Origin of the sequence: Archangium violaceum (genome assembly GCF_016859125.1) — a bacterium.
Classification (GTDB): domain Bacteria; phylum Myxococcota; class Myxococcia; order Myxococcales; family Myxococcaceae; genus Archangium; species Archangium violaceum_A.
The window spans coordinates 1362608-2263582 of the sequence record NZ_CP069338.1 but is presented as its reverse complement, the minus strand read 5'-3'; the positions used below and the strand labels follow the sequence as shown (position 1 = coordinate 2263582).

The 900975-nt window shown below is 68.5% G+C and carries 780 protein-coding genes, 5 tRNA genes, 14 pseudogenes and 1 riboswitch (2 of these 800 only partly in view); of the genes and pseudogenes, 444 read left to right on the top strand and 355 right to left on the bottom strand.

Annotated elements, in window-relative coordinates:
- A protein-coding gene (locus JQX13_RS09745; protein WP_203408763.1) for an SRPBCC family protein crosses the window boundary here: on the top strand, positions 1-157 show its 3' end. The gene continues 476 nt to the left of window position 1, outside the view; only the last 157 of its 633 coding nucleotides appear in the window; its start codon lies off the left edge, out of view; it ends in the stop codon at positions 155-157.
- On the opposite strand, the gene JQX13_RS09740 is transcribed toward JQX13_RS09745, so the two are convergent.
- Positions 154-966, bottom strand: coding sequence for a YwiC-like family protein (locus JQX13_RS09740; protein ID WP_203408762.1), 813 nt, complete (start codon positions 964-966; stop codon positions 154-156). The genes JQX13_RS09745 and JQX13_RS09740 overlap by 4 nt on opposite strands.
- Positions 967-1179: 213 nt before the next feature.
- Between JQX13_RS09740 and JQX13_RS09735 the strand changes: the two genes are divergently transcribed.
- Complete coding sequence (locus JQX13_RS09735; protein WP_239014652.1) at positions 1180-1524, top strand: TraR/DksA family transcriptional regulator; 345 nt, start codon at positions 1180-1182, stop codon at positions 1522-1524.
- 228 nt (positions 1525-1752) lie between these two features.
- On the opposite strand, the gene JQX13_RS09730 is transcribed toward JQX13_RS09735, so the two are convergent.
- Together JQX13_RS09730 and JQX13_RS09725 are read right to left on the bottom strand one after the other, a co-directional pair.
- Positions 1753-2661, bottom strand: coding sequence for a DUF3396 domain-containing protein (locus JQX13_RS09730; RefSeq protein ID WP_203408761.1), 909 nt, complete (start codon positions 2659-2661; stop codon positions 1753-1755).
- Positions 2658-3449 (bottom strand): hypothetical protein, encoded by a 792-nt coding sequence (locus JQX13_RS09725; RefSeq protein WP_203408760.1) that lies wholly within the window; start codon positions 3447-3449, stop codon positions 2658-2660. Before JQX13_RS09725 ends, JQX13_RS09730 begins: the two co-directional genes overlap by 4 nt.
- 157 nt (positions 3450-3606) lie before the next feature.
- Between JQX13_RS09725 and map the strand changes: the two genes are divergently transcribed.
- Complete coding sequence (map, locus tag JQX13_RS09720; protein ID WP_203408759.1) at positions 3607-4605, top strand: type I methionyl aminopeptidase; 999 nt, start codon at positions 3607-3609, stop codon at positions 4603-4605.
- A gap of 5 nt (positions 4606-4610) precedes the next feature.
- On the opposite strand, the gene JQX13_RS09715 is transcribed toward map, so the two are convergent.
- Positions 4611-5750, bottom strand: coding sequence for an EamA family transporter (locus JQX13_RS09715; RefSeq protein ID WP_203408758.1), 1140 nt, complete (start codon positions 5748-5750; stop codon positions 4611-4613).
- A gap of 189 nt (positions 5751-5939) precedes the next feature.
- Between JQX13_RS09715 and JQX13_RS09710 the strand changes: the two genes are divergently transcribed.
- Together JQX13_RS09710 and JQX13_RS09705 are read left to right on the top strand one after the other, a co-directional pair.
- Positions 5940-7379: a PLP-dependent aminotransferase family protein gene (locus tag JQX13_RS09710; RefSeq protein ID WP_203408757.1), complete on the top strand. Its 1440-nt coding sequence runs from the start codon at positions 5940-5942 to the stop codon at positions 7377-7379.
- Positions 7380-7412: 33 nt separating this feature from the next.
- Positions 7413-7865 carry a hypothetical protein gene (locus JQX13_RS09705; protein WP_203408756.1) on the top strand — a complete coding sequence of 151 codons (453 nt, stop codon included), beginning with the start codon at positions 7413-7415 and terminating at the stop codon, positions 7863-7865.
- Positions 7866-7871: 6 nt separating this feature from the next.
- Here JQX13_RS09705 and JQX13_RS09700 read toward each other — a convergent pair whose 3' ends face one another.
- Together JQX13_RS09700 and JQX13_RS09695 are read right to left on the bottom strand one after the other, a co-directional pair.
- Positions 7872-8975: an MBL fold metallo-hydrolase gene (locus JQX13_RS09700; protein WP_203408755.1), complete on the bottom strand. Its 1104-nt coding sequence runs from the start codon at positions 8973-8975 to the stop codon at positions 7872-7874.
- A 143-nt stretch (positions 8976-9118) separates the two neighbouring features.
- Complete coding sequence (locus JQX13_RS09695; protein WP_203408754.1) at positions 9119-9793, bottom strand: energy transducer TonB; 675 nt, start codon at positions 9791-9793, stop codon at positions 9119-9121.
- Between the two features lie 126 nt (positions 9794-9919).
- Between JQX13_RS09695 and JQX13_RS09690 the strand changes: the two genes are divergently transcribed.
- The gene (locus JQX13_RS09690) at positions 9920-10381 is read left to right on the top strand and encodes a hypothetical protein (protein ID WP_203408753.1); all 462 of its coding nucleotides are present in this window, start codon (positions 9920-9922) and stop codon (positions 10379-10381) included.
- Here the strand turns inward: JQX13_RS09690 and JQX13_RS09685 are convergent.
- A complete protein-coding gene (locus JQX13_RS09685; RefSeq protein WP_203411951.1) occupies positions 10370-12091 on the bottom strand; it encodes a metallophosphoesterase family protein in 1722 nt (573 codons plus the stop codon). The genes JQX13_RS09690 and JQX13_RS09685 overlap by 12 nt on opposite strands.
- Before the next feature lie 267 nt (positions 12092-12358).
- On the opposite strand from JQX13_RS09685, the gene JQX13_RS09680 reads away from it, so the two are divergent.
- Positions 12359-12793, top strand: a complete 435-nt coding sequence (locus tag JQX13_RS09680) for an acyl-CoA thioesterase (RefSeq protein ID WP_203408752.1) — start codon at positions 12359-12361, stop codon at positions 12791-12793.
- Between the two features lie 122 nt (positions 12794-12915).
- Here JQX13_RS09680 and JQX13_RS09675 read toward each other — a convergent pair whose 3' ends face one another.
- Positions 12916-13980 carry a hypothetical protein gene (locus JQX13_RS09675; protein WP_203408751.1) on the bottom strand — a complete coding sequence of 355 codons (1065 nt, stop codon included), beginning with the start codon at positions 13978-13980 and terminating at the stop codon, positions 12916-12918.
- Between the two features lie 108 nt (positions 13981-14088).
- Here JQX13_RS09675 and JQX13_RS09670 point away from each other — a divergent pair, with 108 nt between their 5' ends.
- Positions 14089-14490, top strand: a complete 402-nt coding sequence (locus tag JQX13_RS09670; RefSeq protein ID WP_203408750.1) for a DUF962 domain-containing protein — start codon at positions 14089-14091, stop codon at positions 14488-14490.
- A 138-nt stretch (positions 14491-14628) separates the two neighbouring features.
- Positions 14629-16263 (top strand): Sapep family Mn(2+)-dependent dipeptidase, encoded by a 1635-nt coding sequence (locus JQX13_RS09665; protein ID WP_203408749.1) that lies wholly within the window; start codon positions 14629-14631, stop codon positions 16261-16263.
- On the opposite strand, the gene JQX13_RS09660 is transcribed toward JQX13_RS09665, so the two are convergent.
- The gene (locus JQX13_RS09660; RefSeq protein ID WP_203408748.1) at positions 16241-18367 is read right to left on the bottom strand and encodes an ATP-binding protein; all 2127 of its coding nucleotides are present in this window, start codon (positions 18365-18367) and stop codon (positions 16241-16243) included. The two genes, JQX13_RS09665 and JQX13_RS09660, sit on opposite strands and share 23 nt — an antisense overlap.
- A 195-nt stretch (positions 18368-18562) precedes the next feature.
- Here JQX13_RS09660 and JQX13_RS09655 point away from each other — a divergent pair, with 195 nt between their 5' ends.
- On the top strand, positions 18563-19525 hold the full coding sequence (locus JQX13_RS09655) for an ornithine cyclodeaminase family protein (protein WP_203408747.1): 963 nt from the start codon (positions 18563-18565) through the stop codon (positions 19523-19525).
- Positions 19526-19545: 20 nt separating this feature from the next.
- Here the strand turns inward: JQX13_RS09655 and JQX13_RS09650 are convergent, their stop codons facing one another.
- Positions 19546-19803 (bottom strand): hypothetical protein, encoded by a 258-nt coding sequence (locus tag JQX13_RS09650; protein WP_203408746.1) that lies wholly within the window; start codon positions 19801-19803, stop codon positions 19546-19548.
- A gap of 212 nt (positions 19804-20015) precedes the next feature.
- On the opposite strand from JQX13_RS09650, the gene JQX13_RS09645 reads away from it, so the two are divergent.
- Positions 20016-20291 (top strand): YgaP-like transmembrane domain, encoded by a 276-nt coding sequence (locus tag JQX13_RS09645; protein WP_239014651.1) that lies wholly within the window; start codon positions 20016-20018, stop codon positions 20289-20291.
- Here the strand turns inward: JQX13_RS09645 and JQX13_RS09640 are convergent.
- The 5 genes from JQX13_RS09640 to JQX13_RS09620 all read right to left on the bottom strand — a co-directional run bounded on the left by JQX13_RS09640 (position 20288) and on the right by JQX13_RS09620 (position 23739).
- Positions 20288-21019 carry a hypothetical protein gene (locus JQX13_RS09640; protein ID WP_203408744.1) on the bottom strand — a complete coding sequence of 244 codons (732 nt, stop codon included), beginning with the start codon at positions 21017-21019 and terminating at the stop codon, positions 20288-20290. The two genes, JQX13_RS09645 and JQX13_RS09640, sit on opposite strands and share 4 nt — an antisense overlap.
- 77 nt (positions 21020-21096) lie before the next feature.
- Complete coding sequence (locus JQX13_RS09635; protein WP_203408743.1) at positions 21097-22014, bottom strand: NmrA/HSCARG family protein; 918 nt, start codon at positions 22012-22014, stop codon at positions 21097-21099.
- 74 nt (positions 22015-22088) lie between these two features.
- Positions 22089-22607, bottom strand: coding sequence for a hypothetical protein (locus JQX13_RS09630; RefSeq protein WP_203408742.1), 519 nt, complete (start codon positions 22605-22607; stop codon positions 22089-22091).
- A 145-nt stretch (positions 22608-22752) separates the two neighbouring features.
- Complete coding sequence (locus JQX13_RS09625) at positions 22753-23160, bottom strand: DUF2203 domain-containing protein (protein ID WP_203408741.1); 408 nt, start codon at positions 23158-23160, stop codon at positions 22753-22755.
- Between the two features lie 45 nt (positions 23161-23205).
- Positions 23206-23739, bottom strand: coding sequence for a hypothetical protein (locus JQX13_RS09620; RefSeq protein ID WP_203408740.1), 534 nt, complete (start codon positions 23737-23739; stop codon positions 23206-23208).
- A 542-nt stretch (positions 23740-24281) separates the two neighbouring features.
- On the opposite strand from JQX13_RS09620, the gene JQX13_RS09615 reads away from it, so the two are divergent.
- Entirely contained in the window at positions 24282-25199 is a 918-nt protein-coding gene (locus tag JQX13_RS09615; protein WP_203408739.1) for a terpene synthase family protein, read from the top strand.
- Between the two features lie 18 nt (positions 25200-25217).
- On the opposite strand, the gene JQX13_RS09610 is transcribed toward JQX13_RS09615, so the two are convergent.
- The 5 genes from JQX13_RS09610 to JQX13_RS09590 form a co-directional block, all read right to left on the bottom strand.
- Entirely contained in the window at positions 25218-25832 is a 615-nt protein-coding gene (locus JQX13_RS09610) for a TIGR02265 family protein (RefSeq protein ID WP_203408738.1), read from the bottom strand.
- A 161-nt stretch (positions 25833-25993) separates the two neighbouring features.
- A complete protein-coding gene (locus JQX13_RS09605) occupies positions 25994-26689 on the bottom strand; it encodes a c-type cytochrome (RefSeq protein WP_203408737.1) in 696 nt (231 codons plus the stop codon).
- On the bottom strand, positions 26686-27891 hold the full coding sequence (locus JQX13_RS09600; RefSeq protein ID WP_430384202.1) for a YncE family protein: 1206 nt from the start codon (positions 27889-27891) through the stop codon (positions 26686-26688). The genes JQX13_RS09605 and JQX13_RS09600 overlap by 4 nt, the downstream gene beginning before the upstream one ends.
- 8 nt (positions 27892-27899) lie before the next feature.
- Positions 27900-28520, bottom strand: a complete 621-nt coding sequence (locus JQX13_RS09595; protein ID WP_203408735.1) for a hypothetical protein — start codon at positions 28518-28520, stop codon at positions 27900-27902.
- 4 nt (positions 28521-28524) lie between these two features.
- Entirely contained in the window at positions 28525-29913 is a 1389-nt protein-coding gene (locus JQX13_RS09590; RefSeq protein WP_203408734.1) for a WD40/YVTN/BNR-like repeat-containing protein, read from the bottom strand.
- A 272-nt stretch (positions 29914-30185) separates the two neighbouring features.
- Here JQX13_RS09590 and JQX13_RS09585 point away from each other — a divergent pair, with 272 nt between their 5' ends.
- Both JQX13_RS09585 and JQX13_RS09580 read left to right on the top strand, forming a co-directional pair.
- Positions 30186-31664, top strand: a complete 1479-nt coding sequence (locus JQX13_RS09585) for an LVIVD repeat-containing protein (RefSeq protein WP_239014650.1) — start codon at positions 30186-30188, stop codon at positions 31662-31664.
- A gap of 152 nt (positions 31665-31816) precedes the next feature.
- Positions 31817-32533 carry a class I SAM-dependent methyltransferase gene (locus JQX13_RS09580; protein WP_203408733.1) on the top strand — a complete coding sequence of 239 codons (717 nt, stop codon included), beginning with the start codon at positions 31817-31819 and terminating at the stop codon, positions 32531-32533.
- 9 nt (positions 32534-32542) lie between these two features.
- Here the strand turns inward: JQX13_RS09580 and JQX13_RS09575 are convergent, their stop codons facing one another.
- Both JQX13_RS09575 and JQX13_RS09570 read right to left on the bottom strand, forming a co-directional pair.
- Complete coding sequence (locus tag JQX13_RS09575; protein WP_203408732.1) at positions 32543-33823, bottom strand: YecA family protein; 1281 nt, start codon at positions 33821-33823, stop codon at positions 32543-32545.
- 54 nt (positions 33824-33877) lie between these two features.
- Positions 33878-35086, bottom strand: a complete 1209-nt coding sequence (locus tag JQX13_RS09570; RefSeq protein ID WP_203408731.1) for an OmpP1/FadL family transporter — start codon at positions 35084-35086, stop codon at positions 33878-33880.
- Between the two features lie 154 nt (positions 35087-35240).
- On the opposite strand from JQX13_RS09570, the gene JQX13_RS09565 reads away from it, so the two are divergent.
- The 5 genes from JQX13_RS09565 (at position 35241) to JQX13_RS09545 (ending at position 41858) form a co-directional block, all read left to right on the top strand.
- A complete protein-coding gene (locus JQX13_RS09565) occupies positions 35241-35819 on the top strand; it encodes a hypothetical protein (RefSeq protein WP_239014649.1) in 579 nt (192 codons plus the stop codon).
- Between the two features lie 271 nt (positions 35820-36090).
- Positions 36091-38085: a Hint domain-containing protein gene (locus tag JQX13_RS09560; protein WP_203408730.1), complete on the top strand. Its 1995-nt coding sequence runs from the start codon at positions 36091-36093 to the stop codon at positions 38083-38085.
- Positions 38086-38294: 209 nt separating this feature from the next.
- Positions 38295-40292, top strand: a complete 1998-nt coding sequence (locus tag JQX13_RS09555; RefSeq protein ID WP_203408729.1) for a Hint domain-containing protein — start codon at positions 38295-38297, stop codon at positions 40290-40292.
- A gap of 152 nt (positions 40293-40444) precedes the next feature.
- Positions 40445-40783: a CBS domain-containing protein gene (locus JQX13_RS09550; RefSeq protein WP_239014648.1), complete on the top strand. Its 339-nt coding sequence runs from the start codon at positions 40445-40447 to the stop codon at positions 40781-40783.
- A 385-nt stretch (positions 40784-41168) separates the two neighbouring features.
- Positions 41169-41858, top strand: coding sequence for a nucleotidyltransferase family protein (locus JQX13_RS09545; RefSeq protein ID WP_203408728.1), 690 nt, complete (start codon positions 41169-41171; stop codon positions 41856-41858).
- 60 nt (positions 41859-41918) lie between these two features.
- Here the strand turns inward: JQX13_RS09545 and JQX13_RS09540 are convergent, their stop codons facing one another.
- The 4 genes from JQX13_RS09540 to JQX13_RS09525 form a co-directional block, all read right to left on the bottom strand.
- Positions 41919-42884, bottom strand: coding sequence for a hypothetical protein (locus JQX13_RS09540; RefSeq protein ID WP_203408727.1), 966 nt, complete (start codon positions 42882-42884; stop codon positions 41919-41921).
- A gap of 95 nt (positions 42885-42979) precedes the next feature.
- Complete coding sequence (locus JQX13_RS09535; RefSeq protein ID WP_203408726.1) at positions 42980-43822, bottom strand: OmpA family protein; 843 nt, start codon at positions 43820-43822, stop codon at positions 42980-42982.
- A 99-nt stretch (positions 43823-43921) separates the two neighbouring features.
- Entirely contained in the window at positions 43922-44509 is a 588-nt protein-coding gene (locus JQX13_RS09530; RefSeq protein WP_203408725.1) for a hypothetical protein, read from the bottom strand.
- On the bottom strand, positions 44506-45192 hold the full coding sequence (locus JQX13_RS09525) for a TetR/AcrR family transcriptional regulator (protein WP_203408724.1): 687 nt from the start codon (positions 45190-45192) through the stop codon (positions 44506-44508). Before JQX13_RS09525 ends, JQX13_RS09530 begins: the two co-directional genes overlap by 4 nt.
- Positions 45193-45669: 477 nt before the next feature.
- Between JQX13_RS09525 and JQX13_RS09520 the strand changes: the two genes are divergently transcribed.
- Positions 45670-46524, top strand: a complete 855-nt coding sequence (locus tag JQX13_RS09520) for an HAD family hydrolase (protein WP_203408723.1) — start codon at positions 45670-45672, stop codon at positions 46522-46524.
- 6 nt (positions 46525-46530) lie between these two features.
- On the opposite strand, the gene JQX13_RS09515 is transcribed toward JQX13_RS09520, so the two are convergent.
- Positions 46531-48159, bottom strand: coding sequence for a sigma 54-interacting transcriptional regulator (locus JQX13_RS09515; RefSeq protein WP_203408722.1), 1629 nt, complete (start codon positions 48157-48159; stop codon positions 46531-46533).
- A gap of 114 nt (positions 48160-48273) precedes the next feature.
- On the opposite strand from JQX13_RS09515, the gene JQX13_RS09510 reads away from it, so the two are divergent.
- Genes JQX13_RS09510 through JQX13_RS09500 form a run of 3 tightly spaced genes read left to right on the top strand, consistent with a single transcriptional unit; the run spans position 48274 to position 49749 of the window.
- Entirely contained in the window at positions 48274-48444 is a 171-nt protein-coding gene (locus tag JQX13_RS09510) for a hypothetical protein (protein ID WP_203408721.1), read from the top strand.
- A 38-nt stretch (positions 48445-48482) separates the two neighbouring features.
- Positions 48483-49418 (top strand): hypothetical protein, encoded by a 936-nt coding sequence (locus JQX13_RS09505; protein ID WP_203408720.1) that lies wholly within the window; start codon positions 48483-48485, stop codon positions 49416-49418.
- A gap of 4 nt (positions 49419-49422) precedes the next feature.
- Positions 49423-49749 carry a hypothetical protein gene (locus tag JQX13_RS09500; RefSeq protein ID WP_203408719.1) on the top strand — a complete coding sequence of 109 codons (327 nt, stop codon included), beginning with the start codon at positions 49423-49425 and terminating at the stop codon, positions 49747-49749.
- Positions 49750-49821: 72 nt separating this feature from the next.
- Here JQX13_RS09500 and atpA read toward each other — a convergent pair whose 3' ends face one another.
- The 3 genes from atpA to atpH form a co-directional block, all read right to left on the bottom strand.
- Positions 49822-51369 (bottom strand): F0F1 ATP synthase subunit alpha, encoded by a 1548-nt coding sequence (atpA, locus tag JQX13_RS09495; RefSeq protein ID WP_203408718.1) that lies wholly within the window; start codon positions 51367-51369, stop codon positions 49822-49824.
- Between the two features lie 164 nt (positions 51370-51533).
- A complete protein-coding gene (locus JQX13_RS09490) occupies positions 51534-53015 on the bottom strand; it encodes a PAS domain-containing sensor histidine kinase (RefSeq protein ID WP_203408717.1) in 1482 nt (493 codons plus the stop codon).
- A gap of 135 nt (positions 53016-53150) precedes the next feature.
- Positions 53151-53696: an ATP synthase F1 subunit delta gene (gene atpH / locus JQX13_RS09485; protein ID WP_203408716.1), complete on the bottom strand. Its 546-nt coding sequence runs from the start codon at positions 53694-53696 to the stop codon at positions 53151-53153.
- A gap of 193 nt (positions 53697-53889) precedes the next feature.
- On the opposite strand from atpH, the gene JQX13_RS09480 reads away from it, so the two are divergent.
- From JQX13_RS09480 to JQX13_RS09470, 3 genes are all read left to right on the top strand, one after another.
- Positions 53890-55704 carry an Hsp70 family protein gene (locus tag JQX13_RS09480; RefSeq protein ID WP_203408715.1) on the top strand — a complete coding sequence of 605 codons (1815 nt, stop codon included), beginning with the start codon at positions 53890-53892 and terminating at the stop codon, positions 55702-55704.
- A 170-nt stretch (positions 55705-55874) separates the two neighbouring features.
- The gene (locus JQX13_RS09475) at positions 55875-57953 is read left to right on the top strand and encodes a beta-propeller domain-containing protein (protein WP_203408714.1); all 2079 of its coding nucleotides are present in this window, start codon (positions 55875-55877) and stop codon (positions 57951-57953) included.
- 158 nt (positions 57954-58111) lie between these two features.
- Positions 58112-59488 carry an MATE family efflux transporter gene (locus JQX13_RS09470; RefSeq protein WP_203408713.1) on the top strand — a complete coding sequence of 459 codons (1377 nt, stop codon included), beginning with the start codon at positions 58112-58114 and terminating at the stop codon, positions 59486-59488.
- 82 nt (positions 59489-59570) lie between these two features.
- Here the strand turns inward: JQX13_RS09470 and JQX13_RS09465 are convergent, their stop codons facing one another.
- From JQX13_RS09465 to JQX13_RS09455, 3 genes are all read right to left on the bottom strand, one after another.
- Positions 59571-59834 carry a hypothetical protein gene (locus tag JQX13_RS09465; RefSeq protein ID WP_203408712.1) on the bottom strand — a complete coding sequence of 88 codons (264 nt, stop codon included), beginning with the start codon at positions 59832-59834 and terminating at the stop codon, positions 59571-59573.
- 82 nt (positions 59835-59916) lie between these two features.
- On the bottom strand, positions 59917-60630 hold the full coding sequence (locus JQX13_RS09460; RefSeq protein ID WP_203408711.1) for an esterase family protein: 714 nt from the start codon (positions 60628-60630) through the stop codon (positions 59917-59919).
- 97 nt (positions 60631-60727) lie between these two features.
- A complete protein-coding gene (locus JQX13_RS09455) occupies positions 60728-61309 on the bottom strand; it encodes a hypothetical protein (RefSeq protein WP_203408710.1) in 582 nt (193 codons plus the stop codon).
- Between the two features lie 199 nt (positions 61310-61508).
- Between JQX13_RS09455 and JQX13_RS09450 the strand changes: the two genes are divergently transcribed.
- Entirely contained in the window at positions 61509-61769 is a 261-nt protein-coding gene (locus JQX13_RS09450; protein WP_203408709.1) for a hypothetical protein, read from the top strand.
- Here JQX13_RS09450 and JQX13_RS09445 read toward each other — a convergent pair.
- Positions 61766-62140 carry a response regulator gene (locus JQX13_RS09445; RefSeq protein ID WP_239014647.1) on the bottom strand — a complete coding sequence of 125 codons (375 nt, stop codon included), beginning with the start codon at positions 62138-62140 and terminating at the stop codon, positions 61766-61768. The genes JQX13_RS09450 and JQX13_RS09445 overlap by 4 nt on opposite strands.
- A gap of 466 nt (positions 62141-62606) precedes the next feature.
- Here JQX13_RS09445 and JQX13_RS09440 point away from each other — a divergent pair, with 466 nt between their 5' ends.
- The 13 genes from JQX13_RS09440 to JQX13_RS09385 all read left to right on the top strand — a co-directional run bounded on the left by JQX13_RS09440 (position 62607) and on the right by JQX13_RS09385 (position 78639).
- Positions 62607-62987 (top strand): helix-turn-helix domain-containing protein, encoded by a 381-nt coding sequence (locus JQX13_RS09440; RefSeq protein ID WP_203408708.1) that lies wholly within the window; start codon positions 62607-62609, stop codon positions 62985-62987.
- Between the two features lie 92 nt (positions 62988-63079).
- Entirely contained in the window at positions 63080-65989 is a 2910-nt protein-coding gene (locus JQX13_RS09435) for a TonB family protein (protein ID WP_203408707.1), read from the top strand.
- Positions 65990-66433: 444 nt separating this feature from the next.
- A complete protein-coding gene (locus JQX13_RS53860; RefSeq protein ID WP_239014646.1) occupies positions 66434-66628 on the top strand; it encodes a hypothetical protein in 195 nt (64 codons plus the stop codon).
- 69 nt (positions 66629-66697) lie between these two features.
- On the top strand, positions 66698-67111 hold the full coding sequence (locus JQX13_RS09425; protein ID WP_239014645.1) for a hypothetical protein: 414 nt from the start codon (positions 66698-66700) through the stop codon (positions 67109-67111).
- A gap of 179 nt (positions 67112-67290) precedes the next feature.
- On the top strand, positions 67291-69201 hold the full coding sequence (locus tag JQX13_RS09420; RefSeq protein ID WP_203408705.1) for a sensor histidine kinase: 1911 nt from the start codon (positions 67291-67293) through the stop codon (positions 69199-69201).
- Positions 69202-69317: 116 nt separating this feature from the next.
- A complete protein-coding gene (locus JQX13_RS09415) occupies positions 69318-69770 on the top strand; it encodes a DoxX family protein (protein ID WP_203408704.1) in 453 nt (150 codons plus the stop codon).
- A gap of 445 nt (positions 69771-70215) precedes the next feature.
- Positions 70216-72474 carry a diguanylate cyclase gene (locus JQX13_RS56190; RefSeq protein WP_430384164.1) on the top strand — a complete coding sequence of 753 codons (2259 nt, stop codon included), beginning with the start codon at positions 70216-70218 and terminating at the stop codon, positions 72472-72474.
- A gap of 233 nt (positions 72475-72707) precedes the next feature.
- Positions 72708-73466 (top strand): SIR2 family NAD-dependent protein deacylase, encoded by a 759-nt coding sequence (locus tag JQX13_RS09405; RefSeq protein WP_203408703.1) that lies wholly within the window; start codon positions 72708-72710, stop codon positions 73464-73466.
- A gap of 16 nt (positions 73467-73482) precedes the next feature.
- On the top strand, positions 73483-75108 hold the full coding sequence (sitA5, locus tag JQX13_RS09400) for a SitA5 family polymorphic toxin (RefSeq protein ID WP_430384163.1): 1626 nt from the start codon (positions 73483-73485) through the stop codon (positions 75106-75108).
- 26 nt (positions 75109-75134) lie between these two features.
- Positions 75135-75758, top strand: a complete 624-nt coding sequence (locus tag JQX13_RS09395; RefSeq protein WP_203408701.1) for a hypothetical protein — start codon at positions 75135-75137, stop codon at positions 75756-75758.
- Between the two features lie 145 nt (positions 75759-75903).
- Entirely contained in the window at positions 75904-77586 is a 1683-nt protein-coding gene (locus JQX13_RS53855; RefSeq protein ID WP_430384162.1) for a DEAD/DEAH box helicase, read from the top strand.
- Between the two features lie 253 nt (positions 77587-77839).
- The gene (locus tag JQX13_RS53850; RefSeq protein ID WP_239014644.1) at positions 77840-78268 is read left to right on the top strand and encodes a hypothetical protein; all 429 of its coding nucleotides are present in this window, start codon (positions 77840-77842) and stop codon (positions 78266-78268) included.
- Positions 78232-78639 carry a sensor histidine kinase gene (locus JQX13_RS09385; protein WP_239014643.1) on the top strand — a complete coding sequence of 136 codons (408 nt, stop codon included), beginning with the start codon at positions 78232-78234 and terminating at the stop codon, positions 78637-78639. Before JQX13_RS53850 ends, JQX13_RS09385 begins: the two co-directional genes overlap by 37 nt.
- On the opposite strand, the gene JQX13_RS09380 is transcribed toward JQX13_RS09385, so the two are convergent.
- The 4 genes from JQX13_RS09380 to JQX13_RS09365 all read right to left on the bottom strand — a co-directional run bounded on the left by JQX13_RS09380 (position 78633) and on the right by JQX13_RS09365 (position 82683).
- Complete coding sequence (locus JQX13_RS09380) at positions 78633-79544, bottom strand: metallophosphoesterase (RefSeq protein ID WP_203408698.1); 912 nt, start codon at positions 79542-79544, stop codon at positions 78633-78635. The two genes, JQX13_RS09385 and JQX13_RS09380, sit on opposite strands and share 7 nt — an antisense overlap.
- Before the next feature lie 277 nt (positions 79545-79821).
- On the bottom strand, positions 79822-81312 hold the full coding sequence (locus tag JQX13_RS09375) for a hypothetical protein (RefSeq protein WP_239014642.1): 1491 nt from the start codon (positions 81310-81312) through the stop codon (positions 79822-79824).
- 268 nt (positions 81313-81580) lie between these two features.
- Positions 81581-82081: a hypothetical protein gene (locus tag JQX13_RS09370; RefSeq protein ID WP_203408697.1), complete on the bottom strand. Its 501-nt coding sequence runs from the start codon at positions 82079-82081 to the stop codon at positions 81581-81583.
- Positions 82082-82233: 152 nt separating this feature from the next.
- Entirely contained in the window at positions 82234-82683 is a 450-nt protein-coding gene (locus JQX13_RS09365) for a Fur family transcriptional regulator (RefSeq protein ID WP_203411945.1), read from the bottom strand.
- Between the two features lie 372 nt (positions 82684-83055).
- Between JQX13_RS09365 and JQX13_RS09360 the strand changes: the two genes are divergently transcribed.
- The 3 genes from JQX13_RS09360 (at position 83056) to JQX13_RS09350 (ending at position 84838) form a co-directional block, all read left to right on the top strand.
- Positions 83056-83433 (top strand): response regulator, encoded by a 378-nt coding sequence (locus JQX13_RS09360; protein WP_239014641.1) that lies wholly within the window; start codon positions 83056-83058, stop codon positions 83431-83433.
- 13 nt (positions 83434-83446) lie between these two features.
- Positions 83447-84310 carry a hypothetical protein gene (locus JQX13_RS09355; protein WP_239014640.1) on the top strand — a complete coding sequence of 288 codons (864 nt, stop codon included), beginning with the start codon at positions 83447-83449 and terminating at the stop codon, positions 84308-84310.
- 69 nt (positions 84311-84379) lie between these two features.
- A complete protein-coding gene (locus tag JQX13_RS09350; RefSeq protein WP_203408695.1) occupies positions 84380-84838 on the top strand; it encodes a DUF6496 domain-containing protein in 459 nt (152 codons plus the stop codon).
- Between the two features lie 24 nt (positions 84839-84862).
- On the opposite strand, the gene JQX13_RS09345 is transcribed toward JQX13_RS09350, so the two are convergent.
- On the bottom strand, positions 84863-85843 hold the full coding sequence (locus JQX13_RS09345; RefSeq protein WP_203408694.1) for a TerC/Alx family metal homeostasis membrane protein: 981 nt from the start codon (positions 85841-85843) through the stop codon (positions 84863-84865).
- A gap of 236 nt (positions 85844-86079) precedes the next feature.
- On the opposite strand from JQX13_RS09345, the gene JQX13_RS09340 reads away from it, so the two are divergent.
- Entirely contained in the window at positions 86080-86502 is a 423-nt protein-coding gene (locus JQX13_RS09340) for a GAF domain-containing protein (protein WP_239014639.1), read from the top strand.
- Between the two features lie 24 nt (positions 86503-86526).
- Here the strand turns inward: JQX13_RS09340 and JQX13_RS09335 are convergent, their stop codons facing one another.
- Positions 86527-88530 (bottom strand): S9 family peptidase, encoded by a 2004-nt coding sequence (locus tag JQX13_RS09335; protein ID WP_203408693.1) that lies wholly within the window; start codon positions 88528-88530, stop codon positions 86527-86529.
- Positions 88531-88668: 138 nt separating this feature from the next.
- On the bottom strand, positions 88669-88995 hold the full coding sequence (gene cutA, locus JQX13_RS09330; RefSeq protein ID WP_203408692.1) for a divalent-cation tolerance protein CutA: 327 nt from the start codon (positions 88993-88995) through the stop codon (positions 88669-88671).
- Positions 88996-89541: 546 nt separating this feature from the next.
- On the opposite strand from cutA, the gene JQX13_RS09325 reads away from it, so the two are divergent.
- Genes JQX13_RS09325 through JQX13_RS09290 form a run of 8 tightly spaced genes read left to right on the top strand, consistent with a single transcriptional unit; the run spans position 89542 to position 98271 of the window.
- Complete coding sequence (locus JQX13_RS09325; RefSeq protein ID WP_203408691.1) at positions 89542-90705, top strand: response regulator; 1164 nt, start codon at positions 89542-89544, stop codon at positions 90703-90705.
- A 44-nt stretch (positions 90706-90749) separates the two neighbouring features.
- The gene (locus tag JQX13_RS09320) at positions 90750-91133 is read left to right on the top strand and encodes a response regulator (RefSeq protein WP_203408690.1); all 384 of its coding nucleotides are present in this window, start codon (positions 90750-90752) and stop codon (positions 91131-91133) included.
- Positions 91130-91765: a GAF domain-containing protein gene (locus JQX13_RS09315; protein WP_203408689.1), complete on the top strand. Its 636-nt coding sequence runs from the start codon at positions 91130-91132 to the stop codon at positions 91763-91765. The genes JQX13_RS09320 and JQX13_RS09315 overlap by 4 nt, the downstream gene beginning before the upstream one ends.
- A 38-nt stretch (positions 91766-91803) precedes the next feature.
- Entirely contained in the window at positions 91804-93414 is a 1611-nt protein-coding gene (locus JQX13_RS09310; RefSeq protein WP_239014638.1) for a chemotaxis protein CheA, read from the top strand.
- Positions 93415-93456: 42 nt separating this feature from the next.
- Complete coding sequence (locus JQX13_RS55310; RefSeq protein ID WP_203408687.1) at positions 93457-95163, top strand: methyl-accepting chemotaxis protein; 1707 nt, start codon at positions 93457-93459, stop codon at positions 95161-95163.
- A 9-nt stretch (positions 95164-95172) separates the two neighbouring features.
- Complete coding sequence (locus tag JQX13_RS55305; RefSeq protein WP_275424989.1) at positions 95173-96831, top strand: methyl-accepting chemotaxis protein; 1659 nt, start codon at positions 95173-95175, stop codon at positions 96829-96831.
- 19 nt (positions 96832-96850) lie between these two features.
- On the top strand, positions 96851-97363 hold the full coding sequence (locus JQX13_RS09295) for a chemotaxis protein CheW (protein ID WP_203408686.1): 513 nt from the start codon (positions 96851-96853) through the stop codon (positions 97361-97363).
- Between the two features lie 26 nt (positions 97364-97389).
- The gene (locus JQX13_RS09290; RefSeq protein ID WP_203408685.1) at positions 97390-98271 is read left to right on the top strand and encodes a CheR family methyltransferase; all 882 of its coding nucleotides are present in this window, start codon (positions 97390-97392) and stop codon (positions 98269-98271) included.
- Here JQX13_RS09290 and JQX13_RS09285 read toward each other — a convergent pair.
- From JQX13_RS09285 to JQX13_RS09235, 11 genes are all read right to left on the bottom strand, one after another.
- Positions 98264-98749 (bottom strand): PilZ domain-containing protein, encoded by a 486-nt coding sequence (locus JQX13_RS09285; protein ID WP_203408684.1) that lies wholly within the window; start codon positions 98747-98749, stop codon positions 98264-98266. The genes JQX13_RS09290 and JQX13_RS09285 overlap by 8 nt on opposite strands.
- Before the next feature lie 37 nt (positions 98750-98786).
- Positions 98787-99278, bottom strand: coding sequence for a PilZ domain-containing protein (locus JQX13_RS09280; RefSeq protein WP_203408683.1), 492 nt, complete (start codon positions 99276-99278; stop codon positions 98787-98789).
- Between the two features lie 50 nt (positions 99279-99328).
- A complete protein-coding gene (locus JQX13_RS09275; RefSeq protein ID WP_203408682.1) occupies positions 99329-100735 on the bottom strand; it encodes a glycoside hydrolase family 1 protein in 1407 nt (468 codons plus the stop codon).
- Positions 100732-101403 (bottom strand): hypothetical protein, encoded by a 672-nt coding sequence (locus JQX13_RS09270; RefSeq protein WP_203408681.1) that lies wholly within the window; start codon positions 101401-101403, stop codon positions 100732-100734. The genes JQX13_RS09275 and JQX13_RS09270 overlap by 4 nt, the downstream gene beginning before the upstream one ends.
- Before the next feature lie 697 nt (positions 101404-102100).
- Positions 102101-103780 (bottom strand): ATP-binding protein, encoded by a 1680-nt coding sequence (locus JQX13_RS09265; RefSeq protein ID WP_203408680.1) that lies wholly within the window; start codon positions 103778-103780, stop codon positions 102101-102103.
- Between the two features lie 144 nt (positions 103781-103924).
- Positions 103925-104983: a chemotaxis-specific protein-glutamate methyltransferase CheB gene (gene cheB, locus JQX13_RS09260; protein ID WP_203408679.1), complete on the bottom strand. Its 1059-nt coding sequence runs from the start codon at positions 104981-104983 to the stop codon at positions 103925-103927.
- Complete coding sequence (locus JQX13_RS09255) at positions 104980-107127, bottom strand: hybrid sensor histidine kinase/response regulator (RefSeq protein ID WP_203411941.1); 2148 nt, start codon at positions 107125-107127, stop codon at positions 104980-104982. The genes cheB and JQX13_RS09255 overlap by 4 nt, the downstream gene beginning before the upstream one ends.
- A gap of 2 nt (positions 107128-107129) precedes the next feature.
- Entirely contained in the window at positions 107130-108779 is a 1650-nt protein-coding gene (locus JQX13_RS09250) for a methyl-accepting chemotaxis protein (RefSeq protein WP_203408678.1), read from the bottom strand.
- Positions 108776-109405 (bottom strand): chemotaxis protein CheW, encoded by a 630-nt coding sequence (locus tag JQX13_RS09245; RefSeq protein ID WP_203408677.1) that lies wholly within the window; start codon positions 109403-109405, stop codon positions 108776-108778. The genes JQX13_RS09250 and JQX13_RS09245 overlap by 4 nt, the downstream gene beginning before the upstream one ends.
- Positions 109402-110883, bottom strand: a complete 1482-nt coding sequence (locus JQX13_RS09240; RefSeq protein ID WP_239014637.1) for a CheR family methyltransferase — start codon at positions 110881-110883, stop codon at positions 109402-109404. Before JQX13_RS09240 ends, JQX13_RS09245 begins: the two co-directional genes overlap by 4 nt.
- The gene (locus tag JQX13_RS09235) at positions 110880-111356 is read right to left on the bottom strand and encodes a chemotaxis protein CheW (protein ID WP_203408676.1); all 477 of its coding nucleotides are present in this window, start codon (positions 111354-111356) and stop codon (positions 110880-110882) included. The genes JQX13_RS09240 and JQX13_RS09235 overlap by 4 nt, the downstream gene beginning before the upstream one ends.
- Before the next feature lie 215 nt (positions 111357-111571).
- On the opposite strand from JQX13_RS09235, the gene JQX13_RS09230 reads away from it, so the two are divergent.
- Positions 111572-114193 carry a GAF domain-containing protein gene (locus tag JQX13_RS09230; protein ID WP_203408675.1) on the top strand — a complete coding sequence of 874 codons (2622 nt, stop codon included), beginning with the start codon at positions 111572-111574 and terminating at the stop codon, positions 114191-114193.
- A gap of 8 nt (positions 114194-114201) precedes the next feature.
- Here the strand turns inward: JQX13_RS09230 and JQX13_RS09225 are convergent, their stop codons facing one another.
- Together JQX13_RS09225 and JQX13_RS09220 are read right to left on the bottom strand one after the other, a co-directional pair.
- Positions 114202-114816, bottom strand: coding sequence for a hypothetical protein (locus tag JQX13_RS09225; RefSeq protein WP_203408674.1), 615 nt, complete (start codon positions 114814-114816; stop codon positions 114202-114204).
- Between the two features lie 216 nt (positions 114817-115032).
- Positions 115033-115467, bottom strand: a complete 435-nt coding sequence (locus JQX13_RS09220) for a hypothetical protein (protein ID WP_203408673.1) — start codon at positions 115465-115467, stop codon at positions 115033-115035.
- A 218-nt stretch (positions 115468-115685) separates the two neighbouring features.
- Between JQX13_RS09220 and JQX13_RS09215 the strand changes: the two genes are divergently transcribed.
- Positions 115686-117260, top strand: a complete 1575-nt coding sequence (locus JQX13_RS09215; protein ID WP_203408672.1) for a phytoene desaturase family protein — start codon at positions 115686-115688, stop codon at positions 117258-117260.
- Between the two features lie 50 nt (positions 117261-117310).
- Positions 117311-118639 (top strand): RIO1 family regulatory kinase/ATPase, encoded by a 1329-nt coding sequence (locus JQX13_RS09210; RefSeq protein ID WP_203408671.1) that lies wholly within the window; start codon positions 117311-117313, stop codon positions 118637-118639.
- On the opposite strand, the gene JQX13_RS09205 is transcribed toward JQX13_RS09210, so the two are convergent.
- Positions 118636-118800 carry a hypothetical protein gene (locus JQX13_RS09205; protein WP_203408670.1) on the bottom strand — a complete coding sequence of 55 codons (165 nt, stop codon included), beginning with the start codon at positions 118798-118800 and terminating at the stop codon, positions 118636-118638. The two genes, JQX13_RS09210 and JQX13_RS09205, sit on opposite strands and share 4 nt — an antisense overlap.
- A 259-nt stretch (positions 118801-119059) precedes the next feature.
- Between JQX13_RS09205 and JQX13_RS09200 the strand changes: the two genes are divergently transcribed.
- From JQX13_RS09200 to JQX13_RS09190, 3 genes are all read left to right on the top strand, one after another.
- Positions 119060-119296, top strand: coding sequence for a hypothetical protein (locus tag JQX13_RS09200; RefSeq protein ID WP_203408669.1), 237 nt, complete (start codon positions 119060-119062; stop codon positions 119294-119296).
- A gap of 152 nt (positions 119297-119448) precedes the next feature.
- A complete protein-coding gene (locus tag JQX13_RS09195; RefSeq protein WP_203408668.1) occupies positions 119449-122922 on the top strand; it encodes a hypothetical protein in 3474 nt (1157 codons plus the stop codon).
- 105 nt (positions 122923-123027) lie between these two features.
- Positions 123028-124002 carry a hypothetical protein gene (locus JQX13_RS09190; protein ID WP_203408667.1) on the top strand — a complete coding sequence of 325 codons (975 nt, stop codon included), beginning with the start codon at positions 123028-123030 and terminating at the stop codon, positions 124000-124002.
- On the opposite strand, the gene JQX13_RS09185 is transcribed toward JQX13_RS09190, so the two are convergent.
- Both JQX13_RS09185 and JQX13_RS09180 read right to left on the bottom strand, forming a co-directional pair.
- Positions 123999-124967: an aldo/keto reductase gene (locus tag JQX13_RS09185; RefSeq protein ID WP_203408666.1), complete on the bottom strand. Its 969-nt coding sequence runs from the start codon at positions 124965-124967 to the stop codon at positions 123999-124001. The two genes, JQX13_RS09190 and JQX13_RS09185, sit on opposite strands and share 4 nt — an antisense overlap.
- A gap of 92 nt (positions 124968-125059) precedes the next feature.
- Positions 125060-125572, bottom strand: a complete 513-nt coding sequence (locus JQX13_RS09180) for a hypothetical protein (protein WP_203408665.1) — start codon at positions 125570-125572, stop codon at positions 125060-125062.
- Between the two features lie 113 nt (positions 125573-125685).
- Between JQX13_RS09180 and JQX13_RS09175 the strand changes: the two genes are divergently transcribed.
- Positions 125686-127545 (top strand): ABC transporter ATP-binding protein, encoded by a 1860-nt coding sequence (locus tag JQX13_RS09175; RefSeq protein ID WP_203408664.1) that lies wholly within the window; start codon positions 125686-125688, stop codon positions 127543-127545.
- Positions 127546-127549: 4 nt separating this feature from the next.
- On the opposite strand, the gene JQX13_RS09170 is transcribed toward JQX13_RS09175, so the two are convergent.
- From JQX13_RS09170 to JQX13_RS09130, 9 genes are all read right to left on the bottom strand, one after another.
- The gene (locus tag JQX13_RS09170; protein WP_203408663.1) at positions 127550-128185 is read right to left on the bottom strand and encodes a vWA domain-containing protein; all 636 of its coding nucleotides are present in this window, start codon (positions 128183-128185) and stop codon (positions 127550-127552) included.
- Positions 128186-128210: 25 nt separating this feature from the next.
- Entirely contained in the window at positions 128211-131309 is a 3099-nt protein-coding gene (locus JQX13_RS09165) for a M36 family metallopeptidase (protein WP_203408662.1), read from the bottom strand.
- A 114-nt stretch (positions 131310-131423) separates the two neighbouring features.
- Positions 131424-132434 (bottom strand): hypothetical protein, encoded by a 1011-nt coding sequence (locus JQX13_RS09160; RefSeq protein WP_239014636.1) that lies wholly within the window; start codon positions 132432-132434, stop codon positions 131424-131426.
- A gap of 35 nt (positions 132435-132469) precedes the next feature.
- The gene (locus JQX13_RS09155; protein ID WP_203408660.1) at positions 132470-133471 is read right to left on the bottom strand and encodes a VWA domain-containing protein; all 1002 of its coding nucleotides are present in this window, start codon (positions 133469-133471) and stop codon (positions 132470-132472) included.
- Positions 133472-133477: 6 nt separating this feature from the next.
- Complete coding sequence (locus tag JQX13_RS09150; protein WP_239014635.1) at positions 133478-135691, bottom strand: RCC1 domain-containing protein; 2214 nt, start codon at positions 135689-135691, stop codon at positions 133478-133480.
- 56 nt (positions 135692-135747) lie between these two features.
- Positions 135748-136896, bottom strand: coding sequence for a hypothetical protein (locus JQX13_RS09145; protein WP_203408658.1), 1149 nt, complete (start codon positions 136894-136896; stop codon positions 135748-135750).
- Positions 136893-137171, bottom strand: coding sequence for a hypothetical protein (locus tag JQX13_RS09140; protein WP_203408657.1), 279 nt, complete (start codon positions 137169-137171; stop codon positions 136893-136895). Before JQX13_RS09140 ends, JQX13_RS09145 begins: the two co-directional genes overlap by 4 nt.
- Before the next feature lie 120 nt (positions 137172-137291).
- Complete coding sequence (locus JQX13_RS09135) at positions 137292-138116, bottom strand: hypothetical protein (RefSeq protein WP_239014634.1); 825 nt, start codon at positions 138114-138116, stop codon at positions 137292-137294.
- 86 nt (positions 138117-138202) lie between these two features.
- A complete protein-coding gene (locus JQX13_RS09130) occupies positions 138203-139489 on the bottom strand; it encodes a hypothetical protein (protein WP_203408656.1) in 1287 nt (428 codons plus the stop codon).
- Between the two features lie 504 nt (positions 139490-139993).
- On the opposite strand from JQX13_RS09130, the gene JQX13_RS09125 reads away from it, so the two are divergent.
- Complete coding sequence (locus JQX13_RS09125; protein WP_203408655.1) at positions 139994-140482, top strand: NUDIX hydrolase; 489 nt, start codon at positions 139994-139996, stop codon at positions 140480-140482.
- A 24-nt stretch (positions 140483-140506) separates the two neighbouring features.
- Here JQX13_RS09125 and ypfJ read toward each other — a convergent pair whose 3' ends face one another.
- Complete coding sequence (gene ypfJ / locus JQX13_RS09120; RefSeq protein WP_203408654.1) at positions 140507-141373, bottom strand: KPN_02809 family neutral zinc metallopeptidase; 867 nt, start codon at positions 141371-141373, stop codon at positions 140507-140509.
- 130 nt (positions 141374-141503) lie between these two features.
- Positions 141504-141776, bottom strand: a complete 273-nt coding sequence (locus JQX13_RS09115; RefSeq protein ID WP_203408653.1) for a hypothetical protein — start codon at positions 141774-141776, stop codon at positions 141504-141506.
- A 33-nt stretch (positions 141777-141809) separates the two neighbouring features.
- Here JQX13_RS09115 and JQX13_RS09110 point away from each other — a divergent pair, with 33 nt between their 5' ends.
- Positions 141810-143672, top strand: a complete 1863-nt coding sequence (locus tag JQX13_RS09110; RefSeq protein WP_203408652.1) for an OPT/YSL family transporter — start codon at positions 141810-141812, stop codon at positions 143670-143672.
- A gap of 10 nt (positions 143673-143682) precedes the next feature.
- Here the strand turns inward: JQX13_RS09110 and JQX13_RS09105 are convergent, their stop codons facing one another.
- Both JQX13_RS09105 and JQX13_RS09100 read right to left on the bottom strand, forming a co-directional pair.
- A complete protein-coding gene (locus JQX13_RS09105; protein WP_203408651.1) occupies positions 143683-145299 on the bottom strand; it encodes an NADP-dependent glyceraldehyde-3-phosphate dehydrogenase in 1617 nt (538 codons plus the stop codon).
- Positions 145300-145580: 281 nt separating this feature from the next.
- Entirely contained in the window at positions 145581-146501 is a 921-nt protein-coding gene (locus JQX13_RS09100; protein WP_203408650.1) for a LysR family transcriptional regulator, read from the bottom strand.
- A 151-nt stretch (positions 146502-146652) separates the two neighbouring features.
- On the opposite strand from JQX13_RS09100, the gene JQX13_RS09095 reads away from it, so the two are divergent.
- On the top strand, positions 146653-147513 hold the full coding sequence (locus JQX13_RS09095) for a haloalkane dehalogenase (RefSeq protein ID WP_203408649.1): 861 nt from the start codon (positions 146653-146655) through the stop codon (positions 147511-147513).
- 34 nt (positions 147514-147547) lie between these two features.
- Here the strand turns inward: JQX13_RS09095 and JQX13_RS09090 are convergent, their stop codons facing one another.
- Both JQX13_RS09090 and JQX13_RS09085 read right to left on the bottom strand, forming a co-directional pair.
- A complete protein-coding gene (locus tag JQX13_RS09090) occupies positions 147548-147835 on the bottom strand; it encodes a hypothetical protein (RefSeq protein WP_203408648.1) in 288 nt (95 codons plus the stop codon).
- Positions 147836-148111: 276 nt separating this feature from the next.
- Positions 148112-149233 carry an aldo/keto reductase gene (locus tag JQX13_RS09085; protein WP_203408647.1) on the bottom strand — a complete coding sequence of 374 codons (1122 nt, stop codon included), beginning with the start codon at positions 149231-149233 and terminating at the stop codon, positions 148112-148114.
- 91 nt (positions 149234-149324) lie between these two features.
- Between JQX13_RS09085 and JQX13_RS09080 the strand changes: the two genes are divergently transcribed.
- Positions 149325-150227 (top strand): LysR family transcriptional regulator, encoded by a 903-nt coding sequence (locus JQX13_RS09080; RefSeq protein WP_203408646.1) that lies wholly within the window; start codon positions 149325-149327, stop codon positions 150225-150227.
- Positions 150228-150279: 52 nt separating this feature from the next.
- Positions 150280-150609, top strand: coding sequence for a hypothetical protein (locus JQX13_RS09075; protein WP_203408645.1), 330 nt, complete (start codon positions 150280-150282; stop codon positions 150607-150609).
- A 75-nt stretch (positions 150610-150684) separates the two neighbouring features.
- Here the strand turns inward: JQX13_RS09075 and JQX13_RS09070 are convergent, their stop codons facing one another.
- The 5 genes from JQX13_RS09070 to JQX13_RS09050 all read right to left on the bottom strand — a co-directional run bounded on the left by JQX13_RS09070 (position 150685) and on the right by JQX13_RS09050 (position 155678).
- Entirely contained in the window at positions 150685-151692 is a 1008-nt protein-coding gene (locus JQX13_RS09070; protein ID WP_203408644.1) for a hypothetical protein, read from the bottom strand.
- Between the two features lie 451 nt (positions 151693-152143).
- A complete protein-coding gene (locus tag JQX13_RS09065) occupies positions 152144-152863 on the bottom strand; it encodes an immunity 52 family protein (RefSeq protein ID WP_203408643.1) in 720 nt (239 codons plus the stop codon).
- Positions 152864-152875: 12 nt separating this feature from the next.
- Complete coding sequence (locus tag JQX13_RS09060; RefSeq protein WP_239014633.1) at positions 152876-154054, bottom strand: Tox-REase-5 domain-containing protein; 1179 nt, start codon at positions 154052-154054, stop codon at positions 152876-152878.
- Between the two features lie 325 nt (positions 154055-154379).
- Positions 154380-154991: a 2,3-bisphosphoglycerate-dependent phosphoglycerate mutase gene (locus tag JQX13_RS09055; RefSeq protein WP_203408642.1), complete on the bottom strand. Its 612-nt coding sequence runs from the start codon at positions 154989-154991 to the stop codon at positions 154380-154382.
- A 51-nt stretch (positions 154992-155042) separates the two neighbouring features.
- Positions 155043-155678: a YfbK domain-containing protein gene (locus JQX13_RS09050; protein WP_239014632.1), complete on the bottom strand. Its 636-nt coding sequence runs from the start codon at positions 155676-155678 to the stop codon at positions 155043-155045.
- A 437-nt stretch (positions 155679-156115) separates the two neighbouring features.
- Here JQX13_RS09050 and JQX13_RS09045 point away from each other — a divergent pair, with 437 nt between their 5' ends.
- Both JQX13_RS09045 and JQX13_RS09040 read left to right on the top strand, forming a co-directional pair.
- Entirely contained in the window at positions 156116-156907 is a 792-nt protein-coding gene (locus JQX13_RS09045; protein ID WP_203408641.1) for a hypothetical protein, read from the top strand.
- Positions 156908-156982: 75 nt separating this feature from the next.
- Complete coding sequence (locus JQX13_RS09040; protein ID WP_203408640.1) at positions 156983-157558, top strand: CDP-alcohol phosphatidyltransferase family protein; 576 nt, start codon at positions 156983-156985, stop codon at positions 157556-157558.
- A 13-nt stretch (positions 157559-157571) separates the two neighbouring features.
- On the opposite strand, the gene JQX13_RS53815 is transcribed toward JQX13_RS09040, so the two are convergent.
- From JQX13_RS53815 to JQX13_RS09020, 4 genes are all read right to left on the bottom strand, one after another.
- Positions 157572-157928: a phosphoribosylanthranilate isomerase gene (locus JQX13_RS53815; RefSeq protein WP_239014631.1), complete on the bottom strand. Its 357-nt coding sequence runs from the start codon at positions 157926-157928 to the stop codon at positions 157572-157574.
- A 42-nt stretch (positions 157929-157970) separates the two neighbouring features.
- Complete coding sequence (locus tag JQX13_RS53810; RefSeq protein WP_239014630.1) at positions 157971-158129, bottom strand: hypothetical protein; 159 nt, start codon at positions 158127-158129, stop codon at positions 157971-157973.
- A gap of 151 nt (positions 158130-158280) precedes the next feature.
- Positions 158281-158868 carry a DUF2378 family protein gene (locus tag JQX13_RS09025; RefSeq protein WP_203408638.1) on the bottom strand — a complete coding sequence of 196 codons (588 nt, stop codon included), beginning with the start codon at positions 158866-158868 and terminating at the stop codon, positions 158281-158283.
- 33 nt (positions 158869-158901) lie between these two features.
- Positions 158902-160887, bottom strand: coding sequence for a M3 family metallopeptidase (locus tag JQX13_RS09020; protein ID WP_203411936.1), 1986 nt, complete (start codon positions 160885-160887; stop codon positions 158902-158904).
- A 205-nt stretch (positions 160888-161092) separates the two neighbouring features.
- Here JQX13_RS09020 and JQX13_RS09015 point away from each other — a divergent pair, with 205 nt between their 5' ends.
- Complete coding sequence (locus tag JQX13_RS09015; protein WP_239014628.1) at positions 161093-162115, top strand: Gfo/Idh/MocA family protein; 1023 nt, start codon at positions 161093-161095, stop codon at positions 162113-162115.
- Between the two features lie 7 nt (positions 162116-162122).
- On the opposite strand, the gene JQX13_RS09010 is transcribed toward JQX13_RS09015, so the two are convergent.
- Complete coding sequence (locus JQX13_RS09010; RefSeq protein ID WP_203408637.1) at positions 162123-162791, bottom strand: HAD family hydrolase; 669 nt, start codon at positions 162789-162791, stop codon at positions 162123-162125.
- 390 nt (positions 162792-163181) lie between these two features.
- Between JQX13_RS09010 and JQX13_RS09005 the strand changes: the two genes are divergently transcribed.
- A complete protein-coding gene (locus JQX13_RS09005) occupies positions 163182-164141 on the top strand; it encodes a terpene synthase family protein (protein WP_203408636.1) in 960 nt (319 codons plus the stop codon).
- Positions 164142-164144: 3 nt separating this feature from the next.
- Here the strand turns inward: JQX13_RS09005 and JQX13_RS09000 are convergent, their stop codons facing one another.
- The 3 genes from JQX13_RS09000 to JQX13_RS08990 form a co-directional block, all read right to left on the bottom strand.
- On the bottom strand, positions 164145-164489 hold the full coding sequence (locus tag JQX13_RS09000; protein WP_203408635.1) for a thioredoxin family protein: 345 nt from the start codon (positions 164487-164489) through the stop codon (positions 164145-164147).
- 60 nt (positions 164490-164549) lie between these two features.
- A complete protein-coding gene (locus JQX13_RS08995; RefSeq protein WP_203408634.1) occupies positions 164550-165284 on the bottom strand; it encodes a DUF4142 domain-containing protein in 735 nt (244 codons plus the stop codon).
- 127 nt (positions 165285-165411) lie between these two features.
- Positions 165412-165945 (bottom strand): hypothetical protein, encoded by a 534-nt coding sequence (locus JQX13_RS08990; protein ID WP_203408633.1) that lies wholly within the window; start codon positions 165943-165945, stop codon positions 165412-165414.
- 182 nt (positions 165946-166127) lie between these two features.
- Here JQX13_RS08990 and JQX13_RS08985 point away from each other — a divergent pair, with 182 nt between their 5' ends.
- Positions 166128-167897, top strand: coding sequence for an SMI1/KNR4 family protein (locus JQX13_RS08985; protein WP_203408632.1), 1770 nt, complete (start codon positions 166128-166130; stop codon positions 167895-167897).
- A gap of 44 nt (positions 167898-167941) precedes the next feature.
- On the opposite strand, the gene JQX13_RS08980 is transcribed toward JQX13_RS08985, so the two are convergent.
- From JQX13_RS08980 to JQX13_RS08965, 4 genes are all read right to left on the bottom strand, one after another.
- On the bottom strand, positions 167942-169078 hold the full coding sequence (locus JQX13_RS08980; protein WP_239014627.1) for an AI-2E family transporter: 1137 nt from the start codon (positions 169076-169078) through the stop codon (positions 167942-167944).
- Between the two features lie 17 nt (positions 169079-169095).
- Complete coding sequence (locus JQX13_RS08975; protein WP_203408631.1) at positions 169096-169368, bottom strand: hypothetical protein; 273 nt, start codon at positions 169366-169368, stop codon at positions 169096-169098.
- Between the two features lie 100 nt (positions 169369-169468).
- Positions 169469-170098, bottom strand: coding sequence for a SanA/YdcF family protein (locus JQX13_RS08970; protein WP_239014626.1), 630 nt, complete (start codon positions 170096-170098; stop codon positions 169469-169471).
- 106 nt (positions 170099-170204) lie between these two features.
- Positions 170205-170627 carry a response regulator gene (locus tag JQX13_RS08965; protein WP_203408629.1) on the bottom strand — a complete coding sequence of 141 codons (423 nt, stop codon included), beginning with the start codon at positions 170625-170627 and terminating at the stop codon, positions 170205-170207.
- 241 nt (positions 170628-170868) lie between these two features.
- On the opposite strand from JQX13_RS08965, the gene atpG reads away from it, so the two are divergent.
- The 15 genes from atpG to JQX13_RS08890 all read left to right on the top strand — a co-directional run bounded on the left by atpG (position 170869) and on the right by JQX13_RS08890 (position 184932).
- The gene (gene atpG / locus JQX13_RS08960; protein ID WP_203408628.1) at positions 170869-171777 is read left to right on the top strand and encodes an ATP synthase F1 subunit gamma; all 909 of its coding nucleotides are present in this window, start codon (positions 170869-170871) and stop codon (positions 171775-171777) included.
- Between the two features lie 114 nt (positions 171778-171891).
- Positions 171892-173340, top strand: coding sequence for a F0F1 ATP synthase subunit beta (atpD, locus tag JQX13_RS08955; RefSeq protein ID WP_203408627.1), 1449 nt, complete (start codon positions 171892-171894; stop codon positions 173338-173340).
- A gap of 30 nt (positions 173341-173370) precedes the next feature.
- On the top strand, positions 173371-173916 hold the full coding sequence (locus JQX13_RS08950; protein WP_203408626.1) for a hypothetical protein: 546 nt from the start codon (positions 173371-173373) through the stop codon (positions 173914-173916).
- 31 nt (positions 173917-173947) lie between these two features.
- Entirely contained in the window at positions 173948-174352 is a 405-nt protein-coding gene (locus JQX13_RS08945; RefSeq protein ID WP_203408625.1) for a F0F1 ATP synthase subunit epsilon, read from the top strand.
- Positions 174353-174651: 299 nt separating this feature from the next.
- Entirely contained in the window at positions 174652-175041 is a 390-nt protein-coding gene (locus JQX13_RS08940; RefSeq protein ID WP_203408624.1) for a group I truncated hemoglobin, read from the top strand.
- A 20-nt stretch (positions 175042-175061) separates the two neighbouring features.
- Entirely contained in the window at positions 175062-176078 is a 1017-nt protein-coding gene (locus tag JQX13_RS08935) for a 2Fe-2S iron-sulfur cluster-binding protein (protein WP_203408623.1), read from the top strand.
- Positions 176056-176517: an RrF2 family transcriptional regulator gene (locus JQX13_RS08930; protein WP_203408622.1), complete on the top strand. Its 462-nt coding sequence runs from the start codon at positions 176056-176058 to the stop codon at positions 176515-176517. The genes JQX13_RS08935 and JQX13_RS08930 overlap by 23 nt, the downstream gene beginning before the upstream one ends.
- 11 nt (positions 176518-176528) lie before the next feature.
- Entirely contained in the window at positions 176529-176786 is a 258-nt protein-coding gene (locus JQX13_RS08925; protein WP_203408621.1) for a hypothetical protein, read from the top strand.
- A gap of 182 nt (positions 176787-176968) precedes the next feature.
- The gene (locus JQX13_RS08920; protein WP_203408620.1) at positions 176969-178012 is read left to right on the top strand and encodes an ADP-ribosylglycohydrolase family protein; all 1044 of its coding nucleotides are present in this window, start codon (positions 176969-176971) and stop codon (positions 178010-178012) included.
- Positions 178013-178185: 173 nt separating this feature from the next.
- Positions 178186-178590: a phage holin family protein gene (locus tag JQX13_RS08915; RefSeq protein ID WP_203408619.1), complete on the top strand. Its 405-nt coding sequence runs from the start codon at positions 178186-178188 to the stop codon at positions 178588-178590.
- Complete coding sequence (locus JQX13_RS08910; protein ID WP_203408618.1) at positions 178587-179117, top strand: hypothetical protein; 531 nt, start codon at positions 178587-178589, stop codon at positions 179115-179117. The genes JQX13_RS08915 and JQX13_RS08910 overlap by 4 nt, the downstream gene beginning before the upstream one ends.
- A gap of 127 nt (positions 179118-179244) precedes the next feature.
- Positions 179245-180573, top strand: coding sequence for a cytochrome ubiquinol oxidase subunit I (locus JQX13_RS08905; protein WP_203408617.1), 1329 nt, complete (start codon positions 179245-179247; stop codon positions 180571-180573).
- Positions 180563-181573 (top strand): cytochrome d ubiquinol oxidase subunit II, encoded by a 1011-nt coding sequence (locus JQX13_RS08900; protein ID WP_203408616.1) that lies wholly within the window; start codon positions 180563-180565, stop codon positions 181571-181573. The genes JQX13_RS08905 and JQX13_RS08900 overlap by 11 nt, the downstream gene beginning before the upstream one ends.
- A 42-nt stretch (positions 181574-181615) precedes the next feature.
- Entirely contained in the window at positions 181616-183031 is a 1416-nt protein-coding gene (locus JQX13_RS08895) for an MATE family efflux transporter (protein WP_203408615.1), read from the top strand.
- Positions 183032-183114: 83 nt separating this feature from the next.
- Positions 183115-184932 carry an AMP-dependent synthetase/ligase gene (locus JQX13_RS08890; protein WP_203408614.1) on the top strand — a complete coding sequence of 606 codons (1818 nt, stop codon included), beginning with the start codon at positions 183115-183117 and terminating at the stop codon, positions 184930-184932.
- A gap of 150 nt (positions 184933-185082) precedes the next feature.
- Here JQX13_RS08890 and JQX13_RS08885 read toward each other — a convergent pair whose 3' ends face one another.
- The 4 genes from JQX13_RS08885 to JQX13_RS08870 form a co-directional block, all read right to left on the bottom strand.
- A complete protein-coding gene (locus JQX13_RS08885) occupies positions 185083-187227 on the bottom strand; it encodes a prolyl oligopeptidase family serine peptidase (RefSeq protein WP_239015259.1) in 2145 nt (714 codons plus the stop codon).
- Positions 187228-187384: 157 nt separating this feature from the next.
- Entirely contained in the window at positions 187385-187780 is a 396-nt protein-coding gene (locus tag JQX13_RS08880) for an HIT family protein (protein ID WP_203408613.1), read from the bottom strand.
- 93 nt (positions 187781-187873) lie between these two features.
- Positions 187874-188314 carry a TfoX/Sxy family protein gene (locus tag JQX13_RS08875; RefSeq protein ID WP_203408612.1) on the bottom strand — a complete coding sequence of 147 codons (441 nt, stop codon included), beginning with the start codon at positions 188312-188314 and terminating at the stop codon, positions 187874-187876.
- Between the two features lie 23 nt (positions 188315-188337).
- Positions 188338-188658, bottom strand: coding sequence for a DUF3237 family protein (locus tag JQX13_RS08870; protein ID WP_203408611.1), 321 nt, complete (start codon positions 188656-188658; stop codon positions 188338-188340).
- A 265-nt stretch (positions 188659-188923) separates the two neighbouring features.
- Here JQX13_RS08870 and JQX13_RS08865 point away from each other — a divergent pair, with 265 nt between their 5' ends.
- Positions 188924-189691, top strand: a complete 768-nt coding sequence (locus JQX13_RS08865; RefSeq protein WP_203408610.1) for a M23 family metallopeptidase — start codon at positions 188924-188926, stop codon at positions 189689-189691.
- A gap of 6 nt (positions 189692-189697) precedes the next feature.
- On the opposite strand, the gene JQX13_RS08860 is transcribed toward JQX13_RS08865, so the two are convergent.
- Complete coding sequence (locus tag JQX13_RS08860; protein WP_430384161.1) at positions 189698-191455, bottom strand: GTPase; 1758 nt, start codon at positions 191453-191455, stop codon at positions 189698-189700.
- Between the two features lie 116 nt (positions 191456-191571).
- Here JQX13_RS08860 and JQX13_RS08855 point away from each other — a divergent pair, with 116 nt between their 5' ends.
- The 9 genes from JQX13_RS08855 to JQX13_RS08815 all read left to right on the top strand — a co-directional run bounded on the left by JQX13_RS08855 (position 191572) and on the right by JQX13_RS08815 (position 203328).
- On the top strand, positions 191572-193050 hold the full coding sequence (locus JQX13_RS08855; RefSeq protein WP_203408609.1) for a potassium/proton antiporter: 1479 nt from the start codon (positions 191572-191574) through the stop codon (positions 193048-193050).
- A gap of 106 nt (positions 193051-193156) precedes the next feature.
- Positions 193157-194317, top strand: a complete 1161-nt coding sequence (locus JQX13_RS08850; protein WP_203408608.1) for a two-component system sensor histidine kinase NtrB — start codon at positions 193157-193159, stop codon at positions 194315-194317.
- Complete coding sequence (locus tag JQX13_RS08845) at positions 194296-195702, top strand: sigma-54-dependent transcriptional regulator (protein WP_239014625.1); 1407 nt, start codon at positions 194296-194298, stop codon at positions 195700-195702. The genes JQX13_RS08850 and JQX13_RS08845 overlap by 22 nt, the downstream gene beginning before the upstream one ends.
- 114 nt (positions 195703-195816) lie before the next feature.
- Positions 195817-197457, top strand: a complete 1641-nt coding sequence (locus JQX13_RS08840; RefSeq protein WP_203408607.1) for a chemotaxis protein CheA — start codon at positions 195817-195819, stop codon at positions 197455-197457.
- Positions 197458-197484: 27 nt separating this feature from the next.
- On the top strand, positions 197485-199203 hold the full coding sequence (locus JQX13_RS08835; protein WP_203408606.1) for a methyl-accepting chemotaxis protein: 1719 nt from the start codon (positions 197485-197487) through the stop codon (positions 199201-199203).
- 9 nt (positions 199204-199212) lie between these two features.
- Positions 199213-199767 carry a chemotaxis protein CheW gene (locus tag JQX13_RS08830; protein WP_203408605.1) on the top strand — a complete coding sequence of 185 codons (555 nt, stop codon included), beginning with the start codon at positions 199213-199215 and terminating at the stop codon, positions 199765-199767.
- Positions 199768-199789: 22 nt separating this feature from the next.
- On the top strand, positions 199790-201373 hold the full coding sequence (locus tag JQX13_RS08825; protein ID WP_203408604.1) for a methyl-accepting chemotaxis protein: 1584 nt from the start codon (positions 199790-199792) through the stop codon (positions 201371-201373).
- A complete protein-coding gene (locus JQX13_RS08820; protein WP_203408603.1) occupies positions 201370-202248 on the top strand; it encodes a CheR family methyltransferase in 879 nt (292 codons plus the stop codon). The genes JQX13_RS08825 and JQX13_RS08820 overlap by 4 nt, the downstream gene beginning before the upstream one ends.
- 12 nt (positions 202249-202260) lie before the next feature.
- Positions 202261-203328: a protein-glutamate methylesterase/protein-glutamine glutaminase gene (locus JQX13_RS08815; protein ID WP_275425014.1), complete on the top strand. Its 1068-nt coding sequence runs from the start codon at positions 202261-202263 to the stop codon at positions 203326-203328.
- Here JQX13_RS08815 and JQX13_RS08810 read toward each other — a convergent pair.
- The 3 genes from JQX13_RS08810 to JQX13_RS08800 all read right to left on the bottom strand — a co-directional run bounded on the left by JQX13_RS08810 (position 203307) and on the right by JQX13_RS08800 (position 205901).
- A complete protein-coding gene (locus JQX13_RS08810) occupies positions 203307-203864 on the bottom strand; it encodes a response regulator transcription factor (protein ID WP_203408602.1) in 558 nt (185 codons plus the stop codon). The genes JQX13_RS08815 and JQX13_RS08810 overlap by 22 nt on opposite strands.
- The gene (locus JQX13_RS08805) at positions 203861-204898 is read right to left on the bottom strand and encodes a sensor histidine kinase (protein WP_203408601.1); all 1038 of its coding nucleotides are present in this window, start codon (positions 204896-204898) and stop codon (positions 203861-203863) included. Before JQX13_RS08805 ends, JQX13_RS08810 begins: the two co-directional genes overlap by 4 nt.
- A 142-nt stretch (positions 204899-205040) precedes the next feature.
- A complete protein-coding gene (locus JQX13_RS08800) occupies positions 205041-205901 on the bottom strand; it encodes an SDR family oxidoreductase (protein WP_203408600.1) in 861 nt (286 codons plus the stop codon).
- An 83-nt stretch (positions 205902-205984) separates the two neighbouring features.
- Here JQX13_RS08800 and JQX13_RS08795 point away from each other — a divergent pair, with 83 nt between their 5' ends.
- On the top strand, positions 205985-206347 hold the full coding sequence (locus tag JQX13_RS08795; protein WP_203408599.1) for a hypothetical protein: 363 nt from the start codon (positions 205985-205987) through the stop codon (positions 206345-206347).
- A 67-nt stretch (positions 206348-206414) separates the two neighbouring features.
- Positions 206415-207686, top strand: coding sequence for a hypothetical protein (locus tag JQX13_RS08790; RefSeq protein WP_203408598.1), 1272 nt, complete (start codon positions 206415-206417; stop codon positions 207684-207686).
- A 79-nt stretch (positions 207687-207765) separates the two neighbouring features.
- Here JQX13_RS08790 and JQX13_RS08785 read toward each other — a convergent pair whose 3' ends face one another.
- Positions 207766-208419 (bottom strand): MBL fold metallo-hydrolase, encoded by a 654-nt coding sequence (locus JQX13_RS08785; protein WP_203408597.1) that lies wholly within the window; start codon positions 208417-208419, stop codon positions 207766-207768.
- Between the two features lie 132 nt (positions 208420-208551).
- On the opposite strand from JQX13_RS08785, the gene JQX13_RS08780 reads away from it, so the two are divergent.
- Positions 208552-210162, top strand: coding sequence for a lipase maturation factor family protein (locus JQX13_RS08780; RefSeq protein ID WP_203408596.1), 1611 nt, complete (start codon positions 208552-208554; stop codon positions 210160-210162).
- Between the two features lie 4 nt (positions 210163-210166).
- On the opposite strand, the gene JQX13_RS08775 is transcribed toward JQX13_RS08780, so the two are convergent.
- A complete protein-coding gene (locus JQX13_RS08775) occupies positions 210167-210943 on the bottom strand; it encodes a lysophospholipid acyltransferase family protein (protein WP_203408595.1) in 777 nt (258 codons plus the stop codon).
- A gap of 227 nt (positions 210944-211170) precedes the next feature.
- On the opposite strand from JQX13_RS08775, the gene JQX13_RS08770 reads away from it, so the two are divergent.
- Positions 211171-212013 carry an Ig-like domain-containing protein gene (locus JQX13_RS08770; RefSeq protein ID WP_203408594.1) on the top strand — a complete coding sequence of 281 codons (843 nt, stop codon included), beginning with the start codon at positions 211171-211173 and terminating at the stop codon, positions 212011-212013.
- A 63-nt stretch (positions 212014-212076) separates the two neighbouring features.
- Here JQX13_RS08770 and traB read toward each other — a convergent pair whose 3' ends face one another.
- From traB to JQX13_RS53805, 5 genes are all read right to left on the bottom strand, one after another.
- Complete coding sequence (gene traB / locus JQX13_RS08765; RefSeq protein ID WP_203408593.1) at positions 212077-213723, bottom strand: outer membrane exchange protein TraB; 1647 nt, start codon at positions 213721-213723, stop codon at positions 212077-212079.
- Entirely contained in the window at positions 213720-215726 is a 2007-nt protein-coding gene (traA, locus tag JQX13_RS08760) for an outer membrane exchange protein TraA (RefSeq protein ID WP_203408592.1), read from the bottom strand. The genes traB and traA overlap by 4 nt, the downstream gene beginning before the upstream one ends.
- Before the next feature lie 149 nt (positions 215727-215875).
- The gene (locus tag JQX13_RS08755; protein ID WP_203408591.1) at positions 215876-216238 is read right to left on the bottom strand and encodes a helix-turn-helix domain-containing protein; all 363 of its coding nucleotides are present in this window, start codon (positions 216236-216238) and stop codon (positions 215876-215878) included.
- 272 nt (positions 216239-216510) lie between these two features.
- On the bottom strand, positions 216511-218253 hold the full coding sequence (locus tag JQX13_RS08750; RefSeq protein WP_203408590.1) for a GTPase: 1743 nt from the start codon (positions 218251-218253) through the stop codon (positions 216511-216513).
- A gap of 455 nt (positions 218254-218708) precedes the next feature.
- A complete protein-coding gene (locus JQX13_RS53805) occupies positions 218709-218969 on the bottom strand; it encodes a hypothetical protein (RefSeq protein ID WP_239014624.1) in 261 nt (86 codons plus the stop codon).
- Between the two features lie 193 nt (positions 218970-219162).
- Here JQX13_RS53805 and JQX13_RS08740 point away from each other — a divergent pair, with 193 nt between their 5' ends.
- On the top strand, positions 219163-220512 hold the full coding sequence (locus JQX13_RS08740; protein ID WP_203408588.1) for a thioredoxin family protein: 1350 nt from the start codon (positions 219163-219165) through the stop codon (positions 220510-220512).
- A gap of 15 nt (positions 220513-220527) precedes the next feature.
- Here JQX13_RS08740 and JQX13_RS08735 read toward each other — a convergent pair whose 3' ends face one another.
- The 4 genes from JQX13_RS08735 to JQX13_RS08720 all read right to left on the bottom strand — a co-directional run bounded on the left by JQX13_RS08735 (position 220528) and on the right by JQX13_RS08720 (position 224960).
- A complete protein-coding gene (locus tag JQX13_RS08735; RefSeq protein ID WP_203408587.1) occupies positions 220528-221871 on the bottom strand; it encodes a hypothetical protein in 1344 nt (447 codons plus the stop codon).
- Positions 221868-223046: a metallophosphoesterase gene (locus tag JQX13_RS08730; protein ID WP_203408586.1), complete on the bottom strand. Its 1179-nt coding sequence runs from the start codon at positions 223044-223046 to the stop codon at positions 221868-221870. Before JQX13_RS08730 ends, JQX13_RS08735 begins: the two co-directional genes overlap by 4 nt.
- Before the next feature lie 83 nt (positions 223047-223129).
- Positions 223130-224173, bottom strand: a complete 1044-nt coding sequence (locus tag JQX13_RS08725; RefSeq protein ID WP_239014623.1) for a helix-turn-helix transcriptional regulator — start codon at positions 224171-224173, stop codon at positions 223130-223132.
- A 241-nt stretch (positions 224174-224414) separates the two neighbouring features.
- On the bottom strand, positions 224415-224960 hold the full coding sequence (locus JQX13_RS08720) for a hypothetical protein (protein WP_203408584.1): 546 nt from the start codon (positions 224958-224960) through the stop codon (positions 224415-224417).
- A gap of 203 nt (positions 224961-225163) precedes the next feature.
- On the opposite strand from JQX13_RS08720, the gene JQX13_RS08715 reads away from it, so the two are divergent.
- Positions 225164-225541, top strand: a complete 378-nt coding sequence (locus JQX13_RS08715; RefSeq protein WP_203408583.1) for a hypothetical protein — start codon at positions 225164-225166, stop codon at positions 225539-225541.
- A 56-nt stretch (positions 225542-225597) separates the two neighbouring features.
- A complete protein-coding gene (locus JQX13_RS08710; protein WP_203408582.1) occupies positions 225598-228108 on the top strand; it encodes a putative metal-binding motif-containing protein in 2511 nt (836 codons plus the stop codon).
- Here JQX13_RS08710 and JQX13_RS08705 read toward each other — a convergent pair.
- Positions 228071-228322, bottom strand: a complete 252-nt coding sequence (locus JQX13_RS08705) for a dienelactone hydrolase family protein (protein WP_203408581.1) — start codon at positions 228320-228322, stop codon at positions 228071-228073. The genes JQX13_RS08710 and JQX13_RS08705 overlap by 38 nt on opposite strands.
- Before the next feature lie 436 nt (positions 228323-228758).
- Between JQX13_RS08705 and JQX13_RS08700 the strand changes: the two genes are divergently transcribed.
- Both JQX13_RS08700 and JQX13_RS08695 read left to right on the top strand, forming a co-directional pair.
- Positions 228759-230735 carry a PAS domain S-box protein gene (locus tag JQX13_RS08700; RefSeq protein ID WP_203408580.1) on the top strand — a complete coding sequence of 659 codons (1977 nt, stop codon included), beginning with the start codon at positions 228759-228761 and terminating at the stop codon, positions 230733-230735.
- Complete coding sequence (locus JQX13_RS08695) at positions 230725-232644, top strand: sensor histidine kinase (protein WP_203408579.1); 1920 nt, start codon at positions 230725-230727, stop codon at positions 232642-232644. Before JQX13_RS08700 ends, JQX13_RS08695 begins: the two co-directional genes overlap by 11 nt.
- Before the next feature lie 70 nt (positions 232645-232714).
- Here JQX13_RS08695 and JQX13_RS08690 read toward each other — a convergent pair whose 3' ends face one another.
- Positions 232715-233521 (bottom strand): general secretion pathway protein GspE, encoded by an 807-nt coding sequence (locus JQX13_RS08690; protein ID WP_203408578.1) that lies wholly within the window; start codon positions 233519-233521, stop codon positions 232715-232717.
- Between the two features lie 300 nt (positions 233522-233821).
- On the opposite strand from JQX13_RS08690, the gene JQX13_RS08685 reads away from it, so the two are divergent.
- The 4 genes from JQX13_RS08685 to JQX13_RS08670 all read left to right on the top strand — a co-directional run bounded on the left by JQX13_RS08685 (position 233822) and on the right by JQX13_RS08670 (position 236526).
- The gene (locus JQX13_RS08685; RefSeq protein ID WP_203408577.1) at positions 233822-234565 is read left to right on the top strand and encodes a MotA/TolQ/ExbB proton channel family protein; all 744 of its coding nucleotides are present in this window, start codon (positions 233822-233824) and stop codon (positions 234563-234565) included.
- A gap of 102 nt (positions 234566-234667) precedes the next feature.
- Positions 234668-235153: an ExbD/TolR family protein gene (locus tag JQX13_RS08680; RefSeq protein WP_203408576.1), complete on the top strand. Its 486-nt coding sequence runs from the start codon at positions 234668-234670 to the stop codon at positions 235151-235153.
- A 15-nt stretch (positions 235154-235168) separates the two neighbouring features.
- Positions 235169-235756 carry an ExbD/TolR family protein gene (locus tag JQX13_RS08675; RefSeq protein ID WP_203408575.1) on the top strand — a complete coding sequence of 196 codons (588 nt, stop codon included), beginning with the start codon at positions 235169-235171 and terminating at the stop codon, positions 235754-235756.
- Positions 235757-235851: 95 nt separating this feature from the next.
- Positions 235852-236526 (top strand): HAD family hydrolase, encoded by a 675-nt coding sequence (locus tag JQX13_RS08670; protein ID WP_203408574.1) that lies wholly within the window; start codon positions 235852-235854, stop codon positions 236524-236526.
- Here JQX13_RS08670 and JQX13_RS08665 read toward each other — a convergent pair.
- Complete coding sequence (locus JQX13_RS08665; RefSeq protein ID WP_203408573.1) at positions 236513-236743, bottom strand: hypothetical protein; 231 nt, start codon at positions 236741-236743, stop codon at positions 236513-236515. The two genes, JQX13_RS08670 and JQX13_RS08665, sit on opposite strands and share 14 nt — an antisense overlap.
- Positions 236744-237003: 260 nt before the next feature.
- On the opposite strand from JQX13_RS08665, the gene JQX13_RS08660 reads away from it, so the two are divergent.
- Positions 237004-239358 (top strand): MASE1 domain-containing protein, encoded by a 2355-nt coding sequence (locus tag JQX13_RS08660; protein ID WP_239014622.1) that lies wholly within the window; start codon positions 237004-237006, stop codon positions 239356-239358.
- A 19-nt stretch (positions 239359-239377) separates the two neighbouring features.
- Here JQX13_RS08660 and JQX13_RS08655 read toward each other — a convergent pair whose 3' ends face one another.
- Positions 239378-239944: a YqaA family protein gene (locus JQX13_RS08655; protein ID WP_203408571.1), complete on the bottom strand. Its 567-nt coding sequence runs from the start codon at positions 239942-239944 to the stop codon at positions 239378-239380.
- A gap of 129 nt (positions 239945-240073) precedes the next feature.
- On the opposite strand from JQX13_RS08655, the gene JQX13_RS08650 reads away from it, so the two are divergent.
- From JQX13_RS08650 to JQX13_RS08615, 8 genes are all read left to right on the top strand, one after another.
- On the top strand, positions 240074-240733 hold the full coding sequence (locus tag JQX13_RS08650; protein ID WP_203408570.1) for an LON peptidase substrate-binding domain-containing protein: 660 nt from the start codon (positions 240074-240076) through the stop codon (positions 240731-240733).
- 96 nt (positions 240734-240829) lie between these two features.
- A complete protein-coding gene (gene nadE / locus JQX13_RS08645; RefSeq protein ID WP_203408569.1) occupies positions 240830-242719 on the top strand; it encodes an NAD(+) synthase in 1890 nt (629 codons plus the stop codon).
- 525 nt (positions 242720-243244) lie between these two features.
- Complete coding sequence (locus JQX13_RS08640) at positions 243245-244282, top strand: hypothetical protein (RefSeq protein ID WP_203408568.1); 1038 nt, start codon at positions 243245-243247, stop codon at positions 244280-244282.
- Between the two features lie 139 nt (positions 244283-244421).
- Positions 244422-244745 (top strand): FKBP-type peptidyl-prolyl cis-trans isomerase, encoded by a 324-nt coding sequence (locus tag JQX13_RS08635; RefSeq protein ID WP_203408567.1) that lies wholly within the window; start codon positions 244422-244424, stop codon positions 244743-244745.
- Positions 244746-244754: 9 nt separating this feature from the next.
- Positions 244755-245135 carry a thioredoxin gene (gene trxA, locus JQX13_RS08630; RefSeq protein ID WP_203408566.1) on the top strand — a complete coding sequence of 127 codons (381 nt, stop codon included), beginning with the start codon at positions 244755-244757 and terminating at the stop codon, positions 245133-245135.
- Positions 245135-245755 carry an HAD family hydrolase gene (locus tag JQX13_RS08625; protein ID WP_239014621.1) on the top strand — a complete coding sequence of 207 codons (621 nt, stop codon included), beginning with the start codon at positions 245135-245137 and terminating at the stop codon, positions 245753-245755. The genes trxA and JQX13_RS08625 overlap by 1 nt, the downstream gene beginning before the upstream one ends.
- Positions 245756-245860: 105 nt before the next feature.
- Entirely contained in the window at positions 245861-246442 is a 582-nt protein-coding gene (locus tag JQX13_RS08620; protein WP_203408565.1) for a Uma2 family endonuclease, read from the top strand.
- A gap of 94 nt (positions 246443-246536) precedes the next feature.
- Positions 246537-248738 carry a patatin-like phospholipase family protein gene (locus JQX13_RS08615; protein WP_203408564.1) on the top strand — a complete coding sequence of 734 codons (2202 nt, stop codon included), beginning with the start codon at positions 246537-246539 and terminating at the stop codon, positions 248736-248738.
- 25 nt (positions 248739-248763) lie between these two features.
- Here JQX13_RS08615 and JQX13_RS08610 read toward each other — a convergent pair whose 3' ends face one another.
- Complete coding sequence (locus JQX13_RS08610) at positions 248764-250161, bottom strand: FHA domain-containing protein (protein ID WP_203408563.1); 1398 nt, start codon at positions 250159-250161, stop codon at positions 248764-248766.
- Positions 250162-250367: 206 nt separating this feature from the next.
- Between JQX13_RS08610 and JQX13_RS08605 the strand changes: the two genes are divergently transcribed.
- Positions 250368-251936 (top strand): sigma-54-dependent Fis family transcriptional regulator, encoded by a 1569-nt coding sequence (locus tag JQX13_RS08605; RefSeq protein WP_203408562.1) that lies wholly within the window; start codon positions 250368-250370, stop codon positions 251934-251936.
- Positions 251937-251940: 4 nt separating this feature from the next.
- On the opposite strand, the gene JQX13_RS08600 is transcribed toward JQX13_RS08605, so the two are convergent.
- The 5 genes from JQX13_RS08600 to JQX13_RS08580 all read right to left on the bottom strand — a co-directional run bounded on the left by JQX13_RS08600 (position 251941) and on the right by JQX13_RS08580 (position 254989).
- Positions 251941-252441: a GGDEF domain-containing protein gene (locus JQX13_RS08600; RefSeq protein WP_203408561.1), complete on the bottom strand. Its 501-nt coding sequence runs from the start codon at positions 252439-252441 to the stop codon at positions 251941-251943.
- 22 nt (positions 252442-252463) lie between these two features.
- Positions 252464-253081 carry an EcsC family protein gene (locus tag JQX13_RS08595; protein ID WP_203408560.1) on the bottom strand — a complete coding sequence of 206 codons (618 nt, stop codon included), beginning with the start codon at positions 253079-253081 and terminating at the stop codon, positions 252464-252466.
- A 15-nt stretch (positions 253082-253096) separates the two neighbouring features.
- Positions 253097-253540 carry a hypothetical protein gene (locus tag JQX13_RS08590; protein ID WP_203408559.1) on the bottom strand — a complete coding sequence of 148 codons (444 nt, stop codon included), beginning with the start codon at positions 253538-253540 and terminating at the stop codon, positions 253097-253099.
- A gap of 110 nt (positions 253541-253650) precedes the next feature.
- Entirely contained in the window at positions 253651-254043 is a 393-nt protein-coding gene (panD, locus tag JQX13_RS08585; RefSeq protein ID WP_203408558.1) for an aspartate 1-decarboxylase, read from the bottom strand.
- Positions 254044-254143: 100 nt separating this feature from the next.
- Positions 254144-254989, bottom strand: coding sequence for an LEA type 2 family protein (locus tag JQX13_RS08580; protein WP_203408557.1), 846 nt, complete (start codon positions 254987-254989; stop codon positions 254144-254146).
- 113 nt (positions 254990-255102) lie between these two features.
- Between JQX13_RS08580 and JQX13_RS08575 the strand changes: the two genes are divergently transcribed.
- The 7 genes from JQX13_RS08575 to JQX13_RS08545 all read left to right on the top strand — a co-directional run bounded on the left by JQX13_RS08575 (position 255103) and on the right by JQX13_RS08545 (position 265572).
- On the top strand, positions 255103-256581 hold the full coding sequence (locus JQX13_RS08575) for an alpha/beta hydrolase (RefSeq protein WP_203408556.1): 1479 nt from the start codon (positions 255103-255105) through the stop codon (positions 256579-256581).
- Between the two features lies 1 nt (position 256582).
- Positions 256583-257317: an ATP-binding cassette domain-containing protein gene (locus JQX13_RS08570; RefSeq protein WP_203408555.1), complete on the top strand. Its 735-nt coding sequence runs from the start codon at positions 256583-256585 to the stop codon at positions 257315-257317.
- Positions 257314-258486, top strand: a complete 1173-nt coding sequence (locus JQX13_RS08565) for an ABC transporter permease (RefSeq protein ID WP_203408554.1) — start codon at positions 257314-257316, stop codon at positions 258484-258486. The genes JQX13_RS08570 and JQX13_RS08565 overlap by 4 nt, the downstream gene beginning before the upstream one ends.
- A 115-nt stretch (positions 258487-258601) precedes the next feature.
- Entirely contained in the window at positions 258602-259669 is a 1068-nt protein-coding gene (locus tag JQX13_RS08560) for a DUF2804 domain-containing protein (RefSeq protein WP_203408553.1), read from the top strand.
- Positions 259670-259684: 15 nt separating this feature from the next.
- Positions 259685-261265, top strand: a complete 1581-nt coding sequence (locus tag JQX13_RS08555; RefSeq protein WP_203408552.1) for a serine/threonine-protein kinase — start codon at positions 259685-259687, stop codon at positions 261263-261265.
- Positions 261266-261352: 87 nt separating this feature from the next.
- Positions 261353-264460: an Ig-like domain-containing protein gene (locus JQX13_RS08550; protein ID WP_203408551.1), complete on the top strand. Its 3108-nt coding sequence runs from the start codon at positions 261353-261355 to the stop codon at positions 264458-264460.
- Between the two features lie 131 nt (positions 264461-264591).
- Positions 264592-265572 carry a hypothetical protein gene (locus tag JQX13_RS08545; RefSeq protein WP_203408550.1) on the top strand — a complete coding sequence of 327 codons (981 nt, stop codon included), beginning with the start codon at positions 264592-264594 and terminating at the stop codon, positions 265570-265572.
- Between the two features lie 653 nt (positions 265573-266225).
- Here the strand turns inward: JQX13_RS08545 and JQX13_RS08540 are convergent.
- Positions 266226-268781, bottom strand: coding sequence for a M1 family metallopeptidase (locus tag JQX13_RS08540; RefSeq protein WP_203408549.1), 2556 nt, complete (start codon positions 268779-268781; stop codon positions 266226-266228).
- A gap of 315 nt (positions 268782-269096) precedes the next feature.
- On the opposite strand from JQX13_RS08540, the gene JQX13_RS08535 reads away from it, so the two are divergent.
- From JQX13_RS08535 to JQX13_RS08515, 5 genes are all read left to right on the top strand, one after another.
- Positions 269097-271088 (top strand): hypothetical protein, encoded by a 1992-nt coding sequence (locus JQX13_RS08535; RefSeq protein WP_203408548.1) that lies wholly within the window; start codon positions 269097-269099, stop codon positions 271086-271088.
- 406 nt (positions 271089-271494) lie between these two features.
- Positions 271495-271947 (top strand): hypothetical protein, encoded by a 453-nt coding sequence (locus tag JQX13_RS08530; protein WP_239014620.1) that lies wholly within the window; start codon positions 271495-271497, stop codon positions 271945-271947.
- Between the two features lie 36 nt (positions 271948-271983).
- Positions 271984-272391 (top strand): hypothetical protein, encoded by a 408-nt coding sequence (locus JQX13_RS08525; protein ID WP_203408546.1) that lies wholly within the window; start codon positions 271984-271986, stop codon positions 272389-272391.
- 355 nt (positions 272392-272746) lie between these two features.
- Positions 272747-273877: a HEAT repeat domain-containing protein gene (locus tag JQX13_RS08520; protein ID WP_239014619.1), complete on the top strand. Its 1131-nt coding sequence runs from the start codon at positions 272747-272749 to the stop codon at positions 273875-273877.
- A gap of 1289 nt (positions 273878-275166) precedes the next feature.
- Entirely contained in the window at positions 275167-276183 is a 1017-nt protein-coding gene (locus JQX13_RS08515) for a hypothetical protein (RefSeq protein ID WP_203408545.1), read from the top strand.
- A gap of 548 nt (positions 276184-276731) precedes the next feature.
- Here JQX13_RS08515 and JQX13_RS08510 read toward each other — a convergent pair.
- The 3 genes from JQX13_RS08510 to JQX13_RS08500 form a co-directional block, all read right to left on the bottom strand.
- The gene (locus JQX13_RS08510) at positions 276732-276959 is read right to left on the bottom strand and encodes a transposase (RefSeq protein ID WP_203408544.1); all 228 of its coding nucleotides are present in this window, start codon (positions 276957-276959) and stop codon (positions 276732-276734) included.
- Positions 276956-277639 carry a transposase gene (locus JQX13_RS08505; RefSeq protein WP_203408543.1) on the bottom strand — a complete coding sequence of 228 codons (684 nt, stop codon included), beginning with the start codon at positions 277637-277639 and terminating at the stop codon, positions 276956-276958. The genes JQX13_RS08510 and JQX13_RS08505 overlap by 4 nt, the downstream gene beginning before the upstream one ends.
- 302 nt (positions 277640-277941) lie before the next feature.
- The gene (locus tag JQX13_RS08500) at positions 277942-278358 is read right to left on the bottom strand and encodes a hypothetical protein (protein ID WP_203408542.1); all 417 of its coding nucleotides are present in this window, start codon (positions 278356-278358) and stop codon (positions 277942-277944) included.
- Between the two features lie 261 nt (positions 278359-278619).
- On the opposite strand from JQX13_RS08500, the gene JQX13_RS08495 reads away from it, so the two are divergent.
- From JQX13_RS08495 to JQX13_RS08480, 4 genes are all read left to right on the top strand, one after another.
- On the top strand, positions 278620-278907 hold the full coding sequence (locus JQX13_RS08495; RefSeq protein WP_239014618.1) for a hypothetical protein: 288 nt from the start codon (positions 278620-278622) through the stop codon (positions 278905-278907).
- Positions 278908-279312: 405 nt separating this feature from the next.
- Positions 279313-280455, top strand: coding sequence for a pentapeptide repeat-containing protein (locus JQX13_RS08490; protein WP_203408541.1), 1143 nt, complete (start codon positions 279313-279315; stop codon positions 280453-280455).
- Positions 280456-281061: 606 nt separating this feature from the next.
- Positions 281062-281352: a hypothetical protein gene (locus tag JQX13_RS08485; RefSeq protein WP_203408540.1), complete on the top strand. Its 291-nt coding sequence runs from the start codon at positions 281062-281064 to the stop codon at positions 281350-281352.
- Between the two features lie 192 nt (positions 281353-281544).
- Entirely contained in the window at positions 281545-282435 is an 891-nt protein-coding gene (locus JQX13_RS08480; protein WP_203408539.1) for an alpha/beta fold hydrolase, read from the top strand.
- A 440-nt stretch (positions 282436-282875) separates the two neighbouring features.
- Here the strand turns inward: JQX13_RS08480 and JQX13_RS08475 are convergent, their stop codons facing one another.
- From JQX13_RS08475 to JQX13_RS08465, 3 genes are all read right to left on the bottom strand, one after another.
- The gene (locus tag JQX13_RS08475) at positions 282876-283703 is read right to left on the bottom strand and encodes a hypothetical protein (protein WP_239014617.1); all 828 of its coding nucleotides are present in this window, start codon (positions 283701-283703) and stop codon (positions 282876-282878) included.
- Positions 283700-284212: a hypothetical protein gene (locus tag JQX13_RS53800; protein ID WP_239014616.1), complete on the bottom strand. Its 513-nt coding sequence runs from the start codon at positions 284210-284212 to the stop codon at positions 283700-283702. Before JQX13_RS53800 ends, JQX13_RS08475 begins: the two co-directional genes overlap by 4 nt.
- A gap of 219 nt (positions 284213-284431) precedes the next feature.
- Positions 284432-284854, bottom strand: coding sequence for a c-type cytochrome (locus JQX13_RS08465; protein WP_203408538.1), 423 nt, complete (start codon positions 284852-284854; stop codon positions 284432-284434).
- A gap of 1274 nt (positions 284855-286128) precedes the next feature.
- Between JQX13_RS08465 and JQX13_RS08460 the strand changes: the two genes are divergently transcribed.
- From JQX13_RS08460 to JQX13_RS08430, 7 genes are all read left to right on the top strand, one after another.
- The gene (locus tag JQX13_RS08460; RefSeq protein WP_203408537.1) at positions 286129-286377 is read left to right on the top strand and encodes a hypothetical protein; all 249 of its coding nucleotides are present in this window, start codon (positions 286129-286131) and stop codon (positions 286375-286377) included.
- A 128-nt stretch (positions 286378-286505) separates the two neighbouring features.
- Positions 286506-287705: a radical SAM/SPASM domain-containing protein gene (locus JQX13_RS08455; RefSeq protein ID WP_203408536.1), complete on the top strand. Its 1200-nt coding sequence runs from the start codon at positions 286506-286508 to the stop codon at positions 287703-287705.
- A complete protein-coding gene (locus JQX13_RS08450; RefSeq protein ID WP_203408535.1) occupies positions 287702-288184 on the top strand; it encodes a GNAT family N-acetyltransferase in 483 nt (160 codons plus the stop codon). Before JQX13_RS08455 ends, JQX13_RS08450 begins: the two co-directional genes overlap by 4 nt.
- 7 nt (positions 288185-288191) lie before the next feature.
- Entirely contained in the window at positions 288192-289121 is a 930-nt protein-coding gene (locus JQX13_RS08445; protein ID WP_203408534.1) for an aldo/keto reductase, read from the top strand.
- A gap of 92 nt (positions 289122-289213) precedes the next feature.
- Positions 289214-291244 carry a lysine-2,3-aminomutase-like protein gene (locus JQX13_RS08440; protein ID WP_239014615.1) on the top strand — a complete coding sequence of 677 codons (2031 nt, stop codon included), beginning with the start codon at positions 289214-289216 and terminating at the stop codon, positions 291242-291244.
- Between the two features lie 10 nt (positions 291245-291254).
- Positions 291255-292604 carry a peptide ligase PGM1-related protein gene (locus tag JQX13_RS08435; protein WP_203408532.1) on the top strand — a complete coding sequence of 450 codons (1350 nt, stop codon included), beginning with the start codon at positions 291255-291257 and terminating at the stop codon, positions 292602-292604.
- Between the two features lie 23 nt (positions 292605-292627).
- On the top strand, positions 292628-293359 hold the full coding sequence (locus JQX13_RS08430; RefSeq protein WP_203408531.1) for a hypothetical protein: 732 nt from the start codon (positions 292628-292630) through the stop codon (positions 293357-293359).
- A gap of 29 nt (positions 293360-293388) precedes the next feature.
- On the opposite strand, the gene JQX13_RS08425 is transcribed toward JQX13_RS08430, so the two are convergent.
- From JQX13_RS08425 to JQX13_RS08415, 3 genes are all read right to left on the bottom strand, one after another.
- On the bottom strand, positions 293389-294360 hold the full coding sequence (locus JQX13_RS08425) for a histone deacetylase family protein (protein WP_203408530.1): 972 nt from the start codon (positions 294358-294360) through the stop codon (positions 293389-293391).
- The gene (locus JQX13_RS08420; protein ID WP_203408529.1) at positions 294361-295980 is read right to left on the bottom strand and encodes a gamma-glutamyltransferase family protein; all 1620 of its coding nucleotides are present in this window, start codon (positions 295978-295980) and stop codon (positions 294361-294363) included.
- 104 nt (positions 295981-296084) lie between these two features.
- Positions 296085-296618, bottom strand: a complete 534-nt coding sequence (locus JQX13_RS08415; protein ID WP_203408528.1) for a GNAT family N-acetyltransferase — start codon at positions 296616-296618, stop codon at positions 296085-296087.
- Positions 296619-297350: 732 nt separating this feature from the next.
- Here JQX13_RS08415 and JQX13_RS08410 point away from each other — a divergent pair.
- A complete protein-coding gene (locus JQX13_RS08410; RefSeq protein ID WP_203408527.1) occupies positions 297351-297719 on the top strand; it encodes a hypothetical protein in 369 nt (122 codons plus the stop codon).
- A 608-nt stretch (positions 297720-298327) separates the two neighbouring features.
- On the opposite strand, the gene JQX13_RS08405 is transcribed toward JQX13_RS08410, so the two are convergent.
- A protein-coding gene (locus tag JQX13_RS08405) for an IS3 family transposase (RefSeq protein ID WP_203403970.1) occupies positions 298328-299499 on the bottom strand; the annotation gives its coding sequence in 2 pieces (ribosomal slippage) (positions 298328-299244 and positions 299244-299499; 1173 coding nt in all).
- A gap of 774 nt (positions 299500-300273) precedes the next feature.
- A complete protein-coding gene (locus tag JQX13_RS08400; protein ID WP_203408526.1) occupies positions 300274-301023 on the bottom strand; it encodes a TetR/AcrR family transcriptional regulator in 750 nt (249 codons plus the stop codon).
- A gap of 77 nt (positions 301024-301100) precedes the next feature.
- On the opposite strand from JQX13_RS08400, the gene JQX13_RS08395 reads away from it, so the two are divergent.
- Positions 301101-302204 carry an alpha/beta fold hydrolase gene (locus JQX13_RS08395; protein WP_203408525.1) on the top strand — a complete coding sequence of 368 codons (1104 nt, stop codon included), beginning with the start codon at positions 301101-301103 and terminating at the stop codon, positions 302202-302204.
- Here the strand turns inward: JQX13_RS08395 and JQX13_RS08390 are convergent.
- A complete protein-coding gene (locus JQX13_RS08390) occupies positions 302140-302667 on the bottom strand; it encodes a hypothetical protein (protein WP_203408524.1) in 528 nt (175 codons plus the stop codon). The genes JQX13_RS08395 and JQX13_RS08390 overlap by 65 nt on opposite strands.
- Before the next feature lie 178 nt (positions 302668-302845).
- Positions 302846-303106, bottom strand: a complete 261-nt coding sequence (locus JQX13_RS08385) for a hypothetical protein (RefSeq protein WP_203408523.1) — start codon at positions 303104-303106, stop codon at positions 302846-302848.
- A gap of 362 nt (positions 303107-303468) precedes the next feature.
- Here JQX13_RS08385 and JQX13_RS08380 point away from each other — a divergent pair, with 362 nt between their 5' ends.
- Positions 303469-304362: an aminoglycoside phosphotransferase family protein gene (locus JQX13_RS08380; protein WP_203408522.1), complete on the top strand. Its 894-nt coding sequence runs from the start codon at positions 303469-303471 to the stop codon at positions 304360-304362.
- Between the two features lie 606 nt (positions 304363-304968).
- Here the strand turns inward: JQX13_RS08380 and JQX13_RS08375 are convergent.
- Positions 304969-306534 carry an alpha/beta hydrolase gene (locus JQX13_RS08375; protein ID WP_203408521.1) on the bottom strand — a complete coding sequence of 522 codons (1566 nt, stop codon included), beginning with the start codon at positions 306532-306534 and terminating at the stop codon, positions 304969-304971.
- 218 nt (positions 306535-306752) lie between these two features.
- On the opposite strand from JQX13_RS08375, the gene JQX13_RS55850 reads away from it, so the two are divergent.
- Positions 306753-306872, top strand: a complete 120-nt coding sequence (locus tag JQX13_RS55850; protein WP_203408520.1) for an SDR family oxidoreductase — start codon at positions 306753-306755, stop codon at positions 306870-306872.
- A gap of 38 nt (positions 306873-306910) precedes the next feature.
- On the opposite strand, the gene JQX13_RS08365 is transcribed toward JQX13_RS55850, so the two are convergent.
- On the bottom strand, positions 306911-307804 hold the full coding sequence (locus tag JQX13_RS08365) for a LysR family transcriptional regulator (RefSeq protein ID WP_203408519.1): 894 nt from the start codon (positions 307802-307804) through the stop codon (positions 306911-306913).
- A gap of 121 nt (positions 307805-307925) precedes the next feature.
- Here JQX13_RS08365 and JQX13_RS08360 point away from each other — a divergent pair, with 121 nt between their 5' ends.
- The 4 genes from JQX13_RS08360 to JQX13_RS08345 all read left to right on the top strand — a co-directional run bounded on the left by JQX13_RS08360 (position 307926) and on the right by JQX13_RS08345 (position 311078).
- On the top strand, positions 307926-308795 hold the full coding sequence (locus JQX13_RS08360) for an SDR family oxidoreductase (protein WP_203408518.1): 870 nt from the start codon (positions 307926-307928) through the stop codon (positions 308793-308795).
- 42 nt (positions 308796-308837) lie between these two features.
- Positions 308838-309311, top strand: a complete 474-nt coding sequence (locus JQX13_RS08355; RefSeq protein ID WP_203408517.1) for an AtaL-like protein — start codon at positions 308838-308840, stop codon at positions 309309-309311.
- Positions 309312-309378: 67 nt separating this feature from the next.
- Positions 309379-310047, top strand: a complete 669-nt coding sequence (locus JQX13_RS08350; protein WP_203408516.1) for an NAD(P)-dependent oxidoreductase — start codon at positions 309379-309381, stop codon at positions 310045-310047.
- Between the two features lie 98 nt (positions 310048-310145).
- Complete coding sequence (locus tag JQX13_RS08345; protein WP_203408515.1) at positions 310146-311078, top strand: alpha/beta hydrolase; 933 nt, start codon at positions 310146-310148, stop codon at positions 311076-311078.
- Between the two features lie 464 nt (positions 311079-311542).
- Here JQX13_RS08345 and JQX13_RS08340 read toward each other — a convergent pair whose 3' ends face one another.
- Complete coding sequence (locus JQX13_RS08340; protein WP_203408514.1) at positions 311543-312451, bottom strand: LysR family transcriptional regulator; 909 nt, start codon at positions 312449-312451, stop codon at positions 311543-311545.
- 79 nt (positions 312452-312530) lie between these two features.
- On the opposite strand from JQX13_RS08340, the gene JQX13_RS08335 reads away from it, so the two are divergent.
- The gene (locus JQX13_RS08335) at positions 312531-313136 is read left to right on the top strand and encodes a malonic semialdehyde reductase (RefSeq protein WP_203408513.1); all 606 of its coding nucleotides are present in this window, start codon (positions 312531-312533) and stop codon (positions 313134-313136) included.
- 240 nt (positions 313137-313376) lie between these two features.
- On the opposite strand, the gene hflX is transcribed toward JQX13_RS08335, so the two are convergent.
- From hflX to JQX13_RS08315, 4 genes are all read right to left on the bottom strand, one after another.
- Positions 313377-314663 carry a GTPase HflX gene (hflX, locus tag JQX13_RS08330; RefSeq protein WP_203408512.1) on the bottom strand — a complete coding sequence of 429 codons (1287 nt, stop codon included), beginning with the start codon at positions 314661-314663 and terminating at the stop codon, positions 313377-313379.
- 288 nt (positions 314664-314951) lie between these two features.
- Positions 314952-315299: a hemolysin III family protein gene (locus JQX13_RS08325; protein ID WP_239014614.1), complete on the bottom strand. Its 348-nt coding sequence runs from the start codon at positions 315297-315299 to the stop codon at positions 314952-314954.
- Between the two features lie 427 nt (positions 315300-315726).
- On the bottom strand, positions 315727-315954 hold the full coding sequence (locus JQX13_RS08320) for a hypothetical protein (RefSeq protein ID WP_203408511.1): 228 nt from the start codon (positions 315952-315954) through the stop codon (positions 315727-315729).
- Between the two features lie 104 nt (positions 315955-316058).
- Positions 316059-316253 carry a hypothetical protein gene (locus JQX13_RS08315; RefSeq protein ID WP_203408510.1) on the bottom strand — a complete coding sequence of 65 codons (195 nt, stop codon included), beginning with the start codon at positions 316251-316253 and terminating at the stop codon, positions 316059-316061.
- A 186-nt stretch (positions 316254-316439) separates the two neighbouring features.
- On the opposite strand from JQX13_RS08315, the pseudogene JQX13_RS08310 reads away from it, so the two are divergent.
- The 3 genes and pseudogenes from JQX13_RS08310 to JQX13_RS08300 all read left to right on the top strand — a co-directional run.
- Positions 316440-316718 (top strand): annotated as a pseudogene (locus JQX13_RS08310) (hypothetical protein); the annotation flags it as partial.
- Between the two features lie 104 nt (positions 316719-316822).
- Entirely contained in the window at positions 316823-316972 is a 150-nt protein-coding gene (locus JQX13_RS08305) for a hypothetical protein (RefSeq protein WP_203408509.1), read from the top strand.
- Between the two features lie 60 nt (positions 316973-317032).
- Positions 317033-317257 (top strand): annotated as a pseudogene (locus JQX13_RS08300) (M57 family metalloprotease); the annotation flags it as partial.
- Between the two features lie 215 nt (positions 317258-317472).
- On the opposite strand, the gene JQX13_RS08295 reads toward JQX13_RS08300, so the two are convergent.
- From JQX13_RS08295 to JQX13_RS08275, 5 genes are all read right to left on the bottom strand, one after another.
- Positions 317473-317718 (bottom strand): hypothetical protein, encoded by a 246-nt coding sequence (locus tag JQX13_RS08295; RefSeq protein ID WP_203408507.1) that lies wholly within the window; start codon positions 317716-317718, stop codon positions 317473-317475.
- A gap of 459 nt (positions 317719-318177) precedes the next feature.
- Complete coding sequence (locus tag JQX13_RS08290; protein WP_239014613.1) at positions 318178-318630, bottom strand: DUF1801 domain-containing protein; 453 nt, start codon at positions 318628-318630, stop codon at positions 318178-318180.
- A 126-nt stretch (positions 318631-318756) separates the two neighbouring features.
- Positions 318757-319131, bottom strand: a complete 375-nt coding sequence (locus JQX13_RS08285; RefSeq protein ID WP_203408505.1) for a DoxX family protein — start codon at positions 319129-319131, stop codon at positions 318757-318759.
- 17 nt (positions 319132-319148) lie between these two features.
- Positions 319149-319613 (bottom strand): SRPBCC family protein, encoded by a 465-nt coding sequence (locus JQX13_RS08280; protein ID WP_203408504.1) that lies wholly within the window; start codon positions 319611-319613, stop codon positions 319149-319151.
- Positions 319610-319933 (bottom strand): ArsR/SmtB family transcription factor, encoded by a 324-nt coding sequence (locus tag JQX13_RS08275; RefSeq protein ID WP_203408503.1) that lies wholly within the window; start codon positions 319931-319933, stop codon positions 319610-319612. Before JQX13_RS08275 ends, JQX13_RS08280 begins: the two co-directional genes overlap by 4 nt.
- Positions 319934-321295: 1362 nt before the next feature.
- Here JQX13_RS08275 and JQX13_RS08270 point away from each other — a divergent pair.
- Both JQX13_RS08270 and JQX13_RS08265 read left to right on the top strand, forming a co-directional pair.
- A complete protein-coding gene (locus JQX13_RS08270) occupies positions 321296-322318 on the top strand; it encodes an MFS transporter (protein ID WP_203408502.1) in 1023 nt (340 codons plus the stop codon).
- Between the two features lie 27 nt (positions 322319-322345).
- Entirely contained in the window at positions 322346-323392 is a 1047-nt protein-coding gene (locus JQX13_RS08265) for a zinc-dependent alcohol dehydrogenase (protein WP_203408501.1), read from the top strand.
- A 19-nt stretch (positions 323393-323411) separates the two neighbouring features.
- On the opposite strand, the gene JQX13_RS08260 is transcribed toward JQX13_RS08265, so the two are convergent.
- The 11 genes from JQX13_RS08260 to JQX13_RS08210 all read right to left on the bottom strand — a co-directional run bounded on the left by JQX13_RS08260 (position 323412) and on the right by JQX13_RS08210 (position 333690).
- Entirely contained in the window at positions 323412-324392 is a 981-nt protein-coding gene (locus JQX13_RS08260) for an NAD-dependent epimerase/dehydratase family protein (RefSeq protein WP_203408500.1), read from the bottom strand.
- The gene (locus JQX13_RS08255; RefSeq protein ID WP_203408499.1) at positions 324389-325123 is read right to left on the bottom strand and encodes an HAD family hydrolase; all 735 of its coding nucleotides are present in this window, start codon (positions 325121-325123) and stop codon (positions 324389-324391) included. The genes JQX13_RS08260 and JQX13_RS08255 overlap by 4 nt, the downstream gene beginning before the upstream one ends.
- 22 nt (positions 325124-325145) lie before the next feature.
- Positions 325146-325949: a sugar phosphate isomerase/epimerase family protein gene (locus JQX13_RS08250; RefSeq protein WP_239015255.1), complete on the bottom strand. Its 804-nt coding sequence runs from the start codon at positions 325947-325949 to the stop codon at positions 325146-325148.
- Complete coding sequence (locus JQX13_RS08245; RefSeq protein WP_203408497.1) at positions 325949-327250, bottom strand: glycosyltransferase; 1302 nt, start codon at positions 327248-327250, stop codon at positions 325949-325951. Before JQX13_RS08245 ends, JQX13_RS08250 begins: the two co-directional genes overlap by 1 nt.
- A 4-nt stretch (positions 327251-327254) precedes the next feature.
- Entirely contained in the window at positions 327255-328097 is an 843-nt protein-coding gene (locus JQX13_RS08240) for an SDR family NAD(P)-dependent oxidoreductase (RefSeq protein ID WP_203408496.1), read from the bottom strand.
- Positions 328094-329275: a zinc-dependent alcohol dehydrogenase gene (locus JQX13_RS08235; RefSeq protein ID WP_203408495.1), complete on the bottom strand. Its 1182-nt coding sequence runs from the start codon at positions 329273-329275 to the stop codon at positions 328094-328096. The genes JQX13_RS08240 and JQX13_RS08235 overlap by 4 nt, the downstream gene beginning before the upstream one ends.
- A complete protein-coding gene (locus JQX13_RS08230; RefSeq protein ID WP_203408494.1) occupies positions 329272-330348 on the bottom strand; it encodes an ROK family protein in 1077 nt (358 codons plus the stop codon). Before JQX13_RS08230 ends, JQX13_RS08235 begins: the two co-directional genes overlap by 4 nt.
- An 11-nt stretch (positions 330349-330359) precedes the next feature.
- On the bottom strand, positions 330360-331547 hold the full coding sequence (locus tag JQX13_RS08225; protein ID WP_203408493.1) for a sedoheptulose 7-phosphate cyclase: 1188 nt from the start codon (positions 331545-331547) through the stop codon (positions 330360-330362).
- A gap of 323 nt (positions 331548-331870) precedes the next feature.
- A complete protein-coding gene (locus tag JQX13_RS08220) occupies positions 331871-332440 on the bottom strand; it encodes an NUDIX domain-containing protein (protein WP_203408492.1) in 570 nt (189 codons plus the stop codon).
- 127 nt (positions 332441-332567) lie between these two features.
- Positions 332568-332852: a hypothetical protein gene (locus JQX13_RS08215; protein WP_203408491.1), complete on the bottom strand. Its 285-nt coding sequence runs from the start codon at positions 332850-332852 to the stop codon at positions 332568-332570.
- Between the two features lie 307 nt (positions 332853-333159).
- Positions 333160-333690, bottom strand: coding sequence for a hypothetical protein (locus tag JQX13_RS08210; RefSeq protein WP_203408490.1), 531 nt, complete (start codon positions 333688-333690; stop codon positions 333160-333162).
- A 626-nt stretch (positions 333691-334316) separates the two neighbouring features.
- Between JQX13_RS08210 and JQX13_RS08205 the strand changes: the two genes are divergently transcribed.
- The 3 genes from JQX13_RS08205 (at position 334317) to JQX13_RS08195 (ending at position 336657) form a co-directional block, all read left to right on the top strand.
- Entirely contained in the window at positions 334317-334589 is a 273-nt protein-coding gene (locus tag JQX13_RS08205; protein ID WP_203408489.1) for a hypothetical protein, read from the top strand.
- A 326-nt stretch (positions 334590-334915) separates the two neighbouring features.
- Entirely contained in the window at positions 334916-335266 is a 351-nt protein-coding gene (locus tag JQX13_RS08200) for a helix-turn-helix domain-containing protein (protein WP_239014612.1), read from the top strand.
- A 101-nt stretch (positions 335267-335367) separates the two neighbouring features.
- Positions 335368-336657 carry an MFS transporter gene (locus JQX13_RS08195; protein WP_203408488.1) on the top strand — a complete coding sequence of 430 codons (1290 nt, stop codon included), beginning with the start codon at positions 335368-335370 and terminating at the stop codon, positions 336655-336657.
- A 30-nt stretch (positions 336658-336687) separates the two neighbouring features.
- On the opposite strand, the gene JQX13_RS08190 is transcribed toward JQX13_RS08195, so the two are convergent.
- Complete coding sequence (locus JQX13_RS08190; protein ID WP_203408487.1) at positions 336688-338367, bottom strand: trehalase family glycosidase; 1680 nt, start codon at positions 338365-338367, stop codon at positions 336688-336690.
- A 118-nt stretch (positions 338368-338485) separates the two neighbouring features.
- Here JQX13_RS08190 and JQX13_RS08185 point away from each other — a divergent pair, with 118 nt between their 5' ends.
- Complete coding sequence (locus JQX13_RS08185; protein WP_203408486.1) at positions 338486-339073, top strand: HutD/Ves family protein; 588 nt, start codon at positions 338486-338488, stop codon at positions 339071-339073.
- Positions 339074-339128: 55 nt separating this feature from the next.
- On the opposite strand, the gene JQX13_RS55300 is transcribed toward JQX13_RS08185, so the two are convergent.
- Positions 339129-339260 (bottom strand): hypothetical protein, encoded by a 132-nt coding sequence (locus JQX13_RS55300; RefSeq protein ID WP_275424988.1) that lies wholly within the window; start codon positions 339258-339260, stop codon positions 339129-339131.
- On the opposite strand from JQX13_RS55300, the gene JQX13_RS08180 reads away from it, so the two are divergent.
- Positions 339259-340290 carry a mannosyltransferase family protein gene (locus JQX13_RS08180; protein WP_239015253.1) on the top strand — a complete coding sequence of 344 codons (1032 nt, stop codon included), beginning with the start codon at positions 339259-339261 and terminating at the stop codon, positions 340288-340290. The genes JQX13_RS55300 and JQX13_RS08180 overlap by 2 nt on opposite strands.
- A 31-nt stretch (positions 340291-340321) precedes the next feature.
- Positions 340322-340987, top strand: a complete 666-nt coding sequence (locus JQX13_RS08175; protein ID WP_203408484.1) for a hypothetical protein — start codon at positions 340322-340324, stop codon at positions 340985-340987.
- On the opposite strand, the gene JQX13_RS08170 is transcribed toward JQX13_RS08175, so the two are convergent.
- The 3 genes from JQX13_RS08170 to JQX13_RS08160 all read right to left on the bottom strand — a co-directional run bounded on the left by JQX13_RS08170 (position 340962) and on the right by JQX13_RS08160 (position 343213).
- Complete coding sequence (locus tag JQX13_RS08170; RefSeq protein ID WP_203408483.1) at positions 340962-341753, bottom strand: hypothetical protein; 792 nt, start codon at positions 341751-341753, stop codon at positions 340962-340964. The two genes, JQX13_RS08175 and JQX13_RS08170, sit on opposite strands and share 26 nt — an antisense overlap.
- Before the next feature lie 156 nt (positions 341754-341909).
- Complete coding sequence (locus JQX13_RS08165; RefSeq protein WP_203408482.1) at positions 341910-342485, bottom strand: hypothetical protein; 576 nt, start codon at positions 342483-342485, stop codon at positions 341910-341912.
- Positions 342482-343213 (bottom strand): hypothetical protein, encoded by a 732-nt coding sequence (locus JQX13_RS08160; RefSeq protein ID WP_239014611.1) that lies wholly within the window; start codon positions 343211-343213, stop codon positions 342482-342484. Before JQX13_RS08160 ends, JQX13_RS08165 begins: the two co-directional genes overlap by 4 nt.
- A 176-nt stretch (positions 343214-343389) precedes the next feature.
- Between JQX13_RS08160 and JQX13_RS08155 the strand changes: the two genes are divergently transcribed.
- Positions 343390-344781: a DUF2156 domain-containing protein gene (locus JQX13_RS08155; RefSeq protein WP_203408481.1), complete on the top strand. Its 1392-nt coding sequence runs from the start codon at positions 343390-343392 to the stop codon at positions 344779-344781.
- Between the two features lie 22 nt (positions 344782-344803).
- Here JQX13_RS08155 and JQX13_RS08150 read toward each other — a convergent pair whose 3' ends face one another.
- A complete protein-coding gene (locus tag JQX13_RS08150) occupies positions 344804-345022 on the bottom strand; it encodes a DUF2171 domain-containing protein (RefSeq protein ID WP_203408480.1) in 219 nt (72 codons plus the stop codon).
- Positions 345023-345243: 221 nt separating this feature from the next.
- Here JQX13_RS08150 and JQX13_RS08145 point away from each other — a divergent pair, with 221 nt between their 5' ends.
- The 4 genes from JQX13_RS08145 to JQX13_RS08130 are packed head-to-tail and all read left to right on the top strand — an operon-like array spanning position 345244 to position 349483.
- Entirely contained in the window at positions 345244-346473 is a 1230-nt protein-coding gene (locus JQX13_RS08145; protein WP_203408479.1) for an efflux RND transporter periplasmic adaptor subunit, read from the top strand.
- Positions 346470-347165, top strand: a complete 696-nt coding sequence (locus JQX13_RS08140) for an ABC transporter ATP-binding protein (RefSeq protein WP_203408478.1) — start codon at positions 346470-346472, stop codon at positions 347163-347165. The genes JQX13_RS08145 and JQX13_RS08140 overlap by 4 nt, the downstream gene beginning before the upstream one ends.
- Entirely contained in the window at positions 347162-348322 is a 1161-nt protein-coding gene (locus JQX13_RS08135) for an ABC transporter permease (RefSeq protein ID WP_203408477.1), read from the top strand. The genes JQX13_RS08140 and JQX13_RS08135 overlap by 4 nt, the downstream gene beginning before the upstream one ends.
- Before the next feature lie 3 nt (positions 348323-348325).
- On the top strand, positions 348326-349483 hold the full coding sequence (locus tag JQX13_RS08130) for an ABC transporter permease (RefSeq protein ID WP_203408476.1): 1158 nt from the start codon (positions 348326-348328) through the stop codon (positions 349481-349483).
- A gap of 43 nt (positions 349484-349526) precedes the next feature.
- On the opposite strand, the gene JQX13_RS08125 is transcribed toward JQX13_RS08130, so the two are convergent.
- The 4 genes from JQX13_RS08125 to JQX13_RS08110 form a co-directional block, all read right to left on the bottom strand.
- On the bottom strand, positions 349527-350561 hold the full coding sequence (locus JQX13_RS08125; RefSeq protein WP_002621977.1) for a rod shape-determining protein: 1035 nt from the start codon (positions 350559-350561) through the stop codon (positions 349527-349529).
- 380 nt (positions 350562-350941) lie between these two features.
- Positions 350942-351307 (bottom strand): putative ABC transporter permease, encoded by a 366-nt coding sequence (locus JQX13_RS08120; protein ID WP_239014610.1) that lies wholly within the window; start codon positions 351305-351307, stop codon positions 350942-350944.
- Between the two features lie 189 nt (positions 351308-351496).
- Positions 351497-352216 (bottom strand): glycosyltransferase family 2 protein, encoded by a 720-nt coding sequence (locus tag JQX13_RS08115; protein WP_203408474.1) that lies wholly within the window; start codon positions 352214-352216, stop codon positions 351497-351499.
- A gap of 77 nt (positions 352217-352293) precedes the next feature.
- Positions 352294-353730 carry a pyridoxal phosphate-dependent decarboxylase family protein gene (locus JQX13_RS08110; RefSeq protein WP_203408473.1) on the bottom strand — a complete coding sequence of 479 codons (1437 nt, stop codon included), beginning with the start codon at positions 353728-353730 and terminating at the stop codon, positions 352294-352296.
- A 222-nt stretch (positions 353731-353952) separates the two neighbouring features.
- On the opposite strand from JQX13_RS08110, the gene JQX13_RS08105 reads away from it, so the two are divergent.
- The 7 genes from JQX13_RS08105 (at position 353953) to JQX13_RS08075 (ending at position 359569) form a co-directional block, all read left to right on the top strand.
- Entirely contained in the window at positions 353953-354135 is a 183-nt protein-coding gene (locus JQX13_RS08105) for an Rdx family protein (protein ID WP_239014609.1), read from the top strand.
- Positions 354136-354231: 96 nt separating this feature from the next.
- The gene (locus JQX13_RS08100) at positions 354232-354564 is read left to right on the top strand and encodes a PRC-barrel domain containing protein (RefSeq protein WP_203408472.1); all 333 of its coding nucleotides are present in this window, start codon (positions 354232-354234) and stop codon (positions 354562-354564) included.
- A 42-nt stretch (positions 354565-354606) separates the two neighbouring features.
- Entirely contained in the window at positions 354607-355431 is an 825-nt protein-coding gene (locus JQX13_RS08095) for a 2,3,4,5-tetrahydropyridine-2,6-dicarboxylate N-succinyltransferase (protein WP_203408471.1), read from the top strand.
- Between the two features lie 652 nt (positions 355432-356083).
- Positions 356084-357325 carry a hypothetical protein gene (locus JQX13_RS08090; protein WP_203408470.1) on the top strand — a complete coding sequence of 414 codons (1242 nt, stop codon included), beginning with the start codon at positions 356084-356086 and terminating at the stop codon, positions 357323-357325.
- A 29-nt stretch (positions 357326-357354) separates the two neighbouring features.
- Entirely contained in the window at positions 357355-358356 is a 1002-nt protein-coding gene (locus JQX13_RS08085; RefSeq protein WP_203408469.1) for a thymidylate synthase, read from the top strand.
- Positions 358353-359108 carry a class I SAM-dependent methyltransferase gene (locus tag JQX13_RS08080; protein ID WP_203408468.1) on the top strand — a complete coding sequence of 252 codons (756 nt, stop codon included), beginning with the start codon at positions 358353-358355 and terminating at the stop codon, positions 359106-359108. Before JQX13_RS08085 ends, JQX13_RS08080 begins: the two co-directional genes overlap by 4 nt.
- Positions 359105-359569 (top strand): nucleoside 2-deoxyribosyltransferase, encoded by a 465-nt coding sequence (locus JQX13_RS08075; protein WP_203408467.1) that lies wholly within the window; start codon positions 359105-359107, stop codon positions 359567-359569. Before JQX13_RS08080 ends, JQX13_RS08075 begins: the two co-directional genes overlap by 4 nt.
- Before the next feature lie 6 nt (positions 359570-359575).
- Here the strand turns inward: JQX13_RS08075 and surE are convergent, their stop codons facing one another.
- A complete protein-coding gene (surE, locus tag JQX13_RS08070; RefSeq protein WP_203408466.1) occupies positions 359576-360367 on the bottom strand; it encodes a 5'/3'-nucleotidase SurE in 792 nt (263 codons plus the stop codon).
- 212 nt (positions 360368-360579) lie between these two features.
- Here surE and JQX13_RS08065 point away from each other — a divergent pair, with 212 nt between their 5' ends.
- Genes JQX13_RS08065 through JQX13_RS08035 form a run of 7 tightly spaced genes read left to right on the top strand, consistent with a single transcriptional unit; the run spans position 360580 to position 366499 of the window.
- Positions 360580-361740: an amidohydrolase gene (locus tag JQX13_RS08065; RefSeq protein WP_239014608.1), complete on the top strand. Its 1161-nt coding sequence runs from the start codon at positions 360580-360582 to the stop codon at positions 361738-361740.
- Between the two features lie 5 nt (positions 361741-361745).
- Positions 361746-362477 (top strand): ABC transporter ATP-binding protein, encoded by a 732-nt coding sequence (locus JQX13_RS08060; RefSeq protein ID WP_203408464.1) that lies wholly within the window; start codon positions 361746-361748, stop codon positions 362475-362477.
- The gene (locus JQX13_RS08055; protein WP_203408463.1) at positions 362471-363226 is read left to right on the top strand and encodes an ABC transporter permease; all 756 of its coding nucleotides are present in this window, start codon (positions 362471-362473) and stop codon (positions 363224-363226) included. Before JQX13_RS08060 ends, JQX13_RS08055 begins: the two co-directional genes overlap by 7 nt.
- An 18-nt stretch (positions 363227-363244) precedes the next feature.
- On the top strand, positions 363245-364258 hold the full coding sequence (locus JQX13_RS08050) for an ABC transporter substrate-binding protein (RefSeq protein WP_203408462.1): 1014 nt from the start codon (positions 363245-363247) through the stop codon (positions 364256-364258).
- A 34-nt stretch (positions 364259-364292) separates the two neighbouring features.
- On the top strand, positions 364293-365093 hold the full coding sequence (thiD, locus tag JQX13_RS08045; RefSeq protein ID WP_203408461.1) for a bifunctional hydroxymethylpyrimidine kinase/phosphomethylpyrimidine kinase: 801 nt from the start codon (positions 364293-364295) through the stop codon (positions 365091-365093).
- 20 nt (positions 365094-365113) lie between these two features.
- Positions 365114-366190, top strand: coding sequence for a succinyl-diaminopimelate desuccinylase (dapE, locus tag JQX13_RS08040; protein ID WP_203408460.1), 1077 nt, complete (start codon positions 365114-365116; stop codon positions 366188-366190).
- Positions 366191-366220: 30 nt separating this feature from the next.
- On the top strand, positions 366221-366499 hold the full coding sequence (locus JQX13_RS08035; RefSeq protein WP_203408459.1) for a hypothetical protein: 279 nt from the start codon (positions 366221-366223) through the stop codon (positions 366497-366499).
- A gap of 9 nt (positions 366500-366508) precedes the next feature.
- On the opposite strand, the gene JQX13_RS08030 is transcribed toward JQX13_RS08035, so the two are convergent.
- Genes JQX13_RS08030 through glpK form a run of 3 tightly spaced genes read right to left on the bottom strand, consistent with a single transcriptional unit; the run spans position 366509 to position 369580 of the window.
- The gene (locus JQX13_RS08030; protein ID WP_203408458.1) at positions 366509-367747 is read right to left on the bottom strand and encodes a hypothetical protein; all 1239 of its coding nucleotides are present in this window, start codon (positions 367745-367747) and stop codon (positions 366509-366511) included.
- On the bottom strand, positions 367747-368058 hold the full coding sequence (locus JQX13_RS08025; protein WP_203408457.1) for a 4a-hydroxytetrahydrobiopterin dehydratase: 312 nt from the start codon (positions 368056-368058) through the stop codon (positions 367747-367749). The genes JQX13_RS08030 and JQX13_RS08025 overlap by 1 nt, the downstream gene beginning before the upstream one ends.
- Positions 368059-368095: 37 nt before the next feature.
- Positions 368096-369580 carry a glycerol kinase GlpK gene (glpK, locus tag JQX13_RS08020; RefSeq protein WP_203408456.1) on the bottom strand — a complete coding sequence of 495 codons (1485 nt, stop codon included), beginning with the start codon at positions 369578-369580 and terminating at the stop codon, positions 368096-368098.
- A 98-nt stretch (positions 369581-369678) separates the two neighbouring features.
- Here glpK and JQX13_RS08015 point away from each other — a divergent pair, with 98 nt between their 5' ends.
- The gene (locus JQX13_RS08015; protein WP_203408455.1) at positions 369679-370212 is read left to right on the top strand and encodes an FHA domain-containing protein; all 534 of its coding nucleotides are present in this window, start codon (positions 369679-369681) and stop codon (positions 370210-370212) included.
- 46 nt (positions 370213-370258) lie between these two features.
- Positions 370259-370774: an OsmC family protein gene (locus tag JQX13_RS08010; RefSeq protein ID WP_239014607.1), complete on the top strand. Its 516-nt coding sequence runs from the start codon at positions 370259-370261 to the stop codon at positions 370772-370774.
- Positions 370775-370957: 183 nt separating this feature from the next.
- Here the strand turns inward: JQX13_RS08010 and JQX13_RS08005 are convergent, their stop codons facing one another.
- A complete protein-coding gene (locus tag JQX13_RS08005; protein WP_203408454.1) occupies positions 370958-371755 on the bottom strand; it encodes a hypothetical protein in 798 nt (265 codons plus the stop codon).
- Between the two features lie 336 nt (positions 371756-372091).
- The gene (locus JQX13_RS08000; RefSeq protein ID WP_203408453.1) at positions 372092-372310 is read right to left on the bottom strand and encodes a hypothetical protein; all 219 of its coding nucleotides are present in this window, start codon (positions 372308-372310) and stop codon (positions 372092-372094) included.
- 258 nt (positions 372311-372568) lie between these two features.
- Between JQX13_RS08000 and JQX13_RS07995 the strand changes: the two genes are divergently transcribed.
- Positions 372569-373276, top strand: coding sequence for an MBL fold metallo-hydrolase (locus tag JQX13_RS07995; RefSeq protein ID WP_203408452.1), 708 nt, complete (start codon positions 372569-372571; stop codon positions 373274-373276).
- A 55-nt stretch (positions 373277-373331) separates the two neighbouring features.
- Here the strand turns inward: JQX13_RS07995 and JQX13_RS07990 are convergent, their stop codons facing one another.
- From JQX13_RS07990 to JQX13_RS07965, 6 genes are all read right to left on the bottom strand, one after another.
- Positions 373332-373763, bottom strand: a complete 432-nt coding sequence (locus JQX13_RS07990) for a hypothetical protein (protein WP_203408451.1) — start codon at positions 373761-373763, stop codon at positions 373332-373334.
- Between the two features lie 15 nt (positions 373764-373778).
- Positions 373779-374195, bottom strand: coding sequence for a hypothetical protein (locus tag JQX13_RS07985; protein WP_203408450.1), 417 nt, complete (start codon positions 374193-374195; stop codon positions 373779-373781).
- A 69-nt stretch (positions 374196-374264) separates the two neighbouring features.
- Positions 374265-374678, bottom strand: coding sequence for a hypothetical protein (locus tag JQX13_RS07980; RefSeq protein ID WP_203408449.1), 414 nt, complete (start codon positions 374676-374678; stop codon positions 374265-374267).
- A 42-nt stretch (positions 374679-374720) separates the two neighbouring features.
- Complete coding sequence (locus JQX13_RS07975; RefSeq protein ID WP_203408448.1) at positions 374721-375899, bottom strand: lipocalin-like domain-containing protein; 1179 nt, start codon at positions 375897-375899, stop codon at positions 374721-374723.
- A gap of 4 nt (positions 375900-375903) precedes the next feature.
- The gene (locus JQX13_RS07970) at positions 375904-378456 is read right to left on the bottom strand and encodes an ABC transporter permease (RefSeq protein WP_203408447.1); all 2553 of its coding nucleotides are present in this window, start codon (positions 378454-378456) and stop codon (positions 375904-375906) included.
- On the bottom strand, positions 378453-379151 hold the full coding sequence (locus JQX13_RS07965) for an ABC transporter ATP-binding protein (protein WP_203408446.1): 699 nt from the start codon (positions 379149-379151) through the stop codon (positions 378453-378455). The genes JQX13_RS07970 and JQX13_RS07965 overlap by 4 nt, the downstream gene beginning before the upstream one ends.
- 531 nt (positions 379152-379682) lie before the next feature.
- Between JQX13_RS07965 and JQX13_RS07960 the strand changes: the two genes are divergently transcribed.
- Positions 379683-381053 carry an MEDS domain-containing protein gene (locus JQX13_RS07960; protein WP_203408445.1) on the top strand — a complete coding sequence of 457 codons (1371 nt, stop codon included), beginning with the start codon at positions 379683-379685 and terminating at the stop codon, positions 381051-381053.
- Here JQX13_RS07960 and JQX13_RS07955 read toward each other — a convergent pair.
- On the bottom strand, positions 381025-381846 hold the full coding sequence (locus JQX13_RS07955) for an alpha/beta hydrolase (protein WP_203408444.1): 822 nt from the start codon (positions 381844-381846) through the stop codon (positions 381025-381027). The genes JQX13_RS07960 and JQX13_RS07955 overlap by 29 nt on opposite strands.
- A 64-nt stretch (positions 381847-381910) precedes the next feature.
- Here JQX13_RS07955 and JQX13_RS07950 point away from each other — a divergent pair, with 64 nt between their 5' ends.
- The gene (locus tag JQX13_RS07950; protein WP_203408443.1) at positions 381911-382204 is read left to right on the top strand and encodes a DUF3467 domain-containing protein; all 294 of its coding nucleotides are present in this window, start codon (positions 381911-381913) and stop codon (positions 382202-382204) included.
- 57 nt (positions 382205-382261) lie between these two features.
- Here the strand turns inward: JQX13_RS07950 and JQX13_RS07945 are convergent, their stop codons facing one another.
- Positions 382262-383218, bottom strand: a complete 957-nt coding sequence (locus tag JQX13_RS07945) for an endonuclease/exonuclease/phosphatase family protein (protein WP_203408442.1) — start codon at positions 383216-383218, stop codon at positions 382262-382264.
- Between the two features lie 161 nt (positions 383219-383379).
- Between JQX13_RS07945 and JQX13_RS07940 the strand changes: the two genes are divergently transcribed.
- From JQX13_RS07940 to JQX13_RS07910, 7 genes are all read left to right on the top strand, one after another.
- Entirely contained in the window at positions 383380-384135 is a 756-nt protein-coding gene (locus JQX13_RS07940; protein WP_203408441.1) for a hypothetical protein, read from the top strand.
- Entirely contained in the window at positions 384132-385034 is a 903-nt protein-coding gene (hemF, locus tag JQX13_RS07935; protein ID WP_203408440.1) for an oxygen-dependent coproporphyrinogen oxidase, read from the top strand. The genes JQX13_RS07940 and hemF overlap by 4 nt, the downstream gene beginning before the upstream one ends.
- A gap of 18 nt (positions 385035-385052) precedes the next feature.
- Positions 385053-385556, top strand: a complete 504-nt coding sequence (locus tag JQX13_RS07930) for a hypothetical protein (protein ID WP_239014606.1) — start codon at positions 385053-385055, stop codon at positions 385554-385556.
- Between the two features lie 50 nt (positions 385557-385606).
- Entirely contained in the window at positions 385607-386944 is a 1338-nt protein-coding gene (locus JQX13_RS07925; RefSeq protein ID WP_203408439.1) for a hypothetical protein, read from the top strand.
- Between the two features lie 78 nt (positions 386945-387022).
- Positions 387023-387640 (top strand): RNA polymerase sigma factor, encoded by a 618-nt coding sequence (locus tag JQX13_RS07920; protein ID WP_203408438.1) that lies wholly within the window; start codon positions 387023-387025, stop codon positions 387638-387640.
- 69 nt (positions 387641-387709) lie between these two features.
- On the top strand, positions 387710-388360 hold the full coding sequence (locus JQX13_RS07915; RefSeq protein WP_203408437.1) for an anti-sigma factor family protein: 651 nt from the start codon (positions 387710-387712) through the stop codon (positions 388358-388360).
- Between the two features lie 2 nt (positions 388361-388362).
- Positions 388363-388818: a hypothetical protein gene (locus JQX13_RS07910; RefSeq protein WP_203408436.1), complete on the top strand. Its 456-nt coding sequence runs from the start codon at positions 388363-388365 to the stop codon at positions 388816-388818.
- A gap of 9 nt (positions 388819-388827) precedes the next feature.
- Here JQX13_RS07910 and JQX13_RS07905 read toward each other — a convergent pair whose 3' ends face one another.
- Positions 388828-389376 (bottom strand): hypothetical protein, encoded by a 549-nt coding sequence (locus JQX13_RS07905; RefSeq protein ID WP_239014605.1) that lies wholly within the window; start codon positions 389374-389376, stop codon positions 388828-388830.
- A gap of 355 nt (positions 389377-389731) precedes the next feature.
- Here JQX13_RS07905 and JQX13_RS07900 point away from each other — a divergent pair, with 355 nt between their 5' ends.
- The 6 genes and pseudogenes from JQX13_RS07900 to JQX13_RS07875 all read left to right on the top strand — a co-directional run bounded on the left by JQX13_RS07900 (position 389732) and on the right by JQX13_RS07875 (position 393874).
- Entirely contained in the window at positions 389732-389974 is a 243-nt protein-coding gene (locus JQX13_RS07900; RefSeq protein WP_203408435.1) for a chaperonin, read from the top strand.
- A 228-nt stretch (positions 389975-390202) separates the two neighbouring features.
- Positions 390203-391534, top strand: coding sequence for a hypothetical protein (locus tag JQX13_RS07895; RefSeq protein ID WP_203408434.1), 1332 nt, complete (start codon positions 390203-390205; stop codon positions 391532-391534).
- A 56-nt stretch (positions 391535-391590) separates the two neighbouring features.
- Positions 391591-391728 (top strand): annotated as a pseudogene (locus JQX13_RS56185) (hypothetical protein); the annotation flags it as partial.
- An 88-nt stretch (positions 391729-391816) separates the two neighbouring features.
- Positions 391817-392137, top strand: a complete 321-nt coding sequence (locus JQX13_RS07885) for a cation:proton antiporter (protein WP_203408433.1) — start codon at positions 391817-391819, stop codon at positions 392135-392137.
- A gap of 161 nt (positions 392138-392298) precedes the next feature.
- On the top strand, positions 392299-392676 hold the full coding sequence (locus tag JQX13_RS55845) for a UBP-type zinc finger domain-containing protein (RefSeq protein WP_343211072.1): 378 nt from the start codon (positions 392299-392301) through the stop codon (positions 392674-392676).
- Positions 392677-392776: 100 nt separating this feature from the next.
- Positions 392777-393874 (top strand): methyltransferase, encoded by a 1098-nt coding sequence (locus JQX13_RS07875; RefSeq protein WP_203408432.1) that lies wholly within the window; start codon positions 392777-392779, stop codon positions 393872-393874.
- Here the strand turns inward: JQX13_RS07875 and JQX13_RS07870 are convergent.
- From JQX13_RS07870 to JQX13_RS07845, 6 genes are all read right to left on the bottom strand, one after another.
- Positions 393843-396668 carry a transglutaminase-like domain-containing protein gene (locus tag JQX13_RS07870; protein ID WP_203408431.1) on the bottom strand — a complete coding sequence of 942 codons (2826 nt, stop codon included), beginning with the start codon at positions 396666-396668 and terminating at the stop codon, positions 393843-393845. The two genes, JQX13_RS07875 and JQX13_RS07870, sit on opposite strands and share 32 nt — an antisense overlap.
- Before the next feature lie 25 nt (positions 396669-396693).
- On the bottom strand, positions 396694-397227 hold the full coding sequence (locus tag JQX13_RS07865) for a DUF6714 family protein (protein ID WP_203408430.1): 534 nt from the start codon (positions 397225-397227) through the stop codon (positions 396694-396696).
- A 3-nt stretch (positions 397228-397230) separates the two neighbouring features.
- Entirely contained in the window at positions 397231-397641 is a 411-nt protein-coding gene (locus tag JQX13_RS07860) for a hypothetical protein (RefSeq protein ID WP_203408429.1), read from the bottom strand.
- A gap of 47 nt (positions 397642-397688) precedes the next feature.
- Positions 397689-401603: a prenyltransferase/squalene oxidase repeat-containing protein gene (locus JQX13_RS07855; RefSeq protein ID WP_203408428.1), complete on the bottom strand. Its 3915-nt coding sequence runs from the start codon at positions 401601-401603 to the stop codon at positions 397689-397691.
- 277 nt (positions 401604-401880) lie between these two features.
- Complete coding sequence (locus JQX13_RS07850) at positions 401881-403014, bottom strand: NAD-binding protein (protein ID WP_203408427.1); 1134 nt, start codon at positions 403012-403014, stop codon at positions 401881-401883.
- A complete protein-coding gene (locus JQX13_RS07845) occupies positions 403011-404603 on the bottom strand; it encodes a cation:proton antiporter (RefSeq protein WP_203408426.1) in 1593 nt (530 codons plus the stop codon). The genes JQX13_RS07850 and JQX13_RS07845 overlap by 4 nt, the downstream gene beginning before the upstream one ends.
- 145 nt (positions 404604-404748) lie before the next feature.
- Between JQX13_RS07845 and JQX13_RS07840 the strand changes: the two genes are divergently transcribed.
- Both JQX13_RS07840 and JQX13_RS07835 read left to right on the top strand, forming a co-directional pair.
- Positions 404749-405270 carry a type 1 glutamine amidotransferase domain-containing protein gene (locus tag JQX13_RS07840; RefSeq protein WP_203408425.1) on the top strand — a complete coding sequence of 174 codons (522 nt, stop codon included), beginning with the start codon at positions 404749-404751 and terminating at the stop codon, positions 405268-405270.
- Positions 405271-405386: 116 nt separating this feature from the next.
- Entirely contained in the window at positions 405387-407180 is a 1794-nt protein-coding gene (locus JQX13_RS07835) for a hypothetical protein (protein ID WP_239014604.1), read from the top strand.
- Between the two features lie 46 nt (positions 407181-407226).
- Here the strand turns inward: JQX13_RS07835 and JQX13_RS07830 are convergent, their stop codons facing one another.
- Positions 407227-408384, bottom strand: a complete 1158-nt coding sequence (locus JQX13_RS07830; RefSeq protein ID WP_203408424.1) for a PQQ-dependent sugar dehydrogenase — start codon at positions 408382-408384, stop codon at positions 407227-407229.
- 118 nt (positions 408385-408502) lie between these two features.
- On the opposite strand from JQX13_RS07830, the gene JQX13_RS07825 reads away from it, so the two are divergent.
- The 4 genes from JQX13_RS07825 to JQX13_RS07810 all read left to right on the top strand — a co-directional run bounded on the left by JQX13_RS07825 (position 408503) and on the right by JQX13_RS07810 (position 410759).
- Positions 408503-408970: a hypothetical protein gene (locus JQX13_RS07825; RefSeq protein ID WP_203408423.1), complete on the top strand. Its 468-nt coding sequence runs from the start codon at positions 408503-408505 to the stop codon at positions 408968-408970.
- Between the two features lie 36 nt (positions 408971-409006).
- The gene (locus JQX13_RS07820) at positions 409007-409594 is read left to right on the top strand and encodes a hypothetical protein (RefSeq protein ID WP_203408422.1); all 588 of its coding nucleotides are present in this window, start codon (positions 409007-409009) and stop codon (positions 409592-409594) included.
- Between the two features lie 73 nt (positions 409595-409667).
- Complete coding sequence (locus JQX13_RS07815; protein ID WP_203408421.1) at positions 409668-410141, top strand: hypothetical protein; 474 nt, start codon at positions 409668-409670, stop codon at positions 410139-410141.
- Positions 410142-410171: 30 nt separating this feature from the next.
- A complete protein-coding gene (locus JQX13_RS07810; RefSeq protein ID WP_203408420.1) occupies positions 410172-410759 on the top strand; it encodes a hypothetical protein in 588 nt (195 codons plus the stop codon).
- A 232-nt stretch (positions 410760-410991) separates the two neighbouring features.
- Here the strand turns inward: JQX13_RS07810 and JQX13_RS07805 are convergent, their stop codons facing one another.
- Entirely contained in the window at positions 410992-412359 is a 1368-nt protein-coding gene (locus JQX13_RS07805; protein WP_203408419.1) for a DUF2314 domain-containing protein, read from the bottom strand.
- Between the two features lie 127 nt (positions 412360-412486).
- On the opposite strand from JQX13_RS07805, the gene JQX13_RS07800 reads away from it, so the two are divergent.
- The gene (locus JQX13_RS07800) at positions 412487-412957 is read left to right on the top strand and encodes a hypothetical protein (RefSeq protein WP_203408418.1); all 471 of its coding nucleotides are present in this window, start codon (positions 412487-412489) and stop codon (positions 412955-412957) included.
- Positions 412958-413011: 54 nt separating this feature from the next.
- Here the strand turns inward: JQX13_RS07800 and glnA are convergent, their stop codons facing one another.
- Together glnA and yedA are read right to left on the bottom strand one after the other, a co-directional pair.
- Positions 413012-414433, bottom strand: coding sequence for a type I glutamate--ammonia ligase (gene glnA / locus JQX13_RS07795; protein ID WP_203408417.1), 1422 nt, complete (start codon positions 414431-414433; stop codon positions 413012-413014).
- 189 nt (positions 414434-414622) lie between these two features.
- A complete protein-coding gene (gene yedA / locus JQX13_RS07790) occupies positions 414623-415543 on the bottom strand; it encodes a drug/metabolite exporter YedA (RefSeq protein ID WP_203408416.1) in 921 nt (306 codons plus the stop codon).
- A gap of 540 nt (positions 415544-416083) precedes the next feature.
- Between yedA and hrcA the strand changes: the two genes are divergently transcribed.
- The 3 genes from hrcA (at position 416084) to JQX13_RS07775 (ending at position 418687) form a co-directional block, all read left to right on the top strand.
- A complete protein-coding gene (gene hrcA, locus JQX13_RS07785; RefSeq protein WP_203408415.1) occupies positions 416084-417115 on the top strand; it encodes a heat-inducible transcriptional repressor HrcA in 1032 nt (343 codons plus the stop codon).
- 169 nt (positions 417116-417284) lie between these two features.
- The gene (locus tag JQX13_RS07780) at positions 417285-418343 is read left to right on the top strand and encodes a transposase (RefSeq protein ID WP_203408414.1); all 1059 of its coding nucleotides are present in this window, start codon (positions 417285-417287) and stop codon (positions 418341-418343) included.
- A 17-nt stretch (positions 418344-418360) separates the two neighbouring features.
- Entirely contained in the window at positions 418361-418687 is a 327-nt protein-coding gene (locus tag JQX13_RS07775; RefSeq protein ID WP_203408413.1) for a transposase, read from the top strand.
- A gap of 215 nt (positions 418688-418902) precedes the next feature.
- Here JQX13_RS07775 and JQX13_RS07770 read toward each other — a convergent pair whose 3' ends face one another.
- From JQX13_RS07770 to JQX13_RS07750, 5 genes are all read right to left on the bottom strand, one after another.
- On the bottom strand, positions 418903-421530 hold the full coding sequence (locus JQX13_RS07770) for a carboxypeptidase regulatory-like domain-containing protein (RefSeq protein WP_203408412.1): 2628 nt from the start codon (positions 421528-421530) through the stop codon (positions 418903-418905).
- Between the two features lie 83 nt (positions 421531-421613).
- Positions 421614-422519 (bottom strand): lipid kinase, encoded by a 906-nt coding sequence (locus JQX13_RS07765; protein ID WP_239014603.1) that lies wholly within the window; start codon positions 422517-422519, stop codon positions 421614-421616.
- 210 nt (positions 422520-422729) lie between these two features.
- On the bottom strand, positions 422730-423443 hold the full coding sequence (locus JQX13_RS07760; protein ID WP_203411918.1) for an HAD family hydrolase: 714 nt from the start codon (positions 423441-423443) through the stop codon (positions 422730-422732).
- A gap of 75 nt (positions 423444-423518) precedes the next feature.
- Positions 423519-424286 carry a hypothetical protein gene (locus JQX13_RS07755; protein ID WP_203408410.1) on the bottom strand — a complete coding sequence of 256 codons (768 nt, stop codon included), beginning with the start codon at positions 424284-424286 and terminating at the stop codon, positions 423519-423521.
- Positions 424287-424359: 73 nt separating this feature from the next.
- Positions 424360-424710 carry a hypothetical protein gene (locus JQX13_RS07750; RefSeq protein ID WP_203408409.1) on the bottom strand — a complete coding sequence of 117 codons (351 nt, stop codon included), beginning with the start codon at positions 424708-424710 and terminating at the stop codon, positions 424360-424362.
- Between the two features lie 208 nt (positions 424711-424918).
- Between JQX13_RS07750 and JQX13_RS55295 the strand changes: the two genes are divergently transcribed.
- The 4 genes from JQX13_RS55295 to JQX13_RS07730 are packed head-to-tail and all read left to right on the top strand — an operon-like array spanning position 424919 to position 428819.
- Positions 424919-425899, top strand: coding sequence for a site-2 protease family protein (locus tag JQX13_RS55295; RefSeq protein WP_203408408.1), 981 nt, complete (start codon positions 424919-424921; stop codon positions 425897-425899).
- Complete coding sequence (locus JQX13_RS07740) at positions 425896-426930, top strand: hypothetical protein (protein ID WP_203408407.1); 1035 nt, start codon at positions 425896-425898, stop codon at positions 426928-426930. Before JQX13_RS55295 ends, JQX13_RS07740 begins: the two co-directional genes overlap by 4 nt.
- Positions 426931-426933: 3 nt before the next feature.
- On the top strand, positions 426934-428268 hold the full coding sequence (locus tag JQX13_RS07735; protein ID WP_203408406.1) for an ATP-binding protein: 1335 nt from the start codon (positions 426934-426936) through the stop codon (positions 428266-428268).
- Positions 428265-428819, top strand: coding sequence for a response regulator transcription factor (locus JQX13_RS07730; RefSeq protein ID WP_203408405.1), 555 nt, complete (start codon positions 428265-428267; stop codon positions 428817-428819). Before JQX13_RS07735 ends, JQX13_RS07730 begins: the two co-directional genes overlap by 4 nt.
- A 9-nt stretch (positions 428820-428828) precedes the next feature.
- Here JQX13_RS07730 and JQX13_RS07725 read toward each other — a convergent pair whose 3' ends face one another.
- Entirely contained in the window at positions 428829-429251 is a 423-nt protein-coding gene (locus tag JQX13_RS07725; protein ID WP_203408404.1) for a hypothetical protein, read from the bottom strand.
- A gap of 240 nt (positions 429252-429491) precedes the next feature.
- Between JQX13_RS07725 and JQX13_RS07720 the strand changes: the two genes are divergently transcribed.
- Both JQX13_RS07720 and JQX13_RS07715 read left to right on the top strand, forming a co-directional pair.
- Positions 429492-431480 (top strand): ATP-dependent DNA helicase, encoded by a 1989-nt coding sequence (locus tag JQX13_RS07720; RefSeq protein ID WP_203411917.1) that lies wholly within the window; start codon positions 429492-429494, stop codon positions 431478-431480.
- Between the two features lie 144 nt (positions 431481-431624).
- Positions 431625-431846, top strand: a complete 222-nt coding sequence (locus tag JQX13_RS07715) for a hypothetical protein (protein ID WP_203408403.1) — start codon at positions 431625-431627, stop codon at positions 431844-431846.
- A 30-nt stretch (positions 431847-431876) separates the two neighbouring features.
- Here the strand turns inward: JQX13_RS07715 and JQX13_RS07710 are convergent, their stop codons facing one another.
- The 3 genes from JQX13_RS07710 to JQX13_RS07700 form a co-directional block, all read right to left on the bottom strand.
- Positions 431877-433001 carry a type IV pilus twitching motility protein PilT gene (locus JQX13_RS07710; protein WP_203408402.1) on the bottom strand — a complete coding sequence of 375 codons (1125 nt, stop codon included), beginning with the start codon at positions 432999-433001 and terminating at the stop codon, positions 431877-431879.
- A gap of 2 nt (positions 433002-433003) precedes the next feature.
- The gene (locus JQX13_RS07705; RefSeq protein WP_203408401.1) at positions 433004-434722 is read right to left on the bottom strand and encodes a type IV pilus twitching motility protein PilT; all 1719 of its coding nucleotides are present in this window, start codon (positions 434720-434722) and stop codon (positions 433004-433006) included.
- 262 nt (positions 434723-434984) lie between these two features.
- Positions 434985-435521, bottom strand: coding sequence for a GNAT family N-acetyltransferase (locus JQX13_RS07700; RefSeq protein ID WP_203408400.1), 537 nt, complete (start codon positions 435519-435521; stop codon positions 434985-434987).
- A gap of 289 nt (positions 435522-435810) precedes the next feature.
- Between JQX13_RS07700 and JQX13_RS07695 the strand changes: the two genes are divergently transcribed.
- The 17 genes from JQX13_RS07695 to JQX13_RS07615 all read left to right on the top strand — a co-directional run bounded on the left by JQX13_RS07695 (position 435811) and on the right by JQX13_RS07615 (position 456134).
- On the top strand, positions 435811-436515 hold the full coding sequence (locus tag JQX13_RS07695) for a GTP-binding protein (protein WP_203408399.1): 705 nt from the start codon (positions 435811-435813) through the stop codon (positions 436513-436515).
- The gene (locus tag JQX13_RS07690; protein WP_203408398.1) at positions 436512-438014 is read left to right on the top strand and encodes an ATP-binding protein; all 1503 of its coding nucleotides are present in this window, start codon (positions 436512-436514) and stop codon (positions 438012-438014) included. Before JQX13_RS07695 ends, JQX13_RS07690 begins: the two co-directional genes overlap by 4 nt.
- A 9-nt stretch (positions 438015-438023) precedes the next feature.
- Positions 438024-439004 carry a thiamine-phosphate kinase gene (thiL, locus tag JQX13_RS07685; RefSeq protein ID WP_203408397.1) on the top strand — a complete coding sequence of 327 codons (981 nt, stop codon included), beginning with the start codon at positions 438024-438026 and terminating at the stop codon, positions 439002-439004.
- A 104-nt stretch (positions 439005-439108) separates the two neighbouring features.
- On the top strand, positions 439109-440419 hold the full coding sequence (locus JQX13_RS07680) for a methyl-accepting chemotaxis protein (protein WP_430384160.1): 1311 nt from the start codon (positions 439109-439111) through the stop codon (positions 440417-440419).
- A gap of 103 nt (positions 440420-440522) precedes the next feature.
- Positions 440523-440951, top strand: a complete 429-nt coding sequence (locus JQX13_RS07675) for a chemotaxis protein CheW (protein WP_203408395.1) — start codon at positions 440523-440525, stop codon at positions 440949-440951.
- Between the two features lie 72 nt (positions 440952-441023).
- On the top strand, positions 441024-441392 hold the full coding sequence (locus tag JQX13_RS07670) for a response regulator (protein WP_108067310.1): 369 nt from the start codon (positions 441024-441026) through the stop codon (positions 441390-441392).
- A 34-nt stretch (positions 441393-441426) separates the two neighbouring features.
- On the top strand, positions 441427-443562 hold the full coding sequence (locus JQX13_RS07665; RefSeq protein ID WP_203408394.1) for a chemotaxis protein CheA: 2136 nt from the start codon (positions 441427-441429) through the stop codon (positions 443560-443562).
- The gene (locus tag JQX13_RS07660) at positions 443559-444155 is read left to right on the top strand and encodes a chemotaxis protein CheC (RefSeq protein WP_203408393.1); all 597 of its coding nucleotides are present in this window, start codon (positions 443559-443561) and stop codon (positions 444153-444155) included. The genes JQX13_RS07665 and JQX13_RS07660 overlap by 4 nt, the downstream gene beginning before the upstream one ends.
- Positions 444156-444266: 111 nt before the next feature.
- A complete protein-coding gene (locus tag JQX13_RS07655; protein WP_203408392.1) occupies positions 444267-444680 on the top strand; it encodes a hypothetical protein in 414 nt (137 codons plus the stop codon).
- A gap of 387 nt (positions 444681-445067) precedes the next feature.
- Positions 445068-446471 (top strand): alpha-amylase family glycosyl hydrolase, encoded by a 1404-nt coding sequence (locus tag JQX13_RS07650; protein ID WP_239014602.1) that lies wholly within the window; start codon positions 445068-445070, stop codon positions 446469-446471.
- A 33-nt stretch (positions 446472-446504) separates the two neighbouring features.
- On the top strand, positions 446505-447602 hold the full coding sequence (locus tag JQX13_RS07645; RefSeq protein ID WP_203408390.1) for an ABC transporter ATP-binding protein: 1098 nt from the start codon (positions 446505-446507) through the stop codon (positions 447600-447602).
- Positions 447603-447637: 35 nt separating this feature from the next.
- Positions 447638-448861: an extracellular solute-binding protein gene (locus tag JQX13_RS07640; protein ID WP_203408389.1), complete on the top strand. Its 1224-nt coding sequence runs from the start codon at positions 447638-447640 to the stop codon at positions 448859-448861.
- A gap of 149 nt (positions 448862-449010) precedes the next feature.
- Positions 449011-450933 (top strand): carbohydrate ABC transporter permease, encoded by a 1923-nt coding sequence (locus JQX13_RS07635; RefSeq protein ID WP_203408388.1) that lies wholly within the window; start codon positions 449011-449013, stop codon positions 450931-450933.
- Positions 450933-451811 carry a sugar ABC transporter permease gene (locus JQX13_RS07630; RefSeq protein ID WP_203408387.1) on the top strand — a complete coding sequence of 293 codons (879 nt, stop codon included), beginning with the start codon at positions 450933-450935 and terminating at the stop codon, positions 451809-451811. The genes JQX13_RS07635 and JQX13_RS07630 overlap by 1 nt, the downstream gene beginning before the upstream one ends.
- A gap of 36 nt (positions 451812-451847) precedes the next feature.
- A complete protein-coding gene (locus JQX13_RS07625) occupies positions 451848-452690 on the top strand; it encodes a glucodextranase DOMON-like domain-containing protein (RefSeq protein ID WP_203408386.1) in 843 nt (280 codons plus the stop codon).
- A 126-nt stretch (positions 452691-452816) separates the two neighbouring features.
- Entirely contained in the window at positions 452817-455015 is a 2199-nt protein-coding gene (locus JQX13_RS07620) for a hypothetical protein (RefSeq protein ID WP_203408385.1), read from the top strand.
- Between the two features lie 90 nt (positions 455016-455105).
- Entirely contained in the window at positions 455106-456134 is a 1029-nt protein-coding gene (locus tag JQX13_RS07615) for a glucodextranase DOMON-like domain-containing protein (protein ID WP_203408384.1), read from the top strand.
- Here JQX13_RS07615 and JQX13_RS07610 read toward each other — a convergent pair.
- On the bottom strand, positions 456060-457721 hold the full coding sequence (locus JQX13_RS07610) for an alpha-amylase family glycosyl hydrolase (protein WP_203408383.1): 1662 nt from the start codon (positions 457719-457721) through the stop codon (positions 456060-456062). The genes JQX13_RS07615 and JQX13_RS07610 overlap by 75 nt on opposite strands.
- A gap of 230 nt (positions 457722-457951) precedes the next feature.
- On the opposite strand from JQX13_RS07610, the gene pulA reads away from it, so the two are divergent.
- From pulA to JQX13_RS07575, 7 genes are all read left to right on the top strand, one after another.
- Positions 457952-461473, top strand: a complete 3522-nt coding sequence (pulA, locus tag JQX13_RS07605; protein WP_203408382.1) for a pullulanase-type alpha-1,6-glucosidase — start codon at positions 457952-457954, stop codon at positions 461471-461473.
- Between the two features lie 109 nt (positions 461474-461582).
- Complete coding sequence (larB, locus tag JQX13_RS07600) at positions 461583-462335, top strand: nickel pincer cofactor biosynthesis protein LarB (RefSeq protein ID WP_203408381.1); 753 nt, start codon at positions 461583-461585, stop codon at positions 462333-462335.
- Between the two features lie 68 nt (positions 462336-462403).
- Positions 462404-463585 (top strand): nickel pincer cofactor biosynthesis protein LarC, encoded by a 1182-nt coding sequence (gene larC / locus JQX13_RS07595; RefSeq protein ID WP_203408380.1) that lies wholly within the window; start codon positions 462404-462406, stop codon positions 463583-463585.
- Positions 463582-464079 (top strand): MarR family winged helix-turn-helix transcriptional regulator, encoded by a 498-nt coding sequence (locus JQX13_RS07590; RefSeq protein WP_203408379.1) that lies wholly within the window; start codon positions 463582-463584, stop codon positions 464077-464079. The genes larC and JQX13_RS07590 overlap by 4 nt, the downstream gene beginning before the upstream one ends.
- Before the next feature lie 131 nt (positions 464080-464210).
- Positions 464211-465332, top strand: a complete 1122-nt coding sequence (locus JQX13_RS07585; RefSeq protein WP_203408378.1) for an MBL fold metallo-hydrolase — start codon at positions 464211-464213, stop codon at positions 465330-465332.
- Between the two features lie 203 nt (positions 465333-465535).
- Positions 465536-467194, top strand: coding sequence for a glycoside hydrolase family 5 protein (locus JQX13_RS07580; RefSeq protein WP_203408377.1), 1659 nt, complete (start codon positions 465536-465538; stop codon positions 467192-467194).
- A gap of 123 nt (positions 467195-467317) precedes the next feature.
- The gene (locus JQX13_RS07575) at positions 467318-469054 is read left to right on the top strand and encodes a DUF3616 domain-containing protein (RefSeq protein ID WP_203408376.1); all 1737 of its coding nucleotides are present in this window, start codon (positions 467318-467320) and stop codon (positions 469052-469054) included.
- A gap of 12 nt (positions 469055-469066) precedes the next feature.
- Here the strand turns inward: JQX13_RS07575 and JQX13_RS07570 are convergent, their stop codons facing one another.
- A complete protein-coding gene (locus tag JQX13_RS07570; RefSeq protein WP_203408375.1) occupies positions 469067-469495 on the bottom strand; it encodes a cereblon family protein in 429 nt (142 codons plus the stop codon).
- 101 nt (positions 469496-469596) lie between these two features.
- Between JQX13_RS07570 and JQX13_RS07565 the strand changes: the two genes are divergently transcribed.
- From JQX13_RS07565 to JQX13_RS07550, 4 genes are all read left to right on the top strand, one after another.
- Positions 469597-470523 carry an ABC transporter ATP-binding protein gene (locus JQX13_RS07565; protein WP_203408374.1) on the top strand — a complete coding sequence of 309 codons (927 nt, stop codon included), beginning with the start codon at positions 469597-469599 and terminating at the stop codon, positions 470521-470523.
- Positions 470510-471262, top strand: a complete 753-nt coding sequence (locus tag JQX13_RS07560) for an ABC transporter permease (RefSeq protein WP_203408373.1) — start codon at positions 470510-470512, stop codon at positions 471260-471262. The genes JQX13_RS07565 and JQX13_RS07560 overlap by 14 nt, the downstream gene beginning before the upstream one ends.
- 18 nt (positions 471263-471280) lie before the next feature.
- Positions 471281-472357: a dipeptide epimerase gene (locus JQX13_RS07555; protein ID WP_203408372.1), complete on the top strand. Its 1077-nt coding sequence runs from the start codon at positions 471281-471283 to the stop codon at positions 472355-472357.
- 77 nt (positions 472358-472434) lie between these two features.
- The gene (locus JQX13_RS07550) at positions 472435-474114 is read left to right on the top strand and encodes an FAD-dependent monooxygenase (RefSeq protein WP_203408371.1); all 1680 of its coding nucleotides are present in this window, start codon (positions 472435-472437) and stop codon (positions 474112-474114) included.
- 9 nt (positions 474115-474123) lie between these two features.
- Here the strand turns inward: JQX13_RS07550 and JQX13_RS53780 are convergent, their stop codons facing one another.
- The 5 genes from JQX13_RS53780 to JQX13_RS07525 form a co-directional block, all read right to left on the bottom strand.
- Complete coding sequence (locus JQX13_RS53780) at positions 474124-474792, bottom strand: alpha/beta hydrolase family protein (protein WP_239014601.1); 669 nt, start codon at positions 474790-474792, stop codon at positions 474124-474126.
- Positions 474793-474849: 57 nt separating this feature from the next.
- Positions 474850-475716, bottom strand: a complete 867-nt coding sequence (locus tag JQX13_RS07540; protein WP_203408370.1) for a DMT family transporter — start codon at positions 475714-475716, stop codon at positions 474850-474852.
- 76 nt (positions 475717-475792) lie between these two features.
- On the bottom strand, positions 475793-476662 hold the full coding sequence (locus JQX13_RS07535; protein ID WP_203408369.1) for a DUF1206 domain-containing protein: 870 nt from the start codon (positions 476660-476662) through the stop codon (positions 475793-475795).
- A gap of 140 nt (positions 476663-476802) precedes the next feature.
- Positions 476803-478263 carry a putative Ig domain-containing protein gene (locus JQX13_RS07530; RefSeq protein WP_203408368.1) on the bottom strand — a complete coding sequence of 487 codons (1461 nt, stop codon included), beginning with the start codon at positions 478261-478263 and terminating at the stop codon, positions 476803-476805.
- A gap of 18 nt (positions 478264-478281) precedes the next feature.
- Entirely contained in the window at positions 478282-478923 is a 642-nt protein-coding gene (locus tag JQX13_RS07525; RefSeq protein ID WP_203408367.1) for a DUF4476 domain-containing protein, read from the bottom strand.
- A 183-nt stretch (positions 478924-479106) separates the two neighbouring features.
- Between JQX13_RS07525 and JQX13_RS07520 the strand changes: the two genes are divergently transcribed.
- From JQX13_RS07520 to JQX13_RS07505, 4 genes are all read left to right on the top strand, one after another.
- On the top strand, positions 479107-479619 hold the full coding sequence (locus tag JQX13_RS07520; RefSeq protein WP_203408366.1) for a transcriptional regulator: 513 nt from the start codon (positions 479107-479109) through the stop codon (positions 479617-479619).
- A 105-nt stretch (positions 479620-479724) separates the two neighbouring features.
- A complete protein-coding gene (gene grpE / locus JQX13_RS07515; RefSeq protein ID WP_203408365.1) occupies positions 479725-480585 on the top strand; it encodes a nucleotide exchange factor GrpE in 861 nt (286 codons plus the stop codon).
- Between the two features lie 6 nt (positions 480586-480591).
- On the top strand, positions 480592-482424 hold the full coding sequence (dnaK, locus tag JQX13_RS07510) for a molecular chaperone DnaK (RefSeq protein WP_203408364.1): 1833 nt from the start codon (positions 480592-480594) through the stop codon (positions 482422-482424).
- A 45-nt stretch (positions 482425-482469) separates the two neighbouring features.
- Positions 482470-483984 carry a serine/threonine-protein kinase gene (locus tag JQX13_RS07505; protein ID WP_203408363.1) on the top strand — a complete coding sequence of 505 codons (1515 nt, stop codon included), beginning with the start codon at positions 482470-482472 and terminating at the stop codon, positions 483982-483984.
- Here the strand turns inward: JQX13_RS07505 and JQX13_RS07500 are convergent.
- A complete protein-coding gene (locus JQX13_RS07500) occupies positions 483981-484673 on the bottom strand; it encodes a hypothetical protein (RefSeq protein ID WP_203408362.1) in 693 nt (230 codons plus the stop codon). The genes JQX13_RS07505 and JQX13_RS07500 overlap by 4 nt on opposite strands.
- 258 nt (positions 484674-484931) lie before the next feature.
- Here JQX13_RS07500 and JQX13_RS07495 point away from each other — a divergent pair, with 258 nt between their 5' ends.
- The 7 genes from JQX13_RS07495 (at position 484932) to JQX13_RS07465 (ending at position 492629) form a co-directional block, all read left to right on the top strand.
- Positions 484932-486128, top strand: coding sequence for an ABC transporter substrate-binding protein (locus JQX13_RS07495; protein WP_203408361.1), 1197 nt, complete (start codon positions 484932-484934; stop codon positions 486126-486128).
- A complete protein-coding gene (locus JQX13_RS07490; protein ID WP_203408360.1) occupies positions 486128-487057 on the top strand; it encodes a branched-chain amino acid ABC transporter permease in 930 nt (309 codons plus the stop codon). Before JQX13_RS07495 ends, JQX13_RS07490 begins: the two co-directional genes overlap by 1 nt.
- Positions 487058-487065: 8 nt before the next feature.
- Positions 487066-488136 carry a branched-chain amino acid ABC transporter permease gene (locus JQX13_RS07485; protein ID WP_203408359.1) on the top strand — a complete coding sequence of 357 codons (1071 nt, stop codon included), beginning with the start codon at positions 487066-487068 and terminating at the stop codon, positions 488134-488136.
- A complete protein-coding gene (locus JQX13_RS07480) occupies positions 488136-488987 on the top strand; it encodes an ABC transporter ATP-binding protein (RefSeq protein ID WP_203408358.1) in 852 nt (283 codons plus the stop codon). Before JQX13_RS07485 ends, JQX13_RS07480 begins: the two co-directional genes overlap by 1 nt.
- Positions 488984-489739, top strand: coding sequence for an ABC transporter ATP-binding protein (locus JQX13_RS07475; RefSeq protein ID WP_203408357.1), 756 nt, complete (start codon positions 488984-488986; stop codon positions 489737-489739). The genes JQX13_RS07480 and JQX13_RS07475 overlap by 4 nt, the downstream gene beginning before the upstream one ends.
- A gap of 140 nt (positions 489740-489879) precedes the next feature.
- Positions 489880-490731 carry a DUF2381 family protein gene (locus JQX13_RS07470; RefSeq protein ID WP_203408356.1) on the top strand — a complete coding sequence of 284 codons (852 nt, stop codon included), beginning with the start codon at positions 489880-489882 and terminating at the stop codon, positions 490729-490731.
- Positions 490716-492629 carry a serine/threonine protein kinase gene (locus JQX13_RS07465; protein ID WP_343211070.1) on the top strand — a complete coding sequence of 638 codons (1914 nt, stop codon included), beginning with the start codon at positions 490716-490718 and terminating at the stop codon, positions 492627-492629. Before JQX13_RS07470 ends, JQX13_RS07465 begins: the two co-directional genes overlap by 16 nt.
- A gap of 18 nt (positions 492630-492647) precedes the next feature.
- Here the strand turns inward: JQX13_RS07465 and JQX13_RS07460 are convergent, their stop codons facing one another.
- Positions 492648-493670, bottom strand: coding sequence for a hypothetical protein (locus tag JQX13_RS07460; RefSeq protein ID WP_203408354.1), 1023 nt, complete (start codon positions 493668-493670; stop codon positions 492648-492650).
- Between the two features lie 137 nt (positions 493671-493807).
- On the opposite strand from JQX13_RS07460, the gene JQX13_RS07455 reads away from it, so the two are divergent.
- The 3 genes from JQX13_RS07455 (at position 493808) to JQX13_RS07445 (ending at position 497759) form a co-directional block, all read left to right on the top strand.
- The gene (locus JQX13_RS07455) at positions 493808-495928 is read left to right on the top strand and encodes a PQQ-like beta-propeller repeat protein (protein WP_203412653.1); all 2121 of its coding nucleotides are present in this window, start codon (positions 493808-493810) and stop codon (positions 495926-495928) included.
- Between the two features lie 134 nt (positions 495929-496062).
- On the top strand, positions 496063-496830 hold the full coding sequence (locus JQX13_RS07450; RefSeq protein ID WP_203408353.1) for a hypothetical protein: 768 nt from the start codon (positions 496063-496065) through the stop codon (positions 496828-496830).
- 155 nt (positions 496831-496985) lie between these two features.
- Positions 496986-497759 (top strand): methyltransferase domain-containing protein, encoded by a 774-nt coding sequence (locus JQX13_RS07445; RefSeq protein ID WP_203408352.1) that lies wholly within the window; start codon positions 496986-496988, stop codon positions 497757-497759.
- A 10-nt stretch (positions 497760-497769) separates the two neighbouring features.
- Here the strand turns inward: JQX13_RS07445 and JQX13_RS07440 are convergent, their stop codons facing one another.
- The 6 genes from JQX13_RS07440 to JQX13_RS07415 all read right to left on the bottom strand — a co-directional run bounded on the left by JQX13_RS07440 (position 497770) and on the right by JQX13_RS07415 (position 504973).
- Positions 497770-500079 (bottom strand): MopE-related protein, encoded by a 2310-nt coding sequence (locus JQX13_RS07440; RefSeq protein WP_203408351.1) that lies wholly within the window; start codon positions 500077-500079, stop codon positions 497770-497772.
- Positions 500080-500108: 29 nt separating this feature from the next.
- Complete coding sequence (locus JQX13_RS07435; RefSeq protein WP_203408350.1) at positions 500109-500729, bottom strand: YiiX/YebB-like N1pC/P60 family cysteine hydrolase; 621 nt, start codon at positions 500727-500729, stop codon at positions 500109-500111.
- 45 nt (positions 500730-500774) lie between these two features.
- Positions 500775-501332 (bottom strand): RNA 2',3'-cyclic phosphodiesterase, encoded by a 558-nt coding sequence (thpR, locus tag JQX13_RS07430; RefSeq protein ID WP_203408349.1) that lies wholly within the window; start codon positions 501330-501332, stop codon positions 500775-500777.
- A 6-nt stretch (positions 501333-501338) separates the two neighbouring features.
- On the bottom strand, positions 501339-501863 hold the full coding sequence (locus JQX13_RS07425) for a metal-dependent hydrolase (RefSeq protein WP_203408348.1): 525 nt from the start codon (positions 501861-501863) through the stop codon (positions 501339-501341).
- A gap of 89 nt (positions 501864-501952) precedes the next feature.
- The gene (locus JQX13_RS07420; RefSeq protein WP_203408347.1) at positions 501953-502789 is read right to left on the bottom strand and encodes a transposase; all 837 of its coding nucleotides are present in this window, start codon (positions 502787-502789) and stop codon (positions 501953-501955) included.
- A gap of 42 nt (positions 502790-502831) precedes the next feature.
- Complete coding sequence (locus JQX13_RS07415) at positions 502832-504973, bottom strand: fibronectin type III domain-containing protein (RefSeq protein ID WP_239014599.1); 2142 nt, start codon at positions 504971-504973, stop codon at positions 502832-502834.
- Between the two features lie 832 nt (positions 504974-505805).
- Between JQX13_RS07415 and JQX13_RS07410 the strand changes: the two genes are divergently transcribed.
- Both JQX13_RS07410 and JQX13_RS07400 read left to right on the top strand, forming a co-directional pair.
- A complete protein-coding gene (locus JQX13_RS07410; RefSeq protein WP_203408346.1) occupies positions 505806-507041 on the top strand; it encodes an ISL3 family transposase in 1236 nt (411 codons plus the stop codon).
- A gap of 702 nt (positions 507042-507743) precedes the next feature.
- A complete protein-coding gene (locus tag JQX13_RS07400) occupies positions 507744-508931 on the top strand; it encodes a hypothetical protein (protein WP_203408344.1) in 1188 nt (395 codons plus the stop codon).
- 501 nt (positions 508932-509432) lie between these two features.
- Here the strand turns inward: JQX13_RS07400 and JQX13_RS07395 are convergent.
- The gene (locus JQX13_RS07395; RefSeq protein WP_203405779.1) at positions 509433-510746 is read right to left on the bottom strand and encodes an ISAs1 family transposase; all 1314 of its coding nucleotides are present in this window, start codon (positions 510744-510746) and stop codon (positions 509433-509435) included.
- A 106-nt stretch (positions 510747-510852) separates the two neighbouring features.
- Positions 510853-511311 carry a hypothetical protein gene (locus JQX13_RS07390; protein WP_203408343.1) on the bottom strand — a complete coding sequence of 153 codons (459 nt, stop codon included), beginning with the start codon at positions 511309-511311 and terminating at the stop codon, positions 510853-510855.
- A 77-nt stretch (positions 511312-511388) separates the two neighbouring features.
- On the opposite strand from JQX13_RS07390, the gene JQX13_RS07385 reads away from it, so the two are divergent.
- The 9 genes from JQX13_RS07385 (at position 511389) to JQX13_RS07345 (ending at position 524784) form a co-directional block, all read left to right on the top strand.
- On the top strand, positions 511389-511607 hold the full coding sequence (locus JQX13_RS07385; protein ID WP_203408342.1) for a hypothetical protein: 219 nt from the start codon (positions 511389-511391) through the stop codon (positions 511605-511607).
- Between the two features lie 197 nt (positions 511608-511804).
- On the top strand, positions 511805-514255 hold the full coding sequence (locus tag JQX13_RS07380; RefSeq protein WP_203408341.1) for an acylase: 2451 nt from the start codon (positions 511805-511807) through the stop codon (positions 514253-514255).
- Positions 514256-514923: 668 nt separating this feature from the next.
- Entirely contained in the window at positions 514924-516168 is a 1245-nt protein-coding gene (locus JQX13_RS07375; RefSeq protein ID WP_203408340.1) for an MFS transporter, read from the top strand.
- 174 nt (positions 516169-516342) lie between these two features.
- On the top strand, positions 516343-517050 hold the full coding sequence (locus JQX13_RS07370; protein WP_203408339.1) for a hypothetical protein: 708 nt from the start codon (positions 516343-516345) through the stop codon (positions 517048-517050).
- A 516-nt stretch (positions 517051-517566) separates the two neighbouring features.
- Complete coding sequence (locus JQX13_RS07365) at positions 517567-518418, top strand: endonuclease/exonuclease/phosphatase family protein (RefSeq protein ID WP_203408338.1); 852 nt, start codon at positions 517567-517569, stop codon at positions 518416-518418.
- Positions 518419-518657: 239 nt separating this feature from the next.
- The gene (locus JQX13_RS07360) at positions 518658-519131 is read left to right on the top strand and encodes a hypothetical protein (RefSeq protein WP_239014598.1); all 474 of its coding nucleotides are present in this window, start codon (positions 518658-518660) and stop codon (positions 519129-519131) included.
- A gap of 694 nt (positions 519132-519825) precedes the next feature.
- The gene (locus JQX13_RS07355; RefSeq protein ID WP_203408337.1) at positions 519826-521298 is read left to right on the top strand and encodes a SulP family inorganic anion transporter; all 1473 of its coding nucleotides are present in this window, start codon (positions 519826-519828) and stop codon (positions 521296-521298) included.
- 70 nt (positions 521299-521368) lie between these two features.
- The gene (locus JQX13_RS07350) at positions 521369-522817 is read left to right on the top strand and encodes an MFS transporter (RefSeq protein ID WP_203408336.1); all 1449 of its coding nucleotides are present in this window, start codon (positions 521369-521371) and stop codon (positions 522815-522817) included.
- Between the two features lie 554 nt (positions 522818-523371).
- Positions 523372-524784 (top strand): hypothetical protein, encoded by a 1413-nt coding sequence (locus tag JQX13_RS07345; RefSeq protein ID WP_203408335.1) that lies wholly within the window; start codon positions 523372-523374, stop codon positions 524782-524784.
- Between the two features lie 137 nt (positions 524785-524921).
- Here the strand turns inward: JQX13_RS07345 and JQX13_RS07340 are convergent, their stop codons facing one another.
- A complete protein-coding gene (locus JQX13_RS07340; protein WP_203408334.1) occupies positions 524922-525818 on the bottom strand; it encodes an RluA family pseudouridine synthase in 897 nt (298 codons plus the stop codon).
- A 127-nt stretch (positions 525819-525945) separates the two neighbouring features.
- Between JQX13_RS07340 and JQX13_RS07335 the strand changes: the two genes are divergently transcribed.
- The 3 genes and pseudogenes from JQX13_RS07335 (at position 525946) to JQX13_RS07330 (ending at position 528441) form a co-directional block, all read left to right on the top strand.
- On the top strand, positions 525946-526794 hold the full coding sequence (locus JQX13_RS07335) for an MFS transporter (protein ID WP_203412652.1): 849 nt from the start codon (positions 525946-525948) through the stop codon (positions 526792-526794).
- Positions 526795-526916: 122 nt separating this feature from the next.
- Positions 526917-527648 (top strand): annotated as a pseudogene (gene sitA5, locus JQX13_RS56180) (SitA5 family polymorphic toxin); the annotation flags it as partial.
- Positions 527649-527718: 70 nt separating this feature from the next.
- A complete protein-coding gene (locus JQX13_RS07330; protein ID WP_203408333.1) occupies positions 527719-528441 on the top strand; it encodes an immunity 52 family protein in 723 nt (240 codons plus the stop codon).
- A 69-nt stretch (positions 528442-528510) separates the two neighbouring features.
- Here the strand turns inward: JQX13_RS07330 and JQX13_RS56175 are convergent.
- A pseudogene (locus JQX13_RS56175) lies at positions 528511-528648 on the bottom strand (hypothetical protein); the annotation flags it as partial.
- Positions 528649-528701: 53 nt separating this feature from the next.
- Here JQX13_RS56175 and JQX13_RS07320 point away from each other — a divergent pair.
- From JQX13_RS07320 to JQX13_RS07305, 4 genes are all read left to right on the top strand, one after another.
- On the top strand, positions 528702-529094 hold the full coding sequence (locus JQX13_RS07320; RefSeq protein WP_203408332.1) for a transposase domain-containing protein: 393 nt from the start codon (positions 528702-528704) through the stop codon (positions 529092-529094).
- Between the two features lie 208 nt (positions 529095-529302).
- The gene (sitA6, locus tag JQX13_RS07315) at positions 529303-530007 is read left to right on the top strand and encodes a SitA6 family polymorphic toxin lipoprotein (RefSeq protein ID WP_203408331.1); all 705 of its coding nucleotides are present in this window, start codon (positions 529303-529305) and stop codon (positions 530005-530007) included.
- Positions 530008-530031: 24 nt separating this feature from the next.
- A complete protein-coding gene (gene sitI6, locus JQX13_RS07310) occupies positions 530032-530757 on the top strand; it encodes a SitI6 family double-CXXCG motif immunity protein (protein ID WP_203408330.1) in 726 nt (241 codons plus the stop codon).
- A 235-nt stretch (positions 530758-530992) separates the two neighbouring features.
- Positions 530993-531757: a hypothetical protein gene (locus JQX13_RS07305; RefSeq protein ID WP_203408329.1), complete on the top strand. Its 765-nt coding sequence runs from the start codon at positions 530993-530995 to the stop codon at positions 531755-531757.
- Between the two features lie 116 nt (positions 531758-531873).
- On the opposite strand, the gene JQX13_RS07300 is transcribed toward JQX13_RS07305, so the two are convergent.
- Both JQX13_RS07300 and JQX13_RS07295 read right to left on the bottom strand, forming a co-directional pair.
- Positions 531874-532446 carry an imm11 family protein gene (locus JQX13_RS07300; protein ID WP_239014597.1) on the bottom strand — a complete coding sequence of 191 codons (573 nt, stop codon included), beginning with the start codon at positions 532444-532446 and terminating at the stop codon, positions 531874-531876.
- A pseudogene (locus JQX13_RS07295) lies at positions 532443-533471 on the bottom strand (AHH domain-containing protein); the annotation flags it as partial. The gene JQX13_RS07300 and the pseudogene JQX13_RS07295, both read right to left, overlap by 4 nt.
- 502 nt (positions 533472-533973) lie before the next feature.
- Here JQX13_RS07295 and JQX13_RS07290 point away from each other — a divergent pair.
- From JQX13_RS07290 to JQX13_RS07275, 4 genes are all read left to right on the top strand, one after another.
- Positions 533974-534906 (top strand): DUF2381 family protein, encoded by a 933-nt coding sequence (locus tag JQX13_RS07290; protein ID WP_203408327.1) that lies wholly within the window; start codon positions 533974-533976, stop codon positions 534904-534906.
- Positions 534907-534917: 11 nt separating this feature from the next.
- Complete coding sequence (locus tag JQX13_RS07285; RefSeq protein WP_203408326.1) at positions 534918-535409, top strand: serine/threonine protein kinase; 492 nt, start codon at positions 534918-534920, stop codon at positions 535407-535409.
- Positions 535410-535691: 282 nt separating this feature from the next.
- Complete coding sequence (locus JQX13_RS07280; RefSeq protein ID WP_203408325.1) at positions 535692-536453, top strand: hypothetical protein; 762 nt, start codon at positions 535692-535694, stop codon at positions 536451-536453.
- A gap of 732 nt (positions 536454-537185) precedes the next feature.
- Complete coding sequence (locus tag JQX13_RS07275; protein ID WP_203405739.1) at positions 537186-538400, top strand: ISAzo13 family transposase; 1215 nt, start codon at positions 537186-537188, stop codon at positions 538398-538400.
- Between the two features lie 540 nt (positions 538401-538940).
- Here the strand turns inward: JQX13_RS07275 and JQX13_RS07270 are convergent.
- The 12 genes from JQX13_RS07270 to JQX13_RS07215 all read right to left on the bottom strand — a co-directional run bounded on the left by JQX13_RS07270 (position 538941) and on the right by JQX13_RS07215 (position 557464).
- Complete coding sequence (locus JQX13_RS07270; protein ID WP_203408324.1) at positions 538941-540980, bottom strand: hypothetical protein; 2040 nt, start codon at positions 540978-540980, stop codon at positions 538941-538943.
- The gene (locus JQX13_RS07265) at positions 540977-542965 is read right to left on the bottom strand and encodes an ATP-binding protein (protein WP_203408323.1); all 1989 of its coding nucleotides are present in this window, start codon (positions 542963-542965) and stop codon (positions 540977-540979) included. The genes JQX13_RS07270 and JQX13_RS07265 overlap by 4 nt, the downstream gene beginning before the upstream one ends.
- The gene (locus JQX13_RS07260; protein ID WP_203408322.1) at positions 542962-543621 is read right to left on the bottom strand and encodes a hypothetical protein; all 660 of its coding nucleotides are present in this window, start codon (positions 543619-543621) and stop codon (positions 542962-542964) included. The genes JQX13_RS07265 and JQX13_RS07260 overlap by 4 nt, the downstream gene beginning before the upstream one ends.
- Positions 543622-544389: 768 nt before the next feature.
- A complete protein-coding gene (gene proS, locus JQX13_RS07255; RefSeq protein WP_203408321.1) occupies positions 544390-545823 on the bottom strand; it encodes a proline--tRNA ligase in 1434 nt (477 codons plus the stop codon).
- A 74-nt stretch (positions 545824-545897) separates the two neighbouring features.
- Entirely contained in the window at positions 545898-550151 is a 4254-nt protein-coding gene (locus JQX13_RS07250) for a pilus assembly protein PilY (RefSeq protein ID WP_203408320.1), read from the bottom strand.
- A 23-nt stretch (positions 550152-550174) separates the two neighbouring features.
- On the bottom strand, positions 550175-550693 hold the full coding sequence (locus JQX13_RS07245) for a hypothetical protein (RefSeq protein WP_203408319.1): 519 nt from the start codon (positions 550691-550693) through the stop codon (positions 550175-550177).
- A gap of 4 nt (positions 550694-550697) precedes the next feature.
- The gene (locus tag JQX13_RS07240) at positions 550698-551921 is read right to left on the bottom strand and encodes a PilW family protein (protein ID WP_203408318.1); all 1224 of its coding nucleotides are present in this window, start codon (positions 551919-551921) and stop codon (positions 550698-550700) included.
- A gap of 2 nt (positions 551922-551923) precedes the next feature.
- Positions 551924-552475 (bottom strand): type IV pilus modification PilV family protein, encoded by a 552-nt coding sequence (locus tag JQX13_RS07235; protein WP_203408317.1) that lies wholly within the window; start codon positions 552473-552475, stop codon positions 551924-551926.
- 14 nt (positions 552476-552489) lie between these two features.
- On the bottom strand, positions 552490-553149 hold the full coding sequence (locus tag JQX13_RS07230; protein WP_203408316.1) for a pilus assembly FimT family protein: 660 nt from the start codon (positions 553147-553149) through the stop codon (positions 552490-552492).
- Between the two features lie 203 nt (positions 553150-553352).
- Positions 553353-556169 (bottom strand): type 2 lanthipeptide synthetase LanM family protein, encoded by a 2817-nt coding sequence (locus JQX13_RS07225; protein WP_203408315.1) that lies wholly within the window; start codon positions 556167-556169, stop codon positions 553353-553355.
- 85 nt (positions 556170-556254) lie between these two features.
- Entirely contained in the window at positions 556255-556449 is a 195-nt protein-coding gene (locus JQX13_RS07220; protein WP_203408314.1) for a DUF6229 family protein, read from the bottom strand.
- 73 nt (positions 556450-556522) lie between these two features.
- The gene (locus tag JQX13_RS07215; RefSeq protein ID WP_203408313.1) at positions 556523-557464 is read right to left on the bottom strand and encodes a sulfotransferase domain-containing protein; all 942 of its coding nucleotides are present in this window, start codon (positions 557462-557464) and stop codon (positions 556523-556525) included.
- 161 nt (positions 557465-557625) lie between these two features.
- Between JQX13_RS07215 and JQX13_RS07210 the strand changes: the two genes are divergently transcribed.
- Together JQX13_RS07210 and JQX13_RS07205 are read left to right on the top strand one after the other, a co-directional pair.
- A complete protein-coding gene (locus JQX13_RS07210; RefSeq protein ID WP_203408312.1) occupies positions 557626-558300 on the top strand; it encodes a DUF4336 domain-containing protein in 675 nt (224 codons plus the stop codon).
- Between the two features lie 63 nt (positions 558301-558363).
- Positions 558364-559299, top strand: coding sequence for an endonuclease/exonuclease/phosphatase family protein (locus tag JQX13_RS07205; RefSeq protein WP_430384159.1), 936 nt, complete (start codon positions 558364-558366; stop codon positions 559297-559299).
- Positions 559300-559320: 21 nt separating this feature from the next.
- On the opposite strand, the gene JQX13_RS07200 is transcribed toward JQX13_RS07205, so the two are convergent.
- Positions 559321-559698 carry a hypothetical protein gene (locus JQX13_RS07200; RefSeq protein WP_203408310.1) on the bottom strand — a complete coding sequence of 126 codons (378 nt, stop codon included), beginning with the start codon at positions 559696-559698 and terminating at the stop codon, positions 559321-559323.
- Between the two features lie 100 nt (positions 559699-559798).
- Positions 559799-560278 (bottom strand): MarR family winged helix-turn-helix transcriptional regulator, encoded by a 480-nt coding sequence (locus tag JQX13_RS07195; RefSeq protein ID WP_239014595.1) that lies wholly within the window; start codon positions 560276-560278, stop codon positions 559799-559801.
- 313 nt (positions 560279-560591) lie between these two features.
- On the opposite strand from JQX13_RS07195, the gene JQX13_RS07190 reads away from it, so the two are divergent.
- Positions 560592-561083 (top strand): hemerythrin domain-containing protein, encoded by a 492-nt coding sequence (locus tag JQX13_RS07190; protein ID WP_203408309.1) that lies wholly within the window; start codon positions 560592-560594, stop codon positions 561081-561083.
- Positions 561084-561265: 182 nt separating this feature from the next.
- Complete coding sequence (locus tag JQX13_RS07185) at positions 561266-561418, top strand: hypothetical protein (protein ID WP_203408308.1); 153 nt, start codon at positions 561266-561268, stop codon at positions 561416-561418.
- Here the strand turns inward: JQX13_RS07185 and JQX13_RS07180 are convergent.
- Positions 561405-562049, bottom strand: coding sequence for a CHAP domain-containing protein (locus JQX13_RS07180; protein WP_203408307.1), 645 nt, complete (start codon positions 562047-562049; stop codon positions 561405-561407). The two genes, JQX13_RS07185 and JQX13_RS07180, sit on opposite strands and share 14 nt — an antisense overlap.
- A 347-nt stretch (positions 562050-562396) precedes the next feature.
- Between JQX13_RS07180 and JQX13_RS07175 the strand changes: the two genes are divergently transcribed.
- From JQX13_RS07175 to JQX13_RS07155, 5 genes are read left to right on the top strand one after another with little or no spacing between them, the layout of a single operon-like run.
- On the top strand, positions 562397-563482 hold the full coding sequence (locus JQX13_RS07175; protein WP_203408306.1) for a type III polyketide synthase: 1086 nt from the start codon (positions 562397-562399) through the stop codon (positions 563480-563482).
- The gene (locus JQX13_RS07170) at positions 563476-564048 is read left to right on the top strand and encodes an isoprenylcysteine carboxyl methyltransferase family protein (RefSeq protein ID WP_203408305.1); all 573 of its coding nucleotides are present in this window, start codon (positions 563476-563478) and stop codon (positions 564046-564048) included. The genes JQX13_RS07175 and JQX13_RS07170 overlap by 7 nt, the downstream gene beginning before the upstream one ends.
- Positions 564041-564322, top strand: coding sequence for an acyl carrier protein (locus tag JQX13_RS07165; protein ID WP_203408304.1), 282 nt, complete (start codon positions 564041-564043; stop codon positions 564320-564322). The genes JQX13_RS07170 and JQX13_RS07165 overlap by 8 nt, the downstream gene beginning before the upstream one ends.
- Positions 564319-566076: a fatty acyl-AMP ligase gene (locus tag JQX13_RS07160; RefSeq protein WP_203408303.1), complete on the top strand. Its 1758-nt coding sequence runs from the start codon at positions 564319-564321 to the stop codon at positions 566074-566076. The genes JQX13_RS07165 and JQX13_RS07160 overlap by 4 nt, the downstream gene beginning before the upstream one ends.
- Entirely contained in the window at positions 566073-567167 is a 1095-nt protein-coding gene (locus JQX13_RS07155; protein WP_203408302.1) for an NAD(P)/FAD-dependent oxidoreductase, read from the top strand. The genes JQX13_RS07160 and JQX13_RS07155 overlap by 4 nt, the downstream gene beginning before the upstream one ends.
- 4 nt (positions 567168-567171) lie before the next feature.
- Here JQX13_RS07155 and JQX13_RS07150 read toward each other — a convergent pair whose 3' ends face one another.
- A complete protein-coding gene (locus tag JQX13_RS07150) occupies positions 567172-568290 on the bottom strand; it encodes a 5'-nucleotidase (RefSeq protein ID WP_239014594.1) in 1119 nt (372 codons plus the stop codon).
- 347 nt (positions 568291-568637) lie between these two features.
- Between JQX13_RS07150 and JQX13_RS07145 the strand changes: the two genes are divergently transcribed.
- Positions 568638-569330: a zinc metalloprotease gene (locus JQX13_RS07145; RefSeq protein WP_239014593.1), complete on the top strand. Its 693-nt coding sequence runs from the start codon at positions 568638-568640 to the stop codon at positions 569328-569330.
- A 76-nt stretch (positions 569331-569406) separates the two neighbouring features.
- Here the strand turns inward: JQX13_RS07145 and JQX13_RS07140 are convergent, their stop codons facing one another.
- Together JQX13_RS07140 and JQX13_RS07135 are read right to left on the bottom strand one after the other, a co-directional pair.
- Positions 569407-570300: an RNA polymerase subunit sigma-70 gene (locus JQX13_RS07140; protein ID WP_203408301.1), complete on the bottom strand. Its 894-nt coding sequence runs from the start codon at positions 570298-570300 to the stop codon at positions 569407-569409.
- Entirely contained in the window at positions 570297-573401 is a 3105-nt protein-coding gene (locus tag JQX13_RS07135) for a tetratricopeptide repeat protein (protein WP_203408300.1), read from the bottom strand. Before JQX13_RS07135 ends, JQX13_RS07140 begins: the two co-directional genes overlap by 4 nt.
- Before the next feature lie 608 nt (positions 573402-574009).
- Between JQX13_RS07135 and JQX13_RS07130 the strand changes: the two genes are divergently transcribed.
- Entirely contained in the window at positions 574010-578875 is a 4866-nt protein-coding gene (locus JQX13_RS07130) for a hypothetical protein (RefSeq protein ID WP_203408299.1), read from the top strand.
- 68 nt (positions 578876-578943) lie between these two features.
- Here the strand turns inward: JQX13_RS07130 and JQX13_RS55290 are convergent, their stop codons facing one another.
- Positions 578944-579066, bottom strand: a complete 123-nt coding sequence (locus JQX13_RS55290) for a hypothetical protein (RefSeq protein ID WP_275424987.1) — start codon at positions 579064-579066, stop codon at positions 578944-578946.
- A gap of 106 nt (positions 579067-579172) precedes the next feature.
- Here JQX13_RS55290 and JQX13_RS55285 point away from each other — a divergent pair, with 106 nt between their 5' ends.
- The 9 genes and pseudogenes from JQX13_RS55285 (at position 579173) to JQX13_RS07090 (ending at position 586058) form a co-directional block, all read left to right on the top strand.
- Positions 579173-580045 (top strand): lytic transglycosylase domain-containing protein, encoded by an 873-nt coding sequence (locus tag JQX13_RS55285; protein ID WP_275424986.1) that lies wholly within the window; start codon positions 579173-579175, stop codon positions 580043-580045.
- 114 nt (positions 580046-580159) lie between these two features.
- A complete protein-coding gene (locus JQX13_RS07120; RefSeq protein WP_203408298.1) occupies positions 580160-580471 on the top strand; it encodes a hypothetical protein in 312 nt (103 codons plus the stop codon).
- 18 nt (positions 580472-580489) lie between these two features.
- Positions 580490-580639 (top strand): annotated as a pseudogene (locus tag JQX13_RS56170) (hypothetical protein); the annotation flags it as partial.
- Between the two features lie 3 nt (positions 580640-580642).
- Positions 580643-580777: a hypothetical protein gene (locus JQX13_RS55280; protein WP_275424985.1), complete on the top strand. Its 135-nt coding sequence runs from the start codon at positions 580643-580645 to the stop codon at positions 580775-580777.
- A 204-nt stretch (positions 580778-580981) separates the two neighbouring features.
- Positions 580982-581503: a hypothetical protein gene (locus JQX13_RS07110; protein ID WP_203408297.1), complete on the top strand. Its 522-nt coding sequence runs from the start codon at positions 580982-580984 to the stop codon at positions 581501-581503.
- 11 nt (positions 581504-581514) lie between these two features.
- Positions 581515-584229 carry a serine/threonine-protein kinase gene (locus tag JQX13_RS07105; RefSeq protein WP_203408296.1) on the top strand — a complete coding sequence of 905 codons (2715 nt, stop codon included), beginning with the start codon at positions 581515-581517 and terminating at the stop codon, positions 584227-584229.
- 5 nt (positions 584230-584234) lie between these two features.
- Positions 584235-584510, top strand: coding sequence for a hypothetical protein (locus JQX13_RS07100; RefSeq protein ID WP_203408295.1), 276 nt, complete (start codon positions 584235-584237; stop codon positions 584508-584510).
- A 250-nt stretch (positions 584511-584760) separates the two neighbouring features.
- Positions 584761-585390 carry a hypothetical protein gene (locus tag JQX13_RS07095; protein WP_203408294.1) on the top strand — a complete coding sequence of 210 codons (630 nt, stop codon included), beginning with the start codon at positions 584761-584763 and terminating at the stop codon, positions 585388-585390.
- 113 nt (positions 585391-585503) lie between these two features.
- Positions 585504-586058: a hypothetical protein gene (locus JQX13_RS07090; RefSeq protein WP_203408293.1), complete on the top strand. Its 555-nt coding sequence runs from the start codon at positions 585504-585506 to the stop codon at positions 586056-586058.
- Here the strand turns inward: JQX13_RS07090 and JQX13_RS53770 are convergent.
- Positions 586009-586275, bottom strand: a pseudogene (locus tag JQX13_RS53770) (hypothetical protein); the annotation flags it as partial. The gene JQX13_RS07090 and the pseudogene JQX13_RS53770 sit on opposite strands and share 50 nt — an antisense overlap.
- Positions 586276-586423: 148 nt before the next feature.
- Here JQX13_RS53770 and JQX13_RS07085 point away from each other — a divergent pair.
- Together JQX13_RS07085 and JQX13_RS07080 are read left to right on the top strand one after the other, a co-directional pair.
- Entirely contained in the window at positions 586424-586876 is a 453-nt protein-coding gene (locus JQX13_RS07085; protein WP_203408292.1) for a hypothetical protein, read from the top strand.
- A 5-nt stretch (positions 586877-586881) separates the two neighbouring features.
- Complete coding sequence (locus tag JQX13_RS07080) at positions 586882-588159, top strand: glycosyltransferase (protein ID WP_203408291.1); 1278 nt, start codon at positions 586882-586884, stop codon at positions 588157-588159.
- Positions 588160-588337: 178 nt separating this feature from the next.
- Here JQX13_RS07080 and JQX13_RS07075 read toward each other — a convergent pair whose 3' ends face one another.
- From JQX13_RS07075 to JQX13_RS07030, 10 genes are all read right to left on the bottom strand, one after another.
- Complete coding sequence (locus JQX13_RS07075) at positions 588338-589225, bottom strand: zinc metalloprotease (RefSeq protein WP_203408290.1); 888 nt, start codon at positions 589223-589225, stop codon at positions 588338-588340.
- Between the two features lie 198 nt (positions 589226-589423).
- Entirely contained in the window at positions 589424-591268 is a 1845-nt protein-coding gene (locus tag JQX13_RS07070; protein ID WP_203408289.1) for a fatty acyl-AMP ligase, read from the bottom strand.
- A gap of 27 nt (positions 591269-591295) precedes the next feature.
- The gene (locus JQX13_RS07065) at positions 591296-592354 is read right to left on the bottom strand and encodes a type III polyketide synthase (RefSeq protein WP_203408288.1); all 1059 of its coding nucleotides are present in this window, start codon (positions 592352-592354) and stop codon (positions 591296-591298) included.
- A complete protein-coding gene (locus JQX13_RS07060; protein ID WP_203408287.1) occupies positions 592351-592695 on the bottom strand; it encodes an acyl carrier protein in 345 nt (114 codons plus the stop codon). The genes JQX13_RS07065 and JQX13_RS07060 overlap by 4 nt, the downstream gene beginning before the upstream one ends.
- Before the next feature lie 268 nt (positions 592696-592963).
- Entirely contained in the window at positions 592964-594763 is a 1800-nt protein-coding gene (locus JQX13_RS07055) for a methyl-accepting chemotaxis protein (RefSeq protein ID WP_203408286.1), read from the bottom strand.
- A gap of 207 nt (positions 594764-594970) precedes the next feature.
- A complete protein-coding gene (locus tag JQX13_RS07050; protein WP_203411909.1) occupies positions 594971-595708 on the bottom strand; it encodes an SDR family oxidoreductase in 738 nt (245 codons plus the stop codon).
- A gap of 12 nt (positions 595709-595720) precedes the next feature.
- On the bottom strand, positions 595721-597049 hold the full coding sequence (locus JQX13_RS07045) for an FAD-binding oxidoreductase (protein WP_203408285.1): 1329 nt from the start codon (positions 597047-597049) through the stop codon (positions 595721-595723).
- Between the two features lie 19 nt (positions 597050-597068).
- A complete protein-coding gene (locus JQX13_RS07040; protein WP_203408284.1) occupies positions 597069-598364 on the bottom strand; it encodes a UbiA family prenyltransferase in 1296 nt (431 codons plus the stop codon).
- A 102-nt stretch (positions 598365-598466) separates the two neighbouring features.
- Entirely contained in the window at positions 598467-599507 is a 1041-nt protein-coding gene (locus JQX13_RS07035) for a class I SAM-dependent methyltransferase (protein ID WP_203408283.1), read from the bottom strand.
- Positions 599504-599884 (bottom strand): MXAN_6627.5 family MYXO-CTERM protein, encoded by a 381-nt coding sequence (locus JQX13_RS07030; RefSeq protein ID WP_203408282.1) that lies wholly within the window; start codon positions 599882-599884, stop codon positions 599504-599506. The genes JQX13_RS07035 and JQX13_RS07030 overlap by 4 nt, the downstream gene beginning before the upstream one ends.
- A 96-nt stretch (positions 599885-599980) precedes the next feature.
- Between JQX13_RS07030 and JQX13_RS07025 the strand changes: the two genes are divergently transcribed.
- On the top strand, positions 599981-601306 hold the full coding sequence (locus tag JQX13_RS07025) for a response regulator (RefSeq protein WP_203408281.1): 1326 nt from the start codon (positions 599981-599983) through the stop codon (positions 601304-601306).
- Positions 601307-601346: 40 nt separating this feature from the next.
- Here the strand turns inward: JQX13_RS07025 and JQX13_RS07020 are convergent, their stop codons facing one another.
- Positions 601347-602003 (bottom strand): hypothetical protein, encoded by a 657-nt coding sequence (locus JQX13_RS07020; protein WP_203408280.1) that lies wholly within the window; start codon positions 602001-602003, stop codon positions 601347-601349.
- 52 nt (positions 602004-602055) lie between these two features.
- On the opposite strand from JQX13_RS07020, the gene JQX13_RS07015 reads away from it, so the two are divergent.
- From JQX13_RS07015 to JQX13_RS06995, 5 genes are all read left to right on the top strand, one after another.
- On the top strand, positions 602056-602427 hold the full coding sequence (locus JQX13_RS07015) for a hypothetical protein (RefSeq protein ID WP_203408279.1): 372 nt from the start codon (positions 602056-602058) through the stop codon (positions 602425-602427).
- Between the two features lie 53 nt (positions 602428-602480).
- Positions 602481-603083, top strand: coding sequence for a thioredoxin-dependent thiol peroxidase (bcp, locus tag JQX13_RS07010; protein WP_203408278.1), 603 nt, complete (start codon positions 602481-602483; stop codon positions 603081-603083).
- 155 nt (positions 603084-603238) lie between these two features.
- Entirely contained in the window at positions 603239-603793 is a 555-nt protein-coding gene (locus JQX13_RS07005) for a hypothetical protein (protein ID WP_203408277.1), read from the top strand.
- A gap of 172 nt (positions 603794-603965) precedes the next feature.
- Positions 603966-604394, top strand: a complete 429-nt coding sequence (locus JQX13_RS07000; protein WP_203408276.1) for a hypothetical protein — start codon at positions 603966-603968, stop codon at positions 604392-604394.
- A 149-nt stretch (positions 604395-604543) separates the two neighbouring features.
- Complete coding sequence (locus JQX13_RS06995; protein ID WP_203408275.1) at positions 604544-604951, top strand: hypothetical protein; 408 nt, start codon at positions 604544-604546, stop codon at positions 604949-604951.
- 17 nt (positions 604952-604968) lie between these two features.
- On the opposite strand, the gene nagZ is transcribed toward JQX13_RS06995, so the two are convergent.
- On the bottom strand, positions 604969-606078 hold the full coding sequence (nagZ, locus tag JQX13_RS06990) for a beta-N-acetylhexosaminidase (RefSeq protein ID WP_203408274.1): 1110 nt from the start codon (positions 606076-606078) through the stop codon (positions 604969-604971).
- A gap of 170 nt (positions 606079-606248) precedes the next feature.
- Positions 606249-607886: a CocE/NonD family hydrolase gene (locus JQX13_RS06985; RefSeq protein WP_203408273.1), complete on the bottom strand. Its 1638-nt coding sequence runs from the start codon at positions 607884-607886 to the stop codon at positions 606249-606251.
- A 108-nt stretch (positions 607887-607994) separates the two neighbouring features.
- Here JQX13_RS06985 and JQX13_RS06980 point away from each other — a divergent pair, with 108 nt between their 5' ends.
- The 3 genes from JQX13_RS06980 to JQX13_RS06970 all read left to right on the top strand — a co-directional run bounded on the left by JQX13_RS06980 (position 607995) and on the right by JQX13_RS06970 (position 609536).
- Complete coding sequence (locus JQX13_RS06980; RefSeq protein WP_239015251.1) at positions 607995-608387, top strand: response regulator; 393 nt, start codon at positions 607995-607997, stop codon at positions 608385-608387.
- Between the two features lie 97 nt (positions 608388-608484).
- On the top strand, positions 608485-608913 hold the full coding sequence (locus JQX13_RS06975; RefSeq protein WP_203408271.1) for a hypothetical protein: 429 nt from the start codon (positions 608485-608487) through the stop codon (positions 608911-608913).
- 17 nt (positions 608914-608930) lie between these two features.
- Positions 608931-609536, top strand: a complete 606-nt coding sequence (locus tag JQX13_RS06970) for a hypothetical protein (protein WP_203408270.1) — start codon at positions 608931-608933, stop codon at positions 609534-609536.
- 12 nt (positions 609537-609548) lie between these two features.
- Here JQX13_RS06970 and sitI6 (JQX13_RS06965) read toward each other — a convergent pair.
- From sitI6 (JQX13_RS06965) to JQX13_RS06945, 5 genes and pseudogenes are all read right to left on the bottom strand, one after another.
- Positions 609549-610273: pseudogene (sitI6, locus tag JQX13_RS06965) on the bottom strand (SitI6 family double-CXXCG motif immunity protein).
- Between the two features lie 13 nt (positions 610274-610286).
- The gene (gene sitA6 / locus JQX13_RS06960) at positions 610287-611009 is read right to left on the bottom strand and encodes a SitA6 family polymorphic toxin lipoprotein (RefSeq protein WP_203408269.1); all 723 of its coding nucleotides are present in this window, start codon (positions 611007-611009) and stop codon (positions 610287-610289) included.
- A gap of 79 nt (positions 611010-611088) precedes the next feature.
- Entirely contained in the window at positions 611089-613191 is a 2103-nt protein-coding gene (locus JQX13_RS06955) for a BatA domain-containing protein (RefSeq protein ID WP_203408268.1), read from the bottom strand.
- Positions 613188-614066, bottom strand: coding sequence for a DUF58 domain-containing protein (locus JQX13_RS06950; RefSeq protein WP_203408267.1), 879 nt, complete (start codon positions 614064-614066; stop codon positions 613188-613190). The genes JQX13_RS06955 and JQX13_RS06950 overlap by 4 nt, the downstream gene beginning before the upstream one ends.
- A gap of 9 nt (positions 614067-614075) precedes the next feature.
- Positions 614076-615107 (bottom strand): AAA family ATPase, encoded by a 1032-nt coding sequence (locus tag JQX13_RS06945; protein ID WP_203408266.1) that lies wholly within the window; start codon positions 615105-615107, stop codon positions 614076-614078.
- Positions 615108-615379: 272 nt separating this feature from the next.
- Here JQX13_RS06945 and JQX13_RS06940 point away from each other — a divergent pair, with 272 nt between their 5' ends.
- The 5 genes from JQX13_RS06940 to JQX13_RS06920 all read left to right on the top strand — a co-directional run bounded on the left by JQX13_RS06940 (position 615380) and on the right by JQX13_RS06920 (position 625079).
- Positions 615380-616735, top strand: a complete 1356-nt coding sequence (locus JQX13_RS06940) for an SBBP repeat-containing protein (RefSeq protein WP_203408265.1) — start codon at positions 615380-615382, stop codon at positions 616733-616735.
- Between the two features lie 179 nt (positions 616736-616914).
- Positions 616915-619584, top strand: a complete 2670-nt coding sequence (locus JQX13_RS06935) for a TIGR02266 family protein (RefSeq protein ID WP_203408264.1) — start codon at positions 616915-616917, stop codon at positions 619582-619584.
- Positions 619585-619600: 16 nt separating this feature from the next.
- On the top strand, positions 619601-620899 hold the full coding sequence (locus tag JQX13_RS06930) for a cation:proton antiporter (protein ID WP_203408263.1): 1299 nt from the start codon (positions 619601-619603) through the stop codon (positions 620897-620899).
- 178 nt (positions 620900-621077) lie between these two features.
- On the top strand, positions 621078-623549 hold the full coding sequence (locus JQX13_RS06925; RefSeq protein ID WP_203408262.1) for a type VI secretion system Vgr family protein: 2472 nt from the start codon (positions 621078-621080) through the stop codon (positions 623547-623549).
- A 45-nt stretch (positions 623550-623594) separates the two neighbouring features.
- Entirely contained in the window at positions 623595-625079 is a 1485-nt protein-coding gene (locus tag JQX13_RS06920; RefSeq protein ID WP_203408261.1) for a hypothetical protein, read from the top strand.
- Here the strand turns inward: JQX13_RS06920 and JQX13_RS06915 are convergent.
- A complete protein-coding gene (locus JQX13_RS06915) occupies positions 625060-626274 on the bottom strand; it encodes an ISAzo13 family transposase (RefSeq protein WP_203408064.1) in 1215 nt (404 codons plus the stop codon). The genes JQX13_RS06920 and JQX13_RS06915 overlap by 20 nt on opposite strands.
- Before the next feature lie 162 nt (positions 626275-626436).
- On the opposite strand from JQX13_RS06915, the gene JQX13_RS06910 reads away from it, so the two are divergent.
- The 3 genes from JQX13_RS06910 (at position 626437) to JQX13_RS06900 (ending at position 628464) form a co-directional block, all read left to right on the top strand.
- Entirely contained in the window at positions 626437-627444 is a 1008-nt protein-coding gene (locus JQX13_RS06910; protein WP_203408260.1) for a hypothetical protein, read from the top strand.
- A gap of 68 nt (positions 627445-627512) precedes the next feature.
- A complete protein-coding gene (locus JQX13_RS06905) occupies positions 627513-628316 on the top strand; it encodes a hypothetical protein (RefSeq protein WP_203408259.1) in 804 nt (267 codons plus the stop codon).
- The gene (locus JQX13_RS06900) at positions 628306-628464 is read left to right on the top strand and encodes a hypothetical protein (RefSeq protein WP_203408258.1); all 159 of its coding nucleotides are present in this window, start codon (positions 628306-628308) and stop codon (positions 628462-628464) included. The genes JQX13_RS06905 and JQX13_RS06900 overlap by 11 nt, the downstream gene beginning before the upstream one ends.
- A 446-nt stretch (positions 628465-628910) precedes the next feature.
- Here the strand turns inward: JQX13_RS06900 and JQX13_RS06895 are convergent, their stop codons facing one another.
- Both JQX13_RS06895 and JQX13_RS06890 read right to left on the bottom strand, forming a co-directional pair.
- Positions 628911-629354, bottom strand: a complete 444-nt coding sequence (locus tag JQX13_RS06895) for a DUF1622 domain-containing protein (protein ID WP_203408257.1) — start codon at positions 629352-629354, stop codon at positions 628911-628913.
- Between the two features lie 9 nt (positions 629355-629363).
- Complete coding sequence (locus JQX13_RS06890; RefSeq protein WP_203408256.1) at positions 629364-630665, bottom strand: inositol-3-phosphate synthase; 1302 nt, start codon at positions 630663-630665, stop codon at positions 629364-629366.
- Between the two features lie 322 nt (positions 630666-630987).
- Here JQX13_RS06890 and JQX13_RS06885 point away from each other — a divergent pair, with 322 nt between their 5' ends.
- Entirely contained in the window at positions 630988-631770 is a 783-nt protein-coding gene (locus JQX13_RS06885) for a TIGR04290 family methyltransferase (protein ID WP_203408255.1), read from the top strand.
- On the top strand, positions 631767-632654 hold the full coding sequence (locus JQX13_RS06880) for a glycosyl hydrolase (protein ID WP_203408254.1): 888 nt from the start codon (positions 631767-631769) through the stop codon (positions 632652-632654). The genes JQX13_RS06885 and JQX13_RS06880 overlap by 4 nt, the downstream gene beginning before the upstream one ends.
- Here JQX13_RS06880 and JQX13_RS06875 read toward each other — a convergent pair.
- Positions 632642-634429 carry a hypothetical protein gene (locus JQX13_RS06875; RefSeq protein ID WP_203408253.1) on the bottom strand — a complete coding sequence of 596 codons (1788 nt, stop codon included), beginning with the start codon at positions 634427-634429 and terminating at the stop codon, positions 632642-632644. The two genes, JQX13_RS06880 and JQX13_RS06875, sit on opposite strands and share 13 nt — an antisense overlap.
- 219 nt (positions 634430-634648) lie before the next feature.
- Here JQX13_RS06875 and JQX13_RS06870 point away from each other — a divergent pair, with 219 nt between their 5' ends.
- Positions 634649-636364 (top strand): cellulase family glycosylhydrolase, encoded by a 1716-nt coding sequence (locus tag JQX13_RS06870; RefSeq protein ID WP_203408252.1) that lies wholly within the window; start codon positions 634649-634651, stop codon positions 636362-636364.
- A gap of 9 nt (positions 636365-636373) precedes the next feature.
- Here the strand turns inward: JQX13_RS06870 and JQX13_RS06865 are convergent, their stop codons facing one another.
- Positions 636374-637381 (bottom strand): UDP-glucuronic acid decarboxylase family protein, encoded by a 1008-nt coding sequence (locus JQX13_RS06865; protein ID WP_203408251.1) that lies wholly within the window; start codon positions 637379-637381, stop codon positions 636374-636376.
- A gap of 245 nt (positions 637382-637626) precedes the next feature.
- On the opposite strand from JQX13_RS06865, the gene JQX13_RS06860 reads away from it, so the two are divergent.
- Positions 637627-638595: an MDR/zinc-dependent alcohol dehydrogenase-like family protein gene (locus JQX13_RS06860; RefSeq protein ID WP_239014591.1), complete on the top strand. Its 969-nt coding sequence runs from the start codon at positions 637627-637629 to the stop codon at positions 638593-638595.
- The gene (locus JQX13_RS06855; protein ID WP_203408249.1) at positions 638592-639602 is read left to right on the top strand and encodes a Gfo/Idh/MocA family protein; all 1011 of its coding nucleotides are present in this window, start codon (positions 638592-638594) and stop codon (positions 639600-639602) included. Before JQX13_RS06860 ends, JQX13_RS06855 begins: the two co-directional genes overlap by 4 nt.
- 31 nt (positions 639603-639633) lie before the next feature.
- Here JQX13_RS06855 and JQX13_RS06850 read toward each other — a convergent pair.
- From JQX13_RS06850 to JQX13_RS06825, 5 genes and pseudogenes are all read right to left on the bottom strand, one after another.
- Positions 639634-639789, bottom strand: a pseudogene (locus tag JQX13_RS06850) (Imm52 family immunity protein); the annotation flags it as partial.
- A 98-nt stretch (positions 639790-639887) separates the two neighbouring features.
- Positions 639888-641879, bottom strand: coding sequence for a PAAR-like domain-containing protein (locus JQX13_RS53765; RefSeq protein ID WP_239014590.1), 1992 nt, complete (start codon positions 641877-641879; stop codon positions 639888-639890).
- On the bottom strand, positions 641876-642961 hold the full coding sequence (locus JQX13_RS06835; RefSeq protein ID WP_203408248.1) for a hypothetical protein: 1086 nt from the start codon (positions 642959-642961) through the stop codon (positions 641876-641878). Before JQX13_RS06835 ends, JQX13_RS53765 begins: the two co-directional genes overlap by 4 nt.
- 1 nt (position 642962) lies before the next feature.
- Positions 642963-643967 (bottom strand): DUF2169 family type VI secretion system accessory protein, encoded by a 1005-nt coding sequence (locus JQX13_RS06830; RefSeq protein WP_203408247.1) that lies wholly within the window; start codon positions 643965-643967, stop codon positions 642963-642965.
- 33 nt (positions 643968-644000) lie between these two features.
- Positions 644001-645299 carry a TIGR02270 family protein gene (locus JQX13_RS06825; RefSeq protein WP_203408246.1) on the bottom strand — a complete coding sequence of 433 codons (1299 nt, stop codon included), beginning with the start codon at positions 645297-645299 and terminating at the stop codon, positions 644001-644003.
- Positions 645300-645713: 414 nt separating this feature from the next.
- Between JQX13_RS06825 and JQX13_RS06820 the strand changes: the two genes are divergently transcribed.
- Entirely contained in the window at positions 645714-646142 is a 429-nt protein-coding gene (locus JQX13_RS06820) for a Gfo/Idh/MocA family protein (protein WP_239014589.1), read from the top strand.
- Positions 646143-646173: 31 nt separating this feature from the next.
- Here the strand turns inward: JQX13_RS06820 and JQX13_RS06815 are convergent.
- The 5 genes and pseudogenes from JQX13_RS06815 to JQX13_RS06795 form a co-directional block, all read right to left on the bottom strand.
- Positions 646174-646329 (bottom strand): annotated as a pseudogene (locus tag JQX13_RS06815) (Imm52 family immunity protein); the annotation flags it as partial.
- A 98-nt stretch (positions 646330-646427) separates the two neighbouring features.
- A complete protein-coding gene (locus tag JQX13_RS53760) occupies positions 646428-647156 on the bottom strand; it encodes an SMI1/KNR4 family protein (protein WP_239014588.1) in 729 nt (242 codons plus the stop codon).
- A gap of 15 nt (positions 647157-647171) precedes the next feature.
- Entirely contained in the window at positions 647172-648425 is a 1254-nt protein-coding gene (locus JQX13_RS06805) for a DUF4150 domain-containing protein (RefSeq protein ID WP_203408244.1), read from the bottom strand.
- The gene (locus tag JQX13_RS06800; protein WP_239014587.1) at positions 648422-649486 is read right to left on the bottom strand and encodes a hypothetical protein; all 1065 of its coding nucleotides are present in this window, start codon (positions 649484-649486) and stop codon (positions 648422-648424) included. Before JQX13_RS06800 ends, JQX13_RS06805 begins: the two co-directional genes overlap by 4 nt.
- Positions 649487-649499: 13 nt before the next feature.
- The gene (locus tag JQX13_RS06795; RefSeq protein ID WP_239014586.1) at positions 649500-650093 is read right to left on the bottom strand and encodes a hypothetical protein; all 594 of its coding nucleotides are present in this window, start codon (positions 650091-650093) and stop codon (positions 649500-649502) included.
- Positions 650094-650573: 480 nt separating this feature from the next.
- Between JQX13_RS06795 and JQX13_RS06790 the strand changes: the two genes are divergently transcribed.
- The 8 genes from JQX13_RS06790 (at position 650574) to JQX13_RS06755 (ending at position 660788) form a co-directional block, all read left to right on the top strand.
- Positions 650574-652343: an ABC transporter ATP-binding protein gene (locus tag JQX13_RS06790; RefSeq protein ID WP_239014585.1), complete on the top strand. Its 1770-nt coding sequence runs from the start codon at positions 650574-650576 to the stop codon at positions 652341-652343.
- Between the two features lie 341 nt (positions 652344-652684).
- Entirely contained in the window at positions 652685-653806 is a 1122-nt protein-coding gene (locus JQX13_RS06785) for an NAD-dependent epimerase/dehydratase family protein (protein WP_203408241.1), read from the top strand.
- Positions 653803-654915 (top strand): NAD-dependent epimerase/dehydratase family protein, encoded by a 1113-nt coding sequence (locus JQX13_RS06780; RefSeq protein ID WP_203408240.1) that lies wholly within the window; start codon positions 653803-653805, stop codon positions 654913-654915. Before JQX13_RS06785 ends, JQX13_RS06780 begins: the two co-directional genes overlap by 4 nt.
- Positions 654896-656053 carry a glycosyltransferase family 4 protein gene (locus JQX13_RS06775; protein ID WP_430384158.1) on the top strand — a complete coding sequence of 386 codons (1158 nt, stop codon included), beginning with the start codon at positions 654896-654898 and terminating at the stop codon, positions 656051-656053. The genes JQX13_RS06780 and JQX13_RS06775 overlap by 20 nt, the downstream gene beginning before the upstream one ends.
- 18 nt (positions 656054-656071) lie before the next feature.
- Entirely contained in the window at positions 656072-657211 is a 1140-nt protein-coding gene (locus JQX13_RS06770) for a CgeB family protein (protein ID WP_203408239.1), read from the top strand.
- Positions 657208-658314, top strand: coding sequence for a CgeB family protein (locus tag JQX13_RS06765; protein ID WP_203408238.1), 1107 nt, complete (start codon positions 657208-657210; stop codon positions 658312-658314). The genes JQX13_RS06770 and JQX13_RS06765 overlap by 4 nt, the downstream gene beginning before the upstream one ends.
- Positions 658315-658317: 3 nt before the next feature.
- On the top strand, positions 658318-659412 hold the full coding sequence (locus JQX13_RS06760; protein ID WP_239014584.1) for a CgeB family protein: 1095 nt from the start codon (positions 658318-658320) through the stop codon (positions 659410-659412).
- Between the two features lie 74 nt (positions 659413-659486).
- Complete coding sequence (locus JQX13_RS06755) at positions 659487-660788, top strand: UDP-glucose dehydrogenase family protein (RefSeq protein WP_203408237.1); 1302 nt, start codon at positions 659487-659489, stop codon at positions 660786-660788.
- Positions 660789-660797: 9 nt separating this feature from the next.
- Here JQX13_RS06755 and JQX13_RS06750 read toward each other — a convergent pair whose 3' ends face one another.
- The 4 genes from JQX13_RS06750 to JQX13_RS06735 all read right to left on the bottom strand — a co-directional run bounded on the left by JQX13_RS06750 (position 660798) and on the right by JQX13_RS06735 (position 667347).
- Complete coding sequence (locus JQX13_RS06750) at positions 660798-661607, bottom strand: hypothetical protein (protein ID WP_203408236.1); 810 nt, start codon at positions 661605-661607, stop codon at positions 660798-660800.
- Between the two features lie 95 nt (positions 661608-661702).
- On the bottom strand, positions 661703-663439 hold the full coding sequence (locus tag JQX13_RS06745; RefSeq protein WP_203411905.1) for a peptidase MA family metallohydrolase: 1737 nt from the start codon (positions 663437-663439) through the stop codon (positions 661703-661705).
- The gene (locus JQX13_RS06740; protein WP_203408235.1) at positions 663439-666588 is read right to left on the bottom strand and encodes a DUF4175 family protein; all 3150 of its coding nucleotides are present in this window, start codon (positions 666586-666588) and stop codon (positions 663439-663441) included. The genes JQX13_RS06745 and JQX13_RS06740 overlap by 1 nt, the downstream gene beginning before the upstream one ends.
- Positions 666589-666756: 168 nt before the next feature.
- Positions 666757-667347, bottom strand: a complete 591-nt coding sequence (locus JQX13_RS06735; RefSeq protein ID WP_203408234.1) for a MarR family winged helix-turn-helix transcriptional regulator — start codon at positions 667345-667347, stop codon at positions 666757-666759.
- A gap of 275 nt (positions 667348-667622) precedes the next feature.
- Between JQX13_RS06735 and JQX13_RS06730 the strand changes: the two genes are divergently transcribed.
- From JQX13_RS06730 to JQX13_RS06720, 3 genes are all read left to right on the top strand, one after another.
- On the top strand, positions 667623-667940 hold the full coding sequence (locus JQX13_RS06730) for a DUF3817 domain-containing protein (protein ID WP_203408233.1): 318 nt from the start codon (positions 667623-667625) through the stop codon (positions 667938-667940).
- A 393-nt stretch (positions 667941-668333) separates the two neighbouring features.
- Positions 668334-668960 (top strand): histidine phosphatase family protein, encoded by a 627-nt coding sequence (locus JQX13_RS06725; RefSeq protein ID WP_239014583.1) that lies wholly within the window; start codon positions 668334-668336, stop codon positions 668958-668960.
- A 131-nt stretch (positions 668961-669091) separates the two neighbouring features.
- The gene (locus JQX13_RS06720; RefSeq protein WP_203408232.1) at positions 669092-670726 is read left to right on the top strand and encodes a serine/threonine-protein kinase; all 1635 of its coding nucleotides are present in this window, start codon (positions 669092-669094) and stop codon (positions 670724-670726) included.
- A 60-nt stretch (positions 670727-670786) separates the two neighbouring features.
- On the opposite strand, the gene JQX13_RS06715 is transcribed toward JQX13_RS06720, so the two are convergent.
- Positions 670787-671167: a ComEA family DNA-binding protein gene (locus JQX13_RS06715; RefSeq protein WP_239014582.1), complete on the bottom strand. Its 381-nt coding sequence runs from the start codon at positions 671165-671167 to the stop codon at positions 670787-670789.
- On the bottom strand, positions 671164-671418 hold the full coding sequence (locus tag JQX13_RS06710; protein ID WP_203408231.1) for a hypothetical protein: 255 nt from the start codon (positions 671416-671418) through the stop codon (positions 671164-671166). Before JQX13_RS06710 ends, JQX13_RS06715 begins: the two co-directional genes overlap by 4 nt.
- Before the next feature lie 257 nt (positions 671419-671675).
- On the opposite strand from JQX13_RS06710, the gene JQX13_RS06705 reads away from it, so the two are divergent.
- The 15 genes from JQX13_RS06705 (at position 671676) to JQX13_RS06635 (ending at position 686993) form a co-directional block, all read left to right on the top strand.
- Positions 671676-672329 carry a hypothetical protein gene (locus JQX13_RS06705; protein WP_203408230.1) on the top strand — a complete coding sequence of 218 codons (654 nt, stop codon included), beginning with the start codon at positions 671676-671678 and terminating at the stop codon, positions 672327-672329.
- Positions 672330-672404: 75 nt separating this feature from the next.
- Positions 672405-672965, top strand: a complete 561-nt coding sequence (locus tag JQX13_RS06700; RefSeq protein WP_203408229.1) for an FHA domain-containing protein — start codon at positions 672405-672407, stop codon at positions 672963-672965.
- Between the two features lie 6 nt (positions 672966-672971).
- Positions 672972-673128: riboswitch (cobalamin riboswitch) on the top strand.
- 51 nt (positions 673129-673179) lie between these two features.
- The gene (locus JQX13_RS06695) at positions 673180-675171 is read left to right on the top strand and encodes a TonB-dependent receptor plug domain-containing protein (protein WP_203408228.1); all 1992 of its coding nucleotides are present in this window, start codon (positions 673180-673182) and stop codon (positions 675169-675171) included.
- Complete coding sequence (locus tag JQX13_RS06690; protein WP_203408227.1) at positions 675168-676760, top strand: MXAN_6577-like cysteine-rich protein; 1593 nt, start codon at positions 675168-675170, stop codon at positions 676758-676760. Before JQX13_RS06695 ends, JQX13_RS06690 begins: the two co-directional genes overlap by 4 nt.
- Before the next feature lie 9 nt (positions 676761-676769).
- Positions 676770-677642 (top strand): ABC transporter substrate-binding protein, encoded by an 873-nt coding sequence (locus JQX13_RS06685; protein WP_203408226.1) that lies wholly within the window; start codon positions 676770-676772, stop codon positions 677640-677642.
- A 2-nt stretch (positions 677643-677644) separates the two neighbouring features.
- Positions 677645-678703, top strand: a complete 1059-nt coding sequence (locus JQX13_RS06680; protein WP_203408225.1) for a FecCD family ABC transporter permease — start codon at positions 677645-677647, stop codon at positions 678701-678703.
- A 59-nt stretch (positions 678704-678762) separates the two neighbouring features.
- Complete coding sequence (locus JQX13_RS06675; RefSeq protein WP_203408224.1) at positions 678763-678915, top strand: hypothetical protein; 153 nt, start codon at positions 678763-678765, stop codon at positions 678913-678915.
- A 72-nt stretch (positions 678916-678987) separates the two neighbouring features.
- Positions 678988-679060: transfer RNA gene (locus tag JQX13_RS06670), tRNA-Glu, on the top strand.
- A gap of 41 nt (positions 679061-679101) precedes the next feature.
- Positions 679102-679176: transfer RNA gene (locus JQX13_RS06665), tRNA-Leu, on the top strand.
- A gap of 18 nt (positions 679177-679194) precedes the next feature.
- A tRNA-Leu gene (locus tag JQX13_RS06660) sits at positions 679195-679269 on the top strand.
- Between the two features lie 133 nt (positions 679270-679402).
- On the top strand, positions 679403-680692 hold the full coding sequence (locus JQX13_RS06655) for a hypothetical protein (RefSeq protein WP_203408223.1): 1290 nt from the start codon (positions 679403-679405) through the stop codon (positions 680690-680692).
- Positions 680693-680694: 2 nt separating this feature from the next.
- Positions 680695-681378, top strand: coding sequence for a cell surface protein (locus JQX13_RS06650; RefSeq protein ID WP_203408222.1), 684 nt, complete (start codon positions 680695-680697; stop codon positions 681376-681378).
- Between the two features lie 153 nt (positions 681379-681531).
- Positions 681532-683226: an FHA domain-containing protein gene (locus JQX13_RS06645; protein WP_203408221.1), complete on the top strand. Its 1695-nt coding sequence runs from the start codon at positions 681532-681534 to the stop codon at positions 683224-683226.
- Positions 683227-683424: 198 nt separating this feature from the next.
- A complete protein-coding gene (locus JQX13_RS06640) occupies positions 683425-686205 on the top strand; it encodes a protein kinase domain-containing protein (RefSeq protein WP_430384201.1) in 2781 nt (926 codons plus the stop codon).
- Positions 686206-686252: 47 nt separating this feature from the next.
- The gene (locus JQX13_RS06635; protein ID WP_239014581.1) at positions 686253-686993 is read left to right on the top strand and encodes an ABC transporter ATP-binding protein; all 741 of its coding nucleotides are present in this window, start codon (positions 686253-686255) and stop codon (positions 686991-686993) included.
- Here the strand turns inward: JQX13_RS06635 and JQX13_RS06630 are convergent.
- The gene (locus JQX13_RS06630; RefSeq protein ID WP_203408219.1) at positions 686990-687385 is read right to left on the bottom strand and encodes a hypothetical protein; all 396 of its coding nucleotides are present in this window, start codon (positions 687383-687385) and stop codon (positions 686990-686992) included. The genes JQX13_RS06635 and JQX13_RS06630 overlap by 4 nt on opposite strands.
- Positions 687386-687533: 148 nt before the next feature.
- On the opposite strand from JQX13_RS06630, the gene JQX13_RS06625 reads away from it, so the two are divergent.
- From JQX13_RS06625 to JQX13_RS06615, 3 genes are all read left to right on the top strand, one after another.
- Positions 687534-689720 (top strand): fused MFS/spermidine synthase, encoded by a 2187-nt coding sequence (locus JQX13_RS06625; RefSeq protein WP_203408218.1) that lies wholly within the window; start codon positions 687534-687536, stop codon positions 689718-689720.
- Between the two features lie 102 nt (positions 689721-689822).
- A complete protein-coding gene (locus tag JQX13_RS06620) occupies positions 689823-691862 on the top strand; it encodes a chloride channel protein (protein ID WP_203408217.1) in 2040 nt (679 codons plus the stop codon).
- 85 nt (positions 691863-691947) lie between these two features.
- Positions 691948-692181, top strand: a complete 234-nt coding sequence (locus JQX13_RS06615; protein ID WP_203408216.1) for a hypothetical protein — start codon at positions 691948-691950, stop codon at positions 692179-692181.
- Positions 692182-693078: 897 nt separating this feature from the next.
- Here JQX13_RS06615 and JQX13_RS06610 read toward each other — a convergent pair.
- From JQX13_RS06610 to JQX13_RS06600, 3 genes are all read right to left on the bottom strand, one after another.
- Positions 693079-693843, bottom strand: coding sequence for a YoaK family protein (locus tag JQX13_RS06610; protein ID WP_203408215.1), 765 nt, complete (start codon positions 693841-693843; stop codon positions 693079-693081).
- Positions 693844-693973: 130 nt separating this feature from the next.
- Positions 693974-694318 (bottom strand): histidine triad nucleotide-binding protein, encoded by a 345-nt coding sequence (locus JQX13_RS06605; RefSeq protein WP_203408214.1) that lies wholly within the window; start codon positions 694316-694318, stop codon positions 693974-693976.
- A gap of 61 nt (positions 694319-694379) precedes the next feature.
- Entirely contained in the window at positions 694380-695846 is a 1467-nt protein-coding gene (locus tag JQX13_RS06600) for a hypothetical protein (RefSeq protein WP_203408213.1), read from the bottom strand.
- Positions 695847-695895: 49 nt separating this feature from the next.
- On the opposite strand from JQX13_RS06600, the gene hprK reads away from it, so the two are divergent.
- Together hprK and rapZ are read left to right on the top strand one after the other, a co-directional pair.
- Positions 695896-696861 (top strand): HPr(Ser) kinase/phosphatase, encoded by a 966-nt coding sequence (gene hprK / locus JQX13_RS06595; protein ID WP_203411901.1) that lies wholly within the window; start codon positions 695896-695898, stop codon positions 696859-696861.
- 38 nt (positions 696862-696899) lie between these two features.
- Complete coding sequence (rapZ, locus tag JQX13_RS06590; RefSeq protein ID WP_239015249.1) at positions 696900-697724, top strand: RNase adapter RapZ; 825 nt, start codon at positions 696900-696902, stop codon at positions 697722-697724.
- Between the two features lie 326 nt (positions 697725-698050).
- Here the strand turns inward: rapZ and JQX13_RS55275 are convergent, their stop codons facing one another.
- The 5 genes from JQX13_RS55275 to JQX13_RS06565 all read right to left on the bottom strand — a co-directional run bounded on the left by JQX13_RS55275 (position 698051) and on the right by JQX13_RS06565 (position 707308).
- On the bottom strand, positions 698051-698185 hold the full coding sequence (locus JQX13_RS55275; RefSeq protein ID WP_275424983.1) for a hypothetical protein: 135 nt from the start codon (positions 698183-698185) through the stop codon (positions 698051-698053).
- A gap of 339 nt (positions 698186-698524) precedes the next feature.
- Positions 698525-699247, bottom strand: coding sequence for a hypothetical protein (locus tag JQX13_RS06580; protein ID WP_203408210.1), 723 nt, complete (start codon positions 699245-699247; stop codon positions 698525-698527).
- Positions 699248-699337: 90 nt separating this feature from the next.
- The gene (locus tag JQX13_RS06575; protein ID WP_203408209.1) at positions 699338-703537 is read right to left on the bottom strand and encodes an RHS repeat-associated core domain-containing protein; all 4200 of its coding nucleotides are present in this window, start codon (positions 703535-703537) and stop codon (positions 699338-699340) included.
- Entirely contained in the window at positions 703534-704844 is a 1311-nt protein-coding gene (locus tag JQX13_RS06570; protein ID WP_203408208.1) for a hypothetical protein, read from the bottom strand. The genes JQX13_RS06575 and JQX13_RS06570 overlap by 4 nt, the downstream gene beginning before the upstream one ends.
- Before the next feature lie 10 nt (positions 704845-704854).
- On the bottom strand, positions 704855-707308 hold the full coding sequence (locus JQX13_RS06565; RefSeq protein ID WP_203408207.1) for a type VI secretion system Vgr family protein: 2454 nt from the start codon (positions 707306-707308) through the stop codon (positions 704855-704857).
- Between the two features lie 338 nt (positions 707309-707646).
- Here JQX13_RS06565 and JQX13_RS06560 point away from each other — a divergent pair, with 338 nt between their 5' ends.
- The 7 genes from JQX13_RS06560 to ptsP all read left to right on the top strand — a co-directional run bounded on the left by JQX13_RS06560 (position 707647) and on the right by ptsP (position 715062).
- Positions 707647-710178 (top strand): DUF5916 domain-containing protein, encoded by a 2532-nt coding sequence (locus JQX13_RS06560; RefSeq protein ID WP_203408206.1) that lies wholly within the window; start codon positions 707647-707649, stop codon positions 710176-710178.
- A 325-nt stretch (positions 710179-710503) separates the two neighbouring features.
- A complete protein-coding gene (locus tag JQX13_RS06555; protein WP_203408205.1) occupies positions 710504-710950 on the top strand; it encodes a PTS sugar transporter subunit IIA in 447 nt (148 codons plus the stop codon).
- A 33-nt stretch (positions 710951-710983) separates the two neighbouring features.
- Positions 710984-711469, top strand: coding sequence for a PTS system mannose/fructose/N-acetylgalactosamine-transporter subunit IIB (locus tag JQX13_RS06550; protein ID WP_203408204.1), 486 nt, complete (start codon positions 710984-710986; stop codon positions 711467-711469).
- A gap of 4 nt (positions 711470-711473) precedes the next feature.
- Positions 711474-712190 (top strand): PTS sugar transporter subunit IIC, encoded by a 717-nt coding sequence (locus JQX13_RS06545; protein ID WP_203408203.1) that lies wholly within the window; start codon positions 711474-711476, stop codon positions 712188-712190.
- Positions 712187-712954 carry a PTS system mannose/fructose/sorbose family transporter subunit IID gene (locus tag JQX13_RS55270; protein ID WP_203408202.1) on the top strand — a complete coding sequence of 256 codons (768 nt, stop codon included), beginning with the start codon at positions 712187-712189 and terminating at the stop codon, positions 712952-712954. The genes JQX13_RS06545 and JQX13_RS55270 overlap by 4 nt, the downstream gene beginning before the upstream one ends.
- Positions 712955-712978: 24 nt before the next feature.
- The gene (locus tag JQX13_RS06535) at positions 712979-713257 is read left to right on the top strand and encodes an HPr family phosphocarrier protein (protein WP_203408201.1); all 279 of its coding nucleotides are present in this window, start codon (positions 712979-712981) and stop codon (positions 713255-713257) included.
- A gap of 41 nt (positions 713258-713298) precedes the next feature.
- Positions 713299-715062, top strand: coding sequence for a phosphoenolpyruvate--protein phosphotransferase (gene ptsP, locus JQX13_RS06530; protein WP_203408200.1), 1764 nt, complete (start codon positions 713299-713301; stop codon positions 715060-715062).
- Positions 715063-715104: 42 nt separating this feature from the next.
- Here the strand turns inward: ptsP and JQX13_RS06525 are convergent, their stop codons facing one another.
- The 7 genes from JQX13_RS06525 to JQX13_RS06495 all read right to left on the bottom strand — a co-directional run bounded on the left by JQX13_RS06525 (position 715105) and on the right by JQX13_RS06495 (position 721707).
- Positions 715105-715641, bottom strand: a complete 537-nt coding sequence (locus tag JQX13_RS06525; protein WP_203408199.1) for an MgtC/SapB family protein — start codon at positions 715639-715641, stop codon at positions 715105-715107.
- Positions 715642-715647: 6 nt separating this feature from the next.
- Entirely contained in the window at positions 715648-716241 is a 594-nt protein-coding gene (locus JQX13_RS06520; protein ID WP_203408198.1) for an MXAN_6521/LA_1396 family lipoprotein, read from the bottom strand.
- Between the two features lie 99 nt (positions 716242-716340).
- Entirely contained in the window at positions 716341-717366 is a 1026-nt protein-coding gene (locus tag JQX13_RS06515; RefSeq protein ID WP_203408197.1) for an inorganic phosphate transporter, read from the bottom strand.
- On the bottom strand, positions 717366-717992 hold the full coding sequence (locus tag JQX13_RS06510; protein WP_203408196.1) for a DUF47 domain-containing protein: 627 nt from the start codon (positions 717990-717992) through the stop codon (positions 717366-717368). Before JQX13_RS06510 ends, JQX13_RS06515 begins: the two co-directional genes overlap by 1 nt.
- A gap of 56 nt (positions 717993-718048) precedes the next feature.
- Complete coding sequence (locus JQX13_RS06505; protein ID WP_203408195.1) at positions 718049-718456, bottom strand: response regulator transcription factor; 408 nt, start codon at positions 718454-718456, stop codon at positions 718049-718051.
- Between the two features lie 70 nt (positions 718457-718526).
- The gene (locus JQX13_RS06500) at positions 718527-720053 is read right to left on the bottom strand and encodes a pyridoxal phosphate-dependent decarboxylase family protein (protein WP_203408194.1); all 1527 of its coding nucleotides are present in this window, start codon (positions 720051-720053) and stop codon (positions 718527-718529) included.
- A gap of 52 nt (positions 720054-720105) precedes the next feature.
- A complete protein-coding gene (locus tag JQX13_RS06495; protein ID WP_203408193.1) occupies positions 720106-721707 on the bottom strand; it encodes a xylulokinase in 1602 nt (533 codons plus the stop codon).
- Positions 721708-722086: 379 nt separating this feature from the next.
- Here JQX13_RS06495 and JQX13_RS06490 point away from each other — a divergent pair, with 379 nt between their 5' ends.
- The 7 genes from JQX13_RS06490 (at position 722087) to ureG (ending at position 729283) form a co-directional block, all read left to right on the top strand.
- On the top strand, positions 722087-723499 hold the full coding sequence (locus JQX13_RS06490) for a sensor histidine kinase (RefSeq protein ID WP_203408192.1): 1413 nt from the start codon (positions 722087-722089) through the stop codon (positions 723497-723499).
- Positions 723496-724428, top strand: a complete 933-nt coding sequence (locus JQX13_RS06485; RefSeq protein ID WP_203408191.1) for a response regulator — start codon at positions 723496-723498, stop codon at positions 724426-724428. The genes JQX13_RS06490 and JQX13_RS06485 overlap by 4 nt, the downstream gene beginning before the upstream one ends.
- 20 nt (positions 724429-724448) lie before the next feature.
- Positions 724449-725300, top strand: coding sequence for an urease accessory protein UreD (locus JQX13_RS06480; RefSeq protein ID WP_203408190.1), 852 nt, complete (start codon positions 724449-724451; stop codon positions 725298-725300).
- Between the two features lie 91 nt (positions 725301-725391).
- Entirely contained in the window at positions 725392-726159 is a 768-nt protein-coding gene (gene ureA, locus JQX13_RS06475; RefSeq protein WP_203408189.1) for an urease subunit gamma, read from the top strand.
- Positions 726156-727871, top strand: a complete 1716-nt coding sequence (gene ureC, locus JQX13_RS06470) for an urease subunit alpha (protein ID WP_203408188.1) — start codon at positions 726156-726158, stop codon at positions 727869-727871. Before ureA ends, ureC begins: the two co-directional genes overlap by 4 nt.
- A 12-nt stretch (positions 727872-727883) precedes the next feature.
- Positions 727884-728546, top strand: coding sequence for an urease accessory protein UreF (locus JQX13_RS06465; protein ID WP_203408187.1), 663 nt, complete (start codon positions 727884-727886; stop codon positions 728544-728546).
- A gap of 8 nt (positions 728547-728554) precedes the next feature.
- Complete coding sequence (gene ureG / locus JQX13_RS06460; protein WP_203408186.1) at positions 728555-729283, top strand: urease accessory protein UreG; 729 nt, start codon at positions 728555-728557, stop codon at positions 729281-729283.
- A gap of 30 nt (positions 729284-729313) precedes the next feature.
- Here ureG and JQX13_RS06455 read toward each other — a convergent pair whose 3' ends face one another.
- The 3 genes from JQX13_RS06455 to JQX13_RS06445 all read right to left on the bottom strand — a co-directional run bounded on the left by JQX13_RS06455 (position 729314) and on the right by JQX13_RS06445 (position 734829).
- Positions 729314-731968, bottom strand: coding sequence for an efflux RND transporter permease subunit (locus JQX13_RS06455; protein ID WP_203408185.1), 2655 nt, complete (start codon positions 731966-731968; stop codon positions 729314-729316).
- 100 nt (positions 731969-732068) lie between these two features.
- Complete coding sequence (locus tag JQX13_RS06450; protein WP_203408184.1) at positions 732069-734165, bottom strand: site-specific recombinase; 2097 nt, start codon at positions 734163-734165, stop codon at positions 732069-732071.
- A gap of 88 nt (positions 734166-734253) precedes the next feature.
- Positions 734254-734829 carry an ABC transporter substrate-binding protein gene (locus JQX13_RS06445; RefSeq protein ID WP_203408183.1) on the bottom strand — a complete coding sequence of 192 codons (576 nt, stop codon included), beginning with the start codon at positions 734827-734829 and terminating at the stop codon, positions 734254-734256.
- Positions 734830-735056: 227 nt separating this feature from the next.
- Here JQX13_RS06445 and metK point away from each other — a divergent pair, with 227 nt between their 5' ends.
- The gene (gene metK / locus JQX13_RS06440; RefSeq protein ID WP_203408182.1) at positions 735057-736238 is read left to right on the top strand and encodes a methionine adenosyltransferase; all 1182 of its coding nucleotides are present in this window, start codon (positions 735057-735059) and stop codon (positions 736236-736238) included.
- Positions 736239-736286: 48 nt separating this feature from the next.
- On the opposite strand, the gene sthA is transcribed toward metK, so the two are convergent.
- On the bottom strand, positions 736287-737693 hold the full coding sequence (gene sthA / locus JQX13_RS06435; protein ID WP_203408181.1) for a Si-specific NAD(P)(+) transhydrogenase: 1407 nt from the start codon (positions 737691-737693) through the stop codon (positions 736287-736289).
- A 153-nt stretch (positions 737694-737846) separates the two neighbouring features.
- Between sthA and JQX13_RS06430 the strand changes: the two genes are divergently transcribed.
- A complete protein-coding gene (locus JQX13_RS06430; RefSeq protein WP_203408180.1) occupies positions 737847-738356 on the top strand; it encodes a hypothetical protein in 510 nt (169 codons plus the stop codon).
- 85 nt (positions 738357-738441) lie between these two features.
- Here the strand turns inward: JQX13_RS06430 and JQX13_RS06425 are convergent, their stop codons facing one another.
- Together JQX13_RS06425 and JQX13_RS06420 are read right to left on the bottom strand one after the other, a co-directional pair.
- Complete coding sequence (locus JQX13_RS06425; RefSeq protein WP_203408179.1) at positions 738442-738831, bottom strand: VOC family protein; 390 nt, start codon at positions 738829-738831, stop codon at positions 738442-738444.
- Between the two features lie 88 nt (positions 738832-738919).
- Positions 738920-739717, bottom strand: coding sequence for an AraC family transcriptional regulator (locus tag JQX13_RS06420; protein ID WP_203408178.1), 798 nt, complete (start codon positions 739715-739717; stop codon positions 738920-738922).
- Positions 739718-739841: 124 nt separating this feature from the next.
- Between JQX13_RS06420 and JQX13_RS06415 the strand changes: the two genes are divergently transcribed.
- A tRNA-Ala gene (locus tag JQX13_RS06415) sits at positions 739842-739913 on the top strand.
- A 36-nt stretch (positions 739914-739949) separates the two neighbouring features.
- A tRNA-Val gene (locus tag JQX13_RS06410) sits at positions 739950-740022 on the top strand.
- 30 nt (positions 740023-740052) lie between these two features.
- Here the strand turns inward: JQX13_RS06410 and JQX13_RS06405 are convergent.
- Positions 740053-740892, bottom strand: a complete 840-nt coding sequence (locus tag JQX13_RS06405; RefSeq protein ID WP_203408177.1) for a penicillin-binding transpeptidase domain-containing protein — start codon at positions 740890-740892, stop codon at positions 740053-740055.
- Positions 740893-741085: 193 nt separating this feature from the next.
- Between JQX13_RS06405 and JQX13_RS06400 the strand changes: the two genes are divergently transcribed.
- The 5 genes from JQX13_RS06400 (at position 741086) to JQX13_RS06380 (ending at position 748947) form a co-directional block, all read left to right on the top strand.
- Entirely contained in the window at positions 741086-743281 is a 2196-nt protein-coding gene (locus JQX13_RS06400; RefSeq protein WP_203408176.1) for a mucoidy inhibitor MuiA family protein, read from the top strand.
- A 12-nt stretch (positions 743282-743293) separates the two neighbouring features.
- Positions 743294-744862, top strand: coding sequence for a mucoidy inhibitor MuiA family protein (locus JQX13_RS06395; RefSeq protein WP_203408175.1), 1569 nt, complete (start codon positions 743294-743296; stop codon positions 744860-744862).
- Between the two features lie 259 nt (positions 744863-745121).
- On the top strand, positions 745122-746747 hold the full coding sequence (locus tag JQX13_RS06390; RefSeq protein WP_203408174.1) for a Do family serine endopeptidase: 1626 nt from the start codon (positions 745122-745124) through the stop codon (positions 746745-746747).
- Positions 746748-746944: 197 nt separating this feature from the next.
- Positions 746945-747712: an alpha/beta fold hydrolase gene (locus JQX13_RS06385; protein WP_275424982.1), complete on the top strand. Its 768-nt coding sequence runs from the start codon at positions 746945-746947 to the stop codon at positions 747710-747712.
- Between the two features lie 5 nt (positions 747713-747717).
- Positions 747718-748947, top strand: coding sequence for a sensor histidine kinase (locus JQX13_RS06380; protein WP_203408172.1), 1230 nt, complete (start codon positions 747718-747720; stop codon positions 748945-748947).
- Here the strand turns inward: JQX13_RS06380 and JQX13_RS06375 are convergent.
- A complete protein-coding gene (locus JQX13_RS06375; RefSeq protein ID WP_203408171.1) occupies positions 748919-749410 on the bottom strand; it encodes a YchJ family protein in 492 nt (163 codons plus the stop codon). The two genes, JQX13_RS06380 and JQX13_RS06375, sit on opposite strands and share 29 nt — an antisense overlap.
- An 80-nt stretch (positions 749411-749490) precedes the next feature.
- Between JQX13_RS06375 and JQX13_RS06370 the strand changes: the two genes are divergently transcribed.
- From JQX13_RS06370 to JQX13_RS06345, 6 genes are all read left to right on the top strand, one after another.
- Positions 749491-750384, top strand: a complete 894-nt coding sequence (locus tag JQX13_RS06370) for an undecaprenyl-diphosphate phosphatase (RefSeq protein WP_203408170.1) — start codon at positions 749491-749493, stop codon at positions 750382-750384.
- 2 nt (positions 750385-750386) lie between these two features.
- Positions 750387-750962, top strand: coding sequence for a CoA pyrophosphatase (locus JQX13_RS06365; protein ID WP_203408169.1), 576 nt, complete (start codon positions 750387-750389; stop codon positions 750960-750962).
- Between the two features lie 265 nt (positions 750963-751227).
- Complete coding sequence (locus JQX13_RS06360) at positions 751228-751605, top strand: response regulator (RefSeq protein ID WP_203408168.1); 378 nt, start codon at positions 751228-751230, stop codon at positions 751603-751605.
- Positions 751606-751625: 20 nt separating this feature from the next.
- Positions 751626-752960, top strand: coding sequence for a sensor histidine kinase (locus tag JQX13_RS06355; RefSeq protein WP_203408167.1), 1335 nt, complete (start codon positions 751626-751628; stop codon positions 752958-752960).
- A gap of 171 nt (positions 752961-753131) precedes the next feature.
- A complete protein-coding gene (locus JQX13_RS06350; protein ID WP_203408166.1) occupies positions 753132-755984 on the top strand; it encodes a kelch repeat-containing protein in 2853 nt (950 codons plus the stop codon).
- Between the two features lie 227 nt (positions 755985-756211).
- Positions 756212-757465, top strand: a complete 1254-nt coding sequence (locus JQX13_RS06345) for a hypothetical protein (protein WP_203408165.1) — start codon at positions 756212-756214, stop codon at positions 757463-757465.
- A gap of 1 nt (position 757466) precedes the next feature.
- Here JQX13_RS06345 and JQX13_RS06340 read toward each other — a convergent pair whose 3' ends face one another.
- Entirely contained in the window at positions 757467-758891 is a 1425-nt protein-coding gene (locus JQX13_RS06340) for an MBOAT family O-acyltransferase (protein ID WP_203408164.1), read from the bottom strand.
- A 1-nt stretch (position 758892) separates the two neighbouring features.
- The gene (locus JQX13_RS06335; protein ID WP_239015247.1) at positions 758893-761622 is read right to left on the bottom strand and encodes a GDSL-type esterase/lipase family protein; all 2730 of its coding nucleotides are present in this window, start codon (positions 761620-761622) and stop codon (positions 758893-758895) included.
- A 145-nt stretch (positions 761623-761767) separates the two neighbouring features.
- Here JQX13_RS06335 and JQX13_RS06330 point away from each other — a divergent pair, with 145 nt between their 5' ends.
- From JQX13_RS06330 to JQX13_RS06285, 11 genes are all read left to right on the top strand, one after another.
- Complete coding sequence (locus JQX13_RS06330; protein ID WP_203408163.1) at positions 761768-762832, top strand: mannose-1-phosphate guanylyltransferase; 1065 nt, start codon at positions 761768-761770, stop codon at positions 762830-762832.
- Positions 762833-762841: 9 nt separating this feature from the next.
- Positions 762842-764362, top strand: coding sequence for a pre-toxin TG domain-containing protein (locus JQX13_RS06325; protein ID WP_203408162.1), 1521 nt, complete (start codon positions 762842-762844; stop codon positions 764360-764362).
- A gap of 9 nt (positions 764363-764371) precedes the next feature.
- Entirely contained in the window at positions 764372-765166 is a 795-nt protein-coding gene (locus JQX13_RS06320) for a hypothetical protein (RefSeq protein ID WP_203408161.1), read from the top strand.
- Positions 765167-765545: 379 nt separating this feature from the next.
- Positions 765546-767279, top strand: a complete 1734-nt coding sequence (locus JQX13_RS06315) for a serine/threonine-protein kinase (protein WP_239014580.1) — start codon at positions 765546-765548, stop codon at positions 767277-767279.
- A gap of 130 nt (positions 767280-767409) precedes the next feature.
- Positions 767410-769308: a CotH kinase family protein gene (locus JQX13_RS06310; RefSeq protein ID WP_203408159.1), complete on the top strand. Its 1899-nt coding sequence runs from the start codon at positions 767410-767412 to the stop codon at positions 769306-769308.
- A gap of 40 nt (positions 769309-769348) precedes the next feature.
- Positions 769349-769726: a Uma2 family endonuclease gene (locus JQX13_RS06305; protein ID WP_430384157.1), complete on the top strand. Its 378-nt coding sequence runs from the start codon at positions 769349-769351 to the stop codon at positions 769724-769726.
- Complete coding sequence (locus JQX13_RS56165; RefSeq protein WP_430384156.1) at positions 769723-769887, top strand: hypothetical protein; 165 nt, start codon at positions 769723-769725, stop codon at positions 769885-769887. Before JQX13_RS06305 ends, JQX13_RS56165 begins: the two co-directional genes overlap by 4 nt.
- A gap of 41 nt (positions 769888-769928) precedes the next feature.
- Entirely contained in the window at positions 769929-771089 is a 1161-nt protein-coding gene (locus tag JQX13_RS06300) for an LOG family protein (protein ID WP_203408158.1), read from the top strand.
- A 209-nt stretch (positions 771090-771298) separates the two neighbouring features.
- Positions 771299-772669, top strand: coding sequence for a phosphomannomutase/phosphoglucomutase (locus JQX13_RS06295; RefSeq protein ID WP_203408157.1), 1371 nt, complete (start codon positions 771299-771301; stop codon positions 772667-772669).
- A gap of 49 nt (positions 772670-772718) precedes the next feature.
- Entirely contained in the window at positions 772719-773648 is a 930-nt protein-coding gene (locus JQX13_RS06290) for an ROK family protein (RefSeq protein WP_203408156.1), read from the top strand.
- A 48-nt stretch (positions 773649-773696) separates the two neighbouring features.
- Entirely contained in the window at positions 773697-774902 is a 1206-nt protein-coding gene (locus JQX13_RS06285; RefSeq protein ID WP_203408155.1) for a BMP family lipoprotein, read from the top strand.
- 57 nt (positions 774903-774959) lie between these two features.
- On the opposite strand, the gene JQX13_RS06280 is transcribed toward JQX13_RS06285, so the two are convergent.
- Together JQX13_RS06280 and JQX13_RS06275 are read right to left on the bottom strand one after the other, a co-directional pair.
- Positions 774960-776099: an OmpA family protein gene (locus tag JQX13_RS06280; RefSeq protein ID WP_239014579.1), complete on the bottom strand. Its 1140-nt coding sequence runs from the start codon at positions 776097-776099 to the stop codon at positions 774960-774962.
- Between the two features lie 9 nt (positions 776100-776108).
- Complete coding sequence (locus JQX13_RS06275) at positions 776109-776474, bottom strand: DUF4398 domain-containing protein (RefSeq protein WP_203408154.1); 366 nt, start codon at positions 776472-776474, stop codon at positions 776109-776111.
- Between the two features lie 276 nt (positions 776475-776750).
- Between JQX13_RS06275 and JQX13_RS06270 the strand changes: the two genes are divergently transcribed.
- From JQX13_RS06270 to JQX13_RS06250, 5 genes are all read left to right on the top strand, one after another.
- Positions 776751-777989, top strand: coding sequence for an LLM class flavin-dependent oxidoreductase (locus JQX13_RS06270; RefSeq protein ID WP_203408153.1), 1239 nt, complete (start codon positions 776751-776753; stop codon positions 777987-777989).
- Positions 777986-778777, top strand: coding sequence for an alpha/beta fold hydrolase (locus JQX13_RS06265; protein WP_203408152.1), 792 nt, complete (start codon positions 777986-777988; stop codon positions 778775-778777). Before JQX13_RS06270 ends, JQX13_RS06265 begins: the two co-directional genes overlap by 4 nt.
- A gap of 37 nt (positions 778778-778814) precedes the next feature.
- Complete coding sequence (locus JQX13_RS06260; protein ID WP_203408151.1) at positions 778815-780155, top strand: cytochrome P450; 1341 nt, start codon at positions 778815-778817, stop codon at positions 780153-780155.
- A 43-nt stretch (positions 780156-780198) separates the two neighbouring features.
- Positions 780199-780456, top strand: a complete 258-nt coding sequence (locus tag JQX13_RS06255; protein ID WP_203408150.1) for a hypothetical protein — start codon at positions 780199-780201, stop codon at positions 780454-780456.
- A gap of 121 nt (positions 780457-780577) precedes the next feature.
- Positions 780578-780997: a hypothetical protein gene (locus JQX13_RS06250; RefSeq protein ID WP_203408149.1), complete on the top strand. Its 420-nt coding sequence runs from the start codon at positions 780578-780580 to the stop codon at positions 780995-780997.
- Positions 780998-781016: 19 nt separating this feature from the next.
- Here JQX13_RS06250 and JQX13_RS06245 read toward each other — a convergent pair whose 3' ends face one another.
- The 4 genes from JQX13_RS06245 to JQX13_RS06230 form a co-directional block, all read right to left on the bottom strand.
- On the bottom strand, positions 781017-781355 hold the full coding sequence (locus JQX13_RS06245; protein WP_203408148.1) for a TerB family tellurite resistance protein: 339 nt from the start codon (positions 781353-781355) through the stop codon (positions 781017-781019).
- Positions 781356-781467: 112 nt separating this feature from the next.
- Positions 781468-782271 (bottom strand): energy transducer TonB, encoded by an 804-nt coding sequence (locus JQX13_RS06240; protein WP_203408147.1) that lies wholly within the window; start codon positions 782269-782271, stop codon positions 781468-781470.
- Positions 782272-782287: 16 nt separating this feature from the next.
- Positions 782288-782722, bottom strand: coding sequence for an ExbD/TolR family protein (locus JQX13_RS06235; RefSeq protein WP_203408146.1), 435 nt, complete (start codon positions 782720-782722; stop codon positions 782288-782290).
- Positions 782723-782725: 3 nt separating this feature from the next.
- Entirely contained in the window at positions 782726-783439 is a 714-nt protein-coding gene (locus tag JQX13_RS06230) for a MotA/TolQ/ExbB proton channel family protein (RefSeq protein WP_203408145.1), read from the bottom strand.
- A gap of 426 nt (positions 783440-783865) precedes the next feature.
- Here JQX13_RS06230 and JQX13_RS06225 point away from each other — a divergent pair, with 426 nt between their 5' ends.
- Entirely contained in the window at positions 783866-786124 is a 2259-nt protein-coding gene (locus tag JQX13_RS06225; RefSeq protein WP_203408144.1) for a M4 family metallopeptidase, read from the top strand.
- Between the two features lie 285 nt (positions 786125-786409).
- Here JQX13_RS06225 and JQX13_RS06220 read toward each other — a convergent pair whose 3' ends face one another.
- From JQX13_RS06220 to JQX13_RS06200, 5 genes are all read right to left on the bottom strand, one after another.
- Complete coding sequence (locus JQX13_RS06220) at positions 786410-789331, bottom strand: DUF4215 domain-containing protein (protein WP_203408143.1); 2922 nt, start codon at positions 789329-789331, stop codon at positions 786410-786412.
- A gap of 8 nt (positions 789332-789339) precedes the next feature.
- Positions 789340-790521 (bottom strand): PEGA domain-containing protein, encoded by a 1182-nt coding sequence (locus JQX13_RS06215; protein WP_239014578.1) that lies wholly within the window; start codon positions 790519-790521, stop codon positions 789340-789342.
- Positions 790522-790526: 5 nt separating this feature from the next.
- Positions 790527-793535: a serine/threonine protein kinase gene (locus JQX13_RS06210; RefSeq protein WP_203408142.1), complete on the bottom strand. Its 3009-nt coding sequence runs from the start codon at positions 793533-793535 to the stop codon at positions 790527-790529.
- Positions 793536-793771: 236 nt separating this feature from the next.
- Positions 793772-795433 carry a hypothetical protein gene (locus tag JQX13_RS06205; RefSeq protein ID WP_203408141.1) on the bottom strand — a complete coding sequence of 554 codons (1662 nt, stop codon included), beginning with the start codon at positions 795431-795433 and terminating at the stop codon, positions 793772-793774.
- Between the two features lie 54 nt (positions 795434-795487).
- Positions 795488-795910: an SET domain-containing protein-lysine N-methyltransferase gene (locus JQX13_RS06200; protein WP_203408140.1), complete on the bottom strand. Its 423-nt coding sequence runs from the start codon at positions 795908-795910 to the stop codon at positions 795488-795490.
- 304 nt (positions 795911-796214) lie between these two features.
- On the opposite strand from JQX13_RS06200, the gene JQX13_RS06195 reads away from it, so the two are divergent.
- Positions 796215-798011 carry a M20/M25/M40 family metallo-hydrolase gene (locus JQX13_RS06195; protein ID WP_203408139.1) on the top strand — a complete coding sequence of 599 codons (1797 nt, stop codon included), beginning with the start codon at positions 796215-796217 and terminating at the stop codon, positions 798009-798011.
- A gap of 89 nt (positions 798012-798100) precedes the next feature.
- Here JQX13_RS06195 and JQX13_RS06190 read toward each other — a convergent pair whose 3' ends face one another.
- From JQX13_RS06190 to JQX13_RS06175, 4 genes are all read right to left on the bottom strand, one after another.
- Positions 798101-799636 carry an Hsp70 family protein gene (locus JQX13_RS06190; RefSeq protein WP_203408138.1) on the bottom strand — a complete coding sequence of 512 codons (1536 nt, stop codon included), beginning with the start codon at positions 799634-799636 and terminating at the stop codon, positions 798101-798103.
- Between the two features lie 84 nt (positions 799637-799720).
- A complete protein-coding gene (locus tag JQX13_RS06185; RefSeq protein WP_203408137.1) occupies positions 799721-801076 on the bottom strand; it encodes a RagB/SusD family nutrient uptake outer membrane protein in 1356 nt (451 codons plus the stop codon).
- Between the two features lie 19 nt (positions 801077-801095).
- Positions 801096-804098: a SusC/RagA family TonB-linked outer membrane protein gene (locus JQX13_RS06180; protein ID WP_203408136.1), complete on the bottom strand. Its 3003-nt coding sequence runs from the start codon at positions 804096-804098 to the stop codon at positions 801096-801098.
- Positions 804099-804614: 516 nt separating this feature from the next.
- Positions 804615-804872 carry a hypothetical protein gene (locus tag JQX13_RS06175; RefSeq protein WP_203408135.1) on the bottom strand — a complete coding sequence of 86 codons (258 nt, stop codon included), beginning with the start codon at positions 804870-804872 and terminating at the stop codon, positions 804615-804617.
- Between the two features lie 82 nt (positions 804873-804954).
- On the opposite strand from JQX13_RS06175, the gene JQX13_RS06170 reads away from it, so the two are divergent.
- The 7 genes from JQX13_RS06170 to JQX13_RS06140 are packed head-to-tail and all read left to right on the top strand — an operon-like array spanning position 804955 to position 814289.
- The gene (locus tag JQX13_RS06170; RefSeq protein ID WP_203408134.1) at positions 804955-806343 is read left to right on the top strand and encodes a hypothetical protein; all 1389 of its coding nucleotides are present in this window, start codon (positions 804955-804957) and stop codon (positions 806341-806343) included.
- 14 nt (positions 806344-806357) lie between these two features.
- Positions 806358-807353 (top strand): AAA family ATPase, encoded by a 996-nt coding sequence (locus JQX13_RS06165; protein ID WP_203408133.1) that lies wholly within the window; start codon positions 806358-806360, stop codon positions 807351-807353.
- Positions 807346-809211, top strand: a complete 1866-nt coding sequence (locus JQX13_RS06160) for a hypothetical protein (RefSeq protein WP_203408132.1) — start codon at positions 807346-807348, stop codon at positions 809209-809211. The genes JQX13_RS06165 and JQX13_RS06160 overlap by 8 nt, the downstream gene beginning before the upstream one ends.
- Positions 809208-810194: an ABC transporter ATP-binding protein gene (locus tag JQX13_RS06155; protein WP_203408131.1), complete on the top strand. Its 987-nt coding sequence runs from the start codon at positions 809208-809210 to the stop codon at positions 810192-810194. The genes JQX13_RS06160 and JQX13_RS06155 overlap by 4 nt, the downstream gene beginning before the upstream one ends.
- Positions 810191-811696 (top strand): ABC transporter permease, encoded by a 1506-nt coding sequence (locus JQX13_RS06150; RefSeq protein ID WP_239014577.1) that lies wholly within the window; start codon positions 810191-810193, stop codon positions 811694-811696. Before JQX13_RS06155 ends, JQX13_RS06150 begins: the two co-directional genes overlap by 4 nt.
- Positions 811693-812559, top strand: coding sequence for a DUF58 domain-containing protein (locus JQX13_RS06145; RefSeq protein ID WP_203408130.1), 867 nt, complete (start codon positions 811693-811695; stop codon positions 812557-812559). The genes JQX13_RS06150 and JQX13_RS06145 overlap by 4 nt, the downstream gene beginning before the upstream one ends.
- On the top strand, positions 812556-814289 hold the full coding sequence (locus tag JQX13_RS06140) for a vWA domain-containing protein (RefSeq protein WP_203408129.1): 1734 nt from the start codon (positions 812556-812558) through the stop codon (positions 814287-814289). Before JQX13_RS06145 ends, JQX13_RS06140 begins: the two co-directional genes overlap by 4 nt.
- 91 nt (positions 814290-814380) lie before the next feature.
- Here the strand turns inward: JQX13_RS06140 and JQX13_RS06135 are convergent, their stop codons facing one another.
- Positions 814381-815547: a trypsin-like serine protease gene (locus tag JQX13_RS06135; RefSeq protein ID WP_203408128.1), complete on the bottom strand. Its 1167-nt coding sequence runs from the start codon at positions 815545-815547 to the stop codon at positions 814381-814383.
- Positions 815548-815900: 353 nt separating this feature from the next.
- On the opposite strand from JQX13_RS06135, the gene JQX13_RS06130 reads away from it, so the two are divergent.
- Positions 815901-816716: a dioxygenase gene (locus tag JQX13_RS06130; protein ID WP_203408127.1), complete on the top strand. Its 816-nt coding sequence runs from the start codon at positions 815901-815903 to the stop codon at positions 816714-816716.
- A 74-nt stretch (positions 816717-816790) separates the two neighbouring features.
- Here the strand turns inward: JQX13_RS06130 and JQX13_RS56160 are convergent.
- A pseudogene (locus tag JQX13_RS56160) lies at positions 816791-817504 on the bottom strand (RCC1 domain-containing protein).
- 370 nt (positions 817505-817874) lie between these two features.
- Between JQX13_RS56160 and JQX13_RS06120 the strand changes: the two are divergent.
- The 8 genes from JQX13_RS06120 to JQX13_RS06085 all read left to right on the top strand — a co-directional run bounded on the left by JQX13_RS06120 (position 817875) and on the right by JQX13_RS06085 (position 826083).
- The gene (locus JQX13_RS06120; protein ID WP_203408126.1) at positions 817875-818717 is read left to right on the top strand and encodes a Hint domain-containing protein; all 843 of its coding nucleotides are present in this window, start codon (positions 817875-817877) and stop codon (positions 818715-818717) included.
- Between the two features lie 223 nt (positions 818718-818940).
- The gene (locus tag JQX13_RS06115; protein ID WP_203408125.1) at positions 818941-820548 is read left to right on the top strand and encodes a M1 family aminopeptidase; all 1608 of its coding nucleotides are present in this window, start codon (positions 818941-818943) and stop codon (positions 820546-820548) included.
- 45 nt (positions 820549-820593) lie between these two features.
- Complete coding sequence (locus tag JQX13_RS06110; RefSeq protein WP_203408124.1) at positions 820594-821457, top strand: hypothetical protein; 864 nt, start codon at positions 820594-820596, stop codon at positions 821455-821457.
- A 157-nt stretch (positions 821458-821614) separates the two neighbouring features.
- A complete protein-coding gene (locus JQX13_RS06105; protein ID WP_203408123.1) occupies positions 821615-823180 on the top strand; it encodes a M4 family metallopeptidase in 1566 nt (521 codons plus the stop codon).
- Positions 823181-823222: 42 nt separating this feature from the next.
- On the top strand, positions 823223-824062 hold the full coding sequence (locus JQX13_RS06100; protein ID WP_239014574.1) for a hypothetical protein: 840 nt from the start codon (positions 823223-823225) through the stop codon (positions 824060-824062).
- A gap of 105 nt (positions 824063-824167) precedes the next feature.
- Entirely contained in the window at positions 824168-824836 is a 669-nt protein-coding gene (locus JQX13_RS06095) for a TetR/AcrR family transcriptional regulator (RefSeq protein ID WP_203408122.1), read from the top strand.
- Entirely contained in the window at positions 824833-825594 is a 762-nt protein-coding gene (locus tag JQX13_RS06090) for an SDR family NAD(P)-dependent oxidoreductase (RefSeq protein ID WP_203408121.1), read from the top strand. The genes JQX13_RS06095 and JQX13_RS06090 overlap by 4 nt, the downstream gene beginning before the upstream one ends.
- A gap of 123 nt (positions 825595-825717) precedes the next feature.
- On the top strand, positions 825718-826083 hold the full coding sequence (locus tag JQX13_RS06085; protein WP_203408120.1) for a hypothetical protein: 366 nt from the start codon (positions 825718-825720) through the stop codon (positions 826081-826083).
- A 38-nt stretch (positions 826084-826121) separates the two neighbouring features.
- On the opposite strand, the gene JQX13_RS06080 is transcribed toward JQX13_RS06085, so the two are convergent.
- Positions 826122-827171 (bottom strand): Rieske 2Fe-2S domain-containing protein, encoded by a 1050-nt coding sequence (locus tag JQX13_RS06080; protein ID WP_239014573.1) that lies wholly within the window; start codon positions 827169-827171, stop codon positions 826122-826124.
- 36 nt (positions 827172-827207) lie between these two features.
- Between JQX13_RS06080 and JQX13_RS06075 the strand changes: the two genes are divergently transcribed.
- Positions 827208-828275, top strand: a complete 1068-nt coding sequence (locus JQX13_RS06075) for an AraC family transcriptional regulator (RefSeq protein WP_203408119.1) — start codon at positions 827208-827210, stop codon at positions 828273-828275.
- A 111-nt stretch (positions 828276-828386) separates the two neighbouring features.
- Here the strand turns inward: JQX13_RS06075 and JQX13_RS06070 are convergent.
- A pseudogene (locus JQX13_RS06070) lies at positions 828387-828773 on the bottom strand (alpha/beta fold hydrolase); the annotation flags it as partial.
- A 264-nt stretch (positions 828774-829037) separates the two neighbouring features.
- Here JQX13_RS06070 and JQX13_RS53735 point away from each other — a divergent pair.
- Both JQX13_RS53735 and JQX13_RS56155 read left to right on the top strand, forming a co-directional pair.
- Positions 829038-829226 (top strand): LysR family transcriptional regulator, encoded by a 189-nt coding sequence (locus tag JQX13_RS53735; protein ID WP_343211145.1) that lies wholly within the window; start codon positions 829038-829040, stop codon positions 829224-829226.
- A gap of 69 nt (positions 829227-829295) precedes the next feature.
- Positions 829296-829745 carry a transposase gene (locus JQX13_RS56155; RefSeq protein ID WP_203408118.1) on the top strand — a complete coding sequence of 150 codons (450 nt, stop codon included), beginning with the start codon at positions 829296-829298 and terminating at the stop codon, positions 829743-829745.
- 386 nt (positions 829746-830131) lie between these two features.
- Here the strand turns inward: JQX13_RS56155 and JQX13_RS06055 are convergent, their stop codons facing one another.
- Positions 830132-830326 (bottom strand): fumarylacetoacetate hydrolase family protein, encoded by a 195-nt coding sequence (locus JQX13_RS06055; protein ID WP_239014572.1) that lies wholly within the window; start codon positions 830324-830326, stop codon positions 830132-830134.
- An 86-nt stretch (positions 830327-830412) separates the two neighbouring features.
- Between JQX13_RS06055 and JQX13_RS06050 the strand changes: the two genes are divergently transcribed.
- Positions 830413-830946, top strand: a complete 534-nt coding sequence (locus JQX13_RS06050) for a DinB family protein (protein ID WP_203408117.1) — start codon at positions 830413-830415, stop codon at positions 830944-830946.
- On the opposite strand, the gene JQX13_RS53730 is transcribed toward JQX13_RS06050, so the two are convergent.
- Complete coding sequence (locus JQX13_RS53730; RefSeq protein WP_239014571.1) at positions 830924-831412, bottom strand: helix-turn-helix domain-containing protein; 489 nt, start codon at positions 831410-831412, stop codon at positions 830924-830926. The genes JQX13_RS06050 and JQX13_RS53730 overlap by 23 nt on opposite strands.
- Positions 831413-831743: 331 nt before the next feature.
- On the opposite strand from JQX13_RS53730, the gene JQX13_RS56150 reads away from it, so the two are divergent.
- Positions 831744-832442, top strand: a complete 699-nt coding sequence (locus JQX13_RS56150) for a DUF6597 domain-containing transcriptional factor (RefSeq protein WP_430384155.1) — start codon at positions 831744-831746, stop codon at positions 832440-832442.
- Positions 832443-832584: 142 nt separating this feature from the next.
- On the opposite strand, the gene JQX13_RS06040 is transcribed toward JQX13_RS56150, so the two are convergent.
- The 3 genes from JQX13_RS06040 to JQX13_RS06030 form a co-directional block, all read right to left on the bottom strand.
- A complete protein-coding gene (locus JQX13_RS06040; protein ID WP_203408115.1) occupies positions 832585-833178 on the bottom strand; it encodes a hypothetical protein in 594 nt (197 codons plus the stop codon).
- Between the two features lie 138 nt (positions 833179-833316).
- Positions 833317-833676 (bottom strand): hypothetical protein, encoded by a 360-nt coding sequence (locus JQX13_RS06035; RefSeq protein WP_203408114.1) that lies wholly within the window; start codon positions 833674-833676, stop codon positions 833317-833319.
- Between the two features lie 98 nt (positions 833677-833774).
- Positions 833775-835073: an IS110 family transposase gene (locus JQX13_RS06030; RefSeq protein WP_203408113.1), complete on the bottom strand. Its 1299-nt coding sequence runs from the start codon at positions 835071-835073 to the stop codon at positions 833775-833777.
- A gap of 1342 nt (positions 835074-836415) precedes the next feature.
- On the opposite strand from JQX13_RS06030, the gene JQX13_RS06025 reads away from it, so the two are divergent.
- Entirely contained in the window at positions 836416-837852 is a 1437-nt protein-coding gene (locus JQX13_RS06025; protein WP_203408112.1) for an RICIN domain-containing protein, read from the top strand.
- Between the two features lie 510 nt (positions 837853-838362).
- Here JQX13_RS06025 and JQX13_RS06020 read toward each other — a convergent pair.
- Positions 838363-838536, bottom strand: coding sequence for a hypothetical protein (locus JQX13_RS06020; protein ID WP_239014570.1), 174 nt, complete (start codon positions 838534-838536; stop codon positions 838363-838365).
- Between the two features lie 312 nt (positions 838537-838848).
- Here JQX13_RS06020 and JQX13_RS06015 point away from each other — a divergent pair, with 312 nt between their 5' ends.
- Entirely contained in the window at positions 838849-841941 is a 3093-nt protein-coding gene (locus JQX13_RS06015; RefSeq protein WP_203408111.1) for an ELWxxDGT repeat protein, read from the top strand.
- A gap of 47 nt (positions 841942-841988) precedes the next feature.
- Here the strand turns inward: JQX13_RS06015 and JQX13_RS56145 are convergent, their stop codons facing one another.
- From JQX13_RS56145 to JQX13_RS05990, 7 genes and pseudogenes are all read right to left on the bottom strand, one after another.
- Positions 841989-842555, bottom strand: a complete 567-nt coding sequence (locus JQX13_RS56145; RefSeq protein WP_430384154.1) for a methyl-accepting chemotaxis protein — start codon at positions 842553-842555, stop codon at positions 841989-841991.
- Positions 842552-843001 carry a methyl-accepting chemotaxis protein gene (locus JQX13_RS56140; protein WP_239015242.1) on the bottom strand — a complete coding sequence of 150 codons (450 nt, stop codon included), beginning with the start codon at positions 842999-843001 and terminating at the stop codon, positions 842552-842554. The genes JQX13_RS56145 and JQX13_RS56140 overlap by 4 nt, the downstream gene beginning before the upstream one ends.
- 165 nt (positions 843002-843166) lie before the next feature.
- Positions 843167-843268: pseudogene (locus tag JQX13_RS53715) on the bottom strand (hypothetical protein); the annotation flags it as partial.
- A 57-nt stretch (positions 843269-843325) separates the two neighbouring features.
- The gene (locus JQX13_RS06005) at positions 843326-843823 is read right to left on the bottom strand and encodes a hypothetical protein (RefSeq protein WP_203408110.1); all 498 of its coding nucleotides are present in this window, start codon (positions 843821-843823) and stop codon (positions 843326-843328) included.
- Between the two features lie 960 nt (positions 843824-844783).
- Positions 844784-845413, bottom strand: coding sequence for an FMN-dependent NADH-azoreductase (locus JQX13_RS06000; protein ID WP_203408109.1), 630 nt, complete (start codon positions 845411-845413; stop codon positions 844784-844786).
- 8 nt (positions 845414-845421) lie between these two features.
- A complete protein-coding gene (locus JQX13_RS05995; protein ID WP_203408108.1) occupies positions 845422-845868 on the bottom strand; it encodes a GNAT family N-acetyltransferase in 447 nt (148 codons plus the stop codon).
- Positions 845865-846353, bottom strand: coding sequence for a carboxymuconolactone decarboxylase family protein (locus JQX13_RS05990; RefSeq protein ID WP_203408107.1), 489 nt, complete (start codon positions 846351-846353; stop codon positions 845865-845867). The genes JQX13_RS05995 and JQX13_RS05990 overlap by 4 nt, the downstream gene beginning before the upstream one ends.
- Before the next feature lie 214 nt (positions 846354-846567).
- On the opposite strand from JQX13_RS05990, the gene JQX13_RS05985 reads away from it, so the two are divergent.
- Positions 846568-846921: a MarR family winged helix-turn-helix transcriptional regulator gene (locus JQX13_RS05985; protein ID WP_203408106.1), complete on the top strand. Its 354-nt coding sequence runs from the start codon at positions 846568-846570 to the stop codon at positions 846919-846921.
- Positions 846922-846930: 9 nt separating this feature from the next.
- Here the strand turns inward: JQX13_RS05985 and JQX13_RS05980 are convergent, their stop codons facing one another.
- Both JQX13_RS05980 and JQX13_RS05975 read right to left on the bottom strand, forming a co-directional pair.
- Positions 846931-847260 carry a response regulator gene (locus JQX13_RS05980; RefSeq protein ID WP_203408105.1) on the bottom strand — a complete coding sequence of 110 codons (330 nt, stop codon included), beginning with the start codon at positions 847258-847260 and terminating at the stop codon, positions 846931-846933.
- 15 nt (positions 847261-847275) lie between these two features.
- Positions 847276-848793 carry a rhamnogalacturonan lyase gene (locus JQX13_RS05975; RefSeq protein ID WP_203408104.1) on the bottom strand — a complete coding sequence of 506 codons (1518 nt, stop codon included), beginning with the start codon at positions 848791-848793 and terminating at the stop codon, positions 847276-847278.
- Between the two features lie 1267 nt (positions 848794-850060).
- Between JQX13_RS05975 and JQX13_RS05970 the strand changes: the two genes are divergently transcribed.
- From JQX13_RS05970 to JQX13_RS05960, 3 genes are all read left to right on the top strand, one after another.
- Positions 850061-855352: a trifunctional serine/threonine-protein kinase/ATP-binding protein/sensor histidine kinase gene (locus tag JQX13_RS05970; RefSeq protein ID WP_203408103.1), complete on the top strand. Its 5292-nt coding sequence runs from the start codon at positions 850061-850063 to the stop codon at positions 855350-855352.
- 582 nt (positions 855353-855934) lie between these two features.
- Positions 855935-856447, top strand: coding sequence for a transposase (locus JQX13_RS05965; protein WP_203408102.1), 513 nt, complete (start codon positions 855935-855937; stop codon positions 856445-856447).
- 367 nt (positions 856448-856814) lie between these two features.
- Positions 856815-859919: an Ig-like domain-containing protein gene (locus JQX13_RS05960; protein ID WP_203408101.1), complete on the top strand. Its 3105-nt coding sequence runs from the start codon at positions 856815-856817 to the stop codon at positions 859917-859919.
- 285 nt (positions 859920-860204) lie between these two features.
- Here JQX13_RS05960 and JQX13_RS05955 read toward each other — a convergent pair whose 3' ends face one another.
- Entirely contained in the window at positions 860205-861170 is a 966-nt protein-coding gene (locus JQX13_RS05955; RefSeq protein WP_343211069.1) for a ricin-type beta-trefoil lectin domain protein, read from the bottom strand.
- Between the two features lie 430 nt (positions 861171-861600).
- Here JQX13_RS05955 and JQX13_RS56135 point away from each other — a divergent pair, with 430 nt between their 5' ends.
- Positions 861601-861834: a transposase gene (locus tag JQX13_RS56135; protein ID WP_203408100.1), complete on the top strand. Its 234-nt coding sequence runs from the start codon at positions 861601-861603 to the stop codon at positions 861832-861834.
- Here the strand turns inward: JQX13_RS56135 and JQX13_RS05945 are convergent.
- Positions 861801-862907 carry an MBL fold metallo-hydrolase gene (locus JQX13_RS05945; RefSeq protein WP_203408099.1) on the bottom strand — a complete coding sequence of 369 codons (1107 nt, stop codon included), beginning with the start codon at positions 862905-862907 and terminating at the stop codon, positions 861801-861803. The genes JQX13_RS56135 and JQX13_RS05945 overlap by 34 nt on opposite strands.
- Before the next feature lie 89 nt (positions 862908-862996).
- The gene (locus JQX13_RS05940; RefSeq protein WP_203408098.1) at positions 862997-864013 is read right to left on the bottom strand and encodes an AraC family transcriptional regulator; all 1017 of its coding nucleotides are present in this window, start codon (positions 864011-864013) and stop codon (positions 862997-862999) included.
- A 51-nt stretch (positions 864014-864064) separates the two neighbouring features.
- Between JQX13_RS05940 and JQX13_RS05935 the strand changes: the two genes are divergently transcribed.
- The 6 genes from JQX13_RS05935 (at position 864065) to JQX13_RS56130 (ending at position 869870) form a co-directional block, all read left to right on the top strand.
- A complete protein-coding gene (locus JQX13_RS05935; protein WP_203408097.1) occupies positions 864065-864421 on the top strand; it encodes a hypothetical protein in 357 nt (118 codons plus the stop codon).
- A gap of 428 nt (positions 864422-864849) precedes the next feature.
- On the top strand, positions 864850-865893 hold the full coding sequence (locus tag JQX13_RS05930; RefSeq protein WP_203408096.1) for a chromate resistance protein ChrB domain-containing protein: 1044 nt from the start codon (positions 864850-864852) through the stop codon (positions 865891-865893).
- Positions 865894-865912: 19 nt separating this feature from the next.
- The gene (locus tag JQX13_RS05925) at positions 865913-866857 is read left to right on the top strand and encodes a DUF1259 domain-containing protein (protein ID WP_203408095.1); all 945 of its coding nucleotides are present in this window, start codon (positions 865913-865915) and stop codon (positions 866855-866857) included.
- Positions 866858-866978: 121 nt separating this feature from the next.
- Positions 866979-867641 carry a superoxide dismutase gene (locus JQX13_RS05920; RefSeq protein ID WP_203408094.1) on the top strand — a complete coding sequence of 221 codons (663 nt, stop codon included), beginning with the start codon at positions 866979-866981 and terminating at the stop codon, positions 867639-867641.
- A 9-nt stretch (positions 867642-867650) separates the two neighbouring features.
- Positions 867651-868904, top strand: a complete 1254-nt coding sequence (gene chrA, locus JQX13_RS05915) for a chromate efflux transporter (protein WP_203408093.1) — start codon at positions 867651-867653, stop codon at positions 868902-868904.
- A 150-nt stretch (positions 868905-869054) separates the two neighbouring features.
- Positions 869055-869870 carry an MFS transporter gene (locus JQX13_RS56130; protein WP_430384153.1) on the top strand — a complete coding sequence of 272 codons (816 nt, stop codon included), beginning with the start codon at positions 869055-869057 and terminating at the stop codon, positions 869868-869870.
- Positions 869871-870074: 204 nt separating this feature from the next.
- Here the strand turns inward: JQX13_RS56130 and JQX13_RS05905 are convergent, their stop codons facing one another.
- A complete protein-coding gene (locus JQX13_RS05905; protein ID WP_203408092.1) occupies positions 870075-871097 on the bottom strand; it encodes a LysR substrate-binding domain-containing protein in 1023 nt (340 codons plus the stop codon).
- Between the two features lie 84 nt (positions 871098-871181).
- Here JQX13_RS05905 and JQX13_RS05900 point away from each other — a divergent pair, with 84 nt between their 5' ends.
- A complete protein-coding gene (locus JQX13_RS05900) occupies positions 871182-871661 on the top strand; it encodes an ester cyclase (RefSeq protein WP_203408091.1) in 480 nt (159 codons plus the stop codon).
- Complete coding sequence (locus tag JQX13_RS05895; protein ID WP_203408090.1) at positions 871658-872587, top strand: NADP-dependent oxidoreductase; 930 nt, start codon at positions 871658-871660, stop codon at positions 872585-872587. Before JQX13_RS05900 ends, JQX13_RS05895 begins: the two co-directional genes overlap by 4 nt.
- A gap of 35 nt (positions 872588-872622) precedes the next feature.
- Here the strand turns inward: JQX13_RS05895 and JQX13_RS05890 are convergent, their stop codons facing one another.
- From JQX13_RS05890 to JQX13_RS05865, 7 genes are all read right to left on the bottom strand, one after another.
- The gene (locus JQX13_RS05890; RefSeq protein ID WP_203408089.1) at positions 872623-873090 is read right to left on the bottom strand and encodes a nucleoside deaminase; all 468 of its coding nucleotides are present in this window, start codon (positions 873088-873090) and stop codon (positions 872623-872625) included.
- Between the two features lie 658 nt (positions 873091-873748).
- Positions 873749-874237, bottom strand: coding sequence for a hypothetical protein (locus JQX13_RS55840; protein WP_203408088.1), 489 nt, complete (start codon positions 874235-874237; stop codon positions 873749-873751).
- Between the two features lie 15 nt (positions 874238-874252).
- Positions 874253-875677, bottom strand: a complete 1425-nt coding sequence (locus JQX13_RS05880; protein ID WP_239014568.1) for an MXAN_6640 family putative metalloprotease — start codon at positions 875675-875677, stop codon at positions 874253-874255.
- Positions 875674-876438, bottom strand: a complete 765-nt coding sequence (locus JQX13_RS05875) for an HmuY family protein (protein ID WP_239014567.1) — start codon at positions 876436-876438, stop codon at positions 875674-875676. The genes JQX13_RS05880 and JQX13_RS05875 overlap by 4 nt, the downstream gene beginning before the upstream one ends.
- A 13-nt stretch (positions 876439-876451) precedes the next feature.
- Positions 876452-877066 (bottom strand): HmuY family protein, encoded by a 615-nt coding sequence (locus JQX13_RS53700; RefSeq protein WP_239014566.1) that lies wholly within the window; start codon positions 877064-877066, stop codon positions 876452-876454.
- 10 nt (positions 877067-877076) lie between these two features.
- Complete coding sequence (locus JQX13_RS05870; RefSeq protein WP_203408085.1) at positions 877077-878999, bottom strand: TonB-dependent receptor plug domain-containing protein; 1923 nt, start codon at positions 878997-878999, stop codon at positions 877077-877079.
- Between the two features lie 21 nt (positions 879000-879020).
- Positions 879021-879917: a DUF6607 family protein gene (locus tag JQX13_RS05865; RefSeq protein WP_203408084.1), complete on the bottom strand. Its 897-nt coding sequence runs from the start codon at positions 879915-879917 to the stop codon at positions 879021-879023.
- Positions 879918-880737: 820 nt separating this feature from the next.
- On the opposite strand from JQX13_RS05865, the gene JQX13_RS05860 reads away from it, so the two are divergent.
- Positions 880738-883458, top strand: a complete 2721-nt coding sequence (locus JQX13_RS05860; protein WP_203408083.1) for a VWA domain-containing protein — start codon at positions 880738-880740, stop codon at positions 883456-883458.
- A 145-nt stretch (positions 883459-883603) separates the two neighbouring features.
- The gene (locus JQX13_RS05855; protein ID WP_203408082.1) at positions 883604-884653 is read left to right on the top strand and encodes a hypothetical protein; all 1050 of its coding nucleotides are present in this window, start codon (positions 883604-883606) and stop codon (positions 884651-884653) included.
- A gap of 2 nt (positions 884654-884655) precedes the next feature.
- On the opposite strand, the gene JQX13_RS05850 is transcribed toward JQX13_RS05855, so the two are convergent.
- The 4 genes from JQX13_RS05850 to JQX13_RS05835 all read right to left on the bottom strand — a co-directional run bounded on the left by JQX13_RS05850 (position 884656) and on the right by JQX13_RS05835 (position 889786).
- Complete coding sequence (locus JQX13_RS05850; RefSeq protein WP_203408081.1) at positions 884656-885540, bottom strand: YIP1 family protein; 885 nt, start codon at positions 885538-885540, stop codon at positions 884656-884658.
- 38 nt (positions 885541-885578) lie between these two features.
- The gene (locus JQX13_RS05845) at positions 885579-886790 is read right to left on the bottom strand and encodes a cytochrome P450 family protein (protein WP_239014565.1); all 1212 of its coding nucleotides are present in this window, start codon (positions 886788-886790) and stop codon (positions 885579-885581) included.
- A 132-nt stretch (positions 886791-886922) separates the two neighbouring features.
- A complete protein-coding gene (locus JQX13_RS05840; protein ID WP_203408080.1) occupies positions 886923-888323 on the bottom strand; it encodes a sigma-54-dependent transcriptional regulator in 1401 nt (466 codons plus the stop codon).
- Positions 888320-889786: a sensor histidine kinase gene (locus JQX13_RS05835; protein WP_203408079.1), complete on the bottom strand. Its 1467-nt coding sequence runs from the start codon at positions 889784-889786 to the stop codon at positions 888320-888322. The genes JQX13_RS05840 and JQX13_RS05835 overlap by 4 nt, the downstream gene beginning before the upstream one ends.
- A 207-nt stretch (positions 889787-889993) precedes the next feature.
- Here JQX13_RS05835 and JQX13_RS05830 point away from each other — a divergent pair, with 207 nt between their 5' ends.
- The 3 genes from JQX13_RS05830 to JQX13_RS05820 all read left to right on the top strand — a co-directional run bounded on the left by JQX13_RS05830 (position 889994) and on the right by JQX13_RS05820 (position 895247).
- Positions 889994-890404: a response regulator gene (locus tag JQX13_RS05830; protein WP_203408078.1), complete on the top strand. Its 411-nt coding sequence runs from the start codon at positions 889994-889996 to the stop codon at positions 890402-890404.
- Between the two features lie 175 nt (positions 890405-890579).
- Positions 890580-892634, top strand: coding sequence for a HEAT repeat domain-containing protein (locus JQX13_RS05825; protein WP_203408077.1), 2055 nt, complete (start codon positions 890580-890582; stop codon positions 892632-892634).
- Positions 892635-892658: 24 nt separating this feature from the next.
- The gene (locus JQX13_RS05820; protein WP_203408076.1) at positions 892659-895247 is read left to right on the top strand and encodes a fused MFS/spermidine synthase; all 2589 of its coding nucleotides are present in this window, start codon (positions 892659-892661) and stop codon (positions 895245-895247) included.
- A 6-nt stretch (positions 895248-895253) separates the two neighbouring features.
- Here the strand turns inward: JQX13_RS05820 and JQX13_RS05815 are convergent, their stop codons facing one another.
- Positions 895254-896591, bottom strand: coding sequence for a cellulase family glycosylhydrolase (locus JQX13_RS05815; protein WP_203408075.1), 1338 nt, complete (start codon positions 896589-896591; stop codon positions 895254-895256).
- Between the two features lie 545 nt (positions 896592-897136).
- Here JQX13_RS05815 and JQX13_RS05810 point away from each other — a divergent pair.
- From JQX13_RS05810 to JQX13_RS05800, 3 genes are all read left to right on the top strand, one after another.
- Positions 897137-898612: an ATPase domain-containing protein gene (locus JQX13_RS05810; protein WP_203408074.1), complete on the top strand. Its 1476-nt coding sequence runs from the start codon at positions 897137-897139 to the stop codon at positions 898610-898612.
- Positions 898609-899691, top strand: coding sequence for an ATP-binding response regulator (locus tag JQX13_RS05805; protein ID WP_203408073.1), 1083 nt, complete (start codon positions 898609-898611; stop codon positions 899689-899691). Before JQX13_RS05810 ends, JQX13_RS05805 begins: the two co-directional genes overlap by 4 nt.
- Before the next feature lie 204 nt (positions 899692-899895).
- Positions 899896-900975 carry the start of a trifunctional serine/threonine-protein kinase/ATP-binding protein/sensor histidine kinase gene (locus tag JQX13_RS05800; RefSeq protein WP_203408072.1) on the top strand. The gene runs 4206 nt beyond the window's last position, so only the first 1080 of its 5286 coding nucleotides appear in the window; it begins with the start codon at positions 899896-899898; its stop codon lies off the right edge, out of view.

The following is a 900975-nucleotide window of genomic DNA, read 5'->3' as shown; positions in this document are numbered from 1 at the left end:
CAAGGTCCACTTCGTGTACCGCTTCACCGTGGAGCCCGGTGGCTCCATCCCGGGCTTCCTGGCCGGCCTGGGCCAGAAGGACGCGGTGATGGACACGGTGCGCGCGGTGGAGAAGCGCGCGCGGCAGCTGGCCACGGAGCGGGCCTCGGCGCGCTAGGAGAGCCCCACGCCGAGCAGCACCAGCGTGAGCGTCCCGGCCACCCCCAGCGTCCAGCCGATGGAGTGCAGCCGCCGGGGCGAGGGCAGGGCCACGCACAACCCGAGCGCCACGAGGCCCACGGGCAATAGCGCCACCACGCGCAGCGGGTGAAGCCCGGAGTCGAGCGCCCAGAGCACGGCCGTGGCGAGCAGGGCCGTCACCAGGACGGCGCCCGTGCACCGCAGCCGTGTGCGGTGGGCGCGGGGCCGGTGGCTGGCGATGACGAGGCGGACGGCGAGGGTGGCCAGCGCGAAGGACAGCCCATAGGTGCCCCAGAGCGTCATCGCGGTGGAGGCCGGCATGCCTCCGGCCATGGCGACGGGGACGGCCCAGGCGCCGAGCGCGAGTGAGGCGAGCACCTCTCCGGAGAGCGTGCGCTCCTGGCGGTTCCACACGAGCAGGAGCACCTCGCCGCCGAGGATGAGGGGCATCGCGAGGAAGGGCCGGGCCTCGGGCGGCAGCGTGAGGGCGCCGAGCGCGAAGCACACCGCGCCCACCGCGCCCACCAGGAGGCCCCATGTCCGTGCACGGCCCCCGTCACGCTCACCGCGGCGGGCTCCCCGGTGGCCGAGCAGCAGGACCAGCGGCTCATGGGCGAGCAGGCAGGCGAGAGCGGCCCCCGAGAGCCAGAGGGCGCTGGCCGGTGCGCCGGAGACGAACAGGGCGGTGACCAGGGGCAGACCGAGCTGGAACCAGACGCCGTGCTCACGCGGGAGGAGCCCCTGGAGGAGCGGGCCCGGAGCGGGGTGGGTGGAGAGAGGGGACATGATGCGGCTCGGAGCAAGGGCCGTTCCAGCGAGGGTACGAGAGAGCAGCCCGCCTGGGTGCGCAAGGGGTGCGGAGGGACCCGGGGAGACCCGCAATCCTTGCGCAGGTGAGGCGGGATTCAGGAGCGGATGCGCGAGGCACGTTTCCTGAAACGAGGCTGGAGCCATATGGCGGCGGGCCCGTGCGGCGCGCCGGAGAAGTGAGGGCGCATCATGATGGACACGTGGGAGAACGAGGCACGGGCGGCGTTGCTGCAGCGGCGGAGCAGCCTGCGTGGCCTGCCGCGAGACACCCTGGCGGAGGCCGAGGGGCTGAGGCGCGGGCGGGAGGCTGAGCTCGTGGACGAGCCGGCGGAGGGAAGCGCGGAGGAGGTGCTCGAGCAGTTGTCGGAGCGGGAGCAGCGGGAGTTGAAGGACATCGACGACGCGCTGGTGCGCATCGCGCAGGGGGACTTCGGGCACTGCGCGCGCTGCGGCGGGGCGATCGGCCGGCACCGGCTGCGGGCCATCCCCGAGGCGCGTCACTGCATGGCGTGCAGCGAGGAACTGCGGCGCTGAATCGGGGCCGTGGTTTCCCGCGAACGTGATTCCAGAAGTCGATTGTGACGAAGTGACCAGAGAAGTGGTTTCGCGCTTGCTCCCGTGAGGGGTTCCTCCTAGGTTGTCGGGGTGCGCCCTGGAGCATGGTTCCTCGTCGCCTTTCCGCTCTCCCACACGGCCTCCGGGCGGGAATGGGGTGGAGGGCCAGCGCTCCAGTGGCGCACACCCGTGCTCCCGTGGCGGGAGTCAGTCGAGGAAGCGGCGCTCCCAGCGGCGCAGGTCTTCATCGGCGGCGCTGTCCTGGGTGGGGGGAGACTGGTAGAGCCAGGGCTCCAGGACCCGTGCCAGCTCGCGATACAGGGGCAGGTCGTGGCCCTGTTCGGTGTCACCGGCCTCGGGCCACATGCCGAGGGTGACGACGGCCCGCGCTCCTTCCATCTCCTGGACGGTGATGTCCGGGGAGGAGAGACGGGCGCGCAGACCGGCCGCGCCTCCCAACTCACCCAGCACGGGCTGGCCCAGGAAGGTGAGCCAGTACGCTCCTCGCACGCGTGTACCGAGGTTTGACGCGAGGTCTTCCACATCCCGGACGTCCATTCCCGGGTAGCGGAAGCACGACTGGCGAATCTCTCCAGACACGCCCGGGAGTTGTCCCAAGGCGTTGAATGAGAGGCCCGCGTGGCCGGAGTTGAAGGGCAGCGGTGCCGCCATCTCCTGCGCCAGTTCTCGCACCCGCTCGGGTCCGTGCTCTTCGAGGAACTCGGTGGGCAGCCAGAACTCCACCGCGGACACCATCCCTGGTTTGTTGACAGACCAGGGGGCATCGAGCTGTCTGCCGTAGTACTCGAACCGGTACTGGCCAGCGCCCCCCGGGATGTCCTTCAGCGTGACGCGTGCGGAGTTGCCTGCACTCAGCTCACTCTGGACGACTTCCCATCCCGCGGTATCGAGCTCCTGCCAGTCCCCTTCATGATCCGCGTACCAACAGAGCGCCTGGGGTCCCAAGGCTCTCAGATAGGTGTCCAGCGAGCGCATCACGCCTGGCGCTATCTCCTGATGGGAGCGGCGCATGTAGAAGCAGATGCTCAGGCCATCGCAGAGCAGGACTTCACCATTCCGTGCGTGGACGCGGAGCCTCGGGAAACGCTCGCTCATGGGTAGACTCCCCATCGGGGTGCCACGGGATGGGGCTTTACTCCAAAGGCTTCCTTGTACATCGCCCCCTGCGAGAATTTCTCGTAGGGGTGTCCTGGGGGATGGTCGTTCCACCTGGGTTCATTGGTGGAAGGGCAGGGGAACTTGAAGTCGTAGATGGCCAGGACTTCGAGCGGATTGCCCGAGTGGATGACCACATCGGGCTCGAGTGTACCCAGGAGCTCGTCAGCGCACCTCTGCTGGCGGAGTGTCTGTGCCGCCTCGCGGCTGACCAGTTGTTTCTGCCCTGTCTGTCGGTCGTAGCGGTAGCGCTGCTCCAGGCTGAAACGTCCCGGTATCAGCGCGCCCAGCTTCTGCTCCGCGCATTGGAGGGCCAGGTGGTGCTTCTCGGTGCCCAATTGCATGGCCCTCGTCACCTTTTTTCCACATGGGTCCATCCCCATTTGCTCCTGGCACTGGCTGCGTGAGGGGCTGTTGCCGCCGAAGTGTCGGCGGTTGACCGTGTCGCTCGCCCATTCAGCGCACTCCACCAACTCGCGTTCGATGCTGGACTTCATGCTGGCCGTCAGTACCCGGAGCGTGGCCCCCACGGAGGCGAGCTCGGCGGCGCCCCGGACGCTGGTGGGCACCACGGCCTCCTCGCCCGCCGCGGTGGCGCAGTAGGCAGGGTTCTGACGGCAGGCGCTCGTGGCGGAGTCCACGGAGTAGCCCGCCGAGCCGCAGGCCGTGAGCAGGGCACTGGCGGCGAGCACCGCCCGCCGTAACCGGGCCTTCGAGGGGAACCTCATGGAGCGCTCTCCTGGCGTGCACCGGAGGGCGGGGATTCTCGCACAGTGAACACCCAACCAGTCCTACCTGACGCGGCGTGTCCGGGCCTGGGCACCCCCGGGGCGGGCAGCCGAGAAGGCGTGCGCGGTTCGCTCCCAGGGGCTATAGCTCCATGACATGACCGACGTCTCCACCGTGCGGGTCGCACCCGCAGTGTTGCCCAAGCCGAACGACCCTTGTTGGTGCGGCAGCGGCACCAAGTACAAGAAGTGTCACCGGGGGGCGGACGCCGTGGAGGCACGCAAGCGAGGGCCAGAAGCCCCCTCGCGTGGCATCCGGCCAGGCGTCATCAGCCCCATGCGCACCGTTCCCGCCCACATCCCGCGTCCGGACTACGCGGTGTCGGGCCGGCCCGGCCGCTTCTTCCCTCCCTCCGAGGTGAAGAGCCCGGACGTCATCGCCCGCATGCGCCGCGCCTGCAAGGCCGCCGCCGAGGTGATGAACGCCACCGCCGCCCACGTGCGCCCCGGCATCACCACCGACGAGCTCGATGCCATCGCCCACGAGGAGTACATCCGCCGCGGCGGCTACCCGAGCCCCCTCAACTACCACGGCTTCCCCAAGTCCATCTGCACCTCGATCAACGAGGTCATCTGCCACGGCATCCCCGACAACCGGCCGCTCGAGGAAGGCGACATCATCAACCTCGACATCACCATCTACCTCGAGGGCGTGCACGGGGACTGCTCGGCCACCTACCTCGTGGGCAGGGTGGACCCGGACAGCGAGCGCCTGGTGCAGGTGACGCGTGAGTGCCTCATGCTCGGCATCGAGGCGGTGAAGCCCGGCCGTCCCATCAACGACATCGGCAGGGCCATCGAGGCGCACGCGACGAAGAACCGCATGGGCGTGGTGCGGGCCTACTGTGGCCACGGCATCGGCGAGCGCTTCCACACCTCGCTCCAGATTCCGCACCACTTCGATCCCGAGGCCAAGACGATCATGGAGCCCGGGATGACGTTCACCATCGAGCCCATGATTACGCTCGGCCACTGGCACCACCGGACGTGGGATGACGGCTGGACGGCGGTGACGGCGGACGGCAGCCGCACGGCGCAGTTCGAGCACACCATCCTGGTGACGGACCAGGGCGCGGAAATCCTCACGGTGGCCTGAGGCGCCTATGGCCCCACGCGCCGCACGCGGCTGCGCACGCTGGTGAGCACGCACAGCATCACCAGCACGGCCGCCCCGAGTGTCCCTCGCCCCACCGGCTCGCCGAGCAGCAGCGCGCACCACCCCAGGGTGAGCAGCGGCTGGGCGAGCTGGAGCTGGCTGACACGCGCCACGCCCCCGAGCGCCAGTCCCCGGTACCAGGCGAAGAAGCCGAGGAACATGCTCACCGCCGAGACGTAGCCCAGGCCGAGCCATGCGCGCGGGCTCGCGGAGAGCATCCCAGGCTCCACGGAGAGCGCCACCACGGGCACGAGGACGGGCGCGGAGAGCACCAGCGCCCAGCAGATGACGCGCCAGCTCCCCAGCTCGCGCGAGAGCACGCCACCCTCGGCGTAGCCCACCGCGGCCGCGGCCACGGCGAGCAACATCAGCGCATCCCCCGCCGTGGGCAGCCCCGCGCCCTGTGCCACCGCGAAGGCCAGCACGCCGCCGAGCCCCGCCAGCGCCGACAGCCAGAAGCCCCACGAGGGACGCTCGCGCGCCCGGAAGACGGCGGCCACGGCCGTCGCCGCGGGCAACAGGCCCACCAGCACCGCGCCGTGCGAGGCGGGCATGTGGCGCAGCGCGAGCGCGGACAGCAGGGGGAAGCCCACCACCACGCCTCCGGCCACCAGCGCGAGGCGCGGCCAGTACCGGCGCTCGGGGAGCCGCTCGCGGCGCACGGACAGCACCAGCCCCGCGAGCACCGCCGCCACCACCGCCCGGCCCAGTCCCACCACGGTGCTGCCCAGCTCCGGCACGGCCACCCGGGTGGCGGGCAGGGTGAGGCTGAAGGCCACCACCCCGAGCGCGCCGAGCAGCAGCCCCTCCAGCACGCGCGCGGACTCGGGCTGCGGCGTGGGGGCGAAGTACAGGCGGGCGGGACGCAGTGCCTGCACCACCACCCGTCCATGTCCCTCCACCTGGAGCGCGTCCCCGGGTTTCAGCACGTGGTCCTCGGAGTCTCCCTCGCGGGTGAGCCACACCGAGCCTTCGCAGCAGGAGAGCATCAACCCTCCCATGCGGGGCAGGTACGTCCACAGCGCGCCCTGTGCGAGCGCCAGTCCCGCCGGCTCCTCACCCGCGACGCGTGTCTTCCAGGCCATGTGCCGCCTCCTCTCGAGCACTCAACATGCGTCCCGGGCGACGAGCGGAACAGATTCAGCGCGGTGCGTTTGTAACCAGTACAGTTCACTCCCGTCGAACTGTGCTGGTCCTCGCGAGGGGCAGCTGTATCTGTGCCGGAACAGGCCACCCCGTTAGGAGCGGAGACAGGTCTCGGAGAGGAGGACGCGATGAGGCAGGCGAGCGCGGCGCACAAGTCGAGGTTGTACGAGCAGGTGGCCGAGCGGCTCGGCGACGCCATCGCGGCGGGCACGCTGCGGGCGGGGGACCGGTTGCCCTCGGTGCGCCAGCTCAGCTCGAGCGAGCGGGTGAGCGTGTCCACGGTGCTGCAGGCCTACCTGCACCTGGAGTCGATGGGGCTCATCGAGACGCGGCCCCAGTCCGGGCACTACGTGCGCCGGCGCGAGCGCCCCCTGCCCGCCGAGCCCCAGGTGTCCCAACCCTCGGGCACGGCCTCGCCCGTGAGCGTGAGCGCGTTGGTGGCCCGGGTGTACCGCGCGGTGAGCGACCCGGGCATCATTCCCCTCGGGGCGGCGGCTCCCTCTCCGGCGCTGCTGCCCACCCGGCGCCTCAACCGCGAGCTGTCCCTCCTGGCCCGCGAGTCCGGCGAGGTGGCCATCGACTACGACATGCCCCCGGGATGTCTGGTGATGCGGCAGCAGGTGGCGCGCCGTTCGCTGGATTGGGGATGCCCGCTCGCGCCGGAGGACTTCGTGATGACGTGCGGGGCCTCGGAGGCGGTGCACCTGAGCCTGTTCGCGGTGGCCCGCACCGGTGACTCCGTGGCCATCGAGTCCCCCGCCTACTACGGCGCGCTGCAGGCCATCGAAGCGCAGGGGCTGCGCGCGCTGGAGATTCCGAGCCACCCGCGCCACGGCATGGAGCTGGACGCGCTGGAGGCCACGCTGAAGAAGCGCAAGGTGGCCGCGGTGCTGGTGGTGCCCAGCTTCAGCAACCCGCTGGGCAGCTGCATGCCGGAGGAGAACCGTCAGCGGCTGGTGGAGATGCTCGCCGCCCGGGGCATCCCCCTCATCGAGGACGACATCTACGGGGATCTACACTTCGGCCCGCGGCGCCCCAGGCCGGCGAAGGCCCACGACAAGGAGGGCCTCGTGCTGCTGTGCGGCTCCTTCTCCAAGACGCTGGCGCCGGGCTACCGGGTGGGCTGGGTGGCCCCGGGGCGCTTCCGGGAGAAGGTGGAGCTGCTCAAGTTCGCGCAGACGGTGGCCACGCCCACGCTGCCCCAGCTCGCCATCACCGCCTTCCTTCGCGACGGCGGGTATGACCGACACCTGCGCTCGCTGCGCAAGCAACTCGCCTCGCAGGTGCAGCGGATGGTGGAGGCCATTGGTGGACACTTCCCCGAGGGCACGCGCGTGACCCGGCCCGAGGGAGGCCCCCTGGTCTGGGTGGAGCTGCCGCGCAAGGTGGACGCGCTGGTGCTGCACTCGCGGGCACTGGAGGCGGGCATCAGCATCGCGCCCGGCCCCATCTTCTCGGCGCAGCGGCGCTACGGCAACTTCATCCGCCTGAATTGTGGCTTCCCCTGGTCCCCGCGGCTGGAGGGCGCCCTGGCCACCCTGGGGAGTCTCGCGCGCAGTCTCGCGTGACAGGGCGCTCGCTGCCATACTGCGCGCCCCACCATGCTCATCAGGTCGCTCGCGAATGGAACCCGGACGTGGACCTCCACCAATGGAGAGCTGCGCCTGTGGAGCCCCGCCCTCCATGTCCTCGTGTTGAGGTTCCGCGGGCCCCTGTTCGACTCCGCGTTCTCCCGGATCGTCGTGACGGCCGTCGACGAGCTCATCTCCCGCAACCGGCAGAAGGTGGACATCTTCCATGACTGGGAGGCCATGGCGCTCTACACCACGGACGCCCGGACCGAGCTGACGGACCTGGGTCTGCGCGTCGCGCCCCGGCTCAGCTCCCTCAGCGTGCTGATCGGCTCGAGCCTCGTCGAGATGGGCGTGACGATGGCCGGCATCAAGCTGGGGGGCATCCGCATGTTCACCGCCCGGGCGGAGTTCGAGCAGGCCGTGCGGCAGGCCGTGGAGTCCCGGGGCGGCACGTACACGCCCCTGCCTCCGGGGGAGTGACGCCGCTCAGCTCGTGGGCTCCGCGGCGCTCGTCAGGGGCGGCTCGCTCTCGCTGGCGGCGCGGACGGAGCGCCACCACGGCTCCACGCTCTCCACCCGCGACGGCTCCACCGGCGTTCCCAGCCTCGGCATCACCAGCCGCACCCGCTGCTCCTGCCCGAGCCGCACGAGCGTCTCCGCCGGCTCGTCCCACGCGTGGAGGGCGAGGTTGAACGTGCCCCAGTGCACCGGAAGGAACGCACCGCCGCCGAGCAGCTCCAGCGCCTTCAGCGCGTTCTCCGGCCCCAGGTGGATGTGGCCCCACGCCGGGTGGTACGCGCCCACCTCCAGCATCACCAGGTCGAACGGCCCGAGCCTCTGACGGATGTCGCCGTACTCCGGAGTGAGCCCCGTGTCGCCGCTGAAGAAGACCTTGTGCTTCGGGCTCTCGATGACGAACGAGGACCAGAGCGTGCGGTTGCGATCCGCCATGCCGCGGCCGGAGAAGTGCTGCGAGGGCGCGGCGGTGATGCGCAGCTCTCCGCGCGGGAGCATGGCGGACTCCCACCAGTCCAGTTCGGTGATCCGCTCCGGAGCGATGCCCCACGCCTCCAGGTGCGCGCCCACGCCGAGCGACGTGTAGAAGGGCACGTCCGTCCGCGCCAGCTCGAGGATCGTCGGGTAGTCGAGGTGGTCGTAGTGGTCGTGCGAGACGATGACCGCGTCCAGCGGCGGCAGCTGCGAGAGCGTCACCGGCACCGGATGGAAGCGCTTCGGCCCCGCGAAGGACATGGGCGAGGCGCGCTCGCCCCAGACGGGGTCCGTGAGCACGCGCAGCCCGTCGATCTCGATGAGCACCGTCGAGTGTCCGAGCCACGTCGCGCGCAGTCCCGTGTCCACCGGCCGCGCCCACGTCGCGAGCGGACTCTCGGACGGCAGGGGCGCGGGAGGGGTCCGGTCCCTGCCACCGCGCAGGTACTCGCTCATCGTCGAGAACGTGGTGCCGGGTTTGAGCCCGGGGCCCACCGGCGCGGTGTTCTTGAAGACCCCGTCGCGGAAACGGGGTGATGCACGCATGCGCTCGAGGCGCGGACCGTGGGCCTTCCCACCGAAGACGGAACCCTTGGACATGGCGGCAGGTTTAACGCCGCATTCTCCCTCGTGCCACCCGGCCGGCGAGGTCCCCGGGACGGAGATGGAGATGCTTCATCATCCTGGGGAGCGACGACAGGTCCCGCGTAAGCGGGCCCGCCATTCCTTCCCCGGCGTCCGGTTCACCCCGCGGGGATGCGGACGACGAAGGTGTAGTCCACGTCGATCGGCTTGCCCTGCGCCATCACGGGCGTGACGCGCCAGGTGGACAGCGCCTCGAGCAGCTCCTGCTCCATGTGGGGCAGGCCATTGAGCAACCGGCAGTTCGTCACCTGGCCCTCGCGTGTCACCACGCAGCGCACCAATGCGGTACCGCGCACGCGCTCGGCACGGGCCTCCGAGGTGAGCTGCGGCTCCCTCCCGCTCACCCGCTGGGGGCGCGTCATTCCCCCGGGCTCGAAGGGCACGGGCTGCGAGGGCGTGGCTCCCAGCGACGCGTTCGCTCCGTCCATCTGCGGCCGTCTCAGCTCGGGCGTCCTCGCCGCCACGGGCGTCCTCGCCGCCACGGGTGTCCTCGCCGCCACGGGCGTCTTCGTCTCGGCCTTCACCTCGGGGGTGCTTCGAGGCACGGCCCGCTTCCCGGCCTTGGGCTTCCCGGCCTTGGCGACGGGTGCTGGAGTCGGCTGGGGCTCGGGCGCCGGGGCCGGCGTGGACTCGGCGATCGGCTCCGGCGCGGGAAGCGGGGAGGTGCTTGCCCGTGAGGTCGTGGCACACCCCGTACCCCCCAGGGCCACGCATGCGGCCAGCAGGCAGGCGAGGGTAAAACGAGGATTCACGGAGAGTGAGAAGCCAGTCATGTCATAATTTTACACGAAAACGGACCAACGCGCTGCTGATCCAGCTGTTTCCCGACATTTCCGGGCTGGAGTGGATGTGGGATTCGGTGGGGGGGCCGGGTGTTATCGAAGGAGAGGAGGTGGCCCATGCCGCTGCGACGAGACATCCCCCTGTTCCAACTCGAGTCCGAGGACGGTCATCCGCGTGGGACGCGCGATGCATGGCAGCGGCGGGAGATGCTGGTGGCGCTGCTGCACGCCAACTGTGATGCCTGTCAGGGGCTCCACCGCGAGCTGATGGCACGGGCGCCCGGGTGGCGCCAGGAGGAGGTCGAGGCCTTCAGCGTGGTGATGCCCGGACGGCCCGGAGAGCCGCTGTTGCCCGGGGCGCTGTTGGACCCGGAGGGCGCGGTGACGTGGAAGCTCGCGGAGCGCTTCGGGCGCGTGCCCGGGACGGCGGTGCTGGCGGTGGCCAACCGCTTCGGCGAGCTCTACCGGGTGCTGGATGTGCACGGCCGGAGCGCGGCGGAGGTGCTCGGCGAGGCCCTGGAGTGGTTGGACCTGGCGCAGCGCCAGTGCGGCGAGTGCTCCGCGCCGCTATGGGACTGAGCCGCGTTTCCGGGGCACCACGTGCACGGGGGCCTCGATGAGCCGGGGCTCGGTGGCCTGGGGGTCATCGGGCTCATAGGCGGGCGCGTAGGGGCCGGCGTGCGTCTCCTTCCACTTGCGAGGCACGCGCTCGAGGCCCACGGGGAACACGGTGAGCTGCCCGTCCTTGTCGATGCGCAGCCGCAGGAAGTTCTTCCAGTCGGGGATGGCCAGCGAGATGAAGGCCTCGTTGGAGTGGGCCTCGAAGCCGTTGACGCTCACCATCAGGTACAGGCCCATGATGAAGGGCCCGACGAGGAATCCGCCCACGAAGGTGAAGAGTGAGCTCAGGAAGAACTTGGCCCACACGTGTTTCCATCCGGCCGAGCACAGGGCGACCCCGGGGACCAGCGATGCGTTGCTCTGTATCACCTCGGGACAGAAGCCCAGCACGCTGACGGTGAAGTACACCGAGCCCCACGCCACGAAGAACGCGGCGAGGATGTGCGCCAGGCCGTGCAGTCCGCCGACCAGCAGGCGCCAGCGTCCGAAGGCCTTGTCCGCGAACCCCATCAGCCCACCGAGGGTGGCCAGCCCCAGCGTCAGTGACCACGGGCGGGTCACCACCGAGGAGGCCACCGCGCTGACGGCTTCCTTGTAGTCCGACAGGCCGAAGGCGCCGAGCTCCGTGTACGTCGCCAGCGCGAGCAGCAGGTAGAGCGCGCCCGTCATCAGCCCGAAGAGCGGGCTGTGGCGGATGAGGAGGAGGTTCTGGCGCGCCAGCTCCCGAGAGGTCTTCTCGTCCGGGAAGCTCTTCTTCTGCACGTACCCATCGCGCAGCCGCGGCGCCGCCGGAGCATGGGTGGGCGCGAGGAAGGCCCCTCCGCCGCCCGCGGTGATTTTATGCCGGCCATCGGGGCCCTCGTGCCGCCGGTAGTGGTGCAGGTCGCCCGCGAGGAAGAGGCAGATGCGCCGGCCGAACACCTTCTCCTGGAGGTACTCGAGGTTGTTCTCCAGGTAGCCGCGGCGCCGCTTGGAGGCTGCCGCGAGGATCCACGCGGGCTCGGCGTTGCAGAGGATGATGCGGTCCCCCTGCTTCATGTGCGTGGCCACCTGACGGAAGTACTCGACCTGGGGCACGTCGATGTCGCTGTCGAGCTGCACGTCCGTGCCGATGAGCCACCACCCGTGTGGGAGCTTGAGGGCGAAGTAGCTGCGGCTCTGGCGCGTGCGCCGTCCCGCCACCCAGCGGTTGGCGCAGAACAGCCGCATGAAGGCGGCCAGCCCGTCGTACCAGTCGTGGTTGCCGGGGATGGCGAACAGGTCCGGGCTGGGCGCCTTCGTGCGCGCCATGGCCTCCTCGTACGGCAGCACCAGACGCTCCTCGTACGTGTCGCGGCTGGCGCCCGGGTACACCTGGTCTCCGCCGAGCACGAGGATGCGCCCGCGCTCGAGCGTGTGGGACTGGTTCTCGGGGTCCTTCACCTCGAGCGAGGGCAGCGCCATCAACCGCGCCACGGCGTAGGTGGAGTTCCACCCGTCACCGGTGTCCGCCACGTAGTCCAGCCAGAAGTCCTCGTCGGGGGACTCCTCCGAGTAGTCGAAGTAGGGCGGCTGCGGGCGCACCACGGCCTCGATGAGCCGGTGGTCCGCGCGAGCACCGAAGACGGCGGCCACCAGCGCGTCCAGGCCGGTGCGGATGAGCATGCCCGGGTGGAGCCAGCGCACCATGTCCGCGTGCTGCCGGGGCTTCGTCGCGGTCCCGGTGTCGCTGGGGCCGACGTCGTGGAGGGTGAAGTCGCGGGAGGGCTCTTCGTGCGTCTCCGGAGATTGCGGCTTCTTGGCGGTACCAGGCTCGTGCTGTGTCACTGTGCGTGACGGTCCCCCAGGCCCGAGTTCCGGTCAACTCCGCGAACTTCCGAGCCCGCTCTCCGAGCGAGCGGGCGAGCGGACGATTCCGGTTGCCGAGGGGCCCGGGCCGTGGTGCATGGCCGTTCCATGAACGACTTCCCCATCACCGTGCGCTTCCCCATCCATTGGAGCGAGATGGACGCGTACGGACACGTGAACAACGCGCGCTACTTCACCTGGTTCGAGTCGGCCCGTATCGCCTACATGAATCGGGTGGGGCTGGTGAGCCCGGAGATGCAGAAGCCCGAGGGCGGCGTGGGCCCCATCGTCGCGGCGACGAACGCGGAGTACCTGCGCCCCGTCGTCTTCCCGGCGGAGCTGGTGGTGGGCGCGCGCGTCACGCGCATCGGCACCACGAGCATCACCATGGAGTACGCGGTGGAGGATGCCCAGAGTGGGGTGCGCTACGCGCGCGGTGGCGCGGTGCTCGTCACCCTGCAGTACCCCACCTACCAGAAGGTGCCCGTGCCGACGGAGGTGCGCGCCGCCATCGAGGCGCTCGAGGGCCGCATCTTCGAGTGACTCGCACCTCCAGGGCTCGTGGGCGGTCCTGCGATGGCAGGCGAAGCCCGGCTCGCCATCCACACCGTCTCCGCGTGCTCCGGGAACTCGTAGAACCTGCCTCATGTCCCTCGTACCCGGCGCTACCCGCGGCGCGCGTCCGCGGGGGCATTGGGGTGGCGCTGCAACAGCATGCGCAGCTGCGGCTGTCTCCTCACGGCCTCCTGCTTGAGCAGGTGCGCGATGAGCACCGGTGGGGCCGCGCTCCAGCGCGCGATGTTCTGGATGAGCATGGGCGAGCGGTAGGTGCGCCCGCACAACAGCGCCGCCGTCTTGCCGTCCACCCCCAGCCCCACCAGCGAGGCCAGTACCCTCCCCTCGGTGTTGATGATGAGCTCCACGCGCTCCTCGGCGGGCGCGGTGTTGAAGCGCGTGCGCATCACCTCGCGCGCGGTGCGGCGGGTGCCCTCGGGCACGTCCCGGTCCATCGCCACCTTGTACTGCTCCAGCAGGCGGCGGCCACTCCACAGGCGGCGGTAGAGCCCCGAGGGCAACTGCGGGTTGCGCACCAGCCACCGGCGCACTCCCACATCCGAGGCGAAGGCCGCCCGGCCACAGAGCGCCTCCAGTCCCACCGGGTTGTGGTGGTGCCGCGCGATGAGCCGCGCGTGCCCCAGGCCCACCCGCATGTTCTCCAGCACGGACTTGATGACCGCCGGCACCGGGTCGAAGCAGAAGGCGGACAGCTCCGGCTCCTCGGCGGAGCGGGCGAGGCTTGCTCGCTCGTCCTCCGGGAGGGGGTGTAACCGTCGCTCGAAGAGCTGCCTCCAGTTGCCCGCGGCGGCCTCGGCCGAGGCGTCTTCCTCGGGAGCGTCCTCCTCGGGGGTCAGGGTCTCCTCGCCGTCCACCAGGAGTGGCTCGCCTTCTTCCTCCGAGGACTCCTCCTGCTGGGGCGGTGCGGCGCTCCGGGGCGTGGTCGCGGAGGGGGTGGGCGCGGAGGCGCTGGTGGGCGCGGGGAGCACGGCGCCGTGTTCGACGAGGCGCGTCAGAATGGCCTGGATGCGCTCGGGAGGGAGTCCGGTGAGGGCCGTCAGGTGCCGCACGGGCGTGGCGCCGTCCAGGCGCGAGAGGACGAAGCCTTCCTCGGGGGTCAAAGGAAGCCTGGCGAGCGCGGTGGTGGAATTGAGCCTGGGCGTCCAGTCGTTCACGATCCGTCCTCCCGCATCCCTACAAACCTGGACCGAATGATACCGGAGCATCAAAGAGGTGTTGCAAAGGGTTGACGGAAGGGGAGGCTCCGGAAGCACAATTCACCTATGACCGAGCGCATCCCGACCTACGCCGAATTCTGGCCGTATTACCTGCGTGAGCACTCGCTGCCGATCACCCGCTGGCTGCACTTCCTGGGCACTTCGGTGGCGGTGAGCCTGGGGGTCACTGCCGCGCTGACGGGTAACGTGGCGCTGCTGCCGGCCGCGGTGGTGGCGGGCTATGGCTTCGCCTGGGTGAGCCACTTCACCCTCGAGAAGAACCGCCCCGCGACCTTCAAGTACCCGCTGTGGTCGCTCTTCTCCGATTTCCGGATGGCGGGCCTGATGCTCGTTGGCCGGCTGTCCAAGCACCTCGCGCGCGCGGGTGTGCGGGACGAGGACGATCAGTCCGGCGGCCACCTCCGCCCCATCCCCGTGCCCGTGCGCAGCCGCCGCAACGGCCGCTGAGCCGCCGTACTTCAGCAGGCGAGCAGGCTGGCCGCTCCCACGGGGTTGGCCGCTCCTGATGAGCGTGTGCCAGCGCGGACCGGTGCTCCCCTCGGTAGCCCGGGACACGCGCCACTCCCGGGTGTACACCGGGCCGCGATGCGAACCCGACTGCTCGCCGCCCTGTGCTTCCTGCTTCCCTCCGTCGCGCTCGCCGGTGATGCCCGCTGCAAGGGCACTCCCAAGGCCCGCGCCGCCCGTTTCTCCGACAAGGCCCTGAAGGGCAGGTCCCCCGCGGAGCGCTACGCCGAATACGTCAAGGCGTGCGCGCTCGACGAGGTGGTGGACCTCACGAAGTCGCTGGTGCGCTTCAAGACCGTGAGCAGCGAGCAGCCCGCGGCGAAGAGCCCGGAGGTCGCCGCCATGGGCCGCTTCCTGGAGAAGTGGGCCCGCGAGCACGGCCTCGGTTTCCGCTCCGTGGGTGGCAATGACGTCTTCGAGCTGTCCTGGGGCGAGGGCGCGCCGAGGCTGGGGCTCGTCTTCCACGGGGACGTCGTCCCCGCGCCCGCGCACGAGTGGAAGAAGCCTCCCTTCGAGCCGTACGTCGAGAAGGGCCGCCTGTATGGCCGCGGTGTCGAGGACGACAAGGGTCCGCTGGCCTCCACCCTCGTGGCGATCTCCCTGGCGAAGGAGCTGGGGTTGAGCCCCCGCCAGGGCAAGGTGCTCGTCATCATTGGCAACGGCGAGGAGAGTGATTGGAGCGGGATGCAGAAATACGCCGAGACGCAGACGCCGCACCCCACGCACGTCATCTCGGTGGATTCGAACTTCCCGGTGGTGGCGGCGCAGGGCGGCTTCGTCGCGTGGCAGCTCGAGGCCGATCTCGGGACCGCGCCCGCTCAGCCCACCGCGGGGCGGATGCGCGCCGTGGACGTCACCGCGGGAGAGTTCCTCACCCAGGTGCCTGGCGCCGCCGTGCTGAAGCTGGAGCCCGCGGGGCTGGCGCCGGACAAGGCGCTCGCCGCCGTGAAGGACGCCGTGGCCGAGGTGCGGAAGGCGCGTCCCTCGCTCCAGGCCGAGGTGAAGCAGGAGGGCGCCCAGGTCGTCCTCACCACCCATGGCAAGGCGGTGCACGCCTCGGTGGCGGAGGAGGGGCACAACGCGATGTGGGACCTGGCCGCCGTGGCCGCGAAGCTGCCCCTGGAGTCCAACGGCATCGAGGCCCTGCTGGGCGTGGTGGCGAGCCGCTTCGACGGGGACAACTGGGGCGAGAAGCTGGGCGTGGCCTACCAGGACGCGCTGATGGGCCGTCTCCTCGTCGCGCCCACCGTGCTGCGGGTGAAGGACGGGAAGGTGAGCCTGGGCGTCAACATGCGCCGGCCCCAGGGCCGGGACAACGCCGCCTTCAACGCCTCGCTCGATGAGGCCGCGGCCCTGCTCTCGCGGGACTCGGGCGGACGGGTGAGGGAGCCGAAGGCGGTGAAGGGCGGTGAGGGGAGCCGGTACGTGGGTGACCCGCATGTGGCGGACACCTCGGGGCCACTCGTCACCACGCTGCTCGACATCTACAAGCGGCACCGGGGCGAACCGGAGGCGAAGCCCACGTCCGTGCGCGGTGGCACCTACGCGCGTCTCTTCCCTCGCGCCGTCGACTTCGGGCCCGCCTTCCCCGGAGACCTCTACACGGGCCACGCTCCGGACGAATCCATCTCGCTCGACAACCTCGACGCCGCCACCCGCATGGTCGCCGAGGCCCTGCACACCCTGGCCCTCACGCCACCGGCGAAGAAGTGAGACGGGCGGGCGCGTCGCGCGGCAGGCGCACCGTGAAGGTGGTGCCCTCGTTCCGGCTGGAGCGCAACTCCACCTCGCCTCCGTGCGCGCGCGCCACCTGCCGGACGATGTAGAGCCCCAGCCCCACGCTGCGGGTGGCCGCCTTACCGATGGCGCCGCGGCGGAAGGGCTGGAAGAGCATCGCCTGCAGCTCGGGGGAGATGGGCTCTCCCTCGTTGTGCACGGAGAGGCGCACCTCGCTCCCGGCGTCTCGCACCTCCACGCGCACGGGACTGTCCGGCCGGCCGTGGTTCAAGGCATTGCTCACCAGGTTGCCCAACACCTGCGTCAGCCGGTCCGGGTCCCACCAGCCCCAGCCATCGCCCCTCGCGTCCAGCTCCAACTGACGGCCCGGGTGGGCCACCTGGAGCTCCTCCAGCGCGCTCCGGCAGATGTCGTGCAGGTTCGCCCGCTCGCGGTGCACGGGCAGGCCGCCACCCATGCTGCTGAGAGCGAAGTCGAGGATGTCGCTGAGCATCCGCGTCATCCTCGCCGCGCTGTTGCGGATGCGCTCCACCGCGCGCTGGGCGGCGCTGTCTTCCAGGTCTTCGCTCCGCTGCAGCAGGTAGGCCGAGGCGCTGATGGCGTTGAGCGGGTTGCGCAGGTCATGCCCCAGCACCCCGATGAGCTGCTCGCGCAACTCGCCCGAGCGGCGTAGCTCGGTCTCCACCTCCTTCTGCTTCGTGATGTCCACCACCACGCAGCCCACCCCCAGCACCTCGCCGCTCTCGGCGCGCACCGGGTAGTAGTTGCCCAGCCAGTGGTGCGTGGGGCCCGTGTCGTCAGGGTTCCGGCTGGTGAACTCGTGGTTGGATACCGGCTGGCCCGTCGCCAGTATCCGCCGCAAGAGGCGCTCGTGGGTGTCGGCGATCTCCCCGGGCAGCACCTCTCGCACCGTCTTCCCCAGGTGGAAGGCCACCGGCTGGCCGTTGAGCTTCGCCAGGGTGTCGTTGACTCGCAGGTAGCGGAGCTCCCGGTCCAGGAAGCCGATTCCCACCGGGGCGGCCTCCAGCAGTGTGTTGAGCTGCGCCAGTGAGCGCTGGGCTTCGTCCCGTGCGAGCCGCTCGCGCTCCGCCAGCCTCGCCTGCACGATGAAGCCGGTGGCGCGGGTCATCATGGTGCGGAAGAGCAGCTTGTCGGACTCGCTGAAGTCGAAGACGGTCCGCGAGCCCATGTGCGCCACGCCGATGAGTGTCTCGCCGTGTAGGAGCGGGACGCTGTAGGTGGCGCGCAGGCCGAGCTCGCGGGGGAGGTCGTAGCTCATCCGCGGGTCGGTGGCGGCCGAGCGCACCTGGAGGGGCCGCCGCCCGCTGATCACCTCGCCGGAGATGCCCTGGTCCATGGAGATGCTGAAGCCCTCGGCCATGGCTCGCCCCGCCCCGAGGCCCTCCGCCGCGCGCAGCCGCAGCAGGTCCCCCTCGCGCAGGAGGATGAGGGCCCCGTCCACCGCCACCGCCGCCTCCATCAGCACCCGCAGCAGCTTGGGCAGGAAGGTGTCCACGTCCTCGCTCTCGAGCGCCACCTGGGACACGCGCTCCAGTGCGTGGAGCATCCGTTCGCGCACCTGGCCGTAGCGGGTGAGGGCGTGGATGACGCCCTGGTCGATGGCCTCGTCGAGCAGCTCCAGCTCGGTGAGACTCGGCCCGTGGCCCTCTCGTGCCAGCCGCTGGAGGATGCAAGCGCGCAGCAGCCTGTACTCGAAGGCCACCTCCTCGGGCGTGCATCCCTGCTCCAACCGCTCCAGCGCGTGCTCCTGGGTGAGGGCCTGGGGCTCCCTCGCTCCCGGTTCGTCGTGGGCGTTCTCCGCCGCGTCCGCCAGCAACTCGAGGAAGCCGGGGAGGTGGTCGCGTGGCGGCACGCCTTCCGATGCGTGCTCCAGAGCATGCGCGTGCAGGGCATGCGCCCAGTCGGTGAGGATGTCCTCCCGGTGTCGTCGGAGGAGCACCGCCAGCCGGTGTTCACCGCGCTCCGGCACGGAGGTCCGGAGCGGTTGAGGTGGATCCTGGTCCCGCATGAGCGCGCTCCCCCGAGGCTGCCCCCCGCCGCCAGCCTCGAGTCTGCTCATGGTGGGCCGCCCCCGCCTCGTACCAGAGATCCTGGACCGAGGGTCGGCGGAGCGCCTGGAGTACCCCTCGTCATGCGACGGAATCCCCGGGCGCTCCTCGCGCGGGCCGTCCCTCCCCGGCGGGCAGCTCCCTTGCCGCCCATCGGGCACGACATGGCCCCCGGAAGGAGGGGGAAGGGTTAGGTTGGGGGGAAGATGAGCACGCTCCTTCTCTCCCGCACCGACGTCATCCGCCACATGGAGGCCCTCACCCTTCTCTCGGAGATGCGCGACGCCTTCCGCACGGACGCCGAGCACCGCTCGGTGGAGCCCCAGCGTGCCCGGGGGGCCCTGCACGAGCACGGCAGCGCCCTGGTGGTCTTCCCCGGCACCCTTCAAGGCATCCCCGCCTACACCGTGAAGGTCCACGCGAAGTTCCCCGGCCGCTCTCCGGCCATCCAGGGCGTTCTGCAGCTGCATGACCTGGAGACGGGGGCGCTGCTGGCGGTGATGGACTCGGGGCACCTCACGGCGCTGCGCACCGGGGTGGTGGGGGCGCTGGCCGCGGACGTGCTCGCCCGGCAGGACGCCTCCCGGGTGGCGCTCATCGGCGCGGGGGCCCAGGCCTCGATGCAGCTCAAGAGTTTGCGGCTGGTGCGCAGCCTCAACCACGTGCGCGTGTATGACGTGGACGTGGCGCGGGCCGTGGACTTCGCCACCCGCATGTACAAGGCGTTGGACCTCCCGGTGCGGCCCGCCATGTCGGTGGAGGAGGCGGTGGAGGACGCGGACATCGTCATCACCGCCACGCCCTCGCGCGAGCCCTTCCTCTATCCGGGGATGATTCGCGGAGGCACGCACATCACCGCGTTGGGCGCGGACGAGCCGGGCAAGGCCGAGCTCGCCGCCGGGTTGCTGCGCCAGTCCACCTTCTTCTGTGATCACCGCGCGTTGAATGTCGCCATGGGCGCGCCCGCGGGCGTGGGCCTGGGTGACGAGGTCATCCACGCGGAGCTGGGCGAGGTGCTGGCCGGGACGAAGAAGGGCCGGACCGACGCGGGGCAGGTCACCCTCTTCGGTGCGGTGGGCCTGCCCTTCCAGGACCTGGTCGCCGCGTGGCACGTCTATCAGGTCGCGCGGACGGACGACGCGGTACAGCGCGTGGACTTCGGAGCCTGAAGCCCTCCCCTCGCGAGCGCTCAGTGCGTGGTGCGCCGGGCCGGGCGGGGGATTTCCCGGGGCCCGGAGAGCAGGCTGTCCGGACCATGGCGGAGGTGCACCTCGTCCGCGATGATCTCCCGCACGTCATCGAGCGGCACGGCGTAGTCCTTGCGCCAGACGAGGAGGCCCTTCTCGACGATGAGCTCCTCCTCGGTGACCTCGACCACCTGTCCGAGTTTCTCGCCCCGGTGGGTCCACACCGTCATCCCCGCGTGCAGTTCCGAACGTTCCACCATGTGCTCTTCCCTCCTCCACGAGCGGGGCAGCGGGCGGCGGCCCCCAGCATTCAACCTAGGGACGTGACAGTCGCCCGGCACCGGGCGGGCAAGCAGACATGCGAGGAGGGTTGGCCGGTGCACGAAGGTGGCGAGCGGCCTGGGGACGCTGGTGTCGTCTGCCCTCGCGTGCCCATCTTCCTCGGGCCTGGGAGGTGCGTATGGTGGGATTCATGGCTTCGAGGACGGGACGCTGGACACGCATGTTGGCGGGGGCGGCCCTGGTGGTGGGCGGGCTGTCCTCGGGCTCCGGTAGGGGGAAGCTGCTGTCACTGGTGGGGCTGGTGCCCCTGCTCGCCGGAGCGTTCGACGTCTGTCTTTTCGGTCCACTCTTCGGCCTGCCCGTGAAGGGCGAGGCCATCCGTCGCAAGGTGGGGCTCATCGGCGAGGACTCGCTGTTGCCCCATCCGCCGATGGCCCTCACGGAGCGCCCCACGCTGCTGCACTAGGAGCGCACGACGAAGGGGATGGAGAGTGTGCCGAATCGCTCTCCGGTGCGCGCATCCACCAGGCGCGCCTGGAGGGTGACGTGGCCCTCGCGCTCGCTCACGTTCTGGAAGTAGAGGAAGCCGGTGAGGGTGCCGCCCGTCTCGAGCGTGCCCTCGGGCAGGGACTTGCGCACCATGTCCCGGGTGGGCAGTGGCTCCGGGGGACGCCAGGCGTAGGAGCCGTAGTAGGGCCCATAGAAGGGATCATACCAGCCCGGCCCGTACCAACCCGGGCCCCAGCCCCAGCGTCCCCAGCCGTACGAGGAGCGCAGCGGACCCGGTCCCCATCCCCACGAGGAGCCGATGCCCACGCCCAGGGCGACGTTGCCGTCGACTCCCGAGCCACCCACGGCGGAGAGGCCCTCCTCGCGCAGCTCGAAGGGCGCGAGGGCGGAGTATTCGAAGCGCGAGTCGCCCACCAACACGAAGTGGTCGTAGTCGATGCGCAGGGCCCGGCCGCTCTGGTTCTCGATGCGGACCTGGACCGGGGTGACGATGTTCTCGAGGTTGGAGGGATTGCCCCGCCAGGCGGCTCCGTTCGCCACGAGGCGCACACCTTCGGCCTCGCTCACGGCCGAGCCCGCCTGGGTGGTGGGAGTCGTTGGAAGGGGTTGTAGGGTCGTCTGGCTCACGCAGCCCGCGGCGAGCAGCAGCGCCGCGAGTACGGGCCACGGGGCACGCGTACGCATGGGGGTCTCCTCCCGGAAAGTTAGGAAGGACCCCGGGCGCGTGCGCGAGGGCACATGGTGGCTGCTCGCTGGACGGGCTAGGTGGGCGAGGGTTCGGCGGCGACGGGGCCCCGCCAGGTGGTACCTAGAAGGGCATCCCAGTCCTGCGCGCGGGCCCAGTCCTCGAAGGTGTGCCAGCCCACCTCGGGGTAGTCCCGGCGCATCAGGGAGACGTCGACGTGGTAGCCCTCGCGCTGGAACCACTCGAACATCAGTCCCAGGTCCTCGCTGCGCGAGCGGACGGCCTCCAGGGGAATCTCCTCGTAGCGCAGCTTGTGCCCGCTGACGTAGGAGATGAGGGCCGCGGCCTGTTCACCCGTTACCTCGTCGGAGGCGACCTCGATGCGCCGGCCGAAGAGCTCCTCGGGCCACTCCAGCACCCGGGCGCAGAAGGCGGCGATGTCCGCCACGGGGACCATCTGCAGCCCGCGGTGGGGCGGCAGCGCCATGGAGAGCACGCCCTCGTGCAGTCGCTGGGCGAACGCGGGCCCGAGGAAGTTCTCCATGAAGAAGACGGGGGCCACGATGGTGTAGGGCAGGCCGCTGTGGCGCAGGTGCTCCTCCACCACGTGCTTCGTCTCGAAGTGGGGAATGCCCGTGTTCTGGTCCGCGCCCGCCACCGAGGAATAGATGAAGTGACTCACGTGAGCGAGCTTCGCGGCGTCGATGAGGTGGCGGCCGTAGCGCACCTCACCCTCGAGACCGCCCGAGGTGAAGGGCGTGGCCACGGCGAACACGGCGTCCACGCCCCTCATGGCGCGCTCGAGGCTGTCCGGGTCATCGAAGTCACCCGGGGTGAGCTCCGCGCCGCGTTGCTGCAGGTCCTTCGCCAGGGGCGAATCCGGAGAGCGGACGAAGGCGAGCACCCGGTGACCTCGTTTCAGGAGCAGTCGGGCCAGCGCGCCGCCCTGTTTTCCGGTGGCACCGGTCACCAACACTGTCAGGGGTCGGAACATGCGATTCCTCCGGGGAGAAGCCTCTCTCCAAGGTGGGGATGGGCGGCGCGCGGGGCGAGGGTGGCACGGCGGTGCTAGCGCTTCTTGCCTGGCCCCTTCTTCTCGGCCCTGAGGGCGGAGACCTCGCGTGCCACCCGGAGCACGCCCGACATCGCATCACCGGCCAGCTTCCGGGCGCCCGTCAGGGGGCGTCCCTTGGCGGCCTCGCGAGCCGCCTGCACCACGCTCGTCACGGCATCCTGCGCCAGCTCCTTCAGGCCCTCGTGTCCGGGCTCCTCCTGCTGGGCGGCGACAGCGGGCTGCTCCTGGGTCTCCGCCTTGCTGGCCTCCATCGGCGGGACCTCCGAGCCCATGGGCTCCTGCTGGGCCTCGGAGACGCTCAGCTGCTCCGCGCGCTCCCGCTCCTCGCGGCGCTTCTGGTACAGCTCGGCCGTCCGTGCGTGCTGGCGGCCGTAATGCAGCTGTCCCTCTTCCGAGGGCGGCACTGCGGGCTTCGCCTGCTCCGCCGGAGGTGTCTGCTCGGCGCCACCCGGGTTCGTCGTGCTGGGTTCCGGCTTGTCCGCCTTGTAGTGATCGAAGCTGTAGGTCCGCATCCCTATCTCCTGAGCTGTCGGCCGGTTCTCCGGCGCGTATTCGCGGAAGGTAGGAAGCACCCCGCGATGCTGGAACCGTGGTCGGGGGCAGGCGGGGAGACGAGGCCCTCTCCGTCAGGCCGATGGGGCCGACGAGACCCGGGGTTCAGCTCAAGTAGGAGGGGGCGAAGTCCCGGGCGTCGACGATGGGCCGCCGTCCCGCGAAGCCGCCGTCCAGCTCGTGCCAGTGCTGCACGGCCGGCTCGCCGAATCGCCAGCAGAGGTAGACGGGTCGCCCTCCCTTGAGGGCCCGGAAATCCACCAGGCCATCGGCGGCCTTGAGCTCCACGCCCAGCTCATGGAGCTGCTCCAGCTCGGCGCGGATCTTCTCGAGCAGCGCGTCGCGCTCGGCGCGCAGGGGCGCGGTGCGCTCCGCTCCGGCCCCGGCGCCCAGGAGTGACTTCAGCTCGCGGACAGTGGAATGCGCGCGCTCCACCCACGGGCGCACCTTCTCGAAGGTACGGGTGAGCAGCGGGATGAGACGGTTGGCCTCTTCCACTCCGAAGTAGCGCATGAGGACCCCGAGCTTATCGCCCGAGGTCCGCCCGCGCGGGGGTTCTCAGCGCTTCTTGGTCGGCTTGCGCGTGGTGGCGGTTTTCACGGCGCGCGCCACGGTCTTCTTCGCCGCGGCCGCGGCGCGTGTCACCACCTTGCGTCCGATGGTCCCGACCAGCCCGGTAGCGGACACCTTCTTCCGGGCGGGGGTCCTCGACGTCTCCGCCACCTCCGCGGGCTGGCGGGCGGGAGTCTTCGGGGCCGCCGTCCTGGAGGTGGCCGCCTTGGGCGTGGCCGCCTTGGCCGCCGTCTTCCGGGCCGGCGCCCGCTCGGTCTTGGCCTTCTTCGCCGCGGGGCGCGCCTGGGTGGCGGTCTTCGTCGCCGAACGCTTGCGCGCCTGGGCCCGGGCCTTGTAGCGCTTCACGGTCTCGGCGTGGGCCTGCCCATACTCGGTGGGAGCCTTGGGCAGGGTATCCTTCTCCTCGTCCTTGGTGAGGGCGATCTTGTGCTCGTCGTTCCCCAGACGCGGACCGGAACCTTTGAAGACCTGCGCGGGCTGCTGTGACAAGAAGGGTTCGAAACTGTAGGTCCTGCCCATGTATGTCTCCCTGCCTGCGTGCCTTGGATATCTCAAAGGTATAAGGACGCCTGCCGGGTTTCGGAATGGTCCTGGAGACCGGAGCAGGCAGGGGGACGGGTCCTGGCGCACCTACCCGGCCTGACTCCCGGAGAGGGCTCCGCGCGTATCCACGGGCAGCGGGAATCCACTCCATCCAACCCAATGCAAACACTACACGGCGGATGGATGGTTTTCCGTGCGGGTCTGAAAACTTCCAGTGGCACCTGTTCACACCCCGTGCGGGGTGCCAATGACCTACCGGGTCGATTTGACCTCCTTGTAAATCAAGAGAAAGTGGGAATATTGAAAAGCACGGGGTGGAATTCTATGTCTCGCTCCCTCTAGCGCCTTGCTCCCTTGCCCCCTGGGGTTGTGTGTGTGTTGACGACTCGAAGCATGGGTCCACGCCTTGCACGACACGTGTCGGGTCGGATTCGCAGGTCGTCGTTGGGGGAGCGAACATGAACGCCTTTCATCTTCCCAGGCTGTATTGCCCATTCCCGCAAGAGCTGAACCCCCTCATGAATGTCATCGAGGGCGAGGCGCTGGAGCGCTGGGCGAAGTACCTGGGTGTCCATGCGAAGCACGCGGTCTTCCGCAAGCTGCAGCGCAGCCACTTCCCCGTGCTGCTGGGGCGGTGCCACCCGGAGGCCTCGCGGGAGGCGATTCGCGGGGCACTGGACTTCCTCATCTGGAACTTCTCGTGGGATGACCAGGTGGACGTGGGCGAGGTGCCCGCCGAGTGGGTCCGCCAGCAGAGCGAGCTGGCCCTGGCGGTGCTCGAGGGGGCCATTCCCTACAACGACGCGCCGCCGCTGCTCTGGCTCCTGGCGAGCATCCGCGAGCGCATCGCCGAGCGGATGCCCGCGGAGTGGATGGAGCGCTTCATCCATTCCTGCGCCTGCTACTTCAAGGGCACCATCTGGGAGGCGGAGGTCCGCAGCAACCGCGTCTGTCTGGACGTGGACACGTACATCGAGCTGCGCCGCCTGTCGGTGGGCACGTACATGGGCTTCACCCAGGTGGAGGCCATCGAGGGCTTCCTGCTGCCCGAGGAGGTGCTGTCGCACCCGGCCCTCACGCAGCTCATCGAGACGGCCACGGATGTGATTGCCTGGGCCAACGATCTGTTCTCGCTGGCGCAGGACCTGAAGGACGACTTCCATCCCAACCTGGTGTTCTCGCTCCAGAAGCAATACGGGCTGGAGCTCCAGGCGGCCATCGACAAGGCGGTGGAGATGCACGACGCGGCCGTGCGGCGCTTCATCGAGCAGGAGAAGAACCTGCCCTCGTTCGGCGAGCACGACGCGAACGTGGCCCGGCTCGTGACGGGTGTGCGCCGATGGATTCGCGCCAACGTGGACTGGTCCATCCAGACGGGGCGCTACGAGGAGGGGGGCGAGGCCGAGCTCGCTCCCCAGCGCTCGCGCGTGGCCTGAGCCCCGCGCCCGGCGCGCCTAGTCCCAGGAGAAGTCCACCGTGCTCTCGCTGAGGCTCGTCTGCCGGCCGATGGCTTGCGCGTTCTTGAGTTGCGCGGCCGAGAGGATCTGCAGCACCGAGCCGGAGAAGTAGGCGACGGGGATGGCGTTGACGTAGGTGAGCCGGCCGCTCCTGGGCCCGTTCCACGTCAGCGTGCACCCACCGTGTTCCCACGCCGCCTTGTAGGCGCTGGGCATGCTGTCGATGAGACGCTTGGGATCCTTGCCCACCAGCGACAGCAGCATCTTGCCCGTGGTGGACTCCAGGAAGCGGGGCGCGGCGCGGAAGCCCAGTTGCTGCATCGCGCCGTCGAAACCGTTGTACTTGCCGCTCAGCTCCCGCGCGGCGGCGTAGGTCAACTTGAGCAGGGTGGCGACAGGGTAGGAGAAGAAGGCCGTGAAGTTCGTGTTGCCGGCGGCCTCCATGCAGCGCTTCAGGGCCTCCGCGTTCGCCTCTGTCTTCATGAAATCCAGCGCGGCGATGAAGAGAAATCCGCGCGTGGTGTCCTTGGGGCCGACCACGGCCAGCCGTTGCTCCAGCTCCTGCTGTGAGCCGGGTCCCTGGGAAGACTGCGCCGTCGAAGTGCTGTTCATGGAGGTCCTCCAACGAGGGGGGTAATCCGAAACCCGCCGTCATGACGGGTTGCGGTGTCCCTGCATTCTTATCATGGAAGTCATTGTTGTGTGGGCGCCGCGATGGGAGGAACATCGCGGCGCCGATAGTGAAGAATTACAATGACATGAGGTGTTTGATTCTAGAGGTCGAGAAAGGTAAGCAGCGCACCCAGGTCCTCATCGGACAAGGCTTCGAGGCTGTAGGGTGGCATGTTTCCGCCGACGCCGAAGAAGCGGCCGTGGCGCACCTTCTCGATGAACACCAACCCCGGGGGCACGTTGGGGAAGAGCGTGCCGTACTCCTGGGAGACCTCGGGGAGGATGGGGGCGAGCTCCGTCGGCCTGCCCTTGCCGGTGTGGGCCTCGCCGTGACAGTCCTGACACGCGGCACGGTACACGTGCTCGCCGCGCCCGGCGTTGCCCCGGGGGACGTTGGTGATGTCCTTGACGAGGGTGAAGGGCTGCGCGGGCGCGCTCGCGTCCGGGCTGAGGCCCACCAGGTACTCGTAGAGGGCGCGGCTCTTGGGGTCCTCGGGCGTGAGCGGGGTGACGCCACGCATGAAGGCCGTGTAGCAGAAGTTCACCGCGTCCAGCAGGCGCGTCTCGTAGCCACCCCACCAGTGGGGACGGGAGGCCACGTTATGGAGCGACAGCCCCGAGTACATCTTGTCCGCGGGAGGCGTGGCCGTCGTGGCGTGGCACGTGGCGCACGAGAAGGCGTTGTACTGGCTCGTCGAGAGCGTCGGGTCGCTGAACAGCTTCTCGCCGTATTCCGCCGCGGGTGTGGGGCCGCAGCCGACCGCGAGCAGCACCGTGCCCAATCCCAGCCATCTCATGGCGTCCCCCGCAGGATGGCCACCGAGTCCGGGAAGATTCCCACCCGCACCGTCTTCACCACCGTGCCCTCCTCCAAATCCAGCACGTGCAGCGTGCCGGGGCCCTGTTGGTCGCCCTCGCACACCGCGAGCGCGTGCTTTCCGTCTGGTGTCAGCTCCACCTGGTGCACGTTGATGCAGCCCTCGGACGAGAGGTGGATGTCCCCCTTCCGGGCGGACGTCGCGGTGTCGATGACGGCCACGGCGTCGATGCGCTGGTAGGGCATGTAGAGCGTGCGGCCATCCGCGCTGACGACGCCGAACATGGGCGAGCCGCCCAGGTCGTAGATGGACCGCTCCGGCACCACCGTGAGGGTCTCGGGGTCCAGGTAGTGCAACGTGCGGCTCTCGAGCGAGCTCACCCACAGCGCTCCATCCGTGGGCGACAGGGTGAGCGCGTACGGCTCGTGCCTCGGTGCCAGGGCGGTGCCCGGGTTGGGCATCTTGATGCGGGTGACGGGGTAGCCCTCGGTGTCCAGCCGCACCACGGCGACCTCGTCCGAGATGCAGGCCACATAGGCCCGCGTCCCGTCCGGGGACAGACGCACCGCGTGCGGCGCGGGACACACCGGCACCATCGCCTTTCGCGTCAGGGTGTCCGCGTCGATGATGGCCATGCGGGCATCCATCTCGCTCTCGGGGCCGCCGCGCTTCGCCACCTCGGTGATCTTCACCATGTCGAAGTGCGTCTGGAACAGCGTGCGGCCATCCGCGCTGATGATGAGGTCTCCCGGGTTGCGGTCCACGCGCACCGAGCCCACCAGCCGGTGGGTCTTCGCATCCAGCTTGAGGCAGTAGCCATCCGCCGTGCCCGTGCCGTGCGCCCCGTGCGGACCCGAGCCCGCGCCGGGCACGAAGTAGGAGAGGCCCACGTAGTAGTAGTCCCCGCGTGGAGAGATGGCGGAGTGGTGCGGCCCCTCCAGCTCCACGGGGTTGAGCCCCACCGGGATGCGCGCCAGCTCGCCCCAGTCCGGCGAGAGCATCGTGTCGAGGTCCAGCAGGCTCAGCGTGTCGTCCATGCTGTTGGTGATGATGATGCGCCCACTGCCCACCGGGGGCAGCTCCGGCCCCGAGGGCCACGGCTGCTCAATGGAGTAGTCGAGCTCCGGCACCTCCGAGCTCGTGCATGCCCCGAGCGCGAGCGGGGCCAGCAGCGCGAGCAGGCGGCGCCTCACTGCGCACCCCGGCGGAACTTGCGCGGCGTGTCGAGGCGGTAGGGGCCCTCGGTGACGCGGTTCTGCACGAGGTAGGCGCTCATCACCTGCACGGTGAGCTCCTTACCCGCGTGCTTGCCCAGCTCGTCCCACGTGTTGGAGTCGAGCTGCCACGACAGCTCCGAGGTCAGCACCTGGGCCACGGGGCACTCGGCGCCGGGAGTGGAGATCTCCACCCAGTAGAGGTCGCCCGTGTACGGAGGCAGGTGCGCATGGGCCGTGGGGACGAGCAGCTCTCCGAGCCACGCGGTGAAGGAGCGGGAGGGACGGGGTGCCGCCTGGAAGGCGAGCGCGCCCCGGGCGCGAGGACGCTCGAGCGAGGCGATCGGCGAGGTCCATTCCCAGGTGGGCGGGGTGGCATCGGCCGGGTACACCTCGCCCTCGGCGGGGGAGAGGAGGGTGACGGCGCGGGAGGAGTCGATGGGCCGCGTCTTCACATCCACCATGGCGTGCCAGGCCTCGTCGGTGGCCCCACCGCCGTAGAGGGGCTCCGGGCACTCGACGGGCTCGCTCTCACAGGCGGACGTGGCCAGGGCGATGGCGGCCACGAAGGCGGTGCTCAGGTGTCTCACGTTCATGTCGTCAGTTCTCCGGGTTGTGCCGCCGTGAGCGGCGGAGGGTGGTGAGAACGAAGAAGGCGGCCGCGGGCACGAGTCCTCCTGTGGACGAGCACCCGGACTTCTTGGGGGGAGCCGTGGGCGTCTCGGGTTGCTCGGACGGGCCGGCGTCCGGGGTGCCCGAATCCGGCGAGCCCGGGTCCGGAGTCCCGCCATCCTGTCCCGGCAGGGTGGGATCGGCGCCGATGTCGGGCTGGGACGCGAACTGGGGCCAGAGGGGAGTGCAGAGGTCCTGCACCGGGGTGCCAGCGGGGCACGCGGGGGGCTTGAGGTCGGGCAGGTTGAGGAGGGTCGTGTACGTGTCGCCCTCGTCCATGGTGGTGGCCAGGGCCCAGTCGTGCACCCGGGTGGCGCCGCAGACGAAGAGGACGTCGCCCTGGCGCTCCGCGCAGGCGTTGCCGTCGGGAAGCGACAGGAGGGTGGCGACGGTGTCTCCCTCGCGCAGGCGGAAGAGGCGCGTGGGGGTGGCGGCCCAGAGGGTCTTCGCATCCGCGGAGACCTCCATGTCCATGAGGTACTCGTCGATGCCGTCGTGTTCCTGGTTCGCCGGGTGGAGGATGGAGCGGAAGGTGTGGCCGCCGTCGCGGCTCTCCAGCACGTACGTCCAGCCCTGCCAGGAGACTCGCGCCCAGAGGCGGTCCGGATCATTGTCGGACACCCGCAGGACGAAGAAGTCATACGCCCGCGAGGGACTCGAGTACTCGGGGAAGGGCTGGGGAATCGTGTCCCAGGTCTCGCCCTCGTCATCGCTGCGATAGAGGCGCAGGCCCTCGGGGGTGCTGCCGGAGACGTAGAGGCGCCGCGTGTCCGAGGGCGCCACCTTCACGGAGGTGTAGACGGCGTTGTCGTTCTTGTCGGGGGTGTTGCTCTGGAGGGGGGTGGGGGTGAACGTCTCGCCGCCATCGTCGCTGCGGTAGACGCCGTTGGGGGCGGCGGCGCGGCCCGTCGACACCCACAGCCGCGAGGGGTTGGACGCGGGGGACGCCAGGCTCATCGGCCACAGGCCCCTGGGCTTGAAGAAGGGGTGCGATTCCCAGGTGCAGCCGCCATCGCGCGAGCGGATGAGGTCGGCGCCGGTGGCCGCGAGCAGGGTCCCCTCGGGCTGCCAGAGGAAGGTCTCGGGGCGCCAGCTGCCGTAGCCCATGCCCGCGGGGCAGAGCCAGTTCCAGCTCTTCCCGCTGTCGCGGGAGATGACCGCGCCGAAGGTGGCTCCGACGAACATGTCCTCGGGGTGGCCGCGACGGAGGGTGACGCTGGTGGTGTCGGGATATCCCAGGTGCGCGAGAGCGGAGGGGGCGTGCAGCGCGAGCGGCAACAGCACCCATCCACGGCAGAGCGAGGTCAGCAGTTTCATGGAGAAGCACTCCGTGGGCGGAGACCGCACGATAAACGTCGTGGGGGCCACGGTATACCGGTGCCTCGCGCGGATGACCCGATATGTGTCCGTTGCCCGCTCGTTCTCCGGGCATGCGCCGGGGCCGGGCGAGGCCTGCCACGAGGTGGAGGTAGGGTGCGCGCCCGGAGCCACGAAAGGGGAGCGCGCACATGAGAGGGATGCGGAGTGCCTGGGCCGTCCTGGTCCTGGGCGGCCTGTCGTTGTCCGGCTGTCGTGAAGAGAAACCGCCCGTGTTGTCCTCCGACGATGCGGACTGGGCGGACACCGGCCGTTACGCCGCGTGCAGGGTGATAGGGGATTACTCCTCGCATACCTGTGGGGCTGAATCCTTCGAGCTCATCGGGTGCGACAAGGCCTCACTGGCCAGCCTCCCGCGTGACGGCATCTACACGCTGGTGTATCGGACCGAGCACGAGCCGCCGTACATCAACGCGGGCTCCTTCCGCATCTCGGAGGACGGCAGCCTCGACTCCTTCCGGGGAGGAGCCCCGACGGAGCGCTGGCAGGAGGTGGAGGGCTTCTTCCTGACGCGCACGTGGAATCCGTCCTCGAGTGTGTCCATGCGCAGCTCGCTGGTGGGCTGCCGCGCCGAGGGCAACCGGCTGTACGGCTGCCATGCCACGTGCCGCAATGGCACCCTCACCTACGCGGGCACCTTCATGGCGGAGAAGTGGGAGCCGCGCGCGGGAGAGGCGGAGGCCTCGGGGTTGCGGCTCGCGTCCGAGTCGTTCGTGGAGCAGGGCGAGCCCGTGGACATCTACGTGACGCAGGGCCACGCGTACGTGGTGTCCATCCCGAGGGGAGAGGAGCCGGGAGGCCTCTCGGTGTTCGACGTGAGCGACAAGGCCGCTCCGGTGCTGAGGAAGCGGATCAGCCTGCCGACGGACAACTACTGGAACGGGGTGTGGGCGAAGGGGAACGCGCTCTACGTGGCGAGCGCGGACACGGGGGTGGTGGTCTTCGACATCTCCAATCCCGCGGAGCCGCGGCAGGTGCGCAGCTTCCCGGGGACGGGGCCGATCGACGTGCACACCGTCTTCGTGGAGGGGGAGCGGCTGTACGGCATGTCACCGGGCCCGCAGCCGAAGACGCTCATCTTCGACATCCAGGAGCCCACCGCGCCGAGGCTGCTCGGCGAGTACGCGGAGCCGGGAGCGGCCGACAACCCCTGGGTGGTGGGCTATCCACATGACGCGCTGGCCTTCGAGGGGCGGCTGTACATCAACCACTGGTCGAGCGGGTACGTCATCGTGGACGTGAGCGATCCGGAGAACACGAAGCGGCTGGGCTCGTACGCCTACCCGTACGCGACGAGTCACGCGAACGCGGTGGGGAAGTTCGGGGAGCGGCTCATCGCGTTCGAGGGAGGAGAGAACTGGGGCGCGCACCTGCGGGTGCTGGACGTGACGGAGCCGGCGCGCCCGAAGCGGATTGGCGGGTACGAGCTGAACGAGAACGTCTCCATCCACAACATGGTGTTGAAGGGCGAGCGGCTCTACATCGCGCACTACCAGAACGGGGTGAGGGTGCTGGACGTCTCGGTGCCGGAGAACCCGAAGGAGGTGGCGTACTACAACACCTACCGGGAGACGGATCCGAACCGGGGAGAGAGCTTCTACGAGGGGGCGATCGGGATGAGGGTACCGGGAGACGGCTACCTGTACGTCATCGACACCTCGAGGGGCCTGCTCATCTTCCCGGAGCCATGAGCCAGAGCTCACCCCCACCCTCTCCCTCTCCCTCTGGGAGAGGGTCGGGGTGAGGGTATATCCACCCGTGTTCATCTCCTGGCCACACGAGCCGTGGACACGAGCGATCGGATGACTACGCTCGGGCCCTCTTGCGAATGGAGGCATCCCTGATGACCCCGAGCATCATTTCCCCCCGAGCGCTGCGAGCCCTCTTCACCACCGTGGCGCTGCTGTCGATCACCGCCTGCAAGCACGGGAGCGAGGCGCCCGCGCACACCCACCACGAGCACGGGGCCCACCACGGAGGGATGCCGCATCGCTTCGAGGACGCGGAGGAGTGGGCGAAGCGCTTCGATGATCCGGAGCGGGACGCGTGGCAGAAGCCGGATGAGGTGGTGAAGGCGCTGGAGCTGCCGCCGGAGGCGAAGGTGGCGGACATTGGAGCGGGGACGGGCTACTTCGCGGTGAGGCTGGCGCGGGCGGTGCCGCAGGGGCGCGTGTACGGCGTGGACATCGAGCCGGACATGACGCGCTACCTGGGCGAGCGCGCGAAGCGCGAGGGCGTGGACAACCTGGAACCGGTGCTGGGCGAGCCGGCGGATCCGAAGCTGCCGGAGCCCGTGGACGTGGCGCTCATCGTGGACACGTACCACCACATTGGCGACCGGGTGGCGTACATGAGGAAGCTGGGAGACGAGCTGCGACCCGGGGGGCGGGTGGTGATCATCGACTTCCGCGAGGACTCGCCGAAGGGGCCGCCGCGGGAGCACAAGCTGACGGCGGAACAGGTGCGAAAGGAATTGGAGGCGGCGGGCTACGAGCAGGCCGGGGCGCACGACTTCCTGCCGGACCAGTACTTCCTGGTGTTCGTGCGCCAGGCCTCCTGACGGGAGCCGTCACATCGCGATGGGGTGGGCGCGCAGCCACTCCTGGGCGCGGCGGATGCGCTCGGCGGGGGCGGGGAGGTTCATGCGCTCGAGCAGCTCGCGATAGGGCTCGAGGTCCTCGGCGGTCCACCGCGTCCTGGCCTCCAGGTCCGCGCGCACCACCTGCTCCTCGGCCGAGCGCGCGCGGGGCTCGCTGCGCGAGGTGAGGATGGCGGCGAGCACCATGCGTACCGGCTCGGCCTCGAAGGCCACGGCGGCGTCGGTGTAGAAGTCACGCGTCATCTCGTCGAGCGCCGCGTCCTTGGACAGGATGCGCAGCCGGTCCAGCAGACCCGTGAGGAACTGCTTGTCCGAGTCCAGCGCGGTCCGCACGGACGCCAGGAAGGAGGACACCGCCTTGCCGCGGGCCTGGGCGTCCAGGTCCGGCGAGCGCAACGCGTTCAAGGGCTCCCAGAGGACACTGGTGAGCCACACCAGCTCCTCGGGCGCGAAGACGGAGGGCGTGTTGGACTGACGCATCGCGGCCTCCACGCGCTCCGAGCGCTCCCGGGCCTCCTGGGCGATGCGCGCGGCGAGCCGCGGAGCCGACTCCACATACTTCACCAGGGGCCCCATCTCGCCCTCGCCCGCCTTGCGGAGCACCTCGCGCGCCTCGTCGGAGAGGTCCGCGTTCTCGGCGAGCGTCTCCAGCTTCGCGGCCAGCTTCTGGCCCTGGCTCGCGCCCCACTCGCGGAACTGCACGCCGAACACCACGTCCAGCACGGGCCGGTCCTCGGGCTGGAAGCGGCCGCTCTTCGGGGTGGAGGCGAGCAGCGCGCCCAGACACAGCGCCTGCCTTTCCTCCGAGGTGAGTCCGGCCGTGGTGGCCCGCGCGAGCAACGTGGCGCGCAGCTTCTCCAGGAACGAGCGCGTCCCCAGCTCGCGCACCGTGCCCAGCCGCAGCACGTTGCGAGCCTGGCCGGGGTCGCGCTCGACGGCGGACTCCAGGCGCTCGAGCTCGCGGGACACATAGGTGTCGAAGGCCTGGGCATCGAAGCGCAGCCCCGGGGCGGGGCCCCATCGGGTCAACAGCTCGCCGAGCCTGTCCAGCGTCTCCGAGACGCGCGTCAGGTCCGCCTCGCCGAGCATGTTCATCGCCGCCTGCAGGTCGTTCGCGAGCGGGTGCTGGGGAGGAGCCGGGGGAGCAGCCGCCGCCTCGCGTGCCCGGTCCTCGGCGGCATGGCAGGCCTTGTACTTCTTGCCGCTGCCGCAGGGGCAGGGGTCGTTGCGTCCGGGCTTCTCGCGGCTCATGTCCTTCGACCTCTCGAGGAGAAAATACCCGGCTCCTCTAACAGGCCGCGCGCGTCACCGCGAGTAACCCAGCGTCAGACCAATCACATGGGCCGAGCCGCTGTAGGTGCCGGGCAGCTCCTCCGCGGTGCTGCGCTGGTCCTGGAGCAGGACGAACTGGTAGCCCAGGTCCGCCCGGAAGTGGGAGACGGCATAGCCCACGCCCGCCGAGAAGTTCAGACGGTCGGCGTCCGGCAGGTCCGGCGTGAGCGTCTCCTCGGGGGTGGGGCTCGGGTCGTAGATGAAGCCCAGACGCAGTGCCAGGGCGTCCGTGGCCTTGTACTCCCCGCCCACGTGGAAGTTCCACGTGTCCCTCCATCGCTTGGGGGCCGGCTCGTTGAGCGCGGGGGCTGTCTGGAACTCGAACAAGAGCTCCTGGATGGTGGACCACTCCACCCAATTGGCGTCGACGGCCAGCGTCAGCCGTTGGGTGGGGGTGAAGGCCACGCCCAGCCCCACCGTGGCCGGCAGGGTGACGTCCAGCGTGACGGGTTGATCCACGAGCGACGCGGCGACCGGCGCTGGAAGGCCCGGCGGGATGCCCTCGAAGTCCGCGTCGCCCTCCGTATTCATCCCCACCCGGCTGCGGTAGGTGGCGCCGAGGGTGAGCAGCCCCGGCAACACGTCCGCCTGGACGCCCGCGTTGAAGCCAAATCCCCACGCGTCGGTCGTCAGCTGCAAGGAGCCCTCGGGGATGCCGGCGCCGAAGGCGAGCTGGCGCTGGAGCTCCACCATGCCGTAGACGATCTGCGCGCCCGCGCCAATCCGCAGCCACCTCACGGGCGCGAAGCCCAGTGTGGGATTGATGTCGAAGGTGCTCACCGACGACGCCAGGGCGATCTGCCGCCCCACGAAATCATCCGGCCAACGGCTGTTGGCGCCGAAGGGCGTGAAGACACCGATGCCCGCGCCCAACTGTTCGGTGAACTTGTAGACGAAATAGGCGTGCGGCGGCGGGGAGACGGTGTTCTGGGTCTGCTCCGTGCCTCCCTCGGGGGTGAAGCCCAGGTTCACGAGGATGAGCGCATCCCCGAGCTGGGCGTCGAGCTTGTTCACTCCCAGGATACCCGCCGGATTGTAGAAGATGGCCGAGGCGTCCTGCGCGCTCGCCACCCCCGTCGAGCCCATGCCAGTGGCCCGGCCACTCTGGGTGTCGATGGCGAGGCCCGACGCCTGACTGGCGCCAGCGGCGAGCAGGGTCACTGCCATGAGTGTCTTCTTCATACGCGAGTCCTTGTTTCGCGGCGTCTGACTTCAGGGGGTAAGCGTGTGTCTCACCCTGGTGGGCCGCATCCCCGCCGCGCGGGCCAGGGCGCGTGCGCTCCCAGACAGAAAAGCGTGCGATGCCAGCGAGCCGGGCCCGGTATAGGTTGGGCCCATGAAACGATTTCTCGGTGTGATGACGATGATGGCGGCCGTGGGCATGGCCCAGGCCCAGACGCAGCAGACGACGCCCCATGCGCAGCAGGCCGCGCAGGGCGCCCCCGAGGCGGGTGGGCTCACCTGGTCGGCGCCCACGGGATGGGAGTCGCAGGGCTCCCGGCCCATGCGCGTGGCCACCTACCGGATTGCTCCCGCCAAGGGGGACACCGAGGGCGCGGAGCTGGCCGTCTTCTACTTCGGCGCCGGCCAGGGCGGCGCGGTGGACGCCAACGTGAAGCGCTGGCTGGGCCAGTTCCAGAAGGCCGACGGCACCCCCGTGACGGAGAAGGACGCGCGCACCAAGAAGGAGACCCTCAACGGCATCTCCGTCACCACGGTGGACGTCAAGGGCACCTATACCGGCGGTGGCCCCATGATGGGCCCCTCCACGCCGAAGCCCGGCTCCCGCCTGCTCGGAGCCATCGTCGAGGGCCCCCAGGGCCCCGTCTTCTTCAAGCTCACCGGCCCCGAGCGCACCGTCGCCAGCGCGGAGAAGGGCTTCCGCAAGCTGCTCGAGTCGATGAAGAAGAAGTAGCGGAGAACGCATCCGGAGGGCCGCGTCCATCCGTGGACACGCCCGGCTGTCGTGAGGCGGACGCGAGCCCCTCCCGGGTGTTCGTGGATTCACACGCAACCCCGTTCCCACTGCACGGCGCTCGATGCGGACACACGTTGAGCGCCGAGCCGGGGCGTGTGCATTCCGACCCATCACCAGGCAACTTCGCGAGTGATCACGCCACCAGGGCTCCTCCTCCCTGTGGAAAGGGGAGGTGTGTCGTCATCTCCATGCCCTTGGAAAGAGCCCCATGAGAAGTTTCGCGAAGATGATGTGGGTGATGATGTTGGCCGCGCTCGGCGTCGGGTGCGGTCAGCAACGGCAGGCTCCGATCCCCGAGCAGGTAGACAAGCAACAGCTCGCCGAGGACTCGCGTGCCATGGCTCGTTCCTACGCGCAATGGCAGCAGTCCCCCCACGCCTTGTCGAGGAAGGGGGGCGCCAACGCGCGGATGCCGATCGAGCTCTCCGACGAGGTGCAGTACCGCTTCGTGAGGAACCGGCTGGGGGCCGCGGGCATCACCGCCCGGAATGCCCCGCGACTCTTCGCGCGCCTGGATGAGCTCCACCGCCGGGGGCGGCCGTCCGAGCCGGGGCGGCCCCTGGCTGCTTCGGAGGGGCGGACGCGGGCCGCGGACGTGTCGGGCACGATGGATGGGGCGTGGTGCGGGCACCTGATTCCGCTCGGTGGCACCGGTGGCGACGCGGACCATGCGCGCTTCCAGGGCACGGGCCTCACCTCGTGCTTCGGCGGCTCGGACTATGCCTTCGTGGACCTCAATGCCTTCGTCACGGACGAGTCGCGGATGGTCTTCGACCCGGTGGGCTCCGAGTCCCATGAGGAGTACGGCGGCAGGGTATTGGAGACGGCGCCCCTCTCCCTGTCCCTGCCCAGGCAGCCGGGCAAGGAGCTGCTCGCCGATTCGCTCGCCGTCGCCTTCAACGAGGCGACCGGCCAGGAGCACCTCACCTATACGTCGGTGACGGCCACGCTGAACATGCCGGGCGAGGCGGGGGACATCCTCGTCGAGCACCCGCGCGAGCTGCTCGACGAGTCGCCGTCGGACCAGGCCATCCGCAGCTGTCTGGAGCGCGGGAGCGTCCACGGCTTCCTGGACTGCGACTACGGCGCGGTGCGAGTCCTGCCGGATGGGGGCTGGAGGCCGTTCGCGGGCGGCGCCACGGGCATCGCCGCGGTGGATGTCGAGGCCACGAAGGCCACTGCCTCCGATGGGGGCACGCCGACGTGGATTCCGGACAGGAGCGCGTACTGGGAGCCCGAGGGGAAGCCCTTCGATCCGGCGCGCTTCCAGGTCCCCGCACGCGGGAAGTTCCTGCCCCACGTCCTCGAGGAGTGTCAGGTGACGAGCGTGACCAGCAAGGTGGCGGCCATCCTGATGGACACGGGGGGCATGTGCGAGGCGGGTGGCACGCCCGGCACCACGGTGGCCCATGGCGAGCTGCCCTTCAGGCCGTCCACCACGCCCGGCGAGTATCCCTTCGACGGCATCATGGACTTCGGCACGGGCAACTGTCTGAACAACGCGCAGAATGTCCGGTTGGAAATCTGGGTCTACGCCGAAGGGACCTGTCCGGACCCGTTTGGCGGCGAGCCCGAGCCCTTCCGCTGCCCCTCGAAGACGGAGGTGGAGCGCGTGGACTACAAGCGGGGCTGCCTGGCGGAGGGGACGTGGGTGACGCGGGCGGACGGGAAGGCCGTGCCGGTGGAGCAGGTGAAGGTCGGCGACAAGCTGCTGGCCAACGGCAAGGGATTGGCGCTGACGGTGACGACGGTGCACCGCGGCGGCGAGCGCGAGCCCCTGGTGAAGCTGCGTGACGAGCACGGGGACGAGGTGCGGGTGACGGAGACGCACCCCCTGGTGACGGTGTCGCGGGGGGTGGTGCCGGCCGGCGAGCTGAAGGTGGGCGAGGCCGTGCTCACGCGCGCCGGGGCGAGGAAGCTCGTCGCCGTGGAGCGCGTCCCCTACGAGGGGCTCGTCTACAACTTCTCGCTGGGCACTCCCGGGGAGCTGGCCCACGGGGGGCTCGAGTCGAGGTCGCTCTACGCCAATGGCTTCCTGGTGGGGGACAGCCAGATGCAGGCGGAGCTGGAGAAGCGCAAGCGGATGGACGCGCGGGAGGTGCTGTCCCGGGTGCATGGCGCCTGGCACGAGGACTTCCGCCTCTCCAGGGCCCGGCACGCGGGGAAGCCGCCTGGCTGGCCGCGTGTCCATCCCGGCGGATGAGAGGGATTGTCGGCTGTTGGTGGGGATTGTCCTGCGGGGTGTCTGTGTTTGGACATGCTGGGAAAAGGTTTTCCATGTCCATCTTCACAGCCCGCGAGGAATCCCCAGGTTGTTGGACGAACCGGCGCTCACTCCCGCTCGCCCGTGTTCCTCCTTCTCGTGGTTCGAGGGGAGTCGAGTGCCGTTGCCGACCTCTCGAGGTGAACCCCATGAACGTGTCGTTGAGTGCAGCATCCCGGAGGATCTCGCGTCTCGTCCCTGCCCTGGCGTGTCTGGCGATGCTCGGTACTGGCTGTGGCCAGCAGAAGGCACCGTCGCGGCAGGAGGCGGATCGACGGGTGCTGGCCGCCGACTCGCTCCACATGGCCCGGCTCTACGCGCGGTGGCAGCAGGAGGTCCAGGCCCAGGGCAAGGGGGGCCGGAAGAACGATGACGGCAGGCAGATGCCCATCGACCTCTCCGACGACGCGCAGTACAGCTTCGTGAAGAACCGGCTCCTGGCCGCGGGCAACACGCCGGAGAACTCGCCGCAGCTCTTCCGCCGCCTGGAGAAGGCGCGCAAGGAGAAGAAGACCGGCACTCCCCCGGGCGCGGCGGCCCGCGAGGCCCTGCTCACCTCGCAGACCTCCGGCGAGTCCTCGGAAGGCTCCCGGTGCGGCCACCTGCTGCCGCTCACGGATGTGGTGACCTCCGACACCTCGGTGGCCCGCTTCCAGGCCTCCGGCCTCGTGACCTGCTTCAACGGCTCCGACTACTCCTATGCCGACGTGACGGCCTTCGCCGCCAATCCCGAGCGCACGCGGTTCCGCGTGCTCGACACCCAATCCCTCGAGGAGTACGCGGGCGCGGTCCTCGAGACGCCGCCGGTGGACCTCGGCCTGGCGGTTGGCACCGGGGAGGAGCTCTTCGTGGACTCGATGGCCATGGCCTTCGACGAGTCCACTGGCGAGTCGCACCTGTCCTATGCGGCGGCCGAGTCGTCCATCGTGGCGCTGACGGCCCGGGACTACAACATCTTGCGAATCGAGCACCCGCGCGAGCTGGTCGGCAATCACTTCCAGGACAACCCCATCCGCACCTGCCTCGAGCGGGGTTACCTCCAGGGCTATCTGGATTGTGATTACGCCACGGGGAGCAAGGATCCCGTGACGGGCGTCTTCACGCCCTTCGCCAAACCCTACACCGGCATCTCCGCGGTGGACCCCTCGGCGAGCAAGCCCCCCATGGGCGAGTGGGTTCCCGCCCGGGGCCACTACTGGGAGCCCGCCGGTGGCTATGACGTCTCGCACCTCTATGTCGCCATGAGCGGCGAGTACCTGGTCTCCCTGCCCGAGCACTGCAACGTCGACACCCTCACCAGCGATGCGTCCGTCATCCTGATGGAGCGGGGCGGCAAGTGCAGCGCGGGCACGGCGCCCGGCACCAGCGTGCTCAAGGGGAGCATTCCCTTCAAGACGCCCTTCGCCGACACCTCTCTCCCCGCGCTGTTGCACGTGCCCTTCAGCGGGGTGGCGGACTTCGGGAGGGACTGTCTGCGGCAATTCCAGAACGCGCGCCTCATGCTGCGCGCCACCATGAGGGCCACCTGCACCGACTCCCGTGGCAACCAGACCTCCTATACCCGCTCGCGCTTCCAGGACATCGTGAACGTCGACTGGCGCAATGCCTGCCTCGCGGAGGGCACGCGGGTGACGAAGGCGGACGGGAAGACGGTGCCGGTGGAGCAGGTGAAGCTGGGGGACAAGCTGCTGGCGAATGGACGGGGGGTGGCGCTGACGGTGACGGCGGTGTCGCGCGGTGGCGAGCACAAGCCCCTGGTGAAGCTGCGGGATGAGCAGGGGGGCGAGGTGATGGTGACCGAGACCCACCCGATGGTGACGGCGAAGCGCGGCGTGGTGCAGGCCGCGGAGCTGAAGGTGGGCGAGGCCCTGCTCACGCGCACCGGGACGGCGACGCTGGTGGGTGTGGAGCGCGTGCCCTTCTCCGGTCAGGTGTTCAACTTCGCGCTGGGCACGCCGGAGGAGCTGGCCAGCGTGGGTCCCGAGGCGCGGACGCTGTACGCCAACGGCTATCTCGTGGGTGACAGTCACATGCAGGCCACGCTGGAGAAGCGGCGCACGCTGGACACCCGCGAGCTGCTGACGCGGCTGGATGGCGCCTGGCACGAGGACTTCCGGCTGCACCAGGCCCGCCACGCGCGCAAGTAGGCGCAGGGGCCCGGCCGGGCCGTCACACTCCAGGTGAATCCAGGAAGGGGCTGTCCCGGGTGCGTCGGGAGGGCCCCTTTGCCTTTGCTCGGATTGGCAGGTGGATTGCTACGGACGGGGCAGCCTGGATGGCTTTCTTCCTGGAGGTACCCGTGTCGCGCCGGATCATCGAGCCCCAAGTCGTCGCAATGCCTGACATCATCCTCTATCCGCGGGATACGGTGATGCGAGCGCTCGAAGTGATGCACCGTTATGGCGTGCACCTGTTGCCAGTGGTGGATGAACGACACGGTGAGATCCTCGGACACGTCAGCGAGGAGGAGCTGCACCGCATCTGGTCCACGCTGCCCCTGGCCCGTATGTCTGAAATTCTGACTGCCCGCGCGACCATCGCCTCGGAAGGAATTGCCGGTGAGCAGTCCTCCGAGCGTTCCTCGCGTCTGGTCTTCATACCGGGCGGGCAGGGCGCTCGCTCGAACTGGGTGCACTAGCAGCGCGCGTCCGCCACCCGTCAGGGGTTGGCGGCGATGAGGTCCCCTCCGGTGAGTTCTGCCACCGGAAGGGTGTTCCAGGGGAGGGTGGGGTCCCTCCACTTCGCGGCGTGTGCGTGTGGACAGCTCCCGGGGCGTATCGCTCAGCCCCAGGCCGATGCCGTCTCCGGCGCCGATGGCCTCCCTTCCAAGGGAGGACTCCAGGTGAGAAGTTCGCTCATGAGCGGAATGGCGTGGCGTTTCCGTGTCTGGTGAACATCTCACTCCCATCAAATGCTTTCTTCCCGACGCCTCGTCCCCAGGGGCGAGGCCAGATCTCTCCACGCTTGCCAGCCTGTAGCAGGTCGCTCCCACGCCAACCGGTGGGGGCTCGAGGAGGCGTGGCATGAAGGCAGTGGCAATCATCCTCGCCGCGGGGGAGTCCAAGCGGATGGGCTACCCCAAGGCGCTCATCGAGCATGAGGGGGGTAAGAGCTTCCTCCAGTCGCTCGCATCGACGTTTGGCAAGGCCGGCTGCTCGGTCATCGGCATCATCGGCAAGGAGGCCGACGCCGTGAGGGAGCAGCACCCCGCGGTCCACCTGGTGGAGAGCGAGCGGTGGCAGGACGGTCAGCTCGCCTCGGTGAAGGCCGGAGTGGAGGCGGCCTTCGAGGAAGGCGCGGACGTGCTGCTCATCCACCCCGTGGACATGCCCGCCCTGAGGGCGTCCACGCTCAAGTCGCTCATGAAGGGGCTGGGGGACTCGCTGGAGGCCGTCCGCCCCGAGTTCGAGGGCGCTCCGGGCTACCCCATCATCCTCTCGCGCGCCGCGGCCGAGCGTCTGCGGGACAAGGAGGTCTCGGGTGACACGTCGCTGGAGGGGGCCGTGCGAGGCCTGCAGGTGCGCCGCGTCGCCGTGAAGGATCCGGGCGTCGTCGTCAACATCAACACCCCGGAGACCTATGAGCGGCTGTTCGGCTCCGCGCCGCGGCTCGCTCCGCCGCCCAAGCGCCGGGGCAAGAAGGCGGAGTCCACCGCGGGGAGCCCGGCACCGGCCTCGCTGGAGGCCGCGTCCGAAGGCATCTCCGGCAAGTAGGTCCGGAGCTGGCTGGAGACCCTCCCCCCTCTCCTCCCTGGAGGGAGAGGGGAGTGGCTGTCAGATGCTCAGGCCAAGGCCCGCGTAGGGACCGCTGAAGGTGTCGCGGTGCGCCTCGCCGTCCACGTGGCCGCGGTCGTCCAGCATCAGGAAGCGCCAGCCGCCGCGCACCGTCACCACACCCAGGTGCAGCGCGAGACCCGCCTGCGAGTCCAGTTGCAGGTAGGGCAATGGCACGAGCTGCGCGCGGGCTTCCGCGTCCACCGCGCCGAACAGGCAGTGCTCGAAGGACATGCCGAGGCTCGGGCCCACGAAGGAGATGTCCGGCGCCTTCGCCGCCGCCACGCCCAGCTCTCCGCGCAGCCGTCCCCGCTCGCTCGAGTACATCGCCAGGGTCAGGTGCGCCGCGTACAGGTCGATCTCGTCCTCTCCCTGCGTTCCGTCATCCGTGGGCAGGGTGAGTGACAGCGCGGACCCGTTCACGCCCACCACCTTCCCCTCGATTCCCACGTTCAGCCCTACCGCCGAGCCCTCCACGTCTCCCAGCGACTGCCCTTCGAAGCCCAGCCGGAACAGCACCGGGTTGCGGTTGCCTCCTTGCGGTTCCGACTGCCGCTGCTCGACCTCCGGCGGCCGGTACGAGTAGGGGTACATCGGCGTGTGGCCGTCGTCGGGGGCCGTCACGGGCACGCTCCCGTAGGTGCTCGTCTCGTGGGCCCGCACCCTCTCGGCGGTGTCCGCGACGAAGAGCAGGACGTCGAGGAGCGTCGAGACGGTGTCGATGGTGTTGGAGACGGACGCGTCGCTGTAGCCGCTCGAGCCACCGGAGCCGCTCGAGCCGCTGGAGCTGTCATCGTCGTCATCGCTCGAGCCCACGGGCGAGGCGTCGTGGACCTTGCTACCGCTGGACCTGGAGGAACTGGAGGACTTGGACGAGCGTTTACCGAAGCGCGCCTCCGCCGAGCCAGGCTCGAGCAGCAGGCCAGTCGCCAGGGCCGCGCACAGCAGTTGCCTCACGTTGGGCACGAGGAGTCTCCGGGGCGGAAGGGGCGGGTCGGTGGGGGACCCGGGGCTCGGACGGCTGCTCGCTTCATTTATTCAAGGATTTTCGGGGGCCCTCGTCAGCGGGGATTGCCCGGGCGCTTCTTGGCCAGCCGCTGGTCCGCGGGCGGGGCCGGGGGAGCCGCGGGTTTCAGCGGCGGCGGCGCGGGCATGAGCCGCAGCTCCAGCCTCCGGTTGCGCTCCCGGGACTGCGGTCCGTCGTCCCGCACCACCGGGTGGGCGGGCCCATACCCCGCGGCCACCAGCTTCTCCGGGGTCAGCTTCGTCTTCTCCCCCAGCAGACGCACCACCGTCACCGCGCGGGCCGCCGACAGCTCCCAGCTCGTCGACGCGGAGGCGGGCTCCGGTGTCTCCGGCGTCGCGTCCGTGTGCGCCGCCACCTGCACCAGGTGCCCCTCCACCGCCAGCTTCGCCCCCACCCGCGTCAGGAGCTCCTTGCCCCCGGGAGTCAGCACCGCCTTGCGCGGCTCGAACAGCACCCGGTCCGCCAGCTCCACCCGCAGCCGGCCCTCGGACTCCTCCAGGAAGACCTCGCCCCGCCCCAGCTCCGCCTTCAGCAGCTGTTCCAGCTCCACGCGCACCGCCTCGCGCCGCGCGAGCAGCACGTTGTGGTCCCCGGTCCGTTTGTTGAGGGCCGCGTGCTGGGTGGTCAGTCCCTGTTGCTGTTGTTCCAGCAGGCGCATCCGCCGCGTCATGCTGTCGCGCAGCACCTGCAGCTCCGCCACCCGGGCCTCGGACTCGGAGGCCTCGCGCTCCAACTGCTCCACCCGCGTCAGCAGCGAGGAGATGGAGCGTGCCGCCGCCCAGCCGCCCAACACCGACACCCCCAGCGAGCCCGCGAGCAACAACCACGGCAATCGCGCGCGCCGGCGCTTCTCCGCGTCGCTCGTTGCTCGCTCCATCCGGGCCCTCTCCTCGGCGCTCGTGGTTGGTTGGAGCTCAGAACATATTCAGGGCGCTTGGGTAGGTCTCAAGGTGCAAGGGGTGGGCACGTGCGCCGTTCAGTGCAACAGGCCCGCCAGCGCCCACGCCGCCAGTGCCAGCGGTGACAGGAGGAGCGCCACGCTCAGTGCGGACGACAGCAGTGCCGCCAGGGACCAGCCCGCGAAGGTCCACCGGTCCTTCCACGTCGGCGCGGGCACCGGCCTGTCCATCCCGAGCGCGTGCCGCATCTCCTCCACCGTCCGTCCCAGCAGGGCCTCGCCGTACTCGGCGCGGTAGAGGTTGCGCGTGTGCAGGCCCCGCTGGAAGGCCCTCGCCACCCGGCGCGGCATGAAGAACAGCCCCGCGCCCATGCCGGAGACGTTCAGGAGCCAGGCGACCCAGTGGTTCGTGCACCCGCCCGCGATCTCCCAGGCGGAGATCTCGCACTCGCCCGGGAAGTCCGTCCGGTAGCCCGTCAACACATGGTGCAGGTCATGGAAGCGCAGCGCGCGCACCCGCTCCGCCGAGTTGGGGAACCACACCGGCACCGGGCCCACCTCCACCCGCACCCAGCGCTCGTCGTAGTTGCCTCCCGTCCCGAAACCGTTCTCCTCGAAGTAGCGCTCGCGCGCCTGTCTCAGTGTCAGGGTCGCCTCGTGGCTCATGACTTCCTCCGGTTGTTCGTGGATGGGGGGCGCTCGCCGGGCCCGAGGCCCCGGAGTTGGAGCGCGAGCGCGCGTTCGAGTGTCACCCGCCAGCTCTCCCCGGGCCCCAGCGCCCCGGACAGCCAGCCCATCAACGTCGTGATGTACAGCGCGAAGAGGTTGAAGCCGGCCGTCTCCAGGTCCACGTCGGGCGCCACCTCGCCGCGCTCCCGGGCCGCCGCCACCAGCTCCGCGAGCCGGGCCGCGAAGCTCCGCTCCAGGTGGAGCCGCTCGCCCGCCGGACCCGGCTCCAGGAAGAGCAGCTCCCGGATGAACATGCGCGCCAGCTTCGGCTCCTTCGCGTAGAAGGTGAAGAAGCCCTCGATGACGTGCAGCAACTGCTCCAGCAGCGGGGCCTCGCGTGGCAGCGTGCGGAAGCGCTCCTCCTGCACCGCCTCCACCCGCTCGGCGAGCACCAGCATCAACAGCTCCTCCTTGGTGCGCGCGTAGAGGAACAGCGTCCCCGTCCCCACTCCCGCCCGCTCGGCGATCTCCCGCGTCGTCGTCTCCGCGAAGCCCTTCTTCGCGAAGAGCTCCCGCGCCGCCTCCCGGATGCGCTCCAGCTTCTCCTGCTTGTTGCGCTCCCTCAGTCCGGGGGCCTCGGCGGGCTCCGGGCGGGCGCGGCTCTTTCGAGAAGTGACCATGCTCAAGAATGAGCATGCTCGGATTTCAGGCGCGGCGCAAGGGAATCATCCCGGGTGGGGCGAGGGGGAGGGGCGCTCAGCCTCGCGGGAGGCGGAGAGCGAGAAAAAGTCCGTGAGACAGGGGGGGCCGAAAAAGAAGAGGCGGCGCGCCCGGGGAGGGGATCCGGACGCGCCGCCCCGCCGCCAGCACCCGAGGGTGCCCGGCGGAAGTGCAGCCCTACTGCATGGATGCTCTGGTGGCCTTCCCAGGGGACCGCCGGAGCATGTGGCGCCACGTCGCGCCGACACCTGGAGTTCTATCTGGAGGGTCTGACATGCCCACGATTCCTCCTCCGACCGCGACCTCCGTTCTGCACTGAGGGTCTGACACACCCACGCGCCCAGTGGTTCCACCGCCCCGGCTGACGCGCTCCGGCTTGATTCCGGAGGGAGAGGGCGCCTATTTCCCACTTCCTACGACAAAGAGGACTCAGGACGATGGCGATTCGATGCGTGGTGCTGGATTTCGACGGGACCTTCACCGACGTGGCGGCGGAAGGCGCGCCCTTCGTCCAGCACTTCCGCGGGCGCCTGTCCGAGGAGCTCGGCCGTGACGTGATGGAGGCGGGGTGGGCGCAGGTGGAGGAGCAGGTGGTGACCAGCAACGAGGAGCACGGCTGGGAGGTGGGAGGCCGCATCGTGGCGCCGGCCACGGCGGACCCGTACCTGCTGTCCAACTTCGTGGCGCGGCGGCTGTGTGAGCGGCTTGGGGTGATGCGGGACGAGGCGGAGCGGGCGGCGCTGCTGGACAGGCTCTACCGCGAGGCCTACGCGCAGGTGGGCATGGCCTTCAAGCCCGAGGCGAAGGAGGTGCTGGAGGCGCTGCTCGACACGGGGCTGTCCATCCACGTCGTCACCAACGCGCACACGGACACGGTGGAGGCGAAGCTGACGAAGCTGGCGCCGCGAGGCCGTGAGCGCCTGCGGGTGTCCGGCGACGCGCGCAAGTTCCTCATCGAGTCTCCCGCGACGTCCGATGCCGTCTTCGACGCCCTTCCCGAGACGATGCGGGTGGAGGGCGCGCTGGTGCGTCCCATCTTCCTGCGCCGCGGCCGCTACTACGAGGCGCTGCGCCGCATCTGGAACGAGACGGACACCTCGCCGGAGACGACGCTGGTGGCCGGCGACATCTTCGAGCTGGACCTGGCGATGCCCGCGGCGCTCGGGGCCAGTGTGCAGTTCGTGGCCCGCACCAACACGCTCGAGTACGAGCGCCGGGCGATCGCCTCGCTCGGGGCGCGCGGCGGCATGGACCCGAGCCTTCGCGCCATCCTCCCGCGCCTGCGCGGTTGAGCCGCGTCAGGCGCCGCCGAGGCCCAGCTCGCGCACGCGGCGCTGGAGCGCGCGCCGGGAGACCTCGAGCCGCTGCACCATCTGGTCCAGGTCGCCCTGGCACTCGTGGAAGCAGCGGGAGATCTCCTCCGGGCTCAGGTCCCCGGCGGTGCGCAGCAGGGAGCTCTTCTCGATGAGCATGTAGATGGAGGCGCGGGAGATGCCCAGTCGTTCCGCGGTGGCCTTGAGATCCCAGGCGCTGGCGCGCAGGGCCTCCAGCAGCTCCTGCTCCCCGACCTCCGAGGGCTTGCGCCGGGAGGGGGACGTCTCCTCGGGGAGGGGCATGTCCTGGGAGATGGGCGTGGGGCGCGGGGTCGGGGCGGGGCCGGGGAAGGGGAGGGCGGAGGCGTCCAACTCCTGCGCGAGCCGTTCATCGACGTGCAGGCCCGGCAGGCCACGGCTGCCGATGATGAGCTGGCGGGTGACGTTGCGCAGCTGGCGGATGTTGCCGGGCCACGCGTAGCGCACCAGGCGGACGGCGAGCGAGGCGGGCAGCCACGGCTCGGCGCGAGGATCCGTGTCCGACAGCCGCTGCGGCTCCCCCGTGGCCTCCAGCTCCTGGCGGGCGAAGTGCAGGAAGAGAGGGGCGATGTCCTCGCGGCGCTCGCGCAGCGGCGGCACCTGGATTTCGAAGCCCGCCAGCCGGTGCAGCAGCGGCGCCTTGAAGACGCCCTGACGGATGCGCTCCTCCAGGTTGGCGTCCGTGGCGGTGATGAGCCGCACGTCCACGGGCACCGGAGCATGGCTGCCCACCGGGAACACCTCGCCCGTCTCCAGCACGCGCAGCAGCGCCACCTGCACCTCGGGCGGAGCCTCGCCCACCTCGTCCAGGAAGAGCGTGCCCCCGTGGGCGGCACGGAAGAAGCCCTCGCGGTCCTTGGCGGCGCCCGTGTACGCGCCCTTCTGCGCGCCGAAGAGCTCGGCGGAGACCAGCTCCTTGGGGAGGGCACCCAGGTTGACGCTGATGAAGGGGCCGGCGCGGCGTGGGCTGTGCTGGTGGATGGCGCGCGCCACCAGCTCCTTGCCCGAGCCCGTCTCGCCCCGGATGAGCACCGGCACGTTCAGGTCCGCCACGCGGAGGACATTCTCGCGCACGCGGCGCACGCCCTCGCCCTGACCCACCATGCCCAGGTCCCCCGTGGGGGGGAGCTCGGGCGCGCGCGCCAGGTGGAGCAGCACCACCACCCGTTCGGCGAACACGAGCGGCACGCCCGCGGCCAGTTCGGCGGGAGTGAACTCCCGGCCTCCCCGGACGGGCACACCCGCCACCCGCACCGGCGTGCCGTCCTCGGGCACGAGCAGCCGCAGGCGCCCACGCGCTCCAGGCTCGAACTGCACGGGCTTGCGGCTGAGGAAGGGATCTCCCAGGGGCCGCGCCAGGGGGCTGCCGGGGTGGGAGAACTCGGGGGCATTGCGTGACAGGGACGCCGTCCTGCCCACGGCGGCCAACATCTCGAGCAGCAGCCGCTCTCCGATGCGCTCGGGTTGTGGATGGGAGACGAGTGTCAGCGCCGGCACGGTGGTCTGGGCGGGCTTCTCCCAGCCACGCGAGTGCGTGGCCGTCGTCGCAGGATCATCGGAAATCTTCTTCTGCATGGAGCGCCCCCTGGTACGGCGATCAGCGTGCGCGAGTCTACACCGCCGGTTCGATGGACCGAGGTCACCGCCGGCGGAGGGGGCGGGACCGGCCGCACCCCTGGGAGCCGACCTGTGCGTTATGCCGTCTACACGGACGTGCCGCCGCCGCCGGAGGTCCTGTCCGAACGTGAAGCGGCCAACAAGCCGCCCCCACCCCCGCCTCCCATTCCGGGCACCTTGGTGATTCCCTCCTCGGAGTGGACGGAGGACGTGGAGGGCACTTCGGTCACCCGGAAGAAGTAGGCTCGGGGGTCGTAGCCACTCAGTCTCGGGGAGAGTCGATGAGAGGGATGCGAGGGTGGGCGCTCGTGTTGGTGCTGCTGGCGGGGTGCAAGACGCCGGGCAGCTACCGCGAACCCGTGGCCTTGTTCCAACAGGGCAACACCCAGGCCAGCACCGCGCTCGGCCAGTACTATTCGGAGCTCAACCGTTTCGAGCGGGACGTCTACCTCGACGAGCGCCTGTACGATCCGGGGTTGGAGGTGCTCGCCACGGACACGGCCGGCCGGCCCACGCCGCTGGTGGGGACGCTCTTCTCGCCGGAGTCCATCCAGGCGCGCATGGACGCCATCGCCCTGCTGGGCGTCTACGCCGAGCGTCTGGCCACGCTGGCCGGCGCGGAGAACGCGGGCAAACTGCCCGAGGGGGCCACGGCCCTGGGGACGCAGCTCGGCTCCCTGGGTCAGCAGCTGCAGACGCTGGCGGGCCAGGGTGACTCCACGGCCAGCAAGTACGTGGAGCCGGTGTCCACGCTGGTGGGCGTGGTGGGCTCGCTCTTCCTGGAGGCCAGACAGGGCCAGGCCCTTCAGAAGGCGCTGGAGCAGGGCTCGCCTCGGGTCAACGCCATCATCGAGCTGCTGGAGAAGGACATGGTGGAGGTGCTCGGGCCGCAGCGGCTCTCGGGCGCCAAGCAGTCGCTGGCCTTCCGGGTGATGTACTACAACCTCCAGCGCTCGAAGCTGACGCTCGCCGAGCGCCGCGCCGTGCTGGACGACATCCGCCACGCCTCCGAGTCCTACGAGGCGTTGGTGGTGGCCAACCCCGTGGAGCTGGCCCGTGCCCTGCGCGACGCGCACGAGGCCCTGCTGCGCTTCGCCCGCGCGGATCGCAAACCCGAGTCCTTCGAGGAGCTCTCCTCCGCCATGCGGGCCTTCCAGGGCCGGGTGGAGACCGCAGCCGCCGCCGTTCAGCGCATCCGCGCGCCCCAGAAGGAGTGACGCCATGCTCTTCGACACCCAGACGTTGACCCGCATCGTCGAGCGCAGCTTCGACCTGTCGATGAGTGGCGCCCTTCCGCAGGAGACCCGCGCCGAGTACCTCGCCCACGGCAAGCGGCTGCGCGAGCTGCTGATGCGGCTGTTGGGGGCGCGCTTCGACGCGGATTCGGCCGAGTTCAAGCGGGCCACCGACGCCATGCACGAGACCAACCACGCCCTCACCGAGGCCGCCGACGACCTGAACAAGATCAGCCAGGCGGTGGGCCGGTTGACCGAGCTCGCGGGCTACCTGGACAAGGCGCTCAAGGTGGCCGGGCGGGTCCTCACCTGAAAACACGAAGCCCCGCGTCCCTCGAGGGGGGAGCGCGGGGCCCGGTGGTGCTTCACTCCGGGGTGACGCCGATCAGATCTTGGCGCCCGCCGTGGGCTGGAACACGTCGTTGAACTCGGTGAGGGCCTTGTTCAGCGCGGCCTTGATCTCATTGGTCAGCTCGCGCTTGGACGCGATGTCCTTGGCGATGTCCGGGTAGCGGCCGTCGGCGAACTCGATGAACTCGCGCATCCAGCGCACCACGTCGGACACGGGCACCTGGCGGATCCACCCGCGCTTGTTGGCGTCGTCGCGGTTGGTGGCGGCGTAGAGCTGCATGACCTGCTTCTCGACGGGCATGGGCTCGTACTGGCCCTGCTTGAGCACCTCCACGAGGCGGGCGCCGCGCGCCAGCGTCTCCTGGGTGGCCTTGTCGAGGTCCGAGCCGAACTGGGCGAAGGCGGCCAGCTCGCGGTATTGGGCCAGGTCCAGCTTCATGGTACCGGCCACCTGCTTCATGGCCTTGATCTGCGCGGCGCTGCCCACGCGAGACACGGAGAGACCGACGTTGATGGCCGGACGGACGCCGGAGAAGAAGAGGTCCGTCTCGAGGAAGATCTGCCCGTCGGTGATGGAGATGACGTTCGTCGGGATGTAGGCCGACACGTCACCGGCCTGCGTCTCGATGATGGGGAGGGCCGTGAGGGAGCCGGCGCCCTCGGCGTCGGACAGCTTGGCGGCGCGCTCGAGCAGGCGGCTGTGGATGAAGAACACGTCGCCCGGGTAGGCCTCGCGTCCCGGCGGCCGGCGCAGCAGCAGCGACAGCTGGCGGTAGGCCACGGCCTGCTTGGACAGGTCGTCGTACACGATGAGCGAGTGCATCTTGTTGTCGCGGAAGTACTCGCCCATGGCCACGCCGGCGTACGGCGCGAAGAACTGCATCGGCGCGGGGTCCGACGCGTTGGCCGTGACGACCACGGTGTACTCCATGGCGCCGAAGCGGGTGAGCTTCTCCACCACCTGGGCCACGGTGGACTGCTTCTGGCCGATGGCCACGTACACGCAGAAGACGTTCAGGCCCTTCTGGTTGATGATGGCGTCCACGGCGACGGCCGTCTTGCCCGTCTGACGGTCACCGATGATGAGCTCGCGCTGGCCGCGGCCGATCGGCACCAGGGCGTCCAGGGCCTTGATGCCCGTCTGCAGGGGCTCGTGCACGCTCTTACGCTTCACGATGCCGGGGGCCTTCACCTCCAGCTTGCGCACCTCGGTGGCCTGGATGGGGCCCTTGCCGTCCACCGGCTCGCCCAGCGCGTTCACCACGCGGCCCAGCAGGCCCTTGCCCACGGGAACCGAGGCGATGGTGCCGGTGCGCTTGACCAGGTCACCCTCGCGGATGTCCTTGAAGTCACCCATGATGGCGACGCCGACGTTGTCCTCCTCGAGGTTGAGCACCAAGCCCTTCACCCCGTTGGTGAACTCCACCAGCTCGCCGGCCAGCACGCTCTCGAGCCCGTAGATGCGGGCGATACCGTCGCCCACGGAGAGCACGGTACCGGTCTCGGCGACGGTGACCTTCTTGCCGTAGTCCTTGATCTGCTCCCGGATGATTCTGCTGATCTCGTCGGCGCGGATTTCCATCTTGCGTCCTTGTACGGGGGCGGCCGGTGGGAATGCCGCCACAGAAACCTGATATTGGCCGGGCCCCCTTACCACGCGTACCCCCCCGCCGCAACGCGCAAGGGGGTCCGGAGGCACGAGGTGTCATCGGCGCTGTAAGAGGCGCTAGCGGGAGGGATTTCCCTCTAGGCGCCCGGGGCGTGCCGGGGCAGCCACACGATGAAGCGCGTCCCCAACCCGACGCCGGACTCCACCGAGATGCGGCCCGCATGCGCCACGACGATCTGCCGGGCGATATATAGGCCCAGCCCCAGGCCATCGCCACTGGCGCGCTTGCCGCGCTTGAAGGGCTCGAACAGGGTCGCTCGCTCTTCGAGCGGGACGGGCGGCCCTTCGTTCCGCACCGTGAGGGTGATGCCATCGGCGACCCCGGCCAGCTTCACCTCCACCGGAGTGTCCGAGGGGCTGTGTTGCACGGCGTTGCCCACCAGATTGTCCAGCAGCTGACCGAGCCGCGACTCGTCCCAGCTCCCCCGGACGTCGCCCTCCACCGTGGAGACGATGAGCCGGGTGGGGTGGGACACCTGGAACTCCTCCACCACCCGTTCCAGCAGCTTCTCCAGGGAGAGCGGCGCGGGGCGCACGGGGAGGCCTCCAGCCAGCCGCGCGCGCGTGTAGTCCAGCAGCTCGCGGATCATCCGCTCCATGCGCCGGGCGGCGGTGTCCACGTGCATCACCTGGCGCAGCTGCGTCTCGCTGAGTCCTCCAGCACGCTGGAGCGCCCCCACGCTGAGCTGGATGGCGTAGAGGGGGGAGCGCAGGTCGTGCCCCACCACCCCCAGGAGCTGTTCGCGGAAGGCGTCGGCGCGGGCCGTGGCCTCCTCGGTGGCCTTGCGGGCGCTGATGTCCCAGACGGCCGTCATCCGCACGTTGCGTCCGGCGTACTCCACGGTCCGCCCCAGTACCTCCAGGAAGAGCCGCTTTCCGTCGGAGCGCAGCCCCGTCAATTCGTAGGGGGACTCCACCTGCCGGGACGTCGCGCGCTGCACCGCCTCGCGGGATTCGGGGGCCACCCAGCGCGTCAGGGGTTGACCCACCATCTCCTCGGGCGTGCTGCCGAACAGGCTGGCCAGCGAGCGGTTGGCCTCGAGGATGGTGCCCGCCTCATGGAGGAAGAAGCCGTCGCAGGACACGGCGACGAGGCCCCTCAGCCGCTCCTCGCTCTCGCGCAGGGCCAGCTCCTGGGACACGCGCTCCGTCTCGTCCTCCAGCGTCAGGCTCACGCCCGAGCGCAGTCCGCCCGTGGACGCCGGGAGCACCGACACCCGGAAGTGGCGCACGCCATTGCCTGGCGAGCTTCCGAGCACGCCCGACACCCGCTCCCCGTGCACCACGTCGCCCGCCAGGGCCCGGGTCAGCAGGGGGGACAGCACCGACGAGAGCCCGGGCCAGACCTCTCCGGTCGTACGGCCGTCATACGAGGTGCCGGGCAGCCCGCTCAGGGTGATGAGCGCGTTGTTGACGAAGCGGAAGCGCAGCTCCCTGTCCAGGAAGGCCAGTCCAAGGCCCGGGGCCTGGAGCAACGCACCGAAGCAGTGCAGGGCCTCCTCGGGTAGAGAGGGGACCGGAGTGACTGCGTGAGGGCGGTTGAGGACTGGCTGCGCCATGGATGGATGGAGGCACGGGAGAGAACCCGTGCGGTCACCATACTCGTTCCATGGCCCGCTGGGAATACCGGGCTTGCCGGGAAGTGGGGAGGACCCGACAGCGCGGCTTCCTCCCGAGCTGGGCGAGCAGGCGGCTCAGCGCTGCTTGAGCTCGCGGCGCATCTGCTCCAGCTGGGTGCGCAGGGTGCCGTCGTACAGGGTGCTACCCACCTGGGCGGACACACCGCCGAGGACGGTGGGGTCCACGCGCGCCTCCAGCACGACATTGCGCTGGGTGAGCTCCTTGAGGGTGCCGGCGAGCTTCTGGAGGGTGTCCGAGGCAAGGGGCACGGCGCTGGTGACGTGGCCGCGCAGGCGTCCGGCCTGGGCATCGGCCATGTCGCGGTAGAGGCGGGCGATGTCCGGCAGGTAGATGAGCCGGTTGCGGTCCACCAGCAGGCGCAGGGTGTTGCCCAGCACGGGCTCCACCGGGCCGAGCGCCTTGAGGAGCGCCTCCATCACGCGGGTGCGCTGCTCGCGGGAGTAGGCGGGGTTGAGCAGCACGTCCTCCAGCTCGCGGTTCTGCGCGAGCGCACCGGAGAAGGTCGAGAGCTGCTCGGACACGGCGTCGGCGCGGCCAGTCTCAGTGGCGACGTCGAGGAGCGCGCGGGCGTAACGGCGGGCGATGGACACGTTCACCATGACGCGGCGGCGCTTAGCACGCCCCCTGCCCAGGGGCAATGCTGGGAGTGTACCGCGTGCGGGGTCTCCAATAAGTTCCCCTGGGGTTGTACTCCGGGCGTGGGCTCACGGGGGCCTCTGGAATCCTGCATCTCCGGCGTATCATGGGAACACGGGCCGGCGTCGTAGCCTCCGGACACCGGCCCCTCCTTCAATGCGCGACCCCGTCATCGGCATCGACCTGGGCACCACCAACAGCGCCGTGGCCTCCGTGGAGGAGGGACGGCCCCGCATCATTCCCTCGCGCTCGGGAGGGCGGCTGACGCCCTCCGTGGTGGGACTCACCCCCAAGACGGCCGAGCGCGTGGTGGGCGCCAAGGCCCAGGCGCTCGCGGAGGAGCATCCCGAGTGCGTGGTGTGGGCCACCAAACGTTTCATCGGGCGGCGCTTCACCCCGGAGCTGGTGCAGGCGGCCAAGGCGGTGGTTCCCTATCAGCTGGCGGGCGGCAACACCGGGGACGTGCGGGTGAAGATGGCCGGGCGCACCGTGCCCGTCACCCAGGTGGCGGCCATGATTCTGGGGGAGCTGAAGCTGGACGCCGAGGCGTATTTCGGCCGCGCGGTGAGCAAGTGCGTCATCACCGTCCCGGCCAACTTCGACGACGGCCAGCGCCAGGCCACGCGCGAGGCGGCCACCATCGCCGGGCTGGACGCCATCCGCCTCATCAACGAGCCCACCGCCGCGGCGCTCGCCTACGGGCTGTCGCGCGGCTTCCAGGGCCACGCGCTCGTCTTCGACCTGGGCGGTGGCACCTTCGATGTCACCGTCCTGGAGATAACGGATGGTGTCTACGAGGTGAAGGCCACGGGCGGAGACCCCTCGCTGGGTGGCGAGGACTTCGACCTGAAGATCGTCGACTGGCTGTTGGCGCAGGTGGATGACAACCACCGCGAGCTGGTGCACCGCGACGCGGTGTCCATGCGCAAGCTGAAGGTGGCCGCGGAGCAGGCCAAGCGCGAGCTGACGGACTACGAGGAGACGCTCATTTCCCTGGCGGGCCTGGGGGACCACAACCAGCCGGCGCGCAAGCTGACGGGCCTGGAGACGGCGCTCACGCGCGATTTCTTCGAGCAGCTGTGCGAGCCGTTGTCCAGGCGCTGCATCGCGGTCTGCGAGTCGGTGATGAAGGACGCGGGGATGGAGCCGCGCTCGGTGGACACGGTGCTGCTGGTGGGCGGCATGACGCGCGTGCCCCTCATCCGCCGGCTGGTGGGGGACTTCTTCGGCAAGAAGCCCTCCACGGAGGTGAACCCGGACGAGGCCGTGGCGTTGGGCGCGGCCATCCACGCGGACGAGCTGGCGCGCCAGTCGGGCGCGGCGCTGCTGCTGGACGTGGTGGGCAGCTCGCTGGGCGTGGGGGTGATGGGCGGGCGGGTGAAGCACCTCATCCCCCGCAACAGCGCGGTGCCAGTGGTGGCCAAGGACGTCTTCCACCCGAGCACCCACGGGCAGACGGAGGCGCGCATCCCCATCTACCAGGGCGAGAGCGAGCTGCAGGACGAGAACCGCAAGCTGGGCGAGGTGGTGCTGCGCGATCTCGAGGTGGGCTCGCGCGGGGACACGCCGCTGGAGGTGACGTTCGAGCTGTCCAACGAGGGCACGTTGTCGGTGCGTGCCACGGACCTCAAGACGGGGCTGAGCGAGGCGGTGCGGCTGGAGGCTCGTCCGAACCTTCCGGGACAGGAGGCCGACCGGCTCGTGAAGGAGCAGGCCTCGTACGCGCGGAAGCAGGCGCAGGCGGACGCGAAGAAGACGGAGGAGACGTTCCGCAAGCTGCTGGAGCGCGGGGAGAAGCTGGCGAAGCTGCTGCAGCGCACCGCGGAGGAGAACCCCAGCGATCAGGCGGACGCGGCCATGGTCAACGTGAGATCGCTGCTGGCGTCCGGTCACGCCGCCCTCGAGGCCCGCGATGCCGAGCAGTGCGCCCAGGTGGCGCGCCAGCTCACGCAACTCCTGTCGGGTCGCTGACACCCCTCGGCCCACGGAAAACAGAGGCGCCTCGACTTTCCGAGACGCTTCGCGCGAGCCGTGCGTCCCCAACTCCTCGGAATCCCGAGCACCTGGGGGCGCCTCGTCCCTGGCACACGGGTGGCAATGCCCGCGCCGCGGCCGGAAGACGAATCCGAGGAGTCAGGGATATGCGGAAGAACCATGGTGGGTTGGCGCTCGCGCTGTTGGGACTGGTGGGGTGCGCCGACAAGAGCGCCATTCCCGAGAACCAGCCGGTGCAGATGAGGGCGCGGCTGGAGTCCTTCGAGAGTTGCGGAGCGCTCGAGTCCTATATCGAGGATGCCGCGGTGCTCGACATGCGCACCACGATGGAGCGCTCCAAGCCGTCCTATTGGAAGTCGCGGGGCGGTTGGCTCAGAGGTGACAGCCCCGACGCGGTGGATGGTTCGGCGCCTCCCTCGGGGGCGCCCGCGGAAGGTGGGGGCTCGTCCGGGCCGAACAACCACACGGGCACCAACAACCAGGTGGCCGGCGTGGACGAGGCCGACTTCGTGAAGAACGACGGCACGCGCATCTTCGTCCTCTCCGGGCAGAAGCTGTACGCGCATCGCTCCTGGCCGGCCGAGTCGCTGCGCGCGGAGTCCTCGCTGCAACTCGAGGGCTGGCCCCGGCAGATGTTCCTGCATGGCGACAAGGTGCTCGTCTTCTCCGAGGTGTACCAGCCGCTTCCGGGCACGAGCGGAGGTGCGTGCACGCCCATGGGCCCCTGCTACTCCTCCTCCAGTATCGCCTTCACCAAGGTGACGACGGTGGACGTGTCCGAGCTGGCCGCGCCCCAGGTGACGGGCGAGCTGTACCTGCCGGGCGGCTACCACGACGCGCGGCTCGCGGGCAGCTCCGCGCGGCTGGTGTTGCGCGACGCGTTCCACTGGCCCGCCGGCATCCGCTGGTGGCCTGACTATTCGCGCGAGCTCTGGGACGACCAGGAGCGCCTGGAGAAGGAGATCGACAAGCTGATGGAGCACAACGAGCAGCTCATCCGCTCAAGCGCTCTGTCGGACTGGTTGCCCCAGGGCCGGTTCAAGCGACCGGATGGTACCGAGACAGGGGTGGGCCACGACTGCCGGAGCTTCCACAAGACGAACGCGCCCACCCGGTTGGGCTTCGTCACCGTGGCCTCGCTCGACCTGGACGCGCAGGTGGCGCAGGCCCCGAGCCGCACCACGCTGGTGACCGAGCCGGGGGAGGTGTACTCCAACGGGAGCGCGCTCTACCTGGCGGCGCGCCACTGGTGGTGGTGGCCGGAGGTGGGGCAGTCGGAGCACACCTACGTGCACAAGCTCGACCTGTCCCAGCCGCACCGCGCCACGTACGTGGCCAGCGGCACGGTGGAGGGCTCCCTGCTGAACCAGTTCAGCATGGACGAGCACGAGGGCGTGTTGCGCGTGGCCACCACCCTCTCCACCCGGGTGGCGGAGCCGGGGAACGACTGGGGGCGCATCGAGACGAGCAACCTCCTGTCCACCTACCGCGAGGAGAATGGCCAGCTGAAGCCTCTGGGCCGGAGCGAGGAGCTGGCAAAGGGCGAGCGCATCTACAGCGCGCGCTTCCTCGGCGACAAGGGCTACGTGGTGACGTTCCGCCAGGTGGATCCGCTCTTCACCTTCGATCTGTCCGACCCGGCGCACCCGCGCAAGGTGGGCGAGCTCAAGGTGCCGGGCTTCTCCTCGTACATCCACCCGCTGGGGGACAACCACCTGCTGACCGTGGGCGTGCACATGGCGGAGAACGGCGACTGGCTGTCGCGAGCCATCAAGCTGTCCCTCTTCGACGTGACGGACCCGGCCAATCCGCGCGAGGCCTTCACGCAGTTGGTGGGCACGGCCTACGGCTTTTCCGAGTCGCTCTACGACCACAAGGCCTTCAACTACTTCCCGGCCAGGGGCACGTTGGCCATTCCCTTCGCGGACTGGACGCAGCAGTACTACGGTGGGGACTACTGGGGCGGCTTCGTGAGCGAGCTGCGCGTCTTCCACGTGGACCCGGCGACCGGCTTCACCCCCGTGGGCGCGATCTCCATGAAGGATGTGTTCCAGACGGTCAATTACAACCAGTGGAGCTATAGCTACGTGCCGTACGTGCGCCGTAGCGTGATGGCGGATGATTATGTGTATGCCATCACCGACGCCGGTGTGCGCGTGGCCCACGTGAGCAACCTCTCCCAGCCCGTGGCCACCTCGCGGTTCGCGCCCATCTCCTACCCATGACGCGGCGCGCCCCCCAGGCGTGGACCCGCGGTTGAAGGTGAGTAGCCGGCCGCATGGAGCACGGGCGGCCGGCTGATGGGTCAGGGGAGCGGGGGTTGGGACGTCGGGGGAGACAACCCGGCATCCGCCGTGGAAACCCGCTATAGGGCACCGCTCCCATGTCCGCCTCAATTCCCAGTCGTCGCGAAGAGTTCCGAGAACTCTGGAAGCTCGCCCTGCCCATCGCCATCGCCCAGGCGGGCCAGTCCCTCATGAGTTTCGTGGACACGGCGGTGGTGAGCCGGGCGGGCACCCAGGCGCTGGCGGCGGTGGGCCTGTCCACCGCGGTCTTCTTCGCCCTCAGCAGCTTCGCGATGGGGCTGATGATGGGGGTGGATCCCCTGGTGTCCCAGGCCTTCGGGGCGGGCAACGCACCGCGCGCGCGGGTGCTCCTCTGGCAGGGCAGCTATCTGGCCCTCATCGTGGGCGTGGTGCTGGCGGTGCCGCTGATGGTGGTGCCGAGGCTGCTGCCCCTGTTCGGGGTGGAGTTCGCCGAACTGTCCCTGTTCCAGGACTACCTAGACTGGCGGGCGCCGAGCCTGCCCCTGATGCTGCTCTTCATCAACACGCGCTCCTATCTCCAGGCGGCGGCGCTCACCCGCCCGTTGGTGGTGGCCACCCTGGTGGCCAATGTCTTCAACCTGGGCGCGGACATCCTCCTCGTCTTTGGTGGCGGGGTGCTGCCGGAGTGGTGTGGGCCGCTGCGCCTCATTCCGGCCATGGGGGTGAAGGGCTCGGCCATCGCGACGCTGCTGTGCAGTGTGTTGCAGTGGGCCATCGTCGCGTGGGCGGTGCGCCAGGTGCCGGTGCCGGGGGGAATGCCCTCGGTGCGGCCGGTGCGCTCCGACATCCTCCAGGCGCTGTGGGTGGGCGTGCCCATCGGCCTGCACATCGCGGCGGAGGTGGGTGTCTTCTCGCTCGCCGGAGTGCTGGCGCGGTGGTTGGGCCCGGAGAGCATGAGCGCGCATCAGATCGCCATCTCCTTCGGTAGCCTCTCCTTCACGGTGGCCCTGGGAATCGGCAACGCGGGCAGTGTGCGGGTGGGGTGGGCCGTGGGCGCGCGCAACACCCCGCTGGCGCGGCTGAGCGGGTTGATGGCCTTCGCCTCGGGGGCGGGCTTCATGTCGCTGAGCGCGCTCATGTTCGCGCTGTTTCCCCGGCAACTGGCGGAGTTCATGGGCACGCCGGCCGAGGTGATGCCCCTGGTGGTGCCGTTGTTGATGGTGTGCGCCGTCTTCCAGATTTCCGATGGCGTGCAGGGAGTGGGCGCGGGCGTGCTGCGAGGGGCGGGGGATACGCGCTTCACCTTCTACGCCAACATGGTGGGGCACTACGCGGTGGGCCTGCCGGTGGCGCTGCTGCTGGGCTTCGGGTTGAAGCTCGGCGTGTTCGGCATCTGGTGGGGTCTGTGCGCGGGGCTCACCGCCGTGGCGCTCGCGCTCTTCTGGCGCTTCCATCGCCAGAGCACGGGCACCTTCCAGCCCCTTGAGGCGTGAGGGGCGGCCGCCCGGGCTCGAAGCCTGCGCATGCTTCGAGGGCTGATGCTCGATGAGTGAGGGCAACGCTTCGGAGGGTCAGCTACCTCGACACCCTGTGTGCCTGCTCGATTATCTGGTGCGCATGCGGCAGGGCAATCTGAGGAGACACTTGCTGCTGAGCATGGGCGACATCGACATCACCCGGAGGGTGGCCTTCATCGATGGTTACCGTGCTTGTCAGTTCGCCAACGGCATCGAGGATGAGGAGTACGGTCTCTTCCGCGACTGGCTCCGTGATGTGAAGCAGGAGTTCCCCCCGGATGGATGGGACGCCAAGTACCTCCGCGACTGCGATGGCGACCACGAGCGCGCCATCCGCAGGTTCTTCGACTTCGTCGCCGAGTTCGTCGCCCTGCGCGAGCGTGAGCGGCAGGGCGGCTGGGTCCTTACCACGGCAGGTAGTGCTGAATCATCTGCCGCCACACCGGCCAGTCGTGCGTGCCTCCCCACCAGATGGCCAGGTGGTTGCGGATGTCCTTCGACCACAGCAGCTTCGACAGGTTCTCGTTCGAGGGCCGGCAGAAGTCGTGCTCGCCCACCGCCAGCACCATCTCCACCCGCCTCAGCGCCGTGAGCTGCGCCACATCGCTCGCCCTCGGCAGCCACTGCATGCACGAGTGGTAGTACACGCTCTCGTCCTGGTGGCCGTCGAGGAGGTCCTCCGTCTCGAACTTGCCTCCCATCGAGAGCAGGCGCCGGAAGGTGTTCGGGTGCCGCAGCCCGATGTTGTACGTGTGGAAGCCGCCGAAGCTGCATCCTCCCAGCGTCAGCCGGCCCCCCGTGCTGCGTGACATCAGCAGCGGCACCACCTCGTGCAGCAGGTACTGCTCGTACGCGTCGTGCCTCGCCACCCGCTCATGCGGGTGGATGGACGTATTGAACCAGCTCTCCTCGTCCACCGAGTCCGGGCACACCACGACATAGCGCCCCGACTGGATGCGATCCGCGATCGCCCCGATGAGCCCGAAGTCCTCCGCCTGGTAGAAACGGCCCTTGCTGGTGGGCAGCAGCATCACCGGTTCCCCGGAGTGCCCGAAGAGCAGCACCTCCATGTCCCGGCCCAGGCGCGAGCTATACCAGCGATGGTATTCGCGATTCATGGCCCCACCTTACCTTCCGTCCACGGGACGCAAGCGGATTCCCGTCCCGGGGGACGGGGTGTCGCGCGACAGTGAACAGCTGGGGGGGCCTGCCCGCTCAGAAGCGCAGCGTGGGGCCCAGCATGATGGAGTGTAGCGGCTCGGCGCACGCGTCGGACGTGGCCGACTCGGTGCTGTCCACGCGCACGTCGCACCACTGCCAGGCCGTGGAGGCCGCGAGGCCCAGGTGGTCTCCGAACCACGCGTCCACGCCGAAACGCAGCGCCGTGCTCAGCCCGTCATGCAGCATCCGCCTCGGAGAGCCCAGCTCATCCAGCGTCAGCGGCGTCGAGCGGCTCTGCGCCACGCGCAGCCCCACCCACGGGTTCACCCCACTGTCCCTCAGGAAACGCAGCCGCAGCTCCGCTCCCAGCGAGCGGTAATCCAATTGCAGCTGTTGCTCCTGGAAGGTCCGCGCGCTCCATGTCTCGGCACCTTCACCCACCACCCCGAGTGACAGTCCGAAGGGGGTCTCGACTCCCAGGTAGGCCTGGAGCGCACCTCCCTTGGCCCTGATACCCGAGGTGTGATCGATGACGAAACCGGCGCTGACCGAGGCATAACCCCGCCACTCCCCAGCCGCCGATGTTCCCGACCACAACGCCACCACCAGGCTTCCGAGGCTCGCAACGCGTCGCATGTGGCGGCGCAGCTTAGCCCAGACCCGCCCCATCAGGTCTACCCACACAATGAGTCCGTTTCGCAGCGGGCATTCGACGGAACGGGAGCCGCGGTGCCGCGCCGCGTGGTCACCGTGCGTGCCCACAAGGAGACAGATGCGGGGCGCGGGGCGTGCTCCCTTTCTTGCTGCCCCCTGTACGTATGACCAGCTTGGGGTCATGGCTCTCCAGTTCACCCTCTCGCAGCAGGTGGCGCGCCTCCTGTCGCGCTGTCCCTCGGGCGTGAGGGGGCGTATCCTTCGCGAACTGTCCCAGCGGCTCGTGGGCTCCCGGCCCGCGCCCCACATGGGTCTCGAGGTGGGCGTGGTGCGGCTGCCCTCGGGCTTCCAGGTCAGCTATCGGCTGGACCGCTCGCGCGAACAGGTGGAGATGCTCGACCTGTCCGGCGAGCTCAGTCTCACCGCGTCCGCTCCGCTCTAGCTTCGCCGTGTGGCGGTCTTGAGGAAGGCCTTCAACGCGTCGAGGTCCACCGGCTTGGGCATGGCGCCGAGGATGCCCTCGGGCAGGCTCTGGGACTCACCCGCGCCGGACACCACCACCACCGCGAGCGAGCTCAGCGACGTATCCTCGCGCACGTACTGCATCAGCTCCCAGCCGCTCATCACCGGCATCATCAGGTCCAGCAGCATCACCGCCGGACGGGGCGCGGACCTCAGTCGTTCGAGTGCATCCAGGCCATTGCCCGCCACGTCCACCTCGTAGCCCAGCGCCTCGAGGAACTCGGCGAGCAATTCCCTGCTGTCCGCATGGTCCTCCACCACGAGGACGCGGTGATGCCCCTCTCTCATCATCCTCCTGTCCCTTCCCTCTTCGAGGGGCGCCATAACACGACGGCGTCCGCGGCCCTGGAAGACATGTCCCGCGGTACCGGCGAAGGGTTGGCTCGTGGACCGATGCGGGGGCCTCGCAACGGGTGAAAGACACCCGGAAGGGGGGGGTTGGGCCCGGAATCGTTCGGAGTGGGACACCCCGGGTACTCGGGGAAGGCGAGAACCGGGTCCCATGTCCCGCGCAGGACGTGAATGGTCATCTCGTCACCTGTCGCCTCCGGCGCGGGAGACGACCTGAAGCGTTCGGTTCGCCTCTGGGACCCCATGCCGGTGTCCACCGCGTGCGCGCCACCCGTTCCCCTCGTCGCGCCGAGCACTCTTAGGGTCCCAGGTTTCTCCGACTACCCATCCTGTCCTGTCGCGGGTCGCTGTCCGGCTCTAAGCAGATGGCCTGATGGGTCGCCTCACCGAGAGCCAGAGAACCACCATGGGACAACCGTCGACCAGCAAGCTGGCAGCAAACGTTGGCGAGATCGCGCGTGAGGCGCGGCAGCGGGCGGGGCTGACCCAGGCGGACGTGGCGGAGCGGGTGGGACTGGCGACCGAGGTGTACGGACGGCTGGAGCGGGGGCGGATGTTGCCCAGTGTGCCGTCGCTGCGCCGGTTGTGCATCGCGCTGCGCACGCCCTCGGACATCTTCCTGGGCCTCAACACCGGCGAGGTGCCCACCTGGGTGGCCGAGTCCGCCCCGTCCGAGGAATACGACGAGGTCCCCGAGCTGCGCCGCCTCATGCGCACCCTGCGCAAGCTGGATGCCGCGCAGCTCAAGCTGATTGGGCTGGTGGCCGCGGCGTTGCAGAAGCGCTAGCGGGCAGGCGAGCCCCTCCATGGTAGTCAGGGCTTGTCTTGGTCCTGGGGGGGTGGCGTCATCATCCCCCCTCCCAGCATGGACGGGTGCGCATGGTGAACGAGCAGTCGCGGTTGAACGCGTCGTGGGGGCCGCGGGTGGCCCTGGGCGTGCTGCTGCTGGCCGGGTTGCTCCCCCTCGCCCCGGCGCGAGCGCAGGCGCCCACCACACCTCCCGGTCTCCAGAACATTCCGGACGCGCCCCTCGCCGATGCTCCCGACGCGGGCCTGGTGCGGACGGAAGTGGACCTCCAGCGCTCCGATGGCGGCTTCGCCCTGGAAGGAGCGGGGGAGGGAGACGGGGGCACGCAGCCACGCTTCGAGGCGCCCCAGCTGTTGGCGGACTCGCCCGCGCGCTACCCCGAGGCGCTCGCCGCGCAGCCGGTGGCGGGCACGGTGCGGTTGGAACTGCTCCTGGACGAGCAGGGTGAGGTGGCCGAGGTCCGGCTGCTCGAGGCCCTGCACCCGCTGTTGGACGAGGCCGCGCTCCATGCCGCGCCCGGGCTGCGCTTCTCCCCCGCGAGGGTGGACGGCGTGCCGGTGCAGGTGCGGCTCCAGTTCGAGTACCGCTTCGAGGCGCCCCAGCAGGTGGTGGCCGTGGAGGATCCGGCCTCGCGGCCCGTCACGCTGCGCGGCCTGGTGCGAGCCAAGGGCAACCGCCAGCCGCTGGTGGGCGCGGTGTTGGTGTCGGACGCGGCGCGGGACATGCCCGTGGAGACGGGGCCGGATGGGCGCTTCGAGGCGCGGCTGCCCCCGGGCACCCAGTGGGTGCGCGTCACCGCTCCCGGCCACAAGCCCAACGCCTTCCGCGAGGAGGTCCGTCAGGGCGAGACGCTCGAGGTGGTGTACGGCCTGGAGCCGCTGGTGGTGAACCCCTACGAGACGGTGGTGCGCGGCGACCGCGAGCGCACCGAGGTGTCCCGCGTCACGCTGCACGACGCGGAGCTGCGGGAGATCCCCGGCACGATGGGGGATCCCTTCCGGGTGATGATGCTGATGCCCGGTGTGAACAGCATGCTCTCGGGCATTTCGTACCCGGTGGTGCGCGGCAGCCAGCCGGCCTCCACCGGCTACTTCCTCGACGGCATCCGCGTCCCCATCCTCTTCCACCTCTTCCTCGGGCCCGCCGTCATCCACCCGGACTTCATCGACACCATCGACTTCTACGCGGGCAACCCGTCCACCCAGTACGGGCGGCTCACGGGCGGCGCGGTGGAGGGCCGGTTGACCCGCCCGCGCGATGACCGGGTCCATGGCAGTGCCTACGCGGACTTCCTCAACGCGGGCCTCTTCATCGAGTACCCCTTCCAGTCCACCGGCACCAACGTCTCGGTGGCGGGCCGCCTGTCGTATACGCCGTGGTTGATCGCCCTCGCGGCCAACGCGCTGCAACCGCCTGGCTCGAACGACTCGAAGCTGGTGCTGGACTTCTATGACTACCAGGCCCGCATCGAGCAGGAGGTGGGGCCGGGCCGGCTGCGCCTCTTCGCCTTCGGCTCCTCGGACACCTTCGGCACGCAGGCGACGAGCGACTCCGGCACCACCGCGCTGCAGGCCATCCTCTTCCACCGGGTGGATCTGCGCTACCGCCACCCGGTGGGAGGCGGCGAGCTGGAGGCGGGTGTCACGTGGGGGCTGGACCGCTTCTCCATCGGCGGCGAGAGCGCGCGAGAAGGGGGCACCACCATCGACATCGACCAGCGCGACCTCACCGCGCGGATGGGCTACCAGCGGAAGCTGGGCGAGGGACTCTCCCTGCGCAGCGGCCTGGACGTGGACAGCAAGCGCGCGATGGTGGCCCTCGAGCAGAGCTCCCGTCCGGAGGGAGGTGGCCCGCTCCAGAGGACGCGCCTCGAATTGCCCGTGGCGCTCGCCACCTTCAGCGGGCTGTGGGCGGAGCTGCTGTGGGAGAAGGAGCCGGGGTGGACGGTGGTGCCCGGCCTGCGCGTGGACAACTACCACCTGTCCGGCGGCGTCAACGAGGTCGCGGTGGAGCCGCGCCTCTCCGTGCGCCGGAAGATGAGCGAGCAGCTCACGCTCAAGGGCGGTGTGGGCCTCTACCACCAGCCGCCCACCACGCTCATCAGCCTGCCCATCATCGACATCGCGGCGCTGAACCAGGGGCTGCAGCAGGCCCTGCAGATCTCCGCGGGCGCGGAGTACAAGGACCTGTGGGGCTTCGACGTGAGCCTCGAGGGCTACTTCAACCCGATGCTGCGCACGGTGGAGCTGACGCCCTTCAGCTTGGAGGAGCCGCCCATCGTCGTCGATCCGCCGGGCGGGCCCGACGTGGAGCCCGGGAGGCCGGGGGGGCCTGGGGGGCGGGGTCTCGTGCGGGGGATGAAGCAGGAGGAGCCCATCCCCGACTTCGAGTTGCCGGACCTGCGCAGCCACGGCATGTCGTACGGGTTGGAGCTGCTCATCCGCCGCCCGCTGGGAGGCAACTGGTTCGGCTGGCTGTCCTACTCGCTGCAGCGCAGCACGCGCTTCACGCGCTTCACGCAGTACGACTCGAGCGGCCAGCCGGTGGGCGAGGCCGAGGCGTACCTGCCCTACGTCTTCGACCAGACGCACGTCGCGAATCTGGTGCTCAGCTACAAGTTCTCCAACAACGTCACCCTGGGCGGGGTGCTGCACTTCAACTCCGGCCGTCCGGAGTCGGGCAACCTCACCAGCCGCACGATGGTGGAGGGCACGGATGGCTCCGGACGGCCGGGTTGGATACCCGTGAGCCGGGACAAGGCGGACCGGTTGCCGTCCTTCTTCCGCTTCGATCTGCGGCTGTCCAAGGCGTGGGCCTATGAGACCTTCACGCTCGAGGCCTATCTGGACATGCTCAACGTGACGATCAGCCAGGAGGTGGTCAGCTTCGACTACATCGGCGGCGGGAGCATTCCCCTGGAGAAGAAGCCCACGGGCCTGCCCATCGTGCTGCCCATCCTCGGCCTCAAGGGCCGGTACTGAGAGACGGGACTGTATGCGGTTTCGAGCAGGATGCGCGTGTTTCTGGCTCCTGGGTTGCGCGAGCAGTCCAGGCCTGGGGGGCGGTACGGGCAATTACGGTTACAACCCCGAGGGGAAGGTCTGGGTGCGTGGTCCTTGGGATGAGATCAAGTCATCCCATGATGCCGATGCGGTCATCGATCAGTTGTGTCCCGCCGTGATGAGGCTGCCTCGCGTCCAACGGCGGGAATACGGGCAGGAGTACTGCGGAGCCATCTACTCACTTGGAGATGGCATCTATCACGCCAGCCATCCTTCGCCCCTTGGCTCCGCGGTGTTGATCAACCCGACGAAGCGGAAGATGTGCAGACCCCCCGGTATGTGAAGGACCCTCGCGGACACGTCTCGGTGCTCGCCGATTTTCACAGCCACCCCTGGCCCTACTCCCGAATGTCCGAGGAGGACATGCTGGAGAAGAACCAGCTCTGGTCCATTCGACTCCAGTTCGACACCACGTGCCGTGTCATGAAACTCATTCCCTACCTGGGCGTGACGCGTCCGGGTGAGGTGTACGAGCGGCGGGGAAGGGAATGGGTGCTCATCGGGATCATCAAGCCCGAGAACAAGGCCACCGGAGTCGTGAGCCCTCCTGGCGGATAGCTGCCACTTCCCCGCCTGCGCACCTGGGCTGACCTGTCATCTTGAGCGGAGACATCCATGAAGCGCCCGATGCTGCCCTTCCTCTTCGTGTTTCTCCCCGCCTGCACTTTCTTCCAGCAGTTCGGTCGCTATCGTCCCGAGCATGCGCCTCCCGAGGAGGCGGCGCGGGTGCAGTTCCCGTTCATCATCCCGGAAGCGTCACGCTTGAATATACCGGGGGTCACGGCCACGGCGATTCAGCTCGCCATGGATGACTTCCGTCCTCGGAACACCCGACCCCATTCCGGGGCCACTCCGGAAGAGGTGTGCCTGTACCGACGTGAGTCCTTCAACGTCTCCGCCTTTCCAGGACCCGAGGGGGTCGTGTTCGTCCGCTTCGTTCTCGACCCCAATGCATGTCCCCTGCGCGATCCCGTTCTGGACGTAGGCGCAACCTATGCCGTGGATGTTCGTGGGTGGCGCATCCTGGCCGTGGATTATTGAGCAGGTGAGTTGACACGCGCCTGGAATCGGGCACCTGGGTGTATCCCGGGGTCCATTGTCCCTGGGTCCATTGTCCTGGGGTACATGGCTGACGCCCGGAAGCCCATGGCATACTGCCCGTCCGCGCCTGCCCCCCGGACGTCTCCGCTCCCCGGGAGTGTGGGTGCCGGGGGGGACGCATGGCTTCATCCTGGGATCCAGGGCCCGAGCTCGCGTGGCGGCTCCATGCCGGGTGTCCGGATGCGTGCATCGTCTTCCAGTCCGTGCGGGATGACACCGGCGTCCTGCTCGACTTCCAGTGGACATCGCTCAACCCGGCGGCCGAGCCGTTCGTGGAAGGCCTGGGCCGCGCGCTCTCGGCATGGCGCGGGGTGGAGGGCTTGCCGGAACGGAGCACCCTGGGCGAGGTGGTGGCGAGTGGCACGCCGCTCACCTTCGAGCTGTGCGGCCGGGTCGCGGGCGCGCGGCGCTGGTTCCGGGCTCGAGCGGTGAAGCACGGTGACGGCTTCGCGTTGTGGCTCTCCGACATCACCGAGGCCCACGCGCAACTGTGCGCCTTGCGCGAGGAACTGGAGCGGGAGCGGGCCGCGCGGGCACGGGAGGAGCACCTGCGGCTGGCGCTGGAAACGGCGCGGATGGTGACGTGGGAGTGGTCGTCGGCGCGACGCACCCTCCTCTGGTCCCCCAACGCGGATGTCTTCTTCGGTTGGCCTCCGGGCAGCGTCGCCGACACGCCGGAGCGCTTCCTGGACGGGGTGCTCCCCGAGGAGCGTTCCCGGGTCATCGAGGCCCTCGAGCAGGGAGGGCGCGCGGAGGGTCCCTACACCTTCCAGTTCCGCGGGCGGTGGGTGGACGGCACGGTGCGCTGCTACGAGGTGGTGGGGCAGACCCTGAGCGAGGAAGGCCAGCCCACGCGGATGCTCGGCGTGGTGATGGACTGCACCGAGCGCGCGCGGGCCCAGTCGGCGCTGCGTGAGGCCGAGGAGCGCTACCGGCTGGCCTCCTGGGCCACCAATGATCTGCTCTGGGACTGGAACCCCTCCACGGATCACATCCACTGGGGCGAGGCCAGCCTCGCGGTGCTGGGCTACCTCCCCGAGGAGATGGGCGGCATCGGCTGGTGGACGGAGCAGGTGCATCCGGATGATCGGGAGATGGTGCTGCGCAATTTCGAGCACGCGGTGGAGTCGGGCGGGGAGGCGTGGTTGGGCGAGTACCGCTTCCGGCGCAAGGACGGCACGTACGCGCACGTGTTGGACCGGGGGCTGCTGGCCCGCGACGCGAAGGGGCGCACGGTGCGGATGATCGGCTCGATCATGGACATCACCGAGCGCAGGCGCGCGGTGGAGCGGATGGAGGAGGAGGCGCGGTTCCGCGAGCGCTTCATCGGGATTCTGGGGCATGACCTGCGCAACCCACTCAATGCAATCTCGCTGTCGGCGCGGGCGTTGCTGCGGCGTGGCCTGCCTCCGTCCCAGGAGCAGCTGGCCCGGCGGATCGAGACGAGCGCGGCGCGCATGGGGAACATGATCTCGGACATCCTGGACCTGACGCGCGTGCGGCTGTCCGGGGGAATTCCCCTGAACCTGGCGCCCACGAGCCTGCCCGCGCTGTGTCGGCAGGTGGTGGAGGAGCTGACGGTGGCGCACCCGGAGCGCGACATCATCCTGGAGACCCAGGGCGAGGGCGAGGGCATCTGGGATCCGGAGCGACTGGCGCAAGTGGTGAGCAACCTGGTGGCCAACGCGCTGGTGCACGGCACGCAGGAGGGTCCTGTCTTCGTGCGGTGCACGGGCGATGTGCAGCGGCAGGTGCTGGAGATTTCCAATCGGGGGGCACCCATCCCGAGCCACCAGATGGCCACGCTGTTCGATCCATTCCGTCAGGTGGGAGCGGGCAGGAGCGGGCGGGGAAGCGGGCTGGGGCTGGGGCTGTTCATCGTGCGAGAGCTCGTCGAGGCGCATGGCGGCCGAGTGACGGTGCGCTCCGAGGCGAGCCATGGGACGACGTTCACCGTCGTCCTGCCCCGGGACGCGCGCCAATCAGCCGGGACGAGGGACCGGGCCTCGGGAGCGGCACAGACGGCCTGACGCGGATGCTCCCTCTCCCCCTGGGAGAGGGTCGGGGTGAGGGTATGTCCTTCCGAGCCCCCATCGTGAGCCACATCTCGTGCGTATCTTGGCCCCGAGAGGAAAGGGAGGACGTCATGGATGCCCTGGCTCCACTCGGCCGGCTGCTCTTCTCGGCCATCTTCATCTTCAGCGGCTTCAACCACTTCGCCAACGGCGAGGCGATGATGGGCTACGCGCGGAGCGCGGGCCTTCCGTTCCCGGCGCTCGCCATCTACGGCTCGGGCGTGGTGCTGCTCGTGGGTGGGGTGTGCATCCTGCTCGGTGTCTTCGCCCGCATCGCCGCGGTGGCCATCGCCGTCTTCCTCGTCGCGGCGGCGCTCACCATGCACCGCTTCTGGGGCCTGCCTCCCCAGGAGGCGGCGATGCAGATGACCCACTTCTGGAAGAACATCTCCATGGCGGGAGGGGCGCTGCTGCTCGTGCACTTCGGACCCGGCCCTTACAGCATCAGGGCACGATCGCGGGTGCTCCTGGAGCGGCAAGCCCGGCGCCTGCCACCGGCCCTGCGTCCGCGCCCACAGTCTTGAGTGGGGGCACTCCGGATGGGCAGGGTCCCTTCTTGGCCCTTCGCCGAACAGGCATAATCACCGCGAATGGCGGAATCAGAGCGCAGCGTAGGGGAAGGCGGAATCGGTGCGGTGGTTGCCAGTGACCAGCAGCCACATTCTCTTGCTCCGGGGGTGAGGGGGGATGCGCCAGAGCCGACCGCAGCGGAGTCGCAAGCAAAGATCGATCTTGAGCCGACAGCCCAATACCGTGCGATTACTTCCAACCCGGCAGCGAAAGCCGCGGCAACGGAGAGCAAGGGGATTGCTGACGCTGGGATTGCTGCGCACCCCTCCCCATCGCCGCCCCGCTCAGAGGCTGTTAAGGAGAGCCGCACGGTTCCCTTCGAACTCTGACGAGACTCGTGCCACTACGGTATCCTCGATCAAGGATCTGGCGAGTCCAGTCGATGCGGAATTCTGCATCGTGCAGATCCACGGGCCGGAGTTGGGGAAGAAGTACACGCTCCATGAGATCGAGCTCAACATCGGGCGAGAAGAAGGCAACCACATCGTGGTGGACCTCGACAACGTCTCGCGCAAGCACGCGCGCATCCTCCGCAGGCAGGGGAGGATGTTCGTGCAGGATCTGGGCTCCACCAACGGTACCTACCTGAACGACCATGAGGTGACGCAGGAGACCCCGCTGCGCAGCGGTGACCTCATCAAGATGGGCGGCTCCATCTTCAAGTTCCTCACCGGTGACAACGTGGAACTGCAGTACCACGAGACCATCTACACGCTGACGATCGTGGATGGGCTCACCGGGGTGAACAACAAGCGCTACTTCCTCGAGTACCTGGAGAGGGAGATGGGGCGGTGCCACCGTTACGGGCGCCCGCTGACGCTGATGATGTTCGACATCGACTCCTTCAAGAAGATCAACGATGTCCACGGGCACCTTGCGGGTGACTACGTGCTGCGCGAGCTGGCGCAGACCCTCAAGCGGATGGTGCGCAAGGAGCAGTGCTTCGCGCGCTACGGCGGCGAGGAGTTCGCGCTCGTCATCCCCGAGGACGGGGCGGACAGGACACTCATTTTCGCGGAGAAGATCCGCCAGACCATCGAGAAGAAGCACTTCTCCTTCGAGAGCCAGGATATCCCGGTCACCCTGTCGCTGGGGGTGGCGAACATGACGCCGGAGATGATGGAGCCCCTGCAACTCATCAAGGTCGCAGACGCCAATCTCTACAAAGCCAAGAAGAGCGGACGTAACCGGGTGGTTGGCACGATCTACCCAGTTGCGACCACTCTGGCCTCGGTGACGTCGCTGGTGCGTGAACCCCGTCGGCCCATCGACGGAATGGCACTCGTGCGACGCAACCTCGACAGATCTCCTCCTGGTCCCGTGCTGGCTTTCGAGGTAGCAGACGAGCGCAGCATCATCGAGCTCCTGGGCTCATCGAGCTTCGAGACGTGGACCTTCGAGTTGGAGCAGGAGGTCGAAAGAGTCATTGGCCCCGCGGATCTTCTGGGAAACTGGCGGGACCGTTATGTCCTCGCGGCACTCGAGGTGAGGAGTGGTGAGGAGCGGGCCCGTGCCGTGGTGGATGCGGTCAGGGCCGCCTGGGTGGCGCGGCCTGTTCCGGATGCAGTCAGTGGGAGACTGACGCGCTCGCTGCGCACAGCGGTTCTGCCCCCGGAGGTTGTCGTGGCCTCGGGAGAGCGATGCCTGGATCGCCTCGCAGTCCAACTCCTTGATGACGCGGGGCGCGCGGTCTTGCTGGATTCTCGTTCGGAGTTGCCGTTCCCCCTTTCCGCGCCGCGTGCGCTCGTCCTCGCCCAGCGCACGGCATTCACCCGCTTCAAGGCCATCGTGGATGCGCTGGAGTCGTCGCTCCGCTTCGTGGTGGCCCTGGAGCTTGCTCTCCTGCGTGATGGCGAGCACGCGCGGGCTCGCGACGATGCCGCGGCCCTGATCGCCAGCCACACCGGCGAGCCACTCCCTCTGGGCACCTGGGAAGAGCTGGCCGTCCAGCTCGCCGTGCTCCTTCCCAGGTCGTCGGGTGAACCCGTGATGGGCGCGCTGCGGAGCCTGGTGAGAAACGATGGCCAACGCTCCGCTCTGTCGGAGCGGGTACGTGAGGCCGTCCTCGAGCGGGAGCGGCTCATCGGCCACGGCATCACCCTGTCCGACGATGCGTATCGCGAGCAGGAAGAGGTGTTCGGAAAGCTCCTGGATGAGTTCCTCAAGCTCCTCGAGCCACTCAAGCAGGCTCGGCTCGTCAGCGTGGCGGAGATCGAATCGCTGGAAGCGGATGACGACGGCGTCCGCTACGCGCTCTACGGCCACCAGGGCGCCACCGAACACTTTCCCATCGGCCATGAGCGCCTCGAGGCGCGGCTGGCGCGCGATTGGTGTTATCTGCTCGTCCAGGGCCGTGCGCCGCTGTGCCTCGCACCGATCGTGGCGGCCCGGACTTGCGAGAGCTGTGGCCGGGTCGAGGTGTTCCTGGCCGAGGGACTCTGGCTGGGCGCCCCAAGGGAGCGGAGGCCCGCGTCCGGGGCGTCACCTCCAACCACAAGGCCTCGATTCGCGTTCCTTTCGACACCCGGGCCCGGCTCTTCTTCGAGGCCACCCAAGCCATTCCCGCGCCGAATCCTCCGTCCGAGCGGCAACCCACCTCGAGTGCCGTGCCGATGGCCGCGCCGGTCGTCTCGTCTCCGCCCGCTGACACGGTGGTGATGTCGAACCCGTTGTCCAGGCGGGCTCCGACCGTGGCCATGATCGGGCTCGCACGGGTCGCTCAGCCTCCGCCCACCGCCTCGCCGACGAGCCCGCTCGTTCCCTCGGGATTGCGTATGGCGCTCATGGAGGGGCGAGTCATCCCCTTCGTCGGCGCGGGTGCGTCAATGGCGGTTCTGGACGCAGCACGACCAGGTGAGCGCCTCTTCCCCAGCTGGGGAACTCTGCTTGGAATGGTGGCGCAGAGGCTGGATGAGGAAGGGCTTACCGGCGACGCGATGGCGGTACGGGGGGCGCTGTCGAAGAAGGTGCCGAACTACCTCGATGCGGCCCGCGCTGCGCGAGAGGGCCTTGGCCCGACCTGGTACAAGGTGCTCAGCGAGGTATTCGATCCGCCCCGAGGCCGTGCCCTGGAAGAGAGCCTCGCGTTGCCACGCGCCATCTGGGAGCTCGGCAGCAAGCTCGTGCTCACGACGAATTACGACCGCGTCTTGCATTGGGCATGTCCCGAGCGGGACGATCTGCGCTCCTGGGATATCGAGGCGCCCGCGGAGCTCGTGAGGCTGCTGCGCGACCACCTCGACTACCCGACGATCTGGCATTTGCATGGCACGATCGCGAACGCGGCGGATCTGATCCTCACGCCCGATGGATACAGCCGCCTCTATGCAACGAATGATGCGGGAGGCTCTCACTATGAGGCCGCGCTCACCTCGTTGCGCGTCCTGCTCGCGTCACACACGCTGCTCTTCATCGGCTTCAGCTTCGAGGATACGACCTTCGGCGATCAACTCCGGTGGCTCGAGGAGACATTCCGGGGTGCCGGGGGCCCTCACTATGTGCTCGTTCGCGGAGCCGAGCGTGACCGCATGCGTGCACGGCTGCAGGGGCTTCCCCTGGAGCTCCTGACCTACGCGGAGTATGGCGAGCCGCTCGTGGCTCGCGTGCGAGAGCTCGCTGCCGTGGGTCATCAGCGTCCGATGACTCCGTAACGGAAAGGCGCTTCTCATGGCGAAGCAGAACCGCAGTCCCGTGTGCGCCGCCATTCGGTGGGGCTCGTCAGGTCCACTGCGGTGGGGAGGCACAGGTGCTCTGGCCCTTATCGTCCTCGTCCTCCACGCCGCGTGTGTCACCCGAACTCCGATGGGTAGTCGAGTGGGCGGGGGCGGCCCTCCGCCGCTGACTCCACCGACGGAAGCTTCAGCGCGGGAATCCCGCCGGGCCGTCCCCCAGCTCGAGCAGGTGAGCGTCGTCGAGGTGGACGTGCTCGAGCCCGGCGGCTCTACACGGGCGGTAGCCGTCAGGGGGACGGAGTTCCGCCGGGCGGTGCAGCAGCTCGGGGACGGGCTGCGAATAGAGGGGACGCCGCAAGAGGCCGCGCAGCGGCTGTTCCAGTCCATGCCAGAGGAGGAACTGCTCGCAGAGGTGTATCGCGGTCGGGTCTACAGGCTGGTCCCCCTGAACGACAAGGGCCCGCTCGTCCCCCAGGCAGAGGCTGCGCTCCGGGCCAGATATCTGAGGTGGTGCGAGAGGCACGGCGGTGGTGATTGTCTGGGCCTCCTCACTGACGGGCCCTATCTGCGTACGGATGATCAGCGCACGCTCGCGCTCGCTCTGGCCTTCGGCTCCGTCCTGGAGGAGACGCGGGATGCCCTGGGTCGGGAGTTGAGCCCCCAGGCGGTGCTCTCGTCGCTGGTGTGGGCTGCTGGGATGTACCTCGCGCTCTGGCTGGTGCCCGAGCCCATCCTCAAAACAGCAGCCGCGGCGCTATCGGTACTGCTGGTGGCATGGCTGGGCGTGGACGCTGTGTGGGGGCTTGTGGATGGGTGGGCAGCAATGGCGCACCGGGCCTACGAGGCCACCACGTTCGCGGAGTTGCGCGAAGCGGGGGAGGTGTTCGGGAGGCGAATTGGCACGGACGCGGCTCGGGCGTTGGTTCTGGCTGTGGCGACGTTGAGCGGACGCACGCTGGGAGACGCGGCTGCGCGCATTCGTTCATTGCCGAGATACGGCTCGATGCAGGCGCAGTGGAAGGCCCAGGGCTTCCGGGGAACGCTGTCGGAGGCAGTGGAGCATGTGGTGGCGGTGGAGACGGTGGTCTTGTCGGACCATGCCCTCGCTGTCGTCACATCACCCCAGGGCCCTCTGGCTGGGGCGATGTTCAGCCAGAACAGTTCGGCGGTAGCTCCTCAATGCCACTCAGGGACCATCGCGATTCGTCATCGGGGAGGCAATCATCAGGTCATCCTCGGTAACGGCCAGAGGTGGCACCTGCCACGCGGAAAGTGGCTTGGCGACATCCCGGCGGAGGACAAGCTGGGAGACGAGTTGCAAGCCGCAGCCGAGCGGATCGCAAGACAATGGGGGCCCCATCAGCTCTCCCCGGATGAGCGCAAGGTGATCGAGAAGGTGCGCAAGGCGGGGAACCTCCGGAGTGTTGCTCATCTGGAGGGGCTGGCCAGGGGGCGCTGGGTACATCGACAGATGAAGGAAGAGTTCGGGCACCTGCTCTGGAACCAGCGAGGGGTCGATGTGGTGGATCCCAGGCCAGGTGGACTGCGATACGAAGTGCTATCTGGGACAGACGAGAATTTTGGAGTGCACGGCCGCCGGATGGCCGGAGAGTTCTTCTGAATGATCTTCTTCTGAGGTGCGCGCAAATGAGGCCCGGCAACATCATCTACGAGGAGCGCGAGATGGAGGACGCGCGTGTGGAGCTGAAGGCCGAGGCGGATCGCCTTCTCTATCTCGGGCCGAACCTGACGCTGCGGCGATGCACGATCGTGGTGCGAGTACCCACCCGTAAGCTGTTCATCCGGTCAACGACCTTCATCGACTGCGACATCGAGTTGAAGCAGGAGCTGAAGCGCTTCTCCTGGACGGGCGCGGCACTGAAGGGCTGTCGATTCACGGGCCGCATGGTGGGCTGCGACTTCGGCGCGTGGCCCGGTCATGGGAAGTGGTGGGAGCACGGGGCGGTGGAGGACTGCGACTTCTCGGAGACCCGCCTGGACCTCTGTCGCTTCCAGAGTTGTGACCCTCGTACTTTGCGTCTCCCTCGCTGGCCCTGCTTCACCATCCTGGATCCCCTCGGCAGAGGTCGTGAGCTCACGAGCGCCTCGTGGCCAGGGAGCTTCAGCCCGGTGACCCTGGAGGGCCCCTACAAGGAACTGCCCACCACGGTGGCCTTGTCGTTCTACGCGCCCGCCGAGGCAAGGCGTTGCGAGACGACCGAAGAGGAACTCAAGGCGGCAATCGAGAGGTTCGACTTTATCGTCCATTGAGAGGTGCACGGCCGCTCGGATGGTGCTCCATTCCGGCTGGCCGGTCGGGGAGGGGGCGTCGCCAACCGGTCAAAGGCCCGGGTTCTCTCCCGTGGGAGGACATTGTGGGTCGCTCCGCGCGTCCGGGTGTGTTAGCCCCTCACGTGTGAGCACCTTCAAGTCCCTCGGCCTCTCTCCTGAATCGCTCGATGCGGTGCGGCGCGCCCGCTTCGCCTCTCCCACTCCGATCCAGGCCCAGGCCATCCCGCCGGCGCTCGCCGGGCGGGACGTCATTGGTTGTGCCGTCACCGGCACGGGAAAGACAGCCGCCTACCTGCTGCCCCTGGTCGAGCGCCTGGCCGGTCAACCCAGCCCCGCCGGTCTGGTGCTCGCCCCCACGCGCGAGCTCGTGCAGCAGATCGCCGAGGAAGCCGCCTTCTTCGGTGAGCCGCGCGGTATCTCCCGGGCGGTGGTCATCGGCGGCACCGACATGGGCGCCCAGGTGGAGGTGCTCCGCCAGCGTCCCTCGCTGATCCTCGCCACTCCGGGCCGGCTGGCCGACCTGCTCAAGGCGGGCGCGGTGAACCTCTCCTCGGTGCGCATGCTCGTGCTGGACGAGGCGGACCGGATGCTGGAGATGGGCTTCGTGCCCGAGCTGGAGCAGATCCTCGCCGCCCTGCCCCGCGAGCGCCAGACGCTCCTCTTCTCCGCCACCCTCGGCCACAACGTGACGCGCTTCGCCCAGGAGGTGCTGCGCCGGCCCGTCCGGGTGGAGGTCACCCCGAGCGGGACTCCCGCCGCTCGCGCCGTGCAGCGGCTGTACGAGGTGGATCCGCAGGAGAAGTACCCGCTGTTGCTCAGCCTGCTCGCCAGGGATCAACTGAGCACGCTCGTCTTCACCCGCACCCGGGAGCGCGCCGAGAAGGTGCAGGAGGTCCTCAAGCGCGCGGGCTACAAGACCGCCGCCATCCACGCCGACCGCACGCCGGGACAGCGCCGCCAGGCGCTCGAGGGCTTCCGGCGAGGCCAGTACCGCTGTCTGGTGGCCACCGACATCGCGTCGCGCGGGCTGGACGTGGATGACATCGGCCACGTCATCAACTTCGACCTGCCGCACTCCCCGGAGGACTACGTCCACCGGATCGGCCGTACGGCGCGGGCCGGCGCGAGTGGGCGTGCCTCGACCTTCGTCACCGAGCGGGACGAGGAGACCGTGCGAGCCATCGAGCGCATCACCCGCATGACCCTGCCGCGCGTCGAGGTGCCGCGAGAGGACTCCGTCTTCCTCGAGGAGATGCAGACATTCCGGGAGGGGCAGGATGGCGCGGGCCTGATGGATCTCGAAGAGAGTTGGGAGGCTCCGGCGAGCAAGGCGGACCGCACACGTCCACGTCCCCGTCCCCGGACCGAGACCGGTGGGAAGAAGGCCCGCGGTGGAGTGGGTCCCTCGCGCGAGGGCAAACCGGAGCGTCGCGGTGGGGACAGCAGCCGCCGTGCGGCACCGGCTCGCGGTGGGGGTACGGCTCGCGGTGGGGGTACGGCTCGCGGTGGGGGGACGGCTCGCGGTGGAGGTACGGCTCGCGGCGCGGCTCCTCGCCGCGGGAGGGAGGAGTCCCCTCGCGGGGAACGCGCGATGCCCGCGCGCCGGGGTGAAGGCGTGCGTGGCCGGGACACCGCCCGTGGCGCGAGGGGGGCGGATACGCGCGGGAAGAACACCGGCCAGGGCAGGCGCGGCACCCGCGGCGCGGAGCGTCCGGGCGGCAAGGTGGGAGGGCGCAAGGGGGGTCCTCCACGCGGGACAGGCCCCTCCTCGCGAGGCCGTGGCGGCGGGGGACGGCGGGGCCGTTAGGCATACATCGGAGCGCACAATTCTTTGTCGACGCCAGGACACCGCCCGCGTTGACGGGGAAACGCCCGGGCTCGGGCTGTCTCCCATGACACAGACATCGGCCTCCGAGGCGGCGTTCCCTCCTGGTGGGCGCGCCCGCGTTCATGCGTGTTGCTTTACGATCTTTCTCATTCCGCGAATGTGAGACAACGGGTGGCGGCGGGCTCCGCGCCATCCCGAGGCTCATCGGTTGCGATGACGGGGGGCGCTCTCCATGAACAGGGTTCAACCACCCACTGATGCCGCCCGGGACCTGCCCCTCTGGACCTTTCTGTGCGTGGGCCTCTTCCAGGGCATCCTGCTCTCGGAGACCTGGGGCAGGTGGACGACGGTGGGGGCGCTCTGCGCGCTCAGCGTCCTGCGCGGCGGGGTCACCCTCCTGGGCACCGCCTGGCTGAAACGGCCGGAGCGCCGCGTGCTCGGGACATGGCTCCTGCTGGTGGGCAACCTGCTCATCAGCACGGCGGTGTCCGAGCTCCTTCACTGGAACCTGCTGGCCTGGTTCAACGTGCTCTTCCAGGTGCTCTTCCTCAATGGGCTCGCGGATCCGGTGGGCCACTCCTCCATGCTGCGGTTCGGGCTCGGCGCCTACCTCACGGCGTCGTCGTGGGGCAGGCCCGGCAGATCGGCCAGGTGCTCGTGAACCTCATCGTCAACGCCGCGCAGGCCCTGCCCGCCCGGGACGGCGTGGTGGAGGTGAGCACCCTCTCCAGGTCCAGCGAGGTGCTCGTGCGGGTGCGCGACAACGGGGTGGGCATGCCCGCCGAGGTGCGTGACAAGCTCTTCCAGCCGTTCTTCACGACGAAGCCCGTGGGCGAGGGGACCGGCCTGGGCCTCGCCGTCGCCTACGGCATCATCACCGGGCACGGGGGCCGCATCGAGGTCGAGTCGGAGCCCGGAAGGGGCTCGTGCTTCACCGTCCGGCTGCCAGTCGCCGCGGCGGAGGTGCCGGTGGTTCCGGCCTCCGCCCCGGAGCAGGTGCTGGGCGTGTGCGGGACAGCGGCGGCTCAGTGAGAGGCCGCCGTCTCCACGTGGTGCAGCGTGAAGAAGGCCACCTCGGGATAGGTGCCGCGCCGCAGGTAGGGCCCGCCGAAGCCGAAGCCCAGCCCCATGTTCACGTAGAGCTGGTTGCCGCGCACATGGTAGTGGCCCTGGATGTAGGGCTGGCCCGCGCGCCGGAAGATGGCCTCGGTGAGGCCGCGCACCACGAACTGGCCTCCGTGGGTGTGCCCGGAGAACTGCACCAGGTTGCCGTGCGGCGGCAGCTTGTCGACGGTGGGCGGCGCATGGGTGAGCACCAGGCGGGTGCCCGACTCGGGCGCGCCCCGGAAGGTCGTCTCCACGTCATCTCGGCCCGTGCGCCCGTCGTCGATACCCAGCACCGTCACCGGCGCCCCGCGCACGTGCACCTGGCGGTGCTCGTTCTGCAGCACCGTGTAGCCCAGGCGCTCGAAGCCGGTGCGCAGGTAGTGCGCGTCCACCCAGTGGTCATGGTTGCCCAGCACCGCGAACACCGGGCTGGAGAAGCCCGCCAGCAGCTCGATGACTCGCGGCAGCGGCTTGGGGCTGTGCGTGACGTAGTCGCCCGTGAGGAACACCAGGTCCGGGTTGCGCGCGTTCACCTCGGCCACCGCCCGGCGGATGCGCACCGCCGAGGTCGCCTGGCCCACGTGGATGTCCGACAGGTGCGCGATGCGCAGCCCGTCGTGCTCCCGGTGCATCCCCGGCACGTGCAGCACGTTCTCCGACAGCGTGAAGTGATCCCTCCAACGCAGCCGCGCCTCTGGCCTCAGCGGGTCCGGCGCCACGGCCCTCAGCTCGTTCCGCTTCATGTGGTTCCGGTGCGGCCCATGAACGGGAGCGGAGACCGCCTCGGCGGTCTGGGTGGCGGAACGTCGGCGGGCGAGTCTCAGGGGCATGAGTATCCTTCCGTCGGTCGGAGACGGTTCGCATTGTAGTGGACACCGCCCATGGGCGACGAGCGCGCGGTTCATGTCCGCCCGCCCGGCCTCCAGACGGTGTCAGCGGGCGGAAGGTAAAGGCAAAAATGTCACGAAAAATTCCGGGCCACCGGAGCATGGCCCGGCGGCCCGGTGTCCTGACGGACCTGTGTGTGATGGAGTGCCCTCCCTTGGCGGCCAGGGGGGCGGATACCCTCACCCCGGCCCTCTCCCGGGGGGAGAGGGAGGGCGGCTCTCAGTGGCCACGGATGACCGTGAGGCCCCCGTTGGTGAGCACGTAGAGCATCCCCGGGTCCACCGTGGGATCATACAGGAGCTGCTCCACCACCGTGCCGTCCACGCCGTCCACGTGCGAGAGCTTCTTCTGCGCGTCCAGCCTCCAGAGTCCGAAGCCCACCGTGCCGATGAAGAGCGAGCCGTCATTCGTGGCCGCCAGCGAGGTGAGCTGGTCCGTGGGCAGCCCCTCCACCTTGTCGCCATGGGCCTCGGAGCTCCGCGAGATGAGCATCCGCCACAGGCCGTAGTCCTTGCTCGCCACGTAGTAGAGCCCGTCCGTGGTCTGCTGGATGCCACGCCAGTAGTCCTTCTCCTCCTCTGAGTTGAGCCCGCGGAGGTAGGAGTTGAGCTTCTCCGGGTTGAGCGAGTCGTTGACCTTGTCCCAGTCCGCCAGGTTCACCGAGGGCGTCACCACGCCCAGGCTCCAATCATTGCCGATGAGCACGTCCCCGTTCTGCGCGATGCCCAACGCGTACGTGTAGCCGGCCATCTGGGTCGTGCCGCCGTCCGGTTTGGGCTTGAACCACACCGGGTGCCGGTGGCTGTTGTAGGTGAGGCCCTGGATGCGCGTCACGCCGTGGTTGGTTCCGATGTAGACGTCGCCCTTGTGCTTGCCGTGCATCACCTTCACGCAGCTGAGCACCGAGCGGTCCTCGTCGAAGTGGTGATCGTTCGTGTTGCGGATGCCGATGTCCTGCGGCCCGTTGCTGCGCGCCGAGCGGCTCAGGTGCGTCTCCAGTACCACGCTGCCGTCCTCCTGCAGCTTCACCACGTCCAGGTCACCCTTCTGGTACTCCTGGTAGCGCACGGGATCGAAGCGCCTCGGGTCCGGGTCGTTGTAGAGGGGGAAGTTGCTCCCGTCCGGGCTGTAGATGAAGGCGCTGTCCAGCTCGTAGGTGAAGTAGCCCACGTAGGCGCGGCCCGCGCTGCCACCGCAGATGACGGTGGAGCCCATGGCCAGCTTGTCGGCGCCGAAGCCCGGTGCCGCCTGGCCCACGCCGCTCGTCCACCGCGGCCCGGAGTCCCTGGGGCGCAGCACGCCGATGCGGGCACCGTCCAGCAACCAGATGTTGTACGCGTCGTCCACGGCCATGGCCCGCACGTTGCCGAGGCCATAGCGGCTCGAGTAGTTCACCAGCGGCTCGTTCGGCCACGGCCCCGGCGTCGCCACCGGCGCCGGGACATCCGGGTCCGTGGGCTCGGGGTCCGTGGGCTCGGGGTCCGTGGGCTCGGGGTCCGTGGGCTCGGGGTCCGTGGTTCCCGGATCCGTCGTGCCGGGGTCCGGTTCCGCCACGATCGGCGGGGGTGGTTCCTCGAGCACCGGCGGAGCCGGCTCATCGGTATGTGCCGGGTTCTCGTCCTGTCCTCGTGGCCGCGTTTCATCCGTCGTGCCGCCGCAGCCCCACGCCACCACCGCTCCCACCGCCCACGCTCCCAACAGTCTGCGCATGACCTTCCCGCCTCCTCGGGCTCCTGCTCGAATCGCGGTGAAGCAGAGCAAGGGCCATACCCGTGAGGGTGGGTTGGTCGAGGGAACGCGCGGGATGGAGGCCTCGCCACGGAGGGAAGCGGGATTCACCTCACGTTCCCTCGCGGCGCCGGAAGCTGGGTGGAAAAGGAGCGGGCCCGTTCCCCTCAGAGGGAGACGGGCCCGGCTCCGACAATCACGTGTGACGACCGTGGCACCGGCTGGGTGCCCGGTTTTCCCTCGTGGGTACCTACTTGCTCTGGGTGCCCTTCTTGGGGCTGGTGGCGTTGAGCTCCACCGCCACCGCGTCATCCTCGACGAGCTGGAAGCTGGCGCGCACCTGGGCGCCCTCGGGGATGTCGCCCACCGCCACCTTCTTGCCGTCCAGCATCACCTGGGTCTGATCCCTCACGTCCAGTTCCACGTCCGGCAGGTTCTGGTTCTGGCGCGAGAGGATGACCTCATCCCGATCCGAGCCCTTCTTCAGGGTGCCCTTCAGGTTGAAGGCGTTCGCCTTGTTCATCAGGGCGGCGTCGCTCGACTTCTGGGCGCCGCTCGCCTGCTGCTGATCGGCCTGCTTCTGGGCCTTGGAGCCGCTCAGGCCCGGTAACACCTCGGTGGAGTCGATGCCCGTCTCGATGCGGCTGGCGTCGTTGCGTTGGTCCTCCTTCTGGGCCTTCGGGTCCACGTTCGACTGCGCCAGGGCGGCCGTGCCCAGGGTGATGACCAGTGTGGCCAGGAGCTTCTTCATGATGACCCCTCCATATGCATACCCGTGTGGGATACCTGCCGGAGAACGGTGGTATCCACGGGGGGCGACGCCAACCGGAGGCGATCCGGAGGCGGGAATGCCGTCCGGAGAGCGGGCAGGCGGGCGGGGCTTGAAGGCGGGGACCTGGCTACCTAGACGCAGTGGTCACACAGGCCGCGCAGCTGGACGTCCACCGAGCGCGCGCTCACGGCCTTGGGGGCTCCCTTGGCCGGGGTGATGCGGACGGACTCGGCGGGCAGGCAGGCCACGGTGCCGCAGTCGGTGCACGTGAAGTGCGGGTGGGTGCCCTGGTGCGACTTCTCCTCGCGCTTGAGCTCGAAGCGCCAGACGTGGTCTCCCAGGTCCGCGCGCACCACCAGACCGGCCTCGGTGAGGTCGGTGAGATTGCGGTAGATGGTGACGCGGTCGTAGCCTTCCTCACTCAGGGCTTCCACCAGATCCGCGTGACTCAGGGGTGCCGTCGCGGACTCCAGTTCGCGCAACACCGCCACTCGGGGTGAAGTGCTGCGCAGTCCCGCGGTACGGAGGCGGTCCTGGTAGTCGGCGAGCTTCGGCTGGGGTGCGTTCTTCCTTGCAGCCATCTCCTTCCGCATAACCCAACTCCTTAAAAGTTGCATCTCACTTGCTCAATCAAGGTGCGACACCGGGCACCGAGGGGATACCGGCGGCGACTCCGGCCAGTCAGGGGAACGCCGGGCAGCTCCCCCTGACCCCGAGCGCTTCGCAATTCCATCACAAATGCAGGGATGTTGCATTGAATGATGGAGGGACCGTGGCCGGGCGGACACCGGACCTGGGGCGTGGGTCTGTTCACTCCGGGAGTAGGGGGGGCGCTACCCACCGTCCTGTCCGAAAAAGTACCGCACCCGCCCGGTTCCGGCTTGCGAGGGGGGCCCGGAGCGTCGGACGCTCGAGGTGACAGCCAGCCGTGGAGGGCGGGACACGTGCTACGGGTGCTCGTACTTGAGGACGATGAAGACCTGAGGTCCATCCTCTGCGAGCTGCTGCTCCTGTCCGGAGCGGACGCCTGTGTGAGCGCCGGCTCCGTGGCGGAGCTGCGGCGAAAGGCGGACGAAGCGCTCGGGTGCGGGCTGGCCCTCCTGGACATCAACCTGGGGGAGGGGGTGCCCAGCGGGCTGGATGCGTACCGCTGGTTGAGGGACAACGGCTTCCCCGGGAGGACGGTCTTCCTGACCGGCCACGCCCGCTCCCATCCCCTGGTGCGCGAGGCCCTGGAGCTGACCCAGGTCCAGGTGCTCTCCAAGCCCATCCAATCGAAGGTCCTCCTGGAGCTGGTGGGGGGTGGTGCCCGTGGAACCGGCACGACCTAGGGTGCCAGGGGCGGTGGAGCAGGAGCTGTGGGCGCGGGCCTGGCGCGGCGCCGTGGTCGGCTCCGTCCTGGTCGCGCTGACGGAGCTGGCCTACGTCTTCATCGACGCCCGGGTGTTCCAGGGTACCACCCTGCCGGTGCTGCGCGCGCTGCACGTGCTCTGGGCGCTGGTGCTGCTGGGCGTGCTGCTCGCGCTCCGCCAGCGGCTGCGCACCGTCCTGGTCGAGGCCTGCTTCGCGGGCGCGGTGCTGCCCTTCCTCCCCGTCTTCGCCATGGCCGAGCACGCCATGGCCGGCTCGGGGCTCCTCTGGGTGCCCATGACGGGCCACCGGCTGGTGATGCTGGCGCTGGGCGTGCTCGCGCCCACCGGACTGTGGCTCGGAGGTGGGTTGATCGCCGCCTTCGCCCTGGAGACGGTGGTGCTCTGGTTCGCGCTGGGGCTGGGCCAGCACCCGGGGGTGCGCTCTCCGTGGGAGCCGTGGGTAACGCTCGTCTACGGGGGCGTGGCGCTGACCATGCTGGCCTACCGGGTGCGCAGCCACTCCATCGAGCTGAAGCTGCGCGAGGCGCGCACGGAGGCCGAGGCGCTGGAGCGGCTGGCGCGGCTCTTCCTCGTGGTGCGCGACGCCACCAATACGCCCTTGCAGACGCTGGAGCTGAGCCTCGCCCTCCTGCGCAAGCGCGACCCCGGGTGCTCACCCACCACCCTCGCCGCCATGGAGCGGGCCATGGAGCGGCTGCGCGCCTTGTTCCAGCGCCTGGGCATCGCGGACCCGCTGGTGGTGTGGCGCGAGGGCGACGAGTCCTTCGACGCCGACGTCATGCTCCGGCACCTGGAGGAGGAGCTCGCGCGCGAAATCGAGCGGCGGCGCCACTAGGTCGCCTCTTGTCAACCCCGCCCCCCGTCACCACCTTCGGCCCCGCGACCCCACACGAAAGGACACCGGATGCCAGAGAAGCAGACCCTCCAGCGCGCGCGGCAGGCGAAGCGCGCGGGAAAGCGCCCGACGACGCAGGCCAGTGAGTTCGTCCGCGAGGAGATGCACCATCTGAAGGAGGGCAAGCACGGGAAGGAGTCGCGTGAGCAGGCCATCGCCATCGGCCTGTCCAAGGCGCGTCGGGCCGGAGTGGCCCTGCCGGCGCCGAAGCCCGGCCAGGCGAAGCGCAAGACGCGTCGGAGCGCCCAGAGCGCGCTGCGCCTCGGACAGCGGGAAGGGGAGCTGAGCGAGAGCAAGCGCGCCTCGCCGCGTCGCGCCACCACCACCCGGGGCGCCAAGAAGAGCCCCCGCGCCGCCGCCGCCGGCCGTACCGGCCGCGCGAAGACGGCCTCGCGCGCGGGCGCTTCCCGCCGGGGTTCCTCCACGGCCCGGAGCCGCTCGTCGTCTCGTACGAAGACGAAGAAGTAGCCGGCTCCACCCCTCGGGGGCGCTCTACGCGTGGATTTCCTCATACGGTTCGCCGCGGGGCTTCTCCTCCCGCGGCGCTCCCGCCCTCCTGGCGGCCTTGCGGCGCGCGCGCAGGCTCCACCAGACGGAGAGGCCGATGCACACCACGATGATGGCCACCGAGAGCAGCGGGGACACGTGGAGCCAATCGGAGGCAATCATCTTGAAGCCGGCGAACGCGAGCACCGCCGCGAGCCCCCAGTGCAGGTAGCGCAGCTCATGCACCGTCTTCGCCAGCGCGATGTAGAGCGCGCGCAGCCCGAGGATGGCGAAGACGTTCGAGGAGTAGACCACGAACACGTTGCGGCTCACCGATAGCGCCGCGGGCACCGAGTCGATGGCGAAGGCCACGTCCGACAGCTCGATGGACAGCAGCGCGATGAGCAGCGGCGTCGCCTGTATCCGGCCGTCCACGCGCTTGAAGAACCTCGAGCCCTCGAATTGCGTCGTCACCGGCAGGCGCTTCTCCAACCACCTCACGGCCTTGTTGTCCGACTCGTCCGAGGGATGGCGGCGCGCCACGCGGAACGCACCGAAGATCAGGATGGCGCCGAAGACGTAGACGACCCAGTGCCACTGCTCGATGGCCCGCAGGCCCAGGGTGATGAACAGGGCCCGGAAGACGAGCGCTCCGAAGATGCCCCAGAAGAGCACCCGGCGCTGCTTGTCCTCGGGCACGTTCAGGCTGGCGAAGATGACGAGGAAGACGAACAGGTTGTCCAGGCTGAGGCTCTTCTCGATGAGATAGGCGCCCAGGTACTCGTGCGCGGTGATGGCCCCGTGTCTCGCCCAGACGAAGCCCCCGAAGGCCAGACCCACCAGGATCCAGGCGATGCTCCAGGCATACGCCGCCTTCTTCGTCTCCCCATGCTTGTGCCGGTGGGCGAGCAGGTCGATGAGGATCATCGCCAGTACGATCACCCCGAAGATTGCCCACTCCCACGGCGAGACCGGGTTGGAATTCATGCTCGGAAGCTGACAATCCAGGGGCTCACCAACAACCGGGGCTCCCTCCCTCCAGCGGGAACATGCGGCGCGGGCGGTGCTCGTCCGCTCGCTCTCCCTTCAATGTTCCATCCTGGCGGTGGCTGTCTCGTTCGGAACGGGGTCTGGATCCACGGGGACCCCAAACGCTCAAGAACAGAAGAAGCAGGAATGCCTCCCCTTCCGGCCGGGGGAGGGGTCGCACAGGGAGGAGCATCATGGAGATGACCGGAAAGCCGCCCTACCAGCCGTGGTTGGAGTCCTTCGCCTCCGCGCAGGGTGTGATGGCCGGCACCGTCCACCTGCGGCGCGGCGAGACGCTGGAACTGGTGGCCACGCTCAACATCCCACCCCCGGTGGTGGACGCCGTGCGCATCATCCCCCAGGGCAGGGGCATGGTCGGACTCGCCTTCGCCACCCGGCGGCCGGTGCAGACGGGCGACGTCCTGATGGACGAGGGCGGGCGCGTCCTGAGGGGGGCGCGGGCCCTGCACGCCTCGGTGGCCCTGCCCTTGCTGGACGCGGCCGGCGAGGTGCTCGCCGTGGTGGGCCTCGCCTTCCTGTTCGAGGGGCGGCTCTCCGCCGAGGTGACGAGGGCGCTGATGGACGCCATCGTCACGCTGCCTCCCTGCGATCTCTGAGGCCCGCCGCGCTCCTCGCGGCGCTCAGCGGCGGGGGGGCTCGGCCATCGCCGGCTCGAGCACCACCGGCTCCAGCGGCTCGGCCAGGGTCAGGCCCATCACCCGCGAGTAGAAGGACAGCTCGGCCTCCAGTGCCCTCTTGAGGTCGGCGTTGGTGCGCGGGCCGTACGGCTCGCCGTCCACCGTCAGCAGCGCCGCGGGCACGCCATTGGCGCGCAGCTTGCGCACCATCTCCTCCGTTTCGCGCTGGGGCGCCCGGGTGTCCTGCCGGCCCTGGATGAAGAGCAGGGGGCTGCGCTTGATGTTGTCGATGTGGAAGAGGGGCGAGCGGTCCTGCAGGAGCTGCTTGGACTCGGGCAGGGGTCCGAGCACCTGGTCCACGTAGTGGGCCTCGAACTTGTCCGACTGCTCCGTGAGCGTCTCCAGGTTGGCGATGCCGCCGATGCTGGTGCCGCAGCGCAGGATGTCGCGGAAGGCCAGCAGCGACAGGGTGGTGTAGCCGCCCGTGCCGCTGCCGCGCGCCACCAGCCGCTTCGCGTCCACCTTGCCCTCCTGCACCAGCCGCAGCGCGGCGTTGGCGCAGTCATCCACGTCCATCACACCCCAATTGCCGTACAGCGACAGGCGGTACTCGCGGCCGTAGCCGGTGCTGCCCCGGAAGTTGACGTCCACCACCGCGAAGCCCCGGCTGGTGAAGTACTGGATGGTCCAGTCCAGCTTCGTCGAGGCCGAGCCCGTGGGGCCGCCATGGTTCATCACGAGCAGGGGCGGCTTCTCACCCGCGGGCGCGGCGTGGTCCGGGTTCCGGGGCGGGTAGAACCAGGCGTGGGCCTCGCCCAGCTCCGTGGTGGGGAAGTGCAGCGGCTCGCAGCGCGACAGGTAGGGCGTCAGCTCCTCGGGCAGACGGCTGGAGGCCTTGAGCACCCGCGGCTTGCAGGACTCCATGTCCAGGCGCACCACGGAGGCGGGCTGCTCCGGTCCGCCCCCCACGAAGTACGCCATGGCGAAGCCCCCGCGCACCTGGGAGATGTCCGTGAAGGGGGTGGGCAGCTCGGCGAACTGGCCGAGCACCACGTCCAGCCGCCCCAGCTTCCACTGGCCCTGCTCGTTGAAGGCGCACACCACGTGCCGCGGCGAGATGAAGGCGTACGTGGACATGCCCAGGCTCCACTGGGCCGTGCCGAACTCCGCCCGGCTCTCCAGCACCGGCACCACGCTGCGCCCCTGCAACCGGTAGAGGTTCCACCAGTTGTTGCGGTCGCTCACGAAGTACAACTCGCCCTGCGGGGACCACTGGGGCTGGAAGATGGACTCGGTGGTGCCGCCGGCCACCAGCCTCGGGTGGTGCAGCGCGCCGTCCTCGTCCACGTCCGCCACCCACAGCTCGCAGCCGTCCCACGGCATGCAGGGGTAGTCCCAGGCGAGCCACGCCAGACGCCGGCCATTGGGGCTCATCACGGGCGAGGAGTAGAAGTCGCGTCCCTGCGCCAGCACCGTCTGCTTCTGCCCGTCGATGTCCACCGCCACCAGCGAGACGCGCGGCTGGCCGTCCTCGAGGTTGCGCCAGTCCTCTCGCACGCACAGCACGCGGTTGCGCGAGCGGTCGATGACCAGGTCCCCATAGCGGTGCTTGCCGCCCATGTCCGGCGTGATGGGCACCGGCGTGCGGCCCGGGTTCACCCGGTACAGCCGCTGATCCACGTGCGCCCCGGTGCTCGCGTGGTTGACGAAGACCACCAGCCCCTCGGACACCGCGAAGGAGCCACCCCCCTGGCCGTACACCAGGCTGCGCGAGCTGTACGTCGGCCGGCCCTCGCCCGGCATGGGGAGGATGTCCGTGTGGGCCCCATCCCCGGTGCGCCGTACGATGGCGTGCCGTCCCCGCTCACCGGGGCGGACCTCCAACCAGTACACATCATCCCCATCGACGGCGATCTCCCCCAGCGAGAGCGTCTGGGTGGCGATCATGTCGGCGGAGATGGGGGACTTCCATGAGCCGTAGGCAGCCTCCCGACTTGCGAGCGTCATGAACAGGCCTTCCTTGGAGAGCGAGAGTGGAGTGGGCTTCGTGTCTAGCACGCCGGAACGACGCGTCGTGCCGGGGGCGGCAGCCCGCCCTCGGGGGAAAGTGTTGCATTTTGCTCAACGGCCGTCGACCCGGCGGGCTCAGGGGGTTTGACGGACGTTGTCGCGAATCCACTGGAGGTAGGGCTCGTGGCCCTCCCGCACGTCCACCCGCAGCACCTCGGGGCACTGGTAGGGGTGGACGGCCACCACGCGCTCGCGCAGCGCCTCGAAGAGGGGGGCGCGCGTCTTGAGGATCAGCAGCACCTCGGACTCGTCGTGCACCTTGCCCTCCCACCGGTAGATGGAGCGCAGGCCGGGCACCACGTTGCCGCACGCGGCGAGTCCTTCCTCCACCAGCAGGCGGGCGAGCTCCGCGGCCTTGTCGGCCGTGGGCGCGGTCACGAAGACGACGATGGCATCGGTCATGGGCTCCACGCATACCGCACCTTCGCCGCGCCCGGGCGGTTGTGTGGGTTCTCCCACGGCGTTCCCGTCAGCCTGTCCGCTCGCGTGCGCGTAAGGGCCGCTAATTCATGACATGAACCACATTTCAGGTTGTGAGATTGTTGTCCGGGTGAATCATTCCCAATACGCGACATGGAATGTTTTTCATTTCCTGAACAGGTTTCGCGCCGACTGTGGACTGCAAGGCAACCGGCCTCCGGTAGGGCCGTGTCCGACCACTCGTGAGGGCAATTCAGCGTCGGATGGATGACGATGTACTCGCCTGTTCTTCCGGCGGAAATGGCAGACATCACCCTGCATTGACAGGTGAGTGTTCGCTAGCCTCCATGGATGAGGCTTTGAATCTGGCCCGGGTAGGCGGGCAAGCTCGGTTTCCCGTATTCCCTTTCATCTCAGTTTCGCGCAGTGCTCGCTGATTCCTCGCACCCGTCGAGGAGTCCGGGAGTAGGGGGAGCGGAGCGGGGGTCGGGTCGAAACCGTCTCAAACTGGATGGGAGAAGTCTCACCATGCCACTCGCCACACATGTGCTGCCACAACAGTCCGGAGTCTCCGCGCAGTCGTCCCGGAAGGTATTGCTCGTCGATCAAGCCAAGGTGCTCCGGCTGACCTTGTCGACACTGCTGCGCGCCGTCGGCTGCGAGGTGGTGTCGGTGGACAACCTGCTGGCGGCCCGAGGCGAGCTGGGCCGGTGCCGGCCCCTGATGGTGCTGGTGGACTGGCGGGTGCTGGCGGCGGACGGCGGGCCCGGCTGCGCGGCGTTGCGCGGCCATCCGCTCCATGGGGACGTGCCCATCCTCGTCATCGTGGAGGACAGCACGCCGGCGGAGCTGCTCGAGGCGTGTGTGAATGGCGGGGCGGAGGACTGCATGCTCGGCCCCGTGCGCATCACCGAGCTGCAGGCGCGCATCGACGTGCTGTGTGACAGGGTTCCCAAGCCGACGGCCCGGCAGATGGAGCGGCGCGGCCCGCGCACCGTGATGCTGGTGGGAGAGGCGGCGGGCACGCATGACGGTCTGGGGGCGAACCTGGAGGCGTGCGGTCATCACCTGCTGTACGCCCCCACCCCTGAGCGCGCGATGGCCCTGGTGACCGAGTACGGCGAGCCCCTCCACCTCTTGCTCGTGCGCTCCCGCGTCAACTCGGTGGAGGAGATGATGCGGGTGGAACGTCTGCGCACCGAGACGCGCCTGGGGCGGGTGCACACCGTGGTGGTGACGGACAGCGACGTCGCGGAGCTGCCGATGCTCGGGCAGGTGTGGCTGAGCGCGCGCACCCTGGCGCCGCGTCACCTGCTGGCCCGCATCAACGGCCTCCTGCAGCGCAACGCCGTGGGGCTCCAGGTGGACGAGCGCGTGCCCTTCGTGTGCCCCGTGGAGTACCGCGAGCTGGGCGGCTTCTCCTGGTCCTCCTGCTACTCCAGCGCGCTCAGTCCGGGCGCCCTCTTCGTGCGCACCCTGGTGCCCGCCCGCCCCGGCGCCGCGCTCGAGCTGCGCATCCACCTGCCCACCACGCGCGAGGTGCTCGAGGGCCCCGGCCTCGTCTCCTGGTCCAATCCCTATGCCTCGCGCCGCACCGCCTCGTATCCGCTCGGCATGGGCATCCAGTTCCTGGGCATGAGCCCCCGCCGTCTGATGCAGCTGCGCGAGCTCATCAGCGGCAGCCTCGCCTGAGCCCCGCGGTTTCCCCCCCATCATCTCCTTTTCGGAGGAATGTCATGCCCAGGAAGAAGATCCTCCTCGTCGACGACTCGAGCACCGTGCTGCTGCTGCACCGGATGATGTTGTCCCACTGCGGTTATGAGCTGCTCACCGCGCGCGATGGCCAGGAGGCGCTCGACAAGGCCTCCACCGAGCATCCGGACCTCATCTTCCTGGATGTGCTCATGCCGCGCATGGATGGCTTCCAGGCGTGCCGCGCCCTGCGCTCGCGCTCGGAGACGAAGGACGTCCCCATCATCCTGGTGACGACCCGCGGCGAGCCCCACTACGTGCGTCAGGGCTTCGAGAGCGGATGCACCGACTACATCACCAAGCCCTTCGATGGTGAGGAGCTGCTGGCCAAGGTGCGCAGCCACCTGGAAGAGGCGCGGCGCGCATGAGGGAGCAGCTTCGCTGGGAGAACGAGATGCTGCGCACGGAGCTGGCCTCCCTGCGCGAGCAGAACGAGCGACTGCGGGCATCGCTCGCGCGGCTCCAGGAGGACGAGCAGTGGCGGGCCCAGCGCCAGCACCTGGTGGAGGCGGAGCTCGCCCACCTGGTGCGCCTGCGCGTGGCCGCCCAGCGGCTGCACGAGTCGCTCGAGCCCCTGGCGCTGTTGGAGATCCTCCAGGACCTGCTCGTCAACCTGGTGGGCTCGGAGGCGCTGGGCATCTTCGAGCTGGAGCCGAGGGGCGCGGAGCTGGTGCTGCGTGTCTCCCTGGGCATCGACGCGGATCGCTTCCGCCGGTTGCCGTTGGGGGATGATCCCCTGGGCCAGGCGGCGCGCACCGGGGCGTGCTGGCTGGGGGACTTGATGGAGGAGTCGTGCGCGCAGGGCGGGACGGAGGGCCCGCGCGCGTGCGTGCCGCTGAAGCTGGGCGACCACGTCCTGGGAATGATGGTGCTGTTCGGGCTGCTGCCCCACAAACCCCGCCTCGAGCCCGAGGACCGCGAGCTGCTGGAGCTGCTCGCGACGGAAGGGGCGAGGGCCTTGTACTGCGCGCGCGGCATCGCCGCCGGCACGCCATCCTGAGCGGGCGGCGATTTCCCGAGAGGGGGAGAACCTTGGAAATGGATCGCGAGCGGCTGCTCGCCACCTTCGCGGAGGAGTCGGGGGAGCTCCTCACCGAGATGGAGGAGACCCTCGTCTCGCTGGAGGAGCACCCGGACGAGGAGCGGCTGCGGTCCATCTTCCGGGGCGCGCACACGGTGAAGGGGGCGGCGGGCGCGCTGGGCCTCTCCGGAATGACGGACGTGGCGCACGTGCTGGAGGACGTGCTGGAGACGCTGCTGGAGCGGCGTCTGCCGGTGTCCGACGAGCACGTGACGCTGCTGCTGGCGACGGTGGACCGGCTGCGGGAGTTGTTGCAGGCGGTGCTGGCGGGACAGGAGCGGCCGGCACAGGAGGACGAGGGGCTGGTGGAGCGGCTGCGGGCCTGCTGCGAGTCGTTGCGCCAGCGGGAGTCTCCGCGGGTGGTGTACGCCGTGCCGGCGGAGGAGTCGGCGGTGGAGGTGGGAGGGCGGCGCGGGCGCACGCTGCGCGTGGACGTGGAGAAGCTGGACCGCATCGCCATCCTGACGGGAGAGCTGGCCATCGCGCGCACGCGGCTCTCGCAGGTGCTGAGCACGGGCACGGCCGAGGAGGCCCTGGAGGTGCACCGCGAGGCGGACCGCCTCCACGAGGAGCTGCAGGAAGAGGTGATGCGGGTGCGGATGGTGCCGGTGGGTCCGCTCTTCCGGCAGCACCTGCGCACGGTGCGCGACCTGACGCGGGTGGAGCGCAAGTGGGCGAGGCTGGTGTTGGAGGGTGAGGACGTGGAGGTGGACACGGCGCTGGTGGAGGGCCTGCGCGAGCCCCTGCTGCACCTGGTGCGCAACGCGGTGGACCACGGGCTGGAGACGCCGGAGGAGCGGCGTGCGGCGGGGAAGGAGGCGTGCGGCACGCTGGTGCTGAGGGCCTTCCACGAGCCGGGCTCGCTGGTGGTGGAGCTGTCCGACGATGGCCGGGGTCTGCGCTACGCGCGGCTGCGGGAGAAGGCGCTCGCGCTGGGGATGGAGCCCGAGCGGATGACGGTGGAGGAGTTGGAGGATCTCGTCTTCGTGCCGGGGCTGTCCACGGCGGAGGCGGTGACGGAGGTCTCCGGGCGCGGGGTGGGCATGGACGTGGTGCGCCGGAGCGTGGAGGCGCTGCGGGGCCTGGTGACGTTGCGCAGCGAGGAGGGGAAGGGCACCACGGTGACGTTGCGGGTGCCGCTGACGCTGGCCACCATCCAGGGCTTCTCGGTGGGCGTGGGCGAGGAGACGTACGTGTTGCCGCTGGCGGCGGTGCGCGAGTGCCTGGAGCTGCCCGCGGAGCGCAACGGGCAGTCCGGTGCGGGCGTGTTGAGCCTGCGAGGCCGTTCGCTGCCCTACCTGCGGCTGCGCGAGGTGCTGGGGGTGCAGGGCCCCATGCCGGCCCGGGAGAGTGTCGTCGTGCTGGGCCACGGTGGGAGCCGGGCGGGCCTGGTGGTGGACGCGCTGTATGGCGAGGGCCAGTGCGTCCTCAAGCCGCTGGGCCGGCTCTTCCGCCACCTGCCCGGCGTGTCCGGCTCCACCATCCTCGGCAGCGGTCGCGTGGGGCTCGTCCTGGACGTGCCCACCCTGCTGCGCACGGCCATCCGCCAGCGGGCCGTCATGGGCTGAAGCCCTGATGGTCTGGATCCTCAAACCTCTCGAAGGACACCCATGCTGCTCAAGAACTTCACCATCTCCCGGAAGCTGCAGCTCGGATTTGGATTCCTCGTCGTGTTGCTCGCCGCCGTCATCTGGGGGTCCTACGCCTTCTTCGATAGGTTGGTGAGCAATAATGGGTACTACCGCTCGCATGATGTGCGGTTGGAGCTGCAGGCCATCCACATCAACGTGATGGACATGGAGCACCGGGCGCTGGAGTACGCCTTCACGGGCAACGAGGACGTCCTCGAGCCGGTGTCCCAGCGTCAGGCCACGTTTCTCGAGGCCCTTGCCCGGCTGAAGGTGCTGACGGCCAACTTCCCGCGTGAGCAGGAGTTGCTGCAACAGCTCGTGGACCAGTACCAGCAGAAGTTCCTCTCCCACTACGAGCGCCAGGTGGCGCTGCGCCGGGATGTGGACGCGGGCCGTGTCCCCCTGGAGCAGCTCGTCGAGTACGTGAAGGAGGACAAGGGAGGAAAGAGCCTGGAGAGCATGTCCGGCGTGTCGGCGCTCCTCCGGCAGGACGTGCTGGAGCAGCGCCGTCGTCTCATCGAGGAGACCGACGATCAGGCGCACTCCGTTGCGCGGATACTGGTGACGGGAGGACTGGTGGGGCCATTGGTGGCGGTGCTGCTGGCGTGGCTGTTGTCGCGCAGCATCGTCCGGCCCCTGCATGAGGCGGTGGGGCTCACCGGCAAGCTGGCCTCGGGAGACCTCACCACCCACATCGAGGTGAGGGGGCGCGACGAGGCGGCGCGGATCATGGATGGGATGAGGGAGATGGTGCAGCGCTTCGGAAGCGTGCTGGGAGAGGTGAGGGGAGCGGTGGGCTCGTTGTCGGGAGCATCGGGGCAGGTGGCGGCGGCGGCGCAGGCGCTGTCACAGGGGACCAGCACGCAGGCGGCGTCGGTGGAGGAGACGACGACGAGCCTGGAGCAGCTGAGCGCGTCCATCAGCCAGAACGCGGAGACGAGCAAGCAGCTGGAGGCGATGGCGATGAGGGGGGCGGCGGACGCGGAGGAGAGTGGGCTGGCGGTGAACGAGACGGTGGAGGCGATGGCGGCGATAGCGGAGCGGATCTCCATCGTGGAGGAGATTGCCTACCAGACGAACCTGCTGGCGTTGAACGCGGCGGTGGAGGCGGCGAGGGCGGGGGAGCACGGGAGGGGATTCGCGGTGGTGGCCTCGGAGGTGAGGAAGCTGGCGGAGAGGAGTCAGAAGGCGGCCAAGGAGATAGGGAGCCTGGCGGGGAGCAGCGTGAAGGTGGCGGAGCGCTCGGGGATGTTGCTCAAGGAGCTGGTGCCGTCGATTCGCAAGACGGCGGAGCTGGTGCAGCAGGTGGCGGCGGTGTCGAGGGAGCAGGCGAGTGGAGTGGTGCAGATGAACCGGGCGATGGTGCAGGTGGACCAGGTGACGCAGCGAAACGCGTCGGCGGCGGAGGAGCTGTCGTCGACGGCGGAGGAGCTGGCGGCGCAGGCCGAGTCGCTGCAGCAGATGATGACGTTCTTCCGGGTGGCGGAGGTGGGGCGGGCGGTGCAGGGGATGGCGCAGCCGGCGCGCTCGTTGAGGCCCGCGCCGGCGCACCTCCCGATGCCCCCACCCGCGCAGGGGCTGAAGGCGGTGGCACAGGCGATGCCGACGCAGCTGCCGACGTCGTCATTCCCGGCGGTCCCCGAGCGCGCGTCGTCCAGCTCGGACCACGACTTCAAGCGCTTCTAGGGGTCCTCCATGTTCGAAAACGTCAGCATCACTCGGAAGCTGCAGCTCGGGTTCGGCACGTTCGTCACGTTGCTCGCCGCGGTCGCCTGGGGAACCTTCGTTCTCTTCCAGAGTCTGGTGATCTCGGCCGCGAACAACTACCGCTCCTACGAGGGCTTGTTGGAAGTCCGGAACATGGGCATCGCCCTGAGCGATCATGAGGCCCGGGTACACGGCTTCGCGCTCACCGGTGACGATGCCTTCCTCGAGCTCGTGCCTCAACGGAAGTCCGAGTTCCTCGAGAGCCACTCCACGGTGAAGGCGCTGACGATGGACAACCCGCACCAGCAGGAACAGCTGCAACAACTGCTGGACCAGTACCATCAGAAGTTCCTCCCCTACGCCGAGCGCCAGGTGGCGCTGCGCCGGGATGTGGACGCCGGACGTGCGTCCATGGAGCAGCTCGTGGCGTACGTCAGGGACGCCCGGGGACAGAAGCTCGTGGAGTCCATGGGGGGGCTGGCGAACGCCATCCACCAGGAGGAGCAGATCCATCGTGATCAGCGGAGCGAGGTCGCCAGGAGCGGGGTGAAACTGGTGAAGCTCATGTTGGTGGGAGGCGGCGTGGTGGGGCCGGTGCTGGCGGTGCTGCTGGCGTGGCTGTTGTCGCGCAGCATCGTCCGGCCCCTGCAGGAGGCGATGGGGCTCACCAGCAAGCTGGCCTCGGGAGACCTCACCACCAGCATCGAGGTGAGGGGGCGCGACGAGGCGGCGCGGATCATGGATGGGATGAGGGAGATGGTGCAGCGCTTCGGAAGCGTGCTGGGAGAGGTGAGGGGAGCGGTGGGCTCGTTGTCGGGAGCATCGGGGCAGGTGGCGGCGGCGGCGCAGGCGCTGTCACAGGGGACCAGCACGCAGGCGGCGTCGGTGGAGGAGACGACGACGAGCCTGGAGCAGCTGAGCGCGTCCATCAGCCAGAACGCGGAGACGAGCAAGCAGCTGGAGGCGATGGCGATGAGGGGGGCGGCGGACGCGGAGGAGAGTGGGCTGGCGGTGAACGAGACGGTGGAGGCGATGGCGGCGATAGCGGAGCGGATCTCCATCGTGGAGGAGATTGCCTACCAGACGAACCTGCTGGCGTTGAACGCGGCGGTGGAGGCGGCGAGGGCGGGGGAGCACGGGAGGGGATTCGCGGTGGTGGCCTCGGAGGTGAGGAAGCTGGCGGAGAGGAGTCAGAAGGCGGCCAAGGAGATAGGGAGCCTGGCGGGGAGCAGCGTGAAGGTGGCGGAGCGCTCGGGGATGTTGCTCAAGGAGCTGGTGCCGTCGATTCGCAAGACGGCGGAGCTGGTGCAGCAGGTGGCGGCGGTGTCGAGGGAGCAGGCGAGTGGAGTGGTGCAGATGAACCGGGCGATGGTGCAGGTGGACCAGGTGACGCAGCGAAACGCGTCGGCGGCGGAGGAGCTGTCGTCGACGGCGGAGGAGCTGGCGGCGCAGGCCGAGTCGCTGCAGCAGATGATGACGTTCTTCCGAGTGGCGGAGGCGGGGCGGGCGGTGCAGCCGGTACACGTGCCGAGGCCCGCCGCGACGCCCCCTCCCGTGCACTCGCCCGCGCAGGGACTGAAGGTGGTGGCGCAGGCGCTGCCGATGCAGATGGCGCCCACGCCGGGTCACGACTTCAAGCGTTTCTAGGATGAAGGTCTTCCCCCCCATGAGCCCGAACACGAATACCCTCTCCGAGGTCACCCGTCCGGCGCAGTACCTGGGTTTCTCCCTGGCCGGCGAGACGTACGCCATCGAGCTGCTGCGCATCCGGGAGATCATCGAGCACGTGCCCATCACGCGGGTGCCGGGGATGCCTTCCTCGGTGCTGGGCGTCATCAACCTGCGCGGCCGGGTGGTGCCCGTGGTGGACCTGGCGGTGAAGATGGGACTGGGTCCTCGTCCCATCACGCGCTGGACGTGCTTCGTCATCGTCGAGGCCGTGATGGACGGCGAGCGCACCACGCTGGGGCTGCTGGCCGACTCGGTGAGCGAGGTGCTCGACCTGGGGCCGGACGACGTCGAGCCGCCGCCCGCCTTCGGCACGCGCACGCCGGTGGACTACCTGCGAGGCATGGGCCGGCAGGAGCAGCGCTTCATCCTCTTGTTGGACCTGGACCGGATGTTGTCCGCGGAGGAGTTGCTGGGACTGGTGGGGGCCGCGGCCGGTGGGGGCGCATGAGGGGGGGCGGTTCCTCGGAGCCACTCGTGTCCGGCGTGGGTCCGCTCCCGCTGACGGAGCGGGAGTTCTCCCTCTTCCAGACGTTGGTGGAGCGGGAGGCGGGCATCCACCTGGGCCCCTCGAAGCAGGCGCTGCTGGTGGGGCGGTTGTCCCGGAGGGTGCGGGCGCTGGGGCTGACGTCCTTCGGTGCCTACTACCGGTTCGTCTGCATGCGCGGCAACGAGGCGGAGCGGGTGCGGATGTTGGACTGCCTCTGCACCAACGAGACGCACTTCTTCCGCGAGCCCGGGCAGTTCGAGTTCCTGCGGCAGCGCGTCTTCCCGGAGTGGACGCGGCGGGCGGCGCAGGGGCTGATGGCCCGTCGCGCGCGGGTGTGGAGCGCGGGGTGCTCGACGGGTGAGGAGCCCTACTCGCTGGCGATGACGCTGCTCGCGCACTTCCCTCCGGGCTCGGGGTGGGAGTTGGAGGTGCTGGCGACGGACCTGTCCACCTGGGCGCTGGAGCGGGCGAAGCAGGGGCTCTGGCCGGTGGAGCGGGCGGCGAGCATCCCCCGCCCCCTGCTGCGGACCTTCATGCTCAAGGGGGTGCGCAGCCAGGAGGGGTGGATGAAGGCGGGCGCGGAGCTGCGGGCGGTGCTGCGCTTCGCGCGCGTCAACCTGAACGACGAGCGCGGCTGGCCGGAGGGGCCCTTCGAGCTCGTCTTCTGCCGCAACGTGCTCATCTACTTCGGGGCCCAGGCCCGGGCGCAGGTGTTGAGCTCGCTGCTGCGCCGGCTGCAGCCGACGGGCTACCTCTTCCTGGGGCACGCGGAGAGCCTCACCGGCGGCGCCGAGCCCGCTCGCTGCGTGGCTCCCAACATCTATTGCGCGAAGTCCTCGCAGCCCGCGGGGGGCGGCGGCCCTACTTGATGCGCTCCAGCGCGAGGTCGAACAGCGCCGTCTCCAGCCGCTCGGCGTCCTTCTCGGCGAGCCCCTGGATGGCGAACGAGACGCGGTGGGTCCCAATCTTGCGCTGCGAGGACACCAGCTTCGCGCGGCCCGTCACCGGCTCCAGGTTGCCCGGCAGGCGCAGCGTGAAGCCCGGCTCCTCCGACTCGGAGGGCGGCTTGTGCAGCATCACCGAGAAGCCCCCCACCGACACATCCAGCGTCAGCGTCCGCATCGGTCCGGTGGCGAAGCTCAGGTCCACCTGCAGTCCCTGTGCGATGCGGAACGTCCGGCGCGCCGACTGCCCGGGTGGAAGGCGCATGCCCTGGGCCGCCGTCAGCGCTCGCGCGAACTGCTCCCGCGCGGCCATGTAGCGCCGTCTCTCGTCCTCGGGCAGCGACCCCTTGCGCGCATGCGAATGGAGCGTCCGGAATTGCTCTACCCACAGATTGGCGCTCATCACGACTCCCCGTGGCGTTCCGGTCGGGCGGAGGCCCTTACGGAGCGGTGATGCCCACCCGCTCGAGCGCGAAGTCGATGAGGAAGCCCTCCAGCAGCTCGCACTCGCGCTCGGTCAGATCCAGGAAGGCGAACGAGGCGCGGTGCTTGTCCGCCCTCTGGAACTGGGACACCACCCGCACCCGGCCCGCCAGCGTCGAGCCGTCCGGCAGGTACAGCAGCGCGCTCGGCCGCTCCTTCACGTCCACCGCGTGCGGCAGCATCACGGAGAAGCCACCCGCCGAGATGTCCAGCGTGTTCGTCCACACGTTGCCATAGGCCATCTGCAGCTCCACCGGCAGCTGGTGCGCCACGCGGTAGTGCCGCCGGGCCTCGGCCCCGTCCAACATCAGGCCCTGGGCGTTCAACAGGGCCCGCGCGAACTGCTCGCGCGCCGCCAGGTAGGCCGGCCGCTCGGTCTCACCCAGCTTCCCCTGCCGCGCCTTCGTGTGGAGCGCGCGGAACTCGTCGATGAACTGGATCACGCCCATGGTGTTACTCCTGTCTGGTCGTTCTTACTGAGATTTTCGCACTCCCGCCATCAGGGAGTGGGTGTCAACCCCAGGTTACGCGCGGCCTCCCGGAAGGTTTCCACCGCGGGAGTGGCCTGACGCGTCAACTCCGCGCTGCTCCGGTCCACGCGGAACAGCCCGAAGCGCGGCTCGTAGCCCTCCGCCCACTCGAAGTTGTCGAGCAGGCTCCAGTGGAAATAGCCCTTCACCGGCACCCCCTCGGCCACCGCCCGCTCCACCGCGTACAGGTGGCTGCGCAGGTAGTAGGGGCGTCGCTCTCCGGTCCGGTCATCCATTCCGTTCTCCGTCACCACCAGTGGCACCCCGATCGCCGCGTACCTCTTGAGGAAGAGGTAGAGGCCCTCCGGGTAGAGCTCCCAGCCCAGATCGTTGGTGTCGTACCCCGTGGGTACGTACTTGTGGGAGAAGGAGGGCGAGGTGTCCTGTCTGACGTGGTCCCGTGTGTAGTAATTGATGCCGAGGTAATCGCTGGATCCTTCCAGGCCCTCGATGTCCCGCTCGAGCGACACGGAGCCGGGCACGAAGAGCGAGAGATGGCCGGTGCGCAGGGCGTTGGCGATGCTCTCGTTGAAGAAGTCATCCGTGAGGCCGGCGATGGCGATGTCCGGGGTGGAGCCGCTGGCGGCCTGGAAGACGCGCACATGGTGCACCAGGCCGATGAGCGTGGCCTTGCCGTCCCCGTCCGCGTCCCACGTGTCGTGGATGCGCAGCTGGCGCGAGGCACGGACGTGGGCCTCCAGGAAGTTGGCCAGCACGTTCGCCGTGGCCACGGTGTCCTGCTTCCCCGGTGGCCAGACGCCGTCCATGTAGCCGAACACCGCCTGCACGTTGGGTTCGTTGATGGTGCACCACCAGTCCACGTCGGCGCCGAGCAGCTCGGCCACCTTCCCCGAGAAGCGCTCGAAGGCGTCCAGGGTGGCCGGGTTCTCCCAGCCGCCCGCCGCGGCCACCCAGGTGGGAAGCGTGAAGTGGTGGAGCGTCACCATGGGTTGGATGCCCTGCGCGCGCAGCGTGTGGGCCCACTGACGGTAGCGCTCGGCGGCCTCGGTATTCCATGCACCCGGAGTGGGCTCCAGGCGGCTCCACTCGATGCCGAAGCGGTAGGCGTTGGAGCCCAGGCGCTTCATCAGCGCGACGTCCTCGTCGAAGCGGTTCCACGAGTCCGAGGCCGGGCCCGACACGCTCCGGTCCTTGATGTGGGGCGTGCCGTCCGGGAAGCTGCCGCGCTCCCATTCGGCCCAGTCGTTCTCGTTACCCCCCTCGATTTGATGGGAGGACGTGGAGGTGCCGAGCAGGAAGTCGCGGGGCAGCCCCTTGCCGATGGGCGTGGCGTTCACCGTCGCCGGGTCGAAGGAGGGGCGCTCGCTGCAACTCGTGAGCAGGGCGAGGCCGAGGAAGAGGGCGCGGGAGCTCATGGCCGGGTTCCTGGAGAAGAGGGGCGGGCGGTGAGGCCCACGGTGAGCATCGCGGACTGGGCGCTGGCGAGGCGGAAGGCGAAGCCCTCCACGCGCAGGCTCAGGGTGGAGGTGAGGGGGAGGCTCGCCCAGGCGCGGGCACCGAGGGGAAGGACGTACGCGAGGCCCAGCCCCTTCCAGGAGGCGCCGAGGTGGGCGGGGACGAGGCCGTGCAGGTCGAGCAGGCCCGCGTGCAGGTCCACGGGGCCCACGCGGTAGAGGGCCTTCACGGAGGGGAGCACCTGGAGGACGGGTCGCGCGGAGTAGGCGATGCCGAGCACGGGGCCACCGACGAGGCTCCAGCGCTCGCCGGTGTAGCCGACACGGGCGGTGAGGGTGAGGCTGGCGCCCGCGCCGCCGCGTTGCAGGGGCACGAGGGAGAGGACGCCGCCGTCGAGGGTGAGGCCTTCGAGCAGGAGGTGGCCCGAGGCGGCCTGGGCGGCGAAGGGCTCCATCGAGGCGCCGCCTCCGTGCGTGTAGCCGCCCGTGAGGGCACCGAGGTCCACGCGCAGCTGCGAGCCGGGCAGGGCGCGCGCGGGTGGGGTGGGGGGCGGGTCGGCGCCCTCCCACTGCGCGTGCGCGGGCTCGGCAATGGAGAACGCGAGGAGGGCGAAGAGGAGGGAGCGCATGGGCGCACGCACGATAACCGGGCGGACGGGGCCGCCGGAACCCGGGTCACGCGGTTTCTCAGCGGGGGTTGTCCCCCTCCTTTCTCGTACGACAGGGAAACGTCTTCTCGGAGGATCGCGGCCACCTTCCCGAGATGCTGAATTGGATGCGAGCGGCTCGGGAGGCTGGCTCTGCCAACGAGGCGAGTCCGGAGCAGCTTCAGCGGCTTCGTGCTCTGGCTCGGGCATGTCCCGCCTTCACACCCAACCTATTGGAACTCGCGCGGCTGTTGCGGTTGACCGATGAGCCCGGAGTCGCTTCGGAACAGGCACTCACGGAGATTCAGTGCTTGCTGGAGGATGCCGTGCATGCATCGGGCCGGGGTGCTCCGGCTCTGCTGGAGCTCGCCCACTTCATGTATGTCTTTCGCAACTCGTCCAAGTTGGCGGAGACGCGCTTTGAAGAGAGTGCGGCGAGTGCCCTGCGCGCGCTCGAGAACTCATGGGCGGGGCTCATGGACTTCTGGGTCACCGAGCGGAGGACGGACACGCTGGAGAAGGCCCTGAAGCTCGGCGGGTTGGCGGAGCGGGTCTTCCCATCGTCTTCCCGCATCCTGAACGTCGTGGATGATGCGAGGGAGAAGGCTCTCCGCGCGGTTGGAACTCAGGGTCCTCGATACCCTCACCCCGACCCTCTCCCGGAGGGAGAGGGAGTTGCTTACATGGCGGAGTGGGTGTTCCGCCTCGCGCTCTTGCCGTGCATCGGTAGCGAGAAGGTGAAGGTGCTGCCCTGGCCCCACTCGCTCCTCGCCCAGATGCGGCCCCCGTGCGCCTCCACGATGCCCTTGGCGATCGTCAGCCCCAGGCCCGTGCCCCGGCTCTCCGCGTCCTTCGCCTGCCAGTAGCGCTCGAAGACGTGCGGCAGCGCCTCGGGCCGGATTCCCGTGCCCGTGTCCTTCACCCACAGCTGCACCTCGTCCCGTAACACCCGTGCTCCCGCCGTCAGCTGCCCGCCGTCCGGTGTGAACTTCACCGCGTTGCCCAGCAGGTTGCCGAACACCTGCAACACCCGCGTCCGGTCGCACTTCACCCGCACGCCCTCGTCCGGCAGCTCCGCCGTCACCCTCAGCCCCCGTGCCTCCGCCAGCGGACGCACGCTCTCCAGCGCCTCCGTCACCAGCGACGCCAGGTCCTGCTCCGACGGCTCCAACGGCAGTCCGCCCGCTTCGATCCGGCCCCAGTCCAACAGGTCCGAGATGAGCCGGCCCATCCGGTCCGCCGCCGCCTGGATGCGGCCCGCCTGCTTCTGCACCTGCTCGCTGCCCGGCTTCCCCTGTGCGCCCCGCAGCAGCAGCGCCGATGCCAGCTGCACCACTCCCAGCGGGTTCTTCAGATCGTGCGACACCACCGCCAGCAGATCCTCGCGCGCCCGCGTCGCCCGCCGCGACTCGCCGAAGAGCCGCGCGTTGTCGATGGCCAGGCTGGCCCGCACGCACAGGTCCTCCGCCAGCGCCAGGTCGCTCGGGCCGTAGCGCCGCCCCGAGGCCGCCGAGACGAACGTCACCGCCCCCAGCGTGTGCCCCCGCGCCTTCAGCGGGATGATCATGTACGAGCGCGCCTGCAGCAGGCTGAGCATCGCCGGGTGCTCGGGCTCGGAGGCGGCCGCGCGCAGCAGGGAGTCCGTCACCGCCGGGACCAGCTCGGGCTCTCCGGTGTGCAGCACCCGCAGCACGCCCACGGGCGCCTCGCGCCGCTCGAAGCGCCTGGACAGCGCGTTCGCCTGCTCCGTCTGCGTCGGGTCCAGGTGCGCCACCGCCACGCGCGACACCCACGGGCCCTGCTCCACCGCGTCCACCAGGCACCAGTCCGCCAGGTCCGGCACCGCCAGGTGGGCCAGCAGCGTGTACATGCCCTGTGGATCCGGCGGATGGGCGAAGAGCGTCGTCATCGCCTGGTAGAGGAAGGACTGCCGGCGCTCGGCGGCCTCCACCTCGGCGCGCGAGGCCTGCTCCAGCGCCAGGGCGCGCGAATACACGGCCTCCGCTTCGGTGAGCGGACGCACCGTCACCAACACCCGCGCGGGTCCCGAGCCGTCAGCCACCGGGGTGAAGCAGAAGGTATGGGGGCGGGCCCCCGTCGCGCTCGGCCAGGTGGCCTGCACCGAGTGCGGCGCTCCGGTGGCCAGCGCCACGGCCCTGCCGGACTCCAGCAGGGCCGCTTCCTCGGCGCCGAGCGCCAACCGGGCCCAGGACTGGCCGGCGAGCAGCTCCGGGGGCATTCCCAGGACGCTCGCGCCTACCGTGCTGCAGGCCAGCAGACGGCCCGCCTCGTCCAGGAGGTAGGACGGTTCCGGCAGGGCCTTGAACGCCATCTCGAATCCGGACGTGGGCAGACTCATGGTGTCGCCACAACGGGCGTAAGGGCTCTCCTCTTCTTCATTTCATTTCACCTGGGAGCAGTCTAGCCCGATTGCCGGGCATTCCGGCGACCGTCGACCAGAAGATAATTATTACTACGGGCGCACGCGGCGTGCCTGTTCCTCTTATACCGGCTCGCCCTCCAGGCCGGCGAGCTCCCGGAAGCGCCGGGAGAAGTCGCCCAGCGGGAGGATCTCATCGGCGATTCCGGCGGCCACCGCCACGCCAGGCATCCCGTAGATGACGCTGGTGGCCTCGTCCTGGGCCATCACCCAGCCGCCGACTTCATGCACCTCCCGCAAACCATCCAGACCATCCTGTCCCATTCCCGTGAGGACCGCGGCGGCCATGGAAGGGCCAAAGACCCGGCTCGCCGAGCGGAAGAGCCAGGAGCCGGAGGGCCGGAAGCCGCCCACCGGCGCCGCGTTGGACACCTCCACGTACCTGTCGGCCCGCACCCCGAGGTGCCGATCATCCGGGGCGATGTAGACGACGCCCGGACGCAGGGCCTCGCCGTCCTCGGCCACCTTCACCTCCAACGGGCACACACTGTCCAGCCACGTGGCCAGTCCGCGGGCGAAGCCCAGGGCGATGTGCTGCACCACGAGGATGGGCAGCGGGTAGCCGGCGGGCAGCTCCGAGAGGATGCGGTGCAGCGCCGCGGGGCCTCCCGTGGAGGCGGCGATGGCCAGCAGCGCGGGCCTGGTCCTGCGGGCCGGCGTCATCGGAGGACTCGGCGTGGGAGGGGCCTCGCGCGTGGGCCAGTGCCGGACCACCTTCACCTCGGCCATGGCCTTCACCGTGTCGCGCAGCCTTCGGGCCTCGTCCTCGAAGTCCGGCGCCTGCGGGCCCACCAGCTTCTGCAGCACCGCCAGCGCTCCGGAGCGCAGCGCGGCCATGGACGTCTGGATGTCTCGCTCCACCAGTGTGGACACCACCACCACCGGTGTGGGCACCTCCGTCATGATGCGCTTGGTGGCCTCCAGTCCATCCATGTTCGGCATCTGGATGTCCATGGTGACCAGGTCCGGCCGCAGGCGGCGCGTGAGCTCCAGTGCCTCCAGGCCGTCCTTCGCCTCGCCCACCACCTCGAAGGCGGGGTCGGCGCGCAGGATTTCCACCAGCAGGCGCCGGGCGGTGGGGGAGTCTTCGGCGACGAGAACGCGGAGCTTGTCGGGCTTCATAGGAGCTGCCTCAGGGTCTCCAGCAGTTGGGTCTGGTCGAATGCGCTCTTCACCAGGTAGGCGCTGGCGCCCACCTGGAGGCCCCGCGCCCTGTCCTCGGGCTTGGAGCGCGCGGTGACGAGTACCACGGGCAGCCGGTTGAAGCGCGGTGAACCGCGCACCGCCTCGGTGAGGGCGAAGCCGTCCATGCGCGGCATCTCCACGTCCGAGACGATGGCCTCGGCTCCCTCCGCCTGCAGCCGATCCCAGGCCTCCTGCCCGTCCACGCACGCGAGCACGTCGTAGCCGGCCGCCTCGAGGATGCTCTGCTCCAGGGCGCGGGTGGTCATCGAGTCGTCGGCGAGCAGGACGCGCCGGCGGGCCTTCTTCTCGACGGGAGTGGGGAAGAGGCCCGAGGGGGCGGTGCGGCCCTCGGCGGCGCGCACCAGCGAGTGGGCGTTGAGCAGGGGGGCCAGGCGCCCGTCCGGCAGCACCGCCATTCCCGTGACGTGGCGCGCGCGGCGGATGCGCGCACCCAGGCCGCGGATGAGCACCTCCTGCTCGGCCACCACCTCGTCCACCACCAGCACGGCGCGCAGCTCGCCCGAGCCGAGCACCATGGCCCCGGGGCGTGCGCGCGGCACACTGTCGGGCAGGCCGAGCACCGTGGCCAGCGTGGCCAGTGGCACCAGGGCCTGGGGCGCCGTCCACAGCTGTCGTCCCTCCACCACCCGGACGTCCCCGGGCCCCAGGCGCAACAGCCGCTCCACGCTCTCTCCCGCCACCGCGAAGGTCTGCCCTCCCGCCGTCACCAGCAGCACCCGCAGCGTGCTGAGCGTGAGGGGCACGTCCAGGACGAAGCGCGTGCCCTGGCCCGGCTCGAAGGTCACGTCCACGCCGCCGCGCATCCCTTCCACCTGCGAGCGCACCACGTCCAGCCCCACCCCGCGGCCGGACACGGCCGTCACCGAATCCGCCGTGGACAGGCCGGACATGAAGATGAGCCGCACGTCCCCGGCGTCCTCCAGCACGGGGAGTCCCCGGGCCCGCGCCCGCGCGCGGATGCTGGCCAGGTCCAACCCCCGCCCGTCGTCCTCCACCATCACCTGCACCCGGCCCCCGCGCAGCCTCGCGGACAACGTCACCCGGCCCTCCTCGGGCTTGCCCGCCTCGCGCCGCTCCGCTGGCGTCTCCACCCCGTGCGCCACCGCGTTGCGCACCAGGTGCAGCAGGGGCTCGCGCAGGCCCTGCAACAGCGAGCGGTCCAGCTCCAGCGCGCCACCCCGCACCTCGAGCCCCACCTCCTTGCCCGCGGCGTGTGCCAGGTCCCGCGTGGTGCGCTCCAGTCCCGCGCAGGCCTCGGCGAAGGGCAGCGTGCGCGCGCGCCTCACCTCCTCGTCCAGGCCGCTCGTGGCCTGCAGCAGCGTCCGCCGGTCCGCCGCGAGCGCCCGGCCGAGCTGCGCCAGCCGCGTCTCCAACCGCCGCGCCGCCGTTTCCTCCGCGCCCTTCAACTGGAGGCGGAGCTGGTGCAACTCCTCGCGCACCGTCTCCAGCAGCTCCACCCGGCCTTCCATGCGCAGGCCCGCCACGCGCAGCTCGCCGCTCCGGGCCAGCAGGGCGTCCAGCTTCTGGGCGGATACGCGCACCGGCAATCCCTCCGCTGCCGGGGCGGGAGCCTCCGGGGGAGTTGAGGGAGGGGGCGTCCCGGGCTGGGTGGTGCGTACCGGCTCCAGGGCCACCGGGGGCGCGGGCCGGAGGGACCCGGGGGCACGGGCCGCCGCCTCCAGCCGGGGCAGCAGGGCCTCCAGCGGCGAGCCCTTCATGTCCTGCTTCTGCGCCAGCCGCCGCCCCGCGTCGTCCAGCGCGTCCGCGGCGGTGAAGCACAGCTCCATCAGCTCCGGGGGCGCGCGCATCAGGCGCTGCACCGCCGCGAGGACTTCCTCCAGCCGGTGGCAGGCCATCTCGATGACGCCCGCGCTCACCGCCCGAGAGGCTCCCTTCACGCTGTGCACCGTGCGCAGCAGCGACGTCATCAGCTCGCCGAAGCGAGGGGGCGCGGGGTTCTTCTCCAGCGCGAGCAGGTCCCGGTTGAGCGCGGCCACGTGCTCCTCGAGCTCCTCGAGGAACGTGGCCATCAACGCCTGGGCGAGCCTGTCCCGGTCCATCGTCATGCCGCGCGTCCGTACTCGCTGAGCAGGCCCTTGAGCTTCTGGCCCATGATGTTGAGCTCCTGGATCGCCCGCTCCGTCTGCCGGGTGCTGGTGAGCGTCTGCTGGGTGGCCTGGCTCACGTCGCGCATGGCCTGGCGGATCTGCCCGATACCGGTGGCCTGCTGGCTGGCCGAGGCGGAGATCTGCGCCGCGGTGAGCGAGGCCTGGGAGAGCAGCTCGCTGAGCGTCTGGATGTGGGCGCCCGCCTGCGTCACGACCCGGGTGGCCGAGGTCACGCTCTTGGTGCCCTCCTCCGTCGTCATCACCGCGCCCTGGGTGGCCTTCTGGATCTGCCCGAGGATCTGCCGCACCTGGTTGGTGGCCTTCTTGGACTGGTCCGCCAGGGCCTTCACCTCGGCGGCCACGACGGCGAAGCCCCGGCCATGCTCGCCGGCGCGGCTGGCCTCGATGGAGGCGTTGAGCGCCAGCATGTGGGTCTGCTCGGAGATGTCGTTGACGGTGGTGATGATGTCGCCGATGGCCTGGGCCTGCTCGGCCAGGGCGAGGATGCGCGAGGCGATGGACTCCACCTGCTCGCGCACGGCGCTCATGGAGGTGATGGCCTCCTCCACCGCGCGCTTGCCGCTCTTGCCCACCTCCTCCGAGTGGCGCGCCGACTCGCTCACCGCGCGCGCCCGGCCCGCGGCTTCGTCCGACGTCTGCGCGATCTCCTCGATGGTGCTCACCGTCTGCGCCACCGCGCTGCCCTGCTCCTGGGCCCCGGCCACCTGCTCCGTGGTGCTGGCGAGCACCTCCGCCGTGGTGCCCGCGAGCTGGTTGACGAACTCGGCCACCGTCCGCAGGGTGTGCTCGCGCTCCTCGGCCTGCTTCGCCAGCAGCGCCTCGGCCTGCTGGCGGCGCTCGGCCATGGCGTTGAAGGCGCGCGCCAATTCACCCGTCTCGTCCTGGTGGTGCACGTCGATGCGGTGGGCGAAGTTACCCCGGCCGATCTGCTCGGCGCCCTTCACCAGCTTGTCCAGGGGCTCGGTGATGCCCCGGGTGACGCGGTAGCTGCCCAGGACGACGATGAGGAAGCCCAGCAGCGTGCCCAGCCCCAGCACCACCATGCTGCGCTCGGAGCTTCTCCGGGCCTCCTGCTCGAACTGGTTCCAGCGTTGGTTCTCGGTCTCCAGCATCTCGCCGATCTGCTGGCGGATCTGCTCCATGAGCTGCTTGCCCCGCGTCTGCTGGAGGCGGACCACCGCCGCCGGCAGGTTCTGCTCCCGCCGGAGGCGGAGGACCAGGTCCAGCTCGGCGAGCCTGTCGCGGATGAGGGGCTCGATGCGGGCCAGCCGCGCGAGTTGCTCCGGCTCGTCCCGGAGCGACTTGCGCAGGGTCTCCAGCTCCGAGTTCAGCTCCCGGAGGGCCTGCTCGTAGGGCTCCAGGTAGCGCTCCTCGCCGGTGAGGAGGAAGCCACGCTGGCCGGTCTCGGCATCCACGAGGCTCGAGCGGACTTCCCGGATGGCACGGCCCTGGTCGCGGCTCTCCACCAGTTTCTCGGCGGTCTCGGTGAGCTGCCGCGCGCCCTGGTAGGCCACCAGTGCCACGGCGAGCAGCACCAGCAGGGACAAGCCAAAGCCCAGGGCGATCTTCTTCCCGATACTCATGCGATCCTTTCCTCGGAGAGGTCGAAGAAGAGGCGACCATCCCCCAGCAGGGCCTCTCCCTCCAGTACGATGATTCCGTCCCGGCTGATGCCGGACACGAGTGTCCGCTCCCGCGTGTCGAGCACGGGCGGGGGGGGCAGGAGCGTGTCGCGCGAGACGACGAGCACCTCCTCCACCGCGTCGGCGCGCAGGCCCAGCTCCGGCCGGCCCGAGCCCACCACCAGGATGGGCCCGTGGGTGGTGGGCGCGGCCCGTCCGAAGAGGGGAGAGAGCTCCACCACGGCGAGCACCTCGCCATGCAGCAGGGTGAGGCCGCGCAGCAGGTCCGGCGCGCCAGGCAGGGGGACGAGCTGCTCCGGGACGCGCAGCACCTCCAGGATGAAGCGGGTCTCCAGCGCGTAGCCCTGCTCGCCGGCGCGGAAGTGCATCAGCTCCAGCAGGGGGCCTGTCCGGGACTGGCGGTCGAGCGGCCGTGCCAGGAGCCGTGCGCGTTCCTCGAGCAGCGCCGCTTCCCGCTCGGGGTCGACCCGGGTGGCGGCCCGGGTCTCGGCGGCGAGCCGGGCCAGCTTCCTATAGGCGGCGGCCCAGTCCAACCCGCCTCCCTTCGCGTCATCGCCTCCTGTCATCCACGCGTCTCCTCATGGGCTTCCAACCGGGTGCGCTCGTCGCGAGCTACCTCTATCAACCTGCCCGCGCGTTCGCCGTCGGCCAGGAACACCGGGGTGTCCGGAGGGAGCGTGGCGCACAGCGACTCGGCGGCGCGGAAGGCACGTCGGGCCCCCTCCCTGTCCCCCTGCCGCCGGAGGATGTGGCCCAACATGAGGTGGGCCACGGCCAGCGAGGGCTCGAGGTAGAGGGCCTGTCGCACGGCGCGCTCGGACTCCTGCAATCGGCCGAGCCCCAGCAGCAACATCGCCTCCAGGTAGCGCAATTCCACGGCGAGCGGGTGACGCGCGGCGGCCTCGGCACAGGCGCGCACGGCGGCCAGTGGCTCGAGGTTCGCCAGGGCCCGCACCGCCACCGCCGCGGCGCCCGGGTCCTCCTGGAGCGCCCCGGCCAGCCGCGCCGCCTCGTGCCAGTCTCCTCGGGCGAGGGCCTGCTTCGCTCCCTCCAGTCCCTCGGGTCCGGCCGGGGAGGGGAGCGCGGGCGGAGGAGGCGGGAGCACGGTGGGGGCCGGTGGCGCGGGAGTCGGCTCGAGGGGAGCCGGCGCGGGAGCCGGATCGGGGGCCGGAATGAGGCGCAGGGAGTGCATCCGGGTGGTGTCGCCCGGGACGGGCCGGTGGTAGGCGATGCCCCAGTCGGTGACGAGGGTCTCGAAGGGCGCGTACTCGCCGAGCGGAGGATCCGAGGGGCCGGTGATGAGGACGCCGCCCTCGGCGAGCGCGGCGTGGAGCCTCCGGGCCACCGCCTCGATGGTGAGGCGGTTGAAGTAGATGAGGACATTGCGGCAGAAGATGATGTCCAGGCCCCAGATGCCGTGAGCCGCGGACGGCCAGGAGTCCTCGGCGAGGTTGAGGTAGCCGAAATGGACGCGCTCACGCACCTCCTGGGCGAGGGTGTAGCGCTTGCCCTCCGGGAGCAGGAAGGGCCGCATGCGGCCGGCGTCGGTGCCGCGCAGGGACCATTCGCCGTAGCTGGCCACGCTGGCCCGGGCGAGGGCCGCGCGTGACACGTCCGTGCCCCGCACCTCCATGTGCGCCCCGTAGCCTTCCTCCATGAGGAGCACCGCCAGGGAGTAGGGCTCCTCTCCCGAGGCGCAGCCGGCGCTCCATGCGCGGACCACATGCCCCGGGCCCCGGAGCCGGCGCAGGTCCGGGAGCACCTCGCGGCGCACGAAGTCGAAGTGCTCCGGGTTGCGGAAGAAGTACGTCTCCCCGATGGTGAGCTCCACCAGCAGGTCATCCATCGCCGCGGGGTCCGCCTCGAGCCGCGCGCGGTAGGCGTCGAAGTCGTTGGACAGGCCCACGCGGGCCATGGCCCGGTCGATGCCCTCCATGGCGGCTGGAGGGCAGCTCGGCGGCAGCAGGCCCGCGCGCGCGGCGACGAGGTCGAGGACCAGGACATAGCCGGGATGGCGCCAGCTCCGGGAGTCGTCGCCGCTCACCGGGAGACTCCCTCCTGTGCGAGCGCCTCCTCCAACTCCAGCGCCTCCGCCTCCGAGAGGAAGGTGCGCAGGTCATGCAGGAGCACGAGCCCATCGGGCAGCTTGAGGGCACCGGCCACGTAGCCCACGCCCGGCAGCTCTCCGGGCGTCGAATCGAGACTGCCCGGCTCAAGGGAGAGCAGGCCCTCGGCCCGGTCCACCCGCAGCACGACACGGCGGGAGCCCGCCTGGGCCACCACGAGGTGGTCCGAGGAAGAGAGCGGGCGGGCGGGCAGGCGGAAGCGCTGGCGCATGTCCAGGACGGGGAGGAGCTCGCCGCGCAGGTTCAGCAGGCCCTCCACCACGGCGGGGGCGCGGGGCAGGGGGGTGAGGCGGACGGCCCGGGCCAGCTCGCGTACGTCCTCCATGTGCAGCGCGTAGCGTTGCCCCTCCAGCGTGAAGAGAAGGACCTCGCGAGGCGTCGGCGTCACCATGCGTCTCCCTAAGGTGTACAGTGTAGGACCGGGCGGCTTGTCCTGGTTGCTCGTGTGGAGGGTAACGCGGAGACCTGGCAGATGGTGGACGTCGTGCATCGCCGGGTCCACCCTGCTGCATGACGTTCCCCCCGGCGGGTGCCCCGGGAGGGTGCTGCCGGGCGTGCATCGAGGGGTGGAGGCCTCACGAATGGCGGCGGCTCCATCTTCAGGGCATGGCGGAGCATCCAACAACCCTGGAGACCTCGGGGCGCCTGCTTCTACACGAGTTCATCCGGGAGCACCGCTCACGCATCCTGGAGCACTGGGAGCGGGCGGTGCGCCTGCTGCCCGGCACCCGGGGCCTCCCCCATCCCCGGCTCGGCACCCACCTGCCGCTCCTGCTCGACCGGATGGCGGGGATGTTGGAAGCGCTCCACCGGGGGGCCGAGCACGGGGCGCTAGCGGAGACGCCGGAGCTCGACGCGCTGGAGCGCCTGGACCTGGGCTATGACCTGGAGGAGGCGTCCGGCGAGTACTCGGCCCTGCGTACCAGCATCCTCCGGCTCTACGCCGATCACCTCGAGCGCACCGCTCCGAGCGAGCTGGCCGCGCTCCTCTGGGAGCTGGAGCGCTTCAATGGGGCCTTCGACGAGCTGGTGGCCGCCGCCGTTGCCCGGCATGCGAGGGCGCGCGAGCGGACCTTCCAGGTCCTCGAGCGCATTTCCCAGGCGGCGCTCGGGACGGAGGACCTGGACGTCTTCCTGCCGAAGTTGCTGCGCGTCATCCTGGAGTCCACCACGGCGGTGGATTCGGTCACGCTGCTGCTGCGCGAGGGGGACCTGCTCCGGGCGAGGGCCTCGGTGGGCCTGGAGGAGCTGGTGACCTCCGGCTTCGGCATGCGGATGGGTGAGGGCTTCTGTGGCCGCATCGCCACCGAGCGGCGTCCCATGGCGCTGCGCTCGGCGGCCACGGCCCCGCAGGTGAAGACGGGGGCCTTCCGGAGCCAGGGGACGCGGGGCCTCTATGGGGTGCCGCTGATGCAGGGGGAGGAGGTCCTCGGGGTGGCGATGATGGGCAGCCGCACCGCCTTCGAGTTCTCCAACGAGGACATGCTCCTCTTCCGGGCGATGGTGGGGCGGGCCACCCTCCTCATCCTCCAGGCGCAACTGGCCGCGCGCGAGCGCCAGGCGCGAGAGCAGGCCGAGCGGGCGTTGGCGCGGCTGAGGGAGCAGGAGTCGCGCACCACCCGTCTCCAGGAGGTGACGGCCGCGCTGTCGCAGGCGCTCAGCGGCGCCGAGGTGGCCCACGTGGTGGTGGAGAAGGCGGTGCGGGCGCTGGGGGCCGCGGGCGGCTCGCTCGGGCTGTTGTCGGAGGACGGCCAGTGGTTCGACCTGCTGGAGACCACCGGCTACCTCGAGGAGGAGATGCGCGAGTGGACGCACTTCCCGTCCGACACCCGCATCATGTTCCGCGAGGCGGTGCGCACGGGGGCCCCCATCTTCTATGAGTCGCGCGAGGCCTTCCTGGTGGACTACCCGGAGTGGAGGGGGCACCCCCAGGTGGAGGAGTACGGCGCCTTCGCCGCCCTGCCGCTCTGGGTGGAGGGCCGGGCCCTGGGCGCCATCGGGTTGTCCTTCCACAGGCGGCACCCCTTCCCCGAGGACGAGCGGGCATGGATGCTCGTGGTCGTCGGCCAGTGTGCCCAGGCGTTGGAGCGGGGGCGCCTCTATGATGCCGAGCTGCGGGCGCGTACCGCCGCTCAGGTGGCCCTGTCCCGCCTGGACGTCATCATGGAGACGGTGCCCGTGGGGCTGGGCTTCTGGGATATGGACCTGCGCTTCGTCCGCCTCAATGAGCGCCTGGCCCGAATCAATGGGCTGCCCTCCCATGAGCATCTGGGGAAGCGGTTGCGCGAGGTGCTGCCGGACCTCGCCTCCCAGGTGGAGCCCTTCCTGCGGCGGGTGCTGGAGACGGGGCAGCCGGTGATGGATGTGGAGATATCGGGTGAGACGCCCGCCTCGCCTGGAGTCAGGCGGTACTGGCTGGTCAGCTTCTACCCGGTCCGCGACGAGGACGGCGCCATCTCCGGGCTGGGCTCGGTGGTGGTGGAGATCTCCGAGCAGAAGCGCGCGGAGGAGCACCTGCGCCGGACGGCGGAGTTCCGCGAGCGCTTCATGAGCATCGTCTCGCACGATCTGCGCAACCCGCTCAACGCCATCCTCCTGTCGGCCCACGCGCTGCTGCGTTTGGAGGACCTGGGCGAGCGGCACGTGAAGGGGGTGCGCCGCATCGTCACCAGCGCCGAGCGCATGAAGCGGATGATTTCCGATCTGCTCGACTTCGCGCGGGGGCGGCTGGGGGGAGGCATTCCCATCAGCCCGCGGGAGGTGGAGCTGGGCGCGCTCTGCCGCGAGGTGGTGGACGAGCTGGAGGCGGGGCGTCCCGGGAGGGTGGTGGAGCTGGAGGTGGAGGGGGACCTACGAGGGGAGTGGGACCCGGACCGGCTCACCCAGCTGCTCGTCAACCTGGGCAAGAACGCGCTCGACTACAGTCCGGAGGAGACGCGGGTCCGCATCGTGCTGCATGGGGAGGACGGGGGCGTCCGGTTGGAGGTGCACAACGAGGGCCCGCCCATTCCGCCCGAGCGGCTCGAGTCCATCTTCGAGCCCTTCCGGCGGTTCGCGGAGGAAGAGCCCCCCTCGTCGACCAGCGCCGGGTTGGGGTTGGGGCTCTACATCGTCGAGCAGCTCGTCCAGGCGCATGGGGGAACGGTGGCGGTGCGCTCCACGGAGCGGGAGGGCACCACGTTCACGGTGCGGCTGCCCCGACACCCGGCCGGGCAGGGGGGACACTGAGACTTCCCCTACCCACCGTCTCCTGGAGAGCCTCCATCGACGCCCGCGTCGGGAGTTCCTCCATCAAGGTCTGGGGCGGGCGCCGGTGAGGGGCCCTGGGGCACGGTAACGAGTCTGCCTTCCCGATACTCCCAGCCGTCTCCTCCATCGAATGGTAGCATTGACATGCCTGGGACGATTCCATTGCCCTCTTTGATTGGCTTGGAGTCCTTGATCGGTTCGATGACCATCACATCCGGCATGTTCACGGGGTCCGTGGTGATTTTCAGGATTCCACTGTCAGGCTCGTTCAAATCCTCCAGGTCGGGGCTGTCTCTCGACTCCGTGACGACTGTCACCGTCCCGCCATCGGGTGTTCTCAGGCGCCAGACGTGATCATCCTCATCGAAACCATCAATGACGCGCCGGAGGATACGGCCATCCTTGCTGATCGCGTATTTCGCACCATGGTGAATCGGTCTGAGCTTGCGGTCGCAATACTCGAAGTTCTCGCCGATGTAGACGAAGATGATGTCCTCCCGGCGGGTGAACCGGTATGTGAGCGCTTCATGTCGGGCCCAGCACGGAGGGTCACGGATACCGGGAGGAATGTAGTCATTGGCGGCAACCATCAGGGCCTTCATGACTTCTCCATCCAGGTCGTAGGTTGCTTTCCGTGCTTCCACCTCGACAAGGCCCTGCCCGACGGATAGCGGGAAGATGATGGACCTGTCGTGTCCCGCTGGTGTCGAGAATTGTTCCGGCTTCCGTACACAGCTCGAGAGGGCGAGGGTGGTGACGAAAATCAGCTTTCTTGGTATCATGACATGCCCGAGGTATGGATTCCGGCGGAAGGCTGTCTATATTTTGTCGAGTCGGTAGGTCTTATCATTGATCCAACTGACGATTCCGTACTCCGTCCTTTCCCAGTTGCCATCTATCTGGCTCCACGTCATGAGCTCACGCGTGGCGGGAATGTATTGATTGTGGAGGGCGAAGATGTACTTGATTTCGCCTCGTTCGTAGCGAGGGTCGCGCACGAACGTGGGGAGCAGACAGGTTTTCTTGTTGGCGACGAGGTCATCCAGCTTCGACAGGTCCGTCAGCATGCTCATCTCGTACTTGTGCTCCGGCGTGTAATAGAGCCAGGCGCAGTACTCGGTCGCGGTCCGGACCGCCAACTCGGGATTCAGGTCCACGAGGTAGCCCACGGTTGCGTTGGGTTTGGAGAGGATGAGCGGGCAGGCCGCCTTCAGCGCGTCCGCGTAGGCGTCGATCGGTCCGAGGTTCTTCATCGGTCCCGGAATGTGCTCCGTATCCTCCCCAGGGCCCGGGCGCCAGACGCCTTCGACGGGCCGGGGCGCCGAGCACCCCAGGGCGAGGAGGAGTGGACCCAGGGGCCACCTGGCGAACCGCTTCATTCCGGACATGGGGGCCAGCCTATACCTATGGGAGACACCTTCTCGCGGGGATGGCTGAAACCCGCGCGGCTCTCGGGCATCCTCCTCGCACCATGGTACGTCACGTCATCGTCGTGGGAGCGGGACCCGGGGGCCTGTTGGCGGCCATCAACCTGGCGGGCTTGGGCCTGAAGGTCACGGTGGTGGAGAAGGAGCCGGTGCCCGGGGGGCGGATGAAGGGGCTCACCCTGGGCGAGCGGGGCGAGTACGCCGTCGACACGGGGCCCTCCATCATGCAACTGCCCGGCGTCCTGGAGCGCATCTTCGAGCGCGCGGGCAAGCGCATCTCCGACTACGCGAAGCTGGTGCCTCTGGACACCAACACCCGGGTGCACTTCTGGGACGGCACGTACCTGGACACCACGCGAGATGCGGCGCGGATGGAGCGCGAGGTGGCGAAGTTCGGCGCGGAGAAGGGGCCCGCGCTGCGCCGCTGGCTGGAGGAGAGCCGGGTGAAGTACCCGCTCGCCTACGAGAAGTTCATGGCGACGCACGCCGACAGCCTCGCCTACTACGCCCCCTGGCGGCTGCTCCCCACGCTGCGCTTCAAGCCGTGGCAGACGCTCTACAAGCACCTGGACGAGCACTTCCACGACGACCGCCTCATCTACGCGCTCTCCTACCCCTCCAAATACCTGGGGCTGCACCCCACCACGTGCTCCTCGGTGTTCAGCATCATCCCCTACCTGGAGCTGGCCTTCGGGGTGTGGCACGTGGAGGGCGGCTTCCGGGCGCTGGCTCGGGGGATGATGAAGTGCGCGGAGGACCTGGGGGCCACCTTCCGTCTGGGCACTCCGGTGGAGCAGGTGCTGGTGGAGTATGGCCGCGCGGCGGGCGTGCGGCTGAAGGGCGGTGAGCGGCTGGAGGCGGACGCGGTGGTGGTGAACGCGGACCTGCCCTATGCGGCCCAGAAGCTCGTCCCCGCCGAGGCTCGCGCGGGCACCCGGCTGACGGATGCCGCGCTGGAGCGGGCGAAGTACTCGTGCAGCACCTTCATGGCCTACTACGGGCTGGACCGCGTCTGGGACGACCTGCCCCACCACCTCATCTACCTCTCCGAGAGCGCGCGGCGCACGGACAAGGTGGCCCTGGAGGACCAGGAGCTGGACCTGGAGGACCCTCCCTTCTACGTCTGCAATCCGTGCGTGACGGACAGGTCGGGAGCGCCCGAGGGCCACTCGACCCTCTACGTCCTGGTGCCCACGCCCAACACCTCGCGTCCGGTGGACTGGGCGGCCACGGAGCGCACGATGCGCGAGCGGATTCCAGCCATGCTGGAGAAGGTGGGCATGAAGGGGGTGCGCCAGCACATCCGGGCCGAGCGCTACTTCACCGCGGAGACGTGGCGGGACGACTTCAACGTCTTCCGGGGCGCCGTGTTCAACCTGTCGCACAACTGGACGCAGCTGGGCCCCCTGCGCCCACATGTGAAGAGCCCCAGCGTCGAGTCGCTCTACTGGGTGGGAGGCGGGACGCACCCGGGGAGTGGGCTGCTGACCATCATGGAGAGCGCCAACATCGCGGCGGATTACCTGTCCAGGGAGGCGGGAAAGGGGCCCCTGCCCGGCTGGCCGTATGTCCCACCGGTCGAAGGGGTAACGGCCGAGTCCACGGCTCGTGTAGGCTGAGGTCGCCCGGAATACGTGGTAGGACTCCGGGACTTCCGACACGCGAACGAATGAACGAAGCGCTCCAAGTCCTGCTGACCGATGGTGTGATTGACGAGGTGGTGGGCCGCCTCAAGAGTGGCAAGGAGGCGGACGTGTACCTTGTTCGCCACGGCGGCGAGGTCGTCGCGGCGAAGATCTACAAGGAGCGCGAGCACCGCAACTTCCGCAACAACTCGGGCTACCGGGAGGGCCGGCAGGTGCGCAACAGCCGCACCGCGCGGGCCATCGCCAAGGGGAGCCGCTTCGGCGTGCAGGCCGCCGAGGACGCGTGGAAGACGGCGGAGGCGGACGCCCTGGGCAAGCTGTACGCGGCCGGCGTCTGCGTGCCCAGGCCGGTGATGTTCTACGAGGGCGTGCTGTTGATGGAGCTGGTGCTGGACCTCGAGGGCCACCCGGCGCCGCGGCTGGAGGAGGCCGCGCTCACGCCCGAGGAGGCCTCGGCGCTGTACTTCGACCTGCGCAACCAGGCCATCCGGATGCTGTGCTGCGACCTCATCCACGGGGACCTGTCGGCCTTCAACATCCTGCTGGGCAACCGCGGGGCCACCATCATCGACTTCCCGCAGGTGGTGGACGCGGCGGCCAACAGCCAGGCCGAGTTCTTCTTCAAGCGCGACCTCGAGAACCTGCGCCGCTACTTCGAGGCGACGGACCCCAGCCTGCGCTCGCGCTCGGGCGACGCGCACGAAATCTGGCGGGCGTACGTGAAGCGCGAGCTGACGCCGGACTTCGTGCCCACGGGGCGCTTCCAGGGCGAGGGCGGGCCGCGCGATCGCCGCTTCTCCGGTCCGCGCAATGGCCCGGGCGGCGGCTCTGGCGGGGGACATCCCCGGGGAGACCGACCCCAGGGCGAGCGTTTCCCGCGCGGAGACCGACCCCAGGGCGAGCGCTTCGAGCAGCGAGGAGACCGGCCCCAGGGCGAGCGTTTCCCGAGGGGCGAGCGTCCCCAGGGTGAGCGCCCGCCTCGGGTGGACGGAGAGGGCCAGCGCCCGTGGCGCGAGCAGGGCGCGAGGCCCTCGGAGCCGCAGGGGCCCCGGGAGATGCGTCCTCGGGGAGACCGTCCTCCGCCGCGGGGCGATCGTCCTCGGGGCGAGCGTTTCCCCCAGGGAAACGGAGACGGTCAGCGTCCGTGGCGGGAGCAGGGCGCGAGGCCCTCGGAGCAGCAGCGCGGTCAGCAGCAGGGCCCGCGTGGCCGTCCTCCGGAGCAGCGGAGGGACGATGGCTCCGGGCGTGGGCCGCGTCAGGGTCGGGGGGGCGGCGGTCCGCAGGTTTCCTACGTGCAGAAGACTCCGGCGGCTCCCAGCCCATCCCCGGCGAAGCCGGACGACGAGTCCTAGCGGTAGCGGTCCGGCTCGGGCTGACAGGCCACCTCGAGGAAGGTGGTGCTGCGCCCGCGTAGGATGACCCACAGACAGCGCAGGAGACAGGCGGCGCCGAACTCCCGGTAGATGAGTCCGAGGTTCTCGAGCACCTCACGTCCGGTGATGACTCCGCGCATCGCGCACCCCCTCTGGAAAGCTTCGCCTGGGGCCCTCTGCAAAGGCTTTGCCGAGCCATTCCTGGCGGAACTACAGGGTTTGTTCTGCTCTGGACGCGCCAAGCCCCCCGTCTTCCGTTGGGCGATGCACGTGGAGATGCGCCGAGGTGTGACCGGCCACCCTGAAGCCTGAAGTTCCTACAGGCGGCTTGTGGAACGGTTGACGGGGGCTCGCGGATGATGGGCCCGCGGTTCAACCCTTCCTCACGGGAGTCTCCTGATGCGTCGCACCGTCATCGCCGTCGCCGTCGCCTTCGCCCTGGGTGGTTTCACGCAGCGTGCCTTCGCCGAGAAGCAGCCCAAGCTGGAGGCGGCGCTCGTGCACCTGCGCTACGCGCTGGCCTCGCTGAAGACGGCCCCCGAGGACAAGGCCGGCCACCGCGCCAGGGCCATCGAGCTCACGGAGAAGGCCATCGAGGCGGTGAACAAGGGCCTCGACCCCGACGCCAAGCCCTGACGCCTCGCGTCAAGATTCCCGCCGGAGTGGGGGCTCCGGTGGGACGCAACTGGAAATCTCCAACTTCGATAATCTGGAAGCAGACAGCCCCCCCACATACCCCGAGCCGCGCGCACCCCGGAGGGGATGCGGGGCCTTCGCGAGATTCCATCATGGCGATCGACAGAACCGGTGGTCCGAAGTCCCACAACAAGCCGAAGCCGCCGGAGCCGAAGCCCGCCAACACGACGAAGAACCAGCCGGGGACGACCGGGAACGGAGGCCAGGGCGCCGCGAGGCGCAACGAGGCGACTTCTCGGCGGACGGGGGATGGTTTCGACAGCGGCAGGCAGACCACGTCGGCGCAGCGCGGCCAGCAGGCGCAGCGGCTGGGGTCCACCACGGCGCCCGCGGCGGCGCAGCCCACGGGTGCTCCGGATGGGGGCTCGCTGGCGAAGATCGGCCTGACGGAGGACGACCTCAAGAAGGCGGGGCAGGCTGCGGAGCCGCACCTGAAGAAGGCCGCCGAGTCGGTGAAGGGAGGGCACCCGGAGCAGGCGCTGGAGCACCTGCGTAACGCGGCGCTGGCCTCGCCCGAAGTGGCGCAGAAGGCCATCCGGGGTCTGGCCCAGAACCTGCCCGAGGGGCCGGCGAAGTCGCTGCTGACGGATGAGAAGGTGGCCAAGGAGCTGGTCACCAACAACGCGCTGCATGCCTCGATTGGCAAGCTGATCACGAACCCGGCGGATACGGGGGCCCTGCGCGAGCTGCTCGGCAACGACAGTGCGCGCGACGCGGTGCTGGGCGCGCTGGCGAACGACAAGACCATCAAGGCGCAGCTGGCGAAGGTCGGCCTGGAGCCTCAGGACCTGGTGGGGTTGGGGGCGGCCGCGCCGAAGCTGCTGGACGCCGCGGAGAAGATTCGCGCGGGTGATGTGAAGGGCGGTCTGGCGGACATCCAGGCGGCGGTGGAGGCCGCGCCGGGTCTGGCGGCGAATCTGGGCGAGAAGCTCGAGAAGCTCCTGCCCCAGAGCGTGAAGGACCAGTTCGCGAAGCTGGGCATCACGCCGGAGCAGATCCGCATGGCGGGACCGGCGCTGCCGCACCTGTACGAGGCGGCGGACGCGGCGAGCAAGGGCGAGTGGGGCAAGGCCTTCGAGGGGCTGAAGGAGGCGGCGATCTCCGCGCCGGACCTCTCGGCGCAGGTGATGAAGCGCCTGGGGCAGCAGCTTCCCAGCCAGTTCGGCGCGGTGAAGACGCTGCTGACCAACGAGGCCTTCCTCAAGCAGGTCGTCTCCAACCGGGACCTGCACGGGCAGGTGGGCAAGCTCTTCAACGAGTCCACGCGCCTGGAGGGCCTGCGTGGGCTGTTGGGCAACGACAAGGTTCGAGACGCGGCGCTCACGGCGCTCGGCAATGACCCGGGCATCAAGGATGCACTCAAGAAGGTCGGCCTGGAGCCGAAGGACCTGGTGGAGCTGGGAGCGGCCGCGCCGAAGCTGCTGGATGCCGCGGAGAAGATTCGCGCGGGTGACGTGAAGGGCGGTCTGGCGGACATCCAGGCGGCGGTGGAGGCCGCGCCGGGTCTGGCGGTGAAGCTGGGCGAGAAGGTCGAGAAGCTCCTGCCCCAGAGCGTGAAGGACCAGTTCGCGAAGCTGGGCATCACGCCGGAGCAGATCCGCACTGCGGGACCGGCGCTGCCGCACCTGTACGAGGCGGCGGACGCGGCGAGCAAGGGCGAGTGGGGCAAGGCCCTCGACAGCCTGAAGGACGCGGCAATTGCCGCGCCGGACCTCACGACGCAGGCGCTGAAGGGCCTGGCGCAGCAGCTCCCCAGCCAGTTCGGCGTGGCGAAGACGCTGCTGACCAACGAGGCGTTCCTCGAGCAGGTCGTCACCAATGGCGAGCTGCATGAGCAGGTGGGCAAGCTCTTCAACGAGTCCACACGCCTGGAGGGCCTGCGCGGACTGTTGGGCAACGACGCGGCGCGCGACACGGCGCTCACGGCGCTCAGTGAGGACCCGCGCGTCCAGGAGATGCTGTCGAAGGCGGGCCTGGATTCGAAGGATCTGCTCCAGGCGGGCGCTGCCGCGCCGCACCTGTTCGATGCGGTGAAGGCGTTCTCCGAGGGCAAGTTCGATGACGGCATCACCGCGCTGGGCAAGGCGGCGGATGCGTCGCCGGACCTGCTGAACAAGATTGGCGAGCGGCTCGTCAGCAAGCTGCCCGAGGGCCTGCGCAACAACATCACCAGCCTGGGCATCACCCCGTCCGAGCTCATCCAGGCGGGCCGTGCGCTGCCGGACCTGCTCGAGGCCGGCCAGGCGCTGGGCCAGGGTGACTTCCAGGTCGCGCTCAAGAGCCTCAAGGACGCGGCGGGCAAGATGCCGCCGTCCATCATCGAGAAGGCCATCACCACGACGGCCGGCAAGCTCTCGGACCAGGGCTTCGCGGGCGTGGCCCGGTCGCTGCTCACGGACAAGGACTTCGTCCACGAGCTCGTCACCAACCAGGACCTGCACGCGTCCTTCGACAAGATGATGTCGGGCGACCTGGTGGAGGGCACCAAGGAGCTGCTGACCAACGAGAAGCTGGCCACGGCGGCCGGCAACGCGTTGGCGAAGAACGCGGGCCTGATGGAGAAACTCGCCCCGTTCGGCATCCAGGACGGCAAGGACATCGCGTCGCTGGGCGGCGCCATCTTCGACGTGATGCAGGCCGGCCAGCAGCTGGCGAGCGGCCAGCCGGGTGAGGCCCTCCAGTCGCTCGGCAAGGCGCTGGCGGACGTGCCGCCGGATCTCCGAGGCCGGATGGTCGGTGCCCTGGCGGACAAGCTGCACGTGCCGGACTGGGCCAGGGACACCCTGGTCGCGGCGGCGAGCCTGCTCGGCAACGACGATGTGGGCAAGGCGCTGGGCGATGCCTTCGGGGCCCTGCAGCGAGGAGATCTCAGTGGCTTCGTGGCGGGCGTCGCCACCACGGGCAAGGCGATCGCCGAGACGGCTCCCGAGGCCGCCAAGGCGTTCCTCGACTCGCTGTCGAAGATTCCGGGCAGCCTCGGCGAGCTGTTCGCCGACAGCGAGCTGAACGCGGCGATGGTGGACTCGGGCGCGGTGACGAACCTCTTCGAGGCGGCCGAGAAGCTGGCGCACGGCGACGTGGGCGGGGCGCTGAACGAGATCGCCCAGGCGGGTGGGGCGCTGCTCACGCAGGGGGACCACTTCGAGGTGGCGGGCCAGGAGCTGCCCTTCGGCAGTCAGGGCATCGAGAACCTCACGCGGATGTTCGGCCGGTTCGTGGATGCGCTGCCGGATGAGCTCAAGGAGAAGATCACCCGGGAGGCCACGAAGTTCGCGGCGAGGGCGGGCCTCAAGTCGGTGCCCCTGCTGGGCAACATCGTGAGCGCGGGCAGCGCCATTGGCAGCGCGAAGGACCTGTGGGACGAGCTGCACAAGGATCCGAAGGATCCGCTCAACATCGCGCTGACGGCGGGCCAGCTGGGCCTGGACATCGCCGGCGTGGTGCCGGGCCTGAACAGTATTACAGGCCCGTTGCAGATCGTGCTCGGGACGGCCAAGGTCATCAAGGGAGCCGCCGATCTGATCGGCAACCTCCAGGAATTCCAGCAGGGCCTCATCGGCGCCTGAGGACGCTCCACCCACGAGCCCCATGCCGCGGCGGGGGCTCCTGGGTGTATGGTGTCGGCGGGTTTCAATCGCCCTGGGGGGCGCCTTGCCACGAGTACCATCACCATGAAGCGCTTGTTGTCGGCTGTTCTGACCCTGGTCCCCATCCTCCCGCTTCCGACCCTCGCCGCGCCGGCGATGCGTGTCACCCTGCCCGAGAAGACGAAGAACGCCTGCATCCGCAAGGTGGCCCGTCTCTCGTCCACCCAGAAGTACGATGCCGCCCTCACCGAGCTCTCCACGCCCGAGTGCACCGAGAACCTCGGAACCGAGGAGCAGCTGTGGGTCGAGCTGATGCGGGGCGTCCTGTACCAGCGCCTCGAGAAGCTCCCGGAAGCGGAAGCCGCCCACTGCCGTGCGTTGAAGCTGGAGCCCCTCGCCAGTCTACCGCTGAGCAATCCCACCGAGGAGCAGGACGGCCTCTTCGAGATGCTGCGGATCGACTGCCCGGAGCGCGAGCGGCTCGAGGCCGAGAAGGCCGCCGCCGCCGCTGCCGCCGCCGAGGCCGCGGCGAAGCAGGCCGCGCTGGCGGAGGCCACGCCCCCGCCGGCCGCGGAGGCGCCTCCTCCCGTCGACAGTGAGCCCGCCGCGGAGCCCCCGCTCTTCGGCGCGTTCCAGCTGTACGCCGGTATTCACAGCGAAGCCGATTTCCAGAGAGCGCTCCCCCTGCCGCTGTTGGGGGTGAGCGCCCAGGGCACGGTGCACCTCATCCACGGGTTGCGGGGAGGCGTGGGCCTCACGGCGCTCTCTTCCTCCGTGGGCACCTCCACGCCCGTCTTCCTGCTGATGGCGGACGTGCGGCTGGCCTATCCGCTCGTCGAGCCCAATCCGCGCTACGGCCTGCAGGTCTATGCGACGGGCGGCCCTCTGCTCTACACGATGGACTCCGGGGGCGGCGGAGCGAGGGCCGGCCTCGGGCTGGCCCTGGACGTGTCCCGGGTGCGTGTGTCCCTGGGCGGCGCCTACGAGTGGCGCGACCACTACCGCCTCGGCTACCAGGCGCCCATGGCCTGGCTCGAGGTGGGTTGGAGGCTCTTCTAGCGGAACGGGCGTGACAGCTCGTCGATGCGGTTCAGCTCCTCTTGAGAGAGCTTGAAGCCCATCGAGCCGACGTTCTCCTCGGCGTGGCGCCGCTTCGTCGCGCCGGGGATGGCGACCACCGTGTCCCCGTGGAAGTGGGTCAGCCAGTTGAGGGCGACCTGGGAGGCGGTGGCCCCATGGGCGGCGGCGATCTTCCGGAGCTCGTCGATGAGCGGGCGGCTGCGCGCGAGGCCCTTGGCGCGGAAGTTGGGCAGGTACTTGCGCGGGCCCACGCTCTTCTGGATGAGCGTCGGGTCATCGTGGAACTTGCCCGAGAGCAGACCCTGCGCGAGCGGCGAGTACGCGATGATCGTGATACCGAGCTCCTTGGCGGCGGCGAGCACGCCATTGGACTCGATGCGCCGGTCGAGCAGGCTGTACTGCATCTGATTGGAGACGAGCGGGATGCCCCGGGCCGCGAGCGCCGCGTGGGCCGCGCGCATGCGCTTCTCGGAGAAGTTGCTGACGCCCACCGTTCGGATCTTCCCGGCCTGGACCAGGTCCGCCATGGCGTTGGCCTGGGCGGCGATCGTGGTGAACGCGAAGGGCTGGTGGATTTGATGCAGGTCGACGGGGAAGGGGCTCAAGCACGCGAGCCGCTCGTCGATGGTGTTACGGATGCTGGAGGCGCCGCGAAAGGGATAGGGAAACCACTTGGTCGCGACGACGACGTCACCGGGCTTCCTGCCCAGGCGCGTGAGGGCCGCGGCGAGCGCCTTCTCCGAGCGGCCATTGCCGTAGGCCTCGGCGGTGTCGAACCAGTTGATGCCGCCATGCAAGGACGCATCGACGATCTCCTGGACCGTTTCGGAGGGCAATGCCTCCCAGAAGCCACCCGCAAGACCGAACCCCTCGGAGAACTGCCAGCACCCCAAACCGATGGCGGAGATTTCGATCTCCGACCGCCCCAGTCTTCGACGCTCCACCGTGTGTTCCTCCTGAGTCCCTCGAGCGAGGGCCAGCGGGCAATCTCCCGCGCTTTGCTCCAGAGGGCAACGACGTCGTGGCGCGTCTGACTCTACCCGAGCTTCTTGATGAACGCGGCGGCGAGCTCCGCCTTCTTCGCGTCCTTCTCGTGGGCGGGGAGCACGAGGATGCGGTCGGCGGGGAGCACCTTGCGAGCGCGCTCCTGCAGCTGGGCGGAGTACTTCGCGACGTACTCGTCGGCGGTCTTCTGGGGGACGCCGGAGGCGAGGCCCTTCTTGCGCTGCTCCTCGAGGCCGGCGAAGTCGAGCACGCAGCCATCGGCCTGGCCCAGGTAGAGCAGCCAGCTGGCGCTGTAGAGGCCCACGCGCTGCTTGTCCGCGGCGACCTTGTCGAGCGCGGCCTTGTAGAAGGGGGCGAGCTGGGGGTTCTCGCCGGGAGGCAGGCCGCCCTGGAGCATGAGCTTCTGGGCGTCCTTGTTCTCGGAGATCACATCGGTGATGGCGTCGTTGTCCACGAAGGTCAGCCCGGCGGCCGAGCAGGCGCTGGCCATCCAGGGAGCCGATTCCGCCGGCTCATTGTCGAAGACGATGACGAAGCGCTTCATCGAGGAGTCTCCAGGAGAGGGAAGTCGGGCCATCATAGCCTCGGAGGCCGGAAGGGGGGCACCCGGCCGCGCGAGATGCGGCACGCGTGGGAGGGCTGGGTTAGACAGAGGGCGTGTCTCCTCCGTATTCCGCCCCTCGTCCTCCCCAACCCCTCAAAGTCCGGCTGAAGAACACGGGCAGCCTCTTCCGGCAGCTGCCGGGCACCTTCCGCCTCTTCTGGGCATCGAGTCCCCGAGGCGCGGTGATGCTGGCGGTGCTCACCCTGGTGGCGGCGGTGCTGCCGGCGGCGATCGCCTGGGTGGGCAAGCTCATCGTGGACGGGGTGGTGGCGGCGGCGAAGGACGGGAGCGACGCCGTGCGGACGCAGGTGCTGCGACTGGTGGTGCTGGAGTTCGGGTTGATGGTGGGCTCGGCGATGGTGGACCGGGCGCTGTCGCTGACGCGTGAGCTGGTACGGGCCAACCTGGGCAACCTGCTCAACGAGCGCATCCTCGAGAAGGCGCTACAGCTGGAGCTGAGGCACTTCGAGGACTCGGACACGTACGACAAGATGCAGAACGCGCGGCGCGAGGCGAACAGCCGGCCCCTGGGGCTGGTGATGGACGCGTTCACCATCGTGCGCAACCTGGTGACGTTGTCGACGTACGCGGTGCTGCTGGTATCGCTCTCTCCGTGGAGCGTGGTGGTGCTGGTGGCGGCGAGCATCCCGGCGTTCATCGCGGAGGCGCGGCTGGCGGGGGAGGGATTCCGGTTGCACTCGTGGCGGGCACCCGAGGGCCGCAAGCTGAACTACCTGGAGTGGATCCTCACGCGGGACAACCACGTGAAGGAGGTGAAGGTGTTCGGGCTGGGCCCGCTGGTGTTGGGGCGTTACCGGACGCTGTTCCAGAAGTTCTTCCAGGAGGACCGGGCGCTGGCGATGAAGCGGATGGGGTGGGGGCTGGGGCTGGGGCTGCTGTCGCTGGGGGCGTTCTACGGGTGCTACGCGTTCGTGGCGGACCGAGCGGCGCGGGGCTCCATCACGGTGGGCGACATGGTGCTGTACCTGGGGGTGTTCCGGCAGGGGCAGGCGGCGTTCCAGGGGAGCCTCTCGAGCGTGGGCAGCATGTACGAGGGCGCGCTCTTCATGAGCAACCTCTTCGCGTACCTGGAGATACCCACGGGCCAGGAGGCGCCCAGGGTGGTGCCGGCGCTGACGGCTTCGAGGGGGAGGGGCAACGCCATCGAGCTGCGCAACGTGTCGTTCCGCTATCCGGGGAAGGAGGCGTGGGCGCTGCGCAACCTGTCGCTGCGGCTGGAGCCGGGGGAGAAACTGGCGCTGGTGGGGGAGAACGGGGCGGGGAAGAGCACGCTGGTGAAGCTGCTCCTGCGGCTGTACGAGCCGACGGAGGGAGAAATCCTCTACGGGGGCGTGAACCTGAAGGACATGGATCCGGAGGATCTGCGCTCGCGGTTCGGGGCGGTGTTCCAGGACTTCGTGCGCTACCAGTTCAACGTGGCGGAGAACATCGGACTGGGGCACGTGCCGGCGCTGGAGGACCGGAACCGGATCGTCCGAGCGGCGGAGCAGGGCGGGGCGAGCGGGGTGATCGCGACGCTGCCGAAGCAGTACGACACGATGTTGGGAGGCTGGTTCGAGAAGGGGCACGAGCTGAGCGGAGGACAGTGGCAGAAGCTCGGGGTGGCGAGGGCCTTCATGCGGGAGGACGCGGAGGTGCTCATCCTGGATGAGCCGACGGCGAGCATCGACGCGGAGTCGGAGCACGTGCTGTTCGAGCGGTTCCAGGAGCTGGCGGCGGACCGGATCGCCCTGGTGATTTCACACCGCTTCTCGACGGTGCGGATGGCGGACCGGATCGCCGTGCTGCACAACGGCGAGGTGGAGGAGCTGGGCAGCCACACGGAGCTGATGGCGCGCAACGGGCGCTACGCGCACCTGTTCAACCTTCAAGCCCGGGGCTACCGGGACTGAGCACTCACTGGATGTACCCGCTCCAGGCATTCGACAAGTTCACGAGCGGGTAGCTGTAACTCGCGGGCGGTGTGTTGGGGTTGCCCGTCGCGAACTTGTTGCGCACCTTCCACTCCCAGGAGCCTGGAGTGAAATTCGGGGCATCCAATGCGCTGCTGGGGCCGTAGCACTGGGTCCCCACCGGGGTGCTGTTCTCCTCGCCATCGGTGAGCAGGTACACCATCTTTTGCGCGGTGACCGTCCCCTGCCTGTATGCGAGGAGCCTGTCCGCGGCCTCACAGAGTGCGTAGGCGAGAGGATGGGAGGTGCCGGAGCCGACCTGAAGGGAGTTCAGCGTGAGGTGTGTGGTGGTGGCGCTCGAAAAGCCTTGCCACTCGATGTAGGAGGAGCCCTCGAACGTCCAGACGGCGAAGTACTGGGGGATGGACAACGGGAGATTCACGAGGTTCCTCGCCTGTTGGATCGCTCTTTCAAGGCGTGTGATGCCGTCGGCACCCACCGTCGACATGGACTCGCCATTCGAGATGAGGATGAGGGTGTGCCGCTCGGTGGGCGGTTGGGCCGCGGCCTCGTTGAATGAGATGAGCAGGCTGAAAGCGACGGCTGCGAGCAGCTGGAGCTTGGGGGGGTTCGTCTTCATGTGTCCTCCTGGTTGTGGGGGGGAATCACTCGACTCGGGTCCCGGGAGCGCGAGCGCCCGCCGGGCCCCGGGCGGAATGTCTTCGCTGGCTTCGATGCAACCCGAGGATCGCCAGGAGCGCGAAGAGGAACGTGGAGTGTGGTGCACCGGAGCCCGCCCCGCAGCCGCAGCCGGGATCGGAGGTGCCCGGGTTCTCGGTGCCAGCATCCGGCTCCGTACCTCCATCGGACGGCGGAGGTGGCTCGACCCCTGCATCGGTGCCCGCGTCGTCATCCGGAGTGCCGGCATCATCATCCGGAGTGCCAGCATCGACGCCCGCATCACTGCCCGCGTCCACGCCGCCATCCACGGGGCCTGAATCCCCGGCGAGCACGCGGACCTCCACCGTATCGACGGTCGCACGGTTGTCCTGCCCCACGGTGACGCGGAAGGCCAGCACCGTGTCCACGGGCACCACGGGCGCGGTGAACGTCGCGGCGCTCTTCCCACCCTCCTCGAGCACCACGGGGGGGCCCGATACCTGGTGCCATTGGAATGTCAGGGCGCCACCCTTCGGCGCCTGGCTTCCGGAGGCATCCAGGTGCACGCGTCGGCCACCCGGGACGGTCTGGTCCGGACCCGCTTGCGCCACCGGATAGCCGGAACCGGGGCTGCTCACGGAGAAGTCCTCGACGACTCCGGTCAGGTCCACCGAGTTTCGCGGTGGGGCGATGGCGTTCGGCCCCGCCCCCCGGCGGGCATAGGCCTCGGCGAGGAGCGCGTGGTCCGTCAGATCCTGGGCCGCCGCGACCGCCAGGAGCGCCTGGAGTTGCTCGGTATAGGTCGCGTTGGGAGGCGCGAGCTTCATCGCGGCGACGATGTAGTCGGCCATGCGGCGCCTGGCCGTCTGGAAGCTGTACCGGGGTGTGGGAAGCCGCGTCTCCCGGAGCAGGGCGACGTACCCCTCGAACAACAGACTCGCGAAGATCTCCCCCGCGTTGTGGATCTCCGAGTTCCCGGGCTTCCGGCTGGCCATGGGGTGATGGGTGGGCAGGGGCTCGCCCTCGGAGATGTGCCGGAGGCTCAAGTCGTTGATGCCCTTGTTGACGGAATAGGGGGCCCGGCGGATGCCGAAGTAGGCGCTGTTGTTGCCGAGCGCGACGCCCGCATAGGGGGCGAGGGCGTAGCTCCCCTCGAGCGAATCACCTTCACGGAGCAGCATGTGCAGGGCGATGAAGTCCGCCCAGCCCTCGCTCATGGCGAGGCACTGGGTCGTGGTGCACGGGCTCATCAGGCGCAGGTGCAGGTAATGTCCCCACTCGTGGGCCACGAGCGTGTTGTCGAGGGAGCCGTCACGATCGATGGAACCCCGCCACAGGATCGCGGTGAGGGAGTCCTGCTGCCCGGCGAGCTGGACGAGACGCTCGCCATCCTCGTACGTCACCGAGAGCACGGGGATCTTCACGACGATCGACGCGTCGTCATTCGTCATCCGGGGCGGTGGGGCGCCCGGTACGTTGTTGAGGATGATGACTCCCGAGGCGCCCGCCTGCTCGGCGTTCCGGGCCTTGAGCGCCATGGGGCACGTCCCACGCTCGATCATGACCACGGTTCCACCCAGCCCGCCGCCCATGGCCTCACATCCATCATGAGTGCTCGGAGCGGCGACTCCATCGTTCACGAGCACCAGGGGTTGGGTGACCTGGAAGTGCTGCGAGCCGAAGAAGGCCATGCCTGTCGGGTAGCGCTGGCCGGAGACCTCCACGAAGTGCTCCTCCGGACCCAGCCAGATGAAGACCTGCATGCGCGGTGACTCACCATCCGCGGGCACGCTCATGAAGGCGTTGTTGGAGCCTTCATGGCCCTGGGCCTCGGCGAGCAGCGGATCTCCTTCCAGGCCGCCCCGGCCGAAGTTGCTGGCCTGGGCATTCCCAGCGGCCTCGTCGAAGCCAGAGACGTAGAAGTCATCGTGGAGCCAGTTGGTCGTGTAGAAGAGCTGGGTGACGGCGGCCTGGGTCTGCTCGGCATGGGCCAGGGGTCCGAGGCTCGTGTCATAGACATGGTCGAAGCGCCTGCTCCCCGGGACGGTCGCCGCGCGGAAGTCGGACCCGGGCGTGAAGCCATCGGGAGCGGAGAGGTCCGCATAGGCATCGACGTTGTTGCCACGGCTCTCGGTCGCACCGGGGGGAAGCCAGACATCTCCCCTTCCGTTGAAGCCCTCCATCGACACCCATCGCGGGGGAATGAAGGCGGGTCCGGTCCCATCCGGAGTACCCGAGGGATGTGGTGTGTAGTCGGCCTGCGGTCCATCGAGGGGGGTTCCAGCCCCGTCCGCCTCCGCCCAGACCCGGTACTCGAAGGAATCCGCGTGGGTCAGCTCCTGGCGCCGCAGCACGGCGCCATCCTCCGCGGAGACGACGAAAGCCTCCGCGTTGGAGCTGTTGCTCGCATCCGTCCCGAGGTTGGTCTCGACGTAGTACGCGGGGACGAGCTGGCCATTCCTCGGGAAGAGGACCCGCTTCGTCCGGGCGGGTGCGACGAGCGTCATCCGGGCGCCGTCGAAGGCCCTGCCAGGAGCCAGCGCGAAGGCGCGGAATCCTCCTGGCATCGGCTCCAACTCACGCAGGTCCGCGGATGCGCCCGCGACACGCGACAGCTCGCCGAGCGCGTGCGCCACGGCCTCCCCATGGGAGAGCCGGAAGGCGTATGGTCGGGGCCTGTCTGCTTCCTGGAGGTTGCCGCCCACGGCGACCAGCTGGAGGTCACGCGTCAGCAGCACCTCGAGCTTGCTATCGAGGACCTCGATACCCTCGACGCGCTGGCGGAAGGAGACGAGGATGCCGCCGCGGCCCGTATCGTGCACCTGGTGGATGGCGGCCGTGCGGAGTGTGGCTTCTCCCAGGTGGTAGAGCGGCGCGAGCCGCTCCAGGTACCAGGACGCGGCGGCCTCGGGAGTGGAATGTGCTTCCGGGCTCGACTCCCGGGATTGGCTCCAGAGGAGGGTGGGCACACCCCGCTGCGGCTCCAGGGAAGTGATGTGGACGTGAGGGGGCGCCTCGGAGATGTCACGCTGCGGGAGGGGATTGTCGCAGGCCGAGAGGGCTGCGAGCACGAGCATCGTGAGGGCTTCGCGGCGAAGTTGCATCTCCTACCCCTGGGCGAGCACGCCACCGCATGTGGCTCGAATCATTCTGAAACGACGAAAGGAAGGACGCGAGGGCTTCCGTCCTTCCTTCCGCCAGATACTTCTCCGGGTTGACTACTTGTTGATGAGGAGCGAGCTCGAGCCGCAGCCGGCGCCCGCGCCCTGGTTGTTCACGACGATCACGTAGTCGTAGTAGTCGACGACCTTGTCGTTGTTGAAGTCCGCCGCGGGATTGCCGGGCGGAACGGTGAAGGTGAAGTTCGCCATGACCTCGTTGTAGTCCGTGCCGTCCACGCAGAAGTCGCCGTTGGTATCACCGAAGACCGGAGCGGGCTTCGCGTCCTCGATCTGGGTGAAGGTACCACCGGAGTCCTGCGCGAGCGTCTGGAGGAACGAGTAGAAGTCCGCCAGCTTCGACATGGAGCGCGGCGCCATGGCATGGCCCTCCGGGGAGTACTCGAGCGCGGAGGACGAGGCGCTCCGGAGGCTGATGTAGCCGCCCAGCACGGTCACGTTGAGCACCGCCGGGAAGAAGGCACCCGCGGGAGGAGGCGTATTGGGATTGAGGGTCGCGAACTTGTTGTAGACCTTCCACTCCCAGGAGCCCGCCGTGTAGGGCGGGGTGTTCAGCGTGCTCGAGGGGCCGTGGCACTGGGTGCCGGCCGGCGTGCTGTTCTCCTCACCGTCGGAAACCAGCTTCACCACCTTCCGCGCCTTGTTGCCGAGCTCCGGCTTGAAGGTGAAGAGCGCGTCGATGGCGTCGCAGACCGTATAGGCCAGGGGCGTGACGCCAGTGCCCACAGTCAGCCTGTTCAGGGTGGCGATCGTGGTCGTGGCGCTCGCGAACCCCTGCTCCTTGATGTAGCTGGTGCCCTCGAAGGACCAGACGGAGAAGAAATGGGGGATGGCGAGCGGCAGGTTCACATAGTCCTTGGCATTCTGGATGGCCGCCTGGAAGCGGGTCTGGCCATCGGAGCGCGTGACCGTCATGGAGCCACTGCGATCCACGACGATGATGCTGTGCTGCTCGGTGGGGACCGGAGGGGGCTGGGCCAGAGCCTCGCCCGCCTGCATGACCAGGGTGAAAACGGCGACCGCCAACAATTGGATCGTACCCTTCATCATCTTCATTCCTTTCGCTTTCCTGCGTTGACTGCGTTCTACCTGCTCACCGCGGAGCTCGCGCCACAACCCGAGCCGTAATTGTTCACGACGATGGTGTAGTCATAGTAATCGACCACCCTGTCATGGTTCACATCCGCCGCCGCGGGCGCGGGAGGAACCGCTTGGCCGTAGTAGCCGAGCACCAGGTTGTAGTCCGTTTCGTTGACACAGTAATCCTGGTTGGTGTCTCCAAAGACCGGTACGGGGCTCGAATCGCCAATCGCGGTGAATGTGCCCCCCGAGGCCGTGGACACGCCCTGGAGAAAGGCAAGATAGGCGGAGGTCAACCTGGGCTGGACGGGCACCGCGCTCCTCCCGGTGGAGGAGACTTCGCGGACCGGGCTCCCGGTGCTGGCGAAGCTGATGTAATTATACAAGACATCGACGTCGAACACGAGCTTGTAGGGCCCCGGGTCATCCCTCAACGGATCTCCCGTCTTGAGCATGTTGCGGACCTTCCACTGCCAGGAATCCATCGTGAGGTCTGGATAGGGCGTGGCGCTGTCGGGGCCGTAGCACGGGGAGCTGGGGGGGGTGCTGTTCTCCTCGCCATCGGAGACCAGACGGACCACCTTCTCCGCCGTGACACCTGGATTGTATTGCAGGAGCTCGTCCACGGCGTCACAGACCGCGAGGGCGAGGGGCGTCACCCCATTCCCGACGCTCAGTCGGTTCAGGGTCGCGAGCGTGGTCGCGGCATCCGCGAAACCCTGCTCCTTGATGTAGGAGGACTCCTCGAACGTCCAGACGGCGAAGGAGCGGGGCAGCGGCGAGGACAGGTTGACGTAGGACCTGGCGCGCTTGATGGCCTCGGTGAACCGGGTCTGCCCATTGCTCCGCACCATCTGCATGGAGCCACTGCGGTCGATGACGATGATGACGTGCCTTTCGCTGAAGGATTGAGCCATCGCCTCGCCGGCCCATGGGAGCAGCGCGAGGGCGGCGAGCAGGAGCACGTACGAGCCCAACCTGGACAATGTCTGGGTCTTCACTTCCATCTCCTCTCAGATGCCCAGGACGCGGACGGGCACGAGGGTGTCGTCGCGCGTCCCGTCCCCGAGCTGGCCTTCGCCGTTGTAGCCCCAGGCCCAGGCCGAGCCGTCCGAGCGCAGCGCCAGGGTGTGGTAGTCCCCGGCGACCACGGACACCACGCCGCTCAGGCCCGTCACCTGGACTGGTGTGTTGCGATTGATGAGCGTTCCATCCCCGAGCTGGCCGTCGAAGTTGAAGCCCCAGGCGCGCACCGTGCCGTTCGAGTGCAGCGCCAGCGAGTGGTAGTTGCCGGCGGCCACGGACACCACGCCGCTCAGACCCGCCACCTGCACCGGCGAGGGGCTGTTGAGCGCCGTCGTCCCATCCCCGAGCTGGCCCGAGCCGTTGTAGCCCCAGGTCCACACCGTGCCGTCCGAGCGCAGCGCCAGCGAGTGGTAGCCGCCAGCGGCCACGGACACCACGTCGGAGAGCCCCGCCACCTGCACGGGCTGGATGTGCCAGGCGTACGAGCCACTGCCAATCTGGCCGTCGAAGTTGTACCCCCAGGCCCACACCGTGCCGTCCGAGCGCAGGGCCAGGGAATGGCTGTCTCCGGCCGCCACGGCCACGATTCCGGACAGCCCCACCACCTGCACGGGCTGGGTCCTGTCCGTGGTCGTTCCATCTCCGAGCTGGCCGTAGCGGTTGAAGCCCCAGGCCCACACCGTGCCGTTCGAGCGCAAGGCCAGCGCGTGGTAGTTGCCAGCCGCCACCGCGGAGACACCGGAGAGCCCCACCACCTGCACGGGCCGGGGCCTGTCCGTGAAGGTCCCATCCCCGAGCTGCCCGTACTCGTTGACGCCCCAACTCCACACCGTGGTGTCGGCCTTGAGCACCACGGTGTATTTGAACCCGGCCGAGACGGCCACGCCCCCACCCAGGTTCAGGGGGGCCGCGACGAGACTGTCGAGGCCCGTCCCATTGCCGAGCTGCCCGTTGTAGTTGTCACCCCAGACCCACACCGAGCCGTTCGAGTCCAGCACCACGGAGTGGAGCTGGCCGGACGTCACATCCGCCCTGCCCAACGACAGGAACGACACCTTCACCGCGGAGCTCCGGGGGTTGAACGTGCCATCCCCGAGCTGGCCGAAGACATTGTCACCCCAGGACCACACGGTGCCATCCGAGCGCAGCACGAGCGAGTGCTTGTACCCCGCCACCAGGGTGACGCCTCCGCTCAAGCCGGACTGAACGGGCACGCGGCTGCTGGTGGTCGTCCCATTGCCGAGCTGGCGGTAGCGATTGTCACCCCAGGCCCACACCGCGCCGTCGGAGCGCACCGCCAGCGAGTGGTAGTTGCCGGCGACCAGCGTCATCACGTCGCTCAGGCCCACCTGCACGGGCTGGAGCCGGTTGGTGTTCGTCCCATCCCCGAGCTGGCCATACGTATTGAGGCCCCAGGCCCATACCGTGCCATCCGAGCGCAGCGCCACGGTATGGGAGGAGCCGGCGGAGAGGGTCACCACCCCGCTCAGGTCCGACACCCGCACCGGCACCTTCCTCGTGGCCGTCGTGCCATCCCCGAGCTGGCCGAAGCGGTTGTCGCCCCAGCCCCACACCGTGCCATCCGAGCGCAGCGCCAGCGAGTAGTAGCCGCCGGCCACCACGGCGATGACACCGCTCAGGCCCGGCACCTGCACGGGCAGGTTGCTACTGGTCGCCCCCACGTTCCCGAGCTGGCTGTAGCGGTTGTCGCCCCAGGCCCACACCGTGCCGTCCGAGCGCAGCGCCAGGGCATGGGAGAACCCGGAGCCGAGCGAGACCACTCCGCTCAGGTTCTTCACCCGCACCGGCACGGGGCTGGCGGTGTTCGTCCCATTGCCGAGCTGGCCGCTGTAGTTGTCACCCCAGGCCCACACCGTGCCGTCCGAGCGCAGCCCCAGGGAGTGGTAGTCTCCGGAGGCCACGGACACCACTCCACCCAGGTACGTCACCTGCACCGGCGTGGGGCTGTCGGTGAGCGTCCCGTTTCCGAGCTGGCCCTGACGGTTGTACCCCCAGGCCCACACCGTCCCATCCGAGTGCACGCCCACCGAGTGGTACTGCCCCAGCGCCAGCCTCGCGGCGGCGGGCCGGCCCCCGAGGGGAGAGCGCACCCGCCCCGGCATGGACTCCTCCACGCCGGGTGCCCACCCACAACCCGTCACGAGCCCCACGCCGAGCAGCACCGCCAACGTCAGACACATTCTCCGTGCTCGGAGGGATTGCCTACCAGACATGCACAGCCTCGACGAAATGGCCGTCAGTGACGGCACCAGGTTTGCCCCTCGGGGTCCTTGCATCCATCCAACACCCAGCGTGCGATGACGCGCCGGAGCTCCAGGGGGAGCTCCACTCCGGCCATGGGCATGCCAGGTCGCGCGGCGACGAGCCCGTGCTCGGCCTCCAGCGCGCGGGTCTCCAACCGGCGCCAGAATTCCTCGCCGGATTCGCGGCGCAGGTAGGCCTTCAGGCCCTCCGCGTCCGCGGTGAAGGCACTCGCGGCACGCGGGCTGGTCGCGTGACAATGGACGCAGGTTGCGTCCCGGAAGAACGGCCCCCAGAGATAGCCCAGCAACGCGGGCGGCAGCTCCGTGGGGACGGCCATCTCCTCCAACTTCAGTCGGGAGACTCGCGCATCCAGCTCCCGTTCCGCCTCGGCCCTCATCTCTCCGAAGAGCCGGTACAGGAGCTTCGCCTCTCCGGTGGAGAGGGGCACCACGGGCATGGTGCGCGCCTCGCGAGGCGCACGGACCTTCCCGGCCGCGTAGTCCCGCAGCCACTCGGCGGTGTAGAGCCCCAGCGACACACCACTCCGGCCCGACACCGGCTTCGGGCCTCCATGGCAGCTGAAGCAGCGGGCCGTCCACAGCGCGTCGGCCTGGCGCCGCTCCTCCACCGTCAGCTTCGCGGGCGCCTTCTCCCGGGCCGGCTGCCGCACCCCCAGGAGACCCGCCACGGCCTTCAACGCCTTGGGCTGGAGGGCGGGGTAGGCCATCATCCTTGGTGCCCGGCTTCCCTGCTGAGGGGAGAGGTTGCTCGGACGCTTCAGGAAGGCCGCGAGCCGCTCCCAGGACACCCGGGGGACGGCCCCCTCTGGTGGCTCCACGGTCTCCGGGGCATTCATGTACGCCAGCGGGGAGGTGGCGAGCTGCGCCAGCTTCTCCTCGCGCACGGGCACGGCGTAGTAGCGCCGGTCCGTCTTCCCCTTCTGCTTCTGCGCGGCCACGTCGTTCAGCTCCGCGTGGCAGCCATAGCATTGGCTGTCATTCCAGTGCCCCAGGCCGTTGGCGAAGCGGGACTTCGGCTCGTTGCGCCGGGCGGTATGGCACCCGACGCACTCGTCCACCTCCAGCGCGCTGGCGAGGGCTCCCGGGCCCACGAGCAGGATGAGGACGAACAAACACTTCACTGCGTGCCTCCTGGGAGGGCGGTGATCCGCACCGACGAGGAATCCGATTCCAGCCGGGCAATCTCCTGCACCACGGCGCGGAAGTCCGCGGCCGTCGCCTGCTCCGGCTTCTCCTGACACTTCACATACGCATCCACCAGCACGTACCCGGATACCCTCCACTCCGTGGCCGTGGCCTCCGCGGGGGGCAGGCGCTGGAGGACGCAGGCCTGTAGCTCCCTCTTCCTCTGCTCGGGCTCCACGCCACCCTCGCCGGGGCACGCGGTCCACCACATGAGCCCACCCAGAATCCACACATGCCTCGGCATTACCCGTGCTCCCACGCCGGAGTGGCCACGGCACCCGCCATGGCTGCTCCTGGCGTCCTGTTGACAGGGGTTGAAGCGCGTCTCGCCCTACCCGAACTTCAGCACCAGCGGGTCCGGCGTGCAGATGTAGACGGGTTGGCTCGCCGTGGTGCTGGACATCGTGGCCGTCTGGGCATTCAGGTCCAGCGTGAACGCCTTGATGTAGGCCTCCCAGCCCACCTGGGGATCCGCGGTGAGGAAGAGCGAGGGCGAGAGCTGGGCCAGCCGCGAGGACTCGAAGAGGACGTCCCAGCTGTTCCCCGTCAGGCCCGAGGAGGTGCTCTGCAGCACCCCGTCCGTCACGAGCCTCTGGTTGATGGGGGAGATGTTCAGCTTCTGGCTCGCCGGGTCGCACAGCGGGATGGACGCGCGCAGGGTGATGACCGGGCGCGAGTTGATGATGGACAGCACTTCCGCCTCGCTGTCACTCAGGAAGAAGAGACTCAGGCTGCAGGCGATGGGGTAGTTGCCCGCGAGGATCCTCGGCGTGTAGCCCGCCGGCATGTAGGAGAGCAGGTTGGCGATCTCCTCCGTCGGCTGGCACGCACTGGCCGGAGGCAGCACCTTCGCGTCGGTGATGCCATTCTGGGAGATGAAGCCGTTGTACAGGTTCTGCCGGTGGGCCGTTGGGATCAGGTTGACGATGAGCTTGCGCATCCCACTGACGTTGGTGGGCGGCCCGTTCGGAACCTGCTCGTAGCTCGTGTAGTAGACGGGACCCCGGTTCATGCCCACGTACGGCACGAACACCATGCCGGACTGCTCGAGGGTGCGCGCGTAGTCGAGCGGCGGTTCGGTCTGGGCGTGCGCGGCCGGCGCCACGAAGGCGAGCAGGCCCAGCACGGCTGCGGAAAGGACGTAGGGAAGACGCATGGAAGTTGTGGGGGCGGGAGGATGAGGGGAAATGAGGGGCGGGGACCCTCCTCGTGGAGAATCCCGCCCCCCGGCTCACGTCTCGGTTACTGCTGGCCCAGCAGCGCGCGGCAGCCCGGATCGTTCATGTTCCAGTTCACGCGACCCATCTCGAAGCCGCCCGTGAGGCAGGACACGTTGAGCATGGTGGGCGCCTGGAAGTCCGTCGGGCCCGGGTTGTACTGGATGTAGACCACCTCGTTCTTCTCGAGGATGAGCTTCTCGTAGTTGGCGCGCAGGGTGAAGATGGACGACGTCTGGTTGGACACCTGGCCATTGACCGGCGTGGTGTACTTGCGCACCTCGTTGAACAGCTCGTCCTGGAGCCGCTTCTGCACGGCGTTCACCACGTTGATGAAGTTGGCGTCATTGGGCGCCGTGGGGCCCCAGGTGCCGTTGGACTGCAGGTACTCGATGCGGATGCCGCACTCGTTCTCCGCCGAGCACTGCACCAGCCGCTGGAAGAAGGCGCGGACCTCGATGTCCACGCACGAGCTGAGGTGGAAGGCGGCGAAGGCGCTGGCCTGCTCGAAGAGGGACTTCCAGTTCACGTGGAAGCGCGCCTGGCGGGTCAGCTCGCTGGTCTTGATCTCCCAGTCGATCTTCGCCGACAGCACGTTGTCCCACTGGGCGCCCGTGGCCATGAACGTGCGCAGCTGGTTGGTCCAGCCGGGCAGCGTGGTCGCCTGGAAGGAGATGTCCTGGGCCACGACACTGCCGTTGAGCGCGGGCAGGCTGTTGAACTTGTACATCACGTTCGTGTCGAGGTCGTACGGCTGGGTCGGATCCTCGTGGGTGTAGCACTTCGGGACGGTGATCGTCCGGGTCTCCCCCGTCGTCGGGTTGGTGATCTGGAAGGTCTCCTTCTCACACTTGACCTCGACGCGGCCATTGGGGGGCGCATAGCCAGACAGCAGGAACTTGGTCTGGGCCTTGGTCGCCGGAGCCGGGGTGATGCGCATGCCCTTCGCGGTCGCCTCGCTCTGAAGCAGGCTGAGCGCGCCCAGGTCGCTGGTGGTGGAGAGCGAGCCACCCAGATTGACGAGCTCCTCACCCGCGAAGAAGCCAAACGACGGGTAATAGGCGGAGATCTGGAAGCGCGGGATGGGCGAGGTGCTCAGCGGCGACTGCACGGCCACGCCACCGCGACGCGGCACGTAATAGACGAGCGTGGCATCATCCGTGTCCCCCAGCAGGGTGAAGGCGTCCTGCACGGTGGCGGAGAAGTACTGCGCCACGTTGCGGGCGGAGGGGGACATCGGCGCGGCGGCGGCCTGGCCAGCGGCACCCACGGACATCGCGACCACGGCGGCGGACAGCAACGATTTCTTCATGTTCGAGGCCTTCCTTGTCTATGACGCATGAGTCATGGCTGGAGGGCACACCACTCCCGTATCTGCTCGCCCGTGAGCACGCAAACCTGTCACCGCCGTTCCGATGGCTCGCCTGGGAATGCGGCTCGAGCATCAGGAACGGTAGGTGCAACAGACAAGCGCACGAGACCGCCCCGCAGACTGACGTCAGTCCGCGCGGGCCCGGTCTGGGTGGCAGCGTGATGAAACCCCCTCTGGTCCAATGCGGAGCTGCTCTGCCTGGACTCTCACACCCTACACAATGAGAAACACGACTGCGAGTAAAAACAGCGTAACCCGGTATTTTTTCCGTAAGATTTTTGCTCAAAGGAAATGGACGTTTTGCTTGAATCTCGGTTCGATGAAAAAGCGTGTGGTGCTTCACACCTCGTGAAGGGCTCCGGCCGGGAGCCGGAGGCAGTAGGCCCTCTGTCACCTACCCGCTACCTTCTTGCGGCGCGCTCCGTGAGCGGTAAGAGCCACTCCATGCGCTACACGCCCATCATTGGCACGCTCGGCTACGTCATGTCCCCGGACGGGACGAAGGTGCTGCTCATCCATCGCAATGCGCGTCAGAACGATGCGCACCTCGGCAAGTACAACGGGCTCGGCGGGAAGATGGAGCCCGGCGAGGACGTGGTCTCCTGCATGCGCCGGGAGATTCGCGAGGAGGCGGGCATCGAGTGCACGGAGCTGACGCTGCGAGGCACCATCAGCTGGCCCGGCTTCGGCCCGAAGGGAGAGGACTGGCTCGGCTTCGTCTTCCGCATCGACCGCTTCGAGGGCACGCCCTACGAGCGCAACGCGGAGGGGACGCTCTCCTGGGTCCCGGTGAAGGACATCATGAGCCTGCCGCTCTGGGATGGGGACCGCCACTTCCTGCCGCTGGTGTTCGACGGCGACCCGCGGTCCTTCCACGGCGTCATGCCCTACGCCGACGGCCACGCGGTGAGCTGGTCCTTCACGCGCATCTGAGACGCGGAGCCCCGCGGGCGCGTCTCACCGTGTCCGGCCGGGCGCGTCCTCGCCGAAGGTGTCGCACGCCTCGACGGTGCCCTGCTCGAACCCCCGGCGGAACCAGAAGGCGCGTTGCTCCGAGGAGCCGTGGGTGAAGGACTCGGGGACGACCCGGCCCCGGGCGCGCCGCTGCAGCGTGTCGTCACCCACGGCCGAGGCCGCGGTCAGCCCCTCCTCGACGTCTCCCCGCTCGAGCACCTGGCGCTGACGCTGCGCGTGGTGGGCCCAGATGCCGGCGAAGCAGTCCGCTTGCAGCTCCTGCAGCACGGACAAGGCGTTGGCGTCCTCGGGGGACTGGGTCCGCATCGCCTGGACGCGTTTGGAGATGCCGAGCAGGTTCTGCACATGGTGCCCCACCTCGTGCGCCACCACGTAGGCGCGCGCGAAGTCGCCGGGAGCCTCGAAGCGCTGGTCCAGCTCCTGGAAGAAGCCGAGGTCCAGGTACACGCGCTCGTCCAGCGGGCAGTAGAAGGGCCCCACCGCGCTCTCCTGGACGCCACAGGCGGACTCCACCGCGTCCGAGAAGAGGACGAGGTGTGGCTCGACGTAGCGCACGCCCAGGGGCAGGAGCAGGTCCGGCCAGGTGTCCTCGGTGTCCGCGAGCACGACGGAGGCAAAGTCCTCGAGCTGCGCCTGAGCGGAGTCCACCGGCCTGCCAGCGCCGCCGGTGCCGGGCCCCATCGCGGGGCCTCCCCCGGACAGGACGGTTCCGGGATCGCCGCCGAACAGCATCATCAAGAGGGCGACCACGAGTGTCGCGGCACCGCCACCCACCACCAGCGGGCGCCCCACGCCCATGCCGCGCCGGTCCTCGATGTTCGAGCTACGGCGACCCCCTTGCCACCTCATCCGTTCCCCCTCCTCTCGAACTCCCTTCCCGCTCCAAGGTAGGCAGCCCGGCATGGCCCATCGAGCAAGGTTCCACCCGTGTCTCGGTGCTCGGGCGAAGGGAGGGCGAGCAGGAGAGCAGCGGGCGTGCTCAGCGCAGGGGGCGTTTGAAGCAGTAGTTGCGGTAACTGTCGATGGTGACGAGCTCCCAACCCTGTAGGCCCGCGGCCTGGAGCTGCGGCGTGAGGTCTCGCGGATCCATGCGGTTGAGCGGCATTTCTGGCCGCATGCAGTAGTAGTCCCAGCGCGGAATGCTCGTCTCCGACTGCGCGAGCGCGGGGGGCAGCCAGCGCACCTGGGAGACCGCGCAGCCGGCCAGGAACGTGAGTGCGAACAGGATGTTGCGGCGGGTGTTGGTGTCCATGGTTCTCTCTCCTTGGGCTACCCTACACCTCCCATGGCTCAGTCCGTCTCACCGCTCCCATCCTCTCCTCCGCCCCCGGCATCCCCTGGTGACTTCTCCGAGGGCAGTGCGCCTCGCTTTGGTTGGTTGCCCGCGCCGGGCACGTGGAAGTTCCACCTGCTGCTGAGCGCGGTGGCCATCTTCGTGCTCGGGCCGCTGGGCGGTATCGCCGCCTCGTACATGAACTTCAGCCTGGGCTTCTTCGTGGGCGGGCAGGTGCTGGCCGGCATCCTCGGCAGCGCCGTCACCTATGGCTATGGCCCCGAGGGCAAACACGGCGCCAACTACATGCAGACGATGGCCGCCTCGGTGGCCTCGATGTGCGCCATGTCCGTGCTCATCCAGGCCATGGTGTGGTTGGGCATGCCGCAGCCGGCGGCCTGGCACCTGATGCTCTTCGTGGGCTGCGTGGGCATGTTCGGCGTGGGCGTGGGCATGCTCTACACGCCGCTGCTCGTGGACCGGTTGCAGCTCGACTATCCCTCGGGCTACGCGGTGGCCAACATCCTCCGGGCGCTCACCGACAAGCGCCTGCTGAAGGTCTCCATCGCCAAGCTGGGTGGTGGCACCGGCCTGGGCGCGATGGTGGCGGGGCTCACCGAGCACGTCGCTGCCCTGGGCTCCATCGGCTTGAGCGGCTCCACGGTGGGCGCGGGCATGGTGGTGGGCAGCCGCATCACCGTGCCGGCCATCCTCGGCGGGCTCGTCGGCGCGGCCTTCACGCCCTATCTCCGGGAGATTGGCTGGCTGGGCGCGCAGGAGCCGTTCCGCAAGATTGGTTTCATCATCGGTCTGGCCATGATTTGCGGCGCGGCGGTGGTGGACCTGTCGCTCCTGGCGGTGCAGGCGGTCGAGCGGGTTCGCAACCGGGTGAAGGCTCCGCCCGACGAGGTGCCCGCGTGGAAGCAGGTGAACCTGCCGAGGCTGCTGGCCTGGGTGGTCTTCTGGGCCGTGGCGGTGGTGTGGGTGGCCACGTACCTGCTGAATCAGCCGTTGGGCTTCATCCTCTTCGGCATGGGGCTGTCGCTGCTCTTCGTGCTCATCAACGGCATCTCCTACGGCATCACCGACCAGAACCCCATCTCCAGCGCCTTCGTCATCTCGGTGCTGCTGATGTCGCTGCTCGGGCTGAGGAACCCGGTGGTGGGGTTGATGGCCTCGAGCATCCTGCTCATCTCCACGTCGGTGGGCTGTGACATGCAGCAGGATCGCTCCACGGGCTGGCGCCTGGGCACCAACCGCACCATCCAGTTCCGCTATCAGGTGATTGGCATCGTGATGGGCTCGGTGCTGTGCGTGGGACTGGCGAAGGTCTTCATGAGCGCCTATCCGGTGCTGGCCATCAACCAGATCGACCTCCCGAACGTCGACGTGGGCCAGTGGAGCTCGGCGATGACGTACAAGTTCGTGGGCGCCATCCGCAGCCTGGGCACGTTGTCGGACTACACGGTGAAGGCGCTGCTGCTGGGCCTGGTGCTCGGCTTCACCATCGAGGTGGCGCGCAAGCTGCTCAAGCGCAACGCGCGCTACCAGGCCTACGTGAAGGGCTCGCGCGCGGGTTACGCGGTGGGGTGGACGATGGACTCGTTGCTGCTGGCGAGCCCCTACGCCTCGTCGTTCGGCGCCTTCGTGACCCTGCCCGCGGCGCTGTGGTTCGGCGCGGGCGGCATCGTGTCCTCGCTGTGGAACACGCTGGCGCGGAAGCCGGCGCCGCATGTGGCGGGCTCGCCCGGCGAGGGCGAGACGCTGCCGGAGGACATGAGCACCACGTCGCTGGTGGGCGGTGGGCTCATCGCCGGCGAGTCGCTCTACTTCCTCTTCGTGGGACTCGCCGGGCTGGCGTCGCTGCTGTGGTGACTTCCCCTCGCTAGAAGAGGAAGTCGGTGGTGAGGAAGTCCGACTCGCGGCGGGTGAGGATGGACTGCACCAGCGTGGTGTTCTCGGTCGTCGTCTTCGCCGCGACGAGCGTGCGGATCGAGAACACCCGCAGCGCATCCGCCACCGACAGCGTGCCCTCGGCGGAGTCCTTGCGGCCGTTGAAGGGGAACGTGTCCGGCCCGCGCTGGCACTGGCAGTTGAGGTTGATGCGGCCCACCTGGTTGGAGAACGCGTCGATGAGCTTCCCGATGCGCGCGGAGTCCTTGCCGAAGATGCTCAGCTGCTGGCCGAAGTTGGAGTTGACGACGTAGCGGATGACCTCCTCGTCCTCGTCGAAGACCATCACCGGAATGACCGGGCCGAACTGCTCCTCGGTCGCCAGGCGCATCTCGCTCGTCACCGGGTACACCACGGCGGGTGAGTAGTACGACTGGTTCGTCCGCCCACCGAGTTGGTTGACGACGCGGGCGCCCTTCGCCACGGCGTCATCGACCAGGCCCTTCAGGTAGGCCGTCTTGCCAGGCTCGGGCAGCGGGGTGAGTGCGACGCCCGGGTCCCAGGGCATGCCGGGCTTGAGGCGGTCCACCGCGGCGGTGAAGCGCTCGAGGAACGGCTCGACGATGCGCCGGTGCACCAGGAGCACCTTGAGCGCCGTGCACCGCTGCCCGTTGAAGGACAGCGTGCCGGTGATGCACTCCTTCACGGCGTTATCGAGGTCCGCGTCCTCGAGAATGATGGCCGGGTTCTTCGCATCCAGCCCGAGCACGGCCTTCAGGCGGTGCGGCCGCGGGTGCATGCGCTTGAGCTCGCTGGCGCCCTTGTTGGTGCCAATGAAGGCGAAGACGTCCACCTTGCCGCTCTCCATCAGCGCGCCCACCGTCTCGCGGCCCCGGCCGTAGATGATGTTGATGACGCCCGGCGGGAAGCTGTCGCGGAACGCCTCCAGCAGCGGGCGGATGAGCAGCACGCCGAACTTCGCCGGCTTGAAGACGACCGCGTTGCCCATGAGCAGGGCGGGGAAGAGCGTGCTGAAGGTCTCGTTGAGCGGATAGTTGTACGGGCCCATGCACAGCGCCACGCCCAGGGGCGCCCGGCGGATCTGCGCCATGATGCCCTGATCCTGCACGAAGCGGGACGAGGTGCGGTCCAGCTCCTTGAGCGCGCGGATGGTCTCCACGATGAGGTCCACCGTGCGGTCGAACTCCTTCTCGGAGTCGGCCTGCGTCTTTCCAATCTCCCACATCAGCAGGTTCACCACCGCGGTGCGCTGCGCGCGCATGGCCACGAGGAAGCGCTCGACGTGCTCGATGCGCTCGGCGACGCGCATGCTCGGCCAGACGCCGCGGCCGTTGTCGTAGGCCTTCACCGCGGCCTCCAGCGCCTCGAGCGACTCCCGCGAGGTGAGCAGCGGCGTGGCGCCGATGACCTTGGGCTCCAATCCCCGGGGCGTTTTCACGAAGACCGGGCTCTGCACGGGGTTGAGCTCGCCTTCCCAGACCCGAAGCTTGCCTCCAACGAGGTACTCGCGCTGCTCGAGGTACCCGGGGAGCCGCACGCTGGCGGGAATCTGTTCGTCCGTGGGGAAGATGTCGTCGAGGGAGGTCATGGATGTCCTTTCTGCGTCACTATCTACGACCCGGGCTCCTTCCGCGCTCTTGAACTTGAGGCCGCTGTGATGCCGCTGGAGATTTTCAAGGGAGCTTCGCTGTCTGGGCGGTGTGCGAAGCCGTGGGGGGCCTGTTGCGGGGACGTGCCATGAAAGCGTCTGGTGGGCTACGGCTCGGCGAGTGGCCCGCCCCCCGCGGTGGACGTGGAGGCGCTCTTCGAGAAGACGGGAGGCTTCGGATCCGGGCAAGGGGGTGCTGACCGTGGCGGGGTAGGGCCACGTCAGGCCTGTCTCGCGGCCAGGACCGCACGCCGGACAAGCTCGCGAAAGCCCCGTGCCGCGGGGTCGGCATGGGTGCGATCGTGCCAACACATCGCGATCTTCACGGAGTGCGCGGGGACCGGAGCGTTGACGGTGCGCACGCCCAGACGTGTGCCCAACCCGGCGAAGAGCGACTCCGGGAGCGTCGCGACGAGATCGGTCGCGGCCACGACCGCGGCGGCGGCCGTGAACGAGGGCACCGTCATCGCGAGCTGGCGGCGGACGCCTGAGCGCGCGTACGCGACGCCGACGAGATCCCGGAAGCCCTTGCCCGGTACCATCTCCACGCCGACATGCCGGAGCGTGCCGAGCTCGCGCGCGGACAGGCGCTTGCCGAGCGCGGGGTGGGCTCGGCGGGCCACGAGGACGGTGCGCTCGTCCAGCAGTGGCGCGATGTGCAGGCCCGAGCCCCGTCCGGCGAGGCCGATGTGCAGATCGACCGCGGACGAGGTCAAGTCGCCGAGCGAGACGAGCGAGTCGATGCCGACCACCGAGAGGTGCGCCTTCGGCATCTCCGCGGCCATCGAGGCGGCGATCCGCGGTACCCAGGTGAGCTGACCCGCATCGGCGACGGCGAGGGTGAAGGAGCGCGTGCAGCTCGCCGGCTCGAACGGGGCCTCGTGGATCGCCAGCTCCAGCTCCCGCAGGCCGCGTGCGATGGCGGGCGCGAGCGCGACCGCGCGCGGCGTGGGGACGATGCCGCGGCCCTTGCGCGTCACGAGCGGATCTCCGAGCGCGGAGCGGAGGCGTGCGAGGCCGTTGCTGATCGCGGACGGCGTGACGTGAAGCCGCTCGGCCGCGCGCGCCACGCTGCGCTCGGTGAGGACGGTGTGGAGCATCAGGAGGAGGTTGAGGTCGAGGGAGGCGATCGGAATGCTCACGGCGGGTGAGCTTACTGCTCACCCATCATCACTAACAGGGAGGACTCACCGGCCTCATGATGCGGGCATGCACAGGTTGCTCGGCTGGTTCGTCGCGGGCGCGCTCGCCGCGTGCCACACCCCCACTCCTCTTCTTTCTCGGAGCACTCCCATGTCCACGGCCCATCACATCAATGTCCTCGACTCGTTCATCTTCTACCGAGAGGCCGGGACCGGCTCGCCGATCGTGTTCCTGCACGGGAACCCCACTTCCTCGCACGTGTGGCGCAACGTGCTCCCCCAGCTCGCCGGCCGCGGCCGGTGCTTCGCGCCCGACCTCATCGGGATGGGGAGCTCGGGCAAGCCCGACATCGCCTATCGATTCGCGGATCATGCGCGGTACCTCGATGCGTGGTTCGCGGCGCTCGACCTGCGCGAGGTCGTGCTCGTCGGCTATGACTGGGGGGGAGTTCTCGCCCTGGACTGGGCGCGGCGGCACCCGGAGCGCGTGCGCGGCGTGGTCGTATTCGAGACGTTCCTCCGGCCGATGCACTGGAGTGACTGGGCTCCTCAGGGCGAGCAACTGTTCCGCGCCTTGCGCACGCCAGGGGTCGGCGAGAAGCTGGTGCTCGAGCAGAACGAGTTCCTCGCGCGGTCGCTCGCGAATGGCGTCCAGCACGGCCTCGCGGAGAGCGACCGCGGCGTGTACTACGCCCCGTACCCGGATCCGTCGTCGCGGCGCCCGGTGCTGCAGTGGCCTCGAGAGATCCCCATCGACGGCGAGCCCGCCGACGTCGCCGCGGTGATCGAGCGCTACGGCGAGTGGCTTGCGCACACGCCTGCGAAACCAGCGCTCCTGCTGACGTTCGGGGACACCGGGCTCAACGATCCGAAGATCGTCGAGTGGGCGCGAAGCACGCTCCGGGCGCTCGAGATCGTCCCGCTCGGTCGTGCGGGACACCATGCGCCTGAAGACGCGCCTGATGAGATCGCGCGCGCCATCCGGAGCTGGCTTGATCGCCATGCGTTGTGAGCGCCTCGAGCCGAAGCTCCCGCTTTATCAGCCGTCACCGGTCGACGCACATCGGCCCCTCACCCTGGGACCGGATGATGGGCCAGGGGCGCTCATCGCAAACGCCAATGTTCCAGCTGTTCCACCCTCCGCCGTGGGGGTCCTGGCCCCAGTCCCGGTAGGCCGCTTCGAGCACGTCCGGCACGAAGCCCAGGCCACGCTTGTCCCGGAAGCTGTCCCAGAAGCCGATGTTCGTCCCGTCGTCATAGCTGGCCATCAGCATGGACGGGCCCTGGGTCGCCGGGGTGCCGTCGTTCTTCGGCCAGTAGTAGGTCTGCCGCACGGGCAGGTCCGTCGTCCGAAGAGATAGCCGACGCCAAGTTCGCGCAGGATGTCGAACAGGTAGTCGCGAGTCCAACGCGTGGCGGACGTTTGCATTTGAGTCATGGGATTGACTCGGGGCAAAGGGAGCCCGGCCCTGGCACGCACCGAGCAGGACAGGGGTTTCCTGTTCATCAACAGTTCTTGAAACCGTGACAGTGCGTACTCTTAACGATTGGCCCGGAGCGGGAAGACCCGCGCATGAGGGAGCCACGTACGCGCGGGTGTCGGACGCGGCCTACCGGCGGACCGGGCTCGGCCGGAACCACGTGGGCTCGGACCGGACCGTCGTGCCTCCCGTGAACATGCCGCCGGTGAAGAAGGCCTCCTCGAAGAAGTGGTACGGGTTGATGAGCTCGGGGCGGCTGGCGGCTTCCAGTCGCTCGGCGAGCGGGGCCGGAATCTCCACGTCGAGGGCGCGCAGGTTGGTCTCGAGCTGCTCCAGCCGCGTCGCGCCGATGAGGGTGGACGCCACGCCGGGCCGGCGCGTCACCCACGCGAGGGCCACCTGCGCCGGAGGCCGGTCCAGCTGGCGGGCCACGTCCTTCAGCGCGTCGACGATGTCCCAGTTGCGCTCGGTGAAGAGCTTGGTGAACCCCGGGTTGCCGGAAGAGGAGACGGAGGGGAGCCGGCCTTCGCCCTTCGCCTGGACGCCCTCGCGGGTGTACTTGCCCGACAGCAGCCCTGATGCCAGCGGACTCCAGGGGGTGATGCTTGCCCCGAGCGCCAGTGCCGCCGGGATGTGCTCGCGCTCGATGTTGCGCTCGACGAGCGAGTACTCCAGTTGCAGCGCCGCGATGCGCTCCAGGCCCTCACGCTCCGCGAGCGTCTGTGCGCGAGCGAAGTACCAGGCCGGCACGTCGGACAGTCCGATGTAGCGGACCTTGCCCTCACGCACGAGGTGGGTGAGCGTGTTCATCACCTCCTCCACGGGCGTGAGGCCGTCCCACGCGTGCAGCCAGTAGAGGTCCACGTAGTCTGTCTTCAATCGCCGCAGCGAGCCCTCCAGCGCGCGGTAGATGTTCTTGCGGCCGTTGCCGCCGGCGTTGGGGTCTCCCGGCGAGGTGTTGATGGTGAACTTCGTCGCGATGACCGCGCTGTCTCGCCCGCCGTGTTGCGCGAAGTACTCGCCGATGAGCTGCTCGCTGGTGCCGCCCGTGTAGCCGTCCGCCGTGTCCACGAAGTTACCGCCCGCCTCCAGGTAGCGTGCCAGGATGCGGTGGGCGGTTTCCTTCGGGCTGCCCCAGCCCCACTCGGTGCCGAAGGTCATGGTGCCCAGGCACAGCGGGCTCACGCGCAGGCCGCTGCGGCCCAGCAGGTGGTACTGCGCCAGCGAGTCGATTCGAGGTGTCGTCGTCATGTGTCTCCCCTGTGGATGGCTTCAAATTGCCGTCCAGGGGCCGCGGAATGAAGACGCGAAATCCGCACACACTCTTTAGAATCTCTTAGAAATGGCTCTTACGCCCCTCAATGCCCTGGCCGTGTTCGTCACCGTCGCCCGGCGTCGCAGCTTCTCCCAGGCCGCGAAGGAGCTCGGGGTCTCCTCGTCCGCGGTGAGTCAGGCCGTCCGCCAGTTGGAGGAGAAGCTGGGACAAGCGCTGCTCGCCCGCACCACGCGCAGCGTGTCGCTCACCGAGGCCGGGCGCCGGCTCATGGAAGACGCCGCGCCGGGTCTCCAGTCCGCGCTGGCGGCGCTCGAGCACCTGTCCGCCGACACCACGCAACTCACGGGCTCGCTTCGCCTGTCGGTGCCCGAGTTCTCGCTGCCGCTCGTGGTCGAGCCCGTGTTGGCGAAATTCCTCGAGGTCCACCCGCACGTGCGCGTCAACGTGTCCGTGCAGGACCGGTTCGTCAACATCGTCGAGGAAGGTTTCGACGCGGGCATCCGTCTGTCAGAGGCGGTGGAGCGTGACATGGTCCAAGTGCGCCTCACGCCCGCCTTCCGGTTCCTCGTCGTGGGAGCACCCTCGTACCTCGAGCAGCACGGGACTCCGCGGCGGCCGAAGGACCTGGCCCACCATGCCTGCTTGGGTTACCGCTCGCCTTCGACGGGGCTGCCGTACCATTGGGAATTCGAGCAGGGGCGGCGGGAACTCAGCATGCCAGTGAAAGGGCCGCTCACCTCGGATCACGCGCCGCTGGTGCTGAGCATGGCCGCCGCGGGCCTGGGCCTCGCCTACGTGGCCGAGAGCCAGGCCGTCCCCTGGCTGCGCACCGGTGCGCTGCGGCCCGTGTTGGAAGATTGGGCGCCCACCGTGCCGGGCCTCTTCCTGTACTTCCCCAACCGGACGCGAGCCTCCCGCCCGCTGCGCGCGTTCATCGACATGGCGCGAGACATCCTCCCACGACGCTGAGCCCTGCACCCTTTCCGCCCGGAGCGAGGCACGCCAGTGGCGAACTCTGCGCATGCTCAAGTTCACTGCTGCTGGGGCAGTTGTGGGGGCGGTATGGGGTCTTGTTCAGACCATTGAGACGTTTTGGCACATGTCGCTGAAGGTTCGGAAGCTTCGAGCGGAGGTTAAAAGCTTGAACGAGAGAACACGGTGGCTCGTGCCTCCGCTTGTACAAGTTCCAAGCGAGCCGCTTGCTCATATTCAAGAACTCGATAAAGAGCATGTTGCCGATACCGTTCTTTGCCGTCTTGAAAAATCAGAGGTCAAGATCTCCCAAGCGGATGTTGACCCTCGTGATGGATCTGACCGAGGGCAAGAACTGGTAGTATTTCAGGGTTTCTGAGCCGATGGGGCTGACAAGCAAAAATGCCTCTGATCTTCAGTCCACCGTTGCTCATAACCTTTTGGACCGATGGTTCTACAGATCATCGATTTTGGCTTGTTCTCGTGCAGCGTCAAAATCTCTGAATAGTACCTTGCTCATGTAAGCGATACGAACGTTGATCCGGAGGTCTCCTTGATCGGCAGTGAGTAGAAGGATCGATTCAGGGATGTCCCAGATGGCGTTTAGTGCAGCATGACCTAGCGTTACTGCCGTACCTAAGTGATCCGGAGAGTCCACAAACAAGCTGCGGTCACGCCACGTTACTTCGTCTTTTTTCGGGGAACCGTATTTCTTGGTTAACAACGTCTTTAGTTTCGAAAAATCCGAAAGATACTGCGCGGCAGATGTGTGAGTGTCAGTAAGAACAATTATGACGATAGCGAGCTTGTCATTCGTGAAGCCAAAGGCCGTCAAGGTTTTATGGCCGGCTGTTGTGCCCTGAAAACCCAGCATGGGCATTTTGTCGACAACCACCTCTTCTGCAGTCGGGTACAAGCGCTTTACCTCTGCGCGACTCATTCCCCAAAGAGCCTTCTGGTATCCTTCGGAACTTTGATAGTCGCGTGGTATCGCAGTGACTTGCGCGGAGGGTGCGCGCCCAGTAGTCGCCTCGTTAGCCGTGGTTGTGGTGGCGGCATTTGCTGTTCTGTCTGTGCCCAACGTTGTTGGCTGGGCAGATGAATCACCGGCCGCGACTGTTGTGTGATCAGCGTCTTGCTCTTTCTTCTGCTGCGCTTCTGCTTCCTCGTTTGCCTTTCGCCGGGCCAGATCGGCTGCGAGCCGCTCCTGTTCGGCACGACGGGTCGCTTCGGCTATGGCCTCTGTTTTCGCTAGGGCTTCTTTTCGGGCCGCCTCCGCCCGAGCATATGTCTCGTGCTCTTGATTGTTTTTGAAGGTAGTCCAATCAGCCTTTGCTTTCTTGCAATTGTTTGCCCGAGTGAAGCCGATAATGGAGGAAACGGCAAACGGGGCGGCGATTGCCAGCATGCCAATAATTCCGCTTGTGTCCGACTGCGCATTGGGAGCGCCGCTGACATTCATTGCTATAGCTGTCCCCGCAGTTGCGGTAAATACTCCTGCGATAACCGTATCCGTGATGGCCGGCCATCGAGCAGTTGTGCATGCTGGGTCATGGGTGAGGGGACGGTGGGGTGGGGGACCGCGTGTTTTGACCAGCGAGCAGCCGGGTGTTGTCGCGGCCAGCAAGAGGGCGCATACGGCGGCGCCGAGTCGCGAAGTCAGTCCGTTGTTGTGTAGAGTCATGAGCCGAGACGGTGGCACGCTCTGCGCGAGTTCGCCAAATTTCATGTGTGGGGATGTGGGAGTCTTGCGACGAGAGCCGCGAGAGGGGGCGGTGTCAAAGAAGTCAATATGCCCGAGGTTTCCCGGTGAGCTTCGCGAGTAAGGCGATGCGGGAAACTCTGCATGCGTTCCTCGACAGCCTGTCCGCTGAACCCTCGCACCGACGTTGTTTGGAGGGACCCTGCGAGGCCTACTGTCTTCCTGCAAGAATCTCCCGGAGTAGACCGCGTTCCTCCAACGACTGTTGGGCTCGGAGGCTCAGGGCGACATGCTCTGGGTTGGTCGTGCTGATGCGCTCTGGAGTGAGGACGACGAGCGCGCCCTTGTCCTCCACTGACTCGACGCGCACTGGCTCCGGAAGGGTCGGCACTTCACCCCATTGGCGCGAGTAATACGTCAGCCAGCCCACGAAGGTTCCGGGAAGTCGTGTCGGAGACAGGTGCTCCCGAAGGTCCCGGGGCGCTGCAACGGCCCAGTCTGGCTCCCAGGCCTGCACCATGGCGCGCATTACACTGGTGAGCACGGGGAGGGTGACCAGGCGGTCCCACCCTGGTGGCTCCGAGGGGAAGTAGAGGAGGACGTTGTTTGGAGCCGCTTCGGCCAGCGAGCCGCAGGTGAGCGTTAGCATTCCCCCCTGGTTCTCGACATGGCCTGTCCATGCTCCGAACGAGAAGCCGTCGTCCCAGAGTTGGTGCTTCTTCTTGCTGAAGAAGCGCACGAAGGTGTCGAACGTAGGCTCGAACTGGAGCTGGAGTGCTCTCTGGGTCGAACTCGCCTTTTCGTACCAACGGGCGTAGTCGGCGTGACAGGTCGCCAGGAGTCGAAAGAAATTCTCGGCTCGCCGGGCGCACTGTTGGGCCGACTCCGGACGGCAGCCCCAGTAGGCCGCAGCGTAATAGGGTTCGCTCATAGGTGATAGGCCTCAGAGCCGGGGCTGTGTGTACTCCACCTCGATTTTGACGCCCCACTCCGAGAACAGCTTTTGAAGGATGGGAACCATTCGGGGCTGCGCCACGTGCCAGCGGACACGCAACCCTCCGGCCAGTTGGGTCTGCCTTCGAGCCTGCCTCTCCAATCCTTCCAGTCCCTCGAATTCGAATAGGGGCTCGAGATTGGGTTTGAACCAGTGGTCGTACCCTTCGCCCTTGGCTTCCAGCAAGGTGCCGGTCTTGGGGTCATATCCGTCGTACTCCACGCACCTGCCATTGCGACAGATCTTGTAGCACCAGCCCTTGGGAGCGCCCGTTACCTGGGCCTGATAGGCGCGCGACCGTTCGGACATGCTGGACGTGTCTTCCACCCACTGGCCGGGACCACCCATGGGAGGCCAGCCACCGTTACCAGCGACGGACATGTGGAGGATGGAGACGGCCCCTACTCCCGCGCCGAGCGTGGTCGTCAACGTGCCTGCAGACACCACCACCGTGCTCAACGACAGCTCGCCTGTAGCTGTGAGCGACAGCACTGGCAGTTCTGACCCCAACGGGCCAATGCGCCCCACCGTGCCGACCGTACCCGCGGCGCCCCCGTACATCATGAGCAGGTGCGTGGACAGCCGCGCCGCTTCGCGTATCTGGTCCTGCAAGGACATGGCGCCAAAGCGCGCGAAGTACTCGGGTGAGGATGCAATCAGCCGTGCCACCGTGGTGGGTAGTTGCGTGAGACCTTCGGCACTTCGGATGGGGTGGAGGATGGACTGGGCGAGCGCGAGCGCCAGTTCACCCATTGCCTCCTGCGCCCCATCCAGCGCGGCATTGAGCGGGTCTCGCCCCAGTCCTACTTCGGCCCAGGGGCTGGTGTCGCGCCGTTGGAGCGCCTCATTCACCGGATAGAGGACACCGCCGTGCGAAAAGTAGAAGGCTCCGACCACGAGCCGGAGCACCTTGAATTCGCCATCCTCGAGCTTCACTGCGCCCAGTCGTTGGATGGGCTCGCCGTGGAGCGTCGTTACCAGGTAGCCATCCGGGCGCACCATGACGAGGTGTCGGAAGCGCTCCGTGCGCCGCACCAGCTCCGCGTAGCCCACACGCTTGCCACCCGTGAGCACCTCGCGCAGCAACAGAGAGAGGGCGCGAAGCGGAGCGAAGTTCCGCTGCGTCACGCGTATTTTCGCTAACCCGCTCCGGAGTTGACGCGCCTGCTCCAGGTAGAGTGCGGCTCCTACTGGGTGCCGTGATGCACCTTCCAGGCCGCATGCCTCCTGCACCATCTGGAACGCATCCGGCTCCTGCTCGAAGAAGCCACCTGCGCTGCCCGCCACCTCTACCGGTGAATTCCCTGGAGCGCGAAGACGAGGGCCCGCGGTGCACCCTTCGAGCAGCATGAAAGCGACCAGGGCCAGAAGTACCGACAGGGCCCTGGTTCGAGGTGACGCGGAACTGCCACTGCCGGGGCCCATCATCGAGGTGGGCCTCATCGGACAGGCATTACTTCGCCGCGGTGTCGCGCTTGCTGAGGACCTCGCACTCGGTGGACAGCTCGTAGATGAGCGGTACGCCGGTGGCGAGCTCCAGTCCCACCACCTGCTCGCCGGTGAGCTTGTCGAGCTTCATCACCAGGGAGCGGTTGGAGTTGCCGTGCGCCACCACGAGCACGTTCTTGCCCTGGCGCAGGTCGCCCGCGATGGCGCGGTCGTAGAAGGGCAGCACTCGCCTGGCCGTCATCTCCAGCGACTCGCCATTGGGGGGCGGCGTGTCGTAGGAGCGGCGCCACAGCTTCACCTGGTGGTCTCCCCAGCGCTTGGCGGCGTCCTCCTTGTTGAGGCCCTGGAGATCGCCGTAGTGGCGCTCGTTCAGCGAGGCGTCGCGGATGACGGGGATGGGCTGGCCGAGCGTCTGCAGGATGATGGCCAGCGTCTCCTGGGCGCGGGTGAGCGCCGAGGTGTAGGCCACGTCGAACTTCAGGCCATCCAGGGCCTTGGCGGCCTCCCGGGCCTCGGAGCGACCCTTCTCCGTCAGGGGAACGTCCACGAAGCCGGTGAAGCGGTTCTCATGATTCCACAGGGACTGACCGTGTCGGACGAGAGCGAGAATGGGCATGGTTGCGCCCTACTAGAACCCGGGCCTGGATGTAAACCTCTATGATTCCGCTTAGTTGGCCGTGTGGCCCCCACCCCGGGCCACCGAGCTCCCCAATGTGCGCACGCGCTCCAGCAACTCGATGAACTCCTCGCGCTCGGCGTTGCCGCGAGGCGTGGCGTCCCGGGCGATTCTCACCACCTGCGCCAGGCTCCAGCGTTCGGCGTGCGGGCTGTGGCGCAGCAGTTCCGCGGCGCCCATGACGGCGGTGGCGAAGCGCAGGTCCTGGGGCGCCTTGGTGAAGGAGGACGCGAGCGCGCTGGCGGGGAAGCGGTACACGTGCTCCGAGGCCGTCTCGCCCCGGGGCCGTTTGGCGCGGAGGCGCACGGTGGCCAGGCCCTCGCCCGCTTCGGGCTTGAGCTCCAACTCGTAGAGCGCGGTGACCGTGTGCCCGGAGCCGAGCTCCCCCGCGTCCACCTTGTCGTCGCGGAAGTCCCTGTCGGCGATGTTCCGGTTCTCGTAGCCCACGAGCCGGTAGCGGGCCACCTGCGCGGGGTCGAACTCCACCTGGAGCTTCACGTCCTGGGCGATGACCTCCAGGGTTCCGCCGAGCTGCTCCTGGAAGATGCGGCGCACGGCCATGAGCGAGTCCACGTAGTCGTGGTTGCCGGGGGTGAACGCCGAGGCCTGCCTGCCCGAAGGCGACACTGCCTCCTCCCCGACCCCGGGTCCCAATGCTTCCGATACCACCTATCCCTATGGCCGCGCCGCCGCCCGCCCCCTGAAGCGAGCTCCTGAGCCCGAGTCCTCCGAGCCCCTGGGCGGTGCCTCCGCTGTCCGCGCTGAAGACCTTCATGGCCACCGGCTCCGCGAGCTTCTCCTTCCGATACTCCTTCCGCTCCATCGCGAGCGGCCGCTCTTCCTCGGGGCGCTGACATCCGCCGAGCGTCCCGCTCGCGACGGCCAGCGCGCACACGACACCCGTGACGGGCAGGGGGTTCCGCCTCATGCACTGCCTCCAGGGTGGGTGGATTTCGTCTGTCGGAGCCCTTGGGCAACGGCGCTCGCGGCGGGTTTCCGGGAAGCGGGTGACTGGCCGGGTGCCCTTCCCTCCGAGGCGGGGATGGGACAGGCTGAAGTCCATCGTGGAACGTTCACGCCCCTCCGTCCGTGCTGCTGAAGCGACCGTCGAGGACTCCGAGCTCGTGAGCCTCGGGGAGATTCCGTCCCCTCGCGAGCTGCCGTCCCCTCGCGAGCTGTTGGAGCAGGTGCGAGCCCCGGGAGTGAGCCGCTCCGACGTGGATGCGCTCCTGCGCGGGCTCTCGCTGCCACTGGCGCCCGGAGAGGACGCGCGGGAGCGGGCGGAGCTGCTGCACGACCTCCTGGAGGATGCGCAGGTCTGTACGTTCACGGGCCGCGATGGGCGTCGGGTGGGGCACGCGGCGGTGCTGGCGTTGGCGGAGCTCGGTTATCCGCATGCGCTGGAGGTGCCACCGGAGCTGTTCGCCGAGGCGCGTGCCGCCGAACGGAAGGCCACCGGAGCGGGGTCGGAGCGTCGCTCGCGCCACGGTCTGGGCGCGGTGTTGACCAGTGTGGCGGGGATGGTGGAGCTGCTGCCCGTGCTCCTCTTCGGCATCAGCAAGGGCACGGATGCGTGGCCGTTGGTTCTGCTCTGGGCGCTGCTGGTGACCCTCACCTCGTTCCTGCCAGCTTTCGTGACGGGAGCCGAGCTGGAGTCGCGGAGGCCGTGGTTGCACAACCTCCTGCTCCTGCTGGTAGTGCTCGCGGGACTACCCTGGTTGGGCGCCTTCCTCCTCGTGCTCGGTACCTCCGCCTTGTGGAGCTTGCTGCCATTGGCGATGGCGGTGATGCGGTTCGCGGGGGCTTTCTTCCTGCACGACAAGCCGTCCGACGCGGAACCTTCGGACAACGGCTAGAAGGGAGAGCGGAGGAGCGGGCAGGGGCTCGTCGCTTGGCATGCAAGGGGCGGGAGTCATTCTTAATTTCGGCGTATGCGCCGCCGCACGAGCCTCACGCTCCTCAACGCGCTGTCCCTGTCCCGTCTGCCCCTCGCGGCCGTTTTCGTCGTGCTGGAAGACCCGCTGGTCCGGGTGGGCCTGGTGGTTGCCGCGGCGCTGACGGACTTCCTGGACGGGTATATCGCCCGTCACAAACACCTGGAGTCGCCCTGGGGCGCGCTCATCGATCCCATCGCGGACCGGGCCTTCGTCATGGTGGCGCTGCTGGCCTTCGTCCTGGAGGGCAGGTTGACGCCGCTGGAGTTCGGCATCCTGGTGGTGCGCGACGTGGCGACGGGGCTGGGCTTCGTGGTGGCGCGCATCGTGCCGCGGTTCCGGCCCGTACAATTCAAGGCCCGGATGCTGGGCAAGGTGGTGACGACCCTGCAACTCGGAGCGCTCCTGGCGGTGCTGCTGGTGCCGGTGCTGGTGCGTCCGTTGGTGATTGCCGTGGGCCTGACGGCGCTCGCCTCGGTGGTGGACTACACGGCGGCCGTGTGGCGGGCGAGGGCTCGTCCCGGCTCCCGGGGGCCTCACATCCCCACGCCTACGGGGCGTGGGGCCGCGTGAGGAATCCTCCAGGTCAGGCGGCGCGGACTCGCGCGAAGAACCGCGCCAGCTTCGCCTCGTCCAGCTTGCCCGCGGTCCGCACGCTGCTGCACAGGTCCAGTCCGAACGGGCCCACCTGCTGGATGGCCTCGCCCACGTTCTCTTCCTTCAACCCACCGGCGAGGAAGATGGGCACGCGCACCTGCTCGCGGATGCGCCGGCTGATGGTCCAGTCATGGACGCGTCCGGTGCCGCCCAGCTCCTTCACAGCCAGGGACTGATTGCCCGAGTCGAGCAGCAGCGCGTCCACGTGTGGCGCCACGCTCAGGGCCTCCTCCAGTGACTCCTCGCCCGTCACGTGGATGACCTGCACGAGCGACACGCCGGGCATGGCCCCCCGCAGGTCCGCGTCGCTCCCGTTGGTGAGGCGATCTCAGATCTGCACGGTGTTGGTCCGGCAGCGCCGCTGCTGCGCGATGATGTCGCCCGCGTCCTGGCCGCAGGTGAGCAGGAAGGTGGCGATGGGAGGCGGCACGGCGGCGGCGATCTCCGCGATGAGGGACTCCGAGATGACGCCGGGTCCGCTGGGCATCGACGAGACGAGCCCCAGCGCGGAGGCGCCGGCGCGGATGGCGGCTCAGGCCTCCTCGACGCTGGAGATGCAGCAGATCTTCACCCGTGGGGTGCTGATGGCTTCCATGTGTGCTCCGGGTTCGACTGCATGACTGCGTGGGCGGCGGAAGCTACCACTCCACATGGACGGTGAAGTCGGTGCCGGAGGCGTTCTTCACCTCCACGCGCACGCGCGCGGTCACCTTCGCCGCCTTCAGGAGGGCCTGCTCCACCACGCCCTGCATCCACGCCGGGCCGAGCAGCTCTCCCTGGCAGAGAAGCCGGCCAGAGCGGGGTCCCATCCGCTCGTACGTGCGTTCACCGAAGGTGGTGACGGCCTTGTAGGCGGAGGGCGAGCTCGCCATGAGCCGGTGCGGTTCGTCTCCCGACAGGAAGGACATCATCTTGCCCGCCTGCGAGTCGAAGAAGTAGTTCACCGCCGCGCGGCCGAACTCCGCGATGGAGCCGTCGTAGTTGCTCCCGCCCGTCTTGCTTCGCTGCACGCCCAGGTCGGCCAGCTTGAGGAGGTCGGCCACCGGGTAGCGGAAGAAGCTCACGACGCTGCGCGAGCCGAGGATCTCCGCGCGCACGGCCATCGCCGCCGCCGGGCCCAGCATCCGCTCGAGGTTCTCCTGGGAGCTGTCGAAGAAGATGCCGAGCAGCTGATCCTTCTCGGTCGCTGCTCGGATGCGAAGGTTCAACGCCTCACGGCTGTCCACGGACCTGCCCCCTGGGAAGAGTCGCCCGACAGGCTACTTCGCGTCGAGGTACGCGCGGTAGGCCTCGAAGCCGTAGGGCCGGCCGAGGAAGTCCTTCACCAGGTCGGCGGCGGGCTTGGAGCCACCGGGCTCGAGCACCGTCTTGCGGTACTTCATCGTGGTGGCCGTATCCAGGTAGCCGTGCTTCTGGAACTCGGTCTCCAGGTCCTTGGCGATGACGAGCGACCAGACGTACGTGTAGTAGGCGGCCGAGTACCCCTCCAGGTGGCCGAAGGCGAGCTGGAAGTACGTGCCGTCGCGGTACTCGTGGCGGAACGGGCTGTACTTCTCCTGCAGCTTCTTCAGGGCCTCGGTGGTGTCGAAGCCCGGCGCGCGCGAGTAGTAGTCCAGCGACACCGCCGCGAGGAACATCTGCCGGCGCGTCCACAGGCCCTTGCCGAACTCCTTCGACGCGCGGAGCTTCTCCACCAGCGCGGCGGGGATGACCTCACCCGTCTGGTGGTGGCGGGCGAACTCCTGGAGGATGGTGGGGTTGGCGGCCCACTGCTGCAGCAGCATGGAGGGCGTCTCCACGAAGTCCCATTCGGTGGAGATGCCCGTAATCCCCTTCCACTGCTGGCGGCCGGCGAAGACGTGGTGCAGCAGGTGGCCGAACTCGTGGAAGAACGTCTCCACCTCGTCCTGCGTCATCAGCGCGCCTTCCTTGGGGAAGTTGCACACCAGCGCGCCCTCCGGGTAGCGCTTGCCGGCCTGCCCCGCCACGACGTCGAACTGCGCCGCGTGCTTGTACTTGTCGTCACGCGGGTGCATGTCCAGGTAGATGCGGCCCAGCAGCGTGCCGTTCTCGGTGACGTCGTAGGCCTCCACCTCGGGGTGCCACACCGCGGCGTCCTTCACCGGCACGTAGGTGATGCCCCACATGCGCGAGGTGATGTCCATCACGCCCTTCTTCACGCGCCCGTACTCGAGATAGGGGCGCAGCGACTGCGAGTCGAACCCGAGCCGCTCGGCCTTGAGCCGGTCCTCGTAGTAGTCCTGGTCCCAGGGCTCGAGCACGGTGGCCTTGGGGTCGTCCTTCTTCTTGCGGGCCAGCAGGTCCGCGTACTCCTGCTTCGCGCGCTGCTCGGCGGTGGCGGCCACCTTGTCGATGAACTCCGAGGCCACCTGCTGCGTGCGCGTCATCTTCGTCTCGGTGACGTACGCGGCCCAGGTGGGGTAGCCCAGGAGCGTGGCCAGCTCGTGGCGCTTCGCGATGAGCTGCTCGAGCACCTCCTGGTTCTTCGGGTACGCGCGCTGGTGGTAGGCGCGCCACACCTTCTCGCGCGCCTTGCCATCGCGGGCGTACGTCATGAAGGGGAAGTAGTCGGGGTAGTTGGAGGTGATGACCACCTTGCCGTTGGCGCGCGGCGCGTGGGCCTTGATGAAGTCCTCGGGGAGGCCGGCGAGCTCCTTCGGGTCGAGCTCCACCTCGCGCACGTCCTCGGCGATGTTCTGGTTGAAGGTCTGGCCGAGCTTGAGGATCTCCTCGTTGAGCGTCTTCACCTTCGCGCGGGTGGCGTCGTCGCGGTCCACGCCGGCGCGGCGGAAGTCGAGCAGGGTGCGCTCCATCCAATAGCGCGTGGCGGCATCGGCCTGGGAGAGGTCCACGGCGGCCAGGGCGTCATAGACGCCGCGGTCCTGGGAGATCTCCACGTTGAGGGAGTCCGCCTTCTGCTCGCACGCGCGGGCGGCATCGCGGAAGGCCGCCTGGGGGTGCACCTCGCGGGTGAGGCTGGAGCGGCTGAGGGCATTGCCGATCGCTGCCGTGGCCTCGTCATAGGCCTCGAGGACGGCGCGGCCGTTGGTGGCGGGCTTCAGGGTCTTCAGGGTGGCGATTCGAGCGCGGGCCCTCTCCAGGTCGGCGGAGCAGGAGGCGTCGAAGGCCTCGAGCGTGCCGGACATGAGCTTGGAGCCCTCGGGGGCGGGCGGAGACTGGCGGGCTTCGGCCTGAAGGGAGGAGGAGGGCTCGGGATTCGTCATGGTCGAGTGGGAGCAGCCGGCCGCGCCGAGGGCGGCCGCGAGGGTGAGAGCGGCGATTCTCAAGACGACTCCTTCTGGGGTGTACGGAGGGGCGGAATGTAGCGTCGGGAGCAGGGGAGCGCAGCCGGGACGAGCACCGGGAGCGGGTAGGCGTGCCCCACCGTGGATGTCCCCTCTCCTCCTGGGAGAGGGCTAGGGTGAGGGTATGTCCATGCCCATGCTCGTGCCCATGCGAATCGGAGTCATCGGAACGAAGTGGGGGCTGATGCACGTCGGAGCCTTCCGCGCGGCGGGGGCCGAGGTGGTGGCGCTGTGCGGGCAGCACCTGGAGCCCACGCGGGAGGTTGCTTCACGCGAGGGCATTCCCCTGGCGACGACGGACGTGCGGGAGCTGTGCGCGGTGGTGGACGTGGTGGTGGTGGCGAGCCCGGACGCGCTGCACCGTGAGCACGTGGAGGCGGCGGTGGACGCGGGGCTCGCGGTGCTCTGCGAGAAGCCCCTGACGCTCACCCGGGAGGACGCCGAGGCCCTCGTCGAGAAGACCCGTCGCGCGAAGCGCCCGTGCGTCGTGAACTTCCCCTACCGGATGCTGCCGCCGCTGAGGGCACTGCGGGCCTGGCTGTCGGAGCACGCGGCGCACCACCTGGTCCTCACGATGCGCAACAACTTCGTCCCCACGGACGCGCGGGAGCCCGGGGCCTGGCAGGGACACTCGGCGGACTTCGGTGGCGTCTCGCACCTGCTGGACGCGGCGCTGTGGCTGACGGGGGCCTCGCCCACCTGGGTGCAGGCCTCGCTGTCCGGCCGCCCGGTGCACACGGCGGCGCTGCACGTGGGGCTCTCCAGTGGGGCCGTGCTCGTCCTGACGCACGCGGCCAGTCCGGAGCCCGGGCTGCACGGGGGCTGGTCCCTGCTGGGCGCGGACTGGGAGGCCGGCTTCTCCGGAGGCTTCATCCCCGCGCGCGAGGGGTGGTGTGTCTCGCCGGTGCGGTGCTTCGAGTCCGGCGCGTGGCGCGAGCTGGCTCCGGGACTCGAGCCGAGGCCGGGGGGACGCGAGCCCTGGGCCGAGGCCCACGTGGAGACGGCGCGCCGGTTCCTCGAGATGCTCGGGGAGCCGCCCGAGGTGGACTTGGACCTGGCGTCGGTGGAGGAGGCGGCCACGGTGCAGCGCATCCTCTCGGCGGCCATGGTGTCGGAGGACGACGGCCGCCGCGTCCTGCTGGACTGAGCGCGAGTCAGCCCTGGCGCGCCGTGCCGAGCAGCTCGCGCGCCACGGTGGCGAGGTCCGGTGCCCGCACCTCGGGCTCCGGGAAGACGTCGAGCCAGCGCTGCTCCTTGCGGGACACCCACGCGGTGCGCATTCCGGCCCGCTTCGCGCCCTGGAGGTCCCACGCGTGCGCGGCCACCATCCACGGCTCGCCCTCCGCGCGCTCCCGGGCCACCGCATACACCGTCGGGTGTGGCTTGGTGGTGCGCACGGAGTCCGTGGAGAGCACGGCGCTGAACCGATCGAGCAGCCCCGCGCGGGTGAGCAGTGCGCGGGTGGACGCCTCGCCCCCGTTGGTGAGGGCGATCAACTTCCACCCGGCGCGGGAGAGCAGCTCGCAGGCCTCGTGCGCGCCCTCGGCGGGCTCCAGCTCCTTCAGTCCCTCCAGCACCTGCGCCGTGTGGGCGGGTGCCACGTCGCCCCTCCCCACCAGCGCGAGGGTCCGGGGCAGGGCGGCCTCGAGAACCTCCCGGATGGGGGCATAGCCACCGGCATGCGACAGGGCGAAGAAGTCCCGGAGGCTCTCGGCGAACCACAGCTCGAGCGTTGGCGCGGGGACTCCCAATGCCGACAGCCTCGGCCGCAGGGACTCCAGGCTGAAGAAGGTGCCGAGCATGTCGAAGGTGGCGGTGGGCATCGCGGGCTCCTCTGTACGTACTGCAATGCCATCATTTTCTGCTCGGCTCGGAGGAAACGTGGCCCGTTTACCTTGCGTTCAACAGAAATGTTGCCTTTCCGAACTCATTGGGTTGTCGTGAGACTCAGTGATTACCACTACTCCGATGTTCTCAATTCGTTAGATACCAGGAGAACGGAGGCCCCGCTCGGCCACTCGAGCCTACAATGTGGTCTTTGCAGCAAAGTTGCAAAATTACAGCGTGGTCGGGTAGTAAGGGATTGCGTCCCTGTCTGTCTGGGGACCTCCTGTCGCGAGGTGCCGATGCTGATGGCCATCAACCCGGGTTCCGCAGCTGCCTTGTCAGAAGAGGTGCCACTGCTTCGGGGTCCCAGCCTGTCGTCGCTGAGAATGCCCCCGTCCTGCCCGTCGGCGCCGAGCCTGCACGCGAAGGCCATCGAGCGGGCCACGCGGGCGCGGGTGCTCGCGGTGGAGCTGCTGCCCAAGGTGCCGTCCCAGGTGCGGCGCTTCGATGCGAGCCAGTTCGGGCTGCTCACGGCGTACACCTACCCGAAGGGGGCGCGGGAGCGGCTGGAGCTGTGCAATGACTGGCACGTGTGGCTGTTCCTCTTCGACGACGAGGCCGACGAGCAGGAGGAGGTGGGCCAGCGTCCGGAATACCTCCAAGCGTATGTGGAATCGTGCCTGAAGGTGCTGAGAGGTGGGCCCCTGCGCACCCGCGCGACGCCGCTCGAGCGCTTCACCCATGAGCTGCACACGCGCATGCGCCGGCTGGCGAGCGACATGTGGCTGGAGCGCTTCGCCCGTGACGCGGAGGACTACCTCTACCGGGGCACGCTTCCGGCCGCGCGGAACTGGGCCGCGGGCAACGTCCCCGAGCTCGAGCCCTACATCGAGCAGCGCTCCATGGACTCGGCCATGTACACGGCCCAGGATCTGGTGGAGTTCGCGCAGGAGGGGCAGGAGTTGCCCGAGGCGCTCTTCCAGCTGCCGCTCGTGCAGCGGATGCGGCACCTGTGCACGCGGGTAGTGGGGCTGACCAACGACCTCTTCTCCTTCGAGAAGGAGGTCCTCTGGCACAACAACCCGAACAACTTCGTGTACGTGCTCCAGGTCAACCGGCAGCTGGGTCTGGAGGAGGCCATCTCCGAGGCCATCTCGCTCATCAACGCGGACACGGACGCGTTCATCGCGTGCGAGGAGGAGCTGCTGGCGTCGGGGCCGGTGGACCCCCGGGTGCTCTCGTACGTGGAGGGGATGAAGGCGTGGATCCACGGCAACGTGCGCTGGTCACTGGTGACCGGGCGCTACAGCTCGCCGACCTCGCCCTTCCCCGAGCTGCGCCGCTAGCGCTCAGGCCGAAGGCAGGTGCTCTCTGACGACGCCGAGCCAGTACTCGCGTCCATGGTACTGGCTCATCTTCCCGAGCAGCTTGCCGTCGCGGAACAGGAGGAAGGTGGGGATGCCGTACAGTCCGAAGCGCCGCGCCAGCTCCTCGTGCTCGTACGCGTTCACCTTCACCACGCGCATCCTGGCCCCTTCCAGCTCGGACAGGAGCGCGGGCTCGGCCGCCGCGTAGATGTCGCAGTTGGGGCAGCCGGGCCCCCAGAAGTCCACCACCACCAGCTCGTCCTTCGGTTGCAGCACCAGCGCGTCGAAGGTCTCCGTCGTCGCGTCGTAGCTCACGGGATGTGCCATGCCCCTGCCTAACCGCGCGGTGCGCCCGCTTCAACCGGAGTAGCGGGCGCCCCTGGCGGCTCAGCGGCGCTCACCGGCGGGCGGGCGTGCCTGCTTCCGCTGCTGCTGCTGCTGTTGTTGTTGTTGTTGCTGCTGCTGGCCGGCCTGGGCCTGCGGCTGGGGTTGGACCTGACCGAGGAGCTGGTACGCCTGTCTCCGGTGCTCCTGGAGCCTGGGCAGCAGCCCATCCAGCACCGGCGCGAGGTCGGGGTAGAGCTGCCGCCCGATGGTCACGATCTGGATGGTTTCGTCGTGGGAGGCCACCTGCGAGGCCAGGTACTGCTGGTCATAGAGCTGACCCTGCAGCACCGACAGCTTCGCCTTGGTGGCGTCGATGGCGCTCAGGAGCCGGCGCTGCATGTCGTTGGTCGGCTCCATCATGGGGTCGAGCCGGAGGTTGCGCTGCTTCGCGAGGTCGGCGATCTGCTGCTGGGCCTTGCGGTGGTCCTGCACCATGTGCTCGCCGTACTTCTGCACGGAGGGCGAGGAGGCCTTCTGCTGGGTGAGCTCCCCGAGGGAGATCTCCGTCTCGTTGATGCGCTGGAGTTGCGAGAGGAAGGCCGGGATGCCGTCGGCGACCATCATCTGGCTCATCCCGGTGGCCTGGATCGCCATCGGGTCGCGCTTCTGCTGCTGGTGGGGCTGCTGTTGTTGTTCTGGAATCTGTTGTGATGCTCCCGGCCGTCCCTGCGCCATCGCCGAGCCTCCCACCACCAGTGTCCCGAGTAGTGCCCATCGTCCCCACGAGCGCTTCATGTGCTCCACTCCTTGTCGGTCTTTTCCGGGAGAAGCTGGGCTCGGGAGGGGGCGGGAGGACAGGGGGGGAAGGCGGGCCGGCGAGCGAGGCCCCCCCGGTCGGGCAGGGGGGCCCTGGAGTCGGAGCTCAGCGAGCCGTGACGTCGAGGGTGAGGATGATGACGGCCTCGAAGTCGCTGCCGGTGCTCCGGGTGGTGGTTCCGCGCAGTCCGAGGCGGAAGTCGCCCCTCGCCAGGCTGGTGTCCAGGGTCTCAAGGGAGTTGCCGGTCGTATCCATGTCCACCTGGGCGCTTCCCCGGGATTCCTCGACGGAGGCGATGTCGACCTGGGCCCCGGTCTCGCTGGAGCGCAGGTAGGCCGTCGTCTCGCCGGTGAGCACCTCCTGGAGCGTGCCCACGTTCTTCGACTTCGTCACGTCGAGCTGCATGCGCGCGCCGGTCACCTCGAAGCGGGTGGGGGCCTCGCCCAGGGTGTCCCGGGCCTGGTTCAGGAAGGTTGTCCACTGGGCATCACCCGGCTCCACGCGCAGGTCGTTGGCGATGGTGCTGCCCGTCACGTCGCCGGGCTTGAGGTTCACCGAATAGGTGACGGTGCCTTCGTGGCCGGCGCCACAGGCGATCAGGGAGAGGGCGAGGGGGATCAGGAGGAGGAGACGTCGCATGGGGACTCCGCGAGGGGATGTGGAGGGTGTTCCCGTGGGTTGACTCAACACGGGATCAGCGGCTCCCGGAGGGTGTGGAAAGGCTGCCCACGGGGGCGCTGGCTGTGCACAATATCCGACGAGGCGCACTGCGCAGCAGGCCCCGGGTGCCATAAGTTGGGGCCCTTCGACGCGGAGGGGATATGTACGAGTGGCTGGAGGGACTTCAGAAGTCGGCGAAGCGGACCGCAGCCGGAGTGGGACCGGACGATGTCCGGCGGGCGGAGACCGAGTGCGGGGTGCCCTTCCCCGTGGAGCTCGGCCTGCTGTACCAGAGGTTCGACGGTGGTGAGTTCCAGGGAGATGTGACCCTCTTCCCGCTGCATGGCCCCGAGGGCGCGCCCAGCGTGCTGGAGAAGACGCGCCTGAAGCTGGAGAGCCTGCCGGCTGCGGGCGTCTGGCGCATCGGGGTGAAGGGCCCCCACCGGCAGCTCTTCGCGGCGCGCAAGTCCGCCATGGTGGAGCAGGCCGATAGCCCCCTGCCGAGCTGGGCGGAGACGCTCTCGGACGATGATTGGATCTACGGCACCTGGGAGACGGAGAAGCGCGAGTTGCGGCTGTATCGCTCGCTGCGCGACATGCTCGAGGTGCTCGTGCCCCCCGCCGAGGTGGAGGAGTTCGGTGACAGGACCTTCGCCCGGGCCCTCTCCGCGGTGCAGGGCGCCCTGAACGATCTCCACGTGGAATACGAGGAGGGCGGGCAGCCAGCGGAAGAGGAGGAGGACGAGGAGGAAGAGGTCACGGCCGAGGCGGAGGAGGCCAAGGCGGAGCAGGCTTCAGCCGAGGACGAGGAGGAGGTCGCGGCCGAGGCAGCGGAGGTCACGGCCGAGTCGGAGGAGGGCGACGAGGAGGAGGCAGAGGAGGCCAAGGCGGAACAGGCTTCAGCCGAGGAGGAGGAGGTCACGGCCGAGGTGGAACAGGCTTCAGCCGAGGAGGAGGAGGCGGCGGAGGAGGTCACGGCCGAGGCGGAGGAGGGCGACGAGGAGGAGGCGGAGGAGGTCACGGCCGAGGCGGAGGAGGGCGACGAGGAGGAGGCCGAGGAGACCGAGGCGGAACAGGCTTCAGCCAGGGACGAGGACGAGGAGACCGAGGCCACAGCCGAGGACGAGGAGACCGAGGAGGAGCAGGCCACGGCCCAGGCTGACGATGAAGAGGAGGCCGAGGAGGAGGTGGCCGAGCAGGATCGGGCTGCGGCCGACGAAGAGGCCGATGAGGGACTGCTACAGCCCGTGGTGGCCGCCGCTGAGCGCCGTGTGGTGCAACTCCTGCAGTCCTCCGCGGAGGATCAAGCCGAGCCCGTGGTGCCCGTACCGACAGCGGTGAAGAAGGTCGCCGCCGGGGTGAAGACGGCTGCGAAGGGTGCTGCCGCAGTGGTGAAGACGGCCGCGAAGACGGTGTCTGCCCAGTCCACGTCCCCCACTGGTAGGGAGGGCCCGGTGAATCCTCCTGTCGAGGTGAAGCCCGCCGCGAAGGCCCCGGCCAGGAAGGCCGCGGAGAAGAAGGCCCCGGCCAAGAAGGCCCCAACGAAGACGGCGGCGGCGAAGACGGCTCCGGCTCCGGCGGCTCCGGCCCCGGCGAAGAAGGCCCCCGCGAAGAAGGCCCCGGCGAAGAAGGCCCCCGCGAAGAAGGCCCCCGCGAAGAAGGCCCCCGCGAAGAAGGCCCCGGCGAAGAAGGCCCCCGCGAAGAAGGCCCCGGCGAAGAAGGCCCCCGCGAAGAAGGCGGCGGCGAAGGCCCCGGCGAAGAAGGCCCCCGCGAAGAAGGCGGCGACCAAGAAGACGGCCGCGAAGGTTCCGGCGAGGAAGGCGGCCGCGAAGAAGGCTCCCGCGCGCAAGGCCGCGAAGAAGGCTCCCGCGCGCAAGGCCGCGAGCACCCGGACCGCCAGCAAGCGTGGCGCCGCGCGCGGCCGGCGCTGAGCCGTGTCGGCTCCCTGACTCTTCTTCTCGAGTGGGGACGAGGCTCAGTGCTGGATGGCGGGTGGCTCGGCGGGGGGCCCTTCGCGGGGTCCCGCGTCCTCGGGCGCGAGGATGACTCGCGTCTCTCCCTCCTTGCCATTGCGCCACTGCTCGCGCAGTTGCACCAGCCGGTCCTGGAGCAGCACCTGCACCGCGCCGGCGATGGGCAGCGCGAGCAGGGCGCCGATGAGACCCGTCAAGCTGGTGCCCACCAGCATCACCAGGGCGATGAGCAGCGGGTTCATCTTCAGCGTCCGGCGCTGGATGAGCGGCTGCAGCAGGTTGCCCTCCACCTGCTGGTAGACCAGGAACACGCCCAGCGCGACGAGGCCCTCTTTCGTGCCCACCGAGGCGAGCGTCGTCACCGACACCAGGATGGCGCCGAGGAAGGAGCCCACGAAGGGGATGAGTCCCAGCACCGCCATGGCCAGTCCCAGCGGCAGGAAGTAGGGCACCCCCAGCAGCAGCATGGAGACCGCCGTCACCCCGCCGCCGATGAACGAGATGAGGAAGGCTCCCGCCACGTAACCGCCCACCGTGCGGTGCATCTCGTGACCCAGGTTCCGCCAGTGCTCGCGCCGTGACGGCTCCACCCACTGCAGTGCCTTGTCGAACAGGTCCGCTCCGAACAGCAGGAAGAAGACCGTCAGCACTGCGATGGTCATCCCGGCCGCCAGCTCTCGGAGGATGTTCGTCACCACCCCGAGCACCGGCCCTGGCGCCATCGATATCCGGTTGCGCAGCTCCGCGGACACCCGGTCGATGAGGTCATAGCGCTCGTCCAGCTTCTGCACCCAGGGGTGGCGCTGGAGCCTTTCGATATAGTCCGGTGCCGCCCTCACCAGCCCGCGGCCCTGCTCGATGAGCATCGGCACCAGCGTCATCAACAGGGCCCCCAGCAGGCCCAGCCCCAGCAGGGACACCGCCAGCACGCCCAGGCCCCGGCGCACCCCTCGCGCCTCCAGCCAGCGCACCAGCGGGTTCGCCGCCAGCGCCAGGAACAGGGCCACCATCACCCAGGTCAGCACCGTCCAGGCCTTGGCGAACAGCCACAGCACGGCCACCAACGCCAGCACGTTCAACGCCACCGTCCACACCGTCCGGGGCGTCACCTGGGAGCGGGGTCGTGTGGGGATCGCCAAGCGAGCGGTCCTCCCACCTAGCCCTCGGGCATGTCGTTGGGCGGCACGGGCCGCAACGGCTCCCTCGGACGGGCGGTGATTTCCTCCTCCTGCTCCTCCTCGTCACCCCGCCGGAACTCGTGAATCTGATCCGGGAGGATGTCCCGGAAGTCCGGATCGTCCTCGAGGGGCGGGGTCGCGGTCAGCTCCGCGTCGGTGAAGTTGATCTGCTCCTGGCCGGTGACGGGGTCCCGGTTGCGCAGGGATTCGGACTCGCCCACGTCCTCGGACCCGAGATTCTTGAAACGCATGGTGTTTCCTCCGAGCACGCCGGGTTGGCTGCTCCGAGCCAACGGTGCGAACCCGATGGATTCCACGCAACAGAGCGCGGCTGCCTGCCTGTCAGGTGGCTCAGCGCGACGGGGGCAGCGTCCGGCCGGAAGGGTAGCGGGGCTCCGCCTGGGCCAGCACCATGCCCAGGGCCAGCACCCGGGAGAACGTCTCGCGCAGGGCGTAGCGGTGGGTGCGCGGCCGCCCCTCGTCCGCGGCCACCCCCCATGCGTCGATGCCCACCGAGTTGGCGATGTAGAGGGCGCGCGTCAGGTGGAAACGCTGGGTGACGAGCACCGCCTCCTGCACGCCGAAGACGGTGTGGGCCCGCACGGAGCTGTCATAGGTGGACAGGCCCGCGTCGTCCTCCTGTACCGCGGAGGCCGGTACGCCCCGGTCCAGCACGTAGCGCACCATGGCCCGCGTCTCGTCATGGAAGCGGTCCGAGTTGTCCCCGCTGAGCAGCAGCGTGTCCACCTTGCCCGAGTGGTAGAGGTCGATGGCGGCATCCAGCCGTTGGGCCAGCACCGCCGAGGGGACGCCCCCGGGGGCAAGCCCCGCCCCGTACACGAGCGCCACCGGCTTCTGGGGTGCCTCGGCCCGGGGGATGATGCGATCCAGGTAGCTCGCCTCGACGTAGAGGGAAACGAGCCACACGCACACGAGCGCCGCCAGGCCCGTGGCCAGCAGCCCCAGGATCCACCGGCGCACCCGACGTGCTCTGTTGCCGCCTCTCCCCATGGTCCCCGGCCCAACCGCCGGGAGGCCCATTCTCGTCCCTTCATTCCCTTTGGGAAATCGCTCTCTTGCCTGGTGCTCACACGGGGACACCGGCGGTCGGCTCCTCGGCCTTCAGCGAATGCCGCTCCACGGCCTCCAGGACCTGCTGGGGTTCGGCCGGTTTGCCCAGGAAGGCGGCCACCCCGTAGCTGGACGCGTACAGGGCCCGGTCCCTCGGGCTCATCCCCGCCATGGCCGCCGAGAGGATGATGACGGGGATGGAGCGCAGCGTGGCATCCCCCTTGCGGGCCGTGAGCAGCCGGTTGCCATCCATGACGGGCAGGGACATGTCGAGCACCACCACCGCCGGCCGGGGCCCGTGCCCTATGAGCTCGAGGGCCTCCTTGCCGTGGCTCGCCGCGAGGACCGGGTAGCCATTGGACTCCAGGAAGTTCTGGAGGGCCTCCCGGATGTCCGGGTCGTCCTCCACGATGAGTACCGGGCCACGGAGGGTCGCCATGTGTCAGAGCTCCGCCGAACGATGGGAACCTGCCCTCCAAGGCTAAGTCTCCGGGTCCGGTCCGGCACCCCCGGGGAAGGGGGGACGCCGTGCCTGGATGCCCGGCATCGGTCTCGGGGCTCCACTTGTTGGAAGGCCACGGTTGACCGGCCGCCACACCGCCCTATATAGGGGGCCGCGTCCGGGCTCCGCTCCTCCTGGAGGGGCTCACGCCCGCGTTTCCACAGGAGTTGGTGGCCCCATGGCGTCCCTTCGCGACATCCGCAAGCGCATCCGCTCGGTGAAGAACACGCGGCAGATCACCAAGGCGATGAAGATGGTGGCCGCCGCGAAGCTCCGCAAGGCGCAGGACGCCATCATCGCCGCGCGTCCCTACGCGCAGATGCTGGACCAGATCATCTCCGACCTGGCGACCCGCTCCGAGGGCGAGGGGCTGGCGCATCCGCTGCTCGCCTCGCGCCCGGTGCGCAAGGTGGAGGTGCTGCTGCTCACCTCGGACCGCGGCCTGGCGGGCGGTTTCAACTCCAACGTCATCCGGCGCGCCAGCCGCTTCCTCTTCGAGAACAGCGGCTGGGAGGTCGAGGTCTCCAGCGTTGGCCGCAAGGGCAACGACTTCTTCCGCCAGCGCGGCCAGAAGATGCGCAAGGACTTCGGCTACCTCTACCAGCGGCTGGACTACCCCCACGCCTCGCAGGTGGCCGAGGAACTGAGCGCCCGCTTCCTCAAGGGGGAAGTGGACGCCGTCTACGTCATCTACAACGAGTTCATCTCCGCCATCAGCCAGAAGGTGACCGTGGCGCAGCTGCTGCCGCTGCAGACGCTGTCGGTGGGCGCCCCCACGGCCGCCGAGGTCGGTCAGGCCGCGCCGGTGGCCGCGCCCACCCAGGCCCTGGTGGACTTCAAGTACGAGCCGGGCCGTCAGGACGTGCTCGATCGGCTGGTGCCCCAGGCGGTATCCATCAAGCTGTACCGCTCCCTGCTGGAGAGCGTCGCCAGCGAGCATGGCGCCCGTATGAGCGCTATGGAAAACGCGACGAGCAACGCCACGGACATGATCGCCAGCCTCTCGCTCACCTACAACCGCACGCGTCAGGCGGTGATCACCAAGGAGCTGATGGAGATCGTGTCCGGCGCGGAGGCTCTGAAGTAGAAGTTACGCTTCTGGCCGCGGGGCCTTGAAGCTTGACCCCCGGGGGAGGCCACCTGTAGAGGGGCCCGCCCGTCCCCTGGATCCAAATTTCGACGAGGAACGGAAGAACATTCCATGAGCGCTCAAGTTCCGACGGTAGGCAAGGTGACCCAGGTTCTCGGTCCTGTGGTCGACGTGGAGTTCCCGCCCGGTGGGCTCCCCGAGGTGTACACCGCGCTGAAGGTGACCAACGTCAACATCAGCTCGGCGGCCGACAACCTCACCATCGAGGTGGCGCAGCACCTGGGTGAGAACACCGTGCGCTGCATCGCCATGGACTCCACCGACGGTCTGGCCCGTGGCCAGCCGGTGAAGAACACGGGCGCGCCCATCCAGGCGCCGGTGGGCAAGGCCACCCTGGGCCGCATCCTCAACGTCACCGGCGATCCGGTGGACGAGAAGGGCCCCGTCAACGCCAAGGAGAGCTGGCCCATCCATCGCCAGCCGCCCCTGTTCACGGACCAGGACGTGCGCGTCCAGATGTTCGAGACGGGCATCAAGGTCATCGATCTGCTGGCCCCCTACACCCGTGGTGGGAAGATCGGCCTGTTCGGCGGCGCCGGCGTGGGCAAGACGGTGCTCCTGCAGGAGCTCATCCGCAACGTGGCCGTGGAGCGCGGTGGCTTCTCCGTGTTCGCCGGCGTGGGCGAGCGCACCCGCGAGGGCAACGACCTGTACCACGAGATGCAGGACTCCAAGGTCATCAAGATCGACAACCTGGAGGAGAGCCAGGTGGTGCTGGTGTACGGCCAGATGAACGAGCCGCCCGGCGCCCGCGCTCGCGTGGCCCTCACGGCGCTGACCATCGCCGAGTACTTCCGCGACGTCGAGGGGCGTGACGTGCTCCTCTTCATCGACAACATCTTCCGGTTCACCCAGGCCGGTTCCGAGGTGTCCGCCCTCCTGGGCCGCATCCCGAGCGCCGTGGGTTACCAGCCCACGCTGGCCACGGAGATGGGCGGTCTGCAGGAGCGCATCACCTCCACCACGAAGGGCTCGGTCACCTCGGTGCAGGCCATCTACGTGCCCGCCGACGACCTGACGGACCCGGCCCCCGCCACCGCGTTCGCCCACCTGGACGCGACGACGGTGCTCAACCGCGCCATCTCCGAGCTGGGCATCTACCCGGCCGTGGATCCGCTCGACTCCACCAGCCGCATCCTGACGCCTGAAATCCTGGGCCAGGAGCACTACACGGTGGCCCGGCGTGTCCAGGGCATCCTCCAGCGCTACAAGGAGCTGCAGGACATCATCGCCATCCTCGGCATGGACGAGCTGTCCGAGGACGACAAGCTGGTGGTGGCGCGCGCCCGGAAGATCCAGCGCTTCCTGTCGCAGCCCTTCTTCGTGGCCACGGTGTTCACCGGCGCCCCGGGCAAGTACGTGAAGCTGCAGGACACCGTGCAGGGCTTCAAGGAGATCTGCGACGGCAAGCACGACGACCTGCCCGAGTCGGCCTTCTACATGGTGGGCGGCATCGACGAGGCGGTGGAGAAGGCCCGCAAGATGGCGGCGGCGGCCTAGTCCGCCGGCCGCGCCGGAAGGTCCGCTCGGATGTCGCGCTCCGCCCTCATCGTGATGCTGTTGCTGGTGTCGCTCCCGGCGTCCGCCGCGGAGCGCGCCAGCCGTACGCGGGTGAGCGCCAACGGTACCTTCAGCGTGCGCCTGGTGGAGAAGGCCCCCGGGCAGTGCACGCTGGAGGTGTCGAAGGAGAGCGGGCCGCTCTGGACGCTGAAGGAGTGCGTGGGCGGGGTGGATGACCTGTACTTCGTCTCCAACGACGGAGCGCGGGTGTGGGTGCTCTTCCCGCTGGCGCCCAAGGGCACGAAGAAGCTGCCCGGCAAGCGGTACAGGAAGGTGCCCGCGTGGGCCAACACGGTGGTGGCGGTGGAGTACGACCGCCAGGGTGGGCGGGTGCAGGAGCGGAGCCTGTTGAGCTTCGTGGCCCAGCGCGAGCTACCGGAGGTGCGGCAGTTGGGCCAGCACCTCAAGTGGTTGGAAGGACTGCTCGGGGTTCCGGGCAAGGGCCCGCGTCTGACGGACGCCGGGCACATCGAGTTCGAGACGGTGGGCGGCAAGTCCCACAAGCTGACCTTCTGAAAAGAGCGGTACCCAGGGAGCACGGAAGCCCATGGCCAAGCTGACGGTCGAGATTGTGACCCCCGAGAAGCGCATCCTGTCGGTGCAGGCGGACGAGGCGATCGTCCCGGGCGGCAAGGGTCTGTTCGGCGTTCGGCCGGGCCACACGCCGTTCCTGTCGCTGATGGAGCCGGGGGTGCTGACGCTGATCGATGGAGGTCGGCGCGAGTACTACTTCGTGGCGGGCGGCTTCGCCGAGGTGAGCAACGACAAGGTGCTGGTGCTCGCGGACGTGGCCGAGGCGGTGACGGGCATCGACGTGGAGGCGGCGCGCCGGCGGATGCAGGAGGCGCAGGAGCGTCTGCGCGGCATGTCGTCGGACGACGTGCGCTTCGACATCGAGCAGGCCACGGTGCGTCGCGAGACGGCGCGAATGTCCGCCGCCACGATGCGCTGATGAACGCCGCCCCCTCTCCCCCTGGGAGAGGGTGGGGGTGAGGGTATCTCGCCCCCTGAGCAGTACCTCGGTACGGGCCCCAAGGGCCCTGCGGTGCAGGACGCGAGGCTCCCACTCTCGAGCCCCCTGACCGCGAGCCGTCCCCCCTCAACATCACTGAACCCCAGTTGCCCGGACGCACGGACAGTGCGCGCCCTCTTGACGTCTCGTTCAAAAAGGTGCATTCCATATGCACATTAAAAGATGCATTTGAGATGCATCATTGTCGGACCCGAGCCGGTCCGGGGGAGCGGGCACACATGAGCACCAGCGTCGCGGAGAAGCAGAGCAGCCTGTACGAGCGGATTGGCGGGGAGCCGGCGATGGCGGCGGCGGTGGAGCTCTTCTACCGGAAGGTGTTGTCGGACGAGCGCATCAGCCACTTCTTCGAGGACGTGGACATGGAGCGCCAGGCGGCGAAGCAGAAGGCGTTCCTCACGATGGTGTGCGGGGGCCCGAGCGCCTACTCGGGCAAGGACATGCGCAAGGGGCACGCGCACCTGGTGCGGCAGGGGCTGAACGACACGCACTTCGACGCGGTGGTGGAGCACCTGTCGGCGACGCTGACGGAGCTGGGCGTGGCGAAGCCGCTGGTGGAGCAGGTGCTGGCGATCGCCGGGAGCGCGCGGGCGGACGTGCTCAACCGCTGAGGACGAGAGGGGGCACTCGCATGGCGAGGGTCAAGCACGAGGGGCAGTGGTACGGGCTGGACGAAGGCGAGTCGGTGCTCGACGGGCTGCTGCGGCGGGGGGTGGAGGTGCCGCACTCGTGCAGGGCGGGGGCGTGTCAGTCCTGCCTGATGCGAGCCGAGCGCGGCGAGGTGCCGGCCCGGGCGCAGGTGGGGCTGAAGGAGACGCTGAAGGCGCGGGGCTACTTCCTCGCGTGCGCGTGCCAGCCGGAAGGTGAGCTCGAGGTGGCCGGGGCGGGCGCGGACCTGCGGGTGCCCGCGCGCATCACCTCGCTGGAAAGACTCAGCGACAGTGTGCTGTGCGTGCGGCTGCGTCCCGAGGGGGACTTCGAGTACCGGGCCGGCCAGTACGTGTCCGTGCTCCGGACGGATGGACTGGCCCGGAGCTACTCGCTGGCGAGTCTGCCGCACGAGGACACCCTGGCGCTGCATGTCCGCCGTGTCCCCGGAGGCCGGATGAGCGGCTGGCTCTTCGAGGAGGCCCGGCCCGGTGATGTGTTGGAGCTCCAAGGACCCGCGGGCGAGTGCTTCTACGTGCCGGGGCGGCCGGAGCAGTCGCTGCTGTTGGTGGGGACGGGCACGGGCCTGGCGCCGCTCTACGGCATCATCCGGGACGCGCTGGAGCGGGGGCATACCGGACCCATCTGGCTCTTCCACGGCGCGGTGGACGTCTCGGGGTTGTACCTCGTGGAGGAGCTCCGGGCCTTGCAGTCGCGCCATCCCCAACTCCAGTACAGGCCCTGCGTCTCGAAGGGACAGGCGCGGGTGGGGGTGACGGTGGGAGCGCTGGACGCGATCATCAAGGAGGTATGCCCTCGGCCGGCCGGCTGGAGGGGGTACCTGTGCGGCAGCCCGGACCTGGTGCTATCCCTGAGGAAGAAGCTCTTCCTGGCCGGGCTGTCGCTCAAGGAGATCCACGCGGATGCCTTCCTCCCGAGCACTCCCCCGCCTCAGGGGGGAGCGGGAGTGATGGCCAGTGCATCTGACGCTTCACGCTGACTACGCGCTGCGCGTGCTGCTGTACCTCGCGGCCAACCCGGATCGGGTGGTCTCCACGGGCGAGGTAAGCGACGCCTATGGCATCTCCAAGCACCACCTCGTCCGGGTGGTGCAGGGCCTGGGCCGCCACGGCTTCGTGGAGGTGAGGCCGGGGCGGGCCGGAGGCGTCGTCCTGGCGCGGCCGCCCTCGGAGATCTCCGTGGGGCAGGTGGTGCGGCACATGGAGCCGGACTTCCACATCGTGGAGTGCTTCGATGGGGAGCGGAACAACTGCCCCATCACTCCGGCCTGTGGGCTCATCGGCGTGCTCAACGAGGCGACACGCTCCTTCCTGGCCACGCTCGACCAATACACGCTGGAGGACATCCTGCGGCGCAGCCCGCGCAAGCTGTCCGCCTACTTCCTCAAGCCCACGGTGGATGTGGGCGGGGCGGGCTGAGAGGTCCAGCCATGACGGGTCACGTGCTGGAGCTCTTCCACCGCATCGCGGACCCGCCCTCGGCGGAAGCGCGCCGCTACGTGGTGGACTACGAGCTCGAGGACCGGGTGCGCTTTCGCAATGTCGCCTTTCCCGATGCGGAGGCGGCCTGGCGAGAACGGGGTGGACACAGCACACCGGCACTCTGGGATGGCGAGCACCTGCACCAGGGCGCGCAGGCCGTCGTGGCGAGACTGCAGGCGGTTGTCAACCTCGGTCGCGATCCGTAATACGCCCGCACCGTGCCCGTCGTCCGCCGGGCACGTTGCGTGCCATGCACCGCACGTGCGCGCGTACCTTGTGGTGGGAGAGCGCCCTTCACCCAAGCTGTGCGTCGGCATGCGAGGAACTCACGAAGAGATGAAAGACGGGGCTAGTCACTGAACGCGGCTCGGTTATCTTGCCGCTCCCCATGTCGCTGACTCCCGCCGAGCGCCAGGACAGGTTTCAAGCGGCATTCCTGGGACTCGCCATCGGGGATGCCCTCGGTTTTCCCCTGCGCGGCATCCCTCCGGCGAGCCTGGCTCGCCTTCCTGGACTGGCGGAGGACTTCGCGCCCCGGCCACGGGGGAAGTTCGCCAAGGGCCAGTTCTCGGATGACACGCAGCTGATGCTGGCGGCGGCCGAGAGCGTCATCCGCGAGGGGAAGGTGGATGGACGCAGCGCGGCGGCGCACTTCGCGTGGCTGTGGCAGGAGGGCATCATCCTCCAGCCGCCCAAGCAGCTGGCCGAGGCGCTGCAGAAGCTGGCGCAGGGCACTCCGTGGATGAGCGCGGGAGCGCCGCTGGGCGTGAAGTGCCACTCGGTGCTCAGCCGCGCGGTGGTGGTGGGCCTCTTCGAGAGCAAGAGCCGGGTGCGCATCCGCCACGACGCGGGCGTGCTGTCGGTGCTGACGCACAAGGATCCCACGTGCGCGGCGGCCGCGGCCGCCTTCGCGCAGGCGGTGGCGCTGGGACTCACGACGAAGGAGCCCCTCACGCCCGCCGCCTTCTGCGAGGAGCTGGCGCTGTCGGCGGCGGCGCACGACAAGGAACTGGCCGAGGAGCTGCGGCACCTGCCCCGGCTGCTGACGTGGGACACGGCGCGGGCGCTCGGGCAGTTGCGCAAGGTGAGCGTGCCGCCCAGTCAGCTCCGGGGCGTGGACGGCCTGCCGCCGCATGTGGTGCCGGTGCTGCTCACCAGCCTGTTCGCGACGCTCAAGGTGCCGCACGACTTCCGTCAGGCGGTGGGGCTGGCGCTGCGCTGCGGGGGCGAGGCCGACGTGGCCGCGGCCTGCACGGGTGCCCTCCTCGGCGCGCACCTGGGCACGGCCGCCATCCCCGCGCGGCTGCGCAAGCACGTGCTGTACGCGGAGACGCTGCTGGACACGGCGGACCGGCTCTTCCAGGCACGGCAGGTGCGCGAGACGCTGGCCACCGCGCTCGCCCAGCAGAACCCGCACAAGCGCCGCCGCTGATCGAGCCCCTGGCTGCCCGCTCCCTCCCGGGAGAGGAGGCGGCCGGGCACCTCGCGCTTCCTGGCGACCCGACTTCCCCCGGTCTCATTCCGCGCCCACCTTCCGCGAGAGAGAGCGGGACGTACCTGGTACCACAACGGGAGGGCCCGCCGGATGCCCCGGGAGGCGGCGACGTGGAACTGGAATCGGAGCGTCTGGAGCGCAGACAACTGGAATCGCTATCGACGGCGGAGCTCATCCGCCATGCCATCGAGGAAGCCCGGCTGCTGGCGCGCGCCGAGGTGCTGCACGCCAAGAAGGAACTGCGCGAGGAGATGAAGGCGGCGCGCATCTCGGGCATCCTCCTGGGGGCTGGGGCCGTGCTGGGGCTGGTGAGTCTGGCGGCCCTCCTCGTGACGGTGGGCCTGGCGCTGCCGCTGTCGGAGTGGCTCGGCGTGCTCCTGGTGGGGGCCTTCCTGCTGCTGCTATCGGGGGGGCTGGCCTTCGCGGGCTACAAGCGGCTGCCCAAGAAGCCCCTGCCCCACACCCAGGAACGATTGAAGACGGACATCGCCCGCACCCGGGAGACACTGCGATGAGCGAGCAGGAGAAGAAGGGGGGCGGACGCATCACCGCCGGCATGGACGACCGGGAGCAGGTGGAGAAGACGGCGGACCGTCTGCGCGACGAGCTGCTCCTCACCCTCGAGGAGCTGGACCGGCGCCGCGAGCGCGCCATGGACGTGCGCTACCAGGTCCGTCAGGCGCTCGGCAAGAACCGCGACGTGTTGATGAAGGCGGGCGGCGTCGCGCTGGGGCTGGTCGTCATGGGCATTGCCGTCGCCGGGTGGAGGCACCGCCATTACGAGGAATTGTTGTGGAAGCATCGCCGGGAGGCCCTGCGGCGCGCCTGGGAGCATCCGGAGCGGGTTGCCTCCCGCGCCAGTGAGGGCCCCATCGGCATCGAGCTCGGCCGGAAGCTCGTGCTCATCTTCGCCAGCACGCTGGCCTGGGCCATGGCCAGGAGGGCCGTGCAGTCGCTGGTTCCTGCCTCCGAGCAAGGCCCGGAGCCGCAGGGCAGGAAACGTCTCGGGCTGCGTATCAACCAGTCCCCTGCACACGCGTAGTGCCCTGGGCTCGAGACGTGGAACGCGGCACCCTCCTGTGACGGGAGGGCGCCGCGTTCAGTCTTGGTAGGTCCATTAGAATTGGTGATTGCGTAGAATTCGAGCATAAATCAGATTCATCCATGTCATGGATCTGCTCTACGCACGCGCACAGATGGGGATGTCCCTCGCCTTCCACATCGTCTTCGCGGCGGCGGGCATCGCGCTGCCGCTGCTGATGGTGCTCAGTGACCTGAAGGCCCGGAGGACGGGAGACGCGGACTACGTGGCGCTGAGCCGCAAGCTGGCGAAGGGGACGGCCATCCTCTTCGCGGTGGGCGCGGTGAGCGGCACGGTGCTGTCCTTCGAGCTGGGGCTGCTGTGGCCCGAGTTCATGGGGACCTACGGGGAAGTGATAGGGCTGCCCTTCTCACTGGAGGGGACGGCCTTCTTCACCGAGGCGGTGTTCCTCGGCATCTACCTGTACGGTCGGGAGCGGATCCCCTCGGGGCTGCACCTCTTCTCGGGGGTGATGGTGGCGTTGAGCGGCGCGGCGAGCGCCTTCTTCGTCACGCTGGTCAATGCCTTCATGAACCACCCCGCGGGCTTCACGCCCACGCCGGGCGGGCCGGTGAACGTGGATCCGGTGGCGGCGATGTTCAGCCCGGGCTGGCAGTACCAGGTGGTGCACACACTGCTCGCCTGCTACCAGTCGAGCGCCTTCGTCATGGCGGGCATCCATGCCTTCGTGCTGCTGCGCCACCCGGGGGCGACGTTCCACCGCAAGGCGCTCTCCATCGCGCTGCCGATGGCGTGCATCACCGCGCTGCTGCAACCGCTCGCGGGACACCAGCAGGCGGAACACATCGCCCGGGAGCAGCCGGCGAAGCTGGCGGCGGCCGAGGGCCTCTTCGAGACCCAGCGTGGCGCGCCGCTCACCGTGGGCGGGCTTCCGGACGAGGAGTCGCGCACCACGCGCTACGGACTGGAGATACCCAGGGGGCTGTCCCTGCTGGCCTTCGCCGACCCGAACGCCGAGGTGAGGGGGCTGGACCAGTTCCCTCGTGACGAGTGGCCCCCGGTGCTCAAGGTGCACCTGGCCTTCCAGCTCATGGTGGGCACGGGAAGCCTGATGGCGCTGCTCGCGGTGGTGACGCTCTTCCTGCGCTGGCGGCACAAGGCGTGGCCCGAGGGACGGCGCATGCTGTGGGGCTGGCTGCTGTGTGGGCCGCTCGGCGTGGTGGCGATGGAGGCGGGGTGGCTCGTCACCGAGTGGGGTCGCCAGCCGTGGATCATCCGCGGGGTGATGCGCACGGCGGACGCGGTGACGCCGGTGCCGAACCTGGCGGTGCCCTTCTGGACGTTCACGCTCGCCTACCTCTTCCTGGGCGCGATGGTGGTGTTCCTCCTGGTGCGGCAGGTGGCGGGCACGCTGCCGGGCAACGAGGAGCCGCGGGAGGTGTCCCATGCCCACTGAACTGTTCCTGGGCGGCGCGCTGGTGACCGCCTTCGTCCTCTACGCGCTCTTCGGGGGCGCGGACTTCGGCGGGGGCGTGTGGGATCTGCTCGCCTCGGGGCCTCGCAAGGCGGAGCAGCGGGCGCTCATCTCCAAGGCCATTGGCCCGGTGTGGGAGGTGAACCACGTCTGGCTCATCATCGGCGTCGTCATCCTCTTCTCGGCCTTCCCCCGGGCCTTCGCGGTGCTGTCGGTGGCGCTGCACGTGCCGCTGACGCTGCTGCTGCTGGGCATCGTCTTCCGGGGTACGGCCTTCACCTTCCGCGCCTACGACGCGCGCGGCGACAGGGTGCAGCGCCGCTGGGGGGTCGTCTTCAGCGTGGCGAGCGTGCTGTCCCCGGCGCTGCTGGGCATGTGCGTGGGCGCCGTGGTGAGCGGGGACATCCGCGTGCGGGGGACCGTGGTGGAGAGCGGCTTCTTCGCCGGGTGGCTGTCCCCCTTCGCGCTGGCGGTGGGGCTGCTCGCCCTGTGCCTCTTCGCCTTCCTGGCGGCGGTGTACCTGCTCGCCGAGACGCGCGAGCCCGCGCTCCAGGAGGACTTCCGCGAGCGGGCGCTCGGGGCGGGCGTGGCGGTGTTCCTGGCGGCCTTCGGCGTGCTGGCGCTCGCGCGCGAGGGGGCGCCCCGGGTGTGGGCCGGGCTGACGGACTCGCCCTTCGCGTTGACGTTGCACGCGGCGACGGCCGTGGCGGCGGTGGCGGCCTTCGGGCTGCTGCTCACCCGGCGCTTCTGGTTGGCGCGCATGGCGGCGGCGGCGCAGGTGGGCCTCATCGTGGTGGGGTGGGCTGTCTCCCAGTACCCCTACCTGGTGGTGCCGGACCTCACCCTCCAGCGGACGGCGGCGCCCGAGTCCACGCTGCGGGCCCTGCTGGTGGCGCTCGCGGTGGGCGCGGCCCTCATCTTCCCCTCGCTGCTGTTCCTGCTGCGTGTGTTCCAGTCCTCACCTCGAGGCGCCTCCCGGTAGTCGCGCGCCAGGGGCTCGGAGCGCCGTGCTAGGAGTCGGGCCATGCACAGCGCTCCTGGCGAACGCGCCGCCGTGACGATTGGCTCGTTGCTGCGGCTGGCGTGGCCCATCATCGTCTCGCGCTCCACGCAGGTGGTGGTGGGGCTCGCGGATGCCATCATGGTGGCCCACCTCGGCGAGTCCGCCCTGGCCTCCGCCACCACGGGCGCGATGAACTCCAACCTGGTGTTCATCCTCCCCATGGGGACGGTGTTCATCGTCTCCAGCTTCGCCTCCCAGTCCTTTGGCGCCGGGGACCTGGGCGGAGCCCGGCGCTACGCCTTCTATGGGCTCGCCATCGCCGGGTTGGCCCAGGTGCTGTGCGTGGCCCTGCTGCCCGTGCTGCCCTCGGGGCTCTCCCTGTTCGAATACACCCCCGAGGTGCGCGACGGCGTGGGCGCGTACCTCCAGGTCCGCCTGCTGTCGGGCGGGCTCGTCGTGGGCTTCGAGGCGCTCGCCAACTACTACGCGGGCCTGGGCAATACCCGGTTGCCCATGGTGGCCAGCATCGCCGCCATGGTGCTCAACATCCTGGGCAACGGGTTGCTCATCGACGGCCACCTCGGGCTGCCCGCGCTCGGCGTTGTCGGCGCCGCGTGGGCGAGTGTCATCTCCACGGGCCTCTCCTTCGCCGGGCTGCTCGTGTTCTTCCTCGTCCAGGGGGGAGGCGCGCGGTGGCCACGCCTGCACGGGCGCGAGTTCCTGCGGACGCTGCGCTTCGGCCTCCCCTCGGGCCTCAACTGGTTCTTCGAGTTCCTGGCCTACAGCTTCTTCGTCAACGTGGTGGTGGCGGGGCTGGGCACCACCGTGCTGGCGGCACTGATGGCCGTCATGCAGCTCAACTCCATGGCCTTCATGCCGGCCTTCGCCATCGGGAGCGCGGGCGCCATCGTGGTGGGCCAGGCCATCGGCGCGAGCGCCCGGGACGAGGTGCCGCGCGCCGTGCGGCTCACCTTCATTCTCACGGGCTGCTGGCAGGGGCTGGTGGGGCTCGTCTTCCTGCTGGCGCCCCGGTGGGTCTTCGCGCCCTTCGCGGGTGGCGCGTCGGAGGGGGAGTTGCTCGACATGGGCGCGCGGATGCTCCGGCTGTCCGTGGCCTGGCAGCTCTTCGATGCGATGGTCACCACCCTCGCCGAGGCGCTGCGCGCCGCCGGAGACACCGCCTTCACCCTGTGGATGCGGATGGCCATCGCCTGGTTCCTCTTCGTGCCGGGGGCCTGGGTGAGCGTCCGGGTGCTCGGGGCGGGGGCGGTCGCCGCCATGCTCTGGCTGACTGTCTATATTGGCGGACTGGCGCTCGCCCTCTACCTGCGCTTCCGAGGGGGCGCCTGGCGGCGGTTCAACCTGTTGGAGCAGGATTTTCCACCAGGGGTGCGGCCGAAAGTGCCGCCAGACCCATCCAGTAGGGACACCAAATGAGGTAGCTTTCCGGGTTCTCAGGCACAAGGGGGCGTCTTTCTCGTGACGAACGCCCATCTCCCGACCCGAAGGAGCCCGAGCACATGGCGAGTCCCAAGTTCGAGACGCTGGTCGACATCTTTCTGCAGAGCACGGCCCACTACGGCCCCCGCAACCTCTTCGGCGAGAAGAAGAACGGTCAGTGGACGTGGATGACGTACGCCCGCTTCGGGCAGATGGTGGATGACCTGCGCGGTGGGCTGGCCCAGCTCGGTGTGATGCCGGGAGACCGGGTGGCGGTCATCTCCAACAACCGGCACGAGTGGGCGGTGGGCGCCTATGCCTGCGCCACGCTGGGGGCCGCGTACGTCCCCATGTACGAGCAGCAGCTGGACAAGGAGTGGAAGTACATCCTCAACGACTGTGGCGCCAAGGTGGTGTTCGCCGCCACCGACGCCATCGCCGCCAAGCTCAATACGCTCCGGCCGGAGCTGCCCAAGCTGGAGCAGATCATCCGCTACACCGGCACCGAGCACGAGACGGACAGCTTCGCCTGCCTGCTGCGCCGCGGCGCCGAGACGCCCATCCCCGTCACCACGCCCAAGGGCTCGGACCTCTGTAGCCTCATCTACACCTCGGGCACCACGGGCAATCCCAAGGGCGTGATGCTCAGCCACTCCAACATCGCGCGCAACGTGGCGGCCATTCACGAGATCTTCCCCATGACGGAGGACGACTGTTCGCTGGCGTTCCTCCCCTGGGCGCACGTCTTCGGGCAGACGGTGGAGCTGCACGCCCTGTTCTCCATGGGCGCCTCCATGGGCATCGCCGAGGCGGTGGACAAGATCATCGACAACCTGAGCGAGGTGCGGCCCACGCTGCTCTTCTCGGTGCCGCGCATCTTCAACCGCATCTACGACGGGCTGCAGAAGCGCATGGCCGCGGAGTCGCCCGTCAAGCGCCTGCTCTTCGCGCGCGGACTTGAAGTGGCGAAGCAGCGCCGGGAACTTTCGGAGAAGAAGCAGAGCAGCGTCCTGGTGGACCTCCAGCACGCCTTCTTCGACAAGGTCGTCTTCTCCAAGGTCCGCGCGCGCTTCGGCGGCCGGATGAAATACGCCTTCAGCGGCGGCGCGGCCATCGCCCGCGAGGTGGCGGAGTTCATCGACAACCTCGGCATCACCGTCTACGAGGGCTACGGCCTCACCGAGACGTCCCCCATCGCCACCGCCAACTTCCCCCACAACCGGAAGATCGGCTCGGTGGGCAAGCCCCTGCCCGGCACGCGCGTGGAGATCGACCGCAGCGAGACCGGCGACCCCAAGCAGGGGGAGATCGTGGTCCACGGCCACAACGTGATGCTGGGCTACTACAACATGCCCGAGGAGAACGCGAAGGCCTTCACCGGCGACGGTGGCTACAAGACGGGCGACATGGGCTACCTGGATGACGACGGGTTCCTGTGGATCACCGGCCGCATCAAGGAGCAGTACAAGCTGGAGAACGGCAAGTACGTGGTGCCGGTGCCCATCGAGCAGGCGCTGCAGCTCTCGCCCTTCATCACCAACGTGATGCTGCACGGGCAGAACAAGCCCTTCAACGTGGCCGTCATCGTTCCGGACATGGAGTCGCTGAAGAAGTGGGCGACGGAGAAGGGGCTGGACACGTCCTCCATCCCCGAGCTGCTCAAGCGCCCCGAGGTGCAGCAGCTCTACCGGGAGCAGATCGCCGAGTACACCAAGAGCGCGAAGGGCTACGAGAAGCCGCAACGCTTCCTGCTCATCAGCGAGGACTTCTCGGTGGCCAACGACATGCTGACGGCGTCGCTGAAGCTCAAGCGGCGCAGCGTGCTCAAGAAATACGGCGAGGCGGTGGAGGAGCTGTACCGCGAGGCCGAGAAGAGCGGCGAGACGCGCGCCGCCTGATTTCCCCTCTCCCCCTGGGAGAGGGACAGGGTGAGGGTATCCGGATCCGGAGTTGAATCCCCGGGTCCGCCGGCCCACGGACCCTGGGGTGGGAACCCGTTACCCTCACCCCGACCCTCTCCCAGGGGGAGAGGGAGGGGCCTCGGGAGGCTACTTCGCCGCGGGCGAGGCGACCTTGCCGTCCACCGGGCGGTACTTCATGCCCAGCTCATGGAAGAGGAAGGAGTAGACGTCCACCTTCTCCTCGATGCTCTGGGCCAGCGGCGTGCCCATGCCGTGGCCCATGTTGTTGGTGCGCAGCAGCACCGGGCGCTTGGAGGCCGTGGCCTCCTGCAGCCGGGCCACCATCTTGCGCGAGTGGAAGGGGTCCACGCGTGGATCGTTCTCGCCCGAGGTGAAGAGCACCGAGGGGTACTTCACCCCCTTCTTCACCTGGTGGTAGGGCGAATAGGCATACAGCGCCTTGAACTGCTCGGGGTCCTTCACCGTGCCGTACTCGGTGGTGTTGAACTGGCCGTTGGGCGTGAGCTCCACGCGGAGCATGTCGTAGAGGCCCACGTACGCGAGCACGGTGCGGTACATCTCCGGGTGCTGGGTGAGCGCCGCGCCCATCAGCAGGCCGCCGTTGCTGCCGCCCTGGATGGCCAGGCGCGCGGGCTTCGTCCACTTCTTGTCCACCAGCAGCTTCGCGCAGGCGTGGAAGTCATCGAAGACGTTCTGCTTCTTCGTGAGCGAGCCATTGGCGTGCCACTCCTCGCCGAACTCGGAGCCGCCGCGCAGGTTGGCGACGGCCACCACGCCGCCCTGCTCGATGAAGGCGAAGTTGAGCACGTTGAGGCCGGGGCTGAGGGAGATGTTGAAGCCGCCGTAGCCGGTGAGCAGCGTGGGGTTGTTGCCGTTGAGCTTCGTGCCGCGCGCGTGGAGGATGTTGAGTGGCACCTGGGTGCCGTCCTTGGACGTGCACATGACGCGGTCCACCACCACGTTGCGGGTGTCCACCGGCGAGGTCCGGCCCAGGCCCGTCTTCGTCATCGCGCCGTCCTTCGCCGCGTAGCGGTACACGGTGGGCGGCTCGGTGTAGCTGACGTTGGTCATGAGGATGTCGTCACCGCCCAGGGGCACCGCGCCGCCCACGCTGGAGACGGGCGGGGTGGGCACCACGCCGAGCTCCTTGCCATCCAGGCCCACCATGCGCATCCGCGAGGGGCCACCGAGCTGCTCCACCACGTAGAGGCGCGTGGCGGTGGGGCGGAAGCCCGCGATGGAGGCCTCGCCCTCGGGGATGAGGACGGTGGCCTTGTCGAGCGACGGCGTGGCGAGCGGAATCCGCAGCACCTTGCCGCGCGGCGCGTCCTTGCGCGACAGCGCGTAGAGCGCGCCGTCCTTGCCGAACTCCGCGTGGATGAGCTTGTCCTCGAACTTCGACAGCTGCGTCCAGGTGCCCTTGGGCCCGCGCAGGTAGAGCGCGTACTCGCCGCCGTCGCCGTTGCCCAGGGTGGCCAGCACGAAGGCGCCATCCCCGGACGTGGCGAGCTTGAAGTTGGCGATGCGCGGGGCGTCCTTGCCCAGCTCGTAGGTGTCCTTGTCCGTCGGCGTGCCGAGCTTGTGGAAGTACACCTGCTGGTAGAAGTCGCGGTCCGCCGCCGGGCGCTCCTCGCCGCGCGGATAGCGCGTGTAGAAGAAGCCCGAGCCGTCCGCGTTCCACGTCAGGTCGCCTCCCGCGGTGCCGCCGTTCACCCGGGGCACCACCTCGCCGGGCAGGGGCTTGCCGGTGGCCACGTCGTAGACGGTGACGTCACCGCTCTCCGTGCCGTCCTTCGACAGCGACACCGCCACCTTCTTGCCGTCCAGCGAGGGGACGAAGAAGTCGATGGTGGTGTGGCCGCTCGGGTCGAGCTCCATCGGGTCCACCAGCACGCGCGCCGTGGAGGGGTCCTCGGGCGAGCTCAGCACCACCAGCATGGACTGCTGCTTGGGCGGCTGGAACTTCATGGAGAACAAGACGCCGCCCCGTTGAATCAGCGCGAAGTGGGCCGGCGACTTGTGGGTCATCAGCGTGGTGAGGCGGGCGCGGATGGCGTCACGCGAGGGCAGCTTGTCGAGCACCGCGCGCATGTGCGCGGTCTGCCCCTCCACCCACTTGCGGACCTCGGGGTCGTCGCTCTTCTCGAGCCACTGGTAGGGGTCCTCGACCTTCGTGCCGTGGTAGGTGTCCACCACGGCCTTCTTCGCGGCGACGGGCGGCGGGGGCACGGCGCTCCTGGCGCCAGCGGCCAGCGACGTCATGGGCAGCATCAGCGATAGCGCGGCGATCGCCGGCTTCATGCGTTGTTGCACGGAGTCCCTCGTGGGTCGGGTTGAGGCCCCGTAGCCTGCCACGAGCCGCCGCCGTCCGCTCGTCACGGCGCGTCAGTGTGTGATTCCCGGGCCGGAGGGCAGGCCCGGACAGGGCTCATGCCCCGCCGCGCAGGTGGGCGGCCAGCTTCGCCAGCTCGGCGTGGTCGGCCGGCGTGCCACCGAAGGACGGCATCTCCGCCATGGAATTCGTGGGGATGAGGTGCACGTGCGCGTGCGGCACCTCGTAGCCGAGCACCACCTCCACCACGCGCTGGCACCCGGTGCGCTCCTTGAGCAGCCGGGCCACCGTGCGCACCGCCTGCATCAGCGCCCCATAGGCCTCGGGGTCCATGTCGAAGAGGTAGTCCACCGCCACCTTGGGAATGACGAGCGTGTGCCCCGGCCTCAGCGGACGGATGTCCAGGAAGGCCAGGTGCCGGTCGTCCTCCCAGACCTTGTGGCAGGGAATCTCGCCTCGGACGATCTTCATGAAGAGGGTGTCTGCGGCCACGGTGCTGCCTCCGTTGAAGGAAGAGGCGGCAGGATAGCGGCCTCGGCAGGGGAGGGCGCCGGGCACGTTGCGCGAAGGACGGCTCGGCGACACTCAGGCCCGGCGCGAGGGCCGGGCCGTCTTCTTCGCGGCGGGTTTCTTCGCCTTCACCGGAGCGGGCTTCTTCGTCGCGGTGGACTTCTTCCTGGCGGGCTTCTTCTGCGCGACCCGCAGGGCGGCGTCCACGGCGCGACGGGCCCAGGGCAGCAGCGCGTGGGCGTCGTCACTCGCGTCCGAGGGCGGGGTCCAGTACGACATGGCGACGGGCTTGCGGCCCGTGCCCGGGTCATAGATGAAAGGCTCGCCCCCCGCGGACTCGAAGGCGGGGCGCGTGATGTCGTCCGTCTTCAGGTAGAGCCGTTCCTGGATGATCAGTCCGAACATCCTCCCGGCGTGGTACAGGCCCCACCCACCGAACATGGAGCGCGCCTGCACGAGGCCGAGCGGCTCCAGCAACTCCAGCGTGTACTCGACATAGCTGTCCATGCGCGCCATGCGGTGGCCTCCCGTTCACCCCATCATGGGGCCGGTACCGCGGCGGTGGCCATGCTCTTGTTCACCTCTTCGGGCGGGCCCATCGCCGCGGCCTCGAATCGGACTGCGGCTCCCTCCCGTGTTCCGGTCGCCAGCACGAGCGTCCTGCCCAGCCAGGAGAGCCGCCCCTCCGGCGCCTCGAACCACAGGACCGAGCAGAAGTAATACGCGTGCGCGGGGACCTGCTCTCCACGGGCGAGCGCGGCCATCACCTCGGGTGGACCGTGGCGGTAGCCCTGGTTCCGCACCGACAGGAGGCCCCCCTCCAGGAGGCGTACGACGAAGCGGGCGTCGAGCTCGACCACCCCATCGCCCCGGATGTGCTGCCAGTCGGAGCCACCCCAGTTGTTGGAGAAGCTCGCGCCGCGCGAGTAGGGGGAGCGGGGGCTCTACCCAACGGCCGCTCGCCTGCTTCACTCACTGGAGTGCGCCCACTCCAACCAGACAAAAGAGCCCAAAGTATTCCCAGACGCCTGCTTGCCTGCTTTGCGAGAGCAGCGGGCGAGCAGCAAGGCGGAAATGAGTTTGGAATAGTGCATGGGCTTCCTTTCGTTTTCGCGCGGCCCACTCATGATCCTGCCCACGCTCTTCCTGCTTGCTTCCGCTCCGGCGGTTCCCCCTGCTCGCAACACCGTGGTCCCCGAAATGGGTGTCCCCTTTGGCTGCGGCCGTGTGTTCCAGGTCAGCCAGGGGCACGACACGGGTAGCCACCTGCAGAACGATACGTATGCGTGGGATTTCCGCATGCCCGTCGGCACGCCCGTGGTCGCCGCCGAGGATGGGGTGGTCCGCCTGGCGCGAGGTGACAGCAATCAGGGGGCCTGTGATCCAAAGATGGCGCCGTACGCCAACTACGTCGTCGTCGCGCACTCGGGCGGCGTCGAGACCCAGTATCTCCACTTCAGCGCCGTCGTGGTGAAGCCCGGCGATCAGGTGCGCAAGGGACAGCTCATCGGCTACTCGGGCAACACCGGATGGTCCTGCGGCCCCCACCTGCACTTCAAGGTGGCTCGCTCGGCCGGTTCTGGGTGGAACAACCCGTCCGTTCCCGCCCTCATCGCCGGCTACGGCGATCCGGTGCGCGATACCCTCATCGCGGCACCCTCGTGCGGCAAGAACCAGGACATGCCCGTGATGGCCGCCAACGATCCGCGTGGCAACGAGTCGCTCGCGCCCGCCGGCGCCCCTCCGCGCGAGGGTGAACAGGCCGCTGGTGGTATCCCGCCCGGCGCCAAGTCCATCATGGATCAGGTCTCGCGGACGGCCTCCCAGTCCTCCCGGAAGCACGTGGAGCTGCCCGAGGCCCAGGCCTCGGACGGCGCGGGCGGTTCCCGCTAATCCCTCTCATCGACCGGGATTGATACTCCCTCTCCCCTCGGGAGAGGGGACATCCACGGTGAGACTCAGCAGCGAGCGGGCGGCCTCGCGTCCGGGACGGAAGCTGTCCTGGACCGAGTCTCCCAGCCGGCCCCCCAGTGCTCCCAGGAGCGTGGTGAATCTCCCCAGGCCCGCGCGGCGCACGGCGCGGGTCGTCCCCGCCAGGCTCGCCGAGGCCAGCAGCGCCCCGCCTCCCGCCAGCACCGCGAAGAGCGCCCCCGCGTTGATGAAGTACTCCACGCCCAGCAGCGGACCCTCGATGTACGCGCGCACCACGCGGTAGCCCACGTGTCCCAGCAGTGCCAGCAGGGGCAGGTTGATGAGCGGCAACAGCAGCCACCGCGCCGTGCGCCACCAGCGGGCCACCGTCTCCGCCACCGCCGTGGTGACCGTGTAGCGCCAGGCGCTCGCGCGCGCGGACTTCAACTCCACCAGCAGCGTCTCCACGTCCGGCAGTCCCAGTGTCTCCGGTGACAGCCCGCTCGCGTGCGCCAGGCTCCGCGCCTCCGCCAACGCGGCGCGCGCCGCCCCCTCCACGGAGAGGTCGTCCTCGAAGGGCTCCACCACCGCCGTCTCCGCCGCTCGGGCGCGCGTCTTGTCCCGCACCGCGTCCAGCACCGTGGAGGTCGCCGCCACCGCCAGCCCCACCGGCAGGCTGCGCCGCGCCAGCAGCGTCGCCGCGCCCAGGCCTCCGGCTCCCACGTACGAGAGCCGCATGCCCCACGCCGCCGGGCCCCAGAAGCGCCCCGCCGCCTGACTCCGCACCTCCGAGGCCAGGTGGCCCTGCGCCAGCGCCAGCCGCGAGTCGAAGTCCGTCCTCAGCCCCTCGGCGGCGCGCCCGAGCCCCGACTCCAGCGCGGCCTTCGCCCGCGCCAGCGTGTCCTCCGTCTCCTTCAGCGCGCCCTCCACCCGCGAGGTGATTTCCTCCAGCACGCCCTGGGCGTTGCCGCGCCGCACCCGCTCGGCCACCGCCTGCGTGGCCAGGGACTTGAGGTGGAAGAGGAACGCGCCGAACTCGCCCGAGGGATCCTGCCCCGCCTTCGCGGCCCGGCCGCTGATGGAGAAGACGGGCACGGACTCCGCTGGCAGCCCGTACTGCTCCATGGCCAGCCGGCGCGCCTGCGTCTTGAGGGCCTCGCGCGAGTCGGCGGACAGCTCGTCCGCGAAGTTGATGAGGAACACGAGCGCGCGGCGCCGGGCGAAGCCGGCGAGGAACTCGGCCTGGGTGGCCTCGGCCACGCTCCCGCGGTGCATCACCACCAGCGCCACGTCCGCGCGCTCCAGGGCCGCGCGCGCCACCTCCCGGTGCACGGTGGCCACGCTGTTGAGGTCCGGCGTGTCGATGAACACCTGGCCGCTCCACAGCCCTCGCGGGTCCGGCGTGTAGCGCACCGTCCTCGCGCCCACCTGGGCCAGGTCCTCGAGGCTGGCGCCCTCGGGGGCGAACACGGTGGCGGCCGTGCTGGTGGGCCGGTCCTCCCCCTCGCGCGCGAGGGGCTGTCCGGCCAGCGCGTTGAGCAGGGTGGACTTGCCCGCGCCGGTGGCACCCACCAGGGCCACGGTGAGGGGCGCGTCCTTGCGCTCCAGGCCGCGCGCGTAGTCGTGGCGCAGCCGCTCGAGGCGGGCGGCGTGGGGCTTCAGGGCCGGAAGGGTCAACGCGGTGGAGAGGAGGGGCTCGAGTCTTTCAGGGGCGGGCAGGGTGTCCACGGGCCCCAGCCTCGCCAAGGAGCACGCCTCTGCCCAGCGCGGAGTTCGCGCGAGCGCCGTCTTTCCAACCCTCGCCCCGCCTCCCCTCGGACGAGGGCCTCCCCGCGCCGGCTTCATGTTAGAGGCGGGGGAGGATGCAATTCCAAGAACCCACGGCGACGGCGTTCCTCCTGACCGTGTTCGGCCTCCTGATGGGCGTGAGCGCGCTCTTCAGCCGTGCCGCCGGACGGTTCGGGGTGCCCGTGGCGCTGGTCTTCATCCTGCTCGGCGTGCTGGGCGGCTCCGAGGGCCTGGGGGGCATCGCCTTCGAGGACTACGGCTTCACCTTCCGGCTGGGCACCGTGGCGCTGGTGCTCATCCTCTTCGACGGTGGCCTCAACACCCCGCTGGCCTCGGTGCGGGAGGGCTTGCGGCCCGCGGCGGTGCTCGCCACGGTGGGCGTCATCGGCACGGCGGCCTTCATGGGGCTCGCCGCCCACCTCTTCGGCTTCGAGTGGAAGTACGCGCTCCTGCTGGGGGCCATCGTGTCCTCCACGGACGCGGCGGCCGTCTTCTCGGTGCTGCGCGGCAGCGGCCTGCTCCTCAAGCGCCGGGTGGGCGTGACGCTGGAGCTGGAGTCGGGACTCAACGATCCAATGGCCGTCATCCTCACCATGGCGCTCACCGAGACGCTCGTGAGTGGCGAGCCCCTGGGCTGGGGCATCCTGCTGGGCGCCGTCGTGCAGATGGCGGTGGGCGCGGCCCTGGGCCTGGGCTTCGGGTACGCGGGACGGCTCCTGCTCAAGCGCGTGCGCCTGCAGGCCGGTGGCCTCTACCCCGTGCTCACGCTGTCGCTGGCCTTCCTGGCCTTCGGGCTGCCCACGCTCTTCTACGGCAGCGGCTTCCTCGCCGTGTACGTGGCCGCCATGCTGCTGGGCAACGAGGCCATCCGCTACCGCAGCGGCCTGCTGCGCGTGCACGACGCCATCGCCTGGCTGTCGCAGGTGGGCATGTTCCTCATGCTCGGGCTGCTCGTCTTCCCCTCGCAGCTCGTCGGGGTGACGTGGACGGGGCTGGGACTGGGGCTCGTGCTGGCCTTCATCGCCCGGCCGCTGGTGGTGGTGCTCTGCCTGCTGCCCTTCCGCTTTCCCTGGCGTCAGGCCCTCTACGTGGGATGGGTGGGCCTGCGAGGCGCGGTGCCCATCATCCTGGCCACCTTCCCCGTGCTGGCCCAGGCCCCCGGTGCCCTCTCCATCTTCAACGTGGTGTTCTTCATCGTGGTGGTGAACGCGCTCGTCCCCGGCGCCACGGTGGGGTGGGTGACGCGCCGGCTGGGGCTCGTCTCCCAGGCTCCGCCTCCGCCCACGGCCGCCATGGAGCTGACGTCCACCCACCTGCTCAACGGCGAGGTGGTGCCCTTCTACATCGACCCGGCCTCGGCCGTGGCGGGGGCCACCATCGCGGACCTCCCCCTGCCCGAGTCCGCCGTGGTGACGCTCATCGTCCGTGACAACGAGCTGGTGCCGCCCAAGGGGCGCTCGACGCTGCTCGCGGGCGACCACGTCTACGTCTTCTGCAAGGAGGAGGAGCTCCCGCTCGTCCAGCTCCTCTTCGGCCAGCAGATGCAGGAGTGAGGTCGCTCCACGAGGAGGAATCCCGTGGCCTGTCCGCCGGAGAGGGGGTCAGGAAGGCGACCGGACCCCGTATGGGGTACCCTCGCCCCGGTGGTTTGATTCCTCCATGTCTCCTCATCCCCGTCGAACCCCGAGACACGTCGCCGCGACCCCCGAGAGGCAGTTCCTGGAACCCGCCGGGCTGGGGGGCGACGAGGGGTTCCGACTCCTGGTCGAGTGCGTGGACGACGCCGCCCTCTTCATGCTCGGCCCCGATGGCCGCATCGCGACCTGGAACGCGGGCGCCGAGCGCATCAAGGGCTACCGCGCCGGGGACATCATCGGACGGCACCTCTCGGTGCTCTACCTCGAGGAGGACGTCGCCGCGGGCCGTCCCCAGCGGCTGCTGGCCGAGGCGGAGGCCCAGGGCAAGGTACGGGACGAGGGCTGGCGTGTGCGGCGGGACGGCTCGCGCTTCTACGCGCTCGTCACCCTCACCGCGCTGCACGGCCCGGACGGCCAGCTGCGCGGCTTCGCCAAAGTGACGCGCGATCTCACCGCCCGCCGCGAGACAGAGACCCGGCTTCGCGAGGCCTTGGATGCGCTGCGCCGCAAGGAGCCCCTGTCGTTGATGGGGACGCTGGTGGCGGGGGTGGCCCACGAGGTGCGCAACCCCCTCTTCGGCATCTCCGTCACGCTGGATGCCTTCGAGGCGCAGTACGGCCATACGCCGGGGACCGAGCGCTACGTCTCCGTGCTCAGGCGCGAGGTGTCGCGCCTCAACGAGCTCATGCGCGGGTTGCTCACCTACGGCCGGCCATCGAGCACCGAGCTGTACCCCTGCACCCTCTCCAGCGTGCTCGCGGAAGCGGTGGACGCCACCACCGCCCTCGCCAGGGAGTGGGCGGCGCGCGTGGAGGTCCAGGTGGAGCCGGATCTGCCCCGTGTGCCCATGGATCCAGGCCGGCTCGCCCAGGTGTTCCAGAATCTGATCGCCAACGCGATCCAGCACTCCCCGCGAGGCGGCACCGTCCGGCTCACCGCGCGGCGGCTCCAGGACGAGGGCGCCACCCGGGTGGAGTGCGTGGTGATGGACCAGGGCCCTGGCTTCTCCGCCGAGGACCTGGCGCGTGTCTTCGAGCCCTTCTACACCCGCCGCGAGGGGGGCGTGGGCCTGGGCCTCTCCATCGTCCAGCGCATCGTGGAGGAGCACCAGGGAACGGTGTCGGTGGGTCATGGCCCCGAGGGTGGGGCGGAGGTCCGGGTGTGTCTTCCCGTGAGGGCGTGAGTCCGGTGCGAGGCAGGGTCCTCGTCGTCGATGACGAGCCGTCGATCCGCTTCGGCATCCGCCACTTCCTCGAGGCCAAGGGCCTGGAGGTCCTGGAGGCGGAGGGCTGCGGCCAGGCGCGCACGTTGTTCCGCCGGGATAGGCCGGACGTGGTGCTGCTCGACTACCGCCTGAAGGACGGCACCGCGTTCGAGCTGCTCCCGGAGTTGCGCGCGGTGGACCCCTCCATCCCCGTGCTGGTGCTCACCGCGCACGTGTCCCTCGACCTGGCCATCCAGTCCATCAAGCTGGGCGCGGAGCACTTCCTCCCCAAGCCGGTGGAGATGCCCGCCCTGCTCCTGCTGGTGGACCGCCTGTTGGAGGCCCAGCGGACCCGCCGACTCCAGCAGGCCCGGATCGCCAGCGGTCCGGAGGAACTGGAGCCCTTCCTCGGCGAGAGCCGGGCCATCCGCCGCCTGGAGGCCACCGCGCGCTGTGTGCTGGACAGCGACAGCCCCGTGCTCATCCAGGGTGAGACGGGCAGCGGCAAGGGCGTGCTCGCCACGTGGCTGCACCTGCACGGCCCTCGCACCGGAGGCCCGCTCGTCCAACTCAACTGCGCCGGGCTGTTGCCCCAGTTCCTGGAGACGGAGCTCTTCGGCCACGAGCGCGGGGCCTTCACCGGCGCCGTCAGCCGCAAGCAGGGCCTGCTCGAGGTGGCCCACCGGGGCACCGTGTTCCTCGACGAGGTGGGCGACATGGACCTCCAGGTGCAGCCCAAGCTCCTCAAGGTGTTGGAGGAGAAGCGCTTCCGCCGGCTGGGCGAGGTGGAGGACCGCGTGGTGGACGTGCGCCTCATCGCCGCCACCCACCACGACCTGACCGAGGCCGTGCGCGCGCAGCTCTTCCGCGGGGACCTCTACTTCCGCATCAGCACCCTGCCGCTGCGCATCCCCTCCCTGCGTGAGCGGCCCGAGGACATTCCCCTCATCGCCCGCACCCTGCTCGCGGGGCTCTCACGTGAGCTGGGACGCTCCGGCCTGGAGCTCTCTTCCGCGGCCGAGGCCGCCCTACGCGCCTACGCGTGGCCCGGCAACATCCGCGAGCTGCGCAACGTGCTGGAGCGCGCCGTGCTCCTCTCGTCCTCGACCACCCTGCGGCCGGCCGACCTGCACTTCAACCCCGGCATCGCCCAGGCGCTTCCTCCCCCTCCCAGCGGGCCCGCCGGGCCCTCCTCCGAGGGCTCGGAGCTGGACCTGACGCTTCGCGAGGTGGAGCGCCGCCACATCGCCCGGGTGCTCGCCGCCGAGGGGGGACACGTGGAGCGAGCGGCCAAACGTCTAGGAATTCCGCGGAGTTCCCTCTACCAGAAGCTCAAGACCCTGGGCCTCTCGTCCAGAGTCTAGAATCCAGACTCCGGACACCAGACTCAGAGCCTTGGAATCCAAGTCCTTCATTGCGATTCCGAGGAGTTGTCACCTGGTCCACAGTGGCGTGTGGATTGCTCTTGCGCGGGGCAGATGAAGCCCGAGTTGGAGAAGGTCCACGCCGTCTTCCTCACCGAGACGGAGGAGCAGCTCGTCACCCTGGAGAGGGACCTGCTGACCCTCGAGTCCTGCCCCGGTCCGGAGAGCCTGCGAGCGGCCTTCCGGACGGTGCATACCCTGAAGGGCGGAGCCGCGGTGATGGGCCTGACCGAGGCGGTGGAGCTCGCCCATACGCTCGAGGAGCTGCTCACCCGGCTGGAGGCCGGCGTGCTCGTGCTGCACTCGGGCCTGGGCACCCTGCTGCTGCAGGCGGTGGACGCGATGCGCGAGCTGGTGGGCCTGCGGCCCGTGGCCGAGCCCGACCTGCGCCTGCCCGCGAAGGATGTGCACTCGCTGCTCGCTTCCACCGTCGAGGCAGCGCGGCCCCTCGCGTCCAGCGCGGCGCGCGGTTGCGCGGAGCGGCTCGGGGCCGAGAGCCACACCGAGACCCCCCACCGTGAGCGCACCCTGCGCGTGGGGTTGGACCGGTTGGATCGGATGTTGGACCTCACGGGGGAGATCTCCATCGCGCGCGGGCGCCTCACCTCCATGCTCTCGCAGGCGCATCGCTACTCGCCTCAGCAACTGCTGGAGGCGCACCGCGAGGCGGACCGGCTCTACCTGGACCTGCAGGAGCTGGTGATGAAGGTGCGGATGGTGCCGATCGGCCGCACCTTCCAGACCTTCACGCGCACGGTGCGCGACCTGTGCCAGACCACCGGCAAGCTGGTGCGGCTGGAGATGAGCGGCGAGGACGTGGAGGTGGACACCACCGTCACCGAGCTCATCCGGGATCCGCTCACCCACCTGGTTCGCAACGCGATGGACCACGGCATGGAGCCGCCCGAGGTGCGCCAGGCGTGTGGGAAGGACCCCACCGGCACGCTCTTCATGCGCGCCTTCCACGAGGCGGGCAGCATCGTCATCCAGGTGGGCGAGGACGGGCCGGGGTTGGACCGGGAGCGCATCCTCGAGCGCGCGCGGGAGCGGGGCCTGCTGGGGCCGGACGAGGGTCGGCCGGACGCGGAGCTCTTCCAGTTCATCTTCGAGCCGGGCTTCTCCACCGCCCAGCGCGTCACCGAGCTGTCCGGCCGGGGCGTGGGCATGGACATCGTGAAGCGCAACGTGGAGATGCTGCGCGGCACCATCTCCCTGGAGACCACGCCCGGCAAGGGCACCACCTTCTTCCTGCGTCTGCCGCTCACCCTCTCCATCATCGAGGGCTTCTCCGTCGGCGTGGGTGAAGAGACGTACGTCATTCCGCTGGAGCACGTGGTCGAGTGCGTGGAGCTCCCCCAGCTCGAGCGCAACCCCGGCCGCACCGGTGTCTTCAACCTGCGGGGCGAGCCGCTTCCCTACCTGCGCCTGCGCGAACACCTCTCGCTCGGAGGCGAGCCCCCGTCCCGCGAGAGCATCGTCGTCATCGGCCAGGGCCGAGGCCGGGCGGGCATCGCCGTGGACACCCTGCTCGGTCAGGGCCAGACGGTCATCAAACCCCTGGGCAAGCCCTGTCAGGGATTGCCCGGCCTCGCTGGCTCCACCCTGATGGGTGATGGCCGCGTGGCGCTCATCCTCGATGTCCCCGTGCTTCTTCAGCAGGTCCTCAAGGCGGCCTCGTCCGCCGCCGCTGCCTGAGCCCCTCTTTCGTTCGCGACCGATTCCATGACCTGGTTCTACAACCTGAAGATTTCCTCGAAGCTGCTCCTCTCCTTCATCTTCGTGAGCTCCCTCACCCTCGTGTTGGGAGCTTTCGCCATCAACCAGATGGAGTTGATGAACAACGCGACCGATCAGGTGACCGACGACCGGATGCCGAGCCTCGTCTACGTGTCGACCGTGAACACCTACACCTCGGACTTCCTCGTCTTCGCGGTGCAGCACGTCCTCTCGACCGATCCCGAGGAGATGGCCCAGCTCGAGCGGAAGTCGCGGGAGCTGCGCGAAGCCATCGATCGCGGGCTCGACAAGTACGAGCCCCTCATCACCCGCGAGAAGGAGCGGCTCCTGTACGAGGAGTTCACCCGGCTCTGGGATGAGTTCCTGCAAGAACACGACAAGGTCGTCGTGTTCTCCCGTGCGAATCAGAAGGACGAGGCCAGGGCGGTCATCCGTGCCCGCTCGCGGCGGGCCTATGTCGCCGCCAGCGACAAGCTGGATGAACTGGTGGCCGCCATCCAGGAGTCCGCGCAGCGGGCGTCGGGACGCTCCGATTCCGCCTATGCGACCGCGCGGGAGTGGATCATCGGCACCACGGGGTTCAGCTTCCTCTTCGGCGTGGTGCTCAGTCTCTTCATCGCACGGGTCATCTCCCGGCCGCTGAACGACGCGGTGCAGGTGGCGGACCGCATCGCCGAGGGAGACCTCACCGTGCGCATCTCCTCGGATGCGCAGGACGAGACGGGCCGGTTGCTGAGCGCCCTGGAGCGCATGGTGCGCAAGCTGGCCCAGGTCATCGGCGAGGTGCGCGAGGGCTCCAGTGCGCTCGCGTCGGCGTCGGCGCAGGTGTCGGCGTCCTCGCAGAGCCTGTCACAGGGCACCAGCGAGCAGGCCAGCAGCGTGGAGGAGACGACCTCGAGTCTGGAGCAGATAACGGCCAGCATCACGCAGAACCGGGACCACGGCCGGCAGATGGAGCAGATGGCGGTACAGGGCGCGAGGGACGCGGAGGAGAGCGGCAAGGCGGTGAAGGAGACGGTGGAGGCGATGAGCTCCATCGCGCAGAAGATCTCCATCATCGAGGAGATCGCCTACCAGACGAACCTGCTGGCGCTGAACGCGGCGATCGAAGCGGCGCGAGCGGGGGAGCACGGGAAGGGCTTCGCGGTGGTGGCCACGGAGGTGCGCAAGCTGGCGGAGCGGAGCCGGACGGCGGCGAAGGAGATTTCGGGACTGGCGACGAGCAGTGTGAAGGTGGCGACGCGCTCGGGAGAGCTGCTGGGGGAGCTGGTGCCGTCCATCCGGAAGACGGCGGACCTGGTGCAGGAGGTGGTGGCGGCGTCGGTGGAGCAGGCCAGCGGAGTGGGGCAGATGAACAAGGCGATGGGCCACGTGGACCAGGTGACGCAGCGCAACGCGTCGGCCTCGGAGGAGCTGGCGTCCACGGCGGAGGAGCTGTCGGCGCAGGCGGAGGCACTCAGCCAGTTGGTGTCCTTCTTCCGGGTGGGGGATGGCGCCGAGCGTACCGAGCGCAACTGGCGTCCGACGACGCCGCGGCCCCCGGCGGGCGGCCACCCGGGTGGGCACGCCGTCTCCGTCGCGCACGGTTTGAAGGCCGCGGCCAACGGTGCCGTTCCCAATCGTGTCGGCCCCGGGGCTCCAGCCCCTCGTGCCTCCGTACCCGTCGCGCTGACGGACGAGGACCGCGAGTTCAAGCGCTTCTAGGTGACAGCCATGAGCACACAGCCCACTGCCTCGTCCACGCAGTACCTCAGTTTCATCATCGCCGGGGAGGAGTACGCGCTCGGCATCCTGCAGGTGAAGGAAATCATCGAGTACGACACGGTGACACGCATTCCCGGGGCCCCTCCGTGGGTGAGAGGGGTGTTCAACCTGAGGGGAAGCGTGGTGCCGGTGGTGGACCTGGCGGTGAAGCTGGGGATGGCGCCCTCCCACCTCACGAAGTGGAGCTGCATCGTGGTGGTGGAGGTGAGGATGGGCGGGGAGCGAATCGTGCTGGGGCTGCTATCGGACGCGATAGGCCAGGTCATCGAACTGGAGCCCGGAGACGTGATGCCGCCGCCGGCGTTCGGCACGCCGGTGCACGTGGACTACCTGCTGGGGATGGGGCGGATGGGCACGGGCAGGAAGTTCGTGCTGCTGCTGGACATCGACAAGGTGCTCAGCGACCAGGAGGTATTGGCGGCCAGCGCACTGAGTGCCCCGGTGGTTGCTTCCTCTGAGCCCGCGGCACCACCCACGGGCTCTTCCTCGTCCAGCTCCGTGTAACGGAACATTCTCCAAAACAGATATGCGTTGGTTCCACGACCTGAGTACCTCCGCGAAGCTCCTCTTCGCATTCCTCGTGCTGCTGGGGTTCTCCACCTTCCAGGGGCTCTTCGCCATCGCGCGGATGGATGCCATGCGCGGTGCCTCCGATGAGGTGTCCCTGGATCGGCTGCCGAGCATCATCCATCTCGCTGATGCGTCCGATCGTATGTCGAGCTTCCGCCGTGCCGAGCTGTTGCACTCGCTCGCTCGGGATGAAGCGCTCCAGAACGATTACGAGCGGCGGATGCGTGACGACCGCGAGAAGCTCGAGCAGAGCCTCGCGCGGTTCGAGTCGCTCAGCTCCTCGGAGGAGGAACGTCGCGCACTCGAGGAGTTCAGACGCCTCTGGAAGCGCTACGAGGCCGATCACGACAAGATCATCGAGTTCTCGAAGGCGAAGCAGATCACCGAGGCGCTGGAGCTCATCACCAATCATTCGCACCACAGCTTCACCTCGGCGAACACCCAGCTGCAGGCGTTGAGGGACATCAACTACAAGGCCAGCCAGACGGCGGTGGGGAACTCGAACGCCACCCACGAGGATGCACGCGGGTGGATCCAATGGGTCCTGGGGGGCAGCCTCGCCGTGTGCCTGCTGTTCTGCTTCTTCGTCACCCGGGCGATCTCCAAGCCGCTGGCTCGGGCGGTGGAGGTGGCGGATCGCATCGCCGAGGGGGACTTCACCGTGCGCATCTCCTCGGAGACGCGGGACGAGACGGGCCGGTTGCTGAGCGCCCTGGAGCGCATGGTGCGGAAGTTGGACCAGGTCATCGGTGAGGTGCGGCAGGGAGCCAACACGTTGGCCTCGGCATCGGCGCAGGTGTCGGTCTCCTCGCAGAACCTGTCCAGGGGCACCAGCGAGCAGGCCAGCAGCGTCGAGCAGGCCACCTCCAGCCTGGAGCAGATGACGGTCAGCATCACGCAGAACCGGGACCACGGCCGGCAGATGGAGCAGATGGCGGTGCAGGGCGCGCGGGACGCGGAGGAGAGCGGCAGGGCGGTGAAGGAGACGGTGGGGGCGATGAGCTCCATCGCGCGGAAGATCTCCATCATCGAGGAGATCGCCTACCAGACGAACCTGCTGGCGCTCAACGCGGCGATTGAAGCGGCGCGAGCGGGGGAGCACGGAAAGGGCTTCGCGGTGGTGGCCACGGAGGTGCGCAAGCTGGCGGAGCGGAGCCGGACGGCGGCGAAGGAGATTTCGGAGCTTGCCTCCAACAGCATGAAGGTGGCGACGCACTCGGGAGAGCTGCTGGCGGAACTGGTGCCGTCCATCCGGAAGACGGCGGACCTGGTGCAGGAGGTGGTGGCGGCGTCGGTGGAGCAGGCCAGTGGGGTGGGGCAGATGAACAAGGTGATGGGGCACGTGGACCAGGTGACGCAGCGCAACGCGTCGGCCTCGGAGGAACTGGCATCCACGGCGGAGGAGCTGTCGGCGCAGGCGGAGGCACTCAGTCAGTTGGTGTCCTTCTTCCGCGTGGGGGATGGCGCCGAGCGCGACTTCCATCCCCGGTACCTTTCTTCCGCGGGCTCCGAGGGGCACGGGTTGAAGGTGGCGGCGTGAGCGATGGCATCCGGGAGGAGCGGGGGGCCGGGCTTCTCCCCGAGCCATCACCGCTCACCGACAAGGAGTTCACCGGCTATCAGCGGCTCGTCTATCGCGAGGCGGGCATCTGGCTGTCACCGGCGAAGCGGGCGCTGCTGGTGGGGCGGGTCTCGCGGCGGTTGCGTGAGCTGGGCGGGCTGTCGTTCGGCGCCTACCTGCGGAAGGCGGAGGAGGACGCGGAGGAGCGGGTGCGGCTGCTGGATGCCATCTGCACGCACGAGACGCACTTCTTCCGCGAGCCCAAGCACTTCGAATTCCTGGAGCGCGAGGTGCTGCCGCGGTGGCGGGAGCGGGGTGACACCGGGAGCGGCGAGGGGCGGCGGGTGCGGGTGTGGAGCGCGGGGTGCTCGACGGGAGAGGAGCCGTTCTCCCTGGCCATGGTGCTGCGCCACCACCTGCCGCCGGAGGAGGGCTGGGGCATCCAGATCCAGGCGACGGACCTCTCCACGCGCGTCCTCGAGCGGGCGCGCCAGGCGCTCTGGCCCCTGGAGAAGTCCGAGGAGATTCCGAGGCACTACCTGCGTGCCTACATGCTGCGGGGGACGGGCAGCCAGGAGGGGAGGATGAAGGCGGGCCCCGAGCTGCGCGAGCTGGTGCGCTTCCAGCGGGTGAACCTGAACGATGGCCAGGGGGTGGTGGGGCGCTTCGAGCTCATCTTCTGCCGCAATGTCCTCATCTATTTCGATGCGGCCTCGAAGGAGCGGGCGGTGGAGCGGCTGTTGAACCATCTGTCTCCCAACGGGTTGCTGTTCCTCGGGCACTCCGAGAGTCTCTCGGGTCTGGGTTGGCGCGTGCGCACGGTGATGCCTACCGTCTACGCGCCGCGCGGGTAGCACATGATCTCAATGCTGCGGGTGCTCGTGGTGGATGACTCGGCGGTGGTGCGCCAGGGCGTGCTGATGCTCCTGGAGCGCGTGCCGGGTATGGCGGTGGAGGTGGCGTCGGATCCGCTCATCGCGCGCGAGAAGATGAAGCGCCAGCGGCCGGACGTCATCCTGTTGGACCTGGAGATGCCGCGCATGGACGGGCTGACGTTCCTGCGCGAGCTGATGCGGGAGGACGAGCCGATTCCGGTGGTGGTGTGCTCGGGGCTGGCGGGGCCGGGCTCGGAGCTGGCGGTGCGCGCGCTGGAGGAGGGCGCGTTGGAGATCATCGCCAAGCCGTCACTGGGCGTGGGGGAGTTCCTGCGCGAGTCGCGGACGCGGCTCGTGGAGGCGCTCCGGAACGCGGCGAGGGCGCGGACCCGCCTGGCGCGGCGGGGGCCTCCGGTGCGTCTGGAGCCGGAGCCGCTGGAGCAGCGGCCAGCGCCCTCCCTGCTCGCGGTGACGACGGACAAGGTGGTGGCGGTGGGCGCCTCCACGGGCGGCACCGAGGCGCTGAGGCAACTGCTGGAGCCGATGCCTCCGGACTGTCCGGGGATCGTCATCGTGCAGCACATGCCGGAGCTGTTCACCTCGGCGTTCGCGAGGCGGCTGAACGAGCTGTGCCGCATCGAGGTGAAGGAGGCCGCGCAGGGAGACCGGGTGCTGCAGGGAAGGGCGCTCATCGCGCCGGGCAACCGGCACCTGCGGGTGCGGCGCACCGGTGGGCACTACCAGGTGGAGCTGCTCGACGGAGGCCGGGTATCGGGACACAAGCCGAGCGTGGACGTGCTGTTCCAATCGGTGGCGCGAGCGGCGGGGGAGAACGCGGTGGGAGCACTGCTGACGGGGATGGGGGATGACGGAGCCGACGGGCTGCTGGCGATGCGGCAGGCCGGGGCGACCACCATCGCCCAGGACGAGGCGAGCTGCGTGGTGTTCGGCATGCCGCGCGCGGCCATCGAGCGGGGAGCGGTGGATGAAATCCTCCCGCTCGGGGCCATCTGCGCGGCCGTGTTGCGCCGGGCCCGTCAAACCCGAGCGCCCCGCTGAATTTTCTGCGAGGAGACCACCCACCTGAGCGTGCTGGACGGCCAGCCCCTGGCGTTGTTGCCGTGAGCGCCGAGCGCTGACAGGCCCTTCTGGGAGCTTCCGCCGCCGGGGGGGGGACCTCCAGGGAGCGGGTCGTTTCCAACTCCCCCTGAGCCCGAGGAGCCGCCCCTGTTGCCTCCCTGGCGGAGGGCCTCCTCGAGTCGTCTCTCCAGCTCCCGGATGTCGAAGGGCTTGCGCAGCGAGGCGAAGGCGCCGAGCTGGCGGTGCTGCGACTCCTGCCGGTCGAGGTCCCGGTGGGCGGAGATGAGGATGACGGGAATCTGGATGCCCCGCTGGCGCAGCTCGACGAGGACGCGCGTGCCGTCGAGCACGGGCATCATCAGGTCGAGCACCACGACATCGAACCGCTGTTGGCTCAGCAGTTCCAGCGCGATGGCGCCGTCCTCGGCGGGAGTGACCGCGTAGTTGGCCTCGAGCAGCAGCGTGAGCGAGTCGAGGATGTCCGGGTCGTCGTCGACGAGCAGCACTCGCTTCATGCCCGTCCCTCCTCCCGTGCCTCGGGAAGGAGGAGGGTGAGGGTCGTTCCCCGTCCCAGCTCGCTCTGGATGCGGAGCCCGCCACCGTGGGCCTCGATGATTTCCTTCACCAGGGACAGCCCGAGCCCGAGCCCGGGGTAGTTCTCGGCGGAGACGTTGCTCGCGCGGAAGTAGCGCCGGGGCAGGGAGGGAATGTCGGCGGCGGGAATCCCGATGCCGGGGTCCTTCACGGACAGCGCGAGGCCCGGGCCCTCGCGAGCGAGGGTGACGTGGATGGTGCCTCCCTTGGGCGAGTACTTGACCGCGTTGGTGAGCAGGTTGTTCAGCACCTGCTCCATGCGCTGGCGGTCCGCCAGGACGCGGTGGGCGCCCGGGGGGAGGGTGAGCTCGAAGACGTGGCGCTGCTGTCCCCGGGAGCGGAACGTGTCGGTGTCGCGATGGGTGGCCACGACGGCCTGGACGAACTCGGTCAGCTCCAGCTCCTCCTTGCGCATGACGAGCGGCAGTTCGGCTTCCAGGCGGCCGGTGTCCTCCAGATCCTGCACCAGCGAGGAGACCCGCTCGAGCTGCGCGTTCAGCCGCAGGAGCGGGCTGCTCGTCGCCAGTGCCCCCTGCGCGAGCTGCCGGCGCAGCGCCTCCATGTACATGCGCATCGAGGTGAGCGGAGTGCGCAGCTCATGGGTGGCGAGCGCGAGGAACGTCGCCTTGGCCCGGTCCGCCTCGCGGCGCTCGTGCACGTCCACACAGCTGCCGATGAACCCGGCGAACTGGCCCGAGTCGTCGGTGAAGGGGACGCCCCGGTCGAAGATGTAGCGGTAGACGCCGTCGTGGCGTCGCAGCCGGTACTCCATCTCGAAGGCGGTGCGCCGCTCGAAGTTCGAGAGGTAGGTGTCCACGCACCGGCGCAGGTCATCCGGGTGGACACCCGAGACCCACCCGTCTCCCACCTCCTGCTCGAGCGTGCGCCCCGTGAAGCGCAGCCACGTGGCGTTGAAGTAGTTGCATTGGGCGTCCAATCCGGAACGCCACACCATTGTCGGAGCGTGCTCGACCAGGAGCCGGTATTGATCGGGGGGGAGTGATGTTTCCATGGGGCGTGCGAGCGAAGGTGCTGGTGCGTTCTAAACCTTCACCGGCCACTTTTTGTTTGTGATGGAACCTTCTGTTCGCTCCTCTTCAGGCCGATAGACGGGCGCCTGACAGTCCGACCTGCTCTTCACTCCAGGACCAGAGGCGCTCGGCGAGCGCCGGGTCCCTCGCCTGCTTGGACACGGAGGCGATCTTCTTCTTGTAGAAGTACTCGCCGGAGACGTGGGTGAGCTCCGGGCTCGAGGCCAGGTACACGGACGTCTCCGCGCCCTGGGCCGGCGTGAGGAAGAAGAGCTTGAGGAAGCTCATGATGGCCCCGCCGAAGCCCGTGTTCCGGTCGACGCCCAGGCGGGTCCCGACCCCTCCGGGGTGCACGCAGTTGGCCGTGACGGAGGTCCCGCGGAGCCGTTGCGCGAGTGCCTTCGTGAACAGGACGTTGGCGAGCTTGGACTGCGAGTAGCTCTTCCACCCGTTGTAGCCCCGGGTGAGGAACGGGTCCTCCCAGTGGATGGATCCGGTCTTGTGCGCGCCCGAGCTGAGATTGATGATCCGCCCCTGGGGCGCCCGCTCGAGCGATTCACGCAGCAGGTGGGTCAGCAGGAAGTGGCCGAGGTGATTGACCCCGAGCTGCATCTCGAAGCCGTCACGGGTCGTCTCCCGCTTCAGGCAGATGACTCCCGCGTTGTTGATCAGCACATCCAGGGTGGAGTGCCGGGCCCGGAAGGACGCGGCGAACTGCCGGATGCTGTCGAGCGAGCCGAGATCGCACTGCATGAGCTCGAGCTTGTCGGATCGGCTCTGCCGGCGGGCCTCGGAGAGGGCCTGTTCACCTCGCTCGGCATTGCGGCAGGCCATGACGACGGTCGCGCCCCGGCGGGCCAGTTCGATGCTCGTGGCGAGTCCGATGCCCGAGTTGGCCCCGGTCACGATGACGGTCTTGTTGTTCATGGATTCGCTCCTGGCGGGTGAAGTGCTTCTTCCCAGGTGCGTGCCTACCCTGGGGAGGAGGGGGCCGGAAGAGGGAACGGAACATGCGATGGCTCACTGTGGTGGGATTCACGGTCCTGGGGCTCGCGGTGGGGGCGGGCTGCCGCGAGCGGGAGGAGGCTCGCACGGCGGCTACTCCAGCGGCGGAGCGGGCGGTGGAGGATCCGCTGACGGGCTCGGTGGCGGGAACGGTCGCCCAGGCCACCGGGAGCGCGCTGCATCTGCGTGAGGCCGACGGCAAGCGCATCGTCCTGAACACGGACGGACAGACGCGGGTGATGCGAGACGGACAGCCGGTGGGGCTGGAGGCGCTCCAGCCCGGGACCGAGGTGCGCGCCTCCTACGTCATCAGTGGGACGGACTGGATGGCGCGCGAGGTGGATGTGGTGCCCCCCGCGGCGAAGTGAGGCGCCGCGGGTTTCGAGTCGGTGGAGGGTTCAACCGGACCCGCGAGCTGGTGCAAGCTGTTCCGCCATGAATGCTACCGGTACCGTGTTGGTGTTGTCCCTGCTGGGCGCGTCGCCCGCTTCGTCGGCGGATCCGCTCTGTGCGAATCGCGCGCCCTGTCGCGTCGTGGAGACGCTCGAGGCGGGCAAGGACGCGCAGGGCCGCCCCCTGCAGGTGAAGCAGCTGGACCTGGGGTGGGCGGACGTGGAGACGGCGAGCCAGTCCGTCGGGCGTCGGTTCGGTCCGGGTGGACGCAAGGCCCAGGGTTCGCGGTCGGAGGGGCAGTGCGAGGCCGCCGAGTGGTGGCTGATGCGTCCGTCCCAGCCGGCCCAACTCCTGCTGTCGGTGTGCAACGACGGCTATGGCATCGGGGGTCTGGGCGAGGACTCGGTGACGGTGGTCGACAACTATTTCACCCACACGCAGTCGGGCGGCAGCCGTGAGCGGTGGTCGCACGCGCGCACGCTGCAACTCTCCCCACTGCGCCTGACGAGCGAGAGCCGTCGGTCCTCCGACGCCCTGGCCTCGGAGGGAGGAGAGAGTGGCGACTTCTGGGACCATCAGACGCTGCGCGGCGAGGTGATCGTCGCCGCCCCCACGTGCGAGCCGGGTGAGTCCTCGCTGGGGGAGCGGACCCTGCCATACCTGCCCCAGGTGAAGGTGGAGCCGGCGTACCTCCAGGGCGGGTGGAAGCAGGCGGGGCTCGGTGAGTGTGGTTTCAGCTCGGGCCACTTCCTGCTGGGCAACCAGGATGATCCGAAGGACGCGTCGCTGAAGGCGCTGCTGGTGGCGCCGGACACGCTGCTCGTCGAGGTACGTGACGACAAGTGGACGGGCCCGAGCGCGAAGTGGCTCAACGACGACCATGTCGAGCTGTGGCTGGCGCCCCAGGCACCCCAGGAGCTCACGGGCTGTGGCAAGCCCACGGACGCGCAGAAGCCCTCGCAGTGGGGCATCCGCATCGCCGATGGCCGGGTGTTCCCCGCGTTCGGCTCGCCCAAGCAGACCCTCCAGGTCGAGCGCGCGGAACTGCCCGGCAAGCGGGGTTACGTCCTGAAGCTGAAGCTGCCGCCCTTCAAGGGCATCAGCGTCGTCTACAGTGACAGCGACAGCGGGAAGAAGCAGGAGCTGATGCTGGCCACCAGTCCGGTGAAGTTCGGCCGGCCCGAGACGCTCAACCCCGTGCGCGTGGTGCCCCCCGAGGAGGCGACGTGCGCGGTGAAGAACGGGCAGCTCTCGGTGGTGCAGGGGCCGCCGCTGAAGTCCGAGCCTGACGTGGCCGTGCTCCGGTTGCCGTAACTCCAGCGGAAGACCCTCTCCCGGGTCCTCTCATCGAAGCTGGGGGCCACCCGGGAGCTCCGTGCCCAGAGCCCTTGCGTCAGAGGGGCTCGGAGGGAGCGGGGGCCTCGGTGTCCTCGGCCAGGGCGCGGCGGAGCGCGGAGGCGCCGTCCTTCAGGATGGGTTCTCCGTGGGCGAAGCAGAGCACCTCGATGGGCAGGTGGTCGAGGATGCGCTGGATGCTCATGCGGGTGCGGCCGGGAGCGTCCTGGTACTGGTTGTCCACGAAGCGCGGCGTGCCCTTCTCGACGTGGGTGAGGAGGTCCGAGAGGAAGATGACGCTCCGGGGCCGCTCCATCCAGAGGGAGTACATGGACTCGGCGGGGCCGGGGGTGTGGTAGGCCACGAGTCCGCCGGGGAGGTTGTCGCCGCCGGCATAGGTGGCGTCCGGTGTGTCCTCCAGGCCGTACGCGTCCTGCGGTGCCCAGACGGGAGCGCCGAACACCTTGCGCAGGTGCCACGCCGCGCGCTGGTGGTTGCCGGCGGTGAGCACGATGGCCTCCACCCGGCCCAGCTTGCGCAGTGCCTTCTCGTCGATGGGCAGCGGGTCGATGAGGGTGACCGCTCCGTCCTCGGCCACCACGGCGTAGGCATCACTCTGCACGCCGCCGATGCGATCATCGCTGACGTGCCAGCGATGGATACCGGGGAGGACCTGAACCGTGCGGTGGGCTCGTTCCTTGGGCTCGCTCATGCGGCAAAGCTAGGCACCCGTGCGCCCGCGGCGTGAAGCCCCGGTCGCTCGGGCCCTTCCTGGGCGAGGGGCTTGCCGTCCCGAGCACGTGGCCTCGGGGGCTCCCAGTTTTGGGGGTGCAGGAGGGAGCCCATGCGAGCTGTCAGCCCCCGAGGCGCCAAGGCGTTCTTCCAGATGCTCCGTTACTTGCCCGCCCGGTGGCCGCGCCGACGGGCCAGGGGGCGGGTGGCGCGACTCCTCGAAGGGCTCTCCGCGCGCTCGGTGGCGCCACCCCATCACCGGCTCGTGAGGCAGCTCTTCCTCCGGGCGCTGGGGGGCCTCTACCTCATCGCCTTCACCTCGTTGGGGAGCCAGGTACGGGGCCTCTACGGCTCGCGCGGCATCCAGCCCATGCGGGACCTGCTCGCCTCGCCACGGCTGCTCGCGTTGGGACGCGAGCGTTTCCACCTGCTGCCCACGCTGTTCTGGCTGGACGCGTCGGACAAGACGTTGGTGCGAGGCATCCGCGTGGGCCAGGTGCTGTCCGTGGCGGTGATGATGGGGCTCGCCCCCCAGGCGGCGCTGATGGGACTGTGGGCCCTCTACCTCTCCTATGTCTCGGCGGGGCGCGAGTTCCTCTCCTTCCAGTGGGACGCGCTGTTGTTGGAGATGGGGGGGCTCGGAATCCTCACCGCGCCCGCGGGACTTCGGCCGGGGCCGGGCCGTTACGAGCCCTCCGCGGCGCAGGTGGCGCTGCTGCGGGCGCTCGTCTTCCGTCTCTACCTGGGCTCCGGGGTGTCCAAGCTGAAGTCGGGCGACAGGACGTGGCGCGAGCTCTCCGCCTGCGACTACTACTACGAGACGGCGCCGCTCCCCACGCGCGGCGGTTGGTACGCGCACCACCTGCCGAGGAAGGCGCAGCGGTTCTCCACGTTGTCGGTGCTCGCGCTGGAGACGGTGGGCCCGTTCCTCGCCTTCGCTCCCAGGCCGTTGCGGCTCGCGGGCTTCTGGCTCTTCGCCGGGCTGCAGGGCGCCATCATCACCACGGGCAACTACGGCTTCTTCAATGTGCAGTCGCTGGTGCTCGGCCTGTGGCTGCTGGATGACGCGTCCCTGCGCCGCCTGCTGCCGTCCCCGCCTCCCGCGAAGCCGAGGCCCGTGTGGCGCACGGTGGGGGCGTGGCTCCCCGCGGCGCCGCTCCTCGTCCTGGGGGCGAGCGAGATATTGACCCGCTTCGAGCGTCCGCGTCGCCTGGCGCCGAGGTGGCTGGACTGGCTGGAGATGAAGGCCCGTCCGTTGCGCCTGGTGAACCCCTATGGCCTCTTCGCGGTGATGACGGTGCGCCGGCCGGAAATCGCCCTCGAGGGCTCCGACGACGGTGAGACGTGGCGCGAGTACACCTTCCGCTACAAGGTGAGCGACCCGGACCGGGCGCCGAGGCAGGTGGCTCCGCACCAACCCCGGCTGGACTGGCAGATGTGGTTCGCGGCGCTGGGCTCGCCCCCCACCTGGTTGCTCGCCCTCCTGCTGCGTCTGCTCGAGGGCTCTCCCGATGTCCTGAAGCTCTTCGCCCACAATCCCTTCCCCGAGCATCCGCCGCGCTACATCCGCGCCGTCCTCTACGACTACCGGATGACGGACCTGGAGACGCACCGGCGGACGGGGGCCTGGTGGACCCGCGAGCGGCTGGGGCTCTACCTGCCACCGCTGAGCCTCGCCCCGAGAGGGATGACCTCCCGGCTGCAGTGGCACGCGGAGGAATGAGGGCTCAGCGGCTGGGGGCGGGGGAAGGCTGTGTCACCGGATGCTCGGGCGCCAGCGGCTCGTCCTCGGCCTCGGGCGCGGGCGCGGAGTCGGCGTAGACGCCGCGGTACGGGCGGGGGAGCAGCTCGGCCACCCGCCGCATCATCGCGTCGGTGAGGGCCTGGCGCGGGTCCTCGGCCCCGATGGTTTCCGCCTCGAGCTCCTCCATGCGGAACGGCGGGCCGAAGCGGACGGTGAGGTGGGCCCGGCGCACCTGCTCCCGGCCCATGTCCCGGTCATCGATGGGCATGAACTTTTCCGTCCCGGTGAGGGCGACGGGCACGACGGGGACTCCCGCCCGCCGGGCGATGAGGCTGGCCCCCTTCTTGGCCCGGGTGAGCGCCCCCGTCCGGCTGCGGCCCCCCTCGGGGAAGATGAGGACCGAGTGGCCCGCCTTGAGCGTCTCCACCGCGCGCTTGAGGGGCTCGATGTCCGCCGAGTTGGGACGGATGAAGATGGTGTCCACCGCCTCGGTGCCGAGCCGGGTCATCACGGTGCTCTGCAGCTTGATGCCGGCCAGGAAGTACACCTTGCGGGGCCGCAGGGCCCGGTCGAGTGTGAATCCATCCGCGTTGGAAAGATGGTTGCAGATGAAAAGACAGGGCTCATCGGGGATGTTCTCTCGACCGAGGACCTGCTGGGTGGTGCGGAGGTTCCACACGGTGTCCATCAACCCGCGGACGGCGGCCCTGCGAGGGCGTGCCGGGAGGCGGGCGAGGAGCGCGAAGACGTTGTGAATCACGAACGGGTCCCCCTGTTGGCCACGAGCGTGAGCAGCGTACGCCCTTCGAGCGAACGCCGTCCCGCGGGAGTCCATTCCACCGTCTGGCACCGGGCAGAAGCAGGCGGACGGCCGGGCGAGCGGGCTCGCAAATGATTGCGCGCGGGTGGTATCGAAATACAGTCGTGTACGCCTCCGTTCGAGACGCGCGCCGTACGCCCGCAAGCCCTCCTACCGCCGCCGTGAAGATGCCGACGTCCATTCGCCCGCTGCTGTTGCTATCCGTCCTCGTGCTCGGAGCGTGCCGTTCCGCCCCGGCCACGCTCTCGCTGGAGCTGCCGGAGAACCGGCCGCTGCACGCTTCGGGGGAGTCCATGGTGCTCCAGGCCGTCGCGCTCGATGCGAAGGGCCAACCGGTGGAGAACCCCAAGCTGCGCTGGGTGAGCTCGGCACCGGAGGTGGCCACGGTGGACAACGGGGTGGTGGTGGCGCGCAGGTCCGGAAAGACGACCATCGCCGCGGCGTCCGGCAAGGCCCGGGCCGAGGTGGAGGTGCAGGTGTCCATTCCGAGTCTGGTGGACATCCGGGTGAATGGGGCGGACTTCCTGTTGGTCGGCAACTCCATCCCCATCTCCGCCGTGGTGAAGAACGAGCTGGGCAAGCCGTTGCAGGATGTTCCGCCTCAGTGGCGCTCCAGTGACGAGTCCGTGGCACGCGTGGAGAACGGTCGGTTGATCGGCGTGGCGCCGGGGCGAGCCACCATCACCGCCACGGTGCCGCCGCTGAGCCGCAGCCTGCCGGTGCAGGTGGTGCGCTCGGACTTCGCGCGGGTGGAAGTGGACCCGACACACCTGGTCTTCAAGAAGGCCGGGCAGACGCTGCAACTGCGCGCCAAGACGTTCAACAACCGGGGGGTGGTTCTCAGCGACGTGCCCGTGTCGTGGTACAGCTCGGACTGGTCGGTGGCGACGGTGTCCCCCACCGGGCAGGTGACGGCGGTGGGTCCGGGGCGCACGGTGGTGACGGCCACCGCCGGCCGGCGCAAGGCCGCGGCCGAGGTCGTCTTCGAGGCCAAGACGGCCAACCGCTGAACCCCGAGGTGGCCGGCACCCTTCTCCAACCCCCGACGCCTGGCGCTTTGCCAGGGGCCACTCTCAGCGAGCGTCCGAGGCGGACCTGGTGGGCTCCGGCGACTGCCGCTTGCCCCTGCCCTGCTTGACCGGCGGAAGCGCCTGCTCGGCGGGATCCGGCGGGCAGGCTGGAAGCGGCCCATTGACGGGCGGCTGGATGGTGAACTCGACGCGGCGGTTGAGCGCCATGTTCGACTCGGAGTCGTTGGCGGCCACCGGGCGGCTGCGGCCGAAGCCAGCCGAGCACAGGCGCTCCACGGCGATGCCGCTGTCGAGCAGGAAGTTCATCACGCTCGCGGCGCGGCGGCGCGACAGGTCGTTGTTGTAGGCGTCGCTGGCGCGCGCGTCCGTGTGGGCCTCGACGAGCACCCGCTGGATCTCCAGGTGCTTGAGCAGCTCGCTGGCTACTTCCTCGAGGATGGGGAAGGACTCGGGGAGGATGACGTCCTGGTCCGTGGCGAAGTGGACCTGGTCGAGGATGACGATCTTGTTTCCCTCGACGCGCGCGAGCGGGCAGCCATCGCGGCCACGCGAGCCCATGGGGTGCTCGGGGCAGCGGTCCAGCCGGTCCACCACGGCGTCGCTGTCCTTGTCGGTATCGGGGCAGCCGCCGTTCTCGACGGGGCCGGCGGCGCTCGGGCAGCGGTCGCCCTCGCCGATGACGGAGTCCCCATCCGGGTCCACGGGCGGCGGGGGCGGAGGCAGCGGCTCTGGCGGCTCCTTGAAGCGCTCGATGGCCTCGTACTCCTTGGTGATGGCCGGCACCCAGATGATGGAGGTGAAGAGGCGCAGCGTGGGCGCTGTCAGCGAGCAGCCGCAGCCGGCGCCACCGCCAACGGTGAAGGTGAGGCCGAGGCCGCTGTACCAGCGCAGGCCGAGGAGGAACTCGGCGGGGATCTGCCGCACATCGTCGGGGAACTTGTCCAGGGGCGTGCTGCCGGACAGCGTGCTCACTGCGGTGACGCCCCAACCGCGGACGATGGGCACCTCGGCGCCAATCCCGAAGGTGGCGGCGTTGCCCCACTTCACACCGGCGAACTCACGCGGCGGGCGCAGCCAGACGCCCGCGTTGAAGGCCAGGAGGATTCCCGACTCGAAGCGGTAGTCCATCATCAGGCCGGGCGTCCATGTGGTGGCGCCGTCACTGGTGAAGGCGTCCTGGATGCCCGTGGGCAGGCCCATGCCGAAGGTGAGCGCTCCGCCCCACCCCGAGCCGTCCGGCTCGCGCAGCAGGCCGGGGATGGCCACCTTGGTGGTGAGGCGCAGGTCTCCGGGGGTAAAGGACTGGATGAAGCCTTCGGTGCCGATGGCCTCCAGGTTGTCCGAGCTCTGGAACATCACCAGGGGCATGTCCAGTCCGAGCTCAATCCAGTCGAGGAGCCCCACGGACGCCATGACGTCGAGCTGGAGGCGGTTGCCCACGATGCTCAGCGCCTTGGAGTTGGTGCCCGCGGTGACGAGCACCAGGGGATCCAATGCGAAGTTGAGGTAGGCACCGCCGGAGACGGAGAGGTGCGAGATGGGGCGGGTCTGGCCGACGGTGACCAGGTCCTGCGCCGCGCCGAACGGACGGAAGGCCTGGACGTCGAAGCGGGCGTCCTGCGCGGAGGCGAGCCCCGTTGTGAGGAGCCCCACGGCGAGGCCGAGGGGGATGAAGACGGAGCGCTTCACGCGGCGCCTCGCGGGCGGAGGGCCAGGAAGGCCGCCACCAGCAGGAGCAGGGCGATGCCGCCGGGAGTGCTGTCCGCGGTGGTGCCGCAGCAGAAGGCGCCCCCCTGCGCTTCGGTCCCGGGCTTGCGTCGACCGCGCTCACACTGCTGGGTGGCATCCGAGCAGTGCTGGACGCCGAGGCAGTCGTTGCTGTCGTCGCACGAGGTGGTGCAGACGTTGAGGGCGGTGTCGCAGGTGCCGCCGCAGGGGCAGTGGGCATCGGCGAAGCACTGGACGCAGGTGTCGCCATAGCACACCGAGCCCTCGGTGCAGCTCACCGAGCAGGTGGAGGTGCCGCAGGTGCGCGTGGTGGGGTCGCACGTGCCACCGGGGCCGCAGTCGGCGTTCTCTCGGCAGCCCACGCAGGAACTACCCGCGGAGGTACCGTCGGTGATGCAGAAGGGCGCCTCGGAGGGGCAGGCCTCGCAACGCCCACCGCAGCGCTTGTCCGTGGTGCACGAGGCGCATTCACCACTGAGGCAGAACTTGCCGTCACCGCACTCGAGGTCCGAGCGGCACTCGACGCACACCTGGCCGTCCAGGCAGTAGGGCCGGTCGGAGGGGCATTTGGCGCACTGAGCGCCGCAGCGCTCCGAGGTGTTGCACTCGGCGACCTGCTCTACGCAGCGGCCGTTGGCGAGGTCGCACTTCTTGCCGTCGGCGCAGTCGCCATCATTGGAGCACTCCACGCAGGTGGGGGAGGCGCCGGGAGTGGGCGCGGCACACTTGAGCCCGCCGGGGCAGCAGTTGCAGGAGTTTCCCGCGCAGCTGTCCTGGGTGGAGCAGGCCTGGCAGGTGTTGTCCGCGCAGACCTGTCCGCGCGGGCACTGAGCGTCCGTGGTGCACTCGTGGCACTCGTTGTCGGCGCCGCAGTGCTGGCCACTGGGGCAGTGGTCGTCGGTCTTGCAGCCGCGGCACTCGTTGGTGGTCGGGTCGCAGCGGCCATTCGGGCACTGCGAGTCATCCGTGCACTGGACGCAAGTGTACGTGCCGTTGCGGTTGAGGCACTCGGGGGTGGAGGGGCCGCAGGGCGAGCAACTGGGGCCGCAGAAGAAGGAGGTCTCGCAGGGCGCGCACAGCGCGGCTCCGTTGCAGTAGTAGCCCGGGTCGCATCCGTTGTTGCCAGCCCTGTTCGCGAACTCGCGGTTGCACTGCTGGCACTGGTCCAGATCCGGGTACGACGGGCGCCCGTTCTCCGTCTGGTAGAACGCGGTGGGGCTGGCCAGGGAGAAGCCCGCGTCACTCAGTCTGATGACGGGCGCCTCGTTCGCCGGCCTCTCGAAGTCGCTGAACGTCCCGACCAGGATCGCCAGCTCAAGCGCGGCGTGCTCACCCACCTCCGCGTAGAGCACCTCGACCGGGTAGAGGCCCGCCTTCGCGAAGGTGACGCTATTGGTCGTGCGATAGGTCGGGAACCCGAGCCGCGGTGGCCGGTTGATCACCTGATAGGCGCGGGAGCTCCTGTCGTAGATGGCGAGCGCCACCGCGTCATCCGCGTAGAACCCGAAGTGGACCGGCAGGCCCAGCATGTCCGAGGTGACGTTCAGGTAACCACGCAGGCGGCTGCCGAAGGGCGAGGCAGGGTCCACACCGTAGAAGTCGCAGCCCCCGCTCGGGCAGCCCGACACGGCGTTCTCGTAGTCGCCGTAGCTCAGCTTCAACCCGGAGGTGTTGTTGTTCGAGAGATCGAACAGCGTCCGGAGTACCGACGTGACGCGGGCGTTGGGATTGGCGCTGTCGGGAGGACTCTCCAGGAAGGAGTTCAGCCCTCCACTGAAGCCGGAGTTGCTCTGTGGGAAGTCCACCCCCGGGTCGGTCGACACTCGCGACGCCACACACAAGCCAGTTCCTGGCTGTGTGGGCGAGGGGGCCACCGGATCTCCGGTGATGACCACGGTGGGCAACTGCTCGGCGCGGGCCGTCACGGCCAGCCCTACCAGCAACGTCGCCGCCAGAGCGGCCATTCTTCGGAAGAGGTGCACGGACACGGGCCGGGAAGATCCCCTGACCTAACCTCTCTGGTCAAGTAAAGGCCGGGGGGAATGTGGGGGGTGGAACGGAGTGTACCCGGCTCCCGGCTCGGCCTCTAGCGGTGGATGGCCTGGTGGACGGCTCACTCCTTCTTCAGGGCGACGGCCAGGCGGCCCAACAGCTTGATCTGCCCGGAGTCCAACTGACGCAGCACGCGCAACACCGCGCGGACCTCCGGCTTCTCACCCTGCTCGCTCGGTGGCTCGGCGAGCTTCAACGACCCATCCGGACCCGCCAGGCCCAACAACTCGTCCGCGGAAATCCTCAGCGCGCGGCACAGCCGCAGCAAGGTCGGAACGCTCGGCACCATGCCGCCGCGCTCGATACGGCCGTACACCTCGGTCACCAGGTCGACCATCTCCGCTACATCCGCCTGGGTGAGCTGCGCACGCAGTCGGGCCGAACGGGCGGCCTCCCCAATCGTCTTCGCCAGTTTCTTGTCCATTCCTGAACCCACCCTACAGTGTAGGCAAGGCGGAATACGACGCATCAGGTTGTCGGAACAGGACTGTAAAGGTCACTTGTTCAACCCTATTTCTAAAGTCACCCTGTTCTCTCCTGCTTCCCGCGAAGGCCGGAACACACGGCCTCCGTCCCCTGCGACCGACCCCATTCCCCCCTCGGGACAACCCATGTGCGAAGCACTCCCACCCGCCCTCGTGGTCCGCGAGATGCGGTTGGACACAGAATGCCCGGGGGGTCTGACACGGCGGGTGTTCAGGAGGAGATCCGCCAGGTCGTCTCGGACAGGGTGGAAGCGGTGCGAGCCCAGTCCGAAACCCGGGTGTCGAGGTGGCCGAGCAGGTCCGCGAAGAAGCGCCGTTCGAGCGCCTGGGCGAGGGTGGTGCCGTGGGCGTCGGCCCACTTCCGGGTGACGCGCTCGCGGATGTCCGCGCCCAGCAGGTCCACGAAGCGCTCGAGCAGGGGCGTGGACAGGAGCGTCCCGGCCCAGATGACGGCGTCGTGGCCGAAGCCGCCGGTGGCCACCGTCACCACCGCGGCCCCCGCCGAGGGCACCGAGTAGACGAGCGTGGTGAGGGTCTGCAGCAGCTCCTCGCGCATGCCGCCCTGCAGCTCCGTGCCCACCAGCCCCCGGCAGAAGGTGTAGAGGCTGTCGCGGTCCGCCGCATGGGCGTGGAGCGCCTCGAAGCCCAGGGGCTCGTCCAGGCGCGCCAGGTGGGAGGGGCCGAAGGACTCGGAGAGCAGCTCGCGCGTCCGGGCATCTCCGTGCCATGCGGCCACCTCCGGGGCGAAGAGCTCCACCATCCGCCGGACTCCATCCCGGAGGGTGTCCTCGGTCACCTGTACCACGGGGGCGGAGGTGGGCTCGGGGCCGGTGAAGGAGCGGCGCACCTGGCGCGAGAGGAAGGTGAGGGCGGTGGCCAGTCCCCGGAAGGGCAGGCGCACGTAGCGGTGGAAGGCACTGCGCGCGTCCAGCTCGTCGCGGAAGGCCTCCACCAGCACGTCCGCGGGCACCGCCTTGAGAGCCGCGTGACGGCCCACCGTGAGCAATTCGTGACGCAGTCGCTGGCGCAACCGCTCCGGTTCGTGGGCGGCGGCGGTGGCGGCCCGGGCCAGCTGCTCCATTTCCGCGCGCGCGTCCCGGAGCGAGGCCTCCAGGGCGCGGGCCTTGAGGGAGCGGACGTGCTCGGCCTCACCCAGCAGCGCGGCGAGGGAAGGGGCACCATCCAGCGGGTGCGTGGCGAGGGGCTTCTCTCCGGCCTCCACCTCCGGCTGGTGCGGGGCGAGGTAGCGCGCCAGGGGCGGGTGGCCCACGTCCGAGGCGAGCTTCTCCAGGTGCCCGCGCGCCACCTCCTCGCGCGTGGCCTCGTTGTAGACGAGCAGGTAGGGGCGCCCATGGCCCACGGCGGCGCGCAGGAAGTCCACCAGCGCGGCGTTCTGGTACGTCTGCCGGCTGACGACGAAGACGAGCACGTCCACGGTGACGAGCAGGGCCTCGGCGCGCTCGCGGTTGTCGCGGTAGACGCTGTCGAAGTCCGGCGTGTCCATCACCACCAGGCCCCGGGGTACCGCCTCGGCGAGGACGAGGTACAGGCGCCCGGCCGGCCCCGCCTGGTCCACCGGCGCGGCCTCACCCGAGGCCACGGGGACGATGTCGTAGCGACTCGTGAGGAAGTCCTTGAGCGAGCCCGTCCAGGTGTCCGGGTGCGCGGCGGCGAGGCACTGCTTGGTGAGGCCTCCCTCGGGACGGGCGGGGGACAGGGACGTGCCCACCAGCGCGTTGAAGAGGGTGGACTTGCCCACGTTGTTCGGCCCGGCGATGGCCACCAGCAGCAGGGGCGCGTCCGCGCCGCCCAATCGGGGCAGCAGGTCACGCCGCAGGCGCTCCAGGAGGCGACGGGCGGTGTCCGCGTCGGCGGCCTCCGGGAAGCTCTCGGGGGAGGGGAGGGTGTCGCGGGCGGACTCGAGCGCGGTGCGCAGGTGGGCGAGGTCTTTCATCCGTTCGCCCGGAAGACAGCACGTAGCGGGCCGGATGCCCATGGAAGACGTGTGGGGTATGTCGGCCCTGGACGAATGCCTCGGGCCACGAAGCGGGAGGCCGGCCTGGGGAAGGGCTGCTCCTGGGGGGGCGCGCGGACTGGGCGCGGAGCAGGCGGATCTCCCGGGCGGCCTCGTCCTCCAGCGCGGCGTGGGCGCTCGGGGCGATGGTGAGGGTCATGAGCACGGCCAGGGCGATGCGCTTCATGGGGTTCTCCAGCGGCCTTTGCAGCGGGTCGCGGAGGGGTATTACGACCGGCGTGCCAGGGCATCCGCCTCGGAAGGAGGCCGGTGCCTGGAGGGGCTCGGGAGGGGTCCGTGCCGGCGCGTCCCCGGGAAATGAGGGGAGAGGGGGACCGGTGCGGCATTTGGGGACTGGGGCGATCCGCCACAGTCCCCTCGGAGGGGCAGGGGGCTCAGCGGCGCGAGCGCAGCGCTCGGCCCACCTTCCGGACGAGGTCCGTCGGGTCCAGGGGGAGGGGGACGTAGTCGTATACGCCGCTCGCCACGGCGCGAGACATCAACGAAGTGCTCGATGTCAGCCCCTTCATGTTCAGGTCCGTGAGGACCACGTCGAAGGGTTGCTCCATCACCAGGGGCAGGGCCGCGTTGGGATCGGTCAGTGAGGTGACGGTGAAGCCGCGGCGCGTGAGGCGCGCCTGCAGCAACTCCACCATACTCGGATCGTCGTCGATGAGGAGGACTCGGCCGCTCGCGTGTCCTTCAAAGGGGGTGAGGAGGCTGAAGTGCGCCGTTTGACGGCGGATGACCTGAGGGCGGGTGCTCTCCGCCCTACCATATCGCCCCCCCCTCGCCCCGGACGTGGCCTGCTTTCTCCCCTGCTCGTCCCCGGAGTAGGGTGCCGGGCCCATGAGATCGCCCATCTCCAGCCTGTTCCTCGTGGGTCTGTTGGGGTGCTCCGCCGCGCGCACCCCGGCCGTGTCCGAGCCGCCAGCCGCGCGAGCCCAGGCTCCCCTGCCGTTCATCGAGGATGACTACGTGCGTGCCCTCGCGGAGGCGAAGGCGAGGGGCCTGCCCCTCTTCGTCGATACCTGGGCTCCCTGGTGTCACACCTGCCGCTCGATGAAGGCCTACGTCTTCACGGACGCGGCGCTCGCGAAGCACGCCGGGCGCTTCGTCTGGCTGGAGATCAACACCGACCTGCCGGGCAACGCGGTGTTCCAGGAGAAGTACCCGGTCGAGAGCTGGCCCACCTTCTTCATCATCGACCCGAAGGAGGAGAAGGCCCTGGTGCGCTTCGCGGGCAGCGCCACCGTGCCCCAGCTCGAGAAGCTCTTCGAGGATGGCGAGCGCGCCTTCCGAGGCGGAGCCGAGGGGCCGGAGGCCCTGCTGGCCCGGGGGGATGCCCTCTATGGCGAGGGCAAGGCGGCCGAGGCGGCGGACGTGCTCGCCCAGACCCTCGCCGAGGCACCGGCCGACTGGTCCCGCCGTGGCCGCGCGCTGGAGTCGCTCCTCGTCGCGCAATACGGGGCGAAGCGCCACGAGGTGTGCGCTCGGACGGCGCTGACGGAGCTGCCCCGGGTGCCGCACTCGGCCTCGTGGGCGAATGCGGCGGGCCTCGGCCTCATGTGCGTGTTGCAGGTGCCGGCCGGCACCCAGGGCGCGAAGGAACTCAAGGCGGCGCTGGAAGAGAAGGGGCGCGAGGCGCTCTCCCCGGACATCTCCATGCCGGCGGATGACCGCTCGGGCGTGTATGAGTTGCTCGTCGAGGCCCGCAGGGCGGCGGGTGACGAGCCCGGCGCGAAGGGGCTCGCCGAGCAGTGGCTCACCTTCCTCGAGGGTGAGGCGGCCCGGGCGCCGACGCCCGATGCGCGCACCGTGTTCGATTCACACCGCATGTCCGCGGCGCTGGTGTTGGGGACCCCGATGCGTGCGGTGCCGGCCATCGAGCAGAGCGAGAGGGACCTGCCGGACGACTACAACCCGCCCGCGCGCCTGGCCAACCTCTATCGGCGTTTGGGCCGGCTGGATGATGCGCTGGCCGCGAGCACCCGGGCCCTGGCGAAGGTGCAGGGAGGCCGGAGGCTGCGCGTGCTCTCGGAGCGGGCGGAGATCCACCTGGCCCGGGGCGAGCGCGACGTGGCCGTGCGCACGCTGGAGGACGCCATCACCTACGCGAAGACGCTCTCCGGGGCGCAGGCCTCCCCGCGCATGGTGGCCTCGCTCGAGAAGAAGCTGACGGAAGTGAAGGCGAAGTGAGCCTCGCGCTCGGGGTTACTCCTCGTCGAGCAGCTCACCCGGGTCGTTCTGCCACCGGGCGAGCTGCTCCTCGGTGGGGAATCCCTTCACCCGGTAGCGCTCCGGGTAGAGCCCCTCCACCGGTGTGAGGAGCTGTCCGGCCACCTTCTCCACCGCCTCCCACCGCGCGATGCCCACGGGGGGCGCCTCCTCGCCGAGCGTCGGGTCCATGAAGAAGATGACGTCGGTCCTCGGGAGGAGGGAGTCCACGCCCTTCAACCAGATGGCGTAGCTGATGCTGCGCTCGCGCTCGTCCTGGTACGGCGTATAGGCGGCCACGAAGACGTCCTCGCCCCGCTCCTCGTGGAGCTTCTCCAACTGCCGCGTCTGCTCGGCGTAGTCGCGCGCCCGGGTGTAGAGCTCCAACTGGCGGAAGTCCGCCCAGGCATTGCTGAGCCGCTCGGGCATGAAGGGCACCCATCCCCCGGGCGTGAGGCGCAGGGCGCGGCCGTCCATCGCGCGCGGAGCCATCACCGCCTTCATGGCCCTGCTGGCGACCTGGCGCAGCCCATCTTCGTCCTCGGAGCCGGTGATGAGGAGCAGATCCCGATGGGGCACGAGCACCACCGGCGCCCCGCGCACCTCGCAGCGGCGCACCACCTCGTCGAGCAGCAGGCGCGAGGCCGCGTAGTTGTCGTCCCAGGGGGATTGGCAGGTGCCGGGGGCGAGCTGCTCGAGGGGCTCGGTGCTGCGCTGGCGCAGGTTCTCCAGGGCCACGCCGAGCGCCTGGTCGAAGGAGACGCCCCAGCGGGACAGCTCCTCGGGCCCGAGGTAGCGCAGCGTCTCCGGCCCATCGAAGGCCAGGCCCACGCCGAGGATGGTGCCCAGGGGTCTCCAGGAGATGGGCACCGGCTTCTCGGCGCCGTCCTTCACCATCAGCCGCAGCTGCTCGAAGAAGGTGCGCCCGCGCACCACCGGCAGCAGGTCGGGCCGGGCCTCGGCGAACGTCTTCGGCATCTCCGGAAGCGCGCGCACGCGGGAGAGCCGGGTGAAGACCTCGTCCCGCTTTCGCGGAGAGGCGGCGAGGTACTCGTCGAAGAAGTTGGACAGGAACACCGTGCTCCCGTCCTTGTCGCCGAGCCGGAGCAGGAAGCCCTCGGCGTCATAATGGATGGCGCGCGTCTCACCCGCGGCGCGCAGGGCCTGGATGGCACGCTGGGCGAAGGCATCCCGCTCCGCCTGTTCCTCCGCGTCCTCCGCCAGACGTGCCTCCGCCTCTCTCTCCGGAGGGGTGCCCGCCCCCGTGCGCGAGTGTCCGGCACAACCACCGAGACCCAGGGCGCCCACGAGCGCCAGTCCCACGAAGCTCCGCGTCATCATCCCTGTCCTCCCCGGGGTGCGTCTTCCATCGGCCGTGCCGGTTCGCGGGCGTCGAGGTCGAAGAGCTCGAAGCGCTCCAACGGCGACTCGCGCATGCCGCCGTCGGTGAAGACGAGCACCGCCTCGCCAGGGCCGGTCGGGGGCGGGGGGCCGTGGCGGTAATGGAGGGTGGTGCCATCGGTGACGAGGTGGCGCAACACGCCGTCCCGGGTCTCCTCGAGGGGGAGCATGAGCAGCTCGCGGCTGCGCTTGTCGCGCGTGTGGCCCACCACCTGGACGAGGCCGGGTGGAAGCCGGTACGGGTCGAAGCGGCGCCGGGGCGTGGCGGCGCGCCAGGGCGCGTCCTCGGGGAGGAGGCTGGCGCGCTGGTAGAAGATGCCCCGGCCCTCGCCGTACGCGGCGCTGCCGGGGTGGTGCAGCCCGGGGATGGAGAAGGGGCCCTGCTTCCAGTCCGCCACCGCTTCGTCGAGCGCCCGGTTGAGCGTGTCCGCTACCGTGGGCGCGTGGGCCTGGAGGGACTCGGGCACCCCCACCAGGTGCAGGTCCTCCCGTGTGACGCCCGCGTGCAGCACGAGCAGGTGCTCCGCCGCGGCGTGGGCCACCCGGAAGCGCCCGGCGCGCAGCAGCCAGGCCACCCAGTCCCGTTGAATCTCGCGGAAGTTGCCGAAGTCGCGGGCCACCAGCTCGACGTTGGGCACCTCCGGGTAGTGGGAGAGGAACTCGCGCTCGCTCGCCTCGTCGGTGTCGTCCCCCCGGTAGAGGAGGTCCGCTCGAGCCTGGGCGGCGGCGAAGCGTGCGTCGGTGAAGCCGGCCAGCTCGCCCACCCGGCCCAGGTCGTGGTTGCCCAGCAGCAGCACCGCCTGGTCGGCCGGGTGCGCGGCCATCCAGGCGACCAGCCTCAGCGCGCTCGTGGCCATCTCCTCGCGCTCGTGGGCCTTGCCCCAGTCGAAGTGATCCCCCACCGACACGAGCTGGACCTCTGGCCGCAGCCAGCCATCCGCGCCGAGCAGGCCATGCCTGTCGAGCACGGCGAGGAAGCGGGTGATGTCCGCCTGCGGATCCCCGATGGCGAGGTGCCGGGGGCGGGGATGGCCGTCGGGCGGCGCCGAATGGGGGCCACGGTGGGCGGCCTCGGTGGCGCGGGCGAGGGCGGCCTCGATGCGGGGTGTGCTCACGCGCGCATCCTAGTCCCGCGGGCCCGACGGCGCCGCATCTCCTCCGCCGGGTGTGTCGTCCTCTGTCCGGTTGCCCGCCGGGCTCAGGAGGCCAGGAAGCACCGGGCGATGAGCGCCGAGCGGCTCTCCACCTGGGCCTTGGCCAGGATGCGGGTGACGTGGACCTCCACGGTGCGCTCCGCGCAACCCAGGTGCAGGGCGATGGCCTTGTTGGACTCACCGCGCACCAGCCGTCCGAGCACCTCCGTCTCACGCGCCGTGAGCCCCCAGCTCGCGCTCACCGAGTGCATGCGCGCGAAGGACTGCGCGGGCTCGCCCTGGATGACGGCCAGGTAGTGCGGGGGGACGCCCGCGAGGCGCAACGGCATGAAGGACAGCTGCTCCCCGGGCTCGCCGCGCAGGTATTTCCTCAGGGCCTCGGCCACGAGCTCCGCGTTCTGCCCGAGCCACGCCCTCCCCGCGTGGTTGGCATGCGCCACTCGGCCGGTGGCCGACACCACGAACGCCGGCTGGCCAATCGCCTCCAGCGCCCCCTCGAGCGCCGCGCTGAGCATCCCCGCCTCGCGCAGGCGCGACTCCACCTTCATCCTGCGCTGGATCGACGGGATGAGCTCCCTCATCAGGCTCACCTCCCGCGCCTCGAAGGGCGCCGAGCGCATCGCCCCCACCCACCCCAGCAGGGCCGGGCCGTCGCAGACGAGCACGCGCAGGAAGACCATCTGCTCCATCCCGATCACCCGGAGGAAGTCACCCATGACGGCGCGGACCTGGTCGTGCATCCGCGCCAGCTCTTCCGTGGCGATGCCGAGCTTCTTCCAGGGCGCGAGCCGCTCCTCCTGGAGGAGGAGCTCGACGGGGGTGTCCCTCCCGGGGACCTGGAATTGCAGCACCCGGTTGCGTTGGGAGGGCTCGGGACAGGCAGGATTGAAGTACCCCCACGGGTCGCGCCGTGCGCTGACGAGCCCCTTCAGACCCTCGAGGCGCTCCTCCAGAGTCATGGGAAAGCCAGAGATATGGAGGAAGCTCACCTGGTAGCGCTCGGGCCCGATGTCCACGCCATAGGCGAGTACTCGCTCCGCGTGCAGCATCTCCCGGAGCGAGTCCACCAGTGCTGGCAGGACGTCCACTCCAGGTTCCACCGTGTCTATCAGGGTGCGCAGGTCCCCCAGAAGCCGTTGATCCTGCGAAGTCAATGGTTCCACGCTGTTCCGAATATAGGCAGTGGTTCCAATGGAATGCCAAGGATCGATGCGTGAGGCGAAACACGGGGACGCGGGATGAGGGGGGCTATGTGTTTCCCCTCATCCCGCGTGGCCCCAACCTCAAACAATGATGATGCGCCGTTCGCTCTTTCCCGGCCGTGAATCGCTAGCGGACGGAGATTTCGCGCCGGAAGCGACGCCGCTCCGCCAGTGGGCGCGAGTACACGCCCGCCGCCGCGCCGATGAACATGCCGGCGGCGTTGAGCAGGCTCCAGCCCCAGAAGCCGAGGCCGTAGAAGAGGTAGAGCATGTCGGGCGTATCCCAACCATAGAGGAAGGCGAAGAGCGCGGGCACCGCCACCGAGGCGATGGCCGCCGCCGCGAACGCGCGGCCCCAGCGTCTGGCGAAGAAGCCGCCGAAGAGTCCACCCAGCAGGGCGTTGAGGCCCGGGATGAAGAAGGTGATGGAGCTGATCAACACCATGGTGAAGGCCCCGATGGCGACACCGCGGTGCCTGAGCTCCATGCCGTTGGCGGGCGTCTCGCGCACCAGCTCCTCGCGGTAGTTGCTCTCCACGATGTCGGGCAGGGGCTCGGTGGCGGTGGTGTGAATCATGGGTCCACCCTGGACCGGGTGCTCGCGCGTCCCCCGCTCGAGCACCTCACGGCGGGTCTGCGGCCTGGGGTTCTTGGGGTCGATGGTTTCGGACATGCGTGCTCTCCCGATGGGTGGGGGCGGAAGGCTCCGCCGCGGTTCTGGTGCTGTTGAAGATGTGACATCCCGTGGCGGGAGACAGGTGGGGGGGCCTCATTGGTGGCCGGGCATCCGGGCGGGCATGGCGGTGCTTGGCGACCAGCGGCCGGCCGGTATGCTGCGCCTCCCTCGTGCCCCTGCCTGCCTGGATGGAGTGAGCCATGCGTCCCATGCGTCCACTGCTGTGCGCCGCCGTGCTGTCCCTGGGCCTGTCGGCCTGCGTGTTGCGCCCGTACTACCGGCAGGTGCTGCCACCGGAGGTGTCCCGGCTCGAGCCCCGGGAGGCGCGAGGAGTGGAAGACGTGCTGTTGCGCGTGGTGGAGCCGGGGTATGAGCGGCCGATCTCCGGAGCGCGGGTGCTCCTCGGAACGGGCCAGGGGCGCGTCAACGTGACGAGCGACGTGAACGGCCTCATCCGGTTGCCGGTGACGCCGGAGCTGCTCGCGGAGAATCCGCTCGTGGAGGTGTCCCTGCCTCCTGGGGTGCGTGGCTACAGGCTCGAGCTGGTGATGCCGGAGTCCGAGCCGCCCCAGGAGTGAGTGGAAGTGGTACGTGAAGGCGACGCACGCTCGGGGCTGGGGTATCCTCTCCAGCCATGCGTCGCGCGTGGATCATCGGTTGTGTCCTGCTCCTCGCCGCCTGTTCGAACAAGGTGACGGACAGCGCGGTGGCCCTCACCATTACGTATCGGGGCTATACCCCGCTCTGCCTCCGGGTGACCGCCGAGGATGCAGCGGCCCCCGAGCGCAAGAGTGACGAGTTCATCCAGCGCGCCAAGCTGGCCTCGGACGAGGATCGGACGCTGATCGTCGCCGTGTACCGCGAGAAGAAGTGGAGCGAGCAGCTCCAGGTGGAGGTGGCCTCCTACGCCACGCCGGACTGCAGCGGCGCCGCCATCGAGACACGCCGCCTGGGCTCGGCGGTGACACTGCCCGCCAAGGGGAGCGTGCCGGCGACGCTCGAGCTGTTGGCCCAGGACGAGGACAAGGACGGCCATGCCGCCACCACCGGGAGCGACAGCGCCATTCGTGGCACGGACTGCAACGATGGCGATGCCAGCGTGAATCCCGATGCCCGGGCCGTGTGTGATGGAAAGGGCAGCCTCAACACCGACGTCAATTGCGACGGGAAGGCGGATTGCAACGGCTCGGCCTGCACGGGCGATGAGATGTGCGGCTCGGGCCACTGCGTGGCGGGCATCTGCTGCGACACCGCCTGCGACAATCCGGGGACGTGCCAGGGCGCGGGGTCGTGCGGCACGGGAACGTGTGTCTATTCGATCACCCCCAACGTGAGCTGTAACGACGAGAACGCGTGCACCACCGGGGACAAGTGCTCCGCGGAGGGCGTGTGCCAGGGCACGCCGAAGGTGTGTAACGCGCCGCCGAACTCCTGTTACACGACCGCGGGCACCTGTAATGCCGAGAAGGGTGGCGCGTGCGAATACGCCCCCCTGCCCGCGACGGCGACCTGCGACGACCGCAATCTCTGCACCGACAACGACAGGTGCGATGGAAATGGGACGTGCGGGGGCACGCCGAAGATGTGCAACACGCCGCCGAACTCCTGCTACGTGAACACGGGCACCTGCAATGCCTCGACGGGCGCGTGCAGCTACACCCCGCAGCCCGCGACGGTGACCTGCGACGACGGCAAGATCTGCACCGACAACGACAAGTGCGATGGAAACGGGACGTGCGCGGGTACGCCGAAGCCGTGCAACACGCCGCCGAACCAGTGCTATGCGAGCCCGGGAGCCTGCAACACCACGTCGGGCGTGTGCGAGTACGGCCCCCTGCCCAATGATTCGCCCTGCAGCGACGGCCGGGCCTGCACCTCGGACAAGTGCAATGGCTCGGGGTCCTGCATCAGCACGGACTACTGCCCGCCGCCGAACGAGTGCAAGACGGGCGGCTCCTGTGCCGCCGATGGTTCGTGTCAGTTCACGGTGGACACCACGAAGGTGGGCAAGGTGTGTCACGAGGCCGGAAACACGGGGACGTGTCTGCAGGATGGGACGTGCCAGTGGTTCAGGTACGCCGTCACGAACAACTTCAACCCGGCGGACATCGCGACCCACAACACCCTCGAGGACCTGAACATCGCGTGCAGTGCCACCTTCGATTCCACGGCGCGGACGTGGACGACGTCGGGATGCAGCTTCGTCACACCCACGCCCACGACGACCTCCGCCGACTATGTGGTGATTCCGGTCCGCAACCTGAACGTGAACGCGCCTCTGCGGGTGGTGGGATCGCGCCCGGTCATCCTGGCGGTGTATGGCGACGCCACGTTGAACAACGAGATTCGCGCCAACTCGGTCCTCTCGGAGACGCAGGTGGGCGCGGGGAGTGGGGTGCGGTGCGATGGACGGACGGGGGCGCAGGGCTTCGTCACGGGTGATGATGGGAGCGGGAGTGGGGGTGGCGGCTTCGCGACGAAGGGTGGCGACGGTGGCACCAATGAGGATGGGGTGACCGGTGGTTGGGGCGGTGGCGTCGCCGCGAGCGGATTCTCTCCATTGCTCGGTGGCTGCCAGGGCGGCGATGGCGTCGGTCCCAACCCAACGACCCCTGGCGTGGGAGGCGCGGGCGGTGGGTCGTTGCAGCTCTCGGTGGCGGGCAGGCTGACCCTGCGGAATGTGGTGACCGTCAGTGGAGCGGGGGGCAAGGGCGGCACTGCCGCCAACTCCAAGACGGCGAGTGGTGGAGGTGGCGGGAGCGGGGGAATGCTGGTGCTCGAAGCCGACCAGGTCGTCGTCGAAGCTCCCGCCATTCTCACCGCGAACGGGGGAGGGGGAGGCGAGGGCGCGAGTATTTTCGGATCGACGTCCTACAACGGGCGCAACGGGTCCGACGGGAGCACGTCTGGCAACACGCGAGCCCTGGGTGGCGCTGGTGGCGGGGATTACGGAGGCGATGGTGGGCAGGGGGCCGCGGGGGCTCTCAGTCCAACCAATGGTGGCAATGGTCGGGGGGATTATGGCGCTGGCGGTGGTGGCGGTGGTGCCGCCGGCCGCATCCTGCTGCGAGGCGTGACGAGCTGCTCCGTCGACGCGGTGAGCCTCATCAGCCCGGCGTACACGAAGGACGGACGCTGCCCGTAATCGGCACAGTCACCTTGCCCCGGTAGAGGTCCGGAGCGAACGTGGTGAAGCCCTCGCGGGCCAGCCGGTCCGCCACGCCGCGAATGTGGTCCGTGAGGCCCCACCACTCGTGGATGCTGACCACCGCGCCGCGGCTGGTACCGCCCTCGGCCGCCCTCGGGTTGCCCGGGAGCTCCGCTCCGTTCGCCGAGGTCAGCTTCGCCTGTCCCGCCATGTGCACAATCTCCCTGTGTGGGTCTGGAATGGGCGCAGCTTGGAGCTGGCGGGCAGGAGGAACGCCAGCGTCAGACAGGCTCCACCGCAGGCCCTCAAGCGGAGTCCCATTCCCATCGAGCGCAGTGTCGCACGAGCCGGCCCGGTGGGGGCGTGCCGCGGATTGAATCGATCCGCGGGAGCTCCGTCAGAAGGAGCAAGAACGATGGATGGGAGGACACGACGATGGCGCTCCATCATGGGTTCTTCCCGGACGCCTCGGCCCTCAGGGCCGGGGCGTTCGTCTTGCGGGTTCCCGTCCCCCGGAGCCACCGGCTGGTTGGGACGCACGCCCGGTGGAAAAGTTGCTCGGGCCGGACGTCGGCGGTTCTCCACTGGACAGGAGCGCGCGGGTGTCCGACTGCCCCTGAGGCGGAAGCCGGGGTAGAGTCCCGGGCGTGTCCCTCCACGAGCCTCTCCTTGGCGTCCTCCTGGTACCCGCGGCCTCGGCCGAGCGCGAGCCGCTCGCTCGTGCCTCGGCCCAGGCGGGATTGCGCGTGGTGGAGACGCCGGAGCAGGCCACCATCGGACTGGTGGACCTCACGGCGCCGGAGGGGTCCTCCGCGCTCTCGGCGCTGCTCGCCACGCCCGCGGGGGCCCGGCTCTCCCTGGTGGCCCTGGTGGAGCCGACGGAAGCCGCCTTCGCCACGCTGGAGTCCCTGAAGCCCGCGGAGGTGATGACCGCTGGGGGCGCGCCGTACGAGCTCGCCTGGAGGCTGCGCCGCGTCGCCGAGCGGCACCGCGAGCGCCAGGAGCTCATGCGGCGGCAGCAGGACCTGTCGCTGCTGGTGGAGCTCACCGCGGACTACGCCGAGAGCCTCGACGTGGAGGCGCTCCTGCACGACGTCACCCGCAGGCTCGCCGAGCGGCTCGGCATTGGCCGGGCCGCGCTGGTGATGTTGGACCGCAACGGGGAGGGAGCCCGGGTGGTGGCGGCCAGCGACGCTCCCGGCCTGGAGGACACGCGCATCGACCTGGAGCGCTACCCGGAGGTCCGCGAGGCGGCGCGCACGGGCAGGTCCGTCGTCGTGGAGGACGCCTCCAACCACCCGCTGCTGGAGGGCGTGCAGAACGAGGTGGCCGCGCGGGGCATCCACACGCTCGCGGCGCTGCCCCTGCACATCCGGGGCGAGGTGCGCGGGGTGCTGCTGCTGCGCGCCTCGGGAGGAGACCGGCGCACCTTCGCCCCGCACGAGCTCGACTTCCTCAACACGGTGGCGCACGCCACGGCGGTGGCGCTGCGCAACGCCTCGTTGCTGCAGTCGGTGCGTGGGCAGACCGAGCGCGAGATGTCGGCGCGCATCGCCGCCGAGGCCAAGGCCGCCTCGCTGGAGACGTACCACCTCTTCTTCGCCAACGTGCGCGAGGGCGTGGCCATCCTCGATGACCGGGCGTGCGTGCTCAGCCTCAACCCCGCGGGCGAGTCCATCCTGGAGACGCCCTCCGAGTCCGCGTATGGCCGCCACCTGGTGGAGGTGACGCACCCGCTGGACGAGACGGTGCTGATGGAGTTGGTGACGGCGGCCCGGCGCGGCGAGTCCCGCTCGGACGTGGACATGATGGTGCGCGCCCCCGGGGGCCGGCGTCTCACGTTGAGCTTCTCCGCGGCCCCGCTGGAGGATGGCCGCCGTGCCATCATCCTCTCCTTCCGGGACGTGACGCAGGCGCGCCAGTTGGCCGACGAGCTGCACCACACCAAGGACTTCCTGGAGCGGCTCATCGACTCCTCGGTGGACGCCATCGTCTCCGCGGACATGAGGGGCCACGTCATCCTCTTCAACAAGGGAGCCGAGGCCCTCTTCGGCTACACCGCGCAGCAGGCGCTGGGCGGCATGCACGTGAACCAGCTCTACCCGCCCGGGGTGGCTCGCGGCATCATGCGTCAGCTGCGCAGTCCGGACTTCGGCGGGCGCGGCCGGCTGTCGGTGTGCCGCCAGGACGTCGTCAACCGGCTGGGACAGCTGGTGCCGGTGAACATGACGGCCTCCATCATCTACGAGGGAGGCCGCGAGGTGGCCAGTGTGGGCATCTTCACGGACCTGCGCGACCGCATGGAGCTGGAGCGCAAGCTGTCGGACGTGGAGAACCGCCTGGAGGAGAGCGAGAAGAACGCCGTCATCGTCGCGCTGGCCGGCACCGCCGCCCACGAGCTCAACCAGCCCCTCACCTCGGTGATGGGCTACGCGGAGTTGCTCAAGCGCAGGCTCAAGGAGGAGGACTCGTCCTACAAGCCCGTGGACATCATCTACCGTGAGGCCGAGCGCATGGCGGAGATCGTCCGGAAGATTGGTCGTATCACCCGTTACGAGACGAAAGCCTACATGGGGTCCCAGCAGATCCTGGACCTCGACAAAGCCAGCTCCCATGACGACTGAGTCGCGTCGCGTGTCCTTGCCCGAGGGGCCCTCGGCCGAGGACTTCCGAGCCTTCTTCGAAACGGTGGAGCTGCCCTCGGCGCTTTGCGACACGGGGCTGCGGCTGCAGCTGGGCAACACCGCCTTCGCGCGTTTCTGCTTCGACCATGGGCTGACGGTGGAGCAGATGATGGAGTCGCTGTCGGGGGCGCGGGTTCCCGACGACGGGGCCTCGTGCGTGGTGGAGGTGCCGCTGCCGCAGGGGGGCGTGGTGGTGATGGAGCTGGCGCGGCGGGGGGCGTGTGTCTCGGTGGTGGGTCGGCGCGAGTCGGAGCTGATGCGCGGCCAGCTGGTGGTGGTGGAGCAGGCGCTGCTGGAGCAGGCGCGCACCGAGGGTGTGCTGTTGGACCTGGGCCGCAGCGTCGCCGAGGCGGGCAGCGAGGAGGAGCTGGTGGCGGCGGTGGCCCGCGGGGTGAAGGAGCTGTTCCCCGGGCGGACCTTCTGCATCCGCATCATCGACGCGCGCACCGGCGTGCTGACGAGCCTCTATGCCGAGGGCCGGCTGAAGGAGGGCTCACGCGAGCCGCTGGTGCTCAAGCGCAGCGCGGTGGGCAAGCTGCACCTTTCGGCGGACGCCATCCCGGAGGGCAGGGTGGTGGTGGCCGCGCAGGTGCCGCTGCTCTTCGAGAGCAGCACGGGTGGGGTGAGCGCGCCGCTGGTGGCCAGCGGGCAGCTCTACGGCGTCATCAACCTGGAGTACCCCGCCACGCTGCGCGAGGACGTGGACCTGGCGCAGGACGAGCGGGTGCTGGTGCAGCTGGCCAACCAGGTGGCGGTGGCGGTGAAGAACGCCAAGCTCATCGACGAGCTGACGTTCGTGCGCAAGTACCTGGAGGAGCTGCTGGAGAAGGCCAACGCGCTCATCCTGGTGGCCAACCGGGACAAGAAGGTGGTCGTCTTCAACCAGGCCATCAGCCGCCTCACGGGCTTCGCCAAGGAAGAGGTGCTGGGGCAGGACGTCTTCACGCTGGTGCCCGAGGACGAGCACCTGCGGCTGGCCTCGGTGCTGGCGGCGGCCCTGCGGGGCGAGCCGGTGCCCAACTTCGAGCTGCGGCTGCTCACGCGCACGGGCGAGGCGCGCGTCTCGTTCGCCACCTCCTCGGCGCTCACCTCCCAGGGGGAGGTGGAGGGTGTCATGGCCATCGGGCAGGACGTCACGGTGGTGGAGCAGCTGGAGCAGCGGGTCATCCACGCGGAGAAGCTGGCCTCCATGGGGCAGCTCGCGGCGAGCGTGGCGCATGAAATCAACAACCCGATGACGGCCGTGGTGATGAGCGCGGAGTCGCTGCTGCAACGCGCCATGATGATGGGGAGCGCGGGGGCGGCGGACGCGGAGAAGCTGCGGAAGATACTGGAGAGTGGCCAGCGGATCCTCCGCTTCACGAGGGATCTGACGTCGTACGCGCGGCCGGCGAAGGACAAGCCGGAGCGGGTGCAGCTCAACGCGCTTCTGGACAGGGCCCTGGGCTACTGCGAGCACGTGGTGACGCAGGCCAGGGTGAAGGTGGAGCGCGACTACGGGGAGCTACCGCCGCTGTCGGCGGTGCCGGCCAACCTGGAGCAGGTGTTCGTCAACCTCATCACCAACGCATGCCATGCGATGCAGCCGGGGGGGCAGATATGCCTGCGGACGCGGCGCGAGGGGCGCGAGGCGGTGGTGTGGGTCAAGGACACCGGTAGTGGCATCGACCCGGCGAACCTCTCACGCATCTTCGAGCCCTTCTTCACCACGAAGATGGAGGGGAGGGGAACGGGGCTGGGGCTCTCCATCGTGCAGCGCATCGTGGAGAAGCACGGGGGCCAGCTGCGCGTGGAGAGCGCGCTGGGCCAGGGCACGACCTTCACCGTGCGTCTACCGCTCGCGGACTGAGCCCCCCACCCTCTCCCCCCGGGAGAGGGACGGGGTGAGGGTATCTCGCCCCCCGGCCCACACCTGCGGGTCAACCCTCGGATCCGTCGTCCAGCTCGCGGGTGAAATCCTCCTTGGTGAGGAGTCCCTTGCGCGCCATGATGCGCATGAGGGCCCAGAACTTGCGTTCCAGCTCCTCCACCGGGTCCTCCGCCACGGGGGCGGCGGGCAACACGTCGCCGAACAGCGAGTCCAGCTCGGCGCTGATGTCGCCGGCGCGCTTCGCCGCGGAGGGCCGGGACTGATCCCTCCTGCGGCGCCGTTGCTGCTCGCGCTGCTGGATGAGCTCCTCGAGCGAGACGCGGCGGGTGTGCTCCCCGGGGGGCAGCTCCTCGCCGACGATGATCTCCTCGACGTCGTCCTCGTTCGCCTCGGGGACGGGCTCCGGAGCCGCGGGGGCCCGGTGGTAGTAGCGCTGGATGGCGGCGCGCACGGTGGACAGGGGCGCCACGCGCGGGCTCACCTTGAGGCCGGTGGTGAACTCCATCTCCTGGATGGCGGCGGAGTCGAGCGGGTCGGCCATGGCCACCACCAGCAGCCGGCGCCCGCCCAGGGTCTCCAGGGCCACGGGGAACAGCTCGTGCTGCTCGCAGAAGCGCGGGCGCAGCAGGTGGATGGCGCTCCAGTCCGGGGTCCGGGCCGTCAGATCCATCACCGGCACGCCCAGGGCCTCGCTGAGCGCGTGGGCCAGGGTCTTCTCGGTGATGGCGCCCAGCGACACCAGCGCGGCCCCCAGCCGCTGATGGGTCCGCTGTTGCGCGTGGAGCGCCGCTTCCAACTGGGCCGCGGTGATCGCCCCCCTCTCCAGGAGCAGCTCGCCGATCCGCTTTCGAGCCATGATCCGGCCGCCCTTAGCCCCACCCCCGGATGTCGTCAAGCAGGCGACCCATCACGGTGGGAACTGTCCGTCCGCCATCACACCTGCCGGCCTATCAGTGTCTGATCACAAAATTCTCATGAGATTTCAGCAACTAAGAGCACTGGCCGTGCCTTGACACCCATGAGATGCCGTTCCTAAAGTCCGGCGTCCATTCATGCCAATCCCGGGCGGCAAGCCATGTGGGAGTCCGCATGGGGAACTACCTGGAAGGCAAGGCCCGCCACGTCGGGCACGCCCCTCTCTGGAGGCCATAAAGCAATGAACACGGGGTTTTTGACGAATCTGACCATCCTCGCCAACGCCGGAGGCCCCGAGCGCGGCTTCTTCGAGGAAGTCGCCAAGCGCTGGGAGGCGGGTCAGTGGGGTATGTACCCCATCGCCGTCTGCCTGGTGTTTGCGCTGGCCATCATGATCGAGCGCGGTATCGTTCTGTTCGGCAAGGCGGCCATCAACAAGGACGCGTTCCTGCGCGGCCTGAAGAAGCACATCTACGCCGGTGACCTGGACAAGGCCATCAACTACGTGGCCGGCCAGAAGCAGACGCCGCTCACTCAGGTCATCAAGGCCGGCCTGATGAACGTTCCCAAGGGCGAGGAAGAGGTCCAGGCCGCGCTCGACGAGGCCAGCCTGCGTGAGACGCCGAAGATCGAGGCCCGCACCGGTTACCTCGCCATGCTCGGCAACGCGGCGATGCTCGCCGGTCTGCTCGGTACGGTGTCCGGTCTGATCGCCTGCTTCGAGGCCGTGGCCAACGTGAACCCGGCCGACAAGGCGACCATTCTCGCCAACGGTATTTCCGAAGCCATGAACTGCACCGGCTTCGGTCTGCTCACGGCCATTCCCGCCGTCGTGGCCTTCTCCATCCTCTCGGGCCGCGCCACCTCCATCGTCAACGACATCAACGAGACGAGCGTCGCCGTCCTCAACCTGATCGTCAACAACCGCGACAAGTTCAAGAACGCCACGGTCTCCGCGGCGGCCGGCCGTCACGACGAGGAGTAGTCGCTCCTTTCGGAACCCGGAAACGGGGCGCGGTGTCGGTGGGTTTGACGCGCGCCCTTCTTCATTGAACGTCGTACCAAGCGCGGTCGGAAGGAGAGCTCCATGGCCGGCGGAATGGACCTGGGGGGAGGCAAAGGCAAGAAGTCGCTCGACGTTGCCATCAACCTCACCCCCTTCATCGACCTGATGGCGGTGACCATCAGCTTCCTCATCATGACGGCGGTCTGGACCCAGATTGGCCGGCTCCAGGTGGCTCAGGCCGGAGGCCCGGCCACCGAGGACGAGCAGAAGCAGGAGGAGCAGACCAAGACGGTCCAGCTCACCCTGTTCGTCACGCCCACGGAGCTGCGCCTGGTCGCCGACCAGAGCGAGTTCCCGGCCATCGAGGCCAAGCGCGGCGGCAACGGCAAGCTGGACCTGGCGCCGTTGCTGGCCCGGTTCAAGGAACTCAAGGCCCAGTTCCCGGACCAGTCGGCCATCACGCTGCAGACCGAGGACAAGGTCAAGTACGACGACCTGGTGCGCATCATCGACCAGTGCATCGGCGCCGGCCTGCCCCAGGTCTCGGTGTCCGCCATCATGGGTTAGGAAAGAGACGCGACCATGCCCATCAAGGCTCCCGGTAAGCGGTACTGCAAGCGCCTGCAGCACTCGAAGGTGTTCGGCCACGGCGCGCACCACGGCAAGCACGGCGGCAACGCGGACGTGCTCATCACGCCGCTGGTCGACATGTTCGTGATCATCGTGCTCTTCCTCATCGCCAACTTCTCGGCGACGGGCGAGGTGCTGATGATGACCAAGGACATCCAGCTCCCCGAGGCGAGCAACGTCAAGGAGGTGGAGATGCACCCCGTGGTGATGGTGTCGGGAGAGGAAGTCTCCATCTCCGGCACCGTCGTCGGCCGGGTGCAGGATCTGGTGAAGGAGGAGTACCTCAACATCCCCGCGCTGGAGGAGAAGCTGCGGGACATGAAGAAGCAGTTCGAGGACCTCCACGCCATGGCCCAGGACACCACCAACACCTTCAAGGGTGACGTGAACATCCAGGCCCACAAGGACGTGGAGTTCTCCATCATCAAGCGGGTGATGTTCAGCTGCGCCAGCGCCGGCTACAACAACATCAACTTCGCCACCCTCCAGAAGGGCGAGGCGGGCGCTGGTGGCGAGTCCACGGCCGCCGCCACCCCGTAACAGGCCTCACCTCGGGCGTTGCGCCCGAAAAGCCCGCGCCCCGCGCCCCGGAGCTTGTCCGGGCCGGGGCGTTGGTGTTTCCAGGGGACATGCACATGCACCTGCGCGCCGCGATCTTCGACCTGGATGGGACGCTGTTGGACTCGCTGCACGACATTGGCGCGGCGATGAACCACGCGCTCGAAAGCCAGGGCCTGCCCGTCCACCCGTTGGCCGCCTACCGCCACTTCGTGGGTGAGGGTGTCCAGGTGCTGGTGTCCCGCGCCGTCCCCGTGGACCGGGCGGAACTGCACGCTCCGGTGCTGGCCACCTACCGTGCCTTCTACGCCGAGCACATGAGGGATCACACCCGGCCCTTCCCCGGCATCCCCGAGGTGCTCGCCCGGTTGGCGGACGAGGGAGTGAAGCTGGCGGTGTTGAGCAACAAGCCCGATGCGGCCACCCGGCGTCTGGTGGCGGAGCTGCTGCCGGACGTGCGCTTCGGCGCCGTCTACGGCGAGCGTGCCGGGGTGCCTCGCAAGCCGGACCCCACGGCGGCGCTCGGCATCGCGGCCGAGCTGGGCGTGGAGCCCGGGGACTGCGCCTTCATCGGGGACACGGGGGTGGACATGGAGACCGCGCGCGCCGCCGGCATGTATGGCGTGGGTGTCACCTGGGGCTTCCGCGTCGTGGAGGAGCTCCAGACGCATGGGGCCCGGGTGCTCGCCCGGACGGCGGACGAGCTGCTCCAGGCCCTCGTCGGCGCTCGCCGCTCCGTTACACGACCTTGACGGGGAAGCTCCTCGCCTTCTCCTTGTCCTCGGCGCGGCTGTGCGCGGTGGCCGCCGCGATGAAGTGGCACACCCAACCGAGCAGGCCGCCGGAGCCCAGCCAGAAGCCCGGCGTGATGATGAGCCAGAAGAGACCCCGGAGGATGTCTCCGTTGTAGATCTGACCCAATCCGGGGATGAAGAACGACAGCACGGCGGCAATTCCAGGGCGGGACATGTGTTCGACCTCCTTGCCCCTCCCTACGAGGCTGGCGCCAGGCCATTGCATCCTTGGAACAAGGGTGGAATTCACGGCGTTCATCTGTCGGGTGGGCGGACAGGCGGGCAGGGAGAGCGTTTTCCGCGCGCGCGGGGCGGGATAGCATGACGCGTCCGTGCCGCTGGCGGGTCAGTGGGTACTCGGGGGGAACCACCATTCAGTCGCATCCACAGCACCTCGACCGTTCTTCCGGGTATGACCCCAGGGGTCTCGCCGAGATGCTCGTGTTGGCGGTCGTGTATTTCGTCACGGCCTGCCTGGGTCTGACGCAGGCGACCATCAGCGTGGTGAGCCCGGTGTGGCCCGCCACGGGGGTGTCGCTGGCGGGCCTCTATCTCCTCGGGATGTCGCGCTGGCCGGCCGTCTTCGTGGCGGCTATTGCCGCCAACATGGGGTTCGGCGGCCTGCCGTTGACGGCCGCGCTGGCCATTGGCCTTGGCAACACACTGGAGGCGGTGCTGGGGGTGCTGCTGCTGAGGCGCCTCGGTTTTTCTCCCACGCTGGCTCGCACCCAGGACGTGCTGGCGTTCACCACCGCGGCGGCCACGTGTACGTTGGCCAGCGTCCTGATGGGGATGTTGGGCCTCGTGCTGTCCGGACAGCCCCTCTCGGGTGGATTCGTCCTCACGGCCTGGGTGTGGTGGCTGGGCAACGGCATGGGCGCGCTGGTGGTGGGGCCGGCGGTGCTGCTGCTGTCCCGGCGGCACCCGGAGCCGCGCTGGCGTGAGGCGCTGGTGCTGACGGTGCTCATCCTCGCGGTGGGCCTGTGGTCGTTCAGTGGATGCCGCCAGGGGCCTCCGGTGTCCTACGCGCAGGTGTTCCTCCTCTTTCCCCTGGTCGTCTGGGCGGCGTTGCGCTTCGGGTCTCACGGTGCGGCGCTCTCCACCCTCCTCATCGCGGCGGTGTCCATCTGGGGCACCATCGCGGGCCATGGCCCGTTCATCTCGACGACCCACGGGCCGGCGGTGGACCTGCTGGAGCTGCAGCTCTTCCTGGCCGCCGTCGCCTTCACCGGCCTGCTGCTGGCGGCGACGCGCGCCGAGCGGGGCACCGCCAACGCACAGCTGGAGTTGCTGGCCACCGCCGTGCGTGGCGTGCGCGAGGGCGTGCTCATCTGCGAGGTGCGTCCGGGCGAGGAGGCGAGTCTGGTGTTCGCCAACGAGTCCTTCCAGGAGATGGTGGGTTGGCGGTACGAGGAGCTGGTGGGGCGCACGCCCTGGCAGCTGTGTGGGACCGGGATGGAGCCGGAGGCGGTGCAGGGGATGGAGAAGGCGCTGCGCGAGGGGGGCTTCTTCCGGGGCGAGGTGGTGCTGGCGCACAAGGACGGCTCGCGGGTGTACAGCGAGATGCAGCTGTCCCCGGTGCGCGACGCGAGGGGCCGGGTGGCGCACTTCGTGGCCACCCACCGGGATGTCACCACGCAGAAGCAGCTCCAGGCGAAGCTGGTGTCCGCCGAGCGCATCGCCGCGGTGGGCACGCTGGCCGCGGGCGTGGGGCACGAAATCAACAACCCGCTCGCCTACCTGGTGCTGAACCTCGAGGGCGCGGAGCAGGGCCTGAAGCGGGGGCCGGAGGGCCTGGCCGAGGCCCGGGCCCGGTTGGAGTGTGCCCGCGAGGGCGCGGAGCGCATCCGCGTCATCGTGCGCGATTTGAAGGTGTTCAGCCGACAGGCAGGGGAGGAGCGCGCCATGCTGGACGTCAACGAAGTGGTGGTCCCCGCGCTGCGAATGGCGGCCCACGCGGTGCGCCCGCGTGCCCGCCTGGTGGAGGATTTCGGCCATCCGCCCCGGGTGATGGGCAGCGAGGCGCGGCTCGGGCAGGTGATGCTCAACCTGCTCGTCAACGCGCTGCAGGCCATCCCCGAGGGGAATCCGGAGAAACACGAGGTGCGCGTGCGCACCGGCAGCGACGCCGCGGGCCGTGCCCTGGTGGAAGTGTCGGACACGGGCTGTGGCATGTCCCCCACCGTACAGGCGCGGATCTTCGACCCGTTCTTCACCACCAAGTCGTCCGGAGAGGGCACCGGGTTGGGGCTCGCCATCTGCCAGCAGATCGTCCAGGCCCACGGCGGCGAGCTGCGGGTGCGCAGCGAGGAGGGCAAGGGCTCCGTCTTCACCGTGCTCCTGCCCGCCGCCGAGCAGGAGTTCGTTCCGGCTCCCGTGTCCGTGGCGCCCACCCCCGAGCCCGCGCACCCTCCGCGCCGGCGCATCCTCATCATCGACGACGAGCCACGCCTGGCGCAGTCCATGCGCATGCTCATCGAGCCCTCACACGACGTGTTCGTCACCACGCGCGGCGCCGAGGCCCTGGCGTGGGTGGGCGAGGGCCAGCGCTTCGATCTGGTGCTGTGTGATTTGCAGATGCCGGGGACGACGGGGATGGACGTCTACTCGCACCTGCGCGCGCACGTGCCGGAGATGGCCGAGCGGCTCGTCTTCATCTCCGGAGGGGCCTACACCCAGGCCACGCGCGACTTCGTCCGCTCGGTGCGCAACCGGATATTGGAGAAGCCGGTGCGGCCCGACGAGCTGCTGGCCACCATCGACGAGGCGCTGGCCGAAACCGCGGCCTGAGGCGCCCCGGAGGTCCGCCTCAGACGCGCAGCCACTTGCGGGCGGTGGGTCCGAAGAAGCGCATCACGCCCGACACCGCGAAGAAGCGCACCGAGCGCCCCAGCACCGCCGCCAGGAAGAAGCGGTCCAGCGGCACGCCCACCATGCCGCTGCCGATGGCCACCACCTTGAACGGGGTGGGCAGCACGGAGCACAGCAGCGCGAGCGCCCAGAAGTTCTGCCCCAGCAGCTCGCCCAGCGTCGCGTCGATGCCGAAGCGCTGGATGCGCATGTTCAGGTCGATGTGCAGGAAGCTGACGGCGCCCTGGCGGAGCAGGTCTCCCAGGTAGTACCCGATGAAGCCGCCGAAGATGCTGGCCACCGTGCCCAGCAGTGCATAGCGGAACCACTTCTTCGGCTGCGCGAGCACCATGGGCACGAGCAGCGCGAAGGGTGGAATCGGGAACACCGAGCCGTCCACCACGGACACCAGGAGCATCGCGGCCACGGCATGCTTCGTGGAGGAGAGCGCTTCCACGCGCAGGTAGAGCCGGCGGTACCAGGAAAGCTTGGCCGGAGGAGCGGCCACGGGCATGGGGTCGGTCATTTCGGGCGCGCACCCTAGCGGAATGGGGGGACTTTACCAGCCTCGAGTCCCCGGGCCTACGTCTGCCTGGCGGCTGGGGATGCGCCACGTTCACCCGATCGCTATTACCGGGTTACGGTGCTTCCCTCCATGACGACGGCTCTCGAACGTATCGAGCGTACAACCCAGGCGCTCAAGGTCTTCCCGCTGCCCTCCGCGGTCCTCTTCCCGCATGCGGCCCTGCCCCTGCACATCTTCGAACCGCGCTACCGCGCCCTGGTGCGCGACGCGCTGGCCGGGGACAAGGTGATGGCGCTCGCCCAGCTGGAGCCCGGGTGGGAGGGCCAGTACGGTGAGCGGCCGCCCATGCTGCCGATGATGTGCGCCGGGCTCATCATCTGGCACGAGGAGCTGCCGGACGGGCGCTACAACATCCTCTTGCAGGGCGTGGCGCGCGCCCGCCTCCTCGCCGAGCTGCCCTCCGAGAAGCTGTACCGCGAGACGCGCGTGCAGCTGCTGCCGGACCCCGTCTACCAGGGGCCCGAGGAGGAGCGGTTGCGGCAGGCCGTCTTCGAGCTGGCGGGACGTGTGCCGGCCTCCTTCGCGGAGAACCTCCTGCCGGTGGTGGCCCGCACCCAGGGGGGCGCCCTGGCGGACGTGGTGGCCGCCGCCGTCATCCCCGAGCCGGAGCGGCGCCAGGAGCTGCTGTGCGAGCTGGACGTGCGCGCGCGGCTCGAGGCGGTGCTGGACGACGTGGGCGAGCTCATCGCCCGCCTCAGTCCGGTGAAGCCCGTCGGACCCTTGAATTAATCTCGGTGGCGTTCACATCGCAGCCCTGTTGAATTCCATGCGCGCCGCCCCCCAGGGGGCGTCTGCCCGCGCCTCATACCCGGAGGAACACCTTTCATGCGGCTCGTGAAGATTGGGCTCGCCAGCGTCAACACCACCGTGGGCGCCTTCGCCCGGAACGTGGACAAGGCGCTCGACGTAGCGCGCCGGATGGCCGCCGACGAGGTCACCGTGGGCGTCTTCCAGGAGCAGCTCATCGGCGGCTATCCCCCCGAGGATCTGGTGCAGTGGCAGGGCTTCGTCGACCACCAGTGGCCCCAGCTCGAGCGCTTCGCTCGCGAGACGGCCTCGCTGCCCACCCTGTTCCTCCTGGGCGTGGCGGTGAATCACCAGGGCCTGCGCTACAACTGCGCCGCGCTCGTGGCCGGGGGGAGGATCCTCGGCCTGGTGCCCAAGGAGAAGCTGCCCACCTACAACATCTTCTACGAGGGGCGTACCTTCTCCCGCGGCGCCCCCGGCATGCGCGAGGAGTTCCGGGGCATCCCCTTCGGCGACTACCTCTTCCGCTTCGACTTCGGCCTCATCGCCCCCGAGGTATGTGAGGACATCTGGAGCGCGGATGTCCCCATGCGCCGGCGCACCTACTCGGGCGCGGAGCTGGTGGTGAACCTGTCCGCCTCGCCCTTCCGCGTGGGCCACGGGGACACCCGGCGCGAGGTGCTCGCCACCCGCGCGTCGGACCACCAGTGCACCATCGCCTACTCCAACGCGCTGGGGAGCAACGACGGCATCATCTTCGACGGAGGTGGCTTCATCTACCAGAACGGCAAGCCCGTGCTGGAGGAGCCGCGCTTCCAGGAGGGCTTCGCCGCGGCCGTGGTGGACCTGGACCGGACCCTGCGCCTGCGCGCGGAGAACACCACCTGGCGCAGCGACCGTGAGTCGTGGCTGCGCGAGGGCGGCGAGCTGGTGCCCACCATCGAGTGCTCGAGCGCCTTCACCAGCCGGCGCGAGAAGCTGCGCTATCCGGTGCCCGCGCACCGCAGCTTCTTCCTCCCGGGTCCCGACACGCGCCGCTCGCCCCGGGAGGCGTTGTGCGAGGACATCCTCGACGCGCTCTCGCTGGGGGTCGGCGACTACTTCGAGAAGAATCGCGCCTTCAAGGTCATCGGCATCGCGCTGTCCGGTGGGCGCGACTCGCTGCTGACCCTGCTCATCGCCCATCGCTACGCGAAGCGCGTACGGCCGGACAACCCGGGCAGCCTGCTGCGCGCCTTCTACATGCCCAGCCGCTACTCCAGCGACGCCACCCGCGACGCCGCGGAGACCATCGCCCGGGACCTGGGCGTGCCCTTCCAGGTGGTCCCCATCGAGGAGGCCTTCGAGCGCGAGCTGGCCATCGCGCGCACCATGCTCGCGGGTGGCGAGGTGACGCCCATCACCGAGCAGAACGTCCAGGCCCGCCTGCGCGCCCAGCGCATGTGGAACTGGTCCAACTCCAGCGGTGGCCTCTTCCTGCAGACGGGCAACATGAGCGAGCGCGCCGTGGGCTACACCACCACGGGTGGAGATCTCATGGGCGCGCTGGCCGTCATCGCCAACGTGCCCAAGACGGTCGTCATGTACCTGCTGGACTACCTGCTGGAGAAGACGGGTTACGAGGGCATCCGCAAGGTGCTGGCCAAGCCGGCCGGGCCGGAGCTGGCGCACAACCAGGTGGGCGAGGAGGAGCTGATGCCCTTCCCCATCCTGGATGCCTGCTTCTACCTGTTCGCCGGCGAGAAGATGGTGCCCGCGGAGATGCTCATCGCGCTGGAGGCCATGTTCCCCGAGGTGGAGCGCGCGCGGCTGCAAGGCTACGTGGAGAAGTTCACCCGGCTCTTCCTCCAGTCCATCTACAAGTGGGTGCAGGCTCCGCTGTCGCTGCACATCGGCAACCTGGACCTGGACCGCGAGCGCGCGTTGCAGCTCCCCGTCGTGACGAGTAGCGACTGGACACGCGGGTGACTCGTTGGTGGTGCGCGGTACTCAGCGTGCCGCGCACTGCCTGGCGAACCCGACTGCTTCGGATCAACCCCGCCCACGATTCCTCCAACATCTTGGATGCGCGGCGAGCGGCCTCCTCGAACAGGGGTTGCGCTTCGTCTGGTGCGTCCCGAACGGTATCTGAGGAAATGTGCCAGCTCGATGAGGGCCGAGGCCTCCTCTCCGGAGACTTCGACCGCATCGCGGAGGACACGCTCGCTCTCGGCGAAGTGTGCTTGTGCGTGGGTGCCTTCCGGGGATTCGCTGCGCACTTCCTGGCTGCGCACTCCTTGCTGCGTCCAAGCGCTGCCGCAACTCCCGTGATGTCATGTGCATGGTCATCACGGACTCCCTAATCTGTGTCATGCCGCGTGCCCGCGCCATCCGCCCTCGCCCGGCTGGGTGCTTCCCGAGCGGGGTCCCGGCACATGTGAGGGTTTGAGCCGTGCCTTGCCGGATGTTCTCCCGGTAACGAAGTTTCCGTCAGTCACCTGACGGAGGGTACGGATGAAAGTGAAAATTCTGGCGGGCCTCGTGACGGCGCTCATCTACGGCGGGGCTGCGATGGCTCAGGATGTGGACGAATCGAACCTCGGTAGCGAGCAGCAATCGCCGGACAACATCGGCGGCTCCGGTCAGGATGACGCCGTCATCCTCGACCAACAGGATGTCGCGCCCGTACCCGGCTCGGGCCTCCAGGACCAGGGCGTGGGTGGCTCCGGTGATCAGGGCCTCTCGGGCGATGTGAACCAGGATGCCTTCGGCGGCTCGGGCCAGGCGGGCCAGAGCCAGGGCCTGCAGCAGGCCAGACCCGGCATCCCCATGCAGGGCCAGGGCGGTGTGACGCTCTACTGCACTCCGGTGAACCAGCAGTCCACGGGCGGGAGCGGGCTGAGCCACGGCGACCAGCAGTCCTCCCTGCAGCGCGACTACGACGTGGGCGTGGGCGGTGTCGACGTCGCCCCCGTTCCGGATGATCAGGCCTTCGGTGGTTCCGGCTACGACGCGCAGCCGCAGGATCAGGGGCAGGATAAGGGCGACATGCGCGGCCTGTCCGTGTTCATCGGCGGCGGCGTGGAGGGCTACACCGGCGGGTTGGCTCCGGAGATCAACCCCGGCGCGACCGCGGGCGTGACGGCGGCCCTGCGGCCCAGCAAGGTGTTCGGCCTCGAGCTCGGCTACAGCGGCGCGGTGAACAACCTGGACGCGGACGTGGGCGGCACCGGCCCGGACATCGTGCGCAACGGCGCCGTGGCCAACCTCACCCTCGGCCTCACCGCGGCCCCCATCCAGCCCTACGTGCTCGGTGGCTTCGGCATGAACTGGTACAACATCCGCAACGGCGAGGCGCTCGGCTTCAGCGACGACACCAACTCGCGCGTCCCGGTGGGCGTGGGTCTGCGCACGCACATCGGTGACTTCACCGCCGACGCGCGCGTCAACTACAACTTCCTCATCGCCGACGACTTCGCGGCGGGTGTGGACCAGGGTGATGCCATCACCGGTAGCTACAACGGCACCATCAACCTCGGCGGTACCTTCTGAGTGGTGCGTGTGATGGCGGTATGACAGTCCAGCGGCGCGGTGCCTCGATGAGTGGGCACCGCGCCGCGTTTTTCCTTTCGAGAGGGCAGCGCGCACGGGGCTGGCGCGTTAAGGTGACGGCTTTCACGGGAGACGGTTCATGAGCTTGAAGGTGGAAGACCTGAAGGTGGGGACGGGCGCCGAGGCGACTCCGGGGAAGACGGTGACGGTGCACTACGTGGGCACGCTCACCAACGGTTCGAAGTTCGACAGCAGCCGTGACCGCAACGAGGGCTTCACCTTCCCGCTCGGCGCGGGCCGCGTCATCAAGGGCTGGGACCAGGGCGTGGCGGGCATGAAGGTTGGCGGCGTGCGCAAGCTCACCATCCCGCCGGAGCTGGGCTACGGCCCGGGTGGCTTTCCGCCCGTGATTCCCCCCAACTCCACGCTCGTCTTCGAAGTGGAACTGCTGGCGGTTCGTTAGGAGGCCCCCATGGCCACGATGGAAATCGGCAAGGAGAACTTCGAGTCCACGGTGTCCAAGCAGGGCATCGTGATGCTCGACTGGTGGGCGGCGTGGTGCGGCCCATGCCGGGCCTTCGCGCCCGTCTACGAGAAGGCTTCCGAGAAGCACGCGGACATCACCTTCGGGAAGATCGACACGGACGCGCAGCCGGAGCTCTCCGGCATGTTCCAGATCCGCTCCATCCCCACGCTGATGATCTTCCGTGACGGCATCATGCTCTTCGAGCAGGCCGGGGCGCTGCCGGCGCCGGTGTTGGAGGAGCTCATCGGCAAGGTGCGCGCGCTCGACATGGACGAGGTGCGCCGGGAGATCGAGAAGCGCAAGAAGGAGCAGGAGCCGCAGGCCTGATGATGGTTCCGAACGCCATTCTCTTCGACATGGATGGCGTCCTCGTGCGCAGCGAGGAGGCCTGGCTGAGGGTATTGGAAGACGCGGGACGGCGCTTCCGGGGCAGTCCGGTGACGCGCGAGGAGTTCGCGCCCACCTTCGGGCAGGGCACGGCCGAGGACGTGCGCGTCTTCGGCCTGCGCTGCACCCCCGCCGAGCTCGATGCCTTCTACGTGGAGCACCTGCCGCGCCACGCGGGCGAGGTGTGGGTGAATCCGGACGCGCGTGAGCTGCTGGAGGCCCTGGCCTCGCGTGGCGTGCGGCGCGCGGTGGTGACCAACTCGGTCTCCGCCCTGGCCCGGACGCTGCTCGGGGCCGCGCGCCTGCTCGACTACTTCGAGGTGCTGGCGTGCTCGGACCTGGTGGCGAACGCGAAGCCGGCACCGGACCTGGTGCATTACGCGCTCGGCCGGTTGGGTGTGGCGCCGGGTGCTGCCCTCATGGTGGGCGACTCGCGTTTCGACCGGGGCGCGGCCGGGGCCGCGGGCGTGCGCTTCGTCGGGTTGGGACTGGACGGGGACGCGCGCATCGAGCGGCTGGGCGAGCTCTTGCGCTTCGCGGATGCACGCATCCCGGGTTGAACCGGTGGTGGCGCTTCCCCTGGCGCTTGATGCCGCTCACACTGTAGGTGCCCGGCGGAAAGTCCGGAGGCCGCTCCGGACGTTTTCCGGGGAGGAGGAGCGGAGATGGGGAAGGGGAAGAAGCCAGCGACCTACGAGGACATCGAGGTGCTGCCAGTAGGGTGGGTGGGGGAGATCATCGCCGACGAACTGGTGGCCTCTCCGAGACCCGCGATGGGCCATGCCCGGGTGACGTCGGTGCTCGGTACGGAGTTGGGGGGTCCCTTCGACCTGGGAAGAGGAGGCCCCGGCGGTTGGTGGCTCTTCGACGAACCGGAGATACACCTCGGTCGCGATGTGCTGGTTCCGGACCTCGCCGGCTGGCGCCGGGAGCGTCTGCCGAGGCCGCCCGCGCCCGACGAGCCCTTCATGACCGTGGCACCGGATTGGCTGTGCGAGGTGCTCTCTCCGTCCACCGTGGCCACGGATCGCGGACGCAAGTTGCCCCTCTATCATCGCGAGGGGGTGGGCCACGTGTGGCTCGTGGATCCGCTCGCGCGCACCCTGGAGGTGCTCCGGCGCGAGGCCCAGGGCTGGTTGCTCGTTGCGACGTACACGGGGGACGAGGCGGTGCGCGTCGAGCCCTTCGACGCGGTGGAGCTCGGGCTGGGGTTGCTCTGGCTCCCAGAGGCCCGGTCCGAGCCTTGAGCGAGGACGGTGGCTCGCCCTGAGTCCAGCCGGGCGGTGAACATTCGAGCCGCTCCGCGTTTCAAGCGGAGCCTTTCTGGGGCAGGCTCGGGGCATGGAGTTGGAACGGGTCCGGTCCTGGTGGCGGGGCGAGACGTCGCAGCCGCTGCGTCCCCTGGTGGAGTGGCTGGGCCGCTGTCCGCTGCTGCTCGTGCTCCAGGCGCTGCCGGTGTCCATCGTCTGGGGCGCGTTCGAGGCGCTGGGGCTGCCGAGTCTCTTCTTCCATGACGTGCCGCGGGTGACGTTCGTCGCGGCCTTCATGGCGGCGATGCTGCTGGGGCAGTTGTGCTTCATCGGCTACCTGTTGGACGCGGACGAGCCGTGGGCGCTGGCGCCCCGGCGGGGCAAGCCGGGTGGGGTGCCGCCCACCATCCGTTGGTACCTCTTCCGCACCGGCACCTATCCGGCCTGGCTGGTGCTGCTGAGCATCCCGAGCCTCATCGACCGGCACTTCGCCTTCCTCTTCGGCGTGCTGGCCGCGGTGGGGGTGATGTTGTTGCTCACGCGCGGCGCCGAGTGGCTGCAGCGCTGGTACGAGTCGGACCGGCGGCGCCACCGGTGGATGCGGCTCGTCGAGGTGTTGCTCTTCAGCCGGCGCGCGACGCACATCATGGTGCTGCACGTGTTGCAGGCCGGGCTGCTGGCCCTCTTCGTGTTGGGCTACCTGCTGGTGGCCGCGCACGTGGCCTTCACGGGCAACCACGGGTGGGTGTCCCCGGCCGTGGTCATCTGCACGGCGATCGGGCTGTGTGGAGCCGTCTACGGGGCCGTCCGTTTCTTCTTTCCGTTGCACCACATGGGCGCGCTCATCGTCGGGGGCGTCCTGATCGTGTTCGTCGGGCGTGGGTGCTCGGACGTGTCCTTCTATGACGAGCTGTCCCTGCCCCAGCCTCCCGCGTACGCGAGCGCGAGCCTTGCGTCTCCGCGAGACGCGGGGCTGCTGGCGGATGACGCGGTGCTGGACGCGTGGCTGGCACGGATGCGGACGGAGCCTCCTCCGGGCGTGGCGTGGTCCACTCGAGGGGAGACGCAGCAGATGTCGGGGCGGACGGCGATGCGCTGCGAGCCGGGGCCGAAACCGCGGTTGGCGCTGGTGGCCACGAGCGGCGGAGGCATCCGCGCGGCGGCCTGGACGGCGCACGTGCTCTCCAAACTCCAGGGCCCCGACGGCGTGCCGGGCTTCCACCGCTACGTGCGCCTCGTCACCGGAGCCTCGGGCGGCATGGTGGGGGCGGGCGCGTGGGTGGCGGGGCTCCAGCGACAAGGCCTGTCGGACCCGGTGGCGCTCACGGAGATGATGCAACGCGACAGCCTCTCGTCGGCGGCCATCGCGCTGCTGCTGCCCTTCGGCGACAACCGGGGTCGCTCACTGGAGCAGGCCTGGGTGAATCACACGGGCGGCCTGCTGGGGCGCTCCTTCCAGGAGTTGCGCGCGGGCGAGGCGGAGGGCTGGCTGCCCTCGCTGGTGTACTCGCCGATGCTGGTGGAGGACGGGCGGCGGCTGCTGGTGAGCAACCTGGACCTGTCGGCGCTGACGGCCTCCGAGGCGAGCACGTTGGTGGTGGAGCGCAACGGCGACGAGCCCCACGAGGGCCAGCGCGCCCTGCTGTCCCTGTCCGGGGTGCAGCTCTTCCAACTCTTTCCGAACAAGCAACCGGTGTTCTCGGTGGCGGCGGCGGCGCGGATGAGCGCGTCGTTCCCCTATGTGAGCCCGGCGAGCGCGCTGCCCACGTCGCCGCGCGTGCGGGTGGTGGACGCGGGCTACTACGACAACTACGGGGTGGACCTGGCGGTGCTGTGGCTCCACACGCATCGCGAGTGGGTGCGCGAGTGCACCTCGGGCGTGGTGCTCATCCAGATTCGCGACCACCTGGGCAACGGCCGTCGCACGAAGTTGCAGGCGGCCGGAGCGGGCGAGCTGCTGGGCGGACTGACGTCGCCGGTGGAGGCGGTGCTACGGGCGCGCGAGTCCAGCATGTCCTTCCGCAACGACGAGCTGCTGAGCCTGGTGCAGGACGAGCTGAACGGGGGTGAGCCGTGCTTCTTCACCACCGCCATCTTCGAATTCAGCGAGTCGGCGCCGTTGAGCTGGGCGCTGACGACACACGACACGGCCCGCTTGGAGCGCGCGGCGAGCAGCCCCGCCCTGCAGTCGCGGGTGGACGCCGTCCGCGAGTGGCTCACCGCGGACCCCGAGGCCCGGGAGCGGGCCAGCGCGCTCGGCCTGTGTCCTGGCGGGCGCGCGCTGATGCCGTGAGCCGGAGCGCGCTCCGGCCCTCGCCTCACACGCCGGGGATGATGGGCCTCAGCGCCGCGGCGAACTCCTCCTCACCCTCGTAGACGGGGTGGCGCACCCACGTCCTCGCCTCCACGCCACCCCGGAGCAGCTGCGTGCCGCTCTCGGGCTCGAACGTCCACTCGGGCACGTCTCCCACCAGGTAGTCCACTCCCCACGGCGAGGCACACTCCTCCCAGTCCTGCTGGGGAAGGTTTCCCCACGGGTAGCGCCGTCCATCCGTTCCCCGGGCCGCCATCTCCCACTCGTCCGCCGTCGGGAGGCGGATGTGCGCTTCCTCGACGTGAGAGAATTCCGCACAGAGCCGCTCGGCCTCTTTGTAGGAACCGAGCCACACCTGCTCGTGGTCAAGCACGACACGGGTGGGTAGCGGATTACCCACCCATTTGGCCAGGGGACGGTCCACGGGGACCTGGGCCACGAAGAAGCCCGGGGAGGAGGCCTGACGGGCGGGGCTGGCGCCCAGCCAGTGCTTGACGGGGGCCACCCAGCGCAGCGGCAGCCCCGAGCGGCGCAGGTAGAAGCGACCCTCCTGCTCCACCACTCCCGGAGGCAGCCGCGTCGGCCGCTCCGCGGGCTCCAGCGGCGTGGTGAGGGCGTGGAGCAGCATCGACGCCGCGTCCGTCACCTCCAACTCTCCGGCCAGCAGGCGCCACAGTGGCTTGAGCGGATCCCTCCCCGGCACACTATCACCTGGGTAACGACGCTCCTGGAGGTATCGAATGACCCCTTGCCAGAGCTGCTCCAGGAAACGGCGCTCCCGGGGATCGTCGACCTCCTGGAGCAGGGTGGGCATGTCGGAGCCCTGGAGGGCCGGCAGCACCTCGCGGGCGCGCAGCTTCGCGGTCGCCAGCACCGCCGTCATGCGTACTTCCAGGTCGGAGTCGCGCAGGGCGGCGCGCAGCACCTCGTCGATGCGGGGGTTGGAGCCCGGCTCGCGCATGAGCCAGCGCAGCGCCTGGCGCCGCTCCTCGAGGCTCGACAGACCCCGGGCCAGCACCGTGTTCTCCTCGGTGGAGCCGGACGCCTCGGAGGCGGGGAGCGGGTGCGGCCAGACCCCGAGCGCCTGCGTGCCCGCCGTGCCCTTGCCCACCAGCGACTGCACCCGCAGGGTGTACGGGCCGATGACCAGCTCATCCTCGAACTTCAGCACCACGGGATGGGCCACGGGCTTGCCGTTGAGCCAGGTTCCGTTCTTCGAGCCTTCATCCAGCACGATGGCTGCTCCTTCGATGGCGACCAGCCGGCAATGGGTGCGCGACACGCTTCCGCTGTCGAGGACCAGGTCGTTGGTGGGATCCCTCCCGATGGCGATCTCTCGCGATGCCAGGGTCCCCGTCTTGGTGGTGCGTTCTCCGATGAGCCCGACAGTGATGTTGAACACGCGTGCTCCTGGGGTTGGAGGGCCGGTTCATCCGGCTGCTGGCCCGATTTCCAAGCAGGACGCGTGCCAGCGGAGTCCCCCCAGGAACGGTCCCGATCCTCCAGGCATTTCGGAGCGCGCGGCGGGCCTCTTACCACCCGGCCACCGGCGGAAGCCTGTCAAAACTGCTATCAATCGTGACAGCAGAACTGAAGGTGGGGACGCGGATGACGACCGGGGACGAGGAGTCGGGCGGGACGGGGGAAAAGGGTCGGCTGTCCACTCCGGGCCGGCCTTCGCGCAGCAGGACTCAACAGTCCGTACCGGCGAGCAGCCCACCGGCCGGGGACCGGGCCTCCGACACGCGAGGCGAGCGCTCGAGGCCGGAGCCACAGGCACGAGAGTACCGCGAGCCCAAGGCCCTGCGGGTGCAACGCGAGGGCATCGAGGAGTTGACCGTGCGGCTCTACCCGGATCGCTCCTATGTCTTCGGGAGGGCGCCCGAGTGCACGGTCGTCTTCCCCCACGACGCGGTGTCCCGGCAGCACGGGCGGCTCGCGTTCCGCGAGGACCACCGCTGGGTGTACCGGGATCTCAACTCGAGGAACGGCAGCTACCTGGGGCGCGAGGAGGAGCAGGGCGTGTTGGATCCCCGCCTGCACTTCCAGCGGTTGGGGCCCTCGTGCGACCAGGTGCTCGAGGTGGGCGACGTGGTGCTGCTCGGCAATGGCAAGAGCCGGGTCACCCTGCTGGCGGAGGTGCCTCCGGGGCAGGTGGTTGGCCCTCGCGCGAAACGGGAGGACTCTCCCGCCACCGTGCAGCTCGAGCGCTCCATCGAACGCTGTGCCCGCCACCACCTGCCGGTGTTCCTGCGCGGTGACTCCGGCACGGGGAAGACCTTCATCGCGAGGGAGATCCACAACCGTAGCGGGCTCGAGGGCAACTTCGTCATCCTCAATTGCGGGCGGCTGCCGCAGGATCCGGCCGCGCTCCAGAGCGAGCTGCTCGGGCACGTGAAGGGCGCGTACACGGGAGCGTCCATCGCGCGGGTGGGCAAGCTCTACAGCGCCAACGGGGGCACGCTCTTCCTGGACGAGGTGGAGTTCCTGCCCCGGCTCGCGCAGGACTTCCTCGTCGACGTGCTGGAGGGCTCGGGCAGCCTGGCTCCCTTGGGGGCGCCGGCGGACTTCCGCGAGCCGCCGCCGCGCTTCCGGCTCATCTCCGCATCCAAGGCGCCGCTGCGGCAGACGGACTTGAGGCAGGACCTCGCGCAGCGGCTCGCGGCGGGAGACTTCATCATCCTCCCCACGCTCGAGGAGCGGCGCGAGGACATCCCGAACCTGGTGGAGACCTTCCTGCATCGCCTCAAGGTCGAGCAGCAGTACGACGCCGAGCTCACGCGCGAGGCCATCGCGTTCCTGCGAGGGGCGAGCTGGCCGGGGCAGATCCGCGAGCTGGAGTCGACGGTGAGGACGGTGGTGGCTCGCGAGGTGGCCCACCAGGAACTGGAGGGCATCGAGCGCCAGCGCACCCTCGTCACGTTGGAGGCGGTGAAGTCCTATCTGGAGCAGCGGGAGCTGGGATTCGGAGGCACCACCTCCGCGCCCGTGAAGCGGACGACCCAGCCCTCCGTGGAGTCGGTCGCGGTCGTGCGCAAGCGTCCCGGGGACCTGACCGAGCAGGACATCCGCGGCGCACTCGACAAGCACCAGGGCAACAAGACCCGCGCGGCCCTGGAGCTGGGCATCGCGCTCAACACGCTCAAGGCCCGGATGAAGGCGCTCGGCATCGAGTGAGCCGCTACCGCGCCACCACCTCATCCCTCCCCGCCTGCTTCGCCTGCACGCACGCCGCCTCCGCCGCGTCCAGCAGGTTGCCGTAGGGCTCGCCCGCGCGCAACCCCGCGACTCCCACCGAGACCGTGAGGTGGAAGTCGCCTGCTTCCGAGTGGAAGCGCCTCTGCGCGAGCCGGCGGCGCAGCCCCTGCGCCAGCCGCGCTCCCATGTCCGGCGTCACCGCGTAGAGGCTCACCGCGAAGGCGTCCCCCTCCATGCGGCCAATGGGCCCACGCCCATCCAGCTCCGCCGCGAGCTCGTCCACCAACCCGCTCAGCGCCGCGTCCATCGCCTCGCGTCCGCGCGCGTCGTTGCCCTCCTGGGTTTCATCCGCGTCCACCCAGAGCACCGTCAGCGGCATCCGCGCCAGGTGCGCGTCCGACACCGCCTTGGCCAGGAGCGATTCGAAGTAGCTGCGCAGGTACGCCCCTGTCAGCGGGCAGACTTGTGGGGCGTGTTCGCTCATCGTTCGTGGAGGAGGGGGCTCCTCAGCTCGCCTTGCGCGAGGCCGCCTTCGTCTTCGCGTGCGCCTTGTCGAAGCCCTCGTAGAAGCGCACCGCGTGGTCTCCCACCTTCTGGATGTGCTGATTGTTGAGGTACGCCGTCACCGGCGCCGACACCAGTGGCATCGCCCGCCCCAACGTCTGCAGGCCACCCTTCGTCAGCAGCACCTCCGCCACCTTCCCCAGCACCCTTGGACTCGAGCGCTGCACCGGCCCCACTCCCGTCGTGTAACCGTACAGGTCCAACAGCTCGTTGCGCGACCGCTCGCTCTTCAGGCTCACCTTGTAGAGCGTGGCCAGGTCCACCAGCAGCGTGAGCTGCAGCCACGCCATCACCGTCAGGTCCGCCGGCAGTCCGAGCAGCCCGAAGGCCCCACTGATGCCCCCCACCATGCTCGCCACGTGCTTCTTCTCGTCGATGAGCCGCTGGGCCCGCTCGCGTACCCCCGCCGACGGATAGCGCTGCTCCAGCTCCAACACCCGCTTGCGCGCGCGCGGCACCTCCTGCTGCACCAGGTCCGACAGCTTCGTGTCCGCCAGCTTCTTCAGCTCCGCCGGGGTGAACTTCTTCACCGTGTCGGCGATGGGGTCATAGAACGCCATGCGTCTCTCCTCCCCTCAGTAACCCCGCTCGGCGAGGTATAGGTCCACCAGTGCGCCTTCTTCGTACCAGGCGTGACGCATCTCCGCGTTGAACCAGCGCGAGTCCGGCCGCGCCGTGCGCACCTCGAGCTTCACCTGGTTGGGTGCCGTGTCGATGACCGCCGCGCGCGCCTTGCACGCCTGCCCCGGCTCGTCACCGTAGCCGCCCTCCAGGCACACCTCGTCCCCCACGGACAGCCGCCGCGTGTACTCGGTCCCCAGGTACCTGGCTTCGTCACAGTGGCCCCGCACCGACGAGGTGCCGTGCTGCGCGCACCGGTCCTTCAGCGGCGCACGCACCACCGGAATGGACCCCACCAACGGGTCCTCGTCGTTGGGGTTGGGCCGGAATGCCTCCCGGGTCGCGCCACAGCCCGCCAGTACCCACAGCAGGCCTCCGCAGGCCCACGTCCACTTCATCGCTTCCTCGCCTCCGGGGCTCGACGCCCCTCCCAGGGAATTGGACGCACGAGCATGGCAAGCTCGCGCGGGAGCGTAAAGCGGCAGCGGACGCGAGCGTCCGGCGCCGCTCAGGCGATGCGTCGCGCCGGGCCCGGAATCTCCTCCGTCCGCCCGGGCACGATGCGGTTCTTCTCATCCACGAAGACGACCGTCGGCTTCCACTGGGCCGCCTCGTGCTCCTCCACCTCGGCGAAGGTGGCCAGGATGACCAGGTCCCCCGGCTTGTTGAGGTGCGCCGCCGCGCCGTTGATGCAGATGACGCCGCTGCCCGCCTCGCCCTCCAGGGCGTACGTCTCCAGGCGGGTGCCTCGCGTCACGTTCCACACCGCCACCTTCTCGAAGGGGAGGATGTCGGCGGCACGCAGCAGGTTGCTGTCGATGGTGACCGACCCCTCGTAATCCAGATCGGCCTGGGTGACGGTCGCACGGTGGATTTTGGATTTGAAGAAGATGCGGCGCATGGAGGGGCCCGGGAGATTTCCGCGCAACCGTAACGGGTGGAACGTCGGGGGACAACCTTCAAGAGCTCGGCTGCCTGGTTGCCCCCCCGGTAGAAACCGACTAACGCCGGAAATTCAATAGCTGGGAGATGTCCAGGGGCACGTTTTGTGAGCCCGAGACGAGCTGTCCGTCCAGCTTCACCTGGGCATTGCCGCCCGAGCGCAGGGCGTTGGCCGCGGCGGCGGCGCTCAGGAAGTTGATTTTGAGGGGCAGGGTGAGCTGGCGGCTGTTGCCGGCCTCCAGCATCCCCAGGTTGCCGGTGGAGAGGTTGCCCACATTGGCGCCGGCCACCTTGAGCGCGCCGCTGATGCCCGCCACCGGCAGCGGGAAGCTGTTGCGGTTCTTCACCGTGAGGGGGAACTCCACCGTGGCGCCCTGGAGGGTGACGTTGGTGATGCGGGGCGAGTCGAACTGCACCTGCGGAATCTTGGGGACCTCGAAGGTGCCCTCGTGCTCCAGGGGGAAGCTCAGCACGCCGAGGGGCGTCTTGATGCCGATGCTGCCCTGGGCCTTGTACGCGGCGGTGTCCTTGTTGAGGAACGTCATCACCACGGGGGCGATGTCCGCGAACTTCACGTTGGCGGGGAAGACGAGCTCGGACTTGCCGTTGGCGGCGATGTTGAGGCCCTTGGGCGGAGTGCCGGCCACCACCTGCTTGCCCTCGACGAAGAAGGCGTAGTTCACCGAGGCCAGGCTCAGCCCCAGCGGGTTGGGGTTGTTGAGCTGATAGACGAGGTCGACGGTGGCGTCGGAGAGCGAGGCCTGCGACAGGCGCGCCGTCTTGAAGGTGAGCTGGGGCTTCTTGAAGGCGCCCTTGAGCCACTTCTGGAGCGAGGCGCAGCCAGCGAGCAGGGTCAGACTGAGGGTCGCGAGGACGAGGAGCGAGCGGTTCATCTTCATGGTCATGGGCTTATCAGCGGACGGGTGGGGAGCCGAGCAATTCAAACCAGCTCGGGGGGGAAGCCGCCACCTGGAGGACGTGCGCGGGGTGGGGCAGGGGTGGTACTCCTGAGGACACCGTGAGAAAGCACGTCGCCCGGATCCTCCCCGCCGTCCTCAGTGGCCTGCTGTCGCTGTCCGCCTGCACGCGCGGTGTGGCCCAGGAGCCGGTACGCAAGGTGGCGCTCACCCCGTGCCGGCTGGAGGGGGCGGGCCGGCAGGGCCTGTGTGGCACCTACGAGGTGTGGGAGGACCGCGCGGCGAAGAAGGGGCGCAAGGTGCCGCTGAAGGTGGTGGTGGTGCCGGCGCTCGCGGCCTCGCCGGAGCCGGATCCCCTGGTGCTGCTGGCCGGTGGCCCCGGGCAGGGCGCCGCGAAGCTGGCCGGGCAGATGGTGCCCCTGTTGGAGCGCGTCCAGCGCAACCGGGACCTGGTCTTCGTGGACCAGCGGGGCACCGGGGACTCGCGGCCGCTCGAGTGCGAGCCGGTTCCTCCCGACGCGCCGCTGGCCCAGCAGTTCGACGACGCCTTCTTCGAGGAGGCGTTCCGCAAGTGCCTGGCCGGCTACGACGCGGACGTGCGCCTGTACACCACGCCCATCGCCATGGATGACCTGGACGAGGTGCGCGAGGCGCTCGGCTACCAGAAGCTGAACCTGTATGGCGTGTCCTACGGCACGCGCGCCGCGCTGGTGTACCTGCGCCAGCACCCGGAGCACGTGCGCTCCGCCATCCTCGAGGGCGTGGCGCCCATGTCGCTCCTGCTGCCCCTCTACGTCGCGCGCGACAGCCAGCGGGCCCTGGACCTGCTCTTCACCCACTGCGAGCAGGACGCGGCGTGCACGAAGCGCTACCCGGAGCTGCGCGGCCGCTTCGCGTCCCTGCTGGCCCAGCTCCGGAAGGAGCCCGTGCGCTCGCGGGTGGAGCACCCCCTCACCGGCGTGCCCGAGGACATCACCCTCACCTACGATGGGCTCACCGCGGTGCTGCGCGGGTTGCTCTACATGCCCGAGGCGGCCTCCCTGGTGCCGCTGGTGCTGGACCGGGCCACCCAGGGCGACTGGCGCTCCCTCGTCGCCATCCACCAGAGCATGACCGGCAGCTACGATCGCAACCTGAGCCAGGGCATGTTCTTCTCGGTGGTGTGCTCGGAGGACATGCCCTTCATCTCGGATGAGGCCATCACCCGCGAGACGAAGGGCACCTGGCTGGGCGAGGAGGGGGTACGCAAGATGCTCGCGCCGTGCGCGTTCTGGCCGCGCGGCGAGCTGGCCAGGGACTACCGCGAGCCTGTGAAGTCGGACGTACCGGTGCTGCTGCTGTCCGGCGAGCTGGATCCCGTGACGCCGCCCTCGTGGGCCGAGGACGCCAAGCGCACGCTGTCGAACAGCCTGCACGTGGTTCTTCCTGGCGTGGGGCACGGGACGAGCGCCATCGGGTGCGCGCGCTCGCTGATGGCGGACTTCGTGACCCGCGGAAGCGTGGAGGGGCTCGAGCCGAAGTGCGGCGAGGGCCTCAAGCGTCCGCCCTTCTTCACCTCCTTCGCCGGCCCGGTGCCCTGACATGATCGAAGTGACGAACCTGCACAAGCGCTTCGGCGCGGTGACGGCAGTGGAGGACGTGAGCTTCCGCGCCGAGGACGGTGTGGTGACGGGACTGCTCGGGCCCAACGGCGCGGGCAAGACGACCACGCTGCGGATGCTCTACACGCTCATCCGGCCGGACAGGGGCAGCGCGAAGGTGGACGGGCTGGAGGTGGCCGAGCGCCCGCTGGAGGTGCGCCGGGCCATCGGCGTGCTGCCGGACGCGCGCGGCCTCTACCCGCGCCTCACCGCCCGAGAGCACGTGCGCTACGCCGGCGAGCTGCATGGCCTGTCCGGCGCCGCGCTCGATGCGCGCATCGCCGAGCTGGTGGAGCTGCTGGACATGAAGGAGATCGCCGACCGGCGCACCGAGGGCTTCAGCCAGGGCGAGCGCATGAAGGTGGCGCTGGCGCGGGCGCTGGTGCACGGGCCTCGCAACGTGCTGCTGGACGAGCCCACCAACGGCCTGGACGTGATGAGCACGCGCGCGGTGCGCACGCTCATCCGCCGGCTGCGCGAGCAGGGGCACTGCGTGGTGTTCTCCAGCCACGTGATGCAGGAGGTGGCGGCGCTGTGCGACCGCATCGTGGTGGTGGCACACGGGCGGGTGGTGGCGGAGGGCACCCCGGATGAGCTGCGCGCTCGCACGGGCAAGGACAGCCTCGAGGAGGCATTCGTGACGGTCATCGGCAGTGACCAGGGGTTGATGCAGTGAGGGCGCTCCTTTCCACGGTGTTCCGCAAGGAGCTGCGCGACCACCTGCGCGACCGGCGCTCGGTGATGAGCGCGCTGGGCTTCACCCTGATGGGGCCGATCATCTTCGGGGTGATGTTCACGGTGATGGCTTCCTGGTTCCGCAAGGACAAGCCGCTGGAGCTGCCGGTGGCGGGGCGGGCGAACGCGCCGAGCCTCATCGCGTTCCTGGAGCGCTCCGGGGTGGAGCTGTCCGAGCCCCCCTCCGATTACGAGGCACGCATCCAGGCGGGCAAGCTGGACGCGGTGCTCATCATCCCCGAGGACTACGGCAAGTCCTTCGAGGCGGGGCGCACGGCGGAGGTGCAGCTGGTGATGGACAACTCGCGCAACCAGGCGCGCGCCACCGTCCGCCGGGTGGAGCAGTTGCTCGGTGCGTACTCGGGCATGCTGGGCTCGCAGCGGCTGCTGGCTCGCGGCGTGGCGCCGCAGCTGGCCATGCCGGTGAAGGTGGCGGAGGTGGACCTGTCCACGCCGGAGCGGCTGGCGGCCAATCTGCTCACCGTCATCCCCATCTTCCTGGTGTTTGCGGCCTTCTCGGGCGGGATGAACGTGGCCATCGACGCCATGGCGGGCGAGCGCGAGCGCGGCTCGCTGGAGTCGCTGCTGCTCAACCCCGTTCAACGCGAGGCCCTGGTGATGGGCAAGTGGCTCTCGGCCGTGGTGTTCGCCTGCGCGGCGGCCACGGTGTGCCTGGTGGCCTTCATCGTGGTGATGCTCCGGGTGCCCTTGCAGGACATGGGCGTCAAGGTGCGGCTGGACATGGCGACGGTGCTGGGCCTGTGGGTGGCGGTGCTGCCGCTGGCGCTGATGGCCTCGGCGATGCAGATGCTGCTGTCCACCTTCGCGCGCTCCTTCAAGGAGGCGCAGACGTACATGCAGGTGCTGTCGCTGCTGCCCACGGTGCCGGGCATGGCGCTGGTGCTGTCGCCCGTGCAGAGCAAGCCGTGGATGTTCGCCGTGCCGGTGCTGGGGCAGGAGATGCTGGTGCAGGAGCTCATGCGCGGCGAGTCGTTGGGCGCGATGCCATTCCTCATGGGCCTGGTGAGCTGCTGCGTCCTGGCGTTCGTGTTCCTGGCGTGGACGGCGCGGCTGCTGGCCGACGAGCGCATCATCTTCGGCCGCTCCTGAGCCAACCAAGGGTCCACCCCCGCACACTCGGGATTCCGTTCTGTGTGCGAGTGATCCGTCGCACCAGGGGACCGGGTGGCATGAGGGAAGTCCATGCCCCACCTTGAGAATCGAAATGACCCCGGAGCGAGAATTGAATCTCCTTCCGGCGCCGGCCTCCGTGGCCACGGCGTCGGGTGAACCCCGATTCGGTACCTACCAGGGCGAGCTGCCCTCGGTGGACCTCTCCCAGCTGAAGGGACGGTGGGCCCCCGCGGCGGCTCCCGCCCGGCTGCTCAAGCGCAAGCGCTGGCACTACACCCTGGCGGCCACGCCCGAGGTGCTCGCGCTCTTCGCGGTGGTGGACGTGGGCTATTCGGCCAACGCCTTCGCCGTGGCGCTGGACCTGAAGGAGCAGCGGCCCCTCTGCGACGTCAGCTTCCTGGGCGCCCCTGGCCCGCTCGCCGAGGTGAGCGACAGGCCCGGCGCGGGACTGACGGCCTCGTTCCGCACCCTGGGCGGACGGCTCTCCGCGCGGCGCGGTGAGGAAGATGAGCGCTACCGCCTGCAGGTGGACGTGAGCCGATTGCGCACGGGCAGTCTCCAATCGTTCCTGTGGAATGGGGACCTGCTGGTGGCCGGTGGTCCTCCGGCGCTGACGGTGATCGCCCCCGTGGAGGGGGACGGCTTCGTCAACGTCACCCAGAAGCGCAGCGGGATGTTGGCCTTCGGCAGCCTGGAGGCGGGAGGCAAGCGCTTCCGGCTGGATGGCGGCGTGGGTGGCACCGACTACACCCAGGGCTACCTGGCCCGGCGTACCGCGTGGCGATGGGCCTTCCTGGCGGGCAGGCTGGCGGATGGCACGCCGGTGGGCCTCAACCTCGTCGAGGGCTTCAACGAGAGCGCCGGCACCAACGAGAACGCGCTGTGGTTGGGCAACCGGCTCTACCCGCTGGCCCGAGCGCACTTCGAGTACGACCGCAACGAGCTGATGAGCCCCTGGCGCATGCGGACGGTGGACGGCGCGGTGGACCTGCGCTTCCAACCCCTCTACGTCCACCGGGAGGATCACGACTTCAAGGTGGTGGTGAGCCACTTCGCCCAGCCGCTCGGTCTCTTCGAGGGCTCCGTCCGGGTGGGTGGCCAGACGCACCGTCTGTCCGGAGTGCCCGGCGTCACCGAGGATCAAGACATGCTGTGGTGATAGGCTCCGGAGGCCTTGTCCTCCATCGAGCCTGGGACTTCCGTTGGTCGCTACCGCGTCATCCGCCTTCTCGCCCAGGGCGGCATGGCCGAGGTCTACCGCGCCGAGCAGGCCCTCGCCGGGGGCATCGTCCGCCCCGTCGCCCTGAAGGTCATCCGGCCGGAGTACTCGGAGTCCGAGGACTTCCGCGAGATGTTCCTCGACGAGGCGCGCACCGCCTGCACGCTGAGCCACCCCAACATCGTCCACATCTACGAGGTGGGTGACGCGGACGGGCTCCTCTACATGGCCATGGAGCTGGTGCCCGGCGAGTCGCTCGCGGAAGTGGAGCGCGTGCTGCGCCAACGCGGGGAGCGCTTCACGGACGAGGCGCTGCTGGCGGTGGGCATCTCCACCTGTGCGGCGCTGGAGGCCGTGCACGCGCGGCCCAACCTGGTGCACCGGGACGTGTCGCCGCAGAACCTGCTGCTGACGGCCGCGGGGTCGCTGAAGCTCATCGACTTCGGCATCTCCAAGGCGGCCACCAACCGCAACCTCACCCGCGCTGGCACCACCAAGGGCAAGGCGGGCTACTTCTCTCCGGAGCAGGCCAGGGGCAAGCCGCTCGACGGGCGGAGCGATCTCTTCTCGCTGGGCGTCACCCTCTACCAGCTCGCCGCGGGCGTGGGCCCGTTGGATGCGTATCCCACGTTGATCTCCCGCAACACCGCGCTGGTTCGGGGCGAGTGGGAGCCCCTCTCGCGCGTGTGCCCGGAGCTGCCTCGCGGCCTCCTCGCCGTGGTGGAGCGGGCCATGCGCCTGAAGCCCGAGGAGCGCTACCCCGACGCGCGCGCCATGCGCGAGGAGCTGGAGTCGGTGGCGTTCGCGGCGGGTCTGCCCGTGGGACCCGGCTCGCTCGCGGGCTACGTGCGGGAAGAGGGCGAGGAGATCTCCGTCTCCAGGTCGAGCCCGCGCCGGACCCGGGGGCGTGCCTCCGGATTGTCCCCGGTCTCGACGCCCTCGAGGGCCCAGGCCAGTCGACTCCCGGGAGGCCGCAAGGTGTGGGCACCCGTGGCGGGAGTGGTGGTGGGATTGGGCCTCTCGCTCGCGGCGGGAGCCATCCTCCTTCCCGGTGAGCAGCCCGTGGCCGTGGCGCCGCCCGTGGCCGTGGCGCAGCCAGTGCCCGTGGTGCCACCCGTGGCCACGACGGCCCCGGAGCCCGCGCGGCCGGCGGAGCCCGAGGCGCTCGCGCCCGTCGCGGCCTCCGAGCCCGCTCGAGCCCAGGTGTCCCGTCCGAAGCGCGAGTCCAAACGCTCCCGGGAGCAGGCTCGTACGGGGGCGGCCTCCGCTCCCGCTGCCCCCGAGGAGGTGCTCGAGGGCGAGGGCGAGCTGCGCCTCGGCACTGTGCCCGCGTTGATGGGGAAGGCGACGGTGGTGTTGCCGGAGCGCGGGCGCGAGGAGATGCCCCTCACCCTGCGCCGCTGGAAGGCCGGCCGCTACGAGCTGGAGTTCTCCTCTCCCGAGGGCCCGGCGCGCTGCGGGGTCAAGGTCCGCCCCGAGAAGCGCACCCTGGTCGTCTTCGACGGCAAGGGCTGCAAGATACAGTACCTCGATTGAGCGGCGATCCAAGCCGCACGGCTTACCTCAATACCGGCGGTAGGGAGTGGGCGCGATGGCTCATGTCGCGTCTGGAAGACGAGTTCCATGAGACTGACGATGTATCAATGGGTGGGAATGCTGTGGGCGGGGCTGCTGCTCGTGGGGTGTGGCGATGACGCTCCAGAGCTGCCACGGCCTCCGCTCAGACCCCTGTGGTCATCGGACAACCGGAAGGTGGCCAATGACAACCAACCGCGGCTGAAGGCGCGTGTCGAGAGCGCGGCTCTCGAGGTCTACCTGGGGCCGAACTGCGAGGGGACGTTCATCCAGCGGGTAGAGGATTCGGACGCCTACTACACGGAGTTCTCGCTCTCCGTCCCGGACAACTCCACCACGGTCATCTCGCTCCGGGCCGTCAAGGACGACCGGGTCTCCGAGTGCTCCGAGCCGTTCACCTATACCGAGGACAGCATCCCGCCTCCGGCACCGCGATGGGCGGAGGGCAACCCGGTGCTGGGCAAGGACAGCAACATCGTCCTGAGGGTGATCGCGGAGCCGGGGACCGCGCGCGTGGCCCTCCACGTCGGTGACGAGTGCGAGCCCTCCTGGTCGAGCACCGCCACCCCGGATGCGACGGGGATGGCCTCGCTCTCCGGGTACGTCTCGTTCAACAAGAAGGAGCGTTTCTTCGCCATGGCCCTGGACGAGGCGGGAAACGTCAGCGAGTGCTCGGCGGTCCACGCCTATACCCGGGACAGCAACCCACCCGCGGCTCCGCGATGGTCGTCCTCCACTCCCCGGACGGCCAACCGCAACGACCCCTCCCTGACCCTGGACGTGGAGGCTGGCGCCCAGGTGGAGCTCTTCGCCAACCCGGACTGCACGGTGCCGGCGCTCGAGACCGTCACGGCGGGAGCGTCGGGCCAGGCCCTCTTCACGGTGACGGTGGCGGACGACAGCACGTCGCTCTTCTCCGCCTGGGCCAGGGATGCGGCTGGCAATCGGAGCGGGTGCTCGGCGGCCCTCGAATACATCGAGGACAGCCAGTCGTCCGCCGCGCCGTCGGTGCTCGTGCTTTCCCCCTCCTCACCAGGTTCTTCCTCCACCGTCTCCGTGAGCGGCAGGGCCGCCGGGGGAGATCCCCGTGCGCTCCTCTTCACCACCGAGGGCTGTGTGGGGACATTCGTCGCGGAGGCGTCGGCGGCCGGCTCCGGCTCCTTCATCGTGACCACCTCCGTCCCACGCAACTCCACCACCTCCTTCTTCGTGGCCACGGAGGACGCGGCGGGGAACCGCTCGGCGTGCGTGGGGCCCCTGGTCTACGTGCAGGACGGCGTGCCACCGTCGGTCGTGGGCGCGAAGGTGGCCAATGGCCCGGGGGCGCATCAGGGCCACCAGCGTGCCACCGACGTCTTCGAGGCCAACTGGAGTGGCTTCTCGGACTCGAACGGCGTCGTGTTGTACGAGCACGTGATCTCCGTCTCCTCCCGGTGCCAGGGGTACTTCACCGAGAGCCTGCACACCACGGAGCAGACGTCCACGCGGCTCACCGGCTTCTCGCTCTGGGAAGATGGGCCCTTCTTCCACTGCGTGCGCGCGAAGGACGCGGCGGGCAACTGGAGCCCGTTCGTGGCGTCCGAGGGCTTCTGGGTGGACCTCACGCCGCCTTCCGTCGCGAGCGTGTCGCCCACACAGGACGCAGTGGCGGTGGACATCCTGGCGCCCATCCGCTTCACCTTCAGCGAGCCGGTGGACGTCTCCAGCCTCACGCCCGAGGGGTTCTCGCTGGAGGTGCGTGGCACGCGCGTGGCGACGACGATGACCTGTGATGACTCGGCGACGAGCTGTGCCTTCACTCCCGTCAGCCCGTTGCCCTACCGCGAGACGGTGCGCGCGGTGCTGTCCGCCCCGGTGAAGGATCGGGCCGGATGGGCGATGACGTCGAGCGTGACCGTGGGCTTCACCACGCGTGGCCGGGAGTGGCAGCCGCCGCGCGAGGTGCATTCGGTGCGGCCCGGACTCTTCCCGGACGTCGCCGTCGATGGACAGGGACACGCGCTGGCCATCTGGGTGCAGGACACCTCCGGTGTCGCCTTCCGTCCCTTCGCCAGCCGCTACTTGCCCCACGTGGGCTGGGAGCCGGCGCGCGAGCTCGACACCGTCCACCCGGGGGATGTGGAGCGCCCCGCCGTGGCGGTGAACGAGGTGGGTTTCGGAGTGGCCGTCTGGGAGCTTCATGTCGGCTCACAGGTGGACCTCTATGCCGTCGAGTACTCCCCGGGCTCGGGTTGGAGCACACCCCACCTGCTGGAGACGCGCGCCGAGCCGGTGAGCACGCCGCGGGTGGGGGTGGATGCGCAGGGCAACGCGCTCGTCGTGTGGAGGCAGTCGGATGGCGGTGCCGAGAGCCTGTGGGCCGCGCGCCTCGTGAAGGACGGTGGTTGGAGCGCGCCGCTGCTGCTGGAGTCGGGGCCGGGAGCCACCTCCGTGCCCACGTTGGCGCTGGAGGGCTCCGGGCGAGCACTGGTGGCGTGGCTGCAACCGGACTCCGGAGGCACCCCGCGCGTCCAGGCCAGCCGCTTCGTGCCCGGCTCGGGGTGGACGCCACCGGAGCAGGCCGCCGCATCGGGAGAGGGCACCTCGGTGTCCGCCGCACTGAGCGCGGATGGCTCGGCGTTCATCCTGTTCCGCTGGCGCGATGCCGGGACGGGCTCCTCCTCCCTCTACGCCACCCGCTTCGTCCCGGGCGAGGGCTGGCGCGAGCCGACCGCCGCTCTGGGCGACGCTCCGCCAGGTGGGGATGACCCCGCGGTGGCCATGGATCGCTGGGGCCGCGCGATGGTCTCCTGGACGGGGCCTCGCACCGGCAGCTCGACGGTCTTCTTGAAGCGCTTCACTCCCGAGAACGGCTGGCAGCCCGTGGCGATGGACCAAGGTCAGTCGGTGCAGCCCTCGGTGGCGGCGGATGGGCAGGGCAACTTCCACATCGTCTGGGTGGAGAACGTGAGCGGCGTGGACCGGGTCTTCGGGGCCCGCTACCCCGAGGGAGCCACCACGCTGAGCTTCATCGGGGCGCTCGAGCCCGTCCATGGTGGAACCTCGAAGCGACCGAGGGTCCGAGCGAACGGGGCGGGGGCAGCGGTGACGGTGTGGTACCGGGACAACGGTGGGGGCTTCTCCAGCAACCTCGTGCACGCCACCGTCTACGAATAGGGGGGCTGTACCTCCGCGAGTCCCGCCTGGCCTAGACTGGAGGTCTCGCTTCGGACCCCCCCATGACATGCCCCCATTGCGGTCACCCCCTTTCCGATGAGTCGCCAGGTTTCTGCAACGGGTGCGGCCAGATGTTCGAGGGGGGTGATTACAACCCGGAGTACTCATGGGAAGCACCGCCTCCCTCGACCGCCGAGCGGTTGGAGCAGTTGCTCTCCAAGGTGGCCGGGCCCGTTGGCGCCGTCGCCGGACAGGTGGGCGAGGCCTTCCGGAGCGTGCTGGACGACCCGCGCCTGCGCTCGCTGCTTCCGGGGGGCTCCCTGACGCTGCTGGGACTGGGGCTCGTGGGGCTGGCGCTGCTGCTGTCGTTCCTGCCGTTCGTCATGGGCATCGGGCTCATCGCCACGGGAGTGATGCTCCTGGCGGGCGCGCTGGTGGCCGTGAACGAGTGGCGCATCATCAGCCAGCCCGAGCTGCAGGTGCCGGGCTCCGCGCCCCTCCGCCGCCTGCCGCCATCACTCGAGAACCTCCCCGAGGACACCCAGCACCCGGCCATCGCACGGCTCTTCGCCTTGTTCACCTGTGCGTACGCCGTGCTGATGCTGGGCTTCGGGCCTGTCTCGCTGGTGTGGATGCTCGCCGCCTTGATGCTCGGCTACGACCAGGGCCGCATGTACTTCGCGGATGCGCCCCCGGAGGAGTTGGACATGCACCCCCACGGTCTCCGGCTGCACCGCTGGGTGGTGGTGGGCGTCGTCCTCTGCTCCTTCTCGCTCCTGCTCGCGTGGGGGCGCGGTACCCTGCATGCGCCCGGATTGTCGGGCGCGGAGCAGCCACTCTCGGTGCTCACCCAGAGCTCGCTGCTGCTGCTCGCGTGCTCCGCCGTGAAGCACCGGGGCCTGTCCGCGCTGCACCCGCTCGCGCTCATCCTCATGGGCGTGTGGCTCACGCTCTGGTTCTTCCTGATGATGAGCCCCTACGCCGTGGGCCCGTGGTTCTACCTCCCGGGCCTCCTGGTGCTCGACGCCGTCATCGTGTTCCACCTCGTGCGGTTGGGCCGGGGGGACACTCCGGTCGAGGCGCCGGCCTCGGACATGGACATGCGGGGCTGAGCATGCCTTCCATTGCTCCAGCGTTCTCTCCGCGGAAAGGCCCACGAGACCGTCAACGTTTTTGGCGATCTCGGTAAGTCCCCGTACCCCCTCGTCCGGTTCGGACTCCAACACCGAGCCAGCAACCCAGCACCGGGTTCCCGGATCTGGATCATCGAGCAACTTCAATAGCTGACGTTGCGCTTCGATACCTCTCGCTCGTAGCTCCCTTTCGAGTGCAACAAGAAGATCGTACATGCGATTGGCGTCTTTGGGCTTGCCCGCATGGATCTCTGGCCACCTCTCTGCGGAAAGGGTTCTGATCTTCTCGACCAACTCCTCTGTCGAGAAGCTTCTTTGCTTGTGTTTTTCTCATGGCTCTCCGGGCGAGCCGCCCGAGCTGGAAGCCCAAACCTACCGATTACGGAAAACGGCTGACAGTCACGTCTGGCCGTCGGGTCTGGTGAGGTGCCTCCAACTCGATGGGCGGGGCCAACCGGGCTGCCGTTCCGTGCGGCATGCTCCGCCTCATCCCTGCCGTAAGCTCCCGGGGTCCTGCGAGCACGGGAGAGAAGCCCCAGGACCTACAGCCGTCTACTCAGGGGCGGGTCTCGGAACCCCATACCCTCACCCCGGCCCTCTCCCAGAGGAGAGGGAGTTTGGGGTTCAGCGATTCACGGCTGGCGCTCGAGCCAGGCGCTGACCTCGGACAGGGCCCGCTCTCGCAGGGCCACGTCCTGCTCCAGCTTCTCCAGCGTCTGCTCCGTGGCCTGCTTCGCCTCCTCCACCGGGTGCGTCGTCAGCAGCTTGCGCGCCTCGTCCAGTTGCTTGCGCTCGCGCAGCGCTCCCATCGACTCCACCACTCGACGCAGCAGCATCGGCGCCCGTCCCGTCCTCCCCAGGACGTCCTCCCACCGCTTCTGCGTCTCCGCCCACCACGCGTCGCGGCCCGTCCGGTTGCCCATCAGCCCCATCATGAAGCTCGCCACGTCCTGCATCTTCACCTTGTCCGTGAAGAACAGTTTCTGCGCGTCCGCCGCCAGCGCCGGCTCCTCGAAGGCCGTCAGCGCCATCAGGTAGCGCCGCTGCGTCGCCGGATCCGGCTCCCCCGGCATCTTCTCCAGAATCTTCTCGTAGAGCGCCCGGTCTCCCGCTCGCGCCACCATGCCCACCGCCACGTCCAGCAGGTTCGGCTCCAGCGCCGTCTTGTCCCCGTTCAGCATCCGCTCCACCCGGGGCCTCGCCTCCGCCAGCGCCTCCGGGCTGCGCGCCACACCGCCCACCGCTCGCACCAAGGCCGCTCGCCGCAGCTTCACCCGGTCCGACTCCCCCGGCTCCGAGTCCCAGCCCAGCTTCTTCAACCCCGCCCCCAGCAGCTTCTCCACCCACCGGCGGAAGCGCTCCTGCTCCTCACCCTCCACCAGCCGGCCCTCCACGTACGCCAGCCGGCCCACCAGCTCGTCCAGCACGGCGTCGTCCTCCTCGCCTCCGAAGCGGCCCGCGAGCTCCAGGAAGGCCGCCACCGTCGCCTGTCCGCTGCGCGCCAGCGCCCACTGGTCCGCCAGCAGCGAGATGCGCTCCGAGGGCGCCAGCGCCGCCAGGTTCGCCGACATCCGCTCCAGCGCCGCGGCGTCGTACTGCACCCGGTAGAAGCCCGTGGAGCCCGCGTTCGCGCACAGCCACTTCACCTCGCCCGAGCCCTCCAGCGTCACCTTCGCCTGCGCCTCGCGCAGCAGCACCCGCTGCTCGCGCACCCCGCCCGCGTCCGCGTACCGCAGCACCATCGGCACCGGCCAGTGCTCACCGCTCTTCACGCCCGGCTCCGAGTAGTACCGCTGCTGCGACAGCGTCACCGTCCGCCCGTCCAGAGCCACCGACACCAGCGGGTAGCCGCTCTGGCCGATCCACGCGTTGGCCAGCTCCAGCACCGGCTGCGACGAGGCATTGGCCAGCGCCCTCCACAGGTCGTCCGCCACCGCGTTGGAGCGCGCGTGCTTGCGCATGTACTGGCGCATGCCCTCGCGGAAGGCCTCCTCGCCGAGGAAGCCTTCGATCATCCGCAACACCGCGCCGCCCTTCTCATAGGTGATGAGGTCGAAGCTCTCGCCCGCCTCGTGCGCGTTGCGCACCTCGCCGCGGATGGGGTGCGTGGAGCGCAGCGCGTCCAGGTGCAGCGCCGCCGCCTTCCCCGCGTCGAAGTCCAGCCACACCCGCCAGTCCGGCTTCCAGCTGTCGACGATCTTGTACGCCATCCACGTGGCGAAGGCCTCGTTCAGCCAGAGGTCATCCCACCACACCATCGTCACCCAGTTGCCGAACCACTGGTGCGCCAGCTCGTGCGTCACCACCTCGGCCACCCGCTTCTGCACCGACAGCGGCGCCGTGGCCGGGTCCAACAGCAGCGCGATTTCGCGGTAGGTGATGAGGCCCGCGTTCTCCATGGCGCCGGCCTCGAAGTCGGGGATGCCCACCTGGTCCACCTTGCCGAAGGCGTAGGGCAGCCCGAAGTAGTCCTGCAGCCGGGGCAGCGCCGCGAGCGCCGCGTCCTGGCCGAAGCGCGTCAGGTGCTGCTTCTCCGGCAGCGCCCACGTGCGCACCGGAATCCCCTGCACCTTCTCCTCGGGCGTGCCCACCAGCGGGCCACACACCAGCGCCACCAGGTACGAGCTGAGCACCTCCGTCTCCTGGAAGGTCAGCTTGCGCAGGGGGCCGTCCTGCTCGTCCTTCACCAGCGCCCCGTTGGCCAGCGTCGTCAGCCCCGGCGGCACCCGCACCGTGAGCGCCCAGCGTGCCTTGAAGGCCGGCTCGTCGAAGCACGGGAAGAGCCGCCGCGCGTCCGCCGCCTCGAACTGCGTGGCCGCCACCTTGCCCGCCGCGTACAGGCCCCGCAGGCCCTCGGTGAAGCGCCCCGTCCACGCCACGTCCAGCGCTCCCGCGCCCTGCGGAAGCGGCTCGTCGAAGCGCAGCACCACCGTCTCGCTCGCCTGCACCGGCCGCAGCTCCGTGGGCTTGACGCTCTTGCCGTTGCCCGCGCGGAACGTCACCTCGCCGAGCTGCAGCGCGATGGCGTGCAGGATGATTTCATTCGAGGGCTTCTCGAGGTCGAGCTCGATGGTCTGCTGGCCCGTGAAGCTCTTGGCTTCCATGTCGAGCGTCAGGGTGACCTCGTAACGCCGGGGACGGATGGAGAGGGGAAGTCGGAAGTTCTTGTCGTCAGTCGCGTGCGCCATAGGGGTCGGACTCTAGCGGGAGTGCAGGCGAGGGCCTGGTACGGAGTGAAGAAGTCGTGGGACTGGCGTCCACCGGGTGACGGCTCGACCTGTCACGCCCGGTCCAGGACGCACCCCATTGCTTGAAAAAGAAGGGAATCCCGGAACAGCCCCACCAGGGGTTGAAGGTGTAGGGGATGAGCTCCATGGAAGCGGCCGACGGGGAAGGTAGGAACCCCCTTGTCCGTGGGCGAGAGGTGGGTGGCTCGGGCCTGGAGGGCAGACCCGGCCCGTCTGGGTGGCCGTTCCCCCTCCGTGCTAGCGTTTCCCGGAGCGATGTCCCTCCCGTCCCGTGCTCATGCCGTATCGCTGGCCTGTGCCGCCGTGGTGCTGGCCGTGCTGGTCGCCCATGGGCTCATGCTGGTGCGGCAGCCGGTGTCTCCAGACATCCTCTTCCTCTTCCTGCCCAACGCCGCCTTCCTGCGGGAGCAGCTCCTGCGCGGGGAACTGCCGCTGTGGAATCCGCTCCTGCTCGCCGGCCACCCGTTCCTGGCCGAGCTGCAGACGCAGGTGCTCTACCCGCCGAGTCTCCTCTTCCTCCTGGCCCGGCCCGAGCGCGTCCTGGGCCCCTTCCTCTTCGCGCACCTGGTGTGGCTGGGGCTCGGGACGTGGCGGCTGGCGCGCTACTCGGGGGCGAGCCGCCGCGCGGCCGTGCTGGCCGGGCTCGCCGCGAGCCTCAGTCCCCTCGCCGTCGAGCACTATGCCCACCCCAACATGCTGTGCGGGTTGAGCTGGGTGCCGTGGGTGTGGGGCTCGGGCCGGCTCCTGGCGCGTCGTCCCACGCGGCGCGGGATGGCGCTGCTCGGCGTGCAGGTGGCGTGCAGCGTGCTCGCGGGCTCCCCGGAGCTGACGCTGCTCGCGCTGGCCGGGCTGGCCGTGAGCCTCTGGCGGCGCACGCGGTGGACGGTGGGCGCGCTGGCGCTCGGGGCCGGGCTCTCCGCGGCCACGTGGATTCCCTTCCTGGAGCTGCTCGTCTGCTCGGACCGGCGCGCGGGCATCGGCGCGGGCGAGGCCTCGAGCTTCGCCCTGTCCCCGGCCGAGGTGTTGGACCTTGTGCTGCCTTTCGTCCGCTTCGGCGCGGACCGCTCGGGCACGCAGGGCTTCCAGTCGGTGCTCTTCGTGGGCTCGAGCCTCCTGCTGCTGGCGGGCTGGGGCCTGTGGCGGCGCAAGGGGCTCGCCGTGGTGTGCGCGGTGCTCGTGCTGTTGGCGCTCGGAGACGCGGGAGGACTCTTCACGTGGCTGCACCGGTGGGTGCCGGGCGCGGGCCTCTTCCGCTTCCCCATCAAGTTCCTCTCGCCGCTGCCGGTGCTGCTGGCGCTGGCGTTGGCCTCGGGCTTCTCCGCGTGGGAGCGGGGCGCTCGACCCATCACGCGGCGTCCGGGAGCGGTGTTCGCCATGGTGGGCCTGCTGGGCGCGTGTGCCCTCGCGGTGGCGGGCGCGGGCGCGGGCTGGGCGGTGAGCGTGGCCTGGGTGGCGCTGGCGGGAGGCGCGCTGCTGGCCTCGCGCCGGGCGGCTCCGGAGCGGCGCGGGTGGGCGGTGGCGGCCATCCTCTTCGTCGAGTGCGCCATCTTCCAGCAGGGCGTGGGAACGCTGGCGAGCAGGAGCGGCGGCGAGCCGTGCCGTCCCTCTCCGGCGTTCCAGCCCGGAGGCCGCGTGGCCTACGACATCGACTGGGGACGCGTGGACCTCGAGCACCGGGCGGAGGCGTGCGAGGTGGGCATCCCCAACGCCAACATGGCGGGAGGCTTCGCGGCGCTGGAGGGCTTCGTGGTGCCGGCGCCCGCGTACGTGAAGCGGCTCGTGCGCGAGGAGCCGGAGCGGGCGGCGAGGCAGCTGGGGGCCTCGGTGGTGGTCATCGACGACGAGGCGAAGCGCGCGGCGTACCCGGGAGAGGTGCTCTTCCAGAACGGAAGCTATCTCGCGTTGAAGCTGGGCCGTCCGGGCCGGGCGCTGCTGGAGTCGGGCGGGGAGCGGCTGGAGTTGGAGCCCGAGGTGGATCTGCCTTCACGGCTCGTCTTCACGCTTCCGCGAGGGGGCGAGCGGCTCACCGTGAGGGATGCGTGGTTCCCGGGCTGGGAGGCCGAGGCGGATGGCGAGCCGGTGCCGCTCCTCGAAGCCGAGGGCCTGCGAGCCATCGCCCTGCGCGGGAGCGAGCGACGGGTGGAATTGCATTACCGTCCAGGCTCCTTCGTCACGGGGCTGACCCTGTCACTCGTGAGCCTCGGAGTGCTGGGCCTGCTGTGGTTTCGCGCGAGACGCGGGGGCTGATGACTCTCCGTAACAGCTCGTCGTACCCGGAGTGTTGCTAACAAGGTGAGTCGAAGAACGCGAGCCAAGCGCATGGCTCGCCCAGCACTAGTGGAATGTCTACGAACTTCGTGGACACTCCACTAGCGTCCGAAAACCGACGCGCCTGACCCGCTATGGCAAGTAGGCGGGTCGGCAAGCTGAACCCCCGGGGTAAATAGGGAAGGCCGGACAGGGTAGCTAGATGCTCGAAACTTCGGAGCTCCACAGCCGGACGGCACGGGGAAGCGCTCTGCTGCCTTGGGACTCGTCCACTCAGCCGAGGTTGAACGGGAGTGCAGGCAGGTAACGCAGCGAAGCACTGAGGGACAAGGCGATGCACCCAGCAGGTCTGACGCGATTGGTGGCATTGCTAGTAGCGGTGGCCATGGCAAACCTCGGATGCGCCCACACGCAAGTGCCCGAGCGCAAGATGTACCTAATCGCTGAGGACGCAAGCAACATCGACTTTCGAGACGATGCACGCGGTATCGGTGGCGCTGGTGCAGAGGCTTATTGCAACGAACTGCAAATACAGTGCTACGACAAGTGCTGGAGGCGCAAGCCGCCAGTTTGGAGCATCAAGAAACACTCCGCCGTGCACCGCGAATACTGCACCAGGGCGTGCCGCGAAGAATTCAATAAGTGCGTCGACAAACAAGAGGAGCTTGAGCGGCAAGAATCACAGAGCAAGAAACTGACATTTCTAAATATCAGCGAAGCGCTCGATTGGCTCAAAGAGCACACACCCGAGGCGCCGCCCGGAACCCATGTGGCAGTGGCCGGAGTAGGCTTTGTCATTGCGATAATTGGTGGCGCGCTCTTTCTTGTCCCCATCTGAACTTACCGTTAGAAAAACGAAAGGGGCGGCGCCGCCATGCCCTATATCCCAGACTTTGACACAGAGGCAATCCTCCACATTCTCAACTCGATCATCGAGAAGCATCCGGAGGGTTCGCCAGAGAGGGACGCAATCGAACTTGCGCAGATTGCATTGATCTACCCCCGCCACATCCGGAAAGAGGATGATTTTCGCAGGTTCTATCGGGACGTTTTTGACCCCTCATTCAAGCTCAAAGTCTCCCATGAGTTCGCCACCCGGGAAGAGGCAGACAAATGGCTGGCCAGCGGGAAGGCAGAGGACGCAGAGCGCGTCAGAATCGCCGGTAAGGGTTTCATGGTCGTTCGATTGCCTGGAAGGTATACCTTCATGAGCGCACCCCTTGAAGGGGAAGACGTGGAGACAGACGTGGAGACAGACGAACCAGCCGAAGATTCCGAGTAGGCAATTCAAACCTACGGAAATGTCACCTTGCCTAGTACTACAGCCGCACTTCAATCCATGTGCCCCAGATGTTGTGGCTCCTCGCCCAGCAGGGAAGCGCAATATGTTCCGACCGAGAGGCGAAGTCCGACTGTAGTACTTAGCTTTGAAAAGGAGGAGTTCCCGCCGGAGGGCTGGGTTGCGAAGTACCTGCGTGACTGTAACGGAGACCATCTGGCGGCGATCAAGAAGTTGCTTGATTTTGTAGCGGAGTTCAGGGCGCGAAAGGGTCGTTGAGGAGGCCAATTCCTTCGCCAAGGCCGGGACCCATTCCGAGGAGAGTTTCCCATGGGGTGGCGAAGATCGGAACGTGAGCATGAGTGAGAGAGCGCCCTTGCCTGAAGAGCAGAGGGAAGCCGCGCTGAGGGACATCCGAGGATCGGCTCCCATCGCCATCGTCGAGGCGGCGAAGCTGCTTTCGGCGGACAGCTCGACGACGGCGAGGCTCCTCGAGCTGCTGCCCAGCGAGGAGCGTGTCGAGGTGCGACACTGTATTCTCTATGCGCTGAGCTGGCATGGCGACGTCAGCTTGTTGGACCTGATGGTCCGGATCCTCGCGGACCAGAGGGAGCACCCCAAGGTTCGGGGTCAAGCCGCGGAGTGCATCGCCTACTTGTTCGACAAGGTCGAGACCGATTCCAAGGAGTTCAACGCCGCTGTCGATGCTCTTCAGGAGGCCTTGAGAGACGATTCGCCCGAGGTCCGGTACTGCGCTGTCCATACGCTCGGAGCGACCAGGCACCTGCCGCTCATCCCAGTGCTTCAAGGAATGCTCAGGGACCAGACGCCCGTGGAGGGATGGATGGGCTCCGTGGGAGATGAGGCGTCCAGGGCCATCGAATGGATCATGGAGGGGAACTCACAGCGCCCTGACAGCATCCCGAAGGACCGCGAACCGGCGGATGTGCTCGATGCTGTTCGGGCAGAAGTTCTTGCTCGGTCCGGAAGCAAGCTGTTCAACCTCCTGATGCAACTCGAGTTCAGGCTGCGGCGGTACGACAAATTCCCTGAAAACGCGTTCGAGCGATTCACGTCACTGCTCGCTGATTCGGCATTCTGGAAGCACGATGACACCTGGCAGTTCGTGAGAGCGATTGGAGATAGCTGGAGACGCCTCTCGTCGAGTCAGCGAGAGATGCTCCGGCCATTGCTGGTTGCCAACTTCGACAAGGGTTCCAATCCGATGGGGGCATTCGTCATCGGAGAGCTCCTTGGAGGCCGCTATGGGGACCAGTCCGCGCTGGATGCACTCGTGAGTTTGGCGGGGATCGCGTCCATGCCGGCGAGAGCTTTCGTTCCGCATGGACTCGGAGTCCTCGCCAGGAAGACGAGGAACGGCAAATTGCGCAAGCGTGCCGTCCTCGTGCTTCGCCACTTGGAGAAGAGCGAGATTGAAGAGGTTCGCTCGGAGGCGAGTCTGGCCCTCAAGAAGATCGGTGACGGGTGAGCTGGCCGTGGCAGGATCTCGGAGAGTGGTGGAAAGTAGGTTGCTGGAGAACCCCAAGGGAAACGGGTCCATGGACGATGCCCTTTCCGCACCGCGGCCGAAGATCGGCTCATGAGGATGAGTCAGACTCGACTTTCGCCATTTTGAGTAGAGCGAGCAAGGGAGCAGCGGAGCAGTAGGGAAGAGACGGCCACCGGACTGGTTGTGAGGTCGACCAAGACTTCTCCCGTCCAGTACACGATGACCGCCCCTTCTCTCAACACACTGCTGCCGCTGCTTCTGTTCCTGCGCCCCGTTTTCACGCAGCCCTCGTTCTGTCGTTTCCTCACCTTGTTTGCTGGCTGGGTAAGCACCCGTGGCGTGCACGCTGTCACCGAGTCCTTGGTGTCCGCAGGAGTCTCCGGCGTGCGACACCACGCGGCCTTTCACCGCTTCTTCTCGCGGGCACGCTGGAGCTCCCCCAAGCAGCAGGAGAGGGGGAGGCGAGCGTGGAGCGCGAGGCTGCGGCCAGGAAGGAGCCGCGGAAGGAGAGGACGCCGCGAGTGGACTTTCGCGGAACTCCTGAGGAAGACGTTCGACATCGACGTGTTGGCCAGCGTGAGGTGTGGAGGCAGGCGCCGGGTGTTGGCGTAGGTGAAGGGAGCACGAGGGGTGCGCGCGATTCTGAGGCACCAGGGCCTGGCCACAGCAGGTGCGAGGCTGGCCCCGGAGCGAGGGCCACCCCAGGCAGCGAGGTGTTGAGGCGCTTGAGACAACCCACAGGCCCAGCTCAGGCTCTTGCCGCGCCCTGAGGGGAGGGCGGCCTGGGCAGCAGTGTGCCCTATGGGGGTGCTCGGCCCCCTACACGGGCCTGGCACACAGCTCGGGCGGCTCCCGTCCGCGGCTCTCCTCGGCCCCTCCGCTCCAGCCCTCACCTTCAACCGGCCTCCCATTTTCTTGTGCTCCGGATGAGACGCGCGTTCGTCAGGCTCACCGGTCAGCCGCCGATGGTCGTGCGGACAGGGGTCCGCCGCGAGGTGGACAGGTCTTCGACGCATCTGAACCTCACCCGCTTCCTTGGCGTCTTTGCTCCGGGCGCGAAGCTGCGGCCCTTTCTGGTCCCCCAAGCGGGAGCGGAGGAGGAGAGCGAGGCGCCCCAGGCAGAGGCGAGGCAGGAAGCGAGGAAGAAGCGGATATGAATACACGCTTTTCAAACTCTTGGTTTGACCTGAAAGCAACAACATGCGATACGCGCTTCGCTGGTGATCCATACGTGTCTTGCATTTCAGGTCTTCGATGAGGTGTTACGTATGAAGAAACTGCTCAAAGCGCTTCACTCCTCCGCGACTGTCTTCTCCGCCACTTCGGCCGTCCTCCTCGCCACGGCCAGCATGGCGGAAGGACGCCACAGCGCCCCCACCGGCTCGGGATGCGCGCCGCTGTGCGAGGGAGGCGTTTGCACGCCCGCCCTGATCGCGGATTTCTGGCCCACGACGTCCATCGCATTGACTGACAATGATGTGTACTTCGCCGGCGGCTCCTACCCGTATATCGCGAACGGCTTCGTGGGCAGGGTCCCCAAGTCGGGCGGCACCGCCTCACGCTTCCTCACGAATCTCGCGACCATCCCGGCCGTCGAGCAGGCCGGCGGGGAGATCTATGTCCTGGGCGCCGCGAATCCCCTGCCGGGCCGGGTGAACCGCCTGAACGCCGACGGCTCCTTCACGGCCATCCCGACCTCGCCCTCGACCAACAGGCCGAGATTCCTCACGGGGGATGCCACCCACCTCTACTGGGTCGACAACAACGATGGGCACTTCTACACGGTGCCCCGCGCGGGGGGCTCGCCCTCCGTGGTCGCGCAGAGCGGCCTCCCGACCAAGCCGCTTCAGGCCCTCGTGGACGAGGACAGCCTCTACTGGGTGAACCAGCCGGCGAATGGAAAGGGATGGATCCTTTGGAAGGCGCCGAAGAACGGTGGCGCCGCGCCCACTCAACTGCTCTTCATCCAGGCGGGCAAGTTCCACCAGTTCGCCCTGGACGCGAACAACATCTACTTCCTCGACTACTACACCGGGCTCAACAAGCTCTCCAAGAGCGGCGGCGCCGTGACGAACATCGCCTATGCGGACAGTCCCGGGAACGTCCTGGCCGTTGATGGCGAGCGGCTCTACTGGATCAAGGACGAAGTCCTCACGGCGACCTGCAAGGACGGGAGCGGCGATCAGGCCCTGACCACGGAGACCTACTCCACGCACGACATCGCCGTGGATGACTCGGGCATCTACTGGGCCCAGTTCTACAAGGTCTTCAAGCTCACGAAGTAGCCTGGCATTGGACGCGGCCAAGACAGTCGGCGACCTCCCGTGTCGCCGGCTCACGCGGTACGTCCACCCCAAGTGGCTCAATCCCACTCCCAGTAGGCTGGATCGGATGCCCCTGGAAGCCATGTCCGCCCTCGAACCTGTGCGTGGAGCTCGGCGAACATCGCCACGTGCCGGCAGGAGGCCGAGAGGCAACCGCTCCAGGACAAGGTGTCCCTGTCTCCGGTGCTGCACGGCAGCCCGCCCCCGGCACCTCCAGGGGAGCCAGCGAATCCCATCGCTGTGAGATCAAGGCACAGCCCATGCCCACGGCCAAGACGAAGTGCGCCGTCCCCGGCCCACCCCGTCTCACGATGGCTCGGGAGGCAAGTGGAGTGTCCACGAACGTGGTTCGAATCCAGGAGGGCCCACTCCCGAGCTAGGAGCCTGTCGGCGAATCGGCCAGAGGTACGGGAGCGCATAGCACGCGCCATATGGCACCACAGACGCAGAGGTACTTGGGACCTGGCCGGACACTGTCTCCGGTCGCCCGCCTCGCGGCGACCTCGCCGCTATGCGGCCTGCGCGGCCAGGCTGGGAAGCTCCCAGCCCTGCTTCCACAGCTTCTTGAGGTTGTGGACGGCGCACGCCAGCGAGAATTCCCCTCGCACCTTGGTGAGGCTCCTCTGGGAGAAGCGCGGTAGGACTCCGTTCTTCACCTGACCGATGACTGGCTCGGCCGTCACCTTGCGCCGCGCATACGCCTTGCGTCCCCGCTTCGTCCGCAGTTTGCGCTTCACATCCGCTCCTTGAAGCTCAGGCCCTTGGGCGGACGCCCTCGCGGAGCCGGCGGCGCCTCCTCCCCATGCTTGTCGCGCCCGGTGGCGATGAAGCACTCCACGCCCTTGTCCTCTACCTTCTCAATGTCCTCCTGGCACAGGTAGCCCGAGTCCGCGCTCAGCTCCCTGGGCACCAGCCCCGTGTTGGCCTCTACCTGCTCCACCATGGGGGCAAGCTGACGAGCGTCGCTGCTGCTCTGCCCAACCTCCTGCGCCACTATCAGTTGCGTGTCCGTGTCCACCGCCACCTGTGCGTTGTAGGACTGCTGGAAGGCCCCTCCCTTGGGCATGATTCGCGACTCGGGGTCGGTGAAGTTGTACTGCGCCTTCTCGGAGGGCTTCGCCTCCTCGGGGTTTTCTCCCCTGGCCTCAGCCTTCTCCCTGGCCTCCTTCTCCAACTCCTCCTTCGCCTTCTGAATCTTCTCCCGGCGCTTCTCCTTCTCCACCGCCAGCGCCACCTTCTTCTCCGCCTCCACCTGCCGCGCGGCCTCTCGCAGCCGCTCGGCACGCTTCTTCGGGTCCTTCATCTCCTCGGGCAGCTCATCCCCGCGCCTCCCCTTGCCGTAGCGCTCGTCCTCCTGGACATCCAATGCCTCGGCCTCCGCCAGCAGTTTGTCCACCTGCTCGTCCAGCTTCTTCATGGCCTCCTCCATCCGCCCGTACCTCATGGACCTCCCTCGCGTACTGCGGCAGCAGCTGCCCCTGGTCCGGCTGCCACTCCCGGAACGGCCGCGGCGAGTTGAAGCGCGTGGCGCTCTTCGTCTCCTCCTGCCGCTGCGGCTTCTGGGCCTCGGGCACATCCAACAGCACGCTCTGCTCGGGCTTCTTCGTCTCGCTGGTGCTCACCCTCCAGTTTCAACCAGAACTCGCCGCTGCCCTGAAGGACCACCTGGGGCGTCACCCCTCTTCCCCTCCCTCTGCGGTGGGGTTCTCCGACACGCTCCTAGGGGCAGTTCACCGGCTGCACGGTGTAGCGGATGGGGTTGGTCAATCCCGGCGCGGTGATGGTCACCGCATAGGTATGGCCAGCCTGTGTGGTCCATCCCTGTGGGTTGAAGCGGATGGCGTAGGCGGAGCCATAATTCGCGAGCAACTGCGTCACGGTGACCGGAGCGGGCTGTCCGTTGTCCGTGACCGTGACCTGCGCGCTCCCGAGGTTGTAGCTGGACGAGTAGGTCTGTACGGACCACCCGGTGACATCGACCGAGGTCTTCCCCGGGATGTGGATGGCTCCGAGGGGGACGGGGCCCGGCGGTGGCCAGGCGGTCCAGGCGCGGTTGGCACTCCCGCTGCCGCCAATGACCCAGTGGCAGGAACCTCCTGTCGTTCCTCCAATGCCCACCGGCCCAAGCTGACGCATAGGGCGAAGAGAAGGCCTGTTGAGAGGGCTGGACAGCAGGGGCCGAGGAGGGCCGCTGACGGGGGCCGCCCGAGCAGTGCGCCAGGCGGGTGGAGAAGCCGCGCAGCTCCTTGGGGTACACGCCTGCCCAGGCCGCCCTCCCATGAGGTGCGCGGCAGGGGCCTGGCTCTCTTGGCTGGGGCGACTCGAGCCTCAACACCACGCGGTCTGGGGGGGCCCTCGCGCCGGGGCCAGCCTCGCACCTGCCGGGGCCAGGCCCAGGTGCTCCAGAATCGCTCGCACTCCACCCCTCCCTTCACATACGCCAGCACCCGCCGCCTGCCTCCACACCTCACGCAGACGAACACGTCGAAGTCGAACGTCCTCCTGCGCAACCCTGCCCAATCCACTCGCGGCGTCGTCTCCTTCATCCGCTCCTTCCTGGCCGCGCCTCAAGCCCCGCGCCCGCCTCCTCCGCTCCTGCTGCTTGGGGGAGCCGCGGCCTTGGAGCGCGTCGAGCGCGTCGTGGCCCCGGGCGACCCGGGCTCCAACTCCCGCTCCGGGGAGTGAAGCTGGCATCCCAAGAAAAACGGTAAATAACCGAATATACATTGAGCCCCAAGAAGACTGCTGCTATGAATCTGTCCGGCATCTCGTAGAGAGCTGGTACGCCACCGCGTGGCGATCGTTCATCCTGTGAATACCTGTACGCCAATAGGCATCGATGGGTCACGAATTGCCTTCCATGTCCGTGATTGCGGTGAGCCGAACGCAACGGTCTGGCTTGGGGCGCGGTGGCTCCGTTTCCTGATGGCAGGGAAGCTGTCGGCTTCGACCTGTGTGTTTTGATCATCGACTCGTGTTCTGGGTTACCGGCCCTTGAGGGCCGCTGTGCGTGAGAAAGGGAAGATCATGAAGCAGACGCTGGTATCCGTAGCCCTCGTTGGCGCCTCGGTTTGGAGTGCTTGTGGTCCGATGGAAGAGGCAGGGCTGCCCGCCCTGGCCGTCCAATCCCAGGCATTGCAGGACTGCTCGGCGCGTGGGCCCGGCGTGGACCTGCAGCTGTGCGACCTGACTGGCGCGGATCTGAGCAACATCGACTTCACGGGCGCCAACTTCTTCAAGGCCAAGCTGTCACTCGCCAAGCTCGATGGGTCGATCCTGGCCAACGCCAATCTCCGTGAGGCGAACCTGTCGTTCGCGACCGCTCTCGACGCGAACTTCGACCAGGCCGATCTCTTCAAGGCCAACCTGAGCTACGCCGACCTGACAGGCGCCGTCATGACCCAGGCGAGCCTGCTGGAAGCCAATTTGTCGGAGTCGACCTTCGCCTCGGTCGACTTCCGAGGGGCCGACTTCCGGCTCTCCAGCTTCACGGACATCATCCTTTCCCAGGCGGACCTGCGGGGCGCCAACCTGTCGGGTGTCTCCATCACCGACGCCGACTTCACCGGGGCGGACCTGCGGGGCGCCAACCTGAGCCGCATCTCCGCGGAGGAGATGGTGTTGATCGACGCCAACCTGAGCGGTATCGATTTCAGCAACGCGAAGATCGCCGACAGCCAGATGGCGGGAGCGAACCTGAGCCTGGCGAACCTGCAGGGCGTCGAGGGCGAGGACACCAACCTGACCGGGGCGGATCTGCGGGGCGCGGACCTGCGCAACATCAAGTGGGTCGGCATCATCATGGAGCAGGCTGATCTGTCCTGCTTCGATGCGTCGCGGTGCACCCGGATTGATAACGCCTTCCTCCCGCGCGTCAACTGGACGGGCGCCAACCTGAGCGGTGCCAGCCTGGTGCAGGCCAACCTGCTTGAGGGCGTGCTGGACCAGGGGCTCTTCGCGGACGTCAACCTGAGCGGGGCGTACATGGAGAAGAGCTCGCTGCTCGGCGCCCGGTTCGAGCGGGCCCAGCTGTCCTCGGTGCGGCTGAAGCAGTCCGTGGCGGATGCGGCCACCAGCTTCGAGGATTCCAACCTGAGCTTCGCCGACCTGAGCTTCGTCAACCTGAGCGGCTCCAACGTGAGCGGGGTCATCTGGAACTCGACCACCTGCCCGAACTTGACCTCCAGCAACAACAACGGTGGCACCTGCGAGGGGAACCTGCTCCCGCTCTAGCGCCGTGCTTCTTCACTTCGTCCGAGACCGGGGCCATGGGGGCTCCTCCTCTCCTGCACGCTGCTGGATGGGCGGACTTCATCCGAAGGTTGTCAGGCGACAGGAAGATTGACCCCCTCGGCGACAGCAACTCTGCCCCCCTGCGGTGAGGCCCCTGGCCTCACGCAGTCTGCCCACCGCCCCGCGACGAGGACGCATCCGCTCCTTCCTGGCCGCTACCTCAAGCCTCGCGCTCGCCTCCTCCGCTCCTGCTTGAGGGAGCTCATCCACGAGGAGGGCTGAGTCATGGCGTGGCGTGAGGGTGGAAACCGCGCCGGCGGCCCTCGGCGCGGTCCTGGCCGTTGCTGCCCTATCACCCGTGTACGGTGTGGAAGTTCTGCCCGATAAGATTATCAGACACTGAAACACTGCTCTTTCATTGGAGCACCTGGAACGACCCACGCGGACTGCTCACAGGCCTTCTATTCGCCCTATGCGTGGGTGCTGCCCCCTCACGGCTTGCGCCCCCAACTGATTGCAGGACGGCTGGTCCGATCACCTGATTGTTTGGCAGACTGACCGGCGACTGAATATATCTCCTATGCATCGATGGTTGAGGAGCTGCTGATGAGCGAAGAAATCCGGATCGACGTAGGCGATTACAAGATCACTGGAAGAAAGAAAGCTGCTTCGCGGGCTGTCGATCGGGACCGTCCCCCCCCCCTGATCGTCGCGATCCACGGCGGCGGCTTCACGTCGGCCTATTTCGATTGCGGTGGATATTCGCTGCTTGCCGGATTCGTCTCCAACAGCGGACATTGTATAGACTTCCACCTCGCAGGCAGCGCCTTCCACGAAGAGCAAATCGCGTTCGCGATCGACTGCTCGGCCCGACTTGAAGCCGGGGCAGCACAATAGTCTTCTCAAGCAGGTGCTCTTGCAATTTCGGATACCCCATCCGGAGCAGCGAATGGCTCAAAGCGGCAAAGCGACGGCGGAGCCGCTCCTGAACTTTTTCGGCGGCCTCAACCGCGTGAGGACAGTCGATCATCCCCGCGGGTGCGGCGAGCTTTCGAGCTTCGCAGTGCCCGCCCCAACAGAGGATCCACGATGGAGACGAGACAAACAGAGCTGTCCCGGCGCAGCCTGCTGGCGATGGCCGGCTTGACGGCGGCCGCCGTGAGTGCGGGCCGCGGCGGCGCGAACGCGGCAACCCCGGCGGTCGCCCGGCTTTTCTACACGGAGACGGGCACCGCCACTGGCAAGAACGTCATGCTCCTGCATGGGTGGACCTGCGACTCCCACGATTGGAGCTGGCAGTTGCCCGCGCTGGAAAGCAGGTACCGCGTGGTCGCCGTCGACCTGCGCGGGCATGGCCGCTCCGAGGTCATGCGCCCGGGCGCGTATGCGCCTGCCGACTACGTAGCGGATATCGAGTCGCTGATTTCGAGCAAATACCCGGGCCAGACGTTCATCCTCATGGGGCATTCGATGGGGGCGCAGATCGCCGCCCGCCTTGCCGCTCAGCGGCCCGACCTGGTGAGCGCCGTGGTGTCCGTCGATGGCTCGCTGGGGTTCTCGGACGAGCTCACGCCGCTGTTCCAGAAGACGGTAGCCGAACTGGTCGCTGGCGACCCCGGCGTCGTCGCACCGGCCTTGTTCCAGGGCTTCTACGACCCGGCCAGCGACCCCGGCTACAAGCGCTGGCACGCGCGGCGCGCGCAGGGCACGCCGGCGCACGTGGTGCGGGAATCCTTCGGCCCACTGTTCCTGGGGGCTGGGCAAGTCGGGGTGGGCGCGGCCAGCGGGGATTTCTGCCGGAGCCTCACGGTGCCTGTCTACCACCTGTGCCGAGACCCGGCGCAGGCCGAGCGCATGCGTCCGTGGTTCTCGCAGCCCAAATCCAAGGTGGATGTCTGGGGCCAGGCGGGGCACTGGATCATGCTGGACCGACACGCCGAGGTGAACGCGGTGGTGACGGCCTGGATCGACGCGCTCTAGCCCATATCGAGTGCCCGCCGACAAAGCCGAACATGGCCAGTGCCTCCTCGCTGTGTAGTCCTCGGACCCAAAGGCCCGCTGATCACGATGGCCGATCCCGGTGATCACGATGCTCCGATCTCGCTGATCACGATGGGCCGACGCGCGCAGGGAGAATCCAATTCCACCCACGGACGCCGTGTGTTGACGTCGAAGGCTTCCAGCCCGGCATAGGCCATCGGGCGGCGCGCCATGGCCCGCACGCCCTCGGAATCCGGTGACCAGACATCCGGGAAATAGGAGGGGTGGGGCCGGAGGAGGGGCGTGCGGACTCGGTGGGAAGCAGATGGGACATGCGAGCTCCACTCTAGCGGGAGTTCGCTCACGGAGCCCCGTGTCGTCCAGCACGGCACCGCAGTGGTCCGAGCCAATACCCGGAGTCACGGCCCCACGGTATTCCGTCAGCTGTCTCCAGGCTCCTGCGGCTCGTCGGACTCCACCTCGTAGCCCTCGGCCATGGAGAGAGGGTAGAGGGCGCGGTGATTGATGTTGGGGTGATACACCGCGAGGTAGAATTCACCAGAGATCGACACCCACGCCCGTCTGGCGGGCTTGGGTTGTGCCTTCAGCCATGCCTCTGCTTCCTCGCGAGTGGCGAAGGAGGCGGTGGCGACGGGCGGCTCCTCTTGCTTGAGCTCGGCGAGGTAGTATTCGAGGTCGCGGATGCGCGGCAGGCGGATTTTGCCCGTCCTCTCGTCATGGATGACGTAGTGATAGGTGTCCGCGATCAGCACGTTGGCGGAATCGGGAGGAATGGGCTGACGTTTGAGCCAGGCTTCCGCCGCCTCCTTCGTATCGAAAGAGGCAATGGCATACGGAGGCGCATCCGCGGCGAGGTGCTCCAGGTATTCACTGAACGCTCCGTGCTGCCCAGTCGAGGAGATGAAGCGGAGTATGTCCAGAATGACCTGGAGCACTTCCTTCTCTTTGGCGGAATTGGCCTCGTCGCGAAGCTTCGTGAGGAACGCTCTGGTGCTGTTCAGTCCTTCCTCGAGGCTCGCGAATTCATTTCGAGGTTGTTCGAAGGTGCCGGGTGGAGGATGAGCGACAGACTCGAGGCCCTTGTGGAAGTCCCCGAAGCGATAGGGTTGGCCAGTCGCGTAAACGAAGAGGAGCGCATCCCTGGCCAACGCGAGGAGCTGTCTCTGCTCGGGAGAGGGATGCTCACTCCATTGCTTACCAATCGCTTCTTGTGTGTCGTACAGGTCGTACAGGGGCCGGGTCATCATGGATTCACCCGCGCGAGCTGGAGGCCGACAGGTACATCAGAGGACACCATCAGGACGGCTGGTACGAGGACCAACGCGGAGCCCCCGCTTCCCACGACAACCGCGACGAAAGCCACTCCCGCGATGACGACGACGGTCCCCACCAGTAGCTCTTCGTGGTGCTGTTTCAACCAGGCGACTGCTTTGTCGGCAGTCGAGAATTTCAGGGTTTCGGCCTGTTCGCGCAGTTCGTTGCAGTCATTGTAGGCTAGCCTGCACTTGTCGCGACACATCCTTGCTTTTGAGCCTTTATTCGCGTGGCTCCAGTTGCGGCCTCTGAGAGACTTCGTGCACATGTCAAAGCAGGCGTCTGATTCTTCCTCGCAATCGCGAGTCCACGTGGCCCGGACGATGGGGCCGTCCACTGTACTGCCGCTCGCCCGGTAGGAGTACTTCGACAGGTCGAAGCCGCTCAGGGGCTCCCATGAGTGGGTGACCTGTCCGTCCGGCGTCTTCTCGATGACGAGCACGGAGCGGGAAAGTTCCTGGACACTCGTGGGAGTGGGGGGCGAGGCACGGGTCGCAGTACAAGCGACAAGGAGGAGGCCAAGGCTCGCCGCCATGAGCCTTCGATTCAGAACGGTTCTCACGGGGGGACTATTCTCGCCACCCAGCCAGCCGTCCAACCGCTTCTTCTTCCGCTCGCAGGTAGGGCGGCTGATGCTCGGGTCTCCTCTCCGGTTCGTCCGTCAGGGGATGGTGGCCGCGTGCTGCTGCACCCACGCCGCCAGGGACATGGCCTGGGACTCGTCGAGCAGCTGTGCGTACGTGGGCATCTGCGTGCCCGGAGCGCTGGCCTGCGGGTTGCGGATCCACCGGGCCACCTCGGCGGTGGGCTTCTCGCGGGAGCGCTTGAGCACGGCACGGTACCTGGCGCCCTCCGCGTGGCACCCCGCGCAGCCCAGCTGGGTGAACAGCTGCTCGGGGTTGGTCTGCGACGAGGCCTTCACGCGCGGGGTGGCGGTGGCGGGCAGGGGCTTGCCGGGGAGCTTGGGCAGCGTCTGCTCCCCCAAGCAGCAGGAGAGGGGGAGGAGAGCGTGGAGCGCGAGGCAGCGGCCAGGAAGGAGCCCCAGAAGGAGAGGACGCCGCGAGTGGACTTTCGCGGAACTCATGAGGAAGACGTTCGACATCGACGTGTTGGCCAGCGTGAGGTGTGGAGGAAGGCGCCGGGTGTTGGCGTAGGTGAAGGGAGCACGAGGGGTGAGAGCGATTGTGAAGCACCAGGGCCTGGCCATGGCAGGTGCGAGGCTGGCCCCGGCGCGAGGGCCCCCCCAGGCAGCGAGGTGTTGATGCGCTCAAGACAACCCACGGGCCCAGCTCAGGCTCTTGCCGCGCCATGAGGGGAAGGCGGCCTGGGCAGCAGTGTGCCCTATGGGGGTGCTCGGCCCCCTACACGGGCCTGGCACACAGCTCGGGCGGCTCCCGTCCGCCGCTCTCCTCGGCCCCTCCGCTCCAGCCCTCACCTTCAACCGGCCTCCCATTCTTCTTATGCTCTGAACGACATCCTGGCGCAGGTTCAGTAACGGGGTACGCCTTGGGCGGCGGGTTCGACTCCCGCCGCATCCACTCTGTACCTCCTTGAAACGACTCTGCGTTTCGAGAGACTGTAGCAAGGGATGTAGCAAAACCCCGGGCGCCATCAGGCGTACCGGGGTTTCCTTTTCCCCTGAAACCGCCAGAAGCAGCAGTCGGGCGAGTTGGGCCTCGCCCTTGGCGCTGAACCTGGAGCTTCGCCACCTCGACGAGAATGCGTGCGACCTGCTCCTCGACATCTGGTGCAGCATCTCCATGAGCCCATGAGCGACGTGCGAGAAAGCCATCGAGTTGGCGAAGGTCTTTCCGGTGTTCATGCTGCTGGAAGATGGCACGTGTCATTTCCTGGCGGATGGGAGGCGCCAGCTCCTCATGGAAGAGCCTGCGGATGATGTCCCGGAGCGCCTCATTCAACGGAGCACCACACGGAACAGACGTGGTGCGCGGGCCCTGACTCTCCCGATGTTTGTGTGAATCCTGGGTGCATGCGAACGGCTGTAACGAGTGAGGCTTCACCCGCTCGCTGCCGCTGAACCACACCAGGTGCGGACGAGCCACGTAACAGGGGCAAGCCCACACGCATCCCAGGCGCGACGCAGCAGGGGCGTGGGCTTCTTCTGGAGCATCATTATTGTTTATTGTTTGCGGCTCAACGCACGCGGCACGGGGTGGCCCTCGCGCCGGGGCCATCCTCGCATATGGGGTTGAACTATATGGAAGTGGGTCTGCATCTCCCACCTGTCGGAAACATGACATGGAGTCTGCCCCGCAGGGCTGATTGACGCACATCACCCTGGGTGATTGCATAACCACTCCGGGTGAAATGAATTCACCCACCTGAAGCGGAGGTTGCATGACAAAACCACCACAGAAACTGGCCAGTCTCCTCAAGGATGACGACCGGCACGAAGCGGCTGTCAAGATGGACGCAGAACTCAAGCTGGAACTGACGGACGAACAGCGGGATGCGCTCCTCAAGTTCGTCGATGCTAACGGCCGGTTCCCATCCGCCATCGAGATGAACCTGGAGCGGCAGATCCAGGGCAATGTTCAGCGCTCGGCCCTGTTCCCGGTGACCGTTCTCGTCGGCGCGATGGCCTGATAGCCGATAGACAGTGAATGGCGGGGGGCGCAGGCGCGCGAGCGATGCGCCCCCCAAGACATGAACCACCCCTCAGACATGAATTGAGAGAGCCAGCGCCGGAAACCTCGGAGCTGTGGAGTGCACGTATGGGGATTCCCAGTGTTCGCATACGCAAAGAGGTGTTTGGTTATACCCTGGCGTTTGCCAATGGTGACATCGACTGGTACAGAGACAGCGTCACGGAGCTGCTGCTAAGGGGTGCCACCCGGCGCGAGCTCGACGAGCATCGGCTCGATTCCATCCCCATTGGAGACAACTTCCATCTCTCTGGGCCGCTGGTAGCCTGGCTGGAACTGACACGCGGGTGCAACCTCCCGTGCAAGCACTGCTATATCTCAGCGGGTGCGAAGCGAGAAGGCGAGCTCACCACGTCCGAGGTCCTGCGGCTCCTGGATGACCTCAAGGCCATGGGCGTCTTCGTGGTCGTCTTTCTCGGTGGAGAGCCCATGATGCGCCCGGACTTCACGCAGATCATCCGGTACGCGCATGAACTGGGGCTGGTAGTGTCAGTTGGTTCGAATGGGACCTATGTCACCCAGCAGATTATTGACGAACTGCCCCGTGAAGAATGCTTCGTGAGCGTCAGCCTGGATGGGATCGAGTTCCAGCGTGAGCTGCGCGTTCGCTCGACCTTCGAGGACGTCCGCGACCGCATCCTGATGCTGAAGTCGAATGGCATCCCGACCGGGGTGATGTGCGTTATCACGGAGAAGAACCTGGATGAGGTCGAGCGCATACTCGACTTCGCCATCGAGCACGAACTCTATTTCGGGAGCACGCCCTTCGCACCCATTGGCCGGGGAAAGCACTTTCCCGAGCTGGTGCCAACACCTCGCCTGGCGGAGCAGGCGGCGCGCCTCTACAAGCGGGACGCCGAGCACGAGCAGTACATGATGGCGAGGACGGGGCTCTGCTTCACCAAGGTCTTCCAGAAATGCTACGTGCTCTCCAAGGCGACCCGGAGAGAGTTCTGCGGCACGGCACTTGTCTACATCCAGAGTGATGGCGCGGTATATCCCTGCACGACGTGCTCGTCTGTCGGGCGCTTCCGCGCTGGCAATATCCGTGAGAAACGCCTCGCGGACATATGGGAGGAGGGCTTTCAAGAGCTGCGAGCCATCTCCTGGGACGACTTCAAGGGCTGCAAGACCTGTGACTTGGCGCAAGAGCCCTATTTCTGCACGAGCCGCTGCCCGGTGATGTCGGAGGTGTACACGAAGGATCCGCTGGCCTGCGGCTCTACGCCGTACTTGATGGAAAGCTTGCGCATGCGCACCCGCATGTGAGCACCAATCGTGATATCCCCCAAAACAACATGACACCTCGGGTACAACTCAAGCAGGACCCCACCCTGGCCGACCGGCAGCGCATCTTCGACCTCTTGGAAGGCTACAATTATTCCCAGGCAGGTCCCGAGCCGGAGCTTCCCCTGGCGGTGCTTATCCATGGCAGTGATCCCGGAACCATCCTGGGGGGGCTCTGGGGCCTTACCTACTATCGTTGGCTGTTCATTGAGCTGCTGTACGTGCCCGATGAGATGCGCCGAAGCGGTGTGGGGACGCAGCTCATGCGCACTGCCGAGGCCGAGGCGGCACGGCGTGGCTGCCATGGTATCTGGCTGGATACCTTCACGTTCCAGGCGCGCGGCTTCTACGAGAAGCTGGGCTACGAGGTCTTCGCCAGGATTCCTGATTACCCGCCGGGGCACAGCCGGCTGCTTTTGATGAAGAGACTGGTCTCCGACAAACCCACCCCTACCCTGTAACCGCAATATGGCCAATACAATGTTGTCCCAGAGTGCCTTCCGGAAGCTCGGCAACACAGGCTTTGACGTTTCGACCATTGGATTCGGGACCTGGCAGATCGGTGGAGGGAGATGGAAGTCCGGATCCGCGGACGAGTGTGTGGGCTTGCTCCACCAAGCCCTCGACCTCGGCATCAACATCTTCGACGCCGCTGTCGTCTATGGCCAGTACCACGACGAGCGTAAGTACCCGCAAAGCCGCTCGCAGGAGATTCTCGGGCAGGCATTCCAGGACCGCCGCGACCGGGTGTTCTACTGCGTGAAGGTCGGCCAGTTCGACGAGTACAGCCACCGCTCCCACTTCGATGCCAACCGGCTTGTGGATCAGGTGAAGCAGTCGCTACGCCGGTTGCGTACCGACTACCTCGACATCTGCCTCGTCCATGCGCCGTCGCTCGCCGACGTGCGGCGGGGCGTTGCCATCGAGATATTGCGCACCCTGCAAGCGCTCGGGCTGGTGCGTGCCATCGGGTATAGCTTCGAGGCGGAGCCGGAGCACGTGCGTGCGGCGCTTGAGCAGCGAGTGGATGTCATCATGCTGCAGTACAACCTGATTGACACCCACTGCGCCACGGTCATCCAGGAGGCCCAGGCGCACGGCGTCGGCGTTCTCGTGGGTGGCCCATACAAAAGAGGCTATCTCTGCGGGCGCTTTTCCAGCCTGGAGGACCTGCCGCAGGAGGACGACTACTGGCGCTGGAACATCCAGTACAACTCGGGGAAGGTGGTGGAAACGCTCGACAAGGTGCGGGCGCTGATGAACGACCATCGCTCCCCGGCGGCCTTCCGGGGACACGCTCTTCGCTTCGTTCTCACCTGCCCAGGCGTGTGCTCCGCCATCGTCGGTCACCGCTCCGCGGATGAACTCCGCGAAAACCTGTCGCACTCGCGAGGTTGAAGACGATGCACATCCAGACAGTCCTGGGGCCCGTCCCGCCGGACGCACTCGGGCCCACCGACAGCCATGAGCATCTCTTCATCCGGGGAGGTATGCCGGTGCGGCAGTACCCCGACTTCCTCCTGACAGACTACGAGAAGATCCTGGCGGACAGCCTGCGCTTCAAGGCGGCCGGAGGCAGTGCCATCGTCGAGATGAGCCCGATTGACTGGGGGCGTGATGCCACGCGTCTGGTCGAGCTTGCCCGAGCGACCGGGCTCCATATCATCGCCGCAACGGGGTTCCACAAAGTCACCTATTATTCCGACATCCATTGGATCTACGCCTACTCCGAGGAGGACATTGCCAGGCTCGTCTGCGAGGAACTGGAAGTGGGCATGGATGCCCATAACTACAATGGTCCACTGGTCCTCCGAACAGATGCACGAGCAGGTGTCATCAAGGTGGGCACGCGCAGTGGACGTTTCAGCGACATCGAGCTGAAACTGCTCCGCGTCGCAGCCATGGCCCATCTCAAGACCGGAGCGCCCATCATCACCCATACCGACGAGGGACAGCTCGCGCTGGAGCAGATCACCTTCCTCATGCAGCAGGGCGTGAAGCCGAGTCGGATCGCGCTTTCACACATGGATCGGCGTATCGACATCGGCTATCACAAGGAGGTCGCCAGCACGGGCGCGTTCCTGGAGTACGACGCGCTGACCCGTGTTGGAAAGGGATTTGACAAGTCAACCCTGCAGCTCGTCTTGGGTATGGCGGAGGAGGGATACGCCAAGAACCTCTTGTTGGGGGGTGACATCTCCCGGCAGGGATACTGGCGGAGCTATGGAGGCGAGCCGGGCCTCGACTTCCTGGTGGGTGACTTCCGTTCGGCCCTCTCCAAGGCGGGGTTACCTCAGGAGACCCTCGACTCGATCTATGTACACAACCCACGGGCATTCCTAACATGGGGGCGCAGCACCGCGGCCGGGCACGGTGATGATGCAGGCGCGGGAGGGAGACGTGATACGCTGAGGGAAAGCGAGGGCCAGGCAGCCTCAGGCCGAAGGATCCGGACGGTCGCCGCTCTCGTCGCGCGCAACATGGTGGTGCCCGAGGACCAGCCGGCCCTGGAAGCCGTCGCGAGCAGATTCTCCATTGCGGTGACGCCCAGTATCGCGGAGCAGATCAAGGGCCTCGCTGGCAACGATCCGATCGGCCGGCAGTTCGTCCCGAGCCCAGCTGAACTCAGGGTCGATGAGCGGGAGCTGGCCGATCCCATCGGTGACAAGGTGCACTCGCGTACGAGGGCCATCATCCACAGGCATCCAGATCGGGTACTGCTCAAGCCCACGCATGTCTGTCCTGTCTACTGCCGATTCTGCTTCCGCCGCGAGGCGGTCGGTCAGGCTGCGGAGCCCATCGGCAAGGCCGACCTCGGCGAAGCGCTGGAGTACATCCAATCTCAGCGACAGGTCTGGGAGGTCATCCTGACAGGAGGGGATCCGTTCATCCTGTCCGACCGCCGCCTGCAGGAGCTGTTCTCCGCGCTGCACGCCATCAACCATGTGGAGGTCATCCGGGTGCACACCCGCTACCCGGTAGCCGAGCCCCAGCGGATTACCCACCAGCTGGCCCAGGTACTGAAGGGCAGGGCCGCCGTGTACGTCGTCATCCACTGCAACCACCCTCGCGAGCTGACCGATGAGGTACGGGCTGCGTGCTCGCGCCTCATCGACCAGGGCATTCCGATGTTGTCGCAGACAGTCTTGCTACGCGGAGTGAATGACGAGCCGGAAACGATGGAGGAGCTCATGCGCGCGCTCGTCCGAGCCCGTATCAAGCCCTATTACCTGCACCATCTCGACATGGCTCGTGGGACGGGTCATTTCCGAACCACGGTGGCGAAGGGACAGGACATCATGCGGCGGCTGCGCGGCAGGGTGTCCGGGCTCTGTCAGCCCACCTATGTGCTCGACATCCCAGGTGGGCATGGCAAGGTCCCCATCGGTCCCGTGTACATCCGGCCTGCCCCTGGCGGGACTGGCTACGCTGTCGAGGACTACGAGGGAAGGCAGCAGGGCTACACCGACCTGGCCGACGGCAGCCCCGGCAGCCCCCATCTCATTGCAGTTCAGCCGTGAGCCGGACCTCATGATGCGCGACACGACAAGCAGAGCAATTGAGCGGCCGGCGAGGCTGATCCTCGCCAACACGGTAAATGAGTTGATGCTGGCGAAGCCGGTACCCGAGCACTCGACTGCGCTCTTCGCGAGCTCGCCACGCAAGCTCTGGCTGATGGAAGCGGGCGACCTCGTTGTCACGCCGCGACGACCCAGCGATGCCTTCGTTCACTACGCCTGCGAGCTTCTCCAGCTGGATCCAACCCAGCTCCGGATGGTCACCACGGCGGGCTCGCCCACGGGTCTGCTCGCGCATGACATCCTGGCCTCGCCCGGCATCCTAGCCGAGCTCAAGCAATTTTGTGACATACGGCCGGGCGTGGAGTTGCTCTGCTATGCCCTGGATGCACCAACCCTGGCGCTGGCACGCCAACTTGGTATCCGGCCAGCAGGATACAGGCTGTTTCCAGGTCGGGAGGTATTTCAGACGGTCTACGACCTGAACACGAAATCAGGATTCCGCGCCGTCGCCTCCCGTGCCGGGCTCCCCATTGCCGAGGGCAGGCCCTGTACAAATGCCGAGGATCTCCGGGCGACGGTGCTTGAGTTCCTCGCCCGCTACCCATCCTTGAGAATCAAGCTGGATCGATCGTCCAATGCATATGGGCAGGTGACGGTGCTAGCCGCGGACGGACAGGAGGCCACACTGGACGCCATCGATCAGTTGCTCATGTCGTGCCGCGAACAGCCCACAAGCTTCGTCGTTGAGCGCGGGCTCGAGGTCATGGAATCACCAAGCATCGAGGTCGATGTATCCGAGGACCGAGTGTCGCCGAGCTACGTCTGCCTCCAGCGATACCGTCGCGGTCAGTTCTCGGGCATGGTTGCGGACACCAGCGGCCTTCACCGGGAGACCCTCGCCGCGATGATGGCTGCGGGAGAACGGCTCGGTGCCCACCTGCACGGCCTTGGGTACCGAGGAACCTTCGACCTGGACATGGTGGTGACGGCTGGAGGCGAGCTTTACTTCACTGAGCTGAATGTGCGACGGACCGCCGGGACATTCATCCACGAGCTGGTTGCCCGCCTGGCTGGTGTCGGGTACGTCCGCGATCGGGTCTGGATCGCAGACAGCCTGCTCGCTCACGCGGACTCCCACTTCGAGGATGCCGTGATGGCCCTCCGGGGGGCTGGCCTCGCGTACGCCGCTGATGCTCGCAGGGGAGTGATTCTCACGTCCGACAGTGTCGAGCACGACGGCAGGTGGCGATACCTGGTCGTGGCCGAGAATCGCCCTCAGGCCGAGGCTCTTGAGGAATCAGTTGCCAGCGTCCTTTCATCGCCGCGTGCCACCCTCGGGCTCGCGCGTCTGGTGGGCTGAACACCCTGCCCATGGGAGTGCGTATGCCGAGCAATACCTCAAAGGGGTTCACTCCACGGTCACGCCCGTGGGACGCACTGGCGCTCCTGGCTTCCCTCGGCAGGAAGGACGTCGCCCTGTCGAATGACGCTCTTGCTCCCTACCTGGAACTCATCGACTACTCGATGGTGACCGAATTCGACTCGCAGAACTTCGATGCATTCCTGAGCAAGCTGGAGGGGGACGGGCTGAGCTTCACCCCGGAGTTCACGACCTTCCGGGAGGTGTGGCGGAGGGATGAGTGGAACCACTACGTGGGCTATCGGCGGCTGGTCAACATCCTCACCGGGGTTCCGGAAGCGGAATTACATCAGCGGACGCTCAGCCGCCCCAGTGACTTCGGAGAAATCGCGACGTTCCTCCAAGATGAGTTCTTGATCTGCATGACGTTTGCGTACGATGAGATCGTCACGAGACATGCCTGCTCGATGGCGAAGGACATATATCGTGCGTTCGGCCATGAAACCTTTCTCACCTGGATCTATCTCGTGGGGCGTGACGAAGCCTGGCATTTCATGAACCTCGTCGAGGTGATACGCCTGCGCCACCAACACCGCCTCGGGGAATGCGCAGCAGTCCTGGAGCGATTGCTCGCCTGGGATCGCGAGCGGCGCCCCTATCACTCGACCTTCGTGCTCGATCACGACCTCGACCTGCTTGGCGAGGCAACCCTACGGCGCTGCGCGAACATCCTCTACCGGGCGGTCCTGAGGTGAGACGGGCGGCCAGCCGGTGCGACCTGGCGTCAGCGTGAAGGCAAGTCGCTCCCCATCAGTGCCCGGATATGCGCGATGACGGACGTCGCCAGCGCACCATGGTGATAGCCACCTTCGAGCACCGCGACGATACGCCCACGCCCATGTGCGGACGCGATGCGGACGAGCTCAGTCGTGAGCCAGGCGAAATCTTGTGCGGCAAGCTGCAGATGAGCCGCGGGATCGGCGGCATGTGCGTCGAAACCGGCGGATAGAATCAACAATTCCGGCGCAAACCTGTCCAGGGCGGGAAGGATGATTTCCTTCCAGGCGGCGCGGAAGTGCGCCCCCGTCGAGTTCGGAATCAGCGGAACGCAGGCCACGTTGCCCGTGAGGCCGCGCTGCAGCTCGCGCCCCGTCCCGGGAAAGCATGGGTACTGATGGCTCGAGGCGTAGAAGAAGGCCGGGTCATCGGCAAGGATGGCCTGCGTGCCATTCCCGTGATGTGCGTCGAAATCCGCGATCGCCACCCGGCCAAGGCCCCAGCATGCGCGTGCATGGCGCGCCGCCACCGCGACATTGTTGAAGAGACAGTACCCCATAGCCCGGGAGGGCCCGGCATGATGCCCCGGGGGCCGTACCGCTACGAATGCCGAGCGAACCTTGCCAGCCATGATGAGGTCCACCGCCGCGATGGCGCCGCCAGCGGCGCGCAGTGCAGCCTCGGCGCTCCCGCTGCTCATCGAGGTGTCAGGGTCAATGCGCACGTTGGTACCGCGCCGCGGTCGTATCGAGAGGACCGAGTCCACATACTCAAGCGTATGAGCTCGAGCGAGCTGCTCTCGCGTCGCTCGGGGCGCCGAAACGCGAATCAGTGACGCAAACTCGGGGGTACTCAGGTAATGCAGCAAGACCCGGAGACGATCGGCGCTCTCCGGATGCCCGTCGGGGGGCTGGTGGGTGAGACACGCGCGATGCGTGACGAGAGCGACGTTCGCCGACCGTGAGTCGGTGTATTCCATTCAGTACCCCATTGCGCAACCGTCTTTGCGTGACTCGGTGGCACCGGCGAAGACGCCGGTGGTCGGAGAGCGTGCGACAGCCTGGTAGCCACCGAAGGCATGCGTCGCGGCTTCACGAACCCGGTGCCCCCTCCGGACAAGCTCCCGCCGGATGTCCTCCGAAATGCCTGGCTCAAGGGCCAGGGTGCCGCCACCCATCGTGACCAGGCCGGTAGGCTCCGCGGAGTCGGTGTGGTAGCAACGTGGAGCATCGCCTGCCTCTTGCAGGTCCATCCCGCAATCCAGCAGGTTGACGAGCACCTGCACGTGTCCTTGAGGCTGCATATCACCACCCATGAGGCCGAACGCAATCCAGGGCTGCCCATCGCGCGTAACCAGCGCGGGCATGAGGGTGTGGAAGGGGCGTTTCCCGGGCGCCAGTGAGTTCGCCCGGCCAGGCCGCAGGTCGAACTGTGCGCCGCGGTTCTGAAGCGCGAAGCCACACTCCTCGACGACGTACCCAGAGCCAAAATCCTCATAGTTGCTCTGAAGGAGGGAGATCATCGCTCCTTCCTCATCCGCAGCCGCGACAACTGTCGTGTCGCCTACCCGGAGCCGCGGATGATACGGCTGCTGGCCTTGCGCGGCAGTGGTCATGTCGACACGGGCCGCAAGCTCGCGAGCATGGTCCCAGGAGAGCAGGTAGGCTGTCGGATCTCTTGCGAAGGCGGGGTCCGCGATAAAACGTGCACGATCCTCGAACGCCAGCTTCTTTACCTCCACCAGCTCATGCCAGAAGTCTGGAGTGTCACGGGAGCACCCCCTCAGGTCCAGCGCCTTGAGGATATTCAGCATCTGTAGGGCGGTGATTCCCTGACTGTTGGGGGGTAGCTCCCATAGCTCCGTTCCTCGGTAGCTGGTGCAGATGGGCTCGACCCACTCGGAACGATGCAGGGAGAGATCCTCCTCGTTCAGATACCCACCCACCTGCCGTGAGAACGCGTCGATCGCGGCCGCAACGGGGCCCTCATGGAAGCCCGCCCTGCCACGCTCAGCGATGGCACGATAGGTCCTCGCAAGCGCGGCATTCCTGAAGATCTCCCCTTCTCGTGGAGGTCGGCCACCTGGGAGGAAGGTTGCGGCGAACCCGGGTAGGTGGTGTACCGGCAGCGACTCTCGTTCCCAGGCGGCGGCAATCACTCGAGGCACAGGCGCTCCCGCATCGGCCGCCTGGATGGCCGGGGCCAGGACTTCGCTAAGTGGCCGTCTGCCGAACCTGCGATGCAGCTCGACCCACCCATCGACCGCCCCGGGCACCGTCCAGGTGTAGGGCGTGCGCGGGAGCATCTCGCCATCCGGTCCCGCTGGTATTCGGGCGGGCACGATGGCCCGCGGCGCCCGGCCTGAGGCGTTGAGGCCGTAAATGCGCTGTGTCTTCGGGTCCCAGATGATGGCAAACAGGTCTCCACCGATGCCGCAGGACATTGGCTCGAGGAAACCCAGCGCCGCGTTGGCCGCAATTGCTGCATCGATCGCGCTTCCGCCGCTCGCCAGGATATCGGTGCCAATCCGGGTGGCCAGCGGGTGCGCCGAAGCCACCATCCCATGGCGGGCATAGACAATCGAGCGCGCAGCGTTCATGCGGCCAGATTACGGGTGGCAGCCTAGCAGCGTAAACACGAGCCGCCTGTTCGCTCAGCGGTTTCGTCCGCTATGCGAAACATGCCGGAGGCGGCTGTGCCCGCCTACGAGCTCGTGGGCGTGCTCCCTCTGGAATCTACGCTTCCAGTGAGGCGGAGGCGCATCGTCTCTATAGGGCGGAAACCGAGGCGATGATAGAGCGACAGTGCGCGAGTGTTCGCGGGGCGGACCTCGAGTTCCACCGCAACAGGAATCTTTCCAAACAGAGCGCCTGAGCGAACGCCTTCCACAAGGCGCGTGCCGTGGCCACGCCCCCGCGCCGCCGGCTCGATGAAGAGTTCGTCAATCACGCAGACCTCTCCCCCGAGCTCATTCGACCAAAACGCGATGAGAAAGGCATAACCGGAAGCCAGACCCCTGCTGGTGTCGAGGACGACCGTGCGGCCGCGCGTAGGTTGCGCCCGCAGCGTGGCGAGCGTGCGGAGGATCTGCTGAGCATTGACGGGATCAGGCCCTGGATCTTCGCGGTTCAAGGCCTCGCACAGGCTGACGATCCTGTCGTCATCCGCAGGCGTTGCCTCGCGCCAGCCCATCACAGAGGGCCCTGTCGAGCCGCTCGGGGTTGATGGCTCGGTCATCCAGGCATCCCTCCTCGATGCATCAGGTCCAATACCGCCAGAGCCGTCGGGTCGGCCCTGCTGGAAGGGTGCTGTGTCACCATGTAGGCAGAACCTCGAAGACGGTTCCGAGCATCCTCGGCGCCATCCACTTGGCTGCCGGCGGTCGGCTCGGTTGCCAGAGGAGCGACCCAGCGGGTAATGGCTCTACTGCTCACAGGGAGTACACGTCGAAGAGGAACGTCCTGCTCAGCGGCCCCGCCAAAGTCCACTCACTGCTTTCTCTCCTTCTTCGGCTCCCTATAGCAGACCTGCGCTGGAGCGATCTCAACACACGTCGGCGTGAGGCAGGAGGTGGGCGTAGGCGACCGGAACTCCTAAGAAAACCGCTCTCGACCGCACTGGAGCGTTCTGGCCGGATGCATCCGGACACGGGTTGGATTCCCCGCCCGCGCAGTCCTGCTCGAACCAGCACGGCGGCGCTGCTCGTATGGCGGGACGCGCCTCGCGTCGTGGCCACACGGTGCAAACGATACCCAGGCCACCTCGACGTCACCATGGGAACGACCAACGAATGACCGAGCAAACGAACGAGCACGGCCCCTTCGGCCATGCATCACGGAGCATCTGAAGGCTGGCCCGCTCATGGGAATTGTGAGTAGGCAGGCCCACCACGGTGCCATGGAGGCGATCCCATATTCCTCACCGATCGATTGAAACCAACCCGGAAGACCACGCCCCGGAGCCCCTGAGATGAGCACCGTCTTCGCCGTGGTGTGTTTCCTCATCGCGCTGGCACCGAGCTTGACGCCGCCGAGCGCCGCCTTCTTCCACCTGAGCACCGAAGCGGGGCCGTTGCTGGTCGCGCCCCTACCCTTCGTCCTCACCCTCTGGGTGAGCTGGCGGCAGTTCCTGTCCGACCGGCCCTGGGAGGAGGTGCCGCTCGGGTGGGGACTGCCGCTGCTGGCGTCGGTGGCCTGCGCGGGGATTGCCTTCTTCAAGCCTCTCGTCATTCATTCCATCGAGATCCGCCGCGCGAAGGCGCAGAGGGCCAAGGAGCTGGCGGCGCTCCGCGCGGAGGTCGAGCACGGGTGCTTGAGAAGTCCTGTGACGTGGTGCTGAAGGACCCCATGACCACGCCAGAGGACATGCGCCGGTGCCGCACGCGCATCTTCTACGAGACATGACTCGCGCAACCCGAGGCGCTTCAGTCCGAGATGGACCTGAGGCACCCGGACGGGTGCTCGAGGTCCAGCACGCGCAGGGAGGGCTGGACCTCGTGGACCCCGCGGCCCGTGCGACTCAGAGGCACCAGGGATCGGGCCGGATGGTCGTGGTGTTGGTGGGGCAGAATCCCGGTACTGGTAGCAATTCAGGGTGTGGGTTCCAACGAGAGTGGTCGAGGTCGTCGTCTGCCCCGCTTGAGGACCCGCGCAGTACGTCGTCGTGACCTGCGAGTAGTCGTTATACACGAGCGTCATCCCGTAGAGCTGTTGATTGAGGAAACAAGCGGACCCACCGCTGGTGTATCTGTACTGATAGACGGAGTAGCTCGACGTCGTCTGTGTCGCGTTCAGACTGTCGCAGGCATCACCCGCCCCATCACGGTCACAGTTGGCCTGATCGGGGTTGTACGTGGACGGGCAGTTGTCATCCCTCCTGGGATGACCGTCCCCATCGTCGTCCGAGCAGGCGGGGGTGGGCTTGCCCCGGTTACGTGGACAGTAGGGTTAAGATGCCAACTTCTGCGGTAAGGGCGCAAGCTCAAAATCCACTGGACTGACGTAGCCCAGCGAGGAGTGCCGCCGCTGGCGGTTGTAGAAGACCTCGATGTATTCGAAGAGGGCCAGCCGGGCCTGCTCGTGCGTGGCGAAGGCGGTGGTGTAGACGAGCTCCTGCTTCAAGCTGCTGAAGAAGCTCTCCACCACGGCGTTGTCCCAGCAGTTGCCCTTGCGCGACATGCTGCATTGGATGCCCCGAGCAGCCAGTGCCTGCTGGTAGTCGGTGCTGGCGTACTGGCTGCCCCGGTCCGAGTGGTGCAACAACCCCTGCGGTGGCTGGCGTCCCTCGAGGGCCATGTCCAGGGCGTTGAGCACCAGGTGCCGGTCGATGTTCTCGCTCATGGACCAGCCCACCACCTTGCGAGAGAAGAGGTCCATGACGACGGCCAGGTAGAGCCAGCCCTGCCCCGTCCCCACGTAGGTAATGTCCGTGGCCCAGGTGCTATTGGGCTGGCCGGGGGAGAAGTTGCGCTCGAGGATGTTGGGGGCAACGGGCTGGTTGTGGCGGGAGTCCGTCGTGCGCACGAAGCGCCGTCTCTTGCGAGCAGCGATGTCGTGCTCGTTCATGAGCCGGGCCACACGCTTTCGACTCACGCGCTGCCCCCGGGCACGCAGCTCCGCGTGGACGCGAGGACTGCCGTACGTGCCGCGGCTGTCGCGATGTATCCGCGTCACCTCCTCGGCCAGGGCCCGGTCCGCCTTGTCCCGCGCGGACTCCGGGCGCTCCTTCCAGGCGTAGTAGCCCGAGCGCGACACACCCAGCTGCTCGCACATGAAGTCCACAGGGAAGTGGGCCTTCTCCGCGTCGATGAACTCGAACTTCACCTCGAGGTCTCCTTCGCGAAGAAGGCCGCCGCTTTTTTTAGGAAGTCGCGCTCCATCTCCAGATGACGCACCTCCTTGCGCAGCCGCACCAACTCCTCCCGCTCGGCCGTGGAGAGTGCACCTGCCGACTCCTTGCCATCGCCTCCGTCGGCCTCGCGCACCCAGTTGCGCAGGGCTGACTCGGTCAGGTCCAAGTCCTTGGCCACCTGGGGCAGGCTCTTGCTGCCCTCGCGCACCAGTCGGACCGCCTCGGCCCTGAACTCCGGGGTGAAACTCCGCCTCTTCCTTCGCTCCATGAACACTACCTCCTGTGTAGCCGACTTATGAGGTGTGTCCACAAAACCGGGGCAGGCTCAGGGGTGCCTTCCAGCGTGCAAGCACAGGGAGGAAGATCGGGGGGACAATCCGGGCGGGCCCCTGCTCCCCCAAGCAGCAGGAGAGGGGGAGGAGAGCGTGGAGCGCGAGGCAGCGGCCAGGAAGGAGCCGCAGAAGGAGAGGACGCCGCGAGTGGACTTTCGCGGAACTCATGAGGAAGACGTTCGACATCGACGTGTTGGCCTGCGAGAGGTGTGGAGGAAGGAGCCGGGTGTTGGCGAACGTGAAGGGAGCACGAGGGGTGAGAGCGATTGTGAAGCACCAGGGCCTGGCCACAGCAGGTGCGAGGCGAGCCCCGGCGCGAGGGCCACCCCAGGCAGCGAGGTGTTGATGCGCTCAAGACAACCCACGGGCCCAGCTCAGGCTCTTGCCGCGCCCTGAGGGGAGGGCGGCCTGGGCAGCAGTGTGCCCTATGGGGGTGCTCGGCCCCCTACACGGGCCTGGCACACAGCTCGGGCGGCTCCCGTCCGCGGCTCTCCTCGGCCCCTCCGCTCCAGCCCTCACCTTCAACCGGCCTCCCATTCTTCTTATGCTCCTGGCTGTCCCGCTTGTGTACGTCGAGGCCGATGGACTTCTTCTCCCACTCCCCCACTTCGGCCCGTGCCGCCGCCATGTAGGGCTCGGAGGGCCTCCTCGCCCGTGGCCGGCCCGCCGCTTCATCACCGCTATGCGCCGCGAGCAGAACGCCTTGCACATCACTCCGCGGAAGGCCGCCGCTTTCGCTTGCGCCGCTCGATGCGCGCGGCGATTCCGTCCAACACCCACGCGAGCCCCGGCTCGGGCGGGTCGCCTTCGCTTCGCTGCGAGAGCACGCGGCTCAGCTGCGGATAGAGCGCCTCTCGCGTCTCGAGGAGCGCTCGCGTCGCGGTGGCCCACTGCACGCCGCTCATGGCCTGGTCCCCGCCTGCCGACTCCTTCGAGAACTGGGCGCTCGTGCGTATCTGGCTCAACAGCGCGAGGCACGCGCTGTGCTGCTCCTCGGGAGTCAGCCCCGTCGGCGCGAGTGCGCCCATGCCCGCCTCGAGCCACGCCAGCTCGCAGGGCCCCATGACACGCAGGCGGCCCGTCGCCTCGAGGCTCCACGGGTGGCGGCGGAACACGCCGGCCAGAGACTTCGCCCAATAGAGGAGCTTGTCGCGCCAGGCCGTGGCCTCGCCCTCGAGCGTAGGGGGCATTCCAATCCCCCTGTCGATCATCAGGGCGATGAGCTCGGCCTTCCCCGGCACGTAGCGATAGAGCGCCATCGGCGTGAAACCGAACTCGCGGGCGAGCTTCTCCATCGAGAGCGCCGCGAGCCCCCGCGCGTCCGCGAGCTTGATGGCTTCGTCGACGATCTGCTCCAGCGTGAGTGCCGGCTTCGGTCCGCGGCGGCCGGCTGACGTCTCCTTCCAGAGGAGCGCCACGCTCGCCGCCTGGTCTCCGAACACCGGGTGCTTCCTGGCCATCGATTCTCCTCGACTTGTCAGAACTGTGTATCTCGTATACTAAACTGCGTAGCAACTACACAGTTAGGGGTGCCGCCATGGTGACGGTCGCTGTTGCAACAGTCGTCCTCCTCTCGGCAGCGCTCGGCTACCGGGCACTGCTTCAGCAGCGGGTCGCGCGAACGCTTCGCATCGACGTGCCTCCCGGAGTCGCCGAGGAGCGGTTCGTGCGCCTGGGGGGAATCGAGCAGTGGGTCAGCATTCGTGGGGAGGACGCGCGCAACCCCGTGCTCCTGGTGCTTCACGGGGGACCGGGCGCGCCCTACTCGCTCCTCACCCCCACCCTGCGCTGCTGGGAGAAGGACTTTACCGTCGTGCAGTGGGACCGGAGGGGCGCCGGAAAGACGCTCGCGCGAAACGGCAAGGGGGGAAGCGGTGAGATGAGCTTCAGGCGCATGCAGGAGGACGCCATCGAGCTGTGCGCGTTCCTCGACGAGCGGCTGCCGGGCCGCAAGCGGCTCCTCCTCGCCAGCTCCGCGGGAACGCTGCTGGGGCTGCCGCTCGTGCGGGCCCGGCCAGACCTCTTCGCGGCATACGTGGGCACGGACTTCAACGTGGGCATGGCCGCGAACGAGCAGGTGACGCACGCGGAGACGCTCGCCTGGGTGGCGAAGAACGGGAGCCGCGCGGACGTCGCATTCCTGTCGCGGATGGGGTCGGACCCCCGCCGATGGGACGTGGCCTCCTACAATCGCATGGTGCGGCTGCGCGACAGGACGACCCGGGACGGCCGGGGCATGGCGGCAATCTTCATGCCCCTCATGCTTTCCTCACCGGCGCATGGGCTGCGTGACCTTCAAGCCCTCGCCGAGGGCCTGAGCTTCTGCACGGAGCGGCTCTTCGCCGAGATGGTGGCATTCGACGCCCACACGGTAGCTCCAAGCGTCGAGCTTCCCTTTTTCGTCTTCCAGGGAGACTCGGATGTCCACACACCCGCTTCCGTCGCCGCGGCGTACTGCGAGACGCTCGAGGCACCGCTCAAGCACTTCGAGCTGATTGCCGACTCGGGCCACATGGGCGCATTCGTCCGGCCCGAGCGGTTTCTCGAGCTGCTTCGGCGGCACGTGCTGCCTGCCATCACCGGGGCTCCGCCCAGGAGCGCTCCTGACGGAGCATCTGGGAGGACCTCGATGCCTCTATGAGCCTGGACACGGCGCGCGCCGTGGCGGTGAATCCGGAGGCCGTGAGCTCGACGTGGTAGATGAAGCGGCACCCACCAAGCCATGAGTTGTCCGGACCCACGGGGCGCGTACCATCCGTGCAACTCATGGGCAGGAGGCTCACCTCCGTGAGGTTGCTCGAGTACCGATCCTTCTCTTGGAAGAAGGCCCGCTCCGTCGTGAAGAGGGCGCGGATGTTCGCGAGGCCCTCCTCCTCCTGGGCGGCGCACACGGACTGGGTTGGCACCCGCTCTTCCCAGTCGATGTAGCGGCTCATTCCGGCGCGCTCCACCCAAAAGACGATGTTCTGGATTGAGGGCGAGCCGATCTGCAGCGTGACGTCCGCGACCGGAGTGCCCGCGGCGCCCTGCGCGATGACCATGAAGGAGGGATTCGGCGAACCCGTCACCGACGTCACCCGGTAGGTGAAGTGACAGCTCGCCACCGAGTCGGGTCCAGGCAGGGGTGCACGCGAGCCATCGTACAGATCATGGGCGAGAAACCCATCTGCGTGAGGGTGCTCGGATACTGGTCCTTCTCCGCGAAGGACGCCTGCATCCCCTCGAAGATGTGGCATGTGAACCTCCTCTTCCCGCACGCGTTCTGAGAAGACCCAGGTGCAATTAGCACGAGCGCTGGGCCCGCTGCTCCAACTGGTTCCTCAAGACTTGCACAGCGCGGGCCGGATAACGCTCCATCCGGTGCGCGAGCTGCTCCTCAGCGAAGCGAAGGAGTTGCCGGGCGCAAAGGTCTGGCTCCTGCAGCAACACCTGGTGGAACGTCCGCCCCTGCACCGGGAACGCCCGTTCGAAGCGGCGGAACGGGTCGAGGTTGTCGAGCTGGGTCTCGCTCCCCGCGCGCAGACAGTGCGATGCGCTCGCCATCGGGCAACCAGCTCAAATCCTGGCGGAACGACTCCTGTACTCCCGCGACCGTGATGACGAAGAAGTCATGGTCCGACCACGCGTCCGGCGTACGCCCGAGCTCGGCCATCGAGCCCAGCGCGACCAACCCCAGCACGCGCGTATCGGAGTCCAGGCGGGAGCTCCGGTGTTGTGTGAAGGAACGGTAACGCTCGAGGTTCTTGGTGGGCTCAGGGGAAGCTCCACCTGTCATGACCAACCCGGCTCGGTCCGTGGCTCGGTGGTTCGTATCACCGAGGAAGCTCGAGAATGGAAGGAGCGGTGGTACTGCGGCCATGACGGCGACACGGTTCGAAATTCCCGAGCAGGTCAGGAGCAGGGCGATGGCGGAAGGGCCAGCGGGCGAGGCATGGCTTGCCGGGCTCGGTCCTGTCGTCGAGGAACTGGCCGACCGGTGGAGCCTGGCTGTCGGCCGGACGCTGACGGGCGGCACGGAGGCGCTCGTGGTGGACGTCACGATGGCGGACGGACGTCAGGCCGTGCTGAAGGTCAACCTTCCGGCCCGCGACCCGTCGGCGAGCCAGCTCCGGACCTTGCTGGCCGCTCGGGGGCGCGGCTATGCGGAAGTCTACGCCTACGACCCGTCACGGGGGACGATGCTCATGGAGCGCCTCGGCCCTTCACTGAACGATCTCGGCCTGCCCGTCGACCTTCAGCTGGAGCTTCTCTGCGAGACGTTGACCGAGGCCTGGGCGCTCGTGCCCGAGGGCGCTTGCTTCATGACCGGCGCGGAGAAGGCGCGAAGTCTCAGTGACTTCATCGAGACCTCCTGGCGCGAGCTGGGGCGACCGTGCCCCGTGGAGCTCATCGACACCGCGCTCCGCTACGCCGAGAGCCGTCGTCGTGCCTTCGAGCCGACCCAGGCCGTGCTCGCGCATGGCGACTCCCATCCGTGGAATGCGCTGCAGGTGCCTGGCGGCGGGTCGAGGCGCTTCAAGTTCGTCGATCCCGACGGTCTCATCATCGAGCGCGCTTATGACCTCGGAATACTGATGCGCGAGTGGACCTCGGAGCTCCTGGCTGGCGACCCCTTGGCGCTTGGGACGAGGCGCTGCCGCCGATTGGCGGAACTGACAGGCGTGGATGCGGAGGCGATCTGGCAGTGGGGCTTCATCGAGCGCACGTCCACCGGGTTGCTCTGCGCCAGGTTTGGCTGGGAAGAGGCTCGCGAGATGCTCGCGGTCGCCGAGGCGTGGGCGATGGGAATGGCCGAGTGACCATGGAAGGGGCTGGAGCACCACTGCTTCAACTGAAGCTCCCCCAAGCAGCAGGAGAGGGGGAGGAGAGCGTGGAGCGCGAGGCAGCGGCCAGGAAGGAGCCGCAGAAGGAGAGGACGCCGCGAGTGGACTTTCGCGGAACTCATGAGGAAGACGTTCGACATCGACGTGTTGGCCTGCGAGAGGTGTGGAGGAAGGAGCCGGGTGTTGGCGAACGTGAAGGGAGCACGAGGGGTGAGAGCGATTGTGAAGCACCAGGGCCTGGCCACAGCAGGTGCGAGGCGAGCCCCGGAGCGAGGGCCACCCCAGGCAGCGAGGTGTTGATGCGCTCAAGACAACCCACAGGCCCAGCTCAGGCTCTTGCCGCGCCCTGAGGGGAGGGCGGCCTGGGCAGCAGTGTGCCCTATGGGGGTGCTCGGCCCCCTACACGGGCCTGGCACACAGCTCGGGCGGCTCCCGTCCGCGGCTCTCCTCGGCCCCTCCGCTCCAGCCCTCACCTTCAACCGGCCTCCCATTTTCCTTATGCTCCCAGAGGCGAGATGGAGTACACGGGCCGAGTCTATCTCCCGCGCCAGCCGGGAGTCCCGCCACGCCTGGGCTACTGCGCTAATTCGCGCAGGAGACGTCGCCCTGGGGCAGTTGTCCGGTCATGAGGAACGTATTGGACACGCCATCCACGCAGGATGAGCCCTGACCGTAGACATAGTGGCCGCCCGCGTCGAGCTCGACAAACGTCGCGCGCGCCCCGAGGGCCTTTCGCATGCCCAGCCCGGATTCCCATGGGGTCGCGTTGTCACGTCGGTTTTGCAGCAGGAGGAGGTTGTGCGCTCCCTGGCGGGTCACCTCGACCGGGGCCTCGCGAGGCTGGGTCTTCCAGAAGGCGCACGGCCAGATATTGAATGGCATGCCGGCGGTGAGAGGATGAGCAGCCCGGTCCTCGGCAGTCTTCTTCCTGTAGACCTCGATGTCGGTGGGCCAGCTCGCGTCACCACAGGCGAGCGCCAGGAAGACAGCCGTCTGATTGTCGGCGGGAACGTCCGCCCTGGCCGGTTCCTGGGCGAAGACCTGCTGAAGCAGCGCGGCATCCTCGGCGGTGGGCGCTCCATCGGTGAGATTGTCGATAGCGCGCCAGAACTGGACGAGGAGCGGAATCTGCTCATTCTTTTGTAACAGGCTGTAGGTGACGGTTCGGAACAGACCCCCTGTGATCCGCGCGCTCGTTCCGGGGACGGAAGCGGGGGTCGCGTCGAGCCGGCTCGCCAACTCGAGGTACGCCGCCGTCACCTCCTCCAGGGTCGTGCCGAAGTGGACGGTGTCGTTGTTCGCCGCGGCGAAGCGGGCGGCATCGGGGAACCGACTGGCCATGCCCTCGCCCCAGTAGTGGTAGACTCCATACCAGACCCTCGTGGGGTCCACGTTTCCCTCGAGCACCATCCGGTCGGTGTTTTCGGCGAACAAGGACGCGTACACCGCCCCCAGGTAGGTGCCGTAGGACTGGCCCCAGTAGGAAATCATCCTCTCCCCCAGCGCTTGACGGATCTGCTCCATGTCACGGGCGGTGTTGGCGGTGGTGATGAATGGCAGGATGTCGCCCGAAGTGGATGCGGCACATCGAGCCGCGGTTTCGCGGGCGAGGGCGACGTTCGCGTCGATCGAGCCGTCCGCGGCGGGGTACGGGAAGAGGTCGACGAGGCTGACGTCGGTCAGCCCGCAGGTGACAGGAGAGCTGTGCCCCACACCGCGAGGGTCGAATCCAATCAGGTCATAGCGCTCGAGAACCTCGGAAGGCAGCACGGTGGCGGCCAGGCTCGGAAGATCAAGTCCTTCGAGCCCCGGTCCACCCGGGTTCAACACGAGAACGCCTCGTCGGGAATCCGGCCTGGCGGTGGCAATGCGCGAGATCGCGATCTCGAGGGTGCGCCCATCCGGGTGGTGATAATCCAGCGGGACCTGAAGGGTCGCACATGTTTGGCGAGGGTCTCGGGTGGCGCCTTCCGGAAGTGCCGGGCAATTCCCCCAGAGGAGGGGCCTGCCCTCCCCCGGCGCCGCGTCGGGAGGGACCTTGTCCGAGCAGCCCGCCACGGCCGTCAGAATCAAGGCGGAGAGCAGACCCCATTGCGAACCGCGCGAACGCTGGAAATCAGCAGGGAGGGAGCTTGCCACCTCTGGCATTGGCTTCGTTCTTCTGTTTCGTGCCTCATTCATTTGCTCCCTGAAACCCCACGGTCCCCGCAGAGTGTCACCCACGGCGTCGATTTCCGCCGCCCCCCGGCATGGGCCGACCGACACGAGGAACGTTGAAGTCACCCCCACAGGCCCACCAGCGCTGCGGTTGGGTCAGGTCATGGCGTGTACAGCTCGGCGGAAGACAGGACTCCTAGAGGATCCCGATGGGACGATGGGGCCGTCCCGAGGAACTGCTGGGCGCCGTCATCTACCTTGCGTCCGATGCGGCGTCCTTCACGACCGGCGCCGTTCTGACAGTCGATGGAGGGTGGACCTCCATCTAGCAGGTTGATGAGGTACGTCAGCTTGCCGAGACCCGTCCTTACGCCCCGATATAGGCCGCCAGCTCGTCAGACGTTCCCATGGGAAAAGCTTCCTTCAAATAGTCGAGGAAGGCGGAGACACGAGCGCTCAGCAGCCGCCGCGAGGGATAGAGCGTCCACAGGGCGATGTCTGGCCCGTCTACATCACCCCAATGCACCAGCGTGCCGGCAGCCAGATCGTGACTGACGAGTGACACGGGGAGGCGTCCGGCGCCGACGCCCGCTCGGACAGCATCGCGGACCATGATGAGCGATGACAGGCGAAGGACTGGCTCTATCGCGATGCGTGATCTTCCAGTGGGCACCCTGACATCCCAGGCCGCACTCCGGTCGCCCGCCCCCCGCACTACAGCCGGAACAGCGACATTGCCCGCCGGTCGAGCGAGGCCCGGGCTCGCGACGACTACCAGCCGATCGCGCAGAAAGATTCGTCCGACAAGGCTTTCATCCGGATCCGGATTGACCCGGATGACCAGGTCATAACCTTCCTCGACAATGTCGACGGTCCGATCTTCCGTCGTGATTTCGAGCCGGACCTCCGGATATTTCAGCGCGAAGCCGGCCGCGAGCCTACCCATCGCGGTCTGTGAAAAGAGCAGGGGCGCGCTGATCCGCAACTTGCCTCGCGGCCTTTCCCCACCCGAAGCGATCGCCGCCGCGGTCTCGTCGAGCTCGGTCAGCAATGCCCCCGCTCGCTCGAAGAGCGCCCGTCCTTCCTCGGTGAGCTTCAGTGCGCGCGCCCCGCGCTCGAACAGGCGCAGGCCGAGGCTGGCCTCCAGTTCCGCGACCCGGCGGGACAGGGTCGCCTTCGGGCGCCCAGCGGCGCGTGCGGCGCGTCCGAACCCTCCGTGCCGGGCGACGAGATTGAAATCAGCGAGGGCGAGCAGATCCATTCGTTCCACCAGGGAGACCGTTCCACCAGTGAGACGGCCCGTCCAAGGATAACATCTGTCGGTCCAGAGGTGGATCGCTCATTTATAGGGGGTCTTCTGACTCGAACCCGGAGTGATCCCCATGACCATCCTCGTTACCGGCGCAACCGGCACAGTCGGCCGCCAGGTTGTCGATCAACTCGTGAAGCGTGGCGCCGATGTGCGCGCGCTCGTCCGCGATACCGCGAAGGCCCACTTCCCGGCGGGCGTCACCGTCGTGCAGGGCGACCTGCTCGACGTCGACTCGCTCCGCGGCGCGTTCGCGGGTGTTTCCACCCTGTTCCTGCTCAACGCGGTCGTGCCCGATGAATTCACGCAGGCGCTGATCGCGCTCAACCTGGCCCGCAAGGCGGGCGTCGAGCGGATCGTCTACCTGTCGGTGCTCCACAGCGACCTCTACGTGAACGTGCCGCACTTCGCGGGCAAGTTCGGCGTCGAGCGGATGATCGAGCAGATGGGCTTCAACGCCACCATCCTGCGCCCGGCCTACTTCATGAACAACGATCTCACGATCAAGGACGTCGTGCTCGGATACGGTGTCTACCCGATGCCGATCGGAGGCAAGGGCCTCGCCATGGTCGATGCACACGACATCGGCGAGATCGCGGCCATCGAGCTCATCCGCCGCGAGCGGGCCACCAGGCCGCTCCCGCTCGAGCGGATCAATGTCGTCGGTCCCGATACGCTGACCGGCGCGGATGCGGCCGCCATCTGGTCGGATGTGCTGGGTCGCACGATCGCCTATGGAGGCGATGACACCGGCGGGTTCGAGCAGAACCTCCGCAAGTTCATGCCGAGCTGGATGGCCTTCGACATGCGACTGATGAGCGAACGCTTTCTCACCGAGGGAATGATCCCCGAGGCCGGCGACGTCGAGCGCCTGACCGCGCTCCTGGGCCGTCCCCTGCGCTCCTATCGCGACTTCGCCTCCAGGATCGCGGCCTCGGCCTGACGGCACGGGCAATACGCAACCCCAACAACAAGGAATTCCATCATGATCTATTCAACCGCCACGGTTCCGGTGAATCCGGAGGGCGAGACCCCGCTGACCCGCGCGCAGGCATGGAAAGGCCTGGTCCTCAAGGCCCGCGACGCCCGCCTGTTTCTCCCGCCCAACGTCTGCACCCGTTGCGAGGTCGTGGAAGAGCGCGTGACGCACATCGTGCGTGAAGCCACGATCGCAGGCGATGATTTGCGCGAAATCATCACCTTCGAGCCGGAGAGCAAGGTGACCTTCTTCCAGGTCACCGGTCCGCGCGAAGGCGCGATCATCAACGAGCTGTTCGAGGACGAAGCCGGCGCGCTTCAACTTCGGTTCTACTGCTATCTCGGCCTGCGCGGCAAGAAGCCGAACGGCCCCGAAGAGCAGGCCGAACAAGAATGGATGAACGGCGACAAGGGCTACAAGAGCGCCTTGCTGTCCACGCTGAAACGGACCCGCGGACTGCTCGCCGAGGGCCGGCTCTGATCATCACCAGGGACATGAACGACGGGACTGCCTCCGAGGAGGCGTCCCGCTTTCCGAGGTAGCGACCATGCGAGATTCCGTAACCGACAACATCCGGACACCCCAACCGAAGATACTGGTCCTTGGAGCGACCGGCGGCACCGGCCGCCTGATCGTCAGCCAGGCGGTGGCGCGAGGGTACGACGTTACCGCGCTCGTGCGCTCAGCCGAGAAGGCGAGTGAGCTCAAGGGGGCGACGCTCATCGTCGGAGACGCCCGCGACGAGATGGCCTTGCGCCAGGCGCTCAAGGGCCGGGACGCCGTCGTCAGTGTACTCGGCACACCGGCCAGCCCGTTCCGCGAGGTGACGCTTCTCTCGACCGCGACGCGGGCGCTCGTGAGAGCGATGAAGATCGAGCAGGTCTCACGTCTGGTCTGCATCACGGGGATGGGCGCCGGTGACAGTGCTGGGCACGGCGGCTTTCTTTTCGACAACCTGATTTTTCCGCTCCTCTTGCGCAAGGTATACGCCGACAAGAATCGGCAGGAGGCTATCGTCAGGGACAGCGGGCTCGACTGGGTTCTCGTTCGCCCCTCCGTCCTGACCAACAAGCCCGGCCGCGACACGATCCGCGCGCTCACGGATCTCTCCAGCTTCCAGGGCGGAGCCATCTCGCGAGCAGACGTCGCGAGGTTTGCCTTGGACCAGGTGCGCGACGACACCTGGGTGCATCGTTCCCCGTTGATCACATGGTGAAAGCCACTCGGCGAGCCATCAGACCCGTGGTCCCTCCATGCGAGTGACCACGGGAGCTCGCCGCCAGGGTGGCTGAAATAGCAGGAATGGAGACCCACATGTCTGTCATCAAGCACGAAATCAGTTCATCGGACGCGGGGGCCCTGCAGGCGATGCGCGCCATGTTCGCCGGGGCGCCGAAGCTCAAGTTCGAGCCCGCGAGTCGCGCCGCGTTCGACGAGATCATCGCCCGCACGCCCCCACCCGAGACGGTCCGCTTCGAGCAGGGAGAGGTAGGCGGCGTACCCGGCTGGTGGTGCCGTCCCAAGCATGCGGACGACAAGGCTGTCGTTCTGTACCTGCACGGCGGCGGCTATGTGATCGGTTCGGCGGCGGCCTACCGGAACTTCGTCGGGCACATCGCCGAGCGGGCGGGCGCCGCGGCATTCGTCGCGGACTATGCGCTTGCTCCGGAACGGCCGTTTCCCGCCGCGACGAACGATATCCGCGCGCTTCATGAAGGCCTGTTGGCCCATGGCTACGAGCGTATCGCGCTCTGCGGTGATTCCGCCGGCGCCGGTCTCGCGCTCTCGTTCCTGACGGGCGGCACGGCGAAATCCGATCGGATCCTCGGCGTCGTCGCGATGTCGCCGTGGATCGACCTGTCCGTCTCCGGAGAATCCATGGCCTCTCGCGCGGATGAAGACCCCCTTTTGTCCAGAGCGACGCTCGCTGAAGCCGCGGCGACCTATCTCGGCGGACATCGTGTCGAGGATCCGCGGCTGGCCACGCTGGATGGCGATTTCTCGAGGATGCCACCGGTGCGCATCCATGTGGGCGACGCCGAGGTGTTGCTGGATGATTCGCTGCGGTTCGCGCGAAAGGCCGAACAAGCCGGACGGAGCTGCGAGGTCCACGTCTGGGAGGGAATGACTCACGTTTTTCCCTCGAGTTTCGCGATGCTACATGCGGCCGCCGAGGCACTGGAGGACATCGGGATGTTCCTCGCCGGGCTGTTGGCGCGAAGCTCGGGGCAGGTTCACGGTTCCTAGCTCCCCAAGCCGCAGGAGCGGGGGAGGCGAGCGTGGCGAGCGAGGCAGCGGCCAGGAAGGAGCCGCGGAAGGAGAGGACGCCGCGAGTGGACTTTCGCGGAACTGCTGAGGAAGACGTTCGACATCGACGTCTTCTCCTGCCCGAGGTGCGGAGGAAGGCGGCGGGTGCTGGCGTACCTCAGCCAGGGCAGCGTCATCCGGCGCATTCTTCGCCACCCGCACCAGCCCGAGTTGCCCTCACCCCAGGCACCTGCCAGGGGGCCAGAGCAGCAGGCGCTGTGGGAGTGACGCACGGCTGAGGGATGCACTCTCTGGCGGAGCCCAAGGCGAGCGGTCGCCCGCGCAGGGGAGGGGTGTGCCTGGAGCTGCACCGTCCAATGCGTGTCGCGCGGCCCTCCTGGACGACCACCTACCCCGGCCCTCGCCCGCAACAGGGCTCCCATGCCGCCTATGCTCGAGCGGCTCTACGCAAACAGTTCGCGCAAGTGCCTCTCCAGGATGGGGATCATTTCCCTCACCTTGGGCGAAGAAAAGCGTTGAGGAGGGTAGACAAGGTGCACCGGCGCATACTCCGTGGCCCAATCCGGAAGTACCCGGACGAGCCTCTTCCTGGCGAAGTCTTCCTTCAGCAGCGATTGGGGCACCAGGGCCAATCCCGCCCCGCGCCTCACGAGGCTCAGGATCCAGGTGAAGGACGTAGACGAGACCACGAAATCAGGCTTCAACCGGACGGCCTCTCCGCTCGCCGAGCGAAGGTGCCACAGCATGTTGCCCTTGTTTCCCTCTTTGCTCACAAAGCCGATGCACGGATGCGCCGTGAGGTCTCGTGGGTGCTGAATGGCCGAGGCTCCCTGGAGATAGCGAGAGCTCGCCACCACGACCAGGTTTCCCACCCCGAGGCGCTTGGAGCGCAGGCCGGAATCCTCCAGGTGCCCTCCCCGGATGGCGATATCGAATCCCTCGGTGATGAGGTCTACGTAGCGATTGCTGATGTGGGTCTCCACCTTGACCTGAGGATGCTTCTCCCGAAACTCGATGACGGCAGCGGATATCTCCGAGGGCGGAAAATCCGCGGGCGCGGTGATCCTCAAGGTACCGGTGGGTTGCTGCCGGGCCGCCGTGGCTCCTTCGAAGGCACCCAGCAGGGTCTGGAGCGCGGCTTCGGATTCCTTGAAGAAGGCGGCCCCCTCGTCCGTCAGTTTCAACTTCCGGGTGGTTCGGGTCAGGAGGCTCACCCCCAGGGCCTTTTCCAGGCCAACCACCCGGTCACTCACGGTGGAGACGGAGAGACCGAGGCTCCGAGCGGCCTTGCTGAAGCTCCCCGCCCTCACCACGTTCACGAAGATCATCGCTGCATTCAAGTCCGGATTCATCTTTCGCCTATCCGGAAAGTATATTGGGATTCTTCGCTCTTCTCAATGTGGTCTGTCGGGCCAAGAATGGGGGTATCAAATGAACGAGACCCCGATGACCAGGATCATTGCGAAGGAATCCATCCAGCAGCTCTTTACCGAAGCCCGCACCCATCACTTCTGGCAGAACAAGCCCGTCTCGGAGCAGACCCTGCGGGAACTCTACGAGCTGATGAAGTGGGGACCCACGTCGGTGAACTCCGCACCGGCGAGGATCGTGTTCGTGCGGAGTGAATCGGAGAAGGCCAGGCTCTATCCAGCCTTGATGGGGTCCAACATCGAGCAGGTGAAATCGGCCCCCGTGACGGCAATCATTGCCTACAATGAGAAGTTCTACGAAGACCTGCCCCGGCTCTTTCCGAGCTATGATGCGAGACCTTTCTTTGTCAATGATCCCAGGTTCAGCTACGACACGGCCTTTCGCAACAGCTCCCTCCAGGGAGCCTACTTGATTTTCGCGGCCCGCGCGCTTGGCTTGGATGTCTGCCCCATGTCAGGCTTTTACAATGCGGAGGTGGACAAGGTCTTCTTCGCGGGCACGAACCTCAAATCGAACTTCATCTGCACGATCGGGTATGGTGACAGTTCGAAGCTCTACCCGCGGGGACCGCGCCTGTCTTTCGAGGAAGTTTGCACGATTGTTTGAGCGCCGCGCGGAAGCCGACGGCTCTCCTGAGACGGTGTCAGCTTCTCCCGGGGCTCGGGGTAGGAGCGCGAGGGCGGGCTCGGGGAAGGTGTCAAAGGACTCGTTCCGACACCTCGTCTCCTACAAATCGTCTGACACCTTTCCCGGACACCTTTCCCGGATGCCGACCTGACCGGTGTCGGCTTCGACGACAAGACGGGGAGTGTCGTCGTCGAAGCCCCGTAGTCCCCGTGCGTGGGCTCATCCCCGCTCGAGCACGTGTCTGAACCGGGCCAGCACGGACGGCGGTCCCCTCACCGACAGGCGCACGCCCCGCTCGGTGTATTCCTCCGAGACGACTCGCGCGTTGGCCCGGAGCCATCCCAGCAGCCCGCTCCGGGAGTACGGCACCTCGAAGTGCTCGCTCCCCCAGTCCGCCTCGAAGAAGGCAATGAGGGTCTCCCGGAGCCGCTGCATGTCCCCCGCGTCATGGGCGCTCGTCTGGAGGGCCTCGGGGAACTCGACGGCGAGCCGCTGGCGCTCCTCGAGGTTCAGGCGGTCCACCTTGTTGAGGAGGACGCGCGACGGAATCGCCGAGGCGCCGATCTCCTCGATGACACGATGGGTGAGCTCGAGCTGGCCGCGCATCTCCGGATCGGCGGCATCGACGACGTAGAGGAGGAGGCTGGCGTCGTGCGCCTCGTCGAGGGTCGACCGGAACGACGCGATGAGCCCATGCGGCAGGTTCTTGATGAACCCCACCGTATCGGAGACGAGGATGCGCGGTGTGGTCTCCGGCTGAAGCGCACGCACCGTGGTGCCGAGTGTCGCGAACAGCTTGTCCTCCACCAGGACCTCGCTGCCGGTCAGTGCCCGCATCAGGGAGGACTTCCCCGCGTTCGTGTAACCCACGAGCGCCACGCGCGGCGTGTCCTTCCTCCGCGCCCGTCTGGATTCCTGCTCCGCTCGCAACCCCTCGAGTTCCCGGCGCAGGGCCGCGACACGCTCCCGATTCCGCTGCTTGGCGAGCTCGATGTTGCTGTGCCCCCTGCCGCCGCGCCCACCTCCGCCCTCGCGATCCCCGAGGGATTCGTCATCGCGGATCCTCGGTGCCTCATGCAGCAGGCGGGCGATCTCCACCTCGAGCCGGGCCTCGCGTGTCTGGGCGCGCTGCTCGAACACCCGCCGGATGACGGCCGTGCGATCCAGCACGTCCACGCCGAGGCCGAGCTCCAGGTTGCGAAGCTGGCCCGGGCTCAGCTCGGTGTCGACGACGACGAGGTGTGGGGCGCCGGCCGATGGGCCGCGCGTGAGGGCCGCGAGCTCCCGCAGCTTGCCTTCTCCAAGGAGCGCCAACGACGTGGCGTTCGCCCGCTTCTGCAGGGTGGTGCCGAGAACACGGATGCCGAGGCTCGAGACGAGCCTCTCGAGCTCGGAGAGCGAGGCCGCGACTTCGGCCTCGGTGTGATGAGGGAGTTGGATGGCGATGAGGACTGCGGTGGAGACGGACTGCTTGGAACCGCGGAAACGGTCGGAACGCTGAGACATGGCATGGCCTCCTCTGCGACGAATCGAGAGAAGGTCCGGAGCGCAGGGCTCATGACCCGGTAGGGCTGTTGGCTTGGGACCCAGGGCATGCGCGTCCGCACCCGGACCTTCCGAGACGGAAAGCGGGCACGAATGCGGCAGCGAGGCTCAGAGGCTCGCTGCGCTACTCAGCGCAGCCGGATGAAGGCGTAGGGGGCCATGTCTCGACTCTAATGTGCGGGGGCAGCCGCTCGCAACTGGCCATCACCGGACGCATGGGCTGCATGTGCGCGAGCCCCGGCGTCGGTTTCAGCCCTCAAGGTCCGCCTCCCACAGCACGTCGAGGATGACGGTGTCGTGCACGGTGGCCGCGTCGATGACCATGAGGTGGAACACCTCGTGGTAGCCAAAGACCGTGGGGCGGGGGTCTGGCCATCTGCGCGCGTAGACCCCCGCTCCCAGGGCATAGAGGACCGCACTGAAGACGAGCCACCCGACACGCGCCGGGCCAATCACCTCTGGCAGCCGCAGCATCGCCGGGAACGACACCGTTCCCAGTACGACATAAAGCAGGGAGCGGAGTCCCCTCGGCCCGGAGATGCCCAGCAGCGCGAGCCCGGCGCCCGTGAGTGCCGCGGTCCACATCACCCAGAGCATCCGCGGGCCCCAGCCTCCCGCCGCGTCTCCCCCAAGCAGGAGAGGAGGGGGTGAGTGGGGCACCTGAGGCAGCGGTCAGGAAAGAGACGAAGAAGGAGCGGATGCCACGAGGGGACCAGGCGAAGCTGCTGCGCAGGACGTTCGCGTTGGATGTCTTCACCTGTGACTGGCTGGCTGCAGCGCAGGGGCCACCCCAGCAGGCGTGTGCCCAATGGGGCTGCCCGCTTGACGAACGACTCCGCCTCTGCCCGCGGGCCCTCGCGTCTCACCAGGGCGCGCATCAGGGAAATGGAGCGGGTGCGCGTACGCACCAGCGCCTCACGCACGGCCAGCTGCGCCCTTCTGTGTCGCTGCTCGTCCGAAGTGCGCGGGCCGGTACGCCCCCAACCCGCACGCCTCCGCCAGGGTGCGGCCCGCTTGTCCGTTTTCACCTGGCGGCTGCGCGTGGCATACATGGGCGCTTTCCCTTCAGGTTGTGCACGCCCACCACGGTACGGCCTTCCTGGATGTAGACCGTCACCATCTTGTAGAACTTCGCGTTGCCCTTGCGGTCCACCTCGGCCTTCACCTTCTTCGCGGCGGCGGGGATGGTGTCGATGGTGGTGATGCGCTTGTCGGCGCCGATCAGATCCATCTTCTCCAGGGTGAGCTCCACCTCGCCGTGCCGTCCTTGCGCACCGAGAGCACCTTCTGGCTGAAGACCGACTGGACCTTCATTCGGACGTTCATGCCGCCCTTGCCCATCTCCATGCCGGGCATCTACATGCCCATGCCGCCCATGCCGCCCATGCCGCCCATGCCGCCCGGCATCTTCATCTCGATGGTGGAGTCATCCTCGTACTGGAAGCGGTGCACATCTCCCTTCTTCCACTGATAGTTCAGCTCCATGGCGGAGGCGGAGCCAGAGGCGAACAGCACCAGAGCGGCAGCGAGACTGCGAGGACCAAAACGCATGGGAATCCTCCCCCCTCCCAGGGGTTGGATGCGGGCCAGGAACCCGCCTCGTCCAGCATTGTCGAGGATGGCATCAGGGACGTCGAGCCCCCTGAATATTCCACGGGACGTGCTCCCCAGGCGCCGTGCGCCTGGACTGGAGCCGAGACGGACACGCCCGACACCCTCCTCGACGGCACCCACACCGTGCTCACACCCGAGTATGTGGAGTTCCGCTTCACGCTCTCGGGCCTCTACCTGGTGGGCGGGGCCACGGCGCTGCTGTCCGGCTCGCAGCAGCGGTTGGGGGACATGCTCGCCGGCACCATCGTGGTGCGCGAGCGCCGTCTCAAGGCGCCCTCGGCCCTGGGCGCCACGGCGGGCGAGGGGCTGCTGGCGGACCCCCTCTTCTTCTCCCGGGTGAAGCGGTTGAGCGCCGAGGCGCGGGAGTTGGTGCTCTCCGCGGCCCTCCGGCGCGAAAGTATGCTCTCGGGCCGGAAGCCTCCGAAGACGCTCCCCTTCCCGCTGGCGCTGGGCGTGGCCGCCACCTCTCCGAGCTGTGAGCACGGCTGAGCGGGAAGAGCACGGCGATGACCGTGGAGGGCGTGAGCACCATGCACGCCCGCAGCACCATCTCCGCGAGCAAGGCCCGGACGGAGCTGAGCGCGAGCTTCCGGCCCCTGGCGCACACGCTCGCCGACGAGGTGGCGTGGTTCCGCGAGGCGGGGCGGGTCTCCTGAGCCCGTGATGTCCCGGCCCGCGCTACATTGGCCGCGGGCCTCGATGATTCTCTTGATTCCACCTCCACGTTCAACAGCTACACCCGGCTCTGCCAGGGCCTCGATCTGGCAATTGCCAACTCCAACGCCCTGGGCCTGCGCATCACCTTTGCGCACGGCCCGACCACCGGCTGCACCGCGAACATCACCGCGCAGACCATGTCCGGCACCGGCGGCTCCGCTGGATTCCCCTCGGGTGGCAAGCCCTACGGAACCATCAACATCAGCACCGGGCTGAACAGCTACAGGCTTCTCGTCTAGTGGGGCTTCCATTCGGGCTTCAGCCCGTGGAGGCACTCGTCTGCCCCTCCCCACAGGACTGTCTCAATCGCGATGTCCACGAGAAGCTGGCCCGGTCGTGCCGCGCGTTGTCGCTGGACGCATCGCGCTGGCTTGGCCCCTGGCGCCTCCTGCCACCAGGGGCCCCGCCCCAAGCCCCCTTCATCCTCGGGGGCTCGAAATCACCATTGGACTCCGCACTCAAGGCAGAGCGTCAGGGTCTCGCAAGGGCCCGGAGTCAACTCGGGATCCTTGCAGGCCCGGTCGGCCATCAAGCACTGGGCCCGGGTCGGACAGAACTCGGACTGCGCGTTGGCAGCCGCCTCCACGTGCTGCACCGGAGCCCCATTTGCCGCCACGGCCGCGCCCGCGATCACGCCAGCCGCCAGGGCCAGAGACAGCGTTCCCATCTTCCAAAGCTTCTTCATCTTTCCTCCTGGAGTGATGTTCTTCCAAGCCAGCGGACTCAACAGCGCCGCTGCTCCACCTGCGCGGGATTGCGAGGCGGTGTGAGCTGTCTACCGGGCCGGCGTGATGAGAGCGTGACGGACGCGAGTGGGCATGGCCATCCAAACATGGGGAGGGCGATCTGCCCCTTCGCGCTCCCCTCGCCTTCAACCGTCCTCCCATTTTATGTTCTTCTCATATGCTCAAACCCTGGAGGCGCTCGTCGGCAGCGAGACGAGGGAAGGACGACCCGTGCTCGCTCCACCAGACCGCTTCGCATGCGACCCGCTTCGCTGTCCCGGAGACCTTCTGGGATGGCTATCTCCGCGCCCACCCGCTGAGCAGGCCCGCGGTGGTGCGGCGTCTGTTTTCCGAGCCCCTCACGACACCGGAGGAGCGAGCTGTCGCATCTGACGCTGGTGCCTCCTCCTCGCCCGGGGTCAGGGGACCACCCCTGGCAGTGCGGCCGCCTGCTTCACCCACGACGCAAACTGCGCCTCGTCGAACGCGCCCTCGTGGATGTCGAGGTATCGGATGTTCTTCTGCTTCGATTCGCCGGGTGGAACGGGACGCAGCGAGGTGCCGTGGAAGAAGGTCACCTTCACGTACTTGTTGAAGCAGTGGAAGGCGGTGAAGAAGCCGACGTCTCCAACCCCATAGAACGGCGTGTTCCACTTGACCGCCTTCCGCACGCCAGGGACGGTGCGGACGATGATGGCGTCGATCCGGCGCCCGATGTCGCGCTTCCAGCCCGGCATTGCCTCGATGAAGGCCTGCACCGGGGCGTCGCCCTCGCCCTTCGGAATCTGAGGGTTGCCGCCCGAGAGGAGCTTCGGCTTCGCGGCCAACGTGGCGCCGTTGCTCCCCGTTCCTGCGGCCCTGGGCTTCATCATGGCCTTGGTGTCCCGGGCTGCGGATGGGCTTGCGGCGGCCTTGCGTGACTCGCCGTTCTTCGCAGCGCCCGCGTTCTTCCTGACCTTTGCAGCCATCTTGTTCAGTCCATTCTTGGTGCGGACCACTCAGGCCAGCGGATTGAGGACGTAGCGGCCGTAAGCCACGAATGCCACCACGGCACCCATCGCCAGAGCCCAGACCATCGGGTTCTCCGCGGTCAACTTCAGCGAGTGTCGCGCGTACAACGCGGCGAGCGCGAACGTTTCCACCGCGAGGACCACGGCGGCGTGCGCAGTCAGTGCGGGCATCCACTTCGTGGCGGCTGGGAGGATCAGCAGCACGCCGCCCAGGATCTCGACAATGCCGAGCGCACGCCATCCACCGTGCGAGAGCGCGTCGAACTGACCCGCGAGTTGCTGGAACGAGAACGCTTTGTACGACCCGCCCGCGACGTAGAGCAGGGCGAGCGCGACCTGAAGGACCCACAAGACGATGTTCATGTCTGAGTCTTCCTGGGTCAGGCCTTGAGGGCCGGGTTGTTGGTGTGGGGTGAAGGTCGCTCGGCGCCGGCCGACGCCTTCAGCGCCTTGGCCAGCTTGCCGTGCATCATCTTCCAGCCGAATTCGGCGCCGTAGAACGCCTGGTCCTCCTTGAAGCCCGCGTGCTCGAAGAGCACCCGCGTCCCGTTACCATCAGGCTCGAGGCGATAGCTGACACGCGTATCCAGCCAGCCCTCGCCGACGACCCATGTGAACTCGAGCTCGCTCGGCGGAACGCACTTGAGGACCTCGCAGTGAACGACAAGCCCATCGAGTCCGGCGCGAGGGTCCGGAGGCACGCGGAAGGTGAACCGATGCCCGACGCGCGGCTCGAAGTCGTTCGGATACATCCACTCGGCGAGCGCGGCGCTGCTCGCGAGGGCGCGCCACACCACCGGGGGTGATTGCGCGAACCTCAACTCCCGTCGGATTGTCTTTGTCATCGCTCGTTGCTCTTCTCGAGGTGTCGCCTCAGGCGGCTGAAGTTGTCGTCCCAGAACCGCTCGTAGTGAGAGAGCCAATCGCGCACCGGCCCGAGCTGCTCGGGCACGAGCCGGTACCGCCGCTCCCGCCCGTGCCGTTGCTCGGTGACGAGGCCCGCGTCGAGGAGCACCCGCAGGTGCTGCGACACCGCGGGCCGGCTCATCTCGAAGTTCGCCGCGATCGTGTTCACCGGGCAGTCGCCGTCGGCGAGCAGGTCGAGCATGCGGCGCCGCGCCGGATGGCTGATCGCTCCGAAAACGCCGGGTTCGCTGTGCATCATCGCCGTCGCAAAATACGTAAGAAGATGCTTACGCGTCAAGGAAAGATCGCGAGGCCGTTCGGCCACATCGGGAGGTGCTCATGGAGGGGGCGAGGAGGACGAAGGCGAGGAAGTGGGCGGCGCGCTTGCCGGAGAGGCGCTCTGCGCGGTGGCGTTCGCGGGAGGCCCGCTGGTCGAAGTGCGGCCGGCGGTGCTGGTCCTTGCGCGTCGGAATGACGGCGCGCACGTCAGTACCTGTTGCACCAGGACTGGAGCGTCAGTCGTTATCTGGCGCTCGACATGGTTGTTGTCGAGCGTCCCCCAATCAGGTGCGGAGGAAGCGAGCGAGACGCCCCAGGCAGCTGCGAGGCAGGAAGCGAGGAAGGAGCGGACAGCGCGAGTGGACCGGGCAGGGCTCGCGAAGCTCATGTGTGAGCGGGCTCGGTGAGGAGCGTCGCCAGTCCTCGCGCCATCTCCTCCAGCGCGGCCTCCGTCCCCGGCGGGGCGGCGGTGGCGGGGTCTCTTCCCGGGGCCCGTTCGCCCACCGGCGGAGAGTGCTGCTTGCGCAGGGCCTCGTCTCCCCTTGCTGAAGGGTTGGCTGTCCCAGCCAGGAGATGGGCGTGCCGGTGAGCGCCACGGCACAGTAGCCATCCGGCCGGGCTATCACCCAGGGGCGGAACCGCGTGGTGCGGGCGAGCAACTCGGTGTAGGGCAGGGAGTGGTCGCTGGCCGAGGCCTCGCGGAACAGTCGCACCAGGGGGGGGCGCGAAGGTCCGCAGGGTGGCGGGGTTGTCCACGAGCCCCCGCCAGAGGGTCTGGGCCTTCTCCGGGGTGAGTGTCTGGCCCGGAGCCAGGTGGACGGAGTCCACCAGCAGCAGCACCCGTTCACCCCCATGGCGGTGAGCCGGAAGTATTGCCCGAGCACCAGCCCGACGACGGAGCGCGCGTCGGCCCCAGGGCCATGCGGATGCCGAGCTCTCGCGTGCGGCGGGAGACGGCGAAGGACACGACTGCCGAGCACATCGCCCGGTACATCACCGGCACCCTGCCGCGAAGCACACCTGGAACTCCCGCGTAACCAGAAATATATACATTTATCGTGTTATCAGGATTTCACTTCTTTCCGAAAGGGTATTCGCGGATGATGAACCCTGTCGCGAAGACCCCGCTGGAGCAAGGCATGAAGCAGCTCATGTTCTTTCCCTCATCCTGGATGATCGAGCCCACATCGGGCTGCGCGCCGGGGGGCTCCGACTTCCCATCATGTTCATGACGTGGCTTGTGGCCCGGGGGGTTCTCCCGAGGGTGGGGACGCGCGGTTCCGACTCGCGCCTGCGCTGGGACTTCGCGGCGTGTACCGGGGATGGAGTGACCCACGGAATCATGGTGGGGCTCGGAGAGTCGTACCTGGCGGCCTTCGTCCTGGCACTGGGATTGTCGGATGTCTCCTCGGGCCTCATCTCCTCGGTGCCCCCCCTGGTGGGCGCGGCGCTGCAGCTCGTGGCGCCCTGGGGCGTTCGGAAGCTGGGCTCCGCGCGCCGATGGGTGGGCGTGCTCTTCCCCCAGCGGCTGCATGCGCGCTACTTCGGCCTGCGCAGCCGTGCGGCTCAGCTCTCCACGCTGGCGGGCCTGCTGCTGGGCGGCGCGTTGCTGTCCCGGGGCGAGGTGCTGGGCGCGCTGCTGCCCACCTTCGGGGTTCTCTTCTTCCTGGCCGCGGTCAGCCGGTTCACCTCGCTCTGGTTCGTGCTCGTGCAGGGGGAGCCGCGACAACCTCCCGTGGAGCGGAGCCTCCCTCTCGGCACGCTGGCGGGACGCTTCTTCCTGGGTAGCTCCGGACGGTTCCTCTGCGCCCTGCTCGCCTTCCAGGTGGCCGCGCAGGTTGCGCTGCCCTACCTCAACCCCTTCATGTTGAACGGTCTGGGGCTCTCGCAAGGCGAGTACATGTTGATGAGCTCGACCGCGTTCATGGCCAAGGCGCTGTCGCTGCCACTGCTCGGGCGACTGGCCTCGCGCGTGGGCGCCTGGCGGCTGCTGGTGGGCTGCGCACTGGGCCTGGTGGTGCTGCCCGGCCTGTGGATGCTGGTGAACGGCGCCTACGGCATGCTGCCCCTGCAGTTGATGGGCGGTGTGTTGCTGGGCGGCTACGAGCTGGCCACGCAGCTGCTGATGCTGTCCACCATCTCCAGCGAGGAGCGCACGCAGACGCTGACGCTCTCAACCTGCTCAACGCGCTGGCCATGGCGGGCGGCTCGCTCATCGGCGCGGGACTGCTCGGAGCCTCGCCGGACCTCGCCGGCTACGGCCACATCTTCGCCCTCTCCACGTTCGCCCGGCTCGCCGTGGTGGGTCTCTTCTTCTTCGCCCTGGGCCGTGCGGCAGTACCGGCTCGCGACCGGCTGGGCATGACACCGTGACATACACCCAGGAGACACGATGAAGGCATACATGTTGGACGAGCCGGGCAAGCTGCGGTTGGGCGAGGCGGAAGTTCCGAGGATTGGTCCCGGTCAGGTGCTGCTGCGCAGCCGGCGCGTGGGCGTCTGCGTGTCGGACGTCTACTACTACCGGGGCATGGCCCGCCCGCCGCGCTGGCCCGTCACGCCGGGCCATGAGCTGCTGGGCGAGGTGGTGGAGAGCCGCCATCCCGAGGTGCGCGTGGGAGACCGGATGGTCTACTGGGGGCAGACGGAGTTCGATGGGCTGGCCGAGTACCGCGCCATCAAGCCCATCCTCCCCCACATCCCGGACGATGCGCCGTGGCGGGACCACCGCGGCTTCTACGACGCGAGCGGCGCGGCGGCGGTGGTGCTGGACCCGCGCCTGCCGAGCGACATCGCCACGATGTTGGAGCCCATGTGCTCGGTGCTGCGCACGTTGCTGGCGATACCGCCCAAGCCGGGGGACTCGGCGCTCGTCGTCGGTGCCGGCCCCATCGGCCTCATCACCCTGCAGATCCTCAAGCAACACCAGGCCTGCCGCTCCGTCACCGTCATCGAGAAGGACCCGGTGCGCCTGGAGGTGGCCCGGCGTCTGGGGGCGGACCATGTCTTCCGCGGCCACGCGGACAAGGAGGCCCTGGAGCAGCTCGTCATCGACTCGGACGGCAGCCACGTCCAATACGTGTTCGACACGCTCAGCTACGTGGAGGACGAGGTGCGCGCCCTGTCCATGGGGCTGCTGTGCCCGGGCGGTACGTACATCATCTTCGGCTCCACCGAGCGGCCGCAGGCCATCGACACCTGGCCCATCCTCTCCAAGGGGCTCGCCATGCGCTCGGTGCCGTTCGACGTGCGCGGCTATCCCATGCACCACTCGGCGTGCGCCATGGCGCTGGGGCAGCGGCTGCTGCTGCATGGGCTCGTCTCGGTGTCGGAGCTCATCAGCCGCACCATCGACTTCGAGGATGTGGAGGCGGTGCGGAGCTCTTTCGAGCACTACGGCCGCGGCGGCGCGCTGAAGACCGTCGTCCGCCTGCCCTGAGAGGGGGAGGGGGGCGCCCTCATGCAGCGGGCGTCTCCCCCTCCTGCCCGGCCCGGAAGCGCGTCGCGGGGCCGGGCAGCGCGGGCCGCTCGCCGAGCACTCGCGCCAGCGCGCGCACGCCCTCGGCCAGCATCACGCGCGGCGCATAGCCCAGCGCACGGAGCCGGCTGATGTCCGCCACCAGCCGGTAGGTGTCGTCGGTGATGTGGGGCCGCTCCTCCAGGGTGGCCGGCCGTCCTGTGGCCTCGCCCACCAGGCGCACCAGGTCCTCCATGGAGGACTCCTCGCCGCTGCCGATGTTGTAGGCCTCGCCGCCCTGGCCCGCCTCCGCCAGCAGCAGGAGCGCGCTCACCACGTCGTCCACGTGGACGAAGTCGCGCGTCTTGCGCCGTGCATCACCCAGCACCGGAATGGGCAGGCCGTTGAGGTGCCAACGCAGGAAGCGAGACACCTCCACCATGGCGCGTGCCGGATCCTCGCCCGGGCCGTAGACGCAGAAGGGTCGGCCGATGACGGTTTCCAGCCCGTGGGCGTGGTGGAAGACGCGGCAGAGCAGCTCGCCGGACAGCTTCGTGGCCCCGTAGGGCATGAAGGGCCGCGTGGGGTGCAGCTCGTCCATGGGGAAGCGCTCGGGCGTGCCGTAGACGGCCGCCGAGGAGACGTACACGAAGCGCCGCGCACGGGCACGCAGCGCCGCCTCCAGCAGGTTGAACGTTCCCCCGACGTTCACCTCGAAGTCGTAGCGAGGCTCTTCGATGGCACGCGTGGTGTTCGCGTTGGCGGCCAGGTGGAACACTACGTCGGCCCCGCGCAGGGCGTCCTCCAACCCCTCCGTGGAGCGGAGATCCGCGGGCCACGGCGTGGTGCCCTCGGGAGGCCGCGCGCCACCGGGCCGGGCCAGGAGGGTGACGCGGTCTCCGCGGCGCACCAGCGCCTCGGCCAGGGCCCGGCCAATGAAGCCCAGGCCTCCGGTGACGACACAGTGGCGGACCGCGCTCATGACAGCCCTCCCCAGCTGGCAGTGTCGCGCACGAGCAGTGCCGGCAACTCGTCCAGACGGGCGATGGCGGCCGTCACGCCCTCCAACGCGAGCAGCTCCGCGTGCCGCTCCACCGGCCCGAGCGCGACGATGCAGCCGATGCCAGCCCGGCATGCCGCGACAATGCCCGACACGGCGTCCTCCACCACGACGCAGTCGGCAGGCGCCAGACCCAGCCGCGCCGCGGCCTTCAGGTAGATGTCCGGCGCGGGCTTCCCCGGGAAGGTACCGTCGTCATAGAGGATGTCGGCGGAGTTGAACCAGCGCCCCAGCGACAGGTGCTCGATGAAGAAGTCCAGGTTCACCCGTGGCGAGGACGTGGCGATGGTGCGCGGGATGCCTCGCCGCCGCAGCGACTCCAGCAGCTCCTGCGCCCCCGGCGACAACCGGAAGGCCTCGCGGTCCACCAGGCACAGGCGGCGGTAGGCGCCCTCCTTGCGCTGGGTGAGCGACTGCTCTTCCACCGGCGTCAGCGTCCGCCCGAGCAGGTACGACAGGGTGTAGGCGTTGATCCGCCCGTGGACGTGGAGCCGCATCTCCTCGTCGGTGAAGGGCGTGCCCCGTACCTCCGCGGACAGCTCGCGCCAGGCCCTCTCCTGGAGGTGCGAATCCCAGAACAAGACACCGTTGAAGTCGAAGATGACGCCTTTGAAAGTACCGCCCGTCTGCGTGGATGCCGTGGGCTGTGTCATGCGTGGTGTCTCGTGCGGGGTGTCAGGGGCGTGGCTCGCCCGGTGGGAAGTGCCGGGCCAGCGTGTCCAGGTCCGCGGGGATGCGGTGCGCGGCGCCGCGGTAGTCGTTTTCCAGGAGGATGCAGCCGGAGAAGCCCAGGGTCCGCAGCGCCGCCATGGTCTCGTCGAACCGGCCTTCGCCCGTGCCCAGCGGTGCGCTGCCCATGCGCCCGCCCACGCCGTCCTTGGCGTGCACCTGGTCCGCGATGTGGCCGTGCAGCGCCTCCAGCAAGGGGGGCACCCGGTGGCCGAAAAGGGTGGGGTTGAAGCTGTCGAGGATGACGCGGAAGTTGGGCGCGTCCACCACGTCCACCAGCCGGTGGTTGCCTTCCGCGCCCAGGGTGTTCTCCGAGCCCACGCACAGGCCCTGGTCCGCGGCCCGGCGGCAAGCTTCCCGCAGCAGCCGGGCCGTGTGACGCAGGCCCTCGTCATCGTGGATCTGGCTGGCCCGGAAGCTGGGGAAGAACACCAGGGGAATCTCCAGGTCCGCCGCGGCGTCGATGGCGCCGTGCATGACAGCCCGGCACCGGTCGTGGGCCGGCGTGCCCGCGGGCGCCGTCATGCCCAGGTCATTGACGGCCTTGGCGCCCATGCCAACGATGGCCACGCCCGTGCGCTCGCGCGCGCGCCGGTAGGACTCGCGCACGGCGGGGTCCCCGGCGTGGTGGGCCAGCCCGGGTGCGGCGTACTCCACCTGGACGCAGGACAGTCCCAGCCTCGCCGCGGTGTCCAGCGCCGCCGGACCCGGCTCGTCCAGCATCCATGTGGCCAGCCCGAACCGGACCATCAAGCCCCCCGCACCACGCGGTGCACGAGGGCGAGGTAGTCGCGCACCATCACCGGCAGCAGGAAGTGGTTGCGCACGTGCTGCTGCGCCGCCGCGCCCATTCGCGCGTGGAACGCCCGGTCGGAGATGAGGCGCGCGGCATGCTCGGCGGCCTCGTGGGTGTCATCGGCGATGAAGCCGGTGCGGCCGTGCTCCAGTTGGTAGCGCACTCCGGTGGCGGACGTGCCCACCACGGGTTGCCCCTTCCACATGGCCTCGGTGACGGTGAAGCCGAAGCCCTCGCGCGACGAGCGCTGGAGGACGACGTGGGCGTGGCGCTGCGCGGCGTTGACCTCGTCGGGGCCCACGCGCTCGGGGTCCCACAGCAGGTGCACGTCCGGGTCCCCGGCCGCATGCGCGCGCACTTCCTCCAGCACGCGGGCAGCTTCCACGTCGTCGGTGGCCTCCATGGCGCCCACCAGGGCGAGCTGCACGCCCGGCACCCGCCGCTTCAGCTCCCGGTGGATGTCCACCGCCTGCCACGGGTTCTTCCAGCGGCCGAAACGTGACACCTGCGCCACCAGCGGGCGGGTGACGTCGATGCCGCAGCGCCGCAGCACCGCCGCGCCCTCCTCGGCGGACATCGGCCGGTTCTTCCGGCCGAAGGCATCGATGCCCAGCGTGAAGGTGGCGAAGGGATGGCCACCCTCCATGAAGGCGGACCAGGGCGTGTTGTTCACGTTCAGCACGTACGGCTCCAGGAAGCCGCGGATGAAGTCCGCCGCGCGCGGCTCGGGATGGGCCGTGTCCAGGTGGGAGAACCAGACGGCCGGCCGCAGCGAGGGCAGCAACTGCGCCATGGGCACGAGCTGGATGTCATGCACCCAGTAGACGTCAGCGCCGCGGCGGGACATGCCCCGCAGCGCGCGCTCCACGCCCGCGACGAAGGCATCGCCCTCGGCGCGGTCCAGCTCGCCGGGGCCGCCGCCCTGCAGCAGGTCCGCCATCCGCGCCATGAAGCGGCAGCTGCGCTCGTCCAGCGGGATGACCTCCGCGTAGTGCTCGAGGCCGAGCTGGACGGCGAACGACAGCAGCGCCCGTAGCATCACCGCGACGCCGCCGCCGCGCGCCGTGGTGTTGAAGTGGGCCACCCGTACGCCTCGCAGTTCCGCCGCCAGGCGCGCGATGTCGTCCATGACCGGGTCGTCCACGATGCCCCGGTAGTCCTCCAGTCGGGGCGGCGTTACCCGGTCGATGTGCGGCTCCGGCACGGCGGGAGCGGGGACGGTGGCTGGAGAGGCCGTGGTGTTGGGTGCAAGCATCAGGTCAGTCTCTCGAGGAAGGAACGGGGTGGGAGGCGGGGGCGGATGCGCTCAGGTCGGCATCGCGTGTCTGCGACACCGCGGGGCGCTCATCGAAGGGGTAGGCGTCGCCGCCGGGGGGAACGACGAGGCAGGTTCCGCTCAGGCCCTCGCCCAGCGAGGCCACGAGCCGGCAGGCCGCGGGGATGAAGCTGTCCGGTGTGGCATACCCGGCGAGCTCCGTGGTCGTGCGGCGGCGCCGGCGGATGCCCGGTGTGTCCACCATGCCCTCGGGCAGCAGGTCCACCACGCTGATGCCCGTGCCCGCCAGTTCCTGGGCCAGGCTGAGCGACAGGTTGCGCGCGGCGGCCTTGGAGGCCGCGTAGTCGATGCGGCCCGGTCCCGCGTTGAAGGCCACCTCCGAGGACAGGGAGAGGATGAGCGCACGGGGCCGCTCCAGCAGCCGTGGCAGCACGGCCCGGACGAGGGTGAAGTAGGCGCGCGGGCCGACGGCGAACACGCGGTCCCACTCCTCCAGGTGCATCTCTCGCAGCGGCCGGCGCCCGTTGGAGCCGTAGGTGACGGCCGAGTGCACCAGCACATCCAGCCCCCGGCCATCCTCCTCCAGCCACCGCTCCAGCCGGGGTATCACCTCCTCCAGCCGCGTGAAGTCCGCCGGCAGCCAGCAGCGCTCCACGGGCCAGTCGGCCGGCATGAGGCGTTCCCACTCCCGGGGGGGACGACGCGAGAGGATGGTGACGCTGGCGCCCGCTTCGAAGAGCCCCCGGGCGATGCCATTGCCAATGCCGCTGGAGCCGCCGGAGATGAGCACCCGGCGGCCGGTGAGTGGCCCTGTTCTGCCCGTCATGCTCCACCTCCCGCCCCCAGGGGCGACCGCGCGAGGAAGCCCGCGCCACGCTCGAAGTCGATGACCATCTTCAACCACTCCTCTCCCTCGAACCGGTGGGCCCCCGTCCCTGCGTGCAACCGCAGCGCCCGGGCGGCGACATCCGGTGAGACAACGTGTGTGACGAGCCAGGCGAAGGCGCCGGGAGCGCTCCGCAGCAGGGACACGGCCTCGCGCAGGTGCCGGGCCGCCGCGCCCCGGTGGCCGGTGAGCACCAGGGGGCGTTCCTTCGCCGTGCGCACCGGGAAGAGCCGGCCCGGCGAGGGCTGGCCACATTCGTTGGCGCGACGGATTTCGGCGAGGTCCACGCCCGGCAGCGCCTCCAGGCCCGCGTCGGCGGGGAAGCCGCCGAGGAGATCGATGCATCCGCCCGGGCGCACGGCGCGCACGGCCTCGCCAAGCGCGGCGAGCGAGCCGGTGCGCGGGGTGCAGATGACGGCGGCATCAACCCCCACGCCCCCCGTCTCCCTCAGGAGGTGCTCCGCGGGCGCATCGAGCGCGGACACGGCCTCGGCCGGGGCCACCTGCCCCCGCGACACGAGCCACGCCAGGCGCTCCTCTCGCGGGTGTACCAGGAACACACGCCGCACCCCGGCCCGCCGCAGGCAGACGAGGTGCAGCAGCCCCACGGTGCCCGCGCCGAACAGGGCCACCGACTCCGGGAGGACGGCCTGACGCAGCAGCTCGCCGCTGTAGAGGACCGCCGAGAGGGGCTCCGCCAGCGCGCCGAGCCGCGGATCCAGTCCCGCCTCCACCGGCACCAGCATGCCGGCCTCCACGTCCGCGCGCGGCACGCGCACGTACTGCTGGAAGACGCCGGGCAGCGTGTGGCCGAGCAGCCGGCCCGGGTCACCCGGGTGGGTGGGGTTGAAGGCCACGGTGTCACCGGGACGTGGTCCGTCCTCCCACGCGCCCGCCGTGATGACCTCGCCCAGCGCCTCGTGTCCGAGGATGTCGGCCGGGTCGTTCCTCAGGCCGCGGAGGATTTGCAGATCCGTACCGCACACGCCCGCCGCGCGCACCCGCACGAGCACGTCCTCCGGGCCGGGTGCCAGAGTGGGAACGAGCGTCTCCACGGGCAGCCGGTGGCCGTCCCGGACGAGGGCCCGGTGATGGGAGGGCAGCATGTCGTTCCTCATACGCGGGTGCCCCCTTCTTCCTGGAAGCTGGCCGCGAGCACCGCCCCGAGCAGCCCGGCCTGGTCGTCGTCCTGGCCCGTGACGAGCCGCGTGCGGAAGAAGCCGGGCTCGCGCGCGCTGAGCTGGTACAGCCCGAGCCGCTCCAGCTGCGCCAGCAGCACATCCAGGTAGTGCGGCGCGAGGCCGTGCAGCACTCCCCCGGTGAGCACCACGCGCTCCACGTCCGGGTCCAGCGTGAACTGGTGGAGGAGCACCTCCGCGAGCGGGCGCGTGAGATCCTCCAGCACGCGGCGGGCGAAGGGCTCCGCTCGCTGGGCGGAGGCTGCCAGGTCCGTGAAGCCCAGGGACTCGGGCGCGCTCTCCGCCAGGGGCGTGCCGCGCAGCAGCTCCGCGTACTGGCGGGCGAACCGGGGCAGCAGGGCGGTGAGTGCCGAGCCCGAGCAGAAGGCATTGAGGTGGTTGGGGCCGCCGCAGTCACATGCGCGCTCCAACACCGCGTCCCCGAGCCGGAAGGTGATGGGCAGATGGCCTATCTCTCCCTGCATGCCGCACACCGGATCCAGGGGAATGCGGCGGCGCTCCCCGTCCCAGGTGCGGCTGCCGATGCCGGTGCTGATCGTCACGAGCACCGTCCGGCCCGGCGGCCAGCCCGCGCGGGCCACGTGCCAGAGGAGCGCGGCGGAGATGTCATTGACGACGGTCCACCTCACGCCGGGGGCCGTGGCCTCCAGGGCGGCGCCGAGCTCGAAGGGGCGGCACTCCGGTCCCCAGAGGGGACCCGAGTTCCACAGGAAGCCGGTGCGCCCGTCGAGCGCGGCCCCCATGGAGATGGCGGCCTGACGCGGCGGGCCTCCGGGGGCCTCCACGGCCAGCCGGTGGTACTCCCGCACGAGGTAGTCCACGAGGGCCTGCTGGAGCTGGGGCACGGACAGGTCCGGGCGGGAGCGGAAGCTGACCGCCGGCTCGCGTGACGCGCGCACGAGCGTTCCCTCCGGCGTGACGAGCCCGGAGCGGAACCACGTCCCGCCGATGTCGAAGGCGATGGAGGCGCCAGAGGCGCGCCGGGAAGTCACGGGCACGTGCCTCAAGCAGCCGCGGCCTCGAAGCGGGCGGCAAGCCGGTGGTGGTCTTCCACGGCGCGGGCCAGCTCCGCCGGAGTCACGTCATTGACGAAGGTGCAGCCGCCGAGGCCCCGGGTGAGCGGCAGCCTCTGCTTGCCGTCCCGGTGGCGGGTGGCGTCCTCCAGGCCCTCCCGCATGAACTCGGGCGTCACCAGCGGGTTGGAGAGGGGCAGCGCCAGGTGGCGCATGACCGCCACCACGCGCTCGACGTCCCGCGCCTCCGTCAGGCCGCGGTTGCGGGCGAGGATGAGGCTGAACACCATGTCGATACCCACGGCCTCTCCGTGCAGCAGCCCCGGCAGTGCCTTCATCTCCAGCAGGGGGCTGAAGGAGTGCCCGTAGTCCACGCACCGCTCCAGCGTGTCCTCCCAGAGATTGGGCTCCAACTCCTCCAGCATTCCATGCACGGCGCGGCGGAAGATCTCGTCGTAGTCCGGAGAGCCGAGCAGGCGATCCGGCACCAGCCGCGAGGCGTGGCGCTCCATCAGCTCAAACAGACGCGCGTCTTTGATGAGCGCCATCTTGAGCACCTCGGCCAGACCGTTGCTCACGTGGCGCGCGTCCAGGGTGTTCAGGAAGGTGCGGTCCAGGAACGCGGCGTCGGGCGCGTAGTAGCTGCCGAGCCGGTTCTTGTGCTCGTCGAAATTGACGCCTGTCTTGACGCCGATTCCCGCGTCGATGAGCCCCATCAACGTGGTGGGCACGCGGATGTAGGGGGTGCCACGACGGTAGAGATTGGCCGCCAGTCCCACGATGTCCAGCAGCACGCCTCCGCCAATGCCAATCAGCGGATCACTGCGCCGGTTCAGCCCGAAGGCATGCATGGCCTTGGAAATGCGCAGCACGTTCTCGATGTTCTTCTCCGACTCCGTGGTGGCCAGTGGGAAGAGGGACGTCTCCACCTCGTGGCGCTCGAAGTAGCGTTGGATGGAGGCTCCGTGGAGCCGCGCCACCGTCTCATCCACCACCAGCAGCGCGCGCCGGCGCCGCCCCTTCGAGGCGAAGAGGTGGGTGACCAGGGTGTCATTCCCTGTCTGGAACAACCCCGAGCACTCCAACACCCGGTACTTCACGGGACGGATGGCGTTGACGTGCCAGACATGCTCAGCCGCTTGTGTCGACTCGAGCGCACCGCTCGGAGTGCTCATCATGTTGGACTCCTTCAATGGTGGAACAACAAGCCCAAAGGCAGAGGACAGACGGGATGGCCTGCGACACAGGCCCGCACCGGGAGGGCTGGGATGAGGAACGTAACGACTCGGTGTTGAGACCTCAGGGCGGTAGGGGCATGCCCGGCGCCGACAGGAATCCTGTGCGGCGCCGCCTGACGCCTCGGGATGACGTGCTGCAACATAGCACGGCTATTTCGTGAATTTGAGACAAATCTGCAAAATCAGTATTTATTGAAAGCTCTACCTGGGCTGAACTGCATGTCCTTGGCCGGGGGGTGATGCGCTGCTGGGGAGGCCAGGGCTCACTCCGGCAGGCGTTTGTGCATCCGGAACAGGGCATAGGCGGACAGGGTGCCCGCATCCTTGATGCGCCCTTCCCTGACGAGCGTTTCGAATTGCTCGACGGTCACCCGCGTGCACACCAGGTCGCTCTCCTCTGGCGAGAGTTGGGGCGCGCCCGCGGTGAGCGCCTCCGCCAGGAAGACGTGCATGCCTTGATTGGAATACCCCGGGCTGGTCAGCACATGCCCCAGGTAGCTCATGCGCCCTGCCGTCAGCCCCGTCTCTTCTCTCAACTCCCCGGCGGCGACGACCTCGGGCGGCGCGTCCGCCTGGGCCTCCCAGGAGCCCTGAGGGAACTCCAGATACCGTCCCCGCACCGGGTAGCGGTACTGCTCCACCAGATGGAATGCGCCTGCCTCGAAAGGAATGATGAGGGAGAAATCCAGCTTGGAGACGACGCCATAGATACCCTCCGAGCCGTCCTGTCTGCGAATGGCGTCCTCTCGCACGGTCATCCAGCGGTTGCGGTAGACCTCCCTCGAGGACAGCGTCTCGATGGTTCTGACGTCCGAGCCCTTTTTCGTGCTCATCTCACGCTCTTTTCTCATGGCGCTTCGGGTGATCGGCTTGAAGACGAACACCAACTACATCACCCATCCGAGCAACGTCACGAGAATCCTCGTCGCGGTCCTCAGCGGACGCGCGGCCCGGGTCACATCAATTGCGACCGAGCTCGCACCACCACGATATCGATCCCCGCCCCCAGGTGAGGAACAGCGCCGCCGCACACAAGAGCGTGCCCGCGAGCACCCAACGCCCGAGACGGCGCTCCTCGGGCGAGGGCGTCCCTTCCTCCGCTCCGAAAGCGGCGAGCGCACGCCGTTGGTCATGGCCGAGCACCGGCACGAGGCCGAGGCTCAACGAGAGGAACGCCTGAATGAACGTGAGCACCGTGAAGACTGGCAGGAAGAGCGGGTGCTCGGCCGAGCGGGCCGCGCGCACCGCCGGCTCCGGAGGGAGCGCCCTGCTGCATGAGGCTCCCGCCCCCCGGTGAGCACGCCACCGGCGAGCATCACCACCGACCAGACGACACCGATGCCCGAGAAGAACGGCAGCGCGGAGAGGAATACGGGGCAACAGGCCCCCAGGTGAAGCCAAGGTGCTGCGGGCAGCGGAGGCTTCCTGAACAACATCCAGGACTCGGCCTGACGAGAGGGGCGGCGCACGGCGCTCCAGGCGCGCGTCCGGCTCAAACCCTCCCGCCTGGGGGGCTGTCTGCGCAGCCACCCCAGACGGTGCACGGCTCAGCTCACTGGATGATGGTGATGATCTGCGTCTCGCACGTGGTTGGGTTGATGAAGGAGTTGGCCTCGTCGAGCGTGCAGACGGCGCCGCCGTAGGTGCCGTAGAAGACCTGCGCCGAGCAGGAACCGCCGACGTCGCTGACCTCCACCCGCCAGACACACGTCTTCGCGCCGGCCGGGTTCGCCGGATCGACCGTCCAGTAGTACTCCTGGGCCACCAGCGGCGTGGGGGCGGGGGCGTCGACCTGGAACCCGCCATAGTTGGCCGTGGGCACAGGGTAGGGGTTGAACACGCCGTTGAACGTCCCCGTCACCACCTGGAGGCCCAGGGAGAAGTTCTCCAGGGCGGGGGCGATGGACGCCACCGGCCCGTTGCGCAGCGCGGGAACCTGGACCGCCCCCTCCCGGACGGTGACGTACTCGTCACGCTGGGAGAGGAAGTCCAGGAAGCCGGACTCAACCTGCCCGGCGAACGCGATCGACGGCGTGAGGGACAGCAGCGAGGCAGCCAGGAAACGCTTCACGTTCCTCGTCATGAGCTTCTCCTGATTGGATTGTACGGAGTTGGCCGAAGCCAATGTCTTACTAAAACTGCCGACTGTTCAACTTCAAATCAAAGCGTTATTTGACGGCATTTCATGTAAAGCTGGATGATTGCATTCCGGGCGTCGCTCATGGCTATGGATTCCGGTGTAAGGGGTTCCCCTGGGTCTTCCAAAACCATCCGTCGAACTTCTCGAGGAGTCCCCCATGTCCGCTTTCCGCATCGGCAAGACGTTGTCCCGCTCAGCAACCCTGCCGTCTCCCAAGGTGTCCCGGCCCAAGCCTCCGGCGCGCGCCGCCACGCTCCAGACCTCGACGCCCTCCACGCAGACGACCAGGCCGGTGGCGGCCAGGCCCGCGGCCACGGAGCCCAGGCCGCTGAAGCACGCGGGCATGCCCGAGGGGAGGGGCGTATTCCGGCTGAATAGGCCTCACTCATGCGAGGTGGTTGTCAGAGCGGTGGCGCCGAGGCGTACTTCATGCGCTCGACGCTTGGTTCCGATCGCCCACCTCTCTGAGATGACCTCGCTCCTCAAGCAGTCGCTGGACGCGATGGCCGAGGGCGACATGCTCGGGGTTGGTTGCGGTGAGGCGCGGCCAGCGGTACAAGGACATTGGGATGGACCTGGGTCTCATCTACGAGGCCGACAACGTCCACACGGGCGCCTCCGCCGTGGTGTTGATGCCCGGCGAGCGCGCGCAGTGGGAGCCCACCGAGGCGTGGCGGCTCCAGGTCTGCTCCCAGGTGGTGCCTCCGTATGTCGCGCTGGAGGTGGAGCAGGCGCCCTCTCACGGGCAAGCTGCCGGAGCTCTCGGCCATGCTCGACCTGCTGACCACGGCGGTGGAGCTCGTGGAGACGAAGGACGAGGTGCGCACCCACTTGATCCGTGAGCCCATCAGTCGGTGGCGCAGGTGGGCGGGGCGCTCGCGCAGGCCGAGCTTGCACGTCCTGGGAGGTTGTGCTGGGACATCTACCGCAGAAGTCACATGCGGTATCCACCGACTGCCAGCGGTGTTCCGTATGTATATGGCGAGTTCTCCCAGCGACGGTGTTCCCGCGTCATGGCGGGGCATTGTCTACAACGCACCCCGAGATGCCTGGCAGCTCTCGGCGGAGCGTTGTTTTTTGGTGGGCTGTGGCCAGAACTTCCGAGCGGTCTCCGGCAGTGAAGGGGAGTCGTACCCAATCCGGGACGCAGGATGACCTGCGGCGCCGATTGTCCAAGAGACTCGGTGAGGTGGCTCGCGCGGCGCGGCTCCAGGCGGGCCTGACGCAGGTGGATGTGGCCGAGCGCATCGGCATGGCCACGGAGGTCTATGGTCGGCTGGAGCGGGGGTTGATGCTGCCCAGCGTCCTGTCATTGTGGCGCTTGTGCGTGACGCTCCGGATTCCGGCGGATCTCCTGCTCGGGTTCTCCTCCGAGCGACCTCCCTCGTGGGCGCCCACTCCTCCCGTTGAGCCCGAGGGTGCTCAGGTCCGTCGGCTGATGCGCTCGGTGCGCAAGCTGAAGGCGCCCCAGCTCCGCACACTGCGCCTGATGATCGCCTCGCTCCTGCGAGAGGCCTAGGGCGCTCGTTCCCTCCATGAGCGCACCTATCGCTCCCTGGCCTGCTCGCTCCTTCTGTGGCTGGCGGGCGCGCGCCGCTTGCGTTAGAGCCGCCCTCCAGCATGGCCTCTCCCGACCCGTCAGCCCGCCCTCCTTCCGTCTTCCGCCACCGTGACTTCCGCATCTACCAGCTGGCACGCCTGTGCGCGGTGCTCGCCGTGCAGATCGAATCCGTGGCCATTGGCTGGCAGGTGTACGAGCTGACCGGGAGTGCCCTGGCCCTGGGCTACACGGGTCTGGCGCAGTTCCTGCCCTTCTTCGCCTTCTGCCTCATCGGCGGACAGGTGGCCGATCGCGTGGACCGGCGCCTCATCCTGGTGGTGTGCCAGTTGGTGATGCTGTTGTGCAGCCTGCTGCTGCTCTCCTTCACGTTGGGCCACATCCAGGACGTGCGGTTCGTCTACGGCGTGTTGGTGCTCTTCGGGACCGCGCGCGCCTTCTACTCGCCCGCGGGCTCCGCCATCACGCCGCATCTGGTGCCTCCCGAGGAGCTCACGCGCGCCATCGCGGTCAACTCCACCACCTGGCAGGTGGCCACCATCGCCGGTCCCGCCGTGGGGGGGGCCCTCTATGCGTGGGCGGGCGCCACGGGGGCCTATGTCGGCTCGGCCACGCTGTGCGCGCTCACCGTGGTGTGGATGCTCTCCCTGAAGGTGCGGACGGGCAGCGCCTCCAGTGAGTCGTTCTCCCTGGAGACGCTCCTGGCGGGGTTCCGCTTCGTGCGCCGGCAGCGGCTGCTGCTGGGCAGCATCACCCTGGACCTGTTCGCGGTGCTGCTCGGTGGCGCGGTGGCGCTGCTGCCCATCTACGCGCGCGACGTGCTGCACACCGGGCCCGGGGGGCTGGGGTTGCTGCGCAGCGCACCGGCGGCGGGCGCGGCGGTGGTGGCCCTCTTCCTCGCCACGCGTCCCCTGGGTGGACGGGCCGGGTGGAAGATGTTCATCTCGGTGGCCATCTTCGGCGTGGCGACGCTCGTGTTCGGCGTGAGCCGCTCACTGCCCCTGTCCGTCGTGGCCCTGGCGGTGGCGGGGGCCGGAGACATGGTGAGTGTGGTGATCCGCGGCACGCTCGAGCTGGTGTCCACGCCGGACGACATGCGGGGCCGCGTGGGCGCGGTGAACATGATGTGCGTCGGCGCCTCCAACGAGCTGGGCGAGTTCCGCGCGGGCGCGTTCGCCGAGCATATCGGGGCGGTATCCTCGGTGGTGGCGGGCGCGTTGGGGACGCTGGTGGTGGTGGGGCTCTGGGCCTGGGCCTTCCCCGAGCTGCGGCAGGTGGACGATGTGGAGCGCGCGGCCCGTGAGCCCCTGCCCGGGGACGGCGCGCCCGAGACCGCCGTCGCCTCGGACTGAGCGCGGGCTCCGAAGCCGCCGCCGCTCCGGCTACGGACGTTGTTCCCTTGGCGAGGGGGGCGGTTTGCGTCCCACGCGGCGAGCGGGCTCCGGCTGGAGCCCGTGCAAGAGCTCCAGGAAGACGCCGTTGGTCCACCCGAAGCCGGCGACGTTCTCCGTGTAGCCCACGATGCGCTTCATCTCCGACGAGCGCGTCACCACGTTGTACTTCTCCCGGATGGTCCCATCGCGGCGGAAGTTCTCGGCGACCGTGTCGAGGAACTTCCGGGAGAGCCGGTCGGCGTCCGTGTCGTAGCCGTAGCGGCGCAGCCCCTCGATGGTGAGCAGGTGGATGGGGGCCCACCCAAAGGGGTAGTCCCACTGGGTGTTGGTCTCCTGCCGGCTCATCGCCAGCCCACCGGGTTGTTCGAAGTGGGAGAGCCTGCCCACCAGGGCCCGCGCCTGCTCGGGAGACGCCAGCCCCGCCCAGAGTGGATAGAAGGTCGTCGCGTATTCGTAATTCGAGCGCTGGCCGGTCGTGAAGTCATGGTCGAAGTACATGCCGCGCTCGGCATCCCACAGGTACTTGTCCATCAGCTGCTTGCGCCGCGCGGCGCGCTCCCGCCACCTGCGTGCTTCATCGGCGCGGCCCAGGGCCGTGCTGATGCGCTCCAGGTCCGTCTCCGTCTTGTACAGCAGGCTGTTCAGGTCCACGCCGGCGTAGTGGTGGGTCCGCGCGCTGAAGGGTCCGAAGCGGAAGGAGATGTCGAACCCGGACTCGCGCATGCTGCGGTCACCCTTGTAGTAGTCCTCGGTGAGGGTGAGGGCCTCCTGGGTGGTGCAGGAGGTGGTCCCGAGGGTCTGCTCACACACCTGCAGGGCGAACACGGGGCTCGTCGGGGTCGGCACCGGGGCCTTTGGGCCCACTTCGCGCAGGAAGGGTTTGCCTGCCTCGGGGTGGCGGACGAGGTAGCCCACCACATCGCGGTAGTAGCGATCGTGCGTCGAGAGCTCGGGGACCGGCCCCTGGCCATGGTCGAAGTAGCGCGACAGCCCCGTGTCCCCCGCCAGGTGGGCCCCCTGGGTCCACATCTCGTAGTCGCGGACCAGGTGCGGGTAGGCCTCGGCCAGCCACGCGCGTCGCTCTTCCGCGCCCAGGGTTTCGTGGACCGCCATCACCATCGAGGAAAGGAAGGGCGGCTGCGAGCGGGTGAGGTAGTAGGTCCGGTTGGCGTTGAGCACTGCCCCGTAGTGTTCGATCTCGAAGAAGAAGTTGCGCACCATGTTCCGCGCCAGCTCCCGCCGCCCGTCACGCAGCAGCCCGCGGATGATGAAGTAGCTGTCCCATCCGTACATCTCGTTGAACATGCCGCCGGGCACGACATACGGATGCTCCAGGTAGAGCAGTCCCTGCGCCTCGAGGGCGCGCACGTCCACCTGGCCCGGCGCGGTGATGTCCGAAGGCAGGCGTTGGATTCGCACCTGGGGACATTTCTGGCGCAGTTGCTGGACCGACGCGGGCTCGGGGATGTCCCTGGGCAGGTAGAGCACCGAGCGCTCCGGGACCTTGGGATCCTTCAGGACCTCACAGTTGTCCATGGTGCGTGTCAGCACATCCCAGGTGCGCGAGATGTACGCGCGGACATCCCCGTATCCGCCTCCGGCCGGCTCGGGTGCGGCGCTCGCGACCATCGAGAGCGTGACGATGAGCCCCGGTCCCCATGAGGGCATGCGCGAACGTCGAGTGCCTTGCATGTGCTTTCCCCCCTCGCCTGCGAGGGTGAAGCTCGTCATCCAGTCGGATGCATGCAATGGGACGGTGGGCGGGGACGTGTCATGTTGACGGGTGATGAGACGACTCGGACCCTCTGACTACCGTGACATGCCCTGGAAGAACGGGGGCGGGGTGACCCGCGAGCTGTTGAAGCTGCCCCATCCCTCCGAGCCGGCTCGCTTCCTGGCTCGGTTGTCGATCGCCTCGGTCGCGGCCTCCGGGCCCTTCTCCGTGTTCCCCGGTATCGAGCGGACCCTCCTGGTGCTGGAGGGCGCGGGGATGGCGCTGACCCTCGGAGGGGCGCCGGAGGTGGTGCTCGACCGGCGCTCACCTCCGTTCGTGTTTCCCGGCGAGGCGGAGACCTCCTGCCGTCTGCTCGAGGGTCCGGTGCGCGACTTCAACCTCATGGTGGACCGGGCCCTGGTCGAAGCCTCGCTCGAGGTGGTCCATCTGGCTCCGGGAGGGACACGCACGGTCCCGGGGACGGGGAGCGTGTTGCTCCATGGTGTCGAGGGCCGGGCCTCGCTGTCCGGGACACCGTTGGCCGGGGAGGAGACGCTCTGGCTCGAAGCGCCAGGGCCGCTGGTATTGCGGAGCGATGAGGGCGCCAGGGTGATCGTCATCCACCTGACCCGCCGCGAGTCATCCTCTTCAGGGACGTGAGAGGATCGATACCCCCTCTCCCTTTGGGAGAGGGGAAATGGCCGTGGTCGTCAGCTCATGTGCCCAGGGCGTGGTACACCCGGCCGCGCATGAGGAAGGTGGAGACAACGTCGTCCGGGTCCGGCTCTACGGAGGCCACGGGCTCATCGCGAAAGCCCTGGCTCGCACTGGGGCTCGGCGTGCTCATGCTGGTCCACCACTTCGGGCTGTGGGCGTCGACCGCGCATCGCCGGGGCTTTCCGCTGCTCGAGGGGTTGCAGAAGTGGGATGCCTCCTTCTACAGCTCCATCGCGACGGAGGGGTACACCCCGCATACGTGGGCGTTCCTGCCGCTCTACCCCATGATGGTGCGCCTGGTGCGGGCGCTCCTCGGCGGCGGAGTGCCTCCGCAGTTGGTGGGGTGCGTGCTGTCCTCGGCCTGCCTGCTGGCGTTCGTCTTCTGGGCGCAGCGGCGAGGTTCGGAGGGGGACGCGATCTTCCCGCTCGCTCCCCGGACGGGGTGGGGGTGGTTCTTCTTCCTCTACACCCCGGCCAGCTATGCCCTGCACTCGCACCACACCGAGGGGCTGTTCCTGCTGCTGTCCTTCGGCGCCTTCCTGTCCGCCTGGAAGGAGCGGTTCTGGCTGACGGCGCTGTTCGCCGCGCTGTGCGTGTGGACGCGCAACCAGGGCGTGTTCGTGGCGGTGGCCGCGGCGCTCCTGCTGGCCGAGCGCGCACGCGGGGAGCGTGACCGGCTCGTGCGCTTCGCCGGAATCGGAGTCCTGTCGCTCGCGGCGTTCGGAGGCCTGCTGGCCGTCGAGTGGATGGATACGGGGGAGCCGCTCGCGCACCTCCATGCCCAGGCGCACTGGCAGCACGTGGACTCCGCGTGGAGCGCGCTGCGCACCCTCTGGTTCGGAAACCCCGGGCAGCACGTGGGCGGGTGGTCGCTGCGGCGGGGCATCTTCTTCGCCGTGTTGCTCGCGGTCTCCCTGGCGATGCTTCGCCAGAGCCGGCCGCTCGCCCTCTACGGGCTGCTCTCGTTGGCCGTGATGCTGCCGCAGGGTGACTTCGCGAACGCCTTCCGGTTCGGCGCCGTGCTCTTCCCCCTGCTGTTCTGGTTGGGGGACTGGCTCGCCACGTGGCCGGCCTGGTTGCGCTGGCCCCTGGCGGGCTACGTCCTGTTCTTCAACCACAAGGTGACGCACGGGTACCTCATCGGCGTCTGGGCCTACTGACGCCCCGGATGGCGTAGAGTCCCGCTCCGCCATGCCTCCCCGCGCCCCCCTCGTCCACATCCACGACCATGCCCTCCCCGACGCCGACTTCTCGCGGCTGTGGCGCAAGGTCCGCGCGCTGGGCACCGAGCGCCTGCGTCAGACATACCAGACGACCTTCTGGTACGAGCTCGGCGAGCCCACCAACATCGTGGAGCAGGTCATCCTCGAGCTGCGTCCGCGCGTGCCGGTGCGCCGGGGCCTCGCGGGCGTCGAGTGGTGGTTCTCGCGCATGCGCACCACGGACGTGCAGGTGGACTTCCACCAGGACCGGGACGAGAAGCTCGCCCTGCGCGGCGGTCCGCTCGTGCACCCGCGCTTCACCTCCCTGCTATTCATGAACAGCGTCCGGGGCGGGGCGCTCGCGGTGACGAAGGCCCCGCCCCGCGAGGACAACCCCTCGCTCGCGCCGGACACGGACGACTTCGACCTGGCGGCCCCGAAGCCCAACCGCTTCGTCTACTTCCGCGGAGATCTCACCCACGGCGTGCTGGATGCGAACAACCAGATTCCCGACGGGAAGCTGCCGGGCACCTCGCGGCTACGGGTGACGCTGGTGATGAACTGGTGGAGCCAGCGCCCCACGGACATCCCCACCTTCAACGAGTCGAAGGCGTACCGCTCGCTCGCGCTCACTTCCGCGGGTCGGAAGCGATGAAGAACACCGACGCCGCGCCCACCACCAGCGCCGCGCCACCCGCGTAGACCCACGGGCTCTCGTACCAGGGCTTGCGCTCGATGACCGAGAGCTGCAGCGGCGCCAGCGGGTTGGCCGCCCGCGCCACCGTGTTGCCCTGCGCGTCGAGCGCCTCGACGAAGTACCACGCGGTGAAGGTGGCCACGCGGGTGGGGGAGGGCAGCTCGCCCTCGCATGTGTCCTGCTCGCACACCATGGGCGTGGCGCGGTAGGGGCCTCCCGGGGCGGGCGCGTGGCGCAGGAGCACCTCGCTTGCCCTGCCTCGGGGATCCTTCAAGGTGGCGCGCACGAGCTGGGGCCGGCTCGCGTTCTCGCGCGGCAGCACCTCCAGCCTGGGCCGGGCCGCGAGCGCCGCGCGCACCCGCTCCACCAGGTCCTTCTGCTTCTGGGGCGCGTCGGCGGGAGGCCGCACCCAGCTGTCCAGCTCCAGGGCCTCGGTGGTGCGCTGCTCGGCGTTCACCGGGTCGTCCAGCAGCAGGTGGATGAAGCCGAACTCCAGCAGGGCCTGGGCGCGCTCGGCGGAGGGACGGTCCGGGTGGCCGAGGTAGCGCTGGTACTCGACGACGGCCTCCTCGTAGCGCAGGGCCTCGGAGAGCTCGCGGGCGCGGGCGAGGTCCGCCTGGGCCGCTCCGCTCACGGAGGCCTGGGCGAGCGCGAGGTCGGTGACGGCGCGCGAGGGCACGCCAGGGAAGGCGGTGGCGAGGGCGAGAATCGTGAGCGGGAGCACCGCCCCCGAGCCTACCCGGGCGCCCGGGACTTGTCAGACCGGTGCGTTAGAAAACGTCCCTGCGCGGGCCGGATGTCGGGGGGAAGCCCGTGGCGCGTGTCGTCACAACGGGGAGCCGGGTCCGGGCGGGTCTCGGGCCCGGCTTCCTCACTTCTCTCAGAGCCCGCTGGGGCCCAGCGCGCCGTCCAGCCCCTGGAAGGGCTTGGAGACGACGACGTGCAGGACGATGTCCTCCAGCCGGAGCTCCAGCGGCAGCGCGTCACCGATGCCCGCCTGCGTCACCGTGTTGTTGACGATGACCCAGATGCGCTTCTTGCCAATGGCCTTCACGAGCGTGGGCGAGTCGGTGAACACCGGCGTGCGCGTGTTGGGCGGGTAGGAGCTCTCGGGCAGGAACTCCTCGGCGGTGGCGTAGTACTCGGGCGGGTTGTTGTCGCTGTAGACGATGGGCTTGTCCGGCGTGGCGTTGCCCGTGAGCGACAGCCGCGCGGACGACTTCAGCGTGAGCGCCTTCGAGGGGTTGAACACCTCGAGGGAGACGCTGATGTCCCTCACGTCGACGTTGAGCTCCTGCGTCTCGGCGGGCATGTCGACGGCCACCTCGACGTAGACGGGCTTGATGACAGACGTGACGGGGATGGCCACCGACTGCGGAGGCGTGTCCACGGCCAGTTCGGCGGAGCACGCGGTGAGCAGCAGCGGGCAGAGCAGGGCGAGGAAGTGGCGTTTCATTGGAAGGTCCAGGACAGGTCGAAGGCGGGGAGGACGGGGATGCGGCCGTCGTTGACGGGCAGCAGGGGCTCGGTCAGGTCCACGTAGGCGGCGCCGAGCGACAGGCCGAGGTTCTCTCCGGCGTAGCGGATGCCGGCCGCGCCGCGCAGGGGGTAGCCCTCCTTCAGCCGGACACCGAGCTCACCGACGATGGACCAGTTGCCGATGAGGTTGAGCACCACCGCGCCCGTCGCCGTGGTGGTCGTGGTCTGGTAGCGCCAGTGCCGGACCTCGGCCTGCACCAGCACCCGGCCGAGCTGCAGGCCGTACAGGGCGTAGGCGCTGGGCCCCTGGAAGTCGATCTCGAAGTTCTTCACCGCCGGCTCCTGGCCGGTGACGAAGTCCGCGAGGATTTCATTGCCCAGGAACTTCGTGTAGCGCGCGCCGACGACGAAGCGGTGGGGCCCGGCCTCCAGACCCCAGCGCACGCCCAGGTTGGCCGCGAGCGCCGCGTCCGCGAGGACGGAGGTGTCCACCGCGAAGCCCAGCGCGATGGGCACGGCCGCGCGCTGCAGGCCGAGCACGGGGTGTTTGATGACGGCGGCCTCGTCCGAGGAGAGGAGTCGCGCGTTGCCGGCATGGTTGAAGGCGTGGGCCACGCCCGGCTGGACGAGGGCGACGAGTGCCCACAGGAAGAGCCCGGACGCGGCGAGGCGCCCCAGGCGGGGGACGGTGTATCGAGGTATCAACCACTCACTCCTTGAGAGGACGAGGAGGGTTCCGGTGTACCGCGCCCATGCCCACGCTGTCACACGCACGGGGCGTGAGGGTGGGGGGGGACGTGCCAGCTCGTCCGGGGCACGGACGGCCTGGACCCGGGAGAGGCCTTGCGGACGTGCCCGGTGGAACGTATTCGGACGGTTGTATGGGCTCCTCGGAGGCTACCGACAGGCATGGCGGTATCGACACGGAGCACCCGCGGGTGCTGGCGCTGCTCAGGCGCTACGGTTGGAACGCCACGTCCTTCCAGGTGCTGGAGCCGGGGTATTCGTACTGGTTCGACGGCGACGACGCGTGCGTGGCGTACGTGGACACGGGGAGTGCGTGGGTGGTGGCCGGAGCCCCCATCGCCCCACACGAGCGCATCGCCCAGGTGTCGGAGCGCTTCGAGGCGCACGCTTCCGCCTCGGGCCGGCGCCTGTGCTTCTTCGCCACCGAGCAGCGCATGTTGGACGCGGCCCCGGTGAAGGGGTTGTCCATTGGCGAGCAGCCCGTCTGGGATCCCCGGCGCTGGGAGGAGGGCGTGCGCGAGAGCCGGGGCCTGCGCGAGCAGCTGCGCCGCGCGCGGGCCAAGGGGGTGAGGGTGCGCGAGCTGTCCCCGGCCGAGCTGAAGGACGCCTCGCATCCGACGCGGGCGGGGGTGGATCGGCTGATGGAGCGCTGGCTGCGTTCCCGGCGGATGGCGCCCATGGGCTTCCTGGTGCAGCTCTCCCCGTATGAGTGGGCGGACGAGCGGCGCTCCTTCGTGGCCGAGCGCAATGGGGAGGTGGTGGCCTTCCTGTCGGCGGTGCCGGTGTACGCGCGCAATGGCTGGTTCGTGCAGCACCTGCTGCGGGACAAGAAGGCTCCCAATGGCACCGCGGAGCTGCTGGTGGACGCGGTGATGCGCGCGGCGGCGGCCGAGGGCCGGAGCTACCTGACGCTGGGGCTCGCTCCACTGGCGGGCGAGGTGGCGGGCTGGCTGCGCGCCGCTCGGCTGCTCGGTACCCCGCTCTATGACTTCGAGGGGCTGCGCGCCTTCAAGGCCCGGCTGCGCCCGCATGCGTGGGACCGCATCCACCTGGCCTGGCCCGCCCGGTACGACGGTTCGCCCCTGCCGGTGTACGACGCCCTGACGGCCTTCGCCCAGGGGAGCCTGGCGCGCTTCGGGGTGGCCACGCTCCTGCGCCGGCCCCTGTTGCTGGTGTGGCTCGTCACGGTGCTGCTGGTGCCCTGGACGGTGCTGCTCGCGCTGCCGGCCAACGCCCACCGCTTCCCCTCACCGTGGGTGCAGTGGGGCTGGGTCCTCTTCGATGTGGGGCTGACGGTGGGGCTCTTCTCGCTCGTCCGGCGCTGGCGCACCGGGCTGGCCACGCTGCTGGGCTCCATCATCGCTGGAGACGCGTGCCTCACCCTGCTCGAGGCACTCCTCTACAACGTCCCTCGTGCGCGAGGGCTGGGGGATTGGCTCGTCATGGGGGTGGCCGTGCTCGCTCCGTCCGTGGCGGCGGTGCTGCTCTTCTGGGCGCGCCACCACCCGACACTCGAGCCCGCATGAGCCCGCTACGCGCTCGGCGGGGTCAATCCTCGGGAGGCACCGCGGTGGGCGCGCTCGCGAGGAACACTTCCCGGCCCTGCACGCGCGCCACCCGGTGGTAGTGCACCATGTAGTCCCGCCGAGCAGGCGAGCCCTGGCCCAATTCGAAGTGGGTGTCCCCCACGTTCGACACCGTTCCGAGCTTCCGCCCGTCCGTGTCCCTCACCGTCATGCCCTCGTGGATGTCTCCGGGGTCGATCATCTTCGCTCCTCCACGTGTGTGATGTGTCACTGGCGGGAAACGTCCCTTGTGACAACACTGCGAGCGGACTCCTTCCCCTGCCAGCCGCTTCCTCCCAGAGGGAGGGAGGGACGGCCGTGCTCCCTGGAGGAGGAGTGCACGGGCGGCCTCGGCTCCGGGTCTTATCCGGCGCCTCCTCCTACTTTCTCCTGAGGGCTCATGTCGCACGGGGGGAGGCACCCATGGCGGAAGCCCAGGCCCAGAAGTTGAACGCGCTCAGGATCGACCGCTCGGTCCATCCCCGGCGGAAGCTCGCACACCGATGGCCGTTGTGGGCCGGACTCGCTGTTCTGCTCCTCCTCGCGCTGGCGGCGGCGACGTTGGGCCGTGCCCCCAGCGTACAGGTAGCCGAGGTCCGCGAGGCCCGTCCCGGAGAGCAGCAGACCGAGCTCACGGCGGCAGGCTATGTGGCCTCGCGCCGCCACTCCGTCATCGCGCCCCAGGTGGCGGGACGTCTGGTGGAGGTGGCGGTGGACGAGGGCGACGCGGTGGAGGAGGGACAGGTGCTCGCCCGCCTGGATGATCGGGATGCGCAGGTGGCGGTTGCCCGGGCCCGGGCCGAGCTGCGGGCGGCTCAACAGCGACTCATCGCCGCGCGAGCCACGGCGACACGGGCGCGCAGTGACCTGAGGCGGGCCGAGCAGCTGGCGAAGGCGAACGTCATTACCCGGGCGAGTCTGGAGGAGGCACAGGCGCTGGCCCGTGCGTCCTCCGCCGAGGAGCAGGCCGCGAGCGCCCAGCTCGAGGCGGCCCGGCGGGCGGCGGAGGCCGCGGCGCTGCAGCTGTCCCATACGGTGGTGCGGGCGCCCTTCTCGGGCACCGTGGTGCGCAAGCTGGCCGATGAGGGCGCGGTGCTCGCGCCCGCCGCGCTCGAGCAGGAGAACATCGGCGGCATCGTCGAGCTGGTGGACCTGGGCGCGCTCGAGGTGGAGGCCGAGGTGAGCGAGGAGCAGCTCCCTCGCATCGAGCTGGGACAGCCCGCGCTCGTCTTCCTCGACGCGTACCCGGACAAGGCCTTCCGCGCGAAGGTGCGCTCGGTGCGTCCGGCCATCGACCGCTCCAAGGCCACGGCGGACGTGAACGTGGCGTTCGAGGAGATTCCCCCGGGCGTGTTGCCGGACATGGGCTCACGGGTGGCCTTCCTGAAGGAGGAGCTGCCGCCGGACGCGCTCGAGAAGAATGACGCGGCGCTGCGGGTGCCGGCGGCGGCGGTGGTACAGAGCGGTGAGCAGTCCGTGGTGTGGGTGGTGCAGGACGGGCGGGTGAAGCGCCAGCCGGTGCAGGTGGCCCGGAAGGTGGGGGACGAGGTGGCGCTCGCCCAGGGGCCGGCGCCGGGGACGCAGGTGGTGGTGGCGCCCGAGGGCAACCTGCGTCCGGGGCGCAAGGTGAAGGTGCGGACGGAGGCGGGATGAGCACCGCGCCGGTGGACGCGACGTCTTCCTTCATCCGGCTCCGAGGGGTCTCGAAGGCCTACCGGCGTGGCGACATCGTCGTGCCCGTATTGGAGGCGGTGGACCTGGACATCCCGATGGGGGCCTTCGAGGCCTTCATGGGTCCGTCCGGCTCGGGCAAGTCCACGCTGCTCAACCTCATCTCCGGGTTGGACCGGCCCACGACGGGCGTGGTGGAGGTGGGTGGGCAGGACCTGGCGCGCATGAGCGACAAGGAGCTGTCGGACTGGCGCGCGGGGCACGTGGGCTTCGTCTTCCAGATGTACAACCTGCTGCCGGTGCTCACGGCGGCGGAGAACGTGGAGTTGCCCCTGCTGCTCTCGCCCCTCTCCCGCGCCGAGCGCCGCGAGCACGTGGCCGCCGCGCTGGAGGTGGTGGGCCTGGGACACCGGATGAAGCACCGTCCCCCGCAGATGTCCGGAGGCGAGCAGCAGCGCGTGGCCATTGCCCGGGCCATCGTCACGGATCCGGACCTGCTCATCGCGGACGAGCCCACGGGCGACCTGGATCGCAAGTCCGCCGAGCAGGTGTTGGACCTCTTCCAGGAGCTGCACCAGGGGCTGCACAAGACGCTCGTGATGGTGACGCACGACCCGCACGCCGCCGAGCGGGCCGACCTGATACGGCACCTGGAGAAGGGGGCGCTGCAATGACGTTCGGGCGGCTCGTGTGGAAGGACCTGCTGCGCAACCCCCTGCGGCTGGCGCTCACGGTGCTGGCGGGTGGGGTGGGGGTGATGGCCTTCATCTTCCTGCGCACCGTGGTGGACCTCTTCTATTCGAGCGCCGAGTCGGCGCAGGCGGACCGGCTCTTCACGCGCGCCAAGGCGTCCATCACGGGGGATCTGCCCCTGTCCTACCAGACGCGCATCTCCGCCGTGCCGGGGGTGGACGACATCACCTTCTATGGCTTCTTCGGTGGACGCTATGGCGAGTCCCAGCGCGACTTCTTCGGCTCCGCCTTCGTGGATCCGCCCTCCTTCATGCGGGTCTTCGATGAGCTCGTCGTCCCCCCGCAGCAGGTGGCGGCCTTCCAGGAGGATCCCTGTGGCGCGCTCATCGGCAAGGACCTGGCGAAGCGCTATGGGTGGAAGCCGGGGGACCGGGTAACGCTCAAGGGCACCATCTACCCGGGCGAGTGGAGCTTCACCGTGCGGGGCATCTACGACGTGCGGACCGGCACGCTGGACACCAGTTCGCTCTTCTTCGGCTTCCGCTGCCTCAACGAGAAGCTGCCGGAGGACCGCAAGGACCGGGTGGGCGCCTTCATGATTCGCGTGGAGGACCCCTCGCGCTCGGCGGCGGTGGCCTCGGCGGTGGACGCCATGTTCGCCAACAGCCCGTACCCCACGCGCACGGAGAGCGAGCGCGCGGCCACGCTGGGCTTCATCTCCATGCTGTCGGCCATCATCACCGCGGTGCAGGTGGTGGCCACCGTCATCCTGCTCATCATCCTGCTGGTCATCGGCAACACGCTGGCCATGAGCGTGCGCGAGCGGACGCGAGACCTGTCCACGCTGCGGGCCATGGGTTTCAAGAGCGGACGGGTGGTGATGCTCGTGCTCTTCGAGTCGTTGGCCATCGGCCTGGCCTCGGCGGGGCTGGGGGTGCTCGTCGCACCGCCGCTCATCCGGGGCTTCGTCGCGCTCGTCGGCTCGCAGATGGGAGGCCTGCCCGCGGAGTTCATGCGCGGGAGCACGCTGGTGCTCGGGGCGCTGGCGGCCGTGGGCGTGGCGTTGCTGGCCGGAGCCATCCCCGCGCTACGGGCCATCCGGATTCCGGTGGCCGAGGGGTTGAGGAAGGTGGCCTGAGCGATGATTCCGCTCTACTACAACACGCGCAGCCTCTGGGCGCGGCGCCTGTCCACGGGGCTCACCGTGCTGGGCCTGGGGCTCGTCGTCTTCGTCTTCGCCACCGTGCTGATGCTGGCCAACGGCATCGAGTCCGCGCTCGCCTCCGGGGGAGACCCGCGCAACGTCATCCTCCTGGCCGAGGGCTCCACCAGCGAGTTGATGAGCAACGTGGAGCGCGACGCGCTGCGCGCCCTGGGCAGTGCGCCGCAGGTGGCCTCCTCTCCCGAGGGGGAGCCGCTGGTGGCCGGAGAGCTGATCGTGCCCGTGCTGCTGCCGCGAGGCGACGGCAACGAGTCGAACATCAACGCACGGGGGATTGGCCCGGAGAGCTTCGCCATCCGGCCCACGGTGCGGCTCATCGCCGGCCGGGAGCCACGGCCGGGTACGAACGAGATTGCATTGGGCGAGGCCCTGGTGGGCCGCTCGCCGGGGGCGTACCTGGGCGGGGAACTGGTGTTCGCCGAGGAGCGCTGGCCGGTGGTGGGTGTGTTCACCGCCGCGGGAGGGGCCTACGAGTCCGAGCTGTGGGTGGACGCCAACCGGCTGGGGCCCGCGTTCGATCGGCCGGGGCTCAGCTCCATCGTGGTGCGGACGGGCTCGGAGCAGGCGCGCGACACCTTCATCCAACAGGTGGAGGAGGAGCCGCGCTTCACGCTGGATGCGAAATCGGAGCCCGAGTACTGGGCGGAGCAGGCCACGTGGCTGGCCACGTTCATCCGGGTGCTGGGGCTCTTCGTGTCCTTCATCTTCAGCGTGGGCGCGGTGCTGGGGGCGATGATCACCATGTACGCGCAGGTGGCGGCGCGCCTGGGCGAGCTGGGGATGCTGCGGGCGGTGGGCTACCGGCGGCGCAGCGTGCTGGCGAGCATCCTCATCGAGTCCGCGGTGCTGGGGGCGGCCGGAGGGGTGCTGGGCGCGCTGGGGGCGCTGGCCACGCGGTGGATGGAAATAAGGACGCTCAACTTCCAGACGTTCGCCGAGGTGCGCTTCGGCTTCACACCGACACCGGGCATCGTGGTGGCGGCGCTCGTCTTCGGGACATTGATGGGGGTGCTGGGAGGCATGCTGCCCGCGCTACGGGCCTCGAGGCTGTCGATCCTGGATGCCTTGCGCGCCTAGCTTCCCTTCCCTCTCCCGAGGGGAGAGGGAAGGATGCACGGGCTCAGCCCGGCTGGCAGACCTGGCGGAGGATGTCGAGCGTCTCCAGCGCCTTGCCCGCGCCCATCACCACGGCGGACAGCGGATCCTCGGCGAGGAACACCGGCAGGCCCGTCTCCTCGCGCAGCAGCGTGTCCAGGTTCTTCAGCAGCGCGCCACCACCGGCCAGCACGATGCCGCGGTCGGCGATGTCTCCGGCCAGCTCCGGCGGCGTGCGCTCGAGCGTGAGCTTCACCGCCTCGACGATGCCGTTGACGGGCTCGGCGAGGGCGTCGCGCACCTCGTCGCTGCTCACCGTGAGCGTGCGCGGCACACCGGCCACCAGGTCGCGACCCTTGATCTCCATGGTCATGACCTCCTCGGTGGGGTACGCCGTGCCGATGCCCATCTTGATGAGCTCGGCCGTGCGCTCGCCGATGAGCAGGTTGTACTTGCGCTTGACGTACTGGATGATCGCCTCGTCCAGCTTGTCGCCGCCGATGCGCACGCTCTTGGCGAACACGATGCCGGCGAGGCTGATGACGGCGACGTCGGAGGTGCCACCGCCGATGTCGACGATCATGTTGCCGCTGGGCTCGGTGACGGGCAGACCGGCTCCAATGGCCGCGGCCATGGGCTGCTCGATGAGGTAGACCTCACGGGCTCCGGCGTTGGCGGCGGCCTCGCGCACGGCGCGGCGCTCCACCTCGGTGATGCCCGAGGGGATGCCGATGACGATGCGCGGGCTGACGAGCGACTTGCGGTTGTGCGCCGTCTGGATGAAGTAGCGGAGCATCGCCGCGGTGATCTCGAAGTCGGCGATGACGCCGTCCTTCATGGGGCGGATGGCCACGATGTTGCCCGGCGTGCGGCCGAGCATCTCCTTGGCCTCCTTGCCCACGGCGAGCACCTTCTTGCCGCCGCGCGCGTCCTGTTGGACGGCCACCACGGAGGGCTCGTTGGAGACGATGCCCTGACCGCGGATGTAGATGAGCGTGTTGGCCGTGCCCAGGTCGATGGCGAGGTCACGCGAGAAGAGGGTGTGGAGCCAGTCGAACATACGGGGGCGGAAACTTTCAGAGGTGCGGCGTCATTTCCCTGCACCAAAAGGGACCGCGCGCCAACCTACTACGCAGGGGCCGATGCAGGAAGAAAAGCCAACTGTCAAGTGGTGGGCCCGGCCGGAGAGCGTCCAACCCGGTGGGCCCCCCGTCCTCTCGCTCCGCTCCCCATTCCTCCCTCTGAGAGATGGTCCGGGGTGAGGGGTTTTCACCACAGGAGGGGTGGATGCATCCCCGCCTCCCCTCAATGGACGGGGGGCAGGTCGCTCTCCCCGGCGAGGAGGAAGGTGTCCGCCGCTTCCCCGGCCTCCTGCTCGGTGGAGACGGGGGAGAGGTGCCGGGGCACGGCCACGGCGCCATTTTCCACCGCCTCGCGGTATTAGGGCGTCTGGCGCAGGGCCTCGCTGGTGATGCGCAGGAGCGCCTCGCGCACGGGCTCGAAGAGCAGGCCGGCCGCGTACCAGAAGGGGGCGTAGTCCAGGCGGATGAGCCCCTTCACGCTCCAGCCGCGCTTCTCGTAGTCCCACGGGCAGCGGCCGAGCGCCTTGCGCAGCAACCATCCCGTGGTGAACTCGGCGCCGAAGATGACGGCGGTGTAGGCGAGCGCCCGCACGGGCCGGGGCAGGAACCGCAGCCGGTCATGGAGCAGCTCCATCCCCAGCGCCGTGGCACCGTAGATGGGGTGCATCCAGAGGTACGTCTTCGCCGTGCCATGCCGGTCCCTCTCGAAGAGGGCGGCACTCATGCCGGTGAAACACACCTCCAGCACCCAGCCCGCACACCCATAGAGGAGGAATCTCGGTAGCACACCCTGAAAGTAGGAACCCTTCTCGAAAAGAGCACCTGGAAGGGGGAGCGGGGGCGCAGCCGCTGGACCGGAGGGGTCCGCCTGGGGTCCGAGGGTGTTGGCCGCCGGACAACCCGGGCGGGGGCCTCAGCGTTTGATGGCGTACTTGCCGATGGCGTAGAGGGCCCGGACGCCGTCCTTCCAGCCGATCTTCTTGCCCTCCTCGTAGGTGCGCCCGTGGTAGCTGATGGGCACCTCGAAGACGCGCCAGCCGCCGCGAGCCACCTTGGCGGTGAGCTCCGGCTCGATGCCGAAGCGGTCCTCCTCGATGTTCACCGACCGGATGACCTCGGCGCGGAAGGCCTTGTAGCAGGTCTCCATGTCGGTGAGGTTGAGGTTGCTCGTCATGTTGGAGAGCATGGTGAGGAACTGGTTCATCACCGAGTGCCAGAAGTAGAGGACGCGCCGGGGCGTGCCGGTGAAGCGGCTGCCGAAGACGACGTCCGCGTCGCCATCGACGATGGGCTGGATGACGCGGGGGATTTCGCGCGGGTCGTACTCGAGGTCCGCGTCCTGGATGATGACGATGTCCCCGGAGGACTCGGCGAAACCGCGCCGCAGGGCCGCGCCCTTGCCCTGGTTCTTCTCCTGGAAGAGGACGCGCAGCTCGTTGCGGTTCTGCGGGGTGCCGCCGATGACGGAGAGGCCCTCGTTGGCCAGGCGCTGGAGGAACTCGCGGCTGCCGTCCCGGGAGCAGTCGTCCACGATGACGAGCTCCTTGGGGAAGTCCACGGCGGTGACGCGGCGGAGGATTTCGGCGAGGGTGGAGATCTCGTTGTAGACGGGGATGACGACGGAGACGAGCATGGCGAGGGGGGCTCTACCCGATTTCCGCCCCTCGCGCGACTCTTCGGTGGGGTCGCTGGGATGGATTCCCGCCGGGCTCAAGCCGCCCGGCGCAGGGCCTCCAGCAGAGCGTCCAGGTCCTTGTCCGTGGTGAGCGGGTTGATGAGGGTGGTGCGCAGCCACACGCGCCCGCCGAGCGTCGTCTGCACCAGGTAGAAGTCGCCGCTCGTGACGAGCGACTCGCGCAGGCGCACCTGGAGCGCGTCGAGCTCCGAGGCGGGCAGCCCCCTCGGCGTGTGCCGGAAGCAGACGATGTTGCAGTCGGGGGGGACGGCCAGCTCGAAGTCCCCGGAGGACTGGATGCGCTCGGCGAAGCGGCGGGTCAGGTCGAAGCTCTCGGTGACGGCGTCCGCGAAGAGCTTCGTGCCCAGCACGCTCAGGCTGGCGTACAGCTTGAGGGCCATCATCTCCTTGGTGCACTCGAGGGTGCGCAGCGCCACGTCGCTCCAGCGCCGCGTGTCCTGGCCCGTGAAGAGGTAGGAGGCCTCCTGGGCGAAGGCCTCGAAGGAGCGGCTGCCATCGCGGAAGAGCACGGCGGTGATGAGCGCCGGCATCATCATCATCTTGTGCGCGTCCCACACCACCGAGTCGGCGCGTTCGATTCCCTTCACCTGGTGTCGGTAGCGGGGGCTGAGCGCGGCCGAGGCGCCGTGGGCCCCATCCACGTGGAACCAGAGGTCGTGCTTCGCGCAGAAGTCGGCCACGGCCTCGAGCGGATCGAAGGCGCCCGTGGCGGTGGAGCCGGCACTGGCCACCACGGCGATGGGGCGGCGGCCGGCACGCCGGGCCGCGGCGAGCGACTCCTCCAGGGCCTCGGGGCGCAGCCGGTAGCGCGTGTCCACGGGGACGGGGGTGACGCCCTCGGCGCCCCAGCCCATCACCTTGGTGGAGCGGGCGACGCAGTAGTGGGTCGTCTCGGGGACGAGCACGGTGAGCGGCGGGCCGGCGGTGGGGCCGCCGTTCCACGCGTCGAAACCGGCCTTCGCCTGACGCGCGGCGAGCAGGGCGGTGAGGTTGCCGGCGGAGCCTCCCGAGGTGAGGACGCCGCCCGCGCCCTCGGGCAGGCCGAGCACCCCGGCCATCCAGCGCAGCACGTTGTGCTCCATGGCGGTGGAGACGGGCCCCATCTCGTAGACGGCCATGCCGTTGTTGAGGAGCGAGGAGGCGAGGTCGCAGAGGGCTGCCAGGGGCAGGGGCGCGGACACCTGGTGGCCCACGTAGTGCGGGTGGTGCAGGTGGTGCGAGTCGGTGATGACGCGTGAGAGGAGCGCGGGAAGGTTTCCGGAGGGCTCCTCGGGGAAGCTCGCGGGGTAGCGCTCGACGTGGGTGGCGGGCGGCGCCCAGGGCAGCACGGGTCCCTCGCGGCGGGTGGTGCGGGTGAGGTGGTCGGCGAGCTGGTCCACCAGCTGGTGTCCGAGGCGGCGGAAGTGCTCGGGGTCGTAGGCGGCGGCGAGGTTCGGGTGGAGGGGAGCCATGGGGGAGCGGAACTTCCTAGAATGCGGTCCATGGATTCAAGAGCCGAGCAGGCAGGGCGCTCCTCTCGGCTCCCCTCACCTCGGAGGGCGGGACGGCTATCCTTCTCACTGGAGGCGCAACCCCGCGCCCCATCACGCAGGAGGCCTCTCATGGCCGCTCGTATCACCATCCTGTTCTGCAATGCTTGAGGCTACAAGCCTCGGGCCGCCCGTGCGGCGGCCGTGCTGAAGAAGGAGCTGAACCTGGATGCGGAGTTGAAGGTCGGTCCGTCCGGCAGCTTCATCGTGGAAGTGGACGGCAGGCCGGTGGTGAAGAAGGAGTCGCTCGCCTTCCCCACCGAGCAGCAAATCCTGGAGGCGGTGTCCAAGGCCGTGGGCGGCTCCTCCAACCCGCCCGGTTCGTAACCCCCGGACAGGCGGGCGGCCGGGGGCCTGGCTCCCGGCGCCCATTCTCCCCAGAGGAAGGCCCGGGCCCCACCTTGTGCGAGTGGAGGTGAGGCCATGGCCGTGGAGTGGTTGGAGTCCCCTTTCGAACGGAAGTCCATCCAGCACTGGATGAAGGTGTTGGACCAGGACGGGAAGGTGCTGGGGCGGGTGGACTGCGTCGGGGAGACGGTGCTGTTCGTGCGCCGGCGCTTCTCGCGCAAGTTATGGGCGGTGCCCCTGGCCCGAGTGGCGCGGGTGACGGGCAAGGGCGTGCACGTGGCGGGGCGGAAGCGCGAGGTCCTGGAGCCCGAGGCGGGCCGGAAGCACGCGGAGCTCGTCACGGCCACCTATCCGTTGGCGGAGCCCCCCGCCACGAAACTGGAGGCGGCGCGGCACGTGTCCGCATGAGGATGGTGCGCCGGGCGGCGTTTCGTGCTTGAAGGAGCGGCCATGTCCTCCATTGAAAGTCTTTCCCAGAAGGTGTCCGCGGCATTCGCGGACCGGGCGAAGCTGAAGGAAGCGGAGTACGTGGCGGCGGTGCGCGAGACGCTGGCGCTGCTGGACTCGGGCGAGGTGCGGGTCGCGGAGAAGGGGCCCGAGGGCTGGAAGGTGAATGCCTGGGTGAAGGAGGCCATCCTCCTGTTCTTCGCCATCTCCGACATGAAGGTGATGGAGGTGGAGCCCTTCGAGTTCTTCGACAAGATTCCATTGAAGAAGGGGCTGGAGGCGGCGGGCGTGCGGGTGGTGCCGCCGGGAGTGGTTCGCTACGGGGCGTTCGTCGAGCGTGGGGCGGTGGTGATGCCCGGCTACGTGAACATCGGCGCGCGGGTGGGGGCGGGGACGATGGTGGACACGTGGGCCACGGTGGGTAGCTGCGCGCAGGTGGGCCGCGACGTGCACCTGTCGGGTGGCGTGGGTCTGGGCGGAGTGCTGGAGCCACCCACGGCCTCGCCGGTCATCATCGAGGACAGGGCCTTCATCGGCAGCCGCTGCATCGTGGTGGAGGGCGTGGTGGTGGAGGAGGAGGCGGTGCTGGGCGCGAACGTGGTGCTGACGGCGTCCACGCCCATCATCGATGTGACGGGCCCCGAGGAGAAGGTCTACAAGGGACGGGTGCCGGCGCGCAGCGTGGTGATTCCGGGGATGAAGGAGAAGCAGTTCCCCGCGGGCCGCTACATGGTGCCGTGCGCGCTCATCATCGGGCAGCGCAAGGAGAGCACGGACAAGAAGACGAGCCTCAACGCGGCGCTGCGCGACTTCGCCGTGCCGGTGTAGGCCCCGCGGTCAGGAGGCTCCCGCGCCGTTCAGGTGCACTGTGACGCGTGGGAGCCGTCGGAGCGCTCGACGGAGCGGGCACCCGGGATTGCCCGCCGCGAGCGTGGTCCAACAGCTCCGCGAGTCGCGCCAACGAATGCCCACCACGCGCGCGCTCCGCCTGCCCTGTGCGTCCATCCGCGCGAGCAGGTCCTCCACCATGCGCTCGACGCTCAGTTCCCCATCGGGAGACTGACCTGCTCCGAACCCGCGGTTGTCGAGGCACGGGCCGCGGAAGTGGGCCGGCAGCGACTCGGCCTGGGGCGCCAGCTCAGCTCACACAGCCCCGGTGAGAGGCTGTCTGACGTATATGTGAAAGCACTTACATTGCCATTCCTGTCGAAAAATCACGTTCCTGGTGCCATCTCTCCCAGAACGCCGCTCCTGCGCTTGGGAATAATTCCTGAAAGTGTGACATTTCCAGGGCTGCGGGTTGTGCATCGTGTATGTTACAGGCAAACGCCGCACGTGATGTCCCGTTCAGTTCGTTCCAACTCTTACGCCCACCTGCGCTTTCCCCTCGGTCTCCCGGTCCGGCTGTCTTCAGAACAGACAGATGTTGCCGCCATGCGCTGTCTGCTTCGGTAGCATGGAATGTTTTTGGTGCCACTTTATGAAGATGACAATGAAATGGGGCTTCATCTCTGGCGTGGTCCTGATCTTCCTGTTGGGCTGTCCTGGCCCGGGTCAGGCGAAGACCCGGCTCAGGGTTCCGCTCTATCCATATATTCCCGATGCCGCTGGAGATCAGTTCAAGGCCATGGCGGCGCGCATCGAAGCCGAGTTCGAGCAGGAGCATCCGGATATTGATCTGGTCGTCAATCCGAGCTGTTTCTCGGATGACTTCTATGATCCAGAGGCCCTCGCACGCTCCCTGAAGGGCGAAGGGGAGTGCGGATACGATGTCATCGAGACGGACACCGTCATCCTGGGTGAGTTGGTGGCGCAGAACGCGGTCCGCCCCTGGCCGCGGCTGCCCCGGAACGTCAATTTCCATCCGGCGGGGCTGGCTGCTTCCCGTCAGCAGCAGTCGACCTACGGTATTCCCCACTGGCTCTGCGGGCACTTCATCATCTCTCGTGACGAGTCCGTGCGTCAGGCTCGGACCGAGAGTGCTCTGCGACAAGCGTTGACGGCCATCAATTCGCCCGTGCCCGACATGGCCACGAACATGCTCGGCAGTTGGAACCTGCCCGCGCTGTACCTCGATGCCTGGGCGGACCGCAATGGCGGGGCCAACGTCGCCTCCGCCGTCACCACGGCGAGCTATGACCAGGCCGCGCTCCAGTCGATGCGGGACTTCGTGCAGAGCTGCGAGTCCTCCGGGAGCAACCCCTGCATCGACGGGACGTATGCGCTCGAGGAGAACTTCGATCTGCCCGCCATCCTCTTCGCGACAGGTCAGGTCGATGCCACCCTGGGTTATTCGGAGCGCCTGCACGTCATCCTCAAGAACCTGCCGGCGGGGCAGGATGCTTCCAGTCTCAAGATTTCATCCGCTCCCCTGGCGGAGGGGTCCCATCCCATCCTGTTCACCGACGCGTACTTCCTGAGCGTTCGTTGCACGTACAGGTGTGCGGAGGCGGCGCTGTCGTTCGTCGATTACATGAGCCGGGCGAGCACCTTTGAATGGCTCCTGATGAGCGAGGATGCCCCCGAAGGCTCGCGCGTACCGCGCTATCTCCTTCCCGCGACGCTCGACGCCTACAGCGCGCCAAAGGTCCAGGCCGATCCGTTCTACCCCACCCTGGACATGGAGACGCGGCAGGGCGCGCCCTTCCCCAACTCCGGCCTGTTGAACATCCGCCAGCAGATGCGCGACGACATCCTGACGTCGATAACCAGTGACACGTGAGCGTCCGTGGAGAGGAGGGTGCTTCGACAATGCTGAGATTCAACACCTTCGATGGGGCCTATCTTCACGGTCTTCGCTGGATCTACGAATCCCCCCAATTCCGCGTGGCGCCGCGTGGGTTCGCGAGCCGTGAGAACCTCGGGTTCTGCTTCGAGCTCATCAACCCCCTGGCACGCCTCTCCTGCTCGCCGGAGAGGAAGACGAACATCATCTTCAATTTCGCCGAGGCTCTCTGGTACCTCTCTGGCCAGGCCGACCTGGAGCAGATCAGCTACTACGCGCCGAGCATCCGCAAATACTCCATGGATGGCAGGACGCTGACGGGGACCGCCTACGGCGTGAAGCTCTTCCACTTCGGGGCCGCGGCCATCAACCAGTGGGAGCGCGCGGTGGAATTGTTGAAGGAGGACCCGAGCACCAAACGGGCCGTGCTCCAGATATACGATGCCCACGAGTCGCTCATCCAGGACAACATCGATGTGTCGTGTACCCTGGGTCTGCAGTTCTTCGCGCGTGAGGGGCGGCTCCATGCGGCCGCCTACATGCGAGCCAACGACGCCTACCGCGGCATGGTGAGTGACGTCTTTTCCTTCACCTTCCTGCAGGAGATGATGGCCAGCCAGCTGGGCCTGAAGCTGGGGTCGTACTTCCACTATGTCGGCTCGTTCCACATCTACGAGCCCGACATCCCCGCCGTGGAACGGCTGTTGTCCGCGGCGCCACCGGCAGCCGAAGTCTCGCGGACGATGCCGGCGATGCCGGAGGGAGACAACTGGGCGTTCGTGCGCAGTGTGCTGCGCTACGAGCAGGAACTGCGGCACGGCCGCCACCGGTTCACCAGCGCCAGCCTGGCGCAGACCGGATTGCCCTCCTACTGGCAACAGGTTCTCGCGCTCCTCGAGGTCTACCGGCAGATCCACCATGAGGGGCGTATCGACCCGAGATTCCTCGACTGTTTGCTTCCACTCTACCAGCGGATGGTCGTGACCCGCTGGAGCCCACTCCTCTCGTCCAAAGGTGAGAAATCTTGAGTACATCCTGGAGCGATCCGGCTGTCTGCAAGGGGTTCGACGACTACGATGACCTGCCCGAGCAGGTTCTGGGCTACAGCACGATCTTCAAGGTATTGCGGCTCGAACGCCCGGACCCCATGGTCCTGCTGGACTACGGCTGTGGTCCCGGCAAGGTCTCGGAGCGGGTGGCGAAGACCTTCGGCAAGCGGGTGCTCGCCGTCGACAACTCGGGGCCCATGCTGGAGATCGCGCGGATCAGGCGCCCGCACCCTCTGGTGGAGTACCTCCAGATCGACGATACGCTCGCCGGTCGGGTCGGGGACGCGAGCGTCGACGGCGCGATGACCTGTTACGTCTTCATCAACATCCCCTCCGAGGACCGCATCCGCAACATCATCCGCGAGGTCTACCGCGCCCTGAAGCCAGGGGCGGCCTACGCCATCCTGGATACCAACCCGGACACCACGGGGGTTCAATTCTCCACCTTCCGCAACGGAGAGCCGGGTCGGAAGTACGGGTATGGCGAGCCACGTGAGGTGTTGCTGCGCGTACCGGGTGGCCAGGAGCTCGTCCTGCGGGATACCCACTGGCCGAAGAAGATGTACCTGAACGCGCTGCGGGACGCCGGCTTCCAGAACGTGGAGATCTTCGAGCCCACGCTCTCCAGCTTCTCGCCGCAAGAGCTCCAGCCATTTGGCGCAGCCGGTGTCGACAAATGGCAGAACGAGAGAACGACTCCTCCCTTTGTCATCTTCCGAGCCATCAAATGACGACTCCTTCTCAACGCTCCGTCTTCCTGGGTGGTCCCTTCAAGTCCCTCGTCTCCGCCGAAACGGGAGAGATGCGGGCGGCGGACCAGGCACGCTTCCAGAGCCTCATCAACTTCTTCGAGCAGCGGGGCTTGCGCGTCTTCAACGCCCACCGCCGCGAGGCCTGGGGGCGCGAGTTCTTGAAGCCCGAGGACTGCACCCGGCTCGACTTCGAGGAAATCCAATCCTCGGATGCGTTCGTGGCCTTCCCAGGTGCTCCGCCCTCACCTGGCACGCACGTGGAACTGGGTTGGGCCTCCGCGATGCGCAAGCCCGTCATCCTCCTGTTGGAGGAGGGAAGGGAATACGCCTTCCTCGTTCGGGGTCTCCACACCGTCACGAACGTGACGAGCATCTACTACAAGCCCGGAGAGGACCTCATCCCCCCGTTGCGAACCGCGCTGGAGCGCCTGGGGCTCTAGGCGGCTTCACGGGCCGGGTAGCTTTTCCAGGAGGGGTTGCAACCGGTTCGTACCCGAGGTGTTGCCCTGGTGGGTCTGGAGGAAGGACAGCGTTGCATAGCCCGCCTGGAGCGCCGCGACGTCGTGCTCTCCTGCCCGAGGGGGGGCCCGTGTGGTGCCACCAATGACGTAGACCTGCAGATCCTCCCGGGAGTGCATCCGTGAGGCGAGGTGCTCCAGATGGGGAACGTAGATGCAGTCGGGACGGCAACTGGCGGCGACGACTCCTCTGGGCTCGTGACCCGGGTGATTGAGGCTGAGCAGCTCCTGTGGAGCCCAGTCGAGCAGGTGCAGGTGCTCGAGCAGCTCCGCCGTGAGCCGGGCGGTTCGCTGGAAGGCGCTGGAGCGTTCGTCGGGCCTGCCCTTGAAGGGATCGACATCCATCGAGACAGCAATGGCCCGGAAGCCGAGGAGCGCGGCCTCGGTCGCCGCACCGATGGTGCCGCTATAGTTGACATCGATGCCCACGTTCAAACCATGGTTGATGCCGGCGATGAACAGGTCGGGCGGATTGCTCCCGAGCACTCCCCGCAGGCCGATGAAAGCACTGTCCGCCGGAGTGCCATGGACGGCATAGAGCTGATGCGCGATGCGCCGGACCATCAGCGGCTCGAAGAATGTCATGGCATGCGACTGGCCACTGCGCTCCGCGTTCGGCGCGACAATCGTGACGTCGTGTCCGCGCGTGGCCAGTTCGGAAGCCAGCGTCCGCAGTCCTTCGGCCTGGAACCCATCGTCGTTGCAGAGCAGAATTCGCACAACGCCTCTTCGTGATGAAAATCGGGACAAAGGAACTCGAGATGAGCGAGCGTACCATCATTCGAAATGGAATCGTCGTGACCATGAATGATGCGGGGGATGTCCACTTTGGCGGGACGGTCGTCATCGAGGGAGATCGGATCTCCCAGGTAGGGAATGCCCCCGTTTCAACAGACGGCGCCCGGGTCATCGATGCGAATGGGAGGATTGTGATGCCCGGTCTCGTCGACTTTCACTATCACACCGCCTTGGGGAAGGGGTATAGCGACCACCTGCCGCTGTGGGAGTACCTGCAGACGTGCTGGTATCCCATCATCCGCGCGCTGGACCCCGAGGCCGCGTACTGGGCCGCGCTCGCGAGCTACAGTGAGTCGATCAAGTGTGGCGTGACGGCCGTGAATGACATGTACCGCCAGCTCGAATCGCTCGCGGATGCCGCGGAGAAGATTGGCATCCGCGCGGTCCTCGCCAACGACGTTGCCACGGATGAGCACGAGCTCGACACGCTGGCGGACAATGAGCGCGCGTTCAAGGCGAAGCATGGAGCGGCCAATGGGCGGATCAAGGTCGTCGTCGGCATCGAGTGGTTGCCACTCGCCTCCGAGCAGCTCCTGCGTGATGCGAGGGCCCTCGCCAACCAGCTCGGCACGGGCATCCACATCCACCTGAACGAATCGCTGGGTGAGGTGGAGAGCTCCAAACAGAAGTTCGGCCGCCGGCCGACCGAGGTCGCCTACGACTGCGGCGTTCTGGGGCCGGACTGTGTCGCGGCCCACTGCGTCTGGTTGTCGGACACCGAGATCGCGCTCATGCGAGAGACTCGCACCCACATCTCGCACAATCCGAGCTCCAATGCGAAGCTGGGGAATGGAATCGCACGTCTGCCAGAGATGCTCGCCGCTGGCATCAACGTGGGGCTGGGCCATGATGCCGCCGAATGCAACAACAGTCGTGACATGTTCGAGGTGATGAAGTTCGCATCGCTCATCCACCGTGCCGCGAGGGTGGATGCGAGCCTGCAGCAGGCGCCGGATGTCCTTCGCATGGCCACCCGCAACGGCGCGAAGGGATTGGGGATCGATGCTGGCGAGCTGTCACCCGGGAAGAAGGCGGACGTCGTCATCATCAACACCCAGAACCAGATGTTCACCCCCCTGATGCCGGGCAACAAGGATCATGTCTACTCCCACCTCGTCTTCGCCGCGAACGGGAGTTGCGTCGAGACCGTCATCATCGATGGCCGTGTGGTCTACAAGGAGCGGGAGTTCACGATGATCGACGAGCGGGAGGTTCTCGAGCAGGCCAATCTGGCCTTTCGCCGGGTGCTGGACCGGATGAACGTGCCGGCCGCTCGAGCCGTCAGACGGGAGTGACGACCATGGATGAGCCCCACCTGCTCCTGGACCAGGTCCATTTCCGCTACGGTGCCGAACCCGTGCTCGAGGCCTTCTCCCTGCGCGTCCAGGCGGGCGAGTTCGTCTCCCTGGTGGGCTCGAGCGGGTCGGGGAAGAGCACGATTCTCAAATTGCTCACGGGCCTCCTCGCGCCGGGTTCCGGGACTGTGCGGGTCATGGGCGCTCCTCCCGCGCCCGGCCGGATCGGCTACATGCCCCAGCGTGACTGTCTGATGCCGTGGCGGACCGCCCTGGAGAATGCCGCGGCGGGGCTCGAGGTGCAGGGGGTGGGTCCTCGCGAGGCGCGGGAGCGGGCCCGTGGACTGTGGGCCACGTTCGGGCTGAGCGGAGCGGAAGACCGGTATCCACACCAACTCTCGGGCGGCATGCGACAGCGTGTCGCCTTCCTGCGGACCGTATTGGGAGGCCACTCGATCCTCCTGCTCGATGAGCCGTTTGGTGCCTTGGACGCGCTCACCCGGGCCCAGATGCAGGCGTGGTTGCTCGGGCTGTGGCAGGAGCTCGGCAAGTCGGTGCTCTTCGTGACGCATGATGCCGAGGAAGCGGCGCTTCTCTCGGACCGGGTCTACGTGTTGAAGGGAACAGGCGTGGAGATCCCCGTGGGACTGCCCCGTCCACGGAGCTACGCGATGATCTCCGACCCCATCGTCATGGAGCGGCGGGCCGCCATCCTTCGAGAGGTAGGCATGTGTTGAGGCGTTACGGTTCCTTCATCGGCCTGTTCACGGGTTTCATCCTCGCCTGGGAGTTGCTCTGTGGCCTGGGCGGTATACCCGCCTTCATCCTGCCCGCGCCCTCGCAGATCGCCTCGGCGTTCTGGACATGGAGGGAGGCCCTGCTGCTGGAGCATCTGCCCATCACCCTGGCGGAGACGCTCGTGGGGTTGATCATCAGCATCGTCCTGGGGGTGGCCATGGCCGCGGCCATGCACCTCTCTCCGGTGGTGAATCGAGTCGTCTACCCGGTGATCGTGGCCTCTCAAACGATCCCCGTCATCGCGCTGTCGCCGCTCTTTCTCTTCTGGTTCGGTTACTCCTTCACCCAGAAGGTGGCGGTCGTCGTGTTGATCACCTTCTTTCCCGTTGCGGTGAACACGGCGGATGGATTGCGCTCGGCGGACAGGGATCTCCTCGCCTGGATGCATGCGTCCGGAGCGGACCGCTGGCGGATTCTGCGCATGGTGGAAGCACCGAGCGCCTTGCCCCACTTCTTCACCGGACTGAAGCAGGCCGCGACCATCAGTGTGATTGGTGCCGTCATTGGTGAATGGCTGGGGGGTCAGGCGGGGCTGGGCATCTTCGGGCGGAGGGCAAGCAGTTCCTTGAAGACTCCCGAGTTGTTCGCATCCGTGCTCATCCTGGCCATCATGGGAGTCCTGTTGTTCATCCTCGTGGCCTGGGGAGAGCGTAGGCTCATGGCCTACCGCCACCAGGATCGCACCTGACCCAGGAAGGAGTTTCACATGCTGCGCGCATTGGCGATGAGCTGTCTGTTCCTGCTCCTGATGGTGGGTTGTACCGACAAGAAGGGGAGCCCTCCCCCCGCGGGGCCTCAGGGCCAGGGCAGGACGTTGAAGAAGGTTTCCGTGGTGCTCGACTGGTACCCGAATGCCGTCCACATCCCCATTCTGGCCGCGGACCAGCAGGGCTTCTTCTCGGCCGAGGGGCTCGATGTGAACATCAAGATGCCCGCCGACAACCCGACGGATGGAATCAAGCTGGTGGGCGCGGGCAGTGAGACGTTTGCCCTTTATTACGCCCCGGATGTGCTGCTGGCCCAGGAGGAGGGAATCCCCATCGTCTCCGTGGGCGCCATCGTCCGGAGGCCGCTCAATGGGATCATGGTACCGGAGAGCTCGGGAATCCAGAGTCCGAAGGAGCTCGAGGGCAAGCAGGTGGGCTACCCCAGCACCCCTCTGAGCATCAGCCTGGTGAGCTCCATGGTCAGGGCGGCGGGCGGGGACCCCAAGAAGGTGGTGATGACCGATGTCTCGTGGGATCTGCTTCCGGCCGTTACCACTCAGCGTGTACAGGCTGTCACGGGGGCATTCGTCAACCACGAGAAACCCCTCTTCGAGAAGAAGGGCGTCAAGGTCCGCTACTTCGCTCCCACCGAGTTCGGTGTACCCAACTACTATGAGCTGGTCTTGATCACCGGCAAGCAGACCGCCAGCCAGGATGCCGCGACGGTGGAGGCCATGCTCCGGGCCATGGCGAAGGGCTACGCATGGGCCAAGGCGAATCAGGCCGCGGCCTTGAAGCTCCTGCTGGAGAAGCAGAGCAGCAGCTTCCCACTCGATGCGGAGATAGAAGAGCAGGCGTTACGGATGTTGCTCCCCTGGATGGAGGAGGAAGGCGTCAGGTTTGGTGCCCAGGATGCGAAGACCTGGGAGGAGATCTCCGCCTGGTTGCAGAGGGAAGGCCGTCTGAAGGGCTCCCTGAAGAGCGCTGACGCATTCATCAATGTGGTGAGATGAGCTCGCCACGGGTTGGACAGAGGATGGGCGGAACATGAAGGGACGCGTGCTGATCATCGCCGGCTCCGATTCGGGCGGCGGCGCGGGCATACAGGCCGACATCAAGACGGTGACGGCGCTCAACGGCTACGCGGCGACGGCGATCGTTGCCCTGACGGCCCAGGACACCCGTGGTATTCATGCCGTCCATGAAGTGCCGGTTGCGTTCATCCGTCAGCAGATCTCCCTGACGCTGAAGGACATCGGGGCAGACGCGCTGAAGACCGGCATGCTGAGCAATGCGGAGGTGATCTCCGCCGTGCGCGAAGAGCTCGACACGCACGCTCCAGAGGTCCCGCTCGTCGTGGATCCCGTCATGGTGGCCAAGGGGGACACGAAGCTTCTGGGGACCGGGGCCGAAGGGGCGTTGATTGAAATCCTGCTACCGCGCGCCACCCTCATCACGCCCAACGCGACGGAGGCCGAAGTGCTGGTCCGCATGCGGATTCGGACCCGTTCCGAGCAGGATCAAGCGGCGGAACGACTCCTGAGGCTGGGTGCACGGGCCGTGCTGCTGAAGGGGGGGCACATCGAGGGAGAGGAGGTGCGCGACCTCTTGTTGACGCATGAGGGCCGCCAGGAGTTCTGCGGCCCGCGCATCCATACCACCTCCACTCACGGCACGGGGTGCACGCTGGCCTCGGCCATCGCGACGGGGCTTGCGCAGCGACTCCCTCTGTACGAGGCGGTCGCCCGCGCCCATGCCTATGTGCGGGAGGCGCTCAGGAGCGCGCCCGGCTTCGGCCGGGGCCATGGACCGCTCAACCACGCCCACACGGTGGCAACAATGTCCTGAAGGGCTGGTAGAACGATTTCATGAGCGATCTCGCCAACCGTCTCGCGCAATCCACGCTGGCCCTGTGCCGTATCCCCAGTCCCATCGGTGAGGAGCGCGCCATCGCCGACCACGTGGAGCGCTGGGCGCACGCGCACTTCCCACCGCGCGAGGTGTTCCGGCTGGGGCACTCGCTGGTGCTGGGGAGCCTGCAGGATGCGCGGCCCACGGTGGCGCTGGTGGGGCACCTGGACACGGTGCCGGCGCACCCCCATGACCGGGAGCCGCGCATCGAAGGCGAGCGCGTCTTCGGACTGGGCTCCTCGGACATGAAGGGCGGGCTGGCGGTGATGATGGCGCTGGCGGAGGACCTGCCGCGCGCGGAGCTGCCGGTGAACCTGGTGGTGGTGCTCTACGAGCGGGAGGAGGGCCCGTACCTGGAGAGCGGGCTGGGGCCCCTGTTCGAGACGCGTCCGGAGCTCAAGCGGGTGAAGTTCGGCATCGCGATGGAGCCGACGGACGGCGTGGTGCAGGTGGGGTGCGTGGGCAGCCTGCACGTGACGTTGAAGTTCAAGGGCCGGAGCGCGCACTCGGCGAGGCCCTGGCAGGGGGAGAACGCCATCCACAAGGCGGGGCCGCTGCTGGCGCGGCTGCTGGCGCTTCCCCGACGCGAGGTGGTGCAGGATGCGTTCACCTTCTATGAGGTGATGAACATCACCAAGGCCTCGGGAGGGCGTGCGCGCAACGTGATACCGGAGGCCTTCGAGCTGAACCTGAACTACCGGTTCGCGCCGGGGAAGACGGTGGCTCGGGCGCAGGAGGACGTGCGCGAGCTGGTGGGAGACGCGGCGGAGGTGGAGTTCACGGACCTGGCGCCGAGCGGCAGGGTGTGCGCGGACAACCCGCTGTTCCAGCAGTTGATGAAGCTGACGGGGCTACCGGCGGCCTCGAAGCAGGCGTGGACGGACGTGGCGCGCTTCTCGGAGCTCGGCGTGGACGCGGTGAACTTCGGGCCGGGAGAGACGGCGCAGGCGCACCAGGCGAACGAGAGTGCGCCGATTCCCGCGCTGGCGGTGGCCTACGAGAAGCTGGCGACGTTCCTGAAGCAGGCGGGCTGAAAGCGCGAGGTCTGGCTGTTGGAGATTCAAATGAACCCGCAGCTGCTCCTCCAGGACTCCCCTTCCTTTCGGCGCACGGTGGTGGTGATGGTGCTGATCGCCATCCTCCTGTTCGACTGGCAGCCGGACTCCCGCCTGCTCAGCACACCGGCACAGCGGCGTGAAGAAGACCGCCCCCTTCCCGAGGATGGAAGTGAGGTGGGCACCCAGGCGGCGAGACCGCTCCGCTCCGCGCACCTGGAGGCCGTGGTCCGGCCTCTGCCTGGGGGACGTCAGGCGGCGAGACGCCGGCCAGGGCGCCGCGGCTGAATCCCGCTCCTAGCGCCAGAATCCCACCGAGACGCCGAAATTGGAGTAGCGCCGCGACGCATCGAAGGACGCCGTGAGCGCCCAGTCATCCCAGTAGCGGAAGAGGAACAGCTCGAAGCCTCCCGTCAGGTGGGGCCTGGGCAGGTGACCGGCGAAGGGCGAGGGCTCGATGAAGGCCCCCAGCCGCGTACGCAGCCGCCCCGGCCACGTCTCGTGCTCCACGCCCAGGCGCGGCTGAAGCATCGCCGACGCGCCCACCTTCTTCGGCTCGGTGAGCGCCGTGAACGAGTGCACCGACACCGCGTTCTCCACCCGCGAGATGAAGTCCGCCTGCGCGCTGATGAGCCACCGGCCCGCCAGGGCCTTCGGGTCGTCCTCGACGGGCAGCTCCGCGAAGTGCTTTCCCTCCAGAATCTGCCGGCGCGCCGCGGGGGACAGCCGGTTGTAGTGCTCGGCCCCCTCGCCCAGCCGCCAGCTCGCGCCCAGGGACAGCACCGCGGGCGATACCACCGCCGAGTAGAGCTGCCGCCCCGCGAGGAAGGGCACCTGCCCCGTGCTCCGCCGCCAGGCGCCCACCACCTCGGGCCTCACCGATACGCCGACCCGGTACGGCCGTCCGTGAGGCCGGTACAGCATGTCCAGCGCGATGCCCGTGTCCCCGTAGCGCCAGTCGCCCTCCGGCTTGTGGCTGAAGACGGCCTGCGCGCTGTAGATGCCGAAGCCCAGGATGAAGTCGTCGCGCCCCAGCGCTATCGCGCCGGCCAGTGCCGACTGGATGAGCGACACGCGGATGAGATCGTTCGTGTCGCAGAGGACCGTGTTGCAGTAGCCGACCTGGTAGTTGCGCAGCGAGAAGCCGAGGCCGAAGTTGCGGTACTGCAGCATGACCGCGCCCAGCAGCTGCAGCGTCGTCGGGGCGTCGTCGGCCAGGCCGTCGTTGTCCAGGTCCTTGCCCTTGGCCTTCGCCAGCGGAAGGTCCAACCAGGACAGGGTGACGCCCACGTCCCAGTCCTTGTCCAACCCCGGCGAGCGTTGGGCGAGCGCGGCCAGGCTGTTGGTGAAGCCGGCCACGCCCTCGGCGATTCCCACGTAGGCGCCGCCCAGCCCCACCACGCGTGAGGAGCCCATCAGCAGGCCCGAGTTGAGGTACAGCCGCTCCGGCCGGGTGGCGTCGGGCACCTCGTCCTGTGCCCCCGCCACCCCAGCCGTCAGCAGCACCCACGCGGCGGCGAAGAGCGCTGCCCGCATCAGCCCTGCTTCACCACCTGGGCGAACAGCGTGTCCGCCTCGGACGCCAGCTTCGTGTCGCGCCAGGTGAGCCCGCCCGCGTCGTGCGTCACGAGCGCCAGCGTCACCTTGCGCCAGCGGATGTCGATGTCCGGGTGGTGGTCCGCGGCCTCGGCCGCCTTCGCCACCTGGCTCACGAAGTCGATGCCCGCGAGGAAGCTCGGCGCCTCATAGGTGCGGCGGATCATCCCGCCCTCGTGCTTCCACTCGGGGTGCTCGGCGAGGAACTGCTTCAGGGCCTCGGGGGTCAACTGCGTGCGGTCGTGGGCCATCGGATCTTCCTCCTATCGCGAATGAGGGGCGGCTGTCTCAGGCGCGCTCCACCGCGCGCCGCCACTTGGTCAGGTACCGTTCACGTGCCTCGGGCTTCATCTTCGGCTTGAAGACCTTGCCCACCTTCCAGGCGCTGCGGATGGCGTCCGTGTCCTTCCACACGCCCGCTCCCAGGCCCGCCAGGAAGGCGGCCCCCAGGCTGGTCGTCTGCAGGTTCTGCGGGCGCACCACCTCGGTGCCGAGCACGTCCGCCTGGAACTGCATCATCAGGTTGTTGGCCGACGCGCCTCCATCCACCTTGAAGGAGGGAATCTCCCGGCCGCTGTCTCGCCGCATGGCCTCGGCGAGGTCGTGAATCTGCATCGCCACGCCCTCGAGCGCCGCGCGCGCCAGGTGGGCCACCGTGGTGGAGCGGTCGATGCCGGCGAAGAGGCCGCGTGCCTCGGGACGCCAGTGCGGCGCACCCAGGCCCGCGAGCGCCGGGACGAACACCACGTCCCCACTCTCCTTCACGCTGGCGGCGAGCGGCTCCACGTCCGAGGCCTTCTTGATGACCTTCAGGCCATCGCGCAGCCACTGCACCGCGGCACCCGCGATGAAGGAGCTACCCTCCAGCGCGTACGACGTCTTGTCCCCGATGCGCCAGGCCACCGTGGTGAGCAGGCCCGCCTTCGAGAACACCGGCGCGTCGCCCGTGTTCATCAGCAGGAAGGCGCCAGTGCCGTAGGTGCACTTGGATTCGCCGGGAGTGAAGCACGCCTGCCCGAAGAGGGCCGACTGCTGGTCCCCCGCCATGCCGCTGATGGGGATGCCGTCCGGCAGGCCGCGCATGCCCTTCGTGGTGCCGTAGACCTCGGCCGAGCCGCGAATTTCCGGCAGGCACGCGGCCGGCACGCCGAAGAGGTCGCGCATGCTCTCGTCCCACTGGAGCTTGCTCACGTCCATCAGCAGGGTGCGGCTGGCGTTGGAGACATCCGTGACGTGCGCCTGGCCCCCTGTCATCTTGTAGACCAGCCAGGTGTCGATGGTGCCGAAGCACGCGTCGCCCTTCTCGGCGCGCTTCCGGGCCCCCTTCACGTGCTCCAACATCCAGGAGAGCTTGGTGCCCGAGAAGTACGGGTCCAACACCAGGCCCGTCGTCTGACGGACCCGGGGCTCCTCCCCCTGCTCGCGCAGCTTCGCGCAGTGCTCCGAGGTACGCCGGTCCTGCCACACGATGGCGTGGCCCAGGGGCTTGCCGTCCCCGCGCGTCCACAGGCCGGTCGTCTCACGCTGGTTGGTGATGCCCACCGCGGAGATGTCCTTGCCCTCCAGGTCGGCGTCCTTCAGGGCGCGGCGGATGCACTGCTCGACGGTGGCCCAGATTTCCTCCAGGTCGTGCTCCACCCAGGAGGGCTTGGGGAAGTGCTGGGTGAACTCGCGGTAGGCGCTGCCCACCACCCGGAGTTTGTCATCGAGAATGGAGACGTGGGTTCCGGTGGTGCCCTGGTCCACTGCCAGCACGTACTTCGCCTTCGCCATGGATGAAGCCTCCTCAGGCTGCCTGGGTGGTGTGCGGGCGCACCATACCCGAGCCATGGCCCTTGGCACGCGCGACGTGCGCGCCTAGCCTGCGCGCCATGCCTTCGGTGAAGGAATTGAGAGCGCTGCCCCAGGTGGATGTGAGGACGTTCCAGTCCGAGCACGGCCCGGTCGCGCTCATCCAGCAGCCCCCCTCGCCCGTCTTCCAGCGGGTGGCCCAGCAGATGGGCAGCGCGCGCACGGTGTTCATGGCCCACCGCTCGCGCCTGGCGGACCGGCTCATGGCGATGCTGCAGGGCTTCGAGTACCTGCAGGTGCTCTTCCTCAAGCCGAAGACGGACGGCGAGGTGTTCGCCGTGGGCCGGTTGGAGACGAGCTCCCTGGTGATTCACGACCCGTCCGTCTCCAAGTTCCACGCGCTCCTCCGCTGGAACGCGGCGGATGACAGCTGCTACGTGCGCGACGCGGGCTCGATGAACGGCACCTTCGTCAACGCCATCGCCCTGGGGGACCAGGAGCAGCAGCTGTTCGACGGGGATGGCCTGGCCTTCGGCGACGCGCAGTTCCTCTACGTGCGCACCGATACCCTGCACGCGCACCTGGCGATGGCGGCCCCCACCACGGGCCGCTGAGCCTTCCTCCCTCTTCTCATTCGGTAGCTCTCCGAGGAGTCCGACCATGGATTCGACCGCGCTTCGCGCCCTCCAGGCGCCGATCAAGGACAAGTACCGCACCGACCCCCAGTCCGCGGTGGTCACCCTGAAGGCGCAGGGCTCGCTGGATGACCAGTCCATCGCCTGCAAGGTGGAGACGGGCCGGGCGCTCGCGGTCGCCGGGCTGCATCCGGCCACGGGCGGCTCGGGGCTCGAGCTGTGCTCGGGCGACATGCTGCTCGAGGCCCTGGTGGCCTGTGCCGGCGTGACCCTCAAGGCCGTCTCGACCGCCCTGGAGATTCCCCTGCGCAAGGGCGTCGTTCGGGCCGAGGGCGACCTCGACTTCCGGGGCACGCTCGGCGTCGACAAGACCGCGCCGGTCGGCTTCCGGGCCATCCGTCTCTCCTTCGAGCTCGACACCGATGCGCCCCAGGAGAAGATCGATCAACTCCTGAAGCTCACCGAGCGCTACTGCGTCGTGTTCCAGACCCTGAATCACCGGCCGGAGCTCAGCGCGCAGATCCAGAAGCGTTCGGAGTAGTGCCTCCCGGCTCCCGAGCGTGCACGGTCGGGTGCCGGTGCGTGGCCTCGGGGCGGCCCTCATGGGTCGCGCGTGCCGCACTCGGGGTCATCGCCCTCTCCGCCTCCGAGTTCCTTCGCGACGGCGACTTCCTGGGAGTGATTGCGTCGAAGGAAAGGCAGGCCATCAAGGCCGCCTCGCGCCCTACTGTTCGGCGATATCTTCGCCGTGAGGGTTCAGAATGAAGTCCCGCGCCGCCTTCAGCCTCGCGGCCTGCCGCAGATGCTCCTCTCGAGAGAGCTGATTCAGGGAGAGCTCTCGCAGGAGGCGCTCGTGTGCGGCGATGACCTCCGCCGTGCTCGCCGAGGGGGAGAGCCGGAGGGTGTCATAAGCACGACGACGCACCGGTTCTTCCGAGGAACCCGGGGAGGGTGGTGGCGCTCCAGGCGCACCCGCGGAAGACTTCGCATGCTTCAGGATGGTCTTGGCGAAAGCCTCCGAGACCCGTTCGCCAACGGGCCACTTTCCAATCTGCTTGCTGATCCGGTTGAACTCGTTGCTCTGGGCGAGGTGGCCGAAGAGGCCCAACCACAGGCTCATCTTTCGAGCTTCCTCGTCCTTGGTGGAGTCGCTCTTCCCCTCGTGGAACTCAATGGGGAGGCCTCCAGCGAAGAGGTAGTAGCCCGAGGGCGGAGCTCCCTGGCTGTCTGGCTTCAACCCCAGGCGCTCCATGTTGAGCAAGGTATAAAGCCGCACCGCGGGCGTCCACTCGATGGCGGACAGGTCCACCACTCCAAGGCGAACAGTGGGGACGTGAAAGATGCCCAGGCGAAGCGTGATGGCGAAGGAGAAGGAGGCGGGGGTGACTCCTCGGCCCGCCTTGATGACCGCATAGGGCACGGAGATGAATGCGGCGAGCTCGTCCTGCGAGAGGGCCTTCACGAGGCCTTCCTTGTCGGGTTTCTCGGAGGGCGTCTTGATGATGGACGGGTTCTGTTGCAAAGGAAACCCCTACGGGATCGCCCGTACAGCCGAATCGCTCGGGGCGAAAGTCTCTCAAGGTCAAACAGTTGTACACGCTGTCTGGCAAAGCTCCTCACGAATTTCAGGAGGCGCTGAATCAGACTCCTTCCTGGGCGGATTCCATGGTCAAAATCCCGTGGGACTGAACGGACCAGGAAGCAGGTGCGTCATCAGCGGCGGAAGGTGCGGTCCCGGCCTCGTCATGTCAGGGGTACCCATCCACTCGCGAGAGTCTCTCTCCTCGAGAATCTCTCCCCACGAAAATCTCCCTCCACGAGAATCCCTCTCCCGGGGAGGGGGGAGGCCGGTCCTCCGTCAGGCGTGGCGCTGGCGGGCCATGAACTGGCGCGCGGCGAGGAACGCCATGCTGCCGAGCCCCAACCGACCGAGGAAGGTGCCGAGGATTCCTCCCGCCCGCGTACGCTTGTACGCACGACCCCGGGACCAGGCACCACGGCGCTGGCGCTGGCGCTGGCGCTGGTTGAGGTACTTGCCGAGGAACATTCCGCCGACCGTCTTCATGAGGGGACCCATGGTGTCGCTCCTGTGGGGAATCGCTCGCGAGGTCCATCCTCGCGGAACGTGTGATTCCAAACTGGGAGTGGACACGGTCGGGAACAGCCTGCGCGGGAGCCAGGGCCTGGCCGCCCGCCTTCCCGGCGGGCCTGGAGCGTCGACTGTTGAGCGTCCGCACGGGAATGGGTTGGCAGTCGACCGTGCCATCCGTGGGCAGTGCCTACCTTGCTTCGCGTCGCGGTCGGGGCGGAGCACCCGGGAGAGGGAGGTCGAGAGATGAAGGGGTTCATCTTCGAGGAGCTGAATGGAGGGGCGAGCTGTCGCACGTACCTCATCGCCTGCCCGCGGACGCGCGAGGCGCTCATCGTGGATCCGGTGTTGGAGCTCGTGCCGGGCTACATGCAGCGGCTGGGGAAGGACCAACTCCGGCTGGCCATGGTGGTGGACACGCACACGCATGCGGACCACCTGTCCGGAGGCCGCGAGCTGGCCCGGATGACGGGCGCGGTGCACGCGGGGGCTCCGGCGGGCACGGTGCAGCGGCTGTTGAGCGAGGGGGATGTCGTGGCGGTGGGCAACGTGCGCCTCGACGTCTGGGCGAGCCCGGGGCACACCGCGGACGCGATGGTGCTGGTGATGGAGGACCGGGTGCTCTCCGGGGACACGCTGCTCATCGGCGCCACGGGCCGGACGGACCTGCCCACGGGTGATGCCGAGGCCGAGTACCACAGCCTCCAGCGGCTCTTGTCGCTGCCGGGAGACACGCTCGTGTTCCCCGCCCATGACTACGGTGGGCGCACGTTCAGCACCATCGGCCACGAGCGCCTCACCAATCCACGCCTCCGGCTGGAGCACGACGCGTTCATCCGGCTGATGACGACTCCGTGCACCGAGAAGCCCGCGCGGCTGGCGGAATCGCTCGCCTACAACACGCGTCCGTTGTCGGCGCACGACGCGCCAGCCGAGCAGGTGTTCATGCTCTGATTCCCGTCAGGGTGGATGCTCCCTCTCCCGAAGGGAGAGGGGAGGGGGCCGCGAGTCAGCTCATGTTTCCAGGGGCCACCCGGGCGTTGTGTTTGGCCCGCTGTCGCGCGAGGGCGGCGGGCGCTTCCTCCGGCGTGGCGACGAACTCGACATCGGCGGTGTATTTGCCGGCCAGGTAGAACACCACGGAGAGGCTCTTGACCGCGGCCTTCGCCACGAAGCCCGCTCCCACGTAGATGACGCCCCGGTACCACTCCGGGCGGATCTTCCTGGCGGCGAAGCCTCGGGCTTCCGAGGGGATGGCGCCAATCTCCGACATGTCGGCGATCAGATAGAAGGGCTCCCGGTCACCCAGCTCCGCGCAGAGGTCGATGAGCTGCCCCGCTTCGTCGACCCGGATGTCTCCCCGGATCTTCACGCTGAGGGTGTTTGGAGGCTCGAAGCGGACCTCATGGGTCCCGATCTTCCATTCGCGAGGTGGCGTCATGATGAGGGAGCTTACTCAGGCGACGCGCGTGCTGCGCTGGGCCCGCTCACGGTCGATGAGGGCTCGCGCCTCTTCTTCCGTGGAGACGAAGTGGAGGTCGAAGGTGAGCCGGCCGGTCATGGAGTGCACGAAGGCGAGGCTCTTGGCCACGGCCTTCTGGACGAAGCCCGCGCCGATGTAGACGGAGCCGAGGAACCACGAGGGATTGGTGTTCTGCGAGACGTGGCTGCGCGCCTCGGCCTCCACGGAGGTGGCCTCCGTCAGGTCCGTCACCACGAAGAAGGGCTGTTTGTTGCCTATCTCTCCGTAGAGCGCCGTCAGCGAGATGGCATCCTGCAGGCTGGTCTCTCCCTGAATCTTGACCCACAGAATGTCCGGCTCCTCGAAATGAGCCGTGTGCATCCCGAGCTTCCACTCGCGGTCGTTGGCCATGTGTCCCCCGTGAAGTTCGCGATCATCCTACCGATGCGGTGGGGGATGGATAGCGGAGCTGCCCGGGTTTCAGGGGCTTCTGTCCAACAGGGAGCGCTCGTGGGCGATGAGCGCGCGTGCCTCGTCCTCCGTGGTGACGAAGTGCTGGGTGATGACGGGCTGGCCCACGACGGAGTGGAGGAAGGTCATGCTGTTGGCCACGGCCCGCTGCATCAGGCCCGCGCCGATGTAGATGGAGCCCCGGAACCACTCCATTCTCAAGTTCCAGGAGACGTGGTCCCGGGCCATGAGGTCCACGGAGGTGGCCTCCGAGAGGTCCGTCACCACGAAGAGGGGCCGCTGGCTTCCGAGCTCGCGGTAGAGCTCGAGGATGCGGATGGCGTCCTCGAGCGTGGTCGTGCCTCGGACCTTCATCCACAGCTCGTCGGGGGGCTCGAACCAGGCGTGATGTGTCCCGATGCTCCAATCGCGCGGCTTCGCCATGGGCTGCCTCCGTCCGCGCGAGTCTACAGGGAGAAGCCGCTCTCAGCGCCCGCGTGGCGGTGCATCACCGTAACCAGTCAACTCTACATAGCCACGGCCGTCCAACGGCCGGCCCTCGTGCGAGCCCGACAGCCGCACCGCGCCTTCCCAGTAATGCACAGTCAAGGGAAGTTCCTGGTTGGCCAGGGCGGGGGTGAGCTCCAGCGTCAGCGCGTGTGAGGGCACCGCGAGCCGCCAGCGGGCCGGGTATGTCGCGCCGCTGCTCGGGCTCGTCCAGGTGTCCAGCACCTCCAGCCGCACGTCCTCGCGCGAGAGGTGTACCGGCTCGCCCCGGGCGGGGACGAGAGTGCCCGCGCTGAGCGGGTCCACCGTGCCGTCGCGATGGCGCAGTTGGTAGTACATGAGCTCGCCGCCATCCGAGAGCTGGAGCGAGAACCAGTCCCAGCCCACCTGGTCCTTCCCGAGCGCGCGCGTGCTCCACTCGCGATCCATCCAGCTCTGGCCCGTCACCTCGTAGGCGCGGCCCGCCACCGTCACCTGCCCGCGCGTGGGCATCCGCGTGAGCGAGTAGTAGTAGGACGCGTCGCCCGGCTCGGGCCCCTTCTGGCTGAGGCCCCGGTCTCCCTGGAGCACCGGTGGCTTGCCCTCCTCCAGCACCAGCGACAGCGCCACGTCCCCGGCTCGCGCGGTGAGCCGCATGGGCAGGGCTCCGGCGCCCACCGCCTCCGCGCTCCAGTCCTCCAGCCACACCCGGAAGGGCTCGGCCCGCGCGCCCGACAGTCCCAGCGCGTCGCGGCTGAAGCGCTCGAAGGCGTGGATGCGCCCGCCGCCGATGTCGGAGATCGCCAGGTGCCCCATGAACACCCGCCGCGCGCCCCAGGCGGACGCACGCGACTCCTCACCGGGGGCCAACGCGCCGCGGAAGAGGGTGAGCTGGTAGCCGAAGTCCCGCCCGTCCGCCGTGGAGAGGTTGCCCGTCCAGTACCACCACTCGTTGCGGAAGCCCGGGTGCGGGCCGTGGTCCTCGGGGAAGCGGAACTCCCGGGGTGAGAGCGCCCGCTCGTAGCCCTCCGTGCCGCCCCTGTCTCCGAGCGCGTCCGCCACCTTCAGCGTTGGCTCTCGCTTCGAGGGAGGTGCCGCCTCGCGCGTGACATAGGCCGCTCCGGCCGCGAGGCCCGCGAGCACCACCGCCACGCCGATGACGAGTCCGCGTCCGCGCATGTCCCTACTCCTCCCTCAGCGCCATCGCGGGGTTGGCGCGCGACATCTTCCAGGACGGGTACAGGCCCGCGAGCGCCGCGGCCGACAGCGCCAGCACCAGGGCCTGGGTGAGCACGTCTCCCGACACCAGCAGTTGCAGCGTCCACCCGAAGGAGCGCTGGTTGATGACGTGCACCAGCACGTACGCGAGCGCCACGCCGAGCGGCAGGGAGAAGAGCCCCGCCAGCAGGCCCAGCAGCCCCGTCTGGAGGGACACGAGCCCCCAGAGCTGGCGCGGCGTGAGTCCCGTGGCGCGCAGGACGGCGAGCTCCCGGGCCCGCTCGAGCTGGAGCGCCATGAGCGCGCTCAGCACACCGATGAAGGCCACGCCCACCGCGAGCAGCCGCAGCACGTGGGTGATGGTGAAGGTGCGGTCGAACACCTCCAGGGATGTCTCGCGCAGCGCGCGGTTGGAGCGGATGTCGAGCGCCTGCACGTCGCCGGCGCGCTCGCGCACCCGGGCCACCAATTCATCCACGTCCTGCCCGGGAGCGGCGTAGAGGGCCACGCCACTCACCCGAGGGTCATCGAAGTGGCGCAGGTACGTGTCACGCAACATCAGCACCGTGCCCGTGTCGGAGCCATAGTCGAAGTACACGCCCACCACGCGGAAGCGACGGGGGCCCTTGTCCGTCGCGAGCTCCACCGTGCCGCCCACGCCCAGGCGGCGGTGGAAGGCGAGGGGCTCGGAGACGAGGACGGCGTCCGGTGCCTCCAGTTCCTTCCATACGCGCTCCGGGTTGCCCTCCTTGAAGCGGTAGGGGCGCACCGGGGTTTCGCCGAAGTCCACCGCGCGCACGTCCGTGGGCACGCCGTCCACGCGCACCTGCACCGTTCGCAGGGTGCTGCTGCTGGCCACTCCGGGCGTGGCGCGCACCTGCTCGGCGAGCCCTGGCGTGAAGGTGGCTCCCCCGCGCCGGGTGACGAGCGAGGGCGGGGACACGTAGACATCCGCCTGCAGCGAGGACTCCAGCCAGGCGGCCACGGTGCCGCGGAAGCTCGTCACCATCAGTCCCACGCCCACCGTGGTGGCCACCGCCACCATCAACGCCGCGAGGGCCACGGCGGTCCGGCTGAGGCTCGCCGTCACGCCTCGCGCCGCCATGCGCCCCAGCAGTCCGAAGGGCCGTCCCAGCGGACCCGCCGCCACGCCCGCCAGCAGCGCCGTCAACCAGGGCACCAGCAGCGCCGAGCCCAGCAGCACCGAGAAGAGGCCACCGTAGGCGGGGAGCAGCTCGGGGGAGGGCAGGGACAGCAGCCCCACGCCCAGCGCGAGCACGAGCAGCCCCAGCAGCGCGAGCCGTGGAGCCCTCCCTCGCGACGTGTCCTCCAGCGTGGAGCGGCGCAGCGTCACCGCGGGAGCCGAGCGCGCGGCCTCCCACGCGGGCAGCAGCGCGGCGGCGAGCGTGGCGCCCAGGCCCAGCAGCACGCCCTTCATCAGCGTGAGGCTCTCCAGCGAGAGGCCCCGCACGCTCACCACGAGGTACAGGTCGTTGAGCGTCCGGGTGACGAGCTCCACCAGCCCGCGCCCCATGAGCACGCCCAGGAGCAACCCCGCCAGCGTGCCCACCATCCCCAGCACCGCCGCCTCGCCGAGCACCAGCGCGAACAGCTCCCGCCGGGTGATGCCCACCGCGCGCAGCCGTCCGAGCTGCTCGCGCCGCTGCACCACCGAGAAGGTCATCGTGTTGTAGATGAGGAACGTGCCCACCACGAGCGCCAGCAGCGACAGCGCGGTGAGGTTGGTGCGGAACGCCCGGGTCATCTGCTCCACCGCGTTGCCGCGCGCCCGGGGCCGCACCACCTCGGCGCCCTCGGGCAGCAGCGGGCGCAGGCGCTCCAGTTGGGACTCGCCGGCCTCACCACCCGGCAGCTTCAGGTCGATGCGCGAGAGGCGCCCCACCTGGCCGAGCAGCTCCTGCGCGGTGGAGATGTCGGTGAGCACCAGGCCCTCCATCGCCCGGGCGCTGCCCTCGTCCTCGGGCTGGAGCAGCGCCACCACGAGGAGCTGCTTCGTCACGCCCTCCACGCCCACCGCCAGGGCGTCTCCGGCGTCCACCCCGAGCGCCTGGGCCGTCCGCCGCGTGAGGATGGCGGCGCCGGGCCGGGTGAGGAAGGTGCCCATGTCCACCGTGCCTCCGCCTCGCGGCACGTAGGAGCGGAAGGGGGCTTCGGCGAACGGGTCCACACCCAGGACGGTGAGGGTGCGCAGATCCCCGCTCCTCGCGCGCACGTAGCCTTCCACCACGGGGGCGGAAGCGGGCGCGTCGGGGAGCAGGCGCAGGTCGCGGTACACGGACTCCGGCAGCCCCGCGGGCCCACCGACGAGCTGATGGGTGGCGCGGCCCGCCACCGTATCCGTGGAGCGCTCGAAGGCGCGCATGGCGCTCGCGTTGGCCAGGTCGATGGACACCACCACCGCCACCCCGAGCGCGATGCCGAGCAGGGACAGGGCGGTGAGCCACGGGTGGCTGCCCAGGTGGCGCAGGCTGGCGCGGACAAGGAGGCGCTGTTTCACGCGCGGGCCCCCTGCTCGACGAGCTGGCCCGCCTCCATCTTCAGCACGCGGTCCGCGCGCGAGACGAGGCCCGGGTCATGGGTGACGATGAGCGCGCAGGCCTTCTCCTTGCGCGTGAGGCCCTCGAGCAGGTCCAACACCTTGCGTCCCGTCTGCTCATCGAGGTTTCCGGTGGGCTCGTCGGCCAGCAGCAGGGGCGGGGCGTGGGCGAGCGCGCGGGCCACCGCGACCCGTTGCTGCTCACCACCGGAGAGCCGATCCGGGAAGCTCGTGGCCCGGTTGCCCAGGCCCACCGTGTCGAGCAGCTCGCGCACGCGTCCGCGCGACTCGGGGCCCTCGCGCCCGGTGAGCTCCAGCGGCAGGCGGACGTTCTCCTCCACCGTGAGGGTGGGCAGCAGGTTGAAGGCCTGGAAGATGAAGCCGATGCGCTCGCGGCGCAGCAGGGTGCGCTCGTGCTCGCTCAGGGTGACGAGCTCGCGGCCGTCGATGCGGACCCTGCCTCGCGTGGGCAGGTCGATGCCACTGATGAGGTTGAGAAGCGTGGACTTCCCCGAGCCGCTGCGGCCGAGCAGCACGACGAACTCGCCCGCGTGCAGGGTGAGCCGGACGTTGGAGAGCACCTCTCGAACGGCATCGCCCTCGGCGTAGGACTTGGAGACGTCGTGGAGCTCGACAACGGGCTGGGCGGGGGGCATGCGGGGCAGTGCCTAATCGATGCACGCGTCCCGTGCACGTTCCGTGTGCAGGACAGGTCCTCGCCAGCCTGCCTTCCATGGTTGCTGCGGGAGGCGCAGGCGGTCGTCCTGGACGTGGCCACCGATGAGGCCCTTCGGGATGCGTCGCTGATGCTCCAGCCCGGCCGGACGACACCCCAGACCGGGGTGTGCGCGCGTGCGCGGCGGCTCGATCGGGAGAAGTAGGCGTGGCAAGGCGCTTCGCGGTCGATTGGGCGGAAGTCGCGCGTGAGCTCATCGTCCGTCCCTGGCGCATCATCTCCCGCGTGGGAACGGCTCGTGTGCTGGTGCTCGCGGTCCTGGATGGGAGAAGGGACCTCGAAATGAGGGCTTCCCCTGGACAGGAGTAGAGCAAGCAGGGAGGCGTACTCTCTTGGGTGTGGTCACGTCCCTTGCGGACTGGAATGCCCTGGCTTTTTGTATTGTCTCGGACGTCCCCCAACTACTTGTACCTGCTCCTTCGCCCGGAGGAGTAGAGGAAGACGCGCGCAGATGGACATCCAGCAAGAGCTTCAGCGCATGGGCCCCGGCGACCACCTGTGCCTGGTGTACGAGAACGCCACGGAGCAATGGGACGCGGTGGTCCCCTACATGGCCCAGGGGCTGGCTCGTAACGAGGCGTGCCTGTACGTCATCGACGACCGGAGCCTCGATGAAGTCCGGCAGGCCTTCATCGCCCGCGGGGTGGATGTCGACGCGCATCTGAGCTCGGGCCAGCTGATCTTCGCCACCAAGCGCGAGGCCTATCTGTGCTCTGGTGCGTTCGACCCGACGGCGATGATCTCCTTCCTGGAGCAGACGGCCCGGCAGGCGCTCGCGGCGGGCCGCACGGGCTTCAGGGTGACGGGCGAGATGACGTGGGCCCTGGGCCACGAGTGCGGGTGTGACCGGCTCATCGAATACGAGGCGCTCCTGAGCAACTTCTTCCCGGGAAGCCACGCGTCGGCCATCTGCCAGTACAGCCGCAAGCGCTTCAGCGCGGACATCATCCGCGACGTGCTCCGCACGCACCCTGTCGCCATTCTCGGCCATCAGGTGTGCCCCAATCTCTATTACGAGTCGCCCGCCATGGTGCTGGGCCAGGGCTCCACCGAGCAGCGCGTGGAGTGGATGATCCAACAGCTCCAGCGTTTCCGCTCCGCCGAGCGCAAGCTGGAGCGAGCCGTTCAGGCCCGCGACGATTTCCTCTCCGTGGCCAGCCACGAGCTCAACACGCCACTCACGTCTCTCAAGCTGCACATCCAGTCCCTGACGCGCACCCTGGGACGGGGAGACCTGTCGTCCTTCTCGCCCCAGAAGATGATGGGGGTCATCGACAGCACGGACCGGCAGCTGCGCCGTCTGTCGCGGCTGGTGTCCGACCTGCTCGACGTCTCCCGCATCCATGCCCACAAGCTGACGCTCCACCTGGAGAACGTGGAGCTGTGGGAGCTCGTGGCGGACGTGGTGGACCGCATGTCGGGGGAGTTCGCGCGCGCGGGCATGCGGCTCGACATCGCCCCGGGTTCTCAGGTGAAGGGCTTGTGGGACCGGGGCCGGCTGGAGCAGGTGGTGATCAACCTCCTGTCCAACGCGCTCAAGTACGGCGCGGGCAGGCCGGTCCATGTCGAGGTGTCATCCGATGGGGAGCGGGCCCGGCTGTCGGTGAAGGACCAGGGGGGCGGGATTCGGGAGGAGGACCGCGCCCGTATATTCGAGCGCTTCGAGCGGGCCATCAGCGCCAACGAGGCCAGTGGCCTGGGGTTGGGGCTCTACATCGCGCGGGAGATCGTCCAGGTCCACGGCGGGACCATCTCGGTGGAGAGCCGGCTCGGGGAGGGCTCCACCTTCACGGTCACCCTGCCGCTGGACGCGGAGGGCTGAGCTTCGGGTCGCCGGACGGGGCGACCACCCCGCGTATCCGGTCGAAGAAGCTTCCCACCTCGGAGGCGAGCAGCGGCCCGCCCTTGTCGCGCGGGATGATGTGGAAGCCGGTCGTCAGCGAGATGAAGCGCACCTGGGGCGAGGCGGTGAGGCCGCGTGCCAGTACCTGGCCTCCCTCGGGGTCCACCACATGGTCCTGCTCGGCCACCGCGACGAGCGTGGGGCTGCGCACCCGGTGCAGGGCGCTCATCGCCGCGTCCTGCAATTCCCACATGTCCTGCAGCCGCGCCGAGGGGAAGGCCGGGAGGATGGGCGCCTCCGCCAGCACCTCCGGGTCGGAGAGGTCCGTGCCCGACTTGAGCACCCACGGCTTCACCCGCTCCAGCAGCCCGTAGTGCCGCAGGCGCTTGAGCAGCCACATGTGGGGCCCCTTGAAGCGCACGGCGGGAGCGACGAGCGCCAGCCCGTGCACCCGCTCGGGGTAGTCCGCGGCGAGCCGCAACGCCAGCAGGGCCCCCATGGACAATCCCGCCACGAAGGTCCGCCGGTAGTCACGCAGGGAGAGCAGGGCCTGGGCCGCGGCCCGCGTCCAGTCCCGGTGGTCCACGTTCAGCAGGGCCTCGGGGGTGGAGCCATGGCCCGGGAGCTGGATGGCCCGGACGTAGAGGCCTCGCGCCGCCAGGGCCTCGCCCAGGGGGCGCACGTCCCAGGGGCTCCCGGTGAAGCCGTGCAGCAGGAGGCAGGCATCGTCTCCCCGCCCCAGTTCGAACGGCGCCGTCTTCTCCGGATCCATCCGCTGTGCTCGCACCGTCCCTCAGTCTAGTCACGGCGGGCGTCTGGCGGTATGCCCCCCTCCCATGTCGGATACTCCTCCCAAGCCCCCCGATGTCCCCTTGCAGATTCAAATCGATGATGACGTGGCCAACGGCCAGTACGTGAACATGGCGCTCGTCAACCACACGGAGACGGAGTTCACCCTGGACTTCATCTACGTCCAGCCGCACCAGCCGCGTGCGAAGGTGCGCTCGCGCGTCATCCTCAACCCCAAGCACCTCAAGCGCCTGATGGCGGTCCTCCAGGACGGCGTCGCCCGGTACGAGGAGCGCTTCGGACCCATCGTCCTCTCCGACGACGGCCGTCCCATGCACTGAAGCCGTTCCCGCCCGTCAGGAGCACGGGCGGGAGGCCTCGGACACGACCGGCTCCGGCTACCAGTTGTAGCGGGAGAGCACGGGGAAGTGGTCGCTGGTGGTGTTGCTGTAGTTGGAGATGTACGAGTCCACCCGGTACGCCTGTACGGAGCCCGAGACGTAGGACGCCTTCAGCTCGTTGGTGACGAGCTGGTGGTCGATGGCGTCCGGGTAGCTGGCGGTGGTGGCGATGCGCGCGTCGGACAGGGCCTTGGTGGGGAAGGAGTAGTCGGCCGGGTCGTCCACGAAGTTCTTGTACGGGGACGCCTTGCCGGAGGTGATGGAGGTGTCCACGTCGTCGTTCCAGTCGCCGAACACCATCACCTTGGTGGCCGGGTACGTGCTGTCCAGGTAGCTCTTGAGGGCCCGCGAGGCGTTGTAGCGGCGCTGCCAGCTCGTGGAGTCGTCATAGGCCTTGGCGTGCCAGACGATGACGACGATGTCCTCGGTGTGGCCGTTGAGGCTCACCCGCAGCTTCGCCTCGAGCGGGGGCCGGCCGGCGAAGTCGCTGTCATACGAGGTGAGGATGACGCGGGCGCTCACCAACGAGGCGACGCTCGTCTTGTAGAGGATGCCCACCTTCTGCTCGCTGGAGCTGTAATACGCGCTGCCGTTCGTCACGGTGGCGTCGTTGGCGAGGAAGCCCGCGTAGCCGGTGAGCTGCGACTTGAGGTTGTTGAAGCTGGTGGTGCTCACCACCTCCTCCAGGCCCCAGATGTCCAGGTCGGCGCCCTTGATGACGTCGCGAGCGTTGGAGAGCTGCAGGGACTCGTTGGTGGGGCCGTTGGAGGTGGAGCCGAACCACTCGATGTTCCAGTTGCCGAAGTCGAGCGTGGAGGCGCTTCCCCGGGCGGGGATGGTGACGGCGTCCTCGCGCGTGGCGAGCTCGGATTCGGAGGTGGGCTCCTCGGCGGGGCCACCACACGCGGTGGCGAGCGAGGCGAGCAATAGCAGGGACAGGCGCTGACGGGACATGGGCGCACATTGCGGGCTGTCCAACGGGCGGCCAAGCCAAGACTCGGTAACACCTCCGCTGGCCACATGGCGGGCCGCGTCGGAGTCCGGATGTTGCCGGGGGGACAACACCATCCGGATGCTGGCCTCCGGCACCGGGCCGGCGCAGACTCGGTGGTCTCGTGCGAACCGTCGTCCTGCTCCTCGCCCTGCTCGTCCTGCCCGCCCCCGTACGTGCCGCCTGCCCCGAGGAGGGAGTGCAGGTGTTCCCCATGCCCGGCGCGGTGGTACCCACCAATACGCGCTTCCTGCTCGAGGGCCTCGGCTCCTTTAGAGCGCGGGTGGCCGACCTGCCGGGCCGCATCCTGCGGCTCCAGACGGAGGGCCATGAGGTGGAGGTGCGCATCCAGCGGGGCTGGACGAGCTCCCTCGGGCGCACCACGGTCGTCCTGCGGCCCTCGAGCCCGCTCAAGCCGGGCCGCGTCTATACGTTGCGCCTGGATGACGTGCTGCCCGGGGCGAAGGTGCTCAATGGAGGAGGTGCCTCGCAGCCCGAGTGGCACAGCGGCCGGGGCCAGGACGTGGCGCGTCCGCGCTGGCTCAAGCAGCCCGCCGTCAGCGAGGGCCTCTTCCGCCGCACCCGCGACGGCACCGAGCGCTTCGTCAAGCTGCGCATGTCCCTGCGCGAGGACAGCCCCGCCTACGTGGTGGTGACGCTCTGGCGCCGTCGCGAGGACGTGGCGCCCCAGCACTACGTCACCCCGCTGCACGACGGCGTGGCGCTCGTGGGGCACTCGGCCTGTGGGGGGGCCTTCGCCCTGGAGGAAGGGCGGAGCTATCGCGCGAAGTTGGAGGTCTTCGACGCGGCGGGTAATACAGCGCCCGCGGTGTCTCCCCTGCAATTCGAGGCGCCCGTGGCGACCCAGGAGAATCCATGACGGTGGATGTGGAGAAGCTGAAGGAACGGATGGTCGAGTTCATCCATGCGCTGCAGGACGACATCTGCGGCGCGCTGGAGCGGCTCGATGGGAAGGCCCGGTTTCGAGAGGATCCCTGGCAGCGTCCGGGAGGCGGGGGTGGGCGCAGCCGCGTGTTGGAGGACGGGGCCGTGCTGGAGAAGGGCGGCGTGAGCACCTCGGTGGTGTTCGGCGAGCTGGAGGAGTCCTTCGCGAAGAAGCTGCAGGGGGAGGGGCGCACCTTCTGGGCCGGGGGTATCTCGCTGGTGCTCCACCCGCGCAATCCGCACGTGCCCACCGTGCACGCCAACTATCGCTTCATCCACCAGGGCGGGAAGGCCTGGTTCGGCGGTGGCGCGGACCTGACGCCGTACTACCTCTATGAGGAGGACGCGGTGCACTTCCACCGCATGCACAAGGAGGCCTGCGACCGGCACGACCCGGCGTACTACCCGCGCTTCAAGGACGCGTGCGACAAGTACTTCTACCTGCGTCACCGCGAGGAGTCGCGCGGCGTGGGAGGCATCTTCTTCGAGAACATGGGAGGTGACCTGGAGCGCGAGTTCGCCCTCGTGCGCGATGCCGGCCGGGCCTTCCTCCCCGCGTACCTGCCCATCGCCGAGCGGCGCAAGGACACGCCCTTCACGGAGGCGCAGCGCTTCTGGCAGGAGGTGCGGCGCGGGCGCTACGTGGAGTTCAACCTCGTATGGGACCGGGGCACCACCTTCGGGTTGGAGACGAAGGGGCGCACCGAGTCCATCCTCATGTCCCTGCCGCCGCAGGTGCGCTGGCGCTACGACTACCACCCCGCTGCCGGTTCCGAGGAGGCGAAGCTGGTGGAGGTGCTCCGCAATCCGCGCGACTGGGCCGGCACCCGGTAACGAGGAGGTGGGTCCATCGTGGAGAATCCCGTTTCCGACAAGCCGCGCATGGCCCCCTGGAAGAAGGTGGCGCTGGTGGTGGCGGTGCTCGCCGTCCCGTGTCTCATGGCGGTGGCCGGCGGCGTCTTCTACTTCATCAGCCGCCAGTATCCCCCGCGGGACCAGGCCCTCTCCAACGAGGCGCGCGTCAACGTGCTCCGCCTCTGTAGCGACGTGCAGTCCTACCGGGACGAGCACGGCGTCTTCCCCACCGCGGGCCCGGTACCGAAGGAGGTGCCGCGAGGCGGCAAGGCGGTGCCCTTCGTGCCGGACGAGAACCTGAAGCACATCGGCTTCGAGCCCGGCGAGCGCGTCCGCTACCAGTATCAGGTGGTGGTGCAGGAGACGCCCCTGGGCGAGGCGGAGGTCACCTGCTACGCGCGGGGTGACCTGGATGGAGATGGCCAGGTGTCCGTCTTCAGCGTCACACTGGATGCGAATGGGATGACATCTCCAGTGAAGGTGGAGCGGGAAGAGGAGTAATCAGGGGGGCCCCAGGCAACCTGGCCGCCGCCCGGACGACAATCCAGGTGATGAGCCACGCCGGAAACATCACTGGAAACATCACTGGAAACACAAAAGGAGGGCCCGGGAGCCCCCAGGGCCAGGTCTCGCCCCGCTCCTCCGAGGGCGGCCTCCCGGGCCGTCCCGACAGGTCGGGCCCTGGTTCCGGTGCGGCTCGCGAGGAGAAGACGCGCATCGGCCGTGCGCCCACCCAGCCGGAGCTCCCTCGGCCGGGTGGCCAGCGTGAGCCGAAGAGCGAGGCGAAGGAGGCGAAGAGCGACGCCAGGACTGGCATCTGGAACTTCGCCCAGGATGGACTGGAGATGGGAGGCCCACCCCGCTCCGGTAGGACGCGCGAGGGCAGGTCCTCCGGTGTCTTCGAGGGCGCCCGTTCCACGAGGGAGGGCTCCGGCTCCACCCGTGCGGTTCCCGAGCGGTGGGAGGGTTCCGCTTCTCCCGCCCATCCCACGGAGACTCCGCGCACCACGGAGACTTCGCACAAGGGGGACGGCTTCGTTCCGGTGCCCGTGATGACTCCGGGAGGCCCGGAGGCGCCCGAGGTCGCGAAGCCCCTGGACGCGAAGCCCCTGGAGGAACTGCTGCCGGAGTTCCCCGAAGCCATCGGCCAGGAGTCGCTCGCTCACCATCTCGACGAGGAGCTGCGCTTCCTGGGCGCGGAGCTCCGGCCCTCGCGCCTGCCCCCCTCGGAGCGCGCCGCCCGCCTCTGGGCCTTCTTCATCGCCTATGCGCGGGCGAACGCGAAGGATCCGGCGGGCCAGAGCGCCGCGGGGCGGGAGCGTTTCCAGGAAGTGCTCACCCGGCATGGCTTCGGGGACCTGCGGGATGTGGACAGCGGCCGGGATGGGGTGGAGGTGGCCCTCGAGTTGCTGGAGGCCCGTTCCCCGGAGGAACTGAAGGCGCGGCTCTCTGGAGTCCGCATCGAGCCCCGGCCGGAGCGGCTCTCCTCGGAGGTCTTCCTCCCGGTGGTGGAGGCGCATCACCTCGCGCGCCCCGACTCTCAGGTCGCCGGGACGCCCGTTCTCCAGGAGCAGAAGGACAGCCCGTTCGAGGCCCCTCCAGAGCGTGCGCCCCCACCGGCCGTGCAACCGGGGCTGGTTCTCCCGGGCGTGGCCCTGGCGGCTCAGGGCGTGGCTCCGAACCCGGAGGACATGCCGGCTTCGGGCCTCGAGCGCCGGGGTTCCCGCGGGCGTCTGGGCCCCCATATGCTCTGGAATGCCCTGCACGGCCTCCGGGACTCCCCGGAGGACAGCTCCCTCCTTCAGGAGAAGTGGAGCCAGGCGGCCTTCGGGGCCGTCATCGCCCTGGCGGGTGCGGCACTGTTGGTGGGCATGCTCGCCAGCCTGTGAGGCCGCCCACCGGTGAACGTTCACCCCCCATTTCAGAATGCTTGGGGCTGGGGGCGCTCATGCTAGGGTGGCGCACCCTTGGCCACCGACGATCTCACTCTCGTCAAGCGCGTTCGTGATGGAGACCAGCGCGCCTTCAAGCTCCTCGTCGAGCGATACCAACGCAAGGTGTATGCCGTCGCGCTGGGAATGCTCAAGGACAAGGAAGAGGCGATGGACGTCTCGCAGGAGGCGTTCGTCAAGGTCTACAAGTACCTCGACCACTTCAAGGGCGACTCGTCCTTCTACACCTGGCTCTACCGCATCACCGTCAATATCTGTATCGACGTGATGCGTCGGAAGGGAGCTTCTGGCGGCGAGACCGAGGAGTTCGACGAGTCCGTCGCCACCGATCTGTCCGAGGCCCGTATCGGCGCGCTCGGCAGCCGGTTGGGCACCAACCCCCAGAAGAGCGCCCTGCGCCGCGAATTGGCGGAGAAAATCCAGGAGGCCCTCGCGGCCGTTCCTGAGAAACACCGCGCCATCCTCCTGCTGCGCGAGATCGAGGGCATGAGCTACGAGGATCTCTCCCGAACGCTGGAAATTCCCAAGGGAACGGTGATGAGCCGGCTCTTCCACGCGCGGGCCAAGGTGCAGAAAATCCTCAGTGAATACCTGGAGTTGGACGAGGCCAAGAGCGGGGTGGGCAGTGAGTGACTGGGACTGGAATATCGCTCCCGTGCTGCCGTCCAACCTCCAAGTCCCCCATTACACCGGGTGAGGAACATGGCCGGAAATCCCGCGTGCGAGCGCTTCGTCCCACTGCTGTCTCCCTATATCGACGGGGAAGTGTCCCCCGCCGAGCGCGTCAACGTCGAGCGTCACCTGGCCGCCTGCCGTGACTGCGCCAGCCGGGCGGCGGATCTGCGCGCCGAGTCCGCGCTGCTGCGCGTGGGGCTCGAGATGGCGGTGGACGAGGTGGACTTCAAGGACTTCACCCAGCGCGTCATGGCCCGGGTGACGCCCGAGCGTCCGCCCCTGCTCGAGCGGCTGCGCATCTCGTTCTCCGAGATGTTCCTCTACCACCGCACCGCCATGGTCTCCTCGCTGGCCACGGCGGCCGTGCTGGTGCTGGTCCTCGTGCCGCTCCTGGCGAGCCAGAACGACGCGCCCATGGGCTACGGCGCCGACCGGATGCGGGTGCGCGCCGTCCGGGCCTCCGAGGGCGCCAAGGTGGCTCCGGTGGTGCTCGAGTCCGATGATGGCAACACCATCATCTGGATGATGGACCAGGACTCGCAGCCGGCGCACGATGCCTCGTCGGCCCAGCCCCAGGGCAGGCCCGACGACGACTCGGACGAGCTGGACGGGGAGCCGGTGAAGAAGAAGAAGGACCCGGCCCAGCAGGTCGATCCCCCCAAGGGAGGAGAGCTGTGACGATGACGATGCGCATGCCGGCGGCCCTGCCGACCCTGGCCCTGCTGGGGTTGTTCCTGTCGTCGGCGGCGGCCCAGGCCCAGGAGGAGAAGCTCAAGGTGCAGGTGGAGGTGGTGCTCGTCTCCCGCAGGGGCACCGAGGTGGATCCGCCGCAGCTCCAGAAGATGAAGGAGACCTTCCAGCGGCAGAACTTCAACTTCACCTCCTTCAAGCGCCTGTCGCAGCAGACGCTGGAGGTGGGCAGCAAGGATGCCACCGAGGTGAAGCTGCCCAATGGCGCCAACGCCTCGCTGAAGTTGCTGCGCATGCAGGGCGATACCGCCACCCTCCGCGTGGAGGTGCCCCAGGGCGGCGGCATGGACGTGGAGCTGGGCCGCCAGGGCTCCGTCTATCAGAACGTTGGCAAGCACGTGGGCGGCGAGCTCATCCTCGTCCTCTCCTCGCCTCCCGCGAAGTAGCGCCCGCGCTCACCAGGTCATCTGGTACGTGCAGGCGAAGTCCCCCTTCTGGCGGCAGCTCTGGGGGTCGTGCTCGACGCGCACCCACATCGCGTCCTTCGGCCGGAAGCGCTCGCACAGCGCCTCGACGATTCCGTGGTCGAAGTTACACGGGTAGGGGTTGTCGCAGATCATGTGGCCGCCGCGCCCTCCCTTCGCGGGCTCGAAGCGATAGCCGCCGATGTTGCCGCTCTGCTGTCCCCGGTGGTTCATCTGGTAGGCCACGTCGAGCGAGCGCAGCGCGTCCTCCAGGAGGCGGATGTTCGAGGGGAACTTCGCGTGCTCCGGAATCTTCCGGCCCACCGCCCGCATCGTCACCGGGCCAATCTTCTGCTCGATGCTCTGGATGGCGGTGATGGCCTTGCGCATGGAGTACCAGCGCATGGGCTCGAGCTGGGGGATTCCGTTCTCCGCCAGGATTCTCTGCGCCCTCGCCTGGAGGAGCTCCATCCCTCCAATCATCGCCATGATGGACTGACCCAACACCTCGACTTCGGGGGGAATGACCCGATTGCTCATGCTGGACCTCTGGGCTCGTGGAGGACCAGAAGTAGACGCCATCCCCGGTCCGGCGGGCAGCTGACCCCACCCCTGGGTTCCGGTGGCACGTCGTCTGGGTGACATGTCCCGCGCCGGGTGCGTGCGTCTCCGCGGGTGTCGGTCCCGGTCATTCGTTCCGGGGTCGCTCACCCCCTCTTCGGTAGAAATGACAGTCCATGGCATGCCGCTCGCGGGACTCCCACCCTGTAGGCCTCTTGTGATTCCAGGAGGTTGTGCGCGGGCACGCGGGTTGCTCTGAGGGTTTGGCGTGAAGGCGGCGGCGTGGGGCGTCGGCGGCGGGACAGACAACCCAGACCAGAGGGAAGGGCGAACCATGGCGAAGACCCAGCGGCGTGGACAGGTGATGAATCGGGTGGCGCGTCAGGTGAAGGGCACGGCGGGGCGGGCGGTCGCGAAGGCGAAGGCGAGCCGGTCGGTGCGCAAGGTGCAGGTGACGCTGGGGGATTTGATCGCCGCGGCCTTCGATGTGGCCGGTGAGGCGACGGCCGCCGCGAAGCTGGTGTCGTCGCGCTCCATGTCCGTGGCGACGGGCAAGCAGATCGTCTTCGTTGGCTGAGAGAGGTTCGGGGCAGCGGCCCGCGTCCAGGGGGGACCGGGTGAGAGGGGAGTGGGGGAGTGGGGGGCGAGGTGGGGCCTCGTTCCCGGACGCACCCTCTGGACGCGGGCCGGGGCCCACGAAAGAGCCAGGGGGCCTGGCTGCTCGGTTTACGAGGAAGCAAGGCTCGCGGGTGTTTGAAGTCCTGTCACCGGGCGCCGGGCGGGAAGCGGGGTAGAGTGGCGTGCCATGATTGGTGCCCTCCTCCTTGCCTCCGTGCTCCAGCAGGCCCCCAAGGCCCTCGTCGAAACTCCTGAAGCGCCCGCGGAAGATGGCGTTCACTTCCACGCGGCCCTCGAGGTGGGCGGACAAGCCCTTCCCTCGGGGAGCGGCGCCAATGGGATGGACATCTTCGGGGTCGCGTTCCCCCGCCTGGGGGTGAGGGGCGGCGAGGAATTCGAGTTCGAGCTGGGCGCGCCCTTGCGCCTGAACCTGTGGGACCAGGAGCCGAAGCAGACGGGGCCGGACTACAGCGGCCGGCTGCGTCGCCAGGACTGGGACGAGGCCAGCGACTTCGCACAGATTCTGCGCGGGCTGCGCATCGGTCGGGACGACGGCCGCTTCCAGCTGCGCGCGGGCGCCTTCTCCACGTACACGCTCGGGGCGGGCTGGCTGGTGAACCGCTACCACAACCGGATTTCACCGGACTACCACCCCGCGGGCGCCAACTTCACCGCGTACCTCGGCCCCACCCGGGTGGAGCTCTTCGCCAGTGACGTGCTGGCCAGGCGCCTCTTCGCCGGCGAGTTCCGGTTGGACCTGGGCCGCGTGCTGAGCAACACGGAGACGGCCTTCGATCGCTTCCTGCTCTCGGTGGATGTGGCGCACGACTTCGGTGAGGGCGGTGGCACGTCGCCCTCGCTCTCCGCGGCGAGTGTCGGACTGCAGGCGGGCGTGTTGAGGAGCGAGACGCTCCATCTGTGGCTGCAGGCGGCGGCGGGCGCGCGGGCGGACACGCTCATCGAGTCGGAGCCGGAGTACGGCGCGGCGCTCGGCGTGGTGGTGCGGGGCAAGCCGCAGCAGATGGTGGACATCACCGGCCGGCTGGAGGCCCGGCGCCAGGGCGGCCGCTTCCGCTTCGGCTTCTTCGGCGCGGGCTACGAGTTCGCGCGCTTCTCCGGCGTGGGTCTGCGCGAGCAGCCGCTCGCCGAGGAGGTGCTGCCGGGGACCTTCTCCGGCTACGGCGAGGTGGCGGCGCTGGTGAGCCAGGGTGGGCCGGAGGACCTGGAGTTGAGCGCCAGCGCGTCCGGCGAGTACTTCGTCTCCACGGGCCGGGTGGACGCGGACGCCGTGCTCCAGGCGCAGTTGCCCGGGGGCAAGACGCGGGGCGAGCTGCGCGTCATCCTCACCGACCTCACCGTCAAGCCGCGCTACTCCGCGGCGCTCGAGCTGCGTCACCGCTTCCTGCCCGCGCTCTACGGCGTCGTCACGGGAGGCACGGAGCTCTTCCCGCAGGCGGATGGCACTCTGATGCATGGCTTCACGGGTGGCCTGGGAGTGGGCGTGGACTTCGAGCGCTGAGCCCGGCGCGAGACGCGGCCGTGCGTTAGGGGAGTGTGAGACGCGGAGGCGCGTCCATGCAGACTCCCGAGCTGCTCCAGGAACTGGTGGTCGTCTTCGGGGTGGCGGTGGTGGTGGTCCTGGCGCTCAGCCGGTTGCGCCTGCCCACCATCGCCGGCCTCATCGCCGCGGGAGCGCTCATCGGCCCGAGTGGTTTCAACTGGGTGCATGACACCTGGCACCTGGAGGCCCTGGCCCAGATAGGCGTGCGCGCTCATCTTCCAGGACCTGTGCGTGGTGCCGATGATGCTCGTCATCCCGCTGCTGGCCGGGCAGGAGGTGGGCGTGGCCGGCATCGCCTGGGTGCTGGCCAAGGCGGCGCTGCTGGTGGTGGCCACGGTCGTCTTCGGCCGGGTGGTGGTGCCGTCGCTGCTCGCGGTGGTGGCGGGTACGCGCCGGCGCGAGCTCTTCCTCCTGGCGGTATTGGGGCTGGGCGCGAGCATCACCTGGCTGGCCACGCTGGCGGGCCTGTCCCTGGCATTGGGGGCCTTCATGGCCGGGGTGGCATTGGCCGACAGCGACTACGGCTACCAGGCCCTGGCCGGACGTGCTGCCGCTGCGTGAGACGTTCGCCAGCCTCTTCTTCATCTCCATTGGCATGCTCTTCGACGTGCGCGTCGTCCTGGCTCACCCGCTGCTGGTGACGGGGCTGCTGGTGGGCGTGCTGGTGGGCAAGTCGGTGCTCGGTGGGGTAGGGGCCGCACGAGCGGGGCGCGAGCGATATCGTGGCCGGCGAGTTCGAGACGGCGTTGGAGGCGGTGACCCGGGTGCTGCACGCGGGCGGCGTGGCGGAGGAGGTCATGAACGCGTTGCTGGCCTCGCTGCGCCACGAGGGCGTGCCCGAGCACGGCCCCGTCTCCGGTCCCAGGCGCATGCTGGGCACGATGGGGGGGCTGCGTCATGGCACGGCCACCGCCTGCGAGCACCTGGCGCTGCTGCGGCGGGACGTGCTGCCGCGCACCTCGGGCTGCGAGGAGTGCCTGGCCCAGCACCTGCGCTGGCACAACCTGAGGATGTGCCTGACGTGCGGCCACGTGGGCTGCTGCAATGCCTCCTTCGGCCGGCACGCGATGCGGCACTTCGAGCCACGGGACACCCGCTGATGCGCTCCTTCGAGCCGGGAGAGCACTGGGGCTGGTGCTACGTCGATGCCCTCGAGATCGACCCACGCCCTTCCCAACCTCCAGAGGTAGAGTACCCCGCGTGAATCCCTTCAGCTGGCGTTCCGAGAGCGACGAGCCAGCCCCGTCGCGACTCTCTCCTGTCGATGATCGCCTCACCGCCGACGCCGCGTTGCGACGCGTCCGGCGCGGCGAGCACCTGCTCTACACGGGTGATTTCCAGAACGCGAAACAGCTCCTCGCGGCCATGGGCCGCCGCCTCCCCGCTCCCCCAGCGGCGCGCTCGCCCCTCGAGGCCTTCCGGGCCGAACGCCGCGCGCGGCAACTCGAGCATGAGACGCTCTCGCGCATCGTGGTGGCGCTCGACCGCTCCTACCGGCTCGAGCTGCGGCGTGCTCCCGACGTCGCCGAGGCCTGCCGGTGGGTGTGGGGCGAGCCCGACGCCGACAGGACCGTGGTCTCCCTGAAGACGCTGATCGGCATGCTCGGAGCCGCGGAGTGGCGCCGCAAGGGCCTCTCCGTGCCCGGGCTCGAGGGCCGGATTCATCCGCACTACGGCGTCTACCTGCCCACGCGCACCGACTATGTCGAGCTGCTCCTCTCCGTCACCGACGTGAAGGGCAAGAAGGTGTTCGACGTGGGGACGGGGACCGGGGTGCTCTCGTTCCTGCTCCTACAACGTGGAGCGAGCTCGGTGACGGCGACCGACTGTGATGAGCGGGCCGTGGCCTGCGCTCGGGAGAACGCCGAGCGGCTGGGCCTGTCCAAGCGCTTCGAGGTCATCCAGGGCGACCTCTTCCCTCCCGGCAGGGCGGACCTCGTCGTGAGCAATCCGCCGTGGCTCCCCGAGCCGCCGAAGAACCGTGTCGACCGCGCGGTGTTCGACGAGGACAACCGCTTCCTCCTCGGCTTTCTCGAGGGGCTGGCCGAGCACCTCAACCCGGGGGGCGAGGGGCTGCTGATCCTCTCCGACCTGGCGGTGCTGCTCGGGCTGCGCTCCGCGGATTGGCTCGACCAGGAGCTCGCGCGCCGGGGGCTCGTGGTGAAGTGGAAGAGGTCGACCCCGGCGCGCCACTCGAAGGCGAAGGACAAGTCCGACCCGCTCCACGCGGCGCGCTCCCGCGAGGTCACCACCCTCTACGGGCTCGTCAGGCTTCCAATCCCGAACCCAACGGACTGAACCCCCTCAAGCTCAGCAGGAAGAGCGAGAACGCCGCGGCCGCCCCGGCGGCTCCCACCAGTCCCGCCAGTGCGGCGGCTGCCGCGTTCAGGAGCAGGATGATGAGGATCGCCAGGAGGATGGCGAGGATGAGGAAGAGCACCAGCTCGAAGATCGGCACCAGCTCCCGCAGGCAGTCCGTCAGCCCGCCGCCCGCGAGTCCTCCGGAAATCATGTAGGCGCCAGCCCCCGTCGTCTCATCCTGGATGATGTAGCCGACCCCCCTCCACGGGCCGAGGTCGATTTCCTTCTCCGGGACGAGCACCGTCTTGCCCTGACTCAGGGCCGTCTGGATGTCGCTCTCCACCTCGGAGTCGAGCGCCAGCATCGGCAGCGCGGACGACGCGTTGGCGGACGTGATGTGGTAGATGGGAACCCCTTGTGCCGTCGCGGCCGAGATGAGGTGGACGGCCGAGAACCCCCGGCTGCCGGGGTCGGAGTCGCTCCGGAGTTGGTCGAACACGGCGCCCTCCAGATACGACCCCTGGAGCCCCGCCTGCTTCATGAAGGCGATGACGCGCGATGGGTCCTCGCCTGCCGCGCCGATGAGGGACTGTCTCACGTCCATGTTCCGGCTCTGGTAGACGCCCGCCCTGGGCACGCCGAAGAGCAGGGACACCGAGAGCGGGGAACTGAAGACGCCCACGGAGGGCAGCCGCAGCATGTGCACGCCGAGCGACCTGGCGGCGACCTCGCCCAGTGCGTCGCACTCCGTCCAGTAGTGGAGCTGTACCTGGTGCAGGTACTCCGGTGCGTTGTCCACCGGGTTCGCCGCGAACCGCTTCTCGACGACCTCCTTCGTGACGCCGTTGCCCGTGATGCCGACGACGATCTCGTCTCCCGCGGTCACCTGGAAGGGAACCGTCGTCGCCCCCTCGGGGGCTTGAAGCACCGCGTCGAGGAAGTAGCTCCTCCCCATGCCCACCGGGCTGCCCGTGCTCACCGGGACGCCGTCGAGCTCGAGCACCGGGACGACCTGGACGAGGTACACGGGAAGCGCGCTCGCCCCGCTGTTGCGCGCCGCCGTCAGGGTGTCGGCATCGGCCTGCGTGGCCGGATCGAACTGGAGACTCAGCCGCCGGCTGTTCAACGCGGGCAGGCTCAGCTGGAACGAGAAGGACGGGCTTCCGAAGGCCCGATCGAGCTGCGAGGCATACCCCTCGAGCCTCACCGAGTGACGGAGGCGCGCGGGAAGTGTGCTCACCGCGCCCTGCCGCGTGATGACTTCATACGGAAGGGAGCCGGGGAAGATGGTGTGCGTCTCCTGTGAGATCTTCTTCCCTCCCAGCAGTCCGTCCACCGTCCCCTCGATGCCATGGGAGAGGAGATACGTGTCGCTCTGCTCCGCCCAGACCGCCAGCCGCTCGTCCAGGGGTTGAACGTCGACGTTGGTGATCTTCCCGAGGCGCTCGTCGAGGTCGAACAGCTTGTCGCCCGGCGCGAGGAGGGAGTCGATCGGAACGTCGGTGAAGAGGTTGGACCGGGCGGTGAAGGTGTGGAGCTTGAAGGCCGCGTCCATGGGCACCCAGGTATCGCCCTCGTGCTGCACCGCGCCGCGGCTCGGGATGTAGTCGATGAATGCCTCGACCCAGACGTGCTCGAGGCGGATATGGGTGAGCGTCCCATCGCGAATCAGGCCGACGTTCGGCACGCCGCCCTGCCCCAGGAGTTGCTGCGCCACGTCGGCACTCGCGACTCCACCCACCCAGTTCATCACCTCGGCCACGGGGACCTCGATGGTTCCCGTGACATACCGGGCGGGGATTCCAGCGGCTCGCAGCAGGGCGATCAGGAGGCTCGCCGTGTCGAACGCGTTGCCGCGCCTGGCCACGAGCGTCATCTGCGCGCCCTGGACGGAGCCGTAGGTGGGAACGAACGCGATGTTGTTGCGGACCCAGTCGTAGATTCGCGCCGGCTCGTTCTCGAGCGAGGCCGCCAGGGCCTTGAGCTCCTCGGTCAGCTGCACGTCCTCGTTCGCCGCCAGGTCATCGGGTGTGGGCGTCGGGCTCGCGGCGGAGGCGCGGAGCCCGGCCTCCGTTGAAGCCGTCAGCGGCTCCCGCTGAACGGGCTGGGCGTTGCGGAAGGGGAGTCGCGAGAGGTCGAGCGAGCGATGTGCTGGCTCGCTCGTGCTCCGCCGCAGGAGCCCCACCACCGAGGCGAGCGCCGCCTCCACCTCCCTGGGCTCCTGGCTCCGCGCCGCGACCTCCAACCCTCGCGATACCTCCTCGAAGCCTTTCTCGTAGTCGAGCCGGGCGGCCTCGTGGCGGGCGAGGATGACCGCCGGTAGTCTGGCCGAGAGCAGGCGCTGCTCCGTCTCCGCGAACTCCCCGAGGAGCCGCTGATGGAGCGCCTGCAACCGGAGCTGGGTGTCGGTCACCACGGCCGCGATCCTGGCCGGGTCCGCGAGCACCTCGTCCTTCGTGGCGCTGGAGGGCGGCACGCTGAGCTGTTCGAGCGCCGAGGCGAGCGCCTGCATCTCGGTCGTCGTCCAGTCCTCCTCCCTCATCAGGGGCTGCTGTACGGGCGCCTGTCGCGGCTCGGGCGACATCCGGCTCGCGAACCTCCGGACGGAGTCCTTCTGTGCTTGTGACAGGGAGAGACGTGGATCCTCGACGAGCCGCGAGAGGTACCCCGCAGGATCCCGCATCGCGGTCTCGACCTCCACCAGGAGCCGCCCACCCGAGGCCAGCCATCCGAAGCAGACGAGGACGGTGACCGCGGTGCCCACCATGAATGCCTTGTTTTGGAACAGCATGAGTTCTGGCCTCCTCGCTCCGCCGTCAGGCCTGCTTCAACTCTTCATCCGTCAAGCACGCCCAGTAACCATCCAGGGCCTCTCGGGCCGGATGCGTGCCGTAACCGCGCTTCTCGTATTCGTTGACCAGGTACTCCAGGACATGGATGACGGCCCGCTTCTCGCCCGGCGTGAGTGATGACACGATTCGTGAGAAGTGCTCCTGCCATGCCTCCGAGCCTCCCTCGCCCGGCGGCGTGAGCTTGAAGGCCAGGGCCTCTCCGAGAACGAAGGGGCTCTCGACGTCCAACGAGATGTCCAGGAATGCCGGCAGGAAGTAGACGAATCCCTCCGCGCTCATGAAGGACATGAAGGCGTTCCGGTCGAGCTCCGGGTCATCCACGATCGATTGCAGGGTGAGCTCCCGCCAGTCCTTGCCGCGCAGGAAACGGGCGACGGTTTCGCCCTCGTAACCGGGACAGCCCGGTTGATGGAGGGCGAGGCGGTCGTGCCCGGGGTACTTCCGCCAGGCGAAGGCCTCGTGGATCTCCTCGCGGAGCGCATCGGGGTCGTGGGCCATGATTCAGTTACAGCCCTTGCCGCAACCCGTCGGCTCTGGGAGGGAGATTCTCGAGTCGCACGTACCGACGTTCTGGATGGCCTGGGCGGCCGCCTGTTGATGTCCGGCGTCACCCCCGCCCCAGCAGACGGTGTTGATGGTGGTCCTCGCGATGTAGCACTGGAGCCATTTGGCGCGCTCCTGCTTCAGGGCACTGCATCCCGTGAGTCGGGCACACGAGTTCGGCGGCGGGCTCTTGCACGCCGCGTTGACGCTGGCCTGGAGCGTGATGCACTGGGCGACGTCGCAGGTCCTTCCGGTCACCAGCGGGTCCGCCTCGCAAGCCCTGTCCGCCCGGGCTTCGGTCGCGCCAAGAATGCTGGCGAGCACCGCGAAGAGCGCGGGAGAGAGTCTGGAACTCCTGTGGATCGACATGGCCGTCCTCTTGCCCATGGGGTGTTCCCTTCCTTTCCTCGCGCGCATCAGTTGCACTGGGTGGAGTCGAACAGCGCTCCCTGATCGACGCAGGTGCCACCAGGCCTGCGATCGTGGGGCACGCAGACCTTGACCGTGGAACGACAGGTTCCGCCGCGGCCGTCATCGGCAGCGAATTGGATGTGGTAGACGCGACCGTCTCTCGCGCCAGAGCGCTCGGCCAGCACCTGCGCGGTGGACGTGCCGGTGCCTCGGGCGTCCGGGCAGGTGGCGCCGGCTCCGGTGTCCCGGGTGGGCTCGTCCTGGAAGATGGAGACGACCGTCGTGGTCACCGGATCTCCATCCGGATCCGTCACGCCCGCGATGGAGATGGTGGCGAACTTGTGGTTGGGCTCCCAGAGCACGGTGGCGGGCGTCGCCACCGCTCGCGAGCAGTCGGGTGACTCGTTGACCACGGTGAGCCGGGCCGAGGCCAGCGTCTGCTCGAGGTGGGTGCCCGGGAGCACGGCGATGAGCACGGCGAGATATGTCTTCTGTGCCAGGCCCGTCGTGGCGAACGGCTGCGTGGCGCTGTGGCTCGCTCCGGGAGTCAGGGTCGTCACATCCTCGAGTTGCCCGATGACCTGTCCGTTGTCGGGATCCACGAGCAGGACCTTCAGCCCGAGGTTCTCCAGCGTGGCGTTCCCCTGGTGGGTCACGGTGTAGGTGGCGTTGCTCGGACTGCCCGCGTTCACGAGCGCCGGGGAGAGGACCAGGCTGCCCGACAGGCCCGCGCCGGTGGCCGCCGAGCTCTCGAGCTCGAAGGTCGCCGAGCACAGGGCCACGACCGTGCTGCCCGCCTGCACCGTGAGCTTCGCGGTGTACTCGCCCGGCGGGTTGCCGAGCGCGGAGAAGGTCGCGGACCCTTCCCTCCGGCCGCCCGGCGGCAGCGGCGTGAGTGACTGGTACTGGGTGAAGACGGTGGAGCCACCACCCGAGGGCCTCACCTCGAGGGCCGCGGAGAGCCCCGTCAGGGAGAGGTCCGTCGTGACGTTGGTCATCCGGCTCGCCAGGTGGACGATGTCGGTGGCGCTGTAGCCGAGCTTGTTGGAGGTCAGCTGGCAGACGGCGGAGGCGAGGGGGACCTCGTCGGGAGTGGCCGCGTTGCAGTCGTCATTGATTCCGTTGCCCGGAATTTCCGGGGCACCGGGGTTGACCCGCGGGTCGTCGTCATCGCAGTCCACGTCCCCGGGGTATCCATCCCCGTCGTTGTCCACCGGAACGGGAGGGATGGGCAGGCAGCCCACGGTCACCGGGACGGTGGCCAGCCGCGTGTTGCTCAACAGGTCCACGAACTCCACGTTGAACGTGCCGTTGATGACGCGGCCGTCACCGGTGAAGGCGATGTCGAACGTGGCCGTTCCTCCCGGGCCGACGCCGGACACCACCGAGGGCGTGAAGCCCACGGACAGGCCGGCGGGGACGCCCGAGAAGGCCAGCGAGACGTCCCGTGGACGCGTGGCGGCCGTGGTCACCGCCTGCGCGATGGCCTTGAGGATCGGCCCGGGGCCGCCCGAGATGTTGAATACCAGCGGGTTGCCCGTGGCGTCGGTGGCGCCCGTCAGCAGGGCCATCGCCGACATGAAGGTGCTCGGCGAGTTGCTCGGCCCGATGGGATTGCGGATGGCCGTACCGCCGGGCGCGAGGCCGATGACCGAGACACCCAGCGCGTTGAGGGCCGCGACGGTCCCGGTCACCGTGGCGGCGCCCCGGGGGGCCACGGCCGACGTGACGGTGTTTCCGGTCGACGAGAGCGAGTTGCTCACGAAGCCGTAGCGCGACGAGCCAGGGGTGCTCGAGCAGAGCAGGGCGCTCATGGGGACCGTGGCGCCACCCGCCCCCGTGAGGGTGCTGGGGATCGGCTCCCCGGCCGTGAAGGGCGCCACCGAGCAGATATCTCCCGCTTGGATGACCAGGTGGAGCGCTCCCGGGCGGAAGCCGACTCCGCCGAGCGTTCCCGAGGCCGGTGCCACGTTGGAGGAGAACGCCGGTACGTCGCCGCTGGTGCCCGGCGAGGACTGGGGGCTCGCCGCGCCGGCCGCTCCGCTGTCCAACGTCGAGCCGTTGCCGTTGCCGTCGAATCCGGAGCCGGTCGCTATCTGCGCGAGGGCCTCGATGCTGGTCTCCGGCCCGTCACCCCCTCCGCCCGGAGCCGACCTGGCCAGGGCCGAGTTGATGAGATTGAGGAACTGCGGCACGTCGGGCGTGATGATGGGCTGGTTCAACGTGAAGGGCCGGCCCGCGCTGCTCTCGTTGCTGAAGCTCGTTCCCGGACCACCGAAGTCCTCGAAGCGGCCGACGCCGTAGCCGAAGGAGACCTGGGGCAGCTCCGTCTGGAGCTGGCCGACGAGCTGGCTGAAGATCTGCGTCACGGTGGGCGCGGTGCCAGCGAAGCTGCCGGTGTCATCGAACAGGAGGAAGACGTCCACCTTGTCGATGACCGAACCCGCGGGGAAGTTGATCGCCACGGGCACCGTCTGTGATTGGCCGGAGCAGACCGGCGAGTCCGGCCCCAGGGTGATCGACTTCGGCTGGGCGGCGCCAGATGAAGCGCAGCCGGCCGTCTGCAACTCGCAGGTGCTCGTGCAGGTCAGGGTGCCACCGCCCAGGCCCAGGCTGTCGCAGGTGCGGCCGCCCAGGTCCAGCCGGTCGCACTCCTCGTCCGGACGGTTGATGGTTCCATCGCCACAGAAGGGCGCGCCGGTGCAGGCGGAGGCGTTCAGCGTGCAGTCCGGGTTGCAGCTCAGGGTGCCTCCCGTGTAGCCAGCATCGGTGCACGTCAACCCTCCGAGGTCCGCCCCGTCGCACACCTCGCCGGGCTGATTGATGACACCGTCGCCGCACCGCGGGGGCGCCGTGCACAGGGTCGTATCGAACTTGCAGGTGCTGTCGCAGGTCAGCGTTCCAGGACCCAGGCCCAGGGCCTCGCAGGTTCCTCCGCCGAGCTCCGCTCCGTCACACGCCTCGGTGGGAAGGTTGATGATTCCGTCTCCGCACCGAGGGGGACCCGAGCAACCGCTCGTATCCAGGGTACAGGCTGGCGAGCAGGTCACCGTGCCCGTGCCGAGCCCGAGGCCTCCACAGGTGGCTCCTCGCACGTCGGGGCCGTCGCAGGCTTCCGCCGACGTGTTGGCGACACCGTCGCCACAGAAGGGCACGTTGGAAAGGGCCTGGAGCGCCTGGAGCGCCAGGGCGGTCGTGTAAGGGTCCTCCCCCCAGCTTCCGTCGGGCTGCTGCTGGCTGATGAGGAAGGAGGTGATGCTCGAGCTCTCCGTCCCGTTCAGAGCGGGTCGAGTGGCCAGCGCGAGCGCGGCGAGCGAGGTGCGCATCACCTGTTCGCGGCCAGCCGGGCCGAAGCTGCCGTCAGGGTTGAGCTGGCCACGGAGATGGGCCGCCGCGGCATCCAGCTGAGGAGAGAGGTAGAAGCGGCTGCGGTAGGCCGCGAGCGCCAGCAGGGCCTGACTGGTACAGAGCAGCTCGCCGTCCGCTCCGGACGCGATGCAGGGCCAGCTCCCATCGGGCTTCTGCGCGGACAGGAGCTCGGCCAGCTGCGGCAGCAGGACGTCATCTCCAACCGTCGGTTGCGACGCCAGTGCGCCGAGCGCGAGGGCGGTGTCGAGGGGATCGGCCGCGTACCTTCGGGTCAATCCCCAGCCGCCGTTTGGATGTGCATCGGCTCGCACCCGGGTCACCAGGGACGCGACGTCGTGTCCTTCTCCGACGAGCGCGACGAGCCGGCGGGCGCGATCGTCGGTGTCCTCGACCGGCTCGAGCAGCAACAGGTTCGCTGCCGCGACGCGGGCCGCCGAGGCCTGTCCCACGGACTGGAGCGCCCGCAGCGCCTCGGTGGTGGCATGGAGCCGCCGCACCTCACCGCTCTGCCAGCTCCCGTCCGCTCGCTGGCTGCTGGCGAGATAGTTCACGCCGGAGGCTATCGACGGAGCGCTGACCGACGAGGCACCCGTCAGCAGCCCACTGACGAGGAGGAGCCCACAGACAAGGAGTGGAGTGAGACGTACCGCGCCGCGCCTCGACCGGATCCAACTCCCCGGGAACACATTCATGATGGTCTCCCCCCCCAGCCGTTCGCCCCGCTCGTCGCGGCGATATCGCCGCAGCCGGACGGCTGTTTCGCGCATGCCTATACATCGACCTGGCGCGCGTGGGTAGGGATTGGAGTGAAATTCTTGTGACGGGGTGTCAGCGTCCGAAGAGGCCCTTTCGTTTCTGGGGCCCCTTGTCCTGCTGAGCCATCCTCGCCAGCCGCTGCCCGAGGATGCGGCTCATCTCCAACGCGATGGCGGGGTTGGCCATCACCACGCTGCGGAAGTCATCACGGCCCACGCTGGCCAGCTCGCACACCGTGCCGGCCACGGCGCTGGTGGCTCGGGGCTCGCCGGTGAGCAGGGCGATCTCTCCGAAGAATCCTCCGGGCTTCACCACCTCCACCAGACGCCCACCCTCGGCCAGCAGGTTCACCTGCCCGGAGACGACGACGTAGAACGTCTCCCCCGCGTCGCCCTTCTTGAAGATGGCCTCTCCGGCCTCCTTGCGCAGGTACTCGGCGCCGCGTGCCACCGTGGTGAGCTCCTCGGAGCTCAGCGGCGCGAGGAAGTCCACCTTGCGCAGCATCTCGGCGAGCGGCGTGTCCTCCTGACGCTGGGGCTCGAGGGTGAGGCACTCCACGGCCCGGGCCAGCTCGGCGCGGCGCGCCACGAGGATGACGGTGTGCCCCGCGCGCAGCGTCGTGTTCCCGTCCGGCAGCGTGATGCGGCCCTCCAGGTCCACCACGCCGATGAAGACGCACTCGCGCGGGAAGTTCGGCATGCCGCGCACCTGCGCCACCGTGCGGCCCGCCACCAGCGCCTTCGCGCTCACCTCCAGCTCGAAGAGGATGGCGTGCCCGGCCGCCAGCGGCAGCGAGCCCGCCACCTGCGGGAAGTCGATGGCCGTGGTCATCTTCGCCACCACCACCTCGGCCTCCTCCACCAGCTCGTTCACCCCGGCGAGCCGGTAGGCCTGGCGGTAGCGGCTGTCCAGCATGCGCACCATGACGCGCGCGCGGCTCATGGAGCGCACCAGCGTGGAGAAGGCCAGGTTCTCCGCGTCTCGCGCCAGCACCCCGGCCGCGATGTCCGCGCCGGAGATGCCCGCCGACTCCAGCACCTGCGGATCATTGGCGTCCCCGCACACCGTCACCACGCCGATGTCCTCGAAGAGCCGGTTGCAGGTGTTCTGGTCCCGCTCCACCACCGTCACGTGGTGGTGCTCCGCCACCAGCCTCGCCGCCAGCGCTCCGCCCACCCGTCCTCCGCCCGCGATGATGATCTTCATGACGCCTTCCTCTCGCTGCCCGCCTCGCCCTCCGGGGCCCCCGACAGCACGTGCTCCAGCTCCAGCGTGCGCTCGTCCAACCGGGCCAGCTGCGCCTCGGCGGTGGCCTCGGGGATGAGGCCGGAGCGCCGGGCCTCCAACAGGGCCGTGCGCTCCGCGTCGATGAGGCGGCGGCGCGTGGCCAGCACGATCTTCGCCCCCTGCGCCAGGTGTTGCTCGCTCAGCCGCCGCAGCTCGCGCTCGGCGTTGGCGATGCCCACCTGGTAGTCGCTGCGCAGGTGCTCGTACGCCGCGCGGGGGATGAGTCCCTGGTCGTGCAGCTGCTCCAACTCCTGGCGCGCGGCGCGGCTGGCGATGAGGCGGGCCTGCTGCTCGGCCACCGCGTAGGCCACGGGGTCCTCCTGGAAGAGGCCGAGCCGCTGGAGGATGCCCGTGAGCATCAACCCCTGGATGACCAGGGACAGGAAGGTGACGCCGAAGGCGATGGCCACCAGCAGCTCGCGCGAGGGCGTGGCCTCCGGAAGGCCGAGCGCCAGTCCGATGGAGAGCGCGCCCTTGATGTTGCCGAGCACGAAGACGTGCTGCCAGCGCACCGGGACGGCCTCGGAGGGGCGCGCCAGACGCAGCAGCAGGAAGGGCAGGTAGATGGCCACCGCGCGTCCGGCGAAGACGCACGCCACCGCGAGCACCGTCTGGGGCATGTAGCGCACCAGCGTCTCCGGCCGGGTGGTGAGCCCCACCGACAAGAAGAGGAAGGTGTTCACCCCGAAGGCGGCGTACTCCCAGAAGGAGTGGATGGCCACCTGGCTCTGCGGGGCCACGTGGCGCCGCAGGTTGATGCCCGTGCCCAGTCCTGCCGTCACCGCGGCGATGGCGCCCGACAGGTGCAGCTGCTCGCCCACCACGTAGGCGGCGAAGGCCAGTGCCGTGGTCACCATGATCTCCGCGAGTGGATCCTTCGTGTGGCGGATGATGAAGCCGGCCACGAGCGCCAGGGCGAGGCCAATGGCCAGTCCCCCCAGGGTGGCCCCCAGCACCTTGGCGCCGAGCAGCGGCAGGGACAGCGAGCCCTCGCCGTTCACCACCACGCGGGCGATGGCCGCGTAGGCCACGAGCGCGGTGCCGTCATTGAAGAGGCTCTCGCCCTGCATGATGCCGGAGAGGCGCCGGGGCACGGGTGCGCGGCGGAATGCGTAGAGGATGGAGACGGTGTCGGTGACGGCGAGCATGGCCCCGAGCAGCAGCGCGGGCCCCCAGGCGAGCGCCAGGGTGAAATGGAGCGCCGTGCCGGTGGCGGCGATGGCCAACACCATGCCCAGGGTGGCCAGGGTGGCGATGGGCAGGAGGTTGGCGCGCACGTTGGCCACGTCCGCGGTGATGCCGCCCTCGAAGAGCAGCAGCGGCAGACAGAGGAGGAAGACGACCTCCGGGTTGAGGGGCGGCACGCCCGGAAGGATGCCCCCCACGGAGAGGATCAGACCTCCCACCACCAGCGCGACGTTGTACGGAATGCGCACGCGCTTGGCGGCGATCGCGAGCGAGCTGGCGGCCACCATCAGGCCGATGATGAGGGTCATCTCAAGGTGCAAGGCAGGGCCCAGATTCGCAGATGCACGCCAGGCCTGCACGGATTGAGTGCACTGCCTCCCCCGTCCAGCGAGCAGGGGGCCTCGGGTACAGTGGGGGCGTGCCCATCTTCTCCGCCTGAAACCCGATTCAGGGGAGGACGAGACGATGGGTCGAAGCGTGAAGGTGGCGTGTCTGCTGGGAGAGGGCTTCGAGGACTCCGAGTTCCGCAAGCCCTATGACGCGCTGAGGCAGGCCGGGCATGTGGTGGACATCATCGGCACGAAGGCCGGGGAGCACCTCGAGGGCAAGCAGGGCAAGGAGGACGTGAAGGCGGACAAGGGCATCGGGGACGTGCGGCCCGAGGATTATGATCTGCTCTTCATCCCCGGTGGCTACTCGCCGGACCACCTGCGGCACGACACGCGCTTCGTGGACTTCGTGCGCGCCTTCGATGATGCCCGGCGCCCCATCGCGGCGGTGTGCCACGGGCCGCAGTTGATGATGTCGGCGGGCATCGTGCACGCGGGCCGCAAGCTGACGGCGTGGGACACGGTGCAGAGCGACCTGCGGTACACGGGCGCGGAGGTGGAGGACCAGCCGGTGGTCATCGACGGCAACTGGGTGACGAGCCGCAAGCCGGACGACCTGGAGCAGTTCAGCCGGGCCATGCTGAGCGCCGTCCAGTAGTGGCGCGTCGGTGGTTGTCGCACCGGGGGGAAGGGGGAGGCGAGCGCCTGGGCAGGCGCTTCGGGAGGTAGAAGGAAGGCGGGATGACGCGGGATGGCCTTACGGTTCCGGGGGCCATGACGAAACACACCATCGTGTCGCTTGCCTTCCTGGTGTTCGCGGCCTGTGGGCCCGAGACGCCTGGAGACATGGCCTCGGACAATCAGGAGCCTCGCCTGGAGAACCGCGAGCAGGCCGTGATCACCCCACCCTCGGGCACCATCCCCACGGGACTTCCCTCGCGCCTGCTGGTGGGACTCTTCGAGGACAACGGACAGACGTGGATGAAGGACAGCGCCGTGCCCTGGGACGTGCGCTACCGCTACCTGACCAAGGGGTGGATCAACAACTGGGGCTGGTCGCCCGCGGATGGCTCCTTCGCGCTGGCGTTCATGCAGGAGTCCTCCGCCCAGGGCTTCATCCCGGCCATCCAGTACTACCAGGTCAACGGTGAGTCGGGCTTCAACGAGTCCGCGTTCCTCGCGACGGTGCAGAACGCCACCGTGATGAAGAACTACTTCTCCGACTTCAAGGTGCTGATGCAGAAGGCGAAGGAGTTCGGCAAGCCCGTGCTCGTGATGATGGAGGCGGATGGCTACGGGCTGCTGCAGAAGCAGACAGCGGGCAACCCCAACGCCCCCGCGGCGATCGCTTCCACGGGGATGCCGGAGCTGGCGGGTCTGCCCAACACGGTGGCCGGGTGGGGACTCTCCTTCCTCCAGTTGCGCAAGGCGGTGGGCGCCAACAACGTCATCCTGGGCATCCACGTCTCGGCGTGGGCCAGTGACAAGGACATCGCCCACTTCTCCGTGACGGACCCGCTGCAGCCGGAGGTGGAGAAGGTCTACAACTTCCTCAAGCCGCTCGGCCTGGGCGCCAACGTCACGGGTGCCACCTATGACGTGCTGGTGGGTGACCCGCTCGATCGCGACGCGGACTTCTTCAAGCTCGTACAGGGTCAGGACCGGTGGTGGGATGCGAACGACAACGCCTCCATCTCGTCCAAGAGCTTCAACCGGTACGCCGAGTGGCTGCGGCTGTGGAACGTGACCTCGGGCAAGCGCTGGGTGCTGTGGCAGATTCCCGAGGGCAACTCCAACAGCCTGAACGTGGCCAACAACGACAGCAACGCGCCGCGCGCGGGCTACAAGGACAACCGCTCCGAGTACTTCTTCGGTCCCGGCGGCGACAAGCACCGGGAGAAGTTCGCCAGCAGCGGGGTCATCGCGCTGCTGTTCGGACGGGGCGAGGGCCAGCAGGCTTCGCACCTCACCGACGTCTACACGGATGGCCAGCTCTTCCTGAAGAGCCGCGCGGGCGCCTTCCTGAAGGCCGGTGGCCTGGCCATTCCCGCGGGCTCCACGACCACTCCGCCGACCAACCCACCGACGAATCCTCCGACGAATCCTCCGACCAATCCCGGCACGGACAACGCGCCGTACAACTTCGAGTCGGGAACGCAGGGGTGGGTCTTCTCGGGTCCGGGTGTCACCGGGGTGGCCTCGTCCACCGCGAAGGCCGCGGCGGGCAGCCGCTCCCTCGCGGTGACGATGGGGGGGACGGGGTCCGGGACGTCTCCGGTCTACGTCGACAATCCCTCCGTGGGCGCGGGCAAGACGGTGTCCTTCCGGTTCTGGCTGCCGGCGGGCAGCCGCATCACGGCCCTCCAGCCCTTCGTGCAGCAGGGGGCGGCGGCCAACTGGCTGTTCACGTCGAAGTGGGTGCCCGTCTCGACGCTGAAGACCGGTGATTGGAACACCGTCAGCGTGCAGGTGCCCGCGGGGGCGACGCCGCTGGCCAGGCTCGGCATCGAGATCATCACCGACGCCGTCTGGTCCGGCACGGTGCATGTTGACTCGGTGAGCTGGTGAGTCCGGGGAGCCGCGTGCGGAGGTCGGGCACGCGGCTCCTCCCGTTTCAGCGGCGGATGCGCAGGATGACGTCCTTGCGCGCCTCGCAGTCCCCACGGCCATCGCAGTTGCTCGTGGTGACGTAGAGATGGCCGTCCGGGCCCATGAGGGTCTCTCGTAGACGTCCCCACTGGTCGCGCAGGTACACCTCGTGCTGGGCGACCTGACGGGGGTTGTCCGGGGAGAAGACCACGCGGTGCAGGTGCCGCGAGCCGAGCGTGCCGATGAGCAGCGAGCCCTTCCACTCGGGGATGGCGGTACCGGTGTAGATGGCGGCACCGCCCGGGGGCACCGCGTCGTCCCAGGTGAGTGATGGGGTGATGAATCCCTTGGAGGACTCGCAGCTGTAGACGGTGGGCCAGCCCAGGTTGTCCCCCTTGCGCACGACGCTGACCTCGTCGTGGCCGCGGCGCAGCGTGTCGCCGCTGGGCCCGTGGTCGGTGAAGTAGAGGGTGTCGCTGTCCTTCCAGTCGAACCCCTGGGTGTTGCGCACGCCGAGGAGGAACGCGGGGTTGCCCGGGAAGGGATTGTCCGCGGGCACCTGTCCGTCGGGCGTGAGGCGCAGCAGCTTGCCCGAGGGCGTGTTCAGGCTCTGCGCGTTGTCCGGCTCGCGCGCGTCGCCCGTGCCCACGTAGAGCATGCCGTCCGGGCCGAAGCGGATGCGTCCGCCGTCGTGGTATTTTGCCCCAGGAATTCCATCGAAGATGACGCGCTCGAAGGTGGCGGTGGCGTGGTCCTCGGAGAGGGTCCAGCGCTCCACGCGGTTGCGTGTCGAGCCGCCCTCGTCGGTGGTCACGTAGATGTAGAACAGCCTGTTGCTCGAGAAGTCGGGATGGGCGGCGATGCCGAGCAGGCCGCTCTCTCCGGTGGAGGAGATCTTCACGGTGGCGACGGGAGCGGGCTGGAGCGCGCCGTTGCGCAGCAGGCGGATGCGGCCGGGGCGCTCGGTGACGAGGGCATCGCCGCCCGGGAGCCAGGCGATGCCCCAGGGCACTTCGAGTCCTTCGGCGACGACGTCGACGGTGATGGGCACGGTGCCGTTGGGGCCGAAGCCATCCTCGACGAGGATGCAGTCGGGGGCGGTCAGTTGCTTCACCTGGCTTCGGCGGCAGCCAGAGGAGACGGCGAGCAACAACAGGGTGGAGAGCACGAGGCAGGTGCGCATGCCGCATCTATGACGGGCGGGCGGGCCGTCCGCCACCGGACCGTTACGGTCGAGTCAGGAGGTGGACGCGGCGGGTGCTCCACATAGGGTTCTTCGGACTGTGCTCCGGGAGGTGGTGATGCGGCGTTCCGCTTTGCTGCTCGGGCTTGCCGTCCTGCTCTTCGCGACGGCTTGCGTGTCGATCGTCGGTGGGGACGGTGGTGAGGGCGGCATCTCGCCGTCGCAGTTCATGTTCGAGTCCTACGTGCCCGCGGATCTGCTGGAGCCTGGTGGGTGGAAGGCCGCACGGGTCATCATCACATTGGTGCGCAAGTCCGATGAGGGAGTGCGGTTCGTTCCCTGCCAGGTCCAGGTCGAGGTACCGGAGAGCAATTATCGTGGTGTCGTTTCCGATGAGTTCGCGCAGCAGGAGGCCGCGGAGGCCGCGGATGCGGCCGTGGAGCGTGTGCTTCCACAAGGACTCATGTCGGCGGAGATGTGCAAGCGGTTCCGGGACGAGATGCAGCGGCTGTTGCAGGGTTCTATTCCTGGGACGCGCGTCAATGAGTTCCTCGAACGCCGAGGCTCCAGACAAAAACGGCCCTGAGTGTTACCTGGATACCCTGCTTTGGAGCGTAGACAGATGAGCGCCGACATCTCTGCCCCACAACTCCTCGAACTGGTTCACCGCTACTACCCCACGAACCTCTACAGCAGTGAAGCGGGCTACCACGAGTCGGAGCAGTACCAACGCCTGGAGGCGGCGCGTGATGTGGCCATGGGGCAGTCGGCGCTCTGGAAGGGATGTCTGGCCCGGCTCAGAGAGTCCTTGTCGGAGTGCAAGGTGCAGGACTGGACCGCGATCTTCTCGAATGACAACTGCTGGCGCGTCCGGGTGTACCTCCCCGAGGTCTTGAAGCTTCCTGGTGGAGCCGAGGAGGTTCGCGCGGTGGTCGTTCTGGTGAGCATCCTCGCGCCTGTGTACGTGCTCTACAGCTCGTTCCAGCAATACTCGGACAAGGGAGCATCTCCCTCGCGGACCATCTACGAGGACGTGCCCGAGACGAAGCCCCATGCGAACAAGATCGAGGCCATCATACGGGACGTGCTCCACGTTCACCGTCTGCCCAACGAGACGCTCTTCACGCCTGTTCCCGACATCCAGGTGCGCAACACCAGTCTCGGTGAAGCGAGGTTGATCGACTGTCTCTTCACCGATGACCGGTGGTAGCGCGGATGGAGGATATCTTCACGGGCGGGGGCTCCGCGTAGTCTCCTTCGCGACTGTGCTCCGGGAGGTGGTGATGCGGCGTTCCGCTTTGCTGCTCGGGCTTGCCGTCCTGCTCTGCGCGACGGCTTGCGTGTCGATCGTCGGTGGGGACGGTGGTGAGGGCGGCATCTCGCCGTCGCAGTTCATGTTCGAGCCCTACGTGCCACCCGATTCTCCGTGGCCCGGTGGGTGGAAGGTCGCGCGGGTCATCATCAATCTGGCACGTAGTTCGGGCGAAGGACTGCGGATTGTTCCGTGTCAGGTTCAGGTCGAGGTGCCGGAGCGCCACCGGGGTGGAGTCATCTCCGATGAGTTCGCTCAGCAGGAAGCCGCGAAGGCCGCGGATGCCGCGGTGGAACGTGTACTTCCGCAAGGGCTCCTCTCGGAGGAGATGTGTCAGCGGTTCCGTACGGAGATGCGGAAGATATTGGAAGTCCCCATTCCCGGAGTGCGTGTTCGTAGATTCATCGACATGAAAGGAGTCTCGAACAAACGTAGCTCCCCCTGAGCTCCTCAACCTTGTATTGGAGCAAGTGCCATGAATGAGGACGTTTCCGCCTCGCGGCTCATCGAGCTGGTTCACCAGTACCACCCCGTCAACCTGTACGGCGGTGAAGAGGGCTACGATGATTCGGAGCAGTACCAGCGCATGTTGGCGCTGCGCGAGCATGCACTGAAGAACTCGATGAGCTGGAAGAGGCTGCTCGCCCGGCTGTCCGAGTCTCTACCGGAGTGCAAGGTGGAGGATTGGACCGCGCTCTTCTCTGACGACAACTGCTGGCGCGTCCGGGTGTACCTCCCCGAGGTCTTGAAGCTTCCTGGTGGAGCCGAGGAGGTTCGCGCGGTGGTCGTTCTGGTGAGCATCCTCGCGCCTGTGTACGTGCTCTACAGCTCGTTCCAGCAATACTCGGACAAGGGAGCATCTCCCTCGCGGACCATCTACGAGGACGTGCCCGAGACGAAGCCCCATGCGAACAAGATCGAGGCCATCATACGGGACGTGCTCCACGCTCACCGTCTGCCCAACGAGACGCTCTTCACGCCTGTTCCCGACATCCAGTGCGGCAACATCCGCCTCGGCGAGGCGAGGTTGATCGACTGTCTCTTCACCGATGACCGGTGGTAGAGGGCGCTCGGGCTAGCGCCTCACGGTGACCCACCTGGGGCCCGCCCGCGTGGAGGTCCCCGTTACCGCCGGCGCCCCGCGAACCACCCGGCATAGGGGGTGTTCTCGACACGGTGGCGGTTGAAGTCCGGGGCGCCGTCCGTCCATCACGGCGCTCCCCGTTCTCCGAGCGCCACCTTCGCCTGGTAGCGGCCATCGGGAGTGGTGGGCGGCTCGGCTCTCGGCCTGGGGCTCAACGTCCCTCTTCGCGGCGCATGAGGATGCGGCTACTCTCGCCGCCCTCCTCGGTCCCGTCGGGGCGCGTGTAGAGGTAGTCGTCCACCTCCGGCAGGGTGACGCTCACGCTCGAGCCGCGGCGCAGCCCGCTCACCCCGAAGGGCTCGTTGGCGAGCGTGCCGCGCAGCCGATCCTTCTCCCACGCGGTGACCTCGAACCACATGTGCTCGGAGCTGCCGTCATCGGTGCGGAAGCCCGCCTTGACCATCAGCTGCTCGGGAGGGTGCAGCCCCTTCTCCACGCGAGGCCGCAGCTCGTTGAGCCGGGTGCGGGCCTTGCGCGCCACCGCCTCCAACTCGGCGTCTCCCGGTTCGACGGGGGTGATGTTGTCGGGCTTCTTGCCGAAGAGCGTGTCGAGCGCCGCCAGTTGCCGCTCGTGCGGCGTCCCGCTGCCCGGGAAGGACAGCTCGAGCAGGTGGTTCTCCGGGTCACCCCGATCGCGCCTGGCCTCGATGGCTCGCAGCTTCATGCTCCGGCGCGCGTCCTTCTGCGTCCTGGCCTCGAGCTGGCCGCGTGCCCGGACGTGTTTCACGCGCGCCAGGTCCACGTTCAACGTCCCGTCCGAGGACAGCTCGAGCCCCTCGGCCAGCAGCTGCGCGACGCCGTTGATGAGCACCCCCATCTCCTGGGTCATCGAGCGCGGCACCTGCTCCACCACGAGGTCCGGCAGGCCGAGCTTCACCATGCCGAGCGTGATGAAGCGCACGTCCTCGTCCTCGCCGTACACGTGCACGGTGATGTGCGTCTGCACGAAGGGCACGCCGCCGTTCCAGTTGTCCAGCCGCTCCTGCTTCCAGTGCTGGGGCGCGAAGTACTCGCGCGTCTCGGCGTCCCACAGGAAGGCCCCGTGCTCGGCGGCGACCTGGTGGGCGAAGCGCGAGGCCTCCAGGAGCGACTCGTTGCGTTTGGCGAACGGCACGTGGAAGGACAGCCTCGTGGCGTGCCGGGCTCCCATCAGGCGCTTGCGCTCCTCGTCGCTCAGCCTCCGGGCGAAGTAGCGCAGGTAGTACTCCTCGAGGTGCTCGATGTCCTCCGTGGGGACCGACCGTACGTCGACCTCGGGGGCGGGAGCGCCGCGCTTCCACGTTCCGGCGAGCTTCTTGTGGTTCGACGTCAGCAGCTTGCGCGCCTCGGCCACCACGTCGCCCTTGGGCGGGGTGGGGTGGTACAGCACCACCGAGTAGGTGATGTCCTGCGAGTGGAGCAGCGGGGAGGGGAAGACGGTTCCAGCCGGGGGCGTGGCACCCGGCTTGCCCGCGTGGGCCAGGGGCGCGAGGCACAGCAGCAGCACACTGAGCAGCCGCGCGGCGCGGAGGAGAGGCATGGAGGGACTCCAGGGGATTGCGTGAGGCTACGGCACGCATCATCCCCGCTTCCCTGACACGGGGCCATGCCCCCCTTGGCCGTTTAGGACCTCCGTCCCTGGCGGGGGCTGGGGTAGCCTGCTCCCCATGGCAGCGGAGGACAGAGAGCTGCGGGACACCTTGGAGCGGCTCCAGACGGAGTTGCGCGAGGTGAAGGGCGAGTTGACCCGGAATCGAGCCGAGGTGGAGCGGTTGGAGCGGGTGGAGGCCGAGCTCGCCGCCGCCAACTCCCGCGCACGCGAGGCGGAAGCGGCCTTCGAGCGTGCGCTCTACCATCTCAACCGCCTCCGCCAGGAGCGCAAGCTCGCACCCGTGGACTCCCACTCGCTCGCGAGCGAGCCCCTCGAGTCCTCGAACGAAGAGGTCTTCTGGTTGTACCGCCTGGAGTCGAGGGCCCGCTTCATCAAGGGCGCCGCCGTGGGGGCCGTGCTCGGCCTCGCCTTGCTGCGTTTCTTCTTCTCCTTCTCGCCGCCCTCCTTCGCCACCCAACTGGGGCTCGTCGTGGGCACCGCGCTGATCTCCGGCACGGTCTGGAAGTGGCTCTACGACATCCGCTGAAACGGGGTGCCCCGGTCTCCCGGAAGCGCCCCGTCGTGACTCAGGAAGCCGCGCTCAGATGTCGAAGTAGAGCTGGTACTCCATGGGGTGCGGACGCAGGCGGATGGCGTCCACCTCCTTCTGCTTCTGCTCGATCCAGCTGTTGAGCGAGTCCTCGCTGAAGACGTCGCCCTTGAGCAGGAACTTGTGGTCCTTCTTCAGGCAGTCCAGCGCCTCCTCGAGCGAGCCCGGCATCTTCGGCACGTCCTTGAGCTCCTCGGGCGACAGGCCGTAGATGTCCTTGTCGAGCGGCTCGCCCGGGTCGATCTTGTTCTCGATGCCGTCGAGGCCGGCCATGAGCTGCGCGGCGAACGCCAGGTACGGGTTGCAGCTCGGGTCCGGCGAGCGGAACTCCAGGCGCTTGGCCTTGGGGCTGGCGCTGAACATGGGGATGCGGATGGACGCGCTGCGGTTGCGGCTGGAGTACGCCAGGTTCACCGGCGCCTCGTAGCCCGGCACCAGGCGCTTGTACGAGTTGTTCGTCGGGTTGCACAGCGCCGCCAGCGCCCGCGCGTGCTTGAGGATGCCGCCGATGTAGTGCAGCGCCATCTCGCTCATGCCCGCGTAGCCCTCGCCCGCGAACAGAGGCTTGCCGCCCTTCCACAGCGACTGGTGCGTGTGCATACCGCTGCCGTTGTCCCCGTACAGGGGCTTGGGCATGAACGTCACCGTCTTGCCGTGCCGCGCCGCCACGTTCTTCAGCACGTACTTGAACCACATCAGGTTGTCGGCCGTCTTCACCAGCGTGTCGAAGCGGAAGTCGATCTCCGACTGGCCCGCCGTCGCCACCTCGTGGTGCTGGCGCTCCACGCTGATGCCCACCTCACCGAGGATGCGGCACATCTCGTCGCGCATGTCGTTGTGCGCGTCCGTGGGCATCAACGCGTTGTAGCCGTCCTTGAAGTTCGGCTTGTAGCCCAGGTTGCCGCCCGGCTCCTCGCGGCCCGTGTTCCACGCGCCCTCGATGGAGTCCACCTCGAAGAACATGTGGTGCGGCTCCGTGCTGTAGCGCACGCCGTCGAAGATGAAGAACTCGGCCTCGGGGCCGAAGAAGGCCGTGTCCGCGATGCCCGTGCTCTTGAGGTACTTCTCCGCGCGCGAGGCGATGTTGCGCGGATCCCTCATGTACTGCTCCTTGGTGACGGGATCGCTCACGTTGCACAGCAGCACCAGCGTGGGCGTCTGCGTGAACGGATCCATCACCGCGGTGTTCGGGTCCGGCATCACCAGCATGTCGGAGTTGTGGATTTCCAACCAACCCTTGATGGACGAGCCATCGAAGCCGAGGCCCTCCTCGAAGATGCCCTCCTGCAGCTCGTGGAGGGGTACCGCGAAATGACGCCAACGACCGATGAAGTCGATGAAGCGCAGGCTCACCATCTGCGCGCCGTGCTCCTTCGCGAACGCCAGCACGTCCTTCGCCGTCTTGGTGGTCATGGTTCCGGAGTCCTTTCCTGCCGGGTGGGTACTTCACTTCCAGGGCGTCGCCGACACTAGGAACGGGCCTCGCCAGAGGAAAGAGGAACGTGCACGGGGCGTGACAATCCGCCCGCGCTCCAGGGGGGAGAGCGGGGGATTCACGTCATCGTGATGACATTCGGGCTTGACGCTTCCCGAGTCCGGGCTTCAGCGCCTGGAGCGGGTGATGAGCACCACGGCGCCGAGGATGGCGCCCATGGCCATGAAGCCCCAGACGCTCAGCGACTCGCCGGCCAGGAAGGTGCCCAGCAGCACGGCCACCAGGGGATTGACGTAGGCGTAGCTGGTGGCGAGCGCGGGCCGGGCATTGCGCAGCAGGTAGCCATAGGCGCTGAAGGCCACCAGCGAGCCGAAGACGATGAGGTAGCCCACGGAGAGCAGGGCGCGCGGGGGCGGCAGCGCGGCGAGGTGCTCGCCCATGCAGGCGCTGACCCCGAAGAACATGGCCCCGGCGGTGAGCATCTGCGTGGCGGTGGACATGAGCCCCTCGGCCAAGGGCAGCCGGCGCGACCAGATGGAGCCGAAGGCCCAGCTCACCGGGGCCACCAGCAGGGCGAAGGTGGCCCACAGGTTGCCGCTCTTGTCGCTGCCCAGGTTGAGCAGGATGAGGCCGCAGAAGCCGATGGCCAGGCCCCAGCGCTCGGCGCGCCCGGGCCACTGGCCGAAGAGGCCTCCGAAGAGCGCCGTCCACAGCGGCACGCTACCCACCACGATGGCCACCAGCCCCGAGGGCACCCACTGCTGCGCGAAGACCACGCCGCCGTTGCCCATCACCAGCAGCAGGAAGCCGATGAGCGCGCCCGCTCCCCACTGGCGCACCGCGGGCCGGGCGTACCCGCGCATCCTCAGCACCGCGTAGAGGATGACGCCGGCGATCGTGTAGCGCACCCCCGCCATGAGGAAGGGCGGGAATCCTCCTCGCAGCGCCCAGTGGATGGCGAGGTACGTCGACCCCCAGATCACGTAGAGCGCGAAGAGGCAGAAAACGAGGAGCCCGCGATTGAACTCCGCGGGCGTGGTGCCCGCGGGCAGCGTCGCGGCGGGAATGGAGGAGGTAGCGGAGGACAAGGCGTCGCGCTTTTAACGCCCTGCTCCGCGTCTCGCGATGTACTCCGTCGGCGTACCCCGAGAGGGGATGGCTGCCCGGGTCACATCGTGCTCCGGGCACGTCTGTCCCGCGACAACGGTGCTCTGGAGGCGGCGTTGTTGATGATCGCTGGGTGGTCTTTCGTGCTCCAAGCGTTCGGCGGGGCTGGAGGACTTCGTCAGCAGTGCCTTCCGCACCAACGGGGGACGAGTCCCGAGCGAGCGCTGCCGCACTTCAGGACATTGTCCCCCCGGACGGCGCGAGCCATGGATCCGGCTCTTATTGATGAATTGGACCGTACCTGCCGCTCACTGTTGCCCTGAGCCCTGTGTAGGCAGGTGACGGATGGGGGGCCTGCTCGCCCGCTTCCGGGCCGGCGTTCGACGCATGCGCCGTACCGGACCCCCACCCAGCGGGCGGGGGGATTGAACCGGCCCCTCCAACTTCTTAATCTTTCAGGGCATTCTCGATGTTTTCGCCGACCATCGTGGGCGGAACGCCATTGGGGAGCGTGAGGAAGGATGTCCGAGGAGCTGGGTGAGCGCGAGAAGGAAGTCCTTCGCGCCGTCGTTCAGGAATACATCGCCACGGGTGGCCCCGTCGGGAGCCAACATCTCGCGCGCAAGCCGGAGTTCGACGTCTCCTCGGCGACGCTGCGCAACGTGCTGGCGGACCTGGAGGAGCTCGGCTTCCTCGAGAAGCCGCATACCTCCGCGGGCCGGGTGCCGACGGACCGGGGCTATCGCTTCTACGTGGACACGATGGTGCGGCTGAAGGATCCCGCGCCACGTGACCGCGAGCTCATCCACGCGGGGCTGGCGCACGAGTCGGGGATGGAGGAGCTGCTGGCGGAGGCCTCGCGCCTGTTGCACTCGCTCACCCGGCACGCGGGCGTCGTCGTCACCCCGCGGCCGGACGCGGCTGTCTTCCACCGGATCGAGTTCGTGCGGCTGCGGGAGGACCGCGTGCTGGCCATCCTGGTGGGGCAGAACGGCCAGGTGCACAACAAGCTGTTGTCGGTGGACTTCCCCGTCACGTCGGACGAGCTGCTCAAGGCGAGCAACTACCTGTCCGAGCTGCTGCACGAGGTGACGTTGGAGGAGGCGCGCGAGCGCATCCGGGCCGAGCTGGACCACGACCAGGAACTCTACAACGCGCTGACGGCCAAGGCGCTCAAGCTGGGCGCGGCGGCGACGGATCTGCAGACGGGGGAGCGGGTGCTCATCGAGGGCACGGGCTCGTTCCTGGAGCAGCCCGAGTTCGCGGACGTGGAGCGCATGCGTGCGCTCTTCAAGGCGCTGGGGGAGAAGCACAAGCTGCTGGCGTTGTTGGACCGGGTGCAGCGGGCGCGCGAGATGCAGATCTTCATCGGCACCGAGAGTGAGTTCTCCTCGGCGGGGGACGTGACGGTCATCGCGAGTCCCTACGGAAGCCGCGAGCAGGTGCTGGGCACGGTGGGAGTCATCGGACCCACGCGGATGAACTACCAGCGCATCATCCCGCTGGTGAACTTCACCGCGCAGGTGCTCTCGCTGGCGCTCGACAAGGCATGACGCCACTCCCTCTCCCTCTGGGAGAGGGTATCTCGCAGCCACCGAGGCTCAAGAGCGCTCGATAAATCCCAGGAAGTGAAAGCTGGGTGATCCAAAGGTGGGTGGGGAAGGCAAAGCCCCACCCCTGGGGTTCGGGTGCAAGAGGTACCATGTGAAGTAGGCAGGGGGAGTGAGCCAGAAGAAAGCGCGGGCAGCAGAGGGAAGAGTCCGGACGAAAGAGCCGGACAGGTCGCAAGGCTGGCTGTTCAAGCAGATGCCGGAGCAGTTGGTGGAGCCGGAGCACCCGGTGCGGGTAGTGGCGGCGGCGGTGGAGGCGTTGGACCTGAGAGGCTTTCTGGCCGGGGCCAAGGCGGTGGAGGGACATGCGGGACGCCCGGTGACAAGTCCCCGGTTGCTGTTGGCGCTGTGGGTGTACGGGATTCAGCAGGGAGTGGGGACGGCGACGGAGCTGGCGCGCCGGTGCGAGGAGGACAGGGCGTACCAGTGGCTGGCCGGTGGAGTGAAGGTGAGCCACGACAAGCTGAGCCAGTTCCGGGTGGAGCACCTGGAGGTGTTGCAGCAGGTGTTTACCGACGTGCTCTCGGTGCTGTTGCAGCAGGGGCTGGTGAGTTTGGAGCAGGTGGCGCAGGACGGCACGCGGGTGAGGGCCAGTGCCTCGGCGCCTTCGTTCCGGCGGGAGCAGTCGCTGCGGGAGTGCCAGGAGCAGGCCGAGCTGCACTTGCAAGCGGTGCTGGCGCAGAAGGACGACCCGGAGCTGACGCGTGGGCAGCAGGCGACACGAGAGGCCAAGGCGCGTGACTACCAGGCGCGGGTGGACGCGGCGCTGGAGGCGATAAAGCAACAGCAGGCCAGGAAGAAGGGGGCGGACAAGGAGAAGGTGCGCGCCTCCTCCACGGATGCGGATGCACGGGTGATGAAGATGGCCGATGGGGGTTTCCGACCCGCCTACAACCTGCAATTCGCGGTGGCTGGGGAGGCGCTGGGAGGGCCGCGAACGATTGTGGGAGTGGAAGTCACCAACCAGGGCAGCGACATGGGCAGCGTGAGCCCCATGGTGGAGCAGATTGAGCAACGCACGGGCCAGGTGCCCGAGCGCGTGCTGGCCGATGGCGGCCATGCCACGTGCGCAGACGTGAAGCAGTGCGCGGCCAAGGGGTTGAAGCGCTCATTTCGGTGCCCGAGCGCATGGCCCAGGCCGGGCAGCAGGGGGACCATTCCCCCGAGGTAGAGGCGTGGCGTGAGCGCATGCGCACCGACGAGGCCAAGGAGCAGTACAAGGCCCGCGCCGGCCTGGTGGAGAACGTCAACGCGCAGGTGAAGGGGCGCTATGGCCTGACGCAGGTGACGGTGCGGGGGCTGGACAAGGTGAAGTGTGTCGCCTTGCTGGTGGCCCTGGCGCACAACCTGGCCGCACACGGCCAGCCTCTGGTGGATGCGCTGCTGGCGCGCCAGAGCGCGCTTGCCGAGCCGGCTCACCTCCTCGAGCTGGCTCCAGGCAACGCGGCCTCTCTCGGTGGCGGCATCAGTCCGGTGCCGGTGGACCAGGTCACCGCCTTGCCTGCTGGCTTCTGACGGCCAGCCCCCTGCCGCGTGTGGTGTGACCGGGCCTCTCAGGCTCCAACCAGGCGATGAGCCCCCGGGCTGTGTGGTTGAATCCCGCTCTCGCCTGCTTCCCACCTGTACAACCCCCCCCTCCAACTCCGCGCCTCGGGATGGGCGATTTCCTCCGCCCTCCCCTCCACTTCCTGATCGCGCTCTGCTCCCGCGAGGGATTTATCGACTGCTCTTCAGTCGGCCCGGTTGGGAACCTTGCGCGCGGTCACCCGGATGTCGCCGAGGTCCATGGCCTCGCTCGTGGCCACCGTCACGGGGCGAGCCTCGGGCTTGCCGCCAGTGGCGAGCAGTTGCACGGTGTGCGCGCCGGGCGTGACGTCGTCCAGGCGGAAGCGGCCGTCGGGTCCCGAGTAGGTATCGGCGCGAGTGCCCGGCGGGTGGTCCAGGGAGATGCCCACGTCCTGGGCGGGCTCGCCCGAGTCGCTCCACACGATGCGTCCGGAGATGGAGGACGCGCCACCCGTCAGCGGCACCTCCACGTCCGAGCGCTGTCCCGGCGAGAGCGTCACCTGTGTTTCCCCGGTGCGTCCGTCGGTGGTGCGCACGCTGACCCTCAGTGGCCAGGCGGGTGCGTCGGTGAGCAGGAACTCGCTGCCGGGGAAGGTCCGCCGCGCATCGCGAGCCCACTCCGGCGCGGAGCCATCCGCGTTCAACAGGCGCAGCGTGAAGCCGGTGGGGGCGGTGCCGTTGCGTGCCGCCACCACGCGTCCCCGGAGGGTGGCCGCGGGCCGGAGCTGGAGCCGCTGCTCGCCCGAGCCGTCCGTGACGGGAGTAGGCTCGCTCAACCGGCCCGAGTTGTACGCCTGCAACGTCAGGGTGGTGGGCTGGCCATGGGGCGGAAAGCTGAAGTGCCCTTCGTCGTTGGCCTGCTGGGTGATGGAGAAGGGGAAGTCTCCGCCCTGGGTCGCCACCACCACGGCATGGGGGCTCGGCGCGCCCGAGGGCTCCAGCACCATGCCGCGCAGTCCGCGCTCATCCAGCAATGTCAGGTCCATCGTCACGGTGGCGCCGGCTTCCACGGTGACGGAGGGGTCGTCCACGTTGAAGAAGACATAGGAGGCGCCCGGGAGCACGGCGGTGAGTTGGTAGACGCCCGCGGGCAGCTCGAGCTGGTAGCGGCCCTCCGCGTCCGTGTCGGCGAGGCCCATGTCGAGCACTCCGCCCTGGCCCTGCTTCGCCATCGCGCGGACCAGCGCGGGCTCGGGCAATGGCGCGCCCGAGGATTGCGTCACCCGGCCCATCACCCGGCCCGTCTCCGAGAGGATGAAGTCCACCCGGGTGCGCGCGCCCGTGCCGAGCTGGACCGTCCTGCTCGTCCACACGGCCGAGTTGTCCTGCCTGGCGCGCACCTGCACCGTGCCCACCGGCAGTCCTTCCAGGACGAAGGCCCCCGCCGAGCCGGTGCGCGTGAAGTACTCCTCGCCCGAGGCGTCCCGTATCCGCTTCGCGCGCACGGCCACGCCCGCCAGGAGGCCTCCCCGCGCATCCGCGACCGTGCCCTCCACCGACGCCGTACCCTCCAGGCGGAAGTCCGCCACGGTGTACCGGTCCGCTTCCACCACCAGCCCCTCGCGAGAGGTGCCCGTGTGGCCCGGGGCCGACACCGTCATGTCGTAGTCACCCGGTGGTAGCTCCAGGGCGTAGTGGCCCGCCGCGTCCGTCCGCACGCGGCCCAGCTCACCGCCCGCGCCTGCCGGGCCGACCGCCACCAACGCGTCCTCCACGGGCCTCGCGTCCGCTCCGTGCGTCACCGTGCCCGACAGGTGCCCGGAGGCCCCGAGCCGCACCGTGATTTCGCGCGCGGTCTCTCCGGGTGCCACGACGATGAGGCCCGGTGCCCGTCCCACCTGGTGGCCCTTGTGGGCAATCACCCAATACGTCCCGCCAGGCACCTCCAGGGAGAAGCCGCCGCCCGCGCCCGTGGAGGTCCGGAAGCTCGAGGGCCCGCCCAGCACCCGCACCTCCGCGTCCGGTGTCGGCTGTCCGTCCGCGCCCAGGACGAAGCCCTCCAGGGTGGAGGCCGCCCACAATCCCACCACCAGCTCGCCCGAGGCGGGCACCGACACGAAGCGCATCGTCCGCGGGCTGAAGCCCGGAGCTTCCGCCACCAGCTCGTAGCGGCCCGGCGCCAGTCCGGTGAAGTCGAAGCGCCCGCGCGCATCGCTCGTCGCCACCTCCACCTCCTCGGGCAGCGCATGGGCTCGCGCCGAGGGACCCGACCCGGTGTACGGACGGAGCGTCACCTCGGCCAGGGGGACGGGGTCGCCGTCGCGGCCCTCGGCCACCGTGCGTCCCCGCAGCGGGACACCGGCCGGCAGGGACAGCTCCACCAGCGTCTCCGACTCACCCGTGGGCCGGGGTACCTCGCGCCGCGCGGGAGCGAGGCCCCCGGCGCGGGCGGTGAGGAGGTAGAGGCCCGGTGCCGCGGGCAGCCGCAGCGTGCCGTCCTCCGCCGTCGTCCCTTCACCCGCGCGGCGCCACGTGGGTTGGCCCAGGCCGTTGTCCGGGCCCTTCGACCAGGCGCGCACCGTCGCCCCCGAAACGGGAGCGCCCGAGACCACCACCCGCACCACGAAGCTGCCATCGGCCAGCGTCGCGGGCGTGTCGAGCGGCGGAGTCGGGCGCGGAGGCGGGCGGGCGGAGGCGTTGTCGGCGTGCCCGGGACGCACGGAGGCCCGGGCCGCGACGGTCGCCGTGCCGGCGGTCTCCTCCAGGTTCCGGGGGCGGAGCCACAGCAGGAGAAGCGCCGCGATGGACAGGAGCGCGGCCACCAGGAGCGGGAAGAGGGGACGTTGGCGCACGGGCTTCTCCGCGATGGGGAGGGCCGAACCCTTCCCCGTCGCGAGAGCCTAACCGCGATCCGGTTGTCTTCCGAAATCCCAACTCAATGGGTCGTGGGCGCGGGCGCGGGCGCTGGGGCGTAGACGCGGAGGGCCGCGGGGGCCAGCTCGAAGCGCACGGGGGTGTGGCCGATGATTTCCCCGTCCGCGTTGATGTCCTGGGGCGGCTGGGCGTCCACGTACAGGTGGGCGCCGCGCAGGGCGGAGACGGACGGATGGGCCACGTGCTCGCCCCGGCGCAGAGAGAGCGCGATGCGTGCCAGGGTGGAGAGGTCCCGCATGTGGCCCAGTCCGGTGCCCTCGCGTCCGGACTCCGCCGAGGGCGCGGCGATGGTGTAGGCGTCCAGCCGGTGGTCGTCGAGCGTGGCGTCGGGCGTCACCATGTTGCCCGCGCCGTGGTAGCGCCCGTTGCCCACCACGAGCTGGAGCACGTCCAATTCCTTCTCTTCGCTGTCCGTGACCATGCGAACGTGGAAGGGCTGATGTTCCCAGAGCTCGGCGACGGCGGCCACGGGGTAGGCCAGCTTGCCCACGCGCCGTTTGAAGCGGGGCGTCAGCCGCCGGGCGATGGCGGAGGCCAGGCCGAGGCTCGCGGCATTGAGGAAGGGCCGTCCGTTGGCGAGCCCCACGTCCACGCGCGCCGTGTAGCCCGCGGCGATGATGTCGCAGGCGGCCTCGAGCGTGGGCGGAATGCCGAGCGAGCGCGCGAAGTCGTTGGCGGTGCCCAGCGGCAGCACGCCCAGAGTCACCTCGCGCCCGAGCAGGTGCTGGATGGCGTTGTTCAGCGTGCCATCTCCACCGCCCACGAGGATGCGCCGCACGCCGCTCTCCAGGGCCTCGCGCAGCACCTGGTCCATCCGCTTGTGGCGGGAGAGCCGGTGACTGGCCGCCAGGGGGATGCCCCGTGCCTCGAGCGCCGCGAGCGTGGCCGGGAGGGCCTTGCGTCCCATGCGACACTTGCTGTTGATGATCAGGAGCGCGGGCCCCTCATCGAGGGCGCCGCGTTTGGTGGTGGGGGCGCTCAGGGCGACGTCTGGAGAAGCCTCGCTTGCCATTGCCCACAAGGATGTGCACGAGCGGGTCCGCCAGCCAGTGCGGGGCGGGCACCCGGGCCCGGCGCTCTCCTCCACTCGCATGCCGGGAGAGGGAGCGAGGCGCCGTCAGCGCGATTCCTCGTCCTTGGCGGCGGCCACCGCGTCCGCGGCCCACGGCCAGGTGTCGCGCGAGGACTCATAGTGGGCCAGCAGGTCCGCGGGGTCCTTATAGATGGCGCGGCAGCCGGCCGTGCGCAGGTCCTCCTCGGAGAAGCCGCCGCACAGCACGCCCACCGTGGGTACCCCCGCCTTGCTCGCGGCGAGCGCGTCGTAGGGCGTGTCGCCGATGACCACCACGGTGCGCGGGTCCGGCCGTCCCAGCCGCTCCATCGCCGCATCGAAGATGTCCGGGTGGGGCTTGGACTTCGACGCGTCGTCCTTGGACGTCTCGCCGTCCGACATCCCCTCGATGCCGCACAGGCGCATGTAGAACTCGAGCTCGTCGCCCTTGGCGCTGGAGGCCAGCGCGATGCGCAGCCCGTCCTGGCGCAGCCGCTGGAACAGCTCGCGCACGCGGGGGAAGGCGCGCAGCTTGGGCATGAACTCGCGCTTGAAGAGCGCGGAGCGGAAGTCGCTGAGCTCCTGGCCGAACTTCTCCAGCTCGTCCTCGGTGAAGAAGACGGGCACCAGCTGGTCCGCGCCCTTGCCAATCTGGCTGCGCACGTGCGCGAAGGGCACGTCCCGGCCGAATTCCAGGAAGGCTCGCCTCCAGGCCTCTGCGTGCTCGTCCACCGAGTCCACCAGCGTGCCATCCACATCGAAGATGACGTTCTGCACCAGGGCCATTCCGTCGTACTCCTTCCCGGTGCGGAAGGTGGGGACGGCGCCGGGCGGGTTCAACCCCGGACGGGGATGCTAGGGCGCCCCGAACTCCGCGAGCGTCTTCGTCTCAACGGCATAACCCTCTGGCGCGCCGAGGGTGAACGTCTCCGAGGGGAGGGCGGGGTTGAGCTCCACACGCGTGAGCCGGGTCTCCGCCACCTGTTGTCCCGCGGTCCACTGTGTCAGCCGCTTGGGGACGCACAGGGCCAGGGACTGCTCGCACTGCTCCTCCTCCACGCGGAGCTCCGCGGTGGCGTCGCCGCTGCGGGTGCGCTTGCCCAGGAAGTCCATGCCGGGCCAGCGCAGCACGTACGTCACCTCCACGTCGCTGCCCGTGGGCTTCACCGTCAGCTCCACGGCCTCGGGGCCGCGCGGGTGCGTGGTCCGGCGAGCGCTCACTCCCTGGCTCGGCAGCAGGGGGGCGCGGAAGCCCTCGGGGGCGAAGGGCGTGAAGAGCCCGGTGAGCAACTCCGTGCGCGCCTCCGGGCCGAGCCCGCCGTCATGGGTGCGGAACCTCTTCGCCGTGTCGTCACGCTCGAAGAGGTGCTCCCCGTCCCAGGCGAAGGTGCGCGAGCTGGGCGCGCCGAGCGTCCCCAGCATCTTCTGCGGCGCGCGGTAGGCGAACTGGAAGTCCATCGTCTGGGTGCCCTCGCGCGCGGTGCCCGCCAGCACGTAGCTGGTGAGCTTGCCGTCGCGCGTGGACAGGCGCTGCCTCGCCTCGGCGAGCAGGGGGGTCGTTTCGTCGCCGCAGCGGCAGCCGGCGAGCAGGAGCAGGAGCGGGGGCAGGAGGCGAAGGTGCATGGAGCACAAAAGAAAGAAGGCCCCACTGTCACCAGGGGGCCTTCGAACACTACGGGCAAACGGTGGGGGTTGACTACTTCACCGCCACGCCGGTGGCCTGCGACATGGGGAAGCCGAGGATGAGGCCCGGGAGGGCGAAGATGCCGTGACGGGGCGTGGTGTTGGCGGTCAGCAGCTGCACCCTGTTGCCGCCCATGGCCTTGGCCTCGGCCACCAGGAGCTTGTTCACCACGGTGTCCAGGTCGCTCTGCACCAGGTCGATGACGTGGAAGATGGCGGTGAAGCCGAGCGCGGTGCCCTGCACCACGGCGATGGGCTCGCCAACCGCGGAGGCGACCTCGTTGCCGGAGACGACGGCCGTCTCCACGCTGGTGCACGCCACGAGGCTGCTCGCCAGGAACGCCGAAATAATGGCCTTCTTCATCTGTGGTTCCCTCCCATTGAACGCTCGAGCCGCTGTTCCGGTGGATGACCGGGCGCCCGGCGGGTCTCTTGGACCTCTAGTTGCCGGGCGTGTCGTAGCAAAGGCACCTGTCAAGTCAAGCAATGGATCTTGTGGGTACCGGGAGTTGTCCACCCGGAGCCGCCCCGCGTTGAAATGCGAGCGGGGCGTGACTACTCCCACGAGTCACATGGAGAGCGCCCCCGTCCGCATCGCCAACCGCCCCTGGCTGCACCTGCTGCTCTTCGTGCTGACCGTCGGGACGACCTCGTTCACCTTCGACAAGGCCTTCCCCATGGGCCCCCTGCCGGATGGCGAGCGCCTCGCCAACGCGCTGACCTTCAGCGCCGCGCTGCTCGCCATCCTCGGCTCGCACGAGATGGGACACTACGTGTTGGCGCGCCTTCACGGGGTGGACGCGTCCCTGCCGTACTTCATCCCGCTGCCCTACCTGGGGGTGGGCACGCTGGGCGCCGTCATCCGCATCCGCAGCCGCATCCCCACGCGCAACGCCCTGGTGGACATCGGGGCGGCGGGGCCCCTGGCGGGACTGGTGGTGGCCATCCCCCTGCTGATGTGGGGTCTGGCGCACTCGCCCCTCATCGACGCTCCCCCGGTCCAGGCCTCCTTCCCGGGCGACACCTCCCTCTGGCGGCTGGGGGGGGGCCTCCTCCAGTGGGCCCAGGTGAAGCTCTCCCTGGCGCCTCCCCCGCCGGAGCTGCCATTCTTCGGCCATCAGGCCATCGTCTTCAGTGACAGCCTGCTGATGCGGGGCCTGAAGTGGCTGGTGCTGGGGCCCCTGCCGGCCGGCAAGGACATCCAGGAGCACCCGGTGGTGATTGCCGGCTGGTTCGGCCTGCTGGTGACGCTGCTCAACCTCATGCCGGTGGGCCAGTTCGACGGCGGGCACCTGGCCTTCGCCCTGTGGGGCAGGCATGCCCGGTGGGTAGGCAAGGCCATGGCCCTGGTGCTGCTTTTCCTCACCCTCTTCTACACCATCTCCTGGGTCGTCTGGCTCCTGGTGGCCACGAAGCTGGTGGGCTTCGGTCACCCGGAGGTGACCCAGCCAGCCGAGCCATTGGGACTCGGGCGGAAGCTGGTCTGCGCGGTATGCTTCCTCGCCCTGGCGGGGTGTGCCATGCCCGTCCCCATCCGAATGGTGATCTGGTGAAGTACTTCTGTGAGGCTTGCGAGCGGCTCGTTCCACCGGCGTCATACCGGTTGGAGTTCGGTCTGCTCGTGGTCAAGTGCTCGCGCTGCAAGGTGGAGATGCGCTGCGGGCCCGATCAGGACGAGGAGCCCGCGCCGGCGTCCAAGTCGTCGGCGGGGGGGCCGCTGATCATGTTGGGCCAGAGCGAGGTGGAGCCCGATCCCATCGAGAACGAGCCCACCCGGCGCGTCGCGGTGCCGGCGTCGGTGCTGGCGGCCATCGAGGCGGAGGCCCAGGAGGCGCGTCGCAAGAAGGCGAAGGAGTCCGGGCCGGCGAAGACGCCACCCCCGGAGCCCGCGGCGGCGAAGGCCGCGCCGCCCAAGCTCGCGATGTCGGAGGCCGCGGCGGCGTCGAACCTGATGGTGCTGCGGCTCTCGGACATGAAGTCGCGTGACTCCGCACCCACGCAGGCCGCCCCGGAAGCGTCCGCGGCGAAGCCCTCGAGCACCCAGCTGCGCGTGGTGCCGGACGCCCCGGCGTCATCCGCTCCGGCCGCGGCCTCGTCGCCGTCGTCGCCGGAGGACCCCTTCATGCCTCCGGCGGGCTACTGCCCCAAGTGCATCGGGCCGCGCAAGGACGGCGCGGCGGTGTGTCCCTTCTGCGGGCTCGAGTACGCGCGCTTCCGGGTCGACGAGTTCCGCCCCTCTCCGGTGCTCTCCTCCACGTGGTTGGGCGTGGTGGAGTTGTGGGAGAGCAGGGGCGCCCACGACAAGGTGCTCGCGCTGGCCTCGGAGCGGGGCGAGCTGGCCGGGTTGGGACGGCTCTATCGCATCCGGCTGGCCCGCCACCCGGAGGACGCCATGGCGAAGCGGGGGCGCGAGGAGGTGCTGCGGCTGGCCTCGGCTGGCTCGGCCTTCATGCCCACGGCGCCGCCGGACAAGCGCGCGAAGATGAGGATGGCGGGGCTGGGCGTGCTGTTCTTCATCCTGGTGGTGATGGCCGTGTTCATGGGCGCCCAGGTGCGCCGCATGTTGATGAGTGGTGGTCCGTAGCCGGTGCGCGACGCCCACGCCATCAACCTCTCGTGGCTGCTGCGCCTGCGGTGGGGTGCCATCATCGGGCAGGTGACGCTCATCCTGGGCGTGCACTTCGGGCTGGGCATGCCGCAGCGGCTGGGGCCCCTGTTCGCCACCATCGCCGTGGCGGCGGCGAGCAATGTCGCCCTGGGACTGTGGGCCCGGCGCGAGCGCCCCATCCGCGAGGGGCTGCTGTGGTCGGTGATGGCGCTGGACGTGGTGGTGCTCACCATCCTGCTGGACCTGAGCGGCGGTCCCTTCAACCCCTTCAGTGCGTTGTACGTGGTGCACATCGCGCTCGCGGCGGTGGTGCTGGGCGCGGGGTGGACGTGGGCGCTGGCGGTGCTGGCCATCTCCTGCTTCGGCGCGCTCTTCGTGGACCACCTGTGGTTTCCCACCCGGGGCGGCGAGCTGTCGTCCACGCACCATCCGCAGCACCACATCCATGACGTGCGGATGCACCTCGAGGGGATGTGGGCGGCCTTCGCGATGGCGGCGGGCTTCATCGTCTATTTCGTGCAGCGGGTGACGAGGGCGCTGGCCGCGCGCGAGGCGGAGCTGGTGGCGGCCCGGGCGGCCTCGGCGCGCCACGAGAAGCTGACGGCGCTGGCGACGCTGGCCGCGGGCGCCGCGCACGAGCTGTCCACGCCGCTGTCCACCATCGCCGTGGTGGCCCGGGAGCTGGAGCGGCACCTGGTGCGCACCGGGGCGGAGGCCTCCTCGCTCGAGGACGTGCAGCTCATCCGCGAGCAGGTGGCGCGCTGCCGGGACATCCTCGCGCAGATGGCCTCGGATGCCGGGGCGAGCCGGGGCGAGTCCATGGTGACGCTCGCGCCGGCGGCGCTGGTGGAGGAGGCGCTGGAGGGGCTGCCGGGCCGCGAGCGGGTGAGCGCCGAGGTGGAGGCCCGGGCCCGGGAGGAGCGGGAGCTCATCCCCGCGCACGCGTTCGCCCGCGCCATCCGAGGGGTGGTGAAGAACGCCCTGCAGGCGTCGGCGCCCGATGCACGGGTGCGGCTGGCGCTGGCGCGCGAGCCGGAGACGTGGCGGCTCACGGTGGAGGACTCGGGGGCGGGCATGCCGGCGGAGGTGCTCGCGCGGGCGGGAGAGCCCTTCTTCACCACGAAGGCTCCGGGGGAGGGCATGGGGCTGGGGCTCTTCCTCACGCGCGCGGTGCTGGACCAACTCGGGGGCCGGCTGGTGCTCCGCTCCACGCCGGGCCAGGGGACGACGGTGGTGCTGACGTGGCCCGCGGGGGGGCTGCGACAATCCGCCGCGTTGCCTCCGGAGCCGTCCCGGGTGCAGCTAGCCCCATGACGAGCCCGACGCCCGGCCATGCACCCACCCTGTTGCTGGTAGACGACGAGGCGGTGTTCCGCGAGCGCCTGGCGCGGGCCTTCCGCGAGCGGGGCTTCGAGGTGAGCACCGCCGGCTCCTACGACGAGGCGCTCGCCCTGGCCACGAGGGAGTCCCCCGAGCTGGCGGTGGTGGACTTGAGGATGCCCGGGCGCAGCGGGTTGGAGCTGGTGCGGGCCCTGCACGCGCTGGACGCGTCCACCCGCGTCATCGTCCTCACGGGCTACGGCAGCATCGCCACCGCGGTGGAGGCGGTGAAGCTGGGCGCCTTCAACTACCTGCCCAAGCCCGCGGACGTGGACGACCTGGTGCTCGCCTTCTCGCGCGGGCCGGGCGAGCCCACGCAGGTGACGGAGGACTTCCAGCCTCCCTCGCTGGCGCGCGCGGAGTGGGAGCACATCCAGCGGGTGCTCGCGGACTGTGGCGGCAACATCTCCGAGGCGGCGAGGCGGCTGGGCCTGCACCGGCGCTCGCTCCAGCGCAAGCTGCAGAAGTACCCGCCCGCGCAGTAGCGCCCCTGCCTACGGCAGGCCCTTCGTCTCCGTCGAGTCCGCGTTCCGAAGCCAGTGCACGGCGGAGGCGAGGTCGTCGAACAACACGGCCGTGTTCGGCTCCGCGTGCTCCAGGGTGGTGGTCGTGGAGACCTGGCTGAGCCGTGAGGGAGAGAGCACCCACGCGAAGTGGCGGAGCCCGGCCTCGCGCATCCGGGGAAACCAGTAGGTGGCCAACCAGTACGCGGCCCCCACCCAGATTCCCGAGACATGGGTGTTGTCGTTGAGCACCTTGGAGAGCCGCAGGGCCGCGAGGTGGCGGAGGATCTCCTCGCAGCCGGACTTCACCATGTCCACGGACTGGTAGCCCTTCCAGTCCACGTAGAGCCACCCCTCGGACTCCTCATGGTGGATGTCGATGTGTTCGCTCGCATGTAGCAGCCGGCGACCCAAGTGCGTCCTCCCCTCCTTGACGAGGAGTTTAATTCCCGAGCGCCCCGAGTGCACCCGAACAAGGGCCGGGTGAAGGGCGAAATTCGTATCTGTCCTCTACCCGGCGCCCCGACGGATGGGTGGGCCGTCTCCAGCCCCTCAGGCGAGCACCCGGGCCACTCCGACACAAAACCCGACGAGCGAGCGTCGCGCTGTTATCCTCCCGTGTCCGTCCCCCTCCGTCCCGCCCCTCCTCCCTCCATGTCCCTGCCCGCTCCCTCGCTCCGGCTCTCCGTCGACACGTTGCTCGGCCCCGGTGGCGCGCTCCAGAACGCGTTGGAGGCCTACGAGTACCGTCCGGAGCAGCTGCAGATGGCGCGCTCGGTGGAGAAGGCCTTCAACGAGCGTGGCTACCTGCTGGCCGAGGCGGGGACGGGCACGGGCAAGACGCTGGCCTACCTGGTGCCGGCGCTGCTGTCGGGCCGGCGGGTGGTGGTGTCCACGGCGACGAAGACGCTCCAGGAGCAGATCTTCTTCAAGGATCTGCCGTTGCTGCGCGAGCGCATGGGCCTGTCCTTCGAGGCGGCGTACCTCAAGGGGCGCAGCAACTACCTGTGCCTGCACCGCTACGAGTCGTTCAGCAAGGATCCCCAGTTCGCCACGCGGGAGGAGGGCCGGTACTGGAAGCACCTGAAGACGTGGGCGAGCCGGACGGAGACGGGGGACCGGAGCGAGCTGGAGCTGCCCGAGTCCTTCAGTGCGTGGGGCCGGCTGTCGACGACGTCGGACACGTGCCTGGGCTCGAAGTGCCCGCTGTACGAGAACTGCTTCGTGACGCGGGTGAGGAGGGCGGCGGAGTCGGCGGACCTGCTGGTGGTGAACCACCACCTCTTCTTCGCGGACCTGGCGCTGAGGGGCCGGGGCCAGCGGGGCGAGGGGGTGCTGCCGCAGTACGACGCGGTCATCTTCGACGAGGCGCACGCGCTGGAGGACGCGGCGGGGAGCCACTTCGGTCACTCGGTGTCGAGCTTCCGGCTGGAGGAGCTGGTGCGCGACGCGCTGGGCGCGCTGTCGACGGAGGACTCGCGCTTCGGGATGCTCTCCTCGCTGGTGGTGCGGCTGCGGACGCATTCGGAGGTGCTCTTCTCTCAGGCGCCGCGGGTGCTGGGGCTGCACGAGAACGAGGGCGCGGTGGCGCTCAAGCCCGAGCGGCTGGCGCTGCTGTCGAACTCGCTCGAGCAGGTGAAGGAGTCGCTCTCGGCGCTGTCGGCCTTCACCACGACGGAGCGGGAGCCGGAGCTGACGTTGCTCACGCGCCGGTGCGCGGAGCTGGTGGCGGACCTGTCCTTCCTGGAGAAGGTGGAGTCGAACGACCACGTGTACTGGGCGGAGGCGCGGGGGCGGGGCGTCTTCCTGCGCGCGAGCCCCATCGAGATTGCCCGGGAGCTGCAGGAGCGCCTCTACGGAGGAGTGGACACGGTGGTGTTCACCTCGGCGACGCTGGCGGCGGAGGGCCGCTTCGACTTCTTCGCGCGGCGCATGGGGCTGTATGACGAGGACGGGGTGCCGGTGGCGAGCGTGCGCACGGTCTCGGTGCCCAGCCCCTTCGACTTCGAGCACCAGTCGGCGCTGTACCTGCCCACGCACCTGCCGGACCCGGCGGCCCCTGGCTTCATCGAGGCGGCGTCGGAGGAGATCATCCGGCTGTGCGAGGTGACGGGAGGCCGGGCCTTCGTGCTCTTCACCTCGTTGCGCAACATGGAGCGGGCGCACGGGCTCGCGCGCAACCGGCTGCCCTACCAGGTGTTGTTGCAGGGGGAGCGGCCCAAGCAGCAGCTGCTGGAGGCCTTCCGCGAGCAACCCAGCGTGCTCTTCGCGGCGCACAGCTTCTGGGAGGGCGTGGACGTGCCGGGGGACGCGCTGAGCCTGGTGATCATCGATCGGCTGCCGTTCGCCTCGCCGGGGGATCCGGTGGTGGCGGCGCGCATCCGCCAGCTCGAGGCTCGGGGCGAGGAGGCCTTCGGGGGCTACCAGCTTCCGCAGGCGGCGCTGGCGCTGAGGCAGGGCTTCGGCCGGCTCATCCGGACGAGGGCGGACCGGGGCATCGTGGCGATGCTGGACAGGCGCATCGTCACCAAGAACTACGGGCGCGCCTTCCTCACGAGCCTTCCGCCGGCGCGGCGTATCGACCAGCTCGGCGCGCTGAGCGCCTGGTTCAACGGCACGTCCGAGGACGACATCGAGTACTGAGCGTCTCCCGCTCGGGACGAGGTGTGCCGGAGCGGACGGGGCCTTGTCAGCGGGTCCGTCGCGAGGCCTCGTTGGTACGCCGCGCTGGACGGCGAACGGGAAGTGCTACGTTCCGTGGCAGGTGCGCAGCGAATGGAGGAACTGATGATGACCGTAGGTGAGGAGCTCATCGAACAGGGCCGCCAGAAGGGCATCCTCGAAGGGCGTGCGGAGAGTGTGCTTCGGATTCTCATCGCGCGTGGCGTTCGCATGGACGACAACACGCGCGAGCTCATCCTGGCGTGCAGGGACCCGGCACTTCTTGACCAGTGGTTCGATCGGGCCCTGACGGCCACCAGTGTCTCGGACGTCACGTCGGGAGCGTGACTCCCAGCCCCTCACGTGTTCGCGTGGGGCTCAGTGCCCGCCGCCCGTCTCCCCGGTGTCGAACTCGGGCGCCTGGAACTCCGGCTTGAGGCGCTGGAGCACCTTGGCGAAGGCCTCCTTGTCCTGTGCCTTCTCCAGGGCGGCCTCGGGGGTGATGGTGTTCGCGGCCACCAGCCTCTCCAGGTGCATGTCCAGCGTCTGCATGCCCAGGTTCTGGCTCGCCTGCATCTTGCTCGCGATCTGGAACACCTTCCCCTCGCGGATCATCGCCGCGATGGCGCTCGTGCCGATGAGGATCTCCAGCGCGGCCACTCGTCCCTTGCCGTCCGCGGTGCGGATGAGCTGCTGGGCGACGATGCCCACGAGGCCCTCGGCGAGCATGCCGCGCACCTGGGGCTGCTCCTCGGCGGGGAAGGAGTTGATGATGCGGTCGATGGTGGCCGGTGCGCTGTTGGTGTGCACCGTGGCCATCACCAGCACGCCGAAGCTGGCCAGCTGCAGTGCCAGCTTCATCGTCTCGTTGGTGCGCAGCTCTCCGATGAGGATGACGTTGGGGTCCTCGCGGCCCGCCGAGCGGATGGCGGTGGCGAAGTTGGAGGCGTGGATGCCCACCTCGCGGTGCGTCACCTGGGACTTCACCGACTCGTGCACGAACTCCACCGGATCCTCGATGGTGAGGATGTGCGCCGAGCGGGTGTGGTTGATGTGGTGGATCATCCCCGCCAGCGTGGTGGACTTGCCGCTGCCGGTGGGTCCGGTGACGAGCACCAGTCCGCTGCGGCGCTCGGCGAGCTTGCGCACCACCTCCGGGGCGTTGAGCTCCGCCAGGGACAGCACCTTGGAGGGAATGGTGCGGAAGACGGCCGCCAGTCCCGTCGTCTTGTAGAAGTAGTTGGCGCGGAAGCGCGCCCGGGTGCCGTAGCTGTAGGCGAAGTCGAGGTCGAGCTCCTCGGTGATGTGCCGCTTCTGCTCGGGGGAGGTGAGCTCGAAGAGCATCGCCTCCATCTCGGGCTGGGTGAGGAGGGCCTCGCGCAGCGGGGTGAGCTCCCCGCGGATGCGGCCCAGGGGCGGATGGCCGATGCTCAGGTGCAGGTCGCTCCCCTTGTGCTCGAGGAGCTTGTCGAAGAGGGCGGCGATGCGCGGGGCGGAGCTCATGGTCAGGCGCTCTTGCGGTTGAGGAGATTGCCCACCTTGGACAGCAGCTGCTTGGCGCCGTCGGGCGAGGAGGGGGGCTCGGGAGGCGCGCCGGGCCGCTTGCCCGTCACCATGGCCTCCAGCTCATCGGGGCTCTCGGCGTAGTCCTTCGCTATCTCCAGCGTCGTCTTCCCGGCGCGCACCAGGTCGGCGAGCGAGTCGTCGAAGCGCACGATGCCGAGCGACTTGCCACGCTGCTGCAGGGAGGGAATCTGGTACGTCTTGTTGTCGCGGATGAGGTTGCCCAGGGCCACCGAGCCCGGGAGCAGCTCGGCGGCGGCCACCAGGTGCTGGCGGTCCGCGCTCGGCAGCAGCCGCTGGCTGACGATGAGGCGCAGGCTGCTGGCGAGCGTCATGCGCACCTGGGCCTGGTCTCCTGGCGGGAAGAGGTCGATGAGCCGGTCGATCGTCTTCGCCGCGCTGGGCGTGTTCATCGTGGAGATGAGCAGGTGGCCCGTCTCACTGGCGGCCAGCGCCATGCGGACCGTCTCGGTGTCACGCAGCTCGCCCACCAGGATGACGTCCGGGTCCTCGCGCAGGCTGCCCTTGAGGGCGGTGGCGAAGGTCTTGGTGTGCGTGCCCACCTCGCGCTGGCTCAGCAGCGCCTTCTTGCGCGGGTGCAGGTACTCCACCGGATCCTCCACCGTGAGCACGTGGTGCGTCGTCTCGCGGTTGATGATGTCCACGATGGCCGCGAGCGTGCTCGTCTTGCCGTGGCCGGAGGGGCCGGTCACGACGATGAGACCCTGATGGTGGTGGGTGGCCTTGGCGATGTCCGCCGGCAGGCCGAGCGACTCGAGGGTGGGAATCTCGCGGGGGATGAGGCGGAAGCAGCCCTTGTAGCCGGTGCGCTGGCGGGAGATGTTGACGCGGAAGCGGCCCGCCTGGCGCAGGTCGAGTGAGAAGTCACAGCTCCCCTCGCGGTCGAGCACGGGCCGCAGCCGCGCGGGCACGTGGGGCAGCAGCATCGTCTCCACCGTCTCGGGAGGGATCGGCTCGCCGTGGGGCAGCAGCTCGCCGACGATGCGGAAGAGGGGAGGGCGGCCGGCGATGACGTGCAGGTCGCTCGCACCCACGCCGCGCGCGTCCTCCAACAGCATCATCAGGTCGCTCGCGGACTCCGGCCGCACGACGATGCGGGGCCCCTGGGGCGCCTCGGGGGCGGGCTCGGCGGGAGGCGGAGGCTCGGGCGCGGGTGGCGGCTCGGGCGTGTTCCGCTCCGCGGGGAGGATCTGCATCCCGGTCCTGGCGCTCCTGGGCGGGGTGGCACCCGGTGGGGGTGCCGGACGCGAGGCCGCGGGCGTGGCCGGAGGAGCGGCGGACGGGCCGGGGCGGGGAGCGGTTGGCGCGGGGGCGCGAGCGGTGGGAGCGGCCGCCTGGAGCTCGTTACGCACGACGCGCACGTTGAGCACGTCTCCGCGGCGCAGGGCTCCGACGATGATGGGGCCGACTCCCTCGACGCGCAGCGCCCACTGGTTGGGCTTGTCGCAGACGCTGGAGGCGCGGGACTCGCCCACCAGCCCCTGCAGTGTGGCCTGCAGCCCCTCCACCGTGAGGGGAACGTTGTCCACAGACTCGAAGCCGCCGCCCGTCTTCACCATGGGTGGGCGCCCGCTGATCAATGCGAGCTCCAGCACACCCGGGCGAGTCAGGTGGCGCAGCAACTCCGCGATGCTTCTCATGCCCTGCGCACCCTTCTTCCTTCCCGGGGATACCCTTCACCGGGAGAGCGGGCGCAGCATAGCCGGGATTTGTCACGAATTCCGGAAACCGGATGACCCCCGAGGCCCACCCCGGTGCGTCGGGCCGGAGGGCGGGCGGGGTGGCGGCCCACAAAAGGCTCCGCCCGGCGCGACCCCTCGAGGAGGGATGCGGCCGGGCGGATTCAGGAGTGGGAGGGAACAGCCCTGGAGGACATGACCGCTCCTCCCATCCAGGGCTCGGTCACAGCTCGCGCGACATCAACAGGCGCAGCTTGCCGGACTTCTTGGACACCACCGTGGCCACGGTGGTGAAGCCCGCGTTGCGGTAGAAGCTCACCGCGGGCGCGTTCGCCGGGTCCACTCGCAGGGCGATCGTCTTGCGGAACATGTCCCGCGCGACCTGGAGGGCCTGGTTGAGCACCGCCATCCCGACGCCGCGGCGACGCAGCTCCGGCTTGACGACGATGTTGCGCATGTAGGCCGCGCCCGGCACCGGGCCATCCCGCTCCACGGTGACGTAGCCCACCAGCTGGTTCTGCACCTTGGCCACGTGGATGTACGGCCTCAGCGCCGTCAGGGCCTTCAAGCTGTCCTCCAACGTCTCACCCCGGCTCTTCCAGGGCTCCGAGTTGGCGCGCAGGGCGGCCACGGACGCCATGTCCTCATCGGTCGGGGCGGAAAACTTCACCGCCGGCGCCAGGTCGTTGGGCAGGTTGGCCATGTCCGGCACAGGGATCGCGCCCACCTCCACGCCCGGGTCCACCCGCTTCATCGTCATGCCTTCTTCCTCCATTACGCTACGATCCTAACCGCTTCACCGGTGCCCATGCACGCTCTGGGTGCGGCGCACATTTCCCCTCACGGGTGGAAGGGAGCCGGACTTTTCCAAACTGCGCACGCCAATCCGGCATTCCAAGGCCGCCCGCTTCCGTGCCATCCGGGGGGTCCTACATGGATAACGCGGGGGGCGGCTTTCAATGCTGAACACCTTTCACTATAAAAAACCGTCCGCCTGGAGCGGGTTGGCCGAACCTTCCCCCTCCCTCTCGGCAGCCTGAGCTCCGCACGTGCAACTCAACCACGCCCAGCGCGAACTCACTCTGAAGATCGTCTACTACGGCCCTGGGCTGAGTGGGAAGACGACCAACCTGCGGTGTATCCACGCTCGGGCCCGGCCCGAGGCACGTGGCCGGTTGCTCAGCGTGGAGACGCACGAGGATCGCACCCTCTTCTTCGATCTGCTCCCGGTGTTCTTCACCAGCAGCACGGGCTTCAAGGTGAAGCTCAAGCTGTTCACGGTGCCCGGGCAGGTCGTTCACGACGCCACGCGCCGCGTGGTGCTGCAGAACGCGGACGCGGTGGCCTTCATCGCCGACAGCCGCCGCGGCGCCGCCGGGGAGAACAACGCCTACTGGCGCAAGCTCCGGGCCAACATGCGGGAGAACGGTCTGGACGCCTCTCAGGTGCCGGTGGTCATCCAGTTCAACAAGCGCGACCTGCCGGACGCGCAGACGGACGAGGAGCTGGAGCAGGCGCGCAAGCGGGGCGGGGAGCCGGTGGTGGGCGCGGTGGCGCTGCGCGGCGAGGGCGTGATGGAGACGCTGCACGAGCTCCTGGTGGGGGCGTGGCGCAACCTGGATGAGCGCATGCGGCTGGCGCGCAACATCGGTCTGACGGAGAAGGAATTCCTCACGCACATCTTCCAGCAGATGGATCTGAAGGGCACTGCCCTGGAGTCCATGTACCCGCCGTCCGGGGGGCAATCGCGATGAGCGCCGACAAAGCGGGCGCCGCGGGGAGCGGACCGGAGCACGCCGGCTCGGTGCTCCAGCGCAAGTTGTCGCTGGTGGACCTGTTGGACCCGGTCACCTTCGGGGACGTGGTGGACAGCCTCGGCGAGCTGTACCGGGTGGGCATCCGGGTACTGGACGAGCGGGGCCGGACGCTGGCGGACGCGAAGGGGAGCAACGGGGACTTCTGTGGCTTCGTCAACGCGAGTGGCGACGGGCGGGCCCTCTGTTCCGCCCTGCTGACGCGGCTGAGCGAGGGGCCGCTGACGCCCACGCAGGGCGCGCAGGTGCTGCCCGGGTCGAGCCCCCTGGGAGGCGAGCTGCTGACGCAGCCCTGCTTCAGCGGACTGCGCTATGTGGTGATGCCGGTGCTGTGGGAGGGGGACGTGCTGGGGCGCGTCGTCTTCGGGCCCTTCGCTCCCGAGGCGCTGGGCGACCTGTCCTCCATGCTGGGCGAGGTGCGGGGGCTGGAGCTGGGGCGGGCGCACGAGCTGGTGGCGCACGTGCGGCGCGTGCCCGACTCCAAGATGATGAAGATGCTGGCCCACTTCGGCCAGGTGATGGCGGCGCTGCTGGCGGCCGGGCAGAAGTCCTACCTGGCGGGGCAGCTGCACCTCGAGGCGATGCTGGAGACGCAGCGCGAGCTGGAGTCGCAGAACGCCCAGCTGCTGCGGCTCAACCAGCGGTTGAAGGAGGCCGACCGCATGAAGTCCAGCTTCCTGGGCACGGTGAGCCACGAGCTGCGCACGCCGCTGGCCTCCATCATCGGATACTCGGAGATGTTGTGCGAGGGGCTGGTGGGCTCGCTCAATCCGGAGCAGACGCAGTTCGTGCGCACCATCATCGACAAGGGCAATACGCTGCTGAAGCTCATCTCCTCCATCCTGGACATGAGTCAGATCGAGGCGGGCAAGGTGCGGCTCGCCTTCGAGTGGGTGGACGTGCAGGAGGTGGTGGAGAGCGCGCTCACCAGCGTGTCACCCCAGGCGCAGCGCAAGGGGCTGACGGTGAATGTCCAGCTGCCCGCGGTGGTGCAGCCGAGGGTGGTGGCGGACCGGGAGAAGCTGCGGCAGGTGGTGGTGAACCTGCTGGCCAACGCGGTGAAGTTCACGCCGGCGGGCGGGCAGGTGGAGGTGCGGCTGTCGGAGCTGGGCTCGCAGGTGGAGCTGGGCGTGGCGGGCTACCGCATCGAGGTGGAGGACACCGGGGTGGGTATCCCGGAGGACCAGCGCGAGCGCATCTTCCAGAGCTTCTATCAGGTGGATGACAGCCCCACGCGCGAGTACGGGGGCGCGGGGCTGGGGCTGGCCATCGTGAAGAGCTACGTGGAGGGCCACGGCGGCCAGGTGGCGGTGCGCAGCGAGTTGGGCCGCGGCTCGTGCTTCCGGGTGGTGCTGCCCAAGGAGCCGCCACAGTCGGGTCAGGGGCCGGCGTTCATCCCCCCGCCCATCGACATGGACCCGGATCCCGATCGTTTCTGAGTCCACCACGTGAGCGCGAAGCCAGCGGGCGAATTCACCCTCATCGACCTCTTCCTGTCGCATTTCCCGAGGGCCCGGGTCCCGGTGGGGCCCGGAGATGATTGTGCCGTGCTCGGCCCCTCGAGGGGCGCGCAGTGCATCACCACGGACGCGGTGGTGGAGGACGTGCACTTCACGCGCGCCTGGTTCTCGCCCGAGGACATCGGCCACAAGGCGCTGGCGGTGAACCTGTCGGACCTGGCGTCCATGGGCGCGGTGCCGCGCTGGTTCGTCTGCGCGCTCTCGCTGCCCCGGGACTTCCCGCGCCGCGAGCTGCTCGGCATCGCCCGGGGCATGAGCGCGCTGGCGCGGGAGCACGGCATCTCCCTGGTGGGGGGCAACTTCTCCTCCGCGCGCGAGCTGTCCATCACCATCACCGCCGCGGGAGAGCTGTTGCCGGGCACCGCGCCCATCACCCGCGCCGGAGGCCGGCCCGGTGACGTGCTGTACGTCTCGGGCACGCTGGGCGACGCGCGACTCGGCCTGCAACAGCTCCAAGCCGGCCAGCGGCGCTCCGCCGCCATCCTCCGCCAGAAGCGCCCGGTTCCGAAGGTGGAGCTGGGCCGGCTCGCCGCGCGCTTCGCCTCCGCGGGGTTGGATCTCTCCGATGGTCTCGCGCAGGACCTCGGGCACCTGTGCACCGCCTCGCGCGTGAGCGCCGAGCTGGAGCTCGAGCGCCTGCCTCTCTCCCGCTCCGTGCGCGCCTCCCTGGGCGCCGAGGGAGCGTTGGCGGGGGGTGAGGACTATGAGCTGCTCCTCGCCGTCCCACCTGAACGCACGTCCGCCTTCGAGCGGGCTTGTCTCCGAGTGGAAGAGCCTCTCACGCGCATTGGCAGTCTCACCCAGGGGCAGCCCGGACACATCCGTGACGCCTCGGGTCGGAGCCTGCGCCTGCCTGCCGGCTTCGACCACTTCCGAGGGGGTGGGCGGATTGACCGTTCCAGACGGTAGGGCTAAACCGACACACCGCTGTCGCCGTCTCCCGGAAAAGCGAAACCGTGCGCCGCCCTCTCCGCGACGATCCATCCCCAGGCCTCTCTCCCCGCCGTGATCCCGTGCAGCGGCTGCTCCGCAACGTCGAGCAGGCCGGCACCGGGGGACACGAGGTCTCCCTGCAACTGAAGATCTTCAGTGGCTACATCGTGCTCGGGGGTGTGCTCACGGGCGCGCTCATGGCCACGGAGCCGCTGGGGCCGAGCTGGTTCTGGGGTCGCATCGGCATCGGTGTGGCCCTCAGCCTGGCGCTGGCCATCACCCTGCCGCGCTACCTGGCGCGGGTGACGCGCGTGCGGGTGCTGTCGCGCTCGGCCTTCGAGATCTCCCAGGGCGACCTGTCCAAGCCGCTGCTGGTCGAGCCGCCGCGGGCGCTGCGCCGCGATGAGATCGACGAGCTGGCGCTGGCCATCCGCAAGATGCAGGAGAACCTGCGCGACCTGGTGGGCAAGATTCAGGACACCGCCAAGAGCGTGGCGGACACGGCGAAGGATTTGCAGGGCTCGGCGGAGAACGTCAACGCGACCAACGAGGAGGTGGGCTTGTCCATGGACAAGATCGCCCAGGGCGCGGAGACGCAGTCGCAGCTGGTGGGCAAGACGTCCAAGGTCATCACCGAGATGGCCGGCAGCATTCAACGCACCGCGGCGAGCGCCGAGGACGCGGCCCGCACCGCCGCCGAGACGAGCAGCGCGGCCGAGAACGGCAGCAAGGCGGCCCTGCTGGCCGGCGAGAAGGTGAAGAAGGTCTTCAACCGGATCGAAGCGGCGAGCCAGCAGGTGTTCGCCTTCGGCGAGAAGACGCAGGAGATCTCGAAGATCGTCGACGCCATCACCCAGGTGGCGCAGCAGACGAACCTGCTGGCGCTCAACGCCACCATCGAGGCGGCGCGCGCGGGTGAGTACGGCCGCGGCTTCGCGGTGGTGGCCGACGAGGTGCGCAAGCTGGCCGAGAGCGCGGGCCGCTCGGCCGAGCAGATCTCCCGGCTGGCGCGTGACATCTCCGGCCAGTCCACGGCGGTGGTGAGCGCCATGAAGGAGGGCATCGAGGAGCTGGCCGAGGGCCGTGAGGACCTCACCGGCATCGTGCGCTCCATGGGGGCCATCACCGACACGGTGCGCAAGGTGGCCGAGAAGGTGCACCTCATCTCCGACAGCGCCCGCGAGCAGCTCAAGGGCAGCGAGGAGATGGTGAACGCCACCGAGGAGATCTCCCTGGTGGCCCGGAACAACGCGGCCTCCACGGAGGCCATCCAGGCGGTCATCCAGGAGCAGACGGACGCCATGGTGCGGATGACCTCGCTGGCCAGCGAGCTGACCAACCTCTCCATCGAGCTGCAGAGCGTGGTGCGCAGCTTCCGGCTGAACGCCTGAGCCCCCCGTCCTCCCCTCGGCCCTCGCCCGGGGGGCGGAACGTTCGTTTGTTTGCTGGCGCGGATTTCCCAGAACCCGATCCCTGCTGGTAGAAAGCCATCTTGTGCGGCACGTCATCTTCCGGGTGGAGAAGGAGCGCTACGGCCTGCCGCTGTCGGCGGTGAAGGAAGTGGTGGTGCCACCGGAGCGCTTCACACGGGTGCCTCGGGCGCCCGCGGCGGTGGCGGGGGTGATGAACCTCCGGGGGCGGGTGGTGACGGTGGTGGAGCTTCGCCAGTTGTTGGGCCTGCCGGATGGGCCCACACCACCGGCCCGGGTGGTGCTGTTGGAGCGCGGGCGCAGGGACCTGGGCCTGCTGGTGACGGATGTGGACGGAATCGAGGCGGTGGAGCGGGTGGGGTTGGCTCCGGGCAAGGCCGTGCCGGCGGTACGCGGGGTGGCGCGGTTGAAGGGGTTGGCCGTGACGGTCTTGGATCCAGAAGGGCTGGATTCCGCGGTGGTTGGACTCTTCACCGCGGGACAACAGAAGTGAGTAGCCGCCCGAAATCAGCGGGTGGTAGTGTCCGCGGCCCTCTTGGGGCCTTAAGCGGAGGCGGAGCTGCACATGGCTAAGCGGGTGCTGGTCGTCGACGATGCCATCTTCATGCGCAACATGATCAAGGACATCTTCGCGTCCGGCGGCTTCGAGGTCGTCGGAGAGGCGGCCAACGGATTGGAGGCCGTGGAGAAGTACAAGGAGCTCAAGCCGGATCTCACGACGATGGACATCGTCATGCCGTTCAAGAGCGGCATCGAGGCCACGCGGGAGATCATCAAGTACGACGCCAACGCGGTGGTCATCATGTGCTCGGCGCTGGGACAGGAGAGCCTGGTGATGGAGGCCATCGAGGCGGGAGCCTCGGACTTCATCGTCAAGCCGTTCCGCGCCGAGGACGTCCTGGCGGTCGTCAAGAAGGTGTTGGGCGAGGGCTGAGCGCCTCCCCACCCACGCGCGTCCGAGGTCGGACATGACGATGGACATGTCCCGCTACCTGGGTCTGTTCCTGACCGAGGCGAGCGAGCACCTGGAGGGTCTCGGTCGGGACCTCGTGCAGCTGGAGCGCGAGGGCGCGCCCGCGGTGGTGGACTCCATGTTCCGCCACGCACACTCGGTGAAGGGCATGGCCTCCTCGATGGGGTTCGAGCCCATCGCCGTGTTGGCCCACCGGGTGGAGGACCTGGTGGACGCCATCCGCCAGGATCCCAGCCGGCTGGAGCGCAACCTGGTGGATCTGCTCCTGGCGGCCACCGACGTGATGATGGCCCAGGTGCGCGCCGTGGCGGACAACAAGCCGCCGGATGATGCCTCGGCGCTGCTCGGCCAGCTGGCCGAACGGGTGAGCGTGCTCACGGGCCGCACGCCGGGCACCACGCGGGTGCTGAACCGGACCGCCTCCGCGTCCGTCAGTGCTCCACCCGCTCCGGCCGCCGCTCCTGCTCCCACCCGGGTGGCCGCGGCCGTCTCCGTCGACACCGAGGAGCCTCCCGCGCCCGTTGCCGAAACCCCGGCCGCGGAGACCTCCGCGGCCAGCTCCGCGACGGCCCAGCTGGCCGCCTCGGTCGCGACGGTCATCCGGACGGTGGAGGAGGAGGCGCCGAAGTCCCCGTCGCGGTGGGCGGTGCGGCTGCGCATCGCCCCCACCTGTCAGACGCCGGGGGTGCGCGCCTTCCTGGTGCACAAGCGGATGACGGGCCTGGGCACGCTGCACGAGCTGCGGCCGCCGCTGGAGGACCTCAAGGCCGGCCGCATCCCGGAGGGCTACATCCAGCTCGAGCTGGAGACGGCCGAGGGCGGCGAGGAGGGCATCCGCAAGGCGCTGCGGAACATCGCGGAGGTGGAGCTCGTCTCGTTGAAGCCGGCGGTGGTCGCGCCGCCCGTGCCCGTCACGGCGGCCGCGGGTCCGGTCTCGGTGGATGGCTCCCGGTCCTCCCCCGTGGGCGCGGACGCCACGCGCACGGTGCGCGTGCGCACGGAGCTGCTGGACTACTTCCTGGACACGGTGGGCGAGCTGCTGCTGGCCACGGCTCGCCTGCGCGAGCTGGGCAAGGTGCTTCCGGAGAACTCGCGCCCGCCCATCGAGGAGGGAGTCTACCGGCTGCAGGCGCTGGTGAAGGATCTGCACGACAAGGTGATGAGCGCGCGCATGACGCCGCTGTCGCTCATCACGGATCGGCTGCCCCGCGCGGCGCGCGACATCGCCCGGCGCAAGGAGCGCGAGGTCGACCTGGTGATAACGGGCGCGGAGATCGAGCTCGACCGGGCCATCCTCGACGAGCTGGCGGATCCGCTGATGCACCTGTTGCGCAACTGCATCGACCACGGCCTGGAGTCGCCGGAGGAGCGGGTGGCGGCGGGCAAGGGCCCGCGCGGGCGCGTGCTGGTGTCGGTGCGGCGCGCGCGCGACCGGGTGGTGTTGGAGATGGAGGATGACGGCCGCGGCATGAACGCGGCGAAGCTGAAGGCGGCGGCGGTGGCTCGCGGCGCCCTCAGCGCGGAGGCTTCGGCGCGGATGACGGACCGCGAGGCCTTCCTGCTGGCGTGCCTGCCGGGCGTGTCCACCGCCAAGGACGTGTCGGAGATTTCCGGCCGCGGCGTGGGCATGGACGCGGTGAAGCGGGTGGTGGAGAACGTGGGCGGGACGCTGGAAATCGAGAGCGAGTTGGGGCGCGGTACGCGCTTCACGCTGCGGTTGCCGCTGACGGTGGCGGTGGTGCACCTGCTGCTGGTGGCGGTGGGGGACGAGGTGTTCGGCCTGCCCATCGCCAAGGTGGTGGGGGCGATGGAGGCCGACGGCGAGGCGTTGGACCGCAGCCGGGAGATGCCGTTGTTGCCGCACGGCCAGGGGCTGCTGCCGGTGTACGCGCTGGACGAGCTGGTGGGAGTCCGGGCGCCGTCGCGCAAGGGCGTGCGGCCCTTCGTGGTGATGGAAGGAGACGCGGGACGGGTCGCGCTCGCGGTCGATCGACTGGTGGGGCAGGAGGAAGCGGTGCTCAAACCGCTGTCCCGGCCCTTGGACTTGCTACCGGGGCTCTCAGGGGTGACCATCCTGGGAAGTGGCCGCCCGGTGTTCATCCTGGACGTGCCGAGGTTACTGTCCGCGTGAGCCCTCTTCCGAGCGACATTCAGCTGGACGCCCTTCGTGAGGTGGCCAACATCGGCTGCGGGCACGCGGTGAGCGTGCTCGCGAGGCTGGTGGGCGGACGCACCGTGAACCTGTCCGTGCCGCGCGCGGTGGTGGCGACGGCCTCGGAGGTGGCCGGGTTGCTGGGTGGGGGAGATGCCCCCGTGGTGGCGGCGAAGCTGGGCATGCAGGGACAGCTCCGGGGCGTGTTGCTGCTGGTGCTACCCCGGGAGGACGCCTCGGCGCTGGAGTCGCTGCTGTTGCGGCGCCAGGACGCGCCGCCGGAGGAGCGGGAGAGCGCGCTGGCGGAGGCGGCGAACATCGTGGCGAGCGCGTGCCTGTCGGCCATTGGCACGCTGACGGGTTGGAGGCTGCTGCCCACCGTGCCGGTGCTGGTGCGGGGCGAGGCGGGCCCGGTGCTGGCGGACGCGGTGCAGGAGGCCCAGGGCGACAAGCGCATGGTGGTGCTCGAGACGCGCTTCTCTTCCGTGGGAGTCCCCGCGGTCTCCGGCCAGGTGCTGCTGCTGTTGGAGCGCGACAGCTCGAAGTCGTTGATCGCGCGCCTCGGCGTGTAAGCAGCCGGGCGTGCGTTCCTCCCGGGCCCGCTCGTTGCGACCCCTCACCTCCGGCTCCACCTTGACCCACCGAGGGGGCGAAGCAGCTCTGCGCCCCGGGGGGAGTCGGGCATGCGGAGGGTCATCTGGGGCGCGGTGGTGGGGGCGGTGGTGCTCTCGGGTTGCCGGACGGACGGCACGGTGGCGATGCGCCGGGGCTCGGGCAGCGAGGGAACCATCGCGAAGAATCCCTACTCGCTGGAGCGGGGCTTCACCATGAAGGGCACGGTCACCGCCGAGTACTCGGACGTGCTCGTCATCGAGGACAAGAAGGGCAGGGAGCGCTACCTGCGCATCACCGAGCAGACGCGCTACTACCAGGGCGGCAAGATGATTGGCCGTGAGTTCCTCGCCCCCGGCTCCACCGTGCGCGCCTCCTTCGCCAACCAGGACACGGAGATGATCGCCCGGGAGATCACCATCGTGGACGACGTGGGCAAGGTGGATCCACTCCAGGTTCCGGACAGGACGAACAGCATCCCCTGAGCCGATGCGCGGCGATGGCGCGTCGTGTCAACGCCATCGACATGCGCGCGTGGATTTGACGGGAGGTGCACGCGCGCCTCTCGTCACGTGAAAAACCGGGGGTGACCGCGCGCATTGACGTCCGCTTCCTGACATACGAAGTGGGAGGGTTCACTTTCGATAGCGGGTGTGGAAAAGTCCGGCGCAATGGTTGATTCGTCGCCTCGTCGCCTTCTGGCCAGACGCGCGAATAGTTGTCCCCCTCTCGTTACTTCCCTGTTGCTCCTCCCCTTGGCGTTCTCGGCCTGTGCCCACCGGCAGCCGCCCGCACAGGCCGCAACCTCGGAGGTGGGGACGAGCGCGCCCACTACCGCTCCGGCAGCGGTGCCCGCTCCGGAAGCCGGGGCCGTGGCCCCCGTGCGCCACTGGGCCGACGAGGTCCTCTACTTCGTCGTGCTGGACCGCTTCGCGGATGGGGACGCGGCCAACAACGTCCAGGTCGACAAGAAGGCCCCGGGCACCTTTCACGGCGGGGACTTCAAGGGCCTGCGCGAGCAACTCGACGAGCTGTCCTCGCTGGGCGTGACGACGCTCTGGCTGACCCCGGTGGTGAAGAACATCGACGGCTTCGTCACCGGCGCTGGCTTCCCGGACTGGGGCTACCACGGCTACTGGGCGGATGACTTCCATCAGCTCGACCCGCGCTTCGGCACCGAGCAGGAGTTGAAGGCGCTGGTGGACGCGTGTCACCAGCGGGGCATCCGCGTGCTGCTGGACGTGGTCTACAACCACCCCGGCTACAACTCGCGCTACCTGAGGGCGCCCGAGACGAAGGGCTGGCTGCGCTCGGAGGAGCTGGGCACCTGCGGGCAGGATGACGTGACGAGCTGCGTGTCCGGCCTGCCGGACTTCAAGACGGAGCAGCCCGAGGTGGCGAAGTACCTGCTCGACGCGCAGCTTGCCTGGGGCAAGCGCTCGGGCGTGGACGGCTTCCGCCTGGACACGGTGAAGCACGTCGATCATCCCTTCTGGCAGGAGCACCGCCGCCGCACCCGGGAGGAGCTGGGCCGCGACTTCTTCCTGCTCGGCGAGGTGTGGGGCGGGGACCGCGAGTCGCTCGACCCGTGGTTCGTCAACGACGAGATGGACGCCGGCTTCGACTTCGGCTTCCAGGGCAGCGCGCTCGCGTGGGCGCAGGGGCGCGGGCGCACCGTGGCCTTCGATGCCTACCTGCGCTCGCGGCACAAGGTGCGCAAGGGCTACCACCTGTCGCACTTCCTGTCCTCGCACGACGTGCCCGGCGCGCTCTTCCAGCTCCAGGGTGACAAGGCGCGCTTCCGGCTCGCGGCGGCGCTGCAGCTCACCACCTCCGGCATCCCCGTCATCTACTACGGCGAGGAGGTGGGGCGTCCCGGGGGCGACTGGCCGGCCAACCGCAGCGACATGCCCTGGGGCGAGCGCGCTGTGCAGCCCGGCGCGGGCCTGCCTCGCGACGAGTCCCTGCGCCAGTTCTACCAGAGGCTCATCGCCATTCGCCGCGCACACCCGGCGCTGTCACGTGGTAGTCACAAGGGCCTCGCCACGGAAGGCGATGTCTACACCTTCCTCCGGCACGAGCCGGAGTCGGGTGACGCGGTGGTGGTGGCGGTGAACCGCGGTGAGAAGAAGGCGTCCGTTTCGTTCCCCTGGCCCGAGGCCTGGAGCGGTGCGGACGCGGAGGATCTGCTCGACGGTGGCCGCCTGACGGCGGGTGCCACGATGGACGTCACGGTCGAGCCCTTGTCCGTTCGCATCCTGGGACGGGCGCGTTGAGTTGAACGAGAACACTCGCGAGTGGAGAACTGAATGGCCGGGGTTGTGTTCAAGGATGTGGCCAAGAGGTACGGCGATGTGTCGGTCATCGAGGGGTTGAACCTCGATATCCGGGACCACGAGTTCATGGTGCTGGTGGGTCCGTCGGGCTGTGGCAAGTCCACCGCGCTGCGGATGATCGCCGGTCTGGAGGAGATCTCCGGAGGCTCGCTCGCCATCGGCGATCGCGTGGTGAACGAGCTCCCGCCGAAGGAGCGGGACGTCGCCATGGTCTTCCAGAACTATGCGCTCTACCCGCATATGACCATCCGGGAGAACCTCGAGTTCGGTCTGAAGATCCGCAAGACGCCCAAGCCGGAGATGGACCGGCTGGTGAACGAGGCCGCGGAAATTCTCGGCATCACGCACCTGCTGGAGCGCAAACCCAAGCAGCTCTCCGGCGGTCAACGACAGCGCGTGGCGCTCGGGCGTGCCATCGTGCGCAAGCCGGCGGTGTTCCTCTTCGACGAGCCGCTGTCCAACCTCGATGCCAAGCTGCGCGTGCAGATGCGCTCGGAGATCAAGAAGCTCCAGCAGCGCCTGGGCGTCACCTCGGTCTACGTGACGCACGATCAGATCGAGGCCATGACGATGGGCCACCGCATCGCGGTGATGAAGGAGGGCAAGCTCCAGCAGCTGGGCACTCCGCTCGAGGTGTACGAGCGCCCGGCCAACGTCTTCGTGGCCCAGTTCATCGGCTCGCCGCCCATGAGCTTCGTCTCCGCCACGCTCTCGGCCGATGGCGAGGTGCTCGAGGGCGACGGCTTCAAGCTGCCGGTGCCGCGGAGCCTGCGTCCGGTGACCGCGGGCAAGGGTGGCCGGAAGCTGAAGGTCGGCATCCGTCCCGACAACATCGTCTCGCCCTCGGCCACCGCGCGCGGTGAGTCGGCGCAGGTGGAGGTGAACGTGGACCTGGTCGAGCCCCTGGGCAACGAGGTCATCGTCCACTCCCGTCTCGCCGAGCACTCGATCGTCTTCCGTCTCCCGCCGCAGCACACGCCCGAGGCGGGCTCGAAGGAGAAGGTCGTGATCGAGCTGGATGCGCTGCACCTCTTCGACGCCGAAACCGAGCAACGTCTGTCCGCTTCCTAGTCCGAGTTCGAGTCCTACCCCCAGGAGCTCCCGACATGAAGAACCTGCGATTGATGATCGCGGCCGTGTGCTTGTGTGCGCTCGGCCTGCTGTCCACGCCCGCCGCCGCCGAGACGAAGGAGATCGTCCTGTGGCACGCCTACCGCGCCGAGGAGAAGACGGCGCTGGAGAAGGTGATCGCCCAGTTCAACGCCGCCAATGCCGCCAAGGGCATCAAGGTGAAGACGCTGGCGGTGCCCTACGACGCCTACGCGGACAAGATCTCCGCCACCGTGCCGCGCGGCAAGGGGCCGGACCTCTTCATCTTCGCCCAGGATCGCCTGGGCGGGTGGATCGAGGCGGGCAACACGGTGGAGCCCATCGACTTCTACCTGGATGACGCGCTCCGCAAGCGTTTCATCCCCTCCACCATGGAGGCGATGACCTACCGCGGCATCGTCTACGGCCTGCCGCTGAACTACAAGGTCATCACGCTCATCTACAACAAGAAGCTCGTCCCGACGCCGCCCAAGACGAGCGGCGAGCTGGTGACGATCGCCAAGAAGCTGACCGACAAGAAGGCGGGCCGCTTCGGTCTGGCGTACTCCTACGGTGACTTCTACTACCACGCGGCCCTGATGAACGGCTTCGGCGGCGGCGTGTTCGGTCCGGGCACCATGCCCACGCTCAACAGCGCGCAGAACGTGAAGTCGGTGGAGCAGATGATGAAGTGGGCGGAGCTCATCATGCCCGCCGAGCCTTCCACCGCGCTCATCACCTCGCTCTTCAACGAGGGCAAGGCGGGCATCGTGTTCTCCGGCCCCTGGTTCCTGGGTGAGATCGCCAAGGGCGTGGACTACGGCCTGGCCCCGCTGCCCACGCTGGACGAGGCCGGCGGCAAGCCCATGCGCCCGTGGATGACGGTGGAGGGCGTCTACGTCTCCGCCCCGTCGAAGAACAAGGACGCAGCCTTCGAGGTGGCCCGCTTCCTCACCAGCGACGAGGCCAGCAAGATTCTCGCGCTGGAGGGCCGCCAGAGCCCCGCCAACCAGGCCGTGTACGCCGACGCCAGGATCTCGGCCGACGCGCAGCTCAAGGCGTTCCGCGAGCAGGTCGAGACGGCGGTGCCGATGCCCAACGTGCCGGAGATGACGATGGTCTGGTCGCCGGCCACCTCGGCGATGAACGCCATCCTCAAGAAGGCCTCCACCCCCAAGGCCGCCCTCGACGTGGCCCAGAAGGCCGTGGCCAAGGACGTGGCCGGCCTGCGTAAGAAGTGAGGAATTGAGTGAGCAACACGGCCCCACAGCGTGCTGGCGACGAACGGGGTAGCGCCAGCCACCCGCTCCCCGAGCGGGGTACCACCGAATCCCTTCACAACGCGGGTCCGTCCTCGGGCGGCTCGCGGGGTCCTGGTGAGCTCCGCCCGATGCGGGTGCTCGTGGGGCTGTTCCTCGCGCTGGGCGTGTCCCTCGTGCTCGCCCAGGGCCTCCTGGCCCGGACGTTGGAGACCATCTCCACCGACCGCGCGGATCGTCAGGCCCTCGTGTCCCTGCGTGCGCTGGAGGAGCTGGTCCAGCGCGCGGGGGGCTCGGGTGACTCCGTGCGCGCCGTGGTGTCCACCTGGAAGGAGCAGCTTCCTCCGGGCAGCGCGGTGCGCGTGATCGCCTTCTCGGGCATCCAGCTCGAGGCCTCCACCTTCCCCGAGGATCAGGGGGAGCGCGCGGCGCCCCGCCGGCTGTCGCGCGAGGAGAAGCCCCTCTATGATCGCGGCCAGCGGTTGCGCGCCGCGGTGGAGACGAACCGCGAGGAGGGCTCCGCGCGCAAGCTGGAGGTGGAGACCGAGGCGCTGCCCAACGGTGGGCGCCTGCTGAGCGCTCCAGTGGAGGTGGACGGCTCGGTGGTGGGGATGGTGGAGCTGGCCATCGCTCCGCTGGCGGCCCCGCTGAAGCCGGGCATGGGGCCGTTGCTGCTGTGGTTGCTGCTGCCCCTGGCGGTGTGCGCCGGGGCGTGCTTCGTGTTGCGCCGTCAGCTCCTGCTCGTCGCCGTGTCGGTGTTGGCGCTCGGGGTGGGCCTGGGCGGCTACGCGTCCTACTCGCTGGGCCTGCTGAGCGCCGAGGTGCGCGGGACGCAGGAGCTCGTGGCCGGACAGCTGCGCACCATGTCGCAGCGGGCCCAGTCCGTGATGGCCGAGCATCAGCTCGCGGCCGAGCCGGCGCTCCAGCCCGGCAACTGGGACGCGGACCAGTTCCGCCGTCCGCTCGGACTCGTCACCCCCGCGGGCGAGGTGAACGAGGCGGCGGTGTCCGCGCGCGTGGGTGAGCTGCGCTCGGGCGCGAACCGTGCCTTCGGTGGGCTCGGGGTGGTGGCGCTCGCCCTGCTGCTCTTCATCGGCATGGGCGGCCTGGCCCGCACGGTGGAGACGGTGGTGGAGAACCGCACCGCCTACCTCTACATCGCCCCCGCCATGGTGGGCATGGTGGTGCTCGTCTTCTTCCCGTTCTTCTACGGCATCACGCTGTCCTTCACCGACTCCAACCTCTACAACACGGGGCAGTCGCTGTCGGACATCTGGGTCGGCCTGCGCAACTACGCGGAGATCCTGGGCGACTTCAACATCGCCCGTCGCGCGCAGGACGGCTCCATCGTCTTCAACTACCTCAACTTCTACTACACGCTCTTCTTCACGGTGGTGTGGACGGTCACCAACGTGACCATCGGCGTCACGGTGGGGCTCATCCTCGCGCTCATCCTCAACGTGCAGGGGCTGGCGCTGCGCCCGGTGTACCGCGTGCTGCTCATCCTCCCCTGGGCCATGCCCAACTACATCACCGCGCTCATCTGGAAGGGCATGTTCCACCAGCAGTTCGGTGTGGTGAACCACGTCATCCGGATGTTCGGTGGCCAGGGGCTCGCCTGGTACGACACGCCCGTCAGTTCCTTCCTCACGGTGTTGGCCACCAACGGCTGGTTGAGCTTCCCCTTCATGATGGTGGTGTCGCTGGGCGCGCTCACCTCCATCCCCGTGGAGCTCTACGAGGCCGCGCGCGTGGATGGTGCCTCGCGCTGGCAGCAGTTCATCTCCATCACCCTGCCGTCGCTCAAGCCCGCGCTCGTGCCAGCCATCATCCTGTCGGTGGTCTGGACCTTCAATCAGTTCAACGTCATCTTCCTGGTGACCGAGGGCGAGCCGAGCAACTCGACGGAGATCCTCATCACCCAGGCCTACAAATACGCCTTCCAGCGCTACCGCTACGGGTACGCGGCGGCGTACTCGACGGTCATCTTCGGCATCCTGCTGCTCTACAGCGTGGTGCAGAACCGCGTTTCGCGCGCCACGGAGGCCGCCTGATGTTCTCGCGTCGAGATGGGGTGCCCCACTGGCCCCTGCACGTGCTGCTGGTGGGCTTCACCCTCTTCACCCTCTATCCCATCCTCTGGGTCATCACGATCGCCCTGTCGGGCAAGCAGAGCCTGGCGATCACCACGCTGCCCGAGTCCCCCACGATGATGGACCGGGTCCGCGCCGTCACGCCGTGGCCGGAGACGTTGTCGTTCTCCAACTTCTCCTCGGTGATGACGGATCAGCCCTTCGCGCAGTGGATGCTCAACAGCGCCATCATCGCGCTGGGCACCACGGTGGTGGGCGTGTTCCTGGCGTGCACCGCGGCCTATGCCTTCAGCCGCTTCAAGTTCACCGGCCAGCGCGCGGGGATGATGGCCTTCCTCGTGTCCCAGATGTTCCCGGGCACGCTGATGCTCATCCCCCTCTACATCATCCTGGTGCAGTGGCTGGGGCTGGGCAGCTCGCGCCTGGGCCTGATGATCGTCTACGCCACCACGTCCATCCCCTTCAGCGTGTGGATGCTCAAGGGCTACTTCGACACCATCCCGAAGGACCTGGAGGAGGCCGCGCTCATCGAGGGCGCCTCGGTGGGGAAGATCTTCTGGACCATCATCCTGCCGCTGGCCAAGCCGGCGGTGGCGGTGACGGCGCTCTTCTCCTTCATGACGGCATGGAACGAGTTCATCCTCGCCGCCACCTTCATGGACCAGGAGAACATGTACACCGCGCCGGTGGGGCTGCGCTTCTTCGTGGGCGGCTTCTCCCAGCAGTGGGGCTACTTCGCGGCCGGCTCCATCATCGTGTCCGTCCCGGTGGTCGTCCTCTTCCTCTTCCTCCAGAAGTACCTCGTCTCCGGTCTGACCGCCGGCAGCGTCAAGGGCTAGTCCGCAGTCGCCTTACCCCTCAAGGAGAAGTCGCACATGAAGACCTCGCGTTTCGCAGTGCTGTCGCTGGCCGCCGCGCTCCTGGGCGCCCCCGCGCTGGCCGGCAACAAGGTGTCCTTCAAGGACCCGTCCGGTGACGACAACGGCCCCGGCGCCTACAAGTACCCGACGGACCCCGTGTACAAGCGCGGCTCGTTCGACCTGACGGACTTCACCTTCAACAAGAAGGGCGCCAAGGCCGACGTCTCCCTGGGCTTCAACACCACCCTGGAGGATCCCTGGAAGACGGGCTCCGGATTCTCCGTGCAGATGGCCTTCATCTTCATCGACACGGATGGCAAGCCGGGCAGCGGCTCCACCGACTCCCTGCCGGGTCTCAACGTGAAGTTCGCCCCCGAGTTCGCCTGGGAGAAGGTCATCGTCATCTCCCCGCAGGGCTCCTCGCGCGTGAAGGCCGAGGTGGGCAACAAGGCCGGCGCTTCCAAGGACAGCGTCATCATCCCCACCCGGACCAAGGGCTCGGGCCGGAAGATCTCCGCCACCATCGACACCGCCGGCCTGGAGGGCGAGCCCTCCGATTGGCGCTTCCAGGTGCTGGTGCAGTCCAACGAGGGCTTCCCCGCGGGCAATGATCTGCTGACCCGCAAGGTGAACGAGTACGAGGGCCAGCACCGCTTCGGCGGCGGCAACGACGGGGAGTGTGATCCGCACGTGGTGGATCTGCTCGCCGGCGCGGGCAAGGGCGAGGCCTCCGAGGCCAAGGCCCAGCAGGAGATGCTGAGCTACGAGTGCGCCGAGGACGGCACCACCAAGAAGCCGGCCACCCTCACCATGGTGGGCGCCGCGACGAAGCCGGTGGCCGCCGAGGAGCAGAAGTAGTTTTTGAGGTAGTCTTTCCAAACACGAGCATTTCTGCCGGATGGTCGCGCGGGGGGTCGAGTCCTCCGCGCCGGCAGCCGGGAAGCCCCCTTCCCGGTTCGGCTGCAAAAGAGAGGGGAATCACCCATGAAGACGAAGTCCCTGCGGAAGGGCGCTGTCGCCCTGACCGCTGCTGCTACCCTTCTGCCCGCAGCGCCCTCGCTCGCCCAGGAGGCGCCCAAGCTGCAGATCGGCGGTACCACCTATACGAAGTGGCTTTACGGTAATTCGCGTACCCAGGGCGCGCTCTACAATTTCAGCGTCGTGCCGGGCGAAGGTTCTGGAGAGAACGGTATCGGCACCGAGCTCGAGCTGCTGCTCAATGCCCGGCTCTCCAGCGCGGTCGAGGTTCGCGGCCGCATCCACAGCCGCTTCAGCCAGAACTTCTGGTCGAACTTCGGTGGCTTCGGTGGTGGCGCCGGCGACTGCGTCAACGGCGACTGCGGTGAGTTCGATCCGCGCTCCAACCAGTACATCAAGCTGCGCGGCCTCGCCGTCACCCTGACGCCGGGCTACCTCGTCGACTCGGCCACCATCGGCGCCAACGACTTCGGCCAGTTCGACCCGTACGTCGTCGGCCGCATCCGCTACATCGACCGCGACAACGCCTACGGCGTGCTCGTGCAGGGCTCGGCGCTCGAGCGCAGGCTGACGTACGATGTGGCGGGTATCTCGCTGCCCCGTCTCTGGGCTGGCCCCGATTTCGATACGGGAGCGTTCCACACCACGGACGCCTCCTACGTCTTCCAGGGCAAGTATTCCTTCAATGACATGTTCGACGTCGGCGGCATCTTCCAGTATGCCATCGACAACGAGCTGAACACCTCGGACAACAACCTGGACAACGGCCGGGATCTGTTCCCGCGCTACCGCAATGGCGTGGGCGGTCTCAAGGCCGGCTTCCACCTCGGCTCCATCGTGGACCTGAGGGGCGCGTTCTACCGCTCGTACTCGCACGCGGAGAACACCAACTACTTCGGCACCGACAAGGATGATCCGCGCTGGGTACCCAAGAGCTTCGGCCTGAACGGCTACTCGGCGATGCCGGCGGGCAGGCACGAGGACAACACCTGGAAGGTGGACCTCACGCTGAACGATCCGCTGGAGATCGGCCTGTCGCTCAACGCGCAGGCGTTCAGCATTGGCGCGGACTACGTGGCCGTCATGGCCGCTCGGCGTGAGTCGGACGTGCTGCTCACCGAGGGTACCGATGGCTCGTTCGCCTTCCCCGGTCCCACTAACGGTAGCTACGGCGGCACCACCGGCATCGGCTATGGCGGCTTCACGAGCGAGACCCAGCAGGTGGCCACGGTCAACGTGGACAACAGCTTCACCGACTTCGACGAGCCCATGGCCGAGACGGCCATCGGCTGGAAGGGCGTGACGTTCAACCCGGTGTACAGCAACGGCGCGCTGGACATCGCCGGTGAGTACTCGTTCATCACCTACAACACCAACTGGCAGGCCTGGGGCGACGACACCCGGGCCATCAACGACACCGACTACCCCGGCACCGAGCTGACCGCAGGCGTGCTGCACAACTTCCGCAGCGCCTACCAGCCCTTCCAGGACAAGCGGACCCACATCCTGGTGGCCAAGGCCCGCTACTCGCTGGACATCGGCCGTGGCGTGGATGTGTTCGGCAAGGTCAAGTACATCCACGAGAACGACAAGCGCCTGAACGACAAGAAGTACCTGCCCTACCAGGATAATGACTGCGTGGGTGGTGCTGCGTGCAAGGACGCGAAGCGCTACTACGATCCCGAGGGCAAGCACTCCACCGCGGATTTCTTCACCAATCCGGACCTCCTCCCCGGTGGGGGCTACCAGTTCAAGCCCTTCGACGACATCGCCGATGACGACCGCGTGCTGAACTACACCAGCTTCAACCTGGGCGCCGGCTACCAGCTGACCGACGACCTCTACATGTCGCTCAGCTACACCAAGTTCCTGGCGGACCTGAAGGACGGCAACACGGCGCTCCAGGGCTTCAACTGGCACCAGATGGCGTCGGGTCAGCACGACAAGAACCTGATCGCCCTCAAGGCCAAGTACATCCTGGCGGGCGTGGAGTTCGGTCTCGAGGGCCAGTACAACTTCGGCACCTTCACGCCGGACTTCGGCACGGGCTTCACGCCCCAGGTCGCCGATGAGACGATCGCCAAGAACAACAGCGTGCCGGTGGGCTCCAAGGGATTCTCCAGCCGCGAGGGCCGCTGGAACAGCCTGGAGACGCGCAACTTCGAGCACGTGCGTCTCAAGGCCTTCATGAAGGCGCAGTTCTAGTCGTCCGCTTCCAGGTAGTTTGAGAGGGCCCGGTGCGCGCGCTGACGCCGCCGGGCCCCTCGCTTTTTCCCGCCCCCGAGGAACCTCCGCATGGTGCTCGTTCGTCGCTTCTCCCTGCTCCTGTTGCTGGCCACCCTGACCGGCGCCTGCCATGGCGGTACGCGTGGGAGTGCACCGCTCTTTTCCCTGGAGGACCCGCGAGGGGATGACCACGGGGATGGAGAGCTGCGCTACCCACTGCGCAACGACATGGGCCCCGGCACGTTGGACCTGGTGTCCTTCCGAGCCTTCCCCGAGAGCGGCGGCACCCGCTTCGAGGCCACCTTCGCCCGGCCCATCGCCGTGCCCCAGCGGCGCACGGTGGACGCGGCGGGCACCACCCTGGCGGACCAGGCGCGCTTTGGCTTCTACACCTTCAACCTGGATGTGTACGTGGACCAGGACCAACAGGAGGGCTCCGGGCGTACGGACACGCTCCCCGGGCGCCACCTTTCGCTCGCGCCGGGCAGCGCCTGGGAGAAGGCCATCGTCCTCACCCCGCGCCCCTACGAGGCACGCGACGTGCTGCGCAAGCTGTGGCGGAACGCGGCGCTCACGGAGGCCCAGCAGCAGCAGGGCTCGGTGAGCGAGTCGGCCGTGCGGGCCCTGGATGCGCGGGTGGAGCGGCAGATGGAGGAGCGCGTCTTCTTTCCCACTCGCGTGCGCGTCTTCGGCCCCTCGGTGTCCTTCTTCGTCCCGGACAGCTTCCTCGGCGGACAGGCGCAGCCTTCGTGGGGCTACGCGGTGGCCGTGACGGGTGCCACGCTGGAGCGGCGGGTGGAGTTGCCCACGCTCTTTGGTGGCGTGACCGCGCCAGGCCCGCAGGGGCTGATGGTGCTCGGCATCGGACCGGGTGTATCGCAGGAGCGCTTCGGCGGCGGGCGCGTGGGCGGCTCGGCACAGTCCCCGGTGGTGGACCTGCTGGTGCCCGAGGGCGTGCGGCAGGAAACGGTGCTCGGGCCCGAGGCGCCGGGTTGGCCGGCGGTGGTGCCCGCTTCGCCCGCGCTACCGCAGGCGCCAGATGCCAGTGGCGCGGCCGGACAGACTGACGCTCCAGGAGCCTCCGTCCCTCACGAGTGAGCCCACCGAGGGGTCGGCGAAGAGCACCTCGGCCGACTCCGCCTCCAACTCGAAGGGGCCGACTGTGTTGGAGGAGTCGCTCAGGTTGTGCACCACGAGCACGCGCTCCTCCCCGAACGTGCGCAGGAAAGCGAGCGTGGGCGCGCGGCCCTGAGTGGAGGTGAGCAGCTTGAGGCCGCCACGGTCCAGTGCCTCCGAGGCATGGCGGGTCCGGATGAGCGCGCGGTAGCGCGAGAGCAACGAGCCCGAGGCGTTCGACTGCTCGGACACGTTGTTTCTCTCGCGGCCCGGGGAGAAGGGGAACCAGGGCGTGCCGGTGGTGAAGCCGCCCCCAGCGCTCGAGTCCCATGCCATGGGCGTGCGCTTGGCCTCGTCGTTGTTGGTGGTGCCGTTGGCCATGCCCACCTCCTCGCCGTAATAGAGGAAGGGCGAACCTTGCAGGGTGAGGAGCAGCGAGGCCACGGTGCTCAGGTGTCTCTGATCGCCAGCCAACTGCGTGGCCACGCGGACCTGATCATGATTGGTGAGGAAGGGCGCGTCCGCCACGCCCTTGGGATAACGGCTGCGCATCTCCGCCAGCTTGAGGGCCACCCCATTGCCGTCGCCCGTTCGAGCGGCCTTCAGAAGCTCCTCGGCGAGCGGGAAGTTGAAGTTGAGCGGCAGCTCGTCTCCACCGGGCACCTGGTCCGTGGAGCCGTAGTAGGTGGCGATGGTGGGCGTGGTGCTCCAGTTCTCTCCCACCAGCACCGCGTCAGGCTTCACGTTCCGCACGTGCGCGGAGAATTCCTTCCAGAAGGCGTGCGTCTCCGCCGTGTCGGCCTGGCCCAGCAGGCCACCGCCCGTCTCGATGAGGTAGCGCGCCGCGTCCAGCCGGAAGCCATCCGCGCCCTTGCCGAGCCAGAACGAGGCGATGCGCTTGGCCTCCTCGCGCACGGCGGGGGTCTTCATGTTGAGGTCCGGCATGCCGCCCCAGAAGACGCCGTAGTAGTAGGCGCCGTTGAGCCGGTGCCAGGTGGAGCCCGTGGCGAAGGTGTCCCAGGGCGGAGCCCAGTTCGGGTCGGTGTCGCTCCACATGTACCAGTCCCGCTTCGCCGAGGTGCGCGAGGAGGCGGACTCCACGAACCACGGGTGCCGCGAGCTGGTGTGATTGATGACCAGGTCCAGGATGACGCGCATGCCGCGGCGGTGGGCCTCGGCGCACAGGCGCTCGAAGTCCTCCAGGGTGCCGTAGTCGGGGTTGATGCGCTCGTAATCCACCACGTCGTAGCCGTGGTAGCTGGGCGAGTCGAACACGGGCATCAGCCACAGCGCGTCCACGCCGAGATCCGTGGTGGTGCTCGGGTCTCCGTCGTTGAGGTAGTCCAGCCGCGAGATGAGGCCGGGCAGGTCTCCCTTCCCGTCGCCGTTGGAGTCCTGGAAGCTGCGGACGAAGACCTCGTAGAAGACGGCGTGCCGGTACCACTCGTCGCCCGCGGGCGCGGCCAGCTCCACGGGAGGCAGCTGGGCCGGAGTGGGGGTGTTCGGTCCCGAGACGCAGGACGTCAAGACGAGGATGGGAAGCAGACGCGGAAGGCGGGAGCGCGGCATGGGGGCGAGGCTTTAACAGTGCTCTGGTGCCCGTGCCAGTCGCCCCAGGTGAAGGCTCCGGGCTCTGTCTGCTATACGCTGTCATGCACTCCGGCATGCCGTGCCCTCGCGAGGCGGTCGCGCCGGAGTGTTTCCCTTCGCCCCAACAGCTGTCCGGCCGTTCCGTCCCGGGGACGGTGCGTCCGGGCAACAAGGTGTCCCGAATGAGAATTGAAGTTCCCCCCCTCAGAATGCCCCGAAAGGGGGCGCTGCTCGGCGCGCTCGCCTTCCTCTCGGCGGGAACCGTGGCCGCGGAGCCGACGAGCGTCACGCTCGTGGGTTCCGTGCAGACCCCTCTGTCGTGCACCGTGGGTGACGCGACGTGTAACAACTCCCGTCTGGGCTTCGACGCCGAGGACAACGCCTGGCAGGGCGTGTTCACCCTGCCCGCGGGCTCCTACACGTTCCGTGCGGCCGTCGACGAGGGCGGCTCCCTCACGACCTATGGCCAGGGAGGCGCCGCCGACGGCGCCGAGCTCTCCCTGACGCTCAACGCGGAGACGCAGGTCAAGTTCTACTACGACAGCACGACGCACTGGGTCACCACCCGGTTCAACTCCGTCATCGCCGTGGCCCCCGGCAGCTTCCAGAGCGAGCTGGGCTGTCCCGGTGATTGGCAGCCGAACTGCCTGCGCTCGTGGCTGAAGGACGTGGATGGAGACGGCATCTACACCCTGTCCACCACGGCCTTCACGGCGGGCAGCTACGAGGGCAAGGTCGCCATCAACGAGGGCTGGGCGGAGAACTACGGGGCCAATGGTGCGCTCGGTGGTTCCAACATCGGCTTCACCGTGCACGCGGACAACGCCCGTGTGCTCTTCCAGTACGACTCGGTCACCCACGAGCTGGGGATCGACGTGGCCGGTGCGCCCAAGGGGGACATCATGAAGGCCCAGGCGCACTGGGTGTCGAGTGAGCTCCTGGTGTGGAAGCCGAAGGTGATCGCCATTCCGGCGGGGGCGTCCTTCCGGCTGCACTATGACCCCGTGGGCGCGATGAACCTGTCCCCCACGGGCGTCGCGGGCGGCGAGTCCATTCCCCTCACGCTCGAGACGCCAGGGCTGCCCCCGCACATCGCCGCGAAGTTCCCGCACCTCGCGGGCAGGCCGGTGCTGCGCATCGCCGATGCGGACCTCATCAAGGTCAAGGACATCCTCAAGGGGCAGATCGCCCTCTCGCTCACGGACGCCGAGGGCAACCTGCTGGACGCGACCTCGGCGCAGCTCCCGGGCGTGCTGGACGAGCTGTACGCCAATGACGAGGCGCTGGGCGTCACCTGGCACGACGGCGTTCCCTCGCTGAAGCTGTGGGCACCCACCGCCCGGAACGTCATCCTCCACTTGTTCAGTGGCTCCGATCCCTCCGTGCCCGCCGATGCCACGGTGCCGATGACGCTCGACGTCTCCACGGGCGTCTGGAGCCTCACCGGCAACGCGACCTGGAAGGGGTTGTTCTACCTCTACGAGGTGGAGGTGTACGCCCCCACCGCGAAGAAGGTCGTGAAGAACCTGGTCACGGACCCCTACTCGCTGAGCCTGTCCACCAACAGCAAGCGCAGCCAGTTCATCGATCTGGCGGATCCGGCGCTCGCGCCCTCGGGTTGGGACTCGCTGGTGAAGCCCTCGCTGGCGGCGCCCGAGGACATCGTCCTCTACGAGCTGCACGTCCGCGACTTCAGCATCGGTGACGCAACGGTGCCGGCGGAGAAGCGGGGCACCTTCCTGGCCTTCACCGAGTCTGGCTCCAACGGCATGAAGCACCTGCGGCGCCTGAGCGCGAGCGGCCTGACGCACGTGCACCTGCTGCCCGTGTTCGACATCGCGACCGTCGACGAGGACCGCTCCAAGCACCAGGAGCCCGCGGGTGACCTGGCCTCCATGGCTCCCGACTCGGAGGAGCAGCAGGCCGCGGTGTCGGCGGTGGCGGACACGGACGGCTTCAACTGGGGCTACGACCCGTACCACTACACGGTGCCCGAGGGCAGCTACGCGGTGAACCCGGACGGCGGCGCGCGCATCGTCGAGTTCCGCCAGATGGTGAAGGCGCTCGCGGACAGCGGCCTGCGCGTGGTGATGGACGTGGTCTACAACCACACCAACGCCTCGGGGCTGGCGGACAAGTCGGTGCTCGACAAGGTGGTGCCCGGCTACTACCACCGGCTCAACGCCGACGGGAACGTCGAGACCAGCACCTGCTGCCAGAACACGGCCTCCGAGCACGCCATGTTCGAGAAGCTCATGGTGGACTCGCTCACCACCTGGGCGAAGTACTACAAGGTGGATGGCTTCCGCTTCGACCTGATGGGCCATCACATGAAGGCCAACATGGTGAAGGTCCAGGAGCGGCTGCGCGCGCTCACCCTGGAGAAGGACGGTGTGGACGGCTCCCGCATCTATATCTACGGCGAGGGCTGGGACTTCGGCGAGGTGGTCAGCAACGCGCGCGGCGTGAACGCCACCCAGCTCAACATGCCCGGCACGGGCATTGGCACCTTCAGCGACCGCCTGCGTGACGCGGCTCGCGGCGGTGGCCCGTTCAGCGGCCTGCAGGAGCAGGGCTTCATCAGCGGCCTCTGGTACGACCCCAACGCGACCACCTCGGGCAGCGCCGACGAGCAGCGCGAGCGGCTGCTGCATCACATGGATCAGATCCGCGTGGGCCTGGCGGGCAACCTGCGCGACTACACGCTCGTCAACAAGGCGGGTGAGACCGTGAAGGGCTCGCAGGTGGACTACAACGGCCAGCCCGCGGGCTACACGCTGGCGCCTCGGGAGCTCATCTCCTACGTCTCGGCGCACGACAACGAGACGCTGTTCGACGCCGTGCAGCTCAAGGCGCCCGAGTCGGCCGACCTGGATGCCCGCGTGCGCATGCACAACATGGGCTTGAGCCTGGTGGCGCTCGGTCAGGGCATTCCCTTCTTCCACGCCGGTGACGAGCTGCTGCGCTCCAAGTCGTTGGATCGTAACAGCTTCAACTCGGGCGACTGGTTCAACAAGCTCGACTTCACGTACCAGTCCAACAACTGGGGCGTGGGTCTGCCTCCCGCCGCGGACAACCAGGACAAGTGGCCCACGATGAGGCCTCTGCTCGCCAACCCGGCGCTGAAGGTGAGCCCGACGCACATCCTCCAGGCGCTCGAGCACTTCGAGGAAATGCTGAAGATCCGCAAGAGCGCGGCCCTGTTCCGCCTGAAGACGGCCGAGGACGTCCAGGCGAAGGTGCGCTTCTTCAACACCGGCCCGTCGCAGATCCCCGGCCTCATCGTCATGAACATCCACGACGAGGCGGCCACGGACGGCACCACGGATATCGTGGTGCTCTTCAACGCCAACGATGAGCAACAGGTGTTCAACATCTCCGATTACGCGGGCCGCTCCATGCTGTTGCACCCCGTGCAGCAGGCCTCCTCGGACCCGATCGTCCAGACCGCCACGTTCCAGTCGTCCGGCGACTTCCTCGTGCCCGGCCGTACCACGGCGGTGTTCGTGAACGAGCCGGTCATCGCGCCGGATGCGGGCACGGACCCGGATGCGGGCACGGACCCCGACGCGGGAACCACTCCCGGCGCGGACGCGGGGACTGGCAACGGCGGCGGTGGTGATACGGGCGGTGGCTGCGGCGGTTGCGCGGGCACCGGTGGCGAGGCCTTCAGCGCCCTCGCGCTGCTCCTCGGCGGCGTGATGCAGGCCCGGCGCCGTCGGCGGGCGTAGCGCGTCAACCACTCCAGGCATGGGGGCCGACCCTTCCAACGTCGGCCCCCGTGCCGTTCGAGCACCCACCCCATTCCTCCCGCCCGCGTGGTGGGGTAGAGGGGCGGGCATGGACGAGAAGACGCTCACCCGACTGCTCGAGCAGGTGAAGGACGGCAAGGTCTCCGTGGATGATGCCGTGGGCCGGCTCAAGGACCTGCCGTTCGCCGAGCTTGGCTATGCCACCCTGGACACCCACCGCAGCCTGCGCTTCGGCTTCCCGGAAGTCGTGCTGGGCGAGCCCAAGACGGCGGAGCAGGTGCTGGGCATCGTGGGCAAGCTGGTGGAGCGCAAGCAGACGGTGCTGGTGACCCGGCTGCAACCGGACAAGGCCGAGGCGTTGCTGGCCGCCTTCCCCAAGGGCGAGTACCACGCCGTGGCGCGCATCTTCCACCTGAAGCAGGGCAAGCCGAAGGCGGGGACGGTGGCGGTGGTGACGGCGGGGACGAGTGACATTCCCGTCGCGGAGGAAGCGGCCATCACCGCGGAGGCGATGGGGGCCACGGTGAGGCGCGTGTACGACGTGGGCGTGGCGGGCATCCACCGGTTGCTGCGGCGGCGCGAGGAGATTCAAGGCGCGCACGCGGCGGTGGTGGTGGCGGGCATGGAAGGGGCGCTGGCGAGCGCGCTGGGCGGGCTGGTGGGGATTCCGGTGGTGGCGGTGCCGACGTCGGTGGGCTACGGGGCCAACTTCGGTGGCGTGTCCGCGCTGCTGGCGATGGTGAACTCGTGCGCGTCCAACGTGGCGACGATGAACATCGACAACGGCTTCGGAGGCGGCTTCTACGCGGCGCTCATCTCGCGCACGAAGGGCCGGCGCTGAGCCAACAACCATCCTCTCCTCCGGGAGTGGGACGGGGCGGGGTATCCGTCCCCTTGGGAGAATGAACCGTGCGGAAAGTGCTCTACCTGGAGCCGGTGGGAGGCATCGCCGGGGATATGTTCCTGGCGGCGGGCGTCGACCTGGGCGTGTCGCCGGAGGCCATCGAGCAGGCGCTGGGCGGGTTGAAGGTGCCGGGCTGGAGGCTGGCGGTGAGCCGCGCGGTGCGGCACGCCATCAGCGGCACGCACCTGGACGTGGTGCTGGACGAGCGCGAGGCGCACCCGCACCGGGCCTACTCGGACATCCGCCAGCTCATCGAGGCGGCGCCCACGCTGTCGCCCCGGGCGAAGGAGCGGGCGCTGGCGGTATTCCGGGCCATCGGCGAGGCCGAGGCGAAGGTGCACGGGGTGTCCATCGACGCCATCCACTTCCACGAGGTGGGGGCGGTGGACTCCATCGTGGACATCTGCGGGGCGGCGGTGGTGTTGGACCTGCTGGGAGACCCGGAGGTGTACGCGGCGCCGCCTCCACTGGGGAGCGGCACCATCCGGGTGGCGCACGGGAACATGCCCATTCCGGTGCCGGCCACGCTGGAGTTGCTCAAGGACGTGCCGGTGCGCTTCGAGGGCGTGGGCGAGCTGACGACGCCCACGGGCGCGGCGCTGCTGAAGGTGCTGGCGCGCATCGGCCAGCCGCCGCCGGACTTCATCGTGGAGCGCATCGGCTACGGCGTGGGGACGAAGGACTTCAGGGACAGACCCAACGTGCTGCGCGCGTCCATGGGCCGTGCCGAGGCTCGAGCCGAGGGCCTCTGGGTGCTGGAGTCGAACCTGGATGACAGCACGCCGCAGCTGCTCGGGTACCTGCTCGAGCACCTGCTCGGGAAGGGCGCGTTGGATGCGTGGGTGGTGCCCGCGACGATGAAGAAGGCGCGGCCGGGTCATGTGTTGAGCGTGCTGGTGGAGGGAGGCGCGAAGGAGTCGGTGATGGACGTGCTGCTGCGCGAGTCCACCACGCTCGGAGTCCGCGCCCACCCGGTGGAGCGGATGGCGTTGGAGCGGGACTGGGTGGAGGTGGAGACGCCATGGGGCGGGGTGCGCGTGAAGCGTGGCCTGCGCAATGGCGTGGTGCTCAACGCCCATCCCGAGTTCGAGGACTGCCGCGAGGTGGCCGAAGCCGCCGGGGTGCCGCTGAAGCAGGTGATGGCGGCCGCGCTCGCGGCGCTCGGCTCGGGGGCCAGACAACGATGACCCAGCGTTCCAACCTTCCGCTCGACCATGCGCTCCGGATGTTGGGGATGGTCGCCCGTATGTACCGGTGGGCCGAGGCGCGTGCACAGGCTCGCCCGGAGCAGGACCTGAGCCTGCGTCAGCTCAGCGCGCTCTATGCGATCCGGGATGGCATCTCTTCTCCCGGGCAGTTGGCGCGGCGGATGGGCGTCACGCCCGCCGTCGTCACGGGGCTGATGGACCGCCTCCAGCAGCGCGGCTATGTGCGACGCGAGGCCGATCCGAATGACCGGCGGCGGTTCCGCCTGACGTTGACGGAGAGCGGCCTTGCGGTGGCGGACACCCTCGGACAGGCCCTGGGCGAGGAGTTGGCGGCCCAATTCGAGAACATCTCGAAGATCGAGTTGGAGTCACTGGGCCGCACACTGCTCCTGATGGAGCGGGCCATGGGCGCACTGGAGGCGCGCATGCCCACGTCCCTGGCCGAAGGCGCTGGCGAAGCCGACGATTCGTGAGACAACGAGTCTGGGTTTATTCACCCCATGAAAGCTCTCACGGTCCTGGGGCCTTGTGGGCAGGACGCCCGGCAATCCCTCACAAGGATGCGCAAGGGATGGGGGCGAGATCGCCGTAACATGGATGAACGATGACAAAGGTTTCCCAGAGCAGACGTCCGCTGCGCCGTTTCCTCTCCTTCCTGGCCGGGGTGCTGGCCCTCTCCGTGGGGGGCGTGGGCGTGGGCGGTTGCATCTTCTCCGCGCCCACCTGGAAGGGGCCCAGGAGCGATCACTTCGATGGCGAGCGCTTCGTCAACCTGGAGCCTCGCGAGCAGAGGGGCAGCGTCCTGAAGTGGCAGCTGAACCGCGATCCGGGTCCCTGGACGGAGTGGCACGACGTACCTCCCGGTCCGCCACCGCCCGAGCGCGTGGGCCGCGGTGGCCTGCGCGTGACGTTCATCAACCACGCCACGGTGTTGCTGCAGTTGGACGGGCTCAACATCCTCACCGACCCCATCTACAGCGAGCGTTGCAGCCCGGTCTCCTTCATCGGCCCCAAGCGGGTCCGGCCCCCGGGCATCCGCTTCGAGGACCTGCCCCCCATCGACGTGGTGGTGCTCAGCCACAACCACTATGACCACATGGACGTGGCCACCCTGCGGCGGCTCCAGGAGAAGTTCCCCGAGGTGCGCATCTTCGCCGGCCTGGGCAACCGCGCCTTCCTCGAGGACAAGGGCCTGCGCCACGTCACCGATGTGGACTGGTGGCAGGCGTTTCCCCTGAGTCCCGAGGTGACGCTGGTGAGCGCGCGCACCCAGCACTTCTCCAACCGTGGGCTGTTCGATCGCAACGGGACGCTGTGGACGGGCTACGTCTTCCGAGGGCCGCACGGCACCACGTATTTCGCGGGGGACACCGGCTGGGGCCGGCAGTTCACCGAGACGCGGGAGCGCTTCGGGCCCATCCGCCTGGCGGTGCTCCCCATCGGTGCCTACAAGCCCGAGTGGTTCATGTCCCCGGTGCACATCTCTCCGCACGAGGCCGTCCGGGCCAGCGAGGACCTGGGCGCGCGCTACAGCGTCCCCATCCACTACGGCACCTTCCGCCTCGCGGACGATGGCGAGATGGAGCCGCTGGGGGACCTGGGGCGCGCGCTAACGGAGCGGGGAGAGACCGCGCCCGAGTGGTGGGTGCTGGGCTTCGGCGAGGGGCGGGACGTGCCGCCGGTGGTGGGTGCCTCCGTCCCCGTGCTCCCAGTGACAACTCCGTAGACAAACGCTCTCGGAGCGGGTTCGCGGTCTGAGAAATCCAGAAATCGAGAAGTAAGAGGCTCAGCTGTGAGGTTGGCGTATGTGTGTTTCGTAATCGCTGATCATTCTCGATATTCGAATTTTATAGGTCTTCATGATTTTCGTCTGGTTTTGGTCTATGAATGCCGAGGCGTTTGGGGGGCGCCGGACCACGGAGGTCGTGCATGAAGACATTTGGGATGTTCCTGGGGATCGCGGTATTCGCCGCGGCGTGTGGAGGACCCGCGTCGGAGGAGGCACCAGACCAGCCGCAGGTGCAGCCCGCGCCGGGGGAAGCACAAGACGTGGCGCAAGACCCGCCGCAGGTGCAGCCGGCGCAGCGGGTGCCAGTGTCATTCTTCATCCAGACACCGAGCAATGATTGGTGGATGGAGACCCGCGTGACGGCGGATCCGGCTCCAGGGCGGGTCGAGGTGTCGGTGAATGGTGGTGCCTGGACCGAGATGAACCCCGCCGCCTGGGATGCGAACGTGTGGACGCGCTCTCAGGGGTTTGGCGGCTCGCGTGTGCGGGTGCGCGCGGTGAACAGCGGCGGTACGGCCACCTCGTGCGAGGTGTCCTATCAGCCCGGGATCACGCTGCCGCTGTGCGCGGCGGACGGTGTGTACGCAACGGACATCGGCACGGACGCGGGCACGGACGCAGGAGTGGATGCCGGCACCGGCACCGACGCGGGAGTGGACGCGGGCACGGACGCGGGAGTGGACGCGGGCACGGATGCCGGCACCGGCACCGACGCGGGGACTCCGGGCGGGGCCGCGGGCTACCTGCATACGCAGGGCGCGCGCATCTACGCGTCCAATGGACAGGAGGTGCGGCTCACGGGCGTGAACTGGTTCGGCTTCGAGGGTCCTTCACGCGTGCCCTATGGCCTGCACACGCGCACGCTGGGGAGCCTGCTCGATCAGGTGAAGTCGCTTGGCTACAACATGCTGCGCCTGCCCTTCAGCAACGACATCCTGCGCCCGGGCGTGTACCCGAACCCGTTGGACATCAGCTACACGATCAACCCCGAGCTGCGTGGGCTCACCTCGCTCGAGGTGATGGACCGCGTCATCGCCGCGGCGAAGGCGCGCGGGCTGCGCGTCGTGCTCGACCGCCACCGCCCGGACTCCAACAGTCAGTCGGAGCTCTGGTACCGCAACAGCCGCGCCACGGAGGAGCAGGCGTGGATCGACGACTGGAAGATGCTCGCGCGCCGTTACAAGGGCGATCCCACCGTGGTGGGCATGGACCTGCACAACGAGCCGCACGGCCGTGCCACGTGGGGTGATGGCAACCTCGATACGGACTGGAGGCTCGCCGCCGAGCGTGCGGGCAACGCCATCCTCGCCGAGAACCCGGACCTGCTCATCATCGTGGAGGGCATCGAGATCTACCAGGGCAACTGGTACTGGTGGGGCGGCAACCTGCGGGGTGCGCGCGACTACCCGGTGCGGCTGAACGTGGCGGGGCGCGTGGTGTACTCGACGCACGACTACCCGGAGAGCGTCTACGGGCAGCCCTGGTTCCAGAACAAGCCGGCCACCGGCTACCCGGCCAACCTGCCAGGCGTGTGGGATGCCACCTGGGGCTTCCTCGTGAAGGAGAACCGTGCTCCGGTCTTCGTGGGTGAGTTCGGCACGAAGCTGCAGATCGACTCCGACCGCCAGTGGCTCCAGACGCTCTCGAGCTATCTCAAGGGCAACGGGATGAGCTTCTCCGTCTGGTCGCTCAATCCCAACTCCGATGATACCGGGGGCGTGCTCCAGGATGACTGGACGACGGTACAGCAGGCGAAGCAGACGCTGATCGCGCCCGCGCTCGCCCCGCTCATCCCGTAGCGGTTGGCGGAAGGGGAGCCCCCGTGCATGTCGCGGGGGCTCCATTGGATTTCGACCGAATCGTGACACTGCGCATGCGCCTGGATGGGCAACCGTCCGCCCCCCAGGCGTAAGGGAGAACACATGCGTAGATGGATGGTTCCGGTCACCGGTGCTCTGGCCGCGTGCTTCTTGCTCGCAGCGGGGTGTGGGCAGGAGGAATTTGGCGGAAATGATACGGAGTCCGGCTTCTTCCTCGGGGGTCAGGAGCTGACGGGCGCGCAGAGCACGTCGTTCCAGGACGGGGTGTCTCCGTCTTCGAGCTACGCGGGCACCCGCGACTCGATGATCGAGGAGGAGGACTCCGACGACAACCACGGCGGCGACACCAGCATCTCGGCGAGCGGCGACACGCCCGCGGGGAGCGGCAACGAGAACTACATCCTGCTGCAGTGGGACGTGTCGAGCATCCCCGCGAACGCGATCGTCCGCTCCGCGTCGATCGTCGTCACGGTGTCCGACAAGGCGGATCAGACCTACGACTTCTACGAGCTGACGCGCGCGTGGACCGAGAGCCAGGTCACGTGGGAGCGGGCGGACAGCAGCCACGACTGGGCCTCGAATGGCGCGGATGGCAGTGGCGACCGGGACACGACCTCGCTGGGCTCCATCCGGGCCTCCTCGACGGGGACGTACACCGTGACGCTGAACGCGAGGGGACTCGAGGTGGTGCAGAAGTGGGTGACCACGCCCTCCAGCAACCACGGGGTCATCATCGCCAACAAGGACAACGACAACCGGCTGGAGATCCGCTCCAGTGAGTACTCGACCCGGTCCTCCCGCCCGAAGCTGACCGTGACCTGGGACATGCCCGGTGGCGGCACGGATGCGGGCACGGGCGGCGGTGACGCCGGTACTCCTCCTGCTCCGGTCTCGGGGACGTACAAGGGGACCTGCGACGGCTCCGGCGGGGTGTGGATCGACTCCACCCACTTCTTGAACTTCAACGACGAGTCCCAGTCCGCGCGCATCTTCACCCGGGGCACGAGTGCCGCGTCGGTCCAGAGCAAGGACCTGAGCAGCGCGCTGGGCCTCTCGTCCTCGGACGAGGCGGACTTCGAGGACGCCGCTCGCGTGGGCAACCGCATCTACGTGACTGGCTCCCAGGCGCGGAACAAGAACGGGGAGCTGGAGACCTCGCGCTACAAGTTCTTCGCCATCGACATTTCGGGCACGGTGCCCGCTGTCTCGCTCCAGGTCGCGGGGACCTATTCGAACCTGCTGAAGGACATGCTGGACGCGTCCAACTGGCTCGACGCGAACACCTCGGTCATCTCGCTGCTGAATGAGCGCTCGCGGCTGTCGGAGGACACGGTGGCGGAGCTGGCGCCGAAGTTGAGTGGAACCAACGTCGAGGGGCTGGCGGCGCTGCCCACCGGCGGTCTGGTGATTGGCTTCCGCAACCCCCAGTCCGGTTCGAGTGCGCTGATGGTCACGCTGACCAACCCGGACGCGGTGATCTCGGGTGCCAGGGCGAAGTTCGGCCGGGCCATCCTGGTGAACCTGGGTGGGTACGGCATCCGGGGCATGGCGTGGTCGGAGGCCCATCAGGCGGTGCTGATCCTCAGTGGTCCGCATGACGAGAGCAGCGGGCCGTTCGCGCTCTGGAAATGGAGCGGCGACGCGAGCAGCGCGCCGGTGAAGGTGCGGGAGCTGACCGCGCCATCGAACTCCGCTCCGGAGGTGGTCATCCCGTATCCCGGCTCGAAGGACGTGCAGGTCGTGTTCGACATGGGCTCGAACCTGATCAACGGGACGTCCTGCAAGGACGTGTCGTCCTCCAGCCAGTACTTCAGCGACGTGCTCGTTCACGTGGACTGAGCGAGGGGATGCTCAACTCGGGGCGGTGAGGCGGTCCAGCACCAGCCCCAGGAAGTCGCTCTCGCCGCGGAAGGCCCATCCCAGGTGGGTCTTGCACGCGGCGCACAGGGCGATCCGCCAGACGAAGCCCGGGAACCAGCTCGCCTCCGCGGTGGGAGGACCGATGGCGAGGCAGCCCTCGGCCCGGGCGAAGCAGCCGAAGTGGAAGACGAACCCGGACGGGTTGACGCGGGTGTGGGCGTGGCGGCCGTTGACCGTGGTGCGGTCCCGCTCACGCGTGATGACGTGGCCGCAGCGCACGCAGCACAGCGGCGTCTCCGGGGCCCGGGACTCGGTCTCCTCCTCGGATTGACGGGCGGGCGTGGCCTCGGCGGGGGCGGCGGGAGTGCCCTTGAGCCGCCGCGCTCCCGGGACCGGCCATGTTCCTGGGCTTCGATTCATGGCGCGTGGGTCTCTCCTCGCATGCTCTTGCCCATGTGCGTGGCCGGATGCAAGGCCGCTCCCTCGTGGTATGTCCGCCGTGCGAGTGGGAGGACGATCGCTTGGCGGAAAACGTTCACGTGCCCCTGGAGGTCTCCGGCGTCACCAAGGTGTACCCCGGTGGCATCCAGGCGCTCGACCAGGTCAGCTTCCGGATCGCTCCGGGTGAGCGGGCCTGTCTGCTCGGCCCCAACGGCGCGGGGAAGACGACCCTCATCCGCCTTCTCACCGGTGCGCTCCGGCCCTCGTCGGGACGGGTGAGCCTCTTCGGGCTCGGCGTCGAGGACCCCGACTTCCTCGGGGCCAAGCGGCGCGTGGGCATCGTCCCCCAGTCCCCGGGCATGTACAGGGATCTCACGGTGGACGACTACCTCCAGCTGGTGCGCGACCTGTACGGCAGCGGGAACATCGCCGAGGTGGTGGACGCCTTTGGCCTCGGCTCCTTCCGCGCGCGGCGGATGGCGGAGCTGTCTGGAGGCATGCAGCGCCGGCTGTCCATGGCCGCCGCGCTCGTCTCCTCGCCGGAGGTGCTGTTGCTGGACGAGCCCACGGTGGGCTTGGACCCCGTCGCCACGCGCGAGGTGCATACCTTCCTGCGCAAGGTGATGCCCGGACGCACGGTGCTGCTGTGCACGCACAACCTGGCCGAGGCCGAGGCGCTCTGCGAGAGCGCGATCATCCTCCGCCAGGGCCGGGTGTTGCTGCACGAGCGCATCGCCACCCTGCGCCAGCGCATCCAGCCAGTGCTCGTGCTGCGTGCGGCCCAGGGTCCCGGGCGGTTGATGGAGGCCCTCGTCGCGCAGGGGCTCGTGCCCACGAGCGAGGAGGACGCGGTGCGCGTGCACGTGGCGGACGCGGTGGCCCAGGCGCCGGAGCTGTTGCGCCGGCTGCTCGCCACGGGCCTCGAGGTCTACGAGTGCCGCGTCGTCACGCCGAGCCTCGAGGACCTCTTCCTGGACGTGGTGGGGGCGAACGATGCTCGAGCGTGAGGTTCGCATCCTCTTTGGCAAGGAGTGGCGCCAGTTGCTGCGCAGCCGCGGCGCGATGGTGTCGGCGCTGCTGCTGCCGATGATCCTGCTGGTCATCGTCCCGGGGCTGCAGATGCTCGGGCTGAAGACCGGGATGTCGAAGCCGGTGAACCTCCCGTCCGGGGTGGAGCTTCCCCCGGGGCTCCGGGAGCTCACGCAGGACCCCGTGTCGATGATGCGGGGCATGCTGGTGCCGTTCATCGCGCTCGGCGGGCTCATCGTACCCTCGGTGACGGCCAGCTACATCCTCATCACCGAGCGCGAGTCGCGCACGCTCGAGCTGCTGGTGGCGCTCCCGGTGCGCGTGGGACAGATATTGCTCGCCAAGCTGCTGGCCCTGCTCGCGCTGGCCTCGTCCGTCACGCTGGTGCTCTTCTCCATCGACGCGGTGCTCATCCTCGTGTTGGGCATCGGCTCGCCCGGTTTCGTGTTGGTGCTCCTGGCGTTGCTGCTCTCGGCGATGACCTACTCCACCACCACCGCGCTGCTCGTCAGCCTGCTCGCGCGCGACTTCCGCACGTCCAACAACATCAACGGGCTGCTGCTCGGTCCGGTCATCCTCGTGTGCTTCGGCGTCATGCTGGCGGTACCGAACCCCGTCCTATCCGCGCTGCTTCTCGCGGTGTTGTTCGCGGTGGGCGCGGTGGTGGCCACCTTCGTGGCGTTGAAGGTCATCACCTTCGAGCGGCTGCTACGCTGAGCCCCATCCTGGAGACCCATGCTCCCGACCCTCATCACCGACCTGCACCTCGAGCCGCTGGACCTTGCCCTCACCGAGCCCTTCGCCATCGCCACGGGTGCGCCCGACATGGCGAACAACGTGCTGATCCGCCTGAAGCTGGCGGACGGGACGGTGGGCCTGGGCGAGTCGGCACCCCTCACCGCGGTGTCCGGTGAGACGCAGGCCAGCACACTCGCGGCCATTGCCTCCGTCCGCGAGGCGCTGCTCGGGCGGGACGCGCGGAGCTGGCGCCCCATCGCGGCGTGGCTCGGTGAGGCCCTTCCGGGTGCTCCCTCCGCGCGCTGCGGCATCGAGCTGGCGTTGCTGGATGCGCTGGGCCGCCACTACCGGATGCCGCTGTTCGCCTTCTTCGGAGGGGCGGGCACCGGGCTGGACATCGACATGACGGTGACGGCGGGTGACGAGGCGCACGCGGCCTCCTCGGCCCGGGCCATCGTCGCGCGGGGTATCCGTACCCTCAAGGTGAAGGTGGGCGCGCGCTCGCCGGAGGAGGATGTGCGGCGCATGGTGGCTGTTCGCCGGGAGGCGCCCGGGGCCCGGCTGTTCGCGGACGCCAACGGGGGCTACACCGTGGCGCAGGCGCGGACCTTCCTCGCGGGGCTGGAGGCGGCGGGCATCCCCCTGGCGCTCTTCGAGCAGCCCGTGCCTCGCGAGGACTGGGAGGGCATGGCCGAGCTGACCCGCTCGTCCCGGGTGCCCGTCTGCGCGGACGAGTCGGCCCGCACGGTGAAGGACGTGGTGCGTCTGGTGCGCGAGGGCGGCGCGCACGGTATCAACCTCAAGCTGATGAAGAGCGGCGTGGTGGAGTCGCTGGCCATGTGGAACCTGGCGCGCGCCCACGGGTTGGAGCTGATGATGGGCGGCATGGTGGAGAGCACGCTGGCCATGAGCAGCGCGGCGCACTTCGCGGCCGGGCTGGGCGGCTTCGACTACGCGGACCTGGACACGCACCTCTTCATCCGGGAGCACTCCTTCCGCGGTGGCCTGCGGATGCAGGACGGGCGGGTTGACATCGGGCATGTCCAGGCGGGCCACGGGGTGGACCTCGGCTGAGCGTGCTGGGCGCTTCGGGCCTGCTGTGCCATGGTGGTGCGCACCCGCGGTGAATGTCGGCGGGGGAGGCACCACACATGATGGACGCACTGGTGGTGGGAGCGGGCCCGACGGGCCTGACGATGGCCGCGGAGCTGGCACGGTATGGCCTGCGTTGCCGCGTCGTGGATCAACTCGAGAAGCCCTCGATGCTGTCGCGTGCGCTGGCGGTGCAGGCCCGCACGCTCGAGGTCTTCGACGACTTCGGCATCGCCGACCAGGCCGTCTCACGGGGGCGCAGGGCCGAGGGCTTCAACATGGTGGGAGCCGGAGGCGTGCACACGCGCGTCCCCATGCAGGCCTTCTCCTGGTTGGAGACGCGCTTCCCCTACATCCTCATGCTCCCGCAGGACGCGACCGAGGCGCTGCTCACCGGGTATCTCGGCACGTTCGGCGTGGCGGTGGAGCGGGGTCTGGCGTTGGAGGACTTCCGGCAGGACGCGAAGGGTGTGGAGGTCACGCTGAAGCGCGCGGATGGCGGGGTGGAGCGGGTGTCGGCGCGCTGGCTGATCGGGTGCGATGGCGCGCGCAGCCGGGTGCGCAAGTTGACGGGCATCCCCTTCGAGGGCGAGACGTATGAGGACGCGTGCGTGCTGGCGGACGTGCGCGTGGAGTGGCCGCTCGGGCAGGGCGAGCTGTGCATCATTCCGTCCATGCACGGCGTGGTGGGGGCCTTCCCGATGCCGGGGGAGAACCGCTACCGGCTGTTCGCCATCATGCCCAGGGACATGCTCCCGGAAGGTGACGAGACGACGCCCCTCTCGCTGGAGGAGATGCAGGCGATAGTGGACCGCATGGTGCCCGTGCCGGTGCGGGTGAGCGAGCCGCGCTGGCTCACGCGCTACCGGCTGCACCGCCGGGGTGTGCCGCGCTACCGCGAGGGCCGCGTGTTCCTCGCCGGGGATGCCGCGCACATCCACAGCCCCGCGGGCGGGCAGGGGATGAACACGGGCATCCAGGACGCCTACAACCTCGCGTGGAAGCTGGCGCTCGTCACCCGGGGACATTCGCCGGAGTCGCTGCTCGACACCTACCAGCAGGAGCGGCACCCGGTGGGGCAGACGTTGCTGGCGGGAACGGATCGGATCTTCGGAATCATGGCGCGAGGAGGGCGCACCTCACGGCTGCTGCGCGCGTACGTGGTGCCGCGCCTCGCTCGAGGCTTGTTGGGTAACACCTTCGCCCAGCGCCGGCTGTCCCGCTTCGTCTCGCAGCTCGCCATCCACTACCGGAACAGCTCGCTCTCCACCGAGCGCCTCTGGGGTGAGGAGGCCGGAGGCGTGCGGATGAAGGAGGGCCCCGCGCCCGGGGAGCGCGTACCGGAGTTGCCGGTGACGGGCGAGGGCGTGACGCGTCTGCACGAGGTTCTGCGCGGGCCCCACTACACATTGCTGCTGTTCACCGGACTGGCGCCCGAGGCGCGGGTGAGGAGCGACCTGGTGGCGCTCGCTCACCGGCTCGAGGCGGCGTACGGGTCGTTGTTGAGGGCGCGCGTGGTGGTGGCGGGAGAGGGGATGCCGGCCCCCTTCGTGCTGGCCGACGAGGGAGGCGCCCTGCATCGCCGCTTTGGCGCTGGAGCGGAGTGCTTCTACCTGGTCCGGCCGGATGGGTATGTGGGGCACCGCGAGAGGCCCATCGAACCGAAGCGGCTCGAAGCGGAGCTCACGCGGCGCCTGGGGTCGCCGGGGACGAACGACGAGAAGCGCGTCGCGGGGTGAGCCCGCGTCTCAGTCTCCGGCGAGGGCGAACTGCCAGTGTCCGTTGGACAGGATGCCGAGGCGCAGGCCCAGGTAGCCCGTCCCCGCCTGGCGCATCTGGGCGAGCTGCTCGGGCGGGTACACCGCCTCGACGGCCTTCCAGTCCGCGTCTGTCGCGTTCTCGCGATGCACGGACGGCCAGACGTAGAGGTCGCCGAGTCTGGCGTAGGGGAGGTTGAGCAGCTTCACCATTTGAGCGAGCACCGGCTGTCCGCGGCTCGTCTCGAGCTCGTGCCAGTAGCCGGCCACGTCCGTCACGTCACCGAAGCTGGCCTTGAAGGCCATGCCCTTCTCGCGGGTGAGGGCGGCGAGGCCTTCGTAGTCGCAGGCCACGGCGGCGGCCATGATGCGACGGCGCATCGAGTCGACCGCTTCGGGCACGGGCGGCTGGGTGGGCTTCGGCTCGGGGCTGAGGTCGCTCGCCGAGCAGCGAGCGGTGGGCGCTCCTTGGGTTCCGGCATCCGTCCGCGCGGTAGCGGAGGTCCCCGCGTCCGGAGTGGCGGAGCCCGCGTCAGGGATGGCGGCCTCCGTGCCGCGAGAGGTCACGGGCTCACCGGCATCCACCGGAGTCGTGGGAGCGGTGGTGGGTTTCGTACACGACAGCAGCAGTGAGCAGACGAGAGGGACGAGCCTTTTCATGTCGGGCCCCTTTGTAGACCATGGGCGGGGCCCGAGGCACATCAACCCTGGGCTCCCTCAACCCTGGGCTCCCTCGCGCACCGCCTCATGCCCGGTTGGAGATGCCTTGCCCGCCTTGCCACCCAGCAGCGTGCGCCATGCGGTGGCCAGCAGGATGATGGTGCCGCCCACGAGCGCCCAGGGGCCGGGCCGCTCTCCGGCGAAGAGGAAGGCCCACACGGGGTTGAGCACCGGCTCGAGCAGGATGAGGAGCGAGGCCTCCACCGCGGGCGTCTCGCGCAGGCCGCGCTGGAAGAGGGAGTAGGCCATGCCGAGCTGGAACACGCCGAGGAAGACGAGCAGCCCGATGTCGACTGGGGTGGGCTTGGGGCCATCGAGCGCGGGCAGCAGGACGCTGACGCCGGCGATGAGGTTGCCCCACACGAGCACCGAGGAGCCCTCGTCGCCCACGGCGCGCAGCCCGAGGATGCATAGGGCGAAGGCGAGGCCCGAGCCCAGCGCGATCACGTTGCCCCAGAACTGCCCGGGGTTGAGCTGATCGAGGAAGAAGAGGCTCAACCCGAGCAGGAACACGGGCACGGCGGCCAGCTCACTGCGCGAGGGGCGCTCGCGCAGCAGGAGTGGGGACAGGAGCAGCACGTAGAGCGGCGCGGTGTCCTGCAGGAAGATGGCGTTGGCGGAGGTGGTGAGCTTGTTGGCGATGATGAACGACACCACGGTGGCGGCGTAGGCCACCGACGCCGCGAGCCCTCGCCGGGACGGGAGCCGGCGGCCGGCGGGGATGGCGAGCGCGAGCACCAGGGCCGCGATGAGGGAGCGGCCGGAGGCGAGCTGCCACGCCGACAGGCTGGAGAGCTTCACGGCGGCGCCAGCCGTGGACCAGAGCACGGCGGCGGCGAGGAGGTAGAGACGGGAGCGGAGCATGGGACGCGCGCGGTGGACTCATATGCCGCTCACCGGGGGAATGCCACCGTGGCGCGGTTACATGCAGATGGAGCGGCTAGGCACCCAGGAAGCGCCGGTACCGGGCCTCGACGGCCATGTAGACGGCGTAGGCGACGAGGCCCGCGGCGGTCAGCCCCAGCAGCACCGCTCCGTAGGGCTGGGACGCGAGCGACTCGAGGGCTCCATCCAGCCCGTGGGCCCGCCGGGGATTGGCGGTGAGTGCCGCCTGGACGAGGAACAGGCCCATCAGCACGAAGACCAGGCCGCGAGCGAGGATGCCCAGCTTGGAGATGCGCACGGCCCACTCGGCCTGTTGGGGGCGCAGCTCGTCCAGCCGGAGCTTCCTGCGGAACTTCTCCTTCCACGCCTTGTAGATCTGCCAGCCGCCCATGCCGGCGATGACGAGCCCCACGACGGCGACCAGGGCCTGCCCGAAGGGTTTCTCCATCAACCGGGCCGTCCACGACTGAGCACTCTGGTCCCCATGTGAGCCGGCGCCTCCGGTGCCGAGCACCAACCGGAAGGCGGCCACCGCGAGCGCGCTGTAGATGCCGGCGCTGATGAGATAGCCGGCTCGCACGACGAGCCCCTTGGCACCGGTGCCCTTGCCGTCCGGGTCCATCCAGGCCTGCACCACGCGCCAGAGGACGTAGCCCACCAGGCCCACCGCCACCACCGCGAGCAGGGCCTTGCCCCAGGTGCCCTGGGCCAGCGTGGCCAGAGCCCCGTGGGTATCGGTCGTCTTTCCGCCAGAGCCGATGGCGACCTGGAGCGCGAGCACGCCAATCACCGCGTACACCACGCCCTTGGCCAGATAGCCCAGGCGGGCCAGCCGTTCCGTCCAGGGGTTGTGCATCGTCTCCGCCCCGAGCCTGTCTCCCTGCCGCTTCAACTCCGACGCCTTCCGGCCGATGTCGTTCGTCATGGACCCCTCCCTTCGTACCGCGGGGCCGGAGCCATTGTCCGGCAGTGCGGTGCGTTTCGCGGAAGGTAGGCACACGCGGCGGCGCGTTTCAGGGAGCGCCTGCCCGGCCGCATGGTCCCCGGGCCATGCGTCAGGGGTTGCTACGGAGTGGCGCCGAACGCGAAGCGGCTGAGCACCGGGTAGTGGTCCGTGGTGGTGCTCTTGTACGAGGGGATGGGGATGTCGAGGTCCGGGCGCAGGACGCGGGTCGAGCTGCTCACGTGGTTCGTCCGCAGCTCGTCGCTGATGAGCTGGTGGTCGATGAAGTCCGCGTAGCTCACCGTGCTGCGCTGGCCCGCGAGCGACAAGGGCTGGGTGACGAAGGTGTAGTGCGCCGGGTCATCCAGGAAGTTCTGGAAGGGGGTCGGCAGGAAGGCGCCGTTCGAGGCGACGATGGACTGGTCCACATCATCGTTCCAGTCGCCGAGCACGATGAACGGCGTGTTCGGCAGCTGCGTCTCCAGGTAGCTCTCGAGCACCAGGGCCGCGTTCTGGCGACGGTAGTAGGAGCTCGTGCCGGACTCCGTCTGGGCCTTCATGTGCAGCACGATGGCCACCAGGTCCACGCTCACTCCGTTCTGCGTGATGCGCAGGTCCACGCGCAGCGGCGGCCGTCCGGCGAAGTAGTAGTCGTTCGAGGTCAGGATGACCTGCGCGGCCCGCACGCTGACCACGTCCGGGCGGAAGAGGATGCCGACCTTCTGCTCGTCGTCCGAGTAGAAGTAGGAGCCGTTCGGGACGCGCGAGTCGTCATTGGCCATGAAGCCGTCGTAGCCGAGCGACTGCTTGAGCGCGTTGAACTCCGTGGCGTCCACCAGCTCCTGCAGGCCCCAGAAGTCGGCACCGGCGCTGAGCATGACCCTCCGCACGTTGTCGAGCTGCAATGCATCGTCCGAGGGGCTTCGGGTCGGGTCGCCGAACCACGCCAGGTTCCAGTTCCCCACGTTGAAGCCCTGCTGTCCCGCTGGGTGGACACTCAGGCTGAGGGTCCTCGACGCCTGTGCCCCATGCACGTCCTGCGCGCGCACGGCGGGGGCGTAGGTGCCCGACGCCTCCGGAATGCCCGTGAGCCGGCCGTCCTCGTTCAGGGAGAGTCCCGCGGGCAGAGTCCCGCCCACCATGGCCCAGCGCATGGGCCCCTTGCCACCATTGACCTCGAGCTGGGCTTCGTACGGCGCGCCCACGGTGGCGGAGGCGAGCAGGGTGGTGCTGACGGTCGGCGCGGAGTGGACGAGCAGCCGGTACGTCCGCGTGGCCACGGCGCCCTCGGTGTCCCTCACCTGCACCGTGAAGGTGTACTGGCCCGGCGCCTCGGCTGGGCCCCGCAGCAGGCCGTCGTTCATGTAGAAGGTGAAGCCGGGCGGTAGCTTCTCCAGCGAGTGCCGCAGCGGCGGGGTACCCCCGGTGGCACCGAGGCTCACCTCGTAGGGTACGCCCTCCGTGGTCTCCAGCAGCTCCAGGTCGGGCAACCGGAGCGCTTCGGGCTCGGGTGTCGGTGAGCCGTTGCAGGCGGCGACGAGTGCGAGGACGGCGAGCGTCCCCAACAGACGGACGGAGGGCATGGGAGGTCGGGCTCGGGGCTACGGCGTCTGCGTCGCGAGGATGCGCTTGAGCTCATCCTTGTCGCTGGAATAGTCGAAGGCCTCGTACAGCTTGAAGCCGTTGTCCAGGTCCAGCAGGCGCGGGCGCAGCATGCGCATGGCCTTCAGCCGGTCGCTGGAGAAGCTGAAGAGGCGGAGAATCTGCTGCGCCTGGGACACCAGGAAGTACTGGGTGGACGTCGCCTCCCCCAGCACGTTGAGCTGGTCATCCGCGAAGGGCTCGTTGCGGATGGCCGTCGTCAGCGAGCGCAGCATGGCGTCGGAGATGGGATGCACCGTGGGCTGCGGCGGCGGGGGCGCGGGGGGGGGGCGCGGAGTCTGCGCCAGCGGGGCGTTCGACACCTGGCGGCCCGTCTCCTTGAGCTCCGCGCGCGCGCCGTCGAGCAGCTTCTGCAGCTGCTTGTCCTTCTTCGCCCGGCCCGTGGCGATGGCGAGCTTCTCGTTGATGCTGGAGAGCTGCTGCATCAGCGCGTCGCGGTCCACCACCACGGGGGTGCCCTGCGTGGGCGGACGGCCCGGGGGGCCGGGGTGGCCGTGGGACGGACGGCCCGGCATGGGCGGGATCAGGGCGGTGGGTTGCGCATCCGCGCTGGTGCCTTGGGCCAGGGCTGGGACCGTCAACAGGGTTACTATGGCAATCAATACCGCTCTCATCCGTCTCTCCAGGGGTGAAGATTGTTTTGCGTGTGGGGCGGGCGTGCAGTCAGATGGAAGGGCATTCGCTCGCCGGATGGGGGGCGCACTATAGCCCCGTTCGGCCGAGCCAGACGGCTCGCACTGTCCGTGACGGAGAGAGAGAGACCAATGGCCGCGAAATGGGACAAGCAGTTGATGGACTTCATCAAGCGCACCGGCGAGGAGCTGAAGCGCACCGGTGATGAGCTCAGGACCGAGGCGCAGAAGCTACTGGTGGAGGTGAAGGATCCCGCCAAGCAGGCCAAGGTGAAGGAGGGCCTGGAGAACCTGCGCACCTGGGCGGTCGCGACCGGCAAGCAGGCGGCGGAGCGCCTGGAGACGGCCGCTCGTCACGTGGAGGAGACCATCGAGAAGACCTTCGACAACCGGGAGGTCCCCACGTCGGCCGAGCCCCAGCCTCCGCCAGCCGCCCCCACCCGCTCCACCGCCCAGACGCCGGAGCCCGAGCCCCAGCCCCGCGCCGCGAAGAAGGCGGCGGCCAGGACGGGCACCCAGAAGTCCATCGGCCGCAAGAAGACGGCGGCCAAGGCCCCCGCGAAGACGCCCGCGAAGAAGGCGGCGGCCAGGACGGGCACCCAGAAGTCCATCGGCCGCAAGAAGCCCGCCCGTCCCACGTCCTGACGGCCATCCATCCGCTCTGGAAACCTCCAGAGGGGGCACATGAGCGGCCCGGAGCCGGCCACCCGGGACGTTGGATCGACCCCCGCCCCATGACATAGTGCGCCCGTGGCCGGCTCGAACCGTGACGAGAAGGGCAGCATCCAGGCAGATATCTCCCAGGACGTCATCGACGCTGCGTTGAAGAGCGTCGAGCGTCGGGCCCAACCCCCACCGGAGGACGAGGGGGTGCCCGAGGGCATGAGGACGTTGGAAGTGGACCTGCCGGAGGGCGGGTTGACCCTGGAGGTGGACGTTCCCGCGTCCGTCTTCGGGGAAGCCGTGTCCGAGGCCGAGGCCGAGTCGGGCGCCAGCGCGCTCCGGGCCGCGCTGCATGAGTCCCATCGCGAGCTGGGCGAGGTGCGCCAGCAGCTGGAGCAGGCGCGCCGTGAGCTGGAGGAGGCTCGCGCGCAGCTCGAGCTCAGCCAGTCCAAGAGCCGCGAGACGATGGAGCGCCTCAAGGAGAGCCACGAGCGGGCCCTGCGCGCCACGGCCGACCTGGAGAACTACAAGAAGCGCGCCCAGAAGGAGAAGGAGGAGATCCAGAAGTTCGGCTCCGAGCGCCTGCTCAAGGACTTCCTCCCGGTGATCGACAACCTGGACCGCGCGATGGAGGCGGCCCAGAAGTCCGCCGACTTCGAGAGCCTGCGCACGGGCGTGGAGATGACGCGCAAGCTCTTCGAGAGCACGTTCGGCAAGCACGGCGTGAAGGGCTTCTCCGCCGTTGGCCAGCCGTTCGACCCGCGCCTGCACGAGGCCATGCAGCAGGTGGAGAGCGCCGAGGTGCCCGCGGGCCACGTCCTCTACGAGGCCGTGCGCGGCTACACGCTCAACGAGCGGCTCATGCGGCCCGCGCTGGTCGTGGTGGCACGCGCGCCGGCGACAACTTCTGACGAACAGACCGGAACCACTCCCAAGGGGAGCGAGTAGGACGCCATGGGCAAGGTGATTGGAATCGATCTGGGGACGACGAACTCGTGTGTCGCCGTCATGGAGGGCGGCGAGCCGGTGGTCATCCCCAATAGCGAGGGTAGCCGCACCACTCCGTCGATGGTGGGCTTCACCGAGTCCGGGGAGCGGCTGGTGGGCCAGATTGCCAAGCGGCAGGCCATCACCAACCCGGAGAACACGGTGTTCGCCGTCAAGCGGCTCATCGGCCGCAAGTTCGACTCGCCCGAGGCCAAGAAGGCCATCAGCGTGAGCCCCTTCCGGGTGGCGCCCAGTCCCAACGGGGACGCCTGGGTGGAGATCCGCGGCAAGGGCTACAGCCCGCCGGAGATCAGCGCCATCGTGCTGATGAAGATGAAGCAGACGGCGGAGGACTACCTCGGCGAGCCCGTCACCGAGGCGGTCATCACCGTCCCCGCCTACTTCAACGACAGCCAGCGCCAGGCCACCAAGGACGCGGGCCGCATCGCCGGCCTCAACGTGCTGCGCATCATCAACGAGCCCACGGCCGCGGCGCTCGCCTACGGCCTGGACAAGGTGGGCAACACCACCGCCGAGCGCATCGCCGTCTACGACCTGGGCGGTGGCACGTTCGATATCTCCATCCTGGAGCTCAGCTCGGGCGTCTTCGAGGTCAAGAGCACCAACGGCGACACCTTCCTCGGCGGTGAGGACTTCGACCAGCGCCTCATCGACTTCCTGGCCAAACGCTTCGCCGAGCAGAACAACGGCCTGGACCTGCGCAAGGACCGCATGGCGCTGCAGCGCCTGAAGGAGGCCGCCGAGCGCGCCAAGCACGAGCTGTCCAGCGCGACGGAGACGGAGGTCAACCTCCCCTTCATCACCGCGGACGCCACGGGCCCCAAGCACCTCACCGAGACGGTCGAGCGCAGCACCTTCGAGGCGCTGGTGGCCGACCTGGTGGAGCGCTCCATCGAGCCGTGCCGCATCGCGCTCAAGGACGCCGGTGTCACCGCGCAGCAGATCCACCAGGTGCTGCTGGTGGGTGGCATGACGCGCATGCCGGCGGTGCAGCAGAAGGTGAAGGAGTTCTTCGGCAAGGAGCCGCACAAGGGCATCAACCCGGACGAGGTCGTCGCCGTGGGCGCGGCCATCCAGGGTGGCGTGCTCAAGGGCGAGGTGAAGGACGTCCTCCTGCTGGACGTGACGCCGCTGTCGCTGGGCGTGGAGACGGCCGGCGGTGTCTTCACGAAGATCATCGACAAGAACACCACCATCCCCTGCAAGAAGGGCCAGGTGTTCTCCACCGCGGTGGACAACCAGCCGCTCGTGTCCGTCCACGTGCTCCAGGGCGAGCGCGAGATGGCGGCGGACAACAAGACGCTGGCCCGCTTCGAGCTGGTGGGCATCCCCCCGGCGCCCCGCGGCGTGCCGCAGATCGAGGTCTCCTTCGACATCGACGCCAACGGCATCGTGCACGTGAGCGCCAAGGACCTGGGCACCGGCAAGGTCCAGCAGGTGCGCGTGGTGGGCAACTCCGGCCTCTCCGAGGCGGAGATCCAGGCGATGATCTCCGACGCCCAGGCCAACCAGTCCAGCGACAAGGTGAAGAAGGAGCTGGCCGAGCTGCGCAACAACTCCGACTCGCTCATCTACACCACCGAGAAGAGCCTGGAGGAGTACGGCAACGTGCTCCAGGAGAAGGACCTCGCGGAGATCAAGGCCGACGTGGACCGGCTCAAGGAACTGCTCAAGGGCTCGGATCCATCCGCCATCAAGGAGGCCTACCAGCAGCTGGAGACGAGCGCCTACCGCATCGCGGACGCCCTCTACGCGGACCAGTCGAAGTCGGGCTCCTGATGTCCGGTACGGGCCTCTTCCCGAGGCCCGCCTTCCCGGTGTTCAATGGGCACCGTGGAATTCCCCTCGCTCGACGCCGAAGTCGCCTTCCTGCGCGGCCTGACCGCCGTGGTGCGGATGGCCGATGACATCCTCGAGGACTGCCTGGAGCGGGGCCTCGACCTGGATGCGGCGGTGGATGTCTTCCTCACCCAGTGTGCGCGGCTGGTGCATGCCTCGGCGGGCTTCGTCTGCCTCCGGGGCTCCTCGGGTCCCGTGCTCACCCGGGTGTTGGGTCAGCTCGCCGTGGACGTGTTCGAGGCCGCGAGCTGGAAGGGCCCTCGCCGCCTGCCCGATGGGCGGATGCTCTTCTGCGCCCCCCTGGCGCTCGGCAAGCTGGAGATGGGCACGCTGGGGCTGGTGGTGGAGGGGTGCTTCGATGACGGCGGCCGGCTGGTGATGAAGCTGGTGGAGGCCATCGGGGATCAGCTCGACAACGCGGTGCTGGCCTTCCTGGCGCTGACCGACGGCCGGAGCGTGCTGGAGCGGCTGGACGACATGGCTCCCGTGGATGACCCGGTCACGGGGCCGCGTGGCCGCATCGGCCGCTACGAGCTGGTGACTCCCCTGGGGACGGGCGGCATGGCGCAGGTGCTGGTGGCGCGCACGCGAGGACCCGAAGGGCTCGGGCGGCTGGTGGCGCTCAAGCGGATTCTTCCGCACCTGTCCTCGGACCCCGACATCGTGAAGCAGTTCCTGGACGAGGCCCGCATCGGGCTGCGGCTGTCGCACCCCAACCTCGTCACCTTCTACGACTTCGGCGAGTCGCAGGGCGCCTACTACCTGGTGATGGAGCTGGTGCGTGGAGTGGACTTCGACCGGCTGTTGAAGACCACGAAGCCCTCGCCGGCCGTGACGGTGGCCATCGTGGTGCAGGCGCTGCACGGGCTGCACGCGGCCCACCTGGCGCGAGGCGAGGACGGGGTACCGCTGAACCTGGTGCACCGGGACTTGTCGCCGCACAACCTGATGGTGGGCTTCGACGGACGGGTGAAGGTGCTGGACTTCGGCGTGGCCAAGGCGCGAGCCCAGCGCACGGTGACGCTGCCGGGCATCGTGAAGGGCAAGCCGCTCTACATGTCGCCCGAGCAGGCGAGGGGCAGCCGCCTGGACGCGCGCAGCGACCTCTTCTCCATGGGCCTCATCCTCTACGAGGCGTTCACCGGTGTGCGCGCGTTCGATCGCGGGGACGAGCTCGAGTCCATGCACGCCATCTGCGATGACCGGCTGGGCCGGCCGAGCTCCATGTCGCTGCCGGTATGGGAGGTGCTGGAGGTGGCGCTCTCGAAGCATCCGGAGCACCGCTTCGCCAGCGCGCTCCAGATGGCGGAGGCGCTGGCGGAGGCCTGTCCCCCGGCGCGTGAAGGGGAGGTGGGGCGGCTCATGGCCATGCACTTCCCCGAGCGCCTGCGCGGCTTCGAGCGCCTGGAGCGTGTCCACCTCTCCTCGGGGAGCTCGGCGAGCACCTCCCCCGCGCCGACGCGGCTGCGTGCCGCCGCGCCGGACAGGACGGGTCGCTAGAAGCCGCGCTTGTTCGCCGGGTCGGTCTCGCCGCTGAGGTCCAGCTTGCGCGTGCCCTCCACGGTGGAGTCGCGGCTCTCCCTGCGGTGGGCCTCCTCCGCCTCGTAGAGCTCATCGTGGACGATGGGGAGATCCTTGTCCGACAACATCACCCGGGAGCGGGCCGACTCCTGCTCGGCGCGCAGGGGCGTGCCCACCACGGTGTCCTCGGAGGAGGCGCGCATGACGGGCCGGTCCACCCCCTCGCGGTGGACGGGGATGCCCACGCCGCGGGCCCGGTCTTCCTCGGTGAGGATCGGGCTGGCCCGGGCGCCCTCGGTGTTGTACGGCCCGATCTCCTGGTTGCCCAGGTCCTGTGTGCGCTGCTCGTGGCCCAGGGGCGCCCCGGTGCGCTCGCCCGCGTTCAGCCACGCGGCGTCCGAGGCCCGGGTGCGGGTGCCCGGGCTGGTGTTGGAGCCATGGGGCTCCTCGTCGGAGAACGAGCGCAGGCTCTCCTTGCCGTGGGCCAGGATGATCTCCCCGTCCCGGATGTCACTGATCTCCGCGTACCGGACGGAGTAGTCCTTGGGGAAGAAGAGCCCCTTCTCGATGTGGAACTCCGTATCACCGACGGCATACACCTTGCCGAGCTTGTGTCCGTCGATGCTGCGGACCGTCATGCCTTCCTTGAGGTCTCCGCGCTGATACATGGCTGTCTCCTCGTGGATGTTCTTCTCGCGCAAAGGTGGGGGCCCCGGGGAGGGGAGGGCAGCCTCGCGGTTCGAGGTGGGGAAGGCCTGACGGCCCGGCGGCCCTGCTGGAGAACGAGGGGGGGCCGAACTTGATGCTTGGGGTGGAAAAAAGTCCGGGGTCCTTCCTGACGAGGTGTTGCGAGCTTGACCCCTCTTTCGCATCCCCATAGAAAACCGGGGCTTTGCCGTAGCCCTGTCCCCTGGAGGCTGCTCCGCATGCGCCGTTTCGCTCCGATGCTCCTCACCGCGTTCGCGCTGTTCGCGGCCGGCTGCGAGAAGAAGTCCCAACCCGCTCCTTCCGGTGAGGGCGGCCAGGCTGCCCAGCCGGCGGCCGCCGGGGGTGCTCCCGCCGACTCGAACACCATCCTGCTCGGACAGGTGGGAAGCCTCACCGGCGCCCAGGCCACCTTTGGCGTGTCCACCCGCAATGGTATCGAGCTGGCCATCAAGCAGGCCAACGACGCCGGTGGGGTGAAGGGCAAGAAGATCGCCGTGCGCGTCTACGACAACCAGAGCAAGCCCGAGGAGGCCGCCCAGGCGACCACGCGCCTCATCACCCAGGACAAGGTGGTGATCATCCTCGGCGATGTGGCCTCGTCCAACTCCCTGGCCATGGCGGAGAAGGCCCAGTCGGCCGGGGTGCCGATGATCACGCCCGCCTCCACCAACCCCTCCGTCACGGAGAAGGGTGAATACATCTTCCGCATCTGCTTCATCGACCCCTTCCAGGGATTCGTGATGGCGAAGTTCGCCCGCGAGCACCTCAAGGCGGAGCAGGTCGCCATCCTCCAGGACAACAAGAGCGCCTACTCCATCGGCCTCACGGACGTGTTCCAGGGCAAGTTCACGGAGTTGGGCGGGAAGATCACCACCCTGGAGAGCTACTCCCAGGGCGACACGGACTTCCGCGCGCAGCTCACCGCCATCAAGAAGACGAAGCCGCAGGCCATCTACGTGCCGGGCTACTACAGCGATGTGGGCATCATCGCCCGCCAGGCGCGCGAGCTGGGCCTGATGGTGCCGCTGATGGGCGGCGATGGCTGGGACTCGGAGAAGCTGTTCGAGCTCGCGGGCAACGCGCTGGATGGCAGCTACTTCTCCAACCACTACTCGCCGGAGAACCCGGAGCCGCACGTGCAGAAGTTCATCGCGCAGTACAAGGCGGCCTACGGCAGCGTGCCGGACGCGCTGGCGGCGCTCGGTTATGACGCGGCCAGGGTGGCGATCGCCGCCATCGAGCGGGCCAGGGATTTGAGCGGCCCGGCCATCCGTGATGCCATTGCCCAGACCCAGGACTTCCAGGGAGTGGCCGGCACCATCTCGCTGGACAAGAACCGCAACGCGGTGAAGTCGGCGGCGATCCTCAAGGTCGGCGACGGCAAGGCCCAGTTCGTCACCACCATCAATCCGTAATGGCCCAGCTCCTCCAGCACCTCATCAACGGCATCGCCGCGGGCACCATCTACGCGCTCGTCGCGCTCGGCTACACGATGGTGTACGGCGTGCTCAAGCTCATCAACTTCGCCCACGGCGACGTGATGATGGTTGGCGTGTACATGGGCTACTCGACGGCCTTCCTGCTCGGGCGTCAGACGCAGAGCACCCCCTGGGGGGTGCTGGTCATCTTCCTGGTGGCCATGGCGGGTTGCGCGCTCATGGGGTTCCTCATCGAGCGCTTCGCCTACCGGCCGCTGCGCGACAAGCCCCGGCTCACCGCGCTCATCACGGCCATCGGCATCTCGTTCGCGCTCTCGTACGGCTTCCAGCTGGACATCGGCTTCCTGCCGGGCTCGGCGCCGCGCGCCTTCCCTCAAATCATCAAGCCGGCGCAGTGGTTCACCGTCGGAGACCCCGAGTTCCCGGACGTGGTGCTGTGGAACTGGCAGGTCATCTCCCTGATGTTGGCGGTGGGGCTGATGGTGGGCCTGCAGTACCTCGTCTACCGCACGCGCTTCGGGCGGGCGATGCGGGCGGTCTCCTTCGACCACCGCGTGGCGGCGCTCATGGGCATCCCCACCGACCGGGTCATCTCGCTGACGTTCATGATTGGCAGCGCGCTGGCCGCGGGGGCGGGTCTGCTGTACGCCATCAAGGACACGTCGGTGAGCCCGCTGATGGGCCTGTACGTGGGCCTGAAGGCCTTCGTGGCGGCGGTCATCGGTGGCATCGGCAACGTGCCGGGAGCCATGGTGGGCGGCCTGCTGCTGGGGCTGGTGGAGGAGTTCGTGGTGGGCTACGCGGCGAGTACCTGGCGTGACGCGGTGGCCTTCGGCTTCCTCATCCTCGTGCTGCTCGTCCGGCCCGGCGGTCTGTTCGGCCGTGTCGCGGCGGAGAAGGTCTGACGCCGCGCATGGATACCGCCGCCGTCGTTTCCTCCAAGCCAGGGAATCCCACCTCCATGGTTCCCGCCTCCCTTCGCGGCATCTTCCCCGTCCTGGTCGCCCTGCCCGTGCTGCTCCTGCTGGAGTGGCTGCTGAGCGACTCGCCGTTCGCCACCTACCTGCTCTCCATCATGGGGGTGAACGTCATCCTCGCGGTGAGCCTCAACATCGTGAACGGGATGACGGGCCAGTTCTCCATCGGCCACGCGGGCTTCATGGCGGTGGGGGCCTACCTCTCCGGCGTGACGTCGCTGGCGCTCAAGGACGTGGCCATCTCCTTCCTCCCCGTGGCGGTGAGCGACCAGGTGTTCCTGCTGGTGGCGCTGCTGGTGGGCGGTATCGCCGCGGCCACCGCGGGCTTCCTGGTGGGCCTGCCCAGCCTGCGCCTGCGCGGTGACTACCTGGCCATCGTGACGCTGGGCTTCGGGGAGATCATCCGCGTGGCGGTGACGAACACCGAGGCCTTCGGGCGGGCGCTGGGGTTGAGCGGCATCCCCCAGACGTCCTCGGTGGCCATGGTGGGCTTCTGGGTGTTCCTCGTGGTGCTGGTGGCGCGCCGCATCGCGGGCTCGAGCCATGGCCGCAGCCTGTGGGCCATCCGCGAGGACGAGGTGGCCGCCGAGGCCATGGGCGTCAACACCACGGGCTACAAGGTGCGCGCCTTCGTCATCTCGTCCTTCTTCGCGGGCGTGGCCGGCGCGCTGTTCGCGCACTTCGTCCCCATCATCAACCCGGGCTCCTTCACCTTCGTGAAGTCGATGGAGATCGTCGTGATGGTGGTGCTGGGGGGGCTGGGCTCGACCACGGGCGCCATCGTGGCGGCGGTGTTCCTCACGCTGCTGCCCGAGGGGCTGCGCTCGCTCTTCACCACCTTCGGCACCGGGGGCAGCCTGGCGCAGCAGGTCGATCAGATCCGCATGCCGGTGTACGGCTTGATGCTGGTGGTGCTGATGCTGTCGCGCCCGCAGGGATTGCTCGGCACGCGGGAGCTGTGGGAGGTCATCCCGCGGTGGATTCCTCGTCGCCGGAAGGGGATGTGATGAGCGGGCCGTTGCTCGAGGCGGTGGGGGTGAGCATCCAGTTCGGGGGCCTCAAGGCGCTCTCGGACTTCAACCTCGCCATCCACAAGGGAGACCTGCAGGGGCTCATCGGCCCCAATGGCGCGGGCAAGACGACCGCGTTCAACGTGCTGACGGGCGTGTACCGGCCCACCGAGGGCGAGGTGCGCGTGGCCGGGCAGCGCGTGAACGGGTGGCTGCCGCATCAAATCAACCACCTGGGACTGGCGCGCACCTTCCAGAACATCCGCCTGTTCCGCGCCCTGACGGCGCTGGACAACGTGAAGGTGGCGTGCCGGGCGCAGGGCGCGCTCAATCCCGACGGCGTGGGCCTGGGCGTGAAGTTCCGCGGGGCGATGAGGAACTATCGCGACTGGTGGCGGGCGCTGATGCTGACGCCGGGCTTCCAGGCCGAGGAGCGCGACCTGACCGAGCAGGCCGAGCGCCTGCTGGAGGTGATGGGGCTGGCGCACCGGCGCGACGAGGAGGCGCGCAACCTGCCCTACGGCGAGCAGCGGCGGCTGGAGATCGCCCGCGCGTTGGGCACGCGGCCCAAGGTGCTGCTCCTGGACGAGCCGGCGGCGGGCATGAACACCCGCGAGAAGGCGGACCTGATGGTGCTCATCCGCAAGCTCCGGGACGACTTCGACCTGGGCATCCTGGTCATCGAGCACGACATGAAGCTCGTGATGGGCATCTGCGAGAAGATCACGGTGCTGGACCACGGCGAGACGATCGCCCGGGGCGCGCCGGCCGAGGTGCGCAACGACCGGAAGGTCATCGAGGCGTACCTGGGTGACAGCTACCTGGAGTCGCAGGGAGGCGCGGCGTGAGCGAGGCGCAGGTGCAACTGCTGGGCGAGCGCCAGGAGTTCCCGCCGCTGCTGTCGGTGGACGGGGTGAAGGTGTCCTATGGGGCCATCCAGGCGCTCAAGGGCGTGACGCTGAAGGTGGGCAAGGGCGAGGTGGTGGCGCTCATCGGCGCCAACGGAGCGGGGAAGACGAGCACGCTGCGCGCGGTGAGCGGGATGCTCAAGCCGGTGGGTGGGCGCATCACCTTCGGGGGCGAGGACACGACGGGAGCGAAGGCGCACACGCTGGTGCCGCGCGGCATGGCGCACGCGCCCGAGGGCCGGGGCATCTTCCCCAACCTGACGGTGCTGGAGAACCTGGAGCTGGGTGCCTACCTGCGCAATGACGCGGAGGGCATCGCGGCGGACATGGAGAAGAGCTACACGCTCTTCCCGCGGCTGAAGGACAGACGCAAGCAGCTGGCGGGGACGCTGTCGGGAGGCGAGCAGCAGATGCTGGCGATTGCCCGCGCGCTGCTGAGCCGGCCCAAGCTGCTGTTGCTCGACGAGCCGTCGCTGGGGCTGGCGCCGCAGGTGACGGAGACGATCTTCCGCAACCTGAAGGACGTGAACGCCTCGGGGGTGAGCATCCTGCTGGTGGAGCAGAACGCGCACCTGGCGTTGAACTTCGCCCATTACGGCTACGTGCTGGAGACGGGCGAGGTGGTGATGGCGGGTCCGGGCAGGGCGCTGCTGGAGAGCCCGGAGATCCGCAAGGCCTACCTCGGCGAGTAGGGGACCCCCTCCGGACGCCCCTCCCTCTCCCTCTGGGAGAGGGTCGGGGTGAGGGTATTGGCTTGATACCTGGACGCCCGAGGCACACGCGCTGACCTGACGGGAGAAGACTGCTAGCATCCGGTGACCAGGGAGGTCACGTGTTTCCAGCTTTTCTCCGGCGGGTGCCGGTGCTGGCGGTGCTGGTGGCGGTCGAGGTGTGGGCGAGACCCGAGCCGGAGACGGCGAGGGGATTGAAGGCGCGTGAGGTGGTGCTGCGAGAGGGGCCCGAGGAGTCAGCGGAGCTGCGCGTGCACCCGGGCTTCCTGACCACGCTGGCCTTCGAGTCGGGGCTGGTGCCCGGTTCCGTGAAGGTGGAAGCGCCCGAGCGCGTCCGCCTGTTGGGTGCGGAGGGGCGGGTGGTGGTGCTCGAGCCCCTGGTGGAACTGGCGGAGGGCGAGCGGGTGCGGCTCTGGGTGACGGTCACTCGGGGCGGTGCTGCCGTGGTGCGCGCGGTGCTGGTGCTCGTGCCACATCCGTCCGAGGTGGATGCGCAGGTGAGGGTGGTGCTCCCGGAGAAGCTCGCGCAGGTGATGGCGCCGACGGAGCCGAGCGAGCAACCGGACCTCGTGAAGCTGCTGTTGTCGGGCTCGGTGGCACTGGGGAAGAGCATCATTGGTGCACCAGCTTCTGCTTCGCTCATCGCCGAGGGTGTGGAGGCGGAGAGACCTTGGATGTACCGGATGGGCGAGCAGCGGGTGCTTGCCATTGCATTCCGTAATCCCGAGGGGGCGGCTCCTTGGATACCTCGGGTGGTGTGGTTGTCGAGCGAGTCGCTCGGTTCAAAGCCCGTGGCGCTATCAGCGCGCATGCGCGTCTCGCGGTTGATGCCGGGAGAGCGCGGCTGGGTCGTCATGGAGTGGCCAATCGACAAAGAGGCCGCGGCCTTTCGCCTGGTGGTTCGAGAGAGCGAGGCAGGTCGAGGCGTGCGGCTGGAATGGGAAGGGCGTTGATGGGAGGGCGCTCATCCTGTTCGTCATCGCCGCTTCCCGTGATTCCAGAGACACGATTCGTAGACGAGGCGTTTCCGCGCTGGTTGCAGGCGGGAATGTGCGTGGGCTCCTGGCGAATCCTGCGGTGGTTGGGTCAGGGCGGTTACGGGGTGGTGTATCTCGCGGAGGACGCGCGGCGGGTATCGGCTGGGGGGGTGAAGAGGCTCGCGGCGCTGAAGTTCGCCGTGGGCCGGACGAAGGTCGAGGATCCACAAGCGAGGCGGAGGCTGCTCCGGGAAGGGGACATCCTGCGCCGAGTCGTGCACTCCCATGTAGTGCGGTGTCTCGGGCATGGGGAACACCAGGGCGTGCCTTACCTGGTGTTGGAGTACATCCCAGGTCTGGACCTCTACGGCTGGTCGGCCTTCCGCAACCGGACAGCGCGAGAGGTGGTGGGGCTGGTGGGCGTGTTGGCGCTGACCCTTCGTGCCGTGCACGGGTCCGGAGTGTTTCATCGGGACTTGAAGTGCACCAACGTTCTCGTTCGCGAGCCGAACGGACAGCCAGTGCTACTGGATTTCGGAGTGGGGGACTACGAGGGTGCATCCACCCTCACCGGGACGGTGTTGCCGCCAGGCACCGCTCATTATCGCAGTGCGCAGGCGGTGCGCTTCCTGCTGAACGATGAGAACCCGCCTGATGCCCGCTATCGCTTCACGATTGCGGATGAGCTCTACGCATTGGGAGTCATCCTCTACCGACTGCTGACGGACGAGTACCCCTTCTCCCCCGAGCTTCCCCAGCCCATCCTCTACGAGCGCATCGAGGAGGATGAACCCACCGCGCCGATGCTGCTCAATCCTCGTGTGCCACGTTCCGCGAGCGAATTGGCCATGCGTCTGTTGTCGAAAAGGCCGGAGGAACGCGGTGCGAGTGCGGAGGCAGTATACGCAGCCATCCAGGCGGCCATGGCGGATGGAGATGGCCAGTGGGATGGTTTCCTTTTCGACTGGGACGATGGTCCTTCTCCGGACTCGCGGACAACGGAGGAGACGAACCCCCTGGGACCCATCGCGCCCGGGCATGAGGTCGCACTCATGCATGCCGCCGCTCAGCGGCGTGAGTACCGGTGGGAGCAGCGGAAGAAGAAGGGGTTGCGCAAGCGTCCTCGCCTTCCCGCGCCCACCACGCCAGCGCCATCCGCTTCCTCGGCATCAGGCTCCGGAAGGTCGGGCAGGAGAGCCGCGTGGGGGCTGCTGGCCATCGCCTGCCTCACGGGCCTTGTGTGGTCCACTCGTGAAATGGCGCTGTCACGCGCTGCTTCCCAGGTGTCTCCCACGAAGGATGGTCAACCCGTGAATACAGAGAAGGTTCGTAGTGCCCGGTCGCAGGAACAGCTGATTGAAGATTCCACCGCGGTGAAGCAGGTGGGGCATCTCCTGGAGAGGTGCGCGGTGGCGGCCGCCGCCGGCCTGGTTCTCTCGGCTTGTGCCGGGGTTCCTGCACGACCCCCGGAGCGGGAGTGTCCCGATGCGGCGTACGAGGCCATGCGCAAGCTGGGCGTTACCTTTGACGATGCGCAGTTCCTGGTGCTCGACGTCAATCGTCCAGGTAGCGGGTCCGAAGTTGCGACCTTCCGCGATGGCCCCCTGGTAAGCGTGCTGCACGAAGGCTTCCACCGTATTCCTCCAGGGACATTGGTGTACGGCCATCTCTGGGTGAGTGGTGCGCGGATCATCGGGCACTACGATCGCGCGAAGCTGCCGGGAGGAGAGAGCATCCCCGTGTGCTTCGCGCTTGGCTCTGCTTTCGAGCGGGAGCCGGGCCTGTCGAAGCTCTGGGGCACCAAGGAGCCCGGGACCGTGGAGATTGCCCGGGAGGTTCCGATCATGGTGGTCCGGCGCTTCGAGTCCGAGTAGCGCGTCCGCGTTGGGGCTTCAGGGCAGGAAACCGAGGACGCTCACGCCCTGGGGCCCCACCGAGAGCGCGGCGACACCTGGAGCGGGCGCGGCGGGCCGGTCATTGAGCCAGAGGTAGGCGCCCGCTCCGACGAGTACCGCGCCCACGCCCGCGCTCACCCCAGCGACAGTGCGTTTGTTGCTGGCCTTTTCACGGAGCGCGACGATCTCTCCGAGCTGGTTGTAGGTCGGGTAGGTGTTGTCCTTGTAGAACTCGTTGGACTTGGCCATGTCGCTGTTGCTCGAGATGGCGAAGAAGCCCGCGAGGCCGAGCGCCACGACGCCAGCCCCCGCGGAGCCATAGGCCGCGGGGGTCTTCCAGGTGCGTCCGGTGCGCGGAGCCTCCTGGGACATGCCGAGGGCCTCCGGTGGGACGGAGGTCCTGGGCGGCTCTGCCTGCGCCGTGCCCGTGGCGGGCCCCTGCGCGGGCGGGGGCGTGGCCACGAGGGGAGGGGGAGCCGGCTGTTCGACGAGGGGGGTGATCTTCAGGGGGACGAAGTTGAGCTGCTCGCGCAGGCGGGTGAGGGCGGTGCGAAGGAGCTCCTCCTGCGGCTGGCCGCGGCTGCGGATCTGGATGCTCTTCTGGTCGACGATTTCACCTCCGGGGTTCACCACGAGGCCGGAGACGCGCGTGAGCTGCCCGGGGTTGACGGTGATGAGGACGGCGCGACTGGCCTGGGTGGCGGTGGCGAGCCTGCCGAGGCACTCGGAGGGCTTCTTGGGCCGCGCGCACGACTTCCTGGGCTCCTTGTCGAGGAAGGAGCGGACCTGCTCGGACGGCACGAGCTGCACGTCGCCGCGGGCGATCTCCGTGGCGCAGGCGGTCTGGTAGTCGGAGATCTTGTCCTTGTTCTTCTCGCCGACGATGGCGCACGGGTGCAGGGCGACGAGGTCCGTCTGCGCGGAGGTCGGGGCGGCGGCGGGCTCCATCGCCTGGGCGGCGGGAGCGAGCAGCAGAGCGAGCGCGAGGAGGGTGGGTCGCGAGGAGGAAGGATGTTTCACAGTTGACCCCGCGTGAAGGGACAGGTTTCGCGGAACCGGTCATCGGGTGGAGATGGCCGAGGGAGCGCAACCTTCCGTGCGTAGGGGGCCCATGCTATCCACCAAGGCAGGGCCGTCAAAGGGTTTGGAGAGGTGACGTGATGCTGCGCAAGGTGCTCGGAACAGTGCTGCTGCTGGGGGCGCTCTCGGGATGCACCCAACCGCTTCGTGTGTGCGAGACGGACAGTGATTGTCCGGAAGGTGGCACGTGCGATCAGGGCACGCACCTGTGCTTCAAGATCGTATGCGATACGCCCTGTGCACCGTACGAAGCCTGTGTGGCCACGAACACGTGTGGACCTCTGTACACGGACCTGATGGTGAAGCCGGGTGATGGCTCGGTGTTGAAGGCGGGTGAGGTAGAGGTGCGCGCCGAATTGAGCGTGCGTGCCGGGTTCACGCCGAACTACCCGGAGACCTTGAACTTCAGCGTGGTGCGGAGTGACGGTGGACCGAGCGGGACGCTGGTCCAGGTCGAGAGGAACGAGGGAGTCTACATCGCTAGGTGGACACCGCCAGGGGACGGGGTTTTCCGCCTGACGGTGGCGCACCCGGAGGCTGGGGGCCCGAGCACCACGGTGAACCTGGCGGTGGATGCGACTCCGCCCACTTTCCTGGTCACGGTGCCTCCAGCGGACGCGGGCGTTCCAACAGAGAGGACAACGTACACGGATCCGACATCGGGCTTCGCGACCGCGTGGCGGCGCGATCAGGTGGCGCCAGTGGAGATTCGGACGAACGAGCCGAACCTGGACCCGAGCACCCTCACGGTCGTGTTGCAGGGCACGGACGGAGGGACGGTGCCTGGAGGTCCTGTCACCGCATTTGCGCAGAGCGAACCCTGTGACGCGGGCTTCTGTGGCGTGGCCCAGGTGAAGCTGTGGGAGCCACCGTTCGATACCTTCCGCGGCACGATGACGGTTGAAGTGAGCGGCGCGGACAAGGTGGGCAATACCGGCAGTAGTTCACATTCCTTCAATGTCACTCGTTGGAAGTGGGTGTTTGATGGAGCTGCGGGCACTATCAAGTCCGTTCCTGGCATCGGAGCGACGGGCACCGTCTACTTGGGTACCAATGCGAACACGAGCGGTAAAGTGTTCGCACTGGCTCCTGATGGCACACTGAAGTGGGAGTCGGAGGTGGGGGCGGTGGTTGGTGGTCCTGCCGTAGGTGCATCCGATGGTGGCACCGAGCCGATCTATGTGGGGGTAAATCGTAACAGCACTGGGTTTTTGTCTGCGCTCCAGAGTGGTGATGGTGGAACGCTGCTGGAGTGCTCCATGCCTTCGAATGGAGCCTTCGAAGGGGGATTGGCTCTTGGCAAGACGAGCTCGGCCCAACTCGAGACTGCGGTCAGTGTCTATAATGGTAACTCGGGAGTTTCTGTCATTGCTGGCATCAGGCCAAACGCTTCCATTTCTTGTCCTGTGATTGAGCGTCTTTCCAGTGGAGAGCCGATTCCGGTGCTGACCGCAGGGACTCCAATCGTGATGCGGGACGACAACATCTTTTTCTCTGGAGATGTGTCGGGCCAGTTCAAGATCACGAGCTATGCCTTTGGTTCCCCCATCCCTCGGAGCAACTGGCCAGTGAACCCTCCCACGGTACCGCGCAGCTTGGCTTTGGTTGGGTCCGATATCATGAGCGTGGCGGCTGGCTCTGACTCTGTTTCTGGTGGTCTATTCAAGATTTCTCAGGCCGGTGCGGCGGATGTCACGCGTCTTTATCCGGCGGGCTCAGCATGGTCCTCACGGGTTTACGGTTTCGCCGTAGGAAGTGCTGACAATGTCTTCTTCGGCGCAGAGCCGTCCGGAAGTATCGAGTTCAACCGGCTCAATCTGACCAATGGTGCGGTGCAGACCGCATCGATCAGCCCGGCGATTCGAGCCACCCCCGTTGTTGGTGTGAATGGGAACGTCTACACCGTCACGACCAACGGCACCGTCAGAGCCTGGAGCGCGGATGCGCTTTCTCCGCGCTGGACCCTTGCTTCTGCCCTGGGCACGGTGGACGCCTCTCCCACGCTCGATTGCCCGCGCGATGCCTCGGGTGCGTTGGTGGACGGCAATCACGGTGTGCTCTACGTACCAGTAGGCGGCAAGCTGCACGCCTTCGTCGTGGATAGTCGGGGGCTGGACACCTCGGCTCCGTGGCCCAAGTACCAGCACGACTCGCGCAACACCGGTAACCCGGACACCCCCATCTCCTCGTGCCCTTGAGGCGGCGTGATGGCTTCGTTTCTCGCACCTCGCGAAAGCCGCCACTCCCGATATTCGAACGTAGCGACCGACGGCGGACTCGTCTAGGGTCCGCCGACGTCCTCATCCACCCTCTACCTTCAGGACTCGCACATATGTCATCGCTGTCCCGACTGTTCGCCGCCCTCGTCACCATTTCGCTGATTGGCGCCGCTTGTGCGACAAAGGAGGGCGCCACCACCGCCGGTGGTTCCTCCACTGTCGAGGAGGTCCCCAACGAGACCACCACCACCGACGAGGCCATGCCTCAGGTCCAGCTCCAGCAGCTCTCCGCTCCCGAGGGCTTCACCGTGATGTTCCCCGGTAACCCCCAGCCCCAGCGCGGCAAGGTCGCCATCCCCGGTGGTGAGGTGCAGACCGCCGCCTGGACCATCTCCGACCCCAACGGCGTCCTCTACTCCATCAGCACCGCCGACTACCCCGAGAAGGTCGTCGCCGCCAACCCCGCCTCCGCCTTCCTCAACGAGGGCAAGACCGGCCTCGTCAACCAGCTCAAGGGCACCATCAAGGCCGAGGAGGACATCACCCTCCAGGGCTACCCTGGCAAGTCGTTCACCGTCTCCTCCGATTCCGGTGAGGTGCGCGCCCGCAACTTCCTCGTCGGCCCCCGCCTCTACACCCTGCTCGTCCTCTACAACCCGAGCATCGGGGCTCCCCAGGCCGATCAGTTCCTCTCCTCGCTCGAGTTGGTGAACCCCCCGCCCGCCATCACCCCGGCCAGCGCCGCCTCCGACGGTGGCACCCCCGCCGGTGACGCCGGTACCCCCGCTGGTGATGCCGGTACCGCCACCGACGCCGGTACCCCCGCTGGTGATGCCGGTACCGCCACCGACGCCGGTACCCCCGCCAAGCCGCGCCGGTAGTTCTCCTCCGGGACACGCAGGGCCTCGGCGCTCGCGTGTCCCGGTCGCCCGGAGTGGTGCCTTCATCCGCCGGGCAATCTCCCCGCCGAGACCTTCTTCGTCCCGCTGCAACGCACGAGGGCGCCTCGCGCGGCCAGGACTCGCGGAGGCACCTCATGTGGGATCCCCAGCAGTACGAGCACTTCCGAGACGCGCGCAAGCGCCCCTTCTTCGAGCTGCTCGCGCGGGTGCCGGTGTCCGCTCCCGGGTTCGTCGCCGACCTCGGCTGTGGCACGGGTGACCTCACCCTCACCCTCGCCGAGCGCTGGCCCGGAGCCCATGTCGCCGGTGTCGACTCGTCCGAGTCGATGATCGCCGAGGCCCTCCGCCGCCCCGCCCCCGAGCGAGTCCGCTTCGAGCTCGCCGACCTCGCACGCTGGCGGCCCTCCTCGCCGCTCGACGTGCTCGTCTCCAACGCCGCCCTGCACTGGCTGCCCGGCCATGCCTCCCTGCTCTCGGGGTTGGTGGGGCTGCTCGCTCCGGGCGGGGTGCTCGCCTTCCAGGTTCCCGCCAACTTCGAGGAGCCCTCGCACCGGCGCATCGACGAGGTGCGGGCGCTCCCCCGTTTCGCCCCCTCGCTCACCAACGTGCGCCGCGGGCATGCGGAGCCACTCGCCTTCTACGAGGCCCACCTCGCGCGGCTCGGCTTCTCCGTGGATGCCTGGGAGACGGCCTACCTCCACGTGCTCCCAGGTGAGGACGCCGTGCTGCAGTGGCTGCTCGGCACCACGCTGCGGCCGGTGCTCACGGCGCTCGGCCCCGAGGAGGGCCAGGCCTTCCTCGATACCCTGCGGCCTCTCCTGCGTCAGGACTACCCGGCGGCCGCGCATGGCACGCCCTTCCTGTTCCGCCGGCGCTTCGTCGTGGCCGTGCGCCCCTCCGCTCCCTGAGGCGCCACGCTCACTGCGGCCAGTGGAAGCGTTTCCCCTTGTCACCCACCACCCAGATGTCCTCCGGGCTGGTGCCGGCGAGGTCGTTGAGGGGTTGCCCGGTGCTCACGCCGGACGCCTCGTTCCAGGTACTGCCGTTGTACCGGTAGAGCTTTCCGCTGCTGGTGGTGACGTAGATGGAGTTCTTTCCGAAAGCGAGCACCGAGCGCAGGCTCTCCGAGGCAGGCGCCGGGTGTGGATTCCACGAGGTGCCGTTCCACATGAGCATGGAGGAACCCTCTCCGACGGCATAGGCCAGCTGCGAGTTCACGACCCAGACACCGAGGAGGCGTTTGTCCGCGATGCCCGAGATGCTCTGGACGTTCTCGTCGACCCAGGTGTTCTGGCTCGGATTGAAGCGGAAGATGCGCGCATCGATTTCGGGCCTGTTCTGGCCGCCCACCGCGAAGAGCACCTCCCGTGAGATGCCATGCGCATCCCAGAGTTGGTCCTCTACAGCCTTGGCCTCGAGGGGGGTGCTGAAGTCGACGAAGCGAAACGCGCGCCCATTGTAGGGATAGAGCTTGTCCTTGCCGATGATGTGGATGTCGAAGTCGCCGCCGGGCACGGGCACTCCGATGATGCCCCTCACATCCGTGTCCGTGGCATGGGCCCCGTTGTAGTCGCAGCTCGTGGCGCCAGGCAGGTGGCTGCCCAACATGGCATCATCCCCTCCGAGTAGGGCCTTGCCATCTCGCGGATCCACCCAGACGGCATTCCACACTCCCGAGCACTTCCCCTCGGGGGTCACGAAGGTCGTTTCCCCGGGTTTGCGCACCTGCAGGAGGTTGGTGCCTCCGGTGACCCACACGCCCCCATTGCCCCAGACGGCCACGGAGCGCCAGTCATCTCCGTTTCCCGTTGAATAACTCGCCCAGCTCCCGCCGCCCGTGGGACACACGTCGCCCTCGTCCTCCGTGCCGTCGCAGTTGTTGTCCTCCTGGTCGCACAGCTCGCGCGCGTCCGCGTGCGTGAAGGGGTTGCCGTCGTTGCAGTCACCGGCTTGGAGGATGTACCCGGTGTTCGGCGTGCAGGTCAGGACGCCCGCGTCCGTCTTCCCATGGGAGTCGAGGTCCTCGTCCGGGTAGTAGGTCGAGGGCGGGGTGGTGTAGGCGCACTGGACGCTGCCGTCCGCCGCGCAGGCCTTGGCGCCCGTGCAGCCCAGCTCCTCGCCGCAGCTTTCGCCCAGGCCAAGCCCCTCGTCCTTCGTGCCGTCGCAGTTGTTGTCCAGCGCGTCGCAGAGCTCCGTCGCGCCGGTGTACACGTTGGCCAGGGTGTCGTCGCAGTCGTCCGCGATGGCCACGTAGCCGGGGCGGGTGGGCCCGCAGTTCGTCACCGCCGCGTCAGGCGCGCCGTGGCTGTCCTGGTCGTTGTCCGCGTACAGCGTGGTGGGCTTGGGGCTGTCGCACGCCACGCTTCCATCCGGGGCGCAGACGCGCTTGCCCGTGCAGTCGCCTTCACCCGTGCAGCTCTCTCCCACGCGCAGCCCGTCGTCCGCGGTGCCGTCGCAGTTGTCATCCACCTCGTTGCACAGCTCGGTGGCGCCCACGTAGCGCTGCGCGTTGGTGTCGTCGCAGTCGTCGCTGTTACCCACGTAGCCCTCGGGCGGATTGCAAGCCGAGAGGCCTGGGCCCTCCTTCGAGCCCTGACCATCCTTGTCCTCATCGGGGCGCCACATGTCTGGCCTCTGCTCGCAGGTGCGCGCGCCCTCGGTATTGCAGGTCCAGGCGCCCTTGCAGCCACCAGCCGCGTCACACCGGGCACCCACCTCGAAGCCCTCGTCCCTCTTGCGGTCGCAGTTGTCATCCCGGTTGTTGCAGAGCTCTTGCGCGCTCGGATTCACTTCGATGCTGTCATCGTCGCAGTCGCTGCCCCCGGTGGCTTCGGACACGTAGCCGTCCTGGTCCTTGTCGTCGGCCGCCAGCTTCAGCTCGAGGTTGACCACGGCGCCCTTGTCCACCGTCACCGTCTCGGTGGAGGTGACCACCCCCTTGCCCGTGCACGCCTTCTCGAAGGCCTCGGCGGTGAGGGTCAGGGTGTTGCTCCAGCTGGCCTCGCGGAAGGCGGCCACCGTCACCGCGCCTCCGGTGGCCTCTCCCTTGCCCACGAGCTCCGTCGTGCGCGCCTCGCCCTCGCCCCGTGCATCCTTCACCGCCACCCGGATGCAGCCGGGCTTGAAGCCTTCGTAGGAGACGGTGAGCTTCACCGCCCCGTCATTGTTGCGGCAGCCGGTGCCGAGGAGGGCCAGAACGCCAACGAGGAGCGGAACACGCGGGAACATGGTCGCGCATTATGCCCTCGTTTCGTCTCTCAGCGGACACCCGGAAAGTCCGAGTGCACCACCGTGAGGCGCTCGTCCGCGGCCAGGCTCGCCGGGGTGATGAGCTCCAGCTCCAGGGGCACCTTCCCGCCGTAGCGCTCCCGGATGGCGGGCCCCAGCTTCTTCACGTTCAGTGTGCCCAGGCGCTCCAGCTTGCCGTAATCCACCTGCGCGGCGGCCGAGTACGCCTTGCGCGCCAACTCCGAGCAGTACATCGCCTCGTCCCCCCACCCGAAGCGCCAGTCGTACGGCTTGCCCAGGTGCCGCCGGGCCTCCGCCACCGCCGCCTCCCGCTTCTCCTCGGCGAGCTGCTCGGGCCGCAGCACCAGGATGCGCCCGTTCATCCCGCGCGCCTTCCACTTCGCGAACGGCACCCGCTGCACCGGCTGAACCGCCTCCACCACGAACACTCCCGAAGGCGTCACCTCCACCAGTCCCACGTGTGACAGGGGGCTGTCCGTCGCCGCCTGGATGGCCGCCGATTGCCGCGAGCGCGAGGTGTGGAAGACGAGGTCCCCCGTCCTCAGTTTCGCCTCGAGCGGCTGTGGCGCGGCGACCGCGCCGTGGGCCAGGAGCAACAGGGGCAGCACCGAGAGCATCCGCCAACGCATCGAAACCCGGTCCTTTCTGGCGCGACCTCCGCGCCCGGCCGGTCCTCACTGCATGGTGGGTGCCAGGGGGACCTCGGCGCGCGAATGGTATTGGCCACCCAGGCTCTCGAAGAGGACGAGCCGGTCTACCCGTGCCTCGCCCCACTTCGCGTCCTGGAGCGCGCGCACGCACTCGGCCAGCTCCCGGTCTCCCCGGGGGACCTTCGCCCGCGCCAGCGTGAGGTGCGCGGCGTACTCGCGGTGCTCGGGCTCGAAGCCCAGCGGCTTCAGCGCTCCGGCGACATCCGCCTGCAGCGCCCCCAGGGCCTTCGTGTCTCCGCCCACTCCCGCCCATAGCACCCGGGGATGCGATGGCGAGCCGAAGCTCCCCCCACCCTCGATGGTCAGCACCAGGGGGGCGTGTTTCGGTCCCACGCCCATCAGGGCGTCCTTCACGGCGGGCAGCCGCTCGGCCTCCACCTCTCCGAGGAAGCTCAGGGTGAGGTGCAGGTTGGCTGGCGGCACCCAGCGCACTCGAGGCGCCAGGCCCTTGAGACGTTGGAGGGCCGCGGTGGCCTCGGATTCGATGGTCTTCCCAAGCGTGACGGCGACGAAGAGGCGCATGGGGGATCAGATCTGCACTGTCCGGCGACGGGGCCAGAGCGCGTAGGCCCAGAAGGGCAGGAACAGGACCAGCTCCACCATCACCACGTACAGGCCCCGCGTGGAGAGCATGCCCGCGCCGATGGGGGCCACGGGGATGGGGCGCAGCGGGAAGAAGTAGCGGAGGTTGTTGATGGGCCAGAGGAGCGCGGCGCCCAGGCCGCCCGTGGTCATCGCGTCCAGCAGTCCATGGCTCGCCAGGGCCGCGAAGCTGAGCAGCCCCACCTTCAGTGCCGGCCCTCGGGCCATGCGCGTTCCGGCCGCCATCCCCAGGGCCACCACCGCCGCGAGGAAGAGCGAGTGCGAGGCTCCCCGGTGTCCCCACGTCGCCGCGTAGGGAATCCCCAGCTTGAAGGCGATGACATCCGCGTCCGGCAGCATGGACAGCGCGGACAACACCAGCATGGACGCGGCCACACGCCCCGGCGGTGCCGCTCCCGCGCCGAGACGTCCGAGTGCCATTCCCACCGCCACGTGACCGATGCTCGCCATGCGGCCTCACAGGCTAGGCGCGTGTCGGGGAATCGGCCAGAGGGACAGTGACGCATAGCAGGCACCATATGGCGCTACAGGCGCAGTGGTCATGAGGGGAGGACGAAACGACCACTCGTCGTGCCGCCTCGCGGCGACCTCGCCGCTACGCGGCCTGCGCGGCCAGGCCAGGCAGCGCCCAACCCTGCTTCCACATCTTCTTGAGGTTGTGGACGGCGCACGCCAGCGAGAATTCTCCTCGCACCTTGCGCCTCCTCGGGCTCCTTGCCCTCGGCCTGGGCCTTCTTCCTGGCCTGCTCCTCCAACTCCTGCTTCGCCTGGCCAATCCTCTCCCGGCGCTTCTCCTTCTCCACCGCCAGCGCCACCTTCTTCTCCGCCGCCACCTGGCGCGCCGCCTCCCGCAGCCGCTCGGCGCGCTTCTTTGGATTCTTCATCTCCTCGGGCAGCTCGTCCCCACGCCGTCCCTTGCCGTGGCGCTCGTCCTCCTGTGCATCCAGCGCCTCGGCCTCCGCCAGCAGGCGTGCCACCTGCTCGTCCAGCTTCTCCATCGCCTCGTCCATTCGCCCGTAGCTCATGGCCTTGTGCTTGCTGGCGTTGGCCTTCATCTTCGTGCCGTCCACCGACAGGTGCCCCACCTTCTCGAGCCCCGACTGGCTGGCCACCCGCGGCGTGTCCACGAAGAGGGCTCGGAAGGCCTCCAGGTGTCTCACCCGGAAGGCGCACACCGTGTCGTGGTCGGGCCGCTCTCCTCCCGTCAGGTAGCGGAAGGCGATGTCCGTCTCGCACCGCCGCTCAATCTCCCGGCTGCTCGTAATGCCGCGCGTGTAGGCGTACATGAGCAGCAACGTCATCATCACCGGGTGGTAGGGCGGCTGGCCGCACTCCTTGGTGTACGCCCCCAGATGAAGGACCACCTGGGGCGTCACCCCTCTACCCCACCCCCAGCGGTGGGGTTCTCCGACACGCTCCTAGGGAACGCACGACTGGTTCGGGCACGTGCAGGTCTCAGCGCACGCCCGGTAGGCACTCCAGAACGCGTTGCCGAAGGCGTCGCTGCGATTGCCTCCGTCCTTGTTGTACCCGTGGCCCGTGGGGAACCGGCCCGAGCCGGCGACGCAGGAGCCACTGCCGTTGGGGCCGTAGTTGACGCCGTAGGTGCCCGAGCGGGGCGCGCAAGGATCCGGCTTGGCCCATGCTCCGACGTTCACCCATCGATCTGCGTAGTCGAGAATCACGCTGGCGTTGAGCGGCCAGCGGTTGCGAAGCGCGGGCATCAGCCGCATGAGCATCGCGGTGTATTTCGTCTGCATGGCTGTGTTGTCTTGATACGAAGTGCCAGGGATGGCCCCACCGTCGATATAGCCGTACGGATCCCGGATCGTCTTGGTCAAACCCGGGGGAGCCGCGACGTCATCCCAATATTCCTGCTCGCTGCCGGTCAACTGTCCCCAGAGTGCCACGTTGTTCGCGCCGCGGTAATAGGACGACGTCTCGAAGAAGTGGCCCGCATTGAGCGTGGCGAAGTCCATGGAGAGCTGGGGCTCGTCGAGCAGCGTTGCCGCCCAGACCCAGGTGAGCAGCTTTCCAGCGCCGTTGCCGCCGCCTCCTCGCTCGAAGCTGACTCCCATGTGCTGGGTGGCCCAGACATCGATTCCGTGCTGGACGTAGCCGATGAGGGTCTTCAGCTTGGCCTCGTTGTCCTGTTGCGCCGTGCAGGGAGGGCTGCCGCAGACATCCGCCAGGTTGAGCCAGCCCAGGAGCTCGGTGTCGAACTGCCAGATGTCGCCGGACCAGGACTTGCCATTGGGGTTGGCGTCCGCCGGCGGCATGATGTCGTTGTCCACGCTGTCTGCCGTGTAGTCGAGGCGGAGATGTTGAGTCCATTTTTCGGCCGTCTGCTGGCTGATGGAATTGGACTTCACCGCCCCCGTGTTCGGCAGGCGCGAGAGACGGTCCATACGGAGCTTCGTCGCGGAAAAAACCGGCCGATAGGTTCCAACATAGGGGGGCCTGAATTCATTGGCCGGATCCGCTGGCGGCGCGGCGAGTACCGTCACCACGGCCGCGAACTGTCCCAGGGTCTTCATCGTGGAGGTGGAGTCCCTCGAGACGTACTTGATCACCGCGTCTCCCGCCTTGGCGGCATAGGGGAACGTAAGCCCCGCTTTGTAATTCCGGAACCGGCTGTCCCAGGACTGAGAAGCACCGATCCTGCCGTCGGGGTTGATGCCAGCGCCGTGACGGCCGCCGGAGGCGGCGGGAGAGATGCCGGTGATGTTGACGCGTCCGCTCGACCCGACGACCACCCAGTAGTCGCCGTTCACGTAGGTGCCGCAGGTGTAGGGCGAGTCAAAACGGAACACGATGTCGTTCGCCGCCCCCGACGGTGCCGCGTAGCGAATGCACGGCCCGCTCACGTCGCGGGTGAGGGTTCCCGGGTTGCCCGTACAGCCGCAGCCAGTCGGGGCAGCCAAAGTGGTGGCGGTCGCCACGTTGGACGCAGGCCCCACATTGCCAGCAGCGTCTTGGGCTTTGACCGTATACGAGTAGCTGGTGTTGGGGACCAGGCCACCGTCTTGGTAGGCCAACGCCGTCCCGGGTGCCAGGCCCACCTGGGTTCCGTCGCGGAAGAGGATGTAGCCCGTCACGCCCACGTCGTCCGTGGCCGCGCCCCACGTCAGGTTCACCTGTCCGGACGAAGCGGCGGTCGCCTTCAGGGTGTTGGGTGCCGAGGGCGGCGTCGCATCCGTGGAGAGCGAACGGGTCGCGGTGCTGGCGGTGTTGGAGGCCGGGCTCACGTTGCCGGCCGCGTCTTGGGCCTTCACCGTATACGAGTAGGTTGTGCCGGAGGCCAGGCCGCTGTCCCGATAGCTCAACTCCGTTGCGGACACCGTGCCAGCCTGGGTGCCATCACGAAGCACCAGGTAGCCTGTCACCCCCACGTTGTCGGTCGCCGCGCTCCACGACAGTTCGACGGCGCTGGACGAGAGCTCGAGACCCGTCAGAGCGCCAGGGGCCGTGGGGGGCTGGGTGTCGGAGGCAGGGCCGTCGCAACCGAGGCTCGAAGCGGCACATAAAGCACAGGCAAGGACGAGGGTGGCGATTCTCACAGACGAGCTCCCGATTGTTCTGCACGTATCACGAAGGACTCAGCTCGATGTTGAATTGTCATTATCACTCAGCGTTCCACTCCGGAGACACGGCCCGAAGCCAGGTGGCGCACGGGTGCCGGCGATTTCTTCGCGGCACCCCGCACCACCTCAGGCCAAACCACATTTCACCACGTCGCCGCGGGTCGGAGCGGCGCTCCGTCACTCCATCGTGGAGTGGGTGACCACGATGCGCGTATCCGAGTGGTTCGAAATCTGGGGATACGTCGGGTACCACGACCCGCCCGTGTTGTTCGAACCCCACCGCCAGCGGAAGGACGGCGCGCACGGCCGATGAAGTCTCTTGTGGCGCATGAAGCCTCCGGCGTATGGGCGGGATAGAGGCCATGTTGAGGGTGAGGGCTGGAGCGCAGGGGCCGAGGAGGGCCGCTGACGGGGGCCGCTCGAGCAGTGCTGCAGGGCGGTGCACAAGCCGCGCAGCCCCTTGGGACACCCCAGCCCTGGCCTCCCTCCCATGAGGTGCGCGGCAGGGGCCTGGCTCTCTTGTCCCGGGCGGCTCGCGCCTCAACACCACGCGGCCTGAGGAGGCCCTCTCGCCGGGACCTGCCTCGCTCCTGCCGTGGGCAGTCCCAGGTTCTTCACAATCGCTCTCACCCCTCCTGCTCTCGCCGGATCTTCTGTAGCTGAGGTGGGCGCGACAGGATGGACGGAGGGTCTCCGGTGAGAGATGGGAGAGGGGCAGTGCGGAGAGGTGGCTGTCACTCTCGCAAGAGCCCTGGTCGCGGAGTTGCAGTGCGTGCCGCCCCTGCGAGTGCTGGCGGGGAGGCGGGGAGTGGCGGGGCCGAGTGTGGGGGAGGTGATGGGGCGCGTGCTGCGCATCCAGGGGATGAGCGTGCGCGGGGTGCAGATGGGGCCCGGGGGACTGGTGGTGCAGGTGCGCCCCCGCCAGCGCAAGCCGCGCTGTGGAGTGTGCGGCCGGCCCGCCCCAGGCTACGACACGAAACCCGGGCGCCTGTGGCGGCACCTGGCGCTGGGAGAAACCATCTTCTGGCTGCGGTACGCCCCGCGCCGGGTGCGCTGCCGGGAGCATGGAGTGAGGGTGGAGCGGGTGCCCTGGGCGGCGCACGGCTCGAGCTTCACGCACGGCTTCGAGGAGTTGGTGGCCTGGCAGGCGCAACGCCTGGACAAGTCGTCCATCTGCCGGTTGCTGGGCATCAACTGGCGCACGGTGGGCACCATCATCGAGCGGCTGGTGGAGGAGCGCCTGTCGCCTGGGCGCCTGGAGGGGCTGCAAGTCATTGGGGTGGACGAGCTGGGCTGGCGCGCCGGGCACCAGTACGTGAGTCTGGTGGTGGACCACCTGCGCTCGCGAGTCGTCTGGGTGGCGGAGGGGAAGAGCGAAGAGACGCTCAACGGCTTCTTCGACGAGCTGGGAGAGGAGAGGACGAAGGAGTTGACGCACGCGACGATGGACCTGTCGGCGGCCTTCAGCAAGGCGGTGGGCAACCGGGCCCCACACGTGCGCAAGGTGTTCGACCGCTTCCACGTGCAGAAGCTGGCGAACGAAGCGCTGGACACGGTGCGCCGGCAGCAGGTGCGGGAGCAGGCGGGGAGCCAGGAGGGCAAGGCGCTCAAGCACAGCCGTTGGGCGCTGCTGAAGAATCCGTGGAACCTGACGGTGCGCCAGGGAGAGAAGCTCAGCGAGTTGAAGAAGACGAACCAGACGCTCTACCGGGCCTATCTGCTCAAGGAGAGCCTGGCACGGGGCATGGACTACGTGCGGCCCAAGCGGGCCTCGGAGCACCTGGACAAGTGGTGTCAGTGGGCCAGCCACTCCAGGCTCGCCCCCTTCGCGAAGCTGGCGAAGACAGTCCAGCGGCACAAGGACGGCATTCTCGCCTATGTCGAGACGGGGCTGAGCAACGGAGTGGTGGAGGGAATCAACAACAAGATTCGAGCCCTCATCCGTCGCGCCTATGGCTTCCGCAATCCCAAGGCATTCAGGGCGATGATACTGCTGTGCTGCGGAGGCATGGAGTTGACTCCGCCCCTGCCAGTAGCGGCGTAGCCCCTCGCAGTAGAAGCAGGCAGCTGGGGACCGAGCTCCGGAGCGCCGACAGATTCGACTGCAACCCGGCCAGCAGGGCAGCGGAGCCAGGCGCCCTGTCATGCACAGCCGCGGCTTTCTGGCACCCCAGGTCGTGCCCCTGTCTCATTCATGCCTCGAACTCTCGCGGGGACTTGCGTCCCATGGCCATCGCGCGGCTCCGCACACCCTTGAACCCCAAGTCCTCCCCGTGCGCACGGCCTCGGTTCCTCGACCCTGCCCACTCGACGTACCGAAGACCCGTGGAGGCTCCTCGCCGCCGAGCAGGGCATCGACCTCGGCCGTGTAGAGAAGGGCGGGGTCGATGCCCATGACCGCGAAGTGACCCAGGAGCTCCAGGCTGAGCAGTCCGTGCAGCCGGGTCCAGAAGCGCACTCGTGCCTCGCCACCAGGCCCTGGACCTTCGGGTCGAGCCGCCGTTCAGCCTACTGCACGAGTTGGCGCTCCAGCGTGGCCTGGGGCTCCACGGCTCCTGGATTCCCGACGCCCCCTCTGTCTGACGCCGGGCATCCACCCCGGGGCTCACGGCCGCGGCACTCCCAGCTCATAGGCCCATGGTGTACGGGTTGTTGAGCAGCTTCGTCGCCCGGAGGGCATTCCCACTCGGGGAAGGGGAGAGGGGCTTGTCCGTGACGCCCTCGGGAGTCGAGGATGGTCACCGTCATGAGTGCACGCGCTTCCCGCGACAGGCTTTCTCTTCCCCTGCTCGTTTCGGTGCTCCTGCACCTGCTGCTCGGGGTCTGGCTGTGGCTGGAGGTGGAGCCGGTTCCCCCCGCTCCTGCCCTGACGCGGGCGGAGCCGGAGCCGCTCTCCGTGGAGTTGGAGTTCATCGAGGCGCGGCCGTCCGTCGCCGAGGTGCCGAAACCCCCTCCCGCGAAGGGCCCCAAGCGCACCCGGCCCGCCACCCGCGCCGAGCGCCCACGCGCGGCGCCCGTGAAAGAGCCCTCGGACCCACCCCTCGCCGGGACGGCGGAAGCCGACGTGCCGCGTGCGCCCGTGCTCGTCCCGTCCTGGATGACGGCGCCGCCCTCGGAGGGGTCCGTCGCGGTGGGGCCAGCGGAGTCACGCGGGAGGACGTTGCGCCCGGGTGATCCCGAGCTCCGGCCCGAGTCGCCGGAAGAGGAATCGGAGCGGCTCACCGCACGCGTCCAGAACTGGCTCGACGACGACATGGCGGAAGGGCGTGCCCGGGGCATCGGAGGGCATCCCTACCTGGAAGAGGCTCGGGACTCACTCGAGGGAGCCCTGGCGCGGGCGGATGGAGGAACGCCCGCGCAGCTCGGCATCCACAATCCCCTCGCGGGCCTCTTGAAGAACTACACCGAGGCCGCCGAGGAATACGGCCGGACGGGTGGGCCGGGGTACTCACCTCCCTCCCGCACGCCGTTGCATAGCGAGAAGCTCAATTCGCTATTCAGGGACGATCCGGAGGCGGTCCTCAGAATGATCGGGCCCGCGCAGGCCCGCGAGACACTCGAGGCGCTGGAGAGCCGGGGCGCGTTGCTCACGGTCAAGCTCGAGCTGCGCCACTCCCGAAGTGGATCGCTCCTGGGCGCCAGACTCGAGCAGGGCTCGGGAAATCGCCTCTTCGATGCGTTCGTGCTGAAGGTCGTGCCCGCCTCCCTGGGTGAGCTGAAGCCACCCCCTCCCGAGGTGATCCGGGATGAGGAGGAGCTCAGGACCCGATGGCTGGTCGAGGGCTGGCACCACCCGCCCGGGAGGTTGACGAAGGCGATCGCGTCCTCAATGACCTCGGGCCTGCTCATGATTCCCCTCGATCTGCTCCTCGAGCCCAAGCTCTTGGAGCAATCAACGTTCGAGTACCGGGCGCGCCTCATCGGCGTCTATTAGCCCTCCAGGAAAAGGCGCCCTCACACGGGGTGTGGATGGCGTTCCCAAGATGGATTCCCTTCCTCTTGGAGCTCGAGAAGTGCTCCAGGGCTGAACCAAGGCCTGCCCGAAAAGAGGGTGGGCCGTCGCTCGCGTGTGCCCGCCCATGGCTCGTATTCACTGACGGTCCAGTCGTGGCAGGGGGGCCTCGGCTCGATGCCGGGGCCCCCTCGCCGGTCGAGGACTCTGGCGCTGCTGCGCGCCCTGGCCGACGAGGGTTCACCACGGATGTCTGAAGATGAGGATCGCCAACCCGAGGCAGCAGGATTGATCCAAAGTCCATAGGAGAGGTTTTGAAGAGGCGGAGAGCAAGTCCAGACATTCACAGGCAAAGAGGGAGCATCCCTCCGGACGGCGCCTGAAAGAGGGGCGCCGTGGAAGGACAGGAGTGAAGGTACACAGGCCGAACAGCCAGGGGAGAAGAGGCGCGGGAAGGCCGGAGCGGGAGCAGCTGGCGGGCGCTCAGGCAAGTGTGGCCAGACTCTCGGGCAGCACGGCCAGACCCAACAGGCCCTGGTAGAGCACCTCCATGGTGCGTGCGAAGCTTTGGGGCCGTTTGTCGCGAGTCGGCAGGTGCGTGCGCACCAGGGCCAGCAGGTTGTAGGCCAGCAAACGCAGCCAGCTGAGCACCAGGGGTGCATTGCCTCGCAGGCTGGGCGAGGCGCTGTCCTCCTCCAGCACCACGTCCGCTGTCCAGTTGGGCCCGTTCTCAATCCCCCAGTGCCGGCGTACCAGCGTCAGCATCCGCTCCGGGGACAGTTGCCCTGTGGGAATGGAGGTGAGGAACAGCCGCGTCTCCACCTTCGGCAGCTCGCCGTCTCTGGTTCGCGTCTGCCTCACCCATACCCATTGCTGGGCGCCGGGAAAGTCCTCCTCTGGCGGCTTGTCCACCACCCTCAACTCCCTCTCCACCCACTCCCCGCTCGTCCGCTCGCGCGTGCGCACCTTCACTGGCGCCACCGCCAGCGCCACCCACGCCTTGTCATGTAGCCGGTGGAAGTTCTCCTTGAGCGCCATCAGGTAGTGCTTGCCCGCCTCCCTCACCACCCGCGCATTGGCCGCGCTCGTCATTCCCGCGTCCACTGTCACGTACTCGAAATGCCGCCCGAACTTCTCCACCACCCGTTTGAACAACTCCGGGAACGCCGTCGCCTCTCCCTGCTTGCCTTCCAGCAACTTCTGGTCGAGCACCGGCTGGGCCGCGCTGCTGGTGAGACTGGCGCGCAGCGCGTACGGGTACCAGTACTCCCGCCCCTGCTCATCCTTCGTCGTGTGGCTCGGCTCGCACGGCGGCTGCCCCGGCGTGCTCTCCCCTGCCTTCCCGTCAATGCTGACGACGCCCCGGGCGAAGAGCTCATGGCGTATCAGCCCCACTTCCAGGCCTCGGTGCACCATCTGGTGCACCTCCTGCTCCAACCCCTCTGGCTCCAACTTCCCCAGCAGCCTATCCAACGTCGTGTCGGACACCGGCCGCTTCAGCCCCTCGGGCGCCGTGCCTTCGCGCAGCATGTCCTCCCCCAGCGCCTCGGCATGCCTCAACACCCGCCGCCCCACCGCCAGCGCCTGCACCAGCAGCATCAACATCGCCGCCAGCGGGTGCCTCTGTCCCCGGCGGGCCCGGGGGTCCTTTACCTCCTTGAATGTCAGCCCCAGGCTCGCCATCATCCTCTGCACGCGGGAGGGGGTTTCCTGCTCGTCCTTCTTCCCCTTCCCGTTTCCCGCTTGGGGTGTGGATGGCCCGCCAGTCCTCCCGCCCCGGTTTTTCTTCCCACTCATCCTTCTTCTCCCCGGACCTGTCCGGCCCGTCTCCGGCTCTGTGCTGGCGCTCCCCCTCGCGATCTGCCCGCGGCTGCTCGCCTCCGGTGGGCGCCTGTAGGCGGGACTATACTTCAGCCGTAGGCCCGGGTGGGATGACCTCTCCCGTGGGACTTTGAATCAAGCCTGACCCGAGGCAGAGGGTGCCGAACACCAGGCCGAGGACGGGGACAATCCATGGCCCGGAATCCTCGAGGTGCACCCTGAAGGGCTCCGTGCGCGTATCCACGAGGAGCTTTACCCCCGCGCCCAGGTTGTCTTTCTCGCGCCTGCGCTCCCCCTCGGCAAGAGCTTCCCGAGTGACTCCTTGCACTTCGTAGCGCACGCGATTCTGGAAACACGTGTAGGAAATGCTTCGGTTGTTCTTGTCCGTGGAACTGCACGTATCCTGGCGATGCCCGATGACGATTCCGGGGATGCGCAAGGCGTGGGCCTGAAGGTCGATGGCCTGTACGCCAAACACGATGGCCATGGCGAAGCAGCCTGTGGCGAGCAGCCCCAGCGGGATGATGAAGAGCCAGCGCATGTACGATCCTCTCCCAGACGCCCGGTGAGGCGAGCGCTGACCTTATCATCGCTCGTGAGCGCATCCGCGAGCACCTGATGGACGCGCTCTTCCTGCTGCTGCACCTGTTCGGTGGCCGCGATGCCGTGGGCCTGCTGTCCGGCACGCTGGAGGGAGACAACTCCCGCCTCGTCCTCGGCATCGCCTATACGCTGAGCTGGTTCAGCGCCGTGCTGCTGGCCCCGGTCCTGCTGCTGGCGGAGCTCTCCCTTCGCCGTCTCAGTCGCAGCGCCCCGCCAGGAGCTCGAGAATCCTGACGCGGTTGAAGGCATGAAGCCACCCCATGCGAAGCAGCGTGCGAACCATCGTCCTCTGGTGGTCCTCATCTTCTTCAGCCAACCCGGGGAGCCGCCGCCCGACTTCTCGGGATGGATTCCCGTGCTCGTCATTTCCCCGCGTCAGGCCCATGGGCTATCAGAGCCGTCGCAGTCCCCTTTCACACACCCCATCGGACATGACCCCACTGAGCGACTCCCATCCCTTCCGCCTCTCCTTGAGACCCACCCTGCTGGCGCTCGCACTGGCCGCCACCGCCACCGGTTGCGATGAGCCGGAGCCGGAGCCGGACTCCCCGGCCCGCTATCAGGCCACCATCCGCCGCACCGGCTTCGGCGTGCCCCACATCACCGCCAGGGACCTGGGCTCCGCGGGCTATGGCCAGGGCTATGCCTTCGCCCAGGACAACGCCTGCACCCTGCTCGACCAGCTCCTCAAGGTGCGCGGTGAGCGGGCCCGTTACCTCGGCGCCGGTCCCAACGGTGTCAACGTGGCCACGGACTTCGCCTTCCGGGTGCTGGACCTGCCCCGGCGCGCCGAGGAGTCCTGGTCGCGCGAGCCCGAGGACGTGCGCGAGCTCATCTCCGGGTACGTGGCCGGCTTCAATCACTTCCTCTCGCTGCCGCTCGCCGAGCGCCTGCCCTGCGCGGGCCAGCCATGGGTGAAGCCCATCACCGAGGTGGACCTGACGGCCTACCACCGCGCGCTGGGACTGTTGCTCAGCGGCAACCGGCTGCTGGGCGCCATCGCCGCCGCGCAGCCTCCTGGCACTGGCGCGACCCTCCAGTCCGAGAGCCTCCCGCTGTTGCGCGAGGTGGACGCGACGAAGATTGGGAGCAATGGCTGGGCCCTGGGCGCGGAGCGCTCGGAGAGCGGGCGCGGCATGCTGGTGGCCAACCCCCACTTCCCCTGGGAAGGTGAGCTCCGGCTGTGGGAGAGCCACCTCACCGTTCCGGGCAAGCTCAACGTGTACGGCGTGGGCCTCCTCGGCGTACCCGGCGTGCTCATCGGCTTCAACGAGCACGTGGCGTGGACGCACACCGTATCGCTCGGCGCGCGCTTCACCGCCTACACGCTGCCGCTCGTGCCCGGCAAGCCTACCTCCTACTTCTACGACGGCCAGGTGCGGGACATGACGGCGCGTCCCATCACCCTCCAGGTGCGGCAGCCGGACGGCTCGCTGACCGAAATGACGCGCACCTACTACAGCAGCCACCACGGCCCCATCATCTCGCTCGCGGGCATCGGCTGGAGCAGCCAGCTCACCCTCAGCTACCGCGACGCCAACCTGGACAACGAGTCCCTCATCGCCCAGTTCCTGGGGATGAGCCGGGCCAACAGCCTGGAGGAGTTCCAGCAGGTGTTCGCCAACGTGGGCGGCATCCCCTGGGTGCACACGATGGCGACGACGCCGGAGGGCGACGTCTGGTACGCGGACGCGGCGGCCACGCCCAACCTGCGCCCGGAGACGCTCCAGGCCTGGGCAACGGCGGTGGCCAATCCCGACTCGCCGCAGGCACGGCTGCTCAGGTCGAGCGTCGTGCTGCTGGACGGCAGCACCTCCCGCGACGAGTGGGTGGAGGAGCCGGGCGCGCGCAGCCCGGGCCTGATTCCCTTCGCCCGAGCCCCACAGCTCCAGCGCCGGGACTTCGTCTTCAACTCCAATGACAGCCACTGGCTGGCCAACCCGGCGCAGCCCCTGACGGGCTTCTCGCCGCTCCAGGGCCAGGAGGGCACGCCGCGCACGCCGCGCACGCGCATGAACGCCCAGCTGCTCACCGAGGTGAGCGAGGGAGGTGCCTCCGGCGCGGACGGGCGCTTCACGCTCGAGGAGCTGCAGGACGCCATCCTCTCCAACCGCAGCTCCACCGCCGAGCTGCTGCTAGCGGACGTGGTGCGGCGCTGCAAGGCCTCGCCCACGGGCACCGCCGAAGGGCTGACGGTGGACCTGACGCAGGCCTGCGACGTGCTGGCGGCCTGGAACGGACGCTACGACGTCGACAGCGTGGGCGCCGCCCTGTGGCGCCAGCTCATGAGCGCGTACACCTACAGCGCCCTCCTCAACGCCGGCCCCCTGCTCGCCACGCCCTTCTCGCCGAGCGCGCCGCTGACCACGCCCAACACCCTGAAGCCCCGCCCGGAGACGGGGGCGGATCCGCTGGCGGACAAGCTGGCCGCCGCCGTGCTGAAGCTGAGGGCCGCGGGCCTCGAGGTGAGCACCCCGCTGGGCCAGGCCCAATACGCCCCGCGTGGCACCGAGCGCGTTGCCCTGCACGGCGGCGTCGACGTGGACGGCGTGACGAACATCTGCTCCTACGACGCCACCAGCAACACCTCGCTGGAGCCGACCACCCCGCGCGGCACCGTGCTCGATAACGCGACCGGGCTCACCGAGGACGGCTACGTCATCAACTCGGGCACCAGCTTCCTGATGGCGCTGGAGTACACCGACAACGGCCCCCGCGCCCGGGCCTTCCTCACCTACGGGCAGAGCGCGGACCCGGCGTCGGACCTGTACCGCAACCAGCTCGAGCGCTTCTCCGAGAAGCAGTGGCGTCCCATCGCCTTCGCGGAGCAGGACATCGCGCAGGACCCGTCGCTCGAGACGACGACGCTCGCGGGGGACTGACTCCAGCGCGCTCAGGTCCAAAAGCGGCCAGACCACCATGCGGGAGTGCGCCAGGCCCTCCCGCATGGTCGGTTCGTTCTCGCGCTCCTCCCGTCGGGTTCCTCCGGATTCCGCGGTGGCGCACCACCTCCTTGCGATCGTGGCGAACGCCCGTCGTCCTGATGGGGGCGCACCGATCGTCGACGGCTGGGCCGCTGGCGGCGATGCCTCTCCCGGGCGGCATCGGCCAGTTCCAGGACCTCCTCGGCTGGGGCTCCTGCGGCGGGTTCGGCCCTCAGGAGGGGGGGCTGCCCTGGTGCTGCTCTACCAGGCCCAGTGACGTAGCACAGACAAGAATGGCTCCGCTCGTTCGGTCGATGACCTCTATGCGGTGCTCAACGCCAGGCGCCGGGTGCGGCTGCTGTCGGGACTGCCAGAACTGCATCAAGCGGGGTTCCTCGAGCAGCGCATCGTGGAAGGCGTGCTCGGCATCCGGCCGTAGCAGCCCACGACATTTCCCCGGGACCAACCATGGCGCTGGCTGGGGGGACACCTCGCAGGCGCTCGCGTACGTGCAGCGCAGGACCTGGCGGTACGAGCCGGTGACACGCCGCGGGCGGGGACTGTGTCGGTCCCGTGACGTGAGTTGGTGTAGGGTGGACTTCCCGCTCTCCTGTGCGTGAACATCCATGATCTCCACTGCGGACGCAGTCCCCGAGTCGAGCGCGCTGCGCACCCCGGGCTATCGAACCTTCCTGCTCACGTTCATGTTGGCGATGATGGCCGACAACATCGAGCACGTGATCAGCTACTGGGTGGTGTTCCAGAAGTTCCACTCGGCGGCGCTGGGCGGGTTCGCGGTGGTGTCCCACTGGCTGCCCTTCCTGATGTTCTCGGTGCCGGTGGGCGCGCTCAATGACCGGTTCGACTCCAGGCGCCTCATCCAGTGCGGGATGGTGCTCTTCATCATCGCCTCCGTGGGGTGGGGCTACTTCTTCGTCACGGATTCCCTGCAGGTGTGGCACGCCATGGTCCTGCTCACGATTCACGGCTGCGCGGGCGTGCTGTGGGGCACCTCCAGCCAGATGTTGCTCTATGACATCGTGGGGGCCCGCTCCCTGCCCAGCGCGGTCCGCCTGAACGCGACGGCCCGCTATCTCGGGGTGCTGGTGGGCCCCGGCGTGGGCAGCCTCATCATGCGGACGCTCGGTCCCACCTGGGGCATCTTCGTCAACACGGTGTTCTACCTGCCGCTGCTGCTCTGGCTGGTGCGCGCACCCTATGGCCGGCACTTCCGCGGGGTGGCGGCGGGCCCCAAGCGGGCCGTCCGGGGCCTCGCCGACATCATCCAGACCGTCCGCGACGTGCGCGAGGTGCCCGTGGTCGGGGCCATGGTGCTGCTGGCGGGGACGGCGTCCTTCTTCATCGGCAACAGCTACCACGCACAGATGCCGGGCTTCGCCCAGGACCTGGGCCATGGAGATCCCGGCGCGACCTATACGCTCCTGCTGGGAGCGGATGCGGCCGGGGCCCTGCTCGCGGGCATCCTGCTCGAGACACGCGGGTCCTGGCTGCGGACCGAGCCCGCCTCCGCGTTGAAGATGGCCCTGCTGTGGGGATGCGCGCTCTTCGCGTTCTCGCTCGTCCGCGTGTATCCGGTGGCCATCTTCGTGCTCTTCCTGGCCGGGTTCTTCGAGCTCTCCTTCAGCAGCATGACGCAGGCGCTCGTGCAGCTGAATGCGCCGGACACCATCCGTGGCCGTGTGCTGGGGCTCTTCACCATGTCGGCCTCCGGCCTGCGCGCGTTCAGCGGCGTGACCGTGGGGCTGCTGGGAAGTGTCACCAACATCCACCTGTCGCTCGCGGTGTCCGCGCTGGCCTTCGTGACGGTGGCGGGCCTGCTGCTCCTCCGTCGAAGCCCACAGGGCGCCTGAGCGTGGCACGGCGGGCGGCGCCACGGTCCGGCGTCTCCGCGCGGGGCGTGAGCCCCAGGCCCTGGAGGATGTTCGCCACCAACCCGTTCTTTTTCGTGCGAAATACCTCGAAAGCACCGAAGCCCGCCCCCGCCGCCACGCAATGAGCGGGCGGAACTGGCATATGAACAGGGCATGAACGACCTGCCGCCCCTGCCTGGCCGAGTGGCCTTCCTCGCCGTCGCCTCCGGGCTGACGCCACTCATTCCGGTGCCGTTCCTGGACGACTATGCCCTTCGCCAGACGCGCGAGAGCATGGTCCGGCAGCTCCTCCGGGAGCACGGCCTGCCCACGCCGGACCCGGCCGTGCAGGTGCTCGCCGGCTCCCACGTGAGCACCTCCCTGGGCGGCGCGGTGAGGGGCTTCCTCAAGGGCGCGCTGCTGTTTCCCGTGCGGAAGATCTTCCGGAAGGTCTTCTTCGTCCTCTGGGTGAAGGACTGCGTGGACATGGCCTCGCTGTCCCTGCACCACGGCTTCCTGCTCACCCACGCGGTGGAGCGCGGGGACCTGGATGCGGCCTCGCTGAACGGAGACACGCCGCGGAAGGTCCACGACGCCATCGTCGCCGCCTGCGTGGAGGTGGACTCGCGCCCCATCAACCAGATCCTCCGCCGGCTCTTCGCCAGCAGCCGCCTGCTGATGGCCGAGGCCACCCGCGCCTTCTTCAGCCCGAAGAATCCGGGCTCCCGCACGCCCGAGGCGGAGGGGAGCGCCGAGGTGAAGTCGCTGACGGAGCGGCTGCTCGCGGAGCTCAGGGAGGAGCGCGGGTACTTCGCCGCCCTGCAGGCGCACTACGACAAGCACCTGAAGGCTGGCCTGGGGCACGCCGCCTCGGGGCGCTGAGCCCGCGGAGCATAAGAAGGAGAGGGGCGTTGTTGAGGGGGTTGGTGCGGAGGGGCCGAGGGGGGGCCGCGGATGGGGGCCGCAGGGGCCGTGCACCGGGCCGGTGGAGAGGCCGTGCACCTGGATGCGCCACGGCGCGGCGAGGGAACTTTCCCGCCGTGAGGTGTCCGTGGGGCCGCATCCCGAACCCCGCCGCGGAGTTGACATGCGATTGCGACACGTTGCCTGGCTCCTGCTCCGCCGGGAGTCCCGCAGCAGCAGCGCGTGCTCCGGGCCACGCTCGACCAGGTGCGCTTCCAGGCGAAGTAGCTTCCGGCTACGTCTTCCGCCACTCGTTGTTCTTCAGCTTCGTCGAGGCCCATCCCAAGCTCGCTCTCCCTCGCTGATCGAGCGACGTGCGGGGTGCAAGCGCGACGCTGGGCGCGCGCGGTGCGCTTGCCGTAGGAATCCGCGGCGCGGATGTATACTTCCGACCCGAGCGCTCCTGCATCAGGAGCGCTGCGAGGACGAAACACCATGCCTGGCCTGAAGACCTTCACACACACCTTCGTCGCAGCAACGATCGCCCTCGGCTCGATGACATGGGCCCGGGACGCGTCGGCGGCCCTGAAGGTGGCGAGCTGGAACATCCAGAACTTCAACTCGACCAAGGCGCAGAACGCGGACGTCATGAAGGTCGTCGTGGACACCGTCAAGCAGTACGACCTCGTCCTCGTGCAGGAGATCCGGGACACGACCGGCACCACGACGAAGACCCTCCTGAACCAGGTCAACGCCGCGACGGGCAACGCATACGGCATCCTCGTGAGCAATCGTCTGGGTCGGAAGAGTTCGAAGGAGCAATACGCCTTTCTTTACAAGAAGAGCGCGCTCACGGTGGTCGACAGCTACCACTATGCCGACGCCGGCGACCTCTTCGAGCGTGAGCCGTTCGTCGCGAGGTTCAGCACCACCCGGGCGGCCGTGAAGAACTTCTTCGTCGTTCCGCTCCACGCGGACCCCGCGTCGGCGGTCAAAGAGGTCGGAGCCCTGGTCAAGGTCTACGACAACGCCGTGAAGCGCTGGACCCTCAAGAACGGCGTGATCCTGGGGACCCTGTACGCGGACTGCGCCTATTTTGCCAAGGAACACTTCGCGACGAATCCCCTGCGCACGGACCCTCGGTTCTCCTGGCTCATCGGGGACGACAGCAACTCCACCATCGGTAAGGCGAAATGCGCTTACGAGCGAGCCGTCGTGGCAGGCGATAAGATGCGCGCGAATGCCTCGCAGGGTCGCACCGTGTATCTGGACGAAAGGTTCAACCTGACCCTGGAGGACATGAGGTTGGTGAGCGACAACTATCCGATCGAGTTCGTGATCAACTGATCGAGGTCCGCGCATAAGAGGAATTGGGGCAATGTCGAGGGCAGTGGGTTGGCGCGGAGAGGCAATCGCTCGCCCCCTCGCGCTTCCTTCACGTATGCAAATACACTCCGCCTGCTGAGGGCTGGTGCCGAGGAGGGTCGCTGACGGGGGGCATTGGGGCTGTGCCCTGGTGTACGGCCGCCAACGCCTGCCCCGCGCGCGCATGGCCAACGGACGCGTGACGGGACAGGGTGGTGCGCATGGCCCTCGCGCCGGAGACCGTCAGCTATTCGAGTGGCCGCGGCCGTGGCGTGCTGCTCGCCAGCGTGCTCGGCAGCGGCATGGCGTTCCTCGACTCCACCGCCGTCAACGTGGCCCTCCATGCGCTCGGCGAGGAGCTGGGCACCGGACTGTCCGGCCTGCAGTGGACCGTGGATGCCTATCTGCTCACGCTGGGCGCGCTCGTCCTCACCGGGGGCGCGCTCGGGGATGCCTTCGGGAGCCAGGCGGGCATCGCCTCGGGATTCAACAACGCGGTGGCGCGCATCGCGGGACTGCTCGCCGTGGCACTGCTGCCCGGCGTGAGCGGGCTGGCGGGCCACTCCGGGACGGACTTCCTCGTGGGCGTGCATCGCGCGCTGTGGCTCTCCGCCGCGCTGTGCGTGGTGGGTGGCGTGTGCTCCTGGCTGTTCATCCCCGGCGGGAAGCGCGGGGACGCGACGAAGCCCGGGTGAGCGTTCCGCCCCCGCTCGGAAGCGGAAGCCGGCCGCCCGCCCTTCGCCCGCGCCCCGACACTGGAGGCGGAGCAGCGCATGAGACGGAGAGGGGCGCTGTGGGCAGGAGCGGAGGGGCCGAGGACGGGTGACACGCGGGCCGTGCACCGGGCCGGTGGAGAGGCCGTGCAGCCTCTTCGGGCACACGCCGGCGCAGGCCGCGCTCCCCGTTCGGGCCTTGATGGCCCCGAGCCCCGTGGGTCTGTCGTTCAGTCGGACCCCTCCATCACCGGTGTTTGCTCCTTCGCTGTTCCAGCGAAGCGGCAAGCGCCTTCTTCACGAGTTTTCGATTGCAAAACGGCACGTAGTAGGAGAGAGAGCGACCTCCGAATGCCACTGACTCCGCCTTGAAGAGGCCACGCGGGAACGCCCCGGGCCAGTTCCACCCTTCTGAACGAGCCCTGGAAATCCCCCGGTACGGTGGCGTACGTCACCCTGCTTCATTTCCATTCCGCCCCACAGCTCCGCTCCTGAAACAGCCCTGAATCAGCGGCTGCATCAGGCTGGCCAGACCCGCGGCTGCGGCAACTGCGTCCGCAGGCGCGGCTTTGTGCTGGAGCGCGGTCCATCCCATCCGTGGCATCGGGAGACCCATGCCGCGCGGGCTCCTATTACCTATTTCCAGGAAGAGTACAGCTTGAATGAGACGGCTTCGATGAAGGCCCTGAAACAGGAGTGGTTCTCCCATGTCCGTGGAGACGTGATGGCGGGGCTCGTGGTGGCGCTCGCACTCATCCCCGAGGCCATCGCGTTCTCCATCATCGCGGGGGTAGATCCAAAGGTCGGTCTCTATGCTTCCTTCATCATCGCGGTGATGACGGCGTTCTTTGGAGGACGCCCTGGGATGATTTCGGCGGCCACCGGCGCCATGGCGTTGCTCATGGTGACGCTCGTCGCCAGACATGGCGTGGAGTATCTCTTCGCGGCCACCCTCCTCACCGGCATCCTGCAACTGGTATTTCGAGCGCTGCGGCTCAGCCGGTACATGAAATTCATTCCCCGCTCGGTGATGACCGGCTTCGTCAATGCGCTGGCCATCCTCATCTTCCTGGCCCAGTTGCCGCAGTTCACCGGCGCCACCTGGCAGATGTACGCCATGGTGGCCGCGGGTCTGGCCATCATCTACGGACTGCCCAGACTGACGAAGGCAGTGCCGTCCCCGCTCGTCGCCATCGTGTTGCTCACGGCCGTCTCCCTCTTCACCGGCAGCCCCGTGCGGACGGTGGGGGACATGGGCGCACTCCCCACCTCCCTTCCCCTCTTCCACATCCCCCAGGTCCCCTTCACCCTGGAGACCCTGCGCATCATCTTCCCGTATGCCGCGACGCTCACGTTCGTCGGGCTCTTGGAGTCACTCCTCACCGCGGCGGTCGTGGACGAGATGACCGACTCGCCGAGCTGCAAGCACAGCGAAGCGTTCGGGCAAGGAGTCGCCAACATCGTCACGGGCTTTTTTGGCGGCATGGCGGGGTGCGCGATGATCGGCCAATCCGTCATCAACGTGCGCTCCGGTGGACGCGGGCGCCTGTCCACCTTCTGCGCCGGCGTCTTCCTGCTCTTCTTCATCCTCGTGCTCGGTGACTGGGTCGCGCGCATCCCGATGGGTGCGCTCGTCGCCGTGATGATCATGGTTTCCATCGGCACCTTCGACTGGAGGTCGCTGCGAGACCTGCGGGTGATGCCCAGGAGCGAGTCCATCGTGATGATCGCCACGGTGCTGACCGTGGTGCTCACTCATGACCTGGCCAAGGGGGTGCTGGTGGGCGTCGTGCTGAGCGCCATCTTCTTCGCGCGCACCGTGGCCAAGCTGGTGTCCGTGAGGAGCTCGCTGAGCGAGGATGGACAGCGGCGGCGCTATACCGTCATGGGCGAAGTCTTCTTCGTATCCGTGGAGGGCTTCGTCGGCTCCTTCGACTTCAGGGAACACCTCGCACGGGTTGAAATCGACTTCACGCACTCTCATGTCTGGGACGCCTCGGCCGTCGCGGCCATTGACCGGGTCGTGCTGAAGTTCCGGGACAGAGGCGTCGACGTGGCGCTCATCGGCCTCAATGAGGCGAGTGCCATGTTGCTCGGACGCCTGGGCACGCATGACAAACCCGGAGCGGTGTTGACGGCGGGCCACTGACAGCCGCGGCACCGCTTGCATGAGCCACGCGGTCGGTATAGTCGCGTTCGACAAGGTGGAGGATTGTCGAATGACGCAGTCGCCGACGAAAGCGGAGACGGGCTGGGCGGACCTCCTCGCGGAAGGACGGCTGCCACGGTTCGCGTTGATCTGCCTGGGTGTCTGGATGAACGCGGCCGACAGCCTGGTCACCGCCACCATCATGCCGAGCGTGAGCGCCGAGCTCGGCGGCTATGCCTACTTCAGCTGGGCCGTGGCGGGATTCCTGGCGGGTGGGATCCTGGCGGGAACCAGCGCCGGACGACTCTCGGAGCTCCTCGGCCTGCGCTCCGCCACGGCGCTCGCGGGTCTCGTATTCGCGGTGGGCTGCGTTCTGAGCGCGGCCGCGCCAGATATCGGCGTCTTCCTGGCGGGTCGGCTCCTGCAGGGGATTGGCAGTGGCTGGATTTCAGGCTTCGCCATGGTCGCCATCGCACTGCTCTTCCCCGAGCGGCACCTGGCGCGGGTGTTCGCTTCGGTCTCCGCCATCTGGGGGCTCGCGACGGTGCTCGGGCCACTGATCGGCGGGCTCTTCGCGCAAGCGGGTAACTGGCGGGCGGTGTTCTGGCTCTTCGCCATCCAGGCCTTGATGTTTGGCGCCGCGACGCCGTGGCTGCTGAAGGGGACCGCTCAGGCCAGGGGGGGCGCGGGCATTCCATGGCTCCAGCTCGGGGCATTGGGGCTGGGCGTGGGCGCGATCGCGCTTGCCGATGTGAGCCGGTCTCCTGGAATCGCCCTGGGCTCGGTCGCGGCGGGCCTCGGGATCCTGGGACTGGTCCTGAAGCTCGACGCCCGGGCGCGCGTGCGTCTGCTGCCGCATCGCGCGGGTGATCTGCGGACGGTCTGCGGGTCGGGCTACGCCGCCATGTTCGCGCTGACCGCGGCCTCCATGGGGCTCACCGTGTACGGGCCCGCCATCCTCCAGAAGCTGAGAGGCCTTTCGCCGCTCTGGGCAGGATATGTGGTGGGGGCCCAGGCCCTGGCCTGGACGCTGGCCGCCTTCGTGGTCGCCGGCGCGTCCGGCGAGGGGGAGCGGCGGTGGATCCGGCGGGGCGCGGGCTGCGTCCTGGCGGGCGTGACCCTGCTGGCGCTCCACATGCACGAGGCGACACTCGGATGGGTGGTCGCCGCGGCTGCCATCACGGGCATGGGCTTCGGCTTCTCGTCCAGCCTGATGAACCGGCGGGTGATGGGCGCGCTCTCCAACGAGGATCGCGCCATCGGCAGCTCGGCCCTCATCGCGGTGCGCCAGACGGGTGGGGCGGTCGGCGCGGCGATCGCCGGCGCGACGGCGAACCTCGTGGGCTTCGGCACGGGGCTGACGGTCGCGAGCACCCAGGCGGCGGCGATCTGGGTCTTCGTCGCCTCGCTCCCACTGGCGCTCGCCGGCACCTGGGCGGCGTGGCGGCTGACGGGGACGGCGGTGAGAGCCCAGGCCGCCCAGGAGGGGGCGGCGGCTTCACCGGGAGCCGGAAGCTGAGCGTCGGGCACGTTGGACGCGGGCGTACTCGGCCTCCAGCGTGGCGGGCCGAGCGCCTCCGCGGCCTTCGCATCCAGCTCCTTGCGCAGCGTGGATGTCGCGGGATTCTCCGGGGACATCATCAGAGCACAGGTCAGACCCCCGGTTCGCCGCGGCCGCCCATGATGGCGAGCGCGGCAGGCGGGTCGGTTCCTCCAGCCAGCCCCTTCGGGCAGGTGCCTGCCCAGGCGGCCCACCCAGGTGGGACGTAGCAGGGGCGTGGGTTTCTGGGGCACCGTGACTGCTGGGCCTCAACACCACGCCACTGGGGGAGACCCCTGCGCTGCAGCCAGCTGAGCAGGCCGCGTGGGCAGTGCCAGGTGCTCCAGAACGGCGCGCACCCGGCGCTTGCCTCCACAACATCGAAGGCGTCGACCCCGTCCAGTCTGGCTGCGGTAGACATGTTGTCACTGTACGCCGCTGTCCACCCGGTCGATTTATGAGACGCCGTGCGACTTCGTCCCTCCTGGGGATGGAGGGAATTTTCCCCCCCCCCACACTCGATGAGCGACTCCATGAGGAAGTTCAAGCACCTGGCCCTTCGCGCCGGACTGTACGCTGGCCTGCTGGGCACGGCCCTGGCCCCACTGCATTCGCTGGCCCTCCCCAACGCCCTGGCGGGCTCGACGGTCATCAACGAGACCTTCACCTCATCCGCCGGCGGCTTCTCCGTGGTCAGCGGAGGTACGTGGGCCGTGAGCGGCGGGCAGTACGTGCTCACCAACCCGTCCAACGCCAGCGTGGTGAACAGCAACCTCGCCATCCACAACACGAAGGTGACGGGCGACTTCACCCTCACCGTGGATGGGAAGGCCACCCCCACCACCAATGTCTGGAATGACTTCTCCGTCGTCTTCAGCTACCAGGACGCACAGAACTACCACTACGTCAGCTTCAGCGAGAGCAACGATGGGCTGACGAAGGGCATCTTCAAGGTCACCAATGGCATGAAGACGCAGCTGGCGGACATCACCGCGGCCTTCACGGCGGGGACGCTGTACCGGGTCAAGGTGGAGCGGACCGGGAGCACCCTCAAGGCCTTCCTCAACGGTACGCTCGTGGCCACCGCCTCCAGCGCCACGCCCGCCACCGGCCAGGTCGGCGTGGGCTCGCAGAACGACGGCGCCGCCTTCGACAACGTCAACGTGACGCTGGCGTCGGCCAGCTACAAGCTGAGCTGGGCTCCGCCCGCGCTCACCAACGCCACCACCGTCAACGTGACGAACGCGGACCGGAGCATCAACCTGGACAAGACGCGGGACTACGTCCTCGTCATCAAGGAGAAGCTGCTCGGCGGCCTGAGCATCCACGGCGGGCGGAATGTGGTGCTCATCGGCGGGCACATCGAAATCCAGCGCGTGACCGACCGGCGCGGGCTGTTCCTGGACGGGTGGACGGGCACCATGCACGTGGAGGGGCTGCTCATCGACGGTGAGCACCTGGGTGACGCGGTGGTCATCAGCACCGGGACCGCCGGCACCATCCTTCAGCTGCAGAACGTCCGCACCGGCAAGGTCCACGGCACGCCCGAGGAGGCCGCCTGCTACACCTGCCCGGGCGTCTACCACCCGGACGTCCTCCAGAACTATGGCGGGCCGACGTACTACCGCATCGACCGGCTGACGGGCAGCACCAACTACCAGGGGCTGATGGTTCAGCCGGAGGAGTTCGGCACGTCGACGGTGCTCGCCGACTTCCGCAACATGAACATCACCAGTGACGGGGCCTACTTCATCTACCGGGCATCGGGCACCCAGGACTTCGTCCTCACCAACGTGTGGTTCTACAAGGCGCAGGGCACGAAGTACGGCTACCCGGAGAACGACCCGGAGTGGGCCGCCATCAAGAAGGGCCTGCCTCCCGGTGGTGACTTCGTGCCCGCGGGCTCCGTGGGCATGAACTACGTGTCCCCGGGCTACGCGAACTGAGTGTCGGAGCCGTGGAGTGGAGGGGCGCTCATTTCGGGGCGCCCCTCTCGCGGGAGCAGGGCGTCCACGTACCGGCCCAGGAGCGCCGCGTCCCGCTCCGGGCGCGTGATGCAAGCGCGTGGGGTGCGTTGCGAGCGCTACTGCACCCGCAGCTCGCGCGGGATGGAGGCGTGGAGCTCCAGGCGCTTTCCCGTGAGCGGATGCATGAAACACAGCCGCTCCGCATGCAGCAGGTAGCCGGTATCCCCGAGCAGTCCCGGCTGCTCGGCGCGCGGCACGCCTCCCTCGGTGTAGACGGGATCTCCTTCGAGCGGATGCCCGATGAAGGCCAGGTGGATGCGGATCTGCTGGGGGCGGCCCGTCTGGATGTCCACCTGGAAGAGGGTGCTCGCCACGCGCCGCTGGAGCACGCGCGCCAGGCTTCGGGACGCCTTTCCACCTGGAGTCGCCATGGGGACCCTGCCCAGGCCTGGATGCACCGCCTCGCCGATGGGCGCGGTGATCTCGTAGAACTCCTGGGCGGCCACGTTGAGCGACAGGGCCCGGTAGCGCTTTTCCACCTCATGCTCGCGCCAGGCGCGGGACAGTTTCGCCGCGGCGTCGTGCGTGCGCGCGAAGAGCACGAGGCCCGAGGTGCCACGCCCCAGCCGATGCAGGGGGCTCGCCTCCGGGAAGCGCTCCCGCACGACGCTGAGCAGCGTGTTCACGAGGAATCCTCCGCCCGGCACCGTGGGCAGGCCGCCCGGCTTGATGACCGCCAGGAGCGCCTCGTCCTCGTGCACGAGCGAGTAGTCGCGAGGCGTCTCCTTTTCCTCCCAGGGCGGCCGGTTCCACACGAGCCACTGGCCGGCTCTCAGGAGCTCCTCGCCCGTCGCGGGGACGTCATCCAACAGGACCTCGCCCCGCGCGAACCGCTCCCGCCACACCGCCTCTGGAGAGTGCCGGTAGGTGTCGACCAGATAGGAGAGCGTGCTCGCTCCCCGTGCCCGGGCGCCCAGCTGTTCCCGGTAGGCATAGCCCGTATTGAGTGCCATGCCGCTATCCCTCCCTCGAAGACACGGAAGAATCCGCGCCAGGCTCCATCCGCTCGGCACCTGCTCGTAACACCGTCACCTCGCACCACCCTGGGCTTGACCCGCTCACCGGTCCTCCAGGCTCAACATGCGCTCTGTTCCGCCCGACGTCCACCCGGCGACGGGGAGACGGTTGGTGGGCCGGTTGCGCTACGTACTGGCCCATGGCGTGAAGGAGGGACTGGTGGAGAGGAGTGCTGAGTGGCCGGGCCTCACGAGCCTGCCGCAGTTGCTGGGGCCAGCACGAAGGCTGTTCCGGTGGTTCAACTGGACGAAGCGCTGGAGCAAGCGGGGAGGAGGTGGATGCCGAGGCTCGAAACCGGGGCAGGCCCGTGTTGGGGGCTCGAGCCATTGGCGGGGATACCCTGGAAAGGCGCTCGGCGGGGCCATCTTCTTCGTCGTGCTCGCGCTCCAGCAGGAGGTGGGCTACTCGCCCCTGGAGGCAGGCGCCTCGCTGCTCCCCATCACGGCGCTGATGCTCCTGCTATCGCCCTCCGTGGGCGGACTCGCCCAGCGCGTGGGCTCGCGCCTGCCCATGCTCGTCGGGCCGCTCGTCTGCGCGGTGGGGCTCGCCCTGTTCACCCGCATCGAGCACGGGGGCACCTACGTGGGCTCCGTGCTCCCGGGCGCGGTGGGACTGGGGCTCGGGCTGGCGCTCACCGTGGGGCCGCTCACCGCCACCGTGCTCGACAGCGTCGCCGGGAGCCAGGCGGGCATCGCCTCGGGATTCAACAACGCGGTGGCGCGCATCGCGGGACTGCTCGCCGTGGCACTGCTGCCCGGCGTGAGCGGGCTGGCGGGCCACTCCGGGACGGACTTCCTCGTGGGCGTGCATCGCGCGCTGTGGATCTCCGCCTCGCTGTGCGTGGTGGGTGGCGTGTGCTCCTGGCTGTTCATCCCCGGCGGGAAGCGCGGGGACGCGACGAAGCCCGGGTGAGCGTCCCGCCCCCGGCGTGTTGGCGTGCAGGGAGAAGCCCCCGTATTGACGGGCATGCCATGGCCGCCCTGTAATTCCTGTTTGTGCACCCGGAGAGCGGGGCCACGGCCAGGAGGCTTTACATGCCACGCCAGGCGATTCTGTTACTGGCCTCGTTCCTCGTTGGATGCAGCGCCACAACGAAGGCAGTCCGCCTGGACACGGGCCAGGGCACGCCCATCGTCCACGTCCCGCGCCAAGACGTGGAGCCGGTGGAGGTGAGCCATGAAGAGCTCAAGGAGGCCGCCGCAGAATATGCTCCCTCCGTGCCTCCGGTGGAACGTCCCCTGGAATACGCCCGCCAGTTGTTCGGAGTGCCCGAACGAAGCGGCTGGTTCCGGTACGAGGCGAGCAACCCGCGGCTCCTGCCCACGGAGCCGGGGAGCCACCAGAACCTTCGCCTGTTGCCAGAAGACGAGGAGTTGAAGCGCCGCTACCTGCTGTGGTGTGAGCGCACGTGGGGACCCGGGGATTGTCTGCGCCTGCTGGTGGACAGGCCCATTCTGGAGGGTGATGCAAGGTACGCTCTGGCCATGGCGATTGCCCAGAACAAGGTGCTGGGGGCCATGAAGGAAGAGCTCGCGCGATTGGTGAGCCCCCAGGCGGTGCTCGCCACGGTCGTCGGGGGCCTGACTGTGTATGCGATTTTGCTGGCGATGCCCGAGCCCGTGAGCAAGGGCGTGGCCGCGCTGCTGACACTGGGGGCCATGGCGTACCTGGGCTGGGACACGGTGTGGCGTCTGATGGATGGGTGGCTGGTTCTGATGAAGGAGGTGGATCGGGCCACCACGTTCGACGAGCTCCGTGCGGCAGGAGGAAGGAAGGCCTCCCAATCGAGGTCATCCAGATTCCCCCGGCTCCATATTATTGAGGAGTGGCCGTTCAATGATGGAAACCTACTACGCTGGCTCCTACTGGCTCGCCCGGCCCGAATCGGTCGCGGCTTGCGCACAACGCGCGGAGCATTTCTTCCATCTCCTGAGCCAATGCGATCCAGCATGGAGCCGCTGGTATCAACCGGATGACTCCTTTGAGAAGGCACGCCAATGCCAGTTCACTCCAAATGCCGCGAGCTTCCAGGCGCTGTTCGCACAGGAGGAACACCAGCGCGGTGATGGCTTCAGGTTCCGGCTGTGGACGGGCGACAGCCAGGAGGAAACCTCCTCCGCCGGAGCGTCGTGCGGTTCAACTGAAACCTTGCTTCAATCCAACTGCTTGCTCGAGCCCTTCGATGAAGGCCCTGTCGGGGAACGGATCCTGACCACTCCCGTGATGACCCAGGTGCTGCGCGCCATGGCCCTGGCCTGGGACCCGGAGTGGGGCGTGGTTACGAGCAACGCGCACCGACAAATGGTGGTGAAGGGTTTTCCGTACGCAGGCACCTTCGTGGGCTGGGTGATGTACTTCTCGCGGCTGCGAGGCACGGTGCCTCCACTGCCAGTTCCTGTGCGCATCGAACCCGTGGAGGACAAGGGCACTCTCGTCATCCTCACCTCCGAGAGGTTCACCGCCTCCAACCCGGAGCACGTCACACTGGCCGCTCGCGTCCACGAGATATTGGACCGGGCCGGGCTGCTGCGAAGGTTGCAGCCATGGCCGACTGGTTGACTGCATGCCGTAGGTTGCTCCGTAACTCCGCTTCTTCCACCACCTAAGCGCCTGCGGCCCAAGCCCATTCCGGCGGGCGAACTCCGCCACCGACAACCCGCTCTCCTCATACGCTTCGAGTACCGCCCGTGCTTCGGACTCCGACCAGTAGCTGCTCGCCGCTGCCCTCGCCAGTGTTGCTTCCACTTCTGCCGTGTTGCGTCCCATGTCCACACCTCCTGGTTTGCAACGCTGCACGGCCCTCCCTTCTCTCGGAAGGTGTGGTCCGCCGAGCGCTTACTCACATCCTCACCATCCCTCCGCACCGCTCCGCCGAGCGCGCCGCCTGCGTGTACACGCTGATGGCCTCGTACGTGCTGGCCGGAGTCGAGCCGTGGGCATTCCTGGCCGACGTGCTGGAGACGCACGCCCGCGGCTGGCCCCAGCATCGGCTTGAGGCGCTGCTGCCACCCATGTGGAAGGTAGCGCACGAGGCTGCCGCGCAGCCTCCCTCAACCGCTCCTGCGGCGACCTGTGCGCTGCCCCTCCCGGACAGGGTGGGCGGCGCGGCCCGTTATCACATCCTCGCCTTCCCTCTGCACCGCTCCGCCGAGCGGATACAGCTCAACGAGTCCTTTGACACCTTCCGCGGCTCGCGAACCTGCAGCGTGTAGAGGGTGATGCGCCGCTCGAAGCACCCGAGGACGTAGACTCCGGCCTCCTCGTGTACGCCCATCTGCTGAAGGATGTCGCGTTCCGTGACCGTGGCCATGCACTCTCCCCGGAGGGACAAGCCAAGGTGAACTCTCCTGGTGCAGAGGTTCGGGTGCTTCCCTGCTCGCCATGTCATCCTGCTGTTGCACACCTCGCCTCGGGGCGCCCATGACCCGAACCGTCCGGCCTCGTTCTCTGCTGCCGCTGTTCCTCTCCGCGCTGCTGCTGGCCGCGTGCGCCACCCCACCCATCTGGGAGGCAACCGAGCCCAACGACACCAACATCTGCGACGATGCGGATGCCGACCGGTGCGTCGTGCTCGCCTGTGACGAGGGCGAGTGTGCAGTCTTCGACTGCGAGGACGTGGACCCGGAGGCGCTCACGCAAGGGCCCCTGTCGCATGGTGCGGAGCTGGCTCGACTCCCTCGCCCTCCTTTTCGCGCCCCCAGCACTCAGCGCAACTGGAGGCGCGCGGGGCTTCGGGAGGACGCTCGGCCCCGGATGACCTTCCACTTCCGCTACCGCCAGGGCTTCCTCCCCGCCTTTCCGCGGCTCGAAGGCACGCTGATCAAGCACCACCTCTTCCCCCAGGCGCAGGAGTTCAGGACATGGCTCAACCGCAGTGGCATCAACATCCACGAGTGGACGATGCTCATCCCGGAACAAGTACACCTGCGCATTCACCGCGGCGCCAATGGAGGTACGTGGAACGCCGCGTGGCGGCAGGTCATGAGGAGCAGTCCCGGAGTCGTGCCGAAGGAGGTCCTGATCCGCAAGGCCTTCGAATTGGCCCTGCGCTTCGACATCGCCGGTCCCCTCAGGTCGTACTACGCTCCAGTGCCCGCACCCGGACCCCAGGTTCTCGCTCCTTGACCTTCGGGTTCGAAACCCGGCCGCATGAGATTCTACGAGTTGGATAGAGACCCTTCGCCACGCTACACGGGCAACCTGAACGCTTCCCATAAGTGGAGTCTGCCCGGTGTGGAACCCTGTCCTGTCTGTGGTTTGCAGCCAGAGGGAGGGACATCGGCTCAATACCCGTGCGTGGACCTGTCGGGTCTGCCGCCCGAGGACCAGGAGAAGCTCCTGGACTCCTGGCCTGTTCCGCGCGCGGAGTTCATCCGGCGGCGCGAGCTCGTGCGCCCATTCGCGCCTCCCTACGCTGTACTGGAATCGGGAGCAGCGTTCGGCCCTCTCCAGGGAACAGGTCTGGGCTACTTCGGCCAGCTCATCATGCAGAACCCCTGGTCCCTCTGCATGCGGCGCGAGGCCCTGGAGCGCTTGCAGAGTACGGGCGTGCGTGGCCTGACCGGCTGCCCCACCCAGGTGCGGTTCCGCACCAAACACGCTCCCGAGTTGAGGGACATCCAGCTCGAAAGCCATGGGCGATTCCATCAGGACTGCCTGCCGCCCCCGAATCCTCCGTGCCCCACCTGTGGTGTCGCCATGGGCTACAGCCTCCCAGACCCGTATTGCCTCGACGCAGCCTCACTGCCACAGCACGTGGACATCTTCCGGCTGACCGAGGCCTCGACGCTCATCATCGCCAACGAGCGCCTGGTGGACGCGGTGCGCCGCCTGGAACTGGACGGGGTCGTCTTCAAGGAACTGGAGGTCCGCTGAGCCATCACCCGGTGAGTGTCCAGGCAGGGTGTCAGACGAATCGTAGGGACGAAATGTCCGTACGAGTCCTTACGAGTCCTTTGGCTCCTTCTTGGGCTCGCCCTCTACCGGTCTGGACACCCGGTCTGCGGTCCGGAGGGGGAACACCTTCGAACAGACCGCAGAGGGCTCCTGGCCCTCCTTGACTTGACGGGTCCAATCCGCTCCCCTTTGAGTCTCCACGGAGGAGCTCACCATGGCGGACGAGAAGAGCGGGAAGGACGGCGGACTGGGGCCCTTCGAACTGGGCAGGTGCTACGAGGTGGATTCCCGCCTGGGGCGCCTCCACGAAGCGCGGAACGTGGCCACGGGCACCCCGGCCCTGACGCTCATTCCGAGGAATGACGTGGAGTGGCAACCCGCGGGGGCCTGCCGGATGCGTCTCCTCTACGCGCCGGAGCGGAACTCGGTGACGGTGGACGTGGAGCAGGCGCCCGCCTCGGTGCGCACGTCGGAACTGACCAACCTCCTGGTCATGATGACGGCCGCGTTCAAGCGCGTGGAGGATGATGATGACGAGGTAGACGCCCACCTCGCCAGCGGGCCTGTGCTGCGCCTGGAGCCCAGGGACTCGCGCGTGCGCCGGAAGGGGCCTTCCAGGATGTGGCTCACCGCCGCTGGGATCGCCGTGCTCGCGGTGGGCCTCGGTGTCTGCTCTTCGTTACCCTGGCCTCGCGAACCCGAGCCCCTGCGGACGGATGAGGCACCCGGCGAGTCTCCGATCTTCGCGGATGGACAGGACCTCTCCCTGGCGGTCATTGCCTATCCGATGCCGCAGACGCCTTTCAAGGAACAGCGCAAGCCGCCGTGTCTCGAAGGGACGGAGACGGAAATCCGGGGGGGCTGCTGGATCCAACACAAGCGGGATGCGCCCTGTCCGCGAAACACGGCCGAGTACCAGGGCAAGTGCTTCATCCCCGTGAAGAAGCCGGAGCCCTTGCCGCGCTCCATGATGCCCTGAACTCCAAGGGGGGGCAGGGCGTGACGGCACGGGCGGCACGGAGGCAGGACGTGGTGTTGGACGACTCGTAGGGAGTGAGGTGTCGGCACGAGTTCTTTGACACTTTCCTCGGAGACTCAGACCTCGACGAAATCGGTGCCTGTGATGCCCTCCACCTCCATGGCCAGTTTGACCTGCTCGGAGACGATGAGGACCACCAGCCAGCCCCAAGGGCGGAAGATGTGGGCCACCCCTATCTTCGCCGGGTCCACCTTCAGCCCCACGACCTTCTTGTATTGACCCACCTTGTCCGGGCGCTCGTCCTCGGGACGCCAATAGCCCACCTCCTCGCATCGAGCTTCGTCGATGCACCGGATGACTTGAAGGGCATTGAGGATGAACCAGGGCTCCGCCTGTCCCTCCACATCGACAGGGATGAATTGCACCTCATTCTGAATCCCCAGGCGATTGAAGAGAGAGACGACCCGGCGGTGAACGACAGGGACTCCCAGGGACTGAGTAAACCGGAGGGCAACACCCGTCTGCTTCACGGCAATGCGAATAGGCCCCTTGATATCGACGACTTTCCCCTCCTTGAACAGCCAGGGGTTGATACTCTCACCCTCTCCATCGACAGGCGTTTTCAGGTGCCAACGCCCTGGAAAGTACATGTCATCGTGTATTCTGTAGTATCTCATCCCCGTGCTCATGGCTTTCTCGTGGCGAGCTTGTTGAGCTTGGAGCCTGGCGTACAGACTTCCCCTGCGAGTTCATCGAGCGCTCTCACAAGCCGGTCTCGACACTCAGCCTGGTTCCGACAAATCCCAAGCGCATCCTCCAGCCGGTCGAAGATCTCCTGGTGGTACTCCTTGGGATGAGGCCCCTTGTGATCTCGCAGATAGATGATGTTCGCCGGGTCATTGAGACTCATCCCCGCCAATCCGAAGAGTTCCTCGAACCGAGGAGTCCACGGGCCGCCGCTGATTTCGGATGTGTCATTCTTGTTCGTGCACAGATGGTGGGCATGGTTGTCGCTCTTCTTCGACTCAGCACAAGCTCCCGTGGTCCGGGTCGCGGCCACCGCTGATGATACCGTCGCGGCCACCGTGTTCGCCGTCACCCCCATCAGCACCACCGTACCGTCCGCCACGTTCACTTGCGCTCGGGCCCTCACGCCCACCATCAGCCGACCCCTACCGCCTCCTCCCGCGAAACCAAACCGGGGAGGAGACAACCGCGCCCACAATCCGCCACCAGGTACCTCCGGCAATCCCCTAGCCAGCCTGGCCCCCGCCACCGTCACCAACACTCTCAGCCCTACTCCTCCTAACGCCTTCCCGAAGCGCTCGGCCGCCGCCTCCAACTGCACTTGCGTCCTGGCCGCTTCAGCCTCCCGGTACAGGTTCAGACACGCAAGCCCCACGTTGTAGAGTTCCGTCGCCGTGTATGTCAGCAACAACCCTATCGTCACGGCCGTTGCAAACGCCTTGGAGATGACGGGCTCGGGCGCCGCCCACGCCATCATGTAGAGCAGCATCGACATGCCTACCGACAGCAACACCGCGCGCGAGCTGAACATCTCCACCGCTGCCTCTCTTACCCCTTCTCCCATGTAGCGTGGCGAGAGCGCCAGGGCCTGGAACCACCTCTCTCGCTCCAGCGAGGCCGACAGTGCGATCTGGGCAGGCCCGTATAGCTCCTCGTATGACTCGCGTACCGTCCTCTCCATGCTCGAGAAAGACGGTGACCCGGTCAGGATGCCCGCTACCACAATCCTCGTGGAGGATTTCGCTGTGAAACGCAGGCCCAGCGCATCCACCACCGCCCTCGCGTCCTCCCGCGTCAACAGTTCCAATGCTGGATTGGGCCCGAGCTTCTTGAAGGTGAGCCTCAGGCCGTATCCCTGGTCCCCGTGGTATTCGCTCACCCCCACGGGCTCCAGCACAGGGAGCCGCGCTTCCACTTCGGGCAGGGCTGCTCGGGCCCAGAGAGGCACCAACAGAAACAGGAAGAGGACGTGGATGACGCGCGAGTGCATGACCGGTTCCTCTGGCCCTCGATGACCGAGGGACACTGCCCTGAATCATCGCACGCCGGGAGAACTCGTCGCCGATTACGTCTGCTGCGAGTCCCGGGGCCAGCCTCGATGGGTGGTCCATGCCGAGCTGCCGCAGGACACGGCCGTTGTCGCGGCGGGCTTGTAGGCTCTGGACCCGTCCTGTTAAGTTGACCAGCGCATGCGAACCTCCAAGATAACCAGGTACGGCCTGCTCTTCGTTTTCGTTGCGTCCATGGCACTGGCCAGGGACTCGGACGACAAGATCATGATTCGGACCCTCAAGGTCTCGGAGCACCCGGGTCAGGAGGCGCACGGCATCTACGTTGCCGGGCAGGTGGTGACGGCCCTCCGCTTCGAGAAGGAGGTCGATCCGGCGAAGACGAAGCTCCTGGCCTGGGAGGGGCGTTTCGAGCCCCCGCTCGTGGGAGGTAGGACGGTGGTTCTGGAGCCGATTCGCGATCTCGACGGCGATGAGGCGGTGCCCCTGCTCGTGACGCTCGTTGACGGAACCGAGTTCGCGTTCCTCGTGAAGCGTCCGAGTCGCGAGGATTGGGGGTGGATCGACCATCAGGTCAACGTGTTCAAGGACCCCGACAGCTACAACGCGGTGCTCTCGTCCCTCTACGACTCGCTCAAGAGAGAGCGCGAACTGAGCGAGGAGAACGAGCGGTTCAAGAAGGAAGAGAACTCAATCGACCACGCCTACGCGACGCTTCTCGCGAACGGGCAGGTAAAGAAGACGCCGTTTCGTCGCAAGAGGTACTGGCGCTCGAAAAACGAGGACATGGACATGAAGGTTGAGCTTTTCGAGGGCCCCGGGAAGGCGGCGGTCGTGATTCACCTGAAGAACACCTACTACGGCGGGCCCTGGAAATTCGATGGCGCCTACCTGACCCGCGACTTCACCAGCTACACGGCTCGCCCCTTCGCGCTTCGCATGGATCGACCCGAGATCGTTCCCGGTCAGTCGGGAAAGATCTCGGTCGTCGTGGACAAGAGCGCCTTCCAGACGGACGGGGGGCAACTCGCCGATCTGGCCCTCCAGATCTTTCGTGGGGATGGTCTCCTTCAGGTGGCCGTGACGATGGATCACACGCTGATTCGGCAGTAGGAGTGTCGCTCATGCTCCCGATCAAAGCCCTGCTGCTCAGCTCTATCGTCCTGCTCACGATGGCTTCCGGCTGCACCACGACTGGGGGGGTGGCGCTGCGCCCGGATGGCACTCCAGGTCCACAGGAATGCCCCGAGGAAGCCAAGACGGTGATGCGAGCACTGAAGCTGCGCGTCGGGGATTCCGCCTGGGTGGACCTCGATGCAAACCAGCTCGACGCGAGGCAGATCACGCTCTACGACGGGCCGATTGAGAGCATCCTGTCGGAGAACCTCGGCACGCTCGAATCAACGACTCGCTTGTACGGACAGGTCTGGACGAGCGGCGCTCAGGTCGTGATCCGGTACTACGAGGTCCATCCACCAGACAGCGAAAAGTTCCCTATCTGCGCAGTGGCCCGGCTCAGCCGGGATCAAATGCGGAAGCGGCCCGAGTCAAAGCCCGGAATGGCCATCCTCGACGGTTCCACCGCAGCGGCCTACATCGTCGATGCTTTTCGCTAACCGCGTTCTTATCTCCCCAGCCGGTAGAGGCTACATCGTCAGTTGTCCTTGCTGCGCCGGATGGGATGGGCGAGGGCTAACAGCTCGAGCGCATCCGGCACGCCGCGCAACTCAAGCATGGCCTTCTCCAGGAGGAGGGTGAAGCGCGGAACGAGTCTTTCGACACCTCCGGAGTGGTCTTGAGGGGGAACACCTTCGAACAGACCGCAGAGGGCTCCTGGTCCTCCTTGACTTGACGGGTCCAATCCGCTCCCCTGTGAGTCTGCACGGAGGAGCCTCACCATGGCGGACGAGAAGCGCGGGAAGGGCGGCGGACTGGGGCCCATCGAACTGGGCAGGTGCTACGAGGTGGATTCCCGCCTGGGGCGCCTCCACGAAGCGCGGAACGTGGCCACGGGCACTCCGGCCCTGACGCTCATTCCGAGGAATGACGTGGAGTGGCAACCCGCGGGGGCCTGCCGGATGCGTCTCCTCTACGAGCCGGAGCGGGACTCGGTGACGGTGGACGTGGAGCAGGCGCCCGCCTCGGTGCGCACGTCGGAACTGACCAACCTCCTGGTCATGATGACGGCCGCGTTCAAGCGCGTGGAGGATGATGACGAGGTAGACGCCCACCTCGCCAGCGGGCCTGTGCTGCGCCTGGGGCCCAGGGACTCGCGCGTGCGCCGGAGCGGGCCTTCCAGGACGTGGCTCACCGGCGCCGGGGTCGCCGTGCTCGCGGTGGGCCTCGGTGTCTGCTCTTCGTTACTCTGGCCTCGCGAGCCCGAGCTCCTGCGGACGGATGAGGCACCCGGCGAGTCTCCGATCTTCGCGGATGGACAGGACCTCTCCCTGGCGGTCATTGCCTATCCGATGCCGGAGACGCCTTTCAAGGAACAGCGCAAGCCGCCGTGTCTCGAAGGGACGGAGACGGAAATCCGGGGGGGCTGCTGGATCCAACACAAGCGGGATGCGCCCTGTCCGCGAAACACGGCCGAGTACCAGGGCAAGTGCTTCATCCCCGTGAAGAAGCCGGAGCCCTTGCCGCGCTCCGTGATGCCCTGAGCTCCAAGGGGGCAGGGCGTGACAGCACGGGCGGCACGAAGACAGGACGTGGTGTTGGACGACTCGTAGGGAGTGAGGTGTCGGCACGAGTTCAACGAGTTCTTTGACATCTTCCCGGGGATACAGAGGGACGGCAGGGAGAGCCTGTGGGCACCTGCTGTTTGAGCTCACCACCACGCCCGTTTCGCTGGCCCTGCGCCGGGGTTGGCTTTGCAAGGCCGCCAGGGCAGTCCCAGGTACCCCAGAATGGCGCGCCCTCCAGGGGGAGCGGGGTCTCGGTAATGGGTGATGGTGAGCTGGCGAAGATGCCTTCTCCTCCATTGGGTGCTCTGGTAAACCCCTTCCCGGGCGTGCTAGGTGGCCATGTCCTTTGTGACTCCAACCCTGGTGTGTGTATGATGCGGATGTTGGTTGCTTGTCTTGTTTGTTTTGTCTCTCTTCCTGCTCAGGCGCAATTTGAAAGGAGGCTGGCTAGCACATCGAAGCCGGCAGTTGTTCAATATTCTTGTGAAAGACTATCCGATGCGGCCATGCGGTGCTCGTTTACTCTGTTTTATGTTTTTCGCCGAGACGAGGCTTTTGTGCGCACAATTGTTGGGGATGTTCTTTCGATGCCGAAGGAGGAGATTGAAAAGCAATGCGGTAGGGATGCTAGGGAGCGTATAGGAGGCTCGGAAAAATAAATGTTCCACACGGCGTGTTGAGTGTCTGAATTCAGCAAACGGGTGACAGATGAACGTAACGCCATCGATAGAGGCTGTTCAACGCAAATTCGAGGCGCTGCGTGCGGGAATGAACGAGGTGGTTCGTCGGCGCTGGGCGGCTGCGGAGGCCAGGTCCTTGGGAAGGGGAGGCATCAGTTTGGTGGCAAAGGCCACAGGACTGTCCCGGTCGGCAATACGGCGGGGGTTGAAAGAGCTTGAACAGGGGGTGACTCTCGACATCCACCGCGCACGCCGCCATGGTGGAGGCCGGAAGAAAGCGACAGAGAAAGACACAACGTTGCTGTCGGACCTCGAGGTGTTGGTGGAGCCAGCCACGCGCGGCGATCCGATGTCGCCCTTGCGCTGGACTTGCAAGAGCACCGTGAAACTGGCCGCTGAGTTGAGTCATCGAGGCCATGCCATCGATCCCAGCACCGTGGGGAGACTTCTGCGCCAGACGGGCTACAGCCTCCAGAGTAACCGCAAAACGCGTGAGGGCGGCAAGCATCCCGACCGAAACGCACAATTCGAGCACATCAACGCGCTGGTGCGGGCCTTCCACCGGCGCGGAGAGCCTGTCATCTCGGTGGATGCCAAGAAAAAGGAGTTGGTGGGGGACTTCAAGAACGCAGGAAGGGAGTGGCACCCGAAAGCCAAGCCGTCCGAGGTTCGGGTATACGACTTCGTAGATAAGGAGTTGGGTAAAGTCCTGCCGTACGGCGTCTATGACGTGGGCGCCAATGAGGGATGGGTGAGCGTAGGGGTGACACACGACACGCCCGCCTTCGCCACGTCCACCATCCGAACCTGGTGGTTGGAGATGGGCCGAGAGCGCTACGCGCGAGCGAAGGAGTTGCTCATCATCGCAGACAGCGGTGGCAGCAACAGCGCTCGTGCTCGGTTGTGGAAAGTGGAGTTGCAGCACCTGGCGGACGAGATGGGGCTGCGAATCAGCGTCAGCCACCTACCGCCCGGAACGAGCAAGTGGAACAAGATAGAGCATCGGATGTTCTGCCATATCACCCACAACTGGAGAGGGCGTCCCCTGGAGAGTCGAGAGATCGTCGTCAACCTCATCGGGAGCACGACTACCGAAAAGGGCCTACACATTCAGGCAGCACTCGATACGGACGACTACCCTCTTGGCATAAAGGTAACCAACCATGAGATGGAGTCGCTCCGAATAAAAAGGAACAAGTTCCATGGGGAATGGAACTACGTATTCATACCCAACGTGGTTTGAATTTCACGCACAATGGAACATTTATTTTTCCGAGCCTCCATAGAGTCTGGGCCGTCTTCAAGGGAAGCCAAGCAGGCGATGCTTAATGTTGCCGACATGGTTCGAGCGGCGTGCGCATGTTCTGATGAAGTATGTTGGAAGCGGAAGTTGACGCAGGCGATTGAGTATCGCACGAGGACGTGTCGAATAGGGAGTAAGAGCTTTACTGCCACCTTACGAAAGGTCGCCGTAGATCAGTGGAGAGGGATCCGGGATCCGAATAACGACTGTGATTCAGATCTCATGATTACTCTAGAACACGAAGATGGTAAGGCGCACCGTGCTATCATAAGGTTTGCGCGCGGTACTGATTCTAAGTCTCTGTCCTGTGTGGCCGAGGCTTCGTCTCAGGAATTCTCTTGGCTTGCGGGTGATACTTTTGACCTGAGTAAGCTGTGCCTCACCAGTCGATTTGAGTTTGCTTTTGATCTGGGGTTAAGCCCGTTGAAGTAAGTCCTGTCAGGGGGGCGTCGTCTAGGGGATGGTGACGAGGGAGCATCGTCACGAATAAGACGACAGATCCGATGGCCGTGGCTGATTGCCGGGGACAACGACCGTGACGAGGTAGTCCGGGACCTTCACTGGCAGTGTTGTCGCGCCGGCGCGTGGAACCATCTCTACGACCCACACGAGGTTCTCAAGGTCGACGAGCGGTTCGCCCTTGCGCTTTGTGGTGAGGTCGAGGACCAGGAACAACCCAAGGCGATCGTACGCGCGGGTGTAGGTCGCGGCCTGCGCGAGATACTCGTCGCGTAGGTGCGCGTGGGAGAGGTCGCTCTTCTCGCGCTTCACCTCGATCGGAAAAACAATCTCCCCGAAATGAACACTGAGGTCGACGCGCCCTGTCGCCATGTGCGGCTGCCGCCGAACCGCGAACGCGATGTTGCTGTTCAGCAGAAAGAGGTGCAGCGCATTCTCAAGGTCGCCTTCAACGGCATCCTCACCCTTGCCACCAGCGAGCTTGCTCATCAGAAACGGTACAGGGAGCTTTCGCTCTGTCGCCGCGAACAGGTACCTGAGAACGTGCGCGAGCACATTCATAAAATTCGCGAGCGTGTCGGGAGGCAGCTGATTGGCGAGACGCCCAGAAAGCTCCTCGTGCACACGCCGCAAGATGCGCTGCGCCTTTGGATATCCGCCAAGGTACTCGCGAACTTCGGGTAGCGACGCGCGTGCGGGGGCGTTCCCGAGAGTCTCGACGAGAAACTGCGGCAGTGTCCCACGCGACTGATGCTCGATGAGCATGCGTTCGATTTCGTCCGGTCGTTTCGTAGGCATCGCACGCGCGAGGGTCATCAACATCGTCGTGTCAAACCTGCTTGTCCTGCCCGCCTCGATGTCGGCGAAGACGTCGAGAATCCCAGTGAGATACGTGGCAGCCTCCGGCTTCGTCGCCGCGATGTCTCCCATGAGGAGCGTCTGAATCTTTACCTTCGCGTGTTGAAGCCCCGTCCACAACGAGCGCTTCACGTACGACTCCACGTAGTGCTGGTAACCCTGTCGGACGAGCACGCTCATACCGAGCTCAGTGGCACTATCCGAGCCAAACCCCACGTCGGCGAGCCCTTGAAGGAAGACGGCGGCTTCGGCGATTGCGACGAGCCCCGCCGTGCCGTCGAGCGCCGAAGGCAGCGACTCAACCTGTTCAAGCAGTGCGGCGACGCGTTCCACGGCCTCGACGACGACCCACTCGGACTCCAGATCGCCGCATTCTGCCGTGCTACCGTCGTCATCGATGAGCGTACGACGCCACAGCTGGCGCAGGCGATCGGCCGCCTCAGCTAGCGTTGCGCGATCTATAGGCGTCGCGATCAGCGCACGGCACGCGTCAGTTATGACGAGCAGTCGCGTCAAGTCGGGGCGGTCAGGCGCGATACGTTCGACGGTGTCGAGCATGACGGCGGCATCGTCGAGGTAGTCCACTAGCGCCGTACGATCCTTTGACGACAGGCACTGGACAAGGCGAACCGATGCCATCTGCAGGCGCGCTTCTGCGCGCACCAGTGGTTCCTGATGTTGCTCGTATCGGTCGATCGCACGCTCAAGCATTGGATCCGGACGAACAAGGTAGGCGCGCTTGAGGGCACGCACGTGTGCCATCGCGCACCACACATTCGCTTCAAGACGGCGGACCGCGAGTTGCCCCGCAACCAGCATCGAATTGTCGAGGATGTGCGCGAACAGCCCGGTGAGCTGCAGAATCTTCGATCGCAGGAACGTGTTGGCGGTGGCCTCGAGACGGACTATGCGCTGATAGATGTCCGCGCGGTGGTCCTCCGGAAACGTTATCGAGGCGCGGGCAAGAAGGAGCAGCGCACTCGCCTTACCAAAGTCGTCCTCAAGTCGCTCGTAGGCGTCGAAGAGAAACTCCGTCGCTGCCTCCTTGTCCGTGATTTGCGGCGCGAAGTCCCACACAAGTTGGTACACCGATTCCCAAGCTTCGTCCGACAAGCGCGAACGTAGCTCTTTCCAGCCGACCGACTCGTCTGAGTCGAGTAAGGTGCGGTCAATCGCCTTCGGCGTACCGTCTGCGCCCGTCATGAGAACACGAAATCCACATCGTTCTCGATGAACAGCCGCTTGTGCTCCGGCGCGGCATCGCGGATGTCCTGGTACGTCGTAGCGACAATCGCTTGCACCTGTTCGGCGTGGTTCTTCTCGATGAAGCGGAGTAGGTCCACGACTCCTTTGAAGTCTTTCGCGACCATCTCCTCCTTGCCAGGAGAATCGATGAGGAGCAGACCGGGATGTGCTGCCGTTGGGATGTCCTCGGCGGGCGCGACAGCCATAGCGAAGAAGAAGGCGAGCACGAAGCGAACCTTCTCGCCAGACGAGAGCGTCGTGAAATTGATGGACTCGCCGTTCTGGACCATCTGCGGCTTAAGTTGCGCGTCGAGTACCAAGCTCTCGATGTTGCTGATGCCGCACTTGCGCAAGTAATCGAGCACCCGCGCGGCGAAGCGTGCCTTAGTCTGTTCGTTCGCGACGTCGTCGGCGGTCTTGAAGTGGCTGACGAGTGCTTCAAGGACGCGCTGCTTCAGCAAGAGCGCAGTCATCCCGTCTGCCGCAGTCTTATGCGATGACGCGTTCAACGCGTCGTCACGTTCTGCCTCAAGCTTGCCGATGCGCCGCATTTCGTTCTCGATCTGTGTGTCGAACGTGTTGTCCTCGCGCACGGCGCGAAGGCGCATCTGCAGGTGCTGTTTCTGTTGCGCAAGTGCTTCAGCGCTCTGCTGCGCCGCTGTCACGGCTTTCTGCGCCGCTTGCAGTGCGGCCTCGCGGCCCATTAAGGAATCTTCGGCTTCCGCCAGCCGCGTGTGAAGCAGGGCGAGCATTTCCTGATCGGACTTCGAGTTCACGTCCGCCGCGCACAGGAGGCACTGCCCCATGCCGTGACGCGCCTCAGTTCGCGCCTTGGGGATCGTCGCCTCGCACACCGGACAGTGATGCGGCGTTAGCGCCGAGAAGTGATGCTTGCTCGCGATTGCCTCTTTGAGCGCCACCACCGTCGTCTCATCTTCGTCCCGCGCGCGCTCGGCGTCAGCGCGCTCTTGCTGCGCGGCGAGCACTGCGTCGTGCGCAGCGACCAATTCGTCCGTCAGACGTGCAAGGTCACGATCGGCATCAGAGGACGTCGCGTGGACCAGCACCTCAGCGCGTTTGCGCCGCAGTTCATCCACTACCTGCGTCGCAGCCTCCAAGTCGTGCTCAATGTCGGCCAACGTGCGGCCTGCGGGCCTCACGGCTTCCGTACGACGAACGTGTGCTTCCTCCTTGACACCGGCGTTTTTCGTGAGCGCAAGGTGCTTCTCCGCCTCGAAATAGGGTCGCAGGCCGCGTAGGCCGAGGAGCATCCCCACGATTTTCATGTACTGGTTGTTGAAGAACGTATCGGTCACCAACTGCGTGTAACCCGATTCCTGGTCGATGTAGAGACCGTGGAAGTACGCGCCATACGAAGTCTGGATCACTAACAGCCGGTCGCTGTCCTTCCGGGAGTCCTTCTGCGTGCCTGCCAGCGGCTCCAGCCCGAACTGCTCGCTGAAGAACGACTCCAACGTCGCCTCCATCTTCGTGCTGTTCGCGAACTCCAGCTGCTCGGGCGTTACACGGGTTGCGTCCATCGATCCGCGGTCCAAGAAGCCGCGAACACGCTTGCTACGGTCGACGTGAACCGTGTAGGCGATGCCATCGAGGTCGAAGTCGAGATCCACCTCCGAGATCCACTTCTTCATGTCTGGCTTCAACTTGTTCGAGCCGGTCAGGCAGAACTGGATCAGATGGAGGAGCGTCGTCTTTCCTTTTAAGTTGCCTGCGCGGATGACGTTCACGCCTGGGTGAAAGCGAACATCACCACGACGCTCGCCATTGAAGCGAAGCCGACGAAGCGTCAGCTGCACGCGCTTCGGCGGCCGCACCTTCGTAGAGAGATCGACTTCCGCCAGTACGCTGCGGATTGCTTCCTCAGCCACACCGTCGAGTCGCTCGGCAAGTGCTGCGACGAGCTTGTCGGATGCCGGTTTCACAGGTCCTCCCCCATCACGGTGCGAAAACGCGGAGCAACGAGATCGCCATGCGATGGGATCACCCTTCCGAGCTTGGTGCCCTGGATCCGCTCAAGGACATCGTACAAGTAGTCCTTCAATGCGGTTCCTCTGACGTCGCCCAAGAAAGAACGGATGATCTCGCACTTGTCGCGGTAGTAGCCCAACTCTGGCCATTCCTTGTAGAGCTTCTGCACCAGCGCGGCGCCCTTCTTCGTGACGTAGTACACTAAGCCGCCGCCCTGACCGCTCCTTGGCCGGACCCGAACGAAGTCGTAGCACGCGAGGAACGTCAGAATGTCGTCAAGGCGCTCCCATGGGCCGAAGCGAAACTTCTGCATGCCCATCGTTCGCAGCTTCGGCTCGCGGTCGATGACGAGCCGACGAACAAGCGCCGCGATCTCGTTGCGTCGAGACAAATAGTCCGGCTGACTCTCGAACCGGTCGAGCAGTACGTACGCTAGATCTGCGGGGCACCGTACGAGGTAGTCGACCTTTTGCAGATACACCTCCGTTTCGAGCATGCAGTGATCGTCCGGATCCGGCGCCGGTGCACCGAGCTCGAAGAGAATCACCAGGATCCGCGCGGCATCCTGCTCCTTCACCCGACGCTTGCCGATTGCATTCGTCAGATCCATCAGCCCCCCGCGCCGCCCTTCAGGCGTCTGATTGACTCCATAGGTCGACTCCCGACGAGGCCTTCACAACAGGGAAAGCGACAATGCTCACCGCCAGACCGGAAGCGGTCGCGCCTCTACAGCACGAACCGGGCCTGAGTATAGACGGATAGGGCTCTGTTGAGGATGGTGGGCAGGTATAGAGGGGTCGATGAGAGCCGCGGACGGGTGCTGCAGGGGCTGCGCACCGGGCCGGCGGAGAGGCCGTGCAACCCCTTTGAGCATACGCGGACGCAGGCCGCGCTCCTTGCTCGGGTAGGGCAGGGAGTTTGGGCCGATGGGCAACTGCTGCTTGGGTTTCAACACCACGCGAGCTGCGGTGGCCCCTGCGCCGGGGACAGCTAAGCAGGCCGCGTGGGCAGTTGCAGGTGCTCCAAAATGGCGCGCACTCCACCCCACTGGGTGTCAACGCTCCAGCGCCAGCGCGCCACGCGCTCCGTAGCGGCACAGCCGTTCCAGCCCCTACCTGTCATTGGCGTGCAGGTGCGTGTTTGTGTGCAGGGAGAAGCCCTCCAGCAAGGCGCACCGGGTCTGCTTTCGGGAAGGGGGCCTCACTCCCACTCCCGTCCAACGCAGTCGCTGCTGTAGTGATTGCGCTTGGTACGCCCTACTGCGCATCTTCGGGCCCTTGCGCGGGCAGGGCTCCTCTTTTCCATCTCCTGACGGAGCCTCCAGCCCACGAGCTTCTGGAGGCTCCGTTGCCGGGGAGGGCAGGGCGGGTGCTTCGGCTCAGTAGGCCTTGGAGAAGACGATGCGGCCCGGAGAAGGCTCGCCCGTCACCACGCACTTGCCGGGCTCCTGCGGCAGCGCGAACGGCCGGTTGCGCGTGGTGAGGCCCGTCTCCTCCTTGATGCGCGCCTCCACCTTCGGGTCCCCGTTCCAGTGCGCCAGGAGGAAGCCCGCGTCCGCCTTCTCCTTCATCTCGTCGTAGCTGTTCACCTCGAAGGTGTTCGCGTCCCGGAACGTCTTCGCCTTCTCGAACAGGTCCTTCTGCATCTGCTCGAGCATCTCCTGGGCCCGCGCCACCGCCTGGTCCAGCTGGATGAACTCCTTCTGGCGCGCGTCGCGGCGCACCATCACGCACGAGCCCTTCGCCAGATCCTTGGGACCCAGCTCCACCCGGAGGCAGGTGCCAATGAGCTCGTGCTCGCTGTACTTCCAGCCCGGGCTCTTGGTGTCGTCGTCGTCCACTACCACGCTCAGGCCGGCCTTCTTCAGGTCCGCGGCGAGCGCGTGCGACTTCTCCATCACCTGCGTCTTCTCCGCGTCCGTCGCCTTGCCGGCGATGGGGATGATGACCACGTGCGTGGGCGCCAGCCGCGGCGGGACAATCAGGCCCGCGTCATCCGAGTGCGTCATGATGAGACCGCCGATGAGGCGCGTCGACACGCCCCACGACGTCTGCCACACGTGGTGCTGCTTGCCGTCTCGGCCCTGGAAGGTCGTGTCGAAGGCCTTGGCGAAGTTCTGCCCCAGGTTGTGGCTGGTGCCCGCCTGCAGCGCCTTCTTGTCCTGCATCATCGCCTCGATGCTGTAGGTGCGCAGCGCGCCGGCGAACTTCTCCGACTCCGACTTGCGCCCCGTCATCACCGGCATCGCCATGTAGTCCTCGGCGAACTTCCGGTAGACCTCCAGCATCTGCAGCGTCTCCTTCTCCGCGTCCTCCTCGGTCTCGTGGCAGGTGTGACCCTCCTGCCAGAGGAACTCGGTGGTGCGCAGGAACAGGCGCGTGCGCATCTCCCAGCGCATCACGTTCGCCCACTGGTTGATGAGCAGCGGCAGATCCCGGTAGCTCTGGATCCACTTGGCGAAGCTGCGGTTGATGATCGTCTCCGAGGTGGGCCGGATGACGTAGGGCTCCTCCAGCTTGCCGCCGCCCGCGTGCGTCACCACCGCGAGCTGGGGGTTGAAGCCCTCGACGTGCTCGGCCTCCTTCTTCAGGTAGCTCTCGGGGATGAGCAGCGGGAAGTAGGCGTTCTTGTGGCCCAGGTCCTTGAACATCTTGTCCAGGACGCGCTGCATGTTCTCCCAGATGGCATAGCCATTGGGCCGGATGACCATGCAGCCCTTCACGTCCGAGTAGTCGGCGAGCTTCGCCTTCTGGACCAGGTCCACGTACCACTCGGAAAAGCCCTTCTCGCGCGGTGCCAGCTTCTCGGCCATCTGCTTGAAACCCTTCGAAAATGAGTGAGGGCTGTTGCCTACGCCAGCCCCTGCCCAGAATCAATGGTTGCGGGCTACTCGCACCGCTGGGCCTCGTGCCGGCAGTCATGGCCGGAACGGTCCAGCTCCAGCTGGTAGAGGGACTGGAGGGCCTCGTTTTCCAGGGACACCCCCACCCGGCGGGGGCCCGTCCCCGGCTCGTTGAGGAGGATGTCCACCGTCTGGAGGTTGCGCTGGGGCACCGGGTCCGCCGGGGCCGCCACCACCTCCCGCTGGCTGAAGCGCTTCCAGCTCGGGGGGCTGCCGCCCGCCGCGCTCACCGTGGCGAAGCCCTCGGCGCAGTCGGCCGTCCCCCCCACGAAGCTCGCCTGGTAGACGCGGGCGCTGTGGCCCCCCGAGGCTGCGCACATGCCCCCGGACGCCCCGGCCTCGAAGCTGTTCCACACCACGCACCCGTTGACGATGGCCGTCCCGCTGCCCGTCTGCTCGCGGGACGCGCCGTACCTCACGTACCAGCCCGCCTCCAGCGCCCCGGCCTCCTTCGCCCCCGCCGTCACGTCCCCGTCGGCGTTGAACTGGGACACGTCCACGAGCTCGTCCTCCGTCAGCAGGGCCTTGTCGTACTTCGTGGCCTCGGCGTCGGTGCCGAAGGTGCGAGCCTTCTTCACCCCGTAGCTCCAGAAGCCATAGAAGCGGTGGGGGCTGGTGGCCGGCGGCGGCTTCGTCGCGGCGACGGGAATCCAGTCATCCTTCGACACCCGGCAGCCCCACGAGGTGCCGGTGCCGTCGCAGGTGTACTCCAGCTTGCCTGAAGTGCTCGCCGAGCAGCCGTTCTCCGCGCCGTAGTTCCAGGCGAGCGACACCTTCGTCGAGCCACAGGTCGCACCAGCCCTCCCCGCCGAGGTGGGGGGAGTGGGGGTGTACGTGTAGTTGGCGTAGGTGGTGGTGGCGCTCCAGGCCGCCGAGCCCCCGCGCTCCACGGTGACGGTCTGGCTCGCCCGGCAGCCGAGCTGCGCGCACCCCAGCGGATTGGAGAGCCGGCACGTCGTCCCGCCGCTCTCCGCGAGGTTGTAGCGGTCTCCCGTCCCCACGAAGGTGCGCAGGTAGCCCGTGTCCGCCTGCACCGTGTTGGAGGTCATGTAGCTGAAGGAGGGCCGCACGGCGTCCGCGTCCGAGGCCTTCACCTGGAAGGCGCGGGCCGCGAACCAGTTCTCCACCCGCCCCTCGGCCGAGCGCACGCCTGGCTGCCAGAAGCGCACCGTCCACACCTGACCGCCGTAGTCCGCCACCGTCGCGGTGTCGAAGAGCAGGTCCCCGTCCGGCTTCGAGCTCAGCTCGCCGCCGATGTCCATCATCGCCACGCTGGCGGCGAAGGGGTGGCGCAGGTTCTCGGAGCGCTCGGTGCCGTCGCCGTGGAAGAAGCTCCACAGCGTCTCGCCCGTCTTGAGGTCCACCATGGCCAGGCCCCGGCCCCGGCTGAGCGAGCGGTCGAAGCCCCCGTTCAAGAAGACCACCCACTCCTCACGGGCCGGCGTGCCGTCCACGCGCCACGGGCCGTCGGGGTCCGCCATCGCCACCGGGCCGATGGGCGGAGGCCGGGGGGCGAAGTGGCCATCGCTTTCGCCCAGTTGCAGCGCGAGCGTGTCGCACGGCTGCGGCCACATCCACAGGAAGTCCCCCTTCTGGTTGGGCGCGCGGCCCGGCTGACTGGCTCCCGGGCTCTTCAGCAGCTCCGTCAGGTCCAGCGCGAAGCGGTGCACCCCGCCCGTGCCCGAGCCCACGACGGCCACGGTGCGGAACTCACTGGCCTGTTTCTTCCCGTCGGCCACCGCGTCCCGGTCGGTGCCCACGCCGTCCAGCCAGGCCTCGCGCACCATGGGCGTGCCGTCCACGAACCAGCCGTGCTTGCCCAGCTTGGGCAGCAGCTTGGGCAGCATGTCCGGTGGGACGAAGGCCCAGAGCTCCTCGCCCGTGCCCTCGTCGTGCCGCGGCAGGCCGGTGAGCGGGTCCTTCCCGGTGCGGCTCCCGTTGTGGAAGGCGTGCAGCATGCCGCCGTTGGAGCCCACCAGCACCACCCGGTCGCGATCCTGGTGCAGCTTCACGTATTCGTCATAGGCCCCGTGCGTGCGGCCCGAGCCCGAGCCCGGGCCCGTGTCCGTGTCCGTGTACGCCGCCTGCTCCGTGCGGCCGGTGTGGAGCGTCTGCAGGCACTGCTGCGAGAAACCACAATAGTCCCGGGGCATGGGCGGCTCCACGCTCTGTGGCGCCGAGTGGAAGATGTCGTGCAGCAGGAAGGGCCGGTCGAAGTCGCGCCGGGTCCTGTCCTCGTTCAGCACGTCCGCGCCCCGGTAGTAGCGGATGACGGCCCGCGCGCAGGCGTCCGGGCCCAGCGTCTCGCCGGCCACCGTGCAGCCGCCCTCGCCGATGCCCAGGTAGCCGCGCAGCGCCGGGGCGTTGTCCTCGGTGAAGGCCACCGGCGTGTCATTCGAGTCGATGCGCCCGTCCGGCACGCCCGTGGGGCCTCCGTTGTCCACGATGGTGTAGATGGCGCGCGTCCTCCACCGCTGGGTGGGCGCCGCCGAGGCCTTGAGCTTCTGGCCCGCCTCCCAGAAGGGCCTGGCCGGTTGCAGCCGGTCCTTCAGCTTCACGAAGTCCCCCAGCTCGTTCTCCACGACGGCATCGTCGTCCGCGTCGATGAGGTGGGCGTCCTCGCAGTCCTTGTCCCCGTTGAGGTCCCACGGGTCATCGCCCGCGCTGGCCCGTGATGGCGTGCAGCCGAGCAGCAGCTCCGAGGTGAGCTTGTAGCGGTACAGGTACCCGCGCCATGGCTCGTCGTGGTCCCGGCCCGGACGCAGGCGGGGCACCAGCGTGCCCGTCGTGCCCCCGAGCTGCCCGGACATGGACGCCGCCGAGAAGGACGTGGAGCGCCGGTTCACGTTGGCGATGATCTCCTCCAGGGCCTGCTTCAGCCCCGCGCCGTCATTGGCCTGGTGGTAGAGCCCGCCTCCCACGCGCGCGGCGTTCTTGAGGATGTTGGCGTTCACCCCGAAGCCGATGGCGTGGATGGTGAGGCTCTGCCGGCCCTTCGTGTCGAAGTCGCCCACCACCTCGGGGCTCGCGCGCTGCAGGTCCTGCGTGGCGAGCAGCTTCGCCACGTCATCCAGCTTGTGCTGCGCGTCCTCCACGCACGGCTCCGAGGCGGGGCACTCCACCGCGCCCCCGTTGAGGGCCTCGAGGGTGCCGGCCGGGACGTGGTCGTCGGCGCTCGGCTCGCCGTCCGTGACGATGACGATGGAGGTGGACTGGCAGCCCCAGCACCAGCTGCGCTCCGGCCGCGTGAGGAGCGTGTTCTGGAAGCCGCTCTTGAGGTAGCTGCCGTCGAAGCCGAACACGTCCGTGTAGAGCGCGTTGCTGGAGGAGAAGTACTGCCCGAGGTTGAGGAGCGACTCGGCCAGCGGGGTGGCGGCCTTGAAGCGCAGCCCGTCCACGGCCGCCAGGTAGTTGGCGCGCACGGTGTCGAAGGCCCGCGGGTCCGCGCCGAGTTGGTCGCACGCGGGGCCCTGCGGCATGGCCATGAGCGCGCCGTGCACCGAGTTGTCCGCGTCGAAGTAGCTGAGGCCCACGCGCACCCGGCGCATGTCCTTGATGATGGACTTGAGGACCGCCTTCGCCGTCACGTACTTGGGCGGGTTGAAGTTGAGGAGCCGGCCCGAGAAGGCGAAGGTGAGCTTGCGCGGGTCCGTGCCCGGCCGCGCGCCCGTGGCTCCGGGCCGCTTGTAGAAGCCCTTCGTCCGCAGACACGAGAGACAGGCGTCGTAGAGCGCCCGCGTCGGATCCGCGCTCGCCGGGTGCTGGAAGGCGCAGACCTCCTCCTTCGTGTTCCATTGGGAGGCCGGTGCGTTGGAGTCCTCCCAGAACATGTACCCGTAGAACTTGTCGTTCTGGAACAGGGTGGGGTGGTCCGCGTCGGGCACCGGGTAGTTCACGGCCGGGTTCCACCCGTTGGCCGCCTGCATCGCGAGCAGGTCCGGCTGGGAGCACCCGTCACCCGAGGCGAAGAAGGCCTCGTGGTTGCCTTCCCGCACCTGGGGCAGCTCGCGCATGGACGCCGAGGTGTCGATGAGGAAGTGGACGTTGGGCGGCGTGCCCTCGCTCATGAAGAAGCGCTCGTCGCCGGTGAGGTCCTCGCCGCGCAGGGCCTCGGCGGCCAGCGAGGTGGTGAGCTGACAACAGGCGGCCTTCGCCTCGGGCCCTTCCGCGTGGGTGCGGGCGGAGGTGAGCAGGAGCGCGGTGGCACACAGGCGGGGGAGATGGCTCCAGGGGTTCATGGGGGTTGTTCCTCGGAGGGGGGCTACTGAAGGCCGACACGGACGACGAATTCGACTTCCCGCTCGGGGCCGCCCGGGTACTCCTGGCAGAGCGCCGTGACGGAGTACCAGTAGGCCCCCTCGGCCGCGTCGCCGAGCGTGTTGCTGATGTCCCGGGCCGTGTCGCGCGAGGCACCCACGAGGTTGGCGGGCAGTCGCTCCACGTGGGTCAGCGTGGGCGGCGGAGTCGTTTCGGAAGCGGGCGCCGCGGGCGTGCCGGTGAAGTGGCCCGCGCGGATGAGACCCTGGCCATACGCGTCATCGAGCTTCACCTGGCCGGCGGTGCCCGGGGTGAGCACCCGCAGGCGCGCGAGGAAGAGGTTGCGCGCCGCCTGCGTGCAGGCCGAGAGCGAGTCCGCGCGCGTCTGGAGCACCGCGGCGTTGCGCTCGGTGCCGGTGAAGGAGATGGCCCCCGCCACCAGCAGGGTGACGAGGACCACGACGATGAGCGCCAGCACGAGGGCCATGCCTCGGGGCGCGGCGTGACGGGGACGGAGAGGCATGGGCTCAACCTCCTCCTGGGTGGATGGGGATGAACTGCGAGCGCATCAGCAGGTTCTTGGGGGCGATGGCCTCGCGCAGCACGGCGCGGCTGAAGCCACCTCCGCGCGGATCGAAGGCCTTCGCGGGCGTGGTGCCCAGGTTCTCGAGCTGCCGCCAGGCGGTGCTGCCGGAGGGGAGGGAGGGGCCGTCGGCGTCTCCGGCGCCCGGTGTGAGCACGTCATCCCCGGGGCGCTGCGTGTCGGCCCTGGTGCTGCGCGCGACGACGGTGAGCCGCACCTGACGGATGTTGGCCGGGTGCGAGCCGAGGCGCCGGGGCGAGGCATAGGCGTCATCCAGGCGAGGCCGGTCCGTTTCGGGCGTCCCGGTGTGCCACGTCTCGCCCCAGGGCACGGTGTCGTCCACGCCCACGAGCGGCGGCGGCGTGTCCCCCAGGGTGTTGAGGATGTAGGCCACCTGGAGTTGCTCGATGCCCACCGCGATGGGCGCGGCGTCCGCCCCGTCGATGGTGCCGTCTCCGTTGATGTCCACCCCCCGGTGCAGCATGAGGTAGGGCGTGGCGCCGGGAGTGGCCGGGTCTCCGTCGTCGTCGAAGGACGCGACGTAGAAGCTGGAGCGCTCCACCTTCACCACCACGGGCGGCTCGGTGTCGTGGAAGCAGGCCTCATTCAACTGGTCCTGCTCGTGGAAGAGCGTGCCCGGAGGCCCCGAGGGCGAGTCCATCGGAGAGGGGGCGGTGTCCAGCTGGACGGTGTCGGCCCCCACGGGAGCTGTCTCCCCCACCGTCACGTAGGCGTAGCGGATGGCGCCGGGGCAGAGGACGAGCAGGATCTCCCCCTTGCGCAGCGGACGCTGGAGCTCGAGATCGAACCGCAGGAAGTCCGTGCCCACGGTGGTGGCGCGGCGGCGGAAGTACAGGTCGCGCGCGTGGACGGTGATGCCGTCCGGGTACCCGTCGCCGGGCGCGTTGCCGGCCGCGTCGAAGGAGTCATAGGCGAGGATGGCCCGGTCCGGGTCCACGCCGTAGCCCGCGTTGCGCACGTGCCGCTCCACGAAGCCCAGCGCCTGCCGCACACTGGCCTGCACCGCGCGGCGGCTCGCGTGGGCCTGGTACTGCCAGGCCTGCGAGATGAAGACGAGGCAGATGCCGGTGAGCACCACGCCGCCGATGGCGACGGAGACGAGCAGCTCGATGAGCGAGAAGCCACGAGGGCGACGAGGCACGCGCATGCTCAAATCTCCGGGATGGCCGCGGCGCCCCAGCCGATGGCCTGGGGGTTGAACTTCACCGCCCAGACGTTGACCTGCTTGAGGCTCCCGGCCGTGGTGGGGAAGCGCACCATCACCAGGATGCGGCGGGCCTCGGTGGTGCCCTCGTCGTTCTTCAGGGGCGCCACCCGCCACGCCACCTCGTAGGTGCCCTCGGTGCTCACGCTCGCGTGGGCCGCGCCGAGCAGCGGGCGCTCCCCGACGAGCGCCACCGCGTCCTCCAACATCACCCGGCCGTCGGCCTCGTCGAAGCGGAGGAAGCGCGGATCCCCCGGGTCGATGGTGCTCTCGGAAGACAGCAGCGCGTGGTCGAAGGGCAGGCGCTCGAAGGCGTCCACCATGTCGCGGGCGATCTTGCTCGCGGTGGACTGGCGCCGGGCGAGCCCGTTCTGCTGGCTGGCCAGCACGTTCATCTGCAGCACGCCGAGGATGCCGATGGTGAAGACGACGAGGGCCGCCATGGCCTCGATGAGGCTGAATCCACGGAGTCTGCGAGCGTGGGGAGTCGGAGACATGGTGACGAGTCCTCCTAGAAGACGCGGATGGCACCGGCCGGCGCGGCGATGACGACCCACCGGGGCGGGCCGGACCCGCGCGAGTCGGGTGCGAAGGCGATGACGCCGCCGGTCTCCGTCCCGCCCGTCATCATCTGGACGGTGCCATTGGGAGAGAAGCGGATGACGCCCCGGGCGCCGCCGGTGCCCTCGGTGCAGAAGGTGCACCCACCGAGCAGCCGGCCCGAGCCGGACGGCGTGAGGGAGATGGAGGCGAAGGGCGCGGGCAGTGTCGGGAAGTCCGAGCGCGGGGCGCCGAGGTCCAGGAAGCCCAGGCCGCTCTCGTGGGAGAGCCGCAGCCGCTCGTGCAGGACGCCCCCCACGGCGGAGAGGTTCGTCACATCGTCGCTGGCCCAGTTGAAGGCGCCGAGCGCGTCCGCGCGCTCCAGCATCGACACGCCGAACCCGGTGCCGTCGTCATGGAAGACGACGTAGTGGGGCACGCCCATGCTGCTGGCCCGCATCTGTGCGGCGGTGTACAGCGCGGCCACTTCGAAGGCGGCATTGCTGACGCGAGCGCGCGTGGCTCCGTGGAACACGGCCATGCCCGCGAGCGTCGCCAGGATGCCGAGGAGGGCGACTCCCACGAGCAGTTCGACGAGGGTGAAGCCTGTGGAGCGGGACCGGGTGGACACGCGGAAACTCCTTCCGCTCGGCCGCTTGTGCAAAGCGCGGCCCACCCGCCCCCCGGGACGGGGACTCCCTTTCCAAGTCCTTGGAACGAGAGGGAACTTCTCTCTCCCGAATGACCGCTGGAGTTACCTCTGGCTGGCCTTTCTACTGGGAAAGGAATTTCCCTTCTTGTAACGATTGCACCCCTGCCTGCCCCCTCCGTCCATCAGCAACCCCTGTCCATCAGCAGAGGCGAGGGGAGACGTTGCTCGGGGTGCATCCTGAGCAGGAGGTGGATGACGCCACTGAGCCCCGGCATCAGGCCGGGGGAGAAGGCCTCTCGCGCCAGGCCCCCCACCGGTCCCCGCTCCTCCAGGCTGGAGAGGATCTCCGCGTCCATCCAGTCCCGGTCGGGTCCTTTGTAGCCGGGGTCGATGCGCCGCCCGGTGTTCAGCAGTTCCCACAACCCGAGGTCGCCATGACAGAGCGTGTGGCTCCAGCCGAAGCCCTCGCGGAGGCCGGCGGCACAGGCGCGGCGGGCCACGTCCAGGTGGCGTTGCTCCCGGGTGCGGACGTAGAGGTCGCAGGCGGCGAGCCCGATGCCCGTGCTGCCATGGCACCAGGCGGTGAGGAACTCGACGGCGCTGCCCTTGCGCGCATCGGCCCAGTTGCCCGCCTCCGGGCGGTACAGCGATTCCTCGAAGGCGAAGGCGCGGTCGGCCAGCTCGAGCCACCGCCGACGGTCGGCCTCCGTGCCGGCGGCGCTGAGTCCCAGCCGGGCCAGCGCCCAGCCAATGCCCGTCGCGCCGTGGGCGAAGCCTCCAATGGCCTCGGGGAACATCGAGGTCGACCACCGCGCGCCTGTCTCGTCGATCTTCGCGGTGCTCTCCAACCGGCGGCTCGCGGCGGCGGCGGTGCGCAGCCATCGCTCCTCTCCGGTCTGCTCGGCCAGGTTGAGCATCGGCACGATGACGCCGGACACCCCACTGATGATCTCCAGCAGGTTGTCCTCCTCGCCCATCCGCTGGTCGAGCACCTGGGCGCGGGCGCGCGCACGCTCCAGCATCCACGGCTCGCCCAGCAGATCGTACAGCGTGCTCCAGGTCCACACCTGCGAGGCCAGGCCCAGGAACGCACCGAGCTGCGGGGTGGGCACCTGGTCCTCCGTCGCGCGGAGCACCGCCAGGGCGCCGACGAGGGTCTCCGCCACGCCGTCCACCGCATCGGCCCGCCGGCGACGCACCTCGTGCAGGTACTCGGCGAGGACGACCGAGACCCCGCCCTGCCCGCTGTACACGTCGGCGGTCAACGGGCGGATGGCCCAGCCGAACTCGGTGAGCACCGGGCTGATCCACGTGGCGGTTCCGTCCTTGCCGCGGACGGCCGCGTCGCACAGTTGTTCGACCAGCCGGGCTGCGAGGGCCCTGCGGCGGCCGTCCAACCGCTCCCGGTCGAGCCGCTGCGTGGGGACCTGCCTGCGAGGCGGCAGGACGCGCTCGTTCAGGTAGGCGCTGACCAGTGCGCCCTGGATGGTCATCTCCTCCCGGGGGAGGTCGGCCGATCGCCACGTGTCGACGGTCTTCTCGAGTAGCGCGTCGTCCACGAGGGCCGTGAAGACGGGGACGTCGCCCGCGAGCAGGTCGCCAATCTCGCGGTTGATCTCCTCGGGCCCGGTCGGTGCGCCGGGTATCGCATGGGCGTTGCGGAGCAGGATGTCCCTGGCGCGCTCGACCGCGGCGGGCTCGTTGTGCAGCGAGGCGGGATGCCACAGCATCCGGCCGATCTCCGCGTAGGCCTGGGTCGGCCGGAGGATGCGCCGGACCTCGCAGCCGAGGAAGGGGCGCAGCAGTCCGGTCATGCCGTGCTCCGCGTCCAGCTTCACGAGGTGCGCGGTCAGCTCCCGGAATCCGGTGACGATCTGGTCCCAGTAGCGTTCGAGGACGGGACGTGGACTGGGATGGTTCTTCGTCGGTGGCAGCTCCACCGTGGTCATTCCCAGGCGCGCGGAGGCGCTCCCTCCGTCGACGATGGTGGGGACCTGGATCTTCGGTTGCTGTCCGGGCAGCGCGCCCACGGCGGAGATGTCCACGCCGGCCAGGGCGAGACCATCGGCGCGGATGGGCAGCAGGCCGGTGCGTAGCACGGTGCCGCGGATCGTCTGGGCGGCGACGTCCACCGCGTCGCCCCGGCCGGAGGGGGGAACCAGGGGGTCCTGGGTGAACAGGCTCTCCACGTCCACCACCACGGGGACCGGGCCGTGCGCGATGAGGTTCTCCGAGTGCAGGTCCGTGCCCCCGAGCAGTCGCATCACGGCGAGCCAGTGGCCGAGGTTGCGGTAGAAGCGGGTCAGCTCGGCCTCGCCCTCGCAGTAGCGGTGCTCGACGAACTCCGCCCAGCCGTAGCCGTCACGCATCAGCACGCGTGGAATCCGGATGCGCTCCTGGGCGGGCGTATCGGTCAGGACGCGGTCCAGCAATGCCTGGAGCGCGCTGTCGACCTGGACCGATCTCGGTTTGTACATCACCGAGCCGTGCGCGAAGTCGAGCCGCGCCACGGTGTGCCCGCCCCGGTGGGAGTCACCGGCGCCGAGCGAGAGGGCGCGCAGCTCTCCACCGGGCTGGCCCGGCAACCCGGTGAGGGCGTCCCGATCGGCGACGAAGCGTTCCACCAGGGTGAGTACCGCGTCGAGCTGCAACCGGCAGACGGTGGCGAGCCGCTCGTGCAGCGTCGGGTAGCGGCGGCGCAGGTGCTCGCCGAAGGGAGCGGTGCAGGCCAGCTCGAGGAACTGCGCCCACCGCTGCTGCTCGTCGGTGGCGCTGAGCTTGCCCGTCATTCCCGCGGCGTGGAGCTCCAGCAGCAGCACCCGGTTGAGTCTGGCCTGGGCGTTGTTGCGGAGGGCCGCATCGGCGGCCGCGTGGACGATGGCGCGCTCCGCCTCACCAAGGCCGCGCACCTGGCCCAGCCGTTCGGCCAGCGTCCCCAGGAACGGCGCGATGAACAGGGCCACCGGGCGCGCGAATCCTTCCGACTCCTCGAATCCCATGCAGGGCTCTCCAAAACCGGTGCGGCACCGGAGCCGAGGCATCCGATGCCGCACGGTGCTTCACGGTGACTTCGTGAGACGGAAATCAGCAGCAGTAGCTGTGCAGCGACCCGGTGCAGGAGCTACAGCCGGTGTACAGCGCGTCGGTCGAGTTGGTCAGCGCGGCCTCCGTCGCCTCGCCACCCAGATACAGAGGACCCGCCGGGTTGTTCATGCCAAAGGCAGACTCGGAACCGGACAGCCAACCAGCCAGGATCTCGTCAACTTGGGAATCAGTCATTGAATCCTCCAGGTGATGCGAGTTGGGACGGCGAGGGACATGATAAGCGTATAAGTGTTCGAAATGCCAACCCCTACCCCATCTTTTGCTGCTTTTCGGGAGTGGCCTCCGTGGCCGCCGCGTGCGTGGGCGCCTCTCCTCGCAGCAGCCGCTCCAGCGCGCCCGAGGAGTCCAGCACCCGGGCCCGGTCGAGCACCTGCTGTTCCTCGGCCGCCAGCTCCGCCTGGAGCGTCGCGTCCAGCTCGCGCAGTCCCTCGCCCGTCTCGCCCTTGCGGACGAAGTTTCCCCGGCGGCTCAGCCGCGGGTCGAAGCGGGCCTCGAGTTTCTTCATGAAGGCCACACCGCACTGCTCCACGAGCAGGGGCAGGCGCGCCTCGTCCAACGCGATGCCACTGAACCGGGCCACGCGCCGGAGCGTCCCCGGCAGATCCGCCTGCATCTCGTCATAGGAGAGGAACAGCACGTTCGGTGCGTCGCGGTGCTCCAGCCAGGAGAGGACATGCCGGGCCCAGCTCCCTCCGTGCGTGCGCCGGTCCACCAGCATCTTCACGAAGGCGTCGAGCCCGCCCCGGAAGTCCTCCATCAAGAGGTAGTGGTAGTAGTACGAGACCGCGACGTCCTTGAGGTTTCGGACGACGTAGATGTACCGGGCACCGGACGGCACGTCCTCGTAGGGGAGGTGGCTCTTGAAGAAGCGGGGGGACTCGAGCGCCTCCAGCCGGGGCAGATCCGCCGGGCCGCAGCGATCGATGAAGGGGACCACGTCCTCGATGTGACGGAAGTCCAGGCTCCCCTCCGATTTCAACTGCCAGGCGATCATCTGCATCCAGGTGGTGCCGGACTTCGGATACGTCACGATGAACACGTCATCCGGGCGCGTCTTGAACTGATACATCCGGAAGCGCTTCCACCTCAGCCGCATGAGGAGCGAGTGGAGGGGGCCCATGATGCCCCAGACCCATGACGCCACCATGCCGAGGACGGTGATGCCGAAATCGAGCAGACGTCGATGCATCGGGAGCGGCTCCTGGGCGACAGGCCGGTGGTCGAGGGGCGGAGGGCGTCAGGATAGAACGCCTGGGGCTCCCAGGTCAGCCGCCCAGGGTCACCGGGAGATCTGGCTTTCCGGCCACGGATTGGTTTCGGGTACACGGGTCAACAGCCAAGGAGCGCGCCATGCTGCGTCCGCTGTCCGATGATGTCTTCGTCCTGGAGGTCCCCTTCCGCATGAGTGGCTTCGATCTGGGCGGACGGATGACGGTGATCCGCCTGTCGGAGGGGGGCCTGTGGCTGCACTCGCCCGTGAAGATGGATGCGGAGGCTCGGAGCGAGGTGGACGCCCTGGGGCCGGTGCGCTTCCTGGTGGCGCCCAATGTGATGCACCACCTGTGGCTCGGGGACTGGGCCGCCGCATACCCCTCCGCGAAGGTGCTCGCGCCCGCGGGGCTGCGCAAGAAGCGGCCGGACCTGCGCATCGACGTGGAGCTGTCGGACGTGATGGACGTGGGCCAGTCACCGGACATCGAGCTGCTGCTGGCGCACGGCATCCCCAGGTTCGAGGAGTTCGTCTTCCTGCACCGCCCGAGCCGCACGTTGCTGCTCACCGACCTGGCCTTCAACATCCACGAAACATCCTCGTGGCTGACACGCACCTACCTGAAGCTGTGCGGGGCCTATGGCCGGTTGGCGCCCACCTGGCTGCTCAAGTCCATGGTGAAGGACAAGGCCGCGCTGCGCGCCTGGAGGGAGCGCGTGCTCTCGTGGGACTTCGACCGGGTGGTGCCGTGCCACGGCCAGGTGCTCGAGGGCGGCGGTCGGGAAGCACTGCGAGAAGGCTTCGCGTGGCTCTAGTCCGCCTGGCTGCCCTCCTGCCTGGCTTCACATGTGGGGAAGACGGTATCCCTTCTTGCTGCGATGATCGGTCCCCCCTGCATGCGAATCGACCGACTCCTCGCCGGCCTGTTCCTCGCGACTCCGCTCGCGTGTTCCTCCCCCTCCCTGCGCGCAGGGACCGCCCCCGTGACGCTCTCGGCTCCCGGGACCCTGGCGGTTCCCGTGATGGCGCGGACGCGATCCGAAGGTGACCTGCGGGTCATGACCTTCAACATCCAGTCCGCGATCCGTGGCCTGGACAAGGTGGCCGACACCATCCGCTCCGCCGAGCCCGACATCGTCGCGCTCCAGGAGGTGGATGTGCACACGCGGCGCGCCAACGGGTTGCACCAGCCCGCGGAGCTGGCCCAGCGCACCGGGTTGCCCTACTACGCCCACTTCCGCACCACCTCGCTGCACGGAGGGGACTACGGGGTGGCGATCCTCTCCCGCTTCCCATTGGAGTCCGTGGAGCAGCATCCGCTGCCCGTGGAGCCCGGCACCGAGCCGCGCACCGTCGCCCGCATCCTCATGAAGGTGCATGGGCAGGAGGTGAGCGTCTACGTCACCCACCTCACCCGGCGCCCCTTCAACGGGAACATCCGCGTGCGCCAGAGCGCGGCCATCATGAAGTGGATGAGCGAGGATCCGCGGCCCAAGCTCCTGATGGGCGACATGAACGACACGCCCGACGCGGGCTCCCTGCGCCTCTTCAAGCGCGAGTTGCTGGACGTGTTCGCCCTGCGCGGCGAGGGCTCCGCGGACACCTACCCGCTGCCCATCATCCCCAACCTGCGCATCGACTACGTGCTGGCGTGTGAGCGCTTCATGCCCAGGCGGAGCAAGGTGCTGCGCGTGAACGCGTCCGACCACTACCCCGTGGTGGCCGACCTCACCCTGCTCGAGCCCGTGACGGCGCCCACCGCCGAGGTGGTGCGGCGCCCGGGCGACGAGGCCGCCGCCTCCTCCAGCCAGTAGTCACCATCCACGGACGGCGGCTCACTCGAGCTGCAGTCCGCAGTCGCCGCACGCGCCCTGGACCAGGGGCCCGGCCGTGCCGCATGCGGGGCACGGAAGCTCGCCGTCCTCGGGGATCGCCTGGGGCGCCCGGCCCTCCGGGAGGAGCCCCTCTCGCTGGAGGCTGTCCATCCAGCGCTGCTGGAGCAGGCCGGCGACCCGGGGCGCGTCCTCGGGACGCACGAGCACCTGGAACTTCGGGGAACAGCTCGGTTTGCTACACGCCTCGCGGTGGACGAGGGCCGGCACGCCTTGAGCCAGGCATGCCTCCACCAACTGCCGGGCGTCGGCGAGCTGCATCTCCACGCACGGCACCACTTCCGCGTCCGCCAGGACCTTTTCCGCTTCGTGAGGAGTCATCGGCCGCAGTGAAGCGCAGCCGGGAGCACCCGTCCATGGCCTCCAGCATGTCCTGTCTGGAAGGAGGGGAGGGGAGCCACCGGGGCCTCGCGGGGCCCGCTCACCCGTGGGGCCGGTCCTTCGGCTCGGCCGAGGCGATGAGCTTCTCCAGGATGCGGAAGAGGGCTCGCCGGTCGGTGGTGTCCAGGTGCTCCAGCATCCGCCCCATGTCCTGGACGACGGTCCGGTCCAGCTTGCGGTGGAGCCGTGAGCCCGAGGCCGTCAACCGGCAACGGATGACGCGGCGGTCCTCGGGGCTTCGCTCGCGCTGCACGTGGCCCTCGCGCTCGAGCCTGTCCACCACGCCGGTGACCGTCTTCTCGGTGATGCCCAGCCGCCGGGCCAGCTCGCCCATGGTGAGGGCCCCGTCCTGCCCCAGCCACAGCAGCGCGTGGATTTGAGGCGCCGTGAGCTCCATCCGCTCGCAGCTCCTGGCGAGTGGATCCCTCAGCGAGTGCAGCCGGCCCAGTGTGAAAAGGAGCCGCCGGAATCGGTCGACGTCACCGTCCGCGCCTTCCGACCTGGAGACATTCCGTGACACGGAGCTTCCTCATCCCGCGCCGCTCGATGGCGCACCCGTCCCGATACGTCGCAATGTTGTCCTGGCGCGCCCGGACGAAAAGCCATCCGCTCACCGCCAGGAGACCACCCCCGTGACTGTCGCGCCGGAGAGCAGGCATGCACTCAGGTCGCTCGGACACCACCGGAGAAGTCCCTTTGCCGAGGAGACTCGCGGAGTCAGGTTCCCCGTGGGCCCGGCGGGGAAGGAGCCTGACAGTTGGCGTCCCCGCGCGCCGTGCCGAAGTTAAGCCGAGGAACGCTTCACGCGACTCACACAGGACGGGAGAGAGAGCATGGACGCCATCGAACTGTTGACGCAGCAGCACCGCGAAGTCGACGAGCTGTTCGAGAAGTTCGAGAAGGCTGGTGAGGGCAGGGATGAGTTGCTGATGGACCTGTTCGTGCGCATCGCGGACAACCTCGCGGCGCACGCCATGATCGAGGAGAAGATCTTCTATCCCAGCGTCTACGTCGGTCCCACGGCGGACAAGCTCCAGGAGGCGGTGGAGGAGCACCTGTCGGTGAAGCGCGTCATCGCGGATCTGCTCGACATGAGCCCCTCCGACGCCCAGTTCAAGGCGAAGATGAAGGTGCTCCAGGAGCTGGTCGAGCACCACGTCGAGGAGGAGGAGAAGGACCTCTTCAAGAGCGTGAAGAAGCTGATGACCAAGGACGAGCTGGCCATCATGGGTGAGCAGCTCGAGACCATGTTCTCCGAGGTCATCCAGACCCAGCCTCGCATGCAGGTGCCTCGCGAGACGGACGAAGCGGCACCGCTGGCCTGATACTCCGGGTCCGTCGTCAGGCCGGGGCGCGCCCCTGGAGTGCGCCCCGGAGGACGACATGGCCCGAGGCAGGACCCGAGCTCCCGTACTCACGATTTCCCTCGAGCGCGCTCGCGCGCACTGGCACCGGAAGCAGGGGCTCGCCGAGCCTCTCGGAGGGAGTCTGGAGGAGGCGGTGCCACATGTTCATGCGCTCGCTGTTCGACGGGGACAGGCTGGTGGGCCTGTGGGAGTACGACCTGGACGCGGGCGCCGTGGTGTTCGGTACCTTCGACTTCGTCCTCGACAACGACGAGGCGGTCCGGGAGCGCGCGGCGATCGTCAAGGCGCTGTGAACCATCGCCGGTCCACGGTGGCGAAGCCCGCGAGCAGTTCCCCCGCGAGCCTCGGCCGCGCGACCCTTTCCGAGCGGCGCAGATAGTCGTTGAGCACCCGGCCCCGAGCATTGCGGCGGAGGCTCGGCCTGTTCAGGTTGAGCTTCGAGCGTTTCACGCCTCCGCCCGCGCGGTGCACGAAGGTCACCGTGCCGTCTCGCTCCACGCGCTCCACCACGCCGATGTGCGTGAGCCCGTCATTGCGCCGCCCGTCGCGGTTGCGGTCATACGTCTCCCGGAAGAAGACCAGGTCTCCCGGGCGGGGCTTGTCGTGCAGCGCGCCGAGTGCCCTGGCCTTGCGATAGATGGAGGCGACTCCGCCCTCTCCTGGGATGGGGCGGTCGTGCATCAGACTCAGGCCCCGTTTGCGGTAGGCGAGGTGGGCCAGTCCAGAGCAGTCATCGTTCACGGAGCGGCTCACCCGCGAGAGCGAGGGGAGCCCCACCCACAGGGAGGCGCGGACCGCGGCCCTATGCGCGAGCGGACCGGAGGCGGCCCGGGAGCTCTGGTTCGCGGCACGGCGAGCGGCTCTGGCCTCGGAACCCGGGAGCAGGAGGCCCAACAGGGCACACAGCAGGAAGGCACGGTGCATGCCGGATTGCCCAGAGCAACCGGCGTGCCCCTCCATTTCCCGGGTGAGCTGTGCGCTTGCGAACGCAGGCGCTCCTCCGAAGAGTCCTGAACGTGGAAGATGTCTGCCCATTCCTCGCTCAAGACGACGCGCGAGTGGCCTCCCTCGTCGCCATTCCTGGCCCCCTGGCTTTGTGCGCAATCCAACACGTGCGCGCTCCGCGTTGCGGGGTGGGGGCCCGAGTTGTCAGCCAACCAGCATGTCCGCGACAAGAAAGGGAGCTGCCAAGTTCAATCTTTTCACCGCAGGTCGCACCCTTGCGGGTGGGTGATTAATCGTCGATTCCCACCCTTACAGGGACGGCGTTGATGAATTCCGCACCAGGCCAGGACTCTTCCCCCGTCATCCGCGCGGTGGAGCGCCTGCTTCCTCCCCACTATGCACGCCAGGAGCAGATCATTGGTGCCCTGCGGGACATGTGGGCCACACGGCACTTCAACATCGAGCGGTTGGAGGAGCTGCATCGCTCGGTCCGGGTGGAGGGCCGCTTCCTCGCGTTGCCCATCGAGAAGTATCCCTCGCTCGTCACCTTCCAGCAGCGCAATGACGCCTGGATTCAGGTCGCGCTGGAGCTGGGCGAGCAGGTGGTGCGCAAGGCGTTGGACCGCACGGGGCTCACTCCCCGGGACGTGGACCACATCTTCTTCGTCACGGTGACGGGCATCGCCACGCCGAGCATCGACGCGCGGCTGATGAACCGGCTGGGCATGCGCCCGGACATGAAGCGCACGCCCATCTTCGGACTGGGGTGCGTGGCGGGCGCGGCGGGCACGGCGCGGGCCTCGGACTACCTCCGGGCCTGGAAGGGTCAGACGGCGCTGCTGCTCGCCGTGGAGCTGTGCTCGCTCACGCTCCAGCGTGAGGACCTCTCCATTCCCAACATCATCGCCTCGGGGTTGTTCGGCGACGGCGCGGCGTGCGTGGTGCTCCAGGGCTCCGAGCGGAGCGGCGCGGCGGCCGGCCCTCGCATCGTCGCCACGCGCTCGGTGCTCTACCCGGACACCGAGCGCATCATGGGTTGGGACGTGGTGGACTCGGGCTTCAAGGTGGTGCTGTCCGCGAAGGTGCCGCAGCTCGTGCGCGAGTTCATCCGCCGGGACGTGGATGGGTTCCTCGCCGAGCATGGCCTCGCGCGCGAGGACGTGAAGCACTGGGTGGCGCACACCGGCGGCCCCAAGGTGTTGCAGGCCTTCGAGGAGGCGCTGGAGCTGGCGCCGGACATGCTGGCGCACTCCTGGGCCTCGCTGCGCGAGGTGGGCAACCTGTCCTCGGCCTCCGTGCTCTTCGTGCTGGGCGACATGTTGGAGTCCGGCCGGGCCCAGCCGGGCGACTGGGGCGTGTTGATGGCCATGGGACCGGGCTTCTGCGCCGAGCTGGTGCTGCTGCGATGGTGAGCTCGCTCGTCGGCTACCTGGCCTTTCTGGGGCTGCTCTCCGCCGAGCGGCTCGTGGAGCTCGTCATCTCCAAGCGCAACGCGGCGCGGGCCTTCGCTCGCGGCGGCGTGGAGACGGGGCAGGGGCACTACCGGGTGATGGTGGTGCTCCACTCGCTCTTCCTCGTCTCGTGCGTGGCGGAGGTGCTGGTGCTCGGGCGTCCCTTTCCGGGCGGGTTCGGCTTCGCCGCGCTGGGCGTGGCGCTCGTGGCCCAGGCGCTGCGCTACTGGGCCATCAGCTCCCTGGGTGAGCTCTGGAACACGCGCATCATCGTGGTGCCGGGCCTGTCGCCGGTGACGCGCGGGCCCTACCGTTACCTGCGCCACCCCAACTACGTGGCGGTGGTGCTGGAGCTGGCCGCGGTGCCGCTCATCCACGGTGCGTGGGTGACGGCCGTTGTCTTCACCCTGGCCAATGCATGGCTGCTCCGGGTGCGCATCCGCGCCGAGGAGGCGGCACTGGGCGCGGCCTACGCCGACGCCTTCGCGAACAGGCCTCGCTTCATTCCGGAGGTGCCCCGTGGTTGAGAACGAGCTGGTCGTCCTTTCCGAGATACGCCGCATCGTCTCCCAGGAGCTGGACTGGAAGGGCCCGGTGGAGCCCTCACAGCAGCTCATCCGGGATCTGCAGCTGGACAGCCTGGGATTGACGGTCCTGGCGGTGGAGCTGGAGAACCGCTTCCGCATCCGTCTGTCGATGGAGGACTCGGTGGGGGTGAGCACCGTCGGAGATCTCATGCGCCTGGTGGCCTCGCGCGCCAGCGAGGCGTCCCAGGTGACATGCACGGGAGGCGCGCCATGAAGGGACCGCCGCTGCCCCGGGTGAAGCACGCCACCCTCGACGAAGCACTCGCCGCCGCGGCGCGGAGCCCGCGGGGGCTCGTCTTCGTGGACGCGGCCGAGCGCGAGACGTCCCTGTCCTGGGCGCAGGTGTATGGACGTGCCCGTCGCACCGCCGCGGGCCTGCAACGCCTGGGCGTCTCTCCCGGGGAGCGCGTGGCGCTGCTGTTGCCCACCTCGCCGGGCTTCATGGATGCCTTCTTCGGCGCGTTGCTCGCGGGCGCGGTGCCGGTGCCGCTCTACCCGCCGGTGCGCCTGGGGCGGCTGGACGAGTACCACCGCTCCACCGCTCGCATGCTGGAGGTGTCCGGCGCGGCGGTGGTGCTCACGGACTCGAAGGTGCGGCTGCTGCTGGGCGCGTCCGTGGCGGCGGCGCGCCCGAGGCTGGGCTGCCACACGGTGGAGGAGGTGTCCCGCGAGGCGGGTGACCTGGTCGTGCCAGTCACCCCCGAGTCGCTCGCCCTCATCCAGTTCTCCTCGGGCTCGACGGTGGACCCGAAGCCGGTGGCGCTCCGCCACGGCCATTTGATGGCGCAGCTCGCGGCGCTGGAGGCGGAGCTTCCGCTGGCGCCGGGCCAGGCTCCGGTGGGCGTGTCGTGGCTGCCGCTGTACCACGACATGGGGCTCATCGGCTGTCTGCTATCGGCGGTGTACTACCCGGGCAGCATGGTGTTGCTGCCTCCCGAGGTGTTCCTCGCGCGCCCGGCGTTGTGGCTGCGCGCGCTGTCGCGGCACCGCGGCTTCGTCTCGCCCGCGCCCAATTTCGCCTACGGGCTGTGTCTCAAGCGGGTGAAGGACTCGGAGCTGGAGGGCGTGGACCTCTCGGCCTGGCGGTACGCGCTCAACGGCGCGGAGCCGGTGTCGCTGGAGACGCTGCGCCGCTTCTCCGAGCGCTTCTCCCGGTGGGGCTTCCAGGCGGGGTCGTTGCGGCCGGTGTATGGGCTGTCCGAGGCCTCGCTCGCCGTCACCTTCCCACCGGCGGGCAGGGGGCCGCACGCGGTGGGAGTGGACGCGCGGGTGCTGGCCATGGAGCGGCGCGTGGTGGACGGCTCGCGCGAGGTGGTGTCCGTGGGGCGCCCGGTGCCGGGCTTCGAGGTGCAGGTGCGCGACGAGCTGGGCCATGTGCTGCCGGAGCGCCGGGTGGGGCGGGTGTTCGTGCGAGGGCCCTCGGTGATGGCGGGGTACTTCGGCCTCCTGGAGGCGACGCGGCGCTCGCTGGACGACGAGGGCTGGCTGGACACGGGGGACCTGGGCTTCGAGCAGGACGGGGAGTTGTTCCTCACCGGCCGCGCCAAGGACGTGGTCATCATCCGCGGCGCCAACCACGCGCCCCAGGAGTTCGAGGAGTGCCTGGAGGCAGTGGAGGGCCTGCGCACGGGCTGCGCGGTGGCGCTGGGCTTCACCCCCGAGGGAGAGAACGACGAGGCGCTGCTCATCCTCGCCGAGCACGCGCCGGGCGCGGAGGTGGAGGGCCTGGAGGAGCGGGTGCGCGAGGCGGTGGTGGCGGGCACGGGCGTGCGTCCGCACACGGTGTGGGTGCTGGAGCCGGGAACGCTGCCGCGCACCTCGAGCGGGAAGATGCGCCGGAGCGAGGCCTTGCGGCGCTACCAGGCGGGTGAGCTGTCGGCGCCGAAGAAGGTGGGGACGGTGGGGCTGGTGGTGGAGATGGCGAAGAGCGCGCTGGCCCTCGCCCGAGCGGGGGGACGCGAGGGGTGAGTGTCTGGGACGTCGCGGTGGTGGGCGGAGGGCCCGCGGGCCTGGCGGTGGCGCTCACCACGGCGAAGCGGGGCCTGCGCACGGTGGTGTTGGAGCGTGCCGACGTGCCTCCAGACAAGGCGTGCGGCGAGGGGTTGATGCCCTCGGGCGTGGCGGCGCTGGAGCGCTTCGGGGCGCTCTCGCTGTTGGACCGGAGGGAGTGCGCGCCCTTCGTGGGCATCCGCTATGTGCAGGAGGACGGGAGCGGCGCGGAGGGCCGGCTGCCGGCGCCCGGGGGCCTGGGCGTGCGGCGGGTGGCGCTGGTGACGGCGATGACCGCGAGGGCGCGGATGCTCGGCGTGGACGTGCGCGAGCGTTGCGCGGTGCGGGGCCAGCGGCGCACGGCGGAGGGCTGGGTGCTGGAGACGGCGGCCGGGCCTCTGCGGGCGCGGATGCTGGTGGCGGCGGATGGACTGGCCTCGCCGCTGCGGCGCGCCGAGGGGCTGGAGTTGGACGTGGCGGGTCCGAGGCGCTTCGGGTTGCGGAGGCACTTCCGGATGAAGCCCTGGGCACCCTTCGTGGAGGTGCACCTGACCGAGGGCGTGGAGGCGTACGTGACGCCGGCCGGTGACGAGCGGGTAGGGGTGGCCTTCCTCTGGGCGGACGGGTTGCCGGGGCGCATCTGTTTCGAGTCCCTGCTCACGCGCTTTCCGACGCTGGCCGAGCGGGTGATGGAGGCGGAGCCTGACTCGAGGGCCCGGGGCGCGGGACCGCTGGCGCGCGCGGCGCGGGCTCGGGTGGCGGATCGGTTCGCCCTGGTGGGCGACGCGGCGGGGTACGTGGACGCGGTGACGGGAGAGGGGTTGTCGCTGGCCTTCACGTGCGCGGAGGCACTGGGAGAGCTGCTGCCAGACGCGTTGGCGAAGGGCGCGACACGCGAGTCATTGCAACCCTACGAGCGTGTGTTTCAACGGGCGTTCCGCAAGTACGCCTGGCTGACGAGGAGTCTGTTGTTGCTGGCCAGCAGGCCGGGGCTGCGCCGTCCCCTGGTGCGCTGGCTGGGCACGAACCCGCGCGTCTTCGAACGGATTCTCGCCCACGCCATCGTGTAGCGGTTCAGGGTGCTGGAGCGCCGCTCGGCTGGAGCTGCTCCACCCGCTGCTTCAGCAGCGGATCATCCGGCACCGCCAGGCCCAGGGTGACATAGGAGAGCTGGTGCGCGCGCCCGCCGGTGGGAGGCTTCACGTCCAGCTCCGTCTCGAGCTGCCGCAGACGGCCCTCCAGCTCCACGATGGTGCTCGTGAGCTCGCCGCGTGTCTGCTCATCCCGGGCGCTGGCCAGCCGCTCGTGGGCCCGCTGGAGGTTGTCCTCCACCACGCGCAGCTGCTGGCGGGCGCGCGTCCCCGAGCCCAGGTCCACCGAGGGTCCCGGTCCATCCACGCTCAGCTCCAGCCGCGTCACCTGCTTGCCGAGCTCCCCCGCGGGGAAGACGGCGGCGTGGCTGCCCACCAGCTCGCCAATGCCGATGCCCTTCGCGTCGTGGGACTGCACCACGAAGTCCACCGTGTCCCCGGCCAGCAGGGCCAGCTTCACGGCCTGCTGGTAGGGCACCGCCGCCAGCACCACCACGTCCACCTTCCTGCCCTGGCGCAGCCGGCGGGCCTCGGCCAGCGCGGCCTCCACAGGGGGGCCGCCCTTCAACCCGGGCTCACCGGCCGGTGTGCCCTCGGGGGACACGCCCACCACGCCCAGCTTCAGTCCTCCGGCCTCCAGCACCGTGGAGGCCGCGAAGGGGGCCTTGCCCGCCTTGTCCACCAGGTTGGCGGACAGCAGCTTCATCTTCTGGCGCCCCCGCGTGGCCTTCTGGAGCCAGGACAGGCCCCGCGACAGGTCGCGCTCTCCCACCGCCATGGCCACGGTGCCCTGCGCCTCCATCTGCTCGAGCACCAGCTCCGCCCGCTGTTGGAGCAGGTCCTCCTCCCGGCGCGTGGGCTCGCGGAACAGCGCGTTGCCCGCGTCCATCAGCACCACCGGCAGGCCCCGGGCCCGCTCCGCCTCGAGGGCCATCTTCCTCCGGGCCAGCCCTCCCTGGGGTTCCTGCTTGCAGCCACACGGGGCGATCTCCCCCCGGTTGTCTCCCGTGAAGAGCAACACCAGCCGCCGGGGCTCCGCCCGGGCCCCCAGGGGCATCAGCAGTAGCAAGGCCATCACCATCAGTGTGTGTCGGGGCTTCACTTCTTCTCCTGGAGAGTCGTTGCAGCTGAAACTTGTTTTCTGGGGCAGGCTCGGAAGCCTTTCTTAAACCACAAGCCGAGATTTGATCATTTTCTCTGAATCTTGTGAAAGTCGGGCCTCCCCCTCGGGAAAGGCAGCGTTTCAATGCGTACGATTTTCGGGAAGACGGTTGTTGCTTTGGGTGCGCTCGCGGCGATGACCGGCTGTGGCCCCATTGATGAGGCGGAGCGGTCCTCCGACGACATGGTGGATGCGGAGGCGGTGGCGGACCCCCGCAACACTGCGGCAACCCCGACTTCGAGCCCGAGGAGGTCGCGCGAATCGAGGCCCACTTCGAGTCGGCGCAGGTGAAGCAGGCGATGGCCGGCCAGGTGCACGCCATGGCCGTCTCCATCCCCGTGTACTTCCACGTCATCCGTGACTCTTACGGCAACGGCGGGGTGACCACGACGCAGATCAACAACCAGATCACCGTGCTCAACAACGCCTACTCGGCGGCGGGCTTCAGCTTCTACCTGGCGGGGACGGACTACACCAACAACTCCACCTACTACACCTGCAGCGGCGGCACCTGCGAGACGAACATGAAGAACGCCCTGCGCAAGGGCACCGCCACCGCGCTCAACTTCTACACCAACAACATGGGCGGCGGGCTGCTCGGCTGGGCCACCTTCCCCTGGAGCTACTCCAGCAATCCGAAGATGGATGGTGTGGTGGTGCTCCAGGGCTCGCTGCCCGGCGGCTCGGCCACCAACTACAACCAGGGCGACACCGGCACCCACGAGGTCGGCCACTGGATGGGCCTGTACCACACGTTCCAGGGCGGCTGCACCAGCCCCGGTGACAGCGTGAGTGACACGCCGTACGCGGCCTCGTCGGCCTCCGGGTGCCCCACCGGCCGCGACACGTGTACGTCGACCGGTCTGGACCCCATCACCAACTTCATGGACTACACCTACGACTCCTGCATGAACACGTTCAGCGCGGGCCAGAACAGCCGCATGAACAGCATGTGGACCACGTACCGCGCGGGCAAGTAGCCGCCCCGGACCGGGACTCCTGTTCCGGACACGAGCAGCGGGCCTCCCACGCGAGTGGGGCCCGCTGTTTGTCCTTTCAGCCCAGCATCCGTTGGATGCTGATATCCAGCTGGCTGCGCACCAGGCCCAGAAGGCTCTCCGTCGCGAGATGGTCATGCTTCAGCTGGGGAGCCAGCTCCGCGCGGACGCGCTCGAGCAGCTGCTCGCGGGCACTGGCGACCTTGCGCGCCACACCGGAGCGTGAGTCGCCGTACATCAGCGCGAGCCGGTCCATGGTGAAGCCATGGAAGTGGTGCAGGCGCAGCAGGGCGCGCTCTCGCTCGGGAAGCGCCGCCACCGCCTTCCGGAGCGCCTCGATGAGGAGCTGGCGCGCGTCCTCGCGGAGCAGATCGTTCTCCGGGGTACCCGAGGCCAGCATCCGCGCGAACGCCTCAGGGGGCTCGGTGACGAGGACCTCGCGCCCGTTGCGGTCCACCAGCTCACCGGCGATGCGCGCGGCGGTGATGCCTACCCAGGTCAGCAGCGGTCCCCGGCCTCCGTAGCTCGCGATCCTCGGAGGTGACTCCGCGCTGCCCACCAGCAGCCGCTCGCGGAGCACTTGCAGGACCTCTTCCACCATGCTCGGTGACAACGCCCCGAGCCGTGCGGGGATGTGCCGGAGGATGTTCTGCTCGAAGGCCCGGAGGGCCGAGGGCTCCCCGGTGGCGCACGCGCACGCGAGGTACAGGTCGGCGCCGTTGAGGATGCGCAGCACCTCGGGGGCTTTTCCCGCGGGCAGGTGCCGGGCCAGGTGTCGCACGAAGGCCTCGGCCGGGAGCTTCAACGTGGGCCATGCATTCCGCGCCGCCTCGACGTGCTTGTGCAGCAGCATCTCGAGCCCTTCCACGGTCTCCAGCTCCGCGCGTCGCTCCGGCGGCACGCCCGCCCGCAGCAGCGCCGCCAGGGGGTCTGTCTTTCGTTCCTCGCTCATCGCTTTCCCTCTCGCCGCTGCCAGGCGAGCACCTTCTGGAGACCCATCTGGCCCCGGGCGCCCAAGGACTCCAGCCGCGTCCGGGCTTCCTCGGCCATCGCGAGCGCACGCGCCCGGTCCGGCGTCGGGCGCGTTTCCATGAGCGCTCGGGCCAGCACATAGGCGGTCTTGGCGGCGATCAACGGGTCTCCGACCGCACCCGTTTGGGTGAGTATGCTCCAGGCGCGCTCGAGGAGCGGTACGGCCTTGTCCGCGGCGCCCAGCTCCACATACGCCTCTCCGGTACAGGTCAGGGCGCTGGCGCCCGCCTCGGACTCCGAGTTCTGGGCCTTCTCGGTGAGCTTCCGCGCACGCTCGCAGTACTCGAGTGCCTCCTTCGGCGCCTTGGTTTCAATGGCCACCTCGGCCAGGGGGAGTAGCACCGACACCGCGCCCGCCCCCTCAGGGCCTTGCGACTTCTCCATCAGCATCAGCGCGTCCAGCAGATCGCGCCGTGCCTCGGGGTAGTGGCTCGAGAACAGGTGCGCATACCCCCGGATCATCAGTGGCAGGGTGGCGCGTGGGGTGTCCGGACCCATCGAGCGCCGGATCCGTTCCAGGGCCTCGGTGGTGAGGGCGATCGTCTTGTCGTGCTGGCCCGCCTCGCCGTACACCATCGCTTGCTCCACGAGTGTTTCGACGACCATGAAGTGGTTGGGTCCACTGGCGCCCTCGAAGAGGGTGCGCGCCCGCTCGAGCTGGTGCTGCGCCTCCTCCAGCCGGCCGTCGACGCGCAGGTTCACGGCGAGGTTCAGGAGCAGGTTCGCGAGGGCGGTGTTCTCCGGGACGGGAGATGCCTCCTGGAGGGCCAGGGCTTTGCGCTGGATGTCGATGGCCTCGGCACGCCGGCCCAGCTGCATGTAGACCGAGGCGACTCTGTTGTAGGAAACAACGAGGACCGGGTTGTCGGGGCCCAGCAGGCGCTTGCGCATCTCGAGGGCCTGGAGGTGGAGCTCCAGTGCCTCCTTGTAACGCTGCTGGCGAAAACGGATCCGGCCGAGCACGTGGAGGAGGCTGGTCGTGCGGAGGCTGTCCGGGCCATTCCTCCTTCGTGAGAACTCCAGGCCCTGGAGCGCCTCCTGCTCCGCCTCGGCGAGCTTTTCTTGTTGATCCCGCAGCGAAGCCAGGCGGAGGTGCAGGTCCGTCGTGATGTCGGGGAAGCGCTCGCGCCCCAGCCGCTCGACGGAGGCCTGGGCGTGCCGGACGAGCTTCTCCGCGTCCTCTGGGCGGGACAGCGACTCGCCCACCACCCAGATGAGCTCCAGCCAGGCACGCGCCACGGTCTCGTCGTCACGCCCGGCCTCGGCGGCCCACAGGGCCTGGTAGAGGAACTCCTCCGCCTCCTTCGGTTTGTCGTTCTCCCCGAGGAGCTCACCGTGGGTCAGGAACACCTCCGCCGCCAGCGGCTTGTAGTCGAGCCCCTTGAGCTCCTCGAGGAGGGCCGACGTCACCGCGAGGCCGTCAGGGTAGCGGCGCGCCACGCGGTGGGCCCGGGCCTGCGCCAGCTTGTGCCGCGCCTCTTCCACGCGGGAGCGGAGGCTGTCGGGGGGCTGAGGGCGGCTGGAGAGTCCGGGCGAGTCCCGGCAGCCGGTGAGCCCCTCGAGGGAGGCCGTCAGTTGGGGCGCATTCTGCACCGTCAGCGCGTCCGCCTTCTCGAGCACCTCGGTGGTGGCGGCGAGCTGCCAGAGCCGCGTGTCGAGGCACGCGGCGGTCTGCCAGGCGGAGGCGTCCGGGGTGTCACTGCCCGCGGCCAGGCAGGCCTCGGTCCGCAGCGTGCGCCACTGGTCGGCGTAGGCGTCCAGCACCGACGCGAGCCGCTCCCAGGCCGACGCGGCGTAGGGGGCGCCGGTGGCGAGGAAGGCGGCACGCACCCGCTCTCTCCGAACGGGGCTCCAGGCCGCCGCGAGCTTCTCCACCTCCTGTTCGCAGCGGGCCTCGCGCCGTTGCGACACCCCGTAGGCGGCAAGGGCGCCCAGGATGCCGGCCACGGTCGCCGCGGCCACCACCCGCGTGAGCATCCGCCGGGGAGGGTTGAGGGCAGCCAGCAGGGGCTCCATGGAGGGGAAGCGCTCACCGGGCTCGGCACGCAGTCCCCGGAGCACCGCGCGCCGCACCCAGGCGGGCACCCTCACCTCGCGCGCGGGCGGAGTCACCCGGCCCTGTTGCACGGCGTCGGCCAGCTCCCGCAGGGTGTCTCCCTGGAAGGGACGCACGCCGAAGAGGGCCTCGTAGAGGGCCACGCAGAAGCTGAACTCGTCGGAGCGGGCGTCGGCACGCTGGCCGCGCAGCAACTCCGGAGCGAGGTAGGCGGGGGTGCCCAGGACGAAGCCCGTCCGGGTGAGCCGTCCCATGGGATGAACAGGCGCCTCGAGGTTCACCCGTGGTGAGGGGCCGTCCTCCTGGTGGAGCAGACGGGCGATGCCGAAGTCCGTGACGTACACCCGGCCATCGCGCCCCAGCAGGGCGTTGGCGGGCTTGAAGTCGCGGTGCACCAGGCCGGCGGCGTGCGCGGCGGCAAGTCCCCGCCCGGCGTCCAGGAAGACGCGCAGCACCTCGCGCCAGGGATGAGGCTGTTTCATCCACTCGGCCAGGGTGGTGCCGTCGACCAGCTCCATGGCCAGGAAGATGCCGTCGCCATGGGTGCCCACGTCGTAGAGGGTGACGACGTTGGGGTGGGAGAGGCGGGCCAGGGACTGGGCCTCGCGCAGAAGCCGCTGCTGCAACTCCTCGCGTTGGTGCCCCTCGGGACGCAGCACCTTGAGGGCGACGCGGCGGCCCAGCTCCGGGTCATCCGCGGAGTACACCACGCCCATGGCGCCGGAGCCGAGGCGCTCGCGTACCACGTAGCGGGAGACGGAGGAGCCGGGGGCCAGAGGCGGAGGGGTGAGCTCCTCGGCGAGCGCCGAGGGGCTGGCCAGGGCCCGGGCCCCATCACCCGCGGCCAGCACCCACTGGCAGTCGGCACAGTGCTCCACGTGCGCCAGGACGTGAGCTCTGTGCTCCTCGGAGAGCACTCCCGCCAGGAAATCACTCAGCGTCGTTTCTTGGGGGCACGTTTTCATGGGGCGAGATGGGTGTGCACGCGAGGGACCGAAAGATTTTTGGGACGCCGACCGGGTCCTTCCCTCTTTTACCCCCGAATGCCCGGGGCAGCCCTTGCAGGGTTGCCTTGCACTGGGAGTGGAGATTGCGTCCGCCTGAATTTTTGAAACCTGCTGGTACCTCCGCTCTGCTCCCGTACGGGCCAGGCCCGCGCTCCTCCCTCTCCCCCTGGGAGAGGGTCGGGGTGAGGGTATTTCATCTCCGTGTTCCTCATCCCGCTGCGAATCGCGGCACGTCCGTGCCCCATCGCCGCCCGCTGTCTCGCGCTCCCGTGTGATGACGCACTCCAGGAGGGGAAGACCCTCACTGCAGGCACGGCCCTGCTCCAACCATCGCTTGTCAATTCGTCGGAAGTGTCTTGGGGCAGGGGACGCGAGTTGCTCGCTTCCCCTGAGATGTTCCTTTGATGTCATGTCAAAAGCTTGCATGGTCGCGGCACGTCCGTGCATGTCTTTGTCTGCGTTTCCAGTCCGCCCATCGGAAATGCCATGGAAATCAATGGAGGAAACATCTGTTCGCCTCCATTCGACAAAATAAACATCAATTCCACACAGGAGAGGGTTTCGCCATGGGGAAAGTGGCACCAGCCAGTGGTGGTTCTGGCGCTTCGAAGGTGAACACGGCCGATGAGGCACGCCGCGCCGAGGAGGCTCGACAGCGAGCGGAAGCCGCGCGCCGGGCCGTGGAGGCAGCGCGCAAGGCTGAGGAGGATGCACGTCGTGCCGCCGAAGCCGCTCGCGAGAAGAAGGCCGCGGCGGAGAAGGTCGCTGCTGACGCGCTGAAGGCCACGCAGAAGCCAGGGCAGACACCCGAGGCCGCGCGGAAGTCGAAGTCGGACGCCGTCGTCGCCGAGAAGAATCGCCAGCAGGCCACCGAGAACGCCGCCGCCGCCGAAAAGAAGCTTCAGGAGGCCGAGGAGAAGGTGGTCCTGACGGCGAAGCGGGCCCAGGACGCCATGGGCAAGGCGAACACGCTGGCCACGCGGGAGAAGAAGACGCCGCCCTTCACCCAGAAGGACATCAACAGCGTCAAGCCCAAGGCCAACGAGCTGGCCTCGGCCTTCGAGGGCACCAGCCGCAAGGCGGAGCTGGAGAAGCTGCTGGGCACCGCCGCCCCGAGGAAGTCCGAGTCCGCGCGCAAGCCCGAGAAGGGCGAGAAGCCACCCGAGTCCCTCGACGCCGTGGACGCGAAGGATGTGCGGGAGACCTCCAATCTGGTGAACGGGCAGTTGTACACGGCGCCCTCGGGCACGAAGTACCAGGTGAAGACGAACGCCACCACGGGCGAGACGGTGCTGTCGGACGCGGCGGGCGGCAATACCGTCACCATCAAGCCCGACGGCAGCTACACCTCCACGGTGACGGCGAAGGAGCCGACGAAGTCGGGGGGCACGCTCGAGACGACGTGGACGAAGTCCGTGGACGCACAGGGCAGGACGACGGGGCTGGAGTCGCGCAAGAGCCAGACGGAGCAGCACCCGGAGACGGGGGCCACCACCACCACGTCCACCACGCAGTACGACGCCACCAGGTCTCCTCCCGTGCCGCGCTCGCGCACCGAGGAGGTGCGCATGGAGAAGCCTCCGGCGGCGCTGGCGCAGCGGAAGGGGATGCCCCAGGGCCCGGCGACGGTGAAGACGGAGACGCAATTCAACGCGCAGGGCCTGCCGACGAAGCAGGTGAAGACGACGCAGGTGCAGACCCCGGGCTTCAATGCCGGCGCGGTGAGCGCCTTCGAGGCCGGCCAGGACTCGGCCCTGCGCAATGCCTCCAAGGGGGAGGACCACCACAAGACGAACAACGCCCCCACGACGCTCAAGCCGGGCGAGTCCAGCCTCACCCTCACGGAGGAGACGCGCTTCAACGCCAAGGGCGAGCCCGCCGTCTCCACGCGGAAGACGGAGTCGGTGGCCACCGAGGCGTTGAAGTCAGACAGGAATGGCAACGGCGTGCAGGTGGTGCGCAACCAGCAGGAGGTGACGCGCGGGCCCAAGGACGCAGCCTCCACCGACACGTTGCCCGCGCTTACGCCGAAGACGCCCGGCACCGTCAACAATCGCACCACGGTGACGGGGTATGACCCGGACGGAAGCCTCATCGGCGAGGGCCATGCGAGGCGCTCGCAGACGGTGTCCAGGTCCTCCGGCACGGTGGACGGCTATGGCCGGCTTCAGCTGAAGCACGAGCCTACCGAGGTGAAGGGCCTCCAGGAGGCCAGCGACAACCGGTGGATGTATGACCACGTCGCCTTCGAGGTGGGGGCGGACGGCAAGCGGGTGCAAGGCAAGGAGCCCCGGCAGCTGGACAAGGAGCGCCAGCTCCCCTGGTACGAGGACATGACAGACGCCATTGGCGACTGGATGGGGGACCTGGCGGACACGGCGGGCGAAGCCGTGGACGGCGTCGCCGACGTCGTGACGGCGCCGCTGGAAGAAGCGCTGACGGACGAAATCAAGAAGCTCAACAGCGCGGGAGACTCGCTGACGCTCAGTGGAAACCTGGACGTCAAGGTGGGGCCGAAGGTGGGTATCGAGGGCGAGGTCGGAATCGAGCGCACCGAGGACGGCAAGTACCAGCTGTCGGCGGAGGTGACGGCGGACGTGGGCGTGGGTCTGCTGGGCTCGGCGTCGTTGGGTGTCGGTGGGCGCATGGAGTGGAAGTTCAACACGCCGGAGGAGGCGGCGAAGGCGGCGCTCATCCTGGGCAAGGGGCCCGGGGCGTTCATGCCGGGAAGTGAGGACAACAAGTTCCTCATGGACCACTTGTCGGCGGTGGAGGCGACCGTCAAGGGGGAGGTGGAGGCGGGTGTGGGAGGGAAGGCCGGCACGGGAGGAGCGGAGCTGTCGGCCAGCCTGGAGGCGGCGGGGAGCCTGCGTTTGGAGTTCGACAAGGGCAAGCCGACGCACCTGGTGAAGACGGTGGAGTTCTCGGGCTCGGGCGCGGCGGGAGTGGCCACGGGGCTCAAGGACAAGGCGGGCCTCAACGTGGGCGGAGATGTCAGCGGCTCGGTGAGTATCGAGACGAAGACGCCACTGGATGCCAGCAAGCTGGACGGCAAGGACGTGCTGTCGCTGCTGACGGGAGGCAAGAGCGGCGCGGCCGCGGGGCCCTCGGAGACGAGCATCACCGTGGAAGGCTCGGTGGACGCGGGGGAGCACGGTCAGTTCTTCACGGCGGAGGTGAGCGGGCTGAGCGATGAGGAAGTGAAGGCGGTGACGGATAAGTTGAAGGGCGGCAAGTTCGAGAGCGCCTTCGAGGACCTGAAGAAGGAAGCGAAAGTCACCAAGGGGACCTTCAAGGACCGCGAAGCCGGGCTGGGGGCGAAGCTGGTGGTGGTGGACTTCGAAGTCAACGCGCGGCACCGCGACGTGACGGCGGAGGGAGGCAACGGCAACGGCAGCACCACTGTCAGCCTGGGCAGCGGGAAGCGGCGAGGGGGCAGCGACGGAGCGTCGGGGAGCAATGGCTCGAAGGGTGGAGCCAATGGCTCGACGGGCCCCAACGGCTCGACGGGCAACACGCCGACGGGTGGGGCAGACAAGCCCGCTCGGAAGCCGGGCGACACGAAGACGGGTGAGGCGGACAAGCCCGCTCGGAAGTTGGGCGACACGTCGACGAACGGAAACGGGCAGCCTGGCTCGAGGACGGGAGGGCCGGAGCAGGCCGCGAAACCATCTGGGAACGCGACGACGAATCAGCCTCTGCCCACGGAGTACCGGGTGAACCCCGCCACGGGCCAGCTCGTCCCCGTGACGCCCCAGGAGGGCGGCCCGTCGCGGTCGGGACGGGTCGAGCGGCCCAGCACCCCGGGGACTACCTCGGAGACCCGTCCCGCGCCCACGAAGGAGCAGGGCGACACAAGTGCGCCTTCCGGGCGTCGCCGCCCCGTGCCCGTGGAGAGGAACCCCGAGCTTCCCGGCCGCACCACGCTCGTGCGCTACAACGACGGCAAGGTGCGCATCGAGGCGGGGCCGGACGCGACGGACGCGGACATCCAGGCGCACATGGAGACGGCCCGCATCCTCCAGCGGTACGAGGGGGCCGTCGGGAAGGTGCGTCAGCTCATCGACAAGGTGAAGCAGGCCATTACCGGCATGCCGGGCTACGGCAGCCAGGGCTTCGAGTCACGGTTGGAGGTGAAGAAGCTCTCCAACATCCTCAAGAGCCTGGAGACGACACAGGCGCAACTCAACGCGAGTATCACAGGAGTGACGGGCAACCCGACGCCCGCGACCGCGGAGCAACGAGCGGATCTCGAGCGACAGATTGCCAGTGTGGAGGGGCAGCTTCGTACCCACGAGGCGCAGATCAACTCCCTCTCGTCGGGCCGTGGATACGTCGCTCGGGAGGACGAGCTGCGGGCACCACCCACGAGCGCCAACAATCGGCCTCTGGACCCCCATGTCCAGGCAGCGGTGAACACGGCGTGGATGAACCTGACGTCAGCGGAACACGCGAAGCTTGGTGCCGTGATCGAAAGCAAGGGGTTCGCCGGGCTCGAACCGGCGAAGCAGGAAAAGTTGATTGCCCTGTTGGGGGGCAGCAACACGCAGATGTCGAAGCCAGCACGTGACAAGCTCTTCAAGCAAATGGATTTGGGGTATCTGGATCCCGAAGAGCAGGAGGCCGAGGACCAGACAGAGTATCTGAAAACGTACGTGACCCTCCGCCTCCCCAATGAGTCAAACAAGTCCACCAGCCCCGACGAACCAGAGCCGCTCCAGGGCGCCACTGGCATGCCCAAGAAAATACAGACATCTGGGTATGCGCAATGGTATGACGCCCATCGTCTGCCTTACAAATATAAGGAAATCAAGGCCAGCGAGCAGTCGAGAGGTAAACTCCAAATCTACGAGGTGAGCATTGGCGGCGATCGACCCCTTATCGTCACCATGCCTCCGGAAGGGACGAAAGCCAGGCAGCAGGTGCCAGAAATCGAAGAGATCGCCAAGGGGCTGGCGGCCCTGCCCCCCTGGGCTCGCAAGCTCGTCACAAAGGTGAATGTGGACCCGAATCCCTCCGCTGTGAACCAGGCGAGCGGAGAGCAATTCCAGATAAAGGACTTCGAAGCCTTCATGACGGCCAACAGAAAAGGGCACGTCACCATCCACCAGTCCGCCCCCCAGGCGGAAATCGATGGCACCTTGGTCCATGAATTGGCCCACACACTTTCCAAGAGGAAGTGGCTGCTGGAAACGAAGAAGAGGGCGGATTTGAACAAGATGTGGGCGGCCTGGGATGCGGCGGCAATAAAGGATGGCGTCGCAGCTTCTCGATACGCGACGAAGGCAGTGGGCGAGGACTTCTGTGAGACGGTCGCGCTCTATGATCAGGTTCGAGGCACTCCCCAGGAGGCGGAGATCCGCGCGCTGATGCCGGAGCGGTTCAAGCTCCTCGACGCTCACTTTCCTGAACTGACCGAGCAGGGACGATAGCGCAAGAGACCTCGCCATTTCTGGCGAGGCCGGTCATTCTGCGGAAAGGTGGACCCCTTCAACAAATCTCACGATGAGTCATGGCCCTCGGCGTGCGCCGTGTCCGGGAAGAGGCGTCCCAGGATCTCATCCTCGTCCTCGCGGGTGACAACCACACCCGCATGGATGTGCGGCAGTCCATGGGCGGTCATCTCCGCATGTGGGGACTCACGATGACGTCGCTGAACGTGACGGTCTCCAGGGGAACCCTCTGGACGTGCCGGAGGCCCACCTGCGGCGAGGAGCCCGTGGCGATGGATGCGCCCGACGGAAAACCCCGCCTCGACCTCAAGCGCCAGCAAGCAGGCCTGGAGCCTGTCCACCATCAACAAGCAGATCGACGCGGGCCGCCCGGTGGTCGTGGGCGTGGATTACAAGGCGGGCGGCAATGGTGGCGACAACGGCACGGACCACTGGATCACCATCACCGGCCGAGGCAAGCAGAACGGCAAGCCCGTCTACCATGCCAATGATCCGGACACCGGGAAGCAGATCACCCTGGGGGTGGATGGCAACCAACTGAAGGGCGGTCCCAAGGGCTACAAGACGACGGGCGAGCTGAGGACGTTCTCCGGCGGCAACCCGAAGCCGCCCAACAAGCCGGCTCAGACAGCCGACAGGGGCGACACGAAGTCATCGCGGTCGAAGTCCACCAATGCGGGGGGCGCCGACGACGCGAAGAGGACGGAGCGCTCCGGTTCGGCGAAGGGCAACAATGACCTGAGCGGCTTCTCGTCCAACAAGTACGACGACATCATCAACGAGATGTCGAAGAAGTACAACGTGCCCGCACGCCTCATCAAGGCGGTCATCCAGGCGGAGTCGTCATTCAACCCGAACGCCACCTCCTCGGCGAACGCCAAGGGGTTGATGCAGCTCACGAATGGCACGGCGAAGGACATGGGCGTCAAGGACCGCTCGGATCCCCGCCAGAACATCGAGGGCGGCACCAGGTACCTGGCCCAGATGCTCGAGCAATTCAAGGGCGATGAGCGCCTGGCGCTGGCCGCGTACAACGCGGGCCCTGGCAGCGTGGACAAGTACAAGGGCGTGCCTCCGTTCAAGGAGACCCAGGCCTACGTGAAGAAGATCATGGACTGGTACAACGGCCCGGGCCCGGCGGCGGCGTAGTCCCCAGTCCCAGCTCACACCGTTTCCATTCCAGCGGGCGCGGGCCAGAACGACGCGCTCGCCTGGGATTCCCTGCATCCCTTGTCGTTCATCATCCAAGAAAGAGGAAGCACCATGGATATCTCCACTGCGTCCAGGAAGTATGACTTCGCCGCCAAGATGCTCCGGTCAGCCATCGCCAGCTCGACGGTACGTCCAGAGAAGCCGGCGGAGAAGCCCAAGGGCCACTCGACCCGGGACACCTTCGTCGACGGCTCCAAGGGGGCTGGCAAGTCTTCCAGCGACAAGGACAAGAAGATCGACAAGCTCCTCGACGCGGCCAGGGGGCAGCTTGGCTACAAGGAGGGGCGCAACAACAGCAACAAGTTCACGAAGGAGATGACCGGCAGGAATGGCCAGGAGTGGTGCGCGGACTTCGTGAGCTAGGCGGCGAAGGAGGCCGGTCTGTCGAAGCCGAGGTCTTCCCTCGCGCAGGGGATTGCTGATCAGCTCGAGGCGAAGGGCCAGTGGAAGGGACGCCGCGATCCCAAGAAGGGCGACGCGGTCACCTTCCAGAAGGATGGAAGCCTCAACGCGAAGGCAACCCACGTCGGCATCGTGGAGAAGGTCTTCGAGAAGAACGGCAAGAAGTACATCACGTACATCTCCGGCAACTCCCAGAACAGCGTCACCCGGAACACGGTGGCCTGGGATGACAGGCACATCAAGGGTTACGGGACGATGGTCAAGTAGAGTCCGTGACGCGGCCGTTCTTTCACATTCTCATGGAATGGGATTCCGAGAGGAGTCCTTGCTTTCCAGTGTGGCGGATGCGGGCACGATGGCCACGCGAGCGACCAGGGATTTTTGGGACGCCGGCCGGGTCATTCCCTCTTTTATCCCCGAAAGAACGGCTCCGCGTCATCCCGATCCATCCACTCTTCGTAGGACCCTTTCATGTCCTCTCCTCTCGTCCGTGACACAGGCGCAAGCGCGGAACAGAAAGCAAGGAAGGCCGCTGAGGACAAGGCGATGGCTGTGCTCCTTTGCGCAGCGGCGCGGATCGCATCGTGGAAGGCCCACGCGGATGGGACGCGGCTCCAGCGAGCCCGGATCGTCCATGGTATCGCCAAGGAGCGGAAGGCCGCCGCCGAGAGGGAGCTCGAGCGCTCCAGGAAGATGCATCAGGAGTTGGTCGACCCACAGGCGTCAGCGGCGAGCAGCCGCCCAGCCACCATCGAGTCACTTCATGCGGCGAAGACGAAGGTCGAGCGCGACGAAGTGGCATTGAGGAACGCGATCGAAATGGTCAACCGGACCGCTGATTCCGTGACGAATGCGGAGAGCATCGCTTCGAAGTCCAAGATGAATGCCATTGCCGCCGCGGAAAGAGCGCTCCAGGCGCAGAAGACCGCCAACGCCAGCGCGAGGGAGGCGGGCCTGGCCGAGCCCTTCCCCGAGCGGATTCGCGCGAAATGAGGAGCGGGACGATGGAAACGCAGCAGGGTTCCAATGCCACCATCAGCCGCGTGCGCGTGGGCACCATCAATCACATCCGCATCGCTGGCATCATCGATGAGACTTTCCCGCTGACGTCTTCCTCGCCAGACCCTGGTGGGCTCATCATCGTCGACCTCGGCCGGGTGGAGCGCATCAGCTCCTTCGGCGTGCGGCGGTGGGTCGAGTTCGCCAGCAAGCTGCCTCCCGGGGGCATTTCGCTCTACGTGGTCAACGCGCCACCGGTGATGGTGGATCAGCTCAACATGGTGGAGGGCTTCGCCGGTGTGTCTCGGGTGCTGTCGGTGCTGGCGCCCTATACGTGCCGGGCCTGTGGCGAGGACCGGCTGCGCGTGGTGGACCTGCAGGCGGAGGCGCCCCTCATCGCCGAGGGCCGCGCCCCCGAGCACTCCTGCCCGGTGTGCGCCGGGAAACTGGTGCTCGCGGAGCTGCCGAGCGAGTTCTTCGACTACGCCCGGCGCCAGCAGCTCGGCACGGTGGATCCGGTGGTGATGCGCTACCTGCGCGCCACCACACCCAGCGCGCCTGTCCCGCTCACCACGCACTTGAAGATCGTCCAGGACGACATCACGTACATCACCCTCGCCAGCGAGCTGACGAGGGACCTGAACGTGCGCCGGCTGGCCTCGGGCCTGGAGGGGCGCGTCGCCTTCGACTTTTCCCATGTCACCCTGGTGGAGCCCGAGGCCGTCCCCAGGCTGGAGCAGGTGTTGAGCGCGGCGGCACAGGGCGCCAGGGTGGTGCTGTGCCGGGTGCCCCCGCCGGTGCTCGGCGCGCTGACGCGCTTCACCCAGAAGCTCTCCGCGCGGATTGGCACGCTGTGGCTGCCGTGTGAGTGCCGCAACTGCGGCCACGAGCACCACCAGCGCGCCCTGGCCTCCGAGTACCTGGCCAAGCTGCGCGTCAACGCCAGCCCCGAGCGCGAGTGCCCCATCTGCGGTGGGATCGCGCGCCTTCCTTCCATCCCCCAGTTGGTGCCGCTGCTCGGCCGCTCGTCGCTGGTGGAGCAGCCGCTGGAGGACTTCGAGGCGCTCGAGCCGCGGGCCCTCAGCCAGTACCTCTTCGGCTCCTCCAGGCTGGTGCCGGACGCCGAGGGCGGTAGCTCGGACATCGGCAATTCCAGCAGCGCCACCCGGCTGCAGATCATCCGCAAGCTGGGCCAGGGCGGCATGGCCGAGGTGTTCCTCGCCAGGCAGGTCGGTGTGAAGGGGTTCGAGAAGTTCGTGGCGATGAAGAAGGTCCTTCCGCAGTTCGCCGAGAACGCGGAGTTCGTCGACATGCTCTTCGCGGAGGCGCGGGCCAACGCGCGCCTGACGCACCCCAATGTCGTGCAGACCTTCGACGTGGGCATGAACGATGGCGTGGCGTACATCCTCATGGAGTACGTGCGTGGCCCGGATCTCAAGAAGCTGATGAACGAGCTGCGGCGCAAGGGGCTGGCCCTGCCCATCGAGCACGCGCTGCGCATCGTCGCCGAGACGGCCGCGGGCCTGCATTACGCGCACGGCTACGTGGATCCGGCCGGTGTGCCCCACCCGGTGGTGCACCGCGACGTGAGTCCCCACAACGTCCTCATCTCGCTCGATGGCGCCATCAAGCTGAGCGACTTCGGCATCGCCAAGGTGCAGGGCGAGGAGAACACCCGGTCGGGCGAGCTGAAGGGGAAGATCTCCTATGCCTCCCCCGAGGCCGCCGCGGGCCGCCCCCTGGACGCGCGCAACGACGTGTTCGCCCTGGGCGTGGTGCTCTTCGAGCTGCTCACCGGCCAACTGCCCTTCAGGCGCGACCATGACGCGGCCACGCTCAACGCCATCATGCGTGAACCGGTGCCCGTGCCGTCGCAGCTCGAGCCCCGCATTCCCCAGGACGTGTCGGCTCTCATCCTGCGCGCGCTGGTGAAGGATCCGGCGCGTCGCACTCCGTCCGCCGCGGCCATGCGCGAGGAGATCGAAGCGGTGATGGTCCGCCACCGGCTCCACTCGTCGCCGGCGGCGGTGGCCCAGTTCTTCAAGGCCACGCTGGGCGATCGGCTCGCGGAGTTCGGCCCCACCCAGAATGCCCTGTGCACGGGCTCGTTTCCGAGCGTGGGGGGACAGCAGGGCTCGGGTTCGGGCAGTCCGCCTCGCGCGCCCGTCACTCAGGGCGGGACGAGGGTCATGCCACAGCGCCAGGCGGTGACGGCACCGCGTCCTCCCGCGCCTCCCCCGGACGCGGCTGGCGAGGACGAGCGCACCGAGGTCTGCCGGTTCCTGCCGCCCACGCCTCCGGCTCGGAACGCCTCGGCTCCGGCGCCCGTGGTTTCGGCCGCTGCCTCGCGCTCCACGCCGGCACGTCCGCCCCGTGCGCCCGAGCCCACGCGGCAGCCCGCCGTCCCGGTGTCCGGCCGCACGATGACCCGGGTGGCGCCGGGAGCCGTTCCGGTGGCTGCTTCTCCCAAGGCTCCAGCCATGGCCGCGCCGAAACCCGCGGCTCCCAGATCCTCGCTGCTCAAGTGGATCGCCATGGGCGCCGTCGGGCTCGTGGTCGTTGGTGGCGCCGCGGTGGTGGCTCCCAAGATGCTCTCGGGTGGCGGGGTCGAGGTGGTCAGTGAACGAGGTGGCAGGGGGAGTGCTGGCCAGGGCCGTGGATCACATCGCTTCCAACCACTTCCTCTCCAGGGGGCTGGGACGGCTGGTGGACTGGAGTAGTGGACATGTCGAAGACCATTTCCAAGCCGTCTTCCCTGCCTGTCGATTCAGACAAGGACCCGAAGCCCTCCGGGGCGCGGCCCGACGGGTACAGCTCCCTCCCCGACGAGGCCTCGCAGCCCGGTGGCGATGAGAACCTCTCGGAGCTCTTGACGTACTCCTTCGAGGAACTCATGTCCTGCGTCGATGCCCTCATCTCCGGTATCGAGGACGAGACGGCGCGGGGCCTGGACGGTGCTCCGTCCGAGCGGGGGGGCGCGGGGGATGGGAAGATGGACTGAGCGGCATCGAATCCGTTTCTCGATCGTGCCTGGTGGGATGGGGCTCGCGGCGGGTGCTGCTGGGCCGTATCGTGCTCATGCCCTGGCGCGCGCACGCGCGGGGCGGCGGTTCGAATCCTTGCGCGCTCAGGTGAAGCGCGGCCTGGCGAAGCGGGCCATACCAAGCCGCGAGGCCGAGCCCGAGGCGCGGCCCGAGCCACCGGTCGTGTCCGCTCCCTCGCCCCAGGCCATACGAGCCGCCCCTCTGGCCATGCCTATCGCATCCGCTGTGCCCGTCGCGGAGGTGTCCGGGATTGGTGGCAGTCGAGGCCGTGCATGGCTGCCCGCGAGCGTGGGGGGGCTGCTGGTCTTCCTCTCCGGCTGCATCGACTTCGACAAGGAGCTGGGAGAGTTCTGCCTGCGCGCCCCGGCGCGTGAGGTGAGTGCGGCCGGGGATGAGTCCATGGCACCGTATTTCCGCGAGGCGCCCGAGTCTTCTTCCTATGTGGAGGGGACGGGCCAGCTGTCCTTCCAGGTCACCGCGGAGGATCCACTGGGATGCGGACTTCGTTTCTCGTGGTCCGCGAGTGTCGGCACGTTGAGTCTCGTGCAGGAGACCGCCACCACGAGCCAGGCCCGCTGGACGGCCCCCGCGTGTCTGGGACCGGGAGAGACCGCGTCCTTCACGGCCACCGTGAGCGATGTCCTGGACCAGTCGGTCACCACCCGGTTCTCCGCCGTGGGCATCCCGGACTGTCCGAGCTGGTCTCCCACTTGCTCATTGGATGAGCTCCGCGAGGGCCACACGGCCACGTTGCTGACGTCGGGCAAGGTGCTGGTGGCGGGCGGTGAACTCTCGAATGCTGAGAATGTCTCCACGGCCGAGGTGTACACACCCTGATTGGCAAGACGGGCTGGGGCTCCGGCGGCTATTGCGATTGTCGCACTGCGTCTCGCATGGCGGCGCGACCCATCGCAGAATACGGGCCGGACGGTAGTAGTGGAGGCACACGAATGGATGTCAAAGGCGTCGCGTTCCTGGCACGGCAGCTCCAGGCGGAGCAGACCTTCGGCAGGGAGCGTTGGCTCTCATTTCTCGCCGAGCAGGCGAAGCGGGACCCCGTTTTCGCCCAGCCCGTGTTGCCCGTGACGCGCATCCCGGCGGAGGCCTTCTTGCGGCTCAACGACGCCATGACCCAGCAGTTCTACGCGGGGGATCCGCACGCCTATTGGAAATACGGCCTGAAGTCCGCCGAGTACGCGCTGGGCCAGGGCCAGCTCAAGGCGCTGTTCAGCAAGGGGGACTACCGGCGCTTCGCGCTGTTCACCCCGGGCATCTGGAAGGGGTACTTCACCGAGGGCGATCTGACGGCGCAGGTCCGCGGCAATGTGGTGGAGCTGCGAATCACCGGCGTGCCCCGGCCGCACATCTACTTCGAGCTGTCGGTGATGGGCTTCGCGTCTGGCGGGCTCACCTACCTGAGCGGCAAGGAGATTCCGCACGAGGTGCTCAAGGGCTTCAGCAGGGGTGACCTGGAGGTCGTCTACCGCTTCTCCCTGCCCGATTGAGCGGGACTCCACCCTCGCCATTCCTTCCCCGGCCGCGCTCCTTCCACCGCTCGAGCAGCGCGAGGAAGGAGGGGCAGAGCACCGTGGTTCCGAGGAAGGTGGACACAACGCCCAGAACGGCGAGCTGTCCAATGGAACGAAGCCCCTGGTGGGAAGCGATCAGCAGCGTGCCAGACCCCGCTGCATTCGAGAGCGTGGCAACCACCGCCGCAAGACCCTTTGAAGAGCAACCGGCTCGCGAAGAACGCGCTGCCGACGCCCAGAACCCGAGACGTACTCCAGGCGGCCTGAGGAGCGCCCGTGCACAAGCGTCCCGGGACGGTGGGGCATGAGCCGTAGATTGTTCCATGTGGATGGGGCGCGGTGTGACTGGAGTCGATGAGGTGAGTGTTGTCCGGGGCGGGGAGGCCGTGCCCGCCGCGCCGACTGCCGCCTTCTCCTGCCTCGGGCGCCACCTGGGGCGCTCGTGGGCCACCCGTTCGCTCGCGGTGGGCGGGGTGGCCACCGTGCTCGACATCCTCACCCTGCTCGCGTGCGTGAAGCTCGCCGGGCTACCCACCCCGGTGGGCGCGGGGCTCGGGCCGCAGGTGTTGCGCTACGGTGCGGCAACGGGCAGTGCGATGCTGGTGCACGCGGTGCTGGTGGGCTGGCTCGCCGACCGCGTGGGCGTGCTGGTGGTGCTCGCCAAACTCGCGGCTGACGTGGCCGTCTTCACCGTGGGACAACTGCGCCTCCTGCGCTACGTCGTCTTCCCGCGCTCGGCCCCGCGCCCTCGGCCACGTCCACCCGGTTTCTCGGGCGGGAGGAAGGAGACATGAGGGGGATGTCCAAGGCGGGTCAGGTTCTGCTCGCGCTGTCGGGCGTGGGGATGCTCGTGCATCTCGCCATCGCGGGCACGGTGCTCACGCGTGCGCGCGGGGCGTCCACGCGTGCGCCGCGAGGAGGCCCCGGCGCGTCGGTCCTCAAGCCGCTGAGCGGCGTGGACGACGAGCTGGAGGAGAACCTGCGTTCCTTCGTGGGCCAGTGCACCGATGGGCGCCCCTACGAGGTGCTCCTCGGGGTGCGTGACGTGAAGGACGCGGCATACCCGCTCGCCCAGGAGGCGGCGCGCCGCTGGCCGCACGTCTTCCGGGTGGTGGTGCAGCAGGGCGCCCCGGGTCTCAACCCCAAGGTGAACCAGCTCCTCACGCTCGAGCGCGCCGCGCGCCACGAGCTGCTGATCATCTCCGACTCCAACGTGCGTGCCCCCGAGGGCTACCTCGCGGGCGTGGTGCGCGCCTTCGAGGATCCCGAGGTGGGGCTCGTCACCCACCCGGTGGCCGGCGTGGGCGAGAGGAGCCTCGGCTCGCTGCTCGACAACCTGCAGATGACGTGCGGGGTGGGCGCGGGAATGATTGCCGCGAAGCGTGGCGGCGGTCGCTCCGTGGTCGTGGGCAAGAGCATGGCGCTGCGGCGGGCGGACCTCGCCCGCATGGGTGGCTTCGAGGCGGTGAAGGATCTGCTCGCCGAGGACTACGTCCTCGGGAAGTTGGTGCGCGAGCGCCTGGGCAAGCGCGTGGTCGTCGCACCCCACTGCGTCATCGCGGTGAGCACCCATAAGCGGGTGGGCGACTTCTACGCGCGCTACATGCGGTGGAGCGTCATCCAGCGCAGCCTCCTGTCAACGCCCGCCTATGTGGCCCAGCTCTTCCTGCACCCCGGGCCGCTCGCGCTCATCGGGGCGTTGCTGTGGCCCGTGCCGCGCGCGCTCGCCCTGGCGGGCGCGGTGGCGGGGCTCAAGGGGGCGTACGATCTCACCGTGGCGAGCGCGATGCGCCCCTTGCGCCTGCCGTGGCGCATGCTCCTCTCGCTGCCGCTCAAGGACGCGCTGCTCTTCGCGGCCTGGGCGCGCGGCCTCGTGCGTCGCAGCGTGGAGTGGCGCGGCCATCGGCTGCGCGTGGGGCCAGGCAGCAGCCTCCTCACGCACCGCGCGTGCGCGGCCCGAGCGACCTCATGTCGAGCCTCCGACCGAGGGGGCCATCCGGCTCCAGCCGATTCCGGGCGGCGGGCGCTCGTGAGGATCCATCTCCCCGCGGCGGGGCGGCGCACGCGCATGTCATAGGAGGGACAGGCTCCTCCGGGTGTTCTCCGCGGAGCTGCTTCCCACGGTGGTCATGCCGGGTGTTCGCGTGGACAGCTACCACCTCGTCCCCGGCTGACCCGCACGAAAAAAGACGCCGGAGCGTCTGGGGTCGCTCCGGCGTCAGGACTTCGAGACTTCGGGACTTCTCGGGCGCGAATCAGATACCGCGGTACTGGATGGTCAGCGCGTCCATGCGGTCGGCCTGGCCCGCGGAGAACGTGTTCATGCACGCGTCGTCGGTGTAGTCCATGAAGTTGGTGATGGGATCCAGGCCGGAGGTGGAGCAGGTGTCGCGGCCGACCGGGCAGCCGTAGGCGGCGGAGGACTCGGCCGGGGTGTCGCTCACGTAGTCGCCCGAGCCGGTGCAGCCTCCCTGGAAGGTGTGGTACGCGCCGAACCAGTGGCCGGCCTCGTGGGTGAGCGTGTCACCCTCGTTGTAGGGGGCCGCGGTGCCGCCGGGCACGGTGCTGTAGAGGATGACCACGCCGTCCATCTTCGGGTTGGAGGCGTAGCTGGAGGGGAAGGTCGCCCAGCCCAGCAGGCCACGGCCCATGTTGTTGGAGTAGACGTTGAGGTCGCCCGCGCCGCCCTTGCGCAGCGCGTTCTTCATCTTCGTCTCGCAGCCGCCGCCGGAGCAGGTGTACCACTGCGAGTTGGTGGTGCGGTCCACGCCCGCCAGGGTGAACTTGAACGGCGTGTTCTTGTACGCGTCGTTCAGCACGGCGATGGACGCGTCGATCTGCGTCTGGGGAATGTCACCGTTGGCGATGCCCGTGCCGTTGTTGATGACGTGCCAGTAGACGTTCACGTTCACCGAGCCGTTGGCGCGAGCCTGCGCGCGCGTACGGCCGCTGATCGCCATTTCCACCGTGGCCTTCTCGGCCTCGGTGAGGTCCACCGTAGCGCAGCCACTCCTCACTTCCTGCTGCGTGGGCTGCTGCTCCTCGGCCGGCTGCTGCTCGGCGTTGTTGCAACCCGTCAGCGCCATGACGGCGCCGAGCACCACCGCGAACTTCCCACTCTTGGAGACACCGCCACGGGACATTTCCAACTCCTCAGGAAAAATTGGTCTAGCCTATATACCAAGAATTCGAGTCTCACAAGGGGAGAAGTGACGCTTCTGAAAGATTCCAGTTATGCGGACATGTGGGAGTCCCGGAGAGTTGTGAAAAAGCAAAACGCCGGAGCGCTGGGGCGCTCCGGCGTCGGGAAATGAAGTCCGTGTAACCCCAGGCGGGGGCGGTCAGTGGACGATGGCCTGCCGGGCCGGGGGCGTCACCAGCAGCGAGAGGCTCTCGAAGGCCTCGATGTTCTGCCGGATGTAGGCGCGCTTGATTTTGCCGCTGGTCGTCTTGGGCACGGTGTGCGGGGCGACGGGGATGACGCGGTTGGGGCGCACGCCGGAGCCCTGGTAGACCATCTCCTCCACGTGCTTGCACAGCTGGCGCAGCGCGTCGGGCTTCGTCTCGGTCGTCTCGCAGACGATGACGATGTCCTCGGTGCCCGTCTGGAGGTTGTTGACCCCCACGGCGGCCACGCAGCCCACCCGGATGCCGGCCACCTGGGAGGCGGCGTTCTCCATGGTGTACGGGTGGTGGTTCTCACCCGCCTTGATGATGAGATCCTTGCTGCGCCCGCAGATGAAGAGCTCGCCGTCGGCCACGTAGCCCAGGTCCCCGGTGTACAGCCAGCCGTCGCGCAGCACGCCGTCGGTGGCCTCGGGGTTCTTGAAGTAGCCGCTGAAGAGGGACGTGCCCCGCAGGAGGATTTCACCCTCCTGGCGCTCGTCCACCGGACGGCCCTCGTCGTCGACGATGCGCAGCTCGATGCCGTTGAGCATCCGGCCCACGCTGAGCACGGTGAACGCGTCCGGGCCCCTGCCGTCGGGGTGGGGCTCGGCCCGCCGCCGCGAGGCCAGCGCGGAGCGGGAGAGCGTCTCCATGCGCAGGGGCTCGTTCCGGGCCCGCGAGGACACGCCCACCACCATCTCCGCCATGCCGTACGAGGGCAACCACGCGTCCTGCTCGAAGCCGCAGGGCTGGAAGCGCTCGGAGAACTGGCGCACGGTGTCGGCGTGGATGAACTCCGCGGCGTTGTAGGCCCGCTCCCACGCGCTCAGGTCCAGGCCCTCGAGCTCCGCGTCCTTGATGCGCTTGACGCACAGCTGGTAGGCGAAGTTGGGCGCGAAGCACGAGGTGGCGCGGAAGTAGTGCATGGCCCACAGCCAGCGCGAGGGCTTGAGCAGGAAGCCGAAGGGCGGGATGAGCGCCGTGGGCAGGCCGTGCACGAAGGAGGACAGGGTGGAGGCCACCAGTCCCATGTCGTGGTAGAGCGGCAGCCAGCACACCATCAGGTCATCCGAGTCCCACTGGCCGCCCTCGCCAATGGCCGCGCAGTTGGCCATGAGCGCCCGGTGGGAGATTTGAACGCCCTTGGGCGCGTCCGTGGTGCCCGAGGTGAACTGGATGAAGGCCACCTGCTCCGCGTCGACGGTGGGGGGCTCGAAGGGCTCGGCGTCGGCCTCCAGTTCCTTCGGGGTGGTCACGAAGGGGGCCTCGTGGCCCGGCTCGGGATGGAAGTCCAGGAGGGCCTCGTGCGCCAGGTCCACGAAGTCCGGATCGATGAGCATGGCCCGCGCGTCGAGCAGCCGCAGCTTCACGCGCAGCCGCTCGCCCCAGGCCTGCACGGAGACCTTCGAGGAGGGCAGCTCGATGAGGCAGGGCGTGGCGCCCACCAGGCCGCAGGCGAAGAAGCACTCGAGGAACTCGGGGCTGGTGTCGAAGGAGAGCACCACCATGTCACCTGGCTTCACGCCGCGCGCGCGCAGGTTGGCGCCCAGGCGCATCGCGTTGTGGTGCAGCTCCCCCGCGGTGAGGACGGTGAGGCGGTCCTCCAGGTCCACGAAGTAGAAGAGGGGCTGTGAGGGGCGCGTGCGTCCCCAGTGCACCACCGCCTCGGCCAGCGTTCGCACGGGGGCCGGGGTGGCGCGGGTGGGGGCCCGCTGGGGAAGGTCACGGGTGGGGTGGCGCCCCACGCCGGGGCCGAGTTGGACGTGACCCGTCTGCCGCCGCAGTGGCTCCTGGCTCATCGGTGTGTGTCCTCGGTGGATAACGACTCAGAACCGGACCAGCAGGCCCTCGACGGTGAGGCCGGGGCCGAAACCCATCATCACGCCGTACTCGCCGCGTTTGGGCTTGTCCGTCTTCAGGACTTCTTCGAGCACCAGCATCACGGTGACGGCGCCGCAGTTGCCGTACTCGCTCAGCACGTGCCAGCTGGCGCGCATCCGCTCCTTGCCCAGCTTGAGCTGGCGGGCCAGCGCCTCGAGGATCTTCGGTCCGCCCGGGTGGATGAGCCAGTGCTGGATGTCGCCGGCGGTCAGCTTCTCCGGGCCGAGCAGCTTCTCCAGGAAGGCGTCGACGTGCTCGCCGAGCACGAAGGGCACATAGGGCGACAAGGTCATTCGGAACCCGTCGTTGTGCATGTGCCAGCCCATCAGCTCGTGGGTCTCGTAGAGCTGCTCGGTGTGGGAGCGGATGAACTGGACGCCCTCGCCATCCGGGGCGCTGCCGATCACCGCCGTGCACGTGGCGTCTCCGAAGAGGCCATGGATGACGGCCTGCTCCGGATCCGGCGTGGAGTGGTAGTGCAGCGAGGCGTACTCGGACGCGTTGGCGATGACGTACTCGTCGGGGCGCGCGGCGATGCTGTCCATGGCCACCCGCAGCGTGGGGAAGGCGGCGAAGCAGCCCATGTGGCCCACGAAGGTGCGGCGGATGCTGGAGCGCAGCCCGAGCTTCTTCGCGATGAAGAGATCCAACCCGGGTCCCGAGTAGCCCGAGTTGGTGGTCATGGTGAAGGCTCCCACGCGCGAGCGATCCATCGTCCCGAGCGCCTGCTCCACGGACCGGCCCGTCACCTCCAGGCCCACGCGCTCGTAGACGCGCACGCGATCTCCCACGCCGGGGTTGCCGTTCTTGAGCTCCACGCGCGGATCCCACGCGAAGAACCTCCGGCGCACGCCCGTGTTCTTGATGATGCGCTCGGCGTTACGGATGTCCTTGTACCAGTGCTTGAACAGGTCCTCGTAGAGCTCGTCCTGGGTGATGGCCAGGGACGGGAAGGCGGAGGCAATGGACAGCAGGGTGGGACGGCGGGGTGCTGCCAGCGTCATGCAACCTCCACGTCGAGCTCACCGGGCCCGGCGGGGGAGATGTCGGAGGCCCGCGGCTGGGCGGTGCTCACGGATGCGGTCCGCGACAGGCGCTCATCGATGAAGTCCACCAGGCTGCCCACGGTGTCATGACCGCGGCGCGAGGCCTTGATGTACCAGGGGGTGAACTCGATGTCGGCGACTTCGTCCTTGAGCCGGGAAATCATCGACTCGAGGTGGAAGGAATCCATGCCCAGATCATACGTCATCGAGGCGAACTCGCTCACGTCGTCCGGGAACAGGCCACTGTTGGTGGCGAGGATGATGTTACGGACGTGATCGAGAATCTCCTGCCGGTGCATATGGACCTCCCGCCTCGGGCGAGTCAGCGCGTGGTGGCCCCCCCTTGCAGCAATGACAGAATATTACAGATACGAGGCATGCCCGGTCAATCAGGAAATTCCTACTAGAACAGCAATGTAGTATTAACGCGGAGTGTTGCCTACACGTCAGTTCATCCGCGCTTCCGAGGGAGGGGGCTTCCCCGGCCGGGCAGAAAGCATCGTGTGCACCGGCTGAAAATATGGAAAGCCCGGAAAGACCTGCCCAGCGGGAGGGTCTCTCCATCGACTATTCGACATGGTACTGGCCTGCGACCTGGCTGACCTGGCCGGAGACCTTCTGGAGGGTCTCGGCGGCTTCCTGCGTGGACTCCAGCCGGTCCATGGCCTGATCCATGCTGCGCGACAGGTCGGCGATGGCGTTGAAGATTTGAGCGAAGCCGGCGTTCTGCTGGCTCACGGCGGAGGTGATTTGAGACACGGCCGCGGAGCTCTCGTTCACCATCAAGGAGAGCTGGCGCAGGCTGTCGCCGGATGTCTTCACCTTGCCGAGGCCGCCTTCCACCTGGGCGGCGCCCACGTCCGTCATGGCGACGGCGTCACCGATGGCGTTGCCCACCTCGTCGAGGATGGTGCTGATGCGGGTGGTGGCGCGGATGGACTGATCCGCGAGCAGGCGGATTTCCCGGGCCACGACGGCGAAGCCCTTGCCGTGCTCGCCGGAGCGCACCGCCTCGATGGCGGCGTTGAGGGCGAGCATGTTGGACTGGTCGGCCAGGTCCTTCACCGTCTGGGTGATTTCACCGATCTGCACGGCGCTGGCCTGCAGGCGCTCCATCTTGCCGCGGATGGCGAACACCGAGTCGCGGATGGCGCTGAAGCCCGCGATGGTCTGCTCGATGGCCTGGGTGCCGGCGCGGCTGAGCTCCTCGGCGTGACGCACCACGTGCAGCACCTCGCGGGCGCGGTGCGCGGTGAGGTCGGAGGTCTGTTTGATCTCCTGCGCGGTGACGTTGGTCTCCTGGATGGCGGTGGCCTGGGTGATGAGGGCGCGGCGCTGATCGTCATTGGCGTGGCGCAGGGTGGCGCCGGCCTCGACGAGCTGGGCGGCCGACTGCTGGAGGGTGCGGGGCAGGGCGCTCAGTTGTAGGACGACGGCGTTGAGGCCGAAGGCCAGGTCACCAATCTCGTCGGTGGACACCCACTGGGGCGGGCGCACCTTGCCCACGGAGAGACCTTCGATGGCCTTGAGCACCGCGAGCGAGCCCTGCTCCTGGCGGCGCGCCAGCATCCACGCGGAGACGGTGGCGAGGGTGAGCAGGAAGACGGCCAGCACGGCCACGGGGATGCTCAGCTCGGACAGGAGGGAGGAGCCCAGATCCTCGAGCATGTAGGCGGCCTGGTGCTGCCCGGCGGCCTGCAGGTCCTCGATGTAGCGGCGCTGCACGTTGCCGGTCTGCACGGCGACGGTGAGGCCGCCCAGGACGATGAGCGACAGCACGCAGACGACGAAGGCGTAGGGCAGGAACCAGGACTGGCGCACCCAGAAGAAGCCGCCGCCCACCACGCGCAGGTGGGGGTGGCTCGCCTGCTCCTCGAGGGCCAGGGGCTGCATCCAGCGCTCGATGACGATGCCGGCGGGGAAGGACAGCAGCAGGCTGAGCGACAGCGCGATGGCGGTGCCCCAGACCACCAGCCACAGGCTCTTGTCGAACCACAGGCAGACGCCGGTGCAGAAGAAGATGGCGCCGAAGACGTAGGAGCCCGGCAGCACGTAGAAGGCGATGCGCCAGGGCAGCTTCAGGAGGCGGCCCAGGCGCATTCCGGGGGGCTCGCCCGGAATCGACTGGATGGCGCTGTTGTGCAGGTAGTGGATGAGCAGCGGCGGGTAGAGCACGCCCCAGACGAGGATGGTGGGCGGCAGCAGCCAGAGGACGGATTGGGAGAGCTGGTCACCTTGCAGCCCGAGTACCATCCCCACCAGGTAGGCCAGGAAGGGGGCCAGTGGCATCGCGCACGAGCGCAAGAGCGCATCGATGCGTCCGGGCAGGGAGCGGTGGCTGCTGCTCATCGGATTGGAGAACGCCATGGTAGGGGCCCGGGGCGGATCGGTGACGCGGGCGATATACGCGGCTGCCTTGGGGGCCGGCCACGCCTTCTGGGTGCAACGCTATCATCTTTGTCCACCAGGGCGCGAAGGGGGGCCGGGGTCGTCCCGTGGCGTAACCCACACTTGCCGTGAGGAGGCTGACCGCTCGCCAGCCCCCTGTGCGGACCTGGTGGTCTGAGCCGCGCGTCACAGCCTCATGCGTTTGAAGACGCGCTCGGGGATGCCGCGGATGGCGAACATGATGGGGCCCCAGAAGCCGGGGAGGTACACCTCGTCCTTGCGCGCGTCCGCCGCCCGGACGATGCCTCGCGCCACCTTGTCCGGCGTGGCGAAGAGCGCGTTCTTCTTCACGTCGGCCGTCATCGGCGTGTCCACGAAGCCCGGCTTCACCGTCACCACCGCCACGCCCGAGCGCGCCAGCCGGTTGCGCAGCCCCTGGAGGAACACGCTCAGGGCGCCCTTGGAGGCGCCGTACACGTAGTTGCTCTGCCGGCCCCGGTCTCCCGCCACCGAGGAGATGACCACCAGCGTCCCCGCCTTCTGGGCCTCGAAGCGGTTGGCCAGCGGCGTGAGCAGCGACACCGCGCTCAGGAAGTTCGTCCGCAGTACCTTCTCGGCTTCCGCGAACGAGCGCTGCGCCGCCTCCTGGTCGCCGAGGATGCCGTGGGCGAGCAGGGCCCCATCCAGCCCCCCGAGCGCCACCGTGGCGCGCTCCACCAGCGCCTCGTGCTGGGCGAGGTCGTCCAGGTCCAACGCCTCGGTCTCCACCTTGGAAGCGCCCCGCGTCCGGGCATCCCTCGCCACCGCGTCCAGCCGCTCGGCGTTGCGGCCCACCAGGTACAGCGCCGCGCCCCGCGCGGCCAGCAGCCGCACCGTGGATTGGGCAATGGCGCTCGTGGCGCCGAGGACGAGAACCTTCTTCATCATGGGGTTGGTTTATCCCGCGCCGTTCACCCGGCGCCAGAACGATGAGGAGAACGCGGGATCCACGTACTTCGCGAAGCGCTCGCGCTCCGGGTAGTACGCCGCGAAGCTCTCCGGGCTCATCCGCGCGTCCTTCGCGGGGTACACCCGCCCGCCCGCCTCGCGCGTCACCCGGTCCAGCTCCTCCACCAGCCGGTACGTCCGCTCCCCCCGGTTGGCGAAGTCCAGCGCCAGCGTCATGCCCCGCTTCGGGAAGCTCATCATCCCCGGCGAGGGCACGTCGCCGAACATCTTCAGCACCGTGAGGAAGCTCGGCATGCCGCTTCGCGCGCCCCGATCGAGGATCTCCTTCAACGCCGCCGTGCCCGCGTCGTTCGCCGGCACCACGCACTGGAACTGCAGGAAGCCCCGGCGCCCGTAGATGCGGTTCCACCGGTGCACCCCGTCCAGCGGGTAGAAGAAGGGATCGTAGTGCACCAGCCCGGTCCGGTTGAGCCGCTGCCGGTGGTAGTAGAGCCAGTTGAAGGCCGCCACCGACAGCCGGTTGATCGCGAGGCCCGGGAAGTCGAAGGGGACGGCCAGGCCGCTCCGGCGCGACAGGTGGCTCTTCGAGAGCGGCACCGCGTCGAACTGCGGCGGCGCGTGGTTGCCCCGGTAGAACAGGCCCTTGCCCAGGTTGCGACCCCGCCCCAGGCTGTCCACCCAGGCCACGGTGAAGTCGTAGTCCTGCTCGGACTCCATCGCGAGCTTCAGGAAGTCGTCCACGTTGGAGAGGGGAATCGTCTCCTGGTGGATGTACGGGTTGCTCATCCGCCGCAGCTGGATGTCCGCCCAGGTGATGAGCCCCGTCAGGCCGAGGCCGCCGATGGTGGCCTCGTACCAGTCCCGGTTCTGCTCCAGCGAGCACTCACGTCGCGAGCCGTCCGAGCGCACCAGCTCGAAGCGCGGCACGTGCCGTCCGAAGGTGCCCGCCCGGTGGTGGTTCTTCCCGTGGACGTCGTTGGCGATGGCCCCGCCCACGCTCACGAACTTGGTTCCCGGCGTCACCGGCAGGAACCAGCCCTGCCACGACACCAGCCGGAGGATGGCGTCCAGCGTGACGCCCGACTCGCAGCGCAGCACGCCCGTGGCCGGGTTGAAGTCGAGGAAGCGGTCCAGCCGCGCCGTCGTCAGCAGCGAGCCGCCCGCGTTGAGGCACGAGTCACCGTAGCTCCGGCCCTGCCCATATGGCAGCAGCGAGCCGCCTCCGGCCGGTCGCGGCAGGGGCTCCGTGGTCCACGTGACCGGGAGCGCCCGCTGCTCCGTCACGCGTGGGTACCTGCCCCAGGAATTCAGCTCCATCCCCACGTCCGTTACTCCCTCATGTCGCGGCCAGCAGCACGCCGGCGGCGATGAGCCCCACCGCGTAGCTGACCTTGTCCTTCAGCGCGAAGACGAGCGGGTCCTCGTTCACCAGGCCGCGGTGCGCCAGCAGCCATACCCGTCCCACCCAGTACATCATCACCGGACACAGCAGCCACAAGCGCTCCGGGTGGAGGTAGAGCGCCGTCACTTCCTTGCTGGTGATGTAGAGCGCGAGCACCAGCACGGACAGGTAGCCGCTCGACACGCCGAGCATGGCCAGCTGCTCGTAGTCCCCGGCCTCGTACCCGCGCCCCGGTGCCGCCGACTCGTTGGCCAGCCGCAGCCGCCGCACCTCGCTCAGCCGCTTCACCAGCGCGAGCGACAGGAAGAGGAACATGGAGAAGGTGAAGAGCCAGCTCGACGTGGGCACGCCCACGGCCAGCGAGCCACCGAAGATGCGCACCGTGTACAGGCCCGCCAGCACCAGCACGTCCAGCATCATCACCTGCTTGAGGTACAGCGAATACGCCAGCGTAATCCCGTAGTAGGTGCCCAGCAGCGCCAGGAACTCGCGCGGCAGCAGCAGCGCCACCACCGCTCCGGCCCCCAGCAGCAGGGGCGCCAACCACAGCCCCGCGCGCACCGACAGGTCTCCTGCCGCGAAGGGCCGCCTGCGCTTGGTGGGGTGCTTGCGATCCGAATCCAGGTCCAGCAGGTCGTTCAGCACGTACACGCTCGAGGCGCACAGGCTGAAGGAGAGGAAGCCCAGCAGCGCCTGGAGCAGGAGCGGCCCGTTCAGGCCCTTGTGCGCGGCGAGCAGCGGCACGAAGACGAGCACGTTCTTGGCCCACTGGTGCACCCGCAGCGCCTTGAGCAGCGTGCGCGGGAGCGACCGGGTGGGCCCGGAGCGGCGCACCTCCTCGCGAGGGCCGCCGAGGGGATTGTCATTCGCATGGACCGCGTCGAAGAGGCCCAGGTGCGCGGCCACCGCCTCCGCCACCCGCCGATCCGCCTCCGTGGCCAGCACCACCCGGCGGCCACGTGCCCGCTCCTCGGACAGGCGCGACAGCAGCACCTCGTCATAGGGCAGCCGCGTCACGTCCAGCTCCACCCGCCGTGCCACCTCCGCCCGCAGGAAGGCCCGCCCTCTCAGGCTCCACCCCACCACCGCCGGAGCCAGGTACGGCTGACGCTTGAGCAACCGCAGCAGCGCCTCGTGCAGCGTGTCCGTGCGCGCCAGGACGCCGTCCAGGTCGACGGCGAGCGGCGTCGCGTCCTGAGACTCCGGTGGGGTGGGGGCGGTGGTCAACATGGGTGGCGGCGCCGCAGGGTAGCGCAGCGGGGGCCCACCGCACCCTTTGTGTGGGGAGAGTGTTCGCGAGCTTCCGGACAGCCAGGGAGCAGGCGAGCCCCCTCACTCGGGGCGGGCGATGAGGAGCGTCTGCAGCGGCAGGTGGCGGACCGGCTTGCTGCTCTCGATGCGGAAGCCCGCGTCGTCCAGGAAGCCCTCCACCTCCGCGGGCGTGTAGGCGGCCGCCTTCGAGGTGAGGAAGTAGTGCAGGCCAATGAGCGGAGCGGCGCTCGGGGGCTTCTCCTCGTCCTCGCGCAGGTACTCCAGCACCGCCAACGTCCCCTTGTGCGTGAGCGCCGTGCGCACCCGGCGCAGCAGCGCCACGTTCTGCGCGGGCGTCAGGTGGTGCACCACCTGGAAGAGGAGCACCGCGTCGTAGGGGCCTCCCAGCTCGGAGGTGAGGATGTCTCCCTCCTTGTGCGTCACCAGGTGCGACAGGCCGGCTCGGGCGATGATCTCCCGCCCCACCCGCACGCTCCCCTCCAGGTCCAGCACCGTGGCCTTCAGCCCCCGGTTCTGGCGGCACAGCTCCGCGGCGTACCAGCCGTGCGCCCCTCCCAGGTCCAGCACGTGCCGCGCTCCCCGGGGCAGCGGGATGGCGCGTACCACCTCGGGCGCCGACAGCCGCGCCATCTGGTGCATGGCATGGATGTAGGAGCGCCAGCGCGGGTCGTCCGGGGAGAAGTGGTGGATGTCCACCGCCTCGCCCGTGCGCACGGCCTCCTCCACGTGGCTCCACCACTCCCACTGGGTGTAGTTGAAGTCCAGGAAGCCTCCCACGTACTGCGGGGAGCGCGGATCCAACCAGCGCCGGGCCCGGTCCGCCATCCGGTAGCGGCCCTTCTTGCGCTCCACCGCGTCGCACGCCTCCAGCGCCTCCAGCAGCGCGCGCGTGCCCTCCGGCGACAGCTTCAGCCGCGCCGCCAGCTCCTCCACCGTGGCCGAGCCGTCCGCGAGCGCCGAGAAGATTCCCAGCCGCTCCCCGGCCATCAACGTGCGCGCCGCCATCATCCCGAAGAAGGCGTGCGCCAGCGGCTGGGGGGCCAGGTTCAGCCAGTCCGCCACCCGCTCCAACAGGTTGTCCGCCTTGAGCCCGAGCCTCATCGTCCCTCCCGGCGACGCCGGGCGGCCACCACCAGTCCCAGCCCCACCACCGCCAGTGTGTCCTCAGGGCCCAGCAGGCAGCCCACGCGCTCGGCCTGTCGGATGCCCGTGTAGCGGCACTGGCCCTGGGAGCAGCTGAAGCGCGCCGCGCAGTCCCCGCTGGTGCGGCAGGCCCCGCCGGGCCGGCCGGTGGAGTCATCCGCCTCGGGGTTGTCACGATCCGCGCCCCCGTTGCCCACCGAGGCGTCCGGGACGTCGTACAGGATGCCCGAGTCCGGACGGCCCCCGTCCTGGGCTCGGGCCGCCACCGGCAGGAGCAGGGTGAGTGAGAGGGCCAGGCGCGACAACATGCTACGGGTCGGGGGGGCGATCTTCATGGAGCGCTCCCAACCTATCCGCCCGGCGGGCGGGATGCACCCATTGGGAAGACAAGCTCTTACGGAAGCTCGGGCTTTTGGTAGGGTGGGCCCGCGATGGCCCCCCGAATCCTCGTGGTCGATGACAACCAGGAGCTGCTCACCCTCCTCACCCAGCTCTTCGAAGACGCAGGTTACGAGGTGGTCGGAGCGAGCAAGGGCAAGCAGGCGGTCGAGGTCTCCCGGGCCCAGCCGCCCGCCGTGGCCGTACTCGACATCCTGCTTCCCGACATGATGGGTTACCACCTGGCGGACGCGCTGCGGAAGGATCAGCCCCAGCTCCCCCTCATCTTCATCACCGGTGTCTTCAAGGGCGGCAAGCACGCCATGGAGGCGCGGCAGAAGTACGCGGCCGCCGGCTACTTCGAGAAGCCCTTCGAGGCCGCCAAGCTGCTGGAGGCGGTGCAGAAGCTGACCCCCGTGGACAAGACGGCCGCGCCCCCGGCCTCCACGGAGGACGACTTCGACGTGGAGCTCGACATCGACGTCGAGGAGGAGGGCCCCCAGGACGCGATGGAGCTGACGGGCCGCATCAAGGTGACGGGCGGCGACAACCTCACCGCCGAAATCCGCGGCGCCAACCTCACCGCCACGCCCCTGCACAAGGTGTCGGCCACCCTGGTGCGCCCGCCCGTGCCGGGCCGCCCGCCGGATCCGCTCCCCGTGGGCGCGGGCTCCCCGGGCCACCGCCGCGGCGAGCTCAAGGACAACCTGCCCTCGCTCCTCACCGCCTTCTACCTGTCGCGTGAGACGGGCGAGCTGGGTGTGCAGCGCGGCAAGGTGCGCAAGGTCGTCTACTTCGAGCGCGGCACCCCGGTGTTCGCCCTCTCCAACCTGCTGGCGGACCGCTTCGGCCAGTTCCTGGTGCGCGTGGGGAAGATCAAACCCGAGCAGCTCGAGGACGCCTCGGCGGTGGCCTCGGCGAGCAACCGGCGCACCGGTGACGTGCTGGTGGAGCGCGGCCTGCTCAAGGACACCGAGCGCCTGTACTACGTGGGCCAGCAGGTGAAGGCCATCATCTACTCGCTCTTCTCGTGGGAGGACGGCACCTACGTGATGAGCTTCAAGGAGAAGGCCTCCGCCGAGTCCATCAAGCTGGACGTGCACCCGGCCAACCTCATCGTCCGGGGCATCAAGAAGCTCTACAAGCCCGAGCGCCTGCGCCGCATGTTGCGGCCCGAGGACCGGCTCATCCCCTCCGTGGCCCCGGCCTATCAGCTGCACGAGGTGGAGCTGGAGCGGTGGGAGGCGGAGCTGCTGCCGAGGATCGACGGCAACCGGACCGTGGGGGAGTTGCTCGCCTACGCCAACCGCCCAGACCAGGTCGTCTACGGCTACCTGGTGGCGATGATGTCGCTGGGCATCCTCGAGCAGCGCAGCTAGCGGGTGCCACCCCGGCGGGGGTGACACCTCACCGGGCCGCTCAGAGGCGGCTGACGATCCAGAAGAGGCCGAGCGCGGCGGAGCCCACGGCCACGACGCGCTGGAGCCGCTCGGCCAGCTCCGAGCCCAGGCGGGAGAGGCCCTCGGCGAAGACGAGGCCCACCGCGCCCATGCCCACGAGGATGCCGAACGCGAAACCGGGGAGGTACGTCCACCCGGAGGACTGCAGGCTGCCGCCCACCAGCAGAGGGGGCAGGGCCAGCAGCAGCGAGCGCACCCCGCTGACGGCCATGAGGGCTCCAGCGGCGGTGCTCACCCGGTCATGCATGTGCGAGTCATGCATGTGGGAGTGGGGCTCCTGCGTGTGACCGGGCAGGTGGGGGTGGCCGTGGCGCAGCACGTTGGGGAAGAGGAAGGCGGTGACGGCCAGCGCCACCAGCACCACGCCGCCGAACACCTCCGCCCAGCGCTCGAACGTCTCGGAGAGGCCCACGCCCGCCAGGAGGCAGAAGGTGGCCACTCCACCGAGCACCGCCGCGTGTCCCACGGCGAAGCGCAGCGCGACGAGCAGGGTGGCGCGGCGGCGGGACGGGCCCAGCGTGCCGAGCGTGGCCATGGCGGCGCAGTGGTCCGGCCCCACCGCGTGGAGCAGGCCCTGGCCGAGACCAATCAGGAATGCGAAGAAGAGGGGCGACACGAGGGTACACCCTACCCCCCCTTGGTGTCCGAGGCCAGCAGGAGGGTTGCACATGTCGCTCATCTACCGAAAACGTCTGGCCCTGGTGCCGCTCCTGGTGGGCCTCGTGCTGGCCGGGGGGGCCTGCCGGAAGGACGAGGGGCCCGAGCGGCTCGCCCGCGCCGAGGCGAGCTACGCCGCCCTGGTCGAGCGCGGTGTCCCTCCGAGGGACCCGGCCTGGGACGCCGTCATCGCCGAGCTGGAGTCCGTACCGCGAGACTCCAAGGCGAGGCCCGAGGCAGAGCGGCGGCTCGCCGTCCTGCGCGAGCTCCGGAGCACTCCGCCGCCACGCCGGCCCCTGTCGAGGCCAGGTGTGCCGGATGGTGGTTCTCCCTCGTTGGACGAGCACGGTCATCCGATGGACGGACACGCCCACCCGAGGTGACCGGAAAAGTCGGGCTTGCGCAGCCGCGGGGATGGGTTATCCAAGCGCGCACCATGCCCATTCCGCGGACAGGCAACCCGGCTCCCGACTTCCAGCTGCAGGACCAGAACGGCAACGACGTGAAGCTCTCCCAGCTCCGGGGGAAGAACGTCGTCCTCTACTTCTACCCGAAGGACGACACCCCGGGCTGCACGCGGGAGGCGTGTGACTTCCGGGACGAGCACTCGGCGCTCCAGGAGGCCGGGGCGGTGGTGTTGGGCGTGTCGCCGGATGACACCCGGAGCCACCAGAAGTTCGCCACGAAGTTCTCGCTGCCCTTCCCGCTGCTCGCGGACACCGGGCACCAGGTGGCCGAGTCCTATGGCGTGTGGGGCGAGAAGTCGCTGTATGGCCGGACGTTCATGGGCATCACGCGCGCCACGTTCCTCATCGACACCGAGGGCAAGGTGGCTCGCGTGTGGCCCAAGGTGAAGGTGCAGGGCCACGTGCAGGACATCCTCCAGACGTTGAAGGGAGGCGCGGGGGCGGAAGAGGGCGAGCCGGTCCAGAAGAAGGCTCCAGCGAAGAAGGCCCCGGCGAAGAAGGCCGCTCCGGCCGCCAGGATCGCCGCCCCGAAGAAGACTCCGGCGAAGAAGGCCCCGGCGCGCCGCAAGTAGTCCCCCGGAAGGTGAGGGAGCATCCACCCCCTCTCCCCCTGGGAGAGGGACGGGGTGAGGGTCTCGTCCCCTCGCATACCCGCTCGCCGCTACCGGCCTCCCGCTCGCATGACCACCCCTGTCCATAAGGAACGGACGAAGACAGGGAGGCGGTCATGTCGAAGAGGGGTGTGAAGCTGGGAGTGGTGAGCGTGCTCGCCACGGGGGCGTTGCTCACCGGGTGCAACGATGCCGGGCGGAAATGGGCCATGACGGCCCAGGAGGACTACTACTCCGAGCAGGCCCAGGACGAGACGGGAAGGGCTCGCTCCCATTTCGTCTCCAGCTCCTCGTTGTTCGAGACCAACGAGCAGGTGCCGGGCACGGGCGGCTCTGGTGAAGCGTCGCCTGGTGCGCAGCTCGCCCACCCGCAGCGCACCCATGCTCAGGGAGACCAGTGGTTGCGGCAGGACTTCCGCGTCCCGTACCCGCCGCCCCAGTACAGCGGCTTGATGTTCATGCCGCTCGGCACGGGCAATCCGCTGCGGGCGGGCCCCAATGGCGCCTGGATCCAGGGCACCTACGCCGTCGAGCTGGGCTCCGGCCTCGCCTCGGGCCCCATACGGTGGCGGGAACCGGCGGCGGGCCTCCAGGCGCCTCCCCAGGTCCCCACGCGGGAACAGGGCCAGTCGTCAACCTCCGGCCAACAAGGGGAGAACCTGACGCGGTAACGCCCGAATCCGTCCGTTTCCCGCGTTGGAGGGCGGCCGGACGAGCGGGCCCTCGCCAGAAACCCGCCTGGTAGTCGGGAATCATCCGGGTGGCCATCCCTCAAGGGGCGGCGTGCTCCGCCCTCGCACCTCGCGAGAGGCGGGCGCGCCGGACACGGTTCCTGGAGACGACATGCACGACAGAGGTTTCAAACGGTGGGGGGTGTTGGGGGCGCTGGCTTCGGCCGCGTGGCTGGTTTCCGCCTGTGAGTCCGCGCAGCATCCTGGGAACGAATCCTTCTCGCCCGGCTTCGTCCGGAATCCGGTCCAGGTCGGCTACAACGGCACCATCAAGGACATCCCCACCAGCATCGATCCCCGGACGCCCCAGGCGGAAGGAACTCCGGGCCGCTCCTTGCCGTTCGACCTCGGGGAACGTGCCCTGATCGAACAACGGAGACAGCAGGGGATGGGGGGCAGTGGCGCAGCGTACGAGGCCCAGGGTCCCGAGAGCACGATGATCGCGCCGGCGAATGACGAGCCCGCCGCTCGGAGTCTCCCCGGGGAGAACCTCGAGCCCGCGGACGCGACCCAGAAGCCCCGCGAGCCCCTGCGCCGTTAGCGCCAGAGGCGGAGTCCTCTCCCGGCGATGGCGCGGGGGCCGTGCGGTGCCGGCCGATCCCGCCGTCACGGGAGGGGTCTACCCGAGGTCTGGACACATCTGGATTCACCGGGCTGTCGATGACGGTTGCCCGGAATGGAGGAGCGAACATGCGCGGAAACATTCGCAGGTGGCTGGTGGTGGGGGCGCTGGCTTCGGCCTCGCTGTTGTTCCCGGGGTGCACGAACACCAATCGGGGGGGCGACGAAGCGCAGAACGAGATGGGGACGGGCGGCTCGGGCAGCGTGGGCCTCGAGGAGCAGAGCGGTATGGGCGGCTCGGGAAGCGTGAGCCTCGAGGATCAGGGGCTCGGTGGCTCCGAGGACGCGCGGCAAGGAGCCCAGGGCACCCAGGGTGATGTCATGACCCAGGATGCGGGCACGGGCGGCGCGGGCCTCGAGGGGAGTCAGAGCACGGGCACCAAGGGCCGGGGCGTCACGGGGGCTGGCACCGATGTGCAGGGCGGCAATACCCCGACTCCCTCCAGCGGCGTTCCCTCCGGCGTTCCCGGCAAGTAGCCAGTCCGGCGTCCCGGTCAGACGGGACGGGACGCCAGCATCACCTCGGTGGGATCCTTCCCGCTGAAGCTGCTGGCGAGCCCCTCGGCGAGCGCGCGGTGCTGGGCGTCGCCGAGCGTGGCCAGCCGGTCCTCGGGGCCGCGCGCGAAGCGCGCCTCGAGCCGGGCCAGTCGACGGTGGGCCTCCTCGATGCGCGCGCGCGGCACGCGGCCGGACTCCACCGCGCGCACCAGCGCCTCGATGGCCCGCCGCTGCACGTCCGCCTGGTGGCACACGAGGAACAGGTCCACCCCGGCGAGCGTGCCCTGCACCGCGGCCTCTTCCACCGAGTAGTGGTCCGCGATGGCCTTCATCTCCAGGTCATCGCTCACGAGCACGCCGTCGAAGCCCAGCTCCTCGCGCAGCACGCCGTGCAGCACGCGGTGGCTCATGGTGGCGGGCACCTTCAGGTCGAGCGCGTCGAAGAGCACATGCGCCGTCATCAACGAGGCGAGCCCCGCCTGGGCGAAGGCACGGAAGGGCACCAGCTCCACGCGGCGCAGGCGCTCCATGTCATGCGGGAGCCGGGGCAGCGTCAGGTGGCTGTCCGAGGTGGTGTCTCCATGCCCGGGGAAGTGCTTGCCGCACGAGGCCACGCCACCGGCCTCCAGGCCCCGGGCGAGCGCCACGCCCATGCGCCCCACCTCGTCCGGGTCGCGGCTGAAGCTGCGGTCGCCGATGACGGGGTTGGTGGGGTTGGTGTCCACGTCCAGCACGGGCGCGAAGTCCCAGTCGAAGCCCACCGCGCGCAGCTCGTGCGCGAGCAGCCGCCCCATGCGCTCCACGAGCACCAGGTCTCCGCGCTGGCCGAGCTCGCGCATGGGGGGCAGGGTGGTGAAGGGCACGTCACGCAACCGGGCCACGCGTCCGCCCTCCTGGTCCACCGAGAGGATGAAGGGCCGGCGCGCGCGTGACTTGATGTCGCGGCACAGGGCGGCCGTCTCCTGCGCCGTCCCCACGTTCCGCTTGAAGAGGATGGCACCGAAGATGCCGTCATCCATCAGCGCGGCGAAGTCGTCGTCGATGCGCGGGCCGGGGAAGCCCACCATGAAGAGCCGGGCACAGTCTCGGTAGAGGGCGTTGCTCATGGGGGCGATACCTTCGCACGCCCTCCCCCTCGCGGGGAGGAAAGAGCGCGGCGGATGCCCACCCCCACACGTGGCTGCCTGCCCGTCCGTCAGGAATGCCGCATTGGGCCGGAGGGGAGCCGAGCGGGCCAGCCGTGCCTCCCCTGCCGGTGGGGCTTCGAGCCCGATGCTCAGCCCATGACGGGGAGGATGAGGGCGGAGGGGTGGGCGGGGTCGTGGAAGACGCTCTGGTCGGCGGGGACGAGCGTCTTCGCGGTGGCGAGCGGCTCACCACTGCCGGTGTTGCGAGCGAAGCGCGGGTGGGCACCGCTGGAGACCTGGAGCCGGAGGCGGTGGCCCGCGAGGAAGCGGTGGGCGGTGGGCCACAGGTCGATGGAGACGCGCGAGGTGCCATCGGGCTCGGGTGCGGGCCTGCCGGGGACGAGGCGCAGCAGCCCATCGCAGATGTTGATGGACCTGCCCGATGGGTCGACATCACACAGCCGGGCGAAGAAGTCGGTGTGTTGGAGGCTGGAGCGGACGAAGAGCTCGGCCTGGACGGGGCCGATGACCTCGAGGTCCTTCTCGAGCGGCGCGCTGGTGTACGTGAGGATGTCGGGCCGCGTTTCCAACTCGCGGTTGTCCCTCGGGCCCGCCTCGTTCGTCAGGAGGGCACCGCCCACGGTGGGGGTCGGGTTGGCCGGGTCGTAGCGGTAGCGGTCGGGCTCCGAGGCCGAAGGCGTGGCGGGAGAGAGGCCCCGGCCCGCTTGCAGGTGCCAGCGCTGGGAGCGGGCGCCTGGCGGAGGCCACTCGGAGAAGTCGCGCCAGGCGTTCGCGCCCATGACGAAGAGGCGGACGGGGGCCTCGCGCAAACGACTACGGTCACCCTTGAGGTGGGCCTCGAGCCACACCAGGGATTCGCGCGCGGCGGCCGCCATTCCCGCGGGAGCGGCGTGGGTCCAGGGCCCGATGGTCAGGTAGGGGGCACGCCCGGCCCGGCGGAGCGCGGCGTAATCATTCATCTGCCAGGGCAGGAAGATGTCGTACCAGCCGCCGATCAGATGCACGGGAGCGGTGACCTCGGAGACCGAGCCGCTGAAGTCCGCGGGGTTCCACCACGGGTCTCCCGGCGCATCGTGCTCGAGCCAGTCCTGGAAGAAGGGGACCCGCTCTCCGACCGCGAGCGCGTCCACCTCGTTCAACGGCAGGTGTTGGAAGAGGGGCTTGAGCTTGCGGGCCGCGCCGAGCCGCGCGAGCACGGCCGCCAGTCCGGCCTTCTCCTGGGTGCGGACGAGGTGGACCCAGGACAGCGTGGTATCGAGCGAGTAGGCGCCGCCCGCGTAGGTCTGGTCCCGGAACTGGGACGCGGTCACGTGCGCCACCATCGCCTTCAAGGCGGGACCCGCGTCACGGGCGAGCGCCCATTGCACGAGGCCGAGGTAGCTGGGCCCATGCGTGGCGAACTCGCCGGAGAACCAGTCCTGCTTCTTCATCCACTCGAGTGTCGCCAACCCATCGGCCCGCTCGTTGCGGAACGGGTCGAGTTGGCCGCCCGAGCCGAAGGTGCCGCGGACGCTCTGGACGAGCACCTGGAAGCCACGCTCGGCGAAGAGTCTTCCGAACTGGAGGCCGAAGAAGCCCCGTCTGCCATAGGGCGAGCGCACGAGGAGGGTCGGAAGCCTGCCACCACCACGAGGGGCGTACCGATCGGTCAGCAGCTTGATTCCATCGGGCATCGGCACCTCGATGTCCCGCTCGACGGTGACGTCGTGGGTGTCCGCGGGTGGAAATTCCAGGAGACGTGCGAGGACACGGCTGGCGATGGTCATGGCCGACCATGAAATCACACCGGCAGTGAGGGCGACTCCTCCCAATTGAGGGGCGCGAGATAGCCATCCAGGTCAGGCGCTCCGGAAAGAGGGGATGCCACCGTGAGCATGATTCTCCTGGTCGACGACGAACCGGACTTGCTGGACCTCTACACCGACGTACTTGAAATCATGGGCGACCAGGTCATCCAGGCGCACGATGGCATGGAAGCATTGGAGAAGGCCCATCAGCAGCGGCCGGACCTGATCGTGACGGATTGGATGATGCCTCGGATGGACGGGGTCGAGCTCTGCCAGAGCCTCCTGCGGGACCCAGGGCTCGAGGGCATTCCCATCATCCTGCACAGCTCCAGGCGGGCGCCCCGGCTCCCAGGCGTCCATGTCCTCTCCAAGAGCTGTCCGCTGGAAGAGTTCGAGGATGCCGTGGCCCAGGCGCTCGACAACATCCAGGAGCCGGTGCCGGCCCCAGCCCCCGAACAATCCGCCGCGGAGGCTTACTGAGGGGCACCCGCTCCACGCGAGAAGGACCAACTCAAGAACACCGTCACCTGACGGTGACACGGTGGAGTGGGCTCGGCGTGATAGGCGGGGGGGGGGGATGGGCACCCTCTTGCGACTCGTTGCCGTCGTGGGGCTGTTATCCGTTTCCGCGTGCGTCTCGATCGCGGGCGGGCCAGGAGGTATCTCGCCGTCGCAGTTCGAGTTCGTCCCCGTTGTTTCTCATGATGGGGAGGACTCCGGCGGGTGGAAGGCGGCCCGGTTGATCATCAACCTCTTGCGCTTCCCGGACGAACCGGACTTCGTCTCCTGCCACTTGTCGGTGCAGGTTCCCGAGATCAACAGGAATGGACCCGTCACGGATGGCTTCGCCCAGCGGATGGCGGCACAGGCCGCGGATGCCGCGGCGGCACGTGTGGCCGGGCAGGGCTATCTGTCCGCGGAATTGTGCTTGCGGTTCAAAGTCGAGATGCTGCGTGAACTCGAGCTATTGATTCCCGGCTCTCGCATCGAGCAGCTCCTACCATGAGACCACCGGGACTTTTCATGACAGAGGGTACAGAGTCAGGGCTTCCCACCGCCTCGCAGCTCGTCGAACTGGTCCACCATTACCTCCCGGCGAACATCTGGGAGTCGGAGCTGGGCTACGGCGCGACGCCCGAGTACCAGCGGCTCAAGGCCGCTCGTAGTGCAGCCGCTGAAACCGGGAAGGAACGCTGGAAGGCGTTCCTGGCGCGACTGCGCGAAGAAGTGCCTCAGTGCAAGGTGGAGGATTGGACCATCCTCATCTCGGACAATTGTTGGCGGGTGCGGTTGCTCCTTCCCGACAGGGTTCCCGTAGAAGGAGGCGGAGAGGAATTCCGATACGTGGTGGGGCTGGTGAGCATCTTCGCGCCCGTAGCGGCGACGTATACTTCCTTCAAGCAGCGCATCGCCGAGCACCGGTGGCGTCCCTCCCAGACCTTCTACGAACCGGTGCCTGCGACGCGGGAATACGAAGAGGTGCTGGTGCGCCTCTTGTGCGAGGAACTGGGGGCGCCACGACTGCCCAACGAGACACTCTTTACACCGGTGCCCGACATTCAATACCGCTGTGTCGCGATGAAGGAGGCCCGGCTCATCGACTGCCTCTTCACGGACGATCGGTGGTGAGCGTGCCTGAAATCAGCGGACCTCCACTTCTCGGAACAGCACTCCGTCCAGCTCCAGTTGCTTCACCGCATCAACCATGCGCTCGCTAGCGAAGATGAAGCCGGGTGCATCGCGGAAGCGGAAGACGTCGACGTCCTCGGGTAGCGACGAGGCCGCGAGCCAGAACTTCTTCGGGAGGGGGTTCGGGTCGTTGCCACACGTGAGGCAGGTGGGCTTGCGGTCTGGCGGAAGGCACTTGGGATGGAACTGGCCGTGCAACTCCAGTTGTAGCTCCAGCAACTCCGGATGGTTTTTCTGCCGGAAGCGGACCTTGATGGGGCAGCCCTGGAGGCCCCGGATGCCGACCACCTGTAATCGCTCCAGCGCCTCGCGGCGAGCGTAGAGTGTCCAGGGTTCTGCATGAAGAGCTGGCCGAAGTACCCCAACCCGGAGCCTTCCACCGGGCCGAATGTCGCGCCCGGTTCCAGCAGGGCCCACTTGGGGGCGAGTGGACGTACCAATTCGCGCAGACGAACGAACTCCTCGTAGGGGACTGGCTGCGCTTCATGGAACTTCTCGCGCTCCGGGATGCCCGAAAGGTCCACGCAGGGATGATGGAGCCCCACCAAGGCGCCACCCAGGCGGCAGGTAGGACAAGGCTGGGACCAATCCACGCCGGGCAGCCCCCACTTGTGTCCAGCGTTCAGGTTTCCCGTGTAACGGGGGGCCTTGTCGCCTGTGAGCTCATAGAGCTTCACGCGTCTTCACCCTTCATTCAGCGCAACCCTCAATCCGCGAAGAGCTGGGGACCGGTGGGACAAGCGGGTGACCGTAAGGCACGAGGAGGCCAACGATGTCGAAGCGGTAGGCCAGCTCGAAGGCTTTTCGCAACATTTCTTCCGGAGGCACTCTGCGGCGGGCGTTGGCGTGCATGAACTGGCGCCATGCCTCGTTCCATGGGCCACCGCTTGCTCCGCGATGGATGCGTAGATGCACCTGCTCTGGGATGGCCATCGTCCAGGCGTGGACGTCGATGCCATTGTCCCGGAACCACGTCCTGAGCTCCTGAGCCTGGGGGAACAGGTGGTGCTTGAGCAGCCGTCCTTCGAGTCGGGGGAAGGCTGGGAGGAAGCCATGACGGTAGCGGAAATGGAACGTCAGCCGGGGCCTTGCATCCTCCCGAAGCCCAGCGCGCCTCCAGTTTCGTTGGGTGCCGGGGCTTCGCATGGGAGGGCGATAGCGCGCCAACTCCGCACCGTGCGCCAGAGCGGCATGTGCCACCGACTCCGGGTCTGCGTCCTCGCAACTGAATGCGCCGCATTCCCCCTCGTCGCATGCGAGCACGACACACGGGTCATCGCTCGGGGCTTCGCACGCGGTGGGAGCGTCTCGCTGCGTGTCCTCCCACGTGCGCATAGCCGGAGACGTCGCGGCGCATGCGGACAGCAGCACAGCAAGAGATATTGAGAGTGGGAGTAGGCGCGGTCTGGTCAAGGAGCCCGGAAGTGTAGCGTTCCCCTGTCACGACGGGCGGTAGACCCTCACCCCAACCCTCTCCCAGAGGGAGAGGGGGTTACTTGCGCAGCAACGTGCCCTCGAAGAAGAAGGCGAACGCCGCGGCCACGATGAGCCACGTCCACAGCGGCACGGGCGGGCGCTCCGCATCCGAGCTCGAGGCCTTCACCGTCTCCTCGCCGAAGTGCGCGGAGAGCGCGTCCTGTGGCAGCCGGCTCAAGTCGCTCTCGGCCGGGTCGAGTGTCGCGGCGAAGGCCAGCGCGCTCACCGGCTTGCCGTCTCCTCCCAACACCGAGAACGTCCCCGGCTGCTCCACCGGACCGACCAGCACCGTACCGTCCGGCTGTGCCTTGTGCGGCACCTCCGTGCCATCCGGCGCCTTCACCGCCGATACCGTCTGCGCGCCCTCGGGCCGCAGTGCGAGCGTCTCGCCCACGCGGACCTTCTGCTCCTCGCGCTCCTCCAGCGAGCCCGCCAGGTACGCCGCGAAGCGCTGCATCAGCGGCAGGAAGCTCGTGCGGATGGCGAAGTCGCTCCAGTCGCGGTCCACCGTGCTCGTGAAGAGCGCCACCCGGCCCCTGCCTCGTCGCGCCACCGCCACCGCCGGAGCCCCGTCCTCGTACGTGGCCAGCACCTGGCTCGCGCCCTGGGGCGTGCCGCTCCCGTCCGCCTCCAGCAGCATGTACCGGTAGAAGCGCGCCCCCACCAGGCCCTCCTCGGCCCGGCCCGTGAAGGGCGCGAAGAGCGGATGCTCCACCCGCACCTGCGCCAGCTTCGCCGCCTTGTCGTCCGCGTCCGGGTCCTCGCGCTCCACACTGGTGCGCACCAGCCGCAGGTTGCGCGGCAGCAGGCTTCCCAGTCGCGCGTTGTACGCCTCGGGGTCCACGTGGTCGCCCATGCTGACGAAGAGTCCGCCGCCGTTCTCCACGAAGGCCCGCAGCTTCTCCGCCTCCGTCTCGTCCGGCGCCGGTGCGTTCAGCAGGTACACCAGGTCGTACTGGGCGAGGTCCTCGCGCCACCCGGCCTCGGCGTCCCGCACCGCCACCTGCACCGGCGAGCCCGGAGCCGACAGCGCCGCCTCCATGAAGAAGGCCTCGTCCCGGTAGCGCGTGGGGTTCGGCGAGCCGTTCACCACCAGCGCCTTCAACGGCCTCGGCACCGCGAGCACGAAGGCCCGCCGGTCATCCTCGGCCAGCCCATCCGGCGTCAGCGCGCCATGACCCGCCACCGTGCCACCCTGCTGGAAGCGCACCGTCAGTGACTTCTGCGCCGTGCCGTTGGCGGGCACGTCCACGAAGCCCTTGCCCAGCGTGGTGTCCGCCGTGCGCACCGCCGCCTCGAGGTCCTTCAGCGGCGTGTCGCTGAAGTTCTTCACCGTGAAGGTGAACTGGAAGGCGCGCGGTCCCGCCTGCAGCGCGGGCTCCACCTTCAGGTCCACCAGCGCGTGGTTGGGCAGCGTGTCCTTGCCGTTGGCCGCGTCACGCAGCACCACCTCGGGGCGTATCGCCTCTCCCGTGGGACCCTTCACCGTCGGAACCGGCGCCTCCAGGCGCATGGAGCCGGCCGTCAGGTCCGACACCACCACCAGGCGCTTGCCCGCCATGGGGTTCTCCTCCAGCGAGCGCGCCGCCAGGTCCAGGCAGCGCGACAGGTCCGCCCCCGCGAACGTGGGCTGCGCCTCGTCGATCACCTGACGCATCCTCGAGCGGTCGAAGCCCGGCGCCGCGGGCGGCAGGGGCGAGCTCGTGCACACCAGTACCGTCGCGGGCTCCTCGGGCCGCAGGTCCGCCAGCGCGTCGCGCGCCTCGTCCCGGGCCCGCTCGAAGAGGGGCGTACCGTCCGACCAGCGCATGGACAGCGACGCGTCCAGCACGATGGCCGTGGCCGCCGGGCCCTTCACCACCGCCGCCGCCGCCTTGTCCTGCTTCCACTCCGGCCGCGCCAGCGCCACCGGCAGGGCAATCAGGATGAGCGTGCGCAGCGCGTACAGCAGCAGCCGCTTGAGCTTGAGCCGGCTCGCGGTGCGCTTCTGGCTGCGCAGCACGAAGGCCAGGGGCCCGAAGGGGTGGGGCCGGGGCCGCCGCCGGTCGAAGAGGTGGACGAGCAGCGGAATGAGCGCCGCCAGCGCGCCCAGCAGCATCCACGGATGCGCGAACGTCACCGGCGCCTCCCCCGCTTCCCCAGGAAGCGCAGCAACACCTCGTCCAACCGCTCGTCGGTGCGCACCAGCTCGTAGTCCACGTCCGCCTCCGCGCAGGCCGACTTCACGTTCGCCAGGAAGGCCCCGAACTCCTCCAGGTAGCTCTCCTTGATTTCACGCGGGTTCACCTCGATGCGGCCCTGGCCTTCCATGTCGAGGAAGAGCGTGGGGTCATCGAAGGGGAACGTCAGCTCCGCCGGGTCCACCAGGTGGAACACCGCCACGTCGTTCTTGCGCTGGCGCAGCGCGAGTATCCGCTTGAGCGCGTCCTGGTTCTCGTCGAGGAAGTCCGACAGCACGACGACGGAGGAGCGGCGCGGGAGCACCTCGGCCAGGTGGTCCGCGGCGGACACCAGGTGGGTGCCGCCGGTGGGCGTGGCGTGCTCGAGCGCGTCCAGCAGCACGTTGAGGTGGCCGGCCGAGGCGCGCGGGGGCACGTCCTGGAAGCGCCCGTTCGTCATGAGGGCGAGCCCGGCCGCGTCCTGCTGGCGCACGAGCAGGTAGCACAGCGCGCCGGCCAACGTGGTGGCCACGTCCAGCTTGGAGAGCGCGCCACTGCGGTAGCCCATGGAGGCGGACGCATCCACCACCATCACCGCGCGCAGGTTCGTCTCGTGCTCGTAGCGCTTGACGTAGTACTTGTCGAACTTGCCGTAGGCCTTCCAGTCCAGGTGGCGCAGCTCGTCACCGGGCGCGTACTCCTTGTGCTCGGCGAATTCCACGCTCTGGCCCTGGTGCGGGCTCTTGTGGAGGCCGGACAGCACCCCCTCCATCACCGCGCGGGCGCGCAGCTTCACGCCCTGGAGCCGGGCCAGTGTCTGGGCATCCAGCAGCATGCGCGAGCGCTATCCCTTCACCAGTGCGACGAGCTGGTCCACCAGCTTCACCGAGGTGGTGCCCTCGCTCTCGGCGGTGAAGTTGGGCAGCACGCGGTGGCGCAGCACCGGGCGGGCCACCGCCTTCACATCCTCCACCGACGCCACGAAGCGCCCGTTCAGGATGGCGCGCGCCTTGGCCGCCAGCACCAGGTACTGGCTCGCGCGAGGGCCCGCGCCCCACGAGACGTTCTTCGCGATGAAGTCCGGCACGCCCGGCTCCTTGGGCCGCGTGTGGCGCACCAGCTCCACCGCGTAGCGCACCACGTGGTCCGGCACCGGCACCCGGCGCACCAGGTCCTGCAGCGCCAGGATCCGCTCGGGCGAGAGGATCTTCTCCAGCTTGGGCTGCGACCCGCCGGTGGTGGACTTGACGATCTCCACCTCCTCCTCGGCGGTGGGGTAGCCCACGTCCACCAGGAACATGAAGCGGTCGAGCTGGGCCTCGGGCAGCGGGTAGGTACCCTCCTGCTCGATGGGGTTCTGCGTGGCGAAGACGAGGAAGGGCAGCTCCAGCGGGTAGGTGCGGCCACCGGCGGTGACGCGGTACTCCTGCATGGCCTGCAGCAGGGCGGCCTGCGTCTTGGGCGGGGTGCGGTTCACCTCGTCCGCGAGGATGATGTTGGCGAAGAGCGGGCCCTTCAGGAAGCGGAAGGCGCGGTGCCCGGTGGCCTTGTCCTCCTCCAGGATGTCCGTGCCGGTGATGTCCGAGGGCATCAGGTCCGGTGTGAACTGGATGCGGTTGAAGGACAGGTTGAGCACGTCCGCCAGGGTGGAGATGAGCAGCGTCTTGGCCAGGCCGGGCACGCCGACGAAGAGACAGTGGCCGCGGGCGAAGAGCGCGATGAGCAGGTGCTCCACCACGTCCCGCTGCCCCACGACGCGCTTTTCGATCTGCGCGAGGATTTGAGCTTTGGCCCGGGCGAGCTCCTCGACGGCCTGGAGGTCCTCGCGGGTGGCTTCCGGAGCGGGCGGCGGGGGGATGGGGGCGGCGTTTTCCATGAGAAGCGTTCTCTTAATCGCGGGCGGCGCGCGGTCCAAGGGGTTCGCGAGGGGGGCGCGGCTCGAACGTGGGGTGCCAACCGTTCCGGCGTCCTCGTATTCCTGCCACCGGACGTTCACCCGCCCTCCGACGCCCGAGGCCGTCCCCCTGCCCTCCGGGGGGGTTCGAACCACCCCACGAGCGGGGGGATGCCGGTGGGAATGACCCCATTACCTTCCCCCGGTTCGTGTCTCCGGGCTGCTCGGGCCGGAAGCGACGGTGGGGAGAACGCATGCACCAGGATTCAGGAGTACACACCAACCGTCTGTGGAAGGGGCTCGTGCCCGCCGCGCTGCTGGCGCTGGCCGCCGGGTGTGGCGCCGACCCGCGCTCGCCGGAGTCCCCACCCGCCGACCTTCCCCCGGGTGAGACGACCGGGCCGGTGGACGCGACGCCCTCCAGCCCTCCTCCCGAGGTGGAGCCTGGGCCCGGGGGGCGCTCCTGGTTCCACCGGTTCGGAGGGCCGCAGGACGACTCCGGCACGGGGCTCGCCGTGGATGGCTCGGGCAATATCTCCGTGGTGTGGCTCTCCACGCCTCGCGAGGATGACGAGCGCGACTCCGTGCCCGGCCAGAGGCGCGGCCTCTCGGTGGCGAAGTATGGCCCGGACGGGACGGAGCGGTGGGTCCGTGATTTCTCGCGGATGCGCGTGGCCTCGCCGGGCGTGGCGGCCTCGCCCTCGGGCGATGTCTTCCTTTCCGGCAATGCCTTCCTGTACCCGCTGGACTTCGGTCTGGGCGCGGCCACCGATGGCTTCGTGGTGAAGTTCTCCGGCGAGGGCGAACCCCTCTGGCAGCGGCGCGTGGGCCAGAAGGTGTACGGGATGGCGGCGGACGGGGAGGGGGGAGTGCTCGTCGTGGCCGAGGAGTGGACGCCGGAGGGCCATGTCCCGGTGCTCGCCCATCATGACGCTCAGGGGGCCTTCGTCTGGACGCGGCAGCTGGAGCTGGTGGCCGAGGGGACGGAGCTTCACGCGGTGGCGCTCGCTCCCTCCGGCCGGACGCTGCTCGCCGGACGCCTCGTGGGACCGCTCACGGTGGATGGCCGCGCCTTCGGGTCCGATGGAGGGCAGGGACTGGTGCTCCTCGCCTTCGAGAGGGACGGGAGCCTCGCGTGGGGCAGGGAGTGGCGCGGCGTGGACGGCCACGTCACCGGTCTGAAGCTGGATCCGGACGGGGGCGCGGTGCTGGTGGGCGGGTTCCGCGACACCCTGCCGTGGGGCGACACGAGTCTCTCCGGTCCGGGAGCCTTCGTCATCGCGGCGGACCCGGACGGCGCCGAGCGCTGGGCACGGCCGCTCGAGTGTGGCGCCGCGTCGGCTCCTCCCGTGGTGGCGGTGGACGACGCGGGCCAGGTCGTGGCCCTCTGTGGTGGCACGTTGAGCGCGTACGCCCCCGAGGGGACACAGCGCGAGCAGCGCCTGTTGTCACCCGGTGAGTGCCCCGAGGGGGACTGTCCGGTGACGGGGACCGCGTTGGGGGTCGTCCCCGGCCAGGGCGTCACCCTCGCGGGCTACCAGCGGCACGGCGGCGCGGCGGCGGGGAACGCCTGGGACCAGGATGCATTCCTGCGTCTGCTGACTCCGTGAACTTCCAGTCCGAGGCCCCTGCGATTTCCCAAAAAGCGCGAAGAACTTAAAGGGTTTCGCGGGGCGAGGCCTACCGGGGTCGCTCATGTGTGCACCTGTATCGTGTGAGCGGCGGGCAGGCAGGCGAAGGAGGAGAGAAAGACTTGAGCGGGACAGTGGGACCCGCGACAGTCAGAAACATGGATCAGGGACGGCGCACCACGGAACGCAAGGCCGTGGGCCTGCTGGTAAAGCTCAAGCACACGGACATAGGCAGCTTCGTCGAGGAGTTCGCCGTCAACATCAGCCCTGGGGGCATGTTCATCCGTTCACGCGAGCCGCAACCGGTGGGGACGCCCGTGAAGTTCGAGGTGCGCATCGCCGACGGCCTGCGGGTGATGCGGGGCGCGGCCATCGTGCGCTGGGTGCGGCCTCCCGAGGATCTGTCCGGCCCTCCCGGCATGGGCATCCAGTTCACGGAGCTGGACGCGCCCTCGCAGGCGCTCGTCGAGCGGATGTTGCAGCGCAAGGGCGCGACGCCCGCGGCGATTCCCACGATGCCCGCGAACACGCCGCCCCCGGTTGCCGCCGTGCCGGTGGCCACCGTGAGGCCGCTCGCAGCGGCGCCGGTCGCCCCGGTGGTGCCTCCGGTGCGGGCGGTTCCCTCGGTGTCGCCGGTGTCCCCCGGCATGCCCGTCGCGCGGCCCGTCCCCGTGGCCCGCCCGAGCGAGCCCCTGGCTCCGCCTCCTCCTCCGCCGATCACCGCCGTCGACATCCCGCTCGACGAGCTCATCGCCAGCACGCCTCCGCCCGCGAGCCCGAGGGTCGAGGCCCCACCCGCCGCGAAGCCACGCCCGTCCGGGAGCATGCAGGAGTTCGACCTGGCGGACCTCTCGGCGGCGGCCACGCCCGCCGTCCCGAAGCCGGCGGCCTCCGTCCATCGCGGGAGCGCGGTGGAGTTCGAGCTGGAGTCGTCCGATGATGACGAGCCGCTCGAGTTCGCGCGGCCGGTGGCGGGCAAGCTCAACAGGCCCGTCGCGAGGAAGCCGGCTCCACCACCCCCCGCGGCCCGGCCCGTGACTCCGGCCGCGCCCATCGCCCCGGCGCAGTCCCAGGTGGGCACGCCCGCGCCCGTGGCCGCGAAGCCGGCGGCCCCGCTCGCTTCCGAGCCCAAGAGCTCTCCTGGGCAGGTGAGCACCGTCTTCCTCACGCCGCCCGCGAACATCGAGAGCAAGGGCCCGGTGATTGGCATCGACCTGGGCACCACCAACTCGTGCGTGGCGGTGGTGATGAACAACAAGCCCATGGTGCTGCGCTCGCGTGAGGGCTACAACACCATCCCCTCGGTGGTGTCGCTCTCCTCGCAGGGCAAGCTGCTGGTGAGCCACCGCGCGAAGAGCCAGGTGCTGCTGCGCCCGGAGCAGACCATCTACGGCGCGAAGCGCCTGGTGGGCCGTCCCTTCGACAGCGCGGTGGTGAACCAGGTCCGCGAGCGCTTCCACTACGAGATCGTCCCCGACGCGCGAGGCCGGGCGGCGGTGCGGATGGGCGACAAGGTGCTGTCGCTGGAAGAGGTGCAGGGCATCATCCTGCGCGAGTGCAAGGAGTTGGCGGAGCAGCACCTCGGGCAGAAGGTGGAGCGCGCGGTGGTGACGGTGCCGGCGTACTACTCGGAGCCGCAGCGCGAGGCGGTGCGCCGGGCGGGGTGGATGGCGGGGCTGAAGGTGGAGCGCATCCTCAACGAGCCCACCTCGGCGGCGCTGGCCTACGGGCTCAACCGCGAGGTGACCCGGAAGGTGCTCGTCTACGACCTGGGCGGTGGCACCTTCGACGCGACCATCCTGCGCATCGACAAGAACGTGTTCGAGGTGCTGGCCACGGGAGGCGACATCTTCCTGGGCGGCATGGACTTCGACAACGTGCTGGTGGACCTGTTGTTGGAGCGCTTCCAGCAGCAGGAGAAGGTGTCCTTCCAGGGAGACCGCATCGCGCTGTCGCGGGTGACGGACGCGGCCGAGCGGGCGAAGGTGGCGCTCTCGGAGGCCAGCTCCTACGACGTCCACATCCCGATGCTGATGATGGACGAGACGGGGCAGCCGCGAGACATGCACGTCACGCTGACACGCGCGGATATGGAGAAGGCGTGCCTGCCGATGGTGATGCGCACGCTGGACGTGGTGCGCGACGTGCTGCTGGACGCGAAGATGCGGCCGGGGGAGATCGACGACATCCTCCTGGTGGGCGGACAGAGCCGCATGCCGCTGGTACGCGAGAAGCTCAAGGAAGTGTTCGGCAAGCCGCCACACGCGGGCGTGAACACGGACGAGGCGGTGGCGCTGGGCGCGGCGCTGTATTCGAACGCGGTGGACAAGGTGAGCAGCGTGGTGCTCATCGACGTGCTGCCCATGACGATCGGCGTGGCGATGCCCGGAGGCGCGTTCACGCGCGTCATCGAGCGCAACACGCCGTTGCCAGCGCAGCGCTCGTTCGCCATCTCCACGACGCGGGACAACGAAGAGGTGATGGAGCTGTCCATCTTCCAGGGCGAGGACACGCACATCTCGGCGAACGAGTACCTGGGCACGGTGCGGCTGGAGGGCCTGCCCAAGGGCCCGAAGGGCTCGGTGCGGGTGGCGGTGACGCTGCGGCTGGACTCGGAGTGCGTGCTGCACGTGAACGCGCAGGAGTACTCGACGCGCAAGGAGATGAAGGCGACGTTGGCGACGCGCTACACGCCGGAGGAACTGCGGCAGCGATTGGGCGTGGCGTCGGACGCGGCACGGGCGGCGGAGGAGCGGCGAGGTCAGGATCTGAAGGAGCGCTCGGGTCGCTTCTGGGGCTTCCTGAAGAAGGTGGTGGGCAAGGCGTAGCGGGGGCACCGGCCTCATGCACGATGTGAGCTGGTTCATCATTGTCGGGGCGCTGCTCATCGCCATGGCGCTCGGGGGCTCGGTGCTCAAGCGCCTGCCCCTGTCCACCTCGATGCTCTACCTGGTGGTGGGCTTCACCGTGGGTCGTCTGGGCCTGGACCGGCTGGACCCCTACGCGAAAGCGAAGCTGCTCGAGCACCTCACGGAGATCGCGGTCCTCATCTCGCTCTTCACCGCGGGTCTGAAGCTGCGGGCGCCGCTGAGGGCACCGGAGTGGCGCATCGCCGTGCGGCTCGCCTCCTTGACGATGGTGCTCACCATCGGGTTCGTGACCGCCGCGGGCGTCTGGTTGATGGGCCTGCCCCTGGGCGCGGCCGTGCTCCTGGGCGCGGTGCTCGCCCCGACGGATCCGGTGCTCGCCTCGGACGTGCAGGTGGAGAGCCCCTTCCAGAGCGAGACCCTGCGCTTCGGGCTCACGGGAGAGGCGGGCCTCAATGACGGCACCGCCTTTCCCTTCGTGATGCTCGGGTTGGGGTTGCTCGGGTTGCACCCCCTGGGCGAGGGGTTGTGGCGTTGGGTGGCGGTGGACCTGGTGTGGGCGGTGGTGGCGGGGCTCGGCGTGGGCACGCTGCTGGGAGGCGCCATCGGACGGATCATCCTCTATCTTCGGCGCACCCACCGTGAGGCCGTGGGGCTCGATGACTTCCTCGCGCTGGGGCTCATCGCGCTGTCCTATGGGGTGGCGTTGCTCCTCCACGCCTATGGCTTCCTCGCGGTGTTCGCCGCCGGGTTCGCGCTGCGGCGCATCGAGAAGAAGTCGAACCTGGGAAAGCCACCGGAGCTCGTGGAGAAGAGCGCTCACGCACGCCACAAGCACGAGGCGGCGACGGATCCGGAGCACGCTCCGGCCTACATGGCCCACGCGGTGCTGGACTTCAACGAGCAGCTCGAGCGCATCACCGAGGTGGGGCTCGTGCTGCTCCTCGGCATCCTGCTCGCGGGTCTGCCGTTGTCTTCCGAGGCGCTCTGGTTCACGCCGCTGCTCCTGCTGGGCATCCGCCCCGCCGCCGTGCTCCTCTCGTTGCTCGGAACGCGCACCTCACGCCCCCAGCGCTGGATGATGAGCTGGTTCGGCATCCGAGGGATCGGCTCGCTCTACTACCTCTTCTTCGCCCTCAACCACGGGGTGGAGGAGTCGATGGCGCACCAGCTCGTGCCGCTCGTGCTCACCGTGGTGGCCGTGTCCATCGTGGTGCACGGCATCTCGGTGACGCCCTTGATGCAGCGCTACGAGCAGGACCACTCGCGGGCGTGAGCCCATGTCGGGCCGCGGAGCCCTCTCGTTGTCTCGCTTTCCCTGCTGATCCTGTTTGAGCCCCCTCCCTCTCGACATTTTCAGGGGAAAGAGGGGTGCGTGGGTCAGATGCGCCCGGTAGATTGAACGGGCCGTGACGGCACGTGCGCGTCCGGTGTTGTCGAGGGGGGGAGTCAACATGTCGGGTCCAGGGTCATCAGCGTTTTCGCTGAAGGCTGGGCAATACGGAGCCGGGGAGCTGGTCGTTGGCCGCTTCGCGGGGACCGAAGGGCTCAGCCGCTTGTATGAGTTCCAGGTGGAGTTCCATCATGCGGGCGCGGAGCCGTTGGAGACGGCGGACGTGCTGGGCACGCAAGCCTTGCTGACGCTGGAGGTGCCTGGAGCCAGTCCCCGGTACGTGCATGGCCGTGTGTGCGCGGTGGAGGCGCTGGGCTCGCGCGGCGGACATGAGCGCTACCGGTTGTGGATGGTTCCCGGGTTGTGGTGGCTCAAGCGTGTGGCCAGGAGCCGCATCTTTCAGGGCAAGAGCGTACCGGACATCATCAAGGCGGTGCTGGGCGAGGCCGGGGTGAAGGCCCGCTGGGCCCTGAGCGGCAGCTACGAGACGCGCGAGTACTGCACCCAATACCGGGAGACGGACTTCGCCTTCATCAGCCGGCTGATGGAGTGGGAGGGCCTGTTCTACTTCTTCGAGCACACCGAGGACGGGCACACGTTGGTGGTGGGCGACAAGCCCACGGTGCACGAGCCGTTGCCGGGTGGCGCGACGTTGTCCCTGCGCGACAACGATGGCCGGGTGGCGGAGGGCGAGTACCTCGTCTCACTGGAGCGGGCGTACCGGCTGCGTCCCGGCAGGGTGCACCTGAAGGACTTCGACTTCGAGAAGCCGGCGCTGGATGTCTCGGGCAGATCCAACAGTGACGAGGGGCTGAGCGGGCTGGAGGTCTACGACTATCCGGGCGAGTACGTGACTCCGGGCGTGGGCAAGCAGACGGCCAGGGTGCGTCTGGAGGAGGCGGTGCAGGCGGCGCGCACGCTGCAGGGGGAGAGCGTGGCGCCGCGGCTGACGGCGGGCTACCGGTTCGAGGTGGAGGACGACGGCACGAACGCGGGCGAGTACACGGTGGTGGAAGTGCGTCACATGGGGGCGCAGCCGGAAACGCCGGGTGGCCGGGAGGCGCTAGGCGGCCTGTACCGCAACCACTTCCGGTGCATGCCGGCCAGGGTTCCGTACCGGCCGAGGCGCCTGACGCCCATGCCCTCCATCGCGGGCGTGCAGACGGCCACGGTGGTGGGGCCCTCGGGAGAGGAAATCCACACGGACGAGCACGGGCGCATCAAGGTGCAGTTCCACTGGGACCGGGAGGGCCAGCGGGACGACAAGGCGTCGTGCTGGGTACGGGTAGGCCAGACCTGGGGCGGACTGGCGTGGGGCGCGCTGTACCTGCCGCGCATCGGGCAGGAGGTGGTGGTGCGCTTCCTCGAGGGCAACCCGGACAGGCCCCTCATCGCGGGCACGGTGTACAACGGAGGCAACCCGACGCCCTACGCGCTGCCGGACGACAAGACGAAGTCCACGCTCAAGAGCGCCTCCAGCCTGGGCAGTGATGGCTTCAACGAGTTCCGCATCGAGGACGCGGCGGGCGAGGAAGAAATCTTCGTCCATGGACAGAAGGACGAGGACCTCGTCACCGAGAACGACAAGGCCCAGGAGGTGAAGGCCAACGAGGACCTCCTGGTGAAGAAGGACCGCCAGCGCACGGTGGAGGGCAACCAGAAGCTCTCCGTGTTGCTGGATGACGACAGCCGGGTGGAGGGCAACCAGACGCTCCAGGTGCGAGGCAACCGCTCCACGTCCACGTCGGGCAGTCACTCGGAGTCGGTGGAAGGCAACCAGTCCATCAGCGTGGCGAAGAACGTCACGGCCTCCATCTCGCAGGCGGCCTCGGAGTCGGTGGGGGCCGCCAGGGCGCTCACCGTCGGCGCGGGGTATGCCATCAACGTGGCCCTGGCCCTCAACGAAGCGGTGGGCGGGCTCAAGTCCACCCAGGTGGCCGCCGCCTACACCGAGTACGTCGAGGGTAGCCGCCAGGAAATGGTCGCCAAGGACAAGGAGACGAAGGTCGGCCGCGATTTCCAGACGGAGATCGAAGGCGGCCTGTCGCTCGTGACGGGCAAGGACGAGACACACGACATCAAGGGCGAGACGGTCCTCGACATCAAGGACGCCACGGCGTGGCTGGCCAAGGCCTTCGAGCTGAAGGCGGACAAGTTCTCCCTGGTGGTGGGAGGCAACCTGATCCTCCAGATGGAGAAGTCCGGCAGCGTCAAGCTCTTCGCGAAGACGCTGACGATCGACAGCTCGAACTTCAAGGCGAAGGGCTCGAAGGTGAAGCTGGAGCCCGCGGGCTCACTCAAGAGCGGCTCCGGGAAGAAGGCGGACATCCAGAAGCTCGACAAGGCCACGCCCAAGAGCAGCGTGGTGTTCCAGACGCTGTCGACGGGGGGCGAGTCCCTCGAGGGCAAGGAGTTCGAGCTGAAGCTCTCGGATGGGTCCACGCGCAAGGGCAAGATGGACGCCACCGGTAAGGTGCAGGTGGACGACGTGAAGCCGGGCAAGGTCAAGCTGACCTTCCCGGAGAAGAGGTGAGGGGGGAATTCCATTGCGCACAAGCTCGTCCGGCTCGGTCTTCCGTTGGGCAGACAGGACAAGGACATCTTCAACCCGAAGAACGAGGCGGACCGGGCCGCCCTCGCCGCGCTCTACAAGAGCAACGAGGAGGGTGAGGGAGGCTGGTACCCCCTCGGGCTCAGCCAGACGTGGCACAATGGCATCCACCTGACGGGGCAGCTCAACACTCCGGTGCGAGCGATGGCGCCGGGACGCATTGTCGCCGCGCGCCTGCGGATGAAGGGCGGGGAGCCGGCGAAGAAGCCCAAGGAGTACCCGCTCGGAGGGCCGCAGTTCGTGCTCATCCAGCACGACCTGAAGGTGCTCGACAAGAAGAGCCTGACGGAGAAGGACCCGACGAAGTGGACCTTCCGGGACGTGAAGCTCTACTCGCTGTACATCCACCTGTACCTGCCCGAGGCCTCGACGCAGAACATTCCCTGGCTCAAGAGCTTCGCGCCCTTCCTGGGACCCGCGCCGGAGGCGGATGCCAGCGGACCGTCTCGGAAGTTCGCACGGGTTGCCATCGCGCGGGACGAGCCCACGAAGAAGTCACCCGGCCTCACCTTCTGGGGCCCGCCCAAGAAGAGTGGTTCCTCGCTGGTCCGAGGGGGTCCCCTGAGCTTTCTGGGCATGGGAACGATCGTGGAGGTGCTGGCTCCGACGGAGGCGGAGGAGTCGCTCGCCAAGAAGGGGTACAGCAAGATCAAGAATCCGGGAGATGGGCGGGTGGGGTGGGTCCGCTCGCAGGCGAACCAGCTCGTCGAGGTCCCCGCGTTCGCCACCCAGGTCCAGGCGCTCGAGAAGGGGGGCTGCTCGAAGCTCGACTATCCGGTGGTGGCGGGCGAGTGCATCGGGCTGGTGGGCGAGGTGAAGGCCGGCACCGGCATGGTGCACCTGGAGGTGTTCTCCGAGGAGAACGTCATCGACAAGGAGGACCTGTCCCAGTGGCACCTCTTCGAGAGTGACGCGGACGATGATCCGCTGTGTGAGATCACGGGGCTGCCCAAGGAGCTGGAGCCGCTGGCCTACAACTCCTCGGCGCTCATCAAGCCGGAGCAGGTCAAGAAGGCCTTCAACGAGCTCAATGACACCCAGCGCCAGTTCCTGCGCTCCAGCATCACGCGCAACAAGTCATTCTGGGCTGTCGAATGGGCGGACGTGAAGAAGAACAACGAGGCCTGGGCCAAGGAGTTCGACCTCACGGACGACCAGGTGAAGGCCGCCACCGAGTTGATGTGGTGGAAGGAGGCCCAGGAGGCGGGTGTGAGCCTGCCGGGCAAACCACTCGTCTATCATTACCATTCACTCGCATTGATGGAATACTTGGCGGCACACCTGCCCGCGCCTCCGCTCTTCTATGTCATTCGTGACAAGGAGGAGTTCATCGTTGAAAAATCTGATGACCTGAATTCTCGGGAGGAAGTCTACGTCTATGATGATGTAGAAAGGAGGCTCGGAAAAATAAATGTTCCATTGTGCGTGAAATTCAAACCACGTTGGGTATGAATACGTAGTTCCATTCCCCATGGAACTTGTTCCTTTTTATTCGGAGCGACTCCATCTCATGGTTGGTTACCTTTATGCCAAGAGGGTAGTCGTCCGTATCGAGTGCTGCCTGAATGTGTAGGCCCTTTTCGGTAGTCGTGCTCCCGATGAGGTTGACGACGATCTCTCGACTCTCCAGGGGACGCCCTCTCCAGTTGTGGGTGATATGGCAGAACATCCGATGCTCTATCTTGTTCCACTTGCTCGTTCCGGGCGGTAGGTGGCTGACGCTGATTCGCAGCCCCATCTCGTCCGCCAGGTGCTGCAACTCCACTTTCCACAACCGAGCACGAGCGCTGTTGCTGCCACCGCTGTCTGCGATGATGAGCAACTCCTTCGCTCGCGCGTAGCGCTCTCGGCCCATCTCCAACCACCAGGTTCGGATGGTGGACGTGGCGAAGGCGGGCGTGTCGTGTGTCACCCCTACGCTCACCCATCCCTCATTGGCGCCCACGTCATAGACGCCGTACGGCAGGACTTTACCCAACTCCTTATCTACGAAGTCGTATACCCGAACCTCGGACGGCTTGGCTTTCGGGTGCCACTCCCTTCCTGCGTTCTTGAAGTCCCCCACCAACTCCTTTTTCTTGGCATCCACCGAGATGACAGGCTCTCCGCGCCGGTGGAAGGCCCGCACCAGCGCGTTGATGTGCTCGAATTGTGCGTTTCGGTCGGGATGCTTGCCGCCCTCACGCGTTTTGCGGTTACTCTGGAGGCTGTAGCCCGTCTGGCGCAGAAGTCTCCCCACGGTGCTGGGATCGATGGCATGGCCTCGATGACTCAACTCAGCGGCCAGTTTCACGGTGCTCTTGCAAGTCCAGCGCAAGGGCGACATCGGATCGCCGCGCGTGGCTGGCTCCACCAACACCTCGAGGTCCGACAGCAACGTTGTGTCTTTCTCTGTCGCTTTCTTCCGGCCTCCACCATGGCGGCGTGCGCGGTGGATGTCGAGAGTCACCCCCTGTTCAAGCTCTTTCAACCCCCGCCGTATTGCCGACCGGGACAGTCCTGTGGCCTTTGCCACCAAACTGATGCCTCCCCTTCCCAAGGACCTGGCCTCCGCAGCCGCCCAGCGCCGACGAACCGCCTCGTTCATTCCCGCACGCAGCGCCTCGAATTTGCGTTGAACAGCCTCTATCGATGGCGTTACGTTCATCTGTCACCCGTCTGCTGAATTCAGACACTCAACACGCCGTGTGGAACATTTATTTTTCCGAGCCTCCAAAGCGTCTCGAATGAGTCGTGGCTTCTGGGCGTTCAGAAGCAAGATGGGCTCGAGCGCGACAAGCTTGATCCGGGGAGATTCAACCTCTATCAGTTGCTTCAAAAGAACGCGGCTGCTGAACTCCTGCCTCCATTGTCGCAAGATGTCCAGAACATCTGGGCCTCGTTGTGGGCGAGTGAGGGCTCGCTTTCGAGTGCCAACACCTGGGATGACTCGTTCCTCTCTTGCGGCCCCTTCCAGCAGACAGCTGGAACTGAATCCGGCAAGGGAGAGCTGGCGGGAGCGCTCGACTACGTCAAGAACCACGAAAGTGGAAAGGAGTTGTTCAGGAAGTACTTCCTGGACCACAAAATTGATGTTGCTGAGGTCAGCGGCAAGCAATGGATGAAGACGGGGTACTTGATGTTCGATGGAGAGGTGTTGAAGTCCCAGGAGGGTAAGAAGTTGTTACGGAACTTCGCCTTCCCTTGTCGCTTCGTCAAGGCCATGCAGGAGCAGGCGTTCAGTAAGCTCTTCTTGGAGCAGGGGTTCAAAAGACTCCAGATTGTACGAGATATGGATTATGACTTCGGGGAGGGGCAGAAGTTCAAGCTGCCTCAAATCCATAAATCCGAACTTGCCCAGGCCCTCCTCCTCGATCTTCATCTCAACAGGCCAGGCTTCCTGGAAGCAGGAGCGTTCTGGCCGGAATTGGGAGCTGGTGTCTGGGCTGAAGCAGCCAAGCAGGTGTTGGGAAAACTCGAGAAGAACGCCTTGGGGTCGAAGGGGTTCACATTGTCGGTCATTACCCCAGAGCATGAGTTCGAGATGATAAAGGTCATTCTTGAGCTGAGGAAGAAGCGGCTCAAGAAGGTGGGGGGGATGACCAGTCCAGAAAAGCGCGCGGCCTTCATCATGCTTTGTGTATCGAATCTCGATGATGATGTTGCCAAAGCTTGTGGCTACGCCGGTGTAAGAGAAATCCTGGAGCATACGGGCGAAAAGGCCACCGCCAGCAATTACAGGTACAACTTCCTTGGCAGGCCCGCGATTCGAAAAATCGAGAAAAAGCCCGTTCCCTCTTCAGCGCACGAAGGTGCGCCTGCGTCAGGTGCGCCGTAGAAAAAGAGAAGATTCCTCTGTGCCTGCGGTCTCGAAGGGTAGAAGTCCTGAGTATCGTAAGGAGCATCATGAAAGAACAAGCCATCAGAGCCGTGCTCCTGACAATGCTGCTTGTTGCTGGCTCCGCTCTAGCTGACAGCAGCGGCACGGAGAGTTCCGCTCCACTGAAGGTCGCACCAATCTCTCCAGCGGTGCGACTCCTCGACGTTCCCCAACAGGCAATGTGGGCGGAGCAGGTTGCGGAGTCTCTTGGTTGGGACACTTCGCCCGAGTCCTCTGAGTCGTACTCGTGGCAGGTGGAGCGGACGCTTCGGGACAAGAAAGTGGGAGCTCTCATGCTGGGGCGCATCATTCAAAACGGCGCACCACGTGGGGGCCAGCACGTATGGGCGGTCTTGTATCGAGCTCCTTCAGGACGGCTCCAGGGGGTTGTTCCGCTAGCCATCCAGGTCCCCTACACCAATATCACCGAGCCGACAGTGCGTGCGGATTCCATGAAGCTCTTAGGAAAACGTGGCGAGGCGAATCGGCTCTTGTGGGTCGAGCTCGTAGATGCATTCACCACTGTCAGTTCCGAGGATTACACGGAAGTGAAGAGAGGCAGTACTCACCTGGGCTTTGTATTCAGGGTAGATGGGGCCAAGGGGGAGATCAGGTGTGTCGCCGATGATATTCCGCTACGCACCACCCGTTGGGAAAAAGGAGCGGAGGAAAAGACCTGGTCACTAAAGGTCTCTTTCCCAGGAAGCGGCGTGATGAAGATAGAGCCGGGTTCGGAAGACCTGCCCTCAAAGATGCAAGAGTGGCTGGGGGTGTACGACGTGAGCGGCAAGGCCTCTGCGCCTTTGAAGGAAAGCAATCATGGCGGATGACAAGAAGAAACAGAGCGAGGAGAACAAGAAGACGGTCCTCAAGGCCACTGCGGACGAGGGCTGCAAGGAGGGTCTTCAATTCGAGACTGGTACGCCCATGCAGGTGGTGCTGCTGACACGCAAACGCAAGTTTCTTTTCTCTCAGTAAGGATCGGTGGATGGCTCTCCTCCTCATAAGGCTCAAACGAGTGTCATGAACATACTAAGTGCCTGTTTCGGTAGGACGTTCTGGCAGCTCCCCGCCAGCGGAGCAGGCTGCCAGGGCTGAGACGTACCGAAACAGGCTCTAAGAGCAGGAGAGCCCATGAGAGATGGGTATATGCAGGCGCGCTGGAGGAGCTGGCTTACACGTGCCTGGCCCTGTTGTTGGCCACAAGCTGTCAGTGCAGGGCCGCGTGGAGTCAAACTCCTCCTTGAAGGTTTCGTTCCAGGGAATTGACGTGATGAAGGTGGAGGCCGCTTCTTCGACCCTGCCTCCTGAGCTCGAGCAGTGGGTGGGGGCGTATGACGTGAGCGGAAGGGGTTCCGCACCTTCGAAAGGCGCTGCCCCTGGCGAATGACAAGAAGAAGCCTGAGCCAGGCCGCTGCCGTGCCTCAGTGCTCCGAGGGCGGTTGCGTCTCGTGCGCTTGGGGTGCTCTCCCGGGACCGGGCCGGGGCTCGGGAGTCGCGAGGCGCCCTTGCGCGTGCACGCCTCGAATCTCCGCGCTGCGCCAGGGCCAGTGCCCTTCGAGCTCCACCGCGAGGGTGAAGCTCAGGAAGGTGCGGATGAGCACGATGAGCCCGAGCACCACCACGCCGCGCAGCGTGGGCTCCTCGCTGACGGTGCGGATGATGTCCGCGGCCACCAGCAGCTCCAGCCCGAGCAGGATGGCGCGGCCCACCTTCTCCCGGAGGCTGCGGAATGCGTGCTCACCGCCCCCACGGCGGTAGTGGACCAGCACGAGCACGATCGAGACGATCGTCCCCACCACCATGACCGCCACGCCGGCGCCCTCGAAGAGGCGCGCCGACAGCGAGACCCACTCCGTGAACTCCATGGGCGCCTTTCAGTCGTAGCTCTCGGCACCCGGCGGGCAGCTGGGCTCCTCGCCCATGAGCGCCCGCAGCATGTTCTTGAGCTTCATGTTCTGCACGAACAGGTCGTGCTCGGGAGAGCGGCCCGGGTCCGTCATGGGGCTCTTGAAGTAGAAGCTCAGCCAGTCCTGCGTGCCGATGCAGCCACCACGCTGCGCCAGGTCCAGCAGCAGCGCCAGGTCCAACACGATGGGCGCCGCGAGGATGGAGTCCCGGCACAGGAAGTCGATCTTCATCTGCATCGGGTAGCCCATCCACCCGAACAGATCGATGTTGTCCCAGCCCTCCTTCGCGTCGCCGCGGGGCGGGTAGTACTCGATGCGGACCTTGTGGAAGATCTCCCCGTAGAGCTCCGGGTTGGCGCTCGCGTCGAGGATCTCATCGAGCACGCCGCGCTTGGTGAGCTCCTTGGAGCGGAACGACTCCGGATCGTCGAGCACCTCGCCGTCGCGGTTGCCGAGGATGTTGGTGGAGAACCACCCGCGCACGCCGAGCATGCGGGCCTTCAGGGCGGGTCCGATGACGGTCTTCATCAACGTCTGGCCCGTCTTGAAGTCCTTGCCGGCGAGCGCCACCTCGTGGAGGCGCGCGAGCTCCGCGGCGGCGGGGAAGTCCACCGCCAGGTTGGGAGAGCCGTTGGCGAACGGCACGCCCTCCTGGAGGCACGCCCAGGCGTAGATCTGCGAGTTGGTGATGGCCGGGTCGCTCTTCTGCAGGCCGGCCTCGAAGGCGCGGCGGGAGGAGTGCACCTGGTCGGCCGCCACATAGGTTTCCGTGGAGCCGCACCAGACGGCCACCGCGCGCGAGCACCCGTTGTCACGCAGGAAGGCGCGGATGTCCGCGCGCACCTGCTCCACCATGTCCGCCTTCGTGGCGCCTTCCTTCACGTGCGTGCCGTGCAGGCGCCTCACGTATTGCGGATAGAAGACACCCTTCATCGGGCGGATGGCCTCGAGCTCCTCTCGCACGGGCTCGAGCTGCGAGGCCTCGAGCACCTTGGCGTGGATGGCCGCGTCATAGACGCTGTCCGGGAAGATGTCCCAGCCGCCGAAGACGAGCTGATCCAGCCGGGCCAGCGGCAGGTACTCGTTCATGCGGACCTGCTTCCCGCCCGCGCGCATGCTGCCCATCTGCGTGAGCGAACCCACTGGAAGTCCCAGTCCCTTGCGCGCCAGCAACACGCCCGCGATGAACGTGCTGGAGACGGCTCCCATCCCCGGTAGCAGGACGGCGAGCTTCCCTTCTGGCGGGCGGATCGAGTCTGGTCGTTTCATCTATCCCTCGCTGGTTGTGCCGATACGCCGGGTTGCCCGCCCGGGTCGGAAGACGTGCTGGGAGAGGAACCACCACACCCGCATCCCCACCCCCATGTGCTCGCCTAAGGCTTAAGTACTCACTGGCCAAACAGCCAGTGTCTCCCTCGTCCAGTTTGGCTGGAGCGCGCTGCCTTGATTGCCGCATGGCAATACTCCCGTGGGGCGATGTCCTCCAGGTGACGTGGACGGGGTCGTGGAGCGGCCCGCCCTTGGAAAGCCCGGAGGCGCTGCACACCGTGCGAGCGATCCTGACTTCGAGGTGCGGATGACTCCGGGTGAGATGTCGAGTGAACAGATCGAGCAGCGGGTGCGCTCTCTGGGTGAGTGGTTCCACAACCTGGACTTGAAGGGAGTCCGGACGGCTCCGGGACACTTCCTGGGCGACTTCCCCACTGTCTTCTGGAAGACCTTCCAGCACGCCTTTCCACAGGATCTGACGGGCAAGTCGGTCCTGGACATCGGGTGCAACGGAGGCTTCTACAGCCTCGAGATGAAGCGCCGCGGTGCGTCGCGGGTGGTGGGCATCGACGCCGACGAGCGCTACCTGGCCCAGGCCCGCTTCGCCTCCGAGGTAACGGGCCTGGAGGTGGAGCTGCACAAGATGGACATCTACGACGTGGGCTCGCTGGGCGAGACCTTCGACGTCGTGTTGTTCATGGGTGTGCTCTACCACCTGCGCCACCCCCTGCTGGCGCTGGACCTGCTGTATGAGAACGTCGTGAAGGACCAGCTCATCTTCCAGACGCTGGAGCGCGGCAGCGACCAGGTGGGCCAGTTCGCCCCGGACTACCCCATCACCGAGCGCTCCATCTTCGACCGGCCGGACTACCCGAAGATGCACTTCATCGAGCACGAATACGCGGGGGACTGGACCAACTGGTGGGCGCCCAACCGGGCGTGCACCGAGGCGATGCTGCGCTCGGCGGGCTTCGACATCCTCGAGCGTCCCTCGAACGAGGTCTACATCTGCCGGCGCGGCAAGCGCACCGGAAAGTGGGGCGCGGCCTATCCGCGCCAGACCTTGAAGACCACCACCGTCGCGCACCCGGAGACGATCCAATGATTGAAGCGGTGAAGCTGTGGAACGAGCCCAACAACATGTCCCACTGGGACTTTGGGATCGACAAGGACTGGAGCGTCTTCTCCCGCATGGTGCGCCTGGCCGGTGAGGCCGTGCGCGCGGAGAACCCGAAGCTCACCCGCGTCCTCGGGGGCATCTCCCCCATCGACCCGGCCTTCATCCGCCGGATGAAGGACCAGGGCGGCATGGACGAGGTGGACGTCGTGGCGGTGCACGGCTTCCCGCTCGACTGGAACCACTGGCAGATCCACGAGTGGCCGGAGCGCCTCGAGGAGATCCGCGCGGTGACGCACCTGCCGGTGTGGGTGACCGAGGTGGGCGTCTCCACCTTCGGCGCCGAGGAGGTGCAGGAGTTCGGCTTGCGGCGCACCGCGGAGCTGCTGCTCGGCAAGGTGGACCGCGTCCACTGGTACAGCCTCTATGACTTGCCGAAGGCCTGGCCGGCGACCACGCGTCACCGTGAGGCGGAGGGCTCGTCGTACTACCGGCACTTCTACATGGGCCTGCTCAGGGAGGACGGCACGCCCAAGCGCGCGATGCGCCACTTCGCGGACTACACGCCGGAGATGGGCATCTGCCAGTGGTTCCACTTCGAGGACCACCGGCTGGATGACGCGGTGAAGTGGCTCAAGAAGCTGGGCGTCAAGAAGCTGCGCACGGGCCTGAGCTGGGCGGACAGCCACCGGCCCAACTACGAGGCCTGGTTCGACCGGCAGATGAGCGCGCTCGAGGACTTCGACCTGACGCTGACGTACTGCTTCACGCCGGGCTCTCGCGGCGTGGTCGACCACCACACGAGCCCGCCCCGGAACGTGGAGGAGTTCGCCGACTTCTGCGCGCGCATGACGCGGCGCTACGCGAAGTAGGCGGGAGGTGCCGGGTCGCGCAGCAGCGAGGTGTAGCGCTCCGCGGCCCGGCGCAGTCTCGCGGACTCCTCCGGGACGAGCCCCTCCAGCGCCGAGGCCGCCATGACATGGTGGCCCAGCTGGAAGGCCAGGTAGCACGGCCGGTAGAAGTCCATGAGCGCGGCGCTGACGGCGCGGCCACTCGCGCGCTCCACGTACTCGGCGAGGATGGACTGTTCCGCCGGGTCCAGCCCGAGCTCCACGGCGGCCCCCACCACGTCCCAGGCCACGTCCTGGCACCCGATCAGGTCGTGCGCGTCGTGGTGGTCCACCGCGTCCGTCTTGAGGAGCCGGCAGTCCGGGAGCACGAGCCACTCCCACGCATGGAGCTTGTTGTCCGTCTCCACCGGGCGCACCTCGGCGGAGAGCCGCTCGAGGCGCGGCGCCCAGACACCGAGCGTTTCGGCGTACCCGTCACCCAGGACCTGGGCGGTGTTGTAGCGCGCCATCTCCAGCAGCTTCGCGAGCGAGGCTCCCCGCCCGGGCTCGGAGGGGAAGCGACGGGCGCGGAAGCCGAGGTAGGTCCCCACGCGCGCCACGAGCTCCGCGCGGTCGAGTCCGCGTGCGACGGGAAGGGGCCGCGCGCCCTCGAGCCACCGCTGGACGAGGAATCCGTGTCGCAGTCCCTCGACGGGCGGTGTCAGGCTCGCGTCCGAGAGCTGGCGCGCGCGCGCCAGGCGCCGCTCCCCGTAGGTACCGAGGCCGGCGAACTTGAGCAGGAACGTGCCGCGCGCGGTCAGCAGGAGGTACTTGCGCCGCTCCTGCTGGATGTGCACCGCGGGCCAGTCGCGCTCGTCCGGGAGGTGCTTGCGCCGCCACGCACCGCCACTGACATCCACGAGCGGACCGACGGCGGTGCCGGTGAGATCCTCGACCCAGTCGACGAGGGGCGCGCGGGTATCGCTCGGGCGGATGAAGAGCGCGTCGAAGTCGGCCGTGTACCGGCGCGCCCGGGACCAACGTGTCCGGTGTCGCTCGCTGGCCATGGGCCCGAGCTCACCCGCGTGGCTCGGGAAGAAGAGCAACCTGTCCTCGGGGACACCCCGGTCCTCGAGGAAGTCCGCCACCGCGCCGAAGGAGCTGCCCGACAACCCGGGCCCCTCGTCCACGATGGCGACGTGTGACTCCCTGGCTCGGGTCAGGAGCTCGCGCTCGAGCTCGGGGCCGAGACTGAGGGTACGCTGGAAGGGATGGCCTCCCGGCCTGACGGTGAAGGGCGCAGTCGTGGTGCCCGCGGAGGCCGCGACCAGGCACGAGAGGCCCGTTCCGATGCTGCGGATGCCCACCACCACGGGCGGGCGTGGCAACAACCGGAGCGAGCGCGCGGCCTCCAGGTACAGCTCCGGGTAGAGCGCGTAGTAGGCGTAGCCCTCGGGCATCTTGACGGTGACCCGCTCCGGGAGCTCCAGACGCTCGAGCGTGTCGAGCACCTCGTCCGGGATGGGGCTGTAGCTCGTGAAGCCACTCGAGTGGGAGTAGCGGATGGCTCGCGCGAGGGCCAGTGGGAGCGCGAGGCATGCCGTGCTCCGCGGGCCTGGCTCGTCCTGGCGCCGCTCGGCGAAGTCCGCGTCGAGCAGACCCTGGGCGAGCTCGCCCGCCTCGATGAACAGGGACACCAGCGCGGCATGACGGACGATGCCCGCGGGCATGGTGTCGAGTTGACGCAAGCGCTCACGGAGAGCCGCGAGCACCTCTGCTGGTCGCACCTCGCGCTCATGGTCTCCGTAAACGAGCATGGTGTTGTTTCCCCTCCTCGTGGCCGCGGTCTGCTCCCCGGAAGATAGGAGGCTCCCGCGGGAGCGGTTCGGTGTCGTGCAGTGCGCGGTTGGTGGGCAGGCACTCATGCGGGCGCCCGTCGCCCGGTTGTCGGGTGGACAGTGGTCGCGACAAGTCACGGGCGGGCCCGGGCGCGGGACGCAGATTGCCCTCCGGACCTGTTGCCCCCCAGAGAAGTCATGCCTCCTCGCCCGTTCATCCGGTTGGTTCCTCTCGCGCTCCTGGCCCTGGTGGCCTGCGCCGTACCTCGCACGCTGCCTGCTCCTTCCCAGGGGGCGCTTCCCGAAGTGGAGCGCCTCGCGCGCTTCGAGGTGGGCTTCGAGCTGCCGGAGCGCACGCGTCACCCGGATGATGTGTCCATCGAGGCCCGCTTCACCGCGCCCTCCGGTCAGGTCGTGACAGTGGGGGGCTTCGCCGTCGCAGGGGGAGGCTTCCGCGTGCGCTTCACCCCTCGCGAGACGGGTGAATACCGTTACGTCATCCAGGCGGATGGCGGCTCCGGCCCGCGTGAGGTGTCCTCGGGAGGCTTCCGGGTGCGGCCGAGTGACCGGCGGGGCTTCGTGCGCCGTGGAACCGGCTCCGCGCACCAGCTCGCGTGGGAGGACGGCGGACCCTTCATTCCGCTCGGGGAGAACCGCTTCAACGTCTACGACCCGACGTGGAACTACAACCAGCTCCCGGCACCCGAGTATGTGGCCTACATGGCCAGCCACGGGATGAACACGCTGCGCGTCTTCATCTTCACCGACTGCGAGCGCGAGGAGCCCCAGCCGGGGCCGCAGCCGGGTTGTCTGGAGCCCCAGGTCGGCCGCTTCGACCCGGAGGTGGCCGCGCAATACGACGCCATCCTGGAGGCCGCGGAGAAGCACGGCATCTACGTCATCCTCACGCTCTTCGCCGTCGGCTTCACACCCGGCGAGACGTGGAAGAGCTGGGAGGACAATCCCTATAGCACCGCGCGAGGAGGCCCCGCGGAGACTCCCCTCGACTTCTTCGAGCGTCCGGACATCCGCGCGCTCGCGGAACGCAAGCTGCGCTACGTGCTCGACCGGTACGGCTACTCACCGCACCTGCTCGCCGTGGATCTCCTCAACGAGCCGGAGTGGGACGGCAACAACGGAGAGGAGTTCTGGGTTCCCTGGGGCGAGCACATGGCGGAGGTGTGGCACGCCGCGGACCCGTACGGCCACCTCGTCACACTGGGTTCGGTGGGGCTGCACTGGAACGAGGATGGGGACGAGCGCCCCTGGTACTCCAGCCCGCGCAACGACATCCTGCAGTGGCACCTCTACGGCAAGGAGTACTACGAGGTCCACGCGCTGGCGGCCGAGTTCTCTCGCAAGGTCGCCGAGAGCTGGGGTTACGGCAAACCCGTCCTCTGTGGCGAGTTCGGTTACGGCGGGGATGATCCCCAGACGTACGACCACACCCACGTGGGCATCTGGAGCGCCATCTTCTCGGGAGCGGGAGTGCTGGCGCACAGCGCGCCGCCGTTCACCGCCGACTCGGACGTGATGATGACGCCCGGGCGGGGCCAGCACTTCCGGGTGCTGTCGGACTTCCTGTCGAGGCTGTCCTGGTCGCCGCCGCTCCACCCGCAGCTCGCCCCGCTCGCGACACCCGAGGGGACCCGGGCCTGGGTGCTCGGGCGCTCCGGTTACTGGGCGCTGTGGGTCCTGGGTGCGGAGACGGGCTACGGCTCCCCGGTGCGGGACGCCACCGTGCGAATGGGGGTGCCCTCCGGGAAGTACCGCGTCTCCTGGTGGAACGACGTGACGGGCGAGCAGCTCGCGACGGAGGAGCTGACGGCGCGGCAGGGAGGCCTCGTGCTTCGCCTGCCCGGCTTCGTGCGGCACGTGGCGGGCGTGGTGGAGGCCCTGCCCGCCGTGCCTTGAGTCCATCGTTCAGAGGGCGGGGCCCGCGTCCGTCAGTGGCTCGGACTGGCGCGTGTGGCTCGGGCGCTCGGCCACGCTGCGGAAATAGGAGATCGTCTCCCGCAGACCGTCCTCGAGCCCCACCCGGGGTTCCCAGCCGAGCAGCGTGCGCGCCCGGGTGATGTCCGGCTGGCGCTGCTTGGGATCGTCCTTGGGTAGCGGCTTGAAGGTGATGCGGCTGTTGCCTCCCATGGCCTCGCGCACCGCCTCCGCGAACTGGAGGATGGTCATCTCGCGCGGGTTGCCGATGTTGACCGGCTCCTCCACGTCCGACAGCGCCAGCCGCACGATGCCGTCGATGAGATCCGACACGTAGCAGAACGAGCGCGTCTGGCTCCCGTCTCCGAAGATGGTGAAGTCCTCGCCCCGGAGCGCCTGGCCCACGAAGGCGGGCACCACGCGCCCGTCATTGAGGCGCATGCGCGGCCCGTAGGTGTTGAAGATGCGCACGATGCGCGTGCGGACCCGGTGCACGCGCTGGTACGCCGCCACGATGGCCTCCCCGTAACGCTTGGCCTCGTCGTAGCAGGAGCGCGGGCCGACGCTGTTCACGTTGCCCCAGTAGTCCTCGCGCTGCGGGTGCACCAGCGGGTCTCCATAGATTTCGGAGGTGGAGGCCTGGAGGAACACCGCGTCCTTCTGGTGCGCCAGCTCGAGCCCGTTCTCGGTGCCGAGCGAGCCCACCCGCAGCGTCTCGATGGGCAGCTGCGCGTAGTCGATGGGGGAGGCCGGCGAGGCCATGTTGAAGACGAAGTCCACGGGCCCGTCGAAGCTGAAGGGCTCGGTGATGTCGTGGTGCAACGACACGAAGCGCTTGTTCATCCGGAGACCGGCGAGGTTGCGCTCATCGCCGGTGACGAAGTTGTCGACACTGATGACCTCGGAGGCCCCATCCGCGAGCAGCCGCTCGCACAGGTGAGATCCGAGAAAGCCCGCTCCGCCCAGAACGACCGCCCGTTTCCCATGGATTCGATTCATGCGCGTAGGCTGGGGCCGGGCACCGGGCCGAGGGAGCGGCGGTCGATGACCCCTCCGGGCCCTTCGTTGATTTTCCGACGGATCAGGCGCCCACCGCGTCCGTCAGAAGGCAGCGGCGGCGTTCTCCTGTTCACGTCTGGAGCATGAGGCCACGCGGGCCGCTTGCCTGGACGCTGGCTCGACCACACTTCGGCCTTCCTCTCACCCAGACACAGCAGCGGAGGCAACAACAGATGGAGGCGGGAATGTCGAACGCGACGATGGCTGCGGCGGTGATCGCCGGGCCGAAGGGCGCGCGGGTCGAGCGCGTGGCGCGGCCCGAGCCGGGTCCGAACACCGTACGCGTGAAGCTCGAGGGCTGCGGGTTGTGCGGTTCCAACCTGCCCGTCTGGGAAGGTCGCGAGTGGTTCAAGTACCCGATGCAGCCCGGTGCCCCCGGTCACGAGGGCTGGGGTGTGATCGACGCCGTGGGCAGCGGCGTCACCGGCTTCAAGGTGGGCGATCGCGTGGCCACCCTGTCCTCGGCGGCCTATGCCGAGTACGACGTGGTGAACACGGACTCGGCGGTGTTGCTGCCGCCGTCGCTCGCGGGGAAGCCCTTCCCGGGTGAGCCGCTCGGCTGCGCGATGAACATCTTCCGCCGCAGCGACATCCAGCCCGGACAGACGGTGGCCATCATCGGTATCGGCTTCCTCGGGGCACTGGTGACGCGGCTGGCGGCGAACGCCGGGGCGCGGGTCATCGCCATCTCCCGTCGGCCCTATGCGCTCGAGCTGGCCCGCGCGTACGGCGCCACCGAGTGCATCCCGATGGATGACCACCACAAGATCATCGATCGCGTGAAGTCGCTCACGAATGGCGCCTTCTGCGAGCGGGTCATCGAGGTGGTCGGCGAGCAGTGGCCGCTCGACCTGGCTGGCGAGCTCACGCGCGAGCGCGGCAAGCTCATCGTCGCGGGCTACCACCAGGACGGGCCGCGCCAGGTGAACATGTGGCTATGGAACTGGCGCGGGCTGGACGTCATCAACGCGCACGAGCGTGACCCCAAGGTCTACGTCGAGGGCATCCGTATGGCGGTCGACGCGGTGGCCTCCGGCAAGCTGGACCCGTTCCCGCTGTTCACGCACCGCTTCGGGTTGGACGAGCTCAACAAGGCCTTCGAGACGATGCGCAGCCGTCCCGAGGGCTTCCTCAAGGCGCTCATCACGGTATGAACGGACACTCCATTCAGAAGACAGCGCCCCGTCCGAGGCTCGGCTTCCTCGGCGTGGGTTGGATTGGCCGCAACCGCATGGAGGCCATCGCCCAGAGCGAGATGGCCCAGGTGGTGGGCATCGCGGACCCGGTGCCGACGGCGGCCGAGGAGGCGCAGAAGCTCGTGCCGGGCAGCCAGCGGGTGGACTCGCTCGACGCGCTGCTCGAGCTGGGGCTCGACGGACTGGTCATCGCCACGCCCAGTGCGTTCCACGCGGAGCAGTCCGTGCGGGCGCTGGAGCGCGGGGTGGCGGTGTTCTGCCAGAAGCCCCTCGGCCGCTCGGCGGAGGAGACGAAGCGCGTGGTGGACGCCGCGAGGGCCGCGGATCGGCTCCTGGGCGTGGACCTCAGCTACCGCTTCACCACGGGAATGCGGCAGCTGCGCGAGCGCATCCAGGGCGGCGCGCTGGGTGACATCTACGCGGTGAACCTCGTCTTCCACAATGCCTACGGCCCGGACAAGGCGTGGTTCTACGATCCGAAGCTCGCGGGCGGCGGGTGCGTGATGGACCTGGGCATCCACCTGGTCGACCTGGCCTTCTGGGTGCTGGGCTTCCCCGAGGTGCGCCGCGTGTCGAGCCAGCTCTTCGCCCAGGGCCGCTCGCTGGGCAAGCGCGGTGAGGCCGTGGAGGACTACGCCGCCGCGCAGTTGGAGCTCTCCAGCGGCACGGCCGTGCAGCTCGCGTGCTCGTGGAAGCTGCCCGCCGGGTGCGATGCCGTCATCGAGGCCTCGTTCTATGGAACGAAGGGCGGCGCCGCGTTCCGCAACGTGAACGGCTCGTTCTACGACTTCACGGCGGACCTGTTCTGGGGCACCCGGCGTGAGCGCCTCGCGGATCCGCCGGATGCATGGGGAGGCCGGGCCGCGGTGGACTGGGCCACGCGCCTGGCCCATGGGGCCCGCTTCGATCCGGAGTCCGAGCGTCTCGTCCAGGTGGCGGGCGCGCTCGATCGCATCTACGGCTGAGTCCGGGTTCGGACCCGAGCCCCTGTGGGTGTCACCAGCCCTCGGGCTCGGGTTCCGGCCGTTCGATGAGTCCTGCCCGGTCGAGCAGCTCGCGCACACGTGCGGTGAATGCCACGTGCTCGGGGTTGCTCGCCGTCATGGGTTCCTTGGAAAGGATGAGGAGCCAGCCCAGCGCGCCCACAGCCTGCGCCTGGCTCTCCGAGCAGTAGTTGCTTGCCGCGGCCCTCGCGAGCTGCGCGTCCACTCCGCCGTGTTGTGCCCCATGTCAGAGCATCACGGCTCCGCCTACCTCGTGACGATGCCCTTCAGTCCCGTTCGCGCCTCGAAATCCCGGGCCAGTCGCTCCATCTCCGCCGAATCTTCGCAGCCCAGAATGAATGAGAAGGTGGGCCGCGTTGGGTGTCGGTAGAGTAGCAGCGCGGCGTCTCCTCGCTCGTACAGCGCGCAGTGCTCGACGGGCGAAATGCGCATGAAGCCCCTCTCTTCCGCCAGCTTCGTTATTGCATCCGAGCGGTATTCGGCCGCAGCCTTGACGTCCTCCGGTGAGGAGAACTTCCGCCGGAAGGGCAACTGTGGCAGGCGAAGCTCCTTGAAGGCTTCGTAGTAGAGAAATTCCTCCAGCCCCACGTACTTGGGAGAACTGGCTTCCGGGGGGTAGTTCTTCTCCAGTGCCCTTCGGACCACCAGGCAGTCATCGGGTCCATGAGGATTCGAACGATCAAGGAACCAATCGAAGCTGGAGGGCCCATTGTCTCCAGCCACAGGGATGTACCGCCCACCGCGCATCCAGGACAAGCTATAGACATTGAGGGCTCCTTCAATGGAGAAGGAGGCCTCGGCAAGTTCAAGGTCACCCATGCTTGCCCCCATTGTCTCCAGGAAACGACGGTAGGCACCTGGAAGGGGACCCGCATGCTTTTCCAGAATCGCAATATCATGCCTGTCCGCCGGGACAATCTCCTGGGAGAAACCGGGGCGGTATTTTTCAACGAACTCGACGAATGCTCTCATTTTAGACTCCCGAACCAGGGCAGTTGGTCTTGCAGTACATTGCCGGAAGCTTTTCCTGGCAGTCCGAGCACGACGGAACGTTCTCGCCATTTTCGAATGTCTGCTCGCGCTCCTCTGGTTCGGATAGTTTCTTGCTACCCAGGTCTTCCATTCGGACCTTGAACTTAATCCTGGGACCCCTGTCAGGCTTGAGGCCTTCGACCGCCGGATAGAACAGCCGCTCAATGAGCTGTTTGGGTTTGTGTCCTCCATGCTTTTCCATGATCTGCTTGGCGGCACAGTCCCAGTCTTCCTTCTCGACCCCTGAACCCACGGAGGGACTTGCACACGCAAAACCCACAGCTCAACGGCCTCCATGAAGCCTGGAGGCGCTTTGCCTGAGCACGCCGCGAGCTTCCTACCCGTGCATTCGCAAACCATGACACCAATCATATATCCTTTGGTGTAGGAGCCACTGTTTCGACTGTATCGAAGCACGGCACTTGCCTTGAAGAAATCGTCAAGAGCATCAATCTGCGCTCCCAGAGCTGAGATCTCGCCCGGCAACGTCGCCAACTCTTCTCTTTGCTTGGGGTTTGGCCCCTTTCCTTTTTTCCTATTCTCCTCCGTGTTCTTCTCCTCTAACTGGTCAAGGAGTCTCTCCTTCTGATTCTTCTCCTTGGCGAGCTTGCTGCGCTGGAGAATTTGCTGCTTTTGTGCGTCGAGAGCCTTCTGCACTCGCTCAAACAGGGCAGCAATCGCCGTCTGCGTCTCCTCACCGGCTTCCAGCGGGTGCGTCTTCCCGCAGAGCCCGCACGGAATGTCGTCACCGTAGATGACCGCCATCACCCCGGAGGCCTGGATGATGCCGGTCATCGTGGCGGCATTGGCGGGACTGCCCGAGGGGCCGCAGTTGTTGAGCATGGGATCACCCAGCAACTGCACGTTCTTGCCCTCGATTCTGACGTTCATCGAGCCGGGGCCAAGGAACTTCGTGGGGCCATGGGTATTGCTGGAGATGAGACCTCCCCCCGTGCCCTTGCTGGCCATGTCGCCCTGGCTGCCAAAGCTGGCGCCGGTGATGGCGACGGGGTTCCCATCGATGGTCACCGTCTTGGAGTAGCCCTGGGGGGAGTCGCCGCTCTTGCCGATATTCGGCAATGGCGTGGGCACGAAAGGGGCCGGCGGGCCCGGCATCTTGCAGACGTTGGGCAGCGTGGCCGCGGCGACGCCCGAGCTGCCCTTGGTGACGGGCGTCCTCGGGGAATTGACGGTGACCTTGGTCATTGTCTTGCTCCGACTCTACTACTTCCGGACAGCGGCTCCTCCAGCAACGCAGCGGCTCTCAACCCGGCTTCCGAGCTGCCCCAGAGCAGCGCACGGGGACCGCGAGCATACCGACGCCGCCAGGCCTGCGCGCACAGGACCAGGTTCAGCGCCCCCGTGGCGGCACCCACCTCACCGCAACTACTCACGGGCGTGTGCACGGCGGAGGCATCACGGAACGCACTCCCCAGCCGCAGCGCCACGAAGCCCCACTCCTCGGAGCGGTAGCGCTCGCCGTTGATATCACTGTGGATGTTCTCCACCTGCACTTGCGTGCCACCCAGCGGCGCGAGCGCCTCACCGACGGCGGCCGTCAACCCCTCGCCCAGGTTGAGGTCATCGGTATGGATGAGCCGCGTCTCTCGGGCCGTGGTGGTGGTGCGCACCGTGGCGTGGGGCACCAGTCCCCACCGGCGCGCATCCGGCGAGGCCATCACCGCCACGAAGGCGGCAGCCTCGCCGGGTGCGAATCCTGTACGCGCCCCCGCTTCGAGCCACTGGTTGCGCTCGCGCAGCCAGGCCAGCGTCTGGACGTCATGGTAGCTGTCGACGCCCCCCACTATCGCCAGAGGGAAGCCTCCGGCGCGGCTCACGCGTCTCACGGCCTCCTGCAATCCCTCCAGCGCCGAGGCGTGGCCCGCCAGTCGTGGCTCCACCCGCAGGCGCAGACGCACACTTCCGACGGCTGCGAGCGCGGCGACAACTCGCGCGGCATCCGCCGACTTCCAGCCCGGGCGCTCCTCGGGTAGCCCCACCAACACCGGCACTTCGGCGTTCCACTGCGTCAGTGCCGGCGCCAGCTTTCCGAGGACCTCTGCCAACGCCGCCGCTCCGAGTGCGGCCATGCGCGCCGCACCGCTCCATTCTCCCGGGTCCAGCAGGGCGTCCCGCGCGAGGAACGAAGCGGACTGGCGCCTCAACTCCGGCACTTGGAGACGCCGCACGCGGCTGATGCCCGCACGCACGGCCGCTGCCACGCTCTCGGCCGTCGTCCCTACGGGTGCACGTGCTCCCGAGGCCACGAGCTTCACGTCTGTGCTCATCTCAATCCGTCCTCAATGTAATGACTGTGAAGTCGAGCTGGTCGGTCTCTCGCGGGCCGACTCTCAATCCGGTCTGATAAATCATGCGCACCTTCCTCAGCTCAGGCTCGATGACCACCGTGCCCAGGGTGGCTTCATGGAAGCGCCGGATGGCCCCGAAGTAGGTGGTGAAGCCGAAATGCAGACGTGGCAGCGTGAAGTGGAGCGAGCCCAGAGGCGTGAGATGTACCAGGGCCATCTTCTCTCCGCCTACGAGACGGCGCGACGGCCGCTGGTCGACAGGCGCGCAGAGGGCGGAGCGCTCGTCGTAGTCGCGTGGCAGCAGCGGGTGTCTCGTCTTCCGCCATGCCTCGTCGTAAGTCCCGGCCAGCTCCAGTCGCGGCGACCAGTGACTGGCTATGGGGCCGAATCCGGCCGGGCCTGGTTCCGCCGGCTTGCCTCGCAGGTATTCGATGCGGTGCGCGGGCTGGTCCACGAGGTGCGCATCACGGCTGGCCATCCCGCGGCCCACCGGGTTGCGCAAATCGCCGACGTGCTTGCTTGCGTCCGCGTCGCGTGTATCGGTCCCTCCCCAGGCCCATTCGTAGAGGATGGGCTGGCTGATGAAGGGTTTGGGGGACGACGGCTTCACGCCCGTCAGTCCCCGCGTATAGAAGCGCTCACCGTGGACCACCAGCATCTTGTCCACGTCGTGGATGCGGACGGCCACCTCGACGCTGGGGGCGGGCCGCCCTCCGGGCGCGTAGGCGCAGGCGTTGATGAGGACGTCGGTGTGGGGCTTGGGCGGGACGAGCTCGGCCTCATAACGCAGGCTGGAGCGGCCAGGCTCTCCCCAGTAGACGGGCTCCGGCAGGGGAGGTTCCTGCACGTCCGAGAGACGGAGCTGGCCCGTGCCGTCGAGGTCAAAGGTCGCCTTGAGCGCGATGACCCAGACGTGGTGGCCGTCCTTGTCGCGGACCCACGTCCGTTCAGCGGCATACGGTGTCTTGTTTTGAAGTACCCACATGGTTTCTCACAAAGGAGAGGGGGCTTCTGTCCCTCAGCGCAGGCCGCTGTCGAAGGACTGGGTACGGAGTCGGGCACAGGCGGTCCGGGCCCTGGCCAGCTCCGCGCGTTGGACATGCGTGAAGGCCCGCGTGCGCACCGTCAGCATGCCTTGACTTCGCAGGGCCAGCTCGCGTGCGAGCACGTGGCGGCGGCGCATGGGACTGGTTTCCAGCGCCTCCACCAGGACGCTGCCGTTGAATGGCTGGCCGTGGAGGTAGCGCGTCCCCTTCACGAAGCGCTTCTTCGCCACGTCCCACCAACCCCGGATGGCGGCCACGTTCGGCCAGGGCAGGTCGTCCTCGGGTTTGGGCACCAGGTCCGCGTCCAGGGACTCCTGCGACTCCGGAGGTGGTGAGGCTCCCTCGGGTCTCTCTCCAGGGGGCAGAGAATAGGGCTCCTCCAGCCGCAATCCCGTCATGGCCGAGAAGGCCTCCCCGGCCAGCTGCGCCGCCTCGGGCACGGCCAGATACTCCAGGCACGCTTCCATCGCCGCCACCCGGCCGCTGAAGCCCAGGGCCCAGAGGGTGTGAGGCCGAAGCTTCTCCGCGTCCAGCAGTGCCAGCAGCAATGGAACGTCCGTGTCACTGCCTCCCATGGCGAAGAGCACCAGTGCCTCGGGGCTGAGCGCGAGGCGGGAGCGCACGGCGGAGCGACATGCCTCCCAGGCTTGCCGCACGCCAGACGCCATTCCCGCCTCCATTGCCACCGCGCGAATGCCAGGGTGCGCGGAGTCCAGCAACCTGGGGAGCAGCCTGTGCACCGCGTCTGCTGGCAGTGGCCATGTGCCACGTAGGGCCGCCACCCGTGCCCGCGGCTCGTCGTGGGTGAAGAAGGGCGCCAGCACCTCGGGAGGCGCTTCCCGGCGGAAGGCCAACGTCTCCAACACCTCGGCCTGCAAGGAGCTGTCCTCCTGCTTCAGCAGGTCGAGCAGGCGCGCGCCCAGCCCGGGTGCCTCGCTGAGTTCCAGCGCCCGCCGTATGGCGGCGCGGGCTTCGGGCTCGGCGCCACGCAGCCGCACCAGCAGCACCTCGTCCACTTCGCCCAGTGCCAGCAGCACATGGGCTGCCGCGGAGATACGTGTGGCATCCTCTGTTTCGAAGGCCGGGCGTAGCACGGCATCGGCCGCAGTGGACGCTCCAATCACCAGCCCGTCCAGGTGCGCGAGGAGGAGTTCCTCCAATCTCGTGGTTTCCACCAGGCTGAAGTCCGGTGCCACCAGGGCTCTTTCCCACTGCAACCACCGGAAGGCCGCCTCGTCCAGGTGCTCCTCCAGCACGTCCACCAATACCATGTCACGTCCCCCTGATTGGCCCGCTGCGCAGCAGTGTCAGGCTGGCTTTGCCACAACGCAGGACGAGACTCTCCCGTCCGTTCCGATGATGCGCCCGAAGCGGCTCTCCCAAAGAGGCTCCAACGCCACCTCGGGTGAGGAGGCGTGCAAAGACAACAGGTGATTCATGGGAACTCCCCCCTCTGCGAAACGTCATGACAGGGCGCTGGATGGACGACGTGGATGGGGCCCTTGCTGGAGCCGAACTACCCCATGGGGTGCAGCGAGTCAATCAGCTGAACGTGTCTCTACCGGGCAACCCTACAGGCCCGGGCTGACTCGCGATGCATGAGGCATGCTGGAGATGATGGCCCACACCCAAGTGCAACCGGGCTGAAATACTGAAACCAAGCGTCGGCGTCGGAGGCCGATGGCATGATGTGTGTTGCCCTCATTTTCATCTGCGGTTCGTATGGGGTTGCGCACCGGCCGCTCGACGCGCTGCTCGAGCTGGGGCTCGACGGACTGGTCTTCCACAACGCCTACGGCCCGGACAAGGCATGGTTCTATGATCCGAAGCTCGCGGGCGGCGGGTGCGTGATGGACCTGGGCATCCACCTGGTCGACCTGGCCTTCTCGACGAAGGGCGGCGCCGCGTTCCGCAACGTGAACGGCTCGTTCTACGACTTCACGGCGGACCTGTTCTGGGGCACCCGGCGTGAGCGCCTCGCGGATCCGCCGGATGCATGGGGAGGCCGGGCCGCGGTGGACTGGGCCACGCGCCTGGCCCATGGGGCCCGCTTCGATCCGGAGTCCGAGCGTCTCGTCCAGGTGGCGGGCGCGCTCGATCGCATCTACGGCTGAGTCCGGGTTCGGACCCGAGCCCCTGTGGGTGTCACCAGCCCTCGGGCTCGGGTTCCGGCCGTTCGATGAGTCCTGCCCGGTCGAGCAGCTCGCGCACACGTGCGGTGAATGCCACGTGCTCGGGGTTGCTCGCCGTCATGGGTTCCTTGGAAAGGATGAGGAGCCAGCCCAGCGCGCCCACAGCCTGCGCCTGGCTCTCCGAGCAGTAGTTGCTTGCCGCGGCCCTCGCGAGCTGCGCGTCCACTCCGCCGTGTTGTGCCCCATGTCAGAGCATCACGGCTCCGCCTACCTCGTGACGATGCCCTTCAGTCCCGTTCGCGCCTCGAAATCCCGGGCCAGTCGCTCCATCTCCGCCGAATCTTCGCAGCCCAGAATGAATGAGAAGGTGGGCCGCGTTGGGTGTCGGTAGAGTAGCAGCGCGGCGTCTCCTCGCTCGTACAGCGCGCAGTGCTCGACGGGCGAAATGCGCATGAAGCCCCTCTCTTCCGCCAGCTTCGTTATTGCATCCGAGCGGTATTCGGCCGCAGCCTTGACGTCCTCCGGTGAGGAGAACTTCCGCCGGAAGGGCAACTGTGGCAGGCGAAGCTCCTTGAAGGCTTCGTAGTAGAGAAATTCCTCCAGCCCCACGTACTTGGGAGAACTGGCTTCCGGGGGGTAGTTCTTCTCCAGTGCCCTTCGGACCACCAGGCAGTCATCGGGTCCATGAGGATTCGAACGATCAAGGAACCAATCGAAGCTGGAGGGCCCATTATCTCCAGCCACAGGAATGTATCGCCCATGTTGTAGCCATGTCTTGGAGCTATAGACATCGAGGGCTCCGTCAATGGAGAAGGATGCCTCGGCGAGTTCAAGTTCACCCATGCTCGCTCCCATGGTCTCCAGGAAACGACGATATGCACCTGGAAGGGGGCCCGCTTTTTTCTCCAGGATTGCGATGTCGATTTCATCCGCCGGGACAATTTCCTTGGAGAAGCCGGGGCGGTATTTTTCGACGAATTCGACGAATGCTCTCATTTCTAGGCTCCCGAGTCAGGTGCAATTTGTTTTGCAGTACATTGCCGGAAGCTTCTCCTGGCAGTCCGCACACGATGGGACGTTCTCGCCATTTTTGAATATCTGCTCGTGCTCCTCTGGTTCGGAGAGTTTCTTGGTGTGCAGGTCTTCTTTCCGAACCCTGAATTTAATCTTGGGTCCCCTGTCGGGCTTAAAGCCTTCTACCGCTGGGTAGAATAGGCGCTCGATAAGTTGTTTGGGGCTGTGTCCTCTGTGCTTCTCCATGATCTGCTTGGCGGCACAGTCCCAGACTTCTCTCTCAATCGCTGAGTCGACGGGCTGGCTTGCACACTCGAAGCCCACTGACCTTACGACTTCCACGAAGCCGGGAGGCGCTTGGCCTGAGCAGGCCGCGAGCTTCTGGCCTTTACACACACAGACCATGGCGCCAACCATATAGCCCTTGACGTAGGATTTACGGTCTCTGTTGTATCGAAGCACGGCGTTTCTGCAGAAGAAGTCTTCGAGGGCAGCGATTTTGCCCGAAAGAGTTGAAAGTTCGCCCGGCAGTCTTGCCAGCTCTGCTCTCTCGGCAGGGTTTGGTCCTTTCCCGCTTCTTCTGTTTTCGTCCGTGTTCTTTCTGTTTAGCTCTTCAAACCTTCGCTCTTTATCTCTCTCCTCTCTCTTTGAATTGGCATACTCGAGAATCTGTTGCTTCTGGGCGTCGATGGCCTTCTGCAGCCGTTCAAGCAGTGTTGCTATCGCCGTCTGCGTCTCCTCGCCGGCTTCCAGCGGGTGCGTCTTCCCGCAGAGTCCGCACGGCGCGTCGTCACCGTAGATGACCGCCATGACTCCGGAGGCCTGGATGATGCCCGTCATCGTGGCGGCATTGGCGGGGCTGCCCGAGGGGCCGCAGTTGTTGAGCATGGGGTCGCCCAGCAACTGCACGTTCTTGCCCTCGATTTTGACGTTCATCGAGCCGGGGCCAAGGAACTTCGTGGGGCCATGGGTATTGCTGGAGATGAGACCTCCCCCCGTACCCTTGCTGGCCATGTCGCCCTGGCTGCCGAAGCTGGCGTCGGTGATGGCAACGGGGTTCCCCTCGATGGTCACCGTCTTGGAGTAGCCCTGGGGAGAGTCGCCGCTCTTGCCGATATTCGGCAAGGGCGTGGGCACGAAAGGGGCCGGCGGGCCCGGCATCTTGCAGACGTTGGGCAGCGTGGCCGCGGCGACGCCCGAGCTGCCCTGGGTGACGGGTGTCTTCGGGAAATTGACGGTGACCTTGGTCATTGTCTTGCTCCGACTCTACTTCCGGACAGCGGCTCCTCCAGCAACGCAGCGGCTCTCAACCCGGCTTCCGAGCTGCCCCAGAGCAGCGCACGGGGACCGCGAGCATACCGACGCCGCCATGCCTGCGCGCACAGGACCAGGTTCAGCGCCCCCGTGGCGGCACCCACCTCGCCGCAACTGCTCACGGGCGTGTGCACGGCGGAGGCGTCGTGGAACGCCGCCCCCAGCCGCAGCGCGACGAAGCCCCACTCCTCGGAGCGGTAGCGCTCGCCGTTGATGTCACCGTGGATGTTCTCCACCTGCACTTGCGTGCCACCCAGCGGCGCGAGCGCCTCACCCACGGCGGCCGTCAACCCCTCGCCCAGGTTGAGGTCATCGGTATGGATGAGCCGCGTCTCCCGGGCCGTGGTGGCGATGCGCACCGTGGCGTGGGGCGCCAGTCCCCACCGGCGCGCATCCGGCGAGGCCATCACCGCCACGAAGGCGGCGGCCTCGCCGGGTGCGAAGCCCGTACGCGCCCCCTCCTCGAGCCACTGGTTGCGCTCGCGCAGCCAGGCCAGCGTCTGGACGTCATGGTAGCTGTCGACGCCCCCCACTATCGCCAGTGGCGAGCCTCCGGCGCGGCTCACGCGTCTCACGGCCTCCTGCAATCCCTCCAGCGCCGAGGCGTGGCCCGCCAGTCGGGGCTCCACCCGCAGGCGCACATTTCCGACGGCCGCGAGCGCGGCGACAACTCGCGCGGCATCCGCCGACTTCCATCCCGGGCGCTCCTCGGGTAGCCCCACCAGCACCGGCACTTCGGCGTTCCACTGCGTCAGTGCCGGCGCCAGCTTTCCGAGGACCTCCGCCAACGCCGCCGCCCCGAGTGCCGCCATGCGCGCCGCACCGTTCCATTCTCCCGGGTCCAGCAGGGCGTCCCGCGCGAGGAACGAAGCGGACTGGCGCCCCAACTCTGGCACCTGGAGACGCCGCACGCGGCTGATGCCCGCACGCACGGCCGCTGCCACGCTCTCGGCCGTCGTCCCTACGGGCGCACGTGCTCCCGAGGCAACCAACTTCACGTCAGCACTCATCTCAATCGGTCCTCAAGGTAACGACGGTGAAGTCTGTGTTGCCCTCATTTTCATCTGCGGTGCGGATGGGGTGGAGGATGGAGTGGGCCAGGGCCACCGCCATCTCCCCGATGGCGTCCTGGGCCCCGTCGAGTGCGGCGTTGAGTGGGTCTCTCCCCAATCCCAACTCGGCCAAGGGTGGGCTGTCCGCGCGTCGCAGGGCCTCGCTGACCGGATAGAAGACGCCACCGCGTGAGAAGTAGAAGTCGCCCACCATGAGGCGGCCCACCTTCCATTCGCCCTCCACGAGCTCGGGTGGGCCCATACGCTCGAGGGGAGTTCCGGTGAGGGCCGCCACCAGGTAGCCGTCCGGTCGTACCAGCACCAGGAGCCAGAAGCGCTCGGCACGCCACTTCAAATCGGCGTACTCCACTCGCTCGCCGCCCTCGAGCACCTCGCGCAGCAGCCAGGACAGCACCCGGCGCGGGGCGAAGCGCCCCTGTGTCAGGGGCGTCTTCGCCAACCGGCCCAGAAGCTGGCGCGCCTGCTCCAGGTCGAGCGCCGCGCCCACCGGGTGCCATGCCTCTTCCCCAAGACCGCTCGCTTCCTGTGCCACCTGGAAGGCGTCTGCCGTTGGCTCGGGGAAACCGCCCGCGCCTCCTACCTCCAGCTACCTCCAGGTCCGAGGGGGGGCGACTGGCTGCGAGGGGTTGGTGCCGTGGCGCAACGAAGCGCTTCGTGAGTGGAGTCCGTAGCCGCTCGTCAGGCTCCCTCGCGGAGGGCCCGTGGCGCACCCTTCGAGGATCATGGCTACCGCTAGGGTCAGGACGAGTGCCACGAGTTGATGGCTCGGCGTACGAGGCGACGCGGTGAAGGGGTGCACCCCAGCGAGACGAGTGGCCATTGTGTATTTCCCCCACGTTTGCCTGCTTGCTCACGTACTGGCGGGCTGCCTCTCGTTAGCGCGCATGCCCTCCTGACGATCGTATGCGGTGCCGCTCCTACCCCGCGTGAACGGAAGGGAAGAAACGTCGCGGGCGTTCAGGTCGCGACCATGCAGACCCTTTTCGTCTCTCGTGGATCGCTGTGGCGCGCGATGGGTTTCCTCCGCCCGCACCGGCGCACGGTCGCCATCATCCTCCTGCTCGTCCTGACCTCCGCGGGCTTGAGTGCGATCGAACCACTGGTGCTCAAGCACGTCTTCGATCAGCTCGGCTCGCACGGCTCCTTGAAGGCGGTGCTCATCGCCGTGGCGGGCCTGGTGGGCATCGGCCTGGTGCGTGAGGTCCTCGGCGCCACCTCCAACTGGCTCACCTGGCGCACGCGCATCGCCGTGCACTTCTCGCTCAACGAGGCCACGGTCACGCGTCTCCACCGGCTCCCGCTGAGCTTCCACCGCGAGGAGGGCGTGGGCGCCATCATGACGAAGCTCGACCGTGGCATGCAGGGCTTCGTGGGCGCCATCACCGAGCTGGCCTTCAACGTCATCCCGGCGGCGACCTACCTCATCGTCTCCGTGATCATCATGTTCCGGCTGGATTGGCGTCTGGCGCTGCTCGCGCTGTCATTCGCGCCCATCCCGGTGTTGATCGCCCGCAGGGCGGCACCCGTGCAGACCCAGCGGGAGCAGACGCTCATGGACCGCTGGACGAAGATCTACGCCCGCTTCAACGAGGTCCTCTCGGGCATCGTGACGGTGAAGAGCTTCGCCATGGAGGAGCGCGAGAAGCAGCGCTTCCTGCACGACGTGCGCGAGGCCAATTCCGTGGTCACCCGCGGCGTCGCCTTCGACGCGACCGTGGGCGCCAGCCAGAGCATCACCGTGCTCGTCGCGCGCGTGGCGTCGATTGGCTTTGGCGGCATGCTCGTGCTTCGCGGGGAGATCACCTCCGGTACCCTGGTGGCGTTCCTCGGTTACATCGGCGGCCTCTTCGGTCCGGTCCAGGGCCTGAGCGGCGTGTACAAGACCCTGCGGACCGCCTCGGTGGCGATCAACCAGGTCTTCTCCATCCTCGACGCCCAGGATCGTCTCGGTGACGCTCCGGATGCCGAGGAGGTCACGGGCGTGCGGGGCGAGGTGGCGTTCGAGAACGTGCACTTCGCCTACCCGTCCTCGTCGGGTCCCAACAAGCCGCTCATCAACGGCATCGACCTCGAGGTCAAGCCGGGCGAGACGATCGCACTGGTAGGCCCGAGCGGCGCGGGCAAGACGACGCTGATGAGCCTGCTGTGCCGCTTCTATGATCCGGTGGAGGGCGTGGTGCGCATCGACGGCAAGGACATCCGCTCGCTCAAGCAGATGTCGCTGCGGCGCCACATCGGCGTGGTGCTACAGGACTCGCTGCTCTTCAACGAGAGCGTGCGCAACAACATCGCCTACGGGCGGCCGAACGCCTCGATGGAGGAGATCGAGGCCGTGGCTCGCGCCGCGCACGCGCACGAGTTCATCACGCGCCTGCCGCAGGGCTATGACACCGTGGTGGGCGAGCGTGGCAATCGCCTGTCCGCGGGTGAGCGCCAGCGCGTCTCCATCGCGCGCTCGCTCCTGAAGAATCCGCCGATCCTCATCCTGGACGAGCCCACCAGCGCGCTCGACGCGGAGAGCGAGGCGCTCGTGCAGGAGGCACTGGGCAAGCTGATGAAGGGCCGTACCACCTTCGCCATCGCCCACCGGCTCTCGACGGTGGTGGACGCGGACCGCATCCTCGTGCTCAAGGGCGGGCGGATCATCGAGGAAGGCAACCACGCGCAGTTGATGCGCCTGGATGGCTACTATGCCTCGCTGGTGCGCCGGCAGACCCGTGGACTGCTGCCCGAGTTGCCCTCCCTCCCCGAGCCGCAGCGGACTACCTCCGCGGTCGCCTAGAGCGCCGAGCCCACCTGCTCTTCACGAGGCCCCTTCGGGGCGCGTGTGTGCGCTTCACACGACATTTCAGGTAGGTTCCGGAAGCCAACGTTTCGGGTGGGAATGTGTTCGCTGCTGGTCCAACCCGCCCCCGGGTCCTGGGCCTCCGGTCCAATTGCACGTGCGCTCGGGGAGAAGCGTAAACGACAGTGCGATGGACCCGCCGGACCAGGGGTACCGCCAGGCAGCACGGTGCTTACTCTTCCTGCGGAACGAAGGAGCCGTCGCACATCGGGCTGGCTCCTGACCACGCAACCACCAGGGCGCGCGCGGACAGGGCGCGGCGGCTGTCGGGAGGGAACATGAGGCGCAAGCAGGTACTCATCACCGGAGGCGCGGGCTTCATCGGTTCGCATCTGGCGGATGAGCTCATCGCACACGGTTATCGCGTCAGGGCCTTGGACGCGCTGCTCCCGCAGGTGCATGGGGAGAGCCGGGCGCGCCCGTCCTACCTCAACCCGGACGTGGAGCTCATCGTCGGTGACGTGCGTGACCGTCAGGCCGTCCGGCGCGCGCTCGAGGGGGTGGACGCCGTCTACCACTTCGCCGCGGCCGTGGGCGTGGGCCAGAGCATGTACGAGGTGGAGCACTATACGTCGGTGAACAACATCGGCACCGCGGTGTTGATGGAAGCACTCATCGAGCGTCCGGTGGAGCGGCTGGTGGTGGCCTCCAGCATGAGCGTCTACGGCGAGGGGCTCTTCCGGACGCCAGACGGCCGCCTCGTGCCCGGCACCGACCGCACCCTGGAGCAGCTCCAGTCCGGTGACTGGGAGTTGCGCGGCGCCAACGGAGAGCTGCTCTCGCCACTGCCCACGCCCGAGACCAAGATTCCGGCGCTCTCGTCCGTGTACGCGCTCTCCAAGTACGACCAGGAGCGGCTGTGCCTCATCACCGGCCGCGCCTACAACATCCCGACGGTGGCGCTGCGCTTCTTCAACGTCTATGGCCCGCGCCAGGCGCTCTCCAACCCCTACACCGGGGTGCTTGCCATCTTCGCCTCGCGGCTCCTCAACGGGAACTCGCCGCTCATCTTCGAGGATGGCATGCAGCAGCGCGACTTCGTGAACGTGCACGACGTGGCGCTCGCCTGCCGCCTGGCGCTCGAGGTTCGGGACGCGGCCGGTCACGTGCTCAACATCGGCAGCGGCCAGGCGGTCACTGTTCGGGATGTGGCGAAGGCCATCGGCGAAGTGATGGGCAAGCCACACATCCGGCCGGCCGTGACGGGCAAATACCGGATGGGCGACATCCGCCACTGCTTCGCTGACATTACTCAGGCCCGCAAGGTACTGGGGTACGAGCCCCAGATTGGCTTCCAGCAGGGTCTGGCCGAGCTGGCGCAGTGGCTCGAGGGGCAGGTGGCCACGGACCGTGTGGCCGAGGCGAGGGCGGAGCTCGAGGCTCGAGGGTTGACCGTATGAGCAAGACGCGAGCGGGTCATCAGAAGAACGGCCACGACAAGCGGGTGGTCATCTTCGGCGGGGCCGGGTTCATCGGCTCCAACGTGGCGGACCACTACCTGAGCGAGGGCCGCCGGGTGCTGGTGTTCGACAACGTCTCGCGCGCCGGCGTGGAGCGCAACCTGCGCTGGCTCAAGTCCCGCCACGGCGAGCTGCTCAGCGTGGAGGTGGCCGACATCCGCGACGAGAAGGCGGTGAAGCGGGCGGTGCGCGGCGCCGAGGAGGTCTTCCACTTCGCGGCCCAGGTGGCGGTGACCACCAGCCTGGAGGGCCCGGTGCACGACTTCGAGGTGAACGCGCGGGGGACGCTCAACGTCCTGGAGGCCCTGCGGCACACGGAGGAGCCGGCCCCGCTCATCTTCACCTCGACGAACAAGGTCTACGGCGGGCTGCTGGGGATGGAGTTCGCCCGGAACGGCCGCCGCTACGAGCCCCGGGACGAGGCGACGCGCTCCCACGGCATCAGCGAGCGCTGCCCGCTCGACTTCGAGAGCCCCTACGGCTGCTCCAAGGGCGCGGCGGATCAGTACGTGCTCGACTACGGGCGCTCCTTCGGGCTGAAGACCGCGGTGTTCCGCATGAGCTGCATCTACGGGCCGCGGCAGTTCGGCACCGAGGATCAAGGCTGGGTGGCGCACTTCCTCATCCGGGCGCTCGAGGGCAAGCCCATCACCCTCTACGGTGACGGCATGCAGGTGCGCGACATCCTCTTCATCGAGGACCTGGTGCGTGCCTTCCGCCTGGCGCAGGCGAACATCGACCAGCTCCGGGGGCAGGCCTTCAACATCGGTGGTGGCCCGGAGCGCACCGTGAGTCTGCTGGAGTTGCTCGATCTGATCGCCCAGCGCACGGGGCGCAGCCCCGAGATCCGTTTCGAGGGTTGGCGCACCGGCGACCAGCGCTACTACGTCTCCGATACCCGCAAGTTCCAGCAAGCCACGGGCTGGGCGCCGCAGGTGGGCGTCGAGCAGGGCGTGGCCCGGCTGCACACGTGGCTGGAAGAGATGGCGGAGGAGCGGGCGAGCCAACCACCCGCGGGAGGAGCTTCGCTTGAAGCGTTCGCGGGGTAGCCCGAGCGTGAGTCTGCCGCCGCCCATCCGGCGGGTGTTGATGACCGCCGATACGGTGGGTGGCGTGTGGACGTACGCTCTCGAGCTCTGCCGGGCACTCGCCGAGGACGGCGTGCAGGTGGAGCTCGCGACCCTGGGAGCACCGCTGTCCCTCGCGCAAAGGGCGGAAGCGCGCGAGGTTCCGGGCCTGTCCATCCACGAGAGCAGCTACCAGCTCGAGTGGATGGACGACCCGTGGGAGGATGTTCGCGCCTCGGGGGAGTGGCTCCTCGAGCTGGAAGCGCGGCTCTCCCCCGACATCATCCATCTCAATGGGTATTGCCACGGCGCGCTTCCCTGGAAGACGCCGGTGCTGGTGGTGGCGCACTCGTGCGTCCTCTCATGGTGGGAGGCCGTCAAGGGAGAGTCCGCCCCCGGGCGCTACGCGCGTTACAGGGAAGAGGTGGCGCGGGGATTGCGCGCGGCGGAGCGCGTGGTGGCGCCCAGCGAGGCGATGCTCGCCGCCGCCGAGCGGCTCTACGGCCCCTTCCGCGCGACGCAGGTCATCGCCAACGCGAGGCGGGCGGAGTCCTTCCCTCCAGGTGCGAAGGAGCCCTTCGTGCTCGCCGCGGGCCGGCTGTGGGACGAGGCCAAGAACCTGGTGGCGCTGGAGGCCGTCGCGCCGCGACTCCCGTTCCCGGTACGGGTGGCGGGGGAGACGCAGCACCCGAGCGGAGGCGACTCGGCCCGGGCCCACCATGTCCAGCCGCTCGGACGGCTCACGCCCTCGGAGCTCGCCGGGTGGATGGCGCGCGCCGCCGTCTATGCGCTGCCCGCTCGTTATGAGCCCTTCGGTCTGTCCGTGCTGGAGGCCGCCCTCGCCGGATGCGCGCTGGTGCTCGGAGACATCCCGAGCTTGCGCGAGGTGTGGGGCGACGCCGCGCTCTTCGTCCACCCGGAGGATGGAGATGGGCTCGCCGAGGCACTGACGCGGCTGATGGCGAACCCCGCCGAGCGAGAGCGCCTCGCCGCCAGGGCCCATGCCCGTGCACGGACCTTCACGCCCCGCCGCATGGCGGAGGCCTACCTGGAGCTCTATGCCGCGCTCCGAGCGCGGCCCTCGGAGAGGCGGGTCCTTCCCGCGCTCCACGCTTCATGACCGGAGAGCCAATCACCGATGCGTATCGTCTTCTTCTGTCACTCCCTCCTGTCTGATTGGAATCACGGCAACGCCCACTTCCTGCGTGGGGTGGTGACGGATCTCGCACTGCGTGGTCACGATGTGCGTGTGTTCGAGCCCGCGGATGCGTGGAGCATGCAGAACCTCCTGGCCGAGCCCCTCGGGGCGGAGGCGCTGGGCGAGGTTCGCGCCGTCTACCCGCACGTGGTTCCCGAGCGCTATGCGCTCGACACGCTGGACCTGGATCGCGCGCTCGAGGGCGCCCACCTGGTGATCGTCCACGAGTGGAGCGCGCCGGAGTTGGTGATGCGGCTCGGTGAGCGGCGCAAGGCGGGCGGCACCTTCCGGCTGCTCTTCCATGACACGCACCACCGCAGCGTGAGCGCCCGGGAGGAGATGGCCCGTTACGAGCTCACCCACTACGACGGCGTGCTCGCCTTCGGTGAGGTCATCCGGCGCATCTACCTGGACGCGGGGTGGACCCGTCAGGCCTGGACGTGGCACGAGGCCGCCGACGCGCGCGTGTTCCTCCCGCAGCCGCACGTGAGGCCGGAGAGGGATCTCGTCTGGATTGGCAACTGGGGTGACGACGAGCGCACCGCGGAGCTGCACGAGTTCCTGTTGGATCCGGTGAAGGCGCTCGGCCTGAAGGCCCGCGTCCATGGCGTGCGCTACCCGGACACCGCGCGCGCGGCGCTGGCCGAGTCGGGCATCGAGTACGCCGGCTGGTTGCCGAACCACCGCGCGCCCGTGGCTTTCGCCCAGGCGCGTGTCACGGTCCACGTGCCGCGCCGGCCCTATACCCGGGCGCTGCCCGGCATCCCCACCATCCGCCCCTTCGAGGCGCTCGCCTGCGGCATTCCCCTGGTGACGGCGCCCTGGTCGGACGCGGAGGGGCTCTTCACCCCGGGCCAGGACTTCCTCATCGCCAACAACGGCCAGGAGATGCAGCGGCACCTGCGGGCGCTGCTCGCCGACGAGGGGCTGCGGCGCGAGCTCGCCGAGCACGGCCGGCGCACGGTGCTCGCGCGGCACACGTGTGGGCACCGGGTGGATGAGCTCCTGCGCATCTGCCAGCAGCTGGGCATCGAGGCTTCCGAACTGAACCCGATCACTCGGGAAAGGGTCATCGCATGAGCAAGGGTCTTCGCATCGCCTTCTTCGGCTCGAGCCTCGTCTCGGCCTACTGGAACGGGGCGGCCACGTACTACCGGGGCATCATCCGCGCGCTGTATGACCGCGGGCACCGCGTCACCTTCTACGAGCCGGACGCCTACGAGCGCCAGCAGCACCGCGACATGCCGGACCCGGACTGGGCGCGCTCGGTCGTCTACTCCGCGCAGGGCACGGCGGAGCTCGATCGCTGCCTGAAGGAGGCGGCTGACTCGGACGTGGTGGTGAAGGCGAGCGGCGTCGGTGTGTTCGACGCGCTGCTCGAGGAGCGCGTGCTGGAGCTGCAGCGCCCCGGTACCCAGGTGGTGTTCTGGGACGTGGACGCGCCGGCCACGCTCGAGCGGGTGGAGAAGGACCGGAACGATCCGTTCCGGGCGCTGATTCCCCGCTACGACCACATCCTCACGTATGGCGGCGGCGAGCCGGTGGTGTCCGCCTACAAGGCGCTCGGCGCGAAGGAGTGCGTGCCCATCTACAACGCGCTCGATCCGAGCACCCACCATCCGGTGGCGGCGGATCCGCGCTTCGCGGGTGACCTGGCCTTCCTGGGCAACCGTCTGCCGGACCGCGAGGCCCGTGTGGAGGCCTTCTTCCTCGAGGCCGCCGAGCTCCTGCCGCAGTCGCGCTTCCTGCTCGGAGGCAGTGGCTGGGGAGACCGCTCGCTGCCGGAGAACGTGAAGTACCTCGGCCACGTCTACACGCAGGACCACAACGCGCTGAACTGCTCGGCCCGGGCGGTGCTCAACATCAACCGCGACAGCATGGCCCGCTTCGGCTTCTCGCCGGCCACGCGCGTCTTCGAGGCCGCGGGGGCGGGGGCCTGCATCATCACCGACGCCTTCAAGGGCGTGGAGCTGTTCCTGGAGCCGGGCCGTGAAATCCTCGTGGCGCACTCGGGCGAGGAGGTCGCCGAGCACGTGCGCGAGCTGAACGAGACCGAGTCGCGGCGCATCGGCCAGGCGGCGATGAAGCGCGTGCTGTCCGAGCACACGTACGCGCACCGCGCCTCCAAGGTGGAGGAGGTGCTCGGCTTCCAGAAGAGCGGTACTCGCGAGCGGGTGGCTTGAGTCATGAAGACGGAGACGGAGCGGATGCGGATCGTCATTCTCGGGCTGTCCATCACGTCGAGCTGGGGCAACGGACACGCCACCACCTACCGGGGACTGGTGCGCGAGCTGGTGCGGCGCGGGCATGACGTCCTGTTCCTCGAGCGGGACGTGCCCTGGTACGCCTCCAACCGCGACCTGCCGCGGCCTCCCTACGGGCGCACCGAGCTGTACAGCGGCCTCGATGACCTGAAGGAGCGTTTCGCGGGCGAGGTGCGCCGCGCGGACCTGGTCGTGGTGGGCTCGTACGTGCCCCAGGGCGTGGAGGTGGGCAACTGGGTGCAGCACACCGCTCGCGGTGTCTCGGCCTTCTATGACATCGACACGCCGGTGACGCTGGCGAAGCTGGCGCGCAAGGACTTCGAGTACCTCTCGCCCGAGCTCATTCCCGGCTACCAGCTCTACCTGTCCTTCACGGGCGGACCCACGCTCGAGCGCATCGAGCGCGAGCTCGGCTCTCCCGCGGCCCGGCCGCTCTACTGCAGCGCCGACCCCGAGCTGTACGCGCCGCAGCACCGCGAGCCCCTCTGGGACCTCGGGTACCTGGGCACGTACAGTGACGACCGGCAGCCGGTGCTGGAGCGGCTGATGCTCGACGCCGCGCGGGAGTGGAGCGCTGGCCGCTTCGTGGTCGCCGGGCCCCAGTACCCGGCGGGCATCCAGTGGCCCTCCAACGTGTCGCGCGTGGAGCACCTGGCTCCGCCCGAGCACCCGGCCTTCTACAACTCCCAGCGCTTCACCCTGAACGTCACGCGCGCGGACATGGTGAGAGCAGGCTACTCGCCGAGCGTGAGGCTCTTCGAGGCAGCGGCGTGCGGCGTGCCCATCATCAGCGATGAATGGGCGGGGCTCGACACGCTCTTCGTCCCGGGGAAGGAGATCTTCATCTCCCACTCCGGCGAGGAGACGCTGCGCTTCCTCCGGGAGGTTTCGGAGCCGGAGCGTCAGGCCATGGGCATGAAGGCGCGCGAGCGGGTGCTGGCCGAGCACACCGCGGCGCACCGGGCCGAGGCCCTGGAGCAGTACGCCCGGGCGGTGAGCTCGGGTCGGAAGCCGTAGGGCTTCGGTTCCACATCAGAGGCGCGCGCCGCGAGCCGGCGGCGCCCGGGCGTTGAGGACGAGAGGCGGGACTCATGAAGATCGCGGTCATTGGAACGGGGTACGTGGGGTTGGTGGCGGGCACCTGCTTCGCCGAGTCGGGTCATGACGTCACGTGCATCGACGTGGACCTGAAGAAGATCGAGGCGCTGAAGCGTGGGCAGCTCCCCATCTACGAGCCCGGGCTCGAGGAGCTGGTCCACCGCAACATCGCCGCGCGGCGGTTGCACTTCACCGATGACCTGAAGGCCGCGGTGGGTCCCTCCCAGGTGGTCTTCATCGCCGTGGGCACGCCGGAGGGCGAGACGGGGCGCGCGGATCTCCAGTACGTGCTCGACGCCGCCGAGCAGGTGGGCAGGGCGCTGCGCCACTACACCGTCATCGTGGACAAGAGCACCGTGCCGGTGGGCACCGCGGACAGGGTATCCGCCGCGGTGGCGCGCAACACCCAGTACGAGTTCGACGTGGTGTCCAACCCCGAGTTCCTCAAGGAGGGCGCCGCGCTCGAGGACTTCCTCAAGCCGGACCGGGTGGTGATTGGCACCAACTCGGAGCGGGCGCGGAAGATCATGGGCGAGCTGTACGCGCCCTTCGTGCGCACGGAGAACCCCATCCTCTTCATGGATCCGCGCTCGGCCGAGCTGACGAAGTACGCGGCCAACGCGATGCTCGCCACGCGCATCTCCTTCATGAACGACATCGCGTCCCTGTGCGAGCGCGTGGGCGCGGACGCGGAGATGGTCCGCAAGGGCATGGGCTCGGACAAGCGCATCGGCTACTCGTTCCTGTACCCGGGCATCGGCTACGGCGGGAGCTGCTTCCCGAAGGACGTGAAGGCGCTGATGGCCACGGCCCGTGACGTGGGGCTGGAGTTCGACCTGCTGCGCGCGGTGGAGAACACGAACGCGCGACAGAAGCGCTGCCTGCTCACCAAGGCGCTCAAGCACTACGGTGACGTGTCCAACCGCACCTTCGCGGTGTGGGGCCTGGCGTTCAAGCCGAAGACGGACGACATGCGCGAGGCGCCCTCGGTGGAGCTCATCGAGGGGCTGCTGGGCAAGGGCGCGCGCGTGCAGTGCCATGATCCCGTGGCGACGGAGGTGGCGCGGCGCTACTTCGGCGACCGCGTGCTCTACGCGCCGACCTGCTACGACGCGGCGGAGGGCGTGGACGGGCTCTTCCTGGTGACGGAGTGGAACGAGTTCCGCCACCCGGACATGAAGCGCCTCAAGGCGCTGATGAAGAGCCCGGTCATCTTCGATGGCCGCAACGTGTTCGACCCGAAGCGCGCGCGCGACGAGGGCTTCACGTACTTCGGCATCGGCCGCGGCCAGTAGGCGCCGCGCTCACTCGGTGTAGAGCGTCACGCCGAGCCCAGGCTGGAAGGTGCCGATGACGGTACCATCCACGTCGGGCACGAACGCCAGGCCGACCAGGAGGGTCGTGTTCACGGAGAGCTGTGGGGCGAGCCAGTACTCAAGGCCGCCACCGGCCGCGAGCGACAGCGCGCTGGCGCTCGCGTCCCCCGTGTTCCCCGTGTTCTCGGTGCCCACCTGGTTGATCGCGCCCTCCAGCGCGAAGAAGGGGCGAAGGGCCTTGCCGGGAGTGCCTCCATAGACGTTCAGACCGAAGCCCAGCGACAGGCCGGTGACGGACGCTTCCTGTACCGAGGCGAAAGCGAAGCCGACGTTCAGGTTGACGCCCACCGCGTCACTGAGGAAGTAGCGGAGGCCCAGGCTCGAGCTGGTGCCCGCCGAGTCTCCCAGGGCCAGGGTGCTGCCGAGCAGGTTGGCGCGGATGCCGAACAGGCCCGTGCGTGGCCCCACCGGGAGCGCGGGCGTGGCTGGAGCCGCCGGAGTCACCTCGGCGGGATTCGTGGTCTCCGCGGTCGCGGGCGTGGCGGGAGTCGCCGAGGGGGTCTCACCTGCCTCGTTCGTGGGCTTCGCCTCGTCCGTGGCGGTCTTGGCTTCTTCCGGCAGGACTTCGCCCCTCGCGATTGCCTGCTTCCGGGCTTCCTCCTTGGCTGCCTCGGCCGCCTCGGCCGACTTCTGCTGGCGATAGCGCTCGATTTCGGCGACGCGCTGCGCGGCGGTCTTGCCTGTCGTCGCGCAGCCGGTGGCGGTCAGCACGACCAGGGCGATGCTCAGGTTCTTCATGAGGGTGTGTCCTCCAGGAAAGGCGCGTGCTCATATCACGCTCCTGGGGGAAGACCCTCACCCTGGCCCTCTCCCAGAGGGAGAGGGGACATCCGCTAGTGGCCCCCGTCCTTCGCGGGGGTCTTCGGTGGCGGCGCACCGTCCTCACCGCCGACGTCTCCTCCTTCGACCAGCTCCTGGTCGTCGCGCAGGAAGTCCCTGGCCACCTGATCCACGTCCTGGGGCCCGAGCCCGGTGAGCACCACGCTGGCCGCCCGCGTCCGGGTGACGAGCGCCGTCTCGCCGAGCGCCCCGTGGATGCGCATGAGCGCGATGTGGATCTCCGGGTCGAACGGGTCCGCGGCCAGCGCCTCCAGGTAGGCCTGTCGCGCCTTCGGGTAGTCCTTGCGGAACAGGAGGATGCGGCCCAGGTGCACGTTGGTGCTCGGCGAGCCCGGGTGCACGCGCAGCGAGCCGCGCAGCACCTGCTCGGCCTCGTCCAGCCGCCGCAGCTCCAGCAGCGCCAGCGCGTACTTGTTGGACACGGACTCGTACTTGTCGCCCACCAGCTTGTGCGCCTTCGCGTACTCCTCGGCGGCGGCCTTGATGCGGTTGCGCTCGCGCATCAGCTCGCCCAGGTGCGCGAACTTGCGCGCCGGCACCTCCGTCACCTCCGCGAAGTCGCCGAAGGAGATTTCACGCCCCTTCTTCTTCTCGTCCTGGTCCTTGGCGTTCTCCTTGAGCACCACTTCCTCGCGCGGCAGCAGCTCCTGGGGGAAGGGCTGCTTCTTGATGTGCGCGAGCCAGTTCTTCTCGAAGAGGGCGAAGGGCATCCCCGTGGCCGCCTCCACCGCCTTCCTGTCCTGCTTGCCGTCGCGCAGGCCGAGGATGATCTCCCGCAGGCCCTTGTTGCCCTGCGTCGAGTACACGTAGTCGATGGCGTAGTAGACCTCGGCGAAGGCGGTGGCCGCGTCCTCGGCCGTGGGCAGCATGGCGATGGACGGGTGCATCTTCTCGAAGGGGATGAGCTTGTCTTCCTTCACCCGCCGGCCCAGCAGCGCCAATGTCGAGGGTGTCATCGCCAGCCCCGGCTTGCCGCGCCAGCGCGACTCCAGGAACTTGGCCAGACCCTCGTGCAGCCAGATGGGCACCGTGTTGTGGCTCATCTGGCTCACCACCAGGTGGATGTATTCGTGCGCCAGCGTGTCCTGCCAGTCGTAGCCTCGCGCCACCGCCTTGGGGCTCGTCACCATCAGCTTGTTGAACTTGCAGATGGCGATGGTGCCCGTGGTTTGAATCTGCTGGTAGGTGAGGGTGCTGACCTTGGACAGCTCGCGCGCGTTGTTCACCACCTCCACGCGAATCTTCCCCGGCGGCCGGTGCCCCAGGTCCTCGGCGAGCGCGCGGTGGATGGACTCCAGCGTCTCCAGCGCGTAGGGCACCAGCACCTCGTCCTTCCCCTTCGGGTAGTAGAAGATGAAGTGCTCGCTCTCCGCGTACGCGTGGTCCTTGACGATGTCGCGCGTCTCCTTCGCCAGCCGCAGGTAGCTGCCCGGCTTGTCCTCGATGTTCGCCGCCCGCAGCAGCTCGATGGCGTCGTCGTAGCGGCCCTCCTCGAAGGCCACCCGGCCCTGGAAGTACTTGAGTGGCTCGATGTCCTCCGGGACGATGCCCTCCAGCGCCTGCAGCTCGCGCCGCGCGCCCGGCACGTCCCACCCATCCAGCGCCGCCTCCACCTTCCCCAGCCGCTCCTTGGCCTCGTTCTTCAGCGACTCCTGGGCCCCGGCGCCCGTGGCCAGGGACAAGGAGAGGGCGAGGGCGAGAGCCCTCATGCTGCTCGCAACCCGGGTCATCACTTCACCAGCTCCTCGTAGTAGCGCTTCACCTGGTCCCGGTACTTCTCCGGCGTCCCCTCCTTCATCGCGTCCAGCAGATCCTTCCGGAACTCCTTCGGCGCCTGGTAGGCCTCCTCGTCCGGAATCTCCACCTTGTCGCGAGGATCCCTCCCGTTGCCCTCGCTCTTCCCCATGCCCATCGGCAGCGGCAGCCCACGGCCCTTGCCCCGGCCCTTCTGGCTCTCCTTCATCTGCTGCTGGAACTGCTTGAGCCCCTCCAGCGCCGCCTGCTGCTCGCCGTAGCCCCGGTTCGGGTCCTTGCCCTGCATCCGCTGCGAGGCCTCGCCCATGCGCCGGCCGATCTCCTCCATCTGGTCCCCGGCCTCCTGCCCGAAGATGGGCGCCATCTGCTCCATCTCCTGCATCTGCTGGCGCAGCTCCCGTGCCTTCTGCTCCAGCGACTGCTGCTGCTGGGCGAGCTGCTGCAACTGCTGCTTGTCCTGCTGGCTCATCTGCGAGCCCGGCGGCGGGAAGAGCGACTGGAGCTTGCGATTCACGTCCTCCACCGACTTCGCGTCCTTCTCCAGCCGCTCGGCCAGCTCGGCGGACTGCTGCCGCACGTCGTCGGGGTTGCCGTACAGCTCGTCCAGCGAGCGCTGCTGCTCGCCGTAGCTGGCGAGCAGCTGGGCCGCCTCGGAGGCCCGCTGCGCCGCCTCGGCCGCCAGATCGTAGTCGTCCACCTTGAGCGCGTTTCTCGCGTTCTCCAGCTCGGCCTGGGCCTCCTCCAGCGGACGCGAGGCCCGGCTGTTGAGATCCTCGGGTCGCAGCTTCTCGTAGTCCTTCTGTACCTGCTCGAGCTGGCGCTGCAGCTCGTCCTTCATGGCCTTGCCGCGCTCGGCGAGCCGGTCCTTGTTCTGCTGCCGGGCCTGGTCGCGCAGCGCCTTGGTGGCGTCGGCCACACGCTGCTGCTCCTGCGCCGTCTGCTCCAGCTCGTTCATGAAGTCGCCGAACTTCTTCGCCAGCTCCGGGTACTGCTCGTTGCCGAACTCGTCCTGGGCCTCGTTCAGACCGTTGAGCATCTCGTCCATCTGCATGGACAGCTCCTGCAGCTTGGCGAGCGCCTCGTCCGTCTTGCCCTCGCGCATGAGCCGCTCCACGTCGTCGAGCGCGCTCTGCATGTCCTGGTCCTTCATCATCTCCTGAAGGGCCTCGGCATTGAGGTGCTCGTCGCGGATGCCCTGGCGCATCTCGGCCATGCGCTGCATCAGCTCATCGATGCGGCTTCGCACCTCCTGGATCTGCTGCATCACCTGTTCGCGTACCTGCTCGTCCGGGTTCTGCTTGTACTGCTCGATGAGGTTGGCCAGCTCACGCCGCTCGGCGGCCAGCTGCCTGGCCAGCTCCTGCAGGGCCTCCAGCTTCTGCCGGTCCAGCAGGGACTCCAGGTAGAGGATGTCCTTCTCCAGCTCGGCGATCTCATCCTCCACCAGCGCGCCCAGGCGGGTCCCGGTGCCGAAGTCATCACCCGCGCGGCGCTGCTGGGTGCGCAGGTAGATGCGGCGCAGGTCCGAGGTGGCGCGCACCCGCTGGCCCAGCGTCTCGGAGATGTTGGCGAGCGCGGTGACGAGCTCGGCGGGGGTATCCCGCTCGCGGCGCAGCTCCTGGGAGAGCGCGCGCATGTCCGCCACCAGCGTCAGGCCACTGGTGTCCACCGCCTGCCCCGAGGCCACCTTCCGCGGCTCCTTCACCCGGTCGCGGTCCGCTCCCTCCAGCCTGTCGGCGAGGTGGTCCACCATGCGGCCCCAGAGGGCCTCGGCCTTCTCCAGGGCGGCGCGGCGGTGCTCGGCGGCGCTGTAGACGCGCAGCACCTGGGTGCGGCTCACGCCCCGCTTGGGGCCCTCCACCGCGTCGTTGTCCTTCGCCTCGACGTAGTAGGAGATGCGGTCTCCCGGCTGCACCTGCAGCGTGCCCAGGTTCCAGGTGTAGGTCCCCTTGTCGCGCCGGCCATCCTCGCGGGGCAGGGCGATGCGCGTCTCCTCCTTGGCGCCCGGCGTGCGGAAGACGAGCGCCAGGCCATTGAGTCCGTAGTCGTCGCTGGCCTCGTACTTGAGCGTCACCTGCTGGCCCGGGTCGATTTCGATCTCCGCCGCGGGCGTGAGGAGCTGGACCTGGGGCGGGGCGTCCGCCTCCACGTTGAGCGGGATGTCCGGCCCGGTGGCGATGGCCTTGCGGCCCGTGCCGTAGAAGACGAAGTGGTAGGTGCCCGCCTTCTTCGCGATGAAGGTGCCGGTGAGCTCGCGCTTGCCGGTGACGGTGAGCGGGAGCGTCTCGCCATTGACGACCAGCTCCGCGCGCTCCACCTCGCGGTCCGAGCGCGTCTCGAGCTGCACCTCGGTGCCGGCCGGCGCGCTCACCTCGCCATTGGTGCCCGGCACGGTGCGCGGGGCGAGCCCCGTATAGGCCGGGTAGCGGTACGTCAGCTCGATGTCGCCGGTGATGGGCTCGCGCTGCTCGGCCGTGGGGGCGAGGCGCGCCGACTCGAGCGCCTTGGCCAGGCCCGCGCGCCAGGAGGCGCCCGCGAGGCCCAGCACCACCGTCATCACGAGCGCCACGCCGCCCAGCACCAGGGCCGCGTGCTTGAGGCGCGTGTCGTCCACCACCGTGCCCACGTCCACCTGGTCCGCGCGCAGGTCCATCTGCCGCAGGAAGGCCTCGGCGAGCTCCGCCGAGTGCTGGGGCTGGGCGCCCTGCTCGCGCGCCAGCTCCACCGCGGCGAGCACGTCCAGGGACAGCTGGGGCTGGCGCTCGCCGATGAGGCGCGCGGTGCGGAGGTCATCCCCCACGGTGCGCAGGGAGAGCCAGACGCCGAAGACGCAGGCCACGAGCGCGCCCGCCACGGGGGAGAGCAGCATCAACCAGCGGCCAGCGGCCGGGGCGGCGAGCGCCAGGAAGCCACCGGCCACTCCCAGCACGAGCAGGGTGGCGAGGCCCAGCATCGCGCCCTGGAGCCAGAGCTGGCGGCGTTGGCGGGTACGCACCGCGGCGAGCAGACGCTCCACGCCATGCGAGCGGGGCTCGGCGAGAGGCTCCGACGGGGGAGCGGGAGGCTGCGGGGGGGGCGGAGGCGGGAGCTCCGGGCCTGGGGTCTGCGGGGATTCGAGATTCACGCTGTCACGTCCGCTCGGTCGTGTGGCAACCCATTGCCGGGCCACCTATTTCCCAAATCTGTAGCAGGCCTGGGCGCGCGGCGCGTCCCCCAGGACTCCGGGCGGGTGGCTTCCCCGCCCCGGTGTCCGCGGGTGGAAGCTTGCCAGGTGGGCTCGGGCGGCGGGGGTTCAGCTGCTGGCGCTCTTGCGCGAGTCGGTCTCGCCCCCCTCCGGCACCAGCACCTGCTCGTCGTCCTTGTGGGGGGCGGTGCCGTTGGGATTGTCGGCCTGGGGCTCACCGGCGCCCAGCTCCGCGGCGAGCGCGGTCAACACCTCCTGGGCGGCCAGGAGACGAGCACGGGGCAGGCGGGTGATGGCCCGCTCCACCGCGGCCTCCACCGTGCCCGTGGTGGGCACGTCCATCGCGCGGCCCGCATCGGTGAGGGCGAAGAGGGCCTTGCGCCCGTCGAGCGGATCCGACTTGCGCTCGATCAGCCCGCGCTTCTCCATCCGCTTGAGGACACCCGTCAGCGTGCTGGGGTGCACGTGCATGATGTTCGCGAGCCGGCCCGCGGTGATGTCTGGGATGCGGCCCACGAGCCGTAGCACCAGCCGCTGTGGGCCGGTCAGCCCGAGCGTGGACTCCATGCGCTTGGAGGTGGACTGCAGGCCATGATCCACGGCCCACAGCAATCGCATGAACTCCAACACTTCCCCCAGAGGGGGCATCTTGTTCTTGTCCGCGGTGAGCTGCTCGCCGAGCTCTTCGTTTGGCTTCATTTCTACAATGTCCCCTGAATTCTACCTTGCTGTCGCCCGTCCCTGTCCTTGGACAGGTAGTGCGTCCGGGCGCTACCTGCTTGCAAAATCAATCAACGGGTGCATCCCCGCGAGCCAGGGTGCACCAGCGCCTGGCTGGGAACGGACCATGTCATTGTTTGGTTCCCTACTTTCCCTTTTCAGCACCGAAGAAGCATAACGCATTGCGTCGTCGAGCTGGTGGGGGTGGAGGCGTTCGTCCACAGGCTCGCCATCCCTGGGGTAGGTTCTCCTCCATGCTGAAGACCGCCGTTGGACGTTTGCGTGCCGTTGCCCTGCTCGAGGGCGTCTCCTTTGTCGTGCTCCTCTTCATCGCCATGCCGTTGAAGTACCTGGCCGGCATGCCGCTGGCGGTGAAGCTGGTGGGCTGGGCGCACGGGCTGCTGTTCGTGCTCTTCATCCTCGCCCTCGCGGAGGCCGCCGCCACGCACCGCTGGTCGCTGCCGCGCGTGGTGGGCGCGTTCATCGCGTCGCTGCTGCCCTTCGGGACCTTCGTGCTCGACGCGCGGCTGCGCCGTGAGGAGCAGACCGCAGTGGAGCCGGCCTCGAGCTGAGTGAGGTAACGCGCAGGGGCCTTGCGCCGCCCTCGCGCACCACGAAGACGATGGTGGACGTATACGGCTTCATGAAGTGGGGGATGAACATGAACGGGCCCCGAGGTGCCCGGGAGTCATCCGCTTATCAAGAGGTTCTTCCGTTATGGCGGATGACAAAAACCCGTCACATCGCCCGGGGTGGGGGGCTCTCGGTCCATGTAGGGTTTAACGAAAGAAATCCAGGGGGGCTGCTCGGGGGGCGGGGGGGCATGGTATTCGGGAGCATGTCGGCGGTGCCCGTGATCCAGGGCCCGTGGCGCGGACATGACATGGAGGGGGGGGAATTACGGGAGGCACGATGTGGGCGAACACGGGAGTCAGTGAACGGCGGTCGGGCTGGAGGAGGGGGCGATGATGGACTGGCGACTTCCGAAGGGCGTGACGCGCATGGTGCTGGTGCGGCACGGACAGCCAGTGGAGGAGACGCGGGGCCGCTGCTACGGGCGGTTGGACGTGGGACTGTCCTCCACGGGGGTGATGCAGGCCGAGCGCGCCGCCCGTTTCCTGGCCGAGGCCCCCCTGCTGCGCATCTACACGAGCCCTCGCCAGCGGGCGCGGGAGAGCGCGGCGCCCCTGGCGGAGCTGAAGGGGATGGCGGTGGATACGGAGGATGCGTTCCGGGAGATCGACTTCGGTCTCTTCGAGGGCCTCACGTATGAGGAGGCGGAGAAGCGCTACCCGGAGGTGTACGCGCAGTGGATGGCGCATCCGGCCCGGGTTCGGTTCCCGGAGGGCGAGAGCTACTCGGAGATGCGCGAGCGGGTGCGGTCCGCGGGCCGGGAGCTGCGGACCCGGCACGCGGGAGAGACGTTCGTGTTGGTGTCGCACGGTGGCGTGAACCGGACGCTGCTGGCCGAGGCGCTGGGCATGCCGGACGACAACCTGTTCCGGCTGGAGCAGGGCTACGCGGCGGTGAACATCATCGACTTCTACGGTGACGAGCCCATCGTGAAGATGATGAACGTGACGTTCGGCTAGGAGCTGGCGTCGGGCTGCTGGAGACGGGCGAGGTGGGTGGGTCCGGAAGTCGTAGGCGGCCGCCGGCCATCGTCCCCCCCGATGAAGAGCTGGTCGCTCGAGGGGGGAAGGGCGGGGTAGGCTGGCCCTCCATGGAAGCCGCTGCTCCCCGAGTGCCGCACCCCGCCCGGCTGTTGCAGGAGTACCTGGACCAGGACGTCGTCCCGCGCGAGATGGCCATCGCGCGCTTCATGCGCGGGATGATGGTGCTTGGCTGTACGGCCTCGCTGCTGCTCATGGGAGTGATTGGCCAGGGCCTGTCACTGAGCCTCGCGGGACTGACGGGCGGGCTGTGTATCTATTACGCCCTCATGCTGCGGACACTGCAGCAGGGCGGCTTCCACCCGGCGATCCAATGGGTGGACAGCGCCATCACCGTGTCCATTCCGGCGGTGGCGTGTGCCACCGACGTGTACTTCCACGGGGCCGAGTACGCACTCACCACGCCACCGGCGCTCGCCTGGGGCGCGCTCATCGTGGTGTGCGCGCTGCGGGCGGGCAAGGCGCTGGCGTACGCGGCGGCGGCGCTCGCGGCGGTGGAATACATGGCGCTGTTCCTGCTCGTGATACAGCCGCGGCTCCCACCCGAGCCCCTGAGTACCCTGACGTTCCCGATGGTGCTGCTGCGCTGCGTGTTCCTCTTCGCCTATGGCCCCCTGGCGGCGACGCTGGCCGGCCTCATCGTGAGCAAGGCCGAGGACGCGCTGCGCGCCATCCGCGAGAAGGACGTCATGGGGAAGTACTTCCTCCACGAGCGGCTGGGCGCGGGCGGCATGGCCGAGGTGTTCCGCGCCACCTACAGCCCGGAGGGTGGCTTCGAGAAGCAGGTGGCCGTCAAGCGCATCCTCCCGGCCTACGCGGACAACGAGGAGTTCCTCGCCATGTTCCGGCGCGAGGCCGAATTGGGCTCGCTCCTCATCCACCCCAACATCGTGCAGGTGCTCGACCTGGGACGGCACCAGGGCACCGTCTTCCTGGCCATGGAGTTCGTGGATGGCATGCCGCTGAGCTCGCTGCTGCGGCGCCTCCCCGCGAGGCGGTTGCCTCCATCGGCGGTGGCCTTCCTCGGCGCGGAGGTCGCCTCCGCGCTGGCGTACATGCACGGACGCACGGGCCCCCGGGGTGAGCCGCTGGGCCTGGTGCATCGCGACCTCAACCCGCCCAACATCCTGTTGTCGCGCATTGGCGAGGTGAAGCTGTCGGACTTCGGCATCGCTCGCGCGGCCAATCAGCTCTCGCTCACCCAGGCGCAGACGGTGCGCGGCAAGGCGGGCTACATGGCGCCGGAGCAGGCCTACGGCCAGGCCCTGGATGGTCGCACGGATCTCTTCGCGCTGGGCCTCACCCTGCACGAGGCCCTCACCGGCGAGCGCGTCCTTCAGGGAGACAGCGAGGCGGCGTTGATGGTCGCCGCCACCAGACAGGAGCTGCTGCCTCCCTCCCACTTCGTGCCCGGCATCTCGCCCGCGCTCGACGCCATCATCATGGGGTTGCTCGTGCACGACCGGGAGCGGCGCACCCCCTCGGGCGAGGTGCTGCAGCAGCAGTTCCTGTCGCTCACCGGCGCCGAGGCGCCCCATCCCCACGGACGGAGGCAGCTGGTCGATGCCATGCGGCTGGTCATGACCCAGCCCTCCGTGCCCGTCCAGCCCCTCCAGCTCACGCCCGACATGGCGCTCACCGAGAAGGCCGACTCTCCCCCCCGGCCCCGGAGCGCCCGCCGCTGAGGAACCGCGTCGACGCGGGAGAGGGGAGGCCCGGAGCCTGGGAGCCCCTCTCCCGGGCGCTCAGGGCTTCGCCGCCGCGGGGACGGTGACGCGAACCTCGCCCATCTGAACCAGCGCCTTCTCCGCCTTCAGCGTCGTCGGGCCCTGCAGCGTCAGGTACGGCTTGAGCTTCAAGAACTGCTTCCTGCCGAAGCCCTTCACCCGCACCAACTCCTCGATGCGCTTGAAGGGCCGCTTCTCCCTCCAGGTGACGATGCGCTGCGCGGCCTTCTCGCCCACACCCGGAAGCAGATCCAACTGGGCCACCGTTGCCTCGTTCAGGTTCACCACGCCCGTGTACCGCGTCCGGGTCTTCGTGTTCGCCGCGCCCGCGCTTCCGGGCCCCAGCAGCACCAGTCCCAGCACCGCGGCCACCCACATCCCCATCACGCGCCCGCTCACGAGTGGCCTCCCACCGGCAGCGAGTCCAGCCCACCGTCGACCCCGTAGCGCCCGCCGCCGCCCGCCTGCACCGTGTCCTTCTTGTCCCCCGCCTCGCGCACGTGCAGCTTCCCGTCCAGCGGCAGCACATCCAGCAGCACGTTGAGCGAGCCATCCTTGTTCACGAAAGCACTCCCCGCTCGGACCCAGACGCTCCCGCCCTTGCCCTCGCGGATGGAGAACACCGCCAACCGCTTCCCCGCCGTCAGCATCGACCACCTCTTCGCTTCATCTTCGCGCCTCCATTGGCGCGCTCGCCGGGTTCCAGAGCAGGCGTCATGCCAGGGGCTCTTCCCTCGGAGTCCGCACCCGGGGCGCGTACAGTCGCGCTCGGATCGTCCCGGGCATGGGACGGCGTGGGGTTGCTCCAGGAGACGACATCCCGGAGTGCGAGGTGCTGGCGGGTTCCTTCCGTGTCGTCGAGGATGCGGTTGGGGCCGGAGACTCATCGACGAGGAGGCGCACGCTCATGCGCTTCGTGTTTCTAGCTGTCGTGGTGCTGTGTTCCCTGGTGGGTTGTTCCGCGGACAAGGGACGGCTCCGTCCCATCGCGGCGCCCCAGGTGCTCATCTCGAATGACGGCCGCGTCGCCGCCGCCGAGGACGGGGGCGTGCGGCTCGTGGCGAGCGGGGACTCCTGGAAGAACAATCCCTTCGATCTCGTGCGCTACCTCGCGCCGGTGGAGGTCGTCCTGGAGAACAACAGCGGCCGGACCCTGCGCATCCAGTACGGGGACTTCGAGCTGGTGGGCGAGGCGCACTACGCCGCGTTCGCGCCCCATACGCTGGGCGGGCTCGCGCCCCACGCGGGCTCCGGGCCCCGGATGCCGTCGCCTCCTCCCACGTACAGCCCGTACGGACGTTTCAACGAGGAGCCCCGCACCACCTGCTACACCTGCCCGCCCCCGGGCGCCACCCGGCTGCCGACGGAGGACATGCTGCGGCAGGCCTTCCCCGAGGGCATCCTCAAGGATGGAGCCTCCTGGACGGGCTTCCTCTATTTCGAGAACCCCGGCGCCTCCGAGCGCCAGGTCACGCTCCAGGCCCAGTTGGTGGACGCGAGCACCGGCGAGCGGTTCGGCACGCTGCGCATCCCCTTCCGGGTACACGGCTCCTCCCGCTGATCGAGGGGGACTGGTCGCTCTCGCCCTCCGTGCACACCCTGCGCGTCACCCGTTCGTGTGCTGGAGGGCGTTTCCGTGCACCTGAAGTTCTCCGTGCTCGCCTCACAATTCCTCGACGATCCCCAGTCCGTGCGACGCTCGGTGTGCTGGCCGGTGCTGGTGTGGGAGGCGCCTCCCGTGGGAGTGCGTCCCCTGTTCACCCGCAGCACGCTGACGGGGCTCTCGCTGAACCGGCCCACCGTCGCCGAGCCGCTGGTGCTCGAGGTGCGCAAGCGTCCTCAGGGCGTCGTCCCCCAGGCCTCGAGCATCACGCTGGGACGTACGCCGGACAACGACATCGTCGTGGAGGACCCCACGGTGTCCCGGGTGCACGCCACCTTCCGTGAGGAGACGCGGACCGGGGTCTGGTACGTGGCCGATGGCGGCAGCCACAACGGGACCTGGCACGACGGCACCCTGCTCATCCCCGGCCGGCCCGCGCCGCTCTTCGATCGCGCCTCGCTGCGCTTCGGGGACATGCTGGCCACCTTCCTCCACTTCTCCGCCTTCAATCAGTTCATCCTCGACTGGCTGGCCCGCCACTCCCGAGGCGCCCGGTCGTACGTCAGCGAGGGTGGCTTGACGCGCGGGGGTTGAGCCCCTAGGAAGGGCCTGCCCTTGGGTGCCCATGTCGGGCCTTCAAGAGGGAAGCCGGTGCGAGTCCGGCGCGGTCCCGCCACTGTGATCGGGCAGCCCGGCGCGATGTGCGCCTCGGCTGGAGCCCGGCAGCCAGGAGACCTGCCCAGGGGTGTGGGCGTGGAGCGCCCGCGCTGGCCTTCTCTCTTCGACGGAGAGAGCGGAAGGCGGATCCATGCGGTGGTCGCACCTCGCCGGGCGGTGGTTGTGCCTGGCGCTCAGCACGAGCGGTTCCGCGTTTGCCCAGCAGGCGGTGGAGCCTCCTGTCCAGGACACGCCTCCCGTCTCGGACTCCTCCGGTGGCGAGCCCCTGCTCGTTCCCACCGTGGAGGTGGAGGAGGCGCCCGTCGCCGCCGAGCCCCCGGACTCGGCCTCGAGGCGTGACCCGAGCGGCGCCCTCACCGTCATCCGCGTGGACGAGTTCGGCGGCGCGGCCCGAGACACCGCGGCGATGCTGTCCACCGCGCCCGGCGTCACGCTGCAGGACCTGGGGGGTTACGGGCAGAGCAAGAGCGTCGTGGTGCGGGGCGCGTCCTCGAACGGGACGTTGGTGCTGCTCGACGGCATTCCCCTCAATGGCGCGGGAGGCATCGCGGACCTGTCGCGCGTGCCCGCGGCCCTGGCCGAGCGCTTCGAGGTGCTGCGTGGCGGCGCGGGAGCGCGCTATGGCTCGGGCGGGTTGGGGGGCGCCATCAACATCATCACCCGCCGTCCCGGCGCGAACGCGCGCGTGGCGGGAGAGCTGTCCTACGGCAGTTGGGACTCGGGGCTCGGGTGGCTGTCGGCCTCGGGGCCGCTCGCGGGAGGCGAGGCGCTGCTGCTCCTCCATGGGGGCACCTCCAGCGGACGCTTCCCGTACCTCTTCGATCCGAGCCCCACGCTGCCCGGGGACGCGCTCCTCGAGCGCCATCGCACCAACAACGACGCGCGGGGGGCGGGGGGACTGCTGAGGCTGCGGCGCGAGCTGGGGGGAGGCGTCTCCGCGGATCTGCTGGGTGAGCTCTCCTTCGACGAGCGGGGCCTCGCCGGCACCGCGCAGAACCCGAGCGAGGATGCGCGCCAGTCCGGAGGGCGGGGCTCGGCGAACCTGCGCCTGTCGGGCACGCTGCCGGGGGGAGTCCAGACGAACGCGCGCGCGTACTTCCGCCGGGACCGGGTGGCGCTGTCCGGTGGGCCCTGGAGCGGGGAGGACCCGCAGGTGCAGCGGTTGGGCGGGGTGGAGGTGGAGGGACAGGTGCTGCTGGGCGGGTGGCATTCTGTCTCCGCGCTGCTGGGCGTGGGCGGTGAGTCGGTGACCGCCGCTGAGACGACCGAGGCCTCGGAGGGCGAGCCGACGTGGCTGCGCGCCAGTGTGATGGCGATGGACGAGGTTCTGCTGTGGGACGGGCTGCTCACCGTCGCGCCCTCGCTGCGCGTGGAGCGGGCGGGCCCGTACACGCTGCTGTCCCCGAAGGTGGGCGCCACCGTGTTGCTGCCCTCGGGCTTCGAGCTGCGCGCCAACGCGGGCCGCTCCCATCGCGCGCCCTCGTTCCTGGAGCTGTACGTGCGTCAGGGCACGCTGCTGCCCAACCCGGACCTGCGCCCCGAGCGAGCGCTGTACGCGGACGCGGCGGTGGTGCATCGCTCGGAGGTGTCCTTCGCCTCGGTGGGGGGCTTCGCCAGTCTCTACGAGGACCTCATCTCCTACGAGGCCTACCCGCCCGGCGCGGCCAGGCCGTACAACTTCGCCAACGCGCGCGTAATGGGGCTGGAGGCCGAGGGCGAGTGGCGGCCCCACCGGTTCCTCTCCGGCGCCTTCAGCTACACGCTCACCGTGTCGAGCGATCTGCAGCGGGACGGGCGCTTCTACCTGCGCGAGCTGCCCTACCGGCCGCGCCACAAGCTGTCCGCGCGGGTCCTGGGTGGACCCCGGTGGCTCACGGGGCGCGTGGAGCTGGTGGCCCAGTCGGCGCACTTCCTCACCCGGGATGGCGCGATGTCGCTGCCCGGGCGTGCCTTCGTCCACGCGGGCGTGTCCAGCACCTTCGGCTCGCGCACGGAGCTCACGGTCTCCTGCGAGGTGAAGAATGTCCTCGATGCGCGCGCCGAGGACTTCGTCGGTTACCCGCTCCCCGGCCGCGCCGTGTACGTGTCGGTGGCGGGTGCTTTCGAGAGGGAGGCACGATGAGAGGAGGAGCCCTCGGGGTTCTGTTGCTGGTGATGGGGTCCGCGCTGCTGGCCGGGTGCCCGACGGATGAGTTCCTGTGCTCCGAGGGGCTCACGCTCTGCGGCGGCAATAGGTGCGTGGACCTTTCCAGCGCTTCCTCCGACTGTGGCGCCTGTGACGTGGCCTGCTCCGCCACCGAGGTCTGTATCGAGAGCGCCTGCCGCTGCCGCGCGGGGGCCACGCTGTGCGATGGGCAGTGCGTCGTCACCGCGTCGGACCCGTCCCACTGCGGTGGATGCGCGGGAGCGGGGGGCGCGGCGTGCTCGCCGGAGCAGGTGTGCGAGCAGGGGCAGTGCAAGGACTCCTGCACCCTGGCGGACTCCAAGCTCTGTGGGCGCTCGTGCGTGGACCCGGACACGGATGCCTTCAACTGTGGTGCCTGCGGGAACGTGTGCGCGGACTCCCGGAGTTGCAGGGGCGGCATCTGCACCTATGACGTCGTCGCCGCGTGCTTCAACACCGGGCAGGTGGTGGGCATCCAGGCGGAGTCGGACGTGAAGGGACCCGCGATGGCCGTGGGGACCAGTCCCCTGACCGTCGCGCGCATGCAGGATGTGCTGCTGGTGCTGGATGCCTCCTCGAGGCTGCTCCAGGCCCGGCTCATCGACTACGGCGAGCTGGAGGCACGCAACACCACGGGCCTGGTCCCCAATCACCTGCTCGTCGAGGAGCCCTACGTCTACATCCTCAACTCCACGAGCAACACCCTCCAGATCCTCCAGCGGAAGGATGCGCCCTCCTTCAACCACAGCCCGCAGTTCCCCAAGGGCGTCACGCTCACCGACGTGGGCAGCGTGAATTTCGGTGCGAACACCAACCCCTATGCGTTCGCATTGCAGGGCTCGGATGCCTACGTCACGCTGCTGGGCAACCTGCAGACGGATTCCTCCGCGGGTGGACGGGTGGTCCGGGTCTCGGTGGCGGACCCCACCCGGCCCGTCATCACGGACGTCTTCAAGTTGCCCACGGGCGAGGCCCTGATGCCCTTTCAGGGTCGCACCACCGTTCCCGCGCCCGCGGGGATCGCCATGCGCCGGGGCTGGATGTACGTCGCGCTCGGCAACCTGGAGCCCGGGAACTTCTCCGTGGGAGGCCCCGGTTTCCTGGTCCGCATCGATCTCACCACCCGCGAGATGCGTCTCATCGCGCTCGGCGAGGAGTGTCTCAACCCGTTCTGGGTCGTCCCCGTGGGCGAGCGGCTTCTCGTGAGCTGTAGCGGCGCCGCGACCTATGACCGCAACTTCAACCTCATCGACGTGAAGGGGACCGGGCTGGTGCTGCTCGACGCGGATGACCACGTGCTCGACTCGCTCGCGCTGCGGTGCCCGGAGGGGACCTCGTGCCAGCGCGCCTCCGCGGGCCGTTTTTCCGTGGTGGGCAACCGCGCCTACGTGGGTGACAACAACGCGGGCCGTGTCTTCGTCATCGAGGTGGTGGGTGACTCGCTCGTGGAGCGGCGCGGGCTGGGGCCCGGTGCCGCGCCCCCCCTCCTCGTCTGCCCTCGGAACAATGGGCCCTCCCTCGTCGGTGACGTCATCGCGATTCCCTGAGACTCCCTCATGAAGACCCGCCTCGTTCCGTTCGTCCTGCTCGCCGCGCTCTGCCTCGTCACCGCCGCGCGCGCCGCTCCCCCCAAGGGAGGTCCCCGCTTCCTCGGCCCCAAGCCTCCCGAGAAGGTGAAGCGCGTGGTGACGCTCGCCCCGTCGTTCACGGAGACGGTGATGGCGCTCGGAGCGGGGAGCACCCTCGTGGGGGTCTCCCGCTTCGATGAGGCCAAGGAGGTGGCCGGACTGCCTCGCGTGGGCGGCTTCATCGACCCTTCCATCGAGGCGGTAGTGGCCCTCGAGCCGGACCTCGTGCTCGTCCAGCCGGGGCCGGGCAACCAGCGGTCCGTGGAGAAGCTGGCCGAGCTCGGCATCCCCGTGCTGTTGCTGCCCCTGCACACCGTGGCCGATACCCTGGCCGCCCTCCGCGCCGTGGGCAAGGCCCTTGGGAAGGAGACGGAGGCCGCCGCCCTCGTGCAGCGCATCGAGTCCACCCGCGTCCGCATCCGCGAGGCCTCCAGGAAGCTCGAGTCGCCGCGCGTCCTGTTCGTCTATGGCTTCACGCCGCTCGTCGTCGCCGGCCCCGGCTCCTTCGCGGACGAGCTGCTGCGCGATGCGGGAGCCCGCAACGTGGCGGCGGACGCGAGTGGGGCCTACCCCGTCTATCCCGTCGAGCGCGCGGTGGGGGTCTCGCCGGACGTGGTGGTGGATGCCTCGGACGTGGACGTGGGCAAGGACACGCTGCGCGCGCTCCTCTCCGAGTCCCGGTGGGTGGAGGTGCCGTCCATGGCGCTGCTCCAGCCGGGGCCCTCGCTGGGTCGCGGGCTGGAGGAGCTGTTCCAGTTGCTGCACCCCACCGTGAAGCCCGACGCGGGGATCGCGCGCTAGCCATGCGAGAGCGGGGCAAGGGCTTCACGTTGGCGCGGGTGCTCGGGCTCTGCGGGGTGTTCCTCGTCCTGATGCTCGTGGCGTTCCTCGTGTCCGTCCGCTTCGGGGATCAGCCCATCTCCCTTCACTCCGCCTTGTTCGGGAAGCCCACGTCCAAGGACGCCCTCATCTTCTGGTCCGTCCGGATGCCGCGCGCCGTGCTGGCGGCCCTCGTCGGCGCGGGGCTCGCCGCCTCCGGGACCACACTGCAGGGCGTGCTGCGCAACCCGCTGGCGGACCCCTTCATCCTCGGCGTCTCTGGCGGCGCGGCGCTCGGGGCCACCCTGGCCCTGGCCGTGGGGCTCGCCTCCGTGGGTGAGGTGGCTCCAGACCTCGGGGGCGGGCTGGCGCGCCTCTCCGCACCGACGCTGTTCGCCTTCGTGGGGGCCGTGGCGGCCATGCTCTTCGTGCTCGCCGCGAGCCGCGGCCATGGGGGCCGTACGCCCGATGTCGCGCTCCTCATCGGCGTCGTCTTCAATTCCTTCGCGTCCGCGGTCATCACGCTTATCAAGACGCTCTCCGACCCGAACCAGCTGGGGGCGATCCTCCACTGGCTCGCGGGAACCCTCGGCCACGAGCGCGCTGGAACGCTCGCCCTGTCCGTGCTCCTCCAGGTCGCGGCCATCGGTGTGATGCTCGCGCTTTCAGGACGACTCAACCTGCTCACGCTGGGAGACGAGGACGCGGCCTCGCTCGGCGTGTCCGTGGCGAGCACGCGGCGGTTGTTGCTCCTCGCCGCGAGCGCCAGCGTGGCCGGTGCCGTGGCGCTCTCGGGGCTCATCGGCTTCGTGGGGCTCATCGTGCCCCACCTGCTGCGGCTCGCCTTCGGGCCGGACCAGCGGCTGCTCGTTCCGCTCTCCGCGCTCGGAGGCGCGGCGTTCCTCATGCTCGCGGACCTGCTGGCGCGGCTGACCTTCCCGCTGTTCGGCGGCGATCCCCCCGTGGGCGTGGTGACGGCGCTGCTGGGGGGGCCGCTGTTCCTCGCGCTCCTGTACCGGCGCGGGCGGCTCACGGCGGCCTGAATGTCGTTGTCAGGAATGCGTTTCCGCCGCGTCTTTTCTCGATGAAAGGAGCGGTGACCATGACGACGGTGACGACGCAGAGCCCGATGAATCCCAAGCACCTGAACGACGCTGATACTGGCATCGACGCGCTCTCGCGTACCGGTCTGGATACCGCTCTGGACCTCCTGCTCGGCCTGGAGCTGCTTCTTGGCCGATGGCCCGGACTCTGATCTCCCGCGTCCTCGTTCCAAGACGAGGCACGGACCCAGAGGCCGGGCTCCCAGAAAGGGACCCGGCCTCTTGCCCCGTTCGTCTATCGGCGAAGGACACCGCGCTCTCAATGCGGAAAGACGGGTTCGACTCCCGTACGGGGTACTCGCAGCACACGCTCCTGGATGCGATTGGAGCGCAGTCCCGCCGAAGTAGCCCAACTCGGTAGAGGCCCCAGATCGAGAGTCTGGTGGTTGCGGGTTCGAATCCCGCCTTCGGCACTCGCAGTCGAAACACACGCCGCGGTAGCCCAACCTGGTAGAGGTGCTGCGCTCAGAACGCAGAGGTTGCGGGTTCGAATCCCGCCCGCGGTACTCCTCATTGTCGTCCATCCTCCACGCGAGGCCCACTCCTGGTGCGAGGTGGACGGAGCATTTGACAAGACCTGCCCCGCCGCCGTATCCGCGCCCCCCTCTTCGGTTACTCCACATGAGGAGCGGGACGCGCATGAAGACAGCAATGATGGGTTCGCGAGGGGTGGGTCGCTTCGTATGGGTCCTGGGTGCCTTGTCGCTGGGGCTGCTGGGCACCGGCTGTACTCAGGAGTGCATCGACCAGTTCGACTGCATCGCCCAGAGGGGCACGCTTCCCAAGGGGCAGGAGTACGTGTGCCAGGACAACCGCTGCGTGGAGCGGGACGTCACGGATGCGGGCACCGGGCCGACGGATGGCGGTAACGAGCCGACGGACGACGCGGGCACCGACGCGGGAGTCGCGTGCGCGGACCTGCCACATGACGAGAAGCTCGGCACGCTGCAGCTCCAGACGGGCTACGCCGCCGCCGAGTCCGCCGCGCTCCCCGAGGGACTCATCGCGGTGACGGCCATCCCGAGCGGCGCCGAGTTCAAGCTGTACGGCCTGAGCGGAGGAACCGACAACAGCCTCTACGAGCTCGGCACCTGGCCCAACATCGTCGCCAGCACGACGCCCCTGCAAGCCGTCATCCCCGAGGCGGATCGTGGCAGCAGCACGTATTTGAGCGGCTTCCTGGCCAACGATGGCACCCGGCTGCTCGCCGGCTACACGAAGTCGGGCCCCATCGAGAACATCCCTGGCTCGGTCCTGGTGTACGACACGGCCAGCCCGGATAAGTCCTCCCACGTGTCCGCGAACGGCAACTTCTCCGCGGTCGGTGTCTCCGGGGCCTTCCTGTTCAACGGCCAGGGCGTCGAGGGTTCCTCCGAGGGGGGCAGTGGCGTCTACGCGTTGAAGACCGGGACACCTCCCTTCCAGGGGTCGAAGCTGGCGACCTTCCCGGTGGATGCTCCCGCCAGCGGCTACACGGCGGCGACGAGCCAGGAGATCGCCGTGCTCGGATACAGCGTTCCCAACCCCTCGGGCCCGTTCGACCCCTACATCAACCACCTGCTCGCGGTGGCCCCCGCGACGTACACGCCGGCGCTCTCGGGCGGTACGACCCTGGCGCTCACCGCGGAGAATGCTCCGGAGATCTACGCGGGCAGTGATCTCTTCGCGGTGGCCGGCTTTGGTCAGGGTGTGGCGCTCCACCGTGGCCATTACGATGCGTCGTTCAATGCGCTCACGAACGATGTCTCGCGCATCGAGCTGACGACGGGCATCGAGCCGAAGGCGGTCGTCGTGGGCGAGCTCGCGCCCGTGCTCACCACCCAGAATACCTGCACCAACGTGGTGTTGATGGCCCCGCTGGGCACGAATCTGCTCGTGGGCGTGAAGGACAAGAACGGCAGCCGGCTCGTCCTCGTCCAGAAGCAATAGCCATGAGGACCCACGGCACCCCGGCGCGCTGGAGCGCCTGTCTCGTCACCGCCTTGCTCGTCACCGGCTGCGGAGGTCCCTCCGACGAGGAGGAGCCGAAGACTCCGGTGGTCTGCGCGAGCGAGAACGACCCGTTCGCCGACAAGGTGGTGTCCTTCTCGCCCGGCCCGTTCGCCGGCTTCGGCCAGGATGGCTATCCGGACATCGTGCTCGGACCGCCCCACGGGGGTGGCTCCGGCATGGGCTCGCTGGACGTGCTCTCGCTCGGCGAGCGGGGGGAGATCGTCCTCGAGCTCACCGACATCGGCGTGGTGGATGGGCCCGGCGTGGATCTGCTCGTCTTCGAGAACCCCTTCGGCAACTTCGCGGAGACGGGCTTCGTCTCCGTGAGCGAGGATGGCCAGACGTGGCACGACTTCCCCTGTGCTCCCACGGACAGGGCCAACGGCTCCCCTGGCTGCGCGGGCGTGAAGCACGTGTTCTCCTCGCCGGACAACGGCATCAGCCCCACGGACCCGTCCGTGGCGGGCGGTGATGGTTTCGACCTGGCCACCCTCGGCGTGGCCCGGGCGCGCTTCGTCCGCATCAAGGACAGCGGGGAGAACGCCTATGGGTCCACGTCGGGCGGGTTCGACCTGGACGCGATCGTGGTGGTGAACGGCTCTCCCGTCTGCGAGTGGCGGTGACGGGAGACTCCCCGGAGGCGCCGGGCGCTCGGGGAGCCGGTGTGGCTCCACCGGCCGGGGACGCTCCGGAGTCCCTGGAGGATTCGACTCCGGGTCTCAATCCGCTGCCCGTATGCGAACGAAGCGCCCGGGTCGTGTAATCTCCCCGCCGCGATGTGGCAGATCATCATCAACGGCCCGGGTTACTTCGACACTGCCTACGAGCTGCCAGAGGGCGTCACGCACCTCGGCCGCGCGGATGAGAACGACATCGTCCTGGGCGGAGACCTCGTCTCTCGGCGACATGCCCGCCTCGTCGTGGAGGGGGACAGTCTGAGCATCGAGGACCTCGGCAGCCGCAACGGCAGCCGCGTCAACGGCACGCCCCTTCAGGGCCGCCTCGAGCTGAACCCCGGCGACACCATCTCCCTGGGTGAGAACACCCTCTCGGTGCGCCAACCCCACCAGGTGGAGAACGCCGCCACCGAGATGGTGGACCTGGGCGCCGGGGGCGTGCGCCGCTTCGGCCATGGGGATGACGTGGGGCCCTCCGTCATCCTCACCAAGAACATCAAGAACGTGGACCTGCTGCGGGCGCTCGACAACTTCTCCAGCCCCTTCGACAGCATCCCCGCCACCGCCGCGCCCCTCGCCCCGGCGCCTCCCTCACCTCCCTCGCCTCCTCGCGGCGCCTACGAGACGCTCGTCCTCCTCTTCCACGTCGCGGAGGCGCTCGCCACCGCCTCGAACCTGACGGCCTTCCTCGAAGTCACCATGGACCGGGTGCTCGAGCGCATCGGCGCCACCACCGCCGTGGTGCTGCTGCGCCATCCCACCGGGGTGCTGGTCCCCGCCGCCGTGCGCCACCGTGGCAAGCTCGCCAAGGGCGAGGTGCCCGTCTCCGATGGCATCATCGAGGAGGCCCTGCGCCAGGGTCGCGCGCTCCTGGTGGGCGACGTGCGCGACGACCGCCGCTTCGCCGGCCGCGAGAGCGTCATCCTCTATGGCGTGGACCGGGTGCTCTGCATCCCCATCGGCATCGAGTCGCCCTTCTCCGGCGTCCTCTACGTCAACACCTCCGCGAAGAACGACACCGAGCTGGAGGTCATGCTCGATGCCTGCACCGCCGTGGCGCACCTGGTGGCCACGGGCGTGCAGAAGTTCTCCGGCTCCTCGGGCGGGCTGGCCTCGCGCCACCATCTGGAGCGCTTCCTCTCGCCCGAGGTGGCCGAGCGCCGCGCCGCCGAGCTCCAGCAGCGCCCGGGCGGCAAGCTGCCCGGACTGGAGGAGCGCAACCTCACCGTCGTCCACGCCGAGCTCGTCGGCTTCGGCGCGCTGTGCTCCCGCATCGGCGCCGAGCGCGCCACCGTGCTGCTCAACGACTTCCACTCGCGCCTGGGCGGCCTCGTCTTCAGCTTCGAGGGCACCCTGGAGACCTTCGTCGGCGAGTCGCTCCGCGCCCTCTTCGGCTCTCCCTTCTCCAAGCTGGATGATCCCGTGCGCGCGGTGCGCGCCGCGCTCGCCCTGCGCGCCGATTGGGAGCGCTACATGGCCCGCCGCCCCATGGACGAGCGGTGCGAGCTGCGCATCGGCATCACCACCACCCGGGCCCTCGTGGGGCTGGTGGGCCCCGAGTCCCGTCCCTCGTACACCGCCGTGGGCGAGGGCGTGCAGGTGGCCTCGTTGCTGGCTGGCACCGCCATGCCCGGCCAGGTGCTCATCACCGGCAAGACGCTGGCCGTCATCGGCGCCCGCTTCGACGTGGTTCCCCTCGGCGAGCGCCTCATCCGCCCCCCTCGCGACAAGGTCGCCGCCTTCGAGGTCGTGGACGAGGACATCCCCCAGCTCACCAATCCCGGTGTGCGCTGAGGTGGGATTGTGTGGTGGAAAGTTGGGATTGAGGCTCGCACTGGGACCCAGATCAATGCGAGCATGGGCGCTCCCCCCTGCGAGCATGAGCGCCCCTCGTCCGGCATGAACCCGTCGTCATCGAACGCTCGACTGCGTCCGTTCCGGCCGGTGCCGTTCGGCCGCTACACGCTGCTGACCCAGCTGGCCACCGGTGGCATGGGGGAGATCTTCCTCGCGCGGCTGGAGGGGGCGCAGGGCTTCGAGAAGCTGTGCGTCATCAAGAAGATATTGCCGCAGTTGGCGGAGGATCCGGAGTTCGTGGAGCGCTTCGTGGGCGAGGCGCGCACGCTGGTGAAGCTGTCGCACGGCTCCATCGCGCAGGTGCTGGACATGGGGCTGCACGAGGGCGAGGCGTACATGGCCCTCGAGTATGTGGACGGCAAGGACCTGCGCAAGGTGGCGGCGCGGGCGCGTGACAGGCAGAGGCCGCTGCCGCTCACCTTCGTGCTGTTCGTGATGGGCCGGGTGCTGGACGCGCTCGCCTACGCGCACCGCAAGAAGGGCGATGACGAGGGGGAGCTGAACCTCGTCCACCGGGACATCTCGCCGCAGAACATCCTCATCTCCTACGAGGGGGAGGTGAAGGTCATCGACTTCGGCCTGGCCAAGAGCCGGCTGAGCGCGGCGAAGACGAACCCGAGCATCATCCTCGGCAAGTTCCTCTACATGTCACCGGAGCAGGCCCGGCACCTGCCGGTGGATCGCCGCAGTGATTTGTACGCGGTGGGTCTGTGCCTCTACGAGCTCATCTCCGGGAGGAACCCCTTCGGTCAGCTGCCTCCGGGCGAGCTGATGTCCGCCGTGGCCCAGCCGAACATCCCGCCGATGAGCCAGGTGGTGCCGTCCGTGCCGCCCGCGGTGGAGCAACTGGTGATGAAGGCGCTGGCGGTGGACCCGGCGCAGCGCTTCCAGACGGCCGAGGAGCTGCGCGCGAAGCTGAACGCGTGCCTGCTGGAGATGGATCCCTCCTCGGGGCCCGAGAGCGTCAGCCGGTCCATGCACGAGCTGTTCGGCGCGGAGTACCAGGCCGAGCGGCGGCTGCTCGCGAGCCTGCGCGAGGTGGGGCGCATGCCCGAGCCGGAGCCCGTGGTGATCGGCATGCCGGAGGGGACGCCGCCGAGGCCCTCTCCGACGCTGCCGCCGAAAACCATCCGGCTGGATGGCCCCGTCGAGCCGCTCTCCTTCAGGCCCACGCCTCGCGCTCGGGAGGGTGGACCGGTGCGCGAGGAGGGCGAGACGCGGCCAGCGGTGACGGTGGTGGAGGAGCCCACGAGGCCCGCCGTCGCCGTCGAGGCCATCGAGGAGTCCAGGCGCGAGCGGCATTCTCCCCCGGGCGGCTCGCCCACGGTGGATGTGTCGGGGCTCACGACTCCTCCGGCGCCCAGGCCCGTGGCGCCTCCTGTTCTGTCGGCGGAGCCGGGCTCCGGCGTGGGACGGGGCACGGGGACGCACCGGGCCGCCACTCCCTCCGTGCCTCCGGTGCTGTCGGCGGAGCCGAATTCTGGCGCGAGGCGGAGCGCGGGGACGCACCGGGCCGCTACTCCCGCCACTCCCGCCGCGCCTCCGGTGCTGTCGGCGGAGCCGAATTCTGGCGCGAGGCGGGGCGCGGGGACGCACCGGGCCGCGACTCCCACCACTTCCGTCGCGCCTCCGGTGCTGTCGACGGAGCCAGGTTCTGGCTCGGCTCCGGCGTCCGGTCCTGTTTTCCCACCTGCCGCGCCTCCCGTCGTTCCCCTGGTGGTGCAGCCGCCCCCGGAAGTGGTCGCCATCGAGGACACTCCGCTCTGGTCGGAGCCACTGAGCGCGGGCGAGGGTTCGCACGCCACCGCGGTTCCTCCGGTCCGTTCCGAGACGGAGGAGGTTCCCGGGCTGGGGGGCTCCTCATCGGAGGAGGCGGATGCCCGGTTCGAGCCCACGGGCGAGACGCCCCTCGCGGGCACCGGGAACGCGGACGAGGGGGCCGTGGACGTGGGCCTGGAGGACACGCAACCGCGCATCCATCTTCCGCGCGAGATGCACGAGGACACGCAGCCGCGCGTGTCCCTGCTGGATGTCTATCGCCAGGACACGCAGCCGCGCGTGGTGCTCGATGAGTCGCTCCTCCGCGACTCGCCGGATGAGGAGGATGTGACCCAGGAGAACAGGAAGAAGCCTCGCCGGCGTGTGACGTCGACGGGTGTTCCCGTGTCCTCCCCGCGCCAGACGTCCTCCTCCTCTCACAGGGCCGTGGCCCAGGCCCAGCCCGCCCAGGACAAGGAGATCACCCGTCGCACGGCCGTCCCGAAGCGGCCGGGGCTCCCATGGGGGATGATCATCATGGGGCTCGCGCTGCTGCTGACGGGCCTGGGCGTGGGGGCCGCCGCCTTCTTCCTTCAGCACCCCGTGGACTCCGAGACGGTGGAGCCTCCACCCGCGCGTCCCGTGCTCCCCTCGGGAGGCAAGACGGCCCGGGCTCCGTCCGTCGCCCCTTCGTCTGTCCCCGCTCCCGAAGCCGCGGCGCCTTCCACCGCTGGGGGCGCCCCCGTCCCGGGTGGTACGCGGACGGCCCCTCCTGCTCCGGAAGAGGCACCCGCCGCGGCTGCCGCTCCCGAGATGGCAACGGCCCCGGACGCGGGCTCCTCCATGGTCGAGCCCTCTCCCGAGGAGTCGCTGCTCGCTCCGCTCAATGACCCGCAGCCGGCTCCCAGCAAGCGTCCACCGCCGCGCAAGCGCTCCTCGCGCAACGCGTCGACCCTGCAGAAGGAGTGGGCCCGCACGCGCAGCGCCTACAAGGCGCTCACCCGCGTCTACGCGTGCGAGAGCCTCAACTTCCTGTGCAGCCGTTACGAGGACCTCGAGGCCGAGGTGGTGGGCATGGGCGACGTCGAGAGCCCCGAGCTGCTCGGCAAGGTGAAGGCGCTGTACCGGGAGATCCAGAAGAGGAAGGGCGGCTCCTGACGCTCCTCGATATCCAGGGACTCAGCGCGGGCTACGGGCCCACTCCCGTGCTGCGGGACGTGGACTGCGTGGTGCGTGCCCGGGAGCTGTGGGTGGTGCTCGGACCCAACGGCACGGGCAAGAGCACGCTGCTGCGCGGGGTGCTCGGGGAGATGCCGTGGACGCGCGGAGTCATCCGGCTGCTGGGCCGCGAGCGCGGAGAGTGGGAGGCGAGGGCGCTCGCCCGGAACGTGGCGTGGGTGCCGCAGAACTTCGAGCCCGCCGAGGGCTTCAGCGGGCTGGAGCTGGTGCTGATGGGGCGCAGTCCGCACCTCGGGCTGTGGGGCCTCACCTCGACGAGCGACGAGGCGCTGGCGCGGGAGGTGTTGGAGGAGCTCGGGGTGGCGTACCTGGCGGAGCGCTCCTGCGAGGCCATGTCCGGAGGCGAGCGCCGGATGCTGCTGCTGGCGCGCGGGCTGGTGCAGCAACCGAAGCTGTTGCTGCTGGACGAGCCCACCGCGTTCCTCGACGTGGCCCACCAGGTGGGGGCGCTGGAGCGGGTGCGCGCGCGGGTGGACGCGGGCCTGGGCGCGGTGGCGGTGCTCCACGACGTCAACCTCGCGGCGGCCTTCGCCACCCACGTGCTGCTGATGCGCGACGGGCAGGTGCTGGCGCGGGGCCTCGCGTCGGACGTGCTGCAACGCGAGCGGCTCGAGGCCCTCTACGGCGTCCCCATGGAGATGGCGAGCGCCCCCTCGGGAGCGCGCCTGTTCGCCCCTCGCGCGCGTTGGACGGCCGGGCGGGATTAGCGCGAGCCCTGGTTCTTGATCTGGTCCTGGGCCATCTTCCTGGCGTTGTCCGGGCCCCCGCCCACGCCCAAGGGCGCGTCCCGCCGCTCCCGGGGAACCACCTGGGGCTGGTTGATGAGGTAGGGCCCTCCCTGGCCTTCACCTTCCCGGCTCTCTCCGTAGGTGTGCTGCTCCTGCCAGTTGTCGGGCATGGCGAGCCCCGAGCCAGACCCGCCCGTGCCGGCCTCCTGGCCGCTCTGCGACTCCGAGGCGGACGGGCTCTTGTACTTCTGCTGGGTGGGCGTGTAGGGCATGCCCGTCTGCTTCGCGTCCTCCGTCTGACGGGAGACGCAACCCACGGCGAGCGCTCCCCCCAGTCCCAGAACCATCGTCCATTCCAACCAGCGCTTCATCGTCTCCCTCCTGGCGGAAATCCGTTCCCTGCTGTCCCCTGAAGGTAGGAACTCGGAGGAGGGCGACCACGCCAGGAGGCGGCGCCCGCTCGGTTGCCCGCTCGGGGACGCCCCTCCTGGACTACGCTCCGTCTTCCGAGGCCCGGCCATGCTCCGCTACGCCCTCACCCTGTTCCTCAGCGCCTTCCTGCTCTTCGGCGTGCAGCCGCTCGCGGGCAAGTACGCGCTGCCGTGGTTCGGCGGCACGCCGTCGGTGTGGACGACGTGCATGCTCTTCTTCCAGCTCATGCTGCTGGGCGGCTATGCCTATTCGTACGTCAGCGTCCGCCGGTGGAGCCCGAGACGGCAGGCGCGGGTGCACCTGGGGCTGCTGGGGTTGACGGTGGCGGTGTTGGCAGGGCGTGCGCTGCTGACGGGCTCGCCCGTGGCTCCCGGGCCCGAGTGGCGCCCCGCGGCGGACGGCATCTCCACCGCGAGGTTGCTGGCCATGCTCGCGGTGTCCCTGGGGCTGCCCTTCTTCACGCTGTCCACCACCGCGCCGCTGCTGCAGAGCTGGTTCAGCCGGGTCCGGCCGGGCACCTCGCCCTACCGGCTCTACGCCCTCTCCAACGCGGGCTCGTTGCTGGCGCTGCTGGCCTACCCCTTTCTCGTCGAGCCCTGGCTGGGACGCGGGGTGCAGGCGTGGGCGTGGGCGGCGGGCTTCCTCCTCTTCGCCGGGGGCTGCGCGGCGTGCGCCTGGGAGGTGCTGCGGCGGGGAGAGGCTCGGGTGCCGGGGGACGAGGCGGTGACGGACGGTGGGCCCTCGCCGGGCGTGGGGCGCGTCCTGGCGTGGCTGGGGTTGAGCGGGGGCGCCTCGGTGCTGCTGCTGGCCACGACGAACCAGCTCTCGCAGGACGTGGCGGCCGGGCCCTTCATCTGGATGCTGCCGCTGGCCCTGTACCTGCTCACCTTCATCCTCGCCTTCGAGCGGGAGGCGCTCTACTCGCGCCCCCTCACCGCCCTGCTGTTGCTGCTGGCGGTGGGCGGGGTGACGAGCACGGCCTTCGCGAGGGCGCACGTGTCCCTGCCGGTGCAGGTGCTCGTGCACTCGGGGGCCCTCTTCTCCGGAGCCCTGCTCTGTCACGGCGAGCTGTACCGGTTGCGGCCCGCGCCACGCCACCTCGGCGCCTTCTACCTCTGGGTGTCCGCGGGAGGCGTGCTCGGCGCCGCCTTCGTCCACCTGGCCGCGCCCTTCCTCTTCCGCTCCTACCTGGAGTACCCGCTCACGCTCGGGGCCTGCTGCCTGCTGGCGGCGCTCGTCCTGCTGCGCCGCGCTCCGGAGGAGTCCCGCGCCCGGCTCATCCTCCGCCAGGCCTCGGCGCTCCTGCTCCTCCTCATGGCTGGCGGCCTCGGCCTCGCGGTGAAGGACGGCCAGGACTCGCGTGAGTCGCTGCGCGGCTTCTTCGGCGTCATGCGCGTGGTGGAGACGGGACGGGAGGACCCGGACGCCCACATGTTCACGCTGTTCCACGGCAACGTCCTGCACGGCTTCCAGTACGCCCGGCCCGAGCGCAGGCGGAGGCCCACGTCCTATTACACACCCGAGAGCGGGCTGGGGCTGGCGCTCACCGAGCAGCGGCGGCTCAAGCAGGCCCAGGGACTGCCACCCTCGTTGCGCGTGGGGGTGCTGGGCCTGGGCGTGGGGACGATGGCCGCGCTGGGACGCGCCGGGGACACCTTCCGCTTCTATGAAATCAATCCCCAGGTCATCGCCCTGGCCCGGGGGGAAGGGGGCTACTTCTCCTTCCTGCGCGACACGCCGGCCCGGGTGGAGGTGGCGCGGGGGGACGCGCGCATCCTGCTCGAGCAGGAGCTGGCGCACGGTGCGGCCCAGGGCTTCGATGTGCTCGCGGTGGATGTCTTCAGCTCGGACTCCATTCCGGTGCACCTGTTCACCGAGGAGGTGGTGGACGTGTACCGCGAGCACCTGGGCCCCAGGGGCGTGCTGGCGATGCACATCAGCAACGCGCACCTGGATCTGCTGCCCGTCGCCCTGGCGCATGCGAGGGCCTCGGGCCTGCACGCCACGCTGGTGGAGAAGGGCTCCTCGGAGGACGCGAGGGCCACCTCCTGGTTGCTGCTCAGCCGGGAGCCGAGGTTCTCCTGGGGGGAGACCTTCCGGCGCGAGGACAGGCAGGTCCACCGATTGACGCTCGAGGGACCCCCGCGGGTGCGGTGGACGGACGAGCACAACAGCATGCTGCCGCTGGTGGCGGCCTTCGGGGTGGACCACCACGACATCGTCGAGGAGTCGGCAGTGGCGCCCCCCGCGGTGGCCGTTCCCTCCGGACCCTGACGCGCGCAGTGTCCGCTGGATGAAGGCCCGGCGAGATCGCGCCCTCCTGTCGGGTGCGGGCGTGAGAGGTTGGCATTTTCAACCTCGAGTGTCCGTGGGCTGATGAACACCTCTTCGCAGGAGGGTGGTTGGTTGGGCCGCCAGTTGGTGCGGCTGGAGCGGTGGGTACTGACGCTGTTGGCGGCCACCAATCGCATCCGGTTGCCGGGGCCTTCGGTGCTGCCGGTGGCGGGCGCGGTGGTGGGCCTCTACAGCGGCCTGGCCGCGGGCCTCTTCGCCAACCTCATCGCGCTCGTCAGCGGCCTGGTGCTGGGCTTCCCGAGCCTGATGGATGATCGGAAGGAGCTGGCCCAGTCCTTCGCCGAGGCGCGCTGGCACCTCGAGTACCTCATCGTCGGTGTTCCCCTGGGCCTGAGCGCGCTGGTGCTCGCGCGCATCATGCTGCCCGGTGGCCCGCGAGACGAGGTGAAGCGCCGGTTGAAGGTGCTGGGGCTGCTGGTGCTGGGCGCGCTGTCGCTCTACTACCCGCTGGTGGCGATGGCGGCGGTGAACTCGGTGCTGGGGCACACGGAGGACGTGGGGCGGAGCATTCAACAGTTGCAGCCCTGGTTGTTGCCGCTGCTGCCCATGGTGGGAGGCCTGGTGGTGGGCCGCGTGCTGCGCAACCGTCCCGAGACCCACGGCCACGGTGTTCCCGAGGTGGTGAAGGCGGTGGAGCGCGAGGGCCGGCTGTCCGGGCATGACGGGGTGATGAAGCTGGTGGCGAGCGCCATCACCATCGGCACGGGGGGCTCGGCCGGGCGCGAGGGGCCCATCGTGTTCGGAGGCGCGGCGTTCGGCTCGGAGGTGGGGCGCACGCTGGGCTTCACCCGGCGCGAGCTGGCCATCCTCCTGGCCAGTGGCGCGGGCGCGGGCATCGCCGCCTCCTTCAACGCTCCCATCGCGGGCGCCATCTTCGCGATGGAGATCATCCTGCGCGAGTTCCAGCTGCGCGTCTTCTCTCCCATCATCCTCGCCAGCGTCACCGCCACCATGGTGGGCCGTGGCGTCATGGGCAACGCCGCGATGATCCGGCGGGTGGCCTACAGCATGGTGAGTGGCTGGGAGATCGTCTTCTACGCGATGCTGGGGCTGGTGACGGGAGTCCTGGCGTACGCCTTCATCCGGATGATGCACGGCGCCGAGGAGTTCTTCCAAGGCAAGAGGCCGGGACGGCTGAGTGCCTTCCTGGGACGGCAGCCGATGTCGCTGCGGGCGGCGCTGGGCGGATTGGTGGTGGGGTGCCTGGCGCTGATGCACCCGGTGGTGTGGGGCACGGGGCACGAGTACATCAACCAGGCGTCGGCGCGGACGCTGTCGCTGACGCTGCTGGCCTCGGGTTGCCTGCTCAAGCTGGTGGGCACGTCGCTGACGTTGGGCTCGGGAGGTTCGGGAGGGACGTTCTTCCCCATGACGGTGATCGGGGCCCTGGCGGGAGGGGCCTTCGGGGAGGTGCTGCACGCGGTGATGCCGGCCCTCACCGCGCCGAGCGGCGCCTACGCGATGGTGGGCATGGGCGGCGCGGTGGCGGCGCTCACGCGCGGGCCGCTCACGGGGCTGATGATGGTGTACGAGCTGAGCGGCAACTACGCCATCATCCTGCCGCTGATGGTGACGTGCACCATCGCCTCGGCGCTGTGCCACTCGTTGGTGGAGCGGAAGGCGGGAGTGGATCCGCACACGTTGCGGCGCACGCCGGTGCGCTCGCTGGTGGCATGGGTGGAGCCGGTGGGGCCGGAGCTGCCGGCGCCGGCGCTGCGTGAGCGGCTGCTCACCGCGCCCGTGGCGGCGCTGCCCGTGCGGGGGGCGGACGGCCAGCTGCGGGGCGTGGTGACGGCGAGCACGCTGGGAGAGCGTTGGCGCGAGGCGGGGGACGAGTCCACGGTGGCGGCGCTGGCGGATCTGGCGCGCCCGGTATCCGTGGACACGCCGGTGGGCGACGCGCTCGAGGCCATGGACACCCAGCTCGTGGACGCGCTGCCGGTGCAGGGAGACGGGCAGGTGGGGGTGGTGACGCGCGTGGGACTCGAGCGCTTCCTTCGCGGGGAGCGGCGCAAGCCCCGGGCCGAGCCCGCCTTCGCCGCGACGGAGATTCCCCGTTAGGCACCCGTGGCGGGCGCGTGGCCTCGCGGCTCCTCGAGCATTTCCCTGTTACCCTGCGCTCTTCACATTCGTCTGGGGGGAGTGCATGAGCTGGCGACTCACCGTTCTCTCGACGTTGTTGCTGGCTGTCTGTGCGGGATGCCCACACGCATGGGGGAAGAGAGGCACCATCGAGCAGGCCGCGGCGCAGGACATCGACGAGATGCTGCACGAAGAGGACTGCCCACTTGATGTGAAGACCTGGAAGAAGCTCTGTTCGATGCCCGGGAACTGGGAATCGAGTCAGTGCCCACGGGAATGCCGGATCATCTACCCATGAAATGGCGTATGCCGCTCGCCATCCTTCTCGGTCTTCTCCTGGCGGCACCGTTGGCGGGGTTGGTGTACGCGTCATTCAATGGAGGGATGAGGCAGGCTCCAGACCCGGCGGTGATTGTGATGCTATCTCCCGGAGAACGTCAGGGGCTGATGACCTATGGACGCCACTGTCGGCGGAGCAATGAGTGTGAGCCTCCACTTGGCTGTCTCTTCGATACGCGATTCATGGCGAGCTACTGCACCGATAGCAGGTGCGTGACGGACCAGGACTGCTCGGACGGCTTCTCATGCCGCGTCATGCCCGCGAGGGATGGCGTCTCTCGGGTCCGCATCTGCGCGCTCGTCGGGGTTCGAAACGAGGGCGAGCCTTGCCTGATATCGTCCGACTCTCGGGAGTCCGCATGTGGGCCAGGGCTTGTCTGTCAGGGCCGCTGTGGCCGCCCATGCCGGTTGGACGAGCCCAAGAGCTGCCCCGAGGGCTTCTTCTGCAAGGGCGGTCTCGATGGTCCTTCCTGCTTGCCCACGTGTGAGGACAGGGCTTGTCCAGAAGGCCAGCAATGCATTCGAGTCGACGAACGTGTGTCGATATGTGCGGTGGTTCATGGCCAGAACTGCCAGCGGAAGTCCTGTCCCGAGGGACTGCGATGTCTGGTGGATGAGCCCTCGGGTCATCGGGGCGAAGCCTGGATGGAGTGCGTCGCGTTCTGTGGCCAGGGCAGGAGTTCTTGTCCCGAGGGGCTCATCTGTCATCAGTCCATGTGCCGGACTCCCTGTGTCCCGAGTGTGCCTGGCGCATGTGCACCCCACCAGAAATGCCACCGCGACTCGGATGAGCAACCCTGGAGGTGCGAGCCGGACCTCTGAGCTTTTCGTGATGCACCGCGACGGAGATTCCCCGTTAGGCACCCGTGGCGGGCGCGTGGCTGCCCGCGGGGCTGATGTCGAGCGCCATCACCAGCAGCAGCACCACGCATGGCATGGCCATGGAGGGCGCGCCGTAGCGCAGGAAGAGGAGCGAGCCGAGCGTGCTGCCGGACAGGAAGGCGAGGGCGAGGCCCAGGTGCAATCGGGTGCGCTCGAACTGATCCGCGGAGGGCAGAGCCATCACCTTGCGCCAGAGGCCGAGCAGGCCCCGCTCGCGGGCGCCGTCCCGCACCCAGACGACCATGCGCACCAGTTGGATGCCGATGTCGGTGAGCACGCCGGTGAGGTGGGTGGTGCGCACCACGGCACCGGAGACGCGGGTGACGAGCGCGTTCTGCAGGCCCATGGCGAAGGACAGGCCCCACATGAGCGTGGGCTCGTTGGCGTTGGGGTGCTCGTGTGCCCACAGCCCCACCGCGCCGAGCGTCACCGTCTCCAGGAAGAGCGCCGGGGTGTGGCGGCCCCGCTGCCGGTGGCGCGAGGCGTCCAGCAGCGCCGCGGCGGTGATGGCGCCCAGGACGAAGGCGAACACCAGCCTGCCCGCCAGGAGGACGCCGTCCCACTGACCTCGGGCGGCCGCCTCGCCCACCGCGGTGACGTGCCCCGTCATGTGGGTGGTGTGTTGGCCGAAGGCGAAGAAGCTGGTGGCGTTGACCGCTCCGGCCGCCCCCGCCAGCAGCAGGGCCAGCGTGGAGTAGGCGAAGCGGCCACGCCGTGACGTCGCTGCGCTGAAAGGCATGGCTCGCAAATGGCCTCCCCGGCGGAGGCCTCGGCGAAGGGTGTACCACTTCCCCTGCTCGAGTGCTGGCTCCCCTCGGCGACGCGGAGGCCCGGGTCGCCCGCTCGGGTTCCAGCCAGGCGCGAGCGGCCTATCCCGGTGGCCACTCCATGGGGCGTCCGCCCAGCACGTGCAGGTGGATGTGGAACACCGTCTGCCCGGCGTCGCGGTGGGTGTTCATCACCAGCCGGTAGCCGCTGTCGGCGATGCCTCGCTGGCGGGCCATCTTCGCGGCGGTGAGGTACAGGTGGCCCACCTGCTCGCGGTGGTCCACGGTGAGGTCGTTCACCGTGGGGATGTGCTCGGTGGGGATGACGAGCAGGTGCGTGGGGGCCTGGGGATTGATGTCCTCGAGGACGAAACACAGCTCATCGCGGTGGACGACCCGGGCGGGGACGTGGCCATCGCGAATCTTGCAGAAGATGCAGTCGGACATGACGCCCCGGCTTAGCAGTGCGGGGAGCGGGGGGGAATAGCCCCGTGAACCAGGGGACGGCTCACGGAAGACGCGAGGACCAGGCTGGATCCGGAGCGCAGCCCCCATGCGGCAGCCGTACGAGGACGAAGGGCCCCTCGGAGGCCACCACCTCTCCGTTGGCCACCGCGCCGGACAGGGTGAGGACGTGGCTGAAGAGGCCGGATTCGCGCCGGGGCCCATTGTGAGCGTAGAGGGGCACGTCGCGGTGGAAGTAGCTGTAGCCACCCGTCCAGGCCAGGTGTGCCGCCTCCACCTTCAGGCCGCACACGTCCGGGAGCCGGCCCGCGGCGATGAGCAGGCGGTTGACGGGCCCGAAGTCGTCCCAGGCGCTCGCGCGGGGCTTCACGTTCTCGTATTGCCCCAGGTCCCCGAAGGTGAGCTGTCCCGTGCGCAGGCCGGAGAAGCCGGCCACCCCCACCACCGCCAGCGGCAGGGCGAGCCGCGCGGGCGAGGGCGGCAGGTGGCGCAGCACCGCGTCCAGTCCCACGCCGGCGAGCGCGGCGAACAGGGGCAGCACGGGCACGAGGAAGCGCAGCTCCTTGTGGGGCTGCAGCGCGTGGAGCACGAAGAAGGCGGCGGCCACACCGAGCAGGCCCGGGGCCCGCCTCGCCGCGAGCAGCGACAGCCCCAGCGTCACCAGCGTGACGGTGCCCATGGCGCGCATCAGGACGCGGCCGTAGTACGCGAAGGGGGCGGTGCCCCAGGCGGCGGCCTTGCCCTGCACGAGGTTGAAGTCCAGGTACACGAGGGCCGAGTGGAACCAGCGGCCCCAGGTGAGCCTGTCCAGCAGTCCGAAGAAGAAGGCCCACGCGGCGAGCACGGCCAGGGCCTCGCGAGCGGACCGCCAGTCGCGCCGCGCCGCCAGCACCCCCACCAGGCCCACGCAGAAGATGCCATTCTGCAGGCGCAGCAGCACGGCGAGCCCCAGCAGGGAGGCCCCGGCCACCACCGCGCGGCGCGAGGCCCCGGGCGCGAGCGCCAGCGCCAGTCCCAGCACCACCGCCGGCGCGGAGGCGTTCTCGCTCATGGCCCGGGGGGCGAAGTAGAGGGGCACGGCGGCGAGCGCGAAGAGCGAGGCCCCCGCGGCGGCCGCCAGCGCCGAGGCCCCGTGGGCCCGTGCCAGCCGCCAGCTCCCCCAGGCACTGACGGCCCCCAGCAGCCCGAAGACGCCGCGCGTCAGGCCCAGGTACCCCCGGGGCCCGTCCAGGCCCACCCCGGCGGACAGCTTGAAGAGGGCCGCCACCAGCGCCGGCAGGGCCCAGTTGCGCGCCCCCTCGATGAACTCCCAGGCCTGCATCCCGTAGCCGAAGACGAGCCGGTGCGCGGGCTCCAGGCTCTGGAAGACCTCGTCCGGCCAGTAGATGCCGTCATCCGTGAGCGCCAGCCACACCCGGAGTGAGCCTCCCACACCCAGCGCCAGGATGAGGATGGTCCGGGCGAGGAGACGATCGGTGGGGGGGACGGGGGTGGGAGGGGAGGCGGACATGAGGGTTCACCACGCAAAAAGTCCGGCGGGTGATATTCCACCCTTGCCGATGAACTCTATCCGGGTATCCCAGCTCCTCGAAGACCGCGAGTATGACCTCCAGCTCACCCTGGTGGCGGGCGAGCGGGGGTTGAACCGCCGCATCAACTCCTCGCGTATCCAGAAGCCGGGATTGGCGCTCACGGGCTTCACCGAGCACCTCCATCCGCACCGGGTCCAGGTGTTCGGCAACACGGAGGTCTCCTACCTGCTCACGCTCCCGCTGGAGCGGCAGCGCGAGGTGCTGGATTCGCTCTTCCAGGAGGAGCTGGCCTGCGTGGTGGTGACCAAGGGCCTGGCGCCGCCCCCCGCGCTGGTGGAGGCGTGCGAGAAGGCCGGGCTGGCCCTGATGCGCTCCCCACTGCTCTCCAGCACCTTCATCCAGCAGGTGCAGGCCTTCATGGAGGATGCCCTGACCGAGTCCAGCAGCCTGCATGGCGTGCTCATGGACGTGTTCGGCGTGGGCGTGCTGCTGCTGGGCAAGAGTGGCATCGGCAAGAGCGAGATCGCCCTGGACATGGTGATGCGCGGCCACCGGTTGGTGGCGGACGACATCGTGGACGTGACGCGGCGGCGGCCCGGCGTGGTGTACGGCACGGGCAACCCCGTCATCCGCCACCACATGGAGATTCGCGGCCTGGGCATCATCAACATCAAGGATCTGTTCGGCGTGGCCTCGGTGCGTGAGCGCAAGAAGATCGAAATGGTCATCGAGCTGCACGAGTGGGATCCGCAGCAGGAGTACGATCGGCTGGGCGTGGAGGACCGGTTCATGAACATCGTGGGCGTGGACATCCCGCTGTCGGTGGTGCCGGTGCGCCCGGGACGTAACATGACCACCATCATCGAGGTGGCCGCGCGCAACCAGCTTCTCAAGCAACAGGGCCACCACTCGGCGAGGGAGTTCGCCGAGCGGCTCAACCGTGCCATCGCCGAGGGGGCGATGCGCCGTTCCATGGGTGAGGAAGTCGAGTGAGCAACGCCCCGGCCAAGCACATCGTCGTCATCACGGGCATGTCCGGCTCGGGCAAGTCCACCGCCATCCGCGCCTTGGAGGATGTCGGCTTCTTCTGCATCGACAACCTGCCGGTGTTGCTGCTGCCCAAGCTGACGGAACTGGCGGGAGGCGGGCAGTTCTCGCACCTGGCGCTGGTGGTGGACGCGCGCGAGGGCGTCTTCCTGCAGGAGGCGCCGCGGGTCCTGGACGAGGTGCGCCGGGCGGGGCACCAGGTGGAGGTGCTCTTCCTGGACGCGAGCGACGAGAGCCTCATCCGCCGCTTCAGCGAGACGCGCCGCCGCCATCCCCTGGCGCCCACGGGCAGCGTGGCCGAGGGGCTTCGCGCCGAGCGCGAGGCGCTCAAGGATCTGCGGGAGATGGCCGATCAGGTCATCGACTCGTCGGTGCTCAACGTGCACGACCTGAAGCGCATGGTGCAGGCGCGCTTCAGCCCGGAGCCGGCGAGCGGGCCGTCGCTGTCCGTCATGTCCTTCGGCTTCCGGCATGGGGTGCCGCCGCAAGCGGACCTGGTCTTCGACGTGCGCTTCCTGCCCAACCCGTACTTCGTCCCGGAGCTCAAGGGGCTGACGGGGAAGGACCCGAAGGTGGCGGCGTACGTGCTGGACCGCGAGGAGACGCAGCAGTTCGTGGAGAAGGTGGTGGACCTGTGCCGCTTCCTCTTCCCGCGCTACCAGAAGGAAGGGAAGGCGTACCTGACGGTGGCGCTGGGGTGCACGGGCGGTAAGCACCGCTCGGTGGCCATCGCCGAGGAACTGCGCAATCGTCTCATCGGGGACCATCCGCGCGTGCAGCTCTGGGACCGCGACGTCGAAAAGGAGTAGGGGGCGCCGACGCACCGGGGGCCAGCCGCTTACGTTTCCTCTGAATGGGTAGGGAGGGCGGGGCGGAGGGTCTACTCGCCATGAGTCAGCCGCTTGCGCGTGCCTCCGTCAAGAGAACGGGGAGGAGGCAGCCCTCGGCATGGGTCAGGTACGTGTGGTGCTCGCCGTGACGGTCCTTGTCATTCACGTAGGATAACGCGGTTCGCCTCGGCCTAGGAGCTTGTCGGAGTATCGCCCCAAAACGTATCCTACATACCAACCGTAGCGGTGCGTTCGACTCGCACTACTCGATATGTAGTGGGTCGTGGGAATATTCCGACAGGCTCCTAGGTGACGAGCCACTCCAGCACCTCGGCAAGGGAATGGGCCGGAACGGCCTTGTCGTCCTCGTCGCGGCCGAAGTTGATGACCTGACTGCCGTGCTCCCCGTCCGCAGCGGATGCGCCGGCCGATGGCGTCATACTCGGCCGTCCAGAGCTCACCCCGCCCGTCCTCGATGCACACCAGCAGGCCCGCGCTGTCGTACGTGTATCGGGTCCGGATGCCATTCACGCGTGCAACTGTGGAGCCGCGACATCGACGAGGAGTAGGGAGCTTCCGGGCGCTTCATTCGAGAGCTGTCATCGAGGCCCAGAAAGGGGGCGGGCTTCTCCTCGAAGAGCGGCCTGGTAGTACTTGATGACCTTGGAGATACCGGAGGCGCCGTCCAAGGGCCACTGCCAGACCTCCATCATCGTGGCTCATACGTGCGAGGAATCCCTCGTGGAGCTTGGACGGATTCATGTTCTGCCTACGGCTGGTCAGATCCACTCGATGTCGAGCGCTTCTGGCGGCATTCTCATGAGAGGCTCGACATCGAGGAAAATACCGTCTTCGTTGAGCCAGCGAATGGCGTCTGCTCCGGTGTCGTCCGGATCGACCGACCACGAGCCTCCGATTGCCTTTGTCTTGGCTGCTACGGTGCGGAGGAATGCGTTGAGCCGGGGTGTATGGCGGCCAGCCAGCTCCCGGTTGTCGAACATCCGCTCGTAGTCACATGCCGGATGGGCTGAGCCATAGATCCATGGAAACCAGATGTCCGAGTGGATGGCGAGGCGCACTTCGAGCGATTGCGCGTTAGGGGGGTTCTGGGGCTCGAGCGAAGCGCTACCGTACTCAAGCCGCTTGCCTGTCACGCGGAGTGGCGGATAGTGCTTCATGAACCCAGGGGGAATGGAGTCCGGTGATGGCTCGAGCCCTGCGATCAGTGCGCCGAGATCCGTGCAGGGACGCTCCACCAGCCGATCCTTGGCATCGTACCAGGCCAGGATGGCACTCGCCGTGGACGAGCGCGGTTGGCCTGGCATCATGGCTGCGCCAGTGAAGCCGAAGAGATCGACGATACGGTGCTGATGGTACAGTGTAGTCAGCAATGCGTAGAGATCGCCATCGCGTTCTCGTTGATAGTGGATGAGAGGTGCTTCGATGAATTCCAGCACATGGTGCTGGATGCCAGCGGAAAGCAGGTGCTGCGCGAACTCCAACAAGGACTCCGGCCGGGTACGCAGAGCACTCAGATCAGCAACCCAGGTAGCAAAAGCCCTTTCGGTCTGGATCCACAAATTACGCATGAGTCAGTTCGGTTTCAGCTGTTCGGGTGTGAAGACGTAGGGCTCGGCCTTGGTCGAATTAGAGATGCGCACCTCGCCGGGGTTGAGGTTGTCGAGGTTCTCTATCTTGCCACGTAAGGCATCGCGGAGTTGTTGCTCCGTTGCATTGTTGAGGGAGTTATTGGGAGAATCAATGCGGATATCGGCGATGCGCTTGTAGCCGTCAGGCGGAAACTCGCCACCAGAACCACCTAATTGATCCACTGCCGACTGTAGATTGCGAATCACAGCATCTTCTTTTGCTCCCGTGACCGCTTTCATCTGGAGAGCCTCGGTCTGGGTGTGGTCTACGATGTCCGCTTGGCCGCTCTTCGGATCGGTCGGTATCTTGCGGCGGCCCTCAATGGACACCTCATTGCCCTTCATGGCGCGTTGGTGCGCCTCATGGAATTGGTAGAGCTTGCCACGTTGGCCCTGCTTGAGTTCCTGCCTGACTTCTTTGAGGAACCCGTTCAGACCACGCAGGTTTTCGAGTTTTCCGCTGTCGACGAGTTCACGGACCTCACGGAGGATGCCCATTTCGTCTGCGAGTTCGAGGGTCTGCTTTGCAAGGTGCGGCGCCATCTTGTCGCCGATCAAAGAGTTGTACGTGCCAACCCCCTCATCGCCGTACTTGGATCTCACCTGCTCGACCGGATCCTGCCCGGTCTTGGTATGACCGGGACTTTTCTGGTTGTGGGTGAGCCCGAGGACATCGAACTGGACGAGCGGGTTGGGGGCGTAGGCATACAAGTTGATGCCTCCGCCAAGTCCGAGTGGGTCGCTCTGCAGGTAACGTCCCAACCTGGGATCGTAGTAGCGGAAGCGGTTGTAGAAGAGGCCCGTCTCCGTGTCCAGGTAGTGCCCGGGCCAGCGCAGGTTCAGTTCCAGTTCGGACGACGGTGCGACCTCCACTTGTCCATAGGGGTCGATTTGTTCCGCCCACCACACCACCCGTCTGCTTGCATCCTCTACGCATGAGGGAATGCCGGCCTGGTTGGTGTGCAAGGTGTAGACACGACCGCTCTCGGGAGTAGCCTCCACGCTGTCGTAGTCCACGAATAGAAGTGGAACCAGTGCGTCGTGCGCCGCATATACATACAGCCGCATTCGCCCCTCGGGTGAAACCTCTGCGGCCAGTCGCTCCCCATCCCAGTAGAAGTGAGTCTGCCTCGCTCCTCGCCCACACCGAATGCGGCGGCCAATGGCGTCATACTCTGCCGTCCAGGCCTCGCCCCGTTCGTCCTCAACGTGCACCAGCATGTCCGCGCTATCGTACGTATAGCGCGTGGATAAACCTTCGTAGGAGCGGCGCTCCCGGAGATGGTTGCGGTGGTCGTAGGTGAAGGCCTCGCCGTTGGCTGAGGCCATGCGGTTACCCTCGGCGAGCACCACGTTGCGCAGGCCTGGCTTTTCCAGCAGGTTGCCGGCTGCATCCAACCGATAGTGGACGCTGCCCCGCGGTCCTTCCTCTTGCACCAGGCGATGAGCCGGGTCCGTGGCGTACCGCGTCTCCCCCCGGATGCTGTCCCAGACTCCGATGAGGTCTCCCTCTAGCGTATAGTCGTAGCGCACCCAGTGGGAATGGAGCGCCCCATCGTGTGTCGGCTTCCAGGTCAGGCTTGAGCGCAGCCTGCCCGCATCGTCGTACTGGCGTAGTTCGCATGTTCCATTGGCGTGTTCGCGTAGAACCAGCCCTGTCGGATCTCTGCGCAGCCGGTGTTGGCCACCTGTTGGATCCACCAACAGCAGGTCCCCTTCCGTATCGTCCCCTTGCAGCTTCCAGGTGAAGCGTCCCATCACGACCGTGTAGCGTGCCGCTGGAGTTTGAATGTGCTCCACGCCCCAGCCATCACGTAGGTCGAACAGCATCCGTCCCTGGGCATTGCGCAGGAGCCGTACCTCATGAGCCGCCGTGGCGGCGCGAGTGGGTCGACCTCGCTCGTCCCAGGCCAGGAGGTGCCGACCGCCTGAGGCCAGGTGCCGCGTTGACGTGCGTCCCTCCTGCCCGTGCTCGATGCGCATCAGCAGCTGGCCGTGGCTGTCCCGCTTCTCCACCAGACGGTCACCCGCGTCCCAGACGTACTCTTCCTTGAGGATTCCGTGGCGCCAGATGCGGATGAGACGGTCTTTCTCGTCGTATTCATACTCGCTGACGCTTCCTCCTGGATCGACGGTGCGCGTCACTTGCTCCGTGGATGAGTATTCGTAGCTGGTGGTGTGACCCATCCCGTCCACTTCCGCAGTGAGCAGGTTCCAGCGGCCAATTCGGCGCTCGCGCCCCCGGCCATCGGCGTCCCGGTGCCATACCTCGTTGCCCGCGAGGTCGTAACGCCACTCGCGTTTGCGCCCGGCGGCGTCAACTTCCCGCACTAGGCGTCCCTGACTGTCATAGGCACGCACCGGCTGGGGCTCTTCCTGCAAGGCTTCAGGACGCAGCCGTATAAGGAGCGCGACCAATCCGGAGAGCTCGGTTGGCACCTGAAATAGCAGCGTCCGAGATGCACCCGGTACAGCACCCGGCAGTTCATCCATTCCCCCGCCCAGCATGTGTCCCAGCGGCGTCCGGGGATGGACGAACATGTCAGGTGGGGTGGGGCGCGGCAGTTCCTCCGGTGGGGGCAGCATCCGCTGGTACGGGTCCAGGCGCCCCATCAATGCGCCGTGCTCGTCGTACACCAGCTGCGTCACTCGCCCGCCGGAGTCCACTTCCCTCAGGACACGGCCTTCCGCGTCCACCTCGCGCACCATGACTCCGCCATAGGGGTCCGTCAGCTTTCGCAGGGTGAGGTTCTCGTCGTATTGGAAGACGCTGACGCCGCCCTGGCGCTCGGTGACGCGTGACTCACGCTTCTCGGAGTCGTACTCGAAGCGCGCCCACCACAGTCCATCCTCGCCCGAGGCCTCCGTGCAGCGGCCCTGCGCGTCGTAGCGCCACCAGAAGCTGTAGCCGGTGGGCGTGCGCATCCGCGTCCAGCGGTGCGCGTCGTCATACTGGTACTCGTGCAGTCCACCCTCGGCATCGTGTGACACGATGAGGTGGCCGAGCCGGTCGTACTCGTACCGGGCCACGCGTCGCGTGCCGCTGGTCTGCACGCGGAGCACCTCGGTGAGCCGGCCCGCGATGTCGTAGACGAAGCGGTAGCGGTAGAGCCCCTGGGGCGAGCGCTCCGTCACCTCGCTCAACCGCTCGCCCTCGTGGCGCAGCTCCAACTCGGTCGTCGCCGAGCGCACGAAGCGCAGCCGTGCGACATTCTCCCCGGCGGCGGCCTGGAGCACCAGGCGCGGCCCTCGGCCCTCGGAAATCTGGTAGCATCCCCCGTCCAGGCGGCGGAGCACCACTCCGTGCTGCTTCGTCTCGCTCTCACCCTTTTTCAGGGGCGTGAAGTCGATGACTCGGCCCCTGGCGTCCTCGTAGCGCCAGGCCTGGCGCAGCAGGTGGAGCGTGTGCTGGTACTCGTGCCGGAAGCCCCAGCCCATCACTCCCTGGCGGTCCGCGTGCGCGGTGGTGTAGCGGCGCCGCCAGCAGAAGAGGCCCGGGGGCGCGGAGCGCACGTCCACGAACTCGTCGAAGTTGGCGCCGGTAATCACGTCCACCGGATGGCCGCCGTTGCAGTGCACGCCGTTCTGCGCCTTGCGTGCAGCGCGCATCTTCTTCAGCTTCGACAGCAGCGCGCCCAGCACTGCCATGCCGGCGCGCATTCCCAGCGCCATGAGCGAGATGGTCGGCGGTCCGCCCACCACGACGGGCAGCGGGATGGACAGCACCATCGTCGTCGGGAGCACCAGGCTCTTGACCACCTTCTTCTTCTTGGGCCGCGGAATGGGCGGCATCCCGAGGTCCTGGCAGCTCAGCGCCGGCAGGGCGAGGTGGCTGAAGGCATCGCCGTCCACCGAGACGGTGGAGCTGCCCATGAAGACCTCGGACTCATTGGCCGGGGGCTTGATGAACACGCCGCCCATGGGGATGTGGGGCGGGAGCGCGACGCCCGAGGAGCCCGCCTGCGCCCGGGGCAGACCTCCGACCAGCACCGTCGCGCCCAGGATGGGCACGTAGTCCATCGGGTCGAACACCATCCCGATGTGCGGGTGGGGGATGGGCACCGGCGGCACCGGGCCGGGTGGCTGGATGATGTGGATGTCGATTCCCAGCAGCGGATCGAAGTGCTTGGCGGCCGGCATCATGACGGCGTTCCCCGCGAGTCAGAAGGCCGCCAGCGCGGCCCCAGGAGTTTCTCCAACTGTCGTGTGAGGGCCTCCCCGTGATCGCGGTACTTCCACGTCCGGGTGAGTCGCACCATTCCCTCGCCCAGGTATCCCAGCGTGGACGAGCGGCGCGTCTCGTCATCCATCCGCTGTGCCACCTTGAGGCCCTCGACTCCACAGCGCCACGACGCGTCGGGCGCGCGCGCCATCTCGTGGCAGTACGCCGCCATGCGCCAGCACTCCAGCAGCATCCGCGTGTCCTGGAGTTGCTCGGCCAGGGGGGCCGTCTCCTCGTACACCGTGGCTCCCCGCTCGTACGAGCCGGCCGAGACGAACGCGGCACCGAGCGCCAGCCGGACCTTCAGCCTCAGCGCGAGCGCCGTGGGCTCTCCGCGCGCATGCGCCTCCAGCGCCGCTTCCTCGGCCTGCCGGTAGGTCCGGATGGCCTCCACCGGCCTGCCCATGGCGAGGTAGCCCGCGCCGAGCGCGAACCAGGAGGCGACCAGCAGGTGTCCCCACTTCTGTTGATGCGCGAGGATCGCCGCCTCGCTCGCGAGTTGCTCGGCGCGCCCCAGGTCCTTCGCCTTGAGGGCCCGGCTCAGTTGCACGTACAGGTGCCGGTAACGGCCATAGGGGGTATCCAGGCGCCCGGCGGCGGTGGAGACCTCCTCGAGCGCCGCTCCCATGTCCAGGTCCGCCACGTGCGTCCGGACGCGGCGCCCCTGCTTCCGAGCCACGTCCGTGAGAGTCGGGGCCTCGCGCGAGTCGATGCACACGAGCCGCACGTTCGGCTCACGGGCGCGCAGCACCGCGCGCTCCACCCACTGTGCCCAGGCCTGGGCGGGCATTCCGCCCTCGGGCAGGAGCACGAGCACCAGATGTCGGAACAGGGGCTGGTGGTGCGCGTGGAAGGAGGCGGCCGCCTCGAGGAGCGTGTCCACGTCGTCCTGACCTCGCGTGGGCCGGGGGGCCGTCCACGAGGCGTCAGCGCCCGCGGCCGTCAGCTCGTCACGGATGGAGGTGTATTGCTCGGCCAGGGACTCCACCACGTCCAGCCCGTACTGCTCGGGCTCCTCGAAGGGCGTGGTGAGGCGCAGGAACAGGTCGGGCGTGGCGCCGCTCTCGTGGTCCTCCACCTGGAAAAACGTCTCCAGCAGGTTCCACTCGTCGTGGGCGAGTACCCAGTGCAGCAGCCGCGCCTCGGGGTCCTCCGCGAACTCGCGCCACTGGGCGCGCAGCCGCTCGAGGCGTCTCTGGATTGGCGCTCGGATGTTGTTGTCGGCCATATGCCAGGCGTCAGTTGATCTTCACCATGCCGCCGGTGATTTCGTTCAGCGCCGCTCCCGCCGAGCTGACCTTCGGGCCGGACACCGCCACTCCCGTGGGGTCCAGCTTCACCGTGCCAGCTCCTCCCGCGAGGGCGACCTCCACTGCGCCGGTGATTTCGATCTTCGTAGGCGAGAGCTTGATGGAGCAGCCGCCGCAGGTCAGCGCGATCTCCGTGCCGGAGCTCACGGAGATCTTCCCGCTGTCCTCGATGTGCACCTCTCCCGATCCGTGGACGAGCTTGATGTAGCTGCCCGCGTTGAGCTCCACATGCCCGCCCTCGAAGGTGAAGGTGGTGGGGCCCTGGGTGGTCTGGTGCTTCACATCCGCGGTGACCAGGCGTTCGGCGCTGACGGTGAGCTCGTCGTTGGTGGTGACGGTCGTCTCCCGTCCGGCCTGGAGCGTGACGGTCTCCTTGCCTGTCACCATCTTGGCTCGCGTGCCTCCAACCGAGTACGTCTCTTTGCCGTCCACCGTGAGGCTTCGCTCGCCGTGGATGGTGACGGTCTCGTTCACGTTCACCGTCTCGGTGCGGTTCTTCTCGACCGTGACGGTCTCGTCCTTCTTCACCGTCTTGGTGCGGTTGCCGGAGACGGTCATGGACTGGTCTCCGCCCACGCTCTCGGTCTGGTTGACCTTCACGGTGTTGGTCTGGTTCTTCTCCACCGTGTTGGCCTGGTCGTTGTTCACCTGCGTGGTGTGGTCGTGCTCCACCACCTCCATCAGGTCCTTCTGCGCGTGGAGGAACACCTGCTCCTCGCCCTTGGCGTCCTCGAAGCGCAGCTCGTTGTAACCCTCACCTCCCGGCGAGCTCTGGGTGCGCAGCGTGCTGCGGGTTCGCTCCTCGGGCAGCTTCGAGGGCGGTGGGTTGGCTCCGTTGTAGACGCAGCCGATGACGAGGGGCCGGTCGGGGTTGCCTTCCAGGAAGTCGACCACCACCTCCATGCCCACGCGGGGAATGAAGAGCGAGCCGAAGCCGGCTCCTGCCCACGTCTGCGCCACGCGCACCCAGCACGAGGCCTTCTCGTCCTCCTGGCCCACCCGGTCCCAGTGGAACTTCACTTTGATGCGGCCGTGCGGGTCGGTGTGAATCTCCTCCCCCGAGGGCCCCACCACCGTGGCCGTCTGCAGGCCGGGGATGCGGCTGCGCGTCAGCGCGTACTCCGGCCGGAAGGGCACGGACAGGGGGATGCATTCGAAGCGGTTCTCGTACCTCTCTCTCGTCGCTCGCCCGTCGGAGTCCTGCCGGGAGAAGAGGGGCTTCTCCTCGGGGGCCTCGCCTAGGTGCTCGACGCGGGTGAGGAGGTAGGCTTGGTCCAGCTCGGCGCGTGCGTGGCCCCGGAGCTCGAAGGTATGGCCCGGGCAGAAGCCCATCACATTGCCGCGGCCCCGCCCCTTCTTCTGGCCCGATTGCTGGCCTTCGCGCAGCAGGCGGGCCCGGGCGGCCGCGTCCTCCTTCGTGTACCGGTGGTTGCCCGAGTCGTAGTCCGAAAGGGTGAGCTCCGCCGGATAGAGGTACGCCTCGCGCCCGCTCTCGTGCTCGGCCCGCATATCCTTCGTCAGGTCCAGCCGCGGCCGCGTCCAGTCGAAGTCCCGCACCACCACGCCCGTCGGGCGAAGCGAGGTGGACCACTCCAGCCCCCGGAGCGTCTCCACATGTGCGAGCGTGCCGGCATCGTTCGCTATCCACACGGGGCCTCCCTCCTGCGTCTGGCAGGGCTGGAAGGGCGCGTTGGCATCCACCAGGACGAGCTCCTCGGCGTCGCCGGCGTGCTCGAAATAGAAGGCGATGCCTTCCTCCTTCATCAGTCGCAGGACGAAGTCGAGGTCCGACTCGGCGTACTGCACGCAGTACTCGCGCTTGGGGTACTCGCGCTGGAGCGACAGGCTTACCGTTCGCTTGAACGGGGTGAGGCCTTCACTCAGTACGTCCTGCAGCACCTCCGGCACCGTCATTTCCTGGAAGATGTACGAGTCGATGCGCTGGGAGAGCTCCCAGAGGGCCGGGACGACCTCGACGCGCACCATGCGTTTGTCGGCTAGGGTTCCCAGGTCCTCCACGTGGCGCGCGATGCCGAGCACTTGACGGGAGAGCATCTCGCGCTCCATGCGCAGCGTGCACGAGGAGCCGAGCAGCGCATCGGTATCCACTACAGGCCCTTCGAACACCAGGTCGATGGTGGCCGTGTAGAGCTCGGACAGGCCCTCACGCGCGTGGACGCGTCGCACGTGCCAGGGTGCTCCCGGTTTTGCCGAGGAACTGAACGTGTAGTGCACATGGGGCAGCGGGTTGCCGCCCCCGAGCAGCGAGAGCACTCCGGAAAGCGCCCCGCTCACGCTCCCCCCTTCGAGACTCCTGGCGAGCTGCGTAGCCGTGGATGCCACCTGTGCCACCTGTTGGAGGCGCTCGTCGAATGAGGACATGGATTCCCCCGAAGGCTGTGAAGAGCTGTCAAACTATCACGGCTTTAAATTCGGGCTGCTAGCCCTGCAAGCAGTCCGTACCTCACGGGCATGGGGTGCTTCGCTGTGCAAGGCGGCAATCAACCTGGAGGCATAAGGAGAAATACATGGACCCCTCGCCCTCCTGATGAGCGAGGGGCCCTCGTCCAGACGTCCTGGAATGGGAGCACATCCAGGGCGCACGCGTGTTCCTTGGCCCCGAAATGCAATCCCTCCTTGCGGCCCCCCTGCTTGCCTCCCTGCTCCTCGTGGGACCTACTGCCCGGGCCCAGGCTCCCGCCGAGATGGGCGAGCGGCGCATGGAGGCCGTCCGCGTGGAGAAGGGCCCCCGGGTGGACGGTGTGCTCGATGACGCCGTCTGGCGGCGCATCCCCTTCACCAGCGACTTCACGCAGAAGGAGCCGGACCAGGGCAGGCCCGCCTCGCTGCGCACCGAGGTGGCGATCGTCTATGACGCGGAGGCCCTCTATGTGGGCGCGCGCATGGCCAGCGACAAGCCCGAGGACATCGAGACGGTGATGACCCGGCGCGACGAGAGCGGCTCCGCCGAGCGTTTCATCCTCTCGTTGGACACGTACCGGGATCGGCGCACCGCCTATTCCTTCGCCGTCACGGCGGCGGGGGTGCGCGTGGACTGGTACCACCCGCAGGACGACGAGTACACCCGTGACTCCTCGTACAGCCCCGTCTGGCAGGCCCGCACCACGCAGACGGCGGAGGGCTGGGTGGCCGAGTTCCGCATCCCCTTCTCGCAGCTGCGCTTCAGCGGCGCCGCCGAGCAGGTGTGGGGCGTCAACTTCAACCGCTACATCCCCCGCCGCAACGAGGACGACTTCTGGGTGGTGGTGCCGCGCGATGTCACGGGTTGGTCCTCCCACTTCGGCGAGCTCACCGGCATCCGCGGCGTGGCCCCCTCGCGCCGCGTCGAGCTGGTGCCCTACGTGTCCGGGGACCTCCAGGCGATCTCGGGCGCCAACCCCCGCGCGGGCACGCCCTTCGAGAGCCGCCGCCCGTACTCGGGCCGCGCGGGCCTGGACGCCAAGGTGGGCCTGGGGCCCAACCTCACCCTGGACGCCACGGTGAATCCGGACTTCGGGCAGCTCGACGCGGACCCGGCCCAGGTGAACCTCACCGCCTTCGAGACCTTCCTCGAGGAGCGCCGCCCCTTCTTCTCCGAGGGCAGCCAGCTCTTCAGCAACGAGTATGGGCCCGCCTGGTTCTACTCGCGCCGCATCGGAGGGCCGCCGCGTCTCTCCGCGGAGGCGGACTTCGTCGAGTCCCCCCGGGCCAGCACCATCTGGGGCGCGGCGAAGCTCACGGGGCGCCTGTCCTCGGGGCTGTCGCTGGGGGCCCTGGGCGCCTTCACGGGTGACGCGTTCGCGGACACCTACGACTTCGCCACCGGGAAGCAGGAGCGGGTGAAGCTGGACTCGCGCACCGGCTTCGGTGTGCTGCGCGCGCAGCAGGAGCTGGGCGACGGGGGCTCGGTGGTGGGCGCCACCCTCACCACCATGCAGCGGGGCATTGGCGAGGGACGGAGCCTCACCCTCACGCGGGAGCTGGCGCGCGAGGCGTACTCGGGGGGCGCGGACTTCCGGCTGCGCCTGCTCGGCGGCGAGTACTTCCTCTCCGGTTTCGCGGGCGGCAGCCTGGTGCGGGGAGACCCCGCCGCCATCCTCCGCCTCCAGGAGTCCAGCGCCCGCTACTTCCAGCGGCCGGACCAGCGGTACGTGCGTTTGAATCCGGAGGCCACCGCGCTGTCCGGCTACACGCTGGGCGCGAAGATGGAGCGGGTGAGTGGCGAGCACTGGCTGTGGAGCATCAGCGCCGGCGCGGTCTCCCCTGGCTTCGAGCTCAACGACATGGGCCGGCTCAACACCGCGGACGACATCGACGTCGACGTGGGGCTGACGTACCGGGAGACGGACCCGGGCCGCTTCCTGCGCAACTGGGAGCTGACCCTGTCCGCCTTCACCAACTGGAACTATGGGCTCACGCGCCAGTCCAGCAGCCTGTCGCTGAATGGCTCCGTCACCTTCCCCAACTTCTGGGCGGGCGAATTCCGGGCGACCTACATGCCGCGCTCCCTCTCGGACTCGCTCACCCGGGGCGGGCCGCTGATGCAGACGGCGCGGGGCGTGGACACGGAGTTCTCCCTCACCAACAGCTACTCCGACACCACGCGCTGGACCCTGGGCGGCGGGGCGTGGACGTACGAGCAGGGCAGCCGCGGTGGTTTCGTGACGGCCTCGCTCACCCTTCAGCCGCACCGGCGCCTGCGCCTGGGCATCGAGCCCAACGCCTCCCTCTACACCGATGGCATGCAGTACGTGGACACGCTGGAGGGGGGGCGCGCGGAGACGTACGGCCAGCGCTACGTCTTCGGCTCCGTGCGGCGTCACGAGCTGGCGTTGCGGCTGCGCGCCAACCTCTTCCTCACCCCGGACCTGAGCCTCGAGGCCTACGCCGAGCCCTTCGCCTCCAGCGGCACCTTCGGAAGCTTCGGGGAGCTGGAGCGGGCGGGAGGCCGTTCCCTGCGCCGGTATGGCTCCTTCACGCGTCTGGCCGACGGTGGGCTGGAGGTGGCGGATGGCGGCTCCTCCTTCCAGCTGTACGACCCGGACTTCAACATCCGCTCCTTCCGCGGCAACGTGGTGCTGCGCTGGGAGTGGCGGCCGGGCAGCACGCTCTTCCTCGTGTGGCAGCAGGACCGCTACCTGGGCCTGGCCCGGGGCAACCCGCTCGCGCCGCGCTCCCTGGGTGACGCGCTCTCCTCTCCCGGTGGGCACACCTTCGCCCTCAAGTTGAACTGGTGGTTCCCCGCGGGCTGAGCTCTGCTCTCCTCGGGGTCCGAGTGAGGGCTGTGCGCCTGCGTGCTCACATCCTCATTCCATCCGCTCCTTCCCCGGGGAATGGCAAGATGTCCTCGCCCGCATGGTGGCCGTCGCCTCCTCGTCTGGCAGCCGACAGCCCATCGTCCGTTTGGAGGTGAAATTCCGGGCGGAGAGACCGGACCTGACTTACCTTCCTCCTGGAAGGGAAGGTGGGCGAGGGTAGGGAGCGAGCTTGGGTGCCAGCGGAAACTTTCGGCGGGGGTTGCGCATCGCACCATTCAGGCGTAGTCAGGCAGCCCTGGGGGGCTGGTGAGAGGTGATCATGGTCGGCCTCGTAGTGGCATCGCACGGACGTCTGGCGGACGAGCTGGTGGCGACCGCCGAGCAGATCGTAGGCAAGCTGCCCGCGGTGGCGACCTGCAACATCGAGCCTGGGACCTCGGTGGAGGATCTCCGGGCGAAGATGCGGCAGGCGGTGACCGGCGTGGATCAGGGCGAGGGGGTCATCGTCATGGCCGACCTCTTCGGTGGGACTCCGTGCAAGGAGTCGCTGATGATGTGTTCGGAGCGCTGTGAGTCGGGCAAGTTGGAGGTGCTCGCGGGCGTGAACCTTCCCATGCTCCTGAAGGCCAACTCCTTGCGCTCCGAGGAGATGCCGCTTTCGGAGATGGCCAGCCAGCTGGCGTCCTATGGTCAGCGCAACATCACCTGTGCTTCAGCCCTGTTGCGAGAGGCCCAGCAGCGTCAGCAGACCGTGCCGCGAACTTGACGGCCCCCCGAGGGTGGGCGATTCGAGACTGCCGTGATCTCCCTGGTCCGCGTCGACAACCGCCTCATTCATGGACAGGTCGTCGAGGCCTGGCTGCCGCATCTGAAGGTTTCGCGCGTCGTCGTCGCCGACGATGAAGCGGCCTCGAGTCCCCTGGTGCGCGCCGCCATGGCCCTGGCGGTGCAGAGCGCCATCGAGGTGCAGATCCTCCCCCTGGCGCAGGTGGACTTCGCGGCCGTCTCCAAGGACGCGGTGAAGACGCTGGTGCTGCTGAGGGACGTGGCGGCGGTGCCCTTCGCGCAGGCGCACGGGCTGAAGGTGGAGCAGCTCAACCTGGGCAACGTGCATTTCGGGACGGGCCGGCGGCAGGTGTCGCCGTCCGTCTTCCTGGCCGAGTCGGAGCTGCAGGTGTTGCAGCGGCTGGCGACCGAGGGCGTGCGGGTGGAAGCGCGAGCGGTCCCGGTGGAGAAGCCGGTGGAGCTGGCGGAGCTGCAAGATCGCTGGGGAAAGGCGGGGTGAGCCCGTGAGCGTGGGCTGGACCCAGGTAGCGCTCGCTGGCATCTGGGGTGGCCTCGTCGCGGTGGAGCGCAAGGCCTTCCTCCAGGCCATGTTCTCCCGGCCGCTGGTGGCCGCCACGGCCATGGGGATGCTGCTCAACGACGTGGCCTCGGGGCTCTTCGTGGGCATGCTGCTGGAGCTCTTCCACCTGGGGACTGCCAACCTGGGCGCCTCGCTGCCGGACAACGACACGCTGTCGGCCACCGGTACCTCCGCGGCGGCGGCCACCATGGCGGCGGCCACCGGCGCGGGCTCCACTCCCGCCCTCTGGTCGCTCGCCGTGCTCCTCTTCGTGGGGCTGGGCCGGGTGGGGCAGTTGGTGGACCGGGCGCTGGAGCGCTACTCGGCGCGGCTGGCCCGCAAGGCCATGGCCTCGGCCGAGTCGGGTCAGCTCACCCGGGCGATGCGGCAGAACCTGTGGGGCATGTGGCCGCACTTCGTCCTCTTCGGGATGATCACCTCCGCGTGCGCGCTGGCGGGCTTCTTCCTCGGGCCGCTGTTGGAGCGCCTGCCGCTGCCGCTGCTGCGGGGGCTGGCCTGGGCCTACCCGGCCATGGCCTCGGTGGCGGCCTCCATCGCCGCGCGGGGCAGCCATGCCCGGCGTGCCCCCTTCTTCGCGGGCCTGGGCGCCGTGGCCGTCAGCGTGGCCGTGCTCCTCTTCACCTTGAAGGAGCGGTTGTGAGCGCCGTCAGCCCGCCCCTCTCCCGCGGAGTGCTGCTGCGCGTCTTCCTGCGCTCGCTCTTCCTGCAGGCCTCGTGGAATCCACAGGGCATGCAGAACCTGGGGCTGGCGTACGCCATCTACCCGGCGCTGGAGCAGCTCTACCCGGAGAAGCAGGCGCTGGAGGCAGCGGTGCGCCGGCACCTCGTCTTCTTCAACACCCACCCCTACGTGGCGGCGGCCATCGTGGGCGGCGTCCTCTACCACGAGCAGCGCGTGGCCCGGGGCGAGGAGCCGCCGGACAGGGTGGTGGCCTTCAAGGCGGCCCTCATGGGGCCGCTGGCGGCGCTGGGCGATGGCTTCTTCTGGCTGTCGCTCAAGCCGGCCACGGGCGCGGTGTGCGCGGCGCTGGTGCCCGTGCTGGCGGCGTGGGCGGCGGTGCTCTTCCTCGTCCTCTACAACCTCGTCCACCTGACGCTCCGGGCCCGGCTGTACTTGCTGGGCCTGTCGTTGGGCGACAGGCTGGTGGAGGCGGTGGCGAGGGCCAATCTCCCCTCCCGGGGAGCGAAGTTGCGGTCGGTGGCGGCGGCGTGTGCGGGCGGACTGGCGGCCTGGTTGGCCGCCACCTTCGGGGCCAACGCGGGGGGCCGTTATGCACCCCTGCTGTCCCTGGGCTGTCTGGCCCTGGGGGTGGTGTCCTACCTCCTGGTCGCCCGTCGGGTTCCTAACTACGTGGTGCTCTACCTCGCCGCGGGACTGGCCTGTGCGGCGGGTGCCTTCTTGTAGAAGAGGGGAGAACAGGGACTGGCAATGTCGAGCATGGCCGAAGGGACATTCGAGATCATCAACGCGCTCGGGCTGCATGCCCGGGCCGCGGCACAGCTGGTCCAGGTGGCCAATCGCTACAAGAGCGAGGTGTCGCTCATGTGCGAGGGCCAGAAGGCCAACGCCAAATCCATCATGGGTGTGCTGATGCTGGCGGCGGCGCAGGGCATGCAGGTGACGGTGACGTGCAAGGGCGAGGACGCCGAGGCGTGCCTCCAGGAGATCCAGAAGCTCATCGCCAACCGGTTTGGCGAGTCGAAGTGAAGCCAAGCGTGCGGCGAGAGGCCGCGGAAGAAGAAGGAACCGTGAGCAGCCAGGCCACCCCCACGTTGAACCTCAAGGGCATCGGCGCCTCGCCCGGCGTGGCGGTGGGCCACGCCTACATCCTGGATCGCAAGCGGGTGCGGACCCCCAAGCTGCGGCTGGCCGAGGCCGAGGTCGATCCCGAGCGCATGCGGATGAAGACGGCGTTGGACCTGTCCGACCGCCAGCTCTCCGATCTCAAGGATCAGATTTCGAAGACGGAGGGCCCCGAGCACGCCCTCATCCTCGAGGCGCACCGGTTGATGCTCCACGATCCGATGTTCGTGGACGAGGTGAACCGGCTCATCGTGGAGGACCGCATCAACGCGGAGTGGGCGGTGCGGCGGGTGGCGCGCAAGCTCAAGCACCTCTTCGACAACATCCCGGACGAGTACTTCCGCGAGCGGCGCTCGGACGTGGAGTACGTGGCGGACCGGGTGGTGCGCAACCTGATGGGGCAGGTGGTGGACGAGGAGGTGGTGCTGCCGGACCACGCGGTGGTGGTGTCGCACGACCTGTCGCCAGCGGACGCGGCGCTGATGGCCCGCACCGGGCGGGTGGCGGGCTTCGTCACGGACCTGGGAGGCCAGACGAGCCACACGGCCATCGTCGCGCGCGCCCGCTCCACGCCGGCGGTGGTGGGCGCGGGGCGCGCCAGCGAGCAGATTTCCCCGGGAGACCTGGTGGCCCTGGACGGGACGCGGGGCCTCATCCTGGTGAACCCCACGGATGACCAACTGGCGCTCTTCCACGAGACGATGCGCCGGCACCAGGAGTTCGAGGCTCGGGCGCTGGAAGCCAAGGACCTGCCCGCGCAGAGCACGGACGGCTTCCGCATCCGCCTGGTGGGGAACATCGAGTTCCCGGAGGAGATCCAGTCACTGCTGTCGCACGGAGCGGAGGGCATCGGCCTGTACCGCACCGAGTTCATGTTCCTGGACCGCAAGAGCCCGCCGGGTGAGGAGGAGCAGTACCGGGCGTACCGGCAGGTGCTGGAGGCGATGGGCAACCGGCCCGTGACCATCCGCACGCTGGACCTGGGCGGGGACAAGGTGCCGGGGAAGGGCAAGCACGAGAAGGAGCCCAACCCGGCCATGGGGCTGCGGGCCATCCGCTACTGCCTGGCCAACCGGGAGCTGTTCCGGGTCCAGCTGCGGGCGCTGCTGCGAGCGAGCGTGCACGGCAACATGCGGATGATGTTCCCGCTCATCTGCGGCATGAGCGAGCTGCGCGAGGCCCGGAGCGAGCTGGAGGCGTGTCGTACGGAGCTGGGGCGCGCGGGCGTTCCGCTCGGCAAGCGCTTCCAGGTGGGCATCATGGTGGAGACGCCGAGCGCGGCCCTCATCGCGGACCGGCTGGCGCAGGAGGCCGACTTCTTCTCGGTGGGGACGAACGACCTCATCCAGTACTCGCTGGCCATCGACCGGCAGAACCGGGACGTGGCGTACCTGTACAAGCCCCTGCACCTGTCGGTGCTGCGCTCGCTGAAGAACATCGTGACGGCGGCGAAGGACGCGGGGATTCCCGTGGCCATGTGCGGGGAGATGGCGGGAGACCCCGTCTACGCGCTGGTGCTGCTGGCGTTGGGCTTCGACGAGCTGTCGATGACGGCGGGGCAGATTCCGACGGTGAAGAGCATCATCCGGCAGTCGAGCCGGGAGGATGCGCAGCGGATGCTCGAGACGGCGATGGACCTGACGACGGCGGAGGAGATCGAGCGTTTCATCCGCACGGAGATGGACCGGCGCCTCGCGGACCTGGCGTGAGCCCCACCCCCTCTCCCCCTGGGCGGGGGACGGGGTGAGGGTCTAGCGATTCCGAGGCCTCTCCACGTCCTCCCTGTTCCCCGGCGGAGACCGTGTGGAGATGTCCCGATCCGGGATGACCCCATGTTCCCTGCGGAAGCGGTGGATGGCGCGCTCGAGCAGACGCAGGCCGGCGAGCGCCACCAGCGCGAGTCCCGTGGCGGCGGCGGCGAGCAGGGGAAAGCCGATGCCGACGGCGAGGCCCACGGAGGCGGTGAGCCAGAGGTTGGCGGCGGTGGTGAGTCCCTTGATGGTGGCGCCGTGGCGGAGGATGGCGCCGCCGCCGAGGAAGCCGATGCCGACGACGACCTGACTGGCGATGCGGCTGACGTCGGCGCGGACCTCCTGCTGGTGCAGGTTGGCCTCGAGCGGTTGCTCGACGAGGAGGCTGCACAGCGTGAAGAGGCAGGCGCCGAGGCAGACGAGGATATGGGTGCGCAGACCGGCGTCCTGCCCCCGTATCTCGCGCTCGAAGCCGAGCGCGAACCCGAGCCCGAAGGCGATGAGGAGCCGGACGAGGGTCGTGCTCTGGTCCAACATGCGTGCCTACTCCCCGAGTTCGATCTTCTCCTCGACCTCGGCCTCGTTGAGCGTCGGACGGGGGAGGGTGTTGAGGGTGGCGCTCAGCAGTCGGAAGGAGGGGGCGACGTAGGGGGTGACCTCGGGGCCGAGCTCGCTGGTGTATTGGACGCTGAGCTCCTTGTAGCGCTCGTCCTCGGAGGGCCAGCTTCCGGCGGCCTCGGCGGCCCAGACTTCCTGACCATCGCGGCAGCGCAGCAGCTGGGCCTTCACGGAGGACTCCACGCCCTTGCCGGTGCGCTTCACATCGGGGGCGAGCCAGAGGACGCCCTCGAGGTCTTCGACGCACAGGCCCTTGAAGGAGATGTCCTCGGGGTTGCCGTCGAGGGCGACGTTGGCCTTGGCGATGAAGTCGCGGTTCTGGTTGACGTAGCGGCGGGCGATGAGGCTCCACAGCTCGCCGACCTCCTTCTTGCCGTCGGGGAGGGGCTGGGTGACCACGACGAGCCGTTTGACCTGGGTCTTGTCCACGGCCTCGTAGTCGGGGCGGACGCGGCTGTGTTTCACCGCGGAGCAGCCGGCGAGCAGCACGAGTCCCAGTACGAGCGCGAGTCGGTTCATGGTCGGTTTCCTCTCCGGCCCTGCGCCCGGCACGGGACAGGGGCGCCCGTCTTCTACACCACGCGAGGGCGTGGAGCGCACTCCCGTCGCGAGAACTGCTCACTCCACCGCCATCACCACCAGCCTGGACAGCCCGTAGACCAGCACCGCCATGAGCGCCGAGGCGGGGATGGTGAACACCCACGCCCAGATGATGCGGCCGGCCACGCCCCACTTCACCGCGCGCCAGCCCTTCGTGGAGCCCACGCCCACGATCGCGCCCGTGATGGTGTGCGTGGTGGACACGGGGATGCCCAGCTTCGCCAGCGCGATGATAGTGACACCTCCACCCGTCTCCGCGGCGAAGCCGCCGATGGGCGCCAGCTTCGTGAGGCTGTGGCCCATCGTCTTCACGATGCGCCAGCCGCCGAAGAAGGTGCCCATCGCGATGGCCGCGTGGCACGAGATGATCATCCACCAGTCGATGTGGAAGGGCCGGTCCCTCCAGATGGTGCCGAAGAGCACCACCGCGATGATGCCCATCACCTTCTGTGCGTCATTGGTGCCGTGGCTGTAGGAGAAGATGGCGGACGACACGAGCTGCAGGCGCCGGAACCACGTGTCCACCTTCAGGGGCGTCTGCTTGTGCACCGTCCACGTGCTCGCCAGCATCAGCATCGTGCCGAACACCATGCCGATGAGCGGCGAGAGCACGATGAAGGCGGCGATCTTCGCGATGCCCGAGCCCACCAGCCCCGCGAACCCGAGCACCGGCAGCGTGGCGCCAATCATTCCCCCCGCCAGCGCGTGCGAGGACGAGGAGGGCAGGCCCCACCACCACGTCAGCAGGTTCCAGGCGATGGCGCCCATCAGGGCGGCGAAGATGACCATCAACACGGCCTGCGGACCCTGGGCTCGCAGCATCTCGAAGTTGATGATGCCCTTGCCCATGGTGTTGGCCACCTTCACTCCGCCTCCGAATGCGGCGACGAAGTTGAAGAAGGCGGCCCACGCCACGGCCAGGTTCGGCGACAGCACGCGCGTGCCCACCACCGTGGCGATGGAGTTGGCCGCGTCGTGGAAGCCGTTGATGAAGTCGAAGACGAGCGCGACGGCGACGATCAGGATGACAGCGGCGAGCAACATCAGGAGTGCTCCAGGACCACGCCTTCGATGACGTTCGCCACGTCCTGACACTTGTCCGTGGCCGTCTCGATGAAGTCGTAGATCTCCTTCCACTTGATGATCGTCAGCGGGTCCGCTCCGCTCTTGAAGAGCCGGCCCAGCCCCGAGCGCAGCGCCTCGTCCGCCTGCGACTCCAGGCGCTTGATGTCCTTGCAGCCGGCGAGGATCTGCTCGGGCTTCTTGATGAGCCGCAGCGCCGCCACCACCTCCCGCACCTTCTCGGTGCAGAGCACCAGCAACCGCGCCAGCTCGGTGGCGTCCGGCAGGCTCGTCTGGATTTCGTAGTAGTGCAGCCGGGCCGCCGCGGCGTTGGTCAGGTCCAGCACGTCGTCGATGCGCGACAGCAGCGAGTGGATCTGCCCCCGGTCGAACGGGGTGATGAACTGCTTGTGCAGCCGGTTGAAGGCGGTGTGAGTCACCTCGTCGCCCTTGTGCTCCACCTCCTTGAGCGCCTGCACCTTGGCGGCCACGTCCCGGTAGTCACTCAGCAGCGCGTGCAGCATGCGCGCGCCCTCCACGGTGACGGCACACTGGGCATCGAAGTCGTCGAAGAACTCGTCCGACTTGGGCATCAGCTTCTCGAGCATCGCGCTTCTCCTGACGGACGTGACACATCCGTGACCCGTCCGTTTCCGGGCCGTGACTACAACACCTGGGGATAAGTGCCAGCACGAAAGACTGCCCGCTCGGGGGGCACGGAGGGGTCCTGGACCAGGGTGCTCACCCGCGCGACTACCTCTTGCACCTTGAAGGGTTTGAGGAGGATTTCCACTCCGCTGACCCGGCTGTGGGCATCCGGACGGGCCGAGAGGACCAGGATGCGCAGGTGGCTCGTGGCCGGGTCGGCCCGGAGCTGACGGTACAGGTCGGCCCCGTCGATATCGGGCAGCATCAGGTCGAGCAGGATGAGGTCCGGAGCGGTGGTGCGTACCCGCGCGAGGGCCTCCTCCCCGGTGTGCGCCAGGGTGGTGGCGAAGCCGACCCTTCCAAGGTTGTATGCCAACAGTTCCGCGAGGTCCGGCTCGTCGTCAACGATCAGGATGTGCGGCATGCGCGGCGGACTGTATGGCGCTTGTCGGGCGGGCTTGTGACACTTTCGTGACAAGCCCGCCCCGGACACATCAAACCTTATAGAGCAGGTCCATGTACTTCTTGAGCAGGTCGCTGATCAGCCCGCGGAAGGGAACCGTGCCCGCCATGCCGTAGACGGGCGCCATGGTGCCCTTCTCGCCCGGGTTGGCGCGCACGTGCTCGATGGCGGCTTTCAGGTCCTCGAGGAAGCGCTCGGCCACGCCGGGCTGCGTGTGCCGCTGGGTGACGCACAGGTGCACCGCGGCGGGCTTGTGCAGGCCGTTGAGGCTCCAGCCCTTCGCGCCCATGCGCTCCATCACCTTGTAGATGTCCACGTCGCTCGAGCCGAAGGCGATGACGAAGAGCGGCTCGCCGAGCACGTGCATGCCGGGGATGGAGCGGATGCCGCGCTTGATGGTGTCGGCCGCCTCCAGGATGCGGCGGGTGGCGTCCAGGTAGCCCTCCTCGCCGATGGACACCAGCGAGGCCCAGGCCGCGGCGATGAGGGCGCCGGGCCGGCTGCCGGAGAAGGTGGGCGAGAAGTAGATGCCGCCGGGCCACTCGGTGGCGGTGAAGTACTGGTGCGAGCGCAGCTCGGAGCCCCGGTACAGCACCACGGACGTGCCCTTGGCGGCATAGCCGAACTTGTGCGTGTCCGCGGACATGGACGTGACACCGGGCAGCCGGAAGTCGAAGTCCGGCACGGGGTAGCCCAGCTTGCGCGCCCAGGGCAGCACGAAGCCACCCAGACACGCGTCGGTGTGGAAGCCGATGCCCCGCTTGCGCGCCAGCTCCGACAGCTCCTCGATGGGATCGATGACACCGTGGGGGAACCCCGGCGCCGAGCCGATGAGCACGATGGTGTTGCGGTTGATGGCCTTGCGCGTGGCCTTCACGTCGGCGCGGTAGTCCGGCCCCACGGGCACGCGGACCATCTTGACGCCGAAGTAGTGCGCGGCCTTGTCGAAGGCGGGGTGCGCGCTGGAGGGCGCCACCATCTCCGGCCGGGTGATGCCCTTCGTCTCGCGCGCCCAGTCCCGGTACGTCTTGATGGCGAGCATGATGCTCTCGGTGCCGCCCGACGAGAGGGAGCCGCAGATGTGCTCGTCCGGGGCGCGGCCGGCGTTGGCCTCGGCGGCGCCGAGCATGTTCGCCGTCATGGCCACCACCTCGGCCTCGAACTTGGTGGCGCTCGGCCAGAGGTCCGCGTGCAGCGGGTTGCTCTGCGAGTTGATGGCATACACGCGGTTGAGGAAGTCGATGTGCTCGTCGGCGCCGTGGTACACGGCCCCCGACACGAGGCCCTCCTTCCACCGGTCCTCCTCCTTGTCCTTCATGCGCTCCATCTCGCGCAGCACCTCCTCGCGCGAGAGGCCCTGGGCCGGCAGTTGGTCGAAGGTGCGGGTCTGGCCCCGGTAGGGCTTCAGACCTCCCTCCAACTCGGCCAGCATCGAATCCGTTTCCTTCGCCAGCCGGTTGCGCAGCAGGGGGATGTTCTTGAGATAGCGCTCCGCCGTCGAGAGCAGCCGGGGGGGGACGTGGTTGAGGAGGCTCGTTCCGAGCTCTGGCAGATCCATGGTGTTCTTTCGCTCCTGAGACTGTCCTGCCGCGTTCATTTCATTCTTCATGTCAGGCACTCCGGGACCGGTTGAGCCGAGCGAAAATGGCCTTGTTGCACTTGTAGAGGTTCACGAATTCACGGAAGAGCTCGTCGTAGAGCTCGCGGTTCTTCGGGTTGGGCTCGAAGGTGTGGGCGATGGGGACGAGCGAGGGAATCTCGTCCACGCTGAGGTGTCCGAGCGCCACCGCCGCCTGGAACGCCGCGCCTCGCGCGTTGGCCAGCACGGGCTCGTCCACCTGGAGGATGCGCCGGTCCAGCACGTCCGCCACCGTCTGGCACCACAGCCTCGAGCGGGCGCCTCCGCCGATGATGCGGATGGAGTCCAGCTTGCGGCCGACGAACTTCTCCACGTAGGTGAGGAGCCAGCGCGAGTTGTAGGCCACGCCCTCCAGCACGGCGCGCACCATGTGCCCGCGCGTCGTCTTGAGTGACTGGTTGAAGAAGCCGCCGCGCAGTCGCTGGTCGTCCACCGGGCTGCGCTCGCCGTTGAGCCAGGGCATGAAGATGAGTTGGTCGCTGCCGGCGGGGATGCGCTCGGCCTCCTTCTCGAGGACCTTGTAGAGGTCCACCGACTCCTGGTCGTTGCCGCTGTTGGAGAGCTCCTCGTGGCCGAAGAGGATGTTGTCCTTGAGGAAGGACAGGCAGATGCCGGCGGACTCCTGCTCGTTGGTGAGCAGGTAGCGGCCGGGCAGCGCGGAGGGCAGGGTGCCCATCTGGTGCAGGACGTCCGTCTTCTTGTACGGCACATGGCAGCTCAGCCAGGAGGACGTGCCGATGCACAGGTGGGGCTCGTGGTCGCGCACCGCGCCCGAGCCCACGGCGGCCGCGAGGATGTCCGGGGCGCCGGTGATGACCTGGACCTTGTCGCTCAGCCCCAGGGCGCGGGCGGCCTCGGGTTGCAGGGGGCCGAGCACGGTCGCCGCGGGCACCAGGTCCGGCAGCTTCTCGCGCGGCATGCCCGTCATCTGCAGCAGGCGCTCGTCGTAGGTGATGCGCTTGAGGTCCCGGTTGTCGGTGACCCAGTGCAGGGTGATGGAGTCGTAGGAGGACGCGAAGCGGCCACTGAGCCGCAGGTTGAGCCAGTCCTTGGGCTCGAGGAACTTGTAGGTGTTGCGGTAGAGCTCGGGGTGCTCGCTCTGGAGGTAGAGGATGTGGCCGAGCGGGTCCTTCCCCGAGAGGGTGGGCGCCCCGCCGGTCAGCCGCACCCAGGTGAGCAGGCGGGCGAGGCCATAGCCCTCGATGGGGATGAGGCCGTTGGCGACGCGCCGGACGTGCGGCGCCCCACGCGAGTCCATCCAGATGATGGCGGGCCGCAGGGGCTTGCCCCGCTCGTCGACGGCGACGGTGCCGGACCACTGGGAGCTGACGTTGATGCCGATGATGTCCTCGGCGGAGATGACTCCCTTGTCCATCAGGCGGCGGGTGCCACGGATGATGGCGGTCCACCAGGATTCGGGGTCCTGCTCGGCACCGCCGTCGGGCAGCAGCTCGAGCTGGATGGGTTCGACATCGCCGCCGAGGATCTTCCCCCGGAGGGTGACGACCGCCAGCTTGACGGCCGAGGTTCCGAGATCGATCGCCAGGATGGACGCGTTGGCTGAAGTGGGCACGTGGGTAATGTAACGAGCCGGAGCCAGGAGTGGGCCAGTAACCTTGGGCTACAAGCGTTGTCTATCGGAAAGCCGCGCCGGTTCGGGGCCGACAGGTCTTCCTGCATCCGGCCGTGCTCGTCGGCCCCTGGGGTCCTGGGGAGCCTGCTATGTTCGGCGGTTCCACCCAGGGGTGCATTCGGTGTCATTCATCGACGAGTTGAGCGGTCACCTTCGGCAAGTGGAGCTGCCGTCTGGTCGGCCGAAGACATCTTCGCCTTCGGTGTCCATCGACCCGGCCTTCGCGCGGAACGCTCTTGTTCGTGCTTTGGAGCGACTGGAGCAGGAACCAGCGAGGCCTGGTGCACGCAGGCTTGTGCGGAGTCCGGAAGACCTCTTTATGGAGTGGCAGCAACAGGATCTGGTCGTTCGTTTCGCCAATCGCATGGCGCAACTCCTGCGCGAGAGTATTGGCAGGGACGCTTCGGACAAGGACATAGAGGCATGGGTAGAGCTGGCCATTGCTCGGCAGATCGGTCTGCGTGACGGTCTTTCCAGTTTGATTCGTACTTTGGAACTCGATCGGCTCGCGGGTATTGCGCGAACCGAGGCCTCTGTGGGGCACTCCGGATATGCTGATGCTGCTGCGTATGCTGCGGCGATTCGGGCGACGCGAGGCGTTGGTGACGGGAAGACCTTGACGCCAATTGGTCGTGTCTTTCTTGAGCTTGCGGGGCGCGACGCCATTCGCTGGTTGCTGCATGTCGAGGCAGAGCAGTCATTCGGTCCCAATGACCCATGGCGGGTGAGTCGCCAGACCGCGAGCGAGTTGGTGCGGATTCGGACCTGGTCATTCGATGGGATTGAGGCTTCGGAATTTCCGTACTCCTGGGCATCGATCGAGCGGCTGGAGTTTCTCGGACTCGTAGCCTTCCGCAGAAGTGATGAGGCTAAACGAAGCTGGATCGAGGTTCTCCCCATGGGGCTGGAGTTGCTCGCCGAGATCTCAAGGCCGGAAGAATCAGCGATGGCGGTTCTGGCCAGCTCACTCATCGCGGATCTCACCTTGTCCGCGGCAAACGAAGTTGCCGGTCGAACGACCGGGAGTGTGGCCCATGTGCAGGCCAGCGCTGTTGCCGAAGCCACGGCTCGCCATTCGCGGATGGTCGCTCACGAAGTCCGTAACATGCTCGTCCCGGTGAAAACGGCGGTGGGCGCGCTGTATCGGGAGGTTCTATTGGCGAGTGAGCCGGGCGGGGTGGTTGCTCGGAGGAGGGAAGAAATCGATCGAGGTATAGACTCCGTCTTCCGCTTCATCAGCCAACTCGTTGAGCTTTCGAATTTCGCGGGAACACCGCCCGAGCCCTTCGAGCTGCTATCCGCGATTCGCGATGCGGTCTCGGCTGTCGAGAGCGAGTCGAGGCAACGCATAGAGCAGGTGCTGCCGGCCACGCTGCCCCCGGTCTCTGGTCACCGGGCGCGTGTGGTCCTGGCTCTCACCAACGTGCTGCGCAATGCAGCGCAGTCCGTTCCATCCGAGTCCCCCGTCATCCGGCTGCGGGCCGAGGCGCTCGAGGGGGCCAGTGCTGTGCGGATCTCCATCGAGGACAACGGTCCTGGAGTCCCCGAGGAGATGCGGAGGGCGGTCTTCGAGGAGGGGATCTCCCTACGGGGCAGCAGTGGGCTTGGACTTGCCCTCGTTCGAGAGGTAATCGAGAAGGAGATGAAGGGCCTGGTTGCCTGTGACGCCTCACCCCTGGGGGGAGCGCGCTTCGTGATGCGGATATCCACCACTGGTATGGAGCGGCCATGAACCCCACCGGAAGAATCCTCCTCGTCGACGATGAGCCGGCGTTCCTCGAGACCTACCGCACCATTCTGGCGACCGAGGGGTACTCCGTGGACGCGGCCACGGACGGTCCCTCGGCACTTGCGAAGCTGGAGCAGCCGGGGTGGGACCTGGTGCTGCTCGACCGCAAGCTCCAGGGCCGCTACGGGCCGGACACGGGTCTGGACCTCATCCAGTCCATCCGGCAGCGGGCGCCAGAAGCAAAGGTCATCCTCGTGACGGGGATCGCCGACTCGGACTCGGTGAATCGCGCCTTTACGGCGGGGGCCTACGACTACCTCGAGAAGAACGCCTATTTCGAGGCCATCCTCAAGGTGAAGGTGCGTCACGCGCTGGAAGCGGCGCGCGAGCGGCGGATGGCGGCGCTCGCGAATGGCAAGCGGGAAGAGACCATCCGTGAGCTGTGGCACGGGGTTCGGACCGAGCGCGATCCGTTCAAGAAGGGGGCACTGCTCGAAGATCTGGTCGCGCTCTTGTTCAAGTCGATTGCTGGCTTCGAGCGCACCCAGACGAATCGCAAGAGCCTGGACGAGGAGATCGACATCATCATTCCCAACGAGTCGACGGACCCTTTCTGGCTGCAGGCGCAGTCGCAATACATTCTGGGCGAGTGCAAGAACTGGTCGAAACCGGTCGAGCGCAAGGAACTCGACGTCTTCCTCAAGAAGATTGAACGGCGTTATGGCCGCTGCCGGCTCGGGTTCTTCATTTCGCTCGGCGGCTTCGCCAAGGGATTCGAGAGTGGATTGGCGGCAGAGCGCTCGGGCGAGGTGCTCGTCGTCGTGCTGGATGCCGCGCGGCTGGATGAGTGGGTGCAGGCACGCGACCGCAATGCGAAGCTGAAGGAGCTTCACGCCCGCGCGCTCATGGCCAGCGCCAAGGATTCAGAGTAGACCTCTGGCCAGGTGCACCCATGATTCAGAGTGAGCCCATCCATCATCCTGGAGTCCCTCGGGCCCACCGCGAAGGGGACGCGCGGCTCGCCTTCGAGCGCGTGGGTCCTCGCACCGTAGTGCGCACCGCGCGCGCACACAGCCCCTTGCGGCTGTTGACGCCGCGCAACCACGGGCACGCCGCCTGGGTCTACACCAGCTCGCTCGGAGGGGGATTGGTGGATGGAGACCACCTCGCCGTGGACATCGCGGTGGCCCCAGGTGCCACCGCGCTCCTGTCGAGCCAGGGCTCCACCCGGGTCTACCGTTCGCCTCGTGGCTGCCGCAGCGAGCTGTCGGCGCGGGTGGAGGAGGGCGCGCTGCTCGTGCTCGCGCCGGACCCCACCATGTGCTTCACGGGCGCCCGGTTCGCGCAGCGCCAGGACGTCCAGCTCGCCCCGGGCGCCTCGCTCGTGCTCATGGACCTGGTCACCGCTGGCCGCAGCGCCAACGGCGAGCGGTGGGCCTTCTCGCGGTACGCCTCCACGCTCCGCGTCCACCGCGAGGGCCGGGCCCTGCTCGATGAGCGCTGGCTGCTCGACCCCTCCCACGGGGCGCTCCCCGCGCGGCTGGGCCGCTTCGACGCGATCGGCACCGTGCTCCTGGTGGGGCCCGCACTGGACGCCGCCCGCGAGGCGCTCGCCGCGCACGTGGGGGCCCTGCCCGTCACCCCTCGGGCCGGGCTCGTCTGCTCCGCCAGCCCGCTCGGGCCGGATGGGCTGGTGCTCCGGGTGGCGGCCTCTTCCGCCGAGGCCCTCGTGCGTACCGCTCGCGAGTGGCTGTCCTTCCTCCCCGCCCTGCTCGGGGATGACCCCTGGACCCGCAGGGGGTGAAGCCCGGCGGTTCTGGCAGTGGATGACGCATCGCGGTAGGGTGCTCCGAACCGCCCGGCTCCGGCCTGGGCGGGGACCACCCGGAGGGTGCATGCATCTGTCGCCGCGGGAAATCGACAAGCTGCTGCTTCACGGCGCGGGCTTCCTGGCCCAGAAGCGCCTGGCGAGGGGGTTGAGGCTCAACTACCCCGAGGCAGTGGCCCTCATCGCCACCCAGCTCCTGGAGTTCATTCGCGACGGCCGGAGCGTGGCCGAGCTGATGGACCTAGGGCGCAAGTTCCTGGGGCGCGCGCAGGTGATGGAGGGCGTGCCGGAGATGGTGGCGGAGGTGCAGGTGGAGGGCACCTTTCCGGACGGCTCGAAGCTGGTGACGGTGCATCACCCCATCGAGGCCGAGCACGGCGACCTGTCACTGGCGCTCTACGGGAGCTTCCTCCCCGTGCCGCCGCTGGAGCGCTTCACGCGGGCCCCTCAACACGAGGCGGTGCGGCCGGGCGAGGTGTTCGTGCAGCCGGGCGAGCTGGTGCTCAACGAGGGCCGCGACGCCGTCACCGTGGAGGTCACCAACCGGGGAGATCGTCCGGTGCAGGTGGGCAGCCACTATCCCTTCTTCGAGACGAACCGCGCGCTCGTCTTCGACCGGGCCAAGGCGTACGGGCGGCGGCTGGACATCCCGGCGGGCACGGCGGTGCGCTTCGAGCCCGGAGAGAAGAAGACGGTATCGCTGGTGGCCATCGCCGGGGCGCGGGTGGTTCAGGGCGGTAACGCGCTGGGCTCCGGACCGGTGTCTCCAGAGAACCAGCAACGCGCCCTGGGCCAGGTGGCCGAGCGGGGCTTCGGACACGAGGAGGGCGCATGAGCCGGAAGATGGATCGCCGTCACTACGCGGACATGTTCGGTCCCACCACGGGCGACCGGGTCCGGCTGGGGGACACGGGGCTGCTGGCCGAGGTGGAGAAGGACCTCACCGTCTACGGAGACGAGTGCAAGTTCGGCGGCGGCAAGGTGCTGCGCGAGGGCATGGGCCAGAATGCCGGGGTGGGTGACGCCGAGGCCCTGGACTGCGTCATCACCAACGCGCTCATCATCGACTGGACGGGCATCTACAAGGCGGACATCGGCATCAAGGGTGGGCGCATCGCCGGCATCGGCAAGGCGGGCAACCCGGACGTGATGGCGGGGGTGACGCCGGGCATGGTGGTGGGCGTCACCACCGAGGCCATCGCGGGCGAGGGGCTCATCGTCACGGCGGGCGGCATCGACTCGCACATCCACTTCATCTGCCCGCAGCAGGCGGACGAGGCGATCGCCAGCGGCATCACCAGTTGGGTGGGCGGAGGCACGGGGCCGGCCACGGGCACCAACGCCACCACCTGCACGCCGGGCGCGTGGAACATCCGGCGCATGCTGGAGGCCACGGACTCGCTGCCGCTCAACATCGGCCTCACCGGCAAGGGCAACACCTCGCGTCCCGAGGGCCTGCTGGAGCAGATCGCCGCGGGGGCCATCGGCCTGAAGCTGCACGAGGACTGGGGCACCACGCCGGCCGCCATCGACACCTGCCTGTCGGTGGCCGAGGGCGAGGACGTGCAGGTCACCATCCACACGGACACGTTGAACGAGTCCGGCTTCGTGGATGACTCCATGGCCGCCTTCAAGGGCCGCACCATCCACACCTACCACTCGGAGGGGGCGGGTGGCGGACACGCCCCGGACATCATCCGGGTGTGCGGCCAGCCCAACGTGCTGCCCAGCTCGACGAACCCCACGCGTCCGTACACGGTGAACACGCTGGATGAGCACCTGGACATGCTCATGGTGTGTCACCACCTGGACCGGGAGATTCCCGAGGACGTGGCCTTCGCGGAGAGCCGCATCCGCGGAAGCACCATCGCCGCGGAGGACATCCTGCACGACCTGGGCGCCATCAGCATGATGGCCTCGGACAGCCAGGCGATGGGCCGGGTGGGCGAGGTCATCACCCGCACGTGGCAGACGGCGCACAAGATGCGGGAGCAGCGCGGCCGGCTGCGCGAGGAGCGCGGGGACAACGACAACCTGCGCATCCGCCGCTACGTGGCCAAGTACACCATCAACCCGGCCATCGCTCACGGCATGGTGCACGAGGTGGGCTCGGTGGAGGTGGGGAAGCTGGCGGACCTGGTGCTGTGGCGGCCCGCCTTCTTCGGCCTGCGTCCGGAGCTGGTGCTCAAGGGCGGCTTCATCGCCTGGGGGCAGATGGGAGACCCGGGTGCGTCCATTCCCACGCCGCAGCCCTATTACATGCGGCCGATGTTCGGGGCCCGGGGGCGGGCGCTGGGCGCCACCAGCATCGCCTTCGTCTCGGGGCGTGCGCTCGCGGATGGGATGGTGCGGAGCCTGGGGTTGTCCAAGCAGCTCTCCGCGGTGCGCCGGTGCCGGGGGCTCGGCAAGCGCGACATGAAGCTCAACGACGCGCTGCCCGCCCTCACGGTGGACCCCGAGACGTACGAGGTGCGCGCGGATGGCGAGCTGCTCGTGTGCGAGCCCGCCGTCCGGTTGCCGCTGGCGCAGCGCTACTCGCTGTTCTGAGGACCAGGCCAGATGGGCTACCCGTGGAGGGTGTTGCAACTGGCGGACTCGGGCTTCCCCACCGGGGGCTTCGCGCACTCGGGGGGGTTGGAGGCGGCGGTGCAGCAGGGCGAGGTGCGCGGCCGTGAGGGGCTGGAGCGCTTCGTCCGGGAGCTGCTCTGGCAGGCGGGGCACGGCGCGCTGCCGCTGCTGAGCGAGGCCTGGCGCGAGCCCTCCTCGCTGGAGGCGCTGGACGCTCGCGCGGAGGCGTTCCTCACCAACCACGTGGCCAACCGGGCGAGCCGCACCCAGGGGCGGGCCTTCCTGGACACGTGCGCGCGCATCTTCCCCGAGCCCGTGGGTCCGCTGCGGCACTCCGCCCGGGCGGCGGGGCTGCGCTATCACCACGCGCCCCTCTTCGGCGCGGTGCTGCGCGCGCTGGATGTGGGGTTGTCCGACGCGCAGCAGCTCCACCTGTCCCTCACCTTGAGGGGCGCGCTGTCCGCGGCGGTGCGGATGGGCATCGTGGGCACGCACGAGTCCCACCAGCTCCAGCACCTGTGCGCTCCGTTGCTGGACGAGGTGTTCGACGCCTGCGCCGGGCTGGGCGTGGAGTCGTTGGCCCAGACGTCACCGTTGATGGACCTGCTCGGCTCCACGCACGACCGGCTCTACTCGCGACTCTTTCTCTCCTGAGGTGAACCATGCACGATGACCACCGCGGCCACGGCCACGATGAAGACCACGACCATACGCATGAGGAGTGGGACCATCCGGGGCACTTCCACGAGCGCGAGGAGCCCAAGCGCCGCGACTTCAAGGAGCGGGCCTTCACCATCGGTATCGGTGGGCCGGTGGGGAGTGGGAAGACGGCGCTGGTGCTGGCGCTGTGCCGGGCGCTTCGGGACAACTACCGGCTGGGCGTGGTGACCAACGACATCTTCACCAGGGAGGACGCCGAGTTCCTGGTGCGCAACAAGGCCCTCTCTCCCGAGCGCATCAAGGCGGTGGAGACGGGTGGGTGCCCGCATGCGGCCATCCGCGAGGACATCAGCCACAACCTGCTGGCGCTCGAGGAGCTCATGGAGGAGCTCAAGCCGCAGCTGCTCCTCGTGGAGAGCGGGGGCGACAACCTGGCGGCGCAGTACAGCCGCGAGCTGGCGGACTACACCGTCTACGTCATCGACGTGGCGGGCGGGGACAAGGTGCCGCGCAAGGGTGGACCGGGCATCACCCAGTCCGACCTGCTGGTCATCAACAAGACGGACCTGGCGCCGCACGTGGGCGCGGACCTGTCGGTGATGGAGCGCGACGCGCGGAAGATGCGCGGCGACGGGCCCTTCGTCTTCACCCAGGTGACGAAGGGCGTGGGGTTGCAGGAGGTCATCGACCACCTGCTGGGAGCCTGGCGCAAGGCCACGGGCTCGGCCTGACACGCCCGGGGCGGCGTGTCAGGCCGCTGTTCAGGCCGCCTCGGACTTGGACGCGTCGGAGGGCTGCTGGGAGGACGTGTGCACCACACCGTCCTTCAGCTTGCGCGGCAGCCGGTCCCACATCACCTGCATCACCGCGGCGAGCACGGTGAAGGACACCACCAGGGTGGTGATGAGGCCGATGCACGCCACGACGCCCATGGACCTCAGGCCGTTGTGGCTGGCCACCAGCAGGGCGGCGAAGCCCGCGGCCGTCGTCAGCGTGGACGAGGCCACCGCGGCGCCCACGCTGCGCAGCGCGACCACGGGCGAGGTGCCCTCGAGGAAGCGGTGCAGCAGGTAGAGGCCGTGGCTCACCCCGAAGCCCAGGAGGATGGGCAGGATGATGATGTTCATGAAGTTCAGGTGCAGGTCACCGAGCGTCATGATGCCCAGCATCATCGCCAGACCCACCGTGAGCGGGATGACGGAGGCCAGCGCCAGCTTCATGTTGCGGAAGTCCAGGAAGTGCATCACCAGGATCCACAGCGTCACCAGGAGCACCGTCAGCTGACCGTCGGAGAGCACGATGCGCGCCAGCCGGGCGAACAGGGGCGCCGCGCCCGCGGCCCGCCGCTCCATCGCGGGGGCGAGCACCTTGCCCGTGGCGTCCTTCACCTCGGGCGTGGGGATGTGGCTCGTCTGGTCCACGAAGGTGAGCATCTTCTTGCCGTCCCACAGGTCCACGGCCGGGTAGATGAACGTCAGGTAGCCGTGGTTCTCCGGCTTCGTCTCCGGCAGGTGGCGGAACTGCGAGGAGTAGATCTCCGGCACGCCGTGCACGTCGAAGGGCCTGGCCTCCAGCATCTTCATGAAGAGGGCCGCCTTGTCCTGGGTCTCCGGAGGCAGCGCCGCCACGTCGATGTCCTTCAGCTCCTCCTTCCACTCGGCGAGGATCTTCGCGTTGGCCGCGGCTGTCTCCGCCGGCGGGACGAAGGTGTAGATGCTCACCACCTGGTCGATGGTGGAGTACTTCTCCTTGTTCTTCGGGTCGGTGAGCTCGTCGTAGACGGCCTTCGCCTCCTCCAGCGTCTTCGTGTAGACGGCGATGGGGTCGCTGGAGATGTCGAAGCGCGTGGTGATCTCATCCTGCAGCTTCACCGACGGCTGGCCCTCGGGGATGAGGGCGCGGCTGTTGTAGTTGAAGCGCACGCCGGCCTTGATGCGCTCGGCCAGGGTGGCGGGGCGATCCGTGGGCACGTCCACGTCGCTCCAGGGGATGGCGAAGGCGCACATGAAGCCCACGATGACCGTGCTCACCACGAGCATCAGGCCGGGCCGGGGGATGCGCAGCTCCTTGCCCGTGTCGACGCTCTGCGGGGCGGGCGGCTTCATCTCGCCGATGAGCTTCTTGGGCAGCTCGGGGTTGATGCGGCCCAACAACGCCAGCAGCGCCGGGCTCCAGGCGAAGAGCAGGAAGCCGATGATGAAGGTGCCGCAGCCAGCCAGGAAGCCGAACTGGCTGAAGCCGCGGAACTCGCTGATCATCAGCACGAAGAACGAGCCCGCCGTCACCACCGCGGACACCAGCGCCGGCCGGCCCGCGTTCACCACCGCGTCCTGGATGGCCTGGTCATAGGGCTTGCCCTGTCCCAGCTCCAGCCGCGTGCGGAAGATGAAGTGGATGCCGTAGTCGATGCCGAACCCCAGCAGCAGGCCGCCGAGGATGCTGGTGATCATGTTGAGCTCGCCCACGGTGGCGTAGGTGAAGCCCATGGTGATGATGGTGCCGACGACCGTGCCGATGGCCACGATGAGGGTGGGCACCCACTTGCGGAAGGCCAGGATGGTGATGAGGAAGATGGCCGCGAAGGCGAGCAGGGACACCGGCTCGAGCGACTCCTCGATGGCGTACGAGTCGTCCACCGCCGTCTTGTAGGCGCCGGTGAAGCCGTAGGCCACGAGCTTGTCATTGCCCATCGTGTCGTAGTCCTCCACCACCTCCACGCCGCCGGACTGCTCGCTCTTGGAGTAGGCCGCGAGCTCCTTGCGCAGGTGCTCCACGAACGCCTTCGTCTTGCCGAGCTGGTTGGAGTCCCACATCGGCTTGATGAGGATGAGCATCATCTTGCGATCCTGGGAGATGTAGTAGTCGTCCCGGATGCTCTTCTTGCCGACGCTGCTGTACTTGTTGATGAGGTCCGTCAGCTCGAGCTTCACCGGCTCGGTCTTCTGGATTTCGATGAAGAAGGGGTTGTTGCGGCGCAGCTGATCCTTGAGCCAGGCCATGATGCGGCTCTTGCCCTCGAGCAGGTCCTCCGTCTTGATGAAGAGGGCCATGTTCTGCTGCACGAACTCGACCGGCACCTTGTAGGTGATGAAGCGGACGTGCTCCTTGTCCGCCAGCAGCTTCGCCGCGATGTCGTCGGCGACCTTCTTGAGCGTGGGCTCGCTGTCGGCGCGCAGGGCCAACATGAGGTAGCCGCTGCCACCGACCATGTCGATGACGCGCTTGACCTCCTTCACCTCGGGCAGCTCCTGCGAGATGAGGTCGAGCTGGTTGGAGTTGATGGTCAGCTTCGAGGTTCCCCACAGCGACACGCCGAACAGCGCGAGCAGCGCGAGGAGGACGAGCCCGGGTCGGCGGACCAGCAGGCTGGCATAGGCGAGAGCAAGGCGCGGCGGCTTGTGGGTCGAGTCACTCATTCGGCGCGGACCCTATCGGAGAACCGCGCCCGCCAGAAGCGTGGCGCGAGCCCCCGCCTGCCCGGCCGCCCCGGGTTTCAACCAGGGTGGATCGCCCGGTTCACTCCCGGGGGGGAAGCAGGAAGGCGCGGGGCTCCCTCAGGAAGCGAGCGGCCACCAGGCGCACCATGCGCACCGTGTCGGCCAGGGGCACGTCCCGGGCGCGCAGGGCCACTCCCAGGGCGAGCGAGAAAGATACTCCGAAGTTGATGGCCAGGGTGAGGGCAATGCCTCCCAGGGCCGCGAGGAAGTCCGGCCGCAGCAGGGCCTCGGGCCCCAGCGCGTACCCGGCCAGGCACAGCTGCCCGAAGGACAGCGTCACGTGGCGCACGTCCAGGGGCAGCCCGAAGAAGGAGCCCACCAGGGGAGGCAGTGCCAGGAGCACGCCGATGCTCACATTGCCCCCCAGGCCGGCGATGTGGTTCGCGAAGACGTCCGACAGCCTCTTCGCCCCGGAGTCGCCCAGCACCCGTCGCAGCGCCCGGTGATGGGCGAGCGCCTCGGGGATGCGATGGTACACCGCCCAGTTCTCCAACCACCCCGCCACGAGGCTGGACATCCACAGCAGCACGCCCGTCAGCGCGGCGTAGAAGATGGTGCCGCTGTGCCAGGGGTGCAGCGCGTCCACCACGTAGTGGGCCTGGGCCTGGTTGAGCAGCGGGTGTCCCCGCCACCAGGCGAAGGCCATGGAGAGCCCCACCGCCGCCGGCAGCACGGTGCCCATGTTTCCCAGCGCCGTGGCGAGCTGTGAGCGGGTGAGGCGGGGCATGAGCTCCAGGAGGCGTGAGAGCCGCCCGGCGGTGCCGCCGTGGCCGATGGCGCTCCCCAGCGTGGCCGCCGTCATGGAGGGCTGCTTGGTGGCCAGCGTGGAGCCCGTCACCTGCATCATCAGGAAGCTGGCCACGTAGTTGCCCGCCAGCGCGAGCCCGTAGAAGAAGGGCGCCAGCGCGAGCGTGACCGTGTACAGCTTGATGATGGCGGTGAAGGCGGTGATGAGCCCGCCGCCCGCCGCCGAGTGCACCATGTGGTGGTACTCGGCCCGCGTGGTGGTGATGTAGTGCTCGCCCGTGTGGCCGGCGCGCTCGATGACCTTGCGTGCCAGCAGCCGCGCGTTGCCCGCCACCAGCGCGCGGATGGAGTGGTCCGCGTGGGCCCGGCGCACCAGGTCCGCCACCAGCGCGATGCCTTCCCTCCAACGTGCCTCGCCCGCTGTCGCGCCCAGCACCCGGGCAATGGCCTCCATGCGCTCCAGGCTCCGGCGGATGCGCTCCAGCCGGTACACCAGGTCCACGCTCACCCCGTATTGCTCGAGGTGGCTGGAGACGATGGCCACCACCTGACGGCACTCCTCCACCACGTCGCCCAGCTCCCGCAGCGAGTCCGGTGCGGCGTCGCGGGCCAGCACGCCCTCGCATATCCGGCGCAGCTTCAGGAAGGGCGAGGCGCGGAAGGACACCTCCGGGCAGCGCTCCCTCACGTCCTCGGCCAGCCCCAGGGCCGCCGTCTGCACGGAGAGCAGGCCCAGGGCGTCCACCAGGTCGGTGCGCACCACCACCTCCGGTGCTCGCGCGGGCGATGGGGCGCTTCCCTCCACCAGGGCGGAGAGCCGTGCGAGCAGCGCCGGTGGCAGCGTCTCCAACCAGGTGGCGTCTCCGGGCTCGGGAAAGAGGCGCAGCAGCAATTCCGAGAGCTGGTGGTCCTCGGGCGGCGAGGGCAGCAGGCGGCGGGTGAGCCGGTCCGACACCTCGCTGAAGAAGCCCTGCCGGGTGGGGATGCCCACCTGGGAGAAGAGCCTCAATCCGCTCGTGCCGGACAGCACCTCGCGCACCAGCGCGACCACGGGCTCGCGGGCCGAGGCCCGGGCCTCCAGCACGCGCACCAACAGGGCCAGTCGTGTGACCGGCGCGGGGGCCTCGGGTTCGGCGGCTTCCACCAACCCCACCACGGGTTTGGGCTCGCGCAGCCAGGCGACACATCGCTCCACCCACTCCAGCCGGGCCTCGAGGCCTTCCTCGGGCACGTCGGCCAGGAGCCGCTGCAAATCCCTGACGGCGGGGTGGCCCGGGGATCTCGGGGCGAACTCGACGCAGAAGGCGTCCACCTCGCGGGAGGAGCGCCCTTCACGCAGGGGGGCTGGTTGCAGGAGGGGGACGGACATCGGCCTCAGTCTCCTCCGATGTCCGCGCGTGTCCAACCGTCTTCGACGCCAGACGCCTGGCCGCCTGCTCCTGGAACCCGCCACCCGGTTACTTCTTGGAAAGCTCGGCGTCCTTCTGGCGCATCAGGGTCAGCAGGTGCTCCCAGCCGCCCTGCTTCATGATGGGCCGGACCTGGTCATCGCGGATGCCGGTGAGCATCGAGTCGCCGAGCACCGCCACGTCCAGCACCTTCCAGGCGCCCTGCTTCTTCACGAGGGAGTACTGGAGCTTCATCTCCTGCTTCTTCATCGGGTGCTCGATGACGATGACGGACTTCACCTTCGCCGAATCACCCTCCACCACCGGCTCCTCGTAGGTGATGGACGCGAGGTTCTTGAAGTTCTCGCGCACCTTCGGGAAGGCGATCTTCGCGAAGAGGCTGTTGAAGAGCCTGGTGAACTCCTTGCGCTGGGCCTCGGTGCCCTTCTCCCAGTCCTCGCCGAGCAGGAAGCGGCCCTGCTCGTCGTTGGCGAGCTGCTTGAGGGCCAGGTCATCCTTGCTGTAGCGCACGGACTGGACGACGGTCTTCACCGGTTTGGCCACGGTCTCGTTGGGCGCGGCGAACGCCGGCAGGGCGAGCGCGAGGGTAGCCAGCAGGGCAAGAGGATGGAGACGGGCGTTCATTCAAATCCTTCCTTGGGGAGAGGGCTGTTTCTGTAGCCCAGAGGAACGGCCGGAGGCGCGCGAAATTCACGAGGTACCCGATGGGGGGCCCATGGGGCGGGCTGCCTGGCAGGTGGGTCCAGGTGCAATTTCCCGACGTGTCTCCGGGTTTGACTCCTTTAGAGCCCAACGTCTAGTGTGCCTGCGTTTCTCGCCACTGCGGTGAGCGTCACCTACCTGAAGAAGACATGCCGACCGACTACCTGTTCACCTCCGAATCCGTCACTGAAGGGCACCCGGACAAGATCGCCGATCAGATCTCCGATGGCGTGCTGGACGCCATTCTCGCCAAGGATCCCCAGGGCCGCGTGGCCGTGGAGACCCTGGTGAAGACGGGTCTGGCCATCGTCGCCGGTGAGGTGACCACCAACTGTTACGTCGACATCCCGAAGATCGTTCGCAGCACCATCTGCCGCATCGGGTACACCGACAGCTCCATGGGCTATGACGGCAACACCTGCGGCGTCATGGTGGCCATCGAGGGCCAGAGCCAGGACATCGCTCGCGGCGTGGACAACAAGAAGGAGCAGGGCGCTGGCGACCAGGGCATGATGTTCGGCTTCGCCTGCGACGAGACGCCGGAGTTCATGCCGGCGCCCATCCACTACGCCCACGCGCTCACCAAGCGTCTGGCCGACGTGCGCCGCAAGACGCACCACTGGCTGCGCCCGGACGGCAAGAGCCAGGTCACCGTCGAGTACCGCAACGGCCGCCCGGCCCGCATCGACGCGGTCGTCGTGTCCACGCAGCACTCGGACGACGTGACCAACAAGAAGATCCACGAGGCGATCCGCGAGGACGTCATCGCCAAGGCGCTGCCCAAGAAGCTCATCGACGCCAAGACGAAGATCTACATCAACCCCACCGGGCGCTTCGTCATCGGCGGCCCCATGGGGGACTCGGGCGTGACGGGCCGGAAGATCATCGTCGACACCTACGGCGGCATGGGCCGTCACGGTGGCGGCGCCTTCTCGGGCAAGGATCCGTCGAAGGTGGACCGCTCGGCCGCGTACATGGGCCGTCACATCGCCAAGAACGTGGTGGCCGCGGGCCTCGCGCGCCGTTGCGAGGTGCAGGTGTCCTACGCCATCGGCGTGGCCGAGCCCGTGAGCGTGCTGGTGGAGACCTTCGGCACGGCCACCGTGCCCGAGGAGAAGATCGTCCAGGCCATCCGCCACACGTTCGGCCTCAAGCCACGTGAGATCACCGAGCACCTGGATCTGCTGCGGCCCATCTACCAGAAGACGGCCGCGTACGGTCACTTCGGCCGCACGGAGAAGGAGTTCACCTGGGAGCGCACCGACAAGAAGGATGCCCTGCGCGACGCGGCGGCGGGCCCGGCCGGCAGCTCCCGGCTGAAGGCCGTCTGAGTCCGGCCCGGTCCCTGATGTAGAAAAGCGCGTGAGCCCCCGAAAGGCTCACGCGCTTTTTGCTTTGACCTTGTCCATGGCGTCGTAGGTGGCCGTCTTGTAGGCCTCGGACAGGGTGGGGTAGTTGAAGCACGTCTCCACGAAGATGCGCGCGCTGGCGCCCGTCATCAGCGCCATCAGCCCCACGTGCACCAGCTCCGAGGCCTGCTCGCCCAGCACGTGCACGCCCAGCAGCCGCAGATCCTCGCGGCGGAAGAGCAGCTTCAACAGCCCGTGGGCCTCGCCGATGATCTGCCCGCGCGGGTTGGTGGAGAAGGCGGCGCGGCCCACCACGTAGGGGATGTCCCGGGCCCGGAGAGACTCCTCCGTCTCGCCCGCCATGGACACCTCGGGGATGGTGTAGATGCCGTAGGGCAGCACCGGAGCCATCCGGTTCGGCTCCTCCAGTTGGAAGGCATGCATCACCGCGATGCGCGCCTGCTCCATGGACGTGGACGCCAGCGCGGGGAACCCGATGACGTCTCCCACCGCGTAGATGCCGGGCACCGCCGTCTGGTACTCGGGCCCCACCTCCACCTGTCCTCGCGCGCCCAGCTTCACGCCCACCGCCTCCAGGCCCAGCCCCGCCGTGTTCGCCGAGCGCCCCGAGGCCACCAGCACCTGGTCCGCCTCCAGCCGCTCTCCATCCTTCAGCGTCAGCCGGATGGGCGCTCGTGGCTCCGGCGGAACCTCCACCGCCTCCACCGTCCGCCCCAGCCTCATCCGCACGCCGAGCTTCTCCATGCGCTGTTGGAGCAGCGCGGAGATCTCATCGTCCAGGAAGGACAGCAGCTCCGGCTTGGGCTCCACCAGCGTCACCTGGATGCCCAGCGCGGCGAACATGCACGCGTACTCGCAGCCGATGACGCCCGCGCCCACCACCACCAGCGTGTTGGGCAGCTCGGTGAGCTCCAGCAGCTCGTCCGAGTCGTGTACCCGCGGATCCCCGAAGGGATACATCGGCGGGCGGTAGGGCGCGGAGCCGGTGGCCACCAGGATGACGTCCGCCGTCAGCCGACGCTCCGGCTCGCCCTCGCGGCGCACCACCACCGTGCGCGCGTCCTCCAGCGCGCCCCTGCCGTACACCAGCTCCACCCCATGGCGCTTCAGGTCCTCGAGGATCCGCTGGCGCTCCATCCCCTTCACCCGGCGCTCGCGGTAGAGGAAGTCGGAGACGGTGGCCTCGCGACGCAGCGTCGTCTCCACGCCGAACAGGCCCCGCTGACGGAAGCCCGAGAGGTATAGCGCCGTCTCTCTCAATGTCTTGGAAGGCAAGGTGCCTGTGTTGGCCGCGGTGCCGCCGGGCACCGGCTCGCGCTCCACCACCGCCACCCGCTTGCCGTGCAGGGCCGCGTGCAGCGCGCCCTTCTCGCCCGCGGGGCCCGAGCCGATCACCACCAGATCGAAGTCAGCCATGAGCGGGACGCTATGCGAGCCGTCTGGTGGGGTGGAAGAGGCGCCGGGTGTTGGAGCAGGCCGGGGCACGTGGCGCCCATTCTCGAAACCGTTGCTTGAAACAGTCTCTCCTCCTGGGGCAAACGGGGCTCCCCCCCAACCCAGAGGTACCTGATGAAGCGTCTCGTCCCCGTTCTCGCCGCGCTGGCCCTCATGCTCGGCTTCGCCGCTCCCGCCCAGGCCGTGGAGCTGGTGCAGGTTCCGCTCAGCTCGTCGCTCGCCTCCACGGTCTCCTCCATCCAGCCCCAGTGCTACTACTGCACCGTGCTGTCGGTGACGGCCTTCGACGTCAGGTCCTCCGGCTTCGTCTCCCAGGATGACGCCGCCCTGGCCGCCTTCGACTGGCTCGACGCCCAGTCGTACCAGCAGATCTACGGCGGCGCGGGCCAGACCCTCACCCAGGCCCAGTTCGCGTCCGCCCTGGCTGGCAAGGAGTACGAGGAGCTCCCGTCGGCCATCCAGGGCTTCATCGGCACCTACGGCAACGACTACACGGTCAGCGTGTCCTCGTGGCGGTACATGAGCGCGCCCGACTATTACAACTTCGGTGACTTCTACACGCTCGTGTTCCACTCGGCGCGCAAGGTGGTCACCGTCGAGGTCCTGTACGAGTACGAGTGGTAGGCCTCGCCGCTCCTCTCCGGAGGGGCGTGTGTCCCTGGCCGTGGGCCTGCTCCGCTGACGTGGGGCAGGCCTGGTCCCTCTCGATTCAAGAGGAGATCGGCGTGCAGAGCTCCACGAGCACTCCGTCGAGGTCCCTCACGTAGGCCACCGTCTGCCCCCAGGGCTTCTGCTTGGGCGGCTGCGCGGCCCGGGCGCCCGCCTTCACCGCGCGCTCGTAGGCGGCCTCGACGTCTGGCGTGACGAGCGCCACCTCCACCGCCGCCGCGTCCTCCTTCGGCCGGTTGAAGCGCACGGTGAGGCCATTGTCCTTCGCCATCTCCTCCGCGGCGAAGGCCAGCGCCGTCGCGCCGGTCTCCATCTCCGCGTACTGGCCACTCTCGTGGAGGAAGCGGCGTTGCAGGCCGAAGGCCTTCTCGTAGAAGTCGACGGTGGCGGGCACGTTCGCGACGTAGAGGATGACGTAGCCGAGCTTCATGACGGCGGACTCCAATGCACAGGTGGAACAGCGTGCGGCGGTATTCGCACGGCCCGCCCCGGTCTGTCTTGAAGGAATCGGACAGGGCTCATCCCTGGAGCTGGAGCGCCGTGGGCGTGAGGCCCGCCAGGTCCCGTACCTCGCGCGAGAGATGCGCCTGGTCTGCGTAACCGCACGCGAGCGCCACGGCGCTCAGGTCTTCCCCTCCGCCCGAGCGCAGCAGCGCCACGGCTCGCTGGAAGCGGAGCACCCGGGCCAGCAGCTTCGGTGGCACCCCCGCCTCGTCCAGCACGTCCCGGTGCAGGGTGCGCTCGCTCACGCCCAGCGTCCGCGCCAGCGAGGACATGCGCACCTGTCCTCCCGAGGACTGGAGCCAGCGCAGGGCCTGGGTGGCTCGTGGCCGCGACGCCTCCCGGAAGGACGCCAGCCGCCGGGCGACGCTCTCCTGGAGGAGGGCCTGGGCTTCCGCGGGTGAGCGACAGTCCTCGAGTCGCCGCTGGAGCAGGGCGAGGGCTGGCGAGCAGTCCGCGACGGGAACACTGAGTCCACGGACCTCGCGGGGACTCACGCCGAGCAGCGGGAGCGCCCACCCGGGCTTGAACCGGACGCCCAGGCTCACCGAGCCGGGCTCGATGGTGACGAGGGCGAAGCGCTCCATGGGGCCGACCACCTCCAGGGACGGGTCGGCCATCCACACCGGGCCTCCCGTGTCCCGGAAATGGAAGATGAGATCGGTGCAGCCGTCCGGAAGAATCCGGTGGCGCTCGGGCCCGGTTCCGGCATCAAGCGGTGGCGCGGAGTAGCTCCAGAACGCGTCCACCGCATCCGCCATGGTGGCGGGCGGAGCCAGCTCCTCGTAGCCCTTCATCTCCGCACCGGCTGTCATCTCGCACCTGTTCCCCTGGACCCGGGGATACAGCGTGCCCGAAGCGGCACCGGGATCGCCAGTGCCGTGCCTGGGTGCGTCAGGGATGCATTCTCTCCAGCGTCTTTCTTCGCTGTAAGCACATGGGGTCGTAGCTCAGCGGGAGAGCGCTCGGTTCGCATCCGAGAGGTCCCGGGTTCAATCCCCGGCGGCTCCACTCAGCAGTCGCGGGTCCGCATCCCGCATGTTTCCCGCACGCCGAGCCAGCTGGAGACGGCATCGGTCTGACGTACCGACTTCGCCGGGTTCGATCCCCGGGGCGTGCACTTCCACGACACCTTCGCGGCTCCGGGGGTTCAGAGCAGGCCTTGCGCCTGGAGCTCGTCCACCGCCGCATGGAGCGCGACGGGGCCCTCGAGGTGCTCGCCCGTCATCAGGCTCGCGAAGACGTACTCGCCTCGGAGCGAGCGCACGTGGCCCACCAGCCAGCTCACGTCTCCGTCCTCCTTCGTGTTCGTGCTGCCCGTCTTCCCGCTCACCACCGCACCCGACGGCCACGGCCCCGCCAGCCGCTTCATCCGCTCCGGGGCCGTGTCCGGTGATTGCACCAGGATGCGCTTCACCGTCTCGCGCGAGCGCTCGCTCACGGGCAGTTCCCCGCGATACAGGCGCGCGAGGAATCGCACCTGCTCCTCGGGAGAGATGCGCAGCGGGCCTCCGAGCCAGAAGCCCGTGAGCTCCCCCGACGTGTCCTCGTTGCCGTAGCCGAAGCGGTGCACCCAGTCCTTCATCCGCTCGCGGCCTATCTGCTTCGCCGTGCCCTGGAAGAACCACACCGCGGACGCGCTGATGGCCGACTCCAACGAATGGTCCCGGTTCCAATCCGCTACGCTCCGCTTCTTCCCGTCCCACTTGCGCTTCGCCGCCGGGTCCGTCACCACGCCCGTTTCGAGCGCGATGAGCGCGTGCGGTATCTTGAAGGTCGACGCTGGTGGCAGCCGCTTCGCGCAGCGCTCGGGGTCGTTGCGCTTCAGCTCCCCCGTCTTCAGGTCCAGCAGCACGAAGCAGCCGGGGTGTTTGCTGGCTGGTGTGGCCGCGGGTTGGGTCTCGGCCCGGGTGGTCGGGCTCAGTGTGAGGGTCACGAACAGTGCGAACAGTGGCGCACGGCGGAGGGGGGCGGGTTGTGCTCGGGTCATGTTGGTTCCTGGGGAAAGGGGTGGAACTCGGGCGCACTGGAGCAAGGTGTGGGCCAGGGACCGCATACCCTCACCCCGTCCCTCTCCCAGAGGGAGAGGGGTGGGGGGCGTGGCTCCGCAACCTCGTCACCGTGGTGGATCGCCCGCTCGTGGGGAGGTGACTGCATGGAGGTGGTGACGCTACAACACGGGAATGTCCGTTCTCGGATTCTCGGCCCTGAGCGCGCTCTGGCTCGCGGCGGTGGATGCTCCCGTTACCTCCGTCACCGTCTACAGCGACCAGGCCCGCGTCGTGCGCACGGCTCGCGTGGCCCTCTCCGGCGCTCAACGTGTCGAGCTGCCCTTGCTCCATGGTTCGGTGGACCCCTCCAGCATCCGCGTGGAGGCCCAGGGCGCCGAGGTGACGCGCGTGGACATCCGCCCCGTGCAATCCGACGCCCTTCCCGCCGCCGAGGCCCGCCGGCTCGTCACCGAGCTCGAGCGGCTCGATGAGCAGCTCGCCCGGGTCCGCGCCGAGCACGAGGCCTATGCCGCCCAGCTCGCCGCGCTCGGTCAGGTCCGGCCCGTCGTCTCCGAGGAGGGGGATGATTCGACTCCCTCTTCCTCGAAGGCTTCCCGGCAGGACCCTTCCCGGCTCGATGCCTCCGGCTGGCGTGCCGCCACCGACTTCGTGGTGGAGACCACCGCCCGCCTCCAGGCGAAGTTGCGCGAGGTGGCCCTGCGTGAGGATGCGCTCGAGCGTGAGCTCACGCGGCATGTCCAGGAGGCGAAGCAGCTCGGGGGCGTGCCGTCGCGCTCGGGCCTGGAGGTCATCCCCACCCTCTCGGGCCAGGGCTCCGCGACCCTCACGCTGACCTACGTCACCACGGGCGCGCGCTGGTTCCCCACCTATGAGCTGCGGCTCGAGCCCGAGTCCAACCGCGTGCAGGTGGCCTTCTCCGGGCGCGTCAGCCAGCAGACCGGAGAGGACTGGGAGGACGCGGCGCTCACGCTCAGTACCGCTCTTCCCTCCACCGCCACCACCGTGCCCGAGCTCGCCACCTGGAAGATCGGCCAGCGCGAGCGCTTCATCCCCACGCCCGCTCCGGTCGCCGACTCCTGGCGCCCTCCTCCTTCCGCTCCTCCTTCGCCACCCAGGGAGCCGAGCGAGGACGCGCGGCTCCGCTCCCGCCTCCTCTCCCTCATCGGGTCGGCTCCCTCTTCGTCGGAGCAGCAGGCCTCGGAGACCCAGGGCTCCAGCGTCATCCTCGGCACCGTCGTGCGCGCGGATGGAAGGAAGCCCCTGTCGGACGTGCTCGTCACGGCGACCTCTCCCCATCTCCAGGGTGAACAGGTCGTGGTGACGGACGCCCAGGGCCAGTACCGCATTCCCCAGCTTCCGCCGGGCCCCTACGAGCTGCGGTTCGACAAGGAGTCGTTCCAGTCGCTCACACGTGAAGTCCAGCTGCGTCCGGGTCGCACCCTCCGCGTGAACGTGGAGCTGCTTCCCGAGTCCTTCACGGAGTTGAGCGAAGTGGCGCCCAGCGCCCCCTCCATCGATGTCGGTTCGACCAGCGCGGGCGTCAGCGTGGATCAGGACTACGTCAAACGCATCGAGGTGAACCGTCCCGGTGGGAGGAGCGGTGCCGCGCGCTCCTTCGAGCCCGGGGCGACGCAGCCCGAGTCGGCGTTCGTGTCCGATGCCTCGCGGGAGGACGTCTCCGTGGGCCTCGCGCCGCCGGAGGGCTGGCGGCCTCCGGTGCTGGATCCGGACCTGCCGGCCTCGCTGGCGGGCGGCCATGCCCTGGCCTTCCCCTCGCAGCGCCGCGAGACGGTGCGCAGCGGCAAGGGCGAGCGGCGCGTGCCTCTCTTCACCGAGACGTGGCCCGTGCAGGTGGAGCGCAAGCTGTACCCCGCCCTCACTTCCAATGCCTTCCTCGTGGCGGAGCTGCGCAGCCCGTCCCAGCGGGTCATGCCCGGCGGCGAGGCGCAGCTCTTCGTCGGGGCGGATCCGGCCGGTCAGGCCCGGCTCGCGCTGGTGTCCCCGGGGGAGCCCTTCACCCTGCCGCTCGGCATCGACTCCGCGGTGCGCCCGGTGCGCAACGTGAAGCTCATGACGTCCGAGAAGGGCCTCATCGGCAAGGATGAGCACACCGAGTACCTCGTCACCATCGAGGTGGCCAACCCGTACCCCTTCGCCCTCCCGGTGCGCATCCACGACCAGTGGCCGCTCTCACGCAGCCAGGACGTGGAGGTGAAGCTCGTGCGCACCGAGCCCTTCGCCGAACAGGACCCGGTCCGGGGCACGCTGGAGTGGCGCCTGTCGGTGCCGCCCTCGGAGAAGAAGGTCGTGTCCTTCCTGTACACCGTCCGCCACCCCAAGGGCTGGCGCCTGGAGCAGAGCCAGTAACGAGGAGCCGCCATGCACCCCCTGCCCTTGATGTTGCTGGCGCTCGTCGCCCCCGCGAAGGTGTCCTCCGTCGTCGTCTATCCCGACCGCGCCCTGGTGACGCGGGTGGAGTCGGTGGCGTGTTCCGGTCATGCGCTCGCCGTCTTTGAGTCCGTGCCGCCCGCCGCGGATCCGTCCAGCTTCCGCGCCCGCTCCGAGGACGCCACCGTGGAGAGCCTCGTGTCCGAGGAGCGTCCCCTGCGGAGCGAATTCGCCCCCGAGCTCGAGGCGCTCCGGGGGAAGCGTGAGGCCCTGGAGCGTGAAATCACGGAGCTGGTGGACGCCCGCGCACGGGGCCAGACGTTGCAGCGGCTCGGCGAGAGCCTCACCGACGTGGCCGTGAAGCGCGTGACGCGCGAGCTCACCGAGCCCAAGCCGGACACCCGTGCGTGGGCTCAGGCCCTCGACACCGCGTTGGATGCGAGGCTGCGCGCCGCCGCCACCCTGTCGGAGCGGTCCGCCCGCCTGCGCGAGGCGCAGCGCGAGCTGGAGACGTTGCAAGCGAAGCAGTCGTTCCTCGCCTTCTCGGCCGAGCGCATGGCGCGGCGGGTGGAGGTGCGGCTGGCCTGTCCGTCCGAGGGCCGTGCGCGCGTGGAGTTGCAGTATGTGGTGGGAGGCGCGGGCTGGGCTCCCGCCTACGAGGCGCGCGCCGACGAGGCCGCCGGCCAGGTGGAGCTCTCCACCTTCGCCACCGTGAGCCAGGGCACCGGCGAGGACTGGAGCGGGGTGCGGCTGGTGCTCTCCACCGCCCGGCCACGCGCCAACGCGACGCCGCCGGAGCTTCAGCCCCTGACGTTGAATGCCTGGGAGCGGCGTGCCGAGCGCAAGGTGCTCGTCCGGCGCGACGAGCAGCAGCAGCATGCCCAGGCGGGAGGGCAGATGCCGGGAGAAACCGAGGGCTCGCTGCACGTGGCCTCGCAGGGCCTCTCCGTGCAGCTCCTGGTGCCCGAGCTGGCGCAGGTGCCCGGGGATGGCTCGTCCGTGCGGCTGCGCGTGGCGCGCACGAAGATGAGGTCCTCCTTCGTCTGGCGCACCGTGCCCAAGCTGCACCCCGTGGTGTTTCGCGTGGCCCGGCTCGTCAACGGCGCGCCCTTCCCGCTGCTGCCCGGCCCCGTGGACATGTTCCGCGCATCGGGCTTCATCGGCCGTCAGTCGCTCGAGCAGATTCCACAGGGCGGCGCCTTCCAGCTCACATTCGGCATCGAGGAGTCGCTGCGCGTGGAGCGCGTGGTGGTACAGGAGATCGCCCGCGACGCGGGCCTCTTCGGCGGCTGGCGCCGCTTCCACTACGCCTACCGCTTCAACCTGGGCAACTTCCGCGCGCGCCCCGAGGTGGTGGAGGTGGCCGAGCACATCCCCGTCTCCGAGCTCGACGACGTGAAGGTGGAGCTGGACGACCCGAAGACCACCGGCGGCTACGCGCTCGAGGCGATGGATGGCATCGTCACCTGGAAGCTGACGCTCGCCCCCTCCGAGCAGCGCTCCGTGGACCTCGCCTTCCACGTGAGCGTGCCCTCCAGCTACGACATGGGCGGGCTGTAGGGCGGAGACCGACACCCGGCGGGAAAATATGGAGGCGGGGCCGCGTGCTTCCGCGCGCGCCGTTCGACTACCAGCTCCGGCTCAACGACTTCCAGCCCGGCCTGCTGGGCACGGCCTACGTCTTCATCCACTGATACCTCCCGCCCGGAGGGTGGGGGAGCGGACGGGCGAGGGCCATGGCGCCCGTCTTCCACTTCGGGGCGTGTGGTTGTCAGCCGACATGCTGTCCGCATCTTCCCTCCAGGGAGGATGCCCCTTGATGAAGTTTGCCAGCTCGGCCTTCTTGAAGAAGTTCGCCTTGTTTCAGGTCCTCATACTGTCGGTTTCCACCGGGTGTGAGGCCCGTACCCGGGAGCAGGCACAGTCCCAGCCGCCCTGGCAGCAGCGCGCGGCCCCGGCTCCTGCCGAGCAGGGGAGCCGGGCGGAGCAGGGCCAGCCCCCTGCTTCCTCTCCGCAGGAGCAGGCACCCGGCACGGGGGGCTCCGCCCAGCAGTCACAAGCCCAGCAGCAACCGCCGCAGGTCACGCCTCAAATGCAGGCCGCGATGGGAGGCTCGGGAGCGTCATCCATCGCGGACCTGGTCGAGGCCGTGAATGACTCGGTCGTCAACGTGGAGGTCCAGGCGCGCGCGCCTTCCATGGAGGGAGTGCCGAGCGATCTCTTCGAGCGCTTCTTCGGTGGGCCGGGCGGACCGGGCATGCCGGGAGCGCCAGGGGGGGGGCCCGAGTCGCGCGAGCGCATCCAGCAGGGGGCGGGCTCGGGCTTCATCATTGACCCGAACGGGCTCATCCTCACCAACAACCACGTGGTGGAGAACGCCATCGACATCCGTGTCCGCCTCACCGACGGCCGCGAGTTCGACGCGAAGGTGCTCGGGCGCGACCCGCTCACCGACGTGGCCCTCATCAAGCTCCAGGGCGACGTGAAGAACCTGCCGGTGGCCCGGCTCGGCAACTCGGACGACATCCGCGTGGGAGATCCGGTGGTGGCCATCGGCAACCCGTTCGGGCTCACCTCCAGCGTCAGTGCCGGCATCCTCTCGGCCCGGGCCCGCGACATCCAGGCGGGCCCCTACGACAACTTCCTGCAGACGGACGCCGCCATCAACCCGGGCAACTCGGGCGGGCCGCTCTTCAACATGAAGGGAGAGGTCATCGGCATCAACACCGCCATCGTCGGTGGTGGCACGGGCATCGGCTTCGCCGTCCCCTCCAACATGGCCAAGGCGCTCCTGCCGCAGTTGGAGAAGGGGGAGATCCGCCGCGGTTGGCTGGGCGTGTCGGTGCAGGACCTGACGCCGGAGCTCTCCCAGGCGCTCAATGTGCCGGTGCGCAAGGGCGCCATCGTCACCGACGTGCAGCCGGACGCTCCCTCCGCCCGGGCCGGGTTGAAGCAGGATGACGTCATCACCGCCATCAACGGCACGGCCGTCGAGTCCTCACGCGGCCTCACCCGCGACATCGGCTTCCGCGCGCCCGGTGAGACCGTGCGGCTGACCCTCTTCCGCAACGGCAAGCAGCAGGAGGTGCAGGTGAAGCTCGGAGAGCGGCCAGATCTCGAGGGGCTCGCCTCCGCCCCCGGTGGGAGCCGTGAGGAGGAGACCGGTCACAGGCTGGGCCTGCGCCTCCAGGATGTGGACCCGCGCATGGCGCCGGGCGTCCGGCAGGGCGCGATGATCATCGACGTGGAACCCGGCTCGCCCGCGGATCGGGCAGGACTCCAGCCCGGCATGGTCGTCGTCGAGGCCGCTGGGAAGCCGGTGCGCAATCCGCGCGAGTTCGCGCAGATCGTTCGTGCTCAAAAGCCTGGCGCCGTGTTGCTCCTGCGCATCCAGGTGGGCGACAACCGGCTGCTGCGCGCCCTCACGATTCCAGAGCGGAAGTGACCTTGCTCCCCTGCTCTCTCTTGAACACTGGGAGAGGGCAGGGGAAAGTGGTCTCCAACCGACAGCTGTTCCAGGGGACTATTCACCGCGCGTGTGGAACGCGGCACAACCGGTGTCGAACGTGCGCGCCGGTGCGTGCCCCCCCCCCCGCGAGCCTCATGGGCCAGAACATTCTCCTCAGGAACAACGTCAAGGTCATGGGTCGTGGAACGCAGCCCATGCTGTTCGCGCACGGTTTCGGCTGTGATCAGAACATGTGGCGATTCGTGGCGCCCTCCTTCGCGGATGACTACCGGCTCATCCTGTTCGACTACGTCGGCTCGGGCCGGTCGGATGTCCGTGCGTACAACCCCGAGCGCTACTCCAACCTGAATGGCTACGCGCGGGACATCCTCGACATCTGCGAGGCGCTCGAGCTGAAGGACGTCATCCTCGTCGGGCACTCCGTCAGCGGGATGATCGGTCTGCTGGCCGCCATCAAGGAGCCCAAGCGCTTCCAGCGCCTCATCTTCGTGAGCCCCTCGCCCCGCTACATCAACGATGCGCCCCACTACGTGGGCGGCTTCGAGCGGAGGGACATCGAGGAGCTGCTGGCGACGATGGACAAGAACTACATCGGCTGGGCGAACTTCCTGGGGCCCATGGTCATGGGGAACCCGGACCGGCCGGAGCTCGGCGCGGAGCTCACCGAGAGCTTCTGCTCCACGGATCCGGTCATCGCCCGGCGGTTCGCGCAGGTGACGTTCTTCTCGGACAACCGCCAGGATCTGCCCAACCTGACCGTCCCCTCGCTCATCCTCCAGTGCTCGGAAGATCTGATTGCCCCGAGAGGGGTGGGCGAATATCTCCATCGGAACGTGCCGCGCAGCACGCTGCGGATCCTGAACGCCAAGGGCCATTGCCCGCACATGAGCGCACCCGAAGAGACCAGCGGAACCATCAAGGACTACCTGAGCCACTCGTGAAGCCCATGTCGACGAGCCCCCTGGCCCTACCCCTGGTCGACCCCATGGACGACTTGTTGAGCTCCGCGCCCTGTGGGCTCTTCTCGTTCACCGATGACGGAGTCCTCGTCGCCGTCAACGAGACGCTGCTGGAGGTGTTGGGGTACGCCCGTGACGAGCTGCTGGGCCGCCACGTGGAGCAGCTCCTCTCGCTGGCGAGCCGCATGTTCTACGAGACCCACTTCTTCCCGCTGATCCGGATGCACGGGAGGGCGCAGGAGCTCTCCCTCGCGTTGCGCTCGAGGACGGGCGAGTCCGTCCCCGTGCTCGTCAACGCCGTTCGCAAGGCGCGCCAGGGTGGGGTCGTCAATCACTGCGCGTTCATGCCGGTCCGCGAGCGCGCGAAGTACGAGGACGAGCTGCTGAAGGCGAAGTGGGCGGCGGAAGAGGCGCTGCTGAGCAACGAGGAGCTGACCCGGGCCAGGCAGGCGCTGGAGCAGCAGGCCCGGGAGCTCGAGCAGAAGCTCCGCATGCTGGAGCGCAGGAACCAGCAGCTCACCCGCGTGAGCACCATCCTGTCCCATGATCTCCGCGAGCCGGCCCGGAAGCTCTCCATGTTCGCGTGCCTCTTCACCCGGGAGGACCGGGAGGGGTTGTCGTTGACGGGCCAGCGCTCGCTCGACCGCATCAAGTCCATCAGCGTGAAGCTGGAGCAGCTGGTCACGGCGCTCCATCAGCTCGTGACGTTGGACGTGACGGACGAGCCGGTCGAGGACGTGGATCTCCTCGAGGTGGTGGGCAACGCCCGGCAGCGGGTGTCCGAGGCGGCCATGGCCGGTTCGGTGACGCTGCGGTGCGCTCCCCTGCCCATGGTCCAGGGCCGGCGCCGGCAGTTGATGATGCTGTTCCACGAGCTGTTCGACAACGCGGTGAAGTTCCGCAAGCCCGACACTCACCCGCGGATCGACATCGAGTGTCAGCTCGTCCAGGAGAACAGCTTCCGGGTGATGAAGGACAAGTACCGCTACACCGACTTCGCCCGCATCGTCGTCGCGGACAACGGCCTCGGCTTCGACAACCGCTACAGCGACTATGTGTTCGAGGTGCTGAGGAAGGTGGACACGAACACCCCGGGCCTCGGCGTCGGTCTGGCCCTCTGCCACAAGGTGGTGGAGAACCACGGCGGCAGCATCTCGGTCGAATCGGAGCCGGGGGTCGGCACCCGGTTCACGCTCCTCCTTCCCTTGCGGCAGTAGGGAAGTTCGCGAGGGTGAGGGACTCGGGAGGGACGGGGAGCGCACCGGGCGCGAGCGCTTCGCCGGACAGGTAGCGCCAGCCGGTGCCGTCGTGCCGGAACTCCGAGCGCTCGACGAAGGAGCGGTCCTTGCCCTTCTCGAAGACGCGCGCATGGAAGAGCACCACGGCGGTGCCCGTCGCGTCGGGCGGTTGCCTGTCCAGCACCTGCAGCCGGGGGTACTTGTGCGCGCTGGCCACGGCGCGCAGCTCGCGCAGCACGTCCTCCCTGGGCCTCGAGCGGTCCGGGTGCCGAGGGTGCAGCGTGTGCCACAGGTACTCCACTTCACGCAGGGCGAAGGCGCTGTAGCGCGAGCGCATCAGGGCCTCGGCGTCCGGTGCCTCGGCCTGGCCCCGGTGGTAGCGGGCACAGCATTCGCGGTAGCGCAGTCCGGAGGAGCAGGGGCAGGGGGGGGCAGGGGGCATGGGCGTTCCCAGACGACAGGGCCGTGCGGAAGGCCCTTGCTGCCCCGCAGGGTAGCGCATACATCCGGTTCCCCACACGTATGAGTCTTCTTCAAGCCATCGTCCTCGGGCTGGTGCAGGGGCTGACCGAGTTCCTGCCCATCAGCTCCACCGCGCATCTGCGCATCGTCCCGGAGCTGCTCGGCTGGCCCGACCCTGGCGCGGCGTACTCGGCCGTCATCCAGCTGGGCACCGTGGCCGCCGTCCTCATCTACTTCCGCAAGGATCTCGTCACCCTCACCCGCGCCTTCTTCCAGGGCCTCGCGCGGCGCGAGCCCTTCGGCACCACCGAGTCGCGCCTCGCCTGGTTCGTGCTCATCGGCACCCTGCCCATCGGCATCTGCGGGCTGGCCTTCAAGAAGACCATCGAGACGTCGCTGCGCTCGCTCTACGTCATCTCCGCGAGCCTCATCGTCCTGGCCGTCATCCTCTTCGTCGTCGAGCGTCTGGCCTCCCACAAGCGCACCCTGGACGACATGCGCTGGAGGGATGGCCTCATCGTGGGGTTGTGGCAGGCGCTGGCCCTGATTCCGGGCTCCTCGCGCTCGGGCACCACCATCACCGGAGGCCTGTCGCTGGGCCTGCGGCGTGAGGACGCGGCGCGTTATTCCTTCCTGCTGTCCATCCCCGCCACCACCCTGGCCGGCATCTTCGAGCTGAAGCACCTGTTGGAGGCAACCGAGCGGCCCTCGGCCGTGGCGCTCTGGGTGGGCACGGTGGTGGCCTTCGCCTCGGGCATGGCCTCCATCGCGTGGCTGTTGAGCTATCTGCGCAAGCGCTCCACCCTCGTCTTCATCGTCTACCGGGTGGCTCTGGGCGTGGTGCTGCTGGCGTTGCTCCAGGCGGGTGTGCTGCGCCCGCAGTCGGGCCTGGAGAACACGGACACCGCCAACAAGCCCTTCAAGCTCCCCGTGGAGAAGCAACTGACGGAGTAGCCGTGAATCCCCTCTTCGACGCACTCGAGAACCACCTGGCCTCCCGGCCGCCCCGGACCCTCAACCTGCCCGGGCTCGTGCTGCGCGAGGCGGCGGTGTTGGTGCCCCTGCTCCTGCGTGAGGGCGCTCCCCACATCCTCTTCACCAAGCGTCCCACCACGCTGCGTCACCACGCCGGCCAGTATTCGTTTCCTGGCGGCTCCAGGGATCCAGAGGACCACACCCCCCTGCACACCGCGCTGCGCGAGACGCGGGAGGAGCTGGGCATCGACGTGTCCGGAGTGCGGGTGCTCGGCGCCCTGGACGAGGTGCCCACCCTCACCGAGTTCCGCATCCAGCCCTTCGTGGGCGTCATCCCCCAGGGTCTGGAGTACCGGCCCAACCCCGACGAGGTGGAGTTCATCATCGAGGTGCCCCTGTCGCACCTGATGGACCCGGCCATCCGCCGCACCGAGCGTCGCACCGTCCGGGGCGTGGAGTACGAGGTGGACTTCTATACCTACGGCTCCCACGTCATCTGGGGGGCCACCGGACGCATCCTCCGCAACCTGCTGCGGCTGGCGTCGGATCTGCTATGATTCCAGGAGTCGCTGAATTTTCTGGCCGGGCCTGGAATCACAGGGGGCCATTCAAACTCCTGCTATCGGGATTTCCATGCTTTCGTGCTCGCCGCTGTCCTCGTCGCTCGCAGCTGACTCCGCCGTGAAGGAGCCTGGTTGGCGGCTCGTCGATCCGGCTCGCATCTGAGCGCCCGGTAGCCAGTCCCAGCGGTGCCCTGGCACGAGGAATTCCCAGCGGCTGGTGTAGCGTGGATCCACGTGCCGGTGTGGCTCGGAGCCCCCCATGGCCAGGATTCTCATCGTCGACGATGAAGTGCATGTTGTCGGAGCCCTCCGCCGTCTGTTGCGGCGCGAAGGTTTCTCCATCGAGGTGGCGCTCAATGGCGAGGAGGCCCTCGAGAAGCTCGCCACCTTCCCGGCGGACGTCGTCATCTCCGACTTCCGCATGCGGGGGATGAATGGCCTGGAGCTGCTCGCGCGGGTGCTGAGCATCGCGCCCAAGGCGGTCCGGGTGCTCATCTCCGGGCACGCGGACCTGTCCGGCGGGTCTCAGTCGGGGATCATCTCCCACTTCATCAGCAAGCCCTGGGACGATGATCGCCTCGTCGCCGACGTCCGCGCCCTGCTGGACGGACGGGGCTCCGTCACCCCGGGGCCCTGAGCGGTCCGCGTTCGTCATCGATGCAAGCGGAAGCGAAGCAGGCCCAGGGGGCATGGGAGGAGATGGACCCGGAGCATGTCCATCGGGGCATCATGCCCGTCGCGTCCCTGGGCCCGCTGGCGCTCAACCTCGCGCTCGTCATCCGGTTCTGGGGCCAGTGGGACGTGGTGCTCGGCGTCGTGGCCATCCTCGTGGGCTCCGGCCTGCTCCATCTGCTGACCACCGAGTGGCTCGCCACGCGCCTCAGCCGCGCCACGGCCGAGTCGGTGCGGACGCTGAACAACGTGCTGGGCATCGCGTTGGGGGGCGTCCTCACCCACTGGTCGCCGCTGCTGTGGGCCGTCGTCCCGTACAACATGGTCTGGTTCTACGGGATGGACCGTTGGATCTACCCGCGCATGGCCTTCTACCTGGTGGCGGTGAACGCGGTGGCCCTGAGCACCGGGAGCGACGTGGAGCTGGCCCTGGCCTTCGATCTGTTCGGTGTCTCCATCTTCCTGGTGTCGCAGAAGCGGACCGAGCTGCTGCGGCTGGTGCTGGGCAACGCGCTGAGGCAGCGCACGGAGCTGGAGAAGGCCCACCAGGAGGTGCAGCAGATGCACCAGCGCGCCCTGGAGCGGGAGCGGCTCTCCAGCCTGGGCATGCTGGCGGCGGGTGTGGCGCATGAAATCAACAACCCGATGAGCTTCGTGACGAGCAACGTCAACTCGATGCTCCGGGACATGAGGGACGAGCCGCACCTGTCCGAGCTGATGAAGGAGTACCGGGACGACGTGCTCCCGGCCACGCTGGACGGCATCAAGCGGGTGAACTCCATCGTCGCGGACCTGCGCCGCTTCGCGCGAGGGGACCCCGAGGCCCATGTCGCGTTCGACTTCGACGCCGAGGTGCGGACGGCGCTGCGCATCGCGCAGGGGCAGCTCGGCCATGTGCGGGTGGAGACGGAGCTGGGCGAGGTGGGGACGGTGGTGGGCCGCCCGCGGCAGATCGTCCAGGTGCTGGTGAACCTGCTGGTGAACGCGGGACAGGCCACCGCGTCCGGAGGCCTGGTGCGCGTCACCACGCGCCGCGACAGTCAATGGATCCTCGTGGAGGTGCGCGACACCGGCACGGGCATGTCCGAGGAGACGAAGCGTCACCTCTTCGAGCCGTTCTTCACCACCAAACCCGAGGGGGAGGGCACGGGGCTCGGGCTCTCCGTGGTGCATGGCATCGTGCGCTCCCATGGCGGTCGCATCGAGGTGGAGAGCGAGCCGGGCCGGGGCACCTGTTTCACCCTCCGTCTGCCGCTCGTGCCGCCGTTGCTCGAGTACGAGCCGTCCTCGGACGGGGGGATGCGGCGGCGCCCGGGCTGAGGCGGCCCGGAGGGCTCTTCGCGCCGGGAAGGGCTCGGCTCTGACAGCTATGGCTGATATTTCGAGTCTCACTGCTTGTGTGAGAACTTGGAATTCCGGTATGGATCCTCCACCAGCGCACTGACGGCTGGTGTGGGTCGATCTTGACCTCCCCCGGAGGGGGACAGACATATGACTGACAAGCGGATGAACCGCGGAGCCGTCCGCGGTGGCACCCTGGCGCTGGCGTTGGCGCTCGCGGGCTGTGGGGAAGTGCACTCGGAGTCCGGTGAGACGTCCGTGCGGAGCACGGAGTCACTGGAGGGGCGCTGCGAGGTGAAGCCGCCCTTCACGCCCAGCTTCGAGCCGGAGCTGGAGTGGCAGTGGACGGGCAGCACGGTGATGCCCAACCACAAGCAGGTGATGATGACCCCGGCGGTGGTGGACGTGAGCGGGGATGGCGTGCCGGACGTCATCTTCAACGCGTTCGCGGGCAGCGCGTACACCACCGACGGCGTCATGCGGGCCATCAGCGGTGCCGACGGTCACGACCTGTGGACCGTGACGGACACGCGCTATCAGGTGCGCGGTGCGGCGAGCATCGCGGCCGGTGACATCGATGGCGACGGGAAGGTGGAGCTCTGCACCGTGCCGGAGAGCGGCGTGGGCGTCATCTGCTTCGAGCACGACGGCACGTTCAAGTTCCGGACGGCGGGGTCGAGCAACAGCTGGGGTGGCCCCTCACTGGCGGACCTGGACGGCGACGGCACGGTGGAGATCCTCAACGGCAACGCGGTCTACAGCAACACGGGCGTGCTGAAGTGGACGGGGAGCGATGGCACGGGGGGCGGGAGCCAGGGCCCTCTGTCCTTCGCCGCGGACATCGACCAGGACGGAAAGCTCGAGGTGGTCAACGACCGTGCCGTGTACCGGCATGACGGCAAGCTCAAGTGCGTCAACACCTCCATCGCGCACGGCCTCGCGGGCGTGGGCAACTTCGACGGCGATGCCTTCGGAGAGATCGCCATCGTGGGGTCCGGCAAGGTGTCCCTGCTGGATGACAACTGCACGCTGCTGTGGACCCGGTCCATCCCGGGCGGGGGGAACGGTGGCGCGCCGAACATCGCGGACTTCGACAACGATGGCCAGGCGGAGATTGGCGTGGCGGGGGCGAACGCCTACTCCGTCTTCGAGTCCAATGGCGCCGTGAAGTGGTCGAAGGCCACGCGCGACCACAGCTCCAACGTCACCGGCTCGTCGACCTTCGACTTCGAGGGCGATGGCAAGGCCGAGGTGGTCTACGCCGATGAGATCCGGTTGCGCATCTACGACGGTGCCACGGGGGCCGTGCGCTTCGAGGTGCCGCACAGCTCGGGCACCACCTACGAGAATCCGGTCATCGTGGACGTGGACGGCGACGACAACGCCGAGATCGTGATGATCGCCAACAACTATCACGGCTTCGACACGTTCACCGGCATCCGCGTGTTCCGTGACAAGAACGACGGGTGGGTGAACACGCGGCGCATCTGGAACCAGCACGCCTACTCCGTCACCAACGTCAACGACGACGGCACCATCCCCGCCCACCCGGCCACCAACTGGCTGACGCCGGGCCTCAACACCTTCCGCTCCAACAGCCAGGGCGTTGGCTCCACCAGCCCCTTCGCGGCGTCGGACCTGCAGGTGGTGTCGGCGCCTGCCTCCTCGTGCGACTCCGAGACGCTGACGCTGACGTTGACGGCGCGGGTGCGCAACGACGGTGAGGCCGCTGCCTCGGCGGGCCTGAAGGTGGCCTTCTACCAGGGCAACCCGGCCTCGGGCGGTACGCTGTTGGGCGTGGCCACCGTGCCCTCCGTCATCCCCGCGGGGGGTGAGGCCACCGCCGTCCTGGCGCTCGCGAGCGCTCCGGGCGGGACGGCCGAGGTGTGGGCCGTGGCCGATGACGATGGCACCGGCACCGGCCGCGAGACCGAGTGCCTCGAGGGCAACAACGCCGCCTCCTCCACCCTCAGCCTCGTCTGTGCGCCCGCGCCGACCGGCGGGTGGACGCTGACGGGCAGCATGGCCCTGCCGCGCATGCTGCACACCGCCAACCTGCTGGACGATGGCCGGGTGCTGGTGGCGGGTGGCTTCAACCTCACCTCGGAGCTCTACGACCCCACCACGGGCACCTGGAGCGCCACGGGCAACACCCTGGCCCCCCACCGCGGCCACACGGCCACGAAGCTGCTGGACGGCCGGGTGCTCATCGCGGGCGGAGGCCAGTGCCCCCTCACCTACGCCACCGCCGAGTTGTACGTCCCGGCCCTGGGCAAGTGGAGGCAGGCGGGCCAGCTCAACCAGCAGCGCTACCACCATGCCGCGGCCCTGCTGCCCAACGGCAAGGTGCTGGTGATGGGCGGCAACGACTCCGAGCACGGTGGCGGCGTGCTGGCCTCGGCCGAGCTGTATGACCCGGCCACCGGCACCTGGTCCTTCACGGGCTCCCTGGGCACGCCGCGCGGCCATCACACGGCCACGCCGCTGCCGGATGGCCGGGTGCTCGTCGCGGGCGGTATCGATGGCCATGGGAACCTGCTCGCGTCGGCCGAGCTGTATGACCCGGCCACCGGGACCTTCTCGCCCGTGGGCGCCATGGGCATCGGCCGCGGCTACCACACGGCCACGCCGCTGCCGGGCGGCCGGGTGCTCGTCGCGGGCGGCGCCGGTATCGAGCCGGGCCTCAGCGCCTCGGCCGAGCTGTATGACCCGGCCACCGGTACCTGGTCGGCCACCGGCGGCATGAAGACGCCGCGCGGTCGCCACACGGCCAACCTGCTGCCGGACGGCCGGGTGCTCGTCGCGGGCGGCTACCACGAGGCCACGGGCATTCTCACCTCATCCGAGCTGTATGACCCGGCCACCGGCACCTGGAGCGACACGTGGTTCATGAACGTGGACCGCTACGGGCACACGGCCACGCTGCTCGGCAACGGCACGGTGCTCGCGGTGGGCGGAACCAGCAACGACGACCCGTCCTCCGCCGAGTACTACACACCGTGACGGGGCCGTGAGCCGGAATTTCCGGCTTCCAGACGGTGCACCGGGACGAGCCGCGAGTGTTGCTCCCGGTGCACCCGCGGTGTGGGCCCATGGCGGGGAGCGGGCGGGGAGGGGTATGATTCCCCCGTCGCCCCCCGAGCGTTGCAGCACCGGTAGAAAGACGTGACTTGGATTGCCCCCCCGGGTCCAGGCAGTTTGGAGGGGAAATCGTCGAGAGGATTTCCGGCATGATCCTGGCCACCCCCCGCAGCGTGCCCCACTCCGTGGCCTCCACCTTGGATGAAGGCGGTCCTGAGTTCGAAGCACGCTGGGCCTGGGAGGTGATGGCTCGAGCCCTCTCCTGCTACATCAAGTTGTTGCGGACGCTGCGCTCGCCGCGCTGGAAGCGACAGCTGCGCGCGAACGCGGACCGGCTGCGGGAGGCGCGCGAGCTCGAGGGCCCCGTCCAGGAACTGCTGGCCCACGGTCACCACTGCCCCCTCGGGTTGCTGCGGCTCAAGCGCAACCGGTTGGAGGCGCTCGCGCGCAAGCGGCTCTCCCACTTCACCCGGCAGGAGGGCGCGTCGTTGGGCGAGGTGTTCGGCCGACTGGAGAACCTGATGAGCGAGCCGTTGCCCCAGCCACCCGGCCACGACGAGCCGGTGCTGCTCGAGGGCTCCCAGGGGTGGCGCAACTTCCTGTCCTGGCCCGGCTCGTGGGTGTTCGCGCTGTTCGTCATCACCAACCGCTACGGGCTGGAGCGGTATGGCAAGCCCGTCCCGTTGCTCATCGCGGGGGGCGCCCTCGCGCTCTACTTCCACCTGCGGTGCACGGGGCGTTTCTGGCTCACCGCGAAGCGGCTGGTGTGGAAGCCGCGCTTCGGCGAGCCGGTGCAGGTATCGCTGAAGTCCATTGGCCCCGATGGCATCTCCGCGCTGCCCGCCTGGGGCGAGGTGCGTGTCGAGGGCGAGCGGACCCTCACGGTGCGCCACGCGGGCCAGGCCGGCCTGCTGGCCGCGCTGCTGGACCTCCACCGCCGGTCACCCTTCCTTGGAGAGGTGGATGGCTCGCCGCGGGTGCGGGAGGTGTCCGTGCTCCCGGCCTCGCGCCTTCTGGAGGACGCCCGGTCCGGACAGCGCGCGGAGCCTGGTGTGGCGGTGCTCCGGCCCGGTTATGCCGCCTTCCTCCCGGAGGACGGCCAGGCCGAGATCTTCCGCGGCCTCGCCGGTCCGGATGCCCGGAGCCCGGAAGCGGACATGACCGTGGAGCTGCTGGTGGAGCAGATGCGGCTGCTGCCCGAGGCCGAGTTCGACGCGCACATGCGGCGGGCGGTGCTCTCCAGCGGTGGGGAGCTGTGGCTCGCGGACGAGGTGCGTTCGGGCCCGGTGCCCGGTGCCGGTCAGGTGTACCGGGTCGGGGCCCACGGCGTGGGCATGGAGCTGCGGCCGGATGCGGCCCAGGCCGAGGCCACGGACCGCATCGTGCGCCGCTGGGCGGCGTGACTCAGAACTGGAAGTAGACGTACGGGCGCGTCTCCACCGACGTCAGGTGGCGCACGCCCAGGCCCACCAGCACCAGCACCACCGCTCGCACGGGCACCGGCATCTTCACGAACAGGTCGCCCGCCTTGTGGAAGAGGCTCAGCGGGGTGACGTGGCTCACCGCCGCCACCGCCAGCACCGACCAGACGAGGGTGCTCACGTTGGCCAGGCCCATGCTGCCCTCGAAGAGCCGCGCGTACATCTCCCCGGCGCGCCCCAGGTTCGGCGCGCGGAAGACGATGCGCGTGAGCACCACCACGAGGAACGTGGCCGCCCAGCCGAACCCCGCGCGCACCCGGGCCACGGGGCCTTCCTTCGGCGGCTTGCCCGTCACCCACCACCACACGCGGATGACGCACTCCATCGCTCCGTGCGCCAGGCCCCAGATGGCGAAGCGCCAGTCCGCCCCGTGCCACAGGCCGCCCAACCCCATGGTGATCATCAGGTTGAGGAGCGCCCGGGGCTTGGAGACGCGGTTGCCGCCCAGCGGCCGGTAGAGGTAGTCGCGCAGCCAGTGGGACAGGCTGATGTGCCAGCGGCCCCAGAAGTCGAAGAGGTTCGTCGCCAGGTAGGGGCGGTTGAAGTTCTCCTCGAACTTGAAGCCGAAGAGCGCCGCCGTGCCGATGGCGATGTCCGAGTACGCCGAGAAGTCGAAGTAGAGCTCGAAGCTGTAGGCCACCGCCGCGATGAAGCACTCGGCGGAGGTGTAGGCGTCCGGCGAGGCGAAGACGGGGTCCACCAGGCCACTGCCCAGCACGTCCGCGATGATGAGCTTCTTCGCCAGTCCCACGGCGATGCGGTACAGGCCCTGGCCCCCCTCCTGAGCCGTCAGCGAGGGCGTGTCGTCGAAGCGCTCGATGAGGTGCGAGGCGCGCACGATGGGGCCCGCCACCAGGTGCGGGAAGAAGAGCAGGTAGAGCAGGTGCTCGAAGTACGTGTGCTCCTTCTGGATTTCCCCCCGGTAGCTGTCCACCACGTAGCTGATGGCCTGGAAGGTGAAGAAGGACAGGCCCACCGGCAGCAGCAGGCCGAAGCGCTCGGTGCGCACGTGGACGCCCAGCGGGCCGAGCAGCGCCACCGCCGTCTCGCGGAACAGGTCCGCGTACTTGAAGACGACCAGCACGCCGAGCGTGCTGACGATGGACACCGTCAACAGGGCCTTGCGCACACCTTGTGACTCCGAGCGCCGGAAGCCCTTGATGCACAGGTGGTTGATGCCCGTGGCCCCGATGAAGAGCAGCAGAGGCCACGGCGTCCACATCGAATAGAAGATGACGCTCGCCACCATCAACACGCCCAGCCGCGCCCACTTGTGGCGGTGCACCGACCAGTAGAGGGCGAAGGTGACGGTGAGGAAGAAGACGAACTGGAGGCTGTGGAAGTACACGTCAGCGTCCTTGGACTTCCGAGGCGAGCGCCGGCGGCTGGGCCTTGAAGGCTTCGTAGGCCGCGAGCAGATCGGTGAGGAACATGCCCGCGAGCTTCTCGTAGCCCTCGGGCGTCAGGTGGGTGCCGTCGGTGTGGCCCAGTCCATCCCGCTGCCAGCGCGGCATGGCGTGGTCCCCACCCATGGCCGCCCGAGCGGACCAGTACGCGCAGCCCTGCGCGCGTGCCACCTCGGGCAGCACCGTCAGCACCCTGGCGAGCGCGGGGGCCTCCGTCCACGTGCCGTCCGGGCCCTGCTGCATCCGATCGGTGGTGCCCATCAGGAGGCACTCGGCGCCGCCCGCGTCCTTCTTGAGGCGGGCGATGAGCTCACCGTACTCGGAGCGCAGCTTCTCCGCGTCCAGGTCCGCCTGGCCGCTCTCGTTGGTGCCGTACCAGAAGACGAGCAGCTGCGGCTTGCGCGAGGAGAGCTGCGCGGCGAGCGCCTGAGGATCCTCGCTGGCCAGGGTGGAGGCGGTGGAGCCCGGCAGGCCCGCCGCGTCGTAGGTGACGCCGCGCTGCTCCAGGTCCAACGCCGCGCCCAGCACGGTGAGGGTCCCGCCGCCCTTGTTGAGCACCTCCACCTCGTGGGCGGTGCCGGTGACGGGGAAGGAGCGGATGCGGACCGTGGGCGTGGTGAAGGGCTCGGGGGGAGGCGGCTCGGGAGGCATGGCGTTGCCGTCCACCTTCACCTCCATCTGCCCGGCACCGGGCCCATCCAGCCAATAGAGGGAGAGCCGCGCGGGAGGCGTGGGGGCGGCGTCGCAGCCCTCGCAGAAGCGGATGCGCAACGCGGCGCCGGGGGCACCCACCGCGCGGATGCCACTGAGGCCCCAGGCCTGCCCCGGCGTGGTGGCCTGCAGCGCGTCCTCGATGGTCCACTCGCCCGTCAGCTCGCGCGAGACGCCCGCGGGCTTCAGCCGATCCGACGCCTTGCCCGCGGCGATGAAGCCGCGCCCGGCGTCCCCGAAGCGCTTCGTCAGCGCGTTGCGCACCACGTCGGTGAAGTAGTGCGAGGCCGTGTGCGAGGCCCCGAGCTGGAGGATGCCCAGCCGGGCCTCCTCGCCCTTCTCCAGCGAGCTCATCCGCTTGAAGGTGGCGGTGAGGGTCTTCTCGGCGTTCTGGAGGCCGGTAGGGTCGTGGGCCACCAGGGGGGGAGGGCGGCTCGCGGCATAGGCGCGCTGGATGGCCAGGTCGAAGAGGTGGCCCAGCAGGTCCGAGCCCTTCGCGCGCGGGTGGATGAGGTCCTCGTTGAGCATGCCGGCCGACAGCCAGCGGATGGCGGAGCCCTCGCCGCCCATGGCGTTGAGCGCGTCCCAGTAGGCGCAGCCGCCTTCCTTCGCCACGTCGCGGAAGATGTCCGCCACCAGTCGCGAGCCCCGGCGCGGCACCAGCTCGCCACCCATGGTGCGTACGGCCGCGTCGATGGGCGACCAGACGAGGCACGCGGCGTCCGGCACGGACTCGCGCACCAGCTCCACGAGCGCCTGCGCCTCCTTCTTGATCTCCTCCGGCTTCGTCCAGTCGCGCGAGAGGCGGAAGGCCTCGTTGCCGCCGAACATGAGCACCACCAGCGACGGCTTGCGCTGGCGCATCTGCGCGCGGAAGAAGGGCTGGTGCGTGCGCAGGAAGACGCCCGCGTAGGCCCCCGGCAGGCCGATGGTGTCGTACACCACGCCGGGGTTGCCGTTCTCCAGCGAGACGCCGTGCAGCTCCACCTTGCCCCGTGTCTTCAGTGTCAGCGTCTTCGCGTCGGCCGGCAGCTTCACCGGCGCGTAGGCCACCTCCGCGGGCGTCCAGCGCGTCTGCACGCGCTGCAGTGGCTTGCCGTCCACGAGCACCTGCACGGAGCCGCCGCCCGGCTGGGCGAGGAAGAAGATCTCCGCCGTGCGCGCGTCCCCGATGGCGAAGCGCACGTCCTGGGGGCCCGCGTTGCCCGCGGCGAAGGCCACGCCCGTGAAGGGCAGCCGGTCCTTCGGCGGGGCGCGATCGATGATGCGGGTGAACACCCAGCCCGGGGAGGCCTGGCCGGCGCGCACGCCGCGGCCGGAGCGGGTGGGACGATCGATGTAGAGGAAGCCCTTGCCGCCCGAGCCGTGGCGATCCTGCAGCCGCACGCGCGCCACGTCGGTGATGTGGTCCGAGGCGATCAGCGAGTCGCCCAGGTGCTCCACGCGCACGGGCTGGGTTCGGCGGCCCTCGTGCAGGGCGCGCAGCGCGTCGAAGAAGGGGGCGAGCCCGCTCTCCTCGCACCCGGAGGCGCCCATGCGCCGGCAGCCGGGCTCGAGGTCCACGTGCTGGGCACCCATCTTCTCGCGCAGGGCCTCCATGCGCAGGGCCTTGGCGCGCTGGGTGGGGCCCAGGCCCGCCAGACCCAGGGGGTCGGACTCGGCGACCTCGGGCGCGGGCTCGGGAGTTCCGGCGTCGGAGCCCTCGGCCTCGGCCACCTCGGTTGCATCCTCCTCGGGCTCATCCTCCTCGGGGAGGATGGGCACCTCGGGCGCGTTCGTGTCGGTATCGGGCTCGACGCCCACGGCCTTGCGCTTGGAGGCGGCGCTGGAGGTGGTGACGAGCGCGACGAGCTGCGGCATCACCGGCCCCTTGGCGAGGCTGGGAATGGGCCGCCACGCCTCCGGCAGCTGTGGGACGAGGGACAACCCCACAGCGAGCGCCAGCGTGAGGGCGAGCGTCACCAAGACCGATGTGTGCTTTGACTCCAACGCACCGGCATGAGACTGGCTTTTCGCGGCGCGGTCAAAACTCCTGCCGGTGTTCGTTGGGCAACCGAGCAGGCGTGCCCCTGGCGGTCGGCAGGCGAGGCGCTATGGTGCGCGCCCCATGAACATCCATCCCGTCATCATGGCCGGTGGTTCCGGCACCCGTTTCTGGCCGCTGTCGCGCAAGGCGCGGCCCAAGCAGTTCCTCCCCCTGGCCTCGAAGAACCCGCTCATCACCGACACCGCCTCCCGCCTCAAGGGACTGGCCTCGGTGAAGGACACCCTCATCGTCTGCGGTCCCCTGCACGCGAAGCAGGCGGCGAAGCTGGTGAAGGGTCTGCCGAAGAAGAACCTCCTGGTGGAGCCGGTGGCGCGCAACACCGCGCCGGCCATCGCCCTGGCGGCGGTGCAGGTGGCCGCGAAGGACCCCGAGGGCATCCTGGTCGTCCTGCCCTCGGACCACCACGTGGCGGATGTGGCCGGCTTCAAGAAGACCATCGCCGAGGCCGCGCAGGTGGCCGCCAAGGGGCACCTCGTCACGCTGGGCATCAAACCGAACCGCCCGGAGACGGGCTACGGCTACATCCAGGTGGGCGGCGCGCTGGAGGGCGGGAGTCGTCAGGTGAAGGCCTTCCGCGAGAAGCCGGACGTGGAGACGGCCCGGCGCTACGTGGAGTCGGGCGAGTACCTGTGGAACGCGGGCATCTTCGTCTTCCGGGCGGACGCCATCCTGGAGGCCTTCGACAAGCATATGCCGGAGATGAAGAAGGGGCTGGACGCGCTGCGCAAGGCGGCCGGCAAGCGCACCTTCGCGGCGGTGCTCAAGAAGGTGTTCCCGAAGCTGCCCTCCATTTCCATCGACTACGGTGTGATGGAGAAGGCCACCAACATCGCGGTGCTGCCGGGTGACTTCGGCTGGTCGGACGTGGGCTCCTTCGCCGCCATCCCCGAGGTGCGTCCCGCGGACGAGCATGGCAACGTGGTCTCCGGTCCCGAGGCGGTGGTGGTGGACTGCAAGGGCTGCGTGGTGATCGCCGACAAGCGCCCGCTGTCCGTGGTGGGCCTCACCGACATGGTGGTGGTGGACTCGGGCGACGCGGTGCTGGTGGTGCCCAAGGACAAGAGCCAGGACGTGCGCAAGGTGGTGGAGGCCCTCAAGGCCCGCAAGCGCGAGAAGTTCCTGTAGGCCGTGGTCATGCGTGTGGGACGGGGCGCACCGGGGTGGATCATCGGCAGCGCCCTGCTGCTCCTGGTGATGGCCTGCGCGGGGCCGGAGTCCGGTAGGGCCTCGCGCACCCGGGCATGGGCCCTCTCCTCCGGTCCGGAGCGCGCGGATTGGAGGCGCTCGGAGCCTCCGTCATCACCGCGAACCACCTCCCGTGGCTCCATGAGTCCGGAGGAGGCCGCGCGCTGGTCGGCGGTGGAGGCGAAGCTGGAGGAGTACCTGCAGTGGGGCATGCGTCTGATGGAGACGCACGCCGCGCACCTGCGGCGCATCGCTCCCGGCCACCGCCTCACCGAGCACCCGCTGCGAGAGAAGTCCCTCGATGCGCTCGTGCGCGCCACGCTCGCCTGGGCCTACGCCCATACGGACGACCCGGACTTCCTGCGTCGGAGTCCCCCGGAGGTCGCGCTCTACCTGCTGGCCAGCCGCTCCGCCCTCGCCACCGCCATCGAGCTGGGCAAGAAGGCCCCGCCCCATCTCGACTACACGCCACCCCCCGAGGACACGTACTCCCCGGAGGAGCTGTTGCTGGAGCTGACCCTCGGCCTCACACCGCTCATCAGTGAGGTGACGGACCTGGAGGCGGCCGTCTCCGGTTACAGCTTCACCGGCCATCGGCTCAGCCATCCCGAGCGGTTCATCCATGTCCTTGGCGTGGTGTTGCCGTTCGCCAACGGCAAGCTGCTGAAGAAGGGCGGCGAGGCCGCGCTACAGCGGGTAGCGCTCGTCACTGGCAGGAGCCTGGACGAGGTGCGGGTGCTCTCCCGCGTTGCCTCCCACTTGAGCCCCGAGGATGTGAAGGAGATTGAACGCGTCCTCCAGCGAGCCGCGGACAGGGGCGGCTCGCTGACGGAGGCGGAGCTGGCCTTCCTCGAGCGGGTGGCTGGGACGCTGGAACAGCCCCTGCGCCTGGCCGCCAATGCCCTGAATCCCGGGCAGGCGCTGCCCGTGCTGGGGATGCGCACGCTCCCTGACGGCACGCGTCTGGTGCCTGGAAGTGCCGAGCACATGGCCCAGCGCTGGGTGGACTACCAGTTCCGCCATCCTCACAAGTACCGGAGTTTCTCCTCCGCGGTGGACCCGGAGTGGGAGCGGCGCTACCGCTCCATCCTCGCCAACAAAAAGGCGGGAAATGTCTTCGAGGACGGCATGCTCGAGGCAGGTGGTTTCGAGAAGAACACCGCGTTGATGATGCCTCCGCCGGGCAGTCATGCGCAGGGCTTCATCCCGGACTCGGTGCGTGGCAACCCGAGTGAGCTGGTGTGGGGCCAGCCCTACCGTTTCGTGGAAGCGAAGGCACGCCAGGAACTGGCCTACACAGGCAACCTCAAGGCCATGATCGAGTACGTGCGGAACCATGGAGGCCATATCGAGCTGTGGATTCGTTCCGCGAAGCACCCCGAGGGGAAGACATACATGACCCAGCCGCTACGCAATGCATTGATGGGCCTGGAGCGTGACGGTATGGCTCACGTGCGGTATTCACCCTGAGAATCGCCCATGGCTCGCCTGCGCTATCTCACGACCGATATCGAGCTTCCGCCAGGCCGCCCTTCGAGCACGGTGGTCCAGGAGATTCTCCGGCTCGTTCTCGTCAAGCATCGCTGGTTCGTGCCGGAGAGATACGGAGGCACGCCCTCCTTCGACGAACAGCTCGATCCCGACCGCATCGACCATGGTGCGCTCCTCGCGACATACGAGGAGCATCGGTCCCTCTGCATCGCGGCCCGGACAGACAGCGATTTCATCAGCATCTCTCCCGCTCGCATTGATTCTCCGCCCTATCGGTATAACGGACGCATTGTCTGGTATTCCTCCGCGAGGCGGGCGTCCAATCCCACCTGGCGTGCGGCTCATGCCGAGCAGGTGGCTGAAGTCATGCGCCTCGTGAGCTCTCCTCTGGCCGTGGCCGCTCTGGACGAGGACGCCGAGCGCAAGACCCGACGGCTGGTTCCCAGCGACGATGGCATCGGCTCGATCGAGACCTTCACCGTGCGGAACTACAGCGAGGGTCTCCCCGGCCTCTTCTGGCGCAACTTCTTCGGCCCTCCGTTCGTGCGCATGTTCGGCGAGCGTCTCGCCTCGCTGCCCGAGGATTGTCGTAGGCCGCTCGGAGAGGGACTCGTGCTCGTCCAGCCCTACGAAGCGCCCACCGAGGCGGGCACCCCGAGGGGCGATGAGCGGGAGCGTGCGCTCATCGAGCACCTCGGGCCCGAGTGCTTCTACGACCACGCGCACCAGACTCCGCCCACCCGCCGTCCGGTTCTCGACTCCCTCTCCGCCGTCTTCCACTGAGCTCCGGGTGTGTTGCCGGGGCTACGGTTCCTCCAGCCAGTTCAGGCCTGACACGACGCGTTCCCGCCCGGTCCCGACGCCCGTGGCGGGGTGAGGAAGAACAGTATTCCTCCCTTTTTTTCAGGGAGGCGTCTGCAGGAATTACAGGCCAACCCCATCTTTCCACGAGCCGCCCACGGCACTTCTGCCCCTTGCCCCGTTGGATCCTCGACGAAGCAAGGGTGCATGGAGGTTGCAAAGCTTCACTGGTGCGCCGCCTTGCAGGCAGGCGCGCTGGGGGGCGGCGATGGGTTGCAACCACTGCTTCACCGAACATCCAACGAACGTTCCATGCACCCGGTCCGAAGGTGCTCCATGTGACAGCGAGGCGCTGTCCGGCATGGGCTACGGGCCGCTCGTCCTCGTGCGCAAACTGGGCGCCGGGGCGCTCGGGACGGTGTACCTCGCCGAGCACTCGTCGAGCGGCGCGCACTTCGCCGTGAAGGTGCTCCACCCGCACATGGCCGACAATCCGGCCGTGCTCGACCGCTTCTACTCGGAGGCCCGCTCCGCCCAGCACCTCGTCCACCCGAGCGTGGCCCGGGTGCTCGACATGCGCCAGGCGCCCAGCGGCCACCATTGTCTCCTCATGGAGTACGTCAATGGCACCGCCCTGTCGGGCCTGCCGCTGCCGCTGCCTCCCGCGGAGGCCGTGTTCCTGCTGTCTCAGGTGCTGGAGGGACTCGAGGCCGCGCACGCCTGGGGCGTCATCCATCGCGACATCAAGCCGGAGAACCTCGTCCTCACCACGGACCGGGACGGCGAGCGGCGCGTGAAGCTCCTCGACTTCGGCATGGCGGCCACGCTGGCCGCGGGGTTCTCCGAGGAGGAGCTCGCCGCCGGCATGGTGGTGGGCAGTCCGGCCTACCTCGCGCCCGAGCTGTGGGTGCGCGCCGAGCCGGATGGGCGCACGGACCTGTACGCGCTCGCGGTGCTGGGCTACCGGCTCCTCACGGGGCGGCTGCCCTTCGGCGGAGGCGGGCGCATGGGCGAGATGCTCCTCGTGCACAAGCCCACCCGGCCGCTGCCGCCCCACGTCATCGAGGAGCGCGTGCCGCGGGCGCTCTCCGCGGTGCTGATGCAGGCCATGTCCCTGCGTCCCGATGACCGCTTCGCCAGCGCCCGGGCCTTCCGCGCCGCGCTGCACGAGGCCATGCGGCGGCCCGCCTTCGGCTGCATCGCGCCCCCGGCCTTCCGCGTGAGGCTCGAGGAGCCTCAAGGCCTGGGGCTGCGACCGGTGCTCGTGAACGACCTGAGCGAGGAGGGCATGCGCATCGCCGCGGACGGGCAGCTGCCACGGCTCGGCACCCGCATGCGGGCGGAGCTCACCCACAATGGATGGGCGCTCGAGTGCTCGTGCGACGTGGTGCGCCTGCTGCCCGCGGAGGAGGCTCGCACCTGGGGCGGTCGCCAGGGTTACATCCTCCGCTTCTCCGAGTCCTCCGAGGACGTGCGCCGCATGGTTGCCCAGGCGCTGGCGCCGCCTCCCACGGAGCCGACGCCGGATCCGGAGCTTGCCCGGCTCCTGTCGCGCGCCGCCGCGTGCAGCCAGGATCCATACACCCTGTTGGCCATCCACCCGCATGCGGACTTCGCGGAGGTGATGCGGCGCGTGGTCCAGGCCGAGCGTCGGCTGGAGCCCTTCTGGCATCGGCCCCTTCCCACCGAGCAGCGCCAGGCGCTCGAGGCGCTCCGGGGGAAGCTGGAGGTCGCCAGACGGACGCTTGGTGAGCCGCTGGCCCGCGCGCGCTTCGATGCCTCCCGGGGCAACTTCCAGGGGGTGGCCCGCTGCATTGCCGCCGGGGTGCCGGTGACGGCGGTGGAGCGGCTGCGTCAGGTCTTCCTCACCACCCGGCCGAACGCGGAGGCCCGCGCGCGTGCCCTCTTCGACGAGGGCATCGTCCTGGAGGCCCAGAACGTGCTCGACGCCGCGTTGGCGCGCTACACCGAGGCGCTCCGCGTGGATCCGCTCAACCTCCTGCTGCACCGCTACTACTACCTGCTGACCGAGCGGATGCGCACGGAAACGACCCGCCCGGCCGAGGCTTCGACCTTCCCCTCCGCGCCACATTGAGTGCTTCCCCGGGGCCTCGTTCCACCCGTCCTGGGAAGCCGGGTTCTCCACATGCTCCCGCGGGTTGCCTCTCATCATCCCGGGAACATCTCTCCGACCCTGGCGCATCACTTGCTCCAGGGTGGGATGCATGAGAACCGCACTTCTCACCGGACTTCTCGTCGTGCTGGGGGCCTGTGGCGGCCGGAGCGAACCGCCCGACGCACACAGGGACCCCACGAACATCGTCGACGTCGGGACGCCCCCGGATGACTCGGGGGTATCCCCGGACGCGGGGTCTCCGGACGCCGGAGCACCGGATGCCGGCACGCCCCCGGATGCCGGCACGCCCCCGGATGCGGGGACCTCTCCGGATGCCGGGACGCCTCCGGACGCCGGGACGTCTCCGGGCGCGCGGCCCTCGCCCGCGAAGCCGGAGTGGCCGCGGCTGCAGACGTCCATTCCCACGTACGAGTTGACGCTGACGCAGCAGGACTATCAGGCCCTCTACGATCACCTCCAGGATCCTCCCTCGAAGAAGTTCCAGGTGATGGGCCGGTTCACCCACGCGGGCCGCACGTACGAGACGGAGCTGAAATTCCGCGGACGCTCCACGAAGACGGACGCGCGCATCGTGAAGAAGTCGTGGGACGTGCGCTTCGACAAGGAGGACCGCTTCGAGGGGAAGAAGAACATCGAGCTGCTCGCGGCGTGGAAGGACGCGGGCTACCTCACCGAGAAGCTCTGGTACGACCTGGCCGCGAGCATGGGCCTGCGCGTGCCGCGAGCCCGCTACGTCCACGTGAAGCTCCACCTCGTGCAGGCCGATGGCTCCGTCATCACGAAGTACGAGGGCGTCTTCACCGAGCTGGAGTCCGTCAACAAGGACTTCCTGGAGGCCCATGGCTTCGACGAGGAAGGGGACCTCTACCGCTGCGGCATGCACGACTGCGAGCTGCGCGAGCCGCCCCAGGAGCCGTACATGGAGCCCTGGGACAAGAAGACGAACGAGAAGCAGCCGTGGGACGGGCTGTGGAGCTTCCTCGAGGGCGTCAACCGCACGCCACCGCACCGCTTCGCCTCCTTCCTCGAGAAACGGCTGGAGCTGGAGGACTACCTCACCTGGCTGGCCATGGAGACGTTCATCAACAATGACCTCCAGGGGGACTCGCGCAGCTACCTGGTCCACGACCCTGGCACGGGGAAGTGGACGTACGTGCCGTGGGACCTGAACAACGCACTGTCCCTCTACAACCGCACCAACGCCGTCATCCAGGGCGTGAAGCCGGACCATCCGCTCTTCAGCTTCACCGCCTACGATCCGCACGTGTACGAGCTCGCCGAGTTCCGCGCCACCTTCCCGGGCATGGAGGACATGAAGCCCCTCTGGAGCACGCTCTCCACGCGGCTCTACGATGATCCGGGATTGCGCGCCCGGTACGTGGCCCGGCTGCGCCTGTTGCTCGACACGTGGTTCACCGAGGAGAACATCGGTGCGCGAGTCGATGCCATGCACGCGCTGCTGGCTCCGTACATCCTGCCCGGCGCGGACGGCAGGACGGTGGACCCGTACGTCAGCCCCGCGCACGCCGAGCTCAGCGCCGAGTTCCTCCATCGCTTCGTGCGCGAGCGCCGAGCGTGGTTGCTCCAACACCTGCATGACATCGAGTCGCCCGGGAGCGGGGCGCTCGTCATCGACCGGGTGGGCCGTGAGGCCTCCGGCGCCTTCTGGGTGCAGCTCTACAACCGGGGCTCCACGCCCGTGTCCCTGGGAGGCCTCCACCTGTCGGGCTTCACTCGGGTGCCCAAGCAGTGGACGCTGCCCGATCTGACAGTGCAGCCCGGGGAGGTCGTTACCTTCAGCCAGGGCGTCACCGGTCCGTGGTCGCTGGGCGCGACGTTCGACCCGCGGCGCCCCGAGGTGTCCCTCTTCGCGGCGGACGGGAAGACGGCGATGGACTTGCTGTGGCTGGCACCGCTGAAGCCGGGTGAGGCCTACGGGCGTCAGCCTCGCGGCGCCGAGTCCTTTGGCACCCAACCCGGGCCGTGAGCGGGTTGCGACGACAGGGGCGGGACTGCATCCTGGAGGCATGAGCGACAAGCCGTCACGGCGCGAAGCCACGTACGAAGACCTGGAGCGCGTCCCGCCCCACTTCGTCGGGGAGCTCGTCGGAGGCGAGCTGTACGTGAGCCCGCGTCCCAGGACGGTGCACGCCCGGGCCGCCTTCCGGTTGGGCAGGGCACTGGGTCCGTTCGATCGGAACCCGGTAGGGGAGGGCCCTGGAGGTTGGGTGCTCCTCTTCGAGCCCGAGCTACACCTGGGCGGCGAAGCGCTGGTTCCAGACCTCGCCGGGTGGCGGCGTGAGCGCATGCCCGAGCTGCCCGATGTCACCGCACTGACGCTCGCCCCTGACTGGGTCTGCGAGGTGTTGTCGCCCTCCACGGAGGCGCTGGATCGCGTGGGGTGAGGCACCTGTGGCTCGTGGACCCGGGTCCGCGGATGCTGGAGGTGTACCGATTGGAGGACGGGCGCTGGTCTCGGCTGGGGGCGCACCTGGGGAACGTCACCGTCCACGCCGAGCCCTTCGAATCACTCGCCCTGGAGTTGGCTCCCCTGTGGGAGCGCTGACTTGATACCTTCGGCGGCCCATCGCGCTTCCGGAGGTCCGTTTGGTCGAGATTGAGACTCTCGCGGCATTCGAGCAGCACCTGGCGAGCGGCAGGAGCCTCGCCAACGTCATCCTCCAGGGCCTGGACCTGACGGCGCAGACGCGCGTGCTGCTGGGCGCCGACCTCTCCGGCACCATCTTCCTGGGCTGCCAGCTCGAGAAGGATGCGCTGTTGGCCGTGCTCGCGCACGGAGCCATGGTCTTCCCGCCCTTCTCGGGGCTGCCCTACTCGCCCTACCGGGGGAGCCTCTACTCGCCGGAGGAGCTCTACGCCGGCTTCGACTCCGCGCGCCCCGAGAGCTACGCGGACACGCCCGACGCCCGCATCTACGCCCACTGGAACTCGCGGGGCGGCGCCAATCCGCCCTCCCTGTTGGAGACGCTGGCGCAGCGGCTCCACGACCATGCCGTCACCGACGCCATGGAGGATGTGCTCGCCCAGCACAGCCAGGGCCGGCCGCGGCGGGTGGTGGCCATCATGGGGGGCCACTCCATGCTCCGGGGGCAGCCCGACTACCGCGCGGTGGCGGAGCTGGCCCGCGAGCTGGCGCGCCTCGGCTTCTTCCTGGTGAGCGGTGGCGGACCGGGCGCCATGGAGGCCACGCACCTGGGCGCCTGGTTCGCGGGCCGGAGCGAGGCGGAGCTGTCCGAGGCCCTCGCGCTCCTCGCCCGGGCGCCGAGCTACAAGGACAAGGAGTGGCTCTCTCGTGCCTTCGAGGTTCGCGCGGCCTGGCCCCTGCGTGACGAGGACCGCCCCTTCTGCGAGAGCCTGGGCATCCCCACCTGGCACTACGGCCACGAGCCGCCCAACCCCTTCGCCACCCATATCGCCAAGTACTTCGCCAACAGCGTCCGCGAGGACGGCCTGCTCACCATCGCGAAGGGCGGCGTCATCTACTCCCCGGGCAGCGCCGGCACCATCCAGGAGGTCTTCCAGGACGCCTGCCAGAACCACTACAACACCGTGGGCGTGGTCAGCCCCATGATCTTCCTGGGCCAGGAGTTCTGGACGCGGACGCGGCCCGTCTACCCGTTGCTCGAGCACCTCGCCCGGGGCCAGGACTACGCGCGCTACCTGCTGCTCACCGACTCCCGGGAGGCCATCGTCCAGGCACTCGTGGATTTCGACCGCGAGCAGGAATCCCGAAATCTCACGCGCTAGGATTTCCTTGGGATTTCACAGGGTTCACACCCACTTACACCCTTTCGGGCAGCCGGGCAGGGGGACACCCCTTCGTTCGGGCTCCAAGGGCTCGGGAGGGCCAGCGTTCGGCCAGACTCCACTTGGATACCCCCCGGGTCCGCGCTTGTGTACAGTGCGCGGCCCTCGACCCAGCCCCCCTTCTTTCGAGGGCTTCAGGAAATAGCCTCATGAACGCGCATATCTTCCGCGAGTACGACATCCGTGGCCTGGTGGACAAGGACCTCACCGTCGAGGTGGTGGAGCTACTGGGCAAGGGGCTTGGCACCATGGTGCGGCGCAAGGGTGGACGCTCCATCGTGGTGGGCCGTGATTGCCGCGAGTCCTCCACGCGCTTCCGCGACGCCCTCTGCCGTGGCCTGACCTCCACCGGACTGAACGTGCTCGACGTGGGCGTGGTGCCCACGCCGCTGACCTACTTCGCCGCCAACACCCTGCCGGTGGATGGCCTGGCGATGATCACCGGCAGCCACAACCCGCCCGAGTACAACGGCTTCAAGATTGGCGCCGGCAAGACGACCTTCCACGGCCCTGAAATCCAGGCGCTGCGCAAGCTCATCGAGGCGCGCGACTTCGAGCAGTCCCCGCTGCCGGGCACGGTGACGCCCTACGACATCCACACGCCGTACTACCACTTCGTCCGTCAGACGGTGAAGGTGGGCCGCAAGGGGATGAAGATCGTCATCGACGCGGGCAACGGCACCGGCGGCGCGGTGGCGGTGCCGCTCTTCCAGAGCATGGGCTTCGAGGTCGTCCCGCTCTTCTGCGACATGGACGCCACCTTCCCCAACCACCACCCGGATCCGACGGTGGTGGAGAACATGCAGGACCTCATCGCGGCGGTGAAGCGCGAGAAGGCCGAGGTGGGCATCGCCTATGACGGCGACAGCGACCGCATCGGCGTGGTGGACGACCAGGGCAACATCCTCTGGGGCGATCAGATCATGATCCTCTTCAGCCGCTACGTGCTGAAGGAGAGCCCGGGCGCGGCCATCGTGGGCGAGGTGAAGTGCTCCTACACGCTCTACGACGACATCGCCAAGCAGGGCGGCAAGCCGGTGATGTGGAAGGCGGGCCACTCGCTCATCAAGGCGAAGATGAAGGAGGAGCACGCGGAGCTGGCCGGCGAGATGAGCGGCCACATCTTCTTCAAGAACCGCTACTTCGGCTTCGACGACGCCATCTATTCCTCGGCGCGCCTGCTGGAGATCCTCACCCACGAGAAGGCGAAGCTGTCGGAGCTGCTCGCGGACGTGCCCAAGACGTTCGCCTCGCCCGAGCTGCGCGTGGACACGGTGGAGGAGAAGAAGTTCGAGATCGTCAAGCGCGCCACCGAGTGGCTGCGTCAGGCGGGCCACGCGCTGGTGGACGTGGACGGAGTGCGGGTGACCTTCCCGGACGGGTGGGGCCTCATCCGGGCCTCCAACACCCAGCCCATCCTGGTGCTGCGCTTCGAGGCCCGTACCCCCGAGCGGCTGGAGGAGATCCGCCAGCTCATCGAGGGAACGGTGGAGAAGATGCAGCGCGAGGTCGGGGCCTGAGGTAGAGAGGGGGGCCTCGCAGGGGGCCCCCGCTGATTGGAGGATACGGATGCCCACGCTCGGAATCGATCTCGGAGGCACGTTCGCTCGCGCGGCGGTGGTGGATGAGCAGGGGAAGATCGTCGCGTCCGCCAAGATGGCGCTCGGCGAGCGCAGCCCCTCCGCGGTGGTGGAGTCCATCGCCCACGCGGCCAAGGCGGCGGTGGAGTCGGCTGGCACGCCCGTGAAGTTCTGCGGCGTGGGCGCGGCCGGGCAGATCCACGGCGAATCGGGCGTGTTGGCGGTGGCGCCCAACCTCGGCTGGCGCAACGTGCCGCTGGGGGCGTTGCTGCAGACGCGGCTCGGTTACGAGGTCAAGGTGGTGAACGACCTGGCCGCCGCCGCCTGGGGCGAGCTCAACGCCGGTGCGGGACGCGGCAGCCAGGACATGTACACCGTGTTCGTGGGCTCGGGCGTGGGCAGCGCCATCATCGCCGGTGGCCGGCTGGTGCAAGGCTCGGGCGGAGTGGCCGGCGAGCTGGGCCACACCAAGGTGGTGCCCAATGGGCGCCGGTGCGGCTGCGGCGAACTGGGCTGCCTGGAGGCCTATGTGGGCGGCCACAACCTCATCGCGCAGACGCGCGAGCTGCTGGCCACCGGACGCTCGCACGTGCTGATGGAGCTGACGGGCGGGGACCCCGCCCGGGTGACGCCGGTGACGCTGGAGCAGGCGGTGGAGGCGGGCGACGCCGAGGCGCGTGAGGTGTACGAGCGGGCGAGCCTCATGCTGGCCATCGCCGTGGCCAACCAGGTGACGGTGCTCAACCCGGCGCGGCTCATCCTGGGAGGTGGGGTGCTGTCGCACTGCCCGGGTATCCGGCGGCGCGTGATAGAGGGCGTACAGGCGTACGCCTCCACGACCGCTCGCGAGGGGCTGCTCATCACCGACGCCGAGCTGGGTGACGACAGCGGCCTGATCGGCGCGGCGCTCCTGGCCTGACCGGGGCCTGACTTGATGGGGAGGGCGTGCCTCTGCTACAGGCGCGCCATGCCCACTCCTCGTCCCTTCCTGCGACTGTCCCTGTTGTCCGCCCTGGTGCTCGTGTCCGCCTGCAAGAAGCAGGAGGAGACGAAGCCGGAGGCCACCGCCGCGAAGCCCTCGGAGGGTGCCGCCGCTCCGGCCGCCCCGAAGGAAAAGAGCCTGAAGGTGGGCTTGGTGACGGACGTGGGTGGACGGGGTGACCACTCCTTCAACGACTCGGCGCTGCGCGGCCTGGAGCTGTGGGGCGCGGGCAAGAAGATGGAGGGCGGCAGCTACAAGGATGCCTCCCCGGAGGAGCTGAAGGCGACGCTCCAGCAGGACTTGGCCTCGCGCGACATCGCCCCGGTGGGCATCACCCCCGTGGTGCTGCAGAGCAAGGTGCCCGAGGACTACGAGCCCAACCTGCAGCTGCTGGTGGACCAGAACGTGGCCCTGGCCGTGGGCGTGGGCTTCATGCTCGAGAACGCCGTGGAGACGGTGGCCAGGCGCAACCCGGACGCGAAGTTCCTGCTCATCGACAGCCCGATCGTCTCCGCCGACAACAAGCCCTACACCCTGCCCAACGTGCGCACGGTGACGTTCCGCGAGGAGCAGGGCAGCTTCCTGGTGGGCGCGCTGGCCGGCCTGGTCACCCAGGGCGACAAGGTGGGCTTCGTGGGCGGCATGGAGGTGCCCCTCATCAAGAAGTTCGAGGCGGGCTTCCGCGCGGGCGTGGCCGCCACCAACCCCAAGGCCACCGTGCTGGTGAACTACACGGGCAGCTTCGACAACGTGGCCGCTGGCAAGCAGGTGGGCCAGGACCTGGTGAACAAGGGCGCGGATGTCGTCTACCACGCGGCCGGCTCGGACGGCCTGGGCGTCATCCAGGCGGTGAAGGAGGCGCGCGCCGCCGACAAGAACGTGTTCGTCATCGGCGTGGACTCGGATCAGTCGCACCTGGCTCCGGAGGCCGTGCTGACCTCGATGCTCAAGCGCGTGGACCTGGGTGTCTACGAGGCCGTGCGTGACCTGGCCGCGGGCAAGCTGCAGGGGGGGGACGTGGTGCTGGGCCTGAAGGAGGGCGGCGTCACCTACGCCCCCGTGCGCGTGGAGATCCCGAACAAGGCCGAGCTCCTCGAGAAGGTCGAGGAACTGCGCGCGAAGGTCATCGCCGGGGAGATCCAGGTCCCCAGCGATCCGGCGCAGCTCACGGCCGCTCCTGCCCGGCCGTAACGCGCAGGCGGCTCGGCCGTCGGGCCCCGTTGCCTCCGGGAGGCAGCGGGGCCTTTTTCATTCACGGGGCTGGGACTGCTGGGGCTCCTGCTGGCCGGCGCCGCCCACACCGCGCTCGATGACGATCTCCACCCGGCGGTTGTTCGCGCGGCCCTCGGCGGTCCTGTTGGAGGCGACGGGTTGGGACTCGCCCCGTCCGTCGATGCGGATGCGCGAGCTGTCCAGGCCCCGTTCGACGAGGTAGTCCCTCACGGACTCGGCGCGCTGGTAGGAGAGCTCCTCGTTGAGCTCCTCGGTCCCCTGGCTGTCGGTGTGGCCCTCGATGACGAGCGGGTTCTGGGTCTTCTTCAGCGCCTCGGCGACCTCATCCAGCCTCCGCCGGGCCGTGGGCAACAGGTCCACGCTGCCCGAGCGGAAGAGCACGCTTCCGGAGAGCGTGAGCACCAGTCCCCGTTGCTCCTCCTTCACCTGGACCTGCCGGATGGAGCGCAGGTCTTCCGCCACCTGGGCCTGGGCACGAGCCTCGGCCTCCGCCCGGGCGGCGCGCTGCTCGGCCTCGAGCCGTGCCTGGCGCTCCTGCTCGAGCTGGGCATTGAGCTGATCCATCCGCGCCTGGGCCTCGTCGAGCCGGGCCTGACGCTCCTGCTCCTCGCGCCGCGCCTGCTCCAGCCGCTGCTGCTCGGCCTGCTGCCGCGCCGCCTCCTGTTGCTGTCGCGCGAGCTCGGCCTGTCGCTGCTCCGCCTCCTCGCGCAGACGTTGGGCCTCGGCGAGCTCGGCGCGCGCCCTGTCGAGCTCCTGCCGCGTGCGGAGGCTCTCGGAGGCCTGACTCATGGCGAGCTGTTGCTCCGCCTGTTGGCGCTCCTGCTCGGCGACGAGGGTCCGGGCACGTGACTCGGCGATCTGCGACTTGCGCAGCGCCACGTACGCCAGCGTGCGCGTGCGCTCCGAGTCCCGCTCCCGCTCGTAGGCGCGGTTGGCTTCATGGAGAGCCTCGCGCGCCTCGGCGAGCGCGTCCGGGCTGTACTGGGCCGCGGGACCCGAGGAGGCCCGTTGAAAGGCATAGCGCGCATCCAAGAGCTCGCGCGGCGGGGTGCTCGCGCAGCCCACCAGCGTGGCGGCACCGAGCAGCCCCCAAGTCAGACGCTTCCATCCCCGCATGACCTTCTCCTCCGGCATCGCGTCCGCGACGCGCCTCATGTGTGGTGGCTACTGCACCGTGTCCTGTTGGAGCTGCTGCACCTGCTGGAGCAATCGATCGGCCTCGGCACGGGCCGGGGCCTCGCGCGCCAGGGCCAGGGCCAGCTCCGCGTCCGCCTCGGCGCGCTTCAGGAAGAGCGCGGCCTCGTCCCGCCGGTTGCTCTCGAGCAACCTGCGCGCCTCGTTCGTCTGCTCCCGGGCCCACTGCAGGTGCTGCGCCGCGTCCGGGATGGACTCGGCTCCGGCCGCCTCCGCCTGACGGATGCTGACCTGTGAGTCCACCAGTTGTTCGGTGGGTACCGTCCTCTGCACTCCGACTCCGGCGCAGCCGGCCACTCCCAGCAGCAGCCCCGCGCCCACGATTGCCGTTCGCATCGCTCGTCGCTCCCCCGGATGGGGAACGATCGGGTCTCGGACCCGCCGTCCCCCATGTAGCCCGTCAACGACTCCGAGATGTGCACTGGGCTACAGGGCTACAAGCACGGGCCTCCGAGCGCCTGTTTGCCCAGCGTGCGTACGGGCATCATGTCGGAAAAGGTGTTCTTCCCCTTCCTCTGGCAAGTGTTGACCTGATAACAGTGACATGGAAGTCTTCCAGCGCCACCAGCGAACCCTTCCTGGAGGCACCGCTCTGACCAAGGAGATTGGCCCGTGAAGGTCTCGATGTTCCACCTGTGTCCCTACAGGGACCTGCCCGCGGATTTCGAGAAGCGCTACCAGTCCTCGGTGGTGGATCCGCCCTTCTTCGAGGTGGCGAACCCGGAGCAGGCCGGGCGCACGTACAACGAGACGCTCGATGAGCTGATCCACGCCGCGAAGGCGGGCCTCGACGGCATCTGCGTGAACGAGCATCACCAGGCCGCCTATGGCTTCATGGCCAGCCCCAACCTGATGGCGAGCGCGCTGGCCCGCGCCACCCGGGACCTGGAGGTGGCGATCGTCGTGCTCGGGGCGACGATGGTGAACTCGAGCCCCCCCATCCGCGTCGCGGAGGAGTACGCGATGTTGGATTGCATCAGTGGGGGCCGCCTGGTGGCGGGCCTGCCGCTGGGCAGCTCGGCGGACTCCAACCTCTGTTACGGGATTACGCCCATCGAGCAGCGCGAGATGTTCCGGGAGGCGCATGAGCTGCTGCGCAAGGCCTGGTCCTCGCGCGAGAGCTTCGCCTGGAATGGCAAGTACACGCAGCTGCCCCTGGTGAACCTCTGGCCGCGGCCCATCCAGCAGCCCCCGCCCATCTGGGTGCCGGGAGCGGGCAGCCTGAGCACGTGGGAGTTCGTGGCCCGCAACAACTACAGCTACTCGTACCTCAGCTACTTCGGGCACCAGTTCGCCAGGTCGGTGATGGATGGGTTCTGGGAGTTCGTCGACCGCAACGGGTTGGAGCCCAACCCGTACCGCGCCGGCTTCCTCCAGCTGGTCGTCGTCTCCGAGACGGATGCCCAGGCCGCGGAGGACTACGAGAAGCACCTGCGCTACTTCTACGACAAGTGCCTCCACTTCCCGCCCCACTGGTACGCCGCGCCGGGCTACATGGACCACCCGTCGCTGGTGCGCGCCGTGCGCTCCCAGGGGGCCATCACGCAGAAGCCGTGGAAGGACTGGAAGTTCAAGGACTTCGTCGACAACCAGTTCGTCATCGGCGGAAGCCCGGCGTCCGTGAGGCAGCAGCTGGAGGAGGCCGCCAAGAGCCTGCGCGTGGGCAATCTCATGGTGCTCCTGCAGATCGGCTCCATGCCGCATGAGCTGACGCTCAAGAACATCGATCTCTTCGCCCGGGAGGTGCTCCCCCACGTGCGCGACCTCTGGGATGACCAGTGGGAGAACCACTGGTGGCCGGAGAAGCTGCGTGGCAAGCGCAACGCGGGGCAGAAGGAGGTGTCGCGATGATGCCCAAGGATGTCGCCCTGACGCTCTGGCGCGGTCAGGTGGAGACGCGTGTGAAGGTCGCGGGCAAGGGCCCGCCCCTGGTCTACTTCCACGGCGCCTCCGGCCCGAAGTGGGACGGCTGGCTGAGCCGCCTCGCCGATCGCTACACGGTGTACGCGCCGGAGCACCCCGGCACCTCGGCGGGCCTGCCCAATGCCATCCACGCCATCGACTCCCTCTGGGAGCTCGTCCTCTTCTACGACGAGCTGTTCGACGCGCTGGGCCTGGAGCGGCCCTTCGTCATGGGCCACTCCTTCGGTGGCATGGTGGCCGCGGAGATCGCCGCCACCCGGCCGGATCGGGTGGGCAAGCTCGTGCTCGTCAGCCCCGTGGGCCTGTGGCGCGATGACGCTCCCCTGCTCAACTGGATGATCGTCTCCCCCGAGCAGGTGTTCCAGGCGAGCTTCCACGATCCTCGTGGCGAGAAGGCGCGGCAGTTCTCCGCCTTCCCCGCGGACCCGGAGCAGATGAAGGAGGCCATCGTCCAGGCCACCTGGAGCCTCGCCTGCACCGGCAAGTTCACCTGGCCCATCCCGGACAAGGGACTCAAGCGCCGGATGCACCGCATCAAGGCCCCCACGCTCATCGTCTGGGGTCAGAGCGATCGCATCGTGCCGGTGGTGTACGCGGAGGAGTTCCGCCAGCGCATCGCCCAGGCCCAGGTGCGCCTCTTCGAGCGCTCCGGGCACCTGCCTCACATCGAGGAGGAGGAAGGCGTCACGGCGGCCATCGAGGAGTTCCTCCGCTAGCCTTGCCCCTGGCCGGCGCGGCCCCCAAGCTGGGTGCATGAGCACCTCGCGCGCCCAGCTTCCCCCCGGTCCCCGTCCCCTGCCCGTGCTCGGGTCCGTGCTCGACTACGCGAAGGAGCCGCTCGCCTTCATCGAGCGATGCGCTCGCGGGTACGGGGACGTGGTGTACGTCAACTTCCTGAGTGGGCCCACGTATGTGCTCCAGCATCCGGAGCACATCGAGCACGTCCTCGTCACCCGTCACCGGCACTACGTCAAGGACAAGCTCCAGCAACGGATTCTGGGAGGCCGCCTGCTGGGCAAGGGACTGCTCACCAACGAGGGCGACTCCTGGCTGCGCCAGCGTCGGCTCATGCAGCCCGCCTTCCATCGCCAGCGCCTCGCGGCCTACGGGCAGGTGATGGTCGGGCATGCCCGGCGCCAGCTCGCGTCCTGGCGGGACGGCGAGGTCCACGACGTCTACGCGGACATGATGCGGCTCACGCTCGGCATCGTCATCAAGAGCTTGTTCGACCTGGAGGCGGAGGGAGAGGCGGGGGCCGTGGGCCCGGCGCTCGCCCGGGTGATGGAGCACTTCGCCCGGCTGCAGTCCGTGGTGTTCCCGGATTGGCTGCCCACGCCGGAGAACCTGGGCTACCGGGAGGCGGTGGAGCGGCTGAACGTGTTCGTCTCCCACCTCATCCAGCGGCGGCGCGAGGCGGGCGGTGACGCGGGAGACCTGTTGTCGCTGCTGCTCCACGTCCAGGACGAGGAGGGGGGCCGGATGAGCGACCAGCAGATCCGCGACGAGGTGCTGACGCTGGCGCTCGCGGGCCACGAGACCACGTCCATCACCCTGGCCTTCTGCTTCCACCTGCTGGCCCGGAACCCGGAGGCCGAGGCCGCGCTGCACCGGGAGCTGGACTCGGTCCTGGGAGGGCGGGAGCCCACGGTGGAGGACCTGCCCGCGCTGCCCTTCACCGAGTGCGTGGTGAAGGAGTCCCTGCGGCTCTATCCCCCCGCCTGGTCCCTCAGTCGCGAGGCCTTGGAGGAGGACGAGGTGGGCGGTTGGCGCATCCCCGCGGGGGCGGTGGTGGTGATGAACCCATGGACGGTGCACAGGGACGCGCGCTTCTTCGAGGAGCCCGAGGCCTTCCGTCCCCAGCGGTGGGCGGGCGGGCTGGAGCAGCGCCTGCCACGCTTCGCGTGGTTCCCGTTCGGCGGAGGCCCTCGGCTGTGCATCGGCTCGGGCTTCGCGATGATGGAGGCGCGGCTGGTGCTGGCCACGCTGGCCCAGCGGTTCCGCTTCGAGCGGGTACCCGGCGACGCGGTGGAGTTGCTGCCGTCCATCACCCTGCGCCCGAAGCACGGGGTGAAGGTGCGGCTGCGCGCGCGGTAGCCTCCGCGAGCGGGTCGAGAGGGGAACTGGCTGTAATGGCCGCGTGGGGACCTGTCTCTACGTCCTGGAGCGCACCGAGGGCGGGTTCAAGGGCCGCTCCAACCGCGGCAGCCCGTTGGAGGAGCAGCTCCAGGTGGCCTTCCCGGCGCCCCTGCTGAAGCGGCCGCTCGGCGAGAAGGCGGCCCTGATGACGCTGATGCTGGCCAATGTGGCGAACGTGAGCTCGCCCACGCTCGGGCTGGTCCGCTTCACCCGGCCGCGCCCCGTGCTGCTCGCGCCCGTGAAGAGCCGCCGCCCCTGAGCGCGAACGCTCTCCAGGCGACCATTCCTCGGGTCCCCCGCCCGCGCGGTCACGAAAGCCGGGTGGGTGGGCCATCCGCCGTTGTTACGATGCGCGGGTTCCGACATCGGACAGGGAGAACATGGTCGATTTCCGCAACTTCATCGGGCGTGGCACGGCGGCGGGCACGAAGCTGAACATCCTCGCGCAGGTCATCTTCTTCGTGAACGTGGGCAGCGGCGAGTTCATCGACCTGGGCGCCACCCAGGCCGCCTTCAAGGGGAAGATCGACACGGTCTTCTACAAGGGCGAGCTCTCGCTCACGCTGAAGTTGCTCGAGGATGGCAAGGCGGAGATCAGTCTCAATGGCTCCAGGTCGTCGCAGGCCACGTACACGGCCAACGGCAACAAGCTGACCATCGAGGCGAAGATCGGCTCGCGCTCGCAGGTCATCACCTTCGAGCAGGGCGGCAAGGGCAACGTGGAGACGTACCTGGGCGTGACGGGGACGCAGAGCATCAACGTGCACCTGGCGCCCGGCGCGAAGCCGGCGGTGGCCTGAGTCACGCGTCCGCCGCGGATCAGTCCTGCGGCGTCACGCCCAGCTTCGCGCTGATGCGCTCGAGCATGGCCTTCTCTCCCTCGGCGAGCTTGCCGTCGGAGACGCACATGGCGCGCGCGGCCTCCAGCACCTCGTCCGGACGGGTGCGCAGCACCTCGAGATCCGGCTCGGGCATCGTCCCGCCCGCCTTGAAGCGGTCCATCAAGGCGTGCAGCTCTGTCTCGGGCACGCTCCAGCTGCGGCCCAGACCGAGGACGACCATGCGCTCGGCGGTGGTGATCTCCCGGTCCACCCATGCGACCTGGAGCAGCAGCTTGATGACCTCGATGTTGAAACGATCCTCGGCGGAGAGCGTCATCCGTCTTCCTCGGCGGTAGGTGCGGGGACTCTACACCGGAGGCGGAAGGGGCGAGGGAGTGGGGGGGGAGTGGGCGTCCAGGTGTGGACGCCTCACTCCAGGTACGAGGCGCTCAGTCCAGGAGGAAGGTGTACGAGTACTTCATCTCCGTGGACACGGCCTCGCCATTCTTGATGGCGGGCTTGAAGCGGAAGCGCAGCAGGGCGGTGCGCGCGGCCTCGTCGCAGCCGTAGCCGATGCCCTTGATGACGACGGCCTTCACCACGCGGCCCTCGTTGTCGACGGTGATGGAGAGCGTCACCGTGCCCTCGACGCCCGCGCGCCGGGCCTCGTCGGGATAGGGAATCTTCACCTCCGAGGCCACGGTGGGCTGGGTGTCCACCTGGTACACCGGCACGTACCTGGGCGCCGAGTAGGCCTTCACGTCCTTGGGATCCGCGGCCTTGTCGCCCGTCTTTCCATAGACGGTGTTGCCCACCGGGGCGGCGAAGCCACCCGCGCTCGTGGTGGAGGACATGGAGATGCCCACCACCAGCGGCACCGGCTTGGAGGGCTGCTCGGGCGGAGGCGCGTCATTGGGCGGCGGGGGCGCCGCGTCCGGCGGAGGCGGGGGCGGCGGCTTCTCGGCCTGGGCCACCTTCACCGGAGGCGGCTTGGGCGCGGCCTTGGGTTTGGGTGGCGGCGGCTTGGGCTCCTCCTGGGGCGGCGGAGGCGGGGGAGGAGGCGGCTTCTGAACCTCCACCATCACCAGCTCCACGGGGCGCTGCACCACGGGCGAGGGACGCTCCGCCATGCGCGACAGCAGCACGAAGCCCACGCCGTGCACCGCGAGGGACACGAGCAGGAAGAGGAGCACCGCCAGCGACGAGCGGTCGCGGCGGACGGACAGCGGGGAGTCGAGCGCGGCCTGGCTCATGGCCCTGGGACTCCCTTCAGGGCGCCGCGGGTGCAGCCGCGGGCGCCACGTCCTTCTCGATGTTGAGCGCGAATTTGGCGATGCCCTCGCCCTTCACCACGTCGATGAGCCGCATCACCCGCCCGTACGGCAGGCTCTGGTCCGCGCTGATGATGGCGCGCGTGTCCTTGTCCTTCGCCAGCGACTCGACCACCTTGCGCCGCAGCTCGTCCTCGCTCACCTCCGCTCCGTCGAAGAAGAGCTTGCCCTGCTTGTCGAGCACCACGTTGACGAGCCCCTGGACCGTCTCGCCTCCATTGGCGGCGCGGGGCAGGTCCACCTCCACCGTCTCGCGGACGATGAAGTTGGCCGTCACCATGAAGATGATGAGGAGCACCAGCACCACGTCCACCAGCGGGGTGACGTTGATGCCCGTGATCTCGTCGTCGTTGTCCTGCGCGCCGCCGGCCATGAGCTAACGCGCCTCCCCGGACGCCACGGCGCGCGGAGCGCTCCCGGCACGCTCGGCGCGCAGGCTGCCCACCAGCGCATGACCCAGCGCGTTGGTGCGCGAGGTGAGCGTCTTGAGCTGACGGTTGAAGACGTTGAAGGCCACCACCGCGGGGATGGCCACCGCGAGGCCCACGGCCGTGGCCACGAGCGCCTCGGAGATGCCCGCCATCACCGTCTGCTGGATGGCGGCGCCCTTGGCACCCATGTTCCCCAGGTCGTGGAAGGCCTTGATGATGCCGAGCACCGTGCCGAACAGGCCGATGAAGGGCGCGTTGTTGCCCAGCGTGCCCAGGAACGACAGGTAGCGCTCGTACTGGGGACGCTCGCGCGCCACCGTGGAGGCGATGACCTGCTCCACCGTGTCCGCGCCCTGGTCCACGGAGGCGAGGGCCTCGCGCAGCACGGCGGCCTCCATTCCCTTGTGGTTGCCCACGGCGGTGCGCACCGCCTCGAGCTCACCCCGGGCCAGCCGCAGGGCCAGTTCCTCGGAGTTCGGCAGCCGGTGCGTGGCGAAGTACACGGCCCGCTCCAGCATCAGCGCGATGGAGAGAACGGAGAGGATGACGAGCACCCAGAGCACCCACTCGGCACTGGTGAGCGTCACGCCGAGCAGCTTGCGGCTGAGCCAGCCAACCTGCTCATTGCCCATCTGGGCCAGGAGGACGAAGGACATCATGGAGACCTGCGATGAGGTGAAGGGGTGTGCCCCGGAGTAACGCTGACGCGACGCTTCCATTCTTCCGCATCGCCTTGAAAGTCAAATGAACCCGCCAGCCGCTCCCTCGCTTCCCTGCCTGCCCCTCCTCTCGGGATTTCTGTACGGGACGCAGGGTGGCCCGTGACCCACCACCCGGGAGGTGTCCGAAATCAGGACAGATGGCGGGAACGCCAAACAATCCGTAGTTTCGCGCCCTTGGCGAGGTGTTTGTCAAATGTTGATACTTGTTTCTTGAGAAAGATGGAGCGTTGGTGCTCCAATTAGTTACTCAGGAAAGCGCGTATCAGAGGGGAAGACATTTTTATCTGAACGGCATGCATCCTGCTGAAAGCAAGCCCCGGCTGCGGTGACATCTTCGTCACCGGCCAGCAGGAGGTACCCCCTTTGGTACGTAATCGGATTCTGGCTGCGCTCCTCGCGCTCCCCCTGGCGGCGTGCGGTGTGGAGGGCTCGGACAAGTCTCCGCCGGAGAGCACCGGCGATGTTGGCACCCTTTCCTCGGCCGACGTGAAGGCCGCCTTGAGCGTCATCCCCGGTGCCGAGGTGCTCGGCAGGCACTCGGACGGGGTGATTCCCTTCTTCGTGCGCGGTGACTTCGGCTCCGCGGGCGAGTCGCTTCGGGGTCTCGCGGCCGGAGACGCGAGCGCCCGGGTGGGTGACGCGCTCACCCGCATCGCCCCCATCTTCCGTCTGGATGTGGCGGATCTGGTGGCCTGGCGCACCACGGTGGACGAGCGGGGCCACACCCACATCCGCTATGCCCAGATGAAGAACGGGCTGCCGGTGGTGGGCCACGAGCTCATCGTGCACGTGGACGAGAGCGGCCGCGTCTACGCCGTCAACGGCACCGCCCGCGACGGTGAGAACGTTCCGGCCACCGCGCGCATCGACCGGGATGCCGCCACCACGGCCGCCCTGCGCAACACGAAGGGCACGGGCCTCGCCGCCCGGAGCGCGCGGCTCGTCTACTACCGTCCCGAGGTCGGCGGCCTCCAGCTGGCCTACGAGGTGGAGGTGACGGGCGAGGGCCCGACGCTGCCCGTGCGTGACCACGTCTTCGTGAGCGCGCGCGATGGCTCCCTCCTCGGCCGTGCCTCGGAGATCCACACGGCGCTCAACCGCAAGGTGTACTCGGCCAACAACGGCACGAGTACGCCGGGAACCCTCAAGCGCGGCGAGGGCCAGGCCGCCACGGGCGACGCCCACGTCGACACCAACTACGACAAGCTCGGCGACACCTACAACTGCTACAAGAACCTCTTCGGCCGCGACTCCATCGACAACGCGGGCGGCACGCTCATCAGTACGGTCCACTACAGCCGCAACTACGTGAACGCCTACTGGGACGGCACCCAGATGGTGTACGGCGATGGGGACGGCGTGAACTCCATCGAGCTGGGCAAGGACCTGGACGTGACCGTGCACGAGCTCACCCACGCGGTGACCGAGCACGAGTCCAACCTCATCTACTCGGGCCAGTCCGGCGGCCTCAACGAGTCCATGTCCGACATCTTCGCCGGCGTGTGCGAGAGCTACTTCACCGGCACCTGGGCCACGACCCCGGACATCTTCATGATCGGCGAGGACATCTGGACGCCGGCCACGCCCAACGACGCGCTCCGTTACATGGACGACCCGGCCAAGGACGGTGACTCGCTCGACTGGTTCCCGGACTACTCCTCGGGCGTGGACGTGCACTACAGCTCGGGTATCAGCAACCTGGCCTTCGCGCTCATGTCGAAGGGTGGCACGCACCCGCGCGGCAAGAGCACCACGGTGGTGCCGACGCTGGGCGTGGAGACGGCGGGCCGCATCTTCTACAAGGCCAACACGGACTACTTCACGGCGTCCACCACGTTCGCCCAGGCCAAGACGTACACCGAGCAGGCCGCGACGGCGCTCGGCTACGACACGGCCACCGTGGAGGGCGTGACGGCGGCCTGGACGGCCGTGGGGGTGGGCGCCACCACGCCTCCGCCGCCGACCTGCACGACGCCCGTCGCGCTCACCAACGGCACGGCGGTGACCGGCATCTCCGTGGCCTCCGGCGCGTGGAGCTGCACCTATACGCTGGCCGTGCCCGCGGGCTCCTCCAACCTGAAGTTCGACCTGAGCGGTGGCTCGGGTGACGGCGACATGTACGTGAAGTTCGGCGCCGAGCCGACCAGCTCCTCGTACGACTGCCGTCCGTACAAGAGCGGCAACACGGAGAGCTGCTCCTTCGCCACGCCGAGCGCCGGTACCTGGTATGTGAAGATCTACGGCTACTCGGCCGCCTCGAGCATGAGCCTGAAGGGCGCGTACACCACGGGCTCCGACGGAGGGGGCAACGTGCTGACCAGCGGCGTGGAGTCGGCCCAGTACTCGGGCGCCAAGAGCTCGTGGACCTGCTTCACGCTGAGCGTGCCGAGCGGGAAGACGTCGGTGGTCTTCAACCAGACGGGCAAGACGGGCACCTCGGGCGACGCGGACCTGTACGTGCGCTTCGGCGCGCAGCCCACCACCAGCAGCTACAACTGCCGTCCGTACAAGAGCGGCAACACGGAGAGCTGCACCATCAGCAATCCGAGCGCCGGCACCTGGTACGCCTGCTCGTACGGCTACAGCGCGTACACCAACGTGACGATGAAGGGCACCTACTGAAGCCCTCGCGCTGAAGCGCTGAAGTCCTGACGCCCGGGTGCCCCAAGGCCCCGGGCGTCTTCTTTTCGGGTGTGCCCGAGCCGGGCCCTGTGTTCGTTCGCGAGCCCCACCGGCCTTCCGGCCGCGTTCTTCGCGAACGTGTCCGACTGTCGGACAAGTCGGAGCCACTCGTGGCCGGAAGGTGTCCTCGCGGTGGGGGCGGGGAGTCGCCGGTGCCGTCGAGCGCTGGAAACGCGGCCGCCGGCCACGTCCTGGCGCCGGCGGCTCCACTGATGGACGACGGACCTACGGCGTTCCGCAGGTGCCGTCGGGCATGCACACCAGGCTGGGGTCGCAGTCCTGGTCTCTCGTGCACCCGGTGCCCGCCGGGCAGTCGTAGCCGCCGCCACCGGACAGCCCGTTGACCTTGAAGGAGGCGCTCCCGTTGACGTTCTCGGTCATGGCGCGGTTGCCGTACGCGCCCTCCAATTGGTGCTCGACGGTCACGGTGTTTCCGCTTGCCGTCGCGGAGATATCGAAGGGAACGGTCACCTTCGTATTGATGGCTTCCGCGACGTAGTTGGCGATCTGGCTCGACGAATCGGAGTTCGCGTAGGGGATCGCGATATTGCTCCCGCCGACTCCACCTCCGAACCTGTCGAACTCGAAGGTGACCGTGGTGCTGTTGATGCCATCGATGATGGTGAACCTGTCGCCATCATTGAGGCTCGTGCCCCCAACGGTGGTGATGGTGCCGGTGGCCCTCTCGAGCTGGTTCTGCGTGCACGAGGCATTGCAGGTGCCGCAGGTATTGGAGTTGCCGTCGTCGCACACCTCGGAGTTGGTGACGAGCCCGTCACCGCAGTAGGGGCCGTTGAGGTTGAGGGGGGCCGAGCAGGTCGCGTCGCACCGGGTGCAGCTCAAGGTGCCGTAGGGGCATGAGGTCTCGGTGATGGTGTTGCCGTCGTCGCAGACCTCGCTCTCGTCCTTCGTGCCGTCCCCGCAGTGGGGGCCGGTGAGGTTGAGGACGGCGGAGCAGGTCGCGTTGCAGCGGGTGCAGCTCGCCTCGCCGTAGGGGCAGGACGTCTCGGTGGTGGTATTGCCGTCGTCGCAGGTCTCGCTCGCGTCCTTCGTGCCGTCACCACAGTAGCGGCCCGTGAGCGCGATGGTTTCCGTGCACGTCGCGTTGCACAGGGTGCAGGTCTGCTGGCCATAGGGACACTCGGTGTTGGTGATCTTGTCGCCGTCGTCACAGACCTCGCTCGGGTCGTTCTTGATGCCATCACCGCAGTGGGGGCCGGTGAGGTTGAGGACGGTGGAGCAGGTCGCGTTGCACCGGGTGCAGTTCTCCTGGCCGTAGGGGCAGCTGGTCTCGGTGACCTTGTTGCCGTCGTCGCACGCCTCGCTGGGGTCGTTCTTCGCGCCGTCGCCGCAATAGCGGCCCGTGAGGTTGAGGGTGGCCGAGCAGGTCTCGTTACACAGGGTGCAGGTCTCGTCGCCGTACCTGCACTCCGTCTCGGTGACCTTGTTGCCGTCGTCGCACGCCTCGCTGGGGTCGTTCTTCGCGCCGTCGCCGCAGTAGCGGCCCGTGAGGTTGAGCACCGTCGAGCAGGCCGCGTCACACGCCGAGCAGCTCGCGTTGCCGTACGAGCACTCGGTCTCGGTGGTGGTGTTGCCGTCGTCGCACCGCTCGCTCGGGTCGTTCCTCGAGCCGTCGCCGCAGTAGCGGCCCGTGAGGTCGAGGACGGCGGAGCAGGTCGCGTTGCAGTAGGTGCAGGTGCGGGTGTTGTACGCGCACTCGGACTCGGTGGTGGTGTTGCCGTCGTCGCAGGCCTCGGTGCGCGTCGGACCGGAGACGTTGACCCTGCCATCGCCGCAGATGTTGGGCTGGCACGAGCCGAGGCAGTCGTCGTCGTTGCTGGTGTTGCCGTCGTCGCACCGCTCGCCGGCCGCCGTGTTGAGGGTGTTGTCACCACACAGGGGCGGCGTGCAGTCGTTGTCGCAGTAGGGCGAGTTCGGGCCATCGTCGCACTGCTCGCCAGCCGCCGTGTTGAGGTACTTGTCGCCGCAGGCGGCCGGTTTGCAGTTGGCGTTGCACGTCGGCGTATTGCCGCCCGTGTCGCACACCTCGCCGAGAGTGCCGTTGACGTGGCTGTCGCCGCAGAAGGGGATGGTGCAGTCGTTGTCGCAGTTGGGGCTGTCCGCGGTGGTACCGTTGTCGCACTGCTCCCCGGCCCTGGAGTTCACGATGCCATCGCCGCACTGGCGCAGCGTGCAGTTGGCGTTGCAGTTGGGCGACTCGCCCCTGTCGTCGCACTGCTCCCCCGCGGTGTGGTTGACGATGCCGTCACCGCAGATGCGCAGCGTGCAGTTGGCGTTGCAGTTGGGCGACTCGCCCCCGTCGTCGCACTGCTCGTCGGAGTCGCGCACGCCGTTGCCACAGCCCTCGCCCGACTTGCAGTCGGCGCTGCAGCCGTCGCCGCTCACGTTGTTGCCGTCGTCGCAGAACTCGCCGACCGAGATGTCCTTGACGCCGTTGCCGCACGTCTCGTTGGACTTGCAGTCGGAGCTGCAGCCATCGGTGTTCACGTTGTTGCCGTCGTCGCAGACCTCGCCCTTGGCGATGTCCACGTAGCCGTTGCCGCAGCTCTCCTGGGAGCGGCAGTCGGCGCTGCAGCCGTCACCGCTGTCGGTGTTGCCGTCGTCGCACTTCTCGTTCTTGGCGGTGTCCACGTAGCCGTTGCCGCACGTCTCGATGGACAGACAGTCGGCGCTGCAGCCGTCACCCGAGCGGGTGTTGTAGTCGTCGCAGACCTCGCCCACGGCCCGGTCCACGATGCCGTTGCCGCACAGCTCGCTGGACTTGCAGTCGGCGCTGCAGCCGTCCTTGCCGCGGGTGTTGCCGTCGTCGCAGACCTCCTCCCGCGCCGTGTCGACGATCTGGTTGCCGCAGATCTCCGTCGACGTACAGGTGCGGCTACAGCCGTCGCCGTCGACGATGTTGCCGTCGTCGCAGGCCTCGCCCTCCTGGATGATGCCGTCGCCACAGTCCGTCTTGATGCACACGTCCTGTTTGGCGGCGCACTTCTGGCCGGTGGGGCAGAAGAGCCCGGAGGGGCACTCGACGCTCGTGGGCTCGAAGCAGGAGGGGAGGAAGGGGAGGACCAGCAGCGCCAGCGCGATCGTGGCGATACGGCCGGTCATGGGAGGAGGCTGCTCACGTCTCATGGGAGACCTCAGAAACGGAACGTCGTCAGGAGACCGCCCGTGCCGCCGCCGATCAGGGGGGTGACACCCACGACCTCCACCTTCTTCTGGGTGGGATCGATGCGATGGGGCTGGGGTTGATTGAGGTAGACGAGCACCACGCCGGTGATGAGCGCGGCCCCGCCGACGGCATACCCACCGATGGCCAGGGTCTGGTAGGTGTTGGCGCGGGTTCGGTTGGCGTCGAGGCTCGGCGTCAGGAAGCAGCCACCACACTCCGTGACCCCGGCATCGAGGGCGCGGATGTTGTCGCGGGCCTGCAGGTGGAGCCAGCTGCTTCCCCCGCCCACGGCCATGCCCGCACCGGCCACCAGCCAGGGCATCCACGCGGGCCACTTCCTCCGGTACTCGATGAGGTCCTCGGAGGTGAACATCTTCAGCTCGAGGGTCGTCGTCTCACCGGGCAGCAGCGTGCGGCTCTGGTCGGTGGGGAGGAAGCCCTCCTTCGAGGCGACGATGCTGTGCGCGCCGGGGCGTACCAGCCCCGTGTAGCGTCCGGGGGCCACGAACAGCGTCTGGCCGTCCATCGTCACGGTGGCGCCGGGCGTGTCACAGGAGATGTCCACCCGGGCGAGCTGCCGCTCCATGAGCGTCTTGTAGTTGCGGGCGTACTCGAACTTCTCGTTCTCGAGGGGCGCCGGGCCGTAGCGCAGCGCCGCCACCAGGTGCTCGTGGACCTCGATGGGTTGATCGAGGTTCATCAGCGCCAGCGCCAGGTTGTAGTGGATGGCCGGGTGATCCCATGCCGCGAGCGCCTGGCGGTACTTCTCGGCGGCCTGGACGAAGACGGACTCCTTGAGCAGCGTGTTGCCCGCCTGGAAGAGCGCCATCGCGGTGTCCTGCTGCTGCTTGGACACGCCGTTGGCCCAGGGCCGCTCCCCGACCGGCTCGAGCGAGGTGTTCGGCTGCTGTGGAGAGGTGGGCTGTGACGCCAGGACGGGGGCATCCGGGGTCGTGCCCGCATGGGCGGACTCGGCGGCGGGCGAGTCGGGCCGGGCGCGGCCCCGCTGTTTGGAGCCGGTTTGCTTCCTGGCGGACTTCTGCGCGCCGGCCTGCTGCCGGGGGCGGGGCCGCTGGGCCTCCGCGGGCACCGCCCACAGCGCCAGGAGCGCCGCCGACATGGTGAGAGCGACCTTGGACGTGTTCATCATCCTTCTCACTTCAGGACCTCGATGACCGGACTGCCGAGCTGGGACTGCAGGCGCTGGACGCGCTCCTGCTCGCGGCGCAGCAACGTGGCGAGGCTCTCCGCCGCCCGGATGGCTTCTTCCTTGGCCTCGCGTGCCTCCCTCGCGCTCCTCTCGGCGCGTCTCCTGGCGCCCTTGGCACGCAGCTGCGCTTCCTGGGCCCGCTCGAGCGCGGACAGCAGCTCGTCGTTCTTGCGCAGCAGCTCCTCGTTGGTGAGCTCCACCTGCGCGTTGGCGGCCTCCGCCTCCTGTTGCGCCTTCTGACGCTCCAACTCCTTGGCCTGCACCTCGGCCAGACGCTGCTTCGCCTCCATCTCCGCGGTGCGCGCCACGACCTCCGCCTTCAAGGCCACCTCCGCCTGGCGCTCGGCCTCCTGCTGCGCGTTGCGGATGACCACCAGCGCCACCGCCGCCGCGATGACCAGCAGGCCCAGGAAGGTCGTGGCGCCGATGAGCAGCGCCCGCCTCAGCCTCTTGCCCTTCTTCGCCTGCGAGAAGACCGCCTCGAGGTAGTCCTGGTGGAGCCGGGGCAGCTCCCCGCGGAAGCGGCGCTGGAAGCGCTGCGCTTCCTCCACCATCTCTCCGCGCCACAGCAGGTTGTCGTCGAAGTTCTTGGCCTGCCACTGCCGGGCCGCGTTGCGCAGCTGCTCCAGGAAGCCCGCGTCCTCCTGTCCCTCGTCCAGCCAGCGCCGCAGCGTGGGCCAGCTGTGCAGCAGCGACTCGTGCACGATCTCCACCGTGGCGCCCGTGGCGCCGCCTCCCGTCTGCACGACGAGCAGGCGCGCCTGGACGAGGTGGTCGATGAGCCGCTGCATCTCCCCCGAGTCCTTCGTCAGCTCGCGCAGCTCGTCCAGGGAGACGATGGCGCGCGTGCGATCCGGGGTGACGAGGCGCAGGAAGAGCGCGCGCACCAGCGTGCGCTCCGTGTTGGACATGCTCGCGAGCACGTTGTCGGCGTGGCTGGCGAGCGCGCCCGCGATGCCCCCAATCGACTGGTAGGCGCTCTCGGTGAGCAGCTTGCGCTTCGTGTCCCGGGACTCCCAGAGCTGCGTGGCGGCGAACTGCAGCAGCGGCAGGGCGCCCTGGGTGGCGTCCAGGTGCTCCAGCATGTTGTCCACCATCGCTGGAGTCTCGAACTGGTAGCCGGCCATCTCCGCCGGCTGCACCAGCGCGTCGCGCAGGCCCTCGCGGCTGGGCGAGGTGAGGAAGTAGAGCCCCTGGCTCAGCTCGGCCATGAAGCGCTCGTCCTCGGGCACCCGGTCCAGGAAGTCCGAGCGGATGGAGAGGATGACGCGGATGGGGGAGGTGGCGTCGTCCGCGATGCCCGACAGGCACGCGGTGAAGGCCAGGCGCTCCCGGGCGTCCGGCACCAGCGTGTAGAGCTCCTCGAACTGGTCGATGAAGAGCAATATCTTCCGCCGCTCGCGCCGGGCGCGGCTGCGCAGCACGCTGCCCACGTAGCCGGGCTCGGCGTGCAGGCGCTCGACGAGCTTCTGCTGCTCCTGGATGTCCTCCTCGACGGTGGTGGAGGAGCTCATCAGCGGCGCGATGATGTTCGCCAGGGCCGTCAGCGGGCTGCGCCCGGGGCGGATGACGAGCGACTCCCAGGCCGTTCCGGAGCGCTTGAGGACGGGCACGAGGCCCGCGCGCACGAACGAGGACTTTCCCGTACCCGATGGGCCCACGACGGCCAGCAGTGGCCGGTCGCTGATGCGGTTCACCAGGGCGGCGATCTCCCGGGTGCGGCCGAAGAAGCGGTCCGCGTCCGCTTCCTGGAAGGAGCTGAGGCCCGCGTAGGGACTCTCGTCGATGCGCAGCTCGCGGCTGTAGCGGCCGGGCAGGAAGGGCTCCAGGGCGCGCAGCAACGACTGCGCGTCCGGGAAGCGCTCGTCCTTGGGTTTGAGCAGGCAGCGGTCGATGACGGCGGCAAGGTCCGGCGGGGCGTCCGGTACCACGCTCTGCAGGCGCGGCATCGGCTCGTCCATCATCGCCGTGACCATGAGCTGCGGGCCGCGCAGCGGGTCCAACGGGTGCTTGCCGGCGATCATCCGGAACAACATGATGCCCACGGCCCAGATGTCGGCCCGGTGGTCGATGGGGACGCCGATGCCCCACTGCTCCGGGGCCATGTACGCCATCGTTCCCATGATGGCGCCGCGGCGGGTGAGGTTGGAGATGTCCTCGCCGAGCTCCTCGACGGAGGGCAGGTGGGGCTTGCCGTGGGCCTGGGTGAGGAGCCCTTCGTTGGGCTCGTCGCCCTGGAGCACCTTGGCGATGCCGAAGTCGAGCACCTTGATGCCGCCCGAGTCCGTCACGACGATGTTCTCGGGCTTGAGGTCGCGGTGGACGATGCCCTGCTCGTGGGCGCACGCCAGCGCGCGCACCACCGGCACCATCAGCTCCACGGCCCGCGCGGGCGGCAGGCGCTGTTTGCCCATCACCTTCGTGAGCGGTTGGCCCTGGAGGAACTCGAGCACCATGAACGGGCCGGCGTGCGACTCGCCCACCTCGTAGATGATGACGATGTTCTCGTGGCTGCAGCGCGCGGTGGTCCGCGCCTCGAGGATGAATCGTTTGGTGAGGTCCGCGTCCTGGGTGTGCAGGAACTTGATGGCCACGCGCCGGCCGAGCCGGGTGTCACGGGCGAGGAAGACGGTCCCCATGCCACCACTGCCGAGCTCGCGGATGAGCTCGTAGTGCTGGATGCGCGTGCCGGGCCTGAGCGCGTTGCCCTGCTGCTCCCCTTCGCCCGTGATGCCAGAGCCCGAAATGCCGGAGCCGGAGATTCCGGAGCCGGAGATGCCCGAGCCCGAGGGGCCATCCCAGGTATTGGGTTGCGAGCGCTCGTCTCGGGGGGGCGAAGTGGAGGAGAAGAGCGACTCCACGTCCGCGGCCTGCGTGCGCTCGTCCAGATCCGGGTCCACCACCACGGAGGCGGCGGGGGTCCAGCTCACGGAACCTGCTTCGTTCTTCTTCATGTCCGGCGGCGTCCCCTACGAAGCACTCACGCTCGAAGGGGAGCTTCGGGAGGACTCCACGAGATGGTCCGGATTCCGGAGCTTCCTGTGTCGTCCCCTTTATTCCCCGCGAGTGTGCGTAATCATACACCGGGAATGAAACTCGGATAGTCCGTGCCCCTACTAAGTTTCTGGTTCCTCGGAAAACGAGGTCTCCCGCCAGGAGAGCGGCCAGACAGGCAAGAGCGGGATGGAGCTCAGCGGCTGGTGAAGACGAGGAGGCGGTTGTTGTTGGTGTCCGGCACCACCACGTGAGGCCACGCCAGGAGGAGGCCACCCGGCTGGTGGAGGCCGCGGTCGCTCGGGGCGGACTCCGTCGCGGAGGTGAAGTCCGGCTGTCCGAGGACGAGGTCCGCTTCCGCCCCGTTCGTGGTGGGGAACTGGTTCCACCCCAGCACCCGGTGGTTCTGGCTGTCGGCCACGAAGAGCTGCAGCCCGGTGGAGGCGACGTAGGAGGGGATTCTCAGTCCGGACGCGGTGGTGGCCGTGCCGCGGGAGGTGAAGTCCGGCTGCCCGAGGACGAGGTCCGCGCCCTGCCCGTTCGAGGTGGGGAACTGGTTCCAGATGAGCACGCGGCTGTTCGCGCCATCCACCACGACGAGGCGCGTTCCATCCGTCCACACGCCCATGGGGTTCCAGAGGGTGGAGGCGGAGGGGGCGCCGTCACTCACGCCGTCCCCCGTCGTGTCATTGGAGGCGCAGGTGTCGAACGAGCGCTGTCCGAGGACGAGGTCCGCCGGGGCTCCGTTCGTGGTGGGAATCGTGTTCCACACGAGGACGCGGTTGTGGGCGCTGTCGGCCACGAGCACCTTGCCGTGGCCGATGAACGCGCCCTCGGGGAGGTGGAACGAGCTCGCGTCACACGGGCCGGGTTCGGTGTCGTTCTCGTCGAAGCCGGGTTGGCCGAGCACCCGCGTGGCCGGAGCCTCGCTGCTCGTGGGGAGCGCCGGGTAGAGGAGGACGCGGTTGTTGAGATAGTCCACCACGGCCAGGCGGGTCCCATCACTGGCGAGGCCCTCGGGTCTCTCGAGTCCGCTCTGCCCGAATCCCGGCGTGCTGCCCGTGAAATCCGCCTGCCCGAGCACGAAGGTCGCGGAGGCGTCGTGGGCCGCGGGCACTCCGTCGAAGCCGAGGACGCGGTGGGAGCTCTGGTCCGAGACGTAGAGCCGTCCGCCCGCGAGCACCGGGTTGCCCCAGGGCCCATTCAGGGTGTTCGCACCCGCGGTGGCGTTTCCCTGGTCCGGAACGCCGCTGGTGAAGTCCTTCTGGCCGATGACCACGCTGGCGGCCTGATGGTTGTCCAGCACGTACCAGTGGACGCACCGGACCGAGAGGTCCTCCACGTTGCCCGCCACCGTCCCGCTCCCGTTCGACACGGAGCAGCGCTGGTTCGCGGGCTGCGAGGCCACGCCCACCGTGTACGTGCCGCCCCGGGGCAGCTTCGTCGCGAAGGTGTAGCGGCCATTCGTGGTGACCCGGAGCGTCTCGCCGCCGAGGCTCAGCTCGAGCGTCCCGTCCAGGCCCTCCACCGTGCCGCCGAGCGAGTACGTCCTCGCCGCGCAGCGCACCTGGACCGAGCCCACGTCCGCGCCGGCCACCTTCCCCGTTCCCCCCTCGACGGTGCAGTCCTGCTCGGGAGGCGCGGTGGCCACCGTCACCGCGTAGTCCTCCCCATCCTCGACACGGGTCTCGAACGAGAACGGTCCGTCCGCCTCCCGGGTGAGGTCTTCCTGCCCGTTGAGCTGGAGGGTGATACCGCCGGAGAGCCCGCTGATCGTTCCTCCGACGCGGAACTCCTTCCCACCGCACGAGGCCACCAGCGTGGCCACACCCACGAGACCGAGACGTCCGATGCGCATGCACCGTTTTATGTCACGTGCCTCGACGCAGCGACAAGCAAGCGGGCTTCCGGCTCAGGGCATGTCCTGGCCGCGCGTCTTCCACCAGTTCTCGCCGTAGCTGATGCACAGCTGCTCGCCCGGCTCGATGTCACGCAGCGCGTAGAAGGTGAAGACGTCCTTGGGCGCCTCCCCCCGCTGGTAGCCCCGGTAGTACGACACGTTGGGCTCCTGCGCGTGGTTGTAGATCATCCCGAAGCCCATCACGATCGCCACCCACTCGCCGCCCCGGTCCTCTTCGTGCGGGCCCCACTCGATGTTGAACACGTAGTCCGTGACGATCGAGCTGCGCACCGAGCGGAAGGGCACCTTGAGGTAGTGGCACTCCTCGATGACAGCGCCCTCGGGGATGGCCTGGTCCGTGAAGACGCCGTAACCCCACTCGCACGGACGTACCTTCAGCCCGGGATGAACGAAGAGCGGCTCACCTGCCTGCATCCTTGAAACCTTGTCGCGGTGCCGGGGAAGGGGAAGTCCTCCGCGCGGACCGGCCCGTGACCGCCTTGCTACCACGAATGCCCCCGCCCCTGGGGTGCATGCTCCCGGTGGGCTTCGAGGGCGACAGCGCTCGGCGGGGCTCCAAGGAGGTATCGTTTGTAGTTCTACAATTTATGTTATTTCCTAACCTCCCTCGTCGGCGATAAGTTCTCGTGTTGGTGGATAAGACCGCCTTTCGCGCGAACCGGAGCTATCGGGTTCGGGCAAGCCCCCACGAAGAAGCACCAGTGCCGAGGAGAATCCCATGGGTACGAGGAAGTTCGGGCCGATCGCCGTGTGGCTCGTGTGTTCCACCCCCGCGTTCGCGGAGGCCCCCCAGCAGGACAAGGACGTGTGGATCACCATCGGGACGGACGCGCTGCCCACGGTACGTGCTTCGTTCAAGGCGCAGGGCGTGGCGCTGTCGGCCTCGCTGCGCGAGAAGGGGGGCGTGGCGGCGCTGCGCATCCGCGAGTCGCAGATCGACAAGCTCGCGGGCGTGATGCACGACAAGCTCCACCGGTGCGCGGGCTTCGTCGCCCATGACTCGGAGGAGAAGGCCCTGGCGGAGGTGGAGAGCGCCAGCGCGCCGCCGCAGGCCCTGGCGGCGGCGATCAGCTACAACATCAACAACGGTCCGTCGGTGAACGCGATGATGGCGGGGGTGCAGGAAATCAACATCCGCAACACCATCAACTCGCTGTCGACGAACTGGACGTCGCGCCGTTACAACCTGCAGTCGGGTATCGACGCGGCCACGTGGCTGAAGGACCAGTGGACCACCATCGCCAACGGGCGGACCGACGTCACGGTGGCGTTCCACGCGCACCCCAGCAGCGTCTCTCCGCAGCCGTCCGTCATCGCCACCATCAAGGGCACCACGTTGCCCGACGAGGTGGTGGTGATTGGAGGCCACCTGGACTCCATCAACACCAACGGCTCCTCCTACGCCGCGCCGGGCGCGGATGACGATGCCTCGGGCGTGGCCTCGCTCACCGAGGCCTTCCGGGTGGCCATGGCCAGTGGCTACAAGCCGGCGCGTACGGTGAAGTTCATGGCCTATGCCGCCGAGGAGATCGGCCTGAAGGGCTCGGCGGACATCGCCAACCAGCACAAGAGCAGCATGGCGAACGTGGTGGGCGTGTTGCAGCTGGACATGACCAACTACAAGGGCTCCACCTACGATTTCGGCATGGTGACGGACAACACCAACGAGTCGCTGACCTCCTTCACCACCAGCCTCATCACCACGTACCTGCCGGGGATGACGTACACCCGCTTCACGTGCGGCTACGGCTGCTCGGACCACGCCTCGTGGAACAGCGCGGGCTACCCGGCCGTGATGCCCTTCGAGGGGACGCTGAGCTCGGACAATCCGAACATCCACACCTCGAGCGACACCCTGTCGGTGACGTCCGGCAACGCGAACAACTCGGTGAAGTTCGCGAAGCTGGCCGCGGCCTTCCTGGGCGAGGTGGCCAAGGGCGCGACGACGGGCAACACCCCGCCGCCGACGGGTGGGGGCTCGGATGGTGGGGGTGGGGGGGGCACCATCAACACCGCCACCTATGACGCGACGCTGAAGGCGCCCAAGTGCGCGGCCGCGGGGGCGGGTTGCGACTCGGGCACGCTGCTCAATGGCCGCGGTGGCGTGGGCCCCGAGACGAACAAGCCCAACACCATCAACGGCACGTGCACGGATGGGACCTCGGGCTCCTACCACTCGGACGAGTCGAACGACCGCCTCAAGGTGACCACGACGGACGGGACGAACCTGGCCGCCGGCAAGCAGGTGAAGGTGGAGGCCACGGTGTGGGCCTACTCCACCACGGCGGACACGCTGGACCTCTACTACTCGGCGAGCGCCAGCAACCCGTCGTGGAAGCTCATCGGCTCGTACAAGCCGGGCAGCAAGGGTGCGACGACGATCTCCGCCACGTACACGTTGCCCACGGGGAGCCTGCAGGCCATCCGCGCGAACTTCCGCTACAACGGCTCCGCGTCCACGTGCAGCACGGGCTCGTACGATGACCGCGACGACCTGATCTTCACGGTGCAGTGAGCGAAGACCCCCCCTCTCCCTTCGGGAGAGGGACGGGGTGAGGGTACCCGTCACCCCGGGTTGAATCCCCGCCCCGGAGCCGTGGCCCGTCAGGAGGCCGCGGCCCGGGGCACTCTCATTTGAGGCCTGGCATCCGCGATGGGAGCGGGGAAGAGGCGGCCGTCGGGCGCGACGAGGAAGGCCTCGAGCACGAAGTCCTGTCCCATGTGCAGCTCGAGCCGGGGAGGGCCGCCGCGGCCGGTGCGCCACTCGGGGCCCACCTGAAGGGTGCCGAGGATTTCGCGGTCCACGCTGGTGGTGTCCAGCGACTCGAAGACGAGCACGGGGACGGGCGTGGTGCCCGGAGGCAGACCCACGAGGGACACGGCCTTGCGGCAGGGCACGGGGGTGTTGGCGGGGATGACCTCGTGCGTGGCGCCGCCGGGGAGCATGACGCTCAGGGGCATGGGCACCACGTCCATCAACCCGGTGCCGCCGGGCCGCGACAGGTTGCGGCCGAGGATGGCGGCGCCCACGGCCACGCCCAGCTCCGGGTGCACGTCCTTCTCCGAGGAGAAGCGGCGGAAGTGCGAGAGGCGCTCGCGCAGGGCGGGCATGCGCGTCTGGCCGCCCACCAGCACCAGCTCATCCACCTGGGCCGCCTTCAGGCCCGCGCGCTCCAGCACGTCGTCGCACGCGGACACGGTGCGATCGATGAGCCGGGAGGTCATCTCCTCCAGCCGCTTGCGGGTGAGGCGGAACTGGAAGTCCAGGAAGCCGCCGTCCGACCCCTGCGCGATGCAGGGCACGCGCATGTCCGCCACCTCGGCCCGGGAGAGTTGAATCTTCACCGACTCGGCGGCGAAGACGAGCCGCTGCATGACGACCTTGTTGCCGCGCAGCTCCACGCCGTGTTGCTGGCGGAACTCCTCCACCAGGTGCTCGACGATGCACTCGTCGAAGTTGGCGCCGCCGAGGAAGGCGTCGCCGCCGGTGGCCATCACCTTCACCACCCGGTTGCGCACGGACATGAGCGTGGCGTCGAAGGTGCCGCCGCCCAGGTCGAACACCATCACCGTCTGCTCGGGGCTGCGCAGGTTGGCGTAGTAGAGCGCCGCGGCGGTGGGCTCGTTGATGATGGCGCGCACCTTCAGGCCGGCGCGCTCGGCCGCGTGGCGCACCGCCTCGCGCTGGCGGATGCTTGCGTGGGCCGGCACGGTGAGCACGCACTCGGTGAAGGGCTCGCCCGCGGCGTGGTTGGCCAGCGTGAGCACCTGCCGGATGATGAACCAGGCCACCTCGTTGAGCGGCGCCACCCGGCCATACACCTTCACGGCGCAGTAGCCATCCGGGCCCTCCATCAGGTTGAAGGCGAAGCGCTCGCGGTGCCGCTGGACGAACTCGGACTGGTAGCGCCGGCCGAGGAAGCGCTTGGTGCCGAAGAGGGTGTGGCGCGGATCGTCGATGATCTGCCGGCGCGCGGCGAGGCCGACGAGGGCCTTGTCCGTGGAGTGGTACCAGGCCACGGACGGGAGGATGAAGTTCTTCTCCGAGATGGGGACGAGCCTGAGCTTGCCCTGACGGTCGAAGAACGCCGCCGCCGTGTTGGTCGTGCCGAAGTCGATGCCGAGGATGGGGCCGCTCATGGGGGCCCCAGTGTACCCCGACCCGGAGTGCGGGAGCGGAACCCGGGATGGCCCCGCTCCCGTCACCGGGGAACGACGAGGGGACTACTGACGCGCGTCCGTCTCGGACTTCGGGATGGGGAAGTGATCGTGGACGGTGAAGTCCATGCCCGCGGGATCCTCCTGGCGCAGCTCCTCCAGCTTTCCGTAGCGGCGCATGTCGATCCACCGGTGCCCGCCCTCGAAGAGCAGCGAGTAGCGGCGCTGGTAGAGCAGCTCGGAGATGGCGGCGTCGCCACTCAGCGCCTCTTCCACCCGGGGAATGTTGCCCGAGCGCGTCCGGATGATGTTGAGGTCTTCATTGGCGGCCGCGTACTGCTCCAGCCGGATGCGGGCCTCGGCGCGCAGGAGGATGAGCTCCTCGTTGCGGATGATGGGGATGGGCGCGGTGTCCGACTTGTACTGGGTGAAGGCCAGATTGAACACCGACTGGGCGCCCGGCATCTCGCCCGTCTTGGTCGTCACGGCCACCTTGCGCTGCACGCGGGCGTCGGGTGTGGTGTCATCCGCCTGCTTGCGCGCGTCCGCCACGAGGCTGGGGTTGGCGTAGATGTTGGGGCCGTTGAGCGTGTTCTTCACGTCACCGGAGCCGGTGCCGAAGGCGTGGTACACGCCCAGGTCGAACGAGGCCGCCTCATCGAGGAACGACTCGTCCAGGTCGGCCAGCGCCCCGCTCCAGTCCTCGCGGTACACGTCCACCCGCGCCTTCAGCGCGCGGTTGAACTCGAGGAAGCTGGCGGGCGTGTCGAATCCCCTGAAGCCGCTGCTGAGCGGGAAGGGGAAGGCGTTCCCGCCGGCCTGCAGGTGCGCCTTGGCCTCGTCGAGCAGCCTGGCGATGTGGCTGTACACCTCCTCCTTCGTCACGATGGGGGCCAGCTCGCTGCCGAAGGGGCGGTTCACGTCGATGGGCGCGCCCGCCTTGTCCCGGGTGGTGATGATGACCAGGAAGTCCAGCGCCTGGATCGTCTTCGCGAAGCCACGGATGGCGTTCTTCTCGGCTTCGCTCACCCCGTCCACCTTCTCCAGGGCGTTGAGCAGGGTGTTGGCGTTGCGGATGTTGGCGTAGGGGGCGTTCCAGAAGTTGCCGCCGAAGGCGGGGCTCCCCCCGTTCAACCCGGGCCCCTGCAACATCTCGCCGATGTAGCGGGGATCCGCCGAGTCCAGCACGACGCCCTCGCGCCCGAGCACGCCCAGGAGGGCCACGTACCCGTTCTGGTTGGACATGACCGCGCGCGTCCCGATGAGCAGGCCCGTGGCCGAGTTGATCACGGCCGTGCGCGTCGGGGTCTCCTCGAACGACTCGAAGCTGGGGTTGTTCAGGTCGGGAACCGTCAGGTCTCCGCAGCCGCCGAGCCCCACGGTGGCGCACAGCGCCAGGACCACCTTCTTCATGTTCTTCATGTCGCGAATCCTCATGGTCCTAGAACCCCACGTCGAGCGACGTCCAGAAGCTACGGCTGGGCGGGAAGGGGGCCACATCGACGTTGCGGGTGATGGCCTGGTTGCCGAAGTTGCTCACCTCGGGGTCCAGCCCCGAGTAGTTGGTGAAGGTCAGCAGGTTGCGGCCGCTGATGCTGAGGCGGGCCGTCTTCGCCGCGGGAATCTTCTCCAGCCACTGCTGGGGCAGGTTGTAGCTGAGCGTCACCTCACGCAGCTTGAGGAACGTGGCGTCCTCCACGTACACGGAGGCGTCGGTCAGCCACGCTTGCTGCCGCTCGAGACCGCGCTCGTAGTCCACCGAGTTCTTGTTGCCGTCGTAGAGGAAGCGGGTCAGGTTGATGATGTCGCTGCCCTGCTGCCAGTCGAGCAGGAAGGACAGGCTGAGGTCCTTGTACTTCACCACGTTGGAGAAGCCCACGCGGAAGTCCGGCTCCGTGTCTCCGATCTTCCTGAGCTCCAGGCCGTTCTCCGTCATCACGTCGCCGACGATCTGCGTGGCGCTGGAGCCCTCCTCGAGGCGGAACTCGCCCAGGCTGGTGCCGAAGACGGGGACGTTGAAGGGGCCGTCGGGCAGCGAGATGACCGTGCTGCGGTTGAGGGTGAAGGTGGCGTTGGAGGTCCACTCCCAGTCGGTGTTGCGCACCGGGGTGACCTGGAGCATCGCCTCGATGCCGCGGTTGCGCAGCTCGCCGCCGTTCGTGTACTCGGTGGTGAAGCCGGTGGAGCCGGGCAGGGTCCGCTGCAGCAGCAGGTCGGAGATGTTGCGCTGGTAGACGGTGAGCTCCACCACGGCGTTGCCGTTGAAGAGCATCGCGTCCACGCCGGCCTCGAACTCACGCTGGCGCTCGGGGTGGATGTCCTTGGAGCCGGCCACGCCGGTACCGATGATGGCGGGCAGGCCCTCGATGTTGTTGTTGGAGGCCAGGGACGTGTACTTCTGGATGTACGTGGGCCGGTTGCCCGTCTCACCGTACGCCAGGCGCACCTTGAACTCGTTCACCGCCGGGTGGAAGGGCTGGAGGCGGTAGGCGGTGGCGAGCTTGGGGAAGAAGAAGAGCTTGTTGGGGTCTCCGTTGGCACTGCTCTGCTCGCCACGCACGGCGCCCACGAGGGTGAGGCGCTCGTCGAGCATCAGCATCTCCTCCTGGAGGTAGAAGCCGCGGTCGCGCAGCATCTGCCGGTTCTGGAGCACCCGGAGCTGCGTGCCGGAGCTCACGTTCTCCTGGTCGGCGATCTGCCCGCTGCTCTTGACGTAGAGCGTGTCCAGGCCGCTCTGCTCGTACTGGAAGCCGGCGGAGGTGGTGGCGTTCACGATGCCACTTTGGGGCCGGTAGTTGTGCACCAGGTTCACGCCGGTGTTGAGGTTGAGGACCTCGCTGGTGGCGAAGAGCGAGGTGCCCGGCAGGTTGTCCAGCGGCAGCTCGAAGGCGAGCGTGCTGGGCGAGAACAGCTTGTTCTTCTGCTGGAAGCGGTCCACGCCGAGGTTGGCGAGCACCTTGAAGCTCTGCGTCTCGCTCTTGTACGCGGTCCACGTCGCGTCGGCCGAGCCCAGCAGGCGCCACACGTCCTCGTCGTTCTGCATGAGGGCGGCCGTCTGCAGCGGGTTGGCCCGGCTGGAGACGAAGGGGTTGGCGGGGTAGATGCCGTCCTGGGCGCGCAGGTCGACGAAGTTGGGCGTCGACGCCAGCGCCATGTAGTAGGTGATGTTGGTGTTGTCGTTGTTGGTGAGGCCGCGGTTGCCCAGCGTGTGGACGAGGTTGGCGTTGGCGTTCACCTCGATGTCGCTGCCCAGCTTCTGCCCCAGGTTGAGGCGGAAGGACTGCTTCTGGTAGCCGGTGTTCTCGATGATGCCCTTGTCGTCCTTCACCATGGCCGAGGCGAAGTAGCGGGTGTCCCCGGCGGTGCCGCTCACGCTGGCGAGCGTCTCGTAGGACAGATCCCTGCGGCCGGCCAGCAGCTTCTCCTGATCGAAGGTCTTGCCGGTCCAGTACTGGGCCGCCACCTCCTCGCCATAGCGCTCCACCACCTCCTCGCGCGTCCTGAAGACGCGTGAGCCGAGCGTGTTGGAGAGCGAGTACATGCCCACGCGCTGGGTGACGTCCACCTTGGGGGCGCCCGCCTTGCCCTTCTTGGTGGTGATGATGACCACGCCGTTGCTGGCCTTGGAGCCGTAGATGGCGGCCGCGGACGCGCCCTTGAGGACCTCGATGCTCTCGATGTCGTTGGGGTTGAGGTCCGCGATGCGGTTGACCTGGTTGTCCTGGGTGGCCGAGGGGTTGGAGCCCCGCACCGACTCGGTCAGCTGGTAGACGCCGGAGGCGATGGCCACGTCGCTGATGATGACGCCGTCCACCACGTAGAGCGGTGCGGACGAGCCGTTGATGGTGGAGACGCCGCGCAGCTTCAGCTGCATGCCGCCACCCGGAGCGCCCGAGTTGCTCTGGATGTTGGCGCCGGCCACCTTGCCCTGCAGCGCCTGGTCCACCGTGGCGGCCGGAGCGCGGTTGAGCTCCTCGGTGTTCACGGAAGCCACCGAGTTGGCCAGGTTCTTGCGGGCCAGCTCACTGGCGCGGCCCACCACCACCATTTCCTCCACGAAGGTCGCGTCCAGCGACACCGTCACGTCGTTGCGGTTGGCGCCGACGGTGACCTCGCGCTCCTTGTGGTCCTGGCTGGAGAAGAGCAGCGTCACCGGGCCCTTGGGGACGTCCAGGGTGAAGGTGCCGTCGAGCTCCGTCTCCACTCCCTTGGTGGTGCCCTTGATGATGACGCGCGTGAGCGGCAGCCCATCGTTCGTCAGCGCGTCCAGCACCTTGCCGGTGATCTTGCGCGTGTTGGCCGGCGCGGGAATCACCGTGGCCGCTGGCTGTTCGGCGGGCGCCGCCTCGGGCTGCGGCGCCGCCGTGCCCTGCTCCTGCGCCCTGGCTTCGACGGAAAGGAGCGCGAGTGCGCACCCCGAAATCAACGCCTGTTTCAGCGTCATTCGCTCTTCACCTCGGTATTGCGGATGGAGCGGCCCCCTGTCTTCAGGCCGCCGTTGACTGCCAATCGTGTGTGGGGCCGGGGCGTACAGTCAATCCCGCTAACTATTGGGAAAAGTGTGTATACTGGGGTCTGTCTTTCCGATGGAGCGGCAATTTTGGAGTGCGAGTCGTTAGATGCCGCGACCGAGCCTGCTCTCGGGGATGTTGCTGGACCAGGCGATCGGGCAGGCGAGCGACAGGCCGCGGGCCGACGCTGAGCCACCTGCCTGGAAACAATCTTTGCTTTTCATGGCTGGCGGGCGGGCTGGCGGAGCAGCGAAACCCGAGCGCACCGCGGGTTGGCGCCGCGCTGTCTGACTCCATCTTTCGTCTGTCTCAGCTCATCAGGCGCGGCAGGCCCGGGCGGAGGTCCAGCAATCCCAGCAGCAGGCCGCCCAGCAGCAGGAGCAGATGGCGCGGACCCAGCAGCAGACGGCCGAGCAGCGGACGCAGCAGCGGCAGCAGATGGTGACGGGTCAGGTGGTGAGCTCGAGCCCGGATGAGTTGCTGCTCAGCAGCTCGGGGCTCCGGAGCAGGCGCAGATCCGCCTGCAGGCCAACGAGCAGACGCAGGTGATGGTGAACGGCCATCAGGGGTCGCTCGCCGACATTCCCAAGGGGAGCCAGGTGCGTGCCTCGTACCAGGACCTGGGCGGCAGCCAGGGCGGGGCGCTCCAGCAGTAGCGCGAGCGACGCCGCGACAGGACGAGAGGTCCACGGGGCTCCGGTCTTCATGAAGACCGGGGCCTTCGTCGTTCGAAGGGGCGGGCCTTCGGCTTGTGGAGAGACGTCCGAGTGTCCGAGACTCGGGGCGTCCATGCCCGCAAGTGACGAACGCCGTCTACAGGCTCTCATCCTCGCGCCTGTCCGGCGCGTGCGGCGGCGCCTCAATGCCGTCATCTGGACCGAGGCCGGCGTGGCTCCCGTGTGGGCCGCCGCCACGGGATGCGTACTGACCCGGCTGATGGCGAGGGACGCCGCCCCCTGGGTGCTCCCGGTGCCGCTGCTCGCCGCGGGGGCCTGGTGGTTCGTCCGGGCCCGCGCCCGGGGCGTGTCCTTGATGCATGCGGCGGTGCTGGCGGACCGCTCGGCCGGCGCCGGCGGGCTGCTGCTCACCCGGCTGGAGCGCCCCGTGGGTGAGTGGGAGCTCGCCGCCAACCAATATGCCCGCGCCGTGACGCCACCCCCGGTGCAATGGAAGCGCCCGGTGGGGGCGCTGCTCGCGGCGCTCGCCTTCCTCACGGTGGGCTTCCTCCTGCCGCTGCCCGCGCGCCAGGTGCGCCCCGCCAACGCGGCCGCCGCGGCGAAGGTGGCCTCCGTGCAGGCCAAGGCCGAGGCCCTCGCTCGTGAGGAGCCGCTGGGCTCCCCCCTGGAAGAGGAGCTGCGTCGGTTGTCCGAGGAGGTGGCCGAGGGACGCTTCGACGCCGCCGACTGGGAGGCCGCCGATGGCCTGGAGAAGTCGCTCGAGGCCCGCGCCGCGAAGGCCGCCGCCGAGCTGGCCTCCGCGTCCGAGGCCGCGCGGGAGTTGGAGGAGTCGCTGGATGCCGCCGCCGGAGCCGAGGCCGCCGCCCGGGAGCGCGAGGCGCTCGAGAGCGCGTTGATGGCCCTGGGCCACGACAACGCCACCTCCCCATCCCAGCGGGGCCAGGATGGAGACGACCCGTCGGGGACCGGGAGCGGTGGCGCGGGGGCGGGGGATGGCGGCACCGGCTCCGGGCAGGCGAGGCAAGGGGGCTCCGGCCGGAGTGGCCCGCGCTCCCGTGACGAGGTGGCCCAGCTGCGCGAGACGCTCGAGCGCCGTCAGCGCGAGCTGGAGCAGCGCTTCGGCCAGGGCGCCGGACGCAACGGCTCGCGCGACGCTCAGGGCCAGGGTCCGGGACAGCCGGGCGGCCATGTGAGCCGTCAGGTGGGGAAGGGCGGCGCGGGGCCCGGGCGTGGCGGGGAGAGTCAGCCGCTCGTCTTCGGCGACAAGGCGGAGATGGATCCGGAGCGGCTCGCCTTCAAACCGCTGCCCGAGGGCCATGGCGGTGAGGCGCAGGGACTCTGGGGCCTGAAGTCCGCGGACCCGGAGAAGCGCGAGGGCGGTGGAGGCGGCGGCGGGCAGGGGACGAGCGCCCGGGGCGACGCGGAGGCGGGACATTCCGCGGGGCCTCTGCTGCCCCGCAACCGGGAGCTGGTGAAGCGGTATTTCGGGGGGGAACCCTAGGAGAGGAGTCGGCTGTGTCGGAACTGTTGAGCCCCGCCGAGGTACAGGGGGCGGCGGAGAAGGTGGCTCAGCTCCAGAAGGGGCTGAACCAGGTGCTGCTCGACCAGACGCAGGTGGTGGAGCAGGTGGCGGCGGCGGTGCTCGCGCGAGGCCACGTGCTGCTCGAGGGCCTGCCGGGTCTCGGCAAGACGGAGTTGTGCAAGGCGCTCGCGCGGCTGCTCGGGCTGCCCTTCCGCCGCATCCAGTTCACCCCGGACCTGCTGCCCGGCGACATCACCGGCACCTACGTCCTCGAGGGCGAGGGCCGCCGCGACTTCACCTTCCGCGAGGGGCCCCTCTTCGCCAACGTGGTGCTCGCGGACGAAATCAACCGCTCCAGCCCCAAGACACAGGCCGCGCTGCTGGAGGCCATGCAGGAGCGCGGCGTCACGGTGCTCGGCCAGACGCGCCCGCTGCCCGAGCCCTTCTTCGTGCTCGCCACCCAGAACCCCATCGAGCTGGAGGGCACCTACCCCCTGCCCGAGGCGCAGCTCGACCGCTTCCTCTTCCGCGTCCAGGTGCCGCCCGTGGGCGCGAAGACGCTCACCACCCTGCTCACCACGCGCGTGCGCGGCACCCCGCCCGTGCTGCCGCCCGCCACGGACGCCGAGGGGCTCGCCTCCCTCTTCGCCGCGGTGGACCGGGTGCACCTGCCCGTGCCGGTGGCGGACTTCATCGGACGGCTGGTGGAGGCGAGTGATCCACGCGGCCCGGGCGCGCCGGAGCCGGTGCGTCGCTTCGTGCGTTACGGGGCCAGCCCTCGCGCGGCACTGGCGTTGGCCGCCGCCGGACGGGCGCTCGCGTTGATGCGGGGCAAGCCCAACGTGGGCTTCGACGAGGTGGTGGCCGCCGCTCCCGCCGTCCTCAACCACCGGCTGGTGCTCGCCTACGAGGCCTCGCTGGAGAAGGTGGGGACGATGGACGTGGTGCGCGCCCTGCTCCAGGCCGTCCCCGAGGTGCCTCGTGCGTGAGCGCCTGACCCCCGTGCTCCTCGCGCTCCTCCTATGCGCGGCGAGCCCCGTGCGGGCGGAAGCCCCGCTCCCCCCGCCTCCCGCTCCCGCCCAGGCCGAGGTGGCTCCGACGGAGGAGGCGGAGCTCGCGGAGGTTGAGGCGGACAGCGAAGTGCGCGGGGAGGACTACGAGGAGGAGAGGGTCCGTGGTTACGACGAGGTGCAGAGCCAGCCGGAGAACGCGACGGAGGGAGACCTGCGCGTCTCCGTGAGCACCGCCGTGCTGCGCCCCCCGCGTGGCTATGCCCCGCTGGAGGTGGTGCTCCACAACCAGGGCTCCACGCCTCGCGTCGCGCGCGTCGACGTCGAGACCACCGGGAGGGGTCGCGGCGAAGTCGCCTCGCGGCAGGTGGAGGTCGGCCCCCGTCAGCGGCTCTCCGTCTGGCTGCCCATTCCGGTCGCCGCCCGCGGCGGCATCGTGCGCGTGCTCACTCCGGGACTCTCCCTGCGCGCCTTCTCCTTCTACACGGTGGAACCCGGGGGGGACCCGGTGCTGGTGTTGGGCTCGGAGCGGGCCTTCCAGTCCGGCACCCGTCTCCCCCGTGTGAAGACTCACTCGCGGCTGTCGGTCCAATTCGTCGCGCCGGAGGCCGCGCCACGCGAGCTCGCCTTGTACGCGGGCCACTCCCTGGTGGTGGTGGCCGGGGACGTCACCTCCCTCCCAGCGGACACCTGGAGCGCGCTCGAGGCCTATGCCTCCACCGGCGGATTCCTGGTCCTCCTCCACCCACCGCGAGACGTGGACGTGCGCCTGCCCCTGCTCGCTGGCACCACCTCGGGCGGCGTGCACCCCTATGGTTTTGGCCAGGTGCGGCTGTGCGGCGCGGCGGACGCGTGTGGCTCCGCGCTGCTCTCCGACGCGGATGCCACGAACAAACCGACCTGGAGCGAGACGGGCGGCGGCACCCCCATCGAGGGCATCATCCTCCCCGCCGCGCCGGCGCCGAGCTGGCAGCGCAACACCTATATGCTGGCCGGTGGCGCGCAGCCGCTGCTGCCTGGAGTCCAGGCGCCCGTGGGCCGCTTCCTCTTCCTCATCACCCTCTTCGTCCTGGCGGTGGGGCCCGGGGGGCTCGCGCTCGCCCGGCGCAAGGGGCCGGTGGCGCTGCTCATCGCCGTGCCCTCCGTGGCGTTCGTCACGTGCCTGTCCCTCGTCGTCTGGTCCGTGTTCGTGGATGGCTTCTCCCTTCATGCCTCTCGCTACAGCCTCATCTGGCTGGATAGGGATGGGGATCGGGCCGTGATGGTCGGCCTCGGGAGCTACTACGCCAACCTGGAACCGGAGGGCTTCCACGTGCCCGCCCTGGCCACGCTCCTGGGGCCAGACGTGGCCTGGGAGCCGCAGGTCGTGGAGGCGGACTGGACGAATGGCATGGCGGTGACGGGCGGCTTCCTGTCCTCGCGCACCTATCGCGAGTGGGGGGAGCTGGCGGTGCTTCCCTCTCGGGCCCGGCTCACCGTGCGGCGCGAGGGTGAGGGGCTGCGCGTCCAGAACGCGCTCGGCGCGCCGCTCGCGGAGGGGTACGTGCGGCTCGACGGCAAGGTGTGGTCGCTGCCGGCGCTCGCCGATGGCGCGGAGGGGGTGCTCACTCCCATACCCGATTCCGCCTCCCGGAAGACGGCCCTGCGGCTCTCGCTCTTCTCCGAGCACGTGGAGAACCGCTTCATCAACGTGCCCTGGGCCGAGCTCGACAAGCCGCTGCCAGAGGGCGGCTTCCTCGCGAGGCTGGAGGGTCCAGGCCTGATGCCCACGGCGGTGCTCCCGGTGGAGCTGCACGAGGGCCTTCATCTCATGAGGGGAAGGGTGGACGGACCATGAGCCTGTTGGAGGTGAAGGGGCTGCGGCGCGACTACGGCGCCCTGCGCGCGGTGGACGACGTGTCCTTCGAGCTGGAGGCGGGCACCATCCTGGGCTTCATCGGTCCCAACGGTGCCGGCAAGAGCACCACCATGCGCATCATCGCCACCCTGGACACGCCCACCGCGGGCCAGGTGACGCTGGACGGGCACTCGCTCGTGGACGCCCCGGACAAGGCGCGGCCGCTCATTGGCTACATGCCGGACCGCTATGGCACCTACGACGATGTCACCGTGCTCGAGTTCCTCGACTTCTTCGCGCGCGCCTATGGCCTCCAGGGCCAGGCCCGGACGAAGCGCGTGGCCTCGGTCATGGAGTTCACCGGGTTGCTCCCGCTCCAGGACAAGCTCACCAGTGCGCTCTCCAAGGGGATGAAGCAGCGCGTGGCGCTCGGGCGCACGCTGCTGCACGATCCGAAGCTGCTCATCCTCGACGAGCCGGCGGACGGCCTGGACCCACGTGCCCGGATCGAATTGCGCGAGCTGTTGCGCGCGCTCGCGGACCAGGGCAAGGCGGTGCTCATCTCCAGCCACATCCTCACCGAGCTGGCCGAGATCTGTGACACCTGCGCCATCATCGAGCAGGGTCGGCTGTTGGCCACGGGCAAGGTGGCGGACCTGCTCGCCCAGGCCGCTGGAGCGTCGGTGGTGGAGTTGATGGTGCGCCTCTTCCCGGGAGAGGAGGGCGAGGCGGTGTGGGCCCGCGCCGAGCGGCTGTTGTTGGAGCAACCCGGGGTGAGTCAGGTGGCCCGCGAGGGTGAAGCGTTGCGAGTCCGGCTGGAGCCCCGGGAGGAGGGAACGGCCTCCAGCAACCAGGCGGACGCGGTGGCGGCGCGGCTGCTGGCGGTACTGGTGGGGGCGGGCGTGCCCGTGTGCGCCTTCAGCCACCGCGAGCGCAACCTGGAGGATGCCTTCATGCACGTGACGAAGGGGAGGGTGGCGTGAGCGCGACGGTCACGGAGAGCGCGGGCACCGCTGCGCGCGAGGAGGCCCGGCCCGGGTTGTTGGAGCGGCTGGGAGACAGGCTCAACCCTCTCGTGGTGAAGGAGGTCCGCCAGGGCGTCCGCTCCCGCGTCTTCTGGGTGAGCTTCGGGTTGATGTTGCTGGCCTGCCTCATCCTGTCGATGGTGGCCTACGTCACCTCTCTGCGCGCGAGCCTCAGCAGCCAGGGACAGGGCTTCTTCTTCGCCTTCTTCGTCTGCCTGGGCGTGGTGCACTTCTTCGTCATCCCCTACAGCGCCTACCGCTCCCTGGCCCGCGAACGCGAGGACGAGACGTGGGTGCTCCTGCTGCTCACCGGCCTGGGGCCCCGGCGGATTCTTCGCGGCAAGGTGTTCTCCTTCCTGGTGCAGGCCGGGCTCTACGCCTCCGCCGTGGGGCCCTTCCTGCTCTTCAGCTACTACCTCAACGGCATCGACCTGCCGACCATCCTCCTGGTGCTCACGCTGGGCGCCTCCTGGCTCGTCTTCCTCACCGTGGTGGCGGTGGGCGCGGCCACGCTCGCCGACGCGCGCATGGGACGTGCCCTGGTGCACCTCGTCCTGCTGGCCCTGCTCGGCCTGTCGCTGATGTACGCGCTGGTGGCGGCCTACTTCCTCAGCGAGCAGGGCTACCGCGTCGTCACCCGCGACGACGACTTCGTCAAATTCACCATCGGCTTCCTCTGGGCGATGCTCACCTATGGGTGGCTGCTCTTCGAGACGGCCGCCGCCCGGCTGTCGCTGTCCACGGAGAACTACTCCCGGGGCCCACGGCTGGCGTTCGCCCTCCAGGTGCTGCTCTCCGGTGCCCTCCTGTTGGGCTGGTGGCTGGCGGGGGGCCAGTCCATCCACAATGCCCAGGCGGCGAGCTGCGCCGGGTGTCTGTTCCTGTCCCTGACGGGGGTCTTCGTTGCCACGGACGCGGACGGCCAGGCCCGGCCCCTGCGCGCCGCCACCCGGCCCTGGTCCCTGCTGCGTCCGGGGGCGGTGCGCGGCTTCCGGCTCGTCATCCTGCTGTTGCTCTTCTGGACGGGCCTGTGCGTCGCGCTCTACTTCCTGTCCGGGAGCTCGAACAGATTCCCCGATGCCGAGTTCCTCACGGTGCTCGTCGCGCCGGCGTACTCGCTCCTCTTCCTCTCGCTGGCGCTGCTGGTGGGGCGCCTGCCGCGCTCGGACCGGCTCGCCTCTCCGGCGGTGGTGCGCGTCCTCTTCTTCGTGCTGGCGGGACTGGCTGGAGCGCTGCCTCCGCTGCTGGCCGTCCTCTTCGGCCAGAACGCGGAGGACCCGCTCTTCAACCTGCTCAACCCCTTCATCGGCCTGGAGAACTTCAGCGACTACGATTACGACCTGGGCGAGCCGAAGATGACCCCGGGGATGCTCGCCTGTGTGTGGTTGGTGGCCGTGCTCACCGCCTTCGCCGCGGACCGGGCCCTCGTGGAGCGCGAGCGCCGGGCCCACGCCTCATGAGCGCGCACCTGGACTTCGATGAAGCGGAGGTGGCCCGGCTGGCCCCGGGCCTCGTCCTGGCGCTGCCTCGCACACCCCAGCGGGGCAGGACGGGCGAGGTGCGCGCGGCCTCGGCCGGGGCCTCGTTGGAGCTGCACGACTTCCGCACCTACCAGCCGGGAGACGACCTGCGGCAGCTGGACTGGAACGCGGTGGCGCGCACCGGCGAGCTGATCCTTCGCGTACGCCAGGACGAGGTGTCCCCGCGCCTGGAGGTGCTGCTGGACGGCTCGCGCAGCATGGCGTTGTCGCCGCGCAAGGCCGGGTGCGCGCGCGAGCTGGCGCTGCTGGCCACGGAGGTGGGTGCGCGGCAGGGACTCGGCCCCACGTTGCTGGTGGGTGGCTCGCGCCCGGAGCGGGTGCTGGGCCAGGTGTGCCGCTCCGCCCTGCGCGCCGTCTCCTTCGACGCGAGGGATGACCTGTACGCGGCCCTCGGGCGCTTGCCGCCGCTGCGCCCGTGCGGCCTGCGCGTGGTGGTGAGTGACTTCCTCTTCGAGGCCCCGCTGCCGGCACTCGTGTCGCGGCTGGCGCAGGGGGCCTCGGCCCTCTTCCTGGTGCAGGTGCTGGACGCGGAGGACCTCGAGCCCACGGGCGGCGAGGGCGCGCGGCTGGTGGACGCGGAGAGCGGCGCGGCGCTGGAGGAGCTCCTCACGGAAGACGTGCTGGCCGCGTACACGCGACGCTTCGCCGAGCACCAGAAGTCCCTCTCGGCCGCGGCGGCGAGGGCCCGGGCCGCCCACCTGGTGGTCCCCGCGTCCCAGTCCCTGCGCGCGCTGGTGGGAGGTCCGCTGCGGCCCCTCTTCCGCCCGGCGGGGGTGGCATGAGCTTCGGCTTCCCCTGGGGACTGCTGGCGCTGGGCGCGCTCGTGCCGCTGGTGGCGGCGTACTTCCTACGGCGCAAGCAGAAGCCGGTGGTGGTGAGCGCCCTCTTCCTCTGGCGCACGCCCCGTCCCCGCGCCGAGGCAGGCCCGCGCTTCGAGCGCTTCACCCGCGAGGCCTCGCTGCTGCTGGAGATGCTGGCGGTGGTGGCCGCGGCCCTCTTCCTCGCGGACGTGCGGCTGGGCGAGGACACCCGGACGCGGCACCTGGTGCTGGTGGTGGATGGAAGCCTCTCGCTGTCCGCTCGGGGGCCGGACGGACGCCCCGTGCTGGAGAAGGTGCGGGCGGAGGCGGCCCGGCGCGTGGAGGAGGAGAAGGCCTCGCGCGTGACGCTGCTGGCCAGCGGCACGATGCCACGCGTGCTGGCGGGGCCGGAGGCGGAGCCCTCGCGCGCCCTGGCCGCGCTGGAGTCCTTCCGTGCCCTGGGGGCGGACCACGACGTGGCGCCCACCCTGCTGTGGGCCCAGGAGTTGGCGGGCCCGGGCAGGCGCGTGCACTTCTTCACCGACGCCCCTCCCGCGGAAGGACTGGCCGTGCCCCCGGCGGTGCGGTGGACGGCCCTGGGCGCGCCCCGGGACAACGTGGCGCTGCTGTCGGCGTGGCGTCGGGACGAGGGCTCCACGGCCACGGTGACGCTGCGGGTGGCGCGCTTCGGCGTGGGACCCGAGGAGACGGAAGTCCACGCTGTGGCGAGGCCCGGTCCGGGCGCGAAGGAAGGCACCGAGCGGCGCGAGCGGGTGCGGCTGCCCGAGGGGGGCGCGGCCACGCTGCGCTTCACTTTCGAGAACGCGGGCGATGTGGAGGTGTCCCTGCCCACGGACGCGCTGCCCGAGGACGGTGAGGTCCGCCTGCCGCCCGCCCCGGAGCGCCGGGTGCGCGTGGCGCTGGCCGAGGGACTGGACGCGCGGGCGCGCTCGGCGCTGGAGCGCTTCCTCTCGGTGGCGCCCGGGCTGGAGCTGGGCCCCGGTGAGGGGGCGCTCCTCGTGGGCCCCCGGGGCTCGGACGCGCGGGTGACGGTGGGCGCGGGCGGCACCGTGCGCACCTTCGTGGGCCCCTTCTTCGTGGAGAAGGGCCACCCGCTGTTGGATGACGTGCAGCTCGGCGGCGTGCGCTGGGCGGCTGGCGGCGAGGCTCCCCCGGGCCGGCCCCTCATGACGGCGGGGGACGTGGTGCTCCTCTCCGAGGACGAGGGCCGCCTGCACCTCAACGTGGACCTCTCGCGCTCCAACGTGCAGCGCACGCCCGCGTGGCCGGTGCTGCTGGGCAACCTGCTGCGCGAGGTGCGGCGCTCACAGGAGGGCTTCCCCCGGCGGCAGCTCTCGCTCGGCGAGCCCCTGTCGGTGGTGACGCGCTCGGGCGCGCGCTACACGCTGAAGGGCCCTGAAGGAGAGCGCTCCCTCTTCGGCGCGGGCTCCCTGGAGCTGCCACCTCCCGCGGAGCCGGGCCGTTACACGCTCGAGCGGGACGGCGAGCCGGTGGATGTGGTGGAGGTGCTGCCGCTGGATGCCCGCGAGTCGGACCTGCGCGGTCGCGGTGGGGGGGACAGGCCCGCTCAGGCCGGAGTTGGTGACGACGAGGGAGGCGCTCCTTCTGGCCGGGCGCGCTGGCCCTTGCTGGTGCTGCTGGCGGCGCTGCTGGCGGACTTCCATCTCACGCGGCGCACGGAGGTGAAATGAGCGCTCGCCAGGAAGCCGCGGGCCCCGCATATACGACGGCGCCGGCCCCTCGCGAGGACCGGCGCCGGCGTGAAGGGAACGGACGCGTGACTTACGGGATGGTCGCGGTCAGCGACACGCCCGAGTACGACGAGTAGCCGCGCACGGAGACGTACCAGGTTCCGGCCGTCGGGTTGCTGAACGAGCAGCTCTCGGTGTTGCCGTCCTCGTACGGGCGGCAGTTGTACGCGCTCGTCGTCGGCTGCGAGCCGGCGCGGACGTAGAGGTCCGCATCACCCGTGCCGCCGGACTGACTCACCGTGAGGCTGGTGGCGCCGGACGGGACGGTGATGGCGAAGTGCTGCCAGCTGCTGCTCGCGCCCGAGAGGCCCGTCTTGGAGAGCAACGTCGACGGCGGCGGCTCGCCGCCGCCACCGCCGATCTTCGAGGTAATCCAGCTCTCGAACTCCGATACGCGCGCGTACATGCCTGGGTAGCGCGAGTCGGCGCAGCCGTAGCCCCAGCTGACGACGCCGGCCAGCACGCGCGTGCTGCCCTTGAGCACCGTGAGCGGACCGCCGCTGTCGCCCTGGCACGAGTCCTTGCCCGCCGCGGCCGCGCCGAGCTGGTCCGCGCCGATGCTCTCACTCGGGTAGGACGACTGGGCCTGGCTGTTGCTGATGATTTTCACGTCCACGGTCTGCAACGTGTCCGGAAGCGTGCTGCCGCCGCTGGTGAGCGTGCCCCAGCCGGTGACGCGCGCGGTGACGCCCGTGTTGGTGACGCCCGCGGACGCGTCGGCCTTCGTGACGAGGCCGATGGCCTTTACGTTCGACCCGCTCAGGTCCAGCGGAGTGGACAGGCGCAGCAGCGCCACGTCCTTGCCGTAGTTGGCATCCTGGTAGCCGGGATAGACGATGACCTCGGCGACCTGGCGGATCTGCCCGGAGGTGCTCATCCCGCTGCGCGTGGTGCTGCCCGCCGCCACCCGGCCCGGCTTGCTGACGGTCCCACCCGACTTCACGCAGTGCTGCGCGGTGAGGATCCAGTTCTCGTTGAGGATCGAGCCGCCGCAGAAGTGGGAGCCCGAGCTGGACTGCAGCGACACCTGCCAGGGATTGGCGGCGATCGTCGTGTTGGTTCCGCCGACAATCTCCTGCTCGCTGGCCTGGACCGGCTCCTGCGTCTGCTTCTCCTCGAGAGCCTCCGAACCACAACCCACCAGCAGCGACATCGTGCTGGCAACGGCCCAGCGGCGCACGAACAAGCTTGGGGACATTCTGACCTCGGGTGACGGGGGGTATGAGACGCGCTTATTGTGGAGTTGCGCGACACACCGAGTCAACGCTGATTTCGCATCTTTCTTTTTGTTACGGCTGTGTCGCCACAGGGCTCGCTTCGAGGGGAAAAGTCCCGGCAACGGGCACGGTCGAATTCTACCAGGAAGCTGAAACCGTGTTGCAGTTGCCACTGCGACAGGGTTCCTGTCGAGGGCCGAGCCTCTGCAGGTTGGACTTACGTGATATTCCACATATTCGAAGAAGATGTGTTTGTAATGATTTCCTGTTCTGCTTAAGGAATGCTTAAGAAAGGCCTTCTACCTTCCTCGTGCTGCAACCCACGGGGGACACAATGATTGAAAATGATCACGATCACGACAAGGGCCTCGAGCACGATCTGAAGATCCTGGCGCAGAGGACGGGCCGCAGACAAATCCTGCAGTTGATGGCTGGGGCCACGCTCATGCCCCTGGTGGGCTGCGGGGCCGGCGCCGAGGAGGGCATCGGTGGCGAGGGCCTCCTCACCGAGGACGGGCTTGCGAGCTGTGCGACGATCCCCGAGGAGACCCAGGGGCCGTATCCGGGTGATGGGTCCAACGGACCCAACGCGCTCAAGCTGTCGGGCATCGTGCGCAGTGACATCCGCTCCAGCATCGCCGGTGCAACCGGTACCGCGGCGGGCGTCCTGCTCACGCTCAAGCTCACCCTGGTCAACTCCAGGCAGAGCTGCGCCCCACTGTCGGGCTACGCCATCTACCTCTGGCAGTGTGACCGTGACGGCAAGTACTCGATGTATGCCCTTCCCAACCAGAACTATCTGAGAGGCGTGCAGGAAACGGGCAGCGACGGGACGGTGACCTTCAAGACCATCTTCCCGGGTTGTTATGACGGCCGGGTGCCGCACCTGCACTTCGAGATCTACCCCAGCCTCGCGAAGGCCACGTCCGCCAGCTACAAGATCAAGACCTCGCAGATCGCCTTCCCGTTGGATGTCTGCAAGACGGTGTATTCCACCACGGGGTACAGCGTGAGCCAGACCAACCTGTCCAGGGTCAGCTTCGCCACGGACATGGTCTTCCGGGACGGGACGTCACTCCAGATGGCGAGCGTCACGGGCAGCCCCACGGCGGGTTACATCGCCACCCTGCCGGTGGGCATCTCGGTGTAGTCCGCGGTCATTCAGCCCGTTCCCTCTCCGCATGTTCCCGCGGAGAGGGAGGCGTGGCCACGGGGCCTCGCAATTCAATACAGCAGGGAGCGGATGGCTGTGGTGGCGTACACGGGCGCTCCATTGCCCAACTGGCCGTAGGGGTTGTATCCCCAGGACCACAGGGTGCCGTCGGAGCGCACCGCCAACACATGGCCGCCGCCAGCGGCCGTGGCCACCACTCCGCTCAGCCCCTGCACCCGCACCGGCGAGGAGAGCCAGGCCGTGGACCCATCTCCCCGCTGGCCGTATTCGTTGGAGCCCCATGCCCACAGGGTGCCGTCGGAGAGCACCGCCAACAAGTGAAGGGTGCCAGCGGCCACGGCCACCACCCCGCTCAGCTCGCGCACCTGCACGGGCTCGGAGCTGGGGTTCGTGGTGCCATCCCCCAGCTGGCCGGTGGAGTTGTCACCTCAGGCCCACACGGTACCGTCGGAGAGCACCGCCAGCGAGTGGTTGGAGCCCACATCCACGGCCGCCACTCCGCTCAGCCCTTGCACCTGCACCGGCGTCCGGCGAGCGCTCGTGGTCCCACCTCCCAGCTGGCCATAGCCGTTGCCGCCCACAGCCCAGACCGTGCCATCCGGGCGCACCGCCAACGAATGGCTGACTCCCGCCGCGATACGGTCTCCCGCCCGCGTGTCTTGCAGAGCGGAGTCCAGCACCTCCGGCTCTTCTGGAACGCCGACGGGCCTCCCACAGCCAACAGTCAGCAGGACTCCGAGCCAGACTCCCAACAGCCCGGGCATCCACTACCCTGTGTTGTTTTGCATCCCGCGACTCCTGGCTCCAAGGGATTTGGAGGGGATTCCCTCATAGATGAGTCCAGGCGGGGTGCCGAGCGCCCAGGAAACCCGGCTATGCGGCTGTTGTAGGGAATTTCACCTATACGGCGTCGCATATGCGATTGTGCGTATGAGGTTACGCGTATGCGATTTCGCGTACCGAGGGCCAGTCCGTCGCTCTCACTCTAGAGGTCCGTGAAGAACAGGTAGCGCGGATGGAGGGAATTCCCCATCCTGAATGTTTTACAGGGTGTTTATTTAGTCTTCACTTTTGGTGTGAGTCCGGCTTATAACGCCTGACTGCCTTTCGAGGCATAAAAGGGGTGATGCTCACATGAGAATCATGTTTGTGCGTCTGATTGTCGTGGCTGCTTTTTCGATCTCGTCGTCGGCGTGGGCGCAAGTCGAGACGCGCTGCTTCCAGGATGATCAAATCCTGTATCCGGAGCAGGCCGTGGGCCGTAACGCGTGGGCGAGGAAATGTGGTTACATCAATGCGGCGCGCGAGACGGCCTACAACTCCTTCGGAGACTACGTCATCTTCGCGAGCGGGTGCCATACCTATCCGAATCACACGACGGGTACCGCCTGCACCTTCCGCGTCCCTGTTTCCGAAGCCGAGCCTTGCCTGTCGTTCACCCCGACGTACCTGGGAACGTGCATGGTGGGTTGCTACACCGGCACGGAAGAGGTGCGCTTCGGTGAGAAGTATTGGCCCATCGCCGAAGCCCCCTTCGCCGGACTGAGCACGGTGACGGCGCTCACCCAGAACGCCACGCTGGCTCGGCCGGAGTTCTCCGAGCAACCCATCCGCACCTTCGTCGCGGGCGACACCGTGGAGGACATCTTCGTCCTGGAGACCGTGGACGGCCGCCGCGTCGAGGTGACCTCCGAGCACCCGATGGTCAACGGTGATGGCATCATGGTGCGCGCGAGGACGCTCAAGGCGGGTGACGTGCTGCTGGGCGTTGACGGCCAGAAGGTGGAATTGAGCCAGGTGAGCGTGTTCCGCTACACGGGCAAGGTCTGGAACGTGCAGCCCGTCAGCAAGGTCAAGATGGAGAACGTGCTGGACGTGGAGGGCCTGATGACCGGCTCCGTGCGCTTCCAGAACGAGTGGTCCCAGGACTACTTCCGCCTGTCGGTCCGTGAGGACGCGGACGTCAGCGGGCTCTGAGCAACGCCGGGCCTGAGCGTCCCCGCGAAAGCGGGGACGCGGGTCTCACCATACACAAGCAATTCCCACAGGGGGGGGCGCGGTGCTTCGAACATTCTCTTCCAAAATATTCTGTCGCACCAGAATCTTCCGTCGCACCAGGCTCGCGGTTGTGCTGTCGACCCTGGGGGCGCTGGGAGCCGGCTGCACCGAGGCGGGCCCGGATGAGCCAGGTGACATCGACATGGATTCAGGGCATGTCGACGTCGCTCCCGGCGAGCTCCCACCGGACATCCAGCGATACCACTACGACTTCAACCTCACCACGCGTGAGGCTCGCTCGAGCCTCTACTTCGACGTGGCCCCTCCTGGGGGGGATTGCATCACGCTGGACGCCCCCGACAATGTCACCGACATCCGGTGGAACACGGGGCAGCCCGTCAGCGTCCAGCCGGCCAGTGGCACCCTGCGCGTTTGCGGCGAGCCGCTCTTCGCCGGCCAGGTCCTGCTGGAAGGCGGCATCACCGTCCCCGAGCAGACGTACGACTTCTCCCCCGTGGGATTCACCCGGACGAGGGATCACGCTGGCAACACCTTCTCATACCTCCTCAACTGGGTCGAGCAATGTGACAGGTTTGGCCCGTGCAATGACGATCCGGGGCAGCTCGCCAGATATGTCCTCGAGGTGACCCATGCCGATGGGGAGGTCACCCTCTGCCCGGGCAAACGCACCCGGGTGAACAGCACCAAGACGCGCTGCGAGCTGCTGCAGACGCCAGCGCCCACCTATTCCTCCTTCGCCGTCGCCTCCAATCGCGCGTGGAGCAGGAATCAATGGCTCGACGTGGATGGCACGAAGCTGGTCTTCTTCGAGGTGCCGGGTGGCCGGCTCGCCGCGTCGCTCTCCAAGAGCGTCATGGCGGGCTACGTGCGGTGGATCAAGGGCCTGCTCGGGCCGCTCCCCTATGGCGAGGAGCTGCGCATCGCCGGGGCGCCCACCCAATGGCTGGGCGTGGAGCATCCCGCCAACATCATCCTGCGTGAGGATCTGCCGGATCTCCCCCCCAGGGAATACGCGGACATGACGCGCCACACGCTCATGCACGAGATCGTCCACCAGTGGGCGGGCAATCGCACCACCCTCGCGGACGCGTATGACTTCGCATGGAAGGAGGCCATCGCCGAATACCTGACCTATGTCTACGAGGTCAGGAACTGGCCCGCGGACGCCGCGCGGACACGCGCGTATTGGGATCGTCTGGCGCGCACCGCCTTCTACCATCCACGGCCGACTGATCGCCCGACCCCCTTCCTGTCCTATGCGATGGAGACGTACGGCACCGGCTCCATGCTCTTCTTCGTGCAGCTGGAGGATCTGCTGCCTGGCGGCCAGGACACCATCGTCCAGGCCATCAAGGAATTCCTCTCGGGTTCGCCTGGCACGCGCGGCGTCGCGGATCTGCAAGCAGAGCTGGAGCGGGCTTCGGGGCGGGACCTGGACGCCTACTTCAATGCCTGGGTGTATGGGGCGGGGGAGACGGACTGGCCCACCTTCACGGTGAACACCACACAGCAGAATGGCGAGCTGCGCGTGGAGGTGACACAGAAGACCTTCTTCTCGGGAAAGATCTATCCTGTGAGCGTGGTGATCCAGGTGAAGGGTCCGACGCAGACGGTGAACGTCCCCGTGAGCTTCGGGCTGCAACCCACCGAGGCCACCACCAGCGCCACGGTGCCCTTCGGGGAGCCGGTCGTCTCGGTGGCGGTGGATCCAGAGAACCGGGTCGTCAGTTGGAATCAGTCCAATGGCTTGCAGTCCCTGGAAGCGCCGCCGCAACGGTGGCTCTTCTAGCCGGAACCGGACTGCTGCCAGGGTCCCATTCGAGGAGGATGATCCATGCGAAGCAATGACCTTCCCCACCGGAAGGCCCTCGTGGCCCGGTGGGTAGCGCCAGCCATTGCCCTGTTGCTGCTCGGTGCGGCTGGCATGTACACCGTCGTCATCCAGTTCTGGCCTCATGCGCTGTCCCGGCAATCCGGAGCCGAGGTTCCCCGGCCGGCGCCTTCCAGCCCTCCAGCGGCGGTCAGGGCGGCTGCCCGGGAGGAGAGGGCTCCGGGCACCGCGGCGGGCGCCTCCACGGGCGATTCCAGCGCGGCGTCACGGGAGGCGGTTGCTTCCGGGGGCAGGGGGGCTGCCCCGGAGCCGCCCCCCATGCCCGCCCCCGCGGATACTCCGGCCGCGCGCCGCGAGGCCATCCGGACGGCCGCGCGCACGTATCGCGAGGGACGCTTCAATGTCTTCTTTCGCGAGGAGACCCTCATCCAGGAGCTGAACCGTGGCGGGCGTGAGAACATCACGGCGCTCCAGCAGGAACTGGCGGATCCCAGCGCACTCGCGGCCCTGCCGGCGGACACGCGGTTCGTGGAGGGCAAGCCCGAGGCCGTGCTGGATCGCATGGCGATGATCGACCTGCTCCACTCCCTGGCTCCCGAGGACGCGGCGGCGCGTGACGCCATGGTTTCGCTCGCGCTGGAGCCCATCGACCCAGCACTGTCCGAGGTGGCGAAGAAGAGCCTGGTCGGTGAGAAGTATGATCTCTTCTTCCGGCTGGCCCAGCTGGATCGTCAGCGCGCGGTGAGCACCTTCAAGCAGTTGGGGAGTGACAAGCTCAAGAGCCTGCTGCGCAACGCGCTGCTGGCGGGGCTGTATGAGTCAGGGGCCACGACGGACGAGGTCCAGCGGCTGACGCATCACCTCTAATCCCGCGGAAACGCGGGCTCCCACATCCGTCCGGCACCCGGACGGTCCATTGTGTTCGGTCCAAGCAGTGTCTCCCGGCCTCACCGGAACGGGAGACGTCTGTCCTCATGCCGAAGCGCAACAGCGGTAGCAACCACATGCAGAGAAGGAGGATGTCTTGAATACGAACTGGAAGCGCAGTCTGGCGGGAGTGTGCCTCATCACCCTGGGTTCAGCGTGCGGCGGTGAGTCCGACGCCGGTGCGTTGGAGGGGGCCGGGGAGACGAAGACAGGCCTGTCGGCCCAGGTTGTCACCGAGGGACCAGGAGGGGTGCCCACGTTCATCCGCGGGAACTTCGGCTCGGTGAAGACGTCGCTGGCCCGCTCCGGGTTGCGTGGCAAGAGCCTGGCGGCCGAGGCCGAGCAGGCGTTGGCGCCCGTGCTCAACGGCGTTGCCCCCCTGTTCCGCCTGAGTCCCAAGGAGCTGCGCGTGCGCTCCGCGCGCGTGGACGAGGTCGGCATCACCCACGTGCGTTACGACCAGGTACGCAACGGGGTGCGCGTGGTGGGCGGCGAGCTCATCCTTCACGTGGACGCGTCGGGTGGGGTGTACGCGGTGAATGGCTCGGCCCGGGGCGCGCCCGAGCCGATGACGCTGGCGCGCATGACGCCGGAGGCCGCGGCCGTCGCTGCGCTGGAGGGCATCTCCACGCTGAAGCCCGAGGGCGAGGCCCAGTTGGTGTACTTCCTGGATGCCCAGGGCACGCTGTCGCTGGCCTATGAGCAGATCCGCTCGGGCGAGCGCGACGGCGAGCCGGCGCGGGACATCGTGTATGTGGATGCCGCCAGCGGCCGCGTGCTGGACGTGCACCCGCAGCTCCACTCGGCCCAGAACCGGCGTGTCCACACCGCCAACAACGGCTCGGCCCTGCCCGGCACGCTGCGGCGCGCGGAGGGCAACGGCGCGGTCGGTGACGCCCACGTGGACCAGAACTACGACCACATCGGCACGACGTATGCCTGCTACGAGACCATCTTCGCGCGTGACTCGTTCAACGACGCGGGCGCCACCATCACCAGCACCGTCCACTACGGCAACAACTACGTCAACGCCTTCTGGAACGGCACGCAGATCGTCTTCGGCGACGGTGACAACTTCAACTCCGGCCAGCTGGGCCGCGACCTGGACGTGGTCTCGCACGAGTTCACCCACGCGGTGACCCAGTACGATTCCGGCCTCGTCTACCGCAACGACTCCGGCGCGCTCAACGAGAGCTTGTCGGACATCGCGGCGGCCATCTGCGAGAGCTGGGCGCGTGGCACCGTGGACGCCGACGTGTGGAAGATCGGCGAGGACATCTGGACGCCGGGTACCGCGGGCGACGCCCTGCGCTACATGGCCAACCCGACGCAGGACGGCTCGTCCCGTGACTACTACCCGGAGCGCTACGTCGGCACCGCGGACAACGGTGGCGTGCACTGGAACTCGGGCATCCCCAACCTCGCCTTCAAGCTGCTCGTCACCGGCGGCTCGCACCCGCGAGGCAAGACGGCCGTCAACGTGGCCGGCGTGGGCATGAACCGCGCGGCGCAGACCTTCTACTTCGCCAACCAGAACTACTTCACCGCCAACATCAACATGTCCGATGCACGCGCCCTCACCATCCAGGCGGCGGCGGACCGGTACCCGGCGGACACCGTCAACGCCGTCCGCGACGCGTGGAGCGCCGTGGGTGTGCAGTGAGCGCCCGTTCCCGCCTCTGAGAAACCCCGAGGGAGACCATTCATGAAGAAGAATATCCTGATCGCGCTCGCCGTCGTCGCCACCTCCATGTCCAGCACGGCCCTGGCCCAGCTCCAGACCCGCTGCTTCCAGGATGACCAGCTGGAGACCTCCGAGCTGGCTCGTGGCCGCAACGCATGGGCCCGGAAGTGCGGCCTCATCACCGCCGCGCGTGAGGCCTACCTGAACGAGGCCAACGAATACCAGGTGTTCACCAACGGTTGCTACGCGTACCCGAACGTGCCGGCCGGTTCGACGTGCTCCTTCCACGTCCCCGCCAGTGAGGCGCAGGCCTGCCTCACGGGGCTGATCAAGCTGGGCACGTGCGTGGCCGGCTGCTTCACCCCCTCCCAGCATGTGGACTTCGGCGGGCGGGACGTGACCGTCCCCGAGGCCTACGCGTCCGGGTTGACCCAGGTCACCGCGCTCACGGCGGACGCCCGGCTGGATGCGCTGAGCTTCGGGAATCAGCCCATCCGCTCCTACGTGGCGGGCGATACCCAGGAGGACATCTTCCTGCTCCAGTCCTCGGACGGCCGCCGCATCGAGGTCACCTCCACGCACCCGATGCTCCTGGCGGATGGCACCATGGTGAAGGCCCACGCGTTGAAGGAAGGCGACCGCCTGCTGGGCTCGGATGGCAGCAAGCTCGAGCTGTCCAGCGTCAGCGTCTTCAGCTTCAAGGGCAAGGTGTGGAACGTGCGCCCGGCGAGCCAGAACAAGACGGAGAACGTGATGAGCGCGGAAGGCTTCCTCACCGGCTCCGTGCGTTACCAGAACGAGTGGGCATCGGACGACTACCGCCTGTCCATCCGTGAAGAGGTGGATGTCAGCGGCCTGTGAGCTGACGCCCCGTGAGGCCGGCGCGGCCGGGTGTTACCCCGGCCGCGCTCCTCCGGAAACGCCTCTTGCCAATGCGACCGGCCGGTCATATGACTGGCCGGTCACATGCCTACGAGCACCTTCTTCCGGCTCCCGGACGAGCGCAGGGACCGCCTCGTGAACGAGGCCATCATCGAGTTCTCCGAGCGGAGCTACACCGAGGCCTCGCTCTCGCAGATCGCGAGCCGCGCGAGCATCCCCAAGGGCAGCGTCTACCAGTACTTCGAGGACAAGCTCGACCTGTACCGCTGGCTCCTCACCGAGGAGGCCCCGCGCCGCAAGCGTGAGTTCATCGGCGCGGCGCCCCCGGAGGGCGACTTCTGGGCTCGTCTCGAGACGTTCATCGAGCGCGGCATGGCGTTCCTCGTCGAGCACCCGCGTCTGGCCCGGCTCTCCGCGGCCGCCGCCGCGCCGACGGCGGTGGTGGAGGTGCGCGGCCTCTACAAGGCCATCTGCGAGGCCGGCATCGTGGAGCTTCGCGCCGTCCTGGAGGAGGGGACCCGAGATGGTGCCCTCGACGCGCCGGACCTCGACATCGCCACCCGCTTCGTCTCCACCGTCATCGGCCCCGGCCTGACGGATGTGATCCTCCACGAACTCGGCGCCGAGCTCCACGAGGTCCTCGCCTCGGACTCCCTGCGCAAGCGACTGAACCTCAAGCGCCGGCGGGCCCTCGCCCGCCAGGCCATCCTCTTCATCCGCAACGGACTGGGCTCGGAAAGGAAGACACGATGATTCGCCATGACTTCACCGGACGCGTCGCCTTCGTCATCGGAGGCACCTCCGGAATCGGCCTCGCCTCGGCGCGAGCCTTCGCCCGGGCGGGCGCCAGCGTCGCGCTCGCCGCCCGGGGCGAGGAGGCGGGACGTGAGGCCCGCGCGGCCCTGGAGGCCGAAGGCGCCCGCGTCCTCTTCTTCTCCACCGACGTGCGGGACGAAGCCTCCGTGGCGAGGGCCGTGGAAGGAACCGTGAAGCACTTCGGCCGGCTCGACTTCGCCGTCAACAGCGCGGGCGCCGGTGACATGGCCCCGCTGGAGAAGACGAACCAGGACGTCTGGGACGACGTCATGGCCGTCAATGCCCGAGGTGTCTGGCTGGCCATGCGCCACGAAATCCCGGCGATGCTGGCCACGGGCGGAGGCTCCATCGTCAACATCAGCTCCATCTTCGGCCTCGCCGGACGGGCGGAGTACCACGCCTATGTCGCCTCGAAGCACGCGGTGGTCGGAATGACGCGGTCCGTGGCGCTCGAGTTCGCGACGCGCGGCATCCGCGTGAATGCCCTCTGCGCCGGGGCCACCCGGACCGACGGCATGCGCAAGGCGGAGACGTTCATGCCCGACATCGTCCGGGGGCTCGTCTCCCAGCACCCGATGGGGCGGATGGCCACGGAAGAGGAGATCGCCAGCTCCGTGCTCTGGCTGTGCTCCGACGGCGCGGGCTTCGTCACCGGCACGCCGCTGGCCGTTGATGGCGGCTTCCTCGCCGCATAGCTAGAATGGCTGCCCATGCCAGATCGAAGGTCTTCGATGTGTCGGGGTCTCCATGAGAGCCGTGTCCTCGCCTTCCTCGTGCCCCTGCTTCTGCTGGAGCCTGCTTCGGCAACCTCTTATGGGATGACCTTCGATCTGCTCTCGCGCTCCAGGAAATGCGAACCGAAGAAGTACGGTGATGGCGCGACACTCTGCACCTATCGTTCCCCCTCTGGCTTCTCGCTGGAGATGGATGGCGTCGGCACGGACAATGTCATCGTCTCGGTGCAGGAGGCCCGCATCGAGGACGGCCTCTATGTCTCTTTTGACTACAAGTCGGGCTGTGTGAAGGTCCTGCCGGGCCTGAGGGGGCCGGGGGGGACCGTGTACATTTCGACTCGTGATGGATGGGTGTACCGGAATCTACAGGATTGCCAGTCGCAGCGCCGTGAGCCGTGTGAAGCCAAGAAGTCCCATGAGCAGTCGCTTTTTCATGCTGTCGTCCTTTGAAGGAGGGGGATGCCCGGGACCTTGAAAGCCCAGGCACCCTAGGGGACATGCATGACTGGCGCGTGACTGGACGGCGTCCGCTGGGCCTCCAGCCGCCGCTCATACAATCGGAACCAGAGCGCGATACCCGCGTCGGCTCTCACCAGGTGGAAGTCCTGCCGGACGGGGTGCCTCGGCTCGCTGTCGCGCAGCAGCGCGTAGTCCTCCGGTTGGATGAATCGCAGCTCCGTTTGAACGAGGAGCCACGCCACCAGCCCGCCCACGAGCGGGAGTTGGCTGCGGTAGCGGAAGACCACCCAGGTGTTCTCCGCGTCGATGGGCGTGGCCGCCACCAGGGCCTGGGTGCGGCGGCCGAAGCGGGCGAGCAGCAGATGAGGAAAGAGCACCCTGAGCTCCGCCTCGAAACCGCTTCGGCCGTCCCAGGGTTTGCCGTCGTCCTCTCTCATGACGCCGTGGGTGTGGATGACGTCGCCCTCGAGGCGCGCCGTGTATGGGTCCAACCAGGTCCCCATCCCCGGAGCCCACCGGCGGTGCGCGAAGGGAAAGTGATGCAGATCCAGGTTCCCCTCCATCACCCGGGCGAAGGGGACATTCCAGGTCAACGTGGCCGTGCACGTGCCCGCTCCCGTCCCGGGAATCTCGTGGTTCCAGGGCAGCGGGGGAAGCTCCTCCCGTTGCTCGCCCCACCACAGCCACACCAGCCCGAGGCTTTCCCGCACCGCGTATCCCTTCACCCGCAGGTCGGCTCGGATCGGTCGCGCCTTTCCCTCGCAGGGCACGCGCACGCACGCGCCATCCGCCGCGAAGCGCATGCCGTGGTAGGGGCACTCCAGGCACCCGCCCACCACCCGGCCCCGCGAGAGGTCGGCGCCCCGGTGGGGGCAGGCTGCCTCCTGGGCCACCGGTTGGCCCTGGCCGTCCCGCCACAGCACGAGCTCGCGGCCGAGCCGGGTGACTCGCACCGGCTGACGGCCCAACCGCTTCGATTCCCATATCGGGTACCACGTGTCGCGCACGAAGTCCTCTCGTGCCTCCATTCCCCGTATCCGCTTGTCCTCATCCGTTATCATCCGTCCAGGGCTTTCCATGTCTCCAAGTTAGAGAAGCCCCATCGGACGTGAGTGATGCCACGCGACAGAAGGAGTGCTCCCACGCGCCAACCGCCCCCGGCACCCGCGGGCCCCACCGCCTGGGCCGGATGGGTGCTGCGCGTGCTCGACTCCGCCGAGGCCAGGGGCCTTCCCCGGCGTGTCCTGCTGGAGGCCTCCGGGCTCGAGCGCGTGCGGCTCACCGAGCCGGAGGCGCGAGTGCCTCTGCTCTCCGTCTACACGCTCCTGGAGGAAGCGGCGGCTCGGTTGGGGGACGGATGTCTCGGGTTGCACGTGGGCGAGGCCCTCCGGGCGGAGGATCTCGATGCGCTCGGTTTCCTCATGGTGAGCAGCCGCACGTTCGGTGAGGCGCTGGAGCACGTGCTGCGGTACCAGCGCCTGTGGAGCGAGGGGGAGCGCTTCGCGATGGAGCGAGGAGCCGGGCGGGTGTCGGTGACGTACCACCCGTACGGGCCCGAGCGCCCCGCGCACCGCTTGATGGCCCAGCTCGTCTTCGCGGATCTCCTCGTGAATGGGGGGCGGCTGGTGGGAGGACTGCCGGGGGCCCGCCTCCGGTTGCGCGGGCCTCGCCCCAGGGAGGCCTCGGTGTATGCGCGCGTGCTTGGCGTGCCGGTCTCCTTCCGTGCGCCCCAGGACGAGCTGGTGTTTCCGGTCGCCCTTCTCGCGAGACCGTTGCCCGGAGGAGACGCGGGCTTGTCGGGTGTGCTCGAGCGGGCCGCGGAGCGGATGCTGGCGGGCCTTCCCTCCTCGTCCCGCACGGTGGATCGGGTCCGGGCACTGATGCCCGAGCTGTTGCCTGAGCCGGGCGCGGAGCTCACGCAGCTGGCGGCCCGCCTGCGGATGAGCCCCCGTACGCTTCAGCGACGCCTTCGTGACGAGGGCACGTCACTGGAGGCCGAGCGCGAGGCCTTCCGGCGGCAGCAGGCGTGCACGCTCCTCGAAGCGGGCACCCCTATCGCCGAGGTCGCGTGGCGGCTCGGCTATTCCGCGCCGAGCGCCTTCCACCACGCCTTCCGTCGTTGGACGGGCCTGTCTCCGCGGGCGTGGCGCGTGAACGGAGAGGGCGGTACGGCAGCCGAATGAGGGGGATTGGGACTGATGACTACCGGGACGTGGCGGGAAGCAACGAGCGTGACGCGCGCCCGTGCGCCCTCGCTGATGCCCATCAACCAGCCGGTACAAATCTCCATCAACAAGCGTGCGCGGTAACACCAGCCCCAGGGTCGGGCGCAGCGCCTCGCGATGGGTGGCCGAGCCGTCCGCCCAGTAGGCCCTCAGCGGATCCCAGAAGGACTGGAGGCCCTCTTCATAGGCGTTGCCGTTCTGCACGATGAGCGCGGTAACCCGCTTCGGGTGCTTCAACGCCAACCGGAAGCCGACCGGCGCACCGTAATCCATCACATACAACGTGTAGCGCGTGGCGCCGAGCTGGCTCAGGAGCCCATCGACGAGGTCCGTGAACGTCGCGAAGCTGTAGTTGAATTCCCTCCGGTCCGGCATCGCGCTCAGCCCGAAGCCGGGGTAGTCGGGCGCGATGACGTGATAGCGGTCCGCCAGCGCGGGGATGAGGTTGAGATACATGTGAGATGACGTCGGGAAGCCATGCAGCAATACGAGCAGTGGAGACTGACATGGACGGACTCCTCGGTTCAGACGTCGGATGGCGTCCGCGACGCGGCATCGCGTCTGTGTGAGGAGAGATAGTCCGCTGCGTGGAGCGCCTGAACCTCTAGGCTCCACCACAAGTCACTCTTTCGCGAAGAGGAAGAATGGATCGGTTTGATGCGATGCGGGTATTCGTGACGGCGGTGGACGAGGGGAGCCTGGCAGGGGCCCGGTCGGCGCCTGGGCCGCTCTCCGGCCGCTGTCACTCGAGCCATCGCCTTCCTGGAGGGCCATGTCGGGGTGCAGCTCCTGCACCGCACCACGCCTTCCACTCGCTGGTGCTGGACGGTGTTTTCGTGCCAAGGGAGGGCGGCGTGCGCTTCGAGCCTTTGCCGCCGCCCACGCAAGCAGAGGTGGTGCGGCTGCTGAGGGTGGTGCGCCACCGGGTGCTGCGGTTGTTGGAAAGAAGAGGGGTCCTGCCCGCGCAAGGGACCGAGGATGCGCGGCAGGCGTACCAGGCGCAGTCGCTACAGCAGCGGCTGCGTCTTCACCGGCCTGGAACTGTTACGGCGTGTGACATCCCTGGTGCCTCCACCTCGGGCAAATCTCACGAGGTTCCACGGCGTCTTCGCTCCAGGCGCCCAACTGCGGCCATTTCTGGTCCCCCAAGCAGGGGTGAAGCGGGAGCCAGAGGAGGAGAGCCCGTCTTTTGCCGAGAAGGAGGAGGAGCCGAAGAAGGAGCGCACACTCCGATGGGACCAGGCCGGGCTGCTGCGCAGGACGGAAAGCACGGGACGTGTTCGCGTGTGTGAGGTGTGGAGGAAGGCGGCGGGTGCTGGCGTAGGTGAAGGAAGGGGGGGGAGAGCGATTGTGGAGCACCTGGGCCAGCCCCCGACAGGAGAGAGGCAGGCCCCGGCGCGCGAGCCCCCTCAAGCCGCGTGGTGTTGAGGCTCGAGCCGCCCCAGCCAAGAGAGCCAGGCCCCTGCCTCGCACCTGCTGGGAGCGCGGCCAGGGCCGGCGTGTACCCCAACGGGCTGCGCGGCTTCTCCACCGACTGGTGCACTGCTCGGGCGGCCCCCGTCAGCGGCCCTCCTCGGCCCCTCCGCTCCAGTCCACCACCTCTCAACATGCCTTCAATCCTTCCTATGCTCTCTGGCCACACTTGCCTGAGCGCCCGCCAGCTGTTTCCGCTCCGGCCTTCCCCGCCTTCTCTCCCCTGGCTGTCCGGCCCGTGCACCCTCTGTCCTGGCCTTCCACGGCGATCCGCTTTCAGCCGCCGTCCGGAGGGATGCGCCCTCTTTGCCCGAGAATGTCTGGACTTGCTCCCCGCCTCTTCAAACCCTCTCCTGCGGACCTTGGATCAGTCCTGTCCACTCCAGCGCCCGGTCCCGAGGAATGTTGCACCCCCGCCGCCCCACCACCACCACCGCGAGCTCGGCTTCGTGATCGAGTTGCTCCGAGCAGGTGGGCACCGCGAGTGGCACATCGTGCGCGAGAAGACTCATCAGCCACCCGAACGTTCGCTCCACGATCCAGCGCTCCTCGTTGGCGACCTGGCGTCGGGTCCGCCGTTGCGTTCAAGCGCTCCGTCCGATCGCTGCCTATGTTCGGAGGTATGAACCGTCATCTCCAGATAGCGTCCGCTGATGAGTCCCTCGCGCCAACGCCCCTCCAAATGCTCGTCACTCACACCGCGTGGGCCAACCGACAGCTCTTCGCCGCCCTTCGCGCGGTCGAGTCCTTCGAGTCGCAGAAGGGCGCAGACTTGATCGTGCGGGCCCTCGATCACATCCATGTCGTCAGACACATCTTTCAGGCCCACCTGCAGGGTGTTCCGCACGGTTACGAGTCTACACAGAGGGCGGTCATTCCCTCTCTCGAGGAGCTCGATCTCGAATCCGAGACCATCGACCGCTGGTATGTGGAGACCACGGCGTCGCTCCGACCGGAGGAGCTCGCACGACCTCGCGACGTGCGCTTCACCGACGGGAAGATCGTGACGATGAGCGCCGCCACGATGATTCTCCACGTGGTCACACACACGACCCATCATCGCGGAAACGTGGACGTCATCATGTACCAAGCCGGGATGCCGCGCCGGAGGGACGGATTCCCCGAGTTCCTCGTCAGTCGAGCGTCCGCCACGTGACCGAGCTCAGCCCCTGCGTTGGCGTCATGCCGAACTGCTCCCGGAAGACGCGGCTCAGGTGGGCGCTGTCCGCGAACCCGGCAGAGGCCGCGGCGGCACTCAGGCTCGCCCCCTCCTCCACCGCGGCGATGGCGCGGCGCAAGCGCTTCCACCGCAGATACGCGCGCATCGGGAGCCCGACGTCACGCGCGAAGGCATGACGCATCTGCCGGGGCGAGAGCCCGGCCTCGTGTGAGAGGCTCGCGAGGTCGACGGGGTCGGAGCTATCGAGGTACGCGCACATCCTGCGTGCCGCCGGGTGTCGCGGTCCCGGTGGCTGGCGCAGGTCGACGGCGGAGAGAATCGAGGCGATGAGAGCGCGTGCCTGCTCCGGCGTAGGATCGCGAGGGACCCTCACACCGAGCGTGTCGCGCCCCCACGTCTCGCACCGAGGCTCGGCGTTACGAGAGAGCGCTCGGCTCGCCAAGTCGTCTCCGTCGAGGAACAGGACGGCAGCATGTGGGCACGCGCCGTGTCCATGGGGCTGGCGTGGGGGAATGACGGCCGTGCAGGTGCGAATGCGTCCGTTGGCACCGTCATCAATGGATAGCCCCTGCGGCGCCATGACGATCTGGGCCGCATGGTGCGCGTGCCGCCTCGTGGCAACCAGGGGGCCCACATAGAGCATCCGCGTCCCCGACGCGAATACCGTACCGTCCAACCGTGCCGGAGTGCTCATTTGGCTTCCTCGGGTGACGTCGATATTCGCCGGTCCATCAGCTTCCCATCCTAATCTGCAAGACCTGTTAACGCACGCCATGATGCACACGCTCTATCGGCCAAGGCCACCGCTCGATCGGCTCGTCGAATCCCTATGGGTCTCCGACAACTACGTCGGGCAGGCACCGCGACAGCGCGTGCTGCCGACCGGTGCGCAGGCGCTCGTGGTCCTCCTCGGCGAGAGCCCGGTTCGTATCTACGCCGGCGAGAGCACGAGCGAGTCCGCCGACCACTCCGGCGCAATCTTATGCGGTGCACGGAGCAGCCCGCTGCTCATCGGTACCTCTCTTGGCCCCATCGTCGGCGTCAAATTCAGACCTGGCGGCGCCCTCCCTTTCTTCGATGTCCCTGCCGATGCACTTGCAGAGCAGACTCTCTCTCTGGAAGCGCTGTGGGGCTCCTCGAGCCGCTCGCTGCGTGAGCGGCTCATGGCTCCCCCAAGCCGGAGGGGAGGAGGCGAGGGTGGAGCCCCAGGCAGCGGCCAGGAAGGAGGCGAAGAGGGAGAGGAGGCAGCGTGTGGACCAGGCAGAGGTGCTGAGGAGGACGTTCGACTGCGACGTATTCGCCTGCGTGAGGTGTGGAGGAAGGCGGCGGGTGCTGGCGTACATGAAGGGAGCAGGAGGGGTGAGAGCGATTGTGAAGAACCTGGGACTGCCCACGGCAGGAGAGAGGCTGGCCCCTCCGCTCCAGTCCTCCACCTCTCAACAGGCCTTCAATCCGTCCTATGCTCTTGGTGACTTCCACTCCCACAATCGTTCGTGGCCCTCCCAGCGCCTCCCGGCCACCGCCAATTGCAGGTTGTAGGCGGGTCGGAAGCCCCCATCGGCCATCTTCATCACCCGCGCATCCGCATCCGTGGTGCAGGAGTTGAGGGCGCGCTCAGACGCGCACGCCGCGCTCGCGCAGGGCCCCGATGAGTGCGGCCCGGCCGTCGTTCATCACCACCGCGCCATGGCCCGGAAGGAGGTGGTCGAACTCCAGCGCCGTGATCTTCTTCAGGGAGGACTCGAAGGCCGGGCGATCCTTCGCGTACCTCAGGAACAGTCTGCTGACGCCGAGTCGGCGGTAGGTGCCGAACAGCGAGAAGATGAGCCACGCCCCCAGGCCTCGCGCATCGACCACATTGAAGACCAGGTCGGAGACCAGCAGGGAACGGCTCGCCTTGTGGAGGAAGACGTGCTCGTGGAACCCCGGCATCCCCTCCACCTGGAACACCGGCAGCTCGCCCTCATGGGGCCAGGGGTCCTTGCCGAGCAGCCCGTGCCAGGTGACGCCCGGCTGCTTCTCACGGCATCCGGGAGGGCCCCACACGCGCGCCTGTGGGTGGGCGGCGGAAGCGGCCTGGATGCCCCCGGTATGGAACAGGTTCGGCGCCACGATGTCCGTCACCGGTCCTGCTCGAAGGAGCGCCTCCTGCGTCAGGGTCGACGCGGGCGACAGCAACACCCGGCCGGAGGCGAGGGGGGCAATCACGGTCCGCACAGGCAGCGGCGTCAGAGGCATCTGAACGGTGCTTTCGATACACTCCAATCCTGCGATTGCCATCCCGGCTCCCTGCCTTGGTCATGAAAAGCGAATCCTGGCGTTCGATCCTACCTCAACCAGGGAGACCTACGACAGGATTTTGGTGAACTGGGAAACCTTGAAGAGGACCTTGCATTTCTGGAGGGCGGGAATCTGTTCCAGCTTTGCGTTCCCGGTATTGCCGTTACGCACCCTTGCGTGGGCCATTACCCGGCTTCCCGGGTGGATGTCTCGCCCCCAGTACAAGGGGTAGGCGCCGCCATCAATGGGCTCGACCTCTGAAGCCTCACAGTGGGTCGCCTCGAGCAGCGCCTTCCCTGCCGCCTTGTTATCTGGATAAGCAAATATGCCGTATACTGAGCCAGACGGGAGCTTGACGGGCGTCGTTTCGGCCTTTCTGGCGCTTGAGCGCCTGAAGTCAATCTCGCCATACAGCTCATTGAACATGGCGTATTTCTTCTTGGTTGTTCTTCGCTGACAGGCCCTACTGAAAATTCTGGAGACAGGCCAGGTGGGCGCCTCGGTGTAGGGCACCCGGCCCGGTGTCACTCCCGATAGAGGGTGCGCCGCAGGAAGCCGAGCGCCCGGTCCCAGGCGTCGTTCCAGTCCTCCCCGCGCATGTAGTGGTCCGACTCCGGGTACTCGTAGTGCCCGACGTGCGAGCCCAGCCAGGGGAACTCGCCCCAGAGCCGGTGCGCGAAGTCCCGGGCCTGGTGCGCGGGGACGAGCTGATCCTTCCCCGCGTTCAGCAGGAGCAGCGGGGCGCGCGCGCAGTCCCAGGGACGGTGGACGGGCGCGTCCTGCATCAGCCAGCGCAGCTCATCGGTGACGTGGCCATCCCGGGGCGTCCAGTCCGGCGAGCCGAGAATGGACACCGTCGCCTGGACGCGAGAGTCCCGGGCCGCCACCGCCAGCGCCGTGTATGCGCCGAACGACACGCCCGCGAGCCCGATGGGCCCGTGGCCTTCCCCCACCAGATGGTCGATGACCCGTGAAACCTCGGGGACGGCCTCGCGGATGAAGTAGAGCAGGCGCGCGTGGTAGTCCGTCGGGCCGAGCGAGGGCATCCCGTCGAGCCAGCTGTCACGCCGGGCGCCATGGTGCGGGGCGTCCATGCCGACGGCGGCCATGCCCCACTTCGCGAGCGCGTCCAGTTCCCAGCGCTGCGCGTCGGCATTGGAGAAGAGCCCGTGTAGCACGACGACGGCGGGGCCGGGCCGGGGCTCGTAGTGCACCTTGAGGACGGGGATGTGACCATCCACGCGGAAGCGGTACGCGTCGGGCATGTGAGGAGTCTGCCCGTCCCCGGTACTGTCTGGCGAGCCCTCCGCTCGCGATGGCGTCAGTTGGGCACGGCCCCGGGTGGGCATGGGCACCATGAGGCCCTCTCGGGTGTCGAGCGCTCTCTGGGAGTTGAAGCACCCAGGGCCACCTGGGCCGGCGTGTGCCCAAAGGGGCTGCACCGCCTCGAAGGCAATCTGCTCGTTGAGGTGCAGCAGGAGGCTCAGCAGCGGGGCCACCTCCGCCTTCAGCCTGCCCGGCAACGCCAGGGTGCGTGCGTCCCGCTTGTCCGTCTTCACCCGGCGGCTGCGCGTGGCGTACATGGGCGCGAAGTTGGTGCCTTTCACTACCACCTCCTGCCCCCACCCCTCCAGGCACCGCGCCACCCACTCGCTCTCGGTGGAAGCCTCCAGCAGCACCCGGGACTTCGAGCGCTTGCTCAGCAGCTCCCCCAACCGCTCCCGTTGCGTGCGCACCCGCTGCTCCAGCACCACCTCTCCACCCTCGCCCAGAATGCACACCTGGCTGTCCCGCTTGTGCACATCGATGCCGATGTATTCCATCGCCCACTTCCCCCACTTCGGCGGTCACCTCCGCACCGCCGCAAGGTAGGGCTCGGTGGGCCTCCACGCATGTGGCCGGCCAGCCGCTTCATCACCGCTATGCTCGAGGCTACCTCGCGCCCGAGCTGGGCGAGGAGTCCGTCGGTCCCGAAGAGTGGCACCAAGAAGGACTCGAGGCCGTGACGCTGGAGAATCCGGCAGCGCATGCCCTGCCAGACATACAAGTCCAGGGCGCCGAACTCAGAGCGGAGTGCCGCCGCCACCTGGAGGCTCAGGGGCATTCCGTCATGCCGCAGCGACGCCGCGAAGTCAGGTGAGAGGGGGAACAGCAGCTCCTGCTCACCGGCGGGCCCCGTCTCCGCGATCCGGATCCCGCTATCGCAGAGAAGCTCGAAGCGGGCAGCGCGCAACCGCTCGTTGTCCGCTCGGCGGCCTGTGCCCTGGCGCTCGTCACGGACGAAGAGCATGGCCGAAGCGAGCCGGTTGAAACCCGTGAGAAGGACCCAGCTCTCCTCCTCGTCCTTCGACAGCCCAAAGGCCTCGACGATGTGCTCCTCACTTGCGACGTGAATGGTGCCATCCGCAGGCCGGCCGCTCGCGTCGAAGGCGGCCGCAAGCCAGAGCGTGGAGAGCCTGTCCAGGCCGAAGGGCACCGGCCGCTCGTGGGAGCGGAGGGGGGGAGAGAAGCACCTCCGTCCTTTCGCTCATACCGTGGCTCTGCCTGCTTGGTGTAGGGCAGGCCGATGACGAAGCGCTCGAGGCTGAACGTGAAGTAGTGATCCACGTTGCGCCGTGCCTCTCGCTCCTCTGACAACAACGTCACCTTGACGCCGTGCTTGGGCCCCCCTCGCTTCTTCCCATGTTCCCCTCGTCCGGGAGCTTGTCTGGCCTCCCGCCTCACGACTGTATGTCGTTGCTGCTTTCTCCGGTATTGTCTCTTGCCAACAGAGCAACCGCCCGTTGCATCCTTCTCATTGAGAGCAGCGCCGTGATGACGTGGGGGACCCGGGACGATGGCGTTTCACAACACCACGGCGGATGCGGTGCCCTCAGCCAGTCACAGGGCAATCGGGGCTAATAGCCCTCGATGCCCAAACCGTGCTACTGATTGGGCCCGCTCAAGTCTCTGGCTTTCCTTGAGAAAGGTGTCATTCTCGTTCTATGGTGTCTAGCCCCCTGGGGGGCGTCATCTGTTCGGGTTGTCAGTTCATGCAAGAAGAAAGGAGAGCCTGTGGAAAGGAACCCTGTGTCACGCGCTTGTCGTAGAAGTAAGGGGCGCACCTGTACGCAAAGCACCGCGCATCATCGTCCGATTGCCGTCGCAGCTCGCGTCGGCCTTTTATTGATTTTGCTGGCTGCTGGCGGCGAGGCCGTCGCCGCCCCGGTCACGGTCACCAACGGAGTGCAGTTCACCGACACCGCCGGCAACGTGGTGCGCGGGCACGACGGCGGCATGATCAAGGTGGGCAAGTACTACTACTGGTTCGGCGCGAACCCCCACCCCGACAACAGCTTCCAGTACATCTCGGTGTACCGCTCGACTGATCTGCATGCCTGGGAGTTTCGCAAACACGTGCTGACCGAGACCTCGGCCCGCGGAGTGAAGAACCTCCACCGCCCCAAGGTCATCTACAACTCCCGCACCGGGCAATACGTACTCTTCATGCGCAAGGAGAACCACCCATTTCCCTTGGTGGAGAACCGGGTCGGGGTCGCCACGTCGCCCACGGTGGACGGCGACTACACATACCGGGGCGACTTCCATCCCCTCGGGGAATTATCCTCCGACGTGAGCGTGTTCCAGGATGATGATCGCGACCGCACTGCGTACCTGATCTCGACGACCGGTGAGAAGCAGCTGCACCTCACCATCTACCGCCTGACCCCCGACTACCTCGATGTCGCCGCCAGGGAGCACGTCTTCTCCAACGTCAAACGGGAAGCGCAGACGATGTTCAAGCGCAACGGTGTCTACTTCCTGGTAACCTCTGGCCTCACCGGCTGGCATCCCAATCAAGCCAAATACGCTACCGCGACCAGCATCAAAGGCCCTTGGAGCGGCATGGCGAACCTCGGCGACAGCACCACCTACGGCTCGCAGCCCACGTACATCCTGCCGATCCAGGGCAGCAACACGACCTCCTACCTCTACATGGGCGACCGGCATGGGAACGCCTGGCATGGCAACCTCAGCGACAGCGAGCACGTCTGGCTGCCGCTCCAATTCCCGACCGACAGGTCGCTGTCGATGCGCTGGCACCCGCAGGTGTCCATCGACACCACAACCGGCGTGGTGAGGGGCGTCGGCTCCGGACACGCGTACGAGCAGTTGCGAGCCCAGCACAAGGACGAGTGCCTGGCTGTGCGGCGCTTTACCGATGGCCCCCTACTCAAGGATGAGAGCTCGAGGGGCGACGGGGTAGGGGTGACCCAGCGACCCTGCGGCACCGCTGCGGCCTCGAACCAGCACTGGCAAGTGCTCCACCTGGGAGCCGGCTACCACCGGATCGTCGCCCGGCACAGCCACAAATGCCTCACCGTGCCGTCGTCGTCCACCGCCGACAACGCACGGGTGTCACAGGCACCCTGCGGCAACGGCGCGAACCAGCAGTGGAAGATCACCTCCCTCCCCGGAGGCAACTTCCAGATCACCGCCCGCCACAGCGGCAAGTGTCTGACCATCGCCTACGATCCGGCCACCGAGGGCCCGAAGGCCATCCAGTTCACCTGCAGAGGCACCGCCAACCAGCAGTGGAAGCGAGCCGGCGCCCCCTACTGACCCTAGAGCACGGAACGGTTTGAAGGTACCCCAGTTCCTTGGGGATGCGGCTCCCGGTCGCCCGCCTCGCGATGAGCTCACCGCGAGGCGGCCTGCGCAGCAAGACTGGGAAGCTCCCAGCACTGCTTCCATAGCGTAAGCCTCCCCCAGACCCAGTCCTCCACGCGCCAGCACTGGGGCAACACTACCGCGAAGGTATTCGCCACTGGCGAGGGCGCGTGCGGCATTTGCGGGTGCACCACTACGGGCAGCAGTGGCTCTGCCCTCGCCTCCACGCCTGCAACATCGGCCCCGCTACCCACAGCCTTTCCACCACTTGCGGGGCTTCACCGAGCGACTCGGTGCGACCTGGGCCTCGTCTCCGCTGCCTGCTCACGTGCGCACCCGGGCCGAGGAGCTCGTCACACAGCGTCACGGCCGCGACGACTGGACGCGTGACGCGGCCTGCTGAGCGTCCACCTTCCCGGTCGTGTTCGCGAGGCCCATGACCGGGCTTGCTCCTGCTTTGTTTCAGTCCAGGAGGTTCGCCAGTCCCGCGTACGTATTGGCTCCGGGGCTGCCGTCAATCGGGCCCGCGTAGTAGCCGCCGCGGCTCGCCAGGGACTGGAGCACCTTATAGGTGTGGGTTCCCGGTACCCCGTCGATGGGGCCCGTGTATCCAAAGCCCCGCAGGACAGTCTGCACGCCCTTCCCTCCGGGAAGGCCCGGGAAGGTGTCAAAGGACTTGTTGCATCTCGTCCCCTACGAATTGTCTGACACCCTGCCACCGGGGGGGCTCACCGTCTGGCGGGCGAGTCCCGTTCCCTGATGCTTGAGGAGCGAACCACGCATGTCGTTCTCCGGCGTCTGCTCCGGTTCCTTCGTGCTAGATGAGGAAGGGCCATGCTCCTCCCCTCCCACCGGGAGTGTCGCGAACCGGAGGAGTCGGGCCATGTGGCGCGCGCATGGGGGATGCTCGAGCCGCCTCTGTCCTCGTTCCCCCGGTAGGGAACTCGAATGAGAGTGACAGAGGTGGTTCGGCTGCTCCTCGCCGGAATGCTCGCCGTACTCGGTGGCTGCATGCGGACGCAGGGGGTGGATGACACCCGCGTGCTGGCTCCGAGCACCGTGACCCAGGCCTTGCCCCTGGGGACCGCGCAGGTTCGGGACATCAACACCCGCCCGGTCCGGTTTCCCCAGCGCCCCTCCGGGTCCGTGGCGCTGGGGGGAGGCGTGGCGCTCTTCGTGGCGAGCGACGAGTTGCATGGCACGGAGCTGTGGCGCGGGGACGGGACCGAGGCAGGCACCTCGCTCGTGAAGGATCTCGCGCCTGGACTGGCGAGTTCGGAGCCCGGGTTGCTGACCCTCGCGCAGGGAAAGGTCTTCTTCACGGCCCAGAGTGGGGGCGTGGTGGACGGGATCGGGGCGGTGGAGCTCTGGAAGACGGACGGCACCCCAGCGGGAACCGTCATGGTGAAGCGCCTGTTCAAGACCAGGGACACGGCGGGGATCAGTGCCATGGCACAGGTAGGTGGAACGGTGTTCTTCGTCTACTCGGGCTCTCCACAGCAGCTCTGGAAGAGCGATGGCACCGAGGCGGGCACCGTGCTCCTCCAGCAACTGTCTTCCCAGGATTACCGCGGCTGGACTTTCGAGTTGCTCTCCACGGGCACCACCTTGTTCTTCACCGGGGGGGACGCCGCGAACAACCTGGAGCTGTGGAAGTGGGAGGGGGCCACGGGAGCCGTTCGCCTCAGGACGATCTCCGTGGCTGCCAACTCCTATCTGCCGAGTCACTTCCTCACCCAGGTGGGCAGCTCACTCTTCTTCACCGTGGACAAGACCCTGTGGAAGAGCGACGGGACGCCAGCGGGGACCGTCCCCGTGTCCACACTGTCATCCAGGATCTCCGACCTGGAAGCCATCAACGGCACCCTCTTCCTCACGAACTCCACGTCGCTCTGGAAGAGTGATGGCACGACGCCGGTCCTGCTCCGCAGCTTCGATGAGGCGCCAGGCTCGCTCACCGCGTTCGGCAACGCGCTCTATTTCATTGGCGCCGACGCCCTGGGCGGGCGTGAGTTGTGGACGAGCGATGGCACGGCGGCGGGCACGCGCCGGGTGACGGATCTGGTCCCGGGCGTTGATGGCTCGGCCCCCCAGGAACTTCTCGCCTGGAACGGTGGCCTCTACTTCACGGCCTCGACCACCGTGGGCACGCGTGGGCTGTGGCGCAGCGACGGCACCACCGCCGGGACCCTTGCCCTCAAGACGTGGGCCGAGGAGGCGAGCACCTGGTACGAGGAGTCCCATGACCTCACCCCGGTGGGCAGCGCGCTGTTGTTCTCCGTGCCGGAGGCCGCAGCGGACGCGCCGGGATCCCCACTCATCCCGGCGCTCACGTGGAGGACGAACGGGACCGCGAAGGGGACCCGAGAGCTGGCGGGCGTCTGGGCAGGCACCCGGAACTCCCAGTCCCACTACCACCCCTTCGGCGTCGTGGGGGGGATGGTGTTCTTCGGTGCTTCGGATGGCAGCCCCGGCGAGGCGCTCTGGATGAGCGATGGGACGCCGGCCGGCACGGTCCATCTCAGGACCCTGGCGCGAGTGGCACTGGAGACGAATTCGTGGTTGCTCAAGCCCGCGGCGGCGCATGTGGGCCGGACGCTCTTCTTCGCGGCGGACGACGGGGTGCATGGCCTCGAGCTGTGGAAGAGCGATGGCACCGCCGTCGGGACGGTCCTGGTCAAGGACCTCCGCGCGGGTCCTGACTCCTCTTCCCTCGGGAACCTCACCGCGCTGAACGGCACGCTGTTCTTCAGTGCGCATGACGACGTCAACGGCTGGTCCCTTTGGCGCAGCGACGGAAGCGAGGCTGGCACCGTTCCCGTCAAGTCCATGGGCCTGGAGGCTTCCTCGGGTGCCGTCGACGGGCTCACGGTGATGGACGGCCTCCTCTACTTCGAGGCGGATGACAGCCTCCACGATTCGGGATTGTGGAAGAGTGATGGCACCCCGGAGGGGACGAGCCTGATCAAGGTTCCCTTCGCCGGTAGGTACGCCTCGCTCCGCCTGTTCACGGGGGTGAACGGCACCTTGTTCTTCGGCGCTCACAACGGATATGGCGCGAGTCAGCTCTGGAAGAGTGACGGCACGGAGACCGGCACGGTCCTCGTCAAGGATGGGTTCTACTCCCTGCAGATGTTCCATCCGGTGCCGTCGCGGGGCGAGTTGTACTTCACCGCGGACGATGATGTTCACGGCTACGAGCTGTGGCGCAGTGATGGCACGGAGGCCGGGACATACATGCTCGCGGACATCCATCCCGGTCTCAGGGGCTCCGCGCCGCATTCGCTCACGGCCGTGGGCTCGGGACTGGTGTTCGTGGCCTACGAAGACACCCATGGCTGGGAGCTTTGGAGGACCGACGGCACGCAGGCCGGGACTCGCCTTCTCGTGGATCTGCTTCCGGGTCCGCCGGGAGGCATGCGCCCCTGGAATTCGGACTCCCTGGTCGACATCCTCGGATTGGAAGAGCAGGGATTGGCGCTCTTCACCGGCGTGGACGCGGCCGGTGGCGCGGAGCTGTGGCGGACCGATGGGACGGTGGCGGGCACGTTCCGGATGCTGGACCTCGTGCCCGGCCCCGACTCCTCCGAACCCCGTTCGTTCGCCCGCGTGGGGGATCGGCTCTTCTTCATGGCTGGAGACAAGGCCCATGGCCGCGAGCCACGCTTCCTCGGCATCCCCAGGGACTTGGGGTCGGCCACCGGCACCGCCGTGTTCCAGGGCTCCACGTGCACCGGGCAGAGTCAGGTCACTCCCAGTTGCACCAACAACTCCCTGGCTCCGGACTCCACGTTCGCCTGGACGGCTCCTTCGGCGGGGCGCTTCACCTTCACCACGGAGGGGTCCGGCTACGACACGAGCCTCGAGGTGTCGGACCCGGCTTCCGGCACGTCGCTCGGGTGCAACGACGACACGAATGAGACGCTTCAGTCGTCCGTGGGGGTGAGCTTGTCGGCCGGGCAGACCGTGCTCATCACCGTCGACGGTTACGACACGGAGTGCGGTCCCTTCCTCCTCCACATCCTTCCCAGTCCGTCCTGACGCTGGGGGGGGACGGGAGGAGCCCCTCTCCTCCCGGAGGCCCTCGCTCATGCCGCCATCTTCTGACGGTGCCCCGGGGCGCCCGCGGACGAGCGGTAGATGGGATGAGCACCGCCGCGCTCGGAGCCATCCCCCACGTGGAAGAAGGACACCAACCGCAGCAGCGCCTCGGCCTGCGCCGACAGCTCCTCCACCGTGGCTGCCATCTCCTCGGAGGCCAAGGCATTGCGCTGCGTCACCTGGTCCACGTGCCCCATGACCTTGTTCGGTTGGGTCACCCCGCCGGCCTGCTCCACCGACGCCGCCACCACCTCCTGCACCAGATCCGCCGTCTTCTGGATGGACGGCACCAGCTCTTCCAGCAACCGCCCCGAGCGCGTCGCCACCTCCACGCTTCCGGAGGCCAGCCCGGAGATCTCCCGCGCCGCCGTCCGGCTGCGCTCCGCCAGCTTGCGCACCTCCGTGGCCACCACAGCGAAGCCCTTGCCGTGCGCTCCCGCCCTCGCCGCCTCGATGGCCGCGTTGAGCGCCAGCAGGTTCGTCTGGTAGGCGATCTCCTCGATGATGAAGAGCTTCTCCGCGATGGAGCCCATCGCCTCCACCGTCTCCTTCACCGCCGTGCCGCTCTCCTCCGCGTCGCGGCGCCCTGCACGGCCATCCGCTCCATCCGGTGGCCGTGGTCGCGGTTCTGGGTGATGCTGGCCGTCATCTGCTCCAGGCTGGAGGTGGCCTGCTCCACGCTGCTGGCCTGCTCGCCGGTTCCCTGCGACAGGTTCTGCGAGGAGAGCGACACCTGGGCCGATGCCGAGGCCAACGCGTTGGCGCCCTCGCGCACCTCGCCAATGACCTGGGCGAGCTTGCGTACCATGCGCTCCAGGGCCATCAGCAGCCGGCCCGTCTCGTCTCGCGCCTCCGTGGAGATGCGCACCGTGAGGTCCCCCTCGGCGATGCGGTCCGCCACCCTCACCGCCTCTCCCAGTGGTCTGGAGATCACCCGGGCGACGAAGAAGCAGAACAGCAGGCACACGGCGAGGCTGCCCCCAGGACTCCGAGGAGCCACTTGCGTGCGTCCTCGTGGGTGGCGTTCGAGTTGCCCACCGCCTTCTGGCTGGCCTTGTAGTTGATGTTCCTCAGCGCCTGCAGCTGGGTGTTCGCGGCGGAGAAACTTCTGCTTCGCCTTCGAGAGCCGGATGATCTTGTCGTGGTCGACCACGTAGCTCTTCCAGCGGCTCCTGAACTCCTCGAGCGCGCGATGCTCCTCCTCGGAGGAGCTGTGCGACTCGAACCGCGAGAGGCTTTGCTCGAGCTTGTCCTGGTCGTCACTCATCCGCCGCTCGTAATCGCGCTGGAGCGCTTCATCCCGAGCGAGCGCGCATGAACTCTATCACTTTTCTTTCGGGATTCCTTTTTGAATCGCGCGCTTTCTTATCGCATCAGCCCATTCTTGGTAGCGCCTCCGGAGTGCAGGCCGTACATGCTCCGAACTGAGCACACCTAGAGCATCTGCAACGGCAGCTTCATCGCTATGGCACATCCATAGCCCGATAGAGCTATACACTTCATGCGCATATTTGCGATCCGCAAAGGGATAGAGCCTCCCCATGAGATATCCTGAAAGACCTGGCTTCACGTCCATGATGACCTCGAGGAGCGACATGATACGTCGCACGCGTTCATGGTTTTCCGCATGAAGTCCGACCTGATCGCGCAGAGCATCGAAGAGAGCAGAACCGCACCCTTCGTTGATTATCTGCATCGCTTCAGACAACACACCATCATCATGTGGATTCCCAAGCAACGCGGAAGCCACAAGTCGAATACGGTCTAGGTTTTCTGAGTGCTTACTCATCTTGAATCGGAATATGGGTGCGGGCGGGATCATTCGACTTCTTCGCGTTATCATCAAGGGTCGTTGCACGACCGGGCTTGAAGTTTCCGCGTTTGTTTGTCGCGGAGGTTGGCACGATCTCCTTGTGTGCGTGCGGAACCTCGTCGGCGTACCCCCTCGGAGGCACGCGCTCCGTGGGCGGGTCCAAGCGGACAACCGCAGTTTGACCCTTAGCATCTCCTTGGTCCACACAGTACCACCGTTCTCGGCTCCCCCAAGCAGGGGAGAAGCCGGAGCCAGAGGAGGAGAGCCCGTCTTTTGCCGAGAAGGAGGAGGAGCCGAAGAAGGAGCGCACACCCCGATGGGACCAGGCCGGGCTGCTGCGCAGGACGGAAAGCACGGGACGTGTTCGCGTGTGTGAAGTGTGGAGGCAGGCGGCGGGTGCTGGCGTACGTGAAGGGGGAGGGGTGAGAGCGATTGTGGAGCACCTGGGCCAGCCCCGGCAGGAGAGAGGCAGGCCCCGGCGAGCGAGCCCCCTCAAGCCGCGTGGTGTTGAGGCTCGAGCCGCCCCAGCCAAGAGAGCCAGGCCCCTGCCTCGCACCTGCTGGGAGCGCGGCCAGGGCCGGCGTGTACCCCAACGGGCTGCGCGGCTTCTCCACCGACTGGTGCACTGCTCGGGCGGCCCCCGTCAGCGGCCCTCCTCGGCCCCTGCGCTCCAGCCCTCACCCTCAACAGGCCTTCTATTCGCCCTATGCGTACCGCATCACACCGCGCGATAGCCCCGACAAAGCGCTCGATGTCGCGGGGCATGGGACGGCGGACAACACCAATGTGCTGCAGTGGTCCTAGCCGGCGGCGTGCGCCAGTTCGTCCAGGAACGACTGGTAGACAAAGGCCCGCTCACCACCTGAGCCACCAGCTTGCGCCCCGGTTCGGGATTTTGCGTCGGCACCCAGAGCTCGACCTCGTGGGCGAGCGGCGGTGATGTGCGCGCATGGGGACCCGCCTGCTCACTCAGGCCCGGGTCCCCAGCTGCCCTGCCTGCATGTCGATCCACGTGCGTGCCCGCTCGAGCGCGTGCGCCACGTGCGTGTCGCCCCGAAGGAGGTTGTCGAGGCGCAGCACATGGAGGGTGGAGATGCCGACGGTGCCGAGCACGTAGCGCAGGTACGGTGTGAGGAAGTCCACCTGGTCCGCTGGCCCATCGCCAAATGGACCGCCGCACGCCACCACCACCAGTACGGGACGGTCTGGAAGCAGTCCCACCTTTCCCGCCGGCGTGCTGCGAAACGTGCGGCGCGGACGCACCACCAGATCGATCCACGCCTTCAGCGGTGCGGGCACGGTGAAGTTGTGCATCGGTGTGTCGATGACGACGAGGTCGGCGGCCTCCAGCTCACCAATGAGGTGCTCCGAAAACGCGAGCGCCTCGACGTGCGCCGGTCCACGTGCGTCCTCGGGCATCAGGCTCGCCTCGACGAACCGGCTGTCCGGATATGGTGGCGGCTGGCGGGCGAGATCGCGTTCAATGACTCGCATGTCTGGCCGGGCGGTGCCAATGCGCGCGACGAGCTCGCGGCCGATCCTCCGGCTGTACGAGGCGTCCCCTCGCGGGCTCACGGTCATGTGGAGAAGCGTGCTCATCTCGCTCTTCAACCCAGCGGCATGGAAAAGCGCAGTGCCGTTGCGAGCAGGCCTGCGCGGTAGTAGAAGCGGTGGCCGAGCACATTCGACAACGCCGTATCGAGGAGGAGCTTCCCGCAGCCGAGCGCCCGGCCCTCTTCCTCCAGACGCGTTATCAGGCGTTGCCCGTGTCCGTTGCCGCGCTCGGCCTCCGACGTCACGAGATCATCGACGTAGAGATGGGGACCGTGCATGAGGTTGTCCTGTACACGGAACCCCGCGAGCGCCAGCGGCTGACCCTCCTTCCACAGGACCAGGAGGCGATAGCCAGCCCGGGTCTGGCGGCGCCACCTCTCGAGGAACTCCGCCTCTGAGGCCAGATGCGGCCGGAGTTGGCGCATGAGCGGGTAGCACGCGGCCACATCGGCGGCGTCATCCGCGTAGCGCATGTCGGGCGGAAGCGGTGCCGCGCTCATGCCGCACCCCCTGTCGTTGTCTGCTGGGGGAGGGGTGGCGAGAAGCGGAAGGCGATGCCGATGCGGTTCCAGACGTTGATGGTGCCGATCGCCGTCGTCAGGAAGGCCAGCTCGGTGTCCGAGAAGCGTGCCGAGACCGCGGCATAGGCTTCGTCGGACACCTCCTGGCCCGCGATGTCGGTGAGCAGCTCCGTCCACTCCAGCGCGGCGCGTTCACGCTCCGAGAAGACGCCCGCGTCGCGCCACACGGCGAGCAGATCCAGCTTCGGTTGGGGTACCTCGAGGGTGCGCGCGATGTTCAGATGGTACTGCACGCAGAAGGCGCACCCGTTGATCTGCGAGGCGCGCAGCTTGACCAGCTCCAGCAGGTCCTTCTCAAGTCCCGACTGCCCGACGGCCTGCCCAAGCGCGAGGATGGCGGCATTGGCGGCGGGGGCGATGCGCTTGAAGTCCGCCCATTCCTGGCGGGCGTGCGGATTCGGCATGACAGCTCCTCTCACGAGTCGTGATAATATCAGGGTTCTAACATGATGTTCGAGTTCTGACAACATGCCCAGGTCCCGCTCCCCTCGTCCTCCTTCCCCGACACCCTCTCGCCCGGTGCCGCGCGCCGGCGAAGGCAAACGTGGCGAGGAGGGATATCTCGGTTATCTGCTCCGTCAGGCCAGCGCGGTGTATCGCCTCAAGGTGGAACGCGCGTTGTCGGATCTGGACGTGACGCCGCCGCAGTTCTCCGTGCTGACCATGCTGGTCGCGTACCCGGGCCTATCCAACGCCGACCTCGCCCGCTTGTCCCTGCTGACACCGCAGACGGTGAGCGTCATCGTGGCCAACCTGGAGCGGAGCGGCGCCATCAGCCGTCGGCCCCACGCCGTCCACGGACGCATCCAACACATCGATGTGACGGACAAGGGCGCGGCGCTCCTGGCTCGTTGTCGCGAGCGCGTCAGGGGGCTCGAGCAGCAACTCCTGGAGGGGCTGTCCGCCGACGAGGAGCGGGTGATTCGACGATGGCTGGTCGGTCTGGCGGTCGAGGGCGAGCCGGAGGATTGACGTGCCTGCTCAAGCGTGGACGGTCGCCGGAGCAGGGCGCAGCGCGGCTTCGGAAGAACTGTCGAGCGCCTGGGTCACAGCATCCTCGAACTCCTTCAACGGGCAGACCTTCGAGCGGACCGCCCAGACGCCTGGAGTCCGGGGAACTCGCCGGGTGCTGTGCAGGGTGATGGGAATGCCGTGGAGCCGGGGCTCCTGAAGGATGTGCCAGCAGAGCTCGACCCCATCCAGGCGAGGCATCATCCAATCCGTTACGATCAGGTTCGGCCGCTGCCGGCCAGTCAGCTCCAGGGCCTCGAGGCCATCGTGCGCATGGATGACCTCATAGCCCATGATCATTCTATTGCGGCTCGCTCAGGGCGTGCGGAGCGCTGGCAGGGTTACGCTGCTCATACCGTTGCCGAGAAAGAAGCTCGGGTGGGCAGGCTGGTTGTAGCCCATGTTCTGACCGGCGACCTGCACACGATACTGCGGATCGTGCATCAGCGTCGGAATGCGGTAGCTGGTTTCGAGCGGGGTGGTGAAGAGCAGCAAGGCGGTACTGGCGTTGTTGCGCAGCACGACCTCTTCGCGCCAGTCACCGAGGATGTCCGCGGAGATCACCGGGTTGGACTTGGTGCCGTTGTTGGACGCGGCATCATGGTTCGAAGCGGTGAGCAGGCGGGTCAGGCTCAGGGTGCTGGGCACCCATTTGTCGATCTTCACGCCATCGAGCAGTTCGCGTGAGAGGTCCCCATCCCACCACACGGCCATGTTCACGCTGCCCGGGCGCGCGGTCGAGGAGATCTGCACGCCCGCGGCGCTCATCAGCACCGTACCGGCGGTACTCCAGCACTCTTCTCCCGGATCGGCCGGGTTGATGTCCGCGCACATGCCGCGGCCGACGTCCGCGCCCGACCCGTAGCCCCACAGGTCGGTACCGGTGGCGGCATCATGCATTTCCATTCCGCGGTTGCTGCCGTACGTGCCCGGAGACTCGTGCACCATGAAGACTTGCTTGCCGCCGCGGTTCGGGTTGAGTACGCCGACATGCAACGCATCGCCGTGGCCGAGGCCGGTGCGGTAGAGCAGGCGCCCGTCGCTGTTGAGCGTGGCGGCGCCGTAGATGATGTCGTCCTTGCCGTCGTCGTTCACATCGGCAACGCTGAACCAGTGCGCGCCTTCGCCGTAGGCGCCCGAACCAGGGGTCGAGCTGTCGTGGATCCAGCGCTGGGTCAGCTTGCCGTCACGCCAGTCCCAGGCCACGATCACCGCGCGGGTGTAGTAGCCGCGAGAGAACACGGCGGAGGGCCGGGTGCCGTCGAGATAGGCCACGCCGACGAGGATGCGATCCACGCGGTTGCCGTAGTTGTCGCCCCAGCTGGACACGGTGCCGCGCGCGGGCAGGTAGTTGGTGGTGGCCATGGCGGCACCGGTGGCACCGTTGAAGACGGTCAGGTATTCCGGGCCGGAGAGGATGTAGCCGGAGCTGTTGCGATGGTCGGCCGAGCTGGAGCCGATCACCGTGCCCTTGCCGTCCACGGTGCCGTCAGCGGTCTTGAGCATTACTTCGGCCCTGCCGTCCCCGTCGAGGTCATACACGACCATCGAGGTGTAGTGCGCACTGGCGCGGATGTTCTTTCCCAGATCGATACGCCACAGGCGTGTGCCGTTGAGCTTGTAGGCGTCGATGAGGGTGTTGCCGGTGTAGCCTGACTGGGAGTTGTCCTTGGCATTGGTTGGCTGCCACTTGAGCACGAGCTCGTATTCGCCGTCGCCGTCGAGATCGGCCACCGAGCCGTCATTGGCTTCGTAGGTGTAGGCCACACCGTCCGGTGTGGTGCCACCGGCGGGCTTGGAGAGCGCGATCTTGAGGTAGGGGTTGGCCAGCACCGTGGCGCTGCTACCGGACTGCTCGGTTCCCTCAAGCAGGTGCGGAGGAGGCGAGCGCGATGCTTGAGGTAGCGGCCAGGAAGGAGCGGATGAAGGAGAGGACGCCGCGAGTGGATTGGGCAGAGTTGCTCAAGAGGACGTTCGACTTCGACGTGTTCGTCTGCGTGAGGTGTGGAGGCAGGCGGCGGGTGCTGGCGTATGTGAAGCAAGCGAGCGGGGTGGGAGCGATTGTGGAGCACCAGGGATTGCCCATGGCAGGTGCGCGTCTGGCCCCAGAGCGAGGGCCACATAAGGCCGAGTGGTGTTGAGGCTCAAGAGAGCCAAGAGGCCCACGTCCCCTGCCGCACCCCTCCTGGGATGACGGCCTGGGCCGGCGTGTACCCCAAGGGGACTGCGCGGCCTCTCCACCGGCCTGGCGCACCACTCGGCCGGCCCCCTTCAGCGGCCCTCCTCCACCTCTCTGCTCCAGCCCACTCCCTCAACAGACCTCCCATCCTTCTTATACGCCAGCCAATGCCCTACGGTTGCCCATCCCGATCACGGCACCAAAGACTCTGGCTGGCACGTGTAGGGGTGGAAACGATCCTGCACAAACGCGGGCTTTCGATCTTCGCGACCGTAGGAAAGCGCGCGATCTAGTCGCAGGTGCCTGGATCAGGAAATTCGCGCGGATGGGCGCCCAGAGGCTTGGACTCGGGGCGCTCCAGCCGCCATCGCGCCGCGCGAAGTGCTCGAAATGATTGGACCACGCTGCGGCGCGAAGGGAGATAACGGTCGCGCTGGCCGCAATCGAAATCCCGCGCTTCTCGGAGATCGTCTCCACGGGTAGCTGAAGCCGTCGCCCTCGGCGGCTAGGCGCTGGAAGAAGAATGCGCACTCGGCTACGGCGCGCGAATGCAGGCGGTCGCGCGAGCCTTCGTCGGCACTGTCGCCCGCCACTGGTCATCCATTACCTCGGCCATGGCTCCGAGGGGCGCTTGAGCGGGCAGGGAGTGGAGAGGGCCATGGACGATCGAGATTCCCTGTCCTGTTAACCCCGTACCCGGCGCGTGATTTGTGCGGACTGGAGCCCATACCTGGAGCCGCTTCGACACACGGCTTCCTCGGGGAGCCACCTTGCGCCAGCGCGAGAACCTGCTCACTCGGCAGTCCTCCATCGGTGCAGCCTCGAAACGCTCCCAGTCCCAGGTATTGTTCGTTCATTAACATTGCAGGCTCTGTCAGCCTGAGGCAGCGAGAGCTCGCAGCCACATAAGGGGCCTCAACCATGTTGGACATTCCGGGTTACCGAGTGCTGGGCACCATTCGAGCCACCGGCTCGAACGTGCTCTTCCAGGCCATGCGTGAGGCCGACGGCATGCCCGTCATCATCAAAACCCCCATGGCTCCCACTCCGGGGCCCAGCGAGCGCGAGCGCTACCGCCGCGAGTTCGGCATCCTCCAGCGCCTCAAGGATGTGCGCGGCGTCGCACGGCCCTACGCCTGCGAGCGCATCCGCGAGCGCCCCATCCTCCTGCTCGAGAAAATCCAAGGTGAGACGCTCTCCGAGTCCCTGGGCAAGGCCCTGGACATTCCTCGCTGCCTCCACATCGCCATCTCCCTGGCCTCCACCCTGGCCCAGATCCACGCGCGCAACGTCATCCACAAGGACATCAAGCCCTCCAACATCATCGTCGAGCCTTCCGGCGAGGCGCGCCTCATCGACTTCGGCGTGGCCACCCTCCAGAAGGTCGAGCACCTGGATGCGGCTGCCTCTCACCTCATTGAAGGCACTCTGGCCTACATGTCCCCGGAGCAAACCGGGCGCATGAACCGCGCGGTGGACTACCGCACCGACTTCTACTCCCTGGGCGTCACCCTCTACGAGCTGCTCTCCGGCCAGCGTCCTTTCCACGGCCGTGATGCGCTCGAGTGGTTCCACGCTCACATGGCCCAGAGCCCCAAGCCTCTGAGCGAGCTCAACCCCGAGGTGCCTCCGGCCCTGTCCGCCGTCGTGCTCAAGCTGCTGGCCAAGGTGGCCGAGGAGCGTTACCAGAGCGCAGAGGGCCTCAAGGCCGACCTGGAGCGCTGCCGCGACGGGCTGAGCCGGAACGCGCTGGTGGATTTCTCGCCCGGCGCCAACGACACCCCCAGCCGCTTCCAGCTGCCCCAGCGCCTCTACGGCCGCGAGGCTCAGGTCTCCACCTTGCTCGAAGGCTTCGAGCGTGTCCTCTTGCATGGGAAGCCCGAGCTGTTCCTGGTGAGCGGCTACTCGGGCATCGGCAAGTCCGCCGTGGTGCACGAGCTGCACAAGCCCGTGGTTCAGCGGCGCGGCTTCTTCCTCAGCGGCAAGTTCGATCAGTTCCAGCGCGACATCCCCTACTCCACCCTCGCTCAGGCCATCCGCGGCCTGGTTCAGCAGCTGCTGGCCGGCACCGATGAGGACATTGCCCGGTGGCGCCATCAGGTGAATCAGACATGGGGGAGTCACGGCCAGGCGCTGGTGGATCTGGTCCCCCAGCTGGAGGTGGTGGTGGGCAAGCAGCCCCCGCTCCAGGAGCTGCCTCCCACCGAGGCCCGACACCGGTTGTATCGGGTCATCCGCCAGTTCCTGCAGGTGTTCGCCACCCCTGAGCACCCGCTGGTGATGTTCCTGGACGACCTGCAGTGGGCGGACCTGGCCAGCCTCAAGCTCATCCAGCTTCTGCTGTCCGAATCGGAAACACCCCCGGTGCAGTGGATTGGCGCCTACCGCGACAACGAGGTGAGCCCTTCCCACCCCCTGGTCCCAGTGCTGGAGGAGGTGCGCAAGGCCGACGCACGCGTGACGGACATCCGGCTGGAACCCCTGAACGCTGATCAGGTGACGCAGCTGGTGCGGGATACCCTCCCAGGGGTGGAAGAGAACATGGCGGCCGCCCTCTCGGCGCTGGTGCACGAGAAGACCGGCGGCAACCCCTTCTTCCTCCTGCAGCTCATGGTGACGCTCAACCAGGACGGCCTGCTGGTTCGCGAGCCCGGCGGCGGCTGGCGCTGGAATGCCGAAGGCGTCCGCTCCAAGGACTACTCCGACAACGTCGTCGACTTCATGCTCGACAAGCTGCGCCAGTTCCCCGCCGGCACTCAGCACCTGCTCCAGCTGGCCGCCTGTGTCGGCAACACCTTCTCCGTCCAGATGCTGGGCACCCTCGCCGACCTGGAGGAGTTGGGGGACGTGGAGCAGCGGCTGGAGCCCGCGCTCCAGGAAGGCATTCTGACGCGTGTGGGGCCGGAGCAATACCGCTTCCTTCACGACCGCATCCAACAGGCGGCCCACACGCTCAGCTCCGAAGAAGAGCGCAAGGCCATTCATCTGCGTATCGGCCGGCTGTTGCTGCGGCGCCTGTCCCAGGAGGAGGTGAACGACAAGATCTTCGACGTGGTGAGCCAGCTCAACGCCGGGGTGGAGCTGCTCCACGAGCCCTCGGGACGTCACCAGGTGGCACGGCTCAACGCCCAGGCCGGAAAGAAGGCTGAGGCCGCGGTGGCACCTCGCCCCGCCATCACCTACTTCACCACGGCCTTCGCCCTCATTCCCGGGGACCCCTGGGAAACGGACTACGCGCTGGCCTTCCAGGTGCGGCTGGCGCGTGCCCGGTGCGAGCTCCAGGTCGGCAATACCGCCGAGGCGCGCCGCCTGGCGGAGGAGCTCCTCTCTCGGGCCCGCGACCACGAGGACGCCACGGCTGCCTCCTCTCTGAAGAGCGCTTCCCTTCTGGCCGAGGGCGACCCGCAGGGCTCCATCACCTGCATGCGGGAGTGCCTGGCGAAGCTGGGCATCTCCCTGTCTTCACACCCCACGGGCGAAGAGGCGGCCGCCGCCTACGAGGAAGTCCATACGCTGCTTGGAGGCCGCTCCGTCGAGAGTCTCCTCGAGCTGCCGCTCATGACCGACCCGGACATGAAGCGGGTGATGCGTGCCCTCTCCACACTCTGGGAAGCGGCCTATGTCGCGAACGCCAACCTGCTCATCATCGTCCTGAGCCGGATGGTCTCGCTCACCCTCCGTCATGGCTTTACAGCCGATGCGGTGCCTGGCTTCGGCTGGCTCGGAGGAATAGCGGGCTCTGGCTTCAAGCAGTACCAGGAAGGACTGACCCTGGGCCTGCTCGCCCGAGGCTTCGTCGAGCGGTACGACTTGACCGCCCTCCGGACGACCGCGTTCTTGAGCCTGCATCTCATCACCAACTGGACCCAGCCCCTCTCCGTCTCCCAGGAACTCCTCCTGAGCTGCTTCCAACACGGGCTCCAGTCGGGCGACTTCGTCAAAGCCAGCTACGGCTCCATCTCGTTCCTGGAAGTCCGCCTGGCCATGGGGCAGAACCTGGAGGACATCTCCAAGGATGTGCTCAGCCGCGGCGAGTTCGTGCGGAAGGCCGGTCTCAAGGATCCGCAGGACATCATCGCCTGTTTCCAGGCCTACGTTCAGCAACTGCGCGGGGGCTCGCTCTCGTTCGACACGCTGAGCGGGAACGGCTTCGACGAGCAGGCCTTCGAGGCCACGCTGACCCCCCAGCGCATGGGCACCACGCGGTGCGAGTACTGGCTCATCAAGCTCCAGTCTCGCTTCATGTGCGGCGCCTACCGGGAGGCGCTCGAAGCAGCGAACAAGGCGGCCGAGCTCCTCTGGGGCGTCGTGGGCAGCATCACCGGCAGGGAGTACCACCTCTACCGCGCGCTGGCCCTGGCAGCCTGCTTCGAGGGAGCCACGCCCGAGGAGCAGCCGAAGTTCCTTGAGGACATTGAGCGCCACCGGCAGCAACTGGCGGAGTGGGCGGAGCAGTGCTCCGAGAACTTCCGCGCGGCCGAGCGGATGGTAGCTGGCGAGCGGGCCCGCCTCGAAAGCAAGCCGGACGAGGCAACCCGCGCGTACGAGGAGGCCATCCGTTCAGCGAGAGAGAGCGGGGCCACACAGCTCGTGGGTTTGGCCAGCGAGCTGGCGGCGAGCTTCTGGCGCACGCGGCAGGCCCCCATCGTCGCCCATGCCTTCGCGCGGGAGGCGCGCGCCGCGTACCTGCACTGGGGCGCCCTGGGCAAGGTCGAGCACCTGGATGCGCAGTGGCCTCAGCTCCAAGCGTCGTCGGTCACCGAAGGTACGGATACCAGCAGCACGAACTCGACCCGGATCGACGCGCTCACGGTCGTCAAAGCCCAACAGGCCATCTCCGGTGAGATCGTCCTGGAGCGCCTGGTGGCCACGCTGATGCGCGCCGCCATCGAGAACGCCGGGGCGCAGCGAGGCGCCCTGCTGCTGCCCACGGGCGACACGCTCACGGTGGCGGCCACCTCCGATGCTTCTCCGGACAGCCTCTCTGTCTCCCCCAGCGAGGACTCCAAGCACGCACTGCCGTGGACGATCCTGTCGTACGTGCGGCGCACCCGGGAGCCGGTGCTCATCGGCGATGCCTCCAAGCCCCACCCCTTCTCTTCCGACCCCTACCTGGCTGGCAGCAAGGCGCGCTCCGTCCTGTGCCTTCCCCTCATGCGCCAGGAGCAGTTCTCCGGAGTCCTCTATCTGGAGAACAACCTGGCCACCAACGCCTTCAGCCCCTCTCGCATGGCCCTGCTGGGTCACATCGCCTCCCAGGCCGCCATCTCCATCGAGAACGCTCGCCTCTACGCCGACGTCCAACAAGCCAAGGCGCAGCTGCGCAGGGCCAATGACGAGCTGGAGCAGCGCGTGGAGGAGCGCACGCGCGAGTTGAAGCAGGCCCAGGCCCGGCTGGTGGACACCGCTCGCCAGGTGGGCATGGCGGAGATCGCCTCCAACGTCCTTCACAACGCCGGCAACGTGCTCACCAGCGCCGTCATCAACATGGAGACCATGTACCGCGCCGTGGGCGCTTCCCGCGTCGGCAGGCTCAAGCAGGCCACCTCCCTGCTGCTGGAACACCGCTCCAGCCTGGCCGACTTCCTGGCCCCAGGCTCTCGCGGTGGCCACCTGCCCGACTACCTCGCCGCTCTCTCTGACGAGCTGATGCGCGAGCAGACACAGCTGCTGGAGGACCTGGATGCCATGAGCCGACATGTCGAGCACATCCGCGCCATCGTCCAGGTCCAGCAGACCTATGCCAGAACTTCCCTGATGACCGAGGAGTGCGACCTGGGTCAGCTCATCGAGGATGGCCTGCGCATCCAGCAGCCGGCGCTCCAGCGCCACGGCGTGGAAGTCCAGCGCGAGCTATCGCCGCTGCCCCGAGTGAAGGTGGACAAGCACAAGGTGCTGCAGATCCTCATCAACCTCATCAACAATGCCAAGCAAGCGTTGGATGCAATGCCTGAAGGCCAGCGCCACCTGCGCGTGACGCTGGTGGCCGACGGCAAGCTGGCGCGCATCCAGGTGGTGGACGATGGGGCGGGCATTGCCCCAGAGATCCGCCATAAACTCTTCTCCCACGGCTTCACCACTCGCAAGGAGGGCCATGGCTTCGGCCTGCACTCCAGCGCTCTGGCCGCGCAGTTGCTGGACGGGCGCCTCACCCTGGAGAGCGAAGGCCCAGGCAAGGGCGCCGTAGCCACATTGGAGTTGCCCCTCAGCTGAGTTCGGTGGAAACGATCCTCCAGAAACGCGGGCTTTCGATCCGTGAAGACCTGCACCGTGCCGTACCGCTTGGACGCGCCGGGGGGAATCGGCTCGAGCGACGTGCCCCGGAAGAAGGTCACCTTGACGTACTTGTCGAAGTAGTGAAACGCGGTGAAGTAGCCCACCTCGCCGACGCCGAAGAACGGCGTGTTCCACTTCACCGCCTTCCGCACGCCCGGGCTTCGAGGGCGACTTCGCAGGCATCGTCCTTCACTCCGTCACGCGGCGACTGACACCACCGGCTTGAGTACGTAGCGACCGTACGCCACGAAGGCAACCAGAACACCCATCACGAGCGCCCAGATCATCGGGTTCTCGGGCGTCATTCCCCCTGACGGAGGCAGAGCCGAAAGAAAAAGAGGCGAGCGCACCGCCCGAGGCAGCGGCGAAGGCGGAAGCGAAGAAGGAGCGCATGCCGCGACTGGATTGGGCCGGGCTGCTGCGCAGGACGTTCGTTTTGGACGTGTTCAAGACGCAAGAGGCGCGGGGATGAGCTGCCCGAGGAAGGGAGGCGCCTTCCAGCAGTCCTACAACGCATAGGTGGCGGTGGACGCGGACACGCAACTGATAGTGGCGCAGGAGGTTGGGCAGAGCAGCAGCGACGCTCGTCAGCTTGCCCCCATGGTGGAGCAGGTAGAGGCCAACACGGGGCTGGTGCCCAGGGAGCTGAGCGCGGACTCGGGCTACCTGTGCCAGGAGGACATTGAGAAGGTAGAGGACAAGGGCGTGGAGTGCTTCATCGCCACCGGGCGCGACAAGCATGGGGAGGAGGCGCCGCCGGCTCCGCGAGGGCGTCCGCCCAAGGGCCTGAGCTTCAAGGAGCGGATGAAGCGCAAACTGCGGACGAAGCGGGGACGCAAGGCGTATGCGCGGCGCAAGGTGACGGCCGAGCCAGTCATCGGTCAGGTGAAGAACGGAGTCCTACCGCGCTTCTCCCTGAGGGGCCTCACCAGGGTGCGAGGGGAATTCTCGCTGGCGTGCGCCGTCCACAACCTCAAGAAGCTGTGGAAGCAGGGCTGGGAGCTTCCCAGCCTGGCCGCGCAGGCCGCATAGCGGCGAGGTCGCCGCGAGGCGGGCGACCGGAGACAGTGTCCGGCCAGGTCCCAAGTATGCGTCTGTGGTGCCATATGGCGCGAGCTATGCGCTCCCGTACCTCTGGCCGATTCGCCGACAGGCTCCTAGCGAACACGCTCGGCCCCGTGCCTTTTCCGCGTGCCCGCAGGGCCTCCTGCCTTCCGGGCCGGTGCCTGGCAAGACTCCTCGTGGCTCGTCTCCATGGGCAACGCAGGTGCTCCCCCGGTCGTGTCAGGCCCGTCCTCTCTCTTCGTCCTGTCCAACTCCTGTCAGACCCGGCAGGTAGCGTGCCCCACGCTTTTCCTTTTCGAGGGGGGTCACCATGTCTGGAAGAACCCGATTCATATTGTCTTTCGTCGTGTGGAGTGGTCTGGCCTGCATCACGGGCTGCCACGAGGTCGAGCCGTCGTCCGACGTCGAGGTGAAGCGCTCCAAGCTCTCCACGGCCACGGGCTCGATGGCGGACGCACGCGTCTCCTCCACGGGCACCCGCCTGGGAGATGGCCGCGTGCTGGTGGTTGGCGGTAACAACAACCTGCTCCAGCCGCCCCGGGCCGAGGCCGAGCTCTACAATCCGGCCACGGGCACCTGGAGCGCTACCGGGCAGCTCGCGGACGGGCGCTATGGCCACACCGCGACACTGCTGTCCGACGGCAAGGTCCTGGTGGTGGCGGGCAAGAACGATCTGCCGACCGTGTCCAACGAGCTCTACGACCCGGCCACCGGGACGTGGACCACCGTGGGCTCGGACGTGTCCCGCTACTTCGCGGCGGCGGTCGCGCTCACCGACGGTCGCGTGCTGGTGAGCGGCGGCGCGGATGAGAACGGCTATTCCCTGGCCAGCGCCCGGATCATCGATCCGGTGGGCGGCAATGGCAGCACCGTGCCCCCCATGACGGCCGCGCGCTACGGCCACTCCGCGACGCTGCTGTCCGATGGCAAGGTCCTGGTGGCGGGTGGTACGGACAGCTCGGGGACGCAGCTCTTCTCCGCGGAGCTGTTCGATCCTTCCACGGGCACCTGGAGCTCCGCCGGCAACATGTACGCCGCGCATGGCAACCACACGGCCACGCGGCTCGCGGACGGTCGGGTGCTCATCGCTGGCGGCCTGGGTGGCGGAACCACGACCTCGGCCACCGAGTTCTACGAGCCCTCCACGAACACCTGGAGCCTCGCCGGCTCCCTGTCCCTGGCTCGGACCCAGCATCGGGCGTACGTGACTCCATCGGGAGAGGTCGTCGTGCTGGGGGGCATCGACAGCGGTGGAGGTCCGACCCCGAGCGCGGAGCGCTTCAACCCGACCACGGCGACGTGGAGCCCGGCGAGCCCCCTGACGGTCGCGCGGAGCGGCTTCGTGGCGGTGCCGCTCGACGGGGGCCAGGTCCTCGTCACTGGCGGGCACGATGGCTCCAATCCCCTCGCCACCGCGGAGCTGTACACCGACACGTCCTCCTGCGTCCCCACCACCTGCGCGGCGCAGGGGAAGACCTGCGGCACGGTCTCCGACGGCTGCGGCGGCTCCCTCTCGTGCGGCACCTGCCCGGGTGATCAGACGTGCTCCGCGAGCAACGTGTGCATCACTCCGGGGGCGGCTGTCTTCGACACCACCCTGCGTGCCCCTCGGTGCACCGAGGCCGGAGCGGTCTGTGATTCCGGCGCACTGCTCAACGGCCGGGGTCCCCTGGGGCCCGAGCCCAACCACCCGAACACCCTGGGTGGCTCATGCGCCGATGGGACGTCGGGGGCCTACCACACGGACGAGTCGCTCGATCGGCTCCGGGTGTCCACGGTGGATGGGACGCCCATGGCCACGGGCAAGACGGTGCGGATCGACGCCACCGCCTGGGTGTACTCGCCCGCCTATAACAAGGTGGACCTCTACTACACCGGTAACGCAAACAGCCCGACCTGGACCTTCCTCGCGACGCTGACGCCGTCCGCCTCCGGAGCGCAGACGCTCTCGGCTACCTACACGCTGCCCGCGGTCTCCTCCCTGCAGGCCGTCCGAGGGGTGTTCCGCTACAGCGGCGCGGCCTCGACGTGTGACACGGGCTCGTACAACGACCGCGACGACCTGGTCTTCCCCGTCTCCGGTCCGGTGGACTCCGCTCCGCCCACCGTGGCGCTGACCTCCCCGACGGCCGGTGCGACCGTCAGCGGGATGTCCGTGACGCTCACCGCCTCGGCCTCGGACGACGTGGGCGTGGCCCGGGTCGAGTTCTATGACGGCACCACCCTCATCGGTACGGTGAGCACTCCGCCGTACACGCTGGCCTGGAATACCCGCATCGTGGACAACGGCACGCATACGCTGACCGCCAGGGCCCATGATGTGGCGGGTCGCAGCACCGTCTCGGCGGGCGTGGCGGTGACGGTCGCCAACGACAAGAACCCCACCGTCCAGATGACCTCGCCCGCGGCGAACAGCACGGTGAGTGGCGTGATCACCCTCGCGGCCACGGCCTCGGACGACGTGGGCGTGTCCCGGGTCGTGTTCCAGGTCGATAGCACGGTCATCGCCACCCTGGCGGCGCCGCCCTACACCGTGAGCTGGAACAGCGCCACGGTGCTGGATGGCACGCACCTCCTGTCGGCCACGGCCTACGACACGGCGGGGCAGTCCTCCGGGTGGGGCTTCAACGTGACGGTGCGCCACGACTACACCGCGCCCACCACGGCACTCACCTCTCCGGCCTCGGGGGCGACGGTGACCGGGACGGTGACCCTGACGGCGAGCGCCTCGGACAACCAGATCGTCACCCGGGTCGAGTTCTATGATGGCACCACGTTGCTCGGCACCGACACGACCTCGCCCTACAGCCTGAGCTGGAACACCGCCACCTCGACCGTGGGCTCGCACACGCTGAGCACCAAGGCGTATGACTCCGCGGGCAACGTGGGCACGAGCGCGGGTGTGACGGTCACCATTCCCTCGAACGGGCCGGTCATGGCGCAGTACGACAGCACGCTGCGTGCGCCCCGGTGTAGCATCTCGGGGTCGAGCTGCGACTCTGGCTCGCTCCTTACCGGCAAGGGGAGCGGCGTCGAGCCGAATGCGCCCAATACGCTCGGCGACGCCTGCGTGGAGAACTATTACGACACCGGGCTGTCGGTGGAGCGTGTGAAGGTCTCCAGCCTGGACGGCGGGCCCATCACCTATGGGAAGACGGTGCAGATCGAGGCCACCATCCGGGCCTCTTCCTCGGCGGACCGGCTGGAGTTCTACATCTCCTCGAATCCCGAGTCCCCGATCCCGAGCTGGACCTACACCGGGTTGTCCTTCTCCATCAGCACCACTGGCTCGCAGGTGAAGACCGGGACGATCACCCTGCCGTGGGCGAGCAACATCGCCATCCGGACCGTGCTGCGGGCCTGGGGCAGCGGGACGGTGTGCTCGACTGATTGGCTCGCCCCCGATGACCGCGATGACCTGGTCTTCAAGGCCTATTAGGCGCGGTCCGGAGTGAAATGCTTCACAGGACGCCTGTGGGCCGCTTCACAGCGGCCCGCGGGTGGGTCGAGTAGCCTAGGGAACACCTGCCGCCAGAAGCAGCAGCCTGGCTCGCGGGGATAGCAATCCATGAATCGAGAGGGGTGGCCAGGCAAGATGCCCCCGCCCCGACGCCCTCCCCGAGGGAGCGCGTCCGTCAGCGGAAGGGGCAGGATCCACCCGGGTCCTTCCCCTTCCGCTTTTCAAGACATGACCCGATGTCCCCCCCAGTGGACCGTCGTCGGCTCAAGGGGCGACGGATTGAGGCAATCGGGGACCCCGGTTCGAGGACACCAGCTGGCTGACCAGCTCACCCGCGCTGTTCAGCGTGAAGTTCTGGGCGGCGGTGCCGTTGCAGGTCCACAGCTGGATGGGCGTGCCGTTAGCCGTCGCCGCCCCGGACACGTCCAAGCACTTGCCACCAATCCGCACGGTGTTGCCCACGAAGGTCCACTGCTGAGCGTTGGTGAGATTGCACTGCCACATCTGGACCTGGGCGCCCTCGGAGAAGTTCGCGCCGGGTACGTCGATGCACTTGCCGTTGAAGCGCGAGACGAACGCCCGGCTGCTGCCGCCCGTCTGCAGCGTGAGGCCGTAGGTGCTCAGGATGGGGTTGATGGGCTGGTAGTACGTCTTGGGGCTGCTAGAGGATGTGCAACTGCCGGAGATGCCGGACGTGACTCCCTGGGCTTGGTTGCCAGAGAGCACCGAGCCACCCGAGTCACCGCGGTCGGCGCAGGCGTCGGTCTGGTGGAGGCCGTAGACGGGGCCGTCGGCGTAGACGACGGTGACGTTCTTGGCCTTGAGGGTGCCGCAGCGCCAGCCGGTCGTGTACCCGGAGCGGCAGAGTGATGCACCCACGCTCGCCTCTTGAGAGCCGGCGACGACGATGTTCGAGTTGTTGTAGTCCGCTACCCACGGCTGCGGCGTCCACATGAAATTGGTGGCCACCCACCCGTAGTCGTTGGTGGGGAAGCTCCTCGCCTGGATGACGCCCTGGGAAACACCCTGCTGGTTCGTGGTGGTGGTGCCCGGCTCGCCACAGTGGCCCGCGGAGACGAAGCCGCCGTTGACCGAGAAGCCCACCGAGCAGCGGTACCCGGCGAAGTAGTAGGGATCACCCCCGCGCACGTTGTACGCGGGGCTCGGCGCCTCGGTCGAGGCCACCAAGCGGATGGTGCCGTCCTTCGCGCCGAGGCTGTGGGCGAGCACTGTGCTCTGCCTCTCACGTCGGGAATGGGCCAGATCACAACCGCCGCTCGACGGTCAATGCGGGGGTAACGCAAGAGCGGCGATGCTCCCGATGCGCTGGTAATAGCGCTCTCATGATGGCGCGGTGGGCGTGGCCCACGGCGTCCTCTTCGTGGCCTGCCTCTACACGCTGCTGATGGCGGCGCTCGAGCACCGGTGGGGGGTGTTGCCAGGATGGTCACACTTCAGATGTTGGCTGTGGCTGAGAAGGCAACAAATACAGAGCTAGCGCTCCCCCAAGCAGCAGGAGCGGGGGAGACGAGCGTGGCGCTTGAGGCGGCGGCCAGGAAGGAGCCGAAGAAGGAGAGGGGCTCTCCCGCACTTTGTGTGACTCGCGAGCGAGGAAGCAGGCAAGGACGGCGGCAGGCAGGTGGGGCGAGTACGACTGGGGATGAAAGAGTCGTATTCGATTCCTGGTTGTCGGGTGGAGCGGGTGGTGCGGAGCGGCTCCACGCAAACCGTCCTCGTGGTGCGCACGGAGCGTCGAGGCGCTCCGTGCCCTTCCTGCAAGCAACTGCTCTTCACTGGGCTGGAACTGTTACGACATGTGGCGTCCCTGGTGCCTCCGCCTCGGACAAACCTCACGAGATTTCACGGCGTCTTCGCTCCAGGCGCGAAACGGTAGAGCTTCGAGTTGTTGGCGCCGGAGCGGGTCTCGACGCTCTCGCTCACCCAGTGCCCGGTGATGTCAGGCTCGGAGCTGCAGGCGGTGAGGATCGGCCAGGCCTCCACCGCGAACCACTCCGGGTGGTGCAGCACGAGGTCCGTGCGATTCGTGGGCAGCCCGTCGAGGTCATGCCCAGGGATGAGGACAAGGTCCGGAGTCGCTGCCCGGAACGCACGGACCTGATTGCGGACCGCCGCCGCGCGCTCGGCATCGACGGCGATCCGCTGCACGTCGTCGGATTCGAGCCAGTCAAAATGGACCACGGCGTCGCCCGCGAGGAGCACCGGGCCTCCCGGAAGCGCGAGCAGCACCAGGAGATCCTCTCTCGAGTGTCCGCCGCCCCCGAGCAGCACCACGCTCCCGTCTCCGAGCAGGTCGGCCGCAGCGTCGAATGGAGGCGCGGTGCCACCCGCGAAGTGGACCTCATGCCACCGCCCCTCGAGGCCGTACGCGCTGGCCTGGGACGCGCTTCCCGGGCCAGCGATGATGGGCGCGTTCTCGAAGGCGGCGAGTCCTCCCACGTGATCGTCATGCAGATGCGAGATCACCACCTGGCGGACACGCGCCGGCTCGAGACCGGCCTCGCGCATCTGGGCGGGCAGCGTGCGCTCGGGCCGCCCGCGGCTCTCGAAGAGCCAGCGCACCGGCAGGGGCAACGCGCGCTCACCGTCGCGTGCCACCGCTGGCGAGAGCCCTGTATCGAAGACGATGAGCCCGTGCCGCGGATGCTCGATGACGAACGCGGGGGCGGGGCGCCAGGGCCGCACATCGCCCACGAGCAGCGAGGACATCCGGTTCGCCCCGGTGTTGAAGACGTGGAGACGCAGGCCGGGCACCGCCACGGGCCGTCCATACGGTGGCGGAGCCGGTGTCGCACCGGCCATGGCGATCGGACGGTACGGGACAAGGACCCACGCCGCTCCTCCGAGCGCGAGCGCCAATCCGGCGAGCGCGAGCCGCACGTGAGGACCGAGGCGCGCCGTAAGGCCCAGGCCCGGCGGCGCGGCGAGAGGCGAGAGGGGAGGGTTCATGGGAAGCTCCTTTCGCTTCCCACTCTGCAGCCAGGCCTCGTTTCAGGCAGTGACTCGGCTGACCCCCCGGCTGACCCGGGTGACCACCGCTATGGCGGCGAGGGATCCTCGCTTCGGGGCGTGCGGCCCGTCCATCTGCGGAATGCGCGGTGAAAGGCGCTCGGCTCGGAGAACCCGAGGAAGAACGCAATCTCTCCGAGCGAGAGGGTGGCGTCAGCGGTCATCTTCAGCGCGAGCCGTCGGCGGATATCGTCGACAACCCGGGCAAACGTCGTGTTCTCTTCCTCGAGACGCCGGCGCAGCATGCGCGGCGAGATCCCGAGGTCCTGCGCGACATCCTCGAGCCGGGGCGTCCCATCGGCGAGGCGGCGCTCGATGTGGGTGAGCACACGGGACGTCCAGCGCGCGCCGCGAGCGATCTCCTCGAGAAGGGCTTCGGCGTGCCGGTCGAGCACCGAGGCGAGCGCCCCGTCGGCGCGAGGGAGTGGCGCGTCGAGCGCACCCTCGGCGAAGTGCAGCTCCGCTTCGCCCCTCCCGAACCGGACCTCCTCGCACCCGAAGACTTCGCGATGGAGCGTGTCGTCCGGAGGAGGGCCGTGGGGCAGAAAGACGCGCTCGATCAGCGAGGAGCGTTCCGCCAGATCGCGGGCTATTCTCGCCCAGGAGGCGAGGACGAACTCCACATAGGGAGCGGGCATCGACGCCTCCATGCCCGGGCGCACATAGCGCACGCAGCGTCCCTGGACGAGCACCTCGCTCCGGTCGTTCAGGAGGCGGTGGTAGCGCGCATTTCGCTCGATCGCGGCGCGCAGCGTGGGGCTCGAGCGCGCCGCGAACTCCAGAGCGCCATAGTCGCCAGGGACCAGCATGCGCGCCGCGTGCAGGCCAATGCCCGGCTCGGCGAGCGCCGCCGCCGAAGCCCAGATGGCCGCCGCGGTTTCAAAGGGGATGCGCGCCGCTGGCTGATCGGCGAGCCCGAACGGGGCGAGGACCGACGACGGCTCGCACCCGTGCGCATCAAGGGCCCGGCGGAGGGGACGTAGGAAGTACGTCGCCACCGAGACCCTCTCGCTCGTGAGTCGCTGCTTCGAGGAAATGGGGCTCAATCCGGTGAGCCTACCGCATGTCCTGGCCAGGCCAGGAAGAGCCTCCAGGGAATGAAGCCAAATCCTGACGCCGTGCTCGTGTCTGCCTGGGAAGGATTCACATCAGCGCGCTTCAGGTCATCTTTATTCCCTCAAGCAGGTGCGGAGGAGGCGAGCGCGAGGCTTGAGGTAGCGGCCAGGAAGGAGCGGAAGAAGGAGAGGACGCCGCGAGTGGACTGGGCAGAGTTGCTCAAGAGGACGTTCGACTTCGACGTGTTCGTCTGCGTGAGGTGTGGAGGCAGGCGGAGTGTGTTGGCGTACGTGAAGGAAGGGGGAGGGGTGAGAGCGATTGTGGAGCACCTGGGCCAGCCCCCGGCAGGAGAGAGGCAGGCCCCGGCGCGCGAGCCCCCTCAAGCCGCGTGGTGTTGAGGCTCAAGCCGCCCCAGCCAAGGGAGCCAGGCCCCTGCCGCGCACCGCCTGGGAGCGCGGCCAGGGCCGGCGTGTACCCCAACGGGCTGCGCGGCTTCTCCACCGCCTGGCGCACTGCTCGGGCGGCCCCTGTCAGCGGCCCTCCTCGGCCCCTCCGCTCCAGTCCACCACCTCTCAACATGCCTTCAATCCTTCCTATGCTCCCGAAGAGGGCCGATGCGCAGCCCCGAGGATTGCCGCCGTCGCCAACTGAATCGGTCACCTTCTCCTCGGGAGGGGCAGTCTCCTGATGGGCGGAGTGCCTCTCATTGGGGTGAACCCGGGCCCCTGATGCAGGTATTTCACGGTGCTAGATGGAAGGATACAGGTGTATCTTGAAGTTTCCTATCTGGAGGCCAGGGGGCGCGGAAGCCGCCCCACCGAGATGAATGAGCGAGAATTCCCCTGCACGCTGGCTCCTGCTGCTGCACCAACTTCCGCCGAAGCCGGCCTACCTGCGCGTGAAGGTGTGGCGGCGGCTGCAGCGACTGGGGGCCGTGGCCATCAAGCACTCGGTCTACGCACTGCCGGCCACGGAGGAGGCGCGCGAGGATTTCCAGTGGGTGGCGCGCGAGGTGGTCGAAAACGGTGGAGAGGCCACGGTGTGCGAAGCCCACTTCGTCGAGGGGCTCACCGATGTGGCGGTCCAGGCGCTATTCCAGGCGGCGCGCGACGCTGACTATGCCCAACTCGCCGAGGAGGCGCGTGCCCTCGTGCCGCTCGTGCGGGAAGCGAGGAAGCAGCCGCCCGGCGGCACGGACGAGTTGCAATCCAGCGTGGCCCGCCTGCGCAAGCGGCTCACCGAGGTGGCGGAGATCGACTTCTTCGGCGCCTCTGGCCGAGAGGCCGCCGAGGGGCTCATCACCTCGCTGGAGCGTCGGCTGGAAGAGCTTTCCCAGGGCGCGGTGGAGGGACGGCTGGCCGAGGCGTTGGACAAGCCGCCGCTCGCCGGCACCTGGGTGACGCGCCGGGGCATCCATGTGGATCGCATGGCGAGCGCCTGGCTCATCCGCCGCTTCATCGACCCGCAGGCGCGCTTCCGGTTCGTGGACGGGCGCGACTACCGGCCGCGCAAGGGCGAGCTGCGCTTCGACATGTTCGAGGCCGAGTACACGCACGAGGGAGACCTGTGCACCTTCGAGGTCCTCGTGCAGCGCTTCCGGCTCGAGGCCCCCGCCCTCCGTTCGCTCGCGCAGATCATCCACGATATCGACCTGAAGGACGGCAAGTTCGGGCTCGCCGAGACGCCGGGGATTGAACGGCTTGTGGCCGGCATCGCCCTGGCCCATTCCGCTGACGAGGTCCGGCTCGAGCGTGCCTCGCAGCTCTTCGACGATCTCCATGCGGCTTTCGAGCGACTGGGGGGCCGGGTGCTTCCGGCGGCGCGCGCTGCTCCTCGCCCCTCTCGCCGCGCGAAAGGACGCAAACCATGAATCCCCGAAGGAGGAGGCCATGAAGAAGGGACGGATTCGATGGGCAGTCGTCGTGGCGCTGGCGGTGGCTGGCGGCGCTCTTTCCGCGAGCGCGGGGGAGGCCCCAGCGGCCCCACCGACCGCTGCCAGCGCTCAGGGCGGGGCGTTGGATACGCAAGAGATTGAACGCCTCACGGGCGCCAAGGGCGAGCTCAGCGCGAAGGAGGGCGTCTTCAAGGTGAGCGTGCCTCGGACGGAACTCCAGGTTTCGGTGGCTGGCGTGAAGATGAGCCCCCGGCTGGGGCTGACCTCCTGGGCGGCTTTCAGCCGGGCTGGCGACCAGACGATGGTGATGGGGGACCTGGTGCTGCTCGAGGAGCAGGTCAATCCCGTCATGGACGTGGCCTTGGCCAACGGGCTGGAGGTCACCGCGCTGCACAACCACTTCTTCTGGGACTCGCCCAAGGTGATGTTCATGCACATCGGCGGGATGGGGGAACAGCACCAGCTCGCCGCGGCGGTGGGGAAGGTCTTCACCCGAATCAAGGAGACGAGCGGCGGTAGGGGGAGCGTCCCTCGAGTCTCCATCGACCCGGCGAAGTCCACGCTGGACAAGGTCCGGCTCGACACGGTGCTCGGTACCCAGGGCGATCTCAAGGATGGCGTCTACAAGGCTGCCTTCGGCAGGGTGACGCGCATGCATGGCCACGATGTGGGCAACGCAATGGGAGTGAACACCTGGGCTGCGTTCGCTGGCTCGAACGAGCGGGCGGTCGTGGATGGCGACTTCGCGGTGCTGGAATCCGAGCTCCAGCCCGTCCTCAAGGCCCTGCGCGCGGCAAACATCCACATCGTCGCCATCCACAACCACATGACGGGCGAGGAGCCTCGCGTCCTGTTCCTTCACTACTGGGGCGTGGGGCCCGCGGCGGAGCTGGCGCGGGGTGTCCGCAGCGCTCTGGACCAGACCGCCATCTCGCGCTGAAGCGGGGCCGGGCAGCGCTCTACACCCAACCATCGAGAGGACCCTCATGAATCGCCGCGAAGCACTCACCACCCTCGCTGTCCTGACGCCCGCAGTCACTGCCCTTGCCGGAGGAAAACCGATGAAGGAAGACGAGAAGCCGGGCCTCGCCACAACAGCCGAGCCGGCGAAGCCTGGAGGCCATGCCATTGCACCGCTTCCCTTCGACCCCGCGAAGCTCAAGGGCCTGTCGGAGCGGCTGCTGCGCTCGCACCACGAGAACAACTACGGCGGCGCGGTGAAGAACCTCAACAAGGTGGAGGAGGAGCTCGCCCGGGTGGGCAAGGACACGCCGGGCTTTCTCGTGGGCGGCCTGAAGGAGCGGGAACTCACCTTCACCAACTCGATGCTCCTCCACGAGCACTACTTCGGGAACCTGGGCGGTGACGGGAAGGCGGGCGGCGCCATCGAGAAGGCCCTCGCGCGGGCGCATGGGAGCTTCGGCCGTTGGGAGGAGCACTTCCGGGCGACGGGCTCGAGCCTCTCTGGAGGCAGTGGCTGGGCCATCCTCGACTTCAACCTCCACACCGGCGAGCTGCGGACCTACTGGTCCGGCAACCACACCCAGGCCGTCGCATTCGGGATGCCGCTCCTCGTGATGGACATGTACGAGCACGCCTATGCCATCGACTACGGGGCCGCGGCGGCGAAGTACATCGACGCCTTCTTCCAGAATCTCCAGTGGGATGAGGTCAACCGCCGCTTCGAGCGCGCGCAGAAAGCCTATGCAGCGCTGAAGGGATGAGAGGGCATCATGGCGAACGGAGAGGGTAGCGTGGCAGGGGGGGCGGAGAGCGCGGTGGGCGGTGACGCGGTGGCTGTGCCGGGAGAACCGCTGGGGCGGCTCTTCCTACGCTTCCTGCACTTCGGGCTGCTCGCCTGGGGCGGGCCGGTGGCGCAGATCGCGATGATCCGCCAGGACCTGGTCGAGAAGGAGAAGTGGGTGACGCGCGAGCACTTCAACCGCGTGCTGGCGGTGTACCAGGTGCTACCGGGTCCCGAGGCGCACGAGTTGTGCGTCTACTTCGGGATGCGCTCGCGCGGCCGGGTGGGCGGGCTGCTCGCGGGGCTCGGCTTCATGCTGCCGGGCTTCGTCCTGATGCTCGGCCTCACGTGGCTCTACCTCCGCTACGGGCTGGAATCGGCATGGGTGGGGACCGTGTTCGGCGCCGTACAGGCGGCGGTGGCGGCGCTCATCGTCCGGGCGGTGGCGCGCATCGGGCAACATGCACTCACGGACCGCTGGCTGTGGGGCGTGGCCGGGCTCGCCGCGCTCGCGCAGGGGGCGGGGGTGCACTTCGCCTTCTCGCTCGTGGCCGCGGGGCTCATCGTCATGCTGGCGAGGCGGGGGCTGTGGCTGCCGGTCCTGGCACTCGCTGGGGCCTGCGCAGTGGCGGTGGCCGTGTTCCTCGTGCTCCACGGTTTCGCGCCCATGGGGGCGGGCGGAGCGGACGTGGGGCAGGGCGTTGTCCGGGGACAGCCCTCGCAACTGGAACTGCTGTGGTCGGGCCTGCGCGGCGGCATGCTCACCTTCGGCGGGGCGTACACCGTCATCCCCTTCCTCCAGCGGGACGCGGTGGTGACGGGGGCGTGGATGACCAACGCGCAGTTCCTCGATGGGCTCGCGCTCTCCGGACTCATCCCGGCGCCGCTCATCATCTTCTCCACCTTCGTGGGCTACCTCGGCGGCGGAGCTCTCGGGGCGCTGGTGATGACGGCGGGCATCTTCTCGCCAGCCTTCGCCTTCACGCTCCTCGGTCATGACTTCTTCGAGCGGGTGCTGCATCACCCCCGCTTCCGGTCCTTCCTCGACGGGGTGACAGCGGGCGTGGTGGGGCTCATCGCCGCGACCACGCTGGGGCTGCTGCGCGCCGGCCTCACCAGTCTCGCCACGGTGGCTGTTTTCGCCGTGGCCCTCGGGGTGCTCTTCCGGTGGCACTCGAAGTTCCTCGTGCCTCTGGTCATCGTCGGGGCGGCGGTGGTGGGTCTCTTGCTCCAGGTGGCATGAAAGGCAGGGGCGCGTGGGGCTCGGGGATCGTCACCTGCTGTTCGCCTCGACATTCCTCCGCGCTGCCTCCACGGGCATGGTGGGGGTGGTGCTGGGCGGTTGGGCGTAGCCGGGAGCATCGTCGCCGCACTGGGGTCGTCGCTCTGGGTCGTGGCAACCGCGTCCTTCGTGGGAATGCTCAACGGCATGGGACGGGACAGGGGCGCCGCCCTGGTCGTCGAGCAGGCGGTACTCCCGGCGACGGCCACGCCGGAGCAGCGGACGGGCGCATTCGCGGTGTACCACCTGCTCCAGGACATCGGGCACGCCCTGGGCGGCTTGCTGGCGGGGGCTCCCTTCCTGCTCCAGCGGTGGGGTGGGGTGGCCGAGACGGCCTCGCTGCGCGTCGGCCTGGGCCTCTACGCTGTTCTCCTGGCCTTCACGCTCCTGGCCTACCTCCGTCTCTCCGGAGCGGTGGAGGTGCCCCTCCGCGAGGGACGGCGGAACCTCTCACCTCAGACCCGAGGGGTTCTCTGGAAGGTGTGTGCGCTGTTCGCGCTCGACAGCGTGGGTGGTGGCTTCTTCACCACGGCCCTTCTGTCCTTCTTCTTCCACGAGCGCTTTGGCGTGGGGGTGGGCGTGATGGGCCTGCTCTTCTTCGGGGCCCGGGTGGCCAACGCGCTCTCCCACCTGGGAGCCGCGTGGCTGGCGAAGCGGATCGGCCTCGTCAACACCATGGTGTTCACCCACCTGCCCTCGAGCCTGCTGCTGGTGACGGTGGCCTACGCTCCCAGCTTCCCGGTGGCGGCGACGCTCTTCCTGCTGCGCGAGGGGCTGGTGGAAATGGATGTCCCCACGCGCCAGTCCTACGTCATGGCCGTGGTGCGCCCGGAGGAGCGAACCCCTACGCCGGTCCTGGCCGGATCAGGTTTGATGGGTTGGCACCTGGCCTCTCAGCCCCCGGAAAGGGGCACCCCAACGGAATGACTCATGGCTAGCAGCCGGGCGACGCGACGGCAAGGGGCTCCTGCACCCGGTGTTCAACGCCGCCTTACTACGGCAGCTGCTGCGCGGCGATCCGCTGCCTCCTGGCCTCCAGTACGAGCGCCTCCTCGCCGCGGCCGAGCGCGCCGGCAGCACCCACCTACCCGGCTCGACCACCTCGAGCCCAGTCGCCAGCGTGAGGACTTCTCAGCGCCTCTTCCGCTTCTCTCCTTCCCGCGGCGTGCCGTGCCGGGTCGCGTCGCTTGAGCTCTTCGACACCTTCTCCGGGTTCTTCGACACCCTCTCCGGGGCCTGGGCCGCGATGCAGTCGCGGAACCAGCGCTGCGCGGGATGAGCATCGTTGCGCCGGTGCCAGGACAGGACGAAGACCGCGGGCGCCAACTCCACCGGCGGCGGCACGATACGAAGCGCGTTCGCCATCCCCGAGGCCTCGATCACCCCTTCCATCAGTGTCGCGATCATGTCCGAAGCGGCCACGAGCTTCGGCGCCGCGTACATCTGGGGGAGTGTCAGCCCGAGCCGGCGCTTCAGGCCACGCTTCGCGAGCTCCGCGTCCACGTGGCCGAAGCGATCGTTCTCGGGCGACACCAGCAGGTGTGACAGCGCGAGGAAGCCGTCGAGATCGAGCGGTCCGCGGCCCGCTGGATGATCCTTGCGCAGCACGCAGACGAAGCGCTCCTCGAACAGGGACCGCGTGAGGATCCGGTCGGTCGAGGCCGGAGGCACCCCGACGGCCACGTCCACCTCACCCGCATCCAACATGCCAATCGCATCGTCCCGTGCCGTGAAGCCGCGCACGTGCAGCGTGATGTAGGGCGCCACCTCGCGCAAGGCCAGGACCAGGCGTGGGAGCAGGACGAAGGCAGGATGCTCCTGCAAGCCGATCGTGAACGTCCCCGTCGAGGAGGCCGGATCGAACGCCTGGGTGAACTCCAGCGTGCGCTGGATCTGCGCCAGGGCTCGCGAGAGCGGCTCGGCCAGCTCGAGCGCCCGGGGCGTCGGCTGGAGCCCACTCGGACCCCGCACGAAGAGCTCGTCGCGCAGGAGCGCGCGCAACCGTGCCAGGGCGGCGCTCATCGCCGGCTGGGTCCTTCCGATCCGCGTCCCGGCCCGGGTGACGCTGCGCTCAGCCATGAGCGCGTCGAAGGCGACGAGCAGATTGAGATCGATGCCGTGCAAATCCATGCCGTGGATGATCACACATACCATCAATCGATTTCAATTGTGGCTCCAGCCCCCCTATCTTGTCCTCGTCGGGCACGTCCCAAACCCAACCACGAGGCGAGTACAAACATGAAAGAGAAAGACACGGCGCCGGCCCAGGTGACAGGGCTGACAGCCACCGAGCAGCGCTCCATCGAGACACTCTACCGCGCGTTCAACGAGCAGAATCCCGAGCTTCTCGATGAAGCCCTGTCCACGGATTGGAAGGACATTCCGCTGGCACCCGCTCAGGGCCCGGGACCCGAGGGGCTCAAACCCATCATCAAGAGCTTCATCGCGGCGTTTCCCGATGTCCAGATCTCCATCCAGGAGATCATTGGAGCGCCCGGCCGGGCCGGCGTGCGCGCCCTCATCACCGGCACGCACCAGGGGGAATGGTTCGGCATCGCGCCCACCGGAAAGGCCATCCACATTCCCATCCACGAGTTCCACCACCTCGAGAACGGCCGGATCTCCCACACCTGGCATCTCGAGGATTGGTTCGGGATGCTCAACCAGGTCGGAGCCTGGCCCGCCCACGCCACCACCCCCTCGGAGGCCGTGTCATGAAGGCAGCCCGTATCCATGGCCATGGCGACTTCGGGAACGTGGTCATCGAGGACATCCCCACGCCGCAGCCCGGACCCGATGAAGTGCTGATCCGCGTCGAGGCGGCCAGCCTCAACCCGCTCGATCTCCTGCTCCTGGGGGGCAAGCGGCGCGAGGTCTTTCCCCTGTCCTTCCCCTACACGCTCGGTATCGATCTAGCCGGTACAGTCGAGGGCGCTGGCCCGCTCGCGGCGCGCTGGCGCAAGGGAGACCGGGTCATCGCGCGTCCGGATCCTGTGCGCGGGGGCACCTTCGCCCGATATGCCGTCGTTCCGGCGACGCATGTGGCCGCCGCTCCGGCCCACCTGTCATGGGAGGAAGCGGCCGGTCTGCCCACCGCGGCCGGTACCGCCTGGCAGGCCCTGTTCGAGACCGCCCACCTCAAGCGCGGTCAGACCGTGCTGATCCACGCGGGCGCGGGCGGCGTCGGCAGCTTCGCGGTGCAGCTCGCGAAGCTCGCGGGCGCCCGGACCCTCGCCACGGCGTCGGGCTCCAATGTGGAGCTCGTGCGGCGGCTCGGCGCGGACGAGGTGATCGACTACCGGACGGAGGACTTCTCCGCGAAGCTGTCCGGCGTCGACGTCGTGCTCGACACGGTCGGCGGGGAGACGCAACAGCGGTCCTTCCCGGTCCTCCGCGCGGGCGGCGTTCTCGTCAGCATCACCACACCGCCGGATGAGGCGCTGGCGAAGGCGCACGCGGTGTCGGCCACCCGCATGAGCCACAAGACCGATGCTACGCGCCTCGGCCTGATCTCCGGACTCTGCGACGCCGGCTCGCTCCAGGTCCTCGTGGACCGGAAACACCCGCTCGCGGAAGTGGAGCTCGCGCTTCGTCATCAGGCCTCGGGCCGAGCGCGCGGAAAGATCATCCTGAAGCCAGACTGAGGGCACGAAGCGCAACGCCTCGCCCATGGAAGTTCTTACTTCCAGTAGCCCTCGTGCACCTCACGGGCCTCCGGCAGCGCCACCGGGCCCACCACCTCGGTGGGCTCGGAGCCGCGGGCGAAGACGTCGCGGCAGGACATGCGAAGGGCGGGCTCGGAGGGGTCGGTGAACTGGCCCAGTTCCTCGGAGGAGAGCGCGAAGACGACCCTCCGCACGCCGCCCCAGAAGATGGCGCCCGCGCACATGGCGCACGGCTCGGTGCTGGCGTAGAGGGTGGAGCCAGCGAGCTCCTCGAGACGGTATCGCCGGGTGGCCTCCCTCATGAGGTTGGACTCCGCGTGGCCGGTGCAGTCCCCCGTCGTCCCCACTGTGTTCTGCCCTTCCAACAGGACGCGTCCTCTCGCGTCCACCAGCACCGCGCCGAAGGGGTCGTCCCCCCGAGCTCGTGCCCGTCGTGCCAGGTCGATGGCATGCATCAGGTGCTGCGTGTCCTCCGGTCGCATGTGTCCCTCGTGGTTATTCGAGTGCATGCGCAGGATAGCGCGGCCGGCGCGGCGAGGAGCCCGAACGGAGCGGAGAGGGCTTTGAAATGTCCCACGGAGCCGACGGAGGCTCGTGGTCCGCGCCGCGGCGCCATTTCCTGGCAACACTCGCTTCAAGAAGAAAAGCCAGGAAAGTCCTTGGAATGTCAAAGTGGGGGCTGGATGGTGCCGGGCGTACCTGCCGCGTGGGTGAAGCACCTGGGCCAGCCCCCGGCAGGTGAGAGGCAGGCCCCGGCGAGCGAGCCCCCTCGAGCCGCGTGGTGTTGAGGCTCGAGCCGCCCCAGCCAGGAGAGCCAGGCCCCTGCCGCGCACCTGCTGGGAGCGCGGTGCAGGAGCTTGATCGGGCCATCCCCATGACCGCGCGCCGTGCTGGGCTGGAGACGCCAGCGGGGCACACTGGGGGCACATGGCGGACCGGGGGCAAAAGAAAAGCCCAGCAACCCGTTGAGATTGCTGGGCTTCTCCGTGTGTCCCCGACGGGAATCGAACCCGCGGCCTCGGTGCACCGTGGCCCCGGAGTCAGGCGTCTGCTCTTGCAGCCCGAGCGCCGCCCGGCACGTCTTCGTGTAGGGGGCGTTTGCCACTCGTAGTCCCGCGTTCGGAGTACTCCCACCAGGGGTCAGCAGCGCCCAGGTGAAGGAGAGCTGAGCGCCACCCGTGGTGGCTGGAGGAGGCCGAGCCGCCGCCGTTGCCCGTCCATTTGATTACGCCCGAGGGCCGGCTGTCGATTGCCAGGGTCCGCGCGTTCGTCGACTTCGCCGTGCCACGGCTCAAAGCCGAGTTCGCGCGGATGGCCCGTCTCTGAAAGAGACAGGGCCCTGGGATGGAGACGCTCCCGCCCGAAGGGCGGCGGGACGGAGACGTCCTGAAGCGTCAGGGTCACCAGTCCCATGGAGCCGGCGGTGACGCTGACGTCCTCGGCGCGCCCCTCGTAGCGCAGGGTGTTGGAGGCGGTGAAGGCCTGGGCGAGGAAGGTGCGGCGCGGGTCCGCGGGGATGTCCCCGAGGATGCCGCCCCACGCCCCATCGGTGATCACCAGCTCGGTGGAGAGCGAGGCCATGTCGGAGACGGAGACGGAGACGGTGACGCGCGAGACGTCGCCCGGCACGGCCGTGGGCGTGGATCAGGTTGTGCGCCGCCTCCGGGAACGTCGCCACACGGTTGCGGTCAGGAGCAGTGCCCAGGGGAGTGGCCCTGGAGCGGCCTGACAGCCACGAGCGGGTTCCTCGTCCGGGGACGCGGCGGAGATGCGCAGCCGTCCATACCGGCCGTCTCCCTCCGGGCGTCCGTTCACCACAGCCACCACCACGTGTGTGGCATCCCGGGCAGACACCTGGGCGGACAGGCTTCCTGGCCCGTCCGCACGGGCGACCCGCAGCACCTCGTGCTCGTTCACCGCCGCGACCAGCAGGTGGACCGCCGCGCTGTCCGTTCCCTCCCTGGGTTCGAAGGACGCCGAGACGCTCTCCGCCCCGCCCGCCACTTCGAAGTAGCGGGTCGATGCGGCCGCCACCCGCACCGAAGCCTCATCCACCGGGAGGTCCTTGGCCGTGAGAGCGAGACCGGAGTAGTCCGCGCCTCGTGCGTACCCACTCCCTTCTCGCGCTCGCGCGCCCGTGGCCAGGTTCCATTGCGCGAACTCGCTGAACGCGGTGTCGAAGTCCATTCCCCAATCGCGGCGCAGGACTGTCTCCAGCAGTGCCGGCCAGCGGGCGGAGGGCGCGTGCACGCTCTCCTCCCACATCGACAACACCACTCCTTCTCCGAGGCGCTCACTCAGGAATTGGAAGAAGAGCGAGGCGCCATAGCTGAAGGACTGCGCTGGTCCGTCTGGGTCCACCACCAGGCTGCGATCCGCGAGCGACAGGTACGCCGGGGCGGCGCGCTCAAGGTCATCCAGCTCGGGAGCGAAGCGCTCGGAGGCCCAGACCGCCGTGCCTTCCTCCGCCACGCGTCCCAGGCCGGTGCGGTAGGCGGCCTGCACGGCGTGGAAGAGCTCATGGCTCGCCAGCGTGGCCACGGCTTGCTCGTAGGATGCATAGCCATAGCCAGCGAAGTCGTTCTCCTGGAGCATGTACCCGCTACAACCCATGTCCGTCGTGAGACAGCCTTCCACCCGGAAGGCTCCATCCGCCCGTCCGGCGAAGTCCACCAGGTAGACATCGAAGCGTCCGTCTCCGCCGTGCTCGCCAGACCCTCCGGAGTCCTCGGGCGGCAGGCGGTAGCCCAGCCCCGAGTAGAAGACAGCCACGGCGTCATAGGTACGTGCCACGGTGTCGACGGAGTCCGGAACGCCGTTCCCATCCGCGTCCGCCGCCGTGACCGCGTTGGGCCCACTCCGCGAGAAGTGGAGCCGGAAGAGACCCCCGGGAGACACCACCGATTCCACCTGCTCGCCGGGCTCGAAGCGCGGCTGATCCGCCGTGGCCTCGGTGGGCCGGCCTCCCTGGAGCAATGCTCCCAGCTCCCTCCCGAGCGCCTCATGTGAGGGATTGGCCGGGCTCGCGCCCCCGGCGCTCAGGAGGAGCAGCAACGGGGCGAGCCTCACGGCAGGAAGGCCCACCTGACACGAATCTGGGCCGCTCCGCTGGGCTGGGGCACTTCGCCCGTCTGATTGCACGTCTGCTGCGGTGACGGGTCGTAGTAGTGCGTCACCTCCAGCTTCACATGTCGCCCATCCGCCAGACGCACCACGAAGACGTCGCCGGTCATGGCCAGACAGGCCTGGTATGTCCAGAAGCCGCCCAGCAGCGTCTCGGGTGAGCCGAGGGAAGCCTCTCCGGAGATGACCTCGCAGCTCTCGGTGAAGTAGTTCTCGGTGCGGAACTCCCAGGTGGAATCCACCGCCTTCACCGAGTCGAAGGTCGTGCCCTCTGGGGTCCGGGCCACCGCGATGCACGAGGGTCCGGACACGCCGCTGTTCACCCGGATGTTGTAGCGGCGGAAGGCGATGTCCCAATCCGTCGAGGCCAGGGCCGCCTGATCATCCACCTCCACCCGGCTCAGTCCCTCGGAGGTGAAGCGGGCGTAGGTATAGGATTGCTTGGGAGAGGTCCCGCCCGCCCGTGCATCCACATAGGTGTGGAACTCGCCCGGAGTCGTTCCTTCCTCACGGATCTCTCCCGTGGACACCGTGGTCAGCAGGTTCAACGCGTCGATGCCCTGCTCGGCGCAGCGCACCGGACTCGCCTCGCACCGCGGGGCCTCGGCCGGGGGCTGCTGGGGCTGGGGCTCGGGCTCCGAAGGGTCGCAAGCCCCCAGCGTCAGGGAGAGCGTCAGGAGGGTGATCTTCCAGATGTTGTTCTTCATGAGCGGTGTCTTTTCAGGGAGTCGGGGATTGAACCGGCGGCTCCACCTGCTTCCACCGGAAGGAGAGCATGGCGGGGGAGCCGGCCTGGTCGTAGTAGCTCTGCAGTTGAAGCTTGAAGTACCGGCCCGCATCGCTCCGGATGACATAGGTCAGGGCGCGCGGTGAGAGCGTATGGGTGGTCACGTCATAGCTGTACCAACCGCCCTCCGTTTCGAAGACGTTGTCCGGTTCGCTGTCGGTGTCCGCACCGTCCGCGACATCCTCCCGGTAGCCCGAGGCGGGCGCTGTGGAGATCGACTCGAAGGGGTCCGTGACCACCGCCACCACGACACCTCCCGTGCCGTTGACCCCCCCTCGCGTCCGGATGTGGAAGCGTTGGAAGGACAGATCCCAGTTGGCCTGCGAGGAGGCCTCCACGGTCTGGCGCGTGTCGAGGTCGAGGGCCCTCCACGCTGCCCCATCGGTTGCATCGACGACTGTGATTACCGTTCCGTCCTCTTGAGAGGTGTGGCGGAACCAGTCGGTCGGCGTGCCGTCGATGGGCGTCTGCGTGTCGGGGCCCGGCTCCGGTTGGATGTCTCCACCGCATGCGGTGAGGCAGAGCACCAGGGCAATGCGTTTCATCATGTTTCCTCCCTCACAATTCGAGGATGAGCCCCGCGTGGAAGGCGCGAGGCTGAATGGGCAGGTATTGCGAATCCCCCGCGTTCAGCAGGTTGCGGCCGGCGACGAACGCCCGGACCGTCTCCATCACGCCGTAGGCGAGCCGTGCGTCCAGGGTCGCGTAGGCGGGAGCCATGACCGTTCGAGCCGTCCCATCGGGAGCCTGGTAGTAGGGGCGGGGGCCGACCAGCGACCCCTGCAGGGAGGCCTCCAGCTTCCAGGGCCGGTAGCGCATCCCGAGCTGAGTGGTAAGCCGGTGCGTGCTCTGCCCTTCGAGCGGTCTGTCCTCTTCGATGTCCCGCGCGCTGATGAGCGTGTAGCCCACGTCCAGCCAGGCCCCGAGTGGCAGCCGTTGCTTCCACCCCACCTCCGCGCCCTGCACGGTCGCGCGCGAGATGTTGGCGTAGGTGAAGCGCAGGGTGGGGGAGCGCTCGTCCTGCACCACGGAGATCATGTCGGAGAGATCGTTGCGGAACAGGTTCGTCCAAAGCAGGCCGCGGCTGGTGATCCGCCACTCCGCGGACAGGGTCACGCCCCGGGAGTGCTCGGGTCGCAGCGTGGGATTGCCCGCGACCACGTACCCCACGCTCGGGTTCTCGAAGTCGATGAGCTGTTCCTGGAAGCTCGGTGCCCGGAACGCATGGCCATAGCTGGCGCGCACCGTGAGCGCTTCCACCGGCTCCAGCCGCACGGCGAGCCGGGGCGTCAGCACCGTTCCGAACTCCGAGTCCACATCCAGCCGCAAGCCGGGCACGACGTGGAGCGCCACCGGCAGGGGCGTCTTCCAGGAGTCCTGTCCGTAGAGCGAGACACGGCCGCGCCGGCCCGCGCCCGCCAGCCGGTCGGAGTCGAGTGTCTCGCCAATCGCCTCGACGCCCACCACGAGCTGATGCACCTGGGCCAGGCCCTGGTCGAGCTGCACGCCCACCCGGGCCATCTGCTCGTGCGTCTCCTCCACCTGATCCAGGACGGAGGCGTTGCGTTGATCCAACACATAGCGATGGCGGAAGCGCGAGTAGCGGCCCGAGAAATGGAGCGTGCCGGTGGGGGAGAGGACCAGCGAGGGGGACAGCGTTGCCTCGTAGCTCTCGTTCTGACTCGCGCGGTCGAACAGCGCGCTGGCCGCGCCCTCGTCGACGCCTCGCTGCACCCGCCGGGACGCACCGGCACTCGCCTCGAGCCGGAACGACTCCGTGGCCCTCATATCTCCGCGCCAGGAGACCTGGTAGCCCTCGAGCGAGCTGCCCGTGGTCGCGGGAGTGCCGGGAGTCAGGTCGTAGCCATTGCGGCGTTGGAATCCGCCACTGAGCCGCATTCCCGCCCGCTCGCCCCGTGTCTCCGCGGTGCCGTCCACCTCCAACTGCCACAGGCTGCCGAGAGAGAGCTGCGCCGTGGCACCCAGGGGACGCCGCGCCTTGCGGGTGATGATGTTGATCACCCCCGCCACGGCGTCGCTGCCATAGAGGACCGAGGACGGGCCCCGGACGAGCTCCACCTGCTCGATGTCCTCCGTGGAGAACCGGGAGAAATCCAGGGCGTCGCCCAGCCGCCCCGTCACGCGCTCGCCGTCCACCAGGACGAGGGTGTACTCGGGTGACATCCCCTGCACCCGCAGCTCCGTTCCCGCGAAGCTGCGCCGGAGCTCCAGGCCGGGACGTGCGCCCAGCGCCTCGGCCAGGTCACGCGCCCCCGTCGCCTCGATGTCCTTGCGGGTGATGACCTCGACGGCCACCGGCGTGTCCTGGAGCCGCTCCACGGAGCGGGACGCCGTCACCACGGTCTGTTGTGCCGCGGGTTCTTCCGCGGTCCCTCCCTCCACGGCCACGGGCGGCTCGTTCCCCTGTGCCAGCGCGGGCGCACCCACGAGCCAGACGAGAACCCATACATGCCAGCGCATCGCGTCCCCTTTCACGGCCGGCTACTCGCCAGCGGGAGCTGTCCTGGCACTCACCGTGGTTTCGAGGAAGCGCTCGAGCGTCGCGCGGATCCGCTCACGCCGTTCGGAGGCCGCCGTGTTCTTCTCGAGCGCGAAGAGGTGCTCGTAGCGAGGCTTGCCGTCGACGCTGTCCCGCAGGGTGAAGCGCGGGTGGGTCTGGAAGAGGGCCTCCCACTCGTCACGAACCTCGCTCCAGAAGCCCTGTGTCTGCTTCCAGGCGGAGCTCGTCCCGGTGGAGGCCGCGTCGGCCGGCTGGCGTGTGTAGACATTGAGTCCGTGCTCCCGTGCCAGGGCATGCGGGGTCGGGCCGAGCGCCACCTTGAGGCTGTCCTGCTCATGCACCCATCCCGTGGGCGTCAGGGCATGCCGGTTGGTGGTGACGAGCACGTCGTAGTCACTGCGCTTCGTGTACTCGCGGCGGGGCAGGGGCCGCCACGTCTCCTCGGACAGCCAGGCGGACACGCCGTGGGCGTGGGTCCACCGTCCGTGGGCCTCGTACCGGGGTCCATCGTCCACTTCGTACACGGCCTGACTCCACGTGCACGCCACCTCGTGAGGCGCCAGGACGCGGCGCTCCCACGTCCGGTGCCCGCGGAACTCCAGCAGCGTGGTGTCCTCGAAGGTCCAGTCCTGCCGCCAGTGCTTCAGGGTCGAGCGCTTGCCGTCCCGCTCCATCATCAGGACATGCTGGAGCGACACCTTCCGGGGCGTGTCCTCCAACACCTCCACCCACTCCGTCGCGTTCGCGCGGTAGGGCGCGTGGAGCGTGTAGCCCTCGCTGAAGCCCACCGTCTCGTCGAAGGCGAACCCGACCCGGTAGTTGCCCGCCATCTGGAGGATGGCGGCCCGGTCCCGCTCCGGGTCGCACGCGGAGGACACGGGGCGCTCCCCTCTTCCGGCGGAGACTCCGGGTCGTGAGGCACAGGCCAGGGTCAGTGCCAGCGTGGACAGGGCGAGGACTCGCCAGGGGCTTTCCTGGAGCGGCCACGAAGGGGATGCGGACGGCGGCATGCGCGGTCTCCTGGGACGAAGTGACGGTCTCCTCCTAATTGAGATCGATTATCAAAGTCAATTTCACCGTGCGGTCATTCGTTGTGTGGGCAGCAGAGCCGTCCCGTCCGTCGGAGTCGCAGGGGCCTTCGTGTCAGGGCGGAGCTCGAGTGAGGCCTCGAGCCCGCCTTCTGGCCAGAAGCACCCGCGGGGCGGTGCGGCGGTCGCTTCACACTGGAGGCCCAGCCCCGTGAGGGGAATGACCACCATCGCGGACAGCGAGAGGGTCTTGAAGAGTCTTGCGAGCATTGTCTGTAGCTCCTTGTTTGGGTTGCCGTGCACCTGCTGAGGATGCGGAGGGCAACTTCAAGGAGCGTGTCGGCCCAAACGTGCCTGCTCGGGCCGCTTCGCCATGCGCGGCAGCGGCATGCACGGCAACGATTGCCGTTCGCATGCAGGGAGGGGGTGCAACCTTTGCATTCACCCCCCTCATCTGGCCTCATGCGTCGCGGCGGTGGTGGACCTCTGGCCGTAGACGTTGCCGCCCCGGGACAACGGGGTGCCCTCGGAGTCCACCGCCAGCGAGTGGGCACCGCCCACCGGCCAGGCCACCAGCTGGGTTGGGACGAGGGTCCTCGAGCGGGGGAGGCCGCGCTGTTTCGTGCGGGGGGGTCCAGGGAGTATCGTCAAGAGACTCCGTCCCTCGCGAATGAGCTTCTCCCTCCCCCAGGCGTTGGTGCTCCTCCTCCCGCTGGGCCTCTTCCTGTGGAAGCTCGGCCGACGCCCGGGACCGCCCATGGTCCTGCGGTGGGTGCTGTTGGTGCTCGGGGTGGGCGCGCTCGCCGGCCCCGAGTGGCTGCTGCGCCACGCGGGCAGCGACGTGGTGGTGGTGGTGGACCGCTCGCGCTCCATGCCGGCCGACGCGGGACGTGTGGCCTCGGAGCTGGTGGGCCTGCTGGAGTCGCAGCGGCACACCGGTGACAGGGTGGGGGTCATCTCCTTCGGGCGCGAGGCCCGGGTGGAGCAGCCGTTGTCGGAGATGGGCCGCTTCGGCGGCTTCACCCGGCCCCTGGACACGGAGGCGTCGGACCTGTCGGCGGCGCTGGACGCGGCGGGCGCGCTCATTCCTCCGGGCCGCACCGGCCGCGTGTTGGTGGTGTCCGATGGACGGGCCACGGGCGCGGATGCCCGGGGCGCGGCGCGCAGGCTGGCGGCCCGGGGCATTCCCGTGGACTTCCGCCACGTGGCCCGCGAGGACTCGCCGCTGGACCTGGCCGTGCTCTCGCTGGACGTGCCGGCCGTGGTGAAGGTGCGGGAGCCCTTCCAGATGACCGGGGTGGTGCAGGCCACGGCGCCCGTCACCGGCACGGTGCGTCTGGCGCGCAATGGCCGCCTGCTGGTGAAAGGGCCCTTCGAATTCCACGCCGGGCCCAACCTGTTGCCCCTCCGTGACCTGGTGGAGGAGCCGGGCCTCGTGGCCTACCGGCTGACGGTGGAGGCCTCGGGGGACGGGGTGGTGGAGAACGACGTGGGGCAGGCGGTGCTGCGCGTGGAGGGTCCGCCCCGGGTGCTGCTGCTCACGGACCAGCCGGAGGGCACGCTCGCCAAGGCCCTGCGCGGCGCGGGGCTGACGCTGGAGGTGCGCGCTCCCTTCCCCGTGACGCTGGACGCGCTGGATGGCGTGGGCTCGGTGGTGCTGGAGAACGTGGACGCGAACCGGCTCGGCGAGCCGGGGTTGCTCGCGCTGGCCTCGTACGTGGAGCAGGCCGGTGGCGGACTGGTGATGACGGGGGGACGCTCCAGCTTCGGCGAGGGCGGTTACCGCCGCTCACCGGTGGAGCCCCTGCTTCCGGTGTCGTTGGAGATGCGCGAGGAGCAGCGCCGCACGTCCCTTGCCATGAGCGTGCTGATGGACTGCAGCTGCTCCATGGGCGTCCAGGTGCCGGATGGGCGCACGAAGATGGAGCTGGCCGCCGAGGGCGTGGTGGGCGCGCTCACGCTCCTCAACGAGAAGGACGAGGTGTCCGTGCACATGGTGGACACCGCCGTGCACGAAATCTTTCCGATGAGCCCGGTGGAGGAGGGGCTGCCGCTGGACGCGGTGGCGCGGGGCTTCAGCGGCGGCGGTGGCATCTACGTGGGCGAGGCGCTGCGCGAGGGCAAATCCCAGATTCTGCGCAGCGACAAGGCCACGCGGCACGTGCTGCTCTTCTCGGACGCGGCGGACTCGGAGGAGCCGGACGACTACCTGAGGACGCTGACACAATTGCAGCACGAGAAGGTGACCGTGTCCGTCATCGGCCTGGGCACGGAGAAGGACCCGGACGCGGCGCTGCTGAAGGAGATCGCCGCGAAGGGCGGCGGCCGTGCCTACTTCGCGGAGGACGCGACGAGCCTGCCGCGCATCTTCAGCCAGGAGACGCTCGCCGTGGCGCGGGCCACCTTCGTGGACGAGCCCGCCACGCTGGAGGCCGCGCCGGACCTGCCGCTGCTCGGCAAGCTGCCGGCGATGGGGCTGCCGCAGGTGGGCGGCTACAACCTCACGTACCTGAGGCCGCGCGCGAGCGTGGCCCTGCGCACGCTGGACGACAACGCCGCGCCGGTGCTGGCGCTGTGGCCGCGCGGCTCGGGGCGGGTGGTGGCCCTCATGGCGGAGGTGGATGGTGAATACACGGGCGAGCTGCGCGCCTGGAGCGGCCTGCGCGCGGCGCTGGAGGGCCTGGTGCGCTGGACGATGGGTGGCGCGGGCGAGGCGGGCGAGGCGGTGGCTCGCTCGGAGCGGCGGGGCAACCTGCTGCGGGTGACGCTGGACTTCGCGCCGGGCGAGGCGCTGCCGGGTGCGCTGCCCTCGCTGGTGCTGCTGCCGGGAGACGGCCGGGGCGCGCCCGTGGAGTTGCCCATGCGCTGGGAGGACGAGGAGCGGGTGGCGGCCGAGTACACGCTGCCGGGCAGCGGCACGTGGCACCCGGTGGTGAAGCTGGGCTCGCGGGTGCTGCGCGCCCCTCCGGTGACGCTGCCCTACGCGCCCGAGTTCGAGCCCGGAAGCGTGAAGGAGGGCCTGGAGGTGTTGCACGGGGTGGCGGCCGTGGGCGGCGGCGTGGAGCGGCTGTCCATGGCGGGCCTCTTCTCCGAGGCGCCCGAGTCCGAGGGCCGCGTGGCGCTGGCGCCCTGGCTGGTGGGACTGGCGGTGGCGGCGTTGTTGGCGGAGGTGGCGGTGCGCCGTTTCCTGTCGGGACCGAGACCCCGGCGCGCGGTGGCTCCCTCCATGACGGCGGCCGTGGCCGTGCCGGGGATGCCCTCGCACGTCCAGGCTCCGCTTCCCGAGGCTCCGGCGGACGCGGCGCCACCCGAGCAGCCCACGGCGGAGCGTGGCGTGGACTCGGCACTCGAGGCCGCTCGCGAGCGGGCCCGCCGCCGGATGGGGCGCTGAGGCTCCCCTCCCAGCGACTGTCGATTTTTCCAATTTTCACGAAAAACGAGAAATCTGACGTTTCCGAGTGCTAAGACGTGTCCTTCCCCCCCACCGTGGGGCCGGGCTTTCCCGCCCGTCCCCGCGGTCATACCCGAGGCACGCGATGAATCTCCGTTGCACGCTGTTGCTGTTACCGGCGCTGTACCTGGTGGGTTGCGGTCCGTCCGAGAACGAAGTCGTGGTGGACGAGCTCACGGGCCAGGTGTTGGATCCGGTCACCACCGAGTACGACATGCACCGGTTGCTCGAGGACTCGGACATCACCGGTGGGCAGTGGATCACGACGGCGCAGGTGCAGGCCTTCCTGCAGCAGAAGGGCTCGTACCTGGCCACCTACAAGGATCCGGCGTGGAGCAACAAGACGGCGGCGGCGCTCATCGTGGAGCGCTCCAAGGCATACACCATCAGCCCGCTGTACATGCTGGCGCGCATCCAGACGGAGTCGAGCCTCATCACCAGCGGCACCTCGACGAACCTGGCCAAGGCCACCGGCTGCGGCTGCCCGGACAGCGGCGGGTGCACCGTCTCCTACGCGGGCTTCGGCAACCAGATCGAGTGCTCGGCGAAGAAGCTGCGCGGCTACCTGACCGACCTGGACGCGGGCCGGGCCACCATCTCCGGCTGGAAGCCGGGCGTGACGAAGAGCACCTCGGACCCGTGCTCGGTGAAGCCCGCCAACAAGGCCACCGCGGCGCTCTACACGTACACGCCGTGGGTGGGCGCGTACGCCATCCAGTGCGGCCGCAATGACATCGGCGGCTCGTCGCTGGTGGCGGTGAAGTACAACCAGTTCAAGGGCGAGTACGCCTGGGGTACCGGCACCAGCACCACGTGCTACTCGGGCACGGTGGACGCCAACGTGGCCGTGGGCGTGTGCGTGCAGAGCTCCTCGGATGCCATCTGGCGGCAGTGCCTGAGCGACGGCACCTTCACGGCGGGCACCACCACGAAGCCGACCACCTGCACGGCCTCCTGGCCGTGGTGCGGCTCCTCCACGCTGGGCAGGTCGGTGCCGGCGCGCACGTGCGTGCAGTCGAGCGGAGATCTTCAGTGGCACCAGTGCGGCGCCGAGGGCCAGTGGCGGTCCGCGCCCGACGCGGCGACCACGGGCAGCGGCCCGGTGGGCACCTGCTACGCCACCTATGCCCTCTGAGGTCAGTTCCCGCCCAGCTGGCTCGCGGCGAACAGGATGAGGGCCATGTAACTGCCGCCGCACAGGAAGCAGAAGAGGGCCGGGCCGAGCAGCGCTCCGGCCACCGCCACGCCCCAGGTCGTCCGGTGCAGTCCGCGGTAGGCGAAGACGCGGGCCACCAGTGCCCAGAAGGGGGCCACCTGCGCGCCGATGAAGGGCACCACGCCGAGCACCCAGGGCGCCTGGGAGAGCGCGTGGGCCCGGAGCGTCACCTGGAATCCCCGGGTGACGTTCCCCATCCGCAGCACGAGGTGGTCGATGCCCGCGTTGATGACGGTCATGGCCACGAGCATCACGGGACCGAGGAGGATGCTGGCCACGAACATGCCCATCCCCATCAACGCGAAGGGCACCTCGGGTTGGCCTTCCTTCTGGGGGAGCGGGAACATCGCGGGCATGAGGATGAACATGCCCAGGTAGGTGAGGCCCGTCACGAAGAAGGGGGGCAGCGAGCACAGCAGGACGAAGAGCAGCGAGCTGCTGGCGCTTCCCTCGGAACGCGCCCGGGAGAAGGTCTCCGGGCGCAGCAGCACGGTGACGCAGGTCTTCCAGAAGGCCTTGAGCGTGCCCAGCTCCTCGCGCTCGTCCCAGGGCATCGGGAGGTTGGGCTCACGTGCCGCGCAGGCCTCGCAGACGGCCTCTCCGCTGACACCGGAGCGCAGGCACCCGGCACAGGCGAACGCGCCGCAGCGCTCGCAGGTGGCCAGGCCGCGCAGGGTGGGGTGGACGGCGCACGTGGGCTCCGTGCTCCCCGGGACGGCCTCGAGCAGCAGTGAGGAGCCACATCCCGGGCAGGAGGTGGCTCCAGGGGTGAAGGGGGACTGACAACGGGGACAAGGGATGGACATGCGTCCGTCCATCCTGACACGAATGCGTGTCCCGGTGCTCAGAAGGCCACGGGCAGGCGCTGCAGGCCGTGCACGAGGATTCCGTCACGCCAGCGCAGCGCGGATGGCTCCACCGCGAACCTCAGCCGGGGCATGCGCTCCAGCAGCAGGTTGATGGCGATGGCGCCCTCGAGCCGGGCCAGGGGGGCGCCCAGACAGAAGTGGATGCCGAAGCCGAAGGCGACGTGCCGGTTGGGCTCGCGGGTGATGTCGAACTTCTCCGGCTCGGGGAACTGCTCGGGGTCGTGGTTGGCCGCCAGCAGCGAGCCCATCACGCTCTCGCCCGCGGGAATCACCTGGCCGCGGAATTCGATGTCCTGCGTGGCCCAGCGCTGGGTGGTGGTCTCCACCGGGCTGCGGTAGCGCAGCATCTCCTCCACGGCCGACTCGATGAGCGCCGGGTTCGCGCGCAGCCGCTCCAGCTGCTCCGGGTTCCGCAGCAGCGCCCAGACGCCATTGCCAATGAGGTTCACCGTCGTCTCGTGGCCGGCTACCAGCAGCAGGAACAGCATGCTGATGAGCTCCTGGGGCGAGAGCCTGTCTCCCTGCTCCTCCGCGGACATGAGGGCGGTGAGCAGGTCGTCCCGGGGATCGGCCCGGCGCCGCGCCAGCAGGCCCTGGAAGTACTGGATGAACTGCATGCCCGCCTTCTGGAGGGGCTCGAAGTCCCCGTTGGGGGGCGGGGTGATGATGGTGGTCGTCCATTCGCGGAACTGATCCCGGTCCTCCACCGGCACGCCCAGCAGCTCGGCGATGACGGTGATGGGGAGCGGGAAGGCGAAGGCGTCGAGCAGGTCCACCTCTCCCCGGGCCCGTGCGGCGTCCAGCAGCTCGTGGGTGATGGCGGTGACGCGCGGGCGCAGCTCCTCCACGCGGCGCGGGGTGAAGGCCTTGGAGACGATCGTGCGCAGGCGCGTATGGTCCGGCGGGTCCGACGACAGCATGTGCCGGTTGATCACCTCCATGGAGTCGATGCGCCGCAGCTTCGACGGCGAGCCGTCGGGGAGCTTGCGCATGTCCTTGGTGAAGCGAGGGTCACGCACCAGGTCCACCACGTCCTTGTAGCGGGTGGCCACCCACACGGGGATGTTGAGGTTGGGGTCGAACAGCCGGACCAGGGGAGCCTCCTGCCGCATGCGCGCATAGACGGGCAGGGGGTTGGCGCGCGTCTCGGGCGCCCACAGGTCATAGCGGGGGGGATTCGTGCTCACGGTGTCTCTCCAGATGAAGCGAAGGCGGACGGCTCCGCCCTCGCCCTGGCACCTTGGGCACCTTGCGTGGCGACTACAAGCGCGTTCCGCGCGGGATGAGGCTGGCGGCGCTGAACTGGATGATGCGCCCGGTCAGTCCTTCGCGTCGTCCTTCTCCTCGGAGACGGAGGCGGCATAGCGCCGGCCCAGCTTGCGGTAGAGCGTCTTGCGATCCACCCCGAGGATGCGCGAGGCCAGCGTCCGGCTGCCACCCACCGTCTCCAGGACGCGTTGGATGTAGCGGCGCTCCATCTCCTCGAGCGAGACGAGCTCGGACACATCGTTCCCCTGGGCGGTACTGCTGGGGGCGCGATAGTCACGGATGCGTTCCGGCAGATCCTCCACGGTGAGCTGCTCGTAGGAGGTGAGGGCCACGGCGCGCTCGATGCAGTTCTGCAGCTCGCGCACATTGCCGGGCCAGGTGTAGGCCAGCAGGCGCTGGGCGGCCGCGGGGCTGAGCCCCACCACGCGCTTGCCGCCGCGCGAGGCGAAGTGCTCCAGGAAGCGCTGTGCCAGCAGCAGCACGTCATTGCCACGGGCGCGCAACGGAGGCAGCTCCAGGCCGATGACGTTGAGCCGGTAGTACAGGTCCTCGCGGAAGCGCCCCTCCTCCACGGCGAGCTCCAGGTCGCGGTTGGTGGCGGCCACGATTCGCGCGTCGAAGGGCACCTCCGTGTCCCCTCCCACCGGACGCACCGTGCGCTCCTGCAGCGCGCGCAGCAGCTTGGGCTGCAGGGTCAGCGGCATCTCCCCCACCTCGTCGAGGAAGAGGGTGCCGCCGTTGGCCTTGACGAACAGGCCGGTGCGCGCCGTCCTGGCATCCGTGAAGGCGCCCCGGGCGTGGCCGAACAGCTCGCTCTCCAGGAGTTGCTCGGGCATGGCCGCGCAATTGATGGCCACGAAGGGCCCGTCGTGCCGCCGGCTGCGGGCATGCAACGCGCGGGCGGCCACCTCCTTGCCGGTGCCGCTCTCGCCCATGATCAGCACCGAGGCGTCCGAGTCCGCCATCCGGTCGATGAGCTCGTACACCCGGCGCAGCGCGGGACTCTCGCCCACCACGCCCCCGTCGGCGGACACCTCGCCCAGGGCCCGGCGCAACCGGCGCACCTCGTCGCGCAGCGCCCGGTGCTGCACGGCCCGCCCCAACACCAGCACCAGCGCGTCCAGGTCCACCGGCTTGGTGACGAAGTCGTACGCGCCCACCCGGATGGCCGCAACCGCCGTCTCCAGGCTGCCAAAGGCCGTCACCACCACCACGGGAATGTCCGGACGGTTGAGGACGATGCGCTCGCAGAGCGCCAGTCCATCCATGCCCGGCATCCTCAAATCCGTCAGGACGGTGTCGAAGTCCTCCGCCTCCAACAGCGCGAAGGCCTCGTCCGCGCTGCCGCGCACCGTGGGGACGAAGCCCCGTCGGGCCAGCCCCTTCTCCAACAGCGCCCGCATCTCCCGCTCGTCCTCGACGACCAGGATGCGGCCCTTCGTCGTGCTCATGTCGGGGTCCCCTCGGGTTCCTCTTCCTGGGTTCCTGGTGGGAGGAAGATGGAGAAGCAACTCCCACGTCCGGGCTCGCTGCTCACGGAGATCCATCCCCCATGGTCTCGGATGAGCCCATAGGAGACGGACAGCCCGAGGCCCGTCCCTTCGCCTACATCCTTGGTGGTGAAGAAGGGCTCGAAGACGCGGGGCAGCACGTCCGGGGCGATGCCTTCACCCTCGTCCGTCACGTCCACCCGCACCCACTCGGCCTCCGGGCCCCCCAGCTCCGTCGGGGGCAGGGCGCGCGCGCGTTCCATTCGCACCCGCAGCGTGCCCGGGCGTTTCATCGCCTGGATGCCGTTGACCACCAGGTTGGTGAGGGCTTGTTGGATCTGCCCGGCGTCCACCTTCAGGTTCATCGGGCCCGGGGCCTCACGGGTGAGGACGACATTGCGCCGGGCCGCCAGGGGCTTCAGCAGCGTCAACGTCCGGTCCACCAACTCCGTCAGGTCCTCCGGTGCGCGCCGGGGCTCGCGCCGGCGGGCGAAGTCCAGCAACTGGCGGATGATGTCCGTCATGTGATGCACCTGCTGGGCGATGATGCGGGCGCACTCCCGCGACTCGTCGCCCTCGGCGTCGCCGGAGGAAATCATCTTCGCCCGCCCGAGCACCACGTTGAGCGGAGTGCCCAGCTCGTGGGCCATTCCGGAGGCGAGCTTGCCCACCGTGGCGAGCCGGTCCGAGTGTCGCAGGTGCTCGAGCGTGGCCAGCCGCGCCGCCGTCTCCGCCGCCACCTGCGCGCGCGCGGCCGACAGCCCGCTGGCCATCTGGTTCATCGCGGAGGCCAGGGTGGCCAGCTCGTCCTTCTGAGGCAGGTGCACCCGCGTCTCCAGGTCTCCCTGGCCGATGCGGTGCGCGAACTCCACCAGTTGCTCCACCGGACGCCCCACCAGCCGGCGGCCCATGGCCATGGCCACCAGGAGGAAGGCGAGGGTGATGGCGGCCGTGGCCACCGCGGTGCCCGCCACCGTCTGGCGCACCTGCATCCGCAGCTCCGTCAGGGGCTCGATGATTTCGATGGCACCGGGTCTGTCGCCGATGTGCACCGGGGTGAAGGAGCGAAGCAGGCCCGGCTCCACGCGATCGTCCACGAAGAACGTGTCCTGGTCGGCTCGCAGTGCCTCCACCTGTTCTCGAGGTAGCTCCGCGTCAGGCGGGTCCAGCCAACGCCAGCGCAGCCGCACCTGCCCCTGGAAGCGGTTGGCATCCGCCAGGAGCATCAGCGCCTCGTTCTCTCCCTCCAGCTCCCACGCCCGGATGAACGAGCCCCCCAGCGTGTGGCCGAGCATGCGGTGATCATGCTGCATGTCGAGCGCCGAGCGGGCCAGCTCGCGCCGCACCTCGAAGGTCTCCAACCCCACGATGACCGCGAAGGCGAGCAGGACGAGCGCGAGGGTGAGCTTCCGTGCGAGCTTCATGTCGTGGGGGTCCGGGAGGTTCCGCGGGCTCGCCCGCCCCGGTCCATGCTCAAGAGGACATGGACCGGGGCAGGGGTGCAAGAGCGGTCAGGCGCACGGGGCAGAATGCCCCGAGGGGGGCACGATGCCCCGCGCCGTGCTCCAGAAGCCCCCCCTCGCGAGTCGGGCGCGCACTGGCACGGGCCATGCTGTGGAGGGGCGTGCACCATGATGTCTCTCCTCCCTTCCGAACCTCGCCCGCCGCGCATCCTCCTGGCCGAGGACGACGACGAAATGCGTTCGCTCCTCACGCTGACTCTGGCGCGAGAGGGCTATGCGGTGGTGGCGCTGGAGGACGGCTTCGAGCTGTCCAACTATGTGTCGCTGACGCAGGTATGTGGAGGTCCGCTGTTGCCGCCGGACCTCATCCTCTCGGATGTGCGGATGCCGGGGCACACGGGGCTGGATGTGCTCGCCCAGGCACAGTCGGCCGGGCTCTCCTGTCCCGTCATCCTCCTCTCGGCCTTCGCGGACGACGGGACACGTGAGGCGGCGATGCGGCTCGGTGCGAGTGCCTTTCTCGACAAGCCAGTGGACCTCGAGCTGCTGAAGGCCACCGTGCAGGAGGTCCTGCCATGAGGAAGAGGGTATTGCTCGGCGGGGCGATGCGGATGTTCTGGTTCTCACGCCACCCGGTTGTGCCAGCAACAATTGGTCCCATCCGGTGCCACTCCGCCGCGGCCGATGCACGGTTGCGGTAGCGTCACCGGCTAGAGGTCGCGTCTCCGTGGCCTCGAATCCCGCCCCCGCTCACATGCCCCGCTCCCGTTCGCTCGTCCTCGCGGTCGCCTTCCTCCTCATCGTGGCCGCCGGGGCCGCCATCTGGCGTCCCTCCGCGCCGAACGCTCCGCCCGCGGCGCCCTCCATCCCCGTTGCTTCACCTTCGACGGCTCCACCTTCGAAGGAGGTGCCGAGGCGCGAGGTCGAGCTGCTGTCACCGTCCACCGGCTATGTCGGCTCGGAGAAGTGCGCCGATTGTCACGACGACGAGCACGCCGCGTGGCGCAAGGACTGGCACTCCCGCGCGTTGTCGGAGGCCCACTCGCCCTTCGTGGTCGGCGACTTCGCCAACACCCACTACAAGGGGGACTCCAGCGAGGCGTGGATGACGCGGCGGGACGAGCACTACTCCATGCGAACGAAGGGGCCCACCGGCGTCGTCAACGCGTACCCGGTGGACTGGGTGGTGGGCGGCAAGCGGATGCAGGATCCCATCACGGTGATGCCGGATGGCCGTTGGCAGGTGCTGCCCATCTACTTCCACGTCACCGGCAAGAGCGAGTGGGTGGACTACTCCGAGTCCAAGCAGGGAGCCCTGACGCCGGACCATCCCTTCTTCTGGTCCAACTGGCAGCGCAACGCCCAGCACGCGTGCCTGGACTGCCATGTCACCGGCCTCAACACGCATTACGACCGGAAGAGCCACCAGTGGAGCACCGGCTTCGCGGACGCGGGCGTGGCCTGCGAGAGCTGTCACGGCCCCGGTGCGCGCCATGTGGAGACGCAGCTCGCGAAGGACATCGTCCAGCCGTCGAAGCTCCCGCCGCGCAAGGGGTTGGCCGTGTGCGCCCAGTGCCACGGGCCGCACCGCCCACTCTTCCCGCTGCTGGATGCGCGACACCGCTTCCAGCCGGGAGAGCGCTACGAGGACCACTACCAGCCCATGGTGGTGCTGATCGGCGGCGGCGAGCGCTCTGGTGACTACTTCGAGGATGGGCGGCCCAAGACGTCCAGCTTCGAGTACCAGGCCCTCACCCAGTCCCGCTGCTACCAGCGGGGTGGCGCCACGTGCCTCACCTGCCACACCGCGCCCCATGCCGAGCACGCGGACAATGAAGTCAAACGGCCGAAGCACCTCGCGAAGGGCGTGACGGTGGGCTCGGCGAGCTGCCAGGGCTGTCATGCGAAGGTGTTCGCCGAGGGGCAGAAGCATACGCACCACACCTCGGCGGAGGCGCGGGACTGCCTGGCCTGCCACATGCCGCCCACCATCTCCGGCGTGCTGGACCACTTCGCGGACCACGCCCTGGACGTGCCGGTGCCCCAGAACACTGTGAAGCACGGCATCCCCAACGCGTGCAACGCGTGCCACACGCACGAGCAGGCCACGCCCGAGTCGATGGCGGAGTCGCTGGAGAAGTGGTGGCCGAAGGCGAAGCAGCGGCAGGCGCGGCGCATCCGGCTGGCGGATGCCATCGCGGTGAAGACCGCCGCGGACAGCCGCCAACCGCTGGAGCAGGTGGTGGCGGACAAGAAGGAGGACCCGGCCCTTCGCGGCGTGGCGGCCCGGTTGCTGGCCCAGCGCTTCCGCGAGGAGTCCGTGCCCGCGCTGAAGGCGGCGCTCGCGACGGCCACCGACCCCGGCCTGCGCATGGACCTCGCCGATGCGCTGGCCTCGACGGGCCCGCGCGAGGTGGCGGACGTGCTCGCCCCGCTGCTGAAGGATTCATCGCTGTGGGTGCGCCAGTCCGCCGCCATCCCGCTCGCGGGGGTGGGAGATCCGCGGGGCCTGGCGGCGCTGGAGGAGCTGGCGCGACAGCATGAGACGGAGGGACTGCCGGCGCCACACGTGGTGCTCGGACAACTGGCGCTGCGTCGGGGCGACCTGGCCACAGGCATCCAGCAACTGGAGCGCTCGTTGGATCTGCAGCCGTACAACGTCGAGGTGCTGGTGGTGTTGGCCGATGCCTATGCCCGCCAGGGCGACATGCCGCGGGCGCGGGAGCGGCTGGAGGAGGCGCTCCGGTTCGACCCGCGGCACCGGGGCGCGCGGCAGCGGATGCACCTCCTGCGCAAGCGGGGAGGCTGACCTCGGGGTAGACTCGTGCTCCCCGTGAATCGCCTCTCCGCCAGAATGTTCGCCGCCGTGGGTCTGCTCTTCGTCGTCTCCGGCATGAGCGGGCTCGTCTTCGAGGTCATCTGGGTCCGCTACCTGACGCTGGTGGTGGGCCACACCACGTTCGCGGCGACCCTGGTGGTGTCCGCCTTCCTGGCGGGGCTCGTCCTGGGCAGCCTGGGGTTGGGGCGGCTCGCGGACCGGCTGAAGCACCCGTTGCTGGCCTATGGGTTGTTGGAGGCGGCCACGGGCGTGCTCGCGCTGGGCATCACCCACGTGCTGGCGACCCTGCCCGAGTGGCTCTCCGCGCTGGGTCTGCCGGGAGGCGGGCCGCTGCCCTTGCGCGGGGTGCTGGCCTTCCTGCTGGTGTTGCCTCCCACCTTCGTCATGGGGGGCACGCTGCCCGTCCTCATGCGCTTCGTGGCGCGCGAGCTGGAGGGGTTGGGGCGCTCCTTCGGCGTGCTGTACTCGCTCAACACGCTGGGCGCGGCGCTCGGCTGTGGGCTGGCGGGCTTCTACCTCATCGGCGCGGTGGGGCTCTGGCGCACGGCGGCGCTCGCGGCGGGGCTCAACCTGCTCGTGGGGCTCACCGTGTTCTTCCTGCACCTGTGGCTGCGTCCCGAGCCCCTCTCCGACACCGCGCCCGCGCCGGTCTCGGCCTCGGGGCCGGCCGAGGGGGCCTCCGTCTTCCAGGGCGCGCGCCGCACGCTGCTCGTCGCTGCCTTCGCGCTGTGTGGCTTCGCGTCCATCTCCTACGAGGTGCTCTGGTTCCGCGTCCTCTCCACCTCGCTGGACTCCAGCACGTACGCCTTCACCATCCTCCTGGTGACGTTCCTCCTGGGTCTCGTCATCGGCGGGCTCGTCTACTCGCTGCGGCTGGCCGGGCGCGGGCGGGAGCTGGAGCTCTTCGTCTCCGTGGAGGCGCTGCTGTCCTTCGCGGGCCTGGTGTCCCTGGCGCTGCTGGGCCTGGCGCACCCGGTGAGCCAGGTGCTCTCCGGCTGGGTGGGCGGCTGGGGTCCCAACGCCGTCTACGTGGGCATGCTGCTGCACTCGGCGCTCGTCATCCTCGTGCCCGCCTCGCTCATCGGCGTCATCTTCCCGCTGGTGGTGCAGCTCACCACCCGGCACGTGGCGAGCGCGGCCAGCAACGTGGGCCTGCTGTACTCGGTGAACACGCTGGGCGGCATCGTGGGCTCGCTGCTGGTGGGCTTCGTGCTGGTGCCGGCGGTGGGGACGCAGTGGACGTTCGTCCTCGTCTGTGCGCTCAACATGGCGCTCGCGCTGGGCGTGCAGGCGCTGGACACGGAGGCCCGGCCGCGCGCCCGCCGGAGCATGTGGGCGGGCGCGGTGCTGCTCGCGGCGGCGGTGGCGATGGTACCGGGAGACCTGCTGGTGCGCGCCTTCGCCGAGCACGTGGACTCGCGGGTGCGCTTCGTACGCGAGGGCGTGGACGGGGCGCTGGCGGTGCTCGAGTACGACAGCGAGTCGGTGTGTGACTCGGGGCTGTACGCGTGCGGCCCGGGGTGCCGGGAGCGGGGCTTCCGCCACCAGCAGCTCCTGTTCGGCTCGGTGTCGTACGCGAACACGGTGCTGCCGCGGAAGCGCTACATGGCCACGCTGGCGCACCTGCCCATGCTGCTGCACCCGGAGCCGAAGGAGGTGCTGCAGGTGTGCTTCGGCACCGGCAGCACCGCGGGCTCCTTCGCGAGCCACCCGGGGCTGCGCTCCCTCACCATCGTGGACACCAACCCGGACGTGCTGGCCGCGGCGCCGCACTTCGCCGAGCACAACCACGGCGTGGCGGAGGATCCCCGGACGCACGTGGTGTTCGACGACGGGCGCCATTTCCTGCTGTCCTCCCAGGGCCGCTATGACGTCCTCTCCTTCGAGCCGCCGCCGCCACGCGCCGCGGGCGTGGTGAGCCTCTACACCACCGAGTTCTACCGGGAGGCGAAGCGGCGGCTGGCGCCGGGCGGAGTGCTGGCGCAGTGGATTCCCCTTCAGCAGCAGTCGGACAACCTGACGCGGGGCATGGTGGCCTCGATGCTGGAGGCCTTCTCCGAGGTGACGCTGTGGATTCCCTCGGACTACGAGGCGGTGCTGGTGGCGGCGGACCGGCCGCTGGCGGTGGACGCGGCGGGCTGGGAGGCGCGGTGGGCGCAGGAGCCGGTGGCGCGCTCGCTCGCGGACGTGGGCTTCACCTCGCCCTATGGCCTCGCGGGCACGTACGTGGCGGGCACCGAGGCCCTGCGGCGCTGGACGCGGGGCTACGCGCCGGTGACGGATGATCTCCCGGCGGTGGAGTACTTCCTCTTCAACTCGGACAAGCCCTTCGAGCCGGAGGCGCTGCTCGCGGTGGCGCAGCCCCCCCCGCTCGAGCGGACGGAGCGGTGGGATGCGGCGCGGCTCGCGCGCGAGCTGGAGGCCAACCGCCGGGTGTTGGAGTCCACGCAGCTCAAGCGGGAGGGGGACTGGGAGGCCGCGAGGGCCCGGGTGGAGGAGGCCCGCGCGACGGTGGGGGACAACGCCTTCCTGTCCTTCCTCCTCGACCTGGAGCTGGGCTGCCTGCGCCCGGCGGCTCGCTAGACGGCGCTACCTCACCAGGGAGACGTAGTCGACGTAGCCGGGCGAGCCCGGGCCCTTGGTCAGGTTGATCTGCATCCAGGTCACGTCCGCGGGGGAGAGGAAGGTGAGGACCTTCTCCTCCCACGAGGCGCTCTTGAACTCGAGCGTATGGCTGTAGTTGTTGCCCTTCACCAGGACCTGCATGACCTCACCGGCGGTACCGACCTTCCCGCGCGCCCGCAGGGTGTAGAGCGTATTGGGTTTCGGGCTGATGACGTTCTGCCCGCGGCCGCCGCCCAGGATGACGTTACCCAGCTGCAGAACGCCGTTGCTGGCCACCGAATAGGAGTTGCTGCCCATCACGCCCCAGCTGGTCTCACCCTGATCGAAGCCGCCGTTCTGCACCTGCTGGGCCCCGCCGTTGCGCGCCCCGAGTCCGAAGTTCTTCACGCTCGAGCCCAGTGTGTAGTTGTTGGTGTCATTGGGCGTGCCGTCCTCCTTCAACAGGGCTTCCTTGTCGTCGTTGTCGTGCTTCCACAGCCACGCGAGCGAACCGATCCGCTTGGCGCGCGCGGCGCCCAGGATGTTGGCGAACGGGTGCCCGGCGCCATACTCGGAGACGATGAAGGGAATGCCCTTGTTCAGCAGGTTCTGGAAGCGGGTCTCGATGTTCGCCTGGTCCTGCCACCACTGCCCCGAATAGCAATGCACCCCGAAGAGGATGTTGCTGCGCCCGGAGAGGAGCGCGCCTCCCTTGTTGAGGAGGACCTTCTCGCCCTGTCCCATCAGCGCCCCTGGAACGAGGATGATGTTGTTGGCGCCCGTGCTCCGGATGTTGTCGACCAGGGTGCTCATCTCACTCAACCAGAGCTCCTCGGTGTAGCCCTCCGGCTTGGTCACATCCCAGTTGTAGGGCTCGTTCCAGACGTCGAACCACACATCCGACTGGCCCTTGAAGTAATTGGCGATTTCACGCCAGCGGTTCTTCACCGGTTCCCAGCGGGGATCCGCGGAAGGCACCACGCCCAGCAACTGGTTCGCGGGATAGGGAGTCTTCCCACCCGGAAGGGCGTCGTTGTCGTACCAGGTGGCCGACAGGATCACGACCTTTCCATTGGCGCGGGCGTCGACGACGATGTCCCTCATCTGGGTCAGGGACGTCAGCTTCATGTCGATGTGTTCCCGCAGGATCTCCACGCCCCACGGGGTGGTTTCCGCGGCATTGAAGCCCCAGACCGACATCTTGTTGACCCCACGCGGCTCGTAGGGAACCCCATCCTTCAGGAGCTGGTTGCCGCTGACCGAATAGGTCGCCGCATGGGCCGGCAGAGCCAGCGCCACCATGGCGACGGCCGCCGCGATCAACGCGGCAGCTCCACTTCGACGCGGCTCGGTTCGAGCGGCCGGCCCGGCCCACGTCGAGGCCCCTCGTGATTCACTCCGAGTACGCGGAAACAAGCGTCGCATTTCTTCTCCTTGCTGGGGTCTGGGCCCGGTGCGGCACGAGCACGGGTGAACCGTTTATACCGGAAATATATATTTTAATCGGATAAAAAGTAAAACACGCAATTTGAGAAATTTGTTCTGATGGAATGAGAGCGGAGTGCCTTGGGAATGAGCACTCCTGCGAGTGCGGAGGTGCCCGGGTCAGGACCTACGGGGCTCGCGCGCATGAGCCCTCTACTCTAGTGGTTGCCAGGAGAGCGGGCGATCGAGCGAAGAACAGTTGGCTGGTCATCGGAAAGCGCGGCGGGGAGGAGCCCGGAGGGGGATGCTCGGCTGGCCGCCGTCCTGACCGGCTGGTTCCATGTTAGGAGGCGAGGACCGGCACCTGTTTCCGGAGCCTGTTCCTCCAAGCGAAGGCGCGCCTTCGTCAGGGCTCGCACATGGTCCCCCCTCACTCCGAGCTCATGATGGACAGCCGTAGCACCCAATCGTTGTTCGAGACCGGTATCCAGAGCTTCGACGTGTTGCTGGGCGGTGGCATCCCCCGGCGCCAGACCCTCATCGTGGCCGGAAACCCCGGCTGCGGTAAGACCATCCTCTGCAGCCAGGTGGCCTTTCTCGCCGCCGCTCGCGGGTTGCCCGTGGTGCTCGCCACCGTCACCTCCGAGCCGCACGACAAGCTGGTGGATGCGCTCTCCGGCTTCCCCTTCTTCCGCCGCGAGCTGTTGGGCGAGAAGCTCTTCCTCGTGAGTGCCTACGCGTCGCTGAAGAAGGGCGCCAAGGAGGCGCGGGACACCCTGCTGCACACCGTGCGTGAGCGCGGCGCGAAGCTGCTCTTCATCGACGGGCTGCGCTCCATCCGTGACTTGTGGCAGGACGAGGCCCGGCTGCGCGAGTTCCTGTATGAGCTGGGCATCGGGCTGTCCGCCACGGACTGCATCGGGCTCTTCACCACCGAGTACCCCCTCGAGAAGTTGATGGCGCTGCCGGAAGCGACGACGGTGGATGGCATCATCTCGCTGTGGGTGAGTCCCCAGGGAGGGCGCCGCCATCGCCGGATGGAGGTCATCAAGCTGCGCGGCCGGCCTCATCTGCCGGGAGAGCATCTCCTGCGGATCGGTACCGAGGGGGTGGAGATCATTCCAAGGCTCGAGGCCCTCGTCCCCTCCGGCAAGGAGCTCGTCCCGCCCCGGACCCGGGCCGGCTTCGGCCTGCCCGAGTTCGACGCGCTGATGGATGGCGGGTTGCCCGTGCAGAGCACCACCCTGCTGGCGGGCAGCATGGGCATCGGCAAGACGCTGCTCGCCGCGCACTTCGCTGCGGAAGGGGCCCGCCAGGGGGAGAAGACGCTCCTCGTCTCCTTCTTCGAGCCTTCCGCCTCGCTGTTGGCCCGGGCTCAGCGCATCGGTCTGGACGTGCGGGACGCGCTGGCGAGCGGGGCGATGACGTTGATGCACCAGCCTCCCTCCGAGCTGGAGGCGGATGTCCTCGTCGACCAGATCCTCCGGGAGGTGGTCCGGCAGGGAGTCCGGCGGCTGGTGATCGACGGGCTGACGGAGCTCGAGCTCTCCATCGTGGACCCGGAGCGGCGTCGCACCTTCCTGGCGGCCTTCAGCGTGCACCTGCGGAGGGCGGGGGTGACGTCCCTGTTCACCAAGGAGGTGTCGAAGATCGCCGGCACCGAGCTGGACTTCAGTGACACGCCCATCGCCATCCTCGGCGAGAACCTGCTGCTGCTGCGCTACGTGGAGCTGCGCGGGCGCATCCACCGCGTCATGTCCATCCTCAAGATGCGTGACAGCAAGTACGACGGGGACCTGCGCGAGTTCGAGATCAACGACACGGGGATCCGCGTGCTCAACCCGATGCGCTCGGCCGCGGGCCTGCTGACGGGCCAGGCCCAGCCCATTGGTTCGCGCATCGGAGGGAGTGAGGAATGAGCCTCATCCTCATCGCGGAGGATGAGGAGGCGATGCTCGAGATCTTCGCCCAGGTGGTGGAGGACCTGGGTCATCGCGCCCTGCGGGCCCACAATGGAGAAGAGGCCCTGCTGCTGGCCCGGACGGAGCGGCCGGACCTGGTGGTGAGCGATCACATGATGCCCCGGCGCACCGGGGTGGAGTTGCTCCGGACGTTGCGGGCCGACCCGCGTCTGGGCACGGTCCCCTTCCTGCTCCTGAGCGCCGCGCACCCCAGCGGGCTGGAGGAGGCCGATGTCTTCCTCTCCAAGCCCGTGGATCTCGACACCTTCGAGGCCGCGGTGATGCGGGTGTTGCGCTCGCGTCCCACCGTGGAGCCACGCGAGGAGGCCATGACCGCGGGGGACCGCGCGGCCCGCCCCGGCGGCGCCGCGCGCGAGGAGATGCTCAACTGGGTGGCTCATGAAATCAAGACGCCCCTGAGCTCCGCGCGGCTCAACGCCCAGTTGCTGTTGCGCAAGCAGGGGGAGCGAGATTCGGCCGAGGAGAGGAAGTGCACCGAGGCCATCCTCCGCCAGCTCGACCGGATGAACTCACTCGTCACCTCCATCCTCGACGCGGCGCGTCTGGCCGAGGGCAAGGTGGCGCTGCAACGCGAGCCCGGCGAGCTCGCGGCCTTCCTCCAGGAAGTGGTCCGCGAGTGGCGTGAGCTCCAGTCCCAGGTGGACTTCTCCCTGAAGGGCGGGGCGCAGCCGGTGGAGCTCTCCTTCGATGCCGAGCGTGTGCGGTACATCCTCAACAACCTGCTCTCCAATGCGGTGAAGTACGGAGGAGAGCAGCGGCGCGTCGAGGTGACACTCTCCCTCACGCCAGGGTTGGCCATCGTCCAGGTGCGTGACTGGGGCGTGGGCATTCCCGCCTCGGAGCTGCCCAACATCTTCGACCGCTTCCACCGCGCGGACGGCACCGGGGGGCAGGGGCACGGGCTGGGCCTGTACATCGCCGCGGCGCTCGCCAGGCTCCACGGCGGCTCGCTCACCGCGCAGTCGGAGTTGGGGCGGGGATCCACCTTCAGCCTCCGACTTCCCCGCTCGCTCTAGCGTCCCGGCGGGGCTCCGGCCCGGCTTTCTGCGTGGGACCGGCTACGTGAAGTGAAGGCCAAGACTTCCCGTGTGTGCTCAGTCCACAGGGAGACGAGTATCCCTCTCCCATCATGGATTGCGGAGCATCCACGGGTCATGCTCCCATTCGGACATCTCTCAGTTCGCTCAATCACTGTCGAGCGAGCCATGGGGGGGGCGCTCATGCTGAACATCCCGGGTTACACCCTTCGCGGGGCCATCAAGCCCACGGGGGTCAACCAGCTCTTTCACGCGGTCCGTGATGCCGATGGCCTGGCCCTCATCCTCAAGACGCCCACGGCGGCGTCTCCGGGGTTGAGTGAGTACGAGCGCTATCGCCGCGAGTTCGGCATCCTCCAGCGACTCCAGGGGGTGAAGGGCGTTGCCCGGGCCCATACCTGCGAGCGGGTGCGCGAACGTCCGGTCCTCTTGTTGGAGGAGGTGGAGGGCGAGCCTCTGTCCGCGCTCACGGGTCAGCCCCTCGACGTGGTGCGCGTCCTGGACCTGGCCATCTCCCTGTGCTCCTCGCTGGCCGAGCTGCACCGCCGCGGCATCATCCACAAGGACATCAAGCCCTCGAACATCATCGTCGCCCCCTCCGGCGAGACGCGACTCATCGACTTCGGTTCCGCCACCCTCCAGCTCGTCGAGCATGTGGATGCCGCGCCCGTTTCCCTCATCGAGGGAACGCTGGCGTACATGTCCCCCGAGCAGACGGGGCGCATGAATCGCCTGGTGGACTACCGGACGGACTTCTACTCGCTGGGCGTCACCCTCTACGAGCTGCTGACCGGCAGCCGGCCCTTCCGCGGGCGTGACGCGCTCGAGTGGTTCCATGCCCACATGGCCGTCGTCCCCACGCCGCCGCTGGCGCGGGTGCCGGGTCTGCCTCCCGTGCTGTCCGCCATCGTCATGAAGCTCCTGGCCAAGGTGGCGGAGGAGCGCTACCAGAGCGCCGATGGGCTCGAGGCCGATCTCGCGCGGTGCCGGGACGACCTGCTCCGGGGTGTGCACGAGGACTTCCCCCTCGGGGTGCACGACTTTCCGACCCGCTTCCAGCTCCCCCTGCGGCTCTACGGGCGGGACGCTCAGGCCGCCACCCTGCTCCAGGGTTTCGAGCGTGTGGCCCAGGGGGAAAGGCCGGAGCTCCTCCTGGTCCATGGCTACTCGGGCATTGGCAAATCCTCCGTCGTGCACGAGCTGCACAAGCCGGTGGTGCGCCAGCGTGGCTTCTTCCTCAGCGGCAAGTTCGACCAGTACCAG

What these genes read in the sequence shown, in the direction of transcription:
- JQX13_RS09740 (WP_203408762.1), bottom strand. Translation starts at nt 966, where the DNA reads ATGTCCCCTCTCTCCACCCACCCCGCTCCGGGCCCGCTCCTCCAGGGG.
- JQX13_RS09735 (WP_239014652.1), top strand. Translation starts at nt 1,180, where the DNA reads ATGATGGACACGTGGGAGAACGAGGCACGGGCGGCGTTGCTGCAGCGG.
- JQX13_RS09730 (WP_203408761.1), bottom strand. Translation starts at nt 2,661, where the DNA reads ATGAGCGAGCGTTTCCCGAGGCTCCGCGTCCACGCACGGAATGGTGAA.
- JQX13_RS09725 (WP_203408760.1), bottom strand. Translation starts at nt 3,449, where the DNA reads ATGAGGTTCCCCTCGAAGGCCCGGTTACGGCGGGCGGTGCTCGCCGCC.
- map (WP_203408759.1), top strand. Translation starts at nt 3,607, where the DNA reads ATGACCGACGTCTCCACCGTGCGGGTCGCACCCGCAGTGTTGCCCAAG.
- JQX13_RS09715 (WP_203408758.1), bottom strand. Translation starts at nt 5,750, where the DNA reads ATGGCCTGGAAGACACGCGTCGCGGGTGAGGAGCCGGCGGGACTGGCG.
- JQX13_RS09710 (WP_203408757.1), top strand. Translation starts at nt 5,940, where the DNA reads ATGAGGCAGGCGAGCGCGGCGCACAAGTCGAGGTTGTACGAGCAGGTG.
- JQX13_RS09705 (WP_203408756.1), top strand. Translation starts at nt 7,413, where the DNA reads ATGCTCATCAGGTCGCTCGCGAATGGAACCCGGACGTGGACCTCCACC.
- JQX13_RS09700 (WP_203408755.1), bottom strand. Translation starts at nt 8,975, where the DNA reads ATGTCCAAGGGTTCCGTCTTCGGTGGGAAGGCCCACGGTCCGCGCCTC.
- JQX13_RS09695 (WP_203408754.1), bottom strand. Translation starts at nt 9,793, where the DNA reads ATGACTGGCTTCTCACTCTCCGTGAATCCTCGTTTTACCCTCGCCTGC.
- JQX13_RS09690 (WP_203408753.1), top strand. Translation starts at nt 9,920, where the DNA reads ATGCCGCTGCGACGAGACATCCCCCTGTTCCAACTCGAGTCCGAGGAC.
- JQX13_RS09685 (WP_203411951.1), bottom strand. Translation starts at nt 12,091, where the DNA reads ATGGTGCGCTGGCTCCACCCGGGCATGCTCATCCGCACCGGCCTGGAC.
- JQX13_RS09680 (WP_203408752.1), top strand. Translation starts at nt 12,359, where the DNA reads ATGAACGACTTCCCCATCACCGTGCGCTTCCCCATCCATTGGAGCGAG.
- JQX13_RS09670 (WP_203408750.1), top strand. Translation starts at nt 14,089, where the DNA reads ATGACCGAGCGCATCCCGACCTACGCCGAATTCTGGCCGTATTACCTG.
- JQX13_RS09665 (WP_203408749.1), top strand. Translation starts at nt 14,629, where the DNA reads ATGCGAACCCGACTGCTCGCCGCCCTGTGCTTCCTGCTTCCCTCCGTC.
- JQX13_RS09660 (WP_203408748.1), bottom strand. Translation starts at nt 18,367, where the DNA reads ATGAGCAGACTCGAGGCTGGCGGCGGGGGGCAGCCTCGGGGGAGCGCG.
- JQX13_RS09655 (WP_203408747.1), top strand. Translation starts at nt 18,563, where the DNA reads ATGAGCACGCTCCTTCTCTCCCGCACCGACGTCATCCGCCACATGGAG.
- JQX13_RS09650 (WP_203408746.1), bottom strand. Translation starts at nt 19,803, where the DNA reads ATGGTGGAACGTTCGGAACTGCACGCGGGGATGACGGTGTGGACCCAC.
- JQX13_RS09645 (WP_239014651.1), top strand. Translation starts at nt 20,016, where the DNA reads ATGGCTTCGAGGACGGGACGCTGGACACGCATGTTGGCGGGGGCGGCC.
- JQX13_RS09640 (WP_203408744.1), bottom strand. Translation starts at nt 21,019, where the DNA reads ATGCGTACGCGTGCCCCGTGGCCCGTACTCGCGGCGCTGCTGCTCGCC.
- JQX13_RS09635 (WP_203408743.1), bottom strand. Translation starts at nt 22,014, where the DNA reads ATGTTCCGACCCCTGACAGTGTTGGTGACCGGTGCCACCGGAAAACAG.
- JQX13_RS09630 (WP_203408742.1), bottom strand. Translation starts at nt 22,607, where the DNA reads ATGCGGACCTACAGCTTCGATCACTACAAGGCGGACAAGCCGGAACCC.
- JQX13_RS09625 (WP_203408741.1), bottom strand. Translation starts at nt 23,160, where the DNA reads ATGCGCTACTTCGGAGTGGAAGAGGCCAACCGTCTCATCCCGCTGCTC.
- JQX13_RS09620 (WP_203408740.1), bottom strand. Translation starts at nt 23,739, where the DNA reads ATGGGCAGGACCTACAGTTTCGAACCCTTCTTGTCACAGCAGCCCGCG.
- JQX13_RS09615 (WP_203408739.1), top strand. Translation starts at nt 24,282, where the DNA reads ATGAATGTCATCGAGGGCGAGGCGCTGGAGCGCTGGGCGAAGTACCTG.
- JQX13_RS09610 (WP_203408738.1), bottom strand. Translation starts at nt 25,832, where the DNA reads ATGAACAGCACTTCGACGGCGCAGTCTTCCCAGGGACCCGGCTCACAG.
- JQX13_RS09605 (WP_203408737.1), bottom strand. Translation starts at nt 26,689, where the DNA reads ATGAGATGGCTGGGATTGGGCACGGTGCTGCTCGCGGTCGGCTGCGGC.
- JQX13_RS09595 (WP_203408735.1), bottom strand. Translation starts at nt 28,520, where the DNA reads ATGAACGTGAGACACCTGAGCACCGCCTTCGTGGCCGCCATCGCCCTG.
- JQX13_RS09590 (WP_203408734.1), bottom strand. Translation starts at nt 29,913, where the DNA reads ATGAAACTGCTGACCTCGCTCTGCCGTGGATGGGTGCTGTTGCCGCTC.
- JQX13_RS09580 (WP_203408733.1), top strand. Translation starts at nt 31,817, where the DNA reads ATGACCCCGAGCATCATTTCCCCCCGAGCGCTGCGAGCCCTCTTCACC.
- JQX13_RS09575 (WP_203408732.1), bottom strand. Translation starts at nt 33,823, where the DNA reads ATGAGCCGCGAGAAGCCCGGACGCAACGACCCCTGCCCCTGCGGCAGC.
- JQX13_RS09570 (WP_203408731.1), bottom strand. Translation starts at nt 35,086, where the DNA reads ATGAAGAAGACACTCATGGCAGTGACCCTGCTCGCCGCTGGCGCCAGT.
- JQX13_RS09565 (WP_239014649.1), top strand. Translation starts at nt 35,241, where the DNA reads ATGAAACGATTTCTCGGTGTGATGACGATGATGGCGGCCGTGGGCATG.
- JQX13_RS09560 (WP_203408730.1), top strand. Translation starts at nt 36,091, where the DNA reads ATGAGAAGTTTCGCGAAGATGATGTGGGTGATGATGTTGGCCGCGCTC.
- JQX13_RS09555 (WP_203408729.1), top strand. Translation starts at nt 38,295, where the DNA reads ATGAACGTGTCGTTGAGTGCAGCATCCCGGAGGATCTCGCGTCTCGTC.
- JQX13_RS09545 (WP_203408728.1), top strand. Translation starts at nt 41,169, where the DNA reads ATGAAGGCAGTGGCAATCATCCTCGCCGCGGGGGAGTCCAAGCGGATG.
- JQX13_RS09535 (WP_203408726.1), bottom strand. Translation starts at nt 43,822, where the DNA reads ATGGAGCGAGCAACGAGCGACGCGGAGAAGCGCCGGCGCGCGCGATTG.
- JQX13_RS09530 (WP_203408725.1), bottom strand. Translation starts at nt 44,509, where the DNA reads ATGAGCCACGAGGCGACCCTGACACTGAGACAGGCGCGCGAGCGCTAC.
- JQX13_RS09525 (WP_203408724.1), bottom strand. Translation starts at nt 45,192, where the DNA reads ATGGTCACTTCTCGAAAGAGCCGCGCCCGCCCGGAGCCCGCCGAGGCC.
- JQX13_RS09520 (WP_203408723.1), top strand. Translation starts at nt 45,670, where the DNA reads ATGGCGATTCGATGCGTGGTGCTGGATTTCGACGGGACCTTCACCGAC.
- JQX13_RS09515 (WP_203408722.1), bottom strand. Translation starts at nt 48,159, where the DNA reads ATGCAGAAGAAGATTTCCGATGATCCTGCGACGACGGCCACGCACTCG.
- JQX13_RS09505 (WP_203408720.1), top strand. Translation starts at nt 48,483, where the DNA reads ATGAGAGGGATGCGAGGGTGGGCGCTCGTGTTGGTGCTGCTGGCGGGG.
- JQX13_RS09500 (WP_203408719.1), top strand. Translation starts at nt 49,423, where the DNA reads ATGCTCTTCGACACCCAGACGTTGACCCGCATCGTCGAGCGCAGCTTC.
- atpA (WP_203408718.1), bottom strand. Translation starts at nt 51,369, where the DNA reads ATGGAAATCCGCGCCGACGAGATCAGCAGAATCATCCGGGAGCAGATC.
- JQX13_RS09490 (WP_203408717.1), bottom strand. Translation starts at nt 53,015, where the DNA reads ATGGCGCAGCCAGTCCTCAACCGCCCTCACGCAGTCACTCCGGTCCCC.
- atpH (WP_203408716.1), bottom strand. Translation starts at nt 53,696, where the DNA reads ATGGTGAACGTGTCCATCGCCCGCCGTTACGCCCGCGCGCTCCTCGAC.
- JQX13_RS09480 (WP_203408715.1), top strand. Translation starts at nt 53,890, where the DNA reads ATGCGCGACCCCGTCATCGGCATCGACCTGGGCACCACCAACAGCGCC.
- JQX13_RS09475 (WP_203408714.1), top strand. Translation starts at nt 55,875, where the DNA reads ATGCGGAAGAACCATGGTGGGTTGGCGCTCGCGCTGTTGGGACTGGTG.
- JQX13_RS09470 (WP_203408713.1), top strand. Translation starts at nt 58,112, where the DNA reads ATGTCCGCCTCAATTCCCAGTCGTCGCGAAGAGTTCCGAGAACTCTGG.
- JQX13_RS09460 (WP_203408711.1), bottom strand. Translation starts at nt 60,630, where the DNA reads ATGAATCGCGAATACCATCGCTGGTATAGCTCGCGCCTGGGCCGGGAC.
- JQX13_RS09455 (WP_203408710.1), bottom strand. Translation starts at nt 61,309, where the DNA reads ATGCGACGCGTTGCGAGCCTCGGAAGCCTGGTGGTGGCGTTGTGGTCG.
- JQX13_RS09450 (WP_203408709.1), top strand. Translation starts at nt 61,509, where the DNA reads ATGGCTCTCCAGTTCACCCTCTCGCAGCAGGTGGCGCGCCTCCTGTCG.
- JQX13_RS09445 (WP_239014647.1), bottom strand. Translation starts at nt 62,140, where the DNA reads ATGATGAGAGAGGGGCATCACCGCGTCCTCGTGGTGGAGGACCATGCG.
- JQX13_RS09440 (WP_203408708.1), top strand. Translation starts at nt 62,607, where the DNA reads ATGGGACAACCGTCGACCAGCAAGCTGGCAGCAAACGTTGGCGAGATC.
- JQX13_RS09435 (WP_203408707.1), top strand. Translation starts at nt 63,080, where the DNA reads ATGGTGAACGAGCAGTCGCGGTTGAACGCGTCGTGGGGGCCGCGGGTG.
- JQX13_RS53860 (WP_239014646.1), top strand. Translation starts at nt 66,434, where the DNA reads ATGCTGGAGAAGAACCAGCTCTGGTCCATTCGACTCCAGTTCGACACC.
- JQX13_RS09425 (WP_239014645.1), top strand. Translation starts at nt 66,698, where the DNA reads ATGCTGCCCTTCCTCTTCGTGTTTCTCCCCGCCTGCACTTTCTTCCAG.
- JQX13_RS09420 (WP_203408705.1), top strand. Translation starts at nt 67,291, where the DNA reads ATGGCTTCATCCTGGGATCCAGGGCCCGAGCTCGCGTGGCGGCTCCAT.
- JQX13_RS09415 (WP_203408704.1), top strand. Translation starts at nt 69,318, where the DNA reads ATGGATGCCCTGGCTCCACTCGGCCGGCTGCTCTTCTCGGCCATCTTC.
- JQX13_RS09405 (WP_203408703.1), top strand. Translation starts at nt 72,708, where the DNA reads ATGGTGGCGCAGAGGCTGGATGAGGAAGGGCTTACCGGCGACGCGATG.
- sitA5 (WP_430384163.1), top strand. Translation starts at nt 73,483, where the DNA reads ATGGCGAAGCAGAACCGCAGTCCCGTGTGCGCCGCCATTCGGTGGGGC.
- JQX13_RS09395 (WP_203408701.1), top strand. Translation starts at nt 75,135, where the DNA reads ATGAGGCCCGGCAACATCATCTACGAGGAGCGCGAGATGGAGGACGCG.
- JQX13_RS53850 (WP_239014644.1), top strand. Translation starts at nt 77,840, where the DNA reads ATGAACAGGGTTCAACCACCCACTGATGCCGCCCGGGACCTGCCCCTC.
- JQX13_RS09380 (WP_203408698.1), bottom strand. Translation starts at nt 79,544, where the DNA reads ATGCCCCTGAGACTCGCCCGCCGACGTTCCGCCACCCAGACCGCCGAG.
- JQX13_RS09375 (WP_239014642.1), bottom strand. Translation starts at nt 81,312, where the DNA reads ATGCGCAGACTGTTGGGAGCGTGGGCGGTGGGAGCGGTGGTGGCGTGG.
- JQX13_RS09370 (WP_203408697.1), bottom strand. Translation starts at nt 82,081, where the DNA reads ATGAAGAAGCTCCTGGCCACACTGGTCATCACCCTGGGCACGGCCGCC.
- JQX13_RS09365 (WP_203411945.1), bottom strand. Translation starts at nt 82,683, where the DNA reads ATGGCTGCAAGGAAGAACGCACCCCAGCCGAAGCTCGCCGACTACCAG.
- JQX13_RS09350 (WP_203408695.1), top strand. Translation starts at nt 84,380, where the DNA reads ATGCCAGAGAAGCAGACCCTCCAGCGCGCGCGGCAGGCGAAGCGCGCG.
- JQX13_RS09345 (WP_203408694.1), bottom strand. Translation starts at nt 85,843, where the DNA reads ATGAATTCCAACCCGGTCTCGCCGTGGGAGTGGGCAATCTTCGGGGTG.
- JQX13_RS09340 (WP_239014639.1), top strand. Translation starts at nt 86,080, where the DNA reads ATGGAGATGACCGGAAAGCCGCCCTACCAGCCGTGGTTGGAGTCCTTC.
- JQX13_RS09335 (WP_203408693.1), bottom strand. Translation starts at nt 88,530, where the DNA reads ATGACGCTCGCAAGTCGGGAGGCTGCCTACGGCTCATGGAAGTCCCCC.
- cutA (WP_203408692.1), bottom strand. Translation starts at nt 88,995, where the DNA reads ATGACCGATGCCATCGTCGTCTTCGTGACCGCGCCCACGGCCGACAAG.
- JQX13_RS09325 (WP_203408691.1), top strand. Translation starts at nt 89,542, where the DNA reads ATGCCACTCGCCACACATGTGCTGCCACAACAGTCCGGAGTCTCCGCG.
- JQX13_RS09320 (WP_203408690.1), top strand. Translation starts at nt 90,750, where the DNA reads ATGCCCAGGAAGAAGATCCTCCTCGTCGACGACTCGAGCACCGTGCTG.
- JQX13_RS09315 (WP_203408689.1), top strand. Translation starts at nt 91,130, where the DNA reads ATGAGGGAGCAGCTTCGCTGGGAGAACGAGATGCTGCGCACGGAGCTG.
- JQX13_RS09310 (WP_239014638.1), top strand. Translation starts at nt 91,804, where the DNA reads ATGGATCGCGAGCGGCTGCTCGCCACCTTCGCGGAGGAGTCGGGGGAG.
- JQX13_RS55310 (WP_203408687.1), top strand. Translation starts at nt 93,457, where the DNA reads ATGCTGCTCAAGAACTTCACCATCTCCCGGAAGCTGCAGCTCGGATTT.
- JQX13_RS55305 (WP_275424989.1), top strand. Translation starts at nt 95,173, where the DNA reads ATGTTCGAAAACGTCAGCATCACTCGGAAGCTGCAGCTCGGGTTCGGC.
- JQX13_RS09295 (WP_203408686.1), top strand. Translation starts at nt 96,851, where the DNA reads ATGAGCCCGAACACGAATACCCTCTCCGAGGTCACCCGTCCGGCGCAG.
- JQX13_RS09285 (WP_203408684.1), bottom strand. Translation starts at nt 98,749, where the DNA reads ATGAGCGCCAATCTGTGGGTAGAGCAATTCCGGACGCTCCATTCGCAT.
- JQX13_RS09280 (WP_203408683.1), bottom strand. Translation starts at nt 99,278, where the DNA reads ATGGGCGTGATCCAGTTCATCGACGAGTTCCGCGCGCTCCACACGAAG.
- JQX13_RS09275 (WP_203408682.1), bottom strand. Translation starts at nt 100,735, where the DNA reads ATGAGCTCCCGCGCCCTCTTCCTCGGCCTCGCCCTGCTCACGAGTTGC.
- JQX13_RS09270 (WP_203408681.1), bottom strand. Translation starts at nt 101,403, where the DNA reads ATGCGCTCCCTCCTCTTCGCCCTCCTCGCGTTCTCCATTGCCGAGCCC.
- JQX13_RS09265 (WP_203408680.1), bottom strand. Translation starts at nt 103,780, where the DNA reads ATGAGTCTGCCCACGTCCGGATTCGAGATGGCGTTCAAGGCCCTGCCG.
- cheB (WP_203408679.1), bottom strand. Translation starts at nt 104,983, where the DNA reads ATGAAGCCCGACAAGCTCCGCGTTCTCGTCGCCGAAGACTCCCCCACC.
- JQX13_RS09255 (WP_203411941.1), bottom strand. Translation starts at nt 107,127, where the DNA reads ATGGACCGGGACAGGCTCGCCCAGGCGTTGATGGCCACGTTCCTCGAG.
- JQX13_RS09250 (WP_203408678.1), bottom strand. Translation starts at nt 108,779, where the DNA reads ATGAGTATCGGGAAGAAGATCGCCCTGGGCTTTGGCTTGTCCCTGCTG.
- JQX13_RS09245 (WP_203408677.1), bottom strand. Translation starts at nt 109,405, where the DNA reads ATGACAGGAGGCGATGACGCGAAGGGAGGCGGGTTGGACTGGGCCGCC.
- JQX13_RS09235 (WP_203408676.1), bottom strand. Translation starts at nt 111,356, where the DNA reads ATGGTGACGCCGACGCCTCGCGAGGTCCTTCTCTTCACGCTGGAGGGG.
- JQX13_RS09230 (WP_203408675.1), top strand. Translation starts at nt 111,572, where the DNA reads ATGGCGGAGCATCCAACAACCCTGGAGACCTCGGGGCGCCTGCTTCTA.
- JQX13_RS09225 (WP_203408674.1), bottom strand. Translation starts at nt 114,816, where the DNA reads ATGAAGGCCCTGATGGTTGCCGCCAATGACTACATTCCTCCCGGTATC.
- JQX13_RS09220 (WP_203408673.1), bottom strand. Translation starts at nt 115,467, where the DNA reads ATGAAGAACCTCGGACCGATCGACGCCTACGCGGACGCGCTGAAGGCG.
- JQX13_RS09215 (WP_203408672.1), top strand. Translation starts at nt 115,686, where the DNA reads ATGGTACGTCACGTCATCGTCGTGGGAGCGGGACCCGGGGGCCTGTTG.
- JQX13_RS09210 (WP_203408671.1), top strand. Translation starts at nt 117,311, where the DNA reads ATGAACGAAGCGCTCCAAGTCCTGCTGACCGATGGTGTGATTGACGAG.
- JQX13_RS09205 (WP_203408670.1), bottom strand. Translation starts at nt 118,800, where the DNA reads ATGCGCGGAGTCATCACCGGACGTGAGGTGCTCGAGAACCTCGGACTC.
- JQX13_RS09200 (WP_203408669.1), top strand. Translation starts at nt 119,060, where the DNA reads ATGCGTCGCACCGTCATCGCCGTCGCCGTCGCCTTCGCCCTGGGTGGT.
- JQX13_RS09195 (WP_203408668.1), top strand. Translation starts at nt 119,449, where the DNA reads ATGGCGATCGACAGAACCGGTGGTCCGAAGTCCCACAACAAGCCGAAG.
- JQX13_RS09190 (WP_203408667.1), top strand. Translation starts at nt 123,028, where the DNA reads ATGAAGCGCTTGTTGTCGGCTGTTCTGACCCTGGTCCCCATCCTCCCG.
- JQX13_RS09180 (WP_203408665.1), bottom strand. Translation starts at nt 125,572, where the DNA reads ATGAAGCGCTTCGTCATCGTCTTCGACAATGAGCCGGCGGAATCGGCT.
- JQX13_RS09170 (WP_203408663.1), bottom strand. Translation starts at nt 128,185, where the DNA reads ATGAAGACGAACCCCCCCAAGCTCCAGCTGCTCGCAGCCGTCGCTTTC.
- JQX13_RS09165 (WP_203408662.1), bottom strand. Translation starts at nt 131,309, where the DNA reads ATGCAACTTCGCCGCGAAGCCCTCACGATGCTCGTGCTCGCAGCCCTC.
- JQX13_RS09160 (WP_239014636.1), bottom strand. Translation starts at nt 132,434, where the DNA reads ATGATGAAGGGTACGATCCAATTGTTGGCGGTCGCCGTTTTCACCCTG.
- JQX13_RS09155 (WP_203408660.1), bottom strand. Translation starts at nt 133,471, where the DNA reads ATGGAAGTGAAGACCCAGACATTGTCCAGGTTGGGCTCGTACGTGCTC.
- JQX13_RS09150 (WP_239014635.1), bottom strand. Translation starts at nt 135,691, where the DNA reads ATGTGTCTGACGTTGGCGGTGCTGCTCGGCGTGGGGCTCGTGACGGGT.
- JQX13_RS09140 (WP_203408657.1), bottom strand. Translation starts at nt 137,171, where the DNA reads ATGTGGTGGACCGCGTGCCCCGGCGAGGGTGGCGTGGAGCCCGAGCAG.
- JQX13_RS09135 (WP_239014634.1), bottom strand. Translation starts at nt 138,116, where the DNA reads ATGCGTCTTCCCTACGTCCTTTCCGCAGCCGTGCTGGGCCTGCTCGCC.
- JQX13_RS09130 (WP_203408656.1), bottom strand. Translation starts at nt 139,489, where the DNA reads ATGAAGAAATCGTTGCTGTCCGCCGCCGTGGTCGCGATGTCCGTGGGT.
- JQX13_RS09125 (WP_203408655.1), top strand. Translation starts at nt 139,994, where the DNA reads ATGCGCTACACGCCCATCATTGGCACGCTCGGCTACGTCATGTCCCCG.
- ypfJ (WP_203408654.1), bottom strand. Translation starts at nt 141,373, where the DNA reads ATGAGGTGGCAAGGGGGTCGCCGTAGCTCGAACATCGAGGACCGGCGC.
- JQX13_RS09115 (WP_203408653.1), bottom strand. Translation starts at nt 141,776, where the DNA reads ATGGACACCAACACCCGCCGCAACATCCTGTTCGCACTCACGTTCCTG.
- JQX13_RS09110 (WP_203408652.1), top strand. Translation starts at nt 141,810, where the DNA reads ATGGCTCAGTCCGTCTCACCGCTCCCATCCTCTCCTCCGCCCCCGGCA.
- JQX13_RS09105 (WP_203408651.1), bottom strand. Translation starts at nt 145,299, where the DNA reads ATGACCTCCCTCGACGACATCTTCCCCACGGACGAACAGATTCCCGCC.
- JQX13_RS09095 (WP_203408649.1), top strand. Translation starts at nt 146,653, where the DNA reads ATGTCCACGGCCCATCACATCAATGTCCTCGACTCGTTCATCTTCTAC.
- JQX13_RS09085 (WP_203408647.1), bottom strand. Translation starts at nt 149,233, where the DNA reads ATGACGACGACACCTCGAATCGACTCGCTGGCGCAGTACCACCTGCTG.
- JQX13_RS09080 (WP_203408646.1), top strand. Translation starts at nt 149,325, where the DNA reads ATGGCTCTTACGCCCCTCAATGCCCTGGCCGTGTTCGTCACCGTCGCC.
- JQX13_RS09075 (WP_203408645.1), top strand. Translation starts at nt 150,280, where the DNA reads ATGCTCAAGTTCACTGCTGCTGGGGCAGTTGTGGGGGCGGTATGGGGT.
- JQX13_RS09070 (WP_203408644.1), bottom strand. Translation starts at nt 151,692, where the DNA reads ATGAATGTCAGCGGCGCTCCCAATGCGCAGTCGGACACAAGCGGAATT.
- JQX13_RS09065 (WP_203408643.1), bottom strand. Translation starts at nt 152,863, where the DNA reads ATGAGCGAACCCTATTACGCTGCGGCCTACTGGGGCTGCCGTCCGGAG.
- JQX13_RS09055 (WP_203408642.1), bottom strand. Translation starts at nt 154,991, where the DNA reads ATGCCCATTCTCGCTCTCGTCCGACACGGTCAGTCCCTGTGGAATCAT.
- JQX13_RS09040 (WP_203408640.1), top strand. Translation starts at nt 156,983, where the DNA reads ATGCGCCGCCGCACGAGCCTCACGCTCCTCAACGCGCTGTCCCTGTCC.
- JQX13_RS53815 (WP_239014631.1), bottom strand. Translation starts at nt 157,928, where the DNA reads ATGCCCGGCGTGTCGCTCGTGCAGGTCATCCACGTGACGGGCGAGGAG.
- JQX13_RS53810 (WP_239014630.1), bottom strand. Translation starts at nt 158,129, where the DNA reads ATGCCCAGCGGACCCGGCGTCATCTCGGAGTCCCTCATCGCGGAGATC.
- JQX13_RS09020 (WP_203411936.1), bottom strand. Translation starts at nt 160,887, where the DNA reads ATGACGAATCCCGAGCCCTCCTCCTCCCTTCAGGCCGAAGCCCGCCAG.
- JQX13_RS09015 (WP_239014628.1), top strand. Translation starts at nt 161,093, where the DNA reads ATGTCCATGCCCATGCTCGTGCCCATGCGAATCGGAGTCATCGGAACG.
- JQX13_RS09010 (WP_203408637.1), bottom strand. Translation starts at nt 162,791, where the DNA reads ATGCCCACCGCCACCTTCGACATGCTCGGCACCTTCTTCAGCCTGGAG.
- JQX13_RS09005 (WP_203408636.1), top strand. Translation starts at nt 163,182, where the DNA reads ATGCCCCCGTCCTGCCCGTCGGCGCCGAGCCTGCACGCGAAGGCCATC.
- JQX13_RS09000 (WP_203408635.1), bottom strand. Translation starts at nt 164,489, where the DNA reads ATGGCACATCCCGTGAGCTACGACGCGACGACGGAGACCTTCGACGCG.
- JQX13_RS08995 (WP_203408634.1), bottom strand. Translation starts at nt 165,284, where the DNA reads ATGAAGCGCTCGTGGGGACGATGGGCACTACTCGGGACACTGGTGGTG.
- JQX13_RS08990 (WP_203408633.1), bottom strand. Translation starts at nt 165,945, where the DNA reads ATGCGACGTCTCCTCCTCCTGATCCCCCTCGCCCTCTCCCTGATCGCC.
- JQX13_RS08985 (WP_203408632.1), top strand. Translation starts at nt 166,128, where the DNA reads ATGTACGAGTGGCTGGAGGGACTTCAGAAGTCGGCGAAGCGGACCGCA.
- JQX13_RS08975 (WP_203408631.1), bottom strand. Translation starts at nt 169,368, where the DNA reads ATGCGTTTCAAGAATCTCGGGTCCGAGGACGTGGGCGAGTCCGAATCC.
- JQX13_RS08965 (WP_203408629.1), bottom strand. Translation starts at nt 170,627, where the DNA reads ATGGCGACCCTCCGTGGCCCGGTACTCATCGTGGAGGACGACCCGGAC.
- atpG (WP_203408628.1), top strand. Translation starts at nt 170,869, where the DNA reads ATGGCGTCCCTTCGCGACATCCGCAAGCGCATCCGCTCGGTGAAGAAC.
- atpD (WP_203408627.1), top strand. Translation starts at nt 171,892, where the DNA reads ATGAGCGCTCAAGTTCCGACGGTAGGCAAGGTGACCCAGGTTCTCGGT.
- JQX13_RS08950 (WP_203408626.1), top strand. Translation starts at nt 173,371, where the DNA reads ATGTCGCGCTCCGCCCTCATCGTGATGCTGTTGCTGGTGTCGCTCCCG.
- JQX13_RS08945 (WP_203408625.1), top strand. Translation starts at nt 173,948, where the DNA reads ATGGCCAAGCTGACGGTCGAGATTGTGACCCCCGAGAAGCGCATCCTG.
- JQX13_RS08940 (WP_203408624.1), top strand. Translation starts at nt 174,652, where the DNA reads ATGAGCACCAGCGTCGCGGAGAAGCAGAGCAGCCTGTACGAGCGGATT.
- JQX13_RS08935 (WP_203408623.1), top strand. Translation starts at nt 175,062, where the DNA reads ATGGCGAGGGTCAAGCACGAGGGGCAGTGGTACGGGCTGGACGAAGGC.
- JQX13_RS08925 (WP_203408621.1), top strand. Translation starts at nt 176,529, where the DNA reads ATGACGGGTCACGTGCTGGAGCTCTTCCACCGCATCGCGGACCCGCCC.
- JQX13_RS08920 (WP_203408620.1), top strand. Translation starts at nt 176,969, where the DNA reads ATGTCGCTGACTCCCGCCGAGCGCCAGGACAGGTTTCAAGCGGCATTC.
- JQX13_RS08910 (WP_203408618.1), top strand. Translation starts at nt 178,587, where the DNA reads ATGAGCGAGCAGGAGAAGAAGGGGGGCGGACGCATCACCGCCGGCATG.
- JQX13_RS08905 (WP_203408617.1), top strand. Translation starts at nt 179,245, where the DNA reads ATGGATCTGCTCTACGCACGCGCACAGATGGGGATGTCCCTCGCCTTC.
- JQX13_RS08900 (WP_203408616.1), top strand. Translation starts at nt 180,563, where the DNA reads ATGCCCACTGAACTGTTCCTGGGCGGCGCGCTGGTGACCGCCTTCGTC.
- JQX13_RS08895 (WP_203408615.1), top strand. Translation starts at nt 181,616, where the DNA reads ATGCACAGCGCTCCTGGCGAACGCGCCGCCGTGACGATTGGCTCGTTG.
- JQX13_RS08890 (WP_203408614.1), top strand. Translation starts at nt 183,115, where the DNA reads ATGGCGAGTCCCAAGTTCGAGACGCTGGTCGACATCTTTCTGCAGAGC.
- JQX13_RS08885 (WP_239015259.1), bottom strand. Translation starts at nt 187,227, where the DNA reads ATGCTGCCCATGACGTCGCTGGCCGCTGGCGCCAGGAGCGCCGTGCCC.
- JQX13_RS08875 (WP_203408612.1), bottom strand. Translation starts at nt 188,314, where the DNA reads ATGGCGCGCATGGACAGCTATGTCGAGTACACGCTGGAGTTGCTGGAG.
- JQX13_RS08865 (WP_203408610.1), top strand. Translation starts at nt 188,924, where the DNA reads ATGATCCTGCCCACGCTCTTCCTGCTTGCTTCCGCTCCGGCGGTTCCC.
- JQX13_RS08855 (WP_203408609.1), top strand. Translation starts at nt 191,572, where the DNA reads ATGCAATTCCAAGAACCCACGGCGACGGCGTTCCTCCTGACCGTGTTC.
- JQX13_RS08850 (WP_203408608.1), top strand. Translation starts at nt 193,157, where the DNA reads ATGTCTCCTCATCCCCGTCGAACCCCGAGACACGTCGCCGCGACCCCC.
- JQX13_RS08840 (WP_203408607.1), top strand. Translation starts at nt 195,817, where the DNA reads ATGAAGCCCGAGTTGGAGAAGGTCCACGCCGTCTTCCTCACCGAGACG.
- JQX13_RS08835 (WP_203408606.1), top strand. Translation starts at nt 197,485, where the DNA reads ATGACCTGGTTCTACAACCTGAAGATTTCCTCGAAGCTGCTCCTCTCC.
- JQX13_RS08830 (WP_203408605.1), top strand. Translation starts at nt 199,213, where the DNA reads ATGAGCACACAGCCCACTGCCTCGTCCACGCAGTACCTCAGTTTCATC.
- JQX13_RS08825 (WP_203408604.1), top strand. Translation starts at nt 199,790, where the DNA reads ATGCGTTGGTTCCACGACCTGAGTACCTCCGCGAAGCTCCTCTTCGCA.
- JQX13_RS08815 (WP_275425014.1), top strand. Translation starts at nt 202,261, where the DNA reads ATGCTGCGGGTGCTCGTGGTGGATGACTCGGCGGTGGTGCGCCAGGGC.
- JQX13_RS08810 (WP_203408602.1), bottom strand. Translation starts at nt 203,864, where the DNA reads ATGAAGCGAGTGCTGCTCGTCGACGACGACCCGGACATCCTCGACTCG.
- JQX13_RS08805 (WP_203408601.1), bottom strand. Translation starts at nt 204,898, where the DNA reads ATGGTGTGGCGTTCCGGATTGGACGCCCAATGCAACTACTTCAACGCC.
- JQX13_RS08800 (WP_203408600.1), bottom strand. Translation starts at nt 205,901, where the DNA reads ATGAACAACAAGACCGTCATCGTGACCGGGGCCAACTCGGGCATCGGA.
- JQX13_RS08795 (WP_203408599.1), top strand. Translation starts at nt 205,985, where the DNA reads ATGCGATGGCTCACTGTGGTGGGATTCACGGTCCTGGGGCTCGCGGTG.
- JQX13_RS08790 (WP_203408598.1), top strand. Translation starts at nt 206,415, where the DNA reads ATGAATGCTACCGGTACCGTGTTGGTGTTGTCCCTGCTGGGCGCGTCG.
- JQX13_RS08785 (WP_203408597.1), bottom strand. Translation starts at nt 208,419, where the DNA reads ATGAGCGAGCCCAAGGAACGAGCCCACCGCACGGTTCAGGTCCTCCCC.
- JQX13_RS08780 (WP_203408596.1), top strand. Translation starts at nt 208,552, where the DNA reads ATGCGAGCTGTCAGCCCCCGAGGCGCCAAGGCGTTCTTCCAGATGCTC.
- JQX13_RS08770 (WP_203408594.1), top strand. Translation starts at nt 211,171, where the DNA reads ATGCCGACGTCCATTCGCCCGCTGCTGTTGCTATCCGTCCTCGTGCTC.
- traA (WP_203408592.1), bottom strand. Translation starts at nt 215,726, where the DNA reads ATGGCCGCTCTGGCGGCGACGTTGCTGGTAGGGCTGGCCGTGACGGCC.
- JQX13_RS08755 (WP_203408591.1), bottom strand. Translation starts at nt 216,238, where the DNA reads ATGGACAAGAAACTGGCGAAGACGATTGGGGAGGCCGCCCGTTCGGCC.
- JQX13_RS08750 (WP_203408590.1), bottom strand. Translation starts at nt 218,253, where the DNA reads ATGAAAGACCTCGCCCACCTGCGCACCGCGCTCGAGTCCGCCCGCGAC.
- JQX13_RS53805 (WP_239014624.1), bottom strand. Translation starts at nt 218,969, where the DNA reads ATGGTGGAGTTGCTGCAGGCGCGCCTCACGCGCCGCGGCTTCACCGTC.
- JQX13_RS08740 (WP_203408588.1), top strand. Translation starts at nt 219,163, where the DNA reads ATGAGATCGCCCATCTCCAGCCTGTTCCTCGTGGGTCTGTTGGGGTGC.
- JQX13_RS08735 (WP_203408587.1), bottom strand. Translation starts at nt 221,871, where the DNA reads ATGATGACGCGGAGCTTCGTGGGACTGGCGCTCGTGGGCGCCCTGGGT.
- JQX13_RS08720 (WP_203408584.1), bottom strand. Translation starts at nt 224,960, where the DNA reads ATGTCCGAAACCATCGACCCCAAGAACCCCAGGCCGCAGACCCGCCGT.
- JQX13_RS08715 (WP_203408583.1), top strand. Translation starts at nt 225,164, where the DNA reads ATGCGTCCCATGCGTCCACTGCTGTGCGCCGCCGTGCTGTCCCTGGGC.
- JQX13_RS08710 (WP_203408582.1), top strand. Translation starts at nt 225,598, where the DNA reads ATGCGTCGCGCGTGGATCATCGGTTGTGTCCTGCTCCTCGCCGCCTGT.
- JQX13_RS08705 (WP_203408581.1), bottom strand. Translation starts at nt 228,322, where the DNA reads ATGGCGGGACAGGCGAAGCTGACCTCGGCGAACGGAGCGGAGCTCCCG.
- JQX13_RS08695 (WP_203408579.1), top strand. Translation starts at nt 230,725, where the DNA reads ATGACGACTGAGTCGCGTCGCGTGTCCTTGCCCGAGGGGCCCTCGGCC.
- JQX13_RS08690 (WP_203408578.1), bottom strand. Translation starts at nt 233,521, where the DNA reads ATGGCTCGAAAGCGGATCGGCGAGCTGCTCCTGGAGAGGGGGGCGATC.
- JQX13_RS08685 (WP_203408577.1), top strand. Translation starts at nt 233,822, where the DNA reads ATGAACACGGGGTTTTTGACGAATCTGACCATCCTCGCCAACGCCGGA.
- JQX13_RS08680 (WP_203408576.1), top strand. Translation starts at nt 234,668, where the DNA reads ATGGCCGGCGGAATGGACCTGGGGGGAGGCAAAGGCAAGAAGTCGCTC.
- JQX13_RS08675 (WP_203408575.1), top strand. Translation starts at nt 235,169, where the DNA reads ATGCCCATCAAGGCTCCCGGTAAGCGGTACTGCAAGCGCCTGCAGCAC.
- JQX13_RS08670 (WP_203408574.1), top strand. Translation starts at nt 235,852, where the DNA reads ATGCACCTGCGCGCCGCGATCTTCGACCTGGATGGGACGCTGTTGGAC.
- JQX13_RS08665 (WP_203408573.1), bottom strand. Translation starts at nt 236,743, where the DNA reads ATGTCCCGCCCTGGAATTGCCGCCGTGCTGTCGTTCTTCATCCCCGGA.
- JQX13_RS08660 (WP_239014622.1), top strand. Translation starts at nt 237,004, where the DNA reads ATGCTCGTGTTGGCGGTCGTGTATTTCGTCACGGCCTGCCTGGGTCTG.
- JQX13_RS08655 (WP_203408571.1), bottom strand. Translation starts at nt 239,944, where the DNA reads ATGACCGACCCCATGCCCGTGGCCGCTCCTCCGGCCAAGCTTTCCTGG.
- JQX13_RS08650 (WP_203408570.1), top strand. Translation starts at nt 240,074, where the DNA reads ATGACGACGGCTCTCGAACGTATCGAGCGTACAACCCAGGCGCTCAAG.
- nadE (WP_203408569.1), top strand. Translation starts at nt 240,830, where the DNA reads ATGCGGCTCGTGAAGATTGGGCTCGCCAGCGTCAACACCACCGTGGGC.
- JQX13_RS08640 (WP_203408568.1), top strand. Translation starts at nt 243,245, where the DNA reads ATGAAAGTGAAAATTCTGGCGGGCCTCGTGACGGCGCTCATCTACGGC.
- JQX13_RS08635 (WP_203408567.1), top strand. Translation starts at nt 244,422, where the DNA reads ATGAGCTTGAAGGTGGAAGACCTGAAGGTGGGGACGGGCGCCGAGGCG.
- trxA (WP_203408566.1), top strand. Translation starts at nt 244,755, where the DNA reads ATGGCCACGATGGAAATCGGCAAGGAGAACTTCGAGTCCACGGTGTCC.
- JQX13_RS08625 (WP_239014621.1), top strand. Translation starts at nt 245,135, where the DNA reads ATGATGGTTCCGAACGCCATTCTCTTCGACATGGATGGCGTCCTCGTG.
- JQX13_RS08620 (WP_203408565.1), top strand. Translation starts at nt 245,861, where the DNA reads ATGGGGAAGGGGAAGAAGCCAGCGACCTACGAGGACATCGAGGTGCTG.
- JQX13_RS08615 (WP_203408564.1), top strand. Translation starts at nt 246,537, where the DNA reads ATGGAGTTGGAACGGGTCCGGTCCTGGTGGCGGGGCGAGACGTCGCAG.
- JQX13_RS08605 (WP_203408562.1), top strand. Translation starts at nt 250,368, where the DNA reads ATGACGACCGGGGACGAGGAGTCGGGCGGGACGGGGGAAAAGGGTCGG.
- JQX13_RS08600 (WP_203408561.1), bottom strand. Translation starts at nt 252,441, where the DNA reads ATGAGCGAACACGCCCCACAAGTCTGCCCGCTGACAGGGGCGTACCTG.
- JQX13_RS08595 (WP_203408560.1), bottom strand. Translation starts at nt 253,081, where the DNA reads ATGGCGTTCTATGACCCCATCGCCGACACGGTGAAGAAGTTCACCCCG.
- JQX13_RS08590 (WP_203408559.1), bottom strand. Translation starts at nt 253,540, where the DNA reads ATGAAGTGGACGTGGGCCTGCGGAGGCCTGCTGTGGGTACTGGCGGGC.
- panD (WP_203408558.1), bottom strand. Translation starts at nt 254,043, where the DNA reads ATGCGCCGCATCTTCTTCAAATCCAAAATCCACCGTGCGACCGTCACC.
- JQX13_RS08580 (WP_203408557.1), bottom strand. Translation starts at nt 254,989, where the DNA reads ATGACCATGAAGATGAACCGCTCGCTCCTCGTCCTCGCGACCCTCAGT.
- JQX13_RS08570 (WP_203408555.1), top strand. Translation starts at nt 256,583, where the DNA reads ATGATCGAAGTGACGAACCTGCACAAGCGCTTCGGCGCGGTGACGGCA.
- JQX13_RS08560 (WP_203408553.1), top strand. Translation starts at nt 258,602, where the DNA reads ATGACCCCGGAGCGAGAATTGAATCTCCTTCCGGCGCCGGCCTCCGTG.
- JQX13_RS08550 (WP_203408551.1), top strand. Translation starts at nt 261,353, where the DNA reads ATGAGACTGACGATGTATCAATGGGTGGGAATGCTGTGGGCGGGGCTG.
- JQX13_RS08545 (WP_203408550.1), top strand. Translation starts at nt 264,592, where the DNA reads ATGTTCGAGGGGGGTGATTACAACCCGGAGTACTCATGGGAAGCACCG.
- JQX13_RS08540 (WP_203408549.1), bottom strand. Translation starts at nt 268,781, where the DNA reads ATGGCGCACGCGACTGACGACAAGAACTTCCGACTTCCCCTCTCCATC.
- JQX13_RS08535 (WP_203408548.1), top strand. Translation starts at nt 269,097, where the DNA reads ATGTCCCTCCCGTCCCGTGCTCATGCCGTATCGCTGGCCTGTGCCGCC.
- JQX13_RS08530 (WP_239014620.1), top strand. Translation starts at nt 271,495, where the DNA reads ATGGCAAACCTCGGATGCGCCCACACGCAAGTGCCCGAGCGCAAGATG.
- JQX13_RS08525 (WP_203408546.1), top strand. Translation starts at nt 271,984, where the DNA reads ATGCCCTATATCCCAGACTTTGACACAGAGGCAATCCTCCACATTCTC.
- JQX13_RS08520 (WP_239014619.1), top strand. Translation starts at nt 272,747, where the DNA reads ATGAGTGAGAGAGCGCCCTTGCCTGAAGAGCAGAGGGAAGCCGCGCTG.
- JQX13_RS08515 (WP_203408545.1), top strand. Translation starts at nt 275,167, where the DNA reads ATGAAGAAACTGCTCAAAGCGCTTCACTCCTCCGCGACTGTCTTCTCC.
- JQX13_RS08505 (WP_203408543.1), bottom strand. Translation starts at nt 277,639, where the DNA reads ATGAAGAAGCTGGACGAGCAGGTGGACAAACTGCTGGCGGAGGCCGAG.
- JQX13_RS08500 (WP_203408542.1), bottom strand. Translation starts at nt 278,358, where the DNA reads ATGCGTCAGCTTGGGCCGGTGGGCATTGGAGGAACGACAGGAGGTTCC.
- JQX13_RS08490 (WP_203408541.1), top strand. Translation starts at nt 279,313, where the DNA reads ATGGAAGAGGCAGGGCTGCCCGCCCTGGCCGTCCAATCCCAGGCATTG.
- JQX13_RS08485 (WP_203408540.1), top strand. Translation starts at nt 281,062, where the DNA reads ATGAGCGAAGAAATCCGGATCGACGTAGGCGATTACAAGATCACTGGA.
- JQX13_RS08480 (WP_203408539.1), top strand. Translation starts at nt 281,545, where the DNA reads ATGGAGACGAGACAAACAGAGCTGTCCCGGCGCAGCCTGCTGGCGATG.
- JQX13_RS08475 (WP_239014617.1), bottom strand. Translation starts at nt 283,703, where the DNA reads ATGATGACCCGGCCCCTGTACGACCTGTACGACACACAAGAAGCGATT.
- JQX13_RS08465 (WP_203408538.1), bottom strand. Translation starts at nt 284,854, where the DNA reads ATGAGTTCCGCGAAAGTCCACTCGCGGCGTCCTCTCCTTCTGGGGCTC.
- JQX13_RS08460 (WP_203408537.1), top strand. Translation starts at nt 286,129, where the DNA reads ATGACAAAACCACCACAGAAACTGGCCAGTCTCCTCAAGGATGACGAC.
- JQX13_RS08455 (WP_203408536.1), top strand. Translation starts at nt 286,506, where the DNA reads ATGGGGATTCCCAGTGTTCGCATACGCAAAGAGGTGTTTGGTTATACC.
- JQX13_RS08445 (WP_203408534.1), top strand. Translation starts at nt 288,192, where the DNA reads ATGGCCAATACAATGTTGTCCCAGAGTGCCTTCCGGAAGCTCGGCAAC.
- JQX13_RS08440 (WP_239014615.1), top strand. Translation starts at nt 289,214, where the DNA reads ATGCCGGTGCGGCAGTACCCCGACTTCCTCCTGACAGACTACGAGAAG.
- JQX13_RS08435 (WP_203408532.1), top strand. Translation starts at nt 291,255, where the DNA reads ATGATGCGCGACACGACAAGCAGAGCAATTGAGCGGCCGGCGAGGCTG.
- JQX13_RS08430 (WP_203408531.1), top strand. Translation starts at nt 292,628, where the DNA reads ATGCCGAGCAATACCTCAAAGGGGTTCACTCCACGGTCACGCCCGTGG.
- JQX13_RS08425 (WP_203408530.1), bottom strand. Translation starts at nt 294,360, where the DNA reads ATGGAATACACCGACTCACGGTCGGCGAACGTCGCTCTCGTCACGCAT.
- JQX13_RS08420 (WP_203408529.1), bottom strand. Translation starts at nt 295,980, where the DNA reads ATGAACGCTGCGCGCTCGATTGTCTATGCCCGCCATGGGATGGTGGCT.
- JQX13_RS08415 (WP_203408528.1), bottom strand. Translation starts at nt 296,618, where the DNA reads ATGACCGAGCCATCAACCCCGAGCGGCTCGACAGGGCCCTCTGTGATG.
- JQX13_RS08410 (WP_203408527.1), top strand. Translation starts at nt 297,351, where the DNA reads ATGAGCACCGTCTTCGCCGTGGTGTGTTTCCTCATCGCGCTGGCACCG.
- JQX13_RS08400 (WP_203408526.1), bottom strand. Translation starts at nt 301,023, where the DNA reads ATGGCCAGGAAGCACCCGGTGTTCGGAGACCAGGCGGCGAGCGTGGCG.
- JQX13_RS08395 (WP_203408525.1), top strand. Translation starts at nt 301,101, where the DNA reads ATGGTGACGGTCGCTGTTGCAACAGTCGTCCTCCTCTCGGCAGCGCTC.
- JQX13_RS08385 (WP_203408523.1), bottom strand. Translation starts at nt 303,106, where the DNA reads ATGGCGAGCGCATCGCACTGTCTGCGCGCGGGGAGCGAGACCCAGCTC.
- JQX13_RS08380 (WP_203408522.1), top strand. Translation starts at nt 303,469, where the DNA reads ATGGCGGAAGGGCCAGCGGGCGAGGCATGGCTTGCCGGGCTCGGTCCT.
- JQX13_RS08375 (WP_203408521.1), bottom strand. Translation starts at nt 306,534, where the DNA reads ATGCCAGAGGTGGCAAGCTCCCTCCCTGCTGATTTCCAGCGTTCGCGC.
- JQX13_RS55850 (WP_203408520.1), top strand. Translation starts at nt 306,753, where the DNA reads ATGGGACGATGGGGCCGTCCCGAGGAACTGCTGGGCGCCGTCATCTAC.
- JQX13_RS08365 (WP_203408519.1), bottom strand. Translation starts at nt 307,804, where the DNA reads ATGGATCTGCTCGCCCTCGCTGATTTCAATCTCGTCGCCCGGCACGGA.
- JQX13_RS08360 (WP_203408518.1), top strand. Translation starts at nt 307,926, where the DNA reads ATGACCATCCTCGTTACCGGCGCAACCGGCACAGTCGGCCGCCAGGTT.
- JQX13_RS08355 (WP_203408517.1), top strand. Translation starts at nt 308,838, where the DNA reads ATGATCTATTCAACCGCCACGGTTCCGGTGAATCCGGAGGGCGAGACC.
- JQX13_RS08350 (WP_203408516.1), top strand. Translation starts at nt 309,379, where the DNA reads ATGCGAGATTCCGTAACCGACAACATCCGGACACCCCAACCGAAGATA.
- JQX13_RS08345 (WP_203408515.1), top strand. Translation starts at nt 310,146, where the DNA reads ATGTCTGTCATCAAGCACGAAATCAGTTCATCGGACGCGGGGGCCCTG.
- JQX13_RS08340 (WP_203408514.1), bottom strand. Translation starts at nt 312,451, where the DNA reads ATGAATCCGGACTTGAATGCAGCGATGATCTTCGTGAACGTGGTGAGG.
- JQX13_RS08335 (WP_203408513.1), top strand. Translation starts at nt 312,531, where the DNA reads ATGAACGAGACCCCGATGACCAGGATCATTGCGAAGGAATCCATCCAG.
- hflX (WP_203408512.1), bottom strand. Translation starts at nt 314,663, where the DNA reads ATGTCTCAGCGTTCCGACCGTTTCCGCGGTTCCAAGCAGTCCGTCTCC.
- JQX13_RS08325 (WP_239014614.1), bottom strand. Translation starts at nt 315,299, where the DNA reads ATGCTCTGGGTGATGTGGACCGCGGCACTCACGGGCGCCGGGCTCGCG.
- JQX13_RS08315 (WP_203408510.1), bottom strand. Translation starts at nt 316,253, where the DNA reads ATGCGTTTTGGTCCTCGCAGTCTCGCTGCCGCTCTGGTGCTGTTCGCC.
- JQX13_RS08305 (WP_203408509.1), top strand. Translation starts at nt 316,823, where the DNA reads ATGACCGTGGAGGGCGTGAGCACCATGCACGCCCGCAGCACCATCTCC.
- JQX13_RS08295 (WP_203408507.1), bottom strand. Translation starts at nt 317,718, where the DNA reads ATGAAGAAGCTTTGGAAGATGGGAACGCTGTCTCTGGCCCTGGCGGCT.
- JQX13_RS08290 (WP_239014613.1), bottom strand. Translation starts at nt 318,630, where the DNA reads ATGATGAAGCCCAGGGCCGCAGGAACGGGGAGCAACGGCGCCACGTTG.
- JQX13_RS08285 (WP_203408505.1), bottom strand. Translation starts at nt 319,131, where the DNA reads ATGAACATCGTCTTGTGGGTCCTTCAGGTCGCGCTCGCCCTGCTCTAC.
- JQX13_RS08280 (WP_203408504.1), bottom strand. Translation starts at nt 319,613, where the DNA reads ATGACAAAGACAATCCGACGGGAGTTGAGGTTCGCGCAATCACCCCCG.
- JQX13_RS08275 (WP_203408503.1), bottom strand. Translation starts at nt 319,933, where the DNA reads ATGATGCACAGCGAACCCGGCGTTTTCGGAGCGATCAGCCATCCGGCG.
- JQX13_RS08270 (WP_203408502.1), top strand. Translation starts at nt 321,296, where the DNA reads ATGGTGGGGCTCGGAGAGTCGTACCTGGCGGCCTTCGTCCTGGCACTG.
- JQX13_RS08265 (WP_203408501.1), top strand. Translation starts at nt 322,346, where the DNA reads ATGAAGGCATACATGTTGGACGAGCCGGGCAAGCTGCGGTTGGGCGAG.
- JQX13_RS08260 (WP_203408500.1), bottom strand. Translation starts at nt 324,392, where the DNA reads ATGAGCGCGGTCCGCCACTGTGTCGTCACCGGAGGCCTGGGCTTCATT.
- JQX13_RS08255 (WP_203408499.1), bottom strand. Translation starts at nt 325,123, where the DNA reads ATGACACAGCCCACGGCATCCACGCAGACGGGCGGTACTTTCAAAGGC.
- JQX13_RS08250 (WP_239015255.1), bottom strand. Translation starts at nt 325,949, where the DNA reads ATGGTCCGGTTCGGGCTGGCCACATGGATGCTGGACGAGCCGGGTCCG.
- JQX13_RS08245 (WP_203408497.1), bottom strand. Translation starts at nt 327,250, where the DNA reads ATGCTTGCACCCAACACCACGGCCTCTCCAGCCACCGTCCCCGCTCCC.
- JQX13_RS08240 (WP_203408496.1), bottom strand. Translation starts at nt 328,097, where the DNA reads ATGACGGGCAGAACAGGGCCACTCACCGGCCGCCGGGTGCTCATCTCC.
- JQX13_RS08235 (WP_203408495.1), bottom strand. Translation starts at nt 329,275, where the DNA reads ATGAGGAACGACATGCTGCCCTCCCATCACCGGGCCCTCGTCCGGGAC.
- JQX13_RS08225 (WP_203408493.1), bottom strand. Translation starts at nt 331,547, where the DNA reads ATGATGAGCACTCCGAGCGGTGCGCTCGAGTCGACACAAGCGGCTGAG.
- JQX13_RS08220 (WP_203408492.1), bottom strand. Translation starts at nt 332,440, where the DNA reads ATGAGCACGAAAAAGGGCTCGGACGTCAGAACCATCGAGACGCTGTCC.
- JQX13_RS08210 (WP_203408490.1), bottom strand. Translation starts at nt 333,690, where the DNA reads ATGACGAGGAACGTGAAGCGTTTCCTGGCTGCCTCGCTGCTGTCCCTC.
- JQX13_RS08205 (WP_203408489.1), top strand. Translation starts at nt 334,317, where the DNA reads ATGGACCTGGGTCTCATCTACGAGGCCGACAACGTCCACACGGGCGCC.
- JQX13_RS08195 (WP_203408488.1), top strand. Translation starts at nt 335,368, where the DNA reads ATGGCCTCTCCCGACCCGTCAGCCCGCCCTCCTTCCGTCTTCCGCCAC.
- JQX13_RS08190 (WP_203408487.1), bottom strand. Translation starts at nt 338,367, where the DNA reads ATGCCCTCATGGGGACCGGGGCTCATCGTCACGCTCTCGATGGTCGCG.
- JQX13_RS08185 (WP_203408486.1), top strand. Translation starts at nt 338,486, where the DNA reads ATGAGACGACTCGGACCCTCTGACTACCGTGACATGCCCTGGAAGAAC.
- JQX13_RS08180 (WP_239015253.1), top strand. Translation starts at nt 339,259, where the DNA reads ATGCTGGTCCACCACTTCGGGCTGTGGGCGTCGACCGCGCATCGCCGG.
- JQX13_RS55300 (WP_275424988.1), bottom strand. Translation starts at nt 339,260, where the DNA reads ATGAGCACGCCGAGCCCCAGTGCGAGCCAGGGCTTTCGCGATGAGCCC.
- JQX13_RS08175 (WP_203408484.1), top strand. Translation starts at nt 340,322, where the DNA reads ATGCCTCCCCGCGCCCCCCTCGTCCACATCCACGACCATGCCCTCCCC.
- JQX13_RS08165 (WP_203408482.1), bottom strand. Translation starts at nt 342,485, where the DNA reads ATGAAACGCCACTTCCTCGCCCTGCTCTGCCCGCTGCTGCTCACCGCG.
- JQX13_RS08155 (WP_203408481.1), top strand. Translation starts at nt 343,390, where the DNA reads ATGGGCTCCTCGGAGGCTACCGACAGGCATGGCGGTATCGACACGGAG.
- JQX13_RS08150 (WP_203408480.1), bottom strand. Translation starts at nt 345,022, where the DNA reads ATGATCGACCCCGGAGACATCCACGAGGGCATGACGGTGAGGGACACG.
- JQX13_RS08145 (WP_203408479.1), top strand. Translation starts at nt 345,244, where the DNA reads ATGGCGGAAGCCCAGGCCCAGAAGTTGAACGCGCTCAGGATCGACCGC.
- JQX13_RS08140 (WP_203408478.1), top strand. Translation starts at nt 346,470, where the DNA reads ATGAGCACCGCGCCGGTGGACGCGACGTCTTCCTTCATCCGGCTCCGA.
- JQX13_RS08135 (WP_203408477.1), top strand. Translation starts at nt 347,162, where the DNA reads ATGACGTTCGGGCGGCTCGTGTGGAAGGACCTGCTGCGCAACCCCCTG.
- JQX13_RS08130 (WP_203408476.1), top strand. Translation starts at nt 348,326, where the DNA reads ATGATTCCGCTCTACTACAACACGCGCAGCCTCTGGGCGCGGCGCCTG.
- JQX13_RS08125 (WP_002621977.1), bottom strand. Translation starts at nt 350,561, where the DNA reads ATGTTCGACTGGCTCCACACCCTCTTCTCGCGTGACCTCGCCATCGAC.
- JQX13_RS08120 (WP_239014610.1), bottom strand. Translation starts at nt 351,307, where the DNA reads ATGAGTGCCGCCCTCTTCGAGAGGGACCGGCATGGCACGGCGAAGACG.
- JQX13_RS08115 (WP_203408474.1), bottom strand. Translation starts at nt 352,216, where the DNA reads ATGCTCGTCTCCGTCGTCATCCCCGTCTACAACGAGATCTCCACCCTC.
- JQX13_RS08110 (WP_203408473.1), bottom strand. Translation starts at nt 353,730, where the DNA reads ATGGCTCCCCTCCACCCGAACCTCGCCGCCGCCTACGACCCCGAGCAC.
- JQX13_RS08100 (WP_203408472.1), top strand. Translation starts at nt 354,232, where the DNA reads ATGGCCGTGGAGTGGTTGGAGTCCCCTTTCGAACGGAAGTCCATCCAG.
- JQX13_RS08095 (WP_203408471.1), top strand. Translation starts at nt 354,607, where the DNA reads ATGTCCTCCATTGAAAGTCTTTCCCAGAAGGTGTCCGCGGCATTCGCG.
- JQX13_RS08090 (WP_203408470.1), top strand. Translation starts at nt 356,084, where the DNA reads ATGAAGATGACAATGAAATGGGGCTTCATCTCTGGCGTGGTCCTGATC.
- JQX13_RS08085 (WP_203408469.1), top strand. Translation starts at nt 357,355, where the DNA reads ATGCTGAGATTCAACACCTTCGATGGGGCCTATCTTCACGGTCTTCGC.
- JQX13_RS08075 (WP_203408467.1), top strand. Translation starts at nt 359,105, where the DNA reads ATGACGACTCCTTCTCAACGCTCCGTCTTCCTGGGTGGTCCCTTCAAG.
- JQX13_RS08065 (WP_239014608.1), top strand. Translation starts at nt 360,580, where the DNA reads ATGCCCGGTCTCGTCGACTTTCACTATCACACCGCCTTGGGGAAGGGG.
- JQX13_RS08060 (WP_203408464.1), top strand. Translation starts at nt 361,746, where the DNA reads ATGGATGAGCCCCACCTGCTCCTGGACCAGGTCCATTTCCGCTACGGT.
- JQX13_RS08050 (WP_203408462.1), top strand. Translation starts at nt 363,245, where the DNA reads ATGCTGCGCGCATTGGCGATGAGCTGTCTGTTCCTGCTCCTGATGGTG.
- thiD (WP_203408461.1), top strand. Translation starts at nt 364,293, where the DNA reads ATGAAGGGACGCGTGCTGATCATCGCCGGCTCCGATTCGGGCGGCGGC.
- dapE (WP_203408460.1), top strand. Translation starts at nt 365,114, where the DNA reads ATGAGCGATCTCGCCAACCGTCTCGCGCAATCCACGCTGGCCCTGTGC.
- JQX13_RS08035 (WP_203408459.1), top strand. Translation starts at nt 366,221, where the DNA reads ATGAACCCGCAGCTGCTCCTCCAGGACTCCCCTTCCTTTCGGCGCACG.
- JQX13_RS08030 (WP_203408458.1), bottom strand. Translation starts at nt 367,747, where the DNA reads ATGCGGGCAGCGCTCTTCGCCGCCGCGTGGGTGCTGCTGACGGCTGGG.
- JQX13_RS08025 (WP_203408457.1), bottom strand. Translation starts at nt 368,058, where the DNA reads ATGGCCCACGACCGCACGCAGTTGACCCCCGAGGCCCTGAAGCAGTTC.
- glpK (WP_203408456.1), bottom strand. Translation starts at nt 369,580, where the DNA reads ATGGCGAAGGCGAAGTACGTGCTGGCAGTGGACCAGGGCACCACCGGA.
- JQX13_RS08015 (WP_203408455.1), top strand. Translation starts at nt 369,679, where the DNA reads ATGCCTTCGGTGAAGGAATTGAGAGCGCTGCCCCAGGTGGATGTGAGG.
- JQX13_RS08010 (WP_239014607.1), top strand. Translation starts at nt 370,259, where the DNA reads ATGGATTCGACCGCGCTTCGCGCCCTCCAGGCGCCGATCAAGGACAAG.
- JQX13_RS08000 (WP_203408453.1), bottom strand. Translation starts at nt 372,310, where the DNA reads ATGGGTCCCCTCATGAAGACGGTCGGCGGAATGTTCCTCGGCAAGTAC.
- JQX13_RS07995 (WP_203408452.1), top strand. Translation starts at nt 372,569, where the DNA reads ATGAAGGGGTTCATCTTCGAGGAGCTGAATGGAGGGGCGAGCTGTCGC.
- JQX13_RS07990 (WP_203408451.1), bottom strand. Translation starts at nt 373,763, where the DNA reads ATGACGCCACCTCGCGAATGGAAGATCGGGACCCATGAGGTCCGCTTC.
- JQX13_RS07985 (WP_203408450.1), bottom strand. Translation starts at nt 374,195, where the DNA reads ATGGCCAACGACCGCGAGTGGAAGCTCGGGATGCACACGGCTCATTTC.
- JQX13_RS07980 (WP_203408449.1), bottom strand. Translation starts at nt 374,678, where the DNA reads ATGGCGAAGCCGCGCGATTGGAGCATCGGGACACATCACGCCTGGTTC.
- JQX13_RS07975 (WP_203408448.1), bottom strand. Translation starts at nt 375,899, where the DNA reads ATGCGCGGACGCGGACTCGTCATCGGCGTGGCGGTGGTGCTCGCGGGC.
- JQX13_RS07965 (WP_203408446.1), bottom strand. Translation starts at nt 379,151, where the DNA reads ATGCCCCCCGCCCAGCCCGTTGTCGAGCTCCACGACGTCTCCAAGTCC.
- JQX13_RS07960 (WP_203408445.1), top strand. Translation starts at nt 379,683, where the DNA reads ATGGACATCCAGCAAGAGCTTCAGCGCATGGGCCCCGGCGACCACCTG.
- JQX13_RS07955 (WP_203408444.1), bottom strand. Translation starts at nt 381,846, where the DNA reads ATGGATCCGGAGAAGACGGCGCCGTTCGAACTGGGGCGGGGAGACGAT.
- JQX13_RS07950 (WP_203408443.1), top strand. Translation starts at nt 381,911, where the DNA reads ATGTCGGATACTCCTCCCAAGCCCCCCGATGTCCCCTTGCAGATTCAA.
- JQX13_RS07945 (WP_203408442.1), bottom strand. Translation starts at nt 383,218, where the DNA reads ATGTCCCGTCAGCGCCTGTCCCTGCTATTGCTCGCCTCGCTCGCCACC.
- hemF (WP_203408440.1), top strand. Translation starts at nt 384,132, where the DNA reads ATGACGGTGGATGTGGAGAAGCTGAAGGAACGGATGGTCGAGTTCATC.
- JQX13_RS07925 (WP_203408439.1), top strand. Translation starts at nt 385,607, where the DNA reads ATGAGCCACGCCGGAAACATCACTGGAAACATCACTGGAAACACAAAA.
- JQX13_RS07915 (WP_203408437.1), top strand. Translation starts at nt 387,710, where the DNA reads ATGGCCGGAAATCCCGCGTGCGAGCGCTTCGTCCCACTGCTGTCTCCC.
- JQX13_RS07910 (WP_203408436.1), top strand. Translation starts at nt 388,363, where the DNA reads ATGACGATGCGCATGCCGGCGGCCCTGCCGACCCTGGCCCTGCTGGGG.
- JQX13_RS07905 (WP_239014605.1), bottom strand. Translation starts at nt 389,376, where the DNA reads ATGAGCAATCGGGTCATTCCCCCCGAAGTCGAGGTGTTGGGTCAGTCC.
- JQX13_RS07900 (WP_203408435.1), top strand. Translation starts at nt 389,732, where the DNA reads ATGGCGAAGACCCAGCGGCGTGGACAGGTGATGAATCGGGTGGCGCGT.
- JQX13_RS07895 (WP_203408434.1), top strand. Translation starts at nt 390,203, where the DNA reads ATGATTGGTGCCCTCCTCCTTGCCTCCGTGCTCCAGCAGGCCCCCAAG.
- JQX13_RS07885 (WP_203408433.1), top strand. Translation starts at nt 391,817, where the DNA reads ATGATGCTCGTCATCCCGCTGCTGGCCGGGCAGGAGGTGGGCGTGGCC.
- JQX13_RS07870 (WP_203408431.1), bottom strand. Translation starts at nt 396,668, where the DNA reads ATGCTGTTCCAAAACAAGGCATTCATGGTGGGCACCGCGGTCACCGTC.
- JQX13_RS07865 (WP_203408430.1), bottom strand. Translation starts at nt 397,227, where the DNA reads ATGGCCCACGACCCCGATGCGCTCCGCGAGGAGATCCACGAGGCCTTC.
- JQX13_RS07860 (WP_203408429.1), bottom strand. Translation starts at nt 397,641, where the DNA reads ATGTCGATCCACAGGAGTTCCAGACTCTCTCCCGCGCTCTTCGCGGTG.
- JQX13_RS07850 (WP_203408427.1), bottom strand. Translation starts at nt 403,014, where the DNA reads ATGAAGATCATCATCGCGGGCGGAGGACGGGTGGGCGGAGCGCTGGCG.
- JQX13_RS07840 (WP_203408425.1), top strand. Translation starts at nt 404,749, where the DNA reads ATGGGTCGAAGCGTGAAGGTGGCGTGTCTGCTGGGAGAGGGCTTCGAG.
- JQX13_RS07835 (WP_239014604.1), top strand. Translation starts at nt 405,387, where the DNA reads ATGACGAAACACACCATCGTGTCGCTTGCCTTCCTGGTGTTCGCGGCC.
- JQX13_RS07830 (WP_203408424.1), bottom strand. Translation starts at nt 408,384, where the DNA reads ATGCGCACCTGCCTCGTGCTCTCCACCCTGTTGTTGCTCGCCGTCTCC.
- JQX13_RS07825 (WP_203408423.1), top strand. Translation starts at nt 408,503, where the DNA reads ATGCGGCGTTCCGCTTTGCTGCTCGGGCTTGCCGTCCTGCTCTTCGCG.
- JQX13_RS07820 (WP_203408422.1), top strand. Translation starts at nt 409,007, where the DNA reads ATGAGCGCCGACATCTCTGCCCCACAACTCCTCGAACTGGTTCACCGC.
- JQX13_RS07815 (WP_203408421.1), top strand. Translation starts at nt 409,668, where the DNA reads ATGCGGCGTTCCGCTTTGCTGCTCGGGCTTGCCGTCCTGCTCTGCGCG.
- JQX13_RS07810 (WP_203408420.1), top strand. Translation starts at nt 410,172, where the DNA reads ATGAATGAGGACGTTTCCGCCTCGCGGCTCATCGAGCTGGTTCACCAG.
- JQX13_RS07805 (WP_203408419.1), bottom strand. Translation starts at nt 412,359, where the DNA reads ATGCCTCTCCTCCGCGCCGCGCGGCTGCTCAGTGTGCTGCTGCTGTGC.
- JQX13_RS07800 (WP_203408418.1), top strand. Translation starts at nt 412,487, where the DNA reads ATGGCAGCGGAGGACAGAGAGCTGCGGGACACCTTGGAGCGGCTCCAG.
- glnA (WP_203408417.1), bottom strand. Translation starts at nt 414,433, where the DNA reads ATGACCACCAAGACGGCGAAGGACGTGCTGGCGTTCGCGAAGGAGCAC.
- hrcA (WP_203408415.1), top strand. Translation starts at nt 416,084, where the DNA reads ATGTCCGAGGAGCTGGGTGAGCGCGAGAAGGAAGTCCTTCGCGCCGTC.
- JQX13_RS07775 (WP_203408413.1), top strand. Translation starts at nt 418,361, where the DNA reads ATGCGCACCGACGAGGCCAAGGAGCAGTACAAGGCCCGCGCCGGCCTG.
- JQX13_RS07765 (WP_239014603.1), bottom strand. Translation starts at nt 422,519, where the DNA reads ATGGGACGCAAGGCCCTCCCGGCCACGCTCGCGGCGCTCGAGGCACGG.
- JQX13_RS07755 (WP_203408410.1), bottom strand. Translation starts at nt 424,286, where the DNA reads ATGCACCTTCGCCTCCTGCCCCCGCTCCTGCTCCTGCTCGCCGGCTGC.
- JQX13_RS07750 (WP_203408409.1), bottom strand. Translation starts at nt 424,710, where the DNA reads ATGAAGAAGGCCATTATTTCGGCGTTCCTGGCGAGCAGCCTCGTGGCG.
- JQX13_RS55295 (WP_203408408.1), top strand. Translation starts at nt 424,919, where the DNA reads ATGGAGAGCGCCCCCGTCCGCATCGCCAACCGCCCCTGGCTGCACCTG.
- JQX13_RS07730 (WP_203408405.1), top strand. Translation starts at nt 428,265, where the DNA reads ATGACGAGCCCGACGCCCGGCCATGCACCCACCCTGTTGCTGGTAGAC.
- JQX13_RS07720 (WP_203411917.1), top strand. Translation starts at nt 429,492, where the DNA reads ATGTCCCTGCCCGCTCCCTCGCTCCGGCTCTCCGTCGACACGTTGCTC.
- JQX13_RS07715 (WP_203408403.1), top strand. Translation starts at nt 431,625, where the DNA reads ATGATGACCGTAGGTGAGGAGCTCATCGAACAGGGCCGCCAGAAGGGC.
- JQX13_RS07710 (WP_203408402.1), bottom strand. Translation starts at nt 433,001, where the DNA reads ATGAGCTCCGCCCCGCGCATCGCCGCCCTCTTCGACAAGCTCCTCGAG.
- JQX13_RS07705 (WP_203408401.1), bottom strand. Translation starts at nt 434,722, where the DNA reads ATGAGAAGCATCGCGGAGTTGCTGCGCCACCTGACTCGCCCGGGTGTG.
- JQX13_RS07700 (WP_203408400.1), bottom strand. Translation starts at nt 435,521, where the DNA reads ATGACGATGAAGCGGGTGGACCCGGGCGTGGAGGTGGGCGCGATCCCT.
- JQX13_RS07690 (WP_203408398.1), top strand. Translation starts at nt 436,512, where the DNA reads ATGAGCGCCGACAAAGCGGGCGCCGCGGGGAGCGGACCGGAGCACGCC.
- JQX13_RS07670 (WP_108067310.1), top strand. Translation starts at nt 441,024, where the DNA reads ATGGCTAAGCGGGTGCTGGTCGTCGACGATGCCATCTTCATGCGCAAC.
- JQX13_RS07665 (WP_203408394.1), top strand. Translation starts at nt 441,427, where the DNA reads ATGACGATGGACATGTCCCGCTACCTGGGTCTGTTCCTGACCGAGGCG.
- JQX13_RS07655 (WP_203408392.1), top strand. Translation starts at nt 444,267, where the DNA reads ATGCGGAGGGTCATCTGGGGCGCGGTGGTGGGGGCGGTGGTGCTCTCG.
- JQX13_RS07645 (WP_203408390.1), top strand. Translation starts at nt 446,505, where the DNA reads ATGGCCGGGGTTGTGTTCAAGGATGTGGCCAAGAGGTACGGCGATGTG.
- JQX13_RS07640 (WP_203408389.1), top strand. Translation starts at nt 447,638, where the DNA reads ATGAAGAACCTGCGATTGATGATCGCGGCCGTGTGCTTGTGTGCGCTC.
- JQX13_RS07635 (WP_203408388.1), top strand. Translation starts at nt 449,011, where the DNA reads ATGCGGGTGCTCGTGGGGCTGTTCCTCGCGCTGGGCGTGTCCCTCGTG.
- JQX13_RS07630 (WP_203408387.1), top strand. Translation starts at nt 450,933, where the DNA reads ATGTTCTCGCGTCGAGATGGGGTGCCCCACTGGCCCCTGCACGTGCTG.
- JQX13_RS07625 (WP_203408386.1), top strand. Translation starts at nt 451,848, where the DNA reads ATGAAGACCTCGCGTTTCGCAGTGCTGTCGCTGGCCGCCGCGCTCCTG.
- JQX13_RS07620 (WP_203408385.1), top strand. Translation starts at nt 452,817, where the DNA reads ATGAAGACGAAGTCCCTGCGGAAGGGCGCTGTCGCCCTGACCGCTGCT.
- JQX13_RS07615 (WP_203408384.1), top strand. Translation starts at nt 455,106, where the DNA reads ATGGTGCTCGTTCGTCGCTTCTCCCTGCTCCTGTTGCTGGCCACCCTG.
- JQX13_RS07610 (WP_203408383.1), bottom strand. Translation starts at nt 457,721, where the DNA reads ATGCCGCGCTCCCGCCTTCCGCGTCTGCTTCCCATCCTCGTCTTGACG.
- pulA (WP_203408382.1), top strand. Translation starts at nt 457,952, where the DNA reads ATGCCCCGAAAGGGGGCGCTGCTCGGCGCGCTCGCCTTCCTCTCGGCG.
- larB (WP_203408381.1), top strand. Translation starts at nt 461,583, where the DNA reads ATGGACGAGAAGACGCTCACCCGACTGCTCGAGCAGGTGAAGGACGGC.
- JQX13_RS07590 (WP_203408379.1), top strand. Translation starts at nt 463,582, where the DNA reads ATGACCCAGCGTTCCAACCTTCCGCTCGACCATGCGCTCCGGATGTTG.
- JQX13_RS07585 (WP_203408378.1), top strand. Translation starts at nt 464,211, where the DNA reads ATGACAAAGGTTTCCCAGAGCAGACGTCCGCTGCGCCGTTTCCTCTCC.
- JQX13_RS07580 (WP_203408377.1), top strand. Translation starts at nt 465,536, where the DNA reads ATGAAGACATTTGGGATGTTCCTGGGGATCGCGGTATTCGCCGCGGCG.
- JQX13_RS07575 (WP_203408376.1), top strand. Translation starts at nt 467,318, where the DNA reads ATGCGTAGATGGATGGTTCCGGTCACCGGTGCTCTGGCCGCGTGCTTC.
- JQX13_RS07570 (WP_203408375.1), bottom strand. Translation starts at nt 469,495, where the DNA reads ATGAATCGAAGCCCAGGAACATGGCCGGTCCCGGGAGCGCGGCGGCTC.
- JQX13_RS07560 (WP_203408373.1), top strand. Translation starts at nt 470,510, where the DNA reads ATGCTCGAGCGTGAGGTTCGCATCCTCTTTGGCAAGGAGTGGCGCCAG.
- JQX13_RS07555 (WP_203408372.1), top strand. Translation starts at nt 471,281, where the DNA reads ATGCTCCCGACCCTCATCACCGACCTGCACCTCGAGCCGCTGGACCTT.
- JQX13_RS07550 (WP_203408371.1), top strand. Translation starts at nt 472,435, where the DNA reads ATGATGGACGCACTGGTGGTGGGAGCGGGCCCGACGGGCCTGACGATG.
- JQX13_RS53780 (WP_239014601.1), bottom strand. Translation starts at nt 474,792, where the DNA reads ATGAAAAGGCTCGTCCCTCTCGTCTGCTCACTGCTGCTGTCGTGTACG.
- JQX13_RS07540 (WP_203408370.1), bottom strand. Translation starts at nt 475,716, where the DNA reads ATGCTCCGCTCCCGTCTCTACCTCCTCGCCGCCGCCGTGCTCTGGTCC.
- JQX13_RS07535 (WP_203408369.1), bottom strand. Translation starts at nt 476,662, where the DNA reads ATGACGAACGACATCGGCCGGAAGGCGTCGGAGTTGAAGCGGCAGGGA.
- JQX13_RS07530 (WP_203408368.1), bottom strand. Translation starts at nt 478,263, where the DNA reads ATGCCCTCCGTCCGTCTGTTGGGGACGCTCGCCGTCCTCGCACTCGTC.
- JQX13_RS07520 (WP_203408366.1), top strand. Translation starts at nt 479,107, where the DNA reads ATGGCCGCGAAATGGGACAAGCAGTTGATGGACTTCATCAAGCGCACC.
- dnaK (WP_203408364.1), top strand. Translation starts at nt 480,592, where the DNA reads ATGGGCAAGGTGATTGGAATCGATCTGGGGACGACGAACTCGTGTGTC.
- JQX13_RS07505 (WP_203408363.1), top strand. Translation starts at nt 482,470, where the DNA reads ATGGGCACCGTGGAATTCCCCTCGCTCGACGCCGAAGTCGCCTTCCTG.
- JQX13_RS07500 (WP_203408362.1), bottom strand. Translation starts at nt 484,673, where the DNA reads ATGTATCAGCGCGGAGACCTCAAGGAAGGCATGACGGTCCGCAGCATC.
- JQX13_RS07495 (WP_203408361.1), top strand. Translation starts at nt 484,932, where the DNA reads ATGCGCCGTTTCGCTCCGATGCTCCTCACCGCGTTCGCGCTGTTCGCG.
- JQX13_RS07490 (WP_203408360.1), top strand. Translation starts at nt 486,128, where the DNA reads ATGGCCCAGCTCCTCCAGCACCTCATCAACGGCATCGCCGCGGGCACC.
- JQX13_RS07485 (WP_203408359.1), top strand. Translation starts at nt 487,066, where the DNA reads ATGGATACCGCCGCCGTCGTTTCCTCCAAGCCAGGGAATCCCACCTCC.
- JQX13_RS07480 (WP_203408358.1), top strand. Translation starts at nt 488,136, where the DNA reads ATGAGCGGGCCGTTGCTCGAGGCGGTGGGGGTGAGCATCCAGTTCGGG.
- JQX13_RS07465 (WP_343211070.1), top strand. Translation starts at nt 490,716, where the DNA reads ATGGGAAGGGCGTTGATGGGAGGGCGCTCATCCTGTTCGTCATCGCCG.
- JQX13_RS07450 (WP_203408353.1), top strand. Translation starts at nt 496,063, where the DNA reads ATGTCATCGCTGTCCCGACTGTTCGCCGCCCTCGTCACCATTTCGCTG.
- JQX13_RS07445 (WP_203408352.1), top strand. Translation starts at nt 496,986, where the DNA reads ATGTGGGATCCCCAGCAGTACGAGCACTTCCGAGACGCGCGCAAGCGC.
- JQX13_RS07440 (WP_203408351.1), bottom strand. Translation starts at nt 500,079, where the DNA reads ATGTTCCCGCGTGTTCCGCTCCTCGTTGGCGTTCTGGCCCTCCTCGGC.
- JQX13_RS07435 (WP_203408350.1), bottom strand. Translation starts at nt 500,729, where the DNA reads ATGCGTTGGCGGATGCTCTCGGTGCTGCCCCTGTTGCTCCTGGCCCAC.
- thpR (WP_203408349.1), bottom strand. Translation starts at nt 501,332, where the DNA reads ATGCGCCTCTTCGTCGCCGTCACGCTTGGGAAGACCATCGAATCCGAG.
- JQX13_RS07425 (WP_203408348.1), bottom strand. Translation starts at nt 501,863, where the DNA reads ATGGCGAGCATCGGTCACGTGGCGGTGGGAATGGCACTCGGACGTCTC.
- JQX13_RS07400 (WP_203408344.1), top strand. Translation starts at nt 507,744, where the DNA reads ATGAGTGCACGCGCTTCCCGCGACAGGCTTTCTCTTCCCCTGCTCGTT.
- JQX13_RS07395 (WP_203405779.1), bottom strand. Translation starts at nt 510,746, where the DNA reads ATGAGTGGGAAGAAAAACCGGGGCGGGAGGACTGGCGGGCCATCCACA.
- JQX13_RS07390 (WP_203408343.1), bottom strand. Translation starts at nt 511,311, where the DNA reads ATGCGCTGGCTCTTCATCATCCCGCTGGGGCTGCTCGCCACAGGCTGC.
- JQX13_RS07385 (WP_203408342.1), top strand. Translation starts at nt 511,389, where the DNA reads ATGGACGCGCTCTTCCTGCTGCTGCACCTGTTCGGTGGCCGCGATGCC.
- JQX13_RS07380 (WP_203408341.1), top strand. Translation starts at nt 511,805, where the DNA reads ATGACCCCACTGAGCGACTCCCATCCCTTCCGCCTCTCCTTGAGACCC.
- JQX13_RS07375 (WP_203408340.1), top strand. Translation starts at nt 514,924, where the DNA reads ATGATCTCCACTGCGGACGCAGTCCCCGAGTCGAGCGCGCTGCGCACC.
- JQX13_RS07370 (WP_203408339.1), top strand. Translation starts at nt 516,343, where the DNA reads ATGAACGACCTGCCGCCCCTGCCTGGCCGAGTGGCCTTCCTCGCCGTC.
- JQX13_RS07365 (WP_203408338.1), top strand. Translation starts at nt 517,567, where the DNA reads ATGCCTGGCCTGAAGACCTTCACACACACCTTCGTCGCAGCAACGATC.
- JQX13_RS07360 (WP_239014598.1), top strand. Translation starts at nt 518,658, where the DNA reads ATGGCCCTCGCGCCGGAGACCGTCAGCTATTCGAGTGGCCGCGGCCGT.
- JQX13_RS07355 (WP_203408337.1), top strand. Translation starts at nt 519,826, where the DNA reads ATGAAGGCCCTGAAACAGGAGTGGTTCTCCCATGTCCGTGGAGACGTG.
- JQX13_RS07350 (WP_203408336.1), top strand. Translation starts at nt 521,369, where the DNA reads ATGACGCAGTCGCCGACGAAAGCGGAGACGGGCTGGGCGGACCTCCTC.
- JQX13_RS07345 (WP_203408335.1), top strand. Translation starts at nt 523,372, where the DNA reads ATGAGGAAGTTCAAGCACCTGGCCCTTCGCGCCGGACTGTACGCTGGC.
- JQX13_RS07340 (WP_203408334.1), bottom strand. Translation starts at nt 525,818, where the DNA reads ATGGCACTCAATACGGGCTATGCCTACCGGGAACAGCTGGGCGCCCGG.
- JQX13_RS07335 (WP_203412652.1), top strand. Translation starts at nt 525,946, where the DNA reads ATGCGCTCTGTTCCGCCCGACGTCCACCCGGCGACGGGGAGACGGTTG.
- JQX13_RS07330 (WP_203408333.1), top strand. Translation starts at nt 527,719, where the DNA reads ATGATGGAAACCTACTACGCTGGCTCCTACTGGCTCGCCCGGCCCGAA.
- sitA6 (WP_203408331.1), top strand. Translation starts at nt 529,303, where the DNA reads ATGACCCGAACCGTCCGGCCTCGTTCTCTGCTGCCGCTGTTCCTCTCC.
- sitI6 (WP_203408330.1), top strand. Translation starts at nt 530,032, where the DNA reads ATGAGATTCTACGAGTTGGATAGAGACCCTTCGCCACGCTACACGGGC.
- JQX13_RS07305 (WP_203408329.1), top strand. Translation starts at nt 530,993, where the DNA reads ATGGCGGACGAGAAGAGCGGGAAGGACGGCGGACTGGGGCCCTTCGAA.
- JQX13_RS07300 (WP_239014597.1), bottom strand. Translation starts at nt 532,446, where the DNA reads ATGAGCACGGGGATGAGATACTACAGAATACACGATGACATGTACTTT.
- JQX13_RS07290 (WP_203408327.1), top strand. Translation starts at nt 533,974, where the DNA reads ATGCGAACCTCCAAGATAACCAGGTACGGCCTGCTCTTCGTTTTCGTT.
- JQX13_RS07285 (WP_203408326.1), top strand. Translation starts at nt 534,918, where the DNA reads ATGCTCCCGATCAAAGCCCTGCTGCTCAGCTCTATCGTCCTGCTCACG.
- JQX13_RS07280 (WP_203408325.1), top strand. Translation starts at nt 535,692, where the DNA reads ATGGCGGACGAGAAGCGCGGGAAGGGCGGCGGACTGGGGCCCATCGAA.
- JQX13_RS07275 (WP_203405739.1), top strand. Translation starts at nt 537,186, where the DNA reads ATGAACGTAACGCCATCGATAGAGGCTGTTCAACGCAAATTCGAGGCG.
- JQX13_RS07270 (WP_203408324.1), bottom strand. Translation starts at nt 540,980, where the DNA reads ATGACGGGCGCAGACGGTACGCCGAAGGCGATTGACCGCACCTTACTC.
- JQX13_RS07260 (WP_203408322.1), bottom strand. Translation starts at nt 543,621, where the DNA reads ATGGATCTGACGAATGCAATCGGCAAGCGTCGGGTGAAGGAGCAGGAT.
- proS (WP_203408321.1), bottom strand. Translation starts at nt 545,823, where the DNA reads ATGGCCGAGAAGCTGGCACCGCGCGAGAAGGGCTTTTCCGAGTGGTAC.
- JQX13_RS07250 (WP_203408320.1), bottom strand. Translation starts at nt 550,151, where the DNA reads ATGAACCCCTGGAGCCATCTCCCCCGCCTGTGTGCCACCGCGCTCCTG.
- JQX13_RS07245 (WP_203408319.1), bottom strand. Translation starts at nt 550,693, where the DNA reads ATGCCTCTCCGTCCCCGTCACGCCGCGCCCCGAGGCATGGCCCTCGTG.
- JQX13_RS07240 (WP_203408318.1), bottom strand. Translation starts at nt 551,921, where the DNA reads ATGCGCGTGCCTCGTCGCCCTCGTGGCTTCTCGCTCATCGAGCTGCTC.
- JQX13_RS07235 (WP_203408317.1), bottom strand. Translation starts at nt 552,475, where the DNA reads ATGTCTCCGACTCCCCACGCTCGCAGACTCCGTGGATTCAGCCTCATC.
- JQX13_RS07225 (WP_203408315.1), bottom strand. Translation starts at nt 556,169, where the DNA reads ATGGGATTCGAGGAGTCGGAAGGATTCGCGCGCCCGGTGGCCCTGTTC.
- JQX13_RS07220 (WP_203408314.1), bottom strand. Translation starts at nt 556,449, where the DNA reads ATGACTGATTCCCAAGTTGACGAGATCCTGGCTGGTTGGCTGTCCGGT.
- JQX13_RS07215 (WP_203408313.1), bottom strand. Translation starts at nt 557,464, where the DNA reads ATGCATCGACGTCTGCTCGATTTCGGCATCACCGTCCTCGGCATGGTG.
- JQX13_RS07210 (WP_203408312.1), top strand. Translation starts at nt 557,626, where the DNA reads ATGCTGCGTCCGCTGTCCGATGATGTCTTCGTCCTGGAGGTCCCCTTC.
- JQX13_RS07205 (WP_430384159.1), top strand. Translation starts at nt 558,364, where the DNA reads ATGATCGGTCCCCCCTGCATGCGAATCGACCGACTCCTCGCCGGCCTG.
- JQX13_RS07200 (WP_203408310.1), bottom strand. Translation starts at nt 559,698, where the DNA reads ATGACTCCTCACGAAGCGGAAAAGGTCCTGGCGGACGCGGAAGTGGTG.
- JQX13_RS07190 (WP_203408309.1), top strand. Translation starts at nt 560,592, where the DNA reads ATGGACGCCATCGAACTGTTGACGCAGCAGCACCGCGAAGTCGACGAG.
- JQX13_RS07185 (WP_203408308.1), top strand. Translation starts at nt 561,266, where the DNA reads ATGTTCATGCGCTCGCTGTTCGACGGGGACAGGCTGGTGGGCCTGTGG.
- JQX13_RS07180 (WP_203408307.1), bottom strand. Translation starts at nt 562,049, where the DNA reads ATGCACCGTGCCTTCCTGCTGTGTGCCCTGTTGGGCCTCCTGCTCCCG.
- JQX13_RS07175 (WP_203408306.1), top strand. Translation starts at nt 562,397, where the DNA reads ATGAATTCCGCACCAGGCCAGGACTCTTCCCCCGTCATCCGCGCGGTG.
- JQX13_RS07170 (WP_203408305.1), top strand. Translation starts at nt 563,476, where the DNA reads ATGGTGAGCTCGCTCGTCGGCTACCTGGCCTTTCTGGGGCTGCTCTCC.
- JQX13_RS07160 (WP_203408303.1), top strand. Translation starts at nt 564,319, where the DNA reads ATGAAGGGACCGCCGCTGCCCCGGGTGAAGCACGCCACCCTCGACGAA.
- JQX13_RS07140 (WP_203408301.1), bottom strand. Translation starts at nt 570,300, where the DNA reads ATGAGCGAGGAACGAAAGACAGACCCCCTGGCGGCGCTGCTGCGGGCG.
- JQX13_RS07135 (WP_203408300.1), bottom strand. Translation starts at nt 573,401, where the DNA reads ATGAAAACGTGCCCCCAAGAAACGACGCTGAGTGATTTCCTGGCGGGA.
- JQX13_RS07130 (WP_203408299.1), top strand. Translation starts at nt 574,010, where the DNA reads ATGGGGAAAGTGGCACCAGCCAGTGGTGGTTCTGGCGCTTCGAAGGTG.
- JQX13_RS55290 (WP_275424987.1), bottom strand. Translation starts at nt 579,066, where the DNA reads ATGACCGCCCATGGACTGCCGCACATCCATGCGGGTGTGGTTGTCACC.
- JQX13_RS55285 (WP_275424986.1), top strand. Translation starts at nt 579,173, where the DNA reads ATGCGCCCGACGGAAAACCCCGCCTCGACCTCAAGCGCCAGCAAGCAG.
- JQX13_RS07120 (WP_203408298.1), top strand. Translation starts at nt 580,160, where the DNA reads ATGGATATCTCCACTGCGTCCAGGAAGTATGACTTCGCCGCCAAGATG.
- JQX13_RS07110 (WP_203408297.1), top strand. Translation starts at nt 580,982, where the DNA reads ATGTCCTCTCCTCTCGTCCGTGACACAGGCGCAAGCGCGGAACAGAAA.
- JQX13_RS07105 (WP_203408296.1), top strand. Translation starts at nt 581,515, where the DNA reads ATGGAAACGCAGCAGGGTTCCAATGCCACCATCAGCCGCGTGCGCGTG.
- JQX13_RS07100 (WP_203408295.1), top strand. Translation starts at nt 584,235, where the DNA reads ATGTCGAAGACCATTTCCAAGCCGTCTTCCCTGCCTGTCGATTCAGAC.
- JQX13_RS07095 (WP_203408294.1), top strand. Translation starts at nt 584,761, where the DNA reads ATGCCTATCGCATCCGCTGTGCCCGTCGCGGAGGTGTCCGGGATTGGT.
- JQX13_RS07090 (WP_203408293.1), top strand. Translation starts at nt 585,504, where the DNA reads ATGGATGTCAAAGGCGTCGCGTTCCTGGCACGGCAGCTCCAGGCGGAG.
- JQX13_RS07080 (WP_203408291.1), top strand. Translation starts at nt 586,882, where the DNA reads ATGTCCAAGGCGGGTCAGGTTCTGCTCGCGCTGTCGGGCGTGGGGATG.
- JQX13_RS07075 (WP_203408290.1), bottom strand. Translation starts at nt 589,225, where the DNA reads ATGTCCCGTGGCGGTGTCTCCAAGAGTGGGAAGTTCGCGGTGGTGCTC.
- JQX13_RS07070 (WP_203408289.1), bottom strand. Translation starts at nt 591,268, where the DNA reads ATGAGCCAGGAGCCACTGCGGCGGCAGACGGGTCACGTCCAACTCGGC.
- JQX13_RS07065 (WP_203408288.1), bottom strand. Translation starts at nt 592,354, where the DNA reads ATGACGCTGGCAGCACCCCGCCGTCCCACCCTGCTGTCCATTGCCTCC.
- JQX13_RS07060 (WP_203408287.1), bottom strand. Translation starts at nt 592,695, where the DNA reads ATGCACCGGCAGGAGATTCTCGATCACGTCCGTAACATCATCCTCGCC.
- JQX13_RS07055 (WP_203408286.1), bottom strand. Translation starts at nt 594,763, where the DNA reads ATGGCGTTCTCCAATCCGATGAGCAGCAGCCACCGCTCCCTGCCCGGA.
- JQX13_RS07050 (WP_203411909.1), bottom strand. Translation starts at nt 595,708, where the DNA reads ATGAAGAAGGTTCTCGTCCTCGGCGCCACGAGCGCCATTGCCCAATCC.
- JQX13_RS07045 (WP_203408285.1), bottom strand. Translation starts at nt 597,049, where the DNA reads ATGGAGCTGAATTCCTGGGGCAGGTACCCACGCGTGACGGAGCAGCGG.
- JQX13_RS07040 (WP_203408284.1), bottom strand. Translation starts at nt 598,364, where the DNA reads ATGTTGACCACCGCCCCCACCCCACCGGAGTCTCAGGACGCGACGCCG.
- JQX13_RS07035 (WP_203408283.1), bottom strand. Translation starts at nt 599,507, where the DNA reads ATGAGGCTCGGGCTCAAGGCGGACAACCTGTTGGAGCGGGTGGCGGAC.
- JQX13_RS07030 (WP_203408282.1), bottom strand. Translation starts at nt 599,884, where the DNA reads ATGAAGATCGCCCCCCCGACCCGTAGCATGTTGTCGCGCCTGGCCCTC.
- JQX13_RS07025 (WP_203408281.1), top strand. Translation starts at nt 599,981, where the DNA reads ATGGCCCCCCGAATCCTCGTGGTCGATGACAACCAGGAGCTGCTCACC.
- JQX13_RS07015 (WP_203408279.1), top strand. Translation starts at nt 602,056, where the DNA reads ATGTCGCTCATCTACCGAAAACGTCTGGCCCTGGTGCCGCTCCTGGTG.
- bcp (WP_203408278.1), top strand. Translation starts at nt 602,481, where the DNA reads ATGCCCATTCCGCGGACAGGCAACCCGGCTCCCGACTTCCAGCTGCAG.
- JQX13_RS07005 (WP_203408277.1), top strand. Translation starts at nt 603,239, where the DNA reads ATGTCGAAGAGGGGTGTGAAGCTGGGAGTGGTGAGCGTGCTCGCCACG.
- JQX13_RS07000 (WP_203408276.1), top strand. Translation starts at nt 603,966, where the DNA reads ATGCACGACAGAGGTTTCAAACGGTGGGGGGTGTTGGGGGCGCTGGCT.
- JQX13_RS06995 (WP_203408275.1), top strand. Translation starts at nt 604,544, where the DNA reads ATGCGCGGAAACATTCGCAGGTGGCTGGTGGTGGGGGCGCTGGCTTCG.
- nagZ (WP_203408274.1), bottom strand. Translation starts at nt 606,078, where the DNA reads ATGAGCAACGCCCTCTACCGAGACTGTGCCCGGCTCTTCATGGTGGGC.
- JQX13_RS06985 (WP_203408273.1), bottom strand. Translation starts at nt 607,886, where the DNA reads ATGACCATCGCCAGCCGTGTCCTCGCACGTCTCCTGGAATTTCCACCC.
- JQX13_RS06980 (WP_239015251.1), top strand. Translation starts at nt 607,995, where the DNA reads ATGATTCTCCTGGTCGACGACGAACCGGACTTGCTGGACCTCTACACC.
- JQX13_RS06975 (WP_203408271.1), top strand. Translation starts at nt 608,485, where the DNA reads ATGGGCACCCTCTTGCGACTCGTTGCCGTCGTGGGGCTGTTATCCGTT.
- JQX13_RS06970 (WP_203408270.1), top strand. Translation starts at nt 608,931, where the DNA reads ATGACAGAGGGTACAGAGTCAGGGCTTCCCACCGCCTCGCAGCTCGTC.
- JQX13_RS06950 (WP_203408267.1), bottom strand. Translation starts at nt 614,066, where the DNA reads ATGCTGCTGGATGCCCAGACACTGGCCCGGCTCCAGGGCGTGAAGCTG.
- JQX13_RS06945 (WP_203408266.1), bottom strand. Translation starts at nt 615,107, where the DNA reads ATGGAAAACGCCGCCCCCATCCCCCCGCCGCCCGCTCCGGAAGCCACC.
- JQX13_RS06940 (WP_203408265.1), top strand. Translation starts at nt 615,380, where the DNA reads ATGCACCAGGATTCAGGAGTACACACCAACCGTCTGTGGAAGGGGCTC.
- JQX13_RS06935 (WP_203408264.1), top strand. Translation starts at nt 616,915, where the DNA reads ATGGATCAGGGACGGCGCACCACGGAACGCAAGGCCGTGGGCCTGCTG.
- JQX13_RS06930 (WP_203408263.1), top strand. Translation starts at nt 619,601, where the DNA reads ATGCACGATGTGAGCTGGTTCATCATTGTCGGGGCGCTGCTCATCGCC.
- JQX13_RS06925 (WP_203408262.1), top strand. Translation starts at nt 621,078, where the DNA reads ATGTCGGGTCCAGGGTCATCAGCGTTTTCGCTGAAGGCTGGGCAATAC.
- JQX13_RS06915 (WP_203408064.1), bottom strand. Translation starts at nt 626,274, where the DNA reads ATGAACGTAACGCCATCGATAGAGGCTGTTCAACGCAAATTCGAGGCG.
- JQX13_RS06905 (WP_203408259.1), top strand. Translation starts at nt 627,513, where the DNA reads ATGAAAGAACAAGCCATCAGAGCCGTGCTCCTGACAATGCTGCTTGTT.
- JQX13_RS06900 (WP_203408258.1), top strand. Translation starts at nt 628,306, where the DNA reads ATGGCGGATGACAAGAAGAAACAGAGCGAGGAGAACAAGAAGACGGTC.
- JQX13_RS06895 (WP_203408257.1), bottom strand. Translation starts at nt 629,354, where the DNA reads ATGGAGTTCACGGAGTGGGTCTCGCTGTCGGCGCGCCTCTTCGAGGGC.
- JQX13_RS06890 (WP_203408256.1), bottom strand. Translation starts at nt 630,665, where the DNA reads ATGAAACGACCAGACTCGATCCGCCCGCCAGAAGGGAAGCTCGCCGTC.
- JQX13_RS06885 (WP_203408255.1), top strand. Translation starts at nt 630,988, where the DNA reads ATGTCGAGTGAACAGATCGAGCAGCGGGTGCGCTCTCTGGGTGAGTGG.
- JQX13_RS06880 (WP_203408254.1), top strand. Translation starts at nt 631,767, where the DNA reads ATGATTGAAGCGGTGAAGCTGTGGAACGAGCCCAACAACATGTCCCAC.
- JQX13_RS06875 (WP_203408253.1), bottom strand. Translation starts at nt 634,429, where the DNA reads ATGCTCGTTTACGGAGACCATGAGCGCGAGGTGCGACCAGCAGAGGTG.
- JQX13_RS06870 (WP_203408252.1), top strand. Translation starts at nt 634,649, where the DNA reads ATGCCTCCTCGCCCGTTCATCCGGTTGGTTCCTCTCGCGCTCCTGGCC.
- JQX13_RS06865 (WP_203408251.1), bottom strand. Translation starts at nt 637,381, where the DNA reads ATGAATCGAATCCATGGGAAACGGGCGGTCGTTCTGGGCGGAGCGGGC.
- JQX13_RS06860 (WP_239014591.1), top strand. Translation starts at nt 637,627, where the DNA reads ATGTCGAACGCGACGATGGCTGCGGCGGTGATCGCCGGGCCGAAGGGC.
- JQX13_RS06855 (WP_203408249.1), top strand. Translation starts at nt 638,592, where the DNA reads ATGAACGGACACTCCATTCAGAAGACAGCGCCCCGTCCGAGGCTCGGC.
- JQX13_RS53765 (WP_239014590.1), bottom strand. Translation starts at nt 641,879, where the DNA reads ATGACCAAGGTCACCGTCAATTCCCCGAGGACGCCCGTCACCAAGGGC.
- JQX13_RS06835 (WP_203408248.1), bottom strand. Translation starts at nt 642,961, where the DNA reads ATGAGCACAGACGTGAAGCTCGTGGCCTCGGGAGCACGTGCACCCGTA.
- JQX13_RS06830 (WP_203408247.1), bottom strand. Translation starts at nt 643,967, where the DNA reads ATGTGGGTACTTCAAAACAAGACACCGTATGCCGCTGAACGGACGTGG.
- JQX13_RS06825 (WP_203408246.1), bottom strand. Translation starts at nt 645,299, where the DNA reads ATGGTATTGGTGGACGTGCTGGAGGAGCACCTGGACGAGGCGGCCTTC.
- JQX13_RS06820 (WP_239014589.1), top strand. Translation starts at nt 645,714, where the DNA reads ATGATGTGTGTTGCCCTCATTTTCATCTGCGGTTCGTATGGGGTTGCG.
- JQX13_RS53760 (WP_239014588.1), bottom strand. Translation starts at nt 647,156, where the DNA reads ATGAGAGCATTCGTCGAATTCGTCGAAAAATACCGCCCCGGCTTCTCC.
- JQX13_RS06805 (WP_203408244.1), bottom strand. Translation starts at nt 648,425, where the DNA reads ATGACCAAGGTCACCGTCAATTTCCCGAAGACACCCGTCACCCAGGGC.
- JQX13_RS06790 (WP_239014585.1), top strand. Translation starts at nt 650,574, where the DNA reads ATGGGTTTCCTCCGCCCGCACCGGCGCACGGTCGCCATCATCCTCCTG.
- JQX13_RS06785 (WP_203408241.1), top strand. Translation starts at nt 652,685, where the DNA reads ATGAGGCGCAAGCAGGTACTCATCACCGGAGGCGCGGGCTTCATCGGT.
- JQX13_RS06780 (WP_203408240.1), top strand. Translation starts at nt 653,803, where the DNA reads ATGAGCAAGACGCGAGCGGGTCATCAGAAGAACGGCCACGACAAGCGG.
- JQX13_RS06770 (WP_203408239.1), top strand. Translation starts at nt 656,072, where the DNA reads ATGCGTATCGTCTTCTTCTGTCACTCCCTCCTGTCTGATTGGAATCAC.
- JQX13_RS06765 (WP_203408238.1), top strand. Translation starts at nt 657,208, where the DNA reads ATGAGCAAGGGTCTTCGCATCGCCTTCTTCGGCTCGAGCCTCGTCTCG.
- JQX13_RS06760 (WP_239014584.1), top strand. Translation starts at nt 658,318, where the DNA reads ATGAAGACGGAGACGGAGCGGATGCGGATCGTCATTCTCGGGCTGTCC.
- JQX13_RS06755 (WP_203408237.1), top strand. Translation starts at nt 659,487, where the DNA reads ATGAAGATCGCGGTCATTGGAACGGGGTACGTGGGGTTGGTGGCGGGC.
- JQX13_RS06750 (WP_203408236.1), bottom strand. Translation starts at nt 661,607, where the DNA reads ATGAAGAACCTGAGCATCGCCCTGGTCGTGCTGACCGCCACCGGCTGC.
- JQX13_RS06745 (WP_203411905.1), bottom strand. Translation starts at nt 663,439, where the DNA reads ATGACCCGGGTTGCGAGCAGCATGAGGGCTCTCGCCCTCGCCCTCTCC.
- JQX13_RS06735 (WP_203408234.1), bottom strand. Translation starts at nt 667,347, where the DNA reads ATGAAGCCAAACGAAGAGCTCGGCGAGCAGCTCACCGCGGACAAGAAC.
- JQX13_RS06730 (WP_203408233.1), top strand. Translation starts at nt 667,623, where the DNA reads ATGCTGAAGACCGCCGTTGGACGTTTGCGTGCCGTTGCCCTGCTCGAG.
- JQX13_RS06725 (WP_239014583.1), top strand. Translation starts at nt 668,334, where the DNA reads ATGATGGACTGGCGACTTCCGAAGGGCGTGACGCGCATGGTGCTGGTG.
- JQX13_RS06720 (WP_203408232.1), top strand. Translation starts at nt 669,092, where the DNA reads ATGGAAGCCGCTGCTCCCCGAGTGCCGCACCCCGCCCGGCTGTTGCAG.
- JQX13_RS06710 (WP_203408231.1), bottom strand. Translation starts at nt 671,418, where the DNA reads ATGCTGACGGCGGGGAAGCGGTTGGCGGTGTTCTCCATCCGCGAGGGC.
- JQX13_RS06705 (WP_203408230.1), top strand. Translation starts at nt 671,676, where the DNA reads ATGCGCTTCGTGTTTCTAGCTGTCGTGGTGCTGTGTTCCCTGGTGGGT.
- JQX13_RS06695 (WP_203408228.1), top strand. Translation starts at nt 673,180, where the DNA reads ATGCGGTGGTCGCACCTCGCCGGGCGGTGGTTGTGCCTGGCGCTCAGC.
- JQX13_RS06690 (WP_203408227.1), top strand. Translation starts at nt 675,168, where the DNA reads ATGAGAGGAGGAGCCCTCGGGGTTCTGTTGCTGGTGATGGGGTCCGCG.
- JQX13_RS06685 (WP_203408226.1), top strand. Translation starts at nt 676,770, where the DNA reads ATGAAGACCCGCCTCGTTCCGTTCGTCCTGCTCGCCGCGCTCTGCCTC.
- JQX13_RS06680 (WP_203408225.1), top strand. Translation starts at nt 677,645, where the DNA reads ATGCGAGAGCGGGGCAAGGGCTTCACGTTGGCGCGGGTGCTCGGGCTC.
- JQX13_RS06675 (WP_203408224.1), top strand. Translation starts at nt 678,763, where the DNA reads ATGACGACGGTGACGACGCAGAGCCCGATGAATCCCAAGCACCTGAAC.
- JQX13_RS06655 (WP_203408223.1), top strand. Translation starts at nt 679,403, where the DNA reads ATGAAGACAGCAATGATGGGTTCGCGAGGGGTGGGTCGCTTCGTATGG.
- JQX13_RS06650 (WP_203408222.1), top strand. Translation starts at nt 680,695, where the DNA reads ATGAGGACCCACGGCACCCCGGCGCGCTGGAGCGCCTGTCTCGTCACC.
- JQX13_RS06645 (WP_203408221.1), top strand. Translation starts at nt 681,532, where the DNA reads ATGTGGCAGATCATCATCAACGGCCCGGGTTACTTCGACACTGCCTAC.
- JQX13_RS06640 (WP_430384201.1), top strand. Translation starts at nt 683,425, where the DNA reads ATGGGGGAGATCTTCCTCGCGCGGCTGGAGGGGGCGCAGGGCTTCGAG.
- JQX13_RS06630 (WP_203408219.1), bottom strand. Translation starts at nt 687,385, where the DNA reads ATGAAGCGCTGGTTGGAATGGACGATGGTTCTGGGACTGGGGGGAGCG.
- JQX13_RS06625 (WP_203408218.1), top strand. Translation starts at nt 687,534, where the DNA reads ATGCTCCGCTACGCCCTCACCCTGTTCCTCAGCGCCTTCCTGCTCTTC.
- JQX13_RS06620 (WP_203408217.1), top strand. Translation starts at nt 689,823, where the DNA reads ATGAACACCTCTTCGCAGGAGGGTGGTTGGTTGGGCCGCCAGTTGGTG.
- JQX13_RS06615 (WP_203408216.1), top strand. Translation starts at nt 691,948, where the DNA reads ATGAGCTGGCGACTCACCGTTCTCTCGACGTTGTTGCTGGCTGTCTGT.
- JQX13_RS06610 (WP_203408215.1), bottom strand. Translation starts at nt 693,843, where the DNA reads ATGCCTTTCAGCGCAGCGACGTCACGGCGTGGCCGCTTCGCCTACTCC.
- JQX13_RS06605 (WP_203408214.1), bottom strand. Translation starts at nt 694,318, where the DNA reads ATGTCCGACTGCATCTTCTGCAAGATTCGCGATGGCCACGTCCCCGCC.
- JQX13_RS06600 (WP_203408213.1), bottom strand. Translation starts at nt 695,846, where the DNA reads ATGTCCGCCTCCCCTCCCACCCCCGTCCCCCCCACCGATCGTCTCCTC.
- hprK (WP_203411901.1), top strand. Translation starts at nt 695,896, where the DNA reads ATGAACTCTATCCGGGTATCCCAGCTCCTCGAAGACCGCGAGTATGAC.
- rapZ (WP_239015249.1), top strand. Translation starts at nt 696,900, where the DNA reads ATGTCCGGCTCGGGCAAGTCCACCGCCATCCGCGCCTTGGAGGATGTC.
- JQX13_RS55275 (WP_275424983.1), bottom strand. Translation starts at nt 698,185, where the DNA reads ATGACGCCATCGGCCGGCGCATCCGCTGCGGACGGGGAGCACGGCAGT.
- JQX13_RS06575 (WP_203408209.1), bottom strand. Translation starts at nt 703,537, where the DNA reads ATGATGCCGGCCGCCAAGCACTTCGATCCGCTGCTGGGAATCGACATC.
- JQX13_RS06570 (WP_203408208.1), bottom strand. Translation starts at nt 704,844, where the DNA reads ATGGCCGACAACAACATCCGAGCGCCAATCCAGAGACGCCTCGAGCGG.
- JQX13_RS06565 (WP_203408207.1), bottom strand. Translation starts at nt 707,308, where the DNA reads ATGTCCTCATTCGACGAGCGCCTCCAACAGGTGGCACAGGTGGCATCC.
- JQX13_RS06560 (WP_203408206.1), top strand. Translation starts at nt 707,647, where the DNA reads ATGGAGGCCGTCCGCGTGGAGAAGGGCCCCCGGGTGGACGGTGTGCTC.
- JQX13_RS06555 (WP_203408205.1), top strand. Translation starts at nt 710,504, where the DNA reads ATGGTCGGCCTCGTAGTGGCATCGCACGGACGTCTGGCGGACGAGCTG.
- JQX13_RS06535 (WP_203408201.1), top strand. Translation starts at nt 712,979, where the DNA reads ATGTCGAGCATGGCCGAAGGGACATTCGAGATCATCAACGCGCTCGGG.
- JQX13_RS06525 (WP_203408199.1), bottom strand. Translation starts at nt 715,641, where the DNA reads ATGTTGGACCAGAGCACGACCCTCGTCCGGCTCCTCATCGCCTTCGGG.
- JQX13_RS06520 (WP_203408198.1), bottom strand. Translation starts at nt 716,241, where the DNA reads ATGAACCGACTCGCGCTCGTACTGGGACTCGTGCTGCTCGCCGGCTGC.
- JQX13_RS06515 (WP_203408197.1), bottom strand. Translation starts at nt 717,366, where the DNA reads ATGTTGCTCGCCGCTGTCATCCTGATCGTCGCCGTCGCGCTCGTCTTC.
- JQX13_RS06510 (WP_203408196.1), bottom strand. Translation starts at nt 717,992, where the DNA reads ATGCTCGAGAAGCTGATGCCCAAGTCGGACGAGTTCTTCGACGACTTC.
- JQX13_RS06505 (WP_203408195.1), bottom strand. Translation starts at nt 718,456, where the DNA reads ATGCCGCACATCCTGATCGTTGACGACGAGCCGGACCTCGCGGAACTG.
- JQX13_RS06500 (WP_203408194.1), bottom strand. Translation starts at nt 720,053, where the DNA reads ATGGATCTGCCAGAGCTCGGAACGAGCCTCCTCAACCACGTCCCCCCC.
- JQX13_RS06490 (WP_203408192.1), top strand. Translation starts at nt 722,087, where the DNA reads ATGGAGTGGCAGCAACAGGATCTGGTCGTTCGTTTCGCCAATCGCATG.
- JQX13_RS06485 (WP_203408191.1), top strand. Translation starts at nt 723,496, where the DNA reads ATGAACCCCACCGGAAGAATCCTCCTCGTCGACGATGAGCCGGCGTTC.
- JQX13_RS06480 (WP_203408190.1), top strand. Translation starts at nt 724,449, where the DNA reads ATGATTCAGAGTGAGCCCATCCATCATCCTGGAGTCCCTCGGGCCCAC.
- ureA (WP_203408189.1), top strand. Translation starts at nt 725,392, where the DNA reads ATGCATCTGTCGCCGCGGGAAATCGACAAGCTGCTGCTTCACGGCGCG.
- ureC (WP_203408188.1), top strand. Translation starts at nt 726,156, where the DNA reads ATGAGCCGGAAGATGGATCGCCGTCACTACGCGGACATGTTCGGTCCC.
- JQX13_RS06465 (WP_203408187.1), top strand. Translation starts at nt 727,884, where the DNA reads ATGGGCTACCCGTGGAGGGTGTTGCAACTGGCGGACTCGGGCTTCCCC.
- ureG (WP_203408186.1), top strand. Translation starts at nt 728,555, where the DNA reads ATGCACGATGACCACCGCGGCCACGGCCACGATGAAGACCACGACCAT.
- JQX13_RS06455 (WP_203408185.1), bottom strand. Translation starts at nt 731,968, where the DNA reads ATGAGTGACTCGACCCACAAGCCGCCGCGCCTTGCTCTCGCCTATGCC.
- JQX13_RS06450 (WP_203408184.1), bottom strand. Translation starts at nt 734,165, where the DNA reads ATGTCCGTCCCCCTCCTGCAACCAGCCCCCCTGCGTGAAGGGCGCTCC.
- JQX13_RS06445 (WP_203408183.1), bottom strand. Translation starts at nt 734,829, where the DNA reads ATGAACGCCCGTCTCCATCCTCTTGCCCTGCTGGCTACCCTCGCGCTC.
- metK (WP_203408182.1), top strand. Translation starts at nt 735,057, where the DNA reads ATGCCGACCGACTACCTGTTCACCTCCGAATCCGTCACTGAAGGGCAC.
- sthA (WP_203408181.1), bottom strand. Translation starts at nt 737,693, where the DNA reads ATGGCTGACTTCGATCTGGTGGTGATCGGCTCGGGCCCCGCGGGCGAG.
- JQX13_RS06430 (WP_203408180.1), top strand. Translation starts at nt 737,847, where the DNA reads ATGAAGCGTCTCGTCCCCGTTCTCGCCGCGCTGGCCCTCATGCTCGGC.
- JQX13_RS06425 (WP_203408179.1), bottom strand. Translation starts at nt 738,831, where the DNA reads ATGAAGCTCGGCTACGTCATCCTCTACGTCGCGAACGTGCCCGCCACC.
- JQX13_RS06420 (WP_203408178.1), bottom strand. Translation starts at nt 739,717, where the DNA reads ATGACAGCCGGTGCGGAGATGAAGGGCTACGAGGAGCTGGCTCCGCCC.
- JQX13_RS06405 (WP_203408177.1), bottom strand. Translation starts at nt 740,892, where the DNA reads ATGACCCGAGCACAACCCGCCCCCCTCCGCCGTGCGCCACTGTTCGCA.
- JQX13_RS06400 (WP_203408176.1), top strand. Translation starts at nt 741,086, where the DNA reads ATGTCCGTTCTCGGATTCTCGGCCCTGAGCGCGCTCTGGCTCGCGGCG.
- JQX13_RS06395 (WP_203408175.1), top strand. Translation starts at nt 743,294, where the DNA reads ATGCACCCCCTGCCCTTGATGTTGCTGGCGCTCGTCGCCCCCGCGAAG.
- JQX13_RS06390 (WP_203408174.1), top strand. Translation starts at nt 745,122, where the DNA reads ATGAAGTTTGCCAGCTCGGCCTTCTTGAAGAAGTTCGCCTTGTTTCAG.
- JQX13_RS06385 (WP_275424982.1), top strand. Translation starts at nt 746,945, where the DNA reads ATGGGTCGTGGAACGCAGCCCATGCTGTTCGCGCACGGTTTCGGCTGT.
- JQX13_RS06380 (WP_203408172.1), top strand. Translation starts at nt 747,718, where the DNA reads ATGTCGACGAGCCCCCTGGCCCTACCCCTGGTCGACCCCATGGACGAC.
- JQX13_RS06375 (WP_203408171.1), bottom strand. Translation starts at nt 749,410, where the DNA reads ATGCCCCCTGCCCCCCCCTGCCCCTGCTCCTCCGGACTGCGCTACCGC.
- JQX13_RS06370 (WP_203408170.1), top strand. Translation starts at nt 749,491, where the DNA reads ATGAGTCTTCTTCAAGCCATCGTCCTCGGGCTGGTGCAGGGGCTGACC.
- JQX13_RS06360 (WP_203408168.1), top strand. Translation starts at nt 751,228, where the DNA reads ATGGCCAGGATTCTCATCGTCGACGATGAAGTGCATGTTGTCGGAGCC.
- JQX13_RS06355 (WP_203408167.1), top strand. Translation starts at nt 751,626, where the DNA reads ATGCAAGCGGAAGCGAAGCAGGCCCAGGGGGCATGGGAGGAGATGGAC.
- JQX13_RS06350 (WP_203408166.1), top strand. Translation starts at nt 753,132, where the DNA reads ATGACTGACAAGCGGATGAACCGCGGAGCCGTCCGCGGTGGCACCCTG.
- JQX13_RS06345 (WP_203408165.1), top strand. Translation starts at nt 756,212, where the DNA reads ATGATCCTGGCCACCCCCCGCAGCGTGCCCCACTCCGTGGCCTCCACC.
- JQX13_RS06330 (WP_203408163.1), top strand. Translation starts at nt 761,768, where the DNA reads ATGAACATCCATCCCGTCATCATGGCCGGTGGTTCCGGCACCCGTTTC.
- JQX13_RS06325 (WP_203408162.1), top strand. Translation starts at nt 762,842, where the DNA reads ATGCGTGTGGGACGGGGCGCACCGGGGTGGATCATCGGCAGCGCCCTG.
- JQX13_RS06320 (WP_203408161.1), top strand. Translation starts at nt 764,372, where the DNA reads ATGGCTCGCCTGCGCTATCTCACGACCGATATCGAGCTTCCGCCAGGC.
- JQX13_RS06315 (WP_239014580.1), top strand. Translation starts at nt 765,546, where the DNA reads ATGGGCTACGGGCCGCTCGTCCTCGTGCGCAAACTGGGCGCCGGGGCG.
- JQX13_RS06310 (WP_203408159.1), top strand. Translation starts at nt 767,410, where the DNA reads ATGAGAACCGCACTTCTCACCGGACTTCTCGTCGTGCTGGGGGCCTGT.
- JQX13_RS06305 (WP_430384157.1), top strand. Translation starts at nt 769,349, where the DNA reads ATGAGCGACAAGCCGTCACGGCGCGAAGCCACGTACGAAGACCTGGAG.
- JQX13_RS06295 (WP_203408157.1), top strand. Translation starts at nt 771,299, where the DNA reads ATGAACGCGCATATCTTCCGCGAGTACGACATCCGTGGCCTGGTGGAC.
- JQX13_RS06290 (WP_203408156.1), top strand. Translation starts at nt 772,719, where the DNA reads ATGCCCACGCTCGGAATCGATCTCGGAGGCACGTTCGCTCGCGCGGCG.
- JQX13_RS06285 (WP_203408155.1), top strand. Translation starts at nt 773,697, where the DNA reads ATGCCCACTCCTCGTCCCTTCCTGCGACTGTCCCTGTTGTCCGCCCTG.
- JQX13_RS06280 (WP_239014579.1), bottom strand. Translation starts at nt 776,099, where the DNA reads ATGAGGCGCGTCGCGGACGCGATGCCGGAGGAGAAGGTCATGCGGGGA.
- JQX13_RS06275 (WP_203408154.1), bottom strand. Translation starts at nt 776,474, where the DNA reads ATGCGAACGGCAATCGTGGGCGCGGGGCTGCTGCTGGGAGTGGCCGGC.
- JQX13_RS06265 (WP_203408152.1), top strand. Translation starts at nt 777,986, where the DNA reads ATGATGCCCAAGGATGTCGCCCTGACGCTCTGGCGCGGTCAGGTGGAG.
- JQX13_RS06260 (WP_203408151.1), top strand. Translation starts at nt 778,815, where the DNA reads ATGAGCACCTCGCGCGCCCAGCTTCCCCCCGGTCCCCGTCCCCTGCCC.
- JQX13_RS06250 (WP_203408149.1), top strand. Translation starts at nt 780,578, where the DNA reads ATGGTCGATTTCCGCAACTTCATCGGGCGTGGCACGGCGGCGGGCACG.
- JQX13_RS06245 (WP_203408148.1), bottom strand. Translation starts at nt 781,355, where the DNA reads ATGACGCTCTCCGCCGAGGATCGTTTCAACATCGAGGTCATCAAGCTG.
- JQX13_RS06240 (WP_203408147.1), bottom strand. Translation starts at nt 782,271, where the DNA reads ATGAGCCAGGCCGCGCTCGACTCCCCGCTGTCCGTCCGCCGCGACCGC.
- JQX13_RS06235 (WP_203408146.1), bottom strand. Translation starts at nt 782,722, where the DNA reads ATGGCCGGCGGCGCGCAGGACAACGACGACGAGATCACGGGCATCAAC.
- JQX13_RS06230 (WP_203408145.1), bottom strand. Translation starts at nt 783,439, where the DNA reads ATGATGTCCTTCGTCCTCCTGGCCCAGATGGGCAATGAGCAGGTTGGC.
- JQX13_RS06220 (WP_203408143.1), bottom strand. Translation starts at nt 789,331, where the DNA reads ATGAGACGTGAGCAGCCTCCTCCCATGACCGGCCGTATCGCCACGATC.
- JQX13_RS06215 (WP_239014578.1), bottom strand. Translation starts at nt 790,521, where the DNA reads ATGATGAACACGTCCAAGGTCGCTCTCACCATGTCGGCGGCGCTCCTG.
- JQX13_RS06210 (WP_203408142.1), bottom strand. Translation starts at nt 793,535, where the DNA reads ATGAAGAAGAACGAAGCAGGTTCCGTGAGCTGGACCCCCGCCGCCTCC.
- JQX13_RS06205 (WP_203408141.1), bottom strand. Translation starts at nt 795,433, where the DNA reads ATGCGCATCGGACGTCTCGGTCTCGTGGGTGTGGCCACGCTGGTGGCC.
- JQX13_RS06200 (WP_203408140.1), bottom strand. Translation starts at nt 795,910, where the DNA reads ATGCAGGCAGGTGAGCCGCTCTTCGTTCATCCCGGGCTGAAGGTACGT.
- JQX13_RS06195 (WP_203408139.1), top strand. Translation starts at nt 796,215, where the DNA reads ATGGGTACGAGGAAGTTCGGGCCGATCGCCGTGTGGCTCGTGTGTTCC.
- JQX13_RS06190 (WP_203408138.1), bottom strand. Translation starts at nt 799,636, where the DNA reads ATGAGCGGCCCCATCCTCGGCATCGACTTCGGCACGACCAACACGGCG.
- JQX13_RS06185 (WP_203408137.1), bottom strand. Translation starts at nt 801,076, where the DNA reads ATGAAGAACATGAAGAAGGTGGTCCTGGCGCTGTGCGCCACCGTGGGG.
- JQX13_RS06180 (WP_203408136.1), bottom strand. Translation starts at nt 804,098, where the DNA reads ATGACGCTGAAACAGGCGTTGATTTCGGGGTGCGCACTCGCGCTCCTT.
- JQX13_RS06175 (WP_203408135.1), bottom strand. Translation starts at nt 804,872, where the DNA reads ATGAAGACCGGAGCCCCGTGGACCTCTCGTCCTGTCGCGGCGTCGCTC.
- JQX13_RS06170 (WP_203408134.1), top strand. Translation starts at nt 804,955, where the DNA reads ATGCCCGCAAGTGACGAACGCCGTCTACAGGCTCTCATCCTCGCGCCT.
- JQX13_RS06155 (WP_203408131.1), top strand. Translation starts at nt 809,208, where the DNA reads ATGAGCCTGTTGGAGGTGAAGGGGCTGCGGCGCGACTACGGCGCCCTG.
- JQX13_RS06145 (WP_203408130.1), top strand. Translation starts at nt 811,693, where the DNA reads ATGAGCGCGCACCTGGACTTCGATGAAGCGGAGGTGGCCCGGCTGGCC.
- JQX13_RS06140 (WP_203408129.1), top strand. Translation starts at nt 812,556, where the DNA reads ATGAGCTTCGGCTTCCCCTGGGGACTGCTGGCGCTGGGCGCGCTCGTG.
- JQX13_RS06135 (WP_203408128.1), bottom strand. Translation starts at nt 815,547, where the DNA reads ATGTCCCCAAGCTTGTTCGTGCGCCGCTGGGCCGTTGCCAGCACGATG.
- JQX13_RS06130 (WP_203408127.1), top strand. Translation starts at nt 815,901, where the DNA reads ATGATTGAAAATGATCACGATCACGACAAGGGCCTCGAGCACGATCTG.
- JQX13_RS06120 (WP_203408126.1), top strand. Translation starts at nt 817,875, where the DNA reads ATGAGAATCATGTTTGTGCGTCTGATTGTCGTGGCTGCTTTTTCGATC.
- JQX13_RS06115 (WP_203408125.1), top strand. Translation starts at nt 818,941, where the DNA reads ATGGATTCAGGGCATGTCGACGTCGCTCCCGGCGAGCTCCCACCGGAC.
- JQX13_RS06110 (WP_203408124.1), top strand. Translation starts at nt 820,594, where the DNA reads ATGCGAAGCAATGACCTTCCCCACCGGAAGGCCCTCGTGGCCCGGTGG.
- JQX13_RS06100 (WP_239014574.1), top strand. Translation starts at nt 823,223, where the DNA reads ATGAAGAAGAATATCCTGATCGCGCTCGCCGTCGTCGCCACCTCCATG.
- JQX13_RS06095 (WP_203408122.1), top strand. Translation starts at nt 824,168, where the DNA reads ATGCCTACGAGCACCTTCTTCCGGCTCCCGGACGAGCGCAGGGACCGC.
- JQX13_RS06090 (WP_203408121.1), top strand. Translation starts at nt 824,833, where the DNA reads ATGATTCGCCATGACTTCACCGGACGCGTCGCCTTCGTCATCGGAGGC.
- JQX13_RS06085 (WP_203408120.1), top strand. Translation starts at nt 825,718, where the DNA reads ATGACCTTCGATCTGCTCTCGCGCTCCAGGAAATGCGAACCGAAGAAG.
- JQX13_RS06080 (WP_239014573.1), bottom strand. Translation starts at nt 827,171, where the DNA reads ATGGAAAGCCCTGGACGGATGATAACGGATGAGGACAAGCGGATACGG.
- JQX13_RS06075 (WP_203408119.1), top strand. Translation starts at nt 827,208, where the DNA reads ATGCCACGCGACAGAAGGAGTGCTCCCACGCGCCAACCGCCCCCGGCA.
- JQX13_RS56155 (WP_203408118.1), top strand. Translation starts at nt 829,296, where the DNA reads ATGCGCGGCAGGCGTACCAGGCGCAGTCGCTACAGCAGCGGCTGCGTC.
- JQX13_RS06050 (WP_203408117.1), top strand. Translation starts at nt 830,413, where the DNA reads ATGAACCGTCATCTCCAGATAGCGTCCGCTGATGAGTCCCTCGCGCCA.
- JQX13_RS56150 (WP_430384155.1), top strand. Translation starts at nt 831,744, where the DNA reads ATGATGCACACGCTCTATCGGCCAAGGCCACCGCTCGATCGGCTCGTC.
- JQX13_RS06035 (WP_203408114.1), bottom strand. Translation starts at nt 833,676, where the DNA reads ATGTTCAATGAGCTGTATGGCGAGATTGACTTCAGGCGCTCAAGCGCC.
- JQX13_RS06030 (WP_203408113.1), bottom strand. Translation starts at nt 835,073, where the DNA reads ATGGAATACATCGGCATCGATGTGCACAAGCGGGACAGCCAGGTGTGC.
- JQX13_RS06015 (WP_203408111.1), top strand. Translation starts at nt 838,849, where the DNA reads ATGAGAGTGACAGAGGTGGTTCGGCTGCTCCTCGCCGGAATGCTCGCC.
- JQX13_RS06005 (WP_203408110.1), bottom strand. Translation starts at nt 843,823, where the DNA reads ATGATCCCGCCCGCACCCATATTCCGATTCAAGATGAGTAAGCACTCA.
- JQX13_RS06000 (WP_203408109.1), bottom strand. Translation starts at nt 845,413, where the DNA reads ATGAGCACGCTTCTCCACATGACCGTGAGCCCGCGAGGGGACGCCTCG.
- JQX13_RS05995 (WP_203408108.1), bottom strand. Translation starts at nt 845,868, where the DNA reads ATGAGCGCGGCACCGCTTCCGCCCGACATGCGCTACGCGGATGACGCC.
- JQX13_RS05990 (WP_203408107.1), bottom strand. Translation starts at nt 846,353, where the DNA reads ATGCCGAATCCGCACGCCCGCCAGGAATGGGCGGACTTCAAGCGCATC.
- JQX13_RS05980 (WP_203408105.1), bottom strand. Translation starts at nt 847,260, where the DNA reads ATGATCATGGGCTATGAGGTCATCCATGCGCACGATGGCCTCGAGGCC.
- JQX13_RS05970 (WP_203408103.1), top strand. Translation starts at nt 850,061, where the DNA reads ATGTTGGACATTCCGGGTTACCGAGTGCTGGGCACCATTCGAGCCACC.
- JQX13_RS56135 (WP_203408100.1), top strand. Translation starts at nt 861,601, where the DNA reads ATGAAAGAGTCGTATTCGATTCCTGGTTGTCGGGTGGAGCGGGTGGTG.
- JQX13_RS05945 (WP_203408099.1), bottom strand. Translation starts at nt 862,907, where the DNA reads ATGAACCCTCCCCTCTCGCCTCTCGCCGCGCCGCCGGGCCTGGGCCTT.
- JQX13_RS05935 (WP_203408097.1), top strand. Translation starts at nt 864,065, where the DNA reads ATGAAGCCAAATCCTGACGCCGTGCTCGTGTCTGCCTGGGAAGGATTC.
- JQX13_RS05930 (WP_203408096.1), top strand. Translation starts at nt 864,850, where the DNA reads ATGAGCGAGAATTCCCCTGCACGCTGGCTCCTGCTGCTGCACCAACTT.
- JQX13_RS05925 (WP_203408095.1), top strand. Translation starts at nt 865,913, where the DNA reads ATGAAGAAGGGACGGATTCGATGGGCAGTCGTCGTGGCGCTGGCGGTG.
- JQX13_RS05920 (WP_203408094.1), top strand. Translation starts at nt 866,979, where the DNA reads ATGAAGGAAGACGAGAAGCCGGGCCTCGCCACAACAGCCGAGCCGGCG.
- chrA (WP_203408093.1), top strand. Translation starts at nt 867,651, where the DNA reads ATGGCGAACGGAGAGGGTAGCGTGGCAGGGGGGGCGGAGAGCGCGGTG.
- JQX13_RS05905 (WP_203408092.1), bottom strand. Translation starts at nt 871,097, where the DNA reads ATGGTATGTGTGATCATCCACGGCATGGATTTGCACGGCATCGATCTC.
- JQX13_RS05900 (WP_203408091.1), top strand. Translation starts at nt 871,182, where the DNA reads ATGAAAGAGAAAGACACGGCGCCGGCCCAGGTGACAGGGCTGACAGCC.
- JQX13_RS05895 (WP_203408090.1), top strand. Translation starts at nt 871,658, where the DNA reads ATGAAGGCAGCCCGTATCCATGGCCATGGCGACTTCGGGAACGTGGTC.
- JQX13_RS05890 (WP_203408089.1), bottom strand. Translation starts at nt 873,090, where the DNA reads ATGCGACCGGAGGACACGCAGCACCTGATGCATGCCATCGACCTGGCA.
- JQX13_RS05875 (WP_239014567.1), bottom strand. Translation starts at nt 876,438, where the DNA reads ATGAAGAACAACATCTGGAAGATCACCCTCCTGACGCTCTCCCTGACG.
- JQX13_RS53700 (WP_239014566.1), bottom strand. Translation starts at nt 877,066, where the DNA reads ATGATGAAACGCATTGCCCTGGTGCTCTGCCTCACCGCATGCGGTGGA.
- JQX13_RS05870 (WP_203408085.1), bottom strand. Translation starts at nt 878,999, where the DNA reads ATGCGCTGGCATGTATGGGTTCTCGTCTGGCTCGTGGGTGCGCCCGCG.
- JQX13_RS05860 (WP_203408083.1), top strand. Translation starts at nt 880,738, where the DNA reads ATGAGCTTCTCCCTCCCCCAGGCGTTGGTGCTCCTCCTCCCGCTGGGC.
- JQX13_RS05855 (WP_203408082.1), top strand. Translation starts at nt 883,604, where the DNA reads ATGAATCTCCGTTGCACGCTGTTGCTGTTACCGGCGCTGTACCTGGTG.
- JQX13_RS05850 (WP_203408081.1), bottom strand. Translation starts at nt 885,540, where the DNA reads ATGTCCATCCCTTGTCCCCGTTGTCAGTCCCCCTTCACCCCTGGAGCC.
- JQX13_RS05840 (WP_203408080.1), bottom strand. Translation starts at nt 888,323, where the DNA reads ATGAGCACGACGAAGGGCCGCATCCTGGTCGTCGAGGACGAGCGGGAG.
- JQX13_RS05835 (WP_203408079.1), bottom strand. Translation starts at nt 889,786, where the DNA reads ATGAAGCTCGCACGGAAGCTCACCCTCGCGCTCGTCCTGCTCGCCTTC.
- JQX13_RS05830 (WP_203408078.1), top strand. Translation starts at nt 889,994, where the DNA reads ATGATGTCTCTCCTCCCTTCCGAACCTCGCCCGCCGCGCATCCTCCTG.
- JQX13_RS05825 (WP_203408077.1), top strand. Translation starts at nt 890,580, where the DNA reads ATGCCCCGCTCCCGTTCGCTCGTCCTCGCGGTCGCCTTCCTCCTCATC.
- JQX13_RS05810 (WP_203408074.1), top strand. Translation starts at nt 897,137, where the DNA reads ATGATGGACAGCCGTAGCACCCAATCGTTGTTCGAGACCGGTATCCAG.
- JQX13_RS05805 (WP_203408073.1), top strand. Translation starts at nt 898,609, where the DNA reads ATGAGCCTCATCCTCATCGCGGAGGATGAGGAGGCGATGCTCGAGATC.